At 70.6% G+C, this 721981-nt stretch carries 717 protein-coding genes, 10 tRNA genes, 3 pseudogenes and 2 riboswitches (1 of these 732 only partly in view); of the genes and pseudogenes, 460 read left to right on the plus strand and 270 right to left on the minus strand.

Annotation, left to right across the window (positions count from 1 at the left end; translation table 11 throughout):
• The 3 genes from HQQ85_RS14605 to panC form a co-directional block, all read left to right on the plus strand.
• A protein-coding gene (locus HQQ85_RS14605) for a PH domain-containing protein (RefSeq protein WP_173183257.1) crosses the window boundary here: on the plus strand, nt 1-1059 show its 3' portion. 804 nt of this gene lie to the left of the window's left edge; only the last 1059 of its 1863 coding nucleotides appear in the window; the start codon falls outside the window, past its left edge; its stop codon occupies nt 1057-1059.
• On the plus strand, nt 1056-1763 hold the full coding sequence (locus tag HQQ85_RS14610) for a Rossmann-like and DUF2520 domain-containing protein (RefSeq protein ID WP_173183258.1): 708 nt from the start codon (nt 1056-1058) through the stop codon (nt 1761-1763). Before HQQ85_RS14605 ends, HQQ85_RS14610 begins: the two co-directional genes overlap by 4 nt.
• 95 nt (nt 1764-1858) lie before the next feature.
• Nucleotides 1859-2740, plus strand: coding sequence for a pantoate--beta-alanine ligase (panC, locus tag HQQ85_RS14615; protein ID WP_173183259.1), 882 nt, complete (start codon nt 1859-1861; stop codon nt 2738-2740).
• Between the two features lie 9 nt (nt 2741-2749).
• On the opposite strand, the gene HQQ85_RS14620 is transcribed toward panC, so the two are convergent.
• Nucleotides 2750-3211 carry a hypothetical protein gene (locus tag HQQ85_RS14620; protein WP_173183260.1) on the minus strand — a complete coding sequence of 154 codons (462 nt, stop codon included), beginning with the start codon at nt 3209-3211 and terminating at the stop codon, nt 2750-2752.
• A gap of 98 nt (nt 3212-3309) precedes the next feature.
• On the opposite strand from HQQ85_RS14620, the gene lysS reads away from it, so the two are divergent.
• The 4 genes from lysS to cls are packed head-to-tail and all read left to right on the plus strand — an operon-like array spanning nt 3310 to nt 6767.
• Nucleotides 3310-4830, plus strand: a complete 1521-nt coding sequence (lysS, locus tag HQQ85_RS14625) for a lysine--tRNA ligase (RefSeq protein ID WP_173183261.1) — start codon at nt 3310-3312, stop codon at nt 4828-4830.
• An 11-nt stretch (nt 4831-4841) separates the two neighbouring features.
• Nucleotides 4842-5039: a hypothetical protein gene (locus HQQ85_RS14630; RefSeq protein ID WP_173182974.1), complete on the plus strand. Its 198-nt coding sequence runs from the start codon at nt 4842-4844 to the stop codon at nt 5037-5039.
• Between the two features lie 29 nt (nt 5040-5068).
• The gene (locus HQQ85_RS14635) at nt 5069-5248 is read left to right on the plus strand and encodes a hypothetical protein (RefSeq protein WP_228507631.1); all 180 of its coding nucleotides are present in this window, start codon (nt 5069-5071) and stop codon (nt 5246-5248) included.
• Nucleotides 5249-5294: 46 nt separating this feature from the next.
• A complete protein-coding gene (cls, locus tag HQQ85_RS14640; RefSeq protein ID WP_173183263.1) occupies nt 5295-6767 on the plus strand; it encodes a cardiolipin synthase in 1473 nt (490 codons plus the stop codon).
• Nucleotides 6768-6771: 4 nt separating this feature from the next.
• Here cls and HQQ85_RS14645 read toward each other — a convergent pair whose 3' ends face one another.
• Nucleotides 6772-7794 carry a pirin family protein gene (locus HQQ85_RS14645; protein WP_173183264.1) on the minus strand — a complete coding sequence of 341 codons (1023 nt, stop codon included), beginning with the start codon at nt 7792-7794 and terminating at the stop codon, nt 6772-6774.
• A gap of 121 nt (nt 7795-7915) precedes the next feature.
• On the opposite strand from HQQ85_RS14645, the gene HQQ85_RS14650 reads away from it, so the two are divergent.
• From HQQ85_RS14650 to HQQ85_RS14660, 3 genes are all read left to right on the plus strand, one after another.
• On the plus strand, nt 7916-10432 hold the full coding sequence (locus tag HQQ85_RS14650; protein ID WP_173183265.1) for an ATP-dependent Clp protease ATP-binding subunit: 2517 nt from the start codon (nt 7916-7918) through the stop codon (nt 10430-10432).
• Nucleotides 10433-10523: 91 nt separating this feature from the next.
• Nucleotides 10524-11042 carry an amino-acid N-acetyltransferase gene (locus tag HQQ85_RS14655; protein ID WP_173183266.1) on the plus strand — a complete coding sequence of 173 codons (519 nt, stop codon included), beginning with the start codon at nt 10524-10526 and terminating at the stop codon, nt 11040-11042.
• 4 nt (nt 11043-11046) lie between these two features.
• Nucleotides 11047-11373 carry a hypothetical protein gene (locus HQQ85_RS14660; protein ID WP_173183267.1) on the plus strand — a complete coding sequence of 109 codons (327 nt, stop codon included), beginning with the start codon at nt 11047-11049 and terminating at the stop codon, nt 11371-11373.
• A gap of 16 nt (nt 11374-11389) precedes the next feature.
• Here the strand turns inward: HQQ85_RS14660 and HQQ85_RS14665 are convergent, their stop codons facing one another.
• Nucleotides 11390-11656 (minus strand): TraR/DksA C4-type zinc finger protein, encoded by a 267-nt coding sequence (locus HQQ85_RS14665; RefSeq protein ID WP_173183268.1) that lies wholly within the window; start codon nt 11654-11656, stop codon nt 11390-11392.
• Nucleotides 11657-11749: 93 nt separating this feature from the next.
• Nucleotides 11750-11977, minus strand: coding sequence for a hypothetical protein (locus HQQ85_RS14670; protein ID WP_173183269.1), 228 nt, complete (start codon nt 11975-11977; stop codon nt 11750-11752).
• Nucleotides 11978-12033: 56 nt separating this feature from the next.
• Here HQQ85_RS14670 and HQQ85_RS14675 point away from each other — a divergent pair, with 56 nt between their 5' ends.
• Nucleotides 12034-12543, plus strand: coding sequence for an 8-oxo-dGTP diphosphatase (locus tag HQQ85_RS14675; protein ID WP_173183270.1), 510 nt, complete (start codon nt 12034-12036; stop codon nt 12541-12543).
• A gap of 16 nt (nt 12544-12559) precedes the next feature.
• Nucleotides 12560-14107 (plus strand): SDR family NAD(P)-dependent oxidoreductase, encoded by a 1548-nt coding sequence (locus HQQ85_RS14680; RefSeq protein ID WP_371741918.1) that lies wholly within the window; start codon nt 12560-12562, stop codon nt 14105-14107.
• A gap of 64 nt (nt 14108-14171) precedes the next feature.
• On the opposite strand, the gene HQQ85_RS14685 is transcribed toward HQQ85_RS14680, so the two are convergent.
• From HQQ85_RS14685 to HQQ85_RS14700, 4 genes are read right to left on the minus strand one after another with little or no spacing between them, the layout of a single operon-like run.
• On the minus strand, nt 14172-16145 hold the full coding sequence (locus HQQ85_RS14685; RefSeq protein ID WP_173183271.1) for an ABC transporter ATP-binding protein: 1974 nt from the start codon (nt 16143-16145) through the stop codon (nt 14172-14174).
• Entirely contained in the window at nt 16142-17878 is a 1737-nt protein-coding gene (locus HQQ85_RS14690; protein ID WP_371741919.1) for an ABC transporter ATP-binding protein, read from the minus strand. Before HQQ85_RS14690 ends, HQQ85_RS14685 begins: the two co-directional genes overlap by 4 nt.
• The gene (locus HQQ85_RS20810; RefSeq protein WP_254069469.1) at nt 17875-18507 is read right to left on the minus strand and encodes a TetR/AcrR family transcriptional regulator; all 633 of its coding nucleotides are present in this window, start codon (nt 18505-18507) and stop codon (nt 17875-17877) included. Before HQQ85_RS20810 ends, HQQ85_RS14690 begins: the two co-directional genes overlap by 4 nt.
• Nucleotides 18508-18549: 42 nt before the next feature.
• On the minus strand, nt 18550-19101 hold the full coding sequence (locus HQQ85_RS14700) for a CGNR zinc finger domain-containing protein (protein ID WP_173183272.1): 552 nt from the start codon (nt 19099-19101) through the stop codon (nt 18550-18552).
• Between the two features lie 55 nt (nt 19102-19156).
• On the opposite strand from HQQ85_RS14700, the gene HQQ85_RS14705 reads away from it, so the two are divergent.
• The 3 genes from HQQ85_RS14705 (at nt 19157) to HQQ85_RS14715 (ending at nt 21418) form a co-directional block, all read left to right on the plus strand.
• Nucleotides 19157-20461, plus strand: coding sequence for an MFS transporter (locus HQQ85_RS14705; RefSeq protein ID WP_173183273.1), 1305 nt, complete (start codon nt 19157-19159; stop codon nt 20459-20461).
• A 9-nt stretch (nt 20462-20470) separates the two neighbouring features.
• Nucleotides 20471-20692, plus strand: a complete 222-nt coding sequence (locus tag HQQ85_RS14710; RefSeq protein ID WP_173183274.1) for a DUF1653 domain-containing protein — start codon at nt 20471-20473, stop codon at nt 20690-20692.
• An 81-nt stretch (nt 20693-20773) separates the two neighbouring features.
• Nucleotides 20774-21418 carry an HAD family hydrolase gene (locus HQQ85_RS14715; RefSeq protein WP_173183275.1) on the plus strand — a complete coding sequence of 215 codons (645 nt, stop codon included), beginning with the start codon at nt 20774-20776 and terminating at the stop codon, nt 21416-21418.
• Nucleotides 21419-21428: 10 nt separating this feature from the next.
• On the opposite strand, the gene HQQ85_RS14720 is transcribed toward HQQ85_RS14715, so the two are convergent.
• The gene (locus HQQ85_RS14720) at nt 21429-22889 is read right to left on the minus strand and encodes an ATP-binding protein (protein ID WP_173183276.1); all 1461 of its coding nucleotides are present in this window, start codon (nt 22887-22889) and stop codon (nt 21429-21431) included.
• 152 nt (nt 22890-23041) lie between these two features.
• Between HQQ85_RS14720 and HQQ85_RS14725 the strand changes: the two genes are divergently transcribed.
• From HQQ85_RS14725 to HQQ85_RS14750, 6 genes are all read left to right on the plus strand, one after another.
• Complete coding sequence (locus tag HQQ85_RS14725) at nt 23042-24358, plus strand: GAF domain-containing protein (protein WP_173183277.1); 1317 nt, start codon at nt 23042-23044, stop codon at nt 24356-24358.
• A gap of 89 nt (nt 24359-24447) precedes the next feature.
• Entirely contained in the window at nt 24448-26028 is a 1581-nt protein-coding gene (locus HQQ85_RS14730; protein WP_305847256.1) for an aldehyde dehydrogenase family protein, read from the plus strand.
• The gene (locus HQQ85_RS14735; RefSeq protein ID WP_173183278.1) at nt 26028-26447 is read left to right on the plus strand and encodes a DUF779 domain-containing protein; all 420 of its coding nucleotides are present in this window, start codon (nt 26028-26030) and stop codon (nt 26445-26447) included. The genes HQQ85_RS14730 and HQQ85_RS14735 overlap by 1 nt, the downstream gene beginning before the upstream one ends.
• Before the next feature lie 52 nt (nt 26448-26499).
• Nucleotides 26500-27174 carry a hypothetical protein gene (locus HQQ85_RS14740; RefSeq protein ID WP_173183279.1) on the plus strand — a complete coding sequence of 225 codons (675 nt, stop codon included), beginning with the start codon at nt 26500-26502 and terminating at the stop codon, nt 27172-27174.
• A gap of 107 nt (nt 27175-27281) precedes the next feature.
• Nucleotides 27282-27785, plus strand: coding sequence for a hypothetical protein (locus HQQ85_RS14745; protein WP_173183280.1), 504 nt, complete (start codon nt 27282-27284; stop codon nt 27783-27785).
• Nucleotides 27786-27799: 14 nt separating this feature from the next.
• On the plus strand, nt 27800-27991 hold the full coding sequence (locus HQQ85_RS14750; protein ID WP_173183281.1) for a hypothetical protein: 192 nt from the start codon (nt 27800-27802) through the stop codon (nt 27989-27991).
• 12 nt (nt 27992-28003) lie between these two features.
• Here HQQ85_RS14750 and HQQ85_RS14755 read toward each other — a convergent pair whose 3' ends face one another.
• Both HQQ85_RS14755 and HQQ85_RS14760 read right to left on the minus strand, forming a co-directional pair.
• Nucleotides 28004-28192, minus strand: a complete 189-nt coding sequence (locus HQQ85_RS14755; RefSeq protein WP_173183282.1) for a hypothetical protein — start codon at nt 28190-28192, stop codon at nt 28004-28006.
• Entirely contained in the window at nt 28192-28452 is a 261-nt protein-coding gene (locus HQQ85_RS14760; RefSeq protein ID WP_173183283.1) for a hypothetical protein, read from the minus strand. The genes HQQ85_RS14755 and HQQ85_RS14760 overlap by 1 nt, the downstream gene beginning before the upstream one ends.
• A 492-nt stretch (nt 28453-28944) precedes the next feature.
• On the opposite strand from HQQ85_RS14760, the gene HQQ85_RS14765 reads away from it, so the two are divergent.
• The 3 genes from HQQ85_RS14765 (at nt 28945) to HQQ85_RS14775 (ending at nt 32073) form a co-directional block, all read left to right on the plus strand.
• Complete coding sequence (locus HQQ85_RS14765) at nt 28945-30480, plus strand: carboxylesterase/lipase family protein (protein WP_371741920.1); 1536 nt, start codon at nt 28945-28947, stop codon at nt 30478-30480.
• 140 nt (nt 30481-30620) lie between these two features.
• Nucleotides 30621-31442, plus strand: coding sequence for a PrsW family glutamic-type intramembrane protease (locus HQQ85_RS14770; RefSeq protein WP_173183284.1), 822 nt, complete (start codon nt 30621-30623; stop codon nt 31440-31442).
• 40 nt (nt 31443-31482) lie between these two features.
• Nucleotides 31483-32073, plus strand: coding sequence for a dihydrofolate reductase family protein (locus HQQ85_RS14775; RefSeq protein WP_173183285.1), 591 nt, complete (start codon nt 31483-31485; stop codon nt 32071-32073).
• Between the two features lie 25 nt (nt 32074-32098).
• Here the strand turns inward: HQQ85_RS14775 and radA are convergent, their stop codons facing one another.
• Together radA and HQQ85_RS14785 are read right to left on the minus strand one after the other, a co-directional pair.
• Nucleotides 32099-33427 carry a DNA repair protein RadA gene (radA, locus tag HQQ85_RS14780; RefSeq protein ID WP_173183286.1) on the minus strand — a complete coding sequence of 443 codons (1329 nt, stop codon included), beginning with the start codon at nt 33425-33427 and terminating at the stop codon, nt 32099-32101.
• Nucleotides 33428-33547: 120 nt separating this feature from the next.
• Nucleotides 33548-34318: a hypothetical protein gene (locus HQQ85_RS14785; RefSeq protein ID WP_173183287.1), complete on the minus strand. Its 771-nt coding sequence runs from the start codon at nt 34316-34318 to the stop codon at nt 33548-33550.
• 226 nt (nt 34319-34544) lie between these two features.
• On the opposite strand from HQQ85_RS14785, the gene HQQ85_RS14790 reads away from it, so the two are divergent.
• Complete coding sequence (locus tag HQQ85_RS14790; protein ID WP_371741955.1) at nt 34545-36137, plus strand: stealth family protein; 1593 nt, start codon at nt 34545-34547, stop codon at nt 36135-36137.
• Here the strand turns inward: HQQ85_RS14790 and HQQ85_RS14795 are convergent.
• Together HQQ85_RS14795 and HQQ85_RS14800 are read right to left on the minus strand one after the other, a co-directional pair.
• Complete coding sequence (locus HQQ85_RS14795; RefSeq protein WP_371741921.1) at nt 36073-37017, minus strand: phosphodiesterase; 945 nt, start codon at nt 37015-37017, stop codon at nt 36073-36075. The genes HQQ85_RS14790 and HQQ85_RS14795 overlap by 65 nt on opposite strands.
• A gap of 161 nt (nt 37018-37178) precedes the next feature.
• The gene (locus HQQ85_RS14800; protein ID WP_173183289.1) at nt 37179-37868 is read right to left on the minus strand and encodes a potassium channel family protein; all 690 of its coding nucleotides are present in this window, start codon (nt 37866-37868) and stop codon (nt 37179-37181) included.
• A gap of 87 nt (nt 37869-37955) precedes the next feature.
• Between HQQ85_RS14800 and HQQ85_RS14805 the strand changes: the two genes are divergently transcribed.
• Nucleotides 37956-38045 (plus strand) — tRNA-Ser (locus HQQ85_RS14805).
• A 30-nt stretch (nt 38046-38075) separates the two neighbouring features.
• Here the strand turns inward: HQQ85_RS14805 and HQQ85_RS14810 are convergent.
• Entirely contained in the window at nt 38076-38813 is a 738-nt protein-coding gene (locus HQQ85_RS14810; RefSeq protein WP_173183290.1) for a CGNR zinc finger domain-containing protein, read from the minus strand.
• On the opposite strand from HQQ85_RS14810, the gene HQQ85_RS14815 reads away from it, so the two are divergent.
• Both HQQ85_RS14815 and HQQ85_RS14820 read left to right on the plus strand, forming a co-directional pair.
• On the plus strand, nt 38794-40083 hold the full coding sequence (locus HQQ85_RS14815; protein ID WP_173183291.1) for an MFS transporter: 1290 nt from the start codon (nt 38794-38796) through the stop codon (nt 40081-40083). The genes HQQ85_RS14810 and HQQ85_RS14815 overlap by 20 nt on opposite strands.
• An 84-nt stretch (nt 40084-40167) precedes the next feature.
• On the plus strand, nt 40168-40854 hold the full coding sequence (locus tag HQQ85_RS14820; protein WP_173183292.1) for a DinB family protein: 687 nt from the start codon (nt 40168-40170) through the stop codon (nt 40852-40854).
• On the opposite strand, the gene HQQ85_RS14825 is transcribed toward HQQ85_RS14820, so the two are convergent.
• Nucleotides 40848-41348: a MarR family winged helix-turn-helix transcriptional regulator gene (locus HQQ85_RS14825; RefSeq protein WP_173183293.1), complete on the minus strand. Its 501-nt coding sequence runs from the start codon at nt 41346-41348 to the stop codon at nt 40848-40850. The two genes, HQQ85_RS14820 and HQQ85_RS14825, sit on opposite strands and share 7 nt — an antisense overlap.
• 90 nt (nt 41349-41438) lie before the next feature.
• On the opposite strand from HQQ85_RS14825, the gene HQQ85_RS14830 reads away from it, so the two are divergent.
• Complete coding sequence (locus HQQ85_RS14830; RefSeq protein ID WP_173183294.1) at nt 41439-42371, plus strand: NADP-dependent oxidoreductase; 933 nt, start codon at nt 41439-41441, stop codon at nt 42369-42371.
• Between the two features lie 159 nt (nt 42372-42530).
• Here the strand turns inward: HQQ85_RS14830 and dinB are convergent, their stop codons facing one another.
• The gene (dinB, locus tag HQQ85_RS14835) at nt 42531-43724 is read right to left on the minus strand and encodes a DNA polymerase IV (protein ID WP_173183938.1); all 1194 of its coding nucleotides are present in this window, start codon (nt 43722-43724) and stop codon (nt 42531-42533) included.
• A 116-nt stretch (nt 43725-43840) separates the two neighbouring features.
• On the opposite strand from dinB, the gene HQQ85_RS14840 reads away from it, so the two are divergent.
• Together HQQ85_RS14840 and HQQ85_RS14845 are read left to right on the plus strand one after the other, a co-directional pair.
• Nucleotides 43841-44836, plus strand: coding sequence for a hypothetical protein (locus HQQ85_RS14840; protein WP_173183295.1), 996 nt, complete (start codon nt 43841-43843; stop codon nt 44834-44836).
• Entirely contained in the window at nt 44833-45585 is a 753-nt protein-coding gene (locus HQQ85_RS14845) for a hypothetical protein (protein WP_173183296.1), read from the plus strand. Before HQQ85_RS14840 ends, HQQ85_RS14845 begins: the two co-directional genes overlap by 4 nt.
• 6 nt (nt 45586-45591) lie before the next feature.
• Here HQQ85_RS14845 and HQQ85_RS14850 read toward each other — a convergent pair whose 3' ends face one another.
• Nucleotides 45592-45876 carry a hypothetical protein gene (locus tag HQQ85_RS14850; protein WP_173183297.1) on the minus strand — a complete coding sequence of 95 codons (285 nt, stop codon included), beginning with the start codon at nt 45874-45876 and terminating at the stop codon, nt 45592-45594.
• A gap of 185 nt (nt 45877-46061) precedes the next feature.
• Between HQQ85_RS14850 and HQQ85_RS14855 the strand changes: the two genes are divergently transcribed.
• On the plus strand, nt 46062-47504 hold the full coding sequence (locus tag HQQ85_RS14855) for a lipase maturation factor family protein (RefSeq protein ID WP_173183298.1): 1443 nt from the start codon (nt 46062-46064) through the stop codon (nt 47502-47504).
• Between the two features lie 74 nt (nt 47505-47578).
• A complete protein-coding gene (rlmC, locus tag HQQ85_RS14860; RefSeq protein WP_173183299.1) occupies nt 47579-48784 on the plus strand; it encodes a 23S rRNA (uracil(747)-C(5))-methyltransferase RlmC in 1206 nt (401 codons plus the stop codon).
• Here the strand turns inward: rlmC and HQQ85_RS14865 are convergent.
• Both HQQ85_RS14865 and HQQ85_RS14870 read right to left on the minus strand, forming a co-directional pair.
• Entirely contained in the window at nt 48759-49718 is a 960-nt protein-coding gene (locus HQQ85_RS14865; protein ID WP_173183300.1) for an alpha/beta hydrolase, read from the minus strand. The genes rlmC and HQQ85_RS14865 overlap by 26 nt on opposite strands.
• A 3-nt stretch (nt 49719-49721) precedes the next feature.
• Nucleotides 49722-50096, minus strand: coding sequence for a VOC family protein (locus HQQ85_RS14870; RefSeq protein WP_173183301.1), 375 nt, complete (start codon nt 50094-50096; stop codon nt 49722-49724).
• A 181-nt stretch (nt 50097-50277) separates the two neighbouring features.
• Here HQQ85_RS14870 and HQQ85_RS14875 point away from each other — a divergent pair, with 181 nt between their 5' ends.
• The 4 genes from HQQ85_RS14875 to HQQ85_RS14890 all read left to right on the plus strand — a co-directional run bounded on the left by HQQ85_RS14875 (nt 50278) and on the right by HQQ85_RS14890 (nt 53679).
• The gene (locus tag HQQ85_RS14875) at nt 50278-52038 is read left to right on the plus strand and encodes a molybdopterin-dependent oxidoreductase (RefSeq protein WP_173183302.1); all 1761 of its coding nucleotides are present in this window, start codon (nt 50278-50280) and stop codon (nt 52036-52038) included.
• A 142-nt stretch (nt 52039-52180) separates the two neighbouring features.
• On the plus strand, nt 52181-52651 hold the full coding sequence (gene msrB / locus HQQ85_RS14880) for a peptide-methionine (R)-S-oxide reductase MsrB (RefSeq protein WP_173183303.1): 471 nt from the start codon (nt 52181-52183) through the stop codon (nt 52649-52651).
• Complete coding sequence (gene msrA / locus HQQ85_RS14885) at nt 52648-53211, plus strand: peptide-methionine (S)-S-oxide reductase MsrA (RefSeq protein WP_173183304.1); 564 nt, start codon at nt 52648-52650, stop codon at nt 53209-53211. Before msrB (HQQ85_RS14880) ends, msrA (HQQ85_RS14885) begins: the two co-directional genes overlap by 4 nt.
• A gap of 210 nt (nt 53212-53421) precedes the next feature.
• Nucleotides 53422-53679, plus strand: a complete 258-nt coding sequence (locus tag HQQ85_RS14890; protein WP_173183305.1) for a hypothetical protein — start codon at nt 53422-53424, stop codon at nt 53677-53679.
• Between the two features lie 11 nt (nt 53680-53690).
• Here the strand turns inward: HQQ85_RS14890 and HQQ85_RS14895 are convergent, their stop codons facing one another.
• Together HQQ85_RS14895 and HQQ85_RS14900 are read right to left on the minus strand one after the other, a co-directional pair.
• Nucleotides 53691-54188, minus strand: coding sequence for a dihydrofolate reductase (locus HQQ85_RS14895; protein WP_173183306.1), 498 nt, complete (start codon nt 54186-54188; stop codon nt 53691-53693).
• Complete coding sequence (locus HQQ85_RS14900; protein ID WP_173183307.1) at nt 54185-54994, minus strand: thymidylate synthase; 810 nt, start codon at nt 54992-54994, stop codon at nt 54185-54187. Before HQQ85_RS14900 ends, HQQ85_RS14895 begins: the two co-directional genes overlap by 4 nt.
• A 73-nt stretch (nt 54995-55067) precedes the next feature.
• On the opposite strand from HQQ85_RS14900, the gene HQQ85_RS14905 reads away from it, so the two are divergent.
• The 3 genes from HQQ85_RS14905 to HQQ85_RS14915 all read left to right on the plus strand — a co-directional run bounded on the left by HQQ85_RS14905 (nt 55068) and on the right by HQQ85_RS14915 (nt 57111).
• Complete coding sequence (locus HQQ85_RS14905; RefSeq protein ID WP_173183308.1) at nt 55068-55280, plus strand: hypothetical protein; 213 nt, start codon at nt 55068-55070, stop codon at nt 55278-55280.
• A 72-nt stretch (nt 55281-55352) separates the two neighbouring features.
• On the plus strand, nt 55353-56123 hold the full coding sequence (locus tag HQQ85_RS14910) for a YqjF family protein (RefSeq protein WP_371741922.1): 771 nt from the start codon (nt 55353-55355) through the stop codon (nt 56121-56123).
• 106 nt (nt 56124-56229) lie between these two features.
• Nucleotides 56230-57111, plus strand: a complete 882-nt coding sequence (locus HQQ85_RS14915; protein WP_173183309.1) for a hypothetical protein — start codon at nt 56230-56232, stop codon at nt 57109-57111.
• A 78-nt stretch (nt 57112-57189) separates the two neighbouring features.
• On the opposite strand, the gene HQQ85_RS14920 is transcribed toward HQQ85_RS14915, so the two are convergent.
• Together HQQ85_RS14920 and HQQ85_RS14925 are read right to left on the minus strand one after the other, a co-directional pair.
• On the minus strand, nt 57190-57696 hold the full coding sequence (locus HQQ85_RS14920; protein ID WP_371741923.1) for an aminoacyl-tRNA deacylase: 507 nt from the start codon (nt 57694-57696) through the stop codon (nt 57190-57192).
• A gap of 67 nt (nt 57697-57763) precedes the next feature.
• On the minus strand, nt 57764-58450 hold the full coding sequence (locus tag HQQ85_RS14925) for an alpha/beta hydrolase (RefSeq protein WP_173183311.1): 687 nt from the start codon (nt 58448-58450) through the stop codon (nt 57764-57766).
• A 125-nt stretch (nt 58451-58575) separates the two neighbouring features.
• Between HQQ85_RS14925 and HQQ85_RS14930 the strand changes: the two genes are divergently transcribed.
• The gene (locus tag HQQ85_RS14930) at nt 58576-58980 is read left to right on the plus strand and encodes an MmcQ/YjbR family DNA-binding protein (RefSeq protein ID WP_173183312.1); all 405 of its coding nucleotides are present in this window, start codon (nt 58576-58578) and stop codon (nt 58978-58980) included.
• 84 nt (nt 58981-59064) lie between these two features.
• Here HQQ85_RS14930 and HQQ85_RS14935 read toward each other — a convergent pair whose 3' ends face one another.
• Together HQQ85_RS14935 and HQQ85_RS14940 are read right to left on the minus strand one after the other, a co-directional pair.
• Complete coding sequence (locus tag HQQ85_RS14935; RefSeq protein WP_173183313.1) at nt 59065-59844, minus strand: Fpg/Nei family DNA glycosylase; 780 nt, start codon at nt 59842-59844, stop codon at nt 59065-59067.
• Nucleotides 59837-64816: a DEAD/DEAH box helicase gene (locus tag HQQ85_RS14940; RefSeq protein WP_173183314.1), complete on the minus strand. Its 4980-nt coding sequence runs from the start codon at nt 64814-64816 to the stop codon at nt 59837-59839. The genes HQQ85_RS14935 and HQQ85_RS14940 overlap by 8 nt, the downstream gene beginning before the upstream one ends.
• Nucleotides 64817-64883: 67 nt before the next feature.
• Here HQQ85_RS14940 and HQQ85_RS14945 point away from each other — a divergent pair, with 67 nt between their 5' ends.
• Nucleotides 64884-65423: an NUDIX hydrolase family protein gene (locus HQQ85_RS14945; protein WP_173183315.1), complete on the plus strand. Its 540-nt coding sequence runs from the start codon at nt 64884-64886 to the stop codon at nt 65421-65423.
• A 73-nt stretch (nt 65424-65496) separates the two neighbouring features.
• Nucleotides 65497-66075: a YdeI/OmpD-associated family protein gene (locus HQQ85_RS14950; protein ID WP_173183316.1), complete on the plus strand. Its 579-nt coding sequence runs from the start codon at nt 65497-65499 to the stop codon at nt 66073-66075.
• A 109-nt stretch (nt 66076-66184) separates the two neighbouring features.
• Here HQQ85_RS14950 and HQQ85_RS14955 read toward each other — a convergent pair whose 3' ends face one another.
• The 3 genes from HQQ85_RS14955 to HQQ85_RS14965 all read right to left on the minus strand — a co-directional run bounded on the left by HQQ85_RS14955 (nt 66185) and on the right by HQQ85_RS14965 (nt 69291).
• Nucleotides 66185-67846, minus strand: coding sequence for a DEAD/DEAH box helicase (locus HQQ85_RS14955; RefSeq protein ID WP_173183317.1), 1662 nt, complete (start codon nt 67844-67846; stop codon nt 66185-66187).
• A gap of 174 nt (nt 67847-68020) precedes the next feature.
• Nucleotides 68021-68728 carry a DUF1684 domain-containing protein gene (locus HQQ85_RS14960; RefSeq protein WP_173183318.1) on the minus strand — a complete coding sequence of 236 codons (708 nt, stop codon included), beginning with the start codon at nt 68726-68728 and terminating at the stop codon, nt 68021-68023.
• Entirely contained in the window at nt 68725-69291 is a 567-nt protein-coding gene (locus HQQ85_RS14965; RefSeq protein ID WP_173183319.1) for a hypothetical protein, read from the minus strand. The genes HQQ85_RS14960 and HQQ85_RS14965 overlap by 4 nt, the downstream gene beginning before the upstream one ends.
• 106 nt (nt 69292-69397) lie before the next feature.
• Between HQQ85_RS14965 and HQQ85_RS14970 the strand changes: the two genes are divergently transcribed.
• From HQQ85_RS14970 to HQQ85_RS14980, 3 genes are all read left to right on the plus strand, one after another.
• Nucleotides 69398-69700, plus strand: coding sequence for a DUF427 domain-containing protein (locus HQQ85_RS14970; RefSeq protein WP_173183320.1), 303 nt, complete (start codon nt 69398-69400; stop codon nt 69698-69700).
• Nucleotides 69701-69814: 114 nt separating this feature from the next.
• Complete coding sequence (locus HQQ85_RS14975; protein WP_173183321.1) at nt 69815-70864, plus strand: hypothetical protein; 1050 nt, start codon at nt 69815-69817, stop codon at nt 70862-70864.
• Nucleotides 70865-70868: 4 nt separating this feature from the next.
• Nucleotides 70869-71876 (plus strand): hypothetical protein, encoded by a 1008-nt coding sequence (locus HQQ85_RS14980; protein WP_173183322.1) that lies wholly within the window; start codon nt 70869-70871, stop codon nt 71874-71876.
• 6 nt (nt 71877-71882) lie between these two features.
• Here the strand turns inward: HQQ85_RS14980 and HQQ85_RS14985 are convergent, their stop codons facing one another.
• From HQQ85_RS14985 to HQQ85_RS14995, 3 genes are all read right to left on the minus strand, one after another.
• On the minus strand, nt 71883-72371 hold the full coding sequence (locus tag HQQ85_RS14985; protein WP_173183323.1) for a SprT-like domain-containing protein: 489 nt from the start codon (nt 72369-72371) through the stop codon (nt 71883-71885).
• Nucleotides 72372-72378: 7 nt separating this feature from the next.
• Nucleotides 72379-72867, minus strand: a complete 489-nt coding sequence (locus tag HQQ85_RS14990; RefSeq protein WP_246306444.1) for a hypothetical protein — start codon at nt 72865-72867, stop codon at nt 72379-72381.
• Nucleotides 72868-73032: 165 nt separating this feature from the next.
• Nucleotides 73033-73920: a sorbosone dehydrogenase family protein gene (locus HQQ85_RS14995; RefSeq protein ID WP_371741924.1), complete on the minus strand. Its 888-nt coding sequence runs from the start codon at nt 73918-73920 to the stop codon at nt 73033-73035.
• On the opposite strand from HQQ85_RS14995, the gene HQQ85_RS21690 reads away from it, so the two are divergent.
• Entirely contained in the window at nt 73904-74254 is a 351-nt protein-coding gene (locus tag HQQ85_RS21690) for a hypothetical protein (protein WP_371741925.1), read from the plus strand. The genes HQQ85_RS14995 and HQQ85_RS21690 overlap by 17 nt on opposite strands.
• Here HQQ85_RS21690 and HQQ85_RS15000 read toward each other — a convergent pair.
• The gene (locus HQQ85_RS15000) at nt 74251-75126 is read right to left on the minus strand and encodes a fused MFS/spermidine synthase (protein WP_173183325.1); all 876 of its coding nucleotides are present in this window, start codon (nt 75124-75126) and stop codon (nt 74251-74253) included. The genes HQQ85_RS21690 and HQQ85_RS15000 overlap by 4 nt on opposite strands.
• Nucleotides 75127-75388: 262 nt before the next feature.
• On the opposite strand from HQQ85_RS15000, the gene rpoB reads away from it, so the two are divergent.
• On the plus strand, nt 75389-78877 hold the full coding sequence (rpoB, locus tag HQQ85_RS15005) for a DNA-directed RNA polymerase subunit beta (protein WP_173183326.1): 3489 nt from the start codon (nt 75389-75391) through the stop codon (nt 78875-78877).
• 42 nt (nt 78878-78919) lie between these two features.
• Complete coding sequence (locus HQQ85_RS15010; RefSeq protein WP_173183327.1) at nt 78920-82798, plus strand: DNA-directed RNA polymerase subunit beta'; 3879 nt, start codon at nt 78920-78922, stop codon at nt 82796-82798.
• Nucleotides 82799-82881: 83 nt separating this feature from the next.
• On the opposite strand, the gene HQQ85_RS15015 is transcribed toward HQQ85_RS15010, so the two are convergent.
• Nucleotides 82882-83961 (minus strand): FAD-dependent oxidoreductase, encoded by a 1080-nt coding sequence (locus HQQ85_RS15015; RefSeq protein WP_173183941.1) that lies wholly within the window; start codon nt 83959-83961, stop codon nt 82882-82884.
• A 70-nt stretch (nt 83962-84031) separates the two neighbouring features.
• Here HQQ85_RS15015 and HQQ85_RS15020 point away from each other — a divergent pair, with 70 nt between their 5' ends.
• From HQQ85_RS15020 to map (HQQ85_RS15175), 32 genes are all read left to right on the plus strand, one after another.
• Entirely contained in the window at nt 84032-85213 is a 1182-nt protein-coding gene (locus HQQ85_RS15020; RefSeq protein ID WP_173183328.1) for a hypothetical protein, read from the plus strand.
• 311 nt (nt 85214-85524) lie between these two features.
• Nucleotides 85525-85899, plus strand: coding sequence for a 30S ribosomal protein S12 (gene rpsL / locus HQQ85_RS15025; RefSeq protein WP_011186743.1), 375 nt, complete (start codon nt 85525-85527; stop codon nt 85897-85899).
• A complete protein-coding gene (rpsG, locus tag HQQ85_RS15030) occupies nt 85899-86369 on the plus strand; it encodes a 30S ribosomal protein S7 (protein ID WP_173183329.1) in 471 nt (156 codons plus the stop codon). The genes rpsL and rpsG overlap by 1 nt, the downstream gene beginning before the upstream one ends.
• Before the next feature lie 42 nt (nt 86370-86411).
• Nucleotides 86412-88526 (plus strand): elongation factor G, encoded by a 2115-nt coding sequence (gene fusA, locus HQQ85_RS15035; RefSeq protein WP_173183330.1) that lies wholly within the window; start codon nt 86412-86414, stop codon nt 88524-88526.
• A 113-nt stretch (nt 88527-88639) separates the two neighbouring features.
• The gene (gene tuf, locus HQQ85_RS15040) at nt 88640-89830 is read left to right on the plus strand and encodes an elongation factor Tu (RefSeq protein WP_173183331.1); all 1191 of its coding nucleotides are present in this window, start codon (nt 88640-88642) and stop codon (nt 89828-89830) included.
• A gap of 117 nt (nt 89831-89947) precedes the next feature.
• Nucleotides 89948-90376 (plus strand): hypothetical protein, encoded by a 429-nt coding sequence (locus HQQ85_RS15045; protein ID WP_173183332.1) that lies wholly within the window; start codon nt 89948-89950, stop codon nt 90374-90376.
• Nucleotides 90377-90408: 32 nt separating this feature from the next.
• Entirely contained in the window at nt 90409-90621 is a 213-nt protein-coding gene (locus tag HQQ85_RS15050) for an Rv0909 family putative TA system antitoxin (RefSeq protein ID WP_173183333.1), read from the plus strand.
• 15 nt (nt 90622-90636) lie between these two features.
• Nucleotides 90637-91605 carry a DNA topoisomerase IB gene (locus tag HQQ85_RS15055; protein WP_173183334.1) on the plus strand — a complete coding sequence of 323 codons (969 nt, stop codon included), beginning with the start codon at nt 90637-90639 and terminating at the stop codon, nt 91603-91605.
• Nucleotides 91606-91800: 195 nt separating this feature from the next.
• Nucleotides 91801-92568: a fructosamine kinase family protein gene (locus tag HQQ85_RS15060; RefSeq protein WP_173183335.1), complete on the plus strand. Its 768-nt coding sequence runs from the start codon at nt 91801-91803 to the stop codon at nt 92566-92568.
• 282 nt (nt 92569-92850) lie between these two features.
• On the plus strand, nt 92851-93159 hold the full coding sequence (gene rpsJ, locus HQQ85_RS15065) for a 30S ribosomal protein S10 (protein WP_022895514.1): 309 nt from the start codon (nt 92851-92853) through the stop codon (nt 93157-93159).
• A gap of 24 nt (nt 93160-93183) precedes the next feature.
• Entirely contained in the window at nt 93184-93840 is a 657-nt protein-coding gene (gene rplC / locus HQQ85_RS15070) for a 50S ribosomal protein L3 (protein WP_173183336.1), read from the plus strand.
• A 3-nt stretch (nt 93841-93843) separates the two neighbouring features.
• Entirely contained in the window at nt 93844-94503 is a 660-nt protein-coding gene (gene rplD / locus HQQ85_RS15075; RefSeq protein WP_173183337.1) for a 50S ribosomal protein L4, read from the plus strand.
• A complete protein-coding gene (gene rplW, locus HQQ85_RS15080) occupies nt 94500-94805 on the plus strand; it encodes a 50S ribosomal protein L23 (RefSeq protein WP_173183338.1) in 306 nt (101 codons plus the stop codon). Before rplD ends, rplW begins: the two co-directional genes overlap by 4 nt.
• 25 nt (nt 94806-94830) lie before the next feature.
• Nucleotides 94831-95670, plus strand: coding sequence for a 50S ribosomal protein L2 (gene rplB / locus HQQ85_RS15085; protein WP_066041181.1), 840 nt, complete (start codon nt 94831-94833; stop codon nt 95668-95670).
• 12 nt (nt 95671-95682) lie between these two features.
• A complete protein-coding gene (rpsS, locus tag HQQ85_RS15090) occupies nt 95683-95964 on the plus strand; it encodes a 30S ribosomal protein S19 (RefSeq protein WP_066041179.1) in 282 nt (93 codons plus the stop codon).
• A gap of 27 nt (nt 95965-95991) precedes the next feature.
• On the plus strand, nt 95992-96387 hold the full coding sequence (gene rplV, locus HQQ85_RS15095) for a 50S ribosomal protein L22 (RefSeq protein ID WP_173183339.1): 396 nt from the start codon (nt 95992-95994) through the stop codon (nt 96385-96387).
• Complete coding sequence (gene rpsC, locus HQQ85_RS15100) at nt 96387-97151, plus strand: 30S ribosomal protein S3 (RefSeq protein ID WP_173183340.1); 765 nt, start codon at nt 96387-96389, stop codon at nt 97149-97151. Before rplV ends, rpsC begins: the two co-directional genes overlap by 1 nt.
• A gap of 2 nt (nt 97152-97153) precedes the next feature.
• Nucleotides 97154-97573, plus strand: coding sequence for a 50S ribosomal protein L16 (rplP, locus tag HQQ85_RS15105; protein ID WP_092547969.1), 420 nt, complete (start codon nt 97154-97156; stop codon nt 97571-97573).
• Nucleotides 97573-97890, plus strand: a complete 318-nt coding sequence (rpmC, locus tag HQQ85_RS15110) for a 50S ribosomal protein L29 (protein WP_173183341.1) — start codon at nt 97573-97575, stop codon at nt 97888-97890. The genes rplP and rpmC overlap by 1 nt, the downstream gene beginning before the upstream one ends.
• Complete coding sequence (rpsQ, locus tag HQQ85_RS15115) at nt 97890-98213, plus strand: 30S ribosomal protein S17 (protein WP_173183342.1); 324 nt, start codon at nt 97890-97892, stop codon at nt 98211-98213. The genes rpmC and rpsQ overlap by 1 nt, the downstream gene beginning before the upstream one ends.
• Before the next feature lie 34 nt (nt 98214-98247).
• On the plus strand, nt 98248-98616 hold the full coding sequence (gene rplN / locus HQQ85_RS15120) for a 50S ribosomal protein L14 (RefSeq protein ID WP_137837171.1): 369 nt from the start codon (nt 98248-98250) through the stop codon (nt 98614-98616).
• 3 nt (nt 98617-98619) lie between these two features.
• Nucleotides 98620-98979 carry a 50S ribosomal protein L24 gene (gene rplX / locus HQQ85_RS15125; RefSeq protein WP_173183343.1) on the plus strand — a complete coding sequence of 120 codons (360 nt, stop codon included), beginning with the start codon at nt 98620-98622 and terminating at the stop codon, nt 98977-98979.
• Complete coding sequence (gene rplE, locus HQQ85_RS15130; protein ID WP_173183344.1) at nt 98979-99572, plus strand: 50S ribosomal protein L5; 594 nt, start codon at nt 98979-98981, stop codon at nt 99570-99572. Before rplX ends, rplE begins: the two co-directional genes overlap by 1 nt.
• A 74-nt stretch (nt 99573-99646) precedes the next feature.
• Entirely contained in the window at nt 99647-100045 is a 399-nt protein-coding gene (gene rpsH / locus HQQ85_RS15135) for a 30S ribosomal protein S8 (protein WP_173183345.1), read from the plus strand.
• A 6-nt stretch (nt 100046-100051) separates the two neighbouring features.
• Complete coding sequence (gene rplF / locus HQQ85_RS15140) at nt 100052-100588, plus strand: 50S ribosomal protein L6 (protein WP_173183346.1); 537 nt, start codon at nt 100052-100054, stop codon at nt 100586-100588.
• 3 nt (nt 100589-100591) lie between these two features.
• Nucleotides 100592-100963, plus strand: a complete 372-nt coding sequence (gene rplR / locus HQQ85_RS15145) for a 50S ribosomal protein L18 (protein ID WP_173183347.1) — start codon at nt 100592-100594, stop codon at nt 100961-100963.
• A gap of 35 nt (nt 100964-100998) precedes the next feature.
• Entirely contained in the window at nt 100999-101655 is a 657-nt protein-coding gene (gene rpsE, locus HQQ85_RS15150; protein ID WP_259486479.1) for a 30S ribosomal protein S5, read from the plus strand.
• Complete coding sequence (gene rpmD / locus HQQ85_RS15155) at nt 101655-101840, plus strand: 50S ribosomal protein L30 (protein WP_022897975.1); 186 nt, start codon at nt 101655-101657, stop codon at nt 101838-101840. Before rpsE ends, rpmD begins: the two co-directional genes overlap by 1 nt.
• Nucleotides 101840-102574 carry a 50S ribosomal protein L15 gene (gene rplO / locus HQQ85_RS20815; protein ID WP_216851761.1) on the plus strand — a complete coding sequence of 245 codons (735 nt, stop codon included), beginning with the start codon at nt 101840-101842 and terminating at the stop codon, nt 102572-102574. Before rpmD ends, rplO begins: the two co-directional genes overlap by 1 nt.
• 133 nt (nt 102575-102707) lie before the next feature.
• A complete protein-coding gene (gene secY / locus HQQ85_RS15165) occupies nt 102708-104030 on the plus strand; it encodes a preprotein translocase subunit SecY (RefSeq protein ID WP_173183349.1) in 1323 nt (440 codons plus the stop codon).
• Nucleotides 104027-104629: an adenylate kinase gene (locus HQQ85_RS15170; protein ID WP_173183350.1), complete on the plus strand. Its 603-nt coding sequence runs from the start codon at nt 104027-104029 to the stop codon at nt 104627-104629. The genes secY and HQQ85_RS15170 overlap by 4 nt, the downstream gene beginning before the upstream one ends.
• 2 nt (nt 104630-104631) lie before the next feature.
• The gene (map, locus tag HQQ85_RS15175) at nt 104632-105486 is read left to right on the plus strand and encodes a type I methionyl aminopeptidase (protein WP_173183351.1); all 855 of its coding nucleotides are present in this window, start codon (nt 104632-104634) and stop codon (nt 105484-105486) included.
• A 14-nt stretch (nt 105487-105500) separates the two neighbouring features.
• Here the strand turns inward: map (HQQ85_RS15175) and HQQ85_RS15180 are convergent, their stop codons facing one another.
• Nucleotides 105501-107429, minus strand: coding sequence for a transcription antiterminator (locus HQQ85_RS15180; protein ID WP_173183352.1), 1929 nt, complete (start codon nt 107427-107429; stop codon nt 105501-105503).
• 124 nt (nt 107430-107553) lie between these two features.
• Here HQQ85_RS15180 and HQQ85_RS15185 point away from each other — a divergent pair, with 124 nt between their 5' ends.
• The 16 genes from HQQ85_RS15185 to glmM all read left to right on the plus strand — a co-directional run bounded on the left by HQQ85_RS15185 (nt 107554) and on the right by glmM (nt 119854).
• Complete coding sequence (locus HQQ85_RS15185) at nt 107554-107919, plus strand: PTS sugar transporter subunit IIABC (protein ID WP_173183353.1); 366 nt, start codon at nt 107554-107556, stop codon at nt 107917-107919.
• Nucleotides 107912-108178, plus strand: coding sequence for an HPr family phosphocarrier protein (locus tag HQQ85_RS15190; RefSeq protein ID WP_173183354.1), 267 nt, complete (start codon nt 107912-107914; stop codon nt 108176-108178). The genes HQQ85_RS15185 and HQQ85_RS15190 overlap by 8 nt, the downstream gene beginning before the upstream one ends.
• 62 nt (nt 108179-108240) lie before the next feature.
• Entirely contained in the window at nt 108241-109839 is a 1599-nt protein-coding gene (gene ptsP, locus HQQ85_RS15195; RefSeq protein WP_254069531.1) for a phosphoenolpyruvate--protein phosphotransferase, read from the plus strand.
• Between the two features lie 37 nt (nt 109840-109876).
• A complete protein-coding gene (locus tag HQQ85_RS15200) occupies nt 109877-111469 on the plus strand; it encodes a PTS mannitol transporter subunit IICB (RefSeq protein ID WP_173183356.1) in 1593 nt (530 codons plus the stop codon).
• A gap of 28 nt (nt 111470-111497) precedes the next feature.
• Nucleotides 111498-111929 (plus strand): PTS sugar transporter subunit IIA, encoded by a 432-nt coding sequence (locus tag HQQ85_RS15205; RefSeq protein ID WP_173183357.1) that lies wholly within the window; start codon nt 111498-111500, stop codon nt 111927-111929.
• 17 nt (nt 111930-111946) lie between these two features.
• Entirely contained in the window at nt 111947-113107 is a 1161-nt protein-coding gene (locus tag HQQ85_RS15210; protein WP_173183358.1) for a mannitol-1-phosphate 5-dehydrogenase, read from the plus strand.
• 117 nt (nt 113108-113224) lie between these two features.
• Nucleotides 113225-113446, plus strand: a complete 222-nt coding sequence (infA, locus tag HQQ85_RS15215; RefSeq protein WP_022883252.1) for a translation initiation factor IF-1 — start codon at nt 113225-113227, stop codon at nt 113444-113446.
• A gap of 82 nt (nt 113447-113528) precedes the next feature.
• A complete protein-coding gene (rpmJ, locus tag HQQ85_RS15220; protein ID WP_066041129.1) occupies nt 113529-113645 on the plus strand; it encodes a 50S ribosomal protein L36 in 117 nt (38 codons plus the stop codon).
• A gap of 127 nt (nt 113646-113772) precedes the next feature.
• The gene (rpsM, locus tag HQQ85_RS15225; RefSeq protein ID WP_171703640.1) at nt 113773-114150 is read left to right on the plus strand and encodes a 30S ribosomal protein S13; all 378 of its coding nucleotides are present in this window, start codon (nt 113773-113775) and stop codon (nt 114148-114150) included.
• 31 nt (nt 114151-114181) lie between these two features.
• On the plus strand, nt 114182-114580 hold the full coding sequence (gene rpsK / locus HQQ85_RS15230; RefSeq protein WP_173183359.1) for a 30S ribosomal protein S11: 399 nt from the start codon (nt 114182-114184) through the stop codon (nt 114578-114580).
• A 174-nt stretch (nt 114581-114754) separates the two neighbouring features.
• On the plus strand, nt 114755-115744 hold the full coding sequence (locus tag HQQ85_RS15235; protein ID WP_173183360.1) for a DNA-directed RNA polymerase subunit alpha: 990 nt from the start codon (nt 114755-114757) through the stop codon (nt 115742-115744).
• Nucleotides 115745-115803: 59 nt separating this feature from the next.
• A complete protein-coding gene (rplQ, locus tag HQQ85_RS15240; protein WP_173183361.1) occupies nt 115804-116364 on the plus strand; it encodes a 50S ribosomal protein L17 in 561 nt (186 codons plus the stop codon).
• A gap of 68 nt (nt 116365-116432) precedes the next feature.
• On the plus strand, nt 116433-117317 hold the full coding sequence (locus HQQ85_RS15245; RefSeq protein ID WP_173183362.1) for a tRNA pseudouridine synthase A: 885 nt from the start codon (nt 116433-116435) through the stop codon (nt 117315-117317).
• Nucleotides 117318-117480: 163 nt separating this feature from the next.
• Nucleotides 117481-117927: a 50S ribosomal protein L13 gene (rplM, locus tag HQQ85_RS15250; RefSeq protein ID WP_173183363.1), complete on the plus strand. Its 447-nt coding sequence runs from the start codon at nt 117481-117483 to the stop codon at nt 117925-117927.
• Nucleotides 117928-117977: 50 nt separating this feature from the next.
• Nucleotides 117978-118463: a 30S ribosomal protein S9 gene (gene rpsI / locus HQQ85_RS15255; RefSeq protein ID WP_173183364.1), complete on the plus strand. Its 486-nt coding sequence runs from the start codon at nt 117978-117980 to the stop codon at nt 118461-118463.
• A gap of 26 nt (nt 118464-118489) precedes the next feature.
• Nucleotides 118490-119854 (plus strand): phosphoglucosamine mutase, encoded by a 1365-nt coding sequence (gene glmM, locus HQQ85_RS15260; protein ID WP_173183365.1) that lies wholly within the window; start codon nt 118490-118492, stop codon nt 119852-119854.
• A 33-nt stretch (nt 119855-119887) separates the two neighbouring features.
• Here the strand turns inward: glmM and coaA are convergent, their stop codons facing one another.
• Nucleotides 119888-120835, minus strand: coding sequence for a type I pantothenate kinase (coaA, locus tag HQQ85_RS15265; protein ID WP_173183366.1), 948 nt, complete (start codon nt 120833-120835; stop codon nt 119888-119890).
• Between the two features lie 104 nt (nt 120836-120939).
• Between coaA and glmS the strand changes: the two genes are divergently transcribed.
• The 10 genes from glmS (at nt 120940) to HQQ85_RS21695 (ending at nt 129309) form a co-directional block, all read left to right on the plus strand.
• Nucleotides 120940-122787 carry a glutamine--fructose-6-phosphate transaminase (isomerizing) gene (glmS, locus tag HQQ85_RS15270; protein WP_173183367.1) on the plus strand — a complete coding sequence of 616 codons (1848 nt, stop codon included), beginning with the start codon at nt 120940-120942 and terminating at the stop codon, nt 122785-122787.
• A gap of 6 nt (nt 122788-122793) precedes the next feature.
• Nucleotides 122794-123153, plus strand: a complete 360-nt coding sequence (locus HQQ85_RS15275) for a holo-ACP synthase (protein WP_173183368.1) — start codon at nt 122794-122796, stop codon at nt 123151-123153.
• A complete protein-coding gene (alr, locus tag HQQ85_RS15280) occupies nt 123150-124295 on the plus strand; it encodes an alanine racemase (protein ID WP_173183369.1) in 1146 nt (381 codons plus the stop codon). Before HQQ85_RS15275 ends, alr (HQQ85_RS15280) begins: the two co-directional genes overlap by 4 nt.
• The gene (gene alr, locus HQQ85_RS15285) at nt 124292-125440 is read left to right on the plus strand and encodes an alanine racemase (protein ID WP_173183370.1); all 1149 of its coding nucleotides are present in this window, start codon (nt 124292-124294) and stop codon (nt 125438-125440) included. Before alr (HQQ85_RS15280) ends, alr (HQQ85_RS15285) begins: the two co-directional genes overlap by 4 nt.
• 158 nt (nt 125441-125598) lie before the next feature.
• The gene (gene tsaE, locus HQQ85_RS15290; protein WP_173183943.1) at nt 125599-126069 is read left to right on the plus strand and encodes a tRNA (adenosine(37)-N6)-threonylcarbamoyltransferase complex ATPase subunit type 1 TsaE; all 471 of its coding nucleotides are present in this window, start codon (nt 125599-125601) and stop codon (nt 126067-126069) included.
• 63 nt (nt 126070-126132) lie between these two features.
• A complete protein-coding gene (gene tsaB, locus HQQ85_RS15295) occupies nt 126133-126744 on the plus strand; it encodes a tRNA (adenosine(37)-N6)-threonylcarbamoyltransferase complex dimerization subunit type 1 TsaB (protein WP_173183371.1) in 612 nt (203 codons plus the stop codon).
• Nucleotides 126741-127229, plus strand: coding sequence for a ribosomal protein S18-alanine N-acetyltransferase (rimI, locus tag HQQ85_RS15300; protein WP_371741926.1), 489 nt, complete (start codon nt 126741-126743; stop codon nt 127227-127229). The genes tsaB and rimI overlap by 4 nt, the downstream gene beginning before the upstream one ends.
• Nucleotides 127226-128293: a tRNA (adenosine(37)-N6)-threonylcarbamoyltransferase complex transferase subunit TsaD gene (tsaD, locus tag HQQ85_RS15305; protein ID WP_173183372.1), complete on the plus strand. Its 1068-nt coding sequence runs from the start codon at nt 127226-127228 to the stop codon at nt 128291-128293. Before rimI ends, tsaD begins: the two co-directional genes overlap by 4 nt.
• A gap of 93 nt (nt 128294-128386) precedes the next feature.
• On the plus strand, nt 128387-128671 hold the full coding sequence (locus HQQ85_RS15310; protein ID WP_173183373.1) for a DUF4190 domain-containing protein: 285 nt from the start codon (nt 128387-128389) through the stop codon (nt 128669-128671).
• 95 nt (nt 128672-128766) lie between these two features.
• Nucleotides 128767-129309, plus strand: a complete 543-nt coding sequence (locus tag HQQ85_RS21695; RefSeq protein WP_173183374.1) for a DUF4190 domain-containing protein — start codon at nt 128767-128769, stop codon at nt 129307-129309.
• A 34-nt stretch (nt 129310-129343) separates the two neighbouring features.
• Here the strand turns inward: HQQ85_RS21695 and HQQ85_RS15320 are convergent, their stop codons facing one another.
• A complete protein-coding gene (locus tag HQQ85_RS15320) occupies nt 129344-130531 on the minus strand; it encodes a class I SAM-dependent methyltransferase (RefSeq protein ID WP_173183375.1) in 1188 nt (395 codons plus the stop codon).
• A 140-nt stretch (nt 130532-130671) separates the two neighbouring features.
• On the opposite strand from HQQ85_RS15320, the gene groES reads away from it, so the two are divergent.
• The 3 genes from groES (at nt 130672) to HQQ85_RS15335 (ending at nt 133496) form a co-directional block, all read left to right on the plus strand.
• Nucleotides 130672-130968: a co-chaperone GroES gene (gene groES, locus HQQ85_RS15325; RefSeq protein ID WP_173183376.1), complete on the plus strand. Its 297-nt coding sequence runs from the start codon at nt 130672-130674 to the stop codon at nt 130966-130968.
• 108 nt (nt 130969-131076) lie between these two features.
• Nucleotides 131077-131982 (plus strand): EamA family transporter RarD, encoded by a 906-nt coding sequence (rarD, locus tag HQQ85_RS15330; protein WP_173183377.1) that lies wholly within the window; start codon nt 131077-131079, stop codon nt 131980-131982.
• Nucleotides 131983-132137: 155 nt separating this feature from the next.
• Entirely contained in the window at nt 132138-133496 is a 1359-nt protein-coding gene (locus tag HQQ85_RS15335; protein ID WP_173183378.1) for an ABC transporter substrate-binding protein, read from the plus strand.
• A gap of 107 nt (nt 133497-133603) precedes the next feature.
• Here the strand turns inward: HQQ85_RS15335 and HQQ85_RS15340 are convergent, their stop codons facing one another.
• The 5 genes from HQQ85_RS15340 to HQQ85_RS15360 form a co-directional block, all read right to left on the minus strand.
• A complete protein-coding gene (locus tag HQQ85_RS15340; RefSeq protein ID WP_173183379.1) occupies nt 133604-134074 on the minus strand; it encodes a hypothetical protein in 471 nt (156 codons plus the stop codon).
• A gap of 68 nt (nt 134075-134142) precedes the next feature.
• Nucleotides 134143-134967, minus strand: a complete 825-nt coding sequence (locus HQQ85_RS15345; protein WP_173183380.1) for an ABC transporter ATP-binding protein — start codon at nt 134965-134967, stop codon at nt 134143-134145.
• The gene (locus tag HQQ85_RS15350) at nt 134964-135899 is read right to left on the minus strand and encodes an ABC transporter ATP-binding protein (protein ID WP_271206501.1); all 936 of its coding nucleotides are present in this window, start codon (nt 135897-135899) and stop codon (nt 134964-134966) included. The genes HQQ85_RS15345 and HQQ85_RS15350 overlap by 4 nt, the downstream gene beginning before the upstream one ends.
• Nucleotides 135900-135930: 31 nt before the next feature.
• The gene (locus tag HQQ85_RS15355) at nt 135931-136908 is read right to left on the minus strand and encodes a branched-chain amino acid ABC transporter permease (RefSeq protein WP_173183381.1); all 978 of its coding nucleotides are present in this window, start codon (nt 136906-136908) and stop codon (nt 135931-135933) included.
• A 14-nt stretch (nt 136909-136922) separates the two neighbouring features.
• Entirely contained in the window at nt 136923-138206 is a 1284-nt protein-coding gene (locus HQQ85_RS15360; protein ID WP_271206442.1) for a branched-chain amino acid ABC transporter permease, read from the minus strand.
• A gap of 258 nt (nt 138207-138464) precedes the next feature.
• Between HQQ85_RS15360 and guaB the strand changes: the two genes are divergently transcribed.
• On the plus strand, nt 138465-139967 hold the full coding sequence (gene guaB, locus HQQ85_RS15365; protein ID WP_173183382.1) for an IMP dehydrogenase: 1503 nt from the start codon (nt 138465-138467) through the stop codon (nt 139965-139967).
• A 66-nt stretch (nt 139968-140033) separates the two neighbouring features.
• Here guaB and HQQ85_RS15370 read toward each other — a convergent pair whose 3' ends face one another.
• A complete protein-coding gene (locus HQQ85_RS15370) occupies nt 140034-140369 on the minus strand; it encodes a hypothetical protein (RefSeq protein ID WP_173183383.1) in 336 nt (111 codons plus the stop codon).
• A gap of 44 nt (nt 140370-140413) precedes the next feature.
• Between HQQ85_RS15370 and HQQ85_RS15375 the strand changes: the two genes are divergently transcribed.
• From HQQ85_RS15375 to guaA, 7 genes are all read left to right on the plus strand, one after another.
• A complete protein-coding gene (locus tag HQQ85_RS15375) occupies nt 140414-141532 on the plus strand; it encodes a GuaB3 family IMP dehydrogenase-related protein (RefSeq protein ID WP_173183384.1) in 1119 nt (372 codons plus the stop codon).
• 49 nt (nt 141533-141581) lie between these two features.
• Nucleotides 141582-143312: a glycerol-3-phosphate dehydrogenase/oxidase gene (locus tag HQQ85_RS15380; RefSeq protein WP_173183385.1), complete on the plus strand. Its 1731-nt coding sequence runs from the start codon at nt 141582-141584 to the stop codon at nt 143310-143312.
• A 133-nt stretch (nt 143313-143445) separates the two neighbouring features.
• Nucleotides 143446-143976: a cation:proton antiporter regulatory subunit gene (locus HQQ85_RS15385; protein WP_173183386.1), complete on the plus strand. Its 531-nt coding sequence runs from the start codon at nt 143446-143448 to the stop codon at nt 143974-143976.
• A gap of 8 nt (nt 143977-143984) precedes the next feature.
• Nucleotides 143985-145625 (plus strand): cation:proton antiporter, encoded by a 1641-nt coding sequence (locus HQQ85_RS15390; RefSeq protein ID WP_371741927.1) that lies wholly within the window; start codon nt 143985-143987, stop codon nt 145623-145625.
• The gene (locus HQQ85_RS15395) at nt 145622-146473 is read left to right on the plus strand and encodes an SURF1 family cytochrome oxidase biogenesis protein (protein ID WP_254069471.1); all 852 of its coding nucleotides are present in this window, start codon (nt 145622-145624) and stop codon (nt 146471-146473) included. The genes HQQ85_RS15390 and HQQ85_RS15395 overlap by 4 nt, the downstream gene beginning before the upstream one ends.
• Nucleotides 146474-146482: 9 nt before the next feature.
• Nucleotides 146483-146932, plus strand: coding sequence for a DUF3817 domain-containing protein (locus tag HQQ85_RS15400; RefSeq protein ID WP_173183387.1), 450 nt, complete (start codon nt 146483-146485; stop codon nt 146930-146932).
• A gap of 40 nt (nt 146933-146972) precedes the next feature.
• The gene (gene guaA / locus HQQ85_RS15405) at nt 146973-148526 is read left to right on the plus strand and encodes a glutamine-hydrolyzing GMP synthase (protein ID WP_371741928.1); all 1554 of its coding nucleotides are present in this window, start codon (nt 146973-146975) and stop codon (nt 148524-148526) included.
• A 70-nt stretch (nt 148527-148596) separates the two neighbouring features.
• Here the strand turns inward: guaA and HQQ85_RS15410 are convergent, their stop codons facing one another.
• Both HQQ85_RS15410 and HQQ85_RS15415 read right to left on the minus strand, forming a co-directional pair.
• Complete coding sequence (locus HQQ85_RS15410) at nt 148597-149604, minus strand: DUF418 domain-containing protein (protein WP_173183388.1); 1008 nt, start codon at nt 149602-149604, stop codon at nt 148597-148599.
• 161 nt (nt 149605-149765) lie between these two features.
• On the minus strand, nt 149766-150575 hold the full coding sequence (locus HQQ85_RS15415) for a Bax inhibitor-1/YccA family protein (RefSeq protein WP_173183389.1): 810 nt from the start codon (nt 150573-150575) through the stop codon (nt 149766-149768).
• A 161-nt stretch (nt 150576-150736) separates the two neighbouring features.
• Between HQQ85_RS15415 and HQQ85_RS15420 the strand changes: the two genes are divergently transcribed.
• Together HQQ85_RS15420 and HQQ85_RS15425 are read left to right on the plus strand one after the other, a co-directional pair.
• Entirely contained in the window at nt 150737-151786 is a 1050-nt protein-coding gene (locus HQQ85_RS15420; RefSeq protein WP_371741929.1) for a glycerophosphodiester phosphodiesterase family protein, read from the plus strand.
• Between the two features lie 32 nt (nt 151787-151818).
• Nucleotides 151819-154281: an ATP-dependent helicase gene (locus HQQ85_RS15425; RefSeq protein WP_173183391.1), complete on the plus strand. Its 2463-nt coding sequence runs from the start codon at nt 151819-151821 to the stop codon at nt 154279-154281.
• A 266-nt stretch (nt 154282-154547) separates the two neighbouring features.
• Here HQQ85_RS15425 and HQQ85_RS15430 read toward each other — a convergent pair whose 3' ends face one another.
• Nucleotides 154548-156728 (minus strand): hypothetical protein, encoded by a 2181-nt coding sequence (locus tag HQQ85_RS15430; RefSeq protein ID WP_173183392.1) that lies wholly within the window; start codon nt 156726-156728, stop codon nt 154548-154550.
• Nucleotides 156729-156977: 249 nt separating this feature from the next.
• On the opposite strand from HQQ85_RS15430, the gene sucC reads away from it, so the two are divergent.
• The 9 genes from sucC (at nt 156978) to HQQ85_RS15475 (ending at nt 168564) form a co-directional block, all read left to right on the plus strand.
• Nucleotides 156978-158150, plus strand: coding sequence for an ADP-forming succinate--CoA ligase subunit beta (gene sucC / locus HQQ85_RS15435; protein WP_173183393.1), 1173 nt, complete (start codon nt 156978-156980; stop codon nt 158148-158150).
• 28 nt (nt 158151-158178) lie between these two features.
• Complete coding sequence (gene sucD, locus HQQ85_RS15440; protein WP_173183394.1) at nt 158179-159081, plus strand: succinate--CoA ligase subunit alpha; 903 nt, start codon at nt 158179-158181, stop codon at nt 159079-159081.
• A 110-nt stretch (nt 159082-159191) separates the two neighbouring features.
• Nucleotides 159192-159725 carry a hypothetical protein gene (locus HQQ85_RS15445; RefSeq protein ID WP_173183395.1) on the plus strand — a complete coding sequence of 178 codons (534 nt, stop codon included), beginning with the start codon at nt 159192-159194 and terminating at the stop codon, nt 159723-159725.
• Nucleotides 159726-159819: 94 nt separating this feature from the next.
• Nucleotides 159820-161193 carry a DUF6350 family protein gene (locus HQQ85_RS15450; protein WP_173183396.1) on the plus strand — a complete coding sequence of 458 codons (1374 nt, stop codon included), beginning with the start codon at nt 159820-159822 and terminating at the stop codon, nt 161191-161193.
• Between the two features lie 2 nt (nt 161194-161195).
• The gene (gene purN, locus HQQ85_RS15455) at nt 161196-161789 is read left to right on the plus strand and encodes a phosphoribosylglycinamide formyltransferase (protein WP_173183397.1); all 594 of its coding nucleotides are present in this window, start codon (nt 161196-161198) and stop codon (nt 161787-161789) included.
• A complete protein-coding gene (gene purH, locus HQQ85_RS15460) occupies nt 161786-163435 on the plus strand; it encodes a bifunctional phosphoribosylaminoimidazolecarboxamide formyltransferase/IMP cyclohydrolase (protein WP_173183398.1) in 1650 nt (549 codons plus the stop codon). The genes purN and purH overlap by 4 nt, the downstream gene beginning before the upstream one ends.
• 69 nt (nt 163436-163504) lie before the next feature.
• Complete coding sequence (ddaH, locus tag HQQ85_RS21490) at nt 163505-164710, plus strand: dimethylargininase (RefSeq protein ID WP_173183399.1); 1206 nt, start codon at nt 163505-163507, stop codon at nt 164708-164710.
• 210 nt (nt 164711-164920) lie between these two features.
• Complete coding sequence (locus HQQ85_RS15470) at nt 164921-166720, plus strand: ABC transporter ATP-binding protein (RefSeq protein ID WP_173183400.1); 1800 nt, start codon at nt 164921-164923, stop codon at nt 166718-166720.
• Entirely contained in the window at nt 166717-168564 is a 1848-nt protein-coding gene (locus HQQ85_RS15475) for an ABC transporter ATP-binding protein (RefSeq protein ID WP_173183401.1), read from the plus strand. Before HQQ85_RS15470 ends, HQQ85_RS15475 begins: the two co-directional genes overlap by 4 nt.
• 267 nt (nt 168565-168831) lie before the next feature.
• Here the strand turns inward: HQQ85_RS15475 and HQQ85_RS15480 are convergent, their stop codons facing one another.
• The 4 genes from HQQ85_RS15480 to HQQ85_RS15495 are packed head-to-tail and all read right to left on the minus strand — an operon-like array spanning nt 168832 to nt 171376.
• Entirely contained in the window at nt 168832-170109 is a 1278-nt protein-coding gene (locus tag HQQ85_RS15480) for a DUF222 domain-containing protein (protein ID WP_173183402.1), read from the minus strand.
• Between the two features lie 49 nt (nt 170110-170158).
• Complete coding sequence (locus tag HQQ85_RS15485; protein WP_173183403.1) at nt 170159-170539, minus strand: hypothetical protein; 381 nt, start codon at nt 170537-170539, stop codon at nt 170159-170161.
• Between the two features lie 53 nt (nt 170540-170592).
• Nucleotides 170593-170907, minus strand: coding sequence for an MGMT family protein (locus tag HQQ85_RS15490; protein ID WP_173183404.1), 315 nt, complete (start codon nt 170905-170907; stop codon nt 170593-170595).
• A 16-nt stretch (nt 170908-170923) separates the two neighbouring features.
• Nucleotides 170924-171376, minus strand: a complete 453-nt coding sequence (locus tag HQQ85_RS15495; protein ID WP_173183405.1) for a GNAT family N-acetyltransferase — start codon at nt 171374-171376, stop codon at nt 170924-170926.
• Between the two features lie 153 nt (nt 171377-171529).
• On the opposite strand from HQQ85_RS15495, the gene HQQ85_RS15500 reads away from it, so the two are divergent.
• Nucleotides 171530-172747, plus strand: coding sequence for an NADP-dependent isocitrate dehydrogenase (locus HQQ85_RS15500; protein ID WP_173183406.1), 1218 nt, complete (start codon nt 171530-171532; stop codon nt 172745-172747).
• Between the two features lie 77 nt (nt 172748-172824).
• Here the strand turns inward: HQQ85_RS15500 and HQQ85_RS15505 are convergent, their stop codons facing one another.
• On the minus strand, nt 172825-174078 hold the full coding sequence (locus HQQ85_RS15505; RefSeq protein WP_173183407.1) for an N-acetylglucosamine-6-phosphate deacetylase: 1254 nt from the start codon (nt 174076-174078) through the stop codon (nt 172825-172827).
• Nucleotides 174075-174428, minus strand: coding sequence for a YrdB family protein (locus HQQ85_RS15510; RefSeq protein WP_173183408.1), 354 nt, complete (start codon nt 174426-174428; stop codon nt 174075-174077). Before HQQ85_RS15510 ends, HQQ85_RS15505 begins: the two co-directional genes overlap by 4 nt.
• A gap of 99 nt (nt 174429-174527) precedes the next feature.
• On the opposite strand from HQQ85_RS15510, the gene HQQ85_RS15515 reads away from it, so the two are divergent.
• The 7 genes from HQQ85_RS15515 (at nt 174528) to HQQ85_RS15545 (ending at nt 182154) form a co-directional block, all read left to right on the plus strand.
• Nucleotides 174528-175652 (plus strand): ROK family transcriptional regulator, encoded by a 1125-nt coding sequence (locus HQQ85_RS15515; RefSeq protein ID WP_173183409.1) that lies wholly within the window; start codon nt 174528-174530, stop codon nt 175650-175652.
• A gap of 47 nt (nt 175653-175699) precedes the next feature.
• Nucleotides 175700-176977, plus strand: a complete 1278-nt coding sequence (locus HQQ85_RS15520) for an extracellular solute-binding protein (RefSeq protein WP_173183410.1) — start codon at nt 175700-175702, stop codon at nt 176975-176977.
• 132 nt (nt 176978-177109) lie between these two features.
• Entirely contained in the window at nt 177110-178081 is a 972-nt protein-coding gene (locus tag HQQ85_RS15525; RefSeq protein ID WP_173183411.1) for a carbohydrate ABC transporter permease, read from the plus strand.
• Nucleotides 178078-178929 carry a carbohydrate ABC transporter permease gene (locus HQQ85_RS15530; RefSeq protein WP_173183412.1) on the plus strand — a complete coding sequence of 284 codons (852 nt, stop codon included), beginning with the start codon at nt 178078-178080 and terminating at the stop codon, nt 178927-178929. The genes HQQ85_RS15525 and HQQ85_RS15530 overlap by 4 nt, the downstream gene beginning before the upstream one ends.
• A complete protein-coding gene (locus HQQ85_RS15535) occupies nt 178926-180422 on the plus strand; it encodes a glycoside hydrolase family 3 protein (RefSeq protein ID WP_173183413.1) in 1497 nt (498 codons plus the stop codon). The genes HQQ85_RS15530 and HQQ85_RS15535 overlap by 4 nt, the downstream gene beginning before the upstream one ends.
• A complete protein-coding gene (locus HQQ85_RS15540) occupies nt 180419-181378 on the plus strand; it encodes an ROK family protein (RefSeq protein WP_173183414.1) in 960 nt (319 codons plus the stop codon). Before HQQ85_RS15535 ends, HQQ85_RS15540 begins: the two co-directional genes overlap by 4 nt.
• Entirely contained in the window at nt 181366-182154 is a 789-nt protein-coding gene (locus tag HQQ85_RS15545; RefSeq protein WP_173183415.1) for a glucosamine-6-phosphate deaminase, read from the plus strand. The genes HQQ85_RS15540 and HQQ85_RS15545 overlap by 13 nt, the downstream gene beginning before the upstream one ends.
• Before the next feature lie 37 nt (nt 182155-182191).
• Here HQQ85_RS15545 and HQQ85_RS15550 read toward each other — a convergent pair whose 3' ends face one another.
• The 4 genes from HQQ85_RS15550 to HQQ85_RS15565 form a co-directional block, all read right to left on the minus strand.
• Complete coding sequence (locus tag HQQ85_RS15550) at nt 182192-183148, minus strand: sugar kinase (protein ID WP_173183416.1); 957 nt, start codon at nt 183146-183148, stop codon at nt 182192-182194.
• A 73-nt stretch (nt 183149-183221) separates the two neighbouring features.
• Nucleotides 183222-183857 carry a bifunctional 4-hydroxy-2-oxoglutarate aldolase/2-dehydro-3-deoxy-phosphogluconate aldolase gene (gene eda / locus HQQ85_RS15555; protein WP_173183417.1) on the minus strand — a complete coding sequence of 212 codons (636 nt, stop codon included), beginning with the start codon at nt 183855-183857 and terminating at the stop codon, nt 183222-183224.
• Between the two features lie 61 nt (nt 183858-183918).
• Nucleotides 183919-184677, minus strand: a complete 759-nt coding sequence (locus tag HQQ85_RS15560) for an SDR family oxidoreductase (protein ID WP_173183418.1) — start codon at nt 184675-184677, stop codon at nt 183919-183921.
• A complete protein-coding gene (locus tag HQQ85_RS15565) occupies nt 184674-185699 on the minus strand; it encodes a zinc-binding dehydrogenase (RefSeq protein ID WP_371741930.1) in 1026 nt (341 codons plus the stop codon). Before HQQ85_RS15565 ends, HQQ85_RS15560 begins: the two co-directional genes overlap by 4 nt.
• Nucleotides 185700-185836: 137 nt before the next feature.
• Between HQQ85_RS15565 and HQQ85_RS15570 the strand changes: the two genes are divergently transcribed.
• The 14 genes from HQQ85_RS15570 (at nt 185837) to HQQ85_RS15635 (ending at nt 199703) form a co-directional block, all read left to right on the plus strand.
• Complete coding sequence (locus tag HQQ85_RS15570) at nt 185837-187075, plus strand: CaiB/BaiF CoA-transferase family protein (RefSeq protein ID WP_173183420.1); 1239 nt, start codon at nt 185837-185839, stop codon at nt 187073-187075.
• A complete protein-coding gene (locus HQQ85_RS15575) occupies nt 187072-188268 on the plus strand; it encodes an extracellular solute-binding protein (RefSeq protein WP_173183421.1) in 1197 nt (398 codons plus the stop codon). The genes HQQ85_RS15570 and HQQ85_RS15575 overlap by 4 nt, the downstream gene beginning before the upstream one ends.
• The gene (locus HQQ85_RS15580) at nt 188265-188720 is read left to right on the plus strand and encodes a MaoC/PaaZ C-terminal domain-containing protein (protein ID WP_173183422.1); all 456 of its coding nucleotides are present in this window, start codon (nt 188265-188267) and stop codon (nt 188718-188720) included. The genes HQQ85_RS15575 and HQQ85_RS15580 overlap by 4 nt, the downstream gene beginning before the upstream one ends.
• A gap of 30 nt (nt 188721-188750) precedes the next feature.
• Nucleotides 188751-189761: a LacI family DNA-binding transcriptional regulator gene (locus HQQ85_RS15585; protein WP_173183423.1), complete on the plus strand. Its 1011-nt coding sequence runs from the start codon at nt 188751-188753 to the stop codon at nt 189759-189761.
• A 115-nt stretch (nt 189762-189876) separates the two neighbouring features.
• Entirely contained in the window at nt 189877-190761 is an 885-nt protein-coding gene (locus tag HQQ85_RS15590) for an amidohydrolase (RefSeq protein ID WP_173183424.1), read from the plus strand.
• A 131-nt stretch (nt 190762-190892) separates the two neighbouring features.
• Nucleotides 190893-192212 (plus strand): ABC transporter substrate-binding protein, encoded by a 1320-nt coding sequence (locus tag HQQ85_RS15595; RefSeq protein ID WP_173183425.1) that lies wholly within the window; start codon nt 190893-190895, stop codon nt 192210-192212.
• Nucleotides 192213-192270: 58 nt separating this feature from the next.
• The gene (locus HQQ85_RS15600; protein ID WP_371741931.1) at nt 192271-193293 is read left to right on the plus strand and encodes a carbohydrate ABC transporter permease; all 1023 of its coding nucleotides are present in this window, start codon (nt 192271-192273) and stop codon (nt 193291-193293) included.
• A complete protein-coding gene (locus tag HQQ85_RS15605; RefSeq protein WP_173183426.1) occupies nt 193290-194240 on the plus strand; it encodes a carbohydrate ABC transporter permease in 951 nt (316 codons plus the stop codon). The genes HQQ85_RS15600 and HQQ85_RS15605 overlap by 4 nt, the downstream gene beginning before the upstream one ends.
• Nucleotides 194237-195370: a Gfo/Idh/MocA family protein gene (locus tag HQQ85_RS15610; protein ID WP_254069472.1), complete on the plus strand. Its 1134-nt coding sequence runs from the start codon at nt 194237-194239 to the stop codon at nt 195368-195370. Before HQQ85_RS15605 ends, HQQ85_RS15610 begins: the two co-directional genes overlap by 4 nt.
• Nucleotides 195367-195690, plus strand: coding sequence for an L-rhamnose mutarotase (locus HQQ85_RS15615; RefSeq protein ID WP_173183427.1), 324 nt, complete (start codon nt 195367-195369; stop codon nt 195688-195690). The genes HQQ85_RS15610 and HQQ85_RS15615 overlap by 4 nt, the downstream gene beginning before the upstream one ends.
• Before the next feature lie 50 nt (nt 195691-195740).
• Nucleotides 195741-197102: an L-fuconate dehydratase gene (locus HQQ85_RS15620; RefSeq protein WP_173183428.1), complete on the plus strand. Its 1362-nt coding sequence runs from the start codon at nt 195741-195743 to the stop codon at nt 197100-197102.
• Nucleotides 197099-198118, plus strand: a complete 1020-nt coding sequence (locus HQQ85_RS15625; RefSeq protein ID WP_173183429.1) for an aldo/keto reductase — start codon at nt 197099-197101, stop codon at nt 198116-198118. Before HQQ85_RS15620 ends, HQQ85_RS15625 begins: the two co-directional genes overlap by 4 nt.
• Nucleotides 198115-198957, plus strand: coding sequence for a fumarylacetoacetate hydrolase family protein (locus tag HQQ85_RS15630; protein WP_173183430.1), 843 nt, complete (start codon nt 198115-198117; stop codon nt 198955-198957). The genes HQQ85_RS15625 and HQQ85_RS15630 overlap by 4 nt, the downstream gene beginning before the upstream one ends.
• The gene (locus HQQ85_RS15635; RefSeq protein ID WP_173183431.1) at nt 198954-199703 is read left to right on the plus strand and encodes an SDR family NAD(P)-dependent oxidoreductase; all 750 of its coding nucleotides are present in this window, start codon (nt 198954-198956) and stop codon (nt 199701-199703) included. The genes HQQ85_RS15630 and HQQ85_RS15635 overlap by 4 nt, the downstream gene beginning before the upstream one ends.
• Before the next feature lie 37 nt (nt 199704-199740).
• On the opposite strand, the gene purU is transcribed toward HQQ85_RS15635, so the two are convergent.
• Nucleotides 199741-200598: a formyltetrahydrofolate deformylase gene (gene purU / locus HQQ85_RS15640; RefSeq protein ID WP_173183432.1), complete on the minus strand. Its 858-nt coding sequence runs from the start codon at nt 200596-200598 to the stop codon at nt 199741-199743.
• A gap of 218 nt (nt 200599-200816) precedes the next feature.
• Between purU and HQQ85_RS15645 the strand changes: the two genes are divergently transcribed.
• From HQQ85_RS15645 to HQQ85_RS15670, 6 genes are all read left to right on the plus strand, one after another.
• Nucleotides 200817-202052, plus strand: a complete 1236-nt coding sequence (locus HQQ85_RS15645) for an MFS transporter (RefSeq protein ID WP_371741932.1) — start codon at nt 200817-200819, stop codon at nt 202050-202052.
• A gap of 7 nt (nt 202053-202059) precedes the next feature.
• A riboswitch (ZMP/ZTP riboswitch) is annotated at nt 202060-202141 on the plus strand.
• Between the two features lie 41 nt (nt 202142-202182).
• Nucleotides 202183-203457 (plus strand): serine hydroxymethyltransferase, encoded by a 1275-nt coding sequence (gene glyA, locus HQQ85_RS15650; protein ID WP_173183434.1) that lies wholly within the window; start codon nt 202183-202185, stop codon nt 203455-203457.
• On the plus strand, nt 203451-204332 hold the full coding sequence (locus HQQ85_RS15655; RefSeq protein ID WP_173183435.1) for a bifunctional methylenetetrahydrofolate dehydrogenase/methenyltetrahydrofolate cyclohydrolase: 882 nt from the start codon (nt 203451-203453) through the stop codon (nt 204330-204332). The genes glyA and HQQ85_RS15655 overlap by 7 nt, the downstream gene beginning before the upstream one ends.
• A 75-nt stretch (nt 204333-204407) precedes the next feature.
• Nucleotides 204408-205328, plus strand: a complete 921-nt coding sequence (locus HQQ85_RS15660) for an aldose 1-epimerase family protein (protein ID WP_173183436.1) — start codon at nt 204408-204410, stop codon at nt 205326-205328.
• Nucleotides 205329-205466: 138 nt separating this feature from the next.
• A complete protein-coding gene (locus HQQ85_RS15665; RefSeq protein ID WP_173183437.1) occupies nt 205467-205754 on the plus strand; it encodes a hypothetical protein in 288 nt (95 codons plus the stop codon).
• Nucleotides 205755-205781: 27 nt separating this feature from the next.
• Nucleotides 205782-206717 (plus strand): DUF4436 family protein, encoded by a 936-nt coding sequence (locus HQQ85_RS15670; RefSeq protein ID WP_173183438.1) that lies wholly within the window; start codon nt 205782-205784, stop codon nt 206715-206717.
• Here the strand turns inward: HQQ85_RS15670 and HQQ85_RS15675 are convergent.
• Both HQQ85_RS15675 and HQQ85_RS15680 read right to left on the minus strand, forming a co-directional pair.
• The gene (locus HQQ85_RS15675) at nt 206685-207389 is read right to left on the minus strand and encodes a M50 family metallopeptidase (protein WP_173183439.1); all 705 of its coding nucleotides are present in this window, start codon (nt 207387-207389) and stop codon (nt 206685-206687) included. The two genes, HQQ85_RS15670 and HQQ85_RS15675, sit on opposite strands and share 33 nt — an antisense overlap.
• Before the next feature lie 187 nt (nt 207390-207576).
• Entirely contained in the window at nt 207577-208317 is a 741-nt protein-coding gene (locus HQQ85_RS15680) for a DUF3800 domain-containing protein (RefSeq protein ID WP_173183440.1), read from the minus strand.
• Nucleotides 208318-208415: 98 nt separating this feature from the next.
• Here HQQ85_RS15680 and HQQ85_RS15685 point away from each other — a divergent pair, with 98 nt between their 5' ends.
• The 5 genes from HQQ85_RS15685 to HQQ85_RS15705 all read left to right on the plus strand — a co-directional run bounded on the left by HQQ85_RS15685 (nt 208416) and on the right by HQQ85_RS15705 (nt 212472).
• On the plus strand, nt 208416-208793 hold the full coding sequence (locus tag HQQ85_RS15685; RefSeq protein ID WP_173183441.1) for a DUF6264 family protein: 378 nt from the start codon (nt 208416-208418) through the stop codon (nt 208791-208793).
• 94 nt (nt 208794-208887) lie between these two features.
• Nucleotides 208888-210324, plus strand: a complete 1437-nt coding sequence (locus HQQ85_RS15690; protein ID WP_173183442.1) for a cell wall-binding repeat-containing protein — start codon at nt 208888-208890, stop codon at nt 210322-210324.
• Nucleotides 210325-210603: 279 nt separating this feature from the next.
• Complete coding sequence (locus HQQ85_RS15695) at nt 210604-211560, plus strand: tyrosine-type recombinase/integrase (RefSeq protein WP_216851762.1); 957 nt, start codon at nt 210604-210606, stop codon at nt 211558-211560.
• Nucleotides 211560-211632 (plus strand) — tRNA-Lys (locus HQQ85_RS15700). The genes HQQ85_RS15695 and HQQ85_RS15700 overlap by 1 nt, the downstream gene beginning before the upstream one ends.
• A 363-nt stretch (nt 211633-211995) precedes the next feature.
• Complete coding sequence (locus HQQ85_RS15705) at nt 211996-212472, plus strand: hypothetical protein (protein ID WP_173183443.1); 477 nt, start codon at nt 211996-211998, stop codon at nt 212470-212472.
• 116 nt (nt 212473-212588) lie between these two features.
• Here HQQ85_RS15705 and HQQ85_RS15710 read toward each other — a convergent pair whose 3' ends face one another.
• From HQQ85_RS15710 to HQQ85_RS15970, 53 genes are all read right to left on the minus strand, one after another.
• Complete coding sequence (locus HQQ85_RS15710) at nt 212589-214916, minus strand: right-handed parallel beta-helix repeat-containing protein (RefSeq protein ID WP_173183444.1); 2328 nt, start codon at nt 214914-214916, stop codon at nt 212589-212591.
• Between the two features lie 9 nt (nt 214917-214925).
• Nucleotides 214926-215480, minus strand: coding sequence for a hypothetical protein (locus HQQ85_RS15715; protein WP_173183445.1), 555 nt, complete (start codon nt 215478-215480; stop codon nt 214926-214928).
• Nucleotides 215473-215973 (minus strand): hypothetical protein, encoded by a 501-nt coding sequence (locus HQQ85_RS20820; protein WP_216851763.1) that lies wholly within the window; start codon nt 215971-215973, stop codon nt 215473-215475. Before HQQ85_RS20820 ends, HQQ85_RS15715 begins: the two co-directional genes overlap by 8 nt.
• Nucleotides 215974-215984: 11 nt before the next feature.
• Nucleotides 215985-216305, minus strand: a complete 321-nt coding sequence (locus HQQ85_RS15725; RefSeq protein ID WP_173183446.1) for a hypothetical protein — start codon at nt 216303-216305, stop codon at nt 215985-215987.
• Between the two features lie 6 nt (nt 216306-216311).
• Nucleotides 216312-216722 (minus strand): hypothetical protein, encoded by a 411-nt coding sequence (locus HQQ85_RS15730; protein ID WP_173183447.1) that lies wholly within the window; start codon nt 216720-216722, stop codon nt 216312-216314.
• 2 nt (nt 216723-216724) lie between these two features.
• On the minus strand, nt 216725-217582 hold the full coding sequence (locus HQQ85_RS15735) for a hypothetical protein (RefSeq protein WP_173183448.1): 858 nt from the start codon (nt 217580-217582) through the stop codon (nt 216725-216727).
• Between the two features lie 16 nt (nt 217583-217598).
• Nucleotides 217599-218168, minus strand: coding sequence for a hypothetical protein (locus HQQ85_RS15740; protein WP_173183449.1), 570 nt, complete (start codon nt 218166-218168; stop codon nt 217599-217601).
• Between the two features lie 8 nt (nt 218169-218176).
• Nucleotides 218177-219046, minus strand: a complete 870-nt coding sequence (locus HQQ85_RS15745) for a hypothetical protein (protein ID WP_173183450.1) — start codon at nt 219044-219046, stop codon at nt 218177-218179.
• Nucleotides 219039-220154, minus strand: a complete 1116-nt coding sequence (locus HQQ85_RS15750) for a hypothetical protein (RefSeq protein WP_173183451.1) — start codon at nt 220152-220154, stop codon at nt 219039-219041. Before HQQ85_RS15750 ends, HQQ85_RS15745 begins: the two co-directional genes overlap by 8 nt.
• Nucleotides 220151-220969, minus strand: a complete 819-nt coding sequence (locus HQQ85_RS15755; RefSeq protein ID WP_173183452.1) for a hypothetical protein — start codon at nt 220967-220969, stop codon at nt 220151-220153. The genes HQQ85_RS15750 and HQQ85_RS15755 overlap by 4 nt, the downstream gene beginning before the upstream one ends.
• Nucleotides 220966-223764 carry a phage tail tape measure protein gene (locus tag HQQ85_RS15760; RefSeq protein WP_173183453.1) on the minus strand — a complete coding sequence of 933 codons (2799 nt, stop codon included), beginning with the start codon at nt 223762-223764 and terminating at the stop codon, nt 220966-220968. The genes HQQ85_RS15755 and HQQ85_RS15760 overlap by 4 nt, the downstream gene beginning before the upstream one ends.
• Nucleotides 223765-223774: 10 nt before the next feature.
• Nucleotides 223775-223909, minus strand: coding sequence for a hypothetical protein (locus HQQ85_RS21390; RefSeq protein ID WP_256430706.1), 135 nt, complete (start codon nt 223907-223909; stop codon nt 223775-223777).
• Nucleotides 223910-223944: 35 nt separating this feature from the next.
• Nucleotides 223945-224379 carry a hypothetical protein gene (locus tag HQQ85_RS15765; RefSeq protein WP_173183454.1) on the minus strand — a complete coding sequence of 145 codons (435 nt, stop codon included), beginning with the start codon at nt 224377-224379 and terminating at the stop codon, nt 223945-223947.
• Nucleotides 224380-224392: 13 nt separating this feature from the next.
• On the minus strand, nt 224393-224890 hold the full coding sequence (locus tag HQQ85_RS15770; protein ID WP_173183455.1) for a hypothetical protein: 498 nt from the start codon (nt 224888-224890) through the stop codon (nt 224393-224395).
• A 2-nt stretch (nt 224891-224892) separates the two neighbouring features.
• Nucleotides 224893-225912, minus strand: coding sequence for a phage tail tube protein (locus HQQ85_RS15775; protein ID WP_173183456.1), 1020 nt, complete (start codon nt 225910-225912; stop codon nt 224893-224895).
• Nucleotides 225909-226214, minus strand: coding sequence for a hypothetical protein (locus tag HQQ85_RS15780; RefSeq protein ID WP_173183457.1), 306 nt, complete (start codon nt 226212-226214; stop codon nt 225909-225911). The genes HQQ85_RS15775 and HQQ85_RS15780 overlap by 4 nt, the downstream gene beginning before the upstream one ends.
• Before the next feature lie 10 nt (nt 226215-226224).
• Entirely contained in the window at nt 226225-226692 is a 468-nt protein-coding gene (locus HQQ85_RS15785; protein ID WP_173183458.1) for a hypothetical protein, read from the minus strand.
• Nucleotides 226689-227240 carry a hypothetical protein gene (locus HQQ85_RS15790; RefSeq protein WP_173183459.1) on the minus strand — a complete coding sequence of 184 codons (552 nt, stop codon included), beginning with the start codon at nt 227238-227240 and terminating at the stop codon, nt 226689-226691. Before HQQ85_RS15790 ends, HQQ85_RS15785 begins: the two co-directional genes overlap by 4 nt.
• A 64-nt stretch (nt 227241-227304) precedes the next feature.
• Nucleotides 227305-227649, minus strand: a complete 345-nt coding sequence (locus HQQ85_RS15795; RefSeq protein ID WP_173183460.1) for a hypothetical protein — start codon at nt 227647-227649, stop codon at nt 227305-227307.
• Between the two features lie 74 nt (nt 227650-227723).
• Nucleotides 227724-229202 (minus strand): phage major capsid protein, encoded by a 1479-nt coding sequence (locus HQQ85_RS15800; protein ID WP_173183461.1) that lies wholly within the window; start codon nt 229200-229202, stop codon nt 227724-227726.
• A gap of 136 nt (nt 229203-229338) precedes the next feature.
• Entirely contained in the window at nt 229339-230106 is a 768-nt protein-coding gene (locus tag HQQ85_RS15805; RefSeq protein ID WP_173183462.1) for an HK97 family phage prohead protease, read from the minus strand.
• Nucleotides 230103-231278 carry a phage portal protein gene (locus HQQ85_RS15810; protein ID WP_173183463.1) on the minus strand — a complete coding sequence of 392 codons (1176 nt, stop codon included), beginning with the start codon at nt 231276-231278 and terminating at the stop codon, nt 230103-230105. The genes HQQ85_RS15805 and HQQ85_RS15810 overlap by 4 nt, the downstream gene beginning before the upstream one ends.
• Nucleotides 231275-231418: a hypothetical protein gene (locus tag HQQ85_RS15815; RefSeq protein WP_173183464.1), complete on the minus strand. Its 144-nt coding sequence runs from the start codon at nt 231416-231418 to the stop codon at nt 231275-231277. Before HQQ85_RS15815 ends, HQQ85_RS15810 begins: the two co-directional genes overlap by 4 nt.
• An 8-nt stretch (nt 231419-231426) precedes the next feature.
• The gene (locus HQQ85_RS15820) at nt 231427-232893 is read right to left on the minus strand and encodes a terminase large subunit domain-containing protein (RefSeq protein ID WP_173183465.1); all 1467 of its coding nucleotides are present in this window, start codon (nt 232891-232893) and stop codon (nt 231427-231429) included.
• Complete coding sequence (locus HQQ85_RS15825; RefSeq protein ID WP_173183466.1) at nt 232826-233134, minus strand: hypothetical protein; 309 nt, start codon at nt 233132-233134, stop codon at nt 232826-232828. The genes HQQ85_RS15820 and HQQ85_RS15825 overlap by 68 nt, the downstream gene beginning before the upstream one ends.
• Nucleotides 233135-233638: 504 nt before the next feature.
• Nucleotides 233639-233962 carry a hypothetical protein gene (locus HQQ85_RS15830; RefSeq protein WP_173183467.1) on the minus strand — a complete coding sequence of 108 codons (324 nt, stop codon included), beginning with the start codon at nt 233960-233962 and terminating at the stop codon, nt 233639-233641.
• 239 nt (nt 233963-234201) lie between these two features.
• Nucleotides 234202-234615 (minus strand): hypothetical protein, encoded by a 414-nt coding sequence (locus HQQ85_RS15835; protein WP_173183468.1) that lies wholly within the window; start codon nt 234613-234615, stop codon nt 234202-234204.
• Nucleotides 234616-234740: 125 nt separating this feature from the next.
• Nucleotides 234741-235316 carry a hypothetical protein gene (locus HQQ85_RS15840; RefSeq protein WP_173183469.1) on the minus strand — a complete coding sequence of 192 codons (576 nt, stop codon included), beginning with the start codon at nt 235314-235316 and terminating at the stop codon, nt 234741-234743.
• Between the two features lie 46 nt (nt 235317-235362).
• Complete coding sequence (locus HQQ85_RS15845) at nt 235363-235992, minus strand: hypothetical protein (RefSeq protein WP_173183470.1); 630 nt, start codon at nt 235990-235992, stop codon at nt 235363-235365.
• Nucleotides 235993-235994: 2 nt separating this feature from the next.
• On the minus strand, nt 235995-236519 hold the full coding sequence (locus tag HQQ85_RS15850; RefSeq protein ID WP_173183471.1) for a hypothetical protein: 525 nt from the start codon (nt 236517-236519) through the stop codon (nt 235995-235997).
• Nucleotides 236516-236986 (minus strand): hypothetical protein, encoded by a 471-nt coding sequence (locus HQQ85_RS15855; protein ID WP_173183472.1) that lies wholly within the window; start codon nt 236984-236986, stop codon nt 236516-236518. Before HQQ85_RS15855 ends, HQQ85_RS15850 begins: the two co-directional genes overlap by 4 nt.
• Nucleotides 236979-237497 carry a hypothetical protein gene (locus tag HQQ85_RS15860; protein ID WP_216851764.1) on the minus strand — a complete coding sequence of 173 codons (519 nt, stop codon included), beginning with the start codon at nt 237495-237497 and terminating at the stop codon, nt 236979-236981. The genes HQQ85_RS15855 and HQQ85_RS15860 overlap by 8 nt, the downstream gene beginning before the upstream one ends.
• Nucleotides 237497-237916 (minus strand): hypothetical protein, encoded by a 420-nt coding sequence (locus tag HQQ85_RS15865; RefSeq protein WP_173183473.1) that lies wholly within the window; start codon nt 237914-237916, stop codon nt 237497-237499. Before HQQ85_RS15865 ends, HQQ85_RS15860 begins: the two co-directional genes overlap by 1 nt.
• Nucleotides 237913-238056 (minus strand): hypothetical protein, encoded by a 144-nt coding sequence (locus HQQ85_RS15870; RefSeq protein ID WP_173183474.1) that lies wholly within the window; start codon nt 238054-238056, stop codon nt 237913-237915. Before HQQ85_RS15870 ends, HQQ85_RS15865 begins: the two co-directional genes overlap by 4 nt.
• Nucleotides 238049-238567: a hypothetical protein gene (locus HQQ85_RS15875; protein ID WP_173183475.1), complete on the minus strand. Its 519-nt coding sequence runs from the start codon at nt 238565-238567 to the stop codon at nt 238049-238051. Before HQQ85_RS15875 ends, HQQ85_RS15870 begins: the two co-directional genes overlap by 8 nt.
• Entirely contained in the window at nt 238564-238830 is a 267-nt protein-coding gene (locus HQQ85_RS15880; protein WP_173183476.1) for a hypothetical protein, read from the minus strand. The genes HQQ85_RS15875 and HQQ85_RS15880 overlap by 4 nt, the downstream gene beginning before the upstream one ends.
• A 16-nt stretch (nt 238831-238846) precedes the next feature.
• On the minus strand, nt 238847-239296 hold the full coding sequence (locus tag HQQ85_RS15885; RefSeq protein ID WP_173183477.1) for a hypothetical protein: 450 nt from the start codon (nt 239294-239296) through the stop codon (nt 238847-238849).
• Complete coding sequence (locus HQQ85_RS15890) at nt 239293-239685, minus strand: hypothetical protein (protein ID WP_173183478.1); 393 nt, start codon at nt 239683-239685, stop codon at nt 239293-239295. Before HQQ85_RS15890 ends, HQQ85_RS15885 begins: the two co-directional genes overlap by 4 nt.
• Nucleotides 239682-239885, minus strand: coding sequence for a hypothetical protein (locus tag HQQ85_RS15895; protein WP_173183479.1), 204 nt, complete (start codon nt 239883-239885; stop codon nt 239682-239684). Before HQQ85_RS15895 ends, HQQ85_RS15890 begins: the two co-directional genes overlap by 4 nt.
• Entirely contained in the window at nt 239866-240660 is a 795-nt protein-coding gene (locus HQQ85_RS15900) for a hypothetical protein (RefSeq protein ID WP_173183480.1), read from the minus strand. Before HQQ85_RS15900 ends, HQQ85_RS15895 begins: the two co-directional genes overlap by 20 nt.
• Complete coding sequence (locus tag HQQ85_RS15905) at nt 240657-240983, minus strand: hypothetical protein (protein ID WP_173183481.1); 327 nt, start codon at nt 240981-240983, stop codon at nt 240657-240659. Before HQQ85_RS15905 ends, HQQ85_RS15900 begins: the two co-directional genes overlap by 4 nt.
• A complete protein-coding gene (locus HQQ85_RS15910) occupies nt 240980-241342 on the minus strand; it encodes a hypothetical protein (protein WP_173183482.1) in 363 nt (120 codons plus the stop codon). The genes HQQ85_RS15905 and HQQ85_RS15910 overlap by 4 nt, the downstream gene beginning before the upstream one ends.
• Nucleotides 241339-241704 carry a hypothetical protein gene (locus HQQ85_RS15915; protein ID WP_173183483.1) on the minus strand — a complete coding sequence of 122 codons (366 nt, stop codon included), beginning with the start codon at nt 241702-241704 and terminating at the stop codon, nt 241339-241341. Before HQQ85_RS15915 ends, HQQ85_RS15910 begins: the two co-directional genes overlap by 4 nt.
• On the minus strand, nt 241704-242288 hold the full coding sequence (locus tag HQQ85_RS15920) for a phosphohydrolase (RefSeq protein ID WP_173183484.1): 585 nt from the start codon (nt 242286-242288) through the stop codon (nt 241704-241706). Before HQQ85_RS15920 ends, HQQ85_RS15915 begins: the two co-directional genes overlap by 1 nt.
• Nucleotides 242289-242323: 35 nt before the next feature.
• Nucleotides 242324-242929 (minus strand): hypothetical protein, encoded by a 606-nt coding sequence (locus tag HQQ85_RS15925; protein ID WP_173183485.1) that lies wholly within the window; start codon nt 242927-242929, stop codon nt 242324-242326.
• Between the two features lie 35 nt (nt 242930-242964).
• Nucleotides 242965-243342 carry a hypothetical protein gene (locus HQQ85_RS15930; RefSeq protein ID WP_173183486.1) on the minus strand — a complete coding sequence of 126 codons (378 nt, stop codon included), beginning with the start codon at nt 243340-243342 and terminating at the stop codon, nt 242965-242967.
• Nucleotides 243343-243346: 4 nt separating this feature from the next.
• Nucleotides 243347-243982, minus strand: coding sequence for a hypothetical protein (locus tag HQQ85_RS15935; protein WP_173183487.1), 636 nt, complete (start codon nt 243980-243982; stop codon nt 243347-243349).
• A 321-nt stretch (nt 243983-244303) separates the two neighbouring features.
• Nucleotides 244304-245950 (minus strand): DNA methyltransferase, encoded by a 1647-nt coding sequence (locus HQQ85_RS21700; protein ID WP_216851765.1) that lies wholly within the window; start codon nt 245948-245950, stop codon nt 244304-244306.
• Entirely contained in the window at nt 245947-246945 is a 999-nt protein-coding gene (locus HQQ85_RS15950; RefSeq protein WP_254069473.1) for a DNA cytosine methyltransferase, read from the minus strand. The genes HQQ85_RS21700 and HQQ85_RS15950 overlap by 4 nt, the downstream gene beginning before the upstream one ends.
• A 76-nt stretch (nt 246946-247021) precedes the next feature.
• Nucleotides 247022-247339 carry a hypothetical protein gene (locus HQQ85_RS15955; protein WP_173183490.1) on the minus strand — a complete coding sequence of 106 codons (318 nt, stop codon included), beginning with the start codon at nt 247337-247339 and terminating at the stop codon, nt 247022-247024.
• A complete protein-coding gene (locus HQQ85_RS15960) occupies nt 247336-247494 on the minus strand; it encodes a hypothetical protein (protein ID WP_173183491.1) in 159 nt (52 codons plus the stop codon). Before HQQ85_RS15960 ends, HQQ85_RS15955 begins: the two co-directional genes overlap by 4 nt.
• Nucleotides 247495-247503: 9 nt before the next feature.
• Nucleotides 247504-247902, minus strand: a complete 399-nt coding sequence (locus HQQ85_RS15965; protein ID WP_173183492.1) for a hypothetical protein — start codon at nt 247900-247902, stop codon at nt 247504-247506.
• Nucleotide 247903: 1 nt separating this feature from the next.
• The gene (locus HQQ85_RS15970; RefSeq protein ID WP_173183493.1) at nt 247904-248206 is read right to left on the minus strand and encodes a helix-turn-helix transcriptional regulator; all 303 of its coding nucleotides are present in this window, start codon (nt 248204-248206) and stop codon (nt 247904-247906) included.
• Nucleotides 248207-248326: 120 nt separating this feature from the next.
• On the opposite strand from HQQ85_RS15970, the gene HQQ85_RS15975 reads away from it, so the two are divergent.
• From HQQ85_RS15975 to HQQ85_RS15990, 4 genes are all read left to right on the plus strand, one after another.
• On the plus strand, nt 248327-248668 hold the full coding sequence (locus tag HQQ85_RS15975) for a helix-turn-helix transcriptional regulator (RefSeq protein ID WP_173183494.1): 342 nt from the start codon (nt 248327-248329) through the stop codon (nt 248666-248668).
• A 178-nt stretch (nt 248669-248846) separates the two neighbouring features.
• Nucleotides 248847-249476 carry a DNA-directed RNA polymerase subunit beta gene (locus tag HQQ85_RS15980; protein ID WP_173183495.1) on the plus strand — a complete coding sequence of 210 codons (630 nt, stop codon included), beginning with the start codon at nt 248847-248849 and terminating at the stop codon, nt 249474-249476.
• Nucleotides 249477-249739: 263 nt separating this feature from the next.
• A complete protein-coding gene (sigK, locus tag HQQ85_RS15985; protein WP_173183496.1) occupies nt 249740-250345 on the plus strand; it encodes an ECF RNA polymerase sigma factor SigK in 606 nt (201 codons plus the stop codon).
• Nucleotides 250342-251262 carry an anti-sigma factor gene (locus HQQ85_RS15990; protein ID WP_173183497.1) on the plus strand — a complete coding sequence of 307 codons (921 nt, stop codon included), beginning with the start codon at nt 250342-250344 and terminating at the stop codon, nt 251260-251262. Before sigK ends, HQQ85_RS15990 begins: the two co-directional genes overlap by 4 nt.
• Nucleotides 251263-251275: 13 nt before the next feature.
• On the opposite strand, the gene HQQ85_RS15995 is transcribed toward HQQ85_RS15990, so the two are convergent.
• The 10 genes from HQQ85_RS15995 to HQQ85_RS16040 form a co-directional block, all read right to left on the minus strand.
• Nucleotides 251276-252844: a cell wall-binding repeat-containing protein gene (locus tag HQQ85_RS15995; RefSeq protein ID WP_173183498.1), complete on the minus strand. Its 1569-nt coding sequence runs from the start codon at nt 252842-252844 to the stop codon at nt 251276-251278.
• Between the two features lie 293 nt (nt 252845-253137).
• A complete protein-coding gene (gene pstB / locus HQQ85_RS16000; protein WP_173183499.1) occupies nt 253138-253917 on the minus strand; it encodes a phosphate ABC transporter ATP-binding protein PstB in 780 nt (259 codons plus the stop codon).
• Nucleotides 253918-253956: 39 nt separating this feature from the next.
• The gene (pstA, locus tag HQQ85_RS16005) at nt 253957-255057 is read right to left on the minus strand and encodes a phosphate ABC transporter permease PstA (protein WP_173183500.1); all 1101 of its coding nucleotides are present in this window, start codon (nt 255055-255057) and stop codon (nt 253957-253959) included.
• 2 nt (nt 255058-255059) lie between these two features.
• Nucleotides 255060-256016: a phosphate ABC transporter permease subunit PstC gene (gene pstC, locus HQQ85_RS16010; protein WP_173183501.1), complete on the minus strand. Its 957-nt coding sequence runs from the start codon at nt 256014-256016 to the stop codon at nt 255060-255062.
• 140 nt (nt 256017-256156) lie between these two features.
• Nucleotides 256157-257263 (minus strand): phosphate ABC transporter substrate-binding protein PstS, encoded by a 1107-nt coding sequence (gene pstS, locus HQQ85_RS16015; RefSeq protein WP_173183502.1) that lies wholly within the window; start codon nt 257261-257263, stop codon nt 256157-256159.
• Nucleotides 257264-257396: 133 nt separating this feature from the next.
• Nucleotides 257397-258323, minus strand: coding sequence for an NUDIX hydrolase (locus tag HQQ85_RS16020; protein WP_173183503.1), 927 nt, complete (start codon nt 258321-258323; stop codon nt 257397-257399).
• Entirely contained in the window at nt 258320-260500 is a 2181-nt protein-coding gene (locus HQQ85_RS16025) for an RNA degradosome polyphosphate kinase (RefSeq protein ID WP_173183504.1), read from the minus strand. Before HQQ85_RS16025 ends, HQQ85_RS16020 begins: the two co-directional genes overlap by 4 nt.
• A gap of 43 nt (nt 260501-260543) precedes the next feature.
• Nucleotides 260544-262766, minus strand: a complete 2223-nt coding sequence (locus HQQ85_RS16030) for a glycosyl hydrolase family 8 (RefSeq protein WP_173183505.1) — start codon at nt 262764-262766, stop codon at nt 260544-260546.
• A 4-nt stretch (nt 262767-262770) separates the two neighbouring features.
• Complete coding sequence (mshD, locus tag HQQ85_RS16035) at nt 262771-263667, minus strand: mycothiol synthase (protein ID WP_173183506.1); 897 nt, start codon at nt 263665-263667, stop codon at nt 262771-262773.
• Nucleotides 263636-264328: a response regulator transcription factor gene (locus HQQ85_RS16040; protein ID WP_173183507.1), complete on the minus strand. Its 693-nt coding sequence runs from the start codon at nt 264326-264328 to the stop codon at nt 263636-263638. The genes mshD and HQQ85_RS16040 overlap by 32 nt, the downstream gene beginning before the upstream one ends.
• 67 nt (nt 264329-264395) lie before the next feature.
• Between HQQ85_RS16040 and HQQ85_RS16045 the strand changes: the two genes are divergently transcribed.
• The 5 genes from HQQ85_RS16045 (at nt 264396) to HQQ85_RS16065 (ending at nt 268210) form a co-directional block, all read left to right on the plus strand.
• Nucleotides 264396-264662, plus strand: coding sequence for a hypothetical protein (locus tag HQQ85_RS16045; protein ID WP_173183508.1), 267 nt, complete (start codon nt 264396-264398; stop codon nt 264660-264662).
• Nucleotides 264663-264794: 132 nt separating this feature from the next.
• The gene (locus HQQ85_RS16050) at nt 264795-265433 is read left to right on the plus strand and encodes an FABP family protein (RefSeq protein ID WP_173183509.1); all 639 of its coding nucleotides are present in this window, start codon (nt 264795-264797) and stop codon (nt 265431-265433) included.
• Between the two features lie 3 nt (nt 265434-265436).
• Nucleotides 265437-266642, plus strand: a complete 1206-nt coding sequence (locus HQQ85_RS16055) for a folate-binding protein YgfZ (protein ID WP_173183510.1) — start codon at nt 265437-265439, stop codon at nt 266640-266642.
• Nucleotides 266642-267754, plus strand: a complete 1113-nt coding sequence (locus HQQ85_RS16060; RefSeq protein WP_254069474.1) for an aromatic acid exporter family protein — start codon at nt 266642-266644, stop codon at nt 267752-267754. Before HQQ85_RS16055 ends, HQQ85_RS16060 begins: the two co-directional genes overlap by 1 nt.
• Before the next feature lie 27 nt (nt 267755-267781).
• Nucleotides 267782-268210, plus strand: coding sequence for a hypothetical protein (locus HQQ85_RS16065; protein ID WP_173183511.1), 429 nt, complete (start codon nt 267782-267784; stop codon nt 268208-268210).
• Nucleotides 268211-268216: 6 nt separating this feature from the next.
• Here the strand turns inward: HQQ85_RS16065 and HQQ85_RS16070 are convergent, their stop codons facing one another.
• Nucleotides 268217-269029, minus strand: coding sequence for a class I SAM-dependent methyltransferase (locus tag HQQ85_RS16070; protein ID WP_173183512.1), 813 nt, complete (start codon nt 269027-269029; stop codon nt 268217-268219).
• A 73-nt stretch (nt 269030-269102) separates the two neighbouring features.
• Here HQQ85_RS16070 and HQQ85_RS16075 point away from each other — a divergent pair, with 73 nt between their 5' ends.
• Nucleotides 269103-269855, plus strand: coding sequence for a phosphoglyceromutase (locus HQQ85_RS16075; RefSeq protein WP_173183513.1), 753 nt, complete (start codon nt 269103-269105; stop codon nt 269853-269855).
• 93 nt (nt 269856-269948) lie between these two features.
• Here the strand turns inward: HQQ85_RS16075 and phoU are convergent, their stop codons facing one another.
• Nucleotides 269949-270605 (minus strand): phosphate signaling complex protein PhoU, encoded by a 657-nt coding sequence (phoU, locus tag HQQ85_RS16080; protein ID WP_173183514.1) that lies wholly within the window; start codon nt 270603-270605, stop codon nt 269949-269951.
• Between the two features lie 270 nt (nt 270606-270875).
• Between phoU and HQQ85_RS16085 the strand changes: the two genes are divergently transcribed.
• Nucleotides 270876-271967, plus strand: coding sequence for a sensor histidine kinase (locus HQQ85_RS16085; RefSeq protein WP_371741933.1), 1092 nt, complete (start codon nt 270876-270878; stop codon nt 271965-271967).
• Entirely contained in the window at nt 271964-272644 is a 681-nt protein-coding gene (locus HQQ85_RS16090) for a response regulator transcription factor (protein ID WP_173183516.1), read from the plus strand. Before HQQ85_RS16085 ends, HQQ85_RS16090 begins: the two co-directional genes overlap by 4 nt.
• Before the next feature lie 34 nt (nt 272645-272678).
• Here the strand turns inward: HQQ85_RS16090 and HQQ85_RS16095 are convergent, their stop codons facing one another.
• On the minus strand, nt 272679-273275 hold the full coding sequence (locus HQQ85_RS16095; RefSeq protein WP_173183517.1) for a hypothetical protein: 597 nt from the start codon (nt 273273-273275) through the stop codon (nt 272679-272681).
• Nucleotides 273276-273401: 126 nt separating this feature from the next.
• Here HQQ85_RS16095 and HQQ85_RS21130 point away from each other — a divergent pair, with 126 nt between their 5' ends.
• From HQQ85_RS21130 to rlmB, 4 genes are read left to right on the plus strand one after another with little or no spacing between them, the layout of a single operon-like run.
• Nucleotides 273402-273884 (plus strand): CarD family transcriptional regulator, encoded by a 483-nt coding sequence (locus HQQ85_RS21130; protein WP_171703727.1) that lies wholly within the window; start codon nt 273402-273404, stop codon nt 273882-273884.
• A gap of 2 nt (nt 273885-273886) precedes the next feature.
• Nucleotides 273887-275044 (plus strand): 2-C-methyl-D-erythritol 4-phosphate cytidylyltransferase, encoded by a 1158-nt coding sequence (gene ispD, locus HQQ85_RS16105; RefSeq protein WP_173183518.1) that lies wholly within the window; start codon nt 273887-273889, stop codon nt 275042-275044.
• A 26-nt stretch (nt 275045-275070) separates the two neighbouring features.
• A complete protein-coding gene (gene cysS, locus HQQ85_RS16110; protein WP_173183519.1) occupies nt 275071-276489 on the plus strand; it encodes a cysteine--tRNA ligase in 1419 nt (472 codons plus the stop codon).
• Complete coding sequence (gene rlmB, locus HQQ85_RS16115) at nt 276482-277519, plus strand: 23S rRNA (guanosine(2251)-2'-O)-methyltransferase RlmB (protein WP_173183520.1); 1038 nt, start codon at nt 276482-276484, stop codon at nt 277517-277519. Before cysS ends, rlmB begins: the two co-directional genes overlap by 8 nt.
• Here rlmB and HQQ85_RS16120 read toward each other — a convergent pair.
• Nucleotides 277516-278808, minus strand: coding sequence for a DUF4032 domain-containing protein (locus HQQ85_RS16120; RefSeq protein ID WP_173183521.1), 1293 nt, complete (start codon nt 278806-278808; stop codon nt 277516-277518). The two genes, rlmB and HQQ85_RS16120, sit on opposite strands and share 4 nt — an antisense overlap.
• Before the next feature lie 82 nt (nt 278809-278890).
• Nucleotides 278891-279988 (minus strand): ABC transporter ATP-binding protein, encoded by a 1098-nt coding sequence (locus tag HQQ85_RS16125; protein WP_173183522.1) that lies wholly within the window; start codon nt 279986-279988, stop codon nt 278891-278893.
• A gap of 213 nt (nt 279989-280201) precedes the next feature.
• Between HQQ85_RS16125 and HQQ85_RS16130 the strand changes: the two genes are divergently transcribed.
• Both HQQ85_RS16130 and HQQ85_RS16135 read left to right on the plus strand, forming a co-directional pair.
• Nucleotides 280202-281107 (plus strand): thioredoxin domain-containing protein, encoded by a 906-nt coding sequence (locus HQQ85_RS16130; RefSeq protein ID WP_173183523.1) that lies wholly within the window; start codon nt 280202-280204, stop codon nt 281105-281107.
• 73 nt (nt 281108-281180) lie between these two features.
• Nucleotides 281181-281256: transfer RNA gene (locus HQQ85_RS16135), tRNA-Thr, on the plus strand.
• 38 nt (nt 281257-281294) lie between these two features.
• On the opposite strand, the gene HQQ85_RS16140 is transcribed toward HQQ85_RS16135, so the two are convergent.
• The gene (locus HQQ85_RS16140; RefSeq protein ID WP_173183524.1) at nt 281295-281468 is read right to left on the minus strand and encodes a hypothetical protein; all 174 of its coding nucleotides are present in this window, start codon (nt 281466-281468) and stop codon (nt 281295-281297) included.
• Nucleotides 281469-281614: 146 nt separating this feature from the next.
• On the opposite strand from HQQ85_RS16140, the gene HQQ85_RS16145 reads away from it, so the two are divergent.
• Nucleotides 281615-281827, plus strand: coding sequence for a multidrug transporter (locus HQQ85_RS16145; RefSeq protein ID WP_173183525.1), 213 nt, complete (start codon nt 281615-281617; stop codon nt 281825-281827).
• A 4-nt stretch (nt 281828-281831) separates the two neighbouring features.
• Here the strand turns inward: HQQ85_RS16145 and HQQ85_RS16150 are convergent, their stop codons facing one another.
• From HQQ85_RS16150 to msrB (HQQ85_RS16160), 3 genes are all read right to left on the minus strand, one after another.
• Nucleotides 281832-283034: an MFS transporter gene (locus HQQ85_RS16150; protein WP_371741956.1), complete on the minus strand. Its 1203-nt coding sequence runs from the start codon at nt 283032-283034 to the stop codon at nt 281832-281834.
• A 114-nt stretch (nt 283035-283148) separates the two neighbouring features.
• Nucleotides 283149-283700 (minus strand): nitroreductase family protein, encoded by a 552-nt coding sequence (locus HQQ85_RS16155; protein ID WP_371741935.1) that lies wholly within the window; start codon nt 283698-283700, stop codon nt 283149-283151.
• A gap of 2 nt (nt 283701-283702) precedes the next feature.
• Nucleotides 283703-284104: a peptide-methionine (R)-S-oxide reductase MsrB gene (msrB, locus tag HQQ85_RS16160; RefSeq protein WP_173183526.1), complete on the minus strand. Its 402-nt coding sequence runs from the start codon at nt 284102-284104 to the stop codon at nt 283703-283705.
• Nucleotides 284105-284240: 136 nt separating this feature from the next.
• Here msrB (HQQ85_RS16160) and HQQ85_RS16165 point away from each other — a divergent pair, with 136 nt between their 5' ends.
• The 4 genes from HQQ85_RS16165 (at nt 284241) to groL (ending at nt 287344) form a co-directional block, all read left to right on the plus strand.
• Nucleotides 284241-284492: a DUF3263 domain-containing protein gene (locus HQQ85_RS16165; protein ID WP_173183527.1), complete on the plus strand. Its 252-nt coding sequence runs from the start codon at nt 284241-284243 to the stop codon at nt 284490-284492.
• Nucleotides 284493-284506: 14 nt separating this feature from the next.
• The gene (locus HQQ85_RS16170) at nt 284507-285130 is read left to right on the plus strand and encodes a LytR C-terminal domain-containing protein (protein ID WP_173183528.1); all 624 of its coding nucleotides are present in this window, start codon (nt 284507-284509) and stop codon (nt 285128-285130) included.
• A 211-nt stretch (nt 285131-285341) separates the two neighbouring features.
• Entirely contained in the window at nt 285342-285545 is a 204-nt protein-coding gene (locus HQQ85_RS16175) for a cold-shock protein (protein ID WP_173183529.1), read from the plus strand.
• 179 nt (nt 285546-285724) lie between these two features.
• The gene (groL, locus tag HQQ85_RS16180) at nt 285725-287344 is read left to right on the plus strand and encodes a chaperonin GroEL (protein ID WP_173183530.1); all 1620 of its coding nucleotides are present in this window, start codon (nt 285725-285727) and stop codon (nt 287342-287344) included.
• Nucleotides 287345-287611: 267 nt separating this feature from the next.
• Here groL and HQQ85_RS16185 read toward each other — a convergent pair whose 3' ends face one another.
• The 6 genes from HQQ85_RS16185 to HQQ85_RS16215 form a co-directional block, all read right to left on the minus strand.
• Nucleotides 287612-288973, minus strand: a complete 1362-nt coding sequence (locus HQQ85_RS16185; RefSeq protein WP_173183531.1) for an HNH endonuclease signature motif containing protein — start codon at nt 288971-288973, stop codon at nt 287612-287614.
• A 68-nt stretch (nt 288974-289041) separates the two neighbouring features.
• Nucleotides 289042-291249: an ATP-binding protein gene (locus HQQ85_RS21135; RefSeq protein ID WP_254069475.1), complete on the minus strand. Its 2208-nt coding sequence runs from the start codon at nt 291247-291249 to the stop codon at nt 289042-289044.
• A gap of 13 nt (nt 291250-291262) precedes the next feature.
• Entirely contained in the window at nt 291263-291952 is a 690-nt protein-coding gene (locus HQQ85_RS16200; RefSeq protein ID WP_066040896.1) for a response regulator transcription factor, read from the minus strand.
• Between the two features lie 86 nt (nt 291953-292038).
• Entirely contained in the window at nt 292039-293679 is a 1641-nt protein-coding gene (locus tag HQQ85_RS16205) for a DNA repair helicase XPB (RefSeq protein ID WP_173183532.1), read from the minus strand.
• 102 nt (nt 293680-293781) lie between these two features.
• On the minus strand, nt 293782-295704 hold the full coding sequence (locus HQQ85_RS16210) for a helicase-associated domain-containing protein (protein WP_173183533.1): 1923 nt from the start codon (nt 295702-295704) through the stop codon (nt 293782-293784).
• Nucleotides 295701-295964: a hypothetical protein gene (locus HQQ85_RS16215; protein ID WP_173183534.1), complete on the minus strand. Its 264-nt coding sequence runs from the start codon at nt 295962-295964 to the stop codon at nt 295701-295703. Before HQQ85_RS16215 ends, HQQ85_RS16210 begins: the two co-directional genes overlap by 4 nt.
• 78 nt (nt 295965-296042) lie before the next feature.
• On the opposite strand from HQQ85_RS16215, the gene HQQ85_RS16220 reads away from it, so the two are divergent.
• Nucleotides 296043-296423, plus strand: coding sequence for a cold-shock protein (locus HQQ85_RS16220; RefSeq protein ID WP_173183535.1), 381 nt, complete (start codon nt 296043-296045; stop codon nt 296421-296423).
• Nucleotides 296423-297478 (plus strand): DUF3027 domain-containing protein, encoded by a 1056-nt coding sequence (locus tag HQQ85_RS16225; RefSeq protein WP_173183536.1) that lies wholly within the window; start codon nt 296423-296425, stop codon nt 297476-297478. Before HQQ85_RS16220 ends, HQQ85_RS16225 begins: the two co-directional genes overlap by 1 nt.
• A 65-nt stretch (nt 297479-297543) precedes the next feature.
• On the opposite strand, the gene serC is transcribed toward HQQ85_RS16225, so the two are convergent.
• On the minus strand, nt 297544-298662 hold the full coding sequence (gene serC / locus HQQ85_RS16230; protein ID WP_173183537.1) for a phosphoserine transaminase: 1119 nt from the start codon (nt 298660-298662) through the stop codon (nt 297544-297546).
• A 96-nt stretch (nt 298663-298758) separates the two neighbouring features.
• On the opposite strand from serC, the gene HQQ85_RS16235 reads away from it, so the two are divergent.
• The 3 genes from HQQ85_RS16235 (at nt 298759) to HQQ85_RS16245 (ending at nt 301547) form a co-directional block, all read left to right on the plus strand.
• The gene (locus HQQ85_RS16235) at nt 298759-299451 is read left to right on the plus strand and encodes a metal-dependent transcriptional regulator (RefSeq protein WP_173183538.1); all 693 of its coding nucleotides are present in this window, start codon (nt 298759-298761) and stop codon (nt 299449-299451) included.
• 225 nt (nt 299452-299676) lie between these two features.
• Complete coding sequence (locus tag HQQ85_RS16240) at nt 299677-300672, plus strand: C40 family peptidase (protein ID WP_173183539.1); 996 nt, start codon at nt 299677-299679, stop codon at nt 300670-300672.
• A gap of 377 nt (nt 300673-301049) precedes the next feature.
• Nucleotides 301050-301547, plus strand: coding sequence for an HNH endonuclease (locus tag HQQ85_RS16245; protein WP_173183540.1), 498 nt, complete (start codon nt 301050-301052; stop codon nt 301545-301547).
• Nucleotides 301548-301644: 97 nt separating this feature from the next.
• Here the strand turns inward: HQQ85_RS16245 and HQQ85_RS16250 are convergent, their stop codons facing one another.
• Together HQQ85_RS16250 and HQQ85_RS16255 are read right to left on the minus strand one after the other, a co-directional pair.
• Complete coding sequence (locus HQQ85_RS16250) at nt 301645-302622, minus strand: zinc-binding dehydrogenase (protein ID WP_173183541.1); 978 nt, start codon at nt 302620-302622, stop codon at nt 301645-301647.
• An 89-nt stretch (nt 302623-302711) separates the two neighbouring features.
• On the minus strand, nt 302712-303302 hold the full coding sequence (locus HQQ85_RS16255) for a TetR/AcrR family transcriptional regulator (RefSeq protein WP_173183542.1): 591 nt from the start codon (nt 303300-303302) through the stop codon (nt 302712-302714).
• 75 nt (nt 303303-303377) lie between these two features.
• On the opposite strand from HQQ85_RS16255, the gene HQQ85_RS16260 reads away from it, so the two are divergent.
• Nucleotides 303378-303449: transfer RNA gene (locus HQQ85_RS16260), tRNA-Arg, on the plus strand.
• Nucleotides 303450-303611: 162 nt separating this feature from the next.
• Complete coding sequence (locus tag HQQ85_RS16265; protein WP_173183543.1) at nt 303612-304664, plus strand: YihY/virulence factor BrkB family protein; 1053 nt, start codon at nt 303612-303614, stop codon at nt 304662-304664.
• A 57-nt stretch (nt 304665-304721) separates the two neighbouring features.
• Here the strand turns inward: HQQ85_RS16265 and HQQ85_RS16270 are convergent, their stop codons facing one another.
• Nucleotides 304722-306764, minus strand: a complete 2043-nt coding sequence (locus HQQ85_RS16270; RefSeq protein WP_173183544.1) for an Ig-like domain-containing protein — start codon at nt 306762-306764, stop codon at nt 304722-304724.
• A gap of 215 nt (nt 306765-306979) precedes the next feature.
• On the opposite strand from HQQ85_RS16270, the gene HQQ85_RS16275 reads away from it, so the two are divergent.
• Nucleotides 306980-307345: a hypothetical protein gene (locus tag HQQ85_RS16275; RefSeq protein WP_173183545.1), complete on the plus strand. Its 366-nt coding sequence runs from the start codon at nt 306980-306982 to the stop codon at nt 307343-307345.
• Nucleotides 307346-307369: 24 nt separating this feature from the next.
• Here HQQ85_RS16275 and HQQ85_RS16280 read toward each other — a convergent pair whose 3' ends face one another.
• Complete coding sequence (locus HQQ85_RS16280) at nt 307370-308422, minus strand: SIS domain-containing protein (protein WP_173183546.1); 1053 nt, start codon at nt 308420-308422, stop codon at nt 307370-307372.
• Entirely contained in the window at nt 308392-309618 is a 1227-nt protein-coding gene (locus HQQ85_RS16285) for a hypothetical protein (RefSeq protein WP_173183547.1), read from the minus strand. Before HQQ85_RS16285 ends, HQQ85_RS16280 begins: the two co-directional genes overlap by 31 nt.
• 145 nt (nt 309619-309763) lie before the next feature.
• On the opposite strand from HQQ85_RS16285, the gene HQQ85_RS16290 reads away from it, so the two are divergent.
• From HQQ85_RS16290 to HQQ85_RS16305, 4 genes are read left to right on the plus strand one after another with little or no spacing between them, the layout of a single operon-like run.
• Nucleotides 309764-310855, plus strand: coding sequence for a spermidine/putrescine ABC transporter substrate-binding protein (locus HQQ85_RS16290; RefSeq protein ID WP_216851766.1), 1092 nt, complete (start codon nt 309764-309766; stop codon nt 310853-310855).
• Between the two features lie 14 nt (nt 310856-310869).
• The gene (locus HQQ85_RS16295) at nt 310870-311838 is read left to right on the plus strand and encodes an ABC transporter permease (protein WP_173183548.1); all 969 of its coding nucleotides are present in this window, start codon (nt 310870-310872) and stop codon (nt 311836-311838) included.
• Entirely contained in the window at nt 311831-312601 is a 771-nt protein-coding gene (locus HQQ85_RS16300; RefSeq protein ID WP_173183549.1) for an ABC transporter permease, read from the plus strand. The genes HQQ85_RS16295 and HQQ85_RS16300 overlap by 8 nt, the downstream gene beginning before the upstream one ends.
• Nucleotides 312598-313737 (plus strand): ABC transporter ATP-binding protein, encoded by a 1140-nt coding sequence (locus tag HQQ85_RS16305; protein WP_173183550.1) that lies wholly within the window; start codon nt 312598-312600, stop codon nt 313735-313737. Before HQQ85_RS16300 ends, HQQ85_RS16305 begins: the two co-directional genes overlap by 4 nt.
• An 8-nt stretch (nt 313738-313745) precedes the next feature.
• Here HQQ85_RS16305 and HQQ85_RS16310 read toward each other — a convergent pair whose 3' ends face one another.
• Nucleotides 313746-314351 carry a TetR/AcrR family transcriptional regulator gene (locus HQQ85_RS16310; protein ID WP_173183551.1) on the minus strand — a complete coding sequence of 202 codons (606 nt, stop codon included), beginning with the start codon at nt 314349-314351 and terminating at the stop codon, nt 313746-313748.
• Between the two features lie 146 nt (nt 314352-314497).
• On the opposite strand from HQQ85_RS16310, the gene HQQ85_RS16315 reads away from it, so the two are divergent.
• From HQQ85_RS16315 to HQQ85_RS16335, 5 genes are all read left to right on the plus strand, one after another.
• Nucleotides 314498-315817: a glycosyltransferase gene (locus HQQ85_RS16315; protein WP_173183552.1), complete on the plus strand. Its 1320-nt coding sequence runs from the start codon at nt 314498-314500 to the stop codon at nt 315815-315817.
• The gene (locus tag HQQ85_RS16320) at nt 315814-317232 is read left to right on the plus strand and encodes an NAD(P)/FAD-dependent oxidoreductase (RefSeq protein ID WP_371741936.1); all 1419 of its coding nucleotides are present in this window, start codon (nt 315814-315816) and stop codon (nt 317230-317232) included. Before HQQ85_RS16315 ends, HQQ85_RS16320 begins: the two co-directional genes overlap by 4 nt.
• A 52-nt stretch (nt 317233-317284) precedes the next feature.
• Entirely contained in the window at nt 317285-318751 is a 1467-nt protein-coding gene (locus HQQ85_RS16325) for an aminobutyraldehyde dehydrogenase (protein WP_173183553.1), read from the plus strand.
• A gap of 99 nt (nt 318752-318850) precedes the next feature.
• Nucleotides 318851-320002 (plus strand): glutathione-independent formaldehyde dehydrogenase, encoded by a 1152-nt coding sequence (locus HQQ85_RS16330; protein WP_173183554.1) that lies wholly within the window; start codon nt 318851-318853, stop codon nt 320000-320002.
• Nucleotides 320002-321303 (plus strand): DUF2254 domain-containing protein, encoded by a 1302-nt coding sequence (locus HQQ85_RS16335; protein WP_173183555.1) that lies wholly within the window; start codon nt 320002-320004, stop codon nt 321301-321303. The genes HQQ85_RS16330 and HQQ85_RS16335 overlap by 1 nt, the downstream gene beginning before the upstream one ends.
• Nucleotides 321304-321314: 11 nt before the next feature.
• Here the strand turns inward: HQQ85_RS16335 and HQQ85_RS16340 are convergent, their stop codons facing one another.
• The 3 genes from HQQ85_RS16340 to HQQ85_RS16350 form a co-directional block, all read right to left on the minus strand.
• Complete coding sequence (locus HQQ85_RS16340) at nt 321315-321506, minus strand: helix-turn-helix transcriptional regulator (RefSeq protein ID WP_173183556.1); 192 nt, start codon at nt 321504-321506, stop codon at nt 321315-321317.
• Nucleotides 321446-321829 carry a hypothetical protein gene (locus HQQ85_RS16345; protein ID WP_173183557.1) on the minus strand — a complete coding sequence of 128 codons (384 nt, stop codon included), beginning with the start codon at nt 321827-321829 and terminating at the stop codon, nt 321446-321448. Before HQQ85_RS16345 ends, HQQ85_RS16340 begins: the two co-directional genes overlap by 61 nt.
• Nucleotides 321830-321892: 63 nt before the next feature.
• Complete coding sequence (locus HQQ85_RS16350; protein ID WP_371741937.1) at nt 321893-322876, minus strand: NADP-dependent oxidoreductase; 984 nt, start codon at nt 322874-322876, stop codon at nt 321893-321895.
• A gap of 106 nt (nt 322877-322982) precedes the next feature.
• Between HQQ85_RS16350 and HQQ85_RS16355 the strand changes: the two genes are divergently transcribed.
• Nucleotides 322983-323267: a GNAT family N-acetyltransferase gene (locus HQQ85_RS16355; RefSeq protein ID WP_173183559.1), complete on the plus strand. Its 285-nt coding sequence runs from the start codon at nt 322983-322985 to the stop codon at nt 323265-323267.
• Between the two features lie 85 nt (nt 323268-323352).
• On the opposite strand, the gene HQQ85_RS16360 is transcribed toward HQQ85_RS16355, so the two are convergent.
• Complete coding sequence (locus HQQ85_RS16360; RefSeq protein ID WP_216851767.1) at nt 323353-324375, minus strand: hypothetical protein; 1023 nt, start codon at nt 324373-324375, stop codon at nt 323353-323355.
• A 205-nt stretch (nt 324376-324580) separates the two neighbouring features.
• Here HQQ85_RS16360 and HQQ85_RS16365 point away from each other — a divergent pair, with 205 nt between their 5' ends.
• From HQQ85_RS16365 to HQQ85_RS16375, 3 genes are read left to right on the plus strand one after another with little or no spacing between them, the layout of a single operon-like run.
• Nucleotides 324581-325852: a glycosyltransferase gene (locus HQQ85_RS16365; protein WP_173183560.1), complete on the plus strand. Its 1272-nt coding sequence runs from the start codon at nt 324581-324583 to the stop codon at nt 325850-325852.
• Nucleotides 325849-328089, plus strand: coding sequence for a right-handed parallel beta-helix repeat-containing protein (locus HQQ85_RS16370; protein ID WP_173183561.1), 2241 nt, complete (start codon nt 325849-325851; stop codon nt 328087-328089). Before HQQ85_RS16365 ends, HQQ85_RS16370 begins: the two co-directional genes overlap by 4 nt.
• A 59-nt stretch (nt 328090-328148) precedes the next feature.
• Nucleotides 328149-329450, plus strand: coding sequence for a GNAT family N-acetyltransferase (locus HQQ85_RS16375; protein WP_173183562.1), 1302 nt, complete (start codon nt 328149-328151; stop codon nt 329448-329450).
• Between the two features lie 42 nt (nt 329451-329492).
• Here the strand turns inward: HQQ85_RS16375 and HQQ85_RS16380 are convergent, their stop codons facing one another.
• Nucleotides 329493-330131 (minus strand): TetR/AcrR family transcriptional regulator, encoded by a 639-nt coding sequence (locus HQQ85_RS16380; RefSeq protein ID WP_173183563.1) that lies wholly within the window; start codon nt 330129-330131, stop codon nt 329493-329495.
• Nucleotides 330132-330169: 38 nt separating this feature from the next.
• Nucleotides 330170-331144, minus strand: a complete 975-nt coding sequence (locus tag HQQ85_RS16385; protein ID WP_173183564.1) for a LysR family transcriptional regulator — start codon at nt 331142-331144, stop codon at nt 330170-330172.
• 61 nt (nt 331145-331205) lie between these two features.
• Between HQQ85_RS16385 and HQQ85_RS16390 the strand changes: the two genes are divergently transcribed.
• Nucleotides 331206-332630 carry an MFS transporter gene (locus HQQ85_RS16390; RefSeq protein WP_173183565.1) on the plus strand — a complete coding sequence of 475 codons (1425 nt, stop codon included), beginning with the start codon at nt 331206-331208 and terminating at the stop codon, nt 332628-332630.
• Complete coding sequence (locus HQQ85_RS16395; RefSeq protein ID WP_173183566.1) at nt 332627-333451, plus strand: 3-hydroxybutyrate dehydrogenase; 825 nt, start codon at nt 332627-332629, stop codon at nt 333449-333451. Before HQQ85_RS16390 ends, HQQ85_RS16395 begins: the two co-directional genes overlap by 4 nt.
• A gap of 46 nt (nt 333452-333497) precedes the next feature.
• Here the strand turns inward: HQQ85_RS16395 and HQQ85_RS16400 are convergent, their stop codons facing one another.
• Nucleotides 333498-334604: an LLM class flavin-dependent oxidoreductase gene (locus HQQ85_RS16400; protein WP_173183567.1), complete on the minus strand. Its 1107-nt coding sequence runs from the start codon at nt 334602-334604 to the stop codon at nt 333498-333500.
• 206 nt (nt 334605-334810) lie between these two features.
• On the opposite strand from HQQ85_RS16400, the gene HQQ85_RS16405 reads away from it, so the two are divergent.
• Both HQQ85_RS16405 and HQQ85_RS16410 read left to right on the plus strand, forming a co-directional pair.
• On the plus strand, nt 334811-338491 hold the full coding sequence (locus tag HQQ85_RS16405) for an AAA family ATPase (protein ID WP_371741938.1): 3681 nt from the start codon (nt 334811-334813) through the stop codon (nt 338489-338491).
• Nucleotides 338492-338538: 47 nt separating this feature from the next.
• Entirely contained in the window at nt 338539-338754 is a 216-nt protein-coding gene (locus HQQ85_RS16410) for a hypothetical protein (protein WP_173183569.1), read from the plus strand.
• Here the strand turns inward: HQQ85_RS16410 and mscL are convergent, their stop codons facing one another.
• From mscL to HQQ85_RS16425, 3 genes are read right to left on the minus strand one after another with little or no spacing between them, the layout of a single operon-like run.
• Entirely contained in the window at nt 338755-339213 is a 459-nt protein-coding gene (mscL, locus tag HQQ85_RS16415; protein ID WP_173183570.1) for a large conductance mechanosensitive channel protein MscL, read from the minus strand. It abuts the gene before it with no gap.
• A gap of 10 nt (nt 339214-339223) precedes the next feature.
• The gene (locus HQQ85_RS16420) at nt 339224-339553 is read right to left on the minus strand and encodes an FmdB family zinc ribbon protein (protein WP_173183571.1); all 330 of its coding nucleotides are present in this window, start codon (nt 339551-339553) and stop codon (nt 339224-339226) included.
• 31 nt (nt 339554-339584) lie between these two features.
• Nucleotides 339585-340169, minus strand: a complete 585-nt coding sequence (locus tag HQQ85_RS16425) for a 5-formyltetrahydrofolate cyclo-ligase (RefSeq protein ID WP_173183572.1) — start codon at nt 340167-340169, stop codon at nt 339585-339587.
• 60 nt (nt 340170-340229) lie between these two features.
• On the opposite strand from HQQ85_RS16425, the gene galU reads away from it, so the two are divergent.
• From galU to HQQ85_RS16450, 5 genes are all read left to right on the plus strand, one after another.
• A complete protein-coding gene (galU, locus tag HQQ85_RS16430; RefSeq protein ID WP_173183573.1) occupies nt 340230-341120 on the plus strand; it encodes a UTP--glucose-1-phosphate uridylyltransferase GalU in 891 nt (296 codons plus the stop codon).
• Between the two features lie 31 nt (nt 341121-341151).
• Nucleotides 341152-341805, plus strand: a complete 654-nt coding sequence (locus tag HQQ85_RS16435; protein ID WP_173183574.1) for a GNAT family N-acetyltransferase — start codon at nt 341152-341154, stop codon at nt 341803-341805.
• 137 nt (nt 341806-341942) lie between these two features.
• Nucleotides 341943-342953 carry a hypothetical protein gene (locus tag HQQ85_RS16440; protein WP_173183575.1) on the plus strand — a complete coding sequence of 337 codons (1011 nt, stop codon included), beginning with the start codon at nt 341943-341945 and terminating at the stop codon, nt 342951-342953.
• Nucleotides 342954-343003: 50 nt separating this feature from the next.
• Nucleotides 343004-344374: an acyltransferase gene (locus HQQ85_RS16445; RefSeq protein ID WP_173183576.1), complete on the plus strand. Its 1371-nt coding sequence runs from the start codon at nt 343004-343006 to the stop codon at nt 344372-344374.
• Between the two features lie 29 nt (nt 344375-344403).
• A tRNA-Ala gene (locus tag HQQ85_RS16450) sits at nt 344404-344479 on the plus strand.
• A gap of 78 nt (nt 344480-344557) precedes the next feature.
• On the opposite strand, the gene HQQ85_RS16455 is transcribed toward HQQ85_RS16450, so the two are convergent.
• Nucleotides 344558-344803, minus strand: coding sequence for a hypothetical protein (locus HQQ85_RS16455; protein ID WP_173183577.1), 246 nt, complete (start codon nt 344801-344803; stop codon nt 344558-344560).
• Between the two features lie 146 nt (nt 344804-344949).
• On the opposite strand from HQQ85_RS16455, the gene HQQ85_RS16460 reads away from it, so the two are divergent.
• The 11 genes from HQQ85_RS16460 (at nt 344950) to HQQ85_RS16510 (ending at nt 358818) form a co-directional block, all read left to right on the plus strand.
• Nucleotides 344950-345354: a molybdopterin-binding protein gene (locus HQQ85_RS16460; RefSeq protein WP_173183578.1), complete on the plus strand. Its 405-nt coding sequence runs from the start codon at nt 344950-344952 to the stop codon at nt 345352-345354.
• Nucleotides 345354-346163 (plus strand): molybdate ABC transporter substrate-binding protein, encoded by an 810-nt coding sequence (modA, locus tag HQQ85_RS21140; RefSeq protein WP_173183579.1) that lies wholly within the window; start codon nt 345354-345356, stop codon nt 346161-346163. Before HQQ85_RS16460 ends, modA begins: the two co-directional genes overlap by 1 nt.
• A gap of 8 nt (nt 346164-346171) precedes the next feature.
• Nucleotides 346172-346987: an ABC transporter permease gene (locus HQQ85_RS21145; RefSeq protein ID WP_173183580.1), complete on the plus strand. Its 816-nt coding sequence runs from the start codon at nt 346172-346174 to the stop codon at nt 346985-346987.
• Nucleotides 346984-348042 (plus strand): sulfate/molybdate ABC transporter ATP-binding protein, encoded by a 1059-nt coding sequence (locus HQQ85_RS16475; protein WP_173183581.1) that lies wholly within the window; start codon nt 346984-346986, stop codon nt 348040-348042. Before HQQ85_RS21145 ends, HQQ85_RS16475 begins: the two co-directional genes overlap by 4 nt.
• Nucleotides 348043-348323: 281 nt before the next feature.
• Nucleotides 348324-348413 (plus strand): potassium-transporting ATPase subunit F, encoded by a 90-nt coding sequence (locus tag HQQ85_RS21150; protein ID WP_173183582.1) that lies wholly within the window; start codon nt 348324-348326, stop codon nt 348411-348413.
• Entirely contained in the window at nt 348414-350087 is a 1674-nt protein-coding gene (kdpA, locus tag HQQ85_RS16485) for a potassium-transporting ATPase subunit KdpA (RefSeq protein WP_173183583.1), read from the plus strand.
• Nucleotides 350087-352156, plus strand: a complete 2070-nt coding sequence (kdpB, locus tag HQQ85_RS16490) for a potassium-transporting ATPase subunit KdpB (protein ID WP_173183584.1) — start codon at nt 350087-350089, stop codon at nt 352154-352156. Before kdpA ends, kdpB begins: the two co-directional genes overlap by 1 nt.
• A 32-nt stretch (nt 352157-352188) precedes the next feature.
• Nucleotides 352189-352791, plus strand: a complete 603-nt coding sequence (kdpC, locus tag HQQ85_RS16495; protein ID WP_173183585.1) for a potassium-transporting ATPase subunit KdpC — start codon at nt 352189-352191, stop codon at nt 352789-352791.
• A gap of 87 nt (nt 352792-352878) precedes the next feature.
• The gene (locus HQQ85_RS16500) at nt 352879-355419 is read left to right on the plus strand and encodes an ATP-binding protein (protein WP_173183586.1); all 2541 of its coding nucleotides are present in this window, start codon (nt 352879-352881) and stop codon (nt 355417-355419) included.
• Nucleotides 355420-355528: 109 nt separating this feature from the next.
• Complete coding sequence (locus tag HQQ85_RS16505; RefSeq protein ID WP_173183587.1) at nt 355529-357961, plus strand: Ig-like domain-containing protein; 2433 nt, start codon at nt 355529-355531, stop codon at nt 357959-357961.
• A gap of 116 nt (nt 357962-358077) precedes the next feature.
• Nucleotides 358078-358818 carry a creatininase family protein gene (locus tag HQQ85_RS16510; RefSeq protein ID WP_173183588.1) on the plus strand — a complete coding sequence of 247 codons (741 nt, stop codon included), beginning with the start codon at nt 358078-358080 and terminating at the stop codon, nt 358816-358818.
• Between the two features lie 27 nt (nt 358819-358845).
• Here HQQ85_RS16510 and HQQ85_RS16515 read toward each other — a convergent pair whose 3' ends face one another.
• Nucleotides 358846-359304, minus strand: coding sequence for a PPC domain-containing DNA-binding protein (locus HQQ85_RS16515; RefSeq protein WP_173183589.1), 459 nt, complete (start codon nt 359302-359304; stop codon nt 358846-358848).
• Between the two features lie 142 nt (nt 359305-359446).
• Here HQQ85_RS16515 and HQQ85_RS16520 point away from each other — a divergent pair, with 142 nt between their 5' ends.
• A complete protein-coding gene (locus HQQ85_RS16520; RefSeq protein ID WP_173183590.1) occupies nt 359447-360661 on the plus strand; it encodes an amidohydrolase family protein in 1215 nt (404 codons plus the stop codon).
• Between the two features lie 40 nt (nt 360662-360701).
• Here HQQ85_RS16520 and HQQ85_RS16525 read toward each other — a convergent pair whose 3' ends face one another.
• Nucleotides 360702-361178, minus strand: coding sequence for a nucleoside deaminase (locus HQQ85_RS16525; RefSeq protein WP_371741939.1), 477 nt, complete (start codon nt 361176-361178; stop codon nt 360702-360704).
• Nucleotides 361179-361376: 198 nt separating this feature from the next.
• Between HQQ85_RS16525 and add the strand changes: the two genes are divergently transcribed.
• From add to HQQ85_RS16575, 10 genes are all read left to right on the plus strand, one after another.
• Nucleotides 361377-362504, plus strand: coding sequence for an adenosine deaminase (gene add, locus HQQ85_RS16530; RefSeq protein ID WP_173183592.1), 1128 nt, complete (start codon nt 361377-361379; stop codon nt 362502-362504).
• Complete coding sequence (locus HQQ85_RS16535) at nt 362501-363211, plus strand: hypothetical protein (protein WP_173183593.1); 711 nt, start codon at nt 362501-362503, stop codon at nt 363209-363211. The genes add and HQQ85_RS16535 overlap by 4 nt, the downstream gene beginning before the upstream one ends.
• 105 nt (nt 363212-363316) lie before the next feature.
• Nucleotides 363317-364339 carry a BMP family protein gene (locus HQQ85_RS16540; protein WP_173183594.1) on the plus strand — a complete coding sequence of 341 codons (1023 nt, stop codon included), beginning with the start codon at nt 363317-363319 and terminating at the stop codon, nt 364337-364339.
• Nucleotides 364339-365946: an ABC transporter ATP-binding protein gene (locus HQQ85_RS16545; protein WP_173183595.1), complete on the plus strand. Its 1608-nt coding sequence runs from the start codon at nt 364339-364341 to the stop codon at nt 365944-365946. Before HQQ85_RS16540 ends, HQQ85_RS16545 begins: the two co-directional genes overlap by 1 nt.
• Nucleotides 365943-367736, plus strand: coding sequence for an adenine deaminase C-terminal domain-containing protein (locus tag HQQ85_RS16550; protein WP_173183596.1), 1794 nt, complete (start codon nt 365943-365945; stop codon nt 367734-367736). Before HQQ85_RS16545 ends, HQQ85_RS16550 begins: the two co-directional genes overlap by 4 nt.
• Nucleotides 367733-368854 carry an ABC transporter permease gene (locus HQQ85_RS16555; RefSeq protein WP_173183597.1) on the plus strand — a complete coding sequence of 374 codons (1122 nt, stop codon included), beginning with the start codon at nt 367733-367735 and terminating at the stop codon, nt 368852-368854. The genes HQQ85_RS16550 and HQQ85_RS16555 overlap by 4 nt, the downstream gene beginning before the upstream one ends.
• Nucleotides 368851-369765, plus strand: coding sequence for an ABC transporter permease (locus tag HQQ85_RS16560; protein WP_173183598.1), 915 nt, complete (start codon nt 368851-368853; stop codon nt 369763-369765). Before HQQ85_RS16555 ends, HQQ85_RS16560 begins: the two co-directional genes overlap by 4 nt.
• Nucleotides 369762-370502: a GntR family transcriptional regulator gene (locus HQQ85_RS16565; RefSeq protein WP_173183599.1), complete on the plus strand. Its 741-nt coding sequence runs from the start codon at nt 369762-369764 to the stop codon at nt 370500-370502. Before HQQ85_RS16560 ends, HQQ85_RS16565 begins: the two co-directional genes overlap by 4 nt.
• A 51-nt stretch (nt 370503-370553) precedes the next feature.
• Nucleotides 370554-371675: an acyl-CoA dehydrogenase family protein gene (locus HQQ85_RS16570; RefSeq protein ID WP_173183600.1), complete on the plus strand. Its 1122-nt coding sequence runs from the start codon at nt 370554-370556 to the stop codon at nt 371673-371675.
• A 37-nt stretch (nt 371676-371712) separates the two neighbouring features.
• Complete coding sequence (locus HQQ85_RS16575; protein ID WP_173183601.1) at nt 371713-372285, plus strand: MSMEG_1061 family FMN-dependent PPOX-type flavoprotein; 573 nt, start codon at nt 371713-371715, stop codon at nt 372283-372285.
• A gap of 26 nt (nt 372286-372311) precedes the next feature.
• On the opposite strand, the gene HQQ85_RS16580 is transcribed toward HQQ85_RS16575, so the two are convergent.
• The 5 genes from HQQ85_RS16580 to HQQ85_RS16600 form a co-directional block, all read right to left on the minus strand.
• Nucleotides 372312-373190 carry an Fpg/Nei family DNA glycosylase gene (locus HQQ85_RS16580; RefSeq protein WP_173183602.1) on the minus strand — a complete coding sequence of 293 codons (879 nt, stop codon included), beginning with the start codon at nt 373188-373190 and terminating at the stop codon, nt 372312-372314.
• Between the two features lie 75 nt (nt 373191-373265).
• Complete coding sequence (locus tag HQQ85_RS16585) at nt 373266-373745, minus strand: MarR family winged helix-turn-helix transcriptional regulator (protein WP_173183603.1); 480 nt, start codon at nt 373743-373745, stop codon at nt 373266-373268.
• A gap of 72 nt (nt 373746-373817) precedes the next feature.
• Entirely contained in the window at nt 373818-374774 is a 957-nt protein-coding gene (locus HQQ85_RS21705; RefSeq protein WP_216851769.1) for a sucrase ferredoxin, read from the minus strand.
• Entirely contained in the window at nt 374771-376036 is a 1266-nt protein-coding gene (locus tag HQQ85_RS16595) for a cupin domain-containing protein (protein WP_371741940.1), read from the minus strand. The genes HQQ85_RS21705 and HQQ85_RS16595 overlap by 4 nt, the downstream gene beginning before the upstream one ends.
• Complete coding sequence (locus HQQ85_RS16600; protein ID WP_173183604.1) at nt 376033-376290, minus strand: BatC protein; 258 nt, start codon at nt 376288-376290, stop codon at nt 376033-376035. The genes HQQ85_RS16595 and HQQ85_RS16600 overlap by 4 nt, the downstream gene beginning before the upstream one ends.
• A 139-nt stretch (nt 376291-376429) precedes the next feature.
• Between HQQ85_RS16600 and HQQ85_RS16605 the strand changes: the two genes are divergently transcribed.
• The 3 genes from HQQ85_RS16605 to HQQ85_RS16615 are packed head-to-tail and all read left to right on the plus strand — an operon-like array spanning nt 376430 to nt 377590.
• Nucleotides 376430-376714, plus strand: a complete 285-nt coding sequence (locus tag HQQ85_RS16605; RefSeq protein ID WP_173183605.1) for a type II toxin-antitoxin system Phd/YefM family antitoxin — start codon at nt 376430-376432, stop codon at nt 376712-376714.
• Nucleotides 376711-376977: a type II toxin-antitoxin system RelE/ParE family toxin gene (locus HQQ85_RS16610; protein ID WP_173183606.1), complete on the plus strand. Its 267-nt coding sequence runs from the start codon at nt 376711-376713 to the stop codon at nt 376975-376977. Before HQQ85_RS16605 ends, HQQ85_RS16610 begins: the two co-directional genes overlap by 4 nt.
• 52 nt (nt 376978-377029) lie before the next feature.
• Nucleotides 377030-377590: a GNAT family N-acetyltransferase gene (locus tag HQQ85_RS16615; RefSeq protein WP_173183607.1), complete on the plus strand. Its 561-nt coding sequence runs from the start codon at nt 377030-377032 to the stop codon at nt 377588-377590.
• 4 nt (nt 377591-377594) lie between these two features.
• Here HQQ85_RS16615 and bla read toward each other — a convergent pair whose 3' ends face one another.
• Nucleotides 377595-378536 carry a class A beta-lactamase gene (gene bla, locus HQQ85_RS16620; protein WP_173183608.1) on the minus strand — a complete coding sequence of 314 codons (942 nt, stop codon included), beginning with the start codon at nt 378534-378536 and terminating at the stop codon, nt 377595-377597.
• 139 nt (nt 378537-378675) lie between these two features.
• Between bla and HQQ85_RS16625 the strand changes: the two genes are divergently transcribed.
• Entirely contained in the window at nt 378676-379428 is a 753-nt protein-coding gene (locus HQQ85_RS16625) for a GntR family transcriptional regulator (protein ID WP_173183609.1), read from the plus strand.
• Here the strand turns inward: HQQ85_RS16625 and HQQ85_RS16630 are convergent.
• From HQQ85_RS16630 to HQQ85_RS16645, 4 genes are read right to left on the minus strand one after another with little or no spacing between them, the layout of a single operon-like run.
• Nucleotides 379368-380747 carry an FGGY family carbohydrate kinase gene (locus HQQ85_RS16630; protein ID WP_173183610.1) on the minus strand — a complete coding sequence of 460 codons (1380 nt, stop codon included), beginning with the start codon at nt 380745-380747 and terminating at the stop codon, nt 379368-379370. The two genes, HQQ85_RS16625 and HQQ85_RS16630, sit on opposite strands and share 61 nt — an antisense overlap.
• 60 nt (nt 380748-380807) lie before the next feature.
• The gene (locus HQQ85_RS16635) at nt 380808-382262 is read right to left on the minus strand and encodes an FGGY family carbohydrate kinase (protein WP_173183611.1); all 1455 of its coding nucleotides are present in this window, start codon (nt 382260-382262) and stop codon (nt 380808-380810) included.
• Entirely contained in the window at nt 382259-383704 is a 1446-nt protein-coding gene (locus tag HQQ85_RS16640) for an L-fuculokinase (RefSeq protein WP_173183612.1), read from the minus strand. The genes HQQ85_RS16635 and HQQ85_RS16640 overlap by 4 nt, the downstream gene beginning before the upstream one ends.
• A gap of 10 nt (nt 383705-383714) precedes the next feature.
• Nucleotides 383715-384554: a class II fructose-bisphosphate aldolase gene (locus tag HQQ85_RS16645; RefSeq protein WP_173183613.1), complete on the minus strand. Its 840-nt coding sequence runs from the start codon at nt 384552-384554 to the stop codon at nt 383715-383717.
• A 246-nt stretch (nt 384555-384800) separates the two neighbouring features.
• Between HQQ85_RS16645 and HQQ85_RS16650 the strand changes: the two genes are divergently transcribed.
• From HQQ85_RS16650 to HQQ85_RS16665, 4 genes are all read left to right on the plus strand, one after another.
• Nucleotides 384801-385874, plus strand: a complete 1074-nt coding sequence (locus HQQ85_RS16650; RefSeq protein WP_173183614.1) for a sugar ABC transporter substrate-binding protein — start codon at nt 384801-384803, stop codon at nt 385872-385874.
• Nucleotides 385875-385962: 88 nt separating this feature from the next.
• Nucleotides 385963-387471 carry a sugar ABC transporter ATP-binding protein gene (locus tag HQQ85_RS16655; protein ID WP_173183615.1) on the plus strand — a complete coding sequence of 503 codons (1509 nt, stop codon included), beginning with the start codon at nt 385963-385965 and terminating at the stop codon, nt 387469-387471.
• A 5-nt stretch (nt 387472-387476) separates the two neighbouring features.
• Complete coding sequence (locus tag HQQ85_RS16660) at nt 387477-388502, plus strand: ABC transporter permease (RefSeq protein ID WP_173183616.1); 1026 nt, start codon at nt 387477-387479, stop codon at nt 388500-388502.
• Between the two features lie 21 nt (nt 388503-388523).
• A complete protein-coding gene (locus HQQ85_RS16665; protein WP_173183617.1) occupies nt 388524-389084 on the plus strand; it encodes an SIS domain-containing protein in 561 nt (186 codons plus the stop codon).
• A 10-nt stretch (nt 389085-389094) separates the two neighbouring features.
• Here HQQ85_RS16665 and HQQ85_RS16670 read toward each other — a convergent pair whose 3' ends face one another.
• The 3 genes from HQQ85_RS16670 to HQQ85_RS16680 form a co-directional block, all read right to left on the minus strand.
• Nucleotides 389095-389322, minus strand: coding sequence for an RNA-binding S4 domain-containing protein (locus tag HQQ85_RS16670; protein ID WP_173183618.1), 228 nt, complete (start codon nt 389320-389322; stop codon nt 389095-389097).
• A gap of 87 nt (nt 389323-389409) precedes the next feature.
• Nucleotides 389410-389982, minus strand: a complete 573-nt coding sequence (locus HQQ85_RS16675; protein ID WP_173183619.1) for a small multidrug efflux protein — start codon at nt 389980-389982, stop codon at nt 389410-389412.
• Nucleotides 389983-390058: 76 nt separating this feature from the next.
• Nucleotides 390059-390754 carry a GPP34 family phosphoprotein gene (locus tag HQQ85_RS16680; protein WP_173183620.1) on the minus strand — a complete coding sequence of 232 codons (696 nt, stop codon included), beginning with the start codon at nt 390752-390754 and terminating at the stop codon, nt 390059-390061.
• A gap of 78 nt (nt 390755-390832) precedes the next feature.
• Here HQQ85_RS16680 and HQQ85_RS16685 point away from each other — a divergent pair, with 78 nt between their 5' ends.
• The 3 genes from HQQ85_RS16685 to HQQ85_RS16695 all read left to right on the plus strand — a co-directional run bounded on the left by HQQ85_RS16685 (nt 390833) and on the right by HQQ85_RS16695 (nt 393189).
• Nucleotides 390833-391423 (plus strand): TetR family transcriptional regulator, encoded by a 591-nt coding sequence (locus HQQ85_RS16685; RefSeq protein ID WP_173183621.1) that lies wholly within the window; start codon nt 390833-390835, stop codon nt 391421-391423.
• A 132-nt stretch (nt 391424-391555) separates the two neighbouring features.
• Entirely contained in the window at nt 391556-392023 is a 468-nt protein-coding gene (locus HQQ85_RS16690; protein WP_173183622.1) for a hypothetical protein, read from the plus strand.
• Complete coding sequence (locus HQQ85_RS16695; RefSeq protein WP_173183623.1) at nt 392020-393189, plus strand: zinc-dependent alcohol dehydrogenase; 1170 nt, start codon at nt 392020-392022, stop codon at nt 393187-393189. The genes HQQ85_RS16690 and HQQ85_RS16695 overlap by 4 nt, the downstream gene beginning before the upstream one ends.
• Before the next feature lie 421 nt (nt 393190-393610).
• Here HQQ85_RS16695 and HQQ85_RS16700 read toward each other — a convergent pair whose 3' ends face one another.
• Nucleotides 393611-394105, minus strand: coding sequence for a hypothetical protein (locus tag HQQ85_RS16700; RefSeq protein ID WP_173183624.1), 495 nt, complete (start codon nt 394103-394105; stop codon nt 393611-393613).
• Nucleotides 394106-394262: 157 nt separating this feature from the next.
• Here HQQ85_RS16700 and HQQ85_RS16705 point away from each other — a divergent pair, with 157 nt between their 5' ends.
• On the plus strand, nt 394263-395537 hold the full coding sequence (locus tag HQQ85_RS16705; RefSeq protein WP_173183625.1) for a DUF445 domain-containing protein: 1275 nt from the start codon (nt 394263-394265) through the stop codon (nt 395535-395537).
• 32 nt (nt 395538-395569) lie between these two features.
• Here HQQ85_RS16705 and HQQ85_RS16710 read toward each other — a convergent pair whose 3' ends face one another.
• Nucleotides 395570-396283: a hypothetical protein gene (locus HQQ85_RS16710; RefSeq protein WP_173183626.1), complete on the minus strand. Its 714-nt coding sequence runs from the start codon at nt 396281-396283 to the stop codon at nt 395570-395572.
• Nucleotides 396284-396441: 158 nt separating this feature from the next.
• On the opposite strand from HQQ85_RS16710, the gene HQQ85_RS16715 reads away from it, so the two are divergent.
• Complete coding sequence (locus HQQ85_RS16715) at nt 396442-396831, plus strand: VOC family protein (protein WP_173183627.1); 390 nt, start codon at nt 396442-396444, stop codon at nt 396829-396831.
• A gap of 61 nt (nt 396832-396892) precedes the next feature.
• Here HQQ85_RS16715 and HQQ85_RS16720 read toward each other — a convergent pair whose 3' ends face one another.
• The 5 genes from HQQ85_RS16720 to HQQ85_RS16740 all read right to left on the minus strand — a co-directional run bounded on the left by HQQ85_RS16720 (nt 396893) and on the right by HQQ85_RS16740 (nt 400858).
• Nucleotides 396893-397723, minus strand: a complete 831-nt coding sequence (locus tag HQQ85_RS16720) for an alpha/beta hydrolase (protein ID WP_173183628.1) — start codon at nt 397721-397723, stop codon at nt 396893-396895.
• Between the two features lie 46 nt (nt 397724-397769).
• Entirely contained in the window at nt 397770-398564 is a 795-nt protein-coding gene (locus HQQ85_RS16725; RefSeq protein ID WP_173183629.1) for an SDR family NAD(P)-dependent oxidoreductase, read from the minus strand.
• 22 nt (nt 398565-398586) lie between these two features.
• A complete protein-coding gene (locus HQQ85_RS16730) occupies nt 398587-399459 on the minus strand; it encodes a helix-turn-helix transcriptional regulator (protein WP_173183630.1) in 873 nt (290 codons plus the stop codon).
• Nucleotides 399460-399462: 3 nt separating this feature from the next.
• Nucleotides 399463-399975, minus strand: a complete 513-nt coding sequence (locus tag HQQ85_RS16735) for a hypothetical protein (RefSeq protein WP_173183631.1) — start codon at nt 399973-399975, stop codon at nt 399463-399465.
• A 91-nt stretch (nt 399976-400066) separates the two neighbouring features.
• Nucleotides 400067-400858, minus strand: coding sequence for a helix-turn-helix transcriptional regulator (locus HQQ85_RS16740; RefSeq protein WP_173183632.1), 792 nt, complete (start codon nt 400856-400858; stop codon nt 400067-400069).
• A gap of 542 nt (nt 400859-401400) precedes the next feature.
• Between HQQ85_RS16740 and HQQ85_RS16745 the strand changes: the two genes are divergently transcribed.
• Nucleotides 401401-401907, plus strand: coding sequence for a hypothetical protein (locus HQQ85_RS16745; protein WP_173183633.1), 507 nt, complete (start codon nt 401401-401403; stop codon nt 401905-401907).
• A 64-nt stretch (nt 401908-401971) separates the two neighbouring features.
• Here HQQ85_RS16745 and HQQ85_RS16750 read toward each other — a convergent pair whose 3' ends face one another.
• Nucleotides 401972-402475, minus strand: coding sequence for a hypothetical protein (locus HQQ85_RS16750; RefSeq protein ID WP_173183634.1), 504 nt, complete (start codon nt 402473-402475; stop codon nt 401972-401974).
• 26 nt (nt 402476-402501) lie between these two features.
• Nucleotides 402502-403122, minus strand: a complete 621-nt coding sequence (locus HQQ85_RS16755; protein ID WP_173183635.1) for a hypothetical protein — start codon at nt 403120-403122, stop codon at nt 402502-402504.
• Nucleotides 403123-403394: 272 nt separating this feature from the next.
• Here HQQ85_RS16755 and HQQ85_RS16760 point away from each other — a divergent pair, with 272 nt between their 5' ends.
• A complete protein-coding gene (locus HQQ85_RS16760) occupies nt 403395-403964 on the plus strand; it encodes a dihydrofolate reductase family protein (protein ID WP_173183636.1) in 570 nt (189 codons plus the stop codon).
• A gap of 8 nt (nt 403965-403972) precedes the next feature.
• Here the strand turns inward: HQQ85_RS16760 and HQQ85_RS16765 are convergent, their stop codons facing one another.
• From HQQ85_RS16765 to HQQ85_RS16775, 3 genes are all read right to left on the minus strand, one after another.
• The gene (locus tag HQQ85_RS16765) at nt 403973-405067 is read right to left on the minus strand and encodes a CU044_5270 family protein (protein WP_173183637.1); all 1095 of its coding nucleotides are present in this window, start codon (nt 405065-405067) and stop codon (nt 403973-403975) included.
• Entirely contained in the window at nt 405064-405603 is a 540-nt protein-coding gene (locus HQQ85_RS16770; protein ID WP_173183638.1) for an RNA polymerase sigma factor, read from the minus strand. Before HQQ85_RS16770 ends, HQQ85_RS16765 begins: the two co-directional genes overlap by 4 nt.
• A gap of 167 nt (nt 405604-405770) precedes the next feature.
• Nucleotides 405771-406115: a MerR family DNA-binding transcriptional regulator gene (locus HQQ85_RS16775; RefSeq protein WP_173183639.1), complete on the minus strand. Its 345-nt coding sequence runs from the start codon at nt 406113-406115 to the stop codon at nt 405771-405773.
• A gap of 80 nt (nt 406116-406195) precedes the next feature.
• Between HQQ85_RS16775 and HQQ85_RS16780 the strand changes: the two genes are divergently transcribed.
• Entirely contained in the window at nt 406196-407074 is an 879-nt protein-coding gene (locus HQQ85_RS16780; RefSeq protein ID WP_216851770.1) for a PHB depolymerase family esterase, read from the plus strand.
• Nucleotides 407075-407303: 229 nt separating this feature from the next.
• On the opposite strand, the gene HQQ85_RS16785 is transcribed toward HQQ85_RS16780, so the two are convergent.
• On the minus strand, nt 407304-408299 hold the full coding sequence (locus HQQ85_RS16785) for a DUF5677 domain-containing protein (RefSeq protein WP_173183640.1): 996 nt from the start codon (nt 408297-408299) through the stop codon (nt 407304-407306).
• 9 nt (nt 408300-408308) lie between these two features.
• Nucleotides 408309-408671 (minus strand): hypothetical protein, encoded by a 363-nt coding sequence (locus tag HQQ85_RS16790; RefSeq protein WP_173183641.1) that lies wholly within the window; start codon nt 408669-408671, stop codon nt 408309-408311.
• Here HQQ85_RS16790 and HQQ85_RS21160 point away from each other — a divergent pair.
• The 4 genes from HQQ85_RS21160 (at nt 408664) to HQQ85_RS16810 (ending at nt 412413) form a co-directional block, all read left to right on the plus strand.
• On the plus strand, nt 408664-409239 hold the full coding sequence (locus HQQ85_RS21160) for an ATP-binding cassette domain-containing protein (protein WP_254069478.1): 576 nt from the start codon (nt 408664-408666) through the stop codon (nt 409237-409239). The genes HQQ85_RS16790 and HQQ85_RS21160 overlap by 8 nt on opposite strands.
• A gap of 63 nt (nt 409240-409302) precedes the next feature.
• Nucleotides 409303-410313 carry a GTP pyrophosphokinase family protein gene (locus HQQ85_RS16800; protein ID WP_173183642.1) on the plus strand — a complete coding sequence of 337 codons (1011 nt, stop codon included), beginning with the start codon at nt 409303-409305 and terminating at the stop codon, nt 410311-410313.
• A gap of 45 nt (nt 410314-410358) precedes the next feature.
• Entirely contained in the window at nt 410359-411651 is a 1293-nt protein-coding gene (locus tag HQQ85_RS16805) for a PIN domain-containing protein (RefSeq protein WP_173183643.1), read from the plus strand.
• Between the two features lie 459 nt (nt 411652-412110).
• Nucleotides 412111-412413, plus strand: coding sequence for a chorismate mutase (locus HQQ85_RS16810; protein ID WP_173183644.1), 303 nt, complete (start codon nt 412111-412113; stop codon nt 412411-412413).
• Nucleotides 412414-412425: 12 nt separating this feature from the next.
• On the opposite strand, the gene HQQ85_RS16815 is transcribed toward HQQ85_RS16810, so the two are convergent.
• Both HQQ85_RS16815 and HQQ85_RS16820 read right to left on the minus strand, forming a co-directional pair.
• Nucleotides 412426-413175 (minus strand): prolyl oligopeptidase family serine peptidase, encoded by a 750-nt coding sequence (locus HQQ85_RS16815; protein WP_173183645.1) that lies wholly within the window; start codon nt 413173-413175, stop codon nt 412426-412428.
• Complete coding sequence (locus tag HQQ85_RS16820; protein ID WP_173183646.1) at nt 413172-413648, minus strand: cupin domain-containing protein; 477 nt, start codon at nt 413646-413648, stop codon at nt 413172-413174. Before HQQ85_RS16820 ends, HQQ85_RS16815 begins: the two co-directional genes overlap by 4 nt.
• A gap of 203 nt (nt 413649-413851) precedes the next feature.
• Here HQQ85_RS16820 and HQQ85_RS16825 point away from each other — a divergent pair, with 203 nt between their 5' ends.
• Both HQQ85_RS16825 and HQQ85_RS16830 read left to right on the plus strand, forming a co-directional pair.
• On the plus strand, nt 413852-414427 hold the full coding sequence (locus tag HQQ85_RS16825) for a helix-turn-helix domain-containing protein (protein WP_173183647.1): 576 nt from the start codon (nt 413852-413854) through the stop codon (nt 414425-414427).
• A gap of 2 nt (nt 414428-414429) precedes the next feature.
• Complete coding sequence (locus HQQ85_RS16830; protein ID WP_173183648.1) at nt 414430-415011, plus strand: hypothetical protein; 582 nt, start codon at nt 414430-414432, stop codon at nt 415009-415011.
• A gap of 34 nt (nt 415012-415045) precedes the next feature.
• Here the strand turns inward: HQQ85_RS16830 and HQQ85_RS16835 are convergent, their stop codons facing one another.
• The 4 genes from HQQ85_RS16835 to HQQ85_RS16850 all read right to left on the minus strand — a co-directional run bounded on the left by HQQ85_RS16835 (nt 415046) and on the right by HQQ85_RS16850 (nt 417018).
• Complete coding sequence (locus HQQ85_RS16835; protein ID WP_173183649.1) at nt 415046-415357, minus strand: transcriptional regulator; 312 nt, start codon at nt 415355-415357, stop codon at nt 415046-415048.
• The gene (locus HQQ85_RS16840; RefSeq protein ID WP_173183650.1) at nt 415347-415826 is read right to left on the minus strand and encodes a hypothetical protein; all 480 of its coding nucleotides are present in this window, start codon (nt 415824-415826) and stop codon (nt 415347-415349) included. Before HQQ85_RS16840 ends, HQQ85_RS16835 begins: the two co-directional genes overlap by 11 nt.
• A 69-nt stretch (nt 415827-415895) precedes the next feature.
• A complete protein-coding gene (locus HQQ85_RS16845) occupies nt 415896-416399 on the minus strand; it encodes a DinB family protein (protein WP_173183651.1) in 504 nt (167 codons plus the stop codon).
• 52 nt (nt 416400-416451) lie between these two features.
• Complete coding sequence (locus tag HQQ85_RS16850; RefSeq protein WP_173183652.1) at nt 416452-417018, minus strand: TetR/AcrR family transcriptional regulator; 567 nt, start codon at nt 417016-417018, stop codon at nt 416452-416454.
• A gap of 91 nt (nt 417019-417109) precedes the next feature.
• Between HQQ85_RS16850 and HQQ85_RS16855 the strand changes: the two genes are divergently transcribed.
• The gene (locus HQQ85_RS16855) at nt 417110-418132 is read left to right on the plus strand and encodes an aldo/keto reductase (RefSeq protein WP_173183653.1); all 1023 of its coding nucleotides are present in this window, start codon (nt 417110-417112) and stop codon (nt 418130-418132) included.
• 181 nt (nt 418133-418313) lie between these two features.
• Entirely contained in the window at nt 418314-418532 is a 219-nt protein-coding gene (locus HQQ85_RS16860; protein ID WP_173183654.1) for a hypothetical protein, read from the plus strand.
• Between the two features lie 171 nt (nt 418533-418703).
• Here HQQ85_RS16860 and HQQ85_RS16865 read toward each other — a convergent pair whose 3' ends face one another.
• From HQQ85_RS16865 to HQQ85_RS16875, 3 genes are all read right to left on the minus strand, one after another.
• The gene (locus tag HQQ85_RS16865) at nt 418704-419231 is read right to left on the minus strand and encodes a hypothetical protein (RefSeq protein WP_173183655.1); all 528 of its coding nucleotides are present in this window, start codon (nt 419229-419231) and stop codon (nt 418704-418706) included.
• A gap of 170 nt (nt 419232-419401) precedes the next feature.
• A complete protein-coding gene (locus HQQ85_RS16870) occupies nt 419402-420127 on the minus strand; it encodes a class F sortase (RefSeq protein WP_173183656.1) in 726 nt (241 codons plus the stop codon).
• Between the two features lies 1 nt (nt 420128).
• Nucleotides 420129-420872: a CHRD domain-containing protein gene (locus tag HQQ85_RS16875; protein WP_173183657.1), complete on the minus strand. Its 744-nt coding sequence runs from the start codon at nt 420870-420872 to the stop codon at nt 420129-420131.
• Nucleotides 420873-421053: 181 nt separating this feature from the next.
• Between HQQ85_RS16875 and HQQ85_RS16880 the strand changes: the two genes are divergently transcribed.
• A complete protein-coding gene (locus tag HQQ85_RS16880) occupies nt 421054-421599 on the plus strand; it encodes an RNA polymerase sigma factor (protein ID WP_173183658.1) in 546 nt (181 codons plus the stop codon).
• A complete protein-coding gene (locus HQQ85_RS16885; protein ID WP_173183659.1) occupies nt 421596-422357 on the plus strand; it encodes a hypothetical protein in 762 nt (253 codons plus the stop codon). Before HQQ85_RS16880 ends, HQQ85_RS16885 begins: the two co-directional genes overlap by 4 nt.
• A gap of 106 nt (nt 422358-422463) precedes the next feature.
• Here the strand turns inward: HQQ85_RS16885 and HQQ85_RS16890 are convergent, their stop codons facing one another.
• Together HQQ85_RS16890 and HQQ85_RS16895 are read right to left on the minus strand one after the other, a co-directional pair.
• On the minus strand, nt 422464-422685 hold the full coding sequence (locus HQQ85_RS16890) for a hypothetical protein (protein WP_173183660.1): 222 nt from the start codon (nt 422683-422685) through the stop codon (nt 422464-422466).
• A 94-nt stretch (nt 422686-422779) separates the two neighbouring features.
• Nucleotides 422780-423259, minus strand: a complete 480-nt coding sequence (locus HQQ85_RS16895) for a PPOX class F420-dependent oxidoreductase (protein WP_173183661.1) — start codon at nt 423257-423259, stop codon at nt 422780-422782.
• An 83-nt stretch (nt 423260-423342) separates the two neighbouring features.
• On the opposite strand from HQQ85_RS16895, the gene HQQ85_RS16900 reads away from it, so the two are divergent.
• On the plus strand, nt 423343-424236 hold the full coding sequence (locus tag HQQ85_RS16900; RefSeq protein WP_173183662.1) for a hypothetical protein: 894 nt from the start codon (nt 423343-423345) through the stop codon (nt 424234-424236).
• A gap of 48 nt (nt 424237-424284) precedes the next feature.
• Nucleotides 424285-424692, plus strand: a complete 408-nt coding sequence (locus tag HQQ85_RS16905) for a VOC family protein (protein ID WP_173183663.1) — start codon at nt 424285-424287, stop codon at nt 424690-424692.
• 16 nt (nt 424693-424708) lie between these two features.
• Here HQQ85_RS16905 and HQQ85_RS16910 read toward each other — a convergent pair whose 3' ends face one another.
• Nucleotides 424709-426178: a helix-turn-helix transcriptional regulator gene (locus HQQ85_RS16910; RefSeq protein WP_173183664.1), complete on the minus strand. Its 1470-nt coding sequence runs from the start codon at nt 426176-426178 to the stop codon at nt 424709-424711.
• 143 nt (nt 426179-426321) lie between these two features.
• Here HQQ85_RS16910 and aceA point away from each other — a divergent pair, with 143 nt between their 5' ends.
• From aceA to HQQ85_RS16925, 3 genes are all read left to right on the plus strand, one after another.
• Nucleotides 426322-427632 (plus strand): isocitrate lyase, encoded by a 1311-nt coding sequence (gene aceA, locus HQQ85_RS16915; RefSeq protein ID WP_173183665.1) that lies wholly within the window; start codon nt 426322-426324, stop codon nt 427630-427632.
• A 78-nt stretch (nt 427633-427710) separates the two neighbouring features.
• Nucleotides 427711-429336 (plus strand): malate synthase A, encoded by a 1626-nt coding sequence (aceB, locus tag HQQ85_RS16920; protein ID WP_173183666.1) that lies wholly within the window; start codon nt 427711-427713, stop codon nt 429334-429336.
• Nucleotides 429337-429385: 49 nt separating this feature from the next.
• Entirely contained in the window at nt 429386-430990 is a 1605-nt protein-coding gene (locus HQQ85_RS16925; RefSeq protein ID WP_173183667.1) for a Na+/H+ antiporter, read from the plus strand.
• Nucleotides 430991-431002: 12 nt separating this feature from the next.
• Here the strand turns inward: HQQ85_RS16925 and HQQ85_RS16930 are convergent, their stop codons facing one another.
• The 3 genes from HQQ85_RS16930 to HQQ85_RS16940 all read right to left on the minus strand — a co-directional run bounded on the left by HQQ85_RS16930 (nt 431003) and on the right by HQQ85_RS16940 (nt 435227).
• A complete protein-coding gene (locus HQQ85_RS16930; protein ID WP_173183668.1) occupies nt 431003-431764 on the minus strand; it encodes an HAD-IIB family hydrolase in 762 nt (253 codons plus the stop codon).
• A 26-nt stretch (nt 431765-431790) separates the two neighbouring features.
• On the minus strand, nt 431791-433536 hold the full coding sequence (locus HQQ85_RS21710; RefSeq protein WP_173183669.1) for an EAL domain-containing protein: 1746 nt from the start codon (nt 433534-433536) through the stop codon (nt 431791-431793).
• Nucleotides 433537-433619: 83 nt separating this feature from the next.
• Nucleotides 433620-435227 carry a carboxylesterase/lipase family protein gene (locus tag HQQ85_RS16940; protein ID WP_173183670.1) on the minus strand — a complete coding sequence of 536 codons (1608 nt, stop codon included), beginning with the start codon at nt 435225-435227 and terminating at the stop codon, nt 433620-433622.
• Nucleotides 435228-435255: 28 nt separating this feature from the next.
• Between HQQ85_RS16940 and HQQ85_RS16945 the strand changes: the two genes are divergently transcribed.
• The 5 genes from HQQ85_RS16945 (at nt 435256) to HQQ85_RS16965 (ending at nt 441289) form a co-directional block, all read left to right on the plus strand.
• Complete coding sequence (locus tag HQQ85_RS16945; RefSeq protein ID WP_371741941.1) at nt 435256-436923, plus strand: methyltransferase; 1668 nt, start codon at nt 435256-435258, stop codon at nt 436921-436923.
• A gap of 41 nt (nt 436924-436964) precedes the next feature.
• Nucleotides 436965-438296 carry an FAD-dependent oxidoreductase gene (locus tag HQQ85_RS16950; protein WP_173183671.1) on the plus strand — a complete coding sequence of 444 codons (1332 nt, stop codon included), beginning with the start codon at nt 436965-436967 and terminating at the stop codon, nt 438294-438296.
• Nucleotides 438297-438312: 16 nt separating this feature from the next.
• Complete coding sequence (locus HQQ85_RS16955; protein ID WP_173183672.1) at nt 438313-439095, plus strand: hypothetical protein; 783 nt, start codon at nt 438313-438315, stop codon at nt 439093-439095.
• Nucleotides 439096-439191: 96 nt separating this feature from the next.
• Nucleotides 439192-439470 carry a hypothetical protein gene (locus HQQ85_RS16960; RefSeq protein WP_173183673.1) on the plus strand — a complete coding sequence of 93 codons (279 nt, stop codon included), beginning with the start codon at nt 439192-439194 and terminating at the stop codon, nt 439468-439470.
• 91 nt (nt 439471-439561) lie between these two features.
• Nucleotides 439562-441289 (plus strand): AMP-binding protein, encoded by a 1728-nt coding sequence (locus HQQ85_RS16965; RefSeq protein WP_173183674.1) that lies wholly within the window; start codon nt 439562-439564, stop codon nt 441287-441289.
• Here HQQ85_RS16965 and HQQ85_RS16970 read toward each other — a convergent pair.
• Nucleotides 441286-442185, minus strand: coding sequence for a ferritin-like domain-containing protein (locus HQQ85_RS16970; protein WP_173183675.1), 900 nt, complete (start codon nt 442183-442185; stop codon nt 441286-441288). The genes HQQ85_RS16965 and HQQ85_RS16970 overlap by 4 nt on opposite strands.
• An 85-nt stretch (nt 442186-442270) precedes the next feature.
• Here HQQ85_RS16970 and HQQ85_RS16975 point away from each other — a divergent pair, with 85 nt between their 5' ends.
• Nucleotides 442271-442747, plus strand: coding sequence for a DUF2975 domain-containing protein (locus HQQ85_RS16975; protein WP_173183676.1), 477 nt, complete (start codon nt 442271-442273; stop codon nt 442745-442747).
• On the plus strand, nt 442747-442995 hold the full coding sequence (locus tag HQQ85_RS16980) for a helix-turn-helix transcriptional regulator (protein ID WP_173183677.1): 249 nt from the start codon (nt 442747-442749) through the stop codon (nt 442993-442995). The genes HQQ85_RS16975 and HQQ85_RS16980 overlap by 1 nt, the downstream gene beginning before the upstream one ends.
• On the opposite strand, the gene HQQ85_RS16985 is transcribed toward HQQ85_RS16980, so the two are convergent.
• Together HQQ85_RS16985 and HQQ85_RS16990 are read right to left on the minus strand one after the other, a co-directional pair.
• Nucleotides 442938-444200, minus strand: coding sequence for a low temperature requirement protein A (locus HQQ85_RS16985; protein WP_216851771.1), 1263 nt, complete (start codon nt 444198-444200; stop codon nt 442938-442940). The genes HQQ85_RS16980 and HQQ85_RS16985 overlap by 58 nt on opposite strands.
• Nucleotides 444201-444211: 11 nt before the next feature.
• Nucleotides 444212-444628: a DUF3592 domain-containing protein gene (locus HQQ85_RS16990; RefSeq protein ID WP_173183678.1), complete on the minus strand. Its 417-nt coding sequence runs from the start codon at nt 444626-444628 to the stop codon at nt 444212-444214.
• A 103-nt stretch (nt 444629-444731) separates the two neighbouring features.
• Between HQQ85_RS16990 and HQQ85_RS16995 the strand changes: the two genes are divergently transcribed.
• Genes HQQ85_RS16995 through HQQ85_RS17015 form a run of 5 tightly spaced genes read left to right on the plus strand, consistent with a single transcriptional unit; the run spans nt 444732 to nt 449397 of the window.
• Complete coding sequence (locus tag HQQ85_RS16995; protein WP_216851772.1) at nt 444732-446423, plus strand: sodium:proton antiporter; 1692 nt, start codon at nt 444732-444734, stop codon at nt 446421-446423.
• Between the two features lie 15 nt (nt 446424-446438).
• Nucleotides 446439-446849: a DUF6855 family protein gene (locus HQQ85_RS17000; RefSeq protein ID WP_173183679.1), complete on the plus strand. Its 411-nt coding sequence runs from the start codon at nt 446439-446441 to the stop codon at nt 446847-446849.
• Nucleotides 446846-447364 carry a gamma carbonic anhydrase family protein gene (locus tag HQQ85_RS17005; protein ID WP_173183680.1) on the plus strand — a complete coding sequence of 173 codons (519 nt, stop codon included), beginning with the start codon at nt 446846-446848 and terminating at the stop codon, nt 447362-447364. The genes HQQ85_RS17000 and HQQ85_RS17005 overlap by 4 nt, the downstream gene beginning before the upstream one ends.
• Nucleotides 447365-447379: 15 nt before the next feature.
• Nucleotides 447380-448351: a RimK family alpha-L-glutamate ligase gene (locus HQQ85_RS17010; RefSeq protein ID WP_173183681.1), complete on the plus strand. Its 972-nt coding sequence runs from the start codon at nt 447380-447382 to the stop codon at nt 448349-448351.
• Complete coding sequence (locus tag HQQ85_RS17015) at nt 448351-449397, plus strand: LLM class flavin-dependent oxidoreductase (protein ID WP_254069479.1); 1047 nt, start codon at nt 448351-448353, stop codon at nt 449395-449397. The genes HQQ85_RS17010 and HQQ85_RS17015 overlap by 1 nt, the downstream gene beginning before the upstream one ends.
• A 179-nt stretch (nt 449398-449576) precedes the next feature.
• Here the strand turns inward: HQQ85_RS17015 and HQQ85_RS17020 are convergent, their stop codons facing one another.
• Nucleotides 449577-451541 carry a S1 family peptidase gene (locus HQQ85_RS17020; RefSeq protein WP_173183682.1) on the minus strand — a complete coding sequence of 655 codons (1965 nt, stop codon included), beginning with the start codon at nt 451539-451541 and terminating at the stop codon, nt 449577-449579.
• Between the two features lie 234 nt (nt 451542-451775).
• Between HQQ85_RS17020 and HQQ85_RS17025 the strand changes: the two genes are divergently transcribed.
• The 3 genes from HQQ85_RS17025 to HQQ85_RS17035 all read left to right on the plus strand — a co-directional run bounded on the left by HQQ85_RS17025 (nt 451776) and on the right by HQQ85_RS17035 (nt 454746).
• Complete coding sequence (locus tag HQQ85_RS17025; RefSeq protein ID WP_173183683.1) at nt 451776-452192, plus strand: META domain-containing protein; 417 nt, start codon at nt 451776-451778, stop codon at nt 452190-452192.
• A 62-nt stretch (nt 452193-452254) separates the two neighbouring features.
• Entirely contained in the window at nt 452255-453445 is a 1191-nt protein-coding gene (locus HQQ85_RS17030; RefSeq protein ID WP_173183684.1) for an acyl-CoA dehydrogenase family protein, read from the plus strand.
• Nucleotides 453442-454746 (plus strand): glycoside hydrolase family 3 N-terminal domain-containing protein, encoded by a 1305-nt coding sequence (locus HQQ85_RS17035; RefSeq protein WP_254069480.1) that lies wholly within the window; start codon nt 453442-453444, stop codon nt 454744-454746. The genes HQQ85_RS17030 and HQQ85_RS17035 overlap by 4 nt, the downstream gene beginning before the upstream one ends.
• A gap of 82 nt (nt 454747-454828) precedes the next feature.
• On the opposite strand, the gene HQQ85_RS17040 is transcribed toward HQQ85_RS17035, so the two are convergent.
• Nucleotides 454829-455866, minus strand: coding sequence for a DUF4349 domain-containing protein (locus HQQ85_RS17040; protein WP_216851773.1), 1038 nt, complete (start codon nt 455864-455866; stop codon nt 454829-454831).
• A 117-nt stretch (nt 455867-455983) separates the two neighbouring features.
• Between HQQ85_RS17040 and HQQ85_RS17045 the strand changes: the two genes are divergently transcribed.
• From HQQ85_RS17045 to HQQ85_RS17055, 3 genes are all read left to right on the plus strand, one after another.
• Entirely contained in the window at nt 455984-456964 is a 981-nt protein-coding gene (locus tag HQQ85_RS17045) for an aldo/keto reductase (protein ID WP_173183685.1), read from the plus strand.
• Nucleotides 456965-457380: 416 nt separating this feature from the next.
• Entirely contained in the window at nt 457381-458316 is a 936-nt protein-coding gene (locus HQQ85_RS17050; protein WP_173183686.1) for a DMT family transporter, read from the plus strand.
• A 306-nt stretch (nt 458317-458622) separates the two neighbouring features.
• On the plus strand, nt 458623-458928 hold the full coding sequence (locus tag HQQ85_RS17055; RefSeq protein ID WP_216851775.1) for a hypothetical protein: 306 nt from the start codon (nt 458623-458625) through the stop codon (nt 458926-458928).
• 54 nt (nt 458929-458982) lie between these two features.
• Here the strand turns inward: HQQ85_RS17055 and HQQ85_RS17060 are convergent, their stop codons facing one another.
• The 4 genes from HQQ85_RS17060 to HQQ85_RS17075 all read right to left on the minus strand — a co-directional run bounded on the left by HQQ85_RS17060 (nt 458983) and on the right by HQQ85_RS17075 (nt 466109).
• A complete protein-coding gene (locus tag HQQ85_RS17060; RefSeq protein WP_371741942.1) occupies nt 458983-459807 on the minus strand; it encodes an aldo/keto reductase in 825 nt (274 codons plus the stop codon).
• Nucleotides 459808-459809: 2 nt separating this feature from the next.
• A complete protein-coding gene (locus HQQ85_RS17065; protein ID WP_173183688.1) occupies nt 459810-461018 on the minus strand; it encodes an MFS transporter in 1209 nt (402 codons plus the stop codon).
• A gap of 205 nt (nt 461019-461223) precedes the next feature.
• On the minus strand, nt 461224-465228 hold the full coding sequence (gene hrpA, locus HQQ85_RS17070; protein WP_173183689.1) for an ATP-dependent RNA helicase HrpA: 4005 nt from the start codon (nt 465226-465228) through the stop codon (nt 461224-461226).
• A 62-nt stretch (nt 465229-465290) separates the two neighbouring features.
• Nucleotides 465291-466109, minus strand: a complete 819-nt coding sequence (locus HQQ85_RS17075; RefSeq protein WP_173183690.1) for an alpha/beta fold hydrolase — start codon at nt 466107-466109, stop codon at nt 465291-465293.
• A 132-nt stretch (nt 466110-466241) separates the two neighbouring features.
• On the opposite strand from HQQ85_RS17075, the gene HQQ85_RS21170 reads away from it, so the two are divergent.
• The 4 genes from HQQ85_RS21170 to HQQ85_RS17095 all read left to right on the plus strand — a co-directional run bounded on the left by HQQ85_RS21170 (nt 466242) and on the right by HQQ85_RS17095 (nt 471002).
• Nucleotides 466242-466997: a DUF1684 domain-containing protein gene (locus tag HQQ85_RS21170; RefSeq protein ID WP_173183691.1), complete on the plus strand. Its 756-nt coding sequence runs from the start codon at nt 466242-466244 to the stop codon at nt 466995-466997.
• A 38-nt stretch (nt 466998-467035) separates the two neighbouring features.
• Nucleotides 467036-469009, plus strand: coding sequence for a thioredoxin domain-containing protein (locus tag HQQ85_RS17085; protein WP_173183692.1), 1974 nt, complete (start codon nt 467036-467038; stop codon nt 469007-469009).
• A 119-nt stretch (nt 469010-469128) separates the two neighbouring features.
• Nucleotides 469129-470190: an ATP-binding cassette domain-containing protein gene (locus tag HQQ85_RS17090; protein WP_173183693.1), complete on the plus strand. Its 1062-nt coding sequence runs from the start codon at nt 469129-469131 to the stop codon at nt 470188-470190.
• A complete protein-coding gene (locus HQQ85_RS17095) occupies nt 470187-471002 on the plus strand; it encodes an ABC transporter permease (RefSeq protein WP_173183694.1) in 816 nt (271 codons plus the stop codon). Before HQQ85_RS17090 ends, HQQ85_RS17095 begins: the two co-directional genes overlap by 4 nt.
• Nucleotides 471003-471005: 3 nt before the next feature.
• Here HQQ85_RS17095 and HQQ85_RS17100 read toward each other — a convergent pair whose 3' ends face one another.
• The 3 genes from HQQ85_RS17100 to HQQ85_RS17110 all read right to left on the minus strand — a co-directional run bounded on the left by HQQ85_RS17100 (nt 471006) and on the right by HQQ85_RS17110 (nt 477391).
• The gene (locus tag HQQ85_RS17100) at nt 471006-474317 is read right to left on the minus strand and encodes a BTAD domain-containing putative transcriptional regulator (RefSeq protein ID WP_173183695.1); all 3312 of its coding nucleotides are present in this window, start codon (nt 474315-474317) and stop codon (nt 471006-471008) included.
• A gap of 265 nt (nt 474318-474582) precedes the next feature.
• Nucleotides 474583-475626: a YeiH family protein gene (locus HQQ85_RS17105; RefSeq protein WP_371741943.1), complete on the minus strand. Its 1044-nt coding sequence runs from the start codon at nt 475624-475626 to the stop codon at nt 474583-474585.
• A 1-nt stretch (nt 475627) separates the two neighbouring features.
• Entirely contained in the window at nt 475628-477391 is a 1764-nt protein-coding gene (locus tag HQQ85_RS17110; protein WP_371741944.1) for a dolichyl-phosphate-mannose--protein mannosyltransferase, read from the minus strand.
• A gap of 57 nt (nt 477392-477448) precedes the next feature.
• Between HQQ85_RS17110 and rsmI the strand changes: the two genes are divergently transcribed.
• The 12 genes from rsmI to HQQ85_RS17170 all read left to right on the plus strand — a co-directional run bounded on the left by rsmI (nt 477449) and on the right by HQQ85_RS17170 (nt 490825).
• On the plus strand, nt 477449-478270 hold the full coding sequence (rsmI, locus tag HQQ85_RS17115; protein WP_173183696.1) for a 16S rRNA (cytidine(1402)-2'-O)-methyltransferase: 822 nt from the start codon (nt 477449-477451) through the stop codon (nt 478268-478270).
• A gap of 74 nt (nt 478271-478344) precedes the next feature.
• On the plus strand, nt 478345-479265 hold the full coding sequence (locus tag HQQ85_RS17120; protein WP_173183697.1) for an NADP-dependent oxidoreductase: 921 nt from the start codon (nt 478345-478347) through the stop codon (nt 479263-479265).
• A gap of 108 nt (nt 479266-479373) precedes the next feature.
• Nucleotides 479374-480942: a methionine--tRNA ligase gene (gene metG, locus HQQ85_RS17125; protein ID WP_173183698.1), complete on the plus strand. Its 1569-nt coding sequence runs from the start codon at nt 479374-479376 to the stop codon at nt 480940-480942.
• A complete protein-coding gene (locus HQQ85_RS17130; RefSeq protein WP_371741945.1) occupies nt 480939-481847 on the plus strand; it encodes a TatD family hydrolase in 909 nt (302 codons plus the stop codon). Before metG ends, HQQ85_RS17130 begins: the two co-directional genes overlap by 4 nt.
• 137 nt (nt 481848-481984) lie before the next feature.
• Nucleotides 481985-482953 carry a 16S rRNA (adenine(1518)-N(6)/adenine(1519)-N(6))-dimethyltransferase RsmA gene (gene rsmA, locus HQQ85_RS17135; RefSeq protein WP_216851856.1) on the plus strand — a complete coding sequence of 323 codons (969 nt, stop codon included), beginning with the start codon at nt 481985-481987 and terminating at the stop codon, nt 482951-482953.
• A gap of 120 nt (nt 482954-483073) precedes the next feature.
• Nucleotides 483074-483868 carry an alpha/beta hydrolase gene (locus HQQ85_RS17140; protein ID WP_173183701.1) on the plus strand — a complete coding sequence of 265 codons (795 nt, stop codon included), beginning with the start codon at nt 483074-483076 and terminating at the stop codon, nt 483866-483868.
• Between the two features lie 187 nt (nt 483869-484055).
• Nucleotides 484056-485111, plus strand: coding sequence for a BMP family ABC transporter substrate-binding protein (locus HQQ85_RS17145; RefSeq protein ID WP_173183702.1), 1056 nt, complete (start codon nt 484056-484058; stop codon nt 485109-485111).
• Between the two features lie 6 nt (nt 485112-485117).
• The gene (locus HQQ85_RS17150; protein WP_173183703.1) at nt 485118-486755 is read left to right on the plus strand and encodes an ABC transporter ATP-binding protein; all 1638 of its coding nucleotides are present in this window, start codon (nt 485118-485120) and stop codon (nt 486753-486755) included.
• Nucleotides 486752-487852: an ABC transporter permease gene (locus HQQ85_RS17155; RefSeq protein ID WP_173183704.1), complete on the plus strand. Its 1101-nt coding sequence runs from the start codon at nt 486752-486754 to the stop codon at nt 487850-487852. Before HQQ85_RS17150 ends, HQQ85_RS17155 begins: the two co-directional genes overlap by 4 nt.
• A complete protein-coding gene (locus tag HQQ85_RS17160) occupies nt 487852-488754 on the plus strand; it encodes an ABC transporter permease (protein ID WP_173183705.1) in 903 nt (300 codons plus the stop codon). Before HQQ85_RS17155 ends, HQQ85_RS17160 begins: the two co-directional genes overlap by 1 nt.
• Before the next feature lie 112 nt (nt 488755-488866).
• A complete protein-coding gene (locus HQQ85_RS17165) occupies nt 488867-489850 on the plus strand; it encodes a nucleoside hydrolase (protein ID WP_173183706.1) in 984 nt (327 codons plus the stop codon).
• A gap of 36 nt (nt 489851-489886) precedes the next feature.
• Nucleotides 489887-490825 carry a 4-(cytidine 5'-diphospho)-2-C-methyl-D-erythritol kinase gene (locus tag HQQ85_RS17170; protein WP_173183707.1) on the plus strand — a complete coding sequence of 313 codons (939 nt, stop codon included), beginning with the start codon at nt 489887-489889 and terminating at the stop codon, nt 490823-490825.
• 196 nt (nt 490826-491021) lie between these two features.
• On the opposite strand, the gene HQQ85_RS17175 is transcribed toward HQQ85_RS17170, so the two are convergent.
• A complete protein-coding gene (locus HQQ85_RS17175; RefSeq protein ID WP_173183708.1) occupies nt 491022-491600 on the minus strand; it encodes an adenine phosphoribosyltransferase in 579 nt (192 codons plus the stop codon).
• A gap of 35 nt (nt 491601-491635) precedes the next feature.
• Here HQQ85_RS17175 and HQQ85_RS17180 point away from each other — a divergent pair, with 35 nt between their 5' ends.
• Together HQQ85_RS17180 and HQQ85_RS21395 are read left to right on the plus strand one after the other, a co-directional pair.
• The gene (locus HQQ85_RS17180; protein WP_173183709.1) at nt 491636-492265 is read left to right on the plus strand and encodes a Pr6Pr family membrane protein; all 630 of its coding nucleotides are present in this window, start codon (nt 491636-491638) and stop codon (nt 492263-492265) included.
• A gap of 4 nt (nt 492266-492269) precedes the next feature.
• Nucleotides 492270-492758: a YdeI/OmpD-associated family protein gene (locus tag HQQ85_RS21395; RefSeq protein ID WP_173183710.1), complete on the plus strand. Its 489-nt coding sequence runs from the start codon at nt 492270-492272 to the stop codon at nt 492756-492758.
• Between the two features lie 192 nt (nt 492759-492950).
• Here the strand turns inward: HQQ85_RS21395 and HQQ85_RS17190 are convergent, their stop codons facing one another.
• Nucleotides 492951-493826, minus strand: a complete 876-nt coding sequence (locus HQQ85_RS17190; RefSeq protein ID WP_173183711.1) for a fused MFS/spermidine synthase — start codon at nt 493824-493826, stop codon at nt 492951-492953.
• Nucleotides 493827-493894: 68 nt separating this feature from the next.
• On the opposite strand from HQQ85_RS17190, the gene HQQ85_RS17195 reads away from it, so the two are divergent.
• Nucleotides 493895-495688, plus strand: coding sequence for an ABC-F family ATP-binding cassette domain-containing protein (locus HQQ85_RS17195; RefSeq protein ID WP_173183712.1), 1794 nt, complete (start codon nt 493895-493897; stop codon nt 495686-495688).
• A 374-nt stretch (nt 495689-496062) separates the two neighbouring features.
• On the opposite strand, the gene HQQ85_RS17200 is transcribed toward HQQ85_RS17195, so the two are convergent.
• Complete coding sequence (locus HQQ85_RS17200) at nt 496063-496563, minus strand: MarR family winged helix-turn-helix transcriptional regulator (protein ID WP_173183713.1); 501 nt, start codon at nt 496561-496563, stop codon at nt 496063-496065.
• An 83-nt stretch (nt 496564-496646) separates the two neighbouring features.
• Between HQQ85_RS17200 and HQQ85_RS17205 the strand changes: the two genes are divergently transcribed.
• The 6 genes from HQQ85_RS17205 (at nt 496647) to HQQ85_RS17230 (ending at nt 502389) form a co-directional block, all read left to right on the plus strand.
• Nucleotides 496647-496718, plus strand: a tRNA-Gln gene (locus tag HQQ85_RS17205).
• Between the two features lie 48 nt (nt 496719-496766).
• On the plus strand, nt 496767-498239 hold the full coding sequence (gene glmU, locus HQQ85_RS17210) for a bifunctional UDP-N-acetylglucosamine diphosphorylase/glucosamine-1-phosphate N-acetyltransferase GlmU (protein WP_173183714.1): 1473 nt from the start codon (nt 496767-496769) through the stop codon (nt 498237-498239).
• Nucleotides 498240-499217: a ribose-phosphate diphosphokinase gene (locus HQQ85_RS17215; RefSeq protein ID WP_173183715.1), complete on the plus strand. Its 978-nt coding sequence runs from the start codon at nt 498240-498242 to the stop codon at nt 499215-499217.
• A 27-nt stretch (nt 499218-499244) separates the two neighbouring features.
• Complete coding sequence (locus HQQ85_RS17220) at nt 499245-499517, plus strand: mycoredoxin (protein WP_173183716.1); 273 nt, start codon at nt 499245-499247, stop codon at nt 499515-499517.
• Nucleotides 499510-500385, plus strand: coding sequence for a signal recognition particle-docking protein FtsY (gene ftsY, locus HQQ85_RS17225; protein ID WP_173183717.1), 876 nt, complete (start codon nt 499510-499512; stop codon nt 500383-500385). The genes HQQ85_RS17220 and ftsY overlap by 8 nt, the downstream gene beginning before the upstream one ends.
• A gap of 84 nt (nt 500386-500469) precedes the next feature.
• The gene (locus HQQ85_RS17230) at nt 500470-502389 is read left to right on the plus strand and encodes a cell wall-binding repeat-containing protein (RefSeq protein WP_173183718.1); all 1920 of its coding nucleotides are present in this window, start codon (nt 500470-500472) and stop codon (nt 502387-502389) included.
• A 328-nt stretch (nt 502390-502717) separates the two neighbouring features.
• On the opposite strand, the pseudogene HQQ85_RS21185 reads toward HQQ85_RS17230, so the two are convergent.
• The 3 genes and pseudogenes from HQQ85_RS21185 to HQQ85_RS17245 form a co-directional block, all read right to left on the minus strand.
• A pseudogene (locus tag HQQ85_RS21185) lies at nt 502718-503266 on the minus strand (alpha/beta fold hydrolase); the annotation flags it as partial.
• A gap of 41 nt (nt 503267-503307) precedes the next feature.
• Nucleotides 503308-504186, minus strand: coding sequence for an LLM class flavin-dependent oxidoreductase (locus tag HQQ85_RS17240; RefSeq protein WP_173183719.1), 879 nt, complete (start codon nt 504184-504186; stop codon nt 503308-503310).
• A gap of 45 nt (nt 504187-504231) precedes the next feature.
• Nucleotides 504232-505605, minus strand: coding sequence for an MFS transporter (locus tag HQQ85_RS17245; RefSeq protein WP_173183720.1), 1374 nt, complete (start codon nt 505603-505605; stop codon nt 504232-504234).
• A gap of 215 nt (nt 505606-505820) precedes the next feature.
• Between HQQ85_RS17245 and HQQ85_RS17250 the strand changes: the two genes are divergently transcribed.
• From HQQ85_RS17250 to HQQ85_RS17320, 15 genes are all read left to right on the plus strand, one after another.
• A complete protein-coding gene (locus HQQ85_RS17250; RefSeq protein ID WP_173183721.1) occupies nt 505821-506339 on the plus strand; it encodes a hypothetical protein in 519 nt (172 codons plus the stop codon).
• Nucleotides 506336-507199: a lytic murein transglycosylase gene (locus HQQ85_RS17255; RefSeq protein ID WP_173183722.1), complete on the plus strand. Its 864-nt coding sequence runs from the start codon at nt 506336-506338 to the stop codon at nt 507197-507199. The genes HQQ85_RS17250 and HQQ85_RS17255 overlap by 4 nt, the downstream gene beginning before the upstream one ends.
• 3 nt (nt 507200-507202) lie before the next feature.
• Complete coding sequence (locus HQQ85_RS17260; protein ID WP_173183723.1) at nt 507203-509074, plus strand: PASTA domain-containing protein; 1872 nt, start codon at nt 507203-507205, stop codon at nt 509072-509074.
• On the plus strand, nt 509071-510174 hold the full coding sequence (gene pstC, locus HQQ85_RS17265) for a phosphate ABC transporter permease subunit PstC (protein ID WP_371741946.1): 1104 nt from the start codon (nt 509071-509073) through the stop codon (nt 510172-510174). Before HQQ85_RS17260 ends, pstC (HQQ85_RS17265) begins: the two co-directional genes overlap by 4 nt.
• Nucleotides 510174-511406, plus strand: a complete 1233-nt coding sequence (gene pstA, locus HQQ85_RS17270; protein WP_173183724.1) for a phosphate ABC transporter permease PstA — start codon at nt 510174-510176, stop codon at nt 511404-511406. The genes pstC (HQQ85_RS17265) and pstA (HQQ85_RS17270) overlap by 1 nt, the downstream gene beginning before the upstream one ends.
• A complete protein-coding gene (gene pstS / locus HQQ85_RS17275; RefSeq protein ID WP_173183970.1) occupies nt 511406-513031 on the plus strand; it encodes a phosphate ABC transporter substrate-binding protein PstS in 1626 nt (541 codons plus the stop codon). The genes pstA (HQQ85_RS17270) and pstS (HQQ85_RS17275) overlap by 1 nt, the downstream gene beginning before the upstream one ends.
• Nucleotides 513032-513185: 154 nt before the next feature.
• Complete coding sequence (locus tag HQQ85_RS17280; RefSeq protein ID WP_173183725.1) at nt 513186-515744, plus strand: hypothetical protein; 2559 nt, start codon at nt 513186-513188, stop codon at nt 515742-515744.
• Between the two features lie 82 nt (nt 515745-515826).
• The gene (locus HQQ85_RS17285) at nt 515827-516927 is read left to right on the plus strand and encodes a hypothetical protein (RefSeq protein ID WP_173183726.1); all 1101 of its coding nucleotides are present in this window, start codon (nt 515827-515829) and stop codon (nt 516925-516927) included.
• 17 nt (nt 516928-516944) lie between these two features.
• Nucleotides 516945-518030 carry a hypothetical protein gene (locus HQQ85_RS17290; protein WP_173183727.1) on the plus strand — a complete coding sequence of 362 codons (1086 nt, stop codon included), beginning with the start codon at nt 516945-516947 and terminating at the stop codon, nt 518028-518030.
• Nucleotides 518031-518171: 141 nt separating this feature from the next.
• Nucleotides 518172-519281 carry a hypothetical protein gene (locus HQQ85_RS17295; RefSeq protein ID WP_173183728.1) on the plus strand — a complete coding sequence of 370 codons (1110 nt, stop codon included), beginning with the start codon at nt 518172-518174 and terminating at the stop codon, nt 519279-519281.
• On the plus strand, nt 519278-520036 hold the full coding sequence (locus tag HQQ85_RS17300) for a hypothetical protein (protein ID WP_173183729.1): 759 nt from the start codon (nt 519278-519280) through the stop codon (nt 520034-520036). The genes HQQ85_RS17295 and HQQ85_RS17300 overlap by 4 nt, the downstream gene beginning before the upstream one ends.
• 16 nt (nt 520037-520052) lie before the next feature.
• Nucleotides 520053-521084 (plus strand): sortase domain-bontaining protein, encoded by a 1032-nt coding sequence (locus tag HQQ85_RS17305; RefSeq protein WP_254069481.1) that lies wholly within the window; start codon nt 520053-520055, stop codon nt 521082-521084.
• A 7-nt stretch (nt 521085-521091) separates the two neighbouring features.
• Nucleotides 521092-522003: a phosphate ABC transporter ATP-binding protein gene (locus HQQ85_RS17310; RefSeq protein ID WP_173183731.1), complete on the plus strand. Its 912-nt coding sequence runs from the start codon at nt 521092-521094 to the stop codon at nt 522001-522003.
• Between the two features lie 86 nt (nt 522004-522089).
• A complete protein-coding gene (ffh, locus tag HQQ85_RS17315; RefSeq protein ID WP_173183732.1) occupies nt 522090-523667 on the plus strand; it encodes a signal recognition particle protein in 1578 nt (525 codons plus the stop codon).
• A gap of 64 nt (nt 523668-523731) precedes the next feature.
• Entirely contained in the window at nt 523732-524541 is an 810-nt protein-coding gene (locus HQQ85_RS17320; RefSeq protein WP_173183733.1) for an LLM class F420-dependent oxidoreductase, read from the plus strand.
• A gap of 57 nt (nt 524542-524598) precedes the next feature.
• On the opposite strand, the gene HQQ85_RS17325 is transcribed toward HQQ85_RS17320, so the two are convergent.
• A complete protein-coding gene (locus tag HQQ85_RS17325) occupies nt 524599-525732 on the minus strand; it encodes a glutamate--cysteine ligase (protein ID WP_173183734.1) in 1134 nt (377 codons plus the stop codon).
• A 177-nt stretch (nt 525733-525909) separates the two neighbouring features.
• Between HQQ85_RS17325 and rpsP the strand changes: the two genes are divergently transcribed.
• Genes rpsP through trmD form a run of 4 tightly spaced genes read left to right on the plus strand, consistent with a single transcriptional unit; the run spans nt 525910 to nt 527945 of the window.
• Nucleotides 525910-526377, plus strand: coding sequence for a 30S ribosomal protein S16 (gene rpsP, locus HQQ85_RS17330; protein WP_173183735.1), 468 nt, complete (start codon nt 525910-525912; stop codon nt 526375-526377).
• Between the two features lie 2 nt (nt 526378-526379).
• Nucleotides 526380-526616, plus strand: coding sequence for an RNA-binding protein (locus tag HQQ85_RS17335; protein WP_173183736.1), 237 nt, complete (start codon nt 526380-526382; stop codon nt 526614-526616).
• Nucleotides 526609-527244, plus strand: a complete 636-nt coding sequence (gene rimM / locus HQQ85_RS17340; RefSeq protein ID WP_173183971.1) for a ribosome maturation factor RimM — start codon at nt 526609-526611, stop codon at nt 527242-527244. Before HQQ85_RS17335 ends, rimM begins: the two co-directional genes overlap by 8 nt.
• 5 nt (nt 527245-527249) lie before the next feature.
• Entirely contained in the window at nt 527250-527945 is a 696-nt protein-coding gene (gene trmD / locus HQQ85_RS17345; RefSeq protein WP_173183737.1) for a tRNA (guanosine(37)-N1)-methyltransferase TrmD, read from the plus strand.
• 45 nt (nt 527946-527990) lie between these two features.
• On the opposite strand, the gene map (HQQ85_RS17350) is transcribed toward trmD, so the two are convergent.
• Entirely contained in the window at nt 527991-528761 is a 771-nt protein-coding gene (map, locus tag HQQ85_RS17350; RefSeq protein WP_173183738.1) for a type I methionyl aminopeptidase, read from the minus strand.
• A 120-nt stretch (nt 528762-528881) separates the two neighbouring features.
• Between map (HQQ85_RS17350) and HQQ85_RS17355 the strand changes: the two genes are divergently transcribed.
• The 10 genes from HQQ85_RS17355 to HQQ85_RS17400 all read left to right on the plus strand — a co-directional run bounded on the left by HQQ85_RS17355 (nt 528882) and on the right by HQQ85_RS17400 (nt 537998).
• A complete protein-coding gene (locus HQQ85_RS17355) occupies nt 528882-529403 on the plus strand; it encodes a hypothetical protein (protein ID WP_173183739.1) in 522 nt (173 codons plus the stop codon).
• Between the two features lie 156 nt (nt 529404-529559).
• Entirely contained in the window at nt 529560-529907 is a 348-nt protein-coding gene (rplS, locus tag HQQ85_RS17360; protein ID WP_173183740.1) for a 50S ribosomal protein L19, read from the plus strand.
• A gap of 87 nt (nt 529908-529994) precedes the next feature.
• Nucleotides 529995-530864, plus strand: coding sequence for a signal peptidase I (gene lepB / locus HQQ85_RS17365; protein ID WP_173183741.1), 870 nt, complete (start codon nt 529995-529997; stop codon nt 530862-530864).
• Nucleotides 530861-531691, plus strand: a complete 831-nt coding sequence (locus tag HQQ85_RS17370) for a ribonuclease HII (RefSeq protein WP_371741947.1) — start codon at nt 530861-530863, stop codon at nt 531689-531691. Before lepB ends, HQQ85_RS17370 begins: the two co-directional genes overlap by 4 nt.
• A gap of 20 nt (nt 531692-531711) precedes the next feature.
• Nucleotides 531712-532035 carry a DUF2469 domain-containing protein gene (locus tag HQQ85_RS17375; protein WP_022898285.1) on the plus strand — a complete coding sequence of 108 codons (324 nt, stop codon included), beginning with the start codon at nt 531712-531714 and terminating at the stop codon, nt 532033-532035.
• A 110-nt stretch (nt 532036-532145) separates the two neighbouring features.
• Nucleotides 532146-532505 carry a YraN family protein gene (locus tag HQQ85_RS17380; RefSeq protein ID WP_173183742.1) on the plus strand — a complete coding sequence of 120 codons (360 nt, stop codon included), beginning with the start codon at nt 532146-532148 and terminating at the stop codon, nt 532503-532505.
• Nucleotides 532502-534037 (plus strand): YifB family Mg chelatase-like AAA ATPase, encoded by a 1536-nt coding sequence (locus HQQ85_RS17385; RefSeq protein ID WP_173183973.1) that lies wholly within the window; start codon nt 532502-532504, stop codon nt 534035-534037. Before HQQ85_RS17380 ends, HQQ85_RS17385 begins: the two co-directional genes overlap by 4 nt.
• A complete protein-coding gene (gene dprA / locus HQQ85_RS17390; RefSeq protein WP_254069482.1) occupies nt 534034-535692 on the plus strand; it encodes a DNA-processing protein DprA in 1659 nt (552 codons plus the stop codon). The genes HQQ85_RS17385 and dprA overlap by 4 nt, the downstream gene beginning before the upstream one ends.
• Before the next feature lie 386 nt (nt 535693-536078).
• Nucleotides 536079-536975, plus strand: a complete 897-nt coding sequence (locus HQQ85_RS17395; RefSeq protein ID WP_173183743.1) for a phosphodiesterase — start codon at nt 536079-536081, stop codon at nt 536973-536975.
• A gap of 105 nt (nt 536976-537080) precedes the next feature.
• Nucleotides 537081-537998 carry a tyrosine recombinase XerC gene (locus HQQ85_RS17400; RefSeq protein ID WP_173183744.1) on the plus strand — a complete coding sequence of 306 codons (918 nt, stop codon included), beginning with the start codon at nt 537081-537083 and terminating at the stop codon, nt 537996-537998.
• Nucleotides 537999-538110: 112 nt separating this feature from the next.
• Here HQQ85_RS17400 and HQQ85_RS17405 read toward each other — a convergent pair.
• Nucleotides 538111-538473 (minus strand): annotated as a pseudogene (locus HQQ85_RS17405) (peptidoglycan DD-metalloendopeptidase family protein); the annotation flags it as partial.
• Between the two features lie 175 nt (nt 538474-538648).
• On the opposite strand from HQQ85_RS17405, the gene HQQ85_RS17410 reads away from it, so the two are divergent.
• The 16 genes and pseudogenes from HQQ85_RS17410 to HQQ85_RS17485 all read left to right on the plus strand — a co-directional run bounded on the left by HQQ85_RS17410 (nt 538649) and on the right by HQQ85_RS17485 (nt 555460).
• On the plus strand, nt 538649-540142 hold the full coding sequence (locus HQQ85_RS17410) for a sugar porter family MFS transporter (protein ID WP_173183745.1): 1494 nt from the start codon (nt 538649-538651) through the stop codon (nt 540140-540142).
• Between the two features lie 225 nt (nt 540143-540367).
• Nucleotides 540368-541130, plus strand: a pseudogene (rpsB, locus tag HQQ85_RS17415) (30S ribosomal protein S2); the annotation flags it as partial.
• A 409-nt stretch (nt 541131-541539) separates the two neighbouring features.
• Nucleotides 541540-542367, plus strand: coding sequence for a translation elongation factor Ts (gene tsf, locus HQQ85_RS17420; protein ID WP_173183747.1), 828 nt, complete (start codon nt 541540-541542; stop codon nt 542365-542367).
• 118 nt (nt 542368-542485) lie between these two features.
• Nucleotides 542486-543208: a UMP kinase gene (gene pyrH, locus HQQ85_RS17425; RefSeq protein ID WP_173183748.1), complete on the plus strand. Its 723-nt coding sequence runs from the start codon at nt 542486-542488 to the stop codon at nt 543206-543208.
• 46 nt (nt 543209-543254) lie between these two features.
• Nucleotides 543255-543809, plus strand: a complete 555-nt coding sequence (gene frr, locus HQQ85_RS17430) for a ribosome recycling factor (RefSeq protein ID WP_173183749.1) — start codon at nt 543255-543257, stop codon at nt 543807-543809.
• A gap of 30 nt (nt 543810-543839) precedes the next feature.
• Nucleotides 543840-544841: a phosphatidate cytidylyltransferase gene (locus tag HQQ85_RS17435; protein WP_173183750.1), complete on the plus strand. Its 1002-nt coding sequence runs from the start codon at nt 543840-543842 to the stop codon at nt 544839-544841.
• A gap of 28 nt (nt 544842-544869) precedes the next feature.
• Nucleotides 544870-545424, plus strand: coding sequence for a DivIVA domain-containing protein (locus HQQ85_RS17440; RefSeq protein WP_173183751.1), 555 nt, complete (start codon nt 544870-544872; stop codon nt 545422-545424).
• A 211-nt stretch (nt 545425-545635) separates the two neighbouring features.
• Nucleotides 545636-547255 carry an ABC transporter substrate-binding protein gene (locus tag HQQ85_RS17445; RefSeq protein WP_173183974.1) on the plus strand — a complete coding sequence of 540 codons (1620 nt, stop codon included), beginning with the start codon at nt 545636-545638 and terminating at the stop codon, nt 547253-547255.
• A 120-nt stretch (nt 547256-547375) separates the two neighbouring features.
• Entirely contained in the window at nt 547376-548461 is a 1086-nt protein-coding gene (locus HQQ85_RS17450; RefSeq protein WP_173183752.1) for an ABC transporter permease, read from the plus strand.
• A 2-nt stretch (nt 548462-548463) separates the two neighbouring features.
• On the plus strand, nt 548464-549495 hold the full coding sequence (locus HQQ85_RS17455; protein WP_173183753.1) for an ABC transporter permease: 1032 nt from the start codon (nt 548464-548466) through the stop codon (nt 549493-549495).
• Nucleotides 549492-551258, plus strand: a complete 1767-nt coding sequence (locus tag HQQ85_RS17460; protein ID WP_173183754.1) for an ABC transporter ATP-binding protein — start codon at nt 549492-549494, stop codon at nt 551256-551258. The genes HQQ85_RS17455 and HQQ85_RS17460 overlap by 4 nt, the downstream gene beginning before the upstream one ends.
• A 21-nt stretch (nt 551259-551279) precedes the next feature.
• The gene (locus HQQ85_RS20835) at nt 551280-551993 is read left to right on the plus strand and encodes a lytic transglycosylase domain-containing protein (RefSeq protein ID WP_216851776.1); all 714 of its coding nucleotides are present in this window, start codon (nt 551280-551282) and stop codon (nt 551991-551993) included.
• 4 nt (nt 551994-551997) lie between these two features.
• The gene (locus tag HQQ85_RS20840) at nt 551998-552678 is read left to right on the plus strand and encodes a lytic transglycosylase domain-containing protein (RefSeq protein ID WP_216851777.1); all 681 of its coding nucleotides are present in this window, start codon (nt 551998-552000) and stop codon (nt 552676-552678) included.
• A 70-nt stretch (nt 552679-552748) separates the two neighbouring features.
• Entirely contained in the window at nt 552749-554395 is a 1647-nt protein-coding gene (locus HQQ85_RS17475) for a sodium:proton antiporter (protein WP_173183755.1), read from the plus strand.
• Nucleotides 554396-554433: 38 nt separating this feature from the next.
• Nucleotides 554434-554736 (plus strand): hypothetical protein, encoded by a 303-nt coding sequence (locus HQQ85_RS17480; RefSeq protein ID WP_173183756.1) that lies wholly within the window; start codon nt 554434-554436, stop codon nt 554734-554736.
• Between the two features lie 4 nt (nt 554737-554740).
• Entirely contained in the window at nt 554741-555460 is a 720-nt protein-coding gene (locus tag HQQ85_RS17485) for an alpha/beta fold hydrolase (protein WP_173183757.1), read from the plus strand.
• 28 nt (nt 555461-555488) lie between these two features.
• Here HQQ85_RS17485 and HQQ85_RS17490 read toward each other — a convergent pair whose 3' ends face one another.
• The gene (locus HQQ85_RS17490; RefSeq protein ID WP_173183758.1) at nt 555489-556544 is read right to left on the minus strand and encodes an AI-2E family transporter; all 1056 of its coding nucleotides are present in this window, start codon (nt 556542-556544) and stop codon (nt 555489-555491) included.
• Between the two features lie 121 nt (nt 556545-556665).
• Between HQQ85_RS17490 and HQQ85_RS17495 the strand changes: the two genes are divergently transcribed.
• Together HQQ85_RS17495 and HQQ85_RS17500 are read left to right on the plus strand one after the other, a co-directional pair.
• Entirely contained in the window at nt 556666-558477 is a 1812-nt protein-coding gene (locus tag HQQ85_RS17495) for a hypothetical protein (RefSeq protein WP_173183759.1), read from the plus strand.
• Nucleotides 558474-559451, plus strand: a complete 978-nt coding sequence (locus HQQ85_RS17500) for a tetratricopeptide repeat protein (protein WP_173183760.1) — start codon at nt 558474-558476, stop codon at nt 559449-559451. The genes HQQ85_RS17495 and HQQ85_RS17500 overlap by 4 nt, the downstream gene beginning before the upstream one ends.
• A gap of 76 nt (nt 559452-559527) precedes the next feature.
• Here HQQ85_RS17500 and glgB read toward each other — a convergent pair whose 3' ends face one another.
• Both glgB and HQQ85_RS17510 read right to left on the minus strand, forming a co-directional pair.
• On the minus strand, nt 559528-561747 hold the full coding sequence (gene glgB, locus HQQ85_RS17505) for a 1,4-alpha-glucan branching protein GlgB (protein WP_173183761.1): 2220 nt from the start codon (nt 561745-561747) through the stop codon (nt 559528-559530).
• Nucleotides 561747-563912 (minus strand): maltotransferase domain-containing protein, encoded by a 2166-nt coding sequence (locus HQQ85_RS17510; protein WP_173183762.1) that lies wholly within the window; start codon nt 563910-563912, stop codon nt 561747-561749. Before HQQ85_RS17510 ends, glgB begins: the two co-directional genes overlap by 1 nt.
• A 114-nt stretch (nt 563913-564026) precedes the next feature.
• On the opposite strand from HQQ85_RS17510, the gene glgP reads away from it, so the two are divergent.
• Nucleotides 564027-566588 (plus strand): alpha-glucan family phosphorylase, encoded by a 2562-nt coding sequence (glgP, locus tag HQQ85_RS17515; RefSeq protein ID WP_173183763.1) that lies wholly within the window; start codon nt 564027-564029, stop codon nt 566586-566588.
• Nucleotides 566589-566625: 37 nt separating this feature from the next.
• Here the strand turns inward: glgP and HQQ85_RS17520 are convergent, their stop codons facing one another.
• Complete coding sequence (locus HQQ85_RS17520) at nt 566626-567816, minus strand: cysteine desulfurase family protein (protein WP_173183764.1); 1191 nt, start codon at nt 567814-567816, stop codon at nt 566626-566628.
• 48 nt (nt 567817-567864) lie between these two features.
• Here HQQ85_RS17520 and glgX (HQQ85_RS17525) point away from each other — a divergent pair, with 48 nt between their 5' ends.
• On the plus strand, nt 567865-569925 hold the full coding sequence (glgX, locus tag HQQ85_RS17525) for a glycogen debranching protein GlgX (protein WP_173183765.1): 2061 nt from the start codon (nt 567865-567867) through the stop codon (nt 569923-569925).
• A 46-nt stretch (nt 569926-569971) separates the two neighbouring features.
• Here glgX (HQQ85_RS17525) and HQQ85_RS17530 read toward each other — a convergent pair whose 3' ends face one another.
• Nucleotides 569972-570946, minus strand: a complete 975-nt coding sequence (locus HQQ85_RS17530; protein ID WP_173183766.1) for an endonuclease/exonuclease/phosphatase family protein — start codon at nt 570944-570946, stop codon at nt 569972-569974.
• 120 nt (nt 570947-571066) lie between these two features.
• On the opposite strand from HQQ85_RS17530, the gene mnmA reads away from it, so the two are divergent.
• Genes mnmA through gatB form a run of 6 tightly spaced genes read left to right on the plus strand, consistent with a single transcriptional unit; the run spans nt 571067 to nt 579455 of the window.
• Nucleotides 571067-572221 carry a tRNA 2-thiouridine(34) synthase MnmA gene (mnmA, locus tag HQQ85_RS17535; RefSeq protein WP_173183767.1) on the plus strand — a complete coding sequence of 385 codons (1155 nt, stop codon included), beginning with the start codon at nt 571067-571069 and terminating at the stop codon, nt 572219-572221.
• Nucleotides 572221-574758 carry an NAD-dependent DNA ligase LigA gene (gene ligA, locus HQQ85_RS17540; protein WP_173183768.1) on the plus strand — a complete coding sequence of 846 codons (2538 nt, stop codon included), beginning with the start codon at nt 572221-572223 and terminating at the stop codon, nt 574756-574758. Before mnmA ends, ligA begins: the two co-directional genes overlap by 1 nt.
• Nucleotides 574759-574761: 3 nt before the next feature.
• A complete protein-coding gene (locus HQQ85_RS17545; RefSeq protein WP_254069483.1) occupies nt 574762-576054 on the plus strand; it encodes an alpha/beta hydrolase in 1293 nt (430 codons plus the stop codon).
• Nucleotides 576055-576094: 40 nt separating this feature from the next.
• Nucleotides 576095-576394, plus strand: coding sequence for an Asp-tRNA(Asn)/Glu-tRNA(Gln) amidotransferase subunit GatC (gatC, locus tag HQQ85_RS17550; protein WP_173183769.1), 300 nt, complete (start codon nt 576095-576097; stop codon nt 576392-576394).
• A complete protein-coding gene (gene gatA / locus HQQ85_RS17555; RefSeq protein ID WP_173183770.1) occupies nt 576394-577938 on the plus strand; it encodes an Asp-tRNA(Asn)/Glu-tRNA(Gln) amidotransferase subunit GatA in 1545 nt (514 codons plus the stop codon). Before gatC ends, gatA begins: the two co-directional genes overlap by 1 nt.
• Nucleotides 577938-579455 carry an Asp-tRNA(Asn)/Glu-tRNA(Gln) amidotransferase subunit GatB gene (gene gatB / locus HQQ85_RS17560; RefSeq protein ID WP_173183771.1) on the plus strand — a complete coding sequence of 506 codons (1518 nt, stop codon included), beginning with the start codon at nt 577938-577940 and terminating at the stop codon, nt 579453-579455. Before gatA ends, gatB begins: the two co-directional genes overlap by 1 nt.
• A gap of 78 nt (nt 579456-579533) precedes the next feature.
• On the opposite strand, the gene HQQ85_RS17565 is transcribed toward gatB, so the two are convergent.
• Nucleotides 579534-580133, minus strand: a complete 600-nt coding sequence (locus HQQ85_RS17565) for a TIGR03086 family metal-binding protein (protein ID WP_173183772.1) — start codon at nt 580131-580133, stop codon at nt 579534-579536.
• Between the two features lie 119 nt (nt 580134-580252).
• Between HQQ85_RS17565 and HQQ85_RS17570 the strand changes: the two genes are divergently transcribed.
• Nucleotides 580253-580789, plus strand: a complete 537-nt coding sequence (locus HQQ85_RS17570; protein WP_173183773.1) for a GNAT family N-acetyltransferase — start codon at nt 580253-580255, stop codon at nt 580787-580789.
• A 113-nt stretch (nt 580790-580902) separates the two neighbouring features.
• Here HQQ85_RS17570 and HQQ85_RS17575 read toward each other — a convergent pair whose 3' ends face one another.
• Both HQQ85_RS17575 and HQQ85_RS17580 read right to left on the minus strand, forming a co-directional pair.
• Nucleotides 580903-581907 (minus strand): aldo/keto reductase family protein, encoded by a 1005-nt coding sequence (locus HQQ85_RS17575; protein WP_173183774.1) that lies wholly within the window; start codon nt 581905-581907, stop codon nt 580903-580905.
• Entirely contained in the window at nt 581904-582425 is a 522-nt protein-coding gene (locus HQQ85_RS17580) for a MarR family winged helix-turn-helix transcriptional regulator (protein WP_173183775.1), read from the minus strand. The genes HQQ85_RS17575 and HQQ85_RS17580 overlap by 4 nt, the downstream gene beginning before the upstream one ends.
• A gap of 98 nt (nt 582426-582523) precedes the next feature.
• On the opposite strand from HQQ85_RS17580, the gene HQQ85_RS17585 reads away from it, so the two are divergent.
• Nucleotides 582524-584809, plus strand: coding sequence for an LLM class flavin-dependent oxidoreductase (locus tag HQQ85_RS17585; protein ID WP_173183776.1), 2286 nt, complete (start codon nt 582524-582526; stop codon nt 584807-584809).
• Here HQQ85_RS17585 and HQQ85_RS17590 read toward each other — a convergent pair.
• Both HQQ85_RS17590 and HQQ85_RS17595 read right to left on the minus strand, forming a co-directional pair.
• Nucleotides 584806-587352 (minus strand): bifunctional lysylphosphatidylglycerol flippase/synthetase MprF, encoded by a 2547-nt coding sequence (locus tag HQQ85_RS17590; protein ID WP_173183777.1) that lies wholly within the window; start codon nt 587350-587352, stop codon nt 584806-584808. The genes HQQ85_RS17585 and HQQ85_RS17590 overlap by 4 nt on opposite strands.
• Nucleotides 587349-588659, minus strand: a complete 1311-nt coding sequence (locus tag HQQ85_RS17595) for an esterase family protein (protein ID WP_173183778.1) — start codon at nt 588657-588659, stop codon at nt 587349-587351. Before HQQ85_RS17595 ends, HQQ85_RS17590 begins: the two co-directional genes overlap by 4 nt.
• A gap of 179 nt (nt 588660-588838) precedes the next feature.
• Here HQQ85_RS17595 and HQQ85_RS17600 point away from each other — a divergent pair, with 179 nt between their 5' ends.
• Entirely contained in the window at nt 588839-590104 is a 1266-nt protein-coding gene (locus tag HQQ85_RS17600; protein ID WP_173183779.1) for a DNA polymerase IV, read from the plus strand.
• A 100-nt stretch (nt 590105-590204) separates the two neighbouring features.
• On the opposite strand, the gene treZ is transcribed toward HQQ85_RS17600, so the two are convergent.
• From treZ to glgX (HQQ85_RS17615), 3 genes are read right to left on the minus strand one after another with little or no spacing between them, the layout of a single operon-like run.
• A complete protein-coding gene (gene treZ / locus HQQ85_RS17605) occupies nt 590205-592037 on the minus strand; it encodes a malto-oligosyltrehalose trehalohydrolase (RefSeq protein ID WP_173183780.1) in 1833 nt (610 codons plus the stop codon).
• A complete protein-coding gene (treY, locus tag HQQ85_RS17610; protein WP_173183781.1) occupies nt 592034-594403 on the minus strand; it encodes a malto-oligosyltrehalose synthase in 2370 nt (789 codons plus the stop codon). Before treY ends, treZ begins: the two co-directional genes overlap by 4 nt.
• A gap of 46 nt (nt 594404-594449) precedes the next feature.
• Nucleotides 594450-596651 carry a glycogen debranching protein GlgX gene (gene glgX / locus HQQ85_RS17615; protein WP_173183782.1) on the minus strand — a complete coding sequence of 734 codons (2202 nt, stop codon included), beginning with the start codon at nt 596649-596651 and terminating at the stop codon, nt 594450-594452.
• Between the two features lie 140 nt (nt 596652-596791).
• Here glgX (HQQ85_RS17615) and HQQ85_RS17620 point away from each other — a divergent pair, with 140 nt between their 5' ends.
• Nucleotides 596792-597157 (plus strand): hypothetical protein, encoded by a 366-nt coding sequence (locus tag HQQ85_RS17620; RefSeq protein ID WP_173183783.1) that lies wholly within the window; start codon nt 596792-596794, stop codon nt 597155-597157.
• A gap of 49 nt (nt 597158-597206) precedes the next feature.
• Here the strand turns inward: HQQ85_RS17620 and HQQ85_RS17625 are convergent, their stop codons facing one another.
• Nucleotides 597207-597743, minus strand: coding sequence for a hypothetical protein (locus HQQ85_RS17625; RefSeq protein ID WP_173182975.1), 537 nt, complete (start codon nt 597741-597743; stop codon nt 597207-597209).
• Between the two features lie 76 nt (nt 597744-597819).
• A riboswitch (TPP riboswitch) is annotated at nt 597820-597920 on the plus strand.
• Nucleotides 597921-597977: 57 nt separating this feature from the next.
• Between HQQ85_RS17625 and HQQ85_RS20845 the strand changes: the two genes are divergently transcribed.
• From HQQ85_RS20845 to HQQ85_RS17640, 4 genes are all read left to right on the plus strand, one after another.
• Nucleotides 597978-598625, plus strand: a complete 648-nt coding sequence (locus HQQ85_RS20845; RefSeq protein WP_271206490.1) for an ECF transporter S component — start codon at nt 597978-597980, stop codon at nt 598623-598625.
• Between the two features lie 89 nt (nt 598626-598714).
• Nucleotides 598715-600361 (plus strand): ABC transporter ATP-binding protein, encoded by a 1647-nt coding sequence (locus tag HQQ85_RS17630; RefSeq protein ID WP_371741957.1) that lies wholly within the window; start codon nt 598715-598717, stop codon nt 600359-600361.
• Nucleotides 600358-601140, plus strand: a complete 783-nt coding sequence (locus HQQ85_RS17635) for a CbiQ family ECF transporter T component (RefSeq protein ID WP_173183785.1) — start codon at nt 600358-600360, stop codon at nt 601138-601140. The genes HQQ85_RS17630 and HQQ85_RS17635 overlap by 4 nt, the downstream gene beginning before the upstream one ends.
• Nucleotides 601141-601150: 10 nt before the next feature.
• Nucleotides 601151-601639: an AAA family ATPase gene (locus HQQ85_RS17640; RefSeq protein WP_173183786.1), complete on the plus strand. Its 489-nt coding sequence runs from the start codon at nt 601151-601153 to the stop codon at nt 601637-601639.
• Between the two features lie 99 nt (nt 601640-601738).
• On the opposite strand, the gene HQQ85_RS17645 is transcribed toward HQQ85_RS17640, so the two are convergent.
• The 4 genes from HQQ85_RS17645 to orn form a co-directional block, all read right to left on the minus strand.
• Nucleotides 601739-602995, minus strand: a complete 1257-nt coding sequence (locus HQQ85_RS17645; protein ID WP_173183787.1) for a D-alanyl-D-alanine carboxypeptidase family protein — start codon at nt 602993-602995, stop codon at nt 601739-601741.
• Between the two features lie 95 nt (nt 602996-603090).
• The gene (locus HQQ85_RS17650) at nt 603091-603441 is read right to left on the minus strand and encodes a metallopeptidase family protein (RefSeq protein ID WP_173183788.1); all 351 of its coding nucleotides are present in this window, start codon (nt 603439-603441) and stop codon (nt 603091-603093) included.
• 121 nt (nt 603442-603562) lie between these two features.
• Nucleotides 603563-603638 (minus strand) — tRNA-His (locus tag HQQ85_RS17655).
• Between the two features lie 46 nt (nt 603639-603684).
• Nucleotides 603685-604305, minus strand: a complete 621-nt coding sequence (gene orn / locus HQQ85_RS17660) for an oligoribonuclease (protein WP_173183789.1) — start codon at nt 604303-604305, stop codon at nt 603685-603687.
• A 75-nt stretch (nt 604306-604380) separates the two neighbouring features.
• On the opposite strand from orn, the gene HQQ85_RS17665 reads away from it, so the two are divergent.
• Complete coding sequence (locus HQQ85_RS17665) at nt 604381-604599, plus strand: SCO4848 family membrane protein (RefSeq protein ID WP_173183790.1); 219 nt, start codon at nt 604381-604383, stop codon at nt 604597-604599.
• Between the two features lie 87 nt (nt 604600-604686).
• Here the strand turns inward: HQQ85_RS17665 and HQQ85_RS17670 are convergent.
• The 3 genes from HQQ85_RS17670 to HQQ85_RS17680 form a co-directional block, all read right to left on the minus strand.
• A tRNA-Arg gene (locus HQQ85_RS17670) sits at nt 604687-604759 on the minus strand.
• A 45-nt stretch (nt 604760-604804) separates the two neighbouring features.
• Nucleotides 604805-605725 (minus strand): hypothetical protein, encoded by a 921-nt coding sequence (locus HQQ85_RS17675; protein ID WP_173183791.1) that lies wholly within the window; start codon nt 605723-605725, stop codon nt 604805-604807.
• 122 nt (nt 605726-605847) lie between these two features.
• On the minus strand, nt 605848-606063 hold the full coding sequence (locus HQQ85_RS17680) for a hypothetical protein (protein WP_173183792.1): 216 nt from the start codon (nt 606061-606063) through the stop codon (nt 605848-605850).
• A 72-nt stretch (nt 606064-606135) separates the two neighbouring features.
• Here HQQ85_RS17680 and msrA (HQQ85_RS17685) point away from each other — a divergent pair, with 72 nt between their 5' ends.
• From msrA (HQQ85_RS17685) to HQQ85_RS17705, 5 genes are all read left to right on the plus strand, one after another.
• Nucleotides 606136-606663 carry a peptide-methionine (S)-S-oxide reductase MsrA gene (gene msrA, locus HQQ85_RS17685; protein ID WP_173183793.1) on the plus strand — a complete coding sequence of 176 codons (528 nt, stop codon included), beginning with the start codon at nt 606136-606138 and terminating at the stop codon, nt 606661-606663.
• 171 nt (nt 606664-606834) lie between these two features.
• Nucleotides 606835-607401, plus strand: a complete 567-nt coding sequence (locus tag HQQ85_RS17690) for a single-stranded DNA-binding protein (protein WP_173183794.1) — start codon at nt 606835-606837, stop codon at nt 607399-607401.
• 201 nt (nt 607402-607602) lie between these two features.
• Nucleotides 607603-608151 (plus strand): hypothetical protein, encoded by a 549-nt coding sequence (locus HQQ85_RS17695; protein ID WP_254069484.1) that lies wholly within the window; start codon nt 607603-607605, stop codon nt 608149-608151.
• 2 nt (nt 608152-608153) lie between these two features.
• Entirely contained in the window at nt 608154-609836 is a 1683-nt protein-coding gene (ettA, locus tag HQQ85_RS17700; RefSeq protein ID WP_173183795.1) for an energy-dependent translational throttle protein EttA, read from the plus strand.
• A 7-nt stretch (nt 609837-609843) separates the two neighbouring features.
• Nucleotides 609844-610326: a thioesterase family protein gene (locus tag HQQ85_RS17705; RefSeq protein WP_173183796.1), complete on the plus strand. Its 483-nt coding sequence runs from the start codon at nt 609844-609846 to the stop codon at nt 610324-610326.
• A gap of 27 nt (nt 610327-610353) precedes the next feature.
• Here HQQ85_RS17705 and HQQ85_RS17710 read toward each other — a convergent pair whose 3' ends face one another.
• Complete coding sequence (locus HQQ85_RS17710) at nt 610354-611220, minus strand: acyl-CoA thioesterase (RefSeq protein WP_371741949.1); 867 nt, start codon at nt 611218-611220, stop codon at nt 610354-610356.
• 84 nt (nt 611221-611304) lie between these two features.
• Here HQQ85_RS17710 and HQQ85_RS17715 point away from each other — a divergent pair, with 84 nt between their 5' ends.
• Nucleotides 611305-611973: a hypothetical protein gene (locus tag HQQ85_RS17715; protein WP_173183797.1), complete on the plus strand. Its 669-nt coding sequence runs from the start codon at nt 611305-611307 to the stop codon at nt 611971-611973.
• Nucleotides 611974-612029: 56 nt separating this feature from the next.
• Here HQQ85_RS17715 and HQQ85_RS17720 read toward each other — a convergent pair whose 3' ends face one another.
• The 6 genes from HQQ85_RS17720 to pepN all read right to left on the minus strand — a co-directional run bounded on the left by HQQ85_RS17720 (nt 612030) and on the right by pepN (nt 620611).
• Nucleotides 612030-613754 (minus strand): FAD-binding dehydrogenase, encoded by a 1725-nt coding sequence (locus HQQ85_RS17720; RefSeq protein ID WP_173183798.1) that lies wholly within the window; start codon nt 613752-613754, stop codon nt 612030-612032.
• 52 nt (nt 613755-613806) lie between these two features.
• Complete coding sequence (locus HQQ85_RS17725; protein ID WP_216851781.1) at nt 613807-614208, minus strand: globin; 402 nt, start codon at nt 614206-614208, stop codon at nt 613807-613809.
• The gene (locus tag HQQ85_RS17730; protein WP_173183799.1) at nt 614208-615269 is read right to left on the minus strand and encodes a mechanosensitive ion channel domain-containing protein; all 1062 of its coding nucleotides are present in this window, start codon (nt 615267-615269) and stop codon (nt 614208-614210) included. The genes HQQ85_RS17725 and HQQ85_RS17730 overlap by 1 nt, the downstream gene beginning before the upstream one ends.
• 91 nt (nt 615270-615360) lie before the next feature.
• Complete coding sequence (locus tag HQQ85_RS17735) at nt 615361-616656, minus strand: hypothetical protein (RefSeq protein WP_173183800.1); 1296 nt, start codon at nt 616654-616656, stop codon at nt 615361-615363.
• Complete coding sequence (locus HQQ85_RS17740; protein WP_173183801.1) at nt 616653-617975, minus strand: hypothetical protein; 1323 nt, start codon at nt 617973-617975, stop codon at nt 616653-616655. Before HQQ85_RS17740 ends, HQQ85_RS17735 begins: the two co-directional genes overlap by 4 nt.
• A gap of 80 nt (nt 617976-618055) precedes the next feature.
• The gene (gene pepN, locus HQQ85_RS17745; RefSeq protein WP_173183802.1) at nt 618056-620611 is read right to left on the minus strand and encodes an aminopeptidase N; all 2556 of its coding nucleotides are present in this window, start codon (nt 620609-620611) and stop codon (nt 618056-618058) included.
• Nucleotides 620612-620663: 52 nt separating this feature from the next.
• Between pepN and HQQ85_RS17750 the strand changes: the two genes are divergently transcribed.
• From HQQ85_RS17750 to HQQ85_RS17770, 5 genes are read left to right on the plus strand one after another with little or no spacing between them, the layout of a single operon-like run.
• The gene (locus tag HQQ85_RS17750) at nt 620664-621272 is read left to right on the plus strand and encodes a DsbA family protein (protein WP_173183803.1); all 609 of its coding nucleotides are present in this window, start codon (nt 620664-620666) and stop codon (nt 621270-621272) included.
• Nucleotides 621273-621331: 59 nt separating this feature from the next.
• Entirely contained in the window at nt 621332-621820 is a 489-nt protein-coding gene (locus HQQ85_RS17755; RefSeq protein WP_173183804.1) for a ribose-5-phosphate isomerase, read from the plus strand.
• Between the two features lie 15 nt (nt 621821-621835).
• A complete protein-coding gene (locus HQQ85_RS17760) occupies nt 621836-622927 on the plus strand; it encodes an Fpg/Nei family DNA glycosylase (protein ID WP_173183805.1) in 1092 nt (363 codons plus the stop codon).
• A 1-nt stretch (nt 622928) separates the two neighbouring features.
• On the plus strand, nt 622929-623624 hold the full coding sequence (locus HQQ85_RS17765; RefSeq protein ID WP_173183806.1) for an FMN-binding negative transcriptional regulator: 696 nt from the start codon (nt 622929-622931) through the stop codon (nt 623622-623624).
• Nucleotides 623621-625159 (plus strand): amidohydrolase, encoded by a 1539-nt coding sequence (locus HQQ85_RS17770; protein ID WP_173183807.1) that lies wholly within the window; start codon nt 623621-623623, stop codon nt 625157-625159. The genes HQQ85_RS17765 and HQQ85_RS17770 overlap by 4 nt, the downstream gene beginning before the upstream one ends.
• Nucleotides 625160-625302: 143 nt before the next feature.
• Here the strand turns inward: HQQ85_RS17770 and HQQ85_RS17775 are convergent, their stop codons facing one another.
• From HQQ85_RS17775 to HQQ85_RS17790, 4 genes are all read right to left on the minus strand, one after another.
• The gene (locus HQQ85_RS17775) at nt 625303-625800 is read right to left on the minus strand and encodes a Dps family protein (protein WP_173183808.1); all 498 of its coding nucleotides are present in this window, start codon (nt 625798-625800) and stop codon (nt 625303-625305) included.
• Nucleotides 625801-625899: 99 nt separating this feature from the next.
• On the minus strand, nt 625900-626373 hold the full coding sequence (locus tag HQQ85_RS17780; RefSeq protein ID WP_173183809.1) for a hypothetical protein: 474 nt from the start codon (nt 626371-626373) through the stop codon (nt 625900-625902).
• Nucleotides 626374-626434: 61 nt separating this feature from the next.
• Entirely contained in the window at nt 626435-627241 is an 807-nt protein-coding gene (locus HQQ85_RS17785; protein WP_173183810.1) for a nitroreductase family protein, read from the minus strand.
• Between the two features lie 7 nt (nt 627242-627248).
• On the minus strand, nt 627249-627608 hold the full coding sequence (locus tag HQQ85_RS17790; protein ID WP_173183811.1) for a hypothetical protein: 360 nt from the start codon (nt 627606-627608) through the stop codon (nt 627249-627251).
• 69 nt (nt 627609-627677) lie between these two features.
• Here HQQ85_RS17790 and HQQ85_RS17795 point away from each other — a divergent pair, with 69 nt between their 5' ends.
• On the plus strand, nt 627678-628556 hold the full coding sequence (locus tag HQQ85_RS17795) for a hypothetical protein (protein WP_173182976.1): 879 nt from the start codon (nt 627678-627680) through the stop codon (nt 628554-628556).
• Nucleotides 628557-628593: 37 nt separating this feature from the next.
• Here HQQ85_RS17795 and HQQ85_RS17800 read toward each other — a convergent pair whose 3' ends face one another.
• From HQQ85_RS17800 to HQQ85_RS17810, 3 genes are all read right to left on the minus strand, one after another.
• Entirely contained in the window at nt 628594-629454 is an 861-nt protein-coding gene (locus HQQ85_RS17800; protein ID WP_173183812.1) for an LLM class F420-dependent oxidoreductase, read from the minus strand.
• Nucleotides 629455-629495: 41 nt separating this feature from the next.
• Complete coding sequence (locus HQQ85_RS17805; protein ID WP_173183813.1) at nt 629496-629909, minus strand: hypothetical protein; 414 nt, start codon at nt 629907-629909, stop codon at nt 629496-629498.
• A 90-nt stretch (nt 629910-629999) separates the two neighbouring features.
• A tRNA-Gly gene (locus tag HQQ85_RS17810) sits at nt 630000-630073 on the minus strand.
• A gap of 106 nt (nt 630074-630179) precedes the next feature.
• On the opposite strand from HQQ85_RS17810, the gene HQQ85_RS17815 reads away from it, so the two are divergent.
• The 6 genes from HQQ85_RS17815 to clpX all read left to right on the plus strand — a co-directional run bounded on the left by HQQ85_RS17815 (nt 630180) and on the right by clpX (nt 635112).
• Nucleotides 630180-630254 (plus strand) — tRNA-Pro (locus HQQ85_RS17815).
• 42 nt (nt 630255-630296) lie between these two features.
• The gene (gene tig, locus HQQ85_RS17820) at nt 630297-631658 is read left to right on the plus strand and encodes a trigger factor (protein ID WP_173183814.1); all 1362 of its coding nucleotides are present in this window, start codon (nt 630297-630299) and stop codon (nt 631656-631658) included.
• Nucleotides 631659-631824: 166 nt separating this feature from the next.
• Nucleotides 631825-632424: an ATP-dependent Clp protease proteolytic subunit gene (locus HQQ85_RS17825; RefSeq protein WP_173183815.1), complete on the plus strand. Its 600-nt coding sequence runs from the start codon at nt 631825-631827 to the stop codon at nt 632422-632424.
• Nucleotides 632425-632459: 35 nt separating this feature from the next.
• On the plus strand, nt 632460-633125 hold the full coding sequence (locus tag HQQ85_RS17830; RefSeq protein WP_173183816.1) for an ATP-dependent Clp protease proteolytic subunit: 666 nt from the start codon (nt 632460-632462) through the stop codon (nt 633123-633125).
• A gap of 213 nt (nt 633126-633338) precedes the next feature.
• Nucleotides 633339-633725, plus strand: coding sequence for an AAA family ATPase (locus tag HQQ85_RS17835; RefSeq protein ID WP_173183817.1), 387 nt, complete (start codon nt 633339-633341; stop codon nt 633723-633725).
• 109 nt (nt 633726-633834) lie between these two features.
• The gene (gene clpX / locus HQQ85_RS17840) at nt 633835-635112 is read left to right on the plus strand and encodes an ATP-dependent Clp protease ATP-binding subunit ClpX (RefSeq protein ID WP_173183818.1); all 1278 of its coding nucleotides are present in this window, start codon (nt 633835-633837) and stop codon (nt 635110-635112) included.
• A 104-nt stretch (nt 635113-635216) separates the two neighbouring features.
• Here clpX and HQQ85_RS17845 read toward each other — a convergent pair whose 3' ends face one another.
• A complete protein-coding gene (locus tag HQQ85_RS17845) occupies nt 635217-636227 on the minus strand; it encodes a 1-aminocyclopropane-1-carboxylate deaminase (RefSeq protein ID WP_173183819.1) in 1011 nt (336 codons plus the stop codon).
• Nucleotides 636228-636305: 78 nt separating this feature from the next.
• Here HQQ85_RS17845 and HQQ85_RS17850 point away from each other — a divergent pair, with 78 nt between their 5' ends.
• Together HQQ85_RS17850 and HQQ85_RS17855 are read left to right on the plus strand one after the other, a co-directional pair.
• Entirely contained in the window at nt 636306-636962 is a 657-nt protein-coding gene (locus HQQ85_RS17850; protein ID WP_173183820.1) for a GntR family transcriptional regulator, read from the plus strand.
• Nucleotide 636963: 1 nt separating this feature from the next.
• Nucleotides 636964-637941 (plus strand): aldo/keto reductase, encoded by a 978-nt coding sequence (locus tag HQQ85_RS17855; protein ID WP_173183821.1) that lies wholly within the window; start codon nt 636964-636966, stop codon nt 637939-637941.
• 7 nt (nt 637942-637948) lie between these two features.
• On the opposite strand, the gene HQQ85_RS17860 is transcribed toward HQQ85_RS17855, so the two are convergent.
• The 4 genes from HQQ85_RS17860 to HQQ85_RS17875 form a co-directional block, all read right to left on the minus strand.
• Nucleotides 637949-638188, minus strand: a complete 240-nt coding sequence (locus HQQ85_RS17860) for a hypothetical protein (protein ID WP_228507603.1) — start codon at nt 638186-638188, stop codon at nt 637949-637951.
• Between the two features lie 33 nt (nt 638189-638221).
• On the minus strand, nt 638222-638689 hold the full coding sequence (locus tag HQQ85_RS17865; RefSeq protein WP_173183822.1) for a GNAT family N-acetyltransferase: 468 nt from the start codon (nt 638687-638689) through the stop codon (nt 638222-638224).
• Between the two features lie 14 nt (nt 638690-638703).
• Nucleotides 638704-641331 (minus strand): valine--tRNA ligase, encoded by a 2628-nt coding sequence (gene valS / locus HQQ85_RS17870; RefSeq protein WP_173183823.1) that lies wholly within the window; start codon nt 641329-641331, stop codon nt 638704-638706.
• Between the two features lie 92 nt (nt 641332-641423).
• Nucleotides 641424-643259 (minus strand): phosphoenolpyruvate carboxykinase (GTP), encoded by a 1836-nt coding sequence (locus HQQ85_RS17875; RefSeq protein WP_173183824.1) that lies wholly within the window; start codon nt 643257-643259, stop codon nt 641424-641426.
• Between the two features lie 112 nt (nt 643260-643371).
• Here HQQ85_RS17875 and HQQ85_RS17880 point away from each other — a divergent pair, with 112 nt between their 5' ends.
• On the plus strand, nt 643372-644802 hold the full coding sequence (locus HQQ85_RS17880) for a helix-turn-helix domain-containing protein (RefSeq protein WP_173183825.1): 1431 nt from the start codon (nt 643372-643374) through the stop codon (nt 644800-644802).
• 28 nt (nt 644803-644830) lie between these two features.
• Here HQQ85_RS17880 and HQQ85_RS17885 read toward each other — a convergent pair whose 3' ends face one another.
• Nucleotides 644831-645877: an App1 family protein gene (locus tag HQQ85_RS17885; protein WP_371741950.1), complete on the minus strand. Its 1047-nt coding sequence runs from the start codon at nt 645875-645877 to the stop codon at nt 644831-644833.
• 98 nt (nt 645878-645975) lie between these two features.
• Here HQQ85_RS17885 and HQQ85_RS17890 point away from each other — a divergent pair, with 98 nt between their 5' ends.
• The 5 genes from HQQ85_RS17890 to HQQ85_RS17910 all read left to right on the plus strand — a co-directional run bounded on the left by HQQ85_RS17890 (nt 645976) and on the right by HQQ85_RS17910 (nt 649937).
• Nucleotides 645976-646623 (plus strand): TetR/AcrR family transcriptional regulator, encoded by a 648-nt coding sequence (locus HQQ85_RS17890; protein ID WP_173183826.1) that lies wholly within the window; start codon nt 645976-645978, stop codon nt 646621-646623.
• A gap of 138 nt (nt 646624-646761) precedes the next feature.
• The gene (locus HQQ85_RS17895) at nt 646762-647574 is read left to right on the plus strand and encodes an ABC transporter ATP-binding protein (RefSeq protein ID WP_173183827.1); all 813 of its coding nucleotides are present in this window, start codon (nt 646762-646764) and stop codon (nt 647572-647574) included.
• The gene (locus HQQ85_RS17900; RefSeq protein WP_173183828.1) at nt 647571-648263 is read left to right on the plus strand and encodes an ABC transporter permease; all 693 of its coding nucleotides are present in this window, start codon (nt 647571-647573) and stop codon (nt 648261-648263) included. Before HQQ85_RS17895 ends, HQQ85_RS17900 begins: the two co-directional genes overlap by 4 nt.
• The gene (locus tag HQQ85_RS17905) at nt 648260-648997 is read left to right on the plus strand and encodes an ABC transporter permease (protein ID WP_371741951.1); all 738 of its coding nucleotides are present in this window, start codon (nt 648260-648262) and stop codon (nt 648995-648997) included. Before HQQ85_RS17900 ends, HQQ85_RS17905 begins: the two co-directional genes overlap by 4 nt.
• Nucleotides 648998-649001: 4 nt before the next feature.
• Complete coding sequence (locus HQQ85_RS17910; protein WP_173183829.1) at nt 649002-649937, plus strand: ABC transporter substrate-binding protein; 936 nt, start codon at nt 649002-649004, stop codon at nt 649935-649937.
• A gap of 19 nt (nt 649938-649956) precedes the next feature.
• Here the strand turns inward: HQQ85_RS17910 and HQQ85_RS17915 are convergent, their stop codons facing one another.
• A complete protein-coding gene (locus HQQ85_RS17915; protein ID WP_173183830.1) occupies nt 649957-650637 on the minus strand; it encodes a DedA family protein in 681 nt (226 codons plus the stop codon).
• 154 nt (nt 650638-650791) lie between these two features.
• Between HQQ85_RS17915 and HQQ85_RS17920 the strand changes: the two genes are divergently transcribed.
• Genes HQQ85_RS17920 through cydC form a run of 4 tightly spaced genes read left to right on the plus strand, consistent with a single transcriptional unit; the run spans nt 650792 to nt 656659 of the window.
• Complete coding sequence (locus HQQ85_RS17920; protein WP_173183831.1) at nt 650792-652204, plus strand: cytochrome ubiquinol oxidase subunit I; 1413 nt, start codon at nt 650792-650794, stop codon at nt 652202-652204.
• Between the two features lie 18 nt (nt 652205-652222).
• Complete coding sequence (gene cydB, locus HQQ85_RS17925; RefSeq protein WP_173183832.1) at nt 652223-653230, plus strand: cytochrome d ubiquinol oxidase subunit II; 1008 nt, start codon at nt 652223-652225, stop codon at nt 653228-653230.
• Between the two features lie 4 nt (nt 653231-653234).
• Nucleotides 653235-654968, plus strand: coding sequence for a thiol reductant ABC exporter subunit CydD (gene cydD / locus HQQ85_RS17930; protein WP_173183833.1), 1734 nt, complete (start codon nt 653235-653237; stop codon nt 654966-654968).
• Nucleotides 654965-656659, plus strand: a complete 1695-nt coding sequence (cydC, locus tag HQQ85_RS17935) for a thiol reductant ABC exporter subunit CydC (RefSeq protein ID WP_173183834.1) — start codon at nt 654965-654967, stop codon at nt 656657-656659. Before cydD ends, cydC begins: the two co-directional genes overlap by 4 nt.
• 92 nt (nt 656660-656751) lie before the next feature.
• Here cydC and HQQ85_RS17940 read toward each other — a convergent pair whose 3' ends face one another.
• Nucleotides 656752-657531, minus strand: coding sequence for an aminotransferase class IV (locus HQQ85_RS17940; RefSeq protein ID WP_173183835.1), 780 nt, complete (start codon nt 657529-657531; stop codon nt 656752-656754).
• Between the two features lie 223 nt (nt 657532-657754).
• Here HQQ85_RS17940 and leuS point away from each other — a divergent pair, with 223 nt between their 5' ends.
• The 4 genes from leuS to holA all read left to right on the plus strand — a co-directional run bounded on the left by leuS (nt 657755) and on the right by holA (nt 664834).
• Nucleotides 657755-660355 (plus strand): leucine--tRNA ligase, encoded by a 2601-nt coding sequence (gene leuS, locus HQQ85_RS17945; RefSeq protein ID WP_173183836.1) that lies wholly within the window; start codon nt 657755-657757, stop codon nt 660353-660355.
• Between the two features lie 63 nt (nt 660356-660418).
• The gene (locus HQQ85_RS17950; RefSeq protein WP_173183837.1) at nt 660419-661168 is read left to right on the plus strand and encodes a ComEA family DNA-binding protein; all 750 of its coding nucleotides are present in this window, start codon (nt 660419-660421) and stop codon (nt 661166-661168) included.
• 342 nt (nt 661169-661510) lie between these two features.
• On the plus strand, nt 661511-663679 hold the full coding sequence (locus HQQ85_RS17955) for a ComEC/Rec2 family competence protein (RefSeq protein ID WP_173183838.1): 2169 nt from the start codon (nt 661511-661513) through the stop codon (nt 663677-663679).
• Between the two features lie 111 nt (nt 663680-663790).
• The gene (holA, locus tag HQQ85_RS17960; protein WP_173183839.1) at nt 663791-664834 is read left to right on the plus strand and encodes a DNA polymerase III subunit delta; all 1044 of its coding nucleotides are present in this window, start codon (nt 663791-663793) and stop codon (nt 664832-664834) included.
• 688 nt (nt 664835-665522) lie between these two features.
• Here the strand turns inward: holA and rpsT are convergent.
• The gene (gene rpsT / locus HQQ85_RS17965) at nt 665523-665783 is read right to left on the minus strand and encodes a 30S ribosomal protein S20 (RefSeq protein ID WP_173183840.1); all 261 of its coding nucleotides are present in this window, start codon (nt 665781-665783) and stop codon (nt 665523-665525) included.
• A gap of 206 nt (nt 665784-665989) precedes the next feature.
• Here rpsT and HQQ85_RS17970 point away from each other — a divergent pair, with 206 nt between their 5' ends.
• The gene (locus tag HQQ85_RS17970) at nt 665990-667192 is read left to right on the plus strand and encodes a pyridoxal phosphate-dependent aminotransferase (RefSeq protein WP_173183841.1); all 1203 of its coding nucleotides are present in this window, start codon (nt 665990-665992) and stop codon (nt 667190-667192) included.
• Between the two features lie 2 nt (nt 667193-667194).
• Nucleotides 667195-668238: a ketopantoate reductase family protein gene (locus HQQ85_RS17975; protein WP_173183842.1), complete on the plus strand. Its 1044-nt coding sequence runs from the start codon at nt 667195-667197 to the stop codon at nt 668236-668238.
• A 31-nt stretch (nt 668239-668269) separates the two neighbouring features.
• On the opposite strand, the gene HQQ85_RS17980 is transcribed toward HQQ85_RS17975, so the two are convergent.
• Nucleotides 668270-669157, minus strand: a complete 888-nt coding sequence (locus HQQ85_RS17980) for an NAD-dependent epimerase/dehydratase family protein (protein ID WP_173183843.1) — start codon at nt 669155-669157, stop codon at nt 668270-668272.
• Nucleotides 669158-669267: 110 nt separating this feature from the next.
• On the opposite strand from HQQ85_RS17980, the gene lepA reads away from it, so the two are divergent.
• From lepA to hemW, 3 genes are read left to right on the plus strand one after another with little or no spacing between them, the layout of a single operon-like run.
• Nucleotides 669268-671118, plus strand: coding sequence for a translation elongation factor 4 (gene lepA, locus HQQ85_RS17985; RefSeq protein ID WP_173183844.1), 1851 nt, complete (start codon nt 669268-669270; stop codon nt 671116-671118).
• A 2-nt stretch (nt 671119-671120) separates the two neighbouring features.
• On the plus strand, nt 671121-671822 hold the full coding sequence (locus tag HQQ85_RS17990) for a DUF1990 family protein (RefSeq protein WP_371741952.1): 702 nt from the start codon (nt 671121-671123) through the stop codon (nt 671820-671822).
• Nucleotides 671823-671824: 2 nt separating this feature from the next.
• Nucleotides 671825-673051 carry a radical SAM family heme chaperone HemW gene (hemW, locus tag HQQ85_RS17995; RefSeq protein ID WP_173183845.1) on the plus strand — a complete coding sequence of 409 codons (1227 nt, stop codon included), beginning with the start codon at nt 671825-671827 and terminating at the stop codon, nt 673049-673051.
• Between the two features lie 18 nt (nt 673052-673069).
• On the opposite strand, the gene HQQ85_RS18000 is transcribed toward hemW, so the two are convergent.
• Nucleotides 673070-673609, minus strand: a complete 540-nt coding sequence (locus tag HQQ85_RS18000) for a DUF4870 domain-containing protein (RefSeq protein WP_173183846.1) — start codon at nt 673607-673609, stop codon at nt 673070-673072.
• 178 nt (nt 673610-673787) lie between these two features.
• Between HQQ85_RS18000 and hrcA the strand changes: the two genes are divergently transcribed.
• From hrcA to dapF, 20 genes are all read left to right on the plus strand, one after another.
• Complete coding sequence (gene hrcA, locus HQQ85_RS18005; protein WP_173183847.1) at nt 673788-674822, plus strand: heat-inducible transcriptional repressor HrcA; 1035 nt, start codon at nt 673788-673790, stop codon at nt 674820-674822.
• 61 nt (nt 674823-674883) lie between these two features.
• Entirely contained in the window at nt 674884-675996 is a 1113-nt protein-coding gene (gene dnaJ, locus HQQ85_RS18010; protein WP_173183848.1) for a molecular chaperone DnaJ, read from the plus strand.
• 7 nt (nt 675997-676003) lie between these two features.
• Nucleotides 676004-676762, plus strand: coding sequence for a 16S rRNA (uracil(1498)-N(3))-methyltransferase (locus HQQ85_RS18015; protein ID WP_173183849.1), 759 nt, complete (start codon nt 676004-676006; stop codon nt 676760-676762).
• A gap of 109 nt (nt 676763-676871) precedes the next feature.
• Nucleotides 676872-677216: a histidine triad nucleotide-binding protein gene (locus HQQ85_RS18020; protein WP_173183850.1), complete on the plus strand. Its 345-nt coding sequence runs from the start codon at nt 676872-676874 to the stop codon at nt 677214-677216.
• 115 nt (nt 677217-677331) lie between these two features.
• Nucleotides 677332-678312 (plus strand): PhoH family protein, encoded by a 981-nt coding sequence (locus tag HQQ85_RS18025; protein ID WP_173183982.1) that lies wholly within the window; start codon nt 677332-677334, stop codon nt 678310-678312.
• Nucleotides 678313-678319: 7 nt separating this feature from the next.
• Nucleotides 678320-678784, plus strand: a complete 465-nt coding sequence (ybeY, locus tag HQQ85_RS18030) for an rRNA maturation RNase YbeY (protein WP_173183851.1) — start codon at nt 678320-678322, stop codon at nt 678782-678784.
• Nucleotides 678784-680118 carry a hemolysin family protein gene (locus HQQ85_RS18035; RefSeq protein ID WP_173183852.1) on the plus strand — a complete coding sequence of 445 codons (1335 nt, stop codon included), beginning with the start codon at nt 678784-678786 and terminating at the stop codon, nt 680116-680118. Before ybeY ends, HQQ85_RS18035 begins: the two co-directional genes overlap by 1 nt.
• Nucleotides 680115-681029, plus strand: a complete 915-nt coding sequence (era, locus tag HQQ85_RS18040; RefSeq protein ID WP_173183853.1) for a GTPase Era — start codon at nt 680115-680117, stop codon at nt 681027-681029. The genes HQQ85_RS18035 and era overlap by 4 nt, the downstream gene beginning before the upstream one ends.
• Nucleotides 681030-681088: 59 nt before the next feature.
• Nucleotides 681089-682066 (plus strand): 4-hydroxy-tetrahydrodipicolinate synthase, encoded by a 978-nt coding sequence (gene dapA / locus HQQ85_RS18045; protein WP_173183854.1) that lies wholly within the window; start codon nt 681089-681091, stop codon nt 682064-682066.
• 70 nt (nt 682067-682136) lie between these two features.
• On the plus strand, nt 682137-683813 hold the full coding sequence (locus tag HQQ85_RS18050; protein ID WP_173183855.1) for a ribonuclease J: 1677 nt from the start codon (nt 682137-682139) through the stop codon (nt 683811-683813).
• A gap of 69 nt (nt 683814-683882) precedes the next feature.
• On the plus strand, nt 683883-686774 hold the full coding sequence (locus HQQ85_RS18055; RefSeq protein ID WP_173183856.1) for a DNA translocase FtsK: 2892 nt from the start codon (nt 683883-683885) through the stop codon (nt 686772-686774).
• Nucleotides 686775-686777: 3 nt separating this feature from the next.
• Complete coding sequence (pgsA, locus tag HQQ85_RS18060; protein WP_173183857.1) at nt 686778-687386, plus strand: CDP-diacylglycerol--glycerol-3-phosphate 3-phosphatidyltransferase; 609 nt, start codon at nt 686778-686780, stop codon at nt 687384-687386.
• A complete protein-coding gene (locus HQQ85_RS18065; RefSeq protein ID WP_173183858.1) occupies nt 687383-687883 on the plus strand; it encodes a CinA family protein in 501 nt (166 codons plus the stop codon). The genes pgsA and HQQ85_RS18065 overlap by 4 nt, the downstream gene beginning before the upstream one ends.
• Nucleotides 687884-688055: 172 nt before the next feature.
• Nucleotides 688056-688364, plus strand: a complete 309-nt coding sequence (locus HQQ85_RS18070) for a helix-turn-helix domain-containing protein (RefSeq protein WP_173183859.1) — start codon at nt 688056-688058, stop codon at nt 688362-688364.
• Nucleotides 688365-688366: 2 nt separating this feature from the next.
• Nucleotides 688367-688594, plus strand: a complete 228-nt coding sequence (locus HQQ85_RS18075) for a DUF3046 domain-containing protein (protein ID WP_173183860.1) — start codon at nt 688367-688369, stop codon at nt 688592-688594.
• A gap of 328 nt (nt 688595-688922) precedes the next feature.
• Nucleotides 688923-690068, plus strand: coding sequence for a recombinase RecA (gene recA / locus HQQ85_RS18080; protein WP_173183861.1), 1146 nt, complete (start codon nt 688923-688925; stop codon nt 690066-690068).
• 7 nt (nt 690069-690075) lie between these two features.
• Entirely contained in the window at nt 690076-690804 is a 729-nt protein-coding gene (locus HQQ85_RS21715; protein WP_173183862.1) for a regulatory protein RecX, read from the plus strand.
• A 121-nt stretch (nt 690805-690925) separates the two neighbouring features.
• On the plus strand, nt 690926-692698 hold the full coding sequence (gene miaB, locus HQQ85_RS18090) for a tRNA (N6-isopentenyl adenosine(37)-C2)-methylthiotransferase MiaB (protein WP_254069485.1): 1773 nt from the start codon (nt 690926-690928) through the stop codon (nt 692696-692698).
• 2 nt (nt 692699-692700) lie between these two features.
• Nucleotides 692701-693675, plus strand: a complete 975-nt coding sequence (gene miaA / locus HQQ85_RS18095; protein WP_173183863.1) for a tRNA (adenosine(37)-N6)-dimethylallyltransferase MiaA — start codon at nt 692701-692703, stop codon at nt 693673-693675.
• A 115-nt stretch (nt 693676-693790) separates the two neighbouring features.
• The gene (gene dapF, locus HQQ85_RS18100) at nt 693791-694672 is read left to right on the plus strand and encodes a diaminopimelate epimerase (RefSeq protein WP_173183864.1); all 882 of its coding nucleotides are present in this window, start codon (nt 693791-693793) and stop codon (nt 694670-694672) included.
• Nucleotides 694673-694705: 33 nt separating this feature from the next.
• Here dapF and HQQ85_RS18105 read toward each other — a convergent pair whose 3' ends face one another.
• Complete coding sequence (locus tag HQQ85_RS18105; protein WP_173183865.1) at nt 694706-695314, minus strand: class I SAM-dependent methyltransferase; 609 nt, start codon at nt 695312-695314, stop codon at nt 694706-694708.
• 40 nt (nt 695315-695354) lie between these two features.
• On the opposite strand from HQQ85_RS18105, the gene hflX reads away from it, so the two are divergent.
• Nucleotides 695355-696887 (plus strand): GTPase HflX, encoded by a 1533-nt coding sequence (hflX, locus tag HQQ85_RS18110; protein WP_173183866.1) that lies wholly within the window; start codon nt 695355-695357, stop codon nt 696885-696887.
• A gap of 232 nt (nt 696888-697119) precedes the next feature.
• On the opposite strand, the gene lexA is transcribed toward hflX, so the two are convergent.
• Nucleotides 697120-697794 carry a transcriptional repressor LexA gene (gene lexA, locus HQQ85_RS18115; protein ID WP_173183867.1) on the minus strand — a complete coding sequence of 225 codons (675 nt, stop codon included), beginning with the start codon at nt 697792-697794 and terminating at the stop codon, nt 697120-697122.
• A 225-nt stretch (nt 697795-698019) separates the two neighbouring features.
• On the opposite strand from lexA, the gene HQQ85_RS18120 reads away from it, so the two are divergent.
• The 6 genes from HQQ85_RS18120 to HQQ85_RS18145 all read left to right on the plus strand — a co-directional run bounded on the left by HQQ85_RS18120 (nt 698020) and on the right by HQQ85_RS18145 (nt 702647).
• Nucleotides 698020-698370: a LysM peptidoglycan-binding domain-containing protein gene (locus tag HQQ85_RS18120; RefSeq protein WP_173183868.1), complete on the plus strand. Its 351-nt coding sequence runs from the start codon at nt 698020-698022 to the stop codon at nt 698368-698370.
• A gap of 181 nt (nt 698371-698551) precedes the next feature.
• Nucleotides 698552-699652: a histidinol-phosphate transaminase gene (locus HQQ85_RS18125; protein ID WP_173183869.1), complete on the plus strand. Its 1101-nt coding sequence runs from the start codon at nt 698552-698554 to the stop codon at nt 699650-699652.
• A gap of 25 nt (nt 699653-699677) precedes the next feature.
• Entirely contained in the window at nt 699678-700283 is a 606-nt protein-coding gene (gene hisB, locus HQQ85_RS18130) for an imidazoleglycerol-phosphate dehydratase HisB (protein ID WP_173183870.1), read from the plus strand.
• A complete protein-coding gene (gene hisH, locus HQQ85_RS18135) occupies nt 700280-700927 on the plus strand; it encodes an imidazole glycerol phosphate synthase subunit HisH (protein ID WP_173183871.1) in 648 nt (215 codons plus the stop codon). Before hisB ends, hisH begins: the two co-directional genes overlap by 4 nt.
• A gap of 174 nt (nt 700928-701101) precedes the next feature.
• On the plus strand, nt 701102-701848 hold the full coding sequence (gene priA, locus HQQ85_RS18140; RefSeq protein ID WP_173183872.1) for a bifunctional 1-(5-phosphoribosyl)-5-((5-phosphoribosylamino)methylideneamino)imidazole-4-carboxamide isomerase/phosphoribosylanthranilate isomerase PriA: 747 nt from the start codon (nt 701102-701104) through the stop codon (nt 701846-701848).
• Between the two features lie 34 nt (nt 701849-701882).
• On the plus strand, nt 701883-702647 hold the full coding sequence (locus HQQ85_RS18145) for an SseB family protein (RefSeq protein WP_254069580.1): 765 nt from the start codon (nt 701883-701885) through the stop codon (nt 702645-702647).
• An 11-nt stretch (nt 702648-702658) separates the two neighbouring features.
• On the opposite strand, the gene HQQ85_RS18150 is transcribed toward HQQ85_RS18145, so the two are convergent.
• A complete protein-coding gene (locus HQQ85_RS18150; protein ID WP_173183873.1) occupies nt 702659-703009 on the minus strand; it encodes a DUF1844 domain-containing protein in 351 nt (116 codons plus the stop codon).
• 244 nt (nt 703010-703253) lie between these two features.
• Between HQQ85_RS18150 and infC the strand changes: the two genes are divergently transcribed.
• The 19 genes from infC (at nt 703254) to tyrS (ending at nt 721619) form a co-directional block, all read left to right on the plus strand.
• A complete protein-coding gene (gene infC / locus HQQ85_RS18155; RefSeq protein WP_173183984.1) occupies nt 703254-703880 on the plus strand; it encodes a translation initiation factor IF-3 in 627 nt (208 codons plus the stop codon).
• 54 nt (nt 703881-703934) lie between these two features.
• Nucleotides 703935-704129 carry a 50S ribosomal protein L35 gene (rpmI, locus tag HQQ85_RS18160; RefSeq protein WP_173183874.1) on the plus strand — a complete coding sequence of 65 codons (195 nt, stop codon included), beginning with the start codon at nt 703935-703937 and terminating at the stop codon, nt 704127-704129.
• A 43-nt stretch (nt 704130-704172) separates the two neighbouring features.
• A complete protein-coding gene (rplT, locus tag HQQ85_RS18165; protein ID WP_137836111.1) occupies nt 704173-704559 on the plus strand; it encodes a 50S ribosomal protein L20 in 387 nt (128 codons plus the stop codon).
• A 43-nt stretch (nt 704560-704602) separates the two neighbouring features.
• Complete coding sequence (locus HQQ85_RS18170; protein ID WP_173183875.1) at nt 704603-705403, plus strand: RNA methyltransferase; 801 nt, start codon at nt 704603-704605, stop codon at nt 705401-705403.
• Between the two features lie 73 nt (nt 705404-705476).
• A complete protein-coding gene (locus HQQ85_RS18175) occupies nt 705477-706256 on the plus strand; it encodes an amino acid ABC transporter ATP-binding protein (RefSeq protein ID WP_173183876.1) in 780 nt (259 codons plus the stop codon).
• Between the two features lie 57 nt (nt 706257-706313).
• The gene (locus HQQ85_RS18180) at nt 706314-707180 is read left to right on the plus strand and encodes a glutamate ABC transporter substrate-binding protein (protein WP_173183877.1); all 867 of its coding nucleotides are present in this window, start codon (nt 706314-706316) and stop codon (nt 707178-707180) included.
• Nucleotides 707181-707268: 88 nt separating this feature from the next.
• Nucleotides 707269-707916, plus strand: a complete 648-nt coding sequence (locus tag HQQ85_RS18185; protein WP_173183878.1) for an amino acid ABC transporter permease — start codon at nt 707269-707271, stop codon at nt 707914-707916.
• Nucleotides 707913-708833, plus strand: a complete 921-nt coding sequence (locus tag HQQ85_RS18190) for an amino acid ABC transporter permease (protein WP_173183879.1) — start codon at nt 707913-707915, stop codon at nt 708831-708833. Before HQQ85_RS18185 ends, HQQ85_RS18190 begins: the two co-directional genes overlap by 4 nt.
• 76 nt (nt 708834-708909) lie before the next feature.
• Nucleotides 708910-709950: a phenylalanine--tRNA ligase subunit alpha gene (gene pheS / locus HQQ85_RS18195; protein WP_173183880.1), complete on the plus strand. Its 1041-nt coding sequence runs from the start codon at nt 708910-708912 to the stop codon at nt 709948-709950.
• 2 nt (nt 709951-709952) lie between these two features.
• On the plus strand, nt 709953-712490 hold the full coding sequence (gene pheT / locus HQQ85_RS18200; RefSeq protein ID WP_173183881.1) for a phenylalanine--tRNA ligase subunit beta: 2538 nt from the start codon (nt 709953-709955) through the stop codon (nt 712488-712490).
• Nucleotides 712491-712543: 53 nt separating this feature from the next.
• Nucleotides 712544-713590, plus strand: a complete 1047-nt coding sequence (argC, locus tag HQQ85_RS18205) for an N-acetyl-gamma-glutamyl-phosphate reductase (protein ID WP_173183882.1) — start codon at nt 712544-712546, stop codon at nt 713588-713590.
• The gene (gene argJ / locus HQQ85_RS18210; RefSeq protein ID WP_173183883.1) at nt 713587-714744 is read left to right on the plus strand and encodes a bifunctional glutamate N-acetyltransferase/amino-acid acetyltransferase ArgJ; all 1158 of its coding nucleotides are present in this window, start codon (nt 713587-713589) and stop codon (nt 714742-714744) included. Before argC ends, argJ begins: the two co-directional genes overlap by 4 nt.
• On the plus strand, nt 714744-715661 hold the full coding sequence (argB, locus tag HQQ85_RS18215; RefSeq protein WP_173183884.1) for an acetylglutamate kinase: 918 nt from the start codon (nt 714744-714746) through the stop codon (nt 715659-715661). Before argJ ends, argB begins: the two co-directional genes overlap by 1 nt.
• Before the next feature lie 90 nt (nt 715662-715751).
• Nucleotides 715752-716942, plus strand: a complete 1191-nt coding sequence (locus tag HQQ85_RS18220) for an acetylornithine transaminase (protein ID WP_256430711.1) — start codon at nt 715752-715754, stop codon at nt 716940-716942.
• Nucleotides 716943-717080: 138 nt separating this feature from the next.
• On the plus strand, nt 717081-718043 hold the full coding sequence (gene argF / locus HQQ85_RS18225; protein WP_173183885.1) for an ornithine carbamoyltransferase: 963 nt from the start codon (nt 717081-717083) through the stop codon (nt 718041-718043).
• Nucleotides 718044-718053: 10 nt separating this feature from the next.
• A complete protein-coding gene (argH, locus tag HQQ85_RS18230; RefSeq protein WP_173183886.1) occupies nt 718054-719505 on the plus strand; it encodes an argininosuccinate lyase in 1452 nt (483 codons plus the stop codon).
• On the plus strand, nt 719502-719666 hold the full coding sequence (locus tag HQQ85_RS18235; protein ID WP_173183887.1) for a hypothetical protein: 165 nt from the start codon (nt 719502-719504) through the stop codon (nt 719664-719666). The genes argH and HQQ85_RS18235 overlap by 4 nt, the downstream gene beginning before the upstream one ends.
• A 10-nt stretch (nt 719667-719676) precedes the next feature.
• Nucleotides 719677-720279 carry a DNA-3-methyladenine glycosylase gene (locus HQQ85_RS18240; RefSeq protein WP_173183888.1) on the plus strand — a complete coding sequence of 201 codons (603 nt, stop codon included), beginning with the start codon at nt 719677-719679 and terminating at the stop codon, nt 720277-720279.
• Nucleotides 720280-720308: 29 nt separating this feature from the next.
• Nucleotides 720309-721619 (plus strand): tyrosine--tRNA ligase, encoded by a 1311-nt coding sequence (tyrS, locus tag HQQ85_RS18245; RefSeq protein ID WP_371741953.1) that lies wholly within the window; start codon nt 720309-720311, stop codon nt 721617-721619.
• Nucleotides 721620-721981: the final 362 nt, after the last annotated feature.

Consider the following 721981-nt stretch of genomic DNA (forward strand, 5'->3'; position numbering starts at 1 on the left):
GACCCGGGCGGCCCGGGCGGCGCATCCGATCACCACCCCGGCCTGGTCAACCAGCGGATGCGCGAACTGCTCGCCCCCGAGCTCGACCCCGCCCTCGCCGCCCCCTCATCGGTGGTGAAGATCCCGCCGGGCCGCCTGATCCTGTCGCTCGTGCTGAGCGGATTCACCGTGGTGCTGCTGATCGTCGCCGTGTTCATCGTGGTGAGTTCGATGATGGGGCGGCGGGAGCTGTTCGTCATCCTGATCGTGCCGGGGCTGGCCGCGGCGATCGGCTACTACTTCAACCGCTTCACGAAGTCGCTGCGGTACAGCATCGCGGGCACGCCCGACGGGGTGCGGGTGGGCTTCGGGCTGCTCTCGACGAGCAACGACACGCTGCCGCCCGGGCGCATCCACGCGATCGAGGTGAGCCAGCCGCTGCTCTGGCGGCCGGCCGGCTGGTGGATGATCCGCATCAACCGCGCGGGCGCCGCCGGCGAGGGCTCGGCGCAGACCAGCACCACGATGCTCCCGGTGGGCACGCTCGACGACGTGCGCACCGTGCTCGGTCTGCTCCTCCCGTCGCTGGCGAAGCCCGCCGTCGATGCCGCGCCCACCGACGCCTACGAGGCGCCCGCCGCGCCCGTCAGCACCCGCGACATCGTGCTCGCCGGCCTCACCGCCCGCGCCGGCGAGGGCTTCACCGACGCCCCGCGCCGCGCCTGGCCCATCCGCCCGTTCTCGTGGCGCCGCACCGGATTCGCCGTCACCGACGACGCCATCCTGCTGCGCTCGGGCTTCGTCTGGCGGCACCTCTCCGTCGTCCCGCTGGCGCGCGTGCAGAGCCTCCGCATCACCCAGGGCCCCCTGCTCCGGATGCTCGACCTCGTCGATCTGGCCGTGCAGACCGTCGCGGGCCCCGTCCGCGCCACCGTCCCGGCGGCCGACCGCGTGGCGGGCACCGCCGCCTTCGAGCTGTGGGCCACCCGAGTCGTGGACGCCGCCTCCACCGACACCTCCCACCGCTGGGCCACCCGACCCAATGCCTCCACTCCCACCCCCGAAGGAGACCCCCGATGAGACCCTCCGAGCGCACCGGCCGCCTCGGCGTCGGCATCATCGGCGCCGGCCGCGTCGGCCCCGTGCTGGGTGCCGCCCTGGCCAACGCCGGCCACGCGATCGTCGGTGTCTCCGCGATCTCCGACGCCAGCCGCGAGCGTGCCGAGGTCATGCTCCCCGGAGCCCCGATCCTCCCCATCCCCGAGCTCGTCGAACGCAGCGAACTGGTGCTGATCGCCGTCCCCTCGGCCGAGCTTCCCGCCCTCATCTCCGGCCTGGCCGAGACCGGCGCCTGGCAGATGGGACAGCTCGTGCTGCACACCGCCCCCGAGTTCGGCGCCGACGTGTTCGCCGCCGCGAGGGGGGCCGGCGTGATCCCGCTGGCCGTGCATCCGGCCATGTCGTTCACCGGCACCAGCGTCGACCTCGCCCGCCTCGCCGGGACCCACTTCGCCGTCACCGCGCCCACCCCCGTGCTGCCCATCGCGCAGGCCCTCGTGGTCGAGATGGGTGGCGAGCCGGTGATCGTCGCCGAGGCCGACCGCCCCGCCTACGCGGAGGCCGTCGAGACCGCCACGACTTTCTCGAGCGCCATCGTCGACCAGGCCGCCGGGCTTCTCGAGGCCATCGGCGTCGACGCCCCCGGCCGCGTGCTCGCCCCCCTCGTGCGCTCGGCCGTCGAGAACGCCCTCGCGCGGGCGGGCGGCGGCATCCCCCCGGTCTGACCTTCGCCCAGGGTGGGCCGGTGAGCGGCCCGGCCCGGGTAGCATCGTCGTGGCGGTCTGCGAGGCAGGCGGCCGACAGCGAAGGAGTTCCACCGGTGACCCAGGCCGAAACCGCCCCCCGGCCTCCGGTCGTCGTGACGACGATCGACGACGTGCGGCGCCAGCTCGAGACACGGGCGACGGATGCGCGGCCCCGCGTCGCCCTCGTCCCCACCATGGGCGCCCTGCACGAGGGCCACCTCGCCCTGGTCGACCGGGCGGCCGAGCTCGCCGACATCGTCGTGGTGTCGGTCTTCGTGAACCCGCTCCAGTTCACGGATCCCGCCGACCTCGAGCGCTACCCCCGCGACCTCGACGCCGACCTCGCGACCCTCGCCGGGCACGGCGCCGACCTCGTCTTCGCCCCCGACGTCACCGAGCTCTACCCGCGTGGCGACACCGCCACCCGCGTCACCGCCGGCAAGGTCGGTGGCCTGTTCGAGGGCCGCAGCCGCCCGGGCCACTTCGACGGCGTGCTCACGGTGGTCGCGAAGCTGCTCAACATCGTCGGGCCGCAGTTCGTGCTCTTCGGCGAGAAGGATGCGCAGCAGGTCTTCCTCGTGCGCCGCATGATCGCCGACCTGAACCTCCCCGTCGCGGTCGAGGAGGTCGAGACCGTGCGCGACGACGACGGCCTGGCCCTCTCGAGCCGCAACCGCTTCCTGGACGCCCGGGAGCGCCGCGCCGCCGTCACCCTGCCGCACGTGCTCGAAGCGGCGGTCTCGGCGTCCGACCGCGGCATCGACGCGGTGCTGGCCGCCGCTCAGTCGGCCGCCATGGGGGAGCAGCTGGTCGCGATGGACTACCTCGCGGTCGTGCACCCCGACACCTTCCTCCCGGTCGACGACGACTACACGGGCCCGGCCCGCGCCATCGTCGCGGCCCGCGTCGGCGACACCCGCCTCATCGACAACGCCCCCCTCTACCTCGGCCGCTGACCCCGGAGGTCACATGCAGAGGGCGGTGGCGCGGTCGAAGTAGGCGCGGGCGGCCGTGACCGCGTCGGGGCCCGTGAGGGGCAGGTAGGCGGCGTGCAGCTGCTCGAGCTCGGCGGCATCGGCGGGGTCGAGGATCGGGTAGCAGCGCGCGGTGATCGCCGCCGAGAAGTCGGCGAATCCCTGCTGCGGCGCCTCGCTGGCCGACGGGTCGACCTCGGAGTTCGCGAGCGCCCACAGCTGGGGGAGGGACGCCTCCTCGGCGGTGAGCTCGTTGTTCGTGTCCTGGTCGTAGTCGCTCGGCAGTGGCGGGTCGGGGGCCCGGTTCGTCGAGCTCGGGATGGAGTACGAGGTGCCCGAGGGCGGGGCCGGGGCGGGCGCGGGGGAGGTGCAGCCCGCGAGGAGGGCGGCGCCGAGGGCCGCGAGGAGGGCGGCGCCCGCGCGTCGGCGAGCGGTGGTGTGTGCGTCGAGCATCCGGTTCCCCCTGCCGGGTGCCCCCGCACCCCTGCCTCGACCCTAGCCGCCCCGCCCGGCCCGGTAAACTGGGGCCGACCTCGAGGAGACCCGTTCGAATGACTGACGCCCAGATGCCGCCCACCGAATCCGAGCTGACGGCCGCGGAGGCCGCCGCCGAGGCGAGCGAGCAGAAGGCCGTGCGCCTGGCCAAGCGCGAGAAGCTGATCGAGTCGGGCGCCGAGGCGTACCCCGTGTCGGTGCCGGTCACCACGACCATCCCCGCCGTGCGCGCCGCCTGGGGCCACCTCGCCGCCGACGAGACGAGCGGCGAGATCGTCGGGCTCGCGGGCCGTATCGTGCACCTGCGCAACACCGGCAAGCTCTGCTTCGTGTCGCTGCAGTCGGGTGACGGCAGCCGCATCCAGGCGATGGTCTCCCAGGCGAACGTGGGCGAGGAGTCGCTCGCCGACTTCAAGGAGCTCGTCGACCTCGGCGACCACCTGTTCGTGAAGGGCGAGGTCATCTCCTCGCGCCGGGGCGAGCTGAGCGTCATGGCCACCGAGTGGCAGATCGCGTCGAAGGCCGTGCTGCCGTTGCCGAACCTGCACACCGAGCTGTCCGAAGAGACACGGATGCGCAGCCGCTACCTCGATCTCATCGTGCGCGACGGCGCGCGGCAGATGGTGCGTACCCGCGCGCTGACCAACGCGTCGCTCCGCACGACCTTCGCCGAGCGCGACTTCCTCGAGGTCGAGACGCCCATGCTGCAGACGATCCACGGCGGAGCCGCGGCGCGCCCGTTCGTCACTCACTCCAACGCCTTCGACACCGAGCTGTACCTCCGCATCGCGCCCGAGCTGTTCCTCAAGCGCGCGGTCGTCGGGGGCATCGACCGCGTGTTCGAGATCAACCGCAACTTCCGCAACGAGGGTGCCGACTCCTCGCACTCGCCCGAGTTCGCGATGCTCGAGGCCTACGAGAGCTACGGCGACTACAACACGATCGCCGAGCTCACGCAGACGCTGGTGCAGAACGCGGCGCTCGCCGTGGCCGGCTCGCACGTCGTGACCTGGGCCGACGGCACCGAGTACGATCTCGGCGGCGAGTGGGATCGCATCAGCATGTACGGCTCGCTCAGCGCGGCCGCCGGCATCGAGATCACCCCGCAGACCTCCGTCGCCGAGCTGCAGCAGCTGGCCGACCGCGAGGGCGTCGAGGTGCACCTGGCGAACCACGGCAAGCTCGTCGAGGAGCTGTGGGAGCACTTCGTCAAGGCCGGTCTGACGAGCCCCACCTTCGTGATGGATTTCCCCGTCGAGACGAGCCCGCTGACCCGCGCGCACCGTTCGATCGAGGGCGTCGTCGAGAAGTGGGACCTCTACATCAACGGCTTCGAGCTGGGCACCGGCTACTCCGAGCTGGTCGACCCGGTCATCCAGCGCGAGCGCTTCGTCGAGCAGGCGAAGCAGGGCGCGGCGGGCGATGTCGAGGCGATGCGCCTCGACGAGGAGTTCCTGCGCGCCCTCGAGTTCGGCATGCCCCCGTCCGGCGGCATGGGCATGGGCATCGACCGGCTGCTGATGGCGCTGACGGGCCTGGGCATCCGCGAGACCATCCTGTTCCCCCTGGTGAAGTAGAGGAGTCCGGCATGAGCATGTTCGGCGGCAAGAAGAACGATCCCCTCGAGCCCGGGAAGAGCGAGCGCGAGAACAACGAGGGCGGCAAGGGCGACGGCACCGGCAACCCGAACAAGCCGACGCCCACGCGCATCGCCATCTGGATCATCGTGGGCGGCGTCGGGCTCTACCTGGTGGGCTCGGGCATCTTCGGCATCCTCACGCACTGAGCCGCGACCGAGCACGTACCATGGAGGACATGGACGTCCTTCTGCCCGCGCTCTCCGCACTGGCCCCGACCGTACTGATCGGGCTCGTGTTCTGGTTCATCATGCGCGCGGTGCTCCGGGCCGACAAGTCCGAGCGTCGCGCCAAGGCGAAGATCGAGGCCGAGGAGCGCGCTCGGCTCGGCCTGCCGGCCAAGGCGTCCGCGGAGTAGCCGCCAGACCGATACGGTAGCTCTGAGGGCAACCGAGGAGGCCGCAGTGACAGGTGGAGACGTCGCGCTCATCGTCGCGCTCCTGCTCCTCCTGCTCGATCTCGCGATCCGCATCGGGTCGATCATCGTCATCCCACGCAACCGCCGGCCGTCCACGGCGATCGCCTGGCTGATGGCCATCTTCCTGATCCCCTACGTGGGCTTCCTGCTGTTCCTCCTGATCGGCTCGTACAAGCTGCCGAAGTCGCGGCGCGACAAGCAGCACGCCATCAACGAGTTCATCGTCGAGACCACCGAGGGCATCGAGCGCGTCAGCGAGAACACGCCCTGGCCGCCGTGGTTCAAGAACGTCGTCGAACTGAACCGCACCCTCGGCGCGATGCCCCTGGTCGGCGGCAACAACGCCACCCTCGTCGGAGACTACGACGAGAGCATCCGTCAGATGACCGCCGACATCGACAAGGCGGGCCGCTACGTGCACGCCGAGTTCTACATCCTGTCCTACGACCAGACCACCAAGCCCTTCTTCGAGGCGCTCGAGGCCGCCGTCAAGCGCGGGGTGACCGTGCGCGTGCTGCTCGACCACATCGCCTCGGTGCGCGCGCCCGGGCACAAGAAGACCGTGAAGATGCTCGACCGCATCGGGGTGACGTGGCACTTCATGCTCCCCGTGCAGCCGCTGAAGGGTCGCTGGCAGCGCCCCGACCTGCGCAACCACCGCAAGATCCTCGTGGTCGACGGCGACGTCGCCTACATGGGCTCGCAGAACGTGGTCGACCGCAGCTACAACAAGAAGGGCAACCTGCGCCGCGGGCTGATGTGGCAAGACCTGATGACCCGCCTCGAGGGCCCGATCGTCGCCGGCATCAACGCCATCTTCATCACCGACTGGTACAGCGAGTCGAACGAGCTGCTGCTCCGCGAGACGCGCGCCATCACCGACGAGATCATCGACGACGAGCCGGATGCCCTCGACATGCAGGTGGTCCCTTCGGGCCCCGGGTTCGACGGCGAGAACAACCTGCGCCTGTTCCTGGCGCTGCTCTACAACGCGCAGGAGCGTATCGTCATCACGAGCCCCTACTTCGTGCCCGACGACGCCATGCTCTACGCCATCACCACCGCCACGCAGCGCGGGGTCACGGTCGACCTCTTCGTCTCGGAGATCGGCGACCAGGCCCTCGTCTACCACGCCCAGCGCTCGTACTACGAGGTGCTGCTGCGGGCCGGCGTGCGCATCTACATGTACCAGTCGCCGTACATCCTGCACGCGAAGCACTTCACCATCGACGACGAGGTCGCGGTGATCGGGTCGAGCAACATGGACATGCGCTCGTTCAGCCTGAACATGGAGGTCTCGCTGATGGTGCGCGGCCGCGACTTCGTCACGGCGATGCGCGGCGTCGAGGACGGCTACCGAAAGGTCAGCCGCGAGCTCACCCTCGACGAGTGGCACAAGCAGCCGCTCCGCTCCACCGTCCTCGACAACCTCGCCCGCCTCACCTCGGGCCTGCAGTAACGCCTCACGGGCGGGGCTGCAGGCGAACGGCGGGCAGCACGGGCGCCGGCAGCGGTGAGCCCTCGAAGTGGTGGTCGCTCGCGCCGAAGCGCGGGCGGGCATCCGGATGCTCGGCGGCGGCCGCGGGCGTCGAGCCGTCGGGCTCGGCGGAACCCGACTCGCGCTGCCACGCCGCGCGGTAGGCGACGATCTCGTCGTGGCTGCGGCCGACGAAGTTCCACCACATCAGGATCTTCTCGCCGAGCGGCTCGCCGCCGATCAGCACGACGCGCACCGGTTCGTCGCCCGCGCGGAGGGACAGGGTGCTGCGCCCGGCGCCGACGTAGGCGAGCTCGGTGCGGGTGGCGGTGACGCCGTCCACCGAGACGGGGCCGGCGTCGACGAGCACGCCGTGCTCGAAGGAGGGGTCGACGGGCAGCTCCACCGCGCCGCCCGCGGGCAGCGTGATCTCGGCCGCGACGAGCGGGGTGAACGTCGTGGCCGGGACGCCCGCGCCCGCGAGTTCACCGACGAAGACCTTGAGCCGAGCATCCGCCACCTGCACCTCGACGGCGTCGTGGCTCTCGAAGAACGGCTCGACCTGGCGCGACGCCTCGGGCAGCGCCACCCAGAGCTGCACCCCGTGCAGCACGGTGGCGGCCGGCGTGGACACCTCGGAGTGCGAGATGCCCCGCCCCGCGGTCATCAGGTTGAGCACGCCGGGTCGCACCATGGCGTGGCTGCCGACGCTGTCGCGGTGCTCGATCTCGCCCTCGAACAGCCAGCTCACGGTCTGAAGCCCCGTGTGCGGATGCGGCGGCACGACCATGCCCCCGGTCTCCGACACCGTCGAGGGCCCGTAGTGGTCGGCGAAGCACCAGGCGCCCACCATCGTGCGCTGCTTGCTCGGCAGGGTGCGGTGCACGGTCATGGCGCGGGGGCCGCCGAGGGGCACCTCGCGGGCGGTCACGATCTCGGGCGGAGCGGCGCTCGTGGCGGTGTCGCAGGCGGCCCAGGTCTCGTCGGGGCGGCGCTCGAGGTTGCTCATGCTCGCATCCTACGTTCTGCCGTCACGCCCACGGCGAACAGGGGCTGTCGTCCCCTGCTTCGCTGGTTAGTCTCTTCCTATCGGTCGCCAACCACCGGCCCTGGCGACCAAGGAGACAGACATGTTTGAGAGATTCACCGACCGAGCCCGTCGCGTCGTCGTCTTGGCGCAAGAAGAAGCCAAGATGCTCAACCACAACTACATCGGCACCGAGCACATCCTGCTCGGTCTCATCCACGAGGGCGAGGGTGTCGCCGCCAAGGCGCTCGAGTCGCTGAACATCTCGCTCGACGCGGTGCGCGAGCAGGTGCAGGACATCATCGGCCAGGGCCAGCAGCAGCCCACCGGGCACATCCCCTTCACGCCCCGCGCGAAGAAGGTGCTCGAGCTCTCGCTCCGCGAGGCGCTGCAGCTCGGCCACAACTACATCGGCACCGAGCACATCCTGCTCGGCCTCATCCGCGAGGGCGAGGGCGTCGCAGCCCAGGTGCTCGTGAAGCTGGGCGCCGACCTCAACCGGGTGCGCCAGCAGGTCATCCAGTTGCTGTCGGGCTACCAGGGCAAGGAGCAGGTCGCGGTCGGCGGCAACGACCAGGCCCCCGACAAGGGCTCGCAGATCCTCGACCAGTTCGGGCGCAACCTCACGCAGGCCGCGCGCGACAACAAGCTCGACCCCGTGATCGGCCGCGAGAAGGAGATCGAGCGGGTCATGCAGATCCTCTCGCGCCGCTCCAAGAACAACCCCGTGCTGATCGGTGAGCCCGGCGTCGGCAAGACCGCCGTCGTCGAGGGCCTCGCCCAGGCGATCGTGCGCGGCGACGTGCCCGAGACCCTGAAGGACAAGCAGCTCTACACGCTCGACCTCGGTTCGCTCATCGCCGGCTCCCGCTACCGCGGTGACTTCGAGGAGCGCCTGAAGAAGGTCACGAAAGAGATCCGCACCCGCGGCGACATCATCACGTTCATCGACGAGATCCACACCCTGGTGGGTGCGGGTGCCGCCGAGGGCGCGATCGACGCGGCGTCGATCCTCAAGCCGCTGCTCGCCCGCGGTGAGCTGCAGACCATCGGTGCCACGACGCTGGACGAGTACCGCAAGCACTTCGAGAAGGACGCGGCGCTCGAGCGCCGGTTCCAGCCCATCCAGGTGGCCGAGCCGTCGCTGCCCCACGCGATCAACATCCTCAAGGGGCTGCGCGACAAGTACGAGGCGTTCCACAAGGTCTCGATCACCGACGGCGCCATCGTCGCCGCGGCGAACCTGGCCGACCGCTACGTGCAAGACCGCTTCCTCCCCGACAAGGCGATCGACCTGATCGACGAGGCCGGCGCACGCCTCCGCCTCTCGATCCTGTCCGCCCCGCCGGAGCTGCGCGAGTTCGACGAGCGCATCGCCGCCGTGCGCGGCCAGAAGGAGGCCGCGATCGAGGATCAGGACTTCGAGAAGGCCGCCTCGCTCCGCGACGAGGAGAAGAACCTGCTCGGTGAGCGCCTGCGTCTCGAGAAGCAGTGGAAGGCCGGTGAGGTGCAGACCTCCGGCATCGTCGACGAGGGACTGATCGCCGAGGTGCTGGCCCAGGCCACGGGCATCCCGGTGTTCAAGCTCACCGAGGAGGAGTCGGCTCGCCTCGTGTTCATGGAGAAGGCCCTGCACCAGCGGGTCATCGGCCAGAACGAGGCCATCGCCGCCCTGTCCCGCACGATCCGTCGCACCCGCGCCGGGCTGAAGGACCCGAAGCGCCCCTCGGGCTCGTTCATCTTCGCCGGCCCCACGGGTGTCGGCAAGACCGAGCTCGCCAAGGCGCTCGCCGAGTTCCTGTTTGACGACGAGAACGCGCTGATCTCCCTCGACATGTCGGAGTACGGCGAGAAGCACACGGTCTCGCGACTGTTCGGTGCCCCTCCCGGGTTCGTCGGCTTCGAGGAGGGCGGCCAGCTCACCGAGAAGGTGCGCCGCAAGCCGTTCTCCGTGGTGCTGTTCGACGAGATCGAGAAGGCCCACCCCGACATCTTCAACTCGCTGCTGCAGGTTCTGGAGGAAGGGCGCCTGACCGACGGTCAGGGTCGCGTCGTCGACTTCAAGAACACGGTCATCATCATGACGACCAACCTCGGCACGAAGGACATCACGGGCGCACCGATCGGCTTCCAGGCCTCCGGCAACACCGCGACGTCGTACGAGCGCATGAAGGGCAAGGTCTCCGAGGAGCTGAAGAAGAACTTCAAGCCCGAATTCCTGAACCGCGTCGACGACACCATCGTGTTCCCGCAGCTCGACAAGGAGGAGCTGCTGCAGATCGTCGATCTGTTCATCAAGCGCCTCCGCGACCGTCTGCTCGACCGCGACCTCACGATCGAGCTCACGCTCGCCGCGAAGGAGCGCCTGATCGAGGTCGGCTTCGACCCCTCGCTCGGTGCGCGCCCGCTGCGTCGCGCGATGCAGCACGAGGTGGAGGACCAGCTGTCCGAGCGCATCCTGCAGGGTGAGCTCAACGCGGGCGATCACGTGCACGTCGACTTCGAGAACGGGGCCTTCACCTTCGTCACGACGTCGCGCGAGCCGGTCGCGATCGGCGCGGGCGCCGACTCGTCGGCCTCCTCGGCCGCGGCGGCCGCCGCTCTCGGCGACCTCGACTAGTCACCCCCCTCGAAGGGCCGGACACCTCACGGTGCCCGGCCCTTCGTCGTTCCCGGGCGGGCTCACGCCGCCGGGAGGTTACGCTGGTCGGATGCCAGAGCAGAAGACGCCCGTGACCGTGCGGCGGGCGCGCACCAGTGACGTCCCGTGGATCCAAGGTCTGGTGGAGCCCCTGGTGCAGCGACGAATCCTGCTCGGCAAGGACGCCGTCGTGTTCTACGAGGCCGTGCAGGAGTTCCGCATCGCGGTCGCTCCCGACGGCACGCCCGTGGGCTGTGGCGCCCTGCATGTCTTCTGGGAGGACCTCGGCGAGGTGCGCACCCTCGCCGTCGACGACGGCTGGCTCGGCCAGGGGGTGGGAAGCGCCCTGCTGCAGCAGCTCGAGGCCGACGCGCTCGACCTCGGCCTCTCGAAGCTGTTCTGCCTCACCTTCGAGGTGCCCTTCTTCGAGCGGAACGGCTACACCGCGTCGCCGCTCTCGCTCGTCGACCCCGAGGTCTACGCCGAGCTCGTGCGCTCTCCCGACGAGGGTGTCGCCGAGTTCCTCGACCTCGCCCGCGTGAAGCCGAACACCCTCGGCAACACCCGCATGCTGAAGCACTTGAGGTGATGTGATGAGCGAGCACGGGCCTGACGGCGGCGACCGTGGCAGCGACGACTCCGGCAGCGTCGGTGACGAGCGGATGCGCGGCGACGGCGACCCCGCCGACCACCGCAGCTTCAACCAGAAGCTCCGCGACCGGTTCTACGGCCGGCGCCCGGCCGGTGGGACCGACGCCGATGAGGGCCCGGCCGCATCCGCTCGGCCGAAGGTGAACCAGATGGGGTTCTTTGGGCGCGTGCAGCGCCCGGGCGGCTTCGACGAGCCGCCCGAGGAGCCGGTCGAGCTCGACGGCGAGCTGCCGTGGGAGCTCGGCGGAGAGAAGCGCCCCGAGAGCTGACGCCGGGTCACGCGGGTCAGAGGCGCGAGGCGCACTTCACGCAGAGCGAGGCGGTCGGCCGCGCCTCGAGGCGGGCCGGCGCGATCGGGCGATGGCAGACCAGGCAGACGCCGTAGCTGCCGTCGTCGACGCGGGCGAGCGCCGCATCCGTCTCACCGAGTCGCAGCTCGGCGGCGAGCAGTAGGCCCCGGATGCGCGACCACTCGCTCGACAGCGTCGGGCCCTCCGGGTCGTGCTCGTCGTCGTCGGGTGACGTCTCCCGCGTCGTGCGGAGGGTCGCCATCGTCGCGGTCAGCTCGGTGATGTCGGCGCGCGCCGCGTCGTGCGCGCGCTCGAGGCGGGCCCGGACGTCGTCGCTCGTGATCGCGTCCGGTCGTCAGCCCGCGGGCGCGGGGCCGTCGGCGGGCTCGGCATCGCCGATGAACTCCTTGAACTCCTGCTCGAGGTTCTCGTCGAAGGAGTCGGGCTGGTCGGTCTCGTCGCCGTTCGAGCGGGCCGCCACGTTCTCGGAGTCCAGGGCCTCGGCCTCGGTGACGTCGACCTCGGGCTTCTGGCCGTTGTGCTCGAAGGATTCGGGCTCGGTGGGTTCGATGAAGGTGCTCATGCGCTCGAGCGTACGCCCGAAACATTCCGAACACATGGGCGGGATACGATCCACGGGTGTCTCCCGTCTCGCCCTACCAGGTCTGCGTCGCGTTCCTCACGCGCGCGGGTGCCGACGGCCGCACCGAGGTGCTGCTCGGCCGCAAGAAGACCGGCCTCGGCTCGGGCAACATCGTCGGTCTCGGCGGCAAGCTCGAGCCCGGCGAGACCGCGCTCGAGGCGATCGTGCGGGAGATCGAGGAGGAGTCGGGCCTCGTGGTCGAACCCGGCGACCTGACCGAGATGGGCCTGGTGAAGTTCGCGTTCCCGTACCGGGAGAACTGGAGCCAGGACTCGACGGTCTTCGTCGCCTCGCGCTTCACGGGTGAGCCGCAGGAGTCGGACGAGGTCTCGCCCGACTGGTTCCCGATCGACGAGCTGCCGCTTTCCGCGATGTGGGACGACGCGAAGTACTGGCTGCCCGCCGTGCTCGCGGGGGAGCGGGTGCTCGGCGACTTCACCTTCGGGGAGGACTGCGCCACCGTCAGTTCCCACGAGCTGCACGACCCCGCGTACCACGGCCGCTGAGCCCGTACAATCGCGTGTGCCCTCCACGACCGACCTGACCGATTCCGCCGCCTCTCCAGATGCCATCGACCCGGCCGAGCTAGCGATCGCCCTGAAGGTGCTGGCCGACATGGTGGAACTCGACGAGGACCACCCTGACTTCGTGACCGTGCGCCGGGCGACGGCGAAGATGGTGAAGGCGGTCAAGCACAAGCGGCGCCGCGAGATCCGTGCCGAGATCGCCCAGGCCGACCGCCTCGTCGTGGCGGCCACGGCCACCGGCGCCCCCGACCGCATCGACGACGAGACCCGGGGTCTGGCCATCGGCGGGTCGAGCACGGCGGCCACGGCGGGCACGCTGCTGAAGGCCCGCAAGTGCTACATCTGCAAGCAGCCGTACACGCTCGTCGACGGGTTCTACCACCAGCTCTGCCCCTCCTGCGCGGCGCTCAGCCACGCCAAGCGGGAGGCCCGCACCGACCTGACCGGCCGGCGCGCCCTGCTCACCGGCGGCCGCGCCAAGATCGGCATGCACATCGCCCTCCGGCTGCTCCGCGACGGCGCCCACACCACGATCACCACCCGGTTCCCGCGCGATGCCGTGCGTCGCTTCGCGAGTCTGCCCGATGCGTCCGAGTGGATGCACCGGCTGACCGTCGTCGGCATCGACCTCCGCGACCCGGCCCAGGTGATCGGGCTCGCCGACCAGGTCGCCGCCGCCGGGCCGCTCGACATCCTGATCAACAACGCCACCCAGACCGTGCGGCGGTCGCCGGGCGCGTATCAGCCCCTCGTCGACGCCGAGCTCGCCCCGCTGCCCGACGGCCCCCTGCCCGAGCTGGTGACCTTCGGTCACACGAACGACCAGCACCCCCAGGCGCTGGCCCGCTCGGTGAGCGCGCATCCGATCCTCGCCGCGGCTGCGGCCCAGGCCGACGGGCTCACCGCGGCGGCCGATGCGATCAGCGCCCGGGCCGGGCTGCTGGCGGCGCGGGCCGACGAACTCACGGCTCAAGCGCTGGCACCGGGGTCGAGCTCGCTGGCCCGGCACGCGGCCGGCACCGCGATCGACGCGGGCGGACTCGTGCCCGACCTGCACGACGTCAACTCCTGGACGCAGCGCGTGGACGAGGTCGACCCGCTCGAGATGCTCGAAGTGCAGCTCGCCAACACCACGGCGCCGTTCATCCTGATCTCCCGGCTGCGGTCGGCGCTCGCCGCGAGCCCGGCCCGGCGGCGCTACGTGGTCAACGTGAGCGCGATGGAGGGCGTCTTCGCCCGCGGCTACAAGGGGCCGGGGCATCCGCACACCAACATGGCGAAGGCGGCGGTGAACATGCTCACCCGCACGAGCTCGCGGGAGATGTTCGAGAACGACCGCATCCTGATGACGAGCGTCGACACCGGGTGGATCACCGACGAGCGACCCCACCCCACCAAGGTGCGGCTCGCCGAGGAGGGCTTCCACGCCCCGCTCGACCTCGTCGACGGAGCCGCGCGGGTCTACGACCCGATCGTGCGCGGCGAGGCCGGCGAGGACCTGTTCGGCGTCTTCCTGAAGGACTACGCGCCCGCCGCCTGGTGACGCGGCACCCGCCGACCGCAGCCGCCTGCCCGCGGCCGACACGGGGTCGACCGCGGTGCCGAGGTCAGTCGGCGGAGGACGTCGCCGAGGCGAACTGCGCCTCGTACAGCGCGGCGTAGGCGCCGCCCGCCGCGAGCAGCTCGGCGTGGCTGCCCTGCTCGACGATCGAGCCCGACTCCATCACGAGAATGAGGTCGGCGTCGCGGATGGTCGACAGCCGGTGCGCGATGACGAAGCTCGTGCGGTCGGCCCGCAGCGCCGACATCGCCTTCTGCACGAGCTGCTCGGTGCGGGTGTCGACCGAGGAGGTCGCCTCGTCGAGGATCAGCACGCTCGGCTTCGCGAGGAACGCCCGCGCGATGGTGAGCAGCTGCTTCTCTCCGGCGCTCACGTTCGAGGCCTCGTCGTCGAGCACGGTGTCGTAGCCCTCGGGCAGCGAGTGCACGAAGCGGTCGACGTAGGTGGCCCGCGCCGCGTCGAGGATCTCCTCCTCGCTCGCCGAGGGGTTGCCGTAGGCGATGTTGTCGCGGATCGTGCCGCCGAAGAGCCAGGTGTCCTGCAGCACCATGCCGGTGCGCGAGCGCAGGTCGCGCCGGGTCATCTGCGCGATGTCGACGCCGTCGAGCGTGATGCGCCCGGCGTCGAGCTCGTAGAAGCGCATGATCAGGTTGACCAGCGTCGTCTTGCCGGCTCCGGTGGGGCCGACGATCGCGACCGTCTGGCCCGGCTCCGCCACGAGCGAGAGGTGCTCGATCAGCGGCTTGTCGGGCAGGTATCGGAACGAGACGTCGTCGAACACGAGCCGCCCGCGGTTCTCGGACGGGCTGAGGGCGGGCACGGCATCCGGAACCTGCTCGTCGGCGTCGAGCAGCTCGAAGACGCGCTCGGCCGAGGCGACCCCCGACTGCAGGAGGTTCACCATCGAGCCCAGCTGGGTGAGCGGCTGGGTGAACTGGCGCGAGTACTGGATGAATGCCTGCACGGCGCCGATGCTGAGTGCGCCCGTGGCGACCTGCAGGCCGCCGACGACGGCGATGACGACGTAGACCAGGTTCCCGACGAACATCATGGCGGGCATGATGATGCCCGAGACGAACTGCGCCCCGAACGACGCCCGGTAGAGCTCGTCGTTCTTCGCCCGGAAGGCCGCCTCGGTCTCGCGCTGACGGCCGAACACCTTGACGAGGGCGTGGCCGGTGAAGTTCTCCTCCACCTGGGCGTTCAGCTGCCCCGTGCTCGCCCACTGGGCGACGAAGAGCTTCTGGGAGCGCTTGGCGATGACCGTGGTGATCACGATCGTGAGCGGGATGGTGACCAGCGAGATCACGGCGAGCAGCGGTGAGGTGACGAACATCATGACGAGGATGCCCACGACGGTCAGGATGCTCGTCAGCAGCTGGGAGAGCGTCTGCTGAAGGCTCTGGGCCACGTTGTCCATGTCGTTGGTGACGCGGCTCAGCAGCTCACCGCGGGGCATGCGGTCGAAGTAGCCGAGCGGGAGCTTGTTGATCTTCGTCTCGACCTCCTCCCGCAGGGAGTAGGTGGTGCGCTGCACGATGGTGTTGAGGAGGCGCCCCTGCACCCAGGAGAAGATCGAGGCGGCGACGTAGAGCACCAGCACGAGCCCGAGCACCATGGCGAGGCGGTCGAAGTCGATGCCCTGGCCGGGCACCAGGTCGATGCCCGAGAGCAGGTCGGCCTGGCTCTGGTCGCCGCTCGCGCGGAGGCCCTCGACGATCTGCTCCTTGGTGGAGCCGGCGGGCAGCGCCTTGCCGAAGGCGCCCGCGAAGATGATGTTGGTGCCCTGACCGAGAAGCCACGGGCCGAGCACCGTGGCGACGACGCTGATGATGCCGAGCACGATCACGACCAGCACCGGCACCCGGTGCGGGGCGAGCCGGCGGATCAACCGCTTCGCCGACGGACCGAAGGTCATCGACTTCTCGGTCGGAAGGCCCGCCCCGCCGAAGGGGCCGCCCCCGCCGGGCCCGCCGCGACGCACCGGGCCGCGCTGGGCGCCGTTCCCCGAGCCGCTCATGCCGCCTCCTCCGCAGTCAGCTGCGACGAGACGATCTCGGCGTAGGTCTCGTTCGTCTCGAGCAGTTCGTCGTGGGTGCCGCGACCGACGATCACGCCGTCGTCGAGCACGATGATCTGGTCGGCGTCGACGATGGTCGAGACCCGCTGCGCCACGATGACCATGGTCGCTCCTCTCACGTCGGCTCGGAGGGCCTGCCGCAGCCGCGCATCCGTCGCCAGGTCGAGCGCCGAGAACGAGTCGTCGAAGACGTAGATCTCGGGGCGCTTCACGAGGGCCCGGGCGATCGCGAGCCGCTGCCGCTGCCCGCCCGAGACGGTGGTGCCGCCCTGGGCGACGGGGGCGTCGAGACCCCCGTCCATCTCCCGCACGAAGTCGGCGGCCTGGGCCACCTCGAGCGCGTGCCAGAGCTCCTCGTCGGTGGCGTCGGGCTTGCCGTAGCGGAGGTTGGAGGCGACGGTGCCCGAGAACAGGTAGGGCTTCTGCGGCACCAGGCCGATGCGCGACCAGAGCAGGTCGGGGTCGAGCTGCCGCACGTCGACGCCGTCGACGAGCACCTGACCGCCGGTGGCGTCGAACAGCCGCGGCAGCAGGTTGATCAGCGTGGTCTTGCCGGCGCCCGTGGAGCCGATGATGGCGAGCGTCTGGCCCGGCTCGATCGTGATGTCGAGATCGCGCAGCACCGGCTGCTCGGCACCCGGGTAGGAGAACGAGGCTCCGCGCAGCTCGACCGTGCCGTGGCCGCGCAGCTCGTGCACCGGGTTCGCCGGCCGGGTGACGGACGTCTCGGTCTGGAGCACCTCGGTGATGCGGTCGGCGCAGACCGAGGCACGCGGGATCATCATGGCCATGAACGTGGCCATCATCACCGCCATCAGGATCTGCACGAGGTAGCTGAGGAAGGCGATCAGGGTGCCGACCTGCATCGAGCCCTCGTCGATGCGGAAGGCGCCGAACCAGATCACCGCGACGCTCGAGACGTTCAGGATGAGCATGACGGTCGGGAACATCAGCGCCATCAGCCGGCCGGCCCGCAGGGCGGAGTCGGTGACGGCCGCGTTGGCCTCGGCGAAGCGCTCGGTCTCGATGCCCTCGCGCACGAAGGCACGCACCACGCGGATGCCCGTCAGCTGCTCCCGCAGCACCCGGTTCACCGTGTCGATGCGGGCCTGCATGCGCCGGAACTGCGGCACCATGCGCACGATGATCGCGCCGAGCGAGACGAGCAGCACGGGCACGCTGACGGCGATGATCCAGCTCAGCTCGAGGTCTTGGTGGAGGGCGAGGACGATGCCGCCGATCGCGAGGATGGGCGCCGAGACCAGCAGGGTGAACGTCATCAGCGCGAGCATCTGAACCTGCTGCACGTCGTTCGTGGAGCGGGTGATGAGCGAGGGGGCGCCGAACTTCGACACCTCGCGCTCGCTGAACTCCCCGACGCGGTGGAAGATCGCTCCGCGCAGGTCGCGGCCGAGTGCCATGGCGACCTTCGCGCCGAAGTAGACGGCCGTGATGGCGGCGGCCACCTGCACGACCGTGATGCCGAGCATCCACAGCCCCGTCGAGAGGATGTAGGCCGTGTCGCCCCGGGCCACGCCCTGGTCGATGATGTCGGCGTTCAGTGTCGGCAGGTAGAGCGAGGCGACCGACTGCACGAGCTGGAAGAGCACGACCAGCGCGATCGGCCGCCAGTGCGGCCGGAGGTAGCGGCCGAGGAGGCGCAGGAGGGTCACGCGCGGTGCCTTTCGGTGGGAGCGGAGGGTGAGGCGGCAGCGGCCGGAGGCGCGGCCAGAACGCCGTACGTCATCAGCGCCGCGAGCTCCTCGACGGTGAACGGGGTGTCGACGGCGGCGATGTCGGGGATGGAGCTCGCGAACGACAGCAGACGCGCGAGGTGGATGATGCGGGACGGCGGCCACGCCAGCCGCTCGGCGTCGGGCGCGAAGATCGCCGTGACGACGCGCTCGAGCTCGGCGGGGTCGCTCGTGGGAGCCGGGCGCTCGCCGCCGAGGATCGGCATGACCTTCATGGCCCCCGAGAATCGCGCCCGCATCAACCGGAGGATCTCGGCCAGCTTCACCTCGACCGGATCGCCCGGATCGATGCCCCGCAGCCCGTTCCAGACCGTCTGGCCGTCGAAGAAGCGCTCGGCGGCGGCCTTCAGCAGCGACTCCTTGTCGCCGAACGCGCGGAACACCGTGCCTTCGGCGATGCCGGCGGCCTCGGCGATCTGGCGCGAGGTGACGTCGCGCCCGTGCTCGACGAGCAGCGGCACCACCGCGTCGATGATCATCTCGCGCCGGTCGGCCAGCGGAAGTGCCGGCGCCCGGCGCGCGATCGCCTCGAGCGGTGACGTGTCCATGCGCCGACCCTACCTGAGTGAGCACTCACTCGGCAAGAGGAGTCACTCGACCCGCGCGCCCCCTGAACGCCATCGGGTCTGCTTCGCCCGGTTGCCGCAGATCGCCATCGAGCACCACTGGCCGGTGCGCGAGCGCGAGTGGTCGTAGAACCCCCACCGGCAGGCGTCGTTGCGGCAGGCCTTCAGGCGCGACCAGGTGCCGTCGGCCAGTGCCCGCGCGGTGGCGGCGACCACGCGGGCCACCACGCCGTCCAGGCCGTCGGACGTGCCCGCGTACTCGACCCCGTCGGCGCCGAAGCGCAGCTGAACCCGGGATCGACTCGCGGCCGAGGTGAGGGCCGAGGCGGTCGAGTCGGGCAGGGGCTCCCGGTCGTGGTTCGCCAGCAGGCCGAGCCGGAGCTCCTCGCGGAGCGCGCGGGCGCGGGCGAGGGCTGCCGGCCCGGCCGGGGCGCCGTCCAGCCCCTGGGTGCCGGCCCACTCGCGCCAGGACGCGTCGTCGCGCAGTGCGTCGACCCCCGTCTCGAGGTCGACGCTGTTCACGAAGGCCCGCACCGACTCGAGCTCGCCCGGGGCCTGCGGGCCGGTGGTCGTCATGGATCCATATAACCACCATTGCCCTCACGATGGTGCGGTAGTAACCTCCCAGAGCATGACGACGGTTAGCAGCGCGTGGCGGTCCAAGCCCTTCCGGCGGGTCTGGACGGCCGGTGCCGTGTCCGGCCTCGGCAGCGAGATCGGCGAACTCGCCGTGCCGGTGCTGGCGGTGGTGACGCTCGCGGCCTCCGCCGCCGAGCTTTCGCTGGTGCGGGCGGCCCTCCTGGTGCCGTACCTGCTGCTGACGCTCTGGCTCGGCGTGATCGTCGACCGACGCGCCCGCCGTCCGCTGCTGGTCGCCGCCGACCTCGGGCGGGGGCTGCTGCTGGCGGTGGTGTGCGGTCTCGCGCTGACCGGGTGGCTGAGCATCCCGCTGCTCGTCGCCGCCGCGGCGCTGCTCGGCTCGTTCGCCGTGCTCTCGACCCTCGCCGAGTTCTCGTTCGTGCCCCAGGTGGTCGAGGAGGAGCAGCTGATCGACGCGAACGCCCGCATCACGGCGGCGCAGTCCGCGATCGGCGTGGCCGGGGCCGGAGCGGGCGGGTTGCTGGTGCAGCTCGTGACCGCGCCGTTCGCGCTGCTGCTGAACGCGGCGGGCTTCCTCGTCTCGGGTGTCCTCCTGCTGCGGCTCCGCGTGGTCGAGAGCGTGCCGACCCGGCGGGCGGGACGCCGGTCCGCCGTGCGCGAGGCGCGGGAGGGCGTCGTCGTGCTGCTCCGCCACCGCGTGCTCCGCGCGCTGCTGTCCGAGGCCACCCTGTGGAATCTCGGCAACGAGATCTTCATGCTCGCGCTCGCGCTGCTGGTGCTCCGCAGCTACGGCTTCGGCCCGGCCGCGCTCGGCCTGGTGCTGATGGCGGGCGGCGTCGGCGCGTTCGTCGGCAGCCTGCTCAGTGCACGCCTGACGGCACGGTTCGGTTACGGCCGCTCGCTCGTCGCGGCCATGCTGGTCGGCAACTCGGCCCCGGTGGTCGCACTGCTCGGGGCGGGGTCCGCATCCGTCGCCTCGCTCGTGGTGCTGACGGCCGGCTTCGTGCTCTCGGGGCTCGGCATCGGGGTGGCCAACTCGCAGGCGGTGAGTCTGCGGCAGCTCGCGGTGGAACCGTCGCTGCGTGGGCGGGCGAACGCCGGCTACCGGCTGGTGTCGTGGGGCGCCCTGTCGATCGGGGCGCTGGCCGGGGGAGTGCTCGTCACGGCGCTCGGCCCCTGGGCGGCCGGGATGCTCGGTGCCGGGCTGATGGCGCTCGCGACGGCGCCCGTCGCGCTGTCGCCCGTGCGGCGCATGCGGCGCATCGAAGAGGTGCAGGAGGTGCAGAACCTGCCGGCGGGGCGCTTCGTGCAGGATGCGCGGCCGGAGCCCGCCTAGAATCCGAGCATGCAGCAGACCACCGACCCCGAACCCGGCATCTACCAGCACTTCAAGGGCGCCCGCTACGAGGTGGTCGGCGTCGGCCGGCACAGCGAGACCGAGGAGCAGCTGGTCTTCTACCGCAAGCTCTACGACGACTACTCCTTCTGGGTGCGTCCCCTGGCCATGTTCACCGAGCACGTCGACCGCGACGGCTACAGCGGCCCTCGGTTCGCCCGCATCGCCTAGTCGCGAGCGTCGGGCCGGGGAACCCCCTCGTCACCCACCGCCGACGGGAGCAGGCTGGAGGACGACCCTGAAGGAGACCCCATGCCCATCACCGAGAGCGCCGTGCTCTTCGACGTCGACGGAACGCTCGTCGACTCCAACTACCAGCACGTCAGCGCCTGGGTGCGCGCGTTCGTGGAGGTGGGCCACCCCGTGCCGGCCTGGCGCATCCACCAGGCACTCGGCATGGACTCGAGCAAGCTGCTCGACGAGCTGCTGGGCGACGCGGTCGACGAGCTGGGTGACCGCGCCAAGGAGCTGCACGCGCAGTACTACAGGGAGTCGGCCGACCAGCTCCGCCCGCTCCCCGGCGCCCGCGAGCTGCTCCGCACCCTGCACGACGAGGGCAAGACGATCGTGCTCGCCACCTCCGCCCCCTCCGACGAGCTCGAGATCCTGCGCGGAGTGCTCGACGCCGACGAGTGGGTCGACGCCACGACCAACGCCGACGACGTCGAGACGGCGAAGCCGGAGCCCGACATCCTGCAGGTCGCGCTCGAGCGGGCCGGGGTCGACGCCTCCGACGCGGTGATGGTGGGGGATGCCCGGTGGGACATGGTCGCGGCCGGGCGGTCGGGCATCCGGGGCATCGGGCTGCTCAGCGGCGGTGTCGACCGCGAGGCCCTCGTCGAGGCGGGCGCCACCGAGACCTACGACGACGCGGAGGCGCTGCGAGCCGCACTCTGAGCGGCTCGCCTCAGTACCCGGCCGTGTACGAGACGAACGAGCCGCCCCCCGACATCCCGTCGGCCCCGGCCCCGGCCTCGGCCTCGCCCGGTTCCGAGCCCGACGGCGTCCCGAGCAGGCTCCGCGTCAGCCGCGACCGGTCGTCGAGCAGCCCGTCCAGCGCCGCGGCCAGGTCGTCGTCGCTCACCTCCCGGCCCGCCTCGGCTGCGCTGAGCACCGCCCGCCGCACCAGCTCCTTGGCGAACGACCCGGTGGTGCCCTCGGCCCGATCGGCCGCGGCCTCGACGGCGGCCGCACCGAAGGGCAGACCGTCGGCGTAGCGGGCGAACAGCCGCCGTCGTGACTCCTGGTCGGGCAGCGCGATCTCGACCGCGAGGTCGACGCGGCCCGGCCGGTCGGCGAGGGCCCGCTCGAGCACCTCGACCCGGTTCGTGGTGAGCACGAAGGCCACGTCGGCGTCGCCGTCCAGGCCGTCGAGGGCGTCCAGCACCTCGAACAGCAGCGGCTGCGGCCCGTGGTGCATCATGCGGTCGCTCGCCACGAGGTCGACGTCCTCCAGCACCACCAGAGCGGGCTGCATCGCCCGCGCCAGTTCGGCGGCCTCGGTGACGAAGCGGATGCCCGAGCCGGTCAGCAGCACCGCGGTCGTTCCCGGGGTGCGGGCGAGCAGGTGCCGCACGGTCAGCGTCTTGCCGGTGCCGGGAGGCCCGTACAGCAGCACCCCGCGCTTGAGATGCTGGTGCTGCGCCCGCAGTCGCTCGCGCTGCTCGCCCACCCCCACCACGTGCCGCACCACCGCGTCGAGCACGCCCGGTGCCAGCACGACGTCGTCGGCCGAGACCGTCGGACGGGGCAGGAAGGTGGCGCCCGCGGCGCTCTGACCGTACTCGTTGCCGGTGAACGAGAGCACCTGGCCGCGCAGCACCGAGAGGGCGAGCATCCGCCGGCCGAACTCGGCGATGAAGGCGTCGGCGGTCGCCGGGTCGGCCGTCAGAACCTCGAGGCTCGCGGCGGCGCGGCCGCGCTCGGGGTTGGCGGCGCGCTGCAGCGCCACCAGGGGCGTGCCCTGGAAGGTGAGCAGGTGCATCCCGAACGACATCACGCGCCGGGTGCTCTCGGGCCCGCTCGGCACCGAGACGTAGTCGATCGGGCCGGTGCGGTAGGGGAAGCGGTGCGGCGGCGCGACCAGCTCGGCCAGCGAGGACTGCTCGCGCATCTGGCCGCCCGACACCCCCATGGGCTCCGAGCCGCTCTCGGCCGCGAGGTCGGCCAGCGCGACGTCGGCGTCGACCAGCCGGTGGGCTGCGATCGGATGCGTGACGACCGGCAGTGCCGCCACCTCGGCGCCGAGGAACTCCTGCAGCTGCACGCCGAGCGGCGACAGCGTCGTGCCGCCCTCCGGCTCCCGGTGCACGATCTCCTCGAGGAAGCGGCGGAACAGCTCGGCGAAATCCTGGGTCTGGCGGTCCATGGGTCCTTCCGGGGTGGTGCGGGAGGGCGTCGGGCCGCCGGGAGGTGTCTCCTCCACCGTAGAGGGAGGAAGGCTGACGGGTCACCCCGAGCTCTGGATTCGCCGGCGCCCGCGGGGGATACTGTCAGCGATCGACGACGATTGGCGGTGCGATGACGAGCCCCTGGCTGGCGCTCCCGGGTGAGACCGGGCGCCGCCGTCCGCGCCGGGTCGTCAGCGAGTCGTGGGAGCGGGCCCGCCGGCATGCGCTCGACCCGGAGCATCTGCTGCCCGCGCTCGAGGTGGGTGAGGACGTGCTGGCGGAGTTCCGGCACGCGCATCCACTCGACCCGGTGCTGCCGGTCATCCGCTCGCTGCTCGTGCGCGACGCCGAGGGCTCCGGCCTGCTCGTGGCGGTCGGCGACGAGATGGGCCGGCTGCTCTGGGTCGAGGGAGACAGCGCCGCCAAGCGGGCCGCCGAGGACATGCGCTTCGTCGAGGGCGCCGGCTGGGCCGAGACCCGCGTCGGCACCTCGGCGCCCGGCACAGCGCTCGAGCTCGACCACGGCATCCAGATCCACGACTCCGAGCACTTCAACAGGCTCGTGCACGGCTGGAGCTGCACCGCCGTCCCCGTGCACGACCCCGAGACCCGGCGCATCCTCGGCGTGATCGACCTCACCGGTGACGCCCGCGCCGTCGACCCCCACACCCTCCCGCTGATCGAGGCGACCGCCGCGGCCGTCGAGGCCGAGCTGATGGTGCTGCGGCTGAAGGCCCAGCGCGACCGGGGCGCGGGGGCGGGCGAGCGGATGCGCGTGACCGGCTTCCCCGGGGCGCCCTCCTCCGCGCGCCGCCCGGCCGCCGCTCCGGGCGCGGCACCCCGCCCCGCGGCACCCCGCCCCGCCGCCCTGCACGTGCTCGGCCGCGACACGGGCGAGCTCGTCACCCCGGGCGCGGCGCTCGAACTGAGCCCCCGCCACGCCGAGCTGCTCACCCTGCTCGCCTGGCATCGGGAGGGTCTCTCGGCCGCGCGACTCGCGCAGCTCGCCCACGGCGACGAGGCGGCCGTCGTCACGGTGCGGGCCGAGATCGTGCGGCTGCGGCGGCTGCTGCAGGCGGCTCCCTCGCTCGGCGTCGCCGTCGAGTCACGGCCCTACCGCCTCAACGGGCCGGTCGAGCTCGACGCGCAGCGCGTGCTCTCGCTGCTCGACCGCGGGGCTCACCGGGTGGCGCTCGCCGCGCATCCGGGGCCCCTTCTCCCGGGGTCGGATGCGCCGGGCATCGCCTCGATCCGGGAGACCGTGCGGCTCAGGATGCGCGAGGCCATGCTCGCGGACGCCGCCGTCGACGTGCTCCTCGCCTACGCCGCCACGGCCGAGGGGCAGCACGACACGGAGGTCTGGACGGCGGCCCTGCAGCGGCTGCCCGCGCGCTCCCCGAAGCGGGCCGGGATCGTCATGCACCTCGAGGCGCTGCTCGGCAGCTGAGCGCCGGCGCTCTCGCCGGGCGCAACCGTCTGCAACCTTCCCCGGCGTAGCGTGCGAGCATCCGACACCGTCGTCGAGAAGGAGCACTCATGACCATCATCGATCGCCCAGAAGCCGAGACCGACACCGCGCCCGCCACGAGCGGGCCCTCGGTCTACGCCAACCCCGGTTCGCCCGGGGCCGTGATGAGCTACAAGCCGCGCTACGACAACTACATCGGCGGGCGCTACGTGCCGCCGGCGGGTGGCCAGTACTTCCAGAACCCGACGCCGATCACCGGCCAGACCTTCACCGAGGTCGCGCGGGGAACCGCCGCCGACGTCGACGCCGCGGTCGACGCGGGGTGGAAGGCGTTCGAGGCCTGGGGGAAGACGAGCGTGGCCGAGCGGGCGGTCATCCTGAACAAGATCGCCGATCGCATGGAGGCGAACCTCGAGCTGCTCGCGGTCGCCGAGACCTGGGAGAACGGCAAGCCGGTGCGGGAGACGCTGGCCGCCGACATCCCGCTCGCGATCGACCACTTCCGCTACTTCGCCGGGTGCATCCGGGCGCAGGAGGGCGGCATCTCGGAGATCGACCACGACACGATCGCGTACCACTTCCACGAGCCGCTGGGGGTCGTGGGGCAGATCATTCCGTGGAACTTCCCCATCCTGATGGCGGTGTGGAAGCTCGCGCCGGCGCTCGCCGCGGGCAACTGCGTGGTGCTGAAGCCGGCCGAGCAGACGCCGGCGTCGATCCATGTGCTGCTCGGGCTGATCGAGGACCTGCTGCCCGCGGGCGTGCTCAACATCGTCAACGGCTTCGGCATCGAGGCCGGGGCGCCGCTGGCGTCGCACCCGCGCATCCGGAAGATCGCCTTCACCGGCGAGACCACGACCGGCCGGCTGATCATGCAGTACGCGAGCGAGAACCTCATCCCGGTCACGCTCGAGCTCGGCGGCAAGAGCCCGAACGTGTTCTTCGCCGACGTCGCCGACCAGAAGGACGCCTTCTACGACAAGGCGCTCGAGGGCTTCACCTTCTTTGCGCTGAACCAGGGCGAGGTGTGCACCTGCCCGTCGCGCGCGCTCGTGCAGCGCTCGATCTACGACGGCTTCGTGGCCGACGGGCTCGACCGGGTGGCGAAGGTGAAGCAGGGCAACCCGCTCGACCCCACCACGATGATCGGGGCGCAGGCGTCGAATGACCAGCTCGAGAAGATCCTGAGCTACATGGACATTGGCAAGCAGGAGGGTGCCACGCTCTTGACCGGCGGCGAGCGGGCCGACCTCGGCGGTGAGCTCTCGGGCGGCTTCTACGTGCAGCCGACGGTGTTCGAGGGGAAGAACGACATGCGCATCTTCCAGGAGGAGATCTTCGGACCGGTGCTCGCCCTGACGAGCTTCGACGATTACGACGACGCCATCTCGATCGCCAACGACACCCTCTACGGGCTCGGCGCCGGCGTCTGGTCGCGGAGCGGCTCGCAGCTCTACCGAGCCGGGCGGGCCATCGAGGCGGGGCGGGTGTGGTCGAACACGTACCACCAGTACCCGGCGCACGCGGCCTTCGGCGGGTACAAGCAGTCGGGCATCGGGCGGGAGAACCACCGGATGATGCTCGACCACTACCAGCAGACGAAGAACCTGCTGGTGTCGTACGCCGACGGGCCGATGGGGTTCTTCTGATGCCAGACCCCGCTGCCTCCCCGTTCGGGGTCTCGCGGGTCGACGTGACGGGTGCCGCAGCCGACATGCTGCGGCACCTCGCCGCCACCAACGGCCCGCTGATGTTCCACCAGTCGGGCGGCTGCTGCGACGGCTCGAGCCCCATGTGCTACCCGGTCGGCATGTTCCGCACGGGCGGTTCCGACATCCACATCGGCACCCTCGACGTCGAGGGCATCGACCCCGTCGAGGTCTACATGTCGCGCTCGCAGTTCGAGTACTGGAAGTACACCCACCTCACCATCGACCTCGTCGACGGCCGAGGCAGCGGCTTCTCGATAGAGGCGCCCGAGGGCAAGCGGTTCCTGATCCGGTCGCGGATGCTCGACGACCATGAACTCTCGGCCCTCGGCCTCGTGACTCGCGAGGCGGTGTTGTGACTCGCGGCGCATCCGCCCCGTGATCGGGGCATCCGCTCGTTAGATTGAGGACATGTCGACGCTCAGGCATCCCGTGGGTCCGCAGCCGAAGAAGGTCTACTGGCGGCGGAGGCTCCTCGTGCTGCTCATACTCGCCGCGATCATCGCGGTCGTGGTGCTGATCGTGGTGCGCCCGGGCTCGGGTGCGGCCGAGACCGGGGGTGCTCCGGCGCCCACCGCCTCGCCGGCCGCGACCTCGTCCGATCAGGCTCCGGATGCTGCCGCCACCCCCGGCTCGGTCGACACCGGTGCCGACGCCGGCGCCGCCGCGTCGGGAGACGTCGTGGCCTGTGCGGGCGGCAACATCCAGGTGACCCCGGTCACGGACGCCGACACCTACGACGCCGCGGCCAAGCCCCAGCTCTCGTTCACCATCACGAACACCGGCGCCGAGCCCTGCTCCATCAACGCCGGCACCTCGCAGCAGATCTACACGATCACGAGCGGCAGCGAGACCTACTGGGTCTCGACCGACTGCCAGACCGACCCCTCCGACACCACGGCGGTCCTCCAGCCCGGCGTCGCCGTCTCGTCGACGCCCTTCACCTGGGACCGCACCCGCTCGTCCGCCGACACCTGCTCCTCGCCCGACCGCCCGCTCGTCCCGGGCGCCGGCGCCTCCTACCACCTCGACGTCTCGGTCGCGGGCATCGCCTCGTCCGACTCGAAGCAGTTCATCCTCAACTAAAGGCTCGACGGCCGCGACGGCTCAGCGGCCTCGGCGGGTGTCGCTCGTGGCAGCTCGGCAGCTCGCTTTCCCGGGCGCACCAGTCGCCCGGGAGTAGGGTCCCGTCCATGTGGGACGGTGAGACGGGCAGGGATGCGGGGGCGTGGCGCGGGTTCCTGCTGCTCGCCGGGTTGGTCGCGTTTCCCGCGATCGGCGCCACCATCGCTGCCACCCTCGAGGGCGGACCGATCCGGTGGATCCTCGCTGCTCTCCTCACGGCCGCAACCATCGTCCTCGTCGTCATCACGGTGCGCCTGTACCGGCGGGACAAGGCGGCCCTCGATGCTGTCGACGGCGCGGGTAGTGCCACGCAGACAGGTGGGTCGGGCCAGGCTCGGGATTGGCTCGATCGGATCGCGCCGGTCGGGCGGGGCTCCTATCGAGAAGCGGGTGGCGGGCTCATCCTGTTCGGGGTGGTCACCCTCGGTGGCGGGGTGTGGCTGCTGCTCGCCATGCCGTTCTGGCATCAGCTGCGGCATCTGCCGGCGGGCCCGCTCGGGATCCTGGCGGTCATCGCGGGGGTCTACTTCCTGCTGCTGGCCGTCAACGTGTTCCGGAGGACACCGAAGTGAGGGGGATCAGGGGCATGGCTCCGCGCAGATGGATCGCCGTGCTGCTCGCGGTGATCTGCGGGCTCGTGTCGCTGCTGTTCGTCGCGGCCGCCGTCGTCGCCGACCAGTGGTGGGTCACCACGATGGCCGTGGTGTTCGGGGTCGGCGCGGTCGTCTTCGCGCGCCATGCCGAATCGTTCGGCCGCGTGCGTCGTCGTCGTAGGTGAGTCGCCGCGGCTCTAGCCGAAGACGTGGAGGACGAAGTTGGCGATGAGGAGGGCCGCACCGGTGAGTTGGAGGGCGATCATGAGCTTGCGCTTGTGCGTCCAGGGCTGACCCTTGGTCGGCGGGTTCCTCATGGTCCAGATACCCGTCGGGAGGAACAGGGCCAGACCCGCCCCCAGGAGGAGCCAGTTGAGGGGCTGCATCACTGGTCGCGCGGCGGGGCGTCGTACGGCGGCGGGGCGGCGTCCGGCCGCGGGGCGGCGTCGGGAGTCGTGGCCTCCGCGACGGCCTGCTGGACGGCGGCCAGGAGCCAGGGGTGCGCCGACCAGGTCTTGTCGGGGTTCTGCTTGTAGAGCACGTCCTCGACGCCCTTCCGCACCGCCGTGCGGATGACGCCCGCCAGCACGATGAAGCCGACCACCACCACGACGACGGTGAGCACGAGACCGGACAGCGGGTCCATCAGATTCCCCTCGGCTTGGCGGAGGACTCCCCGCCGGCGTCGTTTGGGGCTCGGCCGGCGGGAAGTCTGCACCGGCGGCCCTCGGAAGTGGGTGCTCCCTCGATGGGCCTCGGTCATCTCGACCGCCGGCGGTGCCGGGTCGGACCCGCCGACACTATCGGGGGGAGCGCCTCGGCGACAACCGTCGGACTACTGAGAGTCCGACTACTGTGTCGAGGTGGCGCGTGGTGCGGAGCAGCGGAAAGCCGGTGGCGGAGCCGTCCCCAAAACGCACCCCGCCACCTGCGCTCACCGTACCGCTCGGGTGATGCCGGGGGAGATCGCGACGCTCCGGTGACGCCCGATGTCGCTCAGTGGACGTTCCGAGTTCGCTCAGTGGATGGACGGCCGATGCCCGATGGATGGGCGGTGGACGACCAGCGGACGAGCAGCGAGCCGTGACGGACGAGCGGCAGAGCGGTCCTGTTCACACCGTCCGACTACGATGCCGAGGTGGATGAAGCGCTGGAGGTCGACGTCACCGGCGGCCGCGTCCGCGGTGCCGAGCGGAAGGGGCTGCGCTGGTGGCGCGGCATCCCGTTCGCCGCGGCGCCCGAGGGCGAGTGGCGCTTCCGGGCTCCGCAGCCCGTGCCGGAGTGGACGGGCATCCGCGACGCCCGCGATTTCGGCCCGGTGGCGATGCAGTCCCGCGACGGCGCGTTCGTCGGGGCCGCCCGCACGACCCCCATGGCCGAGGACTGCCTCAGCATCAACGTGCTGCGCCCCGCCGACGACAGCGAGGGCCTGCCCGTGATGATGTTCGTGCACGGGGGCGCCTACAGCGTCGGATCCTCCGCCGAGCATCCGCACAACGGCGAGACGCTCGTGCGCGAGGGCGGCATCGTCTACGTCAGCTTCAACTACCGCCTCGGCGCGCTCGGGTACCTCGACTTCCGCCGCTACGCGACACCCGAGCGCCCGATCGAGGCGAACCTGGGGCTCCGCGACCAGGTGGCGGCGCTCGAGTGGGTGCGGGCGAACATCCGGAGCTTCGGCGGAGACCCCGAGAACGTGACCCTGTTCGGCGAGTCGGCCGGCGGCAACGCGGTGACCACGCTGATGGCGACCCCCGCGGCGCACGGCCTGTTCGCGCGGGCGATCGCGCAGAGCTCACCGCCGAACGCCGTCTACCTGCCCGAGACCACGGCGATCTGGGCCGAGGAGTTCGTCGAGCTGCTGTTGGAGTCGATCGACACCGACGGGGTCGAGTCCGCGTCCGACGACCTCGCGGGTCAGGTGCTCGTCGACGCGACGGCCGATGAGCTGGTGGCCGCGGCCGTGACGCTGACGCTGCGCACCCCCGACGCGCATCCGGGAACCATCGCGCTCTCGCCGGTGATCGACGGCGACGTGCTGCCCGAGCGCCCGCTCGACGCCTTCAAGGAGGGGCGGGCCGCGCGGGTGCCGCTGATCATCGGCACCAACGACCGGGAGGGCTCGCTGTTCACCGGGCGGCTCGACATCCTCGCGACGACGCCGAAGCGCATCCGGGCGATCTTCAAGCGCACGAAGAAGAGCGCCCGCAAGGCGATCAAGGCCGAGTACCCCGGGCTGCCGGCCAGGCGCCCCGCGGCCGACTTCGGGGGCGACTACGCCTTCTGGTACCCGACCGTGAAGGTCGCCGAGCGGCACTCGCGCTTCGCCCCTGTGCACTTCTACCGCTTCGACATCGCGCCTCGGCTGGTGCGCCTGGCCGGCTTCGACGCCACCCACGGGCTCGAGCTGTTCGCCGTCTTCGACCGGTTGGGCGGGTGGTTCGGGCGCACGATGACGGTGCTGGGCGGGCGCCGCGCCTTCCTCAGAGCAGGCAAGCGGATGCGCGGCCACTGGCTCCGCTTCGCCCGCGACGGCTCGGTCGACCCCTCGGCGTGGCCCGCCTACGACGAGTCGCAGCGGCTGACGCTGATCATCGACGCCGCCGATCGCGTCGAGGCCGACCCGCGGGCGCGCCGGCGCATCGCGTGGCAGGCGTTCGTGCCGCACGTCTGACGCGCTGGGCTCGTGATCGTGATCGTGCGCGGGCGGAGGGGCGACGGCGAAGCCGCGCGGCTGCGGGGCGGGCGTCGCGGTGCCGTTGCTACCATGGCCTCGCCCGGCGGGTGCCGGCCCAGCGGTGAAGCGAGGTCGTGGTGAGTCCAAGATCCCGGATGCTCGTGGTCGTCGTCGTGGCACTCGTCGCCGCTCTGGCGTGGTTGATCTCGGGCGTCGTGACCATCGACCTGCTCGCCAAGGAGCGGCTGCTGCCGCTCTGGTGGGTCGAAGGCGGGGCGATCCCGGGAGTCGCGCTCGTGTTCCTCGTGCGGGCCGCGGTCGCCGATGATCCGCGGCTGGCCACCGGATCGCTGCGCGCCCTGGCGTTCGGCGGTGCGGTCGCGATCGCGCTGGCGGCGCCACTGAACGGGCTGCTCATCCCCGACGGTTCGGGCATCTGGTGGGTGGGCCTGACCGAGGAGTCGAGCAAGCTCGTGGCCGCGCTGCTGTTCTCGATCGGGGTCGGCCGCACGGCCCGGTCGGGGCTCGTCCTCGGTGCCTCGGTCGGGGCGGGGTTCGCCATCTGGGAGAACGCCGGCTACGTCTTCGGCGCCTACGCCGACGCGGGGTCGGCCGCCGCCTCGGTGACGCTGGCGGTGCAGCGCGACCTGGTGGGGCTGCCGCTGCACGTGCTCTTCGCGGGTTTCGTGGCGTGCGCGGTGTTCCGGGCGGTGCAGCGTCCGTCGGCGCCGCGGGTCGTCGTCGCGGTCGCGGTGTTCCTCGTGGTGGCGGCCGCCCACTCGACCTACGACTGGACGCAGCTCGTGCTGCCCGACCGCGCCGTGCTCGGCCTCGCCCTCACGGACTGGGTGGCGGGCCTCCTCGTGCTCGCCCTCGTCGCGACCTGGCTCGCGGTGCTCCGCACGCTGCGCCGCGCGCGGCTGGTCGAGGCTGGTGCTGTCGCTGATGGCCGTCGGTAGTCTGCTGGTGACCACACCGTCGTGATGGATCGGAGCGAGCATGCGAGAACTCACCTACTATGTCGCCGTCAGCCTCGACGGCTTCATCGCCGGGCCCGAGGGGCAGTTCGACGCCTTCCCCGTCGAGGGCGACCACATGGAGGCGATCACCGAGCGCTTTCCCGACACGGTGCCGACCGACATCGCCGCGGCGTCGGGCATCGACCAGTCGGGCGGGCGCTTCGACACGGTGCTGATGGGCTGGAACACCTACGCCGTCGGGCTGGCGTTCGGGGTCACGAGCCCGTACCGGCACCTCGAGCAGATCGTGTTCACGCGAACGCATCTCGACGAGGCGCAGGGTGGGGACGTGCATCCGCTCTTCACCGACGCCGACCCCGTCGACACCGTGCGCGAACTCAAGCAGCGTGACGGCCGCGGCATCTGGCTCTGCGGCGGCGGGCGGCTGGCGACCGCGCTCGCGGGGGAGATCGACCGGCTGGTGCTGAAGCGCAACCCGGTGCTGCTCGGCGCGGGCATCCCGCTGTTCGAACCGGGCGCCTACGACCCGCGCCAGTTCGACGTGGTGGAGACGACCGCGTTCCGCTCGGGGGTCGTGCTCGGCGAGTACGTGCGGCGCGCGGCCGCCTGACCGCTCGCCGCCGTGAGTCAGCCGGTCAGCGACCGCCGAAGGCGCGGGTGAGAGCACGGATGAGCTGGCGCGACTCGTCGTCGATGATCGTGGTGAAGCCGAGGCGCTTGGCCTCGGCCGCGCGGGTGCGGCCGGACGACACCGGCCGCACCTCACCCGCCAGCGAGATCTCGCCGAAGGCCGCGAGGTCGTGGGCGAGCGGCCGGTCGTTGGCGGCGGAGGCCAGCGCCAGCGCGATGGCGAGGTCGGCGCCCGGCTCCGTGAGCTTCACCCCGCCCACCGTCGAGACGTAGACGTCCTTGTCGTTCAACGCGATGTGTGCGCGCCGCTCCAGCACCGCCAGGATCATCGCCACGCGCGAGGAATCGACCCCGTTCGTGACCCGGCGCGGGTTCGGCGACGGTGTCTTCACGATCAGCGCCTGCACCTCGACCGGCAGGGCCCGCCGCCCCTCGAGCGCGACGGTGACGCAGGTGCCGGACACCGCATCCGACCCCCGGGAGAGGAACAGACCGCTCGGGTCGGGCACCTCGGTGATGCCGTCGGCGCTCATCTCGAAGCAGCCGACCTCGTCGGTGGGCCCGAAGCGGTTCTTCAGCGCCCGCACGAAGCGCAGCGCGGTCTGCCGGTCGCCCTCGAACTGGCAGACGACGTCGACGAGGTGCTCGAGCACGCGGGGCCCGGCGATCGAGCCGTCTTTCGTGACGTGGCCGACGAGCAGGAGCGGGATCGAGCGTTCCTTCGCCACGCGGATGAGCGACGACGCCACCTCCCGCACCTGGGTGGGGCTGCCCGCCGCGCTGTCGAGCGACGAGCTCGACACCGTCTGCACCGAGTCGACGACGACGAGGTGGGGCCGCACCGCGTCGATCTGACCGAGCACGGTGGCGAGGTCGGTCTCGGCCGCGAGCATGAGCGTGGGGGAGAGGGAGTGCGTGCGCTCGGCGCGCAGCTTGACCTGCGAGACCGACTCCTCGGCCGAGACGTAGAGCACGCGCAGGTGCTCCTCGGCGGCCTTCGCGGCGACCTCGAGCAGCAGGGTCGACTTGCCGACGCCGGGCTCACCCGAGAGCAGGATCGCCGCGCCGGGCACCAGCCCGCCGCCGAGCACCCGGTCGAACTCGCCGATGCCGGTGGCCCAGTGCGCCGCCACGTCGGAGGAGATCTCGGTGATCGGCCGGGCGATGCGGGCCGCATCGAGCACCGTCGCCCGCACGGCGCGGCCGATGCCCTCGTTCTCGGCCGACGAGACGACCGTGCCCCAGGACTGGCACTCGCCGCAGCGGCCGACCCACTTCGGGGTCTGCCAGCCGCACTCGGTGCAGCGGTACGCGCTCGCGGACTTGGTGGCCATGATCACACCCTAGAGGCGGCCACCGACACCGGCGGATGCGCGGCCGAATCCACCCCCGACACCGGCGCAGGCGCGGCCGAATCCACCACCGACACCGACCGGCAGGCGGCTGAACCGGCCCTAGTCCTCGTCGTCGACCCAGGCCCCGCGCCCCTGCGCGGCAAGCGTCGCCGCCCGCTCCGCGAGCCGCCGCCGGACATCCGCCTGAGCCTCCTGCACGAACGCCGGGTCGAGCGGCGCCGTCGCCGCATGCGGTGAACCGTGCTTGGCGGCGATGTACGCATCGAGCTCGGGCCCCGACTCGTAGGACGTGATGAGGCAGTACCGCGGCTCGGGCCCCTTCTGCCAGACAGCGTGCCAGAACCGCTGGGTGTCGACGATCAGCTGCGCCCCGGCCGGCAGCGCGATGCGCACCTCGGTCTCGGGGTCGAAGCGGTCCTCGCGCAGGATGAGGAACGAGTCCTTGTCGTCGGAGAGGTTGAAGAACCCGCGCACGATCCACCCGGTGCCGTCGGGGTTCAGGCGGTTGTTGTCGTCCTGGTGCAGGTTGTAGAGCGCCGTGGCGTAGCTGTTGGGCTGCAGTTCGATCACGCGGCAGCGGCCGATGTTCGCCCCGGGCTCCTCGGCGCGCGCCTTGAGGATCGGCGCCTTGACGACATTGGCGGGCACCCAGACGCCGTCCTTGTCGGTGCGCGGCGGCGTGTGGTTCCAGAACCCGTTGCACTCCATCTCGCCGGCCGCGCTGGCGAGCGGCGCGAACCGCGTGTCTCCCGACGACTTCCAGGCCACGTACTCGAGGTCGAGCCACTCCTTCGGGTCTTTCGACTGGTCGTAGGAGTCGAGAACGACGTAGCCGGTCTCCTCGAGTGCCGCGGATCGGATGTAGCTCATCGGGGAATGGGCCCTTTCGTTCAGGGAACTCGACCGCAGAGCGCCGCGCCGACGGCCGGCGGATCTACTTAGGCAAGGCTAACACGCGGTCCGTTCAGCATCCGGGCGTAAACTGGCGGCACTGGTGATGCAGGCAGGAGACCCCACCCCACGACCAGCACCGACACTCTCGACCTAGGAGGCGACTTTGAGCGATGACGTATCCGGAGCCCCCCACCTCGAAACCGTGCTGCGCCGTGCCAGCAAACACCCGATCGCGCTCGACCGCGACGACCTCGTCCTGCGCAAGGGTCAGCTGACCCTCCTCAACGGGCATTCGACGCCGCGGGAGTCGATGATCGACGACCTGTTCTTCGTCGCCGACGCCCTCGATGCGGCGCACATCCCGTTCCTGCTCGTCCGCGGCAACGACGAGCGCCCGGTGCTCGCGGTGATGTGGGGCGACCGCAAGCGCGCCAAGGCGGCCCTGATCGAGCGGATGAGCAGCGAGCCCTTCTACTCCAAGGCCCCCGGTGCCCCGGCGGTGCTGGTCGCCGACGGCCGGCTCTCGCGCGACCCCAAGGCCCGCGTGCTCCGTCTCTACCGGCCCCGCATCGAGCCCATCGGCCGTCTGCGCTACGGGGCGTCATCCGCTGTGCAGCTGGAGTTCTGGAAGCGCGAGGGCAACGTCGTCGAGGCGCCGGTCGAGAACTCGCTGACCCGCCGCACCATCCCGATCGACGAGATGGTCGAGACCACCGTCGAGATCTACGGCCGCACCTGGACGACGATCGAGGGCATGTTCAACGAGCTCGCCAGCGACGTCGACTTCGACATCGACATGGTGTTCTCCTGGGTCGACGGCACGGCCATCGAGTTCCAGCGCGCCCGCGCCCGCCGCATGGCGAACTACGTGGTGGGTGAGGGCGACGACTCCGAGGCCCGCTACCGGCAGATCGACGAGCTGAAGTACGCCCTGCGCAGCGTCTACATGTTCGCACCGTGGGTGCGCAACATCTACATCGCGACCGACTCGCCGAAGCCCGACTGGCTGGGCGACGACCCGCGCGTCACGATCATGCCGAGCGAGGCCTTCTTCAAGGACCTGTCGAACCTGCCGACCCACAACTCGCACGCCGTCGAGGCGCAGCTGCACCACATCCCGGGGATCAGCGAGCACTTCCTCTACTCCAACGACGACATGTTCTTCGGCCGTCCGGTCAGCCCCGACCTGTTCTTCTCGCCCGGCGGCATCACCAAGTTCGTCGAGGCCGACACCCGCATCGGGCTCGGCGCGAACGCCCTGCATCGCAGCGGCTTCGAGAACGCCGCGCGCGTCAACCGCGAGCTGCTGCAGCAGCGCTTCGGCCGCATCACCACGCGCCACCTCGAGCACTGTGCCGCACCGCTGCGCAAGAGCGTTCTGTTCGAGATGGAGGAGGAGTTCTCCGACGCCTTCGCCCGCACCGCGGCGAGCCCGTTCCGCTCGGCCACCGACATCTCGGTGACCAACTCGTTCTACCACTACTACGCGCTGCTCACCGGCCGCGCGGTCGTGCAGACGGATGCGCGGGTGCGCTACATCGAGACGACCCTGTTCTCGGCGCTGAAGGAGATGGACACGCTGCTGAAGAAGCGGTCGATGGACATGTTCTGCCTGAACGACGGCTCGAACCCCGAGATCGACGTCGAGACGCGCACGAGCGCCGTCATCTCGTTCCTCGAGCGCTACTTCCCGTTCCCCGCACCGTGGGAGAAGGCGGCGAGCGAGCCCGTCACGCTCCCGTCGGAAGAAGGATCGGCATCGTCATCGGCGGCTCTGGCGAGACCCGCGAGCTGACCGCGTCGGCGATCACGATGCCCTGGGCGTCGAGCCGGCGGCGCGTCTCCTCGGCCGTGATGTGGTCGAGCGTCGGGTGGCTGCCGACCGGCACGACCGAGTGCAGCACGGTGTGCTCGTAGACGTGCACCAGGTTGAAGGCCTGGGCGCCCGCGCGGCCCTTGGTGGCGCCGGGCTCGACGTTGAGGTCCTGGGTGTAGCAGGTGGCCGAGGCGACCGAGACGGGGATGCCCGCGAAGGTCGCGTTGGTCGAGTAGTGCAGGTGGCCCGCGATGATCGAGCGCACGTCCGAGCCCTCGAGCACCTCGGCGAGCCCGCGCTGGTCACGCAGCTCGACCGACACCGCGAGGTCGAGCACGCTCGGCACGGGTGGGTGGTGCATGGCGAGGATGGTGCCGTGCGGCGCCGGGAAGGCGAGCTCCTCGGCGAGCCAGTCGAGCTGGTCGCTCGAGACCTCACCGTGGTGGTGGCCCGGCACGGTGGAGTCGAGCGTGATGATGCGCAGCCCGTTGACGTCGTAGACGCGGTCGACGCTCCGATCGGTCGGCACCTCGCCGAACAGGCCCTCGCGGAAGGAGGCCCGGTCGTCGTGGTTGCCCATCACCCAGATGACCTCGGCCCCGAGCCGCGCGGCGGCCGGCTCGACGATCGCGCGGAGCCGGCTGTAGGCATCCGGTTCGCCCTTGTCGGCCAGATCGCCGGTGAAGATGATGGCCTCGGGCCGCCCACCCGACGCCTCGAGCTCGTCGAAGACCTCGCGCAGATGGCGCTCGCTGTCGACGACTCCGTAGAGCTTGTTCCCCCCTGCCAGCAGATGGGTGTCGCTCAGGTGCAGGAGGAAATGGTTCGGCCTCGGGTACTCGGCCGTTCTGTAGGTCACTGGGACTTCCATTCGGTGAGGTGCGGGCCTCCGGGGTGAGGTCCGTCCGTCGTGCAATCCGACTCAAGCACGCCAATCTGAACGCGAAGCGAACATCCGGCAGTGAGTCGGAGATCGATTCTCCCCTCGCAGATGGACGGCCGACAGCCCCCTTGTCGGGGTCAGCTGCTGCTCTCCCGATCGTGATGCTGCTTCAGGATGCGCTCGTTCAGGTATGAGACGACGGTGGCGGTGGTCACCCCCACGATCACGACGCCCCCGAACATCAGGATCACGGCGAGCACCCGCCCCGTCGCCGTGACGGGGTAGACGTCGCCGTAGCCGACCGTCGCGATGGTCACGCAGGCCCACCAGACCGCGTCGCCGAAGGTGGTGATCGTCGCCCCCGGGGCCGCGCGTTCGGCCTGCAGCACCGCGAGCGAGATCGAGTAGACGAACAGCGCCACGAACAGCGCGGCGTGCAGCGCCACCGTGGTTCGCACCGCACTGCCGCTGCGCCGGTGGAAGAACGGCACGTCCCTCAGCTTCCGCAGCAGGATGAGCGGCCGCAGCACCGGCACCACCACGTAGAGCAGGTCGGGCAGCGAGGTGCGCACGAAGGCGCCCTTCCGCCGGGCGAGGGCGAAGCGGATGGCGTAGTCGCCGAGGAACACGGCCCAGGTGCCCGCGATCACCAGGTTCAGCGCGGCGACCGCACCGCGGGGCAACCCGGTGGCGAGCACCAGCACGGAGTACGCGACGAGGAACAGCAGCGACAGGCCGGCCAGCGGCGCGGACGTGGCCGTCTCCCAGCGGCGCCGCCGCGCATCCTCGCCGCCCCCTGGCCGATCGTGCCGCTCCTGGTCGAGCATGCCGCCCCCTCGTCGCCGTCTGGGCCCAGGATGGCACGCACCGGCCCCGATTGGCGAGACGCGGCGCGCTCGCGTACACTCGTCCCCGGTACCGTGTCCGAGCGGCCGAAGGTGCAACTCTCGAAAAGTTGTGTGGGGGAGACTCCACCGTGGGTTCAAATCCCACCGGTACCGCCACCGAGAGCCCCTGCTGAGCAGGGGCTTTCGTCATGTCCGGGGGTCGCACTGCCCCGCGCCGGTGGCGGCAGCGGTTGCCGCGGCGGCGGCCCGGACTCGTTCGGTGTGGCGCCGGACGCGGTTGCGGTTGCCGCAGTCGGCGGCGACGCACCACCGGCGGTTGTGCCGGGGGGAGCCGTCGATGAAGACCCAGCCGCACTCCTCGTCGGCGCACTGGCGCACAGCCTCCGGGTGGGTGCCGGTCAGGACATCGACGGCGGCGAGGGCCAGGCGGCGGCGGGGGAGGGCGAGGTCGACGTCGAACTGCCAGCCGCTCGGAGGTTCGAGGCGTGCCGCGGCGATCGCCTCCGTGTACTGCGCGGCGACGACGGCGGCGGCTTGCGCGTCGGGACCGTCGTCTGCCGGTAATGCCGCGCGGTAGAGCTGCTCGCGGAGGTCCCGCACTTTCCGGAACTCTCGATCGGCGCGCGCCGGGTCGGCGTCTGCCAGCGTGATCAGGGTCTGCCGGGCGGTCTCGTCGACGAAGCCGAACTGCACCGCCCACGCCAGCACGTCGTCGTAGTCGCGCAGGTGGTCGATCCGTCGATCGTCACTCAGCCGCCAGCTGACCGTGTTGATCAGGTCGAGAGCGGCGTGCCCGGCGATGGCCGAGTAGGGCCGCCTGCGTGAGTCAGGGAAATCGCCCATGGTCGATGCTAACGCGTCTTTGATCTGTCGCCCGTTAGTGACTTGTGCCAGTCTGAAACGCATGAACAGGCGATCACGCATTAGCGAACCGTGGCGCTCCGACTTCCGGCGATTCTGGTCGGCGGAGGCGACGTCGCTCACGGGGGAGCAGATCCGTGAGTTCGCGATACCTCTTCTGGCCATCACGGTGCTTGGCGCATCCGCTGCCGATCTCGGCGTGATCGGCCTCGTGCAGTGGCTGCCGTTCCTGCTGCTCGCGCTGCCGCTCGGCGTGATCGCCGACCGGAGTCGGCGCCGACGGCTGATCGTCGTCAGCCAGTGGTCGCGCGCGGTTCTGATGCTGACGGTCGTGATCGCCGCAGTGCTCGGTGCGCTCTCCCTCCCGCTGCTGGTCGGACTCGTGGCTGCGCTCGGAGCCTTCGCGGTGCTCTACGAGGTCTGCTACCAGTCCGTGGTGCCGTCCCTGGTGCCGCAGCCGGCGCTCCAGGGTGCGAACGCGAGGCTGCAGGCCACCGCCTCGGCCGCCGAGATCGGGGGGCCGGGGATCGCCGGGGTGCTCGCTCAGGTGTTCGGCGCGCCGGCCGCCCTGGCGGTGACCACGATCGGGTACCTCGTGTCGGGGAGCGCTGTGGCGAGCATCCGCACCCCGGAGCCTTCGCCCGAGACCGCGCCCGCGCCCGTGTCGACCCGCGGACGCCGCCAGGGTGCAGATTTCGTCGACGAGCTGCGCGAAGGCATCAGGCACGTCGTGCACGACCGATACCTGCTCGCGAACGTCGGCTTCTCGGCTCTCTACAACCCGTTCGCGCAGTGGATCGTGGTGCTCTTCACGCTGCACTGCATCCGGGTGCTCGGACTCGACGCGGGCCAGATCGGGCTCGTCTTCTCGCTGGGCGCGGCGGGGGCGCTCGCCGCGGCGGCGATGACGCCGGTTCTGACGCGGCGGTTCCGGGCCGGGCGGGTGCTGCTGTGCTGCGCGGCCGTCGAGTGCGGTGTGCTCCTGATCATCCCGCTGGTCGACGCGAGCTGGGGCACTCCGGCGATCATCGCGGTCCTCGCCGGGGTCTGGGCGCTGAACGGGGCGGGGACCGGTGTCTCGAGTGTGCTGCTGGTGACCATCCGGCAGCTGCGCACCCCGTCGTGGCTGCTCGGGCGCGTGAACGCCTCGATGCGCACGGTGACCTACGGCACCATCTCGATCGGGGCGCTGGCGGGCGGGCTCGCCGGGGAGTGGCTCGGGACGCGGGCCGGGATCGCGCTCGGGGCGGGGCTGTGTCTGGGGACGGTGGTGTGGGTGGCGCTGTCGCCGCTCGCCCGCATCCGGGACATCGACGAGCTGGCGGTGGTGTAGCCGTCGGGCCGGGCGTCGATCGGCGGCGCCCCGCGCCCCGGACGGGCGGGGTCGCGCGCGCCCCGCGGGCCTAGGCTCGACGCCATGACGACTGATCGGCGCCTCGAGCCGCTGCTCGAGCAGTACGACTGGGCGGTCGAGCGGCTGCTCACCCGCCTCGCCGGCCCCGCGAGCGACTCGGGTGACGGCAGCCCCGTCGAGGTGCCGGCGCTGAGCGACACCGAGTACCTCTGGGAGCCGGTGGCCGCCTGCTGGTCGGTCCGCCGGCGCAGCGACGGCCCCGGCCCGGGTGCGGTCAAGCTGATCGGCGCGGGCGAGTGGGGCCGCGACGGCGCGCCCGAGAGCCCGTGGCCGCCGCCCTTCACGACGATCGCCTGGCGGCTCGACCACGTGTCCGAGACGCTCATCGGCCGAGCGAGTCACCTCGGTGGCGACCGGATGTTCGACCGGGCGTCCTACGAACCGCGACCCGATGCGGCCGGTGCGATCGAGCGGTTCCGCGAGGGTGCCGCCGACTGGCGGCGGGCGATGGTCGGGGTCGACGAGGCCGACTACGACCGCACGGGACTCAGCAGCTACCCGTACGGCAGCGACGCCGACGAGACGTTCTTGTCGATCGTCTGGTGGCAGAACCAGGAGATCCTGCACCACGGCGCCGAGATCGCGCTCCTCCGCGATCTGTACGCGCATCGCGCAGGCGCAGCCGCAGGGGCCGGCGCGGCCGCAGCCGCAGGAGCCGGCGCGGGCCCAGGCGCAGGCGACCGCTACTGACCCTTCCGCCGCCGCGGCGCCGCCGAGCGGGGCGGATTCGCCCGCAGCTGACCGGCGGCCCGGCCCAGGATGCGCGCCAGCTCCTCGACGTCCGCATCCGTCAGCGCTGAGAACAGCAGCTCCCGCAGCGCCGCGACGTGCCCCGGGAACACGGTGTCGAGCACGTCCCGTCCGGCGTCGGTGATGGTCACGACGGTGCTCCGCTCGTCCTCGGGCGAGGGCCCCCGGGTGACGAGTCCGCGCTGCTCGAGCAGCTGCGCCTGGTAGGTCAGTCCGCTCCGGCTGTAGACGACGCCGTCGGCGAGGTCGGTCATCCTGAGTCGCCCGTCGGGAGCGTCGCCGAGGCGGGCGAGCAGCTGGAACTGCACGTAGCTGAGGTCGCCGGCGTCGCGCAGCTGCTTCTCGACGGAGTGGCGCAGCAGGCTGCTCACCTCGGTGAAGGCGAAGTACGCCTCGAGTTCGGTCGCGGTCAGCCCGCGTGATCGTTCGCCCATGGAGCACATTCTATGTTGCTTCGACTTCGAAGCAGTGCTACGGTCGCCTTACTGCTTCGAACTCGAAGCAACTGACGAAAGGATCAGATCATGAAGGCAGTGCGTTTTCACCAGGTCGGTGGCCCCGAGGTGCTCCGTGCCGAGGAGATCGAGAAGCCCGAGCCGAGGGCCGGCCAGGTTCGGCTGCGCGTCGCGGCCTCGGCTTTCAGTGCCGCCGATGCCGGCATGCGGGGCGGGTTCCTGCCGATCCCGGTCGTGCTGCCGCACGTGCCGGGCTACGACGTCTCAGGGGTCGTCGACGCGCTCGGCGACGGGGTCGAGGGTGTCGCCGTGGGTGACGCGGTGATCGCGTTCCTCCCCATGGAGCGCGACGGGGGCGCCGCCGACTACGTCATCGCCCCGGCGGAGGCGGTCGTGGCCGCGCCGACGAGCATCCCGCTCACCGACGCGGCCGCCCTGCCCTCGGTCGCGCTGACCGCGTGGCAGGCACTGTTCGACGACGGCCGGCTCGAGGCCGGTCAGCGGCTGCTCATCGTGGGCGCCGGGGGAGTCGTGGGCAAGTACGCCGTGCAGCTCGCGAAGCGCGCCGGGGTGCACGTCATCGCTACGGCGAGCCCCCGCAGCATCGACGCGGTGCGGGCCGCGGGCGCCGACGAGATCGTCGACCACACGGCCGCCGACCTGCTCACGGCCGTCGACGGCCAGGTCGACGTGCTGCTGAACCTCTCCCCCATCGACCCCGAGCGCTTCGCCGCGCTGGTGGCGCTCGTGCGCGACGGCGGCGCGGTCGTCAGCACCACCGCGTTCATGGCCACCCCGGGCGACGCCGACCGCGACGTGCGCGCCGCGACCGTCTTCGTGCTGCCGAACCGGGAGCGGCTCGCCGCACTGGTCGCCCTCGTCGACTCCGGCGAGCTCACGGTCGAGGTCACCCGCCGCATCCCGCTGGCCGAGCTGCCCGCGCTGCACGCCGAGGCCGCCGAGGGTCCGGTCTCGGGCAAGGTGATCGTGCTCCCCGAGTGAGGGGCGGGCATCCGCTGCTCGGTTCGGGGCGGGCGAGCGGATGCGCGCTGCGCCCCCGCGCGGACAACGCCCTTCGCGCGCAAACCTCGCGCGCACCGCGCTCACGCCTCGCGCCTCGCGCACGCCCCGCGGGCCTCGCGCAGCCCTCGCGCCATGGCGTCACTCGTGCTCGGGCAGCAGCGGAGCATCCAGCCCCGGATCGCGGTCGAGCTGCACCGCCCGCGCGACCGACGCGGCGCCGAACCGGTCGCGCACCGCGTCGAGCACGGTGTCGAGCCGCGCCTGGTCGTTCCAGTCGATGGGCAGCTCGGGCGGAAGGCTGTCGGCGTGGGCGAGCTGGGCGAGCGAGATGCCGATCAGCGTGATGCCGCGGGCCGCGATCTCAGGCCGGGATGCCGCGAGCAGCTCACGCGCCACCTCGAGCAGCACGGTGGTGCGATCGGTCGGCCGCACGGTGCGGGATCGGGTGGCCTTCGCGTAGTCGCCGAAGCGCAGCCGCAGCACCACCGTGCGGCAGACCCGGTCGCCGTCGCGCAGGCGCCGGGCCAGGCGGTCGACGATCTGGGTGAGGAAGAGGTCGAGCTCCTCGTCGCTGCGGGGCTTCGTGCCGAGCGCGCGCTGCGAGCCGATGGACGCCCGGCGCCGCGTGCCGTCGACCGGCCGCGGGTCGCGCAGCCGCGCCAGCGCGTGCAGGTGCGCCCCCGCCGCGCGCCCGAGCAGCCGCTCGGCGGTGGCCTCCTCGAGCTCGGCGAGCTGCCCGACCGTGGTGATGCCGAGCCGGTGCAGCTTCTCTGCGGTGACGGCGCCGACTCCCCACAGTCGTTCGACGGGCAGCGGCAGCAGGAACTCCTGCTCGCGCTCGGGTTCGACGACGAGCAGCCCGTCGGGCTTGCAGACCGCGCTGGCGACCTTGGCGAGGAACTTCGTGCGCGCCACCCCCACCGAGATCGCCAGCCCGGCCTCGACGCGCACCCGCTCGCGCAGTCGCACGGCCACCTGCTCGGGCGACCCGGCGAGCCGCCGCAGGCCCCCGACTTCGAGGAACGCCTCGTCGATCGACAGCCCCTCCACGAGCGGCGTCGTGTCGCGGAAGATCGCGAACACCGCCCTGCTGGCCGCCGAGTACGCCTCCATGCGCGGATGCACGAACACCGCGTCGGGGCACAGCTCACGCGCCTGGCGGCCGCCCATGGCGGTGCGAACGCCGCGCGCCTTGGCCTCGTAGCTCGCCGCGAGCACCACCCCGCCGCCCACGATCACGGGCCGCCCCCGCAGCTCGGGCGAATCCCGCTGCTCGACCGAGGCGTAGAACGCATCGAGGTCGGCATGCAGCACACTCGCCTCGCCCCGCATCTCGCCCTCCTCCCCGCTCGCCGCCTCCGCCGATCGTCCCACCCACCCCCGACATCCCCTCGCCGCGCATTACAAGCAAATCGGGCTAATATCCGAAAAGCTTGTATCATGACTTCATGACCCCGGATGTCGGACTGGCCCTGCTCCACGACGTCGGTAACGACGCCGGCTTCTCGGTCGAGCCCACTCAGGCAGGGCTGGCCAGAGTCACCTCTCACGGGTTCACCCGAACGGCTCGCATCCGAGCGGCGGCCGTTCCCCCGAATCCTGCACGGGTCGGGCGCGAACTCTCCGAGGTCGGAGAGGCCGAAGCGCTCCTCTACGTCGTCCCGAGACTGACCGCGTCGCTTCGGCAGGTCGCCCTGGCCGACGCGCGCCTCATCGTCGCGGCGGTCGACGAGGGACGCGTCGTCGTCGACCGCCACGAATGGAACGACGGCGAGATCGAGCCGCCTCCCCGTGTGCCTCGGGGCCGGAAGCCCTGGGGCCGGCTCGCAGTCGCCCGCGCGCTCCTCCGCACCTCCAGACCTCGTTCGCAGGCGGAGTTGGCGGCCGAATCGGGCATCACCCAGCAGGCGGTCGCCGCAGCGGTGCGAACCCTCGCACCGCTCGGTGTGACCCGTGCAGCCCGTGGCTGGACGGCGGGAGACCCGGGACTGCTGTGGGATTCGTTCCTCACCGAATATCCGGGCCCCGGTGGCCTCCGCCGCCGATGGGTCGCTGCTGCCGATCTCGTCTCCCAGGTGAGCCGTGCTCGGGAGGCCGGCCGGCGAGCAGGTGTCGAGACACTGGTCTCGGGCGACGTGGCCGCCGACGAACAGGCTCCGCTCCGGCGGCCCCTGACGGCCGTCCTCTACTCGCTGACCGATCTCGATCTCTCCGCCCGGTCCGTGCCGGTAGTCGGTGACGACGACTGGACCGTGTCCGTCGTCGTCCCGGAAGACCCGACCGTCTTCGCCATCGCCCGAGCCTGGCAACCCGGTGCCGATCGCGCATCCGTCACCGATCCGGTGATGACGGCGTGGGAGATCTCGCGGTCACGAGGGGCCGAACGAGACGAAGCCGTCGCGGAGCTGAAGCGACGAGTGCTCCTGGAACGGCAGGGCGGATGATCCGGGCGTCGGCCGTCGTGCCGTGCACGTCGAACGCCGACGACCTCGCCTTCGAGTCGCTGGCGGATGCGGTCGCGGCCACCGACGGCCTCGCCGGAGCCCGCGTGGTCGGCGGGCACATGGTCGGACTGCTGCTGTCCGCCTTCCCGGTGCCGGGCCTGGTCGTGCGGCGAACTGTCGATGCCGACTCGGGGATCAGCACCGAGATCGCTGCCGGCGACATCGTCGTCGCTCGGCTCGGCGATCTGGGCTACGCGGCGTCGGCCGGCAATCGCTTCGAGCGGAACGGCCGCACGATCGATCTGCTCGTCGAGTCGCCCGACGCCCTCTTCCGGGCGCGGGAGATCGGCGGGCGGCAGTTCGACGCGACTCCCGGCCTCGGCCTGGCCCTCCAATCCGAACCCATCGAGGTGGTGACGACCGTGGTGTTCACCGACGGCTCCGACCGGGAGCTGCTCGTCCGAGTCCCGACGGTCGAGATCGCGACGGTTCTCAAGTCGTACGCCCTGCGGCACCGGATGGCGGCGAAGGACCTGGCCGACCTGCACCACCTGCTCGAGATCCGCGATCGTCACGGAGCCGAGGCGATCGGGGGGTGGAAGCTCGACCGTGAACCGGCCGCGGGCCGTCGTCTCGACGCGGCTCGGGTGCTCCGGGCGATCACCCGACGCGACTCACGATTCGCGACGGCCGGCGTCTCGCCGGAGCGCTTCATCGCCCTCGTGCGGGAGCATGTCGCCCCGGTGTGACGGCGGTCAGTCCAGGGCGCGCTCCAGGAGCGCCGGGAAGGTGGGGGCGTCGAGGCGGGTGACGCGGCCGTCGTGGCGGTAGGCGCGCCACGACGAGGCCGCGAGCTCGTGGATGGTGAAGAGCGGCGTGGTCGCGTACCGGGTGACGCGGAAGAGCGTCCAGACCCGCGGGTGCAGCACCGCGAGCGTGAAGCGCTCGCCGTCGAAGGAGAAGTCGAGCGAGCCGTCGGAGGGCGCGGCGGCGGGGAGGGCGGAGGTGTCGATGGTCGGGTTGTCCTGCAACATGTCCATGCCCGAGACGCTACGCACGCGAACCGAACCCGACCCGAACCCGGCCCGAACGAGACCTTAACGCGCGGCGAGGACCCGGTGCCGCCCCGAAGGCAGCCCGGGTGCGCCGGTGCGCAGCGAGAACCCGGTGCCGCCGCGAAGGCAACCCGGGTGCGCCGACGTGCGCGAAGGAGCACAGTGGCGCCATGGAGTTCGTGCAGGAGTGGTTCGGCACCGCCCACTACGAGTTCGCCCGCCAGGTGCTGCAGCGCGGCGTCGCGGCCCTCTACCTGATCGCGTTCATCTCGACCTGGCGCCAGTTCCCGGCACTGCTGGGCGAGCACGGGCTCCTCCCCGCCAGACACTTCCTGAAGACCCGAGGCCGCAGGCAGATCACCCTCTTCCGCTGGCGTTACAGCGACCGGATGCTCAAACTGCTCTGCGCGGCCGGTGCCCTCATTGCAGCCGCCCTCGTCGCCGGCCTCCCGCAGCTGGGCCCGCCGTGGCTGCCGATGGTCGCGTTCCTCGCGATCTGGTTCGGCTACCTCTCCGTCGTGAACATCGGCCAGACCTTCTACGGCTTCGGCTGGGAGACCCTGCTCTGCGAGGCCGGCTTCCTCGTGGCGTTCCTCGGGTCGAACGAGGTGGCGCCGAGCATCCTGACCATCGTGATCGTGCGCTGGCTGGTGTTCCGGCTCGAGTTCGGCGCCGGCATGATCAAGATGCGCGGCGACCGCTCGTGGCGCGACCTCACCGCGCTCTACTACCACCACGAGACGCAGCCGATGCCGAACGCGTTCAGCCGCCTCGCGCACCTGCTGCCGAAACCGGTGCACCGCCTCGAGGTGCTCGGCAACCACGTGGCGCAGCTCGTCGTGCCGTTCTTCCTGTTCGCGCCGCAGCCGGTCGCCTCGGTCGCGGCGGCGGTCGTCATCGTCACGCAGCTCTGGCTCGTGCTGACCGGCAACTTCGCCTGGCTGAACGTGATCACGATCGTGCTGGCGTTCTCGGCCGTGTCCGACGAGGCGGTGCACGCGCTCGTGCCCGCGATCCCCGCCGCGACCACCTACCCGGATGACCCGGCGCCGCTGTACTGGGTGGTGATCGTGCTGGCCGCATCCGCTCTGGTCGTCGTGCTCAGCGGGAAGCCGCTCGCGAACCTGTTCTCGAAGCATCAGCGCATGAACGCGAGCTGGAACCGCTGGCACCTCGTCAACTCCTACGGCGCCTTCGGCTCGGTCACGCAGGAGCGCTACGAGGTGATCATCGAGGGCTCCACCGCCGATCGGCCGCTCAGCGACGCCGACTGGCTGCCCTACGAGTTCACGGGCAAGCCGGGTGACGTGCGCCGGCGCTCGCCGCAGATCGCGCCCTACCAACTGCGCCTGGATTGGCTGATGTGGTTCCTCGCCCTCGGCTCACCCGACAGCGGCTGGTTCCGGATGCTCGTGCAGCGCCTCCTCGAAGCCGACCGTCCGACGCTGAAGCTGCTCCGCGCCGACCCCTTCGACGGTGCGCGCCCCACCTGGATCCGCGCCCGCCTCTTCCTCTACCGCTTCGCCACCCGCGCCGAGAGGAAGGCCACCGGCCAGTGGTGGATGCGCGAGGAGGCGGGCGAGCTCCTGCCCCCGAGCCGCCTGCGGAGGTGAGGCGGGGGCCGGTCGGCGCGAGCCGATGCCCGTCCCGGCCGCGCACTCCGCAACCGCGCCTAGACTGGCAGGCCATGCAGTGCTCCTACTTCGACGCCGGCATCTGCCGCTCGTGCACACTGCTCGACCAGTCCTACGCCGAGCAGCTCGCGGGCAAGGAGCGGCGCAGCCGCGAGCTGCTGGCCGCCTTCCCCGACGCCGAATGGCTGCCGTCCGCTGCGAGTGCGCAAGAGGGCTTCCGCAACAAGGCGAAGATGGTCGTCGGCGGCACGGTCGACGCTCCGACGCTCGGCATCCTCGACGAGCGGCGTCGCGGCGTCGACCTCTCGCGCTGCCCGCTCTGCACCGACGGCATCCTGGCCGCGATGCCCGCATTGACGGCGTTCGTCACCGCAGCACGGCTGGAGCCGTACGATGTGCCCGCTCGCCGGGGTGAATTGAAGTACGTGCTCGTCACCGAGTCGCCCGACGGCGAGCTGATGGTGCGCTTCGTGGTGCGCGACGAGCAGGTGCTGCCGCGCATCCGTCGCGAACTGCCCGCCCTGCAGCGCGCGCTGCCGAACGCCGTGGTGGTGTCGGTGAACCTGCAGCCCGAGCACAAGGCGATCGTCGAGGGGGAGCGCGAGATCGTGCTGACCGACCGCGAGACGCTGCCGATGCGGCTCGGTGCGGTGACGCTGAGCCTCAGGCCGCAGAGCTTCTTCCAGACCAACACGGCCATCGCGATCGAGCTCTACGCCCAGGCCCGCGCCTGGATCGACGAGGTCGACCCCGCCTCGCTCTGGGACCTCTACTGCGGTGTCGGCGGCTTCGCCCTGCACGCCGCGGTGCCGCTGAGGCGTTCGCTGCTGGCGGGGGTGACGGATGCGCGGCCCGCGCCGCCCGCATCGACCACCTCGGCCGCCGACCGCCCGCGCGACGTCGTGGGCATCGAGGTCAGCCCCGAAGCCGTCGTCGCCGCCCGCGAGACCGCCGCCGCCCTCGGACTCGACCGGGTGCGCTTCGAGGCGGCCGACGCCACCGCCTTCGCACTCGCGGCGACCGAGCCGCCCGAGCTCGTGCTCGTGAACCCGCCCCGGCGCGGCATCGGCGCCGACCTCGCCGGCTGGCTCGAGGGCTCGGGGGTGCGGCACGTCGTCTACTCCAGCTGCAACCCCGTCACCCTCGCGTCGGATCTCGCGGCGATGCCGTCGTTCACCGTGCGCCGCGCCCGGCTGTTCGACATGTTCCCGAACACCGCGCACGTCGAGGTGATCACCCTTCTGGAGCGGGTGGCCTGACCGGTCCGCGACGCGCCAGCACGCTCGCCGCGTGACCGAGGGCGCGTCGGGACTCGGGCGTGAACGTCGCCCCCACGAAGTCGTGGAAGCCGCCGCGGTAGAGGCGCAGCTCGACCGCCGAGGGGGCGGGACGGGCATCCTGAGCCGGTGGCGGCTGCCGCCTGGCCAGCTGCTCGGCCTTCCGGGCGAATCGTCTCGCGTCGGCCGCGAACACGTCGTGCGTGCCTTGGTACACGAAGGTCGGGGGCAGCCGCTCGAGCGAGTCGTTCAGCGGGCTGACCAGGCGGCCCGCGATGTCGCCGCCTCGGGTCCAGAGCTCTGCGCAGTGCACGAGGCCGGCTGCGGCGAGCGTCGGGTCGAGGCGTTCGAGGCGCGGCACGGCCGGGTTCGACATCGTGGCGTCGAGCCAGGGGGAGAAGAGCAGCAGCCCGTCGGGCAGCTCGCCGCCGCGGTCGCGCCGCACGATGGTGTGGGCGAGGGCGAGCCCAGCGCCCGCGGAGTCGCCCGCGACGAAGACCTCGCGGCCCGCGGCGCGGCGCCGCACGTCGACCATCACCGAGTCGAGGAAGGGCAGCGCCTCGCTCAGCGAGTGCTCGGGAGCGCGCGGGTAGAGCGGCACGGTGACGGTGACGCCGCTCAGCACGATCAGCCGGTCGATGATCCACCAGTGCGCCTTCTGCAGCGGGAAGACATAGGCGCCGCCGTGCAGGTAGACGAGCTCGGGGGCTCCCGGGCGGCCGCGGCGCGGCGTCAGCGTCAGCACCGGCACGCCGAGCACGGTCTCCTCGCTCACCTCGCAGCGCCGGCGGAGCGCCCGCGTGAGAGGAGCCGGCGGCCGGCGGGTCGCGATGGCGGCGTCGATCCGCTCAGCTGAACGGAAGCGGTTCGGCGTCAGGCGCAGCAGCGAGCGCGTGAGCAGCATCGACAGCGACATGGGCTACTTCGCCTGTTCGACGCCCAGCACGTTGCCGTCGGGATCGGTGATCCAGGCCACCCAGGCCGAGCCCTGGTCGGCGATGCCGTTCACCGTGGTGATCTCGTCGGTGTCGTATTCCTCAGGCGCGATGCCGCGCTCGCGCAGCCAGGCGACCTCGGCTTCGAGGTCGTCGACCCGCCAGGACGCCTGGGTCTGGGTGTCCTTCGTTCCGGTGGTGCTCAGCGAGGCCTTGAGGCGGGTGGCTCCGGTCTGGAAGGCGATGGTCGAGTCGTCCTCGTCGACGATCGCGAGCTGGAGCTTCTGGCCGTAGAACTCGCGCGCGTGCTCGAGGTCCTTCACGAGCAGCACGACGTCGATGGGGTGGGTTCCGAGCATGGGGGCCTCCTGGTGATGCGTGTCGTTGCTCCAGCCTGTCCCGGTCGGGGCGTCGCGCCAAGCGTTCGGGGGCGGCCGGGGCCACTCGGAGCCACTCGGAGCCGGTCGGCTACCGCGCCGCGCCAAGCGTTCGGGGGCGCGGCTCCGAACACCAGGGGAACATCGACCTCAGGAGGCCGCCATGGGTGCCGTGGACAGCAACGACACGAAGAAGACCCGCACGCACGTGCCGCGCAAGCGGTTCTGGCTCTATGCGGCGATCGCCGGCATCGTCAGCGCCGCAGCCCTGCTCGCGGTCGCCGAGGTGATCGCCCTCGTGGTCGCCCGCGACGGCAGCCCGGTGCTCGCGGTCGGAGCATTCGTGATCGACATCGTGCCCCGCTGGGCCAAGGAGTTCGCGATCGAGACCTTCGGCGCCAACGACAAGATCTTCCTGCTCGGCTCGATCGGCTTCGCGGTGGTCGTCGCCGCCGCCCTCGCCGGCGTGCTGCAGCTGGCGAAGCGCCCGCTCGGTCTCGTGCTGTTCGGGCTGGCCGGCGTGCTGGCGATCGCCGCGATCGTCACCCGCACCGGCGCCACCCCGTTCGCGTCGGTGCCCACGATCATCGGAGCCGCCGCCGGCATCGTGCTGCTGCACCTTCTGGTGCGGCGTCTGGCCCGCTGGCGCGACGACGTGCGGGCTGCGGCCGCCGCGACGACGGCTCCGGATGCGCGTGACTACGCCCGGCCCTCGGCCGACGACGCTCAGGCCACTGCCGGTGCTGCCGCCGCCTCCACCCCGGCCGGCGCCTCCACCCCGGCCGGCGCCTCCACCCCGGCCGGCGCCTCCACCGCTGACGGCTCCGCCGGCGCCCCTGCCCCGCGCGCCGTGGGCGTCGACCGCCGCCGCTTCCTCGTCGGCACCCTCGTGGTCGCCGCCGCCTCGGCCGTGGTCGGAACCGGAGCCCGTCTCGTCTCGGCGGCCACCTCGTCGCTCGCCGGCATCCGGGACTCGCTCTCGCTGCCGACCGCGAAGTCGATGGTGGACGTGCCCGCGGGTGCCGAGCTGGACATCGACGGCATCACGCCGCTCTACACCTCGAACGCCGACTTCTACCGCGTCGACACCGCCCTCACGGTGCCGCAGGTCGACCCGGCGACGTGGAGCCTGAAGATCACGGGCATGGTCGACAAGGAGGTCACTCTGAGCTTCCAGGACCTCGTGAACATGGGCCTCGACGAGTACTCGATCACCATGACCTGCGTCTCGAACGAGGTCGGCGGAGGGCTCGTGGGCACGGCGAAGTGGCTCGGTGTGCCGATCCGCGACGTGCTCGCGATGGCCGGGCCGCAGTCGGGCGCCGACATGGTGCTCTCCAAGAGCGTCGACGGGTACACCGCCAGCACCCCGCTCGAGGCGGTCACCGACGACAACCGCGAGGCGATCTTCGCCGTGGCCATGAACGGCGAACCGCTGCCGTTCGAGCACGGCTTCCCGGTGCGCATGGTCGTGCCCGGCCTGTACGGGTACGTCTCGGCGACCAAGTGGGTCACCGAGATCAAGGTCACGACCTTCGAGGACGACGAGGCCTACTGGACCCCGCGCGGCTACGACGCCGAGGCGCCCATCAAGATGTCCTCGCGCATCGACACCCCGCGCGTCGACAAGCAGATCGGTGCCGGCCCGGCGAAGATCGCAGGCGTGGCCTGGGCCCAGACGGTCGGTATCGAGCGCGTCGAGGTCTCCATCGACAACGGCGACTGGCAGGCGGCGACCCTCTCGACGCCGATCAACGCCGACACCTGGGTGCAGTGGTTCGTCGACTGGACGGCCACCACCGGCACCCACTACGTCGCCGTGCGGGCGGTCGACAAGGCCGGCAACACGCAGCTCGAGGAGCGCGCCCCGATCGCTCCGAACGGGTCGGCCGGCTGGCAGCGCACGCTCGTCACCGTGGTGTGAGGTGAGTCGGGCATCCGCTCGTCGTCGCTCGACCTCTTCCTGAGAGTCGCCTGATTCCGGATGCCCGGCGGAACGATCGGGGAAGAACGCTTGTTCTTCTCTATGACGCCGCAGCCAGCGACGCATTATCCGAGGAGTCCCCGTGACACAGGAGTACCAGGTAACCCCCGAGGCGCTCGCGCGCCTGACCCGGCAGCAGCGCCGGGTCACCCAGGACGACCAGACCGAGCCGGCCTTCCGGAACGAGTACTGGAACGACCACCGCCCCGGCATCTACGTGGACGTCGTCACCGGCGAGCCGCTCTTCGCCTCCACCGACAAGTACGACAGCGGATCGGGCTGGCCGAGCTTCACCGCTCCGATCGACCCGGACAACGTCGTGACGAAGACCGACCGCAGCTGGGGCATGGCTCGCACCGAGGCGCGGTCGGCGCACGGTGACAGCCACCTCGGGCACGTCTTCCCCGACGGCCCGCGCGAGACCGGCGGCCTGCGCTACTGCATCAACTCGGCGGCCCTCCGCTTCGTGGCTCTGGAGGAGCTCGAGGCCTCGGGGTACGGCGAGTTCGCCGCCCTGTTCAGCACCACCGATTCCGAGGAGATCTCCCGATGACCGACGCTTCTTCTTCCACTGCCGCTCCCACCGCTCGCGCCATCCTCGCCGGTGGCTGTTTCTGGGGCATGGAGGATCTGATCCGCCGCCGCCCCGGAGTGCTCGCCACCCGCGTCGGCTACACCGGCGGCGACCTGCCGAACGCCACCTACCGCCGGCACGGCACCCACGCCGAGGCGATCGAGATCACCTACGACCCGACCGTCACCGACTACCGCGCGATGCTGGAGTTCTTCTTCCAGATCCACGACCCGTCGACGAAGAACCGCCAGGGCAACGACGTCGGCACCAGCTACCGCTCGGGCATCTACTACCTCGACGAGGAGCAGCGCCGCGTGGCGGCCGACACCATCGCCGACGTGGACGCCTCGGGCATCTGGCCCGGCCCGGTGACCACCGAACTGGCCGCTGCCGGACCGTTCTGGGAGGCCGAGCCGGAGCACCAGGACTACCTCGAGCGCTACCCGAACGGCTACACCTGCCACTACGTTCGGCCCGGCTGGGTGCTGCCGCGGCGGTCGGCCTCGGCGGCCGGCGCCACCGCTCCCGCCTCCGTGTAGCACGCCGCTGACCGCTGTCAACGGGTGTCGGCCCTTGCCGCCCCGTCGATAGTCTCCTCAGCACAGCGGGGAGCGTCCCTTCATCCCGGTCGCTCCCCGCTTTCTCGCACTCCACGCCCCGAGCCGCCGCGCGGCCGCCGCTTGGCGTGTCGCACCTCGTCGCTGCATAGTGGACATTCGAACACATCTTCGAATATCCCGGAGCGCCTGATGAGTACGATCGACCTGACCGAGTTCGCCACCCTGTGGTTCACCGACGCCGTGCCCGCCCGCATGCTGTGGCAGGGTCGCCGCTGGCGGGTGAGCGATCGGCCCACCGAGCCCGAGGGGCTGTACTGGGGCACGCATGCCCCCGACTTCGCGGCCTGGCGCTTCCAGGCCACCGACGACGCCGGTCTCAGCCGGGTCTTCGACGTCATCCGCCCGAACGGGGCACCGCACTGGACGGTCGCCCACGTCTACGACTGACCGAGCCCTGCCTAGCGGCGCAGGTACGTGACGAAGCGATAGCGGATGCCCGTGCGCGACTCCTGCCAGGCCTCCGTCGTGGCGTTCTGCTCCCAGACGGCCCCGTCGATCGCCGGTGCCCGCGTGTCGCCGTCGACCTCGAGGTCGATCTCGGTGACCTCGAGCCGATCGGCCAGAGACACCGCCTGCCGATAGATCTCGCCACCGCCGATCACCCAGACGTCATCGGCCGAGCCGCCCCCGGTATCGACAGCGGACTGCACGGATTCGGCGCGCTCAGCTCCAGCGGAGGTCCAGTTGTCCTGGCGGGTCACGACGATGTTCCGGCGCCCGGGGAGGGGGCGGAACCGCTCGGGCAATGAGTCCCAGGTCTTCCGCCCCATCACGACAGTGCTCCCGGCGGTCAGCTCACGGAAGTGGGCCATGTCCTCCGGCACGTGCCACGGGATGCCCCCGCCGTCGCCGATCACCCCGCCCCGGGCCTCGGCCCAGATCAGCGAGACCGTCACACGGCCACCGCCGCGCGGATCGCCGGGTGGTGCTCGTACCCCACGACCTCGAAGTCCTCGTACTCGTAGTCGAAGACGCTCGCCCGCTCGGCCGTGATCCGCAGCGTCGGCGGAGCGAAGGGCTCGCGCGTGAGCTGCTCCCGCACCTGCTCGACGTGGTTGTCGTAGATGTGGCAGTCTCCGCCGGTCCAGACGAAGTCGCCGAGCCCGAGCCCGGTCTGCGCCGCGATCATCTGCGTCAGCAGTGCATAGCTGGCGATGTTGAACGGCACCCCCAGGAAGAGGTCGGCGCTGCGCTGATAGAGCTGGCACGACAGCTTGCCGTCGGCCACGTAGAACTGGAACAGCGCGTGGCAGGGCGCCAGCGCCATACCGGGGATCTCGGCCACGTTCCACGCCGACACGATCATGCGCCGCGAATCGGGATCGGTGCGGATCGTGTCGATGACCTGCTGGATCTGGTCGATCTGGGCACCGTCGGGAGTCGGCCAGGAACGCCATTGCACCCCGTACACCGGACCGAGCTCGCCGTCGCCGTCGGCCCACTCGTCCCAGATGCTCACGCCGTGCTCCTGCAGCCAGCGCACGTTGCTCTCGCCGCGCAGGAACCAGAGCAGCTCGTACGCGATCGACTTGAAGTGCACCCGCTTCGTGGTGATCAGCGGGAAGCCCTCGGCGAGGTCGAAGCGCAGCTGCCGGCCGAACACGCTGCGCGTGCCGGTGCCCGTGCGATCGGACTTCGGGGTGCCGTGCTCGAGCGTCTCGCGCAGCAGGTCTTCGTACGGAGTGGCGATGGCGGAGGTCACCCTCCGACTTTATCCGCTGGAGCCGAGGCGCGGTCCAAGAAGTACGCTGGGCATCGAGGGAAGGACGCACGACGTGAAGCGGATCAACATCCTGTACGCAGGCAAGCAGTACTCCATCTCGGGACGCGACCTCGAGGAGGTCAAGGAGGAGATCCGCTCCGCCGTCGAGACGGCCGTCCCGTCCTGGCTCGAGGTCAACGTCGGCGAGGGCCGGTACAAGCGCGCCGACATCCTCCTCTCCCCGGGCGTCGACGTCACGGTCATCGGCATCGACGCCGACGACTGACCCGATGCCCACCTCGCCGATCCCGGTGCACCGTCTGCTGCCGCCTCCGACGACCGCGACACGGCTTCCGCTGTGAGCGGCGTCACGCCGCAGCCCTCGAGCCGGATCGCACCTCCGCTGGCCGGGCTCCTGCACGAGCAGGACTGGCAGTCGCTGACGTTCCTGCACTGGCGGGTCGACCCCGCGGTCGTGGCGCCGCACCTGCCGCCCGGCACCCGTCCCGACGTCTTCGACGGCTCGGCCTGGGTCGGCCTCATCCCCTTTCGCCTGGCCAACGCCACGGCGCCCTGGTTCCACGCGCTCGGCCCGATCCCGTACGCCGGGACCTTCCCCGAGATCAACGTACGCCTCTACTCCGTCGGCGACGACGGCCGCCGCGGGGTCGTCTTCTCCTCCCTCGAGTCGTCGCGCCTGGCGTCGGTCTCGGCCGCGCACGCGCTCTTCGGCCTTCCCTACCGCTGGGCCCGCATGTCGATCACCACGGCAGCCGACCGCACCATCAGCTACCGCTCCGAACGCCTCGGCGCGAACGGCTTCGGTGGCCGCCCCGGCCCGCACTCCCGCATCGACGCCCGCCCCGGAACCACCGACCGCTCCGCCGACCCCCTCGCCGTCTTCCTCACGGCCCGCTGGGGACTCCACATCGCCCGCGGCAGCCGCACCCTCTTCATCCCGAACGAGCACCCGCCCTGGCCTCTCGTGGACGCCGAGCTGACCTTCCTCGACGACGAGCTCCTCGCCGCCGCCGGCTTCCCCGAGCTCGCCTCCCGCCCGCCCGACTCGGTGCTCTTCTCGCCCGGCATCCACACGGCCTTCGGCCGCGCCCTCCCGTCCCCCTCCTGATCCCACTCGCCCGACCGCTCTGAGGGTTCGCGCGCCGGCGCCGGACGGAGTGGCGAGCCCGTCAGCAGCGGCGGGACGCGCATCCGGAGCCCGGGATAATGGTCGGGTGCCTCTTGAGACCCCCGCCCTCGGCCTGCTGCTCGACGTCGACGGGCCGATCGCCGACCCCGTCACCCGCACCATCGCCATCCCGTCGATCGCCGCCGACCTGGTGGCGCTCGCGAACGCCGGCATTCCGATCGCGTTCAACACCGGGCGATCGGACGGCTTTCTCAAGGGCGAGGTCGTCGGGCCCCTGGTCGACGGCGGCCTGAACCGCGACGCGCGCGTGTTCGGCGTCTGCGAGAAAGGCGCCGTGTGGTTCGCGATCACGCCCGACGGTGCGGGGGAGCTGTTCATGGCGGAGAGCCTCGTTCCGACGAAGGAGTTCTCGACCGCGGTCGAGCGGATGGTCGACGAGCGCTTCGCGGAGTGGATGTTCTTCGACCACACCAAGCGTGCATCCCTCGCCGTCGAGCAGCGCACCGACGTCGAGTCCACCGACTATCTCGCGGTGCAGGACGACTTCTGCCGCGCCGCCGTCGATCTGTGCAGAGAATTCGACTACGGCGTGATGTGGAGGACCGAATCGTTCCCCGCGTCGGACGGCAGCGTCACGAAGCGCATCGACCCCACGATCATCTCGGTGGACATCGAGTCGATCGTGGTCGGCAAGGACTACGGCGCCGAACGCGCCATCGCCCTGATCGGGGCGACCGGCCCGGTTCCCCGCCGCTGGCACACGGTCGGCGACTCCCGCACCGACTACGCGATGGCCGACTGGCTGCACGCCCACGACTTCCACGTCGAGCACGTCGACGTGCGCCCGGCCGACGGCCTGCTCGAGAAGCCCTACCCCGTCCTCACCGCAGCCGACCCGGCCATCACGAACGACGCGGCGGGCGCCGCCTTCCTCCGCACCTGGACGACCGACCTCCTGGGCGCCTGACCACCTGGGCGCCTGACCTCCTGGGCGCCAGACCTCCCAGGCGAATCCTCCTCGGCGCCTGACCCTCGCCCGCCCCTGTCAGCCGCGCCGGATCCGCGCGACCCGCCCCCGAACCGCCGCCACGAGATCGAGCGGCGCCAGCTCGATGTCGAACCCCCGCCGCCCACCCGACACGAAGATCGTCGCGAACTCCAGCGCCGCATCGTCGAGCACCGTCTCGAGCGGCGTCTTCTGCCCGATCGGCGAGATCCCGCCCACGACGTACCCGCTCTTCCGCTCCGCGACCGCCTTGTCCGCCATCGACGCCTTCTTCGCCCCGAGCGTCCCGGCGAGCACCTTCAGATCGAGCTGGTCGCGCACCGACACGATCCCGATCCCGAACCCGGTGTCGGTCGCGACCATCAGGGTCTTGAACACCCGCCCCGCCTCCACACCGAGCTCGCGCGCGGCCTCGGCCCCGAAGTCGGTGGCCGCGGCATCGTGCTCGTACACATGCGGCACGAAGCGGATGCCCGCCCGCACCAGCCCCTGAGTCGCCGCCGTCGTGGGCCCCGCACCCGCGGCGCTGCCCTTCTTCCTCACCACCGTGCGCGAACCCCCGTGCGACCGCATCTGCGCCCGAAGGCACCGGGCCGCCACCGCACGCCGGCGCTCATGCCATGCCCTCGAGCCCGAGCGTCACCCGCAGGAACGCCGACACGTCGTCCAGCTCCTCCCGCGAGATGGAGTGCGCGATGCCCGGGTACAGCCGCTCCACCACGCGGAACCTCGACGGCACGAACTCAGCCGTCCGGGCGATCGCATCCGGCGCGATGATCGGGTCGCCGACGTCACGCCCCCAGAACAGCGGCGGACGCACCGCTGCCAGCTCGTCATCCGTCGGAAGGCTGCCCGGCGCGCTCGCCCCCGAGAGGTTCACGGCCGCGGCGAAGCGGTGCACGCGCATCCTGAGCAGCTGGATCGACATCATGCCGCCCTGCGAGAACCCCATCGCGGCGATGGCGCGCGGCGCCCCGTACTCGGCCTCGACGCGGTCGAGCCAGCCGAGGACGGCGACGGCGGCCTCGGTCGCGGCTTCGGAGCTGACGCCCGGGGCGTCGAGCGGGAACCAGCTCCACCCGCCCATGCCCCATGGCTCGCCGGAGATCGGTGCCCTGAGGAAGGCGTACACGGCGTCGGCCGGCAGCATCGGCAGCAGCTGAGCGAGGTCGTTCTCGTGCGACCCGCGGCCGTGCATGACGATCACGAGAGGCGCGTCGACCAGCCGCTCGGACAGTTCCTCCCGCGGCACCGACCACACCACCGCGCTGTCGTCGATCCGAAGCTCCGTGTCGCTCATGCTCCGAATCTACCGCCCCTGCTGCAGGCCGAGCTCTCGGGCGACCGGAGGCAGGCGACGGGAGGCGGACAGCGGGTACCGGGCAGCTCTATCGCACTGCGGGCGGCCGGCGTAGCATGCCGGGCATGGAGCATCCGCGGCTGTTCGACCCCGACGACGCGATGGTCGCGCGGCTCCGCGAGCTCTGCCTGCGCTACCCCGAGTCGGCCGAGGTCGAGGCCTGGGGGAGACCGACGTTCCGGGCCGGCAAGAAGCTCTTCGCGATCGCGGGCGCGTCGATGCACCGGCCGCAGAGCGTCGTGTTCAAGCCGGCGACGGATGAGCATCCCGCCCTCTCGGAGCTCGACGACGTCTTCGTGCCGCCCTACTTCGGCCCCGCGGGCTGGCTCGCCATCGACCTCGGCCCCCGCACGGACTGGGCCTTCGTGGCCGAGCTGCTCGACACGTCCTACCGCCAGGTGGCCCTGAAGCGCCAGCTCGCAGCCCTCGCCACCGCCGGCCTCACCCCGAACCCGTCGACCGCCGTCTGACGCCGACGGCCCTGCCACGGTCGTCCTCACGCCGACCTGGCCGAGCGCTGTCTGACGCCGCAGGCTCGACGGGTCACCCACCTCCTACGTCTGGCAGTGCGGGCACCAGTAGGTCTCGCGCAGCGACAGCTCCGACGCCCCCAGCTGCCCGTGCCGGATGCGCGTTCCGCACCGCCGGCACGGCTTGTTCTCGCGCCCGTACACCCACACCTGCTTGCCCGGCCGCAGATCGCCGGTGGTCGTGCGCTCGACGCGGTCGCGGTTCACCGTGATCAGCTTCTTCGCCAGCGCCACCACCGCGGGCAGATCGGGCACCTCCGCCACAGGGCGCTGCGGACGCACCCCGCGGAGGAAGCACAGCTCGTTCGCATAGACGTTGCCGAGCCCCGCGAGGTTGCGCTGATCGAGCAGCGCCACGTCGATCTCGCGCGCCCCGTCGGCGGCGAGTCGTCGCACGGCCTCGTCGGCATCCCAGTCGGGCCCGAGCAGATCGGGGCCGAGATGCCCGACGACCTCGTCCTCCTTGTCGCGCGGCACGATCTCGACCGTTCCGAGGTCGAACCCCACCGTCACCCAGTCGGCGTTCTCGAGGATGATCCGAGCCTGGTGCGCCGGCCGCCGCCACGCGGTGCCGTGCCGGTAGATGTGCCACGACCCCTCCATCTTCAGGTGGGTGTGGATGCTCGCCGCCCCCACCCGCGTCAGCAGGTGCTTGCCCCGGGCGACCACGCCCTCCACCGTCTGGCCCGTGAAGTCCACCGCCGCATGCTGCGGCACACGGATGTCGCAGCGCGTGAGCACCCTGCCCGCCAGCGCCTCGTCGAGGTGCACCGCGGTGCGGTAGACGGTGTCTCCCTCAGGCACGGAGCCTCAATCCCCGTGGCGTTCCGGTGAAGCCCGCCGCCTCGAGCGCGCCGCCGACCGTCGTGCCGAGCACGAAGTCGCCGTTCACCCGCTCGACCGCCAGCTTGTCGACGCGGCCGGTCGTGACCGCGTGGGCGAGCGAGCGCGTGGCGACCGCCAGCACCTCCTCGGAGTCGCTGAACGCCAGCGCCGTCTTCCCGCCTCGCTCGAGGTAGAGCGTGAGGGCGCCGTCGACAAGCACCACCAGGGCGCCCGCCTTGCGGCCGGGCTTGTGGCCCTCGACCGTCGGCCACGGCAGCGCCGCCCCGAACGGATTCGCCGGATCGGTCGCCGCCAGGGTCATCGCCTCGGGCGCACGGTCGCGGCCGCTGTCGCGCCCCACCGCGTCGGGGGCGAAGCCGCGCAGGCGGTCGATCGTGCCACCGGTCGCGAACTGGGCGGCGCCGAGGGTCTCGACGAAGTACCCGCGCCGGCACCGCCCCGACTCCTCGAACTGGCTGAGCACCCGGTAGACCAGGGCGAAGCCACCCGGCACACGCTCGTTCATCACCGAGCCCCGCGTGACCAGGCCGTAGCGGTCGAGCAGCATCTCGGCCGTGCCGTGAGCGCGCAGTGTGGCATCGCCGACGGGCTCGGGCAGTAGCGACCATCGCCCGCCCGCGGTCGGCGGGCCGACGCGGGTCTGCATGGAGGCCCGGGCGATGCCGCGACCGCGGTACATGCGCGACCGCGCGGCGGGCCGCTTGGTGGCATGCGCCGCCTTGCCCGAGCCGGTGAGGGTGCGCAGCGGCGCGACGGTGTCGTTCGTGACGAGGCCGGCCCACACCAGATCCCAGATGGCGTCGACCACGGCCTGGTCGGTCGGCGGCACCACGAGCGCCGATGCGGATGAACCCGCGGCCCCGGTCGAGCCGACCGCCCCGGCGGAGCCGCCCACCTCAGCGGAGCCCGCCTCCGACGCGTCGTCGGGGACAGCGCCCCGCAGGATCGCCGCCCCCACCTCGTCGGCCAGCGACCGGAAGAAGTACGCGCCACCTCGCGACAGCGCAGCCAGCACGGCCGCGTGCACGGGCGTCTCGTCGAACGGCTCGGGCGGCGTGGCCGAGAGCGGCAGCGTGTCGAGGGTGTGGAACGCGACCCACCCGTCACTGCCCGGCAGCGACCCGCGCCCCGACCAGACGACCTCGCCCGAGGCCGTGAGCTCGTCGAGCATCGCCGGGCTGTAGTCCCGCACCCGGGCGGGCAGCACGAGGTTCTCCCACGCCGAGGCCGGCACGGGCACCCCGGCCAGCTGCTCGATCACGGTCAGCACGCCGTCGACGCCGCGGAGCGACCCGCCGACGTGCTGCCACGACGGCAGGAAGCGGGCGAGCGTCTGCGTGCCGACCGGCTCGACCTCGTGACGGAGCGCCGCGAGCGAACGGCTCCGCAACCTCCGCAGCACCTCCGCGTCGCACCACTCGGTGCCCCCGGCCTGCCCGAGCGCCGGCAGCGCCGACGGCAGCGGCTCGCCGTCGAGCACGGCGATGGCCGTACCGTCCCCGGACGGATCCTCGGACGACACTTCGGAAGAAGTCGACGCAGAGACCGGCCCCGACCCGGTCGGCCTGAACTCCCCTTCGACGACACGTCGGTCGGCCGAGAGTCGCCGCAGCGCATCCGTCACCACCGCCACGCCCAGCCCGAACCGGGCCGCCACCTCGTGCGCGAGGAACGGCCCGTGCGTGCGCGCGTAGCGGCTGACGAGGTCGATCACCGGATGCTCGACCGGTGCGATGAAGGCATCGGGAACGCCGAAGGGAATCGGCACCCCGAGCGCATCGCGCAAGCGCCCGGCGTCTTCGATGCTCGCCCACTGCGGACGCCCCGCGAACGTCACCGGCAGTGCCCGCTTCGCCGCCACCAGTTCGGTGAGCGCCGCGGCGACGTCGAACTCCTGCGAGCGGGCCTGCACCTCGGCGGTGGTGAGCGGCCCGAGCATCCGCAGCAGATCGGCCACGCCCTCGAGGTCGCGAGCACGACGCTCGGGGGCGAGGCGCTGCAGCTCGCGCTCGGTGTCGTCGATGACCGACGGGTCGAGCAGTTCGCGCAGCTCCGCACGCCCCAGCAGCTCGGACAACAGGCTCGGGTCGAGCGCCAGCGCCGCCGCCCGGCGCTCAGCCAGCGGGCTGTCGCCCTCGTAGACGAACGAGGCCACGTAGCCGAACAGCAGCGAGCGCGCGAACGGCGACGGCTCGCCCGACTCGACCTCGACCACGCGGATGCGCCGGGCGTCCAGGTCGCGCGCGAGGGCGAGCAGCGACGGCAGGTCGTAGACGTCCTGGAGGCACTCGCGCACGGTCTCGAGGATGATCGGGAACGACGGGTACTTGCGCGCCACCTCGAGCAGCTGCGCCGAGCGCTGCCGCTGCTGCCAGAGCGGCGACCGCTTGCCCGGGTTCTGGCGGGGGAGGAGCAGCGCCCGCGCCGCGTTCTCGCGGAACCGCGACGCGAACAGCGCCGAGCCGCCCACCTCCTCGGTGACGAGCTGCTCGAGCTCGGCCGGATCGAACAGGAACAGCTCGGCCGAGGGCGGCTCGCTCTCGGTGTCGGGCAGCCGCACGACGATGCCGTCGTCGCTCGCCACGGCGTTCGCATCGATGCCGAAGCGCTCCCGGATGCGGGCGTTGATCGCGAGCGCCCACGGCGAGTGCACCTGCATGCCGTACGGGGAATGCAGCACCACGCGCCAGTCGCCGAGCTCGTCGCGGAACCGCTCCACCACCATCGTGCGGTCGCTCGGCACGTGACCGGTGGCCTCGCGCTGCTCGGTGATGAACGCCACGAGGTTGGCTGCGGCCCACTCGTCGAGCCCCGCCCGCTCCGACAGCGTGCGAGCGCCCTCCTCGTCGGCCGCCGCGACCGAGCGGGTGAACTCGCCGATGGCCCGGCCGAGCTCGGCGGGGCGCCCGATGCCCTCGCCGCGCCAGAACGGCAGGCGACCGGGCTGCCCGAACGCGGGCGTCACGAGCACGCGGTCGTGGGTGATCTCGTGGATGCGCCAGCTCGTCGCCCCGAGCGCGAACACGTCACCGACCCGGGATTCGTAGACCATCTCCTCGTCGAGCTCGCCCACCCGCCGGCCCGGCGCGGAGCGGGCCGACCCGGTCGACGGATCGGCATCCGTCGGCTCACCGCCCACCATGAAGACGCCGAAGAGTCCGCGGTCGGGGATGGTGCCACCGCTCGTGACCGCGAGGCGCTGGGCGCCGGGGCGGCCGGTGAGGGTGCCGGCGTCGCGGTCCCAGACCAGGCGCGGGCGCAGCTCGGCGAACTCGTCGGAGGGGTAGAGACCCGAGAGCAGGTCGAGCGTGGCCTCGTACGCCGAGCGGGGCAGGTTCGTGAAGGAGGCGCTGCGGCGCATCACGTCGAACCACTCCTCCACGTCGATGGCCTCGAGCGCGCAGGCCGCGACAGTCTGCTGGGCGAGGATGTCGAGCGGGTTCGCGGGCACCGAGAGCGTCTCGATCAGGCCCTCGCTCATGCGGAGCGAGACGACCGCCGAGTGGATGAGGTCGGCCCGGTGCTTCGGGTACAGCAGCCCCTTCGACACCTCGCCGACCTGGTGGCCCGCGCGACCGACGCGCTGCAGCCCGCTCGCGACCGACGGCGGCGCCTCGACCTGCACCACGAGGTCGACGGCGCCCATGTCGATGCCGAGCTCCAGGCTCGACGTCGCCACGACGCAGCGCAGCCGACCCGACTTCAGGTCGTCCTCGATGATGGCCCGCTGGTCCTTCGAGACCGAGCCGTGGTGGGCGCGGGCGAGCACGAGCTCGGCGCCCTCGGTCTGGCCGGCCTGCCCCATCAGCTGCGCGGGCGACGCGGATGCGAGTGCCGCCCCTCCGGCCCCAGCCGCTGCGGCGCCCTCCATCGGCGGCATCGACCCCTCGACCGGCGGCAGTGACACGGTGGCCCCGGCCTCGCGCAGCAGCCGCTCCACACCCTCCTCGAGCATCGCGTCGACGCCGCGCTCGAGCTCCTGCGCCGTGGCGAGCCGCTCGCTGTAGATCTCGTTCAGCCGCGCGGTGAGCCGCTCGGCCAGCCGCCGGGAGTTCGCGAACACGATCGACGAGCGGTGCTCGAGGATGCGGTCGACGATGTCCTCCTCGACGTGCGGCCAGATCGACCCCTGCTCCGGCGCGCTCGCGGCGGCGGCCGATCCCTCGAGCGCCGACCGGTTCTCGGCGGGCGGGATCTGCGACATGTCCTCGACCGGCACCACGACCCGCAGGTCGAACTTCTTCGTCGACGGCGGCGCCACGATCGTCACCGGACGCCCACCGGCGAGGAACCGCGCCACCTCCTCGCGCGGGCGCACGGTGGCCGAGAGCCCGATGCGCTGTGCCGGCTGCGCGAGCAGCGTGTCGAGCCGGTCGAGGCTCACGGCGAGGTGCGCGCCGCGCTTGGTCGCCGCCACGGCGTGCACCTCGTCGATGATCACCGTGGTGACCTCGGCGAGCGACTCGCGCGCGCTCGAGGTGAGCATGAGGAAGAGCGACTCGGGCGTCGTGATGAGGATGTCGGGCGGGTTCTTCGCGAGCCCCCGCCGATCGGCTGCCGGGGTGTCGCCCGAGCGCACGCCCACCGTGATGACCGGCGGCTTGGCACCCAGCCGCTTCGCCGTCTGCGTGATGCCCACGAGCGGCGAGCGGAGGTTGCGCTCGACGTCGACCGCGAGAGCCTTCAGCGGCGAGACGTACAGCACCGAGGTCTTGCGCGGCTTGTCGTCGCTCAACGTGGTCGCCAGCCGGTCGATCGCCCAGAGGAAGGAGGCCAGCGTCTTGCCCGAGCCGGTCGGCGCCACCACGAGCGCGTGCGCTCCGCTGGACACCGCCGTCCAGGCGCCCTCCTGCGCCGCGGTCGGCCCGGAGAAGGCTCCACGGAACCACTCGCGGGTCGCGGGGGAGAACTGGTCGAGCACGTCGCTCATCCCCTCATCCTGTCCCACACCACCGACATCGGCGCGGACGCGGGTGGGCATCGGGTAAGAATGGGGTATGAGCGTTCGCACCCCCGACCCGAACTCCGGCTGGCTGAGCGACGGCGAGCTCGCCGAGATCAGGCGCCGCCTGCCGCTGCTCTACGTCGAGGCCGTGCCCGTGCGGGTCGACGGACTGGGCCAGGTCGTCGAGGTCGGCGTGCTGCTGCGGGTCGGGCCGAGCGGCACCATCGCCCGCACCCTCGTCTCGGGCCGGGTGATGTACGGCGAGACCCTGCGCGACGCGCTGTTCCGCCACCTCGAGAAGGATCTCGGGCCGATGGCCTTCCCGCAGCTGCCCGCCAGCCCGGTGCCGTTCCAGGTCGCCGAGTACTTCCCGCTGCCCGGTGTCTCACCCTTCTACGACGAGCGCCAGCACGCGGTCTCGCTCGCCTACGTCGTGCCCGTCACGGGCACCTGCGAGCCCCGCCAGGACGCCCTCGAGCTCACCTGGATGACCCCGCAGGAGGCCGCCTCGAACGCCGTCGCCGACGACATGGAGGGCGGCCGCGGCGGCCTGCTCCGCTCGGCCCTCGCCTCGGTCGGCCGACTGCTCTAGTCTCGGCAGCAGCCGTTCGGTCTCGACAGCAGCCGTTCGAGACGCCGAGCGGCCCGCCGCGAAGGAGCCCGCCGTGCCCGCCGACTACCCGCACCGCCAGTTCGACGACGCCGCGGCCTTCGACGCCTTCCTCGCCGAGCACGGCGCGAGCGAGCCGGGCGTGCGCCTGCGCATCGCGAAGAAGGGCAGCGAGCACACCACGATCACCCACTCCGACGCGATCGACGTGGCGCTCTGCCACGGCTGGATCGACGGCATCCGCAACGCCCTCGACGCCGACTTCTTCCTGCAGACCTTCACGCCGCGCCGCCCGCGCAGCCTCTGGTCGAAGGTCAACCGCCTGCGTGTCGAGGCCCTGATCGAGGCGGGGCGGATGCGCCCGGCAGGCCTCGCCGAGATCGATCTGGCGAAGAGCGACGGCCGGTGGGAGGCCGCGTACGACTCGCAGCGCACCATCGAGGTGCAGCCCGACCTCGCCGCCGCGCTCGAGGCGAACCCCGAGGCGAAGGCCTTCTTCGCCACGCTGTCGAGCCAGAACCGCTACGCGATCCTGTTCCGTCTGCACAACCTCAAGCGCGCCGAGACGCGGGCCCGCCGCATCGACGAGTTCGTGGCGATGCTCGCGCGGCACGAGACCGTGTACCCGCAGTAGCCGTCCGGGCTGCCGCGGCCGCGCATCCGCTCGCTTGTCTGCACACCCGCAGACGGCGAACGGCCCGCCTCACGAGGAGACGGGCCGTTCGATGGTTCAGGATGCTCGATCAGCGCGAGCGGCGACGACCGCCGGCCGAGTTGGCCGAGAACGAGGCTGCCGACTGACGGGGGCGGTCGGCTCCGCCGCCCTGCCCGCCCTGGCCGCCGCGACGGCCGCCCTCGCCGGAGCCGGACGCCGAGCCGTGGCTCGAGGAGCCCGCGCCGGAGCCGCCCGAGGAGGTGCTGTAGAACGAACGGCTTCCGCCGCCGACGCCGCCGGCGGCGGAACCGCCACGACGTCCGCGACCCGCGCCACCGTTCCCGCCGGCACCGCCCGAGCGCGAACCCGCGCCGACACCTTCACCGGAGCCGGAGCCGCCCGAAGCACCCGCGCCCCCGCGCCCGCTGCGCTTGCGCTGTGCATTGGCGCCGGTCGAGGTGCCGCCGTTGCGGCCGCGCGAGACGCCGTCGTTGCCGGTGCGGCGCTGACCCGAGTCGGGCAGCGGCGTGAGCACGGGCTTGACGTACGCGGCGACCTCGCCGACGAGGGCGTTGACCGACGCGGAATCGGCCGTGACGACCTCGGGGGTGACCTGGATGGCCGCCTTGCGGAGGAGGTCCTTCACGTCCTTGCGCTGCGTGGGCAGCATGATCGTGACGACGTCGCCCGCCGAGCCGGCGCGGGCGGTGCGGCCCGAGCGGTGCAGGTACGCCTTGTGCTCCTCCGGCGGGTCGACGTGGATGACGAGCTCGATGTCGTCGACGTGCACGCCGCGGGCGGCGACGTCGGTGGCGACGAGCACCTTGACGGTGCCGGCGCTGAACGACGCGAGGTTGCGGTCACGGGCGACCTGCGAGAGGTTGCCGTGCAGGTCGACGGCCGGGATGCCCGACGCGGTGAGCTGCTTCGCCAGCTTCTTGGCGTGGTGCTTCGTGCGCATGAAGAGGATGCGACGGCCGGTGCCCGAGGCGAGCTTCTCGACCAGCACGCGCTTGGACTCGACCGACTCGGTCTCGAACACGTGGTGGGTCATCGCGGCGACGGGCGAGTTGGCCTCGTCGACCGAGTGCAGCACCTCGTTGTGGAGGAAGCGGCGCACCAGCTTGTCCACGCCGTTGTCGAGCGTGGCCGAGAACAGCAGGCGCTGTCCGTTCGAGGGGGTCTTGTCGAGGATGCGCGTGACGACGGGCAGAAAGCCCAGGTCGGCCATGTGGTCGGCCTCGTCGAGCACGGTGATCTCGACGGCGTCGAGCGAGACGAAGCCCTGCTTCATCAGGTCTTCGAGGCGGCCGGGGCAGGCCACGACGATGTCGACGCCGGCCTTGAGGGCGGCGACCTGGCGGGACTGCGAGACGCCGCCGAAGATGGTGGTGGTGGTCATGCCGTAGGCCTTGGCCATGGGGGCCAGCACGGCGTCGATCTGGGTGGCGAGCTCGCGGGTCGGGGCCAGCACGAGGCCGACGGGGCGGCCGGGGCGGCGCTTGCCGCCGGCGAGGGTGCCGCCGAGACGGGCGACCATCGGGATGGAGAAGGCCAGGGTCTTGCCCGAGCCGGTCTTGCCACGGCCGAGCACGTCGCGGCCGTTCAGGGTGTCGGGGAGCGTGTCGACCTGGATCGGGAACGGCTCGGTGATGCCGCTCGCGGTGAGCGTGGCCACCAGGGGAGCGGGGACGCCGAGCGCGGCGAAGGAGGTGGGGGTCTGGGACAAAGGTGACTGCCTTTCAGGCATTCGTCCGGACACGCCGCATTCCCGCAGCCCATCCGGAGTGATGGCGAACGCACCGACGGTGCATCCGTTCGCCGCAAGAAGTATCTGCAAATGGGGCGGCACACGAGGCCACACCCAGAGAAGAGGGAGCGTTCTTTCGACGCACGGGGCTCGCTATCGAGCCCTCGAGTGACTTCAGTCTAGCGCATCGGCCGCCGGGCCCGTCTCGAGCGGCGCGTCGCCGTAGCTCTCGCCCACGCCGATCGGCACCGCGACGCGGTTTCCGGGCTGCGCCAGAGGGCACGCCCAGGCCGGGTCGTAGGCGCAGGAGGGGTTGTAGGCGAAGTTGAAGTCGAGCACTGGCCGGGCGCCGTCGGCCTGGTCGGCGCCGGGGGCGAGGGCGGAGTTCAGCGAGGCGCCCTTGATGGTGTCGATCAGGTAGCGGCCGCCGCCGTAGGTGCCGCCGGGTCTGCCGGCCAGGGCGTCTTTCACGGGCACGAAGAGACCGCCGCCATAGGAGGTGAGGCGCCAGACGTCGAGCTCGCCGACGCCGTCGATTCGCGCGATACCGAGCAGTTCGAACGGCACCACGCCGTCGGTTCCGGTGGCGAACTCGAACGATCGTGGCCGCGGGTCGTCGGCGTCCGGCTCGTCGATCGTCACCTCGAAGCGCCAGGCCGGGTCGTAGGGGGCCACGGGCAATCCGCTGAAGCCGTCGCGGTCCTCGGGTAGCAGCGGGGTGGCCGGGTGCGCGGCGAAGAGCCCGTCGCGTTCGTCGCGCCAGAACGCGTGGGCGTCGGACACCTGCCCGGCGGCGGTGAGGCGGCGCACCTCCTCGTAGATGCCGAACACGCGCATCCGCCAGTCTGCGGTCTGGAGCGCCGTGACCGCACGGGCGTTCATGCCCCCGACCCCTCGGCCGCTGCGTCGGTCTCGGTGGCCGAACCGGCGTCGGCGTCGGGCTCGGCGTCGGCCGGCTTCGGCAGGTCGTACGCCCACGTCGGCGCCAGCTGCTGCAGCTTGCGCCCGCGCCACTGCCAGAACGCCCACAGGCTGTACCAGGCGAACGGGGTCAGCACGCCCGCGCCGATCTTCAGCTGGTCGCGGTAGAGCGTCTTGCCCGTGCCGGCGGGGTCGGGGGCGATCGCCATCTGGTGATCCCATAGCTTGATCGTGCTGACCGCTCCCGTCACGCCCTGGCCCGAGTCGTGCACGATCCGCACGTCGCCGTGCTGCCGGGTCTCGAAATTGAGGCGGATGATCTGCTTGCCCATCGGGATGACCCCGCCGCCACGCATCTCGACCGGGTGCTGCCCCGGCTCCCAGACCGTCGGGAACCCGTCGGCCGCCAGCGACTCGATCTCGACCAGAGGGCTCGACACCTCCCGGAACACCGCGGGGGAGCGGATGGCCCGCCAGGCGGCATCGGGATCGCAGTCGAGGACGAGCTTCAGGAGTACGCGCATGATCACAGTGTGGACGGCGCCTCCGACATCGCCTAGCAGGCGCCTCACAGCCAGGCTCGAAGGTACGGACGCGAAGGCGTAGCGTGAGACCGACATTGGAGGTCACATGAAAGCTGTCCTGAACGGCACCGTCATCGCCGAAGCCCCGAAAGACGACCTGATCGCGATCGAGGGCAACTGGTACTTCCCGCCCGCGAGCGTCAACTCGGAGTACCTCGAGAAGAGCCCGACGCCCTACACCTGCCCGTGGAAGGGCGAGTGCCAGTACTTCAGCGTGAAGGACGGCGACGAGCTCCTGAAGGACCGCGCCTGGAGCTACCCGCACCCCTACGAGGGCGCCTTCGACCGCGTCGGCAAGGACTTCTCCGACTACGTCGCCTTCTGGAAGGAAGTCCAGGTCACCGACTGAGCCGGCCTTCTCGCGGCATCGTTGAGCACAAACTGCTCAGGATGCCCGGCGGCACTCCTCCCTTAGCGTGATCGGTCGACGCCCACCCCGGCGCCGACCGATCCGAGGAGCTCCATGTCCCCCGCCCACCCCCCTGTCGCCCCTGTCCCGTGCCGTCCGGCTGCGCGCCGCCTCGCCGCACGCGGACTCATCGCGACCGTCGCCGTCGCTCTCCTGGCCCCCGCTCTCGTGGCGGCTGGGGCATCGAGCGCTCGCGCCCTCGACCTGCCCCCGATGCCCATCTCCCTGTGGCACGACCTCGCGTCGATCACGCCGACGGCGCAGGTGAAAGTGCTGGCGCCCGACGCCGCAGGCGCCGTCTGGTACTTCAATTCCGACGGGAAGGATTTCGTGCGCATCGACGCCGCGAGTCACTCCCAGACCGTGTACCCATTCAGCGGCATCACCTGGGCGATCGCCATGGTGGTCGCACCCGACGGCATCATCTGGTTCTCGAACCCGCTGAACACCTCGCTCGGAGCACTGGATCCGCGCACCGGAACCATCACGTATCACCGTCTGACCGGCGTGCTCGAAGCGCCGACGAGCCTCGCGGTCGGTGCCGATGGGAGTATCTGGTTCGGCGACGCCGCCACGGAGCAGCTCGGTCGCCTCGACACCACAGGAGCGCTGACGCTTCTCGCCGAGCCGACGTCGAACGACGTGAACGGGGTGGCCTCGACCGCCGATGGCCGCATTTGGTACAGCCGGGGAGGAACAGACGGTGTGGGCGTCTACGACCCCGCGACCGGGTCGTTCTCGGATGCGGGGCTCACAGCGGGAACCGGTTCGGAGATCACCGTGTCGAAGACAGGTGACGTCTGGGCTGCCAGCTACGACGCCGCCTCCGCGGTCTCGACCTTTTCGAGGATCACCCCGACCGGTGCCGTCACCTCGTTCCCGGTAGCTGCTCCGGGAACAGCCGCGGTGCTTCCGGCGGACATCAGTGCGGGCGAGAACTCGGACATCGTCTTCCTCGATCCGAACTATGGTTTCGGCACGGTCGACGCCTCGGGCGCGGTCAGTTTCAGCCGCCTCGACGGCACCCGCACGTCGATCGTGCTCGACCCTCAGGGCCACCTCTGGGTCAACGACCGGTTCTCCGACAACCTGCTCTGGTCGTGACGACGTGATCAGAAGAAGAGACGGTCGGAAGCGAACCGCCGCAGCAGTCCTCGTCGGCGCATTGACGCTGTCGGCGGGTGTGATCGCTGCGGGGCCGGCCGGGGCGTGGGAGCTGCCGCCTCGGGATTATGCGACGTGGCACGAGTACGAGGCCGCGACCGCGGGCGGGAGTCCTGGGCCGCTGGTCGTGGCGCCGGGCGACATCGTCTGGTACGCCGACACGCTCGAGAACGAGATCGTGAAGGTGCCGGCCGCCGCGCCGGCCTCGGTGGAGCACTTCCGGCTGGGGGCGCTCGCGCCGGGCATCTCCGATCTGGCCGCGGCGAGCGACGGCACGATCTGGTTCGGCGACTTCCTGAACGCCGCCATCGGGCGGCTCGACCCGGCGACGGGTGACGTGACGGAGTATCCGCTGGGTGGGGCCTTCGACACCGCGACCTCGCTGACGAACGGGCCCGACGGCGCCCTCTGGTTCGGCGATCCGTCGAACGGGGGGATCGGGCGCATCGCGCTCGACGGCAGCATCACCCGCGTGCCCGACCCGGCCGGCGCCGGCGTGTACGGCATCGCCGCCGCCGACGACGGGCGGCTCTGGTACACCCGCGACGGCCTCGGCTCGCTCGGCGCCTACGACCCGGCGACGGGCGACCTCGACATCGTGCCGGTCGGGGTGAGCGGCTTCACCGGGCTGACCGCGGCGGCCTCGGGCGGCGTCTGGGTGGGCGGCATCGACACCGTGGTGAAGGTCGAGACCGACGGCGCCGTCAGCAAGCGCATCACCATCCCGGCACCGCCGTTCAGCCCCGTGGTGCCGCGCCACCTCGTGTCGGCCGACGACGTCGACCTCGCCTTCACCGACGGCGACCGTGGCCTCGGCCGCGTCGACCTCTGGGGCAACGTCTCGTTCTCCCGCCCGCCGTTCGCGGGATCCGAGCCCGACCGCCTCGGCGTCACTTCCTACGGCTCCCTCTGGTACAGCGACCGAGGCCGCCAAACCCTCGGCAACGTGTGAAGCAGTTCAGGCCGAGCGGGGCGTGGCGCGGCGCGCCGCCGTCACGTCCCGTCGCGTCCACGCGATGAGGTGCGCCGGCGAGAACCCCCGCGCGCACAGGCTGCACGAGAGCCGCGCCGCCGGCTTCCGGTGCCGGTAGTAGGAGTGCCCCGCCGGGCAGACGCCCACCCACGGCGCCAGCTCGTCGGCCCGCGTGCCGTCATGCAGCCGCGAACCCTCGTACCCGAGAGTCCGGGCGATGGACACCCACGCGGGCCCGTGCCCCGCAGCCGCCCCGGCCAGCGCGTGCGCCACCTCGTGCAGCAGGATCTGGTGGATCTCGTCGTCGTCGTACCGAGCCGCCAGGTGACGCGACACCGTGATGCGGTGCGCCGTGTAGTTGCACTGCCCCGCGCGCGTCTTCGCGTTGTCGAAGCCGAAGCTCCAGACCGCTGGATCGAGGTGCATCCTGATCAGGGCGTTCGCCCAGGTCGTGACGCGCGAGAGTTCGGCCATCCGGGAATTATGCCGCGAGCAGCGACTCGGTCACGGCGACCGCCACGAGGGCGCTCTCCAGCTGGTCGATCGAGGCGCCCTGGCGCTCCATCAGGAACACGGCCGCCTTGAAGTCGACGAGGGCCGCGTCGTAGTCCTGCGTCTCGAAGTGCACCTTGCCGCGGCTGAGCGTGGCGATCGCCTCGAGCGCGCCCCACTCGTGCGTCTGCGCCTCCTCGACGCAGAGCCCGAGCTCCTGCAGCGCCGCCGGGTACTTGCCCTGGTACTGCTGCACCTGCGCCCGACGGATGCGCGCGCCGAGCGCCATCTCCCGGTCGCCGGAGAAGCGCGCCTGGCGCACGGCCTCGTTCGCGATCACGAAGGCGTCGTCGAGCTTGCCGAGCAGGCGCAGCAGCACGACCTTCTCGTTGAGCGCGCTGAGGCTGCGCAGCAGGCCGAGCTCGTTCAGGCGCTCCGTCGCGGCCTGCACGTCGACCTTCTCGCGCAAGGTGGTCATGTCGTAACCCGTGATGATGCTCAGTTCGTGCTCCTGGTGCTCGAGATCCCTCGACAAGCGTACCCAGGACGAGGGACATCCCCGGGCGCGACACCGGCGAACACCCGCGAACACCGCCAACACCGAGCGCCAACACCGAGCGCGAGCGAACACCCGCGAGCACGATCACCCGGCCGGAACCAGCTCCACCCGATACAGCACGTCGTCCCCGGCCCGAGGCTCCCCGCGCCCGTCCGTGTTGTTCGTCAGCAGATACAGCGACGAACCCGGCCCCCGCACCACATCGCGGATCCGCCCGAACTGCCCCGTGTAGTGCTCCTGGGCCGACCCGTCGAAGCGGATGCTCCACAGCCGTTCCCCGCCGAGCCCCGCCATGAACACGGTCTCCCCGACGACCGCGATCCCCGAGGGGCTGGCGTCATCCGTCGCCCACTGCTGCACGGGATCCACCAGTCCCGCCGACCCGGTCACCCCCTCCGACAGCGGCCACCCGTAGTTGGCGCCCGGCGTGATGCGGTTGATCTCGTCCCAGGTGTTCTGCCCGAACTCCGCAGCCCACATCGTCCCGTCGGCCGCCCACGCGATCCCCTGCGGGTTCCGGTGCCCGAGCGACCACACGGGCGATCCCGGGAACGGGTTGTCCGCCGGCACAGCTCCTTCGGCCGTCACCCGCAGGATCTTCCCGCCCAGCGAGTCCAGCGTCTGCGCGTTCGCCCCGTCGCTCGCGTCACCCGCGGTCACGTAGAGCATCCCGTCCGGCCCGAACTTGATCCGCCCGCCGTTGTGGTTCGACGCCTTGGGCAGCCCGGTGAGCACCTCGGTGACGGCGCCCGCCGATCGCGCGCCCGGTGCGCCCGACAGCGGCATCCGCACCACCCGGTTGTCGTCGGCCCCGGTGAACATCGCGTAGAGCCAGGTTCCGGATGCCCCCTCCGACGTCGTGATGCCGAGCAGCCCTCCCTCGCCGAGCGCCGACACCCCGGGCACGGTGGTCACGGGCACGGCCCGGCCGTCCACGATCTCCACCACGGCCCCCGTGTCCCGCTCCGACACGAACAGCGATCCGTCCCCGAGCGTCGCGATCGACCACGGAGCCGGCAGCCCCGACGCCACCACCGTCGGCAACCCCGACGGCACCAGTGGCCCGAGATCCTCGACGGGAGCCGAGGAAGCAGAAGGAGACGGAGAGGGCGAAGCTGAAGCCGAGCCAGAAGGAGACGACGCAGAAGGAGACGACGCAGACGGAGACGGCATCGCCGTCGAAGCCCCCGTCGGCCCCCTTGTCACCGAGGGCTCCGCCGAGCATCCGGCCAGCACCACCGCGGCCAGCGCCAAGGCACCGGCACCCGCGAACGACCTCGATCGGCTCATGACGACCTCCTCTTAGTCGTCCATCCTCTTCCGGTCGACCTGGAAAATGCTCCGAGCCGGCGCGGGCGACTTCACCGCGGTCTGGTCGGTGGCCACGGCGGCCCCCGCGGTGAACTGCCGCAGCTCGCCGCCGGTGACCATCTTCGCGGGCACCGGGTCGCTCGCGACCAGCCGCGGCATCCGCTCGAAGGGCAGGGGCGAGTTCGAGGCGAACGCGACGACGTTGCCGAACCGCCGCGCCTTCAGCATCTGCGGGTCGGCCACGATCGCGACGTCGGCGAACACCTGTCCGAGGGTCGCGGCCTGGCTGCGCGCGAACGCGAGCCCGGCCCCGTCGGCGACGTTCACGGCCACGAGGCCCGTGGGGGAGAGCACCGCCGCGACGGCGGTGTAGAACTCGACGCTCGTCACGTGCGCCGGTGTGCGCGCCCCGGCGAAGACGTCGACGACCACCACGTCGGCCGTGCCGCGCAGCCCGGGTGGCAGCTTCTCGAGCACCGCGCGGGCGTCGCCGTGACGAACCCGGATGCTCGCCCCCTTCGGCAGGGGCAGGTGCTCCCGCACGAAGCCCACGAGCTCGCTGTCGATCTCGACGACCTGCTGGCGCGAACCCGGTCGCGTCGCCTCGACGTAGCGGGGGAGCGTGAAGGCGCCGCCGCCCAGGTGCACCGCCGTGATGGGAGCACCGGGAGCCGCCACCAGGTCGATGCCGTGCCCGATGCGCCGCACGTACTCGAAGGAGAGGTAGCGCGGGTCGTCGAGGTCGACGTGCGACTGCGGCGTGCCGTCGACGATGAGCACCTGGGAGCCGGGGCGGAACCGGTCCTCTTCGAGCGTCGCCAGCAGGCCGTCGGCCAGTCGGGCGCGGGGAATCTCTCGATCTTTCACGCGTTATACCTGAGAAACCCAAACTGGTCAAGAATTCGACTGGACAGGCGTGTCGAAAGCGCCTATTGTGGTTCTTTGCGCTCCCAGAACACTCATGCCTTCATATTGTGGTCGGCAGCTGCCTGGTGACGGTCTTCGAATCGTCCCGTGCAGCAACACTCTAGAACCAGATGGCGGGTTCGGACCATATCTCGGGAGTTCTCGACACCACATCGACCGTAAGTAACGCAAGGGCCCGACGGGGTCCACGGAGGTTATTTCCTTGGCTGCTGCGCGCAACGCAACCACCACTTCACCCAAGAACGGCCGGGCCGCATCGCGGCTCTCGTTCGCCAAGATCACCGACACCCTGACCGTTCCGGATCTGCTGGCCCTGCAGACCGAGAGCTTCGACTGGCTGGTCGGCAACGACGTGTGGAAGGCACGCGTCGCGGAGGCCAAGGAGGCCGGCCGGCAAGACCTGCCGGGCCGCTCGGGCCTCGAGGAGATCTTCGAGGAGATCTCTCCCATCGAAGACCTCGGTGAGACCATGCAGCTCAGCTTCACGAGCCCGTTCCTCGAGCCCGAGAAGTACACCATCGACGAGTGCAAGGAGCGCGGTAAGACCTACGCCGCCCCGCTGTACGTCGAGGCCGAGTTCATGAACCACCAGACCGGTGAGATCAAGACGCAGACCGTGTTCATGGGCGACTTCCCGCTCATGACCGAGCGCGGCACGTTCATCATCAACGGCACCGAGCGCGTCGTCGTGTCGCAGCTCGTCCGCAGCCCCGGCGTGTACTTCGAGCGCACCCCCGAGAAGACCTCCGACAAGGACATCTACTCGGCGCGCGTCATCCCGAGCCGCGGTGCCTGGCTCGAGTTCGAGATCGACAAGCGCGACCAGGTCGGCGTGCGCATCGACCGCAAGCGCAAGCAGTCGGTCACCGTGTTCCTGAAGGCCCTCGGCCTGACCTCCGAGGAGATCCTCGAGGAGTTCAAGGGCTACGCGTCGATCGAGGCCACCCTGGAGAAGGACTCGATCCTCACCAAGGAAGAGGCCCTGAAGGACATCTACCGCAAGCTGCGCCCGGGCGAGCAGGTCGCCGCCGAGGCCGCGCGTGCGCTGCTCGACAACTTCTACTTCAACTCCAAGCGGTACGACCTGGCGAAGGTCGGTCGGTACAAGATCAACCGCAAGCTCGGCATCGACGCGCCGCTGTCCGACTCCGTGCTCACCACGCAGGACATCATCGCGACGATCAAGTACCTGGTCGCCCTGCACGACAACCGCACCACCCTCCCCGGTGTGCGCGACAGCAAGCCGGTCGACATCCGCCTCGACGTGGACGACATCGACCACTTCGGCAACCGTCGCATCCGCGCCGTCGGCGAGCTCATCCAGAACCAGGTCCGCACCGGTCTGTCCCGCATGGAGCGCGTCGTCCGCGAGCGCATGACCACGCAGGACATCGAGGCGATCACCCCGCAGACCCTGATCAACGTGCGCCCCGTCGTCGCCGCGATCAAGGAGTTCTTCGGAACCTCGCAGCTCTCGCAGTTCATGGACCAGAACAACCCGCTCGCGGGCCTGACCCACAAGCGCCGCCTGAGCGCCCTGGGCCCGGGTGGTCTGAGCCGTGAGCGTGCCGGTGTCGAGGTGCGCGACGTGCACCCCAGCCACTACGGCCGCATGTGCCCCATCGAGACCCCGGAAGGCCCGAACATCGGCCTGATCGGCTCGCTGGCGTCGTTCGCCCGCATCAACTCCTTCGGCTTCATCGAGACCCCGTACCGTCGCGTCGTCGACGGCGTGGTCACGGCGAACATCGACTACCTCACCGCGTCCGAGGAGGACGAGTACATCGTCGCCCAGGCGAACGCGCCGCTCACCGGCGACGCCAGGTTCGCCGAGGCCCGCGTGCTCGCCCGTAAGAAGGGTGGAGAGGTCGACCTCTTCCCGCAGGAGGACATCGGCTACATGGATGTCTCGCCGCGCCAGATGGTGTCGGTCGCGACCTCCCTCATCCCCTTCCTCGAGCACGACGACGCGAACCGCGCCCTCATGGGTGCCAACATGCAGCGTCAGGCCGTGCCGCTTCTCCGTTCGGAGTCGCCGCTGGTCGGAACCGGTATGGAGGGCTTCGCGGCCATCGACGCCGGCGACGTGGTCACCACGACGAACGCCGGTGTCGTGCAGGAGGTGTCGGCCGACGCCGTCACCGTCCAGCTCGACGACGGGGGAACCGACACCTACTACCTGCGCAAGTTCGACCGCTCGAACCAGGGCACGTCGTACAACCACCGCGTCATCGTCTCCGAGGGTGAGCGCGTCGAGGTCGGTCAGGTCATCGCGGATGGCCCGGCCACCGAGAACGGTGAGCTGGCGCTCGGCAAGAACCTCCTCGTGGCGTTCATGCCGTGGGAGGGTCACAACTTCGAGGACGCCATCATCCTGAGCCAGAACCTGGTGAAGGACGACGTGCTCTCGTCGATCCACATCGAGGAGTACGAGGTCGACGCCCGCGACACCAAGCTCGGCAAGGAGGAGATCACCCGTGACCTCCCCAACGTCAGCCCGGAGCTGCTGGCCGACCTCGACGAGCGCGGCATCATCCGCATCGGTGCCGAGGTGCGCCCCGGCGACATCCTCGTCGGCAAGGTCACGCCCAAGGGCGAGACCGAGCTCTCCGCCGAGGAGCGCCTGCTGCGCGCCATCTTCAACGAGAAGTCCCGCGAGGTCCGTGACACGAGCCTCAAGGTGCCTCACGGTGAAGAGGGCACGATCATCGCCGTCAAGGAGTTCTCGGCCGAGAACGACGACGAGCTCGGCTCGGGCGTCAACCAGCGCGTGGTGGTCTACATCGCCCAGAAGCGCAAGATCACCGCGGGTGACAAGCTCGCCGGCCGTCACGGCAACAAGGGCGTCATCTCGAAGATCCTGCCGGTCGAGGACATGCCGTTCCTCGCCGACGGCACTCCGGTCGACATCGTCCTGAACCCGATGGGCATCCCGGGCCGCATGAACTTCGGCCAGGTGCTGGAGACCCACCTCGGGTGGATCGCCAAGCAGGGCTGGGAGGTCGACGGCAAGCCGAAGTGGGCCGCGAACCTGCCTGAGCAGGCGCGTTCCGCTGCTCCCGGCACGAAGGTCGCGACCCCCGTGTTCGACGGCGCCTCCGAGGAGGAGATCGCGGGTCTGCTCGACTCGACGACTCCCACTCGCGACGGCGAGCGCCTGATCGGCTCCTCCGGAAAGACCCGTCTGTTCGACGGCCGTTCCGGCGAGCCGTACCCGGAGCCCGTCTCGGTCGGCTACATGTACATCCTGAAGCTGCACCACCTCGTCGACGACAAGATCCACGCTCGTTCGACCGGCCCGTACTCGATGATCACGCAGCAGCCGCTGGGTGGTAAGGCGCAGTTCGGTGGCCAGCGCTTCGGTGAGATGGAGGTGTGGGCCCTCGAGGCCTACGGTGCCGCGTACGCGCTGCAGGAGCTCCTGACGATCAAGTCCGACGACATCCTCGGCCGCGTGAAGGTCTACGAGGCGATCGTCAAGGGTGAGAACATCCAGGAGCCCGGCATCCCCGAGTCCTTCAAGGTGCTCATCAAGGAGATGCAGTCGCTCTGCCTTAACGTCGAGGTGCTCTCGGCCGACGGCACGGCGGTCAGCCTCCGCGACACCGACGACGAGGTGTTCCGCGCCGCGGAAGAGCTCGGCATCAACATCTCCAGCCGCTTCGAGTCGTCGTCCATCGACGACATCTGAGCCGGCAGCCACTAGAAGACTTTTTCCAGGAGAGAAGGAAAATTGCTCGACGTAACAACTTTTGATGAGCTGCGGATCGGCCTCGCAACGGCCGACGACATCCGCAAGTGGTCGCACGGTGAGGTCAAGAAGCCCGAGACCATCAACTACCGCACGCTGAAGCCCGAGAAGGACGGCCTCTTCGGAGAGCAGATCTTCGGGCCGAGCCGTGACTGGGAGTGTTCCTGCGGCAAGTACAAGCGGGTGCGCTTCAAGGGCATCGTCTGCGAGCGCTGCGGTGTCGAGGTCACGAAGTCGTCGGTGCGCCGTGAGCGCATGGGCCACATCGAGCTCGCCGCCCCGGTCACGCACATCTGGTACTTCAAGGGTGTGCCCAGCCGTCTCGGCTACCTGCTCGACATGGCGCCGAAAGACCTCGAGAAGGTCATCTACTTCGCCGCCTACATGATCATCTCGGTCGACGAAGACGGCCGTCACGATGACATGCCCGGCCTCGAGAACGAGCTGCGCCTCGAGATCAAGACGCTGTCCGACCAGCGCGATGCCCGCATCGCCGACCGTCTGCAGCGCCTCGAGACCGACCTCGCCGAGCTCGAGAACGAGGGCGCGAAGGCCGACCAGAAGCGCCGCACGAAGGATGGCGCCGAGAAGGAGATGTCGCAGACCCGCAAGGCCTACGACGACCAGATCGCCCAGCTCGAGCGCGTCTGGGAGGACTTCCGCAACCTCAAGGTCGGTGAGCTCAAGCCGGAGGACGCGATCTTCCACGAGCTCCAGGACCGCTACGGCATGTACTTCGAGGCCTACATGGGCGCCGAGGCCATCAAGAAGCGGCTCGAGGCGTTCGACCTCGAGACCGAGGGCGAGAACCTCCGCCTGCAGATCGCCGAGGGCAAGGGTCAGAAGAAGATCCGCGCCATCAAGCGCCTGCGCGTGGTGAGCTCCTTCCTCGCGACCGGCAACTCGCCGGCCGCGATGGTGCTCGACGTCGTCCCGGTCATCCCGCCGGAGCTCCGCCCGATGGTGCAGCTCGACGGTGGCCGCTTCGCGACCTCCGACCTCAACGACCTCTACCGTCGTGTGATCAACCGCAACAACCGCCTCCGTCGTCTGCTCGATCTCGGTGCCCCCGAGATCATCGTCAACAACGAGAAGCGCATGCTGCAGGAGGCCGTCGACGCCCTGTTCGACAACGGCCGCCGTGGTCGCCCCGTCACCGGTACCGGCAACCGCGCCCTGAAGTCCCTGAGCGACATGCTCAAGGGAAAGCAGGGTCGTTTCCGCCAGAACCTGCTGGGCAAGCGCGTCGACTACTCGGGCCGTTCGGTCATCATCGTCGGCCCGCAGCTGAAGCTGCACCAGTGCGGTCTGCCCAAGCAGATGGCGCTGGAGCTGTTCAAGCCCTTCGTGATCAAGCGCCTGATCGACCTGAGCCACGCTCAGAACATCAAGGCCGCGAAGCGCATGGTCGAGCGCAGCCGTCCCCAGGTCTGGGACGTGCTGGAGGAGATCATCCGCGAGCGCCCCGTGCTGCTGAACCGTGCGCCCACGCTGCACCGTCTCGGCATCCAGGCGTTCGAGCCCCAGCTCGTCGAGGGCAAGGCGATCCAGCTGCACCCGCTCGTCTGCGCCGCGTTCAACGCGGACTTCGACGGCGACCAGATGGCCGTCCACCTGCCGCTGTCCGTCGAGGCCCAGGCCGAGGCCCGCATCCTGATGCTGGCGTCCAACAACATCCTGAAGCCGTCCGACGGCCGCCCGGTCACCCTGCCCACGCAGGACATGATCATCGGTCTGCACCACCTCACCACGGTGAAGGAGGGGGCGATCGGCGAGGGCCGCGCGTTCTCCGGTGTGTCCGAGGCCATCCTCGCGAAGGACCAGGGTTCGCTCGACCTCAACGCGGTCGTGAAGATCCGGATGCACGACGTGCACTTCGCCGAGGGCGACGGCCCCGAGGGCTACGAAGGCGGCCCCGTGCTGCTGGAGACCACCCTCGGCCGCGCGCTGTTCAACGAGGCGCTGCCGGACGACTACCCGTACATGCAGCAGGTCGCCGACAAGGGCGCCATCTCGGCGATCGTCAACGACCTCGCCGAGCGGTACCCGAAGGTTGAGGTCGCCGCTTCGCTCGACCGCATCAAGGACGCGGGCTTCTACTGGGCCACGCGGTCCGGTGTGACCGTCGCTCTCTCCGACATCCTGACCCCTCCCACCAAGCGGGAGATCGTCCAGGGCTACGAGAAGCAGGCCGCCAAGGTGCAGGCGCAGTTCGAGAAGGGTCTGACCACCGACCTCGAGCGTCGTCAGGAGCTCATCCAGATCTGGACGAAGGCCACCGACGAGGTCGCCGCAGCCATGCGCGCGAACTTCCCGGTCGACAACACGATCAACCGTATGGTCACCTCGGGTGCTCGTGGTAACTGGCTGCAGGTGCGCAACATCGCCGGCATGCGAGGCCTCGTGAACAACCCGAAGGGTGAGATCATCCCCCGTCCGATCATCTCCTCGTACCGCGAGGGATTGTCGGTGGCGGAGTACTTCATCGCGACCCACGGTGCTCGTAAGGGCCTGGCCGACACGGCTCTCCGTACGGCCGACTCGGGCTACCTGACGCGTCGACTCGTCGACGTGTCGCAGGACGTCATCATCCGCGAGCCCGACTGCGGCACCAGCCGCGGGCTCGACCTGCCGATCGCGAACGAGGGCGCCGACGGCGTCTGGACCCGCGACGACAACGTCGAGAACTCGGTCTACGCCCGCTCGCTGGCCGCTGACGCGGTGAACGAGAAGGGCGAGGTCGTGGCCTCGGCCGGAGACGACGTCGGAGACGTGCTGATCGACAAGCTGGTCGCCGCGGGCGTGCGCAACATCAAGGTGCGCTCCGTGCTGACCTGCGAGTCGGCTGTCGGTGTCTGCGCGGCCTGCTACGGCCGTTCGCTCGCCACGGGCAAGCTCGTCGACATCGGCGAGGCCGTCGGCATCATCGCGGCCCAGTCGATCGGTGAGCCCGGTACCCAGCTGACGATGCGCACCTTCCACACCGGTGGTTCGGCCTCGGCCGACGACATCACGCAGGGTCTGCCCCGCGTGCAGGAGCTCTTCGAAGCCCGTACCCCCAAGGGTGCGTCGCCCATCGTCGAGGCCGCCGGTCGTGTCACGATCGAAGACACCGACCGCAGCCGCAAGGTGATCCTCACGCCCGACAACGGCGACGAGCCGATCGCCTACCCGGTGCTGAAGCGTGCGACCCTCCTCATCGAGGACGGGCAGCACGTGGAGCTCGGTCAGCAGCTCATCGTCGGCGCCGTCGACCCGAAGGAGGTCCTTCGAGTCAAGGGCGTTCGCGAGGTGCAGAAGCACCTCGTGGGCGGTGTGCAGGGCGTCTACCGCTCGCAGGGTGTGCCGATCCACGACAAGCACATCGAGGTCATCGTGCGCCAGATGCTGCGCAAGGTCACCGTCGTCGAGCACAGCGACACCGACCTGCTCCCCGGTGAGCTCGTCGACCGGTCGCGCTACACCGAGGTGAACCGCGCCGCGGTCGCCGAGGGCAAGCGTCCGGCCTCGGCCCGTCAGGAGGTCATGGGTATCACCAAGGCGTCGCTGGCGACCGAGTCGTGGCTGTCGGCCGCGTCCTTCCAGGAGACCACGCGTGTTCTCACGCAGGCCGCCATGGAGGGCAAGTCCGACCCGCTGGTGGGCCTGAAGGAGAACGTGATCATCGGAAAGCTGATCCCGGCCGGAACCGGTCTCCAGCGCTACCGCAACGTCACCGTCGAGGCGACCGAAGAGGCCAAGGCCGAGCGCTACCCGAACCGCATCTTCACGGATGACTCGGTGTTCTCGGAGGCCGACCTCTCGTTCGTCGACTTCGACAGCTTCTCGAGCGACGACTACACGCCGGGCACCTACAACTAAGGTCCCGACGAACGCCGAAGGGCCCCTCACCATCCGTGGTGGGGGGCCCTTCGCGCTCCCGTCGTCGGTGCCGCGGCGACGCGTCAGCCGAGCTGCGCCAGAACCTGGTTCGCGACGATGCGCCCGGCGCGGTTGGCGCCGATCGTGGAGGCCTGGGGCCCGTAGCCGGCGAGGAAGATCCGCGGGTCGCGCAGCACCCGGCCCTTCTCGACCGCGATGCCGCCCCCGTGCTCCCTGAGGTGCAGGGGAGCGAGGTGCCCGAGCTCGGCGCGGAACCCCGTCGCCCAGACGATGTCGTCGGCCGGCTCGAACGATCCGTCGGCGAAGCGCACCCCCTCGGGCTCGATCGAGGTGAACATCGGATGCGCGACCAGCACCCCGCGCTCCACCGCCGCCTTCACGGCCGGAGTGGCCACCAGCCCCGTGCCGCTGACGATGCTCGGCAGCGCCCGGCCCTCCCGCGCGGCCCGATCCTGGACGGCGACCGTCGCCGCCCCGGCCTCCGCCGCCAGCCCGTCGCCCTCGACGAACTCCGGCGTCCGCCGTGTCACCCACGTCGTGGCCTCGGCGACGCCCTCCAGCTCGAGCAGGATGTTCGTCGCCGACGTGCCACCGCCCACGACGACCACCCGGCGTCCGCGGAAGTCCTCGGCGCTGCGGTAGTCGACCGTGGTCCACTGACGCCCCAGGAAGGCCTCCTCGCCCCGCACGTGGGGCTTGAAGGGGCTGCCCCAGGTGCCGCCCGCATTCACGACGACCTCGGCCGTCAGCGAGCCGTGGTCGGTGTCCAGCCGCAGCAGGGGCTCCTCGTCGCGCACGGCGGTCACGGTCACGGGGCGCCGCACCTGCAGCCCGTAGGAGTCCTCGTAGCGGCGGTAGTACTCGGTGACCACGTCGCGGGCCGCCCGGCTGCGGTCGGCGGTGTCGAAGCTCAGTCCGAGCTCGGCCATGCCGGGCAGGTCGTTCACGCGGTGCGCCGTGCCGAGCCGCAGGGCCTCCCAGCGGTGCTGCCAGGCCCCTCCCGCATCCGGCCCCCGGTCGAGCACGAGGAAGCCCTCACCGGCCTCGAGCCCGCGACGCTGCAGGTGGTGGGCGACCGACAGCCCGGCCTGGCCGGCGCCGATCACGGCGACGCGGGTGCGGGCGGGCAGCGGGAGGGTCATCTGCACTGGAACAGCGAACGCGCCCGATCCCTTCCCTCGCGCGGCCCTGGCGCGGGTTTAGAGTGACGCCATGAGCACCGACGATCGTCAGGACCAGCTGCCCGAGTTCCCGGGCTGGCAGGCCCCCGGCGCCGACGAGGCATCCGCTGACGGAGCCGCCGCCGACGCCCCCGCCGCGCAGCCGGCGCCGCCGCTCCCCGTCGCCGAGCCGGTCGACGCGCCGGCCGCCGAGAGCGCGCCACGTCCCGTGGAGATCCCGGAGCCCATCGAGATGCCGGCGGCCGAGCATCCTGAGCCGGAGCCCGCCACAGCGTCAGTGCCCGCCGCTCAGCCTGTGCCCGCCGCCGCCCCGGAGCCCGCTGCCGAACCTGAGCCCGTCGCCGAGCATGCCCCGGTCGCCGAGCAGGCCACCGCCGCCTACGACCACCAGCCCATCGGCGGCCCGTACGTCACGGCCTCCGAGCCCGAGCCGGCTCCGGTGCGCGAGCAGCAGTCCGTCCAGGATGCTCCGACCGACCGCACCCCGTACCCCGCCGCCGCGTTCGCGCCGGCCGCCGCGACCAGCGTCGCCGCGCAGAGCGGTTCGGCCCCGGCCCCCGTCTCCGAGAACCCCCCGCCCTACCAGCCCGTCCCGCAGCCGGTGCAGGCGCCCCGCCCGCCGGAGCCCAAGGGCAACCGCGGCGCCGGCAGCCTGATCGCGCTGCTCGGCACGGCCGTGTTCGCCCTGCTGTTCGCCGCGGTGTCGTTCTTCGTGATCGGCGCGAACCTCACGGGCGAGGCGGCGATCACCGCGTTCCTCGACTTCCTGCGCAGCGCCGCCTTCATCGTGCCGGTCGTCGCGTTCGCGCTCTCGCTCATCCTGATCGTGCTGATCGTCAACCGCGCGGGCTGGTGGGCCTACGTGCTCGGCGGTTTCCTCGTCGCCGTGCTGGTCTACTTCGCCGGCATCGCGGGAGCCCTGGTGCACGTCCGGGCCTGGGAGTGGCAGCCGCAGGAGCAGTACGACTTCGTGCGCTCGCTCACCATGGATCCGCTCACCCTCGGCGGTGCGATCGTCGCCCGCGAGGTCGCCATCTGGACGGGAGCGCTGATCGCGCTCCGCGGCCGGCGTCTCAAGGCCCGCAACGCGGCGGTCCGCGAGGAGTGGGACCGCGCGCAGGCGGAGGACCGCGCATCCGTCGACCGCGCCGCGCAGAACGACCGCCCTGGAACGAACCCGGGCGAGGCCCCCGCTCCCATCACGACCTGGTAGGATCCCTAGGTCCGCGTTGCCGGTCGTCGAGCTCAGGTTCGGCGGCATTTGACCCGTCAGGGTCAAGAGGCTAGAATTTTCCGGGTGTGTGCATACTTGCATGCCCAGATTTTCGAGCGAAGCAGGGCTGAGATGCCCCCACTGCTCTTCCAACCAGCGATACCAGAGCCATTTCGTACCGCCGGTGGATCAAGACGAACCCGACACACCAGTACTGGTGCGTGCAGGGGCGTGAACGAACGGGTGCGGGAGTCCGTGCCCGACACCCAGTGAGAACTGACACCGAGCGTTACGAATACAAGGAGTAAGTAGTGCCAACCATTCAGCAGTTGGTCCGCAAGGGTCGCACCCCGAAGGTCACCAAGACCAAGGCGCCCGCCCTCAAGGCCAACCCCCAGCAGCGCGGCGTGTGCACCCGTGTGTACACCACCACCCCCAAGAAGCCGAACTCCGCGCTTCGCAAGGTCGCCCGCGTCAAGCTGTCGAACGGCACCGAGGTCACCGCTTACATCCCCGGTGAGGGCCACAACCTGCAGGAGCACTCGATGGTGCTCGTGCGCGGCGGTCGTGTGAAAGACCTCCCCGGCGTCCGTTACAAGATCGTCCGCGGCGCGCTCGACACGCAGGCCGTGAAGAACCGCAAGCAGGCTCGCAGCCGTTACGGCGCGAAGATGGAGAAGAAGTAATGCCTCGCAAGGGTCCCGCCCCGAAGCGTCCCGTTGTCGCCGACCCCGTCTACGGTGCCCCGGTCGTCAGCCAGCTCGTCAACAAGATCCTCCTCGACGGCAAGAAGGCCATCGCCGAGCGCATCGTGTACGACGCCCTCGAGGGTGTCGCGGCGAAGAACGGCCAGGACGCCGTCGTCACGCTGAAGAAGGCGCTCGACAACGTTCGCCCCACGCTCGAGGTCCGCAGCCGCCGCGTCGGTGGCTCGACCTACCAGGTGCCGGTCGAGGTCAAGCCTCACCGCGCCAACACCCTCGCGCTGCGCTGGCTCACCACCTACGCCAAGGGCCGCCGCGAGAAGACGATGACCGAGCGTCTCCAGAACGAGATCCTCGACGCGTCGAACGGTCTGGGCGCCGCTGTCAAGCGTCGCGAAGACACCCACAAGATGGCCGAGTCGAACAAGGCCTTCGCCCACTACCGCTGGTAGTCGTTCGACCCACCTTCCCTTTTCTACCTTTCGGAGGAATCCGTGGCACAGGACGTGCTCACCGACCTGAACAAGGTCCGCAACATCGGCATCATGGCGCACATCGATGCCGGCAAGACCACCACCACCGAGCGCATCCTGTTCTACACGGGCATCACCCACAAGATCGGTGAGGTGCACGACGGCGCCGCCACGATGGACTGGATGGCTCAGGAGCAGGAGCGTGGCATCACGATCACCTCTGCCGCCACGACCTGCTTCTGGAACAAGAACCAGATCAACATCATCGACACCCCCGGTCACGTCGACTTCACCGTCGAGGTGGAGCGTTCGCTCCGCGTCCTCGACGGCGCCGTCGCCGTGTTCGACGGCAAGGAGGGCGTCGAGCCCCAGTCCGAGACGGTGTGGCGTCAGGCCGACAAGTACAACGTCCCCCGCATCTGCTTCGTCAACAAGATGGACAAGCTGGGCGCCGACTTCTACTTCACCGTCGACACGATCATCAACCGCCTCGGTGCCAAGCCGCTGGTGCTGCAGCTCCCGATCGGTGCGGAGTCCTCGTTCGAGGGCGTCGTCGACCTGGTCGAGATGCGCGCACTGACCTGGCGCGGAGACGCCAAGGGTGACGTCGAGATGGGCGCCAAGTACGAGATCGAGGAGATCCCGGCCGATCTCAAGGAGAAGGCCGACGAGTACCGTCAGCTGCTCCTCGAGACCGTCGCCGAGACCGACGACGCGCTGCTCGAGAAGTTCTTCGCCGGCGAGGAGCTGAGCGTGGCCGAGATCAAGGCCGCGATCCGCAAGCTCACCGTCAACTCGGAGATCTACCCCGTGCTCTGCGGCTCGGCGTTCAAGAACCGCGGCGTGCAGCCGATGCTCGATGCGGTCGTCGACTACCTGCCGTCGCCGCTCGACGTGCCGGCCACCGAGGGTCACGACATCCGCGACGAGGAGATCGTCGTCGAGCGTCACCCCGACCCGAAGGACCCGTTCGCCGCGCTGGCGTTCAAGGTCGCGGTGCACCCGTTCTTCGGTCGTCTCACCTACATCCGCGTCTACTCGGGCCAGCTGGCCTCGGGCGGACAGGTCATGAACTCGACCAAGGGCAAGAAGGAGCGCATCGGCAAGATCTTCCAGATGCACTCCAACAAGGAGAACCCGGTCGACTCGGTGACCGCCGGTCACATCTACGCCGTCATCGGTCTGAAGGACACCACCACCGGTGACACCCTGTCCGACCCGTCGAACCAGATCGTGCTCGAGTCGATGACCTTCCCGGAGCCCGTGATCGAGGTCGCGATCGAGCCGAAGACGAAGGCCGACCAGGAGAAGCTGGGTGTCGCCATCCAGAAGCTCGCCGAAGAAGACCCGACCTTCCGCACGGAGCAGAACCAGGAGACCGGTCAGACGGTCATCAAGGGAATGGGCGAGCTCCACCTCGACATCCTGGTCGACCGCATGAAGCGCGAGTTCAACGTCGAGGCCAACGTGGGCAAGCCCCAGGTGGCCTACCGCGAGACGATCCGCAAGACCGTCGAGCGCTACGACTACACGCACAAGAAGCAGACCGGTGGTTCGGGTCAGTTCGCCAAGATCCAGATCGCCATCGAGCCGATGGAGGTGACCGCCGAGACCACGTACGAGTTCGTCAACAAGGTCACCGGTGGCCGCATCCCGCGTGAGTACATCCCCTCGGTCGATGCCGGAATCCAGGATGCCCTCCAGGTCGGCGTCCTCGCCGGCTACCCGATGGTCGGCGTGAAGGCGCTGCTGCTGGATGGCGCGTCCCACGACGTCGACTCCTCGGAGATGGCGTTCAAGATCGCCGGTTCCATGGCGTTCAAGGAGGCTGCTCGCAAGGCCAGCCCCGTGCTGCTCGAGCCGCTGATGGCCGTCGAGGTCCGTACCCCTGAGGAGTACATGGGCGACGTCATCGGCGACCTGAACTCCCGTCGTGGCCAGATCCAGTCGATGGAGGACGCGCAGGGTGTCAAGGTCGTGCGCGCCAACGTCCCGCTGTCGGAGATGTTCGGCTACATCGGTGACCTGCGTTCCAAGACGTCAGGCCGCGCCGTGTACTCGATGACCTTCGAGAGCTACGCCGAGGTCCCGAAGGCTGTGGCCGACGAGATCATCCAGAAGAACAAGGGCGAGTAACACCTGAGTTCGGCGGGCCTCGTAGGTTCGCGTAAAATATCAACAAACCCCCGCCTGGTTCCGGATGCAATCCAGCATCCGGACGAGGGCATGAGAGTCCTGAGGAGGACCTAGTGGCTAAGGCCAAGTTCGAGCGGACCAAGCCGCACGTCAACATCGGAACGATCGGTCACGTTGACCACGGTAAGACCACCCTTACCGCTGCCATCTCGAAGGTCCTGGCGGACAAGTTCCCGTCGGCGACCAACGTTCAGCGCGACTTCGCGTCGATCGACTCCGCTCCTGAGGAGCGCCAGCGCGGCATCACGATCAACATCTCGCACGTCGAGTACGAGACGCCCAAGCGTCACTACGCTCACGTCGACGCCCCCGGTCACGCTGACTACATCAAGAACATGATCACCGGTGCGGCTCAGATGGACGGCGCGATCCTCGTGGTCGCCGCCACCGACGGCCCGATGGCTCAGACCCGTGAGCACGTGCTGCTCGCCAAGCAGGTCGGCGTGCCCTACCTGCTCGTCGCCCTGAACAAGGCCGACATGGTCGACGACGAGGAGATCCTGGAGCTCGTCGAGCTCGAGGTCCGCGAGCTGCTCGCCGGCCAGAACTTCGACGAGGACGCACCGGTCGTGCGCGTCTCCGGCCTCAAGGCGCTCGAGGGCGACGAGAAGTGGACCCAGTCCATCCTCGACCTCATGGACGCTGTGGACGAGTCGATCCCCGACCCGATCCGCGACAAGGACAAGCCGTTCCTGATGCCGATCGAGGACGTCTTCACGATCACCGGTCGTGGAACCGTCGTCACCGGCCGCGCCGAGCGTGGCACCCTCGCCATCAACTCCGAGGTCGAGATCGTCGGCATCCGCCCGACGCAGAAGACCACGGTCACCGGTATCGAGATGTTCCACAAGCAGCTCGACGAGGCCTGGGCCGGCGAGAACTGCGGTCTGCTCCTCCGCGGCACCAAGCGCGAGGACGTCGAGCGCGGCCAGGTCGTCGTGAAGCCCGGTTCGGTCACGCCGCACACCGAGTTCGAAGGGACCGCCTACATCCTGTCGAAGGATGAGGGTGGCCGTCACAACCCCTTCTACACGAACTACCGCCCGCAGTTCTACTTCCGCACCACCGACGTCACCGGCGTCATCACGCTGCCCGAGGGCACCGAGATGGTCATGCCCGGCGACACCACCGACATCTCGGTCGCGCTGATCCAGCCGATCGCGATGGAGGAGGGCCTCGGCTTCGCGATCCGTGAGGGTGGCCGCACCGTCGGTGCCGGCACCGTCACCAAGATCAACAAGTAGTAGATCTCCACACCACGCAAAAGGGGTCGTGCCTTCGGGCACGGCCCCTTTCGCCGTGCCCGATCCGCGGAGTAAGCTGACGAAATGTCAGTATCGGATTTGCACGACGATCTCGCCGTGGCTCTGACCCTGCATCGATCCGGACATCCGCTCGCGGCATCGGTGCTGAACGAGGTGCTCGTCCGCGCGGAAGCCGCGGGGGAGGTCGACGCCTCGGTTCGCGCCGCGTCGGCCCTCGGGGAGATCGAGGTCGATTCGGCGTCAGTGGGGGACGGGCTCGCGCTCATGACCGCTGCCGCGGAACGGGCGGCCGGCCTCGCGATGTGGACGTTGGCGGCGGCGTCGTTCCGGAGCGTCTGCGGGGTCGCCGTCCGGAGGAACGAGGTGAGCACCGCGATCTCAGCCGCCGAGCGGGCGGCGGAGTGCTTCGCCCAGAACGGCGACCCTGAGCCGGCGGCGCGTCAGAGGGCGTTCGCGGCTCTGTGGCGAGACCGGCTGGAGTCTCGGCCGGAGGTCGACTGGGGAGCGTGGGCCCGCAGCGGTTGACCCCGGGACGAGAAGGGGTGCAGGGTGGGGGCATGGCTGGATTCGACGACATCACGCGCAAGGCGAAGGCATTCCTCGACGAGGAGAAGGTGCAGCAGGCACTGAAGAGCGAGAAGGCCGAGGAGGTCAGCGACAAGCTGCTCGAGGGTCTCGCGGGTGCTGCCAAGAAGGTCACCGGCGGCAAGCACGACGACAAGATCGACGAGGCCCGCCGCAAGGCGGATGGGGCGGTCGGCGACCGTTAGGGGTTAGCTGGGGAGATGGCACGCCTCCGACGCTCCGACTCCTCGGGCCGGGGGATCCATCGGCTGAAGGCCGGACGCGGGTTCACCTACCGCGACCACTCCGGCGAGACGGTCACCGACCCCGAGCTCCGTGCGCGCATCGAGCACCTCGCGATCCCGCCCGCCTGGACCGACGTCTGGATCGCGCCCTATGCCAACGGCCACATCCAGGCCACGGGCGTCGACGGCGCCGGCCGCCGCCAGTACATCTACCACCCCACCTGGCGTGAGCAGAAGGACCGGATCAAGTACGACCGGGCCCTCGCTCTCGCCGAGTCCCTCCCGGCCGCCCGGCGTCGCGTCACCATCGACCTCCGCCGCGACGGCTACCCCGAGGAGCGCGCGCTGGCCGCCGGCTTCAGGATGCTCGACACGGGCTCCCTGCGCGTCGGCAGCGAACGCTACGCGGCCAAGCACGGCAGCCACGGCCTGACCACGCTGCTCTGCGCCCACGCGACCACCAAGGGCGACCGGGTGCACCTCTCGTTCCCCGCGAAGAGCGGCCAGGAGTGGGACTCGGAGATCACCGACGCCGACCTCGCGTCCTTCGTGCGCTCCATGAAGCGCCGGGGGGCCAACGCCCGGCTGATCGCCTGGAAGGACGGCTCGCGCTGGCATCCCGTGACAGCAGAGGAGATCAACGCGTACGTGCGGGAGCAGACCGGCGGCGAGTTCACCGCCAAGGACTTCCGCACGCTGCACGGCACCGCGGCCGCGGCCGTCAGCCTCGCGCGCACGGGCCCGCAGTCGTCGAAGACGGCGCGGTCGAAGGCGATCGCCCAGGCCATGCGCGACGCCTCGGCCGTGCTGGGCAACACCCCCTCGATCGCGAAGGCCAGCTACGTCGATCCGCGGGTCGTCGACCACTTCCGCAACGGCACCACGATCGACCGCAACCGCCTCGGGTCGGCCGAGTCCGAGCTGCGCGCCCTCCTGTTCGACTGAGAAGTCAAGTCTTGTGTTCGCGGGGGAGAAGCGCAGAATAGGGGCACTCGTTCTCACGGGTGCCCGCCGCCAGACGGTGCGAACAGAGCTCGGCCGGGAGTGGCCAGCGTAGTGATACGTCTGGGCCCCGGGCACTCCGTGAGAACGTTCCCTCCGCGACATCCGTCTGAAATCTTCCGGGCCTAGCGTTGAAGGGTGTTCACCAAGAGCGATCCCCGGGTGGCCGAGGGCTTCTTCGAGGCCGAGGCGGCCGGGCTGGCGTGGCTGGCGGATGCGCGGGGAGCTCCCTGCGTGCGGGTCGAGTCCGTGCATCCGGGGATCATCGAGCTCGAGGAGCTGCGGCCCGCGCGACCGAGCCGGGAGGCGGCCAGCCGCTTCGGTGAGCAGCTCGCCCGCACGCACCACGCCGGAGCCGCGGCCTTCGGTGCGCCGCCCGAGGGGTGGACCGGACCGTGCTTCATCGGCCGGCGCGCCATGAGCACGGGGGAGTGGGCCACCTGGAGCGAGTTCTACCCGTCGCAGCGGGTGATGCCGTACGCCGAGCAGGCGGTCGCCCGCGGGAACCTCTCGGCCGACGGCTTCCGCCTCGTGAAGCGGGCGTGCGAGCTGATCGCCACCGGCATCTTCGAGGACGGCGAGGCGCCGGCCCGGCTGCACGGTGACCTGTGGTCGGGGAACGTGCTCTGGACGCCGACGGGCGTGGTGCTGATCGACCCGGCGGCGCACGGCGGGCACCGCGAGACCGATCTGGCCATGCTTCGGCTGTTCGGGGCGCCGTTCCTGGACGACATCCTGTGGGGCTACGAGGACGTCGCGCCACTCGCGGAGGGGTGGCGGGAGCGCATCCCGCTGCACCAGCTGTTCCCGCTCGCGGTGCACGCGGTGGGGCACGGGCCGTCGTACGGAGCCGAGCTCGAACGAGCTGCGGCAGCGGTGCTGCAGCTGGCGGCCGGTTCCGCGTGATCACGCGCGACACGCCCGGGTTGCATGTGGGCTCAGGATGTGGCAAACTCGTCTAGTTCAACATTTTGGGCCACTGTGCGTGTGCCCGAATCACTGTCTTGGCAGTGCACAGCTTCCGAAGCTGGGCCGCAGACAGCAGAGCAGAGCTTAATCGCAACCCTCCCTCCACCTAGGTGAAGACTGTGCTGATTTCAGTGCGGGGGCGCGCGGTGCTTGATAGCAAAACAGAGGGCGTCCAATGCAGTCGAGGCTGTAAGACGCGAGACAGAGAGAGAGTCACACATGGCGGGACAGAAGATCCGCATTCGACTTAAGTCGTATGACCACGAGGTCATCGACACCTCGGCGCGCAAGATCGTCGACACGGTCACCCGCGCAGGAGCCACCGTCGTCGGCCCCGTGCCGCTGCCCACCGAGAAGAACGTGGTGGCGGTCATCCGCTCGCCCCACAAGTACAAGGACAGCCGCGAGCACTTCGAGATGCGCACCCACAAGCGCCTCATCGACATCATCGACCCGACGCCGAAGGCCGTCGACTCGCTCATGCGTCTCGACCTCCCCGCCGACGTCAACATCGAGATCAAGCTCTGAGCGGGAAGGAACCAGTAGATCATCATGGCAACCACCGCTAAGACCTCCAAGGGCCTGCTCGGCAAGAAGCTCGGCATGACCCAGGTGTGGGACGAGAACAACCGTCTCATCCCCGTCACCGTCGTCGAGATCACCCCGAACGTCGTCACCCAGATCCGCACCCCCGAGAAGGACGGCTACTCGGCCGTCCAGATCGCCGGCGGTCAGATCGACCCGCGCAAGGTCAACAAGCCCTCCGCCGGTCACTTCGAGGCAGCCGGCGTCACGCCGCGCCGCCACATCACCGAGGTCCGCACCGCGGACGCCGCGGAGTACACCGTCGGCCAGGAGCTCACCGCCGAGGGCACGTTCGTGGCCGGCCAGAAGGTCGACGTCATGGGCACCTCGAAGGGCAAGGGCTTCGCCGGCGTCATGAAGCGCCACAACTTCAAGGGCGTCTCCGCCTCGCACGGTTCGCACCGCAACCACCGCAAGCCCGGCTCGATCGGTGCGTCCTCGACGCCCAGCCGAGTCTTCAAGGGCATGCGCATGGCCGGCCGCATGGGTGGCGAGCGCGTCACCGTGCTCAACCTGGTCGTGCACTCGGTCGACGCCGAGAAGAACCTCGTGCTCGTCAAGGGCGCGGTTCCCGGTGCCAAGGGCCGTCTCGTTTTCGTTCGCAACGCAGTGAAGGGGGCGTAGTTCATGGCTACCGCAACTAACACGCTCGATGTCCTCGACGTCACCGGCAAGAAGTCCGGCACCGTCGAGCTGCCCGCCGAGATCTTCGACGTGCAGACCAACATCCCGCTGATCCACCAGGTCGTCGTCGCCCAGCTCGCCGCCGCCCGTCAGGGCACGCACAAGACCAAGGGTCGTGGCGAGGTCTCCGGTGCCGGCCGCAAGCCGTTCAAGCAGAAGGGAACCGGTCGCGCTCGTCAGGGCTCGATCCGCGCCCCTCAGATGACCGGTGGTGGCATCGTCCACGGACCGGTGCCCCGCAGCTACGCCCAGCGCACCCCCAAGAAGATGATCGCCGCAGCTCTGCTCGGCGCCCTCTCCGACCGGGCCCGCGGCGGCCGCCTGCACATCGTCGAGTCGCTCTCGCAGGGTGAGACCCCCTCGACCAAGGCCGTGAACGAGTTCCTCGCAACGATCGCCTCGTCGAAGCACGTCCTCATCGTGCTCGAGCGCGACGACGTGCTGAGCCTCCGCAGCGTGCGCAACATCCCGACCGTTCACGTGCTGCCCGCAGACCAGCTGAACGCCTACGACGTCCTCGTCTCCGACGACATCGTCTTCACCAAGGGCTCGTTCGATGGCTTCGTCGCCTCGAAGGCCAAGCAGGAAGAGGTTTCCGCATGAGCAACGCCGCGTTCAACAAGGACCCGCGCGACATCATCCTGGCGCCGGTCGTCTCCGAGAAGAGCTACGGCCTGATCGACGAGGGCAAGTACACGTTCGTCGTCGACCCCCGCTCGAACAAGACCGAGATCAAGCTCGCGATCGAGAAGATCTTCGGTGTGCAGGTCGCCTCGATCAACACGCTGAACCGCACGGGCAAGACCCGTCGCACCAAGTTCGGCCAGGGCAAGCGCAAGGACACCAAGCGCGCGATCGTGACGCTCAAGTCCGGCTCCATCGACATCTTCACGGCCGTCGGCTAGGCCCGGAAGCTAGAGGAAAAGACACATGGCTATTCGCAAGTACAAGCCGACGACCCCCGGTCGTCGCGGTTCCTCGGTCTCGGACTTCGCCGAGATCACCCGTTCGACCCCTGAGAAGTCGCTGCTCCGCCCACTCTCCAAGACCGGTGGCCGCAACAACCAGGGTCGCATCACGACCCGTCACATCGGTGGTGGCCACAAGCGCCAGTACCGCGTCATCGACTTCCGTCGCAATGACAAGGACGGCGTGAACGCCAAGGTCGCTCACATCGAGTACGACCCCAACCGCACCGCACGCATCGCGCTGCTCCACTTCGTGGACGGCACGAAGCGCTACATCCTGGCTCCCAACAAGCTCGCCCAGGGCGACATCGTGGAGTCGGGCGCCGGCGCGGACATCAAGCCCGGCAACAACCTGCCGCTGCGCAACATCCCCACCGGTACCGTCATCCACGCCATCGAGCTCAAGCCCGGCGGCGGCGCGAAGATGGCCCGCTCCGCGGGTGCATCCGTGCGCCTCGTGGCGAAGGACGGCCCCTACGCCCAGCTGCGTCTGCCCTCGGGCGAGATCCGCAACGTCGATGCGCGCTGCCGCGCGACCATCGGCGAGGTCGGCAACGCCGAGCAGTCGAACATCAACTGGGGCAAGGCCGGCCGCAACCGCTGGAAGGGCATCCGCCCGACCGTCCGTGGTGTCGCCATGAACCCGGTCGACCACCCGCACGGTGGTGGTGAGGGCAAGACGTCCGGTGGACGTCACCCCGTCAGCCCCTGGGGTCAGGCCGAAGGCCGCACCCGTCACCCCAACAAGGAAAGCGACAAGCTCATCGTGCGTCGTCGGACCGTCGGCAAGAAGCGTAAGTAGGAGTTGTAGAAGATGCCACGCAGTCTCAAGAAGGGCCCCTTCGTTGACGACCACCTGTACCGCAAGGTCGTCACGCAGAACGAAGCCGGCAGCAAGAACGTCATCAAGACCTGGTCGCGCCGATCGATGATCATCCCGGACTTCCTGGGTCACACCATCGCCGTGCACGACGGTCGCAAGCACATCCCGGTGTTCATCACCGAGACCATGGTGGGTCACAAGCTGGGCGAGTTCGCCCCGACCCGCACCTTCCGTGGACACGTGAAGGACGACAAGAAGGGCCGTCGCCGCTAACCGCGGCGACGTGAAGGAGGAAGAGAAATGGTGGAGTCGATCGCACGCGTGCGTCACATCCGCGTCACCCCCATGAAAGCCCGTCGTGTCGTCAACCTGGTTCGCGGCCGCAAGGCCGTGGAGGCACTGGCCATCCTGAAGTTCGCCCCGCAGGGCGCTTCGGAGCCCGTGTACAAGCTGGTCGCCTCGGCGATCGCGAACGCCCGGGTCAAGGCAGACGCCTCGAACAGCTACCTCGACGAGCAGGACCTCTTCATCGCGAAGGCGTTCGTCGACGAGGGAACCACGCTCAAGCGCTTCCAGCCCCGTGCTCAGGGACGCGCGTTCCGCATCAACAAGCGCACCAGCCACATCACGATCGTGCTCGCAACCCCCGACGAGGCTGCGACGATCGAGGGCGCGAGCAAGAAGGCGAGCAAGTAATGGGCCAGAAAGTCAATCCGTACGGCTTCCGTCTCGGAATCACCACCGACCACGTGTCGCGCTGGTTCTCCGACAGCACGAAGAAGGGTCAGCGCTACAGCGACTACGTCGCCGAGGACGTGAAGATCCGCAACCTGCTGAAGACCTCGCTCGACCGCGCCGGCGTGGCGAAGATCGAGATCGAGCGCACCCGTGACCGCGTCCGCGTCGACATCCACACCGCCCGTCCGGGCATCGTGATCGGTCGTCGTGGCGCCGAGGCCGAGCGCATCCGCTCCGACCTCGAGAAGCTCACGGGCAAGCAGATCCAGCTGAACATCCTCGAGGTCAAGAACCCCGAGGCCGAGGCTCAGCTCGTCGCCCAGGGCATCGCCGAGCAGCTGACCGCCCGCGTGGCGTTCCGCCGCGCGATGCGCAAGGGCCTCCAGGGCGCTCAGCGCGCCGGCGCCAAGGGTGTCCGCATCCAGGTGTCGGGCCGTCTCGGCGGCGCCGAGATGAGCCGCTCGGAGTTCTACCGTGAGGGTCGCGTTCCGCTGCACACCCTGCGCGCCAACATCGACTACGGCTTCTACGAGGCCAAGACGACGTTCGGCCGCATCGGCGTGAAGGTCTGGATCTACAAGGGCGACATCACCAACAAGGAGCTCGCCCGCGAGCAGGCCAACCAGAAGTCCTCGCGCCCCGAGCGCGGCGACCGTGACCGTCCGCGCCGTAACTCCGCCCCCAAGGCGGACGCACCGGTCGCAGCAGGAGTTGAGGCGTAATCATGCTTATCCCCCGTCGAGTCAAGCACCGCAAGCAGCACCACCCGGGTCGCAGTGGCCACGCCACCGGTGGCACCAAGGTGAGCTTCGGTGAGTACGGCATCCAGGCCATCACCCCCGCCTACGTGACCAACCGTCAGATCGAGTCCGCTCGTATCGCCATGACGCGTCACATCAAGCGCGGTGGAAAGGTGTGGATCAACATCTACCCCGACCGTCCGCTCACGAAGAAGCCTGCCGAGACCCGCATGGGTTCCGGTAAGGGTTCGCCCGAGTGGTGGGTCGCCAACGTCAAGCCGGGTCGCGTCCTGTTCGAGCTGAGCGGGGTCAACGAGACCGTCGCTCGCGAGGCGCTCACCCGAGCAATCCACAAGCTGCCTCTCAAGGCACGCATCATCAAGCGCGAGGAGGGCGACGCGTAATGGCGATCGGTTCTAAGGAGCTCGCCCCGGCGGAGCTCGACACGTTCGAAGATTCTCGACTTCTCGAGGAGCTTCGCAAGGCCAAGGAAGAGCTGTTCAACCTTCGCTTCCAGTCGGCGACCGGGCAGCTCGAAAGCCACGGCCGACTCCGTGCCGTGAAGCGCGACATCTCGCGCATCTACACGATCATCCGCGAGCGGGAGCTCGGCATCCGTGCCACCCCCGCCCCCGTCGAGGCCCCGGCCAAGACGACCAAGAAGTCCAAGAAGGCAGCAGAGGCCGAGGCCCCCGCTGCAGATGCTGAGGAGGCGAAGTAATGGCCAAGACCGAAGAGAAGGTCGTCGCGGCCGGCCACGAGTCGTCCTCGCACGATGTCAAGGACGAGGCTGCCCGCGGGTACCGCAAGTCCCGCCGCGGCTACGTCGTCAGCGACAAGATGGAGAAGACCATCGTCGTCGAGGTCGAGGACCGCGTGAAACACCCGCTGTACGGCAAGGTCATCCGCCGCACCTCCAAGGTGAAGGTGCACGACGAGGCGAACGGCGCCGGCATCGGCGACCTCGTGCTCATCAGCGAGACCCGTCCGCTGTCCGCGACCAAGCGGTGGCGCCTGGTCGAGATCCTCGAGAAGGCCAAGTAGGCCTCGGCTTACTTAGTTCAGGAAGAGTAGAAGAATGCTTCAGCAAGAATCACGAGTGAAGGTCGCCGACAACACCGGCGCCAAGGAGCTCCTGACGATTCGTGTTCTCGGAGGATCCGGCCGTCGTTACGCGGGACTCGGCGATGTCATCGTCGCGACCGTGAAGGACGCCATCCCCGGTGGCAACGTCAAGAAGGGCGACGTGGTCAAGGCCGTCATCGTCCGCACCGTCAAGTCGACCCGTCGTCCCGACGGCTCGTACATCAAGTTCGACGAGAACGCCGCAGTGATCCTGAAGAACGACGGCGACCCTCGCGGTACCCGCATCTTCGGACCGGTCGGCCGTGAGCTCCGTGACAAGAAGTTCATGAAGATCATCTCGCTGGCACCGGAGGTTATCTAAGTCATGGCAAACATCAAGAAGGGTGACCTCGTGCAGGTCATCTCGGGCGCGACCCAGGCCCGCGGCGGCGACCGTGGCAAGCAGGGTCGTGTCATCGAGGTGCTCGTCGAGCGCAACCGCGTCGTCGTCGAGGGCGTGAACCTGGTCACCAAGCACGTGCGTGTCGGCCAGACGCAGCGCGGCACCAAGACCGGCGGCATCGAGACCATGGAGGCGCCGATCCACGTGTCGAACGTCGCCCTGGTCGACCCCGAGACCAAGAAGCCGACCCGCGTCGGCCACCGCAACGAAGAAGTCACGAAGGACGGCGTCACCAAGACGGTCCGCGTTCGTTACGCGAAGAAGTCAGGAAAAGACCTCTGATGAGCACCGAGACTGCCGCGCCCGCTGGCAAAATCCAGCCGCGCCTGAAGCAGAAGTACAAGAACGAGATCGTCGAGCAGCTGACGAAGGACTTCGCCTTCACGAACGTGCACCAGGTGCCCGGACTCGTGAAGATCGTCGTCAACACCGGCGTCGGCGAGGCCGCGCGCGATGGCAAGGTCATCGACGGTGCGGTCAAGGACCTCACCGCGATCACCGGCCAGAAGCCGCAGGTCACGAAGGCCCGCAAGTCGATCGCCCAGTTCAAGCTGCGTGAGGGCCAGCCCATCGGCGCCCACGTCACCCTTCGCGGTGACCGCGCCTGGGAGTTCCTCGACCGCCTGCTCTCGCTGGCGCTTCCCCGCATCCGCGACTTCCGCGGCCTGTCCGACCAGCAGTTCGACGGTCGCGGCAACTACACGTTCGGTCTCCAGGAGCAGTCGATGTTCCACGAGATCGACCAGGACAAGATCGACCGCGTGCGCGGTTTCGACATCACCGTCGTGACCACCGCGAAGACGGACGACGAGGGCCGCGCGCTGCTCAAGGCGCTGGGCTTCCCGTTCCGGTCGAGCGACTCCAGCTCCAACTAGGCACCATCCATCCACGACGACCCAGGTCGGCATCCTCGTAAAGGGTGTCGAAACCAGGCGCGAAAGGCTACACAATGACAATGACAGATCCGGTCGCAGACATGCTGACCAGACTGCGCAACGCGAACTCGGCACACCACGACACCGTGTCGATGCCGCACTCGAAGCTGAAGTCGCACATCGCCGAGATCCTCAAGACCGAGGGCTACATCTCCGGCTGGGAGGTCGCCGACGCCAAGGTCGGTCAGACCCTCACCCTGAGCCTGAAGTTCGGCCCGAACCGTGAGCGCTCCATCGCGGGGATCAAGCGCGTCTCGAAGCCCGGTCTCCGGGTGTACGCGAAGTCGACCGAGATCCCCACCGTCCTCGGTGGCCTCGGCGTCGCGATCCTGTCCACCTCCTCGGGTCTGCTCACAGACCGTCAGGCGAGCAAGAAGGGCGTGGGTGGGGAAGTCCTCGCCTACGTGTGGTAACCGACAATGTCACGAATCGGACGTCTTCCCATCGACATCCCTGCCGGCGTCACCGTCACCATCGACGGCCAGCAGGTTGCAGTCAAGGGCCCCAAGGGTGAGCTCGCGCTCGCCATCAAGGCCCCCATCGCGGCGACGGTCGAGGAGAACCAGGTTCTCGTCACCCGTCCCGACGACGAGCGCGAGTCGCGTTCGCTCCACGGCCTCACCCGTACCCTGATCGCGAACCAGATCATCGGCGTCACCACCGGCTACTCCAAGAGCCTCGAGGTCGTCGGAACCGGTTACCGTGTCGCTGCCAAGGGCAGCGGCGTGGAGTTCGCCCTCGGGTACTCGCACCCCATCTCGGTCGAGCCGCCTGCGGGCATCTCGTTCACCGTCGAGGGCAACAACAAGCTCACGGTCAACGGCATCGACAAGCAGGCCGTCGGTGAGGTTGCCGCCAACATTCGCAAGCTGCGCAAGCCCGAGCCCTACAAGGGCAAGGGTGTGCGGTACGCCGGCGAGGTCGTTCGCCGCAAGGCCGGAAAGAGTGGTAAGTAGACCATGGCTACTGGAATCAGAGGAAAGTCGAAGTCCGCAGCCCGCGATCGCCGGCACCTGCGCCTTCGCAAGAAGGTCGAGGGCACCGAAGCGCGTCCTCGCCTCGTCGTCACCCGTTCGGCACGTCACGTGTTCGTCCAGGTCGTCGACGACAGCAAGGGTCACACCCTTGCGTCGGCATCGACGCTCGAGTCCGACCTGCGCACCTTCGACGGTGACAAGACCGCGAAGGCCAAGAAGGTCGGTGAGCTGGTCGCCGAGCGCGCCAAGCTCGCCGGTGTCGAGGCCGTCGTGTTCGACCGTGGAGGTAACCGCTACGCCGGTCGCGTCGCCGCGATCGCCGATGGAGCACGAGAGGGAGGTCTGGACCTGTGAGCATCGAAACCAACAAGGAGCCGGACGTGGCAGCAATCGCTGAGGCGCCGGTCGAGACGGCCGCGTCGAGCGGTCAGAACGCGACCGAGCCCCGCGAGGCCCGTCGGGGTGGGCGCGAGCGCAACCCCAACCGCGGTGACCGCGGCAGCCGCGACTCCGACAAGAGCAACTTCCTCGAGCGCGTCGTCACCATCAACCGCGTCTCCAAGGTTGTCAAGGGTGGTCGTCGCTTCAGCTTCACCGCTCTGGTGGTCGTCGGTGACGGCAACGGCCTGGTGGGCGTCGGCTACGGCAAGGCCCGCGAGGTCCCGACCGCCATCTCCAAGGGCGTCGAGGAGGCGAAGAAGAACTTCTTCCGCGTCCCCCGCGTCGGCAACACCATCCCCCACCCCGTCCAGGGTGAGGCCGCAGCCGGTGTGGTGCTCCTGCGCCCGGCCGCTGCCGGTACCGGCGTCATCGCCGGTGGTCCGGTGCGCGCCGTGCTCGAGTGCGCCGGCATCCACGACATCCTGTCGAAGTCGCTCGGCTCGTCGAACACGATCAACATCGTGCACGCGACCGTCGAGGCCCTTCAGCAGCTCGAGGAGCCCCGTGCCGTGGCCGCCCGTCGTGGCCTCCCCTTCGACGACGTCGCCCCGGCCCGCCTCGTGCGCGCCGAGCAGGACGCTCTAGCTGCGAAGGCAGGTGCATGATGGCCACGAGCCTGAAGGTGACCCAGATCAAGTCCAAGATCAGCGAGAAGCAGAACCAGCGGGACACGCTGCGCAGCCTCGGACTGAAGCGCATCGGCGATGTCGTCGTGCGCGAAGACAACGCCCAGAACCGGGGCTACGTGCGCACCGTCGCACACCTGGTGAAGGTCGAGGAGATTGACTAATGGCTGAAGAAGAAGCCAAGGAGACCGCGAAGGCGGCTCCGAAGAAGGCTGCGGCCCCCAAGGCCGCTCCCAAGGAGAAGGCTGCTCCCAAGGCGGCCGCTGCGGACAAGGCCGACAAGGCTGAGAAGGCGCCGGCCAAGGCCGCCGCCCCCAAGAAGGCCGCAGCTCCCAAGGCTGCTGCCGCCAAGGCCGACGCCGCCGACGCGAAGGCTCCGGCCGCCGCGAAGGCGCCCGCCGCCGCCAAGGCGCCTGCCGCCAAGGCAGCTCCGAAGGCCGACGAGACCGCTGCTCCCCGCGAGCACGTGCTCAAGGTGCACCACCTCCGTCCGGCTCCGGGCTCCAAGAAGGAGCGCACCCGCGTCGGTCGTGGTGAGGGCTCGAAGGGCAAGACCGCCGGTCGTGGCACCAAGGGCACCAAGGCCCGCTACACCGTGCGCATCGGCTTCGAGGGTGGCCAGATGCCGCTGCACATGCGCACCCCGAAGCTGCGCGGGTTCAAGAACCCGTTCCGCGTCGAGTACCAGGTCGTCAACCTGGAGAAGCTCGCGGAGCTCTACCCGGCCGGGGGAGACGTCACCGTCTCCGACCTGGTCGCCAAGGGCGCAGTTCGCAAGAACGAGAAGGTCAAGGTTCTCGGCGATGGCGACATCGCTGTGAAGCTGACCGTCGCGGTCGACAAGGTCTCCGGCTCGGCCGAGCAGAAGATCGTCGCCGCGGGTGGTTCCGTCAAGTAGCTGAACCCCTGACCGGTGACCCGATTCCCGGCCCTCACACAGATGCCTCCTCAGAATGAGGTAGCCTGTCGAGGCCACGAATCGGGTCACCGGCATTCTTGGCACTGAGCCACACGAACGCAGGAGGCCCTTTTTGTTCAAAGCCGTCGCGAGGATCTTCCGTACGCCGGATCTCCGCAGAAAGATTGGCTTCACGCTCGGCATCGTCGCGCTGTTCCGTCTGGGATCGTTCATCCCCGCACCGTTCGTCGACTTCGGCAACGTGCAGACGTGTCTCGCGGCCAACCAGGGCACCTCGGGCCTCTACGAGCTCGTCAACCTGTTCTCGGGTGGCGCGCTCCTCCAGCTCTCCATCTTCGCGCTGGGCATCATGCCGTACATCACGGCATCGATCATCGTCCAGCTGCTCCGTGTGGTCATCCCGCACTTCGAGACCCTCCACAAGGAGGGCGCCTCGGGCCAGAGCCGTCTGACCCAGTACACCCGCTACCTCACCATCGCGCTCGGTGTGCTCCAGTCCACGACGCTGATCACCGTGGCCCGCTCCGGCGCCCTGTTCGGCACCTCGACGGTCGCCGAGTGCGGCCAGCTCATCACCAACGACGCCTGGTACGCGATCCTGCTCATGGTCATCACGATGACCGCCGGCACCGGCGTCATCATGTGGATGGGCGAGCTCGTCACCGAGCGCGGCGTCGGCAACGGCATGTCGCTGCTGATCTTCACCTCGATCGCCTCGACCTTCCCCTCCTCGCTGTGGCTGATCGCCCAGACCCAGGGCTTCGAGACCTTCCTCGCCGTGCTGGCGGTCGGTGTCGCGGTGGTGTTCGGCGTGGTCTTCGTCGAGCTGTCGCAGCGCCGCATCCCGGTGCAGTACGCCAAGCGCGTGGTCGGCCGCAGAACCTACGGCGGCAACAACACCTACATCCCGATCAAGGTCAACATGGCGGGCGTGGTGCCGGTCATCTTCGCCTCGTCGCTGCTCTACCTGCCGGCCCTGATCGCCCAGTTCAACCAGCCCGCCGCAGGCCAGGCCCCGGCCGGCTGGGTCACCTGGATCAACAACTACCTCGTGCGCGGCGACCACCCGCTGTACATGCTGATGTACTTCCTGCTCATCGTCGGCTTCACCTACTTCTACGTCGCGATCACCTTCAACCCCGAAGAGGTCGCCGACAACATGAAGAAGTTCGGCGGGTTCATCCCCGGCATCCGCGCGGGCCGCCCGACGGCCGAGTACCTCGACTACGTGCTCACCCGCATCACGCTGCCTGGCTCGATCTACCTGGGTGTGATCGCGCTCCTGCCGCTGATCGCCCTGGTCGCGGTGGGCGCGAACCAGAACTTCCCGTTCGGTGGCGCGTCGATCCTGATCATCGTCGGTGTCGGCCTCGAGACCGTCAAGCAGATCGACTCGCAGCTGCAGCAGCGTCACTACGAGGGGCTGCTCCGATGACCGACGCAGGAGCGAGTCCGGCGTCGCCCGCACTCCGCCTACTGCTCATCGGCCCGCCCGGCGCCGGCAAGGGAACCCAGGCCGCACGCCTGTCGGCCGCCTACGACATCCCCGCGGTGTCCACGGGCGACATCTTCCGTGAGAACGTCAAGAACGGCACCGAGCTCGGCGTGAAGGCCAAGACGTTCATGGACGCCGGTCAGTATGTTCCGGATGCACTGACCAACGATCTGGTGCGCGACCGCCTCCAGCAGTCCGACGCGGCCGACGGCTTCCTGCTCGACGGCTACCCCCGCACGCTGCAGCAGGTCGAGGAGCTCGACGACATCCTCGGTGTCTCCGGCACCGAGCTCGACGCGGTCATCGTGCTCGAGGCCGACACCGATGAGGTCGTGCGCCGGCTGCTCAAGCGCTCCGAGGAGCAGGGCCGCAGCGACGACACCGAAGAGGTCATCCGCAAGCGGCTCGACGTCTACGCCGAGCAGACCGCTCCGCTGGTCGAGGTCTACGAGAGCCGCGGCCTCGTGGTGACTGTCGACGGCCTCGGCGAGATCGACGAGGTCACCGGCCGCATCATCGCCGCCCTCGCCGCTCGCTGACCATGGCGTTCGGCAAGAACAAGGGCATCTACAAGACCCCGGCCGAGCTGCGCCTGATGGTGCAGCCGGGTCTGGTGACCGCGGCCTCCCTGGCCGCCGTGCGCGAGGCGATCCGCCCCGGCATCACGACCCTCGAGCTCGACGCGATCGCCGAGAGCACCATCCGCTCCCTCGGCGGCGTCTCGAACTTCCAGATGGTGCCCGGCTACCGGCACACCGTCTGCACCTCGGTGAACGACGACATCGTGCACGGCATCCCGGGTGGGCGGATGCTCGTGCCGGGCGACATCGTCTCCATCGACTCCGGCGCGGAGGTCGGCGGGTGGAACGGCGACTCGGCCATCACGATCGTGCTCGACGACCCCGCCCGCCCCGAGGAGGTCGCCGCCCGACGCCTGCTGTCAGAGGTGACCGAGCAGTCGATGTGGCACGGGATCGCCCGCCTCGCATCCGCTCGTCATCTGAACGAGGTGGGGGAGGCGATCGAGGAGTTCGTCGAGGAGCACCCGTCGACCCGTCACGGCGCGGTCTACGGCATCCTCACCGACTACGTCGGCCACGGCATCGGCCGCAGCATGCACGAGGCGCCGCCGGTGTTCAACTACCGGGTGCGCCAGCGCGGGCCCGAGGTGAAGCCCGGCCTCGTCGTGGCGATCGAGCCGATGATCACGGCCGGCACCACCGAGACCTACACGCGCGACGACGAGTGGACCGTGGCCTCGGCCGACGGCAGCATGGCCTCGCACTGGGAGCACTCGGTCGCCGTCCACGCCGACGGCATCTGGGTGCTCACCGCCCCCGACGGCGGTGCGGCGGCCCTGGCCCCCCTCGGCGTCACCCCCGTCCCCATCCCGTAGGAGTCTCGGGCGGGTCAGGTGTCCATGACGTGGACGAGTTCGTCGATGAAGGACGCGAAGTCGGTGGCGCGGCGCACGATGCGCTGCACGTCGTCGCGGTCGGAGAAGACCTCGACGAGCTGGTCGAAGACCGTCTGGAAGGCACGCCGCCCCGAGGAGCTGAAGGCGATCAGCGCGATGACGTTGACGCGGTTCTCGCCCCAGGTCATCGGCGTCTCGTTCACCACGATCGCGATCGCGGTGCGGGTGGCGCTCATGGCCATGGCGTGCGGCACCGCGATGGTGTCGGTGAAGGCCGTCGACGACATGCGCTCACGCTCGATGGCGCCCTCGACGTAGCTCTCGTCGATGATGCCGAGCGCCACCATCGAGTCGCCGAGGGTGCGGATCATGGCCGACTCGTCGCCCGCGTGCAGGTTGCGCCGGAAGAGTCGCTCGTCGAAGTACTGCAGCAGCTCGTCCTTCAGCAGCATGCGGCGACGGTGCCGGCGCACCGTGGTGATCGCACGGCGCACCGCCTCGATGTCGCCCTTGGTGAGGAAGGGCTGGATGACCACCACGTTGTCGCGCGCGGCCGGCACCGAGATGGTGGTCACGACGATGTCGGAGGACAGCGCCGCCCAGTCGACGTCGGCGCGGGTGATCACGACGTCGACCTGCAGCTCGGAGCCGAGCTCCGCCTCGAGGCGCTGGCGCAGGATGACGTGCATGTCGTAGTAGTTCGGGCAGACGATGGCGCAGGTGACGCGCTCCTCGCGGAGGTTCTGCCGTTCGAGGTGCGAGCCGACGTGCAGCGCGATGTAGGCGATCTCGTCGTCGTTGATGACGATGCCCTCGCGCCGCTGGATCTGGCTGGCGATGAACACGGCGAGCTCGTAGATCATCGGGAAGGTGCTCTTGATGGAGCGGGTCATCGGGTTGCGGGAGAACGACTTCTCCTGCGCCCGGGCGACGAGGTTCCGGATGTGCAGGCTGAGCCGCACGATGAAGTCCTCGTCGTCGAGGTCGACGAGGTACTCCTCGCTCGCCAGCCGCACGATCCGGCGCATCGCGGCGAGGTCGTCGGGCTCGAGGTAGGAATCCGCTACCGCCTCGGCCGGCTGATCGTGGCCCGGGGTCAGCACCCGCGTGGTCAGCAGCACCGAGAGGTAGTCGAGCTCGCGGGGGCTCAGCCCGGCGTCGAAGTGCGCCCGAACGAGCCCGTCGAGCTGTGCCGCGACGTCGCGCACCGTGGCGGAGGCGGGACGCGCATCCTCGTCACCCGGCCCGATGGACTGCTTCTTCGCCACCCGGTCGACCGCGATCGCGATGTGCAGCAGCACGTTGTCGATCGAGTACTCGTTCACGAAGTAGCCGTTGCCGTCGAGCATCTCGATCAGCGCCGACTTGAACGCCGTGAGGTCGCCCGAGAGGAACTCCCGCTGGATGTTCTGCAGGTCGAGGAAGCCCTGGGCGCTCTCGTCGCGGAAGAGGCGGCTGAGCAGTCGGCGCCGGTTCAGCTCGCTGCCCGTGAGCGCGACGACGCTGCCGCGTCGGGTGAGGCCGAGGCCGGCGTCCTCGACGAGGAGCTTGGCCTTCCGCAGATCGGCCTCGACGGTCGACTCGCTGACGTACATGGTCGCCGCGAGGTCGTAGACGTCGAGCCCGTCGGGGGCGTCGCCGAGACCGCGGATGATCGCGTGCACCCGGTCGCGCGGACTGCCGGGCTCCGCATCCCGCACCCGCAGCCCGGCGAGGAAGCTCGCGTACGCCTCGCGGTTCAGCCGGTAGCCGCTGGTGGAGGACGCGATCACCTCGAGGGGCTTCGCGGCCGTCTTGACGCTCGTGACGTAGCTGCGGACGCTCCGGGTGGTGACGCCGAGCCGGTCCGCCAGCTCGCCGGCCGTGACCCAGTCGGTGGTCTCGGCCAGATACTCCAGCAGGCGCTCGTACTTCGCAGTCATCACTGTCACCCTAAGCGCTCCGACGGAGCAGGGCTTCCTAGGGGCCGGAAGCAAGCCTGCTGGATACGTCTGCATGAGTTGGCGATGATCGTAGGAGATCGGATCAGGACGCGAGGAGGCGTGCGTGGACAGAGTGCTCATCGTCTGCGGTGCAGGAGCATCGAGCACCTTCCTCGCCGTGAGACTGCGCCGGATCATCCGGGACCGCGATCTCGACCTGGTCGTGGACGCGGGAACGCTGGCCGATCTCGACGACAGGCTCGCGGCGACGCGCATCCTGCTGGTGGGCCCCCACCTCGCCGACCGCTACGCCGGTCTGGCCGAACGGGCCGTGCGGGCGGGTGCGGTGGCGGAGCTCCTCCCCGAGAACGTCTTCGGGCGGGACGGCGCCGAGATCGCGGCCGGCCGGATCGAAGAACTCGCCGGGCTGCGGGCACCGGCAGACCTGAACGCGGCAACACCAACGAACCGAGGAGACACCCATGGCTGAACGAACCGTCGAACTGGCATCCAAGCACGGGCTGCACGCCCGCCCCGCCACGCTCTTCACGCAGACCGTCGCGAAGTCGGGACTGCCCGTGCAGATCTCGAAGGACGGCAAGGCCGTCAACGCCGCCAGCATCCTCGGCGTCATCTCGCTCGGCATCGAGCACGGCGACACCGTGACCCTCGTCTCCGACGCCCCCGAGGCCGACGCGCTGCTCGACGAGCTCGCGACGCTCCTGGCCACCGACCTGGACGCCGAGTGATGGCTGCCGTCCTCACCGGCACCGGCATCGGCCGGGGCATCGCCGTCGGCGGGGTGCTCCGGATGCCCGACCCCCTGCCCGAGCCCGCGGACACCGCCTCGGCGCTCACCCCCGACGCCGAGAAGGAGCGCGCCCGCGCCTCCCTGGCGGCCACCGCCGCGATCATCCGGCACCGGGGCGAGCGCGCCGGCGGCTCGGCCAAGGACGTTCTCGAGGCGCAGGCCTTCATGGCCGAGGACCCGACGCTCATCGACGACATCGGCACCCGCCTCGACTCCGGCAAGACCGCCGAACGCGCGGTCTTCGAGGCGTTCGCCTCGTTCCGCGACCTGCTCGTGAGCATGGGCGGCTACATGGGGGAGCGCGCCACCGACCTCGACGACGTCTCGCAGCGCGTCGTGGCGCACCTGCGCGGCGTGCCCGCTCCGGGAGTGCCCGACCCCGAGCATCCGTTCGTGCTCGTCGCCCGCGACCTGGCGCCGGCCGACACCGCCCTGCTCGACCTGTCGAAGGTGCTCGCGCTCGTCACGAGCGACGGCGGGCCCACCTCGCACACCGCGATCCTCGCCCGCGAGAAGTCGATCGTCGCGATCGTCGGGGTGACGGATGCACTCGCCCTCGCCGACGGCACCGAGATCGTCGTCGACGCGGCGACCGGCACCGTGACCGTCGCCCCGAGCGCCGAGGAGCGCGCCGCCGCCCTGGCGAAGGCCGCGGAGATCAAGGCGGCCCGCAGCTCTGCGACGGGCCCCGGAGCCTTGGCCGACGGCACCCTCGTGCCGCTGCTGGCGAACCTCGGCTCGGCCGACGGCGCCGCCGACGCGCTGGAGAAGGGCGCGGAGGGCGTCGGCCTCTTCCGCACCGAGTTCCTCTTCCTCGACTCCTCGAGCGCCCCGACCGTCGAGGAGCAGAAGGCGCAGTACAAGCGCCTGCTCGAGGCCTTCGCCGGCAAGAAGGTCGTCGTGCGCGCCCTCGACGCCGGCGCGGACAAGCCGCTCAGCTTCCTCAACGACGCCCCCGAGGAGAACCCGGCCCTCGGGCTCCGCGGCCTCCGTGCCCTGCGGGCGAACGAGCCGATCCTGCGCGACCAGCTCGCCGCGCTCGCCGCCGCCGAGGCCGAGACCGACGCCGACGTCTGGGTGATGGCCCCGATGGTCTCGACCGTCGAGGAGACTCGCTACTTCACCGCCCTCGCCCGCGAGGTCGGCCTGAAGACCGCCGGAGTCATGGTGGAGGTGCCCTCGTCGGCCCTCCTGGCCGACCGCATCCTCGCCGACGCCGACTTCGCGTCGATCGGCACCAACGACCTGACGCAGTACACGCTGGCGGCCGACCGGCTGCTCGGCTCGGTCGCCTCGTTCCAGGACCCCTGGCACCCGGCCGTGCTGAAGCTCGTCGGGGAGGTCGGCAAGGCCGGCCGCGCGACCGGCAAGCCCGTCGGGATCTGCGGCGAAGCCGCCGCCGACCCCCTTCTCGCCGTGGTGCTCGTGGGCCTCGGCGCGACCACGCTCTCCATGTCGCCGTCGGCTCTCGCCGACGTGCGCGCGGAGCTCTCCCGATTCACGCTCGACGAAGCCCAGCACTTCGCCGAACTGGCCCTCTCGGCGAACAGCGCCGTCGAGGCCCGTGGAGCGGTCACCACCGCAGCAGCATCCAAGTAATCCCCACCCGACAACCACACGAATTGGAGCAGTCGTCATGACAACGACGTCAGAAACCAAGACCGGAGGCGGGGCGCGCGTGCGCGTCCAGCGCTTCGGCACCTTCCTCTCGGGCATGGTCATGCCCAACATCCCGGCGTTCATCGCCTGGGGCCTGATCACCTCGCTGTTCATCGCCACCGGCTGGCTGCCGAACGGCATCCTCGGCGGCTTCGGCAACGCCGACGCGATCGGCTGGTCGGGCGCGGCGACCGCCCTGGCCCAGGCCGACGACGGCACCACCTTCCCGCAGTACCTGGGTCTCGTCGGCCCGATGATCACCTATCTGCTGCCGCTCCTGATCGCGAACACCGGTGGCCGCATGGTCTACGGCGCCCGCGGCGGCGTGATCGGCACCATCGCCACGATGGGTGTGATCGTCGGTGCGAACATCCCGATGTTCATCGGCGCCATGATCATGGGCCCGCTCGCGGCCTACCTGCTGAAGCAGCTCGACAAGCTCTGGGCCGGCAAGGTCAAGCCCGGCTTCGAGATGCTGATCGACAACTTCTCCTCGGGCATCCTGGGCGCGCTGCTCGCGATCGCCGGCTTCTTCGGCATCGCGCCGGTGATCCAGGGCCTGTCCAAGGCGCTGGAGACCGGCGTCGACTGGCTGATCTCGGTCGGCCTGCTTCCGCTCGCCTCGATCCTCGTCGAGCCCGGCAAGGTGCTGTTCCTGAACAACGCCATCAACCACGGCGTCTTCACCCCGCTGGGCGTGCAGCAGGTCGCCGACCAGGGCAAGTCGATCCTGTTCCTGATCGAAGCGAACCCCGGCCCCGGCCTCGGCATCCTGCTCGCTTTCGCCATCTTCGGTGTGGGCCTGGCGAAGGCGAGCGCTCCCGGCGCCGTCATCATCCAGTTCTTCGGCGGCATCCACGAGATCTACTTCCCGTACGTGCTGTCGAAGCCCATGACGATCCTCGCCGCCATCGCCGGTGGAGCGACCGGCGTCGCCGTGAACGTGCTGTTCAACTCGGGCCTGCGCGCCCCGGCCTCGCCCGGCAGCATCATCGCGGTGCTCCTGCAGACCGCACCCGACAGCTATGTGGGCGTCATCCTCTCGGTGATCGCCGCCGCCGCGGTGTCGTTCCTCGTCACCGCCGTCATCCTCCGGGCGAGCCGCAAGCGCGACCTGGAGAACGAGAACGCGGGCGACCTGTCGGCCGCCATCGCGAAGACGCAGGCCAACAAGGGCAAGGAGTCCAGCGTGCTGGGCACCCTGAGCGCCGAGGGCGTCCCCGCCCGTGACGCCGAGGCCGTCGCCGAGCAGACCTCCCTGCTGACCGACGAGCGTCCGATCGCGAACATCGTGTTCGCCTGCGACGCCGGAATGGGCTCCAGCGCCATGGGCGCGTCGGTGCTCCGCAATAAGATCAAGAAGGCCGGCATCGAGGGAGTGACCGTCGTCAACAAGGCGATCGCGAACCTCGATGACGACGTCGATCTCGTGATCACGCAGCGCGAGCTCACGCCGCGGGCGCAGGAGCGCACCCCGAGCGCCGAGCACGTGTCGGTCGACAACTTCATGAACAGCCCCCGTTACGACGAGGTCGTCGAGAAGCTGAAGAACCAGCACGCCGCCAGCTAGGCGACGCGCACAGACGAAGGAGGAGCCCATGTCCGTCATCGAAGCCTCGCAGATCCGGTTGAGCGGTACCGCACGCACGAAGGAGGAGGCGATCCGAGAGGCCGCCGACATCCTGGTGGCCGCCGGAGCCGTCGAGTCCGGGTACCTGGACTACATGCTCCAGCGCGAGGCGACGGTCTCGACCTACATGGGCAACCTCCTCGCCATCCCGCACGGCACGAACGAGGGCAAGGACACGATCCTCGACTCCGCGCTCTCGTTCGTGCGGTACGACGAGCCCCTCGACTGGGGCGGCGAAGAGGTCCGCTTCGTCGTCGGGATCGCCGGCAAGGACGGCGGGCACATGGAGATCCTCACCAAGATCGCCATCGTGTTCAGCGACGAGGACGAGGTCGCGAAGCTGCTCGCGGCCGGAAGCTCCGAGGAGATCCTGCAGATCCTCGGCGACGTGAACGACTGACTACCAAGGAGCACCAGATGAAGGCCGTCCACTTCGGCGCAGGCAATATCGGCCGCGGATTCGTGGGGCTGATCCTCCACGACGCGGGCTACGAGCTCGTCTTCGCCGACGTGAACGCCGAGCTCATCGACGCGCTGGCCGCCTCGACGAGCTACGACGTGCACGCGGTGGGCGAGAACTCCTCCACCCGCACGGTGACGAACTACCGCGCGCTGAACAGCGGCACCGACGAGGATGCGGTGGTCGCCGAGATCGCGACGGCCGACATCGTCACGACGGCGGTGGGCCCGAACATCCTGAAGTTCGTGGCCCCCGTGATCGCCCGGGCGCTTCAGGCGCGCGACGCCTCGCTGCCGCCGCTGACGGTGATGGCCTGCGAGAACGCGATCAACGCCACCGACGTGCTGAAGGGCGAGATCGAGGGCCGGCTCGGCGACGACGCCGCCGGCACCCTCGGTCGCGCCGTCTTCGCCAACACGGCGGTCGACCGCATCGTGCCGAACCAGGAGCCGGGCCACGGGCTCGACGTCACGGTCGAGGACTTCTTCGAGTGGGCGATCGAGGAGACCCCCTTCGAGGGCGCTCCGCCGGTCATCCCCGCCGCCCACTTCGTGCCCGACCTCGCGCCGTACATCGAGCGCAAGCTCTTCACGGTGAACACCGGGCACGCGACCGTGGCCTACCACGGCTGGGTCGAGGGGGCGACGACGCTCGCCGATGCCCTGTCGGTGCCGAGCGTCTTCGCCGAGGTCAAGGCGGTGCTCGAGGAGACCAAGGCGCTCCTCGTCGCCAAGCACGAATTCGACCCGGCCACGCAGGAGGCCTACCTCGAGAAGAACCTCGTGCGCTTCGCCAACCCCTACCTCACCGACACCCCCGAGCGCGTCGGGCGCCAGCCGCTGCGCAAGATCTCCCGGCACGAGCGCTTCATCGGCCCGGCCGCCGAGCTCGCCGAACGCGGTCTGCCGACGGATGCGCTGCTGCGCGCCGTGGCGGCAGCCCTCCGTTTCGACGCCCCCGCCGACCCCCAGTCGGCCGAGCTCGCCGGGCTGCTCGACACCCTCACCCCCGAGGAGTTCACCGTGCAGGTGACCGGCATCGAGCCGGGCCACCCGCTGCACGACCGGCTGCTGGCGACCGTGCGCGCCGCGGTTGCATTTCGCTCGCCCGAGGAGTAATGGGCTCCTTGCAGAAAGGGCCCTCGTAGCGTAAGCTCGATCCTTGGTGTTTTCGGCCCGTTTTCGTGGGCCGATTTCGCACGACCAGCAGAATCTATTTTTAGCGACAGTGAGGCTATGGCCAAAAAAGACGGTGTTATAGAGATCGAGGGCGCAGTCGTCGAAGCCCTCCCGAACGCGATGTTCCGGGTGGAATTGACGAACGGCCACAAGGTTCTCGCTCACATCTCGGGCAAGATGCGCCAGCACTACATCCGCATCCTCCCTGAGGACCGCGTGATCGTGGAGCTGAGCCCCTACGACCTCACCCGTGGCCGGATCGTCTACCGCTACAAGTAGGCCCCTCCTCGTGAGGAGCGCTGGAAAGTAACGGCCCGACGGCATTCCGACGGGTACGAGGACAGCGAAGAGAGAAATCACAATGAAGGTCAACCCCAGCGTCAAGCCCATCTGCGAGCACTGCCGCATCATCCGCCGCAACGGCCGAGTGATGAACATCTGCAAGAGCAACCCGCGCCACAAGCAGCGCCAGGGCTAAGTAGTACCACCCCTAAATGGCAGTGTCAGAAGCCGCCCGGTGAGAGCCGGGCGGCGGACACCTTCGGTCGGAGGCCGGAGCACATTCACTGTCACAGACCTCCACACATCACCAGGAGATAGCCACAATGGCACGTCTAGCAGGAGTTGACATCCCCCGCGACAAGCGCGTGGAAGTTGCCCTCACGTACATCTACGGGGTCGGCCGCACGCGCGCGCTGAAGACCCTCGCCGACACCGAGATCTCGGGCGACATCCGCGTCAAAGACCTCACCGACGACCAGCTCGTCGCTCTCCGCGACTACATCGAGGGCAACTACAAGGTAGAGGGTGACCTCCGCCGCGAGGTCGCCGCCGACATCCGCCGCAAGGTCGAGATCGGCTCCTACGAGGGTGTCCGTCACCGCAAGGGTCTGCCCGTCCGCGGTCAGCGCACCAAGACCAACGCTCGTACCCGCAAGGGCCCGAAGCGCACCGTCGCCGGCAAGAAGAAGGCCGGCCGCTAAGCGCGCCGACTGACAGGACCAGGAGAGAATTATGGCAACCCCCAAGTCGGCTGCTCGCAAGCCGCGCAAGAAAGAGAAGAAGAACGTCGCCGTGGGCCAGGCCCACATCAAGTCGACCTTCAACAACACCATCGTGTCGATCACCGACACGACCGGTGCCGTCATCAGCTGGGCCTCCTCGGGTGGCGTCGGCTTCAAGGGATCGCGCAAGTCGACCCCGTTCGCCGCACAGCTCGCCGCCGAGTCGGCCGCCCGCCAGGCGCAGGAGCACGGCATGAAGAAGGTCGACGTCTTTGTCAAGGGCCCCGGCTCCGGCCGCGAGACCGCGATCCGCTCGCTCCAGGCCGCCGGCCTCGAGGTGGGCTCGATCAACGACGTGACCCCCCAGGCGCACAACGGCTGCCGGCCGCCCAAGCGCCGCCGCGTCTAGCGCTCATTGCGCCTCGAATCCCGCGGGCGTCCTGACGGACGCCCGCGGGACTCGGCGTAGGTGCTGAAGCGGGCTTCCAGCCCGGGGCTTCGGCACGTTCTTCGTCCTTTCTCACAACTCAATACCTCGTTACTTGAGCGTCATATAGCGGACGCTCAGCCGAAAGGAATAACAGTGCTCATTGCACAGCGCCCCACTCTCACCGAAGAGAACATCTCGGAGTTCCGTTCGCGGTTCATCATCGAGCCGCTCGAGCCCGGCTTCGGTTACACCCTCGGCAACTCGCTCCGCCGTACGCTGCTCTCCTCGATCCCCGGCGCTGCCGTCACGAGCATCCGCCTCGACGGCGTGCTGCACGAGTTCAGCACGATCCCCGGTGTGAAGGAAGACGTCACCGAGATCATCCTGAACGTGAAGGGCCTCGTCGTCTCGAGCGAGCACGACGAGCCGATCACCGCCTACCTGCGCAAGCACGCGTCGGGCGAGGTCACCGCGGCCGACATCCAGGCTCCGGCCGGTGTCGAGATCCACAACCCCGAGCTGGTCATCGCCACGCTGAACGACAAGGCGAAGTTCGAGCTCGAGCTGATCATCGAGCGCGGCCGCGGCTACGTCTCGGCGACCCAGAACCGCAGCGAGTTCTCCGAGGCCGGTCAGATCCCGATCGACTCGATCTACTCGCCCGTGCTCAAGGTCACCTACCGCGTCGAGGCCACCCGTGCCGGTGAGCGCACCGACTTCGACCGTCTCGTGGTCGACGTCGAGACCAAGCCGGCGATCACCCCGCGCGACGCCATCGCCTCGGCCGGCCGCACGCTGACCGAGCTGTTCGGCCTGGCCCGCGAGCTGAACACCGCGGCCGAGGGCATCGAGATCGGCCCCGCGCCGGTCGACGCCGTGCTCTCGTCCGAGCTGTCCGTTCCGATCGAGGACCTCGATCTGTCGGTGCGCTCGTACAACTGCCTCAAGCGCGAGGGCATCAACACCGTCTCGGAGCTGGTCGCCCTCTCCGAGACGCAGCTGATGAACATCCGCAACTTCGGACAGAAGTCGGTCGATGAGGTGAAGGACAAGCTCGTCGAGCTGGGCCTCTCGCTGAAGGACACCGTCCCCGGTTTCGACGGCGCCCACTTCTACGGCGGCTACGACGACGAGAGCGTCTGAGACGCTCGTTCGCCCGCCCCGACTCACCTGAACACCTGACTCACCTCTGGAGATAAGAAATGCCCAAGCCAACCAAGGGACCCCGTCTCGGTGGCGGACCGGCGCACGAGCGCCTGCTCCTCGCCAACCTGGCTGCCGCCCTGTTCACGCACAAGAGCATCAAGACGACCGAGACGAAGGCCAAGCGCCTCCGCCCCGTCGCTGAGCGCCTGATCACCTTCGCGAAGCGTGGAGACCTCCACGCCCGTCGTCGCGTGCTCGGCGTGATCGGCGACAAGTCGGTCGTGCACGAGCTCTTCACCGAGATCGCTCCGCTCGTCGCCGAGCGCGACGGCGGCTACACCCGCATCACGAAGCTCGGCTTCCGCAAGGGCGACAACGCGTCGATGGTGCAGATCGAGCTCGTGCTCGAGCCCGTCACCCCGAAGCGCTCGAACAAGCCGGCTGCCGCCGCGGCTCCGGCCGCCGCCGAGCCCGAGGCCGAGGTCGTCGAGGAGGCTCCCGCCGAGGAGACCACCACCGACGCCGCTGCCGACGAGACCACCGAGGCTCCGGCCGAGGAGTCGACCGAGGCCGCTGCCGACGAGGCGCCCGCTGCCGAGGAGAAGGACGCCAAGTAGGCTCCCACCCCCTCTCGAAGGCCCCGCACCCGCAAGGGTGGCGGGGCCTTCGTCGTAGACTGGCTGCCGTGGATTCGACGACGGGGGAGTGGCGGCTCCGCCTCGACATCGCCTACGACGGCACCGACTTCTCCGGCTGGGCGCGTCAGCCGGGCCTCCGCACCGTGCAGGGCGTGCTCGAGGAGGTGCTCGCCACCCTGCTCCGCCGCTACCCGCCCGCGCCGCACCTCTGGGTCGCCGGGCGAACGGATGCGGGGGTGCACGCCTCCGGGCAGGTGGCGCACGTCGACCTGAACGACGCCCAGCTCCGCAGCCTCCGCCGCCGGGGTGACGACGCCCGCAGCATGGAGCCCTCGGCCCTCGCCGCGCTCCTCGGGCAGCGGATAAACGGCATCCTCGGCGCCGACAGCGACGTGGTGGTGCTGGGGTCGACGATCGCCCCGTCCGGCTTCGACGCGCGGTTCTCGGCGGTGTGGCGACGGTACGAGTACCGCGTCAGCGACGTGGACGGCCGCCGGGACCCGTTGCTGCGGAGGACGACGGTCCGGCATCCCACCGCCCTCGACCTCGACGCGATGGATGCGGCCGCGCGGGCGCTGCTGGGCCTTCACGACTACGCGACCTTCTGCAAGCCGCGGGCGGGCTCGACGACGATCCGCACCCTGCAGTCGTTCACCTGGCGGCGCGACCCCGACGGCGTGCTGGTCGCCTCCCTGCAGGCCGACGCGTTCTGCCACAGCATGGTGCGCTCCCTGGTGGGGGGCACGGTGTCGGTCGGCGACGGCTCGCTGACGGGTGAGGAACTGGTGCGGCTGCGCGACGAGCGGATGCGCACCGGGGCCTTCCTCGTCATGCCGGCCAAGGGGCTCGTGCTCACCGAGGTGGGCTATCCCGAGGCCGCCGAGCTGGCCGGGCGGGCCGAACGGACGAGGGCGCGTCGCGAGCTCATTTGACCGGGTGGGTGGTATCGCCTATTCTTGATCTTTGGTGTCTGCGCCTCGTGCCGTTCACCCGAAGTTGAGCCCTCCATCGGCTGCCTTGCGTCTGATCCAGTTCGCAAGACCCACCGGAGCGGGATTCACGAACTCCTCACTCGAACAAGAAAGCAGCACTACTGTGACGCGCACTTACACCCCCAAGGCCAGCGAGGTCCAGCGCAGCTGGGTCGTCATCGACGCCACCGACGTCGTGCTCGGCCGTCTGGCCACCCACGCGGCCACCATCCTCCGTGGCAAGAACAAGGCCACCTTCACCCCGCACATGGACATGGGTGACTTCGTCATCATCGTGAACGCCGACAAGGTCGCGCTCACCGGTTCCAAGCTGGCCCAGAAGAAGGCCTACCGCCACTCCGGCTACCCGGGCGGCCTCCGCGCCGTCGGCTACGCCGAGCTGCTCGAGAAGAACCCCGAGCGCGCCGTCGAGAAGGCGATCCGCGGCATGCTGCCGAAGAGCTCGCTCGGTCGCGACCAGTTCCGCAAGCTCAAGGTCTACGCAGGCCCCGAGCACCCCCACGCGGCGCAGCAGCCGACCCCCTTCATCCTCGACCAGGTCGCCCAGTAGCGTCCCGCGTTCGTTCAGCAGACTCAGACAACAAAGGACTCATCAGTACCGTGGCGAAGATCGCAGATCAGATTGACGTGGCTCCCGAGAGCTACTCCACCGAAACCCCGGCCGACGAGGCGCCCCGCGCCCCCCGTGCCGTCCTCAACGTCTCCGGCGCAGCCGTGGGACGTCGCAAGCAGGCCATCGCCCGCGTGCGCCTCGTTCCCGGCGCCGGCACCCTCGTGGTGAACGGCCGCGAGTTCGCGGACTACTTCCCGAACAAGCTGCACCAGCAGCTGATCACCGACCCCTTCAAAGTGCTCGACCTGATCGGCTCCTACGACGTCGTCGCGAAGATCACCGGCGGTGGCCCCTCCGGCCAGGCCGGCGCCCTCCGCCTCGCCATCGCGCGTGCGCTGAACGAGATCGATCGCGAGAACAACCGCGCTCAGCTCAAGAAGTCGGGCTTCCTGACTCGTGACGCCCGCGTCATCGAGCGCAAGAAGGCCGGTCTCAAGAAGGCCCGTAAGGCGTCGCAGTTCTCGAAGCGCTGATCGCTCTTCGGCTCTACGCTTAGCCTATGGCTCGCCTTTTCGGCACCGATGGGGTGCGTGGGCTCGCGAACCAAGACGTCACGGCCGACCTCGCCCTGCGCATCGCGCAGGCAGGCGCCCGTGTCCTTGGTGCCGCGGCCCGGGATGCCGGTCGACGACCGGTCGCCGTGGTCGCCCGCGACCCCCGTCAGTCCGGTGACTTCATCGCGGCCGCCGTCTCGGCGGGGTTCGCGAGCTCCGGCGTCGACGTCCTCGACGCCGGAGTGCTGCCGACCCCGGCGGCCGCGTTCCTGATCGCCGACATCGGCGCCGACTTCGGCGTCGTCATCTCGGCCTCCCACAACCCGGCGCCCGACAACGGCATCAAGTTCTTCGCCGCCGGGGGCAAGAAGCTGCCGGATGACATCGAGATCGCCATTGAGGCGGCGCTCGGGCATCCGCAGCTCACCCCACTCGGCGGCGACATCGGCCGCATCAGGCGCTTCGCCGACGCCGAGGACCGCTACGTGGTGCACCTGCTGACCACGCTGCCGCACCGGCTCGACGGCCTGCACGTCGTGCTCGACTGCGCCCACGGTGCGGCCGCCGGCGTCTCGCCCGAGGCCTTCAACCAGGCCGGGGCACGCATCACGGTGATCGGCAACGATCCCGACGGCATGAACATCAACGACGGCGTCGGCTCGACGCACCTCGGCCAGCTCGCCGAGGCGGTCGTGGCCGCGGGTGCCGACGTCGGCATCGCACACGACGGCGACGCCGACCGCTGCCTCGCGGTCGACGCCGACGGCAACGTCATCGACGGCGACCAGATCATGGCCATCCTCGCGCTGGCCCAGGCCGACCGCGGCCAGCTGCGCGAGAACACGCTCGTGGCGACCGTCATGTCGAACCTCGGCCTCAAGGTCGCCATGGCGCATCACGGCATCACGATGCTCGAGACGCGGGTGGGCGACCGCTACGTGCTCGAGGCCATCAACGAACGAGGCCTCAGCCTCGGCGGCGAGCAGTCGGGCCACATCATCTTCGCCGACCACGCCACAACCGGAGACGGCATCCTCACCGGCCTGCAGCTGGTGAGCCGGATGGCCGCGACCGGCAAGAGCCTGGCCGAGCTGGCGGCCGTCATGAAGGTCTACCCGCAGACCCTCGTGAACGTGCGCGGCGTCGACCGCGACGGGGTGTCGAACGACGCCGTGCTCGCGAACGCCGTGGCGGAGGCCGAGGCGGATCTCGGCGAGACCGGCCGCGTGCTGCTGCGCCCCTCGGGCACCGAGCCGCTCGTGCGCGTGATGGTCGAGGCTGGGGACCAGGCCACGGCCGACCGCATCGCGGAGTCGCTCGCCGAGGTCGTGCGCCAGCGCCTCTCGACGGGCGTCGAGCGCTCCCTCTAGCCCCCGACCACTCGGCGACTCGCGAGGAGGAGCTCAGAGCTTGCGGAGGAGCACCTTGCTGACGCGGTGGTCGGCGTCCTTGCGGAGCACGAGGGTGGCGCGGGAACGCGTCGGGAGCACGTTCTCGAGCAGGTTCGGCAGGTTGATGGAGCGCCAGATCGATCGGGCCGTCTGACGCGCCTCGTCGTCGGACAGGCTCGCGTAGCGGTGGAAGTACGACTTCGGGTTCGCGAAGGCGCCGTCCTTCAGGGCCATGAAACGGGTCTCGTACCAGTCGGCGATGTCGTTCGTGCGGGCATCCACGTAGACCGAGAAGTCGAACAGGTCGCTCACCGCCAGGCGGTTGCTCGCCGGCGGCTGCAGCACGTTCAGGCCCTCGACGATGAGGATGTCGGGCTGGCGCACGACGATCTGCGCCTCGGGCACGATGTCGTAGCTGAGGTGGGAGTAGAAGGGAGCGCGCACCTCGGGGTTGCCGCTCTTCACGGCGGTGACGAAGCGGAGGAGCGCTCGCCGGTCGTACGACTCGGGGAAGCCCTTGCGCTGCATCAGCCCGCGCCGCTCGAGTTCGGCGTTGGGCAGCAGGAAGCCGTCGGTGGTGACGAGCTCGACCCGGGGCGTGTCCGACCAGCGGGCCAGGAGCTCGCGGAGCAGGCGCGCGGTCGTCGACTTGCCCACCGCCACGGAACCCGCGATGCCGATGACGAACGGCGTGCTCTTCGAGATCTCGCCGAGGTAGTCGGTGGTCGAGCGGTGCAGCTGCTTCGCGCTCGTGGCGTAGAGGTTGATCAGGCGCGCCAGCGGCAGGTAGACCTCGTCGACCTCACGGAGGTTCAGCGGGTTGCTGAGACCCCGGAGCTGCACGATCTCGGTCTCGGAGAGCGGCAGCGGGGTCGACGGCGCCAGAGCCGCCCAGTGCGCCCGGTCGAACTCGGTGAAGGGGCTGAACTGCGCGAGGCCGGTCGAAGCGGAATCGGGCATAGGACTCCTATTCTGCACCGTCCCGAGCCCGGCGGCGGCACCCGCAGCCTCTGCTGGGTGCCGCTGTCAGGGTGGCGTCGGTGGCCTCGGTTACACTCGGACCCATGTGTGGAATCGTGGGTTACGTCGGCAGCAACAGCAGTCTCGAGGTGCTCCTCGGGGGCCTCCGCCGGCTCGAGTACCGCGGCTACGACTCCGCCGGAGTGGCCGTGATCGGCGTCGACGGAACGCTGTCGACCCGCAAGCGCGCCGGCAAGCTGGCCGTGCTCGCCGACGACCTCGAGGCCTCGCCGATGGCCGACGGCCAGACGGGCATCGGGCACACCCGCTGGGCGACGCACGGCGGCCCGACCGACGTCAACGCGCATCCGCACCTCTCGGCCGACGGCCGCATCGCGCTCATCCACAACGGCATCATCGAGAACTTCGCCGGCCTCAAGCAGGAGCTCCTCGACGACGGCTTCGTCTTCGACAGCGAGACCGACACCGAGGTGGCGGCCAAGATGCTCGGCCGCGAGTACGAGGCCGGCGGCGGTCTGGCCGCAGCGCTCGGCCGCGTGGTCTCGCGCCTCGACGGCGCCTTCACCCTGCTCGCCGTGCACCAGGACGAGCCGGGCGTCGTGGTCGGCGCCCGCCGCAACTCGCCGCTCGTGATCGGGCTCGGCGAGGGCGAGAACTTCCTCGGCAGCGACGTCGCGGCGTTCGTCGAGCACACCCACCGCGCCCTCGCCATCGGCCAGGACCAGATCGTGGTCATCACCGCCGACGAGGTCACCGTCACCGACTTCGACGGCGAGCCCGTCGAGACGCACGAGTTCGAGGTGTCGTGGGACGCGTCGGCCGCCGAGAAGGGCGGCTGGTCGAGCTTCATGGCCAAGGAGATCAGCGAGGAGCCGGAGGCCGTGGCCAACACGATCCTCGGCCGCGTGGTCGACGGCCAGGTCGTTCTGCCCGAGCTCGAAGGCCTCGACGAGATGCTCGCCGGCATCGACCGCGTGATCGTTATCGCCTGCGGCACGGCCAGCTACTCCGGGCTCGTCGGCAAGTACGCCATCGAGAAGTGGGCCCGCGTGCCCGTCGAGGTGGAGCTCTCGCACGAGTTCCGCTACCGCGAGCCGGTGCTGAACGAACGCACCCTGGTGGTGTCGATCAGCCAGTCGGGCGAGACCATGGACACGCTGATGGCCGTCAAGTACGCGATCGCGAACGGTGCCCGCACGCTCTCCATCTGCAACACCCAGGGTGCCACGATCGCCCGCGAGTCCGACGCCGTGGTGTACACGCACGCCGGGCCCGAGGTCGCCGTGGCCTCGACGAAGGCGTTCGTCGCCCAGATCACCGCGCTCTACCTCTTCGGCCTGCACCTCTCCCGGGTGCGCGGCACGCTCGACCCCGAGGTGGCGGCGCACCAGCTCGCCGAGCTGCAGAGCATCCCGGCCAAGATCGAGCAGGTTCTCGGCAACGGCGCCGAGATCACGCAGCTGGCGAAGTGGATGTCCGACAGCCGCGCCGTGCTGTTCCTCGGCCGTCACGTCGGGTACCCGATCGCGCTCGAGGGTGCGCTGAAGCTCAAGGAGCTGGCGTACATCCACGCCGAGGGCTTCGCCGCCGGAGAGCTGAAGCACGGCCCGATCGCCCTGATCGAGCCCGGCCAGCCGGTCTTCGTCATCGTGCCGAGCCCGCGCGACCCGAACTCGCTGCACGCCAAGGTCGTGTCGAACATCCAGGAGATCCGCGCCCGCGGCGCCCGCATCCTCGCGATCGCCGAGGAGGGCGACGTGGCCGTGCTGCCGTTCGCCGACGAGGTCATCCGCATCCCGCTCGCGGCACCGCTGTTCGAGCCGCTGCTGACGGTCATCCCGCTGCAGCTGTTCGCCATGGAGCTCGCGACGGCGAAGGGGCTCGACGTCGACCAGCCGCGCAACCTCGCCAAGTCGGTCACGGTCGAGTAGGCCGTCGTGATCGTCGGAGTCGGAGTCGACCTGGTCGACGTCGCCCGCTTCGAGCGCGCCCTCGAGAAGACGCCGCGGCTGCGCGAACGGCTGTTCACCGAGGGGGAGCGCGGGCTCCCGGTGCGATCGCTCGCGGCGCGCTTCGCCGCCAAGGAGGCGCTGATCAAGGCGGTCGGGCACTCGACCGAGTTCCGCTGGCACGACATGGAGATCGTCTCGAACGACGACCGCAACCCGGCGTTCGCCGTGGCCGGCGGAGTCGCCGCGGCGCTCGCCGAGCTCGGGGCCGCGCACCTGCACCTGAGCATGACGCACGACGGCGGGAACGCGATGGCGTTCGTCGTCGCCGAGAGCGGTGCGGCGTGAGCGCGCCGGCGACGGCTGACGGGTCGGGCGCTCCCGTACCCGCACTCCGGCGCGCTCACATCGACGTGGATGCGCTGCGGCGGAATGCCGAGACGGTGGCGCAGCTCGTGGCGCCGGCCGCGGTGATGGCGGTCGTGAAGGCCGACGGGTACGGGCACGGCGCCGAGCGTGCCGCCCGTGCCGCGCTGGACGGGGGAGCGACGATGCTCGGCGTGGCCGACGTGGCCGAGGCGCTCGCGCTGCGAGCCGCCGGCATCGACGCGCCCGTGCTGGCATGGCTGCACGACGCCGACCCCGACTTCTCGAGCGCCGTCGAGGGCGGCGTGACCCTCGGCATCAGCACGCGGCGGCAGCTCGAGCGGGCCGCCGAGGCGGCATCCGCCGGGTCGCCCGCGGTGCTGCACCTCAAGATCGACACGGGGCTCGGCCGGAACGGCGCCGCGCGCGCCGATTGGGCGGAGTTCTTCGAGACGGCTCGGGGCTTCGAGGCCGAGGGGCGGGTGCGGGTCGAGGGCCTGTTCAGCCACTTGTCCAACACGGGTCCCGACGCCGACCGCGCCCAGCTGGCGGCCTTGGAGGAGGCGACCGCGCTGGCGCGGGCGGCGGGACTGCAGCCGCGCATCCGTCACCTTGCGTCGACCGCCGGGGCGCTGCGGCTGCCCGAGACGCGGCTCGACCTCGTGCGGCTCGGAATCGGGCTCTACGGGCTGTCGCCCTACGATGACGCCGACTCGGCCGCCCTCGGGCTGGTGCCCGCGATGCGCGTGGAGAGCCGGCTGATCTCGGTGAAGCGGGTGGCCGCCGGCACGGGGGTGTCGTACGGCTACACCTACCGGCCGAGTTCCGACTCGTGGCTCGGCCTGGTGCCGCTCGGCTATGCCGACGGCATCCCGCGGCACGTGTCGAACACGGGCAGCGTCTGGGTCGACGGCCGGGTGCATCCGATCGTCGGGCGCGTGGCGATGGACCAGTTCGTCGTCGACCTCGGCGAGCACGAGGTTGCCGTCGGCGACCGGGTCGTGCTGCTCGGCGACCCGGCGGAGGGCTTCCCCTCGGCCGACGACTGGGCCGAGGCCGCCTCGACCATCAACTACGAGATCGTCACCCGGCTCGGCCGGCGCGTGCAGAGGGTGGAGTCATGAGCGAGCACTCGGGCGCGGTTCCGGCGCGACGTGCGGTGATCGACCTCGGCGCGTTCCGGCACAACGTGCGCACGCTGTCCGAGCTGGCGAAGCCGGCCGAGACGATGCTCGCCGTCAAGGCTGACGCGTACGGGCACGGCATGGTGCCGCTCGCCCGCGCCGCGCTGGAGTCGGGCGCGAGCTCGCTCGCCGTGCTCGACATCCCGGCCGCGCTGGCGCTGCGCGAGGCCGGCATCACGGCGCCGATCTTCGCCTGGATGCACGATCCAGACGCCCTGTTCGGCGAGGCGGCCGAGGCCGACATCGACCTCGGCATCTCGGCGGTGTGGCAGCTCGACGCCATCGCGGCGGCCCGGGCATCCGTCGCCCCCCGCGTGCACCTCAAGATCGACACCGGACTCAGCCGCAACGGAGCCACCGAGGCCGACTGGCCGGCACTCGTCACGTCGGCCCTCGAGCATGACCGCGCAGGAGCCGTGAAGCTCTACGCGGCCTGGTCGCACCTCGCCGACGCCTCGCCCGAGGACGACGGTGTCGCGCTCGGCAAGCTCCGCCGCGCGGTCGAGGTCGCCGAGGGGCTGGGCGCCCGCTTCGAGAAGCTGCACCTCGCGGCGAGTTCGGCGGGCATCCGCATGCCCGAGGCGCGGCTCGACATGGTGCGGTTCGGCATCGCGGCCTACGGGGTGTCGCCGTTCGACGACCAGAGCGCTCGCGACCTGGGGCTGCGTCCCGTCATGACGCTGACCGCCCCCGTGGCGTCGGTGAAGCGCGTTCCCGCGGGGCACGGCGTCTCGTACGGCTTCGCCTACCGCACCGAGGGCGAGACGACGCTGGCGCTCGTGCCGCTGGGCTACGCCGACGGCATCCCGCGCATCGCGAGCGGGCGCGCCTCGGTCTGGATCGACGGCCGGCGGCACCCCATCGCCGGGCGCATCGCTATGGACCAGTTCGTCGTCGACGTGGGCGACCACCAGGTCGAGCCGGGCGACGAGGTCGTCGTCTTCGGCGAGGGCGACCGCGGCGAGCCGACGGCCGAGGAGTGGGCGGGCTTCGCCGACACCATCGGCGACGAGATCGTGGCGCGCATCGGCGCCCGCGTCGAGCGGGTGCACGTGGAGGGCGCGCCGGGCGGAGCCGGGCGATGAGCGGGGCGGGGCGGTTCGCCGAGCTGGCGGCCGCGGTCGGCGCCGTCGGGGTTCCGGGCGATGCGGGTGGTGCGGGTGGTCCGGGCGCTGCGAATGCTTCCGGCGTCGCGCTCCCCGGCCCGGGTGCGGCAGCCCTCACCATCGGCGATCCCGAGCGGATGCACGCGTTCGGCGTCGAGGTCGGGCGACGCCTCGGCGCGGGCGATCTGGTGCTGCTCACCGGCGACCTGGGGGCGGGCAAGACCACGTTCACCCGCGGTCTCGGCGAGGGCCTCGGCGTGCGCGGACCGGTGACGAGCCCGACCTTCGTGCTGGCGCGCACGCATCCGTCGCTCGTCGGGGGAGCGCCGCTGGTGCACGTCGACGCGTACCGGCTGAGCAGCGCGCTCGAGCTCGACGACCTCGACATCGACTTCGAGCACGCGGTGGTCGTCGTGGAGTGGGGCGCCGGGCTGATCGAGGCGCTCGCCGAGTCGTGGCTGTCGATCACGATCGACCGGCCGCACGGCGCGGGTGCCAAGTCCGATGGTGGCGCTGACGACTCCGAGTCCTCAGCGCTCGAGGAGGGGGCCGAGCCGATCGAGCCCCGACAGGTGACGCTGGCGGCGGTCGGGGCGAGCTGGGCCTAGTCCCAGTACAGGTGCTGCCGGGCATCCGGTCGCCGCATCGACGGGGCGCGTTAGGCTCGGGGGGTGCTTCTCGCCATCGACACCTCTGCCGGCACGTCGGTCGCCGTGGTCGACGTGGACCTCGTGGTCGCCGAGCGCGCGACCGAGGACACGATGCGCCACGCCGAGGTGATCGGCGAGATGATCGCCGGTGTGCTCGATGAGGCCGGCGTCGGCCCCGAGCGCATCGACGAGGTCGTGGCGGGCATGGGACCGGGTCCGTTCACCGGGCTGCGGGTCGGCATCGCGGCCGCCCGCGCCTTCGCGCTCGGCATCGGGCGACCGCTGACCCCCGCCGTCAGCCACGACGCGGTGGCGCTCGACGAGTGGTCGGCCGGCACCCGCGGTCCGCTGCTGGTGGTGACGGATGCGCGCCGCCGCGAGCTCTACTGGTCGAGCTATGACCTCCGCTCCGACGGAGCCTCCCGCACCGACGGCCCCGGACTCTGCCGCCCCGACGAACTGCCCTACCCCGACTTCGAGCGGGTGGACGCCACCCAGGTGTCGGCCGGAGCCCTCGGCCGCGCGGCGCTCATCCGCCGGACCGCCGGGCTGCCGGTGGAGTACACCGAGCCGCTCTACCTGCGCTCGCCCGACGTGACGGTGCCGGGGGCGCGCAAGCGGGTGACCCGGTGACCGACGCGGCAGCCGTGCTGCGGCCGGCCACCGAGGACGACCTCGACGCGATCATGGCGCTCGAGGAGTCGTCGTTCACGTCCGACGCCTGGTCGCGCGACTCGATGCAGCGCGAGCTCGCGAGCCCGTTCTGCCACTACCTCGTCGCGGTGCGTGCGGACGGCGGCCTCGCCGGGTACGCCGGGCTGCTCTGCCCGGCGGGATCCTCCGACGCGGACATCCAGACCATCGCCGTCGACCCCGCCGACCGCGGCCACGGCCTCGGGCGCGCCCTGATGACGGAGCTGATGGCCGAGGCCGGCCGGCGCCGCGCCCGCCAGATCTTCCTCGAGGTGCGCGCCGACAACCCCGTCGCCCACGGCCTCTACCGCTCGCTCGGCTTCGACGACATCGCCGTGCGCCCGAACTACTACCAGCCCGACGGCGTCGACGCCGTCGTGATGCGGGCCGAGCTCGGCCGCCCCGCCGGAAGGACCAGCGCATGACCCGCGAGCCCGTGGTGCTCGGCATCGAGACCTCCTGCGACGAGACCGGCATCGGGATCGTGCGCGGGCGCACGCTGCTCGCCAACGTCATCTCCTCCTCGATGGACGAGCACGCCCGCTACGGCGGCGTCGTGCCCGAGGTCGCCGCCCGCGCGCACCTCGAGGCGATCAACCCCGCGCTCGAGGCGGCGCTCGCCGAGGCGGGCGTCGGGTTCGACGAGCTCGACGCGATCGCCGTGACCAGCGGCCCCGGGCTCTCCGGCGCACTGATGGTGGGCGTCGGGGCGGCCAAGGCGCTCGCCGTCGCGACGGGCAAGCCGCTGTACGCCGTGAACCACCTCGTGGGGCACGTCGGCGCCGACGTGCTCGACGCCGCGCCGCTGGAGTACCCGACGGTGGCGCTGCTCGTCTCGGGCGGACACACCTCGCTGCTCGTCGTGCGCGACCTGGTCGGCGACGTCGAGCTGCTCGGCGAGACCATCGACGACGCCGCGGGGGAGGCCTTCGACAAGGTCGCGCGCATCCTGGGGCTGCCCTACCCGGGCGGGCCGCAGATCGACCGCGCGGCCGTGGGCGGCGACCCGGCGGCGATCCGCTTCCCCCGCGGGCTGATGCTGCCGAAGGACCTCGAGCGGCACCGCTACGACTTCTCGTTCTCCGGCCTCAAGACCGCCGTGGCCCGCTGGGTCGAGAAGGCGCAGGACGCCGGCGAGGAGGTGCCCGTGGCCGACGTCGCCGCGAGCTTCCGGGAGGCGGTCGTCGACGTGCTGCTGACGAAGGCGTTCCGGGCCTGCGCCGACCTCGGCATCCCGCGACTGCTGCTCGGTGGCGGCGTGGTCGCCAATGCGCGCGTGCGGGAGGCGGCCGCCGAACGGGCGGCGGCCCAGGGCGTGCAGCTGCGCATCCCGCCCCTGTCGCTCTGCACCGACAACGGCGCCATGATCGCGGCTCTCGGCGCCCAGCTCGTCGCGGCGGGGCACCGGCCGAGCGGCCTCGGCTTCGGCGCCGACTCGACGCTGCCGGTCACCGAGATCCAGGTGGACGAGCTGCCGTCGGCGAGCTGAACGCGCGTCGTCCCGCGATACCGAGATTGACAGATTCTCACGGCCACGCCACGATAGTGCCGTCCCTGTCTATCGGCAACCTTGGAGCCCCTCGTGACGAACCCCACCCCTCCCGCCTACGCCGCCGGCCCCGTCGCCGAGCAGAAGTGGAACGTCCTCGCGATCGTCGCCTTCGTGATCTCGCTGCTGTCGTTCAACGTCATCGCCATCGTGCTCGGCGCGATCGCGCTCAGCCAGATCAAGAAGACCGGTGAGAAGGGCCGCGGCCTCGCGCTGGCCGCCATCATCATCGGCGCCGTCACCATCGTGTTCTACATCGTGCTGTTCATCGTGATCTTCGCGGTCGCGGCCAGCCAGGGCACGGTCACCACCTACTGAGTCGTCGGGCGCAGGCGGCTCCCGGCTGCCTGCGCCTACTCTGTTAACGATCCAGGCAGCGCCGCCGGCCTGCCGCCACACGAAAGGGTCCCTCCGTGAGCGACACCACCCCTCCGGCCGCCGGAGAACCGCCCGTCCCGCCCGTCGCACCTCCCGTGCCGCCGGCCCCGCAGAACTCCCAGGCCTCGCAGGCCCCTCAGCCGCCCGTCGGCGGCTACCAGTCGGCCCCGCCGCCGCAGCAGTCGCAGCCGCCCGTGCAGGGCTACGCCCAGAACCAGCCGCCCGCCTACGGCCAGGCGCCCCAGCAGGGCTACGGCCAGCAGACCCCGCCCCCCGGCTACCCGCCCCAGCAGCAGCAGCCGTACTACGGCTACCAGGCTCCGGCGACGCCGCCGATGAACACGCTCGCGATCATCACGATCATCCTGGCGTTCGTGTTCTCGATCGCCGGCATCGTCACCGGCCACATCGCCCTGAAGCAGATCGACCGCACCGGCGAGCAGGGGCGGGGGCTCGCGAAGGCCGGCCTCATCCTGAGCTACGTGTTCACCGGTCTCGGCGTGCTGCTCGTGATCTTCTACATCGTCTTCGTGGTGCTGGCGATCGCGATCGCGGGCACCTCGGGCACCTACTACTAGGCCGCTCGAGCCGGCCGAGCGACGCGGCGAGCCCTCAGCCCACCCGGTCGACGAGCAGCGCCTCGTGCGCGCCGTCGACCCGGGTGAGGATGAGGGTCGCCGACTCCGCGCCCTTCAGCGAGAGCCGCGTGCGCAGAGCGGCGGGGTCGACGTCGACGCCGCGCTTCTTGATCTCGAGCGTGCCGATCCGACGCTCCCGCAGCGCCCGCTTGAGCGCCGTCTCGCTCGCCGGCAGCCGCTCGCGCACGCGGAAGGCCGCCGCGAAGGGTGTCTCGACGACCGAATCGGCCGTCAGGTACGCGATACCGGCCGAGAGCATTCCCGCACCGAGGCGTTCGGCCAGCGCTCCGATCAGCCGGGCGCGGATGATCGAGCCGTCGGGCTCGTAGACGAACTCCCCGAGCGGCCGCACCTCCGCGTCCACGCTGTCGGCCGCGGCGGTCAGCTCGGCCGATCCGCCTTCGCGCACCACGAGCGCCGAGCGCCGCACCCCGGAGCGGGCGAGCGCCCCGAACCACAGCCCCATCTCGACCAGCTGCCCGTCGACCGAGACCCACTGCGCCTCGGCGGAGCCCGGGATCTGCTCGCGATCGAAGCCCGGTCCGAGCTTGACGCCCACGGGCATCCGCTCGCCGAGCCCGAACGCGAAGCCGACCGAGGGCGAGTAGTCGTCGGGCCGGGTGAGCCGCGAGGTCTCGCCGGTGCCCGCGGTGCGCCGGGCGGGGTCGAGGTAGACCGCGTCGGCGCCCTCGAGCGAGACGCTCTCCGCGTCGGCGTGCACCACCTCGACGTCGGGGAAGGCGGCGAGGTTGTAGGCGGCCAGCGCGGCGGTGACCTCGTCGCGTTCGACGGCGAGCACGGGGATGCCGAGGGCGGCGATGGCCAGCGCATCCGCCCCCAGCCCGCAGCCGAGGTCGGCCACCCGCCGCACGCCGGCGTCGCGGAAGCGGCCGGCGTGCAGGGCGGCGACCTTGAGCCGGGTGGCCTGCTCGAGGCCGGCCTGGGTGTAGAGCAGCCGGTGGGCGAAGCCGCCGAACTTGGCCCTGGCCTTCTGCCGCAGCCGCGACTGGGTGAGCGCGGCGGCGACCAGCTCGGGGGAGTGGCCCGCTTTGCGCAGGGCGGCGACCTGCTGCACCGCGCCCTTCGCGGAGTACTCGGGAAGGGAGTCGACGAGCCGGAGCCCCTCCGTGGTCAAGAGCAGCGACAGCTCGGCGGAGTCCATCCGGCCACGCTACCAAGCGCGGGCCGATTGTTGGCACTCGCGTTGCGGGAGTGCCAATGAAGCCTCTAAACTCGACTTAGCACTCTCGGAGTGAGGGTGCTAACCAGACGTTTTTGTAACTGAGAAAGAAGAGGTCAACCGTGTCGGTCTCCATCAAGCCGCTCGAGGATCGCATCGTCATCAAGCAGGTCGAAGCTGAGCAGACCACTGCTTCCGGTCTCGTCATCCCTGACACCGCCAAGGAGAAGCCCCAGGAGGGCGAAGTCGTCGCCGTCGGCCCCGGCCGCATCGACGACAACGGCAACCGCATCCCGCTCGACGTCGCCGTCGGCGACAAGGTCATCTACTCCAAGTACGGCGGAACCGAGGTGAAGTACGGCGGTGAAGACCTGCTCGTGCTCTCGGCCCGCGACGTGCTCGCGGTCGTCGTCCGCTGACGCATCCTTCTTCACGCAGAACCCCGGGTGGCCTGGCCATCCGGGGTTCTGTCGTTCCCGGGCCGACAGCCGCCTCCGCGGGTCGCGGCGCAGGGGTAGGCTGACGCGGTGCCCGACCGTTCCGCCCCCGCGCTGACCTTCCGTTCCGGTCTGCTCTACGCCGTCGGGGCGTATGTGCTGTGGGGTGTCTTCCCCCTCTACTTCCTGCTCATGCAGCCGGCCGGGGCGTTCGAGATCGTCGCCTGGCGCATCCTGTTCTCGCTGGTGTTCTGCGCCCTGCTGCTCACGGTGACGCGCGGCTGGCGGCCCTTCCTGGCGATCGCCCGGCAGCCCCGGCTGCTGTTCCTGATGGCGCTCGCAGGCCTGCTGATCTACATCAACTGGCAGACCTACATCCTCGGCACCCTCTCGGGCCAGGTCGTCGAGACCTCGCTCGGCTACTTCATCAACCCGATCGTCACCGTGCTGCTCAGCGTGCTCGTACTGCGCGAGAAGCTCAGGATGCTCCAGTGGGCCGCCATCGGCATCAGCCTCGTCGCCGTGCTCGTGCTGGCCGTCGGGCACGGCACGGTGCCGTGGCTCGCCCTCGTGCTGGCGGCCTCCTTCGGCACCTACGGCCTGGTCAAGAAGCACGTCGGCCCCCGGGTGGACGCGGTCAGCGGACTCTCCCTGGAGACCGCGTGGCTCGCCCCGCTCGCGACCGTGCAGCTGATCGTCGTCTCGATGCTGCCGGGCGGCCTCGTCTTCGGCACAGTCAGTCCGGTGCACACCGGCCTGATGCTGCTCTCGGGCGTCGCCACCGCCGTGCCGCTGCTCATGTTCGCCTCGGCGACTCGGCGGCTGCCGCTGGCCTACGTGGGCTTCATCCAGTTCGTGGCGCCCATCCTGCAGTTCGCCATCGGGGTGTTCGTGCTGCACGAGCCGATGCCGCCCGAGCGCTGGGCGGGCTTCGCCGTCGTCTGGGTCGCGGTGCTGGTGCTGATCGTCGACATGGCCCGGGCGGCCCGGCGCTGAGAGCGCTCCCCAGGTCACCGCGAGATAACGATTGTCCTGTGTTACACGCCTGTAACACGGGCGTATTGTTCCGGTGCCGATCACCGCATAGCGTGATGGAACGGCCGATTCTTCGAGTCTGCCGAGAAACTGCACACATTCACATAAGGAGCACCATGAGCGTATTTGCGAAGGCCACGGCCTCGCGCTCGAAGCCCCTCTCGATCGTTGCCGGCGTAGCCGCGTTCAGCGCCACGGCCCTGCTGCTGGCCTCGTGCGCGTCGACGCCCGCGAGCGACGGCGGAGAGACCACCGCGGCGGCAGCACTCTGCGGCCCCGACGCTGCGACCGCAGCGGCCGACATCACGCCCGTCGCACCCGAGACGGCTCAGACCCGCGAGACCAAGCTCAAGCTCGGCTCGATCCTGCCGACCACGGGCTCGCTGGCCTACCTCGGCCCGCCCGAGATCGCCGGTGTCGACCTCGCCATCGACGAGATCAACGCGTCCGCGTCGGGCATCCTGGGCGGCAACGCCGAGGTCATCCACCGCGACTCGGGTGACACCACCACCGACATCGCGACCCAGTCGGCCACCGACCTGCTCAGCCAGGGCGTCGCCGGCATCGTCGGCGCCGCGTCGTCGGGTGTCTCGTTCACCTTCATCGACCAGGTCACCGGTGCGCAGGTCGTCCAGGTGTCGCCGGCGAACACCTCGCCCGACTTCTCGACCTACTCCGACGGCGGCTACTACTTCCGCACCGCACCGTCCGACGTTCTGCAGGGCCGCGTGCTCGGCAACCTGATCGTCAACGACGGCGCGACCAACGTCGGCATCATCTACCTGAACGACGCCTACGGCTCGGGCCTGGAGGAGAACGTCTCCAAGGCCGTCGAGGCCGCCGGTGGCACCGTCGTCGCCTCCGAGGCGTTCAACGAGGGTGACAGCCAGTTCAGCGCCCAGATCGACGCCGTCGTGGCCGAAGACCCCGACGCCATCGCGCTGATCGCCTTCGACCAGACCAAGGTCATCATCCCCGAGCTCGTCGGAACCAAGGGCTTCGACGGCAGCAAGGTCTACTTCGTCGACGGCAACCTCGCCGACTACTCGGCCGACTTCGAAGAAGGCGTGCTGAACTGCGCGAAGGGCACCCTGCCCGGCGTGCTGGCCGACGACGCCTTCAAGGCGAAGCTGCTCGGTGTGAACCCCGACCTGAAGGACTTCAGCTACGGCGCCGAGTCCTACGACGCGGTCAACCTGATGGCCCTCGCGGCCGTCGCGGGCGGCTCCGCCACCGGTCCGGTCATCCAGGCGAACATGCAGGCGGTCTCGGAGGGCGGCACGAAGTGCACCAGCTTCTCCGAGTGCGCCGACCTGCTCGCTGCGGGCACCGACATCGACTACGACGGCGTCTCCGGGCCCATCACCTTCGATGAGAACGGCGACCCGACCGAGGCGTACATCGGCATCTACCAGTACGGCAAGGACAGCACCTACTCGCCGCTGAACGTCGAGTTCGGCTCGCTGGCAGGCTAGTCGCCCCAGACGGAAGGCCCGGTTCCCCTCGGGGGGCCGGGCCTTTCGGCGTTCCGGGGCGCTCGGCCTCGCTGCCGGCGGCGGAGCCTGGTCAGCTGGCCAGCTGGTCAGCCGGCCAGCTGCACCCTGAGCGTCTGAACGAGCTCCCAGGTGCCGGGATCGGCGAAGTCGAGCGGGTCGAGGGTGTGCGCGACGACGGTGTCGGCACTGCGCTCGACATGCGTGGTCGGGAGCACACCGGGCGGCGCCTGCCGGCACCACGACTGCGCGGCTCCCGGAACGGGCAGCGGCCCGAGGATGAGGTATCCCGTCGTCACCTCGCAGCACCGCCGCCCCGGCTGCGTGCGCAGCACGAAGTTGCCCACCTCGAAGCGCCGGCCGCCCCAGGAGCCGCGGAAGCGCCGCAAGGTGCGCTGTTCGTGGCCGAGCTGGAAAAGGGCGCCCTGTGCGGGCGCACCGGGCGCCCGCCGGTCGTAGACGAGCCCGTTGGCGGCCGCAAAGGTGCGGAGGCGGGCCTCCCGGCGACCACGGGCAATCAGGGGCGTGACGACGAGCGGGGGAACGAGAAGGGTGGGCACCGACCGAGACTACGTCCGGGTCGATGCCCACCCTCGTGAGCAGTTATTGCCTAATCGCGTGTGCCGCGTCAGTGGCCCTGGTCGGCCGCCAGCGTGCCGAGGTAGAGCTCGATGACCTTGGGGTCCTTCATCAGCTCGCGGCCGGTGCCGGTGTACGCGTCCTTGCCCTGGTCGAGCACGTAGGCGCGGTCGCAGATCTGCAGGCAGCGCCGGGCGTTCTGCTCGACCATGATCACCGAGACGCCCGCGCGGTTGATCTGGTGCACCCGCATGAAGGTCTCGTCCTGACGTACGGGGGAGAGGCCGGCCGAGGGCTCGTCGAGCAGCAGCACCGACGGCTCCATCATGAGCGCACGGCCCATGGCCACCATCTGCCGCTCACCGCCCGAGAGCGAGCCCGCGCGCTGCTTGCGGCGCTTGCCGAGCTCCGGGAACAGCGTCGTGACGAAGTCGAAGCGCTCCGAGAAGATCGAGGGCTTCTGGAACAGGCCCATCTCGAGGTTCTCCTCGATCGTCAGGCTGGGGAACACGTTGTTGTTCTGCGGCACCATGCCGACGCCCTTGGAGACGAGCTTGTTGGCCTTGAGGCCCGTGATGTCCTCGCCCTTCAGCACCACGCGTCCGCCGCGGATCTTGATCTGGCCGAAGATCGCCTTCAGCACGGTCGACTTGCCGGCGCCGTTCGGGCCGATGATGCCGATCAGCTCCCCCGGGAACGCCTCGATCGTGCATCCGTTCAGGATGTTCACGCCGGGCAGGTAGCCGCCCACGAGGTCTTCGGTGCGCAGCACGGCCTCGCCACGGTCGGTCGGGGCGAGGGTGTGGGTCGTCGCCGATTCCGCCGACAGGGTGCTCTCGGAGTCGTTGTGCTCGTTGGGGCCTACGTCGCTCATGCCTTGTCCTTCTCGCCATAGCCGGTCGTCTCGGCCTCCGGGTGCGCCTCGTGCGCCTTGCGCTCGGCCTCCAGCACCGGGTTCGGGCCGTCCTCCATGAGGTCGCCGAGGTCGGTGTCGTGGTGGGCGCCGAGGTAGGCGTCGATCACGGCCGGGTCCTTCATGACGGTCTCGGGCGGGCCCTCGGCCACGACGCGGCCCTCGGCCATCACGACCACCCAGTCCGAGATGTGCATGACCATGTGCATGTCGTGCTCGACGAACAGCACCGAGGTGCCGTCCTCCTTGAGGTTCTTGATGTGGCCGAGCAGCGACTGCGTCAGCGCCGGGTTCACACCGGCCATCGGCTCGTCGAGCATGATCAGCTGGGGCTTCGACATCAGCGCACGCGCCATCTCGAGCAGCTTGCGCTGACCGCCCGACAGGGAGGCCGCGTAGTCCTCGCGCTTCGCGTCGAGCTTGAAGCGGGCGAGGAGGTCGTCGGCACGCGCCGTGTTCTCCTCCTCCTGCTTCTTCCAGATCGGGCGGATGAGCGAGGCGAACAGCTTCTCGCCCTTCTGGCCGGTGGCGCCGAGCAGCATGTTCTGCAGCACGCTCAGCCGGCCGAGCGACTTCGTCAGCTGGAAGGTGCGCACCATGCCGGAGCGCGCCACCTTGAAGGCCGGAACGCCCGCGAGCGACTTGCCGTCGAACTCCCACGTGCCCGTGTTCGGCTTGTCGAAGCCGGTCAGCAGGTTGAACATGGTCGTCTTGCCGGCGCCGTTCGGGCCGATCAGGGCGGTGATCTTGCCGCGCGGGATCTCGAGGTGATCGACGTCGACCGCCTTGAGGCCGCCGAACTGCCGCGTCACGCTGTCGGCGATGACGATGGGGTCGACCTTCGCGCATCCGGGACCCACCTCGCCCTTGACGAGCGGGTGCGTGGTCGGGATGCCGGAGGCCGGCGCGGTGGAGGCGGGGAGATTAGACACTGAAGGACAGCTCCTTCTTGTTTCCGAAGATACCTTGCGGTCTGAAGATGACGAGCAGCATCAGGGCGACACCCACGAGGATGAATCGCACCTGGCCCGCCTGGGTGGTCGAGAGGAAGCCGATGGCCCCCGACTCGATCGCGCCGTACAGGATGCCCTGCGTCAGCGACAGCACGACCCAGAAGATCATCGAGCCGATGATCGGGCCGAAGATGGTGGCCGCGCCACCGAGGAGCATGATCGTCCAGATGAAGAACGTCAGGCCCGTGGTGTAGTTCGCGGGCTGCACGGCACGGGGCAGGATGAAGATGATTCCCGCGACCGAGCCGAGCACGCCACCGAGCACCAGCGACTGCATCTTGTAGGAGTAGACGTTCTTGCCGAGGCTGCGCACCGCATCCTCGTCTTCACGGATGCCCTTGACGACGCGGCCCCAGGGGCTGCGCATGAGCAGGAAGACGAGCACGCTGGCCAGGATGACGATCACCCAGCCGACGATGCGCACCCACCAGTCGTAGGCCGAGTAGGTGAACGGCCCGAACCCGTAGGTGCCCTGCGGGATCGGGTTGATCGCTGCGAAGGTGCCCTTGAAGCCCGAGAGTCCGTTCGCCGCACCGGTGAAGTCGGTCAGGCCCGTGGTGGTGACCACGTATCTCACGACTTCTGCGGCCGCGATCGTGACGATGGCCAGATAGTCGGCCCTCAGTCGCAGTGTCGGTATGCCCAGGATGAACGCGAAGATCACCGAGCAGAGGATGGCGCAGATCACCGCCACCACGAGCGGGGCGCCCGCGAGGGTCGGGATCGCGAAGCCGTAGGCCCCGATCAGGAGGAATGCCGCCTGACCGAAGTTCAGGAGGCCCGTGTAGCCGAAGTGGATGCCCAGGCCGATGGCCGCCAGCGCGTAGGCGGCGGTCGTCGGGCTGATCAGCTCGCCGACGGCGTTGCCGAAGATGTTTCCCCAGTCCATGAGTCTCTCCTTCCTTAACCGATTCGTTCTTTGCGTCCGAGGATGCCCTGTGGTCGCACGAGCAGCACGACGATGAGCACCACCAGGGCGGCGGCGTACTTGAGGTCCGGCGGGATGAACAGCGTCGACAGCTCGACGAACAGCCCGACGACGATGGAGCCGACGAGGGCGCCGTAGGCGGAGCCGAGCCCGCCGAGGGTGACCGCGGCGAACATCAGCAGCAGCACCTGGAAGCCCATGTCCCACGAGACCTGGCGGTACAGGGCCAGCATCACGCCGGCCAGGGCCGCGAGGGCACCGGCGATCACCCAGACGATGCGGATGATGCGGTCGACGTCGATCCCGGATGCGGCGGCCAGTGACGGGTTGTCCGAGACGGCCCGGGTCGCCTTGCCGATGCGGGTGCGGGTGAGGAAGAGGCCGACGAGCAGCAGCACCACGACCGAGATCACCATGCTGAGCAGCGAGCCGGTGGTGATGCGCACCGGGCCGAGCACGACCGCATCCGACAGCCCGACGCTCATGGTCTTCGTGTCGCCGCCGATGTTCATCAGGTAGAGGTAGCGGAGGGCGATGGCGAGACCGATCGAGACGATCATCGCCTGGACGAGCTTGACGCCCTTCCGCCGGAGCGGCCGCCAGAGCAGCCAGTCGTTCAAGTAGCCGAACACTCCACCCAGCACCAGCGCGATGACCATCGCGACGAAGATGTTGAGGCCGAGCAGCACCGCGAAGATCCAGGCGACGATGGCCCCGAAGGTCACCATCTCGCCGTGCGCGAAGTTGTTCAGGCCGGTGGTGCCGAAGATCAGCGTGATGCCGATGGCTGCGAGGGCGATCAGCAGTCCGAAGTTCAGGCCGGCGGCGAGACGCTGCAGGAACTGCTCGAAGAAGCCCGTCGTCTGCCGGGTGTCGGCACCCAGCGGGAACGAGCGGGTGAGCGTGTTCGTCAGCCACTCGTCGGCGGCGACGGTGGACGTCGCCTTGTCGGGGTCGCGCAGCTCGACGCCGTCGGGCAGCGTGTCGGGGTCGAGCGTGACCGTGTACTCGCCCTTCTCCGGCACGACGACGGCCCAGCGGCCCGTGTCGTCGGTGGTGGCGGTCTCCTCGAAACCGGCGGCTCCCGCGACGGTGATCTCGGCCCCCTCGACGAGGGTGTCGCCGTCACGCAGCACACCGTTGATGGTGAGCGTGTTCGTGAAGTCACTCGTGGGGGTCGGGGTCGGAGCGGGGGTCTCGGTCGCCGAGGCCGACAGGGCTCCCGAGCCCAGCACGATGCCGAGACAGAGGGAGACCACCGCCAACAGCATCGTGACGAGACGTACCCCGTGTCCGGTACGGATTCCTGCGATCAAGACAGCACCTCCTGAAGGAGAACCCCATGTGCAGTGGTGGATTCTCCGCGCCTATGGTCGTAGCGACTCTGCTAGACCATACAGACGATTTGTGTCCACGGTGTTTCAGGTGGACATTCCGTCGTGCCCGTTATTTCTACACGGAATATCGGTGCGTGCCTAACGGTTACGATTGACCTACACTGCGCGCGAGGGAGAACGATGGACCAGCCGGATCCGTTCGGATTTGTCGGATTGACGTACGACGACGTGATGCTGCTGCCGGGTCATACCGACGTCATCCCGAGCGAGGCCGACACCTCCTCCCGGCTGACGAAGCGCATCGAGGTCGCCACCCCGCTGCTGTCGGCGGCGATGGACACCGTGACGGAATCGCGCATGGCGGTGGCCATGGCGCGTCAGGGCGGGCTGGGCATCCTGCACCGCAACCTGTCGATCATCGACCAGGCCGAACAGGTCGACCGCGTGAAGCGCAGCGAGTCGGGCATGGTCACCGACCCGGTGACGACGACTCCGGATGCGACGGTCGCCGAGGTCGATGCCCTCTGCGGCATGTACCGGGTGAGCGGGCTCCCCGTGGTCGACGGCCAGGGCGTGCTCGTCGGCATCGTCACCAACCGTGACATGCGCTTCGTCTCGCCGTTCGAGAAGCAGACCACGTTCGTGCGCGACGTGATGACGAAGATGCCGCTGATCACCGCGCGCGTCGGGGTCGACCCCGATGACGCCGTCGCGATCTTCGCGCAGCACAAGATCGAGAAGCTGCCCATCGTCGACGACGCGGGCCGGCTCTCGGGCCTGATCACGGTGAAGGACTTCGACAAGAGCGAGAAGTACCCCAACGCCACGAAGGACTCGGCCGGCCGGCTCCGCGTCGGTGCCGCCATCGGCTTCTTCGGCGACGCCTGGCAGCGCGCCACCAACCTGCTCGACGCGGGCGTCGACGTGATCGTGGTCGACACGGCCAACGGCGACAGCGCGGGCGTGCTCGACATCATCCGACGGCTGAAGAGCGACTCGGCGTTCGCTGACGTCGACATCATCGGCGGCAACGTGGCCACCCGCTCGGGTGCGCAGGCGCTCGTCGACGCGGGTGCCGACGCGATCAAGGTCGGCGTCGGGCCGGGCTCGATCTGCACCACGCGCGTCGTCGCGGGTGTGGGCGTGCCCCAGGTGACCGCGGTCTACGAGGCGTCCCTCGCGGCGCGCGAGGCCGGGGTGCCGGTGATCGCCGACGGCGGCCTGCAGTACTCGGGCGACATCGCGAAGGCCCTCGTGGCCGGCGCCGACACCGTCATGCTCGGCTCGCTGCTCGCGGGCTGCGACGAGAGCCCGGGCGACCTGGTCTTCGTCAACGGCAAGCAGTTCAAGAACTACCGGGGCATGGGCTCGCTCGGCGCGCTGCAGACGCGGGGCGAGAAGACCTCGTACTCGAAGGACCGCTACTTCCAGTCGGACGTGCCCTCCGACGACAAGCTGATCGCCGAGGGCATCGAGGGCCAGGTGCCCTACCGCGGCCCGCTCGCGAACGTGGCCTACCAGCTGGCCGGCGGCCTGCGGCAGTCGATGTTCTACGTCGGCGCGCGCACCATCGGCGAGCTGAAGCAGAAGGGCAAGTTCGTGCGCATCACGGCGGCCGGCCTCAAGGAGTCGCACCCGCACGACGTGCAGATGGTCGTCGAGGCCCCCAACTACCGCCGCTGACCCGCCCGTCGCCTCGTTCACGAAGGGCCCGGATGCACGCCGCATCCGGGCCCTTCGGTGTACCAGTCACTGGTTGAGGGTCGCGAGGGAATAGACGAGCGGGGCCACGAAGGTCAGTGCGACGACCGCGTCGACGATCAACGCCACGACGGCACAGGTTCGCGCTCGACCGACGATGCGCCCGCGGAGGGTGCGCACCGCGAGGTGGGCGCTGATGGCGAGCACCCCGACCAGGAGCACGAGCTGGAGGACCGGAGCGGCGAAACCGCCGGCGGGGGCGCCGTCGGCGCCGAGCGCCAGAGAGAGCAGGGCGACCGCGATGGAGGCGACAGGGGCAGCGATGGCGAGGCCGAGGGCGGTGCTGCCGGAGCGGCTTGGAGACGTAGATTCAGTGATGAGCATGCCTCATGATACAGCGTGGAGGGGTGTCGATAGGATGGGGTGTGATGGAAATTGAGATTGGGCGCGCCAAGCGCGGGCGCCGCGTGTACTCGTTCGACGACATCGCGGTGGTGCCGTCGCGGCGCACGCGCGATCCCGAGGACGTGTCGACGACGTGGTCGATCGACGCGTACCACTTCGACATCCCGGTGCTCGCCGCACCGATGGACTCGGTGGTCTCGCCCCAGACCGCCATCATGATCGGCCAGCTCGGCGGCGTCGGCGTGCTCGACCTCGAGGGCGTGTGGACGCGGTACGAGAACCCCGAGCCGCTGCTCGAGGAGATCCGCAACCTGCCCGAGGGCGGGTCCACCGAGCGCATGCAGGAGATCTACGCCGAGCCGATCAAGCCCGAGCTCGTCACCGCACGACTGGCGGAGATCCGGGCATCCGGAGTCACCGTCGCCGGCGCCCTGTCGCCGCAGCGCACCCAGGAGCTGTACGAGACCGTGGTCGCCGCCGGCGTCGACCTGTTCGTCATCCGCGGCACGACCGTCTCGGCCGAGCACGTCTCGAAGAACTCCGAGCCGCTGAACCTGAAGAAGTTCATCTACGAGCTCGACGTACCCGTGATCGTGGGCGGCGCCGCCACCTACACCGCGGCGCTCCATCTCATGCGCACCGGTGCGGCCGGCGTGCTCGTCGGCTTCGGCGGCGGCGCGGCCTCCACCACCCGTGCGACGCTCGGCATCCACGCCCCGATGGCCACGGCCGTCGCCGACGTGGCCGGCGCCCGCCGCGACTACATGGACGAGTCGGGCGGCCGCTACGTGCACGTCATCGCCGACGGCGGCCTCGGTACGAGCGGCGACATCGTCAAGGCCATCTCGGTCGGCGCCGACGCGGTCATGCTCGGCAGTGCGCTCGCCCGCGCATCCGACGCCCCCGGAGCCGGCTGGCACTGGGGAGCCGAGGCGCATCACGCGCAGCTGCCCCGCGGTCAGCGCGTGCACGTGGGCCAGGTCGCGCCGCTCGAGCAGATCCTGTACGGCCCGTCGCCGGTCTCCGACGGCACCGCGAACCTGATGGGCGCCCTCCGGCGCTCGATGGCGACCACCGGGTACAGCGACCTGAAGGAATTCCAGCGGGTCGAAGTGGTTGTCGCCCCGTACCGGGTTGACTAGCGTGAAGAGGGACGCTACGAGCGACTAGCTCGGCACCAAGGAGAGTCCCATGGCCACGACGACGTCGGTATCGCACTCCACCAAGATCGGGCCCGACGAACGTCGGGACGCGATCGCCTCGCTCAAGGACAAAGAGCTCGACATCCTGGTGGTCGGCGGTGGCATCGTCGGGACGGGTGCCGCGCTGGATGCCGTGACCCGCGGGCTTCGTACCGGGATGGTCGAGGCGCGGGACTGGGCATCCGGAACCTCGAGCCGGTCGTCGAAGCTCGTGCACGGCGGCATCCGCTACCTCGAGCAGCTCGACTTCCGCCTGGTGCGTGAGGCGCTGATCGAGCGCGGGCTGCTGCTGCAGCGCATCGCGCCGCACCTCGTGAAGCCCGTGCGCTTCCTCTACCCCCTGAACAAGCGCGTGATCGAGCGGGCCTACATCGGCGCCGGCATGCTGCTCTACGACATCTTCAGCTACTCCGGCGGCCGCCCGCCCGGGGTGCCGCATCACCGGCACCTCTCGCGCAAGCAGGTGCAGGAGCTGATGCCGAGTCTCGCGAAGGACGCGCTGATCGGCGGCATCACCTACTACGACGCCCAGGTCGACGACGCCCGCTACGTCTCGAGCCTCGCCCGCACGGCCGCCTCCTACGGCGCCCACGTGGCCAGCCGGGTGCAGGTCGAGGGCTTCATCAAGGTCGGCGAGCGGGTCGTCGGCGTGCACGCGCACGACCTCGAGACGGGCGAGAAGTTCGACATCCGCGCCAAGCAGGTCGTGAACGCCACCGGCGTCTGGACCGACGAGACCCAGGCGATGGTGGGGGAGCGCGGGCAGTTCAAGGTGCGGGCCTCGAAGGGCATCCACCTCGTCGTGCCGCGCGACCGCTTCCAGGGCAAGTCGGGGCTGCTGCTCCGCACCGAGAAGAGCGTGCTGTTCGTCATCCCGTGGGGTCGGCACTGGCTGATCGGCACCACCGACACCGACTGGAACCTCGACAAGGCGCACCCGGCCGCGACCGCCGCCGACATCGACTACCTGCTCGAGCACGTCAACAAGGTGCTCGCCGTGCCGCTCACCCGGGAGGACGTCGAGGGCGTGTTCGCCGGCCTCCGCCCGCTGCTCGCCGGCGAGAGCGACCAGACCTCGAAGCTGTCGCGCGAGCACCTCGTCGCGCACTCGGTGCCCGGTCTCGTGGTGATCGCGGGCGGCAAGTGGACGACGTACCGCGTGATGGCCAAGGACGCCATCGACGCCGCCGTCTCCGCGCTCGACGGGAAGATCTCGCCGTCGGTCACGCAGGACATCGCGCTGCTCGGCGCCGAGGGGTACAAGGCGGCCTGGAACAAGCGCGACAAGATCGCGCGGCGGTTCGGCGTGCATCCGGTGCGCATCGAGCATCTGCTGAACCGCTACGGCACGCTGACGGATGAGCTGCTGGGCCTGATCGCCGAGGATCCGTCGCTCGCCGAACCGCTGCCCGGCGCTGACGACTACATCGCGGCCGAGGTGGTCTACGCGGCCTCGCACGAGAGCGCGCTGCACCTGGACGACGTGCTGGCCCGGCGCACCCGCATCTCGATCGAGGCCTGGGACCGCGGGGTCTCGGCCGCTCCGGTCGCCGCCCGCCTGATGGCCGGCGTGCTCGGCTGGAGCGACGAGCAGGTCGAGAAGGAGATCGCGGTGTACCTCGAGCGGGTCGAGGCCGAGCGGGCCAGCCAGCTGCAGCCCGACGACGAGTCGGCCGAGCGGGTGCGGCTCGAGGCGCCCGACATCGTGAAGACCGACTGAGTCGGGTCGTCCTCTCCTGCACCGGTGCGCCCTGTGCGAACAGCCTCCCCAGGCGACGGGCTCCGGATGCCCCTCCACTAAACTGGGATCACCGACGGGTACTCGCCTGCGGTGATCCCAGGAGGAGACGGCCATGGTCGACGTGAAGCGCGTGAAGCTTCCCGGAGTCGGAGTGCTGCACACCTTCGTGACGAGCGACGGCGGCAAGGTCGGCGTCATCGCGCACCGCTCGGGCCACAGCGACCTGATCAGCTTCAGCGACGACGAAGACGGCGACGCCACGAAGGTGTCGCTGCGCCTGTCCGACGACGAGGCGCACACCCTGGCCGAGCTGCTCGGCGGCACCCAGATCACCGAGTCGCTGACCGCGCTCGACCAGATCCCGGGTCTCAGCATCGACTGGTTCACGGTCGACTACGAAGACCACATCGCCGGCCAGCCCCTCGGCAGTCCGGCCGATCGCGGCATCGCCGGCCTCACGGTCGTCGCCGTCGTGCGCGGAGACTCCGCGAACCCCGCCCCCGCCCCCGACTTCAAGGTCTTCCCCGGCGACACCCTCGTGGTCGCCGGCTCTCCGGAGAAGGTCGCCAAGGCGTTCGCCTTCTTCCGCACCGGTGAGCTGAAGGCGAAAGCAGGAGTCGTCGACGGTCCGCCCGGAAGCTGAGCGGCCCCGTGCACCTCGGCCCCGACCTCCTCGTCCTCGGCGTCCTCTTCGTCCTCGCCTACGTCCTCGGGCGGCTCGGCAAGCAGATCGGCCTGCCCGCCATCCCGATCTACATGGTCGTGGGTCTTCTGGCGAGCCCGTACTTCGGCTGGTTCCCGATCGACTTCGTGCACGGCGAGTACATCGAGCTGATCGCGGTCTTCGGCCTGATCCTGCTGCTGTTCAACCTCGGGCTCGAGTTCGACCTCGACGAGTTCGTGGGCAACGCGGGCAAGCTGATCATCTCGGGCGGCTCCTACATCGCCATCAACATGGTGGTCGGATTCGCGTTCGGGTTCCTCGTGGGCTGGGGCACCCGTGAGGCGCTGATCATCGCCGGCATCACGGCGACCTCCTCGAGCGCCATCGTCACGAAGCTGCTGATCGAGCTGAACCGGCTGGCGAACCGCGAGACGCCGATGATCCTGGGCGTCACGGTCGTCGAGGACGTCTTCATCGCGATCTACCTCGCGATCGTCTCGGTCGTGCTCTCGGGCGAGACCGAGATCTGGCCGGTCGTCGGCAAGCTCGCCATCTCCTTCCTCTTCCTCGTCGTGATGTTCACCGCGGCGCGCTGGGGCGGGCGCTTCGTCTCGCGCATCTTCCGCACCAAAGACGACGAGCTGTTCACGATCCTGTTCTTCGGCCTCGCGATCATGTTCGGCGGGCTGGGCGAGATCCTCGGGGTGACGGATGCGATCGGGGCGTTCCTGATCGGGCTCGTGCTGGGGGCGACCCGGTACCGCAACCGCATCGAGCACATCGCCATCCCGTTGCGCGACGTGTTCGGCGCGTTCTTCTTCCTCAACTTCGGGCTGGGGCTCGATCCCTCGAAGTTCCCCGACGTGATCGTGCCGGTGCTCGCAGCGGTCGGCATGACCGTGGCGCTGAACATCGTCGCCGGGCAGTTCGTGGCGTGGCTGAACGGGCTCGGGCCGCAGGCGGGCATCAACACGACCGCGATCCTGCAGAACCGGGGGGAGTTCGCGCTGATCCTCGCGACGCTCGCCCTCGGGGCGGGGCTCGACCCGCGCATCCAGCCGTTCGCCGGTCTGTACGTGCTGATCATGGCGATCATGGGGCCGATCCTCGCGGTCAACTCCGAGCGGATCGGGTCGGTGGTTCTGGGCACGAAGCGCAAGAAGGCCCGGGCGGCGGCTGCGGCTGCGGCTGCGCTCGGGGCAGCGCCGGCGGGTGGCGCATCGGGCGCGGGCGCGGGCGCGAGGAGCGCGACGGGCCCGACGGGCGACCTCGATCGCGACGAGGCGATCGCCCTGATGGAGGCGGCGACGGCCGGGGGTGCCGGCGGCTCGGCCGGCGGTGCGGTGGGCGGCAGCGTCGGGGTCGGCACGGGCGGCGTCACGGTGGCGGGGGCGGGCGGCCGCGCATCCGGAACCGCCGTCGAGTCGGCGGGCGACGAGCAGTTCGACGACGACCGGGCGGCCGCGAACGCCCTCGACAGCGACTACGACGACTACGACACGACGCTCCGGCCCGGCCGCGGCGAGGACGACGGCTCGTCGGGTGACCCGGGCATCGACCGGCTGATCGAGCAGGCGATGCTGCAGTCCGACGACGAGAGCCCCCGAGCGAGAGACAGCGAGTATTGAGCACCACCGGCACCCCGGCCAGCACCGGAACCCCCGCCCGCCCCACCCTCGGCGGCGTCATGCGGCGCCCGCGCTGGATCGCGACACTGCTGCTCGCCCTCGCGGTCGCCGCCGGTTTCGCCGCGCTCGGGCAGTGGCAGCTCGACCGCGCGGTGTCGACCGGCACCTCGGTGAACGACGCGACCGAGACCGTGCTGCCCCTGGAGCAGGTGGCCACCCCGCAGCAGGCGGTGATCGAGAAGCAGGCCGCCCAGCGCGCCGAGGTCAGCGGTGTGTTCGTGCCCTCGGGCTTCGACTACATCGCCGACCGGCTGAACGACGGAGCGCCGGGATACTGGGTGATCGGCCAGGTGCAGGTCGCCAACGAGCCCGACACCTACCTGGCCGTGGCCCTCGGCTGGACCGCGTCGGAGGACGAGGCGCGGGCGACCGCCACGACGCTGGCCGCGTCGGGCTCGACCACGCCCGAGCAGATCGTCGGCCGCTACCTGCCGACCGAAGGTCCGGTCGCCCCGCAGCCGTCGGCCGGCACCTCGCTCGACGGCGGCCCGCTCTCCACCACGATGTCGGTCTCGGAGCTGATCAACCGGTGGTCGCAGTTCGACGAGTCGGCCGAGGTCTACGGCGGCTACCTCGTGCTCGACGCGGCGCCGCAGCCGCTCGCGCTGATCGACTCCCCGGAGCCCGACCGCTCGGTGCAGCTGAACTGGCTGAACATCTTCTACGCGGCCGAATGGGTGGTGTTCGCCGGCTTCGCCATCTACCTCTGGTACCGGCTCGTGCGCGACGCCCTGGAGCGTGAGCTGGAGGAGCTCGACGAGTCGCTCGCCCCGGACGGGCGCGGGTAGGCTGGATCCATGCCACTCGCACCCAAACCGAAGGACTTCCCCCGCATCCGCGGTGCGCTGAAGTTCTACCAGGTCGCCTCCATCATCACCGGTGTGCTGCTGCTCCTGCTCTGCGTCGAGATGCTGCTGAAGTACACCCCGCTGGGGCTCGAGGTCGAGCTCGGCGGGCGCAACGGGCTGCTCGCCCTGGTGCCCGACGGCACGGTCACCGCCGTGAACCTGAGCACGGGCATCCTGATCGTGCACGGCTGGTTCTACGTCGTCTACCTCTTCTCCGACTTCCGCCTGTGGAGCCTCATGCGCTGGCCGTTCCTGCGGTTCGTCCTGATCGCGCTCGGCGGGGTCATCCCCTTCCTCTCCTTCTTCCTCGAAGGGCGCATCGCCCGCGAGGTGAAGACCTACCTCGCCACCCGTGAAGCGGAGCTGGCGAAAAACGACACCGTGGAGGCATCCCATTAGCGGAGCAGAGATTCCCGATCACGACGAGCTGACCCGCCCGGTGCTCGTCGTCGATTTCGGCGCGCAGTACGCCCAGCTCATCGCACGCCGCGTGCGCGAGGCGAGCGTCTACTCCGAGATCGTGCCGCACACCATCACCGCCGCGGAGGTCGCCGCGAAGAACCCGTCCGGCATCGTGCTGAGCGGCGGGCCGTCGAGCGTCTACGAGGACGGCGCTCCGGCGTTCGACTCCGCGATCTTCGACCTCGGCGTGCCGACCATGGGCATCTGCTACGGCTTCCAGGTGATGGCCAAGGCGCTCGGTGGCGAGGTCGCGAAGACCGGCGCCCGCGAGTACGGCTCGACCGACATGGCCGTCGACGACCTGGGCGGCGGCGAGCTCCTCGCCGAGCAGCCCGACGCTCAGACGGTGTGGATGAGCCACGGCGACTCGGTCGTCAAGGCCCCCGAGGGCTTCGAGGTGCTCGCGCGCACCTCGTCCACCCCGGTCGCCGCCTTCGCCAACAAGGAGCGGGGTCTCTACGGCGTGCAGTGGCACCCCGAGGTCAAGCACACCCAGTACGGGCAGGACGTCATCGTCAACTTCCTGCACCGGGCCGCCGGTATCCCCGCCGACTGGAACCCGGGCAACGTCATCGCCGACCAGGTCGCCGCCATCCAGGCGCAGGTCGGCTCGGGCCGGGTCATCTGCGGCCTCTCGGGCGGCGTCGACTCCGCGGTGGCCGCGGCTCTCGTGCACAAGGCCGTCGGAGACCAGCTGGTCTGCGTCTTCGTCGACCACGGTCTGCTGCGACAGGACGAGCGGCGGCAGGTCGAGGAGGACTACGTCAAGTCCACCGGCGTGCGCCTCGTCACGATCGACGCGCGCGAGCAGTTCATCTCGGCCCTCGCCGGCGTCAGCGACCCCGAGCAGAAGCGCAAGATCATCGGGCGCGAGTTCATCCGCACCTTCGAGCAGGCGCAGGCCGACCTGATCGCCGAGGCCGCGGCCGACGGCGACCCGATCCGCTTCCTCGTGCAGGGCACGCTCTACCCCGACGTGGTCGAGTCGGGCGGCGGCAGCGGCACCGCGAACATCAAGAGCCACCACAACGTCGGCGGCCTGCCGGAGGACCTGCAGTTCGAGCTCGTCGAGCCGCTGCGGGCATTGTTCAAGGACGAGGTGCGCGCCATCGGCCGCCAGCTCGGTCTGCCCGACGAGATCGTCTCGCGCCAGCCGTTCCCCGGCCCCGGCCTCGGCATCCGCATCGTCGGCGAGGTCACGGCCGAGCGCCTCGAGCTGCTCCGCCAGGCCGACGCGATCGTGCGCGCCGAGCTCACCGCCGCGGGCCTCGACGCCGAGATCTGGCAGTGCCCGGTCGTGCTGCTGGCCGACGTGCGGTCGGTCGGCGTGCAGGGCGACGGGCGCACCTACGGGCACCCGATCGTGCTGCGGCCCGTCTCGAGCGAAGACGCGATGACCGCCGACTGGACGCGGCTGCCCTACGACGTGCTGGCCCGCATCTCGAACCGCATCACCAACGAGGTCAGCGGCGTCAACCGCGTCGTGCTCGACGTCACGTCGAAGCCGCCGGGAACCATCGAGTGGGAGTGATCCCACCGGGAGCCTGCGAGCCGGAGTGATCCCGCTCGGACGAGAGCCCCTCCGGACGATCCGCCAGGCCTCAGGCCCCGGCCGGGTCGCCGGAGGGGCTCTTCCGTCGCCGGGGCCACGGGCGGTGCGTGGTCAGGCGGCTGAACACCCACTCCAGCGGCCCCTGCGTGAAGGCGAGCTTCCAGAGGCACGCGAGCACCAGCGACGGGATGGCGAACACGAAGAACAGCGGCACCGACTGCCAGCCGAGCCACTCCTCGTGCGGCACGAGCTCCACGGCGACGGCGATTCCGATGATCTGCGCCGTGTAGATCGTGAGCGGCATCGAGCCGACGGCCCGGAGCGGCCACAGCACGCCCCGCGAGATGCGCCGCACTCGTTCAGCCGCCGAGTCGGTCAGCCAGACGAGCAGCCCGATCACCGCGACCGCGAGCCCGCCCGAGGCGATCACCTCGGCGGTGGTGTCGTCGTGCGCGAGCACCGGCGCGCCGAGCGCATCGGGCACGGTGTAGCCGAGCACCGCAGCCAGCCCGCCCGCGGCGACGAGCACGTACTGGGTGCGCCGGCTCCGCAGATCGGAGCGGGCGATCAGGATGCCGACGGCCAGGTAGGCGAGCCAGACGGGCGCCGGGTACGCGTCGATCAACCAGCGCACCGGGAAGTAGGCCCACGGGCTCTCGAACGCGGTCGCGGTCGCTCCGGTCGTGCCCTCGATGGCCGCGCCGATCGTCTCGACCAGCCACGGGCCGCCCAGCGCTGCGGCTGCGGCGACGACCGCCACCAGCCAGCGCGGGGCGTAGAGCAGCGGCAGCGCCACGATGAACAAGAAGCCGTAGGTGTCGAGGATGATCGCGATCGGCGTCTGCAGGAAGGTCAGCAGCACGCCGAGCACGATCAGCAGCAGGCCGCGCAGCAGCACGACGCGGGCGACGCGGCCACGCGCATCCGGAGCCGGTCGCCGGGAACCGCCGGACATGAGGCCCAGGGAGACGCCCGCGATGGTGGCGAAGAGGATGGAGGAGCGGCCGTCCCAGACGAAGTCGCCGTCGCCCTCGGGCACGGTGTGGGCGGCGAGCATGCCCAGGAGGGCGAGGCCGCGGGCGGCGTCGAGGCCGGTTAGACGGCCCGCGGCGGTGCGGATCCCCCGGACGGCTCCCCGGGAACGGCGAACGGGGCCGCCCTCTCGGACGACCCCGTTCGTTTCGCTGATGACCGGCTCCGGTTCGTCGCGGGAGACGGCTAGTTGCGGAAGATGGCGATCATGCGGAGGAGCTCCAGGTACAGCCAGACGATGGTGGTCATCAGGCCGAACGCGCCGGTCCACCCGTACTTGCGGGGGGCTCCCGACTTGACGCCGCGCTGGATCATGTCGAAGTCGAGCACCAGCGAGTAGGCCGCCATGATGACGACGACGACGCCGATGACGAGGCCGATCCAGCCGCTGCGCAGGCCGAACGGGTCGGTGACCACGCCGGTGAGCATGAGCACGAGGTTCAGCAGCGAGAAGACGCCGTAGCCGACCATCGCGATCAGGAACACCTTGGTGGCGCGCTTGGAGGCACGGATCTTGCCGCTCGCAAACAGGGCGAGGGTGACGCCGAAGACGGCGACCGTGGCGAGCACGGCCTGGATGACGATGCCCGACCACTGGTACTCGAAGAAGCTCGAGATGGCGCCGATCGCGAGGCCCTCGAAGGCCGCGTAGGCGAGGATCAGCGGAACGGACGGCTCGCGCTTGAAGGCGTTGACGAGGCCGAGAACGAAGCCGACGAGCACGCCGACGATCATCAGGCCGAGGCCGAGGACGGTGGGGACGGGCCAGTTGGCGAGGAAGCCGACGACGCCGGTGACCAGGAAGATCGCGAACAGGCCCGCGGTCTTCATGATGACGTCGTCGTAGCTCATGCGGTCGGTCTCGGCGGGGCCGGCGGCCGGGCGCTCGTAGAGCTGCTGGAGACCGTCTGCGGTCATCGTGGGGGTCTGTGCCACCGCCTTGCCGTTGAACACCGGATTCCGGGCGAAGGCGGGGTTGCTGGAGGACGCTGCCATGTCGTTCTCAATCTGTGCTGTGAGGGTGATCGTGGTTGCTACAAACGTAGTGCACCGTTTACAGGAAATGCCTGGACATGGGCCCGATGTGTGCCCTGAACGGGGATGTTCGCCGAGGGCGCAGGGGCGGGCTGCCGGTGGCGGGGCGTAGCGTGTGGGGCGTGATCAGAGAAGCGGATGCGCGTCCCCTCGTCATCGGGCACCGAGGCGCCAGCGGGTACCGGCCGGAGCACACGGCGTCCGCGTACGAGCTGGCGTTCGCGCTCGGCGCCGACGCGGTGGAGCCCGACGTCGTGCTGACGCGCGACGGGGTCGCGGTCGTGCGGCACGAGAACGAGATCTCGGGCACGACCGATGTCGCCGCGCATCCGGAATTCGCCGACCGCCGCACCACCAAGCACATCGACGGGCACGAGCTGACCGGGTGGTTCACCGAGGACTTCACCTGGGCGGAGCTGCAGACGCTGCGAGCGCGGGAGCGGCTGCCCGAGGTGCGGCCGGCGAGCCGGAGCTTCGACGGGCGATTCGGGATCCTGCGGCTGGCGGACGTGCTGCGGATCGTGGACGAGGCGTCTTCTTCTTCGTCTTCGTCTTCTTCTTCGGGGCTGCGGCGGGCTGTGGTCGAGCTGAAGCACGTGGCGTTCTACGACTCGATCGGGATGCCCTACGCCGAGATCGTGGCGGGGGAGCTCGCGTCGGCGGGGTGGGATGCGCGGCCGTCGCAGCTCGTGGTGGAGTCGTTCGAGAAGACGGCGCTCGCCGGGCTGCGTGCGCGCGGGGTGGCGGCGGAGTGGATCTTCCTGCTCGAGGACTCGGGGTCGCCCGCCGATCTGGTGGCGGCGCAGGGGGCCGGGGCACCGGACTACGCGTCGTTCCTCACGCCTGCGGGGCTGGCCGGGCTGGCGACCGAGGTCGACGGGATCAGCCTCGACAAGGCGACGATCATGCCGCGGGATCTGAAGGGATCGGCGCACGGGGTGAGCGACGTGGTGGCGAGGGCGCACGCCGCGGGGCTGTCGGTGTTCACGTGGACCCTGAGGGCGGAGAACCGGTTCCTGCCGCGGAACTTCCGGCTGGGGCGGGACAAGGCGGCGTTCGGGGCGTGGGAGGACGAGTTCGCGGCGATCCTGTCGTCGGGGGTCGACGGGGTGTTCGCGGATCAGCCGGATCTGGCGGTGCGGGCTCGGGAGCTGGTGGCGCTCCGGGGATGAGCGTCGGTGGTGCGACCTAGACTTGTAGGAGCATGAGCGACACCACTACTCCCCGTCTTCAGCCTGTCGTCGTCGACCCTTCGGGCGGGTCCGCCGGCGGTGCTCCGGAGGACGACGAGCTGCTCGCCGGGCTGAACCCCGAGCAGCGCGAAGCGGTCGTCTACCGCGGGCAGGCGCTGCTCATCGTCGCGGGCGCGGGCAGTGGCAAGACGCGCGTGCTGACGCACCGCATCGCCGGGCTGATCAAGAGCGGGGAGGCGTGGCCGAGCCAGATCCTCGCGATCACGTTCACCAACAAGGCCGCCGCCGAGATGCGCGAGCGCGTCGGGCACCTGCTGGGGCAGGTCGCCGAGGGCATGTGGATCTCGACGTTCCACTCGGCCTGCGTGCGCATCCTGCGCCGCGAGGCCGAGAACTTCGGCTTCACCAAGAGCTTCACCATCTACGACTCGGCCGACTCGCGGGCGCTGGTCAAGCGCATCATCAAAGACCTGCAGGCCGACACCTTCGGCTTCACCGTCTCGCAGGTCACCGCGAAGATCTCCAAGTTGAAGAACGAACTCGCCGACGCCGACAGCTACGCGCGCACGGCGAACTTCAACGACCCGCAGGAGGCGATGTTCGTCGAGTGCTTCCGGGCCTACAGCCGGGCACTCCGCGAGGCGAACGCCTTCGACTTCGACGACCTGATCAGCCAGACGGTGTTCCTGTTCCGGGCCTTCCCACAGGTGGCCGAGAAGTACCAGCGGCGGTTCCGGCACATCCTCGTCGACGAGTACCAGGACACGAATCACGCGCAGTACTCGCTCATCCGCGAGCTCACCAAGGCGCCGGAGTCGAACGAGCTCTCGGGGCTCGCGTCGTTCGGCGGGGGCGGGGCGTCGCTGACCGTCGTCGGTGACTCCGACCAGTCGATCTACGCCTTCCGCGGGGCCGACATCCGCAACATCGTCGAGTTCGAACGCGACTTCCCCGGCGCTCGCGTGGTTCTGCTCGAGCAGAACTACCGGTCCACCCAGAACATCCTCTCGGCGGCCAACGCCGTCATCTCGAACAACTTCGACCGCAAGGACAAGAAGCTCTGGACGGCTGTCGGCGACGGCGAGAAGATCATCGGGTTCACCGGCTACTCGGGGCACGACGAGGCGCAGTTCGTGGCCGACGAGATCGCGAAGCTGCACGAGGGCGGCATGGCGTACAACGACATCGCCGTGTTCTACCGCACCAACTCGCAGACGCGTGCGCTGGAGGAGATCTTCATCCGCTCGGCGCTGCCGTACCGGGTGCTCGGCGGCACCAAGTTCTACGAGCGGGCCGAGATCAAGGATGCGATGGCCTACCTCTCGGCCGTAGCGAACCCGTTCGACGGACTGGCGCTGCGGCGCATCCTGAACACCCCGAAGCGCGGCATCGGGCCGGCGACGGAGACGGCGCTCGCCGGGTTCGCCGAGCGCAACGAGACCAGCTACCGCGAGGCGATGCGCCGGGCGAAGGAGCTGAGCCTCGGGCCGAAGGTCACGGGGGCGATCCTGCAGCTCGCGGGGCTGCTCGACGAGGCGAGCGAACTCGTCGATCCGACGCGGGAGGGCGGGGAGGCGCCGGTCAGCGAGGTGCTGCAGCTGCTGATGGAGCGGAGCGCCTACGTCGCCACGCTGCGCGCCAGCCGCGACCCGCAGGACGAGGCTCGAGCCGAGAACGTCGAGGAACTGCTCGCGGTGACCAAGGAGTTCAACCGCAACAACCCCGACGGCACACTGCTCGACTTCCTCACCGAGGTGTCGCTCGTGGCTGCGGTCGACGACCTCGACGACTCCAGCGGAACGGTGTCGCTGATGACGCTGCACACCGCCAAGGGGCTCGAGTACGACGCCGTCTTCCTCACCGGGGTCGAGGAGGACCTGCTGCCGCACCGCATGTCGGCCGGGGAGCCCGGAGGGCCCGCGGAGGAGCGGCGGCTGTTCTATGTCGGCATCACGCGGGCGCGGAAGCGGCTGTTCATCTCGCTCGCCATGACGCGGGCCCAGTTCGGCGAGACCGCGGTGGCGATGCCGAGCCGATACCTGCAGGAGATCCCGGCGGAGCTGGTGGAGTGGATCCAGTCGCCGGGCATGGCTTCGCGCGGCGGGAGCGACAGTCGGGCGCTGAACGGATCGCGCGGCGGGAGCTACGGCGGCGGCTACGGGTCGCGGTCGGGCTCGGGCTCGGGTTCGTCGTCCGGCTCGGGTTCGCCGCGCTTCGGAGCCGACGGCGGCTACGGGCTGCCGCCGGGACCGCCCCGGCCGAAGACCGAGTGGGCGAACCGCGTGACGGGGCAGGTGCGCGACAACGGCGACCTGACGCTCGCTCCCGGTGACCGCATCAAGCACGCCGACTTCGGCGAGGGCCGCGTCAACCAGGTCACGGGCGAGGGCGCCAAGCGCGTCGCCCACGTCACCTTCGAGGCCGTCGGCGCCAAGAAGCTCCTCATCAAGATCGCCCCCATCGAGAAGCTCTGAGCTGCGGCGGACCGGCGGTCGCGTACCCGCTGACTTCTTCCGATCGCGGCTGACCCCGTCTTGCTCGGCGGTCGACCGCCCCGCGTGCGCCGGCCCCGCAGCGTCACCGGGCGGTGAGCGGCGGGGCCGAGGTGCTGGCGGGACGGATCCGCTGGCAGCGCCTTTTGGAGTCGACCCCGGCGTCGTCGGGCCGGATCCGACGGGAGCGTCTGCGGGCGTCGACCCCGGCGTCGGCGGGCCCGATCCGACGGGAGGCGGCGGTGGGGTCAACTCCGGCGTCGGCGGGTGGGGATGGTGGCGCCCGCGAGGCCGGCCAGGGCCAGGCCGAGGATGAGTGCCCCGACCGCCGTGGCGGTGGCCATCGCGGTGGGGCCGGCCGGTGCGCCGGTGAGCGGCAGGCGGCCGGTCGCGACCGGCGGAGCCGGGGAGGTCGGGGCCGTGGGCGGCGGGGTCGTGGCCGGGGGAGCCATCGGTGGAGCGGTGAGGGAGACGGCTTCCGAGGCATGGACGCGGTGGTCGGCGAACGCCGGGACCAGCGATGCCTCGACGGACTCGCCATCGACGCTCTCACCATGGACGGTCTCACCCGTCGGTCCGGCGGTGGAGGCGTCCGCGCCATCGACGCTCTCACCCGTCGGCTCGGCGGTTACGGCGGGCAACCTGGCGGGGGTGGAGCCGTCGGACTCGGTGACGAAGTAGTAGTGGCCGGGCCTCGTCACGGGGAGGCAGGCGGAGGGGTGATCGCCGTCCGCGGAGACGGAGGTCGTGGTGCGGCCGGCGACCGGGAAGTCGCGCCAGCCGTCGGGGGTCGACTCGAGCTCGGGCAGGGCAGGCAGTGGGCCCAGCAGGGTGGACCGCACCTCGATCGGGTCGATGCCGGCGGGGAGCCCCTGGATGTGAAGGGTGTCGGCGATGCAGGCCGGTGCGAGCACCGACACGACCGGCGCAGTCTCCCCGCCGTGTGCGGCGACCGAGGCAGCCGTTGCGGCGATGGCCGGAGGGGCATCCAGGTCATGCGGGCCGTGTGCGGGTGGCGCGGTGCCGGTGGACGTGGCGGTGAGGTCGGTCGCGGTGGCGGGCGTCGACGTGGTGGTGGGTGTCGACGTAGTGGTTGGGCTGGTGGTCGCGGTGGTGGTGAGGGTGAGGGCGGCCGGGGCGAGGGTGGTCTCGGAGGCGGCGCCGAAGGGGGAGGCCCAGGGGCGGAGGCGGCTGCCGCCCTGGGCGGGTGGGGTGCGGGCGGGGTCGATGGAGTCGGTCCAGACGTAGAAGCCGGGGGACGGGACGGTGCAGGGCGGGGAGTCGTAGCGGCGCGGTCCGGCTGCCGCGAGGGTCTCGACCGTGCAGACGATGGGGTCTCCGGCAGGTGGGGCTTCAGCCTGCACAGGGGCCGCGGGGAAGGGGCCGTGCAGAACGCTCGTGATCACCACCGGGATGGGGGCAAGGGTGCCGTCGGGGGCGGTGTAGACGCCCCAGTCGGGGCCGGCGGGCGAGGACGGGTGGACCGAGAGGTGGAGGGCGTCGGTCAGGGCGTCGCCGGGCTGGACGACCGCAGCACTGGTCTGGGTCTGGACGCGGGGAGCGAAGGGGAGCTCGCTGGGGGCGGTGGCGCGGTCGGTCGCGCGGGCGTCGCGAGGGTAGGGGTGGTCGACGAGCAGGCTCTGGTTGGGGCCGGTGTTGCGGCCGAGGCGGAAGCCGGGGCCGAAGGGGAGCGCGCGGTACTCGACGGTGACCGAGACCGTCTCGGTCGTGCCGTGCTGCGCCGGCAGGATGGGCGCCGAGGTGCCGTTCGGCACCGTGCGGGTGCGGCTGCCGTCGTCGAAAGTGGCGCCCGTGAGGGTGAGCCGGCCGGGGAAGGAGCCGGCGGGCACGGTCGCTCGGCCCGCCAGGTAGTCGACGACGAGTTCCGAGCGCACCGAGCCGCCGGGCCCCTCGAGATCGAGCGAGACGGTCGCCGAGACCCCGGTGGAGGCTCCGCCCGGCTCGTTAGCGCGGGACAGGATGTGGTTCGCCGCGATGACGACGTCGGCCGCCGAGTCGTTGGCCCGGCGGGCGAAGTAGGCCTGGTCGTGGCCGGCGAGGCCCGCGACGGTCCAGGTGGCCAGCTGCGCCGAGGCCGCCGAGAGCGGGTCGGCCGGCGCGCCGAAGTTGCGCGAGATGTAGGCCAGGCGCGCCGAGTCGGCCGCCGAGTACTCGCCCGTGGTCGAGCCGTCGACGTACTCGACCTCGGTGCCGGCCGGTTGCGGCTTCTCGACGTCGAGGCAGTAGCCCGTGTTGCCGTCGTCGAGGCGGTACGAGCCGATCCACGAGGCGTGGTCGCCCGCCCACATCACCCCCTGGCCGTGGGCGACGGCGCGGGCCGCGAGTGCCGGGCCCGCGGCCAGGAGGCCGCCGAGCGCCAGCACGGCGGTGGCGAGGAGGAACGAGAGGAGGCGGAGGCGTGGGTTCATGCGGACAGCGTGCCGGGCGGGCATCCGGGGCCTGAGCTCGGCGGCGGCATCTGTGGAGAACCCGGGGCAGCGGGAGGCGGTGCAGGAGGAGAGCCCCCGGGAAAGGCTCACGAAGGGGAGCGTCGGCGGGCGGGGGTAATGTTCTAGGTGGTGTCCGGAGCGACGAAGCGGAACATGCCCTCCGTCGCGCCGTGAGTCATGTCCTGAGTGACTGCCAGGACGACGAGTTGAACGGATTGGAAGACCAGCGTGGATCTATTCGAATACCAGGCCAGAGACCTCTTCGAGAGCTACGGCGTGCCCGTGCTCCCCGGAATCGTCGCCGACACCCCTGAGGAGGTGCGCGCAGCGGCCGAGAAGCTCGGCGGCGTCACCGTCGTCAAGGCCCAGGTCAAGGTCGGCGGTCGCGGCAAGGCCGGCGGTGTCAAGGTGGCGAAGACGCCCGACGAGGCCGAAGAGGCGGCGAAGGCCATCCTCGGCCTCGACATCAAGGGCCACGAGGTCAAGCGGGTCATGGTCGCCGGCGGCGCCCGCATCGCGGAAGAGTTCTACTTCTCGGTGCTGCTCGACCGCGCCAACCGCTCCTACCTCTCGCTGACGAGCTACGAGGGCGGCATGGAGATCGAGCAGCTCGCCGTCGAGCGTCCCGAGGCCCTCGCCCGCATCGAGGTCGACCCCATCGCGGGCATCGACCTCGAGACCGCGAAGGCGATCGCCGTGCAGGCGAACTTCCCGGCCGAGCTGGTCGACAAGGTCGCTCCTGTGTTCGTGAAGCTGTGGGAGGTCTACAAGGGCGAAGACGCCACGCTCGTCGAGGTGAACCCGCTCGTGCTCACCGAGGAGGGCGAGATCATCGCGCTCGACGGAAAAGTGAGCCTCGACGAGAACGCCGACTTCCGTCACCCCGGCCACGAGGCGCTCGAAGACGCCGAGGCGGCCGACCCGCTCGAGGCCAAGGCCAAGAAGCTCGGCCTCAACTACGTCAAGCTCGACGGCCAGGTCGGCGTGATCGGCAACGGCGCGGGGCTCGTCATGTCGACGCTCGACGTCGTCTCCTACGCGGGCGAGAAGCACGACGGCGTGAAGCCGGCGAACTTCCTCGACATCGGCGGCGGAGCCTCGGCCCAGGTGATGGCCAATGGGCTCGACGTCATCCTCGGCGACGAGCAGGTCAAGAGCGTGTTCGTGAACGTGTTCGGCGGCATCACCGCCTGCGACGCGGTGGCGAACGGCATCGTCGGCGCCCTCGAGGTGCTCGGCGACACGGCGACCAAGCCGCTCGTGGTGCGGCTCGACGGCAACAAGGTCGAGGAGGGCCGCGCCATCCTCGAGAAGGCCGCGCACCCGCTGGTGACCCTGGCCCTGACGATGGACGACGGCGCCGACAAGGCCGCCGAGCTGGCCGCTGCGGCGAGCAAGTAAGCGGCGAGCGAAGTAGAGGACGAGAGACATGTCGATTTTTCTGAACAAGGATTCCAAGGTCATCGTGCAGGGCATCACCGGCGGTGAGGGCACCAAGCACACCGCCCTCATGCTGAAGGCCGGCACCCAGGTCGTCGGCGGTGTGAACGCCCGCAAGGCCGGCACCGTCGTCAACCACACCGACAAGGACGGCAACGCCGTCGAGCTGCCGGTCTTCGCCACGGTGAAGGAGGCCATCGAGGCCACCGGCGCCGACGTGTCGATCGCCTTCGTGCCCCCGGCCTTCTCGAAGGACGCGATCATCGAGGCCATCGACGCCGAGATCCCGCTGCTCGTCGTGATCACCGAGGGCATCCCGGTGCAGGACTCGGCCGAGGCCTGGGCCTACGCCAAGCAGAAGGGCAACACGACCCGCATCATCGGCCCCAACTGCCCCGGCATCATCACGCCCGGTGAGGCGCTCGTCGGCATCACCCCGGCGAACATCACCGGAAAGGGTCCGATCGGCCTCGTCTCGAAGTCGGGCACGCTGACCTACCAGATGATGTACGAGCTGCGCGATCTGGGCTTCTCGACCGCCATCGGCATCGGCGGCGACCCCATCATCGGCACCACGCACATCGACGCGCTCGCCGCGTTCGAGGCCGACCCCGAGACCAAGGCGATCGTGATGATCGGCGAGATCGGCGGCGACGCCGAGGAGCGCGCTGCCGATTTCATCAAGGCGAACGTCACCAAGCCGGTCGTCGGCTACGTCGCGGGCTTCACCGCCCCCGAGGGCAAGACGATGGGTCACGCGGGCGCGATCGTGTCCGGCTCGGCCGGCACCGCCCAGGCGAAGAATGAGGCCCTCGAGGCCGCCGGCGTGCGCGTCGGCAAGACCCCGAGCGAGACCGCGGCGCTGCTGCGCGAGGTCTACGCGGCCCTCTAGCCACGAGCTCCCTGCACGACGGCCCGTCCCTTACCGGGGGCGGGCCGTCGTCGTCCCCGCCGACCTGCCAGAATGTGCAGAACGACCCCGAGGCGATGAGGAGGCCGGCCGTGACCGACCACGACGCGACGACGGATGCTCCCGCCGCTCGCCCTTCGCTCCGACAACGCCTGAGGCACGAGCTCGTCACCCCCGAGTCGATCTACGGCACCATCATCGTCAGCGCCCTGATCGTCGTGGTCGACGACGGCGAGAGCGACTTCCGGCTGATGATCGGAGTCGGGAGCACCGTGCTGGTGTTCTGGCTCGCCCACGTCTTCGCCTTCACGGTGGCGCACCACGGGCGCCGCGGCGGCACCGAGCTCGGTGTCGCGGCGGCCCTCGGTCGGGCGCTGACGCACTCCACCGGCCTGCTGCTCGCCGCAGTGGTGCCGATGATCGTGCTCGGCCTCGGCGCGCTGGGCGTGGTCGACGAGGACTCGGCCTACCTCGGGGCGCTCTGGGTAGGCGTGATCGTGCTCTTCCTGCTCGGCGTGCTCGCCTTTGCCGAGCGCGGCGCTCGCTGGTACTCCTGCCTCACGGGCGGGGTCGCGACGGCGCTGCTCGGGGTGGCCGTGATCCTCCTCAAAGCGGTCTTCCACTGACTGTCCTCCACAGACGGTCATCCACCAGGGCGTCTTCCACCGGACCGAGCGTCGTCAGCTGATGCGCCGACCCTGCCGGTAGGCTCGGCTCCGCATGAATCGCCCAGCCACCGCCCTCCTCGCCGCCCTCGACGCGGTCATCGCCGTAGCCATCGGGGTGGGCATCCCGCTCATCCCGCTGACCATCCTCTGGGCCGCCCAGTTCGGCCTCGCCGTCGACTGGCTCGCGTTCTGGCGCGCCTCGGGCGACCTGTGGCTGCTCGGCAACGGGGTCGACCTGCTGCTCACCATCGATCCGGCGCTCGCGCTGCGGCTCGGCGTGGCCGGGGCCGAGCTCCCCTTCGAGGTCGGCATCGCGCCCCTCGGGCTCGCGGTCGTGACGGTGCTGCTCGGGCTGCGCTCCGGCCGCCGACTCGGCCAGACGCCCTACCCGGTCACTGGAGCGGCGGTCGGCGTGATCGTGGTCGCCGCGCTCGCCCTCCTCGTGGCCCTGAGCGCCCGTGACGCGGCAGCCCTGCCCTCGATCGCCCAGAGCATCGTCTTCCCCGCCGGGGTGTGGGCCCTCGGTCTGGCGCTCGGCTACGGCACGGCACCGCGTCGGGTCGCGTCACGAGAGCTCGCCCAGGGCTCGGCGCCGCGCCAGGCCCTCGCGCGCCTCCTCGACCGGGTCGACGCGGGCGATCGGGCCCTCGCGGCGCTCGCCCTGCGGGCAGGCACGATCGCGGCCGCGGGCGTCGTCGGTTTCGCCGCCCTCGCGATGGCCGTCGTGCTGGTGCTGAACTTCAGTTCGATCGTGGGGCTGTACGAGAGCCTGCAGGCGGGCATCCTGGGCGGGGTGACGCTGACGCTCGGGCAGCTGGCCCTGCTGCCGAACATCGTGCTCTGGACCGCCGCGTGGTTCGTCGGCCCCGGGTTCGCCCTCGGTGCCGGCTCCTCGGTGTCGCCGCTCGGCACCCAGCTCGGGCTGGTGCCCTCGCTGCCGGTGTTCGGCGCGCTGCCCGAGAGCGCTCCGGCGTTCGCGTTCGTGGGCCTGCTGGTGCCCATCGTCATCGGCTTCGCCACGGCCGCCCTGCTGAGGCCGGTCTACCTCGACCACGTGCGCGGCTCGAGCCCGCGCGGCCGGATCGTACGGCTCGCCGCGACGTCGGCCGGTGGGGGGCTGGTGGGGGCGGGCATCCTGGCCCTGCTGACGCTCTGGGCCGGAGGAGCGGCCGGGCCCGGACGGCTCGCCGAGGTGGGTGCCGACCCGGGGGCCGTGCTGCTGTGGGCGTTCGTCGAGCTCACCCTCGCCCTGGTGCTCGGCCTCCTCGGCGGCGCCAGCTGGCGCCCGGGAGCCGCCGGTGCGCGCCCGCGATCAGCGGACGCACGCCCGCGACCAGCGGAAGCGCGCCCGCGACCGGCGGACGCGCGCCCGGAAGCAGCCGACGCGACGACACGCGCCGCCCGCCCGCCTGCCGATACACTGTGACCGTGCTCTCCCTCCTGGTTCTGATCTCCGGAGGGGGCTCCAACCTCAGAGCCCTGCTCGAGGCCTGCCGTTCGGCCGACTACCCGGCCCACGTCATCGCGGTCGGCGCCGACACCGACGCCCCGGGGCTCGCGCACGCCGAGGAGTTCGGCGTGCCGACGTTCACCGTCATCCCCTCGGCTTTCGAGAACCGTGCCGCGTGGGGCGAGGAGCTGCTCGAGCAGATCGAGCGCTGGAACCCCGACCTGGTGGTGTGCGCCGGCTTCATGCGCATCCTGCCGCCCGGGGTCGTCGCGGCCCTCACCCCGCGGCTCATCAACACCCACCCCGCCCTGCTCCCCGCTTTCCCGGGTGCCCACGCCGTGCGCGACGCGCTCGCCGCCGGCGCCGAGGTCACGGGCGTCACCGTGCACGTGATCGACGAGGGAGTCGACACCGGGCCCGTGATCGTGCAGCGCGAGGTCGCCGTGCGGCCGGGCGACACCGAGCACACCCTGCACGAACGCATCAAGACCGTCGAACGCGAACTGCTGGTGCAGGCCGTGCTCGACATCGCCACCGCACGAGTCGATCTCGAGGAGACAGCAGCACGATGAGCGGACCGCAGCACGATCCGAGCCTCTACAGCCACCGCGACACCGTCCCGGTGCGCCGCGCGCTGATCTCGGTCAGCGACAAGACCGGCCTCGCCGACCTGGTGGGCGCGCTCGCGGCCTCGGGCGTCGAGATCGTCTCGACCGGCTCCACCGCCAAGGCCATCGCGGCCGAGGGCGTCGCGGTCACCGAGGTGAGCGAGATCACGGGCTTCCCCGAGTCGCTCGACGGGCGCGTGAAGACGCTGCACCCGGGCGTGCACGCGGGTATCCTCGCCGATCTGCGCCTGGAGTCACACCGGCACCAGCTCGACGAGCTCGGCATCCGGCCGTTCGACCTGGTCGTGGTCAACCTCTACCCGTTCCGCGAGACGGTCGCCTCGGGCGCCGCTCCCGACACCGTGATCGAGCAGATCGACATCGGCGGCCCCGCCCTCGTGCGCGCCTCGGCGAAGAACTTCGCCAACGTGGCCATCGTGGTCTCGCCGAACCGGTACGACGACGTCATCGCGGCCGCGGCCACCGACGGCACCACCTTGTCGCTGCGCCGTGCGCTCGCGGCCGACGCCTTCGCGCACACCGCCTCCTACGACACCGCCGTGGCAGCCTGGTTCGCCGAGCAGCTGGGCGGCGGGGCGAGCGAGGCGCTGGCCGAGGCAGAGCAGAGCGAGACGGCGACGGATGCTCGGCCGGGCTTCCCCGACACCCTCGACGTCTCGGCGGCGAAGGCCTCGACCCTCCGCTACGGCGAGAACTCCCATCAGCAGGCCGCCGTCTACGCCCTCGCCGACGGGCACGGCATCGCCCAGGCGACGCAGCTGCACGGCAAGGAGATGTCGTTCAACAACTACGTCGACGCCGACGCCGCCGTGCGCGCCGCCTACGACTTCGCCGAGCCTGCCGTCGCGATCATCAAGCACGCGAACCCGTGCGGCATCGCGATCGCCGACCCGAGCGCCCCCGACCCCGTCGCGAACGCCCACGCCAAGGCGCACGCCTGCGACCCGCTCTCGGCCTTCGGCGGCGTGATCGCGGCGAACCGCACCGTCACCCTCGCCATGGCCGAGTCGGTGAAGGACATCTTCACCGAGGTGCTGATCGCCCCCGCCTTCGAGGGCGAGGCCCTCGAGGTGCTGAAGACCAAGAAGAACCTGCGCCTGCTCACGCTGCCCGAGGGCTTCGGCCGCGAGGCGCTGGAGCTGCGTCAGATCTCCGGCGGTTTCCTCGCGCAGACCCCCGACGGCTTCGAGGGCCTCGACACGGCGTCGTGGACGCTCGCCGCCGGCGAGCCCGCCGACGCCGCGACGCTGGCCGACCTCGAGTTCGCGTGGAAGGCGTGCCGCTCGGTGAAGTCGAACGCCATCCTGCTCGCCTCCGGCGGCGCCTCGGTGGGCGTCGGTATGGGCCAGGTCAACCGCGTCGATTCGTGCCGCCTGGCCGTCACCCGCGCCGGCGACCGCGCCGAGGGCTCGGTCGCGGCGTCGGATGCGTTCTTCCCGTTCGCCGACGGGGCCGAGATCCTGATCGCCGGCGGCGTGAAGGCCATCGTGCAGCCGGGCGGCTCCGTGCGCGACGCCGAGGTCGTCGAGGCGGCCGAGAAGGCCGGCGTCACCATGTACTTCACGGGAGAGCGGCACTTCTTCCACTAGCCACCGCCTCGGGCGGCAGTCAGGCCGCTCGCCGAAAGCGTTCAGCCACTGTCACCTAAGGTTCTCTGCATGACTTCGTTCCGCCTCCGGTCGCTCACCGCGTCGGTCGTCGCCGCCGCGGCGGTCGCCCTGATCGCGATCGTCGTCGCCGACCTCGCCTACTTCGTGGCCAACCAGCAGAACCCGCAGGTCTTCGCCGTCTACAGCGAGTACTTCCTCAACGCGACGCTGCTGCTGTTCGTGTCCACCGCGGTGTTCGGTCTCGTGGGGGCGTTCCGACGCTGGTACACGGCGCTGATCGCGGGTGTCGTGTCGTCGGTCGTCGCCGCTCTCGTGGGCACCGGTCTCTCGGCGCTGGTGGCGGGCATCGCCTTCGGCGACATGATCGCCCCGCTGGTGGCCACGCTGGTCGGCAACAACCTCATCTTCGTGCTCGCCGCCGTGCTGGCCTCCGTGCTGCTGGCGCCGCGCATCCACTCACGCATCGCGATCACCGAGCAGCAGGAGGTGCTGCGCAAGAAGTACGTGCTGGTGCGGCGGCCGGCCGCCACGCTCGACGAGGGCATCGTGACCCACATCGAGCGCGAGAACATCGACGTCGACCTCGCCGAGGAGCAGTGGGAGACGTACGTCGCCGCCCTCACCGGCGGAGGCTGGGAGCCGATCGAGGTGCCCGTCGCCGACGACCTTCCCGACTCCGTCTTCGTCGAGGACTCCGTGGTGATGTTCGGCGCCCTCGCCGTGCTGGCGAGCCCCGGAGCCGAGTCGCGCGAGGGCGAGATCGCCGCGGTGGAGGAGAGCGTCCGCGCCCTCGGCCTCGAGGTCACCCGCATCGACAAGCCCGGCACCCTCGACGGTGGCGACGTGCTCAAGGTCGGCATGACGGTCTTCGTCGGCAAGGGCGGCCGCACGAACGCCGAGGGCATCCGGCAGCTGCGCAAGATCCTCGCGCCCCGGGGCTACTCCGTGGTCGCCGTGCCGGTCACCAAGGCGCTGCACCTGAAGAGCACCGTGACCGCGCTGCCCGACGGCACGGTCATCGGCTACCGCCCGCTGGTCGACGACCCGTTCGTCTACGACCGCTTCCTCGAGATGCCCGAGCCGAGCGGTGCGCACGTCGTGGTGCTCTCCGACGACACCGTGCTCGTCTCGGCCTCGGCACCGGAGTCGGTGCGCCTGATCGAGGGCCTCGGCTATCGGGTCATCGCGGTCGACATCTCCGAGTTCGAGAAGCTCGAGGGCTGCGTCACCTGCCTCTCGGTGCGCGTGCGCTGAGCCGTCTTCCTCGGCAGTCGATGATGATTCCGGATGCCCGGAACTGCGTCTTGCGCCCCGCCGAACCCCACCGCTAGTCTGTAAGGCTGCCGCGACGCCGGTTCCCCGCACGGGGGCCAGCACTTCTTCCCTGCCCATCGAGCGGGGGAATCAGCGCGCGCAGCGATGCGTTGTGTCACGAGCACGGCGTGCAGCAGACGAGGACGAGACATGCAGAACCAGAACGAGGCCCAGCCCGCCGGAACGGTGGCGACGCTCGCGCGTCTGCGCCCCTACGCGGCGGCCGCGCTTCCGCGCATCTACACGGCGATGGTCGCGTCCCTGCTCGCCAGCCTCGTCGCCCTCGCCATCCCGCAGGTGCTGCAGTGGATGGTCGACGGCCCGCTGGCCGACGGCGACGCCTCGCAGGTCTGGGTCGCGGCGGGCATCGTGCTGGGCCTCGGCGTTCTCGAGGCCATCTTGATCGGGCTGCGACGCGCGCTCGTCCTGACACCCGGCACCCATGTCGAGTCCCGGATGCGCAATGCGCTCTACGCCAAGCTGCAAGACCTCCCGGTGACGTTCCACGACCGCTGGCCGAGCGGCCAGCTGCTCTCGCGCGCCATCAGCGACCTGAACCTGATCCGCCGCTGGCTGTCGTTCGGGCTGGTGCTGCTGGTGGTGAACGTGCTGACCCTCATCGGCGGGCTGATCATCCTGATCGTCATGAACTGGGTGCTGGGCCTGATCTTCGCCGCTGCCGCGCTACCGGTGATCGCCTACGGCTTCGCCTTCGAGCGGAAGTACTCCTCGGTCGCGCGCCGCAGCCAGGATCAGGCGGGCGACCTGGCGACGAGCGTCGAGGAGTCGGTGCACGGCATCCGGGTGCTGAAGGCCTTCGGCCGTTCGCGCTACGCGCTCAAGCGCTTCGAGTCGCAGGCCGAGGAGCTGCGCGGAACCGAGATCGAGAAGGCCAAGGCGATCGCGGGCATCTGGCTCTACCTGACGCTCATCCCCGACCTCGCCTTCGGCGTGTGCCTCGTGGTCGGCGTCTGGCTCGCCTCGGTCGGGCAGTCGTCGGTGGGCGAGCTGGTCGCGTTCTTCGCCACCGGCACCGTGCTGCTCTTCCCGATCTGGTCGATGGGCTACTTCCTCGCCATGACGCTCGACGCCAAGACGGCGACGCTGCGCTTCTTCGAGGTGATGGATGCTCCGAACACCATCCGCGACCCCGCCGACCCCGCCACGATCGAGGGCGGCGCCGGCGAGCTGCGCTTCGACGACGTGCACTTCCGCTACCAGGACTCGCCGGAGGCCTTCCCCGATCTGATCGACGGGGTCGAGCTCACGGTGCGTCCCGGTGAGACCATGGCGCTCGTCGGGCTGACCGGCTCGGGCAAATCGACGCTGACGGCGCTGACCACCCGGCTCTACGACGTCACCGGGGGAGCGGTGCGGGTCGACGGTGTCGACGTGCGCGACCTCACCCGGGAGGAGCTGCGGTCGCGGGTGGCGATGGCCTTCGAGGAGGCCACGCTGTTCAGCAAGACCGTGCGCGAGAACGTGCTGCTCGGGCGGCCCGACGCCTCGGAGGCTGACCTCCGCGAGGCGCTCGACATCGCCCAGGCCTCGTTCGTCGACGAGCTGCCGCACGGCCTCGACACCAAGGTGGGCGAGGAGGGGCTCAGCCTCTCGGGCGGTCAGCGGCAGCGGCTCGCGCTGGCGCGGGCCATCGCGGCCAAGCCGAGCGTGCTCGTGCTCGACGACCCGCTGTCGGCGCTCGACGTCGACACCGAGGCGCTCGTCGAAGCGGCGCTCCGCCGCGTGCTGGCCACCACCACCGCGCTGATCGTGGCGCACCGCCCGTCGACGGTGGCCCTCGCCGACCGCGTCGCCCTGCTCGAGGACGGCCGCATCACCGCCGTCGGCACCCACTCCGAACTGCTCGCCACGAGCGAGCACTACCGCTTCGTGATCTCCAGCCTCGAGGCCGAGACCCGCGACGAACTCTCCGAGGAGGTGAGCTCATGACCGATCAGCCCATTCAGCCCGACCAGTCCGTGTCCGACCAGTCCGTGCAGGGTGTCGAGGGCGAGGAGCGCGACGACCTGAGCAAGGCCGAGAGCCGTCAGATCCGAGCGCGGTCGGTGCGCCTGCTGGGTTCGCTCGTGCATCCGATGCGCGGCAAGCTGGCGCTCGCCGTGGTCGTCGTCGTGATCAGCACCATCTCGCAGGTCGCGGGCCCGTCGATCATCGCCTACGGCATCGACACCGGTCTGCCGGCCCTGCTCGCGCAGGACTGGATGCCCGTGGCGCTCGCCGGGCTCGCCTACCTGCTGGCCGGCGTCACCGGTGCGCTGCTGATCGCCTGGTTCACCATCCTCTCGGCGCGCATCAGCCAGGCCATCCTGTTCGACCTGCGTCGGCGGGTGTTCCTGCACACCCAGCGGCTCAGCCTGGAGTTCCACGAGAGCTACACCTCGGGGCGCATCATCTCGCGGCAGACCAGCGACCTCGACGCCATCCGCGAGCTGCTCGACTCGGGCATCAACCAGCTGGTGCAGGGCGTGCTCTACATGCTCTTCACCGCGATCGCGCTGTTCCTGCTCGACGTCGAGTCGGGCTTCATCCTGCTCGCCTCGCTGGTGCCGCTGCTCGTGCTCACGCGGTGGTTCCAGCTGCGCTCGCAGCGGCTCTACCGCCGCACCCGGGTGGCGTCGGCGCGCCTGATCGTGCAGTTCGTCGAGACCATGACGGGCATCCGCGCGGTCAAGGCGTTCCGCACCGAGAAGCGCAACGAGGACGAGTTCGGCGAGCTGGTGGAGCAGTACCGCGAGTCGAACGCGAAGGTCATCCGCCTGTTCGGTGTGTACGACCCGGGCCTCGTGCTGATCGGCAACGTCGCAGTCGCGGTCGTGCTGCTGGTGGGAGGCTTCCGGGTGATCGACGGCGGGCTCGAGATCGGTGTGCTGCTGGCCGCGGTGCTCTACACGCGCCGCTTCTTCGACCCGATGGAGGACATGGCGATGTTCTACAACGGGTACCAGAGCGCGACGGCGGCCCTCGAGAAGATCTCCGGTGTGCTCGAGGAGCGGCCGAGCGTCGCCGACCCCGAGAAGCCGGTCGACCTCTGGCACTCCGCGGGGCACGTGGCGTTCGAGGGCGTCGAGTTCGGCTACACGGCCGACCGGCCGATCCTGCCGCACTTCGACCTCGACATCCCGGCCGGGCAGACCATCGCGCTCGTCGGGTCGACGGGTGCGGGCAAGACCACGCTCGCCAAGCTGATCTCCCGCTTCTACGACCCCAGCGCCGGACGGGTGACGCTCGACGGCATCGACCTACGGGACCTCCACCCGAAGGACCTGCGTCGCGCGATCGTCATGGTCACCCAGGAGGCGTACCTGTTCTCGGGCACCGTCGCCGACAACATCGCGATCGGCAAGCCCGACGCGAGTCGCGACGAGATCATCGCCGCGGCCCGTGCCGTGGGTGCGGCCGGCTTCATCGAGGGCCTGCCGAACGGCTACGAGACCGACGTGAACAAGCGCGGCGGCCGGGTGTCGGCGGGGCAGCGGCAGCTGATCTCGTTCGCGCGGGCCTTCCTCGCCGACCCGGCGGTGCTCATCCTCGACGAGGCGACGGCGTCGCTCGACATCCCGAGCGAGCGTCTGGTTCAGGATGCGCTGCAGACCCTGCTCGCTGACCGCACCGCCGTCATCATCGCGCACCGCTTGTCGACGGTCTCGATCGCCGACCGCGTGCTGGTGATGGAGAAGGGCCGCATCGTCGAGGACGGAACTCCCGCAGAGCTCATCGCAGGCGACGGCCGCTTCTCGCAGCTCCACGCCTCCTGGCGCAGCTCGTTGGTCTAATGAATTCGCCAGATCCAGCTGACTGATTCTGATCTCAGGATCCGCCGTCCTTATCCGACCTCTCCGACCCAGCCATACCCATCTCGGGCAAGCGCGTCAGCGCGCGGCAGCCGGGTGTGCTGCCGCGCGCTTCGCGCTTGCCCTCGGATGCGGTGGCTGGCTAGGCGGCGGGTCGCTGGATGGTGCGTCGCCGAGTGGTCGGGATCGGCTTCTGCTCCGTATCGACCCATCGCGGTGGAATGAGGTGAGGCACCCCGCCCTGCATGGTCAGTTTCCATGGCGATTTGTGCAGATGGGAATGGTGGAAGTGGCAGAGAAGGACGCCGTTGTCGATGTCGGTTCTTCCGGGCGGATGATCGTCTGAAACCCATTCGTTCGCGTGATGTGTTTCGCAGAACGAGGGTGGTCGGTCGCAGCTGGCCATACGCATCCGCCGTCGCGTGCGGCTAGTGCCCGGTTCTGCGCCGCGGTGAAGAGGCGCTTGGCCTTGCCGTGGTAGAGCACCTCGCCCTTGTCGCCGAACAATGTGGCGGCGGTCGGGGAGGTGCAGCGTAGCTGCTCAACGGTGGAGGCGGGGATGGGCTGGTCGATGCCGTCGATCCAGCCGACGCCGCGCCCGTTTTCGAGGTCGTCGAGGGTTATGTGCACGTTGACCGTGGCGATTGCACCGTTGATGCGGGGCATGTCGTCCGCCCCGGCGGCGCGGGCGATCAGCTCGGTGACGGTGTCGGCATTCTTCTGCGCCTGCGTGCGGCCATCGGCGATCACGTATTCGTCGCCATCGACGAACCGCGGCCCGGCCACGCGCGGGCTCTGCAACGCCCGGATGCTCGACATCCACACCCCGCCCTGCTCGGGCGCGAGCGCGAACTTCCCCCGGTACATCCCATCCGACGATTGCGCGATGGTCAGTGATCGTTGCATCTGCAGCACCTCGTCGCGCGGCTCGGCACCATCGGGGTCGAGCACCTCGCGCAGGTGAATGGCGGCCCTGAAGGTCTCGTCCGCTGTCAGTCGGCACGAGATGGTCTGGTCGACGAGTGTCTCCTCGGCGAGGCTCAGAACCTCGGGGGAGCATCCACGGTCGGCGAGCACACCGCACTGCTTCACGATCGCCGCCGCCGCTTCGACTCCGAGGACACCTTCATCGAGCACGCGGGCGACCGCCGGGAACGGGGCCGGCCCCTCGCCCCCACCCAGCAGCACGGCGCCCCGCAGCTTCCGCCCGAGCTCAAGCCGCGACTTGCACTCGCGCGCCGACGCACCCGTGACGTGTGCGAGCAGCTTCACGGGGCTGGTGAAGTTCTGCGACCGGCTCAGGCCCTCATCGCCGAGCTCGGTGCGAGACCGCACGCTGATCTCTCCGGCGAGGCGCACCTGCTGTGCCAGCATCGCGCGCACCACAGCTTCGCCGACGGCGACGACTTCGAGCAGTTCGTCATCGGTCAAGCTGGCCATGTGCGAGGCATGATCGCCACCGCGCTCGCCACCGCGCTCGCCACCGAGATCGGCGACGATCTCGGTGAGTCGAACGGTTGAAATCATACTGAGATTCTATCAGAAAGAGCTGATGAAATCTCGTTTTAGTGCAAGTTTACGGAGTCCAGGCGAAGTACTGCGAGCCGTACATGAAGACGATGTGCCAGCCGTCCTGGCAGGTGGCCTCGTTGACCGGGAGGTTCTGGGGCCACCAGGTGTCCTGCATCGGGGGCGCGTTGTCGATGATCGACGCGTCGCAGGGGCCGCCGATGGGTTCGGGGGCCGGGTCGCCGAACTGCATGATCTTGGCGCCGGTCTCGGAGTTCTCCTTGATGCGGATGAGCGACGCGTCATCCGGAACCCAGCTCGGGATCTCGATGGTGGCGTCGGAGCCCCGGGCCTCGGTGATCGTCGGGTAGAGCTGGGATTCGATCGGCGGAGTGATCGCATTGGCGAGCGTGCAGCCCGACAGCGCCGCTGCGAGGCCCGTGGCCATGACCGCAGCGAGGAGAGCGCGTCTTTTCATCTGCTGTGGGAGGTCCTTCCGAGTCAGGCGGCCGGGTGCGACGGCCGCCACCGTGCTACAGCGTACTCGACGGCGTAGCCCGGTTCCCGCGAGATCACCCGGAGCGGGGTGCCCTCCGCCTCGTAGTGCTCACGGGCTCTCTGCTCGTGGCCGACGGGTGGGAGACCGCCGGAACGCACCACTCTCCACCACGGGTGGCTGCCGCCGGACATCCGGAGCGTCGTGCCGACGGCCCGTGCCGCGCGGGAGCCGAGCAGGGCGGCGACGTCGCCGTAGCTCAGCACCTGCCCGGGCGGGATGGAGTCGACGACCTCGAGGACGTCGTCGGCGAAAGCCACCGTGACGCGGGTGCCGTCAGAGCTCGAGGGCCGCGACGGTCTCGCCGTAGGGCGTCTCGCCGTAGGGAGTGAAACCGATCTTCTCGAAGAACGCGGCGGGGCCGGCCTCGCCGGGCTCGTAGATGACCGTGATGCGCTCGAGCCCGCGGCGACGCGCCTCGTCGGCGACCGCCAGCACCGCGAAGCGGCCGACGCCGTGACCCTGCGCGTCGGCGGCGACGTTGATGCGCCAGATGCAGGCCCTGAACTCGTCCTCCTGCGCGTCGGGGTCGAAGTTGCCCATGATGAACCCGACGACCTCGTCGTCTTCGAGCACCACGCGCGGCCAGGCGGTGGCCGGGTTCACGTAGGCCTCGGCGATCGAGTGCGACACGGGGGCGACGAACTGCTCCTGCCCCGGCTTGAGCGACAGGGTGTTCGCCGCGACGATGTTGGATGCCGCAAGCTCTTCGAGCCTCAGTTCACTCATGCGATCAGGGTATCGGGTGGCGGGCTCGGGGCGCCAGCGGTGCGGGGCGGGATCGTGCCGGGCGAGCATCCGGAACTATCTCTACGTCGAGATATCTCGAGGATCGCGTAAACTGGTGAGCGGCCCATTTCCGGCGGCTGATGAGGAGCTGAATTGTCCAAGATCAAGGTTGAAGGCACGGTCGTCGAACTCGACGGCGACGAGATGACCCGCATCATCTGGCAGGCCATCAAAGACACGCTGATCCACCCGTACCTCGACGTGAACCTCGAGTACTACGACCTCGGCATCGAGCACCGCGACGCCACCGACGACCAGGTGACGATCGACGCGGCGCATGCCATCCAGAAGCACGGTGTCGGCGTCAAGTGCGCCACCATCACGCCCGACGAGGCACGTGTCGAGGAGTTCGGCCTGAAGAAGATGTGGAAGTCGCCGAACGGCACGATCCGCAACATCCTCGGCGGCGTCATCTTCCGCGAGCCGATCATCATCTCGAACATCCCGCGCCTGGTGCCGGGCTGGAACAAGCCGATCATCATCGGCCGTCACGCCTTCGGCGACCAGTACCGCGCCACCGACTTCGTCTTCAAGGGCAAGGGCAAGCTCACGGTCGAGTTCACCCCCGAAGACGGCTCCGAGCCGATGAAGTTCGAGGTCTACGACGCGCCCGACGACGGCATCGCGCAGGTGCAGTACAACCAGGACGCGTCGATCCGCGACTTCGCGCGGGCCTCGCTGAACTACGGCCTGACCCGCAACTACCCGGTCTACCTCTCGACGAAGAACACCATCCTGAAGGCCTACGACGGTCGCTTCAAGGACATCTTCCAGGAGATCTTCGACACGGAGTTCAAAGAGCAGTTCGAGGCCGCTGGCCTCACCTACGAGCACCGCCTCATCGACGACATGGTCGCCTCGGCCATGAAGTGGGAGGGCGGCTACGTCTGGGCCTGCAAGAACTACGACGGCGACGTGCAGAGCGACACCGTGGCGCAGGGCTTCGGCTCGCTGGGCCTCATGACCTCGGTTCTCGCCACGCCCGACGGCAAGGTCGTCGAGGCCGAGGCGGCGCACGGCACGGTCACGCGGCACTACCGCCAGCACCAGGCCGGCAAGCCGACCTCGACCAACCCGATCGCCTCGATCTTCGCCTGGACCCGTGGGCTCGCCCACCGCGGCAAGCTCGACGGCAACCAGGAGCTGATCGACTTCTCGCTCGCCCTCGAAGACGTCGTGATCAAGACGGTCGAGTCGGGCAAGATGACGAAGGACCTGGCGCTGCTCGTCGGGCCCGACCAGCCGTACCAGACGACCGAGGAGTTCCTCGCGACGCTCGACGCGAACCTGCAGGAGCGCATGGCGGCCTAGCCGCTGCGCCCCGTGCGACGGCCCTCACCCTTCGGGGTGGGGGCCGTCGTCGTTCGCCGGTGGGCGTGGGGTCGGGGTCAGGGGAGGGGGCGGCCGGCGGCCCAGACGCGGGTGACCTCGAAGGTCGGGGCGAGGAGGACGAGGTCGGCCGCGTAGCCGGCGGTGAGGCGGCCGAGGTCGGGGCGGCCGAGCACGCGGGCGGGGGTGGCCGTGAGCGCGGTGACCGCGGCGACGGGGTCGACGCCGGCCGCGAGGGCGGTGCACAGGGCTGCGTCCTGGGTCAGGGTCGAGCCTGCGATGGTGGGGGCGACGGATGCTCGGCCCGCACCCTCCGCGGAGGTGCCGACCGCCGCGGCGGCGGTGCCGTCCGGGGTGGTGGCGGGGTCGCCGGTGGCGCCTGACGGAGCATCGGCCGGGGTGAGGGTCGCGACGCCGTCGCGGACCGTGACCGGGAGGGTGCCGAGGAGGTAGGCGCCGTCGGGGGCCCCGGCCGCCGCCATGGCGTCGGTGACGAGGGCGATGCGGCCTGGGGCGGCCGCGAAGGCGAGCGCGAGCACCGCGGGGTGCACGTGCACCCCGTCGGCGATCAGCTCGAGGGTGACGCGGGGGTCGTCGAGGGCGGCGGTGACCGGTCCGGGGTCGCGGTGGTGGATGCCCGGCATGGCGTTGAAGGCGTGGGTGAGCAGGGTGGCACCGAGGTCGACGGCCTCGCGGGTGAGGTCGTAGCCCGCATCCGTGTGCCCGATGGCGACGATCGTGCCGGACGCCGCGAAGGTGCCGATCGCCTCGAGGGCGCCGGGGAGCTCGGGCGCGATGGTGATCTGCACGAGCCGGCCCTCGGAGGCCTCGAGCAGCTGCTTCAGCACGTGGTGCGTCGGCACGCCGAGGAAGTCGGGGTTGTGCGCGCCCTTGCGGGACGGCGCGAGGAACGGCCCTTCGAGATGCGAGCCGAGCACGAGCGGGTCGTCGGCGGCGATGCGGGCGATGGCGTCGAGCGAGGCGGCGAGCACGTGCGGCGGGTTGGCGACGAGCGAGATCACCGAGCGGGTCGTGCCGTGGGCACGGTGCACGGCGAGGGCCGAGCGGATGGCGTCGGCTCCGTCGTCGAAGGAGAATCCGCCGCCGCCGTGCGCGTGCAGGTCGATGAAGCCGGGGGTCAGCCAGGCGCCCGCGGCGTCGATGACGTCCGTGCCGGGCGGCACCACACCGGTCGCCCGCCAGGAGTCACCCGTGCCGGTCGCGGCGATGGTGGAGCCCGAGATGAGCAGCCAGAAGTCGTCCACGATGCCGTCGATGTCGAGCTTGCGAGCGCCGTGGACGAGCACGGTCATTGCAGGTTCCGCCGTCCGGCCACGACTCCGCTGGCCACCGCCACGAGCCCGAAGACGAGCGCCACGAGCGGCTGCCCGAGCATCAGCCAGGCGAGCGCCGCCGAGCCCAGCAGCACGATCTCGACCAGTGCGCGGCCGAAGGCGTCGATGTGGATGACGGCCTTGGGTGAGAGGAAGAACGCCCAGATGAGGATCGCGAAGAGGGGAGTGGCGATGCCGAGCCCCAGGTTCCACGGGAAGGGCCAGGCCACGAAGCCCCAGAAGCCGAAGGTGAAGAACGCGAACAGCTCGACGAGCAGGCGGACGACGTCGTTCACGCGGATACGGGGCTGGGCGGGGACATCGGACACACAGCAATGCTAGACGCCCGTGTTTCGGGTTTGTAAAGATCGCGAACGAATCCGGGAAAAGTCTTGATCGGGATAAGTTCGTAAGCTTTACTAACAAACATGACGGCACTGCGGCCCCTGAGGCCCTCCTCCAAAGTGCTTCCGGTCGACGCCCGGGGGCACAACCGCTCCCTCGTGCTCCAGACCCTCTATCGCGAGGGGAGCCGCAGCCGCGCCGACATCGCCCGCGAGACGGGGCTCACCCGCGTCACCGTCAGCGCCCTCGTCGCCGAGCTGATCTCCGACGGACTCGTCGTGGAGCTCGGCCAGCGCGAGGAGACCCGCCCTGGCAAGCCCGCGACGCTGCTCGACCTCGACCGCTCGGCGTTCGTGATCGTCGGGCTCGACCTGTCCGAGCACTCGGTGTTCACCGGTGCGCTGCTCGACCTCGACGGGGCCATCAGCGCCCGGGCCGAGGTCGCGCTCGAGAGCAGCACGGGCGACGAGGCGGTCGCCAAGGTCGTCGCGCTAGCCGAGCAGCTGATCGAGCAGGCCACCGCGCCGGTGCTCGGCATCGGCGTGGGCTCGCCCGGCGTCGTCGACCTCGGCGGCGTGGTGCTCAGCGCTCCGAACCTCGGCTGGAACGGGATGCCGCTGCAGAGCATCCTGGCCGAGCGCTTCGGGGTGCCGGTGCTCGTCGCCAACGACGCCAACGCGGCGGTGCTCGCCGAGCACAGCTTCGGCGGGGCCGACAGCGACGCGATGCTCATCACGATCGGCCACGGCGTCGGCGCCGGCCTCCTGCTCGGCGGCACCCCGCTGTTCGGCAGCCGGTTCGCCGCGGGGGAGATCGGTCACGTCGTGGTGGGCACGGACGGGGGCGCGGTCTGCGCCTGTGGGAAGCGCGGCTGCCTCGAGACCTGGCTGAGTATCCCGAACCTGATCGACCGGTTGGAGGGGGAGCAGGGGGCCGCGCGAACGGCCGTGCTCCAGGAGGCGGGCCAGCGGCTCGGCATCGCCCTCGCGCCGGTGGTGGGAGCGCTCGACCTCAGCGAGGTCATCCTGAGCGGGCCCACCGAACTGCTCGACGGACCGCTGATGGCGGCCACCGTCGAGACCCTGCGCAGCCGCACGATGGCCGAGTTCCATGGCTCTCTGACGCTGCGCATGACCACCCTCGGGCCGGACATCGTCCTGCGCGGGGCGGCCGTGATGGTTCTCTCGGGCCAACTCGGCGTCTCCTGAAGTACACCTGCACGCACATCCCATCGCCCTAGGAAAGGCAGAACACCATGAGGAAGACGACACTCGCCGTCACCGCCCTCGGCGTCACCGCGGCGCTCGCGCTCGCCGGCTGCGCCGGAGGCTCGTCGGACGACAGCGCGGGAGGCGACGGCACCGCCGACCTCCGCGTCTGGCTGAACGGCACCGACACCCCGCAGGAGGCGCGCGACTACCTGGTCAGCACCTTCGAGAAGGACCACCCGGGCTCCACCCTCACCATCGAGGAGCAGGCCTGGACCGGTCTCGTCGACAAGCTGACGACGAACCTCTCCGGCTCCGACAGCCCCGACGTCGTGGAGGTCGGCAACACCCAGGCCGCCGCCTTCACCTCGGCCGGCGCGTTCCTCGACCTCTCCGACGTGCAGGAGGAGCTCGGCGGCGACGACCTGCTCCCCGGCTTCGTCGAGGCGGGCAGCTACGACGGCAAGCTCTACGCCGCTCCCTACTACTCGGGGGCGCGCCTGGTGTTCTACAAGAAGGACCTGCTCGCGAACGCCGGTCTCACCGTGCCGACGACCCTCGACGAGTACGTCTCGAACGGCGTCGCTCTCGCCGCGGCGAACCCGGGCGTCTCGGGCATCTACTTCCCCGGCCAGGACTGGTACAACGCCCTGCCCTACATCTGGGAGAACGGCGGCGAGATCGCCACCCAGGACGGCGACACCTGGACCTCGAGCTTCTCGAGCCCCGAGTCGATCGCCGGCCTGAAGCAGGTGCAGGAGGTCATGACCAAGGCCAGCGTCGCCCCGAAGGACGGCAACGAGACCGACCCGCAGGTGCCCTTCTGCGAGGGCGTCGTCGCGAACCTCTCCGCGCCCAGCTGGGTGAAGGGCTCGATCCTCGCCCCGGCCGACGCGGATGCGCCCGGCTGCCCCGACCAGGAGGCCAACCTCGGCGTCTACGCCCTCCCCGGCAAGGACGGCGGCGCCGCCCACGTCTTCGCCGGCGGCTCGAACATCGCCGTCGCCGCGAAGTCGGCGCACCCCGAGCTCGCCACGGACGCTCTCGAGATCATGCTGAGCGACGAGTACCAGTCAATCCTCGGCGAGAACGGCCTCGTGCCGGCGAAGATCTCGCTCGCGTCGACCCTCGGCACCGACGAGGTCGCCACGGCCATCGCCGAGGCCGCGGCCAACGCCAAGCTCACCCCGGCCTCGCCGAAGTGGGCCGACGTCGAGGCCTCGGGCGCCCTGCAGGACTTCTTCGTCGGCATCGCCCAGGGCGGTGACGTGGAGCAGCTCGCGAAGGCGCTCGACGAGAAGATCGACGGGATCCTGAACTCCTAGAAGGGGCTCCGACCAGCCCAACCGGACGGTGGCCGGCACGGTGCGCGAACACCGCGCCGGCCCCCGTCGGCCCGATGCCCATCGCCCTAGGAAGGTGGGGGCACAACCGCAATCGTAGTGGGAGTACCGTCAATGACCTCGTCCGTGCTGCTCGTGCGCGAGCACGAATCCGGGGGTGTGCAGGAGCTGCCGCCCGACCCCGGCACGACCCGGCGGAAGCGCGCCCGGTTCACGCCGATCGTGCTGCTCGTGCCGGCCCTGATGATCCTCGCCGCCGTCATCGGCTGGCCGCTCGTGCAGCTGTTCGTGATGTCGTTCCAGGAGTTCGGCCGCGCGCAGGTGTTCGGTGCCGACGCCCCCTTCGTGGGCTTCGACAACTACGCCCGGGTGCTCGGCGACCCGCAGTTCTGGGCGGTGCTCGGCCGCAGCATCCTGTTCTGCGTCGCCAACGTGGTGACGGCGATGGTGCTCGGCACGGCGGTCGCCCTGCTGATGAACCGCGTCAACCGCTTCTTCAAGACCCTCGTCTCGGTGGGCCTGCTGCTCGCCTGGGCGATGCCGGCGCTGACCGCCACGATCGTCTGGGGTTGGATGTTCGACACCCAGTACGGCGTCGTCAACTTCCTGATGGAGGCCGTCAGCGGGCAGGACTTCACCAACCACTCCTGGCTGATCGACCCGTTCTCCTTCTTCGTGGTCGCGACGATCATCGTCACCTGGGGCGCTGTGCCCTTCGTGGCCTTCACGATCTTCGCCGGCCTGACGCAGGTGCCCGACGAGGTGCTCGAGGCCTCCCAGCTCGACGGCGCCGGGGCGTGGCAGCGCTTCCGTCTGATCGTCTTCCCGTACCTCCGCTCGATCTTCGTCGTCGTGATCATCCTTCAGGTCATCTGGGACCTGCGCGTGTTCACGCAGATCTTCGCGCTGCAGGGCATCGGCGGCATCAAGGAGCAGACCTCGACGCTCGGCGTGTACATCTACCAGACGTCCATCGGTGGCGGCGACTACGGCACCGGCGGCGCCATCGCGGTGATCATGGTCATCCTGATGGTGGCGATCTCGGTGTTCTACGTGCGCCGGAGCCTGAGGGAGGAGGAGCAGTGAGCGGCGTGCGCACCAAACGCAGCACGAGCATCCTGCTCGGGGCCGCGTCGATCGTGGTCTTCGTCTTCTCGGTCTTCCCGGTCTACTGGATGGTCAACACCTCCCTGCAGCCCAACAACGAGATCCGCGGCAGCGTGCCGAACTTCTTCCCGCAGCACCTCACGACCGCGAACTACGAGACCGTCATCTTCGACCCGGGTCGCGCGCCGTTCCTGCCGGCCCTCGGCAACTCGCTGATGGTCACCATCTCGACCGTCGTGATCGCGCTGGTCTTCGCGTTCCTCGCCTCGCTCGCGGTCACGCGCTACCGCTTCCGCAGCCGCAAGGCGTTCATCTTCGCCATCCTGATCATCCAGATGATCCCGGCCGAGGCGATGATCGTCTCGACCTACCGGGTGCTCGACGGCTGGAACCTGCTCAACACCATCGCCGGCCTCACCCTCGTCTACGTCGCGACCGTGCTCCCGTTCACCATCTGGACCCTGCGCGGCTTCGTCAACGGCGTGCCCGTCGAGCTCGAGGAGTCGGCGATGATCGACGGATGCTCGCGCACCGGCGCGTTCTGGCGGATCACCTTCCCCCTGCTGGCGCCGGGCCTCGTCGCGACCGGCGTCTTCGGCTTCATCCAGGCGTGGAACGAGTTCCTGCTCGCGCTCGTGGTGAACTCGCGGCCCGAGATGATGACGCTGCCCGTGTGGCTGCGCACCTTCCAGCAGGTCACCGGCACCACGAACTGGGCGGCGATCATGGCGGGGTCGACGCTGATGGCCATCCCGGTGATCGTGTTCTTCCTGCTGGTGCAGGGGCGCATGACCTCGGGGCTCGTGAGCGGGGCGGTGAAGGGATGAGCGGGCTCCGGTCGAGCATCCTCGGCACCCTGCTGCCCGGGTTCGAGGGCACGATCCTGCCCGAGTGGGTCGAGCGGATGCTCGGCGAGGGTCTCGCGGGCGTGTGTCTGTTCGGCGAGAACATCGTCTCGCCGGCGCAGCTCCGGGCCCTGACGGACGCGATCCGCGCGGCCAACCCTTCTGCTCTCATCGCGATCGACGAGGAGGGCGGCGACGTCACGCGGCTGTTCTACGACCGCGGAGCGCCCTACCCGGGCAACGCGGTGCTCGGCCGCCTCGACGACCTCGCGGCGACCCGGGCGGTCGGCGCCGCGGTGGGACGGGCGCTCGCCGGGGCGGGGGTGAACCTCGACTTCGCGCCGGATGCGGACGTGAACTCGAATCCGCTGAACCCGGTGATCGGGGTGCGGAGCTTCGGCGCGGATCCCGCGCTCGCGGCCCGCCACACCGTCGCCTGGACCGAGGGGCTGCAGGCCCAGGGTGTCGCCGCGTGCCTCAAGCACTTCCCCGGGCACGGAGACACGGCGCAGGACTCGCACCTCGCGCTGCCGACGGTGGACGCGCCCGCCGACGTGCTGCGGTCGCGGGAGCTGGTGCCGTTCGCCGCGGCCGTGGCGGCCGTGGCGTCCGGTGCGTCCGGTGCCCTCACCGTGATGACGAGTCACATCGTGCTGTCGCAGCTCGATCCGGGCACGCCGGCGACGTTCTCGCGGCCGATCCTCGAGGGGATCCTGCGCGGGGAGCTCGGGTTCGAGGGGGTGATCGTGACCGACGCACTCGACATGGCGGGGGCGAGCGGCTCGATCGGCATCCCCGCGGCCGCCGTCGCGGCGCTCGCCGCGGGGTGCGACCTGCTCTGCATCGGGACGAAGAACACCGGGCCGCAGCTCGACGGGATCGTCGACGCGGTGCAGGCGGCGGTCGACGCGGGGTCGCTCGCGGCCTCGCGGGTCGAGGAGGCGGCCGGGCGGAACCTCGCTCTGGCGGCCTGGGCGGGTACTTCGGCAATTCCGGCGTCGTCGGGGGCCGTCGGCTCCGATGAGGTGATGCCGGATGCCCGTGCCGTCGCCTCCACGTTCAGCTGGACGGCCGAGGCCGACGAGGCGCTGACCGGCCCCGGCTGGACCGTCGTGCGGGTCGACACCGCGGCCAACAGCGCCATCGGTGTGGTGCCGTGGGGTCCCTTCGCCGCGCTCGCCGCGGCCGGTGTGCACCTCGGGGTGCATGAGGTAGTCGAGGCGTCCTGGCGGGAGGAGATCGAGGACATTCCCGCCGAGGCATACGTGCTCGTGATCGGAAAGGACAACGAGCGGCGGCCGGAGGTCGTCGCCCTGATCGACACGCTGCGGGTCCGGCATCCGCGGGTCGTCACCGTCGACATGGGCTGGCCGGGCGGCGACCCGCGGTACGCCGGAGTCGCGACCTACGGCGCCTCGGCGCTCGTGGGCGAGGCGCTCGCCGGGGTGCTCGCCGAGCGGGGGGTGCGCTCGTGAGGCTCGGCCTGGACATCGGAGGGACCAAGACCGACGTGGTCGCGGTCGATGACGAGGGCGAGGTGGTCGAGCGGGTGCGGCTCGCCACGGGCTTCGGGCCCGAGGCGGTGGTCGCCACGGCGCTCGCCGGGATCGCCCGCGTCGCCGAGCTGACCGGGCGGGCGCCGGCCGACTTCGAGTCGATCGGGGTGGGCATCCCGGGGCAGGTCGACGTGGTCGCCGGAACGGTGTCGCACGCGGTGAACCTCGGCTTTGACGAGCTCTCGCTCGGTGCGCTGCTCAGCGCGCGGCTCGGCTGCCCCGTGAAGGTCGAGAACGACGTCAAGGCGGCGGCTCTCGGGGCGTACCACCTGATGACGGCGCAGCCGCAGCTGACCGCGCGATCCATGGCCTACCTGAACCTCGGCACCGGGCTCGCGGCCGGACTGGTGATCGACGGCCGGCTGTGGCGGGGTGCCCGCGGTGCGGCCGGGGAGATCGGGCACATCCCCGTCGACCCGAACGGGGTGCTCTGCCCCTGCGGGCAGCGCGGATGCCTCGAGACGGTGGCATCGGGGAGCGCGATCGCCCGGCAATGGTCGTCGCCCGGGGCGGCCGACCCGATCCCGGCGCGGTCGCTGATGGCCGCTGCGGACGCAGGCGACGCGGAGGCCGTGGCCATCCGCTCGCTGCTCGTCGACAACGTGGCCGCCGCCGTGCGGGTGCTCGTGCTGACCGTCGACGTCGAGATCGTGATGATCGGTGGCGGGCTGTCGAACCTCGGGGAGTGGCTGCTCGACGAGGTGCGGCGGGTTCTGGCATCCTGGGCCGAGGAGTCGCCGTTCCTGGCGTCGCTCGGGCTCGAGAGCCGGGTGCTGCTCGTGCCGGCCGGGTTCCCGGCGGCCGCCGTCGGAGCGGCCCTGGTCGGGGCGCCGGCGCTCACCGCAGACGAGAGGGTGCCGACGTGGCAGAAGTGATCGTGGTCGGCAGCCGCCGCGCCGCCGGAGCGCTCGTGGCCGAGGCGATCGAGCGGCTGGTGCTGCAGCGGCCCGACGCCGTGCTGGGGCTCGCCACGGGAGACACGCCGCTGCCGGTGTACCGGGCGCTCGCCGAGCGGGTGCGGGCGGGGCTCGACCTGTCGGGCGTGCGCGGGTTCGCGCTGGACGAGTACGTGGGCATTCCCGTGACGCATCCGCAGAGCTACCACTCGGTGATCGCCGCGCAGGTGACCGGGCCGCTCGGGCTCGAACCCTCGGCGGTGCACGTGCCCGACGGCCGGCCGCTCGGCATCGAGACCGCGGGGGAGCGCTACGAGGACGCCATCCTGGCGGCCGGCGGGGTCGACCTGCAGCTGCTCGGCATCGGCACCGACGGGCACATCGGCTTCAACGAGCCCGGCTCGTCGTTCGCCTCGCTGACCCGGGTGAAGACGCTCACCCGGCAGACCCGGGAGGACAACGCCCGCTTCTTCGACACCGTCGAGGAGGTTCCGGTGCACAGCATCACGCAGGGGCTCGGCACGATCCTGCGGGCTCGGCGTCTCGTGCTGCTCGCCTTCGGGCGCGGCAAGGCGCGGGCGGTGGCCGCCGCGGTCGAGGGGCCGCTGACGGCGAGCGTGCCCGCGTCGGCGATCCAGCTGCACCCGCGCGCCACCGTCGTGGTCGACGAGGAGGCGGCGGCCGAGCTCAGCGAGCTCGAGTACTACCGCGAGGCGTTCGCGCAGAAGCCGACCTGGGACCCGGTCATCCTGTGACCGCCCGCGAAGGCGAGCGGGCGGATGCGCGGGCGCGTCAGCGCCGCACCGGGTCGACGGCGTCGAAGGCCGCGAGGTCGGCCGGCCGGGCGTAGCCGAGCCAGTCGCTCGGGTGGGTGCACGCGATCGCGCCCGCGATCGCCGCGGTGCGCACCGCGTCGGCGAGCGGAGCACCCTCGAGCCGGCGGGCCAGGTAGGCGGCGGTGAACGCATCGCCCGCACCGACCGTGTCGACCACCGGCACCGCGAAGGCGGCCTGGTGCACGACCTCGCCACCGGCCGAGGCGCTGGCACCGAGCGGCCCGCGCTTGACGACCGCCTCGCGCGGACCCAGGTCGCGCAGGGCCTCGAGCAGCGCCGTCGGGTCGTCGACGGCGGTCGGCGATCCGGTGATCAGCCGCGCCTCGTCGTCACCGGCGATCACGATGTCGACGAGGGCGGCGAGCGAGCGCAGCACCGGGGCCGGATCCTCGGCCGGCCAGAGCGAGGCCCGCAGGTTCACGTCGAAGGACACGGCGCAGCCCGCCGCGCGGGCGAGCTCGACCGCCGCGAGGGCGGTCTCGCGCGCCGACGCCGACAGCGCCGGGGTGATGCCCGTCAGGTGCAGCAGCGCGTGCTGGGCGAAGTCGATGCGGTCGAGGTCGGCCGGGGTCAGCCGGCTGCCCGCGCTCCCCGCCCGGTAGTACGTCACGGCCGTGCGCCCCGCGTGCGGGGTGTTCTTGATCATCAGCCCGGTGGGGGCGGCCGCGTCCACGATCGCCACGACGTGAACGCCCTCGGCGCGGAGCTCGCCCGCGACCCGTCGCCCCAGGGCGTCGTCGCCGACCCGCCCGAGCCACGTGGCGTCGACCCCGAGCCGCGTCAGCCCGACGGCGACGTTGCCCTCGGCGCCGCCGGTCTCGATCCGGGCCGTCGCGAGGTGCTCGAGCCCAGCGACCCCGTCGCCCCGGATCAGCGCCATGCTCTCCCCGAGCGTCACCACTCCCCGCGTCATCGCGCCACCGCCCGCAGCCGGCGCGCGCCCGCGGTCAGGCGTGAGCGGAGCCCGAGCGTGACGACCCCGCGCGTCATCGTGCCACCACATCCAGCGAGGCGACGGCGGCGCGCGACAGCTCGGCGATGCGGCCGAAGTCGCCCGCCGCGATCGCGTCGCGGGGCACCATCCAGCTGCCGCTGATCGCGAAGACGGCCGGATGCGCGGCCCACGTCGCAGCCGAGGCCGCACTCACCCCACCGCTCGGCAGGAACCGCACCCCGGGGAACGGCCCCACCAGCGCGTCGAGGTACGCCGTGCCGCCGAGCGCCCCGGCCGGGTAGAGCTTCACGTGGTCGACGCCCGCGCGCAGCGCCCGGGAGACCTCGGTGGGCGTGGCGACGCCCGGCACGACGTCGAGCCCGCGGTCGGCGCCGAGGGTCACGATCTCCTCGTCGAACCCGGGCGCGACCGCGAAGCGAGCCCCGGCGTCGGCGGCCGCGCGCAGCTGCGACGGCGTGATCACCGTGCCGACCCCCGCGACGAACCCCGGCACGGCCGAAGCCGCCGCGAGGGCATCGAGCGCCGCCGGGGTGCGCAGGGTGAACTCCGCGCAGCCGATGCCGCCGGCCAGCAGCGCCTCGGCCAGGCCGACGGCCTGCGCGTCGTCGTCGATGACGACGACCGGCACGATCCGCTGCCCGGCGAGCGAGGCAGGCGCCCCGCTCATCGGTCGAGCCCATCGACGTGACCGGGCAACGAGGCGCCGAGGTCCGGGACGAGGGCGGCGCTCATCGGCCGAGCCAGCCGCCGTCGACGGGCAACGTGATGCCGTCGACGTAGTCCGAGGCGCGCGAGGCCAGGAAAACGGTGGCGCCCGCCAGGTCGGAGGCCTCGCCCCAGCGCCCCGCCGGGATGCGGTCGAGGATCGACTGCGAGCGCGAGGGGTCGGCCCGCAGCGCCGAGGTGTTGTCGGTCGCGATGTACCCGGGCGCGATGGCGTTGACATTCACACCGCGCGCCGACCACTCGTTCGACAGCGCCTTGGTCAGCCCCGCGATGCCCGACTTGGCCGCGGTGTAGCCCGGCACGTTGATGCCGCCCTGGAAGCTGAGTAGGGAGGCCGTGAAGATCACCTTCCCGCGGCCGCGGTCGAGCATCCGTCGCCCCACCGCCTGGGTCAGCCGGAACTGGCTCGACAGGTTGATCTCGAGCACCCGGTACCAGGAGTCGAGCGGATGCTCGGCCGCCGGCGACCGCTCGATGGTGCCCGCGTTGTTCACCAGCACGTCGATGTCCCGCTCGGCGAGGACGGCCCCGAGGGCGTCGACGGCGGACGGGTCGGCGAAGTCGCACGCGAGGCCCTCGAACCGCCGCCCGGTCGCCTCGACGGCCGCACCGACCTCGCTGCCCGAGGCGGGCAGCGTCGTGCTCACGCCGATGATGTCCGAGCCGGCCTCGGCCAGGGCCACCGCCATCGCGCGGCCGATGCCCCGGCTCGCCCCCGTGACGACCGAGGTGGTTCCTTCCAGGGAGAACAGCCCGCTCATGCCTTGCCCGCCACGTCGACGAGGATCTTCATGGCCCGGCCGCTCTCGAGCTCCTCGAGCGCGGCCTGGGTCTCGGCGAGCGGCACGCGGCTCGTGATGAGCACCTCGGCCGGCACCGTTCCGTCGGCCACCAGCTCGACCGCCCGCTCGAAATCGGTGCGCTGGTAGACGCGCGCGCCCCGGATGGTGAGCTCCCGCCAGAACACCCGCTGCAGGTCGATCTCGCGCGGGGTCGGGTGGATGGCGACCACGACGAGCGTTCCCCGCACCTTCGCCAGCGCGGTGGCGCCGAGCACCGCGGCGGCCGCGCCGGAGACCTCGAACACGACGTCGGCGCCGACACCGCCCGTCCACTCCTCGACCCAGGCGGTCTGGTCGACCGCGCGCGGGTCGACGGTGGTGAAGCCGAGGGCGGCGACCTGCTCGCGGCGGCCGCCGTCGAGCTCGATCACGGCGACCTCGGCCCCGATCGAGCGGGCGACCGTGGCGATCAGCACGCCGATCGGGCCGCCGCCGATCACGACCGCCTTCTCGCCGGCCTTCAGCTCGGCGCGGCGCACGTCGTGCACGGCGACGGCGACGGGCTCGACGAGGGCCGCATGGTCGAGCCGGATGCCCGCCGGCAGCGCCACGAGGGTCGACGCCGGCACGTTCCAGAGCGGCTGCAGCGCACCGGGCGAGTCGATCCCGATGAAGTCGAGGTTCTGGCAGATGTGCTCGTTGCCCGCGAGGCAGGCGGGGCAGGTGCCGTCCCAGTCCAGGGGCATGACGGTGACGGGGTCGCCGACCGACCAGCCGGTGACGCCCTCGCCGAGCGCGGCGATCTCGCCGCTCATCTCGTGACCGAACACCAGCGGGGTGCCGACCCGCGCATCCATCGAGCCGTGGAAGATGTGCAGGTCGGTGCCGCAGAGGCCGACGTGCGAGACCGCGATCTGCACGGAGCCGGGCGGCGGCGGGGGAGTGGTCTCCGCCTCGGTGATCTCGATGGTGCGGTTGCGCACGTAACTGGCAGTCAGCACTGACTCGTCCTTCCGTCGTCGGAGGTCGTGCGCCGCGGGCCCTGAGGCCGCGCCTTGCGCATCGACACCTCGCGACAGTAGCATGAGCAAACGATTGAGCAAAGGGCTCGCCGCAAGGATGCGGACAGGGAGACGACGTGACCACTGCACGAGGAGCACTGCCGCTCGACGGCATTCTCGTTCTCGATTTCAGCCAGTTCCTGGCGGGGCCGGTGGCGGCCATGAGGCTCGCCGACCTCGGTGCCCGGGTGATCAAGATCGAGCGGCCAGGGTCCGGCGACATCGGCCGCACGCTCGCCTTCGCCGGCCGAACGGCCGACGGCGACACTGTGTCCTTCCATGCGATGAACCGCAACAAGGAGTCGATCACCGCCGATCTGAAGAAGCCCGCCGACCTCGACTACGTCAAGGAGCTCGTGGCGAAGGCCGACGTGCTCATCCAGAACTTCCGGCCGGGGGTGATGGAGCGGATCGGCCTCGACTACGAGTCGGTGCGCGAGCTCAACCCCTCGATCGTCTACGCCAGCGCCACCGGATACGGCTCGGAGGGTCCCTGGGCCACACGGCCGGGGCAGGACCTGCTGGCCCAGTCGGTCTCGGGGCTGCCCTGGCTGAGCGGCTCGGCCGCCGACGGCCCGGTGCCGGTGGGCCTGTCGATCGCCGACCACCTGCTCAGCTGCCACATCGCGCAGGGGGCGACCGCACTGCTCGTGCGACGGTTCCGCACCGGCGAGGGCGGCCTGGTCGAGTCGAGCCTGCTCGAGGCGATGCTCGACCTGCAGTTCGAGCTGCTGAGCGTGCGGCTGAACGACGACTCCATCGCGGTGAAGCGGCACGGCGAGCACTCCGCCCACGCCTTCCTGGCCGCTCCCTACGGCACCTACCCCACGCTCGACGGGTACATCGCGCTCGCGATGAACCCCATCCCGAAGCTCGGCGAGCTGCTCGAGCTCCCCGAGCTCACCGGCATGGTCGATCCGCAGCAGGCGTGGGACGAGCAGGAGCGCATCGAGGCGCTGCTCGCCGAGCGCTTCGCGACCGGCAGCACCGAGCACTGGCTCGGCATCCTCGACGCGGCCGACGTGTGGTGCGCACCGGTGCTGACGCTCGACGAGCTGCTCGACAGCGAGGGGTTCGCCGCCATCCGCATGACGCAGGAGGTGGAGCGGCGAGGCACCACGCTGACCACGACCCGCAGCCCGCTGCGCGTGGACGGCCAGATCCTCAGCAGCCGCAAGGCCGCCCCGCTGCTCGGCGAGGACGACGAGCGGGTGCGCGCCGAGTTCCCCGACACAAGCCGCGCCCCGGCACCGGAGGCGAGCGGCCCCGCGGTCCCCGATGCGAGCCGTGCCCCCGCCCACGAGGCGACCGCATGACCGTCACCCTCCGCGGCATGACCTGGGAGCACGCCCGCGGTCACGGCAGCGTCGTCGCGGCCGCCGAGGCCTACCGCGCGGTCGCCCCCGACGTCGAGGTCGTCTGGGAGTACCGCTCCCTCCAGGCCTTCGCCGACTATCCGCTCGACAAGCTCACCGACCGCTACGACCTGTTGGTGATCGATCACCCGCACATCCCGATCGCGGCCGTCGAGGGCCTGTTCGCCCCGCTCGACGGAACCGGCCACGACGACGAGCTCGCGCTGCTGGCCCGGCAGTCGGTCGGCGCCTCGCACCGCTCCTACTCCTACGCCGGACGCCAGTGGGGGCTCGCGAGCGACGCCGCCGCCCAGGTCTCGGCGTTCCGCGCCGACCTCATCGATGCCGCGCCCACCGACTGGGACGAGGTCATCGCCCTCGCCGAGGAGGGCCGCGTGCTCTGGCCCTACAAGCCGGTCGACGCCTTCTCGAGCCTCGTCACCGTCGCCTCCGGCCTCGGGGAGGAGCCGATGCGCACGCCCGGCGTCTTCCTCGGTGCCGAGACGCTGGGCTCCGCGATGTCGCTGCTCCGCCGCCTCGCCGCGCTCGTGCCGCGCGAGAACGCGGGGTGGAACCCCATCCAGGTCGCCGACGCCCTGAGCGAGGGCGACCGCTTCGCCTACTCGCCGCTGCTGTTCGGCTACACGAACTACAGCCGGCCGGGTTTCCGGATGCACCGACTGACGTACACCGACATCCCCCGCTCGCGGAACGGGGTGCGGGGTTCGCTGCTCGGCGGGGCCGGCATCGCGGTGTCGGCCTCGACCGCGCATCCGGTCGAAGCCATCGACCACGCCTTCTGGCTCGCCTCTGCGGCGGTGCAGGAGGGCGTCTACTACGACGGCGGCGGCCAGCCCGGCAACGCCGTCGCGTGGGAGAGCGCCCGCACGAACGCCGACAGCCTCGACTTCTTCCGCGGCACGCGCGCCACCCTCGAGGGCGCCTACCTGAGGCCCCAGCACCCGCACTACATCGAGCTGCAGAACGAGGCCTCGGAGCGCGTCACCGCGGCCCTTCTCGGCGAGCTCGACGACGACGAGCTGCGCCGCCGTCTCGACGACGCCGTCGCACGCCATCTGGGTGATGACCTGGGTCACGTCGAGACCGTCGCCAGCAGCCCCGCGCCCACCCCCGAGCAGGAGACCCCCGCATGAGCACCGTCGACCGCTACTACGACGACATCGCGATCGGCGAACGCCGCGACACCACCGGCCGCACCATCACCGAGGCCGACATCGTGCTGCACGCCGGTCAGACCGGTGACTTCTTCCCGCACCATATGGACGCCGAATGGATGGCCACCCAGCCGGCCGGGCAGCGCATCGCCCACGGCACGCTCATCCTCTCGGTCGCGGTGGGCATGACGGCCGGCGACATCAACCCGCAGGCGATGAGCTACGGCTACGACCGCATCCGCTTCATCAAGCCGGTCTTCATCGGCGACACCATCCGCGTCAGCGCCGAGATCGTCGACAGGGTGCCGCACGCGAAGCGCCCCGAGGAGTTCGGCTACGTGCACGAGCTCGTGACGGTCACCAACCAGCGGCAGGAGACCGTGCTCGTGCTGACCCATCTGTACCTCGTCTCGGTGCGCCCCTCCGCGTGATCGCCGCCCCGCTATATCTAGACTGAGCCCATGGCGACCCTCAGCGACGTGGCGACCATGGCCGGGGTCTCCGTCTCGGCCGTCTCGCGCGTGCTCACCGGGGCGGCGGATGCCCGGGTCAGCGACGCCACCCGCAAGCGCATCACCGACGCCGCGCGCGAGCTCGACTACCGCCCGAACTACGCCGCCCGGGCGCTGAAGTTCTCGCGCACCAACGTGGTCGCCCTCGTGGTGCCCGACCTCACGAACGCCATCGTCAGCGAGCTGATGCGGGGCGTCGAGGACGAGGGCTACGACAAGAAGTACATGGTGCTGCTCGCCCGCGCCGAGAGCGAGCTCGAGGAGTACGCGCTGCCCCGCCTGATCAAGGAGGGCCGGATCGACGGTGCCCTCGTGCAGGCCGCCGACGCGATGGAGCCCGCCGAGCTGAGCGAGCAGATCGACAGCCGCCTGCCGGTCGTCTACGTCAACTCCAACCACCCCGCCGACGGCGGCTACGTCGATCTCGAGGACGAGCTCGGCACCCGCATCGCCACGCGGCACCTGATCGGGCAGGGGCACAAGCGCATCGCGTTCGTGGGCGGCCTGCCCTCCTCGGTCACCGGCCGGCGCCGGGAGCAGGGCTTCCGCGACGAGATGGCGAGCGCCCGGCTGCCCGTCGACGAGCGCTTCGTCACGTCCCTCGGCTACGAGCTCGTCGTGGGCCGGGCGGCGGTCGGCCCCCTGCTCGACGCGGATGCGCGGCCCACCGCGATCGTGGTGGCCAACATCAACGCGGCCTTCGGTGTGCTGCTCGAGCTGCGCAGTCGCGGGGTGAGCGTGCCGCACGACGTCTCCGTGGTGGCGATCCACGACGCGTGGACGGCCGACAACTCCTGGCCGCCGCTGACCACCGTGAAGATGCCGCGGTACGAGCTCGGCCGGCGGGCGATGGCGGCGCTCTACGACCGCATCCACGGCGGCACGGTGCCGCGGCTCGTGGTCTCCGACCCGGCGCCGCAGCTGATCATCCGCGAGTCGACGGTCGCGCCGCGGCCCTGACCGCCGAGCTGTCGATCGACGCGTGGCACTCGACGCGGTGCCGCTCGTCGTGAACAATCGATTGTGCAGATCCGGGCCGCAGCCGCGGCCCGGAGGAGTTCGAGGAGGAACACGCATGCCCTTTCCCGTCATCGACGCCCACCAGCACGTCTGGGACCCGGCCCGCGCGGAGTACAGCTGGCTCGGTCCGCAGCACGCGCCGATCGACGGCGCCATGTCCTTCGAGCAGCTGCAGCCCGAGCTCGAGGCGGCCGGCGTCGCGTACACGCTGCAGGTGCAGTCGGCTGACAACAGCGACGACTCGGCGGTGATGCGGGAGTCGGCGGCCGCGCATCCGGAGGTCGCCGGCATCGTCGGCTGGGTGCCGCTCGACAGGCCAGAGGAGGCTGCCGCGATGCTCGAGGGGTGGCGCGGAGACAGCCTGATGGTGGGGGTGCGGAACCTCATCCACGACCGCGCCGACGCCGACTGGCTGCTGCGCCCCGAGGTCGACGAGGGCCTCGCCGTGCTGGAGGAGGCAGGGCTGCCGTTCGACGTGGTGGCTGTGCTGCCGCGCCATCTGGAGCTGATCCCGATCATCGCCGAGCGGCACCCGCGGCTGCGGATGGTGATCGATCACCTCTCGAAGCCGCCGATCGGGCTCGACTCGTGGGAGCCGTGGTCGACCCTGATCGCCGAGGCCGCCGCCGTGCCGACCGTCTTCGGCAAGGTGACCGGCCTCTACTCGGCGACCGGCGACGAGGGGGCGTGGACGACCGACACCGTGCGGCCTGCCTTCGAGCGGGCGCTCGAGGTGTTCGGCGTCGAGCGGCTGATGTACGGCGGCGACTGGCCGGTCTCGGTGCTCGCCGGCGGCTACACGCGGGTCTGGCAGGGGCTGCAGCCGCTGTTCGCCGAGCTCTCCGAGGCGGATCGGGAGCAGCTGCTCGGCCGCACGGCCGCGCGCTTCTACGCCCTCGACCCGGCCAGGATCGGCCGAGCGGGCGACGCGCCGAATTGATTTGAGCAAACGTTTGACTAGCGGCCCCCGATCGGGATAACGTGACACCGGCACCAAGCGGGGAATCCCGTTCGCCAGGCAAACCGCAGTGTTCGGCCCCTTGCCCGCACTGCTCTCAACAGGGAGTGTCAATGAAGACAACAAGATTCCTCACAGCAGGTGTCGCCCTTGCCGCAACCGCCCTTCTGATGGCGGGCTGCGCGAGTGGTGGAACCACGACGACCGGGGGCGCTCAGACCGACTCCGGCGGCAAGATCACGGTCTGGGTCGACCCGCCCCGGGTGCCCGCGGCCGAGGCCTTCAAGGAGGCCTACCCCGACATCGAGATCGACATCGTGCAGATCGACGGAACGGTCGGAGGCCAGACCGTGCGCCAGGCCTTCGCGAACTTCGACTCGGCCGGGAAAGGCTGGCCCGACGCCATCTTCTTCCCCTCGAACGACGACATCGCCTGGGCGACGAACTCGACGAGCAACTACGCGGCCGACCTCGGCGAGCTGATGCCCGACACGATCGAGGGCTACGACCCCGCGGTCATCTCGTTCTGCGACATCGACGGGGCCATCCGCTGCCTCCGCAACGACGCCGCGCCCGACGTGTTCTGGTACAACAAGGCCTTCTTCGACGAGAAGGGCTACACCGTGCCCACCACGTGGGAGGAGTACGGCGAGCTGAGTGTGAAGATCGCCCAGGAGAACCCGGGCAAGATCTCGGGCTTCCTCGGTGACGCCTACGCGGTCAACCGCTATCTGCAGGCCGCGGGCTGCCCCACGAACGACCGCGTCTCGGAGTCGGAGGCGCACATCGACCTCTCCGACCCGAACTGCGTGCGTGCCACCGAGCTGCTCGACCAGATGCAGGCCGGTGGAGCCCTCTCCACCCAGGGCATCTTCGACGGCGACGCCGCCGAGGCCGGTGCCAACCTGGTGATGAGCCCCGGGGCCGTGTGGTGGGGCAACTACCTCTTCCGCGACACCTGGAAGATCCCGGCCGGCCAGATGACCGCGGTCGCCCCGCTGAAGTGGGACGGCGAGTCGGAGCCCTCGACGGGCAACGAGGGCGGCGGCCTCTGGGGCGTCTCCTCGCACATCACCGGCAAGCAGCTCGAGAACACGCTCACCTTCGCCAAGTTCGTCGCCACCGACCCGCGCTGGCAGGTCGACCTGAGCACGGGCCTCCCCGGCTACGGCCCGGTGCAGGAGGACTGGCTGGCGAAGATCGCCGACGACGCCTACTTCGCCGACGTCGCGACCACTCAAGAGGCGTTCAAGAGCGCCCTCGGAGTCGTGCAGCCCTACTCGTACATGCTGTACGACACCGGTTCGGTCTGGACCCAGACGGTGCCCTCGACGCTGATCGGCGGAGGCTCCGCCACGGACGCCATCAAGGCGTTCGGCGACGAGCTCGTCAACCAGGCCAAGTCCGTCGGCTACACGGTCGTGGCCGAGTAGCCGAACACCGAGCGGGCGGGCGCCGGCCACGTGCCGGCGCCCGCCACAGGGGAACACTGTGACCAATCACCTCCTGGAGGAGCGCGCGAAGACCGCCGCCCCCTCCGACACCAGGGGCACGGGCACCACCGCCCGCCGCCGCCGCTCGTTTCTCCGCCGCGACGAGACCCTCGGGGCCTGGGTGCTGCTGGCGCCCTACACCGTGCTCTTCCTCGTCGCCGCGGCCATCCCGATCGGCTACGCCTTCGTCATCAGCCTGCAGCGGGCGCCGTCGCTGGTGAACCCGACCTCCGGTTTCGGCGGGCTCGAGTCCTTCGCCACCGTGGTGGGCGACTACCGCTTCTGGTCGACGTTCATCAACATCTTCACGCTGATGGCGATCTGGCTGCCGATCATGATCGTCGGCATCGTGGCCCTGGCGCTGCTCATCCACGCCAGCCCCGGCCGCTTCGGCGGCGCGATGCGCTTCGTCTACTACATCCCGGGCGCCCTCGGCGGCATCGCGAACTTCGTGCTCTGGGTCTACCTGATCGACCCGGTCAACTCGCCCATCGCGTTCCTCTGGCAGGGGCTCGGCGCGAGCACCTACAAAGAGGTCATCACGCCGGGCAACATGCCCTTCATCCTCACCGCGATGCTCTTCTTCCAGGGCATCGGCACCTGGATCGTCGTGGTCAACGGCGGCCTGAACGGCATCTCCGACGAGGTGCTCGAGGCCGCCCGCATCGACGGGGCGAACGCCTGGCAGCTCGCCTGGCACGTCAAGCTCCCGCTGATCCGCCCCTGGGTCGGCTACGCGGCCCTGATGAACCTGGCCTACGGCTTCCAGCTCTTCCTCGAGCCCTACCTGCTGAGGCAGATCTCCTCGGGCTCGGTGGTCGCCGAATGGGCGCCCACGCAGCTCGGCTACGCGTTCGCGTTCACCAACCGCAACTTCCCCGCCGCGGCCGCGCTGTCGATCATCCTGCTGCTGATCACGCTCGGCATCGGCCTGATCATCGTCACCCGCAGCGGACTGTTCGGCGACGAGACCAGCACCCGCACGACCCGCGCCCAGCGCAAGGAGAGGAGGACCGCATGACCCGCGTCAGTCCGAACCGCGTCGGTGACGTCCCCCGCGTCGTCGGCTCGCACCGGTGGAACGCCGGCCGCATCGCCCGCATCGTCGTGATGGTCGTGATCGCGGCCGCCTTCCTGCTACCGATCATCGGCTTCATCGCCCTCGCCTTCGGCAGCCAGGAGAACATCGAGTCGGGCGCCAGCGGCTTCCTCAACCTCGGCGGCATGTCGTGGGAGAACATCGTCTACAGCTGGAACCAGATCACCGGCTTCGGCCCCGGCAACGGCGGTCTCTTCCAGCAGTGGATGATCAACTCCGCCATCGTCTCGGTCGGCGGGGCGGCGCTCGCGCTGGTCGCAGCCATCCCGGCGGGCTACGCGTTCGCCCGTCTGCGCTTCCGCTTCCGCAAGGCCTTCCTGATCGCGACGCTGCTCGCCATGGTGATGCCGAACACCGTGCTCGTCATCCCGATCTTCCTCGAGGTGAACGCCATCAACGCGGTGGGCCAGCTCTGGCCGGTCGCGGTGATCATGGGCTTCTACCCGTTCGGTGTCTACCTGTCGTACATCCACTTCATGACGACGATGCCGCACGAACTGGTCGAGGCGGCCCGCATCGACGGGCTGAGCGAGCTGCGCACCTTCTTCGAGATCGCGCTGCCCATCTCGAAGCAGGCCATCGCGCTGGTCGCGTTCTTCAGCTTCGTGGCGAACTGGACGAACTTCTTCCTCCCGCTCGCGCTGCTCACCTCGAGCCAGCAGAACAAGACCATCTCGATCGGCATCCAGGAGCTCATCGGCGCGAGCCCGCTGTTCAACGCCACCGTGGCCGCGGGCCTCGACGTGAAGCTCTACCTGCCGCAGCTCGCGCTGGCGACGGTCATCTCGATGGTGCCGCTCCTGGCGATGTTCATCGGGGCCCAGCGCTTCCTGGTGCGGGGCCAGACCATCGGGGCGGTGAAGGGATGAGCGACGAGCGGATGCGCGGCGACCTCCCCGACCGCGACGACCTGCCCGAGCGCCACCCGGCCGCCGCCTACACGCTCGAGCTGCCCCTGCATCCGAGACCCATCGTCATCATCGGCGCCGGCGGCATCGTCAAGGACGCCCACCTCCCGGCCTACCGCAAGGCGGGCTACCCGGTCTGGGGCATCGTCAACCGCACGGTGCAGAGAGCGGATGCCCTCGCCGCCGAGTTCGGCATCGAGCACGTCTTCGGCACCGTCGAGGCGGCCGTCGCCGAGGCCCCGGCTGACGCGGTCTACGACATCGCGCTGATGCCGGAGCAGTACGAGGCAGCCCTCGAGGCCCTGCCCGACGGAGCGCCCGTGCTCATCCAGAAGCCGCTCGGCCACAGCCTCGAGCAGGGGGAGGCGCTCGCCGCCCTCTGCCGGCGCAAGGGCCTCGTGGCCGCGGTGAACACCCAGCTCCGTTTCGCGCCCTACGTCGCCGAGGCCCGCCGGCTGATCGCCGCGGGTGCCATCGGCGAGGTGCACGACATGGAGGTGCGCGTCTCGGTCGACACACCGTGGCACCTCTTCCCGCACGTGTTCGGGATGGAGCGGCTCGAGCTGACCATGCACAGCGTGCACTACCTCGACCTCGTGCGCTCGTTCTTCGGCGACCCCGACGGCGTCAGCGCGGTGACCAGGCGTCACCCCGGGAAGCCGGACGTCGCGACGACGCGGTCCACGATCATCCTGCGCTATCGCGGCCGCGACCTGCGGGCCGTCGTGAGCACGAACCACGACCACGACTACGGGCCGGCCCACGAGGAGAGCTTCATCAAGTGGGAGGGCACGAGGGGCGCGATCCGCGCGCAGCTCGGCCTGCTGCTCGACTACCCGCGGGGCCGCGAGGACTCACTGGAGCTCGCCGTCGCCGGCGAGAAGGGCTGGACCCCGCTGCCGTTCGAGGGCTCATGGTTCCCCGACGCCTTCATCGGCTCGATGGGCGCGCTGCAGCGCTACGTCGAGGGCTCGGTCGACTCGTTGCCCACCTCGGTGGACGACGTGCTGCACACCATGGCGGTCGTCGAGGCGGCCTACGAATCCGACGAGCGCGAGGGCGTGCCGCTCCGCGTGGCGGTGACCTCGTGAAGCGGGTCGCCTCGGTGATCGGGCTTCCGCCCGAGAACCGCGAGGAGTACGAGGCCTACCACGCCGCCGTCTGGCCGGAGGTGCTGGCGCGGCTCGCCGAGAGCCACGTGCACAACTACTCGATCTACCGCTTCGGGGCTCTGCTGTTCTCGTACTTCGAGTACACGGGCGACGACTACGAGGCCGACATGGCCGCGATCGCCGCCGACGAGGCGACGAAGCGCTGGTGGGCCGTGCAGGAGCCGCTTCAGCGCCCGCTCGAGAGCCGGGCGCCGGGGGAGTGGTGGCAGGAGCTCCCCGAGGTCTTCCACACCGACTGACCCCCACCCCCCTTTCTTTCTTCACCCCTTCGACCGAACGGTTCACACTGATGACGATCATCACCGGCGTGGACGTCTACGACGTCCGCTTCCCCACCTCCCTCAGCCAGGACGGCTCCGACGCCATGAACAAGGACGGCGACTACTCCGCCGCCTACGTGGTGCTGCGCACCGACGGCGAGCTCCGCGGCCACGGCTTCACCTTCACCATCGGCCGCGGCAACGACCTCTGCGTCGAGGCCTCCCGCCAGCGCGCCCTGCTGCTGATCGGCCGCGACGTCGACGAGATGGTGGGCGACCTCGGCGGCACCTACCGCTCGCTGAAGTCCGACTCGCAGCTGCGCTGGCTCGGCCCGGAGAAGGGCGTCGAGCACCTCGCCATGGCGGCCGTGATGAACGCCGTCTGGGATCTCGCCGCCCGCAAGGCCGGCAAGCCCCTGTGGCGGATGCTCGCCGAGATGAGCCCCGAGGAGCTCGTCGACGTGGCCGACCTGCAGTACCTCTCGGATGCGCTGACCCGCGACGAGGCACTCGAGATGCTGCGCGAGCTGGAGCCGACCCGCGGCCAGCGGATCGCCGAACTCGAGGCCCGTGGCGGCTACCCCTGCTACACCACGAGCGCCGGCTGGCTCGGCTACAGCGACGACAAGCTGCGCCGCCTGCTGCAGGAGTCGGTCGACGAGGGCTACCGGCACCTGAAGCTCAAGGTCGGCGCGAACCTCGAGGACGACATCCGTCGCCTCGGCATCGCCCGCGAGGTGATCGGCTGGGACGCGAACCTGATGATCGACGCCAACCAGGTCTGGGATGTACCGCAGGCGATCGAGTGGGTGAATCGCCTCGCCGAGTTCAAGCCGCTCTGGATCGAGGAGCCCACGAGCCCCGACGACGTGCTCGGCCACGCCGCCGTGCGCCGCGCGGTCGCGCCGATCGGTGTCGCCACCGGCGAGCACGGCATGAACCGGGTGCTGTTCAAGCAGATGTTCCAGGCCGAGGCCATCGACTTCTGCCAGCTCGACTCGGCCCGGCTGGCGTCGATCAACGAGATCCTCGCCGTGTACCTGATGGCCAAGAAGTTCGGCGTTCCCGTCTGCCCGCACGCCGGCGGCGTCGGGCTCTGCGAGCTCGTGCAGCACCTCTCGATCTTCGACTACGTCGCCGTCTCGGGATCGCTCGAGGGCCGGGTGACCGAGTACGTCGACCACCTGCACGAGCACTTCACCGATCCCTGCATCGTCGTCGACGGGAACTACGTGCTCCCGGGCCTCCCGGGGTACTCTGCGGAGATGTACGAAGAGTCCGTGGCCGAGTACTCCTTCCCCGACGGCGGCTACTGGAGCCGCGCGCTGGCACCCGAGACCGTTGAGGCCGACGAGACCGCCGAGACCGTTTCCGTGGAGGCCGTTCTGTGAAGACCCGCTCCCTCCGCACCGGTCTCGCGCTGACCGAGCTCGGCCTCGGCACCGCCCAGTTCGGCAACCTGTTCAAGGAGACCACCGACGAGGAGGCCGCGGGCGCCTACGACGCCGGCTTCGCCGGCGGCGTGCGCTACTTCGACACCGCGCCGCACTACGGCCTCGGGCTCTCCGAGCGGCGGCTCGGGGCGGCGCTCGCCGCCACCGGCACGCGCGACGAGATCGTGCTCTCCTCCAAGGTCGGCAAGCTGCTCGTCGACAGCCCCGAGACCGCCGACCGGCTGGACGACGAGGGCTTCGTGGTGCCGGCCGCCACGCGCCGGGTCTGGGACTACAGCCGTGACGGCATCCTGCGCTCGGTCGAAGCGAGCCTCGCCCGGCTCGGCACCGACCGGCTCGACATCGCGTACCTGCACGATCCGGACGACCACTGGGAGGCCGCGTCGACCACCGGCGTCGACACCCTCGTCGAGCTGCGCGAGCAGGGCGTCGTCGGTGCCATCGGCGCCGGCATGAACCAGTCGGCGATGCTCGCCGAGTTCGTGCGCCGCACCGACGTCGACGTCGTGATGGCCGCCGGCCGGCTGACGCTGCTCGACCAGGGCGCCTCCGACGAGCTTCTGCCCCTCGCGGTCGCCCGCGGCGTCGGTGTCGTGGCGGCGGCACCGTTCAACTCGGGGCTGCTCAGCAGCGACCGGGTTCCGGAGGCCGCGACCTTCGACTACGCGCAGGCGCCCGCCGAGCTGCTGCAGAAGGCGCGTGACATCGCCGAGGTCTGCAGACGGCACGGCGTCTCCCTCCCGGCCGCGGCGCTGCAGTACCCGCTCGGCTTCCCGGGCGTCGTCAGCGTCGTCGCCGGTGTGCGCACGGCGGCCCAGGCCGCCTCGACCGCCGAGCGCTTCGCCGTCGCGATCCCCGTCGAGCTCTGGAGCGAGCTCGACGAGGCGGGGCTCGCCCCGCGACCGCCCGCATCACCCACCACCCCCGCCACGACGAAGGACAGCACGCGATGAGATTCAGCCGTATCGGCGCCCCCGGACACGAGACCCCCGCGGTCGAGATCGACGGGATCCACTACGACCTCTCGACGGTCACCCGTGACATCGACGGGGCCTTCCTCACCGGAGGGCTCGAGGCGGCCGCTGCCGCCGTGGCCGCGGGTTCCTTGCCCGAACTGCCCGCGGGAGGCCGCGTCGGCGCCCCGCTGGCGGCGCCGGGCAAGATCGTCTGCATCGGCCTCAACTACCGCGACCACGCCGACGAGACCGGGGCCGCCTACCCGGCCGAACCCGTCGTCTTCATGAAGGACCCGTCCACGATCGTGGGCCCCTTCGACGAGGTGCTCATCCCGCGCGGCTCGACCAAGACCGACTGGGAGGTCGAGCTCGGCGTCGTGATCGGCGAGACCGCCCGCTACCTCGACTCGCCGGCCGACGCCCGCAGGCACATCGCGGGGTACGTACTCTCGCACGACGTGTCCGAGCGGGAGTTCCAGCTCGAGCGCGGCGGCCAGTGGGACAAGGGCAAGAGCTGCGAGACCTTCAACCCCCTCGGCCCGGTGCTCGTCACCGCCGACGAGGTCGACGACCCTCAGAACCTCGCCCTGCGGCTCTGGGTCGACGGCGTGCAGCGTCAGGACGGCTCGACGGCGAACATGATCTTCGGCATCAACCACGTTATCTGGTACCTCAGCCAGTTCATGGTGCTGCGGCCCGGTGACCTGATCAACACCGGCACCCCCGCCGGTGTCGCCCTCGGCATCCCGGGCAACCCGTACCTCCGCGCCGGATCCACCGTCGCCCTCGAGATCGACGGCCTCGGCCGCGCCGAGCAGACGCTGGTGCAGGCATGAGCGGCGTCTTCGAGGGGCTGACCGCGATCGTCACGGGAGGGGCATCCGGAATCGGGGCCGCCACCGCGACCGCGCTGCTCGCCGCCGGCGCCCGCGTGGCCGTGCTCGACCGGGCCACCGAGGGAGCCCCCGAAGGGGCCGTGCTCGTGACCGCCGACGTGACCGACCGGGCCTCGGTGCAGCAGGCCGTAGACGCGGCGGCCGAGGCCCTCGGCGGCATCGACATCGTGGTGAACAACGCGGGCATCAGCGCCGTGGGCACCGTGGAGCAGAACGACGACGAGCAGTGGGCCCGCGTGCTCGACGTGAACGTCGTCGGCATGGCCCGCGTCTCGGCCGCCGCGCTGCCCTGGCTCCGTCGATCCGAGCACGCCGCCATCGTCAACCTGTGCTCGATCGCGGCACTGAACGGACTGCCCGACCGCGCGCTCTACTCGGCCTCGAAGGGCGCCGTGCTGGCGCTCACCTTCGCCATGGCCACCGACCACGTGGCCGAGGGCGTGCGCGTCAACGCGGTCAGCCCCGGCACGGTGTCGACCCCGTTCGTCGAGCGGATGCTGCAGGGCTTCGACGACCCGGTCGCCGAGCGCGCGGCCCTCGACGCCCGCCAGGCCACCGGACGCATGGTCTCGCCCGACGAGGTCGCCCAGGCGATCCTGTACCTCGCGAGCCCGCTCTCGGCCTCCACGACGGGCACCGCCCTCGACGTCGACGGCGGCGTCACCCACCTCCGCGTCCGCCGCTGACCCCCGACGCCCGCACGGGCACCGCTCGGGCTCGCGCCTAGCGGAAGATGATCGTGCGGGCGCCGTCGAGCAGCACGCGGTGCTCGGCGAACCAGGTCACCGCGGTGGTGAGGGTGCGGCTCTCCTCGTCCTGGCCGATCGCCACCAGCTCGGCGGGCGTTCGGGTGTGGTCGACGCGCACCACGTTCTGCTCGATGATCGGGCCCTCGTCGAGGTCGCTCGTCACGAAGTGGGCGGTGGCGCCGATGAGCTTCACCCCGCGGGCGTGCGCCTGCTTGTAGGGGTTCGCCCCCTTGAAGCCCGGCAGGAAGGAATGGTGGATGTTGATCATCCGCCCCGCCAGCCGCTCGCACAGCTCGGGCGAGACGATCTGCATGTAGCGGGCCAGCACCACGAGCTCGATGTCGTGCTCCTCGACGACCTCGAGCACCCGGCGCTCGAAGGCGGCCTTCGACTCGGGCGAGGTCACCGGCAGCGACTCGAACGGCACGTCGTAGAAGCCGGCCAGGTCGCGCAGCACGCCGTGGTTCGACAGCACCAGCGGGATCTCGACGGCCAGCTGCCCCGCACGGCGCCGGAACAGCAGGTCGTTCACACAGTGCGCCGCCGTCGAGCCGAGCACGAGGGTGCGCAGCGGCCGCCCGACGGTGTCGAGCCGCCAGTCCATCGCGTAGCGCTCGACCACCGGGGCGAGGGCGGCCTCGAACACCTCGCGGCCCGCTTCCGACTCGACCTGCAGGCGCATGAAGAACCGGCCCGTGTCGGAGGAGGAGAACTGCTGGCTCTCGGTGATGTTGCCGCCCGACTCGACCACCGCGCCACTGACCGCGTGCACGATCCCGGGGAGGTCGGCGCAGACGAACGTCAGCACCCAGTGGTTTCTCGGCAGCGACATCGGATCTCCTCTTGCCTGGAACGGGCTCTCCGCTAGAATAGTGAATGGTCGCGCGGTCATCGTCCGGCCACGGGCATGTACGAAGTCGTCGCCGTCTGCGAGAGAAGTCGATTCGCCCCGAGTCGACCTGGCCACGGCGCTTCAGGTCGTCAGGAACAGGCACTCGAGCCTCCTCTGTCCGCCGAATTTCGAGATGTCTTCGAATGGTGCGCACTGCTGTGACCACATTTCTGCCGCAGACCGGGTCGATCCCGGTCGTCAAGCGCTTCCCCTGGGGCGGTCTGATCGTCCTCGCGACCGCCGTCTTCCTCTCGGTCACGGCCGAGATGATCCCGACCGGCCTCCTGCCCGAGATGAGCACGAGCCTCGGCGTCACCGAGTCCCAGACCGGCCTGCTCATCAGCTTCTTCGCCTTCGCGGTCGTGCTCACCAGCGTGCCGCTCAGCCTGCTCTTCCGCCGGGTGCCCCGGCACCTGCTGCTCGTCGGCGTGCTCGTCGTCGTGGCCGTCACCAGCGTGCTCGCCTCGATGGCGCCGAGCTACGAGTTCCTCGTGGCCGTGCGCATCATCGGCGGCATGGCGCACGGCGTGTTCTGGGGCGTCGTCGGCGCGTACTCCGCGCACCTCGTGCCCAAGGAGCAGATCGGCCGCGCCGTCGCCCTCACCACCGGTGGTGGAACCCTCGCGTTCGTGCTCGGCGTGCCGCTGGCCACCGCGGTCGGTCACGCCTTCGGCTGGCGCATCCCGTTCCTCGTGGTCGGGCTCCTCGCCCTCCTGGGCGCCGTGCTGCTCTGGTTCATGCTGCCCCGGGTCGACCACCTCAAGCACGCGGTTCAGGATGCGCGGCTCACCGACGCCGGCCGCCGACGCCGCTTCGTCTGGAACGACAGCATCCCCGCCGTGGCCCTGGTCTGCATCTTCGCCGCCGTCGTCACCGTCGGGCACTACTCCTTCTACACCTACATCGCGCCGTTCATGATCGACCGGATGGGCGTCGCCGAGGGCGACGTCGGCCTGCTGCTGCTCGTCTACGGCGTGGCCGGGGCACTCGGGCTGATCATCGCCGGTTCTGTCTTCGGCAAGCGTCCCTCGACCGGGCTGCTCGTCTCGCTCGCCGTCACGGCGGGCTCGGTGCTCGTGCTGTCGGTCTTCACCGCGAACCCCGTCATCGCGATCGGCTCCTTCGCGCTCTGGGGCGTCGTCTTCGGCATCATCCCGACGCTCATGGCCACGCGGCTGATGCACGTCGCCGACCCCGCCATCCGCGACGCCGCGAGTGCGTTCTATTCGACGGCCTTCAACGTCGGCATCGGCCTCGGCGCCGTAGTGGGGGCGCTCTTCCTCGACACCTTCGGGCTCGAGGTGCTGCCCTGGGTCGACCTCGTGGCCATCGTGATCGGCGCCTCGCTGCTGCTCGCGACCCCGATGATTACTCGCCGCGCAGCCCGCTCCTGAGGTAGGCTGGCCCCGTCGCAACTGGCGTTCAGATGGTCACCATCGGGAAGCGACGGACAGGGATTCGGCCGCGCGCCTGGGTCGATACGAATCCTCCCTTCAAGTCCGTCACGCCGAAAAGGAGCCCGTCATGTCCGACACCTTCAATCTGCCCCTGGCCGAGGTCGATCCCGAGATCGCCGAGGTGCTGAAGCTCGAGCTCGGCCGCCAGCGCGGCACGCTCGAGATGATCGCCTCCGAGAACTTCGTGCCCCGCGCCGTGCTCGAGTCGCAGGGCTCCGTGCTCACCAACAAGTACGCCGAGGGCTACCCGGGCCGCCGCTACTACGGCGGCTGCGAGTTCGTCGACATCGCCGAGGAGCTGGCCATCGCCCGCGCCAAGTCGCTGTTCGGCGCCGAGTACGCCAACGTGCAGCCCCACTCCGGCGCCACCGCCAACGCGGCCGTGCTCTCGGCCATCGCCACCCCGGGCGACACCATCCTCGGCCTCGAGCTCGCGCACGGCGGCCACCTCACCCACGGCATGAAGCTCAACTTCTCGGGCAAGCTCTACAACGCCGTCTCCTACGGCGTCGACCCCGAGACCTTCCTGGTCGACATGAACGTGGTGCGCGAGAAGGCCCTCGAGCACAAGCCGCAGGTCATCATCGCCGGCTGGTCGGCCTACCCCCGCCAGCTCGACTTCGCGGCCTTCCGCGCCATCGCCGACGAGGTCGGCGCGAAGCTCTGGGTCGACATGGCGCACTTCGCCGGCCTCGTGGCCGCGGGCCTGCACCCCTCGCCCGTGCCCTTCGCCGACGTCGTCTCGTCGACCGTGCACAAGACCATCGGCGGCCCCCGTTCCGGCTTCATCATCAGCCGCGACACCGAGCTGGCCAAGAAGCTGAACTCGAACGTCTTCCCCGGCCAGCAGGGCGGCCCCCTGATGCACGTCATCGCCGCCAAGGCCACCGCGTTCAAGCTCGCGGCCGAGCCGGAGTTCAAGGACCGCCAGGTGCGCACGCTGAGTGGTGCGCGCATCCTGGCCGAGCGCCTCGTCGCCGACGACACCCGCGGTGCCGGCGTCGACGTGCTGACCGGGGGAACCGACGTGCACCTCGTGCTCGCCGACCTCCGCACCTCGGAGCTCGACGGCCAGCAGGCCGAGGACATCCTGCACGAGGTGGGCATCACCGTGAACCGCAACTCGGTGCCCTTCGACCCGCGCCCGCCGATGGTCACCTCCGGCCTCCGCATCGGAACGCCCGCCCTCGCCACCCGCGGCTTCGGCGACGTCGAGTTCACCGAGGTGGCCGACATCATCGCGACGGCCCTCAAGCCGGCTCCGGATGTCGAGTCGCTGCGCGCCCGCGTGCTCACGCTCACCGACGGGTTCCCGCTCTACCCGGGCCTCGAGCAGTGGTAGCCGAGCGCCTCGACGGGGTCGCCACCGCGACCGCGTTGAAGGACGAGATCCGAGCGCGGGTCGACGCCCTGCGCTCTCGCGGCATCCACCCGGGGCTCGGCACGCTGCTCGTCGGCTCCGACCCCGGATCGATCTCCTACGTCGCCGGCAAGCACCGCGACTGCGCCGAGGTCGGCATCGAGTCGGTGCGGGTCGACCTGCCCGACACGGCCACCGAGGCCGACGTGCGGGCTGCCATCGAGCAGCTGAACGCCGACGACTCCGTCACGGGCTACATCGTGCAGCTGCCGCTGCCGAACGGCATCGACGAGAACGCCATGCTCGAGCTGATCGACCCGGCGAAGGACGCCGACGGCCTGCATCCCACGAACCTCGGCCGCCTGGTGCTGGGCGTCGGCGGCGAGCTCGACTCGCCGCTGCCCTGCACCCCCGCGGGCATCGTCGAGATGCTCGGCCGCTACGACGTGCCGCTCGCGGGCAAGCACGTCGTGGTCGTCGGCCGCGGTCTCACGGTCGGGCGTCCGCTCGGGCTGCTCCTGACGCGCAAGGGCGTCGACGCCACCGTCACCCTCACCCACTCGCGCACCACCGACCTGGCCGCCGAGGTGCGCCGGGCGGATGTGGTGGTCGCCGCCGTGGGCGTGCCCGGTCTGATCCAGCCCGACTGGGTGAAGCCCGGCGCCGCCGTCCTCGACGTGGGCATCACGCGCGTGGTGAACGAGGAGACGGGCAAGGCGCGGCTGATCGGCGACGTCGACCCCGGTGTCGCGTCGGTGGCCGGCTACCTCTCGCCGGTTCCCGGCGGGGTCGGGCCGATGACGCGGGCGATGCTGCTGGCCAACGTGATCGACGAGGCGGAGCGCCGGGCGCGCTGACGCCGTCCCGCCTGTCGGCCTGGCGGGTCGGCTCGAGGCCTCGGCGGGTCGACCGGGCCGTCCTAGGGTGGACCCATGCGCGCACCCACCGGAGACCAGTACCGCCTCGAGCTCGAGGCCGAGGGGCGCCGGGTGGTCGCCGTCGTCACCGAGGTGGCGGCGGGCATCCGCTCGCTCTCGATCGACGGCGTCGACCTCGTCGAGCCCTTCGCCGAGTCGGCCATCCCGCCGGGCGGCGCCGGCATCGTGCTCGTGCCGTGGCCGAACCGGGTCGCGGGCGGGCGGTGGACGCTCGACGGCGAGCCGCAGCAGCTCGACCTGACCGAGCCGAAGGCGGGCAACGCCATCCACGGACTGCTGCGGAACACCGCGTACCGCGTGCTCGAGCAGGAGCCGCATCGGGTGCTGCAGGCGGCGACCGTGCACCCGCAGCACGGCTACCCGTTCCTCGTCGACACGACCGTCGAGCACCTTCTGACGCCCGACGGGATGACGGTGACGCACACGCTCTCGAACGCCTCGGCGACGGCGGCGCCCGTGGCGGTGGGCGCGCATCCGTATCTCAGGGTCGGCGACGTGCCCGTCGACGAGCTGACCCTCACGGTCGACGCGAGCACCCGATTCGTCACCGACGACGCGCAGATCCCCGTGTCGGAGGAGCCCGTCACCGGCACCGAGTACGACCTCACCGCCGGGCGGCGCATCGGCGACCTCACGATGGACCAGGGCTACGGCGGGGTGCGGGTGACGGATGGCCGGAGCCGCTACCGGGTCGAGGCCCCCGACGGCCGTGCGGTCGAGCTCTGGGCCGACGCCTCCTTCGGCTATGCGCAGGTGTTCACCCCGCCCGCGTTCGCGTCGATCGACGGGCCGCGGCGGGCCGTCGCGATCGAGCCGATGACGGCGCCGGCGAACGCGCTGAACAGCGGTCAGGGGCTGCGTTGGCTGGCGCCGGGGGAGCGTTGGGAGCTCAGCTGGGGCATCCGCCTGACCTGACGCTCTGAGCCGTTGTCAAGCCCCTTCTGCGTATTTTGGGGAGCAAATAGCGCCGCGTTAGGCTGTTTTTCCAGGAGTACGGAAGTGGGCTCCTGAACCTTTTGGGAGCGTGGCTTGGGCCTGTTGATCTATGGGCCGATGTCGGCGGAGATCGAGATGGACGACCGCCTGCTCGCCCATCTGCGCCTCGTGATCCTCACGAAGATGCGCAATCACGAGGCGTTCTCGCTGTCCTGGACGATGGAGCCGGCTCAGGGGAGCGGCCGCGAGACGCTGTGGGTGCATCCGTCGATCCCGCTGCGGTTCCGCTTCTACGGCAGCCGGCCCGCCGCCATCAACCGGGCGTGGATCGAGCTGATGGTGCAGGCGGCCAACCGGGGCGATCTGCGCATCATGCCGGAGCCGGCCGCCGACGTGGACGGCTGAGCCTCCGCGGATCGATAGGCTCGGCCTATGACTGAGCTCAGCCCGCCGCCGCGGCGCCGACGGTGGCTGACGGCGGTCATCGCCGTGGTCGCCGTCATCGTCTACGCCGTGGTCGTGCTGCTCTACGCCGGTGGGCTTCGAGCGTCGAGCAACGAGTGCGAGACGGTCATCGACGGCGCCGACGGGGTGACGGTGCTGCTGCAGCCTGCCGCCGTGCACGCGGCCGAGCAGCGGCTCGAGTTCCAGGTGACCCTCGACCCCTCCGACAACTTCCTGTCGCTGGACGGCTACACGGCGAAGCAGGGCATCAGCCTCCTGACGTTCCCGGTCGACGGCAGCCTGGTGCAGTCGTTCGCCGAGGGGGAGGCGCTGGCGAGCTCGACCCAGTCCGACTACGCGGCCGGGGTCGTCGAGGAGTGGCCGTTCGACAGCTACGAGGCCGACCTCACCACCTACGCGTTCACCGGCTCGGGTGCCGATGAGCTGGCGCTGCCCACCACCGTCTGCCTGCACGACTCGGTGCCGGGATGGCAGCTGGAGATGCACAAGATCGACGACACCGACAACAAGGTCGACACGGCTCAGGGCAAGGTCACGCTGCCGATCGTCGTCATCACCGCCACCCGCTCGGCCAGCACCGTCGCCTTCGGCATCGTCTTGCTCGGCCTGATGGCGATCGTTCCGGTACTGGTTCTCTTCGTGGCGATCAGCGCCTACACCGGCCGCCGCAAGGTCGAGGCCACCCTCACCAGCTGGATCGGCGCGATGATCTTCGCCACGATCCCGCTCCGCAACTTCCTGCCCGGCTCGCCGCCGGTCGGCTCGTGGATCGACTACCTCGTCGTGCTGTGGGTGATCGTCGGCCTCGTCACGGGCCTCACGATCTACATCCTCGCCTGGAACCGGTGGGGCACCCGGGCCTCGCCCCGCTCAGCGCACGAAGCCGAGCAGCCCCAGCACTAGCGCCGTCGCCACGGCCGCGGCTGCGGTGAGGCCCACGAAGGCCGCCACCCAGAGAACGGCGGGCACGTGCGTGAGGCGGGCGAGGGCGTCCGCGTCGGACGTGCCCCTGGCTCGCCTGCTGAAGCCGAGTTCGACCGACGACCGCACGGCCCCCGCCACGAGCACGAGGCACAGCACCAGTGGCAGCGCCGAGCCGATGCCGCTCGGGAGCAGCAGCAGGCCGCCCACCAGCACCGCGGCCGTACCGATCACAACGAGCGTTCCGACGACGTTGCGCACGAGCACCAGCGCCACCAAAAGGAGCACTCCGAGCCCGGCCGCCACCGCGACCGCGTGCCCCTCCACCGTCAGCCACACCCCGGCCAGCCCCAGCAGCCCCGGCGCGGGGTACCCGGCGGCGGCCGTCAGCACCATCCCGGGCCCCCGGGGTCTCCCGCGCGACACCGTCAGCCCGCTGGTGTCCGAGTGCACCCGGATGCCCGTCAGCCGCCTCCCCGTCAGCACCGCCGCCAGCGCGTGCCCGCCCTCGTGCGCCAACGTCACGACGAACCGCGCCACCCGCCACGCGGGCGACACCCCCACGACCACGACGGCCACCCCCACGGCGACCGCGACCCCCACCGCGGACGGCGCGGACGCCCGCGCCACCAGCACCTCCCACACCCCGTCCACCCCCGAACGCTACCCCGCCCTCCTCCTGCACAACTGGGCACTTTCCTAGTTGGTCCACACGAGCTTCCGGTGAGCCGAACCCTGGTTCCGAGTCGCTACTATGGGTGCAAGTGGATCGGGAATGCTCGATCGGCGTCAGGCCTCTGGGAATCCCGGAGGCTTTTCGCTGTCCCGGAGGCCCGCCCAGTCAACCCGGGTAGACCTTCAGCCCGTAGCCCGCGGGCTTGCCGGTGGGGGACGTGACGATCTTCGAGCGGATCACGTCCCAGGCGCGATTCGCCTGCTCGCCCCGCACGACGGAGAGGCCGATCGGTCGGGCGATCATATCGGCGAGCTGCAGTCCCGAACTGTTCGCCGACTTCGGGGCGCACCGGAATTCGAGGGTCTGGGCCAGCCCCCGCACCCTCGTCGTTCCCTGCACGCGGCGGAACTCGAGCTCGAGGAGCCGGTCCTCCTGCCGTCCACGGCTCTCGAAGACGACGTGCGTGGTGCGCCCGACCTGATTCCGTTGCTGCAGCTGGAAGAACACCCGCTCGAGGCCGTACTCGAGCGCTACGTGGTACGGATTCTCGCTGGAGCCTCTGCGGTCGACGAACTTCTCCTTGTCGATCACGCACGCCACGACGCCGAACCTCGCGGCCTCGATGATCGAGGTCAGATCCGTCATGAACGCCTCACGGACGTCGGGCCGGAGGAGGATGTCGAACGGGGGCAGCGCCTTTCGGATCTCGCGTTCGTGCAGCACGACCATGTCGTGCCCGAAGTACCGGAACTTCAACCGCTGCACCGCAGGGACGATGCGCTCGACGTAGTCTCGCACCGGAAAGATGCAGAAGGCGAGCACGAACACCGGGAACTGCGGGTTCACCTTGGCCAGCTCGTGGTCGCCGCTCTCGTCGACATAGACGACGTAGTCACCGAACACCACGACCCCTCTCTGGGTAGTGAGCCTAGCTCACTACACGGACGCCCCGTCACCGGGTGGCCTAGGATCGGAGCGTTCGGACGGGCGGGGAGGGGCGCGGGATGAGCGGGTATCCGCCGGCCTTCGAGGTCGGGCCCGGGAGGGCGGCGCCGTCTCGGGTCGGGGACGTGGTGGTGGCGGTGGTGCTGCTCGTGCTGGGCGCGATCGGCATCGCGATGCTCGCCTTCGTGTCGCTGTTCCTGGCGATGGTGTCCGACGGATGCGGCTCCGGCACCGACTGCGACTTCAGCCTGATGGGGGTCGGCTACTTCATCGCGCTCCTGGCGCCGCCCCTCGTCTACCTCGCGGCGATCGTCTGGACGATCGTGCGGCTGACGCGCCGGCGGCGCTCGTGGTGGGTGCCCGTCGTGGGCGCGCTCGCGGCCCTGGCCGTGTGGGGCGCCGGCTACGGCCTCCTGATGGCCAGCCTCAACCGCTGATCGGGGATGTCGGGCGCCGGCAGCCCACCCACGCTCGACACGTGTAGGGCGTAAGCTCCGCCGTGTACGACGCCGCACACAGGGGGAACCACGAATGACACGAACCAGACGCTCGGACCGGACGATCACCTCTCGAAAACTGCGAAGGGTCTCGCTGAGGTTCGCCGTCCCGGCAGTCCTCGCAGCGACGACCTTGGGTGTGGGCGGCCTGGCACTTCCGGCCGCGGCATCCACGTCAACTCCTCCCGCCTCGGAGCGGGCCGACGCCGAGTACGCCTATCTCTCGGGAACCGTCACCTTGGGTGCAGGTCAGACCCCCGGCACCGGCGTGACCGTCCAGCTCCTCGGCGCCGACGGCGGGCTCTACAGCTTCGTTGGAACCGGCCAAGACGGCAGCTTCAAGGTGAGCACGCCCAAGCCGGGGAAGTACCGCATCATCTTCTATCCCTCGACGGGCGGGCCTTCCTTCCCGGGCGCCCGCTACCAGACGCAGTATCTCGGTGGAACGCCTGATCCGTCGAAAGCTCTGGTGACGACGGTCAAAGCGGGGGAAGACCTGACTGGACTCAACATCAACCTCCCGCTCTCGAGCGAAACCCCGACGACCATTTCGCGCCTCGAGGGTGCCGAAAGATACTCAACTGCTGTGAGCGTGTCGCGGAATCACTGGCCTGACAGTGGCGCCGATGCTGTCTGGATCGTGACGGGGGAGAACTATCCCGATGCTCTCTCAGCCGGGCCTGCCGCGATCCGAGGCCACGACCCTCTGCTCCTCACCGAATCGGACAACCTTCCCGCTAAGGTGAAGGCCGAGATCGAACGATTGGGGGCGTCCAAGGTCGTCGTAGTGGGAGGGCCGAACGCCGTGACCGACTCGGTGTTCTCGGAACTCAAGGCGATGGTTCCCGACACCATCCGGATCTCGGGCGCGGACCGATACGAGGTCTCGAGGAACGTGGCCGAGTTCGCGTTCGCCGATCTCGCGAAGGGTGTCTCGCCGTTCATCGCGACCGGTACCAACTACCCGGATGCGCTCACGGCAGGAGCGATCGCCGGGGCGCGCACGTCACCGGTGGTCCTCGTCGACGGGTCGAAGGATTCGCTCGACGAGGCGACGACTGACCTCCTCACGGAGCTCCAGCCCACGGGGCTCTTCATCGCAGGCGGGACGAACGCCGTCTCAGACGGAATCAGCTCCGACCTGGAAGGAATTGCCGGAACCGAGCGGGTTGCGGGCGAGGACCGCTACGACACCGCCGCGCTGCTCGTTCAGAAGTATCAGACTGGCGTCCCGCGCTACGCGTACCTCGTCACCGGTTCGAACTTCCCCGATGCGCTGTCAGCAGCCGCTTCCGCGGGATCATTCGTCCAGCCGTTGTACCTGTCGCAGACCGACTGCGTGCCCGAAAGCGTTAAGGCGTCGATGCTCGATCGTGGAGTCGAGTGGGTCGTGCTGGTCGGCGGTAAGAACGCGCTGAGCACCTCGGTGGAGCAACTCTCCGTCTGCCCGCCTCCGATGGTGGTCGACTGACAGTGGGCGAGGGGCGCCGATCGCAGTGATCACGCGGTGGGCCCGGAGGGGCTCGAACCCTCGACCCGCGGATTATGGGGCCGATGTTCTGGTCTTTCCGTCCGCCGCTACGTCGTACGTCCACCACGAGGAGCTCGCTACCGTCACGCCACTTTTCGGCGCATCCGCACTCGTCGGGGCTTGAACCAATCCGCGGAGGCCATTGCTCCGAATACTTCACCCCGGAACGTAATTGCGTTTCAACCCGTTACATTGTCGGCCCGAAGAGATGGGTCAGTCATGCAACGACGCACGAGTACAGCAGCACAATGGCACTACTACATCGATGAATTCGCGCTGCATCAGCGAGCCGCGAATCTGTCCGAGAAGACTATTCGCAACCGCGAGGAGTGCCTCAGACTGCTCGAGCGACAGTCGGGGCGCACGCCACTGGAAGTGACCAAGCGCGACCTTCTGATCCTGCTCGGACGGCCCAACCCGCGCACCGGCAAGCCACTCGCCGCCGGAACGAAGCAGTCCGAGCGCTCCTACCTGCAGACGTTCTTCGCCTGGATGCACGCCGAGGGATACCGCGACACCGACCCCGCCGCCGCACTCCCGAAGGTGAAGGTGCCGAGGCGTCGCGCGCGGCCACTTCGGGCCGGTCAGGTCGACGACATCCTCGACTCAGGCATCTACAAGCGCACCCGCGACATCGTCACCATTGCCGCGCTCTCCGGCCTGCGTATCGGCGAGATCGTACGGATACGGGGCCAGGACATCGACCACGTCGCCGGCACTCTGCATTCCGTCCGAAAGGGCGGCCTCGAGCACACCGTCCCACTGCACCCACTCCTGCTCGAAATGGCCGCTGAGTATCCGCGTACCGGCTGGTGGTTCCCGACACCCGGCAGCAACAAGCTCTTTCCTAACGGCGGCGGCCACATCCTGATGGCATCCGCGTCCGATCGGATCGGCAAGGCGATCCGATCCGCTGGCATCACCGACGGCCGCCTGACCGGACACTCCTTGCGGCACTTCTACGCCACCACCCTCCTTCGCGAGGGCGTCAACGTGCGCACGGTCCAAGAGATGCTGGGCCACGCCTCGCTCGCCACCACCCAGCTCTACATGGAGGTCACCGACGAGGAGATGGTGGCAGCCGTGGCGAAGATGCCCGCGATCACTCGGCGCCGCGCCTCGCAGCGATCAGCTGCAACCGCCCAGCGGGCACGTCGTGACAGAATAGCCGCGTAGCCCCTTTAGCTCAGTTGGTAGAGCAGTGGACTTTTAATCCATGGGTCGTCAGTTCGAGCCTGACAGGGGGCACTCGACCACCGACAGTCCGCGCGGGCCGGCGCGCTCCGAGAGGAGCACCCTTTCCCGTCCAGCATGACGGGGAGACGGTCTGGCGGTTCCGGGCGGTGAACGTCGGTCGACCCCCGCCGACTCGTTGGCGCCGGGTACTTCGACACCCTTGAGGCCGCCGCAACAGCATGCCACTGAGATGCGCTGCACGGCCTGGTGGAGCCGCAACTCAACACGACGCCGACGGGAGCATGGGGCTGACGCCTACGGCGAGCGCCGACAGAGTCCCGCGGTCTGGCAGAATAGGCGCTCAGTAGCGGCGGGGGAGTCGTCGCAAGGCGTTGGATGGGGTTCAGGATGAGCGATGGTGCTGATAGTGGAGCGGTGGAACTGCCGGTGCGGCGTGGTCGCCGGTGGGTGGTGCCGGCGCTGACGGGTGTGATCGGACTCCTGGTCGGTGTGGGCGTCGGGGTCGGCGCTTCGGCTGGTGTGGCCGCCGTGCACGAGAGCGACGAGGCGGCGGCGGTCGCGACGGCTTCGGCCGCTGCAGAAGAGGGCAAGTCGCGAGAGCTGCTGCTCGCGGTGAACAGCTGCGGGGCGAACCGCTCCTACGCCGTCGTCGGTGATGAGGGGCAGAGCCTGACGATCGAGAGCAGGGGGCAGGACGATTCTGCCGGCGTCGACATCGACCAACTCTTCTGCATCATGGACGCGCTGGACGCTCCGTCCGCCGTCACCTCTCACATGGAGCAGACGACGTCGATGGACGGGCGACAGACAGAAGAGTGGGACGACTACGAAATCTCGTTCTCCTACCACCCCGACCGCGGCATGGACTCGGTCATCACCCTCAACGACTGATGGCCGGAACGACGAATGAGCCCCCCGCTCCGGCCACCTCAAGACGAGGGGCGGAGCGAGGGGCTCTCGTGTTCGAGCGAACGTTGCGGAAAATGGGACTGCCCGACCCAGCCCTCCTAGGCTGCGACGTTCCAGGTTTCGAAGTCGTCCCACTTCATCGGGCTGCCACCGCCCGACACGTTCGCCCCGGCCTGCATAAGCCCGCGGCTCGTGGCGGTGATCAGTGACGAACCCGCATCGGTGGCAGTGACGGACGGATTTTCGTTGATGGTCACCGTGTATACGTTGCCGCTGAACTGCACCATCACCAGATCGCCAACGGCCGCAGTCGCGATTGCCCCTTGGATGGTGGAGTAGGTGCCGGCTACCCGCTTCCGCAGCTGCCACACCCCGGCCGACGTCATGTCGAGCACCACATAGTTCGAGGAGTCCACGTAGCGGACGAGCAGCCCGGACGTGGAAACGTCCGTCGCCACTGGGGGCGCTTTGAAGTACCGCGCCCGCACTGCCCCATCGGCCGACCCGGTGTCGAGCGTCAGCGCCTTTCGAACACTGTTCGTGTAGGTGACGGTCGGTCGCGCGGACAGCGACAGGATTGACCAAGCACCAGCATCACGGTCGTTCCAGGTGAGCGTGTTCTGCCCATCTGGTGCGGTCGTTAGGACTCCGTCGGCGCGATTGAAGTAGTCCGCCGCGTAGGGCGCGGGGATGAGTTTCGTGTAGACCAGGGACGAGTAGGTGCCGACTGCGCCCGACACGATGCCAGCCACGCGGAACGCGAGCTTCGCGAACGACGGCAGGCCGGTGATTGTCTGCGACGTCGAGGTGGAAGCGGTGCGAGACACCGTATTCCAGGTGCCCGTGTTGGTGTTCTGCCACTCCACTCGATAGTCCGTCGGCGTCTCGAGCGGCGCTGTCCACGTCAGCGTCACCTTGCCATTGACGGTCGCGTCCGCAGCTGCAGCCACCGCCTGCGGGATGGTCGCGTTGATGCCGATGTTGTTCGTGACGACCGGGTTGGACAGCGTCTGGGTCACCGTCGATGTCTCGGCGAAGTCATTGAAACGCAGTCGTAGCCCCTCGTGGGTGTACGACGATGTCCCGTTCACGATCTCGAGGGCTGCGGTGTTGCCATAGGTGGTGTTCCGGTCGATCGCAGTGCGCGGCGGCATGAGACGCGCGGCGCGGATCGCCGCCCCCTGGTTGAAGGTGATCTCGTTGCCAACGATCGCGATACATGCGTCGGCGCCGTAGGTATCGGTGTCATCCTTGGCGAACTTGATTCCGGGGCCGAAGTTGCCCGTGATGGTGCAGCCGTCGATGCGGTACCGACCGAACAGCGCTCGAGTGATGAGCACCCCCGCAGCCGACGAATTGCCCTCGCCGTTGTAAGCGATGACGGTATCCGTGACCTTGCCGTTTACACCAGCACCCGGGGCCGCGTGGGTACCATCGAGACCCACACCGCACAGCAGGTTGTAGGAAAAGTTACAGCCGGCCACAATCGCGCCGTCCGAACCGGCGTCCAGGAACCCGTACTGAGAGCCCTTCCCTGAGCAGCCAATGAACTGGTGCCCGCGCGAGCGGTACGTGGCGCCGACAGATGCCACCGTCTCCGTGAAGAAGGCGGAGGTGTAGCAGTCCTCTGCCGCGCAATTCGTGAACCGCACCGGCTCGTCCTGATACAGCCCTGTTCCCAGCCCGAAGCCTGCGCCAGATCCCACTCGCTCGTCGTCGGTAGGCTTCCCAATTGCGTTGGCGCGGTGCCCGCGGCCCGTGTTCTTGGCGAAGCAGTCGACGAAGTCGCCATCCCGCAGGTAGTCGAGCCCGAACGCGGTGGCCCAGGTGTTGACGATGTGCACGGTGTCGAAGCGAGGACGGAGCATGTTTCGGATGAAGATGCCCTTGATCGATCCGTCGTAGGTCGCTCCCGACTTCTGCACCTTCGCGCTGTCCACGGTGAAGCTCGTGAAGTTGTTGTCCGCGAATACCAGGTTGATGTCGACCGTGTCGGCACCACCGGCCATGAAGCGCTGGGTGCCCTCCGGGTGGAACACCGTCTGCGTCGGGCCCTGCCCTCGAACACCAACTCCGGTCTTTGCCTGCGCCTCCTGGGTCTGACGGAAGTGCCCCGCCGGGAATTCGATCTCGTACCCCCGCTGACCGAATGCGGAGCTCGCATCTGCCACGTACAGCGCGCTGAGAGCGTTGATCGCACGCTGGAATACGGCATGGATGGACGCCTGGCCGGTGACATCGAGAGTCTCGCCGGGGTTGAGGAATTCGGTGATGCTCCGCACCCTGGTCGCCGGCGCGAATGAGCCCTTGATGGCCTGTGCGAGGGTCTGAGATGCGGCGCTGTCAGGATCGGCTAGGGCGTCAGAGAGCGCCACCCCGATCGAGGCAGTGGTGGCGAGTTGGGCGAGGGTTTTCTGCGTAGCCATCCGGCACTCCTAGAGGCTCGTGATCTGGGTGATGTGGCCGGTGTCGATGTACCAGACGACGTCGTCGACCTGCGCTAGTGCGGGTGGCCCCGACTCTTCGAGCGGCACGTACCAGACGATCTGAGCGACGACTCCGGGCTGATCAGAGACGCTGTTGAGGTTGCCGCTGATCCAGAGCGGGGCGTTGAGCGTGTGCTCGGCCGAGACCACGAACCGGGAGACGGCGCCGCCTCCGTCGGAGAAGACCTCGTCAGCGATGATCTGGATGGGGTTCGGGACGACGTCGGGGTCGTCGCCGCGGGGCACCTCGATGCACGGGACGCCGGCGCTGTTCAGCTGCACGAAGTCGCCCGAGGGCTTCCCATCCACGAGCGTGACCTCGATCACGCCGCCGATGATCGCCGTCTCGTACTCCGGCGACACTGCTCGCCCGACCGCGAGCGAGAGACGCACCTTGCCCTGCTTGGGCTGGCCGAGGATGTTGGCGTACCGCCATGTCACCCACCCGGTGTTCCAATCGGGCGGCCACAGCGAGCCGGGCATCACCCCGTCGGGCTCAGCCATGCCGGGGCTCGTAGACCGGAGTCACGTCGGAGCCGAGGAGGAACACGAGCCCGGGGTAGCGGGCGACGAGGTTGCGGGCGAGTCCGTAGTAGGCGGCTTCGATCACGGCGATGCCGAGCACGATGAACACCGACTGGGTCTGCGCGTCGAGGTGGAAGATGATGCCGAGCACGGTGGTCACGAGCGCGCCGACGAGGGTGGGGATGGCGGTGCGGACGAAGGATGCCCACAGGTTCGAGACCTCGCCATACTCCGGCGTCTTCGGGATGCCGAGCAGCACACCGAGGATGGGCAGCACCCGCTCGAGCAGCCGCACCGCGAGGTAGTATGCGTTCGTCACCAGCACCACCGCGAGCGCGATGAGGGCGATCTGGAAGTCGCCCGTGAGGTCGAGGCCGATGGTGGCGAGGAGCCACGCGAGGGCCGCGCCGATGCCGTAGGGCACGTAGGTGCGGATGTAGGCGGTGATGGTGTCGTTTGGGGTGGGGTTCACGGGGTGCTCCTTCAGGGCTTGTCGCGGTCCGGGCGTGCCGGGTACGGGGGGAGGTCTTCGGGGGTGAGGCAGGGGGCGTCGATCATGCGGCGCCGGTGGATGGCGAGGGACTCCTCGAGCACGCGCGACCAGCGCGTCCACCAGGAGGTCTCGGCGCGGGCGTCGTCTCGTTCGCGCACCGCGGTGTCGCGCTCCTTGATGGCGCGGTCGACCTCGGCTCGCCGCTTCTGCAGCTGGCCGACGCGGGCGTCGCGGAGGATGTCGAGCAGCTTCGTCGCGAAGCCGCCGGCGAGCACCGCGACTGCGATGGTGACGATTTGCTCGGTCGTCATCGGGGGCTACCTCCGGGGCTCGAAGCTGTACCCGTGGATCTGTACCCGCCGGATGAGGAAGAGGGCCACTGCGATGACGATGGTCGCTATCTGTGTGATGCGGGATCCGTTCGCGGTGAAGTGCAGGTTGATCACGACGAAGAGGTAGATGCCGAAGCCTGTCCAGATGAAGTAGATCGACAGACGCTCGGCCCACCACCACCCGGGCATCACGCTGAGCATCCCGCCGGTGGCGCCCATGATGAACGCCACCGACCAGATGACCGTCAGCACGGGGCCGAGCTCGCCGGCGATCGACTGCGGTGGGGAGAGCAGGGTGCCGATGCCGCCGAGCAGCACCACCGAGTAGATGGCGCCGTAGATCGACTTCAGCGTCCGGGGCTCTCGGACCGAGCGCCAGAGAGCGCGGACACCCACGGTCAGATGCCGTTCGCGTCGAAGCCGCGCTTCTCGCCCGTGAAGTGCTTCCAGAATTCCCGCCACTGGACGGGCGACACCTGGGAGCCGAACCGCTCGCGAGGGGCCGCGTTCTTCTCGTTCGTCGGCTTGAGGCCGTAGACCTGCACATGCGCGAGGACGGCCTGGTCGACGTCGTCGCTCTCGGAGAGCTTGACCGCCTTGCCGTCGGGGAAGATGAGCGCGGTGGTGACGCGGTTCTGCGCCTCGTCGGCGTAGGAGCGCACGACGGTTGCAGTCTTGGTTGCATCGTCGGCGGTTGCGAGGGTGCCGAGGAGGGCGGCGAGCAGGTCGTTGGTCTGCTTCTGCGCGGCGAGCAGGTCGTCGATGTTCGACATGATGATGTCCTCTTCCGTTGCGGTGATGGGGGTGGAGTTGCCGCCGGCGAAGTCGGCGAGGGGGACTTCGGAGTCGTAGCGGATCGCGGAGTGCCACGACTCGGACGCGATGGTGTTGACCATCCCGACCATGCGGAGGATGCGAGCGCGGACCGACATGTTCGACGTGTTCGAATCGATCGCCAGGCCCTGGGTGTGCTCGGAGGCGTACGGCCCGAAGGCCGGGTTGGCCGCAGACGGGGTCTCGCCACGGAGGTAGCGGCCCCACTGGTACCAGACCGTCGAGCGACCCGACTGCGTGTTGGCCGCACTGTCGGCGTAGCGGTCACTGGGGACGCCGTACGGTCGGCCTGCCTCATTCAGCAGGATGCTGATGCCCTCAGCTCGAATGTTCGCGAATGCCCACATGACGCGAGCGAGGAGCGAGCCATTCGGATCGAACAGACCACCCTCCCACTCGACCAGGCCAGTGCCGTCTACCATGCCCATCTGGGGCCTCCTAGGTTGCTGCGGGGTAATCGAGCGGGATGGACACCTTCGAGTTGCCGGTGCCGCCGATGCCGTAGACCCGGATGAGGCCGTTGGCGCCGATGGTCACGAGGCAGGCGCTGGCAGTGCCGCCCTGCGACATCGCCGCGACGATCTCGATCGTCTCCGGCGGCCGGAAGCCCTCGGGCATGGTGCCGAGCGTCGACCCGTCGGCGAGCGCCGCGCTGTACTGGCCGACCCAGGCGCCGCGGACCTGGCCGCGGTAGTCGCGTTCGAGGCGCTCCACGGCGGGGCGGGATGTGATGCCGCCGGCGTGGTTGAGGGTGCCGATGGCGGGGACGCCAGCGATGGCCGTCCAGGCGCCGTCGCTGTAGACGTAGAGGATCTCGAGGGTGGTGTCCCACCAGAGCAGCCCTTCCCACTTCACGGTGGAGGGGTCGTTGCGCTGGGTGGTGGTGCCGACCTTCTGGTTGCCGGTCGTCTCGACGAACGCTCGCAGCCGGTTGAGGTCGGCGACGGTCTGGGTGGGGGTCTTGACGTAGACCGGGCCGCCGTGCGGTGAGGTGTTGGTGAAGCCCACTGGGTCTCCTAGGAGGTGTAGGTGATGCGGAGACAGCCCGACAGGCCGTCGAGCTGGGTGCCGTTCCACCGGTTGTCGCCGTTGCCGGAGACGAGGGTGATGCCGCCCGGTGCCGCGATGAGCGCGGCGAGGATCGGCGCAGGCACGGCGACCCAGCCGCCACGAGGCGAGAGGGCAACCTCGTCCGTGCTGCCCGTCCACCCGTCGGGCATGGAGGCGAAGGCGTGGCGGCCGATCCGGCACTCGCCCATCTCTTGCACGAGCGGGAGGTAGACCTGGCCGGATACGTTGCGGGCGTCGGCGGGGATCGTGTCGGCGATCGCGGTGCCGTAGAAGTAGGCGCCTGAGACGTTGTCGGAGGCGCGGAGTGCGTTGTTCTGCCAGCGGCTGTAGAACTGGCCCGAGTCGATCGCCCGGAACTCGGGCGACTTCACCTCACCGGTGGCCGTGGGCGGGTCGGGGACCGGCGGTGCCGCGACGTCGGCCGAGGGCACTGACAGGGCGTAGGGCCCATCCGACCAGTGCAGCCGCACCGACACCCCGACGGCCGGCTCTTCGCCGCCGTAGGGCACGTCCTTCAGCTCGCCCATATCCGTGCTCAGCACGAGCAGCCCGTCGGCGACCGACAGCACGGTGCCGGTGGCGGCCTTCGGTTCGACTGGGCCCATCATGAACGGGCGCTCGTCCACGAACCAGACCCACACCGACTCGTTGAGGCTCGGCCGGTACGGGGTCAGCGTCTCCACCGGCACCCGGCTTCCACCGACGTCGACCAGCAATTTCCGATCGTCGGAGAGTCCCCGGTATTCGCCGACGTAGACGTTGACTTTGGACTTGCCGTTGATCAGGCCGAGGAGAACGCGGACGTCGTCAGCCACCTGCCACCTCCACGGTCATGTCCATCTCGGGGCCGGAGTCACGGCGGATGTCGAGGATGCGAACGAGCAGCAGATCCTCGCCGCGGCGGAGGCGGAGCACGTCGCCTCGCTCGCGCAGCGGGTTGAAGAACTCGGTGACGTCGAGAGTCACCGACAGCCGCGACACGACCGGCAGCTGCTTGCGCGCCCACGCGGCGCCCTGGTCGTTGTTCGTGACGTACTCGCTCGAGAAGTAGCGGGTGCGGCGACGGAACGGTGACTGCGAGCCGTCCGCGTTCCGCACCCGCAGCGGCCCCTCCGTGATCTCCGCGATGCCCAGAATCGACTCCTGCTCGTCGCTGCGGCCACGGATGACCACCCGGTTGCTGACGCCATCCGAAGACAGGGCGCCCTGCACCTCGACGACGGTGCCCTTGTTGCCGCGCTCGAGGGTGTCCACCGGCGCTGGCCATGCATCCGGGCGCACGGCGAGCGCCCCCTCGGGTGTGATGTGCGGTACCCCGCCCACCTGCTCGGCGAGGTCGTAGATCGCGTCGATGCGCGACTCCTCGTAGACGACGCTGCGTGAGATCGGCGCATCCGGCAGCGAGCGCACGATCGGCATGCCGACCACGCGGGCGAGCTCGGCCCAGGTCGACGACAGGTCTCGGGGCGCGTACGGGGCGTCGAAGCGGTCCTGCTCGACGCTGTTGAGGAGCTCCTTGAATTCGATGTCGACGACGGAGTTGATCGTGATGTTCTGGCCTTGGAAGACGGCCTGCTCGTCGAGCGCGGCGGGCACGTTCGTGATCTCGTACTGGCCCATCAGCACTCGTTCACGGAACGAGCCGGCGGTGATCGTCGAGAAGAGGTGGATGACCGCACCGAAGGGGGCGAGCTCGTCACCGATACCGCTGGGCGAGAGGGACGCACCGAATTCGTCAGTCCAGAGGACGGTCAGCGAGCCCGACTGCTGGATCGTGCCGGTGGCGTCCTCGTTGAGCTTGACGTCCTCGACCGGCATGTCCGCACGGCGACGCTCGCGGTCGTAGTAGAGATCGAACGTGTATTCGTGGTCGAAGGAGCCGAGCGCGAGCACCTCGCGCAGCTGCGCCGAATGCTGCCTCACGGCGCGGTCCCGGCGAGGGAGTAGTCGGTGTCGCGGCTGTCATAGGAGGCGTATGCGTCGTCCGCGGCGTCGTAGTCGACGTAGGCGGCGTCGATGTCGTCGTACGACAGGGTCGAAGCGTTCAGACCCGGCGCCGCCGGCAGAGCCTCAGTGACCGACGTCGTCCACCGGATGAGCCGGCCGCCGCGGCTGACGTTGACGCCCACCTCGGTGAGCACGTCGATCGCGGCGAACAGCAGACGCGGGATGCGCGGCTCGGGGCCCGGGGTGCGGATGCAGAGCACGGACGGAAGCGCGTTGCCCTCGCCGTCGCCGAGGGTGGAGCTCAGAGCGGTGGCCTGCTCCTCGGTGTGCGTCTCCATCACCAGGGGCATCTCGACGATGCCACGGCGGCGCTTCCCGATGCGGCGAGGGAGCGATGCGTTCTCGGCCCACCGCAGCTCGCCCGGGGTGGGCCGCTCGATCTGCTCGGCCGTCTGCTCGTCGAGGTCGACCGTGGCTGCGCGGCTCGGGTCGAGCGGCTGATGCACCCACGTCTCCTCGCAGAGCAGCGTCACCTCGACCGGGGTGGTGAAGCCGAGAGTGGTGCCGTCCGTGGCGAAGAGCTCCGCACGGTAGCTGACTGGCACGTTGAACGGGATCTCGTAAGTCGGCACCGGGGTGCCTGGCTCGATGCCGATGGCGCCGCGCACCGGCCGCGTGCGACCCTCCGACGTCTGATCGATGCGGAGGGTCGCTGCGGCCGGCTCATCCACGACGAGCAGCGCGAAGGGCAGCTCGCCCGGTGTGCTGAACACCTCGACGGTCGTGCTCATGAGCGGGATCCGTTCTCGAGCGCGACCTTGCGGGTGCGCCCGTTCTGGGTGATGTGCATGTCGATCAGGTCGGAGAGGCTCGCGCCGCTCTTGTTGACGATCCGCACCTGCACCCCGCCGCCACCGACGAGCGTCGGCGACGTAGCGACCTGAGGTGCACCGCCGAGGCGGTCGAGCGCCTCGAGCGCGATGCTGCGGTTGCGGCGCTCCTGCCCGGGGCGGCCGGAGATGAACGCCTCCCACCCGGTCTCGGTCTCTGCGTACTTGTAGAGCGCGCCGGGGCGGCCCCGGTAGATGCCCTCGGCCATGCCGCCGTTGGCGAACCGTCGTGCGACGCTGCCGTCGAAGAGGTTTCCGTTCGCCGATCCATCGCCGAGGCCGAAGCCGATGTTGGGGTTCGTGGAGTTGACGATGATGTTGGCGACGCGGGTGCGGCTGAGCTCCTGTAGCGCCTCCTCCGCAGCGGACAGCCCGTGGAGCTGCACCTCCGTGGCGATGTCGCTCGGGGTGGCGAGCAGCTTCGCCACGTACTCGTCAGCGGCGGCGCCGGTGATCCCGAACGCGGCGAGCTGCGCATAGAGCGCGTCCTTGCCCCGGGTCAGTGCCCCGGTCGACTGATCCGTCGAGCCCGTCTGCGCCAGGATCGCGGCGGCTGACTCGTTCGCCTTCCGAGCGATCTCGTCGAGTGCCGCCGCGTTGTCACGGCCGGCCTGCTCGTTGATGTCGAGCGTGGCGGTGAAGCCCTCCATGGTGCCGTTGGCAGTCTGGTAGGCATCCATCTGCCCTTGCAGCGTCTCCGTCGCAGAATCGACGGCCGCCTCGAGATCGCGTTGCGCGGCGTTCATGTCGAACTGCCCCGACGCGAAGTCGCGCAGCCGGGACACGAGGTCTTCGAGGTCGCCCGACGCATCCTGAGCAGAGGCCGACATGTCCTGCAGACCTGTCGAAGCTCGAGCGGTCTGGTCGCGCATGATCTGCGTGGCCGTGGAGCCCTCACCGAGGGCGAGGGTCATCAGGTCGGAGTCGGTCGCGACGACACCCTGAGCTCCGGCGAGCTCGATGAGCGACGCCTTGTACGCGGGGAATGCTGAGAGCGCCTGCTTGACCGCCTCGTCCTGCGAGCGGCCCGACTTGACGGCCAGGTCGACGTACTCCTTGAACGCCGACGAGGCGCCCTTCAGGTCCGTTGACGCGGTGGTTGCGAGTTGCTCGCCGAGCTGCGCGAACTTGGCCTTGTTCGTGTCGGCCCAGGCGCCGAGGTCGACCATGCCGAGGGTGAGGCCCTTGATGGCGCCGTTGAGCTGCTGGGGTCCGCCGGCGTACGACATCCAGAAGTTGTCGGTGAAGAGGGTGTCCATCGCCGACCCGAAGTCGAGCGCGTTGCCGGTGCTGTCGACGAACTCGTCGGAGAGGGCGGAGAGGTTGCCGTTCTTCGCGATCGTGTTGAGGCGGGCGGTGTCTTCTGCGGCGAGGGACACCGAGTTGCCGTAGGAGGAGACGATGCCGCTGATGGCGGCGAGACCAGCGGCGAGGCCGGCGCCGCGGCCGAGGGTCTTGCCTACCTTGGCGCCGGTGATGTCGAGGGTGGTGAGGGCGCCCTTGAACTTAGCGATTTGGGGCACGGCGATCATGGCCGCGCCGCCGACCAGCAGCACGCCGGCGGTCACGGCGGCGATCGCGGTGACGGTGCCCTGCGCGGCGGCGGGCATGTTGTTGTAGCCGTCGATGAGCCCGTTCGTGGCCTGGGTGAGGCCGCGGAGTGCTTCGTTCGCGGCGGAGCCCGAGCCGATGAGGGCGGTCTCGAAGGATCCGCCGAGCTTCTCGACGTCGCCTGACAGGTTGTCGAGTCGGGTAGCGGCGGTCTCGGCCGCGTAGCCCTGGTCGTCCACCTTGTCGATCCACGACTGGATGCCGTCGGCGCCCTGCTCGTAGAGCACGTTCGCCGCGCGCACCGCGTCGTTGCCGAAGATCGTGGCGAGGGCGGCGTTCCGCGCCTCGTCGGTCTGGCCTTTCAGCTTTTCGTTGAGCTCGCCGGCGATGCCGGTCATCGAGAGCATGTTGCCGTTGGCGTCGTAGAAGGACAGCCCGTAGTCCTTCATCACGCCGGCGGCGGTGGAGGACTGCTTCTGCATCGCGAGGATGCTGGTCTTCAGCGAGGTGCCCGCATCGGAGCCCGTCAGACCGGCCGCAGCGAAAGCCGCGAGCGCGCCGGTGGTCTCCTCGATGGAGAAGCCCGCCTGGCCTGCTACGAGGCCGCCCTGGTTGAGCGCCTGGGCGAGGTCATCGACGGAGCCCTGCGCCTTGCCAGCGCCGGCGGCGAGGAGGTCGGCGATGTGGGGCACGTCTGTGCCGGCCAGCTTGAACTGCGTCATCGCCGTGGCGGCGTACTCGGCTGCCGCCGCGACGTCGGTCTGCCCTGCGGCGGCGAGGTCGAGGGAGCCCTTCAGAGCGCCGCCGAGGATGTCGGACGTGGAGACGCCCGCCTTGGCGAGCTCCTCCTCGGCCTGGGCCGCCTGGGTGGCGGTGAAGGCGGTGTCCGCGCCGGCCTGCAGTGCCGCATTCCGCAGGAGGTTCATGTTGCCGACGGACTCGTGCGTGGATGCCTGCACGGAGGACATCTGCGCGTCGAACTCTGCGAACTTCGCCACCGCGACGCCGACGCCGGCGCCGATGGCGATACCGGCGCCCATCGACACCCGGCCGAGGTCGGTGAAGGCTGCGCCGATACCGCGGACGGTGGTCGACGCGGACTTGTCTTTTCCGATGAGCTCGAAGACCAGCTGCTTTACAGCCATCGGAGACCCCCTATTGGGCGGCGGCCTCGCGCGCGCTGATGGCCGCGATGGCCTCAGCGACATAGCGGCGCCACCAGTGGAGTTGCAGATCCCAGACCGTGAACGGGTTGATGCCCGAGCCGGGGAACATGATGGAGATGGGCACGAGCCAGTCCTCGACGGACTGGTCGATGTCGGCCTCTACGCCGCTGGGGTCGGCGGGGTCTCCGTCTCGCTGGCGTCGGCCAGATCGGAAGCCGCTTTTGGGTCGGCCGCCGCCTCGTCTCCGGCATCCGCCTCGGCCTCGGTGGCGTGCACGACGACGCCGAGCTCGGTGAGCGGGGAGAACTCGTTGGCCTGCTCGAGCGTCAGCTCTTCGCCGGCGTGGAGGCGGAGCAGGTACACGAGGCCGCGGAGGCCATCGATGGCCTCGTCGTCCTCGAGCACCTCGTACATGTCGAACTTGGCTTCGCCGATGGCGGAGAGCACGCGGCGCATGTCGCGGATCGAGATGCCGACCGGGTGCTCTTCGGTGCGGGTGGCGTGCTTCACCCGGCGGATGTGGTTCAGCGACGCCGTGTCGAGGGTCGCGGTGAGGTCGTACGTGACGCCTTTGATGAGGAAGTCGATCTGCATGGAAGTCTCCTGCTCAGCGCGAAGCGACCGCGGCCATGGCCTCGTCGATCGCGTCGTGAATCTTTTGGACGATGTGGCGGCGGATCTCGCCGGCGATGACCCGGCCGAAGTAGGGGCGGCCCTGCTGCTGCACCCAGTCGTCTCGGTCGCCGAACACGGGGTGGCGGAAGGAGTCTTTGTTGTAGACCATCAGCAGCCCCTCGTGCCCGGCGGGCAGGCCGGAGCCGGAGGTGGTGATCTTCGCGCCGGCCTGGCGCGCTTGGAAGGAGACACGCACCTTCGTCGCCGCGATCAGCGCCGCCCGGCTGCGGCCCGTGTTAGGTCCGCCGTCGGGCGAGGACATGCGCAGCGTCTGGCGGACCTTCTCGGCCGCCACGTCACCAGATGCCTTGATCCGGCGACGCAGCGCCCGGGACAGCGCCGGGTCGAAGGCGTCGAGCTCTTTCTTCGTGCGATACCAGACCTGCGGGTCGATGACGACGGAGACGCCACCGACCGCGCTGGCGGCCATGGCTAGATCGCGGTCTCGGGCGTGACGATCGCGACGTAGATCGGCTGCGGCGCGACACCGCCGTCGAGGACGGTGAAGCCCACCGACTGCGAGATGACGTCGCCGCCAGCAGTCTTCGGCAGCTCGCCGTCGAGGCGGATGTTCGGGATCGTCACCTCGAAGGTGGGGAACACCCCCGCAACGATCGGGGTGGTGAGCTGGAAGCGCAGCACCAGCGCGATGTCGCTCTGGGCGAGGTAGGCGTCGCGCAGCACGTTGCTGTCGTACTCGGCGGTCAGCGTGCCGGTGCCGGTGCGCCATCCGAGCGCGTTCGCCCGGCCGCGCTTGCCGGCGCCGCCCAAATAGAAGCCGTTCGAGTCGAGCCCGTTGTCCCAGGTGAGCGAGACATCGCGCACGTCTGCCGCCGCGGTTCCGCCCGTCGCGAGCGCGGTCGCGGTCGGCGGCACGACGCTGCCGCCGATGCGCAGCGAGCCGTGCACGAACGAGAACAGCTGGTTGCCCGCCAGGTACGACGGCACGGCGTAGGCCGCGGCGGTGTCGACGCTCTTGGCAGTGAAGCTGAACTTGATCTGCGGCACCGCGGCGTTGCCGGCGGTGAGCTCGAAGCCCGAGCAGATGGCACCAGCGAAGGTCAGCGGCGAGACCGCCCCGCCGAGCAGCGGCACACCCTTCTGGACGGTGTACGACGGGAGGAAGTCGTTGGAGGTGGGGACGAACAGCTGCTGGTAGGCGCTGCCCGAGACGACCGAGGAGGATCCGGCGCCGAGCGCGGCCTCGAGCAGCGCGCCCATGCCCTTCGTGAAGAGCTCCATGGTGAACGAGCCGGCCGACTCCTCCTTCACGAGCACCCGCCGGTCGGCGCGGGCCATGCGCGAGCCGTAGCGGGCGGCCGTGGACGACGCGAAAGTGGGCGACCAGGTGAAGTCCTCGTCGAGGTACTCGACGAACCGGTCGACGGCCACGGGCGTGCCGTAGGCGGTCTCCTTCTTGAAGCCGATGCTGGAATCGAGCTGGGTGCTCACAGGTCGCCACCTTCCGTGTCGTCGTTGCTGTCGTCGTCGGTGCCGGTACCGCCTGCGGCGAGGGCCGCCTCGATGTCGGCCTTTTTCTTCAGGCCGGTGAGGTCGATGCCGCGCTCTTCAGCGGCGGCGCGAAGGTCGGCGATCTTCGGGGTGGAGCTCGTGACGAGCCACACATCGGGTTGCGCGGCGAGCTTTTCCGCGACGTCGGCGGGCACCTCGACGGACTCCCCGGCGGCCACCACGCGGCCGATGAGGGGAAGCTCGAGGTCGCCCTGGGGGCTGATGTTCGTGACGGTGGACACGGGGCGTCTCCTAGGTGGTTGTGATGCGGTTCTGGGCTTGGAAGGTGGCCTGCACTTCGATGAGGCGGCCCTGCGCGAGGACGTTCGGGTCGCTCTCGCCGTCGGACTCATGGGTCTGCAGGAAGCAGTGGCGTACGACACCGCCGAGGGTGGTGTCCGTCTTGCGCACGTAGTTCTCGAGGTCGCCGAGGAGCTTGTAGGCGCGCACGGTCGCCACCTCTTCCATCTCTGGCCCGCCGAAGCGGTAGATGGAGAAGGTGACTACGAGTTGCAGCGTTTCCTCGCGGGAGCGGTTCGTTGAGAGGGTGGCCGGATCCTGCTCTGAGGTGACGCGGCTGAATCCGACGATGTCGGGGTGCTGCGTCTTTCCGGGGTGGCCGTAGGAGATCTGCACGTCGGGCTCGGCGGCATCCCAGATGGTGTGCGCGGCGGCAACCATGGCCGCCTTGAACTCCGGGGCTGCGGTGAACTCGCTCACGCGAAGCCTCCGACCCGGGCGTTTGGCTGCAGCAGCTCGAGCACGCGCTTCGGGACGGCGAAGCTGGTGGGCACCATGCCGTCAGCCTCGGCGGTTCCGTAGGCCGGGCGGGTGCCCTGTCGGCCGACCTGCCAGAGGTGACGGACGAGCTCGCGCGTAGCGAGCAGCACGTTCGGCGGGATGGTCGCGGAGCCAACCGTGACCGTGACGGTGACGTTCTCGATGCCGTCCGTGAAGGATCCGCCGACCGCGTCGGCATAGATGATGCCCGCCCGGGGGGAAGCGACGTACCCGGTGTGCGCTGCACCATCGACAGTGACGGATGCGACGGTCTCGAACGGGGTCGGGAGCGAGATGGTCTTGCGGCCACCGGAGAAAGTGAAGGTCTTCGACGCGGGAAGGATCGGGCCCACGATGTTCTCGATGACCGGTGTCGCGGCCTCGATGTAGCGCTCGAGGTCCGAGTCGTCGTCGCTGGACGTGGTCGTTGACCAGCCGAGCGACTTCTTGGCGTCGTTGAGCGTGATCAGCCCGTTGGTGATCGCCATGGCGATGCCTTTCGATCAGGTGAGGGCGGGCGGGGCGGTTGTCCCCGCCCGCCCTCGGCCGGGGCTAGCTGGCGGGGATGTCGCTCTGGCCGCCCTTGCGCTCGTCGGCGGCGATCAGCTTCTCGACGATGTCCTCCTTGAGGTCGGTGCTCTTCAGCTCGATCTCCGGGCGCTTGCCCGCGATCTCCTTGAGCTCCTTGACGCTCAGACCCTCGTAGGGGCCCTTCGGCTCGCTGTCGTTCGCGGCCTCGTGCGCTTCGGCGGGCTCGGCGCCCTCCGCGCGCTTGCGCGCCCACTCGGCCAGGGCGGGTGATCCGTCCTTCGTGGCCTGCTCGGCGATCTCCTCGTAGGTGCGGACGCCGTCGCGGACGAACTTCTCGTAGTTCTCTTCGATGTGCTGGTCGAGCATGATGCTCTCCTTCTGGTGATCGGTGTGTCAGAGAGGGGGGCGGGGCGGCCCTAGGTGGGCCGCCCCGCTGGTGCTCAGAAGAGCGCGGGAGCCACGAGGCCGTTGCCGGCGACGGTGTCGACGCCGCCGACGATCGCGGTGGCCTGGGTGCGACGACCGGCGGTGAACGCCGAGTAGCCGTAGACCTGCAGGAGCACCTGCAGCTTCGTGGCGCGGGTCTGCTCGAACTGCAGCTCGCGCGGCGCACCGTCGCCCTCCTCCCAGAGGAGCGACTTGGCCTTGTCCATCACGAGGACGATGTCCTCGTTCAGGGTGCCGATGGTGGTGGGGATGTTGGCGTCGGTGACCACGGGCAGGCCGTGGATCTGACCGACGACGCGGTCGCCGTTCGCCTCAGCCGTCAGCGACTGGGCGCCGGGGTTGAGGTTCATGCCGATCACGTTGGCCGGGCCGTTGTAGACGGTGTTCACCAGCGGGCGGCCGTCGGAGTCGACCAGCGACGTCAGCCAGCCCCACCGGCGCGGGTGCATGACGATGAGGTTGGCCTCGAGGGGCGCCTCGTTCGCGGCACGCTCACCGGAGGACACGGACGCGATGGCGCCGGCGATCTTCTTGTAGAAGAGCGCGGCGGTCAGCGCGGCGCCGAAGGCCGACGCCTGCGGGATGCCAGCGGTGTTCCGGATGCCGAGGTGCTGGTTGTTCGAGCCGGTGCCGTTGATCGTCTGGAAGCCGATCTGAGCGTGGTAGGCCTCGACGAGGTCGGCGTACACGATCGAGTCGATGCCCGCCTCGCCGCGCTCGAGGGTCTGCCGGGACACGCCCTGCTCGCCGGCGATGGTGCGCACCGGCACGAGGAGGTCGGTGTTCGCCACGATGTCGGTCTCGCTGACGTCGGTGTTCTCACCGTCCTGGCTGGTGACGGTGGTGCCCGAGGTCCAGCGCGGGATGCCGAGCACGGTGCCGCGCTCGGGCAGCTCGAGGTTGGTGACCTGGTTCGCGGTGACGCGGCCCTTGCGGGTCGGCAGTACGAGCAGGTCGGTGAGGTACTGCGGGATGACGAGGCCGCCGACCTGGTTGCTGCCGATGGCGCGCTCCTCGCGCTGCTCCACCTCCATCTCGCGCATGTGCTTCTCGATGCGGTCCTTCGCGCGGTAGTCGCTCTTGTACTGCGCGCGGTAGGCGTCGGAGAAGAACGAGACGCCGCTGCGCGAGGTCTCCTCGGTGTAGGTGCGGGGCTCGCGGGTGACGACGGCCGGGCCGGCTCCACGAGCGGCCGCATCGGTCGCGGTGATGTCGGCGGCGCCCGCGGTGAGGCGTGCCTCGTCGGACTGCGCGGCGCGCAGGTCTTCGAGGGCGTGCTCGGCTGTGGTGATCTGGCTGTCGAAGCCCCGAACGTTGGTCGAGAGCTCGGCGAAGCGCGCCTGCTGCGCCTCGGTGAAGGAGGCGTCGGGCGCGAGGCCCTCTGCCATCGTGCGCCGCTCGGTGTGCGCGGCGGCGCGCTGGTTGCGGAGTGCGGCGAGTGCCTGCTCCGCTTCGGCGATGAGCCGGTCCATGGTGTCTCCCTTGTGAGATAGGTGTGGGTGGGGGTGTGCTTCCCGGTCGGCTCATCTGGCCCGCTTGCGCTCATCTGGCATGGGCGTAGGCAGCACGGTTCGCCCCGCGAGGTGCGGGGTGGTCTGAGGTGGTCGCTCAGTCGTCGAGCGAGAGGAGCGCGAGCTCGGTGGCCTTGTCGCGGCCGGCCTTCCGCTCCTCGGCGGGGGCGGCGGGCGCCGACTGCTCGGCGTGCTCGAGGCGAGCTGCGGCGCGGTCGCGGGCCGCGCGGAGCGGGGCGCCGTCGAGGTGGTCGATGGCTTCGAGCGCCTGCTGTGCGCGGGCGCTGATCGACGTGTAGGGGTTGGCGCCGTAGTTCACGGCCGACACGTCGCCGCGGTCGAGATCCACCTCGGTGATCGTGTACTCCATGTAGTCGGGCGACCACTGGCCTGCCACGATGCGGAACGCGAACGACATCTCGGTGACGTTCTCGTCCTCGACGGCGATGATGAGGTCGCTGACGTCGACTCGCTTGGCGTTCAGCTTCGCGATCGTGCGGAGGCCCTTCTCGTCAGCGGACAGCTGCAGGGTGCCGGTGACGGTGCGCGCCATCGTCATGCCGGTGTGATTCAGCAGGTAGGCGACGTCGGGGTCGGCGGCGAGCGTCTTGTCGAACGCGCCGGCGGCGATGCGCTCGTCGTACTCGCCGTACCAGTCCCACATCTTGTAGTTGATGTCGGTCACGGAGGCGTAGCCGTCGAGGGTGACGAACTCCTTGCCGTCCTCGATGGACCTGGTGGCGCGGATCTGAGAGCGGAACGCGGCCTGGCGGGCGGTGCCGCTGGCGACTCCGTCGAGTCGGGCGGTGCCGTGCTCGACTGCCTCGCGGCGGCTGGGTGCGGTGGCGGTGGCGGTCGTCGTCATGACGTGGCTCCGATCTGAGCGGGCGGCACAGGGGTGCCCTTGGGGAAGAGGACGGCGAACTCGTCGAGCTGGTCGGCGGTGAACTTCGGCGGCAGGTTGAGCACGGTGCGTGCCTCAGATGGGGCGCGCACGCGCCCCGCGACTTCGGCGATGAGCACCTTGGAGGAGGCGGCCGGGTCGAGCTCGAGGATCCCGCCTCGGTTGAACTTGACTTTGCGGGGCTCGTGTACGAGCCGCGTCAGCGCCTTCTCGCGCCGGCGGAGGGCCGGGTTCAGGTGCATGATCAGGAACTGCAGGTTGCGCTCGGTGATGTTCGCGTAGGTGATGGAGGAGCCCTGCACGGGCGCGTCCACGAGGTCGCCGGGCACACCGAAGTAGCGGGTGGCGTCACGATCGGACGCCTGCTGCGCCTGCAGGAACTGGGCATCAGCGGTGTGCGCCGACTCCATGTTGTATTCCCAGTCCTTACCGGTCACGAACACGTCGCGGCCCTGAACCGCGGCCTTGAACCGCTCCTTGACGGCGTCGGCCGCCTCGTTGTCGATGGTCTGGGAGATGTTCTTCAGCACGCCGCCGGGGATCTGGGCGCCGTTGGCGAACCACTCGAGCGCGAAGTCCTGCGCCGACTGGTAGATGCCGAGCGACCATGCCGCGTTGGCGACGGGGGAGAGGCCGACGGCGAGGCCGGGGAGGGTGAACTGCTTCTCGTGCCAGATTTCGTCGCGGTCGTACTTCGTCCCGTTGATGCGGTACGAGATCACGCCCTTCTTGGACACGACCGTGACGTTCTTCGCCTGCACCAGGTCGATGCGCGCGGGCTTGCCGAGGCTGTCCTTCTCGACGATCGTTCCGAAGGCGTTGCCGACCCGATCGAGGTCGACCTGCGAGGAGTAGAGCCACTCCTCGAGCTGCACGTCGGGCCCGCCTGTGTCGACGAGCACGGGCGGCTTGTCGACCTCGATCTGCTGCTTCCCAACCTCGCGGAACACATCGACGGGGAGGGTCGAGATGAGGTCGGCACGCAGCCGGATGGCCGCCCAGACGGCGGACTGGCGCAGCGCGTCGTCCGAGGAGACGTTCTTATTCGAGCCACCGGGGCGCAGCCGGGAGGGGATGATGTTGTCGGCGCCGCGCTGCTGGTCCGGGCGGGCTCGGGTGAAGAAAAGGCTCATCGGCGCGTCAGCCTCCACGATGCGAACAGGCATCCGGCACCCAGGACGACGATGCCTGCGGGCACGTAGATGAGTGCGACGCCGACTGCGACAGCGAGAGCGCCGAAGACGTCGAGCGCCGTGGTGAGTGCTGCCTTCACGGTGACTCCTAGGCGATCGATTGGAGAACGTCGTACTCGTTCTCGCGGGTGAGGATGTGGCGGTGACGAGCGAGCGTCACGGCGTACAGGGGGGAGATGTCCGTGGTCGACTTCGCGTGCGACCAGATGCGCGCGTCGCCGGCCGTCCACGAGGCGCCAGCGATCGCGACGTCGAGCGGCACCTGGCCCTCGCCGAGGTGGGTGAGGGTGTGGTTGGTGATGCCGTCGTAGAGCCCGGCGCACGCGGCGGCCATGTCGGCCTTGCTCATCACGAACACCTCGAGGCCGGCGCGCTCGAGGTCTTCCTGCATGGCTGCGGCCTGGCTGCTCGCAGCGACCGCGACCGAGGACACGCCTTGGCGGCGGGTGCGCTCGACGAGGTACTGGATGACCCAGCCGGCGCCGCGCTCATGCTTGATGAGCTCGACGTGCTCGGCGCCGCCCGGGTTCGTGCCTGACACTGCCACCGACGACCACGACCGGTCTGGGGTGATGTCGAGCGCGAAGGAGGGCGTGCCGATGATGCTGGCGTCTTCGTCGGCGGTGAGGATCCAGTCGTTCGGGTCGACGACCTGATCGGCGGAGCCTCCCATGTCGGTCTGGTTCAGGAAGGCGCGGCGGAAGTCGCGCTCGGTCATGCTGTCGAACTCGACCCGGATGTCATCGACGTGCACGGTGTTCCCGAGCGCAGGCATGCACTTGTACCAGGTGGCGGGGTCGCCGGGATCCTCGTCGGGATCGGCCGACCACTCGAAGTAGGCGATGCGGCCGGGCGCGTCCGGGTCGGCGTCGAGGCGCTCGTGCGCTTCGGCGATCTTCCGGTTGAGGTAGACGCTCGTCGCGTCACCGGCGGTGGAGACGACGAACAGCTGCGCCTGCCGACGGGTGATCATGGCGGGACGCATCGCCTGCTCGACGCGGCCGTCGATCTGAGCGAAGGCTTCGTCCAGCACGCCGAGGTCGAGGGTCTTGCCGTGGCCTGACTTCGTGGTGGTGGCGGTCGGGGCGTGGATCGAGCCGTTGGCCCAGCGGATGGCCTGCTTGCCGTTGGTCTCGCTCAGCTTGAACAGCGGCACCAGCGGTGACGCCTCGAGCATCGTGACATGCTCGCGCCACTTCTCCTCGGCATCGTTGCCGGTCTGGGCGGCGTAGGAGATGCGCTGCGGGCCGCCGTAGCCGAGCGCACGGTTCACCATGGTGGGGAGCAGGAGGCTCGTCTTGCCTGACTGGCGCGGGACGAGGATGTCTACCTCGCGGTACACAGGTAGGCCGGTCTTCGGGTCGACCTCCCCAGCGACGTCGGCGACGTACTGCTGCCACTCCATGAGCGGCTGCCCGAGCGCGCGGCTGATCTTGCCGATGCGGGCACCCTGGGTGGGGTTGTCCGGGTTGCGACGGGTTGCGTACCTAGGCGCCGCCGAGCGGAACGAGGGGAGTGCTGAGGTCTTGGAGGAGCGCTTCGAGCGAGTTGCCACCGGCCACGTCCTTCCCCTTGAGCTCGCGAATGACGTCCACGAGCTGCTTGACGAGGGGAGCCTTCGACGCCTTGCTGTTGACGTCGTCGATCTCGCGGGCGAGCACCAGGGCCGCCGCGCGCAGCGAGTGGTAGAAGGGTGTCTGGACGTCCACCGTCAGCAGGTCGTTGTGCACGGCCTTCTCCGTGGCGGCATACGCCGGCACCTGGTGGTAGTCGGGCTGACCCTCGCCCTCGGCCACGACTTCGTCGTTGGGTGCCGGTGTGGGCGATTCTGTGGGCGATTCTGTGGGCGACGAGTGTGTGTCACCGACGAGGCTCAGCAGGGGGGTGTCGCCGGCCTGCCGCTTCCGAGCCCGCTCTAGCCGTCTGGCCCGAGAATTCGCGGATCGGCACCGGTCGCAGACGGTCTTCGTCCTCAGCTCCTGGCGGTATCGAGCCTGGGTGCCGTGGGGCTGCACTTTCGCCATCGCCCACACGTCCTCTCGATCGACGGGGAGAGAAATTTTGGGAGAGGGCGCGGTCCTCCACACCACCCAAACGCTAAAAAATTCTCACCGTTTCCGACCAGGCCAGGGTCACCTGCGCGATTCGTTCGGCCTGGCCGATTCGTTCGACTCGTGCGAGGTGGTGGGGGCGTCCCTCACCTCTCGGTCAGCGCCAGGCTGGCCGGGCTTGGGTGGCACAGCCCGCCGGCTCGGGCCGGGCGGGGTGGCGCCTCGAGGTGCGTCGGTCATCGCGTCTCCTCACCAGTCCCGCGAGGTGCGGAGCTCGGTCGTCTGCTTGCGTCGCTTCTCGTTCACGTACTCGGCGCCGGCCTTGCTGTTGCAGCCCAGGTGCTCGAGGTGCCCGACGTACGGGTGGCCGCCCGCATCCAGCTCGGTCGAGTGGCCGTAGCTCTTGGACATGGTGTTGACCCGACCCGTCGTCGGGTCCTTGTACGGCAGAGTCATGTCGACGCGCTTGCCGCAGCGCCGGCAGTGGGTCTCGGTGGCGAAGCACTCGGCCTTGGCCCGCTCGAAGGGGCGGCCACCTCGACCACGTCGGTAGTTCAGCGACTCGCGACCCATGCCGACTCCAATGGGGTTCCCCACGATCAACGCCCCAGTACCTGGTGTGTGAGCGGTCGGGGGAAGTGGATTGCCCCGCCACCGTGCGGCCACAGTGACGAGGCGCCTGCTCGGCGCGCACCGAGTCAGGAGTCTGTGAAATGACGAGAGCCCCACCTGCGACGTGTCCGTCGTGGTGAGGCTCTTCGCGTTCGGGTGCAAGGCATCCAAACTCTAGTCAGTGACTTTATCCATGGGTGTCAAGCATCCTGGGATGCATTGATCTGCGGCGTGTCGCCGATCGGGCGGACAACCTGATCGCTGCACCCTGATGGCAGCCCGTCGTCCCACTCGACGAGTAGCCGGCCATCGCTCCGACGGTTCACCACCATGCCGGTTCGACTCGGTCCCTTCGTGGTCTTCACCCGGTCATGAGTCGGCGGTACGCCCATCTCCATTCGGGCCGCGTTGATCGACACGCGGCCGGTTCGCACCCGCTCGACCATCTGCTCATGCCGGATCGACCGAAGCTCTCGCGCTAGGCGCTCGACCACGTTGGCCATCTCATCGATCGTTCCCTGCTCGATGGTCTCGTACTCCTCACCGTCGCGATGTGGCCACAGCATCCGCGCTCTGGCTACCATCCGAGATGCCGCGTCCAGCACATCAGCCACTCCTGAGCTCACCACCGTGCACGGAGTGAACGCGCCACAGGCCGAGCATGGTCCGAACCCGCACCATCGCTCCCGGCCGCAAGATGCGCACTTCACGATGCGCACCCCGTGGTCATGCTCGGCGGTCATCGTGCAATCCCGAGCACGGCATCCACGATCTCGTCGATGTGGTTGAGGTCGACCCAGCCGAGCGCCTTGACCCGCTCGAATGCGGCGACTCGCTCGGCGTCGAGGTCTGACTCGGGGCGCTCGGCGATCTCGTCGGCGACCTGCGCGTTGATCAGCTCCGGGTCGATGCCGCGCTCAACGAGCCAGTCCCACAGCATCTCGGGGTAGTAGTCCCCCGACTCGCCCTGCCCGACGTGAGCCTCGGCGAACTCGTCGGCCTGCTCCGGCGCCAGATGCTTCTGCACATCCATCAGCAGCGACGCCTCGACGCACGACATCAGGAAGCCGAGCGTCGAGTTCAGCATGCGGGCCATAGCCAGGCGAGCCGGCCACGACTTGTCTCCGGGCGGGTAGTCGAACGCCGCGGTCATCCGCTCGTGCTGCCACCCGAACAGGCGCTGCCCCTCGACGAGGTGCGCCTTGATCAGCGCGTCCATCGTGATGCCCTTGTCGCCCCAGTGCGGCATCGGCGCCACCTCGTCGGTGTAGCTCGTCGGCTTCTCGATGGGCTCGGGTGCGGTGGTGTCTGTCATGATCGTGCTCCTTCGTTGTGATCGGATATGGCGAGCGCCGTGGTGGTCAGAGGCGGGCTGCGAGGCCGGCGAGGCGTTCGTGGTCGTGGCCGTCTTGGCGGATGTGGGCTTGGGCGTAGCCGACCCCGTCGCGGCGGCCTTTCTGTAGGCCGTCGCGGTATCGGACTTCGGTGCCGATGCGGGGGTGGACGAGTGCGCGGGTGGTGATGCCCCGGATGAGGGAGCGGTCCATGAGTCCGGGCTGGGGTTGGGCGTCGCGGTGGATAGTGAGTCCGCGGCCGTGGGGGACGATGATGCCCCAGGAAGCGGGGATGGGGTCGTCGTCGCGGAGGATGGTCCGGTCGCCTAGGACGAGCCAGAAGCGGTCCACGTTCGCGGCGGCGTGCTCGGACTTCGTGAGGTCCCTGAGCTCGTGGAGGAGGTCAGAGCGGGACACCTTCAACTCGAAGCCGTGCACGAGATGCTTCGACGATGGCCACAGGCCAACGGCGAGGACGTCGTACCGTTGGCGGGAACGCCTGCCCGTGCCCTCATAGCCGGGACGGATGCGCCCGTCGAAGGGCACCTCGAACAGGGTGACGTGCTCAGGGAACGACAACGCCTCGGAGCGCTTGCCGAACTTCGCCGCCACCCTGGCACGCAGCTCACGGGCGGTCGCTACCTTCGTGGGGGCCACGGTCAGGCTCCTTCGGTGGTGGCGGGGATGCGGCGAGCGCCGAGCATCTGTCGGGGTGTGCCGACGAGTGCCCAGAACTCGTCGCGGCTGATGATGTCGCGCTGCGACTCGCAGTCAGAGACGGGGCCCTCGCAGGTGGTGCAGGCGGCCTCGAAGCGGGTAGCCGGGCAGAGGGGGTCGCCGACGTCCCAGCCGACAGGGTGGGTGTCCTCGTCCCATTCGCCGTTCTCGTCGGGGTGGTGGCCGAGGGCGAGGCACTGGGTGCTGCCGGCCATCTCGCAGAGGTAGCCGTCAGCGTTGTGCGTGGCCCGCTCACGGTGGTGCCATCGGAGGGTCCAGAAGACGTCAGCGAGATCGTCCTCGTCGATGGGCTCGACGATGGTGTACCCCTCGCACTCCGGGCGGCCACAGGTCACCGCGTCCGGGTCGGTGGTGATGCGATCGAAGCGAGGAAGCTCGAACGGGGTGCGGTGACAGCACGACGTCGTGACCTCACCGAGGAAGGGACAGGCGTGCACGGTACTCACGAGCGCTCATCTCCCTCGGCGGCCGATGCGGCGAGCGCCGCCCATGCGCCGTGTTCGGCTGCGGCCACGACGAGCGGGGGCGATACGGCGACCCAGATGTCGTCGAGCAGGCCGTCGTGGATGTCGTTGTAGTGGTCGATGGTGATGCCGTCCACGGTCTCGGCACGCACCGGGTTGTGGATGGTGCCGATGTCGTAGACCGTGATGGCGTGGCCAAAGGCCTCGATAGCCGGCACGAGGGCGAGACGGACGAGGAGACGGAGGACGTCGTGGCGGTGGGCACCCGGGAAGCGGCTATCGAGCGGCTCGTCGAAGTGATCCCACCACCAGTCACCGATCTTGTCGCCATCACCGAAGCCCCACTTGCTCAGCAAGCTCTGAGCATCCAGCGACAGCCACCCCGTCGGGATGTCAGACGGATTCACGAGCACGGCGCCCGTGGGCACCACCAGTGCGATCTCAGACATCAGATCCCCCTTCGGTCTGCTCCCGGATAGCGGCCTCAAAATCAGCCGAGAGGGTTCGGAGGCCGAGAGCGCCCTTGAACGGGATCGGGGTGGCCAGCGGCCGGGGATTCGCGAGCAAAAGGTGGTGCGCGCCGTGCTCGGCCCACTTCGAGCAGGTGCCATCGACGTCGGCTGTCGGACGAAAGAGCGCGTCGCGCGGGTCGTGCACGCCGACGAGGTCGACCACACCGAGGATTGCGCCGTACACGAAGCGAGGATCCTCGGGCTCGAGGTCGTCGGCCACTTCCCATAGGTAGTCATCACTGACGCGGTATCCCTGGATCTCGGACTCAATGGCGCGCACTACCTCCGAGTAGCCGCCTCCCTCTTCCTCGAACACGGCCAGACCGGCGTGGATGGCGACGGGGCCGCGGTAGTCGCCCGCGATGTTCCGGACCCGGTTCTCGACGTCCTTGCCGCCGTGGATGATGGCCCACGCCCACGGCTGGCGCACGGTCAGAACGCGCATCATCAGAACGCCACCCGTCGGATGCGGTCAGGCGAGGGCGCCTTCGTGACCAGCAGCGGGTGCAGGATCCGCCGACGCGGTTCGGTCAGGTAGTCGCCCTTGTCGAGCAGCACCACGTCGAGAGACATGCCCCGCATGCTGCTGTCCTCCGTCGCGCGCCACGAGCCGATCGTGACCGTGGTGCCCGTGTCCGTGTAGGTGAGGCGCACGGTGCCGACACCCGAGCGGGTCTGCACATCACGGCCCACCTTCCGCGCCTGCGTCGTCAGAGCGACCAGGTGATAGCGGGCCGCGAGCAGCGTCGCCGACACGATCAGCACCCGACTCGTTGACATCGCGGCGAGCGCCTTGTCGATGTCCTCGAGCGAGTGGACACGGTTCGCGGGCTCGTACGCCCAGACCTTCGTGGTGGGGTCGTTCATGAGGTAGGTGCTCCTTCGAGGGTGGGGTGGATGCGGGACTCGAGGCGCACTTCGGCCTCGGCTACTTGCAGGGCGACGCGGACGCTGACGTTCTGCTCGTACTGGATGCGGCCGACGCGGTCCCAGAAGCTCTCAAGCACGGTGGGCTCCCTGGTTGAGTGCGCGGATCTGGGGCGGGGTGGTGGCGTGCATCCGGTCGAGGATGAGCTGCTCGGCGAGCTTGCGGCTGCGGGCTTCGACCTTCGCGGTGATCTCGATGCCCTCAGCGGCGACGACCTTGATGCTGAAGGTGCGGGTGCGGCCCGGCACGCCGAGCGCGTCAGCGATGCGGTCGAAGTCCGAGCAGAGGCCGAGGCGGTCAGCGAGACGCATGGCGTCCTCGAACATCCACGCGATGCGCGGGTCGTCAGCGGGCAGGCTGCCCTCGGGAACCTCGCCGAGGCGGCGGGCTGGGTGGCGCACGTCGTCGAGCGACAGCCAGAAGACCGGGCCGGTGTTGTTCGCCCGCTTCACGTTCACCCAGCCCGCGCCCGTGCTCGTCACCAGCAACTCCTCGTCTTTCGAGAACGCGGCGCGGCCCGCGCGGCGGACGAAGGGCGAGGTGCCGGCGCGGTTCGTGAGGACGAAGTCGCCCTTGGCGAACGCGGTCACGAGCGCGCCTCGCTCTCAGCGGTCTGCGGGCTGTTCGCGTCGACCAGGATGCGGATCGCGCGCTCGAAGCCCTGCAGCTTCTGCTCCTCGTGATGCACGAGAGCCATCGCCCGCTTGCCCGCCTCGATCGCGTCGGCGTGGTCGGCGAGCAGGTCGTCGAGATCGCTGCGAACCTCGCCCCACTGCTCCCGCAGGACGGTCACAGCAGGGGTGTCGTTCGGGCGAGCCGTAGAGAGGTCGAGGGTGCGGTCGTGGAGTGCCATGGTGCGGTCCTTCCGGTCAGCGGGTGAAGAGGTAGATGGCGAGCTGGGTGAGCGCGCCGGCGATGGTGCCGACGACGATCCATCGGGCGTATGCGCCCCACGGGGTGGGCGACGTCGGCGGCTCGGGATCCGCGGCGAGCGAGACTGAGCCGACGGCGGCCGCGGCGAGGTCGCCCTCGGCAACACCCGCCCTGCGCAGCTCATCCGACGCCACCTCGATGTCCTCAGCTAGGTAGGCGCGCAGGTCGCCGTCACGGATGGCGGTGGTCACTGCGGCCCGGTACTTCTCGTGCGCGATGATCGTGCTGCGGCCGTCGGGTCGAGAGAAGAGGTCAGCGCCCGGGCGGTGTCTTCCCCCGAACATCACGAGGTAGTTCTCCGGCACCGTCGTGCTGAAGCGGACGACCGGCGCCAGCGTCGCGCGGCGCACGTCGGCGATGATCTCGGCCAGGCTCTTCTCCTTCACGATGCACCCCCGAACACCACGATCGCGAGCACGGTGACAGCGCCGAGCGCGGCGGCACCCATGACGAGTGACAGCGCCGAGAGCACCAGCGGGAGTCGGTTCGGCTCGAACGCCTCAAGCTCGGCGTAGGTGACCTGCTCGACCTCGAGCGCGGCGGGCTCGTTGTCCCACGGGCTGGCGGTCGATCCCGGCCCACCCTTCGTCGCCAGGCGGGTGACGCCACCCGTCTCGGTGAATCCGGCGGCGGTGAGGTCGGCCGCCGTAACGAGGTAGCTGTCGCGGGGGTCGGGGTAGGCGAGCAGGAACGATCCCGCCGTGCTGGGCGCGAGGTCGCGGAGGACGACGACGCGGCCGTCGGGGTGGATGAAGCTGCGGAGGCTGTTGGTCATGATGATGCCTTTCGTCTGGCGGCGGTGCGTGCGACGTCCTCCATCAGGAAGCCGCGTGGGTGGGTTGGGGTGTGTCGCCACTTCTCGGAGCGGGCGATCTTGTAGACGTGGAGCTTCGAGACGCTGAGCGCCTTCGCTGCGACGTCGGCGGCCACGAAGTAGGCGAGGCGGCCGGAGGCGTCAGGTGCCGGCGCCGGCATGGTTCTCGGCCTGGAAGTAGTAGTCGATCCACTCGCCCGTCGGCACCCGGTGGTCCGGGTGGGTGGTGCACAGGATCTGCGACGGGCGGATGTCGTCGGAGTCGTGCGGGAACACGGCCACGAGCTGCCCCTCGCAGACGATCGGGCCCCACTGCGTGTTCGCCACCTCGACCGTGCACACCGCGTCCAGCTGGATGCGGCGCATCGGCGTCACCTGCAGGCACCGGATCGCCGCCGAGCGGTGCTGCAGCGCATCCGCGAACAGCGCGGCGCCGAGCCTCGGATACGACGCCAGCCACCGCGAGTGATACTTCGCGAGGACGGCCAGGTTGAGAGCGACATCCGCCGACGGCACACGGCCGAGGGTGCGGTCGATCCACTCCGGCTCCGGGCGATCGCGGTACACGGTGCGGACCATGAACGACACCCAGTCGCCGAGCTCGGCCCGCACCAGGGTCGCAGCCGGGTTCCACAGCGCCGACACATCGCGGACCCCCGACGTCTGCACCTTCTGCTGCCCGCCACCCGACGGCGACTTCACGATCGCGCCGACCACGGCCGGCCAGTAGCGGGCGAGATCCGCGAGCACCGACGGGAAGCGGGCGATGCACTCCTCGCACAGGTCCGTGCCCGGCCGCACCGGGCGGTCGAACTTGTGACCCTTCGTCGGGCACGGCACCACGGCGAGCGCCGTTGCTCCGAAGTTGCGGTTGACGATGGAGCGGAAGATGGGCGACCAGGTGGCGGGGTCGGTGAATGCGGGGTACTCGTTCATGCGGGGCGCCGATCTTCGAGGCGGGTGAGGGCTCGGTGGTGGGTGGACTCGGCGAGCCGGCCGGCACGCGCCATGCGCAGCGCCACCATGTACTCGCCGTAGTCCGAGGGGGTAGCGAACTGGAAGACGTGACCGTCAGGGATCTCGTCAGAGACGAGGGTGAGTGTCTCGCGGCCGTCGGCGACCACGGCCACACCCTCTCCGCCACCACGGTCATCGGCGAGCGCGATGGCCTCGGCAGCGGCCATGGTGCGGCGCTCGGCGATCTCGCGAGGGGTGGCCTCCGCATCCGGGGTGTACGCCACCACGAGCTGCGCGCTCACGAGACTGCTCCGTCCGTGAAGGGGTTGCCGTAGCGGCGGGCGCAGATGGGGCAGTAGCGGTCGCCGATCATGCCGGGGCACTGTCGGCCGTCGATGAGTAGGCCCTCGTGCCTCCACGCGAGGTGCAGGATGCGCGGACTCAGCGAACGGGTGAGCACGTAGTAGACGATCGCGCTCGGGCGGAAGCCGTTCACGATGCCGAAGGCCGCATCCCAGACGACAGCGCGAGGTCCGTAGAAGCGACGGGGGAGGACGCCATAGCCGAGGTCGAAGTCGGCGACCACGCTCGCCGGCTTGCCTCCCCACCCGACGTAGTCGATGACGACGGGCAGCTGCTCGACCGTCTCGCCTGCGGTCACGAGATCACCAGGGTGGGGTCAGCGGCGACGTGCTCGCAGTCCAGGCAGCGGCGGCCACCATTGATCTCGACCGTGTCCTCGTGGTCGCACAGCGCCTGCTGCAGGCCGGTGATGCGGTCGCTGGCTGCGTTAGCTGCCGCGGCGAGGGCACCCATCGCCGCGGCGGCGGCAGCGACACCTGACGCGACGGCGCTGACACCGGCCATGTAGCGGTCGTAGTAGTAGCGCTGCTGCTTGATCGAGCGGTACGTCTGGCTGATGCCCAGAGCGCCGGTGACGTAGCGGCGGAACTTGCGGATCCGGCGCGCCTTGCGGCGGTCCTTCATCTTCGGGAAGTTGGCGACAGTGCGGGGCTTAGACATCAGCGGTTCCCCTTCAGGTGGTGTGCGGTGGTGAAGGCGAGGTCGTCCTCGCCATAGACGTCCTGCCGGTTCACGCCCGTCAGGTGCTCGAGCCGGCGTAGCCATGTCCTGGCGGCGTCGGCTGGCCCGTAGGCGAAGAAGCCCAGACCGGGCAGGGGCTCGAGGTCGTCGTTGCCCCAGTCCCCACCGGGCGCCCGGGTGATGAACCGCTCGCGCTCGTTGAGGAGGATGCGGGTGTCGTACTCGCGCACCTGGGCGGGCATCTTCCGGTCGAGGCCGTACTTGTCACAGATGGCCCACATCACCCGGTTCTCGGCCGCGACGTAGTCGGGCATGTGCTGCTTCAGCGGCCTGATCATGTCGCCCACGTACGCCTCGGTCGCATCATGGAGCAGCGCCCACAGCGCGTTCTCCGGCGACACCATGTACGACAGGTGCAAGCAATGCTCGGCCACCGAGTAGAACTGGTCGACGTGCCCGTTGTAGCGGCACAGCATCCCCAGCGCGTGAGCGATGTCGTCCGGGTTGATGTCGTCCGGGTTCGGGTCCATCGGGAAGAACCGGCCACCCGACCACGTCTGCATCCACGAGCCTTTGCCCCGCGACTGCGTCGAGCCGTTCACGACTGCACCGACTCGACGATGGCGTCGTGCGCGCTGAGCTTGAACACGGTGACGGCCCGCTTCACCGCATCGGCGTCGAAGCCCAAGCTCTCGAGCTCCTCCATCTGCTCCTCGGTCAGATCCGGCACCGACAGCAGAGGCCACGGCGACTTCTTGCCCGTCGAGTGCCGGGCCGCCGAGCGGATGACCGGCGACAACAAGGCATTGTCGGGGAACGCGGCGAGCGCCTCCCGGATGATGGTGTCGCTGTTCTCGGACGCTTCGACGATCCTGTCGACCAGGACGTCGTGGTAGCTCTTGGTGATGCGACCCTCGGCGAACGCCCTCTCGATCGCGATGCCGAGGTCAGAGCGGGCGACGTACGCCCACATCGGGGTGAAGGTGCGGTCCGGGTAGTGCCAGGGTTCGCCGGGGATGAGCTCGACGCCATCGTTGCTCTCGAACGCCTCGAGCACCTTCTCCACGAATCCGGCCTCGTCGGCGGGACGGTCGATGTAGGTGCGGGAAGTGTGAGCGCTGCGGCCGTCCTCCTGGCGGAGGAGGTGACGCTGCTCGTTCGCTCGAGCGACAGCGTGCGCCGCGTCGGACTCGGTGTTGGACATGGGGTCTCCTGACTGGTGGTGGACGACGTCGTGTCTCATGACGCGAGCCGGGCGGTGTGGCCGTAGCGGCGGATCGGGATCGCGTCGAGGCGAGCACGGAGAGCGCGCATCTCGGCGGCGGTCGCCTGGTCTGCCCGGGGGGCGTTCGGGAAGTGGTCGAGGACGCGGTCGGTGCTGGTGTGGAGAGTGCGAGCAACCTCGGAGAGGGTGCACCCGTCCTCGAACAGACGGCCCATGAAGGCGATCTCGTCGGCGGTGAAGCGCCGCTTGGGTGCCGGCTCGCCGAGGTCGTCAGCCCTGACGCGCTCGACGGTGCGGACGCTGCACCCGACCCGCCCAGCCACCTCGGCGGGGGTGAGGCGCTCGGCGAGCAGCTGGCGGATCTTCGGGCGGGAGTAGATCGGGTCACTCATCGGGTCACACCCCGTTCGGATCGAGCTCGGTCGCCAGGTCGGCGCTGTCCATCAGGTCGTCCATCCACTGCTGGTGCCGGAGCCTGGCAACCCCGCACGCTCGGCACGGGCGCTCGGTGCCCTGCGGATGCTTCGAGCAGAAGGGCGACGGTCTCGCGGATGGGTCGCGAGGTTCTCCCTCGCCCTCCTCGCTCTCGCCGCCGCTCACGCGGCGCCCGCGCGCCCCCGCGCTCCCTCTCTCCTCTACCGCTTGGTCCTCGCGAGGCCCTCGCGAGGGTGTCGCGAGCGGCTCGCGAGGCGGCGGCGGGATGTGCGAGGCAGCCTTGCCGTCCACCGTCTGCCACTCCTCGCGCCAGTTGAGCACCGAGTAGTAGGTGAGCTTCCCCACCGTGTACAGCAGCAGGTAGCCCGCCTCGGCGAGCACGAGCAGATGATCCTCGAGCACTGACTTCGTGATCTCGTCGTCCATCGGCCAGATCTGCGACTTCAGGAGCGTCAGGTTCGCTGACTCGTTGCCGTAGTCGTCCGCGTTCATCTGCAGCCCCAGGAACGTCCACCGCACCAGCGGCGGCAACACGGTCAGCAGCTCCTCGTCCTGAAAGAACCGCGGCTTGACGGTCCGTTGCCTTCGAATTGCCATAGCGTGCGATACCTCTGCAGATCGTTCTGATAGCCCGGTCGAGCTGCGCCTCGGTCACCTCGAAGCACTCGGTGTAGCCGCGGCCGTGGGGGAGGATGCTCATCGACTCCTCGTCGCTCGCGAATGCCCGCTCGTAGGTCGCGTCCATCTCGGCGAGCGCCGCCCGTTCCCAGAGGGCCGGGGTGTCGCGCATGAGCACGATGACCTGGCCTCCGGTGGCGACGAGGTTGCGGATGCGGTGCATGCGCCAGGCGCGGCCGACCTTGAGGATGCCGAGGTCGGGCCAGTGGATCGCGTAGAGCATCGCGGTGGGTGGGATCTTCACGCGGCTACCTCCTCGTTCAGCTCGTCCGCCCACTGCAGCCACTGCTCGCCGTAGACCTCGTGCATGAACGCCGGCACCTCCGCCGCCGACAGCTCGTACCGGTCACCCGTCGTCGTCAGCCGCCACCAGGACATCTCCGGGACGTAGAACACGGGGACGAGCTCGGGCTGCTTCACCCAGCTGCGAACCTTCCAACCCGAGAACAGGGCCCGCGTCTGCAGCGCGTGCTCATACGCCGGGTTGCAGGTCAGGCAAGACGCGAGACCATCCGCGATCTGCACGGGCAGCTTCGAGCCACCCATGCCCGTGCGACGACGGTGCTGAAACTCGAGGCCGTCACGCCGGCCACAGGACACGCAACGCGACAGGTCACGGCCGTAGGTCTGCAGACGCACGGCCTGCGTCGGGGCGGTCATGCTGCACCGTCCCAGTCGCCGAAGAGGCCCTGCTGCAGCGGCTTGCGGATGCGCTGCATGATGAGCGGGAGGTGTGCGAGCTCCTTCTCGATGAAGCACGCAGTCGAAGCCCTCGAGGAGGCACGCCTCCCCGGTGGTGCCGGAGCCGGCGAAGTTGTCGAGGACGCGGCCGCCGGGGCGGGTGACGAGGCGGACGCACCAGCGCATCAGGTCGAGGGGTTTGACGGTGGGGTGCAGGACCCCGTCGACCGAGGGCCGCTCGGAGGTCGGCGCCTTCGCCTCGTAGTGGAAGGTCGGCATCACCGGGAAGAATCGAGACGCGCCGCCGGAGTCGCCATAGCCGCGAGCGCCCTCGGCCGAGCCGTAGGCGCCGAGGATGCCCGACTCCTTCGCCGCGCGGGCGTGGTGGGCTTCGAGCTTGCCGCTCGTGAGCACGCCGGTCTGGGCGTCGAGGTCGGCGGCCTGGGTCTCGTCGAGGATGACGTTCGTGGGCCAGCGGCCGCCGGCGGCTTGCTCGTACTCGGCGAGGTCGGTCGCCGCCTTGTGGCCTTGCGCGAACCGGCCGCCCCGGATGTCGTTCGGGGTGGAGGAGCCGTGGAGCTGCTCGGTCGTGGCGATGCGATTCCGGTCGAGGTTGAGGGCCCCGGTGCCGTGCTCGAGGATGTTCGCGATGACGGTGCCGGCGAGGGGCTTGCGACCGACGACGATCGGTTCGAAGGCGGGCTTGAGGGCGGTGCCCCATCCCTCCCAGGCCTTCGCGGCCTCGGTCACGGCGGCACCCTTCGGGGTGCGCCCGAAGTTCGCGCCCGACATGGGGCCGTTGGCGGACTTCACTTCGCCGCGAGCTCCGCGGATGATGCCTTCGCTGGCGTCGAGCGCCTTCGCGACGTCGAGCGACTTCGGGAAGCCGGAGCCGTAGAGCCAGGCAATCGAGTCGCGGATCTCGAAGCCGGCGTCCTCGATGGCGGCGGCGAGGCGGTGCCAGGTGCGGGATCCGCCGAAGGCGAGGAGGTGCCCGCCGGGCTTGAGGACGCGCATAACCTCGGCCCACATGGCCGAGTCGAAGGCTATGCCGGAGGAGTCCCAGCCGCGGCCCATGAAGCCGAGCTCGTAGGGCGGGTCGCAGACGACCGAGTCGAAGTGGTCGTCGGGGAAGTCGGCGAGCACCTCCTCGCAGGCGCCGTGGAAGATCGACAGGCCGCCGTCCTCGTAGTAGGGAGTGATCATGCTGCGGCCATTTCTGTGAAGTCGAACGGGAGACCGGCGGTGGCGAGGCCGGGGATGCGTGCGAGCACGCCGGCGGCAATCGGGGGCGAGACCACGTCGGCGGCCTGCAGGAAGGCAGCGGAGCGGGAGCCGTGCCACGGATAGTCGGGGCGGAAGCCGACAAGGGTGCCGGCCTCGGCAGGGGTGAGGCGTAGGCCGTCGTCGCGCGCCCAGGTGCGGGTCGATCCGGTGAGGCACCATGACGGCTTATCGGCGCTGAACTCGTTGCCGCCGGCGCTGTTGCGGTTGCCGCGGGTGTTGACCCGGTGGCCTGGCGCCCAGCCGAGCGCCTCGGCCATGCTGGTCTGTTTCTCGGGCAGCGACCAGGGGGCGCCGGGCATGGTGCGGTGAGCTACGAGGAAGCTGCGGCGGCGTCGCGATGGCACGCCGTAGTCGGCGGCGTCGATGGTCATCACGTCGACCCACTCCCAGTCGGTGGCGAAGAGCTCGGCGGCGAGGTCTTCCCAAGCGAACTCGACGGCGGGCACCTGCTCCATCGCGAGCCACTCAAGGTTCGGCAGGCCCAGGGCCCAGAGGCCGGCGAGGGCGAGCAGCGCAGTGCGCTCGTCCTCGACTGCGTCGACCTCCTCGATGGCCTCCTCGGGGTCAATGCCCCAGCCGATGCTCGTCCAGACGTCGAGCACCCGCTGGTAGTCGCGGCCGAGGCCGGTGCGGAGACCTCCCTTGCTGAAGGTCGGGCAGGGCGGCGACATGATGGCGCCCGTCACCTCGGAGAAGTCGGCGATGTCGAGTGCGCGGATGTCGGCGACCGATCGCCGGTGGCCGGCGGCCGACGCTGTGGCGCAGGCATTGGGCGACAGGTCGAAGCCGGAGATGTCGAGGTTGAGGCCGAGGGAGCGGGCGCCTTCGTCCCAGCCGCCCGGGCCGGCGCAGAGGTCGAGCGTGCGGCTGACCGCCTCGGGTTCGGCGCACACGAAGTAGCCGGGGCGGGACAAGGTGGCAGGCTCCCAGTGAGCCTCGAACAGGCCGCAGTTGGGGCAGGCGATGAGCGTCGCGTCGTACATGGCGCCGCTACCAGATCGGCCAGGCGACGGCGATGCAGCCGAGCACGGTGGCGATCATGCAGATGGCGGCGCCGGCCGTGGCGCGGCGGGCGCGGCCGGCGAGCAGCTCGGCGCGGGCGGCGGGGCTGATGCCGTCGTCCACGAGCTGGTCGGCGATCGGCTTGCAGAGGTCGCAGACGATCTCTCCGGGCCACTGCGGGAATTCCCACCGGTGTTCCTCGGCCGTCGACTCGCCGCAGAGGCGGCAGTGCGTGAGGGCATCTTCGGCCGCGGTCACCTCGGCCCACGTCGGGCGGGGCGCCGGGCGCTCGGTGTCGGCGCTCACGAGCGGCGATCCAGCTTGCGGAATAGGGCGATGAGGGCGACCGCCGCGGCGATGGCCCCCCACCCGCCGAAGAGGGCGATCGGGAGGCCGACGATGACGGCCATGCCGGAGATGACTCCGCCACATTCGAGTGCAGTGCGCGCTGCAGGTGACATGGTGTGCTCCTAGATGAGGGTGGGTTCGTCCGGGCGGACGAGGAAGTGCGGGGTGACCGACTGCTCGAAGGCGGTGATGCCACGCGCTTCGATCTCGCAGATGAGGGAGTAGAGGAAGGTGTGCAGCGGGCGGGCGTTCGGGTGGTCTGAGGACTCGAGCACCGACACCGCGTAGTCGTAGTGCCACGAGGTGGCGGTCGCGTGATCGGAGAGGCGACCAACGTGGGTGGGCTCGCCAGCGAGCTCCGGCACCAAGGCGTCGATGGCCTCGAGGATGTCTCGGGCGATGAACCGGATCTGACCGGCGTCGATCGTGGTGCAGATGTCGATGTGACCGCCGGCGGCCGGATCGGGCCACCGCCACGGGATGACCGCCGGCCGGGTGCGGCGCTCGACTGCGAGCGTCATCTCACGCGCTCTCGGCGAGCGCTTCGTCGCGCTGCGGGTCGGCGGTGTTGATGAGCTCGACAGCAGGGGGCTGCTCGTCGGCGAGGAGCGCTGCGGGGGTGGTGTGCGTTACTGCTGCTGCGGTTCGCAGCTCGGCCACAGAGAACTCCACACTCCCGGCGAGACGCCGCGAGACCGCCGCTTGAGATACGCCAAGTTCCTCGGCGAGGTCCGCCTGGCTGACCCCGGCCGCCTTCATTGCTGCACGGACTGCATCTCCGGTGGTGCCGGTGCTTATGCACTCGGCGGAATTGATACTCGTCATGCGACTGAGTATCACACGCTCAGCGCATGATTACAACTGACAGTCAATCGATCAGCGCATGATCAGCGCTCTCAGCAACCGGTATTGCGTGCTGGCGGGAGATGGATATACGCTGAGCGCATGGCAAACATCGCAAAGCTTCCCCAGACCGACACGCCCGCCGGGTACGTGGCCGGCGAGGTCCGCGCCCAGCTCGCTCGCCGAGGGTGGAGCGCGACGCGACTCGCGGTATCTATCGGCGAGACGCAGTCGTGGATGAGTCGGCGGCTGACTGGTGACGTACCGTTCGATGTCGACACGCTGACGAAGATCGCGGAAGCTCTCGGCGTCCACCCTGGCTCGTTCTTCCCCGACGGGGGAGACACTAGCCCGAGCGGTGGACTGCAGCTCACTGCGGGCGAGCAACGCATGATCGTCGCGATGCGCATGGCTGCGGAGATGGAGGACCGCTCCAAGGATTAAAAGTCCGATGCTCTGCCAACTGAGCTACAGGCCCTCGGGGTCAAGGGTAGCGCGAATCGCGTAGTGATCGGGTCGCTGGTGGGCGTTCGCTGTGCGCGTGAGAGGTGTGGGAAGCGGGGGAGGGTGACTACCGTTGAAGACTCCGACCGCATACCGCCGACCGGCAGGACATCACCGCATGGCAGACGACTTCCACCGCCCCGCGCTCTTCAGCAACTCGGCCTTCGAGGCCTTCCAGGGCGCCGACGACCCGGCGACCGTGAACCGGGTCGCCCACGAGACGGCCGGCGCCCTGCTGAGCCGGGTGCGCGACGACCCCCAGCCCGAGGTCATCGAGCGCCTTCTGGCGTTCACCGACGACCACGGGATCGATGCGATCGCCGAGCTGTGGGCGCGAGCATCCGCTCATTCACTGCCCGGCAGTCTGTGGCGCATCTACCTGCTTCGCGTGCTGATCAGGCAGGACCCGGAGCTCGCCAGCTACTTCTTCGAGCGCGGCACCACGATGACGCAGGGAATCGACCCCGTGGTCGCGGGGGCCGAGTCGCCGACCGGGCCGAAGGAGATCACCGAGTTGGCCGACCGCATCCTGCGCGGGCTGTTCACCGGCGACTTCGCGGTGGCGCTGGATCGGGCCGCCGCCTTCTGCCGCATCATGGCGCAGGGCTGCGTGAGCATCGCCGACGACGCCGAGATCGGGGCGCCCGAGACGGCCACCACGCTCACCACGCGGGCCCTGCGGTTCGAGACGATCGGCGACGACTTATCCGAGTCGGCGGCGCTCTGGCGGCACGACGGGCTCGACTGAGTAGGCGACCCGACTGATTCGACCGGCCCGCTCGATTCGCGTCATCGCGAGCGCGTTGTAAAATAGAAGCGTCGGGCCGCAGTAACCCCGGGCTCCAAAATTCGCCGCTTCGAGCGGCCTTCCGCCGAGAGGCGTTTCTGCGGCCTGACACCTCCTCTGCCCGATCGTCTGAGAAGATCCGGCCAATCCACCACACGCTCGGTTCCGAATAACGATCGTGACCAGACGAGGTGCCAACGGCACGAACCCAGGCGTGACCTGTCATGCTTGAGCTCGTGACGACAGATAGAGGGCAGCGCGACGACGCCGAAGGCGTCGAGACCGCCGCGACCCTCGAGAGCCTGCTGCTGCAGGTGGCCCAGGGCGACGCTCAGTCGTTCTCCGAGCTCTACGACCGCACAGCGGCCCGGGTGCTCGGTCTCGTCAGGCGCGTCCTGGTCGACCACTCGCAGTCCGAGGAGGTCACCCAGGAGGTGCTGCTCGAGGTCTGGCGCACCGCGCCGCGCTTCGAGCAGGCACGTGGCAGTGCGATGTCGTGGATCCTCACGATGGCCCACCGCCGCGCGGTGGACCGGGTGCGCTCGTCGCAGTCGAGTCACGACCGCGACGAGAAGATCGGTCTCCGCGACATCGAGGCCGACTACGACAGCGTCAGCGAGACCGTCGAGATCCGAATCGAGCACGAGAGGGTGAAGAGAGCCATGACACAGCTCACCGCCCTCCAGCGCGAGGCCATCTCGCTCGCCTACTACGGCGGCTACAGCCACACCGAGGTCGCCGCCCTGCTCTCCGTGCCCGTGGGCACGGTCAAGACACGATTGCGCGATGGAATGATCCGACTTCGAGACGCCCTGGGGGTGACATCATGACCGACCGCACCGACGACACGAACGGCGAGGGCTTCGACCCCCGCGTCTCCACCGGCGCCTACGCCCTCGATGCTCTCACCGCCGCCGAGACCGCCGAGTTCGAGCAGGCGATCCGCTCCTCCGCCTCCCTGCGCGAGGAGAGCGACGAGCTCCGCGAGACCGCCTCCTTGATCGGGCTGTCCGTGACTCCCGTCGACCCCTCGCCCGAGCTCAAGCGCGAGCTCATGGCGAAGCTGCTGCTCACCCCGCAGCTGCCCGCACTGCCCACACAGGTGTCCCGCTCTGAGTCGTCCCGCTCCGAGACGGCGACGGATGCGCGTGCCGACCTCCCCGAGATCACCCCCGCGGCCCCCGCCGACGAGGGCCTGCTGATCGCCGTGGGCCAGTCCGCCCCCGTCGAGGCGCGCTCCGCCGGAGGTGCCGAGCACCGTGCCCGCCAGCGCTGGTTCGCCCGCCCCACGACCCTGGTGGCGGCCGTCGCCGCGGCCGCGGCCCTGTTCGTCGGCGGCGGCTTCGTCGGCAGCGCGCTCGTGAACAGCACCTCCACGACCGACGTCGCCGACTCCTCGGCCTCCGAGCTCGCCCGCATCACCGCGGCGTCCGACGTGCAGCGGGCCTCCGTGCCGGTCGCCGGCGGCGGAGACGCCACGGTCGTCTGGTCGAACGAGCTCGGTCGCTCGGCGGTGCTCGCCGAGGGCCTGCCCGAACTGCCCGAGGGCAAGGTCTACGAGGCCTGGTACATCGACGCGAAGGGCCCGGTCGCGGCCGGCACCTTCACCGCCGCCGAGTCGGGCACCTCGTGGCACGTGCTCGAGGGAACGATGAGCGCCGGGGACACCGTCGGTGTCACGGTCGAGCCGGCCGGTGGCTCCCAGCAGCCCACCACCGAGCCCATCTTCGCGGTCGAGTCGGCCTAGCCGGCCCGACGGCTCAGTCGGATGGCCCGCACGGTGTCAGTTCTGCCACGGCCTGACTGAGAGCCACCGTTCCTCCTAGCAGAGTGGCGACGCCCACCCCGGTGCGCTGCAGCGAACCGAGCACCGAGTCGGGGACGCAGTCAGGACGGACGGCGTACAGCGGCATCGCCGACTTCGCGGCCCAGGCCGACCCGGACAGTGCATCGGGGAACGTCGTGCCGGTTGCGAAGAACGCCTGCGATTCATGGGGGAAGACGGCGACGTTGATCGCGACGGACGTCTCGTACCGGTCGGCCCCGAAAAGGCGGTTCGCCCTGGTGAATGACGCGAGTTCCGCCTCGATCTCCGATGACACCGCGACGGGCCCGCCGACGACGGTGGCCCTGTAGAGGGACAGTGCGCGGAGGAGTTCGGCGGTCGGCGCGTCGAGAGTCGGGGCGGCGCCGTCGACGAGGAGCACCGGGAGTCGTGAGACACCGGCCGCGGCGCCGGCGCTCAGAGCGTCGGGGAAGTCCCGCCCGGTCGCGATGAACACCTGTGAAGGGCCGTCGGGGAACGCGTGCGTCAGAACGTTGCGGGAGACCGCGTAGCGATCGGAGCCGTCGATGCGTTCGGTCGGCGCGATGCCTTCGAGTTCCTCTTGAACGTCCGGTGTCAGGGCGGCGGGCCCTCCGACCATCACGATCCTCTGAGGAGCAAGGCGCGCAAGCTCGGCGCTCACCTCGGGGAGCAGCGAGTCTCCAGTGGTGAGAAGGAGTGGCCCGCCCTCCTTGACCGCCGCCGGGCCCGCGGTCAGGGCGTCGGCGAATCCCGACCCGGTGACGACGTACGCCACTCGAGCGCCGTCAGGGTACGACGCTTTCGACACGTTCACCGCGACGTCGTAGCGATCCTCACCACCGAGCCGCTCGGTCGTGATCGGATGCTCGAGTCGTACGGGCATCCGCAGTTCGAATCGTCCCATCCGGCCCTGCGGGTCGGACCGATCACGAGGCTGGTAGAAGGCGACCCAAAGGGACATGTCGGCGACGTCGTCATCGACGAGTCCTGCAGGGATGGCGACGAAAAGTTCCGACCCGTCGTCTGACCTCGTGTACTCGAGGTCGATCGTGCGATCGTCGGCGTTCCCGTCCAGTCGTACCTGCGGCACGATCTCGCGGTCGGGTTCGTTCAACCCGGACGGAGCGGTCCAGAAGCCGTCCTCGGCGTCGAGCACGAAGTCGCTGCCGGGCCGCAGCACCGCCGGTGAGGGACTCCCGGTGGAGGAGTCCCGGAGGTCGCTCGCCACCGCATTCTGCAGGGAGAGGTCGTAGTCGAAGGCGTCCTGGGCCGGAGAGCCGGAGGAGTCGCCGGTGGAGAAGCTCGCCCAGAGCAGGGCGGAGTCCCTCGACAGATCCGGTTCTCCCGTCTCCTGGTCCGGAACCGAGATAACCACCGAGAGCCCCTGGTGCGGGGGCAGATCAGGCGGGAGGGGGATGTCGATCGAGGTGGCGTTACCCGGCGCCGTGCCGGTCGATCCCTCGCCGAGACCGAGTTTCCAGGCGAACGAATCGATCTGGAAGGCGGCGAGTTCGGCCGGCAAGGTGAGATGAAGGCTCTGTGGCGAAGCCGGGATCGGAGTCGTCGGCCAGTGGGCCGTCAGCGACTTCGTGATGGTGTGGACGACTGCGTGCTGTGTGGGCGACGGTTCGATGTCCGAGGCCGCCGCGCCGTGGAGGGGAAGGAGCGGCGCCAGTAGCAGTGCCGCACTCGCGCTCGCCAGTGTGGTGAGTCTCCTCATGCCCGTCCCCGTTCGTCCCCGCCCCGCAGGCTGCTGGCCGCGACCGTGCGGCAGCAGCTCAGCCTAGCCTGAGGGGACGGCGAGAGGAGGTCAGATCAACCGAAGCGGCCCGAGACGTAGTCCTCGGTGTCCTTGACGGTCGGGTTCGAGAAGATCGTCGTGGTGTCGTCGTACTCGATCAGCTTGCCGGGCTTGCCCGTGCCCGCGATGTTGAAGAACGCGGTGCGGTCGCTGACGCGCGAGGCCTGCTGCATGTTGTGGGTCACGATGACGACGGTGTACTCCGACTTGAGCTCCTCGATCAGGTCCTCGATGGCGAGGGTCGAGATCGGGTCGAGGGCCGAGCAGGGCTCGTCCATCAGGATGACGTCGGGGGAGACGGCGATCGCGCGGGCGATGCAGAGACGCTGCTGCTGCCCGCCCGAGAGGCCGGAGCCGGGGGCGTTCAGGCGGTCCTTGACCTCGTTCCAGAGGTTGGCGCCGCGCAGCGACTTCTCGATCAGGTCGTCCGAGTCGCTCTTGGACATGCGCTTGTTGTTGAGCTTCACGCCGGCCAGCACGTTCTCGCCGATCGACATGGTGGGGAACGGGTTGGGGCGCTGGAAGACCATGCCCACCTGACGGCGCACGAGCACCGGATCGACGCCGGGGCCGTAGAGGTTGTTGCCGTCGATCAGCACCTCGCCCTCGACGTGCGCACCGGGGATGACCTCGTGCATGCGGTTCAGCGTGCGGAGGAAGGTCGACTTGCCGCAGCCCGACGGGCCGATGAAGGCGGTGACCGTGCGGGGCTCGATCTTGAGGGAGACACCCTCCACGGCCAGGAAGCTGCTGTAGTAGACGTTGAGATCGTTGACTTCGATGCGCTTGGACACTCGAGTTCCTTCGGGTTGCGGTGGGTTCGACAGGCCGCGTCAGCGGCCGAGCTTGGGGGAGAAGACCTTCGCGACGATGCGCGCCACGAGGTTCAGGGCCATCACGATCACGACGAGGGTGAGGGCACCGGCCCACGCGCGGTCGAGGTAGGCCTGGGCATCCGTGCCCTGGTTCGCGTACTGCGTGTAGACGAACACCGGCAGCGTCATCATGCGCTCGTTGAACAGGTTGTAGTTCATGCTCTGCGTGAAGCCGGCGATGATGAGCAGCGGCGCGGTCTCGCCGATGACGCGGGAGATGGCGAGCATCACACCGGTCGTGATGCCGGCGATCGAGGTGGGCAGCACGACCTTGACGATCGTGAGCCACTTCGGCACACCGAGGGCGTAGGCCGCCTCGCGCAGCTCGTTCGGCACCAGCTTCAGCATCTCCTCGCTGGAGCGCACGACGACCGGGATCATCAGCACCGACAGCGCTACGGCGCCGCCGAAGCCGAAGCGGATGCCCGGCTGGTTCAGGATGAGCGCGAAGAACGCGAAGGCGAACAGACCGGCGACGATCGAGGGGATGCCCGTCATCACGTCGACGAGGAAGGTGATCGAGCGGGCGAGGTGCCCCCGGCCGTACTCGACGAGGTAGATGGCGGTGAGCAAGCCGACCGGCACCGAGATGAGCGTCGCCATGCCCGTGATCTCGAGCGTGCCGATGATGGCGTGCAGCGCACCGCCGCCCTCGCCGACCACGTTGCGCATCGACTCGCTGAAGAACGCGAGGTCGAAGCGGGGGAGGCCGTTCGAGATGACCGTGAACAGCAGCGAGATCAGGGGCAGCAGTGCGATCACGAAGGCCAGCGTCACCAGCGAGGTGACGAAGCGGTTCATCGCGGGCCGCGGGCCCTCGTAGGCCCGGGAGACGATGTAGTTGACGAGCACCCAGAGCGCGGTGCCGAAGAAGACGGCTCCGACGACGTTGAAGTTCTCGTTGACGCCGGCGGCCATCAGGATGACGAAGACCGAGCCGACGATGACCCAGCTGGTGACGAGCAGCAGCCAGGGCACGTACTTGGGCAGGATGCCCGTGGTGAGCGAGTTGGCGATGGGCTCCGCCGGCCGCGTGGGGGGAGTGGTGGTCGTCGTCATGACTAGTTGGCTCCCGAGAAGGCCTTGCGGCGGTTGACGATGGCACGGGCGATGAAGTTCACCGCGAAGGTGATGACGAACAGGATCAGGCCGGTCGCGATCAGCACGTTCACGCCGACGCCGTGGGCCTCGGGGAAGTTCAGGGCGATGTTCGCGGCGATCGTGGTGGGGTTCGTCGACTGCAGCAGGGCGAAGGAGATCAGCACCTGCGGCGAGAGCACCATGGCGACGGCCATGGTCTCGCCGAGGGCGCGGCCGAGGCCGAGCATGGAGGCCGAGACGATGCCGGGGCGGCCGAACGGCAGCACGGCCGTGCGGATCATCTCCCAGCGGGTCGCGCCGAGCGCGAGCGCGGCCTCCTCGTGCAGCTTCGGCGTCTGCAGGAAGATCTCGCGGCTGAGGGCGGTGATGATCGGCAGGATCATGACGGCCAGCACGATGGCGACGGTGAGGATGGTGCGGCCGGTGCCCGAGACGGGGCCGGCGAACAGCGGGAACCAGCCGAACAGGTCGACCAGCGTCGACCAGAAGGGCTGCACGAACGGTGCGAGCACCGTGATGCCCCAGAGGCCGAACACGACGCTCGGCACGGCGGCGAGCAGGTCGATCACGTAGCCGAGGCCCTGCGCGAGCCGGCGGGGCGCGTAGTGCGAGATGAAGAGGGCGATGCCGATCGCGAGCGGCACGGCGATCAGGAGGGCGAGGAACGCCGCCCAGATGGTGCCGAAGACCAGCGGGCCGACGTAGGCCCAGAAGTTCTCGGCGCCGCCCTTGAGGTCCTCCGGCTGCGCGGTGAAGGCGGGGATGCTCTGGGCGATCAGGAAGACCGTGACCGCGGCGAGCGTGACGAGGATGAGCGAGCCCGCGACGACCGTGGCGGTCGAGAAGATGCGGTCTCCCGGCCGTTGCTTGGCCTTGAGCCGCGGTGGCGCGGCCGGCTTGACGGGGGCGGTGGTCATGGAGCTCGTCTCCTGTCGTCCTGGGTGAGGAGTCATCGGGTGCTGGTGTGGGGCGGGGTTCGGGATGGGCCCTGACCCGGTTCTGTCCGGTTCCGGATCCCGCGGGCGGGACCGGAACCGGACAGAGGTGACAAGCGGTGTTACTTGATGGTCTCGAGCGCGGCAGCGACCTTCGACGACAGGTCGGCCGAGAGCGGCGCGGCACCGGCCGAGTCGGCGGCGACCTGCTGGCCCTCCTCCGAGGCGATGTAGCCGATGTAGGCCTTCACGAGGTCGGCCTGAGCGGCGTCGGCGTACTCCTGGCAGGCGATCGCGTAGGAGACGAGCACCAGCGGGTAGTGGCTCGGGTCGGTGGTCGAGCGGTCGAGCGCGACGGCCAGGTCGTTGGCCTCGCGGCCCTCGACCAGCGGCGACTCCTCGACGACGGCGGCGGCACCCTCGGCGGTGTACTCGACGAACTCCTCGCCGACCTTGATCTTGGCGACCCCGAGGTCACCGGCCTTCGAGGCGTCGGCGTAGCCGATGGTGTTCACGCCGTTGGTGACGGCCTGGATGACACCGGAGGTGCCCTGCGCGCCCTCGCCGGACTGGAAGGGGAACGCGTCGGCGGCCTTCTCGGCCCAGGCCTCGGGAGCGACCTTGCCGAGGTAGTCGGTGAAGTTCTTGGTGGTGCCCGAGTCGTCCGAACGGTGAACGGCGGTGATCGGAGCGGAGGGCAGCGTCGCGTCGGCGTTCAGCGCGGCGATGGCCGGGTCGTTCCAGGTGGTGATCTTGCCCGAGAAGATGTTCGCGATGGTGGCCGCGTCCAGGTTCAGGTCGGTGACGCCCTCGACGTTGAACACGACGGCGATCGGGGAGATGTAGACCGGCAGGTCGATGGCCTTGGTGCCGGGGGCGCAGCTGGCGAACTCGCCGGCCAGCTCGTCGTCGTTCAGGGCCGAGTCGGACCCGGCGAAGGCGGACGCGCCGGAGATGAAGCTCTCGCGGCCGGCGCCGGAGCCCTGCGGGTCGTAGTTGACGGTCACGTCGGGGTTGGCGGTCTGGAACGCGGCGATCCAGGCCTCCTGGGCCGAGCCCTGGGCCGAGGAGCCGATGCCGGTGAGGGTGCCGGTGAGGGCCGAGGCGGAGGCGGCGTCGGAGGAGCCGCCGGCGGCGGGCGCGCCGCCTTCGTTCGAGGCGCAGGCGCTCAGGGCGAGGGCTGCGGTGATGGCGATGACCGCGGGGGCGGCATAGCGCTTGAGCTTCACGAGGAATCTCCCTTTCGGAGTGATGTCAGGTCGGGCCGGTGCGGGCCCGTCTGAGACGCTAAGCGCCACGGCTTAAGAGCCTGCCGCCCAGGGGTGAACGGAAGGTGAACAGCCGGGTTTCCTCGTGACGGATCTACTGCGGGACGTGCGTCTCGATCGCGATGATGCCCGATCCGGGCCGATCGACCGAGAGGTGCAGCACCGAGAACCCCGCCACGGGCAGGTCGCCCGCGCGGGACGCGCTGACCCGCTGCGCGGTGCCGGTCGCCAGGGCGACCTCGCGCACGATCTCGGGCAGCACGGGCCCGTGGCTGCAGAGCACGGTGGTGATCCGCTTGCGGATGCGCTTGCCGACCACCTCGCGGATGCCGTCGTCGCCCGACTCGAACGCGTCCTGGCTGATCGCATCTGTCGTCTTCACGTCGAGGTGCAGGGCCTTGGACAGCGGCTCGACGGTCTGCCGGCAGCGCTTGGCGGTGGAACTGACGATCCGGGAGGGGCCGAAGCTCGCGAGGGAGTGCACGATCGACTTCGCCTCGCCGCGTCCGCGTTCGGTGAGGTGGCGGGAGGCGTCGGGCCCGTCGAACTGGTAGGGCGGCACGGCCTTGGCGTGACGGAGGGCGATCACGGCGAAGGTGCGCGTGACACCCTCGTCGACGAGCATCCGGAACCTCTCGACGATCTCGGCGTCGCGCTCGTAGGTGAGGGCGCCGAGGGCCTTGCGGATGGGCAGCCACTCCAGGGCCGCCACCTCGCCGTTCGGCAGGAACGAGGAGGCGAGCACGGCGGCGTCGGTGACCTCGGCGGCCCAGTAGTGCACGACCTTCTCGCGGCCGTTGGGCATCGTGTAGTTGGTCATGCCGAGCGGCACGCCGAGGGTGACGGCGAGCCCGGTCTCCTCGGCGACCTCGCGCACCGCGGTCTGCGGCAGCGTCTCGCCCGGGTCGACCTTGCCCTTGGGCAGCGAGACGTCGCGGTGGGCGGTGCGATGGATGACCAGCACCTTCACCTTGCCGTCGACGACCCGCCAGCACACCGCCCCCGCGGCGAAGACGGTCACCGCGTGGTGCCCGGGCGCTTGCGGCGGCTGACGATGTGCATCAGCTCGTCCTGGAGGTCGATCAGCGGGGCGCCCTCTCCGTCGAACTCGGAGCGGGTCCAGTCGCCGCCGGCGTCGAGCTCCCAGGAGGAGGTGCTGTCGCTCATCGCCATCTCGAACAGCGTGTCGATCTCCTTGAGGTGACCCGGGTCGACCAGGCGCACCAGCGCCTCGACGCGGCGGTCGAGGTTGCGGTGCATCATGTCGGCGCTGCCGATGTAGACCTGCGGGTCGCCGTCGTTGACGAAGGAGAAGATGCGCGAGTGCTCGAGGTAGCGGCCGAGGATGGAGCGCACGCGGATGGTCTCGCTGAGGCCTTCCTGGCCCGGCTTCAGGGCGCAGATGCCGCGCACCCAGAGGTCGATCGGCACGCCGGCCTGGCTGGCCCGGTAGAGCCCGTCGATGATGGCCTCGTCGACGATCGAGTTCAGCTTGATCCGGATGCCCGACGGCAGCCCCTTGCGCGCGTTCTCGGCCTCGACCGCGATGCGCTTGAGCAGGCCCTTGCGGAGGTGGAGCGGTGCCACCAGGAGGCGCTTGAACTTCTTCTCGATCGCGTAGCCCGAGAGCTCGTTGAACAGCCGGGTGAGGTCTTTGCCCACCTGGTCGTCGGCGGTGAGGAGGCCGAGGTCTTCGTAGATGCGCGAGGTCTTCGGGTTGTAGTTGCCCGTGCCGATGTGGCTGTAGCTCTTCAGCCGGCCCTTCTCCTGGCGGATGACGAGCGCGAGCTTGCAGTGGGTCTTCAGCCCCACCAGGCCGTAGACGACGTGCACGCCGGCCTTCTCGAGCTTGCGCGCCCAGGAGATGTTGGCCTGCTCGTCGAAGCGGGCCTTGATCTCGACCAGCGCGAGCACCTGCTTGCCGGCCTCGGCCGCGTCGATCAGCGCCTCGACGATGGGGGAGTCGCCGCTCGTGCGGTAGAGCGTCTGCTTGATGGCGAGCACGTTCGGGTCGGCGGCGGCCTGCTCGAGGAAGGCCTGCACGCTGGTCGCGAACGACTCATAGGGGTGGTGCAGCAGGATGTCGCCGCGTGAGATGGCCTTGAAGATGTCGGGCTTCGCGTTCGGCTCCGGCGGCAGCAGGGCGGCGGCCGTGGTCGGCACGTGCTTGGGGTACTTCAGGTCGGGGCGCGGGATGCGCGTGAGATCGAACAGGCCGCCGAGATCCAGCGGCGACGGCAGCCGGTAGACCTCCTGCTCGGTGATGTCGAGCTCGCGCACGATCAGCTCGAGGGTCACCGCGTCCATGTCGTCGCTGACCTCGAGGCGGATGGGCGGGCCGAAGCGGCGTCGCAGCAGCTCCTTCTCGAGCGCCTGCAGCAGGTTCTCGGTCTCGTCCTCCTCGACCTCGACGTCCTCGTTGCGGGTGACGCGGAAGACGTGGTGCTCGACGATCTCCATGCCGGGGAACAGGTCGCCCAGGTGGTTGGAGATCAGGTCTTCGAGAGTGATGAAGCGCACCTCGTCGGAGGTCTCGCGATGGTCGACCCGGATGAAGCGGCTGAGCACCTGCGGCACCTTCAGGCGCGCGAACTCCTCCTTGCCGGTCTTCGCGTTGCGCACGCGCACCGAGAGGTTGAGCGAGAGGCCCGAGATGTAGGGGAAGGGATGCGCGGGGTCGACCGCGAGTGGCATCAGCACCGGGAAGATCTGGTTCGAGAAGATGTCGCGCAGGTTGACGCGGTCGGCCTCGTCGAGCTCGTCGTAGGTGGCGATGCGGATGCCCGCCTCCGCCAGTGCCGGACGCACCAGATTCTGGTAGGCCGCCGCGTGCCGGGCCTGGAGCTCGTGGGCCTTGACCGAGATGTCCTGCAGCACGTCGGTGGGGCGGCGGCCGACGTTCGTGGGTACGGCGAGGTCGGTGAGGATGCGGCGCTTGAGGCCGGCGACCCGCACCATGAAGAACTCGTCGAGGTTCGAGGCGAAGATCGCGAGGAAGTTGGCGCGTTCGAGCACCGGCACCGTCGGGTCCTCCGCGAGCTCGAGAACACGCGTGTTGAAGGCGAGCCAGCTCAGCTCGCGGTCGAGGTAGCGGCCCTCGGGCAGCGGCTCGCCTGGGGTCTGCGGGGCGGCCTCGTCGTAGTCGTCGTCGAAGTCGGTCACGACGCCGGCGTCGAGCGAGATGATGTCGTCGTCCATGCAGACATCATGTCACCCACGACGTGTCCAGCGGATGAACGGGTCAGCCGGCCGGCCCGAGATAGGCGCGCAGTGCGGCCTCGGTGGCGGCCGAGACCGGGGCGGTTCCGCCGAGCACGACGATGCGCGTCGGCCGCAGGCGCTTCAGCTCGGCCGCGATGGCGGCGGGGATCGCGTCGCGGGTGACGAGGAGCACGGGCGCGCCCACCGCGATCGCCGCGGCGGAGCCGGACAGGGCGTCGGGGAAGGTGGCGCCCGACGCCACGTAGACGGTGGGGGTGCCGGGCGAGGGGAAGACCGCGGCCGAGAGCGAGGCGGCCACGGCGAAGCGGTCGGCGCCGCTGATGCGGGTCACGGGGGCGAGTCCCGACAGAGACGCCTTCGTGGCCTCGGAGACCGCGTTGGGACCGCCGAGCAGCACGATCGACGTCGGTTCGAGGCGGGCCAGCTCGGCACGGATGGGCTCCGGAACGCCGTCGCGCCGCACGAGCAGCACGGGGCCGTGGTCGTGGCCGGCGGCGGCGGAGCCGGCGAGGGCGTCGGGGAACGTCTCGCCCGAGGCGACGTAGACCGTTCCCGTGCCTCCCGGGAAGGCGGCCGCAGAGACGGCGGCCGAGACCACGAAGCGGTCGGCGCCACCGATGCGGGTGACCGGGGCGACGGCCGACAGGGCCTGCTTCACGGCGGCGCCCACGGAGTTCTCGCCACCGAGCAGCACGATACGGGCTGGCGCCAGTCGCCTCAGCTCGGCGGCGGCCTCGGGAGGAAGGGCCTCACGCCGCACGAGCAGCACCGGCCCACCGACGGCTCCGGCCGCGGCGGAGGCGGAGAGGGCGTCGGGGAAGTTCTCGCCCGAGGCCACGTAGACCGTCGGGGTGCCGCGCGGGAAGGACGCGGCCGAGATCGCCGCGGACACGACGAAGCGGTCGGCGCCGCCGATGCGCTCGACGCCGGCGGGCGCCCGGGTGCTCGGCTGCCAGGCGTTGCCCGAGATCAGGAGCATCGCCTGCAGCCGCAGGCTGTCGGAGTAGTAGCCGCCGGTGCCCTGGCTGCGCAGCTGGGACCAGCCCGCGTTCACCCAGCTCTGCCGGCTCGACGAGACCGCTGCGCCGGCGGTCATCGGGGCGAGGAAGGCGAGGTCGGCGTAGTCGGCGGTCGCCGTGCCGCTCAGCGTGTAGCCGGCGCGGAGGCGGGTGGGATCGCCGCTCGTCGCCCCGACCGCCCACGCCGCCATCCGGCCGGCCGCGGCGGCGGCCCGGGTGTCGCCCGCGAGCAGCGCGGCGGACGCCAGCCGCCAGGGCGTGCGGCAGGCGTTGTAGCCGAAGTCGCCGTCGTTCGGCGACTCGAGGTAGCCGGGCGGTGCGGGCACCGGCGTCGTCGCGGTGCCGACCGCGAAGTCGGGCAGCAGCCCGGTCTTCGGGGCGGCGGTGCGCTGCAGCGTCTCCACCAGGTCGAGGGCCGCATCGGCGGCCTCGCCCCAGAACGGGTCGCCGGTCGCCGCCTGGAAGGCCCGGAAGTGGCCGACCATCAGGTCGGAGGTGCGCACGCCGTCACGCTTGGGGCTGTCGGGGCCGACCCAGTCTCCGAGCAGCGGCAGGGCGGTGTCGGGGTTCATCGCGCTGCGCTTGATCGCCGCGATCACCCGCCGGGCCTCCCCGGCGTAGTCGACCGCGCCGGTCGAGCCCCACTGCGTGTCGGCGAGCAGGAGCGCGTAGGCGATGTCGAGGTCGCCATCGCTCGCCGAGCTGTCGTTCTCGGGCTCGTCGCTGCAGTCGTCGAGCTGGTGCCAGGACATCAGCTGCGGATCGCCCGAGCTCGGGTGGTCGAGCACATAGCGGTGGAGGCCGTCGAAGATCGTGCGTGCCTGGGCGTCGTAGCCGGCCATCAGGGCGGTCACGACCATCCCGTAGCCCTGCCCCTCGGAGACCACGAGGTAGTCCGTCGCCGTGGAGGCGTCGACGTAGTACCGGCCGGTACCGCAGCCGGCCTTCAGGTACCGGGCCTTCCAGGCGTCGTAGGCCGCGGCGGTCGCCGTGTCGGCGGCGGCGGTGCCGCCCGGGGGCTTGGCGGCACCGGGCGCGAGGGGAACGGTGTGCGAGCCGAACGGGCGGGAGACGGCCGCGGCGGCGCTCGCCGCGGGGGCTGCGGCGACGGCGGCGCTCGCGGAGGAGGCGGCAACGGGGGACAGCAGCGTCAGCGGCAGCAGCGCGCCGAGCACCAGGGCGAGCCCGGTGGCCGGCCGGCGGCGACGTCGCCCCCGGGTCATGGCGCTAGCGCACCGTCCGTCGCGCCGTGCGCTGCGCGTACTGCACGTCGATGGTGTGGTCGGTGAAGCCGAGGGAGCGGTAGAGGGCGACGGCCCGGGTGTTGTCGGCGTCGACGTAGAGGGCGGCCTGCGTGCAGCCCCGTTCGACGAGCCGGTTCAGCCCCGCGTTCATCAGGTGCCGGCCGAGGCCCTGCCCGGCGTGCCCCTCCTCGACGCCGACCACGTAGATCTCGCCGACGCTGTCGCCCGGCTCGACCTTCAGCCAGTTGTAGCCCACCAGGCGCCCGTCGCCGTCGCGGAGCAGCAGGAAGTCGTCGGGGTCGAACCAGCTCTCGGAGTGCCGGAAGCGCAGGTCGTCGGCGGTGATCGAGCCCTGCTCGGCGTGGCCGGCGAAGACCCGGGCGTTCAGCTCGACCCAGTCGTCGGCGTCGCGCCCGCCGCGGTACGGCACGACCTCGAAGCCGGCGGGGATCTCGGTGCGCGGCGCCGGAGACGTGGCCGAGAGCTCGCGGCGCAGCTGCAGCAGGGTGCGCACGGCGTCGAAGCGGTGGCTCGCGGCGAGCCGGCGGCTGGCGGGGTGGTCGCCGTGCGCCCAGGCGAGCAGCGGACCCTGCGCGTTGTTGCGCAGCACGATGTCGAGCAGCTGTCGGCCGAGGCCCTCCTCGCGCCACTCGGGGTCGATCACGAACTCGAGCTCGCCCTGGCCCACGATCGCAGCGCCCACCACGGTGCCGCCGCGCTCGGCGAGCAGCAGCGAGCGGGCGCCCTTGCCGGCGTCTATCTGGGCCTGGTCGTTGAAGGGGTGCTGCCCGTCGACGAGCTCCGCCCGGGCGACGAGCCGCAGGAACGGCTCCCGCGCCTCGTCGGGGCTACTGACCGAGAGTGTGAGCGAGTCGGTCATTGTCGTCCTCGAAGAAGTTGAACCGGTAGCCGACGTTGCGCACGGTGCCGATCAACGACTCGAGGTCGCCGAGCTTCGCGCGGAGGCGCCGCACGTGCACGTCGACCGTGCGGGTGCCGCCGAAGTAGTCGTAGCCCCACACCTCGCTGAGCAGCTGCTCACGGGTGAAGACCCGGGAGGGGTGCATGGCGAAGAAGCGCAGCAGCTCGAACTCCTTGAAGGTGAGGTCGAGCGGCCGGCCGTGCACGCGGGCCGAGTAGCTGGCCTCGTCGATGACGACTCCCGAGGCCTGGATCTTCGAGGTCGACTGATCCTGCACCTGACGGCCGATGGCGAGCCGGATGCGCGTGTCGACCTCGGCCGGACCGGCCGACTCGAGCACCACGTCGGCCGCGCCCCACTCGGCGCTGACCGCGGTGAGACCGCCCTCGGTGAGGATCAGCACGACGGGCACGCCGATGCCCGTGGTGCTGAGGATCTTGCAGAGGGAGCGGGCCGAGGCGAGGTCGTGCCGGGCGTCGACGAAGATGAGGTCGCTGTTCGGTGTGTTCACGAGCTGCGACGGCTCGGCGGGGATCTGACGGGTGCGGTGGCTCAGCAGGGACAGGGCGGGGAGGACCTCGCGGTCGACCGTGGAGGTCAGGATCAACAACTGCGCCACGTAAGATCCTCCAGAGAATGCCTGCGCTTCATACTACTCGGGCAGAATGGCGGGTATGAGTCTGCTCATGAGAAGCGTAGTGCCGGTCTGGATCCTCTCCGTGGTGGCCGTTGTCGCCGTGGGGCTGTTCGTGCCCGCCGCGAGCTTCCTGGTCTTCCTGCCCGTGGTGCTCGGGCTGGCCCTCGTGGTGACCTTCGGCATCCAGCTGCTCGTGCCCGTGCGCAAGGGCTTCGTCGACCGCGTCTCCGCGAGCCTCGGCGGAGCGGTGGTCATCCTGGCCGTCGCGACGGCGGTGCTCGCGCCCCTCGCCTTCGCGGCGGGGGCTAGGATCTAGGCATGTCCTACGTCGCGCTCGAACTCCTGTTCATCGGCCTTCTCGGGCTCGCGAGCCTCGCGATCGCCTGGACCTCGGGGGTCGTCATCTACAAGCTCTTCCGCGGCCAGCGCTGACCGGCGAGGAGCGACCGTGATCGAGATCCCGACAGGGCTCCCCGCCGAACTGGTCCCTCTCTCCTGGCTCATCGGCGTGTGGGAGGGCACCGGCGTCATCGACTACGCCATCGACCCGCCGGCCGGCGCCGAGGAGGGCACGGAGCCCACCCGCGTCTCGCGCGAGTTCGGCCAGCGCATCAGCTTCAGCCACGACGGCCTGCCCTTCCTCAACTACAGCTCCTCGAGCTGGCTGCTGCCCCAGGGCGACGAGACCGAGCCCACCCCGCTCACCGCCGAGACGGGCTACTGGCGCCTCAGCCGCCTGCACATCGAGGGCGACGCCGGCCCCGGCATGCTCCCCGGTGAGGGCCCGCGCCCCTTCAACACCGCCCAGTCGGTCGAGACGCTCCGCAACGCGGCCGAGGGCTTCGACATCGAGGTCGCCCTCGTGCATCCCACCGGAGTCAGCGAGCTCTACCTCGGTCAGGTCAAGGGCCCCCGCATCGACCTCGCCACCGACGCGGTCGTGCGCACCCGCTCCGCCAAGGAGTACGCGGCGGCCACCCGCCTCTACGGGCTCGTCGACAACCACCTGCTCTGGGCGTGGGACATCGCGGCCCTCGGCCAAGACCTCCGCACCCACGCCTCGGCCCGGCTCGCGAAGGTCGACTGAGCCGTGACGCTCCGCGTCGCCTCGCCCTTCCTCAGCCTCCCCGGCGCCGTCGCCGCCTCCGGTGCCGACGACGGCGTGGCCGCCCACTACGGCAACCCCGTCTCCGAGCAGCGGATGCTCGATGCCGCCCGCTCCGGCCGCGCCACCGCCGCCCCGGCCGTCGTCGACCTCTCGAACCGGGGCGTCGTGTCGGTGACCGGCCCCGACCGCCTGTCCTGGCTCGACTCCGTCACCAGCCAGCGCCTCACGGGGCTCGCCCCGGGGGAGTCCGCCGAGACGCTGCTGCTCTCCGCAGCCGGACGCATCGAGCACGCCATCCGGGTGCTCGACGACGGAGAGACTGCCTGGCTGCTCGTCGACGCAGCCGAGACCGAGCCGCTCGAGCAGTGGCTGCAGCGCATGCGCTTCATGCTCCGGGTCGAGATCGCCGACCGCAGCGCCGAGTTCGCCACGATCGGCTGGCTGGCCGCCGGGCCGGGGGTGCTCGAGGGCGCCGCGCCGGCGCTCGTCTCCGCCCTGGCCGAGGGCGGCGGGCATCCGCTCGTCTGGGCCGACCCGTGGCCCGAGGTCGTCGCCGGGGGCGTGCAGTACGCCCAGACCGCCGAGCACGCGGGGGCCGACTGGTTCTGGCGCGAGGGGCTCGTGCCGCGCGCGGGCCTCGAGACGCTCGCCGACGCCGTGCGCCGGCGCGAGCTCTCGGCGGCCGGCGTGCTGGCCCTCGAGGCGCTGCGCATCGCCGCCTGGCGGCCGCGCCTGTCGACCGAGGTCGACGACCGCAGCATCCCGCACGAGCTCGACTGGATGCGATCGGCCGTGCATCTCGCGAAGGGCTGCTACCGCGGCCAGGAGACCGTGGCGAAGGTGCACAACCTCGGCCACCCGCCGCGGCGGCTCGTGCAGCTGCAGCTCGACGGCTCCGACGCGGTGCTGCCTGCGGCCGGAGACCCGGTGCTGCGGGCGGCCGACGCCGCGCTGCCCCTCGACGAGGTACCCGAAGCGCTCGGCCACGTGACCTCGGTGGGCAACCACCACGAGTGGGGCCCCATCGCGCTCGCGGTGCTGCGCCGCCAGGCACCCGAGGGCGAGCCCCTCGTCGTGCGCACCGAGGCCGGCGACGTCGCCGCCTCGGCCGACACGATCGTGGGGCCCGACGCGGGTGCCGCGGTCGGCCGGGTGCGGTTGCCGCGCCTCGGCGCCCGCACGCGGTAGTGACCGCACCCGCGGCCGACGACGGCACCCTGCCGCTGCCCGCGCGCTGGGCCGCGCTCACCCGCGCCTCCGCCGAGCGCACCCTCACGAGCGCGCCGGCCCTGCTGCAGCTCGCCGTCGCGGTGACGATCGCCTACGCGCTGGCGCACTTCGTGCTCGCCCACCCCTACCCGATCGCCGCGGTCACCGTGACGCTGTCGAGCCTCGGGCTGGTGCTCGACGCCCGGCCGCGCCGGGTGGCCGAGACGGCGGTGGCGATGACGGTCGGCATAGCCCTGAGCGAGGTCATCCTGCTGCTGGCCGGCCAGGGGCTCTGGCAGTTCGCGGTGACGGTGCTCGTGGCGCTGACCGTCACCCGCTTCCTCTCGCCGGTGCCCGGGCTGCCGATCCTCGCCGCCGTGCAGGCCTCGCTCGTCTCGCTCATGCCGGTGCCGGCCGGCGGCCCGTTCACCCGCACCGCCGACGCCGTGCTCGGCGGGCTCGTCGCCCTGGCCTGCACCGCGCTCATCCCGCGCGACCCGCGCCGGGCGGCCCGCCGCGAGGGGCTGAAGTTCTTCGCCGCCTTCACCGCCATCCTGTCCTCGCTCGTGACGGTGCTGCGCATCGGCGACCAGCACACCGCCGAGCTCGTGCTCAGCCGCGCCCGCGGCACCCAGGTGCTCGTCGAGCAGTGGCGCGGCTCGCTCGACTCGGCCGTCGCCATCGCCCGCATCTCGCCGTTCCTCCGCCGGCACCGGGCTGAGCTGGCCGAGCTGCAGACGATGCAGCTGAACCTCGATCACGCGGCCCGCAACCTCCGGGTGATCAGCCGCCGGCTGAGCGTGCTGGGCGACGGGCACCCGCGCCCGGAGCTCGCCGAACTGCTGGCGGGCATCCTCAGTGCGACGGCCCTGCTCGGCCAGAGCATCGACCGGCCCGAGCTCCGTCCGGTGGTGCAGCAGAGCCTGGTGCTCGTCGCCATCCGGCTCGACCCGCGGGTGCTGACCCCGGGGCAGCCGTTCGCCGAGGCGGCGCTCGTGCTGTCGATCCGGCCGCTCGTGCTCGACCTGCTGGCGGCCAGCGGCATGCCGCTCGAGGAGGCCCGGCGCACGCTGCCCGACATCACCACGTGAGGCCCGCGGATTCGATACCGTAGAGCCATGCAGATGCGAAAGCTCGTTCCCGCCGTTCTCGTCGCCACCGCCTTCGCGTTCGTGCTCACCGGGTGCACCGAGACCGGCCCCACCCAGAACTTCTCCGGCCTCCCCGACGAGGAGGAGATCGCCACCGAGTCCGAGGGCGGCGCCGACCAGGGCCTGCAGGCCTTCTGGCTGCAGGAGGGCTCGCAGATCGCCGTCGCCATCTCGGGCAGCTCGACCTGCCCGGTGGTCGGCTCGCACATCGAGGTCGTCGAGCCCGAGGGCGAGGGCAACGTGGTCGAGATCACCACCCGCCCCATCTCCAGCGGCCCCTGCACCATGGACTTCGTGCCCCACACCTCGGTGTTCTGGACGCCCGACCTCGTCACCACCGCCGAGCCGCTCACCGTGCGCGTCGGCGACCAGGAGATCGAGCTCCCGATCAAGTAGGCCCGCTCAGGCCAGGGGAGCCACGTCGGCCCAGTCGACAGTGAGCTCGCCGAGCCGCTGCCTGCGCTTCGGCGTGCGCACCGACCAGCCGGCGGCGGCCATCGCGCCGACCGTGGCGACCCAGCGCTGCACCGGTCCGTAACTGCCGAGCCCCGCGTTGTGCTGCCAGAACCGGTCGAGCTCGGCCAGGAAGCGGTGCACGTTCTCGCCGGGCACGTTGCGGTGGATCAGCGCCTTGGGCAGTCGCTCCGCGACGATCGACGGATGCTCGAGCTCCGCCAGTCGCAACGACACCGTGAAGCTCTCCGGCCCCTCGGGCGCGAGCGTGACCCAGCTCGCCACCCGGCCCACCTCGTTGCAGGTGCCCTCGACGAGCCGGCCTCCGGGCTGCAGGCGGCCGAGCATCCGCTGCCAGGCATCGGGCACGGCGCTCTCGTCGTACTGCCTCAGCACGTTGAAGGCCCGGATGACCGCGGCGTCGCGTCCCGCCGGGAGCGGCACCTCGAAGCCGCCGACGGCGAACGACACCCGCGCCTCGCGGTCGAACGGGGTGCGGCCGTCGCGCACGTCCTTCAGCTGGGCGGTGGCGGTGGCGACGCGCTCGGGCGCGATCTCGAAGCCGATCACCTCGACGTCGGGCCGCACGCCGGCGAGCCGGGCCTGCAGCTCGAACGCCGTCACGCCGCTCGCGCCGTAGCCGAGGTCGACGACCAGCGGGTCGTCGGTGCGGTGCAGCACCGGCAGCGTGCCGATGAAGCGGTCGACGCGGCGCAGACGGTTGGTGCCCGTCGTTCCCCGGGTGACGGCACCGATCGGCATGCGACCATCCAAGCACGAGCGGATGCCCGCCCGGGCCCCTGGATAGGCCGAGCCCCCTGGATAGGATGGAACCATGCCAACAGAGCCCTACACCCTCATCCTGCTGCGCCACGGCAACAGCGACTGGAATCAGAAGAACCTGTTCACCGGCTGGGTCGACGTGAAGCTCAGTGAGCAGGGCGTCGCCGAGGCCAAGCGCGCCGGCGAGCTGCTCGCCGAGTCGGGGCTGCTGCCCGACGTGCTGTACACCTCGCGCCTGACCCGTGCGATCCAGACCGCCGACCTCGCGCTCGAGGTGGCCGACCGCCTCTGGGTCGACGTGAAGCGCTCCTGGCGTCTGAACGAGCGTCACTACGGCGCCCTCCAGGGCAAGGACAAGGCGCAGACGCTCGCCGAGTACGGTCCCGAGCAGTTCCAGACCTGGCGCCGCTCGTTCGACGTGCCGCCGCCCCCCATCGCCGACGACGACCAGTACTCGCAGGTGGGCGACCCGCGCTACGCCGACCTCGGCGACGCCGTGCCCCGCACCGAGTGCCTGAAGGACGTCATCGACCGCATGCTGCCCTACTGGGAGAGCGACATCACGGGTGACCTGGCCCTCGGCAAGACCGTGCTCGTCACCGCGCACGGCAACTCGCTGCGCGCGCTCGTCAAGCACCTCGACGGCATCAGCGACGACGACATCGCCGAGCTGAACATCCCCACGGGCATCCCGCTCGTCTACCGTCTCGACGAGTCGTTCGTGCCCGTCGGTCCGGCCGAGTACCTCGACCCGGAGGCCGCCGCCGCGGGTGCCGCCGCCGTCGCGGCGCAGGGCAAGAAGTAGCCCTCACTCGCATCCCGAACACGAAGAAGCCCCGGCCCGCTGACGCGGCCGGGGCTTCTTCCGTGAACGAACGGTGAATCAGCGTCGTCCGACTCAGGGGTTGGAGGAGCCGACCCACTCGCCCGTGGCGAGGTACTGCACCTTCTTGGCGATCGAGACCGCGTGGTCGGCGAAGCGCTCGTGGTACCGGCTGGCGAGGGTGACGTCGACGGTGTCGACCGCCTCGCCCTTCCAGTGGGCGCCGAGCACCGCGTCGAACACGCTGACGTGCAGCTCGTCGATCGCGTCGTCGTCGTTGCGCATCTCGTCGGCCAGCGCCAGGTCTTCGGTCTTCAGCAGCACGGTGAGCTTCTTCGCGATCTCCACGTCGAGTCGGCCCATCTCGGCGAAGGTCTGGCGCAGGCTCTTCTTCACCACCTTGTCGGGGTAGCGGTAGCGCGCGAGCTGGGCGATGTGCTCGGCGATGTCGCCCATGCGCTCGAGCGAGGCGCTGACGCGGAGCGCGGTGACCACGATGCGCAGGTCGCGGGCGACCGGCTGCTGCAGCGCGAGGATGTTGATGGCCAGCTCGTCCAGGCTCGAGGCCAGGGCGTCGATCTTGGGGTCCTCGGCGATGACCTTCTCGGCCAGGGTGACGTTCGACTCGTTGAACGCCGCGGTGGCGTTGGTGATGGCGACCGTGACGAGCTCGGAGATCTCGACGAGACGATCCTGAACCTCGCGCAGCTCTTGCTGGAATACCTCACGCATGCGTGTGGTCCTTTCTTGGGTACGGCGGACACGTCGGACATGGACCACGCGTGCGCGCGGCGCACCGCCGCGATCGGCAGGCGACGGATCCATCCTCCCGGGGGCAGGTTAACGTCAGGTGCCGGTCAGTTGAACAGTCGCCGAAGCGAAGCCCCTCCGGCCCCCGACCTCAGTCTGGCCCCGATCGGACTCACTAGTGTAGTCAGCATGGAAACAGGCTGGTTGGTGCTGTTGTCCGTGGCACTCGGCCTGGTCGTCGGAGCAGGTTTCATGGCCCTCCTGCACGTCGCCGAGCGACGCGGGAGCGATGCCGTCGCGGCGACCTCGAGCGCCGTCCCCGACGGGGTCGATCAGGTGATCGACGCGATCGAGTCGGCGGGCCTCGTGCTCGACCCCTCGAACAACGTCGTCAAGGCCTCGTCGGCCGCCTACACCTACGGCCTGGTGTCGAACCAGGTGCTCGTGCACCCGGAGATCGACGGGCTGGTCGCCCGCGTGCGCCGCACCGGAGAGCCCGTCGACCAGGAGATCACGCTCGCCCGCGGGCCCTTCGGCGAGGCGCTGATCCACCTCGACGTGCGCGTGGCGCGGCTCGGCAGCCGCTACGTCGTGGTGCTCGCCGACGACCGCACCGACTCGTACCGGCTCGAGGAGACGCGGCGCGACTTCATCGCGAACATCAGCCACGAGCTGAAGACGCCGATCGGCGCGATCTCGCTGCTCGCCGAGGCGCTGGAGCCGGCTTCCGACGACCCGGAGCAGGTGCGCCGCTTCGCCAAGCGCATGGCCACCGAGGCCACGCGGCTCTCCCAGATCACCCGCGAGATCATCGAGCTGTCGCGCCTGCAGGCGACGGATGTGCTGAGCACCGCGAAGCGCCTCGACCTCGACGGCATCATCTCCAACGCGGTCGACCAGAACCACGTGGCGGCCGACGCCCGGCACATGACCCTCGCGGTCGGCGGCAAGAAGCACGTCATGATCGACGGCGACGAGACCCTGCTCACCCTCGCGGTGAACAACCTGATCGCCAACGCCATCCAGTACTCGCCCGACGGCTCGCGCATCGGCATCGGCGTGCGCCTGGAGGAGGGTGTCGTCGAGCTCTCGGTCACCGACCAGGGCATCGGCATCCCCGAGGACGACCTGCCCCGCGTCTTCGAGCGCTTCTTCCGGGTCGACCAGGCGCGCTCGCGCAACACGGGCGGCACCGGTCTCGGCCTCAGCATCGTCAAGCACGTGGTGCAGAACCACGGCGGCGACATCCGGGCCTGGTCGCAGATCGGCCAGGGCTCGACGTTCACCATCCGGCTGCCGGAGGCCTCGAACTCCGCAGCCGCCCTGCAAGGAGAGAAGCGATGACCCACATCCTGCTGGTCGAAGACGAGGCCGCGCTGAGCGAGCCGCTCAGCTACCTGCTGCGTCGCGAGGGCTACGGCGTGACCGTGGCACCCGACGGCCCGAGCGCGCTCAGCGAGTTCGACCGGGGCGGCGTCGACATCATCCTGCTCGACCTGATGATCCCCGGCATCCCGGGCACCGAGGTCTGCCGTGAGATCCGCACCCGCTCCTCGGTGCCGATCATCATGCTGACGGCGAAGGACTCGGAGATCGACATCGTCGTGGGCCTGGAGCTCGGCGCCGACGACTACGTCACCAAGCCGTACTCGACGCGGGAGCTGCTGGCGCGCATCCGGGCCGTCATGCGGCGTCAGCTCGAGGTGCTCGACGCCGCCGAGCCGATGCTCAAGGCCGGCCCGGTGTCGATGGACGTGGAGCGGCACACGGTCGCCGTCGATGGCACCGAGGTCTCCATGCCGCTGAAGGAATTCGAGCTGCTGGAGCTGCTGCTCCGGAACGCCGGGCGCGTGCTGACGCGCGGTCAGCTGATCGACCGGGTCTGGGGCTCGGACTACTTCGGCGACACCAAGACGCTCGACGTGCACATCAAGCGCATCCGCTCGAAGATCGAGAAGACGCCGTCGGAGCCGACGCTGCTGGTGACCGTGCGCGGGCTGGGCTACCGCTTCGAGGCGTAGGCCTCCGGGCCGCCCGCCCGCCGGGCCCTGGGGGCTACTCGCCCTCGGGGCTCTGCTCGGTCTCGTCGGTGGCGCCGGTCGGGGCCGGTGTCGGCACCACGGTCGGCGTCGGCAGCGCGACGGTGGGGGTCGGCGTGGGCGTCGCGGTGGGCGCCAGTCCGTCGTACTCGGGCAGCGAGGTGTTCAGCACCGGCACCATGAGCTGCTCGCCCTCGGTGTCGCCGTACTGGAAGTAGACGGGGAAGAGGCTGCCCGGCTCGGTGACGTTCTCGAGCAGGATCTGCTCGGAGTCGGTGCCGCCGAAGCTCGTGATCGTGCCGACGTTGTCGGCGTCGCCCTCGAGCTCTACCTCCTGGGAGACGCGCTCGCCGGTGGAGCCGTTCTCGTACTGCACCGTGACCGACTGGGGCTGGTCGGTGTTGTTGACGAAGGAGACCAGCAGGCTGGCGAGCTCGCCGGTGTCGCTGATCAGCGTGGCGTTGCGCACGTCGACGTCGCCGATGGTGGTGTTGACGCCGTCGGTGACCTGCTTGATCTCACCGGTCACCTGGGGCGTGATGAAGGCGCACCCGGCCGTACCGGTGACGACGAGTGCAGCCGTCAGAACGGATGCCGCGAACCGAGCTCTCACAAGACCCTCCAGAGGCGTAGACGCTTTGACTTCACCCTACAACGCGGCGGCGGGGAGGGGCTGGTTAGGACACCCTTAGTACATGCCCGCTGTGGTATCCTAGAGGTCACGGAAGGACATCCATACATGCTTTTTGAGGTCGGCGAGACTGTCGTTTACCCCCACCACGGAGCCGCAACGATCTCCGAGGTGAAGACCCGGGTCATCAAGGGCGAAGAGAAGATCTACCTGAAGCTCCGTGTCACCCAGGGAGACCTGACCATCGAGGTGCCCGCCGAGAACGTCGACCTGGTCGGCGTCCGTGACGTCATCGGCCGCGAGGGCCTCGACAAGGTGTTCGAGGTGCTGCGTGCTCCCTTCACCGAGGAGCCCACCAACTGGTCGCGCCGCTACAAGGCCAACCTCGAGAAGCTCGCCTCCGGCGACGTCATCAAGGTCAGCGAGGTCGTGCGCGACCTCTGGCGCCGCGATCAGGATCGCGGGCTCTCGGCCGGCGAGAAGCGCATGCTGGCGAAGGCCCGTCAGATCCTCATCTCCGAGCTCGCGCTCGCCGAGAAGACCGACGAGGAGAAGGCGTCGCTCGTCCTCGACGAGGTCCTGGCCTCCTAGCAGTGCCGGTCACCCCATCGGTCGCGGTCGTCGTCGTCGCGGCCGGCTCGGGCACGCGCCTGGGGCTGAATCGGCCCAAGGCGTTCGTCGAGATCGCCGGCCGCACGATCCTGTCGCGCTCGCTCGACCCGGTGCGCGGCATGGCTGAACCTGCGTCGATCGTGGTCGTCGTGCCCGAGGCGCTCGTCGCCGAGACGGCAGCCGGGCTCGATGCGGTCGTGGTGGCGGGTGCCGCCACCCGGCAGCAGTCCGTCGCCGCCGGGCTCGCCGTCGTGCCCGAGGGCACCGAGATCGTGCTGGTGCACGACGCGGCCCGCGCCTTCACTCCGCCCGAGGTCTTCGACCGAGTTGTCGCCGCCGTGCGCTCGACCGGTCACGGCGTCATCCCGGGGCTGCCGGTGACCGACTCCATCAAGGGCGTCGCCGCCGACGGCACCGTGCGCGACACGATCGACCGCTCCACCCTCACCGCGGTGCAGACCCCGCAGGGTTTCCCGCTCGAGCAGCTCACCGAGGCCTACCGGCTCGCGGCCGGCGACTTCACCGACGACGCCGCCCTCCTGCGCGAGGCCGGGCATCCCGTCTCGGTGGTGGCCGGCGACGGCCGCTCGTTCAAGATCACCACCGCCGACGACCTCGGCCGTGCCGAGGACCTGCTGCGCCGGAGCCTCCCGGCGCTCCGCACCGGCGTCGGCGTCGACGCCCACGCCTTCTCGGGCGACGAGGGCGAGGAGCTCTGGCTCGCCGGCCTGCATTGGCCGGGGGAGCGGGGTCTCTCGGGGCACAGCGACGGCGACGTCGTCGCGCATGCCATCTGCGACGCCCTGCTCGGTGCGAGCGGCCTCGGCGACCTCGGCAGCCGCTTCGGCACCGCCGACCCCGAGCTGGCCGGGGCGCACGGCGAGGTCTTCCTGCGCCGCACGCGCCAGATCCTCGCGGCCGAGGGCTTCACGGTCGGCAACGTCTCGGTGCAGCTGGTCGGCAACCGTCCCCGCTTCTCGCCGCGGAAGGCCGAGGCCGACGCGCTGCTGTCGGCCGTGCTCGGAGCCCCCGTGAGCGTCTCGGCGACCACGACCGACGGGCTCGGCTCCGTCGGGCGGGGCGAGGGGCTCACTGCCATCGCGACGGCGCTCGTCGTCGGCGTCACACGCAGCACCTGAGCGGGGCGGCCCTCTAAACTGTGGGGGTGACCATCCGACTCTACGACTCGAAGGCCCACGCGCTCACCGACTTCTCGCCCATCGTTCCGGGCCGGGTCGGCATCTACGTGTGCGGCCCGACCGTGCAGTCGTCCCCGCACATCGGGCACCTGCGCTCGGCGCTCGTCTACGACCAGCTGCGGCGGTGGTTCGACCACAACGGCTACGTCGTGACCTTCGTACGCAACGTCACCGACATCGACGACAAGATCCTGATGAACGCGGCAGGCACCACCGAGGAGTGGTGGGCGCTGGCCTACCGCATCGAGCTCGAGTTCACGGCCGCCTACAGCGCGATCGGCGTGCTGCCGCCCACCTACGAGCCGCGGGCCACCGCCTCCATCTCCGAGATGCAGGCGATCATCGCCAGGCTGGTCGAGAACGGCCACGCCTACGCCACCGACGACGGCACGGGCGACGTCTACTTCGACACCGCCTCCTGGCCGTCCTACGGCGAGCTGACCCGGCAGAAGCTCGACGACATGGCGCCGGCCGGCGACTCCGACTCGCGCGGCAAGCGCGACGTGCGCGACTTCGCCCTCTGGAAGGGGCACAAGGAGGGCGAGCCGCAGACGGCGGCCTGGCCGAGCCCCTGGGGTGCCGGCCGCCCCGGCTGGCACATCGAGTGCTCCGCGATGTCCACCAAGTACCTCGGGCCGCAGTTCGACATCCACGGCGGCGGCCTCGACCTGCGCTTCCCGCACCACGAGAACGAGCTGGCCCAGTCGCACGCGGCGGGCGACCCGTTCGCCAACCTCTGGATCCACAACGGCCTGGTGGCCGTCACCGGCCAGAAGATGTCGAAGTCGCTCGGCAACTCCATCTTCGCGGCCGAGCTGATCGCCTCGGCCCGCCCCGTGGTACTGCGCTACTACCTCGGCGCCGCCCACTACCGCTCCACGCTCGAGTACCACGAGGGTGCGCTGGAGGAGGCCGAGGCCGCGGTCTCCCGCATCGAGGGCTTCCTCGAGCGCGCCGAGCGCCGGCTCGAGGGCACCCGCTTCCAGGGCACCGCCGTGCTGGTCGTGCCCGAGGAGTTCCGGGAGGCGATGGACGACGACCTCAGCGTGCCCCAGGCGATCGCGGTCATCCACGAGACCGTGCGCCGCGGCAACGCCGCCCTTGACGACGAGGACTTCGCCGAGGCGGCCACGCTGCTCGGCCAGGTGCTCGCCATGACCGACGTGCTCGGCATCAACCCTCTGGCCCCCGAGTGGGCCTCCCGAACCGGCAGCGGGGCCGAGCGCGCGCTCGGTGCCCTCGTCGAACGACTCGTCTCCGACCGTGAGACGGCACGCAAGAGCCGCGATTTCACCACCGCGGACCGCATCCGGGACGAACTCGGACAAGCGGGGATCTCGATAGAAGACACGCCCACGGGCGCGCACTGGAGTCTCGATGGCTAAATCAGGATCGGCACGCCCCTCGCGGGCCGGAGCCGTACGCAAGACAAGCAAGGGCCGCGCCGTCGGCTCGGGCGGGCAGGGGCGCCAGGCGCTCGAGGGCAAGAAGCCCACGCCCAAGGCCGAAGACCGGCCGTACCACCCCGCCGGCAAGGCCAAGGCCGCGCGCGACCGCTTCGCCGCGTCCGGCGGCAAGGGCCGGCCCGGCGCCCGCTCGTCCTCCGAGCGGGGTCAGGAAGCTCCGCGGAGCGCACCCGCCCGCCGGGTCAAGAAGGCCGACGACAGCGAGATGGTCACCGGGCGCAACTCGGTGGTCGAGGCGCTGCGCGCGCACATCCCCGCGACGGCGCTCTACGTGGCGTTCCGCGTCGAGGTCGACGAGCGCGTCAAGGAGGCGCTGTCGCTGGCGAACAAGCGCGGGATCCCCGTGATGGAGGTCATGCGCCCCGAGCTCGACCGGCTCTCCGGACACGACTCGGTGCACCAGGGCCTCGCCCTCAAGGTGCCGCCCTACGAGTACGCGCACCCCGAGACGCTGCTCGACCAGGTCACGCGCAAGGGCCAGACGCCGCTGTTCGTGGCACTGGACGGCATCACCGATCCGCGCAACCTCGGGGCGATCATCCGCTCGACCGCCGCGTTCGGCGGCCACGGCGTGATCGTGCCCCAGCGTCGCTCGGTAGGCGTCACCGCCTCGGCCTGGAAGACCTCGGCCGGCGCCGCGGCCCGCACGCCCGTCGCCATGGCGTCGAACCTCACCCAGACCCTCAAGGCCTTCAAGGCCGCGGGTGTCTTCGTGGTGGGCCTCGACGGCGGCGGCGACGTGGAGCTGCCGGGCCTCGACTTCGCCCAGGGCCCGATCGTGATCGTCGTGGGCAACGAGGGCAAGGGGCTGTCGCGCCTGGTCACCGAGACCTGCGACGCCATCGTCTCGATCCCGATCTCGTCGGGCACCGAGTCGCTGAACGCCGGAATCGCGGCCTCGGTCACCCTCTACGAGATCGCCAGGCAGCGCACCCTGAAGAAGGGTTAGACCTTCAGGCGCCAGTCCTCGTCGTCGGACGCGGCGTCCTGCACCGCGATGGCCATCGTGATCGCCCCGGTCGGGGGCTCGATCACGGTGGCCTCGTCGCGTCGGTGGCGCAGGATGTCCTCGACGTAGGACGACAGCGCCTCGGCCAGCGGCACGTCGCGGTTCTGCTCCTGGCTCATGTACCAGCGGTGCTCCAGGAGCTGGTGGAAGATCTCGGCCGGCTCGAGCTTGCCCTTGAGGTCGCGGGGGATGGCGCGGATGACCGGCTCGAACACCTTGGCGAGCCACTCGTGCGCGAGCATCTCCTCGTCGTAGGCCTTGCGGCCGTACTTCGCCGTGTACGAGTCGAGGTCGTTCAGGAGGCGCCGGGCCTGGTTCTCCTGGGCGTCGAGCCCGGTGAGCCGGAGCAGGCGGCGCTGGTGGTGCCCCGCATCCACCACCTTGGGCTGGATGCGCACGGTCGTGCCGCCCTCGGTGGTCTTGATCGCGAGCTCCTCGATGTCGAAGCCGAGGTCGTTCAGGCGGTCGACGCGCTCGTTGATGCGCCAGCGCTCGGAGCTGCTGAACGACTCGGAGCCGGTGAGCTCCTTCCAGAGCGAGCGGTAGGCCGCGACGATGCCGTTCGAGACGGTGATCGGGTCGAGCTCCTCGTCGATGCGGCCACCGGCCTCGAGGTCCATCAGCTCGCCGGCGATGTTCACGCGGGCGATCTCGAGGTCGTTCTCGCGCTGGCCGTTGGAGAGGCCGCCCTCGTAGAGCTGGCCGGTCTCGGCGTCGACGAGGTAGGCGGCGAAGGCGCCGGCGTCGCGCCGGAAGAGGGTGTTGGAGAGCGAGACGTCGCCCCAGAAGAAGCCGATGACGTGCAGGCGCACGAGCAGCACGGCGAGGGCGTCGACGAGACGGGTGGCCGTGTCGGGGCGCAGCTGCTGCGAGAACAGCGCGCGGTAGGGCAGCGAGAACTTCAGGTGCCGGGTGACGAGCGCGGAGTTCAGCACGTCGCCGTCGTAGGTGCGGCGGTTGGTGACCACGGCCAGCGGGTCGACGCAGGGCACGTCGAGGCGCTGCAGGGTGCGCAGCATGTCGTACTCGCGCTTGGCCATCTCGTCGGTGGTCTCCTTGATGGCGATCACGTGGCCCGAGAGGTGGGCGAAGCGCACCAGGTGACGGGAGATGCCCTTGGGCAGCGCGGCGATGTACTCGTCGGCCCAGTCGTCGAGAGGCAGCTCCCAGGGCAGGTCGAGCAGCGCCGGGTCGGCCGTGGCCGAGGTGATGTTCAGGGAGGTGCTCATGGGGCTCATCCGTCTCGTGGTGGGGAGACGACTCTGCCGTGGCCCCTGGGAGCCACGGCAGAGTCGATCAGGATCGGGCAGGTCAGACGATGGCCTTGTTGCCCATGCGCTCGCCCGACTCGAGGTCGAACAGGTGCACGTGGTTCGGGGCGGCGGTGAGGTACACCTTGTCGCCGACGAAGGGGTGCGAGCGGCCGTCGACGCGGGTGACGATGTCGGTGCGCTTGCCCTCGATCTCGGAGTGGCCGTAGAGGTAGCCGTCGGCGCCGAGCTCCTCGATCAGGTCGACCGTGACCTCGAGGCCCTCGCCCGGGGTGGAGGAGAGCACGATGTCCTCGGGACGCACGCCGATCGTGGCGCTGGTGCCCTTGGTGCTGGCGAGCGTCTCGCGGTCGACCGGCACGACCGAGGTGCCGAAGCGCACGCCGCCGTCGGCCAGGTCGGCGTGGAACAGGTTCATCGCGGGGGAGCCGATGAAGCCGGCGACGAACACGTTGTTCGGCTTCTCGTACAGGTCGCGCGGGGTTCCGACCTGCTGGAGCAGGCCGTCCTTCAGCACGGCGATGCGGTCGCCCATGGTGAGCGCCTCGGTCTGGTCGTGGGTGACGTAGACCGTGGTGACGCCGAGGCGGCGCTGCAGCGACGCGATCTGGGTGCGGGTCTGCACGCGCAGCTTGGCGTCGAGGTTCGACAGCGGCTCGTCCATCAGGAACACCTGGGGCTGACGCACGATGGCGCGGCCCATGGCGACGCGCTGACGCTGACCACCCGAGAGGGCCTTGGGCTTGCGGCTGAGGTAGGGCTCGAGGTCGAGCAGCTTCGCGGCCTCGAGCACGCGGGCTGCGCGCTCGTCCTTGCCGACGCCGGCGATCTTGAGCGCGAAGCCCATGTTCTCGGCGACCGTCATGTGCGGGTACAGCGCGTAGTTCTGGAAGACCATCGCGATGTCGCGGTCCTTCGGGGGGATGTCGGTGACGTCGCGGTCACCGATCAGGATGCGGCCCTCGTTGACCTCTTCGAGGCCGGCCAGCATGCGCAGCGACGTGGACTTGCCGCAGCCGGAGGGGCCGACGAGCACGAGGAACTCACCATCGGCGACCTGGAGGTCGAGCTTGTCGACCGACGCGCGGGTGGCGCCGGGGTAGACGCGGGACGCCTTGTCGAAAGTGACAGATGCCATGTTCATTTCTCCTTCACCGGCAGGTACGTGCCGGACGATCCGTTGTGATGGATGGAACCGACCCTCGACAGCGAGGGTCCATCGCTCATTCTCGCACAGCTCGGGCGCACAGCCACCCTGTGGCCAGTTCCCAGACTCGCTTCCTACTATCCTTGAGTGGTCGCGAGCCCCTAGTCGCGCCCCACCCCCGACACCACCACACGGAAGAGACGTATGACCATCGACGGACCCGGAGATCGTCAGTCCAAGAACCAGCGACGCGAGGCCGCCCGGGAGAAGGCGAAGCAGCTCCGTGAGGAGCAGCGCAAGAAAGAGGTGCGCAACCGCGCCATCCTCATCTCCTCGCTCAGCGTCGTCGTCATCGCGATCATCGTCGGTGTCGCGCTGGTGATCGTGTCGACCATCCGCCCGGCCGGCCCCGGCCCGCAGAACATGGCGAGCGACGGCATCCAGATCGGCACCGGCTTCGTCGCCGAGACCACCCCCGCCCTCGCCGCCGGCGAAGACCCCGTGCCGACCGTGAACGACCCGGCGTCCGGCACCGTCGACATCCGCGTCTACCTCGACTACATGTGCCCCTACTGCGGCCAGTTCGAGGCCACGAACACCACCCAGCTGGGGGAGTGGATCGAGTCCGGCGCCGCCACCGTCGAGATCCACCCGCTGTCGATCCTCGACCGATCCTCGCTCGGCTCGAAGTACTCGACGCGCTCGGCCAACGCCGCCGCCTGCGTCGCGAACTACTCGCCCGACCAGTTCTGGGACTACAACTCGCTGCTGTTCCAGAACCAGCCGGCCGAGAACACCGAGGGCCTCGACAACCAGAAGCTCAAAGACCTGGCCGGTGAGGCCAAGGTGACGGCGCAGGGCGACATCGAGTCGTGCATCGACGACACCACCTTCCGGGGTTGGGTGGCCGACTCCACCTCGCGCGCCCTCGAGGGCCCGCTGCCCGACACCGACGAGGCCAAGGTCACCGGCACCCCGACGGTGCTCGTGAACGGCGAGAAGTACACCGGCTCCCTCACCGACCCCGACGCCTTCAGCGCCTTCGTCGTGCAGGTCTCGGGCGAGGCCTACTCGACCGCGACGCCGACTCCCGCCCCGACCGCGGGCTGAGCGAACGAGCCACGGCCGTCCGGTGCGCCGGGCGGCCGTCGCGCTCGTCGCTACAATGAGGTGTTCCACCCCAGCCGGCCTGGCGCAATTGGTAGCGCACCGCTCTTGTAAAGCGGGGGTTACGGGTTCGAGTCCCGTGGCCGGCCCCACGAGCATCCGCTCTGCTCGGCCTGAGCGGCCGGGCGGGTCAGCTCAGGATGCGGTCGCCGTACATCGCCATCACGGCGAGGCCCAGGGCCACGACGCCCATGACGGCGACGAGCACGATCCTGCCGATGCGCATCGCGCGGTCGCGGCTCGGGTTGACGTAGTAGCGGCTGGAGTCGCGTCGCCTCCGGCGACGTCTCGTCGTCGAAGGCATGACGCCAGATTACGTCGCCTCAGCGACAGGATCATTGCAGACGTGTGAACAGATGCTGTGAGACGTGTCACGCGTTCGGGGGGCGTCGAGCGGATGCGCGGAGCGGCGTTCGTGCGCGCATCCGCTCACCGGGGTTGACTTGACCCATGCGCGAACCCACCGACGCCGAGAAGCGCCACGACCAGCTGACCAGTGCCCCCGACGCGACGGAGGCCGACGCGGCCCCGCGCATCGACGTCTCGACGACGGCCGACGGCACGACGCGGATCGACCTCCGTGACGACGCCGAGGTGCGGCCGGGCGGCGACCCGGAGATCATCGACCCCGACGGCGACGCCGAGGCCGGCCCGCGCGAGTAGCGGCTCAGGCCCGGCTGCGCGCCCGGTCGACCGCGAACGACGCCAGCAGCGCCACGAAGCCGAGCGCCGCCAGCCCCACGCCCACGTAGGCGGGGGCGAGGTAGCCGAAGCCCGCCGCGATGGCGACGCCGCCGAGGAACGCGCCGAGTGTGTTGCCGATGTTCAGCGCCGAGTGGTTCAGGGCGGCGGCGATGGTCTGGGCATTGTGCGAGACGTCCATCAGCCGGGTCTGGATGGCGGGCGAGCACGACCCGGCGAAGGCGCCGACGAAGAAGATCGAGATCATCAGACCGGCCACGGTGTGCGCGGTCAGGGCGAAGGCGAGCACCGAGAGCCCGGTGCCGAGGATGCCGATGACGAGCGAGCGCTTCACCGAGCGGTCGGTCAGCCAGCCGGCGAGGGCGTTGCCGATCGTCATGCCGACGCCGAAAGCCACGAGCACCCAGGGCACGAAGCCGTCGCCCTGCCGGGTGACGTCGGTGACCACGGGAGCGACGTAGGTGTAGACGGCGAACACACCGCCGAAGCCGATCGACCCGACCGCGAGCGTGAGCCAGACCTGCAGACGGGTGAACGCCTTCAGCTCGTTGCGCATCGTGGCCGTCGGGTCGCCCGAACGGAACGGCACCGTGAGGGCGATCGCGACGAAGGTCACGGCGAAGATGATGCCGACCATCAGGTAGGCGCTGCGCCAGCCGAAGTTCTGGCCGAGGAAGGTGCCGAAGGGCACGCCGACCACGTTGGCGATGGTGAGGCCGCCCAGCACGAAGGCGACACCGCGGGCCCGCTTGTCGGGCCCCATCAGCGAAGCCGCGACGAGCGAGGCGATGCCGAAGTAGGCGCCGTGCGGCAGGGCGCTGACGAAGCGCGCGGCTAGCACCAGGCCGAACGAGGGCAGGATCGCCGAGAGCAGGTTGCCCACCACGAACACCGCCACGAGCACGAGCAGCAGGCGCTTGCGGGGCCAGCGGGCGGCAGCGGCGGCGATGGTGGGGGCGCCCACCACGACGCCGAGGGCGTAGGCCGAGACGAGCAGGCCCGCGTTGGCGTTGGCGCCCGCCGCGTCGACCGCGTACTGGCCGGGCAGCAGGTCGGCCGCGATGTTCGGCAGCAGCCCCATCGTGACGAATTCGGTGACGCCGATGCCGAAGCCGCCGAGCGCGAGGGCGAGGATGGCGAGCCACCGCCGGGCCGCGGGCACGTCGATGAGCGCCGGCCCGGCGGGGAGGTCCTGGGCGGGGGAGCCGCCGGAAGGAAGAAGGGAGTCGTCGTTGACCGGAGCACGATCCAGATCGGTCACAGTGCTCTCAGCCTACGGCCGTCAGAGGGTCGAGAGGTGCTCCGAGACGCGGATGCGCCCCTTCCCGCGGGGCTTGCGACCGCGGGGCGGCACGCCTCCCACGTAGAGCCAGCCGAGCAGCTCCTCGTTCTTGCCGAGCCGGTGGGCCTTCTTCACGGCCTTGGCGCGGGTGTGCTCGCCGGTGCGCCAGAACACGCCCCAGCCCTCGTCGTCGAGCACGAGCGAGAGGTTGTGCGCGACTCCGGCGGCCACCGCCTCCTGCTCCCACTTCGGCACCTTGTGCTTCGGGGCGTACGACACGACGATCGCCAGCACGAGCGGGGCGCGGTGCGCCTTCGCCACGAACTTCTCGACGTCTTTGTCCTTCGCGCCGTCGGCCTCCGCGAGTCCGCGGCCGAGGCGGCTGATGCCGTCGGCACGCAGTTCGATGACCCGCCACGGGCGCAGGCCGCTGTGGTCGGCGAGCTGGCCGGCCGCCTCGACGGCCGAGGCCACCTGCGCGGGGCTGGGTGCCGCATCCGTCACCTTCGACGACGAGCGACGGGCGAGCATCGCCTCCTTCACACCGGGCACGGCTACTCGACCTCGTCGAAGGTGAGCGAGACGGAGTTCATGCAGTAGCGGTCGCCCGTCGGCGTCTGCGGGGCGTCGTCGAAGAGGTGGCCGAGGTGCGAGCCGCAGCGGGCGCAGCGGACTTCGGTGCGCACCATGCCGAGGGTGCGGTCCTCGATCAGCTCGACGGCGTCCGAGCCGGCCGGGTCGTAGAAGCTCGGCCAGCCGCAGTGCGAGTCGAACTTGGTCTCGCTGCGGAAGAGCTCGGCCGAGCAGGCCTTGCAGCGGTAGACGCCCTCGCGGTGCTCGTCGAGCAGCTCGCCCGTCCACGGGCGCTCGGTGGCGGCCTGCCGCAGCACGGCGAACTCCTCGGCGGAGAGCTCCTCGCGCCACTCGTCGTCGGACTTGAAAACCTGGTAGCTCATGATGCTCCTGCTGTAACGGGATCGGGTGATCGGGGCCGCGAACGATCATCGCAGGAATGTCTGGGTGCCGCGCGGCTATCGGCGGGCGTTGAGCTACCCGCCAATATGATGTCGGGATCGGACAGGAGGGCAGGGCATGGAGCTCAGCGAGCGCGACATCCGCATCCTCGTCTTCGAACGCAGCTGGTGGCGCCACGCCGGCGCCAAGGAGCAGGCGATCCGCAAGACCTTCGGCCTCTCCTCCGCCCGCTACTATCAACTTCTCGGTGCGCTGATCGACTCCCCGGCCGCTCTCGCACACGACCCGATGCTCATCAAGAGGCTTCAGCGGGTCCGGGAGGCGCGTCTCGCAGCGCGCTCGGCCCGGCTGCTGTCGCGCGACGACTAGGACCCTGCCGCTCCATGCCACGTTTCCCCGAGGACAGCTTCGACCGCCTGCCCGCCCCGTCCGGGCGCGTGGGCGCGCACCGCGGCCCCGTGCCGCGCGGTCGCGGCTGGCGCGTGCTCGCTTGGGCGGCGCTCGCGACGGTGCTGCTCGTGGGTGCGGGCATCGGCTACCTCGCGATCATCGACAACAACAACCAGTTCACGGATGCGCTGGGGGGCGCCGGCTCGTCGACCGCCGCCACCGAGGCGCCGACCCCGACCCCCACGGTCGCGCCGGTCACCGATGGCACCAAGTCGGTCACCGTCCTGAACGGCACCGAGATCGCGGGCCTCGCCACGCGCGTCGGCGACGCGGCGGTCGCGAGCGGCTGGAACGTCGGCTCGCGCGCCAACGCCAGCACCACCGACTTCGCCACCACCACCGTCTACTACGCCGATGCGGCGAACGAGGGGGCGGCGCTCGGCCTCGCCCAGCTGCTCGGCGGGGTGCCGACCGAGCTGAACGCCTCGTTCCCGGGTGCCGACCTCACCGTGGTGCTCGGCACCGACTACGCCGGGCCCGGGCTCACCGACGCGGCGGCGCCGGCCGAGGAGGCGCCGGCGGAAGAAGCCCCGGCCGAGGACGCTCCGGTCGAGTAGCGGCGGCGTCCGCCGGTCGTGCCGGCGGGCATCCTGGACCCCCTCGCGGGGCCCCGTTGTTTCGCGCACGTTTCGACCGTGTTGAGTTGCTGTCACGATGTGTCGAATTCACCCGGATCGGCCGTCGTGCTCGCCGGAGCAGTGATTAGTATCTGGAAATGGGCGTGGCAACCGTGTCACTTCTGCAGAAACACAGCACTTGGGAGTAACGATGGCGAACGGAACCGTGAAGTGGTTCAACGCTGAGAAGGGCTTCGGCTTCATCACGGTCGACGGGGGCGGACAGGACGTGTTCGTGCACTACTCGGCGATCGACATGAGCGGCTACAAGGTCCTCGAGGAGGGCCAGCAGGTCGTCTTCGAGGTCGGCACCGGATCGAAGGGTCCGCAGGCGGAATCGGTCCGTCTGGCCTGACGGCTTCGATCCAGCGAGACGCCCCGCCCTTCTGGGCCGGGGCGTTTCGCCATGCCCGGCGTCGTCACAGGTTCACTTGCACTCGCGCACCCCGAGTGCCAATATTGGTTTAGCACTCATGAAGTTCGAGTGCTAACCGCTGAATCTTTGATGACGTCCAGGGAGGACGAGAAACACACATGGCAAAGATCATTGCTTTCGATGAAGAGGCCCGCCGCGGCCTCGAGCGTGGCCTGAACACGCTCGCCGATGCCGTCAAGGTCACGCTCGGCCCGCGCGGTCGCAACGTCGTCCTCGAGAAGAAGTGGGGCGCCCCCACGATCACCAACGACGGCGTGTCCATCGCCAAGGAGATCGAGCTCGACGACCCCTACGAGAAGATCGGTGCCGAGCTCGTCAAGGAGGTCGCCAAGAAGACCGACGACGTCGCGGGCGACGGAACCACCACCGCGACCGTGCTCGCGCAGGCGCTCGTCAAGGAGGGCCTCCGCAACGTGGCCGCCGGCGCCGACCCCATCAGCCTCAAGAAGGGCATCGAGAAGGCCGTCGCGGCCGTCTCCGCCGAGCTGATCAAGAACGCCAAGGAGATCGAGACCAAGGAAGAGATCGCCGCCACCGCGTCGATCTCCGCCGCCGACCCCGAGATCGGCGCGATCATCGCCGAGGCCATCGACAAGGTCGGCAAGGAGGGTGTCGTCACCGTCGAGGAGTCGAACACCTTCGGCACCGAGCTCGAGCTGACCGAGGGCATGCGCTTCGACAAGGGCTACCTGTCGGCGTACTTCGTCACCGACCCTGAGCGTCAGGAAGCGGTCTTCGAAGACCCCTACATCCTGATCGTCAACTCGAAGGTCTCGAACATCAAGGACCTGCTGCCGATCGTCGACAAGGTCATCCAGACCGGCAAGCAGCTCCTCATCATCGCTGAGGACGTCGACGGCGAGGCCCTGGCCACGCTCGTCGTGAACAAGATCCGCGGCATCTTCAAGTCGGTCGCCGTCAAGGCTCCCGGCTTCGGCGACCGTCGCAAGGCGCAGCTGCAGGACATCGCGATCCTCACCGGCGGCCAGGTCATCTCCGAGGAGGTCGGCCTCAAGCTCGAGAACGTCTCCCTCGACCTTCTCGGCCAGGCCCGCAAGGTCGTCATCACGAAGGACGAGACCACCATCGTCGAGGGTGCCGGCGACGCCGACGCCATCGCCGGTCGCGTGGCTCAGATCCGTGCCGAGATCGAGAACACCGACAGCGACTACGACCGCGAGAAGCTCCAGGAGCGCCTCGCCAAGCTCGCCGGCGGTGTCGCTGTCATCAAGGCCGGTGCCGCCACCGAGGTCGAGCTGAAGGAGCGCAAGCACCGCATCGAAGACGCCGTGCGCAACGCCAAGGCTGCCGTCGAAGAGGGCATCGTCGCCGGTGGTGGCGTCGCCCTCATCCAGGCCGGCAAGACCGCGTTCGCGAACCTCGACCTCGTCGGTGACGAGGCCACCGGTGCGAACATCGTCAAGGTCGCCATCGAGGCGCCCCTGAAGCAGATCGCCTTCAACGCCGGCATGGAGCCGGGTGTCGTCGCCGCCAAGGTGCGCGACCTCGACTACGGCTGGGGCCTGAACGCCGCGACCGGTGAGTACGTCGACCTCCTGGCCGCCGGCATCATCGACCCGGCCAAGGTCACCCGCTCGGCGCTGCAGAACGCCGCGTCGATCGCCGGCCTCTTCCTCACCACCGAGGTCGTCGTCGCCGAGAAGCCCGAGAAGAACCCGGCTCCGGCCGGCGACCCCACTGGTGGCATGGACTTCTAGTCCGCACGGGGTGCCGCGGCTCGCGCCGCGTCACCCCACCCGCGGCTCGCGCCGCACGCACCACCGCACAGGGCGGCTCCTCCGGGAGCCGCCCTTCTGCGTTCACCGACGGTCCTTCGCCGCTCGGATCTCAGCCCGCGGGTGCACCCGGATGACGAAAGCTGCTTTTACCGACTCAGCCATGACCATCTCGGGCAAGCGCGTCAGCGCGCGGCAGCCGGGTGTGCTGCCGCGCGCTTCGCGCTTGCCCTCGGATGCGGTGGCTGGCTAAGCGGCGGGTCGCTGAATGGTACGTCGACGAGTGGTCGGGATCGGTTTCTGCTCCGTGTCGACCCACCTCGGCGGAATCAGATGAGGTGTGCCTTCCTGCATCGTCAGTTTCCACGGTGACTTGTGCAGATGCGAGTGGTGGAAGTGGCAGAGGAGCACGCCGTTGTCGATGTCGGTTCTTCCGGGCGGATGATCGTCCGAGACCCACTCGTTCGCATGATGTGTTTCGCAGAACGAAGGTGGCCGGTCGCAACTGGGCCACACGCAGCCGCCGTCCCGGGCGGCTAGTGCCCTGTTCTGCGCCGCGGTGAAGAGTCGCTTCGCCTTGCCGTGATAGAGCACCTCGCCCTTGTCGCCGAACAGCGTCGCCGCGACCGGCGACGAGCATCGCAGCTGCGCGACGGTGGAGGCGGGGACGGGCTGGTCGATGCCGTCGATCCACCCGACTCCGCGGCCCTTTTCGAGGTCGTCGAGGGTCATATGCACGTTGACCGTGGCGATGGCGCCGTTGATGCGGGGCATGTCGTCCGCCCCGGCGGCACGGGCGATGAGCTCGGTGACGGTGTCGACGTTCTTCTGCGCCTGCGTGCGGCCATCGGCGATCACGTATTCGTCCCCATCGACGAACCGCGGCCCGGCCACTCGGGGGCTCTGCAACGCCCGGATGCTCGAGTGCCACACCCCGCCCTGCTCAGGGGTGAGGGCGAACTTCCCCCGGTACATCCCATCCGGCGCCAGCGCGATCGTCAACGACCGCTGCAGCTGCAGTACCTCATCGCGCGGTTCGGCACCATCGGGGTCGAGCACCTCGCGCAGGTGAATGGCGGCCCTGAACGTCTCGTCGGCGGTCAGCCGGCACGAGAGGGTCTGGTCGACGAGTGTCTCCTCGGCGAGGGCCACGACGTCGGCCGGGCATCCACGGTCCGCGAGCACCCCACACTGCTTCACGATGGCCGTCGCTGCCTCGACCCCGAGCACACCCTCATCGAGCACCCGGGAGACCGCCGGGAACGGCGCCGGCCCCTCGCCACCACCCAGCAGCACGGCACCACGGAGCTTCCGCCCGAGCTCGAGTCGAGCTTTGCACGCCCGCGCCGACGCCCCGGTGACCTTCGCGACGAGCGCGACCGGGCTGGTGAAATTCTGCGACCGGCTGAGCCCCTCGTCGCCCAGCTCGGTTCGCGACCGCACCCCGACCTCACCGGCGAGCTGCACCTGCTGCGCCGACACCGCGCGACCGAGAGCCTCGTAGGCCGCCATCAATTCGAGCAACTCGTCATCACCGAGACCCGCCAAACCCGCGCCAGAACGGCCGCAGACCTTGGCGGCCATCTCAAGGATGCTGACGACTGAACTCATAGTGAGATTCTATCAGAAACAGCTGATGAAATCTCGTTTACCGACTCTGGCCGGAGCGATGGATGCGCCTAGCGCGGGGCCGGAGTCGAAGCGGGGGCTGCCGCCGGCGCCGCGGTGGCGGCCGCGTCCATGAGGGGGAGGGTGACGCGGAAGGTCGCGCCGCCGCCCGGCGTCTCGAGCGCCTGCACCGTGCCGTGGTGCGCCGCTACGATCGACGAGACGATCGCGAGGCCGAGGCCCGAGCCGCCCGTCTCGCGGGTGCGCGAGGAGTCGGCGCGCCAGAAGCGCTGGAAGATCTTCTCGCGGATCTGCGGCGGGATGCCGTCACCGTGGTCCACGATGTCGACCATTGCGACGCCCGCGGCCTCGTCGACCTGCACCACGAGCTCGATCGGGCTGTCGGCGTCGGTGAAGCGCAGCGCATTGCCGATCAGGTTCGTCAGCACCTGCCGGATCTTGTTCTCCTCGGCGAGCACGATCGGCCGCACCGCAGGCGTCAGCTCGATCTCACCGGTCGCGGCGAACTCCTCGGTGCCGTCGAGGGCGGGGTCTCCGGATGCTCCGCCCGCCGTCTTCGGCCGGCGCCGCAGCCGCGCCATGGCCGCGTTCGCCGACGACCGCACCGACGCCGAGGCGCCTTTGCGTGCGGGTGTTCCGATGGGCCCGGTGGCGTCGCCCGGGGTGCCGGCCCCGCCGTCGGGGGTGGCGGAGGACGACCCGGCCGAACGGGCGGCCGACTGCCCCGAGGCGAAGGCCGAGCCGCCCCGCGGAAGCCCCCAGGCCCGCGCGGGCTTCCCGACGGCCGGCGGTGAGGTGGTCTCTGCGGCCGCGGAAGGTTCGGCCGATTCCTGGGGTGCGACGACCGTCTCGGAGGCCATGTCCGACGAGGCACGTGAGAGAGGTGCGGCAGGGATGACGGGTGACACGGCTTCGGCGGGCTCCGTCGTCTCCGCTACGGGATCGGGGGTCGTCGGCGTCACGGGCTCGACCGGTCCGGTCGTGTAGAGCGAGCCGGTCGAGGGCTCACGAGGCTCCGCCGACACGTACAGCGAGGGCTTGGGGCTGCCGGCGGGGGGCTGCTCCTCACCGTCCGGCGGCTGGTACGCCGAGCCGGGTGCGAGGTCCTCGGCGGGCGGGTCGGTCTCCTCCGCGGGCGGCGCCTCGAGCACCGGGCTGAACGGCACGGCAGGCGGGCCGACGGGGGTGCGCACGGTGACCTCGCGGCCAGGGCTCGCGGCACGCGCATCCGATGCCGCATCGATCGAGAGGGGCAGCAGGTCGACGGGGGCGAGCTGCAGGGGCCGGGTCTCGTCGAGTCGGGCCAGCTCGAGCAGGTCCTCGACGAGGGTGCCCATGCGGATCGCCTCCTTCTCGATGCGGTCCATCGCCTGGGCGACGTCATCGGGCGTCTGCAGCGCACCCATGCGGTAGAGCTCGGCGTAGCCGCGCACCGAGACGAGCGGGGTGCGCAGCTCGTGCGAGGCGTCGCCGACGAAGCGGCGCATCTGATCGATCGTGCGCGCGCGGTCGGCGAAGGCGCTGTCGATGCGCGAGAGCATCGTGTTCAACGAGCGGTTCAGGCGCCCGACCTCGGTCTCGGGCATCGCATCCGACATGCGGCGGCTGAAGTCGCCCCCGTCGGCGATGGCCGCGGCGGTGCGTTCCACCTCCCGCAGCGGGCCGAAGGTCGACGTCACGAGCAGTCGCGTCAGCATCGCGCCCAGGATGACCACGCCGATGCCGAAGGCGAGGAAGATCGACAGGTAGGTCGCCGTCGTCTTCTCGGTCTCGACCAGCGACTTCGCGATCACCACCGTGCCGAAGCCGTCGCCGCCGAACAGCTCGACCATCGTCGTGACGGCATGCCACTCCGCGCTGTGGTCGACCGAGTCGACCGTGAAGACCTTGCCGCCGAGCTGGTTCGCGGTGTCGAGGTCGACCAAGGCGGCGGGCATGGTGCCGGAGTCCTTATCGGCCCAGTTGCTGACGATCAGGTTGCCGGAGGCGTCGAGCAGGCCGACGAAGTAGTCGTCAGGCGCGGACGTGATGTCCTGGATGTTGAACGAGGTGCTCGACGCGTTCGGCCCGAGGAAGGGGGAGGGGTCGGCGCTCGCCTGATCGAGCTGCGAGTCGACCTGCTGGAGCAGATACGTGCGCAGCACCACCATGGTGCCGACGCCCGAGACCACCAGCCCGAAGGTCAGCATCAGGACCGTCACACCGGTGATCTTGGTGCGCAGGGAGATGGAGTTCCACTGCCTCAGAATGGCGTGCATGCTGAGGGAAAGGCTACGCCTTGCTCACCTTCAGCATGTACCCGAAGCCGCGCTTGGTCTGGATGAGCGACTCCTCGGTGTGGGCGTCGAGCTTGCGGCGCAGGTAGGAGATGTAGCTCTCGACGATGCCGGCGTCGCCGTTGAAGTCGTACTCCCAGACGTGGTCGAGGATCTGCGCCTTCGACAGCACCCGGTTCGGGTTCAGCATCAGGTAGCGCAGCAGCTTGAACTCGGTAGGCGAGAGCTCGATGGCGGTGTCGCCGACGAAGACCTCGTGCGTGTCCTGATCCATGGTGAGCTCGCCGGCGCGGATGATCGCGTCTTCGTCGGCCTGCATGGTGCGGCGGAGGATGGCCTTGATGCGGGCCACGATCTCGTCGAGGCTGAACGGCTTGGTGACGTAGTCGTCGCCGCCGACGGTGAGGCCGGTGATCTTGTCTTCCGTGTCGTCCTTCGCCGTGAGGAAGAGGATGGGCGCGGTGTAGCCGGCCGCGCGCAGGCGCTTGGTGACGCCGAAGCCGTTCATGTCGGGCAGCATGACGTCGAGGATGATCAGGTCGGGCTCTTCCTCGAGCACCGCCGAGATGGTCTGCGCGCCGTTCGAGACCGCGCGCACGGCGAAGCCGGCGAAGCGGAGGCTCGTGGTGAGCAGGTCGCGGATGTTGGGTTCGTCGTCGACGATCAGGATGCGAGGACCGGTCATGCGCCTATTCTCTGCGGGTTCGCTGGGCGTAGCCTGGGAGCTGGCGGCACGGCGTCCAAGACCGGGCCCGGTCCGCCGCGGCGGCGCTACGCCGCCGCGGGCTCCGCGTCGAGGATCGTGTAGGCGTAGCCCTGCTCGGCGAGGAAGCGCTGGCGGTTCTGGGCGAACTCCTGGTCGACGGTGTCGCGAGCGACGAGCGTGTAGAAGCTCGCCGTGAGGCCCGACTCCTTCGGCCGCAGCAACCGGCCGAGCCGCTGAGCCTCCTCCTGGCGCGAGCCGAACGAGCCCGAGACCTGGATGGCGACGCTCGCCTCCGGCAGGTCGATCGAGAAGTTCGCGACCTTCGAGACCACGAGGATCTTCTCCTCGCCCTCCCGGAAGGCCTGGAACAGCCGCTCCCGCTCGGCCACCGGAGTGGCGCCGGTGATCTGCGGAGCGCCGAGGGCGGCCGAGAGCTGCTCGAGCTGGTCCAGGTACTGACCGATGACGAGGATGCGCTCCCCGCGGTGCTGCTCGATGAGCCGCTTCGTGGCGTCGAGCTTCGCGGGCGCGGTGGCGGCGAGCCGATAGCGCTCGTCGTCCGAGGCGGCGGCGTAGATCATCCGCTCGTCGAAGGGCAGGTCGACCCGCACCTCGAAGCACTCGGCGGGGGAGATGTAGCCCTGGGCCTCGATCTCCTTCCATGGGGCGTCGAAGCGCTTGGGGCCGATCAGGCTGAAGACGTCGCTCTCGCGGCCGTCCTCCCGCACGAGCGTGGCGGTGAGGCCGAGGCGGCGGCGGGCCTGCAGATCGGCGGTGAGCTTGAACACCGGGGCGGGCAGCAGGTGCACCTCGTCGTAGACCACGAGGCCCCAGTCGAGGGCGTCGAGGAGCTCCAGGTGGGCGTACTTGCCGCCGCGCTTGGCGGTGAGGATCTGGTAGGTCGCGATGGTGACCGGCTTGATCTCCTTGAGCTGACCCGAGTACTCGCCGATCTCCTCCTCGGTCAGGCTCGTGCGCTTCAGCAGCTCGGCGCGCCATTGCCTCGCCGAGACCGTGTTCGTGACCAGGATGAGCGTGTTCGTCTTCACTGCCGCCATCGCCGCGGCGCCGACGAGGGTCTTGCCCGCGCCACAGGGCAGCACGACCACGCCCGAGCCGTGCTCGGCGAAGTTGTCGACGGCCTGCTGCTGGTAGCCGCGGAGTTGCCAGCTGGTCTCGTCGAGGTCGATCTCGTGCGGGGTGCCGGGGGTGAAGCCGGCCAGGTCGTCGGCGGGCCAGCCGAGCTTGATCAGCTCCTGCTTGAGCTGCCCGCGGGCCCAGGCCTCGATGCTCCAGGTGCCGTCGTCGTTCTTCTCGGTCAGGAGCGGCGCGACCTTCTTGCCGCGGGTGATCTCGGTCAGCACCGCCGGGTCGGTGGAGCGCAGGGTGAGGATGCCGTCGGGGCGGCGCTCGATCACGAGCTTGCCGTAACGGCCGATGGTCTCGACGATCTCCATCGTCACCGACTGCGGCACCGCGAACTTCGAGTAGCTCTCGAGCGTGGCGAGGATCTCGTCGGCGCTGTGGCCGGCGGCGCGGGCGTTCCATAGGCCGAGGCGGGTGATGCGGTAGGTGTGGATGTGCTCGGGTGCGCGCTCGAGCTCGGCGAAGACGGCGAGCTCGTGGCGGGCTGCTTCGGCCTGCGGATGCGCGACCTCGAGCAGCACGGTGCGGTCGCTTTGGACGATGAGAGGGCCGTCGGGCATAGTCGTCAAGTCTACGTCGGCCTGGGGCGGGGCGGTCGCCCCGGGCTGTCAGAGCGCCGTGAGCCTGACCGTGTTCGCCGTCGGCGCGAACGGCCGCCCGACTCAGAGCGCCGTGAGCTCCACGATGTTCGCCACGGGAACCGTGCGCTCGACGCCGGCCCGCTCGTCCGAGACGCGGAGGCGTCCGTTGGCGAGGCTCAGCGGGGTGACGTCGAGGCGCGTGGTGCTGCCGTCGGGCATCCGCACGCCGATGGTGACGGGGGTGCGGGCGCGCACGGCGCGGTCGAGGAGGCGCGCCGTCCAGGCGTCGGCGTCGTCGGGGGTGCGGCGGGCGGCGTCGCGCAGGCGCAGCACGAGGTCGGTGACGGCAGCGGTCGCCGGTGGCGGGGTGGCGGCGCCCGCCGCGGGGCGGGCCGGCAGCACGCGGGCGCGGCGCATCAGGCGCACGCGGCCGTCGGCGTCCTCGGCGATGACGGGGTAGCGGGCATCCAGCAGCAGCCAGTAGGCGGATGCGGGGGTCGCCCGGGTGGCCAGCGCCCCCTCGCCGTCGCGGCGGAGGCCGAGCGCCGAGAGCGCCTGGTCGGCGGCCAGCGCGGTCAGCAGGGAGGGGTCTGCGCTCTGCACGAGGGTGCGGGGCGGCTCGTCGGCGGCGGTGCTGCGGTGCAGCTCGCTCGCGGGCCGGGAGACGACCCGCACCAGGCCGTGCCGGCGGGCGCCCTCGGTGAGCAGGTAGTCGACCGCCTGCGGGATGCCGGTGAGCGAGAGCGCGCCGAGGAACTCGCGCAGCGACTCCTCGGTCTCGCCCGAGGACAGGGCGCGGTCGATGCTCGGCTGCGAGATGCGGTACGAGGAGGCGACGCCGCGGTTCTCGAGGTCGGCCGCGAGACGGAGCCGGGCGTCGAGGGCGGGGGAGAGGGGGCCGGGAGCGATCACCGAGAGGTCGTGCTGCAGGTAGACCTGGTCGACCTCGGGCGGCAGCTCGGCGTCGAGCGCGGAGGTGTCGCCCGGGGAGGGGGCCGCGTCGGCGGCCGCGGCGGTGCCGGTCGCGGGGGCGGTGCGCCCCGCGTCGGCGGGGGAGTCCGCGGCGTCGAAGAGCGTGCGGCCGAAGAGGGTGAGATGCCCCGACGCCCAGACGCCGAGCAGCTCGCCGCGCTCGGCGGCGTCGAGCAGGGCCGCGTGCATCGGCTCGTCGGCCGCGGGATAGGCGGCGTCGAGGGCGGCGGCGTCGGTGACCCGGGCGGTGCGCAGATGCTCGGGCAGCGGGGCGGGCAGCCCGTCGAGCCAGCGGCGCGCGAGCGCCAGCCAGCGGCCGCCGGGGGAGAGGGCGCTCCAGGCGTCGGCGGACTCCGTCGACAGCAGCTCCTCGCCGTCCACCGCCGCGAGTCCGGCCGCCACGGCGACCTCGGCCAGCGGGCCGACGGCCTCGGGTTCGAGCGAGAGCAGGGGCGCGAGGCGCTTCTCCTCGGCGACCGAGACGCCGCCCCGCGCTCGCACCCGGGCGGGGGCGACGCGCAGCTGCTGAACGAGCTCGGCCACGGCGGTGATCGCGGTGAAGGCGCGCTCGCGGGCGGTCGCGGCGACCGGTTCGGGCACCTCGGTGGTGTCGTCGGCCGTAGGGGTGCGCCGAGCATCCTGAGCCCGGTCGGCGGCGTCGGCCTGAGGGGTGTGTCGGGCATCCTGAACCCCGTGGCCATCGGGCAGCGGATGCTCGGCCAGCACCAGCCCGGCCGTCTCGGCGACCTCGGGGGGAACGCTCGGGCCGGCGTCGGCATCGGGGATGACGAGGGCCAGCGCAACCGCGGTGTCGAGGTCGGCGGGCGCGGCGCCGGACGCGAGGCGCTCGAGCTCGGTGCGCGGCAGGGTGCGCAGGGCCGGACGGATCGAGGCGGGGTCGAGCAGCGCGTCGGCCAGGTCGAAGAAGTCGCGGAGCTCGCGGGGAGGCGGCTGCCGGGTCAGCAGCAGCGGGATGAGTGCGTCGTCGTCGAGGCGGGTGAGCCGGCGGGCGAGCGGGAGCGGATCGCTCATTTACTCCCGCGGGCATCCTGCCGGCGACGGCGGATGCTGATGATGAGCAGCACGAAGATCAGCACGAAGCCGATCGGCAGACCGAAGTACGGCACGAAGAAGACGACCTGCCAGATCTGCAGGTCGTAGTTCAGCGTCTGGGTGGCCAGGCCGATGAGCAGGGCGACGAACGCGAGCACCGAGAGACCGATCACCGCGGCGATCATGAAGGTCAGCGACCGCTGCACTCGGCTCGGCGGGGTGTTCTCGGCATCACTCACAGTCCGAGGATACCGGCACGGGTAGTCTGGTAGTCGGCCACGAGCGGTATTCGGGCCGATTACACGAGGAGATGCACGATGCCCACCGGCAAGGTCAAGTTCTACGACGACGAGAAGGGCTTCGGCTTCATCAGCAGCGATGACGGCCAAGAAGTGTTCCTGCACGCGTCCGCCCTGCCTGCGGGTACGACCGTCAAGGCGGGCACCAAGCTCGAGTTCGGCATCGCCGACGGCAAGCGCGGCGCCCAGGCGCTCTCGGTGCGGGTGCTCGAGGCGCCCCCGAGCCTCGTGAAGATGTCGCGCAAGCCGGCCGACGACATGGCCGTCATCATCGAAGACCTGGTGAAGGTGCTCGACTCGATCGGCGGCAACCTCAAGCGCGGCCGCTACCCCGACAACGCCCACAGCCGCAAGATCGCGGCCCTGCTGCGCAAGGTCGCCGACGAGCTGGACGCGTGATGACGGATGCCCGTGCCGCCGCTTCCGGCGACGGTGACGAGACCGTGCCCGCTGCCGAACCCGCGTCGCCCGTGGCCGACGCCGAGGTCGAGACCGACTCTGTCGAGGCTGACCCGGTCGAGGTCGAGGTCGAGGTCGAGGTCGAGGTCGTCGAGCTGGCGGCGGAGGTCGTCACGGTCGAGCCTGACGGCATCGAGGTCGTGGAGATCGCCGAGGTGATCGAGACCGCCGAGGTGCTCGAGGTCCTGGACGAGCTGGACGCTGGCGACGACGCCGCCATCGTGGCCGAGCCCGCCGTGGATGAGGACGAGGCTGAGCCCGCGGGGGACAACGCCGAGGACGAGGTCGCAGCGGAGCCTGTCGCGGACGAGGTCGAGGATGAGGTCGTCGCGGTCGAGGCGAAGCCGGAGCCCGTCGTGGACGAGGTGCTGCTGAAGGCCGTGGAGCTCGCGCGGAGCGCGCTGCGGGAGATCACGCCCGGCGCGACCGTCGGTGAGGTCATCGGGCATCGCGCCGAAGAGGACCACGTGCTGAGCCTCTTCTTCGCGACCCGGCTGCCCGGCTACCCCGGATGGCACTGGACCGTCACGCTCGGCCGCGTCGACGCCGACTCCGCGCCGTCGGTGCTCGAGGTCGAGCTGCTGCCGGGCGAGGGCGCCCTCGTGGCCCCCGACTGGCTGCCCTGGTCGGAGCGCCTCGCCGAGTACCAGCTGGCTCAGGAGCTCGCGGCGGCCCAGGCCGGCGACGACTCCGACGACGACGAGTCCGACGAGGACGACTCCGACGACGAGTCGGACGACGCCGACGATGATGACGACGACACCGATGACGACGACGAGGAGTCGGACGACGACCTCGACGACGCGGACGACGTGCTCGACCTCGACGACGGCATCGACATCGACGACCACGTGACCGACGACGACGAGCTCGACGGCTCCACGGATGCCTCCGACGACGCGGACGACGACGAATCGGACGATGACGAGGGCGACGACTCGGACGAGGATCTCGACGATCCGCACGCGGAGGGCCCCGCATCCGGCCGCTGGTGACGGCGGAGGACGAGCGGAACCGGGTGGCGCATCCGCTGCACCACCCGGCCTGAGAGCCCGGCGGGTCAGGCCGCCAGGGCCTCCACGACGTAGTCGATCGCCGCGATGAGCTGCTTCACGTCGGACGGCTCGATGGCGACGAAGGTAGCGACGCGCAGCTGGTTGCGGCCGAGCTTGCGGTAGGGCTCCGTGTCGACGATGCCGTTCTGGCGCAGCACCTTGGCGACGGCGGCCGCGTCGACCGAGTCGTCGAAGTCGATCGTCACGACGACCTGCGAGCGGTGCGACGGATCGGCGACGAACGGCCGGGCGAACGAGGTGCTCTCGGCCCACTCGTACAGCGAGCCCGACGACTCCGCCGTGCGGGCCGAGGCCCAGGGCAGGCCGCCGTTGCCGTTGATCCACGACACCTGGTCGTCGAGCATGACCAGCGTCGCGATGGCCGGGGTGTTCAGCGTCTGGTTCAGCCGCGAGTTGTCGACGGCGTTCTTCAGGCTGAGGAACTCGGGGATGTACCGGCCGGACGCTGCGACCGTCTCGACCCGCTCGAGCGCGGCCGGCGACATCAGGGCGAACCACAGGCCGCCGTCGCTGGCGAAGTTCTTCTGCGGGGCGAAGTAGTAGACGTCGGCCTCGGCCGCGTCGAAGTCGATGCCGCCCGCGGCGCTCGTGGCGTCGACCACGGTCAGCGCACCCGCGTCGCCGTGCACCCGTCGAACCGGGGCCATCACGCCGGTGGAGGTCTCGTTGTGCGGCCAGGCGTAGACGTCGACGCCCTCCAGCACCTCGATCTCCCCGCGCGATCCCGCCTCGGACTTGACGACGTGCGGCGCCTGGAGCCATGGGGCTCCGGCGGCGGCGGCGAACTTCGAGCCGAACTCGCCGAACGAGAGGTTCTCGGCGCGGTTCTGGATCAACCCGAAGGCCGCGGCGTCCCAGAAGGCGGTCGAGCCGCCGTTGCCGAGCACGACCTCATAGCCCTCGGGCAGGGAGAACAGCGACGACAGGCCCTCGCGCACCGACCCGACGAGGTTCTTGACCGGCGCCTGGCGGTGGCTCGTGCCGAGCAGCGATGCGCCGCGGGTGAGCAGGTCTTCGAGCTGACCGGGGCGCACCTTCGAGGGGCCGCAGCCGAAGCGCCCGTCTACGGGGAGTCGGTCGGTGGGAATCTGGATCTCGGCCATGGGCACCATAGTATCGACGCGGGCACCCGCCTCGATGTCGCGGCGAAACACTAGGCTGGGTTAGGTACGCCTCACATGGCCGCAAGGAGTATTCACTTGGCAGATCTGATCGACACCACCGAGATGTATCTCCGCACCATCCTCGAACTCGAGGAGGAGAACATCAACCCCCTGCGCGCTCGCATCTCCGAGCGCCTCGGGCACTCGGGCCCCACCGTGTCTCAGACCGTCGGCCGCATGGAGCGCGACGGCCTGGTCGTCGTCTCGCTCGACCGCCACCTCGAGCTCACCGAGGTCGGCCGCAAAAAGGCCATCTCCGTGATGCGCAAGCACCGGCTCGCCGAGCGACTGCTGAGCGACGTCATCGGCCTCGAGTGGGAGCTCGTGCACGACGAGGCGTGCCGCTGGGAGCACGTGATGAGCGAGCAGGTGGAGCGGCGCATCCTCGAGATGCTCGACCACCCCACCGAGTCGCCCTACGGCAACCCCATCCCGGGTCTGGATGCGTTCGGCGACAAGGAGTCGATCCCCTTCACCAAGGGCGTCGTCAACATCGTCACCCTCGTGCACGGCGCGGTCGGGCCGCAGACCAAGACCATCCGCCGGCTCGGCGAGCCCGCGCAGGTCGACCCCGAGCTGCTGCTGCAGCTGAAGCAGGCCGGTGTGGTGCCGGGCAACTCCGCCGCTTTCACCGCCGTCGGCTCCTACGTTCTGGTAGAGGTCGAAGGTTTCGACGAGGGCATCGAACTGCCCAACGAGGTCGCAAGCCATATATTCGTTGGCATCTAGCCGGGTCGGCGTCGACGGGCGTTACCGAAATGTTAAAAACACCCCGTTTCAAGGTGACAAAGCCAGCACCCTCCCGTATTCTCTAACGAGTCCACCGGCCCCCGAATGGCGGCGGACACGGGCCAAGACACCTCGATTCCCGTCTCTTGGCCGCTGACTGCACACGGACTCGGTGTGGACGGGAGCAGCTGCCCTTGCTGCGAGAGGTGCCGGAGGAAAATAATCTTGGCCCCACTTGGTGATTCGCTCGACAACGAGCAGAACCCCGACAACGACCGACCCGAACAGCCGATGACCCGGCGCCGCCTGCGAGAGCTCGAAGCTCTGACCTCCGCAGCAGCGAGCACGGCGGTCGAGGCTCCCTCGAAGGACTTGGTTCTCGCCGTGCCCGCGCCCAGTGCGCAGGCCCGTGCCACCACGACCGCTCTCGAGGTGAAGAAGCCGGCTCCCGTCGCGACGCAGCGGCCGAGCATCCGGATGCCGCGGTTCGCGAAGCCGTCGAAGAAGAGCGCCGGCCGCGCGGTCGTCATGACCTTCGCCGCCGCACTCGTGGCCACCATGGCCCTGCCCGCCTACGCCTTCGGCGGCGGCGGCAGCTTCGAGGCCGGTGTGGCCACCGACGGCGAGCTCGCCGGCAACCAGACTCTCGTGGTGCCCGACGCCTCGGCCGCCCTCGCGGTGAGCCGCGACAACTACACGGCTCCCACGCCCGAGGAGCTGCAGGCCAGCCGTGAGCGCGCCGCCGCCGCGGTCGCCGCCACCCAGGCCGCCGCCGCCCGCGAGGCCGCCGCAGCGTCAGCGGCCACCGCCGCAGCAGCTGCCGCTGAGAAGGGCTCCTCCGCAGGATCGAGCGCCTTCACCGTGAACCCGCCCTCGGGCGCGTACAGCGGTGCCGCGGTCGTCGAGTTCGCCGAGCAGTTCGTCGGCAAGGTTCCCTACGGCAGCGGCGCGAGCCCCGACACCAGCTTCGGCTGCGACGGCCTCACCCAGTACGTCTTCGGTCAGTTCGGCATCTACCTGCCCCGCCTCGTCAGCAACCAGGCGGCGCTCGGGATCCCGATCGCTCCCGGCGACGCGCAGGCGGGCGACCTGATCGTCTGGCCCATCGGTCACATCGGCATCTACGACGGCGCCGGCGGAACGATCGACTCGCCCGACTGGGGCCGCTACGTCGAGCACCGCCCGCTGTGGGGCAGCTACTACTTCGTGCGGATCGTCTAGCCGGTCGAGTCCCGACCGGCCAGATCGGCTGCCGAGTATCCGCTCGAGGAGTGTAAACACTTCGTTACCAGCACCTGAATCGGCGCGCTACCTGTAGGTGGCGCGCCGATTCTGTCGTATCCTGGCGCTCTGATCGTCTCGAGAACCCGGAGAGCCAGATGACGCAGAGCAGGAGCATCCCCACCACGGATCGCCTCGTGCTGCGCGTCCGCCGGCACACGAGTGGGCTGAGTCAGAGCCAGATACCCGGTTCTGAGAGTAAGGCGCTGTCATCATGACGGCGCCTTTTTTTGTGCCCTCCCGTCTCCCCGTTCGCCCGATGAGCGGATGCACGTCGAACACCTGGAAGCCGTCCAGGTCTCTTCGAAAGGGAGAGCATGCGAACACTGGTACTCAACGCAGGATATGAGCCGCTCGGCGTCGTGTCGTTCAAGCGGGCCCTCGTGCTCGTGCTGAACGACAAGGCCCGGGTGCTGGCACGGGATGCCGAGCATCCGGTGCACGGCATCGACACCGACTTCGACCGCCCGGCCGTCATCCTGCTCACCCGCTACGTGCGGGTGCCCACGAATCGGATGATGCCGGTCTCACGCCGCGGCGTGCTGAGACGCGACTCGCAGCGCTGCGGGTACTGCGGCGGGTCGGCCAGCACGATCGACCACGTGCAGCCCCGGTCGCGGGGCGGGAAGGACACCTGGGAGAACCTCGTGGCCTGCTGCCTGCGCTGCAACAACGTCAAGGGCGATCGCACGCCGGCCGAGATGGGGTGGTCGCTGCGGTTCGCACCGCGGATGCCGCACCAGGCCGGGTGGACCGTGAAGGGCGCGGAGCGGGTCGAACCGGCGTGGGATCCGTTCCTCGCGGTGGCCGCCTGAGCGGTGGTGCTGATGGTCAGCGCGGCGGCGTGCGCGCGGGCACGGGGCGCCTGAGCGGTGGTGATCTCTCAGGCGCCGGCCGTGCATCCGCTCGTCGTCAGAAGCTGAGCAGGATCTTGCCGCGTCGGCCGGGCACGGCGCTCGCGGCGGCGGCCTCGCGGCCCTGCTCGATCGGGTAGACGGCCTCGACGGGCAGCTCGACCTCGCCCGAGCCGACGCGCTGGAGCAGCTCGCCGAAGAGGGCGTTGCGCTTGGCCGGGTCCATCTCACGGCTGACGGTGCTGCCCCAGAAGCCCTTGACGGTGGCCTGCTTGAAGATCAGGTCACCCGAGGAGATCTGCAGCTGCCCCGACTCCATCGCGCCGAACGAGACGAGCGTGCCGTTCTCACCGAGGAGCGACAGCAGCTCTCCGGCCGAAGCTCCGCCCACCGAATCGACGGCGGCCCGCGGGCTCGCGCCGTCGAGCAGCTCGGCCACCCGGTCGCGCCAGCCGTCGTTCTCGGTCGACACGACGTCGTGGATGCCCACCCGGGCCAGCTCGTCGACACCGGCGTCGCGGCGCACGAGCCCGAGCACGCGCACTCCGCGCGCGGCGGCGAACTTGGCGAGCAGCTTGCCGACGGCGCCGTTCGCGGTGTTCTGCAGGATCCAGTCGCCCTCCTTCACCTCGAGGAAGTCGAGCAGGCTGAGGGCGCTGAACGGCATCGACACGAGCTGGGCCGCGGTCTCGTCGCTGATCGAGTCGGGCACGGGGATGAGGCCGGCCGCCTTGGTGACGAAGTACTCGCTCCAGACGCCGAAAGTACCGCCGGTGGCGACGCGCTGGCCGACGGTCAGGGTGTCGACGCCCTCGCCGAGCGCGTCGACGACGCCCACGGCCTCGGTGCCGGACTGCGCGGGCAGCTCGGGCTTGTAGCCGTAGGTGCCGCGGATCGTCCAGAGGTCGTGGTTGTGGATGGGGGAGAGGACGGTGCGGACGCGCACCTCGCCGGCTGCGGGCTCGGGGGTGGGCAGCTCGGTGACGTCGAGGACGTCGGCGGCGTCGCCGAAGGTGGCGTGGGTGAGGGCGCGCATGGGGTCTCCTTGGGGGGTTGGTTCGTGGCTTGTCGGGTGCGGGTTGAGGTTCGGGTGGGTCAGGGGCTGTCGGGTCAGATGCTGTCGGGTCAGGGGCTGTCGAGCAGGCGGTCGGTGGCGCGAAGGGCGGCCACGAAGGGCGTGCCGTCGCGGGCGAGGCGGTCGAGCAGGGCGGCTCCGAGCCAGAGCTGGTAGAGCGCCTCGGCGAGCTCGCGGGCCGGAGCCCCGGCGGCGATCGAGCCGTCGGCCTGGCCCTCGGCGACGACGCCGGCGAACAGCGCCACGAGGGCGGCGACGCCGTCGGCGAGGGCGACGCGCATCCGCTCGGAGAAGCCGGAGACCTCGGCCGACAGCTGCACCACGAGGCACCGCCCGGCTGAGGCGCTGCCGGCCCGCGCGGCCCAGGCGTCGCCGAGCAGGCGGATGCGCTCGCGCCCCGTGCCCGGCCGGGCGAGCAGGGCGTCGACCGCGGCGAGATAGGTCTCGACGTAGCGCTCGAGCACGGCGACGCCGAAGCCCTCTTTCGAGGAGAAGTAGTGGTAGAACGAGCCCTTCGGCACTCCGCAGGTGGTCAGGATCTCCTGCAGGCCGACGCCGGTGAAGCCCTTCGCGAGCATCAGCTCCTCGCCGGTGGCGAGGATCGAGCCGCGCGTCTGCTCGGCTTTGGCGGTGAGGGTCATGCACCCACCCTACGCTTGAATAGACCAGTCGTCTAGCGCCATCGACCCGGGGAGGCGGCTAAACTCGGGACGTCAGCCTCTGTAGCTCAATGGAAGAGCAGTTCCGTCCTAAGGAAAGGGTTGGGGGTTCGAGTCCCTCCAGGGGCACCCCGCCGTCCAGGCGCCCGAGTCGGGTCGCCGTCGCGCTGCATGCCTGGGCGGCCGTGGCAAGGGCCTGGCGGCACCGATTCTCCGGGGCAGGTTGAGTGGTGGATGCGGTCGGTTTCGAGTCACCGGTCACACCCTCCCACCGACTCTCTGGAGGACCCGATGAGTACGACCGACACGGCAGGCACGAGAAGCAAGGGTGCACCCGACCCGGACGACCCGCGCAAGCCGGACGGCCCCACCGACCTGAAGAAGCGGTCCTGGACGTACGTGCTGAAGAAGACGGCCCGCGAGTTCGGTGCCGACCAGTGCACCGACATCGCTGCGAGCCTCACGTACTACGCCGTCCTCGCGCTCTTCCCGGCGCTGATCGCGATCTTCTCGCTGCTCGGCGTCTTCGGTCAGGGCCAGGCGGCCACCGACGCCATCCTGGGCATCGTCGATGACGTCGCCCCGGGCGGCACCGCCGACGTCGTACGCGGCCCGATCGAGCAGTTCGCGAGCTCACCCGCAGCCGGCTTCGCGCTGATCGCCGGCCTGGTGGTGGCGGTCTGGTCGGCATCCGGCTACGTCACCGCCTTCAGTCGCGCGATGAACCGCATCTACGAGATCGAGGAGGGGCGGCCGTTCTGGAAGCTCAAGCCGGTGCAGCTGCTCGTGACGCTCGTCTCACTCATCCTGATCGTCATCGCCGCCCTCATCCTCGTGATCTCGGGCCCTGTCGCCGATGCCGTCGGATCGGCCCTCGGCATCGGCGAGACGGCGACGACCATCTGGTCGATCGCCAAGTGGCCGGTGCTCGCGCTCGTGGTGGTGCTGATCCTCGCGATCCTCTACTACGCGACACCGAACGCGAAGCAGCCGAAGTTCCGCTGGATGAGCATGGGGGCGCTCCTCGCCATCGTCGTGCTCGTCATCGCGACGGTCGCCTTCGGCTTCTACGTGGCGAACTTCTCGAACTACGACAAGACCTACGGCTCCCTGGCCGGGGTCGTGATCTTCCTGCTGTGGCTCTGGATCGTGAACAACGCCATCCTGTTCGGTGCCGAGTTCGACGCCGAGCTCGAACGCGGCCGGCAGCTCCAGGCCGGGATCGCGGCCGAGGAGGACATCCAGCTCCCGCCGCGCGACACGAGGAAGAGCGACAAGGCGGCCGCCAAGGAGGAGAAGGACGTCGCCGAGGGGCGCCGCATCCGGGAGCGCACCGGCAAGTAGGCCAGAACGGCCCGACCCGGCCGGGCGGCGCGGGTCGGGCCGGTCGGCCGGGACGGGCTACTTGGCGACGGGGGACGTCGTGGCGCTCGTGCGGGTGACTGCCGTGTAGGCGGTCTTCGCGCCCTTGACCGAGACGGTGAGCTTCGCACCGGCGTCTGCCGCGACCGGCTTGTAGGTGGGGGCGGTGGCGCCGGAGATGGCGACGCCGTTGCGCTTCCACTGGTAGGTCAGGGTCACCGGCAGCGGAGCCCAGGTTCCCGACTTCGCGGTGAGTACGGTGCCGACCTTCGGGGTGCCGGAGATGGTCGGCGTGGGGGAGGCCGTGAGGATGCCGGCGCCGATGACGGCGGTGGCGGCGCTCGACTTGGACACCGTGGTGTAGCCCGAGCGCTTGCCGGAGACGACCACGGTGACGGTCGCGCCGCGGTCGGCGGCAGCGAGCAGGTAGGTGGGGGCGGTGGCGCCGGCGATGGCGACGCCGTTGCGCTTCCACTGGTAGCTCAGGCTCGTGGTGGCCGGGGTCCAGGCGGCGAGCTGGGCGGTGAGCGTGCGGCCGACCTTGGTGGTGCCGGCGATGGTGGGGGCCGGAGTCGCGGTGAAGGTCTTGGCCAGCACCGGCGAGGTCGGCGCGCTGTCCTTGCTTCCCGTGGCGTAGCCGGGCTTGTCGGCCGAGACCGTCACCGAGACCGTCTTGCCGAGCTGGGCGGCCGTGAGGGTGAAGGTGCTCTTGGTGGCGTCGGCGTTCGGGATCGGGACCCCTCCGGCCTTCCAGTGGTAGGTGAGCTTCGCGGGCACGGGTGCCCAGGTGCCCGCCTTGGCGGTCAGCGTCGAGCCGACCTTCGCGGTTCCCGTGATCGTGGGCTTCGGTGCCGTGGTGAAGGCGGCCGCGGCGATCGGGGCGGTCGCCGCGCTGAGGACCTGCTCGGTCGGGTACCCCGTCTTCGAGCCGATCACCATGGCCCGGAGGGTCCAGCCGATGTCGGCGACGGTCGGCACGTACGTCTTCGACGTGGCGCCGGTGATGGGGTCGCCGTCGCGGAACCACTGGTACTGCAGGGTCGTCGGCGTTGGCGTCCACGTGCCGACGGTCACCGTGAGCGTCTTGCCGACGGTGGTCGTGCCCGTGACCTTCGGCTTGACCGTGGCGAACTTCGCGACCACGGTGAACTCCACGGAGGCCAAGCCGCTCGTTCCGCCGAAGCCGTCGGCGACCCGGTAGAAGAACGAGTCGTAGCCCGAGTAGCCGGCGTCGGGCGTGTAGGTGAAGCCGCCGTCGGTCTTCAGGGTCACCGTGCCGTGGTCGGGGCCGGACACGGCGGTGGGCACCACGGTGAGGTCGTCGAGCTCGGCGTCGGTGTCGTTGGCGAGCAGGGAGCCGGTCGGGGCCACGAACGGCTTGTCGGCGGGCACGGTGTACGTGTCCCGGACGGCGACGGGAGCCGTGTCGGGGAGGATGTGGATGGTGATGATGCCCGGCAGCACATTGGTGTTGCCGTAGACGTCGTGGATGTCGTAGGTCATGTAGTCGTCGCCGAAATGCCCGGGAGTCGAGATATAGAGGAACGAACCGGCGCGGCTGGTGTCGATCGTGCCTTTGGAGGGTTTGGTCCAGCTGGTGAGGAGCACCGGCTGACCGGTGGGGTCGATGTCGTTCCCGAGCACCGACGACCACGGGAATCGCGCGGGGTGGCCCGCGACGACGGTGAAGGTGTCGGCGTTGGCGGTGAGGTCGGTGAATCCTCCGAGCTTCGCCTCGGCGCCCTGCGGGGTGAGTTCCGCCGGTACGGGGGCCGACGTGGGGGTCGGTGCGGGCGTGGGAGCCGGGGTCGCGGGCGCCGAGGGGGCCGGGGACGGAGTGGCGGTCGGCGTCGCCGAGGGCGTGGGCTGAGCATCCGTCGTCGAAGCGGGCGCCGGGGTCGAGGTGGGGGCCGGGGTCGAGGCGGGCGCCGGGGTCGAGGTGGGTGCCGGATGCGCGTCGGACTCACTCGCGTGGGCGAACGCGGCGGGGCTGCCGATGCACAGGAGGGCGGCGAGGCCGAAGGCGGCTCCGGTGGTGCCGATGGTTCTGGCCGGGGTGGAGGTGGGGCCGTTGCGCCGCATGGTCGTTGCTCTTCTCAGTAGGGTCACCCTGTCGGTGATGACGTTCCGCAACAGTACGAAGACAGGCCTGCCGGGGGTCAGGGTGGTGACTACGGTGATTTCCGCGAGGGGTACGGTAGCGCGCCGGAACCCGGCCGACGGCACTGCGGTAACGGGTGCAGGGGAGCCGAGTCAACCCCGTGGGAGCGGGGCGGTGGCCCGGGTGGGATGGGCACATGGACAGGATCTTCTACGCCGGCGATTCGATCCTCACGGGAACCGCGATCGCCAAGGCGCTTCTGGAGTACGCGGAGGCGCTGGCCAAGGCCGGCACCTCGGCCACGGTCGAGATCCCGACGCGGCTCGACGACGGGGGAGTGGGGCGCTCGACCTTCCTCGTCGGCCCCGCCAGCCAGCTCGTGGCGGACACGGAGCCGAGCGGCTTCGACGAGATCGAGGACGAGCAGCTGATCGAGCACTTCCGCGCGGAGATGCGGCGGCTGCGCTTCGACTCGCCCGGCGGCCGGGCGGAATCGGCTCCTCCCGAGACGGACGACTCCGACGGGGTGGACGACGCGAACGCCTGGGCCGACGAGCTCTGAGCGAGGCTCCGATCGGGCAGGTCGTCAGCTGAGCGACCGGCTCCAGTCGAAGTCCGGGTCGGCCCGGTGCCAGCGGGCGGCGAGCAGCTCCGCGACGAGCGGCTCGACGAGCAGGGCGACGGCCGGATCGTCGTCGCCCTGGTACCGCACCTGCAGCTCGGCCACCGGGGTGGGCGGAGCCGCCCCCACGAGCACGACCGTGGCAGCGCGCGAGCCGAGCCACTCGAGTGCCGGCGCATCCCACACCGACCCGGCGAACAGCAGTGCCCGATAGTCGAGCGTCTTCGACAGGTACACGTCCACGTGCGACCAGTCGCCGGTCTCGCTCGCCCAGGCCGGCCGGCGTGGCACCTCGCGCAGCATCAGCGCCGACTGCTGTGCCGACGACAGCCGCTCGACCGGAGCGAGCAGGAAGGTGCCGTCGGGTCCGCCGAGCAGGCGGTCGGCGTCGTCGATCCAGGATGCCGCCGAGCCGAGCAGCTCCTCGGCACTCGCCGCGGCGGCGCGGGCGAGGGCGGCCGGGTCGCGCACCCCGAGCAGCGCCGGCACGCCGGCAGCGACGGTCGAGGCATGCCCCACCGGAACGGCCGGCCGCAGCAGCGCCGCCAGCACCACGAGCGTGTGCCGGAAGGTGCGGCACGACACCCCGCTCGCCTCGACTCCGGCGACGAGCGGCACGACGAGGTCGGCCCGGGCGGCGAGGGCAGAGTCCTCGACGTTCGTGACCGCGATCAGCCGCCCGGCCCCCCGATACCGCTCGACGGCGTGCAGCACCTCGGCGCTGCCTCCCGTCGCCGAGACGGCCACGACGACGAGGTCGGCGGCGGGCGGCGGGAGCAGAGCGGTGCTGGCGAGCTCGACCACGACGTCGCGCCCGAGGCTGCGCGCCTCGCGGGCGACGACGGCTGCGGCGTAGGCGCTCGAGCCCATGCCGAGCACGAGCACGCGCAGCCGCGGGGGAGCGAGCAGCGTCCGCGCACGCTCCAGGCCCGGGAGGCCGCTCGAGAGGGCGTCGGCGAGCTGCCGGAGCGCCCCCGGGATGGCGCTCAGGTCGTCGGCGAAGCGGGCGGGGTCCACGGCGGGTCCTCTCGGTCGGCGGTCGGGGCGTAGCGCGCGGTGATCCCCGCGTCGGGAGCGTAGTTCCAGCGGGGAAGGAAGCGCGCCGCGTAGCTCAGCTCGCGGGCGAACTGCTCGACCTCGAGCGCCGGGAGCAGCCGCTCGTCGAGGAGGTCGTCGGCGCCGGCGTCGTGCAGCGCGCTGCGGTATGCGGCCAGCAGCTGCGCGCGGGCGGCGTCGGCCCAGGCGGTGACCCGGGCATCCGCGCGGCCGAGTCGCCGCTGCGCGATGGAGCCCACCAGATCGACCGACACCAGGAGATGGGCGACATCGACCGCCGCCGGTTCGAGCTCGTCGGCGACGAGCGAGGCGGGGGAGTTCTGCGGATCGCCGTCGAGGTCGACGACGAGGTAACGGGGCGTGCCGGCTTCGGGCACCCGCAGGAACTGCCCCACGTGCAGATCGCCGTGCACGGGGATGAGGCGCCCGGCCGCCGTGTCGGGCAGAGTGTCGGCGAGCGACCGCAGGGCGGGCATCCGGTTCGCCAGGCGCACGGAGGTGTCACCCTCCGCCACCTCGGCGGCCCGGTCGAGCGCGTCGTGCACCCGTGATCGGAGGCCGGCGTCAGGCGAGGTTGCCCGAGGCGGTACGTCAGCCGCCAGCGCGAGGTGCAGCCGGGCCGTCAGCGCGCCGAGCTCGCCCGGCCACAGCGGCGCCGGGCCCCCGCCGAGGTGCTCGAGCAGATCGTCGACCGCCCAGGTCCATCCATCGCTCGCGCCCGCCACGTACTCGCTGACGACGGCGACCGTGCCGGTGCCGAGGCCGGGCACCGTCCACTCGATGCGGCCGGCGGTGCGCGGCACGAAGTCGGCCCCGGCGGCGGCGAGCCGATCGAGCTGCCGCACCGAGCGTTCGGCCCCGCCCCAGTCGCGCACGACCTTCACGAGGAAGGCCTCGTCGACCACGACGGCCCAGTTCGTCATGTCGACCCCGAGGTCCCGCTCGACGCCCGCTTCCGGTGCGCGCGCCGGGCCGGCGGTGACGACCCGTGCCGTGCCGGCGTCGACGAGCGGCGGATGCCCGCGCAGCACCATCGCGGCGAGCTCCGCCCCCACGCCCGAGCCCGCTCGGGCCGCACCTCCCGAGCCGTCGACGACGCGCAGTCGCGCATCGGTCAGCGTCACCGCGCCCGAGGCGGTGGGAAGGCGGAAGTCCACTCGCCCAGGCTATCGATTCCTTGAACTCCAATTCGAACAATCATGTAAATTCCGCCATTCAGGCCCCTCTTGGGCATTGTTATTCCTTGCTGGACGGTGCAACAATCGGCCAACCCAGTTCTCGCGACCCGACCAGGAGGCAACCGTGCGATTCCGAAAGTCCGCAGCAGTGCTCGCCGGAGCGGCGGTGACCGCGCTCTCGCTGTCCTCGTGCGCCGGCAGTTCGTCCGAGGCCATCGACCCGGAGGCGGACCTCAGTAAGCAGAGCCTCGTCGTCAGCATCTGGGCCGACTACTACCCCGAGACCCTCGCGGAGGACTTCGAGGCCGAGACGGGCATCCCCGTCACCATCGTGAACCACGCCACCAACGAGGAGATCGTCGCGAAGCTCACCGCCAGCGGCGACCCCGGCATCGACGTCGCCTTCGTGTCGGGGCAGTACGCCCAGGCGCTGAACGAGGCGGGGCTGCTGCAGGAGCTCGAGAAGTCGCTCATCCCGAACGAGGAGAACCTCTACCCCGAGGCCCTCGAGCTCGCCTACGACGAGGGCAACGTCTACTCCGAGCCCTACGCCTGGGGCACCACCGGGCTCTGCTACCGCCCCGACCTCACCGGCTTCGCGCCGACCTCGTGGAACGACCTGCTGAACCCGCGGCCCGAGCTCGAGGGCAAGACCACCATGCTCTCGACCGAGCGCTGGATGGCCCTGCCCGCGCTGAAGGTGCTCGGGGAGTCGGTCAACTCCACCGACCCGGCCGTGCTCGAGAAGGTCAAGGAGCAGATGGAGTCGACGAAGGACACGCTGCTCGCCTTCGACGACACCACGTTCTACAGCAAGCTCGTCTCGGGCGAGGCCGCCATGGTCGAGGCCTGGGACGGCTGGTGCAACTACGCCATCGCCGAGGACCCGACGGTGGAGTTCGTGGTGCCCGAAGAGGGCAGCGACCTCTGGGTCGACACCATGACCGTGCTGAAGAGCTCGAAGAACAAGGAGGCCGCGATGGCCTTCGTGAACTACATCCTCGAGGCCGACGTGCAGAAGTACGTGGCCGAGTCGATCCTGTACTCCGTGCCGAACAAGGCCGCCATCGACTCGCTCGATCCCGCGCTCGTCGAGCAGTTCCCGAATTTGGCCCTGCCGCCGTCGGAGCTGCTGAAGGGCGAGACCGTCGTCGACGTGGGCGAGTTCGGCACCGAGTACACCCGCCTCGCCACCGAGATCATGGCCGCCGGCTGAGCGAGCCCCGCCCCATGACCGTTCCCACCGGTACCGTGCAGAACCGCCCGGCACCCCCGCCCGCCGCCTCCCGGCCTGCCGCCCCCGCGCGCAGGCCGGGGGCGAGGGCCCGCTTCGCCGCCGTGCCCCTCGTCGGGCCCGGCGCGCTCTACATCACGCTGCTCGTGCTCGTGCCGGTCGCGCTGATCACCGTCTACTCCTTCTTCGAGCGCGGGCGCTTCGGCGGGGTCGTCTGGACCTTCACGCTCGACAACTTCGCGCGGCTGTTCGACCCGCTCTACCTCTCCGTCGTCGGCAACTCCCTCGTCATCGCCGCGATCGTCACGCTGCTCGCGCTGCTGATCGGCTACCCGACCGCGTTGATGATCACCCGGCTCTCGCCGAAGTGGCGCACTGTCGCGCTGATCGCGGTGCTGCTGCCGTTCTGGACGAACTTCCTGATCCGCACCTACGCCTGGATCCTGCTGCTGAACAACGCCGGCTGGGTGAACCAGGCGCTGCAGGCCCTGGGCATCACCGACGAGCCGATCTCGATGCTCTACACCCCGCAGGCGGTGGTGGTCGGGCTGCTCTACATGTACCTGCCGCTGATGATCCTGCCGCTCTACTCGGCGCTCGCGCACCAGGACCGTCAGCTCGGCGAGGCCGCCACCGACCTCGGCGCGAGCCCGTTCCGGGTCTTCCGCACCGTGACGGTGCCGCTGTCGATCCCCGGCATCCTGACCGGCTGCGTCTTCGTGTTCGTGCCGGCGATGAGCAATTTCGTCATCCCCGAGCTGATCGGAGGCGGCAAGACGGTGCTCGTCGGCAACCTCATCCGCGACCAGTTCCTGAAGGCCCGCGACTGGCCGTTCGGTGCAGCGCTCGCGCTGGTGCTGACCGTCTCGTTGCTGCTGCTGCTCGTGCTGCAGAGCCGCCTGTCGAAGCGCCTCACCGAGGGCAAGCGTCAGGCCGAGGGGAAGAAGGTGCGCCGCGATGCGTGAGTCCCGTTTCATCCGCATCCCGTTCTGGCTGACGTTCGCGTTCCTCTACCTGCCGATCGTGGTCGTCGTCGTGATCTCGTTCAACGACTCCTCGAACCTCTTCGTCTGGAAGGGCTTCACCCTCGACTGGTACGGGGTGCTGTTCAGCGACCAGACGATCCTGCAGGGGCTCGTCAACACGCTGATCGTGGCGACCGGCTCGACCGCGATCGCGTGCGTGCTCGGCACGCTGCTCGCCGTCGGCATCCAGCGGCACACCCGCGGGGGCCTCATCCGGGCCTTCGCCCTGGCGCCCGCGCTGCTGCCCGACCTGCTGCTCGGCATCGGCATCCTGAGCGTGTTCTCACTGCTCGGCTTCACCCTCGGGCTCTACTCGGTGCTGCTCTCGCACGCGGCCTTCTCGATCGCGTTCGTCACCGCGATCGTGCTGGCGCGGCTGAGCCAGCTCGACCCGAGCCTCGAGGAGGCGTCGCGCGATCTCGGTGCCGGCCCGGTGCGCACCTTCACGCGGGTGACCCTGCCGCAGCTGGCCCCGGGCATCGTGGCCGGTGCCCTGCTCAGCTTCACCCTCTCGATCGACGAGTTCGTGATCGCCTTCTTCACCTCGGCACCCACCACTCCGACCCTGCCGATCGTCATCTACTCGATGGTGCGGTTCGGGGTCACGCCCGAGATCAACGCGCTCGCCACCGTCCTCCTGTTCGTCAGCGTCGTCGCCGTCCTCGGTGCGCAGCGCCTCACCCGCGTCACGGAAGCCCTATGACCATGGACACGCACGCTCCCCTCAGCCGGGCGGATGCCCGCGCCGACGCCACCACCCGCCCCGAGCTCCTCGTGCTGAGCGGTGTCAGCCACTCCTACGGCGGAGTGCGGGCGCTGCACGATATCGACCTCACGATCGGCGACAACGAGTTCTTCGCCCTGCTCGGACCCTCGGGCTGCGGCAAGACGACCCTGCTGCGCTCGATCGCCGGCTTCGAGACCCCCGAGTCGGGCACGATCGCCCTCGACGGCGTCGACCTGATCTCGACGCCCGCGCACAAGCGGCCCGTCAACATGATGTTCCAGTCCTACGCGCTGTTCCCGCACCTCAGCGTGGAGCGGAACGTCGCCTACGGGCTCGAGGCGGAGGGTCTCGGCAAGGCCGAGGTGAAACGCCGAGTCGGCGAGGCCATCGAGACCGTCGGGCTCGGCACCTTCGCGCGGCGCCGGCCGTCGCAGCTCTCGGGCGGTCAGCGCCAGCGCGTGGCGCTCGCCCGCGCGATCGTGAAGCGCCCCCGGCTGCTGCTGCTCGACGAGCCGCTGTCCGCGCTCGACCGCAAGGTGCGCGCCGACATGCAGCTCGAGCTGAAGCGCCTGCAGCACGAGGTCGGCATGACCTTCGTGGTCGTCACCCACGACCAGGAGGAGGCCATGTCGATGGCCGACCGGGTGGCCGTGCTCGACGCCGGGCGGGTCGAGCAGCTCGACACCCCCGTCGGCCTCTACTCGAACCCCCGCACCCGCTTCGTCGCCGAGTTCATCGGCTCGTCGAGCCTGTTCGACGGCACGGCGACGGCCGGGGGCGTCGACGTGCCGGGCCTGGCGCTGCTTCCCGCCGCGCACGCCCAGCCCATCGGTTCCGCGGTCACCCTGGTGGTGCGACCCGAGGACATCGAGGTCGTCGCTCCCGGCGGCGCGGGCCTCCTCGAGGGCGTCGTGATCGACACCTACTTCCTCGGCGGCAGCTCGACCGTCTCGGTGGCGGTGCCCGGCCGCGAGAAGCCGATCGGATGCACGGTGCACGCCACGAGCACCGCCCGCCGCGGCGACACCGTCGGCCTCCGCATCGACCACGCCCGCTCGGTGGCGGTGGCCGACACCCGGCCGGCCGCCCTCGGAGGGACCGAGTCGGCGTGAGCGCCCGCTCAGGCCAGCGCGTGGCCGGTCGACTGGCGGGCGTACTCGACGATCAGGGCGCGGGCGCCGACGTGGTCGATGGTGGGGTGGCGGGCGACCATGCGGTAGCCGTACGCGTCCTCGAGGGCCACGAGGTTGCGGGCGATCGCGAGCGACGAGGCGGTCAGCGTGAAGCTGCCGCGCGCGGCGCCCTGCTCCAGCACGATCTGGTACATGCCGACCTGCCGGTCGTAGAGCGCCGTCAGCAGGGTCGCCATCACGGGGTTGCGCCCGGCCGAGCCGCCGAGCTCGCAGAGCAGCCGCACCTCGGGATCGGTGGAGTCGCTCGGCAGGCCCGAGTCGATCAGGGCCAGCAGCCGCAGCACCGGGTCGTCGTCGAGGCTCTCGAGCATGCGCACCCGCTCCTCGTAGAAGCGCTCCATGCCGGCGCGGTTCGCCTCCATCACGAGCTCGTCGATGTCGGGGTAGTAGTAGAGCACCGCACCGCTCGTCAGGCCCGCCTCCTCGGCCACCCGGTTCAGCCGCGCGCCGTCGGGTCCGTGTTGGGCGATGGTGCGCTGCGCGGCCGCGACGATCTCGCTGCGCCGCTGCTCCTGACGCTTGGGACGGGCCATGGGGCTCCTCGGTGCGGTGGTGGTTCGGGGTGCATCCGTCATTTCGGGCGCAGTTCAATGTTAGGCCGCACTCGCGCGTCATATCGACGACTCACGCGCATCCATTCTTTTCACACCTATTCAAACAACGAGTCAGGAGCTGATTCATGACCGACGAGCGACTCACCGTGCTCTTCATGCCCGAGAGCGCATACGGGCCGACCAACAACTGCATCGGGATCGGCACCGAGCTGCTCGCGCGCGGCCATCGGGTGGTGTTCGCCGCCGAGGCGAGCTGGGCCGGCAAGCTCGAGCGCCTGGGCTTCGAGGAGGACCTCGTCGAGCTCGCCCCGCCGGCGGAGGAGACCGACGGCGAGGGGGCGGACGCCGGGGCGTTCTGGAAGGACTACATCCGGAGCATCGCGCCGGAGTTCGCCAAGCCCACCGAGGCGCAGCTCGAGTCGGTCATCCGGCCCATCTGGGAGGAGCTGATCGAGGGGGCGAAGTACAGCGAGCCCGCGCTGAAGGCGATCATCGAGCGCACCCGGCCCGATGTGATCGTCGAGGACAACGTCGTGCTCTTCCCGGCGCTCGTGACCGCCGGCGTGCCGTTCGTGCGGATCGTCTCGTGCAATCCGCTCGAGGTGCCGGGTGCGGCGATCGCCCCGGCGTTCTCGGGCCTCGCCGACGACGACGCCGAGGGCCACGCGCGCTTCCGCGCCGAGTACGACCGCACCCACCGTGCGCTCTGGCAGGCGTTCGACGCGTGGGTGCAGGAGCAGGGCGCCGCCCCGCTGCCCGAGCTCGAGTTCCTGCCCGCCGGCGACCTCAACCTCTACGTCTACCCCGAGGAGCTCGACTACGTCGACGCCCGTCCGCTCGATGCCAGCTGGCACCGGCTGGAGTCGTCGGTGCGCCAGACCGACGAGCCGTTCGAGCTGCCGGAGGGCTTCGGCGGCCGCCCGCTCGTCTACTTCAGCCTCGGTTCGTTGGGGAGCGCCGATGTCTCGCTGATGCGGAGGGTGATCGCCGTGCTGGCCGAGCTGCCCTACGACGTCATCGTCTCGATGGGGCCGCTGCACGACGAGATCGAGCTGGCGCCGAACATGTGGGGCGCCGAGTTCCTGCCCCAGACCTCGATCATCCCGCTCGTCGATCTCGTGATCACCCACGGCGGCAACAACACGGTCACCGAGGCGCTGCACTTCGGCAAGCCGATGATCCTGCTGCCGCTGTTCTGGGACCAGTACGACAATGCCCAGCGCGTGCACGAGAGGGGTCTCGGCCGGCGCCTGGCGAGCTACGACTTCACCGCCGAGGAGCTCACGGCGGCGCTCGCCGAGCTGCTGGCCGACGCCGCCCTTCGGGAACGGGTCGACGCCATCGGCCGGCGCATCCGCGAGGGCGACGGCGTGCGGCGGGCGGCCGGCCTGATCGAGGCCGCCGCCCTCGAGCGCCGCGGTGCGTCGGCGGCGGTGCCGTCGTGACTCTGCCGCTGGCCGACGGGGCGCAGATCGCGCGGTCGCTGGCGGATGCCCGTCCCACCGCTTTCTGGACCGACCAGCCCGGGGCGCCGGAACCCGGCGAGCCACTCACCGGTTCGACCGACGCCGACCTCGTCGTCGTGGGCGCCGGCTTCACCGGACTCTGGTCGGCCTGGCGCGCGCTCGACCGCGACCCCGGACTCAGCATCCTGGTGCTCGAGGGGCAGAGCGTCGGATTCGGCGCGAGCGGCCGCAACGGCGGCTTCGTCTCGGCCTCGCTCACCCACGGGCTCGCGCACGGCCGGCACCTCTGGCCCGGCGAGCTGACCGCGCTGCACGAGGAGGGCGAGCACAACCTCGCCGAGCTCGTGCGGCAGGTGACCGAGGCGGGCATCGACTGCGACCTCCAGCTCACCGGCAAGACGGCCCTGGCGGTGGAGCCGTGGCAGGTCGACGCGCTCGCCGAGTCGGCGGAGCTCGCCCGCGAGTTCGGGGAGGACGTCGAGCTGCAGAGTCGCGAGGAGGTGCAGGCCGACGTGCACTCCCCGACGTACCTCGCCGGTCTCCGTTCGCGGGCCGGCAACGTGATGGTGGATCCCGCCCGGCTCGCCTGGGGCATGGCCGCGGTGCTGCGGGCCCGCGGTGTGCGGATCGTCGAGGGCAGCCCGGTGCGGTCGATCGAGCGCAGCGGGGTCGGGGTGCGGCTCAGCACCCCCGCCGGTTCGGTGACCGCACGACAGGCCGTCGTCGCCACCGCCGCCTACCCGTCTCCGCTGAAGCGGCTGCGCACCTGGATCATGCCGCTCTACGACCACGCCCTGATGACCGAGCCGCTGACCGCCTCGCAGCTGCAGTCGATCGGCTGGGGCGAGCGGCAGGGGCTGACCGACTCCGGCAACCAGTTCCACTACTACCGGCTGAGCGCGGACGACCGCATCCTCTGGGGCGGTTGGGACGCGCTCTACTACCGCGGAGGCCGCGTCGACCCGGCGCTGGAGCAGGAGGGTGGATCGCACGAGCTGCTCGCCCGCCAGTTCTTCGAGACCTTCCCCCAGCTCGCCGACGTCTCGTTCAGCCACCGCTGGGCCGGGCCGATCGACTCGACGACGCGCTTCACGGCCGCCTACGGGACGGCGTTCGGCGGGCGGGTCGCCTACGCGGCGGGGCACACCGGTCTCGGGGTCGGCGCCGCCCGGTTCTCGGCCGACGTCGCCCTCGACCTGCTCGACGGCACCCCGACCTCGCGCACCCGCTTCGAGATCGTGCGCAAACGGCCCTTCCCCATCCCGCCCGAGCCGTTCCGCAACCCGATCGTGCAGTTCACCCGCTCCCGGATGATCGCCGCCGACGACAACGGCGGGCGCCGGGGCCTCTGGCTGCGGGCGCTCGACGCCGCGGGCCTCGGCTTCAACTCCTGAGCCGGCGCACCACCCTCTTCACCTTCCCGCACCTCACGAACGGACGACAGACATGACCACGGGCACCACGGGCACCTTCATCGGCAACGAGTACCGGCCGGGCACGGGCGGAACCGCCCCGCTGATCGACCCCGCCACCGGCGAGAAGGCGAGCGAGATCGCCCACTCCGGCCCGTCCGACGTCGACGAGGCCGTCGCTGCCGCCCGCGCCGCGGCCCCGGCCTGGGCCGCGCAGACGCCCGGCACCCGGGCGCGCGTGCTGCTGAAGCTCGCCGATGCCATCGAGGAGCACGCCGACGAGCTCGCCCGCATCGAGACCCGCGAGTCGGGCAAGCCCTACCTCACGGGGCTCGACGGCGAGATCCCGTTCGCCGCCGACAACCTGCGCTTCTTCGCCGGAGCCGCCCGCTCGCTCGACGGCACGGGGGCCGGCGTGTTCAGCGAGGGCTTCACCTCGGTGCTCACCCGGCGGCCCGTCGGGGTGGTGGCCGGCATCACGCCGTGGAACTTCCCGCTGATCATGGCGCTGTGGAAGGCGGGGCCGGCGCTCGCCGCCGGCAACACGAGCATCCTGAAGCCGGCTCCGCCGACGCCCGGCACGACCCTCCGGCTCGCGGAGCTCGCCGCCGAGTGCGGGCTGCCCGCGGGCGTGCTCAACGTCGTGACGGGGCACACCGAGGTGGGATCGGCGCTCGCCGGGCATCCGGGAGTCGACATGGTGAGCGTCACGGGGTCGACCCGCACGGGCCAGGCCGTGATGCGCGGCGCCGTCGAGGGCGTGAAGCGGGTGCACCTGGAGCTCGGCGGCAAGGCGCCCGCGCTCGTGTTCGCCGACGCCGACATCGCGGCGATGGCCCACGCGCTGGCGCTCGGCTCGACGTACAACACCGGGCAGGACTGCACCGCGGCGACCCGGGTCTACATCCAGCGGGAGCGGTTCGACGACGGCGTGGCCGCCCTGCGGGCCGAGCTCGCCGGCATCCGGGTCGGCGACCCGATGAGCGACCAGACCGACGTGGGGCCGCTGATCTCGGCCGAGCACCGCGATCGCGTGCACGGCTTCGTCAGCCGAGCCGTCTCCGAGGGCGCCGAGGTGCTCGTGGGCGGATCGCCGCTCGAACGGGTCGGCTCGTACTTCCCGCCGACGCTCATCGTCGGCGCCGCCCAGAGTTCGGAGATCGTGCAGGGGGAGGTGTTCGGCCCGGTGCTCGTGGCGCTGCCCTTCGACGACGAGGCCGACGCGGTGCGGCTGGCGAACGACAGCGCGTACGGGCTCGCCTCGTCGGTGTGGACGAACGACGTCGCGCGGGCGATCCGGGTGAGTCAGCTGCTCGACGTCGGGGTGACCTGGGTGAACGACCACCTGCCGATCGCCTCGGAGGCGCCGCACGGCGGGGTGAAGGGCTCCGGCTTCGGCAAGGACATGAGCATCGAGCCGTTGCTGGACTACTCCGTGACGCGGCACCTGATGATCCGGCACGCGGCGCCGCCCGCGACGACGGGCTACCGGCCCGCGTAGCGCCCGGACCCGGACGGGATCGGCAGTCCTGCCGATGTGCCGGTGGGGACCGGAGGCGTCGAATGGTGGGACCACGTCGTCGTCCGGGAGGAGAAGGCCATGAGAGCAGTCGTCTACGAGGGTCCGCATCAGGTGAGCGTGAAGGACGTTCCCGACGCCCGGATCGAACGCCCCACCGATGCGCTGGTGCGCATCACCACCACGAACATCTGCGGGTCCGACCTGCACATGTACGAGGGGCGCACCGATTTCGAACCGGGGCGCTGGTTCGGGCACGAGAACATGGGCGAGGTCGTCGAGGTGGGCGACGGCGTCGACAAGCTGCGGGTCGGGGACAGAGTGGTGATGCCGTTCAACGTCGCCTGCGGCCACTGCAAGAACTGCGAGCGCGGGCTCACCAACTACTGCCTGACCGCTCAGCCCGAGAAGGCCTTCGCGGGTGCCGCCTACGGCTTCGCCGACATGGGGCCGTGGGCCGGCGGCCAGGCCGAGCTGCTGCGGGTTCCCTGGGCCGACTTCAACTGCCTGCGGCTGGGGGAGGACGCGGACGAGCGGGCGTCGGACTACGTCATGCTCGCCGACATCTTCCCCACCGGGTACCACGCCACCGAGATGGCCGGGGTGCAGCCGGGAGATCAGACCGTCATCTACGGGGCCGGCCCGGTGGGACTGATGGCGGCGCTGTCCGCGACGATCCGGGGGGCCGCCAAGGTCATGGTCGTGGACCGGCACCCGGATCGGCTCGCCCTCGCCGAATCGATCGGGGCGATCGCGATCGACGACTCCGAGGTCGACCCGGTCGAGGCCGTGCTCGAGCAGACGATGGGGCTCGGTGCGGACAACGGCTGCGAGTGCGTGGGGTATCAGGCGCACGACCCGGGCGGGGACGAGCATCCGAACCTCACCATGAACCGGCTGGTCTCCTCGGTGCGCTTCACCGGCCGGATCGGCTGCGTGGGGGTGTTCGTGCCCCAGGACCCCGGGGCCTCGGACGAGCTGGCCAAGCAGGGACAGCTCGCCTTCGACTACGGGATGTTCTGGTTCAAGGGTCAGCAGCTCGGCAGCGGACAGGCCCCGGTCAAGAAGTACAACCGGAGACTGCGGGACCTGATCGCGGAGGGGCGCGCCACCCCGTCGTTCATCGTCAGCCACGAGCTGCCGCTCGATCGGGCACCTGAGGCGTACGAGCGCTTCGACGCGCGCGAGGACGGCTGGACGAAAGTCGTGCTGAAGCCAGGTCTGGCCGCCTGATGCCGGCGGGCGCGACCCGGCCGGAGGCGCGCCGGCCGGAACCCAGCGGCAATCGCCAGCACGAGTCGGAGTACCGCTGGCGCGCCAACAGCCTGTGGATCGTGCCGCTGCTGTGCATCGCCGGAGGTGCGATCGTGGCGGTGATCACCCTGAGCATCGACGGCGCGCTGGGCTACGACCGGCTCCCGTCGGACGTGCTCGGCACGCCGACGGCGGTGCAGACGATCCTGAGCACCGCCGCGTCGGCGATGCTCACCCTGACGACGATCGTGCTCACGGTGCTGACCCTCGGGGTGCAGCTGGCGATGCAGCAGTTCTCGCCCCGGATCGTGCGGGCGCTGCTGGCCGATCGGCGCAGCCAGCTCGCGCACGGCCTGTTCGCGGCCACGTTCCTCTACTGCATGATCGCGGTGGCGAAGGTGGACGAGTCGGCGCAGCCGGGTGACCAGGTGCCGAGCGTCACCGTCGCCGTCGCCTACCTGCTGCTGCTCGCGAGCCTGATCGCCCTCGTGGGCTACGTGCACCACGCCGGGCAGTCGTTGCGCGTCGCCGGCCTGATCGACCTGGTGGGCGACAACCTGCAGGAGGAGATCGAGCGGGCGTTCCCCCTGACGTCACCTCCGGTGACGGGGGAGCGGGTGATCACGATGCCGGAGTCGGGCGTCGTCGTGATGCTCGACGTCGACGGCCTGATCGACCGGGCCCGGCGCGCCGGGGACCGCTTCGAGATGCTCGTCGCGGTCGGCGACTTCGTGCCGCGCTGTGGGCCCGTGCTGCGGCACAGCGGCGACCGGCCCCTCGACGAGTCGGCGATCCGCCGGATGGTCGTGCTCGACAATGAGCGCAGCCATGTGGGAGACGCGGCGTACGGATTCCGGAAGCTCGTCGACATCACCGAGCGGAGCATCGCCTCGAGCCCGCAGCACGATCCCGCCACGGCCGTGCAGGCCATCGATCGGCTGCACGACGCCATGCGGCAGCTGTGCCTGCGGGAGCTGCCGGGTTCGCAGCATCACGACGCCGCCGGCGTACTGCGGCTGGTGACCCGTGAACTGGCCTGGCGAGGCTATGTCGCGATCGCGTTCGACGAGGTCGTGCTCGTCGCCCGGTCGTCCCCACCGGTGGTGCGGCGGCTGCTCGCCGCGTTCGACGACCTGATCGAGGTCGCCCCGCCCGATCGGCGCCCCCCGCTGGAGGAGCGGCGCGCACGCCTTGTCGCCGGCACCGAGGAGGAGGGCATCCCGATGCTGCCCGATCTCCAGGGCATCGGCTCGGGAAGGGACCTGCTCGAGACGGACTGAGGAGCGGGTGGTCAGACCGCCCGGCTCCCCGAGGCCGGCACGTAGAGTCCCTCGCGATGCGCCAGGACCGCCGCGTGGGTGCGGGTGGGCGACGCCAGCTTGACGAGGATGTGCTCGACGTGGGTGGCCACCGTCCGCGGTGTCACGACCAGTCCTTCCGAGATCTGCTGGTTCGAGCATCCGTCGACCAGCAGCCCGAGCACCTCGAACTCGCGGGGGTCAGACCGTGGTCGACTCGCACGGGGGACAGCAGCACCACGCCCAGCCGGCGCGAGCGGCGCGGCTCGGTGAACGCCAGGTAGGACACCCGGACGTGCTGGGGCGAGTCGGCTGCGCCGCCCGTCGGCCAGAGGAAGGTCAGGTGCAGCTCACCCTCGATCAGGCGACCCCGCACCGTGTCGAGGAGGGGGCAGCCGCTGTCGAAGAGCTCATGGCCGGGGAGATCGGGCAGCGGTTCGCACCCGCTCCGCTCGAGCAGCACCGTGCCGGCGTAGGCGTCGTCGACGAGGACGGACGTGGTGACCATGGCGCGATGGTGCTCGCCGCCCGCGAGACCCGCAAGGGGATTGCGTCGGGTGGCAGCCGTGTGTCAGGTGCGGGCGTCGGCCACGTCGCGGGCCTTGAGGTGGCGGGTGGTCGAGACGGGCTGCGTGCCGAGCACGACCTTGCCGCGCGAGTGCAGCCGCTGCAGGTCGGCGTAGGCGCGGTTCACGTCGGCGAGCGGGTAGAAGCCCGAGATGAGCAGGGTGAAGGCCTGCGTCTCCGCGAGGCGCACGAGGGTCTCGAGCTGGCGGGTGCCGTGCTCGACCGACTCCGTGTCGTCGCGCAGCAGGGCGAGCTCGACCTCGCGGCGGTCGGCGCTCGAGCGATAGCGCTCGGTGGGCGCGTCGAGCTCCCGGGCCAGCTCGTGGCCGTCCTGGCCGAAGTTGTCGATGAAGGCGGTGACGCCTCCGGGGGCCGCCGCGCGGATGCGGTCGGCGATGCCCGGGCCGTACTCCACCGGCACGATGCCGAGCTGGCGCAGGTAGTCGAAGTTGCGGGCGCCGCAGGTTCCGATGACCTTCGCGCCGCGATGCTTCGCGAGCTGCGCCTCGATGCTGCCGACCCCGCCGGCGGCCGCTGAGATGACGACGGTGTCGCCCGCGCCGATGTGCAGGTCGTCGAGGGTGTCGAGCGCGGTGACGCCGGCGAGGTAGAGGCCGCCGGCCGTCTCCCAGCTGAGCCGCGACGGCTTCTTGACGAGCGCCGACCCCGGCACCGTGAGGTAGGTGGCGTGCGCGCCCGAGCGCACGTGCCCGACCACGTCGGAGCCCCGCGGGAAGCGGGGGTCGGCCGAGTCGACGACGATGCCCGCGAAGTCGCTGCCCGAGCGGCGGGGGAAGGGCTCGTCGGCCCAGGTGGACTCCCGGCCGTCGCGGATGAAGATGTCGATGTGGCTGATGCCGGTGGCGATCACCTCGACCGTGACGTGCCCGGGCGGGGGCGGCGCGAGTGGTCGCGTGCGGTTCTCCAGTACCTCGACGTCGCCCGTGCGGTCGTACTCGACGACCCTGGTCTCGCTCGGCTTCTTCACCGCGATCACCTCGATCCTGTGGATAGGGCTCACCCTATTCATGCCGGGGCCGTGCGTCCAGCGACACATCGGCGGGGGCCGCGGGCGGCGGGCGTAGGGTGAGGTCATGGCACGCGAATTCAGTCACGACGTCGACGCGAAGCGCTACGCCCTGCGGGTCGACGGGGCGCTCGTCAGCGCGGTCGACTACGTCGTGGGCGGGCAGCAGATCTCGTTCACCCACACCTTCACCGACCCCAAGCAGCGAGGCAAGGGCTACGCGGGCGAGATCGTCGCGTTCGCGGTCGACGACGTCGAGGCCACGACCGGGTACCGGGTGGTGCCCATGTGCTGGTACGTCGGCAAGTGGTTCGACGAGCATCCGGAGCGCGCCGGTCTGCTGACCCGCTGAGTGGTTGGCGCCGGGGGCGGGGGACCGCTATAGTCGTCTGCGGGGAGGGCTTCGGCCCTCTCCACCACCGTTTAACGGGGCTGTTTCAGCCGCCGCACGCGACGTTGCTCACGAACACGGGGTTCGAGACGCCGTCCACCGTCGTCACGTTGTCGCAGAGCACGGTGTTGCCCGCGTTCCGCGCCGCCCCCTCGAGCAGCACACCGTAGCCGTCGGCCGCCACGGCGAAGCGGTTGAGCTCGAAGCGGTTCTGCCCTCCCCAGCCGTCGACCACCACGTGCACCTGGGCGCCGTCGCGGGTGCCGCCGCCGGAGTTGCCGGTCACGAGCCAGCCCGAGCCCTTGACGTCGATCAGCGAGTCGACCGCCGTGCTCGCCGCGCCGTCGAGCGTGTTGCCGCTCAGCTCGCCACCGGTCGTGCCCTCCTTCACGTCGATCGCCTCGGCCGTGGTGCCTGCGATGTCGGAGCCGGTGACGACGTTGCGGTCGCTCGCATCCGGCGCGCACTCCGAGACCTCGCACCAGTTGCTCTCGGCGGTGCCGATGTAGACGCCCTCGCCGAACTCGGCCTTGCGGAGGCCGGTGCCGCGCACGACCACGCCCTCGAGGCGGTTGTCGCTCGAGCCGGCCCTGAGGTGAACGGCTTCGTCACCGGTGTCCGAGACGCGGATGCCCGCCAGCACGTTCGAGGAGGAGCCGTCGAGCATCACCCCCTTCTGCCCGCCCTCGACCGAGAAGCCGCTCAGCACCCACCACGACGCTTCGTCGAGGTGCAGCGTGTAGCCCGAGTCGGTGGACGGTCCCACGAGCACCGCGTCGGCCCCGCCGCAGAGGGTGATCGGGGCGTCCGCAGTGCCGGAGCGGGTGATCTCGACGGGGGCGTCGTAGCGTCCAGCGGCGAGGAGGATGGTCTGGCCGGGCCGAGCGGCGGCGAGGGCGGCCGAGAGCTCGGTCGCGCCGGTGACGAGGGTGCCCTCGGGGCACGCGGCGGCGGCGGTGCCGGAGGGGGCGGCGGGCGGGGGCGGCTGGGACGAGCATCCGCTCATCGCCGTCGCCACGAGCGCCACGAGGAGAGCCCCCGCAGCGGCCGACCAGCGGTGCGCCCTCATGGGGTCAGTCTACGAAGGGGCCGCACCGGTCGGCGCATGCGCTCCGCCGCGCCCACAACTGGGGGTGCCGTCCCCCGGGATGACGGGCGTCCTCGCCGCTACGCTGGGGCCGGGAGGCGCTCGCCCGGCGCCTCGCGCCCTGCACCGCCGCCGCGGCCCACCCCTCCTCGACGGCTTCCGAACCCGCCCGAAGGGTGGCAGCCCGATGCCCACCGACGTCTCGTCGTTCCTCGACGATCTCGGACGCACGCTGCTCTGGATCCTGCCCTTCGGCGTGTTCGGCATCGTCTCGTGGAGCTTCTGGCTGGTGCGCAAGGTCATCTCGGCGGCCACGAAGCCGGTCGTGAACGACTACCGCACCACGACGACCGTGGTCGTGCCCTCCTATCGCGAGGACCCGGCGGTGCTCGTGCGCTGCCTCGAGACCTGGCGGCGACAGGGGCCGTCGCGCATCGTGATCGTGCTCGACGTGGCCGACACCGAGGCCCAGGCGGAGATCGAGGCGCTCGGGCATCGCGAGGTCGACGTGATCATGTTCCGCCACCGGGGCAAGCGCTCGGCGCTGGGGGTGGGCATCCGGGCGGCCGACACCGAGCTCGTCATCCTGGTCGACTCCGACACGGCGTGGGAGGACGGGATGCTCGACGCCATCCAGATGCCGTTCGTCGACGCCGCGGTGGGGGCCGTGAGCACGCGGCAGAACGTGTACCTCCCGGGCACGAGCATCTGGCGGCGGGTCGCCGACTGGATCATCGACCAGCGCTACTTCGACTACGCCCCCGCGATGGGGCGCTTCGGCGGCGTGATCTGCGCCTCGGGGCGCACGAGCGCGTACCGGCGGGAGGTCATCCTGCCGAAGCTGCCCGAGCTCGAGCACGAGATCTTCCTCGGCAAGGAGTGCGTGGCGGGCGACGACGGGCGGCTGACCTGGCTGGTGCTCTCGGAGGGCTACCGGGTGACGCACCAGGACTCGGCGCGGGCATTGTCGATGTTCCCCGACACCTTCCGGGCGTTCGTGAAGCAGCGGGTGCGGTGGAGCCGCAACTCGTACCGGTGCTACCTGACGGCCATCCGGCGGGGCTGGATCTTCCGGGTGCCGTTCATCTCGCAGATCACCGTGATGCAGATCCTCTTCACGCCGGTGAGCATGTTCATCGCGCTGGCGTACGTGTTCCACGCGCTGTCGTCGCCCGTGCCGTTGCTCGGCTTCGGGGTGGCGGTGCTGTGGATGCTCGTGGGGCGCGGCATCCGCGGCATCTCGCACCTCTGGCGGAGGCCGCAGGACATCGTGCTGCTGCCGCTCGTGACGATCGTCACGGCGCTCGTGGCGCTGCCGATCAAGCTGTTCGCGCTGTGCACGATGAACACGCAGGGGTGGCTGACGCGGTCGGCCGACAGCGTGGGGGGCGAGGGGCAGTCGGAGGCGACGCTGACGACGGCGGTGGCGGCCGAGGTCGTCGAGGGGGTGCGGGCGTGACCGCCGGGCCCGGCCACGACCCCGAGCGCGACGGGCTGCTCAGCGCCGCCGAGCGCGGCCAGACCATGGGTGCCGGCGCGCGGTGGGCCGTGCGGGCGGTCGTCGTCGGGGTGATCGTGCTGGGGCTCGGGGCGACGGTCGCGGTGGCGAACGGGGTGCCGCCGCGGGTGTCCGCGTTCCTGCAGGGCGTCGTCGGCGGGGATCCGGCGGCGGCCGCGCCCGCGTCATCGTCCGGAGGTGGGACGGCCCTCCCGGCGGCGGAGGCGGAGGCCGGCGCGGAGGCGCTGATCGACCCGCGCACCGATCCCGACGGCTACGCGGCCGCGCTGCAGCAGGCGCGCGACGACGCCGATCCCGAGGCGGTCTCGCCCGACGCCGCCGAGCTCGCCGCCTACCAGCGGGCACTCGAGGTGACCCGCGGCATCTCCACCACGCCCGAGGAGCAGGGGAAGGACCCGGCCGCCGTCATCCAGAGCCGCCTCGTGCGGCTCCAGGATGCGCGCTGGAGCCTGCTCGCCCGCACCGGCGCCACGGCCGTCCGCGCCGACACCGTCGACGTGGTCCCGCGCGGATCGACGGTGACGCTCGACCAGCTCGTCGCCCGCGGTTCCGCGACCAGGATCGACGCCACGACGGTGCTCGTGACGCGGTCGCTGTTCGTGGCCCGCGGGGCGGTGCTCGACCTCACGGCGCCGGGGCAGAGCATCCGGCTGCGGAGCGGGGAGCACGGGTCGGTGACGATCGTCGCCTGGGGTGGCACGGTGACCCTCGCGGGAAGCGAGGCGTCGCCCGTCGGCCTCACCTCGTGGGACGAGGACGCCGGCCGCTCTGACATCGACGTCGCCGACGGACGCTCGTACCTGCGGGTGCACGAGGGAACCCTCACGATCGACCACGCGAACGTCGCCGACCTCGGCTTCTGGAGCGGGCGCACCGGTGGCCTCGCCGTGACCGGCACCCTCGCCTCGCCCTCCTCGGCCACCGTGACCCACTCGGTCGTCACCGGGCAGCACATCGGGCTCTACCTCGCCTTCGCCGCCGCGCCGACGGTCGACGACACCCTCGTGCGGGCCTCGAGCGCCGAGGCCGTCGTGCTCGCGAACGGCACCGTGAGCCCCACGGTCAGTGCCAGCACCCTCACGGGCTCGGGCGGCGACGGGCTCGACGTGCGGCCGGGCGTCGACGACGTCACGCTGACCGGCAGCACGGTGACGCGCAACGGGGGGTACGGCATCCGCGCCGACGGGCGGCCGCAGGCCGACGCCGCGAACTCCTCGGGGTTCTCGGTCGAGGGCTCGTGGGGGCTCGGTATCGACGGCAGCACCATCGGCGACAACCGGGCGGGCGGGCTCTGGGTGCGCGGCACCGGCGGCGTCGCGCTCGAGGGCAACACCGTGGACCAGCGCACGGTGGGGCTCAGACTGACGGATGCGCAGGGCACCGTCGCGCAGAACACGGTGCACGTCGAACCGGGCAGCGGCATCGTGCTGGAGGGGGCGGCGTCCGCCGTGACGGCGCGCGCCAACCTCGTGACGGGGGAGGGGCCCTCCGCCATCCGGCTGCCGGAGGACGACGCCGGGACGGTCGCCGAGACGGGCAACGACACGACCGGGTGGAGCGGGCGGTGGGAGGCGCTGCTGTGGGTGGAGGCGCATCCGCTCGCGCTGCTCTGGGGGCTGCTGCTCGTGATCCCGATCGTGGGCATCGGCTTCGTGTTCTACCGGATGCGCCGGCAGCAGGCGATCCGGGAGCTGGTCGAGGCGTCGACGATCGCGCTCGCGGCGGCGGCGAAGGCGAAGTACGAGCGGGGCCGGACAGGTGGCGGGGAGGAGCCGTCGCCGTCCCTGGTGGCTGCCGGGCAGTCGGTGCCGCCTCTTCAGCGGGTCGCGCCGCGGCTCGCCGGTACCGCGTACCGGGCCGGGCGGGAGGCGTCGGCACCAGAGCCGCGGTACGGGCATCGGCAGGCCTCCGCGCCGGCCGCTCCCGCCAGGTCGGTGGCGCCGGCCGTTCCGGTCACCCCCGTCACGCCGGCCGCTCCGACCGTGCGCGCGCCTGCGACGGTCGCGGCCATCGCCGGCTCCGACTTCGGCCAGTTCTCCTCGGTCGAGGACCTCGCCGTCGCGGCCGTGCTCGACGCCGGCAAGCCGATCGACACCGTCGCCCACGCGCTGCGGGTGCCGATCGGCTCGGTGGCCGGCTGGGTGGCGAAGGCCCGGAGGGCCCGGGGCGAGCTCTGACGCGCATCCGGAACCCCGGCCCGGGCGCACCGACGGAGGCGAGCGAATAGCCTGGGGGGATGGCTTCGCATGACGAGTACGACTTCCGCACGTTCCCTGCCGCCGTGGCGGAGGACGGCACCCCCGACCCCGCGTCGGCCGCCTGGCTGCAGGCCGAGACCCGTGGCTTCCACGATCCGCGCAAGAGCGAGAAGGTGCTCGCCCGCTCGGTGGAGCGCCTCACCGCCGACGGCCGCCGGCTCACCGGCGTCTACGCCCGCACCGCTCCGGCCGGCGCGCTCGGCGTCGAGGTGCCCGTCGCCACCTTCGCCTGGTTCCCGAGCACCCTGAACACGGGCGGCGCCGAGCCCCTCGACGTGCACCTCGTCTCGAACGTCACCGTGCGGCCGACCCACCGTCGCCGGGGACTCCTCCGCGCCATGATGACCGCCGACCTCGAGCAGGCCGTCGACGACGGCTACGCCCTGGCCGGGCTCACCGCCTCGGAGGCGGGCATCTACCGCCGCTTCGGCTTCGGCGAGGCCAGCTGGGTGCGGCACGTCACGGTCACGACCGACAGCCGGTTCCGGATGGTCGCCGAGCCCCGAGGCCGATGCGAGCTGATCGAGGCCGCCTCGTTGCGCACCATCGGGCCCGAGGTCTTCGCGCGGTTCCACGCCGGGCACCCGGGGTCGATCGACCGGCACGCCAAGTACTGGGACCGCGCGACGGGGCTCGCCGACGACAAGGGCGAGCCCGACGACGCCGTGCACGCGGCGGTGCATTACGACCAGTCGGGTGCGGTCGACGGCTACGTGGCCTACCGGTTCCAGGGCTGGGAGAAGGAGCCCTACACGCTCGGAATCGTCGATCTGGTGGCCGCCGACGACGAGGCCTACCTCGGCCTCTGGGACTTCCTGGGCGCGGTCGACCTGGTCGAGCGCATCGAGTGGGAGTTCGCGCCGATGGACGACCCGCTGCCCTTCGCCCTCACCGACTCGCGCCTGGTGAAGACGACGTTCGTCGAGGACTGGCTGTGGCTGCGGGTGCTCGACGTCGAGCGCGCCTTCGCGGCCCGCGGCTACGCGAACGACGGCGAGGCGGTGCTGGACGTGACGGATCCGCTCGGCTACGCCGCGGGCGTCTTCCGCCTGCGGGTCACCGGCGGCGTGGGCTCGGTGGAGCGCGTGGACCGCTCGGACAGCATGACGCCCGACGCCGTCGTCGACGCGGCGGCGCTCGGCTCGCTCTACCTCGGCGGGGTCGACCCGCGGGTGCTCGCGGCGGCCGGACGGCTCTCGGAGCGCGCGCCGGGCGGTGTGCAGCGGCTGCGCGCGCTGCTCGCTCCCGTGGCGCCGGTGTACGGCATCACGCACTTCTGACGCGCGGCGGCGCCGGTCGGGGCCGGGCGGCGCCGGCTCGCGTCAGAGGCCGGCGGCGGCGCGGGCGCGGCTGACGAAGGCGGGGCGCACGAGCTCGAAGCCGTCGAGGTAGGCGCCGACGAGCGCGGCGTCACGCAGCAGCACGAGCGTGGCGGCGGCCTCGTCGGCGTCGAAGCCCTCGCCATCGGCCGCCTGCTTCGCGCCCTCGTCGCCGGCGTGCGCCGCCACCAGCGCCGCCCGCACCGTGGCGCGGAACCAGGCGCGGTGCCGGGTGACGATCGCGCGGATCGGGCTCGCCGCATCCGGGAACTCGGCCGCCGCGTTGATGAACGGGCAGCCGCGGTCGTGCCGCTCGGCCACGTCGTCGGCGATCGCCTCGATCAGCAGCTCGACGAGCCGCCGCGGGTCGTCGCCCGCGGTGATCGCGACGGCGGCGAACAGCCCGCGCACCCCGGCGTCCTCCCGCTCGAGGTAGGCGGCGACGAGCGCCTCCTTGCCGGTGAAGTGGCGGTACATCGTGGCGCGCGTGACGTTCGCCTCGGCGAGCACCCGGTCCATGCCGACCCGGTGGATGCCCTCCCGGTAGAACAGCTCGGACGCCACCGCCACCAGCCGCTCCCGCGCCACCGACACGCGCCCGGCGGGGGCCGGGGCGGGATCGACGTCGAGAGCGGTGGACACGCCGCAATCCTAACGGAACACTCGTTCTCCCCGGCCGATCAGTCGGCAGATGACGGGGCGGACGCTGCGGGCGGCTCTCCGAGGAGGGCCGGCTGCAGCGCCGCGGCCTGGCGGCGGAGGGCGTCGACGACGGCCGCCACGGCGGGCTGCGCGAGCGACTCGGGACGCACGACCATCCAGTACGAGAGCGTCTCGGCGATCTCCTCGGGCAGCAGCCGCACCAGGTCGGGGTGCCGGTCGGCCATGAAGCACGGCAGGAAGCCGATGCCGGCACCGGCCCGGGTCGCCTCGACGTGCACGAACACGTTGGTCGAGCTGAGCGAGTCGCGCATGCCGGGCACCAGCCGCCGCGGAGCATCCAGGTCGTCGACCTGCAGCATCGAGTCGATGAAGTAGACGAGCGGATGCGCGCCCAGCTCGTCAACGGCCGCCGGCGCCCCGTGCGCGGTGAGGTACTCCCGCGACGCGTACATGCCGAGCACGTACCGTCCCAGCAGGATCGCCTCCGCCCGGTGCACCTCCGGCCGCCCCACCACGACCTCCACGTCGAGCCCCGAGCGGTGCTGCAGCGCCCGCCGGGTCACCGACACCAGCTCCACGCGCAGCAGCGGATGCTCGCGCTGCAGCCGCGCGACCGCCGGAGCCGCGACGAAGGCGCTGAACCCGTCGGTCGCCGACATCCGCACGACGCCGGTGATCCGCGCATCCGCCTCGTCGGGGCCCAGCTGCGCCAGGGCCTCCTCGACGCCCGCCGCCGCCCGAAGTGCGCGGTGCCCGAGCTCGGTGGGCTCCCATCCGCCGGCCGCGCGCGAGAGCACCCGACCGCCGAGTGACCGCTCGAGGGCGCCGATGCGGCGGGCCACCGTGGTGTGGTTCAGCCCGAGCGAGGCTCCGGCCGAGGTGAAGCGGCCCGTGCGCGAGACGGCGAGCAGGACGAGCAGATCCTGCGGGTCGGGCCCTGTCTCCGGTGACATGTCTGCAATTATGCACAGCGGATGCGCCGTATTGCTCATTGCCTGCCCGCGGATGTGCACGAATACTCGGTGCTGTCAACGACGACACCGAGGAGACAGCATGAGCGTCAACGATCGAGTCCGGGTCGAACCCGGCACCGCAGGGGCCCGGAACGAGGCCGGCGGCAGCGCAGCAGGCGGGGGAGCCGCGCCGAGGGGCCTGAAGAAGGTGGTCGCCGCCTCGATGGTCGGCACCGTCGTGGAGTGGTACGAGTTCTTCCTCTACGCCACGGCCGCGAGCCTCGTCTTCGGCACCGTGTTCTTCCCCAACGCCGGCACCCGGCTCGACGGCATCATCGCCGCCTTCCTCACCTACGCGGTCGGCTTCATCGCCCGCCCGCTCGGCGGCATCGTGTTCGGCCAGATCGGCGACCGGCTCGGTCGCAAGCACACCCTGCAGGTCACGATCATCATGATCGGCGCCGCCACCTTCCTGATCGGCTGCCTGCCGGGCTTCGACAGCATCGGCTACTGGGCGCCGGCGCTCCTCGTGGTGCTGCGCTTCATCCAGGGCTTCGCCCTCGGCGGCGAGTGGGGCGGCGCGGTGCTCCTGGTCGCCGAGCAGAGCCCCGACCGCTCGCGCGCCTTCTGGGCCAGCTGGCCGCAGGCGGCGGTGCCGGTGGGCAACCTGCTCGCCACCCTCGTGCTGCTGACGATGTCGGCCGTGCTGCCGGCCGAGCAGTTCCTCGGCTGGGGCTGGCGCGTGGCGTTCTGGATCTCGGCGCTGATCGTGCTCGTCGGCTACTACATCCGCACCCACGTGAACGAGGCGCCCATCTTCATCGAGGCTCGCGCCGAGGCGGAGGCGTCCAAGGCCGTGCGCGTCGGCGTCTTCGAGGTCGTGCGCCGCTACCCGCGCGGTGTGCTGAGCGCGATGGGCCTCCGGCTGGCCGAGAACATCCTGTACTACATCATCGTCAGCTTCTCGATCGTCTACCTCGTCACCGTGCACGAGTACAACACGAGCCAGCTGCTGCTCGCGCTGCTGATCGCCCACGCCGTGCACTTCGCGGTCATCCCGCAGGCGGGCCGGCTGGCCGACCGCATCGGCCGGAAGCCCGTCTACCTCGCCGGAGCCGTGCTCGGGGCCACCTGGGCCTTCTTCGCCTTCCCGCTCTTCGACACGCTGAACCCGGTGCTGATCGTCGCCGCGGTGACCATCGGCCTCTGCTTTCACGCCCTGATGTACGCGGGTCAGCCCGCCATCATGGCCGAGATGTTCCCGACCCGGATGCGCTACTCCGGTGTCTCGCTCGGCTACCAGGTGACGTCGGTGGTCGCGGGCTCGCTCGCCCCGATCATCGCCTCGGCGCTGCTGCAGCAGTACTCCTCCTGGATCCCGGTGGCCCTGTACGTGCTGATCGCCTGCGCGATCACCGCCGTCACGGTGCTCACCCTCCGCGAGACCCGCGGCATCTCCCTCCGCGCGGTCGACGCCGCCGACGCGGCCCGCGTGGCCGCTGAGTCGGGCACGGTGCGGGCATGACGCTGCAGCAGGTGCCCTGGGCCGTGATCCCGGATGCGCGGCTCCCGCTCGCGGGCCGCCGCGCCCTGGTCACCGGCGCGGCCGGCGGCATCGGCGCCGCGGTCGCGCGGGAGCTGGCCTCCCGCGGCGCCGAGCTCGTGCTCGCCGATCTCGACGGAGCCCGCGCCGAGGCGCTCGCCGACGAGCTCCGGGCCGGCCCCTCCGGGCCGGGCACCCGGGCCTGGGCCGTCGACCTCGGAGACACCGCCCGGCTGACCGACGAGCGGCTCGCGGGGATGCTCGGCGACGTCGACATCCTCGTGAACAACGCCGGGGTGCAGCACATCAGCCCGATCGAGGACTTCGACCCGGCCGAGTTCCGGCGCATCCTGTCGATCATGCTCGAGGCGCCGTTCCTGCTCGTGCGGGCGGCCCTGCCCGGCATGTACTCGCGCGGCTTCGGCCGGATCATCAACGTCTCGTCGGTGCACGGCGTGCGGGCCTCCGCGTTCAAGAGCGCCTACGTCACCGCGAAGCACGGCCTCGAGGGCTTCTCGAAGGCGACCGCCCTCGAGGCGGCACCGCACGGGGTGACGAGCGTCTGCGTCAACCCCGGCTACGTGCGCACGCCGCTCGTGGAGCGGCAGCTGGCGCAGCAGGCCGAGGCGCACGGCGTCTCGGTCGAGGAGGTGCTGGAGCGCATCCTGCTCGCCGACGCCGCGATCAAGCGCCTGGTCGAGCCGCACGAGGTCGCCTCGCTGGTGGCGTGGCTCGCCTCGGACGACGCGGCCATGGCCACGGGCTCGAGCTACCTGCTCGACGGCGGCTGGTCGGCGCACTGAGCCACGCCGGAGCCGTCGGGCCCGGCCACCGGATCGGCGCGGCGGCTCAGGCGGGCTGCAGCACCTGCGACAGCTCGGGGAAGCGGGTCGCGAGCAGCTGGAGCGCCTCGACGCGGGCGGGCGTCTCGCGCGGCCCGTCGGCCGCGAGCGACCCGGCCACGGGGGAGACCATGACCTCGTCGACGCCGTGGCGCTCGGTCAGCGAGCGGATACGCGCCTCGACCTCGTCGGCCGTGCCGATCAGCCAGTGCCGCTCCTGCTCGAGCACCGACTGCTCCTCCATCGGGCTGAGGGCGGTGGCCTCGGCCTCCTCGACAGTGAGCTGGGGCCCGAGGACTCCGCCGGTACGCAGGCGAGCCATGGCGATCAGCTGCGGCAGGGCGCGGCGGCGTGCCTCCTCGGCCGTGGCCGCCACCGAGATGTTGACGGTCAGCAGCGTCTTCGGCGCCGCGAGGGCCTCCGAGGGCTGGAAGCCGTCCCGGTAGAGCGCCAGGGCGCGGTCGATGCCGGGCTGACCGAAGTGGTTAGCGAACACGTAGGCGGTGCCGAGCTTCGCGGCGAGGGCGGCGCTGTAGTCGCTGGAGCCGAGCAGCCAGAGCTCGGGCGCCGAGGTGCTGCGGGGCGTGGCCTTCAGCTCGTAGGAGCGGCCGCCGACCGTCAGGCCGACACCGGGCTGCTCGTCGCCGAAGGGCAGATCGGCCGCGCGGTCGGAGCCCAGCAGTGCGGCCACCGCCTCGACGTCGGTGGGGAACGACGCGGCCGGATCGGTGTCGGTCGTCGAGCGCTGGCCGCGCAGCATATACGCGGTGACGGGGTCGGAGCCCGGCGCGCGGCCGAGACCGAGGTCGATGCGGCCCGGGTGGATGGCCTCGAGCAGGGCGAACTGCTCGGCCACCGTGAGGGCGGCGTGGTTCGGCAGCATGACGCCGCCAGAGCCCAGACGGATGCGCGCGGTGCCGGCCGCGAAGTGGGCGATCAGCGTGGCCGGGGAGGTCGACGCGACCGAGGGCATGTTGTGGTGCTCGGCCATCCAGTAGCGGGTGTAGCCGAGCCGGTCGGCCGCCTGGGCGAGCGCGAGGCTCGCGGCGACGGCGTCTCCCGTCGTCTGGCCGGAGCGGACGGGGATGAGATCGAGCACCGAGAGAGCAGTCATGTCCCTGTTCTCAGCGGCTCCGTACCCCCGTTTATTCCGAAACTCGCCTGTGGTTGCGCGATATTCCGGGAGGTCGCACGTACTGTGGCGGTGTGTGGCGTGCCGATAAGAAACGAGAAGCAGACGATCCGACGTCTGCCCCCGACTCTGCCGAGTCGGCCTGGGGCCGCAACGGGCAGTCCGCTGCCGGTGGCCCGATCGGACAGGTGTTCACGACGGAGAGTCTCGTCGAACCCGCCCGTGACCAGTGGCGTGCGGAGATCGCGGCGCTCGGCGGCGAGTCGCCGCTGATCGTCTTCGACGACACTCCCCGCTCGCGGATCGAGCTGAGCACCACCCATCCCGGTGGTCTCGCGCAGTTCATCACGGGCAACTCGACGCTGCTGTCGAGCCTCATCCGCGACGAGCTCGCGCTCCGCAACGCCCGCATCGCCGCGGGTGCCATCACCGACAAGGGCGTCGAGCTCCGTTCGGTGCGGGGCATCGACTCCGTGCACCTCGCCATCGGCCTCGCCGAGTGGCGCGCCCCGAACCCCGACGGCAGCCCGGCCGGCGTCGGCGACGCGGGAGCTCAGCAGTTCCGCGCACCCGTCCTCCTCCGCCCCATCTCGGTGCGCCGCTACGGCCGCGACTTCGAGCTGAAGCTCCGCGGGGTGCCGTTCGTGAACCCCGTGCTGGTGCGCGCGCTGCAGGAGCAGTTCGGCATCACGCTCGACGGCGAGAGCCTCGTGGCGCTGGCGCAGTCCAGCGGCGTGTTCAAGCCGCAGCCCGTGATCGACCGGCTGCGCAGCCTCACCTCCCACCTGCCCTGGTTCGCCGTGCAGCCGCGACTCGTGGTGTCGTCGTTCGCCGACGTGTCGAGCGCCATGCTGGCCGACAGCACCGAGCTCGCGCATCCGGTGCTCGACGCCCTCGCGGGCAACTTCAGCTCCCGCCGGGCCGTGCAGGAGGGTTACCACCCCGTGGAGCCCTCGCCGCAGGACCACCGGGCCCCCAGCACCGACACCCTGCTGCTCGACGCCGACAGCGAGCAGGAGAACGTGATCGCCCAGATCTCGGGCGGCAACTCCATCGTGGTCAAGACGCTGCCGGGAACCGGCGGCACCCAGACCATCGTGAACGCCATCGGCGCCCTCGTCGCGCAGAACAAGCGCGTGCTCGTCGTCAGCCCCCGCCGCCTCAGCCTCAGCGGCATCGGCCGCCGGCTGAGCGACGTCGGCCTGCCCGGCGTCGCCGTCTCGCCCCGCACCCTGCGCCGCGACCTGATCCAGTCGATCGGCCGCAACGAGAAGGCGTCGCAGCCCCGCGTCGCCGACATCGACGAGGCCCTCGTCCGCCTGCGCGGTGTGCTGCTCGACTACCGCTCCTCGATGTCGCGCGTCGACCCGACGCTCAAGGTCTCGGTGCTCGACGCCCTGCGCGAGCTCGCCCGGCTGGCGCTGCTGCCGAACCCGCCGTCGACGACGGCCCGGCTCGACCGCGCCGCCCTCGAGTCGCTCGCGACCGGCCGCGCCAAGGCCGCGAAGACGCTCAGCCGGGCGGCCGAGCTCGGCCAGTTCCGCTACGGCCCCGACGACTCGCCCTGGTACGGCGCGCAGTTCTCCTCGAGCGACGACGCCCACCGCACGCACCAGCTCGCGAAGCGGCTCGACCGCACCGATCTGCCGCGGCTGCTCACCGGGGCCTACGAGCTGATCGGCCAGACCCGCATGCGCCCGTTCACCTCGATGAACGAGCTCGGCACCTACCTGCGCCTGCTCGCCGACCTTCGCGAGACGCTCGACAAGTTCCTGCCCGTGGTCTTCGACCGCTCGCTCACCGACCTGATCGCCGCCACCTCGCCGCGCCGCGACGCCCCGCAGATGTCGTCGACCTCGCGTCGCCGCCTCAAGGCGCTCGCCCGCGAGTACGTGCGCCCCGGCGTGCACATCGGCGACATCAACGAGTCGCTGCGCCGCATCCAGCAGCAGCGCACGCTCTGGTACCGCTACGCCGCCGCGGGCATCCCGCCGGAGATCCCCGTCGGCATCAACGACGTGCAGGTCGCGTTCCAGCGCGTCACCGAAGACCTGGCGCAGCTCGACCTGCCGCTCGGCCGCTCCGGCACCGCGCAGCACCTCGGTGCGCTGCCGATCGACCAGCTGATCGGCATGGTCGAGGGCCTGGCCGCCGACTCCGAGGTGCTCGCCAACCTGCAGGAGCGCACCGCCCTGCTCGACTCGCTGCACGAGCACTCGCTCGATCCGCTGCTCGTCGACCTGTCGAACCGCCACGTGCCCGAGTCGGCCGTGCCCGACGAGCTCGAGCTCGCCTGGTGGCAGTCGGTGCTCGAGCTGATGCTCGAGGGCGACCGCGCCCTGCTCGGCGCCAACACCGGCGTGCTCGACCGCCTCGAGGGCGACTTCCGGCTCGTCGACGAGGCGCACGCCTCGATGAACGGGCAGCTGCTCTCCTGGCAGCTCGCCGAGACCTGGAGCGTCGGCCTCGTCGACCACCCCGCCGAGGCGAGCGCGCTCAAGGAGCTGCTGCGCACCGACAAGGTCACCTCCGCGAGCCTGCACGAGGCCGCTCCGCACCTCGGCAAGGTGCTCGCGCCGGTCTGGCTCGCCTCGCCCTACGAGGTGCCGCAGATCACCGACGCGATCACCTTCGACACCGTCGTGCTCGTCGACGCGGGGGCGACCACCCTCGCCGAGAACGTCGGCGCCATCCGCCGCGGCCGCCAGGTCGTCGCGTTCGGCGATCCGGTCACCCAGACGCCGTCGCACTTCGAGGTCGCCATCCGGCCCTTCGACGACTCCCGAACCCGCACGGCGGTCGACGCCGAGCTGGTCGAGGAGCTGCACGCCGACTCCGCACTCGCCCGCCTGGCCGACCTCGTGCCGACACTCTCGCTCACCCGCAGCTACCGTGCCGGCGGCGAAGACCTCGCCGAGCTCGTCAACCACCGCTTCTACGGCGGCAAGATCGACTCCCTGCCCTGGGCCGGCACCTTCCTCGGCCACGGCAGTCTCGCGCTGCACTACGTCGAGGGCCGCGGCGGCATGCCCGACTCCGAGACCGGTGCCGTCGAGAGCGTCGACGCCGAGGTCGACGAGGTCGTCTCGCTGGTGCTCGACCACGCGATCAACTACCCGCGCGAGTCGCTGATGGTCATCACGGCGTCTCCGAAGCACGCCGTACGCGTGCAGCAGGCCGTTCTGGCGGCGTTCGCCAAGCGCAGCGACCTGGCCGACTTCATCCTGAAGGAGCGGGCCGAGCCGTTCATGGTCGCCACGCTCGAGCAGTCGGTGGCCCAGAGCCGCGACCGCGTGATCTTCTCGGTCGGCTACGGCAAGACCGCCCACGGGCGCGTGCTCACCAACTTCGGCGGGCTCGCCCGTCCCGGGGGAGAGCGTCTGCTCGCCGTCGGTATGACGAGAGCCCGTCGATCCATGGACATCGTGAGCTGCTTCATGCCCGCCGACATCGACGAGGAGCGGATGAACTACGGGGTCGTGGCGTTGCGCCAGATCCTGCAGGAGGCCGAGACCGGCCCGACTCCCGACACCTTCTCGAGCCCCGGCGACGCGCTGCTGATCGACCTCGCCCGCCGACTCGGCGCGCGCGGCCTCGAGGTGGCCTTCGAGCACCGCGGAAAGCTGACGCTGGTGGCCTCGCACGACGGTCGCGCGATCGCGATCGAGACGGATGCGGTGGTGCACTCCACCTCGCTCCGCGAGTCCCTGCGCCTCCGGCCCGACATGCTCCGCCGTCTCGGCTGGCACTACCTGCGGGTGCACTCCTTCGAGCTCTTCACGAACCCGGAGGCCGTGGCCGCCCGCATCGCCTCGGTGATCGGGGTTCGCGAGCTGCAGCTGGTGGAGACGTCGCCGATCTCGGTCTGAGCGGGGCCGCCGGCGGGGCTGCCGGCGGCGCCGCGTACCCTGGAGGTATGGACGTCAAGAAGGTGGGCCGCCGCCGCGTGGCCACCTCGGCCGTGCCGGGGAGCGACCCGACGCCCCAGACCGGCCCCGACGGCGAGCCGGTGCGGGCCGCGGAGGACACCGATCAGGCATGGGGCGTCACGTCGCCCTCGGGCGGCGGTGGCGCATCCGGAACCGGGCCGAACGACGAGCGGCTCAAGCAGGACGTGCCACCGCACTGGTGACTAGTGCTTCGGTGTGTGACCCGTCGCCGGGGGCTCGGCCGCCGCGTCGGCGCGCTGCGACGCCAGCAGGTCGCGGATCTCGATCAGCAGCTCCGTCTCGGTGGGCGGCAGCTCCTCGTTCGTCGTCTCCAGCGACTCGGCGGGGGTGTTCTTGATGGCGAACGCGGCCTTCTTGAGGTGGTTGATCGGCACGACGAAGACGAAGTAGACCACCACGGCGACGATCAGGAACTGGATGATCGCACCCAGCACGGCGCCGAACTTGATCTGGGCGTCGCCGATCCCGACGATGGCCGCGTTGTCGAGGCTGTCGGCGCTGAAGATGGCGCCGATGATCGGGTTGAAGATGTTCGCGACGATCGAGTTGACGACCGCGGTGAAGGCGGCGCCGATGACCACGGCGACCGCGAGGTCGATGACGTTTCCGCGGAGGATGAACTCCCTGAATCCCTTGAACATGGGATCAAGCTTAGGAGGAGGCCGCCTTCGAGGGGGTCGACGTGGCCGCGGGAGTCGACTTCGAGCCCGACGAGTCGGACTTCGAAGCGCTGCTGCCGCCCTCGGACTTCGACGACGACGAGGATGAGGACGACGACGAGCCCGGCGTGGAATCGGACGTCTTCGCCCGCGAGTCGGTGCGGTAGAAGCCCGAGCCGTTGAAGGTCACGCCGACGGGGCTGAAGACCTTGCGCAGCTTGCCGCCGCAGACGGGGCACTCGGTGAGCGTGTCGTCGGTGAAGGCCTGCTGGATGTCGAAGGCGTTGTCGCACTCGGTGCAGCGGTAGGAGTAGGTGGGCACAGGAGCCTCCGGGAACGGGCTTCTCGCGCGGTCAGCGCGCGAAACGGATGATGCGGGTGGGGGTGACGGCTCCGTCGACGGGAGCGTCGTGCACCTCGCGGGGCACCTCGTCGAGGATCTCGTCGTCGAACACGACGGCGAACACCGGCGGGCAGTTCTCCATGGAGCCGAGAGTGCGATCGAAGTAGCCGCGGCCCCAGCCCATGCGGGTGCCCCGTTCGTCGACGGCGGAGGCGGGGATGACGATGAGGTCGGCGTCGTTGATGGCGATCGGGCCGAGGATGCCACCGGCCGGCTCGGGCAGGCCGTAGAGCCCCTCGGTCTCGGTCTCGCCGTCGGCCTCGGCCCAGTCGAGCAGGCCGTCCTGGCGGGCGATCGGCAGGAGCACGCGGCGGCCGTCGGCGAGCGCCCAGTTGATGAAGGGGCGCGTGTTCGGCTCGAACGACGTCGAGAGGTACGCGGAGATGACCCGCGCATCCGTCTCGGTGGCGATCTTCACGAGGTTCTCGGTGAAGCCCAGCTCGGCGGCGTCGACGACATGGGCGGGGCGGGTTCGCCGGCGCTCGCGCAGCTCGGCGCGGAGGGCCCGCTTGTCGGTGCTGCGATCGGTGGCCATGAGATCGATTCTAGAGCCGCGTGGAGTGTGGGATGCGCGAACCTGGATATGCTCTCGGACATGGGGACACCACTGACCAAAGCAGTTATTCCGGCCGCCGGACTCGGCACGCGCTTCCTTCCCGCCACCAAGGCGATGCCCAAGGAGATGCTGCCGGTCGTCGACAAGCCGGCCATCCAGTACGTCGTGGAGGAGGCCGTCAGCGCCGGCCTGAACGACGTGCTCGTGGTCACCGGCCGCAACAAGGCCGCGATCGAGAACCACTTCGACCGGGTCTACGAGCTCGAGTCGACGCTCGAGCAGAAGGGCAAGGGCGAGATGCTGCGGGTGGTCAACGAGTCCACCGCCCTCGCCGAGATGCACTACGTGCGCCAGGGCGACCCGCTGGGTCTGGGCCACGCGGTGCTGCGCTCGCGCATGCACGTCGGCCACGAGCCGTTCGCCGTGCTGCTCGGTGACGACATCATCGACGCCCGCGACCCGCTGCTGAAGCGGATGCTCGAGGTGCAGGACAAGCGTTCGGCGACCGTCATCGCGCTGATGGAGGTCGACCCCTCGATGACCCACCTCTACGGCGTCGCCTCGGTCGAGGCCACCGACGAGGACGACGTGGTGAAGGTCACCGGTCTCGTCGAGAAGCCCGACGAGGGCACCGCGCCCTCGAACCTCGCGGTCATCGGCCGCTACGTGCTGCAGCCCGAGGTCTTCGAGATCCTCGAGAACACGCCTCCGGGCAAGGGCGGCGAGATCCAGCTGACGGATGCTCTGCTCACGCTCGCCGACGACGACTCGATCGCGGGCGGCGTCTACGGCGTCGTCTTCGGCGGCCGTCGCTACGACACCGGCGACAAGCTCGACTACATCAAGGCGATCGTGCAGCTCGCGAGCGACCGCAGCGACCTCGGTCCCGACCTCCGGCCGTGGCTGCAGGAGTTCGTGTCCGGGCTCTGAACGACTCACCGGGCGCGGTAGTGTTCCAGCCATGTTCGTACCCACGCTGACCGAGGGGCGCGTAACGCTCCGGCCCATCCGGGTGCGGGACGCCAAGACCCTCGAGCGCGAGCTGATCGAGAACCGGTCGTGGCTGCGCACGTGGGAGGCGACCAACCCGCAGGGTCCGATGTCCTTCGACACCCGCGCGAGCATCCGCTCTCTTCAGACGAATGCGCGCGCGGGGTTCGGCCTGCCCTTCCTGATCGAGTACGACGGCGAGGTCGCCGGGCAGCTGAACGTCTCGTCGATCACCTACGGCTCGGTGGCCTCGGCCTCGATCGGGTACTGGGTGTCGGAGCGCTTCGCGGGCAAGAACATCACGCCGATCAGCACGGCGCTCGCGAGCGACTACTGCTTCTTCTCGGTGGGGCTGCACCGTATCGAGATCTGCATCCGGCCCGAGAACGCGCCGAGCCTGCGCGTGGTCGAGAAGCTGGGGTTCCGGTACGAGGGGCTGCGGCGTCGGTACATCCACATCAACGGCGACTGGCGCGACCACTTCTGCTTCGCGCTGGTGCGCGAGGAGCTGCCCGTGGGTGTGCTGCGGCGGTGGCAGGAGGGCGAGGTGCCCGTGGGTGACGGGGTCGTGCCCGAGAGCGAGCGCATCGCGGCGCAGCGGGCCATCCCGATCACGCGGGCCTGACGGCCACGGCGGCGCACGCGGACTGACGCCGCCGATCGCGCGCGTCTGGTGCCGGTCGGCTCACGCGGAGCCGATTCCCACCCGACACACGTCCCGCGTTGAGGGGTGCGGGCGGCGTGCGCCCCTACCGTAGAGCCATGACGACGGACTGGCTCAGCGGAGGGTTCATCATCGCCCTCGCGGCGGTGCTGTGGCTCGCGTACCTGCTGCCGTCCTGGTTCCGCTCGCGGCAGTACCTCGCCACGGAGCGGAACGCCGTGCGGCTGCAGCAGACCCTGCGCATCCTCGCCGAGACCGCCGAGGTGCCCGAGGAGATCCGGGTCGAGGCGAGTGCGCGGTCGATCGCCGAGCAGGAGCGCATCCTGAAGCACCGGGCGCAGCAGCACTCGCTCTCGGCCGTGCCGAGCGCCGTGCGCACCGCCGACCGGCTGCGCCGCTCGCGCGCCGTGACCGCACTGGTGCTCGCCGTCTCGCTCTCGGTCGCCGTGCTCGGCGGCATGCAAGCCGTGTACACCGGCGCGTGGATCATCCTGATCGGCGGCGCGCTGGCGTCGGTCGTCAGCATCGCGATGCTGGTGCGGCTCGCGCGGGCCGGACGCCGGCTGCGGCTGCCCGCCTCGCTCGCGCCGAACGGGGTGCCGCTGGCCTCGCCGGAGCTCGTCGACTACGGGTTCGAGGACGCGTCCGCCGCACCCGCGCTGGTGGAGGCGGAGGACGACGGCCGCTCGGCCGGCGACCGCGCCTCGGGCTGGGTGCCCGTCGCCGTTCCGCGGCCTCTGTACCTCTCGCGCACGGCCCTGCCGCTCGGTCTCGACCAGCCGGCCGAGGTCGACGTGCCCGAGCGTCTCGACACGGTGAAGACCGCGGAGCTCGCCGAGGCCACCGCCCGCGCCTCCCGGGAGCGCGCGGAACCCGACCACCACGAGTCGCTGCGCCGGGCCGCAGCGTCGGCCGAGGCCGCCCTGCGGGCGCGCCTCGAGGCCGAATCGGCGACGGTGGCTTCGCTGCCCGTCGTGGAACCAGCCGCGCCGGCCGCGCCCGTGGCGCCCGCCGTGCCGTCCCGCTTCGCCCGCATGGGCATCGTCGACGGCGACACCGACGCCCACCTCGACATCGACGCTGTGCTGGCACGGCGTCGCGCGGGCTGAACTGGCCCATATGCCCGGGCGGCGATGGGCTCCGCTCCTAGGATGGCGGCATGAGTGACGCCGGAGTCCGCGCCCCCGCCTCGAGATCGCAGTCGGCCTCGGGAGCCGCCGCCATCGACCTGTCGAAGCGAGACCTGACGCTCGACCTCGCGCGCGTGTTCTGCGTGCTGCTGGTGGTGCTGATCCACCTGCTGATGGTCGGCGTGGGCGCCGGGCCCGACGGCTCGATCATCGTCTCGCGGCCCCTCGAGGAGCAGTGGTGGTTCGCCCCCGTCACCTGGGCCGGCCAGATCATGCCCCTGTTCTTCGTGGTGGGCGGATTCGCATCCCTCACCGCCTGGCGCAGCCTCACCCGCCGGGGCGGCACGGCCGCGGGCTACGTGCGCAACCGGGTGCTGCGGCTCGCCCAGCCGGCCCTGCCCCTGTTCGTCTTCTACGCGGTCGTGATCGGGGGAGCGCGCCTGTTCGGCGTCGACCCCGCGCTGATCGACGTGGCGGTCACGGGCGCCGCGTCGCCGCTGTGGTTCCTCGCCGCCTACACGCTCTGCCAGGCGCTCGTGCCGCTGATGGCCGGCTGGCACGCCCGGGCGCCGCGGGCCACCCTCCTGGTGCTGCTCGCCGGGGCGATCGCGATCGACGCCCTCCGCTACTCCACGGGCATCACCGAGATCGGCCTGCTCAACCTGTTCTTCGTCTGGTTGCTCGTGCAGCAGCTCGGCTTCTTCTACGCCGACGGCTGGTTCGCCGCCCGCCGCTGGTACACGCTCGTCGGCATCGCGGTGCTCGCTTATGCCACGCTCGTGCCACTCACCGTCTGGGGCCCGTACGCCGACGACATGCTGACGAACCTCAACCCGCCCACGCTGCCGCTGGTGGCGCTCGCGGTGGCGCAGGCGTGCATCCTGAGGCTGCTGAAGCCCGCGCTCGCCCGCCTGATGAACACGCACGCGGCCCGGGCCGTGGTGTTCCTCGTCGGCACGCGGCTGATGACGATCTACCTCTGGCACCTGCCCGTGATCCTGCTGGTCTCGGGGGCGCTGCTGCTGGTTCCCGGGGCGTCGCCCGAGCCGGCGAGCCCCGCCTGGTGGTGGTCGCGGCCGGTGATGTTCGTGCTGGTGCTCGCCGCGGTGTTCGGCCTGTCGTTCCTCGTGGGCCGCTGGGAGGCGCCGCGCGAGGTGGGGCCGACCCCGCCGACGCCGGTGGTCGCGGTGGCGACGGTGCTGGCGTTCGTGCCGCCGTTCCTCGTGATGGAGTTCTTCATGGACCTGCCCACCGCGCTGATCGGGGTGGTGCTGCTCTCGGCGGCGATCCTGATGCTCGGGCGCTGGCGGGCGCGGGATGCGGTCGCCCCGCCTTCGGGCACGCCCGCGGTCACGCCGACGGCCCGCCCCGGTTCGCAATCGGCGCCGCTTTCGTCGTAGAATATCCGGGTTGTCGTTTCGACGTCAGCGGGGCTATGGCGCAGTTGGTAGCGCGTCTCGTTCGCAATGAGAAGGTCAGGGGTTCGAATCCCCTTAGCTCCACCAGATCCGTTCCCCCCGGGAACGAACGAAGGGCCCGCCTAGGCGGGCCCTTCGTCGTTGCAGTGCGCGATTCCGCGTCGACTACTCCTCGGTCTTCAGCGCGAGGCCGATCGCGAAGAAGGTCGGGGCCCAGTGGCCGATGAAGATGCCCCAGCGGTCGGACTGGGCCTTGTCGTCGGTCTTCTTGCCGCGCGACACGAGCCACGCGATCAGCGACACGACGATCGAGGCGAAGCCTGCGAGGTACGCGTGCTTGCTCTGGATGCCGAGTCCGTGGGCGAACTCGATCGGGTCGAAGCCGACCTTCTCGATCTCTTTCTTGGCCATGGTGCGTCCTTTCGAGGATTCCCGGGGCAGGGATGCTCTCACACTCCACCCCCGGCACCGAAAACGCCACCCTTTCCTCTCCTCCCCGTCGCGTCGCGGCCGAACTCCCAGCACCGAGGCGCAGATCCGGCACTAATATAGGTTTCATGACGCAGATACGGATACGAGACGCCGCGAGCTTCCTCGGAGTGAGCGACGACACCGTGCGCCGCTGGATCGAGACCGGCCTGCTCGAAAGCGGCAAGGACGAGGCCGGCCGCGGCGTCGTCGACGCGCTCGCGGTCGCCGAGCTCGCCCGGCGCAACGCGGTGCTGCCCGCCGACCCCTCCGAGATCGGCCGCTCGGCGCGCAACCGACTGGTCGGCGTCGTCACCGAGGTCGTCTCCGACACCGTGATGGCCCAGGTCGAGCTGCAGTGCGGCCCGCACCGCATCGTCTCGCTGATGAGCAGCGAGGCGGTGCGCGAGCTCGGTCTCGAGCCCGGCTCGATCGCGATCGCGGTGGTCAAGGCCACGACGGTGATGATCGAGACCCCCGGCGGGCGGGCCTGATGCGCCGCGCGACGACCGCCGTGCTGGCCGCGGCCACCGTGCTCGTCCTGAGCGGATGCGCGGGCCAGGCGTCCCCGCCCGCCGACGCCCCGGTGTCCTCCGCCGCCCCGAGCAGCACGGAGACCGCCCTCGAGGGCTCGATCACCGTGTTCGCGGCGGCCTCCCTGAAGGCCACCTTCACCGAACTGGCCGACGAGTTCGAGGCCGCGCATCCGGGAGTCACGGTCGAGCTCTCGTTCGCGGGCTCCTCCGACCTCGTGACCCAGATCACCGAGGGCGCGCCGGCCGACGTGTTCGCCTCGGCCGACGAGAAGAACATGGCGAAGCTCACCGATGCCGGGCTCGTGGACGTCGAGGCGCCCGTCGACTTCGCCACCAACGTGCTGACGATCGCCGTGCCCCCGGGCAACCCGGGCGGCGTCACGGCCTTCGCCGACCTCGCCGACCCGGGCATCGCGACCGTGGTCTGCGCCGCCCAGGTGCCCTGCGGGGCCGCCGCCGCGACCCTCGAGACGGCCACGGGCGTGACGATCCCCGCGGTCAGCGAGGAGTCCTCCGTCACCGACGTGCTCGGCAAAGTCACGAGCGGCGAGGCCGACGCGGGGCTCGTCTACGTCACCGATGTGGTCGCCGCCGGCGACGCGGTCGAGGGCATCGCCATCGCCGAGGCGGACGAGGCCGTGAACACGTACCCCATCGCCCCGGTGGCCGGCTCGCAGAACCCGGCCGTGGCCGAAGCCTTCGTCGCGCTGGTCACCGGCAGCGCCGGCCGAGACGTGCTGACCGCCGCCGGCTTCGGCACGCCTTAGGCCGGCCGGTGTCCGGGAGCACATACGGCGGGGTGCCGCGCTGGGTCGCGGCCGTCGCCGGGGTCGGCGCGGCCTTCGTGGTGCTGCCACTCGTCGCGATGCTCCTGCGAGTGAACTGGGCGGAGTTCGTACCGCTGATCATCTCGGAGTCCTCGCTCGACGCTCTCGGACTGAGCCTCCGCACCTCCCTCGCCTCGACCGCGCTCTGCGTGCTGCTCGGGGTGCCGATGGCCGTCGTGCTCGCCCGCACGCGGTTCTGGGGGCAGAAGGTGCTGCGCTCGCTGGTTCTGCTGCCGCTCGTGCTGCCGCCGGTCGTCGGCGGCATCGCGCTCCTCTACACCTTCGGCCGCCGGGGCCTGCTCGGGCAGGGTTTCGAGGCCTTCGGCGTGACCATCGCGTTCTCGACCACGGCGGTCGTGCTCGCCCAGACCTTCGTGGCGCTGCCGTTCCTCGTGCTCAGCCTCGAGGGGGCCCTCCGCACGGTCGGCACCCGCTACGAGGCGGTCGGCGCGACCCTCGGGGCGCGGCCCACCACGGTGCTCCGGCGCATCACGCTGCCGCTCGTGCTGCCCGCCCTCGTCTCGGGAGCGGTGCTCTCGTTCGCCCGGGCGCTCGGCGAGTTCGGCGCCACCCTCACCTTCGCGGGCTCGCTGCAGGGCGTCACGCGCACCCTGCCGCTCGAGATCTACCTGCAGCGCGAGACCGATCCGGATGCGGCGGTCGCCCTCTCGCTCGTGCTGGTCGTCGTCGCCGTGGTCGTCGTGGCCGTCGCGCATCGCGCCGGCGAGCCCGCCGGGCTCCGCCTGAGGCGGAGCCCGCGATGAGCTTCGAGCTGGAGGCGACGGTGCTCGAGCGCGACGTGTCCGTGTCGCTCGAGGTGGCTGCCGGAGAGACCGTCGCCGTGCTCGGGCCGAACGGCTCCGGCAAGTCGACCGTGCTCGACGTCATCGCCGGACTGCTCCGCCCCGACCGCGGGCACGCCCGACTGGATGCCCGGCGACTCTTCGACGTCGGCGGCACCGGCCGCGGCCACTGGCTGCCCCCGCACGCCCGTGGCGTCTCGATGCTGGCCCAGGACGCGCTGCTCTTCCCGCACCTGAGCGTCCGCGACAACGTGGCGTTCGGCCCGCGAAGCCGCGGGCGATCGCGCGCGGAGGCCGCCTCCCGCGCGGCCCTGTGGCTGGAACGCGTCGACGCCGCCGAGCTGGCCGACCGCCGCCCCGCCCAGCTCTCGGGAGGCCAGGCGCAGCGCATCGCCGTGGCCCGAGCCCTCGCGGCCGATCCGGCGCTGCTGCTCCTCGACGAGCCCATGGCGGCCCTCGACGTCTCGGTCGCACCGGCGCTCCGGCGCACCCTGCGGACGGTGCTCGCCGGGCGCAGCACGATCATCGTCACCCACGACGTGCTCGATGCCTTCACACTGGCCGACCGGGTCGTCGTGCTCGATGCCGGCCGAGTGGTCGACTCCGGCCCGACGGCCGCCGTGCTGGAACGGCCTCGAACGCCGTTCGCGGCCGGGCTCACGGGGGTGAATCTGCTCACCGGTATCGCCGAGGAGGCGGCGGTGGTGATCACCTCCGACGGACATCGCCTGGCGGTGCGCCCGGTGGAGCGGCTGCGGCCCGGAGGTGCGGTGGCGGTGTCGCTGCGGCCCGCCGCGGTCTCCGCCGCACGGGAGCAGCCACCCCGGGCATCCGGCCGCACCACCGTGCCGGGGCGGGTGACCGACGTCGAGCCGCGCGGCGACACCGTGCGGGTGCGGGCCGGGGCGCTCGCCGCCGACCTCTCGCCGCGCGCCGCGGCCGAGCTCGACCTCGCGCCCGGGGCGACCGTCTGGTTCTCGTTCGCCGCCGACGACGCCACGGCCTACCCGCTCTAGCGCATCCGGGGCAGTCCGCCGGGGCGATCGGGTGAACGGGCGCTCCGGCGACCCCGCGTTCGGATCGCGTGAGGATTTCGCGCGCCCGCCGCCCCCGGCCGTCAGGAAAGCGTTAGGACCGCCGGAACGCTGCGAACCGGCGAGCACACTCTGATCCGTACCGCGCGCCCACTCGGGGGCGCCTGTCGGATGGAGAACACCGTGCTCGACGTGATCTATATCGTCGCGATCCTCGCCGCCTTCGGCGTCGTCGCCCTCGTCGCGAAGGGGGTCGAGAAGCTGTGATCGTGCTCGAACTCGCCGCCGCGCTGCTGGGCGTCGCCGGAGTGGCGTACCTGGTGGTCGCCCTCGTGAAGCCGGAGAGGTTCTAGATGGAAGCCTGGCTCCTGGTCGCCCAACTGGCGACCCTCGTGTTCGTGCTGGCGGTCATCCACCGCCCCCTCGGCGACTACATCGCCTGGACCTTCACCCGCGCCAAGGACCTCCGCGTCGAACGCGGGCTCTACCGGCTCGTCGGGGTCGACTCCGACTCCGAGCAGAGCTGGGGCGCCTACCTCCGTGGGGTGCTCGCCTTCTCGCTGATCGGCGTGCTGTTCGTCTACGCGCTGCAGCGGCTGCAGGCCGTGCTGCCCTACTCGCTCGGCTTCCCGGCCGTGCCGGAGGGGCTGTCGTTCAACACGGCCGCCTCCTTCGTGACCAACACGAACTGGCAGTCGTACTCGCCCGACGTCACCCTCGGCTACACCGTGCAGATCGCCGGCCTCGCCGTGCAGAACTTCGTCTCGGCCGGCGTCGGCCTCGCCGTCGCCATCGCCCTGGTGCGCGGCTTCGCACGCCGCAACACGGGCACGCTCGGCAACTTCTGGGTCGACCTGACCCGCGCCGTGCTGCGCATCCTGCTGCCGCTCGCCGTCGTGTCGGCGATCGTGCTGATCGCGGGTGGCGTCATCCAGAACTTCAGCGGCTTCACCGAGGTGACCACGCTGACGGGCGGCACCGCGATGGTTCCCGGCGGGCCGGTGGCCTCCCAGGAGGCGATCAAGATGCTGGGCAACAACGGCGGCGGCTTCTTCAACACGAACTCCGCGCATCCGTTCGAGAACCCCACGCCCTGGACCAGCATGTTCGAGGTCGTGCTCATGCTCGCCATCCCGTTCGCGCTGCCACGCACCTTCGGGAAGATGGTCGGCGACACCCGCCAGGGCTACGCCGTGCTGGCCGCGATGGGCGTGCTCTTCGTGGCCTCGCTCGCCGCGCTCACCGCCTTCGAGATCGGCGGCGCCGGAACCGGGCCGCAGCTCGCCGGCGGCGCGATGGAGGGCAAGGAGCAGCGCTTCGGCATCGCCGCGTCGACCCTTTTCGCCACGACCTCGACCATCACCTCCACGGGCGCGGTCAACTCGATGCACGACAGCTTCACGTCGCTCGGCGGCATGATGACGCTGTTCAACATGATGCTCGGCGAGATCGCGCCGGGCGGCATCGGGGCGGGGCTCTACGGCATCCTGATGATCGCGGTGATCACCGTGTTCATCGCGGGCCTGCTGGTCGGCCGCACCCCGGAGTACCTGGGCAAGAAGCTCGGCCCGCGCGAGATCAAGCTGGCGAGCCTGTACATCCTCGCCACGCCCACCCTCGTGCTCGTCGGCACCGCGCTCAGCTTCGCGATCCCGCCGGTGCGGGCAGACGTCGAGAGCACCTCGATCTGGAACCCCGGCCTGCACGGCTTCACCGAGGTGCTCTACGCCTTCACCAGCGCGGCAAACAACAACGGCTCGGCCTTCGCCGGTCTCACCGCCAACACCCCGTGGTTCAACACCGCGCTGGGCCTCGCGATGCTGCTCGGACGCTTCGTGCCGATCGTGCTGGTGCTCGCCCTGGCCGGCTCGCTGGCCGCGCAGGGCAAGGTGCCCGTGACCGCCGGCACCCTGCCGACCCACCGCCCGCAGTTCGTGGGCCTCCTCGTGGGCGTGATCGTCATCGTCGTCGCCCTCACCTACTTCCCCGTGCTCGCACTCGGACCTCTCGCCGAAGGGCTTCAGTAATGTCCAACCTCCCCAGTCAGATCGCCGCGGGGCTCCCCGGGGCGCTCCGCAAGCTCTCGCCCCGGCTGATGTGGCGGAACCCCGTCATGTTCATCGTCGAGGTCGGCGCCGCGTTCACCACGGTGCTCGCCATCGCGCAGCCATTCGTCGGCGGCTCCGACTCGCTCACCTTCACCTGGGCGATCGCCGTCTGGCTCTGGCTCACCGTGCTGTTCGCGAACCTCGCCGAGTCGGTCGCCGAGGGGCGTGGCAAGGCGCAGGCCGCCACGCTCCGCTCGACCCGCACCAGCACGATGGCCGCCCGGGTCGTCGGGTACGACCCGGCGGGAGACCCGGCCGCGCTGCGGGCGTCCACCGAGCAGGTCGCCTCCGCCGACCTCACCCTCGGCGACACCGTCGTGGTGGTCGCCGGGGAGCTCGTGCCGGGCGACGGCGACATCGTCGACGGCATCGCCTCGATCGACGAGTCGGCGATCACGGGCGAGTCCGCCCCGGTCGTCCGGGAGTCGGGCGGCGACCGCAGCGCCGTCACGGGCGGCACCCGGGTGCTGTCGGACCGCGTGGTCGTGCGCATCACCTCCAAGCCCGGCGAGACCTTCGTCGACCGGATGATCCGCCTCGTCGAGGGCGCCTCGCGCCAGAAGACGCCGAACGAGATCGCCCTGAACATCCTGCTGGCGAGCCTGTCGATCGTGTTCCTGATCGTCGTGCTCACCCTCGGCCCGATCGCCGGGTACTCGGATGCCGCACCCTCCATCGCCGTGATGGTCGCCCTGCTCGTCTGCCTCATTCCCACCACCATCGGCGCCCTCCTCTCGGCGATCGGCATCGCCGGCATGGACCGGCTCGTGCAGCACAACGTGCTCGCCATGTCGGGCCGCGCCGTGGAGGCCGCCGGCGACGTGACCACGCTGCTGATGGACAAGACCGGCACGATCACCTACGGCAACCGCCGCGCCGCCGAGTTCCGCACGCTGAAGGGCGTGCTGGCGGGCGAGCTGCGGGAGGCGGCGGCGCTGTCCTCGCTCTCCGACCCCACTCCCGAGGGCAAGTCGATCGTCGACCTGGCTTCCGCCGACGGCTTCATGCGGCCCGCGGCGGTCGACGACGAGATCGTGCCCTTCACCGCGCAGACCCGGATGAGCGGCATCGACTTCGCCGACGGTCGCCAGATCCGCAAGGGCGCCGGCTCGGCCGTGACCGCCTGGGCGAAGGAGAGCGGCACCGCGGGCAGCGAGCTCTTCGACGAGCTCGAGGAGTCGACCGACCGCATCGCGAGCCTCGGCGGCACCCCGCTCGTGGTCGCGGTGCGCGAGCCCGGCGCCCCGGCCCGGCTGCTCGGCGTCGTCTACCTGAAGGACATCGTCAAGGAGGGCATGGCGTCGCGCTTCGCCGAGCTGCGCTCGATGGGTATCCGCACCGTCATGATCACGGGTGACAACCCGCTCACCGCCAAGGCGATCGCCGAGGAGGCCGGGGTCGACGACTACCTGGCCGAAGCGACGCCCGAGGACAAGCTCGCGCTGATCCGGAAGGAGCAGGAGGGCGGCCGCCTGGTCGCGATGACCGGCGACGGCACCAACGACGCCCCGGCGCTCGCGCAGGCCGACGTCGGTGTCGCGATGAACACCGGCACCTCCGCCGCGAAGGAGGCCGGCAACATGGTCGACCTCGACTCCGACCCCACGAAGCTCATCGACATCGTGGCCATCGGCAAGCAGCTGCTGATCACCCGCGGGGCGCTCACCACGTTCTCGATCGCGAACGACGTCGCGAAGTACTTCGCGATCATCCCGGCGATGTTCGCCGCGGTGTTCCCGGGGCTCGGGCTGCTCAACATCATGGGGCTGCACTCGCCGGCCTCGGCCATCCTCTCGGCGGTGATCTTCAACGCGCTGGTGATCATCGCGCTGATCCCGCTCGCGCTGAGGGGCGTGAAGTACCGGCCGATGTCGGCGTCGCGCATCCTCTCGCGCAACATCCTCGTGTACGGGCTGGGCGGGGTGATCGCCCCGTTCATCGGGATCAAGATCATCGACCTCGTCGTCAGCCTCATCCCGGGTTTCTAGCCCCTCTCATTCTCTACAGACAGGACATCACCATGGCCACCACCCGCGGGTTCGCCCGCCCCTACTGGGTCGCCCTCCGCTACATGCTCCTCGCGACCGTCGTGCTCGGCATCGCGTACCCCGTCGCCGTGCTCGGCATCGGCCAGCTCGCGCTGCCCGCCCAGGCCAACGGCAGCATCGTGACCGTCGACGGCGAGCCGGTGGGCTCGTCGCTGATCGGCCAGTCGTTCACCGACGCCGACGGAGCCGCTCTGCCCGAGTGGTTCCAGTCCCGCCCCTCGGCGGCCGGCTACGACGCCTCGGCGTCGGTGGCCAGCAACTACGGGCCCGAGAACCCTTCGTTCCTCGAGGAGATCGAGGCCCGGCGCGATGCCATCGCCGCTAGCGACGGGGTCGACGCCGGCGACATCCCGGTCGACGCGCTCACCACCTCGGGCTCGGGCCTCGACCCGCACATCAGTCCCGAGTACGCGAACGAGCAGGTGAGCCGAATCGCGGATGCCCGGGGCGTCCCCGAGGCAGACGTCCAGTCGCTCGTCGACTCGTCCAGCCAGGGTCGCGACCTCGGGTACCTCGGCGAGCCGACCGTGAACGTGCTGCAGCTGAACGTCGCGCTGTCGCAGCTCGCGGGCTGAGCATCCGGTGGCTGGATCGGTGGCGGTGGCAGTCGCGGTGGCCGCGGCCTGCGGGCCGGTGGCGGGCGTCGTGAGAGGGGTGCGCGCATGAAGCAGGGACGGCTGCGGGTGCTGCTCGGCGCAGCCCCCGGCGTGGGCAAGACCTACGCGATGCTCGAGGAGGGGCGGCGGCTGCGCTCGGAGGGCCGGGACGTCGTGGTGGCGGTGGTCGAGACCCACGGCCGCGCCGCCACCCGCGCCATGACCCTCGGCTTCGAGATCGTGCCCCGTCTGCGCGTGGCCCACCGCGGCGTCGACCTCGAGGAGCTCGACCTCGACGCCGTGCTCGCCCGCGCGCCGCAGGTCGCCCTGGTCGACGAGCTGGCGCACACCAACGCACCGGGCCTCGCCCACGAGAAGCGCTGGCGCGACGTCGAGACGCTGCTCGACGCGGGCATCGACGTGATCTCGACGGTGAACATCCAGCACATCGAGTCACTCAACGACGTGGTGCAGCAGATCACGGGCGTGCCCCAGCGCGAGACCGTGCCCGACGCCGTGCTGCGCGATGCCGACCAGATCGAAGTCGTCGACCTGGCCCCGCAGGCACTCCGCGACCGGCTCTCGGCCGGGGTCGTCTACCCCGCGGCCCGGATCGACGCGGCCCTGTCGAACTACTTCCGGCTGGGCAATCTCACGGCGCTCCGCGAACTCGCCCTGCTGTGGCTCGCCGACGAGGTCGACTCCTCGCTGCAGCGCTACCGCAGCGAGCACGGCATCGGCCAGAAGTGGGAGGCCCGCGAACGCGTGGTCGTAGCCCTGACCGGCGGCCCCGAGGGCGAGACGCTGCTGCGACGCGGCTCCCGCATCGCCGCCCGCTCGGCCGGCGGGCAGCTGCTCGCCGTGCACGTCACCAGCCAGGACGGCCTGCGGTCCGGCGATCCCGCCGCCCTCACCGCCCAGCGCGCCCTCGTCGAGAGCCTCGGCGGCACCTTCCATCAAGTGGTCGGCAGCGACATCCCCGAGGCGCTCGTGCAGTTCGCCCGCGCCTCGAACGCCACCCAGCTCGTGCTCGGGGTGTCGCGGCGCAGCCGCCTCGCCGCGCTGGTCACCGGGGCGGGCATCGGGGCGACGGTCATCCGCGAGTCGGGCGACATCGACGTGCACATCGTCACCCACGCCGCAGCCGGCGGCCGGCTCAGGATGCGCCTCCCGGGCGTCGGGGGATCACTGACCGCACGACGCCGGCTGCTCGGCGCCGCGATCGCGCTGGCGGGCGGGCCGCTGCTGACCTGGCTGCTGACGGCGTTCCGCACCGACGAGTCGATCACCTCGGACGTGCTGGCGTACCAGCTGCTCGTGGTCGTCGTCGCGCTCGTCGGCGGCATCTGGCCGGCGCTGTTCGCGGCCCTCCTGTCGGGGGTGACGCTCGACTTCTTCTTCGTCGACCCGTTGTACACGGTGACCGTCGACGAGCCGCTGCACCTCCTGGCGCTGCTGCTCTACATCGTGATCGCGGTGCTCGTGTCGATCGTGGTCGACCAGGCGGCGCGGCGGTCGCGGGCGGCGCGGCGCTCGGCCGCCGAGTCGGAGTTGATCGCGGGGGTCGCGGGGGAGGTGCTGCGGGGGCAGGACGCGCTGCAGGCCTTCGTGACCCGCACGCGGGAGGCCTTCGGGCTGACGGGGGTGCGGATCGTGGTGGGGGAGCGGGTGCTGGCGAGCGACGGGGAGCCGGCCGACGGGCCGGGAGCACCTGACGCGTCGGTCGACCGAGTGGCGGTGGGGGAGCGCGCCGTGCTCGAGCTGCACGGCCGCACGCTGCAGTCGTCGGATCGGCGGCTGCTCGGCATCATCGTCACCCAGCTCGCGTCCGCCCTCGAGAACGCCGACCTCGAGCAGACCGCCCGCGAGATGGCTCCGCTCGCCGCCGCCGACCGGGTGCGCACCGCGCTGCTCGCGGCCGTCGGTCACGACCTCCGCCGCCCGCTGGCCAGCGCCACGGCGGCGCTCACCGGGCTGCGCAGCTCGACGGGCATCCTGAGCCCCGCCGACCGCGAGGAGCTCTTCGAGACCGCCGAGACGAGCCTCGGCCAGCTCACCCGGCTGCTCACCGACCTGCTCGACGTCAGCCGCGTGCAGGCCGGGGCGCTCGCCGTGACCCTCGCCGACGTGGACCTCGCCGACGTCGTGCCGGCCGCCCTGGAGGAGCTCGAGGTCGGGCCGTCGGCGGTCGAGCTCGACCTGCCCGCCGAGCTGCCGGACATGCGCGCCGACCCGGTGCTGCTCGAGCGTGTGCTGGTGAACCTGCTGGCGAACGCCCTCAAGCACGCGCCGTCGGCGACGCCCGTGGTGGTGGCGGCGTCGGCGTTCCTCGACGGGATGCAGATCCGCGTGATCGACCGCGGGCCGGGGGTGCCGGCCGATCGCCGCGAGGACATCTTCGTGCCCTTCCAGCGGCTCGGCGACACCGACAACACCTCGGGACTCGGGCTCGGGCTCGCCCTCTCGAAGGGCTTCGTGGAGGGCATGGGCGGCACGCTCGAGTACGAGGAGACGCCGGGCGGTGGGTCGACCTTCGTGGTGGCGCTGCGGGTGGCCGCGGCGAGCACGGGGTCGCCGGCGCAGGGTACGTCGTCGTCGGTACCGTAGCGCCTCTCGGGATTACCGTGGTGGCCACGGTGACCCCCGGGGTGCCCTCGTTCGTAGCCTCGACCCAGACGCCCACCCGCACCGGGGGGCCCGACGGAAGAGACACGACATGCGGCGCCACAGCCCGGGCACGGAACACGCCCCCTCCACCCTCCCGGCCCTCGCGCCGGCCGACCGCCGCCGCGGCACGCGCCGGGGTGCTCGCACGGGCGCCCTCGCCGTCGCGGGCGCGGTGGGGCTGACGGCGGCCCTGGTGCTCGGGGTGGGCGCGACCGCGCCCGCGTTCGCCGGCACCCCTCCGTCGACCCCGCCCGCCTCCGGCGGCGAGGGTGGGACGGCCAGCGCCGGAAACGTACCCGGGTTCGACCCGACGAAGGCGACCACCCCGGAGGAGGCCGCCGGCGGCACCGGGTCGGGCTCCGGCTCCGGCTCGGGCTCGGGCGACCAGCCGTTCGAGACGCTGCCCCCGGAAGGCGGCGGCGGAACCCCCGGCGACCCCACCGACGCCGAGCAGATCCCCACCACCCCCGACTGGCCCGCGCCCGACGAAGGACCGAAGTCCCCGGCCGGCGAGCCGACCATCGAGGCGCACGACGACGTGCTGTCTGTCGCATCCGGTCACTCGATCAGGATCAACTGGGACGACCTGGTCGGCAACGACGTGAACCCCTCGGGCCTCGCCGTGCTGCCGGCCGATCACAGCTGGCCCGCGCACGGCTCGCGCAGCGTCTTCTCGACCCTCGACACGGCCGACCGGTACATCACCTACTGGGCCGACGAGGGCTTCGTGGGCAAGGACTCCTTCCAGTACGAGGTGCGCGACGCCTCGGGAGCGGTGGGCATCGCCCCGGCGACCGTGATCATCCACGTCACCCCGCAGTCGTCCCCGGTCGTCACGAACGACGTGTACACCGCCAAGAGCTACCACTCGATCGAGGCGTCGGGCGGCGGCCTGACGATGAACGACACCGACGCCGACGGCGACAAGCTCACCGTCAAGCTGCTGCCCGCCTACGGACCCCAGCACGGCACCGTCGTGCTGGCTCCGGGCTCGTTCGGCGGCTTCACCTACACGCCGACGCCCGGGTACGTCGGCACCGACATGTTCGGCTACCAGGCGGTGGACGGGTACGGCGGATCGAGCCTGCTCGGTGTGGCGACCATCACCGTCCTCGAGGAGATCCACGCCACGGGCGTGCTGACCATCTCCGGCACCCCGTCGGTCGGGTACTGGCTCTCGGCGAAGGCTCCGGTGTTCACGCCGGCGTCGACCTCGATCGCCTACCAGTGGTACCGCGGCGCCTCGGCGATCCCCGGCGCGACCCAGCCGAACTACTCGGTGCACGACGCCGACGCGGGGTCGGCGCTGTCGGTGCGCGCCCTCGCCTCGAAACCCGGCATGCAGAGCATGCAGTTCAACTCGCTCCCGACCTCGCCCATCACCCGCCTCTTCACGTCGACCTCGACGCCGACGGTGTCGGGCACGGCGAAGGTCGGATCGACGCTGACCGCCGCGACCCCCGGCTGGCAGCCCGCCCCCGAGTCCTTCACCTACCAGTGGCGCCGCAACGGCTCCCCGATCACCGGAGCGACCGCGTCGACCCTGAAGCTCGGCATCTACGACCAGGGCTGGGCGATCAGCGTCGCCGTCACCGCGGTGAAGGCCGGCTACCAGCCGGTCACCACGGTGAGCGGCGCGACGGGCATCGTGCAGGCCGGCCTGCTCACCGCGACCCCGAAGCCCACCATCTCGGGCACGGCGAAGGTCGGCTCGAAGCTCGCCGCCGTCCCCGGCGCCTGGGGCCCGGCTCCGGTCTCCCTGGCCTACGTCTGGAAGCGCTCGGGCGTCGCCATCAGCGGTGCCACCGCCTCGGGCTACACGCTCACGGCGGCCGACCTCGGCAAGGCGGTCACGGTCACCGTCACCGGCACGAAGGCGGGCTTCACGACCGTCGCGAAGACGAGCTCCCCGACCGGGTCCGTGGTCGTCGGAACGCTGACTGCGGCGCCCAAGCCGACGGTCGCTGGCACGGCCAAGGTCGGCTCGAAGCTGACCGCCGTGGCGGGCACCTGGGGCCCCGCGCCGGTGGCGTTGAGCTACACCTGGAAGCGTGCGGGAGTCGCGATCACCGGCGCCACCGCGTCGAGCTACACGCTGACGGCGGCCGACCTCGGCAAGACGGTCACCGTGACGGTCAAGGGAGCGAAGTCGGGCTTCACCTCGCTCTGGAAGACGAGCGCTCCGACCGCGACCGTGGTCGCCGGGACGCTCACGGCGACGCCTCAGCCCACCATCACGGGCACGGCCAAGGTCGGCTCGAAGCTGACCGCAGTGGCGGGCACCTGGGGGCCCGCGCCGGTCGCGCTGAGCTACACCTGGAAGCGCGCGGGCGTCGCGATCACCGGTGCCACGGCGTCGAGCTACACGCTGACCACGGCCGACCTCGGCAAGACGGTCACCGTGACGGTCAAGGGTGCGAAGTCGGGCTTCACCTCGCTCTGGAAGACGAGCGTCCCGACCGCGAAGATCGCGGCGAATTAGGCGGGCCCGTCGACGGGTCGCCCTTCACCCGCGGAAGGGCGACCCGCCGGCCACCGCTCGACCGGTCGCCCCTCCTCGGGCGGCCGGTCGCCGACGTGCGGCGGTACTGTGACCGCATGCCGATGACCGACCTCGCCTCCGCCAGCTGGACCGACGTGCAGCAGCACATCGCCTCCGGCCGCACCCTCGCCGTGCTGCCCTTCGGGGCCCTCGAGCAGCACGGGCCGCACCTCCCGCTCTCGACCGACACGATCCAGGCGGCCGGCGTCGCCGAGCGCATCGCCCGGCACTACGAGGCCCTGCTGCTGCCGGCCGTGCCGTACGGCGAGACCTGGGACAACGGCGGCTTCCCCGGCACGATCTCCCTCGCCGCCTCGACCGTCACGGCGATCTGCCGCGACATCGGCCTGTCGGCGCAGTCGTTCGGCGTGACGACGCTGGTCATCGTGAACGGCGACTACGGCAACCGGGCACCCGTGCACGCGGCCGCCCGAGAGCTCTCGATCGGGGGCTTCGACACGCTGGTGCTGGACTATCCGGGGCTCGCCGAGATCGGTGACACCGCGAAGGAGACCGCCTGGGCGGCACCGGGTCTCTGCCACGCCGACGAGATCGAGACCTCGATGGTGCTGGCCCTCGAACCGCGGCTCGTGCATCCGGACCGCTTCGTCGCGGCCTACCCCGAGCTTCCCGCCGACTTCGGGCGGCGACCGATCCGCTTCGACACGCTCTCACCGAGCGGTGTCTTCGGCGACCCGCGGCCCGCGACCGCCGAGAAGGGCGAGGCGATCATCGCCTACGTCGTCGAGCGCTCGATCGAGGAGATCGACGGGCACCTGGCCGCGATCTCCGGTTGAGCGAGGCAGAGCGGATGCTCGCCCGCCCTACTCGTTCGGGAACGTCAGCGTCGCGAGCCCTCGGGCGCTCGCGTTCGGCCGCCGCTCGAGCGCCGGCGACAGCAGCTCGACCAGCACCACCTCGGTCGGATACTGCACCACCCCCGACAGCACGTGCCCCGAGTGCGCCCGCGCCGAGTCGCCCTTCGCACCGACGGAGGCGTGCAGGTGCACGAGCGGCCCGTCGGATCCGCGCGCGACGGTCGCCGTGCCGTGGCCCTCGCAGTTGCGCACGGTGATCGACTCGGGCATCGGCTCGTCCTCGTCGGCCGGCGGCTCGCCCGCCCCGATCAGCGTGAGCTCGCGGAAGGCGCCTAGGAACACCGGCACGTAGCCGTCGGTCACCCCGAAGCGGAGGCACGCCTGCACCAGCGCCTCGAGCACTCCGTCGCCCGGCTCGAGCACCACGAGGATCGTGCGGCCCGTGACCGCTTCGCTACCGAACATCCGTCGATTCTCGCAGGTGCCGGTGCCCCGTCCCGTCCACCCTGTGGCGGAAGGCGCCCCCGCCGCCCGCCCGCTCGGTCGTCATCCGCCGGTGGCTAGGGTGGTGCCAGCGCCGCCGAGGCGCTCGAACGAGGGGAACCCGATGGACGGCACGCTCGAGGGCATCATGGTCTGGAACGGCGAGCGGATGCTCGGGCCGTCGCGCCTCGCCTGGACGACGCCGGGCGGCCACGCCCCCGACCGCATCACCGGGCTCGCACCCGCCGACGACCGCCACCCGGGGCTCAGCGTCATCCCGGGACTCATCGACACCCACGTGCACCTCGACACGAACGTGCTCGACGGATCGGGCCCGGGCGACGCCTGGCCGCTCGTCACCCCGCCCGAGGAGAAGGCGCTGCACGTGGCCGCGCACACGCTGCGCTTCGCGGCCCACGGCGTGACGACGCTGCGCGACCTCGCCGCCTCGTCCGTGCAGATCGCGGTTGCGCGCGCCCTGGACCAGGGCGTGCTCGAGGGCCCCCGACTGCTCGCGAGCGGGCCCGTCGGCATGACCGCCGGCCACGGCGACTTGTTCACGCCGCCGCGCGTGCGCGACCGTCCGCCGGTCGCCGACTCGCCCGACGAGTGCCGGCGGCTCGTGCGGCAGTGGGCGCGGGAGGGCGCGACGGGCATCAAGCTCTACACCAGCGGCGGCATCTTCTCGATGGGCGACCAGGTGGGCTGGCGCAACCAGACGCGGGCCGAGATCGCGGCGACCGTCGACGAGTCGCACGCGCTGGGGATGCTCGTCGCCGCCCACAGCCACACGGCCGAGGGCATCGCGATCGCCCTCGAGGAGGGCGTCGACTCGATCGAGCACGGCACCGGGATGACCCGGGAGCAGTTCCCGGCGCTGGTCGCGGCGAACATCCCGGTGAGCCCGACTCTGCTGATCAACGATCTGGTCGCGGCCGGTGGTCCGGGCATCCGCCCCGAGGCCGCCGAGAAGGCGCGGGCGGTCGTGGCCGGACGCGACGAGGTCTTCCGCGAGGCCGCCCGCGCCGGAGTGCGCTTCGTGCTCGGCACGGATGCGAACGGCCGCTTCGTGCGGCACGGCGGCCAGCTCGACGAACTGAGGGCGATGAGCCGGCTGTTCGGCTGGGACGCCTCGCGAGCCCTGGTCGCCGCCACCTCGGACGCCGCCGACGCGCTCGGCCTCGGCGACCGGATCGGGCGGCTCGCTGAGGGGCACGCCGCCGACTTCGTCGTCGTGCGGGGCCGCCCGTGGGAGGACCTCGACGCGCTGGCGCCCGACCGCATCGTCGCAGTCGTGGCGCGCGGACGCGTGCTGGCAGGCCGCCTGCCCGACGCCTGACCCGGCTACCGGGCGCCAGGCGATCTCGTCGACCTACGGGCTAGACCCAGAAGTTCTCGTGCACGACGGCCGCCTCGTCCTCGAGGTGCGGGCCCGAGACCTCGATGCGGCGCTGGCCGCGGGCGAAGACCTCACGGCAGGGGAGCGAGAAGGTCGGGTTCTCGGGGTGGTCGCCGGTGAGCTCGAGCAGCCGGTGCTCCGAGAGGGCGTAGACGACGCGGTCGACGCCCGTCCAGTAGACGGCTCCCGAGCACATCGCGCACGGCTCGGCGCTCGTGTAGAGCGTGCTGCCGGCCATCCCCTCGGCGCCGAGCCGGCGGAACGCCAGCGCGACCGCGCGCAGCTCGGCGTGCTGGGTGGGGTCGCCGGTGGGAGGGAGGGAGTCGTTGCCGGCCTCGGCCACGATCGTGCCCGCGGCATCGGTGACCAGGGCGCCGAAGGGATGGCGGCCCGAGTCACGGGACTCCGCTGCGACGCGCAGGCTCTCCCGCAGCAGTCGGGTGTCGGTGTCGTTCACGGGTGCCTCCACATGTACACAAGACGGTTTCTCGGATCACGGCGAGTGTAGACGAACCGCGGTATTACGACGAAGTGTTACGGCGGCGTTACGGTCCTGCTACAACTCCCGTACAACTTGTGAACAAGTCGCAGCGGGCGGTTAGCCTGCTGGAACACCGCGGCTCCGACCGTGCCGCTGCCTCCCCGAAAGGTCAGAATGCTCCACTCCGACGCATCTCCCGCTCGAATCGACGAGCAGGAGATCCGGCTGCTGCCGAAGGCCGAGGTGCACGTGCACCTCGAAGGCACCTTCGCGCTCGGAGACATCCTGCGGCTCGCGAAGGAGAACGGCGTCGCCCTCCCCGGCCCGGCCGCCACGATCTTCGACGTCAGCACCCACGACGGCTTCACCCGCCCCGAGGTGAGCACCGGCGGCACTGAACAGGGCGTCGGCGGCGCGGGGCTGAGCGGGTTCCTCCGCTTCCTCGACTGGCAGTGCGGACTGGTGCGCAGCGCCGAGCAGGCCGCGCGGGTGGCGTACTCCTTCGCCGCACGCCAGACGGCCTCGGGCGTGCGCTACTCCGACGTCATCGTCAACCCGACGCACTGGAACGCCTGGCGCGGCCGCGAGATCGCCCTGCTGGAGGCGCTCGCCGCCGGCTTCGACGAGGCCGAACAGGACGGCCTGGGCTCCGCGAACATCGCGTACTCGCTGCTCCGCGGCCAGAGCGCGGCCGAGGCCGAGCAGCTGATCGGCGATCTCGTCGACCGGCGCCCCGCCCGGGTGGTCGCCGTGAGCGTCGATGGCGACGAGAAGGCCAGCGGCCGCACCGGCGAGAAGTTCCGCGGCGCCTTCCGTCTCGCCGAGTCGGCGGGGCTCCGCCGCACGGTGCACGCGGGGGAGTCGAGCGGGCCGGAGGGTGTCTGGGACGCCCTCGACCTCCTGCACGCCGAGCGCATCGACCACGGCGTGCGATCGATCGAGGATCCGGCCCTCATCCAGCGGCTGATCGACGACGACATCCCGCTCGGCGTCTGCCCCCGCTCGAACGTCACGCTTGGCCTGTACCCCGACTGGGCCGCGCATCCGCTGCCCAGGCTCGTCGAGGCCGGCGTGCGGGTGACGCTCAACACCGACGACCCGGCACCTCTCGCCTGCACCATCGACGAGGACTGGGCCGTCGCCGCCGAGGTCTACGGCTTCGACCGTGCGCAGCTCGCCCGCTTCGCCGCCGAGTCCATCCGCGCCTCCTTCGCCGACGACGACCTCAAGCGCGAGCTGCTGGCCGAGCTCGAGGCGCTGACCCCTGCGCTCACGGCCGCGGTGCCCGGGGGCACGCCATGACCGTGCTTTCGACCGGCGCCCTGCGACCGGCGGCCTTCGCCCTGGGTCTAGTCGCGATCGCGGTCGCCTCCGTCGTGGTGCTGGCGGCGGCCCCGTCGCGCGCAGAAGCGCCCGTGGCGGCAACTCCCACCGCCACGTCCGCCGCCACCCCGCCGGCCGCCGCCGCCCCGGCCGACGGCTCCGCCGTCGCGCTCGCCCCGCTCCTCGCCACCTGGCCCGACGCCTACCGCGTCACCGGCACCAAGTCCGAGCCCCTCTACGTCGAGCACATCACCTCCACCCGCACCGGCGACGACTACGCCCTCACCATCGACGTCGTGGCCCAGGGCGACAGCCCGCTCGGCGTCCAGTCGAGCTCGGTGCACCTCGACGCCGACGGCACGGTCCGCTGGGTCGACGGATGCACGAAAGCACCCGACCGCTGCGCCGACGACCCCGGCCTCCGCGGTTTCCTGTCCCAGGCGGCGCTGCTCGCGGCCGAGCGCCGGGGAGGGTTGCCCGAGTGGGGCGTCGCCAGGACGCTGCACGGGCATCCGGTCGTCTGCGTCTCGGACGCCGCCCTGCACCCCCTCGACCCGCCCACCGTGGTGACCCTCGACCCCTGCTTCTCGACCGCGACGGGCGCCCTGCTCGGTCACTGGTCGAGCGACAGCGACGCCTTCGTCGGACCGACCCTCGCCGAGGGCCTGGTCGACGAGGCCCGCTGACCCGCGCCCCGGCGCGCCGCACCACCCGCCCACCGCACCACGCAGCACCACCCACCCCACCGCCGCACCACCCCACCCCTGCACCGCCTCCCCGAAAGGACCACCATGAGACGCCGCGCCTCCCTCCTCCCGGCCGCCGCCCTGATCACCGTCGCCGGACTCGCCCTCGCGGGCTGCAGCTCCGGCTCGTCGGCCTCGAGCGACTCCTCCACCCCTGCCGCCGACGACGTCATCAAGGTCGGTGCCCTGACCCCGGGCAACACGAACGACGGCGCCTTCAACCAGTCGCTGGCGGATGCGCTCGAGAAGCTGAAGGACGAGGGGCTCATCGACTACGAGCTCCGTGACCAGATGAGCGACCCGGCCGAGAGCGAACCGGTCATCGCCGACTTCGCCAGCCAGGGCTACGACCTGATCATCGGCCACGGCATCGAGCTCGGCGACGCCGTGTTCTCGGTCGCCGAGACCTTCCCCGACGTGAAGTTCACCGCGTCGGGCGGCCCCGACATCCTCGAGAAGTACACCGACAACGTCGAGACCTGGACCTACAGCACCCCCGAGGTCGGCTACCTCTCCGGCTACATCGCGGGTGCCACCGGTGCCTCGCCGATCGGCCGCGTCGAGAGCCTGGAGCTCGACTTCGTCACCGCGACCGACGCCTTCTTCCAGCAGGGCGTGACCGCGGCGAACCCCGCGGCCGAGTTCCTGCCGGTCGTCTACGCCGGCAGCTTCGACGACGCCCAGGCGGCCGCCGCGGCGACCACCGGCCTGATCGGTCAGGGCGCGAAGCTCGTCTACACGACCGGTGACGGCATCGCCGCGGGTGTCGGCTCGGCCGCCGCCGACGGCGGGGTGCTGAGCGTCGGCGTGTCCTCCGCCGGAGGCGACGCCGCCCTGGCGAACAACGTCTCGACGGTCGACCTCGACATGTACCCGATCGTCAAGGCCTGGGTCGAGGAGGTCGCCGACGGCGGCTTCGGCGGCAAGGGCGTGACCTCGACGCTCGCGAACGGCGGCATCGTCTTCGACCCGATCAACGACGTCGGCGGAAAGGTCCCCGCCGAGGCGGCGGCCAAGGTCGACGAGGTCATCGCAGGCATCAACGACGGATCCGTCACGATCGGCTGATGACCATCTCACCCCAGGAGTCGGGCCGCGTCGTCGAGGCGCGGTCCGTCTCCAAGAGCTACGGCCCGGTTCGGGCGCTGCACGACGTGTCGATCACGGTGCGCCCCGGCGCGGTGCACGCCCTGGTCGGCGAGAACGGGGCCGGCAAGTCGACCCTGGCGAAGGTGCTCGCGGGCATCGAGCCGCCGACGAGCGGCACGATGACCCTCGGCGGGGCGTCCTACGCCCCGCGCGACCGGGCCGAGGCCAAGCGCCGCGGCATCAACATGGTGCCCCAGCAGCTCAGCCTCGTGGGGGAGCTCAGTCTCGTCGAGAACTACCTCGTCGTCGGCTCGCGGCCGTTCGTCAACCGGCGGTCGGCGCGCTCCCTGCTCGCCGCGACCCTCGACCGGGCCCGCGTCGAGGTCGACCTCGACGCCCCCACCTCCTCGCTCACCCACTCCCACCGGCAGCTCGGCGAGATCGTGGTGGCGTTGGCCGAGGGCGCCCACACGCTCATCCTCGACGAGCCGACGGCGAGCCTGGGGCCGCTCGAGGTGGGCGGGCTGTTCGAGCACCTCCGCTCGCTCTGCGAGCTCGGCACCGCGATCGTGCTGATCACCCACCGCCTCGACGAGGTGCGCCAGGTGGCCGACGACCTCACGGTGCTCTCGCACGGCCTCGAGGTGCACCACGGCTCGGCGACCGGGCTGCAGCCGGCCGAGATCGCTCGGCTGATGGTGGGGGAGCTGCCCGAGCTCGCCCCCCGCGCAGCCCGGGCCCGCGGGGCTGTCACACTGCGGGCCGAAGCCGTCGTCGCCCGGTCGACCCGCGACGCGGGCCTCGACGGGGTCGACCTCGCAGTGCACGCGGGGGAGGTCGTGGGCCTCGCAGGGGTCGCCGGCAGCGGGCAGAACCTGCTGCTCGACGTGCTCGCCGGCTTCGTGCCGCCGCGCTCCGGCACGGTGACGCTCGAGGGCTCCCGCACCGTCACGATCACCGGCAGCCGCGCCTCGACGGCTGCCGCCGAACGGGGCGGGGCGACGGCGAGCACTCTCCGGGCCGCCGGCCTCGCCTGGATCCCGGAGGACCGCCGCGACGCCGTCGTGCCCGCCATGAGCCTCCGCGAGAACCTCGCGGTCTACTCCAGCGCGCGGGGCGGGCGAGCGGATGCGCGGGCACCCGCCCAGGGCTCCGCCGACGCGTCGGCACCCGCAGCCCGCCTCGCGGCCTTCGACGTGCGCCCGGCCCGCCCCGAGCTCCTCGCGGCCGGCCTCTCCGGAGGCAACCAGCAGAAGCTGCTCGCCGCGCGCGAGCTCGGCGGTGCCTCGACCCCGGCCGTGGTGCTCGCCTACGGGCCGACCCAGGGCCTCGACCTCCGAGCGGCCCAGGCGATCCGCGAGCGTCTCGTCGACCTCGCCGCCGACGGCGCCGCCGTGCTCGTCGCCTCGCACGACCTCGAGGAGGTGCGCGCGGTCGCCGACCGGATCGTGGTCATGTTCGGCGGCCGCATCGTCGCCGACCTCCCCATCGCCGAGGCCTCCACCGAGCGCCTCGGCCGCGCCATGGCGGGCCTCCCCGCCGACGACACGCCTCTTCCCACCCTCCCCGAGGAGCCCGCACCATGACCGAGCTGACCGACCTCTACCCCACGGCCGCCGAGCTCGGCCGCCTGCGGGCCGTCGCCTCCGGCACCGAGCGCCCCGACCTGATCGTCCGCGGCGGCCTCGTGCAGTCGCCCGGCACCGAGGAGTGGCTCGAGCGCGACGTCGTCGTCGCCGGCCGCCACATCGCAACCCTGACCCCCTGGAACCACGTGCCCGCCGGCCCGGACGTCGAGGAGATCGACGCCACGGGCTCCCACGTAGTGCCCACCTTCATCGACGCCCACCTGCACATCGAGTACACGAACCTCACCCCGGGCGAGCTCGCCCGCCTCAGCGTCGCCCGCGGCACCGGCACCGTGCTGACCGACCCGAACGGCGCCGCCAACGTCTGGGGCGCCCGCGGCATGGACCTCCTGCTCAGCACCGGCACCCCGCTGCACGTCTTCCAGCAGGTCTCGCCCACGACCCCCGCCTCGCCCACCCTGGAACACGGCGGTGCGGTCATCCCCGAGGAGGTCGTGCGAGCCCGCCTCTGGGACCCGGTCACCACCAACCTCGGCGAGGGCAACCCCTTCGACTACGGCGAGGTATCCACCGGCCGCTTCCGCGAGGCGCTAGTCGCCGGCCGCCGCATCACCGGCCACACCGCCGCCCAGACCGAGGAGTCGCTCTGGGGCTACCTCGCCGCGGGTGTCGGCGACGACCACAACTCCGCGACCGTCGACGAGGTGCTGGAGCGCGTGCGCCTCGGCGCGATGATCACGATCATGGGAGCCTCCCTCACCGACAACACCGTGCCGATCTTCGCCGACCTCGACCGGGTCGCCCCCGCGCTCCGCAGCCTCTGCTTCTGCGCCGACGACAAGCACGCCCTCGACCTGCACACCGAGGGGCACATCGACCACCACGTCCGCCAGGCCATCCGCTTCGGCGTCGACCCGCAGCTGGCCTACCGCATGGCCACCACGCAGCCCGCCGCGTACTACCGGCTCGATCAGGTGCTGGGGCTCCTCGCCCCGTCGCGCCTGGCCGATCTGCAGATCATCCCCGAGCTCGCCGAGGTGCGGCCGTCGGTGGTCGTCGTCGAGGGCCGGGTGGCCGCCCGCGACGGCCGGGCACTGTTCGAGAACGACGATGAACTGCCGGACTGGGCATCCGGAACCGTGCACCTGCCCGAGGTGCTCGACCCCGCGATGTTCGCCGTGCCCGCGAGCGGCGACGAGGCCCGCGTGCGCGCCATGGCGATGTACAAGGGCTATTTCAAGCGCGAGTTCGAGGCCGAGCTGCCGGTCGTCGACGACCTGGTGCAGACCGACCCGTCGGCCGACGTGCTGAAGATCGCGGTCGTCGACCGGCACCACGGCTCGGCCGAGACCGGCATCGGTTTCGTGCAGGGCTTCGGGCTTCGGGAAGGTGCCGTCGCCATCACCATGAACTGCCCGAACATGAACATCGCCGTGGTCGGGGTCGACGACGCCGCGATGCTCCGAGCCGTCGAGGAGCTGCGCACCATGGGCGGCGGCTTCGTCACGGTCGACGGCAGGGGCGAGGTGGTCGGCCGGGTGGCCCTGCCCGTCGGCGGCATGATGAGCGCCGCCCCGTTCGAAGAGACGGCGGATGCCCTGCAGCGCGCCCACGCCGCCACCCACGCCCTCGGCTGCCGCATCCCCTCGCCGTACATCATCCTGTCGTTCGTCGGCCTCTACGTCGTGCCCGACCTCGGGCTCACCGAACTCGGACTGATCGACACCGCGTCGCAGGCCTTCGTCGACGTGCTGCTGCCGGGAGCCGTCGACCGGTGCGGCTCGTGAGGGCTCTCGACCGGCAGCGGTGGGTGCTGACCGGGGCGGTCGTCGTCTCGATCATCTTGATCGCCGGCGCGCTGATCGTGTTCGCCGGTGCCGACCCGCTGCTCGGGCTGCAGGGTCTCGTCGAGGGCGTCTCGAGCTCGCCCTACCGCATCGGCGAGGTGCTCGTCGGGGCGGTGCCGATCGGCATCGTGGCGCTGACGCTCATCCCCGCGCTGCGGGCCGGGGTGTTCTCGGTCGGCGCTGAGGGCCAGATCGTGGTCGGCGCGATCTTCGCGACCGCCGCCGTCTTCGCCGTCAACCGGATGCTCGACGGCGGTGCCCCCGCCCTGCTCCTCTGGGTCGCGGGCTTCGTCGCCGGTGCCCTCGGCGGCGGGCTGATGGCGCTGCTGCCCGCGTTCCTCGCCGTGCGCTGGCGGGTGAACGAGATCCTCAGCACCCTGCTGCTGAACTACCTCGCCGCCGGGTTCCTCGGCTGGACGCTCCGCACCTGGCTCGCCACCGAGGCCGAGACCGCCACCCCGCAGAGCGACGAGCTGCCCGAGGCCGCGAGCCTGCCGAGCCTCATCCCCGGCACCCGGGCGCACTGGGGCATCCTGCTCGTCGTCGTGCTCGCGGTCGTGTTCCTCGTCTGGCAGCGGAGCGCGGCCAGCACCCGGCTGAGCGTGTTCGCCAGCCGGCCGAAGCTCGCGCTGCGGCTCGGCGCGACCCGCAGCCGCACGGTGTACTCGACGATGCTCGTGTCGGGGCTCGGCGCGGGAGTGGTCGGCTGGATCCAGGTGGCCGGGGTCAACGACCGGCTGCTCAGCTCGGTGTCGGGCGGGGTGGGGTTCTCGGGCATCGCCGTGGCGCTGCTCGGGGCGCTCGCGCCGATCGGGATCGTGGCGGCCGCTCTGTTCTTCTCGGCGCTCACCGCCGGGGCCGTGGGCATGCAGTCGGCGACCGGCACCGTGCCGTCGTCGATCGCCGAGGTGATCAAGGGGGTGCTGCTGATGGGGGTGGCGTGCATCGCCGCCTACCAGCGGCGGCCGGCGGCTGTCGTGGCGCCCACCGAGCCGGTTGTGGCGGATGCGCCCGCCGAGCCCGTGGCGACGGCCGAGGCCGAGGAGGCGCGCGCATGAGCGTCGAGCTGTGGGTCGCCATCATCGCCGGCGCGCTCGCCCTGGCGGCGCCGCTCGTGCTCGCCGGCATCGGCGAGGGCTTCGTCGAGCGGGCGGGCCGGATCAACCTCGGCATCGAGGGAATGATGATCATGGGCGCCCTCACCGGCGTCTGGGCCGGAAGCCTCGCGGGCCCGCTCGCCGGTCTCGTCGCCGGCCTCCTGGTCGGCCTCGTGCTGGCCGTCGTGATGAACCTGCTCGTCTACCGGCTGCACGCCAACGAGATCGTGATCGGGCTCGGCATCACGATGCTCGGCCTCGGACTCAGCACCTACCTCTATCAGCTGTGGGTGCCGTCGGGTCAGACCAACGTCGCCGTCGCCACGGTGCCCCGCGTCGACCTCGGGCCGCTGAGCGAGCTGCCGGTGGTCGGCCCCATCCTGTTCGGGCAGAGCCCGCTGGTCTACCTGGCCGTCGTGCTGCTCGTCGTCGCCTGGGCCGTGATGCGGTTCACCCGCTTCGGCCTCGCGGTGCAGGCCGTGGGAACCGACCCGGCCTCGGCCGCTCTGCGGGGCGTGCGGGTGGAGCGCACGGGCGCATCCGCTCTGCTGATCGGCGGGGCGCTCGCCGGGCTCGGTGGCGCGGTGATCACGGTCGGTACCATCGGCTCGTTCACGCCCGACATCACCGCCGGTCGCGGGTACATCGTGCTGGCGGTCGTGATCATGGGCCGCAGCCGCCCGATCGGCATCGCACTGGGTGCGCTGCTGTTCGCGTTCCTGCAGAGCTTCGCGCTGCTGTCGCAGTCGACGTCGCTGCAGCTGCCCAGTGAGCTCTATCAGTCGCTACCGTACCTGGTGACCCTCGTCGTGCTCGTGATCACCTCGCGCAGCCAGATGCGACGGCTCTTCAAGACAGTGAGGCCTGCATGACCAGTGACAGCCAGCGCGTGCTCGCGGGGGTGCTGCGCTTCGTGCGCGACGCCGCCGCGTCCGGATCGACCCTGCCCGGCGAGGTCGAGATGGCCGAGCGCCTCGGCATCACCCGCAAGCAGGTGCGCGACGTGCTCGCCTCGCTCGAGCAGCAGGGCATCGTGCTGCGCCGGCAGGGCGCCGCCACCGAGGTCGACCCGGTGGCCACGCGGATGAGCGTGCGCTTCGAGGATCAGCTCGAGTACAGCACCCTGCTGCGGCAGCTGGGGTACGAGAGCACCGTCGAGGTGCTGTCGATCTCGGACGTGCTGCTGCCCAAGGAGAGCGCCGGACTGCTGATGACCGAGACCGGCCGGCCCGCCGCCCGGATCGTGAAGCGCTGGCGGGCCGACGGCTCGGTGGCGATGCTCTCGTTCGGCACGATGCCGCTGCCGTTCCCGCGGGCCGAGGTCGACCTCGGCGACTCCATCTACACGGCCGTCAAGCAAGTCTGGGGCGAGGCGATCGCCTGGGAGATCACGACCCCGTCGGCCGAGGTGCTCGGGGAGGAGGATGCCGAGCTGTTCGAGCATCCGGTGGGCACACCCGTGCTGACGCTCGACATCGTGGGGCTCGGGCTGAGCGGGCGGCGGCTGTTCCACGCGCGGGAGCTGCACGACCCGAAGACCGTGTCGTACTCGATCATGCGCACCATCCGGCCGCCGCAGGTGTTCTCGACGGCGCGGTACCAGTTCTAGGGTCGCCTGCTCCACTCTTTTCTTCGTCGTCCCCCCTCGAAAGGAACTCTCATGCTCCGTCGCCCCTCACCGGTCGCCGTGCCCTCCTCGGAGGAGGCCTGGATCGAGGTCGCCACCGCGCTCGCCGCCCGCTTCGCCGCGACGGTCGCCGCCGACGACGAGTCGATAGGGCTGCCCCTCGCGCACCTGCAGGCGATCTCGGACAGCGGCCTCGACACGGCCTTCCTCCCCGTCGAGCACGGGGGAGAGGGGCTGTCGTACGCCGCCCTCGCGCAGGTGGTGCGTCTCTTCGCCGCCGCGCATCCGGCCGTCGCGGCGGTGTGGCTGATGCACATCGGCGCTGCGCACGGGCTCGTGACCATGTCGCCGCCGCCCGCCGCCGCGTTCTTCGCCGAGAGGCTGCGCGCCGGAGACCGCTTCTCGAATGCGCTCTCGGAGCCCGCGGGCGGCAACCACTTCCTCGCCTCGCAGCAGGACGTCGACCCGATCGACGGCGGCTGGTCTCTCACGGGCCGGAAGCTCTTCGTCTCGGGCGTCGAGGTCGCCGACCATCTGCTGCTCAACGTGCGCATCGACGGCGAGCCCGCGTTCTTCGGCGTCTCCCGCGATTCGACGATGAGCCTGCCGCCGATCGACCAGACCATCGGCATGCGCGCCACCCGCAGCCGCAGCATCGTGTTCGACGGCACCGTGCTGCCGGCCTCGCGCCGCTGCGGTCCGCCGCCGGCCGACTACGCGAACCTCATCACGGTCGGCTTCGCCTCGCTCTCGATCGGCATCGCCGAGTCGGCGGTCGACGCTCTGGTGACCTCGGCCACGACCCCCAAGGGCCCTGCCGGTGCTGTGCTGGCTGACGAGCAGTGGGTGAAGGCCGAGACCGGGATGCTCTGGACCGAGCTGCGCGGCGCCGCCCTCGTGGCGGAGCAGGTGGCCTGGCTCGCCGACCGCCGCGATCCGCTCGCGATGGCGGCCGCCACCGAGGCGAAGATGCTGGCGAACGAGGTGGCGAAGAAGGCGGCCGCGCTGGCGCTCAAGGTCGGGGGCGGGGGAGCGTACCTGGCGCGCTCGCCCATCCAGCGGATCTTCCGCGACGCGCAGGCCGGGGCGCTGATGGCGTACTCGGTGCCGTTCAGCGCCGAGGTCGTGGGGTCGTGGGTGCTCGCGTCACGCTGACCGCCCCGCCGGTCGGCTGCCGCTACAGTGGGGCCTCATGGCGTACCCCCTCGTGAACCCGCCCGTCGGCAGTGTCGAGGAGCTGGAGGCGGTGGTCGGCACCGCCATCCCCGCCATCGCGAACAAGGTGCGCGACCGCCTCGACGACCACGACCGCGCCTGGATCGCGCAATCGCCCCTCGTCTTCATCGCCACCTCTGACGCGGCCGGCCGGCTCGACGTCTCGCCGAAGGGCGACCCGGGGTCGGTCGCGCTCGTCCTCGACGACACCACGCTCGTGATCGCCGAGCGTCCGGGCAACCGCCGGGCCGACGGCTTCCGCAACATCCTGCAGAACCCTCGGGTCGGGCTGCTCTTCGTAGAGCCCGGACGCAGCGAGACCCTCCGCGTGGCCGGCCGGGCCCGCATCGCCCGCGACGAGCCGTTCTTCGACCGCCTCGTCGTGCGCGGCCACCGCCCGACGCTCGCGCTCGTCGTCGACGTCGAGGAGGTCTTCCTCCACTGCGCGAAGGCCTTCGCGCGCTCGCAGACCTGGAAGGCGGAGCACTGGGCCGAGCATCCGCTGCCCGCCTACGCCGCGGCCGGCAACCTCTACCGATCCACCCCGTGACCTCTGCCTGACGGAGGCGCAGCCTTCTACTTCAGCAGGCGGGAGAGCACCCGGTCGGCGAGCGGCTTGCCGCCCGTCTGGCAGGTGGGGCAGTACTGCAGGCTCGAGTCGGCGTAGGTGACCTGGCGGATGGTGTCGCCGCAGACGGGGCAGGCTTGCCCGGTGCGGCCGTGCACCGCGAGGCCCTGCTTCTTCTCGGCCTTCAGCTCCGACGCCGCGAGCCCCTCCGCCCGGGCGATCGCCCCGCGCAGCGTCGATTGCATCGCTCCGTAGAGCAGCGCCGTCTCGTCGGCGGTCATGGCGGCGGGCTTGAACGGCGACATCTTGGCGGCGTGCAAGATCTCGTCGGAGTACGCATTCCCGATGCCCGCGATGGTCGACTGACTGCGCAGCACGCCCTTGATCTGTGCCCGACCCGCCTGTTTCAGGATGCCCGCGAACACCTCGAGAGTGAAGCCCTCGCCTAAGGGGTCGGGGCCGAGCCGGGCGATGCCCGGCACCTCCTCCGGCGACCGGACGACGTAGATCGCGAGGCTCTTCTTCGTGCCCGCCTCGGTGAGGTCGAAGCCGGTGCCGTCGTCGAGCACGAGCCGCGCCGCCAGGGCTCCGCGCCCGGGTCTACCGCTGGGTGGCGGAGGCGGAGCATCCCGCCACCTGAGCCAGCCCGCCCGCGCGAGGTGGGTGATGACGTGCAGCTCACCGCCGTCGGCGCCCCGCAGCACGAAGTCGAGGAACTTGCCGTGCCGGTCGACCCGCTCGACCGTGCTGCCCGCGACCGCCGACACGGGCGGGTCGAAGGTCTTGAGCGCGGCGAACGACACCGGCTCGAGGCGCTCGACCAGGCGCCCCGCCAGCCGGCCGTTCAGGTCGACCGTGAGGGCATGGACTTCAGGCAGCTCCGGCACGCCTCCAGTCTCCACCCGGCCGCCGACATCGGACCAGAGGCAGTGGCGAGCGGCTCGGAGACGCCGACGAGCGACTCAGGGCAGGATGCGCAGCGTGTTCGACGGGTCGAGCTTCTGCATCAACGCCGCCATGATCCCGTCGAGCTGCTCCACCTGCTCGTCCGAGAGCAGATCGATCACGTGCTCCCGCACAGTGGCCACGTGCCCGGGGGCCGCGGCCACGACCTTCGCGCGCCCCTCGTCGGTCAGGTGCGCGTTGGTCGCCCGCCGATCGCCCGGGCAGGGCATCCGCGACACGAAACCACGGGCCTCGAGGCGTGACACGACGTGGGAGAGGCGGGGCAGCGTGCTGTTCGTCGTGGCGGCGAGGGCGGTCATCCGTAGCACCTGATCGGGCGACTCGGACAGCTTCGCCAGCACCACGTACTCGAAGTGCGTGAGCGACGAATCGCGCTGCAGCTGCGAGTCGAGCACGGTGGGCAGCAGCTCGACGACGGCCTCGAAGCGGATCCACGCGCGGAGCTGATCGGGCGTCAGCCAGCGCACCTCGTCCATGCCCTCAGTGTACGTCTCTTGTCGCGACAACCTTGGCGTCCACCGCGCGCGACCGGCAGGGACGGGTGCGGGTCACGATCCCGACAACGACACAAGCTCCCACTGCCGAACCTGCCCCGGCCGCGTCGTGTCGCACGTCGACAGCAGCGGCACCGACAGGTGCTCGGCGAGCTCGACCACGACCGGCCCGTCGTCGCCGCCGAGCGTCACGACCCACCGCGCCCCCGGCCCCTCCACCCCGTTCCAGTGCTCGTCGAGCGGCGCGAACGCCTCGAGCCGGTCGTCGCCGGTGGCCTCCCGCGCGAAGTGCTGCGCCGCCTGCACCGGATGCGTCAGCGCGCTCCGCCCCCGGTAGAACTCCTCGACGACCCGCCCCTCGGTGTACGCCGCCGCCACGGCAGCGGCATCCCCGTCGTCGACCCGCCCGTAGTACAGCCCGTGCGGGAACAGCACCATCGTGCCGGCGAACCGGTCGCCGCCGAGATGCGAGCACTCCCAGGTCTCCTCGGGATACGCCTCGGCCAGCCGCGTCGCCACCTGCCTCCCGCGCACCGCGCAGCACCGGTCATGCCGCCCGTGCGCGCACACCGCGAAGAGCGGGCGATCGGATGCGCGTCCCGCCGACCCGTCGAGAGGAACCTCGAGCAGCTTCTCGGGCGCATCCACCTCACCCCACCGGATGCCCTCGTGCCCCGGCCGCGAGTCGACGAACGCCCATCGCCACGACGTCTGCGCCTCGAGCCGGGACGGGTGCCGCCCCGTGCGCCGGATCGCCAGCGGCCGGAGCCCCGCGCTCTCGATGCGCGTGACGAGCGCCCGCCCCAGCTCGGCGTCGAACGGTGGATCGAGCAGCGCCCGGGTGCCCCACCCGCTCGACACCTCGACCAGGAACCACTGCAGCCCGCGCGACCCGGTGGCGAACAGCGGATCGTCGCGCTCGCGCGAGCGGTCGCTGCAGGGCGCCCACTCCTCGGGCAGCGTCAGGCCGGTGGCGGGGAGACCGGTCGCGGGCAGCGCGGTGGCGGTCACGCAGGAACCAGGACGCCCTCGCGCAGCAGTCGCCTCACGACGACCACGGCGCTGGCGGCGTCGAGCCCCGGCAGCTCACCTAGCGCGAGCTCGCCGCCCTCGTGCAGTCGACGCACCGCAGCCTCGGCCTCGGCCGGCAGCGTGACGGTCTTCGTGGAGGTGCGGATGCGCACACTCGCCCCGTCGTCGCTGAGGTCGACAGCGGCGTGCAGCGAGCCGCGCCACCGGACGCGTGACGACTCGCCGAGGGCCGCTATGAAGTCGACCGTGGCGAGCGGGGACACCGGTTCGGGGCGCGTGGCCGAGGCGAAGCGGGAGGTGAGGCTCTTCGACACGGTGACGACCGCATCCGCCTCGCCATCAGTGCCGGCCATCTCGGCGAACGCCTGCTGCACGGCGGCGAGGGTCTCGTCGACCACTGTCTTCAGCGCCGCGGGATCGGAGAAGTCGAGCCCCGCCGGCAGCGACGACCGTAGCGCCGCCACGTCGCCGAGCGACCCGATCAAGGCCTGCACCACGTCGGCGCGCGTGTAGGCGGCCACGCCGATGGTGAGGTGCACGCTGGTGCCGCCGAGCGCCTCGGCTGAGTGAATCCACCCGCGCGGGAGATAGAGCGCGTCTCCCGGCTGGAAGACGGCATCGATCACGGGCTCGTGCGTGGCGGCCTCGGCCACCTCGGCGCGGTGATCGCCCCAGGGCTGATCGCGCAGGGGGTCGACGTGCACGGGCGCGTGGATGCGCCAGTGCTTCTCGCCCGCGATCTGCAGCACGAACACGTCGTGCACGTCGTAGTGGGGGTCGAACCCGCGCGAGGAGGCGGGGGTGATGTAGGCGTTCACCTGGATCGGATGCCCGAGGTCGTCGACGAGGCGCCGGGTGAAGTCGATCAGCGGCGGCCAGGTGCGATGCAGCCCCTGCAGCACGATGGTCGCGCCGGCGGCGAACTCCTGGAGCACCTTCTCGGGACTGACCTGGTCGCCGACCTCGGCGCCGAAGCCGCCGGGCGCGGTGTACGTGCCGGGGGCTAACACCGAGCCCTCGTGCGCCATGCGGATGAACGGCGTCCGGAGCCCGCGCGAACTCACGAGCTCGTCGACCGCGGCCTCGGTCATCAGGTCGGTGAACCCCTCGGGCAGATTCTCAGCCCTCGAGAGCAGGGGCTTCAGCCCCCAGAACTCCCGGTCGAACTCCTCGGGAGCGACCGAGATGCAGCGGGAGAGCGCGGGCCGGACATCCGACCCGCGCTCGATCTCGATCGTCACGCCGAGCCGTCGGCCCCGCCATCGTGGCCGTCGGCGTTGGCGCCGCCGTCAGCGGTGCCCTCGCCCTCGTCGGCCGAGCCGTCTGCTCCGCCGTCGTGGCCGTCGGCGTTCGCGCCGCCGTCTGCGGTGCCCTCGCCGGCCGAAGCCGAGCCGTCGGCCCCGCCGTCGTGGCCGCCGGGGTTCGCGCCGCCGTCAGCGGTGCCTTCGCCGCCGCCTGCGCCCTCGGTGGTGATGTCGTCGTCGTTGATTGCCATGGGTTTCTCCAATCGCCGGCGATAGCTGCCGTCGCTCTCCAACCTACGCCGCACCCCCGACGCCCGACAGGCCCCGCCCTCCGACCCCCGTCGAAACTTCAAGCCCGTGCGAAAGACGTGGTGCGCTAGAATTCTGTACATGGCTGTCATCCCCGTCGCCGAGGCCCGCGCGAACTTCTCCAAGATCGTCGAGTCGGCCTCGACCACCCACGAACGATTCGATGTGACGCGCAACGGCGCGCGGGCCGCCGTCATCCTGGGCGCCGACGACTACGACTCGCTGATCGAGACCGTCGAGATCCTCGGTGACAGCGAGACGGTGGAGGCCATCCGTATCGGCCTCGGCGACCTCGCCGACGGCGAGACCCGCTCGGCCGACGACGTCCGCGAGGCGATGCGTCGCGCCGGGCGGCTCCCCGAGTGACATTCGAGGTCCGCTTCACGCGCGCCGCATCCCGGGCACTCGCCGAGCAGTTGCCCGAGAAGATCGCGGCGGCGGCGTTCGAGTTCATCATGGGCGCTCTTCGCGAGAACCCGAAGCGGGTGGGCAATCAGCTGCGGGAACCCCTTCACCCGCTCTACTCGGCGCGCCGCGGTGAGTATCGCGTCATCTACCGCGTGCTCGATCAGCAGGTCGTGATCGAGATCGTGACGGTCACCCACCGGCGGGACGCGTACCGGCGGTAGCCAGCTCGCCGGGCCGCAGCCGGGTCACCTGGAGATCTGTACAGTCGCCATCATGACGAACGACTCCGGGGCCCTCTCGATCGCGATGCTGCCACCCGAAGCCGCCGAGGACGAGGCGCTCGTCGGGCGGCTCGTCGGGATTGTCAACGCCGCGTACGCCGTGGGCGAGGCCGGGATGTGGGTCGCCGGCACGAGCCGGGGGAGTGTCGAGGAGCTGCGTGGGCTCATCCGGGCATCCGAGATCGTGGTCGCCCGGGTGGGCGATCGAGTGGTGGGGTGCGTGCGGGTGCACCGCCTCTCCGAGACCATGTGGGGGTTCGGGATGCTCGCTGCCGCGCGCGACGCGCACGGCACCGGCGTCGGGCGCGCCCTCGTCGCCGCCGCCGAACAGCTCGCGCGGAGCGCCGGGGCGTCCGAGATGCAGCTCGAGCTGCTCGTGCCGGGCGACCGCGTGCAGGAGTCGAAGGTGCGGCTCGCCGCGTGGTACTCGCGGGCCGGCTACCGCGCGGTGGCTCACCGGGACTTCGCCGAGGACTTCCCCGAGCTCGCCACCTCGCTCGCGGTCGCCTGCGACTACCAGATCTGGCGCAAGCCTCTCTCGCGGGGTGACTGAGTTTTCACTGGAGCGCGCCGAGGACGGCCCGGGCGGTCTCGGCGACCACCGCGTCGTCGTAGTCGGCGTCCGGATCGGTCTTCGTGGTCAGGATGCTGAGCAGGATGCGCTCGCCGCCGGGCGTCGTCACCACCGCGATGTCGTTGCGGATGCCGCCCGCGCCACCCGACCTGTCCGCGACCACCCAGCCGTCCGGCACCCCGGCGCGAATGAGTGCGTCGCCGGTCGCGTTCCCCGACATCCACGCGAGGAGGGTGTCGGCCACCGACTCGTCCTTCAGCAGCGCCTGCAGCGAGGTGGTGAACGCGGCCGGGGTCGTGGTGTTGGCGTCGCTGCCCTCGGTGACCGTGTTGAGCTCGGGCTCGTAGGAGCTGACCACGGTGGCGTCGTCACCGAGGCTGCGGAGGAACTGCTGCAGAGCATCCGGCCCGCCCACCGCCTCGAGCACGAGGTTCAGTGCGGTGTTGTCGCTCTGGCGCACGGCGGCCTCGGCGAGCTGCTCGAGGGTCAGGCCGTCAAGGAGGTGCTCGGCGGTCACGGGGGAGTAGCCGGTGGTGTCGAGGTCGTCCTGGGTCCACGTGACGGTCGCCGACCGCTCCGCGGGGGTCGTGGTCCCGAGCAGCAGGCCGGCGGCGAACACCTTGAGCGTCGAGGCGTACCCGAACCGCTCGTCGGCGCGGTACGCGACGGCACGGCCGTCGGCGGAGAGGGCGCTGACGCCGACCCGCACGCCGTACTCGGCCTCGATGGCGGCCAGCGGCCCGCTCACGTCGATCGCGGGTGCCGGAACCTGCGTTGAGGCCGGCACCTTCGTCGACTCTGAGGCCGACGGAGCCGTCGTGGTCGCCGAAATCGGAGCCGCCGACGGGGCGGAGCCGCACCCAGAAAGGGGAAGAGCGACCACGAGCAGAGCGCCCGCGGCGACGCGCGCAGTGATTCGGGGCATGCCCTCCAGTCTGCTCGATGTGCGATGGTAGACGGAGCCGCTGCTGCCAGTGCTTGATTTACCCGCTTGCAGGCACCACTGTTGTCTAGTCTGTCCATACGCAAGCGGGTATTGCGATGAGGCCGGCGGAGGAGGACTGATGGTCACGACGATCGAGCGGGACTCCGCTGTTCCCTATTACGAGCAGTTGTTCGACATCCTGCGCGAGCAGATCGCGGGGGGCGGCTTCCCCGATGGTGCGCGGCTCCCCAGCGAGCTGGAGCTCTGCCGGGAGTACGGTTTGTCGCGCGCGACCGTCCGTCAGACGTTCCTGAAGCTCGAGACCGAGGGGTTCGCCCGCAGGGTGCCCCGCCGGGGGGTCTTCGCCGCCAAGCCCAGCGAGTCGTCGGGGTGGATCATCCAGGACTCGCAGGGCTTCCTCGAATCGCAGATCCAGCACGGGCAGGGCGGGATCGAGACCGAGGTCCTGCGTGCGCGGTTCACGGAGCCACCCGAGCATGTGGCACAACTCCTCCAGACGGAGCCGGGCGACGACGCCTTCGAACTCGTCAGGGTGCGGTCCCTCGAGGGGCGGCCGGCGATGTACAGCACGAACTGGTTCCCGAGAGCGAGCGGCCGGGTCGTCTCGGCGGCGAAGGACGTGCTCGACGGTTCGGGTTCCGTCAACCAGGCGCTGCGCGGAGCCGGCTTCATCACGGCCGGCGCTCGCCGGGTCATCCACGCTCTGCGGACGCCGCCCGAGATCGCCACCGCGCTGGGGGTCGGCGAGGACGAGCCGGCACTCCGCGTGGGTTCGCTCTCCTGGAACCAGGACGCGATCCGATTCGACTACTACGAGACGTGGGTGCTCACCGACGTCGTGCCGCTCGAGGTGAACGTCGCCGCGAGCTGAGTGCCCCCCAGCGCTCGCGCGGGGTCGGGCTGCCAGCCCCGGGCCCGGGCCGCGAGGAGCGCTGCTCCCACCGCGGTCACTTCGGGTTCGAGGATGACGGCCGTGCGGTAGCCGTTCACAGCGGTCTTGATCTCCACCCAGCCGGGCGAGCGCACCCACCCGCCGGCGAGGCGCACCTCCCGTCCGCCGGCGAGCCCTTCCCGCACCGCGTCCACGGCATCCCTCCCCGCGCAGGCCAATGCCCCCAGCACCGCCGACGCCCGCGCCAGCGGATCCTGGGGCGCGCCCAGCGCGTACGACGGCCGCCCGCCTCCTCGGCGTCCCGGTTCGAACAGGCCTTCCTCCAGCAGCGGCAGCGGCGCGACCCCACCCTCGAGCAGCGCCCGGAGCTGGTGCGCCACGGCCGGGTCCTGCGCGGCCCACTCGACATTGCGGCTCAGCTCCTCGACCCGCAGCAGGGTCGTCCCGTGCGACCGGATGCCCGGTGCGACGTCGACGGCCTCCGGCCGCACGGCGACCGGCCCGGGGGCCTGCGCGACCACCACCTCAGCGGTCCCCATCGAGTCGAGCACGGCTCCGGGCACCAGCTGATCGACGCCCCACCCGCCGATCGGGTGGTCGTGCCCGCCGGCCACGACGACGGCGTCCGTGGCGAGCACACCAGCCGACCTCAGACCGGGCGAATCGAACGCTCCCACCGTGTCACCCGTGGCCACGACCGCCGGCAGCAGCTCGCCCGAGCCCAGGGTCAGATCGACTCGGTCCATCGCCCAGGCGCGATCGAGTGAACGCCACGCTCCGGTGCGTGAGGCGAGCGTGTCGCTGATGAACGGATGCCCGCTCCAGCGCACCCCCGGGAGATCGCTGAGGGCGACCCACGCCGAAGCGGCCCCGCTCCCCGGCTGACGGCGCGCCCAGCTCCACCCCACGAGGGTGCGCACCGGGTCAGCCTCCGTGTCGAAGCCGGCCTCGCCGTCGAGCAGCGGCGCGAGCTCCCGGAAGATCCCGCCGCGCCGGGGATCGAACCAGGCCAGTGCCCGGGTGAGCGGGCGACGGTCGGCGTCGACGAGCACGCCGTCCTCGCCCACGCCCGCGCAGCAGACGGCGTGCACTTCGAAGCGCAGGCCGCAGACCTCGAGCACCATCTCCTCGACGGCTGCGAAGAGAGCGTCTCCGTCGATCCAGAGGCCCTCCGGGTCGCGCGGCGTCCTTCGGACGGCTCGGGCGACGACCGTGCCGTCACGGTCGAGAGCCACCACCTTGGCGTTGGTGCTCCCGATGTCGACGCCGCAGGAGACGGGCGTTCGCAGGGTGCTCACGGGGCTCCTCCTCACTCGACAGAGTCGGACGTGAGTTTAGGCGCTCGGCCCCTGAGCGCCCTATCCCGAAGTCACCACCGCAGCCTGGGCCCGCGTCGACGGATAGCCCATCAGCTCCTTCGCCGCCTCGTGCTGATCGGTGATCCGAGCCGCCAGAGGAGCACGCGGCAACTCCCGGAGCTCGACGTCCCAGGCGGGGAACACTCCGGTCAGCGCCCCGGCGGCCTGCATCGCTGCGCCCTTCGCGACGTATTCGTCGGCGTCGGGAACGGCCACCGGTATCGAGACCATCTCCGCCAGGATCTGCTGCACGGCCGGGCTGGCGGCCGCTCCACCGATCAGGAGCAGTCGATGCACCGGCACGTCGCACGCCGCGAGGCTGCCGAGCATGGCGACCTGGCCGGCGAGCGTCCCCTCGATCACCGAGCGTGCGAAGTTCGACCGGGTCAAGTTGTCCAGCGAGGCGTTCAGAAGGGTGCCACGCGCGTGCGGCAGGTCGGGTGTGCGCTCGCCCAGGAAGAACGGGAGCAGGGTGAGGCCGGAGGCACCCGGTCGCGCCTGCAACGCCAACTCGGAGAACTCGTCGAGGGAACAGCCGAGCAGGGCCGCCCCGACCTCGAAGTTGCGGGCGGCGTTCAACGTGGCCACCAGCGGGAGGTGGTCGCCGGTCGCGTCGGCGTAATTGCAGACGTATCCGTCGTAGTCGTGCACCGGATGCGCGGACCGGGCGTAGACGACCCCGGACGTGCCGAGCGACAGCACCGCGTCCCCCTCGGCCAGTCCGAGAGCGAGCGCGGCCGCGGCGTTGTCACCACTGCCCACTCCGATCGGAATACCGGCCGGGATGCCCGCGATGCCCGCTCCGGTGTACCCCGACCTCTCCAGGGGTCCGAGGATGCGCGGCAGCACGGCGGTCTTCCCGAACGCGTGCTCGAAGAGATCCCGTGTGTACTCGCCCGTGTCCGGCGACCAGTAGGCGGTGCCCGACGCTTCGGACCGGTCGGTGACGAGGTCGTCGAGATGCCCGTCACCGATGCCGTGACCCATCAGCCGCCAGGTGAGCCAGTCGTGCACGACGGCGACCGCCTCCGTGCGGGCGGCGGCGGCGGGATCGACGTCGCGGAGCCACCTGACCTTGGGCGCGGTGTCGGAGAGCGTGAGGGGGATCCCGGTGCGGCGGATCCACTCCTCGCGGCCGAGTTCTTCGTTCAGGGCCACCATGGCGGCATGCGATCCGGTGTCGTTCCAGAGCGGGGAGTCGCAGACGACTTTCCCGGTGCCGTCCAGGAAGACCGGTGTGTGTTGCTGCCCGCTCACCGAGATCGCTGCGACGTCCGCGAGGCCTCCGGCGCGTTCCACTGCAGTGAGCAGGGCGGCCCACCACACCTCGGGATCGACGACGGTCTGGGAGGGGTGGGAGGCGCTGCCCTGGCGCAGGGAGCGACCGGTGACCAGGTCACGCACCGTCACCTTGCAGCTCTGCGTGGAGGAATCGATCCCGGCGACCAGCGTCATCGACCGGCTCCTTTCAGGGTGTCCCACAGGGGGAGGACGTCATCGCGCCAGACGGCGAGCTTCGCCGAGCGACCGGGATCGGGAGCGACCTCGTGCGGGTCTGACCGATCCCACGAGCGCGGCCCCGCGGAGGCGAGGGCCTGGGCGCCGGCCGACACCACCTCGGGGAAGAGCGACACGCTCAGAGGTGCCTCGAGCAGGTCGGCTTTGAGCTGGAGCCAGAGCGGGTTGCGCCCCGCGGGACCGATCACCTTGATCCGGTCGGGACGCTCGGGGAAGAGCGCGAGCACCTCGTCGAACTGCAGGACCATGCCGAGGAAGGTGCCGAGGACGAGCTCGTCGAGGGTGGTGGCCGTGCCGATACCGGCGATGAATCCTCGAGCCCGGGCATCCTTGTCGGGCGGCGGGCTTCCGCGGAACTGCGGAAGCACGAGCGGGCAGTCGCTCGGTACCAGCTCACCTGCGAGGTATCTGCCGTGCACCCGCTCGATCACGGCGGCGAGTGCCGTGGCATCGAGTCCGAGCATGCTCTGAAGGGTCGCGAACGCGGAACCGCCGGTGGGGATCGAGGCGAAGAGAGTGAAGTCCTCGCCGCTGCAGGCGAGGCCGTTGGCGAGTCTAATGAGCTCGGTGGACTCGTCGGTGCTGGGAGAGTCGCGAAGGACGAGCAGGCCCTCGGTCGTGCCTGTCGAATTGAGCAGTTCACCCTGCCTGAGACCGGCTCCCGCGGCACCCACGATGTGGTCGTGCCCGGACACGTGGACCTCCACGACACTGCTCAGTCCCGCCGATCCGGCGAATGCCGCGGTCAGGGGTGAGCCCTCGGCCGCGTTCCGCAGCGGCGCGAACGTGCCGACCGGCACTCCGAGGAGGCCTGCGATCTCCGCGGACCAGGCCCGTCGCCTGAGGTCGAGGGCCATGGTGCGGCTGGCGAGGGACGGCTCCGACCAGCGCTCGCCGGTCATCCGCGCCGCCAGGTACTCGGAGACGTTGAGCCAGAGTGCTCCGGCTGCGTCGGAGCCGGTTTGCTGCAGCGACCAGGCCGTCTTCGAGAGGCCGTAGTTGGCATTGGCGGGCAGGCCGGTGACCCGATAGATCTCGTGTCGCTCGCTCGGCCCGAGGGTCGAGAGGAGGGCGGCACCGCGCTGGTCGTGCCAGAGGATCATCGGGGACGCCAACGTCCCGTCCTCGCGCACGAGCCCGCCGGACTCCCCGACGCCGGTGATCGCGATCTTCATCACGGCAGCGCGCTGCTCCGCCGGGAGACCGGCGACGAACCGGATGATCAGACCTTCCAGGGCGGCGACGTCGTAGATCTCGCCCCACGGGTCCGACACGGTCGGAGTGGGCTGCCGCCCGGAGGCCAGGAGGGCACCGGTCTGATCGAACAGGCAGAGCTTCACGCTCGTGGTCCCCACATCGATCGTGATCGTCGACAGCATCGGGTGACTCCTAGGCGACGGACGGGTTGAGCGTGCGGATCCGGGCTTCGACCACGTCGGAGATGGCCTGCACCGCCGATGTCGACACCCGGATGAGGGAGACCTCCTTGGGATTGGCGATGTAGGCCTCGCCGAAGCTCCGGATCATCGCGTTCCTCAGGTCGCTGGCGACGTTCACCTTCACCACGTTGTACTGGTGCAGCCGGCCCAGTTGCTCCGAGGGGAGCCCGGACCCGCCGTGGATGACGAGGGGGACTGGGCTGGCGTCGCGCACCTCGGCCAGCAGGTCGAAATCGATGCTCGCGTTCGGGACGTAGCCGTGCTGGTTGCCCACCGAGACGGCCAGCATGTCGACTCCGGTCGCCTCGACGAAGGCGGCGACCTGTGCCGGGTCGGTGGTGGCGGCGAACTCGGGAGCCACGTCGTCCTCTTTGCCGCCGATGCTGCCGAGTTCGGCCTCGAGCGCGAGCGAAGGAGGCGTGAGCTCGCGAGCTCGTGCCGACGTGGCGACGTTGTCGTCGTAGGACGCCTCCGAGTCGTCGATCATGATCGACGTGAACCGGGCGGCCAGCGCATCTTCCACCGATCGGATGCTCTTGCCGTGGTCGAGGTGCAGGGCGACGGGCGTGCTCGTCGATTCGAGGCGGCGCGCGACCATGTCGAAGATGTACTCGTAGCCCGAGAGCGCCACGTTGGTCGGCGCGACCTGGATGAAGGTGGGGACGCCCACTCGCTCGACAGCGTCGATGATGCCCATCGTCGTCTCGAGATTGGTTGTGTTGAACGCACCCGCGACCAGACCGCGGGAAGTGCACTCCTGGATCACGTCGATGCCGGAGACCAGAGCCATGGGATCACTCCTTGTGTGAGGCGACAGCGAGACGCTGCTCGAGGGCCAGAGTAAGCGCTAGGCGTCCGTATTGTCGAGTCTGTCCGTACAAACCGGTCAAAACGAGACAAATGTGGTGAAACGGGTTTACAAAGCAAATTTTCGCGATGTATGTTCCGTACGTACAATCCGTACTACATTGAACGGATGGGCCGGCGCTCCGCCGGAGACGTACCAAGTCCTGCCACTTCAGAGAGGAAGTCTGCAATGCGAACCGCAGCCAAGACAGGAGTCGTCCTTGCCGGCCTGACCGCGAGCGCCCTGATGCTCACCGGATGTTCCAGCGAGGGAACGACCGCGATCAGCGCCGACACCGACAAGGCCGACATCCAGCTCAGCTACTCCCAGCCGCACACCGACCCGTTCCAGAACGCTGAGAACGTCGGCTCGATGCAGCGCTTCGAGGAGCTGGGCTACGGCACGATCCCCGCCACGAACGCCGACCGTGACGCGTCCCAGCAGCTCACCGACATCCAGACCCTCATCAACAAGGGGGCGAAGGGTCTCGTGATCTCGGTCGGGGATGCCGACGCGATCGTCCCGGCCATCGAGTACGCCAACGACGCCTCGGTGCCGATCGTCGCGATCGACGAGGCTCCGGCATCGGGAAAGATCGCCATGATCGTCCGCGCCGACAACGTCAATATGGGCGCACTGGCCTGCGAGGAGATGGGCACGCGGGTCAAGGCCGGCGACGCCGTCATCACGCTCGACGGGGATCCCGTCACCTCGAACGGGCGCGATCGCACCAACGGGTTCAACGACTGCATGGCTGAGAAGTACCCCGACGTGAAGCTCGTGAACGTCGCCACCGAATGGGACCCGGCCAAGGCCGCATCGGGCATCGAGACCGCGATGAACCAGTACGACAACATCGCGGGCATCTACAACCAGAGCGACGCGACGTTCTTCCCGACCATCCTGGACACCCTGGACTCCCTGGGCAAGCTCGTCCCCGTCGGACAGGACGGCCACGTCGTGCAGGTGTCGGTCGACGCCAGCCCGATGGCGATGACCGCGATCCGCGACGGCTGGCTCGATGCCGCCGTTGCGCAGCCGATGACCGACTACATCGACTACGGCGTCGACTACCTCACCCGGGCCATCAGCGGGGAGACCTTCGAGGCCGGTGACACCGACCACGGAAGCGTGATCGAGGAGCGGAACGGCAACCTGGTCGACCTGCTCCCGACCCCGGTCGTGACCGCGGACAACGTCGACGACCCCGAGCTCTGGGGCAACAAGGAGTTCGCGCTCGAGGCCTTCGGGGTCTCGAAGTAGAACCCAGGGCGGGCCGATCATCCGGCCCGCCCTGGTCCGCACCCCCGGCAACCCGAACGACCGGATCCTGATCCGAGACGGAGACGTCATGACCATCACTTCACCGAGCACCGTGCCTGCCATCCGGATCGACGGTGTGAGCAAGACCTACGGGGCGACGAAAGCGCTGAGCGACGTCTCCGTCTCGGTGCTCCCCGGCCAGGTGCACGGCCTCATCGGCCGTAACGGGGCGGGCAAGTCGACGCTGCTCCGGATGATCACCGGGCTGGAGCAGCCCGACACGGGGTCGCTTCAGTTCTTCGGCGAACCCGCCCCGGCCGCATCAGACCCGAAGGCGTGGCAGCACCAGGTCGCTTGTGTCTATCAGCGCCCGTCGGTCTTCGCGAATCTCACCGTCGCCGAGAACCTCTTCGCGGGACGACTTCCGACCCAAGGGTTGAAGGTCTCGTGGCGGACGATGCAGAGCGAGGCCGAGCGGATCCTCGCCGCCTGGAACATCAATCTGAATCCGCGCACGCTGCTGTCCGACGCCCCGATCGAGGAGCGCCAGATGCTCACGATCGCCAAAGCCCTCGAGGCGGGCAGCCGCATCGTGCTCCTCGACGAACCGACCGTGCAGCTGGAGGGGGCGGCGATCCGGCGACTGTTCGACAAGGTCCAGGAGCTGCAGCAGTCGGGGGTGACCTTCGTGTTCGTCTCGCACTTCCTGCGAGAGGTGACTGCGATCTGCGACTCGGCGTCGGTGCTCCGCGACGGGAAGCTGCTCTGGTCGCGCACCGGTGACGACATCCGGTCCGACGATCTCGTCGAGGCGCTCCTGGCCGGGCAGGAACAGCAGCGCCATCGTGCCGACACCAAGTCGATCGCGCTGGCCGGCTCCCCGGCCCTGTCGCTGAAGGGTTTGGCGGACAAGGGCGGCGCCTTCACGGATGTCTCCTTCGACGTCGCACCCGGTGAGCTCGTCGCCATCGGTGGCAGCGGCGGATCGGGCAAGTACGCGGTCGGTGAGGCCATCGCCGGACTCCGCAAGACCTCGGGCGGCGACATCCTCGTCGACGGAGACAGGCTGGCGACCGGCAACGTCAAGACCAGCCAGCGCGCCGGCATCGGGTTCGTCCCCGCCGACCGCCACCGCGACGGCTACGTACCGCAGCTGAGCGTGGCCGAGAACATGACCATGGGCATCATGGACCAGGTCGCGCCGGCCGGGGTGTTCTCGCCCCGGCGCCGCACCGCGATCGCCAAGGAACTGATCCAGGACGTCGCCCTGGTGCCGCCGAACCCCGCGCTCGCGGTCTCGGGACTGTCCGGAGGCAATCAGCAGAAGGTCGTGCTGGCGCGCGCGCTCGCCCGGAAGCCGCAGGTCCTCGTGCTGATCTCGCCCACGGCCGGCGTCGACATCGCCGCGAAGGACGCGATCTACGCCTTGATGCTCCGCGCGCTGGCCGAGGGCGTGGCCGTGGTGCTGATCTCGGACGACGTGGAGGAACTCCTCGTGAGTTCCCGCGTCCTCATCATGCGAGAGGGGCGCGTCGCCGCCCAGCTCTCGGAGCCGATCGAAGAAGACATCGTTAGAGCCATCGAAGGCCTGGAGTGAACCCCATGACAAACACCACCACCGCCGCGCCGCGCATCGGCGCCCCTGCACCGAAGAACCGGGCCGTCGGCAGCATCGTCCAGAACGTCCGCGAACTCAGCGTGCTGCCCGGCCTCGCGATCGTGATCGTCGTGGGGGCGCTGGTCAGCCCGGCCTTCCTCTCGGCGGCCAATCTGACGCTGATCCTCCGTCAGTCGGCCGAGCTCGGCATCGTCGTGATCGGTCTGACGTTCATCCTGCTCACCGGCAAGCTCGACATCTCACTCGAATCGACAGTAGGACTGGCACCGATGGTGGCCGCCTGGCTCGTCATCCCGGCCGCGGTCGGCGGTCTCGGTACCGAGATCGACCCGCTGCTCGCCATCCTCATCACCCTGGTGATCGGAGCCGGCATCGGGCTGTTCAACGGGTTCCTCGTCGTGAAGGTGAAACTCGATCCGTTCATCGTGACGCTGGCGATGCTGATCCTCCTGCGCGGAGTCACACTGGGCATCAGTCAGGGCAAGACGCTGGCAGGCCTGCCCGAGGCGTTCCGCTACATCGGATCGGCTCGCTGGGCCGGTGTGCCCGCAGCGATCTGGATCACGGCCATCCTGTTCATCATCGCCGGGCTGGTGCTCCGCTACACCTCCTGGGGTCGGGCGCTCTATGCCATCGGCGGCAACGCCGATGCAGCCAAAGCGGCCGGTGTGCGGGTGGACTTCGTGCTGATCACCGCCTTCGTGGCCGCGAGCACCCTGGCCGCTTTCGCCGGCCTCATGCTCGCCGGCCGACTGGCCTCCGTCACGAGCGGCATGGGGGAGAACCTCATCTTCAGCGCCCTGGCGGCGGCCGTGATCGGCGGAGTGCAGCTCACCGGAGGACAGGGCCGCATCATCGGCGCCCTGATGGGCGTGCTGCTGCTCGGCACCCTCACCAACGTCCTCACCCTCGCGGGTGTGCCGACCTTCTGGATCAACGCCGTCTACGGTGCCGTGATCCTCATCGCCCTGCTGGTCGGCCGCTTCGGCGCCAAGCCCGGCCTACGCTGACCCTGAACGAAAGGACCGCAGATGTCAGAGTTCCGTGAGATCAGTTCGACCGTCGTCGAGGAACTGGGGGAGGTGTTCCGCCGGGTTCCGCTCGACAACATCGAGGCCGCGCTCGACACCCTCGAGAAGCACCAGCGCATCTTCGTCCTGGGCATCGGTCGCGAAGGCCTCGGTTCCAAGGCCTTCGCCATGCGACTCACGCACTTCGGGAAGACCGTGCACTGGGGCTGGGACGACACGACGCCGGCGGTCACCGCCGACGACCTCTTCATCATGCCGACCGGACCGGCGAACATCCCGCACCTGCACTACATCGCCGAGCAGGTGAAGAAGACCGGCGCGACCTTGCTGGTGGCCACGGCGATCCCCGACGGGCCCACCGCTCAGCTGGCCGACATCGTGCTCACCATCCCCGCGCACACCTACGGTGCCGAGGGCGACGTCGTGCCGACCATCCAAGCGATGGGGAGCCTGTTCGAGCAGTCGCTCTGGATCTTCTGGGACGTGCTCTACCTCATGCTCGTCCGCCGTACCGGCGCACGGTTCGAGGACCTGGTGGCCCGTCACCGCAACTTCGAGTAAGGGCGGAGCGTCAGGGGCTGACGCGGGCGAGCCGCCCGTCGAACCCGACCACGTCGCCCGCCGCGAGCTGCCGCCCCCGCCGCAGCTCGACCTCGCCGTTGACCGTCACGTACCCGTCGGCGATGACCTCCTTGACCATCCCGCCGGTGTCGAGCAGCCCCGCGAACTTGAGGAACTGCCCCAGCCGGATCATCTCCCCGCCGATGGAGACGTCGTCGATCGGTGCCTGCTTCGCCATGCGGCCAGGCTAGCCGACCGCCGCGACGCCGTCAGCCCGCGGCCGGTCGCCCGGTACCACTCCGCGCGGGCGTCGGCCGGCGGTGCGTCAGCCCTCGAGCAGGGCGAGCACGCCGACGGCGCTCAGTGTGGTGACGGTGGTCCACAGCACGATCGCGACGCCCTGCCAGAGCAGCACCCAGCCCTTCGGCACGCCGGTCGACACCAGCACCGCCGAGGTGAACTGCGTGGGCAGGGCCAGCGGCCCGAGGATGCTCGCACCGGGAACCCCGAAGCGCACGAGGAACCGCTTGAAGCGCTGAACGCCCTTCGACTCGGGCTTCGGGCTCGGCGCGGGCTCCGGCCCGGCCTCGGGGATCTCGCCGGGAAGCCCGCCCGCCGGGACTGACACGACCCGAGCGGCGACCGCCTTCCGTGCCCGGCGTGCGAGGATCGCGCCCCGGATGCGCGCCCCGAAGAACACGACGACGAAGACGGAGGCGAAGTTGCCCGCCGCCGCCGCGATCGCCGCGACGACGGGGTTCAGGCCCGCCCACACGCCGAGCACGGCGGCGAGCTCGCCCTCGACGAACGGGATCACCCCCGCCAGGGCGACGAGCAACGGCTGCACGAGAACGGGCACGTGCGACATGGCTTGTTGGAAGAACGCGATGACGTCCATGATCTCTCCAGAGGATCGGTGTCGCAGGCGCGACGGATTGCGCTGCGAGTCCCGCAGCGTGATGGGGGAGGTGGTGTCAGCGGGTGCCGACCACCAGCGCTGCGATCAGCGCGTTCGTGACGACCGCGGTCATGGTGCGGGTGACGGCGGCCGCGGCGGCGTCCGCCGCCTGGTCGCCCTGGGCGAGGGCCTTGGCCCGGGTGGCCGTGTCGGTCGACCACGGGATCTCGGGGTGCAGCACGGGGAGTCCGCCGCTCGCCGAGACGAGGGCGGTGACGGCGGCGATGCGGTCGCTCGGCGCCTCACCGTCGACGAGCACGGCGCGGATGGCGGCGATCAGCTCGGCGCGTCGGCCCGAGCCGCCCTCACGGAGGGCCACGGTGGGGATGAGTCCGAGCATCCGCTTCTCGACCCGGTCGAGGTCGCCGCGCTCGACCAGACGGTCGAGCAGAGGCCCGCGCAGGGTCGGGCCGCTCGCGGCGAGCACGCTCTGCACACCGCGCGGCTTCGTGGCGACGTAGTCCCACGCGGGGCGGAGGAGCTCGTCGTCGGGGCGCTCGCGGGTCGCGCTGACGAGAGCGCCTCGGAGGCCCGCATCCTGCACCGACGCCAGCCCCCGCTGGCCCAGCTCGGTCAGCACCGCGCCGCCGAGCACGTAGAAGAGGGTGTTCTCGCCGGCGATGGTGCCCGACGAGGGCTGGAAGAGGACGAGGAGGACGTCTTCGGCGATCAGCCGGTCGCCGGCTGCCGCTACGGGGTTCGGAGTGGACATGCATCGAGATTAGCACACTGTACCAGCACAGTGTGCTAATCAATCGGAATCCCTTTAGACTCGACGCGGAGGTCGATCATGGAGAGCACACGCGACCGCATCCTCGCCTCGGTCACGGCGATGATGCGCGACGGCGTCGAGCGCCTCAGCGTGCGCGCGGTCGCCGCCCACGCCGGGGTCGGCGCGAGCACCCTGCGCCACTACTTCCCGACGCAGCGCGACCTCATCAACGCCGCCCTCACCGCGACCTACGACGCCGCGATGCCCGACGAGCGCATCCGCGACACGTCCGTGCCTCCGCGCGAACGGCTGCGCGAGTGCCTCTGGCGACTGTTCGAGCCCTTCGGCACGAACGACGCCGATGCCTTCGCGGTCTGGCAGAGCCTGTTCCAGGCGTTCCCGGGCGCCGACACGACTCCGAATGCGCGCGCCGGCTACGACCTGATCGTCTTGCAGGCCGAGCGCCGGGTCGGTGCGTGGCTCGCCATCCTCGAGGAGGAGGGCGTGCTGCAGCCCGGCGACACCGAGCGCCGCGTGCACCTCTTGCTCACGGTCGTCGACGGCCTCTCGATCGAGCGCGCGCTGCCGCACCGCCCCGACTACCTCGTGCACCAGGCGGCCACGCTCGCGTTCGCGGTCGACGCGGTCTTCGACCTGCCGCGCTCCTAGCCACCGAGCATTGTCTCTCCTGATCGCGCGGATGTGAATCCCCCTGCGGTCGGCTGGGCGCGTCCCTAGGTTCGTGCCCATCGACCGAGGGTGCATCTCGGAGGAGTTCACCCTCTCAGCGAAGGAGGAGTGATGGGTACGAAGACAGCCGTCGCCGCAGGAGCGGCCGGCGTGGTGGCCGTGGGCCTGGTGGCACGCACGCTGGTCCGTAATCAGTCCGAGTCCGACGGGGACTCGCGGCATCCGGAGGGCTGGAAGGCGGTGACCGTGCTGGGCGACCCGGGTGCCTTCGAGCAGGGCGCCTACCCCGAACCGCTGCAGCGCCTCGCCGAGGGGCTCGAGGTGCGGGTGCAGCCGGCCCCGGGCGACAAGGGCTTCGAGGTGCACGCCCGTGTGAAGGATGACGCCGACAAGGCGCTGTTCGGCGACGACGACCCCGACCAGGCCCTGCGGGCGGCGCTGCGAGATGCGAAGCAGCTGATCGAGACGGGAGAGGTGCTGAAGAGCATCCCGAGGCCGCACGGCAAGCGGCCCACCACCCTGTTCGGAGCCGCCGTCGACAAGGCCGAGGACGAGGCGAAAGGTGGTGGGGTGCTGTGAAGGCGCTGACCTGGACCGGAGTGAACGAGCTCTCGGTCGAAGACGTGAACGACCCCGAGGTCCTGAATGCGCAGGACATCATCGTGAGGGTCATCCTGAGCACCTCGTGCGGCTCGGACCTGCACCTGCTCGGCGGCTACGTGCCGACCATGCGCGCCGGCGACGTGCTCGGACACGAGTTCATCGGCGAGGTCGTCGAGGTGGGCTCGGCGGTGACGAAGCACCGCGTCGGCGACCGCGTCGTGGTGTGCTCGTTCATCAGCTGCGGCAAGTGCTGGTTCTGCAAGAACGAGCTCTACTCGCTGTGCGACAACGGCAACCCGAACGCGGGCATCCCCGAGATGCTGTGGGGCCAGGCGCCGGGCGGATGCTACGGCTACTCCCACGCGCTCGGCGGCTGGGCGGGCAGTCACGCCGAGTACATCCGGGTGCCGTACGCCGATCAGGGTGCGTTCCCGGTGCCCGAGGGTGTCAGCGACGAGCGGGCCCTGTTCGCCTCGGACGCCGCACCGACCGGGTGGATGGGCGCCGACGTCGGCGGGGTGAAGCCCGGCGACACGGTGGCCGTCTGGGGCGCGGGTGGCGTCGGCCAGATGGCGGCGCGAGCATCCATTCTGCTGGGGGCGGAGCGCGTGATCGTGATCGACCGCTTCCAGGAGCGGCTCGCGCAGGTGGAGAGCGTGATCGGTGCCGAGACGATGAACTATGAGACGAGCGAGGTGACCGCCGAGCTGCGCGAGCTGACCGGCGGGCGCGGGCCCGACGTCTGCATCGAGGCGGTCGGCATGGAGGCGCACAAGGATCGGCCTGACTTCGCCTACGACCAGCTCAAGCAGCAGCTGCGGCTGCAGACCGACCGGCCCACCGCGGTGCGCGAGGCGATCTTCGCGGCGCGGAAGGGCGGCAGCGTGTTCGTGCTCGGGGTGTTCGGCGGGGTCGTGGACAAGTTCCCGCTGGGGCCGCTGATGAACAAGGGGCTCACGCTGCGGTCGGCGCAGCAGCACGGGCACCGGTACATCCCGATGCTGCTCGAGCGGATGGCGCGGGACGAGCTCGTCACCGAGCACCTCGCCACCCACGTGATGCCGCTGGAGCAAGGGCCCGAGGGCTACGAGATGTTCAAGGAGAAGACCGACGGATGCGTGCGGGCGGTCTTCCGTCCGTAACCGTCTCGGCGCGGTGCCCGCGCTGGCCCGGCGGCGGCAGCTGTGGTGCTCTGCGCCCCTGTCGCCGTCGGGCTTCCGGGCCCACCGCGTGCCAGGATCGACCCATGCCGCGTGAAGCCTTCCCGTTCTCGCCTCGCAGTGCGACGGAGCTCCAGGTCGGTGACCTCATTCCCGTCGAAGCGTCGTCGGGAACGTGGGCGTGTCTGCAGGTGCTGGAGCTGAAGCCGCGTGCGCGCAATCACTTCGTCATCGGGACGCTTCCCTGGTGCGGCGACCGACCGCCGCGGCCGGAGGATGTTCTCGGTCTGGTGCCCCTGGAGAGGGGGCTGACCCGGATCGAGATCTTCACACGGGGCGGACTCTGCGTCACCGGGAACGCTGCGCCGAACGACGGCGATCAGGAGCGGTGGCACGGGCCGGCCTACATCGGCAAGACGACGCGCGTGTGGGGCTGGCAAGCCGCGATCGGGCGCGCCCAGGCGGTCTGCGCGTCGCCGAATGACGTCGCTTCGGAGCGGCCCTTCCGCGGCCAGCGGCGGAAGTAGGCGTTCGCGCTGCGGGTGTAGAGGAGGATGATGCCGAGGAGGGCCAGGGCCGCGTTGATGACGCCCTGCCAGAGCGTCGACGGCACGGCGACGAGCGTGTAGACCGCGCTCGCCAGGTTGAGGGCCAGCACGATGGTCGTCAGAACGCGGGCCAGCTGGCTGCCGCGGAGAAGCGCGGCGCCGACGACGATCGTGATGATGCCGAGGACGATCGACACGATGGCGCCGGTCGTGAACGACCCGGCCGAGACGCCGTTCACCTCGGCCGTCGTCGAGGCGGTGATCAGGCCGATCACGCCGCCGATCAGCTGAAGTGCGCCCGAGATCCAGACGATCACGGCCACGAGGGTGACTCCACCAGGTCGCTTCATGTTTCCTCCCCCTGAGCCGGTCGGGCCCGGCTGCTGGCATCACCCTAGTGCGACCGGGGATCGGCTGAGAAGAGCAGAGCGGTAGGCGGCCATCCGGGAGCGGCGGTGCCCGCCAGGCCGCGTACGGTGGTGGGTGCCGCGATAAGGAAGGGGCACGATGACGACGACTACCCAGCTCGGCCCCGCCGACCTCGAGCGCCGCGCCGCGCTCCGGCGGATGAAGCTGCTCGCCACGAGCCTCCTCATTGTCTCGGCCGTGATCTTCGCCGTCGCCTTCGCTCTCGAAGACCGGTACCCGTGGCTCGGCTACGTGCGCGCCGCCGCCGAGGGTGCGATGGTCGGCGCCCTGGCGGACTGGTTCGCCGTGACGGCGCTGTTCCGGCATCCGCTCGGGCTGCGCATCCCGCACACGGCGATCATCCCGAACCGCAAGGACGAGATCGGCGTGAGCCTCGGCGAGTTCGTCGAGGAGAACTTCCTCTCCGACGAGGTCGTGCGCAGCAAGCTCGCGACCTTCAGCGTGGCCGACCGGCTCGGCGCCTGGCTGGCCGATCCCGCGAACGCCCAGCGCGCGAGCACCGAGGGTGCCGTGATGGCGCAGGGCCTGCTCCGCTTCCTCAGCGACCGCGACGTCGAGAGCCTCATCGAGCGCCTCGCCCGCAAGCACCTGTTCGAGAAGGAGTGGGCGCCGGCCCTCGGGCGGATGGGGTCCGAGCTCGTGGCGGCCGACCAGCAGCGGGCCGTCGTCGACGCGCTGGTCGAGGCGGCCGAGACGTGGCTCGCCGAGCATCCGGACGCCCTCGGAACCGTCGTCTCGACCCGCATCCCGCGCTGGGTGCCCGGCTTTGCCCGCGACTTCGCCGACGACCGCGCGCACCGTGAGCTCACCAAACTGCTGCAGGCGGTGAGGGAGGACCCCGAGCATCCGCTTCGCCTGGCCATCGACGGCTACCTCGACGACCTCACCGACCGGCTGCAGCACGACCCGGCGATGTCGCAGCGGGTCGAGCAGATCAAGGCCGAGTTCCTCGAGAGCCCGCGCCTGCGCTCGTTCGCCGGCCAGCTTTGGGAGGCGGCCAAGACGGCGCTCGCCGAAGCGCTGGCCGACCCGTCGAGCGAGCTGCGGTCGGCGGCGACGTCGGCGCTGGTCGACCTCGGGGCGCGTCTTTCGAGCGACCGGATGCTCGCCACGAAGATCGACGCCTGGATCGCCGACGCGGCGGGGTATGCGGTGCAGAAGTACCGGCACGACCTCGCGTCGGTGATCAGCGACACGGTGCAGCGGTGGGACGCGCGCGAGACGACGCAGAAGATCGAGCTGCAGGTGGGGCGGGACCTGCAGTTCATCCGGATCAACGGGACGGTGGTGGGGGCGCTCGCGGGGGTCGGGATCTTCGCGATCGCGACGGGGGTGCACGCGCTGCTCGCGTGACCGGCGGGGCTGATGGACGTCGACGGCTGTGGTCAGAACTGACCGGGCCTTGTTCCGTCGAGAGTGGGCACCAGATCGGCAACGGTTCGGGGCAGTCGGGAGTGGCCGGCGATCCACGTCTCGAGTTGTGGGGAGATGTGCCCAGCCAATTCGCACATGTAGCGGTGGTCGACGGTGAGATCACGGGCGTGGATCGGCTCGTGGTGTGCGGCGCGGTTCCGGAGCAGTCGTAGCCGCTCCAGTTGGGCGCGGATGTCACCGCGGCGAGCCGGGGAGTGGGGGAAAGCTTTCTGAAGAGCTGGCTCCCAGAGCGCTGCGTGGTAGCGATTGACGAGCAAGCCCTCCCAGAAGGAGACCTTGAGTTCGGCGACGACGTGGCCGGCGGTCCACCGGCCCTGCCCTTTCCTGCGGTCGAGATAGTCGATGGCGCTATCGATCTGAGCTCTATCTGCGCGACTCAAGCTCGCGGCGTTCCACCAGTCCGTCCGCTGGAAGTGCTGCACGAGGCTATTGTGCATGGCGTTACGGATGCCGACTTCGAGAGGTGCGAAAGCGTTGAGCAATGCGGCACTCGCTTCGATGTTCCAGGTGTATAGCCGGATGGAGCGTGCTGCGTCACCGTGACACGCGGTGGCGTAGGCGGCCAGACGTTCGTCCCTGATGACCTTCACGAGCGAAGGAATCACGGCCGGGTCCGGCCAGCTTTCGTCACCCGACTCCATTACTTCATGAGGAAAGATCGACATGCTAGGATTGAATCGTAAGCCCCGGACGGGACGCGTAACTGCGTCGGCGCGCCGGGGCAATTCTTTTGCACAGCGCTCGCGTCGGCGATCAGTCACGCGGTCGGCGTGAGCGGCGTCGTCTTCTCGGGCTGGAGGGGTCTCGCGGCTAGGCTCGCCGCATGGCAGCCCGCATCTCGCACACGACGATCGACAGCCGCGACGCCCTGGCGCAGTCGGTGTTCTGGAGCGCCGTGCTCGGTTTCGCGGAGGACCCCGACGACCCGAACGTGCCGGGCGACGACGAGTGCATGATCTTCTCGAGCGACGGCACGCAGCGCCTGCTCTTCATCGAGGTGCCCGAGGCCAAGGAACTCAAGAATCGGCTGCACCTCGATCTCGAGCCCGAGGCGGGGAGCACGCGCGACGAGGAGCTGGAGCGGCTCCTGCAGCTCGGTGCCCGGGAGGTCGACGACCGCCGCCGCGCCGACGGCTCGGGCTGGGTCGTGCTGGCCGACCCCGAGGGCAACGAGTTCTGCATCCTGCGCAGCCAGGCCGAGCGGGGCATTTAGCCGCAGCCACCGGCGCACTTGCACGTCACACGAAGCAGCTGTGGCGATCGTGTGCCGCGGGTCACACCGTCGCCGCTGAACCTCCGACCGCCGACGGGGCCAGCCCCTGTGACGCCAGCCACCCCAGCACGTCGTCAGCGACATCCCGCCACCCGCTGTCGAGCGTGAGCGAGTGCCCCTTGCCCTCGTACTCGTGGTACTCGGTGATCGATGCGGCGTTCGAAGCGTAGAGCTTCGCCACCGCCAGCGTCACCGACTTCGGCACCGTGTGATCCTCGGTGCCCGACGTCAGCAGCAGCGGCCCCCGAACGGCGGTGTGGGTATTTACAGCGGCGGGGGAGTTGCGCACGAAGTTCGCCGTCGCGTCCTCGAAGAGCGGGCGGCCGGGACCGGGGATCGCCCAGGCGGCGTGCAGGGCATCCGATTCCTCTTCCGACAGCGCATTGCCGAAGGCGTACCGGAACTGTGACGAGGTCAGCGCCACGGTGCGCGACTTGTTCGCGGGGTTGCCGAGCACGGGGAAGCCCGACCGCAGCTGCGCGAACGGCAGCACCTTCACGCCTTTCACCGGCGCCGGGTCGATGGCCACCGCGGCGGACACCAGGTCGTTCGCGAGCAGCTCCTGCGCGATCAGCCCGCCGAAGGAGTGCCCGACGACGATCGGCTTCTCGTCCATCGGGGCGATGAGGTCGGCGTAGTGGTGGCAGATCTCCGAGATGCCCTGGTTGTCGAGACCGCTCGGGTCGGCGCGCGTGGCCTCCACCGAGTCGGGCTCGCCGGGCCAGCCGGGCGCGGTCGTGGTGTAGCCGGTCTCTTCGAAGAGGTCCTGCCAGGGCCGCCAGGCGGTGGCGTGGATCCAGAGTCCGTGGATGAAGACGACGTGCTTGGGCATGGCTGCAGCTCCTAGGGAAGAGAGTCGGGAAGAGAGGTGGGGTGGATCAGAGGGTCTTGATGAGTCCGCCGTCGATCAGGAAGTCGGCTCCGGTCACGTTCCCCGCGCGCTCGCCGGCGAGCACGAGCACGAGGTCGGCGACCTCGGCGGGTTCGGTGAAGCGCCCGGTCGAGAACCCGCCCTGCCCGGCGACGACGCGGTCGCGAGCGGTGGCGAAGTCGACACCCATCTGAGCCGCAGCGGTGGCCGCGACCCCGCTGTCGCCGAGCCAGAGGTCGGTGGCGACCGGCCCCGGGCTGATGCTGTTGAAGCGGATGCCCTGCGGCCCGTACTCCTTCGACAGCGACTTCGAGAGGTTCCACACGGCGGACTTCGCGGCCGAGTAGTCGATCACGCCGGGGTCGGGCAGGAACGCGTTCACCGACCCGATGGTCACGACCGTGCCGCGCCCGCGCGCGATCAGCTCGGGGATGGCGGCCCGGGTCATCCGCACCATCGTCAGGAAGCAGAGGTCGAGGGTGCGCTGCCACGCCGCGTCGTCGATCGCGAGGAAGCCGTCGAAGCGCAGGCTGACCGCCCCGACGTTGTTGACCAGGATGTCGAGGCCCCCACGCGACCGGGCCGCTGAGATGAGGGCGGCGGGAGCATCCGCCTCGGTGAGATCGACGGGGACGAAGGTCACCGACCCGGCCTCGACCAGCGCGTCGAGCGCCGGCGAACTCGAGCGGGAGGCCGCGATGACGTGAACTCCTTCGCTCGCGAGCGCGGTGGTCACCGCGAGCCCGATGCCCTTGCTCGCGCCGGTGACGATGGCGATCTTGCCGTTCAGCCCTAAGTCCATGGCTCAGACGGTAGGGCCGCGGTCAGGCGGGGGTCGTGCCCCCGCTCTTCCTGGGTGCGAGACGGTCACCCTCGGCGGCCGGATCGTTGAGCGCGCAGAGCAGCGACAGCCGCTGGATCTTCTCCGCCGACGGGCTCCCGGGTGCCGCGACGTACATCCCGAGCGTCTGACCGCCCGTGCCCGGCAGGTCGAAGGTCTGGTACCGCAGCTCGATCGACCCGACCTCGGGGTGCGTGAAGGTCGACGGATGCCCGGCCGGCTTCCGCGTCTCGTGCCGCGCCCACATCGCCTCGAACGCGGGGTCGAGCGCCCGCAGCTCCTCGAGCAGCCGCGTCATCTCGGGCCCGTCGTCGTGCGGGTCGACGGATGCGCGCAGATACGCCACGGCCCGGGGAGCCGTGAGCCGCCAGTAGGCATCGCGCGGCAGCTCGGGGTGGAAGGTGAGCTTGACGAGGTTCTCGCCCACCCGGAACGCGGGGCTGAGCATCCGCCCGAGCGCATTGATGTAGATGATGTCGAGCCGGCGGTTGACGACGTGCGCCGGAATGGACGGCATCGAGGAGATGAGGCCGATCAGGCTCGCGTTGACGGTGTCGACCGCCGCGGTACCCGGGGCTGCGGGGTGGGCGAGTCGATGCAGGTGGGCAGCACCATCGGGGTCGAGGGCGAGCGCGCGGGTCAGTCCCTCGAGCACCCCCGTCGACGGGTGCAGCTCCCGCCCCTGCTCGAGCCGCAGGTAGTAGTCGGCGCTGATCCCGGCGAGCATCGCGACCTCCTCACGCCGCAGTCCCGCGACCCGCCGGGGTGATCGGCTCGGCGGCACGCCCACGTCGGCAGGCTCGACCAGGCTCCGGCGGGCCCGGAGGAACTGCGCCAGTGGAGTCGGCTTGTCCATCGCTCAGCCCGTCTGCTGCTCGACCCGCGCGGCCAGCTCGAACAGCCGCTGCTCGGATTCGCTGCCCGGAACGGTGTGCCCCATCACGACGATCTGCCGGGTGTCGGGCAGCCGCAGCAGCTCGTAGGTGATGTCGAGACGCCCCACGTCGGGGTGGTCCATGGTCACGTCGAGGGCGTACGAGCTCGGCAGCGTACCCTCGCGCCACGCGATGGCGAATTCGGCGCTGTGCCGGGCGAGCTCGGCGCGCAGGGTCGCGAGGTGCTCGCTGTCGGCCGCCTCTTTCAGCAGCTCGACCATGCGGGTCGACACCTCGTCCCACTGCGGCAGGGTGCGATGCGCACTGAGATTGACGAAGGTCGCCTCGGCGAGATTGACCCCCACGGCCAGGCTGGGTGAGACCGCCCGCGCGAGTGCGTTCGAGGCGACGACGTCGAACCGCTCGTCGGCCACGATCGCGGGCGTGGTGGGCAGCGACTCGATGAGCTCGGCGAGCAGCGGGTCGAGGGGCGACATGGCGCCAGCCTATTCACGCGCCCGTTCTCCGGCGTGCCCCTCTCGCACCCAGGCGATGCGGTGCGGTGCGGCTTCAGGATGCTCGAACCGCTCATCCCAGAGACCTCAGTGCCTCCTCGGCGGCGGTGCCGGGTTCGGCGTAGTGGGCCACGAGGGTCAGCCGCGCATCCCCCGGAACGGCGAGGCTCTGCCAGTGCAGCGTGAGCAGGCCGACGCCCTCGACGTAGGTGGTGCCGACGCCGCTCGACTGCACGGTGACGTCGTGCCGCCCCCAGAGTCGGGCGAAGTCGGGCTCGGTGACGAGCAGCCGCCCCACCAGCTCGTGCAGCCGGGGATCGTCGGAGTCGCTGCGCTCCCGGAGAGCGGCCAGCCCGAGCAGCACGTGCTCGTCCCAGTTCGGCAGGTTCTCGCGCGCCGCGGCCGAGAACAGGGTGTCGAACATGTTCGACCCGACGGTGCCGAAGGTGAACACGCGACTCGCGCGCTCGTTCACGGCGAGCACGTCCTGGCAGGAGTTGATGACGTAGGCGGCGGTGCCCTCGAACCCGTCGAGGAAGGCGAACACGTCGTCGTCGAGTGACCCGGGCAGGGGAGCGAACGAGCGGTGCGGGGGAGGATCGGCGATGCGCCGGAGATACGAGGTGGCCGACTCGTCGAGGGCGAGGGCCTTCGCGAGCGAGCTGAGAACCTGGTGCGACGGATGCGTGTCCCGCCCTTGCTCGAGCCGCAGGTAGTACTCCCGGCTGATCCCGGCGAGCTGCGCCACTTCTTCGCGCCGCAGGCCCTCGACGCGCCGCCCCGCCGCCACGGGCAGCCCGACGTCGGCGGGCCGTGTCGCCTGCCGTCGCGCCCGCAGGTAGTTCCCCAGCTCGTTGATCGCCACGGACCACAGCGTAGGGCGCGGCCGCCCCGGCGTCACGAGGCATATTCTGAGGTTTAATCACGTATGTGTAGACGCGGAAAAGCCATGGCTCTAGAGTCGTCACAGAAAACGAGTCGGACTCAAGGAAGAGGCGCGATGAGACCACGTGAAGGACGTCATGGTCGCCGCCTGTTGGCGGCTGTTTCGGCGTTGGCCCTGGTGATGTGCGTACAAACCCTGGCGAGCACCTCAGCCACCGCGACGGGTTCGCCTATAAGAGCTGCACCCAGAATCTGACCGTCACAGGAAAGAGCTCTCAGGCTCTGGGGGGACAGACTGCCTCCCCGACGAATCCGAACCCGAAGCTCGGCTGCGGAAACGCGCGAGTACAGGTTCGCTACCAGTCCTACCCGGGAAGCCCGACCTACACCAGCGCCTGGAAATCGGCCCCTGGGATCGTCACCTACCATCCCGGCGGCACCGTGCTGGGTGCCTCGCACGACTGCGGCTACAAAGCCTGGGCCTACTCAGGTGGCTGGCCGTTCACGACCTAAGGAGTTCTGATGCGAACCACGAAACGAACCATCTCGATGAGTGCAGCTCTAGTCGTTGCTGGCCTGGGGTTGTCCGGATGCGTCGGCGTCGCCGCGAATGCGGGCGAAGAAGGGGCCCACGCCGAGGTCTTTGCTCCTTCATCGGCGCAGGAGGAGGTTCTGGCCGACGGTGTGGTCGATCGATCGGAGTACGAGTCGGCCTTCGCCGGGTTCCGGTCGTGCATGTCCGATGGCGGGTACATAGTCGACGTCCTCGATGCCGACGGCGCGATCATCGACTACCGGTACCTGGCGCAGGCGACCGACGACGGCACGGCTGATCGTTGCTACCAGATCGAGTTCGAGAGCGTCGACGAGTCCTGGCAGACCGCCCATCAGGACGAGCAGGGCGACGCGGCGCTGCTCGACGCTTGCCTGACTGACCACGGCCTAGCCGTTCCGAACACGCGCCAGGAGAAGATCGATGCGCTGGTGCTCGCCGGGGTCGACCTATCGTCGTGCCTCGGCGAGGGCTGAGGCTGTCAACCGATCTTCTGAATAAATTGACATGAAGGAGGCAATGGAGCCGGCCGTCCCTCTCTCAATTGTCGGAGCGACTCGACAATAGGCCCTTCTCCGCAAATTCTCTTCGCCCGGCGATCGTGACCAAGGCGCCACTCGCCCGCAGCACCGCGAGGGTCCACCCGTCGAGATCGATGCCCCAGCCGCCCAATGTCAGCTCCCCGGCTGTGACGGAGATCGGGCGCCTAGGGCTGGCTTCGATCGCGTCGCCAAGCGAGTCCATCTCAGCGCTGCTCGGAATATGTGCGCCTGATCTGAAGTCGGCGCGATGGCTGGTGAGGTGGGTCGACGCGTGGATGCGCAGCGAGCCTGCTGGGTCCAGGCCACCGGCTCGCCAGGTCCAGATCGAAGGCTGATCGCAGTCGTGGTCGCTGCGAGGTGGAGTGACGTACGAGGCCTCGACCACGTCCACACGGCCGTTGTGCGACTGGGAGGACAGTCCGACGAACTCGACCTCAGTGTCGCGCGAGAGGTAAACGGGGAAACCGAAAGTGCGGACGATCGCCAGATCCCTCTCGCTCATCAGGGGACCTTCCCCATCCATCGCCGTCACTCCGGGTACTTCGCTGTCGGATTGCCGGACCCGCAGATCCATCCCGCGGTCGTCACGGCGGTGCCGCCGGCGAGCGCCGATGCCTTGCTCGTGTACGGCTGAACGATCTTGCGGATGCCCTGCCAGGTTGCGCTGTTCAGAGGAGCAAGGCCCGACATCTCGTAGGTGCCGATCGCGCCGCCCATCCCCTCGGTCGAGACGGTCGCGCTCCAGGTGTGGCTGAACGCCTGTCCATGATCCGACTTGATGAGGTAGCCGGTTCGGATCTCGGTGTTCCCGTTCTGGAAGTAGATCCATGAGGTGCCGCAGTCGCCCGGGACGGTGATTCCGGCGATCGAACTCGCGCCTCCTAGGGCGCCCGAGAAATCACCGGAGGAGTTTTCGATTGGAACCGAGAACTGTGCGCCGGAAGGCGAGGTGCGGAGCTCGTACCCGTGGTCGGCGGCGACGGTGCTGTCGTAGCCGATGACCGACATCGGTACCTGCACCGTGCTGCCAGTCGTGCCGCTGTCGGCGGAGGCGAGCGCCGTCCCGAAACTGGCTGACACTACCCCGGCTGCTGCCAGTGCAAGGGACGCGGCAGCGAAGCGTCGCTTGAGTGATGACGTGTTGACCATGTCTTCGTCCTTCCGTGAGGTGGCTCATGCGGGCCATCGACCCCCATTCGGGGGTAACTACAGTTCTGCCACTTAAATGAGCAAAGGTCAATAGCAGCACTCGTCACTGAGGTCGCCGACCCCATCCGGACTGATCGGCCACACTGGCCCACGTGAGAGCCTCCTACCCAGTCGTCGACGTTCTCCGCGCACGGCACACGGGATACACGGCCCGCCAGTAGCCTGGCAACGCATCAGCGAATCACTCCAAACGCGTCGAGGGAGAGCAACGGATGAGGTCACTGCGCTACGGGATCAACATCACCCTCGACGGCTGCGTGCATCACGAAGCGGGCATCGCCCCCGACGGGGAGTCGATGCGCTACTGGACCGACCAGATCGACCGCGCAGACGCCCTGCTTTACGGCCGGGTCACCTACGAGATGATGGAGTCCGCCTGGCGACGGCCGGCCTCGGGTGAGTGGCCGGACTGGATGGGTGAGTCGGACATCCCGTTCGCCGAGAGCATCGACGGCGCGAAGAAGTACGTCGTGTCGAGCACCCTGGGCGAGGTCGACTGGAACGCCGAACTCGTGCGGGGCGATGGCGATCTGGAGCAGGCGGTGCGGCGGCTCAAGGAGGAGCCGGGGGAGAGCCTGTCCGTCGGGGGAGTGCAGCTGCCGCTGGCGCTGGCCGATCTGGGGCTGATCGACGAGTACGCGTTCGTCGTGCATCCGGTGATCGCCGGGCACGGCCCGACCCTCTTCGCCGGCCTGCGGGAGAGGCTCGAGCTCGAGCTCGTCGACCGCCAGGACTTCCGCTCGGGGGCCACCGCCCTGCTCTACCGGCCCGCCACGGCCTGAGTCCTCGATCAGAGCTGGTCTCCCGGCGGGTGGTTGCCGTAGACGGTGCCGCCCTCGGGTGCGGTGTCGACGACGGTGATCGACACGGTCGTGGATTCCGATGGCGTGCCGGCGGGGAGGCCGTTGTTCGCGACGAGGCTGATCTCGCGTTCGCCGATGAACTGTCCGGTGTCGGGGTCGATGATGATGTCCTGCCGGATGTTCGTGCTCGGCTCCACGCGGCCGATCGCGATGCCGGTGGTGCCGTCGAGGCTCGCCTGCTGATCCGTGATCGTCACGCCCGGGATGCGGGCCGCGGCCTGGTAGAGGGCGGCGCGGAGCTCGGCCGGCACGGTGCCGTTGCGTAGCACGTCCGCGATCCAGACCAGGGCGGCGCCGTCGGGGGACTGCCCCTGCGTGAGCGTCTTGGCGTAGATCGCGTTGAGGAGCTGGTTCGGGTTACGGGGGAGCGCGTCGTAGTCGCCGCTGATCTCGGTGGGAGAGCCGCCGTAGAAGGTGCCGGCCGGGGCGCGCAGCAGTTCGTCTTCTTCCAAGGCGTGCATCTCGGCCGCGAACGCTTCGGAGGCCGGCCCGAACGTCTGCACCGGTTCGCGGGCATGCCGCATCCAGACCCAGTCGCCCTGGCGATCGTAGGGAACGTAGAGCTCGTCGCGGGAGCCGTCGAGGAACGAGGTGAAGCCTCCCGCGCCGTCGCCGGTGCTGGCGGAGTACACCGCGTTCGTCGTGATCCGCAGGTACTGGCCGAGCCCGACGACCGGGTCGCTCGCCTCGATCGTCGCGACGGCTGCGGACTCGAGGGCACCGGCGGCGGCCGAGTCGGCTCCACCCCGCCAGCCGGCCAGACCCAGGACGTTGGATGCGACGAGGACGACCGTGAGCGCGCCGGCTCCCAGGAGGGAGAAGCCGATCACGGGCAGGGCGCGGCGGCGAGCCGGTCGGGAATCGGCCTCGGCTTCGGCGGTGCGGTGCTGGCCCGGCCGTCTCGCGTCGTGCGGAAGGCGCTCGAGGAGGTGGCGCATCCGCTGCTCTTCGTCGGCGGTCAACGGTGTCGCGGGTGCGGGGTTGAGGGCCCGCACGTCGGCGATCAGGTCGGAGGGGGTCATGACGTTCCTTCTCTCGGCTGGAGCTGCCGTTCGGCAGGGGCCGGTTCGTGCGCGGGATTCATCAGCTGGGCGAGGCGCCGCTTCGCGCGGGTGAGCCGCATCGTGTAGGTGGCGCGGGTGCATCCGAGAACCGTGGCGGCCTCGGTGTCGGCGAGCTCCTCCCAGGCGTGCAGGGCGATCGCCTCCTGGTCTTTGCGGGAGAGCCCGCGCCAGGCGGTGATGAGGTCGAGGCTGCTGTCGACGTCGGTGCCGGCGCCCGAGCTGATGCCCGCGCCCGGTTCCCAGGCCCGGACGGCGAGCGTCTGCTGCCGGGATTCGCGGCGGGCGGTGCTCTTCATCACGTTCGACGCCGTGCGGAAGAGCCAGGCCCGGGGTTCGGGCGGGAGCGCACCCCGGCGGCGCCAGGCCACGGCGAACGTGTCGGCGACGACGTCGTCGACATGGGAGGCCGGTGCGCGGCGCTGGACGTACCTCAGCACGTCGGCGTAGTTCGCGTCGTACGCGGCGGTGAAGCCCGCACTGTCGTCGCTGGACATGATCCCCCTCGGTCGACCGGATCTCGGTCTCGATCTGTACATGCTCCGGGAGGCGCCGTCTGCAACACCGACCACGAACATCATCGTCCGCCGGGGGAGACGACGAGGCCGAGGGACCAGCTCGAGAAGGTCGGCACCACAACGGTGGGCGACGCGAACGCTTCGCGTCAGAGCCCCCGCTCCTCCAAGAACGCGCTCACCTGCCGGTGCGTTTCAGTGAGTCGCTCGATCCGCTCCGCCAACCCCGCCCGCACGTGCACGAGCTGCTCCGCGAGCGCGTCGTGCGCATCCGCCGGCGCTTCCCCCGTGCACGCCAGCACCGACACCACGACCTCCCGAGGAAAGTCCATTCCGAAGAGCAGGTGGATGATCTCGGCGCGCTCCACCGTCGACTCGTCGTACTCGCGATACCCGTTGGATTCGCGGCGAGCTGTGATGAGTCCGTGCTGCTCGTAGTACCGCAGCGACCGCGCGCTCACTCCGCTGCGCCGGCTGACTTCGCCGATCTTCATCGTCCGTTTGACCTTGACATGATGTCAGAGTCTAGCGTTTCGGTGTTCGGGCGAGATCCGTCCGAACGGAAGGATGTCCGATGCGTTCAACTATCACGGCCGGAGGCCGCACCCGCTCGTTCACGGTGATCGGAGAGGTCGACGGCTCCGACGATCGCGCCCTCGTGCTGGTCTTCCACGGCTCCAAGCAGAACGGCGAGGTCCACCGCCGTTTCACCGGAGGTGCCCTGGACCACCTCGCAGCTGAGAATCGAGCGGTGGTGGTCTACCTCGACGGCTTCCGCGGCAACTGGAACGACGCCCGCGCCGAGAGCTCCTTCCCGGCCCGACGCGAGCAGATGGATGACGTCGCGTTCGCACGTGCCGTGGTCGACTCCGTTCGCCGCTCTCACCGGGTGGATGCGCGCAAGGTCGTCGGGGTCGGGTACTCCAATGGCGGCCAGATGATCTTCCGCCTGATCCACGAAGCGCCGGAGCTTCTGACGGGTGCAGTAGTCGTGGCAGCGACCATGCCCGATCGCTCAGGCTTCCTCGGCCCCTTCTCGGAGACGTCGGATCGCCCCATCCCCGTCACCCTCGTTGCCGGCACCGCGGACCGGATCGTTCCGTACGGGGGCGGCCGGATGGCGTGGTGGGCGCGCCTGATGTTCAAGGTCGCGGGAGTGGCCCTCTCCGCCGCGGCGACGGCCGAGTACTTCGCCCGCCGCAACGGCATCACCGCCGCACCCACGGTCGCGCCGCTCCCGGCGTCGCCCGGCGCAGGCCGCCGCCCGCGGATGGAGGAGACGACGTACCGCGAGCCGGGCCGCCCGCCCGTCATCCTGTACACGGTTCACGGCGGCGGCCACACGATCCCCGGGGCGAAGCGGGCGCCGGCACCCCTCGGCCGGACAGGGGCCGACCGCCGCATCGAAGAAATCGTTCTCGAGACACTCGGCGCACTCGACCGATCTGCGTGAGGTGTCACTCGAGTACGTCGACCGCCCGACCTCCGTTCCCCGTGGGCCGAGCGTCCCGGCTTTCCACCTTCGGGTGTCCGATGTAACAGGGATGCCCACGACTCCGATGATGACGGCGACGATCGACGCGATGAGAAACCACGCTGAAGGCGCAGCAGAGGGCTCTGTGGCAGTTCTTCGGCCCGCGGAGCCCTGCGTCTCGGCGAGGCGCAGCATCGACGTGAGAGCGCTATGCCGACATGCCAATGGCGATCTGGTGCTGAATGCGCGTCAGCGCGCCAAGGATGTAGCGACCGCCAGTGATGAAGTTGTTGCTGGGTGAGGTGGTGATGGATATTGGGACTATTGCGCCAAGGACGCCAATGACAAGCCCGGATGCCAATATGGCGGGCGCTGCAAAGTTGCCATCCTCGGGCCCGGCGCGGACGAATTTCGTGCGGGGGTCCTGCTGCATCCACGCCTCGTTCAGTCCCTCCGAACTTGCATGCAAATGAGCACTTGCGATTCGGTAGAACATAGAAAACTCGGGTAGCACGAGTCTGCTGACGGAGCTGAAAGTGGGGTTCCCATTCGGTAGGATCGGCGCAGCCCAGCCCCATGGGCGGGCAAATGTGCTGCCGTACTTGCTGATAAGGGATTGTCGCTTCAATTGAAGTGCCTGCAGTACGTCTTCGTCGAGCTTCGATCCAACGTGCGGACTAGCGGCAAGTATGTCTCTCGCCAATGAGGGTGTGAACACTTGATGGTGGTGGACGTATCGTTCGACTAAATCCGGGTATTCACCGTCCGGCATTCCCTGCAGCCCAAGGGTGGCCGAAACAACAAACAGTTCATGGATGGTTCTGAGGTGTGCCCACGCGCCTGGCAGATAGCCGCCGCGGAGCAGCCATCCGACCTCGTCGAATGCCAGGAGTGCACGCCCTCCGAGTCCCACCTGCAAATTGATGTAGTCCGCAAATGCGTCATCCTCCGCCGAATCGTCCAAGGCGGCGTGCACCGTCTCGGATGCCCAGTTGATGGCTTCCACTGCTGTCGAATGCATGAGATCCATAGCTGCGAAACCTGCTCCATATTTCTCGGACAGCATTGCCCGCAAAGCGGCCGCGTTGCTTGGGCTCGAACTCGGTGAGTCCGCTTCAGCTTGGAAGTTCGTCCAGAAGTCTTCGAATAATGGATCATTGGCTGGCGGCTGAGCCCCAATTTCGAACTCGAAGTCTGCGGTCACTGTGGGACGTCAATCGATGACGACGACGGCATCGAGGGATGCGAACTTGTCGCCGGAGATTTCGTCTGTTGACACCAGAACGCCCGTCAGATTCTGTCCCGCATCGCCGATGCACGCTTGGACTAATCCGGGCTGATTCCGGGCGATCGGCAGCGTAATCGACAAGTCATAGCTTCCCCGAAGCGGAGTTCCCTTGTTCGAGAATGGCCCGAACGAGATATGCCCGTTGTTGAGAACGCCCTGGTCCTGCGCGAGAAAGCCGTCCTCAACGAAAAGGCTAGCGTTCAACTCGGAACCATCCGGAAGGTTCGAGGTTGCGTCGATCGTGACTCCGCCTGACGAATCGGATGCGAGCGTGTAGGCGATGGCCACATCAATGGGTGTGGGAGGGCAAGCCGCTTCAGCTGTCTCAGACTCCGCCTCCGTCGATGAATTTGTGGACAGTGTCGGTGAAGGCGCGGTTCTTGCGGCAGGGTCAGCCATTGACGAACAGGCGGACAAAGTGACTGCCAGCAAAGCGGCGCATGTGGCTGCAGAGATGGACTTCATTTGTCGATTATCGCGGTTGGATTGCCGTGAGCACGTCGGTCGCCAAATACTTGCTGAACGGCGGGCGGACGCGCTCCTGGACGCGGTCGGTCTCCCAGCACACAGCGACAAGAGACCGCATCAGCTCTCTGGTGGTCAGCGACAGCGCATCAACATCGCCCGCGCCCTGATGAACGACCCCAGCTTGCTCCTGATCGATGAGCCCACCAGCGCGCTCGACCAAGAACGAGGCGCCAGCATCATCGACCTCATCCTGCGCCCAACCGACGAGCTGAACACCTCGACTCTGCTCGTCACCCACGACCTTGTCCACCTGCCTCGAATGCACGGCGTGGTCCACCTCGTAGACGGCCGCCTTATCGACACACCGACCCCGGTGAACGCTTATTAGAAACGAACGTATTTGAGACAACTAGAGCCATCACCGGATGAGACTCGACCGTAGTCTGATGAAATGGAGTTAGAAGAGATTCAGAAGACGGCTCGGCTGTACTTCGTCTCAAATAAACCATCGTTCAAGAAACTGAAATCCACCCTTGAGTACATTCTTGAGCGGATCTGCGAAGAAGCAGACGTAAAGCCACACCACATCTCAGCCCGAACTAAGAAGCTCAAGTCCTACGTCGAAAAATTCGAGCGCAAGAGCAGTCTGACTCTTCCAACTGACGTGCAAGACATTGTGGGCGGTCGCATTGTGACCTTGTTCCGATCAGACCTTCTCGAACTCGATAAGAAAATGAACTTGCACCTCGAGGTGATTAGTTCGGAGAACAAGATCCAGGATGCCGAAGTTGACAGTTTCGGCTATATGTCGGTCCACTACATCTGCCGCTTGAAGCAGAGTTTGAGTGGTCCGCACTATGACGGATTGCACGGGTTCGAGTTCGAGGTGCAGTTGCGGACAATCCTCATGGATGCTTGGGCGAATGTCTCGCATTACATCGACTACAAGGGAGTGTCGAGCATTCCGAAGGCGCTGCGAAAGGACTTCCACGCCCTGAGTGCTCTCTTCTATGTTGCCGACAGTAGTTTCGAGCGATTCCACGATGAATCGAAAACCTCGAAGAAGAATGCCGTCTCGAAGCTCGCCAGCCCTGAGTCGGTGGAGGTCACCTTGGACGCCGACACCCTCGCCGCCGCACTTCAGAAGCTCTTTCCTGATAGGGAGGCTCCTGAAGAGGACAGCGATGTCTCCGAACTGATGGAAGAAATATCGTCTTATACGCCATATAAGACAGTTGGAGAGTTGGAAAAAGTCGTAGAGCGTTACCGCCCGGCGCTGGTGGCTTACGAGGCTGACCATCCTCCTCAGAAGGGCTACGAGGGGGAACCGACTCAGTTCGCTCAAGTTGGCATGCTTCGGTCCTTACTCGACATTTCTGACCCGATATTCGCGGATAGAAGACTTGGAGAGTTCAGCAAGTTCTACGAGGAGTACCGCGATCTGGCGAGGACTGATGAGTAAAAGGATCTTGCTGGGCGACTCTGTCCGTTCCGTCGAGGTACGACCTTGAAAGAAGATTTCAGGGGTTACTACGGCTACAGCGATTCCGAGAGGGAAGAGTTGTGGAAGTCGGCTCTCATCGTCGTGGACACCAACGTTCTCCTCGACTTGTACCGACAGACAACGGCTACCAGAAAAGCAATTCTGAGCGTTCTACGGAGTGATCCTGATCGGTTGTGGCTTCCGCACCAAGTAGCTCTGGAATTTCAGAGGCGGCGCGAGAGCGTAAGGACGCAAGCCACCGACTCGCACACGAAACTCGAAAAGCGTCTTCATAACGAGCGCGACACGACTAGCAAACTGATCGCAGAAATGAAGAAGTACAACGTCAATCTCGACGTACAGAGCAAGTACAACACCTACTTCAAAGCCGTCGGATCTCTAGCGAGAGCCATCAAGAATACAACGCAGGAGGAGTTTGACGACGCTAGGGCCGAAGACGCCGTTCTCCTTGAGATTGAGGGTCTCTACCCCGCTGCTCGCAGAGGAAAGGCCTTCAAGCCAAAGCGGTTATCGCGTGAGAGGCGTTTGGGTGCAGAGCGCATCGCACATTTGGTGCCCCCAGGTTGGGCGGACGCTGCCACTAAAGAGGGTGACCGTATATACGGCGACTACTTCGTGTGGCGTCAAACCATGGACCACGCGCGTGCCATCAAGAGAGACGTAATCCTTGTCACGAACGACACCAAGAGAGACTGGGCGGACCCCAACACTAAGAAGTTTCATCCTGAGTTGACTGACGAGTTTGTTGCTGAGACGGGTCAACAGCTTCTTATCTACCGGACCGGTGATTTCGTCAAGGAAGCGAAGCGACAGCTGAAATCACTCGTGATTGAGACTGAGGAAGGTATTGCGGAAGCGGCTCGGGAAGTTGACGAGCATGTTGAACGCGACAGTGCGACTGATGTTGCAAAGTATGTTCCGGGATCCGGTTTCAGGCTGGGCGATGTTTATGCAGGGACGAGATTCAACATGCCCGACCTGTTCGCCGGCTCTGGATTCAAAGGACTTCAGGAAGCTATGGAAGAGCGCACGCGGAGGTCAATCGCACCGCTCACCGAGATGATCGAAAGCATAAACCGACCTCTGCTTGCTCAGATCAGCGAAATCGTAGAAAAGCAGTATCGCGACCTGGGAGCAATCGGCATTGCGAGCGCTTCTAACCTGGATTCGAGCGAAGATGATTCGCGTCAACGGCTGATTCAAGATGCAATTGGCGAAGCACATAGCTCGCCTGATGACGATGAGGGTGATCAGGATAACGATGGTAGTCAGTCGCAGGAGCCTCAAGAGAAGTAAATCGAGAACTCGCTGTTTTTCGAGAACCTACGTCTGCGGAGTTTGGTCGAATCAAGAATCTTCCCGAGAAGTGAAACTGACCCCCTCCCTGTAGACGAGGAATTAGGAGGGGGTAGTCGGTGGGAGGTGAAGTTGTCTCCCTGCTCCGGAGGGGCAATGCCAGTTGGACCCCCGGAGGATTTTGATTTGTAGGTGGAGTGCTCCTCGCAACATGACTACGAGCGGGGAGCACCCCGTTTCCTGAAGCCGATCCACAATATGGAAAGAACCGGCATCAGAAGTCTTGTGGTCAGATATCGCCCTTGAGGAGCGATCTGATCTGACGTACGTACGAACGTGCTCTGCGTAGCTCAGGTTGGCTCACATTGTTTGTGACTCCACTTGTGATGTCGAGACACTTCTCGAATCGCTCACGAGCTTCCGGCGCGTCGAACGCAATTCTGTGGGTACGGTTGCGGCATGGCTGAACGTCGGATCGAGGATGTTCGCGCGGAGATCGACGCTTTGGACCGGCAGCTCGTCGAGCTGATCGCTCAGCGGCAGCTGCGGGTGGTCGAAGCGGGCGCGCTGAAGCAGGATCGCCAGGCTGTGCGGGCGCCGGATCGTGTAGAGAAGGTCATCGGCAAGGTACGCGCCCTGGCTGCGGAGGTGGGAGCGTCTCCCGAGGTGGTTGAGCAAACCTACCGAGCCATGATCTCCGCGTTCATCGATTTAGAACTGACGGTGCACGACGGCTCGGGAGCGTCTAGCGAGACCGTGTGAGGCCCGCCGCAGCTAGCGCCCGGCCCAGCGGTCGAGCCACTCGTGCGCGGCAGTGAGGTGCGGTGCTTCGGGGTCGATCAGATCCATGTGCGCTAGGCGCAGTGGTTCGAGGAGCGTCACCCCGCAGCCCGCCGCCCGGGCTGCCTCGAGGTAGGCGTGGGTGTGCGCGATGGGGACTCGGGCGTCGTCGGCGCCGTGCACTATGAGGACCTCGGCTGGCGCGGGCACCTGGGCCAGGGGAGATGCCGCGGCGTAGGTGTCGGCGATCTCAGAGGGGGCGCCGCGGAAGAACTCGGCGGCCGCGCCGGTGCCGACACCCTCGTGGTAGCTGCGGACGACGTCGGTGACGGGAGCCAGGGCCACGACCGCGTCACCCGCCTCGCCGCCGAGCAGCGCGAGCTGCCCGCCGACGGAGTGGCCGATGATCGCCAGGCGCGACGTCGGGCCCTCCGCGCGGATGGCGGTCAGGGCCGACGCCAGGTCGTCGCGCAGCGCGTCCCAGCCATCGGTGCCCCGGCGGTACTCGATGTTCGCCACCGTCCAGCCCCGCGCCGTGAACTGCGGCACGAGCGGCCGCATGAGCTCGGCGGTGTACGGCGCGCGCCAGTATCCGCCGTGGATGAAGACGACCGTGCCGGGTGAATCGGCGTGGGCACGCGCATCCGGATTCCAGAGCTCGACCCACTGGTCGATGTGCGGGCCGTACCGCGGCACGAGGTCGGCCTCCGGGAAGCCCGGCGGCCGCGCATCCGTCGCCGTCACGCGCCCTCGACCGAGCCCGGCGCCAGGAAGTCGACGCCGTTGGCCGCCGAGAGGCGCACGACCTCGTCGGGGTCGGTGACGTTGTGAAGCAGGCTGAAGAGGTTGGCCAGCTTGCCGCCGGGGCTCACCCAGAAGAGCGACTTCGCATCCGTCTCCTGCTTGTTGTAGTAGGCGTGGGGGAGGTCGCGGGGCATCTGCACCAGGTCGCCGGGGCCGGCGGTGGTCCACTGGCCGTCGAGGTAGAGGGTGTAGACGCCCTCGAAGACGTAGATGAACTCGTCCTGCGTGGGGTGCACGTGCGGCGGCACACCGGTGCCGGCCGGGTCGAACGAGAGCCAGGAGTAGGTGTTCGCGCTTTCGATCTTGGTCGTGTAGGTGTGGCCCAGAACGTTCCAGACGCGGCCGCCAAAGGCCTCGTCGGCCCGCACGATGCCGGCGGGCAGGTCGCCCAGAATGATCTCGTCAGTGCTCATCGTCGAACTCCTCGGGTCGGGGTTTGTGTTGGTCCATCATGGCGTGGTCGCGGGTGGTGTGTCGCGATCTTGCTCTGAGCTATGCCCAGTCCTTCCACGGGCTGGTGTGAGCACTTCGGAGTGGTAAGCCGTCGTGTATCGCAGGCCCCTGATACAATATGTCTTCCAAGTCATAATTGTCTTGTGAGGTGGAGGTAACCGGTATGGCAGATGCATCGACGTTGATTCGCGCCGCCCGCCGGAGTCGACGGCTCACCCAGGAACAGCTGGCTGATCGTGCTCAGGTCGACCAGGGAAGCGTGTCTCGCTCGGAACGGGGGCGGGACGCGGGTTACAGCACGATCGATCGGCTGCTCGCAGGCGCAGGTCATCGGCTCTACTCGGCCCCGACTCGGCGTGACGATGCCTCGACGGCGGCTGCAGAGATTCGTCAGCGGCTTCGCGAGAAGGATAAGGATCGCGCTTTACGCGCGCTGCTGCAGTTGAACGACAACCTTCTCGCCGAGCACGGCCTCGTTCGAGGGATTCTCGGACTCGCCGAGCCCGAGTCGACCGGTGACTCGGCTTGGGATGCGGCGATAGCGGCCCTCGTCGCGTGGCATTTGGGGGCAGAGAGAATTCCGTTGCCGGCCTGGGTCGACCAGCCGGACCGGTTCCTCGCCGCGCCGAGAACGCTCGACGTGGACCCTGCCGACCCAGTGCCGCCGCGCTCCGAGGTGCCCGATGAGTTCGCCGAGCGGGGCGTTCTCGTCTGGCGTGACACTTTCGCGAGCGTCTGACGATGGCGAGCGCGCTGGACCGCGACGACATCATCACAGGACTGCATGAGCTCATCGTCGAGCTTCGCGCCGCCGATCAGGTTGCGGGTATTCGTCTCGTCGGCAATGCGGCGCTGGCTCTGCGCTATTTCGATCGTGGGACGACGCAGGATCTCGACTCGCTCCATGTCCGCCCGGGCAGCGACGCAGAAGTGGCGGCTGCCGCAGCGCGGGTCGCGCTACGGCATGACTGGGATCCCGCCTGGCTGAATTTCGAAGTCACAAAGGCGGATGCGGTGCCCACCCTCGGGCGCGAAGTCGAGTGGGAGACGATCCACGATGAGGACGGCATCCTCATCCAAGTGGCCTCTCAGGAGGCTCTGCTCGCGATGAAGCTGCGAGCCAACCGGCCCGGCCGTGATACCCGCGACATTCGACTCCTCCTGGGTCTGTGTGGCGTAGACACCCTCGAGGCGTGCGAAGACTTCTATGAAGGCTTCTATCCCGGTGACGGTCTCGCGCCGCGCGCGGTGAACATCGTGACTGCCATCCTCGCGGAAGGGCCGCCCCAGGCCCCGGAATCGCCGCCGCCCATCGTGCTCTGATTGGGGCCGACGCGGCCCGGCGACCCCAGTGGCCTCAGCTGCCGAGGTCGCCCGCGATGCGGCGGAGGGCCGCCACGTGGCCGTCGAAGGCCCGGCGCCCCTCCGGGGTCAGTGCCACGGTCGTGGTGCGGCGCTGGTCGCCACGGCTCGATGACGAGGCCTTGGTGACCCGCACGTAGCCGATGTCGGTGAGCGCCCGGATCGTCTTCGAGAGGTTCGCCTCCGACAGGTCGAGCGTCTCACGCAGCATTGCGAACTCCGCTGCGTCGACCGGGCGCAGCAGCCCGCAGATGCGCAGCCGGGTGGGGGCGTGGATCTGCTCGTCGAAGCCGTCGTCAGCGTCCATCGCGCAGCTCGCGGTCGTAGACGCGGTCGTAGAGCCGGCCGCCGCACCACATCGCTGCGAAGGCCGCCCCCGCGCTGGCCACGACCCACTCCGGATGCCCGGTGGCGGTCAGGGCGAACGAGACGCCGAGCAGCAGCACGATCACGATGCCGAGCGCGATCGAGACCGCGAGGCTCCTTGGGCCGGCCATCCGCGTGATGGTCATGCCTGTGATGCGCTGGTAGGCCAGCGCGAGGAAGGTGATGCCAAGGCAGCCGAACGCCACCATCACGAACTGTCCGGGCACGCCCGGCCCCGGCGAGCCGATGATGAGCGCGGTGGAGAACGCCAGCAGCGGGTAGTACCACGCCGGTGTGCGGATGCGGTCGGCCAGTGCCTGCCGGTCGGCGTGCAATGCCGACAGGGCATCGCGGGCCGCCGCCCCGTCGGTGCGGCCGGCCCCGTTGCTGCTCTCGAAGTCGCTTTCCATGCAGTGAAGTCTTTCACTTGCCGACCGGTTAAGCAATCGCTCGGCTGGGGCGACGGGCGCGATGGGCGGTCAGTCGCCTGTGGTGCCGTCGGCCAGTTCGCGGAGGATGTCGAGGTGGCCGTTGTGGCGGGCGTTCTCCTCGATCAGGTGCAGGATCACCCAGCGGAGCGTCGGATGCTCACCCGAGCGGAAGGCCGTCAGCGAACGGTCGTCGAGCTGCAGGCCGGCGATGATCGCGTCGGTCGCGTTCGCCTGCGCGCGGTAGCCGTCGATCACGGTCTGCAGGGGCAGGGTGGCGCCGTCGATGAACTCCTGGTCGGGGGACTCGTCGGTCCAGGGGCCGAGATCGGGGCCCCCGACGAAGCGGTTCTCGATCCAGGAGTGCTCGACCCAGCGCATGTGGTTGAGCACACCGCCGACGGTCATCAGGGGCGACGTCGCGATCGGGGCGGCGGCGGCCTGCGCATCCGTCACGCCCGTCGCCTTCTCGATGGCGGTGTCGCGGGTGTACTGCAGCATCGTGAGCAGGGTCGATCGTTCGTCCCAGGCCCCGGGGTGATCGGTGCGTTCCATGCACCGAGTATTGCCGAGCGGGCCCGCGAGCGCACTGTTTCGAGGCTCGGTTCTACCGAGCGCGGAGGCCGTCGAGGAGGAGCCGCACCATCCGGTTCGGCGTGCCGTCGGCGGAGGGGGCCCGGTGGCTGAGGTCGCCGACCGCCTGGAGGAGCTCGAGGGGGTCGACGTCGTCGCGGATGTCGCCGGCCGCCGCGGCCGCGTCGAGCAGCGAGGCGAGGGCCGGGCCGAGCTTGCCTATGAGCAGCGCGGGCAGGGCGTCGAATGCCGAGTCGCCCGAGCGCAGGGCGGCCGAGAGGCCCTGCTTGGTGGCGACGAAGCCGGTGAAGCGGGTGATCCAGAGGTCGAGCGCTTCCTTGGGCGGATGCTCGGCCAGCAGTTCGCTCGCCGCCGCTGCCGTGGCGTCGATCTCTGAGGTGAAGACCGCGGCCACGAGCTCGGCGCGATTGGGGAAGTGGCGGTAGAGGGTGCCGACCCCGACTCCGGCTTCGGCGGCGATCTCGCGGGCCGGCGCATCCACCCCGGAGCGGGCGAAGACCGTGCGCGCAGCCGTCAGGAGGGCGCCGAGGTTCTGCCGCGCATCCGCTCGCACTTTTCGCGGTTCGGTCGTCGAGGTCACAGAAGGGCCCTTGCATAAACGGAACAGCGTTCCGTATAGTGGTCGATGTAGCGGAACAATGTTCCGTATCTGATCCTAACAGGAGGACCCCATGCAGTATCGACCCCTCGGACGCACCGGGATCATGGTGACGCCCTATGCGCTCGGCGCCATGATGCTCGGCTCGTTCGGCAACCCCGATCGCCAGGAGGGCGTGCGGATCATCCACCGCGCGCTGGACGGCGGCATCAACTTCATCGACACGGCCGACCGCTACGGCGACTCGGAGGAGGTCGTGGGCGAGGCGCTCGTCGGGCGGCGTGACGACGTCGTGCTCGCCACCAAGTTCTGGGGGCCGGTCGACGACGACGTGAACCACCGCGGGGCGTCGCGGCGGTGGATCAGGCAGGCCGTCGAGCGGTCGCTGCGCAACCTGCGGACGGACCGGATCGACCTCTACCAGCTGCACCGGCCCCAGCCCGACACCGACATCGACGAGACGCTGTCGGCGCTCACCGATCTCGTGCGGGAGGGCAAGGTGCTAGCGATCGGGTCGTCGTCGATGCGCGGGTCGGAGATCGTCGAGGCGCAGTGGGTCTCGGAGCGGCGCGGGTTCGAGCGGTTCCGCACGGAGCAGCCGAACTACTCGATCCTCGATCGGGAGATCGAGCGGGAGATCCTGCCGGTCGCCGAGCGGTACGGCATGGGCACGCTCGTGTACAGCCCGCTCGCGGGCGGGGCGCTGTCGGGGAAGTACCGGGCGGGGCAGGCGAACGAGAACTTCCGGGCGAGCACGGGCATGCGTCATTTTCAGGATGAGCGGCGGCTCGGTGCCATCGAGCAGCTCATTGCGCTGGCCGACGAGGCGGGGATGCCGCTGACGCATCTGGCGATGGCGTTCGCGGTGGCGCATCCGGGGGTGACCTCGGCCATCGCGGGGCCGCGGACGATGGCGCAGCTCGAGGACACCTTGGCGGGGGCTTCGGTGTCGTTGTCGGATGAGGTGCTCGATCGGATCGATGCGATCGTGCCGCCGGGGGAGACCATCGGGGCGATGGACATGGTTTATCGGGGGCCGGAGGTGTTGGATGCTTCTCTGCGGCGGCGCCCTGTATCGGGTCGGTCGGCGGGATAGGGGGCGTTCTCTCCTGCGCCGGGCGGCTCGGCGGGCGGTGTCGGTGTCGGTTGCCTCGCGCGGCGGGTGTCGGTTGCCCCGGTTGCCTCGCGCGGCGGGTGTCGGTTGCCTCGGTTGCCTCGCGCGGGGGTGTCGCCTGGGTCGCACAGGCCGGTAGAGTCGCTCGCGATTGGGGGATCGGATGAACGGATTGAGCTGGAAGGCGACCGCGGCGCTGGCCGTCGTGTTCTTCGTCGTCGCGGGGGCGAGTGTGCCCGTGCTCTTCGGTGGTGGGGACGTCGAGGTCTGGCGGTGGGTGTTCCCGGTGGCGTGGGTGGCGCTCGGGATCGCGCAGGTGGTTCGGGCGCGGCGAAAGTACGTGACCGAGAAGCGGGCGGGCGGCGAGGCCGCGAACTCGTGAGCGAAGCCAAGGCGATCGGGACGCGCGAACCGATCGGTCAGACGGGAATGGGCGGACGATTTTCTCGCACAGCTTCAGGATTTGAGAGGTAACATACAAAGGTGCACTGCAGTAGCGGTGTGAAGTGGACTCGGTAGCCTTCCGGACGGTGGGTGAGCCGAGTTTCGCGCTTTAAGCGCCGTTCGCGCTCGGGTCCACAAGCATCGGGCCCACGCGACGCCTCCATTCGGAGCCTTTGGCGTAGCTCCAGGCGATCGCGTCCGGGATCCACAGCAGCGGCTCGGAGTGCGGTGACCGCAGTTCGTACTGGACCGTGTCACGGAGGCCTCGAGCGCTGAGTTCTCTGAACAGGATCCGCCGGTCGGACCTTTCGATCGACTCGTCGCGCTCGAGAACGAGCTTCAGGTGAGCGTGCTTCTCCGCGCAATCGACCAGTCCCACGAGGCACTCTTCTCGTCCGTCTGCTTCGCGGGACGCTGTCGATCGAATGACGTGCGCTCGGACCTCGAGGGCCAGGAGCTTCGACAGAATCAGTCTTCGTCGGGAATCGCTCTCGCGGCTGAAGTGGAGGCGTCGCTGCCCAGGCAGTACCAGCGCCCGCATCGCCTTCCGCAACGACTCGGCACCAGACGGATGCACGACGGCAGCGACGAGAATGTAGCCGGCGTTCTTGCTCTCGTCCACGAACAGCGTGCTCACTCGGCGTCGCCGTTGGCTCTGATGGCCGTGGGGTACGGCGGTGTGTGTTGACACCGATCGTGGTCGATCGAACCGAAGGAATAGATGAGCACATGTCATCATCCCGCAGGTCGTCGGCCTCGTGTCTATCGATCGGAGTGCCCCGAGGATCGAGATCGACGGGATTCGGGTCAGGGGACGCGGGCGGCGAAGACGACGCGGTTGTCGTCGTAGTGGCCGATCGAGTCGTCGAAGAGGCCGGTGCAGGTGATCAGGCGCACCTCGTCGGTGAGGAGGGCGCCGAAGACATCGGCCGTGGGGAAGGCGTTCTTGGGGAAGTCCTCGGTGCGGTAGACCTCGTAGGTGAAGGGAGCGCCCGTGGCGTCGGTGAGGGTGAAGCGGTCGCCGGGGGCGAGGGTCGGGAGGTCGAAGAAGACCGCCGGGCCGACCGCGGAGTCGACGTGGCCGGCGATGACGGTGGGGCCGATGCCGCCGGGGCGTCCGCCTCCGGTGAACCAGCCGACTCGGCTGAAGTCGGCCGGCACCTCGAGTGAGCCGTCGGCGGAGATGCCGAGGTCGATCAGGTCTTCGTCGAGGTCTAGGGACGGGATGGTGAGGCGGGCGGGCGCTTCGCCACGGGGTGGGGCGACCGGCGGGGAAGCCTCGGTGGATGGCGCCGCGGCGGCGGGGGACGGCGTCGGTGCGGTCGCCGCGGGGGAAGACGGGGCGGGGGACGGGACGGAAGACGGGACGGAGGACGAGGAGGCGGAGGGCGGTGCGGGTGCGGCGGCGTCGAGGGGTGCGGACGAGCATCCGCTCAGCAGCGACGCCGCCAGCAGTGACCCTGCCAGCAGCGAGGCCGCCGCCGGCCCGACACGTCGGCCGGGCCGGTGCGGCCCGGCCGAGACGTGCCCCATGTCAGTTCGTGGCCGAGTGGCGACGGTACGCCACGAGACCGACGAGACCGACCAGCCCCGCCGCGCCGACCGCGCCCACGGTCAACGCAGTCGAGGCAGAGTCAGAAGAGGCGGCCGAGACAGCCGTCCCGCCCCCACCCGTCTGCACGCCGCCCACCGGCACCTGGCTCAGCTGGCCGCGCACGGCGCCCGCCGGGTTGGCGGCGGTGTGGGTGTCGGCCGCGAAGCCGGCGGCGTTCGCCTCGAGCTTGGCGAGCGTGAAGCCCTCGCCGGTGTCGACGCCGTTCGCGAGGATGCCGGTGGTGAAGGGGCCCTGCAGGCAGCCCGAGCTGGTGCGGGGGCCGTCGCCGATCGGCGCGGGGTTCGGGAAGGCGATGCGGGGCGGGCCCGCCTTGCCGGCGGCCGCCTCGTGGATGTGCGTCGCGGTCTTCGCCGGGCTCTTGTAGTCGCCCGAGAGGCCGGTGACGGTGATGTCGTAGCAGATGATGTCGAGCTCGGAGTTGACCCGGAAGTCGAAGGTGCCCGAGGCTCCGGCCGGGCCGGGGGTGGCCACGCCGTCGGCGTTCAGCACCTGGTCGGGGGTCGCCATCACCGTGAAGGCGCTGGTGAAGCTGCTGGGTTCCGCGACCTCGGTCTCGGCGTTGGCGGGCACGGCGGCGCCGAACAGCACGACGGTGGAGGCGAGGGCTGCGCCGCCCAGGCCGATGATCCCGGTGCGGCGTCGAGCGAGTTTCTGACTGGACATGGGTGACTCCCTGCTGGATGAGTTGTGCTCTGTCGAAGGGTGTACGGCGGGGTTCCGTCGGGCGTTCATCGATGCGCGAACTTTTTCAGGGCGTGAACGCCGGCGCGCTTTCGGTCGTATGCCCTGTCAGAGGGCGGCGCGCATCCGGTGCCCGGCGACTCGTCGATAGGGTGAGGGGAACATGGCCGCAGTGGGGAGAGTGATGGACGCCTCGTCACCCGTGCCGCAGACCGCGTTCGACGTCGCCGCCGAGTACGACGCCCACGGCGGGGCGCTGTTCGGCTACGCGATCAACGCGCTGCGCAACCGCTCGCTCGCCGAGGACTGCGTGCAGGAGACCTTCCTGCGCGCCTGGAGGTCGCGCGCGAGCTTCGACGCGAGTCGCGGGGGTGCGCGCACGTGGCTGTTCGCGATCCAGCGCAACGTGATCGTCGATCTGCAGCGGGCCCAGAGCCGACTTCCCCGCATCGTGGGCGCCGATGAGATCCAGGATGCTCCGGGCGAGACCGTCGACACCCTCGACCGTCTGGTGATCGTCGAGGCGCTGGCCAAGCTGAGCGACGAGCACCGGTCGGCGTTCGTGGCGATCCACGTCGACGGGGAGACGTACGCGGAGGTCTCGGCACGAACCGGGGTCGCGGTGGCCACGCTGCGGACGCGGGTGTTCTATGCGCTGCGGGCACTGCGCTCGCACATCGATACCGATGCAGAGGAGGGGCGGCGATGACTGTCGACCCGGAACGTCGTGCCGAGCTGATCGCTGCGGCCGCCGCCTCGGCGCTCACCCCGTCTGAGGCCGAGGAGCTCGAAGGGCTGCGCGCGGTGGACCCGACGATCGAGCTCGAGATCGAGGAGCTGCGGGGGGTCATCGAGGCGGTGACGGGGGCGGTGCCGCGGTGGGATGCGAGTGCGCCGTCGGCGTCGTTGCGGGATCGGGTGGTCGGGGTGGGCGAGGAAGCGTCGCCGGCCGCGCTGGCCGCGCCGGTCGCCGGGCTGCCGGCCGGTGCGCCTGCTGGTCTGCCGGGTGGCTCGGGCGCCGCGCGGCGCTCGCGGCGGCGCTGGGTCATGCCGGCCGCGGCGGCCGCCGCCTGCCTCGTGCTCGGGTTCGGGGTCGGCGTGCTCGCGATCCCGCGCGGGCCGGCCGAAGCGCCGCTCGGTGCACCCGGAGAGCTCGGCGCGCGCGAGGTCGTCGACTTCGCGGGCGAGCCCTCGGGGGTGAGCGTCGACGGGAGCGTCGTGGCGCACACCTGGGGCACCGAGACGATCCTCGAGATCTCGGGGCTGGCGGTGGGGGAGAGCTACCAGCTCGTGGTCGTCGACGCCGAGGGCCGGGCGGAGTCGTCGGGTTCGTTCGTCGGCAGTACGGCGACCATCGACTGCCGGATGAACGCCGCGACCCTGCGGTCCGATGCGGCGTCGATCGAGATCCGCGATGCTGCGGGCGGCACGGTCGCGGCGGCGGTGCTGCCGCCGGCGCAGTCCTGAGCCCGGCCCGGCCGAGGCGACGGCCCAGCCGAGGCGGCGGCCTGGCAGAGGCGGCGGTCCAGCCAAGGCGACGGCGCAGCCGAGGTGGCCCAGCCGAAGTAACGGTCTAGCCGAGCCGGCGGGCCGCGGCCAGGAGCCCGATGCCCAGCACGAACACTCCGAGGCCGAGGATCAGCAGCAAGAACGCGACCTCGTTGCCGCCGAGGTAGATCACGAGGCCGAGGGCCGACATCGCGATCGCTATCACGAGGGTGGTGACCCCCGCCGCGTGCAGAGCCGCGACGGCGGGCGTCCGGCGAGAGGCTCGGGGAGATCGAGGTGCGGTCACACCTCGAGTGTGCGCGGTGGCAGCCGGCGTGGCAATTGGGGGAGGCCCTGCTTCGCCGACTGTTCACCTGCGGTGCGAGGCGGCACGCGGATGCTCAGCGGGCGTCGAGGCGGGCCGCGACGTCGGGCGGGAAGCCGCCCGTGGCGATGGGGCTCCAGCGGGTGGGGGTGATGCGGAGGAGCGACTTGTCCTGCAGCGCCATCGCCGCGCGATACTCGGCCCAGTCGGGATGCTCGCCGGCGATGCACCGGTAGTAGTCGACGAGGCCGTCGGCCGCCTCGGGCATGTGCAGCACCTCGGCGTCGCCGTCGACCTGGATCCAGGCGTCGTTCCAGTCGTCCGAGAGCACGAGCACCGAGGCCGCCGGGCGGCAAGACGCGTTGCGCGTCTTCGCGCGCGAGGGGTAGGTGGAGATGACGATACGGCCCTCGGCATCGACGCCGCCCGAGACCGGGGACATCTGAGGGCGGCCGTCGGCCCTGGTGGTGGCGACGAGCATCCGGTGCCTGGGTCGCACGAAGGCCAGCATGCCGTCGCGGTCGACCTCGGTGGTGGTGGAGATGGTTCTGGCCATGGGTCAAGGGTAGGGGTGCCCTGTTGCGGACATGTCCGGAAGAGGCTCTAGTCGCCGGGCCCGCCATCTCGGAGAGTGAGAGAATGCCCGAAGACTCGCTCTCCGACCTGTTCGCCCTCTTCTCGCACCGGGCGACGGATGCTCGCCCCGCGGGTGTCTCGCGTCGCACCGTCCTCGGCGCGGCATGGTCGGCCCCCGTGATCGTCGCCGCCGTCGCCGCGCCGCTCGCGGCCGCCAGCACCGGTCAGCCCGACGCGGAGTTCTACTGGTCGAGCAGTGACGGCATCCAGGGGCAGCCGTCGGTGCTCACCCTCTCCCTGCCCCCCGAATCGCCCGGCATCGGCAGCACCGCGGCGATCGTGCTGCAGATCACGCCGTACGGGAACATCCCGGAGTCGATCTCCGCCGGGCGATGGACCTGGACCCCGAACTACGGGGCCGCCAACGGGATCCTCGCGTCGCCGGTCGGCGGCGTGACCGCCGGCACCAGGGCTTTCACCATCGACGAGTGGGGCGAGCTCTCAGGCCCCTACACCGTCACCGCGACCTACACGAACGACAAGGAGCCGGGCGCGCTGACGGCGACCATCAGGGTCGGTTTCGGGCCCGAACCGACGCTCGAATGGCTCCCGGATCCCGCGGAGTTCGGCACGATGACGACGCTCCGGCTCACCGTGCCTCCTCGCTCGTACGCGATCGGCCGGCGGGGGCTCCTCGCCGACCTCAATCAGTTCCCTCCCCCCAACCAGACCCCGCCGTTCCCGGCGGGAACCACGGTCGCGAAGGCTGCGGGGTGGACGGACTACGTCGACCCCGACTACGGGCAGACGGCGTTCCAGCTCGACCCCCTGCCGGAGGGCGTCTACGACTTCGTCTACACCCTCGGCGCCGGCACCACGGCGGTGACGCCGAGCATGATCCTGGTCGTCGGAAAGGGTGTGCCGCCTCAGGCTCCCCTCCGCATCGTCCCGGCCTAGCCTCCCGCCGCTCTTGACGGCGGCGCGGGGGTGCGGGAGGGTGGCCGCATGAGCCTGTTCATCACGTGCCCCGTCGCCAGCGTCGAGCGGGCGACCGCGTTCTACACCGCCCTGGGGTGGACGCTGAACGCCCAGATGTCGGGGGAGCAGGTGTCGTGCTTCGCGATCGGGGGCGACGAGCAGTACGTGATGCTCGGCAGCCGGGAGATGTACGCGGGGGTCGGCGGCGTCGAGGAGCTGATCGGCGGACCGGACACGCCCTCGAAGGTGACGGTGTCGTTCGATCTCGACAGTCAGGAGGCCGTCGACGAGCTCGTCGAGCGCGCGCGGGCCGCCGGCGGGCGGATCGGGGACATCGACGACTACCCCTTCATGTACCAGCGCCAGTTCGACGACCCCGACGGCTACCACTACTCCCCGTTCTGGATGAAGCCGCCCGCCGACCCGGCCGGCTGAGCGGAGGGCCCAGCAGCTAGCGAGACGGCGCGTGGCGGTCGAGGAACTCGAAGACCTCCGTGGTGTCTACGCCCGTGAAGCCCGAGGTGGGCATCGCCGCGTGCAGCGATGAGTTCAGGCGCGCCGACGGGTGCGCCTGGCCCGCCCAGCGCGACGCGAGGGGCGCCGGCGGGCGGCGGCAGCAGGAGTCGTCGGGGCAGGTCGACGCGAAGCGGTTGGGGGTGTCGCGGCCGCGGAACCACTTCGCGTGAGCGAAGGCCGTGCCGACCGAGACCGAGAATTGCCCGCGCGAGGAGGGCTGGATGCGCGAGGTGCACCAGTAGGTGCCGGCCGGCTTGTCCGTGTACTGGTGGTACGGGCTGAAGCGGTCCTCGACGTCGAAGACGCGGCGCGCGCTCCAGAAGCGGCAGACGGTCTGGCCCTCGACGGCACCGAGGGCGTCGGTGGGGAAGGTGACGCTGTCGTTCTCGTAGGCCTTCGAGATGGTGCCCGACTCGTGCACCTTGAGGAAGTGCACCGGGATGCCGAGGTGCTCGGTCGCGAGGTTCGTGAAGCGGTGGGCGGCCGTCTCGTAGCTGACGCCGAAGGCGTCACGGAGGTCCTCGACCGAGAGCTCACGCGCATCCTTCGCCGGTTTCAGGATGCTCAGCGCGCTCTCCTCCGGAATGAGGAGAGCCGCGGCCAGATAGTTCGTCTCGACCCGCTGCTGCAGAAACGCCGCGTAGTCGGCGGGCTCGTCGTGCTTCAGCACGTGCGACGCGAGCGCCTGGAGCACGACCGAGCGCGGGTCGGCGTCGGGTGACTGGCCGAGCGGCACGTAGATGCGGCCGTTCCGGAGGTCGGTGACCGAACGGGTCGATCCGGGGAGGTCGCCCACGTAATGCAGCGTGAAGCCGAGGTGCGAGGCGAGGTCGGAGGCGACGCGCTGGGAGAGGGGGCCTCCCGTGTGTCCGACCGCCGCGTGCAGGGAGGCCGCGGTCTGCTCGAGCTCGGCGAAGTAGTTGTGGCGGTGGCGCATCGAGCGACGCAGGAGCGTGTTGGCTCGGCGGGCCTCTTCGGGGGTCGCGGCGCGTTCGCCGTGCATCCGCTCGAGCTCGCGGTGGAGGCCCAGGATCGTTCTGATCGCCTCGTCGCTGAGGGACTTGCGGAGGGGGAGGGCCGGCAGGCCGAGCGAGGCGAACAGGGGTCCGCGCTGGGCTCGTTCGAGCGCGATCTCGAGGGCGGCGCGGCCGGTGGGCGGCGTCGAGTCCATCAGCTGGTCGAGGCCCACGTCCAGAGCGGACGCGAAGCGCTGCAGCTCACCGAGCTTCAGTTCGCGCTTGCCGTTCTCGACGACCGAGACCTGCGAGGCGGCGCGGCCGATGGCGCTGCCGAGCTCGTCGAGGGTGAGGCCGCGCGCGGTGCGCAGCTGCCGGATGCGGCGGCCGATGGTGAGGGAGTCGGGCATGTCTCCATCGTGGGCGGTGAGCGGTGACGTCGTCGTCATGCCGGGAGTCTGCCACACGTCGTTCTTCGGGAAAACAGAAGAACGCGCGAAGTTCTGCCGAGAAAGGCGGTGAAGAGCGGATGCACGGACCGGATAGTCGAAGTCAGCCCCCGTTTCACGGCACCGACGCAAGGAGCGACACCATGACCATCCGCCCCGGAGACCAGACCCGTCCTGGCGACCAGAACCAGACCGCCGCCGAGCTCGAGCGCGAGTGGAAGACCGACGCCCGCTGGAGCGGCGTCGAACGCGACTACACCGCCGCCGACGTCATCGCCCTGCGGGGCCGCGTCGCCGAGGACGCCACCCTCGCCCGCCGCGGCGCCGAGAACCTGTGGAACCTGCTGCACGACGACACCACCTGGGTCGCCGCCCTCGGCGCCCTCACCGGCAACCAGGCGGTGCAGCAGGTGCGCGCCGGCCTGAAGGCCATCTACCTCTCGGGCTGGCAGGTCGCGGCCGACGCCAACCTGAGCGGCCAGACCTACCCCGACCAGAGCCTCTACCCGGCGAACTCGGTGCCGGCCGTGGTGCGCCGCATCAACAACGCGCTGCTGCGGGCCGACCAGATCGAGCACGCCGAAGGCATGCCCGAGAGGGAATGGGTCGTTCCGATCGTCGCGGACGCCGAGGCCGGCTTCGGTGGCCCCCTGAATGCCTACGAGCTGATGAGGTCCATGATCCAGGCGGGCGCCGCCGGCGTGCACTGGGAGGACCAGCTCGCCAGCGAGAAGAAGTGCGGGCACATGGGCGGCAAGGTGCTCATCCCGACGAGCCAGCACATCCGCACCCTCAACGCGGCGCGGCTCGCCGCCGACGTGGCGGGCGTGCCGACGATCATCGTCGCCCGCACCGACTCGCTCGCCGCGAACCTCATCACGAGCGACGTCGACGAGCGCGACCAGCCCTTCCTCGACGGCACCCGCACGCCTGAGGGCTTCTACGGCACGACGCCGGGCATCGACACCGTCATCCAGCGGGGCCTCGCCTACGCGCCCTACGCCGATCTGCTCTGGGTCGAGTCGAGCGAGCCCGACATCGAGCTGGCCCGGTCGTTCGCCGAGGCCGTCCACGCCGAACACCCCGGCAAGCTCCTCGCCTACAACTGCTCACCGTCGTTCAACTGGAAGGCCAAGCTCAGCGACGACCAGATCGCCACCTTCCAGAGCGACCTCGCCGCGATGGGCTACGCGTTCCAGTTCATCACCCTGGCGGGCTTCCACGCCCTCAACCACTCCATGTTCACGCTCGCCCGCGGTTACCACGAGCGGCAGATGAGCGCGTACGTCGAGCTTCAGGAGGCCGAGTTCGCCTCCGAGGCCGACGGCTACACCGCCACGAAGCACCAGCGTGAGGTGGGCACCGGCTACTTCGACCGGATCGCCACGGCCCTGAACCCCACGAGCGCCACCCTCGCGCTCGTCGGGTCGACCGAGTCCGAGCAGTTCCACTGAGCTGCCATTCCACTGAGCAGCAGTCCCACCGAGCTGCATCCCCGTGAACCCCACGACGAGCCGAAACGAGACACGACCATGACCTCCATCACCCTCACCACCGCCCCCGACCCCCGCCACGACGAGATCCTGACCCCGGATGCCCTCGCCTTCCTGGCCCGCCTGCACGACCAGTTCGCCCACCGCCGCCAAGAACGCCTCGAGGCGCGGATGTCCGCCCGAACCGCCATCGAGAACGGCCGCGACCTCCGCTTCCTCCCCGAGACCCGCGCGATCCGCGAGAACACCGAGTGGCGGGTGGCCGGACCCGGCCCGGGCCTCGAGGACCGCCGCGTCGAGATCACCGGACCGACCGACCGCAAGATGACCGTCAACGCGCTGAACTCAGGCGCCAAGGCGTGGCTCGCCGATCTCGAGGACGCCACGAGCCCCACCTGGGCGAACATCGTCGGCGGCCAGCTGAACCTCCGCGACGCCATCCGCGGCGAGATCGACTTCGCCACCCCCGAGGGCCGCGAGTACCGCGTGACGGCGCCCGAGACGCCGACGATCATCATGCGGCCGCGCGGCTGGCACCTGGTCGAGAAGCACCTCTGCTACACCGACCGCGCGGGCCACCGTCGCCCGGCGAGCGCCTCGCTGACCGACTTCGGGCTGTACTCCTTCCACAACGCGCACGCACTGATCGCCGAAGGCCGCGGGCCGTACTTCTACCTGCCGAAGCTCGAGAACCACCTCGAGGCGCGGCTCTGGGACGACGTCTTCACCTGGTCGGAGTCGGCGCTCGGCCTCGCTCACGGCACCATCCGCGCGACGATCCTGATCGAGACGATCTCGGCGGCCTTCGAGATGGACGAGATCCTCTACGAGCTGCGCGACCACGCGGCGGGTCTGAACGCCGGCCGCTGGGACTACATCTTCAGCCTGATCAAGAACCACCGCGACCGCGGCCGCTCTTTTGTGCTGCCCGACCGCGACCGCATCACGATGACCGTGCCGTTCATGCGCGCCTACACCGAGCTGCTGGTGCAGACCTGCCACAAGCGGGGAGCGCATGCCATCGGAGGCATGAGCGCGTTCATCCCGAACCGGCGCGATCCGGAGGCCACGGAGCGAGCCCTGGCGAAGGTCGCCGAGGACAAGCGGCGGGAGGCGGGCGACGGCTTCGACGGCACGTGGGTCGCGCATCCGGATCTCATCGACACGGCCCGCGCCGAGTTCGACGCCGTGCTCGGCGACCGGCCGAACCAGGTCGACCGGCAGCGCCCCGAGGTGTCGGTGTCGGCCCGCGACCTGCTCGACCTGTCGACGATCGAGAAGACGGTGACGGATGCGGGCGTGCGCGCCAACGTCTCCGTGGCCCTCCGGTACCTCGAGAGCTGGCTGCGCGGTGTCGGCGCCGCCGCGATCGACGGCCTGATGGAGGACGCGGCCACCGCCGAGATCTCGCGCTCGCAGCTGTGGCAGTGGATCCACCAGGGCGTCGTGACCGAGGAGGGCACCCGCATCACGCGGGCGCATGTCGAGCACGAGCTGCACGAGGTGCTGCGGATGCTCGACCGCTCCCTCGACGACCGCTACGACGACGCCGAGAACATCCTGCGCCAGGTCGCGCTGGAGGACGGCTTCCCGACGTTCCTCACGATCCCCGCCTACGCGCACTACCTCGTGGAGACCGCGCCGGCCCCGGCGATGGCCGCGTGACGCGAGGGCTCTGAACCGCACCGCCTCCGTGCCCGCCATAATGGTGGGCATGGAGGCGGATGCGGTCGGGACCATCGTGTGGATCGTCTCGTTCGTCGTCGTCACGGTCGCCGTCACCGGCCTAGCCGGGCGCGTCGGCTGGTCGGCCCCGGTGGCGCTGGTTGCGGTCGGCGCTCTCGTCTCGTTCATCCCCGGGGTGCCGACGATCGCGGTCGAGCCCGACCTCATCCTCTACGGGCTGCTGCCGCCGCTGCTGTTCGCGGCGGCCATCCGCACCTCGTTCGCCGACGTGCGGGCGAGGCGCGACGGCATCCTGCTGCTCTCGGTGGGACTCGTGGTGTTCACGGTGGTCACCGTCGGGCTGACCGCCTGGCTGATCATCCCGGCCATCTCGCTCGCGGCGGCCTTCGCCTTCGGGGCCGTGGTGGCGCCGACGGATGCGGTGGCCGTCACCGCGATCGCCGGCCGCCTCAAGCTGCCCCGCCGACTGGTCACCGTGCTCGAGGGCGAGAGCCTGCTCAACGACGCGACCGCGCTGGTCGCGCTGAACGCCGCGATCGCCGCGATCGTCAGCGCCAACACGCCGGGCGCGGAGCCGTTGACGCCGTGGGGCATCATCCTCGAGTTCGTGATCGCGGTGGCCGTGGGGGTCGGCGTCGGCTTCCTCGTGGGCTGGGTGTTCGCGCTCATCCGCAAGCCGCTGCGCTCGCCGGTGCTCGACACCAGCCTGTCGCTGATCACGCCGTTCGTGGCGTTCATCCCGGCGCAGTTCCTGCACGGCTCGGGCGTGCTGGCGGTCGTGGTCGCGGGCCTCTACCTCGGCTTCAAGGCGCCCGTCATCCAGACGGCCGAGTCGCGCATCGCCGAGTCGCTGAACTGGCGCACCATCCAGTTCCTGCTCGAGAACGCGGTGTTCCTGTTCATCGGTCTGAGCCTGTTCGGAATCTTCCAGGGGGTGGCGAACAGCGGGCCGGGCCTCTGGCCGACCGTCGTCATCTCGGTGGTGCTGCTGCTCGTCATCTTCCTGTCGCGGCTGATCTGGATGATCTTCACCACCTCCGTCTACCGCTTCGGCCCCGGCTGGCTGCGCAACCGCGGCTGGAGCTGGCGGAACGGCATCGCGGTGTCGTTCGCGGGCATCCGCGGGGTGGTGACGCTGGCTGCCGTGTTCCTGCTGCCGGAGGAGACGCCCGAGCGCTCGTTCCTGCAGTTCCTGGCCTTCGTCGTGGTGGTCGGCACGCTCGTCGAGGGCGCGTTCCTGCCCTTCGTCATCCGCCGGCTGAAGCTGCCCCCGCCCGACTTCTCGCAGGAGATGACCGAGGTGCACATGCTGATGGCCGAGGCGCAGGGCCAGGGCCTCGCGCGGCTCGAGAGCGAGGTCACCGACGCCGACGAGCAGCGGGTCGTCGACCGTCTGCGCCTGAACGCGACCTTCTTGACGGATGCCCTCGAGAACCCCGCACCGGAGGGCACCGAGCCCCCGTCCCGGGCCTACAACCGCCTGCGCCGCGTCATGATCGAGGCCGAGCGGCAGGCCGTGCTGCAGGCGCGCTCGGAGGGCCGGTACCAGGAGCGGGCCGTGAAGTCGGTGCTCGCCAAGATCGACGTCGAGGAGACCGAGCTCAACATCGGCAAGCCCCGCAAGGGGGAGTGACGAGGCGAATGCCTACCGGCGCTCGGCCAGGAAGCCCTCGATGAACGTCGCGGTGTCGTGCCAGTTGTGCACGGCCACGGTGTCGATGCCCATCGCCTTGACCGGGTAGTCGTTGCCGCCCTCGTCGAGTCGGTCGCCGACGAACAGCATGTCGTCCTGCGCGATGCCGGTCAGCTCGGCCAGGCGGTTCATGCCGTAGGCCTTGTCGATGCCCTTGCGGGTGATGTCGACTGAGGTCGAGCCGCCGGAGCGCACCTCGAGCTCGGGCAGCCGCTCGGCGACGGCGGCGCGGAGGAGTTCCTTCTTCGCGCCGTCCGGGTCCCAGGCCGACTTGATGTCGACCGGGGCCGCCTGGCCGAGGGCCGAGAAGGTGATCTGCGAGCCGCGGTCCTCCAGCACGGGGCCGAAGGTCTCGGTCTCCCAGAGGCCCAGGCGCTTGGCCTCGGACTCGAGGGCCGCCTGGGCCTCGGTCTTCTGCTCGTCGGTGAGGTTCTCGGCGTAGACCTGCGTCCAGCCGTCGTTCTCGTAGCGGTAGTACTGGGTGCCGCAGGTGGGCATGAGGTGCAGTCGCGCGAGCTTGTCGCCGGCCGACGCCGGCAGGTTCGCCACGAGCTGCGACTCGAACTGGCCGAACTGGCCTCCCGAGATGACGCACACGGGCACGACGTCGAGCAGCTCGACGAGCAGCTCCGCCATGCGCGGGTCGAGGGGCGCCTTCGAGGGCGCGAGCGTGTCGTCGAGGTCGAAGGCGACCAGGCGGACGTTCGTCGTCAAGCGGAGTTCTCCTCTGTCAGCCGCAGTCACAGCGGGGTGGTGGGGGTTCCAGGCGAGGCTAGCAGGTCGTCGATCCGCTCCGCGGGCACCGGCTCCGAGATCAGGAAGCCCTGGGCGAAGGTGCAGCCCATCTCGGCGAGCAGGCGGCGCTGCTCCTCCGTCTCGACGCCCTCGGCGACGGTCTCGCTGCCGAGCTCCTCGGCGAGGGCGATGGTCGAGCGCACCAGGGCGCGGGCGCGCGCATCCCCGCCCACGGCGTCGACGAAGCTGCGGTCGATCTTCACCTCGTCGACGGGGAAGTCGTGCAGGGCGCTGAGGGAGTTGTAGCCCGTGCCGAAGTCGTCGAGCGAGATGCGCACGCCGGCGGCGCGGAGGGGCTCGATCCGGCGTCGCACCGCCTCCGGCTCGGCGACGAGCGACTGCTCGGTGATCTCGATCGTGAGGGTCGAGGCGGGCAGCGAGCGGAGCCCGAGCGCCGGCAGCACCTCGTGCACGGCCCGGGCATCCTGAAGCCACTCGGCGGTGACGTTGACGGCCACGCTCACCGGGGTGCCACGGCTGCGCCAGCGGGCGGCGTCGTCGAGGGCGAGGGTGAAGATGCTCGTGGTCCAGGCACGCAGGGTGCCGGCCTCGTGGAGCAGGGGTAGGAACTCGGTCGGGCCGAGCAGCCCCCGGGTCGGATGGTTCCAGCGCACCAGCGCCTCGACGCCCTCGATGCGTCCGGTCGTGAGCCGCACCTTCGGCTGGTAGAGCACGACGAGCTGCTCGTGGCTCGTGCTGGAGCGGAGCTCTCGCACCGTGCGCCGACGCGCCGCCGTCACGCCGAACGCCGGCAGTGCGCCCCGCCGGAGGGCCACCGAGAGCACCGTCGTCAGCAGTGCCGCCATCGCCAGCACGACCGCGATCACCGAGCCGTCGATCAGCGGGGCCAGCACGAGCACCCCGAGCGCGGCGGCCATCGACACGATGGCGAGCGTCGTGCCGGCGCGGGTGGCCGAGGCCGGTGGCGCGGGCCGGTCGCGGTGGGTGGTGATCGCGCAGACCCAGAGGGTGAGGATGATCGAGCCGATGATCCAGGCGGCGTCGAGCGGTGTGCCGGCGCGGTAGTCGTCGCTCGGCAGCTGCAGGGCCAGCACGGTGTCGGCGGCGGCGAACAGCAGCAGCGTCGCGCCGACGAGACGCCAGTAGCCGCCCCAGCGGTCGGAGGCGGCGATGGCCACGGTCGTCGCGATCAGCAGCACGTCGACGAGGGGGTAGATCGTCGAGAGCACGAACGCCGTCGTTCCGGTGCCGACGAGCGCCTCGTCGAGCACGGGGGTGAGGGCGAGAGCCAGCAGGGCCGCCAGGCCGAAGGCCGTGATCACGACGTCGAAGACGACGGTGGTGGTGGGCGCCACCAGGTGCCGGCGGGCGAGCACCACGATGGCCGCGTAGAGCAGCAGGTAGAAGGCCGTGTAGGCGGCGTCCGGCCACGACGGGAACGGCACGGCGCCGCTGCCGTCGGCGACCCCGACGGAGAGCGTGTCGCCCAGCACGGTCGCCGTCACGGCCAGCGTCGCGAGCACCGGCACCGCCCGGTGCGCCCGGCTGAGCGCCACCGCGACGGTGCAGGTCAGGACGGCCACCCACTCGGTGCCGAGCGAGAGCACCGCCTCGAGGGCGGGATCCGTTCCCGGCAGCAGGAGCACCAGCAGCGACGCGATCAGCAGGGCGCCGGTCACAGCCAGCAGCGTGACCACCGCGCGCCGCCCGCGGCCGACGATCGCGCGCACGCCGGAGGGAGCCTGACGTGTCGCTGGATCCCTCGCGTCGTGCGTCACAGCACCCCTGCCCAGAGCGTAGTGCCCGGCGGGTGTCAGTCGAATGAGATCGTGGCGTCTCCCCAGGCTTCCCGGATGGCCGCATCGGGGTCGTCGGCCACGCGCTCGCCGCGGTCGAAGAGCAGGGTCGCCCGCCGCTCCTCGTCGTAGCGCGGCCACTCCGGAGCCGGGACGGCGCTCTCGAGGGGGCCGAGGCCCGCGGGCTCGCCCTCGCTCGCGAACGAGAGCCAGCGGCGCTGCACGGCCTCCGAGAGGTGACGCGCCTCGGCCAGACCGCCGAGCCGGAAGCTCGGGTCACGGCGGCCGATGCCGAGCGTGCCGAAGACGTAGGCGATCTCGGCGCCGTGCGTGGCTCCGATGCCGAGCAGGGTCAGCGCCGGGGTGCTGTGGTCGAAGCGGTACATCCAGGTGGGGGCGACACGGCTGTGGGCCGCCGCGAGCCAGATGCTGGGCATCCGGAAGCCGGCGTCGCGCGAGAGCTCGGCGGGCGTGCGGTGGTGCGGGAACCGCGGGTAGGCGGCCTCGATGCGGTTCTCGGCGGCGGCGAACTCCGGATGCTCGGCCGCCAGCTCCTCGAACATGACGTGCACCGACGTGGCGGTGATCGGCATCAGCGGCGACTTCATCAGGCGGAACAGCGACGCCTCGTCGTGGTTCGTGCCAATGATGAGGGGAACCGGCAGCTGGCGGCCCGCGCGGTAGGCGTCGACCGGATGCTCGGGCACGAGCTCCCCGTCGACCACCGGTGCGACGGCGAGCGTTCCGGGCTGCTCGGCGGCGACGGCCGCCACGAGGTCGAAGGTGGCTCGGGCCAGGCGGTCGGCGTCGATCGTGCGGAGCTCGGCCGCCGTCGTGGAGGCGTCGGGGTCGAGCCCGAGCAGGCCGAGGAAGCGGTGGGAGACGCGGGCGGCCCGCTCGCGGTCGTAGACGCTCGTGGCGGGGGAGCTCTCGGCGATGGCGCGGTGGAACAGGCCCTCGGCGGCGGGGGAGGTGAGGAGGGTGGTGACGCAGCCGGCGCCCGCGGACTCGCCGAAGAGCGTGACGTTGCCCGGGTCGCCGCCGAACGCCGCGACGTTGCGCTGCACCCAGGCGAGGGCGGCGAGCTGGTCGCGCAGGGCGACGTTGGTCTCGAAGGGCTCCGTGCCCTCCGCGTCCTCGGAGTCCTCGGTGCCCTCGGCGTTCAGCATCGAGAAGTCGAGGAAGCCGAGCGCGCCGAGGCGGTAGTTCAGGCTCACCACGATCACGTCGCCGTTCGCGACCAGCTCGGTGCCGTCGAAGAGCGGCTGGGCGCTGGAGCCGGCGACGTAGGCGCCGCCGTGGATCCAGACCATCACGGGGAACGGGCCGTCGGACTCGCGTGGCGGGGCCAGCACGTTCAGGGTCAGGCAGTCCTCGGACTGGGTGACTCCTTCGGGAAGGGAGACTGCCTTGTTCTCGTGCTGGACGGCGGCCGGGCCGAAATCGAGTGCCTCGCGCACGCCGTCCCACGGCTCGACCGGGGCCGGTGCCCGGAACCGGAGCGGCCCGACGGGAGGGGCGGCGTAGGGGATGCCCCGCCAGGCGCGCACCGCTCGGCGCAGTGTGCCGCGCACGGCACCGGACTCGGTCTCGACGAGGAGCGGATCGCCCGTGAGGTGCGTCATGGGGTCACTGTAGCGATTGAATGGACGGGTGAGCCACGATTCGATCGCCCTCCCGTCCGCCCTCAGCTCGTCGGCGCCCGCCGACGTGGCGCTGGTCGACGCGCTGCGCGACGACCTCGTGGCGGCGCGCTACCGGGTCGACACGATCGACGCGCTGTGGGGGCCCTCGGCGGCGGCCGCCTTGCACCGGGGGCAGCGGGAACCGGCGGTGCGCGCGATCTCGCGGGCTCGAGCATCCGGAGCCCCCGTCTCGCCCGTGTCGACGCTGGCCCGGCTCTTCCTGCTGGGGTCGACCGTGCCGGCTGACGAGGTGGCGGATGCTCTGCCGCGGCTCGGGGTCGCCGGCCTCGAGGCGCTCGGCTTCGTCGGGCCTTCTGGCGCGTCTGGCTCTTCTGGCGGGGTTCGTGCCCGCCTTGACCTGCGGCCGTACAGCTTCGTCGACTCGCTGGGGGCGGGCAGCTGGTGGATCGCCTCGGATCTCGGTGAGTCAGTGCTCGGACGGCCGCTCGACCCCGACCACGTGCTCGGAATCGGCGGGGCGTCCATGACGCTGTCGGGGCTGATGATCCCGACGCCCGTCGACTCGGTGCTCGACCTCGGCACCGGATGCGGCATCCAGGCCCTGCACGCCGCCCGCCACGCGCGCCGGGTCGTGGCCACCGACATCTCGCGCCGGGCCCTCGCGATCGCCGCCTTCAATGCGCGGCTGAACGGGATCGACTCGATCGAGTTCCGGCACGGCAGCCTGTTCGAGCCGGTCGCGGGGGAGCGGTTCGACCGGATCGTCTCGAACCCGCCGTTCGTCATCACGCCGCGGCAGGAGGGCGTGCCGCTCTACGAGTACCGCGACGGCGGGTTGGTGGGGGATGCGCTGGTGGCGTCCGTCATCCGCTCGGCCCCGTCGCATCTGGCGCCGGGCGGCATCGCGCAGCTGCTCGGGAACTGGGAGTACGGGGATTCGGACGGGCTGCACCGGGTGCGGTCGTGGGTGGCGTCGTCGCCCGTCGCGGTCGACGCGTGGGTGATCGAGCGCGATCGGCAGGATGCGCCGCTGTACGCGGAGACGTGGATCCGGGACGGTGGGACGCGGCCGGGGACGCCGGCGTTCGACTCCCTCTACTCCAGCTGGCTCGACGACTTCGAGGCGCGGGGCGTGCGCGAGGTCGGGTTCGGGTACGTGCTGCTGCGGCGGCCGGTGGCTGCCGGCGCAGTCGGGTCGTCGCCTGCGTCATCGTCGCGGTCTGCGGTGCCGGCCGCGTCAGCGTCTGCGCCTGCCCCGACGCTCGACCGCTACGAGCGGGTCGACGCCGCGATCGGCTCGAACCCCATCGGCCTCGGCGACCACCTCGCGGTCTGCCTCGCCGGCCACGACTGGCAGGCGCACCGCTCCGACGACGAGCTGCTCGCGGGCACCTACGTGTACGCCTCCGACGTCACCGAGGAGCGCCACTACTGGCCGGGCCACGACGACCCCGTGGTGATGACGCTCCGCCAGGGCGGCGGCTTCTCCCGCTCGACCGACCTCGACACCGGCCTCGCCGCCTTCGTCGGCGCCTGCGACGGCGACCTCTCGGCCTCGGCCATCGCGGCGGCGATCGCCCAGGTGCTCGACGCTGACGAGACGGCCCTCCGCGCGGCCCTCGCCCCCCGCCTCCGTGAGCTGCTCGCCGACGCCTTCCTCCTGCCCGCCTCGTAGGGGGTCTATCCGCCGGCGGCGCGCGGCTCTAGCCTGGGCGCATGACAGGGGTCGGGGAGAGCGCGCGCGTGGTGCGCGCCGAAGTGTGCGTCGTGGGCGGTGGGCCGGCGGGGGTGATGCTCGGGTACCTGCTGGCGCGGGCCGGGGTGGACGTCGTGGTGCTCGAGAAGCACACCGACTTCTTCCGTGACTTCCGGGGCGACACGATCCACCCGTCGACCCTGGCGCTGCTCGGGCAGCTGGGGTTGCGGGAGGAGTTCCTCGAGCTGCCGCACAGCGAGGTGGGGAAGCTCGACGCCGTGGTGAACGGCACGCGCATCCACGCCGTCGACTTCGCGCGGCTCGGCGGTGAGGACGACTTCCTGACCTTCATGCCCCAGTGGGACTTCCTCTCCTTCCTCACCCGCAAGGCGTCCGAGTTCGCGTCGTTCCGCATCCTGATGGGCACGGCGGCCACCGGGGTGCTCGAGGAGGCCGGTCGCATCACCGGGGTGACCGCCGAGGACGCCGACGGCCCGCTCGAGGTGCGCGCCGGCCTGACCGTCGCCGCCGACGGCCGCGGTTCCACGGTGCGGCCCGCTGCGGGTTTCGTGCCGACCGAGTCGGGTGTCGCCATCGACGTGCTCTGGTTCTCGCTGCCGAAGCCCCGCGCCACGCTGAAGCCCACGCTGCTCTACGTGGCCGACGGCTCGTTCGTGCTCACGATCGACCGGCGCGACCACTTCCAGGCCGGCCAGATCATCCAGAAGGGCCGGTTCGACGAGGTGAAGGCCGCCGGGCTGGAGGCGTTCAGGCGCAATCTCGCGGTCACCGCCAAGCCGCTGACCAGCGTGGTCGGCACGCTCACCGACTGGGACCAGGTGAAGCTCCTCAGCGTGCAGGTCTCCCACCTCGAGCGGTGGCACCGGCCGGGGCTCCTCTGCATCGGCGATTCGGCGCACGCCATGTCACCGGCCTTCGGGGTGGGCGTGAACTACGCGATCCAGGATGCGGTGGCCACCGCGAACGCGCTCGTCACGACCCTGCGCTCGGGCGGGGGCACCGCCGTCTCCGACGCCCAGCTCGCGGCGATCCAGCGCCGCCGGCTGCCGCCGGTGCGCCTGATGCAGGCCCTCCAGCTGCGGGTGCACGCCACGATCGCGAAGCCCGGCGCGGGCCCGCTCCTCGCCAGCCCGCCGACGCGGCTGCAGCGGATCGCGCTGTCGCTGATCGTGCCGCTTCTGCAGGCCGTCGCCCCGCGGCTGATCGGCCGGGGCATCCGGCCCGAGTCGGTCTCGGCCGAGCTCCTCGCCGTGATGCAGCCGGTGCACAGTCAAAGCACAGACGGCGTGGGAAAGATGGGAGGAAGCGACGGCGCACGCGGCGCCGACTGAGATCGGAGCGATCAGCATGGGATTCCTCGACCGACTGCTTGGCCGGGAAGAACCGCAGCAGAACCCCGGCTACGGCCAGGGCGGGTACGGGCAGCAGCCGGGCTACGGCCAGCAGCCTCCCGCCGCACCGGGCGCGTCCGGGCAGGGTGCCCAGGGCGCTCAGCGGAGCGACGACGAGATCGCCGTCGAGCGGTACCGCTACCTCCTGCGCACCGCTCCGCCCGAGACGATCGAGCAGGTGCACGAGGAGGCGTTCACGAAGCTGACGCCCGAGCAGCGGCGCATCCTGTTCACGCAGCTGAGCGAGAACGCGCCCGCCGGCGACCAGCCGAAGGGCGACGACCCGCACTCGCTGGCGCAGTCGGCGACGCGGTCGGAGATCCGCCAGCCGGGCACCATGGAGCGCGCCTTCGCGGGCGCCGGACGCCAGGGCGGAGGCATGGGTGGCGGCGGAGGCATGGGCTTCGGCTCGATGATGGCCTCCTCGATGCTCGGCACGGTGGCCGGATTCGTGATCGGCTCGGCGCTGGTCAGCGCCTTCCTCCCGCCGGTCGGCTTCGACCAGGCCGGCGCCGATGGCGCTGACGGCGGCGACAACGGCGACGGTGGGGATGCGGGCGCAGACGGTGGCGACACGGGCGGCGACGCCGGGTCGGGTGCCGACGCGGGCGGTGACGCCGGCTCGGTCGACGCTTCGGGCGGCGACTGGTCGGGCGGCGGCGGCGACTTCGGTGGTGGCGGCGACTTCGGCGGGGGCGACTTCGGAGGCGGCGACTTCGGCGGAGGCTTCGACTTCTAGGCGGAGGCCCGGCAGGCCGGCCCAGCGCGGGCCGGGTGCTGCGACCGTGCGGCGACGCGCGCGGCAGACGGCTGTCGACTGGATAGGGTGAACGGTATGACCGATCTGCGCATCGTCGAGCACGAGCAAGACGACACCGTCACCTACTACGTCGTCACCGACCTGAACCCCGACGACTTCCCCGACGCCCCGTCGCTCGGGCCCTTCGCCACGCGCGCCGAGGCCGAGCAGGCCGTCGTCGACTGGGACGCCGAGCTGATCGCCGACGCCGACACCGATCCCGCCGCGAGTGGCGACCCTGCCGCCGCCCCACCCGCCGGCCCGGCCGGCAACGACCCGCTCGGCGACGCCGACGGCCGGCCCGAGCGCGTCTGAGCGCGACGCGCCGAGCGCCCGCGTTCACGCCGACACCGCCATCACACCGACACCCCCAGCCGCCCGCAGCGACGCGAACCCAGAACCCCCTATGACCACGAACGCCTACGACAGCCGTCCCTGGCTGGCGAGCTACTCGCCCGCGCTCGCCCCCACGATCGGCGAGCGCGAGGTCGACTCCGTCGGCGCGCTCGTCGACGCGACCTGCCGCCGCTACGCCGACCGCCCCGCCTTCTCGAACCTCGGCAAGGTGCTCACCTTCGCCGACGTCGGGCGGCTGAGCGACGCCTTCGCCGCCTTCCTGCTGGATGACCTCGGTCTCACCAAGGGCGACCGCATCGTCGTGCAGAGCCCCAACCTGCTGCAGTACCCGATCGCGGTCTACGGCGCCCTCAAGGCAGGCCTCGTCGTGGTCGGGGCGAACCCGCTGTACAGCGCGAGCGAGATGAAGAAGGTGTTCATCGACTCGGGTGCCGTCGCGATCGTCGCGCTCGAGAACTTCGCCGACAAGCTCGAGAAGATCATCGGCGAGACCTCGCTGAAGCACGTCATCCTCACCGAGGTGGGCGACCTGCTCCCCGCCCCGAAGCGTGTCGTCACGAACTTCGTCGTGAAGCGGGTGCGCAAGATGGTTCCGCCGCACGGCCTCACCGGCACGATCCCGTTCCGGCAGGCGCTGGCGGCGGGGGCGAAGAGCGTCGCGGCATCGCGCGGGAGCGGCCGAGCATCCGCCGACCGCCCCGTGGTGGAGCCGGGTGACACCGCCCTGCTGCAGTACACGGGCGGCACGACCGGCGGCACCAAGGCCGCCGTGCTCACCCACGCCAACCTGCTCGCCAACCAGGCGCAGATGCTGGCGCCGATGAAGCTGCGCCTGACCCCGGGTGAGGAGACGATCCTCGCCGCGCTGCCGCTCTACCACATCTTCTCGATGACGGTGAACGGCCTCGCCTTCTTCGCCTACGGCGCCCACAACGTGCTCGTCACGAACCCGCGCGAGACCGCCGACCTGGTGAAGACGCTGCAGTCGACGAAGCCGAGCGTCTACATCCTGGTGTCGACGCTCGCGGCCCAGCTGCTCGACACCGAGGCCTTCCGGGCGCTCGACTTCTCGGGCCTGAAGCTCGCGGTGGCCGGCGGCATGGCCGTGCGCAGCGCCACCGCCGACGCCTGGCGCGAGGCGACCGGCAGCGACATGCTCGAGGGCTACGGGCTCACCGAGGCCTCGCCGGTGGTCTGCGTGAACCCCACCTGGGAGCACCCGCGGGTCGGCACCATCGGCCTGCCGCTGCCCTCCACCGACATCGAGCTGCGCGACGACGACGGCAATCCGGTGGCACTCGGTGAGCGGGGCGAGCTGTGCGTGCGCGGGCCGCAGGTGATGTCGGGGTACTGGAACCAGCCCGAGAACAGCGCCGAGGTGCTCGTCGACGGCTGGCTGCGCACGGGCGACGTCGGCACCATGAGCGACGACGGCTTCATCACGATCGTCGACCGCAAGAAGGACATGATCGTCGTCTCGGGCTTCAACGTCTACCCCAGCGAGGTCGAGGAGGTGGCGATGTCGCACCCCAAGGTGAAGGACGCCGGCGCCATCGGCGTGCCCGACGACCGCTCGGGTGAGTCCGTGGTGCTGTTCGTCGTGCCGTCCGACCCGTCGCTCACGAAGGACGAGCTGACCGCCTACTTCAAGGGCGAGCTCGCCGGCTACAAGCGTCCGCACCGCATCGAGTTCCGCGACGAGCTGCCGAAGACGAACGTCGGCAAGGTGCTGCGCCGCGAACTCAAGGCGCTGCTCGACGAGACGCCCGCCGCCTAGGCGGCCCTTCGGGAGGGTTCCGGATGCGCGGCGGCGGCTTCGGGCTCGTGACGCGACCCGGCCACGGCCGACCGGTGGTGGGTGGCGGCCTCGGGGGTTGTGCGATCCCGGGCAGGTTCCGGATGCGCGACCGCGCCCACCCCGGGCCGGGCACGCCGCGCGCCCGAGCCGAAGGCCTCCGCCGCCGCCCGCCGGAAGTGCCGGAGGCCCCGCCCCCAGAAGGCGAGCGGAGTCACGCCGCCCACGCGCAGGGCCGGTCCGTGGTCGATCGCCACGACGGTGGCCGCGCCCACCGCCACGACCCAGGCGGCCGCGGCCGCGAGCATCCGGAGCCCTGCCGGAGTGCCCGCGAACCCGAGCTGCAGCTGGGCGACCTGGAAGCGGATGTGCTCGACCTCATCGGTGAGCACGCGCCGCGCGACGCCCCGCAGCACGGGGTCGGCGGAGCGTTCGAGCGCGGCGAAGTACTCCAGCGCCACCGTCTCGGCGACGAGGAAGAGCGTCACCTCGGTGCGGAGGCCCATCAGGCGGCGCAGCTGCACGAACACCGCGTCCGACCAATGCGCCTCGAGCGGGCCGACGCCGAAGCGGCGGAGCGCGCGGCCGAACAGCGCGGAGTGCTTCTGCTCCTCGGCGACGAAGAGCGCCAGCGCGGTGTCGTGGTACGGATCGCCGAGCCGGGCGGCCTTCGACCGGAGCCCCCGGCCCTCTCCGCTCTCGCCGAGCTCGAAGCGCTGCAGCGAGCGGGCGATCGCGGCGATGTGGCCGGCCGGGAGGGGCGAGATCGAGCCCCACGGGATGGTGCGGTCGAGCCGCTCGTGCCGGGCGAGGTTGCCCTCGAAGTACTCCGCCCACTCGGCGAAGGGTCGTTCTCTCGTGCGCTCCTGCTGGGTCATGATCGCTCCTTGCGGTAGTGTTTGAGGCGTTAACATATCGAAGAACGATATGAAACGCACGTCTTTCGATAAATCAGGAGGAATCATGGCCGCGCTGATGCTCGGTGCCCTGAGGGCGCTGCTGGTACTGCTGTTCGCGGGGGCCGTCGCGGCGCAGGTGGCGGGCTACGCCGTCGCGCGGGCCGTGCTGGGGGAGGATGCCGCGGTCGTCGTGGCGGTGCTCGCCGTCGCCGGGCTGGTCTGCGTCGAGGTCGTGCTGGTGTGCGTCTGGGCGCTCGCCCCGCTGGCCCGCGACGGTCGCATCTTCGAGGCCGAGCGGCGCCCCGACCGGTGGGTGCGCGGGGCCGTCGCGGCGCTCGCGATCGGTGCCGCCCTCGCAACGGTGGGGCTCGGCTATCTGCTGGTAAGCGGCGCCGCGTCCACGCCGGCCGGCGCTACGGTCGCGGTGCTCGCGGCCGCGGTGGCCGCCGCGGCGGCCGCGCTGGCGCTGCTCGTCGACGTCATGCGACGGCTGCTGCACCGCGCGACCGGCCTGCACGACGAACTCGCCGAGGTCGTCTGATGCCGATCGTGATCAACCTCGACGTCGAGCTGGCGAAGAAGAAGATGTCGGTCAGCGACCTGGCGGCCGCCGTCGGCATCACCGTGGCGAACATCTCGATCCTGAAGAACGGCCGCGCGAAGGCCGTGCGCTTCTCGACGCTCGACGCCATCTGCCGGGTGCTGGGCTGTCAGCCCGGCGACATCCTGAGCTACGCGGAGGGGTCGGCCGGCGACGGCGACACCGACGAGACCGGCTCCCGCCGGTAGAGCACCGTGATGCCGATCACCGCGGCCACCACGACCGCGATCAGCAGCACGACGGCCCCGAGCGAGATCACCGGCGCCGCGAGCGGCAGCAGCAGCACGGCGACGGCGGCCCCGAGCGAGACAGCGGGCGGGATGACCGTGGGCCCGGTCAGCGGCCGGTAGAGCACCCACATCATCACGAAGAACACCGCGACCGGGATGCCGATGGCGTACCCGACCACCGTCGAGGGCACCTCGAGCTCGTGCCCGATCGACTCGACCGCCACCTCGAGCCCCGCGCCGAGCGCGGCCAGCGCCGCGAACACGAGGTAGTGCCCGTAGCCCCAGAAGTACGAGCGCGAGCGGTGCTTCTCGAGCCCCTCATGGGCCGGCTCGAGGAAGTACACCCACCACAGTCCGAACAGCAGCGCCAGTCCCGACGCGGCGATCAGCACGAACTCGCCGGTGCCCGCGCCCGCGCTCAGCACGCCCTGCACCGCCGAGCTCGACGCCGCGACCGACTCCCCGAGCAGGATGATCGTGAACAGCGAATAGCGCTCGGCGACGTGGTGCGGGTGCCACGTGATCCGCCGGTTGCGTTCCGCGATCAGCGGCACCGCCAGTTCGCAGAGGGCGAGCAGCGCGAAGACCCCGACTAGCACCCCGAACGGCAGATCGTCGAGCACGAGCAGCCGCAGGATCCACAGGGCCTGCACGACCGAGATCCCGATGGCGTAGCCGAGGGCGGTGCCGCGACCCGGCTGATCCTGCACCGCCGCCCGCAGCCACTGGCCCACCAGGGCCAGGCGCATGATGAAGTAGCCGAGGGTGACCAGCCGCCAGTCCTCGTCGTTGAAGGCTCCGGGCACGCCCGCGGCCAGCACGAGCACCCCGCCCATCTGCAGCATCGTGAGCAAGCGGTAGGGCACGTCGTCGGTGTCGTACGCCGAGGCGAACCAGGTGAAGTTCAGCCACGCCAGCCAGATCGCGAAGAACACCATCAGGAAGTTCGGCAGCGCGGTGGCGATGTGGTCCTCGGCCACGGCGTGGGCCAGCTGGGCGACGATCGACGCCACCGCCACGACGAAGGTGAGGTCGAAGAGCAGCTCGAGGGGCGTCGAGACGCGGCCCTCCTCGTGGATGCTGCGGCCGCGCATCCTGAGCACCGGCACGATGCTGCGGCGACGGATGCCCGTGCCGGCGTCGTGGGTGACGCCCCCGCTCACGCGCCCACCGCTCAGGCCGCCGTCGAGGAGACGATGAGCAGCACGAACTGCAGCACGACCGCGGCCACGCCGATGCCGAGCAGGATCCACCCCGTGGTGCGGAACGCGCGGCCCTCGTGGGACGGGTCGTCGATGCGGCCGACCGCCGGGTCGCGGGGGTTCACGTGCACCGTGACGTCGTCGCCCGGCTCGGGCGAGTGCCCGTGGTCGTCGGAGCAGGGGGCCTCGTAGAGCACGCCGTCCTCGCCCATCCAGCGGTAGACGAGCTGGCCGGTGTCGTCGAGCACGACGACACCCAGGGTCTCGGGCCAGTTGCGGAAGAACGCGCCGCGCACGTAGCCCACGACGAGCAGCAGCACGCCGAGGCCGATGCCGATCCAGCTGAACAGCTCGGTGATCAACGAGAGCGCGTCGACCGGATCGTCCATGCTCACATGCTATTGCCTGGGCCCGGACGGGCCGGTCGGCAGGGCGGTGGCGTCATCGGTGAGCGTCATCGGGGGCGTCGTCGGTGGTCGATAGAGTGACCGCATGAACGGCGTGCAGCTTCTTCTGGTGATCGTCGGCGCGATCGCGGTGACCGGCATCGCCCAGCGGCGCGGCCTGCAGCCCGCCCTCGTGATCACGCTCGTCGGCTTCGCCGCCTCGTTCATCCCGGGCTTCACCGGGCTCGAGCTCGACTCCGAGATCATCCTCGGCATCGTGCTGCCGCCACTGCTCTACTCGGCGGCGCTGAACTTCTCGTTCATCTCGTTCCTGAAGAACCTGCGGCCGATCATCGGGCTCGGCGTGGGCCTCGTGGTGGTGACGGCGCTCGTCGTCGGCGTCTTCGCCTCGTGGGTCGTTCCGGCGCTCACACTCGGCACGGCCATCGTGCTGGGAGCGATCGTGGCGCCTCCGGATGCGGTGACGGCCGTCGCGATCGGCACGAAGCTCGGCCTGCCGAAACGGGTGATGTCGATCCTCACGGGCGAGAGCCTCGTCAACGACGCCGCCGCCCTGACGCTGTTCTCCATCGCGGTGTCGGCCGTGGTCGGCACGCACACCTTCATCGACAGCCCCGTGCTGCTGTTCCTCTACAGCGCGGGCGTCGGCATCGGGGTGGGGCTCGTGCTCGGGGGCGTCGCCACGGTCATCCGTCGATTCCTCAATGACCCACCGCTCGAGACGGTGCTCGGCCTGATCGTGCCGTTCGCCGCCTACCTGCTGGCCGAGCAGCTGGAGGCCTCCGGGGTGCTCGCGGTGGTGGCCGCCGGTTTCACGATCGGCGCCACCTCGCGGCGCGCGGGCTACGCCACGCGGCTGCAGGAGCGCGACGTCTGGTCGTCGATCGACGTGCTGCTCGAGGCCTTCGTGTTCGCCTACATGGGGCTGCAGCTGCGCTTCGTCATCCAGGACGTGCAGGACGCGGGCGGCGCCGGCTCGCTCTGGCAGGTGTTCGGGGCGGCGCTGCTGGTGCTCGTCGTGGTGCTGGTGATCCGCCCGGTGTGGGTGTTCGGGTCGTTCGGCCGCAACGTCGTCACCGACCGGTTGATGCGGCGCAAGATGGCGAGCGACGAGCGGATGCGCGCCCGCATCGACCGGGAGAACATCGCCCGGGCGGCTCGCGGCAGAAAGCCCCGGCAGTTCCCCGTCTTCCTGTCGTGGAAGGAGAGCGTGGTGGTGTCGTGGACCGGCATGCGCGGCGTGGTGACGCTGGCGGCGGCCGCCGGTGTGCCGCTGTCGCTCGCCGACGGCACGCCGTTCCCAGGGCGGCCCGAGATCCAGGCCATCGCCTTCACCGTCGCCGTCGGCACGCTGCTCGTGCAGGGGCTGACGCTGCCGGCGCTGATCCGCTCGCTGAAGCTCAGCGACCCGGCGCAGGACGCGATCGACGAGGAGCAGGCCGCGCACGCGCAGGAGGTGGCGCGGGAGGCATCGAGCGAGGTGTTCGCCGAGTTCGTGCGGAATCCGCCCGCCAGCGTGCCGCCCGAGATGGTCAAGGGCGTCGAGGAGCGGGTGGCGCAGCGCTCCGCGGCCGCCGAGCGCGAAGCCGATCCGGCGACGACGGAGTTCGGGCGCGAGATGGGGGCGCTGCAGCGGCGCGTCATCCGGGCCCAGCGGCTGGCGATCATCCGGGAGCGTGACCGCAACCTGCTCGACGACGAGGCGGCGCGGGAGTTCCTGGCGAAGCTCGACTACCAGGAGGCGGCGATCGAGTCGCGCCTGGGCGACCGGCTCTGACGGTAGGGTCTCGGCATGAGCGAGATCACCGACCGCATCGGCGGCGCCACCGACCCGACCGCCCTCACGACGGCGCCAGGCACCTCGGCCTACACGATGCACCGCGACGGCGAGGAGCTCGTGTGCGTCGTCGGCTCGACCACGCTGCGCTACCGGCTGAGCGCGGTCGACGACCTGCACGCATGGCTGGTGAAGCGGGGCGACTGGGTGCCGCTCGGCGGCGCCGACGAGAACAAGCCCGCGGCGGAGGGCACCGTGGAGGCCTGGGGGCGCTCGGAGTCGAACCCCGTGGGCGGCTGGTACGGGCTGCGCAAGGGCTACCGCGGCCGTTTCGGCGTCTATCTTCCGCCCCTGTTGGAGCAGCTCGGCCTCGTCGAGCTCGAGCACGGGGCGCGCAACAACCGGGTGCGGGCGGTGGCCTCGTGATCATCACCGTGGGCGGTCACACGCCCAGCGTGGACGCGGAGGCGTGGATCGCGCCGACCGCGACGGTGATCGGGGAGGTGCGGCTGGCCGAGAGGTCGAGCGTGTTCTACGGCGCCGTGCTGCGGGCCGACGGCGACCGGATCGAGCTCGGCGCCGGGTCGAACCTGCAGGACAACGTGGTGGTGCACGTCGACCCCGGGCATCCGGCGCTCATCGGATCGGGGGTGAGCGTCGGCCACAACGCGGTGCTGCACGGCTGCACGGTCGAGGACGACAGCCTGATCGGCATGAACGCGACCGTCCTGAACGGGGCCGTGATCGGAACGGGATCCCTCGTCGCCGCGGGGGCCGTGGTGCTGGAGGGCACCGTCGTGCCGCCCGGATCGCTCGTCGCCGGGGTGCCCGGGAAGGTGCGGCGGGCGCTGACCGAGGAGGAGCGGGCGGGCATCCGTCGTAACGCGGCGACATATCTCGAGCACGTGAAGGCCCACCGGGGCGGCACCGTCGGAGGCTGAATCTAGAGTGGAGGCATGTCCTCCCCGCGCGTGTACGTCATCCACGAGAACCCCGAGTGGCTGCCGCCGCTCGCCGCCGCCTTCGAGGCGGAGGGGGTGCCGCTCGAGGAGATCCTGCTGACGGAGGAGTCGCCGTTCGGCGGCATCGACCTCGCCTCGCCTCCGCCGCCCGGGGTGTACTGGTCGCGCATGAGCGCCTCCGCGCACACCCGAGGCAACCCGCACGCGAAGGAGTACACCCGCGCGGTGCTCGCCTGGCTGCAGGCCGGGGGAGCCCGGGTCGTCAACGGCAACCCGGGGGCCTCGTCGGCATCCGGGCTGCCCGTGATCGACCTCGAGGTGAGCAAGATCGCGCAGCACCTGCTGCTCTCGCAGGCCGGTTTCGACGTGCCCCGCACGGTCGCGGTGTTCGGCCGGAGCGGGCTGCCGGCGGCGGCGCGGCAGTTCGGGCGGCCCTTCATCTCCAAGCACAACCAGGGCGGCAAGGGGCTCGGTGTGCGGCGCTTCGACAGCTACGAGGAGTTCGACGCCTACGTCGCCGGGCCCGAGTTCGAGGAGCCGATCGACGGCATCACGCTGCTGCAGGAGTACCTCGTGGCGGCGGCGCCGTTCATCACGCGCGCCGAGTTCGTGGGCGGGCGCTTCGTCTACGCCGTGCGCGTCGATACCTCGGCGGGCAGCTTCGAGCTGTGCCCCGCCGACGCCTGCGCGGTGCCCGGGGCGGCGCCGCTGTTCTCGGTGCGGGAAGGGTTCGAGAGCGACCCGCTGGTGTCGCGGTACGAGGAGTTCCTGGCCGCCAACGGCATCGAGATCGCGGGCGTGGAGTTCATGGAGACGCTCGACGGGCGGCGCGTGACCTACGACATCAACACGAACACGAACTACAACCCCGACGTCGAGGCGTCGAGCCCGGTGTCGGGGCCGCGGCGGATCGCGCAGTTCCTGGGCGGGCTGCTGGTCTCGGAGCACGCCGGGGTGAATGCCTGATGGCCGGCATGCGGTTCGGCTACTGGACGCCGGTGTTCGGCGGGTGGCTGCGCAATGTCGATGACGAAGAGACGCCGTTCAGCTTCGAGCACGTGAAGCAGATCGCGCAGACGGCTGAGCGAATCGGCTTCGACCTGACGCTGATCGCCGAGCTCAACCTCAACGACATCAAGGGGCAGGAGGGCCCGAGCTTCGACGCCTGGGAACTCGCGGCGGCCATCGCGGCCGTCACCTCGACGCAGGAGATCATGACGGCGGTGCGGCCGGGCTACCACCTGCCGGCCGTGGCGGCGAAGCGCGCGGCGACGATCGACGAGATCTCGGGCGGGCGGTTCTCGCTGAATGTGGTGTCGGCGTGGTGGGCCGAGGAGGCGCGGCAGTACGGCGGCATCTTCTCGGAGCACGACGACCGGTACAAGCGGAGCCTGGAGTTCGTGTCGATCCTGAAGGGGCTGTGGGCCGAGACGCCGTTCAGCTTCGACGGAGAGTACTACTCCCTGTCCGGAACGTACCTCTCGCCGAAGCCGCGACGCACGCCGGTCGTGTACGCCGGTGGGGAGAGCGAGGGCGGCAAGCAGGCCATCTCGCGCTTCGCCGACGCCTACGTCACGCATGGCGGCACCCCCGAGGAGCTGCGGGCGAAGGTCGCCGACCTCACGGCGCGCCGGGCTGCGGTGACGGATGTGCCGTTCCAGTCGTTCGGCATGGCGGCGTACGCCATCGTGCGCGACACCGAGGAGGAGGCGCAGGCCGAGCTCGAGCGCATCACCGACGTGCGCGGGGGAGCGGCGTACGAGTCGTACCAGGACTTCGTCTCGAAGTCGCAGCTCGACACGAAGGTCGACCTGCGCGACTACTCGGTGTCGAACCGGGGGCTGCGGCCCGATCTCGTGGGCACGCCGGATCAGGTGGCGCGGCGGGTGCGCGAGTTCTCGGATGCCGGGGTCGACCTGCTGCTGCTGCAGTTCTCGCCGCATCTGCGGGAGATGGAGCGGTTCGGGGAGCAGGTGATCCCGCGGGTGCGGGAGCTGGAGGCGCGCGGGTAGCGTCACCTTCCCGTTATCCCGTTATCCCGTTATCGCGTTCTCGCGTTCGAGCGCCCGGTGCCTGATGGTGCCGGGCGCTTCTGCGTGTGCACGGTGGGGGTGATCGTGCTTCTGCTGGACGCACGAGAAAGGGGGCGGTGACCGATCGGTCACCGCCCCCTCAGGCGTTCAGCGGGGAGTTACTCCGCGCGTCGTGCCGCGTTGGTGCGACGGGCGACCAGCAGCAGGCCACCGGCGGCCAGCAGCAGCGCGATGCCGCCACCGGCGAGCGGGGCGATCGGTGCACCGGTGTTGGCGAGCGATCCGTTGCCACCGTTGCCGGCAGGAGCCGGAGCGGGGGTCGGGGTCGTGCCGCCGTTGTCCACCTTGGTCACCGTGATGGTCGACGTGGCGACCGCGCTGGTGGCGCCGTCGATCGTCTGGGTGGCGGTGATGGTGACGGTGCCGGCGTCGAGCTGCTTCGACAGCGCGATCTCCCACTTGCCGTTCTTCACCGTGGCGGTGCCGGCCGGGTTGCCGTTCACCTGGAGGGTGACCGTCGCGCCGTCGATGCCGGTGCCGCTGACCGAGGTCGGGCCGGAGCCGAGGTCGTAGCCGAGGCCCGACTTCGGGTCGGTGATCTTCGGGGCGACCGGGACGACCTTGAAGGAGACGGTCACGGGAGCCGACGCGGAGGCGTTCTCGCGGGTCTGCACGGCGGTGACGCTGTACGAGCCGTAGTCGAGGTCGACATCGGCCGACCAGGTGCCGTTCTGAGCGACCGTGAGGGTCTTCTCGACGTCACCCGACAGGGTCAGGGTCGCGCCGGGCTCGCCGGTGCCCGAGATGACGGGAACCGAGGTCTCGACGACCTGGCCGTCGAACGGCGAGCTGATGACAGCCGGCTCCAGCGGGGCCGGAACGACCTCGACCGAGAACGAGCTGCTCGCGGACGAGTCGAAGCCGCGCTCGGCGCGCACGGTGTAGTCGTAGTCACCAGGGGTGCCCGGTGCGGGGAACGACCACTTGCCATCGGTGACCTCGACCTCGAAGGGCTCTCCCGAGCCCTGGGTCGCGATGACGGTCGAGCCGGCGGGAGCCGTGCCCGAGATGGCGCGACCGGTGTAGACCTGACCGCCGTCGGCGGGGGAGGTCAGCGCCGGAGCGTCGAGGTGCAGGGCGACGGTGTAGCCACCGGTCAGCGCGAGGCCGGCCTCGAGGTTGGCGCCCCAGACGAAGTCCTCACCGCTCTGGAGCTTGCCACCGGCGGACAGGACGCCCACCGCGGTCTCGCCCTGGACGAGCGATCCGCCGGAGTCACCGGGGGCCGCGGTCATCAGGCTGCCGAAGCCGTAGACCTGGCGGGGGTTGTTGCCCTCCGCGTCGGTCACGGTCGCCCAGCCGTCGATGGCCTCGACGGTGCCGCTGGTCGAGCCGGTCGTGCGACCGCTCTTCGTGACGGCGCCGAGCTCGGCCTCACCGACGGAGGTGACGTCGGTCGTCGACGCGGCGAGGTCCTCGCTCGAGGCGGTCGACCAGTCGGTGACCTCGGGGAGGAGGTTCAGGTTGTCGTTGGTGACGTCGATCACCGAGATGTCGACGCTCTCGACATCGCCCTCGGCGCCGGGGCTGTTGTCCGTGCCGCCGAACTGCGAGAAGGCGAGCTCGCCGAGACCGGTGACGATCTGGACGTCGCTGTTGTCGGTGGCTCCGCCACCGGCCGGGTCACCGGTCGGCAGGGTGAGCTGGCTCACGTCGAGCGAGTTGTCGCCGGTGCAGTGTCCGGCCGAGATGACCGCGGGGTCACCCTCGGGCGACCAGCCGCTGAAGCCGACGGAGCAGAGCCCGCCGGCGGTGGAGGAGGCGTTCTCTCCGGCGAAGTAGCCGGCGCCGCCGACGACCTCGTCGGTGTCGTAGGCCTGCAGCGGAGCGGTCAGCACGCGCACGGTGACGTTGCTGTTCGACTCGACGAGGAACCGGGCGTCCGGTGCGATCTCGTCGATCGACTCGGTCGTGTACACCACGGGGCCGTTGGCGCCCTTGGCGACGGCCTGGATTCCGTCATCGGCGAGCAGCGTCTGAGCGAAGGCGTCGAACGCCGCGCCCGACACGGGGGCTTCCCCACCCTCGGTCGCGAAGGCGACCTGCCCGAATGCGCCGCTCATGCCGGCGACGGCAACTGTTCCGACCGCGAGATACGCGAGTCTTCTCTTCATCGTCATCTATGACTTCCCCTGGTTCCGTGTATCCGTCAGGGGGCATAGATCTAGCCCTCACCTGCGTGACGGAACGGCCCCCTGCCGACCACCATAGTCAACATCTGTCGGCAGTTACAGAGAAAGGTCGCAGAAAGAACTCGGCTTCTTGCCCGATCACGCGGCAGATGGTCGGATGGGGCCATGACTGCTCGCTCCTTCGTCACCGCTGTGGTGCTCCTCGTCGCCGCCTCCGCACTCTCGGGCTGCGCGACCTCGCAGAACGCCGCCGGCGACGATTCCGGTGACGCGCAGAGCTCGCCCTCGGCGGTGTCCCCGGCCGATCTCGAGGGGGAGTGGCGCGCCGAGGCGCCCGACGAGGCGCGGCTGAGCTTCGACGCCGACGGGGCCGTCACGGGCACCGACGGGTGCAATGGCGTGCGCGGCACCACGACCGTGTCGGGCGACGAGGTCACGTTCGATCTCGACCTGTCGACGCTGCGGGCGTGCGTCGGGGTGACGACCTCCTTCTCGCAGCTGGGGTCGGCCGTCGTGGAGGGTGACGTGATGACGACGCGCACGGTCGACGGCGCCAAGATCGTGCAGCTGCGGAAGCAGTAGCTTGCGCTTCGCTTGCTGCGCTCGCTGACCGGGCTGTCAGGGGTCGGCGGTAGCGTGGAGGCATGTCCGAGACCTTGCCCGCCGGTGCTGTCGGCGACGTGGCCGCCGAGTCCGTCGCCGACGATGCGCTGCTCGCGCGCATCCGCTCGAGGGCTGCCGTGCACGACCGCGAGAACACGTTCCCGCACGACGACTTGCGGGAGCTCCGCGAGGCCGGTTACCTGCGGATGTTCGCGCCCGTCGACCGGGGCGGGCTGGGCTTCGGCCTCGAACGGGTGGCCCGGGAGCAGACCCGGCTCGCCACCGCGGCGCCGGCCACCGCGCTCGCCCTGAACATGCACCTCGTCTGGACGGGCACGGCCAAGGTGCTGCTCGATCGTGGCGACGATTCGCTGGCCTGGGTGCTCGACGACGCGGTCGCCGGCGAGGTCTTCGCCTTCGGCAACAGCGAGGCGGGCAACGACCTCGTGCTCTTCGGCTCCCGCACGGCAGCGAAGCCGCAGCCCGACGGTGGCTACGCGTTCACCGGCACGAAGATCTTCACCTCGCTCTCCCCGGTATGGACGCGGCTCGGCGTCTTCGGCCGCGACGACACCGACCCCGAGGCGCCCCTCCTCGTGCACGCCTTCCTCGAGCGGCAGCCCGGGGTCGAGACGCTGTCCGACTGGGACACGCTGGCCATGCGCGCCAGCCAGTCCAACACGACGATCCTCACCGACGCGGTGGCTCCGGCCTCGCGGGTGTTCCGGCGGCTGCCCGCGGGCCCGAGCGCCGATCCGCTGATCTTCGGCATCTTCGCGAACTTCGAGGTGCTCGTCGCCGCCGTCTACACCGGGCTCAGTCAGCGGGCGCTCGAGCTCGCCGTCGAGGCCGCGCACCGCCGCACCTCCCTCAAGGCGAACGGGCGGCCCTACGCGCACGACCCCGACATCCGCTGGCGCATCGCCTCGGCGGGCATCCAGCACGACGGCATCCCGCCGCAGATCGCCACGCTCGCTCGCGCGGTCGACGCGCTCGAGAACCGAGGTGCGGCGTGGTTCCCGGCGCTCGTCGGCCTCAAAGTGCGGGCCACCGAGAGCGCCCGGGTCGTCGTCGACCACGCGCTGCGGGTCTCGGGCGGCTCGGCGATCGCCTCGTCGAGCGAGCTCGGGCGGCTCTACCGCGACGTCATCGCCGGGCTCTTCCATCCCTCCGACGACGAGTCGGCGCACTCCACCGTCGCGAACGCGCTGCTCGGGCCCGTGCCCGAATGACGCGCGGGGTCCTGCCCCGGCGCCGTTCGGCCGCCGGGCGCCTCGGGGTGCTGTCGGGGGTGCTGCTCGCGGCGACGGTGGTGGTCTCCGGATGCACGGGGTCGGCGCTGTTCGGCGGCGGGGCCGCGGGTGTGCCGACGTCTGGTGCCGGGGGCAGCGGTTCGTCGGGGGTCGCCCCGTCCGGTGGTGCGACGTCGGGGGCGGGCGGCGCCACGGCGGCGGCGCCGGAGGGGAGCGGGCGGGTGCGCGGGGAGTTCCCCGTCGTGTCGGAGCGGCAGCGCATCCGTCTCTATGCCGAGGCGCGACTGTCGACCATGACCCTCGAACAGAAGCTCGCGTCACTCGTGATGGTGCACGTCGGCGGGGCCGACCCCGCACCGCTGCAGGCCTATCTCACCGCGAACCAGCCGGCGGGGCTCTTGCTGCTCGGCGACAACGTGCCCGGGTCGAGCGCTCAGGCGGCGGCGTTGACGGATGCTCTGCAGCAGAGTCAGGGCCTCGGCACCCTCGTGGCGATCGATGAGGAGGGCGGGATCGTTGCGCGGCTGGCGGAGGACGGGTATCCGGCGGCGGACACGCTGAAGTCGGCCCCCGTCGCGGCCACGGCCGACGCGTTCGCGCAGCGGGCCGCGCTGCTGGAGTCCACCGGGATGACGGTGAACTTCGGGGTGGTGGCCGACGTGACGGCCGACCCGGGGTCGTTCATCTTCGAACGGGCGCTCGGTACCGATGCGTCGTCGGCCGCCGACCGGGTCGCCGCCGCGGTGGGCGCCGAGCGCGGGCACGTGTTCAGCACGCTGAAGCACTTCCCGGGGCACGGGACCGTCTCGGGCGATTCGCACACGTCGATCCCGTCGACGTCCCTGCCTCTGGACGAGTGGCGGAGCGACGTCGCCCCGCCGTTCGCTGCCGGGATCTCCGCCGGGGCGGAGCTGGTGATGTTCGGGCACCTGGCCTACACGGCGGTCGATCCGCTGCCGGCGTCGCTGTCGCCGGAGTGGCACCGTGTGCTGCGCGAGGAGCTCGGGTTCGAGGGCGTCGCGGTGACGGACGACCTGCTCATGCTGGAGGCGTCGGGTGTGCCGGCGTACGCCGACCGCACGGCCAACGCGATCGCGGCCGTGAGTGCGGGCAACGACGTGCTGCTGTACAACAGCACGGTCGACCTGCCGCCCCTCGTGGCGTCGCTGGCGGCGGCGGTGCGGGCGGGCACGATCTCGGCGTCGCGGGTGGACGACGCGGCGCTGCACGTGCTGACGTTGCGCCGCGAGCTCTGGCTGCAGCAGCACCCGGCGGCCTGACCGTGCTCGCCCTCACGATCGAGTTGGCCCGTCCCGTCCTTCATCCGGGGTTGTGGGACGGGACGGGCCAAGTCGATCGTCGCTAGAGCGTGTCGGGGCGGGGGTGGTCGCTCGGGTCGGAGGGCGTGTCGGCGGCGGGAGCGGGGGCGGGCGCGGAGGGCGCGGGCGCGGCGGGAGTGGGTGCCGGCACGTCGGCGCGTGCGGCGCCGACCGGGGCGGAGGAGCCCGTGGATGCGGGCGGGCCCGGGCGGCGGGAGCCTCGGCGCACCAGAGCGACGATGAGCAGTACGATCGCCGCGATCACCGCGAGCGGCAGCAGCCAGGGGATGAGCACCCCGACCAGCACCAGGAACCCCGAGGCCGCGGCGACGAGCGATGCCCAGCCGGCGGCGAGACCGCTCCAGAAGTCGCCCGGCACGGCCGAGGGCAGGGCGCCCTTCTGCTGCAGGTCGAGCGTCAGCGTCGAGTAGTCGATCTGGTCGGAGAGGTACTGCTTCTCCGACTTCAGGCTGTCGAGCTGCCCCTGCCGGTCGGAGATCGCGGTCTCGAGCTCGATCAGGTCGGCGGTGGTGGCCGCCGAGCCGACGAGGTCGAGCAGCCGGTCGACCGAGGCCTCGAGCGCCGAGATCTGGGCGTCGAGGTCGCGCACCTGCAGCGTGACGTCGCTCGTGCTGATCGAGACCGACTCGACGTCGCCCAGCTCACGCAGTCCGTCCACCGCCTTGTCGACCGAGTCGGCCGGAACCCGGATGGTCAGCTGCGAGCTCGCCTGCTGATCGTCGCTGCCGGCCTGCTGCGAGCGCGAGTCGATGCGCCCGTCGAGCGAGGCGACCAAGGCCACGGCGTCGTCGGTCGCCGCGGCAGGGTCGTCGACGGTGATGGTGATCCAGCCCGTGGTGATGACGCTCTGGTCGGACTCGGCGAGCGACTCGCCAGAGCCGTCGGCCGCGACGCCGCCCTCCGAGATGCCGCCCTCGGGCGCCGGCTGGGCGGGGTCGACGCGTTGTCCGTCGACGTACGGCACGCCATCGGACTGGCTCGACGAGGAGCCGCCGGCCGAGCATCCGGCGAGCACGAGGGCACTGGCGACAGCGGCGGAAGCGAGGATCATTCGTCTCATGCCGCTCACGCTAGGGCCGATTGTCTGAAGGCCGCCTGGGACCGCCGTGATGGTTACCCGGTCGTTATCGCGCCCCGTCGACGGGCCGATGTCGGGCGCTCGCGTTAGGGTCGGAGCATGCTCGAACGAACCCTCGGCCGCACCGGCCGCTCCGTCTCCATCATCGGCCTCGGCACCTGGCAGCTCGGCGCCGACTGGGGCGACGTCGACGAGAACGCCGCCCTCGACGTGCTCGCCGCCTCGGTCGACGCCGGCGTCACCTTCTTCGACACGGCCGACGTCTATGGCGACGGGCGCAGCGAGACCATCATCGGCCGCTTCCGCCGCGAGAATCCGGATGCACGGCTCACCGTCGCCACGAAGATGGGCCGCCGAGGCGCCCAAGACCCGGCCGAGTTCACGCTGGCGAACTTCCGCGCCTGGACCGATCGCAGCCGCGCGAACCTCGGAGTCGACACCCTCGACCTGGTGCAGCTGCACTGCCCGCCGACCCCCGTCTTCTCGAGCGACGCCGTCTACGACGCACTCGACACCCTCGTCGAGGAGGGCGCGATCGCGAACTACGGCGTGAGCGTCGAGACCACCGCCGAGGCGCTCGCCGCGATCGCGCGGCCGGGCACGGCGACGGTGCAGATCATCCTGAACGCGTTCCGGCTGAAGCCGCTCGACGAGGTGCTGCCGGCGGCCCGCGAGGCCGGCGTCGGCATCATCGCGCGGGTGCCGCTGGCGTCGGGGCTGCTCAGCGGCAAGTACACGGTCGACACCACCTTCGCCGAGAACGACCACCGCAACTACAACCGCGACGGCAGCGCCTTCGACGTCGGCGAGACCTTCTCGGGGGTCGACTTCGCCACCGGCGTGGAGGCGGCGCAGGCCTTCGCGGCGGCTCTGCCCTCGGGTGTCGCACCGGCCGCGGCGGCGCTCGCCTGGGTGGCGGCGCAGGACGGCGTCTCGACTGTCATCCCCGGCGCGCGCAACCGTGCCCAGGCCGAATCGAACGCGGCCGCGGGCTCGCTCGAGCTGCCGCCCACTCTCGACGCGACCGTGCACGAGATCTACGACCGCTCCTTCCGGGCCGCCATCCACGACCGCTGGTAGGAGCCCGCGCCGTCGGGGCGAGGTGCCCCCTGGTTGTGGGGGTGCGAGGCGCGCCCGCGGCCGGTGCTGCTCGGCCTAGCATGGGGTCGCGGCCGGTTAGTCGGCGCGCAGCGTGCGACCCGGCCGGGTCGGCGCGTCCACCGCCGGGCCTTCCGGTCACGAGTGTCCTCGCGGAGCGGGTGGCGGAACGGCTTGGGGGAGCGATGAGCGGTGCGGGCGGGGCAGCGGGCGGCTCGGGTGGGGCAGCGGGCGGCTCGGGCGGAACAGCGGGCGGCTCGGGATCGACGCCGGGTTCGAATCCAGAACCGACGGCGCCGTCGACGGCAGATTCAAATCCGAAACCGACGGCGCCATCGACGGCGGGACCGACGGCGGGACCGACGGCGGGGGCGTCCTCGGGAGCGCGGCGGGCGACCGTGGTCGCCGTGGTGTCGCTGGTGCTGGCGACCGCGTTCTGGGCGGGCAACAACGTGGTGGGCGTCGTGGCCGTGCGGGAGCTCGACCCGATGAGTCTCGTGCTGCTGCGCTGGTGCCTCGCCCTCGTTCCGCTCGTGGTGATCGCGCAGCTCGTCGAGCGGCCCGACTGGCGGGCGCTGTGGCGCCACTGGCGGTGGCTGCTGGCGCAGAGTGTCACGGGCATCCTGGCGTACTCGCTGCTGCTGTACTCGGCCCTGCAGCACATCGACGCGCTCAGCGCCTCGCTGATCAACGCCTTCAACCCCGCACTGATCAGCATCGCGGCGGTCGTGATCCTGAGGCAGAAGCTGTCGCGCACGGCGGCCATCGGCATCCTGGTGGCGCTGATCGGCGTGCTGATCGTGCTCTCGCGCGGATCGGTGCTGTCGCTGTTCACCGGCGGCTTCGGGGTGGGCGACGTGCTGATGATCGGCGCGATCCTCGCCTGGACGGCCTACACGCTGCTCCTGCGCCAGGCTCCGCGGATGCCCGCCATCAGCGCCACGGCCGCCCAGGTCGCGATCGCGGTGGTGCTGCTCGCGCCGGTGTCCCTGATCGTCGGTGGCCCGACGTTCCCCCAGACCGATGGCGGGTGGTGGGCCCTGGGGTTCATCGCCGTCTTCCCCTCCGTGCTGTCGTACCTCCTGTGGGGGCGGGCGCTCATGGTCATCCCGCCGGCGCGCGCGGGCGTGTTCCTCAACCTCATCGCGGTCTTCACGGCGATCTTCGTGGTGGTCGCGGGGCAGCCGCTGACCCTCGCGCAGGCGATCGGCGGCCTCATCGTGCTCGGCGGAGTCGCCCTGGCGAACAGCGCGGCCTTCCGCCGCGCCCCCGTCGTCGTCGCGGGCACGACGTCGCCCGTGTCTCCAACGACGCCCACGCCGAACGACCCCTAGAGCGAGTCCCTCGAGCGCCCCACGCCGACCGACCCCTGGAACTCCGTGGAGTGTCCCCGCCTCGATCGAGCCGTCGCAAATCGCCTTCTCAGAGCTCCGAGAGGGCGATTTGCGACGGCTCGGCCGAGCCTCTCACTCGGCTACGCTCTCGGGGTGAGTGCTGAGGTCGAGACAGTCGTACACGTCACGCCCGACGCCGCGTGGCTTCCGCGCTCCGGGCGGGCCGAGGTCGTCCGGCGGTCCACGCCACCCGCGCCGATGTGCGTCGTCAGGCTCCTGATCCGCCGAGCCGACCAGGTCTTCTGCGTGACCCGGCCGGACACCGGGCGGCTCGACCTCCCCATGCGCGTGATCGAGCGCGACGATCCGAGCGGCCAGCTCGGGATCGCCGGCCTCGCGGCGCAGATCACGGGCGACGGGAGCGGACTCGTCTTCGTGGGGGCGGTGCGCAACCTGGTCGACTCGCCGTCGGACGACTACGCCTGGCCGACGCCGCTCGCGCACTTCGGGGTGTGGACCTCGGAGAGCCACCCCATTGTCGAAGGCAGCTGGGTGAGCATCGGCGACGACTCCCCACTTAGCGATCGGCACTGGTTCCCGCTCGTCCTGTGACGTCGGGCGATACGGCGCACGTCGTGCTGCCGGGCGCAACCGCCGAGGAACGGGTCAGTTGCGGTCGTTCGGGTCGACGCCCGTGCGCTCGCCCGTCTCGAGGGAGGCGATGGCGGCCAGGTCGTCGGCATCCAGGGTGAAGTCGAAGACGTCGAGGTTCTCGACGATGCGCGCGGGCGTCACCGACTTCGGGATGACCGAGAGACCGAGCTGCACGTGCCAGCGCAGCACGATCTGCGCCGGGCTGCGGCCGTGCTTCGCGGCGAGGCGGGCGAGCACGGGGTCGGCGATCAGACCGCCGCGCGCGAGCGGCGACCACGACTGCGTCACCACACCCTGCTCGGCGTCGAAGGCCCGGAGCGCCGTCTGCGGCAGCCGCGGGTGCAGCTCGACCTGGTTGACGGCGGGGACGATGCCGGTCTCCTCGACGATCCGGGTGAGGTGCGCGGGGTGGAAGTTGGCGACGCCGATCGAGCGCACGCGCCCCGAGTCGCGCAGGGCGATCAGCGCCCGCCACGCCTCGACGTACCGGTCGCGCAGCGGGGCCGGCCAGTGGATCAGGTAGAGGTCGAGGTGGTCGAGGCCGAGCATCCGCATCGATTCGTCGAACGCGCGCAGGGTCTCGTCGTAGCCGTTGTCGGTGAACCAGACCTTCGTGGTGACGAAGACCTCCGAGCGGTCGATTCCGGATGCTCGCACCCCCTCTCCGACGCCCCGCTCGTTGTGGTACATCGAGGCGGTGTCGATCAGGCGGTAGCCGTGGCGGAGGGCGAACGAGACGGCGGTGGCGGCCTCCTCGTCGGTCGTCTTGTAGACGCCGAGGCCGAGCTGCGGCATCGCGGCGCCGTCGTTGAGCAGGAGGGAGGGAGACGTCGGCACGATCAGCCCGTGATCGTCGCGACGGGCTCGGTGTCGGGCAGCGGGCTCGCGTCGCGTCCGCGGAGGTCGGGGTGGAACCGCTTGCCGAGGAGCGGCACCAGGAAGCCGAGCAGGGCCAGGGCCGCCGCCACGATGAACGCTCCGACCGCGCCGATGCCGTCGATCAGGAAGCCGGCCAGCGCCGAGCCGACGGCCGCGCCGATCAGCTGGCCGGTGCCGACCCAGCCGTAGGCCTCGGCGGTGTCGCTGAAGCGCACGCTCGCCGAGACGATCGCGAACATCACCGCGAGGGCCGGTGCGATGCCGATGCCGGCGACGAACAGGAAGACCGCCAGCCACCAGATATTGAGCCAGGCGGCGGCGATGGCCGTGCCGACGAAGACGATCGCCATGCGCCGGGCGAGCGCCCACGGGCCGATCGGCTTGTGGCCGAGCGACAGGCCGCCGACAAGCGAGCCGACCGCGAAGATCGCGAGCACGATGCCGGCCTCGGCGCCGCCCTCGCCGAACGTCGACACGACGCCCGCTTCGATGGCCGCGCAGGCCGCGACGAGCAGGAAGCCCACGACGGTGGCGAGCAGCACCGGCGGCTTCTTCAGCACGACGCCGAGCTTGCGCTTCGAGCGCGGGATGCGCACCCGGCCGAGCTCGGGGCTGGTGAGGAACCAGATGCCGCCGCCGATCAGGAACGCCACCGCGAGCATGATGCCCCAGACGGTGCCGATCTGGATCGAGACGAACGTGACGATCACCGGGCCGAGCACCCAGATGATCTCCTGCGCCGAGGCGTCGAGCGAGAACAGCGGGGTGAGCTGGGAGGAGTTCACCATCTTCGGGTAGATGGTGCGGACGGCCGGCTGGATGGGCGGGGTGCTGAGCCCGGCGACCAGCGCGATGACCATGTCGGCGGCGATGCCCAGCGGGAAGAGCGCGATGGTCGAGATGGCGAGGGCGCAGATGATCATCGCCGTGAGGATGACCGGGCGCATGCCCCAGCGGCCCATCAGCCGGCTCGTCAGCGGCCCGGCGATCGCCTGCCCGATGCTCAGCGCGGCGAGCACGAGGCCCGCCACGCCGTAGGAATCGTAGGTGTGCTCGATGTGCAGCAGGAAGGCCAGCGACAGCATCCCGTTCGGGAAACGCGCGGTCAGCTGGGCCGCGATGATGCGCGCGACTCCGCGCGTCTTCAGGAGGTCCCGGTAGCTGCTCATAACTGGGTTAGTTTACTTCCGCGCCGCCGCCTCTGCGGCGCGGGCGGGATGCGATGCCGCCGTCGCGCCCCGCTGCTTCGCGGCGTGGTGCGGCGACGGTATCGCCTGGGTCGTCGAGTACGGCCTGTTGCGTTCGTCAGGGCAGGCCGGGGTAACGCAGGGCAGGGCGGGCAGGGCGGGGCGGGGCAGAGGGGCGGATGCTCGGCTACTGGGGGGCGAGGAGCTTCGCTACTCGTTGGAGGGAGGCGGGCTCGGCGGTGCCGAGGGGTTGGGCGAAGAGGCCGACGCGGAGCTCCTCGATCAGCCAGCGGGCTCGGACGAGGTGCGTGGGGGAATGCGGCGCCAGGGGGATGCGGCCGCCGGCGTCGAGGAGACGGGCGGTCGCGGTCTGCACCTCGGTCATCCAGGCGCGGTCGCGCGCGGGGTTGTCGGGCAGCTTCTCCAGGCGGTAGACGATGGCCGCGAGGTAGCGGGGCAGGTGTCCGAGACGGGCGAGGCCGGTCACCGAGACGAAACCCGGGCGCACGAGGGCGGCCAGCTGCTCGCGGGCATCGGCGATCGCAGGCAGCAGCGCCATGCTCGTCACCGACTTGATCGCCTTCTCCACGTCGCGCACGCCGCCCAGGATGCGCACGACGGTGGCGACGGTCTGATCCAGCAGCGGGAGCACGGCCTTCGAGAGGCGGTCGCGCACCGCGTCGAACTCCTCCTCCGTCCAGACGAGACCGTCGGGGTGCAGGGCGGTCAGCGCCTCGTCGGCGCACGCCATCATCGCGTCGTCGAAGAGCGCGTTGACGTTCTGGTACGGGCTCGTCGCGAGCAGCAGCTTCTCGTTCTGGGTGAGGTGCTCCCGCACGTAGGAGGCCGGGCTCGGCACGGCGAGCAGCAGCAGGCGCCGGATGCCCGCGGGCGTCTCCCGGGCCTGCTCCTCGGGGGTGGCCATGAGGCGGAGCGCGACGCCCGCCTTCTCGTCGACGAGGGCCGGGTAGGCGCGGATGACACCGCCGTGCTGGCGGGTGTCGACGTGGTGGGGGAGGGTTCCGAACGACCAGGAGGTGAGTTGCGACCGCTCGCGGAAGGCGCCGGCGGCATCGCCGGCCGAGGTCGGTGCTGCGGGGCCGCTCGCGGCCGCCACGGCGTCGGGGCCCGCGCCGCGTCGGACGCCCTCGGCGGCGCCGGACGAGTCGCCCCGCGGGTTGCGGGTGGGACGAGCATCCGGAACCTGGCGCACCGCGCGCGAGATCGAGGCGCGGGCCGCGTCGGAGAGGGTGCGCTGGAGCTCGACGAGGTCTTTGGAGGCGCCGACGGTGCGTCCGCGCTCGTCGACCACGCGGAACGTGACGCGGAGGTGCTCGGGGAGCTTCGAGCGGTCGAAGTCGGCCGCCGTCACCGGGGTGTGGGCGAGCTTCGACATGAGGGCGGCGAGGCGGGCGGGGAAGTCGTCTCCGGCATCCGCGCCGAGCTCGTCGAGCAGCCGCCCGGCCCAGTCGGTCGCGGGCACGAAGTTCACCCGCAGCCGCTTCGGCATCGAGCGGATGAGCGCCGTCACGAGATCGCGACGGAGCCCCGGCACCTGCGCCTCGAAGCCCTCGGGCTTCAGTCGCGGCAGCAGTGCGAGCGGCACGGTGGCCGTCACGCCGTCGTCGTCGGCGCCCGGCTCGAAGCGGTACGACAGCGCCAGGCGCTGGTCGCCCTGCTGCCACTCGGCCGGGAACTCGCTCTCGTCGACGTCGGGCGCGCCCTCGGGAAGCAGCGTCTCGACCGTCATCGTGAGCAGCTCGGGGTCGTCGTGGCGTGCCTTCTTCCACCAGCCCTCGAAGCTGCGCTGCGAGACGACGTCGCGCGGGATGCGGGCCTGGTAGAACTCGAACACGGCCTCGTCGTCGAGCAGGATGTCGCGGCGGCGGCTGCGCTCCTCGAGCTGCTCGAGGTCGCGGCGGAAGGCCCGGTTGGCGCGGTCGAAGGCCTGCTGCGACTCCCACTCGCCCTCGACGAGCGCGTGCCGGATGAAGAGCTCGCGGGCGTACTCGGGGTCGATCCGGGCGAACTGCACGCGGCGGTGCACGACGATCGGCACGCCGAACAGGGTGACGCGCTCGTAGGCGACGGCGGCGCCCTGCTTCTTCTCCCAGTGCGGCTCGGAGTAGCTGCGCTTGACCAGGTCGCCCGCCATCGCCTCGGCCCAGCCGGGGTCGATGGCCGCGTTCATCCGCGCGAACAGGCGGCTGGTCTCGACGAGCTCGGCGCTCATCACGGCCGCGGGCTGCTTCTTCGCCAGCGTCGATCCGGGGAAGATCGAGAAGCGGGTCTGGCGGGCGCCGAGGTAGTCGCGCTTGACTTGGTCGCGCAGGCCGATCTGGCTGAGCAGGCCCGACAGGATCGAGCGGTGGATGCCGTCGGGGTTCACGCTCGGCTCGCCGATCTCGAGCCCGAGGGGCTTGGCGAGCTGGCGCAGCTGGCGGTAGACGTCCTGCCACTCGCGGATGCGCAGATAGTTCAGGAACTCCGCCTTGCAGAGGCGCCGGAACGCGCTCGAGCCGAGCTCGCGCTGCTTCTCCTCGAGGTAGTTCCAGAGGTTCAGCAGGGTGAGGAAGTCGCTGGTCTGGTCGGCGAAGCGGGCGTGCAGCTCGTCGGCGCGGCCGCGCTTCTCGAGGGGGCGCTCGCGGGGATCCTGGATCGTCAGGCCCGCCACGATCGCCAGCACCTCGCGGCTCGTGTTCGTGCGCTTGGACTCGACGACCATGCGCGCGAACCGCGGCTCGATCGGCAGGCGGGCGAGGTCGCGGCCGATCGCCGACAGCCGCGGCTGCTCACCGGCCTTGCCCGGACGGGTCGCACCGAGTTCCGCGAGCAGGTCGAGGCCGTCCTTCACGCCACGCGAGTCGGGCGGCTGCAGGAACGGGAACGACGCGATGTCACCGAGCCCCAGCGAGATCATCTGCAGGATGACCGCCGCCAGGTTCGTGCGCAGGATCTCCGGATCGGTGAACTCGGGCCGCCTGGCGTAGTCCTCCTCGGAGTAGAGCCGGATCGCGATGCCGTCGCTCGTTCGCCCGCTCCGCCCCGAGCGCTGGTTCGCGCTGGCCTGCGAGATCGGCTCGATCGGCAGCCGCTGCACCTTCGAGCGCACCGAGTAGCGGCTGATGCGCGCGGTGCCGGCGTCGATCACGTACTTGATGCCCGGCACCGTGAGGCTCGTCTCGGCGACGTTCGTGGCCAGCACCACCCGGCGACGGATGCCCGGGGTGCTGCTTCTCTGGAACACCCGGTGCTGCTCGGCGGCGCTCAACCGCCCGTACAGCGGCAGCACCTCGGTCTGGCCGGCCCCACCGGTCGCGGCGAACTTCCCGCGGAGGGCCTCCTCGGCGTCGCGGATCTCGTTCTCACCGCTGAGGAAGACGAGCACGTCGCCCGGCTTCTCGCGGGCCAGCTCGTCGAGGGCCTCGCCGATGGCCTCGAAGAGGTCTTTGGGTTCGGAGGGGCGGTCGTCGCCCCGTCCGGCTCGGGGCTTCGTGGGGCGGGTGCGCTCGGGGGCGGCGCCCTCGTCGGCGTCGGTCTCGTCGTAGTCGTCGTCGGCCGGGTCGTCGGCGGGGGCATCCGGAGCCAGCGGACGGTAGCGCACCTCGACCGGGAACGTGCGGCCCGAGACCTCGACGATCGGGGCCGGCGTGCCGTCGGGCTCGGCGAAGTGGCGGGCGAAGCTCTCGGGATCGATCGTGGCGCTCGTGATGATGAGCTTGAGGTCGGGACGCCGGGGGAGCAGCTGCTTGAGGTAGCCGAGCAGGAAGTCGATGTTGAGGCTGCGCTCGTGGGCCTCGTCGATGATGATCGTGTCGTAGCGGCTGAGCAGCCGGTCGTGGTTCATCTCGTTCAGCAGGATGCCGTCGGTCATCAGCTTGATGCGCGTCTCCTTGCTCGCGCGGTCGGTGAAGCGCACCTGGTAGCCGACGAGGCCGCCGACCTCCTGGCCGAGCTCCTCGGCGATGCGCTCGGCGATCGTGCGGGCGGCGAGGCGGCGGGGCTGCGTGTGGCCGATGTTCTCGCGGCCGAGTTCGAGGCAGATCTTGGGGAGCTGGGTGGTCTTGCCCGATCCGGTCTCGCCGGCGACGATCACGACCTGATGGGCCTCGATGGCGCGCGCGATGTCGTCCCGCTTCTGGCTGACGGGCAGCTCGGGGGGGAAGACGATGCGCAGGGGGGCGGCAGACATGAGCCCTCCATCGTACCGCCGCGCGCGGCGGGTCGGGCGCTGGCCGTGCCCCGCCCGGCCCGTCAGCGCAGCGCGCGGGCGAAGGCCACGAGCTCCGCGGCCATCGCGGCCGGCTGCCAGGAGTGCATCGCGCCCTCGACGGCTTTCTCCTGGGCGCCCGGCACCGCGGAGGCGATCCGCGCCGCCGCGAGCGGCATCTGCGGGAACGTCTGCGTGCCGTAGACCGCGAGCACGGGCACGTCGATCCCGGGGAAACCCTCGCCCTCGAGCGCCGCGTTCGCCCACTTCATCGACTGCCCGTCGGCCCGCTCGGTGCGCGCGTTGGCCACGATCGCGGGCCACGCCGGCGAGGCCTTCGCCCCGGCCAGGAACTCAGGCGGCATGTCGCGCATGTAGTGCTCCTTCGCCCGCTCGTCCTCGCCCGCGTCGAGCAGCGCCTCGAAGCCGTCGCTCCACTCGGCCGTGTCGGCCGCGGACTCGCTGAGCGGCGCCTCCCAGAGCACGAGCCCGCTCACCGGCAGGCCGCGCACCGTCGCGGCGAGGGCGATCGAGCAGCCTGAGGAGTGACCGACGAGCACCGCGCGGCCGTCGTCCGAGCTGCCGTCGGCCCCGGTGGCCGCCGCGATCGCCGCCCGCACCGCCTCGAGCTCGCGGTCGAGGTCGAGCACGCCCTCGGCGACGCTCTCGCCGCGGCCCAGCCGGTCGAACACGAGCGTCGTGAGACCCTCGGCGGCCGCGAGCTGCGCGGTCTCGGTCGTGACGGGGTCGCCGGCGCGGTACGGGCCCGCGCCGGCGATGAACACGATCGCCCGGCCGCTGCCGTCGCCGTAGCGGTCGTACGCGACGGTGTCGCCCGTGCTGCTCTGGGTGAACTCGGTCATGGCGGCCTCCAACGTCTCGGCCCGAAGGCCGGCTCACAGATGCCGGCTCCGGATGCGCGGCGGCGGTGCCGCGACGGCTCCAGTCTCGGGCATCCCGGCCCCGGGGTCCACCGCCGGACGTAGGCTCGATCCGTGACCGACCCGAACGCCGACCGCCCCACCTCCTACCCCTCCGAGTTCGAGCAGGCGCTCGCCTCCTGGCACGAGGCCCGGCTGCGGCTCGTGACCGCTCCGCAGGGCATCGCCGCCCTGGTCGGGACGCACTGGCTCACGCCCGGCGCGGAGCCCGTCGCCGTCGAGGGACTAGAGGGCACGTGGCGCGTCGAGGACGGCGACATCGTCGGCGACGACCTCACGATCGAGGAGGGCGGCGAGGTGCTGCTCGGCTCGCGGGTGCTGCGGCACTTCCGCCGCGACGACGAGGTGGCGCTCAGGGTGCTCGATGCGGAAGCAGCCAGCCGAGCATCCGTCGCCGGCATCGACGCGTACATGCCCGATGAGGCATGGGTTCTGACGGGGCGCTTCGAGCCGGCTGACGAGGGCGCGACGATCGACGTCGAGGAGATCGACGGCTACACGGAGACGAGCACCTTGGCCGGCACCGTGACGGTCACGATCGGGGGCGACGAGGTCGCGCTGATCGCGACCGGGCCCCTCACCGGAATGCAGCTCGTGTTCGCCGACGCGACGAGCGGCACCGAGAGCTACCGCTTCCGCTTCCTCAAGCTGCGAGCGGATGGCGGCGCCGGCCCGATCGAGGTCGACTTCAACCGCGCCTACCTGCCGCCGTGCGCGTTCGCCGACTTCTACGTCTGCCCGCTGCCGCCCGCGCAGAACCGCCTCACGGTGCCCGTGCGCGCAGGCGAGAAGCAGGTCACCCGCCACTGACCGTGGTGGCGTCGGCCGGGCGGTGCGAGGGTGGACGCATGACGAATCGACTCGGAGACGCGATCAGCCCGTACCTGCGCTCGCACGCCGACAACCCGGTCGACTGGTACCCGTGGGGTGAGGCCGCCTTCGCCGAGGCCCGCGAGCGGGACGTCCCCGTGCTCGTGTCGATCGGGTACTCGACCTGCCACTGGTGCCACGTGATGGCCCGTGAGAGTTTCAGCGACCCGGCGCTCGCCGCGTACCTGAACGAGCGGTTCGTGGCGATCAAGGTCGACCGGGAGGAGCATCCGGAGGTCGACTCGGCGTACCTCGCGGCCGCCGGGGCCTTCACCCAGAACCTGGGGTGGCCGCTGAACGTGTTCGTCACGCCGTCGGGGCAGGCGTTCCACGCCGGGACGTATTCGCCGCCCGTGCCGGTGGACGGGCATCCGGCGTTCTCGCAGGTGCTCGCCGCGGTCGACGACGCCTGGACCACCCGCCGCGCCGAGGTCGAGCGCTCGGCCGCGGGGCTCGCCGAGATGCTCGCCGAGGGGCAGCAGCGGCTGCGCGGGCGGGGTGCGGTGGCGGTCGAGGGGGGTGGCGCGGCGCCCGTGTCGGCCGGTCAGCTGGCGGCGGTGGTCGCCGAGCTCGGCCAGTACGAGGATGCTCAGCACGGCGGCTTCGGCGGCGCGCCCAAGTTCCCCGTGGCGCCCGTGCTCCGCTTCCTGCTCGAGGTCGCGGCCGGCGACGGCGACATCGCCCTTGACACGGCCACCGACGCCGAGGCTCTCGCGCTGCGCACCCTCCGCGCCATGGCCGCGTCGCCGCTCCGCGACCCCGTCGAGGGCGGCTTCTTCCGCTACGCCACCAAGCGCGACTGGAGCGACCCCCACTACGAGCGGATGCTCTACGACAACGCCCTCCTGCTCGACGCCCTCACCGCCGCGTGGGCGTCGGCCCCGCACGAGCTGGGGGCGCGCGATGCCGCGCTCGGTGTCGCCGGGTTCCTCACCGAGGTGATGCAGCTGCCGTCCGGCGGATTCGCCTCGGCCCAAGACTCCGAGAGCACCGTCGACGGCCACCGCGTCGAGGGCGGCTACTACGCGCTCGGCGCCGAGGCCCGTGCCCGCCAGACCCCGCCCGCCCTCGACGAGAAGGTGCTCACCAGCTGGAACGGCCTCGCCATCGGCGCGCTCGCCCAGGCAGCCTTCGTGTTCGACCGCCCCGAGCTCGCCCTCGCCGCCCAGCACGCGGCCGATCACCTGCTCGAGGCGCACGTCACCTCGGCTGCCGGGGAACCGCCGCGGCTCCTGCGCGCCTCGATCGACGGCCGCGCCTCGACGGCGGTCGCCACCCTCGAGGACTACGGCATGCTCGCCGAGGGCCTCCTCCGCCTGGCCGCCACCACCGGTTCGGCGCGCTACGCGACAGCGGGCCGGATGCTCGTGGACGCCGTCCTGACGGAGGACCCCACCGGCCCCGTGTTCACCGTGCCCGGCGGCGGCGACCCGATCCTGGGTGCCCAAGGCCTCGCGAGCGAGCTGGACCCCTCGGAGGGCGCGTACCCCTCGGGCAACTCCGCCGCCGCCTCCGCGGCGCTGCTCCTGCACGCCCTCACCGCCGACGCGCGCTACCGCGCCGCGGCCCTCCGCGCGGTCGCGCCCCTGGCGGCGGACACCGTCGCGCAGCCGATCGCCTTCGGCGCGACCCTCGAGATCCTCACCCGCCTCTCCCGCCCCGCCGAGCAGCTCGTGCTCGTCACCCCGTCCCCGGCCGACCCTCTCGACCGCACACCCGCACCCGACGCCGAGGCGGACGCCCGGCCCGACGACCTCACCGCCCGCATCCGCACCTGGCGCGGCGCCGTCGTCACCCGCGCGACCGACGAGCAGGCCCGCCTCCTCGCGGTCGCGGGCTTCGAGCTCTTCGCCGACCGCACCACCCGAGCCGGCCTCCCGACGGCCTACCTCTGCCGCGACTTCGTCTGCCGCCTCCCGGTCACCGACCCGGCGGCGCTCCGTCGCTACTGACGAGACGCGCGATCACACGACAGCGCGCGTCAGCGCGCGTCAGCGCGTGTCAGCGGCGCGTCGGCGGCGCGTCAGCGCGCCCGGGGAGGGTAGGGGCATCCACTACGAAAGGACGCCCCATGACGTACTCCTCCGACTGGGCCGTCGAGGCCCACGGCCTCGTCAAGGTCTTCGGCGACAACCGGGCGGTCGACGGCGTCGACCTGAGCGTGCGCACGGGAACCGTGTACGGCGTGCTCGGCCCGAACGGCGCCGGCAAGACCACCACGATCCGCATGCTCGCCACCCTCCTGAAGCCCGACGGCGGCGAGGCCACCGTGTTCGGCCACGACATCCGCCGTGAACCCCAGATCGTCCGCCAGCTGATCGGCGTCACCGGTCAGTACGCCAGCGTCGACGAGACCCTCTCCGCCACCGAGAACCTCGTGCTCTTCTCCCGCCTCAACGGGCTCAGCCGAGCGGATGCGCGGCGGAAGTCCACCGAGCTGCTCGAGGAGTTCGGCCTGACCGAGGCCGCGAAGCGCCCCCTGAAGAAGTTCTCGGGCGGCATGCGCCGGCGCCTCGACCTCGCGGCGAGCCTGATCTCGCAGCCGCCGCTGATCTTCCTCGACGAGCCCACCACCGGTCTCGACCCGCGCACCCGCGCCCAGATGTGGGACACGATCCGCCGCCTGGTCGCCACCGGGTCCACCGTGCTCCTCACCACCCAGTACCTCGACGAGGCCGACCAGCTCGCCGACCGCATCGCGGTGATCGACCGCGGGATCGTCGTCGCCGAGGGCACGGCGGGGGAGCTGAAGGCGAGCGTCGGCAGCGCCTCCCTGCTGCTGCGCCTGGCCGACCCGGCGGCGCTCGAGCGGGCGCGGCACGCGGTGCTCGACGTGCTCGGCGTCGAGGCGGTGCTCACCCCCGAGGCGGGGCGCATCACCGCGCCGATGAGCGACCCCGACTCGATCACCGACCTGCTCGTCCGCCTGCGCGCCGACGGCATCGCCGTCGAGGAGCTCGCGGTGCAGCAGCCCACCCTCGACGAGGTCTTCCTCGCCCTGACGGGCCACACGGCCACCGATGACGACACGAGCGCGACCGGCGCCGAGAGCCCGGCCACCGCATCCGGAACCACCCCCGGCGCAACGACCGCCGACGGCACCACCACCCCCGAACTGGAGACCACCCGATGAGCACCCTCACCATCACCCCCGGTGCCCAGCGCACCCTCAAGAATCACGTCACGATCGCCCAGACCCTGCGCAACTCGCTCAGCATGGCCGGCAGAGGGCTGATCAAGATCCGCCGCACGCCCGAGCAGCTGATCGACGTCACCCTGCAGCCGATCATCTTCACGCTGATGTTCACCTACATCTTCGGCGGGGCGATCGCCGGCAGCATCGCCGACTACCTGCCGCTGCTGATCCCGGGCATCCTCGTGCAGACGGTCATCACGACCAGCGTCGTCACCGGCGTGCAGCTGCGCGAGGACATGGACAAGGGCGTGTTCGACCGCTTCAAGTCCCTGCCCATCGCCCGCATCGCCCCGCTCGCCGGCGCCCTGCTGGCCGACACCGTGCGCTACGCCATCGCCACCACGATCACCTTCGTGGTGGGCTTCCTGATGGGCTACCGGCCCGAGGGCGGGCTCGGCGCGGTCGTCGTGGCCGGCCTGCTCGTGATCGCCTGCTCGTGGGCCATCAGCTGGATCTTCGCGTTCTTCGGCGTCATCGCCCGGAGCGCCGCCAGCGTGCAGGGCATCTCGTTCCTCGTGCTGTTCCCGCTGACGTTCCTCTCGAACGCCTTCGTGCCGGTCGACACGCTGCCGCCCGTGCTGCAGTGGTTCGTGAACGTGAACCCGGTGTCGCACCTCGTGACGGCGGTGCGCGACCTGGCGAACAGCGCGATGTTGACCTCCGACGCCTGGATCTCGCTCCTCGGCGCCGCCGTCATCGTCGCGATCTTCGCGCCCCTCACGGTGCGCGCCTACATGAAGAAGGCCTGAAGGCTAGGCCTGGTCCTTCCAGGCCCACGACCACGGCCCGGGTGTGCGCAGCAGTTCTGCCGCACGCCCGGGCCGTTCGTCGTGTCCGAGCAGGGCGGCGGATGCGCGGGCCGACGCCACCGCGTCCTCGCCCACCTCCGCCGCGAAGCGCGCGAACATCGGCGCGCGGTGCAGGCCCGGGTTGTCCTGGCGCGCGCCCATCGTGTCCGCCAGCGCCAGCAGTTCGAGGGCCACGTCCGGGCCGATCGCCGGGACGCCGGCCGACCAGGCCGCGAGGCCCACGAGCGAGGCGCCGAGCACGGGGCGGTCGACGTAGACGCCCTCCGGCCGGAGGCTGGCGAGCGTGCGCGACCGCAGCCGCCGGGCCATCCGGCGGAGCTCCTCGGGCTGTCCCGTGCCGTCGACGACCAGGGCGCCGAGCACGCTCGACAGGGCCATCCGGAACCACGGCGACGACCGGGTGCGCGGCACGTCGAAGCTCGCGAGGACCCGGCGGTTCTCGTCGGCCGCCTCCTCGAGGAGGCCGCGGGCGCGCAGCACCTCGGCGAGGCCGGCCCGGCCGATCGAGGCGACGTCGACGCCGTCGTTCTGCCCGGGATCGGCGGCCAGCTGCTCGAACAGCGCGGTGGCCTCGTCGAGGGCGCCGACCCCGATGTCGTTCGCAGCGATCACCCACTCCAGCTGCCGCACGTCGTCGCTCGCGCCGACGGCCGCCATGCCCTCGCGTGCCCGCCGCGCCCAGCGCAGCGCCTCGGCCGGCTCGGCGTTCTGGCTGTGCAGCTGGGCGAGCATCTGCGCCGCCATGCCGCCTCCCCAGGTGTCCCCGAGCGAGTCGGCGAGCGAGACGGCACGCCGCGCCATCGCGATCGCCTCGGCGCTACGGCCGGCGTTCTCGGCGGCGAGGCTCGCGACGAGGCTGCCGATCAGCGCGGTCGGGCGGTCGGGCGAGGAGTGCGCACGGAGGATCGCCGCTTCCAGGCGATCGAGGCGACCGACCTCGAGCGCGACCTCCGCCATGGCGGCCAGCCGCGGTTCGGTCACCGGATGCACGGCCACCACCCGCCGCAGCCGCGACAGTGCCCGGTACGCCGTGCGCTGCTGCCCGACCAGCTGCGTCACGGCGATCAGGACGAGTGACAGCACCGTGCTCCCGGCCCGCTCGGCCGGCGGATCGTAGTGCCGCACGCTCTCGAACACCGGCGCGGCGAAGGCGAGCACCTCGGAGTGGGCGCCGCGCAGCGACCAGTACCAGGCGAGCAGCGCGAACACCGACACGACGATGTCGGGTCGGCCCGCGTCGACCGCACGGCGCAGCACGTCGATGAGGTTGTCCTCCTCGACCGCGACCTCCCGGAGGGCCGCGAGCTGGCCGTGCCCGATCAGCCGCGGCAGCGTGCGCTCGGCGAGAGCGTCGGCCCAGGCGAACAGGGCGCGCTCGACCTCGTCGCGGAGGGCGCCGCGCTCGAGCTGCAGCCGTCCGAACTCACGGACGGTCTCGAGCATCCGGAACCGCAGCCCGCCGGGCTCGCCGCCGGCAGCCCCGCCCACCGTGTCGGCAGCCGCGACCGCGGGCTCGCTCAGGATGACGAGTGACTGGGCCACGAGGCCGTCCAGCGCGTCGTCGACCCCGGGCCCGACCACCGCCCGGGCCGCCTCGGTGCTGAAGCCGTCGGCGAACTCGGAGAGGCGGGCCAGGGCGCTCTGCTCATCCGTTCCGAGCAGGTTCCAACTCCACTCGATCACGGCGAGCAGCGTGCGGTGCCGCTCGGGGGCGCTGCGGTCGCCGCCGGTGAGCAGGGCGAAGCGGTTGCCGAGGCGGCGTTCGATCTCGTCCAGCGACATCGAGCGGATGCGCGCCGCCGCGAGCTCGATCGCGAGCGGCAGGCCGTCGAGGCGCTCGCAGAGCCGCGCGACGGTCGCCCGGTCGAGGGTGGCCCCGGGGCGGGCGGCGGTGGCGCGGTCGGAGAAGAGCTGCACGGCGGGGTCGTCGGCGCCGGCCACCCCGAGGGGCTGCAGGGCGTAGACACGCTCGCTCGAGATGCTGAGCGGGGTGCGGCTGGTCGTCAGCACGGTCAGCTCGGGCAGCTCGCCGGTGAGGGCCGCCGCCCAGTCGGCCGCCGCGTCGATCAGATGCTCGCAGTTGTCGACGACGAGCAGGGTGCGACGCTCGGCCAGCCGGTCCAGGATGCGCGTGCGGAGGTCGGCGCGCACCCGCTGGTCGCCCATCCGCCGGGCACTGCCGAGCTCCCGGATGCCCAGCGCCGACGCCAGCGCGAACACGACGTCCTCGGCGCTCCGCACGCTCGCCAGCTCCACGACGACGACCGCGCCGAACTTCCCGACGGACCGGGCCGCCACCTCGTGCGCCAACCGCGTCTTGCCGAGGCCGCCCGGACCGAGGATCGTCGTCACCCGCGCCTGCTCGAGCAGCGCGAGCACGGCCTGCACGGCGGCCTCGCGGCCCACCAGGGCGTTCGGCGCGGCGCGGATGCCGCGGCTGAGCGGCGCGGCGGCGGTGTCCGGTGGTGCCGCCGCCGTCGCGGCCGGGGGCCGTTCCGCGCGATCGAGCAGCTCGAGGTTCAGGGCCTGGAGCTCGGGCGAGGGGCTGGTGCCGAAGGCGTCCTGCACCCGCTCGCGGTACTCGGCGAAGGCGGCGACGGCCTCGGTGCCGCGGCCCTGCCCGTCGAGCGCTCGCATCAGGAGGAGCTGGGCGTGGTCGTCGAAGGGCGCGCGGGAGGCGAGCCGGCGAGCGGCTTCCTCGGCCTCGGCGGCTCGCCCGAGCGCGAGCGCGGCAGCCGCCGTGGTCGTATCGAGCATCGCGGCCACATCGTCGGCACCGGCCGCCAGCGCGTCGGCGAGCTCGCCCGGATCGAGGTCGGCGCCCGGAGTGCCGCGCCACAGTGCGGTCGCCTCCGCCGCGATCCGGGCCGCGTCCTCGGCGGCGCCGCCCGCGAGGGCCTGAGCTGCCCGCGCCGCCTCGGCACGCGCTTGGCGCAGGTCGACGTCGAAGCCCAGCCGGTAGCCCGACGCCGTCGACTCGATGACGCGGTCGCCGAACGCGGAGCGCAGCCGCGACACCAGCGCCTGCAGCGCTCCCCTTGCGGCGCGCGGGGGCTCGTCGCCCCATACCTCGTCGATCAGCGCCTCGACACCCACCGCCCGCGGCGCGGCCAGCGCCAGCACCAGGAGCACCGCCTTGGCTCGGCGCCCCGCGGGCTCGACCCACACCCCGCCGCGCCCCACGGCGACCGGCCCGAGCACGCCCACGACCGCAGGCGGCACCTCGACGACCGCCGCCGCACCCCGATCGCTCACGCGCACAGCCTACTTTCCCGACCGCCCCACCCGTCGCGCGCCGACCGCCCTCCCGTCGCGCGCCGACGACCCCACCCGTCGCGCCCGCCGCCCCGCCCGTCGCGCCCCGCGATCGGCCTCCCGGCACGTCGGCATGGGAGGAGAATGACGGCCATATCCTCCGGGGAGCGCCATCGCCACGATTCTCCTCCCGTGCCGACGAGCGGCGACGCGCCTAATGGGCAGCGCGACCGCGGGGATCGGACGGGCAGCGCGACCGCGCGCGTCAGGTGAGCAGCGCGACCGCGCCGAGCGAGAGCGCCGCGATCAGCGCCCACGACGCCAGCCCGACGACGAGCGCGCGCCATCCCGTGTGGGCCAGGCGGGCGAAGCGGATGCTCGTGCCGAGCGCGAACAGCGCCACCGCGAAGAGGGCGTTCTGCGCGACGTCGGCGACGTCCAGCAGTGTGGTCGCCACCGGTGCCGCGACCAGTGGCAGCAGGAGGGTTCGCACCAGCACCGCCGCGAGGAAGCCCGCGACGAACAGCGGCACGAGCGCGGGGCGGGCTGACGGGGTGACGGCGGCGCGGGCATCCGCTCGTCTCGTCACGAGGGAGACACCCGCGACCATGGGCGCCAGCGTCAGCACCCGCGTGAGCTTCACGACGACGGCGACGGCGAGCGCCGTGGGGCCCGCGATCTGCGCGGTGGCGACGACCTGGCCGACGTCGTGCACGCTGAGACCGACCCAGAGCCCGAACTGCTCGGGGGAGAGGCCGAGCGGGAAGCGGAGCACCGGAAGCACCGCGATCGCGAGCGTGCCGCAGAGGGTGACCAGGGCGACGGGGGTGGCGGTCTCCTCCTCGTCGCTGCGGGTGACCGCGCTGACGGCGCCGATCGCCGAGGCGCCGCAGATCGAGAAGCCCGCGGCGATCAGCACGGGCTGGTGGCCCGGCAGCCGGAGCAGGCGACCGAGACCGAAGGTGGCGACGAAGGTGATCAGCACGATCGCGACGATGGCCAGCACGGTGGGCCAGCCGAGCCCGGCGATGTCGACGAGGCTGAGCTTGAGGCCGAGCAGCACGATGCCGATGCGGAGCAGACGCCGCGACGACAGGGCGAGGCCGGGCTTCAGCACGCGGTCGAGCCGGCGCTGGGCGGGTGGCAGCTGGCCCACGACGATGCCGAGCACGACCGCGATCGTGAGGAGGGGAACGGCGGGTACGAGCAGGTGCAGCGCGAAGGCCACGAGGGCCGCGATCCCGTCGACCAGGAGGCCCGGCAGCACCCGTCGCAGGCCGGGCGCCCGGCCGGCGGACAGCGCGCTCACATCAGCGCCAGCTCGGCAGCCAGTAGTGCAGGCTGAGGAACCAGGCGGGCACGGGCATCCCGACCCAGACCGGGTAGAACCACGCGCTCACCAGCACGCAGATCACGAGGAACGCGCCGACGATCGCCAGCGCCCGGGTGCGCTGCGGCCGCGGATCAGCCCGCGACCCGAGCGCCAGCCCGATCACCATCGTCAGCCCGAGGATCATGTAGGGCTCGAACGCGATCGTGTAGAACTGGAAAACCGTGCGGCCGGTGTACATCAGCCACGGCAGGTAGCCGGCGACCATGCCCATCAGCACGAGGCCGACCTGCCACTCGCGGCGGCGCACCAGTCGGTAGACGAGGTAGAACAGGGCGGCCGTCGCGCACCACCAGATGATGGGGTTCGCGATCGAGGTGATGTTCTCGTAGCAGGTGGTGCCGCCGCAGACGGAGTCGTCGACCTGGCTGACGTACATCTGCGTCGGACGGATGAGGAACAGCCACGTCAGCGGATTCGCCTGGTAGGGGTGGGGCGAGTTCTCGCCCACGTGGTACTGGTAGATCGCCACCTCGAGGTGCCAGAAGTTCTGCACGGCCAGCGGCACCCAGCTGAGCGCGCCCGTCCACTCGCCGTTCGAGGTCTGCGCCCAGGTGCGGTACATGCCGCCGGTGGTGGCGAACCAGCCGATCCAGGTGGTGAGGTAGGTGACGACGGCGAGCGGAACGAGCAGGATCGCCGTGACCGGGCCCTGCTTGAGCACCGCGGCGCTGAACCAGAACGGCAGCCCGAGCCGGCGGCGGGCGAGGGCGTCGACGACGATCAGGTAGACGCCGAAGGCGGCGAGGTAGTAGAGGCCGCTCCACTTCACCGAGGAGGCGGCGCCGAACGCGACGGCCGCGGCGAGCACCCAGGGGCGCCACCAGATCGCGGGGCCCCAGGTGGGTTCGCCCGCGCGGCCACGGCCCGACTCGGCTCGGCGTTCTCTACCCCGTGCCAGTGCATCGGCCAGTCGCCGCTCGTGCCAGGCCCGGTCGAGCAGCACAGCCCCGAAGCCGAGCAGCAGGAACAGCGACGACAGCCCGTCGAGGATGCCCACCCGGCTCATCACGATCGCGTGCCCGTCGATCGCCAGCAGGAACCCGGCGATCACCCCGAGCAGCGTCGAGCGGGTCAGCTTCACCGCGATCAGCGTCGTCAGCAGCACCAGCAGGATGCCCGCGACCGCCACCGAGATGCGCCACCCCGTCGAGTCACCGGGGCCGAACAGCTCCATGCCGGCCCCGATGATCCACTTGCCGAGGGGCGGATGCACGGCGAACGAGCCCATCGTCTGGAAGATGTCGGTCTCGCCGGCGTTGAACCGGGTGTCGGCGTCGGCCGGCCAGGTGGCCTCATAGCCGAGGTTCCAGGTGGTCCAGGCGTCCTTGACGTAGAAGGTCTCGTCGAAGACGAGGCTGTGCGGGTGGCCGAGGTTCACCAGGCGGAGCACGGCGGCGAGCAGCGTGACCGCGATCGGGCCGCCCCAGCGCCAGGCGCGCTCGCGAGCGGGGGTGGCCATGAGGCGGAGCCACCAGTCGTCGAGGCGGGAGCCGGTGGGGACGGGGGGCGCGGGCTGGGCGGGCGCGTCGGCGTCGGCGGGTGCGGCGCCGGCGGTGGCACCGGGTGCCACGCTGTCGGCGTCGGTGGCCACTGGTGCGGCCGGCGCGTCGGCTGCGGCGCGAGCATCCGGAACCCCGTGCACGTCGGAGGGCGGCGCGGTCGTCGGCTCCTCGGTGCTCACCGGGCAATGCTAACGGTGGCGGCCCGGATGCGCCGCGCAGGCTGGGAGACTGGGGGCATGCTCATCCTCGCCGCCACGCCCATCGGCAACCTGAAGGACGCGTCGGCCCGCCTCGTCGAGCTCCTCGAGTCGGCCGAGGTGATCGCCGCCGAGGACACGCGCGTGACCGTCAAGCTGCTGCGCGGCCTCGGCATCGAGAACCGGCCGCGCCTGCTCCCGCTGCACGAGCACAACGAGCGCGAGAAGGCGGCGTCGCTCGTCGAGCTCGCCCGCGACGGCGACCTCGTGCTGCTGTCCGACGCCGGGATGCCGACCGTCTCCGACCCGGGCTACCTCCTCGTCTCGGCCGCGATCGCCGCCGACGTGCCGGTCACCGTCATCCCCGGCCCCTCTGCGGTCGTCACCGCCCTCGCGCTCTCGGGCCTGCCGACCGACCGCTTCACCTTCGAGGGCTTCCTGCCCCGCAAGCGCGGCGACCGTCTCAGCACGTTCAGGATGCTCGCCCGCGAGCCGCGCACGATGGTGTTCTTCGAGTCACCGAACCGCCTGGCCGAGTCGCTGACCGACCTGGCCTCGGTGCTTGGCGACGACCGCCGGGTGGCCGTGGTGCGCGAGCTGACGAAGCTCTACGAGGAGGCACGCCGTGGCACCGCGGCCGAGCTCGCGGCGTGGGCCGCCGGTGGGGTCAAGGGCGAGATCGTGATCGTGGTCGCCGGGGCCGAGGCGCTCGCCGCCGATCTGCCGACGGCGCTCGCCGAGGTGCAGTCGCTCGTCGCGTCGGGCACGCGGCTCAAGGAGGCCACCGTCGCGGTCGCGGAGGCGACCGGGCTGTCGCGCCGCGGCCTGTACGAGGCGGCTCTGGCGGCGAAGCGGCCCTGAGCTGGTGACCGTCCACCCCGTGTGGGCCGTCCACCCCCGTGCGGGGCGGCGGGCGACGGGGTAGGCAGGGACGCATGGCTTCAGCAGTGCGATTCCAGACGTTCGGCGGCACCGAGGTGCTCGAGGTGGTCGAGATCGACCGCCCCGAACCCGGGCCCGGAGAGGTGCGCGTCGAGATCGTCGCGTCGTCGATCAACCCCGGCGAGGCCGCGATCCGGGAGGGTCGGCTGGAGGAGATCTTCCCCACGACCCTGCCGAGCGGCGAGGGCAGCGACCTTGCCGGCCGGGTGCAGTCGACCGGCCCGGGCGTGACCGGCGTCGAGGCGGGCGACGAGGTCATCGGCTTCAGCGACCGCCGCGGTGCCCACGCGACCCACGCCGTCGTGCCGGCCGAGAACCTCGTTCCGAAGCCCGCCGGCGTCACCTGGGAGGAGGCCGCCACCCTCTACGTCGCCGGCACCACCGCCGTCGCCGCCGTGCGGGCCATCGGGATCGCGTCAGGAGAGACCCTCGTCGTCGCGGGCGCGACGGGCGGCGTCGGCCTGTTCGCCGTCCAGCTCGCCCGACTCGCCGGGGCCCGCGTGATCGGCCTCGCCCGTCGCGACGACCACCCGCTGCTCGAGGACCTCGGTGTCGAGCCCGTCGAGTACGGCGAAGCCGCCCTGGAGCGTCTGCGCGAGCTCGCGCCCGACGGCGTCGACGCCTTCATCGACACGGCGGGCCACGGCTCGGTCGACCTGGCGCTCGCGCTCGGCGTCGCGCCCGAGCGCATCGACACGGTCGCCGACCCGGCCGCTTCCGCGCGGGGCGTGAAGACCGAGGGGAACGCCCAGGGCGGAGGTGCCGCGACCCTGGCCCGGCTCGCCGAGCTCGTCGCCGAGGGCGCGCTGCGCGTCGTGATCGACACCATCTACCCCCTGCAGCGCGTGGCCGAGGCCTACGACCACCTGGCCACGCGGCACGTCGTCGGCAAGATCGTGCTGCGCATGGAGTAGGGCTCCGGACGCCCGCTCCACTCCTCCACATTCACGGAGGTGTGCGCACCTCTGCACAGCCCGTCACGCGGCCCGGCACGCGCATCCGCCCCCTTTAGGATGGTCAGCATGTCCGCCGGCTCCGCGTTTTACATCACCACGCCGATCTTCTACGTGAACGACGTGCCCCACATCGGGCACGCCTACACCGAGGTCGCCGCCGACGTCCTCGCGCGCTGGCACCGCCAGGCCGGCGACGACACCTGGTTCCTCACGGGCACCGACGAGCACGGGCAGAAGATCCTGCGCACCGCGACGGCGAACGGCGTCACCCCCAAGGAGTGGGCCGACAAGCTCGTGGCCGAGGCGTGGCAGCCGCTGCTCGAGACGATCGACATCTCCAACGACGACTTCATCCGCACCACCGACGAGCGGCACGAGGTCAACGTGCAGCTGTTCCTGCAGCGCCTCTACGACGCGGGCTACATCTACACCGGCGAGTACGAGGGCTACTACTGCGTCGGCTGCGAGGAGTACAAGCAGCTCTCCGACCTGGTCGACGGCACGGGGCAGTACGAGGGGCAGCTGGTCTGCGCCATCCACTCCAAGCCCGTCGAGCTGCTGAAGGAGCGCAACTACTTCTTCCGCATGAGCGACTTCACCCAGCGGCTGCTCGACCTCTACGAGGAGCGGCCCGACTTCGTGCAGCCCGAGAGCGTGCGCAACGAGATCGTCTCGTTCGTGCGCCGAGGGCTCACCGACCTGTCCATCTCGCGGCAGACCTTCGACTGGGGCATCAAGGTGCCGTGGGACGAGTCGCACGTCGTCTACGTCTGGTTCGACGCGCTGCTCAACTACGCGACGGCCGCCGGCTACGGCTCCGACGAGGAGAAGTTCGCGCGTCTCTGGCCGGCGACCCACATCGTCGGCAAAGACATCGCCCGCTTCCACGCCGTCATCTGGCCGGCCATGCTGATGGCCGCGGGCCTCGACGTGCCGAAGCAGGTCTACGGCCACGGCTGGCTGCTGGTCGGCGGCGAGAAGATGTCGAAGTCGAAGCTCACCGGCATCGCGCCCGAGCAGATCACCGACACCTTCGGCTCCGACGCGTTCCGCTACTACTTCATGCGCGCCATCAGCTTCGGTCAAGACGGCTCGTTCTCGTGGGAAGACCTGTCGGCCCGCTACCAGGCCGAGCTCGCCAACGGTTTCGGCAACCTCGCCTCGCGGGTCATCGCGATGGTGAACCGGTACTTCGACGGCGCCGTGCCGACGGCGGTCGAGGGGTCGGTGACGGATGCGGAGATCGCGATCCGCGCTACCGAGCGTCGCGTCACCGCGGCAGCCGACGAGGCCATCTCGCGCCTGGCCGTCCACGAGGCGCTCGCGCGCATCTGGGAGCTCGTAGACGAGCTGAACGGCTACATCACCGTGCAGGAGCCCTGGGGGCTCGCGAAAGACCCGGCGAACGCCGACCGGCTCGCCACGGTACTGAGCACCGCGCTCCGCGGCCTCGGCACGCTGGCCGTGCTGCTGTCGCCGGTCGTGCCCGAGGCGGCGGCCAAGCTGTGGACGGCGCTGGCCGGCGTCGGCACCGTGCAGGAGCAGAACATCCGCACGGCGTACGAATGGCAGGGCGGCGACCGCGTGCAGCCGCTCGAGGCGCTGTTCCCGCGCATCGAGGTGGAGGCCTCGTGACCTCGCCCGAGCTGCCCGATCACCTGCGCACGCGCGAGCCCTCCGACCGCGGCGACCAGAGCTACCCGCCGCTGCCCGAGGCTCTCGTGGTGCCGGTCTACGACAACCACACCCACCTCGAGATCGCCGACACCTCCGACCCGATCGACTACCGCGAGCACCTCGACCGTGCCTCGGCCGTCGGCGTGCGGGGCGTGGTGCAGGTCGGCACCGACCTCGAGACGAGCCGCTGGTCGGCCGAGCAGGCCGCACGGGAGCCGCGCATGCTGGCCGCGGTCGCGCTGCACCCGAACGAGGCGCCCGAGTACGCCGCAGCCGGAGGGCTCGACGCGGCCCTGGCCGAGATCGCCGAGCTGGCGGGCTGGCCGCGCGTGCGCGCCGTCGGCGAGACCGGGCTCGACTTCTACCGCACGGGTGACGACGGCCGGGCGGCGCAGTACCGCTCCTTCGAGGCGCACATCGAGATCGCGAAAGAGAACGGCATCGCGCTCCAGATCCACGACCGCGACGCCCACGCCGAGGTCATCGAGACGCTGAAGCGCGTCGGCGCGCCCGAGCGCACCGTGTTCCACTGCTTCTCCGGCGACGCCGAGCTGGCCCGCATCTGCACCGAGAACGGCTGGTACATGTCGTTCGCCGGCAACGTCACGTTCAAGAACGCCCACAACCTCCGCGAGGCCCTCGAGACGGCGCCCCGAGCGCTCCTCCTCGTCGAGACCGACGCCCCCTATCTCACGCCGATGCCCTACCGCGGCCGGCCAAATGCGCCCTACCTCATCCCGCACACCCTGCGCGCGATGGCCGCGCACCTCGGCACCGACGTCTCCATGCTCGCCGCCCAAATCTCGTCGAACACCGAGCTCGTCTACGGCCGCTGGGAGGACGAGCCGGTGCAGGCCTCGTGACCGACGCCGCTTCGCCGCCTGACTCGTCCAGCCGCGCGGCCGATTCGTCGGCGGCCGCGCCCGCTGCGACGGCCGCGACTGATCCGTCCGCCCTCGCGGCCGACCCGCCCGCGGCCACGTCCGCTGCGGCGGTCTCGCTGCTCGGGCCGGCCGAGATCCGCGATCTCGCCGGGCTGCTCGACCTGACGCCCACGAAGAAGCTGGGCCAGAACTTCGTCATCGACGCCAACACCGTGCGCAAGATCGTGCGCGTCGCCAAGGTCGAGGCGGGCGACGTCGTCGTCGAGGTCGGTCCCGGCCTCGGCTCGCTCACCCTCGGTCTCCTCGAGGCCGGTGCCGAGGTGGTCGCCGTCGAGATCGACCACCGCCTCGCCGAGCAGCTGCCGCTCACGGTGTCGCAGCTGGCTCCGGATGCGCGGCTCACGGTGATCCGCGACGACGCCCTGCGCATCCGCTCGCTGCCGGGCGACCCCACCCGCCTGGTTGCCAACCTGCCCTACAACGTCTCGGTGCCGGTGCTGCTGCACCTGCTCGAGCACTTCCCGTCGATCCGGTCCGGCGTCGTCATGGTGCAGGCCGAGGTCGGCCACCGCCTCGCCGCCGACCCCGGATCGAAGGTCTACGGCTCGCCCTCGGTGAAGGCGGCCTGGTACGGCGACTGGCGCACGGCCGGCCAGGTCAGCCGCCAGGTCTTCTGGCCGGTGCCGAACGTCGACTCGGTGCTGGTGGCCTTCGACCGCGTCGGCTCGGGCCTCGACTCGGAGGAGCTGCGCGTGCGCACCTTCGCCCTCGTCGACGCCGCCTTCGGGCAGCGCCGCAAGATGCTCCGCCAGTCCCTCAGCGAGGTGCTCGGCGACTCCCAGCGTGCCACGGCCGTCCTCGAGGCGGCGGGCGTCCCGCCCACCTCCCGCGGCGAGTCCCTCACGGTCCACGACTTCCTCGCGGTAGCACGCGCCGCCGCCGCGGCCGAAGCTCCCGTCGAGGCTGCACCCGCGACCGCCGAGCCGGCACCCGCTCAGCCCGCACCCGCTCAGCCCGCGCCCGGACAGGCCGCGCCCGCCCAGGCGGCGTCCGACCCCATCGACGGCGCCCCCGAATCCATCTAGCAGCGCCCGATCCCGTCTGACCGCCCGGAGTGCGGCCCCGCCTGGGACGGTGGGCTTCGACTCACGTCGCGGGGCGACTCGGAGGTGCCGAACGGGGCCGGGAGGTGGAACGATCGGAGGGTGACGTCGAACGCCGCCTATCCCGTCCAGCTCTCGACCCTGCGCTGGGGGCCGCCCGACGCGCGGCCGGCCGCGCTGCTGCTGCACGGCCTGACCTCGTCCGCCGGCACCTGGTGGCAGGTCGCCGCCGCCCTGGCCGCCGAGGGCTGGTCGGTCACCGCCGCCGACCTCCGCGGGCACGGGGCCTCGCCCCGCACCCTCCGCTACGCCCTCGACGACTACGCGGGCGACGTGCTCGCCCTCGCGCCCCACGGCAACCCGGTGCGCGGCTGGGACCTCGTGATCGGCCACTCTCTAGGCGGCGCCGTCGCGACCGTCGCGGCGGCCCGCCACCATCACTGGGCCCGCGCCCTGCTGCTGCTCGACCCCGTGCTCGACGTGCCCGAGGATCGCCACGACACCCTCGTGACCGACCTCGTCGCCGAGCTCGGCGAGCTCGACCCGGCGGCGCTGCTCGCCGCGAATCCGCGCTGGCACACCGAGGACGCCACCCAGAAGGCCACTGCCGCCCGGCTCGTCAGCCCCTATGTCGTGGAGCGCACCGTGCGGGACAACGAACGGTGGCTGCTCGAGCCGGTCGCGGCGGGCATCCGCTCGAGGGTGAGGGTGCTGGCCGCCGATCAGGAGAAGGGTGCCTCGTTCACGACCGCCGAGGGGGAGCGGCTGAGCGCGACGTCGCCCCTGTTCGACTTCGCCGTCGTCGACGGGGCGGCGCACTCGATCCAGCGCGACGACCCCGATCGTGTGGTCGCCGAGGCGCTCGCCCTGCACGACGGGCTGCCGGGCGTCCTCTGACGAGGAGCGACCGCGGCCGAGACGTCCACGGCCTGGGCGTCCACTCCTGCACAGATAGACCATGTGACGAGTGTGTTTCGTTATGTGTCCCGGGCGCGGGTTGGGACCTACCGTCCCGTTAAGATGGAGAGCGGCCCCGAGGTGCGGCCGCCCAATCACAGCAGATCCACTTTGTAAGGGGACACCCATGTCGAAATTCGCGCGCCGAGCGGGTGCCGCAGCACTCGCCGTCGGCCTCGTCGCATCCGTAGCCGCCTGCTCGAGCGGGGGCAGCGAAGGAAGCGGCAGCGGCGACAGCACCGGTGCCACCGACGAGTCGATCATCCTGATCACCCCCACCCCCATCGGGTCGAACAACTTCCTGCAGCTCGCCGCCGACGGCGCCGAGGAGGCCGGCGAGAAGTACGGCGCCAGTGTCGACGTCTACGAGAGTGAAGACCCGACGAGCATCCAGCAGAACATCGACGCCGCCGTGCGCGAGAAGCCGAGCATCATCATCGGCGTCAGCTTCAGCGTGCTCGACCAGATCACCCAGGCGGCCGCCGACTACCCCGACCAGCAGTTCCTGCTGATCGACACCTCGGCCGAGGAGCCCACCGAGAACCTCACCGCCGCAGTGTTCAAGGAGTACGAGGCCACCTACCTCACCGGCGTCGAGGCCGGCCTCCTCAGCGAGAGCGGCAACGTCGGCGTGGTCGCCTCGCTCGACACCCCCTTCCTGCACCGCTGGGTCGACCCGTTCTTCGCGGGCGCCGAGAGCGTGAAGCCCGGTGTGAAGACCGCCGTGCAATACGTCGGCGGCGACAACCCGTTCGGCGACCAGGCCCGCTCCAAGGCGCAGGCGCAGATCCTCGCCGACGGCGGCGCCGACTACGTGCAGGCCGCCGCGTCCGGCGGAAACCTGGGTGTCTTCGAGGCGGCCTCCGAGGCCGGCTTCAAGGCCTTCGGCGTCGACACCAATCAGTGCCTCGACTCGCCCGGTAACGTGGTCGACAACGCGATCAAGCGCGTCGACGTGGCTCTCGTCAACTCCGTCGGCGACATCCTCGACGGCACCACCGGCGGCTTCACCTCCTACGGCCTGGCCGAGGGCGGCGTCAGCCTCACCGGCCTCGAAGACGGCGTCGACGACTCGCAGTGCCTCATCGCCGACCACCCCGACGTGATCGAGAAGGTCGCCGCCGTGCGCGACCAGATCGTCTCGGGCGAGATCACGGTGACCGACCCGCTGACCGCCGGCTAGTCCTGCATGGTCTCTCGCGCATCCGATGATGCCGCCGACGCAGCTCGGCCGCCCGCGCCCGTCGAGGGTGCGGCCGCGGTCGAGCTGATCGGCATCGGCAAGAGGTTCGGCTCCGTCGTCGCGAACGACGCGGTCGACCTCGTGCTGCGCCGGGGCACCGTGCACGCGGTCATGGGCGAGAACGGGGCCGGCAAGTCGACGCTCATGTCGATGCTGTTCGGTCTGCTCGAGCCCGACTCGGGCGAGATCCGGGTCGAGGGGCGCCCCGTGCGCTTCTCCGGCCCGCTCGACGCGATCGCCGCGGGGCTCGGCATGGTGCACCAGCACTTCCGCCTCTTCGACACGATGAGCGTCGCCGACAACGTCGTCTACGGGGCCGAACCGCGGCGCGCAGGCGTCTTCGGTCGGGCCTTCGTCGACCAGCGGGCGGCGGATGCACGGGTGCGCGAACTGGCCGCACGCTACGGCCTCGACACCGACCCCGCGGCTGTCGTGGGCTCACTGTCGGCCGGGGCGCGGCAGCGCGTCGAGATCCTCAAGGCGCTGCACCGGGACGCCCGCATCCTCATCCTCGACGAACCCACCGCCGTGCTCACGCCGAGCGAGGTCGACAGCCTGTTCGCCGTCATCCGGCGCGCGGCCGACGCGGGCACCACCGTCGTACTGGTCACGCACAAGATCCATGAGGTGCTCGCCGTCAGCGACGAGGTCACCGTGCTGCGCGACGGCCGGGTCACCGGGCGGTTCGCGACGCGGGACGCCTCGGCGGCCGAGCTGGTGCGCGCGATGACCGGCCGGGCGATCGCCGAGGTCAAGAACCCAGGCACGGGCACGCCGGGCGAGACGGTGCTCGAGGTCGAGGGCCTCTCGGTGTCGGATGGCCGGCGCACCGTCGTCTCGGACGTGTCGCTCTCGGTGCGGCGCGGCGAGATCGTCGGCATCGCCGGTGTCTCCGGCAACGGACAGCACGAGCTCGTGGCCGCGGTGCTCGGAACCCTCGGAGTCGCGGCGGGGCACGTCCGCCTGGCCGGCGCCGACGTCACCGGAGCCTCGGTGCGGGACCGGCGCGCGCGGGGGCTCGCCGTCATCCCCGAGGACCGCCGCGGCGAGGGCAGTGCCGTCACCATGACGGTCGCCGAGAACGCGGCGCTCGGCCATCACCACAGCGCTCCGATCGGGGCGTCCACGGGCATCCGTCGCGGGTGGATGTCGCTGAAGGCCGAACGGTCTCAGGCGCGCGAGCTGATCGCCGACTACGACGTGCGCACCTCGGGGGAGCAGCAGCTGATCGGGTCGCTCTCGGGCGGCAACGCGCAGAAGGTCGTCGTGGCGCGCGAGCTCGCGCACGGGGCGCCGCTGCTGATCGCCGAGCAGCCGACGCAGGGCGTCGACGTGGGGGCGATCGAGGCAATCCACGGGAGGCTGCTCGACTACCGGGCGGCGGGCAACGGCATCCTGCTCGTCTCGCACGAGATCAGCGAGCTGCTCGCCCTGGCCGACCGCGTGCTCGTGATGTACGGCGGCGCGATCGTCGCCTCGTTCACGGCGGCCGAGGCCACCACCGAGCGCATCGGCGCAGCCATGGCCGGCGCCGCCGCCGCTGACCCCGACCCCACCGCTCCCGACGACGGAGACCGTGCATGACCGCCCCACCCCCGATCACTCCCGGCCCCCCGGCCCCCGCGGCCAGCCGCGGCCGCCGCCTCGCCACCGCAGCCCTGCGCCACCCCGCCGTCGTGCCCATCGGCGCCGTCGTGCTCGCCCTGCTGATCGGCGCCGTGATCATCCTCGCGGCCGGCCTCGACCCGATCACCGCCTACACCGCCGTCATCCAGAACTCGCTCGACCCCGGTCAGCTCGACTACACCTTCTCGGTCTGGGCCTTCATCTGCGGCATGGCGCTGGCGGCCGCGATCCCGCTGCGGATGGGCGAGTTCAACCTCGGCGGCAACGGACAGCTCGTGCTCGGCGGCCTCACCGCCACCGTCATCGCGTCGAGCCTGCCGCTGCCCTCGATCATCCTCATCCCGCTCGCCGTCATCGGGGCGGCGGTCGTCGCGGGTGCGTTCGGAGCGATCTCGGCCCCGCTGGCCACCCGTTTCGGCATCCCGATCATCATCTCGACGCTGCTGCTCAGCCCGGTGGCCGTCGCCGTGGTCAGCTACCTGGTGCGCTTCCCGCTCGGCGAGGCCGGATCGGCGGTCGCCCAGACCACCCGCCTGCCCGAGGGTGCGCGCATGTGGGCGCTCGGCGATCTCTCGTACTCCAACGCCGGCCTCATCATCATCGTGCTGCTGATGGTCGTGTTCTGGGTCGTCGACTCCCGCACCGCCGTCGGCTTCGAGCTGCGCGTGGTCGGCGCCAACCGCCGCTTCGGCGCCTACGGCGGAGTGCGCGTCGGCCGACTGGCCCTCGGCGCGATGGCCGCCGCCGGAGCCGCTGCGGGCGTGGTCGGCGCCGTGATCGTGATGTCGTCGCCGTTCCGTCTGATCGACGGCGCGCTGATCTCGCCCGGCTACACCTTCGCCGGCCTCGCCGCGGCCCTCCTCGCGGGCGGACGCCCGGCGCTGATCCCGGTCACGGCCATCCTGTTCACCATCCTCCAGGTCGGCGGCGCCGGCATGGAGCGCTCGGCCGACGTGCCCCGGCAGTTGTCCGACGTGCTGCAGGGTGTGGTGATCGTCGTGCTCGCCCTCCGCACCGTGCTCGACCAGCGGCGCACCGAGAGGAGCTCGGCCTGATGCACGTCTTCGAACTCGGCTTCGTGGCGGCCGTGCTCCTCGCGGCCACGCCCATCCTCTATGCCGCCCTCGCCGGCGCGATCTCGGCCCAGGTCGGCGTCTTCAACATCGCCCTCGAGGGCCAGATGCTCTGGGGCGCGTTCGCCGCGGTCGCGGGCAGCTACTACACGGGCAGCGCCTGGGGCGGCGTGCTCACCGCGCTCGTCTCGACCGCCCTGTTCTCGGTGGTCCTCGCCGTCGGTGCCGCCCGCTGGCACGCCGACCCGATCATCATCGCGATCGGCACGAACCTCCTCGCGATCGGCCTCACGGGCTTCCTGCTGCGAGTGCTCTTCGACACCTCGGGCTCCTTCTCGCCGCGCGGCCTCGAGGGGCTGCCGAAGATGGAGTTCCTCGCCGACGTTCCGGTGATCGGCCCGATCTTCGCGGGCCAGACGGCGCTCGTGCCCCTCGCCTTCGTACTCATCGTCGCCGTCGGGCTGTGGCTGAAGCGCTCGGCGGGGGGCCTGCGCCTCCGGGGCGTGGGCGAGCATCCGGATGCCGCAGCCGCCCTCGGCGTCAACGTCGCCTCGTACCAGACCTGGGTCACCATCGCGGGCGGCGCCCTCTGCGGGATTGCCGGCGCCCAGCTGGCCCTCGGCAACGTGACCGTCTTCACCGAGAACATGACCGCCGGCCGCGGCTGGATCGCCGTCGCCGCCGTCATGCTCGTCGCCGGCCGTCCGCTCTGGCTGCCGGTCGCGTGCCTCGGCTTCGGCGCGGCCGAGGCGCTCGGCTTCCGCCTGCAGGGCATCGGCGCGCCCCAGCAGCTCACCGACGCGGCCCCCTACGCGATCACGCTGCTCGTGCTGGTGGCCACCCGCATCCGCTTCGCGAAGCGCGCTTCCCTCACGACCACCTGACCCGCCCCACCCCGACGCCGAGCGGATGCCCGTGCCGCCGCCCCTCGCCCGCCGCCCGCCTCGCGCGGAGGCCGCGCATCCGCCCCACCCGACCAGCACCGAAGGACGCACCATGACCACCGGCACCCCTGCCCGCGAGACCCGCCACATCGTCGTCGACACCGACACCGGCATCGACGACGCTCTCGCCCTGCTCTATCTGGCCGGCCGCGACGACGCCGAGATCTCGGCCATCACGAGCGTCTACGGCAACACCCCGGTCGAGGCGGCGCTGACGAACATCGCCCGTGTGCAGAAGCTCGCCGGCCTCGAGGACGTGCTCGTCGCCCGCGGCGCCGCCGGCCCCATCGACGGCGAGCCGCGCATCGCCGGGCACGTGCACGGCCGCGACGGCCTCGGCGACCTCTGGTCCGACCCGATCGCGCCGAAGAACCTCTCGCCGCTCTCCAGCGCCGAGCTGCTCGTCGAACTCGGCCGCTCGAAGCCCGGCTACTACGACCTGCTGCCGGTCGGCCCGCTGACGAACCTCGGTCTCGCCCTCGAGATCGAGCCCGAGCTGCTGATGCTCTACCGTTCGGTGGTCATCATGGGCGGATCCGGCCCGTTCCCGCCGCTCGGCACGGTGCAGATGGTCGATGCGAACATCCACAACGACGCCGAGGCCGCCCGCCGCGTCTTCGCGGCCCCGCGCCGTCAGCTCGTGATGGTCGGCGTCAACGTCACCGCCCACACGATCGTCGACGAGCAGGCCGTGCAGGCCCTGCACCGCGCCGGCACCGAGTGGGGCACCTTCTCGGCGCAGGTGCTCGAGGCGTACATGGACTTCTACCAGTACTCCTGGGGCCGCCGCGTCTCACCGGCGCACGACGGGCTGGCGGCGGCGTTGCTGGTGCACCCGGAGTGGATCACCTCGGCAACCACCGGCCCCGTCAACATCACGAGCGACGGCTTCGCCACGCGCGCGCACCTCATGCGCACCGCCACCGGGCTGCCGGTGTCGTGGCAGAGTTCTCCGGCTCCCGACACGGTCGTGGTGCTCGACGTCGACCGCGAGGCGTTTCTCGCCGACTTCGTGCGGGTGCTCTCGGGGCACTGACCGAGGGCGTCTGCGGCGTGGGATAGGTTGGAGGGCATGAACGACCGGGGCGCACCGAAGACCGTGCACGTGCGGGCTCCCGGCAAGATCAACGTGTTCCTCAAGGTCGGCGCGGTGATGCCCGACGGGTACCACGACGTCGCCACCGCCTACCAGGCCGTCTCGCTCTACGAAGACGTCTTCGCCAGCCCGGCGAGCGACTTCTCGGTCGTCTTCGAGGGCGGCCACATCGACACCTCGGGCCTCGAGACCGACGGCTCTAACCTCGCGATCCGGGCGGCGCGCCTGCTCGCCCGGCGCGCGGGCTACCGCGAGGGCGTCTCGCTGCGCATCTCGAAGAACGTGCCGATCGCGGGCGGCATGGGCGGCGGGTCGGCGGATGCTGCGGCCGCCCTCCTGGCCTGTGACACGCTCTGGGGCACCGACCTCGGGCGCGACGAGCTGCTCGCGCTGGCGTCCGAGCTCGGTGCCGACGTGCCCTTCGCCCTCGCCGGAGGCACGGCCATCGGCACCGGACGCGGCGACCAGCTCAGCCCCGCGCTCGCCAAGGGTCAGTTCCAGTGGGTGCTCGTGCTGCCCGAGCACGGCGTCTCGACGCCCGAGGTCTACCGCGAGCTCGACCGGCACCGCGAGCGTCACGCGCAGGACATCTTCCCGGCCCAGGGCCAGCCGACGGTCGACGCCGACGTGCTGCAGGCGCTGAGGGCCGGCGACCCGCACATGCTCGCGGAGTCGCTGAGCAACGACCTCCAAGCGCCGGCGCTGCACCTCAGCCCGGGCCTCGCCTCGGTGCTCGAGGTGGGAGAGCAGAACGGCGCCCTCGCGGGCATCGTCTCGGGTTCGGGCCCCACGATCGCGTTCCTGGCGGCCGACCTCGACGGCGCCCTCGAACTGCAGATCGCGCTCAGCGCGGCCCGCCACCACGTCGTGCGCGTCACGGGCCCGGTCGCGGGCGCCCGCGTCGTCGCGGACTAGCGCCGCTCGCCCCGCTCGCGTCGCCCGTCGCCCGTCGCCCGCGCGAACGGTGCCGGTGGCTGTGAGTCGCGCCAAATCGCCGCCATTTGCCGCGACTCGCCTCAAATCGCGACCTTCTGCCGCGACTCGCCGCCGTGCCGCGCATGGTCGAGGCGAGGCGAGGCGAGGCGAGGCCGGGCCCCGGGGGCGGCGGGCGTCAGAGGGCGAGCAGCGCCTTCACGGGGGCCGCGGTCGCGGCGGCGAGCGCCGCGCGGCCGCCGAGCGCCTCGAGCTCGAGCACGACGGCGACGCCCACGACGTTCCACCCCGCCCGCTCCATCAGCCGGATCGTCGCCGCCAGCGTCCCGCCCGTCGCCAGCACGTCGTCCACGATCACCACGCGCGCCCCCACCGGCAGCGTCGACGGATGCACCTCGAGGCTCGCCGACCCGTACTCCAGCGCGTAGCTCTCGTTCAGCACCTCGCCCGGCAGCTTGCCGGCCTTCCGCACCGCGAGCATCCCGTGCCCTGTCGCGACGGCGGCCGCCGCACCCAGCACGAATCCCCGCGCCTCGACCCCGGCCACCGCGTCGAGAGGACCGAAGCCCTCCACGAGCGCCGCCGCCACCGTTCGCAGCCCGTCCGCGTCGGCGAACAGCCCCGACAAGTCGCGGAACAGGATCCCCTCCGACGGGAAGTCCGGCGTCTCGGTCATGCCCGAGCGGATGGCCTCCACCACAGCGGGCGAGACCGCGGCGGGGGAGACGGGGGCGGCGGATGCGTTCTGATCGGGCATCCGTCAATCGTAGAGCCCGTCGCTAGAGTGTGCCCATGCGCAGAGTGTTCGGGGTGATCAGGGTCGTGGCCGCCGGCGTGATCATCGCCGCCATCGTCGGCCAGCTGGTGTACAGCCTCGACGTGGTGCCCGACGTCGCGCACTTCCTGGTGAACTTCTTCAGCTACTTCACGATCCTCTCGAACGCCCTCGCCGCGATCGCGCTGCTCGTCGGCGCGTACTTCTCGTTCACCGTGCGCCGCGACCCGGCCTGGTTCAACCTCTCGCTCGCCGCGATCGTGACCTACATGGCGACGACCGGCGTCGTCTACAACTTCCTGCTCCGCAGCATCACGCTCGAGCAGGGGCGCACCCTCGCCTGGTCGAACGAGGTGCTGCACCTGATCGCGCCGATCTACATCGTGCTGGTCTGGATCCTCTCGCCCGGCAAGTCGCCGCTGCGCTGGAGCGCCCTCTGGGCGATCGTCGCGTTCCCGATCGCCTGGGCGGTCTACACGATGATCCGCGGGCCGCTCGTCGGCTGGTACCCGTACCCGTTCCTCGACCCCTCGCAGCCCGGCGGCTACGGCGCGGTCGCGGTCTACGTGCTCGGCATCGCGGGGTTCATCGGCCTGATGGGTTGTGCGGTCGTCGGCCTGAGCCGCACCCGTCTGCTGAAGGGCTAAGGCCGTGGTGACCTACGCCGACCCGGGTCTCGTCGCCTTCGACGCGCCCATCGTGCGCAACACCGATGTGGCGAACAGCACGGCTTGGGTGGAGTTTCCGCTCGACGTGCGCGAGCTGTTCGGAGTCGCCGGCCGCGTGCCGGTCACCGCGACGATCGACGGCCTGCCCTACCGTGGCTCGCTCCAGCGGATGGGCGGTGAACGCTCCCTGCTGCCCGTGCTCCGCGAGACGCGGGAAGCGCTCGGCAAGGGGGCGGGCGACGTCGTGCACGTCGAGCTCCGGCTCGACACGGCCGCCCGAACCGTCGACGTCCCGGCCGACGTGGCCGCGGCCCTCGCCGAGGCGGGACTCACGGACATCTTCGAGGCTCTGAGCTACAGCCGCCGCCGCGAGTTCGTGCAGTGGATCGAGTCCGCGAAGCGCGACGCCACCCGCAGCACCCGCATCTCGTCGCTGCTCCGGATGCTCGTCGGCGGTGAGCGCCTGAAGTGACCTCCCGGCTGCCGGCTGAGTGGAAAGTACTCAGTCGGCAGGGGCCGTGTTCGGCGCTACCGTATCGGCATCCGGACGACGCCGTCGCGCCGCCCCGGCGATCCGAAAGGCACCACCATGGGAACCCTCCCACCCCGCCCGCGCCCGGCCAAGCCCTGACGCCAGGCCCGGCGGTCGTCCGCCGGGCGACCGTCAGGCCCAGCGCGGGTCGTCGATGTCGGGGGAGTCGACTCCGTCGGCGTCGGTGAGCACCCGCGCGTCGCCGATCCAGGTGTCGAGGGCTGCCCCGTGCAGCACGAACGGCTTCTCGTCCCCGAAGAGCTCCGGATGCGCGGCCACCGCCACGGCCCCACCGCTCGCCAGCACCACCACGTTGCCGAGCGGCCCCTCCGCGTCGTCGGGGTCGAAGTCGGTGACCACGGCCACGTCGGCGAACACCTCCCGGAGGGTCGCCGCCTGCGCCCGCGCGTACTCGAACGGATGCCCGTCCAGCAAGTTCACCGCCACAAGCCCTTCGGGAGCCGACCGCGCCGCCATGAGGCGGTAGAACTCGAGGCTCGCGACGTGGGCGCGGATGGTCGCGGCATCCCAGAGATCCACGACGGTCACCTCGGCGCCCTGCCACGAACGTTCCAGCCCGGAGCCCGCCTCGGCGAGAGCACGCGCATCTCCGTAGGCGACTGCGATGTCGGCGTTCTCGGGCAGCGGCAGCGCGGCGAGCACCGCCTCGCAGAGCTCCGGCTCGAACTCCACCACGAGCTGCGGCGAGCCGGGACGCGTCACCGCCACGTACCGGGGCAGCGCCATCGCGCCCGCCCCCAGGTGCACGGCGAGGACGGGAGCGCCGGGCGCCGCGACCGCGTCGATCGCCCGGGCGATGTGCTGCACGTAGGGCCAGGCGAGCAGCCGCGCATCCGTCAACGACACCACCGACTGCGCCACGCCGTCGACGCTCAGCTCGTAGCTCTCGCTCGCGCGGTTCACCCGCTTCAGGGTGGCCTTGCGCCCGTCGAAGGAGAAGGAGAACCGGCGGCGATCGGCGAGCATCCGCCCAGCATAGGCGTGCACCCGCGCACCCTGGGCGAGGGGAGCCGAGGCTGGGCCGGGCTCCCATCCGCGCCCTGTACCCTCGACAGGTGGCTCATCTCCTGGGCGCTGAGGCGCTCCATCTCGAATATCCCACCCGAGTCATCTTCGATTCCGTCACCGCCGGCATCAACGAGGGCGACCGCATCGGCATCGTGGGGCGCAACGGCGACGGCAAGTCGACCCTGCTCTCCCTGCTCTCGGGGCGCATCGAACCCGACAGCGGCCGCGTCACCCGCCGCCGCGGCGTGACCCTCGGAATGCTCGACCAGGCCGACACCGTCGACTCCTCGCTCACCGTGGCCCAGGCCGTCGTCGGCGACCTCGACGAACACGTCTGGGCGGGCGACCCGAAGGTGCGCGACGTCATCGGAGGCCTGCTCGGTGACATCGACTGGGAGGCCGTCATCGGCACCCTCTCGGGCGGACAGCGCCGCCGCGTCGCGCTCGCGGCCCTGCTCGTCGGCGACTGGGACGTCGTGTTCCTCGACGAGCCCACCAACCACCTCGACGTCGAGGGCATCGCCTGGCTCGCCGAGCACCTGAAGCGCCGCTGGCCGGCCTCGAGCGGCGGCCTCGCGGTCGTGACGCACGACAGGTGGTTCCTCGACGAGGTCTCCAACCAGACCTGGGAGGTGCACGACCGCATCATCGAGCCCTTCGAGGGCGGTTACGCGGCCTACATCCTCCAGCGCGTCGAGCGCGACCGGATGGCCAGCGCCACGGAGTCCAAGCGCCAGAACCTGATGAAGAAGGAGCTGGCGTGGCTGCGCCGCGGGGCCCCGGCCCGCACCGCGAAGCCCAAGTTCCGCATCGATGCGGCCGAGGCCCTGATCGCCGACGAGCCGCCCATCCGCGACACGGTCTCCCTCACCCAGATGGCCACCGCCCGCCTCGGCAAGGACGTCGTCGACGTGCTCGACGTCAGCGTCTCCTTCGGCGACAAGAAGGTGCTGGAGGGCGTCGAGTGGCGCATCGCCCCGGGCGAGCGCACGGGCATCCTGGGCGTGAACGGCGCGGGCAAGTCGACGCTGCTCGGCCTCGTGACCGGCGCCGTGAAGCCCACCAGCGGAACCGTCAAGCGCGGCAAGACCGTCAAGATCGCCACCCTCACGCAGCAGCTCGCCGAGCTCGAGGAAGTGATGAAGGACCGGGTCAGCGAGGTCATCGGCCGCTACCGCACCTCGTACGTCGCGGGCGGCAAAGAACTCACGCCCGGTCAGCTGCTCGAGCGCCTCGGCTTCACGAGCGCCCAGCTGTCGACCCCCGTGAAAGACCTGTCGGGTGGGCAGAAGCGCCGGCTGCAGCTGCTGCTGATCCTGCTCGACGAGCCGAACGTGCTCATCCTCGACGAGCCGACCAACGACCTCGACACCGACATGCTCGCCGCCCTCGAGGACCTGCTCGACTCCTTCCCGGGCACCCTGCTCGTCGTCTCGCACGACCGGTACCTGCTCGAGCGCGTCACCGACCAGCAGTACGCCGTGCTGAACGGCCGCTTCCGCCACCTGCCGGGTGGCCTCGAGCAGTACCTCACCCTCCGCAAGGCCGGCGAGGGGTCGCTCGAGGTGGGCACGAAAGCGACGGATGCGGGGCACAAGTCGTCCGGACCGGCACTCGCGGGCGCCGAGCTCCGCGCCGCCGAGAAGGAGCGGTCGTCGCTCGAGCGCAAGATCGAGAAGCAGACGCAGCAGATCGACAAGCTGCAGCACCGCCTCGCGGAGCACGACCAGTCCGACTACGTCGGCCTCGGCTCGCTGACGGCCGAGGTTCGGGCGGCCGAGGCGCAGATCGCTGCGCACGAGACGCGGTGGCTGGAGCTCTCCGAGCTCCTCGACGACTGACGGCGTTGGTCTGTAGACCCAGCCATGTCCATCGTGGGTAAGCGCGTCAGCGCGCGGCAGCCGTGTGTGCTGCCGCGCGCTTCGCGCTTGCCCTCGAAAAACGGTGGCTGGCTATGCGGCGGGTCGGCGGATGGTGCGTCGACGGGTAATCGGGATCGGCTTCTGCTCCGTGTCGACCTACCTCGGCGGAATCAGATGGGGCACCCCGTCGTGCATGGGCAATTCTCACGGCGATTTCTGCAGGTGTGAGTGGTGGAAGTCGCAGAGAAGGACGCCGTTGTCCATGTCGGTTCTTCCGGGCAGATGATCATCCGAAACCCACTCGTTCGCGGGAGAGCTGATGAACGCTCGAATGTGTGTATGGGTTCAGGCGCTCAGGCCATGTCCAGCGACAGCCGCCTGAGGAGCGCCGCCAGGCGCTCCTGGTCGGCCTTCGTGAGGCCCGCGAGCAGCTCGGTCTCGGCCGCGACGAGGTGCGAGATGGCGCCGTCGACGCGGTCGCGGCCCTCGCCGGTCATCCGCACCCGCACCCCGCGGCCGTCGTTCGGGTCGGTTCGCCGTTCGACGAGCCCGCGCCTGACCATGCCGTCGATGCGGTTCGTCATCGTGCCGCTCGAGACGTAGGTCTGCTCGAGCAGCGCCTTCGGGCTGAGTTCGTGCGGACTGCCCGCGCGGCGGAGGGCGGCGAGCACGTCGAACTCCCACGACTCCAGGTCGACGGTGGCGAACGAGGCACGACGGGTCTTCTCGAGCTGCTTCGCGAGCCGGGAGACCCGGGAGAGGATCTTCAGCGGCGAGAAATCGAGGTCGGGATGCTCGCGCATCCACGCGTCGACGATCTCGTCGACGGTGTCCCGGGTCGGCCTGCTGCTCATCCCCTCATTATCCCCAAGCCGCGCCCGGCGTGACGTGGCGTGTCTGGCAGACTGGACTACTGCACCGGGGGAGACCGCGGTGGTCCGCCTTGGTGTAATGGCAGCACGACAGCCTTTGGAGCTGTTAGGTCTGGGTTCGAATCCCGGAGGCGGAGCGCGTCGGCCCAGTGTCCGACTGCACTGCGACGAAGGAGACCCTGAAGATGCCCGACCAGAACCTCGCCATCATCGTCCTCGCGGCAGGCCAGGGCACCCGCATGAAGTCGTCCCTCCCGAAGATCCTGCACGAGATCGCAGGCGTGCCCCTGATCGGCCACGTGCTCGCCACCGCTGGCCAGCTCGACGCCGCCCACACGCTCACGGTCGTGCGCCACGAGCGCGACCGCGTCGTCGAGGTCATCGAGGACCACTTCCCGTCGGCCATCGTCGTCGAGCAGGACGAGGTGCCGGGCACCGGCCGCGCGGTCGAGCAGGCCGTTCAGGCGCTGCCCGCGGGCTTCGACGGCGACGTGCTGGTGGTCAGCGGCGACGTGCCGCTCCTCGACGCCGACACCCTCACGGGGCTGCTGGCCGAGCACCGCCGGACGGGCGCGGGGGCGACCCTGCTGAGCGCCCAGCTCGACGACCCCACCGGCTACGGCCGGATCGTCCGCAGCGCCGACGGGATGCTCGACCGCATCGTCGAGCAGAAGGACGCCACCGACTCCGAACGCGCCCTCCGCGAGATCAACGCCGGCGTCTACGTCTTCGGCCTCGCCCAGCTGCGCGACATGCTGGCCCAGGTCACCACGGCCAACGCGCAGGGCGAGAAGTACCTCACCGACGTCGTCGGGCTCCTGCGCCGCGCAGGCTCCGACGTGGCCGCGGTCACCGTTGCCGAGCCCTGGATCGTGGCGGGCGTGAACGACCGCGCGCAGCTGTCCGAGGCGGCCGCGAAGCTGAACGCGCTGATCGTGCGGGGCTGGCAGCTCGCGGGCGTCACCGTGATCGACCCGGCGACGACGTGGATCGACCTGAAGGCGAGCCTCGCCGAGGATGTGACCGTGCATCCGGGAACCCAGGTCAAGGGAGCCACCAGCGTCGCCCGTGGCGCCGAGATCGGCCCCGACACCACCCTCGTCGACTGCGAGGTGGGCGAGGGCGCGGTCGTGAAGCGCGCCGACGCGACGCTGAGCGTGATCGGAGCGGGCGCATCCGTCGGACCGTTCGCCTACCTGCGGCCGAACACCGTCCTCGACGCCGGCGGCAAGATCGGCACGTTCGTCGAGACCAAGAACTCGCACATCGGGCAGGGCTCGAAGGTGCCGCACCTGTCGTACATCGGCGACACCGAGGTGGGCGTCGAGTCGAACGTGGGCGCCGGCACGATCACCGCGAACTACGACGGCGTGAACAAGAGCCGCACCCAGGTCGGGTCGCACGTGCGCACCGGGTCGCACAACGTCTTCGTCGCCCCGGTTAGGATTGGGGACGGCGCCTACACGGGTGCCGGAACGGTCGTCCGCAAGGACGTGCCGGCCGGCTCGCTCGCGATAAACGTGGCGCCTCAGAGGAACATGGCCGGCTGGGTCGAGCAGAACCGGGCGGGCACGGCGGCGGCGCAAGCGGCGGCCCGGGCCCACGACGGCGACGGCGAGACCACGACGCAGACCCCAACGCGAACGAGCGGAGAATAGGTGTCCGGAATCAAGGCCAGCGGAGAGAAGTCCCTCCTCGTCGTCTCAGGGCGAGCTCATCCGCAACTGGCTGTGGACATCGCGGCCGAACTCGACACCACCCTCGTCGACACCGAGGCCCGCACCTTCGCCAACGGCGAGCTCTACATCCGCTACGGCGAGAGCGTGCGAGGGGCGGATGCGTTCGTCATCCAGTCGCACACGGCTCCGATCAACGAGTGGCTGATGGAGCAGCTCATCATGGTCGACGCGTTGAAGCGGGCATCCGCCAAGCGCATCACCGTGGTCGCGCCGTTCTACCCCTACGCCCGCCAGGACAAGAAGGGCCGTGGTCGCGAGCCCATCTCGGCCCGTCTCGTCGCCGACCTGTTCAAGGCCGCCGGCGCCGACCGAATCATGTCGGTCGACCTGCACGCCGCTCAGATCCAGGGTTTCTTCGACGGCCCCGTCGACCACCTCTTCGCCATGCCCGTGCTGATGGAGCACATGCGCAAGGTGCTCGACCCCGCGACCCTCACGGTCGTCAGCCCCGACATGGGCCGCGTGCGCGTCGCCGACATCTGGAGCGACAAGCTCGGCGTGCCGCTCGCGATCATCCACAAGCGCCGCGACCCGCGCGTTCCGAACCAGGTCAGCGTGCACGAGATCGTGGGCGACGTGGCCGGCCGCGTCTGCCTGCTGGTCGACGACCTGATCGACACCGGCCGCACCATCGTGGCCGCCGCCGAGGCACTGAAGGCCAACGGCGCCACCGGTGTCGTCGTCGCGGCGACGCACGCCGTGTTCAGCGACCCGGCCTCGACCATCCTGCAGTCGGAGTTCATCGACCAGGTCGTCGTCACCGACACCCTGCCGATCCCGGTCGAGAAGCACTGGGACAGGCTGACCATCCTGCCGATCGCCCCGCTGATCGCGCGGGCCATCAGCGAGGTGTTCTCCGACGGCTCGGTCACCACGATGTTCGACGGCGACGCCTGAGCCCTCGGCCGGGCTTAAACTGAAGCCATGAGCATCGCCTCGATCGACACCTACACGCCCGCCGCGGGCTCCGTCACCATGTTCTCCACCGGCTGGTGCGGGTACTGCAGGCGCTTGAAGAGCCAGCTCGACGCGCAGGGCATCGCCTACACCGAGGTGAACATCGAGGAGGTCGACGGCACGGCCGAGCTGGTCGCCTCGGTGAACGGCGGCAACCAGACGGTGCCGACGCTGATCTTCCCCGACGGCTCGACGGCCACCAACCCGTCGGCGCGCGAGGTGTCCGAGCGCATTGGCTGATCGCACACCCTGGTCGCTCTCGGGCGCCCTGCGGGGCATGTTCCAGAAGCGCACCATCGACGACGAGACCTGGGACGACCTCGAGACCGCCCTCCTCAAGGCCGACTTCGGCCCCACGGTCACCGAGCAGGTCGTCGACGAGCTGCGCGCCAACGTGCAGCGCTACAACACCACCGACCCTCGTGATCTGCAGCGGATGCTCCGCGAGACCATGGAGGAACGCCTCTCCAAGTACGACCCGACCCTGAAGCTCACCGAACGTCCGGCCGTCGTGCTCGTGGTCGGCGTCAACGGCGTCGGCAAGACCACCACCATCGGCAAGTTCGCGCGGTTCCTCAAGACCTACCAGCGCACCGTCGTGGTCGGAGCAGCGGACACCTTCCGCGCCGCCGCCGTCGAGCAGCTCGCGACCTGGGCCGAGCGTGCCGGGGCCGACATCGTCCGCCCGCAGCATGAGGGGCAAGATCCCGCCTCGGTCGCCTTCCAGACCATCGAGAAGGCCAAGGCGAACGGTACCGAGATCGTCATCATCGACACCGCGGGCCGGCTGCAGACCAAGGGCGGTCTGATGGATGAGCTCGGCAAGATCCGCCGCGTCATCGAGAAGCAGGCGCCGGTCTCCGAGGTGCTGCTGGTGCTCGACGCGACCACGGGCCAGAACGGTCTCGCCCAGGCCGACGCGTTCATCCAGCACGCGGGCGTCACCGGCCTCGTCATCACGAAGCTCGACGGCTCGGCGAAGGCCGGCTTCGTGCTGGCCGTGCAGGAGAAGACGGGCATCCCGATCAAGCTGATCGGCCAGGGCGAGGGCATCAACGACCTCACGGGCTTCACGCCCCACGTCTTCGCGCAGAACCTCGTCGGCTAGCGCCCCGATGGTTTTTGCGAGCTAGCCATTCCTGGCTGAGATGATATAACCTCAGCTATGGAATGTTGGAAGTCAGTCGCGAGAATGGTCGCGGGGGTTCTCGCAGCGGTCTTCGGAGTCGGGGTTTGGGCATCGGCGGGGCCGGCGTCGGCCGACTCAGCGACACCGACCGTCTCGTTCCGTGTCGAGGCATCCGTCGAGCCAGGTGGCGACGAGTTCCACGAGCTCGCCGTCGACAGGACCACCCGGCGGGTCTTCACGTTGGATGTCAGGAACAGCTCGGTCCAGATCTACCAGCTCGGGTCGAGCGGGCTCTTGGATGTCGGGGAGATCCGCATCCGCGGGATCGGGACCGGCCCGACGATGTTGGCCGTCAACGAGTTCGAGCACGAGGTCTACCTGATCTCGCGAGGTGCGAGCGAGGACGAGCTGCTCGTCGTCGATGTCGATCCGGCGTCCGCCACGACCGGCACGATCACGTCGCGCTGGAGCGCTCGGGGCCGATCCTTCGACGTCGGTGTCGATCCGTCGACGCATCGTGTCGCCCTCCTGAACTCCGGCTCCCCTCAGGTCGTGGTCATCGACCTGGACGACGGTGCGCGTCAGGAGGTCGATCTCGGGACGCAGGTCGAGTCCCTCGTCGTCGATCCCGCTTCCCACGTGGTCTACGCGCCGAGCTCCACGAGTTCCTCGGTGCTGGCCGTGCGCCCCGACGGATCGTTCACCTCGTCTCCGCTTCCGCACCGTCCAGCTGCCCTGGCGGTGGGCGGCGGACGGGTCGTCGTCGCCACCGAGGGGCCCGCCATGCGACTCGAGGTGTACGACGCGGCGACACTTCAGCTGCTGGCCTCGTCGAAGCCGCTCAGGGACGCCCCGGCGGACATGATCGTCGACGCGGAGAGGCAGGCCATCTTCGCCGGCTATGGAGGCCTGGCTTCCGGGGGCGTCGAAGCCTTCCGGCTGGGCGACGCGATGGCTCTGGGGGCCAGCGAGGCGAGTTCGTTCGGCGATCTGGAATTCGCCGGGCCTGCCGGAGAGCTGATCGCCATGAGGAACGGTCTGACCCCGAAGATCACAGTGCTCCAGGCAAACTTCGATCCGCTGCCGAGGGTGGACCGGATCGGGGGCGCGGATCGCTTCGCCGTGGCCGCGGCCGTGTCGCGGGACACGTTCGTAGCGGCCCCGGTGGCGTATGTGGCGTCGGGCGAGGTGTTCGCCGACGCATTGAGCGGGGCGGCGGCTGCCGGGTTGCAGGGTGGGCCGGTGCTCCTGGTGACGCGGGACGGGGTGCCCGCGGCGACGGTGGAGGAGCTGCGGCGGCTGCGGCCAGGGCGGATCGTGGTGCTGGGCGGGCCCGCCGCGGTGAGCGACGTGGTGGAGAAGGCGTTGGGGGAGTTCGGGACGGTGTCGCGGATCGGCGGGCCGGACCGGTTCGCGGTGTCTGCGGCGGTCTCGGCGAAGGAATTCCCCGACGGGGCCACGTATGCGTATCTGGCGTCGGGGGAGACGTTCCCGGATGCGCTGTCGGCATCGCCGTTGGCGGGGCGGGAGAAGGGGCCGATGCTGCTGACCCAGAAAGGTGCGTTGCCGTCCGCGGTAGCGGCGGAGATCGGGCGGTTGAAGGCGCAGTACGTGTACGTGCTCGGCGGCGAGCAGGCGGTGAGCGCCGCGGTGGTCGCAGAGGTGACGAAGCAGGCCGCTGTCATCCGAATCGACGGGCCGGACCGGTTCGCGGTGTCGGCCGCGGCGTCGGCGCGGTCATTCCGGCCGCACACGTACACGGTGTACGTGGCGTCGGGGCAGGCGTTCCCGGATGCGCTGGCGGGTGGCCCTGCTGCGATTATCGGCGGGTCGCCGGTGCTGCTGGTGACCAAGGACGGCATCCCGGCGCCTGTCGCGGCCGAGTTGAAGCGGTTGGCGCCGTATCGGATCGTGCTGCTAGGCGGTCCCAACGCGGTCTCGGAGACGGTGAAGTCCCAGCTCGAGAGCTACCTGCCCGATTGAGACGCGCGAAAGCGGCGTTCACTGGAAGAGCGGCGGATCGATCCTCCCATTCAGGCGGGGTGGCGGGCGAGGAAGGCCTCGATCGCCGGGAGGGCGCCCGGGTGGCGGGGCGTGTCGGCGTGGGTGGCGCCGTCGAGGATCGTGAGCTCGGCCGCGGGGAGGGCCGTCTGCACGTGCTCGGCCGCGCGGAGGCGGGGGCGGTCTCGGGTGCCGGCCAGCAGGAGAGGGGCATCGGGAAGCGGGCGATGGTCTCGTCGGGGACGGTCGCCTGGCTCTCGGTCTCGCGCATGTAGGCCGCGAGGGCCGGGGCGTCGTTGGCGAGGAAGGCCGTGCGGGTGATCGGGTCGACCGGGCTGCCGGTGGCGCGCTGCCACTCGGCGAGGAAGCCCTCCATGCCGCCGCGCTCGAGGGCGTCGATCGAGCCCTCGAAGAAGACGCGGTCGAAGGTTCCCGCGCCGGTGCCCGGGGCGCCCGCCACGCTGACGAAGCTCGCCAGACGCTCGGGATGGGCGGCGGCGAGCGAGAAGCCGACGCGCGCACCGAGGGAGTAGCCGAGGTAGTGCACCCGGGCGATGCCGAGGGCGTCGAGTACCGCGACCACGTCGTCGACGAAGCGACCCATGTCGTAGGCCGCGGGCTCGTGCGGCTTGTCGCTGCGCCCGTGCCCGCGGAGGTCGAGGGTGACGACGGGGCGCGTGGGCGCGAACGCCTTCAGGTAGCCGAAGCCGCGCCAGATCGCCTGCGACAGCGCCGTGCCGTGCACGAGCACGATCGGCAGGGCGGCGGGTCCGCCGACGGCCGACGGATGCGCGGCGGTCGGCGCCTGGTGCCGGTAGGCGATGCGGGCGCCGTCATGGGGATTGGTCGCGAACTCCACCCCTCCACGCTACCCGCCGAAATCGTCCCGAGCGGCCTCCCTCAGGCGAAGCGGGACGCCACCTCGAGCAGCACCTCCTCGCGACCGGCGTAGATGCCCGACTCCCGGGGCCAGTGGCTCACCACGTCGGTGAACCCGAGTGACGCGGCTCGCCCCGACAGCTCCTCGAAGGCGTCGACGCTCTCGAGGGAGTACGTTCCGCCGCTGTCGAGCGAGAGGTGACGCGAGAGGGAGGACGACGAGCGCCCCGCGGCCGACAGTGCGTCGTCGAGCCGCGCGCACTGCTCCGCCACCGCGTCCCACCACGCCTGGCCGGTAGCGCCGTCGCGCCCTGTCGTCACCCAGCCCTGCCCGTACCGCGCCACGAGCGCGAGCCCCTTCGGCCCGTTGCCACCGATCAGGAACGGCATGCGCGGCGTCTGCGACGGGGACCCGACCATCCGCGCATCCTGAGCCGTGTAGAACGACCCCGACGCCGAGACGCCGCCCGAGCCGGGCGCCTCGAACCGCAGCAGCTCGTCCAGCAGCGCCACGAACCCCGCGAATCGGTCGTGCCGCGCCCGCGGCGGCAGCACCTCGGTGCCGAGCACGGTGGCGTCGAAACCCGTGCCTCCCGAGCCGAGGCCCACGGTCATCCGCCCGCCCGACAGCTCGTCGAGAGCGGCCAGCTCCTTCGCGAACGGCACGGGGTGCCGGTAGTTGGGCGACGCCACGAAGGTGCCGAGCCGGATGCGCGACGTCACGAGCGCGGCCGCGGCCAGTGTCGGCACCGTGGCACCCCACGGCTCGTCGGCGAGCGACCGCCACGAGAGGTGGTCGTAGGTGTAGGCGCTGTCGAAGCCCAGCTCCTCCGCGAGCTGCCAGCGGCGCCGCATCTCGGGCCACGGGTACTGGGGCAGGATGACGATGGAGTGGCGCATGCGTCCACTCAAGCAGAGGCCCCCGACAACGGGAAGCGGGCGGGCTCAGCCCCGCCGCGCATCCGCCTCGTCGAGCGACAGATCCTCGGCCAGCTCCGCCCGCGGCCTGACCGCCTGGAACGACCCGGTCGCGGTGACGGCCCCGGCCATCCGGTCACCGTCGCCGTAGACCAGCTGCAGCCGCGCCCCGAGCCCGTGCCCGATGCGACGGATGCGCGCCCGGCGGTACACCGCCAGCCACAGCACCCCGGCGGCGAAGGCCACGAACCCCGCGACGGCCGCTACCCCGAGCCCCCACCGGGGCCCGAGCGTGTTGGCGACGGCGCCGATCAGCGGCGCCCCGATCGGCGTGCCGCCCATCAGGATCGCCATGTACAGCGCCATCACCCGCCCGCGCATGAGCGGATCGGTGCTCGTCTGCACGGTGCCGTTGGCGGTCGTGATCATCACCTGCCCGGCGAACCCGATCAGCACGATGGCCGCCGCGAAGGTCACGAGCGAGGGCGCCAGCGCCGCGGCCAGTGCCGCCACCGCGAACAGTCCGCATGACAGGAACACCAGTCGCACCCGCGGCTTGTCACGACTCGCCGAGAGCAGCGCCCCCGCCACCGATCCGACGGCCATCACCGAGGTCAGGATGCCGAAGCCCGCCGAGTCCAGGCCGAAGGTGACGGTCGCCATGGTCGAGGTGAAGATCTGGTAGTTGAAGCCGAAGGTGCCCATGATGAACACCACTGCGAACACGATCAGCAGGTCGGGCCGGCGGCGCACGTAGCGGAAGCCCTCGAGCAGCTGCCCCTTCGCCCGCGGTGCGCGCGGCTGCTGCACCAGCCGGTCGCGCCGGATCGCGACGAGCGACGCCAGTACCGCCGCGAACGTGACGGCGTTCAGGAGGAACACCCAACCCGCCCCGATGCCGGCGACGAGCAGCCCCGCGACGGCCGGCCCGATGGTGCGGGCCGCGTTGAACGAGGCCGAGTTGAGCGCGACCGCGTTGCCGAGGTTCGGCCCGGCGACGAGGTCGGAGACGAAGGTCTGCCGCACCGGGGCGTCGACCGCGGCGGCGACGCCGAGCAGCAGGGCGAAGAGGTAGACGATCCAGAGCTGGGCGAGCCCGGCCAGCACGATGACGCCGAGTCCCGCGCCGAGGAGGCCCATGGCGAGCTGCGTGACCATCAGGGTGCGGCGCCGGTCGAGCCGGTCGGCGATCAGCCCGGAGAAAGGCACGAGCAGCAGCTGGGGGAGAAACTGCAGCGCGGTGGTGATGCCGAGCGCCACCGCGTCGTGGTCGCTCAGCTCGGTGAGGACGATCCAGTCCTGGGCGGTGCGCTGCATCCAGGTGCCGACATTGGAGACGAGGGCCCCCGCGAACCAGATGCGGTAGTCGATGCTGGCGAGGCTGCGGAACATCGCGCTCATCCGTGCACCCCCTTCGACCGACCAACTGGTTATTTTACGTTAACCAGTTGCGAACAGCATGAGAACCCGGCGGAGCGCCGGACCCTACCCCCGCAGCCTTGGAGGCGCCTCACTGCTCGCCCGTCCGCAACCTCTTCTTCACCTGCCGGATGCCGCTCGGACACGGCCGGCCCGGAATGTTGGCGTCGCCCGACCCGAAAAGAGAAGACCCCGCGATGACGACCCCGTATTTCGTGTTCTCCACCCTCCACTCCGACAATTCCGCGACGATGCAGTCGTGGGTCCGCTTCCGCACCCACATCCAGTCCGTGCATCCGATCGTCGCCAGGCCCGACGCCGGGGTGCTGCCCACCTCGCCCGCCGGGTCGAAGCCGGCCGCCTCGGGCATCGCCAGCTACTGGCGCCTGCTCGCCTCGAACAACCGGGAAGTCGCGCGCAGCTACTTCCTGTACTCCAGCTTCACCCGCGCGCGGGTGCACGTCGAGCAGCTGCTCGATGCTCCGGATGCGCTGTCCATCGTCACCCTGATGGGCGCCGACATCCGCACCCACGGCTGGTACGCCACGCTCGACGGCGTGCCGGTGATGACGTGCAGCCGCTGGTACGGCGGCAGCTCGGCGGCCTACGACGCCGCCCGGGCGACGGTCAAGGCACTCGGCACCGCGGTGATCGTCGACGGCACGCGACGCCCGGCGATGATCCCGGCCGGTGCGGTGAGCGGCCGGGAGTCATGAGGGGCGGGATCGCCGCGTGGTCGGTGGTGGGGGCCTTCGTCGTGCTCTCGGCGGTGGCCGTCGTGGGGGTGGCGGCGCACGCCGACGGAACCAGCCGGCCCGCCACCGCGGATGCCGTCCTGGACCTGCCTGGCGCGGCGCGCCCGGCGGCTGCGGACACGCCCTCCGCCCTGCCCTCCGAGCCTTTCACCGGGAGCGACGCCGCCCCCACTGGCGCGGGCGTCACCGGCACCGGCCCCGCCGGCAGCGACCCCGCCGGCAGCGACCCCGCCAGCACCGACCCCGCCACCTCCAGCCTCACCGCCCTGGTCGACCCCGCCTGGGCGGCCGCCGTCGCGTCGCGCACCGCAGCGCCCTCGCGGGCGCTGCTCGCCTACGCCGGGGCCTCCCTGCGCCTCGGCGCCGAGCAGCCCGGCTGCCGCCTGGGCTGGACCACCCTCGCGGCCATCGGCGCCGTCGAGTCCGACCACGGCCGCCACGGCGGTTCGGCGCTCGGCGCAGACGGCACCGCCCGCCCGCCCATCATCGGCGTCGCCCTCGACGGCGGTGCCTTCGCGGCGATCTCCGACAGCGACGACGGCGCGGTCGACGGCGACCCGGCCTGGGATCGCGCCGTCGGCCCGTTCCAGTTCATCCCGGCAACCTGGCGGCAGTGGGGAGCCGACGGCGACGGTGACGGCGACGCCGATCCGCAGAGCATCGACGACGCCGCGCTCGCCGCGGGGCGCTACCTCTGCGCCTACGGCGACCTGGCCGACCCGTCGAGCTGGCGCACCGCCGTGTTCGCCTACAACCACGACGAGAGCTACGTCGATTCGATCGCGGTCGCAGCGAACGCGCTCGCCGTCTCGGCCGGCTGACCCGTGCCGCGCCACGCCGAGAGCACCGACGGCCTCTTCGCCACCCGGTTCCGGCTGATCGGCCTGCTCGGCAGCGGGGGAGATGCCTCCGTCTACCGCGCCCACGACGAGCGGACAGGTCGAACGGTGGCGCTGAAGATCCTGCACGCCCATCTCGGAACCGTCGTCGGGGCCGGCGACGTCTTCCTCGCCAGGGCGAGGCAGGCCGCCGCGGTGAGGCATCCGGCACTGGCGGCGGTGCTGGCCTTCGGGGTCGACGACGCCGCCGACTCCCAGCCCTGGATCGCCCTCGAGCTGATCGCCGGCCGCACCCTCCGCGACGAGGTCGAGGCCCGAGGCCCGCTCGGCGCCGCGGAGGGGGCCGCGCTCCTCGGCGACGTGCTCGAGGGGCTCGGCGCCCTGCACTCCAGTGGACTCGTGCACCGCGACGTCACCCCGGCGAACATCATGGTCGACGGCACCGGCCCGCGGCCTCGGGCCGTTCTGCTCGATCTCGGACTGGCGGCGCCCGCCGGCGAGCGGTCCGCCGAGCCCGTCGACGACTCGTCGGCGCTCCTCGTGCGGGGCACCGTCGACTGGATGTCGCCCGAGCAGATCCTCGGCGACGTCGTGGACGGGCGCGCCGACCTCTACCAGGCGGCCGCGGTGCTCTACTTCGCGCTGACCGGCGAGCCCCCGTTCCCGCGCGACACCGCCGACGCCGTGCAGCGGGCCCACCTCAGCGCCCCGCCACCGGTCGCCTCCGCCCGCGCCGCCGACGTGCCGAGGGCCATCGACCGGGTGATCGCCCGCGCGATGCTGAAGAGCCCGGATGCCCGCCCCCACGATGCCCGAGAGCTCCTCCGCGAGCTGCAGACGGCCCTGCCGGGGCAGCACACCGCCCCCGAGGCCGGTCGCCACCCGGACGGCGTGCCGCCGCCCACCGCCCGCTACCCCCTGCCCTTGCCGCCTCCGGCGGACGACCGCACCCTGCTCCTGCCGAGCGCCACCCGCGTCCGGCGGCCGCAGCCCACCGCAGCCGCGCACGAGCAGGCATCGGCATCCGGGCGTCGCCTTGTCGTGCCCGTCGTCGTGCTCGCCGCCGTGGTCGGTCTGGGTGCCGTGTGGTTCATGGCCTCGACGTCGGCCCGGAGCTCGGCGGTCGCGCCGCCGGTCGCCTCGAGCGCTCCGGCCACGCCGCCCGCGCCGTCGCCGCCCGCGCCCACACCGACCGTGATCGCGGCTCCGGTGGTCGAGACGGTGGCCGTGCCGGCCGTCGTGGGCGGCACGGCCGACGATCTCGCCGCGCTGCTCGCGGCCCACGGGCTCACGGTGGGCGAGGTGACGACCGCGCCGTCCGCGTCGGCCGCCCGGGTCGTGCTGTCGTCGAGCCCGGCGGCGGGCGCCGCCGTCGAGCGGGGCAGTGCGGTCGCCGTGGTGATCTCCTCGGGAGAGAACACGGTGCCCCCGGTCGTCGGGCTGGACGAGACGGCCGCGACCGCAGCCGTGCGCGGGGCGGGCTTCGCCGTGGCGGTGACCACCGCATCCGGCACCGGGACGGCCGCCCCGAGTGCGCCCCCGGGCGCGCCGGCGATCGTCGCCAGCTACCCGGCGGCGGGTACCCTCCTGCTGCTCGGCCAGACCGTGACGATCGTGCGGGAGGCGCCTGCGGTGCCGGCGACCTCGACGCCCTCGCCGACCCCGGGACCGCCCGGGCCGACCGCCGCGCCCACCCCCGCGCCGACGGGGGCGCCGTCCGCGCCGGGCGCCGCGGGCATCCGGAACCCTGCGTCACGTCTCGTCAAGGCGTCCTTCACCGCCTCGTCGTCGCCGGTTCACCCGGTGACCCGAGCATGTGGGCGCGACACCGGCAGCGAAGGAAAGGCCAGACCGTGACCGATCCGACGCCCGAGCGGCGGGACACCGCGTTCGAGACCATCGAGAGCGTGCTGCTCGCCGACGGTTTCGAGCTCGCCGACGACACCGAGCCGGAGCCCGACGAAGGTGCGTCGTCGGGCTCCTCCCGGTCGCTCGCACGCCGATCGCTCACGCCGCGGGCGTCGATGTCGGACGTCGTCTTCAAGGCGGTGTCAGTCTCGGCCGGGGGCATCACCGTGGCGATCATGCTCTGCGTCGGGCTGTTCCTCGCCCTGCGCGCCTCCGACGCCCTGGCCGTGGCCGGACCCTCCTTCCTGATCGAGCAGCAGTGGTCGCCCGAGACCGGTGTGTTCGGCATCGCCGCCGTGCTCTTCGGCACCGTGAGCATCGCCCTGGTGGCCATGACGGTCTCCGTCCCGCTCGCCCTCGGCACCTCGCTCCTGATCTCGGAGGTGCTGCGTGGGCGGCTGCAGACGACGCTCATCTCCCTCGTCGACCTGATGGCCGCCGTGCCGAGCGTCGTGTTCGGGCTCTGGGGCGTCTTCTTCCTGCAGGCCAACGTCATCCCGGTAGCGCAGTGGATCTCCACCTACTTCGGCTGGATCCCCTTCTTCGCCGTCACGGACGCGGACGGTGTGCGGCTCACGGAGGCGAGCGCCGTGACCTCCTCGGCCTTCATCGCCGGCATCGTCGTCGCCCTGATGGTCGTGCCGACCCAGACCTCGGTGATGCGGGAGGCGTTCTCGCAGGCGCCGGTCGGTGAGCGTGAAGGGGCGCTCGCGCTCGGGGCCACCCGGTGGGGCATGATGCAGTCGGTGGTGCTGCCCTTCGGCCGCGGCGGCATCATCGGCGGAACGATGCTCGGCCTCGGCCGCGCCCTCGGCGAGACGATCGCGGTCTACATGATCATCTCGCCGATCTTCGTCATCAACTGGGAGGTGCTGAAGACCGGCACCAACTCGGTGTCCTCCCTGATCGCCCTGCGCTACGGCGAGGCGAGCGAGTTCGGGCTCTCGGCGCTGATGGCCGCGGGGCTCGTGCTCTTCCTGCTCACCCTCGTCGTCAACTTCACGGCGTCGTCGGTGGTCGCCCGCTCGCGGTCGGGAGCGTCGACCTGATGGGTGAGCTCCTGCAGACCCGCCGTGGCGTCACGAGCATCCCCTCCCGGATCGGGATCGACACCGGGCCGCGCCGGCGGTTGCACGGGGCGACCACCGAGGGTGTCTTCAACCTGGTCGGCGCCCTGGCCGGAGGGGGCGCGATCGCCACCCTGCTGTTCGGCTGGTTCGCCCCGCTGACCGGGCTCGTCGGGTGGTTCGTCGTGGCGTTCCTCGCCTTCCTCGCGGTCTACGCCGTTCTCGTCTCGTTCACCTCGCCCGTCCAGGAGGTGATCGACAAGGTCGTCACGGTGCTGCTCTGCAGCGCGGGAGTGGTGCTCGTCGGCGCGCTCGCGTTCGTCATGGTCTACACGCTGGTGCGCGGTCAGGACGCGCTCGTGCACCCGAACTTCTTCGTCGAGACGATGGAGCTGGCCGGACCGCTCGACCCGCTCTCGATGGGCGGCATCGCCCACGCGATCGTGGGCACGTTCATCCAGATCGGCATCGCACTGGCCATCACCATCCCGCTCGGGGTGACGACAGCCGTCTTCCTGAACGAGATCGGCGGCCGGTTCGCCCGGTTCGTGCGCACGATCTCGGACGCGATGACCGCTCTGCCCTCGATCGTCGCCGGGCTGTTCGTCTACGCCGCCGTGATCACGCTGATCACCCATCAGCGCTCCGGATTCGCCGCCGCACTCGCGATCACGGTGATGATGCTGCCGATCGTCATCCGCGCCTCCGACGTGGTGCTGCGGCTGGTGCCCGGAGGTCTGCGCGAAGCGTCCTACGCCCTCGGCACCAGCCGTTGGCGCACGGTCTGGCACGTGGTGCTGCCGACGGCACGTTCGGGACTCGTCACCGCGATCATCCTGGGCACGGCCCGCGGGGTGGGGGAGACGTCCCCGGTGCTGCTGACCTCGGGCGTCACCGCCGTGATGAACCTGAACCCGTTCTCGGGGCCGATGATCTCGCTGCCGCTGCAGGTCTTCGACTTCGTCAAGTCTCCCGAGCCCACCATGATCGCGCGCGGTTTCGGAACCGCAGCCGCGCTGATCCTGATCGTGCTGGGGCTGTTCCTCGTCGCCCGGCTGATCGGCGGCCGGGGCCCCGGACAGCTCTCCTCCGGTCAGCGCCGACGTGCGCTCGATCGCTCCCGCGACGATGCGATGCGCATTGCGGGTGCGGCGGAGCGCCGCCGCCTCGTGCGTGAAGCCGACGCCCGCTACAGAGAACGGAACCCCCAGTGATGCACCGCTTCGCCCGTCTGCGCTCCGCCGCCCTCGCCGCTGCCGCCGTCGTGGCGCTGCTGGCGGGAATCGGGGCGGATGCGCGTCCCGCCGCCGCGGACGCCTACCTCCCCGTCTCGGGTACAGGCTCCACCTGGTCGCAGAACGCCCTCGACCAGTGGCGCAAGAACGTGGCCAACAACTACGGCATGACGATCAACTACTCAGGCACGGGCTCCTCCGCCGGCCGACGCGACTTCCTCCAGGGCACCGTCGACTTCGCGGTCAGCGAGATCCCGTTCCAGGTCGCCCCGGAGGACCAGTCGGCGCCGGAGGTGCCGACGAGGGGCTACGCCTACATGCCGATCGTGGCCGGTGGCACGTCGTTCATGTACAACCTCACGATCAGCGGCAAGCGCGTGACGAACCTCCGACTCTCGGGCGGTGTCATCACCAAGATCTTCACCGGTGTCATCACCAACTGGAACGACGCCGAGATCCAGGCCGACAATCCGGGCCTGGCCATGCCCGACAAGCCGATCGTGCCGGTGGTCCGCTCCGACGGCTCCGGCTCGACCGCGCAGTTCACCCTGTGGATGGCGAAGCAGCACCAGGACCTCTGGGGGCCGTACTGCGAGAGCGTCGGACGCGCCAACCCGTGCGGGCTGACCTCGCAGTATCCGGCGAGCGGCAACATGAAGGCGCAGAACGGCTCGCTCGGTGTGGCCGGCTACGTCAGCCAGGACTACGGCGAGGGCGCGATCACCTACGTGGAGTACTCCTACGCGCTCAAGTCGGGCTTCCCGGTCGCGAAGGTGCTGAACTCGGCCGGGTACTACATCGAGCCGAAGGACACCTCGGTGGCCGTGGCGCTGCTCTCGGCCCAGATCGAGGCGGACCTCACCCAGAACCTCGACGGCGTCTACAACAGCCCCGACCCGCGCACCTATCCGCTCTCGAGCTACTCGTACATGATCGTGCCCACCGAGGTGGGCGGCATCTTCACCGCCGAGAAGGGCAAGACCCTCGGCGACTTCGCCAGCTACTTCCTCTGCGAGGGACAGCAGCAGGCCGGACAGCTCGGCTACTCGCCACTGCCGATGAACCTGGTGCAGGCGGGCTTCGACCAGATCAAGAAGATCCCGGGGGCTGCCGGGGCGAACGTCGACCCCGCCACCTGCAACAACCCGACGGCCAACAATGCGCTGACCGACGGCGCTCTGCAGCCCGCTCCCTGCGACAAGTTCGGCAGCGGCAACCAGTGCACGACGGGCACCGCCGGAGCGGTCGGGGAGACGCCGGTGTCGGGCACGGGCGGCGGGGGCACCTCGTCGGACGCGGCCGTGCCCGGAACAGCGGCGGCTCCCGGAGGCGGAGCGGCGGCGGATGCGGCAGCCGCGGGCGGAGCGGCGGCCGGAGCAGCCGGCGCAGGAGCCGCGCCGGTGTACGACGAGAACGGCGCCCTGGTCAGCGGTGGCACCGCCATCGCCGGTGCGGCCGTCTCGTCGCCGTTCACCCTCCCCGACAGCGGCTTCGGCGCTCCTCAGCTGTTGATGCTGCTGGCGGCCGCCTTCCTGGTGCTGGCGGTCTTCGGGCCGCCGTTCCTCGTGCGCCGACTGCGCGCGTCGAGACGCCCCAGACCCTGAGCCGCCCCGGCGGGCCAACCGCCGGGAAGCGCTCGTTGCCGAACCGTTCATCCGGTCGTCACGGAGCGCTCCTACTTTCGAAGCGGATCGGGAGTACCCCTCGATCGCCCTCCTCCCCACCTCTTCCCTCCTTCCCCCTGCCCCGGAGACCCTCGTGACCCGCATCCAGCCCAGCCGCCGCACGCCCTGGCGCAGCCACGTCCGCGCCGTCGCGGCCGCAGCAGCCGTCGGCGCGATGCTCGGAGGCGCCGCGGTGCTCGGTGGGATCGCGCCTCTCCCGTCAGCGAGCGCCGACACCTCCTCGGCGGTCACCGTCACGGCCCGCAGCCAGGACGCCGACATCGCCGACGCCCCCTTCCCCGACCTCGCCGTGACGGTGTCGCAGACCCGCGACCTGCAGGCCCAGGGCATCCAGATCAGTTGGACGGGCGGGTCGAAGTCCGAGGTGCCGAGCGGCCAGACCGGGGGCAAGGACTTCCTGCAGATCATGCAGTGCTGGGGGGACGACCCGGAGAACCCCGGTCAGCCCGACCGCCGCACCTGCCAGTACGGCGCCTTCAAGACCCCGGGCTCCACGCGCGACTCGAACGTCACCGAAGGCTCCATCGCCGACGAGGACCTGCCGTACACCTCACTCGGCGGTGGCTTCATCGACCCGCCCTACACCTCCATCCCGTTCCTCTCCGCGACCGGCAAGACCATCGAGTCGGTGGTCGACGGCAAGCGCCAGAACGTCGACGTGAACGTCAACGAGTTCTTCACGGGCCTCACCTCGAACGAGATCTCCTGGGCCGGCTCGAGCGCCGACGGCAAGGGTCTTGCGAAGTTCGAGGTGCAGACCGCGGCGCAGGCTCCCGGCCTCGGCTGCGGTGCCGAAGTGGGCACCCCGCCCGCCGTCACCGGAGCGCCCTGCTGGCTGGTCGTCCTGCCTCGCGGCACGGCCGACCCGGGTGAGCAGAACGTGATCACCTCCGGGTTGTTCTGGGAGAACTGGAAGCACCGCATCGCCGTGAAGCTCGACTTCCGTCCGATCGGGGTGCGCTGCGTGATCGGCGCCCCCGAGCGACAGATCGCCGGCAGCGAGCTCGCCTCGGATGCCATCGCCTCCTGGCAGCCCAGTCTCTGCGGAGCCGCGGGGGGCTCCACGTACACGGGCATCGTCGGCAGCGAGGCCGACGCCGCCCTGGCCGCCAACGGCACGGCTCCCGCGCCGCTCGCCCTCACCTCGCGCGCCCTCGCGGCCGAGGTGCCCGACAAGCTCGCCTACGCCCCGGTGGCGCTCTCCGGTGTGGCCATCGCGTTCGCCATCGACGCCGAGCCCAATCCGCTGATCGAGGTGCCCGAGGACGTGGCGGGGCGCGCCAGGCAGCCGTTCACCTCGATGAACCTCACCCCGAGGCTCGTCGCGAAGCTGCTCACCAACTCCTACGTCGACTCCCTGCCGACGGGCGCCGAGAAGACGCACATCGGGTTCCTCAGCCCGGCCGACCCGGGTCACAACGCCCGCAACCTCACCAGCGACCCCGACTTCCTCGCGGTCAACCCCGGCGACTGGGAGTACCAGTCGATCAACGCCGCCTCGGTCGCCGACATGCTCATCCCGCAGGGCCGGTCGGACGCGGCGGACGCGGTCTGGCGCTACGTCGTCGCCGACGCCGAGGCGGCGGACTTCCTCGCGGGGAAGCCCGACGAGTGGGGGATGATCGTCAATCCCTACAGCTCCACCGACGCCGAGCTCAACGCGAACAAGGTGGCCTTCGCCCTGCCGCGCAACGACTTCCCGAAGGCCGACCCCGCCGAGCAGCCCGTCGACCCGGCCGGGGCCGGCCCGGTCAACGTGGTCACCTGGCGCCCGTACACCAACGACCTGGCCACCACGGGCTACGACGTCCTGCGGGGCGACGGCCTCCTGCTCGGCCCGTGGGATCCCAACGCCCTGCCGCCGAAGTACGGCAAGACACCGCGTGCCCTGGCGGGCCTCCAGCGCGTGATCGGGCTGACCGACACCGCCGCCGCCGCCCGGTACCAGGTCTTCACCGCGTCGCTGCGCAATCCCGCGGGAGAGTTCGTGGCGCCGACCGCCGACTCGATGACCGCTGCGGCCGCCGCGATGTCGGCGGGCGAGCAGACGCAGGTCTACTCCTTCGATCCGGCCTCCGCCACGGCGAAGGCGGCGCCGACGGCCTACCCCCTCACGCTCCCCGTCTACGCCGCCGTCAACCCGGCTATGAAAGACGCGGATGCGCGGGCCGCCTACGCCGAGTTCATCGAGTACGCCGCCGCCGAGGGGCAGGAGCCGGGCACCGATCTCGGCCAGCTCCCCGCGGGCTACGCACCCCTTCCTGCAGGCTGGCGCAGTCAGGCGCTCGCCGCGGCAGAGGCCATCAGGGCCGGCGGATTCCCGGCGCCGAGCCCGACTCCCAGCGCACCGAAGCCCGCGGCCGCTCCCGTGGCCCCCGTCGGCGCACCGGCCCCGGTCGCCCCTGCGCCGGCGCCGGCCCCGGCGGCTGTCGCACCACCGGCTGCTCAGACCGACCCGCGGGCCACCGGGGAGGTGGCGGGGGCGCTCACCGGAGCGAAGACCGCCGCCGACCCCGAGCTCGGTGGGATCTCCGCGATCGTGCCGGTCGTCATCGTCCTCGGTCTGCTGACCGCACTCGCCGTCCCCTTCCTCACCCGTGTCTTCGGCCGTCGTCGTGCCGCCAGACCCTGATTCTTGGCACGGCGAGCCCGCCGTCGTCGAGCCGTCCTCCCGCGTCAGCGGGCAGCGGTCACCCTCCGAAAAAAGGAAACCAGTGAAGATCAAGAAGCTCGTGGCGCTCGGCGCCGCGCTCGGGGTCGCCGTCAGCGGCCTCGCACTCGGCGCGGGCGCGGCGAACGCCGAGCCCGTCTCGGCCAGCTACGTGATGGTCGGCTCCGACACCCTGCAGGACGTCACGAACGCCCTGTCCAACAGCACCAGCGCCAGCGGTGCCACCGTCCGCGTGACAGCCGGCGGCAAGACCATCGCCTCCTTCGACGCGTTCGGCACCGCCGCCATCCAGACCAAGCCGAACGGACCGTACTTCGGTCGTCCCGCGGGCTCGGGTGCCGGCGTCAACGCACTGCGCGCCTCGATCAACGGCACCAACTACAGTGGCAACACCGCCGTTCCCGCCCGCGCCGTGACCGGGCAGATCGACATCGCCCGCTCGTCGAGCGGCCCCGGCGCCAACGCCAGCAACAGCGGCAAGCTCGCCTACGTGCCGTTCGCCCGTGACGCGGTCTCCTACGCCTACAAGGGTGACTCCGCTGTTCTGGGCAGCCTCACCGCCGCCGACCTCAAGGCGATCTACGAGTCGAACACCCCCGTCGTGCGCGACGGGGTCACGATCACCGCTCTGATTCCTCAGTCGGGCTCGGGCACGCGCAACTTCTTCCTCGGCCAGATCGGCGTGACCAACCTGGGCTCGGCAGTCGACCAGAAGGACGGCAAGACCCCCGAGAACGACGCCACGGTTCTCGGCGCCAACCAGATCATCCCGTTCTCGGCCGGCAGCTGGGTCGCCCAGGCAAACGGCGTGACCGGTGTCAGCACGATCGGCACCACCGGCGTGCAGCTCGGCTCGCTCAACGGCATCGCGCCCTTCACCGGAACCGGCTCGGCTCTCGTGCCGAACGCGGACTTCTACAGCAGCAGCTTCGGCCGCGACACCTACCTGGTCGTGGAGCGCGCGCGCATCACGTCCGGTGACCCCAAGTTCGACGCGGGTCTCACCAACCTCGTCGACCGCACGAAGTCCGGAAGCCTGACGAACTTCGGTGCGCTGGCCTCCACCCCCGGCGCGGTGAAGAAGAAGTTCGGCTTCCTCACGCCGGCCTCCACCACCGTCATCTTCGCCTACGACACCATCTAGAAAAGGACCTGAACCTCATGCGAAAGAGCACCCTGCGAATCGCCGCGATCGGCGTCGCCGCCCTCGCGCTGGTCGGCTTCTCGGCCACCGCCGCGTCGGCCGCCGTCTCTCCCACCGCCCCGAAGCCGGCGAACTCGTTCGGCAACTTCTACATCGCCGACGGCGGTGACACCGGCGACGTGCTGGCTCCCGGCACCGAGCTCGAGTTCGACTACCAGGCCGTCGGCCGTCCCGACAACACGGCCGCCGGGGTCGACAACCACTTCCCGGCCTCGGCCGAGGTCGCGGAGACCGTGACCACGTTCATCGCCCCCATCGGCCAGGAGCTCACCCCGGCCGCCTGGCTGACGACCGGCACCACCGGCTTCTTCCCCGGCAACAAGGAGGTGTGGCTGCCGAACGTCGCCCTCTCGGGCTTCACCCTCCCCGGCACCAGCAGCATCGACACCATCAAGGCCTCGGGAGGCGACTTCAGCCTCGGCTTCGCGTACCAGAAGACCAACGGCCTGTACGTCGTGCAGGACGGCGCCTACTTCACGCACATCACGGTGCAGCCCGGCACCGGTTCGTGGACGTTCGAGACCCCGAGCGGCGACACCCCGCCGCCGGTCGACCCCACCCTCACCGGTGACGTCGACCTCGAGGCCACGACCATCGCGGGCCCGCCGCCCGTGGACGGCACGCTGAACCTCACCGTTCCCGCGGCCGCCAAGGTCACCTTCAACGCCGCCACCCTGGTCGACGGCCTGTCGACCTCGACCGGCGCCCTGCCGAACGTGACCGTCCAGGACGATCGCAACGCCTCCAAGCCCGGCTGGAAGCTCACCGCCTCGGTGAACGACTTCGCCGGACCGAGCGCCACCATCGAGAAGAAGCAGCTCGGCATGGTCCCGACGATCGTCTCGGGCACCACCGGAGCCGTCGTCGGCGCCACCCAGGTCGCGGGCAGCGCCGCCTGGAACGGCACCACCGTCGCCTCGGCTCCCGCCGCTGCCGGCACCGGCACGACGGTCGTGGGTGCGAACCTCACGTTCGTCGCTCCCGCCGACAAGCCGGTCGGCACCTACACCTCGAAGATGACGCTCACGCTCGTCTCCGAGTAGCCCCGAGACCGTGGGGAGGATGAGTGCTGAATACTCATCCTCCCCACGGCCCTCACACCCTAATGAACCCCGCTCCGCAACCGCTCGTTAAGTCGTCGGCCCACCGGCGTCAACGCGGTCCTGACTGAATGCAGTGTGCAGATGACCCCCCGCTCTCGTCGTGCCCGGCGCACAGCCGCCGCCCTGCTGATCGCCACCGCGACAGTGGCCCTCCTCGCCCTCTCCGGAGCCGGCGCCGGTGCCGCCCTCGCCGACGACGGCGACTCGATCTCCATCGGCCCCGCCACCGACCAGGGCGCTGACACCAGCCGCACCCGCCTCAGCTACCAGGCCGCCCCCGGCCAGCACCTCGACGACGTGGTCGAGGTGCGCAACACCGGCACGACGCCGCAGACGATCACGGTCTTCCCGACCGACGCCTTCAACACCGACGAGGGCGCGTACGGCCTGCTCGACACCGGTGTGCAGCCCACCGATGCGGGCTCCTGGGTGCGGTTCGCCGACGGCTCGACCCAGGCGACGATCACGCTCGACCCGGGCGCGACCCAGCTCGTGCAGTACTCGCTCGACGTGCCGGCCGACGCCGCACCGGGCGACCACGCCGCCGGGATCGTGGCCTCGGCCCAGTCCGCCTCCGATCAGATCCTGGTCGATCGTCGCGTGGCGACCCGGCTGTACGTCCGCGTGCCGGGCGATCTGCAACCCGTCCTCTCGGTCTCGAGCATCACGGCGAGCTACGACCCCGAGTTCAATCCGCTCGACGGGCAGACGACGATCACCTACACGGTCAAGAACGACGGCAACGTCGCGCTCGGGGCCGACATGACCGTCGGGGTGCGCACCTGGTTCGGCATCGGAGCCGGCCAGACGGTGAAGGACGAGCTCGCCGAGATGCTTCCCGGCAGCACCCGCACGATCTCGGTCGTCGTGCCCGGGGTCGCTCAGCTCGGATATCTGAACCCCTTCGTCTCGCTGCTGCCCACGGTGGCTCCGGATGCGCAGAATCCCGGACCGCTCGACGAGGTCTCGCGGGACACCGTGGTGATCGCCCCGCCCTGGTGGCTGCTCGCGGTGCTCCTGGTCGGCGGCCTGGTGTGGCTGATCATCCGGATGCGCCGTCGCAGCGACGACAAGCGTGCCGAAGCGTGGATCGCGTTCACCGAGGAGCAGGCCAGGCAGAAGGCCGAGCAGGAGCTCGTCGCCAGCGGTACCGGTGCCGGTGCGCGCCGCGACGCCGACGGGGCCCGATGAACGCGTCTTCGCACCGGCTCGCCCGCGCCCTCGCCCCGGTGCTGATCTCCTTCGTCGCGGTCGCCACCGCCGTCTCAGGCGTCACGGCCGCGCAGGCCGCCGACGGGGGCAGCGGCGGGATCGACATCGCCGTCACCACGACGGCCAAGCCCGGCACCTCCCCGTCCAGCACCCCCGCGCCCGGTGCGACCACACCGAACAAGGCGCCCATCGTCCCGGCGGCAGGCACCGGCACCGGCACCGCCACGGGCGGCGGCACCACCCAGCCCGCCATCGACACCGCTTCCGCGGACACCTTCGACCTCGGCGGGGTGCTGTACATCAGCGGGGTGCGCACCGGCTTCTCGCCCTCGGTCAACCCGCTCGACGGCACGATGGACGTGAGCTTCACGGTGAAGAACGTGTCGAAGTCGACCCTCGACTCGAATGCGGAGCTGTGGCTGACGAACGTCTTCGGCGCCGGGATCGGCTCCCGCGCCGAGGTGGCGGTGCCTGCTCTGAAGCCGGGCGAGTCCCGCGTGGTGTCGGCCCCGCTCAGCGGGGTCGGCCAGTGGCTGCTCGTCTCCGCCCACGCCACGTTCACGCCGCCCGCGACGATCGACGGCGCCGAGGTGCCCCCGGTCACCCGGGACGCGGTCGTCGTGGTCTTCCCGTGGCTGATCGTGCTGCTCGCCGCGGGGAGCGCCGCCGGCTTCGCCGCCTGGTACATGGTGCGACGCGTCCCCCTTCCGGCCCTGACGCCGGAAACCGCCTGATCGGCGGCCGCAGCAGATGACCACCGAGATGCTGCCGGCGCCCGTCACGGCGCCGGGAGAGGGCGACGCCGCCTCACCGCCGCCCGGCTGGCGGCCGCCGAAGCCACCGCGCCCCCCGCGGGCACCCCGCGCCGAGCGCCCGCCGCGCATCCCGCAGCCCCCTCGCCGCCCGCCGCGCCGTCCTCCCGAGCGTGTGCCGCTCACCCCGGCCATGGCCCTGCTGCAGGCCTCCTGCGCGCTGCTGGCCGCGGTGCTGCTCGGGGTGCTGCTGAACGTGATGGTGCTCAGTCATCTGCAGCACGTGATCGGCCAGCAGAACCTCGAGAACACCTTCCGGGCCCAGCTGTCCGCCGGCACCGCCCCGGTGAGCGAGGGGACGGCGGACGACGTGCTGCTGCGCGACGGCGAGCCGGTGGCGGTGATCGACATCCCCGTCATCGGGCTGCACGAAGTGATCGGAGAGGGCAGCTCCTCGGTCGTGCTGAAGTCGGGGCCGGGCCACCGGCGTGACACGGTGCTGCCCGGGCAGGCCGGCCTGAGCATCCTGATGGGCCGCTCGGCGGCCTACGGGGGCCCGTTCTCGCGCCTGCAGGAGCTCACCACGGGTGAGACCTTCAGCGTCACCACCGGGCAGGGCGAGCAGATCTACGAGGTGATCGGGGTGCGCTACGCGGGGGACAGCTCGCCCCCGCCGCCACGCGCCGACGAGAGCCGGCTCGTGCTCGAGACCGCCCGCGGCCCGGCATTCATCCCCACCGGTATCGCCCGCGTCGACGCGACCCTCGTCTCCGAGGTGCAGCCTGCCGGTGCCCGGCAGACGCGCTACCTCACGCTGCCGCCCTCGAACAAAGAGCTCGCGGGCGACTTCGGCGCCGTCTGGGCGCTGGTGTTCGCGCTGCAGCTGCTGATCGTCGTCGAGGTCGCCGCCGTCTGGTCGCTCGTGAAGGTCGGTACCCGCAAGGCCTGGGTGGTCTTCGCCCCGATCGCCCTGCTGACCGGCCTCCTCGTGGCCGACCAGCTCTCCAGTCTCCTGCCCAATCTCCTGTGAGGACCCGATGACCGACCTCCACCGCGACGACCGCACCGTCGCTCTGCCTCCCCTCGCCGCACCCCAGCGCACGGCCCCGCGGTACAAGCGCGACTCCGGCGGCTTCGACGCCCTGCTGGAGCTCGAACCGCACGTGCCCGCCCCGCTCGCGTCCCTCGACGCGCGGGCGGTCTCCGCCTGGTTCGGCGACCACCAGGTGCTCGACCGGGTGTCGCTCACGATGCCGGCCGGGGTGGTCACCTCGCTGATCGGGCCGTCGGGATGCGGCAAGTCGACCTTCCTGCGCATCCTGAACCGGATGCACGAGCTCGTGCCCTCGGCGGGTCTGGCCGGTGAGGTGCTGCTGGACGGCGAGGACATCTACGACCCCTCACGGCGCCTGATCGAGGCCCGCAAGAGCATCGGCATGGTCTTCCAGAAGCCCAACCCGTTCCCCGCGATGTCGATCTACGACAACGTCATCGCCGGGCTCAAGCTCACCGGCGTGAGGGCCGACCGCGACCGGCGCGACCACCTCGTGGAGTCCTGCCTGACCAAGGCGGGGCTGTGGAAAGAGGTCAAGGACCGTCTGCGCGCCCCGGGCGGCGGCCTCTCGGGCGGTCAGCAGCAGCGCCTGTGCATCGCCCGCTCCCTCGCCGTGATGCCTCGGGTGCTGCTGATGGACGAGCCCTGCTCGGCCCTCGACCCGACCTCCACCCGCGTGATCGAGGAGACGATGCTCGAACTCGTGAACGACGTGACGATCGTGATCGTCACGCACAACATGCAGCAGGCGCAGCGGGTCTCGCAGCAGTGCGCCTTCTTCCTCGCCTCGCAGGGCGAGCCCGGCGCGATCGTGGAGCACGGCGACACCGAGGCGATGTTCGCCGACCCCATCGACCCGCGCACCTTCGACTACGTCAACGGCCGCTTCGGCTGATCAGGACGCGCGGGATCGCGTTCGCCCGCCGCGTTCGCCCTCAGCGGGACTCCGAGCCGGCCGCGAGCGGTTAAACTAGCCGCACGATGGCTACTTTTGGAAATCTCTCGGACCGGCTCGCCGAAACCTTCAAGAACCTCCGCACGAAGGGCAAGCTGAGCCCGGCCGACGTCGACAGCACGGTGCGCGAGATCCGTCGCGCCCTGCTCGACGCCGACGTCGCGCTCGAGGTCGTCAAGGAGTTCACCGGCAAGGTTCGCGAGCGCGCCCTCGGCGACGAGGTCAACCGCGCCCTGAACCCGGCCCAGCAGGTCGTGCAGATCGTCAACGAGGAGCTCGTGCAGATCCTCGGCGGGCAGCAGCGCCGGCTCGAGTTCGCGAAGAAGCCGCCGACCGTCATCATGCTCGCCGGCCTCCAGGGTGCGGGTAAGACCACCCTCGCGGGCAAGCTCGCGCGCTGGCTCGCCAAGGAGAACCACACGCCGATCCTCGTCGCGGCCGACCTCCAGCGGCCCAACGCGGTGAACCAGCTGCAGATCGTCGGCGGCCAGGCCGGCGTTCCGGTCTACGCCCCCGAGCCCGGCAACGGCGTCGGCAACCCGGTGCGCGTGGCGAAGGACTCGATCAAGTACGCGATCGACAAGCAGTACGACACCGTCATCATCGACACGGCCGGCCGCCTCGGCGTCGACGCCGAGATGATGAAGCAGGCGGCCGACATCCGCAAGGCCGTCGACCCCGACGAGGTGCTGTTCGTCATCGACGCGATGATCGGCCAGGACGCGGTGGCCACCGCCCGCGCCTTCCAGGAGGGCGTCGACTTCACCGGCGTCGTTTTGACCAAGCTCGACGGCGACGCCCGAGGCGGTGCCGCGCTGTCCGTGGCGTCGGTCACGGGCCGCCCCATCATCTTCGCCTCGACCGGCGAGACGCTCGACGCCTTCGAGCCCTTCTACCCCGACCGGATGGCCTCGCGCATCCTGGATCTCGGTGACATCCTCTCGCTCATCGAGCAGGCGCAGGGCGCCTTCGACGAGGAGGAGGCCCGCAAGGTCGCCGAGAAGTTCGCGACCGACAGCTTCACGCTCGACGACTTCCTGAAGCAGATGCAGCAGCTGCGCAACGTCGGCTCCATCAAGAAGATGATGAGCATGCTGCCCGGCGCCGGCGGCCTGAAGGAGCAGCTCGACAACTTCGACGAGAAGGAGATCGTGCGCACCGAGGCGATCATCCAGTCGATGACGAAGGCCGAGCGCACGAACCCGAAGCTCCTGAACGGCTCGCGGCGCCTGCGCATCGCGCGCGGTTCGGGCATGACGGTCACCGATGTGAACCAGCTCGTTCAGCGCTTCGAGCAGGCCTCGAAGATGATGAAGACGGTCGCCAAGGGCGGCGTGCCGAACGTGCCCGGCATGGGCCCGATCCCGGGTGCCGGCTTCGGCGGCGGGCGCGGCAAGCCGCAGGCCAAGAAGAAGAGCGGATCGCGCTCGGGCAACCCCGCGAAGCGGGCCGCCGAGAACGCGGCGCGCGCCTCGGGCGAGAAGCCGGCGGTCACGGCGGGCTCGGGCGGCGGTGCCGGCTTCGGCCTCGGCGCAAAGGCTCCGGCGGGCGGTCAGGACCCGAGCCCGGAAGAGCTCGAGGCCCTGCAGCGCTTCCTGCGCTAGGCGGAGCCTCGCGGTCGGTGAGCGGCTAGGCGCCACGCGGCCCCAGGGTGCCTATGCTGGCTCCATGACGACCACCTCCCGCCCTGTGCGCGTCGGCGTGCAGATCGCTCCTCAGCACGCCTCCTACGCGACCATCCGCGACACCCTCGCCGAGCTCGAAGACCTCGGCGTCGACATCGCCTTCAACTGGGACCACTTCTACCCGCTGTCCGGCGAGCCCGACGGCCTGCACTTCGAGGGCTGGACGATGCTCGCCGCCTGGGCCGAGCAGACCTCCCGCATCGAGTTCGGCCCTCTTGTCACCTGCAACAGCTACCGCAACCCCGACCTGCTGGCCGACATGGCCCGCACGGTCGACCACATCAGCGCCCACGACGGCGACACGGGCCGGCTGATCTTCGGCATCGGCTCGGGCTGGTTCGAGCGCGACTACGACGAGTACGGCTACGAGTTCGGCACGGCCGGTCAGCGACTGGATGCCCTCGCCGACGCCCTGCCGCGCATCGAGTCGCGCTGGGCGAAGCTCAACCCGGCGCCCACCCGCGACATCCCGGTGCTGATCGGCGGCGGCGGAGAGAAGAAGACCCTCCGCATCGTCGCCCAGCACGCCGACATCTGGCACTCCTTCGCCGACACCGAGACGCTGGAGCGCAAGCTCGGCATCCTCGGCGAGTGGTGCGAGAAGGTCGACCGTCCGATGTCCGAGATCGAGATCTCGGTCGGCACCCGCGGCGCCCGCGGCGACGGCCTGCCCGACATGGACCGGCAGCTCGAGCTCGGCGTCACGCTCTTCACCCTCGGCATCACCGCGCCCGAGCTCGACATGCAAGGCGTGCGCGACCTCGTGGCCTGGCGCGACTCGGTCACGAGCTAGCGCCGGCGGGCCGGCCGGCGCGAGGGCGGGCCGGCCGGCGCGAGGGCGGGCGGATGCTCAGGCGAGCCCGTGCCGCAGCTCCCGCGTGAGCGACGCCACGACCGCCTTCAGGCTCCCCCCGTTCGCCTCGGCGACCCGCAGCTGGCGCTGGTAGCTCGCGCCGTGCTCGAGGATCAGGTTCACCTGGTCGAGCTCGGCCGCGCAGCCCAGCCGCTCGGCGACCGGGGCGAGCCGGACGAGCTCGCCGGCCACCGCATCCGTCACCAGCTGCTCGTCGCCCGCCGAGTTCAGGATGATCTCGGCGTCCATGCCGTAGCGGGCCGCCCGCCACTTGTTCTCGCGCACGTACCAGGGCTGCATCGTCGGCAGCTCCTCGCCGGCGTCGAGGCGGGCCGACATGTCGTCGACGAGGCACTGGATGAGCGCGGCCACCGCCCCGATCTCCTCGGGGCTCGACAGCCCGTCGCAGGCGCGCATCTCGACCGTGCCCCACTGCGGGCTCGGCCGGATGTCCCAGCGCACCTCCGTATGGTCGCTGATCACGCCTGTGCGCAGCAGATCGTCGACGTACTCCTCGTAGTTCGCCCAGGCGCCGAACTGGTACGGCAGCCCGGCCGTCGGCAGCTGCTGGAACATCAGCGCCCGGTTCGAGGCGTAGCCCGTGTTCACGCCGCCCCAGAACGGGCTCGAGGCGCTCAAGGCCTGCAGGTGCGGGTAGTAGTTCAGCAGCGAGTTGACGATCGGCAGCGCCTTCTCGCGGTCGTCGATGCCGACGTGCACGTGGATGCCCCAGATCATCATGTTGCGCCCCCACCACTGGGTGCGGTCGATCAGCTTGTGGTAGCGCTCCTTGTCGGTGACGGTCTGGTCGAACCACTGCCCGAAGGGGTGCGAGCCGGCGCACATCACCTCGACGTCGAGGGGGTCGGTGATGGCCCGCACCTCGGCGAGCTGGCTCTGCAGGTCGTCCACGGCATCCGCCACCCGGTGGTGCACCCCGCTGACGAGCTCGACCGTGTTGAGCAGCAGTTCGCCCGTGATCCGCGGATGCTCGGAGCCGTCGTCCTGCCGGAGCGCGTCGAGCACATCGGCCGCCACCGACACCAGATCTCCCGAGCTCTGCTCGACCAGCGCGACCTCCCATTCGATGCCGAGGGTCGAGCGCTCCGAGGGGGCGAAGGAGATCTCCATGCAGGGGCCTTTCCAGAATTACCGCTTTGGGAGCAATCTCTGTCAGAATAGCCAGTCGAGTCTGCCCCCGCCCGACCCTCTAATCAGGCGGAGTGGATTCCCTCAGAGCTTGTGCCGAGTGTGCCCCCACGCTCACGGCCCCCAGTTCGCCCACCTCATAGATCACACAGGAGAATTGTGGCTGTCAAAATCCGTCTGAAGCGTCTCGGCAAGATCCGTGCGCCGTACTACCGCATCGTCGTCGCCGACTCGCGCACCAAGCGCGACGGTCGCGTCATCGAGGAGATCGGTCTGTACCACCCGACCGAGGAGCCCTCGGTCATCAAGGTCGACTCCGAGCGTGCCCAGTACTGGCTCGGCGTCGGCGCCCAGCCCACCGAGCAGGTCGCTGCGCTGCTGAAGCTCACCGGCGACTGGGGCAAGTTCAAGGGCGACAAGGACGCGGTCTCGACCGTGCGCGTCAAGGGCGACAAGGAGGCCTTCGTGGCCGACGAGAAGAAGAAGCCCGTGCTGAAGCCGAAGGCCGCCGAGCCCAAGGCCGTCGAGGCCGAGGCCGCTGCTGACGCCGAGGCCGCTGCCGCGACCGACACCGAGGCCAACGAGGTCGCGGTCGAGGCCGCCGAAGACGCTGCGGACAAGGCCTGACCTTGCTCGCACCCGCTCTCGAGCACCTCGTCAAGGGGATCGTCGACAACCCGGGCGACGTCCGGGTCATCACGAAGAGCTCACCACGCGGCGAGGTCCTCGAGGTTCGCGTGAACCCCGATGACCTCGGCCGCGTGATCGGTCGTTCCGGTCGCACCGCGAAAGCGCTGCGCACCCTCGTCACCGCTCTGGCCGATGGCCGGCGCGTTCGTGTAGACGTGGTGGACACCGATTACTGAGAACAACAAGACCCAACTGCGAGTCGGTCGTCTCACCAAGGCCCACGGGCTGAAGGGTGCGATCAAGCTGGAGCTGTTCACCGACGACCCGGAACGACGCTTCGTTCCGGGCGCGGTGTTCACCCTCCAGGTGCCCACGTCCTCGCCCTGGCACGGCAAGACCCTCGAGCTCGCCGAGCTGCGCATGTACAACGGGCATCCGGTGGGCTTCTTCAAGGGAGTCTCCGACCGCACGGCCGCAGAGGGCCTCGTCAAGGCCATCCTCTGGATCGACCTCGACGAGGCCGACGCGGTCTCCACCGAGCCCGACGCCTGGTACGACCACCAGCTGGTGGGCCTCCGCGTCGAGCGCGACGGTGAGCAGGTCGGCACGGTGAAGCTCGTCGAGCACATGCCGGCCCAAGACCTGCTGATCGTCAAGACGAACGACGGCGCCGAGGTCATGGTGCCGTTCGTCAAGGCGATCGTGCCGTCGGTCGACCTCGCAGCGGGCGTGGTCACGGTCACGCCGCCGACGGGGCTCTTCGAGGAGCTGCCCGACGACGACGAGCCGGCGCCGCGCGCACCCGACTCGGAGGCGTCAGACGCGTCCGACGCCGAGGCGCCTGCCGCGACCGACTCCGAGTAGTCGCGATGCGCATCGACGTCGTCACGATCTTCCCCGAGTTCTTCGACGTGCTCGACATCTCGCTGCTCGGCAAGGCCCGTCGCACGGGCATCCTCGAGGTCGTGCCGCACAACCTGCGCGACTTCACCCACGACCGTCACCGCACGGTCGACGACACGCCCTACGGCGGCGGCGCGGGCATGGTCATGAAGCCGGAGCCCTGGGGTGAGGCCCTCGACGAGGTGCTGCCCGAGCATCCGGATGCCCGGCCCGTCGTGATCTTCCCCTCGCCGGCCGGCACCGTGTTCACGCAGGCCATGGCCCGGGAGCTCGCCGGCCGCGACCACCTCGTGTTCGGCTGCGGCCGCTACGAGGGCATCGACCAGCGCGTGTTCGACCACGCGGCGACCCGCGCCGAGGTGCGCCTGGTCTCGATCGGCGACTACGTGCTGAACGGGGGAGAGGTCGCCGTGATGGCGATGATCGAGGCCATCGGCCGGCTCATCCCGGGCGTCGTCGGCAACCCCGAGAGCCTCGTCGAGGAGTCGCACGAGGACGGCCTGCTCGAGTACCCGAGCTACACCAAGCCCGCCTCGTGGCGCGGTCTCGACGTGCCGCCGGTGCTGATGAGCGGCAACCACAAGGCCGTCGACGTCTGGCGGCGCGAGCAGCAGCTCGAGCGCACACGGCGGGTGCGGCCCGACCTGCTGCCGCCCGAATAGCCGCTCGTCGGGCGTTCGCGAGCCGGCGACGGATGCGCGGCCGCGCTAGCTGCGCGCGGTGAGCACGAGCGGGCCGTCCTCGGTGATCGCCACCGTGTGCTCCATGTGGGCGCCGTTCGATCCGTCGGCGGAGCGCAGGGTCCAGCCGTCCTTGTCGGTGTAGATCTTGTCGGTCGTCTCGAGGAACCAGGGCTCGATCGCGATCACGAGGCCGGCGCGCAGCGGCAGCCCGCGACCGGCGCGGCCCTGGTTCGGCACGTGGGGATCGCCGTGCATCGTGCGGCCGACGCCGTGCCCGCCGAAGTCGGTGTTCACGCCGTAGCCGGCCGCCGTGGCGACCGCGCCGATGGCGGCGGAGATGTCGCCGAGCCGGTTGCCGGGCCTCGCCTCGGCGATGCCGGCGGCGAGAGCGGCGGTGGTGACCTCGATCAGCGTCGTGTCGGCCGCCGACTTCGGGGTGCCCACCACGACCGACAGCGCCGAGTCGGAGACCCAGCCGTTCACCGAGGCGGCGAAGTCGAGGCTCAGCAGGTCGCCGTCGCGCAGCGCGTAGTCGTGGGGGAGACCGTGCAGCACCGCGTCGTTGACGCTCGTGCAGAGCACCTTGCCGAACGGCGAGGCGCCGAACGAGGGGTGGTAGTCGATGTAGCAGCTCTCGGCGCCTCGCGACTTGATCATCTCGTGCGCGATCTGGTCGAGCTTCAGCAGGTTGGTGCCGACGGTGGCGCGCTTCGCCAGCTCGGTCAGCACCTCGGCGACGAACGCGCCCGCGGGCCGCATCTGCTCGATCTCGGCGGGGGTCTTGAGCTCGATCATGCGGGGTCCTTCCGGGCGGGGCGGTATCGGCACCACCAGGGTGGCGCGCGAAAGCGTTCATGAAGACCCTACCCACCGGGATCACAGCGAACTTCCGGAGAGCCTGCATACTCTGGACTCGTGTTCATCCGACGGGCCTTCTTCTACTGGCAGTTCCCCGCTGCGGTGATCCTCCCCGCGTGGATCCTGGTCGGCTGGGGCGTCTTCGCCGCCACCGGCTGGCAGATCCTCGGGCTGATCGTGGGCGTGATGATGCTCACCGTCGGCATGCTCGCGGTCGCCGGCATCACCTCGGCACGAAAAGAGGTGCGGGCGCAGAAGGCGGTCTCGTGGCTCGACGTGCTGCTGCTCACGGTGGTGCACGCCCTCGTCATCGCGGTCGGCTTCTTCACGGAGTTCACCGCCCTGCTCGGAACCCTCGCCGTCGTGGCGCTAATCGCCCTGTTCTGGGTCGGCATCGTCGAGCTCGTGGTCGAGACGCGCAAGCGCGTGCGCGCCACGCTCGCCGGCTTCGAGGCGCAGGCCGCCCGGGCGCAGATGCCGCGCACCCCGTCCGCTCCGGGTGCCGTGCGGGCACCCCGCGTCGACGGCGAGTACATCGTGATCGAGACGTCAGACCGGGGATCGTCGCCCCGCGCCTGACCGCGCTTTGCGTGCATCCGCTCGTCTGTGACACAATGGACCCTTGTGCCGCGGCCCGGCTCTGCCACAGGGGAGCCAGCAACTATCGGGCACAACATCTTCTACTGACACCGAAGCCGTAGTCGACCTGTGGCGGGTACAGATTGCGAACACATCATGCACATCCTCGACTCTGTCGATGCAGCGTCGCTGAAGAGCGACATCCCCGACTTCCGCGCCGGTGACACCGTCAAGGTGCACGTGAACATCGTCGAAGGCACGCGCTCGCGTATCCAGGTCTTCCAGGGCGTCGTCATCGCCCGCAAGAACGAGGGCGTCCGCGAGACCTTCACCGTCCGCAAGGTCAGCTTCCAGGTGGGCGTCGAGCGCACCTTCCCCGTGCACTCCCCGGTGATCGACCACATCGAGATCGTCACCCGCGGTGACGTGCGCCGCGCGAAGCTGTACTACCTGCGCAACCTCCGTGGCAAGAAGGCCAAGATCAAGGAGAAGCGCTTCGCGTAAGCTGCGCATTCTCTGCGTGCCCGGCACGCGCTGAGAGCTATCCTGAGCTCCCGACCACTACAGTGGTTCGGGAGCTCAGGCGGTTAAATGACAGACACATCAGTGCCCTCGCACGAACGACGCGAAGACACCGCCGGGGGGCGGTCGGACTCGTCGCAGTCGCGGCGCTCGCGCAGCGCGTGGCTATTCGCCCGCGACCTCGTGATCATCTTCGTCATCGCGCTGCTGGCGTCGGTGCTGATCAAGACGTTCCTGGTGCGCTCGTTCTACATCCCCTCGGGGTCGATGGAGAACACGCTGCAGGTCGACGACCGCATCCTGGTGAACCAGCTCGAGCCGAACCTCATCCCCATCACGCGCGGCGACGTCGTGGTCTTCAAAGACCCGGGCGGCTGGCTGATGCCCACCGTCGAGCAGCCGAAGAACCCGCTCGCTGCGGCGGTCGACTGGGTGCTCGAGGGCGTGGGCCTCGCCGCCGACGACGCCAACGACCACCTGATCAAGCGCGTCATCGGCCTGCCGGGCGACCACGTCGTCTGCTGCAACGCGCTCGGGCAGATGGAGGTCAACGACATCCCGCTCGACGAGAACTCCTACCTGAAGCTCCCCGACGGCGTCTCGGCCGTGTCGCAGGAGCCGTTCGACATCACGGTGCCCGCCGACTCCCTCTGGGTGATGGGCGACAACCGCTACAACTCGGCCGACTCGCGCTTCAACCAGGACAAGCCGGGCAAGGGGTTCGTGCCCGAGGCCAACGTGGTGGGGCGGGCCGTGCTGGTGACGTGGCCGATCGATCACTGGGGGTGGCTCGACAACCACGGGAGCGTGTTCGACGGGATCCCGTCGCGGGAGGATGCGGCGGAGCCGCTTTCTGCGCCGGCCTCTTCGTCGTTGTCGTCTGCCTCGTCGTCTGCGGGCGTGGTCGCTGCTCCTGCTCTGCCGGGGGCCGGTCGGTGAGTCCGGTCGCCGATCCGACGCTGCGGTTCGAGCGTGAGATCGCGGGGCTGGTGAAGCCGCGGCGGCGAGCTTCTGCGCCTCGGGTTCAGGATGCTCCTGCCGACGCCGCTCCCCACAGCGGTCTGATCATCGGCTGCGACGAGGTCGGGCGCGGCGCGCTCGCGGGGCCGGTCGGTGTCGGCGTCAGCGTCATCGACATCCGTTCCACGAAGTCGGTGCCCAAGGGGCTGCGCGACTCGAAGATGCTGTCGGAGCCGCGGCGCGAGGAGCTCGCCCCCATCGCCCGCGCCTGGAGCCTCGCCCACGCGGTCGGCTACGCCTCGGCCGCGGAGATCGACTCGCTCGGGATCAGCGCCTGCCTCGGGCTCGCGGGCAGCCGCGCCCTGGCGTCGCTGCTCGCCGACGGCGTGGACGTCTCCGCGGCGACGATCATCCTGGACGGGCAGTGGGACTGGCTGAGCGCCGCCGCTCCGGTGCCGGTGACGGTGCGCACCCGGATCAAGGCCGACCGCGACTGCGCCTCGGTCGCCGCGGCCTCGGTGATCTCGAAGGTCGCGCGGGACCGGATGATGATCGAGCACGCGGCCGAGCATCCGGCGTACGGCTGGGAGCGGAACAAGGGCTACGCCAGCGAGGAGCACCGCGACGCGATCGTCTCGCTGGGTGCTTCGCCGCTGCATCGGCACACCTGGCTGTCGCGGATCGTGGGGTCGACGGAGCTGTTCGATCTCGCGGCGCTGTCGGCGCTGGAGGCCGCGCCGATGGCGTCGGTCTCGCCGTCGGGTGCCGGCGGGCATCCGGAACCCGGCGTCGAGTCGGTCGCGTAGCCGCCTAGACTGGAGCCACGATGGACGAAGACGAATTCGAGGACTACGACCGTGAGGTCGAGCTCGCCCTCTACCGCGAGTACCGGGACGTGGTCTCGCAGTTCAAGTACGTGATCGAGACCGAGCGCCGCTTCTACCTCGCCAACGAGGTCGAGCTGGCCCGTCGCGACACGGAGCACGACTTCTACTTCGAGTTGACGATGAACGACGTGTGGGTGTGGGACGTGTACCGGTCCGACCGCTTCGTGAAGTCGGTGCGTGTGCTGACGTTCAAGGACGTCAACGTGGAGGAGCTCTCGAGCAAGGACTTCGAGCTGCCCAAGGAGCTCGCGCTCGACGAGTAGGGCTTCCTGCCTCTCCTGCACTTCTGTGTTCGTTCCTGAACCGTCCACAGTTTCGCGTCTGACGCGTTCTTGTCTGCCGTATTTCCGCACCCTTGGTCGCGGAGGTACACATGAAGGCGAAAGACGAACTGGGCCACCGCGGTGAGGACATCGCGGCCGAGCACCTGACCGGCATCGGCATGCAGGTGGTGCAGCGCAACTGGCGCTGTGCGACCGGCGAGATCGACATCGTGGCGAGCGACGGGCCCACGCTCGTCGTCGTCGAGGTGAAGACGCGCACCTCGGAGGCCTACGGGCATCCGTTCGACGCCGTCACGCCCGCGAAGCTGCGGCGGCTGCACCTGCTGGCCGCCGCGTACATCGCGGCCGTGCACCCCGGGCGTCGGATGCCGTTCCGCATCGACGTCGTCGGGGTCATCTGGCCGACGCACGGCGAACCGAGCGTGCAGCACCTCCGGGAGGTGCACTGATGGTCGCGCGCACGTTGTCGGTCGCCCTGCTCGGCATGAGCGGGGCTGTCGTGGAGGTCGAGGCGCACATCGCCGACGCGATCCCGGGGTTCCAGCTGATCGGGCTGCCCGACGCGGCCCTGTCCGATGCGAAAGACCGGGTGCGCGCGGCCGCCGCCAACGACGGCTGCGCCCTCCCGGCGAAGAAGATCGTCGTCAACCTCTCGCCGGCATCGCTGCCGAAGCAGGGGTCGACCTACGACCTCGCCATCGCGGTGGCGGTGCTCGCGGCAGAGGGGGTCATCGCGGCGTCGGCGATCGGGTCGGTGGTTCACCTCGGTGAGCTGAGCCTCGACGGCCGCGTGCGGCCGATGCAGGGCGCTCTGCCCGCGATCGTCGCCGCGCGGGCCGCCGGGTACCGGCGCTTCGTCGTGCCCGCCGGCAACGCCGCCGAGGCGCTGCTCGTGCCCGACGTCGAGATCGTGACAGTGGCCTCGCTGCGGGAGACCCTCATCCACCACGGGGCCGTGCTCGAGCCGACCGCGGTCGACCCGCTGATGCTCCCCGCGGCCTCGGCACCGCCGCCGCCCGACGGCGACCTCGCCGACGTGGTGGGCAACGCCGACGCCGTCGAGGCGCTCGTGGTGGCGGCGGCCGGCGGGCACCATCTGCTCATGCTCGGACCGCCCGGGGCGGGCAAGACGATGCTCGCGCAGCGGCTGCCCGCGCTCCTGCCCGACCTCGACGCGGAGCAGTCGCTCGTCGTCACCTCGGTGTCGTCGCTCGCCGGCCGGCCCTTGAACGGCCTGATCACGCGCCCGCCGCTGGAGAGCCCGCACCACACCTCGTCGGCCGCGGCCCTCGTGGGCGGGGGTTCGAAGGTCATCCGTCCGGGTGCCGCCGCGCGTGCGGCCCACGGCATCCTCTTCCTCGACGAGGCGCCCGAGTTCCCGTCGTCGGTGCTGGATGCGCTGCGGCAGCCGCTCGAGTCGGGCACGATCGTCATCCACCGGGCGAGCACGACCGCGCACTTCCCGGGCCGCTTCCAGCTCGTGCTGGCCGCGAACCCGTGCCCGTGCGGCCAGTACGGTGCCGGCGACGTGCCCTGCACCTGCTCGCCGCTCTCCCGCCGGCGCTACCTCGGACGCCTCTCGGGCCCGCTGCTCGACCGCGTCGACCTGCAGCTGCGCGTCAACCGCGTCACCACCTCGGCGGTGCGGATGACGGATGACGACCTCCCGCGCACCACCACCGCCTCGGCGCGGGCCCGCGTCGAGAACGCGCGCGCCGTCGCCCGCGCCCGCCTCTCGGGCACACCGTGGAAGACGAACGCCGAGGTGCCGGGCGCCTGGCTCCGCTCTCGCCCCCGCCGTCTCCCATCCGCCACCTCGGGGCCCATCGACCGCGCCCTCGAACGCGGCACCCTGACGATGCGCGGCTACGACCGCGTCCTGCGCGTCGCCTGGACCCTCGCCGACCTCGACGCCGTGCCCATCCCGACGCCCGACCACGTCGGCTGGGCGCTCTTCCTGCGGAAGTCGGTGTCGGCATGATGCTCTTCGGCCTCGACCGCTCCCTCGTCCTCGCGCTGGCCCGCGCCGTCATGGTCCCGCCGCCCGGCCCTGCCACCCCGCCGCCCACCGCGTCCGCTCCCTCAGTGACCGGCGACGAGTGGCAATCGCCGCCGCCGTCTCCGTCCGATCCCTCCGATGACTTCAGCTCGGAGGAGGCCTCTGCCGCACGCCTGTTCGCATCGGCAGCCTGGTCGGGCATCGCTGAACCGGGCGACTCGGTCGCGGGCCTCGTCGTGGCGGCACTCGGGGCGGAGCGTGCGCTCACGATGCTCATCGACCGCTCCGAACCCGCGCAGTGGTTCGCGGCGCTCGGCGCGGAGGTATCCGATTCCGATCAGGCAAGAAGCCACATCGAGCACGATGGGGTGACTGTCGAGGTGATCGCTGCAGCGCTCGAGCGGTGGCGGCCGAGGGTGGTGTCGCGAGTCGTGGTGGGTTCGCTCCGGTCGGCAGCACGCTTCGAAGCGCGGCTGCTCACGCCGGAGCATCCGCTCTGGCCGGAGGGCTGCCGAGACCTCGATCTCCACGCGCCGCACGCGCTCTGGGTGCGGGGGAACGTGGGGGCCGTCGACCATCCCGGCGGCGGTATCGCCATCGTCGGCTCCCGCGACGCGACGAATTACGGCGAGTACGTCGCCATGGAGCTCTCGGCCGGCGTCAGCGACCGCGGCTTCTCGGTCGTCTCCGGCGGCGCCTACGGCATCGACGGCATGGCCCACCGAGCAGCGCTCGTGAGCGGCGGCACGACGGTGGCATTCCTCGCCGGCGGTGTCGATCGCCTGTACCCGGCGGCCCACCACGACCTGCTGCTCCGCATCGCCGCCCGCGGCGCCCTCGTGTCCGAGCTTCCCTGCGGGGCTTCGCCCACCAAGTGGCGCTTCCTGCAGCGCAACCGCCTCATCGCCGCCATGACCCGCGCGACGGTGGTCGTCGAGGCGGGCCACCGCTCCGGATCCCTCAACACCGCAGGCCACGCCGCCGCCCTCGGCCGCCCCCTCGGCGCCGTCCCCGGACCGGTGACGAGCGCCACCTCGGCCGGCTGCCACCGCCTCCTCCGCGAGTACGACGCCACCTGCGTCACGACCCCGGCCGACGTCGTCGAACTCGTCCTCGGCCCCGCCACCGACCGCCCGTCCCTGCTCGACCCGCCGCCGCCGCCCCGCTCGTCCGCATCAGTGGCGCGCGGCTTGTCCGGATCAGTGCCGCCCGGCTCGTCCGGATCGGCGGCGCCCGGCTCGTCCGGATCAGTGGTGCCCGGCTCGCCCGGATCTGTGGCGCCTGGCTCGCTGGGATCGGTGCTGCCCCACCCGGCTGGTTCACCCATGCGAGCGGGCTCGGTCTCCGATGGCGTGTGCCCGGAGGTGCCTGGCGTCACGGATTCGTCCGCCGCGGGCGGTGATGCGGATACGCCGGCGGCGGAGGCCCCATCGAGCGGGGCCGGAGCGCCAGTGGCCGACGATGGTGCTGAGGTGCGGGTGCTCGACGCGCTCACCCGGCGCACGCGCCGTACCCCGAGTGACGTCGCGGCGCGTGCGGGACTGTCCGTTCGGGCGGTGGAAGCGGCGCTCGGCATCCTGCTGCTCGAGGGCCGCGTCGAGGAGACCGAGACCGGCTGGCGCCGCAGCCGCGCCTGACCTCGCGGGCGCGCCCGACTTCGCGAGTATGCCCTACTTCGCGGGCACGCCTGACTTCGCGGGTAGGTCTCGCGTGGTGGCTGCGCTGAGCCATCGGCAGGGATCCATCTGGCAGTCAAGCCTGCATCGCAGGGCCGTGAGCGCTGCGGACTGAGATTCGGGGGTAGCGCGCCCATAGTGGCTTCGCTACCCCCGAATCTTCTTCCGTGGTGTACACGCGGACGCGTCCGGAAGGTGGCGGTGACGGCGGCGGTGGCCGGTGGGGAAGCGCAGGACGATCGTGCGGGTGGGGAGGTGTGGGCGATCGGCGTTGTGCGGGCGAGGTGGGAGGAGCTGCGGCGGGGTTTGGGGAGGCGGCAAAGGGGTGGGGCTGGGAGGATGGGGGCATGGGTCAGTACGGGGTGCCTGGGCACACGATCGTTCATATCAGCGACACGCATTTTCTGGCGGGGGAGCGGGCGCTGTACGGGGCCGTCGATACCGACGCGGGGCTGACGCAGGCGCTGCGGCAGCTGGAGGGGTCGGGGATGCGGCCCGAGCTGCTGGTGTTCACCGGGGACATCGCCGACCTCGGGGAGGAGGACGCGTACCGGCGGATCCGGGGGATCGTCGAGCCGGCCGCCGTGCGGCTGGGGGCGCAGGTGCTGTGGGTGATGGGGAACCACGACGATCGGGCGCGGCTGCGGGTCGAACTGCTGGACGAGGTGGCGGCGACGGAGCCGGTGGTGGCGAGCATCCGCTTGGGTGGACTGCGGGTGATCGCGCTCGACACGAGTGTGCCCGGGTACCACCACGGTGAGCTGTCGGGCGAGCAGCTGGAGTGGCTGCGGGCCGAGCTGGCCGAGCCGGCGCCCGAAGGGACGGTGCTGGCCCTGCACCATCCGCCGATCCCGACGACGATTCCGCTGATGCCGATCCTCGAGCTGCAGCGGCAGGACGAGCTCGCCGCCGTGATCCGGGGGAGCGATGTGCGTGCGGTGCTCGGCGGGCACCTGCACTACTCGACGCACAGCACGTTCGCGGGGGTGCCGGTGTCGGTGGCCGCGGCGACCTGCTACACGATGGACATGGTGGCGCCACGCGGGCGGCTCGTCGGGCTCGGGGGCGGGCAGTCGTTCTCGATCGTGCAGGTGTACGACGACCGGATCGTGCACTCGATGGTTCCGGTGGGAGAGTTCCCGGTGGTGTCCGGGTTCGACAACGCCTTCGTCGACCGGATGGCCGAACTGCCCCCCGACGAGCAGCTCGAGGCCTTCTCGAAGCACGTCGCACCGCCCGCCTGACTCCGCCACCGGCCTGACACCCCAGCCGCCCGACACCTTCGCGCCGCAACAGGGCGGGCGGCGTGGGGAGGGCCGGCACCGCGTGCGGCGGGGCATGCTGGGGGGATGGTCGGGATCGGGGAGGCGCGGGAGGGGTACGCGCGGTACCTGCGGCTCGAGCGGGGGTGCTCCGAGCACACCGTCCGCGCGTACGGGGCCGATCTGGGGGATCTGGAGCGGTTCGCCGAGGCGCGTGGGGTGCAGGACGTCGAGGGGCTCGATCTCGAGGTGTTCCGCGACTGGCTGTGGGAGGGGTCGCAGTGGGAGCTCGCCAAAGCGACGCTCGCGCGGCGGGCCGCGACCGCCAAGACGTTCTCGGCGTGGCTGCGCCAGACCGGGCTGACGGAGGTCGACGCGGCGGTGCGGCTGCGGGCGCCGAAGCCCGACCGGTCGCTGCCGCGGGTGCTGAGCGACGACTCGATGGGCGCGGTGCTGCAGACCCTGCAGGAGCGGGCCGCCGAGGGCGAGCCCGGCGCGCTGCGGGACGTGGCAGTGGTCGAGCTGCTGTACGCGTCGGCGCTCCGTGTGTCCGAGCTCGTGGGCATCGACGTCGACGACCTCGACCTCGACCGCCGCACCGTGCGGGTGGTGGGCAAGGGCTCGAAGGAGCGGATCGTGCCCTTCGGCAAGCCCGCCCAGCTCGCGCTGAGCGACTACCTCGCGCGGGCGCGCCGGCCGCTGCTCGAGAGGAGCGAGAAGCCGCAGAAGGGTGCCCTCTTCCTCGGCTCCCGCGGCGGCCGGCTCGGCACGCGAGCCGTCTACCAGCTCGTCGCCGCGCTGCTCGAGTCGGTGCCGGGGAGCGGGCCGGCGGGGCCGCACGCCCTGCGGCACACGGCGGCGACGCACCTGCTCGACGGCGGTGCCGATCTCCGGGCCGTGCAGGAGATGCTCGGCCACGCGAGCCTCGGCACGACCCAGATCTACACGCACGTGAGCGTGGAGCGGCTGCGGTCGTCGTACAAGGCGGCCCACCCCCGGGCCTGACGAGGGCTGCCGGCAGCAGCACCGCCCGCGGGATGCCGCCGAGCAGCAGTCGCGGGTTGACGTACTCGCCCGCGATCCGCACGCCGAGGTGCAGGCAGTGCGATCCGCAGTGCCCGCCCGAGGCGACCGTGCCCAGGGGCCGGCCGTGGGCGACGGGGGAACCGACGGTGAGTCCCGGGGCCGCGACGACGGGTTCGAGCGAGGAGCGCACTCCGTCGCCGTGGTCGAGGGCGACGAGCATCCGGTCGCCCACCGTGCCCGCGAAGGCAACCACCCCGTCAGCCGGCGCCAGAACCGGAAGGCCGGAGGAGGCGGCGAGGTCGATGCCCCGGTGGCCCGCGCCGTAGCGATGGGGCGGCGCCACGAACTCAGCCGCCACCACGTGCGAGGTGAGCGGCCACGACCAGTGCGCACCGATCGAGGCCACCATGAGGACGAGCAGGAGGGCGGCCGGCAGCAGGGGCATGCCGGGCATCCTGACGACCGGCCGAAGTGAGCACCTGCCCGAAAGGGATTCTGCGAACAGAGGAAGCTGCTCCGACAGCTGTGCAGGAGGAGACGCCAAGACGCGCGAACCGTGCCAGGATCGGAGAGCGGGTCACGCCGGCCGATGACGTCCGGCACCCGGTACGTGCGAGGGAGTGTGTGGGATGACGAATCAGAGTGCGGGCAGCAGAACCGACCACGCGACCGAGAGGAAGCTCCGCCGCAAGGTGATCGCGCTGTCGATCGCCGCGGCTCTCGGTGGCTTCCTGTTCGGCTTCGACTCCTCCGTGATCAACGGGGCGGTGAAGGCGATCGAGGAGGACTTCGCCCTCGGCAGCCTGCCGCTGCTCAGCGGCTTCACGGTGGCGAGCGCCCTGCTCGGCTGCGCGATCGGCGCCTACTTCGCGGGCCGCCTCGCCGACCGCATCGGCCGCATCCCGGTGATGCTCATCGGCGCCGGCCTCTTCCTCGTCTCCTCGATCGGTTCGGGTTTCGCCTTCGCGGTCTGGGACCTCATCGCCTGGCGCGTGATCGGCGGCCTCGGCATCGGCATCGCGAGCGTGATCGCCCCGGCGTACATCGCCGAGATCGCACCGAAGGCCGTGCGCGGCGCCCTCGGCAGCCTGCAGCAACTCGCCATCACCCTCGGCATCTTCGCCGCACTGCTCTCCGACACCCTGCTGCAGGGCGCGGCCGGCGGCCCGAACGAGCCGCTCTGGTTCGACCAGGACGCCTGGCGCTGGATGTTCATCGTCTGCGCCATCCCCGCCATCGTCTACGGCGTGCTCGCCTGGCGCCTGCCCGAGTCTCCGCGCTACCTCGCCGGCAAGGGCCGCAAGGAGGACGCGCGGAAGGTGCTGGCGAGCGTGGTCCCGGCGAACGAGGTCGACGGGGCGCTCGAGGAGATCGAGACGTCGCTCCGCGAGGACAAGGAGAACGCCCGCACCGCCAGCCTCCGCGGAAAGATGTTCGGTCTGCTGCCCGTGGTCTGGGTGGGCATCCTGCTGTCGATGTTCCAGCAGCTGGTCGGCATCAACGTCATCTTCTACTACAGCACCAGCCTGTGGAGCTCGGTCGGTTTCGACACCTCGAATTCGAGCACCAGCTTCACCATCTCGGTCGTGACGAGCATCATCAACGTGCTGGTGACCTTCGTGGCCATCTTCTTCGTCGACAAGGTGGGCCGCCGCCCGCTGCTGCTCACCGGCTCGGCGGGCATGGCGGTCTCCCTCGGCGTGATGGCCCTGGCGTTCTCGCAGGCGGTCGTCACCGACGGCGCCCCCCAGCTGCCCGGTGCCTGGGGCCCGATCGCCCTGGTCGGAGCGAACCTGTTCGTGATCTTCTTCGGGGCGACCTGGGGCCCGATCGTCTGGGTGCTGCTCGGCGAGATCTTCCCGAACCGCATCCGCGGCCGTGCGCTCGGCATCGCAGCCGCGGCTCAGTGGCTGACGAACTTCGCCATCACCGAGACCTTCCCGGCGCTGTCGAGCTTCTCGCTCGCCTTCACCTACGGTCTTTACACCTTCTTCGCGCTGGTGAGCTTCTTCTTCGTGTTCTTCGCGGTGCCCGAGACGAAGGGCCGCTCGCTCGAGAGCATGGACAGCCTGAAGGTCGTGCGGAAGAACAGCAAGCAGGCGGTCGACGCCCAGAAGGCCTAAGCGCCCAGAAGGCCCAGGCGCCCAGGAGGCCCAGCCGGCGCGGGTGGTATAGTTCTCGGAGCACCCCGCTCGTCGGGGTGACTTCGCGTGCCCTCGAGGCAGCAGCATCCGATCGGTCCCACCGTGAACACCCCACCGTGAACACGGGCGGGCCGGATGCGCGCCGGGCACCAGGATCCACGGCCATCGTCGTGGAGCAAACCGAGAACAGAAGGAGTACGGCACATGGCCGTCGTCACCATCCGCCAGCTGCTCGACAGCGGCGTGCACTTCGGGCACCAGACCCGCCGCTGGAACCCGAAGATGAAGCGATTCATCTTCACCGAGCGCTCCGGCATCTACATCATCGACCTGCAGCAGTCGCTGGGCTACATCGACAAGGCCTACGACTTCGTCAAGGAGACGGTCGCCCACGGCGGCACCGTGCTCTTCGTCGGCACCAAGAAGCAGGCCCAGGAGTCCATCGCCGAGCAGGCGACCCGCGTCGGCCAGCCCTACGTCAACCAGCGCTGGCTCGGTGGCCTCCTCACCAACTTCCAGACGGTCTCCAAGCGCCTCGCGCGCATGAAGGAACTGGAAGAGCTCGACTTCGAGGACACCGCGAAGAGCGGCTTCACGAAGAAGGAGCTCCTCATCAAGAAGCGCGAGCTCGACAAGCTGCACAAGTCGCTCGGCGGCATCCGCAACCTGACGAAGACCCCGAGCGCGCTCTGGGTCGTCGACACCAAGAAGGAGCACCTCGCGATCGACGAGGCCAAGAAGCTGGGCATCCCGGTCATCGGCATCCTCGACACGAACTGCGACCCCGACGAGGTGCAGTACCCGATCCCGGGCAACGACGACGCCATCCGCTCCGTCGCGCTGCTGACCCGCATCGTGGCCGACGCCGCGGCCGAGGGCCTCATCCAGCGTCACCAGAAGCCGGAGGAGGCCGGAAACGTCTCCGCCGTCGAGCCGCTGGCCGAGTGGGAGCGCGAGCTGCTCCAGGCCTCCGAGAACCCCCAGGCCGAGGACGAGAAGATCGAGGCCGTCGACGGCGAGATCTCCGGTGAGGTCGACACCGAGGCCGTGGCCGAGGTCATCGCCGCCGAGGTCCCCGTCGAGGAGAACGACGCCGACGCCCAGGCCGAGGCCGACCTCGCCGCGATCACCGACGAGTCGCTCGTGGTCGAGCACCACGTCGAGTCCGACGCCGAGACCGAGGCGAAGATCGAGGCCGAGGCCACCGACGCCGAGAAGCGCCCCGCCGCCGAGTAAGGCCCCTGCCGCCGCGAGCGGCCGGTCGCCGCGAGGCAGCCGGCCGCCCGACGGCGGCCACCGACGACACGTCGAACCACTCATGAACGGCGGGCCGGCCACGAACCGGCCCGCCACATCTCTCAAGGAGTCAGAAACACATGGCAACAATCAGCCTGGCTGATGTCAAGGCGCTGCGCGAGCAGCTCGGCACCGGCATGGTCGACACCAAGAACGCCCTGGTCGAGGCCGACGGCGACATGGAGAAGGCCGTCGAGATCCTCCGCCTCAAGGGTGCGAAGGGCAACGCGAAGCGTGCCGACCGCTCCACCAGCGAGGGCCTCGTGGCCGCGTCGCAGGGCGACGGTGCCGCGACGATGATCGAGCTCGCCTGCGAGACCGACTTCGTGGCGAAGGGCGAGAAGTTCATCGCCCTGGCCGACAAGGTTCTCGCTGCCGCCGCAGCCGCGGGTGCGTCCACCGTCGAGGAGGCCCTCGCGGCCCCCGCCGACGGCAAGACGGTCGCCGACGTCATCAACGACGAGGCCGCCATCCTGGGCGAGAAGATCGAGCTCCGCCGCATCTCGCGGCTCGAGGGCGAGAACTTCGAGATCTACCTGCACAAGACCTCGAAGGACCTGCCCCCCCAGGTCGGCGTGGTCGTGGCGTACACGGGTTCCGATGCCGAGACCGCTCGCTCCATCGCGCAGCACATCTCGTTCGCCGACCCGCAGTACCTCTCCCGTGACGACGTCCCCGCCGACGCCGTCGAGAAGGAGCGCGCGATCGTGACCGAGATCTCGAAGAACGAGGGCAAGCCGGAGGCGGCTCTGCCCAAGATCGTCGAGGGTCGCGTCACCGCGTTCTTCAAGCAGGTCGCCCTGCTCGAGCAGGACTACGCGAAGGACAACAAGCTCTCGGTCTCGAAGGTGCTCGCCGAGGCGGGCATCCAGGTGACCGGTTTCGCCCGATTCAAGGTCGGCGCGTAACACACCACGAGAAGGGCTCGGACCGAACGGTCCGGGCCCTTTTCCACGCCTGCGCGCATTCGGGGCCGGGCGGGAGACGATAGCCTGAACACGGGCATGACGAGAGGATGCATGACGGATGAGCGAGCCGGATTCGAAGCGCAGGGTACTACTGAAACTCTCCGGTGAAGCGTTCGGCGGTGGCTCCCTCGGGGTCAACCCCGACGTCGTGTCCGGACTGGCCAGGGAGATCGCGGAGGCGGCCCAGGAGGTCCAGATCGCGATCGTCGTCGGCGGCGGCAACTTCTTCCGCGGCGCCGAGCTGTCGACCCGCGGCATGGACCGCGGTCGCGCCGACTACATGGGCATGCTCGGCACGGTGATGAACGCCCTCGCCCTGCAGGACTTCCTCGAGCAGGCCGGCGCCGAGACGCGCGTGCAGTCCGCCATCTCGATGACGCAGGTCGCCGAGCCGTACATCCCGCGCCGCGCCATCCGGCACCTCGAGAAGGGCCGCGTCGTCATCTTCGGCGCCGGCGCCGGGCTGCCCTACTTCTCCACCGACACGGTCTCGGCGCAGCGCGCGCTCGAGATCCACGCCGACGAGGTGCTCGTCGCCAAGAACGGCGTCGACGGCGTCTACTCGGCCGACCCGCGCATCGATCCGGATGCGGTGAAGCTCGAGTTCCTCACCTACAACGAGGCGCTCGTGCAGGGCCTCAAGGTCGTCGACTCGACCGCCTTCAGCCTCTGCATGGACAACGGCATGCCGATGCACGTGTTCGGCATGGAGCCGGCGGGCAACGTCGCGAAGGCCATCCGCGGCGAGCGCATCGGCACCCTGGTCGCGACCTCGCACTGAGGCGTCCCACTACACTTGACAGCACAGATCCACTGAAGGAGTTGCCGTGATCACGGATGTACTGGCAGATGCCACCGAGCGAATGACCAAGGCCGTCGAGGTCACGAAGGACGACTTCTCCAGCGTGCGCACCGGCCGGGCGAACCCCGCGCTGTTCCAGAAGATCCTGGTGTCGTACTACGGAACGCCGACGCCGCTCGAGCAGCTGGCGTCGCTGCAGAACCAGGAGGCGCGCACCCTCCTGGTCACCCCTTACGACAAGAGCGCCCTCCGCGACATCGAGCAGGCCATCCGCGACGTGCCGAACCTGGGTGCACAGCCCAACAACGACGGCACGGTCATCCGCGTCACCCTGCCCGACCTCACCGAGGAGCGCCGCAAGGAGTACGTGAAGATCGTCCGCACCAAGGCCGAGGACGGCAAGGTCTCGATCCGCAACATCCGCCGCAAGGCGAAGGACGACCTCGACGCCCTGAAGAGCGAGGTCGGCGACGACGAGGTGACGCGCGGCGAGAAGGAGCTCGAGCAGGTCACCAAGCGCTACGTCGACGCCATCGACGACGCCCTGAAGCGCAAGGAAGCCGAGCTCCTCGAGGTCTGACCTCGACAGGTCAGACACCGACGGCCCCCGATGAGCCACGAACCCGGCCGGCACCAGCCCGGTCGCCACGAGCCCCGCCCGAGCCGCACGCCGCCCGTGCGCCGCACGCGCACGCTCACTCGCGCCGAGATCCAGGCGCAGGTGCGGGCCCGCAAGGAGCAGTTCGACGAGGCCAACGAGAAGATCACCGCGCGCTCGGGCCGCAACCTCGTCTCGGCCATCCTGATCGGTGTCGTGCTCGCGGGCGTGATGGTCGTCAGCCTCGTGGTCATCAAGGAGCTCTACCTGGTGCTGGCCGTGGTGCTGGTCACCTTCGGCACGCTCGAGCTCGCCACCGCGCTGCGGGTGGCGAAGCTGCACGTCGCGCGCATCCCGACGGTGATCGCCGGGGTCGCCGTGGTGCCCGCCGCCTACTACTGGGGCGCCACCGGGCAGTGGCTGGTGGCCCTCGCAGGCATGCTCCTGGTCACCCTCTGGCGGCTCGTCGAGGTCGCCGTGCGTCAGCCGCGCAGCCAGGGGCCGAGACCGGATGCACGGGGCCTCCTCAAAGACCTGGGCGCCGGCATCTTCGTGCAGGTCTACGTCTCGTTCCTCGCGAGCATCTCCGTGCTCCTGCTGGCCCAGGAGGGCGGGCAGTGGTGGGTGCTGTCGTTCATCATCGTGGTGGTGCTCGTCGACGTGGGGGCCTACGCCAGCGGCCTGAACTTCGGCAAGCACCCGATGGCTCCGACGATCAGCCCGAAGAAGACCTGGGAGGGTCTCGCCGGTGCCCTGCTGGCCGCCCTCGTCGGAGGCGTGCTGCTGTCGATCCTGCTGCTCGGCCAGCCCTGGTGGTTCGGTCTGCTCTTCGGTGCGGTGATCACGTTCACCGCCACCGTGGGCGACCTGTCGGAGTCGCTGCTGAAGCGTGACATCGGCATCAAGGACATGAGCTCCTGGCTGCCCGGGCACGGTGGATTCCTCGATCGGCTCGACTCGATCCTGCCCTCCGCGGCGGCCGCCTACCTGCTCTGGGTGGTCTTCGGATCGTGATCTCGGCGAAGTTGGGCACAATAGAGCCGTGAGCGCACCGTTTCCCCGCACCCGCAGTTCGAGCCTCGGCTACGACATCGACGAGGTCGACGACTTCCTGGCCCGGGCTCGCGTCGCCTACGACGAGCGCGACCAGGCCGGCGAGTTCACGCTGACCGCCGCGATGGTGCGGCAGACCGCGTTCGGCATGGAGAAGGGCGGCTACGACGCCCGCGCCGTCGACGCCGCGCTCGAGCGGCTCGAGGACGCCTTCGCGCTGCGGGAGCGCGACCAGGCCTACCGGCAGCAGGGCGACGAGGCGTGGTTCGCCGAGGCCCGCGGCCGTGCGGCCGAGATCCTCGCCCGGCTCGAGCGGCCCGACGGCGAGAAGTTCGACCGCGCCGGGTTCCTCCGCCAGGGCTACAACCGCCGGGACGTCGACGCCTTCGCCGCCCAGCTCGTGGAGTACTTCCGCTCCGGGGCCGACGTGAAGGTCTCCGACGTGCGCACGGCGGTCTTCCGGCCGGGGCGAGGCGGCTACAGCGAGTCGCAGGTCGACGCCGTGCTCGACGCGGTGGTCGACGTGATGCTCGCGGTGCGCTGAGCGCACGATTCTTCAGAAAGCGCGCAGAATTCGCGCATCCTGTGAAAGAAATCGCCACGGATATTTCGATCACGTAAAGAAACCTGTTCAGCCCTGGCCCCCGCTTGGGCGGCGCCCGTTCTTTGTGTTAGCTATGGTGCACAGCACAAGCGGGTCGCACGCGCATCGTCGCGCCTGCCCGCCTACGAAACAGGAAGAGGTAATGCGAGACATGACGCCCGCATCCACGTTCACCCGGCGCTCGCTCACGCTCGTCGCCGGCGGCGCCGCCTTCGCGCTCGCCCTCACCGGCTGCGCCGGCTCAGGCGGCGACTCGTCGAGCTCCGGCGACGCCATCATCGTCGGCACGACCGACAAGGTCACCACGCTCGACCCGGCCGGCTCGTACGACAACGGCTCGTTCGCCGTGATGAACCAGGTCTTCCCGTTCCTCATGAACACCCCCTACGGCAGCCCCGACGTCGAGCCCGACATCGCCGAGAGCGCCGAGTTCACGGCTCCCACCGAGTACACGGTGAAGCTCAAGGAGGGCCTGACCTTCGCGAACGGCAACGAGCTCACCTCGTCCGACGTGAAGTTCAGCTTCGACCGCGACCTCGCGATCGCCGACCCGAACGGGCCGTCGTCGCTGCTCTACAACCTCGACTCGGTCGAGGCTCCCGACGACCTGACCGTCGTGTTCAAGCTGAAGAGCCCCGACGACCAGGTCTTCCCGCAGATCCTGTCGAGCCCCGCCGGCCCGATCGTCGACGAGGAGGTCTTCTCGGCCGACTCGATCACCCCCGACGCCGACATCGTGAAGGGCAAGGCGTTCGCCGGTCAGTACTCGATCGACAGCTACGACTTCAACAACCTGATCTCCTACGTGCCGTTCGACGGCTACCAGGGCGTCCTCCCGCCGGCCGAGTCGCCCGTGCAGGCGAAGTACTACGCCGACTCGTCGAACCTCAAGCTCGACGTGCAGGAGGGCAACATCGACGTGGCGTTCCGCAGCCTCTCGGCCACCGACGTCGACGACCTCTCGGGCAACGACAAGGTGAAGGTCTACGACGGCCCCGGTGGAGAGATCCGCTACATCACCTTCAACTTCAACACCCAGCCCTTCGGTGCCACCACGGCCGAGGCCGACCCGGCGAAGGCCACGGCCGTGCGCCAGGCCGTCGCCGACCTGATCGACCGCGACGAGATCGCCGACCAGGTCTACAAGGGCACCTACACCCCGCTGTACTCCTTCGTGCCCGCCGGTCTGACCGGCGCCACCGAGGTCATGAAGGAGCTCTACGGCGACGGCGACGGCGGCCCCAGCGCCGACAAGGCGAAGGCGACCCTCGAGGCCGTCGGTGTCACCACCCCCGTCGAGCTGAACCTGCAGTACAGCCCCGACCACTACGGCCCCTCCTCGGGCGACGAGTACGCGCTGATCAAGGACCAGCTCGAGTCGTCGGGTCTGTTCACGGTGAACCTGCAGTCGACCGAGTGGGTGCAGTACGCGAAGGACCGCACGGCCGACCTGTACCCGGCGTACCAGCTGGGCTGGTTCCCCGACTACTCCGACGCCGACAACTACCTGACGCCGTTCTTCCTCACCGAGAACTTCCTCGGCAACCACTACGACAACACGGAGGTGAACGACCTGATCCTGAAGCAGGCGTCCACCCCCGACGCCGCCGAGCGTCAGTCGATCATCGAGGAGATCCAGGCCAAGGAAGCCGTCGACCTGTCGACCGTTCCCTACCTGCAGGGCGCCCAGGTGGCCGTCGCGGGCACCGACGTCGACGGCGTCACGCTCGACGCCTCGTTCAAGTTCCGCTACGCACCCCTCACCAAGTAGAGATACCGGCAAAGGGATAAGACGAAGGACGGGTTAGGGTACTTCCTGGCCCACCGCACTGGGGCGACCGGTTCAGCCGGTCGCCCCTCGTGCGCCACCGGCTCCGACTGATTGGCAACGATGACGACAAGTCTGCTTCCGACCGACGCTCCGTCGGTGGTCGCCCCCAAGCCCAAGAGCGCGGGGGGAGGGCTCGGCAGGTACCTGCTGATCCGCTTCCTGCTGATCTTCCCCACCATCTTCATCCTGGTCACGCTCGTGTTCCTGCTGATGCGCACCATCGGCGACCCGATCACGGCGGCCCAGGGCGGCCGGCTCACGGCCGAGCAGCTGCAGGAGCGCATCCACGCCGCCGGCTACGACCGGCCCGTGCTGGTGCAGTACTTCGAGTACCTCGGCCAGGTCTTCACCGGCAACTTCGGCAACACGATCTCCGACAACCGCCCGGTCACCGAGGTGCTCCTCACCTACGGCGGCGCCACGCTCGAGCTCGCCTTCTACGCGCTCATCGTCGCGTTCATCGTGGGCATCCCCCTCGGCATGCTGGCCGCGTCCATGCGCGACCGGGTTCCGGATGCCGTCCTGCGCATCTTCGCCATCCTCTGCTACGCGACCCCGGTGTTCTTCGCCGGCCTCCTGCTGAAGCTCGTCTTCTCGGTCTGGCTGCAGTGGCTGCCGGTCGCCGGACGGGCCTCGACCCGCACCGAGCTGTCGATGCAGACACTGCCGAACAAGACCGGCATCTACCTGATCGACGCGATCATGCTCGGCAACCCGAACGCCATCGGCGATGTGCTCTCCCACGCCGTGCTCCCCGGCATCGCACTTGGCCTCCTGACCGCCGGCGTCTTCCTCCGCCTGGTGCGCACGAACGTCATCGGCACCCTCGGCACCGACTACGTCGATGCGGCCCGCTCACGCGGCGTCAGCGAGTTCCGGCTGGTGCGGAAGCACGCCTACAAGCCGGCGCTCATCCCGATCATCACCGTGATCGGCCTGCAGATCGCCCTGCTCCTCGGCGGAGCGGTGCTGACCGAGACCACCTTCGAGTGGAAGGGCCTCGGCTTCCAGCTGGCCGCCTACCTCGCCGCGCGCGACTTCGTGGCGGTGCAGGGCATCGTCGCGCTGCTCGCCGTCTTCGTCGCCGTCACGAACTTCGTCGTCGACGTGATCGCTGCGCTGATCGACCCGAGAGTGAGGTACTGATCATGACGAACGACGTCATCGCCTCTGTGCCGCCCGTGAAGAACACCCTGCTCGGCCGACTCCCGGTCGTGAAGCAGCTGCGCCAGAGCGTGGGCCTGCAGCGCGGCATGCTCATCGCCGGCCTCACCATCACCGGACTGTTCGTGCTGGTCGCGATCTTCGCCCCGCTGATCGCGCCCTACGGCTTCGCCCAGCTGCGCGACGCCCAGGGCTCGTTCGGCGCCCAGCAGCCGCCGAGCGCCGCCCACATCATGGGCACCACCGTCGGCGGGTACGACGTGTTCTCCCGCGTGATCTGGGGAGCCCAGACCGCGGTGCTCGTCATCGTGCTCGCCGTGGTGTTCTCGATCATCGCCGGCATCCTGCTCGGCCTGGTCTCCGGCTACCTCGGCGGCTGGCTCGACCGGGTGCTCGTCGTCATCGGCGACGCCATCTACGCGTTCCCCTCGCTGCTGCTCGCGATCGTGCTCTCGATCGTCATCTCCGGCGGGCAGTCGAGCCTCTGGGGCGGCATCCTGGCGGCGGCGCTGTCGATCACCGTCGTGTTCATCCCGCAGTACTACCGGGTGATCCGGGCCGAGACAATCCGCATCAAGGCGGAGCCCTACGTCGAGTCGGCGAAGATGCTCGGGGCGTCGACCTCGCGCATCATGTTCCGGCACGTGCTCCGGAACGCCACCCGCACCCTGCCGATCATCTTCACGCTGAACGCCTCCGAGGCGGTGCTCACCCTGGCGGGCCTCGGCTTCCTGGGCTTCGGCATCGAACCCTCGGCGGCCGCCGAGTGGGGCTACGACCTGAACAAGGCGCTGTCCGACGTCACGAGCGGCATCTGGTGGACCGCCCTGTACCCGGGCCTCGCCATCGTGCTCTCGGTGCTCGGCATCACACTCGTCGGCGAGAGCCTGAACGACCTCGCCGACCCGCGCCTGCGTGGCCGTAAGCGCGTGAAGGCCAAGGCGGGCGCGGTGTCGCTCACCGCGGTCGACCAGACCCTGCCCTCCGACGTCGACATCCGCGAGGAGAACGCATGACCGCCACCACCCCGGCCGGGCCGGCCACCGGCGCCCGGCCCGACACCGTGGTCGACATCGACCGCCTCGGCATCTCCTTCGCCACCGACGCCGGCGCGGTGAAGGCCGTCGACGACGTCAGCCTCACCGTGCACAAGGGGGAGATCGTCGCGATCGTCGGCGAGAGCGGCAGCGGCAAGACCGTGACCGCGAAGTCGATCCTCGGCCTCCTGCCCGGCACCGCCACCGTCAACGGCGCGGTGCTGCTGACGAACCGCGAGGGCAGCGACCGCTCCGACGTCGTCTCGCTGTCGAAGCGGGAGCTCCGTGCGGTGCGCGGCACCGACGTCGCGATGGTGTTCCAGGAGCCCTCGACCGCGCTCAACCCCGTCTACACGGTGGGCTGGCAGATCGCCGAGGGGTTGCGCGCGCACTCCCGCATCTCCCGCTCCGAGGCGAAGGCCCAGGCGATCGAGATCCTCCGCAAGGTCGGCATCCCCGATCCCGAGACCCGGGTCGACTACTACCCGCACCAGTTCTCGGGCGGGCAGAAGCAGCGTGTCGTGATCGCCGCTGCCCTCGTCATGAATCCGGGTCTGATCGTCGCCGACGAGCCGACCACCGCGCTCGACGTGACCGTTCAGGCCGAGATCCTCGACCTGCTGCGGCGCCTCCGCGACGAGTTCGGCACCGCCATCGTGCTGATCACCCACAACATGGGCGTCGTCGCCGACCTCGCCGACCGCGTCGTCGTGATGTACCAGGGCCGCGTCGTCGAAGAGGCGGATGCGCAGACGCTGTTCTCCGCACCGCAGGCCGATTACACCAAGAAGCTGCTCGGCTCGGTGCCCCGCATCGGGCAGGGTCGGGCGCACACCGAGAGCCGCGCGGCGGACCGGGCCGGTGCGAGTGCCGAGCGCGCATCCGCCGGCCGGGTCGAGAACGCGGTCGTCGAGGCGAAGGATCTCGTGATCGAGTACCCGGGCCGGCTCGGCCGCAAGGGCTTCCGCGCGGTGCAGGGCGTCTCGTTCGCGATCGCGCCCGGCGAGGTGTTGGGGCTCGTCGGTGAGAGCGGATCGGGCAAGACGACGATCGGCCGTGCCATCGGCGGCCTCACCCGGGCGACCGGCGGGTCGCTGAAGGTGCTCGACTTCGAGATGGTCGGCTTCTCGGAGCGCCGGTTCAAGCCGCTGCGTGCCGACATCGGCTTCGTCTTCCAGGATCCGGCGGCGAGCTTCAACCCGCTGCTGAGCATCGCGGACGCGGTGGCCGAGCCCCTGATCATCCACGGCCGGGCGTCGAACCCGTCGTCGGCCCGCACGCGGGTCGACGAGCTGCTCGAGGCCGTGCAGCTGCCGAAGAGCTACGGCGACCGCTTCCCGCACGAGCTGAGCGGTGGCCAGCGCCAGCGCGCCAGCCTCGCCCGGGCGCTCGCGCTCGAGCCGAAGCTGCTGATCGCCGACGAGCCCACCTCGGCGCTCGACGTCTCGGTGCAGGCGCGCGTGCTGGAGCTGTTCGCCGAGCTGCAGAAGGAGTTCGGCTTCGCCGCGCTGTTCATCAGCCACGACCTCGCCGTCGTCGACCTGCTGGCCGATCGCATCGCGGTGCTCTACCACGGTGAGCTGGTCGAGGAGGGCACCGGAGCGCAGGTGCTGGACGACCCGCAGCACGAGTACACCCGTCGCCTGATCGCCTCGCTGCCCGTCCCCGACCCGGCCGAGCAGGCCGAGCGCCGCACCGTGCTGGCCGCACTTCGGGCCGAAGCTGGGAACGCACCGGCCTGATGGGCTAAAATCGGACGAATCGTGGCCAAGCACTCCCTGAACGACGATCGCCCGAGAGTCACCCGCTCTCCCGGCGCCGTCGAGCGAACCCCGGTCGCGCCGCAGAAGCCTGCGCGCCGCACGGGTCGCGCGGCGCTGCAGCTGCTCGGGCTCGCGGCCGTCACCGCCTGCGCCTTCGTCTCCGTCGTCGCCCCGAACGTGGGGGTCTCCTCGGCGACCGCCTCGTTCTCGGGCGAGTTCGACGAGGGCGCCGTGGGCGTGCAGAACCTCGAGGTCTCGGCCTCGGCGGCCACCGCCTTGATCCGCGACGGGTACACGGTCAAAGACCCGCCGCCCCCGCCGCCGCCGGTCATCGTGGCCGCACCGGCGCCCGTCGAGAAGTCGGCGAGCTCCGACAGCGGCTGCCCCGACCCGAACGCGGCGGTCGCCGATCCCGCCACCGCGCAGGCGGTCGCCCTCGACCTCGCCGCCGCCCGCGGCTGGACCGGGGCTCAGTACGACGCGCTGCTCGCCCTCTGGAGCCGCGAGTCGGGCTGGCGCGTCAACGCGCTGAACGCCTCGAGCTGCGCCTACGGCATCCCGCAGGCGCTGCCCGGCTCGAAGATGGCCTCGGCCGGCGCCGACTGGCTCACCAACCCGGCCACCCAGATCACCTGGGGCCTGAACTACATCCAGGGCCGCTACGGCGACCCGGCATCCGCCCTCGCCCACTCCGACGCGAACCACTGGTACTGATCCCATGACGCTTCGCCAGACCTCCCCGAACCCCGTCGTCCGCGCCGGGCTGAAGACGCTCGCCTTCGGCGTCGCCGCGTCATTCGTGCTGCTCTTCGCGGTGAACGCGCACTCGGCCGAGGCGCAGCCCACCGGCACCTTCGGGCCCGAGGTGAGCACCGCATCCGTCGCCGGTCAGACGCTCACCGCGAGCGGCGAGTCGAGCGCGATCTCCCGCGACGGCTACACGGTCACCGATCCGCCCGCCCCCGAGCCCGTGCCGGTTCCCGCCGTGGTGGCCGCGCCGGCTCCCAAGGACGACGACGAGGACGACGACGCAGGTGCCGCCGCCGCCCCCGCCGCCTCGGCCGGCTGCGAGGCCAACGTCGTGCCCACTCCGGGTCCGCCCGCTCCGGGCTCCCTGCAGGACATCGCCTACCAGGCCGTCATCGGCTACGGCTGGGGCGAGCAGAACTACTACTACCTGCTGGCGCTCTGGAACCGCGAGTCGGGCTGGAACCCTGCGGCCCACAACGCGTCCTCGGGCGCCCACGGAATCCCGCAGGCGCTGCCGGGCTCGAAGATGGGGCCGGGCTGGGAGAGCGACCCGAACGTGCAGATCGACTGGGGGCTGCGCTACATCGCGGGCACCTACGGCACGCCGTGCGAGGCCTGGGCATCGTCGGAGGACCGCGGCTGGTACTGATCGGCTGACGCCGCGACCGTCGTCGCCGGCGGTGATCGGGGCGCGGGCCCGGTTTCACTAGGCTGTCGCCATGCGACCTGAGATCATCGGTGTGATCTGCCTGATCATCGTCGTCGGGGTCTCGGTGCTGTCGCCGAAGCTGCGGCTCGCGACGCCCATCCTCCTCGTCGTGATCGGGCTCGGCATCTCGGTCATCCCGGGGGTGCCGCCGGTGCACGTGCCCTCGGAGTGGATCCTCGCGGGGGTGCTGCCGCCGCTGCTGTACTCCTCGGCGATCAACCTGCCGCTGGTCGACTTCCGCAAGAACCTCGGCTCGATCTCGGTGCTGTCGGTGCTGCTCGTCATCGTCAGCGCGGTGGTCACAGGGTTCCTGCTGTTCCTGATGCTGCCCGACCTGAACCTCGCCGGGGCCATCGCCCTCGGGGCGGTGATCAGCCCGACGGATGCGGTGGCCGCCACGTCCATCGGCAAGAAGCTCGGTCTCCCGCCCCGCCTGATCGCGGTGCTCGAGGGCGAGAGCCTCGTGAACGACGCCAGCGCGCTGGTGCTGCTGCGTACCGCCACGGCCGCCTCGGCCGGGACCATCGCACTCGGCGGCTTCGGGGGAGTGGCCGCCGACTTCGCCTACTCCTCGGTCGTCGCGATCGGTGTCGGTCTCGTGGTCGGGGTGCTCACGGTCTGGGTCCGGTCGCGGCTGAACGACTCCGTGCTCACCACGGCCGTGTCGTTCGTCATCCCGTTCCTGGCGTACATCCCCGCCGAGGCGATCGGCGCCTCCGGGGTGCTGAGCGTGGTCGTCGCCGGTCTCTACACGGGGCACATGGGGGCGAAGCACTTCAGCGCCTCGGTGCGGATCAGCGAGCGGCTGAACTGGCGCACGATCCAGTTCCTGCTCGAGAACGGCGTGTTCCTCCTGATGGGGCTCGAGCTGAAGGACATCGTGGTCGACGCCGTCGGCCGCGACCCGCAGTCGCAGAACCTGAACGCGTGGGAGGCGATCGCCCTCGGCATCGGGGCGGCCCTCGTGCTCTTCGTCATCCGGTTCGCCTTCGTCGGGCCGCTGCTCGCCTACCAGCGGGCGAGAGCCCGCCGCCGCGACCCGTCGGGGCCCGAGGCCACGGAGGCCACGGGCTGGAAGGGCGGTCTGGTTCTCAGCTGGGCCGGGATGCGCGGCGTCGTCACCGTGGCCGCCGCCCAGTCGCTTCCCGAGGACACGGCCTACCGCAGCCAGCTGATCCTGATCGCCTTCACCGTCTCGATCGTGACGCTGCTGCTGCAGGGCGGCACCCTGCCGTGGCTGATCCGGGTGCTGAAGCTGCGCGGGGTCGACGAGGCGGCCGACCACGCCGAGTTCGCGACCCTCGTCGACGAGCTGCGCACGGCCGGCCTGCAGGTGCTGGAGGCGCCCGAGCTGAGCCTGCCGACGGGCGAGCCGGTCGACGAGAGCGTGGTCGACCGGGTGCGCAGCGACGCCGAGCTCCGCAGCGAGTCGGCGTGGGAGCGCGCCCACACCGCGGCGGTCGGCGGCGAGGCGGGAGAGTCGGCGCCGCACGAGCAGTACCGGGTGCTGCGCATGGAGGTGCTCCGGGCCGAGCGGGCCGCGCTGCTGGAGGCGCGGGGCCGCGGCGAGTTCGCCTCGCGCATCCTGGTGCGGGCGCAGCTCATGCTCGACCAGGAGGAGTCGCGGCTGCTGCAGTCCGACGGCGAGGGGCACTGAGCGACCCGGCCCCGCCCGGGACTTCGTAGACTGGGGTCATGCCCCGCAGCAACCGCCCCCGCCGCAGCGCGGGCGGAGCCGGAGACGAAGACGAGCCGGGCCTCGACCGCCTGCTGGCCGGCTGGAAGCGCACCGAGACCCGCCGGGGCATCTCCTGGACCGTGCAGCCCGTCTCGGCCGCCTCCGCGGTCAAGGCCTACGCGTGCCCCGGATGCTCGGTGCCCATCGCCCCCGGAACGGCCCACCTCGTGACCTGGCGCGCCGACGGGGTGATGGGCGACGCCAGCGACCTGGCGGCCCGCCGGCACTGGCACACCCACTGCTGGAGAATCGGAGCCTGACCCTGTGACGACCCACGAGATCCGCTCGTCGACCGAGCTGCCCGCCCGCCGGGAGGACATCGAGCTGCACACCGACGACGGGCTCACCCTCGTCGGCGAGCTCGCGACGCCGCTCTCGGGCGACCCGGTCGCCACCCTCGTCACCCTGCACCCGCTGCCCACGCACGGCGGGTTCATGGACTCGCACATCCTCCGCAAGGCCGCCAACAGGCTGCCGGCGCTGGCCGACATCGCGGTGCTCCGCTTCAACCTGCGCGGCGTGAGCTCGCCGCGGGGCACCAGCGAGGGCGCCTTCGACGAGGGCGAGGGGGAGCGGCACGACGTGGCGGCGGCGATGCGCTTCGTCGAGGAGCAGGGGCTGCCGCATCCGTGGCTCGTCGGCTGGTCGTTCGGCACCGAGCTGGCCCTGCGCTACGGGGCGCAGTACCCGATCGACGGTGCCATCCTGCTCTCGCCGCCGCTGCACCGCGCGTCGGCCGAGGAGGTCGCCGCCTGGGAGGGCAACGGCAAACGGCTGGTGGCCCTGGTGCCGGAGCTCGACGACTTCCTTCGTCCGGCGGAGGCCCGGGTACGGTTCGCGAGCGTGCCGAGCCTCGAGTTCGTCGAGGTCGAGGGCGGCAAGCACCTCTGGGTGGGGGAGCAGCAGACCCGCCGCGTGCTCGATGAGATCGTGGCGCGGGTCAACGCCGCCGCGTACCCGCTGCCGACGACGTACGAGGGTTAGCCGCGCATCCGCTCGCCCCGACGATTCGTCAGCGCTCGTTCTGTATCGGGATGACGACCTGCTTGATGATGAGCAGGATGCTCGCCGCGATCGGGATGGCGATCAGGGCGCCGAGCACCCCGAGCAGAGTGCCGCCCGCGAGCGCGGCGATCACGACGATCGAGCCCGGCACCGAGACGGCCCGGTTCATGATCTTGGGGCTCAGCAGGTAGGCCTCGACCTGCATGTAGACGATGTAGTAGATCGCGGCGACCAGCGCCGTCAGGGGCGAGCCGAGGCCCGGGATGAGGCAGACCAGCACGATGATGACCGAGCCCGAGAGTGTTCCGACGAGTGGCACCAGGGAGAGGGCGCCGGCGAGGAACGCGAGGACGGCCGAGAACGGCGCGTCGATGATGTTGAGGAAGATGAAACTGAGCACGCCGTTGGTGAGCGCGAGCGTGATCTGCCCCACGACGTAGCGGCCGACCGCCCCGGTGACCTGTTCGCCGAGATCGGCGAAGCGCTCGCGCTTGGTGGCCGGCACCAGGCGGTAGACCGCGCGCTTCATGGTGTTCAGCGAGGCGGTGAAGTAGAGGGTGAGGATGAGCACGATGATCGCGCCGAAGGCCCCGCTGGCGATGCCGATGCCCACCTGCAGTGCACCACCGGCCAGCGCCGTGACGTTGCCGGCGTCGCGGAAGTAGTCGAGGATCGCGTTGTAGACCTCGTTGACGTCGACGAAGCCACCGAGGTTCTTCGTGGCCTGGTCGCGCCACTGCTGGTCGAGCACCTGGTTCAGCAGGGTGGGCATCAACTCGATCAGCTGCGAGATCTGGTCGACGATGATCGGCACGACCGCGAACACCAGGCCGGTGAAGACGCCGAGCACCGCCACCAGCACGGTCAGGATGGCGAGCCACCGGGGCCAGTGGTTGCGCTCCAGCCAGGTGATGATCGGGTCGAGGCCGAGGGCGATGAACAGGGCGACGCCGATGTAGGTGAGGATCGTGGCGAGCGAGACGACCGCGCCCAGGATGCCGATGCCGACACCCACGCCCAGCGTCGCGACGAGGCCGAGCGTGAAGGCGTTCTGAATCTTCACAGGTGCTCCCTCGAAGGTGGTGTCGGCGACGTGTGGCAATCCTACTTGTCGCCTGAACGCCGCCTGTGCGCCGGGCGGCAGGGGATCGGCTATCTTTTAATGTCTTTGTCAGGAGTCTTCCGTGCGCTTTATCTTCGCCATCTTCGCCTTCATCATCGCGACCGCGCTGATCGGCGTCGGCGTCGCGCAGCGAACCGTGTTCCTGCCGCCGTCCACGGTCGCCTCGACCGTCGCCGTGGCCGACCCCACGCCGTACCTCATGATCGACTCGTCGGCGCTGCTCGCCCACCAGGGCCGCCAGACGCTCGCCCTCACCGGGAGCGACACGGTGTTCGCCGCCTACGGCCGCACCTCCGACGTCCAGGCGTGGCTCGACGGCTCGGCCTACACAGCCGTCGGCCTCGACGTCGACACCGACGAGATCACGGCGACCCCCGTCGAGGCGAACCCCGACGCGGCCGACAACGTGGCCGCCGGCTCGGCGAATCCGGCCGGCAGCGACCTGTGGCTCGAGGAGTTCACCTCCGACGACGCCATGTACCGCACGCTCAGCCTGCCCGCCGGCTACTCGGTGATCGTCGCCTCCGACGGCACGCAGCCCGCGCCCTCGCAGGTGCGCATCTCCTGGCCCATCCCGAACGCCACCCCGTGGGTCGGTCCGCTGCTGGTCGCCGGCGTGGTGTTCCTGTTCGCCGGGCTCGTGCTGCTCGTGCTCGGCCTCCTGCACATGCGCCGCTCGCAGCGCCCCCGCCGGAAGCCGCCCGCACTGCCCAAGGGCAAGCGCTTCTCGCCGTCCCGCACGAACTCCATCGAGTCGGGCATGAAGCGCGGCCGGCGCTCGATCGCGCCGCTGATCGCCCTGCCCGTCGCTCTCGCGAGCGTCGTGGCCCTCGGCGGCTGCTCCAGCGACTACTGGCCGCAGGCGGCCCCGGCCACTTCGACGGATACCGCGACGACCGCGGCGACCCCCGACCCGACGGCGACCCCCGGCGCCGACGGGGCGCTCCCGGCCGACGACGTCGACGACGATTCGCCGACCCCCGCGGTCACCGAGGCGCAGCTCGAGGCGATCGTGGCCGACATCTCCACCGTGGCCGCCGAGGGCGACGCGGCGTCGAGCACCGACGCGCTGTCCACCCGCTTCGAGGGCCCCGCGCTCGACCTGCGCGGGGCGACCTACGCCATCCGGGCCGGCTACCCCGAGTACCCGGCGCCGCAGGCCATCCCGGCCGGCCCGCTGCAGGTCGTGCTGCCGCAGGCGAGCAGCACCTGGCCGAAGACGGTCTTCACCGTCGTTCAGGCCGAGGACACCTCGGTGCCGCCCGTGGCTCTGATGCTCGTGCAGGAGACGCCCCGCGCGAACTACAAGGTCTACTACGAGATCTCGCTGGAGCCCGACACCAGCCTGCCGCCCGTGGCGGCGGCGAGCGTCGGCACCACGCGCCTCGCGCCCGAGACGAAGCTGCTCACGCTCACGCCCGACCAGCTGAAGACGGCCTACGCCGACATCCTGCTGAACGGCGACGCCAGCCAGTACATCGGCGACGTCGACCCCGAGGGCGACACGCTGCGCACGCAGGTCGGCGCCCAGTTCAAGGCCGATCAGAAGGCCGGCTTCTCGACCACCGCCTCGATGGAGTTCGCCTCCGTCGAGGCCCCTGGTCAAGACATCGCGCTGGCGACGAGCGGCTCCGGCGGCCTCGTCGCGGTCAATCTCCGCGAGTCGCAGACCGTGAAGCCGGTCGAGTCGGGTGCCACGGTCAGCCCCACGGGCGCGGTCAAGGCGCTCTCGGGCGTGACCGAGTCGGCCAAGGGCACCGAGGCCGTCTACGACTACCAGCTGCTGTTCTTCATCCCGCCGTCGGGTGACACCAGTCAAGCCGAGCTCCTCGGATTCACGCAGGGGCTCATCCAAGCCAAGGAGCTGCCGTGAGCATGATCCCGCCCTCCGCCGCGAGCCTGCGCGGAGCCGTCGACCTGTCCTCGCTCGTCAACCGCCCTCAGCCGGGCGCCTCGGCGCCGGGCGCGGGGGTCGCGGCGGGCGGAGCATCCGGAGCCCCTGCCGGCGCTGCCGGTGCCGCCGGTGCCCTCGTGCAGGAGGCGACCGACGCCACCTTCACCCAGTTCATCGAGCTGTCGAACCAGGTGCCGGTGATCGTCGATCTCAAGGCCGACTGGGCCGAGGCGAGCGTCGAGCTCACCGCGCTGCTCACCCGTATCGTCACCGAGTACGCCGGGCGGCTCGTGCTCGTCGGCATCGACGCGCAGAACAACCCGCAGCTCGCGCAGGCGTTCCAGGCCCAGTCGGTGCCCACGGTCGCCGCGCTGGTCGGCGGGCGGCCCGTGCAGCTGTTCCAGGGCTCGTACCCCGAGGAGGAGGTGCGCGCGGTGATCGAGCAGGTTCTGCAGCTCGCCGCCCAGAACGGGGTCACGGGCACGATCGACGTCGGCCCCGTCGATCCCGATGCGGTCGCCGAGCCCGTCGAGGAGCCGCTGCCGCCGCACCACGCCGAGGCCTACGACGCCATCGCGCGCGGCGACTACGCTGAGGCGATCCGGGAGTACCAGACCGCCATCGCGCAGAACCCGCGTGACGCCCTCGCGGTCGCCGGGCTCGCGCAGGTGAAGCTGCTGGAGCGGCTGCAGGACAAGTCGCTCGACGAGATCCGCTCGGCGGCCGCCGCCGCGCCCGACGACCTCGCCGCGCAGATGCTCGTGGCCGACCTCGACGTCTCGGGCGGGCACATCGACGACGCCTTCGACCGCCTGCTGACGCTCTTCCCGGCTCAGGACGCCGACGGCAAGAACACCGTGCGCACGCGCCTCCTGGAGCTCTTCGAGGTCGTCGGCAACGACGACCCGCGCGTCGCGGCGGCCCGCCGCCGCCTCACGATGCTGCTCTACTGACTCCACCCCGGTCCATCCGTCGAAAAACGCCCTCTCAGGTCATCGAGAGGGCGTTTTTCGACGGATCGATCCGGCGTCAGTCGCGGTGGGGCTTGAGGAAGAGCGCCGCGAGCGGCGGCAGCGTGAGTTCGACCGAGGCCGGGCGGCCCGACCAGGGCACGTACTCGGCCTCGACGGCGCCGTAGTTGCCGACGCCCGATCCGCCGTATTCGACGGCGTCGGTGTTGACGAGCTCGTCCCAGCGCCCGCCGAAGGGCAGGCCGACGCGGTACGGGCCCACAGGGGCGCCCGAGAAGTTCATCAGCACCGCGATCGGGTTGCCCTCGCTGTCCCAGCGGAGGAACGAGACGAGGTTCTGCGACGACGATCCGCCGTCGATCCACTCGAAGCCCGCGGGCTCGTTGTCGAGCGCCCAGAGGGCCGGGTTCTCGCGGTACACCCGGTTGAGGTGCCCGACGAGCGAGAGCAGCTGCTGGTGCACCGGCTGGTCGAGGATCCACCAGTCGAGCCCGCGCTCCTCGCTCCACTCGCTCGGCTGCCCGAACTCCTGGCCCATGAACAGCAGCTGCTTGCCCGGGTGCGCCCACATGAAGCCGAGGTACGCCCGCAGGTTCGCCAGCTTCTGCCAGTGGTCGCCCGGCATCTTGTTCAGCAGCGAGCCCTTGCCGTGCACGACCTCGTCGTGCGAGATCGGCAGCATGAAGTTCTCGCTGAAGGCGTAGATGAACGAGAAGGTGATCTCGCCGTGGTGGTACATGCGGTACATCGGGTCTTCGGCGATGTAGGCGAGGGTGTCGTGCATCCACCCCATGTTCCACTTCATGCCGAAACCGAGCCCCCCGCGGCTGGTGGCGTGGGTGACGCCGGGCCACGAGGTCGACTCCTCGGCGATCATCACGATGCCGGGGTACTTGCGGTAGGCGGTGGCGTTCACCTCCTGCAGCAGGCTGATGGCCTCGAGGTTCTCGCGCCCGCCGTACTGGTTCGGCAGCCACTCGCCCTCCTTGCGGGAGTAGTCGAGGTAGAGCATGCTCGCCACCGCGTCGACCCGCAGGCCGTCGATGTGGAACTCCTCGAGCCAGTACAGCGCGTTCGCGACGAGGAAGTTGCGCACCTTGCTGTTGCCGAAGTCGAACACTAGCGTGCCCCAGTCGGGCTGCTCGCCGCGGCGTGGGTCGGAGTGCTCGTAGAGCGCCTCGCCGTCGAAGCGGGCGAGCGCCCACTCGTCCTTGGGGAAGTGCCCGGGCACCCAGTCCATCAGCACGCCGAAGCCCGCCTGGTGCAGCCGGTCGATCAGGTAGCGCAGGTCGTCGGGCGAGCCGAAGCGCGAGGTGGGCGCGTAGTAGCCGGTCACCTGGTAGCCCCAGCTGCCGCCGAACGGATGCTCGGCCAGCGGCATGAACTCCACGTGCGTGAACCCGGTGTGCTCCAGGTAGGGGATGAGCTCGTCGGCGAGGGTGCGGTAGTCGAGCCCCGGCTTCCAGGAGCCGAGGTGCATCTCGTAGACGCTCATCGGGTTGACGTGGGGGTCGGTCGAGGCGCGGGTGGTCATCCACTCGTCGTCCTGCCAGGTGTACGAGCTCTCGCCGATCACCGAGGCGGTCAGCGGAGGGACCTCGGTGGCACGCGCCATCGGGTCGGCGCGCTGCACCCACTGGCCGTACTGGGTCAGGATCTCCCACTTGTAGTTGGAGCCGGCGCCGATGCCCGGGATGAACAGCTCCCAGACGCCCGTGCCGCCGAGGCTGCGCATCGCGTGGCGCGTGCCGTCCCAGCCGTTGAAGTCGCCGATGACGCGCACGGCCTTGGCGTGCGGCGCCCAGACGGCGAAGGCGGTGCCCTCGGTGTCGGCGTCGACGCCGCGCTTGGTCTCGATGCGCGTGCCGAGCACCTCCCAGAGCTTCTCGTGCCGGCCCTCGCCGATCAGGTGCAGGTCGAGTTCGCCGAGCGTGGGGGAGTAGCGGTAGGGGTCGTCGGCCGTCCAGACCGAGCCGTCGTCGTAGCGGGCCTCGATCTCGTAGTCATTGAGGCCCGTGAGCGTGAAGCCCTGCCAGATGCCGCCCCAGAGGTGGGTGAGCGAGGCGCGGGCGCCGTTCGAGAGCACGGCGCTGACCTCGGTGGCGAAGGGGCGCAGGGTGCGGATGACCGTGATCGGGTCGGAGACGCCCGCCGCGTTCACGAGGTGCTGGCCGAGCACCTCGTGGGGGTTGTAGAACGAGCCGCTCGCCACCTTGGCGAGCACCTCGTCGGAGAGCTCGGGGAGGGTGAGGGCCGTGGTGCCGTCGGGGGTGGTCATCAGGAGGCTCCGCCTTCGCTGGGTCGGGTGACGTGGAAGATGTGCGCCGGGCGGCTGAACGCGTCGAGCCGCACGTAGTCGTGCTCCGACCACTCCCAGCTGTCGCCGGTGAGCAGGTCGGTGACGCCGAAGGTCGAGCCGGCTGGCAGGCCGAGCTCGGCGAGGTCGAGGTGCACGGTCGTCTCGCGCACCGAGTGCGGGTCGAGGTTGACGACGACCAGGATGGTGTCGGCGACGCCGTCGGGGGTGAACTCGGCGTCGAGGTGCTTGGAGTAGACCACGATCGCGTCGTCGTCGCTGCCGTGCACCCGCAGGTTGCGCAGCTGACCGAGGGCCGGGTGCTCGCGGCGGATGGCATTCAGGCGAGTGATCTCCTGCGCGATCGAGAGGCCGCTCGCCTCGGCCGCGGCGTAGTCGCGCGCCTTGTACTCGTACTTCTCGTTGTCGAGGTTCTCCTCGGCGCCGGGGCGGGCCACGTTCTCGATCAGCTCGTAGCCCGAGTAGACGCCCCAGAGCGGGGCGCCGGTGGCCGCGAGCACCGCACGGATCAGGTAGGCCGGGCGGCCCCCGAACTGCAGGTACTCGGTGAGGATGTCGGGGGTGTTCACGAACAGGTTCGGCCGCATGAAGTCGGCGGTCTCCTGCGAGATGGAGGTGAAGAACTCCTCGATCTCGGTGCGCGTGTTGCGCCAGGTGAAGTAGCTGTACGACTGCTGGAATCCCACCTTCGCGAGGCCCTGCATCGGTGCCGGCCGGGTGAAGGCCTCGGCGAGGAAGACGACCTCGGGGTGCGTCGTGTTCACCTCGTGGATGATCCACTCCCAGAAGTCCAGCGGCTTCGTGTGCGGGTTGTCGACCCGGAAGATCTTCACGCCCAGGGCGATCCAGTGCTCCAGGATGCGCAGCGCCTCGGCCCGGATGCCCGCCGGGTCGTTGTCGAAGTTGATCGGGTAGATGTCCTGGTACTTCTTCGGCGGGTTCTCGGCGTAGGCGATCGTGCCGTCGGGCAGGGTCGTGAACCACTCAGGATGCTCGGCCACCCACGGGTGGTCGGGCGACGCCTGGAGCGCGAAGTCCAGCGCCAGCTCGAGCCCGTTGGCCGCGACCTCGGCGGCGAAGTGCTCGAAGTCGCTCTGGGTGCCGAGGTCGGGATGCACGGTGTCGTGACCGCCGGCCGCACCGCCGATCGCCCAGGGGGAGCCCGGGTCGCCCGGCTGGGGGTCGAGGGTGTTGTTGCGGCCCTTGCGGAAGGCCTCGCCGATCGGGTGGATGGGCGGCAGGTAGAGCACGTCGAAGCCCATGGCGGCCACCTCGGGCAGGCGCGCCTCCGCACTCCGGAAGGTGCCGCTCGTCCAGCTGCCGTCGGCGGCCTGCTCGGCGCCGATCGACCGCGGGAAGAACTCGTACCAGGCGCCGGCCCCCGCGAGCGTGCGCTCGACCTTGAGGGGCTGCCAGTCGGAATGGGTGACGAGGCTCTCGGCGGGGCGGGCTCGCAGAGCATCCGTCACCCGCGTGCCGAAGGCCGCACCGAGCCGCTCGGCCGGAGGCCCCGCCGTCTCACCGAGCTGCGCCGAGATCTCGGCGAACATCGTGCGCTCCTCGGCCGGGCGGTGCTCCTCGGTGGAGAGGCGGTGGAACAGCTGCGCGCCGATGGCGAACATCAGCTCGACGTCGATGCCGGCCGCGATCTTGACGCTCGCGTTGTGCTCCCAGGTGGCGTAGTCGTCGCTGTAGCCGCGGATGCGGAAGCGCCAGGCGCCGGGGCTCGTGACCTGGGCGAGGCCGCGCCACTCGTCGTCCCAGCTGTGGGTGCGGGTGAGCGGGCGGTCGATCACGGTGCCGTCGGGGGCCTCGAGCTCGAGGTGCGCGCCGACGGCGTCGTGGCCCTCGCGGAAGACGGTGGCGCCGAACGGGATGACCTCGCCGACGTAGCCCTTCGCGGTGAAGCGGCCGCCGTCGACCGAGGGGAAGACGTTGAGGATGGGGATGCGGCCGACCGCGGGGCGGAAGGCCTCGGCGGACGGGGCTGCCGCTGCCGGAGTCGCGGCGGCCGGTGCTGCCGGTGCTGCCGGCTCTGCGACGGCGGGCGCCGCCGGTGGCGCCTCGGCCTTCGTGCGGGCTTTGGAGGCGGGGGTCGTTGCGGGACGTTTCCGAGTAGCTGCCACATGTCAGACCCTACCGAGAAAGGGAGGGCCTGCAACGGCCTGTTCACGCCGACGTCGCCCCTCGGCCCTATGCTTGCCGGGATCGAGGACCCATCGTTCGAAGGAGGGCGTCGCGTGAGAGCGATCCGCAGGTTCACCGTCCGTTCCGTACTGCCCGAGGCCCTGTCGGCGCTCGGCGAACTCGCCGCGAACCTGCGCTGGGCCTGGCATCAGCCGACGCAGCAGATCTTCGCCCACATCTCGCCCGACGACTGGCGCTCGACGCAGGGCGACCCGGTGGCGCTGCTCGGTGCGGTGCGGCCCGAGCGGCTCGAGCAGCTCGCGCAGGATCAGGGCTTCGTGGCGTGGGCGAACAGCCTGCGCGACGACCTGAACGCCTACCTCGGCGAGCCCCGCTGGTACCAGGGGCTCGAGGGCCCGCGGCCGCGCTCGATCGGCTACTTCTCACCGGAGTTCGGCATCGCCGCCGCGCTGCCCCAGTATTCGGGCGGCCTCGGCATCCTCGCGGGCGACCATCTCAAGGCCGCGTCCGACCTCGGTGTGCCGATCATCGGCGTCGGGCTGTTCTACCGCTCGGGCTACTTCCGGCAGGCCATCTCCCGTGACGGCTGGCAGGAGGAGAGCTACCCGGTGCTCGACCCCGACGGGCTGCCGCTCTCGGTGCTGCGCCTCGCCGACGGCACCCCCGCGCAGATCGTGCTCGCCCTGCCCGATGACCGGGCCCTCTACGCCCGCATCTGGCAGGCGCAGGTCGGCCGCGTGCGACTCCTCATGCTCGACACCGACATCCCCGACAACGACGACGCCCTCCGCAGCGTGACCGACCGGCTCTACGGCGGCGGCGGCGAGCACCGCCTGCTGCAGGAGCTGCTGCTCGGCATCGGCGGCGTGCGCGCCCTCGAGGTCGTCTCGGAGCTCACCGACCAGCCGATGCCCGAGGTCTACCACACCAACGAGGGGCACGCCGGGTTCCTCGGCCTCGAGCGCATCTCGACCCTGATCGGCAACGGGCTCTCCTTCGACGAGGCCCTGCAGGTCGTGCGCGCGGGCACCGTCTTCACCACGCACACGCCGGTGCCGGCCGGCATCGACCGCTTCGACCGCGGGCTCGTCGAGCGCTACTTCTCCACCGACATGCTGCCCGGGCTCGACGTGCCGTCGGCGCTGTCGCTCGGTGCCGAGGACTACGAGGGCGGTTCGCCCGAGGTGTTCAACATGGCGGTGCTCGGGCTCCGGCTCGGCCAGCGCACGAACGGCGTCTCGGTGCTGCACGGGGCCGTCTCGCGCGGCATGTTCAGCGGCCTCTGGCCGGGCTTCGACCGCGACGACGTGCCGATCACCTCGGTCACGAACGGCGTGCACGCCCCCACCTGGACCGACCCGCTCCTGCAGGAACTCGCGCGCACGAAGCTCGGCACGGGCGACACCACGGTCGCCGACTGGCGCTCCGACGCAGTCACCGACGGCGAGCTCTGGGCGGTGCGCGGCGACATGCGGCGCCAGCTCGTGCACGACGCCCGCCGCCGGGTCACGGAGGCCTGGCGCGAGCAGAACCCCGACTCGATCCCGCCGGCCTGGTTCCAGAACCTGCTCGACCCGTCCGTGCTGACCATCGGCTTCGCCCGGCGCGTGCCGACCTACAAGCGGCTCACGCTGATGCTGCACGACCCCGCGCGGCTGAAGGCGATCCTGCTGAACCCCGAGCGCCCCGTGCAGTTCGTGATCGCGGGCAAGTCGCACCCGGCCGACGACGAGGGCAAACGCCTCATCCAGAAGCTCGTGCAGTTCGCGAGCGACCCCGAGGTGCGCACGCACATCGTCTTCCTGCCGAACTACGACATCGGCATGGCGCAGCTGCTCTACCCGGGCACCGACGTCTGGCTGAACAACCCGCTGCGGCCGCTCGAGGCCTGCGGCACCTCCGGGATGAAGGCGGCGCTGAACGGCGGGCTGAACCTCTCGATCCTCGACGGCTGGTGGAACGAGTACTTCGACGGCGAGAACGGCTGGGCCATCCCCACCGCCGACTCCGCGGGCGACTCGGCCGAGCGCGACGCTCTCGAGGCCGAGGCGCTCTACGACCTGCTCGAGAACCAGGTCGCGCCGCGGTTCTACGACCGTGACGGCGACGGCATCCCGGGGCACTGGATGCAGAGCATCCGGCACACCCTCGCCACGCTCTCGCCCGAGCTGAGCGCCGAGCGCATGGTGCGCGAGTACGTCACGCGCCTGTACATCCCGGCGGCCGAGGCCGAGCGCGTGATGACCGCCGACGACCACTCGGAGGCCCGCGCGCTCGCCGCGTGGAAGGAGCGCGTGCGCGCCGCCTGGCCGGACGTCTCCGTCGTGCACGTCGAGTCGGGCGGGCTCGACGACACCCCGCAGGTCGGCGACGAGCTGCACGTGCGGGCGCACGTCCAGCTGGGCGGGCTCGCGCCGTCCGACGTGGCGGTCGAGGTCGTCTACGGGCACGCGGTGCACGGCGACGAACTCGCCGAGACGCACGCGGTCGAGCTGGCGGCGGCGCCCGCCTCGAGCGACTCGTCGGAGCTGGTCTACGCGGGCACGGTGCAGCTCGGCCGCGCCGGCTCGTTCGGCTACACCGTGCGCATCGTGCCGAAGAACGCCGATCTGGCCTCGCCGGCCGAGCTGGGCCTGATCGCGGTCGCCCACTAACGCCAGCGCTCGGGCCTCGGGTCATGCCGTCTCGGGGTCAGGCGAACGCGGTCGGGGCGGGTGTCCTCGTCGAGTGGCCCGCCCGGCGGGCCGAGGCATAGGCGGCGGGGAGGGCGGCGACGAGAGCGTCGACCTCTTCGGCCGTCGTGCCGTGGCCGAGGGTGAAACGGAGGGCGCCGCGGGCCTCGTTCGAGGGGATGCCCATCGCGAGCAGCACGTGCGAGATCTCGGGCACACCCGCCTGGCAGGCCGAGCCGGTCGAGACCGAGAAGCCCGCCAGGTCGAGCAGGAACAGCAGCGAGTCGCCGTCGCAGCCGGGGAAGGTCAGGTGGGCGTTGCCAGGGAGGCGGCCCTCCGGCGAGGGGTCGCCGCGCAGCACGGCCTCCGGCACGGCCGACCGGATGCCCGCCACGAGCCGGTCCCGCAGCGCCGCTAGCTCGGCCACGAACGAAGGCTTCGGGAACGGACGCGTCGAGGTGGCCGCCGCCGCGAAGGCCACCGCGCCCGCCACGTCCTGGGTGCCCGAGCGCACGCGCTGCTGGCTGCCGCCGTGGATGAGCGGCTCCACCTCCCACGCCCGCGCCAGCACCAGCGCCCCGACTCCCACCGGCCCGCCGATCTTGTGCGCCGAGACGCTGAGCGCGGCCGCCCCCACCGCATCGAACGCGACCGGCAGGTACCCGTAGGCCGCCACGGCGTCGACGTGCACGGGCACCCCGGATGCCCGGGCCACCGCCACGAGCGCCGCGACGTCGTTGATCGTGCCCACCTCGTTGTTCGCCCAGAGGAGGCTGACGAGGGCCACGTCGTCGCCGTACCTCTGCAGCGCCGACGACAGCACCGACGGCTGGAGGCGGCCGAGCGCATCCACCGGCATCGTCACGACCTCGGCCCCCTCGTGCGACGCCAGCCACTCGACCGCGTCGACCGTGGCGTGGTGCTCCCCGCCCGGCACGAGCACGACGCGGCGCGGCGCGCGCTTCCAGAACAGCCCCTTCACGCCGAGGTTGATCGACTCGGTGCCGCCCGAGGTGAGGATGACCTCGACGGGCTCGGCCCCGAGCGAGGCCGCGATCGCCTCGCGCGCCTCCTCGAGCATCCGCTTCGCCTGCTGGCCCTGGCTGTGGATGGACGAGGGATTGCCCACGACGCCGAGCGCGTCGACGTAGGCCGCGCGGGCTGTGGGGAGCATCGGCGTGGTGGCGGCGTGGTCGAGATAGACAGGCATGATGAGGGGATTTCAGTGGGTGAACCGGCTGCAACTACTCTAAGTCGCATGACTGCGGCCGACCCCCTCGCCCGGCTGGGCGTTCGCCAGACCTCGCACGGCGGAGAGCTGAGGGTCTGGTCGTCGACGGCGACGAGCATCGACCTGCTGCTCTACGACCGCAAAGACCCGAACTGGGTCTACAAGACGGTGCCGCTCGAGCGCGACGACGCGTCGAACGTCTGGAGCGCGCGCACCCGGAGCCTCGCCCCCGGCCGCCGCTACACGCTGCGCGTGAACGGCCTCGAGGGTTCGCAGAACGCCTTCGACCCGAGCCTCGCCCTGATCGACCCCTACGCCCGCGGGCTCGTGCGCGCCGGCCGGGAGCAGTGGCGGAGCGTCGTGGTCGACGAGGAGTTCGACTGGCACGGCGTCACCAAGCCGAACACCCCGCTCGACCACACCGTCATCTACGAGGCGCACGTGAAGGGGCTCTCGAAGCTCAACCCGCGCATCCCCGAGCACCTGCGCGGCACCTACGCAGGCCTCGCCCACGACACCTCGATCGGCTATCTGAAGAGCCTCGGCGTCACCGCCGTCGAGCTGCTGCCGGTGCACGCCTTCGTCTCCGAGCAGCGGCTGCAGAAGCAGGGCCTGACGAACTACTGGGGCTACAACACGCTCGGCTTCTTCGCCCCGCACTCGCTCTACGCCTCGCGCGCCGCCCAGGCCGAGGGGCCGGCGGCGGTGCTGCGCGAGTTCAAGGGCATGGTCAAGCTGCTGCACGAGGCGGGGCTCGAGGTCATCCTCGACGTGGTCTACAACCACACCGCCGAAGAGGGGCGGATGGGCCCGACCACCAGCTTCCGCGGCATAGACAACGCCGGTTACTACCGGCAGACGGCGCGGGGCGACTACGTCGACGTCACGGGCTGCGGCAACTCGATCAACACCGCGACGCCGGCCGTGTCGCGGATGATCCTCGACTCGCTGAAGTACTGGGCGAACGACGTGCAGGTCGACGGGTTCCGCTTCGACCTGGCGGCCACCCTCGGGCGGAACGGCGACCACTACTACGACCACGAGCATCCGCTGATCACCGGCATCGTCAGCGACCCCGAGCTCGCCGACGTGAAGATGATCGCCGAGCCGTGGGACGTCGGCATGGGCGGCTGGCAGACCGGCAACTTCCCGGCGGGCTGGTCGGAATGGAACGACCGCTACCGCGACCGCATGCGCAAGTTCTGGCTGCGCGACATCAAGTCGATCCGCGAGAACGGCAACCCGGGCGACGGGGTCGGGATGCTCGCCACGCGCATCGCCGGATCATCGAACACCTTCGCGCAGGCCAGGGGCCCGCTCGCCTCGGTCGACTTCGTGACGGCCCACGACGGATTCACCCTCGCCGACCTCACGGCCTACAACGTCAAGCACAACGTGGGCAACGGCGAAGCGAACCGCGACGGCAGCGACAACAACATGTCGTACAACCACGGCATCGAGGGGCCCACCACCTCGCGGGCCGTCGAGCAGGCCAGGCGGCGCGCCATGCGCAACCTGATGGGCACGCTGCTGCTCTCGGCCGGCGTGCCGATGATCACAGCGGGCGACGAGTTCGGGCGCAGCCAGAAGGGCAACAACAACGCCTACTGCCACGACAGCGAGCTGACCTGGCTGTCGTGGGACAGGCGCACCTGGCAGAAGGACCTCTGGCGCACCACCCAGCACCTGCTGCGGATGCGGCGGGAGAACCCGGCCCTGCGCCCCGTGCGCTACGGCGTCTTCGGCGAGCGCACGCCGGGGTCGAGCCAGATGGACTGGTACGACGCCGCGGGGGAGTCGATGTCGATCGCCGACTGGAACTCGCCCGAGAACCGCACGCTGCAGTACGTGGCGGCGTCGACGCCGGAGCAGGAGCCGTTCAACCGCATCCTCACCGTGATCCACGGGGTGGAGTCGCCGATCTCGGTGACGCTGCCGGTGCACGAGGGTGTCGTGGGGTACGAGCTGCTCTGGGACTCGTCGAACGAGGTGCTGCCCGCGGGGCATGAGCTGCCGCGCTTCGTGCCGGGCACGTCGGTCGCGGTGGCGGCGGCGTCGCTGCAGCTGTACCGGGCGCTTTCCTCCTGACTGAGAGCGGCTGGCGCGCTTCGCGCGTTGCCGTGTCGCGGCTTCGCTACAGCGCCAGGGTGGTGATCACCGCGAGGTGGTCGGAGGAGCCCGCGCGCAGGGTGGAGTTCGACGTGACGTCCATGCCGCGCGAGAGCACGTGGTCGGGGCGGGTCGCCGGGAAGGCGGCCGGCCAGGTGAAGCCGAAGCCGCCGCCGTTCTGGTTCGGTTCGGCGAGCTGGTCGGTGAGGCCCGCGAGGCTGCGGTCGGAGCTGCCCGCGTTGAAGTCGCCCATCATGATCAGCCGCGCGTTCTCGTCGCGCGGCACGTAGTCGGCGAGGTTCGCGAGCATCTCGTCGCGGGCTTCGTGGTCGGCCGGTCGCGCCGACGCCGCGTGGATGACGTAGAGACTCACCAGCCCAGTCGGCGTCGCCAGGTCGGCCGCGATGCCGCGTTGCCAACCGAGCCCGAGGTCGAGCGCCTGGGCGTTCTCGATCGGGTACTTGCTCCACACGCCCACCGTGCCGATGCCGTAGGAGTGCGGATAGCTCTCGCTCAGCACCGCCTCGACCTCGGCGCGGGCCGTGTCGTCCATCTCCTGCAGCCCGATCACGTCGGCGCCCTGGGCGGCCAGCGCCTGCGCCGATTCGGCGGCGGTGCCCGAGTCGGCCTCGACGTTCTGGCTGGCCACGGTCAGGGTTCCGGATGCTCCGCCCGCGCTCTGCGTCAGCGGTACCAGCGCGGGCACGAACATCACACCCCACACGATCGCGGGGATGAGGGCTGCGGCGACCGCACCCCGGCTGCGCGCGATCAGACCGGCCACGAGGAGCACCGGGATCGCGGCGCCGAACCACGGGAGGGCGGACTCGACGATGAGCGAGAGCCCGAGCATCCGCGGCACGAGCACGTGGGCAGCGAGCAGCAGAGCGAGTGCGAGCGAGGCCAGGCACACCGCGATGGCCAGGGCGGGGCGGCTGCGCCGCCGCCTCGGCGGTGTCGGACGGCCGCTCTGACGCGGCTTCTCGAGCAGTGCTGACATCGGGAACATTCTGCACCGCACGACTGACAATCCTCTCCGTGCTGCGGGTGAATCGCCGGAGGGACCCTGTGCCGTGCCGGTCCCGAGGCGGTGTCGGAGGCCCGCCGTATGCTGGACGGCATGAAGGTTCTCGCAGCAATGAGCGGTGGCGTCGACTCCGCGGTGGCCGCCGCGCGGGCGGTCGAGGCGGGCCATGAGGTGGTCGGCGTGCACCTCGCCCTGAGCCGCATGCCCGGCACCCTGCGCACCGGCAGCCGCGGCTGCTGCACCATCGAAGACTCGATGGATGCGCAGCGGGCGGCGAACAAGATCGGCATCCCCTACTACGTGTGGGACTTCTCCGAGCGCTTCAAGGCCGACGTGGTCGACGACTTCATCGCCGAGTACTCGGCGGGGCGCACCCCCAACCCCTGCATGCGCTGCAACGAGCGCATCAAGTTCGCCGCCCTGCTCGAGAAGGCCCTCGACCTGGGCTTCGACGCGGTCTGCACCGGGCACTACGCCACGGTCACGACCGATGCCGACGGCAACCCCGAGCTGCACCGCGCGGCCGCCTGGGCGAAAGATCAGAGCTACGTGCTGGGCGTGCTCACCACCGAGCAGCTGCGGCACAGCCTGTTCCCGCTCGGGGCGACGCCCTCCAAGGCCGAGGTGCGCGCCGAGGCCGCCGAGCGCGGCTTCTCGGTGGCGAACAAGCCCGACAGCCACGACATCTGCTTCATCCCCGACGGCGACACGAGCGGGTGGCTCGCCGAGCGCGTCGGCACCGCGACGGGTGAGATCGTCGACCGCTCCGGCGCCGTCGTCGGCTCCCACGAGGGCGCACACGCCTTCACGGTCGGTCAGCGCCGCGGGCTCAAGCTCGGCATGCCCGCGCCCGACGGCAAGCCACGGTTCGTGCTGGAGGTGCGGCCCGTCACGAACGAGGTCGTCGTGGGGCCGAAGGAGGCCCTCGCCATCGCCGAGATCGCCGGGGCGCGGTTCACCTGGGCGGGGCTCGCCCCCGTCGACGTCGAGAGCGGCTTCGACTGCCAGGTGCAGATCCGGGCGCACGCCGATCCGGTCGACGCCTGGGCCGTCGTGCGCGACGGCGAGCTCGTCATCACGCCCGTGGAGCCGCTCGTCGGGGTGGCGCCGGGGCAGACCGCGGTGGTCTACGTGGGCACGCGGGTGATGGGGCAGTGCACGATCGACCGCACGGTCGCAGCCGACACGGTCGCGGCGGGCTCGATGGCGGCCGACAGGGTGACGGCTGACACGATGGCGGTCGTCTGATGGCGCGTGCGGCCGGGACAGCAGGCGACGGGGTCGCTGCCGACGAGGCGCTGCCGGAGGAGACGCCCGACAAGCTCGAATCGGCGGCGGTCGAGGTCGAGCGGCTGACCACGCGCATCCTCGAGCTGCGCGATCAGTACTACGAGAAGAACGCCTCGACGGTGTCCGACCAGGAGTACGACGCGCTGGTGCGTCGGCTCGACGAGCTCGAGCGCGAGCATCCGGAGCTCCGCTCGCAGGACAGCCCGACCCAGACCGTCGGCGGCCGCGCCGTCACCACGATGTTCACCCCCGTCACGCACGCCGAGCGCATGCTGAGCCTCGACAACGTGTTCAGCGAGGAGGAGCTCGACGAGTGGGCCGCGAAGGTGCAGCGCGACGCCGGCCGCGGGGTCGTGCGCTTCCTCAGCGAGCTGAAGATCGACGGCCTCGCCATCAACCTGCGCTACGAGAACGGCGTTCTCGTCACGGCCGCCACCCGGGGTGACGGCGTCGTCGGCGAGGACGTGACCGAGAACGTGCTGCAGATCGACTCGATCCCGGCGCGGCTGAAGGGCTCCGGGCATCCGCCGCTCGTCGAGGTGCGGGGCGAGATCTTCTTCCCCGTCGCGTCGTTCGATGAGTTGAACGCAGCCCAGGAGGCCGCGGGCGAGCGCGTCTTCGCCAACCCGCGCAATGCGGCCGCTGGGTCGCTGCGGCAGAAGTCCGAGGGCAAGAACGAGCGCCAGCTGGCCCTCGTGACGGCCCGTCTGCACCGGCTGCGAATGCTCGTGCACGGCATCGGCGCGTGGCCGAACCCGCCCGTGGCCGCCCAGTCCGAGGTGTACGAGCTGCTGGCCGAGTGGGGGCTGCCGACCTCGACCCACTACCGCGTCTTCGACACGATCGGCGAGGTGGCGGAGTTCATCCGTGGCTACGGCATCAACCGCTCGAGCGTCGAGCACCAGATCGACGGCATCGTCGTGAAGGTCGACGACCTCGAGCTGCACGAGGAGCTCGGCGCCACCAGCCGCGCACCGCGCTGGGCCACGGCCTACAAGTACCCGCCCGAAGAGGTGAACACCAAGCTGCTCGACATCGTCGTGAGCGTCGGGCGCACCGGCCGCGCCACGCCGTTCGCCGTGATGGAGAAGGTGGAGGTCGCGGGCTCGGAGGTTCGCCAGGCGACACTGCACAACCAGGACGTGGTGAAGGCCAAGGGCGTGCTGATCGGCGACACGGTGGTGCTGCGCAAGGCGGGCGACGTCATCCCCGAGGTGCTCGGCCCGGTGGTCGAGCTGCGCGACGGCAGCGAGTACGCGTTCGTGATGCCCGAGAACTGCCCCGAGTGCGGCACGAAGCTGGCGCCCGCGAAGGAGGGTGACATCGATCTCCGCTGCCCCAACGCCCGCAGCTGCCCGGCGCAGGTGCGCGGCCGGGTCGAGCACGTCGGATCGCGTGGGGCGCTCGACATCGAGGGCCTCGGCGAGGTGTCGGCGGCGGCGCTGACGCAGCCGAGCGAGCCGGCCGAACCTCCGCTCGAGACCGAGGCGGGGCTGTTCGCGCTGACGATGCGCGACCTGTTCCCCATTCGGGTAATCGTCCGCGACAACGAGACCGGGCTCGAGAAGCTGAACGACGACGGAACACCGAAGCTCGTCACCCCGTTCCGGCGCAAGCGGCGGGTCTCGGGGCGCGACGCCGACCCCGCCTACGATCCCGAGGCGACGGAGTTCTGGGGCGACGCCGGGTCGGTGCCGTCCTCGAACGCGATCGAGCTCCTGGCGAACATCGAGAAGGCCAAGACGAAGCCGCTCTGGCGCATCCTCGTCGCGCTGAGCATCCGGCACGTGGGGCCCGTCGCGGCCCGCGCGCTGGCCGACTACTTCGGCTCGCTCGACGCGATCCGGGCGGCAACCCGCGACGAGCTGGCTGCGGTCGACGGGGTGGGTGGCATCATCGCCGACGCGCTGATCGCCTGGTTCGAGGTGGACTGGCACGTCGAGATCCTCGACCAGTGGGCTTCGGCCGGGGTGCAGTTCGCGACACCAGGGCATCCGGGCCCGGGGGCGAACGTCGGCGCGGGCGGGGTGCTCGAGGGCATCACCGTGGTCGCGACCGGGTCGCTCGAGGGATTCACCCGCGAGGGCGCGCAGGAGGCGATCATCGCGGCCGGCGGCAAGGCGGCCTCGAGCGTCAGCAAGAAGACCGACTTCGTGGCGGCCGGGCCCGGCGCCGGCTCCAAGCTGCCGAAGGCCGAGGCCCTCGGCCTCCGCATCATCGACGCCGCCCAGTTCGCGCTCCTGGTCACGGAGGGCCCGGCGGCGCTCGGCCCGCCGCCGGTTGCCGATCCGGCTGACGCCGACGCGAACGCGGATGGTCCGCTCCCTCCCACCGCGAGCGACGACGCCGCGCCGGCCGCCGCGGAGGCGGAGACGACGCCCACGAAGCCTCGGGCGAAGCGGGCGCCCCGTGCCAAGAAGCCCACCGCACCAGCACCACCGCCCGACGACGAGGCGGCGGTCGACGCGACTGCGGCCGACGGCGACGAGGGGTAGCGGATGCGCGGGCGCGCGGCCGCGGTCGGGGGAGTGATCGCGGCGGCGGCCGGGCTCGGCGCGGCTGCCGTCTGGGCGCGCAGCTCGCCGTGGCCGGCGGTGATGGCCATCCGCGCGGTGTTCGACCGCGACGCCCGCCGCACGGTCGCCGAGCTTGAGCGCCACGCTCCGGCCGGCGCGTTCCGCGAGCTGCGCGACGTGCCCTACGGCCCCGTCGCCGGCCGTCCCGGCGGCACCTTCGACCTCATCGCGTCGGCCGACGGCATCACCGGCTCTCCCGGCCCCGCCGCGCCGGCCGATGTCGCGCCGGCTGACGCCGCACCGGCTGACGCCGCACCGGCCGATGCCGCACCGGCCGATGCCGCGTCGGCTGACGCCGCGTCGGCTGACGCCGCACGGGCTGACGCTGCAGCGGCGCGGCCGGTGGTCGTGTGGATCCACGGCGGCGCCTGGATCTCGGGGAGCAAGGCGCACGTCACCCCCTACCTCCGCCACCTCGCCGCAGCCGGCTACGTCGGCGTCGCCGTCGACTACACGATCGCGCCCGAGGCCGCCTACCCCACCGCGGTGGAGCAACTCGGCGACGCCCTCGCGCACCTCGTCGAGCACGCCGACGAGCTCGGCATCGACCCGCACCGCATCGTGCTCGCCGGCGACTCGGCGGGCGCGCAGCTCGCGAGCCAGCTCACGGCCGCGATCGTGAACCCGGCGTATGCGGCCCGCACGGGCATCCGCCCCGCTCTCGAACCCGGTCAGCTCGCCGGCGTCGTGCTGCACTGCGGCATCTACGACCTCGACGCGATGACGCACCTCACCGGCGTGCTCGAGTGGGGCTTCAAGAGCGCCCTCTGGGCCTACACCGGCAGCCGCGACTGGTCGGCGACCGAGGCGGCCGACTCGATGAGCACGATCCGAGCCGTCACCGGAGCCTTCCCGCCGGCCTTCATCTCGGGCGGCAACGGCGACGGCCTCACCGCGGTGCAGTCCGTGCCCCTGAGCGAGCGGATGCGCGCGGCCGGCGTCCCGGTCACCACGATGTTCTGGCCCGCCGACCACCAGCCCTCCCTGCCCCACGAGTACCAGTTCAAGCTCGACTTCCCCGACGCCCGCCGTGCCCTCGTGGCCACGATCGCCTTCCTCGACGAGGTGACCGGCCGCCCAGGCACCCGACCGCCTGGCAGCCGACCGCCTGGCAGCCGACCGTCTGACCCGCGACCACCCGACGCGCAGGCGCCCGAGCCGTCCGAGCCGCCGGAGCCGCCGGCGCCCCCGGAGCCCGCACCGCCCACCCCGTAGAATTGCCCCACACCCTTCGCGAGCAGAACACCGGAGCACCATGTCCGAAATAACCCAGGAGCAGGTCGCGCATCTCGCGAACCTCGCCCGGATCGCCCTGACACCCGAGGAGATCGAGAGCCTGACGAGCGAGCTCGGCTCGATCGTCGACAACGTCGCCAAGGTGTCCGAGGTCGCGACCGCCGACGTCCCGGCCACGAGCCACCCGATCCCGCTGCAGAACGTCTACCGCGACGACGTGCCCGGCGCCACGCTCACCACCGAGCAGGCGCTCGCCGGCGCCCCCGACCACGACGGCTCGCGCTTCCGCGTGACCGCGATCCTCGGAGAGGAGCAGTGATGGCCCGCCACGACCACGAGCTCGTCCGCCTGTCGGCCGCCGCACTCGCCGAGAAGCTCACGAGCGGCGAGATCAGCGCCGTCGAGGCCACCGACGCGCACCTCGACCGCATCGCCGCCGTCGACGAGGAGGTGCACGCCTTCCTGCACACCGCCCCCGAGCTGAGCCGCCGCACCGCCGCCGCGATCGACGAGCGCCGACGCGCGGGTGAGGCCCTGCATCCGCTCGCCGGAGTGCCGATCGCCATCAAGGACGTGATCGTCACCAACGACATGCCCACCACGAGCGGCTCGAAGATCCTCGAGGGCTGGGTGCCGCCCTACGACGCGACCGTCATGACCAAGCTGCGCGCGGCCGGTCTCGTGCCGATCGGCAAGACGAACATGGACGAGTTCGCGATGGGCTCCTCCACCGAGCACTCCGCCTACGGCCCCACCCACAACCCGTGGGATCTCGAGCGCATCCCCGGCGGCTCCGGCGGCGGCTCGGCCGCCGCGGTCGCGAGCTTCGAGGCGCCGCTCGCCCTCGGCAGCGACACCGGCGGCTCCATCCGGCAGCCCGCCCACGTCACCGGCACCGTCGGCGTCAAGCCGACCTACGGGGGAGTGAGCCGCTATGGCGCCATCGCCCTCGCCTCGAGCCTCGACCAGATCGGCCCCGTCAGCCGCACCGTGCTCGACTCGGCGCTGTTGCACGACGTCATCGGCGGGCACGACCCGCGCGACTCCACCTCGCTCACCGACGAGTGGCCGAGCATGGCCGAGGCCGTGCGCCGTGGCGACGTGAAGGGCTTGAAGATCGGCGTCATCATGGAACTCGACGGCGACGGCTTCCAGGCCGGCGTGCTCGAGCGCTTCCGTGAGGCGCTCGACCTGCTCGCCGCGAACGGCGCCGAGATCGTCGACGTCAGCCTGCCGAGCCTCGAGTACGCCATCGCGGCCTACTACCTGATCATGCCCGCCGAGGCCTCCTCGAACCTGGCGAAGTTCGACTCCGTGCGCTTCGGCCTGCGGGTCAACCCGCCGGGCGGCGGCACCGTCGAAGACGTCATGGCGGCGACCCGCGAGGTCGGTTTCGGCGCCGAGGCGAAGCGTCGCATCATCCTGGGAACCTATGCGCTGAGCGCCGGCTACTACGACGCGTACTACGGCAGCGCCCAGAAGGTGCGCACGCTCGTGCAGCGCGACTTCGCCGCGGCCTTCGCCGGGGTCGACGTGCTGGTCTCGCCGACGGCACCGACCACCGCGTTCAAGCTCGGCTCGAACACGGGCGACCCGATGGCGATGTACCTCAACGACATCGCCACCATCCCCGCGAACCTGGCCGGCATCCCCGGCATCTCGCTGCCCGTGGGCCTGGCCCGCGAAGACGGCCTGCCCGTCGGCATCCAGTTCCTCGCCCCCGCTCGCGAAGACGCCCGTCTCTACGGCGTCGGCGGTGCTCTCGAGCGGATGCTCGAAGACAAGTGGGGCCACACGCTGATCTCTCAGGCACCCGATCTCGCCCCCGGCGAGATGGCCGCCGCGCAGGAAGGAGCCGTCTGATGGCCACCGCGAAACTGATGGACTTCGACAAGGCCCTCGAGCTGTTCGAGCCCGTGCTCGGCTTCGAGGTGCACGTCGAGCTCTCCACGAAGACCAAGATGTTCTCCGACGCCCCGAACTTCTTCGGCGGCGATCCCAACACGAACATCACGCCGGTCGACCTGGGCCTGCCCGGCTCGCTGCCCGTGGTGAACGGCGAGGCGGTGCGGTACAGCATCAGCCTGGGCCTGGCACTCGGATGCTCGATCGCCCCCTCGAGCCGCTTCGCCCGCAAGAACTACTTCTACCCCGACCTGGCGAAGAACTACCAGATCTCGCAGTTCGACGAGCCCATCGCCTTCGGCGGCTCGGTCGACGTCGAACTGCCCGACGGCCGCATGTTCACCGTGCCGATCGAGCGCGCGCACATGGAAGAAGACGCCGGCAAGCTCACGCACGTCGGCGGGGCCACCGGCCGCATCCAGGGCGCCGAGTACTCGCTCGTCGACTACAACCGCGCCGGCGTGCCGCTGGTCGAGATCGTCACCGACATCATCTACGGCGCCGAGGCCGACGCGCCCGAGCTGGCGAAAGCGTACGTGGCGACGATCCGCGACATCGTGGTGGCGCTCGGCATCTCCGAGGCCCGCATGGAGCGCGGCAACCTGCGCTGCGACGCGAACATCTCGCTGCGCCCGCGCACCGCTCCGGGCGAGCCGCCGGCCCCGCTCGGCACCCGCACCGAGACGAAGAACGTCAACTCGCTGCGCTCGGTCGAGCGGGCCATCCGCTACGAGATCCAGCGCCAGGCGCAGATCCTCGCCGACGGCGGCACCATCACGCAGGAGACCCGCCACTGGCACGAGGACACGGGGACGACCTCGGCCGGCCGCCCCAAGAGCGACGCCGACGACTACCGCTACTTCCCCGAGCCCGACCTGCTGCCGGTCGTGCCCTCGGCCGAGCTGATCGAGGAGCTCCGCGCAGCCCTGCCCGAGCCGCCGGCCGCCCGCCGCCGCCGGCTCAAGCAGGAGTGGGGCTTCACCGACCTGGAGTTCCAGGACGTGCAGAACGCCGGACTGCTCGTCGAGGTCACCTCGACCGTCGAGGCCGGCGCCTCGCCGGCGGCCGCCCGCAAGTGGTGGTCGGGGGAGATCTCCCGAATCGCCAACGCGCGCTCGGCCGAGCCCGCCTCGCTGGTGTCGCCCGCCGACGTCGCGGCGCTCGTCACCCTGATCGACAGCGGTGCGCTGAACGACCGCCTGGCCCGTCAGGTGCTCGAAGGCGTCATCGACGGCGAGGGCACCCCGCAGGAGGTCGTCGACGCCCGCGGGCTCGCGGTTGTCTCCGACGACGGCGCGCTGATCGCAGCCATCGACGAGGCGCTCGCGGCCCAGCCCGACGTGCTCGCCAAGATCAAGGACGGCAAGGTGCAGGCCGCCGGTGCCGTCATCGGTGCGGTCATGAAGGCGATGAAGGGTCAGGCCGACGCGGCCCGCGTGCGCGAGCTCGTGCTCGAGCGCGCCGCGGCCGAGTAGCCCCCGGCGCCCGGCCTCCGGGTCACGCTAACGGCCCTTCCCACCCCCGGGGAGGGCCGTTCGCGCTACCCCGGCGGTTCAGGCCGCGGTGACGGGGCGGGCGTCGCGGCCCGTGAGGGCGAGCAGGCGCAGCTGGAGCGGCGCGTCGTCGGGCACCGGAACGGGCGACGCGAACAGGCCACTCAGCTCCAGGGCGTCGCGCTGCGGCTCGAACACCGTCCACACGGCCGCGACGAGATCGACGTCGAGGTCCTCAGGTGCTCCGACGGCCCGCGCGAGGTCCCAGCTGTGGATCGTCACATCCGCCACCTGCTCCTTGAGGTACTCCACGACGGTCACCGTGTCGGACGCGAGATTCACCTCCGAGTCGGGCGCCGCGTCCTGCCAAGCGGTCGTCGCCGCGAGCGAGTAGCGGTGCCATTCGTGCCGCAGATCGGCCTCGATCGCCCGCAGCCGGCTCTTCGCCTGCCGCGTGCTGAGGCCCGAGAGCAGCCACGGCACCCACTGCTGCTCCTCGATCACGTGCTGCACGAGGTCCCGCACGCGCCAGTCGGTGTCGGGGGTCGGGCCGTCCCAGTCCTCGACGGCGGCCAGGCGGCTGGCGAACTCGTGGTGGGCGCGGCGCTGCAGCCGCAGCCAGTGCGTGGTCTCGGTGTCGAGGGGGGTTCGTGCGGTCATCCGGAGCTCCTGTCGATCTCTATTGTCAATGACGGACCCCGGATGCGCATTCCTCCGGTTCCCCGATGCGACGACCGATCAGCGCAGAGCGAACACCGCGCGGGCGCTAGGGTCGGCAGATGACCCACCACGACGCCCACCTGCGCCTCCTCACCGAGGCCGACGTGCCCCGCCTGCTCGAGCTCAATCACGCGGCGGTGCCCGCGGTGAACGACATCGATGCGGAGGAGATGGGCGCCCTCATCGGCGCCGCTGCGCTGGCGGCCGGGGTGGTGCGGGGCGGGCATCCGGATGCCCGTGAGGAGGAGCTCGTCGGCTTCGTGCTCGCCCTGGCGCCGGGCGCCGACTACGCGAGCGAGAACTACCGCTGGTTCTCGGAGCGCGGCGACCGCTTCCTCTATGTCGACCGCATCGTCATGGGGGAGGGGCACCGCGGAGAGGGACTCGGCCCGCTGCTCTACGACGCCGTCTTCGCCGAGGCGCGGGCGCGGGGAGCGGTCGAGGTCGACTGCGAGGTCAACGTGGAGCCGCCGAATCCGGGCTCGCTCGCGTTCCACGGGCGGCTCGGCTTCGAGGAGGTGGGCCGCCAGTCGACGAAGGGCGGCTCGGTGGTGGTCGCCCTTCTGGCGAAGCTCACGCCCGGCCTCGCGCCCTAGAGCGGCCGAGCGGTCTGGCAGCCGAGCCGAGCGGCGACCGGTCTGGAAGCCGAGCCGAGCGGCCGACCGGGTGCGGCCGGGCACGAGGCCCGGCCGCAGGCCGCGCCGCGGCGTCAGACCACGCGCGTGGGCGGGGAGGTCGTCTTCGACGGGTCGGCGACGGCGGCCGAACCCAGCACGTCGTCGATCTGCGACAGCACCTCGGCCGGCAGCTCGACGCCCGAGGCCTCGACGTTCGACGCGACCTGCTCGGGGCGCGAGGCGCCGATGATGGCGGCGGCCACGTTCTCGTTCGCGAGCACCCACGCGATGGCGAGCTGCGCCATGGTGAGGTCGAGCGACGCGGCGATCGGCTCGAGCTTCTCGACGCGCTGCAGGATGTCGTCGGTGAGGAACGACTTCACGGTGTCGGCGCCGCCCTTCTCGTCGGTGGCGCGCGAGCCCGAGGGCAGCGGCTGACCGGCCTTGTACTTGCCGGTGAGCACGCCCTGTGCGACCGGCGACCAGACGATCTGCGAGATGCCGAGCTCCTTCGAGGCCGGCACGACCTCCTCCTCGATGACCCGCCAGAGCATCGAGTACTGCGGCTGGTTCGAGATCAGCTGGAAGCCGAGCGACTCTGCCAGGGCGTGGCCCTCGCGCAGCTGCTCGGCGGTCCACTCGCTGACGCCGATGTAGAGCGCCTTGCCCTGACGGACGACGTCGGCGAAGGCCTGCATCGTCTCGAACAGCGGCGTCTCGTAGTCGTAGCGGTGCGCCTGGTAGAGGTCGACGTAGTCGGTGCCGAGGCGCTGGAGCGAGCCGTCGATCGACTCGAGGATGTGCTTGCGCGAGAGCCCGGTGTCGTTCGGGCCCTTGGGACCGGTGGGCCAGTAGACCTTCGTGAAGATCTCGAGCGAGGAGCGCCGCTCGCCCTTCAGCGCGTCGCCCAGCACCTGCTCGGCGACCGTGTTCGCGTAGGCGTCGGCCGTGTCGAAGGTGGTGATGCCGTTGTCGAGAGCGGCCCGCACGCACTGCGTGGCCGTGTCGTTCTCGACCTGGGAGCCGTGGGTGAGCCAGTTGCCGTAGGTGATCTCGGAGATCTTGAGTCCGCTGTTGCCGAGGTATCGAAACTTCATGCTCCGAAAGCTACTCCCGCAGCCCGGGAAGCGCCCGCGCCCTCGTCGGCGAGGATGTCGGCGACGACCCGGCACGCGTCGTGCTCGCCCGTGCCGAGGTGGGCTCCGGCCGCGGCCCGCTCCAGCAGGGCGCGCAGGGTGACGGCCTCGACCGGACTCAATCCGGGGAAGAGCGCGGACTCCGCCGCGTCGACCTTCGCCCGCAGCGACTTCAGGCGGCGCCGGCCGCTCGCCGTGAGCGCGATGCGCCGCACCCGCCGGTCGCGCTCCTCGGTGCGTCGCTCCACCAGCCCGGCGGCCACCAGGTCGTCGATGACGTAGGTGAGCACCGTGCGATCGATGGCGAGGTGCGCCGAGAGCTCGGCCTGCGTGGGTGCCCGCCGGTCGCCGTCGAGGGCGCCGAGCAGCTGGAAGCCGCGCGGCCCGTGCGGCAGCTCGCCCACGATGCCGGTGACCGTCGTCTGCCAGCTGCGGAAGAGCGTGCCGAGCGACCACCCGAGGTCGAGTCCGTCTGCCATGGGTCGAGTCTAGCGGAATAGGTTGCCGAACAGATAGGTTGTGAAACAGACGATCTGCGGAGCAACATGTTCCGCCCGACTGAGAACGGCCTCCGCCCATGGACTACGGTCACAGCATCCGCTTCGGCACCTTCATCACCCCCTCGGCCGCCCGGCCCCAGGCGCCGGTGCAGCTCGCGCGGCTGTCCGAGTCGCTCGGCTACGACCTGGTCACCTTCCAAGACCACCCCTATCAGCCCTCGTTCCTCGACACGTGGACCTTGCTGTCCTACGCGGCGGCGGCGACCGAGCGCATCCAGCTCGCCCCCAACGTGCTCAACCTGCCCCTGCGGCCGGCCCCCGTCACGGCCCGGGCCGCCGCCTCGCTCGATCTGCTGAGCGGCGGCCGGTTCGCCCTGGGCCTCGGAGCGGGGGCGTTCTGGGAGGCCATCGAGGCGATGGGCGGCCGGCGTCTGACCCCGGGCCAGGCGGTCGACGCGCTGAGCGAGGCGATCGACGTCATCCGCGGCCTCTGGGCCGTCGGCGAGCGCAGCGTGCTGCGGGGCGGCGAGTACTACCCGGTCGACGGGGCTAAACGGGGCCCGGCCCCGGCCCACGACGTCCCGATCTGGCTGGGTGCCTACAAGCCACGGATGCTCGGGCTCACCGGTCGCAAGGCCGACGGCTGGCTGCCGAGCCTGCCCCACCTGAAGGCCGGCGACCTCGAGACGGGCAACCGCCGCATCGACGACGCGGCGGCTTCCGTCGGACGCGACCCGCGCGAGATCCGTCGACTGCTCAACATCGGTGGGTCGGAGGGCGTCGAGCAGCTCACGGCGCTCGCCCTCGAGAACGGCGTCTCGACGTTCATCGTCGCCAGCGACGACCCCACGGCGCTCGAACGTTTCGCCCACGAGACCCTGCCGGTCGTGCGGGCCGCGGTCGACGCCGAGCGCGGGAGCCGTGGCGTGCTGGCGGTCGACGCGGTGCGCCCGGCGCGGGCCCTGGCGAAGCGCCGAGAAGGCATCGCCTACGACGATCTGCCGCCGTCACTCCGCGAGCACGCCGTCGAGCCGGGAGACACCGACTACGCCTCGGTGCGCTCCACCTACATGAGGGGCGGCGCACCCGGTCTCGTCCTGCGTCCGCAGACGGTGGAGCAGGTGCAGGAGGCGCTCGCCTTCGCGCGACGCCATCCGGCGCTGCCGCTCGGCATCCGCAGCGGGGGACACGGCATCAGCGGCCGAAGCACCAACGACGGGGGCCTGGTGATCGACCTCGGGGCCCTCGACACCATCGAGGTGCTCGACGAGGCCAGGCGCCTCGTGCGCATCGGTCCGGGTGCCCGGTGGATGGAGGTGGCCGCCGCCCTCGCCCCGCACGGCCTCGCCCTCTCCAGCGGCGACTACGGCGGGGTCGGCGTGGGCGGGCTCGCCACCGCCGGCGGCATCGGTTTCTTCGCGCGCGAGCACGGGCTGACCATCGACCACCTCGTGGCGGCCGAGATCGTGCTGGCCGACGGCACGCTCGTGCGCGCCTCGGCCGAACAGGAGCCCGAACTGTTCTGGGCCCTGCGCGGCGCGGGAGCGAACGTCGGCATCGTGGTCTCGTTCGAGTTCGAGGCCGACGAGGTGGGCGACGTGGGCTGGGCCCAGTTGGCGCTCCAGGTCGACGATCTCGCCGACTTCCTCGAGCGCTTCGGCCGCACGATGGAGGAGTCGCCGCGCGACACCACCCTCTTCCTCATCGTCGGGGCCTCCGGGCCCGCCGAGCCGATCGTCGCCCAGCTCTACGGCGTGGTCGACTCCGGCGATCCCGACACGATCGTGGCGCGGCTGCAGCCGTTCGCCGAGCTCGCTCCGCTCGTGGGTCAGCAGGTGCAGCTGCTGCCCTATGCGGCCGTCATGGCGAACGCGTCCGAGCTGGCGCACGACGGGCAGGGCGAGCCGCACTTCCGCTCGGGGCTCGTCGAGCACCTCGACCCGGCGACGGCCGAGGCCGCCGCCGCGCTGGCCGCCTCCGGCTCGGCGCCCTGGTTCCAGATCAGGTCGGTGGGCGGTGCTGTCGCCGATATGGCCCCCGACGCCACCGCCTACGCGCACCGTTCGGCCAACTTCTCGATCACCTCGGTCGGGCGCTCGTCGCGGTTCGACGAGCTCTGGTCGGAGTTGGCCCGGCACTTCGAGGGCCTCTACCTCAGCTTCGAGAGCCGCACCGACCCGCAGCTGATCGAGCAGGCTTTTCCGCCGGCGACCCTGGCGCGGCTGCGGGCCCTCAAGCGCCGCGTCGATCCCGACCGGGTCTTCCGCGACAACTTCGGCGTGACGGCCGCCGACGCGACGAGCGACGGCGAGTCGGTCGGTGTCGTGGCGGCCGACACCGTGGCTCCCGAGCCGCTCGGCTAGTGGTTCACGGTCTGCGGCTGCGGGCGCCCGAAGCTCCGCACCGCCTGCCGCGCCGAGAGCGTCGGCAGATACGCCCGGGCGAGCGCCAGCCCGATCGCCGGCAGCGCCAGCGGGTCGGGGTAGCACAGGTGCAGCCGGTGGAACTCGGGCCGGAACTTCAGCTTGAACCGCAGCAGCGACCGGAACCCGTAGACCGGTTCGAGGGTGCGGCTGAGGAAGGCCAGCACCGCGTCCATCGGCCCCGGCCGAGCATCCGCCCCCGGGCCGACCGCGAGCGGCGCACCCGAGAGGCTGACGAATTCGACCCCGTCGTCGCGCGCCCGCAGGATGGTCTGCGCGATCAGGAACTCCATCAGCCCGTTCATGCCGTCGGGCCGGCGCCGCATGAAGTCGAGGGTCCAGCCGATGACCCGCCCGTCGGCGTAGGTAGGCAGCCAGCTCGTGACGCCGTGCACCCGCCCGTCGCCGTCGAGACCGACCATGAGCAGCACCTCGTCGTCCATCAGCTCGTCGAGCCCGCCGAGCGTGAAGCCCATCTCGGGCAGCTCCTTCTCGGCCACCCACAGCTCCGAGATCTCACGGATCTGCGCGGTCTGCGCCGCCGGCAGCTCCCGGTAGCGCACCCACTCGGCGCGCAGCCCCTCCTTCGACGCGCGGTTGATCGCGGTGCGGATGTCCTGCATCTTCTTGCCGTCGAGCGACCAGCCGGCCGGCCGCACGAGCGTCTCCTCGGCCACCTGGAGCGACGACCAGCCGACCGCCTGCAGGGCGTCGCGGAGCGTATCCGTCACCGAGTAGAACGCGGGGGTCCACCCGTGGTCGCCGCAGTACGCGGCGAAGGCCAGGGCGGTGGCCGACTGCGACTCGGGCGGGCCGAGCGGGTCACCCGTGGTCACGGCCACCCCGCCGACCACGCGGTAGGCCACGACGCCGCCCGACGGCGCGAACCAGTAGCGGTTGCCCTGCCAGGTCGTCATCCACGACAGGGTGCCGCCCGAACCGGCGTGCAGCAGCTCGCGCACGCGGCCCTCCTCGGTCGAGGCGAGCTCGGTCGAGACGAGCGGATGCGCGTTCCGCATGCCGCGCACCGCCGCCACGATAACGGCCCCCCAGAACAGCGGCCCCACCCACTGCGAGGCGATCACCGCCACCGGCCCCACCGGCACGATGTCGACCGGCTCGAACGCGAGGAAGCCGACGGGCACGAAGCGCTCCGGCAGGTCGAGCAGCAGCTCGTAGAGCGAGGCGGTGGGGGAGAACTGGTCGCGCACGATCCAGGCGACGGCGAGGTAGAGCACCGAACAGGCCACCGCGGCGAGACCCACGGTCGCCGCGAAGCGGAGCACCGGCCGCCGCCCCGGCTCGGCCGGGAAGAGCCGCGAGGCGGCGATCAGCGCGGCCGCGATGACGAGCGGCACGAGGGCCGAGACCAGCTCGAACGAGCGGAAGTCTTCTGCCGCCGTCGCCTGGAACCGCGTGAACTCGCTCGTCGCGAGCACGGGAAAGAAGCCGTAGTAGACGGCGGCGAGCAGGGCGAGGGCCAGGTTGATCCAGACGGCCAGGTGCAGGCCCACCCGGCGGCCGCGCTGGATCCCACGCGCTGCGACGAGCAGTGCCACCAGCGGCAGCAGGGTGAGCAGCACGGCACCCGGGCCGTCCAGCCGCGACAGGGCGAGGGCGTCGACGCAGTGGCGGGAGTAGTCGCCGGTCTGGCAGCGGGCGGCGATCGCGGCGTAGTCGCGCAGCGGGTCGCGGAACAGAAGTCCGAGCGGGTTCAGCACGCCGACGCCCTGCGGAGCGGCGATCGTGACCAGCGGCCCGAGCGCGGTGACCGCGACGACCGCCGCCAGCAGCGTGCGCGTCTCACGCCGGGTCGCGCGCGGCAGGCGCACCTGCAGCCGGGTGCGGGCGAGGGCGAAGCCGAGCACCAGCCCGACCACCGCCGCGAACAGCCGGAACTGGTCGCTCGGCGCACCGGAGTACAGCACGAAGACCGCGAGCACCGTGAAGCCCACGATCCGGATGCGCCGCCGCAGCAGCGGACCACAGAACGCGCTGGCGGTCATCACCACCCCGGTCACGGCGATCAGCGGGTCGACGATCCGGTGCGTGCGCGTGATCTCGGAGGCGTAGAGGTCGAGCCCGATGCCGAAGGCCTGGGCGGCGAGACCCAGGGCGATGCCCACCACCGTCACGACCACGAAGGCGACGACCGTGCGGAGGTGACCCATCCGCCGCTCGCTCCAGCCGATGCCGAGGAGTACGAGCGCGAGCACGGGCACGAGCAGCACGGCGTTGTGCACGAAGAACACCGAGGTCAGGGTCGACAGCCAGTCGTGGTGCACGAAGACGGCGTCGAAGCCGGTCGAGACGAACGCGTCGACGTCGCCGCGGGCTCGGCCCGGGCGGAGCGTCAGGCGGAAGGCGCTCGCCGCGAGCACGAGCACGACGACGACCCAGGTGACGGGGATCGACCGGGCGCGCGTGGCGAGCGCGCGGAGCACCGCGCGGACGGCCGGGCGCCGCCCGGCGGCGCTCGTCATCGGTTCAGCCCCCAGTCGTCCGCGATCACCGGGAGGCCCTTGTCGAAGACGTAGCTCCAGCTCGTGGCGTCGTGGGCGCTGCCGGGCGACTCGACGTAGGTGGCCGTCATGCCGGCGGCCTGGGCATCCGCATAGAGGGTCTTGATGCCGGGGAGGTAGGCGGTGTCGGCACTGCCCACGCCGAACACGGCGACCATGTCGGCGTAGGGGGCGTTCGCCGCCATGATCGCCGAGGGCGCCGCCGCGGCGAAGGCGGCCGCGTCGCCGCCGAAGCCCTTGGCGATCGTGGTGGCGTCGTCGCCGAGCGAGGGGTGCAGTTCGCCCGAGGCGTCGAGGATGGCGCTGAACAGCTCCGGGTGCGCCGCCCCCAGCTGGATGGCGCAGGTGCCGCCCTGGGACAGCCCTCCGATGCCCCAGCCGGCTGGGCTGTCGAGCACGTTCAGGTGCCCGCGGATCCAGTTCGGCACATCGACCGTCAGGTACGTCGCCGAGTTGCCCCCGGCCTTCGAGTCGATGCACATCGGGTTGCGGTCGGGCGCGCCGAGCTGGTCGGGGGAGACGACGATCGGGGCGAGCCCCTTGTGCGCCGCGGCGTAGGCGTCGAGGTACTGCTGCAGCTTGTCGGTGACCAGCGGATCCTCCGGTGTGCCCGGCTGGCCCGACATGACGATCAGGACCGGCAGCTTCGGCGGGTTCGCCACGAGGGCGGCGGGCGGGAGGTAGACGACGGCCTGGCGGGGCGTGAAGCCCGAGACGGTGCCGGGGATGTCGGTCAGGGCGGCGGTGCCCTTCGTCGGCAGGTCGGCCGGCGGCGCCCAGCTCTCGATCGTGGGGGCGTCGCCCGCGCTCGCCGTGGGGCGGGCCGGCAGCGTGCCGTCGATGCTGCTGATGCCGAGGGCGGTGCGCACCGTGGGGTACTGGCCGAAGTCGATGTTGATCGACATCGCGGTGGTGCCGGCGAACAGCAGCACGGCGAGGAGGCTCGCGATCACGCGGCGCCAGCTCGCACGCCACAGCGAGACGAGGGCGAGCAGGATGCCCGCGAAGCCCACCGCGATCCATACGCGAACCACGAGCGTGAACTCCGCGCCGAACAGGTTCAGCGAGTCGGACAGCAGCCACGTCAAGCCGACGCCGATCAGGGCGCCCACCCCGAGGGCGAGCGCCGCGGTCGCGCTCCAGCGGCCGCGCCGCCAGCGCGTCGAGGGCCGGACGGCGACGAGCAGCAGTGCCGCCACGGCCGAGAGTGCGTAGACGATGATGACGAAGGGGCCGGAGACGATGCCGATGTCGAGGAGGGCGTTCATCGGTCGGTGGTCCTGTCGTCGGGCAGAGCGCCCGCGGCGGCGGGCGACGAACAGTATTCTGTCCCAGTCTGGGCGGGGACTGTGCGGTTCCGGTGCCCGGGCCGGTTCAGGGCCGGTTCGGGTTCGGCGACGGGGCCGGTGCCGGGCTCGATGTCGGTGGTCGTCGCTAGGCTCGGAGCATGAGCTCCGCGGCATCGATCGACACCCCAGGCGGGGGAGCGATCGAGGCCAGCCCGCCCATCCTGCACGTCGACATGGATGCGTTCTTCGCCTCGGTCGAGCTGCTCTCGCATCCCGAGCTGAAGGGCAAGCCGGTCATCGTCGGCGGCCACTCGCCCCGCTCGGTCGTCACGAGCGCCACCTACGAGGCCCGCGCCTTCGGGGTGCACTCCGCCATGCCCGTGGGCAACGCCCTGCGCCTGTGCCCCAAGGCCGTCGTGCTCGAGCCGCACATGCACCTCTACCGCGAGTACTCGCGGCAGGTGATGGCGCTGTTCCGGGAGGTCACGCCGCTCGTCGAGCCGCTCAGCATCGACGAGGCGTTCCTCGACGTCTCGGGCGCGCGGCGGCTGCTCGGCGAGTCCGACGTCATCGCGCAGAACCTGCGGGCCCGTGTGCTGGCGGAGACCGGGCTGCCCTGCTCGGTGGGCGTGGCGCCCACGAAGTTCATGGCGAAGCTCGCCTCGGGGCGGGCCAAGCCCGACGGCATGCTGGTCATCCGCCCCTCGGAGCTCGTCGCGTACCTGCGGCCGCTGCCCGTGCGGGCACTCTGGGGAGTGGGCGCGAAGACGGCCGAGCAGCTCGAGCGGCTGGGCCTCCGCACGGTCGCCGACATCGCCGACACCCCTCTCGATGCGCTGGTGCGGGCCGTGGGGGAGGCCACCGGATCCAAGCTGCACGAGCTCGCCCAGGGTATCGACACCCGCTCCGTCGTGCCGGCGAGCCAGGAGAAGAGCGTCGGCCACGAGCGCACCTTCGACGTCGACGAGCGGTCGACCGAGGTGCTGAAGCGGGAGCTGCTGCACCAGGCGAGCCGCGTCGCCGTGCGCCTGCGCGCCGCCGGGCTGATGGGTCGCACGGTCTCGCTCAAGCTGCGCTTCAGCGACTTCACCACCATCACGCGCTCACGCACCCTCGGCGAGCCCACCGATCTCGGCCGCCGCATCTACGAGGAGGCGGTCGCGATCTTCGACGCGGTGGGGTTGCGCGGCGAGGCCATCCGCCTCATCGGCGTGCGGGTCGAGCAGCTCTCCGAAGCCGACGGCACGATGCACCAGCCCGCGCTCTGGGTCGACGAGACGGTGCCCTCCGAGGGCTGGCGCGAGGCCGAGCTCACGATCGACCGCGTCACGGCCCGCTTCGGCACCGACATGGTGCGCCCGGCCTCGCTCGTGCGCGCCCCCAAGTCGGGCGAGACCGCCGACCGCAACGGCACCCGCTCCTAGCGGGGTCGTGCACCGGGGCGGGCGCACGCCTGCCGACCGCGACGGCACCCGCAGCTAGCGCCGCGGGGCCCCGGGGCCGCGTCGCGGTCGGCGGCGAGACCTACTTCTGCCGCGCCACCACGACCGAGCGCGGCGCCACGCCCGCCGGCCGCCCCGCCGCCTCGTCGGGCGTCGTGGCCGACGGCCCGTGCAGCACCGCGTGCGAGTCGAACAGCACGTCCCCGGCCAGCGGTGCCACCTGCGCCACTGTGCCCGCGTCGAGCCGCGCGTCGCCGAGGTTCACGATCACGACGATGGACGGCCGCGACAGCACCAGCCACCGCGCCTCCTCATCGAACTCGACGTTCACGTCGGCGAGCGTCAGCGACGACCCCGCCGGCAGCGTGCGACGGATCGCCGCGAGCCGCCGGTAGACCTCGAGCACCCCGGCGTGCGACGGCTCACCGAGCTCGCTCCAGTCGAGCTTCGAGTTCTCGAACGTGGCCGGATCCTGCGGGTCGGGCACGATCGACGGGTCCCAGCCGTGCTTCGAGAACTCCTCGATCCGGCCCTTGGCGGTGGCCTCGCCGAGGTCGGGCTCGGGGTGCGAGGTGAAGAACTGCCACGGAGTCGACGCGCCCCACTCCTCGCCCATGAACAGCATCGGCGTGAACGGCCCGAGCAGCGTCAGTGCGGCCGCGATGGCGAGCCGGTCGGGTTCGAGCGTCGCCGTGATGCGGTCGCCGGTCGCCCGGTTGCCGATCTGGTCGTGGTTCTGCGACGCCACGACGAGCCGCCACGGAGCCGTGGTCGCGCGGTCCAGCTGCACGCCGTGCTCCTTCTCCCGGAAGCTCGAGTACGTCCCGTCGTGGAAGAACCCGCGCGTCAGCACCTTCGCGAGCGCCCCCACCGAGTCGAAGTCGGCGTAGTAGCCCGCCGTCTCCCCCGTCAGGTTCACGTGCACCGCGTGGTGGAAGTCGTCGCTCCACTGCCCGTCGAGCCCGTACCCGGTTCCCTGGGCATCGGCGGCGCGCGGGTCGCCGTCGCGCGGCAGGAACATCACGGGGTCGTTGAGGTCGCTCTCCGCGACCACGAGCCGCTTCACTCCGGTCGACGCCGACAGAGCGTCGGCCTCGGCGGCCAGCTCGGCCAGCAGGTGCGTCGGGCTGTCGTCGACCAGCGCGTGCACCGCATCCAGTCGCAGCCCGTCGACGTGGTAGTCGCGCAGCCACATCTGCGCGTTGTCGAGAATGAACCGGCGCACCTCGGCCGAGCCCTCCTGGTCGAGGTTGACCGAGACGCCCCAGGTGTTCTTGTGCGCGTCGCTGAGGTAGGGCCCGTACAGCGGGAGGTAGTTCCCGCTCGGCCCGAGGTGGTTGTAGACCACGTCCTGGATGACCGCGAGACCGGCCGCGTGGCACGCGTCGACGAAGCGGCGGTACGCGTCCGGCCCGCCGTAGCCTTCGTGCACGGTGAACCATGCCACCCCGTCGTAGCCCCAGTTGTGCGTGCCGTTGAACCCGTTCACGGGCAGCAGCTCGATGTGGGTCACCCCGATCGAGCGCAGGTGCTCCAGCTTGTCGGGCGCCGAGGCCGCGGCCAGCGTGCCCTCGGGCGTGAACGTTCCGACGTGCAGCTCGTAGATCTCGGCGCTGTCGATCGGCAGGCCGGTCCAGTCGCCGTCGTGCCACTCGAACGACGAGGGGTCGTCGGTGCGCGACAGGCCGTGCACGCCCTCGGGCTGGCGGCGCGAGCGCGGGTCGGGGTAGGGGCCCTCACCGTCGAGCAGATAGCCGTAGTCGACCCCGGGCATCCATTCGGCCTCGTCGGCCGGGCTCCACCAGCCGTCGCCGTCCACGGTCATCGGATGCGCGGCCCGCTTGTTTCCGTCGGCGAGCACCAGCTCGACCTTCGTGGCGCGGGGCGCCCAGACGCGGTAGTCGTTCTCGGTCATGATTCGATCCTCTGCAGCAGGGCGACGGGGTAGGTGCCGAGCAGCTCGGCCAGCCGCACCGAGCCGTCGCGGTAGAGCCGGCCGGTCAGCGCGTCGGCGTAGCCGTTCCGCGCCTCGGGCAGCTCGAGGGTGGTGTCGTCCCAGCCGCCGTGCCGGGCGAGCCCGATCGGCAGCCGGGTGACGACGGTGATCGCGCCGCCGCGGTCGAAGGCGACCGCGTGACGGGCGGCCGAGCCGCGCGGCTCGAGCGGCGTGTAGCCCTCGAACAGCTCGGGACGGTCGCGGCGCAGCGTCAGCGCCGAGGTGGTGACGAGCAGCTTCACGGCGCCCGTGTCGTCGGCGCCCTCCTCGAGCACCGGCGGCTCCCCGGCCTGGATGTCGGCGAGCAGCGACGCCCGCAGCTCGTAGTCGACCTCGCGCCGGTTGTCGGGATCGACGAGCGAGAGGTCCCACAGCTCGGAGCCCTGGTAGACGTCGGGCATGCCGGTCATGGTCAGCTGCACCAGCTTCTCGCCGAGGGAGTTGGAGCGGCCGGCGCCCTCCACTGCGGCCACCGCGCTCGCCACGAGGCCGGCCGTGATCTCGTCGTCGTAGACGGCGTCGATGGCGGCGGCCATCCGCTTCTCGAATTCCTCGTCCACGTCGAGCCAGGCCGTCGTGTTCCCCGCTTCGCGCGAGGCCTTGGTGGCGTAGGCCTGCGCGCGCTCACGGCTGATCGGCCACGCCCCGACGATCGCCTGCCAGAGCAGGTTCTCGAGCGGTCCGTCGCCGAGCGGGTGCCGCGAGCGCAGCTTCTCCAGCGTGCCGGCCCAGCCGTCGGGGATCTCGGCCAGCGCCGTGATGCGGGCCCGCACGTCCTCCGAGCGCTTCGTGTCGTGCGTCGAGAGCGTGGTCATGGAGTGCGGCAGCGTCTCGAGCCGGCGCTTCTGCTCGGCGTGGAACCGCTCGGGGCTCCAGCTGAAGTCGTCGGGGTCGGCGCCCACCTCGGTGAGACTCGTCAGCCGCGTGAAACGGTAGAACGCGCAGTCCTCCACGCCCTTCGCCATCACCATGCCCGAGGTCTGCTGGAACCGGATGCTCGGGGCGGTGCCCGCGCGTCCGAGCACCTCGTCGACCTCCCGCAGCACGGCGTCGAGGTCGGGGCGGTGGCTCAGCGCGAGCTGCAGCGCCTCGTCGAGGTGCTCGCGGCCGGCGGGGAGGTAGGAGCGGTAGACGGGGAAGCACGCCAGGAGCTCGGCGAGAGCATCCTGAACCACCGTCTTGTCGGTGGGCGTCGGGAGCCCGCCCGCGCGCTCGATGTCACGGGCGAGGCGGCGCACCTCGGCCTGCAGGATGCCGTCGGCCACGTCGCGCTTGGTGTCGTGGATCATCGCGCGGTAGCGGTCGGCGGCGGAGCCCTCGGCAGTGAACCCGTCGCCGTCGCTCTCGCGCAGGGCGATGTCGAGTCGGTCGAGCCCCTCCTCGCCGGAGGGGTCGACGAACAGGCGGTCGATGCCGGCCAGCGCGTCGTAGCCCGTGGTGCCGGCCGAGTGCCAGGACGGCTCGAGCGGCTCGTCGCCCTCGAGGATCTTCTCGATCAGGATGTACGCGCCACCGGTCAGCTCACTGAGCCGGTCGATGTACCCGCCCGGGTCGGCGAGTCCGTCGGGGTGGTCGACCCGCAGCCCGTCGACGAGCCCCTCGCGGAACCAGCGGCCGATCTCGGCGTGCGACTCGTCGAACACCCACGGTTCCTCGACCCGGATGGCGGCGAGCGTCGACACGGCGAAGAAACGCCGGTAGTTCAGGTCGGTGCCCTCGCGGCGCCAGTTCACCAGTTCGTAGCTCTGGCGGGCGTGGACGGTCTGCGCATCCGCCCCGTCGTCGGCCGTGCCGGGTGCCACGGGGTAGCGGTTGTCGTAGTAGGCGAGGATCGTGCGGTCGTCCTCGAGGGTGAGCGCGTCGAGCGAGTCGTCGCCGAGCACGGGAAGCAGGAGGCGCCCGCCGCCGGCCTCCCAGTCGATGTCGAAGGCCTCGGCGTAGCGGCTCTCGCGGCCGTTTCGCAGCAGGTCCCACCACCACGGGTTCTGCGACGGCGTCGCGACGCCGACGTGGTTCGGCACGATGTCGACGACCACGCCCAGCCCGGCGTCGTGGGCCGCCTGGGAGAGCTCGCGGAGGCCCTCCTCGCCGCCCCGCGACACGTCGATGCGGGAGTGATCGGTGACGTCGTAGCCGTGCTGCGAGCCCTCCTCCGCCTGGAGGATGGGGGAGAGGTAGACCCAGTCGACGCCGAGGCGCTTCAGGTAGGGCACCAGCCGGGCGGCATGCTGCAGAGTGAAGTCGGAGGTGAGCTGGAAGCGATAGGTCGAACGGGGGGTGCGCATCCGCTGCCCTCTTTCTGCGTGATGGTCGGCTGGTGCCCTCCCTTACCTACACCACGGTGGGAGTGATCGGAATGGCCTGGGTGGTGGTGTCGGCCTGTGCTGTCAGCGAGGCGGCGACCGAATGGTCGGGCTCCGTCTCGGGTTCCTGGTGAACGCGCAGCACCACCATCGATCGTGCCCTGACGTTGACCCGGCCGCCAGCGACGAACACCTGGGAATCCGCCGCCTCGCCGGCCGTGTCGATCACGGCGTCCCACGATTCGCTGTACTCGGCGGAGGGCAGGGCGAACTGCTCGTCCTCGTCGTGGGCGTTGAAGTAGATCAGGAAGTTGACATCGCTGAGGCGCTGGCCTCGCGGGTCGCGCCCGCGGATGCCCTGGCCGTTCAGGAACAGGCCCACCGAGCGCGAGAGCCCGGAGTCCCAGTCCTCCGGCGACATCTCGACGGCATCCGCGGTCAGCCAGACGATGTCGGGCAGGGGCTCGCCCGCCCCGCGGCGCACCGGGCGGCCGTCGAAGAAGCGGCTGCGCCGGAAGGTCGGATGCTCCTTCCGCAGCCGGAGCACGGCCGCCGTGAAGTCGATCAGCGGCTGGTCCTCCTGGTCCCAGTGGATCCAGGTCAGCGGCGAGTCCTGCGCGTAGGTGTTGTTGTTGCCGAGCTGGGTGCGGCCGAGCTCGTCGCCGTGCAGCAGCATCGGCACGCCCTGGCTGAGCAGCAGGGTGGCGATGAAGTTGCGCTGCTGGCGTGCCCGGAGGCCGAGCACCTTCGGGTCGTCGGTCGGGCCCTCGACACCGCTGTTCCAGGAGCGGTTGTGCGATTCGCCGTCGTTGTTGTCCTCGCCGTTGGCGTCGTTGTGCTTCTCGTTGTAGCTGACGAGGTCGCGCAGGGTGAAGCCGTCGTGGGCGGTGACGAAGTTGATGCTCGCCACCGGGCGACGGCCGGAGTGCTCGTAGAGGTCGGCGCTGCCGGTGAAGCGGCTGGCGAACTCGCCCAGGGTGCTGGGCTCGCCCCGCCAGAAGTCGCGCACGGTGTCGCGGTACTTGCCGTTCCACTCCGTCCACTGGGGCGGGAAGTTGCCCACCTGGTAGCCGCCGGGGCCGACGTCCCAGGGCTCGGCGATGAGCTTCACCTGCGAGACCACCGGGTCCTGCTGCACGAGCTCGAAGAAGGTCGACAGGCGATCGACGTCGTAGAACTCGCGGGCGAGCGCGCTGGCGAGGTCGAAGCGGAAGCCGTCGACGTGCATCTCGGTCACCCAGTAGCGCAGCGAGTCCATGATCAACTGCAGCGAGTGCGGGTGGCGCACGTTCAGGGTGTTGCCGGTGCCCGTGTAGTCCATGTAGTAGCGCAGGTCGTCCTCGACCAGGCGGTAGTACGCGCCGTTGTCGATGCCGCGGAACGACAGCGTCGGGCCCAGGTGGTTGCCCTCGGCGGTGTGGTTGTAGACCACGTCGAGGATGACCTCGATGCCCGCCGCGTGCAGCGACTTCACCATGCCCTTGAACTCCTGCACCTGCTGACCGCGGTCGCCCGTGGAGGAGTAGGAGTTGTGCGGCGCGAAGAAGCCGATCGTGTTGTAGCCCCAGTAGTTGCTGAGGCCCTTGTCGAGCAGCACGCTGTCGTTCACGAACTGATGCACCGGCATCAGCTCGATCGCGGTCACGCCGAGCTTCTTCAGGTGCTCGATGATGGCCGGATGCGCGACCGCCGCGTAGGTGCCCCGCTGCTCCTCGGGGATGGCCGGGTGCAGCTCGGTGAGGCCCTTCACGTGGGCCTCGTAGATGACCGACTCGCTGTACGGGATGCCGAGCTTGCGGTCGCCCGACCAGTCGAAGAAGGGGTTGATCACGACGCCGAGCGTCATGTGCGGGGCGCTGTCCTCGTCGTTGATCGAGTCGGGGTCGCCGAAGTTGTACGAGAAGAGCGACTGGTCCCAGTCGATCTCGCCGGCCGTGGCCTTGGCGTAGGGGTCGAGCAGCAGCTTGTTCGGGTTGCAGCGCTGACCGGTCTTCGGGTCGTACTCGCCGTGGACGCGGTAGCCGTAGCGCTGACCGGGCTGCACCTGGGGGAGGTAGGCGTGCCAGACGTAGGCATCGACCTCGAACAGCTCGACCCGGGTCTCGGCGCCGGCGTCGTCGAAGAGGCACAGCTCGACGCGCTCGGCCGCTTCGCTGAACAGCGCGAAGTTCGTTCCGCTGCCGTCGTAGGTGGCTCCGAGCGGGTAGGCGGATCCTGGCCAGGACTGCATCTGGTCTCCTCATGGGTGGTGATGGTGGTGACGTCGTGCGGGGTCGGCCCTTACCGTACCGGGTTCTCGCCGTGCCTCCACATCGGCCGAGCTCTCCTCCCGCTCTGTACCCGCGCCCGCGTGCGCGGTAGCGTTGCCGCATGGCCGACCTCGTGGAATCCCTGACCGACTCCCTCAAGAAGCTGGGCATCGACGCCGCCTACGGCGCCCCCGTCGAGATCGACGGCTCGACGATCGTGCCCGTCGCGCTCGCCTGGTCGGGCTTCGGCGGAGGCACGGGCAACGCCTCTTCGCCCGGCACCGTCACCGAGCGCATCGCCGCGGGTGACGCCGGCGGCGAGGGCTTCGGGGGCGGCGGGGCGACGATCCCGATCGGCGCCTACGTCGCGTCGAACGGCACCGCGGTGTTCCAGCCGAACGTGGTGGCGCTCGCCGCGGTCGCGATCCCCCTCGTCTGGACCACGGGCCACGCCCTGGCCCGCATCATCCGCGCCCTCAAGAAGTAGCCCGCCCCGACTTGGCCCTTCCCGTCCTTCACCGCGCGTTTTAGAACGGCTAGGGCCAACTCGATTCCGGATGCGCGGCGAGGGCAGCGCGGACGAGGCGCACGGCCTCGGGCAGGCCGGCCCTCGTGAGGGCCAGGCGGAGGCGCGACTCCTGCGGCGAGTCGGATCCCTCGCGCACGAGCTCCGCGGCCCGACGGGCGAGGGTCGCCCCGCGACCTCGGCACTCGCGGCTCCGCTGGACCAGTTCGTCGACCGTGCAGAACGGCCGGCGGAGATCGTCCCGCCGGGCCGGGATGCGCACCAGGTGGTCACCAGCCACCACCAGTTCGTCCAGCGTCGACCCGCCTGCGAGCTGTAGCCACGCCGACACGGGGTCGACGACGGGAAGACCTCCGACGGTGCTCCGGGCAAAGGCCTGGCAGAGCGCCATCAGGTCGCCTGGCGAGGCGGGGGCACGGACGCCTCGGAATGGGACATCGAGGTCGCTTCCCAGCAGCCGGCTCTCGCCGACGCCCGCCGAGAGTGCCTCACCGAGGGCGAAAGGCCTCGAGGTGAGGTGGGGCGGGAGGTCGATGCGGTGGGCCACGACCCGATGATGCCGCGCCCACGTGGCCCGGAGGGGGTTATCCACAGGGGCGGGGCGGGTGCCTATACTGGGGGCACACGGGAGTCCGGTGAGCCGGGCTGAGAGGAAGGTTCTCAACCTTCGACCGTCGAACCTGATCTGGATCATGCCAGCGCAGGGAGGCATCTCACGGTGCGACGGCTCCAGCCGTACGCCCGACCCGTGCCCCTTCCACCGAATGAAAGGGCACGATCAGTGCATTCCACCATCAGCAAGCCCGCGGCCGCCGCCGCGACCCGCCCCCGCCCTACGCTGAAGTGGCGGGTGGTCGACATCGTCATCGCCAGCGTCATCGGCGTCGCCGCCGGACTCATCTTCTGGGTCTGGAACCTCACCTACTCGCCCTTCAGTGCCGGCCTCGAAGCCGTGCTCCCGGGCCTCCAGTCGGCGATCGGCGGCGTGTGGCTCTTCGCCGGCGTGCTCGGCGGCCTGATCATCCGGAAGCCCGGCGCCGCCATCTACACCGAGCTCGTCGCGGCCACCGTGTCGGCGCTCGTCGGCACCCAGTGGGGCGTGCTCACGCTCGAGGCCGGGCTCGTGCAGGGCCTCGGCGCCGAGCTCGTGTTCGCGCTGTTCCTCTACGGCAACTACCGCGTCTACGTCGCCGTGCTCGCGGGCGCCGGCGCCGGCCTCGCCATGGGCATCAACGACATCGTGCTCTGGTACCCGGCGCTCGGCGGCGACTTCAAGACGATCTACGTGATCGCCGCGGTCGTCGGCGCCTCGATCGTCGCCGGGCTGCTGTCGTGGCTGATCGTGCGGGCGCTCGCGTCGACCGGGGCGCTCAACCGCTTCGCCGCCGGTCGCGAGGTGACGGCGCGAGAGGCGTCGGCCCGGGCGTGACGCGGGTGACTCGGGTGGCGCGCGGTGAGCGTTCGGGGCCGCTGGGTGCGGTTCCGGATGCTCGTGCCGAGCCGTCCGGGCCGGCCGAGGTGGCCGCCGCCGCCGCTGCGCGGGCCACCGCTCCGGCCGCCGCCCCGCGCGGTGCCGAGCTGCGGGCCGAGGGGTGGGGCTGGCGCCACGCCGGACGCTCCGAGTGGGCCGCCCGCGGCCTCGATCTCGTGATCGAGCCGGGGGAGCGGGTGCTGTTGCTCGGCGCGTCCGGGGCGGGCAAGTCGACTCTCGTGCACGCCTTCGCGGGCGTGCTCGGCGGATCCGACGAGGGCGAGCAGGAGGGCTCCCTCACCGTGGGCGGCCGGCTCCCCGCCGAGTCCCGCGGCCGCACGGGTCTCGTGCTGCAGGACCCCGACTCCCAGGTCGCCCTCGCCCGCATCGGCGACGACATCGCCTTCGGCTGCGAGAATCTCGGCGTTCCGCGCGAGGAGATCTGGCACCGGGTCGGCGAGGCGATGACGGCCGTCGGCCTCGACCTTCCGCTCGACCGCCCGACCTCGGCGCTCTCAGGCGGGCAGAAGCAGCGCGTGGCGCTCGCCGGCGTGCTGGCGATGCGTCCCGAGGTCGTGCTCCTCGACGAGCCGACAGCCAATCTCGATCCCGCGGGCGTCTCCGAGGTGCGGGATGCCGTCGCCGCCGTCGTCCGCGCCTCGAACGCCACCTTCGTCGTGATCGAGCACCGCGTCGACGTCTGGCTCGACGTCGTCGACCGCGTGATCGTGCTCGAGCCCGGTAGGGGCGTACTCGCCGACGGAGCTCCGGCCACGGTGCTCCGCGAGCGCGGCGCCGAGCTCGCGCGTGGCGGCGTCTGGGTGCCGGGCTTCGACCCGCTCGAGGGGCGACCGGCTCGGGTGGCGCCCACCTCGGCGACGGATGCTCGGCCCACCCTGCTCGCGACCACCGACCTCGCCGTCGGCCGCACCCCGGCGACCGTCGCCGCCCGTGGACTCGACCTCGAGGTCGCCCGCGCGTCGGCTCTGGCGCTCACCGGCCCGAACGGAGCCGGCAAGTCGACCCTCGCCCTCACGATCGCGGGCCTGCTCGAACCCGTCGCGGGAACCCTCCGCGCCCTCCCGACGCTCACGGGCGACCCGGCGAGCGACGCTCCGTCCTCGTCCGAGACGGCGGTCGCCGAGCCCGGGACCGCGCGGGCGGCTCGGAGACACCGCCGCGCCGTGCGGCGTGCGCGCCGGTGGGGCGGGGTGGGCGGGAGGCCGCTCGGCGAGCATCCGTTCGCCTGGCCCTCACGCGAGCTGCTCACCCGGATCGGGACGGTGTTCCAGGATCCCGAGCACCAGTTCGTGGCCGGGACCGTGCGCGGCGAGCTCGAGGTGGCGCTGAAGGCGCTGCGGCTCGACGCCACCGAGATCGACGCGCGGGTGGCCGAGGTCGCGGGGCGGCTGCGACTCGACGGGCTGCTCTCGGCCAACCCGTACACGCTCTCGGGCGGCGAGAAGCGGCGGCTGTCGGTGGCGTCGGTACTCGTCGCGCGGCCCGCCGTGCTGGTGCTCGACGAGCCGACCTTCGGTCAGGACTCCCGCACCTGGGCCGAGCTCGTGCGCCTGCTCGGCGAGCAGCTCGACCGGGGCACAGCCGTGGTCGCGGTGACCCACGACCGCGCCTTCATCGCCGCCCTCGCCGACCGCGAGCTCGAGGTCAGGCCGGCCGAACGGAGCGACTCGTGAGCGTGCTGACCCCGGTGCGCGGCACAGGTCGCATCTACGCGGTGAACCCGGTGGCGAAGCTGGCGGCGTCGCTGCTGCTGAGCCTGTTCCTGCTCGTGACGGTCGACTGGGTGTCGGCGCTCGTGGCGCTGGCGCTGGAGAGCGTGCTGTTCGTCTGGGCCGGGCTCGGGCCGCGGGCGTTCTTCCGGCGCACGGCCGCGATCTGGATCGCCGCGCCGCTGGCCGGCGTCACCACCGTGCTCTACGGGCTGCCGTCGGGCACGGCGTACTTCGAGTTCGGGCTGATCCACGTCACGGAGGGCTCGGTTCAGCTCGCGCTCGCGTCGGCGCTACGCATCCTCGCGATCGGACTGCCGGCCGTCGTGCTGTTCGCGACCATCGACCCGACCGACCTCGCCGACGGGCTCGCCCAGGTCGCGAAGCTGCCCAGCCGTTTCGTGCTCGGGGCACTCGCCGCGCTGCGGCTCGTGGGGCTGTTCCTCGACGATTGGCGCCAGCTCGAGCTCGCCCGGCGGGCGCGGGGCATCGGCGACACCGGCCGCCTCCGCCGCTTCCTCAACCAGGCGTTCGCGCTGCTGGTGCTGTCGCTCCGGCGCGGCAGCAAGCTCGCGACGGCGATGGAGGCCCGCGGCTTCGGCGGCAGCACGGTGCGCACGTGGGCGAGACCGTCGCGGTTCGGGGCGCGCGACTGGATGCTCGTGCTGATCGGCCTCGCGATCGGAGCGGTGGCGCTCGGCACCTCGATCGCCACCGGTTCCGTCAACTTCGTGCTCGGGTGAGGGGCGGGCGATGACGGTGATCCTGATCGACGGGCCGAGCGGCTCGGGCAAGACCGTGCTGGCTGAGCGGATGCGCGCCGGCTGGGTCGGCGGAGACCATCCGACCCTGGTGCATCTCGACGACATGTACCCCGGCTGGGACGGGCTCGAAGCGGCGAGCGCACTGCTCGTGTCCGAGCTGCTGGAGCCGCTGCGCGCCGGACGGCCCGCGGGGTGGCGGCGCTGGGACTGGGCGGCGGACACGGCGGCGGAGTGGCACGGGGTCGACCCCGCGCATCCGCTCATCGTGGAGGGCTGCGGGGCGATGAGCCGCCGGGCCGTGGAGCTGGCCGATCTGACGGTGTGGGTCGAGGCCGACGAGGTGGAGCGGAAGCGCCGGGCGCTCGAACGCGACGGCGAGCTCTACGCGCGGGAGTGGGAGCGGTGGGACGCGCAGTGGCGCGGCTTCGTAGCCCGCGAGCAGCCGCGCGCGGCGGCGACGTTCGTCGTGCCGACCTGAGTCGTCTGCTCCGCCTTGGGCCGAGCGACGTCGAGCTGGGGACGGGCCCGAGTGCCGGCACGGGCTCGGGTGCCGGCCGGGCCACGCTCTGGCCCCGGGTCAGCCGAAGCGGGAGGCGATGAAGGCCTCGATGACCGGTACGGGATGGGTGAGGCGCCAGATGGGGCCCGGGTCGCCGATGCGGCCGTCGAGCTCGAGCAGCACGTTCAGCGGGCCGTCGGGTGTGGTGACCGTGACGCTGCCGATCTGCTCGCCCTTCGAGCCGGTGCTGAGCGACTTGGCGTCGACGTCGTACCGGAGCGGCGAGGTGGCCCAGAGCATGCGGCTCTCGGTGCCCATGGCGACGCCGTTCGCGCTCTCGCCCCAGGCGGTGCTGTAGGTGACGAAGCTCTGCCCCTCGGTGACGACGGGGGTGGCGCGCACCGTGCTCGCCGCCGTCTCGGTGAGGGTGGTGAGGTCGGCGTCGAGCGTCTCCCAGTCGGGTTCGCGGAGGAACGCGCCGTAGAGGCGCACCGTGCCCTCGGCCCCGGCGGGGGTGACGTCGAGCGCGAAGAGCACGCAGACGCCCGCCTCGTCGGTGTAGCTGCGGGAGAGCATCGTGTAGCCCTCGTCGGCGGCGTAGGCGGCCAGGTTCTCGACCGAGCGGTTGCCGTTCACCGTGACGCTCTCGCTCGCCATGATCTCGGCGAGAGCCGGTTCGGCGCCGGCCAGTGCCGCGATCTGAGCGAGGTCGGATGCGCTGCCGACGTCGCCCTCGGCGAGCCCGGTGGCGTCGACGAGCTGCACGCTCGCGAACCCCTTCTCGCTCAGCCACGCCTCCGCGGCCTCGAGGTAGCCGTCCATCGAGCCGAAGGCCCAGCGCGCCAGCGCGTCGGCGTGGTTGTTGCTGGAGCCGAGGAGCATGGCCTCGAGCATCTGGCGCTGGGTCCACTGCTCGCCCGCGATGAACGAGATGGCGCGGGCCCGCTCGCTGAGGTACTGCACGTAGGAGGCGTAGTCGTCGGCCGAGACGGTGACCTGCTCGCCGGCGGCGCCCGAGGCCAGCGGCTTGGCGTCGAGCACGACGAGCGCCGTGATGATCTTCGCCGTGCCGCCGAGGGGCACCGCCTCGGCGATGCCGCCCGAGGCCAGCACGCCGTCGGACTTCTCGGCGACGATGGCGCTCGCGCCGGTCTGCGGCACGGTGGGCGCTCCGGTGGTGCCCGACTCGGCGCCGGTGTCGGCGACGGAGGCCGTCGCGGCGGGCAGCGGGCCGACCAGCGTCGCCGGGCCGTAGACGCCGACCGCGAGGATGACGAACACGCCGACGACGATCACGACGGCGCGGAGAGCCTTGCGCGCGGGGGATGCTGCCATGGCATCAGGCTAGGGGCGACCGCCGACAGTGCCCGGGAGGGACGCGGGCGTGCGGGTCACAATGTGCTGTGAAGCCGCTGGACCTGGAGAGCGGCTCAGCCCCAGCCGAGTTCGTGCAGCTTCTCGTCGTCGATACCGTAGTAATGGGCGATCTCGTGCACGAGGGTGACGTGCACCTGGTCGCGCAGCTCCTCGACGTCGTCGCAGATGGCGAGCAGCGGCTCGCGATAGAGCGTGATGCGGTCGGGCATCTCGCCGAAGCCGTACTGGCCGCGCTCGGTGACCGCGACGCCGTCATAGAGGCCCAGCAGGTCGAGGCTGCCGTCCTCGGGCCGGTCGTCGACCACGAAGACCACGTTGTCGAGCCCGTCGAGCATGTCGTCGGGCAGCTGGTCGAGTTCGTCGCCCACGAGCGCCTCGAAGTCGTCGGCGGTCATCTCGAGCATCCGGAGCCCCGTTCATGGTGCGGAAGGAGGCCGGGCAGCCAGCGACCTGCGTGGAGTGACGATGGGGGATACGACGATGGCCCGGCGTGAACCGGGCCATCGTGACGGCTCTCGCCGCCGGTGGGGTGAATAACGGGACTCGAACCCGCGACATCCGGCACCACAAGCCAGCGCTCTACCAACTGAGCTATATCCACCATGCGCCCCGTGATCGAGATCGTGGGGCAACGACAAACGAGTCTATTACATATTGGAGCCGAAGTCGCGCACGACGTCGGCGGAGATGGTCTTGAGCTCGACCGAGGTCGGCCCGGGCTCCTGGATGAAGACGGCCTTGCGGTAGTACTCGAGCTCACGGATGGACTCGAGGATGTCGGCGAGGGCGCGGTGCCCGCCGGCCTTCTCGGGCGCGTTGAAGTAGACGCGGGGGAACCAGCGGCGGGCCAGCTCCTTGATCGACGAGACGTCGATGCTGCGGTAGTGCAGGTGGCCGTCAACCCGCGGCATGAACTTGGCGAGGAACATGCGGTCGGTGCCGATGGTGTTGCCCGCGAGCGGCGCCGACTCTGCGGCCGGTACGTGCTTCAGGATGTACTCGAGCACCTGGTACTCGGCGTCGGCGAGGCTGACGCCGTGCGGGATCTCGTCGGCGAGGCCGCTGGTGGCGTGCATGTTCGTGACGAAGTCGTTCATGTGCTCGAGCGCGGAGTCGTCGGGCTTGATGACGATGCTGAAACCCGGGTCGACGAGGTTGAGGTCGAAGTCGGTGACGACCACCGCGACCTCGACCAGCTCGTCGACCTCGAGGTCGAGCCCCGTCATCTCGCAGTCGATCCACACGAGACGGTCTGAGGAAGAACTCATGCGAGAAGTCTAGGGCCGGGCGCCGACACCGGGCGGGCCGACCCCCGCCCCGTGGCGCCTTCTAGACTGGCGGCGATGACTACCGCACTCGCCGTCCTGCTGTTCGTGAACGCCGCCTTCAACGTGATCGTGTGGCCGCAGTTCTACAAGCGGGTGAGCCGCGACGCGCGGGCCCGCGATGCGGCGGGCAAGCCGACGACGTTCCTGATCGTGCACGCGGTGCTGATCGCGATCGCTCTGGTGATCGCCGTGGTGTCGGTGATCGCGGGGATCGCGGCTCTCGCCGGGGCCTGAGCTCGTCGCTCGGGCCGGGGAGGACGGGTCGCTCGCTAGTCGGCCCGGTCGGGCCGGTCGGCCCGGTGCGCCGGTCGCCGACTGATGTGCCCCTGGCTGGATTCGAACCAGCGACAAACGGATTAGAAGGCCGGTGCTCTATCCACTGAGCTACAGGGGCGACCCGAAAAGCGTACTACCTTCGCCGGGTCGCCCCCGGGCGGGCTCAGTCGGTGGAGCCGGCGCGCGGCGGAAACGCGTGCACCGGCGGCGGCACGTCACCCGAGGCGCGTGCGTCATCGCCCGGGTCGACGGTGTTCTCGAGGGTGCCGAGCGGCGAGGCTGCCCCACGCGGCCCGGCGGCGATCGGCTTGCGAGGAGCCATTCCGCGGGAGCCCGTGCCCGACGCGACCTGCTGCACGATGGGGCGCGGCTCGTGGGTCGGCGCGAGGGGCGACGAGGGCATGATCGGCGTGGCCTGGGTCGGCACGTCGGTGTAGTCGGGGCGAGCGGATGCCGTGGGCGCCGAGTTCGACGCCGCGGAACGCTGCTCGGGCCGGCCCTGCGCCGCGTCGGGGCGGGCGAACTGCTCGTGGTGCTGCTGGGCGACCCACTCGTCCTGCTTGGAGGCGAGCTCGGACTCCTTCGTGGAGTCGGCCGCGGCCCAGCGCTCGAGGTCGGCCTGGAACAGGCGCTTGGAACGAGCCGGACGCTGCTGCCACTCGATCAGCCGGTCGCGGAACTCGATCACGGCGGGCTCGATGCGGTAGCCGAAGGTGGCGGACTCGCGCTTCATCTCGGCGAGGCAGTGCGCGGCCCAGTTGGCGGCGACGTCGGAGCCCTTGATCGGCAGCAGGCGCACCTGGATGTCGGCCTGGCCGCTCGCGCGGTCGGAGAGGATCTGCTCCTGCGGCGTGAGGGAGTTCCACACCGAGGCCTGCTCGGCGGCGTCGATGAGTGCGGCGATGGCGGAGATCTTCAGCTCGCGGTCGTGCTTGGCGAGCAGGCGCTTCACCGAGGAGTGCGCGATCCAGGCGGCGAGGAGGCCGGCCACGATGATCGCGGCGGCCGGGAGCACCAGATTCGAGACGACGTATTCACCATCGGCGGACGAGAACCACCGGACGAGACCATTCCACCATTCCATGAGCGGCACGATACCCGCGGCTCAGCCGCACGACGGGGCGACGAGCCGGTGTCGCCGGGATCGGATCGATCGGACGTCGTCGGCTGTCGGGATGGCGGCGGCACGCGCATCCGCCCCCCTGCTCAGCGGAGGCACTCGACCGCTTCCGCCCGCTGCCAGAACTCGCCCACGTCGCCGACGCGGCCGGAGGAGTAGAGCCGCCGGGCGCGGAACCGCGGACCCTGCGGATCGGCGACCTCTTCGACGTAGCCGAGCACGATGCCCGAGGTGGCGGTGACGCGCCAGTAGCCGTCGCGCACGCGGTGCACGGCGGGGGCGCTGAGCGTTTGTATCGACATGACTGCACGCTACGGGCGACCACCGACATCGGCCGCGGCACTGCCGGCCGTGGCCGGCCGTAGAATCCCGTCATGGAAACTTTCGTTGTCGCTGGAGGCTGCTTCTGGTGCCTCGACGCCGTCTACCGCACCCTCGAGGGCGTGCAGGACGTGGTGTCGGGCTACACGGGCGGCTCCGTCCCGAACCCGAGCTACGAAGAGGTCTGCACCGGCACCACGGGCCAGGCCGAGGCCGTGGCCGTGACCTTCGACCCGGCCGTCATCCCGGCCGAGGTGATCCTCGACGTGTTCTTCACGCTGCACGACCCGCGCCAGTTGAACCGCCAGGGCAACGACGTCGGCACGCAGTACCGCTCGGCGATGTTCTACGATGGGGAGGAGCAGAAGGCGCTGTTCGAGGCGGCCCTCGAGCGCGCCTCCGAGCTCTGGGACGGCGGGATCGTCACCACGCTCGAGCCGCTCGGCGAGTTCTACCGTGCCGAGGAGTACCACCAGGACTTCTTCGCCAAGAACCCCGGCCAGGGCTACTGCATGGCCGTCGCGCTGCCGAAGGTGAACAAGGTGCGGAAGGCGTACGCGAAGTACATCAAGGCCGCCTAGCCACTTCTCCTGCACTTCCTGCTCCGGCCGGGGCCCTGTCCACAGATGGGGCCCCGGCCGTTTCTCGTGCGCCCCGCCGCCGCAGACTCGGGGCACGGGTCACCCACGACGGTGACCCACACGACGGTGATCACCCACGGCGGTGATCACTCACGACAGAAGGAGCACGACATGTCCGACACCATGACCCTCACCGGAGTCGTCGCGACGGCGCCGCGGCACATCACCACGAACGCCGGCCTCGACATCACCAGTTTCCGGCTGGCCTCGAGCCAGCGGCGCTTCGATCGCGAGCGGCAGAAGTGGGTCGAGACCGACACCAACTGGTACACGGTGACCGGGTTCCGGCAGCTGGCGCAGAACATGGCCGCGTCGATCGAGCAGGGGCAGCGCGTCGTCGTGTCCGGGCGGGTGCGCATCCGGCCCTGGGAGAACGCGGAGCGTTCCGGCACCACCATCGAGATCGAGGCCGACGCGCTCGGGCACGACCTCGGCTGGGGAACGGCCGTCTGGGCGCGTGTCTCGCCGGCGGGCTCGGCTTCCGGTCCGGGTGCGGGTTCGGGTTCGGTCGGTGGCGGTGCGGGCGACACGTGGGTGCACGACGCGCTCGCGGCGGGCCTCGAGCCGGCGGGCGGGCTGCGCGACCCGCAGCACGGGCAAGGGGTTCCGGATGCTCGGGAGCCCGCCATGGCGTCCACGGCAGCCGAGGAGCCCGTCGACGCGGGCCTCCCGTTCTGATCGAGCGGTTCTGGCCGGGCGGGTGGCGGAGTCCACCCGAGACCGTGCCGATCGAGCGCGCTCGGGCTGCGGTGGGGGCGCGCGGTGGGAGACGGCAGGCGCGGCGGTCTCTCAGGCGACCGGGCTCGCGACCGCATACACTCGTGTCGGTCTCACGGGCCCGGGCGGGATGGTGCCGTGATCGAGAGGATTGTAGGAGCGATGCAGACGAGACGAGCCGGAGCGCCGGCCCGGAGCGCCGGGGCGCCGGAGGAGCGGCCTGCGACGGCGGGCGGGGCAGTGCGGCGGTGGAGCGCTGCGGTCGTGGTGCCCGTGGCGCTGCTGGGGCTCCTGAGCGCGTGCACGCCCGAGGCCGAGCCGGCGCCGTCGGCGAGCGCGGCGCCGTCGGTCACGGCGGCACCCACCGAGACCGCGCCGGCGCCGGTGGCGCTGAACCCGGAGGGGTCGGCCGCCGACAACAAGGCGTTCTTCGACCAGGTGAACCAGGCGCTCGTGGCGGGCAACCCGGCCGCCGGGGGAGTGGAGTTCACGAGCAACCTGCGCACGAACGGCTTCGACATCGCCGCGATGCAGGTGACGCCCGACATCACGACGGTGGGGGTCGCGGCCGACTCGATCCAGTTCTCGGTGCTGTGGAAGAACGAGTGCCTGATCGGGCAGTACGGCCACGGCGCCTACACGAGCACGATCGCGCCGGTGCTCGGCACCGGCCAGTGCCTGATCGGTCAGACCCGCGCCATAGACTGGTAAGCATGGCCGAATACATTTACTCGATGGTGCGCGCCCGCAAAGCGGTGGGCGACAAGCTGATCCTCGACGACGTCACGATGGCATTCCTGCCCGGGGCGAAGATCGGTGTCGTCGGCCCGAACGGCGCCGGTAAGTCGACCATCCTCAAGATCATGGCGGGGCTCGACACCCCCTCGAACGGTGAGGCCAAGCTGACGCCGGGCTTCACCGTGGGCATCCTGATGCAGGAGCCCGAGCTCGACGAGACGAAGACCGTGCTCGAGAACGTGCAGGAGGGCGTCGGCCCGATCAAGGGCAAGATCGACCGCTTCAACGAGATCAGCGCGCTGATGGCCGAGCCCGACGCCGACTTCGACGCGCTGCTGGAGGAGATGGGCACCCTGCAGGAGGCCATCGACGCCGCCGACGCGTGGGACCTCGACTCCCAGCTCGAGCAGGCGATGGACGCCTTGCGCACCCCGCCCGCCGACTCGCCGGTCGCCAACCTCTCCGGTGGTGAGAAGCGCCGCGTCGCGCTCTGCAAGCTGCTGCTGCAGAAGCCCGACCTGCTGCTGCTCGACGAGCCCACCAACCACCTCGACGCCGAGAGCGTGCTCTGGCTCGAGCAGCACCTGAAGCAGTACCACGGCGCCGTGCTCGCCGTCACCCACGACCGGTACTTCCTCGACCACGTGGCCGAGTGGATCGCCGAGGTCGACCGCGGTCGCCTCTACCCCTACGAGGGCAACTACTCGACCTACCTCGAGAAGAAGCGCGAGCGTCTCGCGGTGCAGGGCAAGAAGGACGCCAAGCTCTCCAAGCGTCTGTCCGAGGAGCTCGACTGGGTGCGCAGCAACGCCAAGGGCCGTCAGGCGAAGTCGAAGGCCCGCCTGGCCCGCTACGAGGAGATGGTCACCGAGGCCGAGCGCACCAAGAAGCTCGACTTCGAGGAGATCCAGATTCCCGTCGGTCCCCGACTCGGCTCGCAGGTGATCGACGCCAAGAAGCTCCGCAAGGGGTTCGGTGAGCGCGTGCTCATCGACAACCTCTCGTTCACCCTCCCGCGCAACGGCATCGTCGGCGTGATCGGCCCGAACGGCGTCGGCAAGTCGACCCTGTTCAAGACCATCGTGGGCCTCGAGCCGCTCGACGGCGGAGATCTGAAGATCGGCGAGACGGTCGACATCTCCTACGTCGACCAGTCGCGTGGCGGCATCGATCCGAACAAGACGCTGTTCGAGGTGGTCTCCGACGGCTTCGACTACATCCAGGTCGGCAAGACCGAGATCCCGTCCCGCGCCTACGTCGGCACCTTCGGCTTCAAGGGCCCCGACCAGCAGAAGAAGGCCGGGGTGCTCTCCGGTGGTGAGCGCAACCGCCTGAACCTCGCGCTCACGCTCAAGCAGGGCGGCAACCTGCTGCTGCTCGACGAGCCCACCAACGACCTCGACGTCGAGACCCTGTCGAGCCTCGAGAACGCGCTGCTCGAGTTCCCCGGCTGCGCCGTGGTCATCACGCACGACCGGTGGTTCCTCGACCGCATCGCGACGCACATCCTCGCCTACGAGGGCACCGAGGACGACCCGGCGAACTGGTACTGGTTCGAGGGCAACTTCGAGGCCTACGAGGAGAACAAGATCGAGCGCCTCGGGGCCGACGCCGCGAAGCCGAGTCGCACCACGTACCGCAAGCTCACCCGCGACTAGGCGAGCGATGCGGCTGCACGTCCCGATCCAGCTGCGCTGGAGCGACCTCGACGCGTACGGGCACGTCAACAACGCCTCGATGCTGAAGATCCTCGAGGAGGCACGCGTCTTCGCCTTCTGGGTCGACGGCGACATCGCCGACCCGCACCAGGCGCAGTGGTCGACGGCGGTGATCGACGCGGGGCCGCAGGCCGACACGAAGAGCGTGATCTCCCGGCAGGAGATCGAGTACGTCACGTCGATGCCGTACATCCGCCAGCCGATCGACGTCGAGCTGTGGATCGGGCATCTCGGTGGGGCGAGCCTCGACGTGTACTACGAGGTGAAGAGCCCGCTCGGCGTCGAGCCGCGGGTCACCTACGTCAAGGCATCGACCACCCTGGTGCTCGTGGACGCGGCCATCGACCGACCGCGCCGCATGCACCCGCACGAGCGGGCCGCGTGGGAGCCCTACCTCGACGAGCCCCTCACCTTCCGCCGCCGCGCCTGAGGCACGACCAAATCCACCGGCGCGCCGTCAGTCCTTGACGCGGACCATGCCCTCCTGCGCCACCGACGCGATGAGGCGGCCGCCGAGGTCGTAGATGCGCCCGAGCGCGAGCCCGCGCCCGCCGCTCGCGCTCGGCGAGCTCTGCGTGTACAGCAGCCACTCGTCGGCCCGGGCGAAGCGGTGCCACCACATCGCGTGGTCGAGGCTCGCCATCTTCAGGTCGGGTCGCGCCCACGACACCCCGTGCCGCCGCATCACGGACTCCAGGATCGTGTAGTCGCTCGCGTAGACGAGCGCGGCACGGTGCAGAGCGGGGTCGTCGGGCAGGGTGCCGAGCGAGCGGATCCACACGGCCTGCCGCGCCTCCCGCTCGCCCTCCACGCTGAAGTAGATCGGGTTCGGCACGTGCCGCATGTCGAAGGCGCGCTCCCGGGCCCAGGTGCGCGCCACCGGATGGTCGACCGCCGAGAGCACCTCGACCGCGCTCGGCAGCTCCTCGGGGCCGGGAAGATCGGCGGGCATCTCGATCTGGTGCTCCAGCCCGGAGTCCGCCGTCTGGAACGACAGGATGGCCGAGAGGATCGGCACGCCGTTCTGGTAGGCCTGCGCGCGCCGGGTGGTGAACGAGCGGCCGTCGTGGATGCGGTCGACCGCGAAGGTGATGTCGGCCGAGGCGTCGCCCGGCCGCAGGAAGTAGCCGTGCAGCGAGTGCACCGCCCGGTCGTCGTCGACCGTGCGCGTGGCGGCGATCAGCGACTGCGCCAGCACCTGGCCCCCGAAGACGCGGCCGTTGGGCATCGACTGCGAGGGGCCGGTGAAGATGTCCTCGGTCGTGCGGGCGCCGGTGTCGACGAGGTCGAGGGTGGTGAGGAAGCCCGCTAGCGCGTCTGACACGATCTCTCCCGGGGGTTCAGGCTGGTGCGAACGCGAGCGGAATGCGTGCGCATCCGTCGCTGTGAAGTAGTTTAGACAGCACAGATGGTCCAGTCCTTCACGCTCATCGACGCCGCGTCGCTCGGCGATCTCAAGGTGTACCTCGGCCGCGCCGCCCGGGTCGAGCCCGGTTCGGCGCGCCTGCTCGGCAGCCTCGGGGTGCTCGCCGTGTACACGCCGACCCTCACGCCGAAGGGCCTGCTCGACCGGGCGCCGACCGTGCTCGGTCTCCGCACCTTCGCCCTGAACAGCCCCGAGCCGTTCGACACAGTGGTGCCGATCCGATCGCTGCTGGATCGTCTGGCGCAGCTCTCGGTGATGAGCAACGCGGCCGAGGGGCCGCTCGAGGTTCCGCTGCCTCCGGGGGAGCAGGGCGTGGCCTGGGCGGGCATCAGTCCCCCGCGCGGCGGCTGGGAGGCGGCCGGCGCCGTTCCGGGCGAGCTGCTCGAGGCGGCGACCCGCGAGGGCGTGGCCGAGGTGGCCGCCGCCGTGCCCGACAACACCGGCGAGCAGCTCGTGCACAAGGTGCGCTCCGAGGTGTGGGGCCGAGACCTCGACGTGCTGCCCGAGCTCGAGCCGCGCATCCCGGCCGGTGCCGCGTTCAGCGCCGTGAGCCTCGGCTTCGTCAGGCCGGATGACGCCGTGTCGGTCTACCGCTCAGGTTCCTGGCTGCGCCTCACGACCCGCCGCGGTCACGTCCTCGTGCGCCGCTGACACCAGCCGCGCCCGGCACGAAGCGCCCTACGCGAGACGAGACGCCGACAGGCGCCTCACACCGCGCCCGCCGCCGACCGACCTGCCGCCCGCCCCGAGAACAGGCACCCGCCGAGGAACGTCCCCTCCAGCGCCCGGTACCCGTGCATCCCGCCGCCGCCGAACCCGCTGGCCTCGCCGGCCGCGTACAACCCGGGCACCGGCGATCCCGAGGCGTCGAGCGCCCGCCCCTGAAGGTCGGTCTGGATGCCCCCGAGGCTCTTCCGCGTAAGCACGTGCAGCTTCACCGCGATCAGCGGCCCGGCCGCCGGGTCGAGCAGCCGGTGCGGCTTCGCCACCCGGATCAGCTTGTCGCCGAGGTAGTGCCGCGCACCCCGCACGGCGGTGAGCTGCGCGTCCTTCGTGAACACGTTGTCCACCTCACGGTCACGCGCGACGATCTCGCGCGTGACTAGTGCCGGGTCGAGCGGCGCCGTCGTGATCCGCGCCATCCCGTGCAGCAGCTCGGGCAGCGTCGACGCCACCACGAAGTCGGCGCCCTTCTCCTTGAACGCCTCGACGGGCCCGGGCGCCCCCGGGCGCACACGCTGCGCCAGCAGCTTCAGGTCACGCCCGGTCAGATCGGGGTTCTGCTCGCTGCCCGAGAGCGCGAACTCCTTCTCGATGATCGACTGCGTCAGCACGAACCAGCTGTGGTCGTACCCGGTCGACAGGATGTGCTCGAGGGTCCCGAGCGTGTCGAAGCCGGGGAACAGCGGCACCGGCAGGCGTTTCCCGGTCGCGTCCAGCCAGAGCGACGACGGCCCGGGCAGGATGCGGATGCCGTGCTGCCGCCACACCGGCGAGTGGTTCTCGATGCCCTCGGTGTAGTGCCACATCCGGTCGCCGTTGACGAGGCGCGCTCCGGCCGAGGCGGTGATGCCGAGCATCCGCCCGTCGACGTGGGCCGGCACCCCCGACAGCATCGTCGCCGGGGCCGCGCCCAGCCGCCGCGGCCACTGCTGCCGCACCAGCTCGTGGTTGCCGCCGATGCCGCCGCTCGCCACGATCACGGCCCCCGCCGAGATCTCGAACGAGCCGACGACCGCGCGCGAGCTCTCCTCGCCCCGGCCCACCGCACTCGCGGCGAGCACCGACCCCCTGGCACCCACGACACGATGAGCGGATGCGCGTTCCGCCCCGTCCCCGACCGTGACGAGCTCATCCACCCGATGCCGGTGCAGCACCCGCGCGCGCCCCTCCGCCACGCCCCGCCGGAATCGCGCCACGAACGGCTCGAGCACCCCCGGCCCGGTGCCCCAGGTGATGTGGAATCGCGGCACCGAGTTGCCGTGCCCGTTCGCCGTGTAGCCGCCGCGCTCGGCCCATCCGACCACGGGGAAGAAGCGCACGCCGAGCGAGTTCAGCCAGGCCCGCTTCTCTCCGGCCGCGAACTGCAGGTAGGCCTCGGCCCACCGCCGCCCCCACTCGTCCTCGGGGCGGTCGAACCCGGCCGAGCCGAGCCAGTCCTGGCGGGCGAGCTCGAGGGAGTCGCGCACGCGCATCCGTCGCTGCTCGGGGCTGTCGACGAGGAAGATGCCGCCGAACGACCACCAGGCCTGCCCGCCGAACGACGAGGCGGGCTCCTGTTCGAGCACGGTCACGTGCTTGCCCGCCTCGAGCACCTCGCAGGCGGCCACCAGACCAGCGAGGCCGGCCCCCACCACGATCACGTCGGTCGAGGAGGTCGACGAGGTCGTCGAGGTCGACGAGGTCGAGACGGTCGACGGATCCGATTCCACGGGCAACTCCTTCGTCGCAGCGGTGTCGCGGGCCGCACGGCCCGGGTGAGGACTAGTCCTCGAAGGTATTCACCATGGCATGCGCGGCCCGCTCCAGGTAGTCCCAGAGCAGCTCCCGGTCGGCCGGCGCGAGCGACAGCGAGTCGACCGCCACGCGCATGTGCGCCAGCCAGCGGTCGCGGGCGTCGGGGTTCACCTTGAACGGGTTGTGGCGCATCCGGAGCCGCGGATGCCCGCGCTCGGCGCTGTAGGTGCCCGGCCCGCCCCAGTACTGCTCGAGGAACATCGTCAGCCGGCGCACCGCCCCGTCCCAGTCGTCGGCCGGGTACATCGGCTTCAGCACGGGGTCGGTCTCGACGCCCTGGTAGAACCGCTCGACGAGGGCGACGAACGTCTCGTGCCCGCCCACCTGTTCGTAGAACGGGTTCTCGGGCACCTTCGGTGTGAGATCCATCACGCCTCGTCCTTCGGGGGCTTGGGCGCTTTGGAGGCCCGCGGCGCACGCGGCGCTCGCGGTGCCCGAGGCGCCTTGGTCAGTGCGGTGTCCTGGGCGGCCTGCTGCGTCTCGACCGACCTCGTCTTCGGCGGCCGCGCACCCTGCACGCTGGCCGCGCCCTCGAAGCCCGAGAGCACGACGGTGTTCAGCGAGGGCAGGGTGACCCCGATCTCGTCGAGCGACTTCTTCAGACGGATGCGCAGCTCACGCGCCACGTCGTCCTTCGCCGAGGTGCGGGTCTTCACCACGATGCGGATCACGAGCGCCTCGGCCGAGATCGACTCGAGCCCCCAGATCTCGGGCTTCTCGACGATGCGCGAGCGCCACTTGGGCTCGTTCGCCATGGCGGTCGCGGTGGAGAGCATCTTCTCCTGCACGCGATCGAGGTCGGAGTCGTAGGGGATCGCGAGATCGATGATGACGCGTGCCCAGCCCTGCGACATGTTGCCGACACGCAGGATCTCGCCGTTGCGCACGAACCAGAGCGTGCCGTTGACGTCGCGCACCTGCGTGATGCGGATGCCGACCGCCTCCACGACACCGGTGGCGGGGCCGAGGTCGACGACGTCGCCGACGCCGAGCTGGTCCTCGAAGACCATGAACAGGCCGTTCAGCACGTCCTTGACGATGTTCTGGGCGCCGAAGCCGAGGCCGGCGCCGAGCGCGGCGGTCAGCAGCGCGAGGGAGCCGAGGATGCTCGGATCGATCGTCTGCACGATCAGCAGCAGAGAGACGACGACGATCGTCACGTTGATGATGTTCTTCAGCACCGAGCCGAGGGTGCGGGTGCGCTGCACGATGCGCACGGCGGCGAGCGGCGAGGCGACGAGGGCCTGGGTGTCACTGACGTTCTGCTTGCGCTTGACCCCGTTGACCACCTGATCGACGAGGCGGCGCACCGAGTACAGCAGCACACCCCGCACGATGAAGGCGACGACGATGATGGCGAGAACCCCGATGGGCTTCTGATACGTGTCGAGGAAGGAGGCGATGTTCGCCCAGATCATGTTCCAGTCCATATGCCTCGATCCTACGGGCGCACTCTTGGCAGAGCCTCAGAGCGCGCCCGCAGGACGCCGTCCTAGCAAGGGAGGCGCGCCGTGCCACAGATCAGGGACAGATAGAAAAAATGAGAGCCTTCTGAGCAACCCAACGAATCAATTCAATATCGCCAGCGATCGGTTTCATGAGTGAATCGTCAGGAATCAATCGGGCGTACGCCGACGTCGCATCCTCGTCGTTAGAGTGCACAATTCGGTTTCGAAGCGTGTATATCCGATTGGCGAGATGATCCCATACTCTGTGCGAGTCCAGATTGATTCGCTCCAGCCCTAAATCGGGCAGGTCTTCGTTATTGAATGGGAAATCTTCGTCTTCGAATATGCGGCGTAGGTCGTCACTACTGACGAGCATTTCGACGGCGGTACGCAATTGTGCCTTTTCGTGGTTGAACCCCCGATGAGCCGCAGCAGTCACGCTTATTAAATCGCTGACCATCCGATCGTCTGAGAGGTCAAAGTTCGGGTCGGCCAGCAAAATCGTGAGTCGCCCGGCCACCTGCATAGTGTTGAGAGGGGAGAAGCTGGACTCGAGGACTTGGTAGTAGGCCAGATATTGAAGCAACGGAAAAGCGCGAGCGTTGGTCGCGTACCAGTACAAGTCCTTCAAAACTCGCGAATAGTTCGCCCCGGAGAATTCGAACGGCGCCTGATCGCGGAAGCTCCGCTGCACCATGGTTGGCGCTTCTGGCAATGCAGGTTGCGTGCGAATTCCGTAGACCAGGTCGAGATCAGTGAGGAAGTCAAACATGACGCCCGTGATGATGGATGAGGCATCGCTGGGCTGGAAGGGGCGGCCCGAATACTTGAGAGAAATGAGAGAACTCTGATGTCGATCGGCGAAGTAAAGCAGATCTGAGTACGGAGAGAGCTCCAAGTAAGTGTCGTCGCTGTCGACCTTCAGTGCCCAGTCCATTTCAACGTCAGCAAGGAATGCAGCCACTCCGAATGATGCGCGAGAGTACTCCGGTATGGACGAATTTTCAGACGACGGCGGGAGTTTGAATTCGGGGCCGTGCGAGACGCCAGCAATGTCCCAGATGGGCAGCGGACCGCCAGGCTCAACAAGAGGGACGGACAGGCTTAGTTCGAGTACTCCAGCCGCCGGGTTGCACAGGGCCACGAAGTCCGCACATATCGTCCATTCCCAGATCGAGGCATCAATCGCTGCACTGATCTCCGATCCGCGTAGCTTTACCGGCTTAGTCGTTTCGCCCCAGGGCAGCTGCACCGTCACCTCCTGGTCCCCACCCACATTGAATGGCATCGAGTGCCTTGCTAAGAGCTCGCCCAGCCGCGTCGCATCTCCAGGTCCGGCGTGATACCGGGATTCGCCCTCGCTCGTCACTGCGAAACCTCCTTACCAGGACGACGCTTCGATCCGAAGATAAGAGCGCGTTGGGCCAACCACTTCACCAGTTCGATATCGGGGCCCAGTGACCGAGCCGCGGCACTCGATGGGAGAAGAATCTGGACGTTGACATTAGTCAGGCTGGCCTTCGTATGAACGATGCTGTTGCGAATGGCAGAAATGCGAGCCGACACCTGAGCGTGGAGGTCTTCTTGGCTCAGGTTGATCTTTTGCAGAGAAGGAAGAAGTTGTTTTTGCTTGCTGAAGTAGTGGACAGAAGCCTCCACCTCTCGCTTCAAGGCGGACAGTTCGACGATCATTTCAAGGGTTGTTTGTAGGTGGTCACGGTCGCGCAGGCGAGCACGGTGAATGTCCGCCGTGGAATCGATAAGGGCGAGAAGGTTCGCGGCGCGATTTGGGTCGAACGCTGGGTCTTTCAGCAATCCCCGCATTCGTCTGACTGCGTCTCCTCGTGAGAACGATTCGAAGAACAACTCAAGGACCTGGTAGTAGGCGAGGTATTGAAGCAGAGGAAATTCAGCCGCTCTATTGCCGTACCAGTAGAGCGCCTTTGCATCGGACGAGTACTCGTTGCGAGGGAATGCAGGAACCGCTGGCCCTTTTCTCCAACCTATTGAGGATGCTAAGAATTCCTGCGCGGGAGCGGCCACGACACCAACTGAATACTTCAGGTCTAGCTCTGTCAAGAGATCACTCATGACGCCAGTGATGATGGAATCGCCTACTTCGGTTGCGAAGGGTGGGCCCTTGTATCGCAGCGAAATTCCTGAGTTTCCGGATGCCTTTCTCGAGGTGTAGAAGGTCGGCGACTGCGGACCGAGATCAAACTCAAACTCACCGTGGCTGATTCGCAACAGCCAGTCGACCTCCATCCCCTTCATGAGAAGGTGATTGCTCGAGCCGTCATAGGAGACGCCCGACTGCGAGCCGTCGGCCAACTTCCCGAAAGCGGGACCAGTTTCCACTCCAGGGATGGTCCAGATCTTCGAGTACGACCGAGGCCCGAACTGTGGAACCACGAGTGCGACTTCTATGATGCCGTCGGACGGATTTTGCAGAGCGTCGAACTCTTCAGAAAAAGACCAATCCCAAATCCGATTCCTAACGCCATGGGTGATGCCACGCGCGAACAGGCTGGTCCGCTTCTCACCAGCACCCCGAGGCAAGGCGAACTCGATGCTGGGGAACGCTTGTTCTGGAGCTTCCACCTTGAACCAGAAATTGCGCTTTGAAAACTCATCGACCAGTGTTTCTAGGTCCCCGTCGTCTGGCTGATAAGGAGAAGGCTCGGTCATTAGCCAGATGCTCTCATTCCTCGTGTTGTCGCTTGCCTATCGTTCACCGAACCGAGGCCACAGACACGGTCAGGCGGTGGCTACCGCGCGTCGCGCGCCTGCGCCGCCAGCGCCCGGTCGACGCCCGCGAGGTTCTCGACCACGAGGCGCCGTAGCGCCGGCGGCTCGCCGTTCCGGTCGAGCCACTGCTGCGTCGCGTCCCGCAGGGCCTGGTTCGCCAGCCCCGCCGGGTACAGGCCGTTGATCACGGCGCTCGCGATCGCGTAGCTGCGGGTCTCCCAGAGCAGCTGCAGCGAGTCGAAGTAGCGCTCGACCAGCGGCTCGAACAGGGCGGGGTCGCTGCCGCGCTGGAAGCCGAGCCCGGTGGCCCGCACGATCGCGTTCGGCGCCGTGTCGACATCGACGAGCGAGGCGAACGCCGCCGCCTTGCCCTCGGGCGTCGGGACGGCCGCGCGGGCGTGCGCCGCCGACTGGGCACCGGAGGCGGTGTTGTCGGCCTCGAGCGTCGAGGCGATCTCGGCCTCGCCGGCCTTGCCTCCGGCGACGAGCGCGATCAGCAGCTCCCAGGTGAGGTCGGTGTCGATGTCGAGGCCCTCGAGCACGACGGTGCCGTTCTTCAGGTGCGCGACGTTCTCGAGCTGCTCGTCGGTGGAGGCGAGCGCGGCGAAGAACTTCACGAACTGGAACTGGGCGTCGGAACCCGGAGCCGCGTCGAGCGCGAGGCGCCACAGGGTGGTCGCGGCGTCCTCGATGACGGCGTCACGCGCATCCGGAGCCACATAGCTCGACGCCGTGAGCACGAGCTGGTTCAGCACGGTGCGGATGGTCGTCGACTCGGTCTCGGTGGCGATGTTGCCGAGGACCAGTCGCACGAAGTCGCGGGGGCGGGTCTCGGCGTCGCGCGTGGCGTCCCAGACCGAGCCCCAGACGAGCGAGCGGGCGAGCGGCGACTCGATCGAGGAGAGCTGCTCGATCGCGGTGTCGAGCGAGTAGCCGTCGAGGCGGATCTTGGCGTAGGCCAGGTCGTCGTCGTTCAGCAGCACGATCTCAGGGCGCGAGCGGCCCACCAGCTCGGGCACCGGCGTCGAGGCGCCGTCGACGTCGAGCTCGACGCGGTAGGTGCGCACGAGCTTCTCGCCCTCGCGCTCGTAGAAGCCGATCGCCAGACGGTGCGGGCGGATGGTCGGGTAGTCCAGCGGTGCCTCCTGGGCGACCGCGAAGGAGGTGATGACGTCGTTCTCGTCGTACTCGATCACGGGGCGCAGGGTGTTGACGCCGGCGGTCTCGAGCCAGAGCTCCGACCAGCTGGTGAGGTCGCGGCCACTCGTGGCCTCGAGCTCGACCATCAGGTCGTTCAGCTCGGTGTTGGAGAACTGGTGCTTGTTCACGTAGGCGGCGACGCCCTTCATGAACTCGTCCTGGCCGACCCAGGCGACGAGCTGCTTCAGCACCGAGGCGCCCTTGGCGTAGGTGATGCCGTCGAAGTTCACCTGCACGTCTTCGAGGTCGTTGATGCGGGCGACGATCGGGTGCGTCGAGGGCAGCTGGTCCTGGCGGTAGGCCCAGCTCTTCTCCATCGCGGCGAAGGTGGTCCAGGCCTCCTTCCACTCCGTGGCCTCGGCGGTGGCGAGGGTCGACATGTACTCGGCGAACGACTCGTTCAGCCACAGGTCGTTCCACCAGCGCATGGTGACGAGGTCGCCGAACCACATGTGGGCGAGTTCGTGCAGGATCGTGACGACGCGGCGCTCCCGCACCGCATCCGTCACCTTGGAGCGGAAGACGTAGGTCTCGGTGAAGGTGACCGCACCCGCGTTCTCCATGGCGCCCGCGTTGAACTCGGGCACGAAGAGCTGGTCGTACTTGGCGAAGGGGTAGGGGAAGTCGTACTTCTCCTCGTAGAACGCGAAGCCCTCTCGCGTCTTCTCGAAGATGTACTCGGCGTCCATGTACTGCGCGAGCGAGGCACGGCTGAACACGCCGAGCGGGATCTCGCGGCCGTCGGCGCTCGTCAGCGAGGAGCGCTCGACGATGTAGGGGCCGGCGACGAGCGCGGTGATGTAGCTCGAGATGCGGGGGGTGGGCTCGAACGCCCAGGTGGCCGAGGTGCCCTCGACCGCGACGGTCGGCGACGGGGTGGGGGAGTTCGAGACGACCTCCCAGTAGTCGGGCGCCGTGACCGTGAAGGTGAAGACGGCCTTGAGGTCGGGCTGCTCGAACACCGCGAACATGCGGCGGGAGTCGGGCACCTCGAACTGGCTGTAGAGGTAGACCTCGTCGTCGACCGGGTCGACGAAGCGGTGCAGGCCCTCGCCCGTGTTGGTGTAGACCATGTCGGCGTCGACGACGAGCACGTTCTCGGTCTGCAGGGAGGGCAGCTGGATGCGCACGCCGTCGCTCACCTCGGTGGGGTCGAGCGACTCGCCGTTCAGGGTCACCGCGTGCACCGTGCGGGTGATGGCGTCGATGAACGTCGACGCCCCGACCGCCTCGGGGATGGCGCTGAACGTGACGGTGGTGGTGCTGCGGAACGTCTCGGGACCGGTGGTGAGGTCGAGGACGACGTCGTAGCTCGACACGTCGACGATGGCGGCGCGTTCGCGAGCTTCTGCGCGGGTGAGGTTTTCTCCAGGCACGGGGCTGCTCTCCTTTTCGATTGCCCGCTCAGCCTAATGCGATGATGGTTCCGTGACTTCAGAGAAGACGAGCGTTGATTTCTGGTTCGACCCCTCCTGCCCCTGGGCCTGGATGACCTCCCGCTGGGTCGACGAGGTGGCGGAGCACCGCGACCTCGACGTGACCTGGCACATCATGAGCCTCGCGGTGCTGAACGAGGACCAGGACGTGTCGGAGGAGTACCGGGCCTTCTTCCCGCGCGCCCTCCGCTACACCCGCCTCGTCGCGGCGGCCACCGAGCTTCACGGGCAGCAGATCGTGAAGCCGCTCTACGACGCGCTCGGCACGCGCATCCACCCGGGCGGCAGCACCGACTCCGACGAGGTCATCGCCGGGGCGCTCGCCGAGGTGGGGCTCCCCGCCGAGTTCGCGTCCTACGCCGACTCCGAGGAGTACGACCCGCAGATGCGGGCCTCGCACTTCGACGGCATCGAGCGCGTGGGTCAGGACGTCGGCACGCCCGTCATCGCGGTGAACGGCGTCGCCTTCTTCGGGCCCGTGATCAGCCCCGCGCCGACCGGCGAGATGGCGCTGACGCTCTGGGACGGCGTGGTGGCCGCGGCCTCCTACGACGGCTTCTTCGAGCTCAAGCGCAGCCGCACCCGCGGCCCCCAGTTCTGACGGGCGGGTGAGGCGGGTGCCGACGCGCCCGCCCGCCCGGTCGTTCTAAGCTGAGAGCCATGCGCATCCACATCGGCACCGATCATGCCGGGCTCGAATTCAGCCGCACCATCACGGAGCACCTCACCGCCGCCGGCCACGACGTCGTCGACCACGGCCCCGAGAGCTACGACCCGCTCGACGACTACCCCTCGTTCTGCATCAACGCCGCCCACGGCGTGGTGCAGGATCAGCAGGACGGCGTCGAGGCGCTCGGCGTCGTCTTCGGCGGCTCGGGCAACGGTGAGCAGATCGCCGCGAACAAGGTGACCGGGGTGCGCGCCGCGCTGGTCTGGAACGAGTCGACCGCGAAGCTCGCCCGTCAGCACAACGACGCGAACGTCATCTCGATCGGCGCGCGTCAGCACACGGTCCAAGAGGCCGTCGCGCTGATCGACTGGTTCGTCGCCGAGCCGTTCTCGTTCGAGGAGCGCCACGTGCGCCGCATCGCCCAGCTCGCCGAGTACGAGGCCACCGGGCTCATCGCCGGCCGCAGCGTCGACGCCTGACCCGAGACCTCCGTCATGCCCGAGGGTCATTCCGTCCACCGCATCGCGCGGCAGTTCGCCGCGAACTTCGTCGGCCACCGCGTCTCGGCGAGTTCCCCGCAGGGCCGCTTCGCCGAGGGCGCGTCGGTGCTCGACGGCCGTACCATGACGGGTGCCCGCGCCGTGGGCAAGCAGATGTTCCTCGAGTTCGACGACGGCGTCTGGCTGCGGGTGCACCTCGGCATCTACGGCGCCTGGGACTTCGCGGGCGAGATCACGACCGACGCCACGATCCGTTCGGCCGGGGGCCGGATGGGGCAGACCAGCATGCGAGGCACCGACCTCGAGCCCGGTCTCGGTGGGCAGGCCGAGGGCACGATCGACGAGCTCGCGGCCGCGGGCGAGCTGTCCGAGAGCGCGCGGGAGGCGCTGTCAGCGACCGCGACCGCGGCCGCTCCCGACGACGCCGACGGCGAGGACTCGGTGCACTCCATCGGCGCCCCCCGCCGTGCCCGCCTCCGCATGTCGGAGCAGGAGAAGGAGACCGAGGAGGAGGGCGATTTCCCGCCGCCTCCCGTCGGCGCCGTGCGAGTTCGCCTGCTCACCGACACGGCGGTCGCCGACCTCCGCGGCCCGACAGCCTGCGAGGTGCTCGACGTCGCCGGCGTCGAGCGTGCCATCGCGAAGCTCGGCCCCGACCCGCTGAACGACGACTCCGCCGAGGCCGAGGAGCGCTTCGTCGCCGCGGTGCGCAAGAAGCCCACGCCCATCGGCCTGCTGCTGATGGACCAGAGCGTCGTCAGCGGCATCGGCAACGTGTACCGCGCCGAGATGCTCTTCCGCGCCCGGCTGAATCCGCACACCCCCGGCAAGCAGGTGCCGGTCGACACCGCCCGGGCGCTCTGGCGCGACTGGGTCTACCTGCTCGCCCTCGGCGTGCGCACCGGCCAGATGCTCACGATGGACGGCCTCGACGACGAGGCCCAGGCCCTGGCGATGGCCAGCCGAGCCGACCGGCACTGGGTCTACAAGCGCGAGGGCCTGCCCTGCCGCCTCTGCGGAACGAACATCGTGCTCGAGGAGTTCGGCGGCCGGAAGCTCTACTGGTGCCCGAAGGATCAGGCCTGACATGCGACACACCCCCGTCTTCGCCCTCACCGACGCCGCGGTCGTCGCGCAGCTGATCCGCGACCACCCCTGGGCCACGCTCGTCTCGAACACCTCCGAGGGACTCGTCGCCTCGCACTACCCCGTGCTGGTCGAGGAGGGCCCCGACGGCTCCCTCACGCTGCTCACCCACGTCGGCCGGCCGGACGAGCGGCTGCACGAGCTGGGCGAGCACGAGCTGCTCGTGGTGATCCAGGGGCCCCACGGGTACATCTCGCCCGGCTGGTACGACGAGCATCCGTCGGTGCCCACCTGGAACTTCGTCACCGCGCACCTGCACGGCACCCCCGAACTGCTCGACCCGGCCGAGAACCTGCGTGTGCTCGAGCAGCTGGTCGACCACTTCGAAGAGCGGATGCCCGAGCCGCAGCTCATGCGGGGCACCCTCGAGAACTCGGCCTACGCCGACCGGATCAGCGCGGGCACGGTGGGCCTCCGCATCCCGGTCGAGCGCTTCACCGCCAAGCTGAAGATGAGCCAGAACCGCACCGAGGGCAGCCTCCGCCGCATCGTGGCGGGGCTGGAGGGCGAGGGCCCCTACGCCAGCGCCGAGCTCGCGCAGCACGTGCGGCGCGCGAACCCCGCGGTCTTCGGCGAGGCCGGCCAGCCCGCCGACCTCACGCCGCCGGCCGACCCCACGAAGGAGACCAGCGGATGACCGGAGACCTCCTCCTCGCAGGCGGCCGCCTGCCCGGCAGCACCTCGGAGGGGCGCTTCTCCGACGGCGGTGCCGCCGTCGACATCGTCATCGCCGACGGCGAGATCGCCGTCATCACCCCGGCGGGCGACGGCACCCCCAAGGGCTTCGAGCGCGTCGAGCTCGACGGGCGCTGGGTCGTGCCCGGCCTCTGGGACAACCACGTGCACTTCACCTCCTGGGCCGCGGTGGCGCAGCGCCTCGACGTCGCTGCGGCGCGGTCGGCGGCCGAGGCGGCGACGCTCGTCGGTGAGGCCGAGCGGAGCGAAGCGGCCCGCGGCGCGGCCGGCGGAGGCGATAGCGCGGAGTCCGCGTATCCGCTCGTCGGCATCGGCTTCCGCGACGCGCTCTGGCCCGACGAGCCCTCGGCGGCGCTGCTCGACGCCGTCAGCGGCAGCCGGCCCGTGGTGCTGATCTCGGCCGACCTGCACTGCTGCTGGCTGAACACCGCCGCCCTCCGCCGCTTCGGCTTCGAGGGGGAGAGAACCGGCGTGCTGCGCGAGGAGCCCGCCTTCGCCGTGCAGCGCGCCCTCGGCGAGCTGCCCGACGCCCTCACCGACGCCTGGGCCCTCGATGCCGCCCGCGCGGCGGCGGCGCGCGGCGTGGTCGGCGTCGTCGATCTCGAGATGACCTGGAACGCCACGACCTGGGCGCGGCGGGCCGGGAACGGCCACGACCTGCTGCGGGTGGAGTTCGGCGTCTACCCGCAGCACCTCGAGCGCGCGACCGCCGAGGGGCTCCGCACGGGCGAGCCGCTCGCCGGCACCCAGGGACTGGTGCACGTCGGGCCGTTCAAGGTGATCACCGACGGCTCGCTGAACACCCGCACGGCCTTCTGCTTCGACGAATACCCGGGGCTCGAGGGGCAGCCCGGTGCCCACGGACTGCTCACCGTGCCGCCCGAGGAGCTCTCGGCGCTGCTGCTCCGGGCGCGCGAGGCGGGGCTCCTGCCCGCGGTGCACGCCATCGGCGACCACGCGAACCGCCTCGCGCTCGACGCCTTCGAGGCGCTCGGCGGCGGAGGCTCGCTCGAGCACGCGCAGCTGCTCGACGAGGCCGACATCCCGCGCTTCGCCCGCCTCGGCGTGACCGCGAGCGTGCAGCCCGAGCACGCCATGGACGACCGCGACGTCGCCGACCGCTACTGGGCCGGCCGCACGGGCCGCGCCTTCGCGCTCGAGAGCCTGAGGGCCGCCGGCGCGACCCTCGCCCTCGGCTCCGACGCTCCGGTGGCGCCGCTCGACCCGTGGGTCACGATGGCCGCGGCGGTGGGACGGGCCCGCGACGGCCGCGAGCCGTGGCACCCCGAGCAGCGCATCCCCGCGGCGGCCGCCCTGCCGGCGAGCACCCGCGGCCGCGCCTCGGTGCGCACCGGTCAGGCGGCCGACCTCGCGGTGGTTGAGTCCGATCCGCTGACGGCGGCTCCGGATGCGCTGCGCACGATGCCCGTCGCCCTCACCCTGCTCGGCGGCCGCGCCACGCACCGCGCCCTCTAGGCCGGCTCACGGTCGGCCCGCTCACGATCGGCGGCCTCGAGGGCGGCCCGCGGGTAGCGGTGCAGCGCGCATCCGGAACCCCGCCCGGAAACGCGAACGGCGGGCCCGCCCGGAGGCGAGCCCGCCGGAGCGGAGGCGGAGGGCTACTCCGAGATGTGCGCGAAGAGGAACCAGCGATCCTTGTCGAGGCCACGGGCGATCTCGATCGCCACGTCCTGCGAGGAGGGGTCGATCTCGCCGAGCTCGGTGACGGCCTTGTTGACGACCGCGAGGGCGACGTCGATCTGACCGATGATCGCCTGGATCATCGTGTCGGACTTCTGGAAGCCGGCGGGCATCGCGGTGGTGCCGGTCTTCTCGGCGACGGTCTGGATGCGCGCGTCGATCGGCAGGCCCAGGGCGACGACGCGCTCGGCCGCCGTGTCGGCGTACTCCTGCGCGTGGTCGACGACCGAGTCGAGCAGCTCGTGCACGCCGATGAAGTTGGAGCCGCGCACGTGCCAGTGGGCCTGCTTGCCGTTGACCGCGAGGGCCTGCAGCTCGATCACGACGGGGCTGAGGAACTGGGCCGCTGCGGCGGCCACGTCGGGGCTCGTGGTGCTGGCGGGGCTGGTGGTGCGGGTGCCGATGACTTCGGTCATGATGAGGTGTCCTTCCGATCCCTGTGACTCAACGGTACTCAGCAGGAAATGTTCCGCAAGCAAGCTGAGGCAACGCTCACGAAGGTGAGGCGACCCTTGCTAAACGCCTGCTGACGTGGGGAAAGGCGCGCGGATGTACGCGTTGGAGTTCGGCAGGTACATCGTCACGATGGCGACCACGGTGACCAGTGCGTGCGCGATCGCGACGCCGGCGTTGCCCTGGAACTCCAGGGTGATGCCCGCGAGCGCGAGCACGCCGAGGATGGTGAGCGCGTTGCGCGCCCACGGCTTGCCGCGCAGCAGCTTGGCGGCGCAGACGATGCGGAACACCGCGAGCGCCATGATGACGATGCCCGCGATCACCAGCAGCGCCACCGTGATGGGGGCGTCGGTGCCGTCGGTGCCGACCACCAGGGCGACCGCGACGCCCGCGAAGAGCACCAGCACGCCGCCGATCAGGGCGAGGATCGCCTCGGCGAGCCAGAGGCCGAACGAGAGCTTGATCTCCCAGGGGGAGGCCTCGAGGGGTCGTTCGCCGGTGAACTCGGGGCCGGAGAGGGTGCGGTCTGCCATGGGGGAGCCTTTCGGGGGTCGACGGGAACGAGCATCCGTCGCACTGCCCCCAGCACCGACCCTAGGGCACGGGGGGAGTCTCGTCCCACCCCGTTTCGGGGGAGGCGCAGGTGCCGCGGAAGACGTACTGCGACGGCTTCTTGCGCTCGTGGCTCGACCAGTCGATGGCGGGGCGCACCTGGTCGGAGGGCAGGTAGCCCAGGCGGTACACCGCCATCAACTCGAGCTCGTCGGGCACCTGGAGGAGCGACTCGATCTCGGCCCACTTGCCCGGCACCTCCATCGGGAAGGACACGAACTGGATGCCCATGCCGAGCTCCACCGTGCTGAGCCAGACGTTCTCCATGGCGGCGCCCATGCTGAAGACCGAGTAGAACGAGCTCAGCTCGCCCGGCCGGTACTCGGAGCGGTCGAGCATCACGCCGAGCAGCAGCGGTGAACCGGCGACGAGCTTGCGGTTCTCCTCGCCGAGGGTCTGCGGCACGCGCAGGCCGTTCATCAGCTTCTGGCCGCGGGGCGTGAAGACCTGCTTGGTGAAGGGGCGGAGCACAGCCGGAAGCTTGTCGAAGAGCATGCCGCTGCGCTTCTCCGCCATCTCCTCGGCGCTGAACCGGAAGTAGGGCTTGTAGCGCTCGAAGAAGGTGCCGTTCGACATCGCCTCGGTCATGCTGTCGCCGCTGATGCGGGCGATCTTCTCGATCGTGTCGCGCTCCTCGACGATCACGAAGCGCCAGGGCTGGCTGTTCAGTTGAGAGGGGGCACGGCCCGCCACCTCCATCAGGAGGCGCTGGTGCTCCCGACTCACCGGGTCGGGCCGGAACGGGCCGTTGGTCGTCTTGCGACGGCGCACGACGTCGAGGAACTCCACGGGACTGCTACCTCCTGGACAGCATCAGGCCGGCCACGAGGAACGGGGCGGCGGTGAGGGCGACGAGCGGATGGCGCGCGGTGCGCGCGCTCACGCGGGGGATGACGACGAGGGGCACGGCGGCGGGGGCCAGGGCGAGTGCCGCATGGCGGGCGGCGGCTGCTGCGGCGGGGCCGGCGGGGCGCAGGGCGGGCAGCACCGCAGAGGCGGCCGCGGCGCCGGCGAGGGTGCAGGTCGCGATGTACAGCGCGTGGTGCACCCAGCGGAAGCGGCGGGTGTCGACGACACCGGCGGCGACCGACGCGCCGAGGGCGCAGTTGACCGCGTAGCTCGTCGTGGCCGCGACGAAGAGCGGCTGGGGTGACATGCCGTCAGACTACGCGGCCCGCCCGCGAACGGCAGGGCCTCGGGCGCTGCGGATGCCAGACTGAGGGGGATGCCGTCGACCCCGCCGCTGCCGCCGTTGCCGCCCCTCCCGCCGTCGTTCGGCGGGCGGGACGACGAGCCCGCGCCGGCGGCCGCGGTGGCGCCGGCACCCGCACCCGCACGCGCCCCTGCGGCGGCACCCGCACCCGCGGCCACCCCTGCGCCGGTCAGCGCGCCCGCAGAGGCGAGCCGGTGGGAGATCAAGCGGCCGGGCAACCCGCTGCCCGGCACCGCCCCCGCCGCGCCGCGTCGCGCGCAGCAGCCTCGCCCCGGGGGTCACTCCGCGCACGCGCAGCAGCCTCGCCCCGAGGGTCACTCCGCTCACGCGCAGTCCCGGCCGCCGCGGAACCGCCTGCTCGTGCCGGGCCTCGTGCTCGCGGGCGTCGCGTTCCTCGTGGTCGTCGTGCTCGGCGTCGTCTTCGCCGTCGGGGTGATCGGCGCCACCTCCACGGCGCTCTTCGGCGGTCAGGCGGCCGACGGCGGCGGGCCGGCCGCAGCCGAGACCGAGGTCGTGCCGGCGCTCTACGACCAGACCGTCACCTACGACGACGGCCTGCAGATCTCGGTCGCCGCGCCCGAGTCGTTCAGCCCCTCGCCCCAGGCCTCGGGAGCCGGGCAGCCCGCGAACATCGCCGTCACGGTCACCGTCTACAACGGCAGCTCGGCCGACTTCGTGCCCGGCACCGTCACCTCGGTGGTGTCGGCGGGTGCGAGCGGCAACCCGATCGTCGACCCCTCGAACGGCATGACGGGGCTGCCGCCGGCCGCGACCGTGCCGCCGGGGGCGACCGTCAGCTACGTCGAGGCCTACTCGGTGGCGGATGCCGACGACGTCGTCTACGTGGTCACCCCCGCGGCGGCGTACCTGCCCGCGCGCTTCACGCGCTGAGCACCGTGCCCGCCGTGCGGGGGCCGGCGGCCACGGTTCAGATCGCGGCGATCTCCTCGCGCAGCGACGCCAGCAGCTCGACGGTCTCGAGCGGCTGGGGCCCGGCCGGCATCAGGTACATCACCGTGAAGCCCTGCTCCTTCGCCCCGCGGAGCGAGGCGAGCAGCTCGTCGGGTGACGTCCCGGGGGCGAGGCCGCCGATCGTCGTCTTCTCGATCTCGTCGTAGTCGCGGCCGACGTCGTCGCAGTGCCCGCGCAGCACCTCGAGCTTCCGCCCCGCATCCGGCCCGCCGAAGATGTTGCAGGCGTCGGCGTACTGCGCCACGAGCCGCAGCGTCTTGCGCTCGCCGGAGCCGCCGATCATCAGGTAGGGGTGGGGCCGGCTGATCGGTGCCGGTTCGCTCAGCGTGCGGCCCAGCCGGTAGTGCTCGCCCTCGAAGGGGCCCTCGTCGTCACTCCACATCTGCAGGCAGATGCGGACGGCCTCCTCGAGCCGCTCGAAGCGCTCCTTCATCGGCGGGAACTCCAGGCCGAGACCCGTGGCCTCCTCCTCGTTCCAGGCGGCGCCGATGCCGAGCCCGGCACGCCCGCCGCTCAGCACGTCGAGGGTCGCGATCTGCTTGGCGAGGAGGCCGGGCGCGCGGTAGGTCACGCCGGTCACGAGGCAGTGCAGGAGCATCCGCTCGGTGTGCGCGGCCAGGAACCCGAGCGTCGTGTACGCCTCGAGCATCGCGTTCTCGGCGGGTCCGACGCCGCGGATCTGCCAGAGGTGGTCCATCACGGTGAGGCGGGCCACACCGGCGGCCTCGGCCTCCCGTGCGACCCGCGCCAGGGTGGGGGCGAGCGCGGCGGTGCCGCCCTCGAACGTCAGATTCGCGAGGTGCAGTCCGATCTCCATGGGGGGAGACTACGCCCGCCCGGTGGCCGGGCGGGAACGGATCAGCTGAAGCGGTCGAGCGCCAGGTAGACCAGGGCGGCGGTGCCCGCGAGAAGCAGCACGACGACGGTGACCTTCACGACGATGCTGCCGGTGATGCGCTGGGTCGTGCTGTAGAGCTCTGGACGGTAGAAGCGGCCCTTGGGGTGATGGGCCTCGGCGGGCTTCGCCGGAGACTTCGACGGTGCCGCTGCCGGCTTCGGCTCGACGGCCGGGGTGCGAGCGGGTGCCGCAGCATTCGCGTGGGTGCTGGCGGGCTTGGGCGCGGCCTCCGTGGGGGAGTCGTCGGAGAACTGCTCGTCGGAGAACTGCTCGTCGGCGATCAGCTCGTCGAAGCTCACCTCCTCGACACGACGTCGGGCGCGGCGGGTGTCCGCGGAGGTGGGATGGATGCGCGGCTCGTCAGTCGCGGTCATGGCATGGCCTTCCTTGGCCGCCCGGGTCGGATCGCGCGGCATTCTGCACGACGGTAGTAGAAGTGGGAGCCAGGGGCAAGGGTCACCGCGTGGAGGGGATGACGGGAATCGAACCCGCGTGATCAGTTTGGAAGACTGAGGCTCTACCATTGAGCTACATCCCCGGAACAGGGCTCGCGCCCGGCACCCGACACATCGTAGTACAGCTTCGAACGCGCTGTGTGACCGGTAGCGGCCCGTGCACTAGACTTGCCGAGGCCATTTCGCCGCCGGGGCGTAGCTCAGCTTGGCTAGAGCGCCCGCTTTGGGAGCGGGAGGTCGCAGGTTCGAATCCTGTCGCCCCGACACGACGCACGAACCTCGAGACAACCACAGGAGACACTCAACGTGAAGACCACGGTCGAAAAGCTCAGCCCCACGCGTGTGAAGATCGCGATCTTCGTCACTCCCGACGAGCTGAAGCCCAGCATCGATCACGCCTACAGCCACATCGCCGAGCAGGTCAACATCCCCGGCTTCCGCAAGGGCAAGGTGCCGCCGCCCATCATCAACCAGCGCGTCGGCAAGGCCGCGGTGCTCGAGCACGCCGTCAACGAGGGCCTCGACCGCTTCTACCGCGACGCGGTCACCGAGAACGAGCTGCGCCCGCTCGGCCGCCCCCAGGCCGACATCGTGGAGTGGCCCAAGGCCGAGGACTTCTCGGGTGACCTCGAGCTCGCCATCGAGGTCGATGTGCGCCCCGAGATCGATCTGCCCGATTACGAGGGCTTCGAGGTGCAGGTCGAGCCCGCCGTCGTCGAAGACAGCGACGTCGACGAGGAGCTCGAGCGCCTGCGCAGCCGCTTCGGCACCCTGGTCACCGTCGACCGCCCGGCCAAGACCGGCGACTTCGCCCAGCTCGACCTCGTCGCCATGGTCGACGACGTCGAGGTCGACACCGCCTCGGGCATCTCCTACGAGATCGGCTCGGGCGAGCTGCTCGAGGGCATCGACGAGGCGCTCGACACCCTCACCGCCGGTGAGACCACCACCTTCGAGGCCCCGCTGCTCGGCGGCGAGCACGCCGGCCGCGACGCCCTCGTCACGGTCACGCTGAACTCCGTCAAGGAGCGCGAGCTGCCCGAGGCCGACGACGACTTCGCTCAGATCGCGAGCGAGTTCGACACCCTCGACGAGCTGAAGACCTCGCTCAAGGAGCAGGTCGAGAAGCAGAAGGCGTTCGGCCAGGCCTCCGAGGCCCGCACCAAGATCGTCGAGAGCCTGCTCGAGAAGGTCGAGATCCCGGTTCCTCCGGCACTCATCGAGGACGAGGTGCACCGCCACCTCGAGAGCGAGAACCGCCTCGAAGACGAGGAGCACCGCGCCGAGGTCACCGCCTCCAGCGAGAGCACCTTCAAGACGCAGATCCTGCTTGACGCGGTCGTCGACCGCGAAGAGGTCAAGGTCTCGCAGGACGAGCTGACCCAGTACCTCGTGCAGTCGGCCGCCCAGTACGGCATGGAGCCGAACGAGTTCGTGAAGATCCTCTCCGAGTCGAACCAGATCCCCGCCATGGTGGCCGAGGTCGCCCGCAACAAGGCGCTCGCGATCGTGCTGTCGAAGGCCAAGGTCGTCGACACCAACGGCAAGGCCGTCGACATCTCCGAGTTCACCGCGCTGGCCGACGACGACGCCGACGCCGAGAACCTGGTCGGCATCGAGTCCGCCGACGAGCACGAGGGCCACGACCACGAGGGCCACTCGCACTAGTCGCACCCCGTCACGAAGGGCCTGCATCCGAGCACCGGATGCGGGCCCTTCGTCGTTCGCGGAGCATCCGGAGTCCCGGCACGGCTCTGCCGACGGCGAACACGGGAGCCGGGGCGCAGAAGCTCCAGTAGATTCAAACCACTGCAAGTGAATTGGAGCGACACACATGGCCGATCAGGCTTTCCCCTCAACTGTCTTCGACCGACTGCTGAAGGACCGCATCATCTGGCTCGGGTCCGAGGTTCGCGATGACAACGCGAACGAGATCTGCGCCAAGATCCTGCTGCTCGCGGCTGAAGACCCCAAGCGCGACATCTTCCTCTACATCAACTCTCCCGGTGGCTCCATCACGGCCGGCATGGCGATCTACGACACGATGAAGTTCGTGCCGAACGACATCGTCACGGTGGGCATCGGAATGGCGGCCTCGATGGGCCAGTTCCTGCTCACCTCGGGCACCAAGGGCAAGCGCTACATCACGCCGAACGCGCGCGTGCTGCTGCACCAGCCGCACGGTGGCTTCGGTGGAACGGCCTCCGACATCCAGACGCAGGCTCAGCTCATCCTGAGCATGAAGCAGCGTCTCGCCGAGATCACCGCCGCCCAGACGGGCAAGTCCGTCGAGCAGGTCAACGAGGACGGCGACCGCGACCGCTGGTTCAGCGCGCAGGAGGCCCTCGAGTACGGCTTCGTCGACCACGTGCGCGAGTACGCCACCGACGTCGCGGGCGGCGGCGGCACCATCGACGCCCCCTCCACCCTGTAGTCGCAATCGCATCCCAGAGAACAGGTAAAGAGAACATGGAAACCCCCACTTTCGGTGCGAGCGCCTACCGCAACGGCACCATGCCGAGCGACCGCTACATCCTCCCGAGCTTCGAGGAGCGCACGGCCTACGGCTTCAAGCGCCAGGACCCGTACGCGAAGCTCTTCGAGGACCGCATCATCTTCCTCGGCGTGCAGATCGACGACGCCTCGGCCGACGACGTCATGGCCCAGCTGCTCGTGCTCGAGTCGCAGGACCCTGACCGCGACATCGAGATGTACATCAACTCGCCCGGTGGCTCGTTCACCGCGATGACGGCGATCTACGACACGATGCAGTACGTGCGCCCGCAGATCCAGACCGTCTGCCTCGGCCAGGCGGCCTCCGCCGCGGCCGTGCTGCTGGCGGCCGGCACGCCCGGCAAGCGCCTCGCGCTGCCGAACGCGCGCATCCTGATCCACCAGCCCGCCACCGGGCAGGGCGGCGGCCAGGCCTCCGACATCGAGATCCAGGCCCGCGAGATCATGCGGATGCGCGAGTGGCTCGAGGGCACGCTGTCGCACCACTCGAACCGCTCGCTCGAGCAGGTCTCGAAGGACATCGACCGCGACAAGATCCTCTCGTCGGAGGAGGCCCTCGAGTACGGCCTCATCGACCAGGTGCTCACCTCGCGCAAGGCCGTGCCGGCCCTGGTCAGCTGACCTCGCCGACGGCATGACGCCTCCGGCCCGCCCCTCCGAGGGCTGGCTCACCGACAGCCGGGTCATCCGCAGAGCATCGCTCTCGGCGGATGCCCCGGCTGTCGCCGTCTCGTGGCCCCTCACGGTGCCGGCGGTCGCCGCCCTCCGGAGTGACTCACCCTCGAGCGCGGGGTCGGCGCACCGCGCTGGGGCTTCTTCCTGCGGGCCGAGACCATGCACGGCTACTTCAGCTACCTGGGCGCCATGCCCGGATCGCCCGACGGCGACCTGCACGAGATGAGCCACGGCGAGTCGTTCCTGGCCCTTCTGGATCGCAAGCTCGACGGCCCCGGCTTCTTCTGCCTCGACGAGCCGGAGGCGGCGCTGTCGTTCCAGTCGACGCTCCGCTACCTCCGGCAGCTGGACGCGCTGGCGAAGGCGGGCTCGCAGATCGTCTGCGCCACGCACTCGCCGGTGCTCGCGTCGCTGCCCGGGGCGAGGGTGCTCGAGTTCGGGGAGTGGGGCATCCGGGAGACCGCGTGGGAGGAGCTCGAGCTGGTCGCGCACTGGCGGAGCTACCTTCAGGCGCCCGGCCGGTACCTGCGGCACATGCTCGACTGAGCGGCCGCAGGGGCCCGCGGGAACGGGTAGGTCACGAATGCGGGTCGGTGTCGGTGCTTGTCGGGGGTTCGGGTTAGGCTCGTCGGAACACAGGTTGAGGAGAGTGGGCATGGCACGCATAGGGGAGAGCGCCGACCTGCTGAAGTGCTCGTTCTGCGGAAAGAGCCAGAAGCAGGTCCAGCAGCTCATCGCCGGTCCCGGCGTCTACATCTGCGACGAATGCGTGGAGCTCTGCAACGAGATCATCGAGGAGCGCCTCTCCGAGGCCAGCGAAGAGGCGGCCGGCGAGTTCGAGCTGCCGAAGCCGAAGGAGATCTACTCCTTCCTCGAGGAGTACGTCATCGGGCAGGACGCCGCGAAGCGCGCCCTCTCGGTCGCCGTCTACAACCACTACAAGCGCACCAAGGCGCGCACCGCGATCGTCTCGGCCGAGGCCCAGGCCAACGAGGTCGAGATCGCCAAGAGCAACATCCTGCTGATCGGCCCCACGGGCTGCGGCAAGACCTACCTGGCGCAGACGCTGGCGAAGCGCCTCAACGTGCCGTTCGCCGTCGCCGACGCCACCGCCCTCACCGAGGCGGGCTACGTCGGTGAAGACGTCGAGAACATCCTGCTGAAGCTCATCCAGGCCGCCGACTACGACGTCAAGCGGGCCGAGACCGGCATCATCTACATCGACGAGGTCGACAAGATCGCCCGGAAGGCCGAGAACCCCTCGATCACCCGCGACGTGTCGGGCGAGGGCGTGCAGCAGGCGCTGCTGAAGATCCTCGAGGGCACGGTCGCCAGCGTTCCGCCGCAGGGTGGCCGCAAGCACCCGCACCAGGAGTTCATCCAGATCGACACGACGAACGTGCTGTTCATCGTGGCGGGCGCCTTCGCGGGGCTCGAGGAGATCATCTCCCAGCGCGCCGGCAAGCGCGGCATCGGCTTCAACTCCCCGCTCTACAGCAAGAAGGCCGACGCCAACCTGTTCGGCGAGGTGCTGCCCGAAGACCTGCACAAGTTCGGGCTGATCCCCGAGTTCATCGGCCGGCTGCCGGTGGTCACCACGGTGACGCCGCTCGACCAGGCGGCGCTCATGCAGATCCTCACCGAGCCGCGCAACGCGCTCGTGCGGCAGTACCAGCGCATGTTCGAACTCGACGGCGTCGACCTCGAGTTCGAGCACGACGCGCTCGAATCCATCGCCGATCTCGCCGTGCTGCGGCAGACCGGTGCGCGCGGGCTCCGCGCGATCCTCGAGGAGGTGCTCGGGCCGATCATGTTCGAGGTGCCCTCCACCGACGAGGTCGCTCGGGTGATCGTCACCAAGGAGACGGTGCTCGAGAACGCGGCGCCCACGATCGTGCCGCGCAAGCCCCGGCGCGAAGAGAAGTCGGCGTAGCCGCACGACCACGACGCAGAACGAAGGGCCGCTCCCGTGGGAGCGGCCCTTCGTCGTTCCGGTGCGACCGTCGGCACCGCCCGGCGCGCCGGGCCAGCCGAGCCCTACGACCGGAACAGCCCGCTGTACGCGTTCAGCGCGAGCTGCCCGCCGAGGTGCGCGTAGAGCACCGTGCTCGTCGCCGGGATCTCCTTCGACTTCACGAGATCGATCAGCCCCGCGAGCGACTTCCCCTCGTACACGGGGTCGGTGATCATCGCCTCGAGCTCGGCGCCCAGCCGGATGGCCTCCAGCGTCGAGTCGACCGGGATGCCGTAGAGATCGCCCGCCCAGCCCTCCAGCACCTCGATCTCGTCGTCGCGCAGCTCGCGCCCGAGCTCGATCAGCGACGCGGTGTGCCGCGCGATCCGCGCCACCTGGTCCCGCGTCTTCTCGAGGGTCGCCGAGGCGTCGATGCCGATCACGCGGCGCGGCCGGTCCTGCCCGGCGAAGCCCGCGATCATGCCGGCGTGCGTCGACCCCGTCACCGTGCAGACCACGATCGTGTCGAAGAACACTCCGAGCTCGCGCTCCTGCTGCTCGACCTCGTAGGCCCAGTTGGCGAAGCCGAGCCCGCCCAGGCGGTGCTCCGAGGCCCCGGCCGGGATGGGGTACGGCGTGCCGCCGTCGGCGACGACCTCGTCGATCGCCTGCTGCCAGCTGGAACGGATGCCGATGTCGAACCCGGCCGAGTCGAGCGTGACCTTCGCCCCCATGATCCGCGAGAGCTGGATGTTGCCCACCCGGTCGCTCAGCGGGTCGGGCCAGTCGACCCAGTTCTCCTGCACCAGCCGCGCCTTCAGCCCCAGCTTCGCGGCGACCGCGGCCACCTGCCTCGTGTGGTTGGACTGGTAGCCCCCGATGGACACCAGCGTGTCGGCACCGCTCGCCAGAGCATCCGGAACCAGGTATTCGAGCTTGCGGATCTTGTTGCCCCCGAAGGCCAGGCCGCTCGAGACGTCCTCGCGCTTCGCCCAGACCTGCGCGCCGCCGAGGTGCTGCGAGAGCCGGGGCAGGTGGTGCACGGGGCTCGGCCCGAAGGTGAGCGGATAGCGGGGGAAGTCGGCGAGGGCCATGGGGCTCCAGAGGGTCGGGGAGGGTCGGGGAGGGTTCTGTATGCAATATATCGCACGTCGGGCGGATACGATGAGCCCATGCCCGTTCCCTCCTCGACGGCCGTGCGCGCCCGCACGCTGCTGCGCGACGACGTCTATCTGACGCTCCGCGACGCCATCGTCGACGGCACCCTGCAGCCCGGCGAGCGTCTGCGTGACCCCGAGCTCGAGACCTGGCTCGGCGTCAGCCGCACCCCCATCCGCGAGGCGATGCTGCGGCTCGAGCGCGCCGGTCTCGTCGTGGCCCGGCCGGGTCGCGCGACGACGGTGGCCGAGGTCGACGGGCCCGAGGTGACGGATGCGCAGCAGGTCGCCGCGTCGCTGCACGAGCTGGCGGCCCGCCTCTCCGTCCCCGTGCTGGGTGCCGACGACCTCGAGCGTCTGCGCGCCGCCGCGGACGACTTCGCCGTCGCCCTCGACGCCCACGACGTCGACCGCGCGCTCGAGGCCGACGACCGGTTCCACGCCGTCTTCGTCGAGGCGAGCGGCAACCGCCTGATCGCCGAGGTGCTCGACGGCGCGACGGCCGTGCTCCGGCGGGTGGAGCGCATCCGCTTCGCCTCGCTGAACGGCCGCGAGTCGGTGGAGCAGCACGAGCGCATCCTGGCCGCAGCGACCGCGGGCGACGCCGACCGCGCCGCCCTCCTCACCCGCGAGAACTGGCTGACCCTCGGCCTCGGAAAGGCATCGGACTGACATGGAGCACGTACGTCTCGGCCGCTCCGGCCTGAAGATCTCACCCATCGTGCTGGGCTGCATGAGCTACGGCACGCCCGACCGCGGCACCCACCCGTGGACCCTCCCCGAGGAGGAGTCGCGGCCCTTCTTCGTGCAGGCCATCGAGGCGGGCATCACCACTTTCGACACGGCCGACATGTACTCCGCCGGCACCAGCGAGGAGATCGCGGGCCGGATGCTCGGCACCCTCGCCCGCCGCGAGGAGATCGAGATCGCGACGAAGGTGTACTTCCCCTCGGGACCCGGCGCCAACGAGCGCGGGCTCTCACGGGTGCACATCATGGCGTCGATCGACGCGAGCCTGCGCCGCCTCGGCACCGACTACGTCGATCTCTACCAGATCCACCGCTGGGATGACGAGACGCCGATCGAGGAGACGATGGAGGCCCTGCACGATGTCGTGAAGGCCGGCAAGGCCCGCTACCTCGGCGCCAGCTCCATGTGGGCCTGGCAGTTCGCGAAGGCGCAGCACGTCGCCGAGCGGCACGGCCTCACGCCGTTCGTCTCGATGCAGGACCAGTACAACCTGCTGCAGCGCGAGGAGGAGCGGGAGATGCATCCGCTCGCCCTCGACCAGGGCGTCGGCGTGCTGCCCTGGAGCCCGCTCGCCCGCGGCCGGCTGACGAGGCCCTGGGGCGAGGAGACCGCGCGCACGTCGAGCGACGAGGTCACGAAGGCGATGTACGGCCAGGCCGAGCAGGCCGACCGGGCGATCACGGATGCGGTGGGCCGCATCGCGGGCGAGCGCGGCGTCACCCGGGCCCAGGTCGCGCTCGCCTGGGTGCGGCAGCAGCCCGCGGTGACCGCGCCGATCGTGGGCGCCACCAAGGCGCACCACCTCACCGACGCGGTCGCCTCGCTCGAGCTCACGCTCACGCGCGAAGAGCTGGACTCGCTGGAGCAGCCCTACACGCCGAGGCACCCCGAGGGGTTCTGAGAAGTGTCTACTCCGGCGCGGTGACCAGCGCGGTGTCGGTCTCGGGGTCGAACTCGATCGTCGTGTCGTCGTCGAGCGAGACCACGGGCCGGCCCTCGAGCCAGGTCAGCGTCCAGCTCCAGTCCTTGGCGTCGACACCCTGCTCGGCGAGCTCGCCCTCGACCTCGTAGACCGCGTCGATCACGGCCTGGGGGAGGCGGGAGGGGGGTTCGTCGCCGACGAGCCAGCGCGTTCCGAGCTGCATCATGCTGTTCCTCTCACTGCGGCTTCTCTGAAGGGCTCAGAGTGCTTTGTCGTAGGTGACCCAGCGGGTCTTCTCGGCCACGGTGTCGTAGAGCGCGCGTGCGGCCTCGTTGTCCTTCGCCGTGATCCAGCGCACCACGCTTGCGCCGCGGCGGCGGCCGATGTCGGCCACACCCTCGATGAGCGCGGTCGCGATGCCCTGCTTGCGGTTCTCGGGCAGCACGAACAGGTCGTCGAGGTAGAGGCCCCGGCTGCCGTCGAGCGGACGGGAGAAGGGGCGGTAGTGGGCGAGGCCCACGACCTGCTCGTCGTCGTCGACCGCGACGAGGCACTCGAGTTCGTGGGCCGGATCGATGATCCAACTCCACACCAGCACGGCCTTCTCGTCGTGCAGCGGCTTCTCGTAGAACTCGCCGTAGCCCGTGTAGACCGCGTGCCAGGCGAAGAACTCGTTCGTGGCGACGGGGCGCACGCGCACCGCGGTCGTGGTGGTCTCGTTCGGCATCGTCGCCTCCTGGCTCATGCGGGGGCCTCGGCGTTCTGCTCGGGCGCTAGAACTATATCGCCGACCGAGAGTTCCTCAGCCGAGGCGTAGCCGAGAACCGCAATCCGGCCGAGCGCCTTGAGGTCGCCCTCGGCGCGCTTCAGCAGGGCGATCTCGGCGTCGGTGCCCGAGATGGTCGCCGAGGCGACCGGGGTCTTCTGCGACGCCTTGGCGTCGGTCTTGGCCCGGCGCACCGAGACGATGGCACGCGAGGCGAGCGCCAGCAGGCCGGCGTCCTCGGCGACGGAGTCGGAGGTCACGGTCACGCCCTCGGGCAGTGACTCGAGCACGGCGGTCGGCCATCCGCTCGTGTGCACCGAGCCCTCGTGCGTCCACGACCAGACCTCCTCGGTGGCGAACGGCAGATAGGGCGCGAACAGGCGCAGCAGCACGTCGATGGCGGTCTGCAGCGCGAGCACGGCGGAGGCCTTGCCCGCCGCCTCCGACTCGTCGCGGTAGGCGCGTTCCTTGACCAACTCGAGGTAGTCGTCGCAGAAGGTCCAGAAGAAGGTCTCGGTGATCTCCAGCGCGCGGGCGTGGTCGTAGCGCTCGAGGGCGGCCGTCGCGGTGCGCACGACCTCGTCGAGGCCGGCGAGCATGCTGAGGTCGAGCGGCTCGGTGATCTCCGTGTGACCGGAAGGCAGCGTGAAGCCGTAGACGAACTTCGCCGCGTTCAGGATCTTGATCGCGAGGCGACGGCCGATCTTGATCTGCGTCGGGTTCTTCTCGTCGAAGGCCGCGTCGGTGCCGAGACGCGACGAGGCGGCCCAGTAGCGCACCGCATCCGAGCCGTGGGTCTTCAGGATGTCGGCCGGGGTGACGACGTTGCCCTTCGACTTCGACATCTTCTTGCGGTCGGGGTCGACGATGAAGCCCGAGAGGGCGGCGTTCTGCCAGGGCTTCACACCCTCCTCGAGGGTGGCGCGGAGCATGGTGGAGAACAGCCAGGTGCGGATGATGTCCTGTCCCTGGGGGCGCAGGTCGTAGGGGAAGACGAGCTTCCACAGCTCGTCGTCGCGCTCCCAGCCGCCCGCGAGCTGCGGGGTGAGCGAGCTCGTGGCCCAGGTGTCCATCACGTCGACCTCGCCCTGGAAGCCGCCGGGCACGCCGCGCTGGTCCTCCGAGTAGCCGGGTGCCGCATCCGAGGACGGGTCGACCGGCAGCAGCTCGCGGGGTGCGACGATCGGCTGGTCGAAGACGGGGTTGCCGTCGCCGTCGAGCGGGTACCACACGGGCAGGGGCACGCCGAAGAAGCGCTGACGGGAGATCAGCCAGTCGCCGGTGAGGCCGCCGACCCAGTTCTCGTAGCGCACGCGCATGAAGTCGGGGTGCCAGTCGAGCTCGGCGCCGAGCTCGAGCAGCTTCGCCCGCAGCGCCTCGTCGCGGGCGCCGTTGGTGACGTACCACTGGCGGGTCGAGACGATCTCGAGCGGGCGGTCGCCCTTCTCGAAGAACTTCACCGGGTGGGTGATGGGCTTGGGCTCGCCGATCAGTTCGCCGGTGCCGCGGAGCAGCTCGACCACGGCCTGCTTGGCCGAGAAGACGGTCTTGCCGGCCAGCTGGGCGTAGGCCTCGCGACCGGCCTCCGAGGTGATGGCCGCGGGGGCCTCGCTGATGATGCGGCCGTCGAAGCCGATGATCGCGCGGTTGGGCAGGTCGAGGTCGCGCCACCAGATCACGTCGTTGAGGTCGCCGAAGGTGCAGACCATGGCGATGCCCGAGCCCTTGTCGGGCTGCGCCAGGTGGTGCGCCACGACGGGCACCTCGACGCCGAACACGGGGGTGGTGACGGTGGTGCCGAACAGTGCCTGGTACCGCTCGTCATCCGGATGCGCGACCAGCGCCACGCACGCCGGCAGCAGCTCGGGGCGCGTGGTCTCGATGAGCACGCCCTCCCCGTCGGGGCGGTGGAACTCGAGCCGGTGGTAGGCGCCCGGCTGCTCCTTGTCCTCCAGCTCGGCCTGGGCCACCGCGGTGCGGAACGTGACGTCCCAGAGGGTGGGCGCCATGGCCTGGTAGGCCTCGCCGCGCTCGATGTTGCGGAGGAACGCCAGCTGCGAGGCGGCCTGGGACTCGCGCGAGATGGTGCGGTAGGTCTGGGTCCAGTCGACCGAGAGGCCGAGGTCGCGCCAGAGCGTCTCGAACTGCTTCTCGTCCTCGACCGTGAGGATCTCGCACAGCTCGATGAAGTTGCGGCGCGAGATCGGGATCTGGTCGGCCGCCTTCGACGACTTGTTGTCGCCGCCCTCGAACGGCGGGGTGAAGTCGGCGTCGTAGGGCAGCGACGGGTCGCAGCGCACGCCGTAGTAGTTCTGCACGCGGCGCTCGGTGGGCAGGCCGTTGTCGTCCCAGCCGATCGGGTAGAACACGCGCTTGCCGGTCATGCGGCGGAAGCGCGCGATCACGTCGGTATGCGTGTACGAGAACACGTGGCCGATGTGCAGCGATCCGGAGGCCGTGGGAGGCGGGGTGTCGATCGAGTAGACGTCGTCGCGCGTGGCGTCGGCGCGGTCGAACAGGTAGGTGCCCTGCTCGGCCCAGACCCCGTCCCATTTCGCCTCGAGGCATTCGAGTGCGGGCTTGTCGGGCACGTGTGCGGACATGGATGGGCCTCCTGGCGATATGGGCGGCACCGTGTCAGGTGGAGAGGTGCCTCACTGTCCTCCCAGGATACCGGTCGGCACCGCCCGGCGCCTCAGCGCAGGTTCGCGCGCAGGGAGGCCAGCTGACGCCGCAGCTCGACCGGCACGCGCTCGCCGCCGATCTCGTCGAAGTACGCGTCGATCTCGTCGACCTCGCGCAGCCACGCCGAGCGGTCGACCGAGAGGATGCCCTGCAGCTCCTCGTAGCCGAGCTCCAGCCCCTCGACGTTCACGTCGCGCACCCGCGGCAGCCGTCCGATCGGGGTGTCGACGGTCTCCACCGAGCCTTCGACGCGGCGCACGATCCACTCGAGCACCCGGGCGTTCTCCGAGAAGCCGGGCCAGACGAAGTGGCCGTCGGCATCCTTGCGGAACCAGTTCACGGAGAACACCGGGGGAGCATCCGCCCCCAGCGTCTGCCCGATCTCGAGCCAGTGCGCGAAGTAGTCGGTGACGTCGTAGCCGCAGAACGGCAGCATCGCGAAGGGGTCGTGCCGCAGCCGTCCGACGGCGCCCTCGGCCGCGGCGGTGGTCTCGGAGGCCATCGTGGCGCCCATGAACACCCCGTGGGCCCAGTCGCGCGCCTCGGAGACGAGCGGCACCGTGCTCGGCCGCCGCCCGCCGAACAGGATCGCGTCGATCACCACGCCCTCGGGCGAGTCCCAGTCGTCGGCGATCGAGGGGCACTGGTCGGCGCTCACGGTGAAGCGGGAGTTCGGATGCGCGGCCGGCCCGTCGGAGGAAGGCGTCCAGTGCTCGCCCTGCCAGTCCAGCAGGTGCGCCGGCGCCTTCGGGGTGAGGCCCTCCCACCAGACGTCCCCGTCGTCGCGCAGCGCGACGTTCGTGAAGATGGTGTTGCCCCAGACCGTGTCGACCGCGGTCGGATTCGTCGTGATGCCGGTGCCGGGGGCGACCCCGAAGAAGCCGCGCTCGGGATTGATGGCGCGGAGCTTCCCGTCGGCGCCGGGTCGCATCCAGGCGATGTCGTCGCCGATCGTCTCGACCTTCCAGCCGGGGATCGACGGGTTCAGCATGGCGAGGTTGGTCTTGCCGCAGGCGCTCGGGAACGCGGCGGCCACGTGGTGCACCCGCCCCTCGGGGCTCGTGATCTTGATGATCAGCATGTGCTCGGCGAGCCAGCCCTCGTCGCGGGCCATGACGCTCGCGATGCGCAGCGCGAAGCACTTCTTGCCGAGCAGGGCGTTGCCGCCGTAGCCCGAGCCGAACGACCAGATCTCGCGCGTCTCGGGGAAGTGCGAGATGTACTTCGTCGGGTTGTGCGGCCAGGCCACGTCCTCGTGGCGGGCGCCGTCGGCGTCGACGAGCGGGGCGCCGACCGAGTGCAGCGCGGGCACCCAGGGGGTGTCGGCCTCGATCAGGTCGAGGGCCGCCGAGCCCATCCGGGTCATCAGCTGCATGCTCACGACGACGTACGGGGAGTCGGTCAGCTGCACGCCGAGCTGCGAGATCGGTCCGCCGAGCGGCCCCATCGAGAACGGCACGACGTACATCGTGCGGCCGCGCATGCTGCCGGCGAACAGGGTGGTCAGCTCCTCGCGCATCGCGAAGGGGCTGCGCCAGTTGTTCGTCGGGCCCGCGTCCTCGCGGCGCTCCGAGCAGATGAAGGTGCGGTCCTCGACCCGGGCCACGTCGGCCGGGTCGCTGCGGGCCAGGAAGCTGTTCGGCCGCCATTCCGGGTTCAGGCGGATGAGCGTGCCCTGCGCCACCATCTCCTTCGTGAGCTCGTCCCACTCCCGGGTCGATCCGTCGCACCAGAGAATGCGGTCGGGCTTGGTGAGCAGCGCCACGTCGCGCACCCACTCGTTGATCGCGGGGTTCTTCGACGGACCCTCGGTGTCGACCATGCTCGTCGTCTCCAGAATGCTCATCCTCGGCCTCATCTTCGTCAATTGGCGGCTGGTTCTTCCACTATGAGCGTCAGAAGAGGTAGATTCTGGGCCAGGATTTGTAAAGATCCGCTGATCTTGACGAGGAGAGAAGATGAACGGCGACCTCATCACGCTCGGGAGGCGCATCCGCCACCATCGCAAGCGACTCGGCCTCACCCTCGATCAGCTCGGCGAGCGCGTCGGCGTCGTCGGCAGCCAGCTCTCCCTGATCGAGAACGGCCGCCGCGAACCCAAGCTCTCGCTGCTGCAGGCGCTCGCCGTCGAGCTGGGCGTGCCGCTCGCCGATCTGCTGAGCGACGAGGCTCCGGATGCGCGCACCGCCCTCGAGATCGAGCTCGCGCGCGCCCAGCAGAGCCCCCTCTACGCCTCGCTCGGCCTGCCCGCGGTGCCCGCGAGCCGCTCGCTGCCGCAGGAGACGCTCGAGTCGCTCGTCGGGCTGCACCGGGAGCTGCGCCGCCGTGCCGCCGAGTCGATCGCCACCCCCGAGGAGGCCCGCCGCGCGAACACGGAGAACCGTCTCGCGATGCGGGGCCTCGACAACCACCTGCCCGAGCTCGAGCGCCTGGCCGAGGAGACCCTCGCCACGGTCGGCCACAGCTCGGGGGCGCTCACCCACCGCAGCGTGTCGCTGCTCGCCGAGCACCTCGGCTTCACCCTGATCTACGTCGACGACCTGCCGCACTCCGCCCGCTCGGTCACCGACCTCGAGAACGGGCGCATCTACCTGCCGCCGGCGTCGATCCCGGGCGGCCACGGGCTGCGCTCCATGGCGCTGCAGGCGATGGCGCACCGGCTGCTCGGCCACACCCCGCCCGAGAGCTACGCCGAGTTCCTGCAGCAGCGGCTCGAGATCAACTACTTCGCCGCGGCCTGCCTGATGCCGCAGACGGCCTCGGTCGCCTTCCTCCGCGCCGCCAAGCAGCGTAAGGACCTCTCGGTCGAGGACTTCCGCGACGCCTTCGGCGTCACGCACGAGGCCGCAGCGCTGCGCATGACGAACCTCGCCACCTCCCATCTGGACATGCGGGTGCACTTCCTGCGGGTGGGCGAGGACGGGGCGATCTACAAGTCCTACGAGAACGACGGCCTGCCGCTGCCGGCCGACGTGACGGGCGCGGTGGAGGGGCAGCTGGTCTGCCGGAAGTGGGCCGCCCGCGGAGCGCTCGGCCGCACCAACCGCACCACCGAGTTCTACCAGTACACCGACACGCCCGCCGGCACCTTCTGGTGTGCGACGCAGACGGGCAAGACCGACGCGGGGGAGTTCTCGATCACCTTCGGTGTGCCGTTCTCCGACGCGAAGTGGTTCCGCGGGCGCGACACCGCGATGCGGCAGCAGTCACGCTGCCCCGACGAGTCGTGCTGCCGGCGCCCGGCCTCCGAGCTGGCCGAGCGCTGGTCGGACGCGGCGTGGCCGAGCGCGAAGCTGCACGCGCACATCCTGTCGCCGCTGCCCTCGGGCAAGTTCCCCGGGGTCGACGAGAACGAGGTGTACCAGTTCCTGGAGGCGCACGCGGGGTAGCTCCGCGAGGGGTGGATGCGACGGGGGGTCAGGCGCGGCCGAGCGCCTCGAGCTGCTCGAGCAGGCCCGCGCCGTCGGGCGCGAACACCCACGGCACCGCCGAGCCGGCCAGCTGCTGGTCGGGCTTGGAGCGCCCGCCCGCGAGCACGGCCTCGCTCGGGGAGAGCTGCCGGATGACGACGGCCCGCACGTTCCCCGGCTTCTCGACGGCGAACTCGCCGTAGATCTCCTCGTCGTGCTGCCCGTCGTCGCCGATCAGGACCCAGCGGATGTCGGGGAACTCCTCGGCCAGGCGCCGGAGGTTCTTCTCCTTGTGCTCGCGGCCGTTGCGGAAGAAGCGGTCGTGCGTCGGCCCCCAGTCGGTCAGCAGCAGCGGACCACGCGGGTAGAGGTTGCGCGAGAGGAAGCGGGTGAGCGTCGGCGCGACGTTCCAGGCCCCGGTGGAGAGGTACACGACGGGGGCGGTCGGATGCTCGGCCGTGAGCCGCTCGAGGAAGACCGACATGCCCGGGGTGGGCGTCCGCGCGTGCACGTCGAGCACGAAGGTGTTCCAGAAGGCGAGGAACGGGCGGGGGAGCGCCGTCACCATCACGGTGTCGTCGATGTCGCAGACGATGCCGACGTCGGTGCCGGGCGCGACGATCGAGACCGGCGCCTCGACCGCCTCCGACCCCGCCGCCGTCATGGCGATCGAGTGCCAGCCGGGCTCCAGCTCGACGTCGACGGAGGCGTCGACGACACCGCCGCGGTCGGCCCGCACGGTGCGGCGGATGCCCTCGACCTCGATCAGCACGTCGACGTCGCCGAGCGGCACGCTGGTGAAGCTGCGCCAGCCGCGCACCCGGTCCTCGCGCCGCTGCATCGTCTTGGCCGCCCGGGAGCCGGGCTTCGGCTGCTTCACGAGCACGACCCGGCCGAGCACGCGGATGCGGCTGGTGGAGCCGTAGCCGGCGTAAGGGATGACCGTCGGGAGGTGCCCGCGACGGCGGGCCCACCTCACCCGGAAGCCGTGGATCGCGTCGTCGATGCGGGCGGCCCGGTGCAGCCGGGGTGCCGCAAGTCGTGTCTCTGGCACGTCCCCAGTCTGTCACGGCTTGCCCTGAACGCGCGCCCTGCGTACGAATGACGGAAACTCGGATCTACACTGGGTGCGGGACATCGGGAAGGAACTCCGTGGCATTCAACGACCTGATCAGCGGTGCGCTCACGACGAGCGGCCAGGTGCGCAACGAACCGGTGCAGGCGCGCAGCAGCGAGCGCATCGCGACTCTGCTCGACGCGGCATCGGCGGTGGTGGCCGAGGTGGGCATCGAACGCCTGACGACCGCCATGGTCGCCGAGCGGGCGGGTGCCTCGATCGGCACGGTGTACCGCTACTTCCCCGACCGCATCGCGGTGCTCGCGGCGATGAGCCTGCGCGGCTTCGAGCGGTTCCTCCGCCTGAGCGTCGAGAACCTCGAGGCGACGAAGCCGACGACGCTCGACGAGGCCATCACCTGCCTCATCGACGCCGCGGTGGAGCTGCACCGCACCGAGCCCGGCTTCACCTCCATCCGGCTGAGCGACCAGATCGCCCTGCCCGAGGTCGACGGCGGCACCGCCTCGGCCGCGCGCGTCGCCGGCCCGCTGGCGGCGATCTTCGTCGCGGAGCTGGGCGTCGAAGCCGAAGGCCTCGCCGAGCGACTGGACATCGCGCTCACCATGGGCGACGCCCTGCTGGTGCGCGCCTTCATCATCGATCCGAAGGGCGACCCCGCCGCGATCGAGGCCACCCGGGCACTCGTCTCGGGCTACCTCGCCCCGGCGGCCGTGCGCGCCTGAACCGCACCGGTACGCCACCGGCTGGCATGATCATCCGGATTGTGACGTCTTCTTGCAAGGGTCTTTGCGTTTCGGGCCGATGATGCTTGGCTGAAACGGCGGACCGCGCTGTGCGGTCCCCGACGATTGGGCTGAGCGATGATCGAGTTCCGATCGGTGACCAAGAGATTCCCCGACGGCACCCTCGCGGTCGACTCCTTCGACCTGGTCATCCCCCCGCGCAAGACGACGGTGCTGGTCGGCTCCTCGGGCTGCGGCAAGACCACCCTGCTCCGCATGATCAACCGGATGATCGACCCCACCTCGGGCAGCATCCTGATCGACGGCGAGGACACCGGCGGCCTCGAGCCCGTCAAGCTCCGTCGCCGCATCGGCTACGTGATGCAGAACTCCGGCCTGCTGCCGCACCGCAAGGTGATCGACAACGTGGCGACCGTGCCGATCCTGAACGGGACGCCGAAGCGCGAGGCCCGCGAGCACGCCCTCGAGCTGCTCGACACCGTGGGCCTAGACCGTTCGCTCGCCGACAAGTACCCCCGCCAGCTCTCGGGCGGTCAGCAGCAGCGCGTCGGCGTCGCCCGTGGCCTCGCGGCCGACCCGAACATCCTGCTGATGGACGAGCCCTTCGGTGCCGTCGACCCGATCGTGCGGGCCGAGCTGCAGCAGGAGACCATCCGCCTTCAGCAGGGTCTCGGCAAGACGGTCGTCTTCGTCACACACGACATCGACGAGGCGTTCCTGCTCGGCCACCAGGTCGTCATCCTGCAGAAGGGCGGGCACATCGCGCAGGCCGGGTCGCCGGCCGAGATCCTCGCCGCTCCCGCGAACGACTTCGTGGCCTCCTTCGTGGGAGCCGACAAGGGCAAGCGGGCGCTGCGCATCCAGCGGGTCGGCGACCGTGACGTCGTGATCGACGAGAACGGCACCCCGACGGGAGTCCTCCAGCCGTGAAGTGGCTCGAGTCGAACCTCGATCTCGTCTGGGAGCTCGTGCTGGCGCACATCGGCCTCAGCGTTCCGCCGATCCTGATCGGCTTCCTGGTCTCCATCCCGATCGGGTGGCTGGCGAACCGGTACCGGCCGTCCCGCGGTGTCATCCTCGTGGTGCTGGGGCTGCTCTACACGGTGCCGTCCATCCCGCTGTTCATCTTCATGCCGATCTTCCTCGGTACCCCGCTGCTCTCGCCGGTCAACGTGGTGGTCGCCCTGACCATCTACGCGGTCGCCCTGATGGTGCGCACCGCCGCCGACGGGCTCGCCTCGGTCGACGACGACACCCTGCTGGCCGCCTCGGCCATGGGCTACTCGGGCTGGCAGCGCTTCTGGCGGGTCGAGCTGCCGCTGAGCGGCCCCGTGCTCCTCAGCGGACTGCGCGTCGTCTCGGCGAGCACCGTGAGCCTCGCCACCCTCGGCGTGATCATCGGCGTGCAGAGCCTCGGCTACCTCTTCACCAACGGCTTCCAGCGGAACATCCCGGCCGAGGTGGTCACCGGCATCGTGGCGACGCTCGTCATCGCGGTGGTCTTCGACCTGCTGCTCGTGCTGATCGGCCGCCTGCTGCTGCCGTGGAGCACACCCGACCGGCGCCGCAGGGCCTCTCGCCGCACGACGCCCGCCCTCGTCGCCGGAGGCGTCTCGTGAACCTCGTGCTCGGCGGCATCGCCTGGATCCTCGACCCCGTGAACATGAACGGGCCCTCCGGCTGGATCGCGCGACTGCTCGAACAGCTCGGCTACACCTTCGGTGCGGTCGCCATCGCGGCGATCGTCGCCATCCCGCTCGGCTACGTCGTCGGCCACACCGGGCGCGGGCGCGACATCGCGGTCGCGTTCTCGGGAGGCCTGCGGGCCCTCCCGAGCCTGGGTGTGCTGATCCTGTTCGGCTTCGCCCTGGGCATCGGCTTCAAGGCGCCGATGCTCACCCTGGTCATCCTCGCCATCCCGCCGCTCCTCGCCGGCGCCTACGCCGGCTTCGAGGCCGTCGACCGCCGCACCATCGACGCGGCGCGCGCGGTCGGCATGACCGAGCTGCAGGTCGTCGGCAAGGTCGAGGTGCCGCTCGGGCTGCCGCTGCTGATCGGCGGCGTTCGGTCGAGCGTGCTCCAGGTCGTGGCCACCGCGACGCTCGCCGGCTACATCGGCGGCGGTGCCCTCGGCACCTTCATCTTCCAGGGTGCGGCGACGCGCAACTACGACATGATGCTCGGCGCGTCGATCCTCGTCACCGCACTGGCGCTGGTGCTCGAGGGAATCTTCGCCCTGCTGCAGAAGTTGGTGGTTCCACGGGGCGTCGTCGCCACGGGGCAGCAGAACGTCCGTGCGCGGTCATCCCGTTCGCGCGCGGTGATGGGATCCCCCATCCAAGAAGGGAAATGATCACATGTTCACAGCAATCACGAAAGGCCGGCTCGTCGCAGGGCTAGTCGCGGTCAGCGCAGCGGTGGCGCTGGCAGGGTGCTCGTCCGGCGATCCGCTGGACACCTCGTCCACGTCGGCGGCCGGCTCGACCGACGGCGGAGCCATCGTCATCGGCTCGCAGGCTTACTACTCCAACGAGATCATCGCGGAGATCTACGCGCAGGCTCTCGAGGCCAACGGCGTCGAGGTCACGCGCCAGTTCAACATCGGCCAGCGCGACGCCTACCTGCCCGCGCTCGAGAACGGCGAGGTGCAGCTGTTCCCGGAGTACTCCGGCAACCTGCTGCAGTACTACGACCCCGAGACCACCGCCAAGACCAGCGACGACGTCTACGCCGCCCTGGCCGGTGCCCTGCCCGAGGGCCTCGAGGTGCTCGACCAGTCGCCCGCCACCGACCAGGACTCCTACAACGTCACCAAGGAGTTCTCCGACGCCAACAGCGTCACGAGCCTGGAGGACCTCGCCAAGGTCACCACCCCGCTGACCCTCGGCGGCAACTCCGAGCTGCAGACCCGCCCCTACGGCCCCGACGGCCTGAAGAGCACCTACGACGTCACCGTCGGCTTCACGCCCATCGAGGACTCGGGCGGACCGCTCACCATCCAGGCGCTGAAGGACAACACGGTGCAGCTGGTGAACATCTACTCGGCCGACCCGAACATCAAGACCAACGACCTCGTGACGCTGGAGGACCCGAAGGGTCTCTTCCTCGCCTCGAACGTGGTGCCGCTGATCAACACCGACGCCGCCACCCCCGAGGTGACCGAGGTCATCAACAAGGTCAGCGCGGCGCTGACGGCCGAGGACCTGGTCGACCTCAACTCGCAGAGCGTCAACGACCAGGAGTCGCCCGACACCATCGCGAAGACCTGGCTCGAGAAGGTCGCGCTCTTCTAGGAGCCCGCACCTCGAGAGGTCACGAGGCCCCGCTCTCCCCGTCGTCGACGGGCGAGGGCGGGGCCTCCTCCATGTGCCGACGCTCGAGCCGGTTGATGACCTTCTTCACCACGAAGACGGCGACCACGAACAGCGCGATGGCTCCGACGAAGAGGTAGCCGGCCCAGTGCAGCTCGCGCGAGAGCTCCCGGTAGCCCCCGGCGGCGGCGCTGCCGACCGAGACGTAGGCGAGCGACCAGAGGATGCACGCCGGCACCGTCCAGGCCATGAAGCGGCGGTAGCGCATCGGGCTCATGCCCACCGTCAGCGGGATGAGCGAGTGCAGCACGGGGATGAACCGCGACAGGAAGACCGCGATGCCGCCACGGCGGGCCAGGTAGGTCTCGGCCCGCACCCAGTTCTTCTCACCGAGCCTCCGGCCGAGTCTCGACGCTCGCAGCCTCGGACCGAACCAGCGCCCGATCGCGAACCCGATGCTCTCGCCGGAGAGCGCTCCGATGATCACCACGATGACGAGCGACGTGTATTCAAGCGGCCCCTCGACCCCGGTCGCGGCCACCAGGACGACGCTGTCTCCCGGCACGACGAGTCCGATCAGGATGCTCGTCTCGAGCATGATCGCGACGCCAGCCAACAGGGTTCTGACCAGGGGATCCACCGACTGGACAGTATCCAGCACCCAGGACAGCGCCTCGTTCATGCTTGTATTCCACACCGCATGCCCGACACTCTAGCGGAGCGACCATGGGAATCCCCGATGGGTTTGGAACCTTGTATACAAGCAAGCTAAACTGAGGGTGTCGCAATCCACTGCGACGGCAGCGTGGCCTCACTTCCCACGCAAGGAGTACAGCGTGAACGAGCTGCTCGACCCCCTGATCCTCTCCCGCTGGCAGTTCGGCCTCACGACGATCTACCACTTCCTCTTCGTGCCCCTGACGATCGGGCTCGCGGTCACGGTGGCGATCTTCCAGACGGCCTGGGTGCGCACCGACAAGGAGAAGTACCTCCAGCTGACCCGGTTCTTCGGCAAGATCTTCCTGATCAACTTCGCCATGGGCGTCGTGACCGGAATCGTGCAGGAGTTCCAGTTCGGCATGAACTGGAGCGACTACTCCCGCTTCGTCGGCGACGTCTTCGGCGCTCCGCTGGCCCTGGAGGGTCTTCTCGCCTTCTTCCTGGAGGCCACCTTCATCGGCCTCTGGATCTTCGGATGGGACAGGCTGCCGAAGAAGCTCCACCTCGCCAGCATCTGGATCGCGGCCCTCGGCAGCGTGCTCTCGGCGTACTTCATCATCGCGGCGAACGCCTTCATGCAGAACCCGGTCGGCTTCCGCATCAACGAGGTCAAGGGCCGCGCCGAGCTGACGGACATCTGGGCGCTGCTGACGAACAAGGTCGCCCTCGCCGCCTTCCCGCACACGATCTTCGCCTGCTTCATGGTGACCGCCGGCCTGATCATCGCCGCGGCCGCCTGGCACCTCTACCGCAACCAGCACCTCGAGACCATGCGCCCGGCCCTGAAGTTCGGGCTCTGGATGATGGTGATCGCCGGCGGCCTCACCGTGCTCACCGGCGACCAGCTCGGCCTCGCGATGGTCGAGACCCAGCCCATGAAGATGGCGGCCGCCGAGGCGCTCTACAACACCTCGACGGGGGCGGCGGCATCCTTCTCGATCTTCACGCTCGGCACGCCCGACGGCACCAGCGAGCTGTTCTCGATCCGCATCCCGTACCTGCTCTCGTTCCTGTCGACGCACACCTTCGACGGCACGGTCGAGGGCATCAACGACCTGCAGGCGCAGTACGTGCAGGCGTACGGCCCCGGCGACTACACGCCCACGGTGTGGATCACCTACTGGGCCTTCCGCTGGATGATCGCGCTCGGCATGCTGCACGTGCTGATCGCCGTCACCGGCCTCTGGCTCACCCGCAAGGGCCGCGACCCGAAGTGGCGCTGGATGTGGCGGGTCGCCGTCTGGGCCTTCCCGCTCTCGCTCGGCGCCATGATCGTGGGCTGGATCTTCACCGAGATGGGCCGCCAGCCCTGGATCGTGTTCAGCCTGCTGAAGACCTCCGACGCCGTGTCGCCCGGCATCTCGGGGCTCGACGTGCTGATCTCGCTGATCGCGTTCACCGCGGTCTACGGCACCCTCGCGGTCGTCGAGTTCCGGCTGATCAAGAAGGCCATCCAAGAGGGGCCCGAGGCGGCCCCCGAGCCCGACCCCGAGACCGGCGAGCTCCAGCACACGGCCACGGTCTACTAGGCCGGGAGAGACAACATCATGGACCTGACCATCCTGTGGTTCTGCATCGTCGGCTTCCTCTTCGTGGGGTACTTCGTGCTCGACGGCTTCGACTTCGGCGTCGGCATGTCGCTGCCCTTCCTCGGCAAGGACGACACCGACCGGCGCGTGCTGATCAACACCATCGGCCCCGTCTGGGATCTCAACGAGACCTGGGTGATCGTCGCCGGCGCCGCCCTGTTCGCCGCCTTCCCCGAGTGGTATGCCACCCTGTTCAGCGGCTTCTACCTGCCGCTGCTGCTCATCCTGATCGCCCTGATCCTGCGCGGCGTCTCGTTCGAGTACCGCCACCAGCGCCCCGAGAAGGCCTGGAAGGCCCGCTTCGACCGGATGATCGTGGTCGGCTCGGCCGTGCCCGCCTTCCTCTGGGGCGTGGCGTTCGCCAACATCGTGCAGGGCGTGGCGCTGGATGCGAACCACGACTACACCGGCAGCGTGTTCGACCTGCTGAACCCCTACGCCCTCCTCGGCGGCCTCACGACGCTGCTGCTCTTCTTCACCCACGGCGTGGTGTTCGTGTCGCTGAAGACCGACGGCGACATCCGGGCCCGCGCGCGCACGCTCGCCACCCGCTCGGGAGCGGTCACGATCGTCGTCGCGGCGACCTTCCTCGTCTGGACGACGCTCGCCTACGGCAGCCTGCTCTCGGCGGTGTTCGCGCTCGTGGCCGCCGTCGCACTGGTCGTCTCGTTCCTCGCCAACATCCGGGGCCGTGAGGGGACGGCGTTCGCGCTGATGGCCGGCACCATCGGCTTCGCGGTGCTCAGCCTGTTCGCCTCGCTCTTCCCCGACGTGATGCCCGCCTCGAACGACGCGGCGAACAGCCTGACGATCGCGAACGCGTCCTCGTCGGCGTACACGCTGCAGATCATGAGCTGGGTGGCGCTGATCTTCCTGCCGCTGATCCTCGCCTACCAGGGCTTCACCTACTGGATCTTCCGCAAGCGGGTCACCCGCGCCCACATCCCGGTCGAGGCGGCACACTAGTACCGTGCGTCCCGTCGATCCCCGGCTCCTCCGCTACGCGGCGTCGGCCCGGGCGTTCTTCGCCGCCGGCGGCGTGCTGGCGCTCGGGCAGACCGCCGCGATCGTCGCCTTCTCCTGGCTGGTCACGCAGATCGTCGTCGGCGCGATCGACGGCTCGTCGCTCTCCGAGCTGACCCCGTGGCTCGGCGCGCTCGCCGCCGTCGTGGCCCTCCGATTCGCCCTCGGCTGGCTGGCCGAGTACAACGCGGCCCGAGGAGCCGCGGTCGTGAAGAGCGAGCTGCGCCGCCGCGTGCTCTCCGCCGTCACCCGGCTCGGCCCGGGCTGGCTCGGCGGCCGCAGCAGCACCGCGGTCGGCGTCACCGCCGGGCCGGGGCTCGACGCCCTCGACACCTACTTCTCGAAGTACCTCCCGCAGCTCATCCTCACGGCGATCGCCATGCCGCTCGTGGTGCTCACGATCTGGTCGCAGGACTGGATCTCGGGGCTCACGGTCACCCTCACCCTGCCGCTCATCCCGATCTTCATGATCCTGATCGGCTGGGCCACCCAGACCGTGCAGCAGCGCCAGTTCGAGAAGCTGACCCGGCTCTCGACGGCCTTCCTCGACGTGGTGGGCGGGCTGTCGACGCTGACGGTGTTCGGTCGGCAGCACCGGCAGGCCGCCCGCATCCGCACCGTCACCGAGGAGTACCGGACGCAGACGATGAAGGTGCTGCGGGTGTCGTTCCTCAGCGGCTTCGCGCTCGAGCTGGCGGCGAGCCTGTCGGTGGCGCTCGTGGCGGTGTCGATCGGCGTGCGGCTGATCGACGGCAGTCTCGGGCTCGGCGTGGGGCTGTTCGTGCTGCTGCTCGCGCCCGAGGCGTTCCTGCCGCTCCGCAACGTGGGTGCACAGTTCCATGCGGCGGCCGACGGGGTGGCGGCGTCGACGTCGGTGTTCGAGATCCTCGACGAGGCGGCGGGTTCGGCTGGGGCGGGTGCTGGTGCGGCGGCGACGGATGCGCGGTCGGCGGCTCCCGTCGGCGCCCCTGCTGTGGCCTCCTCGGCCGGGGCCCCGGGTACGGCCGGCCTCGAGGTGCGGGGGCTCGGTGTGCGGTACGGGGAGACGGTGGCGTTCGAAGGGCTTCAGGCGAGCATCCGTCGCGGTGCGGTCACGGCGGTCACGGGGCCGAGCGGCAGCGGCAAGACCTCGTTCGTGAACGCCCTGCTCGGCTTCGTGCCGGTCGAGGGGCGGATGCTCGTCGGCGGCCGCGACGTCACCGACGATCCGGCACCGCGACCCTGGCTCGCGTGGGCGGGGCAGCGCGCCGCGCTCGTGGAGGGCAGCGTGCTCGAGAACGTGGCGCTCGGCGACGGCGCGCCCGACGCCGCGCGTGCCCGGGCGGCCCTCGACCTCGTGGGAGGCGCGGGCATCCGCCTCTCAGAGGGCATCGACCCGCGCGGCGGTGGGCTGTCGGGCGGGCAGGCGCAGCGCGTGTCGAGCGCGCGGGCCGTGTACCGGGCCCGGGCGCTCGACTGCCCGGTCGTGGTGTTCGACGAGCCGACGTCGGCGCTGGACGCCGGGACGGAGGCGGAGTTCATCCGGAGTCTGCGCGCACTGGCCGAGGAGGGGCGCGCCGTGATCGTCGTGAGCCACCGGCCCGCGGTGACGGCGTCGGCCGACGAGCGGCTGGTGTTCGCGGCGCCTTCGGCCGCGCATCCGCTCGTCGTGCCCGCCGGGGCCCGCGGAGGTGTCGCGTGAACCGGCGGGAGGTGCTGCGGCTCGCCCAGCCGCCGCTGCTGCGCTTCGCGCCCGGGGTGGCGCTCGGGATGCTCAGCGCGCTCTGCGCCGTGGGGCTGCTCGGGGTGTCGGCGTGGCTGATCACGCGGGCGGCTGAGCAGCCACCGATCCTGTTCCTGTCGGCCGCGATGGTGGGGGTGCGGGCGTTCGCGCTGGGGCGGGCGACCTTCCGGTACCTGGAGCGGCTCGTGGGGCACGACGCGGCGTTCGCGACCATGCCGGCGCTGCGCGTCGGCGTGTACGAGCGGCTCGTACCGGTCGCGCCCGACGGGCTGGGTTCGGCGCGGAGCGGAGACCTGCTCAGCCGGCTCGTGTCGGATGTCGACGAGCAGCAGAACCTGCCGCTCCGCGTGCTGCAGCCGCTCGTGGTGTCGGGGCTGACCTCCGCCGCCGTGGTCGTCGTGGTGTGGCTGCTGCTGCCGGCGGCCGGACTCGTGCTGCTGCTGTCGCTCGTCGCCGCGCTGCTCGTCGGCACCGTGCTGAACGCCGCCCTGTCGGGGCGGGCCGAGCAGGCGGTCGCGGGGTTGCGGGGGACGCACCGGGCGGCGCTCGCGGACTACCTGACGAATCTCGACGTGCTGGTGGCGTACGGGGCCGACCGGGCTGCGCTCGCCTCCCTGGATGAAGCCGATGCCGCGCTGACCGCCGCATCACGGCGGCGGGCTGTGGGGGCCGGGGCGACGGCGGCCGCCGTGACGTTCTTCGCGGGGCTCGCGACCGTGTTGACGCTCGTGGTGGGGGTGCCGGCGCTCGGGGCGGGTGCCGTCTCGGGCTCGGGCGGGTTCGACGGGCCGGCGCTCGCCGTGGTGGCGCTGGTGCCGTTGGCGGCCTTCGAGGTGTTCGCGATGATCCCGCTGGCGGCGGGGGCGTGGCGGCAGGTGCGGGCGAGCGCCGACCGCATCGCGTCGGTGGTGCCGTCCGGCGTGCCGGCGTCGATCCCCGTCGACGGGCCTTCTGCGGTCCGACCGGCACCCGAGGTCTTCACGAGGCTGTCGCTGCGGGATGTCACGGCGCAGTGGCCTGGTGCCTCCTCACCCGCGCTGGCGCCCGTCTCGCTCGATCTCTCCCCGGGCGACCGCGTGCTCGTGCGCGGGGAGAGCGGCGCGGGCAAGACCACGCTCGCGCACGTGCTCGTGCGCTTCCTGGAGTACAGCGGCAGCTACCGGCTGAACGGGCACGAGGCGCGGGAGTACCCGGTCGACGCCGTGCGGCAGGTCGTCGGGCTGTGCGAGCAGCGGCCGCACCTGTTCGACGACGACATCCGTCAGAACCTGCTCTTCGCCCGCGACACGGCCACCGACGAGGAGCTGCTCGCCGTGCTCGACCGCGTCGGGCTGGGGTCGTGGGTGCAGGCCCGCGGCGGGCTGACGGCACGTGTGGGGGAGCGCGGCGCCCTCGTCTCGGGCGGACAGGCGCAGCGCCTGGCGCTCGCCCGCGCCCTGCTCGCGGGCTTCCCGGTGCTCGTCCTCGACGAGCCGACGGCCAACGTCGATCCCGAGCAGGCCGATGCCCTGCTCACCGACCTGCTCGCGGCGGCCGCCGCCGCGTCCCGCGCCGTGCTCCTCATCGCGCACACCCCCGTGCCGCCCGCCCTCGTCACCCGCACCCTCACCCTCCTCCCTCCTGGCGAGTCGCCAAAAACCGCCCTCTAGCGGCCTGTTCAGGGCGGTTATAGGCGAGTCGCCAGGAGGTCGTGGGGGCGCGCGCGGGTGGGGGGCGGGCGGGCGGGCGGGTGCGCGGCGGGTCAGAGGGGGCGGGAGAGGGCCGCGAGGCGGCGGCGCCAGGTGGCCGCACGGGTGGGGCGCGCCGCGGTGGCCGGGCCGCCGATCCAGCCGTCGACCACGGTGATGCCGTGCAGGGCACTGACCGACCAGACCTCGCAGCCCTCGAGGTCGGCCGGGCGGGCACGCTCCTCCACGACGCGGGTTCCGGTGGCGGTGGCGATCAGGCGGATGCTCCGGGCCGTCACGCTCGCCACCCGAGGGAGGTCGCCCGCCGGCGCGACCAGCGTCTCGTCGCGCCACCACAGCAGCGCCGACGTGCTGCCGTCCACCACCAGGCCGTCGCGGAGCAGCACCAGCTCGTCGGCCCCGTCCTCCTGGGCGGCGGCGCGGAGGGCGAGGAGCGCCTCGAGGTCGGGCCCCTTCGTGCGCGGCACGGTGCGCGGGTCGGGGCCGACGTGGGTCGCGAGCACCGTGGTCGTGCGCAGGCGCGGGGCGACTCGGGCGCGCAGGCGCAGCTGGGGTCCCGAATCCGTCTGCGCCAGTTCGACCCGCGGGAACAGGGCGGTTCCGGCGTAGGAGCGGAGGCGGCCCACGGCGGCGCCCCAGAAGGTCTCGGCGTCAGCGCGCATCCGCTCGCCCGTCGCCGCGAGGAACCGCTCACGGTGCGTGTCGAGCGCCCGCACCCGGCCCTCGGGGGAGACGTACCAGGAGTCGGCCGCCGTGAGCGCGTGGTGCGGGGCGAGCTCGGTCTCGACGAGGGCGCCGTTCTGCCAGACGAAGCTGGCGGGGGCGTCGGCCACGGGGTGGCTCCTCTCGGTGGTGCCTTCAACGCTAGTGCAGGGTGTCGGTGCGGGCGGGCATCCGGAACCCCGACCGGCTGCGAACCGGGGGCCCGGCGGGAACACGGCGGGATTCGCTACTGTTGTTCACTGGTGCGCCCTGCGCGCCTCCCCAGCGACCCACCCTCTGGCACCAGCTGTCGATCCCGGTGGTGAGCCGCGCCAGCAACGAATGTGAGTCACCGTGAACACCTCTGCCCCCGACGGACGGTCCGACAACCCCGGTCAGCCCGACGACGAGCGCGACGGCGCCGAGCGCTACGACTACCGCGCCCTGCAGGACAAGTGGCTGCCGGTCTGGGAGGAGCAGAAGCCCTTCCGCACCGACATCGAGGGCGACAAGCGCCCGCGCAAGTACGTGCTCGACATGTTCCCCTACCCCTCGGGCGACCTGCACATGGGGCACGCCGAGGCCTACGCGCTCGGTGACGTCGTGGCGCGCTACTGGCGCCAGCAGGGCTTCAACGTGCTGCACCCGATCGGCTGGGACTCGTTCGGCCTGCCCGCCGAGAACGCCGCCATCAAGCGCGGCCTCGACCCGCGCCAGTGGACCTACGACAACATCGAGCAGCAGCACTCGAGCTTCAAGAAGTACGCCGGCTCGTTCGACTGGGACCGCGTGCTGCACACGAGCGACCCCGAGTACTACAAGTGGAACCAGTGGCTGTTCCTGAAGATGTACGAGAAGGGCCTGGCGTACCGCAAGGCCAGCTGGGTCAACTGGGACCCGGTGGACCAGACCGTGCTCGCCAACGAGCAGGTGCTGCCCGACGGCACCTCCGAGCGCTCGGGCGCCGTCGTGGTGAAGAAGAAGCTGACGCAGTGGTACTTCCGCATCACCGACTACGCCGACCGGCTGCTCGACGACCTGAAGCAGCTGGAGGGCACCTGGCCCGCCAAGGTGATCGCGATGCAGCGCAACTGGATCGGGCGTTCGATCGGCGCCGACGTCGACTTCGCGGTCGAGGGTCGTTCGGAGCCCGTCACCGTGTTCACGACGCGGCCCGACACGCTGTACGGGGCGACGTTCATGGTGGTCGCACCCGACTCCGACCTGGCGATCGAGCTGGCCGCGGGGTCGCCGTCCGCTGAGGTGCAGGCGCGCTTCTCGACGTATCTGGCCGAGGTGCAGAAGTCGTCGGAGACCGAGCGTCAGGCCACCGACCGGCCGAAGACCGGCATCTTCCTCGAGCGGTACGCGATCAACCCCGTCAACGGTGAGCGCCTGCCGATCTGGGCCGCCGACTACGTGCTGGCCGACTACGGCCACGGCGCCGTGATGGCCGTGCCCGCGCACGACCAGCGCGACCTCGACTTCGCGCGCGCCTTCGGGCTGCCCGTACGCGTCGTGGTCGACACGCTGCAGCCGGTCACCGGGGTCATCCCGGTGCTCGACCCCGACGACCTGCCCGAGCTGGAGGACCTCAACCCCGGCACCACCGGCATCGCCCTGGCCGGTGAGGGGCGCCTGATCAACTCGGGGCCGCTCGACGGACTGTCGAAGTCGAACGCGATCCGCAAGATCATCGAGATCCTCGAGGCGGCCGGCACCGGGCGGCCGGCGAAGAACTACCGTCTGCGCGACTGGCTGATCTCACGGCAGCGGTACTGGGGCACGCCGATCCCGATCATCCACGGAGCCGACGGCACGGAGTACCCCGTGCCCGAGGACCAGCTTCCGGTCGAGCTGCCGCCGACCGAGGGGCTCAACCTGACCCCCAAGGGCTCGTCGCCGCTCGGGGCCGCCGAGGACTGGGTGAACGTGCCCAATCCCGTCGACGGCTCGCCCGCGCGCCGCGACCCCGACACGATGGACACCTTCGTCGACAGCTCGTGGTACTTCCTGCGCTTCCTGTCGCCCAACGACTCCACGCAGGCCTTCGACCCGCGCGAAGTCGACAAGTGGGCGCCGGTCGACCAGTACGTCGGCGGCGTGACGCACGCGATCCTGCACCTGCTGTACGCCCGCTTCATCACCAAGGTGCTGTTCGACCTCGGCTACGTCGGCTTCACCGAGCCCTTCAGCGCGCTGCTGAACCAGGGCATGGTGCTGATGGACGGCTCGGCCATGTCGAAGTCCAAGGGCAACCTGGTGCGGCTCTCCGACCAGCTCGACGAGCACGGTGTGGATGCGGTGCGCCTGACGATGGCGTTCGCCGGGCCTCCCGAGGACGACATCGACTGGGCCGACGTGTCGCCGGCCGGGTCCGCGAAGTTCCTGGCGCGGGCGTGGCGACTCGTGCTCGACGTGACTTCTCCGCCGTCGGTGAACTGGCGTGACGGTGACCGTGCGCTGCGACGACAGACCCATCGCTTCCTCGCGGAGGCACCGGGCCTGATCGAGGCGTTCAAGTTCAACGTCGTCGTCGCGCGCCTGATGGAGCTCGTCAACGCGGCCCGCAAGGCCATCGACTCGGGCCCCGGCGGCGGCGACCCCGCCGTGCGCGAGGCCGTCGAGACGATCGCGCTCGGCCTGTCGCTCTTCGCGCCGTACACGGCCGAGGACATGTGGTCCCGCCTCGGCTACGAGCCCTCCGTCGCGAACTACGGCTGGCGCAAGGCCGACCCGTCGCTGCTCACCCAGGACCTCATGACCGCGGTCGTGCAGGTCGACGGCAAGGTGCGCGACCGGCTCGAGGTCTCGCCCAAGGTCGAGGGTGCCACGCTCGAGGAGTCGGCGCGCGCGCTGCCGTCGGTGCAGCGGGCGATCGGCGACCGCACGGTCGTGACCGTCGTGGTGCGGGCGCCGCGGCTGGTGAACTTCGTCACCAAGCCTTCGTCGTAGGGAATTTTCCACAGGTTCGCTCTCCGCGTCTCGGGGTGGGGGCGGCGTTCGTAGGGTGACGGCATGTCACTGCCTGCGGCGCCGCCCCCTTCGTCGTCCTCCCCGTCTTCTCCGTCTTTTCGGGTTCGGGTGGGCGTGGGGGCGGCTGTCGTCCTGGTGGTGGCGGCCCTGGTCGCGTCGGTGCTCGTGACAGCTCTCACTCCGGTCGGTGCGACGACGGTTGTTCCGGATGCTCGTGCCGGCGGTTCCTCGTCGCCATCACCTGCCCCGCCGCCGCCGGGTGCCGGGCCCTCGTCGGCGTCGTCTTCTCTGTCCGAGCCCGTTCCGCCTGCCGCGCCGGCGCTTCTCGTGCACGTCCTCGGTGCCGTGGCTGCGCCGGGGGTGTACGAGCTGGGCGCCGGTTCGCGGGTGGTCGACGGTGTCGCGGCGGCGGGCGGGTTCGCGCCCGCCGCCGACAGTGCTTCGGTCAACCTCGCCCGCCCGCTCGTCGACGGGGAGCAGCTGCGGGTTCTCGCGGTCGGGGAGGCACCGCCCCCGGCGCTGCCGGGTGGGCCGCCGGGCTCTGCTGTGGCACCGGGCGGCGCGTCCGCTCCGGGCGGAGCCGCCCCGGGCGGAGCCGCCCCGTTGGTGAACCTGAACACGGCGACGGAGATCGACCTCGACACCCTGCCCCGCATCGGCCCGGCGATGGCCACCCGCATCGTCGCCTACCGCGACGCCAACGGCCCCTTCGCCTCGCTTGACGACCTCCTCCAGATCCCGGGCATCGGCGACAAGACCCTCGAGTCCCTCCGACCGCTCCTCACCCTCTGATGTCCGCCGCCCCCACCGCCCGCCCGGCCGTCTCCCCGGCGGTCGCCGGGCCTTCGCGCACGCCTCACGCCCGCCGACCTTCCCAGGGCGCCGACGGCCGCCCTGCGTGCGCGACGAACCCTCGGCAACCCGATGGCCGGTAACCTCGACCTGCGTCTCGCACCCGCCGCGGCAGCATCGTGGCTGACGGCGTGGATGCTCGGTCCCTGCGAAGGCCGGGTCGCAGCCGTGGCGGCCGCGGTGTCGTGGCTTGTCGCCGCCGGTTCCACCCTTGCCCTCGTGGTGAGACGCAGTCGGCACCCACACCACACGGGCCGGGCAGGACGTCACGGGCTTCGCGCTGTGGTTCCGGTGGCCGCGCTGGCGGTGGCTGCGGTGGCGCTCGTGGCGACGGCGGTCGCGGCGGGCGACGGGCTGCGGCGGCCCGGGGAGCTGGATGCCGGGCATCCGCGGCAGGGGAGTGCCGTGCTGGTCGTGACCGGAACGCCGCGGGTGGCGCAGTCAGGCTTCTTCGGCACCGGCGACGGAGACGGAGCGGACGGCGAGCGGATGCGGTTCGACGCCGAGCTCCGGGGCTTCACCGCCGGAGGGCGGAGCACCGCCGCCCGGGCCCCCGCGCTCGTGTTCGCCACGGTCGACGATGCGGCGGCCCTGACGATCGGGTCGAGCATCCGCGTCGAGGGGTCATTCGCGCCGCAGCCACGAGGGGAGTCGCACGACTACCTGCTCTTCGGGCGCTCACCGCCGGTCGTCACCGAACCCCCGCCGCCGACGCTCGCCTGGGCGGCCACGGTGCGAACCGCGTTCCGCACCGCCACGGCCGCACTGCCGGGCGACGGCGCCCAGCTGCTCACGGGCCTCGCGATCGGCGACGACAGCCGCGTCACCGACGATCTCCTGGACGACATGACGGTCTCCGGATTGACCCACCTCACCGCGGTCTCAGGAGCAAACTGCGCGATCGTCGTCACCGCCGTCATGCTCGTCGGCGGAGCCGCGGGCCTCGGCCGGCGTCTCCGCATCGCGGTCTCGATCGGCGTGCTCTCCCTCTTCGTCGTGCTCGTCACCCCCGAGCCGAGCGTGCTGCGGGCAGCGACCATGGCTGTCATCGTGCTCGCCGCCCTCGCGGCCGGGCGGCCGGCGGCGGGCATCCCGCCGCTCGCGCTCTCGGTGGTCGTGCTGCTCGCCCTCGACCCGTCGCTCGGACGCAGCGCCGGCTTCGCCCTCTCGGTGCTCGCCACCGGCGGTCTCCTCGTGCTGACCCGACCGCTGGCGGCAGCGGCGACGCGCGTGATGCCCCGACCGCTCGCACTCGCGCTCGCCGTCCCCGCCGCGGCGCAGCTCGCCTGCCAGCCGGTGCTGTTCCTCCTCGCCCCGCAGGTGACGCCGTACACGCTGCCCGCGAACCTCCTCGCCGAGCCGGCCGCCGCCCTGGTCAGCGTGCTCGGGCTGATCGTCTGCCTGGTCGGGGTGGTGGCACCCGGTCTGGCCTCGCTGCTCGCCTGGCTGCCGTGGCTGCCCTCCGCCTGGATCGCCGCCGTCGCCCGCTTCTTCGCCCACGCCCCGCTCGCCGCCGTGCCGATCCCCGACGGTGCCCTCGCAGCCGTGGCGGCGGTGATCGCCCTGCTGCTGATCGTCGCCGCGGCCCTCGCCGCGCCCCGGCGCCCCTGTCTCGCCCGCACGACGGCGCTCCTCGCGACGCTCGGCCTCGTCATAGCCGCCGGCTCGCTCGCGGGGTCGCAGCTCGCCCGCCTCACCTCGGTGCCGTCCGACTGGCAGCTCGCCGCCTGCGACATCGGCCAGGGCGACGCCGTGCTCGTCCGCAGCCGCGGCCAGACGGCACTGGTCGACGTCGGCCCCGACCCCGAGCCGCTCGCCGCGTGCCTCGAGCGCCTCGGCATCCGCCGCCTCGACCTGCTCGTGCTCACCCACTACGACCTCGACCACGTCGGCGGTCTCGACGCCGTGGTCGGCCGGGTCGACCGGGCTCTCGTCGGCCCGCCCGACGGCTCCCACGACGAGCGGATGCTCACCCGCCTCCACGACGCCGGAGCCGACGTCGTCCAGGCCCGCCGCGGCCTCACGGGCGCCCTCGGCGACGACCGCTGGGAGGTGGTCTGGCCCCGCCCGGGCACGCCCCTCCGCGGCAACGACGCGAGCGTCACCCTCCTCGTCACGGGTACGCTCCGGATGCTCTTCCTCGGCGACCTCGGAGAGTCGGCGCAGCGCGGGGTCGACGCCGGCGCCGCGCTCGGCCCGGTCGACGTCGTCAAGGTCGCCCACCACGGCAGCGCCGACCAGAGCCCCGAGCTGTACGCCGAGGCCGACGCGACCCTCGGAATCATCTCGGTCGGCGCGGACAACAGTTACGGCCATCCGACCGACCGCCTCCTCGGTATTCTCGGCCGCACGGGCACCCGCCCCCTCCGCACCGACATCGGCGGACTCACCCTGGTCAGCGGCACTTCCGCCTCCCTCGAAGTCTGGACTGAGCATCCGCCCCCACCCTGACCCGCCGCCCTGTTCGGCGCCCGGCCGGTCCGGCGCCCGGCCGGCCCGGCACCGGGCCGGGTCGTCGGTGGGGGCCGGTAGGCTGGCGGGGGAGTTCGAGAAGGGGTGGGCATGGCCGTCGCACGCGGGAGCCGGGCGCCGTCGAAGGCGGCGAAGCCGAGCGCCAAGGTCGCCATTCCGCAGCTCGAGTGGAACCAGGTGCGGCCCGCGCCCGTGGTGCTCGTGTCAGGCACCGAGACGTTTCTCGCCGAGCGGGCCATCCGGCAGCTGCGCGACCTCGTCAAGGCCGAAGATCCGAGCCTCGAGATCACCGACATCGAGGCGTCGTCGTACGGGCCGGGCGAGCTGCTGTCGCTCGCGAGCCCGTCGCTGTTCGGAGAGCCGCGACTCATCCGCGTCGCTGGGGTCGAGAAGTGCACCGACGCGCTGATCGAGGACGTCATCTCGTACCTCACGTACCCCGCTGACGACGTGTATCTCGTGCTGCGGCACGGCGGGGGCGTGCGCGGCAAGAAGATGCTCGAGGCGGTGCGGGCCGCGTCCGGGGTGGCGATCGAGATCGTCTGCGCCGAGATCAAGCGCGACTCCGACCGGTACGAATTCGCGTCGGCCGAGTTCCGGGCGCTGGGCAAGCGGGTGTCGCCCGGGGCGATCCGGGCGCTGGTGTCGGCGTTCAGCGACGACCTCGCGGAGCTGTCCGCGGCGTGTGCGCAGCTCGCGTCCGACTCCGCCGAGGAGATCACCGAGGTGACCGTCGAGCGCTACTACGGCGGACGGGTCGAGACCAACGCGTTCGCCGTGGCCGACTCGGCGATCGGCGGAGCGTACGGCGACGCGCTGGCGCTGCTGCGGCACGCCCTGGCGTCGGGCGCCGATCCGGTGCCGATCGTGGCGGCGTTCGCGATGAAGCTCCGCACCATGGCGAAGGTGCTCGGCACGCGCGGCGGCTCGGGCCAGCTGGCCGGCCAGCTCGGCATGGCGCCGTGGCAGATCGACCGCGCCCGGCGCGACCTCTCGGGCTGGACGGGCGAGGGCCTCGGCCGCAGCATCCAGGTGCTGGCCGAGACCGACGAGTCCATCAAGGGCGCCGGCCGCGACCCGGTCTTCGCCCTCGAGCACATGATCGGCGTCATCTCCTCCCGAGGCACCCTCTAACCCCCGCGGCCGGCCCGCCGGCCCGCCGGCCCCGCCGGCCCGCCGGCCCCGCCGGCCCGCCGGCCCCGCCCGCACCCCACCCCTGCGCGGTGGCGCTGAGTCGCGCCAACCCGCTGCACGGTGGCAGTGAGTCGCGCCAAACCGCAGCACTTTCCCGCGACTCAGCTCTCAGGGCAACACTTAGGCGCGACTCAGCCTCGGTGCGCTCATGCGGGCGTGGGAGGGTGAGTGGAAAGTGGGCGGCCGCACGACTGGCGCGGGATCTGCCGGAGGGTGAGCGGTGGGCGCCCGCGCGAACGGCGATGGCATCCGCCCGAGAGAGGCCCAGAGGCCTGAAAGGGCGGGTGCTGTACCGAGGCGCCGTCGGCCGCTCCCGACGCGGCGTTACGCCCGCGGCCGCCGGATGGCGCGGGACCTGCCGGAGGGTGAGCAGTGGGCGCCCGTGGGACGGCGAAGGGCCCCGCAGGAGCGGGGCCCTTCAGCGCCCGAAGGCCGGGTCCGGTACCGAGGCGCCGTCGGCCACTCCCGACGCGGCCGATGCGTCGGGGGCGCGGGGACGGCGAAGGGCCCCGCCGGAGCGGGGCCCTTCAGTGCCCGGGGATCGGGTGCGGTGCCGAGGCGCCGGCGGCGCGCGAAGCGCGTCCGAGGGCGTAGGAGCACCAGCGGCGCGGGGAGCGCCGCGGGCGGCTCAGAGAGCCGAGACCTGCTTGGCGATGGCCGACTTGCGGTTCGCCGCCTGGTTCTTGTGGATGACGCCCTTCGAGGCCGCCTTGTCGAGCTTCTTCGACGCGAGGTGCAGGGCCGAGGCGGCCTTGTCCTTGTCGCCGGCGACGACGGCCGCGCGGGTGGCGCGGATGGCGGTCTTGAGCTCGCTCTTGACGGCCTTGTTGCGCTCCTGGGCCTTCTTGTTGGTGCCGATGCGCTTGATCTGCGACTTGATGTTTGCCACGGAAATAACCTCTGTATCTGTTCGGATGAGTGCGGTGCGATGGTCCGCTGCGGCCGGGCCGCGGATGGAGCCACTCGCTGTTCGCACCCACCTTGTCGCGCGGATGCGTAAGCCAACAGGCAACATTACCAGGTAGAGCACCCACCGACAATCCGAGGCCGAAAACCGAGCAAAGGCCCCAGAGGCCCGGAGTACCGTAGAACCCTATGCCACGCCTAGCCGCCCACACCGACACGGTCCCGCCCTCGGGCATCCGCCGCCTGTTCGAACTGGCTCACTCGCTCGACGACGTCGTCTACCTCGTGGTGGGCGAGCCCGACGTCGCCGTCGATCCGGCCGTGCTCGCCGAGGGCGCCGCCGCCTGGGTGGCCGACGACACCGCCTACACACCGAACGGCGGCATCGCCGAGCTGCGCGAGGCGATCGTCGACACCGTGCGGGAGCAGAACGGCATCACCACCGAGCTCGAGCGCGTCTGGGTCACCGCCGGTGCCACCCAGGGCCTCTACCTCGCCATGTCGCTCCTGCTCGACCCGGGCGACGAGGCGCTCGTGCCCGACCCTGGCTACACGACCTTCACGATGAACGCCCACCTCGTCTCGGCCGTGCCGGTGCCCTACCCGCTCCGCCCGGCGGCCGGCTTCACGCCCGACCTCGACGAGCTCGACCGCCTGGTCACCCCGCGCACGCGGGTGCTGATCGTCAACTCGCCCTCCAACCCGCTCGGCGCCGTCTTCGACCGCGAGACCCTGGATGCCCTGCTCGACTTCGCCGAGCGCCACGACCTCTGGGTGATCAGCGACGAGGTCTACGAGCGCTTCACCTACGGCGTCGAGCACGTCAGCCTCGCCGCCCTGGCCGCCGAGCGCGGCGACGCGGCCGAGGACCGCGTGCTGACCGTCTTCTCGGCCTCCAAGACCTACGCGCTCACCGGCGCCCGCGTCGGCTGGCTGCTCACCCCGCCCGGCTTCGCGCCGCTCCTCCGCGCCGCCCAGGAGGCGATGGTCAGCTGCGTCAACACCCCCGCCCAGCGCGCCGTCGTCACGGCCCTCCGCGGCTCCCAGCAGCACGTCGCCGACGCGGCGCGGCACTACCGCGAGAACCTCGACGCCGCCGTCGCGCTCCTCAAAGAGAGGGGCATCGCCCATCTCGAACCCACTGGCGCCTTCTACCTCTGGGTCGACGTCTCCTACGCCACCGGCGGCGACGTCGCCGAGTGGGCCGAGCGCTTCCTGATCGAGCAGCGCGTCGCCGTGGCGCCCGGCAGCGCGTTCGGCCGCACGGGCGAGGGCTGGATTCGCCTCTGCGCCGCCGCCTCCACCGACGACCTGCTCGAGGGCATCCGGCGACTCCCGGCCCCACCAGCCGACCCGGCCCCACCCGCCGAGCCGGCCGCGCCGAAGGCCTGACCATGCACGTCGGAGTCATCGGCGCCGGAGCCGTCGGCGGTGTCATCGCCGCCCTCGCCGACCGCGCGGGCCACGACGTCGACGTCACCGCGCGCGGCGCCCAGCTCGACGCGATCGAGCAGCGCGGACTGCGCCTGTCGGGCCACTGGGGCGAGCACACGGCGCGGCCCCGAGCATCCGCTCTTCTGCACGCAGACAAGGCGCACCCGTTCGACCTGGTGCTCCTGACGGTCAAAGCCCAGGATGCGCGGCCGGCCCTCGAGGCCAACGCCGCCGCCCTGCCCGGCGTGCCCCTGGTCGTCGTGCAGAACGGCCTCGGCGGGGCCGCCGCAGCCGCCGCCCAGCTGCCCGATACCCCGGTCGTCGGCGCGTTGGCCCTGTTCGCCGCCTCGTACCTCTCACCCGGCGAGGTCTCGATCACCACCTCCGCGAGCACCTACCTCGGCCTGCCCCAGGCGACGGATGCCCGCCCGGCACGCCCCGCCGACGACGCCGCCCTGGCCCTCGCCGAACGCGTGCTCGGCGCGCTCCTGCCGATCGAGCGCACCCCCAACTTCGAGGGCGCGCAGTGGACGAAGCTGATCGTCAACCAGATCAACGCGCTCCCCGCCATCACGGGGCTCCCGGTGCAGGAGACGATCGCCGACCCGCGACTGAGGGCGGTGCTCACGGCGAGCATGCGCGAGGCGGTCGCCGTGGCCCGTGCGACCGGGGTGCGGTTCGAGACGCTGCTGGGGCTGAGCGATCCGTTGCTGCGGGCGTTCAGCGCGGCACCGGAGCCACTCGCCCGACTGCTGCCGCGACTGATGGGGAAGCGGATGGGGAGCACTCCCAATCCGGGATCGACGCTGCAGAGCATCCGTCGCGGTCAGCTGACCGAGATCGACCACCTCAACGGTGCGGTGGTCGACGCGGCGAGGGCGCTGGGGCGGGAGGCTCCGGTGAACGCCGCCCTGGTGGAGCTGGTGCACCGCGTCGAACGCGAGAAGGAGTTCGTCGCGCCCGACGCGGTGGCCGCGGCCGTGCAGGCGGCCCGGCGCGGCTGAGCCGCTGAGCCGCTGAACCGCTGACGAACGGCTACCGCACGTACGACCCCGACCGCAGCTCCTCCACGAGCGACGGCCCGTTCGGCTCCCAGCCGAGATCGATCCGCGCCGACGACCCGGTCGCCTGCTGATCGAGCAGCAGCGCATCCGCGAACGCCTCGCCCAGCCGCTCGTGCGCGGCGTCGACCGACGACGGTTCGACCCGCCCGTCGAGCCCGGCCGCCTGCGCCGCCGCCTCGCCGAGTTCGCGCACGGTCGGGTTCTGCCCGCTCGCACCGATGTAGTACGACCCGGCCGGGGCGAGGTCGAAGGCGAGGATGTACAGCTCGGCGAGGTCGTCGACGAACACGGTCGTCCAGTGCTGCTCGCCCGAGCCGATCAGCTCGAGGGCCGGGGCGACGCCCGAGCCGCGCGGCGCATCCACGATCAGGTTCGGGATGCCGCCGCCGTTGCCGAACACGATGCCGGGCGCGATGATCGACGTCTTCACGCCGACGGCCGAGCGCACGCGCGCCTCGACGGGCAGGCGCCAGGAGGTGAGGGCGGGCGGGTCGAACGGCGAGGTCTCGGTGATCGCCGAGCCGTTCCCGAAGATCCAGATGCCCGAGGTGTGCACGTAGGGCTTGTCGCTGCCCTCGAGGCCCGCGAGCACCGCGGTGACGAAGGCGTCGTCGGTGGGGGCGCTCGACTCGTCGCCGGGGGAGGCGAGGTGGATGACGCCGTCGCTCTCGAGGGCGAGGTGCGTCACGATCTCGCGATCGGTGAGCTCGCCGAGCACCGCGCGGGCGCCCAGGGCCTCGACCTCGGCGGCCGAGGAGGACGAGCGCACGAGGGCGACGACGTCGCGCCCCTGCTCGCGGAGCTGACGGAGGACTGCGGAACCGATGAAGCCGGTCGCGCCGGTGAGGAAGATGGCCATACCCCGATTCAACAGGCAAACCGGCCCGCCATTCCAGACGTGGCAGAATGAGTCCCTGCGATCGTGCGCGTCCGTCCGGCGCCGATCCCACCGACACTCCAGAGGAATGCGTGAGCCCCAAAGCCCTGAAGGCCCTCCAGCCGGCCTCCACCGACCCGGCATTCATCCGCAACTTCTGCATCATCGCGCACATCGACCACGGCAAGTCGACGCTCGCCGACCGCATGCTCGGCATCACGGGCGTCGTCAGCGACCGCGACATGCGCTCGCAGTACCTCGACCGCATGGACATCGAGCGCGAGCGCGGCATCACCATCAAGAGCCAGGCCGTGCGCATGCCCTGGGCGCTCGACGGCCAGAGCTACGCGCTGAACATGATCGACACCCCCGGGCACGTCGACTTCAGCTACGAGGTCAGCCGCAGCCTGGCCGCCTGCGAGGGCGCCATCCTGCTCGTCGACGCGGCGCAGGGCATCGAGGCGCAGACGCTCGCGAACCTCTACCTCGCGCTCGAGAACGACCTCACGATCATCCCGGTGCTGAACAAGATCGACCTGCCGGCGGCCGACCCCGAGAAGTACTCGAAGGAGCTGGCGAGCCTGATCGGCGGCGACCCGGCCGACGTGCTGCGGGTCAGCGGCAAGACCGGCGAGGGCGTCGAGGCGCTGCTCGACCGCGTCACCGAGCTCATCCCCGCCCCGGTCGGCAAGGCGGATGCACCGGCCCGCGCCATGATCTTCGACTCCGTCTACGACGCCTACCGCGGCGTCGTCACCTACGTGCGCATGATCGACGGCAAGCTGAGCCCGCGCGAGCGCATCCAGATGATGTCGACCCGCGCCACCCACGAGATCCTCGAGATCGGTGTCTCCAGCCCCGAGCCGACCCCCAGCCAGGGCCTCGGCGTCGGCGAGGTGGGCTACCTCATCACCGGCGTGAAAGACGTGCGGCAGTCCAAGGTCGGCGACACGGTCACGACCGCGGCGAAGCCGGCGACGGATGCGCTGCCGGGCTACACCGAACCCCTCCCCATGGTCTTCTCGGGCCTCTATCCGATCGACGGCAGCGACTACCCGGTGCTCCGCGAGGCGCTCGACAAGCTGAAGCTGTCGGATGCGGCGCTCGTCTACGAGCCCGAGACCTCGGTCGCGCTCGGCTTCGGCTTCCGCTGCGGCTTCCTCGGCCTCCTGCACCTCGAGATCATCACCGAGCGGCTCGAGCGCGAGTTCAACCTCGACCTCATCGCCACGGCCCCCAGCGTGATCTACGAGGTCACCACCGAGGACAAGCGCACGGTCACGGTCACGAACCCGAGCGAGTTCCCGGGCGGCAAGATCCTGAACGTCAAGGAGCCCGTGGTGAACGCCGCGATCCTGGCGCCGAAGGACTACGTGGGCACCATCATGGAGCTCTGCCAGCAGCGCCGCGGCACCCTGCAGGGCATGGATTACCTCGGTGAAGACCGGGTCGAGATCAAGTACACGATGCCGCTGGGTGAGATCGTGTTCGACTTCTTCGACAACCTCAAGTCGAAGACCGCGGGCTACGCCAGCCTCGACTACGAGCCCGCCGGCGAGCAGGAGGCCGACCTGGTGAAGGTCGACATCCTGCTGCAGGGCGAGCAGGTCGACGCGTTCAGCGCGATCGTGCACCGCGACAAGGCCTACGCCTACGGCGTGCTGATGACGGGCCGGCTCCGCGAGCTCATCCCGCGCCAGCAGTTCGAGGTGCCCATCCAGGCGGCGATCGGCGCCCGCATCATCGCGCGCGAGTCGATCCGCGCGATGCGCAAGGACGTGCTCGCCAAGTGCTACGGCGGTGACATCACCAGAAAGCGCAAGCTGCTCGAGAAGCAGAAGGAGGGCAAGAAGCGCATGAAGATGGTGGGTCGCGTCGAGGTGCCCCAGGAGGCCTTCATCGCCGCGCTCTCGGGCGACGTCGAGAAGAAGGACAAGAAGTAGCGGTGTCGGCCACGCTTCCCCGGCCGGCTGCCGAGACACCCCTCAGCTACGCGGCCGTCGGCGCCACCCAGGCGCCCGATCTGCTCTACTTCCCGCCGAAGGGCTTCCGGCCGATGCAGGTGCGGGCGCGCCTCGGAAGCGGGCAGGCGCGGTTCGAGGCGGCGTCGTCGCGGCTGATGGCGTGGGGCGTGCAGCGGGGGGCCGGCATCCGGGTGGGGGAGATCCAGCCGCCGGCGCCGTCCGAGACCGATTGGGCGGGGCTCCGGTACGACGAGGCGGGGGTGCCGCTCGGGCCGCTCGCCGCGCATCCGGAGCAGGCCTACGGAGAAGACGGCACACCGCTCGTCACGGCCGGCACCACGGCCGAGCTCACGATCTCGGCGTTCGGCCTGAAGGTCACGGGCCCCGTTCGCGTGGTGTACCTCGTCGACGAGCCCGGCCGCCTGGGCTTCGCCTACGGCACGCTGCCCGGCCACCCCGAGTCGGGGGAGGAGAGCTTCGTCGTCGAACAGCTCGCCGACGGTTCGGTGTGGATCGTCATCCGCGCCTTCTCGCGGCCGAGCAGCTGGATCTACCGGCTCGGCTACCCCGTGCTGCGGTTCATGCAGTGGCGCTACACCCGGCGCTACCTGCGGGCGCTGCTGCCCGGGCGGGTTCCCCTGGCGCCGGCGACGGCCGCCGACGGCCCCACCGGCGGTCGCTGACCGTGCCCTCCGTCCTCCCGCTCGGCGACCCGGCTCCGGCCGACGGACTGATTCCGCCCCCGGCCGGCCGCGCCTCCGGGGCCGCCCACCGCGACTTCGGCCTCTACGTGCACGTGCCGTTCTGCCGGGTGCGCTGCGGCTACTGCGACTTCAACACGTACACGGCCACCGAGCTGCGCGGGGCGAAGCAGGCCGACTATTGGCAGGAGGCCGTCGCCGAGATGCGCTTCGGCGCCGAGGTGCTCGACCGCTCGGGCTACGCACCGCGGCCGATCTCGACGGTGTTCTTCGGCGGCGGCACCCCGACGCTGCTGCCCGCCCACCAGCTGGCGGGCATGCTGCACGCGGCCCGCGACACCTGGGGCTTCGCGCCCGACGCCGAGATCACCACCGAGGCCAACCCCGACTCGGTCGATGCCGGCTACCTGCAGACGCTCGCCGAGGCCGGCTTCACGCGGGTCAGCTTCGGCATGCAGTCGGCCGTGCCGAGCGTGCTGGCGACCCTCGAGCGCACGCACGACCCCGAGCGCATCCCCGACGTGGTGCGCTGGGCGAAGGAGGCGGGCCTGCAGGTCAGCCTCGACCTGATCTACGGCACCCCCGGCGAGACGATCGACGACTGGCAGCGCTCGCTCGACGCCGTCGTCGCCGAGCGGCCCGACCATGTCTCGGCCTACGCGCTGATCGTCGAGGAGGGCACGAAGCTCGCCCGCCAGATCAAGAGCGGCGTCGTCGCCGCGCCCTCCGACGACCTGCAGGCCGACATGTACGAGCGGGCGGATGCGACCCTCGGCGACGCGGGCTACGACTGGTACGAGGTGAGCAACTTCTCGACCGGCCCCGGCACCCGCTCGCGGCACAACCTCGGCTACTGGGTGGGGCACGACTGGTGGGGCATCGGGCCCGGTTCGCACAGCTACGTGGGCGACACCCGCTGGTGGAACGTCAAGCACCCTGCCGCCTACGCGCAGCGCATCGCCGCCGGGGAGTCGCCCGCCGCCGGCCGCGAGATCATCGACGACGACATCCGGGAGCTCGAGCGCATCCTGCTGCTCAGCCGGGTGCGGGGCGCCCTGCGCACCGACTCGCTCGCGCCCGAGGCGCGCCAGGAGGTCGCCGGGCTGATCGCCGACGGGCTCGTGGACGGCAGAACGGCCCTCCGGGGCGAGATCGATCTCACCCTGAAGGGCCGTCTGCTGGCCGATGCCGTCGTGCGGCGCCTCACCTAGGCGCCACCGGCGTCGGCGCTACTTGATGAACCGGAAGGTGAACGGGTAGCGGTAGGTGCCGCCCGCGTTGACCTTGACACCGGCGATGATCGCGAACACGACGCCGACGATCTGAACCGCCCAGGCGAGGAAGTAGAACAGGAAGCCGATCAGGATCACCGAGAGGATCGTGCCCAGGATGTAGAGGGCGACGACCGCGATCGCGACGGAGATCTGGAAGTTCAGCGACTCCTTGCCCTCCTGGTTGGTGAGGGGGCCGCGGTCTTTGAAGATCAGCCAGATGATCAGCGGCGGCAGGAAGCCGAGGATGCCGCCGAGCTGGGCGAGGAACGCCCACTGCTTGTCGTCGGCCGGCGAGAGCGGCGCCTGCGGAGCTGCCTGCTGGTAACCGGGCTGCTGCTGGTAGCCGGAGCCGGGCGGGGGAGCCTGGTACCCGGGAGGCGGTGCCTGGTAGCCGGGGGGAGGAGCCTGGTACCCGGGAGGGGGCGTGGGCTGACCCGAAGGCGGCGTCGGCTGGCCTGCGGCCGGATCGTTCGGCGTTGCGTTGGGGTCGGTCATTGTCTCGCGCCTTTCAGACGGATGGACGGGGTGGTACACGAGACAAGATAGCGGTAGCCCCGGGGCCGAGCAATGATTTTCGCTCACTGTGTCTCCCCGCGTCCCCAGCCGGTTGTCGGTCCCGGCGCGATATGATTGGCACTCAAGCCGTCTGAGTGCCAAAAGGGAGGTGGTCGACATGGTCTCCGAACGCAGCCTCGAAGTGCTTCGCGTGATCGTGCAGGACTACGTCGCCTCCCGCGAGCCCGTCGGCTCGAAGAGCATCGCCGAACGGCACTCCTTCGGCGTCTCGGCGGCCACCATCCGCAACGACATGGCCCTGCTCGAAGAGGAGGAGCTGATCACGGCTCCGCACACCTCGAGCGGACGGGTGCCCACCGACAAGGGCTACCGCCTGTTCGTCGACCACCTCTCCGAGGTGCGTCCCCTCACGCCGGCGCAGCGGCACGCGATCGAGGCGTTCCTCGACTCCGGTGTCGACGTCGACGACGTGCTCGCCCGCACGGTGCGCCTGCTCTCCCAGCTCACCCACCAGGTCGCCCTGGTGCAGTACCCGTCGCGCTCGCAGGCGCGGGTGCGCCACATCGAGGTCGTCGCCCTCGCCCCCCGCAAGCTCATGACGGTGATCATCACCGACGCCGGCCACGTCGAGCAGCGCATCGTCGACGTGCCGTCCGACATCGACGACAGCCTGATCGGCGAGCTCCGCCAGCGCTTCAACGAGGCGGTCGGCGGCAAGGGCCTCATCGAGGCGGCGGGCGCCCTCGACGGCGTGCCGGAGCGTTTCCCGGCCGAGCTGGCGGCGACCGCATCCGTCGTCGCGGCCACGCTGAAGGAGCAGGTCTCGGCCAACCGCCAGGAGAAGCTGCTGATCGCCGGTGCCGCCAACCTGGTGCGCACCGAAGACGACTTCCACGGCAGCATCCTGCCCGTGCTCGAGGCGGTCGAGGAGCAGGTCGTGCTGCTGCGCCTGTTCAGCGAGCTCGAGGCCGACCAGCGGGGCCTCCTCGTCTCGATCGGCCGTGAGAACGAGTCGTTCGGCCTCGGCGAGACCTCCATCCTCGCGAGCGGCTACACCGGCATCGGCAGCGCCATCTCGCGCCTCGGCGTGCTCGGCCCGACCCGCATGGACTACTCCAGCAACATCTCCGCGGTGCGCGCGGTCGCGCGCTACCTCTCCCGAACCCTCGGCGAGACCGGCAGCGCGAGCTGACCGTCGACCCGATCCCCGAACCCCCCACGACTTCCGGACGACAACGAAGGAGAAGCCCCTGGTGGCTGACCATTACGACGTGCTCGGCGTCTCGCGCGACGCGACTCCCGAAGAGATCAAGAAGGCCTACCGCCGGCTCGCCCGCGAGCTGCACCCCGACGTCAACCCGAGCCCCGAGGCCCAGGAGACGTTCAAGGCGGTCACCCACGCGTACGACGTGCTGAGCGACCCCGGGCAGCGCCGCGACTACGACCGCGGCCCGCAGCAGGGCTTCGGCGGCGCGGGCGCCCAGGGCTTCGGCGGCTTCGGCGACATCTTCGAGACCTTCTTCGGCGGGCAGGGCGGCGGCAGCCGAGGCCCGAAGTCCCGTGCCGAGCGGGGTCAGGATGCACTGCTCCGCGTCGAGGTCGACCTCGGCGAGGTCATCTTCGGCACCCACCGCGACCTCGAGGTCGACACCGCCGTGCTCTGCGAGACCTGCAACGGCTCGTGCTGCGCCCCGGGCACCGCTCCGGTCACCTGCGACATCTGCCACGGCTCCGGCTCGATCCAGCGCACCGTGCGCTCGCTGCTCGGCAACGTCGTGACGAGCGCCCCCTGCGGCACCTGCCGCGGCTACGGCACGATCATCCCGAACCCGTGCCCCACCTGCCAGGGCCAGGGCCGCGTGCGCGCGCGCCGCACCCTCCCCGTCGACATCCCCGCGGGCGTCGACACGGGCCTCCGCCTGCAGCTGCCAGGCCAGGGCGAGGTCGGCCCGGCCGGCGGCCCCCAGGGCGACGTCTACCTCGAGATGAAGGTGCGCCACCACGACATCTTCTCGCGCAACGACGACGACCTGCTCTGCACCCTCGAGGTGCAGATGTGGGATGCGGTGCTCGGCACGACGACCACCATCAAGGCCCTCGACGGCGACATCGAGATCGAGCTGAAGCCCGGCACGCAGAGTGCCGAGGTGCTCACGGTGAAGGGCCGCGGCGTCACGCATCTGCGCGGCAACGGGCGCGGCGACCTCCGGGTGGGCATCCAGGTGGTCACCCCCACGAAGCTCGACCACAAGCAGAAAGAGCTCATGAAGCAGCTCGCCTCCGCCCACAAGTACCCGGCGCCCTCGCTCGGTCAGTTCCAGCAGGGGCTGTTCGCGAAGCTCCGCGACCGCTTCCTGAACGTCTGAGCCGCCGGTGAGCTCCCTCTTCCTGCTCGACGAGCTGTCGGTGGTGCCGCACGAGCTGGGTGACGTGGTCACGCTCGGCGGCGACGAGGCCAAGCACGCGGCGACGGTGAACCGGATGCGCGTGGGCGAGCACACCGCCATCGGCGACGGTCGCGGACTGATCGTCGAGGGCGTGGTGGTGCGGGCCGAGGCCAAGGAGCTCGACCTGGCGGTCGAGCGGGTGCACGAGCATCCGGAGCCCTCGCCCCGCATCGTGCTGGTGCAGGCGCTCGCCAAGGGCGACCGCGACGAGCTGGCCGTGCAGACGGCCACCGAGCTCGGCGTCTCGGGCGTAGTGCCGTGGCAGGCCGAGCGCTCGGTCTCCCGCTGGGCTGGGCCCAAGGCCGTCAAGGGCGTCGAGCGCTGGCGCAGCATCGTGCGCGAGGCGGCGAAGCAGTCCATTCGGCCGTTCGTGCCGCCGGTCGGCGACCTGGTCGACCTGCCCGAGCTGATCGCCGAGACCGACGGCTGCCGGATGCTCGTGCTCGAGCCGAGCGCGACCACCCGCCTCACGTCCCTGACGTTCGGAACCACCGCCGCTGGCGACGCCGACGAGCGCTCCATCGTGCTCGTCGTGGGCCCGGAGGGCGGCATCTCGCCGCGCGAGCTCGAGAAGCTCGACGAGGCGGGTGCCGAGACCGTGCGGCTCGGCGACGAGGTGCTGCGCACGTCCAGCGCGGGGCCGGCGGCGATCGCGGTGCTGAACGTGGCGCTGGGGCGCTGGTAGGTCGGTATCGGCGGCGCGGGTGCCGGCAGCCGGACGCTGGTAGCGAAACCCGCGTCAAGGCCCCGGTCGGCCCCTCCTCGGTGTCGGCGGTCGAACCTAAGATGGAGTCATGTCCAGCGAATCCGAGTCCCCCTCGATCTTCTCGCGCATCGTGGCCCGTGAGATCCCGGCCACGATCGTGCGCGAGACCGACCGCGTCATCGCCTTCGAAGACATCGCGCCCAAGGCCCCCGTGCACGTGCTCGTGGTGCCGAAGACCGAGCAGTACCGCGACGTGGTCGAGCTCGCCGCGGGCGATCCGGGCCTCCTGGCCGAGATCGTCGCGACGGCGCAGTCGATCGCCGAGGAGCGCGCCGACGGCGAGTTCCGTCTCATCTTCAACACCGGCGAGAACGCCGGTCAGACCGTCTTCCACGTGCACGCCCATGTTCTCGCGGGCGGGCTGAAAGAGTAATTTGGCTCCCACCGAACCCACCCCCCAGGCCTCCCGGGGCACCAGCTCCTCCCGCGCCGACGGCTCACCCCGGGGCGAGCGCTCCGAGGCGAAGCTGCACATCGACGGCATCGAGATGGTGCGCCTGCTCGGCCCGCAAGACCGGCTGCTGACCACCGTCGAGCGCCGCTTCCCCGAGGTCTCCGTGCTCGTGCGCGGCAACGACATCACCATCTCCGGCCCGGCCGATCAGGTCGACGCCGCCCGCCGCCTCGTCGAGGAGCTGCTGCAGATGGTGCGCAACGGGCACGAGCTGACGCCCACCGAGGTGTCGTCGTCGGCGCGCATCCTCGAGAACGACCGCGGCTCGAGCCCGGCCGAGCTGCTCAGCCAGGCCATCGTCACCGCCCGCGGCAAGAGCGTGCGACCGAAGACCCTCGGCCAGAAGGAGTACGTCGACTCGATCGACAAGAACACCATCGTCTTCGGCATCGGCCCCGCCGGCACCGGCAAGACCTACCTCGCCATGGCGAAGGCCGTGCAGGCGCTGCAGCGCAAGGAGGTCGAGCGGATCATCCTGACCCGCCCGGCCGTCGAGGCGGGGGAGCGCCTGGGCTACCTGCCCGGCACCCTCACCGACAAGATCGACCCCTACCTGCGGCCGCTCTACGACGCGCTGAACGAGATGATGGACCCGGAGATCGTGCCCAAGCTCCTGGCGGCCGGCACCATCGAGGTGGCACCGCTGGCCTACATGCGCGGTCGCACGCTGAACAACTCCTTCATCGTGCTCGACGAGGCGCAGAACACCACGCCGGAGCAGATGAAGATGTTCCTCACCCGGCTCGGCTTCGGCTCGAAGATGGTCGTCACGGGCGACATCACGCAGGTCGACCTGCCGAACGGCACCTCCGGCCTCCAGGTCGTCAGCCGCATCCTCGACCGCATCGACGACATCCACTTCGCTCTCCTGACGAGCGCCGACGTGGTGCGGCACACCCTCGTGGGCCAGATCGTCGACGCGTACACCGAGTACGACCAGGTGCAGCTGGCCCGCCAGCAGGGGCACGACTTCAGCAGCGAGCGCGATCGCCGCTACACCAAGGGAAAGCGGTAGACACCCCGTGTCGATAGAGGTCAACAACGAGTCGTCGGTCGAGGTCGACGAGACGGCGCTGCTCCGGCTCGCGACGTTCGCGCTCGACTTCCTGCACGTCCACCCCGACGCCGAGCTCGCGATCGTGCTCGTCGACGAGGCGGCGATGGAGCAGCTGCACGTGCAGTGGATGGACGAGCCGGGCCCCACCGACGTGCTCAGCTTCCCGATGGACGAGCTGCGCCCGGGCACGGAGGACATGCCGACCCCCGCGGGGCTCCTCGGCGACGTCGTGCTCTGCCCGCAGGTCGCCGAGTCGCAGGCGCAGACCGCCGGGCACTCCACACTGGAGGAGCTGCTGCTGCTGACGACCCACGGCATGCTGCACCTCCTCGGCTTCGACCACGCCGACGCCGAGGAGGAGCGTGAGATGTTCGGCATCCAGCGCGACATCCTGGTCGGCTACGCGATGAGCGAGCGCCGCCGCCGGTAATGACGATCGTCGTCTTCCTCCTCGCCGCCGTGGTGCTGGTCGCCCTGGGCGGCCTGTTCGCAGCGGTCGACTCGGCGATGACGTCGCTGTCCCGCGGCGACATGCTCGACCTCGCCGAGCGCTACCGGGCCAAGCGGTCGCTCCGTGCCATCGCGAACGACGTGGGCGCGCACCTCAACGCCGCGAACTTCGCCCGCGTCGTGTTCGAGACCACTGCGGCGGTGCTCGTCACCATCTCCTTCGCCTTCACGATCGACGAGCTGTGGATCGCGCTCGTCGTCTCGGCGGTGGTGATGATCGTGGTCTCGTTCGTGCTCGTGGGGTCGAGTCCCCGCAGCGTCGGGCGCGTGCATCCGCGGGTCGTCGTGCGCTACGGCGCCGTGGCGGTGCACATCGTGCGGGTGTTCCTCGGCCCGATCGCGAACCTGCTCGTCGCCATCGGCGACCGCGTCACCCCGGCCCGCGCCCGCTCGGCAGGCTTCGCCTCTGAGGAGCAGCTGCTCAGCATGGTCGACGAGGCCACCGAGCTCGACGTGCTGGAGGAGGACGACCGGGAGCTCATCCACTCCATCCTCGAGTTCAACGACACCGTCGTGCGCGAGGTGATGATCCCTCGCACCGACATGGTCACGATCGACGACGACGCCACGGTGGGGCACGGGCTCGGTCTCTTCCTCAGCAAGGGCGTCTCGCGCATCCCCGTCGTCGTCGACGACGACGTCGACGAGATCGCGGGCGTGCTGCACCTCCGCGACGTCGCCCGGGTGAGCTACGAACGGCCCACGCTCGTCGACACGATGCCGGTGCGCGAGCTCGCCCGGCAGCCCCTGTTCATCCCCGAGTCGAAGAAGGTCGACGACACCCTGCGGCAGATGCAGACCGAGTCGAACCACCTCGCCATGGTCGTCGACGAGTACGGCGGAATCGCCGGCCTCGTCACGCTCGAAGACCTGATCGAGGAGCTGGTCGGCGACATCTCCGACGAGTACGACCGCGACGTGGTCGAGATCGAGCCGCTCGACGACGACGCCGGCTACCGGGTCAGCGCCCGGCTGCCGGTCGACGAGCTCGGCGAGCTGTTCGACCTCGAGCTCGACGACGACGACGTCGACTCCGTCGGAGGCCTGCTCACCAAGGCGCTCGGCCGCCTGCCCGAGGCGGGTTCCACCGCCGAGGTGCTCGGCCTCGTGCTCACCGCCGACCGCATCGACGGCCGGCGGAAGCGGGTCGTCACGGTGCTCGTGCACCGCGCAGAGCCCGCCGACCCCGACAATGGGCAGGAGCCTGCCGACGACGTCGCCGCCGGCACCGCCCCCAGCAAGGAGAACGCATGACCGACACCGGCACCCCCGGCCCCGACGACTTCCGGGCGGGCTTCGTGACCTTCGTCGGCCGCCCCAACGTGGGCAAGTCGACCCTCACGAACGCGCTGGTCGGCGAGAAGGTCGCCATCACGAGCCCCAAGCCGCAGACCACCCGGCAGACCATCCGCGGAATCGTGCACGACCCGGCCGGGCAGCTGATCCTCGTCGACACCCCCGGCATGCACCGCCCGCGCACCCTGCTCGGCGAGCGGCTGAACTCGCTGGTCCAGTCCACCCTCGGCGAGGTCGACGTGATCGGCTTCTGCCTGCCGGCCGACGAGAAGCTCGGCCCGGGCGACCGCTTCATCAACGAGCAGCTCGACCAGTACCCGAAGGCCAAGAAGGTCGCGATCGTCACGAAGATCGACTCGGCCTCGAAGCAGCAGGTGGGGGAGCAGCTGCTCGCGATCTCCGAGCTCCGCGACTGGGAGACCGTGGTCCCCGTGTCGGCGACCAGCCGCATCCAGCTCGACGTGCTCACCAGCGAGCTCATCCGTCTGCTGCCCCGCTCGGAGCGGCTCTACCCCGACGACCAGTACACCGACGAGGGCATCGAGAGCCGGGTCGCCGAGCTCATCCGCGAGGCGGCGCTCGAGGGCGTGCGGGACGAGCTGCCGCACTCCATCGCGGTGACGATCGACGACATGCGCCAGCGGGAAGACAAGGAGCTGGTCGAGATCTACGCCAACCTCTTCGTCGAGCGCGACAGCCAGAAGGGCATCATCATCGGCCCGAAAGGCTCCCGCCTCGGCGAGGTCGGGGCGCGTGCCCGGGCCGAGATCGAGCCGCTGCTCGGCAGCCAGGTCTACCTCAACATCCGGGTGAAGGTCGCGAAGGACTGGCAGCGCGACCCGAAGCTGCTCGGCCGGCTCGGCTTCTGAGCGGGCATCCGGATGCGCGGTCTGATCGCCGTGGCGCCGGGAACCGATACCCTGTAGACGTGTCATACGCTTCGAACCCGTTCGGCCAGGTGCTGGTCGCCATGGTCACCCCGTTCACCGCCGACGGCGAGGTCGACTGGCCCGGTGTCGAGAAGCTCATCGACGACCTCATCGTGGGCGGGGCCGACGGCATCGTCGTCTCGGGAACCACGGGTGAGACGTCGACCCTGACCGACCCCGAGAAGATCCGTCTCGTCGAGGTCGGCAAGTCGGTCGCGGCCGGCCGCGCGAAGATCATCACGGGCGGCGGCTCGAACGAGACCGCGCACGCCATGCAGCTCGCCCGGCAGAGCGAGAAGGCGGGCGCCGACGGCAACCTCGTCGTCACGCCGTACTACAACAAGCCCACCCAGGCCGGCATCCTCACGCACTTCCGCATGATTGCCGACGCCACCGACCTGCCGGTCATCCTGTACGACATCCCGGGTCGCACCGGGGTGCCGATCAAGTACGACACGATCCTCCGGCTGGCGAAGCACCCGAACATCCTCGCCGTCAAAGACGCCAAGGGCGACTTCAGCGAGGTCAGCCGGGTGCTGAACCAGACGAATCTGCTCTACTTCTCGGGCGACGACGCCAACGTGCTGCCGCATATGGCGATCGGCGCCGCCGGCCTGATCGGGGTCACCGCGAACATCGCGCCGGCGCCCTACCGGGTGATCGTCGACGCCGTGAACGCGGGCGACCTCGCCACGGCCACCAAGGCGCACCAGGCGCTCGAACCCCTCGTGCGTGCGGTCATGACGCACGTCCCGGGCACCGTCGCCGCCAAGTACATCCTGCACGGGCTCGGCCGCATCGCCAGCCCGCGCGTCCGCCTGCCCCTCGTGGGGCCCGAGGAATGGGAGGCCGCGCAGATCGAGAGCGAGATCGATCTCGTGCGCGACATCCCAGGTCTCGACCTCGGCAACTTCCGCCCCGACCGCAACGCGGCCGCCGGCGGAGCGCTGCCCAAGGTGGCGGGCACCACCCGCTGAGGCGGGTGCCATCAGCCACAGCGCGCGCGCGACGCGCGCACCTGCATCAGAAGAAGAACTAGGAGGGCCCATGCAGAGCCCCATCATCACTCCTCCGCCCCTCGAAGCCGGAACCCTGCGCGTCACCCCCGTGGGCGGCCTCGGCGAGATCGGCCGCAACATGACGGTCTACGAGTTCGGCGGCAAGCTGCTCGTCGTCGACTGCGGCGTGCTGTTCCCCGAGGAGCACCAGCCCGGGGTCGACCTGATCCTGCCCGACTTCAGCGTCGTGCGCGACCGCCTCCGCGACATCGTCGGCATCGTGCTCACGCACGGCCACGAGGACCACATCGGCGCCGTGCCCTACCTCCTGAAGCTCAGGGAGGACATCCCGCTGATCGGTTCGGCGCTGACCCTCGCGCTCGTCGAGGCGAAGCTCAAGGAGCACCGCATCAAGCCGTACACGCTCGACGTCGCCGAAGGGCAGGTCGAGAACCTCGGCCCGTTCGAGTGCGAGTTCGTGGCGGTCAACCACTCCATCCCCGACGCCCTCGCGGTGGCCATCAAGACCCCGGCCGGCCTCGTGCTGCACACCGGTGACTTCAAGATGGACCAGCTGCCGCTCGACGGCCGGCTCACCGACCTCCGCGCCTTCGCCCGTCTGGGCGAGGAGGGCGTCGACCTGTTCCTGCCCGACTCCACCAACGCCGACGTGCCGGGCTTCACGCCCACCGAGCGCGACATCGGACCGGTGCTCGAGTCGATCATCGAGCGCGCACCCCGCCGCGTGATCGTGGCCAGCTTCTCCAGCCACGTGCACCGCGTGCAGCAGGTGCTCGACGCCGCGGCCGCCAACGGCCGCCGCGTGGCGCTGCTCGGCCGCTCGATGGTGCGCAACATGACCATCGCCGCCGAGCTCGGCTACCTCAAGGTGCCCGACAACGTGCTGGTCGACTTCAAGAAGGCCGGCGACATCCCCGACGACAAGATCGTCTACATGTCGACCGGGTCGCAGGGCGAGCCGATGGCCGTGCTCTCGCGCATGGTCAACCTCGAGCACCAGATCGAGGTGGGCGAGGGCGACACGGTCATCCTCGCGTCGAGCCTCATCCCGGGCAACGAGAATGCGGTGTACCGCATCATCAACGGCCTCACCAAGCTCGGCGCCAACGTCGTGCACAAGGCCAACGCCAAGGTGCACGTCTCGGGCCATGCGGCCGCCGGCGAGCTGCTCTACTGCTACAACATCCTGAAGCCGAAGAACGTGCTGCCCGTGCACGGCGAGTACCGCCACCTGGTCGCGAACCAGAAGCTGGCGATCGAGACCGGCGTGCCCGCCGAGAACACCTTCATCGGTGAAGACGGAACGGTCATCGACCTGAAGAACGGCGTCGCGAAGGTGGTCGGCCAGTACGACCTCGGCTTCGTCTACGTCGACGGCTCGACGGTCGGTGAGATCACCGACGCCGACCTGAAAGACCGGCGCATCCTGGGCGAGGAGGGCTTCATCTCGATCATCGTCGTGGTCGAGGCCCAGACCGGCAAGGTCGTCTCGGGCCCCGAGATCCACGCCAAGGGCTTCGCCGAGGACGACAAGGTCTTCGACGCCCTGAAGCCCAAGGTCATCGCCGCGCTGGCCGAGGCCGCGCAGAACGGCACCCGGGACAGCCACGCCCTGCAGCAGGTCGTGCGCCGCGTCGTGGGCCGCTGGGTCAGCGCCTCGTTCCGCCGCCGGCCGATGATCGTGCCGGTCGTCATCGAGGCGTAGCACGCACTGATTTCCAACACCCGCGGTCGGTGACGGCCTGCTGTCACCGGCCGCGGGTAGCGTGAAACCATGGCCACCAGCAGTAAGTCGACGCCCCGCAAGCCGGCGTCCTCCCCGCGCGCGACGCGGGGCACCGCAGCGACGGCCGCGACGCCCCGCAAGGCGCCCGCCCGCACCGCCGCCCAGAAGACCGTGAAGTACCCGGTCATCCAGGAGGAGCAGGGTCCCAACCCGCTCAGCACGCTCTGGCTCGGCCTCGCCCATGTCACCGGCGGCGCCGCCCGTGCCTTCGGTCACGAGACGCTGGCGAAGGAGGAGCGCCGCGACGGCCTCCCCTTCCTGTTCTTCGTGCTCGCGGTCGCGGGTGCGATCACCGAGTGGTTCCTCGCCTCCAACGCGGTGGCCGTCGCCATCAACGCGTGGACCTTCGGCGGCCTGTTCGGCCGCGTCTCCTACGCGCTCCCCGTCATCCTGATGCTGTTGGCGATCTGGCTGTTCCGGCATCCGAGCTCGGTGCACGACAACGGGCGCATCGGCATCGGCCTGAGCGTCTTCCTCGTCACGGTCTCCGGCCTCTGCCACATCTTCAGCCAGGCCCCCGACCCGTCGCAGGGCATGGACGTGCTGGCCCTGGCCGGCGGCGTCATCGGCTGGATCGCCGCGGCCCCGCTCGCGGCGCTGATCACCCCGGCCGGCTCGGCCGCCGTGCTGATTGTGCTGCTCACGCTGTCGCTGTTCATCATCACCAAGACGCCGCCGAACCGCATCGGGCGACGCCTGCGCGAGCTGTACACCTACCTGTTCGGGGCTGCCGAGGAGTCCGATGCGTCCGCCGCGTCCGGCGCCGCTGCAGCGGGCGAGACCGCTCCGGTCGCCACCAAGCGCGGCCGCCGCGGGCGCTCGGCCGAGAGCGACGACCCGAACATGCTCGACCTCGAGGCCACGCCGGAGGAGTCGGGTGCCCTGCCCTGGTGGCGGCGCAACTCCAGCGGCCGCGAAGAAGACCCCGAGTCGTCGGCCCCGCCGCTCCAGCCCCGCATCGAAGACCGCACGCCCGCGCCCGAGGGGCCGTTCGAGAGCCCGGCCGAGGTCGTGCATCCCACCGACCTCGACAGCACCGAGAGCTTCGGCTCGGGCCTGCTGCACGACATGGAGGCCGCCGAACAGGCCATCAAGCGCGTGACCGGCGAGATCCTGCCCGGACGGCTGCAGACCACGGGTCTCCTCGACGACGAGTCCACCGAGGGCCTGCCCGCGTTCGCCACTCCGGTTCCGGATGCTCCGCTCGACCTCTCGGGCACGGGTGCCGTCGACGGCATGCCGACCCCGGCGCCCGCCTCCGACCCCGCGAACTACCGCCTGCCCTCGGTCGCGAACCTCTCGGTCGGCGAGCCCTCCAAGGCCCGCTCGGCGGTGAACGACGACATCGTGCGCGCCATCACCGACGTGCTGAAGCAGTTCTCGGTCGACGCCACGGTCACCGGATTCTCCCGGGGCCCGACCGTCACCCGCTACGAGATCGAGCTCGGCCCGGGCGTCAAGGTCGAGCGCGTCACCGCGCTGTCGAAGAACCTGTCGTACGCGGTCGCGTCGAACGAGGTGCGCATCCTGTCGCCCATCCCGGGCCGGAGCGCCATCGGCATCGAGATCCCCAACACCGACCGTGAGACCGTGTCGCTCGGCGACGTGCTGCGGTCGCAGAAGGCGATGAACGACCCGCACCCGATGACCATCGGCGTCGGCAAAGACGTCGAGGGCAAGTTCGTTCTCGCGAACCTCGCGAAGATGCCGCACCTCCTGGTGGCCGGTTCGACCGGTTCGGGCAAGTCGAGCTTCATCAACTCGATGGTCACCTCGGTGCTCATGCGCGCGAAGCCCAGCGAGGTGCGCATGGTGCTGATCGACCCGAAGCGCGTCGAGCTCACGGCCTACCAGGGCGTGCCGCACCTGATCACTCCCATCATCACCAACCCCAAGAAGGCGGCCGAGGCGCTGTCGTGGGTGGTGAAGGAGATGGACATGCGGTACGACGACCTGGAGAGCTTCGGCTTCCGGCACATCGACGACTTCAACCGCGCCGTGATCAACGACGAGATCCAGCTGCCGCCGGCCTCGCAGCGGGTGCTGAAGCCGTACCCCTACCTGCTGGTCGTGGTCGATGAGCTCGCCGACCTGATGATGGTCGCCCCCCGCGACGTCGAGGACTCGATCGTGCGCATCACCCAGCTGGCGCGTGCGTCGGGCATCCACCTGGTGCTCGCCACCCAGCGACCCTCGGTCGACGTCGTCACCGGTCTGATCAAGGCGAACGTGCCGTCGCGGCTCGCCTTCGCCGTCACCAGCGTCACCGACTCCCGCGTCATCCTCGACCAGCCCGGCGCCGACAAGCTGATCGGCCAGGGCGACGCGCTCTTCCTGCCGATGGGCTCGTCGAAGTCCATCCGCGTGCAGGGTGCCTGGGTGAGCGAGCCCGAGATCGCGAAGGTCGTCGAGCACGTCACCCGCCAGGCCCGGCCCGAGTACCGCGACGACGTCGCGGTCACGGCCGAGAAGAAGCAGATCGACGCCGACATCGGCGACGACCTCGAGCTGCTGCTCGCGGCGGCCGAGCTGGTCGTCAACACGCAGTTCGGCTCGACCTCGATGCTCCAGCGCAAGCTCAAGGTCGGCTTCGCCAAGGCGGGCCGGTTGATGGACCTGCTGGAGTCGCGTGAGATCGTCGGGCCGTCGGAGGGGTCGAAGGCGCGCGACGTGCTGGTCACGGCGGAGCAGCTGCCGGAGGTGCTGTCGATGATCCGCGGCGGGTCGTCGGCCGGTGCGGCAGCGTCTTCTGCTCCGGCTTCGGCTCCCGAGCACGACCGCTACGGTTCGGATGCGGTGGGCGACGCGCTCTCCCAGTACCCTGAGGTCGAGGCGGACTCGTCCGATGAGGACGCCTGGGGACTGACCGGCAGGGAGTAGCACGTGAGCAGCACCGAGCACACAGGCGGCGCGGTGGCGAAGCCGAGCAATTGGAACCTGCCGAACGCGATCACGATCGTGCGCATCCTGCTCGCCCCGGTGTTCTTCGTGATGCTGCTGGCCGACAACGGGGCAGACGGCGGGCTGCGCTGGGCGGCCGCCGTGCTGTTCATCCTCGCGATCGCCACCGACGGCATCGACGGGCACATCGCCCGCAGCCGCAACCTCGTCACCGACCTCGGAAAGCTGCTCGACCCGATCGCCGACAAGGTGCTCACGGGGGCGGCGCTCGTCGGCCTGTCGATCCTGGCCGAGCTGCCGTGGTGGGTGACGATCGTCATCCTGGTGCGCGAGATCGGCATCACCGTGTGGCGCTTCGTGCAGCTGAGCGACCGGGTCATCCCGGCCTCGCGGGGTGGCAAGCTCAAGACGCTCGCCCAGTCGGTGGCCATCTCGCTGGCGCTGCTGCCCTTCCCGAACCTCCTCGGTGACTGGATGAACTGGGTCAACGCCGTCTTCATGGCCATCGCCCTGGTGCTCACCGTCGTCACCGGCATCGACTACCTCGTGCAGGCCTGGCGCCTGAACCGCACCCCGAAGAGCGCGGCGTGAGCTCGGCTCCGTCGCCGACCTTCGAGGTCGCCCGTCGGGTGGTCGAGACCCTGACCGCGCGGCACGTCACGATCGGCGTCGCCGAGTCGCTCAGCGGAGGCCTGCTGGCTGCGGCCCTCGTCGAGGTGCCCGGCGCCTCCGCCGTGCTGCGCGGGGGAGTGGTCGCCTACGACACCCGGATCAAGCACAGCGTTCTCGGCGTCGACGCCGAGGTCCTGGCCGCCCACGGTCCCGTCCATCCCGACGTGGCGCTGCAGATGGCCGTCGGGGTTCGTACGGCGCTCGTCGTCGACGGCGAGGAGCCGTGGATCGGACTGTCGACGACCGGTGTCGCCGGGCCGGACGCTCAGGACGGGCATCCGCCCGGCACCGCCTTCATCGGGCTCGCGATCGGCAACGAGGTGCGCTTCGTGGAGCTGCACGCCGAGGGCGACCGTGGCGCCGTCAGGGCTGCCGTCGTGGCCCGCGCACTCGATCTTCTGGAGGAGTTCCTGTGAGCTTCCGGCACGCCTCCCAGCCGGGAATGCGGCGCGTTTCGATCTCGTTACATCTGATGTCATTCACAAGATATGTCCAGTCCCCGTCGCTTAGAGTTTCTGCTACGAACCACCGGCAACCGCGGTTCGAGAGCCACTCGAGAAGACCGTGACTGAACGCAAGGAGGGTCCAGTGATTCTAGTTCGTCAGGAGATCGGCGACGTGCTTCGGGACTTCCGCCTGCAGAAGGGCCGCACCCTTCGTCAAGTGGCAAGTAAGGCGAGCGTCGCGCTCGGCTACCTGAGCGAGGTCGAGCGTGGTCAGAAAGAGGCCTCGAGCGAGATCCTCGCATCGGTCGCCGATGCTCTCGACACGCCCATCTCGGTGATCATGCGCGAGGTCGGAGACCGGCTCGCCGTGGTCGAGGGCATCGATCCCATTCCCGACACCATCCCCGACGAGTTCGTCGCCGACTTCGACGCCGACCTCGTCGCCCGCTGAGAGTGCGCCTGAGCGAATTCCGCCAGGCCGTCGCCGACGAGTTCGGCGACGCGTACGGCCAGGTCGTCACCAGCGATCTCATCCTGGTCGACCTCGGTGATCGCACTCCCGAACAGGCTCTGAAGGCAGGAATCTCCCCGCGTGAGGTGTGGCTCGCGGTCTGCCGGGCCGCCGACGTTCCGCGTGAACGCTGGCACGGAGCCGGTCTGCCGGCCCAGCCTCGCGGATGAGGCTGATTCTCGCGCTGCTTCTCTGACGAAGGCCCCCGGATGCTCCGGGGGCCTTTTTCGCGCCCGACACGCCGCGCCGGCCTCTCGAACATATCTTCGGTTCTGAGTAGGCTTCTGCACATCGAGAGAATCGAAGACGTTCTCCACAGATGGCACGGGCCCACGACGGATGTCGGTGGTCCTGCCTAGCGTGGAACCTGTTCGATGAACTCCCGAAAAACGCCCTGTCGTTGCCCGATCGAGAGATCACCCGCACACGACAGCCTGTGGGCACACCATCGCGACACCGGGTCACAGAACCCAGGCCGCACGACAGAAGGAAGACGCCATGCCGTCAGACGCCAACCGCGAAAAAGCACTCGAGACCGCGCTCGCCCAGATCGACCGTCAGTTCGGCAAGGGGTCGGTCATGCGCCTCGGCAGCGACGACCGCGCACCCGTGGAGGTCGTGCCCACCGGGTCGATCGCCCTCGATGTCGCGCTCGGCATCGGAGGTCTTCCCCGTGGCCGCATCGTCGAGATCTACGGCCCGGAGTCCTCGGGAAAGACCACGCTCACGCTGCACGCCATCGCGAACGCGCAGCGCGCCGGGGGCATCGCCGCCTTCATCGATGCGGAGCACGCGCTCGACCCCGAGTACGCCAAGAAGCTCGGCGTCGACATCGACTCCCTCCTCGTCTCGCAGCCCGACACGGGTGAGCAGGCCCTCGAGATCGCCGACATGCTCGTGCGCTCGGGCTCGATCGATCTGATCGTCATCGACTCCGTGGCCGCGCTCGTGCCCCGCGCCGAGATCGAGGGCGAGATGGGCGATTCGCACGTGGGTCTCCAGGCCCGCCTGATGTCGCAGGCCCTCCGCAAGCTCACCGGTGGCCTGAACCAGACCAACACCACGATGATCTTCATCAACCAGCTGCGCGAGAAGATCGGTGTGTTCTTCGGCAGCCCCGAGACCACCGCCGGCGGCAAGGCGCTGAAGTTCTACGCCTCGGTCCGCCTCGACATCCGCCGCATCGAGACCCTGAAAGAGGGCACCGAGGCCGTGGGCAACCGCACCCGCGTCAAGGTCGTCAAGAACAAGATGGCCCCGCCCTTCAAGCAGGCCGAGTTCGACATCCTCTACGGTGTCGGCATCTCCCGCGAGGGCAGCCTGATCGACTTCGGCGTCGAGCACGAGATCGTCCGCAAGTCGGGCGCCTGGTACACCTACGACGGCGACCAGCTCGGCCAGGGCAAAGAGAACTCGCGCCGCTTCCTGAAGGAGAACCCCGACATCGCGCTCGAGATCGAGAACAAGATCCTCGCGAAGCTCGGCGTGGGTGAGGCGGGCGCCGCCGCGCTGGCCGCCGCCACTGCCGCCACTGCGTCGGCTGCTACCGCCTCGGCCGCGAAGGCCTCGGCCACGGCCAAGGCGTCGGGCGCGACCGTCGAGCCGATCGCACCCAAGCTGGCCGCCGGCCGCAAGGGCGCCTAGGAGCCGCGTGAACGACATCGTCAGCCTCGACGCCGCCAGGCGGGATCGTCAGAAGCGCCCGGCGGGGGCGTCGGGGTCAGGGGCCGGGTCAGGGGCCGGTCATCCTGCCTTCGGCCGCTCAGGTGGCTCGGGTTCGGGGGGTTCGGCACCCTCGCGGTCGGGCGCCTCGCAGCCGTCGCGGGCCGCTTCGTCGGCGTTCGACGGTGATGACGACGAGTTCGACGACGAGCCGCAGCTCAGCGACGAGGAGCGTCTGGCCCGGGTCAGCGACACCGTGGTGCGGGCGCTCGGGCGTCGGCAGCTGTCCGCCGGCGAGACCCAGGCGCTGCTCGAGGCGCAGGGTGCGTCGAGCGAGGAGGCCGAGGAGCTCGTGGCCCGCTACGAAGAACTCGGTTACCTCAACGACGCCGCCCTGGCGGAGGCGCTGGTCGAGCGCATGTCGGAGCGCGACCACAAGAGCCGCGGTGCGATCTCGCGCGAGCTGTCGGCCCGCAAGATCCCGTCCGAGCTCGTCACGGCCGCCCTCGAGGGTCTCGACGACGACCACGAGTTCTCGCTCGCGCTCGATGCGGCCACCAAGCGGGTCAGCCAGCTGAGCGCCTACGACGACACGACGGTCGAGCGCCGCCTCATGGGCTTCCTCACCCGCCGCGGTTTCAACTCGACGATCGTCCGCGAGGCCACCCGCCGCGCGATGAGCACCCGCAAACGCTTCGGCGGCCCGCGCTTCCGCTGATCGCCCGTAGTTCTCTGCTGCTCCTGCTGATATTCGCTTATTCGCGGGCTGGCTGATCGGCGCAGTGCGCCACGAGGCACCGACCGACGGCGGTGGGCGAGTTTCGTAGACTGGAGCGATCATGAGCACTGTGAGTGAAGCACCGACGGTCATCGAGACGTCTGCCGCGTCGCGCGGCGCCGACGGGCGGGCCCGCACCTACGAGGTGCGCACCTTCGGCTGCCAGATGAACGTGCACGACTCCGAGCGGCTGAGCGGCTCGCTCGAGGCCGCCGGCTACGTCAAGGCCGAGGGCGTCGAGGCCGACGTCGTCGTCATCAACACCTGCGCCGTGCGCGAGAACGCCGACAACAAGCTCTACGGCAACCTCGGTCACCTCGCCTCGGTGAAGCGCCGGCACGAGGGCATGCAGATCGCCGTCGGCGGCTGCCTGGCCCAGAAGGACAAGAGCGTCATCCTCGACAAGGCCCCGTGGGTCGACGTCGTGTTCGGCACCCACAACATGGGCGCCCTGCCGAGCCTGCTCGAGCGCGCTCGCCACAACGACGCCGCCGAGATCGAGATCCTCGAGTCGCTCGAGACCTTCCCGTCGACGCTGCCCACCAAGCGTGACTCCACCTACAGCGGCTGGGTGTCGATCTCGGTCGGCTGCAACAACACCTGCACCTTCTGCATCGTCCCGGCGCTCCGCGGCAAGGAGAAGGACCGCCGTCCGGGCGAGGTGCTCGCCGAGATCCAGTCGCTCGTCGACGACGGCGCGATCGAGGTCACGCTGCTCGGCCAGAACGTCAACTCCTACGGCGTCGAGTTCGGTGACCGCCTCGCTTTCGGCAAGCTGCTCCGGGCGGCGGGCACCATCCCGGGGCTCGAGCGCATCCGTTTCACGAGCCCGCACCCGGCGGCCTTCACAGACGACGTCATCGACGCCATGGCCGAGACGCCGAACGTCATGCCGCAGCTGCACATGCCGCTGCAGTCGGGCTCCGATCGCATCCTGCGCGCCATGAAGCGCTCGTACCGTTCGGCGAAATTCCTCGGCATCCTCGACCGTGTGCGCGAGAAGATCCCGAACGCGGCGATCTCCACCGACATCATCGTCGGCTTCCCCGGCGAGACCGAGGAGGACTTCCTCGAGACCATGCGCGTGGTCGAGGCGGCGCGGTTCGCCTCGGCCTTCACCTTCCAGTACTCCATCCGCCCCGGCACCCCGGCGGCCACGCTGCCCGACCAGGTGCCGCACGAGGTGGTGCAGGAGCGCTACGAACGGCTCGTCGCCCTGCAGGAGCGCATCAGCCTCGACGAGAACCGCAGGCTCATCGGCCGTCGCGTGAACGTTCTGGTCGCGAACGGCGAGGGCCGGAAGGATCAGGCCACGAACCGGCTGAGCGGCCGGGCCGAGGACAGCCGCCTGGTGCACTTCGAGGTCCCGGCCGGCTCGGAGCGCCCCCGCCCGGGCGACGTCGTGTCGGTCACCATCACGCAGGCCGCCCCGTTCCACCTGATCGCCGACACCGACGGGGCGCCGCTCGAGGTGCGCCGCACCCGCGCGGGCGACGCCTGGGATCGCGCCGAGGCCGAGTCGTGCGGCGTCCCCTCGACGTCGGCCGGAGCATCCGGAGCCGAGGGAACCCGCGCCGTCTCGCTGGGACTCCCGACCCTCCGGGTCGGCGTGCCCGCCGTCTCGGTGAATCTCTCGACGCCTGCACCCGGCGCTTCCGACGGCGACCGCGACGCCGCAGAGCTCAGCGGGGGCGCGGACGGCCACCGTGACGCCGCGGTGCTCAGCGGGGGCGCAGACAGCCACCGCGACGCGTCGGTGTCCACCGGTGCCGTGGACGGCCACGGTGTCGCCACCGTACCCATCTACAGCCCCACCGACGACCTGCGCGGCTGACGATGGCCGCCACACCGCCCGCCCGTCACACCGAGGGTGAGGGCGGCGGGGGAGCGTTCCCGAGTGTGATCGCCGTCGTCGGCGCGACCGGCACGGGCAAGTCCGAGCTGTCGCTGGCGGTCGCCGAGCGGATCGCGGCGCGTGGGGGATTCGCCGAGGTCGTCAACGCCGACGCGATGCAGCTCTACCGCGGCATGGACATCGGCACCGCCAAGCTCCCACCCGAGGAGCGCCGCGGCGTGCCGCACCACCTGCTCGACGTGCTCGACGTCACCGATGAGGCCTCGGTCGCCGCCTACCAGCCCGCCGCCCGGGCCGCGATCGATGACATCGTGGGGCGCGGCGGCACTGCGATCCTCGTCGGCGGATCCGGGCTGTACGTGTCGTCGGTCGTCTTCGACTTCCGGTTCCCCGCGCGTGACGAGGCCGTGCGGGCCCGGCTCGAGGCCGAACTCGCGGGCGGGGGAGTCCGCATGCTCTACGACCGGCTGAAGGGGATCGACCCGCAGGCCGCCGCCTCGATCGGGCAGTTCAACGGCCGCCGTCTCGTCCGCGCGCTCGAGGTCGTCGAGCTCACCGGCGAGCCGGTGTCCGGCACGCTGCCCGACGAGCCCGTGCTGTGGCGTCCGGCTGCGATCGTGCGGCTGGGCGTCCTGCGCGAGCGGCTCGTCGAGCGACTCGACGCCCGGGTCGAGCGGATGTGGGCCGAGGGCCTCGTCGACGAGGTCGCCGGGCTGGTGCCGCGGGGCCTTCGCGAGGGCGTCACCGCATCCCGGGCCATCGGCTACGCCCAAGCTCTGGCCCAGCACGACGGCACGATGACCGAGGCGGACGCGATCGCCGAGGCGCAGGCTCTCACCCGCCGCTACGCCCGTCGCCAGGTGAGCTGGTTCAAGCGCTACCCGAACGCCCTCGACGCCGACGCGCTCGATGCCGAAGCGCTCGAGGCCGCCGCAGCGACGCTCACGGCCCCGTAGCACCGGCGCCCACCCGCACGCCCCCAGACGGCGCCCGCCCGCCCGCCCCCAGACGGCGCCCGCCCGCACGGCCGCCACGGGCACGCCCCCACTCCCACCGCCCTAGACTGATCAGATGCCAGCCGAGTTGCACTTCACCAAGGGTCAGGGCACGGGCAACGACTTCGTGCTCTTCACCGATCCCGAGGGCGAGATCGACCTGACGCCCGCCCAGATCGCCGCCATCTGCGACCGCCACTTCGGTGTGGGCGCCGACGGTGTCATCCGGGCCGTGCGGTCGCAGAACCTCGACGCCGGGGCCGCGGCCCTCGCCGAGGACCCGGCCGCCGAGTGGTTCATGGACTACCACAACGCCGACGGTTCGCTCTCCGAGATGTGCGGCAACGGCATCCGCGTCTATGCCCGCTACCTGATCGACAACGGCCTCACCGAGCTGGCCCCCGGCGAGACCCTCGTGATCGGCACCCGCGCCGGCGTGCGCGACGTGCAGCTCAACGCGCTGGGCTTCCAGGTCGACCTCGGCCGCTGGTCGCTCGACGGCGGCGAGCCGCTCGTGCGCGCCAAGAACCTGCAGGTCGCGCGCCCCGGGCTCGGCATCAACGTCGGCAATCCGCACGTCGTCGTCGCCCTGGCCGATGACGAGGAGCTCGAGTCGGCCGACCTCGCCTTCATCCCGCACCTGGAGCCGACCCCGGTCGACGGCGCCAACGTCGAGTTCGTCGTCCCCTCCGACCCCCTGGTGCGTGACGCGGTCGGCCACATCCGGATGCGCGTGCACGAGCGAGGCAGCGGCGAGACGCTCAGCTGCGGAACGGGCGCGGCCGCGGCCGCCCTCGCTACCCGTCACTGGGCCGGCCAGGGTGCACCGAACCAGTGGAGCGTCGCCGTCCCCGGAGGCGTCGTGGGCGTGCGCATGTTCCCCGCCGAAGACGGTGAGCACGTGGCCCTGTCGGGCCCGGCCGAGCTGGTCTACGAGGGCGACCTGGCGATCGCCTAGCCGAACGCGCACCCCGCGCCCGGCGCAGTGCGCCTAGGCCCGCTTCCGCGCCCGCAGCACCCGGAACGCCTTGCTCGTGGCCTCCCGCTGCACGGTCAGCTCGGGAAACTCACCGTCCATCCACCGCTGCAGTGAGTCGGACCCCAGGTTCTTCTGCACCACGAGCCACGCCTCGGTGCCCGGCTCGAGCCGCGGCAGCCACAGCCGCAGCATGGAGTGCAGCTCGGCCTTGCCGACCCGGATGGGCGGGTTCGACCAGATCGTCATGAATCGCACGTCATCGGGAACATCGTCGGGCCTCACGGCGTTGACATTCTCGAGACCCATGATGTGAGCATTACGACGAACCAGATCCAGAGCACGCTCGTTGACATCCACGGCCCACACCGTCGAACGCGGTGATTCCAGGGCCAGTGTGAGCGCGATCGGCCCCCAGCCGCACCCCAGATCGAGAAGATTCCCCCCGGGCGGCGGCTTCGGCACGTTCGCGAGCAGCACCTGAGTGCCGGTGTCGATCCGATCCGGGCTGAAGATGCCCGACGCCGTCGTGAGGCGGTGCTTTGAGCCGGCCAGATCGACCGTCAACTCGCGGAGCGACAGCTCCCCCGCGGGCTGTGCGGAGAAGTAGTGCTCGCCATCCATAGAGGGAATCTAGCAAACAAGGAGACTAGTCTTGACGCCAATGTCAGACCACGAGATCACAGAGAACACCAGCGCGGGCGATGACGCCGTCGCCCGGGTGCTCGCACGCGCCGAGCAGCGCTCGAGCGGCTACTCGCTCTTCGAGCAGGGCTCGGCCCAGGCCCTCCAGCGCCCCGCCACCACCGGCGAACGCGACGGGTCCAGCTACGACGGCGACCAGTTCGACCGCGAAGACCGCCAGTCCCTCCGGCGCGTCGCCGGGCTCTCCACCGAGCTCGAAGACGTCACCGAGGTCGAGTACCGCCAGCTGCGGCTCGAGAACGTCGTCATCATCGGCGTCTACTCGCAGGGCACGCTGGGCGACGCCGAGAACTCGCTGCGCGAGCTCGCGGCCCTCGCCGAGACCGCCGGAGCCGTGGTGCTCGACGGCCTCCTGCAGCGCCGGCCGCATCCCGACCCCAGCACCTACTTCGGCAAGGGCAAGGCTGAAGAGCTGCGCGCCATCGTGGCGAGCCTCGGCGCCGACACCGTCATCGCCGACACCGAGCTGGCCCCGAGCCAGCGGCGTGCGCTCGAAGACGTGGTGAAGGTCAAGGTCATCGACCGCACGGCCGTCATCCTCGACATCTTCAGCCAGCACGCCAAGAGCCGCGAGGGCAAGGCGCAGGTCGAGCTCGCGCAGCTCGAGTACCTGCTCCCGCGTCTTCGCGGCTGGGGTGACTCGATGTCCCGCCAGGCCGGTGGCCAGGTGGGCGGCGCGGGTGCCGGCATGGGCTCGCGTGGCCCCGGTGAGACGAAGATCGAGCTCGATCGACGCCGCATCCACACCCGCATGGCGAAGCTGCGCAAGCAGATCAAGGAGATGAAGCCGGCCCGCGACGCCAAGCGCGCCAACCGCAAGCGCAACGCGGTGCCGAGCGTCGCCATCGCCGGGTACACCAACGCCGGCAAGTCCTCGCTGCTGAACCGCATCACGAGCGCGGGCGTGCTCGTCGAGAACTCGCTGTTCGCGACGCTCGACGCCACCGTCCGCAAGAACGTGACCGAAGACGGCCGGCCCTACACGATCGCCGACACCGTCGGTTTCGTGCGGGCGCTGCCGCACCAGCTGGTCGAGGCGTTCCGGTCGACCCTCGAGGAGGTGGCCGACTCCGACGTCGTCGTGCACGTCGTCGACGGGTCGCACCCCGACCCCGCGAGCCAGATCACCACGGTGCGCGACGTCATGGGCGAGGCCGGTGCGCGGGGCATCCCCGAGATCGTCGTGTTCAACAAGGCCGACCTGGTGAGCGACGACGACCGGCTCGTGCTGCGCGGCCTCGAGCCGACGGCGGTCTTCGTCTCGGCCCGCACCGGTGAGGGCATCCCCGAGCTGCTCGCGGCGATCGACGCGATCCTGCCGCGGCCGAGCGTCGAGGTCGACCTGCTGGTGCCCTACGCGCGCGGCGACGTCGTCACGATGCTGCACGAGAAGAACACGGTGCTGAGCACCGACTACGAGGAGGGCGGCACCCACGTGCGCGCCCTGGTCAACCCCGAGTTCGAGGAGCGCCTGGTCGAGTTCGCGCGCTGACGCGAGATGACCGGGGTTCCCCGAACCCCTCAGAAGAGCGGATGCTCGCTGCCGGATGCCCCGGGCCCACCACGGCCCGGGCATCCGTCGTTCACCGGCACCCCTCGTTCGCGAACACCGACGCCGTCCCTCATCCGCGGACCCTCACGCCGAGTGCTGTGAGTGGTCACTTTCGGCGCCACCCGGCGGGTTGTGGCGCCACGAGTGACCACTCGCGGGTGTGTGGCAGTCGCTACACCGCGCGGAGGACCGCCACGACCTTGCCGAGCACCGTGGCGTAGTCGCCGAGGATGGGCTCGAAGTTGCTGTTGCGGGGCAGCAGCCAGGTGTGGCCGTCGCGCTGGCGGAACACCTTGACGGTGGCCTCCTCGTCGAGCATGGCGGCCACGATGTCGCCGTTCTCGGCCGTGTTCTGCTGCCGGATGACCACCCAGTCGCCGTCGCAGATGGCGGCGTCGATCATCGACTCGCCCACGACCTTCAGCATGAAGAGGTCGCCGTTGCCCACGAGCTGACGGGGGAGGGGGAACACCTCGTCGACCTGCTGCTCGGCGGTGATCGGGATGCCCGCGGCGATGCGGCCGACCAGCGGCACCAGGGTCGCGTCGCCCACCGGGGGAGCGGAGTCGGCGTCGGGGGAGGGCGACTCCTCGAGCGACGGCACGTCGATCAGCACCTCCATCGCGCGGGGCCGGTTGGGGTCGCGGCGGAGGTAGCCCGAGAGCTCGAGCTGGTTGAGCTGGTGGGTGACGCTGGAAAGCGAGGCGAGGCCCACGGCGTCGCCGATCTCGCGCATGCTCGGCGGGTAGCCGCGGGACAGCACGGAGCGCTGGATGACGTCGAGGATGGCGAGCTGCTTGTCGCTGAGACTCTTCCGCCGTCTGGTGCGGCCGGTGTCGTTCGCCACGTCTGCCTGCGCTTCCTCCACCGATGTCGGTGGTTGGTGATGTGATTCAGCTGTCGATCGAAACTGTATCCGAGAACTGCTCGAAAACGCATCTGTGTTCGAGTGTGTCGGCGATTGCGGCCGAGATCGGCACTTGACCACAGCCACATTCGAATATAGGTTCGGAACATAACTTCGCACCGGCGGTCCCGGCCGACCGTCGGTGCGAACACCCCAGGAGGAATCATGAGCATCGCAGCAGCGAACGTGAGCACCACCCCCAGCACCCACCTGCGCATCACGGCACGGGGCCGCAAGGTCCTCGCCGCCGTGGTCGCCGCACCGATCGTCGCGGCGCTCAGCGTCGCGGCCCTCGCCGCGGGTGGCTCGGCGGTCGCCACGGGCTCCTCGGTCACGACCGAGTTCGACTACCTGACGGTGCAGGCCGGCCAGTCGCTCTGGAGCATCGCCGAGACGATCGCCCCCGAGTCCGACCCGCGCGATGTCATCGCCGAGATCCGCAGCCTGAACCAGCTGGCCACCTCCTCGGTCCAGCCCGGCCAGCGCATCGCCGTCCCGTCCGACCTCGCCGACTAGCCGTTGCCCGTCGACCGTCGCCCGTCGCCCGTAGCGGGCGTCGTGCCCAGCCGGGCTGCGGCTCCCGCACCGCGCGCGCTCGCGGTGGCCGTGCTGACGCCTTCGCACCGCTCCCACTCGCGGCGGCCGGGCTGACGCTTGTGCACCGCGGCCACCCGCGGCGGCTCGGTAGAATTCCGGGGTGACCTCCCTCGACGAGCTGCCCATCCGCGACGACCTCCGTGGTCTCGAGCCCTACGGCGCCCCGCACCTGCACCTGCCGGTCGAGCTGAACGTCAACGAGAACACCCACCCCATCCCCGAAGACGTCGCCCGCGACATCATCGAGTCGATCGCCCACGAACTCATCACGGTCAACCGCTACCCCGATCGCGAGTTCACCGCCCTCCGCGAATCACTCGCCGGCTACCTCGAGGGCACCGCGCCGGGAACAGGCATCACGAGCGAGAACATCTGGGCGGCGAACGGCTCGAACGAGATCCTCCAGCACATCATGATGGCCTTCGGCGGCCCTGGCCGCTCGGTGCTCGGCTTCCCACCCACCTACTCGATGCACTCCATCATCGCCAAGGGCACCGGCACCCGGTGGATCGACGGCGATCGCGACCCCGGCTTCCTCATCTCGCCCTCCACGGCGGTCGAGTGGATCCAGAAGACCACCCCCGACATCGTCTTCTTCTGCGCCCCGAACAACCCCACCGGCACCGCGCTCGGCCTCGACACGATCCGCGCCGCCTACGACGCCTTCGACGGCATCGTGGTGGTCGACGAGGCCTACGCCGAGTTCGCCCCCGCCGGCGAGCCCACCGCGCTGTCGCTGCTCGAGGGCCGCCCGCGCCTGATCGTCTCGCGCACCATGAGCAAGGCCTTCGCGTTCGCGGGCGCCCGCCTCGGCTACCTGGCCGCCGATCCGGCGGTGACGGATGCGTTGCGGCTCGTCCGTCTGCCCTACCACCTCTCGGCGCTGACCCAGGCGGCCGCCGTCGCGGCGCTCGCCCACGCCCCCGAGATGCTCGCGATGGTCGACGACATCAAGGCGCAGCGCGACCGGATGGTCGAGGAGCTCGCCGCCCTCGGCTACTCGCCCTGGCCCACCGCGGCGAACTTCGTGCTCTTCGGCGGCGTCGACGACCCCGAGGCGCTCTGGCAGCAGCTGCTCGACCGCGGCATCATCATCCGCAACCTCAGCATCCCGGGCCACCTCCGTGTCAGCGCCGGCACCGCCGCCGAGACCACGGCCTTCCTCGACGCCATGCGCGAACTCACGCCGCCCCGCGCCTGAAAGCAGCGCGGATAGGATTGATCCCATGACCGAACCCCGCACCGCCCGCCTGCAGCGCGAGACGAGCGAGTCCTCGATCGAGCTGACCCTCGACCTCGACGGCACCGGCGTCTCCGACATCCAGACCTCGGTGCCGTTCTACGACCACCTGCTCACCGCCTTCGCGAAGCACTCCCTCACCGACCTGACGGTGCGCGCCACGGGCGACACCCACATCGACGTCCACCACACGGTGGAGGACACCGGCATCCTGCTCGGCCAGGCCATCCGCCAGGCCCTCGGCGACAAGGCCGGCATCTCCCGCTTCGGCGACGCCCTCGTGCCTCTCGACGAGGCGCTCGTGCAGGCCGTCGTCGACATCTCCGGCCGCCCCTTCCTCGTGCACTCCGGCGAGCCCGCCGGCTTCGAGTACCACCTGATCGGCGGCCACTTCACCGGCTCGATGGTGCGTCACGTCTTCGAGGCCATCACCTTCAACGCCGGCCTCACCGTGCACGTCACCGTGCTCGGCGGCCGCGACCCGCACCACATCGCCGAGGCCGAGTTCAAGGCCTTCGCCCGCGCTTTGCGCCAGGCCAAGGCGCTCGACCCGCTCGTTCAGGGCATCCCCTCCACGAAGGGGGCGCTGTGAGCACGAAAGGCGCACCGAGCGTCGTCGTCCTCGACTACGGCAGCGGCAACATCCACTCGGCGGCGAAGGCCCTCGAGCGCGCCGGCGCCGACGTCACCGTCACGGGCGACCGGCAGAAGGCGATGGACGCCGACGGCCTCCTCGTCCCGGGCGTCGGAGCCTTCAGCGCCGTGATGGACCAGCTCACCGCCGTGCGCGGGGGAGAGGTCATCGACCGGCGCCTCGCCGGAGGCCGCCCCGTGCTCGGCATCTGCGTCGGCATGCAGGTCATGTTCGCCGACGGCATCGAGCGTGGCGTCGACACCGAGGGCCTCGGCGAGTGGCCCGGCGTCGTCGAGCCGCTCAAGGCGCCCGTCGTGCCGCACATGGGCTGGAACACGGTCGACGCCCCCGAGGAGTCGGTGCTCTTCGACGGCATCCGTGACGAGCGCTTCTACTTCGTGCACTCCTACGCCGCCCAGGACTGGCAGATCGACCCCGACCCCAAGCGCCGCCCGGCGCGGGTCACCTGGGCCGACCACGGCGGCCGCTTCATCGCGGCGGTCGAGAACGGCCCGCTCTCGGCCACCCAGTTCCACCCCGAGAAGTCCGGCGACGCGGGCATCCGCCTGCTGCAGAACTGGATCGCCTCGCTCCGCCGCTGACGCCTCCTGTCGCCGGGCGGCCCGTGTCCTCAAGCGAGCGGATGCGCGGCCTCCGCCCCCGTCCGGTGCACGTCGACGGCCCACCGGATCCGCGGCCCCCGTTTCGACGCCGGCCGCCCGAGTCGCTACGATCGCGGAGGGCATCCACGCCCTCCGCACCAGCAAGGACACCTCATGAGCGAGTTCAACAAGGCACCGGCCCTCGTGCTGCTGCCCGCCGTCGACGTCGCGAGCGGCAAGGCCGTGCGACTCACCCAGGGCGAGGCCGGCACCGAGACCTTCCACGGCGACCCGGTCGACGCCGCTGTCGACTGGATCTCGCAGGGTGCGGAGTGGATCCACCTCGTCGACCTCGACGCCGCCTTCGGCCGCGGCAGCAACCTCGGCGTGATCAAGAAGGTCATCCGCCAGGCCAAGGGCGTGAACGTCGAGGTGTCCGGCGGCATCCGCGACGACCGGAGCCTGGAGACCGCGCTGGAGTCCGGCGCCAAGCGGATCAACCTCGGCACGGCCGCCCTCGAGAACCCCGAGTGGGCCGCGAGCGTCATCGCCCAGTACGGCGACGCGGTCGCTGTCGGTCTCGACGTGCGCGGCACGACGCTCGCCGCCCGCGGCTGGACGCAGGACGGCGGCGACCTCTGGCACGTCATGGACCGCCTCGAGGAGGCCGGCTGCGCCCGCTACGTCGTCACCGACGTGACGAAGGACGGCACACTCAAGGGTCCGAACGTCGACCTCCTCCGCCAGGTGATGGAGCGCACCTCCCGCCCGGTCATCGCCTCGGGCGGCATCTCGAGCCTCGACGACCTCGTCGAGCTGCGCGCGCTCGTGCCGCTCGGCCTCGAGGGCGCGATCGTCGGCCGCGCCCTCTACTCCGGCGCGTTCACCCTCGCCGAAGCCCTGGACGTGGCATCTGACTGACGACCCGGGCGCTCAGCCCGAGGCGGCCCGCGCCCTGCCCTCCCACTTCGCCGACTCCGCCGGACAGCCCTGGCAGGGCCGGCACTTCGAGTCGCACGGCACCCCGAGCGACGACGACGGCAGCGCCCCGCCGGCTCTGCTCGCAGCCCTGACGTCGTTCCGCGCGGGGGAGGGGTCTCCGGATGCGGTGGTCGACGCCGTCCGCGACGTGCGCCTGCTCGTCCCGCTAGTCGCCCACGCCGGCGACGAGGGCGTCACCGACACCGGCCTCCGCGTCGACAAGACGCAGGAGCTCTCGCTCGTCACGGTCGCCGGCCCCGGCGGCCGCACCGTCCTCCCGGCCTTCACCTCGGTGGCCGCGCTCGGCGCCTGGAACCCCGACGCCCGCCCGATCCCGGTCGCCGCTCCCCGCATGGCCCTGGCCGCCGTCGCCGAGGGCACCGAGCTGATCGTGCTCGACCCGGGCTCGGCGACCGAGTTCGTGCTGCGCCGCCCCGCGGTCTGGGCCATCGCCCGCAGCGCGCCTTGGCTTCCCGCGGTCGACGAGCCCGAGGTGCTCGCAGCGTTCGAGGCGAGCGTCGCCGACGAGCCCGCCGTGGCGGCACTCCGACTCGTGGCGGGCGACCCGGGCTACCGGATGCTCGGGCACGACGTCGTGGTCGTGCTGGCCCTCGTGCCCGGCCTCGACCAGGCGGCGCTCGGGGCGCTGACGTCGCGGCTGCAGGAGCGCTGGGCCGCGCATCCGCTCATCGCGGAGCGCGTGGACTCGCTCGGGGTGCGCCTGACCGCGGTCGGCTAGGCCGACCAGCCTCAGTTCACCGGGCCGGTGTACTTCTCGCCCGGGCCCTCGCCCACGGCGTCGGGTACCGCGGACGCCTCGCGGAACGCGAGCTGCAGTGAACGCAGGCCGTCGCGGAGGCTTCTGGCGTGCTGGTCGCCGAGGAACGGCGCCGAGGCGGTGACGAGCCCCGCGAGGGCCGTGATGAGCTTGCGGGCCTCGTCGAGGTCGAGCTCGAGATCGGGGTCGTCGGCCAGGCCGCACTTCACCGCGGCGGCGCTCATGAGGTGCACCGCGGTGGTCGTGATGACCTCGACGGCCGGCACCTCCGCGATGTCGCGGATGGCGTCTGAGCTGTCGTCGAAGTGGCTGGAGTCGCTCATCGCGAAGAGGTCCTTACTGTTCGGGCGAGTCTCTGCTAGACTCTTCGAGGCTCTGGGGTCATCGGCCCCAGTACGAAAGTGGAGAATCTCCCACCCGCGCATACCGCTTCATCAGGTTACCGGGTCTGCACACCCCTCCCGCTCCGGCGGGAAGACCGGGTGTGACGTGCCGTGATGCGAATGAGAATTCGCGAGCGCGCGTGGTTCCTTGCTTTCGCCCACACACGAAACTAAGGAGCAACGCATCAGCGATCCCCGTACAAACGACCGTATCCGTGTCCCCGAGGTTCGCCTCGTGGGCCCCGGTGGCGAGCAGGTCGGCGTCGTCAGCATCGACGTCGCACTCCGGCTCGCCCAGGAGGCTGACCTCGACCTCGTCGAGGTCGCGCCCAACTCCAAGCCCCCGGTCGCGAAGATCATGGACTACGGAAAGTTCAAGTACGAAGCCGCGCAGAAGGCCAAGGAGGCCCGCCGCAACCAGGCGAACACCATCCTCAAGGAGGTGCGCTTCCGCCTGAAGATCGACGTGCACGACTACGAGACCAAGCGCAAGCGCGCCGAGGGCTTCCTCAAGGCGGGCGACAAGGTCAAGGCGATGATCCTCTTCCGCGGCCGTGAGCAGTCGCGTCCCGATCAGGGCGTCCGTCTCCTCCAGCGCTTCGCGGAGGACGTCTCCGAGTTCGGCACCGTCGAGTCGACCCCGACCATCGACGGCCGCAACATGGTCATGGTCATCGGCCCTCTGAAGAACAAGTCAGAGGCCAAGGCCGAGCAGAACGCGAAGCGCGATGCGAACAAGGCCCGTGCTCACGAGCCGGCCCCCACGAACCCCGGCGACGAGCCGGACGCTCAGGCCACCTCGGCCGAGTAGTAATCCCGACCGGCCTCCCCGGCCGCGACAAGCCCGAACAACACAAGGAGAACCATGCCCAAGCAGAAGACGCACTCCGGTGCCAAGAAGCGTTTCAAGGTCACCGGCAGCGGCAAGATCATGAAGCAGCAGGCCGGTATGCGCCACAACCTGGAGGTCAAGGCTCCCGGGCGCAAGGCTCGCCTGAACAAGGACCAGGTGCTGTCCAAGGCCGACACCAAGGTCGCCAAGAAGCTTCTCGGCCTGTAGCCACCGCTGCAGCAGCCGACCTAGACGAGAAAGAAGAAGAGCAATGGCAAGAGTGAAGAGGGCTGTCAACGCCCACAAGAAGCGTCGGGTCATCCTCGAGCGCGCCGAGGGCTACCGCGGTCAGCGGTCGCGTCTGTACCGCAAGGCCAAGGAGCAGGTCACCCACTCCCTCGTCTACTCCTACCGCGACCGCCGTGCGCGCAAGGGCGACTTCCGCCGCCTGTGGATCCAGCGCATCAACGCCGCGTCGCGTGCGAACGGCCTGACCTACAACCGCCTCATCCAGGGCCTCGCCCTGGCCGGCATCGAGGTCGACCGCCGCATCCTGGCCGAGCTCGCCGTGAACGAGCCCGCCACCTTCGCGTCGATCGTCGCGAGCGCCAAGGCCGCTCTTCCCGCCGACACCTCGGCTCCGAAGACCGCCGCGTAACTCCACCTCGCAGCACGACCCACAACAGAAGAGAGTCAGCCGCATGCTCGACAATCCGCGATCACCGCGCGTTCGGGCTGTGGCGAAACTCGCCAAGAAGGGAGCCCGGTCCGAGACCGGGCTCTTCCTCTTGGAGGGGCCGCAGGCGGTCGCCGAGGCGCTGACGTTCGCGCCGCACCTGGTGATCGACCTGTTCGCGACCCCGACTGCGCTCGACCGCTACGACGAGATCGCCCGCAAGGCGGCCGACTCCGAGATCGAGGTCGAGTTCGTCACCGAGCACGTCCTCGACGCGATGGCCGACACGGTCACCCCCCAGGGCTTCGTGGCGGTCTGCCGCCAGTTCCCCACGGCCCTGAAAGACATCTTCGCCGCGGGCCCCCGTCTCATCGCGGTGCTCGAGGAGGTGCGCGACCCGGGCAACGCCGGCACGATCATCCGGGCGGCGGATGCGGCGGGTGCCGACGCGGTCATCCTGACGGGGCGCTCGGTCGACCTGTACAACCCCAAGGTGGTGCGCTCGACGACGGGCTCGCTGTTCCACCTCCCGGTCGCCGTCGAGGCGACCCTCGACGACGTGCTGCGCCGCGCCCGTGAGGCCGGGCTGCAGGCCCTGGCGGCCGACATCAAGGGCGACGACCTGCTCGACGTGCGAACCGCCGGCGTGCTCGCGAAGCCGACCGCCTGGGTCTTCGGCAACGAGGCCAGAGGGCTCACCGACGACGACCTCGCCGCGGTCGACCGGGCCGTCTCGCTGCCGATCTACGGCCAGGCCGAGTCGCTGAACCTCGCCACCGCCGCGTCGGTGTGCCTGTACGAGAGCGCGTTCGCCCTGCGCTCCTGAGCATGTTTCGCTTCGGTTACAGAAGCGCTCCCCGCGTTGCACCCCCCTGAACGGGTGTGGTTGGGTGTTCACCATGAGTTCCGCCGATACCCCTGTTCGAGTGTCAGGCGGCGCCGAGGCCCCGCTCGTCGTGATCGATCACGTCGACAAGCACTTCGGTGAGCTGCACGTGCTGAAAGACATCTCCTCCACCGTCGCCCGCGGCGAGGTCGTGGTGGTCATCGGCCCCTCGGGGTCGGGCAAGTCGACCTTCTGCCGCGCGATCAACCGCCTCGAGACCATCGACTCCGGCACCATCACCATCGACGGCACGGTGCTGCCGAGCGAGGGGCGCGAGCTCGCCACGCTGCGGGCCGACGTCGGCATGGTGTTCCAGTCGTTCAACCTGTTCGCGCACAAGACGGTGCTCGAGAACGTCACGCTCGCCCCGATGAAGGTGCGCGGGCTCTCCCGCAAAGACGCCGAGGCGCGCGCCATGACCCTCCTCGAGCGCGTCGGAGTCGCCAACCAGGCGAAGAAGATGCCGGCCCAGCTCTCCGGCGGCCAGCAGCAGCGCGTGGCCATCGCTCGCTCGCTCGCGATGGAGCCGAAGCTCATCCTGCTCGACGAGCCCACCAGCGCACTCGACCCCGAGATGATCAACGAGGTGCTCGACGTCATGGTCGGTCTCGCGAAAGACGGCATGACGATGATCGTCGTCACCCATGAGATGGGCTTCGCCCGCAAGGCGGCCGACCGCGTGCTCTTCATGGCCGACGGCCGCATCGAGGAAGAGGCTGCCCCCGAGCAGTTCTTCGGCAACCCCCAGTCACCGAGAGCGAAAGACTTCCTCTCCAAGATCCTCGCCCACTAGGCGGGAACCATCCCGCGCGTCTGCCGCGGGGAACACAGCACACGAGAGGTACGACCAATGAAGCACACGAAGCTATCGTTCTTCGCACTCGCCGCGGCGACCGCCCTGGTCCTGACGGGATGCGCGGGGTCCGACGACGCCGCCGACAGCGAGGAGACGCCAGAGGCGGCGCCCACCTTCGCTGCGGGCTCCACGATGGAGCGCCTGTCCAGCGCCGGTGAGATCACCATCGGCACCAAGTTCGACCAGCCGCTGTTCGGGCTCGTCGGCCCCGACGGCACGCCCGAGGGCTTCGACGTCGAGATCGGCAAGATCATCGCCGACAAGCTCGGCATCGACGACGACAAGATCAAGTGGGTCGAGACGGTCTCGGCCAACCGCGAGCCCTTCATCCAGAACGGCGAGGTCGACATCGTGGTGGCGACCTACACGATCAACGACAAGCGCAAGGAGGTCATCTCGTTCGCAGGGCCGTACTACACCGCCGGCCAGAGCATCCTGACCCTGAGCGACAACGACGACATCACGACCGAGGACGACCTGGTCGGCCAGAAGGTCTGCTCGGTCACCGGCTCGACCCCGGCAGCCAACCTCGAGGCGCTCGGCGCCGACGTGGTGCTCACCGACACCTACACGAACTGCCTCGAGCCGCTGCGCACGGGCCAGGTCGTCGCGGTCTCGACCGACAACGTCATCCTCGCCGGCCTCGCCGCGCAGAACGAGGGCGAGTTCCAGGTCGTCGGCAAGCCCTTCACCGAGGAGCCCTACGGCATCGGCCTCGCGAAGGACGACACCGACTTCCGCACCTTCATCAACGACACCCTCGAGGAGTCCTACGAGGACGGCTCCTACGAGGAGGCGTGGAACGAGACGGCCGGCGCCGTGCTGCCGTTCGTCGAGCCCCCGGCGGTCGACCGCTACTGATCCATCCGGTGGGGAGCCGCTCCGGCGGCTCCCCACCTCCCTGCCCGTTCCCACCCACCGACAAACAGACCGATAGAGAGGAGTGCGAGTGAACGTCGTCATCGACAACCTGCCGGCCTATCTCGAGGGCTTCGGCCAGACGCTCTCGCTGCTCCTCATCGCAGGGCTGGGAGCGCTCGTGGTCGGCACGCTCGTCGCCGCCATGCGCATCTCGCCCGTGCCGGCGCTCTCGAGCGTCGCCGCCGTGTACACCGAGCTGCTGCGCAACACCCCGCTCACCCTCGTGCTGTTCTTCTGCGCGATCATCCTGCCCTACCTCGGGTCGGAGCTGCCCTACTTCTGGTGCGCCGTCATCGGCCTCACCGCCTACACCTCGCCGTTCGTCGCCGAGGCGCTGCGCTCGGGCATCAACGGCGTGCCTGTCGGCCAGGCCGAAGCGGCGCGCAGCCTCGGGCTCGGCTTCGGTCAGACGGTGAGCATCGTCATCTTCCCTCAGGCGTTCCGGATGGTCATCCCGCCGCTGATCAACGTGCTGATCGCCCTGACCAAGAACACCTCGGTGGCCGGCGGCTTCTTCGTGGCCGAGCTCTTCGGGGTCGGCCGCACGCTGGCCAACGCCAACGGCAACGCGGTGATCGCGGTGCTGCTCGCGGTGGCCACCTTCTACCTCGTCATCACCATCCCGCTCGGCATCCTCGCCGGACGGCTCGAGAAGAGATTCGCGGTGCAGCGATGAGCGCCTCCGTCCTGTTCGACGCCCCGGGACCGCGCGCCAAGCGCCGCTCCCGCATCGCGTCGGCGATCGTCATCGTGGTCGTGCTCGCCGGCCTCGCCTGGATCGTCTACACCCTCGCCCAACCGCGCGAGTCCGGCGGCATCACCCTGCCCGGCTACTTCGACTGGACCCGCTGGGAGAAGCTCGTCACCGACCCCGAGTTCTGGGGCGCGGTGGGCCGCGGTGTGCTCGGCACGCTGCAGGCGGCGGCGATCGCCGCGGTCGGCGCCATCGCGATCGGCGTGCTCTTCGCCCTGCTCCGCACCTCGCCGCTCGCCGTCGTGCGGGTGCCGACGACGATCCTGCTCGAGTTCTTCCGCGGCATGCCCGTGCTGCTGATGATGCTCTTCATCCTCCTCGTGGGGTCGACGGGAGCGTTCTGGGCGGTCGTCATCGCCCTGGCCGTCTACAACGGGGCCCTGATCGGGGAGGCGCTGCGGGCCGGCATCGTCTCGCTGCCCCGCGGCCAGCGCGAGGCCGGGCTGAGCCTCGGCCTCACTCGGCTTCAGACCAAGCTGCAGATCGAGTTCCCCCAGGCGTTCCGGCAGATGCTGCCGATCATCGTCGCCCAGCTCGTCGTGCTGCTGAAAGACACCAGCCTCGGCTACATCGTCGGCTACAACGAGCTCATCCGCACCACGATGAACAACCTGTCGAGCTTCTACGGCAACCGCTACCTCTTCACGCTGTTCCTCATCACGCTCGTGATCTACCTGGCGATCAACCTCACCCTGTCGTGGGTCGCCCGCCGGCTGGCGCGGCGCCGATCGCAGAAGGTTGCGGCGGTGCTGCTCGACGGCGGCGCCCAGGGCGGCCGTGCGATGCCCGGCCCGCTGGCGGCGGCGAACGGCAACCCGGAGAACGCGGCGACGGAATAGACGCCGCGACGGAATAGACCGGCGACGCAAGAGATCGGGCGGCGCAACCGCACCGCACCCCGTAAACTTGTGCCTCGTGTCTGAACCCATCGCCATCACCGAGCAGGCGGTGAGCGACGCGGTCGACGCGGCGCTCGCAGCGCTCGCGACCGCCACCGACTCCGCCGAGCTCCGCTCCGTGCGCTCCGCCCACGCGGGGGAGGGCTCGACCCTCGCCACGCTCAACGCGCAGATCAAGTCGCTGCCGGGCGACCAGAAGGCCGCCGCCGGCAAGCTCGTCGGCCAGGCCCGCGCCCGGGTCAACCAGGCCATCGCCGCTCGCGAGACCGAGGTCGTCGCCCTCGAGGAGGCCCAGAAGCTGGCCGCCGAGACGGTCGACGTGACGGCGCTGCCGACCCGACGCCGCATCGGCGCCCGCCATCCGCTCTCTCTTCTGCAAGACCGCATCGCCGACATCTTCGTCGGCATGGGGTGGGAGGTCGCCGAGGGCCCCGAGGTCGAGAGCGAGTGGTTCAACTTCGACGCCCTGAACTTCGACGCCGATCACCCGGCGCGCGCGATGCAGGACACCTTCTTCATCGACCCGCCCGAGTCGCACCTGGTGCTCCGCACCCACACCAGCCCCGTGCAGGTGCGGAGCCTGCTCGAGCGCCCGCTGCCCGTCTACGTGATCGCGCCCGGCCGCGTGTACCGCACCGACGAGCTCGACGCCACGCACACCCCGGTCTTCAGCCAGGTCGAGGGCATCGCCATCGACAAGGGCCTCACCATGGCGCACCTCCGCGGCACCCTCGAGCACTTCGCCACGCAGATGTTCGGCGAGGGCGCGAAGATCCGCCTGCGCCCCAACTACTTCCCGTTCACCGAGCCCAGCGCCGAGATGGACGTCTGGCAGCCGGGCGCGAAGGGCGGCGCGCGTTGGGTGGAGTGGGGCGGCTGCGGCATGGTCAACCCCAACGTGCTCCGCTCGGCGGGCATCGACCCCGACGAGTACTCGGGCTTCGCGTTCGGCATGGGCATCGAGCGCACCCTGCAGTTCCGCAACGACCTCAACGACATGCGCGACATGGTCGAGGGCGACGTGCGCTTCTCCCAGCAGTTCGGAATGGTGGTCTAGTCATGCGTGTTCCTCTCTCCTGGCTCGCCGAGTACGTCGACCTCCCCGTCGGCGCCTCGATCGCCGACGTCCACGCCGCCCTCGTCAAGGTCGGTCTCGAAGAGGAGGGGTCTCACGACTTCGACCTCCAGGGCCCCATCGTCGTGGGGCAGGTGCTCGAGTTCGTGCCCGAGCCGCAGTCCAACGGCAAGACCATCCGCTGGTGCCAGGTGCGCGTCGCCCCCGAGGGGCAGCAGGCCGCCGACGGCGGGGCGGATGTGCGCGGCATCGTCTGCGGCGCCGGCAACTTCTTCGAGGGTGACAAGGTCGTCGTGACGCTTCCGGGCGCCGTGCTGCCCGGCGGCTTCGCCATCGCGGCCAGAAAGACCTACGGCCACGTCTCCGACGGCATGATCGCCTCGGCGCGCGAGCTCGGACTGGGGGAGGACCACGACGGCATCCTCCGCCTCAGCACCCTGGGCCTCGACCCCGAGGTCGGCACCGACGCGCTCCCGCTGCTCGGGCTCGACGACGAGGCCGTCGAGGTCAACGTCACGCCCGACCGCGGCTACGCCTTCAGCATCCGCGGCATCGCGCGTGAGTTCTCGAACTCCACGGGTGCGGCCTTCCGCGACCCGGTGGCCCGCGTGACGCCGGTCGCCACGAACGGCTTCCCGGTCGCCATCCACGACGAGGCGCCCATCCGCGGCCGCGTCGGTGCGACGGTGTTCGTCACCCGCGTGGTGCGCGGTGTCGACCCCACCCGGCCGAGCCCCGCCTGGCTGGTGTCGCGGCTGAAGCTCGCCGGCATCCGCTCGATCTCGCTCGTGGTCGACATCACCAACTACGTGATGCTCGAGTTCGGGCAGCCGATCCACGGCTACGACCTGGATGCGCTGCAGGGCGGCCTCGTCGTGCGCCGCGCCGCGCCGGGCGAGACCCTCGAGACCCTCGACGGCCAGACCCGCACGCTCGACGCCGAAGACCTCGTGATCGCCGATGACCGCGGAGCCATCGGCCTCGCGGGCGTGATGGGCGGAGCCTCGACCGAGATCGGCGACGCCACCACGAACGTGCTCGTCGAGTCGGCCAACTTCGACCCCGTGTCGATCGCCCGCACCGCGCGCCGGCACAAGCTGCCGAGCGAGGCTTCCCGCCGCTTCGAGCGCGGGGTCGACCCGGCCGTCGCCCAGCCGGCCGCCGCTCGCGTGGTCGAGCTGCTCGAGACGCTCGCCGGAGGCGCGGCCGACGACGGTCTCGGGTCGGTGCACCACGAGCATCCGGAGCCCGGCTCGATCGTGCTGCCCTTCGGCTTCGTGCAGCGCCTCGTCGGCGTCGACTTCACCAGCGACGAGACCGCTCACGCGCTCGCCGAGATCGGCGCCACCGTCGAGGAGACCTCGGCCGGCTTCGTGGTCACGCCGCCGTCGTGGCGCCCCGACATCACCGACAAGGCCTCCCTCGCCGAGGAGGTCGCGCGCATCGTCGGCTACGACCGCATCCCGTCGATCCTCCCCGTCGCGCCTCCCGGCCGGGGCCTCACGGTCTCCCAGGTGACCCGTCGTCGCACGGCCGACGTGCTCGCGGCCGGCGGCCTCACCGAGGTGCTCGCGTACCCGTTCATCGGAGCTGCGATGAACCGCGCCTTCGGCAGCCCGCGCGACGAGGAGGTGCCGGCCATCCGCGTCGCGAACCCGCTCGACGCCGAGGCGTCGCTGCTGCGCACCTCCCTCCTGCCCGGCCTGATCGACATCGCGCGCCGCAACCTCTCGCGCGGCCTCACCGACCTCGGGCTGTTCGAGCTCGGCCTCGTCTTCCTGCCCGAGGCGGGGCGCGAGTACGGCCAGGCCGAGCTGCCGGCGGGCGCCCGCCTGCCTGACGCCGGCGAGCTGGCCGAGCTGCACAGCGGCATCCCGCCGCAGCCGCGCCACATAGGCGTACTTGTGCTGGGCAACGCGGTCGACAAGCAGCCCGGCCAGCCCGCCGTGCCCGCCGGCATCGCCGACGTGCTCGACGTGGTGCGCCTCGTCGAGTCGGCGCTCGCCGTAGAGCTGCGCATCGCCGCCGGATCGCACTCGGCGATGCACCCGGGGCGCACGGCCGAGGTCTTCGTGCGGGGCACCGACGGGGCCGAGCGGAGCGTCGGCTTCGCCGGCGAGCTGCTGCCGACGTTGACGCACGAGCTCGACCTGCCCCGCGTGGTCGGGGTGGCCGAGCTCGACCTCGACGCGCTGCTCGCGGCCGCGGGCGAGGCGATCGAGGTCGCCCCGATCTCGGGCTACCCGGCCGCCACCCAAGACCTGTCGCTGGTCGTCGACGCGTCCATCCCGGCCGGCGACGTCGAGCAGGCCGTGGTCGAGGGCGCGGGCGAGCTGCTCGAGAGCATCCGCCTGGTCGACGACTACCGGGGCACGGGTGTTCCGGACGCCGCCAAGTCCCTGACGTTCGCCCTCCGCTTCCGGGCCCCCGATCGCACCCTCACCTCCGCCGAGGCGAGCGAGGCGAAGCTCGGCGGCGCGGCGAAGGCCGGCGAGCTCTTCGACGCCACCGTGCGCGAGTAGCCCCCGGCGCCCCTCGCGAAAAGGGGGTGCCCGCTACCGGCTAGATTTGACCCATGGTCTATTCAGTTGCGGTCGCGGGTGCCTCCGGGTACGCCGGAGGCGAGGTCCTGAGGCTCCTCAGCGCGCATCCGGAGTTCAAGGTGCGAACCGTCACGGCGCACAAGAACGCCGGCCAGCCGCTGATAGAGGTGCAGCCGCACCTCCGCTCCTACGCCGACCTCGTGCTGCAGGACACCTCGGCCGAGACCCTGAAGGGCCACGACGTGGTCTTCCTCGCGCTGCCGCACGGGCACTCCGGGGCGCTCGCCGCCGAGCTCGGCGACAGCGCGCTCGTGGTCGACTGCGGCGCCGACCACCGGCTCACCGACGAGAACGCCTGGCTCGAGTTCTACCGCTCCGAGTACCACGGCTCCTGGCCCTACGGCCTGCCCGAACTCGTCCGACTGAACGGCGGCAAGCAGCGCGAGGCGCTGGCCGGCGTGAACCGCATCGCGGTGCCCGGGTGCAACGTCACCGCCGTGAGCCTCGCGCTCGCGCCGGGCCTGCGGGCGGGCGTCATCCAGGCCGCCGACCTGGTCGCGGTGCTCGCGGTCGGCCCCTCGGGCGCCGGGAAGACCCTGCGCACCGACCTCCTCGCGAGCGAGCTGCTCGGCTCGGCTCACGCCTACGGCGTCGGGGGAGTGCACCGGCACGTGCCCGAGATCGTGCAGAACCTCGAGGGCGCCTCGGGCGAGAAGGTCACCGTCTCGTTCACCCCGATGCTCGTGCCGATGGCGCGCGGCATCATCGCCACCTCGACCGCTCGCCTGCAGCCCGGAGTCAGCGCCGCCGACGTGCGCTCGGCCTGGGAGCTCGCCTACGCCGACGAGCCGTTCGTGCACCTGCTGCCCGAGGGCTCGTTCCCCAAGGTGGCCGACGTGCTCGGCTCGAACTCGGCCCTGATCGGCCTGGCCGTCGACGAGGCCGCCGAGCGCGTGGTCACGGTGACGGTGCTCGACAACCTCGTCAAGGGCACCGCCGGCGCCGCCATCCAGTCCACCAACATCGCCCTGGGCCTGCCCGAGACCCTCGGCCTGCCCGTGAACGGAGTCGCCCCGTGAGCGTCACCCACCCCGCCGGCTTCACGGCGGCGGGCGTCGCCGCCGGCCTCAAGTCCACCGGCGCCCGCGACCTCGCACTGGTCGTCAACCAGGGCCCGCTGCAGCACGCCGCCGCGGTGTTCACGTCGAACCGCGCCAAGGCGAACCCGATCCTCTGGTCGCAGCAGGTGATCGCCGACGGGCGCGTCTCGGCCGTCGTGCTGAACTCCGGCGGCGCCAACTGCTTCACGGGAGCCTTCGGCTTCCAGACCACCCACGCCACGGCCGAGGCCGTCGGCACCGCGCTCGGCGTCTCGCCCGGCGACGTGCTCGTCTGCTCCACCGGCCTGATCGGTGTCGGCGACCAGAGCTTCCGCGACGCCATCCTGCAGAACGTGCCCGCGGCCGCCGACGCGCTCGGCGCCGAGGGCGGCCACGACGCGGCCCTGGCGATCATGACCACCGACTCGCACCCGAAGGAGGCCGTCGTCGAGGGCGAGGGCTGGTCGATCGGCGGCATGGCCAAGGGGGCGGGGATGCTCGCGCCCGGCCTCGCGACGATGCTGGTGGTCATCACCACCGACGCCGTGCTCCCGCCCGCCGCACTCGACCGGGCGCTCCGGGCGGCCACCCGCGTCACCTTCGACCGCCTCGACTCGGACGGCTGCATGTCGACCAACGACACCGTCGCCCTGATGGCGAGCGGAGCATCCGGCATCGACGCCGACGAAGCCGCCTTCACCGACGCCCTCACCGCGCTCTGCCGCGATCTCGCGCTGCAGCTGCAGGCCGACGCCGAGGGGGCGAGCCACGACATCGCGATCGAGGTCGTCAACGCCGCCAGTGAAGACGACGCCGTCGTCGTCGGTCGCGCCGTCTCGCGCAGCAACCTGCTGAAGGCGGCCATCTTCGGCAATGACCCCAACTGGGGCCGGGTGCTGGCCGCGCTGGGAACGACCGACGCCGCCTTCGACCCCTACGCCATCGACGTCTCGATGAACGGCGTGATGGTCTGCCGCAGCGGCGAGCCGGGTGACGACCGCGAGCTGGTCGACCTCACGCCGCGCGCCTGCACGATCCTGATCGACCTCAAGGCGGGCGACGCCACGGCGACGATCTTCACCAACGACCTCACGCACGACTACGTGCACGAGAACAGCGCGTACGCCAGCTGATGGCCGAGCACATCACGCGCACCGCGGCCGACGCCCAGCTCGCCCACGTCAAGGCGAACACCCTGATCGAGTCGCTGCCCTGGCTCAAGCGCTTCCACGGCGAGATCGTGGTGATCAAGTTCGGCGGCAACGCCATGGTCGATCCGGCGCTGCAGCGCACCTTCGCCGAGGACATCGTGTACCTCCGCTACGCCGGCCTGAAGCCCGTCGTCGTGCACGGCGGCGGCCCGCAGATCTCGAAGATGCTCGACCGGCTCGGCATCGCCAGCGAGTTCCGCGGCGGCTACCGGGTGACGAGCCCCGAGGCCATGGACGTGGTGCGGATGGTGCTCACCGGGCAGATCAGCCGCGACATCGTCAGCAACATCAACGAGCACGGCCCGCTCGCCGCCGCCCTCTCGGGTGAGGACGCGGGGCTCTTCGAGGGCCGCCGGCGCGGTGTCGAGATCGACGGCGAGCTCGTCGACCTCGGCCTGGTCGGCGACGTGATCGGTGTGAACCCCGAGGGCGTGCAGGCGCAGCTCGATGCGGGTCGCATCCCGGTCGTCTCCTCGATCGCGCCCGACATCGACGCCCCCGGTCAGGTGCTGAACGTGAACGCCGATGCGGCGGCCGCCGCCCTCGCCGTCGCGCTCGGGGCCGCGAAGCTCGTCGTGCTCACCGACGTGCCCGGGCTCTACAGCGACTGGCCGAACCGCGACTCGCTCGTCTCCGAGATCGAGAGCGAGGAGCTCCGCGCCCTGCTGCCCGGCCTCGAGTCGGGCATGATCCCCAAGATGGCCGCGTGCCTCGAGGCCGTCGACGGCGGTGTGCCCAAGGCCGCCATCATCGACGGGCGCGAAGCGCACTCGGTGCTGCTCGAGATCTTCACCCCCGGCGGCTTCGGCACCGAGGTCGTGCCGACGCACGAGCCCTGACCGGGCACCCCGCGCCCGCGCACCCCGCTCCGGCTGAAGCGGCCACCCCCACCCACCCACCCGCCCCGACACCGACCCGGAAGGCCCGTCTTGTCCTCCTCCCCGTGGAAGAACCGCTTCGACGAATCGCTCATGCGCACGATGGGCATGCCACTGCGCTTCCTCGTGCGCGGCGAGGGTGCGTGGGTCTGGGACGACGAGGGCGACCGCTATCTCGACTTCCTCGCCGGCATCGCGGTGAACTCGCTCGGTCACGCGCATCCGGTGTTCGTCGAGGCGGTCAGCCGCCAGGCCGCCACCCTCGCCCACGTGTCGAACTACTTCTCGACCCCGCCCCAGCTCGAGCTCGCCGAGCGCCTGAAGCGCCTGACCGGAGCCGGCGACGGCGGCCGCGCCTACTTCTGCAACTCGGGCGCCGAGGCCAATGAGGCGGCGTTCAAGCTCGCCCGGCTGAACGCGAGCCCCACCCGCCGGCGCATCGTCGCCCTCGAGAACGCCTTCCACGGCCGCACCATGGGGGCGCTGGCCCTCACCGGCAAGCCCGCCATGCGCGAGCCCTTCGACCCGATGCCCGGGGGAGTGGAGCACATCCCGAGCACCATCGAGGCGCTCGAGGCCACGATCGACGACTCGGTGTCCGCCCTCTTCCTCGAGCCGGTCAAGGGTGAGGCCGGCGTGATCGACCTGCCGCCGGGCTACCTCAAGCGGGCGCGCGAGCTCACCGAGCAGCACGGCGTCCTCCTCATCATCGACGAGATCCAGACCGGCGTCGGGCGCACGGGCGCCTGGTTCGCCTACATGAACGCGGGCGTCGTGCCGGATGCGGTGACCATCGCCAAGGGCATGGCCGGCGGCTTCCCGATCGGCTCTCTGGTCACCTTCGGCTGGGCCTCCGACCTGTTCCGCCGCGGTCAGCACGGCAGCACCTTCGGCGGCAACCCGCTCGCCACCGCCACCGCGAACGCCGTGCTCGGCCACATCGAGGAGGCGGGCCTCGTCGAGAACGCGCTGGTGCGGGGCGAGCAGCTGCGCGCGGTCATCCGCGAGATCGACTCGCCGCTGGTCGAGGAGGTGCGCGGTCAGGGCCTCCTGATCGGCGTCGGTCTCCGCGAGCCGGTCGCGCAGCAGCTGTCCGACGCGGCGCTCGCCTCCGGCCTCATCATCAACGCCCCGAACGACTCGAGCCTCCGCATCGCGCCGCCGCTGATCATCGGCGACGACGAGGTGCGCGAGTTCGGCAACCGCCTGCGCGCGGCGTTCGCCCTCGTCGAGGCGCTCTGAGGCCGGGCGTCCCGTCCTCCCCGGGCCCCGTCCCGGCGATCTCCCACCACGACCAGCGGATGCGCGAGCACCCGCTCCCGCTATCCTGAACCTTTCGGCGCATCCCGATCCGCGTCCCATCCCCACCCCGAGGCGAGCATGACCAGGCACTTCCTTCGAGACGACGACATCACCCCGGCCGAGCAGGCCCAGATCCTCGACCTCGCCGGGCGTCTGAAGGCCGACCGCTTCCAGGCCCGTCCGCTCGCGGGCCCGCAGACGGTCGCCGTCATCTTCGACAAGTCCTCCACCCGCACCCGCGTCTCGTTCGCGGTCGGCATCGCCGACCTCGGCGGGGTGCCGTTGATCATCTCCACCGCGTCGAGCCAGCTCGGCGGCAAGGAGACCGCGAGCGACACGGCCCGCGTGCTGGAGCGCCAGGTCGCCGCCATCGTGTGGCGCACCTACGCGCAGTCGGGCCTGGAGGAGATGGCGGCCGGTACCCGGGTGCCCGTGGTCAACGCGCTCTCCGACGACTTCCACCCGTGCCAGCTGCTGGCCGACTTCCTGACGATCCGCGAGCACCGCGGAACCCTCGCCGGGCTCACGGTGACGTTCCTCGGTGACGGCGCGAGCAACATGGCGCAGTCCTACCTGCTGGCGGGCGCGACGGCCGGGATGCACGTGCGCATCGCCTGCCCCGAGCAGTACGCCCCGCATCCGGAGGTCGTGGCCGACGCCGAGCGTCGTGCGGCCGAGACCGGCGGCTCGGTCGTCGTGCTCACCGACCCGGCGGCGGCCGCAGCGGGTGCCGACGTGATCGTCACCGACACCTGGGTGTCGATGGGCAAGGAGGACGAGAAGGCCGAGCGCGTGGCGACCTTCGGCGGCTACCAGGTCGACACCGCGCTGATGAAGACCGCCCAGCCCGACGCCCTGTTCCTGCACTGCCTGCCGGCCGACCGCGGCTACGAGGTGGCGGCCGACGTCATCGACGGGCCGCAGAGCGTGATCTGGGACGAGGCCGAGAACCGGTTGCACGCGCAGAAGGCGCTGCTGGTCTGGCTGTTCGAGCAGAACGCGGCGGATGCGGCCGCGCCGACCCCCGCTCCGGCAGCCTGAGGAGGGCGACATGACCGACGACGTCTCGAACCGCGCCGCTGAGGCCGGGGCCCTCTGGGGCGGCCGCTTCGCCGGCGGCCCCGCACCGGCTCTCGCCGAACTGAGCCGCTCCACCCACTTCGACTGGCAGCTGGCCCAGTACGACATCGAGGGATCGCGGGCGCACGCCCGAGCCCTCGCCCGAGCCGGCTACCTCACCGCGACCGAGCTGGAGGGCATGCTCTCGGCCCTCGACACCCTGGCCGAGCAGGTGGACAGCGGCGACTTCGCCCCGCTGCCGAGCGACGAGGACGTGCACTCGGCGCTGGAGCGCGGCCTGATCGAGATCGCCGGAGCCGAGCTCGGCGGCAAGCTCCGGGCCGGACGCAGCCGCAACGACCAGATCGCCACCCTGGTGCGGATGCTCCTCCGCGACCACGCGGCCACCATCACCCGCCAGCTCGTCGACCTGATCGACGCAACGGCAGCCCAGGCCGATGCGCACTTCGACGCGATCCTGCCCGGGCGCACCCACCTGCAGCACGCCCAGCCCGTGCTGCTCGCCCATCAGCTGCTGGCCCACTGCTGGCCGCTGGTGCGCGACCTCGAGCGCTTCCGCGACTGGGACCGCCGGGCGAACGCCTCGCCCTACGGCTCGGGAGCCCTGGCCGGCAACACCCTCGGCCTCGACGCCGAGCTCGTGGCGCACGACCTCGGCTTCGCGCACGGCGTCGAGAACTCGATCGACGGCACCGCGGCCCGGGACGTCGTGGCCGAGTTCGCCTACATCGCCGCCCAGATCGGCATCGACCTCTCGCGCTTCGCGGAGGAGATCATCATCTGGAACACGAAGGAGTTCGGTTTCGTCACGCTCTCCGACTCGTACTCCACGGGCTCGTCGATCATGCCGCAGAAGAAGAACCCCGACATCGCCGAGCTCGCGCGCGGCAAGTCGGGCCGGCTGATCGGCAACCTGACCGGCCTGCTCGCGACGCTCAAGGGCCTCCCGCTCGCGTACAACCGCGACCTCCAGGAGGACAAGGAGCCGGTCTTCGACTCGATCAAGACGCTCGAGGTCCTGCTGCCGGCATTCACCGGCATGGTCGCGACCCTCACCTTCCACACCGAGCGGATGGCGGAGCTCGCGCCGCAGGGCTTCTCGCTCGCCACCGACGTGGCCGAGTGGCTGGTCAAGCAGCACGTGACCTTCCGTGATGCGCACGAGATCACGGGCACCCTGGTCAAGTTCGCGGAAGACCACGGTCTCGAGCTCGACGAGCTGACGGATGCGCAGTACGCCGACATCTCACCCCACCTCACCCCGGCCGTCCGTGAGGTGCTCACCATCGAGGGATCCGTCGCCAGTCGCGACGGCTCGGGCGGCACCGCCGGAGTCCGCGTGCGGGAGCAGCTCACCGCACTGACGGAGCGCGTCCGCGCCCTGGTCACCCGGAGCGGCGAGCTCACCGGAGGCACCGAATGAGCCCCACCGGTCCGTCCAAGCCCGAGCGCGACCCGGGCGACCCCGGTTTCTGGCGACGTCCGCTGTCGAACCGGGTGGTCTGGACGATCATCGCGATCGCCGCGGTCGTCGTCGTGGCCGGCGTCCTGGTGAGCCTCGCGCTCGGCGTGCGCCTGTTCTAGGAGATCCGCCGTGATCGACTTCTCGGGCACGGCGGTCGAGGTCGCACCCCTGCTGCTCGGAGCCGTGATCGCTCACGACTCGCCCGAGGGCCGGGTGGGGGTGCGGCTCACCGAGGTCGAGGCCTATCTCGGCGACGGGCTCGACCCGGGATCGCACGCCTTCCGCGGCCGCACCCGGCGCAACGCCTCGATGTACGGCGAACCCGGACGGCTCTACACGTACTTCACCTACGGCATGCACGTCTGCGCCAACGTGGTCTGCTCGCCGGCGGGGGAGGCCTCGGCCGTGCTGCTGCGGGCGGGAGAGGTGGTCGAGGGCCACGAGCTCGCGCGGTCGCGGCGCCCCACCTCACGGTCCGACATCGATTTCGCGCGGGGCCCGGCGCTGCTGGTCAAGGCCCTCGGCATCGCGCTGAGCGACGACGGCGCCGACCTCGGCACCCCGCCGTTCTCGTTCGCCCCGGCGGACCAGCGCGCATCCGGGATCGCCACCTCGCTGCGCACGGGAGTGAGCGGCGACGGCGGCCGGCCGCCCTTCGCCTGGCGGTTCTTCCTCGAGGGCGACCCGACGGTCTCGCCCTACAAGCGCCACCCCAAGCTCGCCGCGGGCTGACGAGGCCCCCGCTGGTAGGCTCGATTCCCGTGTCAGACCTCATCGATCCCGCCGCTCTCGTGCCGCAGAACGATCCCTCGTTCGACGACGTGTGGGACGAGCTGAACTACCGCGGGCTCGTGCACGTGTCGACGGATGCGGCGGCACTGAAGGAGCTGCTCGCCGGGCCGCCGATCACGCTGTACTGCGGCTTCGACCCCACGGCGCCGAGCCTGCACCTCGGCAATCTCGTGCAGCTCCTGGTGCTGCGCCGGCTGCAGCTCGCGGGGCACAAGCCGCTCGGGCTGGTGGGCGGATCGACGGGGTTGATCGGCGACCCGCGGCCCACGGCGGAGCGCACGCTGAACACCAAGGACACCGTGGCCGAGTGGGTCGGCTACCTGCAGGGCCAGATCGAGCGCTTCCTGAGTTTCGAGGGCGAGAACGCCGCCCGCATGGTCAACAACCTCGACTGGACGGCACCGCTCTCGGCCATCGACTTCCTGCGCGACATCGGCAAGTACTTCCGGGTCGGCACGATGCTGAAGAAAGACGCGGTCTCGGCGCGGCTGAACTCCGACGCGGGTATCAGCTACACCGAGTTCAGCTACCAGATCCTGCAGGGCATGGACTTCCTCGAGCTGTACCGCAGCTACGGCTGCGTGCTGCAGACCGGGGGCAGCGACCAGTGGGGCAACCTCACGAGCGGCACCGACCTGATCCATCGCGCCGAGGGGGTGAGCGTGCACGCCATCGGCACCCCGCTCATCACGAACTCCGACGGCACCAAGTTCGGCAAGAGCGAGGGCAACGCCGTCTGGCTCGACCCGGCGCTGACGAGTCCCTACGCGTTCTACCAGTTCTGGCTCAACACCGACGACGCCGACGTGATCGCGCGGCTGAAGATCTTCACGTTCCTGCCGCGCCCCGAGATCGAGCGGCTCGAGCAGGCGGTGGCCGAGGCCCCGTTCAAGCGCGAGGCGCAGCGCACGCTCGCCTACCTGGTGACGGCGTTCGTGCACGGGGTGCCGGCGACCGAGTCGGCGATCGCGGCGGCTGCCGCCCTGTTCGGGCAGGGTGACCTGGCCGAGCTGGATGCGCAGACCGTCGCCGCGGCGGTGGCCGAACTCCCGCGGGCCGAGGTGACGGGGGAGACCTCGATCGTCGAGGCCCTCGTGGCGAGCGGACTGGTGTCGTCGACGAGCGACGCCCGTCGCGCCATCGGCCAGGGCGGGGTGTACCTGAACAACGCCAAGGTCGAGAACGACACCGAGACGATCGGCGAGCGTCGGCTCGCCGGCGGTTTCGCGGTGCTGCGCCGGGGCAAGAAGACCCTCGCCGGCCTGTCGATCAGCGGATGATCGGGGCCCGACACGCCCGGGATGCAAAGTGATTTGCGAGCCCTCGAATCGGGCCGTAATGTTCTTACTCGTCACCCCACAGGTGCGGAAAGCGGAAGAGCTTACCGGCCTCAAGCGGGACATCAGATCTTCACTTTCCTGAAGACCGTCCCTTGTGGGGACAGGTACAAAAGATGAAAAGATCACAACCCCAACACACTCCGCTTCGGAACGTCGATTTGACAGACTGAAAGCTGGTGCTAGGGTAGAGAAGTTGCCTGGAGCGGCGGCCTGAAAGGGTTCGACTCTGGTGCATCCGATCCTTGAGAACTCAACAGCGTGCACAATGTCAAATGCCAAAAACCCCGACAACTTCGGTTGTA

This window comes from Herbiconiux sp. VKM Ac-2851 (genome assembly GCF_013205105.1).
GTDB classification, from domain to species: Bacteria; Actinomycetota; Actinomycetes; order Actinomycetales; family Microbacteriaceae; genus Herbiconiux; species Herbiconiux flava.

Coding starts and splice junctions, on each gene's coding strand:
- mnmA (WP_173183767.1), top strand. CDS start 571,067: ATGAAGGTTCTCGCAGCAATGAGCGGTGGCGTCGACTCCGCGGTGGCC.
- ddaH (WP_173183399.1), top strand. CDS start 163,505: ATGACTTCGTTCCGCCTCCGGTCGCTCACCGCGTCGGTCGTCGCCGCC.
- HQQ85_RS14610 (WP_173183258.1), top strand. CDS start 1,056: ATGAGACCCTCCGAGCGCACCGGCCGCCTCGGCGTCGGCATCATCGGC.
- HQQ85_RS16880 (WP_173183658.1), top strand. CDS start 421,054: ATGGCCGCAGTGGGGAGAGTGATGGACGCCTCGTCACCCGTGCCGCAG.
- HQQ85_RS16560 (WP_173183598.1), top strand. CDS start 368,851: ATGAGCGTCGAGCTGTGGGTCGCCATCATCGCCGGCGCGCTCGCCCTG.
- glgX (WP_173183765.1), top strand. CDS start 567,865: ATGACTGCGGCCGACCCCCTCGCCCGGCTGGGCGTTCGCCAGACCTCG.
- HQQ85_RS17090 (WP_173183693.1), top strand. CDS start 469,129: ATGACGTACTCCTCCGACTGGGCCGTCGAGGCCCACGGCCTCGTCAAG.
- HQQ85_RS16535 (WP_173183593.1), top strand. CDS start 362,501: ATGACCGTGCTTTCGACCGGCGCCCTGCGACCGGCGGCCTTCGCCCTG.
- HQQ85_RS15695 (WP_216851762.1), top strand. CDS start 210,604: ATGCAACGACGCACGAGTACAGCAGCACAATGGCACTACTACATCGAT.
- HQQ85_RS14815 (WP_173183291.1), top strand. CDS start 38,794: ATGAACAGGCGATCACGCATTAGCGAACCGTGGCGCTCCGACTTCCGG.
- mscL (WP_173183570.1), bottom strand. CDS start 339,213: ATGTTCAAGGGATTCAGGGAGTTCATCCTCCGCGGAAACGTCATCGAC.
- HQQ85_RS14740 (WP_173183279.1), top strand. CDS start 26,500: ATGTCGACGCTCAGGCATCCCGTGGGTCCGCAGCCGAAGAAGGTCTAC.
- HQQ85_RS16910 (WP_173183664.1), bottom strand. CDS start 426,178: ATGACGACGACGTCACCGCTCACCGCCCACGATGGAGACATGCCCGAC.
- HQQ85_RS17715 (WP_173183797.1), top strand. CDS start 611,305: ATGGTCCAGTCCTTCACGCTCATCGACGCCGCGTCGCTCGGCGATCTC.
- hrpA (WP_173183689.1), bottom strand. CDS start 465,228: ATGTCTGCCGCCCCCCTGCGCATCGTCTTCCCCCCCGAGCTGCCCGTC.
- HQQ85_RS17030 (WP_173183684.1), top strand. CDS start 452,255: ATGTCCGAGACCTTGCCCGCCGGTGCTGTCGGCGACGTGGCCGCCGAG.
- serC (WP_173183537.1), bottom strand. CDS start 298,662: ATGGCCGAGATCCAGATTCCCACCGACCGACTCCCCGTAGACGGGCGC.
- HQQ85_RS16455 (WP_173183577.1), bottom strand. CDS start 344,803: ATGGCCAAGAAAGAGATCGAGAAGGTCGGCTTCGACCCGATCGAGTTC.
- HQQ85_RS15830 (WP_173183467.1), bottom strand. CDS start 233,962: ATGGGTCGCGAGTCGCTGAACTACCGACGTGGTCGAGGTGGCCGCCCC.
- HQQ85_RS16570 (WP_173183600.1), top strand. CDS start 370,554: ATGCTCCGTCGCCCCTCACCGGTCGCCGTGCCCTCCTCGGAGGAGGCC.
- HQQ85_RS14700 (WP_173183272.1), bottom strand. CDS start 19,101: ATGACGACCACCGGCCCGCAGGCCCCGGGCGAGCTCGAGTCGGTGCGG.
- pyrH (WP_173183748.1), top strand. CDS start 542,486: ATGAGCGAGCCGGATTCGAAGCGCAGGGTACTACTGAAACTCTCCGGT.
- HQQ85_RS17645 (WP_173183787.1), bottom strand. CDS start 602,995: ATGGCAGCATCCCCCGCGCGCAAGGCTCTCCGCGCCGTCGTGATCGTC.
- HQQ85_RS15975 (WP_173183494.1), top strand. CDS start 248,327: ATGGCAAACATCGCAAAGCTTCCCCAGACCGACACGCCCGCCGGGTAC.
- pstS (WP_173183970.1), top strand. CDS start 511,406: ATGCACCGCTTCGCCCGTCTGCGCTCCGCCGCCCTCGCCGCTGCCGCC.
- HQQ85_RS16165 (WP_173183527.1), top strand. CDS start 284,241: ATGGAGCTCAGCGAGCGCGACATCCGCATCCTCGTCTTCGAACGCAGC.
- HQQ85_RS15840 (WP_173183469.1), bottom strand. CDS start 235,316: ATGACAGACACCACCGCACCCGAGCCCATCGAGAAGCCGACGAGCTAC.
- HQQ85_RS15860 (WP_216851764.1), bottom strand. CDS start 237,497: ATGATGCGCGTTCTGACCGTGCGCCAGCCGTGGGCGTGGGCCATCATC.
- HQQ85_RS16675 (WP_173183619.1), bottom strand. CDS start 389,982: ATGGACGTCATCGCGTTCTTCCAACAAGCCATGTCGCACGTGCCCGTT.
- HQQ85_RS14825 (WP_173183293.1), bottom strand. CDS start 41,348: ATGGGCGAACGATCACGCGGGCTGACCGCGACCGAACTCGAGGCGTAC.
- HQQ85_RS15670 (WP_173183438.1), top strand. CDS start 205,782: ATGACTGAGCTCAGCCCGCCGCCGCGGCGCCGACGGTGGCTGACGGCG.
- HQQ85_RS17305 (WP_254069481.1), top strand. CDS start 520,053: ATGACCACCGAGATGCTGCCGGCGCCCGTCACGGCGCCGGGAGAGGGC.
- miaA (WP_173183863.1), top strand. CDS start 692,701: ATGGCCGCCACACCGCCCGCCCGTCACACCGAGGGTGAGGGCGGCGGG.
- priA (WP_173183872.1), top strand. CDS start 701,102: ATGAGCGAGTTCAACAAGGCACCGGCCCTCGTGCTGCTGCCCGCCGTC.
- HQQ85_RS14685 (WP_173183271.1), bottom strand. CDS start 16,145: ATGAGCGGCTCGGGGAACGGCGCCCAGCGCGGCCCGGTGCGTCGCGGC.
- HQQ85_RS15015 (WP_173183941.1), bottom strand. CDS start 83,961: ATGACCCTCCCGCTGCCCGCCCGCACCCGCGTCGCCGTGATCGGCGCC.
- HQQ85_RS17790 (WP_173183811.1), bottom strand. CDS start 627,608: ATGTCACCCCAGCCGCTCTTCGTCGCGGCCACGACGAGCTACGCGGTC.
- HQQ85_RS14925 (WP_173183311.1), bottom strand. CDS start 58,450: ATGAGCGACACGGAGCTTCGGATCGACGACAGCGCGGTGGTGTGGTCG.
- HQQ85_RS16365 (WP_173183560.1), top strand. CDS start 324,581: ATGCCCACCGACGTCTCGTCGTTCCTCGACGATCTCGGACGCACGCTG.
- HQQ85_RS14665 (WP_173183268.1), bottom strand. CDS start 11,656: ATGGCGACCCTCCGCACGACGCGGGAGACGTCACCCGACGACGACGAG.
- alr (WP_173183370.1), top strand. CDS start 124,292: ATGAGCGAGCACTCGGGCGCGGTTCCGGCGCGACGTGCGGTGATCGAC.
- HQQ85_RS16520 (WP_173183590.1), top strand. CDS start 359,447: ATGGACGGCACGCTCGAGGGCATCATGGTCTGGAACGGCGAGCGGATG.
- eda (WP_173183417.1), bottom strand. CDS start 183,857: ATGAGCGGGGCGCCTGCCTCGCTCGCCGGGCAGCGGATCGTGCCGGTC.
- HQQ85_RS14870 (WP_173183301.1), bottom strand. CDS start 50,096: ATGCTCGGAACCCACCCCATCGACGTCGTGCTGCTCGTGAAGGACCTC.
- HQQ85_RS17400 (WP_173183744.1), top strand. CDS start 537,081: ATGGTCGGGATCGGGGAGGCGCGGGAGGGGTACGCGCGGTACCTGCGG.
- HQQ85_RS14830 (WP_173183294.1), top strand. CDS start 41,439: ATGAAGGCAGTGCGTTTTCACCAGGTCGGTGGCCCCGAGGTGCTCCGT.
- rplT (WP_137836111.1), top strand. CDS start 704,173: ATGGCAAGAGTGAAGAGGGCTGTCAACGCCCACAAGAAGCGTCGGGTC.
- HQQ85_RS17640 (WP_173183786.1), top strand. CDS start 601,151: ATGACGGTGATCCTGATCGACGGGCCGAGCGGCTCGGGCAAGACCGTG.
- HQQ85_RS17760 (WP_173183805.1), top strand. CDS start 621,836: ATGCCCGAGGGTCATTCCGTCCACCGCATCGCGCGGCAGTTCGCCGCG.
- HQQ85_RS14955 (WP_173183317.1), bottom strand. CDS start 67,846: ATGCCTGAAAGGCAGTCACCTTTGTCCCAGACCCCCACCTCCTTCGCC.
- HQQ85_RS15020 (WP_173183328.1), top strand. CDS start 84,032: ATGAGCACCGACGATCGTCAGGACCAGCTGCCCGAGTTCCCGGGCTGG.
- gatA (WP_173183770.1), top strand. CDS start 576,394: ATGGCCCGCCACGACCACGAGCTCGTCCGCCTGTCGGCCGCCGCACTC.
- HQQ85_RS17220 (WP_173183716.1), top strand. CDS start 499,245: ATGAGCATCGCCTCGATCGACACCTACACGCCCGCCGCGGGCTCCGTC.
- rlmC (WP_173183299.1), top strand. CDS start 47,579: ATGCAGTGCTCCTACTTCGACGCCGGCATCTGCCGCTCGTGCACACTG.
- HQQ85_RS17240 (WP_173183719.1), bottom strand. CDS start 504,186: ATGCGCCACTCCATCGTCATCCTGCCCCAGTACCCGTGGCCCGAGATG.
- HQQ85_RS21160 (WP_254069478.1), top strand. CDS start 408,664: ATGGCCACATCAATGGGTGTGGGAGGGCAAGCCGCTTCAGCTGTCTCA.
- HQQ85_RS16220 (WP_173183535.1), top strand. CDS start 296,043: ATGCCCACCGGCAAGGTCAAGTTCTACGACGACGAGAAGGGCTTCGGC.
- HQQ85_RS16600 (WP_173183604.1), bottom strand. CDS start 376,290: ATGGCAATCAACGACGACGACATCACCACCGAGGGCGCAGGCGGCGGC.
- rpsC (WP_173183340.1), top strand. CDS start 96,387: ATGGGCCAGAAAGTCAATCCGTACGGCTTCCGTCTCGGAATCACCACC.
- HQQ85_RS14820 (WP_173183292.1), top strand. CDS start 40,168: ATGACGACTGATCGGCGCCTCGAGCCGCTGCTCGAGCAGTACGACTGG.
- HQQ85_RS16725 (WP_173183629.1), bottom strand. CDS start 398,564: ATGGACTTAGGGCTGAACGGCAAGATCGCCATCGTCACCGGCGCGAGC.
- HQQ85_RS15800 (WP_173183461.1), bottom strand. CDS start 229,202: ATGGACCGGCTCATCGCCGAAGCGGAGCAGGCACTCGCCGCACTCCGC.
- HQQ85_RS17600 (WP_173183779.1), top strand. CDS start 588,839: ATGAGCTCCGCGGCATCGATCGACACCCCAGGCGGGGGAGCGATCGAG.
- HQQ85_RS15690 (WP_173183442.1), top strand. CDS start 208,888: ATGACACGAACCAGACGCTCGGACCGGACGATCACCTCTCGAAAACTG.
- HQQ85_RS15965 (WP_173183492.1), bottom strand. CDS start 247,902: ATGACGCTCGCAGTCGAGCGCCGCACCCGGCCGGCGGTCATCCCGTGG.
- HQQ85_RS14865 (WP_173183300.1), bottom strand. CDS start 49,718: ATGTCGCTGTCGATGCTGCTCACGCGCTCGCTGCTGCGCCTGACGCCG.
- HQQ85_RS15200 (WP_173183356.1), top strand. CDS start 109,877: ATGACAACGACGTCAGAAACCAAGACCGGAGGCGGGGCGCGCGTGCGC.
- HQQ85_RS16730 (WP_173183630.1), bottom strand. CDS start 399,459: ATGGACAAGCCGACTCCACTGGCGCAGTTCCTCCGGGCCCGCCGGAGC.
- HQQ85_RS16300 (WP_173183549.1), top strand. CDS start 311,831: ATGCGTGAGTCCCGTTTCATCCGCATCCCGTTCTGGCTGACGTTCGCG.
- HQQ85_RS17020 (WP_173183682.1), bottom strand. CDS start 451,541: ATGAGCGGCGCATTCGGGCAGGTCGCCTTCGCGACCGAGGGTGGGGAA.
- HQQ85_RS14855 (WP_173183298.1), top strand. CDS start 46,062: ATGGAGTTCGTGCAGGAGTGGTTCGGCACCGCCCACTACGAGTTCGCC.
- HQQ85_RS18180 (WP_173183877.1), top strand. CDS start 706,314: ATGAAGCACACGAAGCTATCGTTCTTCGCACTCGCCGCGGCGACCGCC.
- HQQ85_RS16900 (WP_173183662.1), top strand. CDS start 423,343: ATGCCCGAAGACTCGCTCTCCGACCTGTTCGCCCTCTTCTCGCACCGG.
- HQQ85_RS16540 (WP_173183594.1), top strand. CDS start 363,317: ATGAGACGCCGCGCCTCCCTCCTCCCGGCCGCCGCCCTGATCACCGTC.
- HQQ85_RS16735 (WP_173183631.1), bottom strand. CDS start 399,975: ATGTCGCCCCTCGACCCGCTGCTCGCCGAGCTCATCGAGTCGCTGCCC.
- HQQ85_RS17175 (WP_173183708.1), bottom strand. CDS start 491,600: ATGCCCGATCAGAACGCATCCGCCGCCCCCGTCTCCCCCGCCGCGGTC.
- HQQ85_RS17545 (WP_254069483.1), top strand. CDS start 574,762: ATGCGCGGGCGCGCGGCCGCGGTCGGGGGAGTGATCGCGGCGGCGGCC.
- lepB (WP_173183741.1), top strand. CDS start 529,995: ATGACAGACACATCAGTGCCCTCGCACGAACGACGCGAAGACACCGCC.
- HQQ85_RS17065 (WP_173183688.1), bottom strand. CDS start 461,018: ATGAGCAGCTACCGGGACCTCCTGAAGACGCGCGGAGTCGCGCGCATC.
- HQQ85_RS14945 (WP_173183315.1), top strand. CDS start 64,884: ATGAGCGTTCGCACCCCCGACCCGAACTCCGGCTGGCTGAGCGACGGC.
- rpmD (WP_022897975.1), top strand. CDS start 101,655: ATGGCCACGAGCCTGAAGGTGACCCAGATCAAGTCCAAGATCAGCGAG.
- HQQ85_RS16550 (WP_173183596.1), top strand. CDS start 365,943: ATGACCGAGCTGACCGACCTCTACCCCACGGCCGCCGAGCTCGGCCGC.
- HQQ85_RS14660 (WP_173183267.1), top strand. CDS start 11,047: ATGAGCGAGCACGGGCCTGACGGCGGCGACCGTGGCAGCGACGACTCC.
- HQQ85_RS16875 (WP_173183657.1), bottom strand. CDS start 420,872: ATGTCCAGTCAGAAACTCGCTCGACGCCGCACCGGGATCATCGGCCTG.
- HQQ85_RS16705 (WP_173183625.1), top strand. CDS start 394,263: ATGACGACGACTACCCAGCTCGGCCCCGCCGACCTCGAGCGCCGCGCC.
- map (WP_173183351.1), top strand. CDS start 104,632: ATGGCGTTCGGCAAGAACAAGGGCATCTACAAGACCCCGGCCGAGCTG.
- HQQ85_RS15430 (WP_173183392.1), bottom strand. CDS start 156,728: ATGAACCCACGCCTCCGCCTCCTCTCGTTCCTCCTCGCCACCGCCGTG.
- HQQ85_RS16330 (WP_173183554.1), top strand. CDS start 318,851: ATGAGAGCAGTCGTCTACGAGGGTCCGCATCAGGTGAGCGTGAAGGAC.
- HQQ85_RS15580 (WP_173183422.1), top strand. CDS start 188,265: ATGAGCACCGTCGACCGCTACTACGACGACATCGCGATCGGCGAACGC.
- rsmI (WP_173183696.1), top strand. CDS start 477,449: ATGCTCATCCTCGCCGCCACGCCCATCGGCAACCTGAAGGACGCGTCG.
- HQQ85_RS16755 (WP_173183635.1), bottom strand. CDS start 403,122: ATGGTCAACACGTCATCACTCAAGCGACGCTTCGCTGCCGCGTCCCTT.
- HQQ85_RS17095 (WP_173183694.1), top strand. CDS start 470,187: ATGAGCACCCTCACCATCACCCCCGGTGCCCAGCGCACCCTCAAGAAT.
- gatC (WP_173183769.1), top strand. CDS start 576,095: ATGTCCGAAATAACCCAGGAGCAGGTCGCGCATCTCGCGAACCTCGCC.
- HQQ85_RS15190 (WP_173183354.1), top strand. CDS start 107,912: ATGGCTGAACGAACCGTCGAACTGGCATCCAAGCACGGGCTGCACGCC.
- HQQ85_RS16825 (WP_173183647.1), top strand. CDS start 413,852: ATGGCAGATGCATCGACGTTGATTCGCGCCGCCCGCCGGAGTCGACGG.
- HQQ85_RS16980 (WP_173183677.1), top strand. CDS start 442,747: ATGCCGATCGTGATCAACCTCGACGTCGAGCTGGCGAAGAAGAAGATG.
- HQQ85_RS15895 (WP_173183479.1), bottom strand. CDS start 239,885: ATGCCGGCGCCGGCACCTGACGCCTCCGGCCGCCTCGCCTACTTCGTG.
- HQQ85_RS16460 (WP_173183578.1), top strand. CDS start 344,950: ATGACGCAGATACGGATACGAGACGCCGCGAGCTTCCTCGGAGTGAGC.
- HQQ85_RS16830 (WP_173183648.1), top strand. CDS start 414,430: ATGGCGAGCGCGCTGGACCGCGACGACATCATCACAGGACTGCATGAG.
- HQQ85_RS16845 (WP_173183651.1), bottom strand. CDS start 416,399: ATGGAACGCACCGATCACCCCGGGGCCTGGGACGAACGATCGACCCTG.
- HQQ85_RS16510 (WP_173183588.1), top strand. CDS start 358,078: ATGCCGATGACCGACCTCGCCTCCGCCAGCTGGACCGACGTGCAGCAG.
- aceA (WP_173183665.1), top strand. CDS start 426,322: ATGACCATCCGCCCCGGAGACCAGACCCGTCCTGGCGACCAGAACCAG.
- HQQ85_RS14620 (WP_173183260.1), bottom strand. CDS start 3,211: ATGCTCGACGCACACACCACCGCTCGCCGACGCGCGGGCGCCGCCCTC.
- tsf (WP_173183747.1), top strand. CDS start 541,540: ATGGCAACAATCAGCCTGGCTGATGTCAAGGCGCTGCGCGAGCAGCTC.
- HQQ85_RS16685 (WP_173183621.1), top strand. CDS start 390,833: ATGGAGAGCACACGCGACCGCATCCTCGCCTCGGTCACGGCGATGATG.
- HQQ85_RS17665 (WP_173183790.1), top strand. CDS start 604,381: ATGACTACCGCACTCGCCGTCCTGCTGTTCGTGAACGCCGCCTTCAAC.
- dapF (WP_173183864.1), top strand. CDS start 693,791: ATGCCAGCCGAGTTGCACTTCACCAAGGGTCAGGGCACGGGCAACGAC.
- HQQ85_RS17650 (WP_173183788.1), bottom strand. CDS start 603,441: ATGCTCGAGATGACCGCCGACGACTTCGAGGCGCTCGTGGGCGACGAA.
- HQQ85_RS16345 (WP_173183557.1), bottom strand. CDS start 321,829: ATGGTCACCACGTCCGTCCTCGTCGACGACGCCTACGCCGGCACGGTG.
- HQQ85_RS16045 (WP_173183508.1), top strand. CDS start 264,396: ATGAGAAGCGTAGTGCCGGTCTGGATCCTCTCCGTGGTGGCCGTTGTC.
- HQQ85_RS16200 (WP_066040896.1), bottom strand. CDS start 291,952: ATGACCGGTCCTCGCATCCTGATCGTCGACGACGAACCCAACATCCGC.
- purU (WP_173183432.1), bottom strand. CDS start 200,598: ATGTCGCTGCCGAGAAACCACTGGGTGCTGACGTTCGTCTGCGCCGAC.
- HQQ85_RS18235 (WP_173183887.1), top strand. CDS start 719,502: ATGAGCCCCACCGGTCCGTCCAAGCCCGAGCGCGACCCGGGCGACCCC.
- HQQ85_RS16720 (WP_173183628.1), bottom strand. CDS start 397,723: ATGCCCAAGCACGTCGTCTTCATCCACGGACTCTGGATCCACGCCACC.
- HQQ85_RS16545 (WP_173183595.1), top strand. CDS start 364,339: ATGACCATCTCACCCCAGGAGTCGGGCCGCGTCGTCGAGGCGCGGTCC.
- HQQ85_RS17850 (WP_173183820.1), top strand. CDS start 636,306: ATGCCCGTTCCCTCCTCGACGGCCGTGCGCGCCCGCACGCTGCTGCGC.
- HQQ85_RS16885 (WP_173183659.1), top strand. CDS start 421,596: ATGACTGTCGACCCGGAACGTCGTGCCGAGCTGATCGCTGCGGCCGCC.
- HQQ85_RS17910 (WP_173183829.1), top strand. CDS start 649,002: ATGTTCACAGCAATCACGAAAGGCCGGCTCGTCGCAGGGCTAGTCGCG.
- HQQ85_RS17690 (WP_173183794.1), top strand. CDS start 606,835: ATGTCCGACACCATGACCCTCACCGGAGTCGTCGCGACGGCGCCGCGG.
- HQQ85_RS16655 (WP_173183615.1), top strand. CDS start 385,963: ATGACCATCACTTCACCGAGCACCGTGCCTGCCATCCGGATCGACGGT.
- groL (WP_173183530.1), top strand. CDS start 285,725: ATGGCAAAGATCATTGCTTTCGATGAAGAGGCCCGCCGCGGCCTCGAG.
- HQQ85_RS17780 (WP_173183809.1), bottom strand. CDS start 626,373: ATGGCAGACCGCACCCTCTCCGGCCCCGAGTTCACCGGCGAACGACCC.
- rpsG (WP_173183329.1), top strand. CDS start 85,899: ATGCCTCGCAAGGGTCCCGCCCCGAAGCGTCCCGTTGTCGCCGACCCC.
- HQQ85_RS15170 (WP_173183350.1), top strand. CDS start 104,027: ATGACCGACGCAGGAGCGAGTCCGGCGTCGCCCGCACTCCGCCTACTG.
- HQQ85_RS16870 (WP_173183656.1), bottom strand. CDS start 420,127: ATGGGGCACGTCTCGGCCGGGCCGCACCGGCCCGGCCGACGTGTCGGG.
- HQQ85_RS15935 (WP_173183487.1), bottom strand. CDS start 243,982: ATGGCAATTCGAAGGCAACGGACCGTCAAGCCGCGGTTCTTTCAGGAC.
- HQQ85_RS16990 (WP_173183678.1), bottom strand. CDS start 444,628: ATGGACGATCCGGTCGACGCGCTCTCGTTGATCACCGAGCTGTTCAGC.
- HQQ85_RS16475 (WP_173183581.1), top strand. CDS start 346,984: ATGAGCTTCGAGCTGGAGGCGACGGTGCTCGAGCGCGACGTGTCCGTG.
- pstA (WP_173183500.1), bottom strand. CDS start 255,057: ATGACGACGACCACCACTCCCCCCACGCGGCCGGCGGAGCCCATCGCC.
- HQQ85_RS16860 (WP_173183654.1), top strand. CDS start 418,314: ATGAACGGATTGAGCTGGAAGGCGACCGCGGCGCTGGCCGTCGTGTTC.
- HQQ85_RS14755 (WP_173183282.1), bottom strand. CDS start 28,192: ATGCAGCCCCTCAACTGGCTCCTCCTGGGGGCGGGTCTGGCCCTGTTC.
- HQQ85_RS15320 (WP_173183375.1), bottom strand. CDS start 130,531: ATGGACTCCGCCGAGCTGTCGCTGCTCTTGACCACGGAGGGGCTCCGG.
- HQQ85_RS15665 (WP_173183437.1), top strand. CDS start 205,467: ATGTCGGCGGAGATCGAGATGGACGACCGCCTGCTCGCCCATCTGCGC.
- HQQ85_RS17180 (WP_173183709.1), top strand. CDS start 491,636: ATGCGCAGAGTGTTCGGGGTGATCAGGGTCGTGGCCGCCGGCGTGATC.
- HQQ85_RS16715 (WP_173183627.1), top strand. CDS start 396,442: ATGGCAGCCCGCATCTCGCACACGACGATCGACAGCCGCGACGCCCTG.
- HQQ85_RS17045 (WP_173183685.1), top strand. CDS start 455,984: ATGCTCGAACGAACCCTCGGCCGCACCGGCCGCTCCGTCTCCATCATC.
- rplD (WP_173183337.1), top strand. CDS start 93,844: ATGGCTACCGCAACTAACACGCTCGATGTCCTCGACGTCACCGGCAAG.
- HQQ85_RS17770 (WP_173183807.1), top strand. CDS start 623,621: ATGACCGGAGACCTCCTCCTCGCAGGCGGCCGCCTGCCCGGCAGCACC.
- HQQ85_RS16635 (WP_173183611.1), bottom strand. CDS start 382,262: ATGACGCTGGTCGCCGGGATCGATTCCTCCACGCAGAGCTGCAAGGTG.
- HQQ85_RS17170 (WP_173183707.1), top strand. CDS start 489,887: ATGAACGACCGGGGCGCACCGAAGACCGTGCACGTGCGGGCTCCCGGC.
- rplF (WP_173183346.1), top strand. CDS start 100,052: ATGTCACGAATCGGACGTCTTCCCATCGACATCCCTGCCGGCGTCACC.
- HQQ85_RS17075 (WP_173183690.1), bottom strand. CDS start 466,109: ATGACCGAGTTCACCCAGAGCAGCACGGGCGACACCGTCGCGTACGAC.
- HQQ85_RS15055 (WP_173183334.1), top strand. CDS start 90,637: ATGGCACGCCTCCGACGCTCCGACTCCTCGGGCCGGGGGATCCATCGG.
- HQQ85_RS18025 (WP_173183982.1), top strand. CDS start 677,332: ATGGTGCGCCTGCTCGGCCCGCAAGACCGGCTGCTGACCACCGTCGAG.
- HQQ85_RS17875 (WP_173183824.1), bottom strand. CDS start 643,259: ATGAGCATTCTGGAGACGACGAGCATGGTCGACACCGAGGGTCCGTCG.
- HQQ85_RS17395 (WP_173183743.1), top strand. CDS start 536,079: ATGGGTCAGTACGGGGTGCCTGGGCACACGATCGTTCATATCAGCGAC.
- HQQ85_RS14975 (WP_173183321.1), top strand. CDS start 69,815: ATGTCCCCCGCCCACCCCCCTGTCGCCCCTGTCCCGTGCCGTCCGGCT.
- HQQ85_RS16905 (WP_173183663.1), top strand. CDS start 424,285: ATGAGCCTGTTCATCACGTGCCCCGTCGCCAGCGTCGAGCGGGCGACC.
- HQQ85_RS16245 (WP_173183540.1), top strand. CDS start 301,050: ATGCGAACACTGGTACTCAACGCAGGATATGAGCCGCTCGGCGTCGTG.
- HQQ85_RS16925 (WP_173183667.1), top strand. CDS start 429,386: ATGGAGGCGGATGCGGTCGGGACCATCGTGTGGATCGTCTCGTTCGTC.
- HQQ85_RS17230 (WP_173183718.1), top strand. CDS start 500,470: ATGGTCGCGGGGGTTCTCGCAGCGGTCTTCGGAGTCGGGGTTTGGGCA.
- HQQ85_RS20840 (WP_216851777.1), top strand. CDS start 551,998: ATGACGCTTCGCCAGACCTCCCCGAACCCCGTCGTCCGCGCCGGGCTG.
- trmD (WP_173183737.1), top strand. CDS start 527,250: ATGCGCATCGACGTCGTCACGATCTTCCCCGAGTTCTTCGACGTGCTC.
- HQQ85_RS16625 (WP_173183609.1), top strand. CDS start 378,676: ATGGTCACGACGATCGAGCGGGACTCCGCTGTTCCCTATTACGAGCAG.
- HQQ85_RS15560 (WP_173183418.1), bottom strand. CDS start 184,677: ATGAGCGGGCTGTTCTCCCTGGAAGGAACCACCTCGGTCGTCACGGGG.
- HQQ85_RS17155 (WP_173183704.1), top strand. CDS start 486,752: ATGACCGCCCCACCCCCGATCACTCCCGGCCCCCCGGCCCCCGCGGCC.
- HQQ85_RS15335 (WP_173183378.1), top strand. CDS start 132,138: ATGAGCGTATTTGCGAAGGCCACGGCCTCGCGCTCGAAGCCCCTCTCG.
- HQQ85_RS16700 (WP_173183624.1), bottom strand. CDS start 394,105: ATGAAGCGACCTGGTGGAGTCACCCTCGTGGCCGTGATCGTCTGGATC.
- HQQ85_RS17310 (WP_173183731.1), top strand. CDS start 521,092: ATGACCGACCTCCACCGCGACGACCGCACCGTCGCTCTGCCTCCCCTC.
- rlmB (WP_173183520.1), top strand. CDS start 276,482: ATGGCTAAATCAGGATCGGCACGCCCCTCGCGGGCCGGAGCCGTACGC.
- HQQ85_RS16955 (WP_173183672.1), top strand. CDS start 438,313: ATGGGATTCCTCGACCGACTGCTTGGCCGGGAAGAACCGCAGCAGAAC.
- HQQ85_RS17450 (WP_173183752.1), top strand. CDS start 547,376: ATGACGACAAGTCTGCTTCCGACCGACGCTCCGTCGGTGGTCGCCCCC.
- rpsQ (WP_173183342.1), top strand. CDS start 97,890: ATGGCCAAGACCGAAGAGAAGGTCGTCGCGGCCGGCCACGAGTCGTCC.
- HQQ85_RS15480 (WP_173183402.1), bottom strand. CDS start 170,109: ATGATTTCAACCGTTCGACTCACCGAGATCGTCGCCGATCTCGGTGGC.
- HQQ85_RS17250 (WP_173183721.1), top strand. CDS start 505,821: ATGACGACCCCGTATTTCGTGTTCTCCACCCTCCACTCCGACAATTCC.
- HQQ85_RS15525 (WP_173183411.1), top strand. CDS start 177,110: ATGACCTCGTCCGTGCTGCTCGTGCGCGAGCACGAATCCGGGGGTGTG.
- HQQ85_RS16810 (WP_173183644.1), top strand. CDS start 412,111: ATGGCTGAACGTCGGATCGAGGATGTTCGCGCGGAGATCGACGCTTTG.
- HQQ85_RS15180 (WP_173183352.1), bottom strand. CDS start 107,429: ATGACTGCGAAGTACGAGCGCCTGCTGGAGTATCTGGCCGAGACCACC.
- argC (WP_173183882.1), top strand. CDS start 712,544: ATGGTCTATTCAGTTGCGGTCGCGGGTGCCTCCGGGTACGCCGGAGGC.
- HQQ85_RS14875 (WP_173183302.1), top strand. CDS start 50,278: ATGGGTGCCGTGGACAGCAACGACACGAAGAAGACCCGCACGCACGTG.
- HQQ85_RS17765 (WP_173183806.1), top strand. CDS start 622,929: ATGCGACACACCCCCGTCTTCGCCCTCACCGACGCCGCGGTCGTCGCG.
- HQQ85_RS17680 (WP_173183792.1), bottom strand. CDS start 606,063: ATGTCGATACAAACGCTCAGCGCCCCCGCCGTGCACCGCGTGCGCGAC.
- HQQ85_RS16360 (WP_216851767.1), bottom strand. CDS start 324,375: ATGAGGGCGCACCGCTGGTCGGCCGCTGCGGGGGCTCTCCTCGTGGCG.
- gatB (WP_173183771.1), top strand. CDS start 577,938: ATGGCCACCGCGAAACTGATGGACTTCGACAAGGCCCTCGAGCTGTTC.
- HQQ85_RS16515 (WP_173183589.1), bottom strand. CDS start 359,304: ATGTTCGGTAGCGAAGCGGTCACGGGCCGCACGATCCTCGTGGTGCTC.
- HQQ85_RS16765 (WP_173183637.1), bottom strand. CDS start 405,067: ATGACCCCCTCCGACCTGATCGCCGACGTGCGGGCCCTCAACCCCGCA.
- HQQ85_RS15960 (WP_173183491.1), bottom strand. CDS start 247,494: ATGTCACCTGCAGCGCGCACTGCACTCGAATGTGGCGGAGTCATCTCC.
- HQQ85_RS18000 (WP_173183846.1), bottom strand. CDS start 673,609: ATGACCGACCCCAACGCAACGCCGAACGATCCGGCCGCAGGCCAGCCG.
- HQQ85_RS15425 (WP_173183391.1), top strand. CDS start 151,819: ATGAGCGACACCACTACTCCCCGTCTTCAGCCTGTCGTCGTCGACCCT.
- ettA (WP_173183795.1), top strand. CDS start 608,154: ATGGCCGAATACATTTACTCGATGGTGCGCGCCCGCAAAGCGGTGGGC.
- HQQ85_RS14715 (WP_173183275.1), top strand. CDS start 20,774: ATGCCCATCACCGAGAGCGCCGTGCTCTTCGACGTCGACGGAACGCTC.
- HQQ85_RS17165 (WP_173183706.1), top strand. CDS start 488,867: ATGACCACCGGCACCCCTGCCCGCGAGACCCGCCACATCGTCGTCGAC.
- HQQ85_RS16575 (WP_173183601.1), top strand. CDS start 371,713: ATGGCGTACCCCCTCGTGAACCCGCCCGTCGGCAGTGTCGAGGAGCTG.
- argB (WP_173183884.1), top strand. CDS start 714,744: ATGGCCGAGCACATCACGCGCACCGCGGCCGACGCCCAGCTCGCCCAC.
- HQQ85_RS14960 (WP_173183318.1), bottom strand. CDS start 68,728: ATGAACGCCCGTGCGGTCACGGCGCTCCAGACCGCAGACTGGCGGATG.
- sucD (WP_173183394.1), top strand. CDS start 158,179: ATGTCGATTTTTCTGAACAAGGATTCCAAGGTCATCGTGCAGGGCATC.
- HQQ85_RS17585 (WP_173183776.1), top strand. CDS start 582,524: ATGGACTACGGTCACAGCATCCGCTTCGGCACCTTCATCACCCCCTCG.
- HQQ85_RS14965 (WP_173183319.1), bottom strand. CDS start 69,291: ATGCGCGTACTCCTGAAGCTCGTCCTCGACTGCGATCCCGATGCCGCC.
- HQQ85_RS21700 (WP_216851765.1), bottom strand. CDS start 245,950: ATGATCACTCCCTACTACGAGGACGGCGGCCTGTCGATCTTCCACGGC.
- tsaD (WP_173183372.1), top strand. CDS start 127,226: ATGACCCGCGAGCCCGTGGTGCTCGGCATCGAGACCTCCTGCGACGAG.
- rplS (WP_173183740.1), top strand. CDS start 529,560: ATGCACATCCTCGACTCTGTCGATGCAGCGTCGCTGAAGAGCGACATC.
- HQQ85_RS17445 (WP_173183974.1), top strand. CDS start 545,636: ATGACGCCCGCATCCACGTTCACCCGGCGCTCGCTCACGCTCGTCGCC.
- HQQ85_RS16390 (WP_173183565.1), top strand. CDS start 331,206: ATGAGCGTCAACGATCGAGTCCGGGTCGAACCCGGCACCGCAGGGGCC.
- HQQ85_RS16745 (WP_173183633.1), top strand. CDS start 401,401: ATGCGAACCACGAAACGAACCATCTCGATGAGTGCAGCTCTAGTCGTT.
- HQQ85_RS20810 (WP_254069469.1), bottom strand. CDS start 18,507: ATGGACACGTCACCGCTCGAGGCGATCGCGCGCCGGGCGCCGGCACTT.
- HQQ85_RS15790 (WP_173183459.1), bottom strand. CDS start 227,240: ATGGCGATCACCAACGGGCTGATCACGCTCAACGACGCCAAGAAGTCG.
- HQQ85_RS17595 (WP_173183778.1), bottom strand. CDS start 588,659: ATGAACGCCCTCCTCGACATCGGCATCGTCTCCGGCCCCTTCGTCATC.
- rpmJ (WP_066041129.1), top strand. CDS start 113,529: ATGAAGGTCAACCCCAGCGTCAAGCCCATCTGCGAGCACTGCCGCATC.
- HQQ85_RS17300 (WP_173183729.1), top strand. CDS start 519,278: ATGAACGCGTCTTCGCACCGGCTCGCCCGCGCCCTCGCCCCGGTGCTG.
- rpmI (WP_173183874.1), top strand. CDS start 703,935: ATGCCCAAGCAGAAGACGCACTCCGGTGCCAAGAAGCGTTTCAAGGTC.
- HQQ85_RS17845 (WP_173183819.1), bottom strand. CDS start 636,227: ATGGCCCTCGCCGACTTCCCCCGCTATCCGCTCACCTTCGGGCCGAGC.
- rpmC (WP_173183341.1), top strand. CDS start 97,573: ATGGCGATCGGTTCTAAGGAGCTCGCCCCGGCGGAGCTCGACACGTTC.
- HQQ85_RS17145 (WP_173183702.1), top strand. CDS start 484,056: ATGTCGAAATTCGCGCGCCGAGCGGGTGCCGCAGCACTCGCCGTCGGC.
- HQQ85_RS15535 (WP_173183413.1), top strand. CDS start 178,926: ATGAGCGGGCTCCGGTCGAGCATCCTCGGCACCCTGCTGCCCGGGTTC.
- HQQ85_RS17895 (WP_173183827.1), top strand. CDS start 646,762: ATGATCGAGTTCCGATCGGTGACCAAGAGATTCCCCGACGGCACCCTC.
- HQQ85_RS15575 (WP_173183421.1), top strand. CDS start 187,072: ATGACCGTCACCCTCCGCGGCATGACCTGGGAGCACGCCCGCGGTCAC.
- HQQ85_RS17295 (WP_173183728.1), top strand. CDS start 518,172: ATGACCCCCCGCTCTCGTCGTGCCCGGCGCACAGCCGCCGCCCTGCTG.
- HQQ85_RS16140 (WP_173183524.1), bottom strand. CDS start 281,468: ATGCCTTCGACGACGAGACGTCGCCGGAGGCGACGCGACTCCAGCCGC.
- HQQ85_RS17015 (WP_254069479.1), top strand. CDS start 448,351: ATGGCCGGCATGCGGTTCGGCTACTGGACGCCGGTGTTCGGCGGGTGG.
- HQQ85_RS16385 (WP_173183564.1), bottom strand. CDS start 331,144: ATGAGCAATACGGCGCATCCGCTGTGCATAATTGCAGACATGTCACCG.
- HQQ85_RS16660 (WP_173183616.1), top strand. CDS start 387,477: ATGACAAACACCACCACCGCCGCGCCGCGCATCGGCGCCCCTGCACCG.
- kdpB (WP_173183584.1), top strand. CDS start 350,087: ATGTCCAACCTCCCCAGTCAGATCGCCGCGGGGCTCCCCGGGGCGCTC.
- HQQ85_RS14800 (WP_173183289.1), bottom strand. CDS start 37,868: ATGCTCGACCAGGAGCGGCACGATCGGCCAGGGGGCGGCGAGGATGCG.
- HQQ85_RS17120 (WP_173183697.1), top strand. CDS start 478,345: ATGGCTTCAGCAGTGCGATTCCAGACGTTCGGCGGCACCGAGGTGCTC.
- mshD (WP_173183506.1), bottom strand. CDS start 263,667: ATGACCGACTCGCTCACACTCTCGGTCAGTAGCCCCGACGAGGCGCGG.
- HQQ85_RS14725 (WP_173183277.1), top strand. CDS start 23,042: ATGACGAGCCCCTGGCTGGCGCTCCCGGGTGAGACCGGGCGCCGCCGT.
- HQQ85_RS14985 (WP_173183323.1), bottom strand. CDS start 72,371: ATGGCCGAACTCTCGCGCGTCACGACCTGGGCGAACGCCCTGATCAGG.
- HQQ85_RS17025 (WP_173183683.1), top strand. CDS start 451,776: ATGACTGCTCGCTCCTTCGTCACCGCTGTGGTGCTCCTCGTCGCCGCC.
- HQQ85_RS18120 (WP_173183868.1), top strand. CDS start 698,020: ATGAGCATCGCAGCAGCGAACGTGAGCACCACCCCCAGCACCCACCTG.
- orn (WP_173183789.1), bottom strand. CDS start 604,305: ATGAGTTCTTCCTCAGACCGTCTCGTGTGGATCGACTGCGAGATGACG.
- HQQ85_RS16075 (WP_173183513.1), top strand. CDS start 269,103: ATGCCAACAGAGCCCTACACCCTCATCCTGCTGCGCCACGGCAACAGC.
- rplP (WP_092547969.1), top strand. CDS start 97,154: ATGCTTATCCCCCGTCGAGTCAAGCACCGCAAGCAGCACCACCCGGGT.
- glgX (WP_173183782.1), bottom strand. CDS start 596,651: ATGCAGTCCTGGCCAGGATCCGCCTACCCGCTCGGAGCCACCTACGAC.
- HQQ85_RS17590 (WP_173183777.1), bottom strand. CDS start 587,352: ATGACGAGCGCCGCCGGGCGGCGCCCGGCCGTCCGCGCGGTGCTCCGC.
- HQQ85_RS16640 (WP_173183612.1), bottom strand. CDS start 383,704: ATGCTGTCGACGATCACGATCGATGTGGGGACCACGAGCGTGAAGCTC.
- HQQ85_RS16395 (WP_173183566.1), top strand. CDS start 332,627: ATGACGCTGCAGCAGGTGCCCTGGGCCGTGATCCCGGATGCGCGGCTC.
- add (WP_173183592.1), top strand. CDS start 361,377: ATGCTCCACTCCGACGCATCTCCCGCTCGAATCGACGAGCAGGAGATC.
- dinB (WP_173183938.1), bottom strand. CDS start 43,724: ATGCGGGGCGAGGCGAGTGTGCTGCATGCCGACCTCGATGCGTTCTAC.
- HQQ85_RS16085 (WP_371741933.1), top strand. CDS start 270,876: ATGGCCCTCCTGCACGTCGCCGAGCGACGCGGGAGCGATGCCGTCGCG.
- HQQ85_RS16145 (WP_173183525.1), top strand. CDS start 281,615: ATGCGCGAACCCACCGACGCCGAGAAGCGCCACGACCAGCTGACCAGT.
- treZ (WP_173183780.1), bottom strand. CDS start 592,037: ATGACCGAGAACGACTACCGCGTCTGGGCGCCCCGCGCCACGAAGGTC.
- HQQ85_RS15930 (WP_173183486.1), bottom strand. CDS start 243,342: ATGAGTGACCCGATCTACTCCCGCCCGAAGATCCGCCAGCTGCTCGCC.
- hrcA (WP_173183847.1), top strand. CDS start 673,788: ATGGTCTCCGAACGCAGCCTCGAAGTGCTTCGCGTGATCGTGCAGGAC.
- HQQ85_RS16615 (WP_173183607.1), top strand. CDS start 377,030: ATGACGAACGACTCCGGGGCCCTCTCGATCGCGATGCTGCCACCCGAA.
- HQQ85_RS17245 (WP_173183720.1), bottom strand. CDS start 505,605: ATGAGCGCGATGTTCCGCAGCCTCGCCAGCATCGACTACCGCATCTGG.
- HQQ85_RS16070 (WP_173183512.1), bottom strand. CDS start 269,029: ATGCCGATCGGTGCCGTCACCCGGGGAACGACGGGCACCAACCGTCTG.
- HQQ85_RS16295 (WP_173183548.1), top strand. CDS start 310,870: ATGACCGTTCCCACCGGTACCGTGCAGAACCGCCCGGCACCCCCGCCC.
- HQQ85_RS16650 (WP_173183614.1), top strand. CDS start 384,801: ATGCGAACCGCAGCCAAGACAGGAGTCGTCCTTGCCGGCCTGACCGCG.
- HQQ85_RS14750 (WP_173183281.1), top strand. CDS start 27,800: ATGGCTCCGCGCAGATGGATCGCCGTGCTGCTCGCGGTGATCTGCGGG.
- HQQ85_RS17620 (WP_173183783.1), top strand. CDS start 596,792: ATGGCCGACCTCGTGGAATCCCTGACCGACTCCCTCAAGAAGCTGGGC.
- HQQ85_RS15050 (WP_173183333.1), top strand. CDS start 90,409: ATGGCTGGATTCGACGACATCACGCGCAAGGCGAAGGCATTCCTCGAC.
- argF (WP_173183885.1), top strand. CDS start 717,081: ATGACCAGGCACTTCCTTCGAGACGACGACATCACCCCGGCCGAGCAG.
- HQQ85_RS17520 (WP_173183764.1), bottom strand. CDS start 567,816: ATGCCTGTCTATCTCGACCACGCCGCCACCACGCCGATGCTCCCCACA.
- HQQ85_RS17325 (WP_173183734.1), bottom strand. CDS start 525,732: ATGGAGATCTCCTTCGCCCCCTCGGAGCGCTCGACCCTCGGCATCGAA.
- HQQ85_RS15205 (WP_173183357.1), top strand. CDS start 111,498: ATGTCCGTCATCGAAGCCTCGCAGATCCGGTTGAGCGGTACCGCACGC.
- HQQ85_RS16680 (WP_173183620.1), bottom strand. CDS start 390,754: ATGTCCACTCCGAACCCCGTAGCGGCAGCCGGCGACCGGCTGATCGCC.
- pstA (WP_173183724.1), top strand. CDS start 510,174: ATGGGTGAGCTCCTGCAGACCCGCCGTGGCGTCACGAGCATCCCCTCC.
- HQQ85_RS17380 (WP_173183742.1), top strand. CDS start 532,146: ATGAAGGCGAAAGACGAACTGGGCCACCGCGGTGAGGACATCGCGGCC.
- HQQ85_RS16065 (WP_173183511.1), top strand. CDS start 267,782: ATGCAGATGCGAAAGCTCGTTCCCGCCGTTCTCGTCGCCACCGCCTTC.
- HQQ85_RS16840 (WP_173183650.1), bottom strand. CDS start 415,826: ATGGAAAGCGACTTCGAGAGCAGCAACGGGGCCGGCCGCACCGACGGG.
- HQQ85_RS15475 (WP_173183401.1), top strand. CDS start 166,717: ATGACCGATCAGCCCATTCAGCCCGACCAGTCCGTGTCCGACCAGTCC.
- HQQ85_RS15900 (WP_173183480.1), bottom strand. CDS start 240,660: ATGAACGAGTACCCCGCATTCACCGACCCCGCCACCTGGTCGCCCATC.
- HQQ85_RS14890 (WP_173183305.1), top strand. CDS start 53,422: ATGAGTACGATCGACCTGACCGAGTTCGCCACCCTGTGGTTCACCGAC.
- HQQ85_RS17740 (WP_173183801.1), bottom strand. CDS start 617,975: ATGACCGAGCCTTCTCCTTATCAGCCAGACGACGGGGACCTAGAAACA.
- HQQ85_RS16170 (WP_173183528.1), top strand. CDS start 284,507: ATGCCACGTTTCCCCGAGGACAGCTTCGACCGCCTGCCCGCCCCGTCC.
- HQQ85_RS18105 (WP_173183865.1), bottom strand. CDS start 695,314: ATGGATGGCGAGCACTACTTCTCCGCACAGCCCGCGGGGGAGCTGTCG.
- HQQ85_RS16225 (WP_173183536.1), top strand. CDS start 296,423: ATGACGGATGCCCGTGCCGCCGCTTCCGGCGACGGTGACGAGACCGTG.
- map (WP_173183738.1), bottom strand. CDS start 528,761: ATGATCGAGCTCAAGACCCCCGCCGAGATCGAGCAGATGCGGCCCGCG.
- HQQ85_RS16410 (WP_173183569.1), top strand. CDS start 338,539: ATGGACGTCAAGAAGGTGGGCCGCCGCCGCGTGGCCACCTCGGCCGTG.
- rplN (WP_137837171.1), top strand. CDS start 98,248: ATGCTTCAGCAAGAATCACGAGTGAAGGTCGCCGACAACACCGGCGCC.
- HQQ85_RS15980 (WP_173183495.1), top strand. CDS start 248,847: ATGGCAGACGACTTCCACCGCCCCGCGCTCTTCAGCAACTCGGCCTTC.
- rpsH (WP_173183345.1), top strand. CDS start 99,647: ATGACAATGACAGATCCGGTCGCAGACATGCTGACCAGACTGCGCAAC.
- HQQ85_RS17580 (WP_173183775.1), bottom strand. CDS start 582,425: ATGGCAGACGGACTCGACCTCGGGTGGTCGCTCGGCACGCTCTTCCGC.
- HQQ85_RS17475 (WP_173183755.1), top strand. CDS start 552,749: ATGCGACCTGAGATCATCGGTGTGATCTGCCTGATCATCGTCGTCGGG.
- HQQ85_RS17575 (WP_173183774.1), bottom strand. CDS start 581,907: ATGAAGTTTCGATACCTCGGCAACAGCGGACTCAAGATCTCCGAGATC.
- HQQ85_RS14930 (WP_173183312.1), top strand. CDS start 58,576: ATGGAGCATCCGCGGCTGTTCGACCCCGACGACGCGATGGTCGCGCGG.
- HQQ85_RS16665 (WP_173183617.1), top strand. CDS start 388,524: ATGTCAGAGTTCCGTGAGATCAGTTCGACCGTCGTCGAGGAACTGGGG.
- HQQ85_RS16445 (WP_173183576.1), top strand. CDS start 343,004: ATGAGTGACGCCGGAGTCCGCGCCCCCGCCTCGAGATCGCAGTCGGCC.
- HQQ85_RS16855 (WP_173183653.1), top strand. CDS start 417,110: ATGCAGTATCGACCCCTCGGACGCACCGGGATCATGGTGACGCCCTAT.
- HQQ85_RS16400 (WP_173183567.1), bottom strand. CDS start 334,604: ATGACTGCTCTCTCGGTGCTCGATCTCATCCCCGTCCGCTCCGGCCAG.
- pstC (WP_173183501.1), bottom strand. CDS start 256,016: ATGACCACCGCCCCCGTCAAGCCGGCCGCGCCACCGCGGCTCAAGGCC.
- HQQ85_RS17150 (WP_173183703.1), top strand. CDS start 485,118: ATGGTCTCTCGCGCATCCGATGATGCCGCCGACGCAGCTCGGCCGCCC.
- HQQ85_RS17725 (WP_216851781.1), bottom strand. CDS start 614,208: ATGGATCTCACACCGAAGGTGCCCGAGAACCCGTTCTACGAACAGGTG.
- HQQ85_RS16440 (WP_173183575.1), top strand. CDS start 341,943: ATGACGACGGACTGGCTCAGCGGAGGGTTCATCATCGCCCTCGCGGCG.
- HQQ85_RS18175 (WP_173183876.1), top strand. CDS start 705,477: ATGAGTTCCGCCGATACCCCTGTTCGAGTGTCAGGCGGCGCCGAGGCC.
- HQQ85_RS17795 (WP_173182976.1), top strand. CDS start 627,678: ATGCCGTCGACCCCGCCGCTGCCGCCGTTGCCGCCCCTCCCGCCGTCG.
- HQQ85_RS17950 (WP_173183837.1), top strand. CDS start 660,419: ATGTCACTGCCTGCGGCGCCGCCCCCTTCGTCGTCCTCCCCGTCTTCT.
- HQQ85_RS21130 (WP_171703727.1), top strand. CDS start 273,402: ATGCTTTTTGAGGTCGGCGAGACTGTCGTTTACCCCCACCACGGAGCC.
- HQQ85_RS17460 (WP_173183754.1), top strand. CDS start 549,492: ATGACCGCCACCACCCCGGCCGGGCCGGCCACCGGCGCCCGGCCCGAC.
- HQQ85_RS16305 (WP_173183550.1), top strand. CDS start 312,598: ATGACCATGGACACGCACGCTCCCCTCAGCCGGGCGGATGCCCGCGCC.
- HQQ85_RS17410 (WP_173183745.1), top strand. CDS start 538,649: ATGACGAATCAGAGTGCGGGCAGCAGAACCGACCACGCGACCGAGAGG.
- glmS (WP_173183367.1), top strand. CDS start 120,940: ATGTGTGGAATCGTGGGTTACGTCGGCAGCAACAGCAGTCTCGAGGTG.
- HQQ85_RS16770 (WP_173183638.1), bottom strand. CDS start 405,603: ATGTCCAGCGACGACAGTGCGGGCTTCACCGCCGCGTACGACGCGAAC.
- HQQ85_RS15585 (WP_173183423.1), top strand. CDS start 188,751: ATGGCGACCCTCAGCGACGTGGCGACCATGGCCGGGGTCTCCGTCTCG.
- HQQ85_RS14730 (WP_305847256.1), top strand. CDS start 24,448: ATGACCATCATCGATCGCCCAGAAGCCGAGACCGACACCGCGCCCGCC.
- HQQ85_RS17375 (WP_022898285.1), top strand. CDS start 531,712: ATGGACGAAGACGAATTCGAGGACTACGACCGTGAGGTCGAGCTCGCC.
- HQQ85_RS15890 (WP_173183478.1), bottom strand. CDS start 239,685: ATGACCAACAGCCTCCGCAGCTTCATCCACCCCGACGGCCGCGTCGTC.
- HQQ85_RS16585 (WP_173183603.1), bottom strand. CDS start 373,745: ATGGACGAGGTGCGCTGGCTGACGCCCGATCAGCTCCGCGCGTGGATC.
- HQQ85_RS14645 (WP_173183264.1), bottom strand. CDS start 7,794: ATGAGCAACCTCGAGCGCCGCCCCGACGAGACCTGGGCCGCCTGCGAC.
- HQQ85_RS16960 (WP_173183673.1), top strand. CDS start 439,192: ATGACCGATCTGCGCATCGTCGAGCACGAGCAAGACGACACCGTCACC.
- HQQ85_RS16120 (WP_173183521.1), bottom strand. CDS start 278,808: ATGAGCACCTCCCTGAACATCACCTCGGCCACGGCCGACCCGGCGCTG.
- HQQ85_RS15345 (WP_173183380.1), bottom strand. CDS start 134,967: ATGAGCGACGTAGGCCCCAACGAGCACAACGACTCCGAGAGCACCCTG.
- HQQ85_RS16185 (WP_173183531.1), bottom strand. CDS start 288,973: ATGAGTTCAGTCGTCAGCATCCTTGAGATGGCCGCCAAGGTCTGCGGC.
- HQQ85_RS16975 (WP_173183676.1), top strand. CDS start 442,271: ATGGCCGCGCTGATGCTCGGTGCCCTGAGGGCGCTGCTGGTACTGCTG.
- HQQ85_RS15485 (WP_173183403.1), bottom strand. CDS start 170,539: ATGGCCACGGGCCTCGCAGCGGCGCTGTCGGGCTGCACGCTCGCCAAT.
- HQQ85_RS15400 (WP_173183387.1), top strand. CDS start 146,483: ATGCCACTCGCACCCAAACCGAAGGACTTCCCCCGCATCCGCGGTGCG.
- HQQ85_RS17565 (WP_173183772.1), bottom strand. CDS start 580,133: ATGACCGCACGAACCCCCCTCGACACCGAGACCACGCACTGGCTGCGG.
- HQQ85_RS15795 (WP_173183460.1), bottom strand. CDS start 227,649: ATGCTCGACCAGCACATCGAAGAGAACTACGAGAAGTTCGTCCGCGAC.
- HQQ85_RS16780 (WP_216851770.1), top strand. CDS start 406,196: ATGCGTTCAACTATCACGGCCGGAGGCCGCACCCGCTCGTTCACGGTG.
- HQQ85_RS18035 (WP_173183852.1), top strand. CDS start 678,784: ATGACGATCGTCGTCTTCCTCCTCGCCGCCGTGGTGCTGGTCGCCCTG.
- HQQ85_RS14785 (WP_173183287.1), bottom strand. CDS start 34,318: ATGAGCTACATCCGATCCGCGGCACTCGAGGAGACCGGCTACGTCGTT.
- HQQ85_RS15725 (WP_173183446.1), bottom strand. CDS start 216,305: ATGACGACCGAGCAAATCGTCACCATCGCAGTCGCGGTGCTCGCCGGC.
- HQQ85_RS17085 (WP_173183692.1), top strand. CDS start 467,036: ATGACGAATCGACTCGGAGACGCGATCAGCCCGTACCTGCGCTCGCAC.
- HQQ85_RS18055 (WP_173183856.1), top strand. CDS start 683,883: ATGGCCACCAGCAGTAAGTCGACGCCCCGCAAGCCGGCGTCCTCCCCG.
- HQQ85_RS15660 (WP_173183436.1), top strand. CDS start 204,408: ATGCGCGCACCCACCGGAGACCAGTACCGCCTCGAGCTCGAGGCCGAG.
- HQQ85_RS15810 (WP_173183463.1), bottom strand. CDS start 231,278: ATGAGCCTTTTCTTCACCCGAGCCCGCCCGGACCAGCAGCGCGGCGCC.
- rpsK (WP_173183359.1), top strand. CDS start 114,182: ATGGCAACCCCCAAGTCGGCTGCTCGCAAGCCGCGCAAGAAAGAGAAG.
- HQQ85_RS15765 (WP_173183454.1), bottom strand. CDS start 224,379: ATGCAGATCGACTTCCTCATCAAAGGCGTCACGTACGACCTCACCGCG.
- rplQ (WP_173183361.1), top strand. CDS start 115,804: ATGCCCAAGCCAACCAAGGGACCCCGTCTCGGTGGCGGACCGGCGCAC.
- HQQ85_RS16310 (WP_173183551.1), bottom strand. CDS start 314,351: ATGGCCCGTCCCAAGCGTCAGGAGCAGCGGCGCAGCGAGATCGTCGCG.
- HQQ85_RS15590 (WP_173183424.1), top strand. CDS start 189,877: ATGCCCTTTCCCGTCATCGACGCCCACCAGCACGTCTGGGACCCGGCC.
- HQQ85_RS17775 (WP_173183808.1), bottom strand. CDS start 625,800: ATGACCGAAGTCATCGGCACCCGCACCACCAGCCCCGCCAGCACCACG.
- HQQ85_RS17530 (WP_173183766.1), bottom strand. CDS start 570,946: ATGTCAGCACTGCTCGAGAAGCCGCGTCAGAGCGGCCGTCCGACACCG.
- modA (WP_173183579.1), top strand. CDS start 345,354: ATGCGCCGCGCGACGACCGCCGTGCTGGCCGCGGCCACCGTGCTCGTC.
- HQQ85_RS16325 (WP_173183553.1), top strand. CDS start 317,285: ATGACCACGGGCACCACGGGCACCTTCATCGGCAACGAGTACCGGCCG.
- HQQ85_RS17755 (WP_173183804.1), top strand. CDS start 621,332: ATGCGCATCCACATCGGCACCGATCATGCCGGGCTCGAATTCAGCCGC.
- radA (WP_173183286.1), bottom strand. CDS start 33,427: ATGGCCACCAAGTCCGCGAGCGCGTACCGCTGCACCGAGTGCGGCTGG.
- HQQ85_RS17040 (WP_216851773.1), bottom strand. CDS start 455,866: ATGAGACGAATGATCCTCGCTTCCGCCGCTGTCGCCAGTGCCCTCGTG.
- guaB (WP_173183382.1), top strand. CDS start 138,465: ATGGACCAGCCGGATCCGTTCGGATTTGTCGGATTGACGTACGACGAC.
- clpX (WP_173183818.1), top strand. CDS start 633,835: ATGGCACGCATAGGGGAGAGCGCCGACCTGCTGAAGTGCTCGTTCTGC.
- HQQ85_RS18050 (WP_173183855.1), top strand. CDS start 682,137: ATGCAGAGCCCCATCATCACTCCTCCGCCCCTCGAAGCCGGAACCCTG.
- HQQ85_RS17000 (WP_173183679.1), top strand. CDS start 446,439: ATGAGCGAGATCACCGACCGCATCGGCGGCGCCACCGACCCGACCGCC.
- hisB (WP_173183870.1), top strand. CDS start 699,678: ATGACCGAACCCCGCACCGCCCGCCTGCAGCGCGAGACGAGCGAGTCC.
- bla (WP_173183608.1), bottom strand. CDS start 378,536: ATGCCCCGAATCACTGCGCGCGTCGCCGCGGGCGCTCTGCTCGTGGTC.
- HQQ85_RS16505 (WP_173183587.1), top strand. CDS start 355,529: ATGCGGCGCCACAGCCCGGGCACGGAACACGCCCCCTCCACCCTCCCG.
- HQQ85_RS17980 (WP_173183843.1), bottom strand. CDS start 669,157: ATGGCCATCTTCCTCACCGGCGCGACCGGCTTCATCGGTTCCGCAGTC.
- HQQ85_RS17435 (WP_173183750.1), top strand. CDS start 543,840: ATGAGCCACGAACCCGGCCGGCACCAGCCCGGTCGCCACGAGCCCCGC.
- HQQ85_RS17915 (WP_173183830.1), bottom strand. CDS start 650,637: ATGAACGAGGCGCTGTCCTGGGTGCTGGATACTGTCCAGTCGGTGGAT.
- HQQ85_RS17860 (WP_228507603.1), bottom strand. CDS start 638,188: ATGATGCAGCTCGGAACGCGCTGGCTCGTCGGCGACGAACCCCCCTCC.
- HQQ85_RS15620 (WP_173183428.1), top strand. CDS start 195,741: ATGACGATCATCACCGGCGTGGACGTCTACGACGTCCGCTTCCCCACC.
- HQQ85_RS17705 (WP_173183796.1), top strand. CDS start 609,844: ATGCGGCTGCACGTCCCGATCCAGCTGCGCTGGAGCGACCTCGACGCG.
- holA (WP_173183839.1), top strand. CDS start 663,791: ATGGCCGTCGCACGCGGGAGCCGGGCGCCGTCGAAGGCGGCGAAGCCG.
- HQQ85_RS17880 (WP_173183825.1), top strand. CDS start 643,372: ATGAACGGCGACCTCATCACGCTCGGGAGGCGCATCCGCCACCATCGC.
- HQQ85_RS21135 (WP_254069475.1), bottom strand. CDS start 291,249: ATGCACGCCATTCTGAGGCAGTGGAACTCCATCTCCCTGCGCACCAAG.
- HQQ85_RS14735 (WP_173183278.1), top strand. CDS start 26,028: ATGCCAGACCCCGCTGCCTCCCCGTTCGGGGTCTCGCGGGTCGACGTG.
- HQQ85_RS15610 (WP_254069472.1), top strand. CDS start 194,237: ATGAGCGACGAGCGGATGCGCGGCGACCTCCCCGACCGCGACGACCTG.
- HQQ85_RS17805 (WP_173183813.1), bottom strand. CDS start 629,909: ATGACCGCGACTGACGAGCCGCGCATCCATCCCACCTCCGCGGACACC.
- HQQ85_RS14720 (WP_173183276.1), bottom strand. CDS start 22,889: ATGGACCGCCAGACCCAGGATTTCGCCGAGCTGTTCCGCCGCTTCCTC.
- HQQ85_RS14990 (WP_246306444.1), bottom strand. CDS start 72,867: ATGACCACCTTGCGCGAGAAGGTCGACGTGCAGGCCGCGACGGAGCGC.
- rplC (WP_173183336.1), top strand. CDS start 93,184: ATGGCAACCACCGCTAAGACCTCCAAGGGCCTGCTCGGCAAGAAGCTC.
- rplB (WP_066041181.1), top strand. CDS start 94,831: ATGGCTATTCGCAAGTACAAGCCGACGACCCCCGGTCGTCGCGGTTCC.
- hflX (WP_173183866.1), top strand. CDS start 695,355: ATGTCAGACCACGAGATCACAGAGAACACCAGCGCGGGCGATGACGCC.
- HQQ85_RS15865 (WP_173183473.1), bottom strand. CDS start 237,916: ATGAACGACCCCACCACGAAGGTCTGGGCGTACGAGCCCGCGAACCGT.
- coaA (WP_173183366.1), bottom strand. CDS start 120,835: ATGCCCGATTCCGCTTCGACCGGCCTCGCGCAGTTCAGCCCCTTCACC.
- kdpA (WP_173183583.1), top strand. CDS start 348,414: ATGGAAGCCTGGCTCCTGGTCGCCCAACTGGCGACCCTCGTGTTCGTG.
- ffh (WP_173183732.1), top strand. CDS start 522,090: ATGGCTACTTTTGGAAATCTCTCGGACCGGCTCGCCGAAACCTTCAAG.
- HQQ85_RS16895 (WP_173183661.1), bottom strand. CDS start 423,259: ATGGCCAGAACCATCTCCACCACCACCGAGGTCGACCGCGACGGCATG.
- infA (WP_022883252.1), top strand. CDS start 113,225: ATGGCCAAAAAAGACGGTGTTATAGAGATCGAGGGCGCAGTCGTCGAA.
- HQQ85_RS15755 (WP_173183452.1), bottom strand. CDS start 220,969: ATGAGCACGACCGTCGAGGTGTTCAGCACACCGGGCGAGCTGCCCTTC.
- HQQ85_RS15925 (WP_173183485.1), bottom strand. CDS start 242,929: ATGTCCAACACCGAGTCCGACGCGGCGCACGCTGTCGCTCGAGCGAAC.
- HQQ85_RS16090 (WP_173183516.1), top strand. CDS start 271,964: ATGACCCACATCCTGCTGGTCGAAGACGAGGCCGCGCTGAGCGAGCCG.
- HQQ85_RS17010 (WP_173183681.1), top strand. CDS start 447,380: ATGTCCTCCCCGCGCGTGTACGTCATCCACGAGAACCCCGAGTGGCTG.
- HQQ85_RS14810 (WP_173183290.1), bottom strand. CDS start 38,813: ATGCGTGATCGCCTGTTCATGCGTTTCAGACTGGCACAAGTCACTAAC.
- HQQ85_RS15635 (WP_173183431.1), top strand. CDS start 198,954: ATGAGCGGCGTCTTCGAGGGGCTGACCGCGATCGTCACGGGAGGGGCA.
- rpsJ (WP_022895514.1), top strand. CDS start 92,851: ATGGCGGGACAGAAGATCCGCATTCGACTTAAGTCGTATGACCACGAG.
- HQQ85_RS16645 (WP_173183613.1), bottom strand. CDS start 384,554: ATGGCTCTGGTCTCCGGCATCGACGTGATCCAGGAGTGCACTTCCCGC.
- HQQ85_RS15450 (WP_173183396.1), top strand. CDS start 159,820: ATGAATCGCCCAGCCACCGCCCTCCTCGCCGCCCTCGACGCGGTCATC.
- HQQ85_RS14845 (WP_173183296.1), top strand. CDS start 44,833: ATGATCCGGGCGTCGGCCGTCGTGCCGTGCACGTCGAACGCCGACGAC.
- glgB (WP_173183761.1), bottom strand. CDS start 561,747: ATGACCACCCCCGACGGCACCACGGCCCTCACCCTCCCCGAGCTCTCC.
- HQQ85_RS15805 (WP_173183462.1), bottom strand. CDS start 230,106: ATGACGACGACCGCCACCGCCACCGCACCCAGCCGCCGCGAGGCAGTC.
- HQQ85_RS16775 (WP_173183639.1), bottom strand. CDS start 406,115: ATGAAGATCGGCGAAGTCAGCCGGCGCAGCGGAGTGAGCGCGCGGTCG.
- ligA (WP_173183768.1), top strand. CDS start 572,221: ATGGCGCGTGCGGCCGGGACAGCAGGCGACGGGGTCGCTGCCGACGAG.
- HQQ85_RS14850 (WP_173183297.1), bottom strand. CDS start 45,876: ATGGACATGTTGCAGGACAACCCGACCATCGACACCTCCGCCCTCCCC.
- HQQ85_RS15715 (WP_173183445.1), bottom strand. CDS start 215,480: ATGGCTGAGCCCGACGGGGTGATGCCCGGCTCGCTGTGGCCGCCCGAT.
- tsaE (WP_173183943.1), top strand. CDS start 125,599: ATGCACGCGTTCGGCGTCGAGGTCGGGCGACGCCTCGGCGCGGGCGAT.
- HQQ85_RS16750 (WP_173183634.1), bottom strand. CDS start 402,475: ATGAGCGAGAGGGATCTGGCGATCGTCCGCACTTTCGGTTTCCCCGTT.
- HQQ85_RS17480 (WP_173183756.1), top strand. CDS start 554,434: ATGCCCCGCAGCAACCGCCCCCGCCGCAGCGCGGGCGGAGCCGGAGAC.
- HQQ85_RS17975 (WP_173183842.1), top strand. CDS start 667,195: ATGCACGTCGGAGTCATCGGCGCCGGAGCCGTCGGCGGTGTCATCGCC.
- HQQ85_RS14705 (WP_173183273.1), top strand. CDS start 19,157: ATGACGACGGTTAGCAGCGCGTGGCGGTCCAAGCCCTTCCGGCGGGTC.
- HQQ85_RS17200 (WP_173183713.1), bottom strand. CDS start 496,563: ATGAGCAGCAGGCCGACCCGGGACACCGTCGACGAGATCGTCGACGCG.
- HQQ85_RS17255 (WP_173183722.1), top strand. CDS start 506,336: ATGAGGGGCGGGATCGCCGCGTGGTCGGTGGTGGGGGCCTTCGTCGTG.
- HQQ85_RS16565 (WP_173183599.1), top strand. CDS start 369,762: ATGACCAGTGACAGCCAGCGCGTGCTCGCGGGGGTGCTGCGCTTCGTG.
- HQQ85_RS17320 (WP_173183733.1), top strand. CDS start 523,732: ATGACGACCACCTCCCGCCCTGTGCGCGTCGGCGTGCAGATCGCTCCT.
- HQQ85_RS15605 (WP_173183426.1), top strand. CDS start 193,290: ATGACCCGCGTCAGTCCGAACCGCGTCGGTGACGTCCCCCGCGTCGTC.
- HQQ85_RS17830 (WP_173183816.1), top strand. CDS start 632,460: ATGGAAACCCCCACTTTCGGTGCGAGCGCCTACCGCAACGGCACCATG.
- HQQ85_RS16820 (WP_173183646.1), bottom strand. CDS start 413,648: ATGAGCACTGACGAGATCATTCTGGGCGACCTGCCCGCCGGCATCGTG.
- glmU (WP_173183714.1), top strand. CDS start 496,767: ATGCCCGACCAGAACCTCGCCATCATCGTCCTCGCGGCAGGCCAGGGC.
- HQQ85_RS15735 (WP_173183448.1), bottom strand. CDS start 217,582: ATGGTAGACGGCACTGGCCTGGTCGAGTGGGAGGGTGGTCTGTTCGAT.
- HQQ85_RS17865 (WP_173183822.1), bottom strand. CDS start 638,689: ATGCCGAACGAGACCACCACGACCGCGGTGCGCGTGCGCCCCGTCGCC.
- metG (WP_173183698.1), top strand. CDS start 479,374: ATGTCCGCCGGCTCCGCGTTTTACATCACCACGCCGATCTTCTACGTG.
- msrA (WP_173183304.1), top strand. CDS start 52,648: ATGACCGACGCTTCTTCTTCCACTGCCGCTCCCACCGCTCGCGCCATC.
- HQQ85_RS17730 (WP_173183799.1), bottom strand. CDS start 615,269: ATGGACTGGAACATGATCTGGGCGAACATCGCCTCCTTCCTCGACACG.
- rplX (WP_173183343.1), top strand. CDS start 98,620: ATGGCAAACATCAAGAAGGGTGACCTCGTGCAGGTCATCTCGGGCGCG.
- HQQ85_RS15355 (WP_173183381.1), bottom strand. CDS start 136,908: ATGGACTGGGGAAACATCTTCGGCAACGCCGTCGGCGAGCTGATCAGC.
- HQQ85_RS17455 (WP_173183753.1), top strand. CDS start 548,464: ATGACGAACGACGTCATCGCCTCTGTGCCGCCCGTGAAGAACACCCTG.
- rpsS (WP_066041179.1), top strand. CDS start 95,683: ATGCCACGCAGTCTCAAGAAGGGCCCCTTCGTTGACGACCACCTGTAC.
- rplO (WP_216851761.1), top strand. CDS start 101,840: ATGGCTGAAGAAGAAGCCAAGGAGACCGCGAAGGCGGCTCCGAAGAAG.
- ptsP (WP_254069531.1), top strand. CDS start 108,241: ATGCCCGACCCCCTGCCCGAGCCCGCGGACACCGCCTCGGCGCTCACC.
- lysS (WP_173183261.1), top strand. CDS start 3,310: ATGACTGACGCCCAGATGCCGCCCACCGAATCCGAGCTGACGGCCGCG.
- rplE (WP_173183344.1), top strand. CDS start 98,979: ATGAGCACCGAGACTGCCGCGCCCGCTGGCAAAATCCAGCCGCGCCTG.
- HQQ85_RS17970 (WP_173183841.1), top strand. CDS start 665,990: ATGCCACGCCTAGCCGCCCACACCGACACGGTCCCGCCCTCGGGCATC.
- HQQ85_RS16500 (WP_173183586.1), top strand. CDS start 352,879: ATGAAGCAGGGACGGCTGCGGGTGCTGCTCGGCGCAGCCCCCGGCGTG.
- glyA (WP_173183434.1), top strand. CDS start 202,183: ATGTCCGACACCTTCAATCTGCCCCTGGCCGAGGTCGATCCCGAGATC.
- HQQ85_RS15970 (WP_173183493.1), bottom strand. CDS start 248,206: ATGACGAGTATCAATTCCGCCGAGTGCATAAGCACCGGCACCACCGGA.
- HQQ85_RS15470 (WP_173183400.1), top strand. CDS start 164,921: ATGCAGAACCAGAACGAGGCCCAGCCCGCCGGAACGGTGGCGACGCTC.
- HQQ85_RS15385 (WP_173183386.1), top strand. CDS start 143,446: ATGGTCGACGTGAAGCGCGTGAAGCTTCCCGGAGTCGGAGTGCTGCAC.
- HQQ85_RS14710 (WP_173183274.1), top strand. CDS start 20,471: ATGCAGCAGACCACCGACCCCGAACCCGGCATCTACCAGCACTTCAAG.
- HQQ85_RS16250 (WP_173183541.1), bottom strand. CDS start 302,622: ATGCGCGCCCTCACCCACGCCACCTTCGGCGACGCCGCCGACGTCCTC.
- HQQ85_RS16205 (WP_173183532.1), bottom strand. CDS start 293,679: ATGCCCGACGGCCCTCTCATCGTCCAAAGCGACCGCACCGTGCTGCTC.
- HQQ85_RS14940 (WP_173183314.1), bottom strand. CDS start 64,816: ATGAGCGACGTGCTCGACCAGTTCTCCCCCGCGACCCGCGAGTGGTTC.
- HQQ85_RS14840 (WP_173183295.1), top strand. CDS start 43,841: ATGACCCCGGATGTCGGACTGGCCCTGCTCCACGACGTCGGTAACGAC.
- glmM (WP_173183365.1), top strand. CDS start 118,490: ATGGCTCGCCTTTTCGGCACCGATGGGGTGCGTGGGCTCGCGAACCAA.
- HQQ85_RS17570 (WP_173183773.1), top strand. CDS start 580,253: ATGACCCACCACGACGCCCACCTGCGCCTCCTCACCGAGGCCGACGTG.
- HQQ85_RS17160 (WP_173183705.1), top strand. CDS start 487,852: ATGCACGTCTTCGAACTCGGCTTCGTGGCGGCCGTGCTCCTCGCGGCC.
- HQQ85_RS14650 (WP_173183265.1), top strand. CDS start 7,916: ATGTTTGAGAGATTCACCGACCGAGCCCGTCGCGTCGTCGTCTTGGCG.
- HQQ85_RS16175 (WP_173183529.1), top strand. CDS start 285,342: ATGGCGAACGGAACCGTGAAGTGGTTCAACGCTGAGAAGGGCTTCGGC.
- HQQ85_RS18020 (WP_173183850.1), top strand. CDS start 676,872: ATGTCCAGCGAATCCGAGTCCCCCTCGATCTTCTCGCGCATCGTGGCC.
- HQQ85_RS15515 (WP_173183409.1), top strand. CDS start 174,528: ATGACGGCACTGCGGCCCCTGAGGCCCTCCTCCAAAGTGCTTCCGGTC.
- HQQ85_RS15370 (WP_173183383.1), bottom strand. CDS start 140,369: ATGCTCATCACTGAATCTACGTCTCCAAGCCGCTCCGGCAGCACCGCC.
- HQQ85_RS16835 (WP_173183649.1), bottom strand. CDS start 415,357: ATGGACGCTGACGACGGCTTCGACGAGCAGATCCACGCCCCCACCCGG.
- HQQ85_RS17695 (WP_254069484.1), top strand. CDS start 607,603: ATGCAGACGAGACGAGCCGGAGCGCCGGCCCGGAGCGCCGGGGCGCCG.
- kdpC (WP_173183585.1), top strand. CDS start 352,189: ATGGCCACCACCCGCGGGTTCGCCCGCCCCTACTGGGTCGCCCTCCGC.
- HQQ85_RS14635 (WP_228507631.1), top strand. CDS start 5,069: ATGGACGTCCTTCTGCCCGCGCTCTCCGCACTGGCCCCGACCGTACTG.
- HQQ85_RS16210 (WP_173183533.1), bottom strand. CDS start 295,704: ATGAGCGATCCGCTCCCGCTCGCCCGCCGGCTCACCCGCCTCGACGAC.
- rplV (WP_173183339.1), top strand. CDS start 95,992: ATGGTGGAGTCGATCGCACGCGTGCGTCACATCCGCGTCACCCCCATG.
- HQQ85_RS14775 (WP_173183285.1), top strand. CDS start 31,483: ATGCGAGAACTCACCTACTATGTCGCCGTCAGCCTCGACGGCTTCATC.
- HQQ85_RS17835 (WP_173183817.1), top strand. CDS start 633,339: ATGCACGGCTACTTCAGCTACCTGGGCGCCATGCCCGGATCGCCCGAC.
- HQQ85_RS15915 (WP_173183483.1), bottom strand. CDS start 241,704: ATGTCTAAGCCCCGCACTGTCGCCAACTTCCCGAAGATGAAGGACCGC.
- HQQ85_RS15210 (WP_173183358.1), top strand. CDS start 111,947: ATGAAGGCCGTCCACTTCGGCGCAGGCAATATCGGCCGCGGATTCGTG.
- HQQ85_RS15375 (WP_173183384.1), top strand. CDS start 140,414: ATGGAAATTGAGATTGGGCGCGCCAAGCGCGGGCGCCGCGTGTACTCG.
- argH (WP_173183886.1), top strand. CDS start 718,054: ATGACCGACGACGTCTCGAACCGCGCCGCTGAGGCCGGGGCCCTCTGG.
- HQQ85_RS14970 (WP_173183320.1), top strand. CDS start 69,398: ATGAAAGCTGTCCTGAACGGCACCGTCATCGCCGAAGCCCCGAAAGAC.
- msrA (WP_173183793.1), top strand. CDS start 606,136: ATGGAAACTTTCGTTGTCGCTGGAGGCTGCTTCTGGTGCCTCGACGCC.
- HQQ85_RS15630 (WP_173183430.1), top strand. CDS start 198,115: ATGAGATTCAGCCGTATCGGCGCCCCCGGACACGAGACCCCCGCGGTC.
- HQQ85_RS16315 (WP_173183552.1), top strand. CDS start 314,498: ATGACCGACGAGCGACTCACCGTGCTCTTCATGCCCGAGAGCGCATAC.
- HQQ85_RS16965 (WP_173183674.1), top strand. CDS start 439,562: ATGACCACGAACGCCTACGACAGCCGTCCCTGGCTGGCGAGCTACTCG.
- valS (WP_173183823.1), bottom strand. CDS start 641,331: ATGTCCGCACACGTGCCCGACAAGCCCGCACTCGAATGCCTCGAGGCG.
- HQQ85_RS16950 (WP_173183671.1), top strand. CDS start 436,965: ATGACAGGGGTCGGGGAGAGCGCGCGCGTGGTGCGCGCCGAAGTGTGC.
- cydB (WP_173183832.1), top strand. CDS start 652,223: ATGGACCTGACCATCCTGTGGTTCTGCATCGTCGGCTTCCTCTTCGTG.
- HQQ85_RS17800 (WP_173183812.1), bottom strand. CDS start 629,454: ATGGAGATCGGACTGCACCTCGCGAATCTGACGTTCGAGGGCGGCACC.
- HQQ85_RS15990 (WP_173183497.1), top strand. CDS start 250,342: ATGACCGACCGCACCGACGACACGAACGGCGAGGGCTTCGACCCCCGC.
- aceB (WP_173183666.1), top strand. CDS start 427,711: ATGACCTCCATCACCCTCACCACCGCCCCCGACCCCCGCCACGACGAG.
- HQQ85_RS14630 (WP_173182974.1), top strand. CDS start 4,842: ATGAGCATGTTCGGCGGCAAGAAGAACGATCCCCTCGAGCCCGGGAAG.
- HQQ85_RS15685 (WP_173183441.1), top strand. CDS start 208,416: ATGAGCGGGTATCCGCCGGCCTTCGAGGTCGGGCCCGGGAGGGCGGCG.
- HQQ85_RS14670 (WP_173183269.1), bottom strand. CDS start 11,977: ATGAGCACCTTCATCGAACCCACCGAGCCCGAATCCTTCGAGCACAAC.
- HQQ85_RS16425 (WP_173183572.1), bottom strand. CDS start 340,169: ATGGCCACCGATCGCAGCACCGACAAGCGGGCCCTCCGCGCCGAGCTG.
- HQQ85_RS16970 (WP_173183675.1), bottom strand. CDS start 442,185: ATGACCCAGCAGGAGCGCACGAGAGAACGACCCTTCGCCGAGTGGGCG.
- HQQ85_RS18190 (WP_173183879.1), top strand. CDS start 707,913: ATGAGCGCCTCCGTCCTGTTCGACGCCCCGGGACCGCGCGCCAAGCGC.
- HQQ85_RS15495 (WP_173183405.1), bottom strand. CDS start 171,376: ATGAGTGAACTGAGGCTCGAAGAGCTTGCGGCATCCAACATCGTCGCG.
- HQQ85_RS15505 (WP_173183407.1), bottom strand. CDS start 174,078: ATGACCGTGCTCGTCCACGGCGCTCGCAAGCTCGACATCGACGGCATC.
- pheT (WP_173183881.1), top strand. CDS start 709,953: ATGCGTGTTCCTCTCTCCTGGCTCGCCGAGTACGTCGACCTCCCCGTC.
- HQQ85_RS15415 (WP_173183389.1), bottom strand. CDS start 150,575: ATGGCAGCGTCCTCCAGCAACCCCGCCTTCGCCCGGAATCCGGTGTTC.
- HQQ85_RS16025 (WP_173183504.1), bottom strand. CDS start 260,500: ATGGACGACGACATCATCTCGCTCGACGCCGGCGTCGTGACCGACTTC.
- HQQ85_RS17825 (WP_173183815.1), top strand. CDS start 631,825: ATGGCCGATCAGGCTTTCCCCTCAACTGTCTTCGACCGACTGCTGAAG.
- HQQ85_RS16270 (WP_173183544.1), bottom strand. CDS start 306,764: ATGCGGCGCAACGGCCCCACCTCCACCCCGGCCAGAACCATCGGCACC.
- purH (WP_173183398.1), top strand. CDS start 161,786: ATGAGCGGACCGCAGCACGATCCGAGCCTCTACAGCCACCGCGACACC.
- HQQ85_RS15880 (WP_173183476.1), bottom strand. CDS start 238,830: ATGGCACTCCACGACCGCACCCTCGACCTCTCTACGGCTCGCCCGAAC.
- HQQ85_RS16760 (WP_173183636.1), top strand. CDS start 403,395: ATGAGGTCACTGCGCTACGGGATCAACATCACCCTCGACGGCTGCGTG.
- galU (WP_173183573.1), top strand. CDS start 340,230: ATGGGGACACCACTGACCAAAGCAGTTATTCCGGCCGCCGGACTCGGC.
- HQQ85_RS16130 (WP_173183523.1), top strand. CDS start 280,202: ATGACCATCGACGGACCCGGAGATCGTCAGTCCAAGAACCAGCGACGC.
- HQQ85_RS16940 (WP_173183670.1), bottom strand. CDS start 435,227: ATGACGCACCTCACGGGCGATCCGCTCCTCGTCGAGACCGAGTCCGGT.
- HQQ85_RS16670 (WP_173183618.1), bottom strand. CDS start 389,322: ATGGCGAAGCAGGCACCGATCGACGACGTCTCCATCGGCGGGGAGATG.
- HQQ85_RS18170 (WP_173183875.1), top strand. CDS start 704,603: ATGCTCGACAATCCGCGATCACCGCGCGTTCGGGCTGTGGCGAAACTC.
- HQQ85_RS16710 (WP_173183626.1), bottom strand. CDS start 396,283: ATGTCGATCTTTCCTCATGAAGTAATGGAGTCGGGTGACGAAAGCTGG.
- HQQ85_RS15710 (WP_173183444.1), bottom strand. CDS start 214,916: ATGGCTACGCAGAAAACCCTCGCCCAACTCGCCACCACTGCCTCGATC.
- rpsM (WP_171703640.1), top strand. CDS start 113,773: ATGGCACGTCTAGCAGGAGTTGACATCCCCCGCGACAAGCGCGTGGAA.
- rplR (WP_173183347.1), top strand. CDS start 100,592: ATGGCTACTGGAATCAGAGGAAAGTCGAAGTCCGCAGCCCGCGATCGC.
- HQQ85_RS14760 (WP_173183283.1), bottom strand. CDS start 28,452: ATGGACCCGCTGTCCGGTCTCGTGCTCACCGTCGTCGTGGTGGTGGTC.
- HQQ85_RS17855 (WP_173183821.1), top strand. CDS start 636,964: ATGGAGCACGTACGTCTCGGCCGCTCCGGCCTGAAGATCTCACCCATC.
- HQQ85_RS16995 (WP_216851772.1), top strand. CDS start 444,732: ATGAACGGCGTGCAGCTTCTTCTGGTGATCGTCGGCGCGATCGCGGTG.
- HQQ85_RS16125 (WP_173183522.1), bottom strand. CDS start 279,988: ATGGCATCTGTCACTTTCGACAAGGCGTCCCGCGTCTACCCCGGCGCC.
- phoU (WP_173183514.1), bottom strand. CDS start 270,605: ATGCGTGAGGTATTCCAGCAAGAGCTGCGCGAGGTTCAGGATCGTCTC.
- HQQ85_RS15920 (WP_173183484.1), bottom strand. CDS start 242,288: ATGCAGACGTGGTCGGGTGGCCGGTTCTTCCCGATGGACCCGAACCCG.
- HQQ85_RS18150 (WP_173183873.1), bottom strand. CDS start 703,009: ATGAGCGACTCCAGCCACTTCGACGACAGCTCAGACGCCATCCGCGAC.
- miaB (WP_254069485.1), top strand. CDS start 690,926: ATGAGCACTGTGAGTGAAGCACCGACGGTCATCGAGACGTCTGCCGCG.
- HQQ85_RS15595 (WP_173183425.1), top strand. CDS start 190,893: ATGAAGACAACAAGATTCCTCACAGCAGGTGTCGCCCTTGCCGCAACC.
- HQQ85_RS14745 (WP_173183280.1), top strand. CDS start 27,282: ATGTGGGACGGTGAGACGGGCAGGGATGCGGGGGCGTGGCGCGGGTTC.
- HQQ85_RS15380 (WP_173183385.1), top strand. CDS start 141,582: ATGGCCACGACGACGTCGGTATCGCACTCCACCAAGATCGGGCCCGAC.
- HQQ85_RS14655 (WP_173183266.1), top strand. CDS start 10,524: ATGCCAGAGCAGAAGACGCCCGTGACCGTGCGGCGGGCGCGCACCAGT.
- era (WP_173183853.1), top strand. CDS start 680,115: ATGACCGACACCGGCACCCCCGGCCCCGACGACTTCCGGGCGGGCTTC.
- HQQ85_RS16435 (WP_173183574.1), top strand. CDS start 341,152: ATGTTCGTACCCACGCTGACCGAGGGGCGCGTAACGCTCCGGCCCATC.
- msrB (WP_173183526.1), bottom strand. CDS start 284,104: ATGAGCTACCAGGTTTTCAAGTCCGACGACGAGTGGCGCGAGGAGCTC.
- HQQ85_RS15770 (WP_173183455.1), bottom strand. CDS start 224,890: ATGGCCGCCAGCGCGGTCGGTGGCGTCTCCGTCGTCATCGACCCGCAG.
- HQQ85_RS16265 (WP_173183543.1), top strand. CDS start 303,612: ATGAGTACGACCGACACGGCAGGCACGAGAAGCAAGGGTGCACCCGAC.
- HQQ85_RS16255 (WP_173183542.1), bottom strand. CDS start 303,302: ATGACCCTCACCGCCAAAGCCGAGCAGACGCGCGGCTCGATCCTCGCC.
- HQQ85_RS17675 (WP_173183791.1), bottom strand. CDS start 605,725: ATGGAATGGTGGAATGGTCTCGTCCGGTGGTTCTCGTCCGCCGATGGT.
- HQQ85_RS16030 (WP_173183505.1), bottom strand. CDS start 262,766: ATGACCCGGGGGCGACGTCGCCGCCGGCCGGCCACCGGGCTCGCCCTG.
- HQQ85_RS16335 (WP_173183555.1), top strand. CDS start 320,002: ATGCCGGCGGGCGCGACCCGGCCGGAGGCGCGCCGGCCGGAACCCAGC.
- dprA (WP_254069482.1), top strand. CDS start 534,034: ATGATGCTCTTCGGCCTCGACCGCTCCCTCGTCCTCGCGCTGGCCCGC.
- HQQ85_RS16800 (WP_173183642.1), top strand. CDS start 409,303: ATGGAGTTAGAAGAGATTCAGAAGACGGCTCGGCTGTACTTCGTCTCA.
- HQQ85_RS15520 (WP_173183410.1), top strand. CDS start 175,700: ATGAGGAAGACGACACTCGCCGTCACCGCCCTCGGCGTCACCGCGGCG.
- HQQ85_RS17035 (WP_254069480.1), top strand. CDS start 453,442: ATGACGCGCGGGGTCCTGCCCCGGCGCCGTTCGGCCGCCGGGCGCCTC.
- recA (WP_173183861.1), top strand. CDS start 688,923: ATGCCGTCAGACGCCAACCGCGAAAAAGCACTCGAGACCGCGCTCGCC.
- HQQ85_RS16275 (WP_173183545.1), top strand. CDS start 306,980: ATGGACAGGATCTTCTACGCCGGCGATTCGATCCTCACGGGAACCGCG.
- treY (WP_173183781.1), bottom strand. CDS start 594,403: ATGCGCACCCCCCGTTCGACCTATCGCTTCCAGCTCACCTCCGACTTC.
- HQQ85_RS15550 (WP_173183416.1), bottom strand. CDS start 183,148: ATGACGCGGGGAGTGGTGACGCTCGGGGAGAGCATGGCGCTGATCCGG.
- HQQ85_RS15855 (WP_173183472.1), bottom strand. CDS start 236,986: ATGTCTGAGATCGCACTGGTGGTGCCCACGGGCGCCGTGCTCGTGAAT.
- HQQ85_RS16690 (WP_173183622.1), top strand. CDS start 391,556: ATGGGTACGAAGACAGCCGTCGCCGCAGGAGCGGCCGGCGTGGTGGCC.
- HQQ85_RS16375 (WP_173183562.1), top strand. CDS start 328,149: ATGGCTTCGCATGACGAGTACGACTTCCGCACGTTCCCTGCCGCCGTG.
- sigK (WP_173183496.1), top strand. CDS start 249,740: ATGCTTGAGCTCGTGACGACAGATAGAGGGCAGCGCGACGACGCCGAA.
- rplW (WP_173183338.1), top strand. CDS start 94,500: ATGAGCAACGCCGCGTTCAACAAGGACCCGCGCGACATCATCCTGGCG.
- HQQ85_RS15410 (WP_173183388.1), bottom strand. CDS start 149,604: ATGCTCGCCGCCCACACCGTGCCCGAGGGCGACGGCGACTTCGTCTGG.
- HQQ85_RS16355 (WP_173183559.1), top strand. CDS start 322,983: ATGGCACGCGAATTCAGTCACGACGTCGACGCGAAGCGCTACGCCCTG.
- HQQ85_RS16605 (WP_173183605.1), top strand. CDS start 376,430: ATGGCTGTCATCCCCGTCGCCGAGGCCCGCGCGAACTTCTCCAAGATC.
- HQQ85_RS15760 (WP_173183453.1), bottom strand. CDS start 223,764: ATGGCTGTAAAGCAGCTGGTCTTCGAGCTCATCGGAAAAGACAAGTCC.
- HQQ85_RS17290 (WP_173183727.1), top strand. CDS start 516,945: ATGCGAAAGAGCACCCTGCGAATCGCCGCGATCGGCGTCGCCGCCCTC.